The organism is Paenibacillus sp. PvR133 (assembly GCF_017833155.1).
Classification (GTDB): domain Bacteria; phylum Bacillota; class Bacilli; order Paenibacillales; family Paenibacillaceae; genus Paenibacillus; species Paenibacillus polymyxa_B.
Map to the genome: position 1 here is coordinate 4,835,389 of NZ_JAFIBS010000001.1, position 922,746 is coordinate 5,758,134.

Below are 922,746 nucleotides of genomic sequence, written 5' to 3' on the forward strand. Positions count from 1 at the left end.
GTCTGGCTTCACCGTTAACCGTATAAACCTTGCTGTCTGTTTTGAAGCGCATGACATTTGTTCCTTGTGTGATTACGGTTTCTTTGGTGGCAGTGTCATAACTAAACTGCAATCCGACACGGCTGACAAGAGAACGGATAGCTACATAGGAAACTCCGTCCTTAACAGTCATCGGCTGAGTTGCTGTGTACACCTGTCCGTTTTGTTCCATTTTCGCGCTGTTTAAGTACAAAATCAATTGATTAGCACCCATGGATGTTGGAGCTCCACCAGGATTGGTGATCGTTCCGTCTCCACCGTATACATCATTGGATACGTTCGATCCGTTGGTTGTATTCGTAGGCAGGCCAGTCAGTGGATCATTGGATACGCCTGTATTATTAGGTGTCACCGTGTCATTTTGTGTGCTAGTTCCATCTTGATCTCCGATGCTATTCTGAACGCCTGAATCAGCAACATTGGCCTGAGCCTGCTGTGCGCTAACCGAATCGGTGGATTGAACGGTTGTTGATGCTGCTTCTGCTCCTACAGGGGCTACTGCGGCCACCTGAGCCACCGCAAGAGCGGTGAGCATGGTCCATTTCTTGAAATTCATTGTCTGTCTCCTTCTATCACCAAATTATTATCATTCCCGTAAAAAGTCATACTATTAGACGCATCAGTTGTTAAAAAGTTTCTGGAAATTTTGCTGATCATGAAAAAAAGGGAACTTTCTCCTGTGACTGCAAAAACTAAAATAAATAGAATAATCCCCTGATACGCTAATAATCTATTAAATAAGCAAGCTATCAGGTAGCATTAGGGATTTTTTCAGTGTTTAATTTATTTCATCAAAAAAACTCTCAATTGAGATGAAGCCCTTATTATATACTAAAATCATTTTCATAACAGTACTTATATTAAAAAGCTATGTATAAAAATTCAGGCATGGATGATGGAAATAAAACTATGAAAAATAAAGAAAAACGAAGTGAAAAAGTTACTTTATCGTTAAAGCAACATATCCCTTTTTGTTTACTTGAAAAAGAAAAGGGTGTCCAAGTCATCAAATCGACTTTAGACACCCAATAAATAATTTATATATTAAGGCCAAGTTAGAGAAAAAGTTCCGTTATTATTATAAGTTTGTACACGAACTGTATGATACCCATATAAACCACTCACATGAAAACTAGTTCCTTCACTTGGATTTCTATCACGCTGGTAGACATGTCTACCGTTACTATCATAAATGTCAATACTGTACAAATCTGAATTGCTAAGAGTCGTATAAATCTGAATATCCAGAGACCCATTCAAATAAATAGATGCAGAAGTTTGACCAAGTTGATATGATCTTGATCCTTGAGGTGTAACTGCACTCTCATTTATTAATGTTTGTTCAATAAATGATTGCGGACTTGAATTTGAGTTAACCACATTTTCTTCAGCATAGGTTTGTTGAGTAGGTATTAAACTTAAAGATAAAGTGAGAGCTGAGAGAGCAGTTAAACCTAACAACTTAGATTTTTCCATTGTTTCTTGTCTCCTTTACTTTTTTATATTTCACAAATTTATAGTATAATATTTAGGCGAAAAAGTAAACAAATTTTTCCTTATTCATATATATTTGTGTTTTTGATATAATGATTTTATAAATATAGAAATAATTTTAAAATATAAAACAATTGAAATCCGAACTCCTCATTTTATTAACTAATAAAAAAATATATTGTTTACAGAGCGAAATTTCTACATTGTTCATTTTCTATGTATCTTAACCAAATTGCAGTGTAATATATCTTTAAGACTAAATTAGTAGATACTTACGGAAGTAACTTTGTATCTATCAATCGTTAGTATCTAAAGCCTATTTAATAAGTGAAATGTAACTATACAATTATATAATTATTTCATTTAAGGCTGTCTAAGATGCTAATCTTCGACTAGTCAGAACTCAAAGCATATGCATCTTAAAAAAAGTGATTAGATAACACTAGGTTACAGCCTTCTTTTACACATCTCAATACTAAAAAGTAGTACTTTTACCAGAGTAAGAACAAGCTGATTCAAGCCAGCCAAAGATATATCTATTCTATAAACTCAATATTTCAAGATAAATTAAAACAGCGCGCACCGTTTTAATATTGGTACACGCTGATTACTTATCTTTTTTTATTTTTATCTACTTAACAGAGTTAATAAACATTATTAACAGTTCTTACGCTATCTTTTTATTTAGTATAAACTGGTCCCAAATTATGATGGACGACAGACAGCATTCTTTCCTGCAGTCTCCAGACGACCCTCTTCAATGAGTCGGTAAGCACGTTGAACTTCTTCATCTGTAGGAGATGGAACTCCCTCCAACGGATACTCCTTACCGAGCATTTCCCACTTGTAAACACCCATTTGATGGTAAGGTAATATTTCGAATTTCTCGACTCCGTTCAACGTTCCGATAAACCGTCCCAAATTCAATAAATCTTGCTCGTCATCATGAATACCCGGTACAAATACGTGTCTAATCCACATTTTGCGCCCTTGCTCAGACAACCAGCGAGCCGTACTTAGCATACGGTCATTAGACTTGCCTGTAAGCTTAATATGTTTGTCATTGTCAATATGCTTAATATCCAGTAGCACCAAGTCTGTTACGTCCAGCAGTTCATGGATACGGCCCGCGTCATTAAAGCCGTTACTGTCCAGTGTCGTGTGCAAATTCCACCGACGTTTCACTTCTTTGAACAGCTCTGCGACAAAATGAGCTTGCAGCGTCGGTTCTCCACCGGATACGGTCAATCCGCCTCCTGAAGAACGGTAATAGGCTAAATACGGCTCAATCTCAGCCAATACCTCCTCTAACGTCATCGGATTACCTTCATTCAAGGCCCAAGTGTCCGGGTTATGGCAATATTGACATTTCAACAAGCATCCTTGCATAAAGAGCACGAAGCGGATGCCGGGACCATCGACGGTCCCGAAGGTTTCCAATGAGTGTATGTGACCTTTCAACATGTTGCATCATCCTTCCCGCATCCGCTATGCGTGCGTCATTGTAATACTTATTTACATTGTACCGTGGAAAGTACGGTTAATAACATCCAATTGTTGTTCACGAGTCAGCTTGATAAAGTTAACGGCATAGCCGGAAACACGAATCGTCAGCTGTGGATAGTTTTCTGGGTGCTCCATTGCATCCAACAGTTGTTCACGAGCAAACACATTGACATTCAGATGATGTGCGTGGCTTCCAAAGTAGCCATCCATCATCGAAACAAGGTTTGTTTTGCGTGTTTCTTCTTCTTTACCCAGTGCTTTAGGCACGATGGAGAAGGTGTTCGAGATACCATCCAGACTGTGTTCATAAGGCAATTTGGCTACGGAACTCAGAGATGCCAAAGCACCTTTTTTATCACGGCCGTGCATTGGGTTTGCCCCTGGTGCAAACGGTTCGCCTGCTTTACGTCCATCCGGTGTTGTACCTGTTTTCTTACCGTAAACCACGTTGGAAGTAATAGTCAGTACAGATTGAGTAGGAACCGCATTACGATAAGCTTTATGCTTGCGAATCATGCTCATGAAGCTTTCTACCAGTTCCACAGCGATGTTATCTACACGGTCATCGTTGTTACCGTAGCAAGGGTATTCGCCTTCGATTTCAAAGTCAACAGCAATCCCTTTTTCGTTACGGATTGGTTTAACTTTTGCAAATTTAATGGCACTCAAGGAGTCGGTAGCAACTGACAGACCCGCAATACCACAAGCCATGGTGCGGAGAATATCACGATCATGCAACGCCATTTCAATGCGTTCGTAGCTATATTTATCATGCATGTAGTGAATAACATTCAAAGTGTTCATGTACAGTTTTGCCAACCATTCCATCATAGGTTTGAAGCGGCTCAACACTTCTTCATATTCCAGAACTTCGCCTGTAATGGCTGGGAATTCAGGCCCTACTTGGACGCCAGATTTTTCATCTTTACCACCGTTAATTGCATACAGCAGAGCTTTAGCCAAGTTGGCACGAGCACCAAAGAATTGCATTTGTTTACCGATTTTCATTGCCGATACACAACAAGCAATACCATAATCGTCTCCATAAATCGGACGCATCAGATCGTCATTCTCGTACTGAATGGAGCTAGTTTCAATAGAAACTTTCGCACAATATTTTTTGAAGCCTTCAGGCAATTTTTCCGACCACAGTACAGTCAGGTTCGGCTCCGGTGCAGGTCCCAGATTGTAGAGGGTGTGCAGGAAACGGAAGCTGTTTTTAGTTACCCGAGTTTCTCCAGTTACGGACATACCACCAATGGACTCAGTAACCCAAGTTGGATCTCCACTGAATAGTTCATTATAGTCAGGTGTGCGCAAGAACTTAACAATACGCAATTTCATAACAAAATGATCGACCAGTTCTTGAGCTTGTTCTTCTGTCATTGTACCCTCTTCCATATCACGTTGAGAGTAAATATCAAGGAAGGAAGATACACGTCCTAAGGACATTGCTGCACCATTTTGTTCTTTGATTGCTGCAAGATATCCAAAATATACCCATTGGAAAGCTTCTTTCGCATTGTTAGCAGGTTTTGAAATATCAAAACCGTGCTCAGCAGCCATTTGTTTCAGTTCATTCAAAGCACGAATTTGTTCGGAAATTTCCTCACGCAGACGAATTACGTCTTCTTCCATGGAATCAACTTCAAGGCTTTTCAGTTGCAGCTTTTTATCTTGGATCAAGAAGTCTGCACCATACAAAGCTACACGACGATAGTCACCGATAATACGACCACGACCGTATGCATCTGGCAGACCAGTAATGATACCAGCTTTACGAGCTGCTCTCATTTCATCTGTATAAGCGTCAAATACACCTTGGTTGTGAGTTTTACGAATATGAGTGAAAATATCAATAATACTTTCTGGTACTTCAAAACCATAGGCTTTACAAGCGTCGATCATCATTCGAATTCCACCAAACGGCTGCAAAGAGCGTTTGAATGGAGCATCTGTTTGTACACCGACAATTTGCTCTTTATCCCGGTCTAGATAACCCGGTTTATGTGAAATAATAGTGGATGGCGTATTCACGTCTACATCAAGCACGCCGCCGTTTGCCAACTCTTTTTTGGTAAGATCGGATACAATATCCCACAATGCAGTTGTGTTGGCGGTAGGACCAACCAAAAATTCTTCATTGCCAACATAAGGTAAGATATTAGTTTCAATAAAATCGTTGACGTTGACTTCTTTAGTCCATTTGCCTTTTTTAAAACCTCTCCAGCCAGATTGTTGCTCTTGTAATTCTCTCTCAATCACCGACATGTAAATCCCTCCAAATTGTTTGGTCTTCCGGACTTGTGATTTTTTTCACGATAAAGCTATTTCTTGAGCCCGGCCTGTTCACCGATGCCTTACGCTCAGTGTCGGGACCTTTCTTACACCCTTATTGTAGAATAATGATAGAGTGTAGTATGTGATAAAAATCACAATATGAGTGATTTTTATCACTTTATTTTCCCTGGCTTCACGCCTATATCCTTAGCCTTGCCGTTCACCTCCCTTCCCAAACCAACAGGCCCTCTATATAGAGAGCCTGCATCGGTATTGAACGAGAAAATGCTTTTTCACAAGCCTCTTCGTACCTATTATATTATTGGTCAAAACGTCCGTAGAAGGCATTGCGATAGACATCAGCCAACTCAGTAACCAGCGGCAACTTCGGATTCGCAGTTGTACATTGATCTTCAAATGCGCGGTCAGCCAGATAGTCTACACGTGATTCGAAATCCTTCGCATCGAAACCGATTTGTTGGAACGATTCCTCGATACCGAGTGTTTTGTTCATCTTACGGATTGCTTCGATCAAGCTGTTAACCCCTTCTTCGGTGGTGCGTGCAGGCAGTCCCAGTATGCGCGCGATTTCTGCATAACGCTCATCCGCAACAAAGTGCGAATATTTAGGGAACGAAGCAAATTTTGTCGGTTTTTTCGCATTATAGCGAATAACGTGCGGCAGCAAAATGGCATTCGTGCGGCCATGCGCTGTATGGTATTGTCCACCCCATTTATGTGCAAGACTGTGGTTAATACCCAAGAATGCATTAGCAAACGCCATACCAGCAAGTGTGGAAGCATTATGCATTTTTTCACGAGCCAGCTTATCACCGATCAGAGCCGATTGTTCTAGGTATTGGAATACCAATTGAATGGCTTTAATTGCCAGACCATCTGTGTAATCATTAGCCATTACGGACACGTAAGCCTCGATAGCATGTGTCAGAACGTCCATACCTGTGTCCGCTACAGCTGTTTTAGGCAGCGAATATACAAACACTGGGTCAATAATTGCCACATCAGGAGTCAACTCATAGTCAGCCAGCGGGTACTTCGTGTTACCCAGGTTTTTGTCCGTAATTACTGCAAACGATGTAACTTCGGAACCTGTACCCGAGGTTGTAGGGATAGCTACAAATTGTGCTTTTTGGCCCAGACGTGGGTACTTGTAAATCCGTTTACGGATATCCATGAATTTTTGTTTTAAGTTATTGAAATCAGTATCTGGATATTCATAGAACATCCACATGCCTTTAGCCGCATCCATTGGCGAACCGCCGCCCAGTGCGATGATGCAATCCGGTTGGAAACGTCTCATCATTTCTGTACCACGTTCTACCGTAACTGTCGATGGATCTGGCTCTACTTCAGAGAACACTTCGATAGCTACCGGTGTTTGGCGTTGATGCAGATAATGAATAACACGATCCACATATCCCAGTTTTACCATCATAGGGTCCGTGATAATGGCTACACGTGTGATATCAGGCATTTTAGCAAGATACTGTGTCGAATTTTTTTCAAAATAGATTTTGGAAGGTACTTTGAACCATTGCATATTCACCGTCCGTTTCGCCACCCTTTTCACATTAATCAAATTGACTGCCGATACGTTCGACGAAGTCGAGTTACGACCGTACGAACCGCAACCGAGTGTCAACGAAGGAAGATTGGTGTTGTAAATGTCGCCAATCGCACCATGTGTGGAAGGTGCATTTACAATGATACGTCCTGTTTGCAGACGGTTTGCGAAGCGAGCGATAACGTCCTCATCGTTCGAATGAATAGCGGACGAGTGGCCCATGCCCCCGAATTCCACGACTTCAGCAGCGCGTTGAATACCTTGTTCCGCATTTTTCACTTTATAGCAAGCCAATACAGGACTCAATTTTTCCGCAGACAATGGGAATTTTGTTCCTACCCCTTCAATCTCAGCGACCAAAATTTTAGTTCCTGCTGGTACTGTGATACCACTCATTTCAGCAATTTTCACAGCAGACTGCCCGACGATTGCTGGGTTCACTGCACATTTCTCGACATTCATAGCTCCTTGAGTGAGCTTAGCTGCTTCTTCTTTATTTACAAAATAGCAGCCGTTAGCGATCATCAATTTTTTCACTTGTTCGAAGATTGGCTCTTCGATAATAACCGCTTGCTCGGAAGCACAAATCATACCGTTGTCAAAAGATTTAGAGAGGATAAGATCGTTCACGGCCTGCTTGATGTCTGCTGTTTTTTCAATAAAGCAAGGCACGTTACCTGGGCCTACACCCAGAGCAGGTTTACCGCAGCTATATGCCGCCTTAACCATGCCTGATCCACCAGTTGCCAGAATCAGAGCCACATCCGGGTGATTCATGAGTGAATTTGTCTTATCCATCGATGGAGCTTCAATCCATTGAATACAATCAGCTGGAGCACCATGTTTGACGGCTGCTTCGAGCAAGACGCGGGCTGCTTCCGCACTACACGATTGAGCAGATGGATGGAAACCGAAAATGATTGGGTTACGTGTTTTAATGGCAATCAACGCTTTGAACATCGTAGTCGAAGTCGGGTTTGTCACTGGAGTGATCCCCATGATAATGCCGACTGGCTCTGCTATCTTTTGAAAACTGTCAAAATCATTGTCTTCAATGACACCGACGGTTTTTTCATTTTTGATACTATGATAGACATATTCTGTTGCAAACATGTTTTTGGTGATTTTGTCCTCGTACACACCGCGTCCTGTTTCTTCAACAGCCAACTTCGCCAGGTACATGTGTTTATCCATCCCTGCGAGTGCCATAGCTTGTACGATTTCGTCAATCTGTTCCTGATTCATACTCATGAAAGCTTGCTGTGCCCGGTTCCCCCGGTCAATCAGCGTTTGAATATACTGCTCTGCGCTTTGCTCTTTTTGGATAACCTCGTTTTTAACAGCCATTTCCCTCATCCTCCTGTTATCTCGTGTACTATCTCTTGTTCACGCACTGATCGTAACACAGCTTTTCAAGATATATTGTGATTTTTTTCACAATCTATTTAAAATTTTATTTTATGAAGTGAATTAAATCACAAAGTTTGGAATTCTGCCACTTTTACCCCCTCTTCTTGCCCCAAAAACGCATTGCGCAGGTATATAATGAATTTGAATTGATCAAGTTGCAGATAAAAAACATAGGATACAAAGGGGAAATGGACGATGAGAAACCCTACAAATGTAATGGAAGCCCGCGGCAACACCTGTTGCTTCTCGGAGGCCAGCTTCAACCGGTTGCAAGTGATGATGAAAGATCGAGTTATGCCAGAAAGCTCGCATCTGTTCTGGGAAGGAGATACAGCGGATAAGCTGTTTTATATTAAGCGCGGACGCGTGAAAGTAACCAAAACAACGGATGAGGGTAAGGAACTTATTCTATATATGTATCAAAGCGGCGATCTTGTTGGTCAAGCCGATCCATTTTTCGGTACTAAGCATTCCTTTTCTGCTGAGGTTCTGGAAGACAGTGATATTGGCGTAATCGATCATACAGATCTGGAGCTACTTATTTGCCAGCATTGTGATTTTGCGATTGACTTTATGAAATGGATGGGTTCGCATCATCGCATTACTCAGACTAAGTTCCGCGATTTGATGATGTACGGCAAGCCTGGCGCTTTATGTTCAACACTCATCCGTCTATGCAATACCTATGGTGAGCCTCACGGCGAACATATCCTGATTCATAAAAAAATTACTCATACTGACTTATCAAATATGATCGGTGCGACTCGGGAAAGCGTAAACCGGATGCTTAGTGATCTACGTAAGAAAAATGCAGTTGAATATGATAATGGCATGATTGTTGTCAAGGATTTGGAAATGCTGCAAGGCGTATGTCATTGTGAATTGTGCCCTCGTGAGATTTGCCGCATATAATAAATCGTTTTTTATGTAAAAGGGAGTGTTATAAGCCATTATAGCTTATAACACTCCCTAATTTATTTCCACTCCTCTACTTATACAGAAGCAGTTGCGAAGCATTTTAACACTAGTCCTTCTTCTGGCAACACACTTTTTAAAACTGTAAGCATAGATAACTTAAATTCCCCATCTCATAGCTTCTATGGATGACCTTGGCTTTGTTTGCAGGATTGCCACTCCCCATTGCAATAAACAACGGTACAAAGTGCTCTGCTCTTGGTACGGCCTGGCGAGCATACGGTGCTTCGCTTTCATAGTGATCCAAAGCCTCTATATCTCTACTTTGAACTTTTTCAATAATCCAATCATCAAAATCTATAGCCCAAGGTTCTGTTTTCGTTTCCCCCCATTTGACGATACGCAGATTATGAACAGTCACTCCACTGGCAATGACCAGAATATCTTGTTCTCCCAGTCCACGCAGCACTTCACCAATGGCATATTGTGCTTTGGGCGAAAGATATGGATTTACTGAGATCTGAACTACCGGAATGTCTGCCTCAGGATACATACGATGCAACAATGTCCAGGATCCATGATCCAGTCCCCTCACCCGGTCAGTTTGTACGTCAATGCCCTTTTCTTCATATAATTTTTCCAGCTTATTGGCCAGTTCCACAGAACCATGTGCTGGATATTTCACCGTGTACAGTTCCGGTGGGAAACCGCCAAAATCATAAATGGTATCGTACACGTCATCCATCGAACTGATCGTCAACGTTTGCGCTTCCCAATGAGCAGTAAAGATAACAACCGCTTTAGGGCGAATGCTTTTCCCCAGTTGCTCTAAAAATGAAGTATAGTCCGTCTGTTCAATAGCAAGCATCGGTGAGCCGTGGGCCAAAAATAAAGATGGCATCATATAAAGATCCCCTTATCAGTAATAGTTTATTTTATTCATTAAGTAACTTTATGTAAGTAATAATACATAAGTAACAAAGTAATGTCAACACAGATTTCAACATACACTTAAAGATCAGAGATTCCATAAATAAAGATTGATATAGGTATAAGGTCATAGTAATATGTAACTAATAAATTTAAAATTTCACTATGTTTCGATACAAAGGACTGGTTTCTATGGAGATACATACTTCTAATTGCCCAAAATGCGGTTCCGTTTTTCGTCAAAACCTTAGAAACCTGTGTAGTTCTTGTATTCAGGAAGAAAATATATTCTTGGACCGCTGTTCTAACTATCTATGGAAGCATCCTTCTACTCATACTCGTCAGCTCAGTGACGTAACCGGCACACCTATAGAATTGCTCACAGATTGGGTAAGAGCAGGCAAGTTTCCCTCCACATACAGTCAGCTTGATTATCCTTGTGAATCCTGCCGTTCCCCCATTTATGCAGGAAGACTTTGCCATTCCTGCTTGGGTACATTCCGTTCGGCCGCGCTGGATATTCAAACCCGTGTGCCCCGCCGTGCAACAGCAGGATTATTCTCAGTTGCAGGGCGCGTCAAAGGCTATTAAGCCGTCCTGCCTATGCAGATCATTTCTGTAAAATGGATAAGTAGTCCTATACACAAAATAAAAAAACAGCCTTTTTCCTAGGAAAAGGCTGTTTTGCTATGAGAAACGCTTATTTAGTTTGGTGCTCATCTAATCCATTCCTCAGCCCAAAATTGAATCTGTTCCATAACCGGCTGAAGCGCACGGCCTTTGGTTGTTAGCTCGTATTCAATGCGGACAGGAGTTTCCGGATATACATGACGTGTAAGTATTCCTTCATTTTCCAAATCTTTCATCCGCTCTGATAACATTTTGTCACTCATTGTGGGAATCAGATTGGAAATATCCTTAAACCGCTTAGGACCGCTCATCATGGATTGAATAATTAATCCATTCCAACGCTTACCCAAACATGAAAAGGCGGTTTCAAAACGCGGACACATTTTTGTAAATTGCGGTTGACTCTCCAAATTTTTCACCTTCTTTTGCATTTCGGTTTGATAAAGCTTTCCTTTTGTTAGTATATATCATTTTAGCATACTTTATCCCGAAAGAAAACACTTTCTTCTTAAATTAAATACCTGCGCTGATAAAGTTGCCATGACCAAAACTGATTATACAACAAACCAACACAGCAGGTATATGTCTAAATCGTTAAATACAAAAAGGCGGAATCCCTAGAGGTTCCGCCTATCAATCTGTTCATTATACAGCTCATCAAAATGTGATGATTGTTATTATACCAACACTCCACCGAGAGGTCTTACAGGTTCACTTCTTCCATATATTGGTTTGTTAATATTTGTCGGAGAAGTCCAACGAATGCTGTTGGCGATAACTTTCAAAATATCAGGCTGGTAATAAGTCGGATAGGTCTCATGACCTGGGCGGAAATAGAATATCTTACCGCTACCTCGGCGGAAAGTACATCCGGTTCTAAATACTTCGCCGCCTTCAAAGTTACTAACAAATACCAATTCATCCGGCGCTGGAATATCAAAGAACTCGCCATACATCTCTTCCTGCTTCAACAAAATTTTGGCGTCTATGCCTTCTGCAATAGGATGTGACGGATTCACCGACCAAATAATCTCCTGTTCACCTGCCACCCTCCATTTCAGATCACAGCTAGTGCCCATTAGGGCTTTGAATGGCTTTGAAAAATGGCCCGAGTGTAGCACGATCAAGCCCATTCCTCCCTGCACTCGCTTTACAACACGCGCCGTAACTTCATCGCTCACCTGATCGTGGGCTTTATGCCCCCACCACAGCAGCACATCTGTGGAATTCAGGATCTCTTCTCCCAAACCATGCTCGGCATCATCACGAAGAGTAGCTGTTCGAATGGCAAATCCCTCTCCTGCCAGGCCGTCAGCCAACGCTTTGTGTATCCCGTCAGGATATATCTGTTTGGCTTCATCATTCAACTTTTCGTTCAAAAATTCATTCCAAATGGTGACGTTAATCATCAACATTTCCCCCTATTAGGTTAGACCCACCACATCTCGCTCAGCGGTTCTTCAATCAATACCTGGCGAAGATTGTGGACAGCCTTAGTAAAGCCTTCCTCCACGGACATCAGACCATCTTCATGCTCAATACTCACTACATAATCGTATCCCACCAGACGCAGAGCACTGATAATATCTGCCCAGGTTTTTACATCATGTCCATAACCCACAGTACGGAACTGCCAAGCGCGATCTAGCATTTTCGTATATTCCTGCATATCGGTAAGCCCATATTTATTTACATTGACCGGATCAATCGTCGTATCCTTGGCATGAAAATGGTGAATGGCTCCCTCTCGACCCAAAATTTGAACCGCCTGCACTGGGTCAATTCCCTGCCACCACATATGACTCGGATCCAGATTAGCACCAATGACCTCTCCCGCAGCTTCACGCAAACGAAGCAAGGTCGCTGGTGTATGAACGGAGAAGCCTCCGTGTAGCTCCAGCCCAATTTTAACATGATGATCTGCTGCAAATTTTCCCGTCTCAGTCCAGTAAGGAATAATTTTATTCTCCCATTGCCACTTCAACACTTCCTGAAAATCATTAGGCCACGGAGCCACAGGCCAATTTGGATATTTCGCATCCTCATGATCACCCGGACAGCCAGAGAAAGTGTTCACAACTGGAACTTCCAGCTTTTCTGCCAATCGAACGGTTTTAAGAAACGTTTCATGATCAGCTTGGGCCAAATGCTTTTGCGGATGAAGAGGATTGCCGTGACAGCTAAGCGCACTAATCGTTAGTCCGCGGGACTCTACTGCCTTTTTAAAATTTTTGAGCGCTGTATCATTCTCCAGCAACTCATCCGGCTTACAATGCTTATCTCCTGGGTTGCCGCCTGTACCGATTTCTACAGCATCCAATCCTTGAGAAGCCACATAATCCAGTGCCTCCTCCAGCGAACGTCCGCCAAACAACACCATAAATACTCCAAGTTTCAAAAGAAATCCCTCCCTGTATCATATGTGAAAAAAGCTGCTTTCATTATAATGATGGTCTATTCGGGATAATTACGTGCTTAGTCAAAATAGACAGCTTTCCCGGTACGGGCCGATTCATAGATAGCTTCCAAAATTTCAGTAACAACCAGTGCCTGTTCCGGCTTCACAAGAGGTTCTTTGTCGTCCAGAATAGATTCGATCCACAGACGAGCTTCGCGGTCTGCTTCATTTTCCGTTTCTCCAGAGTAAAAGGCAACACCACCTGCATCCAGATCTATTTTCGTATCAAACAAGCGGCTGTTCTTTTCCCCGTTAATGCGCAATCCATCCTGCATATCAGCTCCGCCTTCGGTTCCGCATAACAGCGTCTTCGCTTCGCCAAACTCTACAACGTTCAATGCCCAGCTGGATTCCAGTACAATCGTAGCTCCATTTTGCATCGTAATAAAACCAAAAGCTGAGTCCTCTACCTTAAATTCCTCAGGATTCCAAGGCCCAAAGGCATTTGCCGCATCTTTACGATCCCCTAGCTTATGGAAGGTTGAACCTAGTACACTTTTAGGCTTGTAATTATCCATCAGCCAGAGTGTCAGGTCGAGTGCATGCGTGCCAATATCAATAAGAGGACCACCGCCCTGCTTCTCTTCATCCAAGAATACTCCCCAAGTCGGAACCGCGCGACGGCGTAGAGCAATGGCTTTGCCCAGATAAATGTCTCCAAGCTCTCCTTGCTCAACCAATTGCTTCAGATACAAACTGTCATCACGATATCGGTTTTGATACGCAATAGACAGCTTCTTACCTGTACGGTTGGCTGCATCGAGCATCTCCCGTGCTTGCTCAGCAGTTTTAGCCATCGGCTTTTCACACAGCACATGCTTACCTGCCTCAAGCGCCGCTACGGTAATTTCTGAGTGCGAGTCATTGGGTGTACACACATGTACGACTTCAATGTCTTTATTTTCTAGCAACTGACGGTAATCACTATAAACTTGCGACCCTTCAACTCCAAACTTTTCTGCTGCCTCTTCAGCGCGCTCCTGAATGATGTCACAGAATGCAACGATTTCTGCACGCTTCTGCTTGGCAAGACTCGGCAAGTGTTTGCCGTTGGCAATGCCTCCACAACCAATAATCCCGATTTTGAGTGTTTTAGACATGAATATTTCCTCCCTGAGCTGCGTATTGTTGGAGCCATTTAATGCTGGTTTCAATGCTTTCGATTGGAGGGTTTGAGCAGAAATCCTGTTCCACGACGACCCAATCCACACCTGCCTGAATAGCGGCGTCTGTAATGGCCTGAAGCTGCACTTCGCCTTTGCCAAGCTCTACAGTCACTGCTTTTTGTTGCTCGTCACGTGCCATATCCTTTAAGTGAATGATAGGCAGGCGTCCATTATAACGTCCGATGTATTCCACTGGATCATAGCCCCCATAGTATACCCAACAAGTATCCATTTCGACCTGTAACAAATCATCGGAAACCGCATCATATAAAGCATCGAATACCGGGCGATCATTGATTTTTTCTGTCAATTCAAAATCATGATTATGATAAGCCAGTATCAAGCCCTGTTCTTTCACTTTTTCACCAATACGATTCAAATTAGCAAAAATTTCATCCCACTGTCGCTGTTCTTCGGTTAAATAAGGAACGATTAGGTACTTATTGCCCAATTCTTTGTGGTATGCAATCTCCTCATCCAAATGATCCAACAAACGAGAATATTGTATATGAGTTCCGACAACTTCCAGATTCAGCTCATCCAAAAGCGCTCTGACATCCTTGGCATTGCGTCCGAAAAAGGTATGAAATTCTACCCCTTTATAGCCAAGCTCAGCTACCTTGCGCAATGTACCTTCAAAATCCTGTTCAAGCTCTTCCCTTACTGTGTACAATTGCAATCCTACTTTAGCCATTACCCTTCACCTCTTTAATTAGGATGAATTTTTCATTATATCTGTTCCATAATACAAATCCTCGTCCGGCTTGAACGTGCTTTCCATCGTAATGTGATTGCCTTCCAATGATGAGCGCTGAAAAGCATGCATGGCTTCTAACACATGGTAGGCCAGCTCAGCATTAGCACGATGGTCCGTGAATTTCAATGCGCCAAAGGCTTTTCACTGTACACATGCTTGCCTGCCTCTAGTATCGCCACATCTGTCAGTGCATGGCTGCCAGGCACGGTCAGATTAAATACAAGCTCAATCTCAGGCTGACGAAGCAATTCATCCACCTTGTATACGTTTTCAATGTTGAATTCATCGGCCCTCTCCTTGGCCCTCTCATCTAGTAAATCAGCGACGGCCACCACTTCAATAAGTGGGCTCTTTTGGAGATTTTCAAGATATACCGAGCTAATAGTACCGCATCCGATAATCCCGGCCTTCATTCGTTCCACGTCGTCACACTCCTTGGCCTCCAACATGTACTTTCTCATCTAACATGTAAGCTTTACAGTTCACATAGTATTCTATTTCTGTTTCGTTTAAAATGAATAATATGATTAAAACATGAACAATCTGGTCAATATTTGAAACAGCCATATGCCCAAAGGAGTCATCATCATGTCTATCGTCGAGCCTTGTCAGGTTCTTACCGCAGGCTATTCCTTCCATCGAAAGCCCTTTTATTCGAACCAGCCTGATGGGATTAAAAATTATTTATTCCGTTTGCAAACAGATGGACGCTGCCAGGCCCGCATTAACGGGGAAATGACACGGATTGAGGCGGGTGATCTACTGCTATTCAATCCTACCGAGCCTTATGAACTGGATATTCATAGTGAGTTGAATCCCATGGGAGATCTGGTCGTGGAAAGTGGAGATTATCACATTTTTTTCGGTGGTTCCTGGGTAGATGAGTGGTGGAACCATCATAAACGACCCAACAGAATTAAGGTTCAGCTCACAGAAGCCCTGCTTGGCCTATTTCGTCAGCTTGTGATGGAGCAACGACGTATTTCTAATCCTTACCCGGAAATATCAAGTTATTACATGCGCATTTTATGTTTGGAGTTTGACCGTATGCTATCCGATCATCCTATCGCTACTCATCATAACTATCTTGCGTATCAGATTAAAAATTATATTGAAGAAAATGCATCCTCTAACTTCAAGCTGGATGACGTGTCTTCACACGTAGGTATCAGCGTATCCCGAGCAGTACATCTGTTTAAGGAAACATTCGATACGAGCATTATGCAGTACACGCTGGACATCAGGCTTAACATGGCGAGAGAACGAATCATTTTCAGTCCCATGTCACTGGAACAAGCCGCCGAATCGTCAGGATTTGCAAATTACACGTATTTTCATCGTGTATTTCGTTCCCGCTTCGGTATGTCGCCCAAAGAATTCAGGGTGATTCACCGCGAGCAATTGTAGGTAAAAGAGAGCGTTCACCTGAACGCTCTCTTTGTTCATAACCAATAATAATGAAATTGTGCTTACATACCACAACCCAGCTTTTTTACGGAGCAATTGTCAGCATCACTACCGACATTGGTGGCAGTGTAACATCCAAATGCTGACCTTGCAGCTGATAGGATGTGAAAGCTTCCTTTTTCACACGCTCTGGCTGATCAAACGTATTATGTGCCTGCATATCGTCGCTGGCAAGAACAACACCGCTGATCTTTTTAACCTCTTCCAGTCCTCTTAGCTCCAAATTCAAGTTTGCCGACTCGCCCGGATGGATGTTGCAAAAGCTAATATGAATATTGTCATCCTGCGCCTTGGAGGCGGACACGCTTACTTGTGGGATGGAATCCCCATCATATTCATAATCGCCCACCTTTACATGAACAGCCAGTGCTTGTGCATCCTGATGCACCTTAAACATTTCAAATATATGGTATGTCGGCGTCAACAGCATAGCAGGGCCTTCGGTCAGAATCATGGCCTGTAAAACATTGACCATTTGAGCGATATTCGTCATCTGTACTCGGTCATGGTGATTATGGAAAATGTGTAGGTGCAGCCCAGCTACCAGCGCATCGCGCATCGTGTTTTGCTGATACAGGAAGCCCGGATTGGTCCCCGGCTCAGTCAGGAACCAGGTTCCCCATTCATCGACGATCAGTCCGACCCTTTTGTCAGGATCATATTGGTCCATAATGGCTGAATGACGAGTAATCAATTCATCCATATGCAATGATTTTTTCATCGTCTCGAACCATTCCGCTTCATCAAAGCCGAGTGCTTGCCGTTTCCCTTCCCAGTTTCCCGGGATCGTATAGTTATGCAGGCTCAAACCGTCCATAAGATGCCCAGCTTCACGCATCAACACTTCGGTCCAACGATAATCATCCACATTCGCCCCCCCTGCAATCCGATAAATGCGGTTCTCGCCATAGTTACGGACATATGTCTGATAGCGGCGATACAGGTCGGCATAATATTCTGGGCGCATGTTACCGCCACAACCCCAGTTTTCGTTACCCACTCCAAAATATTTGAGCTTCCATGGTTTCTCACGACCGTTTTCCTGACGCCATGCAGCCATAGGGGACTCTCCATCGAAGGTCATGTACTCTACCCACTCCGACATTTCCTGAACTGTACCACTGCCGACATTTCCACAAATATAAGGCTCTGCATCTAACAGTTCGCACAATTGAAAAAACTCATGTGTGCCAAAATGATTATTTTCAACCACACCGCCCCAATGCGTATTTACCATTCTCTTACGGTTTTCTTTTGGTCCGATACCATCTTTCCAATGATATTCATCGGCAAAACAGCCTCCCGGCCAGCGCAATACAGGAATGTTCAGCTTTTTCAGGGCTTCCACTACATCATTTCGAATTCCGTTTGTGTTTGGAATCGGTGAGTCCTCTCCAACCCATATGCCTTCATAAATGCAACGTCCAAGATGCTCAGCAAATTGTCCATAAATATTTTTATTAATAATGCCTTGTTTCCAATCGGTATTAACAACAATAGAACCCTTCACAACAAACCCTCCCCAAAATATTAAGATTGTTGGAACACCCTTACGAATGTTTGCGCTTTCATTTTTGGTCTAAATATCACTCATATTACCGATCTTCTTCCGATCTTAATTTTTACGCAACATCTCATCTAGAAAACATTAACATAAATATTAATAATTAAATAAAAACATTTCACGTGTTTAATATATTTTATTGCCTACTTTTTGTCAATCGTTAAGAAAAGGTCCAATCAAACCAAAAAGCCTGCCATTAGGGCAGACCAAGGTATGACTACTTTAACCCGTAATCCAAGTTCAGCCGAGCCTGAGCATTGTATCTTTTAGGCTGTTCCTATCCAGCGTGAACCATGGTAACTGGGACAATTTTGAGCTGCCGCCAAAGCACGTACACGAACAATACTTCCGCTGATGCCACATGTATGCCCGGACATTAACTCTTCACATTGTGAGCAGGCCAACAGTCTGGCTTCGTACACTTCATCGTTTACACATTCCATTTTGGGTCTCATGTTGGTTAGAATTCTGGTAATTTGCTCTTCCGATATCGAGATATCTCTTTCACAGCCTTTACAGGTACTTGGCATAGGTATATCTTCCATCGTAAGCTTACCCTCCCCATCAACAATGTCTTAAGTAAATACAGTGAGTCCATGATGCCATAAATGATAACAGTATATTGTTTATTCTGGCTAGCCCTATTTCCGTTCCGACGAAAGGCTGGCAGCCGCCTCAGATACGACCATCGCCAAGTCCTCATTTCCGAACATGGACAGTACCCCTAATACCGTATCCAGCGGAATATCACCCGCTTCTTCACGCGATACAGTCAACTTGCGTACTCGTAGCAGACGCTCGTTACTATCCTGATGCGGATACGCTACACGATATAATTCCTCTGGCTCCAACCCGTGATTGATACACCATTGCGCAAATACAAGGATCATCATATCTTCTTCTTGCTTATAATTTTCAATGATGGCTTCTTCTAGCTGTTTACCACGGTTATCTTCTTCCATTCATTCATTTCTCCTTCAACCTAATTCTTGATGTCTGTCTGGACTGTTAAGATCACGTTCGGACGTTCCATATTAAACACTCAAACGGCTGATCAGTTCGTCAGCCAGCATATGGCTTTCCAATACTTTTCCAGCCCGTACAGCACACTCCTCCGGACGATGAATATGCTCCAGAAAATGATTCACGACTCCGGTGAATCCCCGTCTTTCCAAAATCGTATCCCAGCTTCCAAATGTTTGCGTTAGTGGTGAATGATTTTTTTGCATAAAAACAGCCTGTTCCATATTTATTACTTCAACAGACCGTCCTGCCCCGTGAAGCTCCAGCTTCTCTATGTCAGCCCCTGCCTGTCTACTCATACTGTAGCTTCCGGTAGCATTCCCCAAACGTACGGTCCCGAACGCAGCATCCATATATCCATCACTCGTCGTATTCATACTACTATGCAGCAGCTCATAATCATCGCCACCCAACCACAAAAGCAAATCAAGCATGTGAATTAAATCATCATAAACCGTCTGTGCCGCCGGTCTTCGATCATATCCAGTACGGTGTTTAATGGCCGCACATTGACTGAATCCACCTGCTTCCTCTAACCATGCTTTAGCAGCTACATAATGCGGGGCAAAACGTCGATTAAAGCCTACCGCCAGCAGCACGGCCTGCGCTTCCGCAAAAGCGGTCATTTCCAGATTCTGACGAACATCATAGGACAACGGTTTATCCACATACACAGCAATCCCTTTTTCAATACACGCCATAACTAGATCAAAATGAGCTTCGGTCGCGGCATGTATAAATACAGCTTCCGGTTCCCATGCTAGCATCTCCTTCACATCAGTCGTTCCTCTTGGCAACCTATATTGCTCCATAATGGAACTCACCGGCTCCTGTGAACGGTTCATGACACCTACAATGTCTACACCTTGGTGTGCTGCCAGTAACGGTAAGTATACTTTTCGAGCAATACCACCCAGTCCTGCAATAGCTACCCTTGTCTTCGTTTGCTTGTCCATTTCGCTCCCACCTTTAATCACTCATTCATCTGTTGTCTAGTTTACATGGAAGTCTGCTGACAAGCAAAGAAAAGAGACTGCTCCGGGTCCAGTTGGACCTAACAGAACAGCCTCTACGGCATGAATGTTCAGCTTCAGCTAAGTTTACTTAATGTAAGTTAGCTTAGGCGTGCTGCGCTTGCTTTCTTGTTTTTTCACTTTTAATTTTTTTAACACGCATCCCAATGGCTACAACCAGAACCACAACCAGAACCTCAAAGCCGTATTTAATGACCCCGTTCATAAACCAGTGTGCAATCAGCGGTTCCGCCACCACCATTTTGGCGGCAGTGTAAGCCAGTACAGCAGCACCAATCGTAATAACTACTGGGTAACGTTCAGTCAGCTTCAAGATAATCGTACTTCCCCACACCATGATTGGAACGGAGATTGCCAGACCCAGTATAACAAGCAGCATGTTTCCATGAGCTGCTCCCGCAACAGCAAGTACATTGTCGAGGCCCATCATCGTATCCGCGATAATAATCGTGCGGATCGCTGCCCACATTTGATTCGTAGCTGAAATTTCATGTTTTTTCTCTTCGACCAGCAGCTTATAGGCAATATAGATAAGTGCGAGTCCCCCAATCAAACGCAATCCATAAATTTGCAATAAATACGTGACCAGCACTGTAGCAATCACACGAATGATGACCGCTCCGACCGTCCCCCAAATAATGACCTTCTTTTGATTGGCCTTATCAACATTGCGAGCCGCCAAACCGATTACGATGGCATTGTCACCAGCTAGCACCAGATCAATGATAATGATGGATACTAATGCGGTTAAAAACTCAATTGACAAAAAATCCATACGTTTCTCCCACCTTTTTTATTTATTTGTTATACTGTACATAGTTCAGCGCTTTATACTAAAAAAGCGCCATTTCACGGAATCCGGAAACGGCGCTTGACCCAAATTTGGCATCAAAAAAAGACCATTTACCCGGATTCCTAAAATCCTGGCAAAGGTCTCGCTTACAACATTACGTTGCCAATAAAGCCGGGGATTAAAAATCCCGTAATGACGACTTTACTCGTTGAGCTACTCCCCTTTGGGAACTATTCTATTAGTGGCAGTATAGCACACATTATTGGGAATGTGAACCCTATTTTTTTCTGTATAAGCGATAAGCCGAACAGGGATATTGAAAGAGGTATGTAAATGAAAAAATGGCTACTCGTCGCGGCTTATGTTTCGCTGCTTTGCATCGCGTTTATCTACAGATATGATTGGCTCGCCTGGGCGGACAAGCAAACCTCCTTTCCAGTTCTGCTACTGCTCGCATTTTTATTCGCGTTAATACCGTTTGTGCCGTACAAGCTGATTATCGCTTCTATTGCTTATGCCGCAGGCCCCTGGCAAGGTGCTCTGATCTGCTGGCTGGGCACTACCTTGGCTGCGCTGGTCGTTTATAGTGCCGTACGTACCCTGTTCCGTGACAAAGGACGTGCCTATTTGGAGCGGGTTCCCGCATTGGAGCGCTTCAATCGGGTCATGGAGAGGGAGCCTTTTGCTGCTGTGCTGCTGGCTCGCCTGATTCCGGTCATCCCCCAGGCAGCGGTAAATGTATACGCTGGAGTAGCAGGGTTTCCGTTCTGGAGCTTTATCCTAGGTACAGCTATTGGCAAGCTTCCCGCAATTGCGGTGTATGCTTATGCAGGCGGCACCTTTGCAGAACATCCAATCACCGATTTGCTCATTTTGGTGCTATATACTGCACTGGTGGGCGGCGGCTTTATACTCTACCGAAAAAGGCTTCAACGCGCCAATAGAATATAATGCGATAGTTTGCCCCCGTCTCTGTAGGATGTTTCGTTGCGATTTTTGAGGACAGAGCCAGTTACACTGCAGTTTGGTTTCTGACGTTTCGTTGGATTTTGCAAAAATCTCGTATATAATTTAATTGTAAGCTATTTAAATAACAACTAATTAAACATTCTCAGATTGGAGTGACAAATATGAGCACCAACAATCCACACACAGTAGAAAAAGCAACTTTTGCAGGTGGCTGCTTCTGGTGCATGGTTTCCCCTTTTGAGGAATTACCCGGTATTTTGAAGGTTAGATCTGGATACACAGGGGGACATACCGAAAATCCTACCTATGAAGAGGTGTGTTCTGAAACAACGGGGCATGTGGAAGCCGTACAGATTACATTTGACCCACAAGTTTTCCCGTATGAAAAACTGTTGGAGCTATTCTGGCAGCAGATTGATCCGACGGATGAAGGTGGACAGTTCCACGATAGGGGTTCATCCTACCAAACGGCTATTTTCTATCATAATGAAGAGCAACGAATCAAGGCAGAAGCGTCTAAAGAAGCTTTGGCTCAAAGTGGCCGCTTCGACAAGCCCATTGCTACACCGATCCTGCCTGCGGCCACTTTTTATGAAGCAGAAGAATATCATCAGGACTATCATAAGAAGAACCCCGCTCATTACAAGCGCTACCGCAAAGGTTCGGGACGTGAAGATTTTATCGAGCAAAATTGGTCCGGCAAGATTGATAAATCCGATCTTAAAGATCGGCTGACGCCTATTCAATACGAAGTAACACAAAAAAACGCGACCGAGCGCCCTTTTCAAAATGAGTTTTGGGATCATGAGGGTGAAGGCATTTACGTGGATATCGTATCAGGAGAGCCTTTGTTCAGTTCATTGGACAAATATGACGCAGGTTGCGGTTGGCCCAGCTTTACCCGTCCGTTGCGCAGCTACAATGTCAAAGAAAAAACTGATCTCAGCCATTTTATGATCCGTACCGAGGTGCGAAGTCGTGAAGCTGACTCCCATTTAGGGCATGTATTCGATGATGGTCCTGGTCCAGATGGTTTGCGTTATTGCATAAATTCCGCCGCGCTCCGCTTTGTGCCTCAAGAAGACTTGGAACGTGAAGGATACGGAGCATATAAGTCATTATTTGAACAGTAAATAGCCATGGAATCATTGGGGCTGACCCGCGATCTATCTTTAATAGATGATCACGGGCCAGCCTTTTTTTGGATGTGGCAGCACATCATTACGTAAGCTAGCCATTTAACTCATTACCCATCCAAGCCAAATGGCTAGCGGTACTAGCAATAGCTGGGCTAATAAAGTACCTGCCAAGCGCGAGATGATCATCCAGCCGTACATGCTGTTCATCCGAGTTAAGGGTAGCTCCCCTCGTAGCGTTTTCTCCGACAGAACCGCCAATCTTGGATCAATTAACAAGGTTAATAATACCGTTGCGACGCCATTGATTAGACCTGACGACATTGACATTGCTGTACCTTGAGCAGGCCACAGGAATGATGCATATAAAGCAGATACTACTCCTGTTGTATAAATCGCAGTGACAGCTATATTCAGAATAATTAGACGCTTGGGTATCGCTCCACTAATCAGTGAAGTAAGCATTGACCAGGTGGGGCGCTTTATGTAGTAGCCTGCATGTTTCCAGCGACTTCGCAGCATTAAATGACGCACCAAAGCCGGAATAGATCCGGTATGCTCCAAATGCACAATCCATCTGGCTGACATGCGTACCACTGTTGGATACAGTAATATAGCAAGCATGGTTCCAACGGTTGCTGCCAGCAGTACCCCATGCATATATAGTTCCAGTCTAATATCCGTTCCGCCCACTTGTGTTGCAGCTTTAGCCTGATCGACCATCCCTCCAAGTAAAGGCCCCTGCACCATGTTAGAGGTGCGTGAAACCAACAGCAGCATCCCCGCAACGGTTAACGCCAATCCAATCCGACGCGCTCGCAAACCACCAAGTCGAAGAGCATAGGACAAGCTATCTGTAGTATGAATGATGATAGTCAGCAAAAAAACAAAACCCCAGGCAAGCAAATACTTCACTCCTTTTTCTGGTATTCTGCACACCATTATACGCTTTTTCTCAAGATACATTTTACAATATATTCATTTCTTTGATTTCCGTTTGTTTAAGCCGACAACGGGTAATACATAATACATCATCTGTTATAAGGAGTGTTCAACTATGCCTTGGAACAAACATGATTACCCTCCATCCATGAAAAACCTGGAGCCTCGTGTGCGAGAAAAAGCCGTCGATATTGCTAACGCCCTACTCCATGACGGCTATGAAGAAGGGCGCTCGATTGCGATTGCCACTTCCCAAGCCGAGGAATGGAACGATAATCATCCAGCCGAGCAAGATGAGAAACCGACAAAACATGAAAAACAGCATTCGAGCGAAAATCTGCACAACCATCATTCCGCTTCTTCCGATGCAAAGGAACCCATTCATGTGGTGCCGCACGAGGATCACTGGGCAATCAAAGAAGAGGGACACAACCAGCCCATTTCAACCTTTAAACACAAAAATGAGGCGATTGACGAAGCTCAAAGTTTTGTAGAACGCCAACAGATCTCTGCAATTATTCATGACCGGAATGGACGCATTCATTCAACTTTAAAGCCTTCCTGATAGAAGCTGAATACAGCGAAAGGGTGTTACGTAAGAAGATTACTCTCCTGACGTAACACCCTTTCCTTATTGACGAAGGCTGTGGACGACCGGCACTGTTTTGGCAACCACCTTTTTAGCGGGAATAGCCGCTGGCAGTACCTTTTTCACAGGTCGGTGCAGTTGGAACGTGGTCGTCCATGTAATTATTTTTCCGGCAAGCCACACAGCCAGTATTGTAAACATTGTTTCCTTCATAGGCAGATACAACAATGATAATCCCAGTACGATGATGTCACTGACAATAAACACGTTGCCGATTTTCCACCCGCGCCACTCACTGATCAGCAGAGATAGGATATCATCGCCCCCGGTTGCTCCACCGAATCGCAGTACGATTCCGGCTCCCAAACCTGTAAGCACCCCACAAAGTAGAGCAGCTATCAGCAGATTTCCATGTAGATCTATAACCAAAGTCGAATACTTCTCAAATCCTGCATAAAACAGTGAAAAAGCAACGGCTCCGATTAACGCAAGCAGCATAAATCTTCTGCCCTTCAGTACCCATGCCAGCAATATGACGGGAATATCAAGCAACAACATACTCCATGCTGGAGATATGCCAAATGCGTAATGTCCCAGCAGGGCTAAGCCTGCAAAGCCGCCTTCTGACAAATGATTTTGAGCATTAATGTGATAGTACGTAAAAGCTAAAATGCATGTTCCGAGCAACATGACAGCAATCTGTCTCAATGCTCCATTGTTCACGATAGATTCGTAAGTTTTCCTCATACAGGCTCCCTCGGTTTCTCGTAAGTTTGATGTGGATGAACCCACTCTTACGGAAGCTACCGGGTAAGATGTGCCTGGAGGACTTGGTCCTTCGCATGTACAATCCCCTCTTCCGCAGAGTTGGTTTTCGCAACTTGACGTTACTCCGCGGAAAAGCTAAGTATAAGACAGATCAAATCGTTTCCAAATCGTCCTTTGGGGAAGTATCCTTCGGGGACACATGGTATCCTGATCCTTTCTTTTGTGGAATAAAACTCCGACATTTCTGTGGTGCATATAATTCTATAATTTATTATACCACACCTTGTCACCTGCTAAACAGCTTGCTTTTTTGCTGCACCATATTTTATTTTATGTGTGAGCATGCTTTATTGTATGTGCGAATTAACGCATTATACCGAAGGTTTGGCGAATGCACATTTAATATAATAACCAAAGCGTATTTTATTTCTGTTTAGATTATTATCCACTTAATTTGGCGGTTCTACGCTGGTTGGCCATAAACACGCCTCCAAGTATAAGGACCAGCCCGGTCAGAACGTTCCAGCCGATATGTTCATTCAGGAGCAAAAAGCCCCATACAATGGCACTTACTGGTACAAAATACGTCACCGAAGAAGCAAATTCCGCACTCCCCCGCAAAATCATGTAGTTGAACAAAATATATGCAACTCCTGATCCCAAAACTCCCAGTCCTATAAGAGAACCCAATACACCTGGGTCAGAAACAATCGACAAATCAGGTCTCTCCACAATTGCCATCATAATGCCACCCCCTACCGCAGCACCAAACAGTGTCGCAAAGGTAGCCTGATACATGGAAAGATTGGAGAGAAAACGTTTGGAGAGCTGTGTTCCAAATCCGTAGCAGAGAGTCGCAAGCAGCATACATCCAAAACCCACAGGATCAACAGAAATAATAGATGCAGGATTAATACCCAATAAAATAATGATTCCTACAAAAGCGAGACCCATTCCTAACCACTGCATTCGATGAAAAATAGCCCCGAAAAAAACAAGCCCCACCAACATGGTCCATATTGGCGTGGTGGCATTCAATACAGAAGCCATGCTGCTAGCTATTCTGGTCTCGCTAAAACCGATCAATGTCCATGGCAAAACCATGTTGACCAAAGCTACCAGAATAACCGATTTCCACGGAATGCTTTTGATTTCAAACGGCCTGCGCATAAGTAGCATTAATAAGACGATAAAAATAAATCCAAAGCTGGATCTGAGAAATACAATCGTCCACGGCCCTACTTGATGTAGCAACAACACCTTGATAAACATAAACGAACCGCCCCAAATGAGGCTCAACAATAATAAAGCTGCATATAACGAACGTGACAATATGTATACCTTCTTTCTCCACTTTCTTAAGTTAAATAGTAAAGGCTGACCGCAGCCAGAACGATCTCCCCTTTTATGTAAGTTTTTATCCAATAGCTTAACATAAACTCTGTTTGACTGTCATTGGCGATAAACGCATGAATTCTTTACACAATGGCACATAGGATATCGCTCCCTACCACTTTTCCAATAATTGATGATTGCTTTAGTAATGGAAAAATTCCTATGATGAGGGAGGTATAAACAGAACGTATGTTCTATATACTGATTATATATTGTATTCTTACTCGGAGTAAAGGAGATTTTTATGCCAAACCAAAAGACACTAAACCACAAGAATAAAGCTCCTTTGCCTTCTGAAGAAGACGCAGGGCTGATCAAGATCTGTGTACTTCTAACTCTTGTGCTGGATGTGCTGGAACGAGACATTCGTATTATAAATACCTCTCCTCTAAAAATGCCCGATTTGTATGTTCGTAGCCTGACTGGAGTACAACAGCGCGTAGCTGTTCAATTAGCAGAGACAAAGGCGCGAATGAAAACACTAGGGGTTAAAATATACAGCGAAATCCGAAATCATGAAGGCGTAGAGGTTTTGTATGTATGCCGCGGCTATCAAAGGCGTTTTTTCATGCTTTCATCCTTTGCCCGCAGCGAGGTCCGACGGAAACTGGGACATTATCTGGGAATTGACCCCACCCAAGATTAAGCCCCCTTGTAATCTCGTCCCTAGTTCTTGCACGATTAATTTTCATTCCCTGCAAAATAACCAACCCACCTCCCATTTATCAACCTAAATTAAATTCTAGTATAAAACTATTGCGTTACGTGAAGTGAAGGTGATTCGAGAATGGATAAGTCACCATATCATGGATAAACTCAATCCATTTGACTCACATTATGCCTATCTCATCCAAAAAGGAGGTGCTCTCTTGGCTGGACATGACGCAGCTTCCGTTGAATTAAGTAGGAATGTTTCCTTTATTGAGCAAGCCCTTTTTTATACGGATGATTTAAAAAAGCAGGCGATTTCCGTTGACGGCAAAGACGGTATGCTGCTCTATATTGATTCGCTCGTAGATCAGGAGATGATTCAAACTCATATCCTGAGTGCCTTATATGAGAAAACCGATGCAGTCTCTCATCAAATGTTCACTACCTTAAGCAGTCAAAAAGACACCGACCTTCAAAATGCTGCTGATTCGCTTATTCAGGGATATTGCATTTTTATGATAAATGGAGCGGAGGAATTTTTTATCCTTTCTTCCGAAAAAACGTATGCTCGCAGTACGGACGAACCAGAAAACGAAGGGATTATTCGCGGACCGCACAATGGATTCATTGAGCAGTTATCCATCAATCTGAATCTGATTCGCAAACAAATTGTCACACCGTCACTGGTTGTACGCTACTTTTATGTGGGATCTAAAACCCGGACTAAAATCGCTATTGTCTATGTTCAAGACTTGGCTAATCCTGAGCTAGTGGAAGCAGTGAAAACGAGAATTAAAGCGATCTCCTCCGATATGGTGCTCCCCCCCGGTTTTATTCAAGAGTTTATTGAGGACAACCCTTTTTCCCTCTTCCCTCAACAACTCAGCACGGAACGACCGGATCGTGTGACCGCCAATCTAATGGAGGGACGCATAGCGATTTTGGCTGAAGGTAGCCCAACTGCTCTAATAGCTCCCGTCTCTTTTTTTGCATTTTACCAAAGCCCAGATGATTATCACGGTCGTTGGATTATTAGTTCATTTCTAAGAACGATTCGAATGATGAGCTTTTTGATCGCTTTTACGCTACCTGCCATTTACATTGCGACGATTGCTTTTCATCCAGCTATTTTGCCATTAGAGCTGGCGCATACCATCAAAAAATCACTGGAAAATGTTCCATTCCCAGCGATTGTGGAGGCTATGCTGCTTGAATTGATCTTTGAGGTGCTACGAGAAGCCGGGGTTCGTCTACCCAGTCGGGTTGGCCAAACTATTGGAATCGTTGGCGGTCTCGTCATCGGAGATGCTATCGTTCGGGCTGGTCTCGTGTCGTATACGATGATCATCGTCGTCTCGTTAACAGCCATTTCTTCTTTTTTAGTGCCTTCTCATGAAATGAGCTCAGCGGTTCGTATCCTTCGTTTTCCGATGATGATTGCTGCAGCCTTGTTTGGATACATTGGCATTGCTTTCGGTTTACTTTTTCTTACTATCCACCTTTGCAAGCTTGAGACCTTTGGTACGCCCTACTTTGCTCCTCTTGCACCATTCCGGCTCGGTGATATGAAAGATGTTTTTATCCGCTTTCCGATTTGGACATTCCATCAGCGACCATATGATTCCCAAGCCCAAAAATTGAAGCAGCAGAACGACTCTAGGAGCTGGAAAAGACGTGAATAAAGAAAGTACCATTGCATCGGGTCAACTGTTTTTTCTCATCATTAAGTTTGAGATTGGCGTAGATATTTTGTCACTTCCCTATCAGATGCACCTTTCAGCTAAAGGAGGGGGTTGGATATCTGTCATTATTGGTGGCCTTTTGATTCAACTCATTATTTTGATGTGCTGGCTCCTGCTAAGACGTTTTCCCTCCTCTTCGATTTATCAAATATTAACCCAGATTACTGGTTCCTGGATTGGAAAAGGATTGACTGTGGCTTACATTGCTTACTATCTGCTCATGGGTACCTCGGTTCTTGTGAACGCTTATGACGTCATTAATCGCTGGATGCTGCAATATACTCCCCGTTGGGCTATACTTGCCCTGTTTTTGTTCAGTAGCATATATCTGGTTCGCGAAAATTTAAGAACGATTGCCCGAGTACTTGTTTTAATTTCATTTCTGATTTTTCCCATGATGCTGTTAATTAGCTATGGTATAAAGCAGTCCAACCCGCTTTATCTGCTACCTCTGACTGAGGCGGGATGGCCCCGTATTATTGTCGGTTCAAAAGAAACGCTCCTAGCGATGTTTGGTTTTGAGTTCATTCTTGTCGTCTTTCCCATGGTTGAGGGCAAAAGTACAAGCAAGCTCAAGTCAATTCTGGCAGCTAACGCGATCGTGGTACTATTGTATTGTTTTACCGTATTTACCTGTACAACCGTATTCAGTCCCCAACAGCTTGAATTAATGCCGGAGCCAGTCATTTATTTGCTCAGATCCATTCCACTGGGGACGATGGATCGGGTCGATTTTATTTTTCTGCCGATTTGGCTCATTTCGATCTTTGGCGCTATAAGTGGATATTATTATGCGGCGTCTTACGGAATAAGCTATCTATTCAAGCAAAAAAGTCACAAAAAGGCGGTTCCCTTTGTTGTGCTCGCCTCATGTTGTATTGCCTATTTGCCTCAACGAAGAGAAGATTTCGAGCTTATTGGTTCCATAGCCAATAATTCTGCTTATTTTTTCCTAATTGTGTTCCCTTTTCTGCTGCTGATCCTATCCTATCTCTTCAAAAAAAAGGAGGGACCTGAAACATGAAAAAAAAGAGCAGAGCGCTTGGAATGCTAACTCTACTCATTTTTATAACAGGCTGCTGGGATCAGGACAATTTGAAGGATGCCCGATTGGCAAATGCATCGGCTTATGATCTCACTCCTGAAGGCATGTTGTTGCAAACGCTAGAGGTTGTAGACGATTCTCAAAGCAATCAAGGTAAAAGCACCAATGAAATTCATTCAGGCACCGGCCACTCCGTTCGGCAAAGTACAGACAAAATCCGAGCCAAAGTAACCGGGGATATCCGCTTTTTCAAATACGGAGTTATTTTGTACGGTACAAGCTTGGCCCGAAAAGATTTATATCCCTATCTGGATGTGCTGTATCGTGAGCCTGACCATCCGACTTCCCATGTCAAGGTAGCTATTGTAGATGGATTAGCTGGAGAAATAATAGATCAAAAAAGCATAGGTAACCTCTTGATTGGCGAATTTATAACCAAAAAAATCAGAAGCCTTGAGGAAATGTGTATGTTCCCGGAAATGACACTGGAGACACTGCTCCCCCCAATGCTTGATCCGGGTCAAGATTTTGTACTCCCCTATCTTTCCAAAGAAGGAGAAGATATTACAGCACGTGGAATTGCCTTATTTCACGGACAAAAATTCACAGGAAGCCTAAGTAGTGAGCAAGGTGTTTTATATGTCTTAATGACTGGAAAGTGGAAAAACACAGCTCGCTTTGTAAAAAGGATACATCCAGGACCTGTCGGTGATGTGCAAAACTTTATTACGTATCAGGCTAAAATCCAGAATGTCAAACGTAGCCTTAAAGTGAACGTTCAGCGCGATGGACAGATTGATGTGGAGCTTAACCTAAAATTGCCTGTCGATATTGTTGAATATGCACGAAACCATCTTCAAGATAAAGCTAACGTACAGCATCTGAACCGTCAACTTTCCGAAATCATGACCCAGGATGCGGAACAAATTATCCGTACACTTCAGAAAAATGGATGTGATGCCTTTGGCGTAGGCAGACAGTTGATCGCTCATTATCCAGCAGTATGGAAAAGTGTGGATTGGAATAAAGAATACCCCAATGTCCGTTTTCATCCGCAGGTCACTGTAGACATTGTCGGGAACGGCATTTTAAACTAGGCCGTTCCTGTCGTTTAGTTTTTGGGTTGATCAGGTATTATTTCAGGATAAATAACTTCGTCAGATTTGGTTTTTGGAGTCTCACTCTGGCTTTGTGATTCAGAAGGAGTCACCTGCTCGTTCTCAACAGAAGGTTGCGGAGTATCTGTAGATGGCAAATCTTTATTCTCATCAGGCATATCTATCTCTGTGTCTACGTCAGGAACAGTAGGATCCGTTTCCTCTGGTGGAATTTTCTCTTGATCTATTGCAGGTACCTCAACCTCAGGGACTTCTTGTTCCTTGATATCTGGTTTGGACGGGACCACTGGTCTAGCAGAACGTGGAAGCTGTTCTCTTCCAACTTCGGTAGGCACATACTTTTGATTAAACCAGTCAGTCACGAGTTGACCCGATTGACGGGAATAACGCCCTGGCAGCTTACCTGTAAGGCTAGAAACCGTAACTCTTACAACACCTTCCGGCCGTATAAAGTGCTTATTCTTAAAAAGCTCAGGCTGGTCCTTGACCGCCTCATTCATGGTCAGTGCCCACACTGACTGTGCTCTGGAATGGCCTTCTTGAGATAATGTATTAACCTGTTGGCGGTAACCAGCCCAGACGCCTAGTGTAACGTCAGGTGTGTACCCCATAAACCACACATCACCAAAGTTTTGTGTCGTACCGGTTTTACCGGCGATATCAATGGCACCATAGCTTTTAAAAGCATTTTGCAGGCGTTTACCAGTTCCCCTCGGATCTGATATAACAGTTTTGAGCATATCCGTCATCAAAAATGCGGTTTGTTGCGAATATACACGCTTCGTCTGCGGTTTAAATTCATATACGATCTTCCCGTTGGCATCCGTAATTTTGCTGATCAGATGAGGTGCATTATATACACCCATATTGGGAATCGTTCCATATGCTGCGGTCAGTTCCTCGACGGATACCCCTTTGCTTAGTCCACCCAAAACCCCTGTCTGAGCATGTTCATCCTGCGGCTGAATCGTCGTAATTCCAAGAGAACGCACAAAATTCCAAGCATTTGGAATTTTAACTTCATATAAGAACAGCCTCAGCGCAGGGATGTTGATTGACCGATTGAGTGCTTCACGGGCTGTCATAAGCCCCTCGTACCGTCTGTTATAATTTTTAGGAATATGATAACCCTTACGCCCGTCTTTCAATATGATTTGTGAATCATCAATAAGACCGGCTGGCTGAGTGTAGCCCTTTTCCAAAGCAGGTAAATAAGCAGCAATAGGCTTCATGGCAGAACCGGGCTGACGTGTCATTTGAGTTGCATAGTTCATTTGCTCGGTATTAAAATCCCTGCCCTCGATCATACCGAGTATAGCCCCTGTTTTATGATCAATCATGATTGCTGCAATCTGCTCTAATCCCTTCTTCTTACTGTATGGAGAAAAATTTTGTGGATTGGCTGCAATCTGCCGCATATTGTTATAAATTTTCTTATTTATCGTTGTATAAATTCGATAGCCGGACCGTTGCAACTCTTCTCGCGTATTTTGAAGAAGCTCGGCATACTCAGGCTTGGAAATCTCGGCTGCCGTGATATCGGGATTTTGCTGGAGCGCTAACAATTGGGCGGCTTCCCGCTCTGTCTCCAGCATCAAATAAGGGAATGTGTTATAACTTTTTTCGCGATGTGGCGCAAGAGTGGCTTTCACATCAAATTGAAGCGCCTCGTTATATTCGGATAGCGTAAGTTTACCTGTTGCCAGCATTCTTCCCAACACGACACGTTGGCGCTCCATCGCTTTATTGAAGCCTTCTTCATCGAAGTTCCCTTTACCATCAAAAGCGGAATAAACAGATGGCAGTTGCGGGAGACCTGCCAAATAAGCCGCCTGAGCAATATGAAGCTTATGTAGATCACTTACATTGAAAATCCCTAACGAAGCAGACTTGATTCCATATAAATTGTAACCAGCGGAACCATTACCAAAAGGCATTTTGTTTAAGTAAGCCGTTAATATTTTATCCTTGCCCATAAACCGCTCCATACGCAGTGCCAGCAGCATTTCCTTCACCTTGCGACTGTCCGTCTTATCCAGACTGAGAAAAACCCTTCGGGCTACCTGCTGCGTCAGTGTGCTGCCGCCTGTTTGGCGGTTTTCATTCAAAAGCTTCTGCTTAACGGCACGAGCTGTCCCCTTTAAATCCACACCACGATGCTCATAAAATTGGCTGTCTTCCGTTGAAATGAGGGCGTCCACAATAGACTGAGGAACATCCTTCAGATCAACGAGCTGTCGATCCTCCTCCATGCGCATTCTTCCAACCGGAGTTACCTGATCATTAAAAAATACAAAGCTGGTCAGAGCGTTCTCATTTACCTTTTCATATATCAACTGACGTGATCGTACAGGTTCATCATGAACCAGTGCCGCCACATAACCGGATATAAGACCTCCAGCAAACAGCACTCCAAGTACACCCGCAAACGAGAACCACTTGATATTAATCAGCAAAACTCTGCCAAAAATACGCCACCTACTGCGTTTTTGAGATGATGGTCGACGTTTTGGGTTCATAAAAATGGTTTTCTCCCCTCAATATTCATTCATTTCCACTTGTTTTTGCTCAAGATATTATGATACGCCATGTTAGGTTTTCCGTAAACTGTAACGTTCCAAAAAATACATTTGTATTAAGAACACTTGTTCTGTATATAATACTACTATAAGAGTATACATTCAAGAATATTTTGGAAGGATGATCCACACATATCAGGAGAGGAGGTCGGATTTTTGAAGGAACGCAGAAATAGAACCATATTCTTATCGGACTGCCAAAGTTTTTATACCAGCATCGAAAAAGCAGATGATCCCAAATACCAACATAAGCCACTCGTTGTGGCCGGTGACCCTGCACTTCGTTCAGGCATTATTTTAGCTGCGTGTCCGCTGGCCAAAAAATACGGTATATCTACAGCAGAACGTCTGGGAGAAGCGGTGAAAAAATGTCCTGACCTTATCATTGTACGCCCACGTATGCAGCATTATATCGATGTCTCATTAAAAATAACAGAAATCTATAATGAATATACGGATTTGGTTGAGGTTTTCAGCATTGATGAACAGTTTCTGGATATGAGCGGAAGCCTCTCCCTGTTCGGGGATCCGGTGAGTATTGCAAGTGAAATTCAGCAAAAGGTACTGGCACAAACAGGAGTATGGATTCGAATTGGCATCGGCTCCAACAAAATGCTAGCTAAAACCGCAACAGATATATGGGCTAAAAAAAATGACAGTGGCATTTTCTTGTTGCCTACATCCGATATTGCAGCGTTGCTGTGGCCTCAGCCAGTACGGCTTATGTTCGGCATCGGTTCGCGCATGGAACGGCATTTGGAGAAGCTTGGACTACACACCATTGGAGATATCGCACGTACTCCCTTACCCCGGCTACAGGATAGATTCCGGTCTCATTTCGGCAAGCAGTCCGATATTCAGGCAGAGGTGATATGGCGAACTGCTAACGGGATCGATCACAGCCCGGTCAAGCCGGAAACATTTAATACACCTCCCAAATCCATCGGTCATATGATGACTCTTCCCCGCGACTATCTCCAGCCTGCGGAAGTGGAAACCATCCTGCTTGAACTAACAGAGGAGGTGTGTCGGGACGCCCGCCGCAAAGGATATATGGGCTCGGTTGTGACTGTTCATTGTATATGCAGTCCCTACGAGGCACCAATCGGATTCTCCCGACAAATGAAGATACCCGATCCTACAAACCATACCCAAAAGGTATATGAAACCGTTAAAAAAATCTTTTATACTTTTTGGAATCATATGCCCGTGAAGCGCGCAGGGGTTACTTTAAGCGGATTGGTGGATGATCAACTGTATCAGCTGGATTTTTTTGAGGATCAGGAGCGATCCCGTGCTTTGGAAAAGGTGACGGACACTTTAAAGGATCGGTACGGTCAGTCCATCATCATGCGCGCATCGTCGTTAACAGATGCCGGACAGGCCATGGAACGGTCTATCAAAATTGGCGGTCATTACAAATAAAAGTCTCATGATAAGCACACACTAGCTATTGCCCGGGGAATGAACTAATACAAACCAAAAAGGATCGCCTGATATCAGGCAATCCTTTTTTCATCTGTGCTTCACAAAAAAACATGGAGAGCGCTTTGAAGCACCTCTTCAAATAGCAATCAACGGAACATTCCCCACAGCTTGATTAGATGGAATGTATTGGACGGATCAATTTTTTGTGCCAATACGAAGGCGGTCAATTGCTCCTCCTGCGCAGCCGTCAAACGCTCGTTTAAAATAGCAGAAGTGGACTTCACAAGATGACGCACCTTAGCTTTATTTTGCAGGTCCGCTTTAGTCACACCTTCAATCTGCTGCTTAACCCGCTCCTTGAGCGCACGATTCTTCATTTTCAACTTAATCCGCTCCACCAGTTGCGGACTGATTCCATATTGCTGATAGCTCAATGTTGCCACACCTCCCATATCATTCGGTCATTCCCAAATATATGACGGCCAGCCTGTCCATTGTGCCTATCTGTTTAAAACGTTTAGAACAACCTCATGATTCATGGTGGATTAGTCGATGAGGTCCCCCTGGAAAATCTGTTCTTTTTGCAAATAACCGCGCAGTCCTTCATACTGCGGAGATGTCCAAAAGGACGAATCCTTAATCAGATCGGTTGCATCCTCCCGCGCCTTTTCCAGCACCTCAAAATCCGCTACCATATCTGCTAAACGAAACTCGGGTAGCCCACTCTGCTTGGTGCCAAAAAAGTCACCCGGCCCTCTCAAATCCAGATCGCGTCTAGCCACCTCAAAACCATCGTCCGTATCGGTCATAACCTTCATCCGCTCCTGACCAACCTCCGACTTAGGATCAGCGATCAGTACACAATACGAGGCATGTGCTCCCCGTCCGACTCGTCCACGTAATTGATGTAACTGGGATAATCCAAAACGATCCGCATCCATAATGATCATTAGCGTCGCATTTGGGACGTCTACCCCCACCTCCACAACCGTCGTTGAAACGAGCAACTGAACCTCATTCGCATAGAAAGAACGCATAACTTCTTCCTTTTCTGCGGGAGTCATTCGTCCATGTAATAGCCCAACGCGGTAATGTGGAAAAGCCTGTTGCATTTGAATATGCAAATCGATGGCATTCTGTACGTCCAGCTTCTCCGACTCTTCAATCAACGGGCAAATCAGATAAGCCTGCCGTCCCTGGTCTACCTCGCGGGAAATAAAACCAAGTACCCGATCCATCAGTTCGTGCTTCACCCAATAGGTGGAAATTGGAATACGCCCCTTCGGCCGCTCTGACAACGTAGAAACATCCATATCGCCAAACGCAGTGATGGCCAGCGTACGGGGGATCGGTGTGGCCGTCATCGTCAGCACATCGGGATTATAACCTTTGCGGCGCAGTACACTACGCTGATTCACTCCGAATCTATGCTGCTCATCCGTTACAACAAGCCCAAGCTGGTGAAAATATACATCCTCCTGAATGAGAGCATGGGTGCCTACTACAATGTCCAGCAGACCCATTTGGAGAGCAGCTAGCAGCTCCTTACGCTTCTTCCCGGTTGTACTCCCAGTCAGTAGGCCCACACTGATTCCAAAGGGCTCAAACAGCTTGTGAAGCGATCGCATGTGCTGCTCGGCCAATATTTCGGTTGGCACCATCAGCGCTCCCTGAAAACCGGAACGTACTGTGGCAAATAAACCGATGGCAGCAACAACTGTTTTACCTGACCCAACATCTCCCTGAAGCAGACGGTTCATACAATAAGGTGAGCGTAGATCGTGCAGTATTTCAAGCTCTACCTTCTTCTGTGCATCCGTTAATTCAAAAGGCAAAGCCCTTACAAATTCACGAATCGTGGCGTTATCCACGGTATGTACCACCCCGTCCGCTCGACCACGATTTAGCGCCCGGAATGCCTGCATTTTCAGCTGAAATAAAAATAGCTCCTCATACACCATCCGCCGACGAGCCTCTTGCCCCTCGCGGTTGTCCTGAGGCTGGTGTATACCTGCAATAGCCTGCTTGCGCGGCATCATACTATATTTACGCACAAGCAACTCAGGCAATATTTCGGGGATCATTTCACCAAACTGCTGGAGTGTCTGGCTCATTGTTTTTCGCATCCAGCTTTGCGTAATCTTGCCGCCTATAGAGTACACCGGTTGAAGTGTCCCCGAGCGGGCTACTCCTTTATCAGGAAACTCAGAATCTGCAACAGTCATCTGCATCCGTTTGAGATCCCATTTACCAGTCACCACAATTTCACGACCTGAGGTTAGCTGCTCCTTCATGAAATGCCGATTAAACCACGTCGCGGTAAACATCCAATCCTCGGCCATCAATTTACAAGTCAACCTTGATTTGCGCCCGTAACGCTGAAGCACCGGAATGCCCATAATTTTGGCCTGTACTGTAATCTTATCTCCATCCTTCACTTCGCTTAGCGAGCGCAGTCGGTAATCTTCATACCGAAACGGATAATATTCCAGCATGTCCTGTACGTTAGAAATGCCAAAAGCGTGAAGCTCTCCCTCTTTGAGAGCACTCACGCCATGTATTTGTTTTAAAGGTATTTGATCCAATTGCAGCATATTACCTCTCATCTCCGGCCGGCCATACAAAAATGCCAATCGTTCCTGGCCCTACATGGGTCCCAATCACAGCGCCAAGTTCAGTATATATTCGATCTCCCAGCTCAAAATGCTCTGCCAGCTGAGCCACGAACGCTTCTGCCGCTGAGCGATCTGCCGTATGACCCACAGCAATATTAATTTTTTGGCCTTTTAAATCCCGCTCCAGTAGTTCAATTATACGTGCTGTCGCTTTTTTATGCCCTCTCGCCTTATCAACCGAATAAATAGTGCCTTCTTTGTCAATCGAAAGAATCGGCTTAATGTTAAGTAACGTACCAACCATTGCCGCTGCCTTGCCAATACGTCCGCCTTTTTGTAAGTATTCCAGGGTATCCACCAGGAAATACAAACGACGGCGCTCCCCACGACGTTCCACAGCCCGAACGATATCAGCCGGGGAGTGCCCGGCAGCCGCCAGCTCTGCCGCATAAACCACTAGCATGCCGTATCCGTATGAAGCTGATTTGGAATCCACCACAGTCACTCTATGTTCATGCTTCTCCAGCATGGATTTGCCCAGCAGAGCAGACTGATACGTTCCGCTCACACCCGAGGATAAATGGATAGAGATAACCTGGCTCTCGGGGTACTGCTCCAACAGCGTCGTGTATGTCTCCAAAAAACGGGCTGGTGAAGGCTGTGATGTCGTAGGTAGCTCATCAGCCCGTACTAGTTCGCTGTAAAACTGCGATGCTGACATCTCAATGCCGTCCAGGTAAGCTGTGCTGCCGAACATCACTGTCAATGGTACAACAACTATACCGAGACGGTCTGCTAATTCCGGTGGAATATCAGCCGTGCTATCCGTCAAAATGATGGGACTGCTCATCAGTCAGACCTCCTTTTGTTGTGGACTTCCATGGGCGTGCTAAAGCACATCAGGTTTCCACTGAGAACAAATAAGGATAAATCGGCTGACCACCTTCATGAACTTCCACTTCAGCATCCGCATAATTTTCTTCAAGCCATGCAACAAGCTGATCTGTGTCTTCTTGATTCGCGTCTGAACCTGTGAGAATCGTAACAATTTCATCGCCATTCACCAGCATTTTCGCTAGCAAAAGACGGGACGTTGCCATTAAGTGTTCCTCGGTCGCTACAATCTTGGAATCCTGAATACCGATGTAGTGCCCGGCTGTAATATGCAGGTCATCCAGTGTCGTATTCCGTACCGCGTAGGTCACTTGCCCAGACTTCACCCGGGTGACTGCGTCACGCATATTGTCCTGATTTACCTCAAAAGCCTCTTCCTCCTGGAAGGCAAATGCTGCCGCAATCCCCTGAGGAATTGTTTTGCTCGGAATAACCGACACCATACGTTCCATCTCTAGCAGTTCACGTGCTTGTTCTGCCGCCAAAATAATATTGGAATTATTCGGAAGAATAAAAATATGTTGAGCCGCAATCGAGCGCGCCGCATTAACGAAGTCCTCTGTGCTCGGATTCATTGTCTGGCCGCCAGAAAGGACAACATCGACGCCTAAACTTCTGAAAATATCAGCAATTCCTTCACCGGAAGCCACAGCTATAAAACCAAAGGATGCCAGTTCATGAGCGGGGGGCTCAGACGGCTCTTCCTCACGTGCAGGCTCTGTTGGTATTTCAGCAAACCACTCAGGCTCAGGAGCAACATCCATACCCGCAGACAACAAATCACGATGCTGCTCACGCATATTTAAAATACGAATCTGTGTAATTTCTCCGTAGCGCAGTGCCAAATTCAGCACTTCACCAGGAGCCTTAGAATGCACGTGAACCTTGATGACATCATCGTCTGAAATTACGATAATAGAATCACCATCTACTGCTAACGCTTTCCGGAAGGCTTCCTCATCAAAATCGGTACCTTGCGCTTCGCCCAATTGTCGATTAATAAAAAACTCCATATCATACAAAAATTCAATATTATCCGTTTCGAGCTTCGCTTGCGCAGAAATCGGCGCATCTGGGGAAGGAACAACTGCAGTAGCAGTAGGTCTCTCCGATACGTGAGGAGCAAAAACCGTGCGTACATTATCACTTTTTGCAGTTGAAGACGTCACCAAGCCGCTTCCAAGATGCTGCATAAAACCTTCATAAATGTACACAAGACCTTGCCCACCCGAATCTACAACTCCTACTTGCTTCAATACAGGGAGCATGTCCTGCGTCATGGCAAGCGTTTCCTTCGCTTTGGCAAGCACTTCTTCCATCAGTTCCGTGATGTCGTTCGTCCGGCGCGAGAAAAACACAGCATGCCTGGCCGCTTCCTTCGCCACGGTAAGAATTGTACCCTCCACCGGCTTAACAACCGCCTTGTAGGCCGCATCCACCCCGCTCTGCAATGCCGATGCGAACTGAAGGGTATTCAATTCCTCGTATGGGGCAGCGTAACGGCTGAAGCCACGAAACAACTGAGACAGGATAACCCCTGAATTGCCGCGGGCTCCCATCAGCAAACCTTTGGATAATATGCCGGACATGACACCGATGGAGGAAGAGTCCCCCCTCTTTAATTCCGTTACGCCCGCGCTCATCGTCAAATTCATGTTGGTTCCCGTATCACCGTCTGGCACTGGGAATACATTTAGTGAATTGACATGTTCCGCATGCTGCTGTAATTGTTCCGCCCCGGCTAAAACCATTGCGGTAAAATCTGTTCCATTCAAAGAACGATTACTCAAGAGAATTCCCCTTCCTAGCTTAATACACTTGTTTTACTATCAACCTTCACAACACCTTATTCAACTGTGCGTACAGGTTCAATTGAATTATACTAAAGCCAGACGACGAATACGAATATCACACTTTCGTAAGCTTTTGTACTCACGTCTGGTCGTTCTTCTACAGGTCATATAAAATGAAAAACCAGTCAACTGCCTAACAATAAATCATCGGCTGGAATGATGACTATAGTCCCGCCTCTGAACTGCCGGCATGACTGGAATAAGAATTCACATTCCATTTTAATACAAAATAATCGCAGCAATAACTATCCCATATTGTACTATAATGCGAAAGAGAAATAAATAAAGTTTTTGAATCAGTTGACGGAGCTTTTTTGACTATGATATTATATTTAAGTATTGTTTTGTTCAGGTTAGTGACTTACAAAGTCCGGCTGACCCAGTCGGCCTGAAGAGAGACCCGTTCCATATGGAATTTGGTTATTTTCAGAATAGGAGGTGGAATCATGTCTCGTAAATGTTCTGTAACAGGCAAAAAGCCTGGCAGCGGTAACCACGTATCTCACGCTAACAACCGTAATCGCCGTACTTGGGGCGTCAACGTACAAAAAGTTCGCATTCTCGTTAACGGTAAACCGAAACGCGTTTATGTCAGCACTCGTGCATTGAAAGCCGGTAAAGTGACTCGCGTGTAGTCGTAAAAAAATATCGTTATAAGCAAAAGGCACCTCGTTTTAAACGGGTGCTTTTTTGGTTATTCGAAAAGTAATATCCATCTGGTTCAGGAGAACAAAATGTCAGGCACCTTCCCGTGCGTTCCTATCTTTTACTGCCGAGCCACCTATCTGTTGTGCCCGGGAAGCGTGCCCTGTGTACCTCCAGCTTTCATCCTACATCCTGTGTTTACATTACGTTGAATTCAGTTTTTCTGGAATGTATTCAAAATGGCTTTAACGAATCCACCCAGAAATTTTGGCAGCTTGATTGTGTAAAACTTCATGCCTCACCCTCCCCATCATCCTCCTGCATCCGTTCTCTGTAGTTTATGCAACCTGTCAAGGGTTGTTGCCCCACAAAAAAAAAGGCTACATGAGAATCCCGCTCATGTAACCATATTTATGCACAACCATCCCAGGCTATACCATCAGACAAGTCCGCGAACATAGAGATATGCTGAGAGTATGAAAATAAACAGGATATAATAAAGTACGCTGCACACCACAAAACCTATTCGTAAACCCCGCCGTTCATTTTTTCGAAAATAAAACAGTACAATTAAAACAGCCAAAAGTGAAAGAACAGCATTCCAAGGAGCCTTCACTAGCGAGAAACAGCTAAGGGTCAACCCCGTCGCCATGCTCGCTACAGTCATCCACAATGCTTCAGTCAGCTTCACTTGGACAAACGAGCTGCAGTGTCCCGAATCGCAGCAATAGCCGCTGCGCGGTCTGCTCTGCCAAATACCGCACTACCAGCCACCAACACGTCAGCCCCCGCTTCAAATACGGCTGGTGCCGTCTCTTCCGCAATACCTCCGTCTACCTCGATATGTACGTCTGGACGACCCAATTCGTTCAGCCAAGCACGGATTTGTCTGATTTTATTTAACGTCTCTGGAATGAAGGACTGACCTCCAAAGCCAGGATTGACCGTCATCACCAGAATCATATCCACATTTGGCAGCACTTCCTTGATCGCGTATGGTGAAGTACCCGGATTGAGAGCCACTCCAGCCAGAGCGCCTTGCTGCTTGATCAAGTGAAGGACACCATGCAAATGAACACAGGCCTCAGCATGAACAGTGATGATGTTGGCTCCTGCTTTTACGAAATCGCCAATATAGCGTTCAGGATGCTCAATCATCAGATGAACATCTAAGGGAAGAGTCGTATGCGGACGAATAGCCTGAACGATAGGTGGGCCCAGTGTAATATTGGATACAAAATGTCCATCCATTACATCCACATGAATCCAGTCTGCCCCTCCTGCCTCAGCTTCCGCAACTTCACTGCCCAAGCGAGCAAAATCAGCGGATAAAATCGACGGTGCTATTTTTAACATATACTCAGTACCTCCGCTTTTTTTCTTTTAATTCCTGATAGAACTGCAAATAGCTATCATATCGTCCCTGTGAAATATGGCCTTCTTCCAGGGCCTCTCTTACTTTACAGCTAGGCTCGTGAATATGGGTACACCCCCGAAATTTACATCCTTCCGCATACTGCTGGAATTCACGAAAACAGGGAGATAACTCATCCACACCTAGCTCCAGAAAATCCAGCTGGCTAAACCCCGGTGTATCTGCTACAAACCCTCCGTTGTCTAGAGGAATCAGCTCCACATGACGAGTCGTATGTTTTCCTCGGCCCAGCTTATTGCTTATGGCGCTCGTCTCCAGCGTTAACCCAGGCTCCAGAGCATTAAGCATGGAAGACTTTCCTACACCTGACTGCCCGGAAAACACGCTGATTTGACCAGCCAACAGCTTCTTAAGCTCAGCCGTCCCTTCTCCGGTACGGGCACTGGTTACCAGCACCTCATAACCGATCTTCCGGTACATTTCCTGAACGGCCAGCACGGTGTCATCCTCTGAAGGGCTGCCTTCATACAAATCGCGCTTAGTCAGACAGATAATCGTATCCAGTCCGGCGTGCTCAATATGGACTAAAAATTTGTCCAGTAAAGGCAGGTTTAAATCCGGCTCACGCAAGGAAAACAGTAGCACGGCTAGCGTGGTATTAGCTACTGGAGGACGAATTAGCTCTGTCGTACGCTTTCTAATCTCCTCGACCATACCTTCCCCGTTCTCAGTCAGTTCGTAAACGACCCGATCACCGACAAGAGGCGTAATCTCTTTTTTCTTAAAAATGCCGCGTGCTCTGCATTGTACCGTAGCTTCGCCAGATACCGGACGCCCATCCTGATCCAGGCTGGAGACATAATAATATCCGCTAAGCGCCTTGACGATCAGACCTTCAGGCATGAGTAAGATGTCCTCCTTCATAATGTTCAAGTTTCATTGCGTATAACAGGTTGAGCATCTTCCTATTGCAAGTTTACTGATGCTGAACAGCCTCAATCACTTTTTTCTTCTTTGCGTGGCCTGGGTTATTTTTATGACTAACCGCCACCTCACTGCGCGTACTCCCCGTGGAATTCGTTCCAGGAACAAAGGCGGAAGGGTCACCATTACCTCCTGTGCCCTCCTGATTGTTCGAGTCGCCTCCACTATTGCCAGTATCATTAGAAGATCCCCCGCTATCACCTTCCTCGCCGTCTCCACTTCCATTCTGCGAGGAAGTACCATCAGGTGTATCCGTTGGTGAAGTTCCAGCAGGCGGAGCAATTTGGGGCATCGTCACCGTTCCATTTTTCGCCTCAATATAAGAGACTGGATACGTATCAATAAAGTCACCATCTCTAAATACTGAGACAACACTGTCTTTGTTCGGAGCCATTAGCAGATTGATAGTGAACATCTGTGTCGTATTAATCGTACGGCTTCCCCATTCCTGATTTTCTCCACGCGCATCCGTATAAGTGATACGAATTTTGCTGTTTTTGCCCTCTTCCTTCGGCGCAACAGGCACATTAAATGGTAGTGTAATCGCTTCTGGCGGGTAACCCGTGCTTACATAAAACGTAATTTCCGTATTTGGTGGCAACTCACTGCCTGCCTCTGACGGCCACTGTTTGGTTACTCTTCCTTTTTCCTGCTCATAGCTAAATTCTTCTTTAATCGAGCCAACCTTCAGCCCTGCCTTTTTAACCTCATTTTCTGCTTGGTTCTGCGTCTTCCCTACCAGGCTTGGCATTTTCACAGTATCAGCGCCCTTGCTGACTGTGAGCACAACCTGGACTGAGTCCTTATCAAATGGCTCATTTGCAGCGGGTGTCTGACTAAGGACGGTCCCCGCGGCCTGATCACTGAACTGCTCATTTTGCTGAATCTGCGTCTCCTTAATTTGCTGGGCGGTCAGCAGCTTAACAGCATTCTCGTAGCTTTGGCCTTTGACATCCGGCATCGGGGTGAGCGGCTTGGCAATCCCGACTTTCAGACTAATCTTGGTTCCTTCCTTGACTAAAGAATCTGCAGGATAGCTTTGATAAAATACAACTCCAGGCGCGATTCCCTCTTTGTATTCATGCTGGATTGGCTCCTCAATGAGTAATCCCGCTTTACTGAGATTAACCTTCGCTTGGTCTTCTGTTTGTGTCAATACACCTGGTACTTTTACCTCAGGCACGACAAGTACACTTTGCACATAGTACACCACTCCGCCCATGCACAGAAGTAACACCAACACTAGTGTTACCCACAAGATCGCTTTTTTTCTATTATTTTTGGACGATTGCTTGCTCGGAAGCTGTTCAGACTCACGCGGTTGAGCAGGTACATCATCGCCACTAGAAGACATCCCTAATTGTTGAGGCTTAATAGCCGGAATAACCCGTGTTTGATCCTCATCATCCAAATGTGTAAACTCCAGCTTGGATTCATTACGCCGTCCCGGCAGCAAACAGGTTTCCAGATCTTTTAGCATTTCGTCTGCCGATTGATAACGCTCTTCTGGATTTTTGCGCATGGATTTTAGAATGACATTTTCAACACTTTGCGGAATCAACGGATTAATTTTACGTGGTTCCTCAAATTCCTCTTGCAAATGCTTGAGCGCTACACTAATTGGACTTTCTCCCAGGAAAGGGAGCTGCGCTGTCAGCATTTGATATAAGACAATACCTAAAGAATATAAGTCCGATTTTTCGCCGGTGACGACACCCTTTGCATGCTCAGGTGAAAAATAATGAACAGAACCCACAACAGAACCCGTCTGGGTAATGGTCGTTGACGTAACAGCTCTAGCAATCCCAAAATCAGTTACCTTAACCCGTCCATTACGTCCAATTAATATATTATGAGGCTTAATGTCTCGGTGAATGATCTGATTTTGGTGGGCATGCTCCAGCGCATCACAAATCTGGGAAGCAATCCGTACTGCTTCATCCACTTGCAATGGTGCACGTTCTTTAATAATCTCATTCAAATTTTTACCTTCGATGCACTCCATTACAATATAATGGATTTCATCCTCTTGGCCGACATCATAAATACTGACCACATTCGAATGCGAAAGCGAGGCCGCAGACTGCGCCTCACGCCGAAATCGGCGAATAAATTCCTCATCATGAACAAATTGCTGGCGCAACACTTTAACTGCGACATTGCGATTCAGCAAAATGTCTTGAGCCTTATACACCAGCGCCATACCGCCGCCACCGATACGCTCAATAATTTCGTATCTTCCCCCTAGCAGGTGCCCGATCATGCGTCACACCCCTTTTCACTCAATGAAACCGTGTCGTCGGGCAATTCAAACAAAGCTACAGTAATGTTATCGTCTCCTCCGGCAAGCAACGCCAGATGTAGCAGACGATCCGCGCGCTCCTCCAAAGGATTCTCTGCGGCACCTACTACTTTGCTGATTTGTTCTTCCGTTACCAGATTGCTTAATCCGTCGCTACACAGTAACAGTACATCGCCTTTTTCCAGCGCAATGGAGTCAATATCCACTTTCACCTCGGAATCAGTGCCCAGCGCCCGTGTCAGTACATTGCGACGAGGATGGTTCTCCCGTTCTTCCTTACTGATCTGACCGTTTTTGAACAGCTCATTAACCAAAGTATGGTCTTCTGTAAGCTGACGTACCGCTCCTTTGGAAATGACATAGGCACGACTGTCACCGATATGTCCGATAATTCCGGATGCGTCGTTTAATAAAACCGCAACAACTGTCGTTCCCATATTATGATACTTTTCATCGCGTGCAGCCGTCTGGAAGATGACTTCATTGGCATGCAAAATAGCGTCGCTGAGCGCCGCCGTCAAAGAATGTGCGGATAATCCGCTCTCCAGCGTCGCCAAATCAGCGGCAAGTGTCTCTACCGCAAGGCGGCTGGCCGTATCACCGGCCAAATGCCCCCCCATACCATCGGCAACAATCCCAAGGATATAGCCTTGCTCCAAGTGCCTGATCCAGGCAGAATCCTCATTCACCGAACGTACACGTCCGACATGGCTGACATGAACTGTTTTGATCAAATGGTTTCACCCCAACTCCATATGCTTTGCACGCAACTGACCGCAAGCAGCGGCAATATCGTGACCCTGTTCACGCCGGATCGTCACATTGACGCCTTTTTCGGCAAGAATACGTTGGAAATTAAAAATATCACTGCGTGATGTGCGTACATACTTGCGCTCAGGCACATGATTGACTGGAATCAAATTGACGTGACACAGCATGTCCTTTAACACATCCGCTAGCTCTTCAGCATGTTCTGCCTGATCGTTTACCCCACCAATCAGGGCATATTCAAACGAAATTCTCCGCCCCGTCTTAGCAAGATAGTAACGTAGAGAATCCATAACATCCTTAAAGGGATAACGCCGATTTACAGGCATCAGCTTCGAACGAAGCGCATCATTAGGCGCATGAATGGATATTGCCAGATTAATCTGGGTATCCTCGTCGGCAAATTTATAAATATTCGGTACAATACCGCTGGTCGACACTGTGATATGACGTTGACCAATGTTCAGACCTTTTTCATGAACCATTGTACGTAAAAACGTCATGGTCGCTTCATAGTTTTCAAAAGGCTCGCCCGAGCCCATAATCACGATGCTACTCACTCGTTCATTGGTTTTATCCAAAATTTTCTGAGCCTGCACCACCTGTGCAGTAATTTCACCAGCCGTCAGGTTCCGTTTAAGGCCTCCGAGCGTCGAAGCGCAGAAAGTACAACCAATCCGGCAACCCACTTGAGTCGTTACACAAATGCTGTTTCCGTAATTGTGTCTCATAATGACCGTTTCAATGGCATGATCATCGTGCAAACCGAACAGGAATTTTACTGTACCGTCCTTCGATTCCAACTTTGTAATTTCACTAAGCGTCACAAAACTAAATTGCTCCTCAAGCTTCTCTCTCAGCGCCTTGGACAAATTCGTCATCTCGCTGAAATCATTGACTCGCTTCACATACAGCCAGTCAAAAATTTGTCCTCCACGAAAAGCAGGCTCGCCATTGTTCTTGGCCCAGTCCTGAAGCTCCTCCAGAGTTAAATCATATATAAAAGGTTTCATCAATGTTTGCACCCGTTCCTTCTTCATTAAGTTCTGTTTGATCGCAGATAGTATTTTTCATTCTTCCTATTTTAGCACAAATCCCTGAGGGGGTAAAAATTTTTCGTCTTCATGCAAAAAACCGCCGGAAATGTTCCGGCGGAATGTGGAAATACTGGTGGAAAGCTGCCTGGAATTCTCTTCCGCGCTATTTCACCCGACGCAGGCGCGCGATATAAAATCCGTCGCTGTGGAAATGCTGCGGTAACAGCTGTACCGAGCCTCCCTGTATACTATCCTTTTCGCGGCTCACGTCTGGGAAGGAATGACCCTCTGCCAATTCATACTCTGGATGTTCGCTTAAAAATTGAGTCAATTGTCCTTCATTTTCGTCCGGTTCAATCGTGCATGTGCTGTATACCAGAATACCACCTGGCTTCAACAGTCCCGCCACACTATCCAGCAGCTCATGCTGAAGCTGTGTAATGTCGCGAACATCCTGCGCAGTTTTGCTCCAACGCAGGTCCGGTTTACGACGAATCACTCCAAAGCCAGAGCATGGTGCATCCAGCAAAATACGGTCAAAAGAAGCTGGAGCATATCGTTCCTTCAGTTCTAGCGCATCACCAGTGACTGTTTCCACGGCATCCAGGCCAAGTCGATTAGCCTGTTCACGAATTAATTGATGCTTATGGGCATGCAGATCATTCGCAACTATCCGTCCGTGATCCTTCATCAGCTCAGCCATATGAGCTGTTTTGCCACCTGGAGCGGCACAGCAATCCAGTACCAGCATGCCAGGCTCAGGAGCGACTGCTTCGGCAACGAGCATGGAGCTTTCATCCTGTACGGACAGCAATCCGTCCGTATACCACGAAGTAAGCGCCATATTTCCACCGCTACGAACAACAATCCCATAGGGACTAACTGCCGAAGGAACGGCATCAAGCCCTTTTGAGTTCATCTCGTCCAGCAGCTGATCACGGCTGATCATTGTCGTATTCACCCGTACGCTGACCGCAGGGGGCTCATTATTAGCCTGACAGATAGCCTCAGCAGTATCTGCACCGTACTGCTTAATCCAGCGCTTAACCAGCCACTGTGGATGGGAATGTTCTAATGAAATCCGTTCCTCCGGTGACAAATCGTCAGGAATACGCAGCTTGTCCGGCTCACGCAGCATGCTGCGGAGCACGCCGTTGACCATACCGGAAATCCCCTGATGCCCACGCCGCTTGGCAATGGTCACCGCTTCACTAACGACTGCATGATCCGGAACTCGATCCAGATACACCACCTGATACACACTCATCCGCAGCAACGAACGTACCCAAGCCTGAAGCTTGGCCGTTCCTTTTTGAACAAATTTATTCAAAAAATAATCTAGTGTATTTCGGCGTGCGACTGTACCGTATACAAGTTCCGTCGCCAAACCAGCATCACTTGCAGACAAACCTGCCTGCTGAAGCCGACGATTTAGCTCAAGATTGCTATACGCACCCTCTTGCTCCACACTGGTCAACACATCAAGTGCAACTTCCCGCGCCGTCTGATTGCGAGTCTTGCCGGTTCTGGCACCCACTCCCTTGCCTTGGCCTCCCTGGCGGGAGTGACTCCCGCTCATCCGAGCACCATGCCTGGCTTCATCTGTCCGCCGCGTGCAAAGGTTCCGGCATCCATAACCTTTTTGCCAGCCGGTTGAACCTGAGTCAGCCAGAGAGTTCCTTCGCCTGTCTGCACCTCAATGCCACGAGCGGTCAATTGAAGAACCGTCCCGGGTGCTGGGGCATTTGAGCCACTCACTTCATTATTTATGAAAGGCTGCTCAGCAGCCCATATTTTAAAAACATTTCCCTCCCAAAGCGTAAACGCGCCGGAAAAAGGAACAAGGCCGCGAATCCGGTTGTATATCTGCTGTGCATTGTCACTCCACGAAATACGCTCATCGTCGCGGTTCAGGTTAGGGGCATAGGTAGCCTCGTCCTCATTTTGCGGCGTACGGTCTGATTGGCCTGCCAGCAACTTAGGCAGCTCGTCCTGCAAAAGCTTTGCTCCAGCTACGCTTAACTTCTCAAAAATCGTACCGGAGGTATCCTCCGGCTCTATAGCAACCTCAACTCGCGATATCATATCGCCAGTATCCAGTCCTTCCGCCATATACATCAGCGTCACACCCGTCACGGTCTCACCGTTAATAATCGCACGCTGGATCGGTGCACCTCCCCGATAGCGGGGAAGTAACGAACCATGCACATTCAGACAGCCGAACCGAGGCAAATCTAGTACGGACTTAGGCAAAATTTGCCCATAGGCTGCGGTTACGATCAGATCAGGACGCAGCTCTGCCACCTGAGCCACCGCTTCTGGCTGGCGCAGGCGGGTCGGTTGCAGTACAGGTAATCCGCGTTTTTCTGCCGCTTCCTTGACTGGTGTAGGCGTCAATATTTTTTTTCGTCCCTGTGGCTTATCGGGCTGTGTAATCACACCGACCACGTTATAACCGTTGTCCAGTAACATGTTCAGCGATGGCACTGCAAACTCAGGCGTACCCATAAAGATAATACGAATGTCTTGACTCATCGAACCTCACTCTCCTATCTGACGGTTCGGTCCTGGCTGTTCCAGCGCAACCTCATATACTTTTTCTGCAATATCCGTGAATAAAATTCCATTTAAATGGTCAATTTCATGCTGAAAAGCACGAGAAAGCAACCCTGTCGCTGTAACGGTAATGGCCTTACCCTCGCGGTCCAGTCCCTTGACTGTAACCTTCTCGGCACGACGCACATCCCCGTTCAACCCAGGTATACTCAGGCAGCCTTCAGGACCCAATTCCTCCCCTTCTTCGGCCACGATCTCTGGATTGATCATTTTAATCAATCCATGCTCATCTCCAGCATCTACAACGATGAGACGCTTCAAAATACCTACTTGCGGAGCAGCAAGACCTACTCCCTCCGCTTCATACATCGTATCTGCCATATCGTCGAGCAGCTTTTGCACGTTAGGCGTAATTTTAGTGACTTCCTTTGCTACTTTGTGCAATACGTCATCCGGCTCCAACACTATAATTCTAATTGACATGACAACAGAACACCTTCCTCTTTATGCTTCATTTAGGCTTAACTGTATTCATCACACACGCGACTGCTACATTATCCTATGTACGGACGGCTTGTCCGCATTAATTGTGATAATAACTTTTGTGGCAACACTCTACATAAGCATTTGCGGATCAACATCCAGACTAATCAACAACTTTTGTGCCTGTGCGGATTCGGCCATTTCATCAGCTACTTGCTGAGCCAAACTAATCGCATCGATATTTCCACGCCATTTTATCATACATTGAAATCGGTATCTATTCTTGATTCTCGAAATGGGTGAAGCTACTGGCCCCAAAATGTCGAGTACATCCGATGTAAGACGATCCATATTCCCGAACCATCCCCGTTGTCTGGCCCGTCCCTGTAGTGTTGCTGAATAATTCTCAGCCAGTCGGACCAGCACCGGGAGTTGTTCATGAGAAAAGGTCACCAAAATAAGACGACAATATGGTGGATAGTGCAAATTGCGGCGGTGTTTCAATTCTTCCCTCACAAAAGAAGCATAATCATGGCGACTTGCGTGAATCACCGAATAATGCTCTGGAGTATAGGATTGTACGAATACTTCCCCCGGCAATTGATGTCTCCCAGCCCGTCCAGCTACTTGTGTTAACAGCTGAAATGTCTTTTCCGCAGCCCGAAAATCCGGTAAATTGAGAGCCGAATCCGCAGTAATGACACCAACCAGTGTCACATCGGGAAAGTCCAGGCCTTTGGCAACCATTTGAGTACCGAGCAGCACGTCCGCTTTTTTATCACGAAATTGCTTGAGAAGCTTTTCGTGGGCATTTTTTTCTGTCGTTGTATCAACATCCATTCGAACAACACGTATACCGGGGAATAGCTTCGCCAGCTCTTCTTCCACTCGCTGGGTACCTGTACCGAAATAACGAATATGCTCACTACCGCACTCAGGGCAAGTCTGAGGCACGGGCTCGGAATAACCACAGTAATGGCAACGTAAATTGTTCGACCGCTGATGATACGTAAGCGAAATATCACAATGCGGACAACCCGCGACATAGCCACAGCTACGGCACATGACGAACGTGGAGTGCCCACGCCGATTCAACAGTAGTACCGTCTGCTCCTTACGCTCTAACCGCTCTGCAATTCCATTATGCAACGCACGGCTGAACATAGAGCGGTTGCCAGCACGCAGTTCCTCACGCATATCCATGATATGTACTTCGGGTAACGTGTTCCCCAATGCGCGAGTTGGCATTTCAAGCAGCAACGGCGCAAACTCGTCGTTGCTTTGTGAGCGAGCCGCATAGTAGCTTTCCAGCGACGGTGTTGCCGAGCCGAGAATAACGACAGCCCCATGCTGATGGGCTCTGCGAATGGCAACATCACGCGCATGGTATTTAGGTGTCTCTTCCTGCTTGTAGGACGTTTCGTGCTCCTCATCCATAATAATAAGACCTAACTCACGAAAAGGCGCAAATACTGCCGAGCGAGCACCAATCGCCACTTTCACACGGCCTTCGCGTATTTTGCGCCACTCATCGTACCGTTCCCCCCCGGACAACCTACTGTGCATCACTGCTACCTGATCGCCAAAGCGGCCTTTAAAACGTTCTACCATTTGTGGGGTTAACGATATTTCAGGTACCAGTACAATGGCCTGACGATTCAGCTCAATACAACGCTGAATCGTCTGTAGATAGATTTCCGTCTTACCGCTCCCTGTGACTCCATGCAACAAATAAGCCCCTTGCTCACGCGTGTCCAGCTGGCGAATAATCCGTTCATATACCGACTGCTGCTCTACTGTGAGAGGGAGTGGCTCTGTAGGCTTGAAGTGTCTGCCCCGGTACGGGTCGCGGAACACTTCGACATCCTCCAGCAACACATAGCCCTTATCTTCCAGCGCCTTAACCGTTGCAGCAGACACACTCAGTGAGGTCATGACTTCCTTCAGCGACAGAGGCAGAAACTCGCTACGTTCCAGCAAAAAAGCAAGTACCTCCCGCTGACGCTGCGCTTTGGTAGAAAATTGCTCCAGCGCCGTTGATGCCTCGTCTATGCCGATAGCCAGATCAACGGATTTCATGGTCTTTTTGCCAAGTTTGTCTTTAATAACTTGACTTTCCTGAAGCACACCCCGGCGTAACAGTGATTTAATAACCTCTGCTTCCTCAGGGAAACGTCGACTGAGTTGCTGCAATGGGACTTGCTCCTTCTCTTGAATGAAGCTAACAATCCGACGCTCCGTCGGATCACTCATACCATCGTCGGTCAGAAGTGCCCATTCGAGTTCATCGCCCTGATTCGGTTGTATAGTACGCTGTGGATGCGTTAACTCATGCTGTTCGGCAATTGAGATATAACGTTCTGCCTTGCCCTTGAGCGCGGTAGGAATCATCACTTGCAGTGCCATAATTTGATTACAAGCATAACGTTCGCTCATCCATTTGCCCAGTTCGACTAGGTCACCAGATAAGGGTGGTACCAAATCCAGCAACTCCTGGATCGCTCTCATCCTGTATTTCGGTGGATCATCAGCTGGGACTACCGAGATGACAAAAGCCTGCACCGTCCGTTTGCCAAATGGTACAGCTACCCGGCTACCCGGCTCAATCCAAGGTCTCATTGAGTCTGGTATCAGATAATCGAAGGTGCGGTCCGTATCCTTGGCAGGTACATCGACAATGACCTTGGCAACTAAATTGCCCGTCTCCATTAATGCAGCACCCCACCCATGCGTCCCGCGGCTATAGTAAGCAACTTACGCGCAACTTCTTCCTTTGACTGTACAGGAATACGCTCTACGATCCCGCTTCGGTCATAAATTTGAACAGCATTCGTATCGACGCCAAAACCAGCACCATTCAAAGTTACATCGTTTGCCGCGATCAAATCACAATTTTTACGTTCTAATTTATCTATCGCATACGTCTCCAAATGTTCGGTTTCAGCTGCAAAGCCAATTAAAAATTGATGTTTCTTACTCTGTCCGAGTGATTCTAGAATATCGACGTTCTTCACTAGCTCTAGCGTAAATACACTATCTTTTTTCTTGATCTTGGTCTGTGCAATCTCACGTGGTCGATAATCTGCAACTGCAGCAGCCATAACGACCATATCGCTCGTTTCCCATTGCTTTAATACAGCGGCGTACATGTCTTCAGCTGACTGGACTCTTTCAAGCATAATACCAGCAGGCGGTTCCGCGCTGGTATTGGCAGCAATCAAGTGCACCTCTGCACCCATCTCCTGAGCCACTTTTGCAATGGCAAAGCCCATTTTGCCAGATGAATCATTTGTGATATAACGCACTGGATCAATTCGCTCGATCGTGCCTCCAGCCGTAACAATGACTTTTTTGCCTGAAAGCACCGATTCATTCTCATTCACAAGTGACTCAGGCACTTGAGCCTCCATAGATTCGCCACCAAACCATCGTGGTTCAGACTTGATGTTGGTTTTTTGTTCCTGAGCTTGCTGATCAAAAAAGCGCTCTATGGTTTGCACAATTGTGTCCGGCTCTTCCAAACGTCCTTTGCCAACGTAACCGCAAGCCAGTAATCCTTCACCAGGCTCAATCATCTTCACGCCACGTGATACAAGCGTCTCCATATTTTGCATGACTGCCGGATGAGTGTACATATGTACGTTCATCGCAGGGGCCACCATAATAGGCGCTGTTGTAGCCAGCAGCGTTGTAGACAGCATATCATCAGCAAGACCATGCGCCATTTTGCCGATAATATTCGCAGTTGCAGGAGCAACAAGCACCAAATCAGCCGCATCCGCCAGATGAATATGGGATACGACTGACGGCTCTCTTTCATCAAATGTGTCACTGTACACCGGATTACGAGAGAGCGACTGCAACGTAAGTTCGGTAATAAACTCCTTGGCAGAGGCTGTCATAATCACATGAACATCGGCTCCCTTTTGCGTCAACCTACTGCATAGCGCAGCCCCTTTGTAAGCAGCAATTCCGCCAGTTATACCAAGAATAATAACTTTTCCCTTCAACATCGTTAACTCCCCCTGACCTAAAAAAATAACAACCTTGCGGTTGTCAAAGGAATTGGCATTGCGCCCGGTTATAATAGTTGTGTATAATTCTTACTCGTCTTCGCCGCTTTCAAGACGCAGATGATCCGCGTAAATCTCTTCCAACGCCACTCCAACCTGTTTGTGGGATTTAGGATTCTTGAGAGTCGTCTTTTCACCCTCGCGCAACTGTCTGGCACGACGTGAAGCCGCTACAACCAACGAATACTTACTATCTGCCTTTTTCATCATTTCATCAATGGAAGGATACAGCACGAATAGACACCTCTTCATGTAGTTTTGGGACTGTATAAGCTGAACTCCAGTGTACACCTTCAAGCTCAGCTTATACAGTATTATTTCTCTTTAGGTACGCTTGACATATGTAAAGCCCTCGTTTAAGGATGAACCTTACAATGTTCGGCGATAATAATGGATTCTATTCGTTTACAAGCGAAATCAATCTCATCATTGACGACCGCATAATCATAGTGACGCAACAAATTCATTTCATCCACAGCTACCGACATACGGTGGTCTATGGTCGCTTGAGTTTCTGTGCCCCGTCCCCGGATTCTATCCTTTAATTCGTCTAGCGAAGGCGGAAGCAGAAAGATGAATATGCCTTCTGGAAATTTTTCTTTAACCTTTAGCGCTCCCTGAACTTCAATCTCCAGAAAAATATCTTTTCCCTGCGCAAGCGTCTGATCTACAAAATCACGTGGAGTACCATAATAGTTCCCTACATACTCAGCATACTCCAGCATTTCATCTCGTTCAATCATACCCAAAAATTCTTCACGCGTTTTAAAAAAATAGGTCACTCCATCCTGTTCGCCTGAACGAGGTGTTCGAGTTGTAGCAGAAACGGAGTATGTTATCTCTGGTAGCTTATCACGCAATGCGTTGCCTACCGTCCCTTTACCGACACCCGAAGGTCCGGATATTACAAATAATAATCCCTTAGCCATAGTACACTCCATTTTTATTCGTCATTGTCATCATCTTTAGTGGATAGGCGATGAGCGACCGTCTCCGGCTGCACCGCAGACAGGATTACATGATCACTGTCTGTAATAATAACAGCCCGCGTCCGGCGGCCATAGGTAGCATCAATTAGCATATGACGGTCCCTGGCTTCCTGTATAATCCGCTTGATCGGAGCAGACTCCGGACTGACGATGGAGATAATTCGGTTGGCCGACACGATATTGCCGAAACCAATATTGATCAATTTGATTGCCATATTCAGGTCTTTCCCCCTATACATGTGACTCTTGCAGCCGTGCCGCTACCAGGTAGCTACTCAATATTTGCAGCCTGCTCACGAATTTTCTCGAGCTCTGCTTTCATCTCAACGACCAAATTAACCAATGTGAGATGATTAGCCTTGGAGCCGATCGTGTTGACTTCCCTGTTCATTTCCTGGATTAAAAAATCTAATTTGCGACCGGCCGGCTCGTCTGACAGCAGCAATCCCTTGCACTGTCCAAAGTGACTTTGAAGCCGGGTAAGTTCCTCATCAATATTGCTGCGATCCGCGAATAACGCAATCTCCATTCCGAACTTATGTTCATCAAGCGTAAATGAACCGTCCTGAAGCTCTTTAAGCCTGTGTTTCAGCCTGTTACGGTAGTCGCTCACAACATGAGGAGCCAGCACCGTCATTTCATGATGCAGGGATTCCAGCCGTAAAATACGGGATTCCACATCTTGCGCCAAATGCCCGCCTTCTCGCCTTCTCATCTCCAGTAAACCTTGCAAAGCTTCATTCAAAGCTCGCTGTAGTTGCTCTTCCCAGTCCTCTTCGTCTCCATGGCAAGCCTCTCCAGGCTCACCCAGAACGTCAGGCAAAGCAAGAATATCGCTTATCCCTAACGTTCCTTTCACTCCATAACGATCCGCCAGCTGCTCCGCTGCATGCAGGTAAGCCTGCACCACAGTGTCATTCAACCGCGCGGCGGGCATCTGTTCTTCATCACGTTCTCTGTGGATGAAGACATCGATACGACCGCGTTTAATCTGCTGTTGAACCGTTCTTCTCAAGCCATCTTCGTAACGAGTCCATTCGCGCGGAATTCTCATCATCACTTCGCAATAGCGGTGATTCACCGATTTCAATTCCAAGCGCACTTTATAGCCCTCATAATGAAGGATGGCTTGACCGTATCCGGTCATACTCAATGACATCGGCATCACATCCATTATACTATTGTAATTGATTATTATAGTCGAAACAAGGGGGCCTGTACGCGGCCTGATTTTTGCCATACGTAAGAAGTCAATTCAGCTGTCATTTCATAGAACATAAATGGAGTCATAAAATAGATACCATTAAAATGTTCCATTGCCGTATCGAGTAACTCCTTGGCAATAGACACGCCCATTGCTCGTCCTTCCGGACCCTCTAGACCAGACATACGTGCACGCACCTCATCGGATAACTGAATGCCTGGCACTTCATTGTGCAAGTATTCTGCATTGCGCCCACTAGCCAGCGGCATAATACCGATAAAAATCGGTACTTCCAAATGTCGTGTCGCTTCCGCGATGGCTGCAATGAGCTCGTGGTCGTAAACGGGCTGAGTCATAACATAATCAGCTCCGGAGGCAATTTTCTTCTCTAATCGCTGCACGGCTTTACCCAAATGCTTGACGTTAGGATTAAATGCGGCACCTACCACAAAATTAGCCTTCTGCTTCAGTGGCTTACCGGAAAATGCAACACCATCATTTAATTGCTTGATCATGCGTATGATTTCAAAAGAGGTCATATCATACACCGAACTGGCGCCTGGCAAATCACCGAACCGCGCCGGATCGCCAGTAACCGCCAGTACATGGTCAATACCGAGCGCGTCAAAACCCATCATGTGGGATTGAGTACCAATCAGATTGCGATCACGACATGCTATATGAATTAATGGGCGCAAGCCTGTTTCAATACTGACCAAATGTCCAAGCGCCATGTTGCTCATACGAGTAACTGCAAGCGAGTTGTCAGCCAGTGTAAGTGCGTCGGCCCCGGCTTTCTTCAACGCATGAGCACCTTGCATAAACCTCGTAATGTCCAGATCACGCGGAGGATCCAGTTCTACAATGACCGTATGTCGTTCCTTAACCAGATCCACAATGTTGGGCTCGCTGGTATGTCTGCCATTTCCTCGTTCCCCTTCATCTGCAATCTGCTCTGCCACTTGAAAGGACTCTTTCGACAGAGCTTCTTTTGAAGCCAGCGGAGGCGGTTGCAAACGGTTCAAAGCTTTTGAGATAGCTGCAATATGGTCCGGTGTAGTTCCGCAGCAACCACCGAGCAGCCTCGTCCCCAGGTCTACAAAGGACTTGGCACATTCTCCAAAATATTCAGGTGATGCACCGTATACATAGTGACCGTCCACATAATCTGCTAGTCCCGCATTCGGATATACGGACAGCGGTACAGACAAAGGGCCATCCAGCTGCTCCATTACACTCATAATTCCCTGCGGACCCGAGTGACAGTTAAATCCAAGGATGTCTGCCCCCTCATTACGCAGCACCGAAAAAGCTTCCGCAACTAAAAAACCATCCTGGGTACGACCAACCTGATCAACTGCAAACTGACAAATTACCGGAATGTCACTGTATTTACGTACACTGTGAAGCGCAATGCGTATTTCATCCAGTGAATAAAACGTTTCGCACAGAATGCCGTCGACTCCTTCGGAGAGAAGGGCATCAATTTGCTGCTCATAGTTTCTTGCCAGCTCCAGCTTGGATATGTTAAGCCGTTTGCCCCCACATATGGAACCCACCGCACCTACCACATAATGTTCAGGTCCGGCCGCAGCTCTGGCAATTCTCACACCGGCACGATTGATCTCTTCTACCTTAGATTCCAGTCCAAACCGGGCTAACTTATAATCATTTGCAGAAAATGTATTAGTCTCCAGCAATCGAGCTCCTGCACTTAAATATTGACCATGTACGTCTGATATAACGTCAGGCGAAGTGATGTTCAGTTCTTCGAAAGACGTATTTACTGGAAATCCTAGCTGATATAAAAAAGTCCCCATTGCGCCGTCTCCGACAATAATTTCACGATTCAGCACAGTACGCAAATCCGGTTTCATGTCCTCTGCTCCACCCCGCTCTTTATTTTCATACTAATGTAACATAAAGAGACTATAAACATAAGCCAAAAACAAAAAAAGCCGCCCCACTCCCCGACAAAATGATCTCAGGAGTGAAACGACTTGATTTATCTTTTCTATTTCCTACTACATTTTCATGGCATTTTCCCATCAGAAGAATGAAGAGAGTAAGCGTAAAAAGTCCCTTTTTTATTCACTTTAGCCACAATAGAATCCGTTCCCTTTTGCTGCTTCGAGAACGTATATTGATTCCCTTGAACTTTCACTTTATAGCCGGACAAATTGATATTAAACAACATTTGAGCCTTGGGCTTGACTAGCTTCAAAGCTTCTGAGGCAGTATATTTCGGGCTTGCAAATGTTTTTTTGAAATCTGCGTCATCATTCCAGTCCACCCCATAGGTGGATACGGCCAGCACTTTACCGGTTACCGCGCTAATTTTGACCTCACTCGCCTCGTTTGCATCCTCGAACGACCAATATGAAAGTCCCTTCGTCTCGTCCTTGTACCGTGAAGCGTGCTGTACCTTGATTCGCTGTCCACTCACACGCTTAAATGTGTTCATTGCACGGTTCAGTAACAAAGGGTCCACCTGCTTCAGCGCATAGTCCGCGTTGATGGTAATAGCGTTACCTCGATCCACATCCACATACAACGAGGAAGCTTGTTCTCCTGCGCCCCAAAATACCCAGTAATTTGAAGGCTTGTTGGACTGATAAGGGGATTTGACCCGCCAGAATGCTTCAAATTGCAAAGGACGCTTGCTGTCAAACGCTTTGGCGCTGTTTAGCACTTTCGTCTTGAGTGGCGCGTTCATCGCCTTTCCTAAGCTGCTTATTTTATATCGTATGGTTGTAGAATCCACTCTGTTTTTTTCTTTATTATATTCTGTCTGCAACGTAGCAGTTCCATCTTCCAGTTCGCCTTCTACAATCCAAGTTTTCCCCATATCTGTCACATCGTCAAATTGAAATGCTGTCTTTGAACCGATGAGTTCTTGCACCGCTTTTTCTAAACGGCTTACCACTGTCGGAGTTAGCGAGCCAACCTGCTTGTCCGTCGTTTCCGCGCCAGCAGGGATGGTCGCCGCCTGAACCGGAAGCGCGGTGGCTACAAATATGAGGACTGCAACTGCTGAAATCCAACGAAATTTCCGCACTATGAACGGCCTCCTTATTGTTTTCTCATTTTCTATATTATACATCGTTCAGGCGTCAAAAAAAGACAGAATGTTGCTTTGTTCATCGTATTCCTTGTATACAGTGGCATGTAAGTCCAAAAAAAGAAGACCTACTAAGGTCCTCTTTTCACTCACTTCTATACGATTCATAGGCCAGTTGCACGCTATTTTTAAAGTTCACATGATTTAGAACAGACGACCTTCGTACACGATCTCAGCCGGGCCCGTCATATATATGTGATTATCGTCCTCGCTCCATTCGATATCCAGATCGCCGCCCTTCAGGCTTACAATGGCGTGGCGGTCGCTGTACCCGTTTAGTACAGAAGCAACAAGTGTAGCACAGGCTCCGGTTCCACAAGCTAGCGTTGGTCCGGCTCCCCTCTCCCATACTCTCATATCTATATGCTTCCGGCTACGTACCGTGGCGAACTCAACATTTGTCTTTTTAGGGAACAGCGGATGGCATTCCAGCTTCGACCCCCAGGCTTCCAGATCAAAGCTTGGCGCATCCTCCACATAAATGACACAGTGCGGATTCCCCATAGATACAGCCGTAAAACGAAAACCACTTCCGCCAGCTTCAATGGGCTCATTAATTACGCTAGACAGATCCAGTGTAGTTGGAATCTTCAAACCCTCAAGAATCGGCTCTCCCATATCCACCTTCACCATACGAACAAGTCCGTTCTCTACAGTTAGTTCGACCTGCTGTACCCCTGCACCCAGTGTCTCGATCGTGATCTGTTCACGGTTGATGTGCTTACGGTCATATACGTATTTAGCAGCACAACGGATAGCATTACCGCATTGCTCGGCCTCCGAGCCGTCCGAGTTAATGATACGCATGCAGAAATCCGCTTTTTCTGACGGCAATATATATACCAACCCATCGGCACCAATACCAAAATGTCGATCACATAGTCGAACAGCTAATTCCGAGGCGTCAGACGGCAAATCCTGATGCCCAAACCAAACGATAAAATCATTACCTAGACCGTTCATTTTTGTGAATTCCATAGCTTACCTCCGCCGTTGCTGCTGATATCATGTTCCTCATGAAGCTTTGATCCCATGATATCATACAGGGCAATAGTGGGAAAGCGATGCGGTATACATGACCCGATTTCTAGGCTGAAAACTTCGTACGTCCCGCTGAAAAGTGTGTATTTCCGCCGCGACGACGGTTGCGTCGACCGCCCCATACACTTCCCGCTCCCATCAGAAACGTGGGAATCCCGGCTGCCACAATGGATAGCGCCCACTCACGCAATCCAAGCGGTACCGTTTTGAAAATAGGTTGCAGCACAGGCACGTACATAACCACTAGCATTAGCACTACGGAGGAGAGCACGGCAAGCACGAGATAACTATTTTGAAACGGATTACGATGGAAAATAGAACGGGAACTGCGGCAATCAAATACATGAATTAACTGTGCCAAGACTAGCGTAGCAAAGGCAACGGACTGTGCTTTGATCAATTGTCCTGCGTCATCCGGTGCAATACGTAATGTCAGCCAGAAGGCCGCTAGCGTACATAAACCAATCAACAAGCCACGACTAATGATTTTCCAGCCCAGTCGACGAGCAAAAATATTTTCCTTTGCGCCACGAGGTTTGTGCTCCATGAGATCCTTTTCTGGCTGGTCCACCCCCAGAGCCATCGCTGGTAGGCCATCTGTCACCAGATTCACCCATAAAATCTGGATCGGTAACAAAGGTAATGGCAGCCCGGCCATCATGGCAAAGAACATCGTCAAAATCTCACCAACATTGGAGGCGAGTAGATAACGGATAAATTTACGGATATTCTCGTAAATATTCCGTCCTTCCTCAATTGCGGCTACAATCGTTGAGAAATTATCATCACTCAGTACAAGCGCAGCCGCTTCTTTGGTCACGTCCGTCCCGGTAATGCCCATCGCAATACCGATGTCCGACGCCTTTATCGCCGGAGCGTCATTGACGCCATCACCGGTCATGGCTACGACATGTCCGCGTCTTTGAAGTGACTTGACGATCCGTAGCTTGTGCTCCGGCGAAACCCGTGCATACACAGAGACGGTATCAACGGCTTTGTCCAGCGCCGCATCATCCATCACAGACAACTCCTGTCCTGTCAACACATGGGAGCCGCGCTGAAGAATGCCCAGCTGCTGTGCAATGGCCTCTGCAGTTGTACCGTGATCTCCAGTAATCATCACAGTGCGAATGCCAGCACGACGGCACTTGCCAATGGCTTCGCGAACCTCGCGACGTGGCGGATCAATCATGCCTGTCAGCCCGATAAAGATCAGCTGTGCTTCAGCCTCCTCAACCGTGGAGACACGCTCATGCGAGCGGATATCACGGTAAGCGACACCAAGTACACGCAGCGCCTCTGAGGCCATTCCTTCGTTAGCTGCCAGTACCTTTTGGCGCAGCGTGCCCGTTAACGGAACGACATTTCCTTCCCATAAAATGTAGGAGCACTGACCCAGCAGCACATCCGGCGCACCTTTGGCAAAGACGATGTGTCCTCCCTGGTGGCGTACGAGTACCGACATTCGCTTCCGATCCGAGTCAAAAGGGAATTCTCGCTCCCTTGTGTACAGCTCATATAGCCCTTGTCTCGTGACCCCGCCCTTGGCAGCTAACGTGACCAGTGCTCCTTCCGTCGGGTCACCCTTCAGCTCCCAAACGGCGGACGGCGTCGGCTCTTTGGTCTTCTTTTTCGAACGCAACTCCTCTGTATCAGCTTGAACAATTTCAGCATTGTTGCAAAGTACACTGGCTTGTAGCAGTCTACGCAGAGATTGTCCGTTTTTAAGATCAGCAGGAAGGTCTCTATCCATAATATGCCCGTGTGGGTCGTAGCCCTCTCCCGTAACTCCCCAGAAGCGACCGTCCAGCCATAGCTTGGTGACTGTCATTTTATTTTGGGTCAGGGTGCCCGTTTTGTCGGAACAAATGACTGATGCACAGCCGAGCGTTTCAACAGAAGGCAGCTTACGCACAATCGCCTTTCGTTTAATCATACGCTGCACACCCAATGCGAGCGCAATTGTCACAATAGCTGGCAACCCTTCCGGTATGGCCGCCACAGCCAAGCTCACTCCGGCCAAGAACATGCTCATGGCTGGCTGTCCATGTAAAATGCCTGCTACGACAACGAGCACCGTTAGCGCCAACGCTACGATAATCAAGATTTTGCCCAATTGCTCCAATCTGTGCTGTAACGGTGTCTCCTGCGACTCCGTATTTTCAATCAAGTCTGCGATCTTACCCATTTCGGTACTCATACCTGTACGTATAACCATTCCTTGTGCGGTTCCTCTGGTCATCATCGTGCCCATAAAACCGATGTTTTTTTGATCCCCGAGTGGTACTTCGGCGGCATGAATAGGACGGGAATGCTTACTCACCGGAACTGATTCCCCCGTCAGGGCAGACTCCTCTACATCACAGCCGTTCGTACTCAACCACCTTACATCTGCGGGAATGCGATCACCACTTTCCAGCAGCACAATATCACCCGGAACCAGCTCTCTGGCCTGAACTTGAATTCGTTTGCCGCCCCGCAACACTTTGGCGGTTGGAGCCGACAGTTGTCTCAAAGCTCGCAATGAACGCTCAGCTCTGAATTCCTGTACAAAGCCGAGAATTCCATTCAGTACAACAATAGCAATAATGGTAATCGCGTCCAAATATTCGCCAAGCAGGCCGGATATCAGGGTCGCTCCCATCAATACGAGCATCATAAAATCCTTGAACTGGTTGAGCAGCAGCAAGATTGCCGAAACTCGCTTCCCCTCACTCAGCTCATTCCATCCTGACCTTTCTCTTCGTTCCGCAAGCTGTTCCTCCGAAAGACCCTGCTTCGGGTCGACTTCCAGACTTGTTGAAAGCTGTTCATTGCTTAATTGGTGCCAGTGTGCTTGTTCCATTCTCCCCAATTCCCTCCCGGTCAGATAGTCCGTTTCCGTCGGTTGTGCGTAGGATGGCTGCCCGTTATTATATTTTTGTGCCGCGATTGCTGATAAGCTGGACAGACTTTCTAGATTCAATCTATTCGGACAGGACCTGAAATATCACAAAGCCGCTTAAGTTTTGTCCCAAAGTTATGTATCATAGAAGGAAGGCGAAAATACATTTGCTTCAAAGGAGAACATAATTATGGCATTGGACGGAATCGTAACCCGCGCTATCGTACACGAACTGCAAGGCATCCGGGGCGGGCGCATTAATAAGATACATCAGCCAAATGATCGCGATATCGTGCTGAATCTGCGGGCACAAGGCGGAAGCGTAAAGCTGCTGCTGTCGGCTAATCCGACCTTCCCGCGTGTACATTTTACAGAACAAAGCTTTCTTAATCCGACAGAAGCCCCTATGTTTTGTATGCTCCTTCGCAAGCATTGCGAAGGAGGCGTTATTGAGAAAATCACACAGGTGGGCATGGAGCGTATTATTCACATGGATATACGTCAACGTGATGAACTGGGAGATATTTCACTCAAACGAATTATCATTGAACTGATGGGTAGACACAGCAACATTATTTTGCTTGACCCGGAAACAGGCGTGATGCTGGATGGCATTCATCATGTCACACCGTCTATCAGCAGCTATCGGGTCATTATGCCTGGCTTTCAATACACGGAGCCTCCTGAACAAAACAAGCTGAATCCACTAGAAACGGAAGAGGTAGACTTCATATCCTCGTATCAAACAGCGATCGAGGCCGAAGAAGCTCCCAAACGCTGGATCGTGAACACTTTTACTGGACTCAGTCCCCTCATTGCTGAAGAGATACTAGCTCGAGTAACTAATGAAGTATCTGGTGATAGTGATCGTTCACTATGGAGGACATTCAGTCACATCATGGATGACGTGCGGAATCATCGTTTTCAGCCGGTATCTGGACTAAACGCACAAGATAAAGTGATATTCTCAGCCATTCCACTGACGTTGATCCAAGAAGGACGTAAGGAGTACGCTACTATCAGTGAGTGTATGGAGGACTTCTTCGGTGAAAAAGCAGAAAGGGATACGGTTAAGCAAAAGGTCAGTGACCTACTGCGGTTTCTGCAAAACGAGCGGAGTAAAAACCTAAAAAAACTCGACTATCTCCATCAGGATTTGGCCGAGGCGGAAGATGCCGATCAATTTCGCATTTATGGAGAGTTGCTGTTCGCTTCGCTGCATGAGGTGAAAAAAGGGGACAAAGAAGTGACGCTCACTAACTTTTATGATGAGGAACAGCGTCCAATGACCATCCCACTGGACCCACTACTCAACCCGTCGGATAATGCACAACGGTATTTTAAAAAATACAACAAATATAAAAACAGCTTGGCTGTCATTGATGAACAACTGGAGAAAACGCACGAAGAAATCCGTTATATGGACAATCTTCTTCAGCAGCTAGCCCATGCCTCTATGAATGACATTGAGGAAATACGTGAAGAACTGGTTCAGCAGGGCTATCTCAGAGATCGGGTCAAAAAAGGAAAGAAAAAGAAGAAAAACGACCGTCCAACCCTGCACGTCTATACATCATCCGAAGGTATCGAGTTACTGGTCGGCAAAAACAACTTGCAAAATGAATATGTGACAAATCGACTGGCCGGACCAAATGACACCTGGTTGCACACAAAGGATATTCCGGGGTCACACGTCGTTATACGTGCTGAGCAATTCGGGGATACGACGCTGGAGGAGGCAGCTCAACTCGCTGCCTATTTTAGCCAGGCCAAGCAATCCAGCAGTGTACCTGTGGACGCCACCCTGATTCGGCATGTACGTAAGCCCAGCGGAGCCAAACCCGGCTTTGTCATCTACGATCATCAGCGTACGCTCTTCATTACACCCGACGAGGAGCTGATCAAAAAGCTGCCGAATCGCATCAAAAACGGCTAAGTCTCACTAGCCTATTGAATCCACAAAAAAAGCCCTTTGTTCTTTGCACGGTACACTTCTTGTGTTCCATGCATAAGGCAAGGGGCTTTTTATTTACTTTTGTCCAACAGCAGCCTTCCTCAATTCCTCGACAACCTGACCTTCCACACTACGGCTACCCAGATCACCGTGGAAAACAACACCTTGGCGTGCGCCGTGAAAATCCGAGCCGCCAGTTGCAATGAGCCCATATTGCGCCGCCATCACAGTATATCGGCTCTCAGCCTCAGCATCATGGTCCGAATGTCGCACCTCCAAGCCCACAGGCTTCGCCTCCTCTATAATTGAGCGAACCAGCTCATCATTTCCGTACAAGCCAGGGTGGGCCACCACAGGTACCCCTCCTGCTTCACGAATCCAGTTTATGGCCTCCGCAGGCTCTACACGGGGTACTGACACATATCCGGGCGCTCCTTCCGCCAAGTAACGGTCAAACGCATCCCGCATATCCTTCGCATATCCCTTTTGAACCAGCGTATCTGCCATATGTGGACGTCCAATGCTTTCATCTGGTGCCAGCGGTCTGCCCATCGTAGCCACCACTTCATCCAGTGTGATTTCCACGCTCAGACTACGCAATTGACTCAAAATCAAATCATTACGGGTATCCCGCGCCTGGCGAAGCTTTTCCAACCGCTCCAAAAACACTTTATTGCGGTAATCCATAAAATAACCGAGTATATGAATATCCTTACCGCCAGCTCGAGTACTAATTTCCACTCCTGGCACCACAGTAATTCCTATGCGTTTTCCTTCCTTCAGAGCTTCCTCCAGACCAGCTACCGTATCATGATCTGTAATGGCCACACCTGCCAGTCCTTTTTCCTTGGCCCAGCGCACATTATCTGCGGGTGGCTGCATACCGTCAGATGCTAGGGTATGTGTATGTAAATCATATCGTTTTACGCTAATCTGCTCCTTCATTATGCATCCTCCTTCTCTTTCAGCTTTGCAAGCTCGTCCTGCGAGTCCCTCTGCACGTCCGTTCCCTGATCATGACGACGCAAGTAAGACAGGAAGGTTACTACCGGAATCGGCAACAACGCCGACTTCAAATGAATTGCATAAAATTCTCGTTTGAACGTGATATCTGAAATGTTTACAATTTTCAACAATCCGAGCGCAACTTCATGCTTCACCGAAGAAGGTGATAGCATGGTAATACCCAGTCCAGCCTCTACCGCCGATTTGACCGCTCCAGTGCTCCCCATCTCCATTACAATACCAAGTCGGGAGGCATCCACACCACGACTTTTCAGCTCATCTTCTATCACTTGACGTGTACCAGATCCCTTTTCTCTGGCTACAAAAGGATGCTTAAACACATCTTCCAGAACCACTTTTTTTGCCTTGGCCAGCGCATGGCCTGAAGGCACAATCAGTTTCAGTTCGTCCTGCATCACAGGTTCCACCACGATATCTGGATGCTGGACTGGGGCCTCAATCAGTCCTAAATTCAACTGATGTTTTAGTATATCATCCATAATTTGAGTCGTATTCATCACATTCATCGCCATACGTATATGAGGGTATTCCTGGCCAAACGGCCCCAACATTCTTGGTACAATATACTCACCAATCGTTAGGCTGGCGCCAATATGCAATCTTCCCTCCAGCATGTGAGTAAAAGCAGACATCGCCTCGTCAGCTTCCCTGATCAGTTGCATGCTTTTTTTCGCAAAAGGTAATAGTGTCGCTCCCGCCTCTGAAAGCTCGATTTTTTTAGTCGAACGTTGCAGCAGCTTCGTGCCGAAATAATCTTCTAAAGACTGAATTTGCATCGTCACCGCAGGTTGTGTCATATGCAGCGCTTGTGCCGCCGCCGAGAAGCTTCCGCGCTCCGCTACGGTATAAAAAATGTGCAACTGATGAAAGTTCATACTGACAGCCCTCTCCCCTCTGATCTCCCTATTTTAACATAAGAAAAACATCTGTCGAAGCATTTCCAAGTAAACTTACCGAATTGGAGAGTTATATTGTTGGAAATAAAAAAAAGCATGCAGCTAATAACTGCATACTTTCTACTTAAAGTTGACGGTAATCATAAGTTCGGAGATTTTTTCGCCTAGGGCCGACCGCCCAATCACCGTCTATTTTTGCTTACGAGTGCTTTTCATCAGTGTCATGCGCCGCGAATGGCGTAGCCATGAATAGTATGACTTCAAATCCCTTAATTCAATGGTCTCCGACATCCGGCCCAAAAAGGTAATGACAATCATCTTGTGCAGCGGATTCCCCGCAATATCCATCTCGCCGGGCAACTCTCCAAATTCGGCCACGACGACCAGATCACCATCAATTAAATATACATCCTCTTCGTTATGATAGTAGGACTCCATCCTGTTTTGCTTCAGGCATTCCCAAAGCCAGGCGGCGATATGATTCGTCTCGGACTGTTTCTGCTCTATCCGATCTAAGTAGCGAGTTTTCGCATGATTTGTAATCACGATATCGGCGACTTTTTTATCGCCCATCTCCACGTAGAACGGTTCGTATGTACTCCATCGCTGCATTGCTTTGTCACGCACGGGATCACTCTCCCCACCAGATAGGTCTTTATATCTACCAATATATTCATATGTTACCTCAACAGACCCGGGACTACAAGTTACAAAATTGAAGTTTATAGGCGGTTTTTAAAGATTTTTTAGGTCTAACAGCATTAAGACCATTATGCAAAAGTCCTGACTTTACAAAAAAAAGCCAGCCCGCAGGCTGACCTTTTAAGAATATTTTACAATTTATAGATATTAGAAACTTATATTTCATATTCTTTCATCTTTTCCTTATCGTCGTTGTACTCCGTCCTAATCTCATTTCGAAAAGAGCGCTCGACCTTACGCACATAGGAAAGTCTGCGAATATTTTTAACGGTGTCTTCTGCCCGATCCGCATTCATATATATAACTACATAATGCATACGCTTTGAAATAAAGTGGACATTTCCGTATTTCTCCAGATTGCGGGCAGCCTTGATATCGCTTACCCAAATGATGTACCCTGTCCGCTCGGCAAACATTCGCTTCATCTCCCCTCCACTCGGTATCATTCCTATGACCTATCCACAGGAGCATTTCCCTCCGCTGCCACATCCGCCCTTTTTCACATTCGGATCATTGCTCGGCACCTTAATGGTCTCGGATACGGAATATGCAATCGTTTCAGACATGGCATGAAGCATATCATCCAGCGCCTTTTCGGCTCGTTTGAACTCCTTAACATCCACGAATTGTTCCAGTTCCAGCTCAACGACCTGCACTGCATCCTTCGCTTCATGATAGTTCGGATGAAAATGCCCAAAACGCTCCGTTTCCGCGAATAGCTCCTTTTTGGCATCCAGCTTGCGTACACACGCCTGAATAGACGGATTCAATTCCACACGCTGTTTCCAATATAAATAATCCGATACCTCAAAGGATCGGTTGACCATATCGCCCAATTCATAGGCGTTAATAAGCACTTCTGCCATATTGACCGTATTCAATTCGGCTACGCTCATGAATGTTCATCTCACTTTATATAAAGTTCTACCCTGTAAAAGTAGACTCATTTATCATACCACATCCTTCTTTTGAGAAGAAGGAGTTTCATGCACTTCCTGGCTCTACTATGTAAAAGGAACCAGCAACCGCATGTCTGACCATTCACTTGGCTGTAAAGTCGCAGGAGAAGGTGCTTCGTCATCCATTCCTGAGGCGTACCAGCCTGTGACACTCCATGGTGCACCGGGAACCACCGCCTCCGGTATCCATTTAACCTCTTTCCCACCGATTCGCAGTCCCACAGCAGCCTGCCAACGAATCGCTTGCTCGATCAACTGCCGGGCAGTGGAAGTATGGTAACTCCTCCATTCTTTTGTCCATGAGGAGGGGACTGTAGATCTTTCTGGAAAATAGTCAGACGGATCAGGCAGCGTGTGCTCTTGTTCGTAAAAATGCAGCGTGCGCCCAGTATAAACAAAACCTGCTCTTCCCTCTTGGGAAAATATAGAACGGGCTTGAGTAGGGTCGGACTCCATTTCACTGTTGGGGCTGCCTGAACTTATGTTCTCTGGTTCCAAAATCAATGGATAATGATGAGTCGGATCGTCCACACCTTCCAGTTCACGACGTGGACCTAATCCAATTGCAGCAAGCGTTTTTCGTATTTTGACAGCAGAGCTCGCCGGAATAATAAAGTCCCTGTCACCGAGCCGTTCCAGCAATCCTTCCAGCGCGGGATGGCGTGCAACCATGTCTGCATCCTCCTGTGTGCCACATCGCAAAAGTGTTACCGTTGCAAAAGCCGTCCGTCCGACATCGCCTGCCCACTGTTCTACCGCCATGCGTACATGATCAGGCACACCTGTCCGGCTGAACTTGTGCAGAAGAGCAGGAATTGCTTTGGCCTCCATTCCTAACTCGATTGCCTCTGTAACACTTTCTCTGGTGATCCGATATACTACCATCCGATCTCCTGTCACACGTTCACAGCAGCATTCCAGTCGCCAGCGCACATCATATGCCACATCTGGTGGAACCAATATTTCAAAATCAGGTTGTACATAAAAAGTACCTTGTTCTTGATGTGTATCCTCGTAATTATTGGGACGAAGCATATCTATCACAGATACATCCCAGCGAAAACACAGTTCGCCCGATGCAGTCTGGCCCCAATCGCCCATTCCAAAAGCAGTCAGTGCCTTCAGCCAACCCTTCAATTCCTCCATGAAAGGTCCATTGAAATTAAAATCAGATACCGTTTCTCCCGCAAACCCTTCCGTATTTGAGATTGTAGGAACAAGGTCTAAAAGGGCACCGTTCTTGGGATCAGCTCCGTTCGTACTCTCCTGCTGGATCAGACCTACCTGAAGCATCCATTGCAGCAAACACTTGATAGATATCCACCCTTCTGATCCTACATACTGGGAGACGGCACACAGCATATAGCGAAAATGCTGCATAGACGCTTCGGCCTTGCCGTATCTTTCCATGAGTGTAGCAAAAATATGCTTGCGCATTTGCCAAGCAGACAAACGAATCCAAGTCGCCAATTCCGTTTCCTGAACGCGAAAAGACACAGTTTCTTTCACTAACAGACCCAAACTGAGTAGCAAATCCATCATTACCACCGTTTGCACTGGATACAGCTCTGCATGCGCATAATGCAACCCAAGACCTATCAGGTCCTCTGGGCGAAAGGGGGTCAGTTCATTCAATTTTTGCAATGACCGCTTATGTATGGTTCCTTTGGCCGTCAAAGGAACGCCCTGTACCGCAATACGTGACAACGCATGCAGCAAATCCGACTCCAGGCCTGTCATTGATTCATGTACCATTATCGGATGATCCGAATGCATCATGTTCATTGGATTTTGCTCTAACAACATATCGTACAGATCCGGTAGCCGATGAACCGGAATATATAAAATTCGTTCGCCCCACGATTTGGTAACAGCCTCCAGCCAGCCCCGGGCACGTAATCCACGCAGTGCCAGTTTCGTTTCGACTCCGCTTAACGCTCCCCGGGTAAGCTGTATAGGTTCTTCTTCCTTCATGGGCTGTCCCGCGTACCGGATAAAGCATTGTCTAAGCACCAGCAGCTCATCTGATGAAAGCTCATTCCAGCTGTCTTGCGTGTTCGTTACGCCCATTCTTGATTAGGCCTCCTTTTTCTTTCCACGATCTCCAGGCTTATCATCCCCGCCTACGATAGCCTCTGTCACACTAAATCTGCGAACCGCATATTCATAGCCTTGCTCAATCAGAAACAGCTGACGACGAGCTGCAAAATCCGTCTCCTTGCTATTCTCCGTCACTAGCGCATAAAAATAAGCTTTATTCTCGCCCGACTTTGGTCGCAAAATGCGGCCCAGTCGCTGCGCTTCTTCCTGACGAGAGCCAAAGCTACCCGATACCTCTATGGCTACTGCCGCATCCGGCAGATCCACCGCAAAGTTTGCAACCTTGGATACCAATAGGGTCCGAATTGTACCCTTGCGGAACGCATCAAACCAACGCACCCGCTCCGTCTGGGTCATTGAACCCGTAATCAGTGGGACACCGAGCTCCTGAGCCAATATACGCAATTGGTCCAAATATTGACCAATAATAAGCGTGGGCAAGCCGCTGTGCTGCTGCATCAGGCTACGTACCGCCTTCAGTTTGACCGGATTTTCGGCTGCAATTCGGTACTGCTGTCTACCCTCGGCACGCATACTGCGCTCCAAAAGTTCAGCTGTCATTGGAAGCCGTAGCTCCACACAATCGACCTGAGCGATCCAGCCCTGTCGCTCCAGTTCCTTCCACGGCATATCATACCGTTTGGGTCCAATTAAAGAGAACACATCGCGTTCACAACCATCCTCTCGAACCAGCGTGGCTGTTAACCCCAAACGACGGGTAGCCTGAATGTCAGCCGTCGCCCGGAATACTGGCGCGGGCAGCAAATGAACCTCATCATATATAATGAGTCCCCACTTCCGCTCACTCAGCAGTTTCATATGCTCAAAATCCCCATCTTTGGTGCGACGGTGTGTCAATATTTGGTAGGTCGCCACCGTAATCGGACGTACCTCTTTTTTCTGACCACTATATTCCCCGATGGAATCGGCAGGAATATCCGTCTTTCGTTTTAACTCTTCTACCCATTGCCGTACAGAAGTAGTATTAGATGTTAGAATAAGCACCTCGCACTGAAACCGATTCATTACCGCCATACCTATCACTGTTTTTCCGGCTCCGCATGGAAGCACCAGTACACCACTACCTCCTAAGCCGTCCGCTCCTTCAAACGCATCAGCGGCCTTTACTTGATAATCACGAAGCTGCAACTTCGTTTGTCCCTTTCCCAAGGTAAAACTAAGCTGATTCCCTTCAAGATAGCCTGCCGTATCCACAACGGGATATCCCAAGCGCGTTAATTCCTGCTTGAGCAAGCCCCGATTTTCGGACGGGACCGACGCGCTTACCTCATCAAGTCGAAGTAAACCAAGCTGTTTAAGCTCTTGCTTGGTCAGTAGCTCACCCAGTAAAGCGGGGGTCTCTGCTGCCAAGATCAAGCGATCACCCATTGTATAGCTGTTGGCTTTCCCTGTCTTTATACCTCCGTCTGGCTCATGCTCAGCACGGTATGCGCCAATCATATCTGTGCTATAAGTTCTCTCTTCTTCCGTACCCTCCCGTGAAAGCGTCAACGTCCCATAACGAGAAACGAGCTGTTCTATATCCTTCAACAAATCACGCGGAATATCCCAACGGGATATGGAGTTCAAACTATTTTGAATGTCCTCAGCACTCCATCCGAGGGCAGCTGCGTTCCACAAAGACAGTGGAGTGATGTGGTATGTATGAAAAGCGGACGGGCTTTTAACCAGCTCCGCATAAATCTGCAACTGAGAACGAGCCCATTCTGAACCGGGCAAGCCCATTTCCAGCAGAACGGTAAAATCACGTTGTACAATACAAGGATGATCTGGATTCATAACTACCTCCTGATAATCTAACAATACATCATTTTAAACTTATATAATAAATAGCTTATCCGTTTATTGGCATATCAACCAGAATAGCAAGGAGCCCAACCCATATTCGGGTTGAACTCCTGATTAGAAGCTCGGGGTAAAGATCTCCCCAAACTAATGCTACCTTAATTATTCTTCTAGTGGACCTGCTCGGAAATATGACTAAGCGCCTCTCCAGCGTTGTCTGCAAAAATATTACGAACAGCCAAATCCCCGATCGAGACAATCCCGATCAGACGGTCTCCTTCCGTTACGGGCAAACGACGGATTTGCTGTTCTGCCATCAGTTCAGCTGCTTGGTCCACCGACATGTCCGCACTGGCTGTACGAATACCTGTCGTCATGACGGTATCGACCGAACCCGAACCCGAATTTTTAGCCGCATAACCGCGAACGACAAGATCACGGTCCGTTACTACACCGATCAACTTATCACTGCCTTCGCTTTCCACAACCGGAATAAAACCAGTATCATTGTCCTTCATTTTGACCGCAATTTCATAAATATTGTCCTGTGGGGTAACCGTTACGCATTTTTTAGTCATAACTTCCTGAACCTTTTTCATGGGTACTCCCTCCTTTTCAACAGTAGGGTACCCCATTTCATTAACCTCATACTCCAGATTGAACCGTTCCCAATTCAACTCATTTTAGCCCTTAATTGCCCCTGCGTTTCGTTCCGCAGCGTATCCCATAGACATCGCAATAAACAAACGAACCGCGTTAATCATAGCATCCTCATCAAAATCAAATTTTGGATGATGGTGTGGATAAACTGCTCCTTTAACTGGGTTACCCGCTCCTACGAACATGAAGCAACCTGGCACACGTTCCAAATAATACGCAAAATCTTCAGCAGGCATCAACTTCGACGCTTCCTGCACATTCTCCTCGCCGAAAACAGATTTTGCTTCATTAAAGAAACGAGATGCTTCATGTGTGTCATTGACAACTGGTGGGTATCCCATAATATAGCGAACCTGTGCTGTTGTACCGTATGTTGCGGCTGTAAGCTCCGTCACCTCATGCAGTCGCTCCTTCATTACCGTTCGTGTCTCCTCATCAAACGTACGGATCGTTCCACTCAAGCGACACGTTTCTGCGATCACATTTTGCGCAGAGCCCCCTTGGATGGTTCCCACCGTCAGCACGGCAGGTCGTAATGGGTCGACTGAACGGCTTACAACACTTTGCAGTTGCATAACAAGAGCTGAACCCGCCACGACACTATCATTAGTGGACTGGGGCATCCCACCATGCCCACCCTTACCTGTGATTTCAATATAAAAATCGTCTGCCGCCGCCATCAACGGCCCTGCGCAACTCGCGGCCGTCCCGACCGGAAAAGGTGTCCATAAATGGATGCCATAAATGACATCCACACCTTCCAATATACCATCCTTTATTACACTGACCGCTCCGCCAGGCAGCAATTCCTCCGCAGGTTGGAACAACAACCGAATTTCTCCTTGCAGCTCGTCCCGATTCAGACTGAAATAGTAAGCCGTTCCAAGCAACGCGGATGTATGTCCGTCATGGCCGCAAGCATGCATGGCTCCGTCCACGCTGGAGCGATATTCACATTCCTTTTCATCCTGAATAGGAAGAGCATCCATATCGGCGCGCAGCAAGACGACAGGCCCAGGTTTAGCACCACGAATGGTGCCTACAACACCGTGTCCCCCTACCTGACGGCGAATCTCGATTCCCCAACTCTCCAACTTATCCGCCACAAAAGCTGCGGTTTTGCTTTCTTGAAAGGAAATTTCGGGATTCTTATGTAAATGTCTACGCCACTCCACCATGTTTTCTTGCAAACGATCAAACCAGATCTTATCTATCGCATGTTGTGTCATTCTGCTCCACCTCTCCTTTTAAAGCACCGGGCAAGTTCCCGAATTAATCATGCAGCGTCACCACGTATGCACCGCTGCTCTCAAGTCTTCATTTTCATCCTATTGTAGCAGATATGGAATTGTTGCGATATCTGTTGCTCCAGGGAGGTTGCAGAAGCCCAACAAACATAATATGATAAAATGGATAAACGATAAAATGATAAACGTCTGCGAGGAATATACCTTGTGGCGAATACCGGGGGAAGCTGATATGAGAAATACGAAGCCGGAGACTCGAAGAAGAGGCACACCGGATTTTCAATTGCTGATCCTCACTTTGTTATTGGTTGGATTCGGTGTAATTATGGTATTTAGCTCCAGCTCCAGCGTAGCTCTGCTGAATAAAGAATACAATTTTGACTCTTTATATTTTGTGAAGCGCCAATCTGCATTTGCTGTACTTGGACTTTTTATTATGTTGGTAGCTATGAATATTAAGATGGAAAAATATAAAAAGCTTTTTGTACCTTTATTTTTCATAACTATATTACTGCTAATCATCGTTCTTTTTACAGGCTCACTTAACGGCGCAAAAAGCTGGCTCAGGTTTGGTAGTGTTGGCTTCCAACCAACGGAGCTTGCGAAAATTTCCATCATTCTTTACTTATCCGCACTAATCGTCAAAAAAGGAGATCGCTTTAGAGATCTGCGGACTGGCTACATACCTGTAACAGTCATTGTAGGCTGTGTTGCAGGACTCATCATGCTTCAACCTGATTTAGGCTCCTGCTTCATTTTGGTTGCTACCAGTGGTCTGATTATTTATGCCGGTGGAGCCAGTGTCAAGCATATTACAGCATCAATTGTTCTGCTCGTGCTAGGCGCTTCCATCGTATTTGGCATTGGGTCGTTGTTTGGAGGAGATTCTGGAACCACAGATGGACAAGCTGCTGCCAAGCAAGATTATAAAATCGGACGCTTTCAAGCCTTTCTTAATCCCGAGAAATATAGACAAGGAACAGGATACAATCTGGTACAGTCCTTGCAAGCTATAGGTGAAGGCGGTTTAAACGGGGCAGGATTTGGTAAAGGTATTATCAAGCTTCACTATCTTCCTAATTCATTTAATGATTTTATCTTTTCTGTAATTGGTGAAGAATTCGGATTTGTCGGAACAGCCATATTCCTGATGCTATATTTGTATTTCATTTGGCGAGGCATGATCATTGCTCTGCGTTGCCATGATCCGTTCGGAACGTTGGTAGGCACTGGCATCATGGGTTTGATCGCTATTCAGGCCTTCATTAATATCGGCGGTGTAACCCAAACGATTCCAATCACTGGCGTAACGCTTCCATTTATCAGCTTTGGTGGCTCCTCCCTACTTGTCATGATGTTTTCCATGGGCATTATGCTCAGTATTTCTCGTGAGAACACCAAACAAGCAGTGCAGGAACGCACCACAGGGGTAGCTGTCCGTAATGAAGTACCCAATCGCTTTCAAACGCGTAGAACCAACCGTTTTCGTTAAAAAAAGAACTTCCATGGACCACTTACAACGGTGGCTTTGGAAGTTCTTTTGGTTATGTATAAAAATACGGGAATCCTCTGTAAAAATGGCTATACTGTTGATTCACAAAACGAAAACTGGCGATTCTATAACCACCAGTTTTCGTGTTTTTATTCGGGTTATCCCACGGAATTCCCGGCATGTATACAATTGGTGAAAAACGTCAATTTATCGGTTCCTGATTCTTTTACACTGCGTCGTCCTTGAACGCGACACCTTCCACTTTTACGTTCACTTCCACGACCCGCAAACCCGTCATACTTTCGACGGCTTCTCGCACATTTTGCTGAAGAATTCGGGACACCTCATGAATAGGTGTTTCGTAGAGCACGATAATACGTAGATCAATGGCAGCTTCCAGCTGTCCAACCTCCACTGATACGCCTTTTTGTACATTTTTACCGCTCAGCCTTTTGGCCCAGCCTTCCGATAAACCGCCTGACATTGCAGCAATGCCCGGTGTCTCTAATGCGGCCATCCCGGCAATTTTACCTACGACATCGTTGGAAATCTTGATGTTTCCTGCTTCCAGTTGTTGAATTTGCTCTGCCATGACCTATGTCCCCCTTCATCCATCCTTTATTTGTATTGTAAAGCCTCAGCCACTCCAAATGCAAACCCTACGTATGAAAAACAACTTTCGTTTACAACCTATATCATTTTGGGTATATTAATTTAGAAAATCCATACAAGTGACAGCTTTCGCCAAACTTGTACACATCTATTGATATCGAGGTGCTCTTCATTGAAAAAATGGTTATCTCCCGCTTTGCTCATAGCGACATTTGCTCTTAGCGCAGTCGCTCATTACACCCATTGGAATGCTATAGCCCAATTTGTCATTTGCGCAATTTCTGTTGTATTCGTAGCCGGTTTTCTCGGCAGGGCGACCGAAAGTGTCGCACATTATGCTGGCCAACGTTTAGGCGGATTCTTAAATGCCACCTTTGGTAACGCAGCCGAACTGATCATCGCCATCTTTCTTGTTAAAGAAGGTCTTTACGATATGGTAAAGGCCAGTCTTACCGGTTCCATCATCGGTAATCTGCTGCTGGTGCTCGGAGCAAGTCTGTTCGCTGGCGGTTTGAAGTACAAAGTGCAAAATTTCAATATATCGCTGGCTGGATTAAGTGGTTCTCTGATGATTGTGGCTGTTATTGCCTTGTTCGTTCCAGCTGTTTTTCTGAACACACACGTTATCACGGATAACGAATCAGATACGCTCAGCCTCATTGTCGCAGGCACGCTCATTGTCGCGTATATTGCGTGGCTTATTTTTTCTATGATTACGCATAAGGACTATTTAGCTGATGTGACCGAACAAAAAGATGAAGAATTGCCACATGAGCATGCCCCTGTGTGGTCCAGAAACAAATCCATTGCCTATTTGGTACTCGCTACTGTCATGGTCGCTTTTGTCAGCGAATGGCTGGTAGGTACACTGGAGGTATTTACGACCCAATTTGGGCTCAGCGAATTGTTTGTAGGTGCCTTCCTCGTCGCTATTATTGGTAATGCAGCCGAACACAGCGCTGCTATTTTACTGGCGATGAAGAACAAAATCGGTGCATCTGTCGAAATAGCTATCGGCAGCAGTTTGCAAATTGCACTATTTGTTGCCCCTGTGCTGATTTTTATCAGTTACTTTATGGGAAATACGATGAATATTGTTTTCACCACAATTGAGCTGGTCGCCATTGCTGTCGCTGTATTTATCGCCAAATCCATCACCCAGGACGGCTCAACCAACTGGTATGAGGGACTCATGCTACTGGTAGTGTATGTATTGTTAGGTGTATCCTTCTTCCTTGTGTAGCTTTTAAGGTTTTAAAATGTGCATTAGGATGGTGGAAGGGCGATGCGCTTTCACCATCCTAAAAGAACATTTTTTCAAAAAAAGGCATCAAAAAAAGCATGCTCTCAAACTCCGCATGCTCTCATCAATTCAACCGTCTTCCTAATTGGCCTTATTATTCATGGCCTCATATAGAATAGCCAGATTGCGTTCCAGCTCACTGACCAGCTGTTTACCTACCATTTCCGGAAGAAGTCCAGCGCGAACCGCAAAATCCACTTCCTTGGAAAATCCGTACATCTGAGTATCCAGCACTTCCTCATAGAGAGGGCAATAACGGGTTGCCAGATTCTCCATCTGTACTTCAATAAGCTTCTTTATTTTATCTGCATCTTCCTGAAGCAGATTAATAGCCTTGATATTCAATTGTTCCTGCAAATCAGATGAAGTCATGGATTCTTCCCCCCTATGTCTCAATGTCGCACAAGACGTCCTATCCTTAATATTAGACCAAATTGCAGGCTAATACAAGAACCTGACAAAAAAAGCATCCCTACAGTTACAGGTAGGGATGCTTTTGCTTCAAGAATAAAGTTAGCTGGCTACTGAAATATGAAGTCCGTGCTTCTCGAACACCTCGATGATCGCTTTCTTAGCTTCCTCCGCATCTGGTCCATGAACGTGTAGTTCATAGCTATGGCTGCTGACTAGGGTCGTAAACAAGCCCAGTATACTTTTCACATCAATATACTTATTTTCGGAATGAAGGACGATAGAAGAGGTGAACTTGCTCGCCGTCTGTGCAATTTCAACAACAGCCGCGTTATTATTGGACATAGAGATCCCTCGCTTTACTGAATTGTCATGTATCGTTACTCATCCATAATAATACATTGAAATCGCTTTCTCAGCAAGAACGGATATCGTTATTTTAAATTTTCAGGGTTTAATGGCTCCAGCTCAGGCAGTACAAAGATGCCGTCTTTACGAATCAAAACATCGTCAAAATAAATTTCACCACCGCCATATTCTGGACGCTGAATCAACACCAAATCCCAGTGGATGGATGAACGATTACCGTTATCCGCTGTTTCATAAGCTTGACCTGGTGTAAAATGCAAGCTGCCAGCGATTTTCTCGTCAAACAAAATATCCTTCATTGGATGTAAAATGTGCGGATTAAACCCGATGGCAAACTCGCCAATATAACGTGCTCCCTCGTCAGAATCAAGAATATCATTCAGCCGCTTCGTATCGTTACTCGTCGCTTCCACGATCTTACCATTTTCAAAACGGAATTTAACATTTTCAAAAGTAATACCATTATACAGGGTTTGTGCATTGTAGCTGATAGTTCCGTTAACGGAATCACGTACAGGTGCGCTGTATACTTCGCCATCCGGGATATTGCATTGACCTGAACACTTGATAGCTCCGATTTGTTTAATAGAGAAATTCAAATCCGTACCCGGTCCGCTGATCCGTACCTTGTCCGTTCGATTCATCAGGTCTGCCAATGCATCTTGAGCTTTGTCCATTTTTGCATAATCCAAATTACACACATCGAAATAAAAATCTTCGAATGCTTCTGTGCTGATATTCGCCAATTGAGCCATGCTGTCATTCGGATAACGCAGCACTACCCATTTGGTGTGTTTCACCCGTTGTTCGCTATGTACCGCATGCTGATAAATGGAATTATACATTTTCATTTTATCTTCCGGCACATCTGACAGATCATTTACATTTTCCCCTGCACGAATTCCGATGTAGCAGTGCATTTGCTTCATCCGGTTAAGGTCAATCTCAGCCCAGGTCTCCAGCATTTCCTTTGTCGCGTGACGAAGCATGGCGCTCTGTACCTTACGGTCTGTAAGTTGTACAAAAACATTTCCACCTTTTTTACCAACTTCATGAATGATGGCGTTAAGCAAGTCACGCTCTGTACCAATCATTTCGATCAATACATTTTCTCCAGGCTGCACCTCAACAGAGTAACCTACCAAATTTTCCGCCAGCTTAAGTATTCTAGGATCTTTCATGTAGTGTCTCTCCTTCTCTATTTCATTCTTTTTGAACAATGGTTAATTCAAAATTCATTGTATCACGCCCGCTCCGTTACTTGTAGTCCTCAAAAGTAACTCTGGTTATCAAAGCCTCTTGATGCAGCTCTTCATTCACTCCCTGTCGGGAAATCCTGCATTCCGATGAAAGCTTTAAGGGTAAACCTGTTTGGCGATCTATGGTCAGATGATACACAGTACGCACAATGGATTGCTCCAACTGGTTGCTCATATCCTCACAACTTTGTGACCATACTTGAGTCAGCTTCTTTTGCAGTTCTCGATTCGTTCCTGTATGCTGCGTTTTTAATATCCCGATTTGAGGGTTTAACGTATTCATTTCTTTTATTAAACGATCTTTCAACCAGCGCTTTGCCGAAGCAGATTCCGGTTCAATCCTCAACATCCAAGTTCCCCGGGCAGCTCCCGTTTCCATACGAATGCTCTTATTCAGTGTATTTAATTCCTCAAGCTCCTGAATCGGATTGAAGCGATTTAACATACCATTTCCACCCAGAGGGGGATAACCGGATGTCAGCGCAACCCATTTTCCACTCTGACGAAGAAAATGTTCTTGTGTAACATCATGCTCGGACTTACCTTGTTGCAGGGCTACGTAGCCACCTTGCTTACGAAAAGCTTCTGTAGAGCCCCAATGCATGATCAATTCATCGTGATTTCTTAGCCTACCGCGATATTCAAACTGCTTATTCGTTGGCAGACCACTGTCAGCTCTAATTGCAGTCCGTCCAGTAAACGTTACCATCTCTTTGCCAGCCATTCCTGCAACAGATCTCTTAAAAATCTGCTCAGGAGTATATTGTCGATCCAGTGCACAACCACTTAACACACCTATCACAAGGAACACACCACAAACCTGCATCACCCATTGCTTTCTCCAATGCATCCCATCATCCATCCTATCCTGAACATAACTGTACTCATGAGCAATAATCCTGCTTCAAGGCAGTTATGCTACCTGGTTCACTTTATCGTGTTTCCCTATAGTTCAAACATACACACGATAAAGCTACGTTTAGGATTACCTGTCTGCAATGGGTTATGCAAGACAAAAAGAGAACACTCCCTAAGGAATATTCTCTACACATTGGCTACATGATCAACAACTATTCGATTGCGTCCTTCATTTTTCGCTTCGTACAAGGCCATATCAGCGCTATAAAATAAAGATTCAATACTGATCTGCTCGTCCAGCCAGTTCCATTCAGCAATCCCGCAAGAAACAGTCACCTGAGGCTCGGTTTCATGCTGTACACGGTAACGTATTTTTTCTGCATATCCGAGCGCCTGCTGTACCCCCAGCTGCGGTAAATAAATGGCAAGCTCCTCGCCGCCCCATCTGGCACATACATCCTCATCGCGAGTCGCCGAACGAACGATATTGCTGACGCTTTTCAGAATTTCGTCACCCGTCTGATGCCCATACGTATCGTTCACCTGTTTGAATTGATCAATATCTACCAAAATAAGAGATCCACAGAAATCCTTTTCCTGATGTTGCTGAATGATTTGGTCCACATAATGACGTACATACAGACCTGTTAACATATCCATATTAGCCAAACGTCGCACCTCAGCGTGCAGCATAGCATTGGTTACCGCCAACCCGATGTGAGGGGCTAGCATTTGCAGCATTTTGTAATTATCATAAGAGAAAAAGTGTGGAAGCTTGCTGGACAATAGTATAACCCCTCTAGGAGTACCGCTGGTCTTCATAGGTACAGCCATCAAAGACTGGGAGTCCGTCGCATCCATAAAATGAGAGGTTATCTTCCCATCCTTTCTATAGTCCGACACAATCACTGGTTCTCCTGTTTTGCGTATCAGTCCAGCAAATCCCTCTTCATGAGGGTAACTTTCTAATTTTAAGCTTTCCACATTACTCGACATGACCTTAAAACAGCTTCCATCCTGATCAAGCTGTACAATACAACAAAAGTCAGCCATGAACATTTTTAATAACTCCTGCACGGCAAATTCAAATATTTCATTTAACTTCAGGCTCTGATTCAAGCGCTGAACCAGTTCATTAATGAGACGCAATTCATGAATAAGTACATTAGACTGCTCAAGCAGCTTCGCATTTTCAAATGCAGTGCCAGCCGTATCCGCCATCATGGCAATCAGCTCTACATCCACTTTTTTCATACTATCCGCACCCGATGGAAGGATCATATGGAAAACACCGTATACACCCTGCTTGCCACGTAATGGGATGCCGATTTCAGTCATTTCATCTTGTGTACCGACAGGCTCATTCACAGCCATTTGCCCTTTCATAAATGCACGGACGCATACATCTTCGTCCCGTTCATGCAGCAGCAAAGGTTTGACCTGCGGATTGCGACTGTGTCGATCCTGACTCATATACAAGGTGATATCTACATGGGGAAACAAATAGGCGATGCTCCCGAATACCTCATCCAGCACGCCTTCCACGTCAATTTTGTCATGCATCCGTTTTACAATCTGAAATAAAATAGAACGGCGTCTACCTTCACGATCGCTTCGATTCTGCATCCCAAGGATATCTTCCATAAATATATACTCAAACTTCGAGTAAAAGCAGGATTTAAAATGTAAAGCAGCTGCTAACAATGTGTCCTGATTTGAGACAGAATGTTGAGCAGGCCGTGTAAAACGAAGAGCGGCAAAGGGCTCCCTCTTGTAATTACGGCATAGTATGGGAACCATATACACAAACGCAAGGCTTCCATCACGAAGTTTGCGCTGACTCACTTCCATCTCTCTAGATATGCAACAACGTTCGACCAAATCCAAATCCTCGTCATCATCTTCTTCCCTACCAGCAACACGAACACCTATAAAATTAAAAACAGCAGTATATTCTTCGTTAATCCAGGATATACCATTGCTCTGCTGTAACCAACTCCGATATCCTTGGACAAGCAGCTGGTTAATATAGGGGAAATCATAGGGTGTCATATCCATGTTCTGGAGCCAGGCAAAAGACGTATATCCTTTATCATCAAACAGCGGAGCACCGCCAGCCTGGACTGTTTTACTGTCAAGCATTTGCTGATCCGTTGTTGAAAATTCCGACATATTAAGGCGCTCCTTCACAGCAAAATTAGCTGTACCAAGACAGCGGCTATACACCACTATAGCTCATAATATGATCTATTTTACTCTCAACTCTAGAAATTTGCATCCATTTTTCAGAAATTCGTCCCACTTTTTTAGTTCTTAAGCCCTATCGACAAATTCTGACGTTTTCATTCTTTTTCTTTTCTTGACATTGACCCACTCTTACATATAGTATATATTAATGAAAAAGACTGTACGGCAGAACTATCTACTGTGCGGATCTTAAATTTTGGGCGTAACAGTTTGTGTCACCCTCATCTTTTTTGTTGCTGACAGGACAGCGGCTGAACTTTTCTGTCAGTAGTGCGTCTTACCTTAATTGGTAGCGCCGAACAAATTGGAGCGCAAAGAGAGCCCCAACTCAAATTTTAATTATGAAGGAGTTAACTCTATAATGGCACGTTACACTGGTCCTAAATTTAAATTGAGCCGTCGTCTCGGTATTTCCCTGAGCGGCACAGGTAAAGAATTGAAACGCCCTTTCCCTCCGGGACAACATGGTGCAAACCAACGGAGAAAAATCAGCAACTACGGTATGCAGCTTCAAGAGAAACAAAAGCTGCGTCACATGTACGGCTTGGGTGAAAAACAATTCCGTACCCTGTTCAACAAAGCTCAACACATGCACGGTATCGCTGGTGAAAACTTTATGTTCTTGCTGGAAAGCCGCCTGGACAACCTTGTGTTCCGTCTTGGCTTTGCTAATTCCCGTGCAGGCGCACGTCAATTGGTAGCTCACGGTCACGTTACTGTGAACGGTAAAAAAGTTGACATCGCTTCTTACCAAGTAAGTCTTGGCGACGTGATCGGTCTTCGTGAAAGAAGTCGTTCCCTGTCTTCCATTAAAGAAGCTTTGGAAAACCGCAACCACTTGGCAGCTTACCTGGAGTACAATGACGCAGCTCTGGAAGGTAAATTCATTCGTTTGCCTGAGCGTGGCGAATTGTCCCAAGATATCGATGAAAAACAAATCGTCGAATTCTACAACCGCTAATCCTTGTATTAGCACCAAAAAGCACCCGAATTTATTCGGGTGCTTTTTTTATATTTCCTATGCATCGAGCCTGAGGGTTTTATTCAATGGGGATGTATACCTTCATACTCAAGTGATCTGGATAGGAGGAATTCATCACGTCCGTAATTTCAAAATCAGGCCCCTCCCTCCGTTCAAAATTAGAATTAGGAAGCCATGTGCCATAGATAAAGTCTCGTATATTCTGAACCCGTCCATCTGAACCCGAAGCGTCAAACTCAGCATACTTCCCTGCTGGAATCTCCATATATATGAAACCCTCTGCCAGTTCTTTTGACTCTTTTTCAACTGCCTCGCCCACCACAAATGAAAATGCACCGTTGTCTTCAAATCGACAGGCAACCCCATATGACATTCCCGGTGCAATTTTGTTCGGGATAAACATAAAATATTCATTTGCTCCAAAGTGCCCATAAAACCCTGGGATTTCTTTATAGTGCTGCTCATTATTCAGATTTGTTTTATATTCATATCCTACAATTTTAACTGTTTCGAGCTGCAATATCACCGGCTTATTCACATCCAAATCCCCCATCGTATTTTTTTGGTAATCCAGAAAATTGATTTTACTTTGCGCAGGAAACTCGATATCACCGTTACGATACTTGCCAGGGGTGATCCCAAAATTCTTTTCAAAAGCGCGGGTAAAAGCTTCTTGTGAGTTGTATTGATACTCAATAGCAATGTCCAACACTTTTTGATTGGATTGTTTTAGCTGTTCAGCCGCCTCGGACAATCTTCTCCTTCTTATATATTGTTGAACCGTAAAACCCGAAATGGCCTGAAAAACCCGTTGGAAATGAAAAGCTGAAAAACATGCCTGTGAAGCAATCTCGGCAATTTTTAAATCCTCCCGGAGATTCAATTCAATAAACTCAATCGCACACTGAATTCGTTTAAAATAGTCCATATAATCCTTCCCCGCACTTGTAATTGTTTTGGTTATCTATCCTACACCCAAATTGTGCAACCCACGTTTTCATTATGTATAACTCTTTACCTACATGTTTGATTATTTGTGCTAAGTTTACCATGACTTTTCACTTGTCAGAAAAAAAAGCAACGCTGAGATCGATACAATCTCAGTGCTGCTTTTGAATATATTTTCATTATCCAAGCTTGATTTTAGCAAATTTCCGTTTACCTACCTGCACAATGTCGCCTTCCTTCGGCGTGTATGCTTCGTTCACATCGGTCCATTTCTCTTCGTTAATTTTGACCGAACCCTGCTGAATACTGCGCTTGGCTTCACCATTTGATGCTGCAAAGCCCAGATGAGTCAGCAACTGGATCACACGAATGCCACCTTCTTCTAACTGATCAGCCGTCAAGGTGAACTCTTCAATATCGTCAGGCAGCGCACGTTGCTGGAATACGGTCACAAAATGCTGCTTCGCTGCTTCCTCTGCTTCTTCGCCGTGGTACATGCGCACTAACGTTCCAGCCAGCTTCATTTTGGCATCACGTGGATGTACTGAGCCGTCCTTAACACCTTTCGCCAGCTCTGCCAGCTCCTCGTTGTTGATATCCGTTGCAAGCTCAAAATATTTCAGCATCAGCTCGTCAGGAACGGACATGGATTTCCCGTATATTTCGTTCGGCTCCTCATCAACACCAATGTAGTTCCCCAAACTTTTGCTCATCTTCTGGACGCCATCCAGCCCTTCAAGCAATGGTAATGTAATAGTAGCCTGCGGCTCAACTCCGTATTCTTTTTGCAGGGTTCTGCCCATCAGCAGATTAAACTTCTGATCCGTCCCCCCCAATTCAATATCGCTTTGGAGAGCCACGGAATCCATGCCCTGCATCAGCGGGTAAAAGAACTCATGGATGCTGATCGGCAATCCGTTTTGGTACCTTTTTGTAAAATCATCTCGTTCCAACATACGGGCAACCGTTACTTTGGCCGACAGGGTTACTACATCAGCAAAAGACATTGGCCCTAACCATTCGGAATTGTAGAATACCTTTGTTTTTTCAGGATCGAGAATTTTAAAAATTTGTTCCTTGTACGTTTGTGCATTACGCTGTACATCTTCCTCAGTCAGTTGCTTACGAGTCTCCGATTTACCTGTCGGATCACCAATTCTGCCTGTAAAATCTCCGATAATCAGTTGCACTTGATGGCCTAATTCCTGGAACTGGCGCAGTTTGTGCATAACAACCGTATGTCCGATGTGAATGTCGGGCGCAGATGGATCAAGACCCAGCTTAATTTTAAGCGGCTCGCCGCTAACGACCGATTTGATTACCTTACGCTTCAGCTCATCCTCCGGTACAATTTCCGCCACACCCCGCTGTATCACCTCTAGCTGTCGCTCGACCTCTACCTGTTGCTCCGGCTTCAATTCTTCCCACTTCATCCTGTATACCTCCTATTTTTCATCCAAAATATTACATATTAGACAAACCAAAAAGCCCCTTTCATCCCAAGGGACGAGAAGGAGCTACTCGCGTTACCACCCTAATTAAAGAAACGCATGTCAAAGACAGACATTTCTTTCACTTCATTCCTATAACGGGCCTACACCCGGTACTGGATTACTATGGTAGCTTCGCAAACCTGCAAATGCTTTCCATTCATCCAGACAGCTCCAGACGGTAATTCAAAGGAGGGACGCTACCGATTCACACCACCCATCGGCTCTCTGTACAACGTGAATCCGCCTTCTACTGAAGTCTTTCTCTGCTTTTCACGATATTTACTTTGACCTATTTATAACACACTGCATTTATGTAGTCAACGACACCAAAAGACAGGCTTTTTAGCATATGGGTTCATTTTGTAATTTTATGCTATAATAATGGCTGTTATAAAGGAGGAAGACTTAATGGTTGAAGAAAAAAACAATGTATCAGCGCCAAAGCCTTCCCGCTTGAGGACAACCATGCGAAGGCTCGGCCGTGTCATAAAGTGGGTCATCATCATCGGTTTTATGGGGGCACTATTTGCAGGGGGGGCCGCCGCTGGCTATGTTGCTTCTATTGTAAAAAGCGAACCCGTGCGTTCCAGATCCATGATCCTACAGGAAGTAGATAAGAATGCAATTACAGGCTTCGCTTATTTCAATGATGGCTCTCCCATCGGACAACTTCGGACAGAAGAAGATCGAAGACCTGTCACGTTTAAGGAGATTCCACAACTCGTCATTGACGCAGTCATTGCCATTGAAGATAATCATTTTTATGAGCATAAAGGTGTCGATTTGTCGGGAACGCTGCGTGCTGTGAAGCAAAAGGCGCTGCATGAATCCGTACAAACCGGGGGGAGTACCCTCACCCAGCAGCTTGCGCGTCGTGTCTTTCTAAATCTCGATCGCACAGATGACCGCAAGGTCAAAGAAATTTTGCTGTCTCTGCGCCTTGAGCGCTTCCTGAGCAAGCAGCAAATTATTACGGCCTATCTCAATAAAGTACCTTTTGGTAACGGTTCAAGCGGTTACAACGTCTTTGGCATTAAAGCAGCGGCCAAAGGTATTTTTAATGAGAATGATCTGAACGAGATTAATGTAGCCCAGGCCGCCTATCTGGCAGGTTTGCCACAGCTTCCTTCTTCTTATTCTGCTTACAACGGTAAGGGCGAGTTTAATGAAGCTGGCTTTAAAAGAGCCATCAACCGCCAGCACCTGGTGCTCAGTCGAATGCTGGAGGAGAACAAAATCAATAAAGCACAGTATGATGAAGCGATGGCTTTTGATATCAAAAAATCTCTCGCACCACGCACTGTTAAAGCTTATAACACCTATCCATACCTTATGATGGAAACAGAACGACAGGCTGCGCAGGCACTCATGTCTGTCACCAATCCGGGTCAAGCAGCTAATGCCAGTGCAGATGCCAAGACCAAGGACGATAACGATTTACTCAAAGAAGCTGAACAGCAGCTTCGCACAGGCGGTTATATGGTGTACACCACCATTGATAAGAGCGTCTACAAATCTATGCGTCAAATTGCAGAAAATAAAAACAACTTCTCTGCCACTAGTAAAACCAAGGGTGACGAACAAGCAGCGGCTATTCTGATTCAGCATAAAACAGGCGCCATTCTTGGAATGATGGAAGGTCGGGACTTCCAAAAGGAGCAGATGAATTATGCCACGCAGATGGTACGTCAGCCAGGTTCGGCAATGAAACCGATTGCTGCCTATCTCCCTGCATTGGACAGCGGTCTTGTGCAGCCTGGTAGTATCGTGGATGATGCCCCTATTATTTTGAAAGATGGCAGTAATGGATATCACATTCCGAAAAATGCTAACAACCGCTATCAAGGATTGGTTACGGCGCGTTATGCACTGAATCAATCGCTAAATACGATAGCACTCAAGCTGTTTAACGAAAAAGTAGGGATTAGCAACGCTTGGGCTTTTGCTAAAAAACTGGGTATCACCACCTTGGAATCCAGTGATAACAACGCTCAAACGGGTGTACTTGGCGGCTTGGCCCATGGGGTGACTGTCGAGGAACTCACGAATGCATATGGAGCCATTCCAAATGGCGGTGTGTTTAATGACGCCTATATGATCGAAAAGATTGTGGATTCGCAAGGCAATATTGTATATAAGCATCAGGCTAATCCTGTGCAGGCCTTCTCACCGCAAACCGCCTACCTGATGACGGATATGTTGCGTACAGCCGTGTCGGAAGGCACAGGCAGACTGGTGAAGCGGAACTTTGATCAATCCGGCAAGATTCCGATTGCCGGCAAGACAGGCACTACGCAATCCTACACTGATGTTTGGTTCGAGGGCTTTACGCCTGACGTCACGCTGGGTGTATGGGTTGGTTACAAGCAACCTGTCAATAAGCTTGAAACGAAAGTCCAAAAAGAGCGGGCTCGTCGCTTATGGGCTCTAATCATGAATGAAGTAACAGCTAAAGATGCCCAGCTGTTCCAAACGGACAGCTTCAAGAGACCTGACGGCATTGTAAGCCGCACAGCATCCGCGTATGGTTCGGACATTTATAACAGTAAGTATCCACCTAAAAACAGTGAAAATGGTGTGAGCCGTGCGAAATATATTACCTACCAAGGTGTGAATTATATTCCACGCGATGGTACACCGGATGATATGTTATATGAACGGACCGTTAGAAAACGGGAAAAGCCCATCTCAGAATTGATTAAAGAGCTTCAGCAAGCCTTCAAGGTGATGAGACGACATAATTCGTTGTCCTACTATCTGCCTCAGGATGCAGATAAGGAAGCTCCTACTCAGATTGATCCACGCAAGGACGATGGAGCAGCCCCTAACGCTCCATCTAGCGTCAACGTAAGCTATAGTGACGGCAAAGCCATAATCAGCTTTAGCCCAAGCGGAAACAGCGACGTCGTAGGATACCGTCTGTATCGTTCTACAGATGGGGGCAGCTTCCAACGGCTTGGCAAGGTTGTTATGGCTGACGGCTCCAAGGTGTTCTCTGACAGCCCTGGGGGCAGCAGCTCCAGCTACTACGTGACCGCCGTTGATGTAGGCGGCCATGAGTCTGGGCCAAGCACGAAAGCAAGCGCAGCACCTGTGGTGCCACCTGCAGATTCTGAGTCTCCAGACGTTCCGGGCGAGGGAGATGGAACAGGTGCACAGCCTACAGAGGTTCCTACTGCCCCTGGACAGCCTCAAGCTAAAGCCGCTGGCTCATCCGTAGCGCTCCAATGGAGCGCAGGTAAGTCTGCGGACGCTATTACAGGCTATAACGTGTATTACAGCGAAAGCGGTGCGGAGCCTTTTACAAACATAGGCTCTACCGCATCTCCCAGCTTTGAATATAAGTCGGGGAAAAAGCCAAAAGGCTGGTTTCGTGTCACTTCCATGAATGCCATGGGGGAATCGGCTCCTTCCGGAGCCGTCCGTCCATAACAGAAGACAAAGCAGAAAGTGATAGGGTGAATATGAGATTCACCCTATCAAAAAGGGAGTCCCCTTAGCCATTAAGGCTTTGGAGACTCCCTTTTTTAATTCTAATATGCACAGCACTTCAATCCTCTATGGTAGATAAGTCACCTGTAGGAAGGTTAAGCTCCCAGGCTTTCAACACGCGTCTCATAATTTTACCGGAACGGGTTTTGGGTAGCTTTTCCTTAAACTCAATTTCGCGTGGAGCAGCATGAGCAGACAGCCCTTCCTTAACGAAGCGATAGATGTCCTGCTGTAAAGCTTCAGACGGTGCATAGCCTTCACGCAGTGCAACAAAAGCCTTGATAATCTCTCCCCGCACGGTATCTGGTTTTCCAATGACTCCGGCTTCCGCTACTGCAGGATGCTCCAGAAGCTTGCTCTCCACCTCAAAAGGGCCAATTCGCTCCCCGGAGGAGTTAATGACATCATCAATCCTACCCTGAAACCAGAAATATCCGTCCTCATCCATGTAAGCTGAATCACCCGATACATACCAACCGGGAAAGCGGAAATATTCCTGAAACTTGTTCGGATTGTTCCATATACGATTCATCATGGATGGCCATGGTGTACGGATCGCCAAGTGGCCCATCCGGTCAGGAGGCAACACCTGCCCTCTGTCGTCCAAAATAGCAGCCTGAATACCTGGGAGTGGCTTTCCCATCGAACCCGGCTTAATTGGCAGCTCAGGGTAATTACAGATCAACTGTGCTCCTGTTTCCGTCATCCACCAAGTATCATGAATTCGCTGTGTATACACTTGCCATCCCCATCGCACCACTTCTGGATTCAACGGTTCCCCAACGGATAATACATGCCGCAGACTGCTAAGATCATATTTGGAAACAACCTGCTCCCCTGCGCTCATCAGCATCCGAAACGCTGTAGGAGCACTATACCATATGGTCACTTCGTGACGCTCAATCGTGCGGTACCAGTCTTCCGGGCTGAAACGCCCCCCACGAATGACATTCGTCGCCCCATTTAGCCATGGAGCAAAAATACCGTATGATGTTCCCGTGACCCAGCCAGGATCAGCAGTACACCAATACACATCATCTTCCCGCAAATCCAGCACCATTTTGCCAGTATAGTAATGCTGAATCATCGCATTTTGCACATGATACACGCCTTTGGGCTTGCCTGTTGAGCCTGATGTATAGTGAATAATTAATCCATCTTCACGATTCAACCATTCTGGCTCAAGTTCCTCTGAGGACATAAGCATTTCTGTCTCGAAATCGATAATCCCCTGCTCGCGTGCATCCATATCACCAACCACAAAAATATGTCGCAGCTCAGGAAGCTCCTCACGTTTTACCCGTGACAGAAGCGCAGGTGTGGTCACTAATGCCACTGCCCCACTATCCTCCAATCGATCCTTAACCGCAGTTTCCATAAACGCCTCAAACAATGGACCGACAACAGCTCCTACCTTTAGAACACCAAGTAAACTAATAACCAGCTCGGGTGAACGTGGCATGAAAATAAATACCCGCTCCCCTTTACCAATACCGTATTTCCGCAGCACATTTCCGAACCTGTTAGAGCTAGCACGAAGCTGAGAGAAGGTGTAGGTTTCATGACGGTTTGCGTCACAATACAATAGTGCCGCTTTCTCACCTCGTCCTTCCTGTACATGTCGATCAATGGCTTCATGTGCCATATTGACCTTGCCTGTTTCATACCACGTAAAATGACGCTCTGCATCCTCCCACTGAAAGTTGTTGTAAGCTTGTTCATACGGGCCCATGTTGGATGTGGGAACTACAGTCTGGAGTTCTTCAATCTTCATGCGTTAAGCCTCCTCACAATGGATTAATGAGAATCACACAGAACAAGATAACGCTTACAAAATCAATAAAGCAGATGAAGTCCTTTGGTGTACTGGTTGATTTAAGCACTTAATTGTGAACATTTTATGTCTAAAACAGTATATCATAGGTCAGGATGTGACGACCATCCTTTTCATTTAATTGTTTTTTTGCTATAAGTAGGGGATATGAGGAACGAGCTCATGGCGAACAAGGAGGGCGTACACATGCAGCATTTAAAACTGTACCACTTGGACACGCTGGATCATAACGGACAAACAATCTATGTAGAAGGCCCCGTATCCGCGGATCAACTGCGTTCATTTCAAATGCACAAGCAATTAGATGCCTTTCGCAAACCAAAGGAACAGTTCGACGCGTTGGTGGATATTTCAGAACTGCCAGAAGGCAGAATTATCATTGCCCACAACGGGGAAACCCTTCTGGGATATGTTACTTTTCATTACCCAGATGAGATGGAGCGCTGGTCGGAAGCTGGCATGAAGGATTTACTGGAACTTGGAGCTGTTGAGGTAGCCGATGACTATCGTGGTCTGGGCCTGGGTAGCCGAATGATTCGGATTGCCTTTGAGGACAGACAACTTGAATCCTATATTATTTTTACCACCGAATACTATTGGCATTGGGATTTAAAAGGCAGCGGTCTCTCCGTATGGGAATACCGCCGCATGATGGAACGTCTGATGAAAACTGTAGATATGGTCTGGTACGCCACGGATGATCCTGAAATATGCTCACATCCTGCTAACTGTCTGATGGTACGAATGGGAAAGGATGTGCCCCTCGCATCACAGGAGCAGTTTGACCATATCCGGTTTGTCCGAAGATTCATGTATTAAAAAATTATACCCTTATCCCAAATGCTTGAGCATGAACTCCACAATACGATGCGAACGATGTGAAGCTTCTACCGTAAATTCAGCATAATTAACGTGAGCCGATCCATCAGCCTTATCTGACATAGATCGTAGGACAACATAAGGCACAGCGTTCATATGAGCTGTCTGAGCCACAGCTGCACCCTCCATTTCGGTACAAGCACCGTCCATTTCCTGATGCAATGCAGTCACTAACTCACGATTTGCAACAAATTGATCGCCAGAAAGTACCTTGCCGACAATATACCGATCGCCAAACGATTTGCAGGCTTGCTCAGCTAGACTTGCAAGCTCGGGATCAGCCACAAACTCTGAGGTGTCCTGATAAGGAATGACCCCTCTGGCATAACCCAAAGGCGTTACATCCATATCATGCTGCATACATGTTGATGAGATGACAATATCCCCAATGTTTAAATCGGGATGAACTGCCCCTGCCACTCCCGTAAATATAATCTGTTCTACACCAAAATGATCAATCAGGATTTGTGTTGTTACCGCAGCATTAACCTTGCCTACACCGGATTTGCAGACAACGACTCTTTGCCCGTGAATGATTCCTGTGGTGTACGTGATTCCAGCCTTGACCGTCTTGCTCGCTTCCGTCATCGCTGCCAGCAGCAATTCAATTTCTTCATCCATAGCACCCATTAATCCGTAAAGTCGGCTCATTACGCATCCCTCTATTCTTGGTTTGATGATGATGTCCATAAGAAGCTTTATATCCGCGAAAAAAGCTCCATCAAAGGAGCTTTCATCGAAGGTATATCCTATTCAGCACTGCATCTAGTCTAAATAATTAACTGACAACCGCAAAATAGTTTCATGCGGCAAAATAACGCGAGGGTTCTCCACGTTTTCCTTTTTCATCAGCTTGGTCAGCAAACGCATCGCTACCGCACCCAAATCGTACATCGGTTGCGCGACGGTTGTCAGCTGAGGACGAACCATAGAGGCCATACGAATATTGTCAACACTGATTACCGAAAAATCATCAGGAACTTTCAAACCCTCATCCTGAATACTGTGGATCGCACCAATTGCCATTTCATCCGTAGCAGCAAAAATCGCACTTGGCTTCTTCTTCAGGCCGAGAAAATATTTCATTGCTTCGACACCGGATTCATAACGGTAGTTCCCGATTCGCACGAGATCCTCCTGATAATCAATTCCGGCTGTTTCCAGTGCTCTCTTGTAACCTTGGAAACGTGCATAGCCGTTTGCAGGGTCTTGAAGCGTACCACTGATCATTGCGATTTGACGGTGTCCATGGCGGATCAACGTGTTTACTGCATCAAAAGCAGCGGCTTCATGGTCGATATCGACCGAAGGATAGCTTCCTTTTTCATCACTCGTTGCACATAGAACAATAGGGACCGCAGCTGTATGGAACGCCTGAATATGCTCGTCCGTTACTGTACCACCCATGAACAGAAGACCATCCACTTGCTTTTCAAGCAATGTGTTGATGACACGAATCTCTTTTTCTTTTCGCTTGTCGGCATTACACAAAATAATATTATAGTGATACATATTCGCTATATCCTCAATACCGCGCGCAATTTCTGCAAAAATTGAGTTCGATATATCCGGTATAACCACGCCGACGGTCGTTGTCTTCTTGCTGGCCAGACCTCTAGCGACCGCATTTGGGCGATATCCCAATTGTTCAATCGCTTCGTACACTTTCTTGCGGGTCTGAGGTTTCACATTAGGATTATTGTTAACTACGCGGGACACTGTGGCCATTGAGACACCAGCTTCGCGAGCTACATCATAGATCGTTACCGTCACATTCCTTCTCTCCATTGCCAATAAATTTTCAACCGAATCCTAGATCAACTAATTAGAACCATGATACGACAAAATACTACTTTATGCAACGACAGCACACATTCTATCTATGTGAGATGATCGTGGAGTGCACGGGCTGTAATATTCGAATGGGATGTATGCCAAACAGCCTCTCCGCCCTTGATTAAAATGGCCTGCGGGGATTCATGCTTCACCTGAAGCCTGTCCGCGGTTTCATTGGACACCGGCCGATCTTCTACTACATAAATGATACCGTATTCAATATTTTCGTTGGGAGCGCCATGCAAATAGGACTCCACTTCCTGATATGCGCCTGCACTTATCGGACAACGTGTGCTATGTTTAAAGAGAAGCAACGGCTTGTCTGATGACGCTTCCAGAGCCGTATTTAATTGTTGAACAGTAGTCATTTTTGTCATCGTCGCCATTGGATATACATTCCTTTCTGTGTCTTGTCGTATGGCCTATTCACATCGTAACAAAAAGAACATGTAAAATCCAATGGTGACCATGAAAATTTTCATATTTTTTAGTTTTTTGTATTCGTAAATACCGATTCACTGGTAAAACCGGATAATTGAACCAATTTTTTCTCTACATCATTCATCCAATCTTCGTCTCCCAGACTTCTCGCATAGCGATAAAGATCCAGTAAGAGATTAATTCGAAGCTCCATGCGCTCCTCCAAAGCAGATTGCCAATCCACATTGGGATTGTCCGCTTCCTCCAATACAAGCTTGCGAATTATTTCTGCCAGTTCATTGTTGCGAGCAAAAGATATTCTCCGTGCCGTAGGTTTGCTCCCTAGACTTTGTAATAGTGCCTTAATGTCCTTCGTCACATGCTGCAAAACCTCACTGGAAAAGCATGACGAGCATGAGAATACAGGGACGTGCAAAATTTCAACCTTGCCCGCATAGATTACCTTTCGCAGTTCCAGTCCCATCGGTTTGCCACATTGACATTGCTTCTGCATTTAACCACCTCATTACGTAGGATCAAACTATACGAGGATCTCATCAGAATCCAAATATATCTATCTACTAGTCTAATAAATAATTGTTAACTCCATTAAATCTATCATACCTTGTTTTATTTCGACTTTGGGACCTCAAATCCTTCCACAGATTGCAGCTATGAACAAATTACCAAAGCTTTGGCGGGTCAGAAAATGACGACAATTGCTGTCAAAGAGCAGACTACTAACATAAGAATCTGCGAAGGAATGGACTTCGAGCGTTCTTTTTCTTAAGATGTAAAAGTACAGATTACAAAACAGAGGTGTCATCATGTGACGCACGAAAGGATGGTTGGATGTCAAGACTTGCCGGAAAAAAGGTTATCGCCCTGGTGGATGAGGAATTCGAGGATCTGGAGCTGTGGTATCCGATTTACCGTGTTCGTGAAGAAGGCGCAGAAGTGCATTTAGCCGGTGCGGAAAAAGGTAAAAAATATATTGGAAAATATGGCGTACCTGCTGAAGCGGAATATGCCTTTGAGGAACTGAATAGCAGTGATTATGACGGGATTCTCGTCCCTGGCGGTTGGGCACCTGATAAACTGCGCCGCTATCCCAAGGTAATTCAACTCGTACAGGAGTTTCATGCTGCTCATAAGCCGATTGGACAAATCTGCCATGCAGGCTGGGTACTGATTTCTGCTAAAATTTTGGATGGTGTTACGGTAACCTCCACACCAGGTATTCGTGATGATATGGAGAATGCAGGAGCTATTTGGAAGGATGAGGCAGTTGTGACGGACGGACATATTGTATCTGCTCGTCGGCCGCCTGATCTTCCACCTTACGGAAAAGCGTTCTGCGATTTGTTAGCAGATAACACCCAGAAATAAGAGATTAAGTTAATTTTCCGTAATCTCAAGAGGCTGTCAACAAGATGAAAAAAAGAACCTTCAAAACCATGAATAAGTGGTTTTGAAGGTTCTTTTTCGTCCAAGCCGTGCTACGCCATTAAGGTTTGCTACGACAAGCTCAACAGTACGGGGTGTTGGCTGTGCAAAGCTTTGCGGACATTATATATTACTGCCGTCCAGGCCCGGCCGGAGTGCAGCTGACATTAGCTGCAGTCAGCTTGTCTTCGATCGCTGCACCAGTGGACATGCCAAAGCAAACCTGAGCGACTGTCGTTGCCTCAGATGCAGTCGTATTCAGCACACGATGCTTGACCCGCAACAAAGATTGGGGAGACATGCTGAGTTGATGTATCCCCAGTTCCAGCCAAAGAGGAACGGAACGTTCATCTCCAGCCATCTCACCACATACACTTACATCAATTCCTGCTTGATGTGCCGCTTGTGCAGTCATGCGCAACATTCGAAGTACAGCTGGATGGTATGGATGGTACATATGTGCAATCTGCTCATTCATACGATCTACAGCCAGCACATACTGAACCAGATCATTCGTTCCGATACTAAAAAAATCTGTTTCAGCTGCCAATAGATCAGCGATCATCGCTGCTGCCGGTACCTCAATCATGATTCCACGCTGAATGTTCGGATTATAGGCAAGCCCTCTTGCATCCAAATCCGCCATAGCCTCCTTCAAAAGAGCATCTGCCTGGCGGACCTCCTCCACGGATGAGATCATCGGATACATTACCTTGATATTTCCCGTTGCACTGGCTCTTAAAATTGCAGTCAACTGGGTTTTAAACAATTCCTTCCAATCCAGACTGATCCGTATAGCACGGTAACCTAGAAAAGGATTTTCTTCCTCTGGTAGTTGAAGATAGTCCAACGGCTTATCTCCACCGATATCCAATGTACGGATGACTACAGAGTGGTTTCCTGCCTTTTCCGCTATCAGCCGATATACTTCATACTGCTCCTCTTCATCTGGAGCAGATTTGCGATCCATGTATAAAAACTCCGTGCGGAACAGTCCCACACCTTGAGCGCCATGCTTCAAAGCTGCCTCCAGCTCTTTAATCGAACTAATATTGGCCGCTAGCCTCAGGGTGGTTCCATCCTTGGTCACGGCATCTACAGAAGCAAGCACCTGAAGCTGCTCTTTTCTGCGTCGCTGCTCGTCACGCAAAATTTTATAATGATCAGTTACCGTTTTTTCCGGATTCACATAAACTTTGCCCAGGTCTCCATCCACAACCATCATATCTCCCGTTTGAACGGGCAAATTCAGATTGCTCTCCAGTCCTGAAACGAGTGGAATACCAAGTGCGCGGGCCATGATCGCAGAATGTGATGTTTTCCCACCATTCATAGTTACAATCCCTAAAACATAGCTAGGATTCAAGTGTGCCGATTGGGAGGGTGAGAGCTCCTTGGCTACCAGAATATAGGGCTGTGTATCCTTGGGAAGAGTCACTTCCGGTGCACCCAGCAAATGCTTGAGCAGCCGGTTTCCCACATCTTTGATATCGATTGCCCGCTCCTTCATATATTCATCATCCAGTAAATCAAACATTGTTACAAAATGATCAATGGCTTCCTTCACGGCCACCTCGGCCGCCTTATACTGACGCTCAATAATTCCGCGAATTTCATTCATGAATTCTGGATCTTCCAATATCGCAAGATGAGCATCAAAAATGCTGGATTCCTCCGGCCCCACCATCTCTCGAAACTCATCCTTAATAAACTGGATCTCACTTTTGGATGTGCGTATCCCTTCATACAACCGTTCAAATTCCTTTGCAAGATCTACCGCATCCATTTTTTGATCAGGTAAATCCCACTCCCAGCTCGGCAGGACAAATGCCTTCCCGATTGCCACACCTGCTGCGGCGCCGATGCCTTCTATCATGTTTCTACCCCTCCAACATTCCTGTCATGCAGCACAACGGACATTACCGAGGCCTGACCTTTTTTCACTGTTTTAAACGGAGCAAAGCTCCACGACTTGACGCGATCCGGATTCGTGATGACCATAGGAGTCACCAGTGATGGAGCTTGCTCTCGCAGCGCCTGCAAATCAAATTTGATCAGCAATTGCCCCGGTTCCACCGTATCGCCTGCTTCTACCATAGCAGTAAAATTTCCTTTTAGCTGTGAAGTATCAATCCCTATGTGGAGCAGAACCTCAAGTCCCTCTCGTGTGGAGATGCCTAAAGCGTGCATAGTCGGATACAAGTGCATCACAGTACCATACACTGGAGACACAAGTTCACCACGTTCAGGAACAAAAGCAACACCGTCCCCGACCAGCTTCGTCGCAAAAATTTTGTCAGGCACTTCATGAATCGGGAGCATTTTTCCATGTACAGGAGCGTTGAACAAAATTTGAGGGAGATCACGCTCCATCAGCTTCGCGATTTCCTCACGAATCAGTTCTGAATACGTTCCGAATACAACCTGCAAATTACCTCCACCCAGATTGATAAGCCCGGCCGATCCCAAAGCCTTCATCGCTCCGGTATCGATCAGTCTGTCATTGTGGACGGTCAGCCGCAAACGTGTGATGCAGGCCTCCACCTGCACAATATTTTCCTTCCCGCCAAGTGCTTCCAAAATAAGCGGAGCACTATAAGGAATATTGCCGGCCCAATCCTCCAGAACCGAACCTTCCTCGCGCCCAGGAGTTGGAATACGGAACCGCCGGATAGCCCATCGAAACAGTACATAATACACAAGCCCGTATGCCACTCCCACTGGAATTAACAACCAGGCGTTATGTGAGAGATGAAAATTAAGGACATAATCTATAAAACCCGCCGAATAGGAAAATCCGTGATGAATATCCAGCTCAAAGGTAAGCCACATGGCCAGCCCAGACATAACCGCATGAACGAGGAACAAATAAGGTGCTGCAAACAAAAAGGCGAACTCGATCTGTTCCGACACTCCGGTAAAAAAGCAGACAAGCGCAGCCGTCAAAAATGTTTTTTGCACCTTTGGCTTCAAATCTTCACGCGCTTCCTGAATGATCGCCAGCGCAATGGCAGGGATCGCAAACATCATAATGGGGAACAACCCGGACATGAAATAGCCCGCTGTCGGATCGCCAGCAAAAAACCGGGGTAAATCTCCCTGCACAACGTTGCCAGACGGCGTTTTATATGTACCCAGTTGAAACCAAAAAATATTATTAAGCAGATGGTGCAGACCAAAGGCCGCCAGCAACCGATATAGAATACCGTAGATAAACAGTCCAAAGCCGCCCAAGCTCGATTCCAGACCTACTATAAATTGCAGCCCTCTCTGTATGAGTGGGGCAATAATTAGCATGAGTCCTGCAAACACAGCCGAAAAGAGGCCAATAAGCAGCAGAACAAATCGGGTACCCCCAAAAAACTGAAGCACCTCGGGCAATTTGATGCTTTTGAAGCGATTATAAGCCACCCCTGAAATGACCCCCAAAATGATACCAATGAGCGTCGCCGGTTGAATGAGTCCGTTTCCAAATCTCAATGTGACCTGATCATATATAGCCATACCAGCTAATGCTGCCAGTCCCGCCTGACCTGCCTGATTCGACATCCCCAGTGCAACACCAACCGCAAATAAATATGGCAAAAAATAAAAAATCCCATGTCCCGCCGCATTTGCCATATCAGACACCATAGGGAATCCCCATGTGGACCAAGGAAGGCTGCCGAGACTTAGCAATATTGCAGCGGCTGGTAGCACCATCGTCGGGAGCATGACAGCACGACCGAGCTGTTGTAAGGATCCGAGCCAATTCATGGCATTCCTCTCCTTTCTATCCCTGATGGTAAGCCGAATAAATACTTTTGTCAAAGCAATGATTCCATCTGCCAAAATATTTATTTACGCTTCTACAGGTCAAAAAACTTTATCACCACAAAAGATAACACTATGAATCCGTCTAGACCATTTTCATCATCAGGCATACATACATTATATGGATTGCTAAAAGTATAATATACTTTACCATATTCCTCATTTCGCACCAAAAACCTTCAACCCTGTGAAGCAAGGGAAGAAGGTTTTCATGTGCGTATAGCACGGGTCACTGATCCTTGTTTATCCTTTACGTACAGCCTGGGTCACTGAGTCCTCCACCTTAATGCAACGATCCATAATAACCGTCATTCCATGCTCCTGCGCAATGTCAGCGGCTTCCTGGCTTATAATCCCCTGTTGAAGCCACAAAATCTTAGCTCCAATAGCTGCTGCTTCACGCGCAACCTCTGCACAGTATTCACTGCGGCGGAATACATTGACCAGCTCCACAGGCTCAGGTACTTCAGCAAGACTGGCATAACAAGTCTCCCCAAGAATCGTTTGCCCTGCCGCCGCAGGGTTAACCGGAATAATCCGGTATCCCCGCTTCTGCATGGCATAAGAAACCATATAAGAGGTTCGATCTGATTTATCAGACAAACCAACAACCGCAATATTGCCTACTTGTTCCAAAATGGTTTTAATCTCTTCTCTCGACGGATTTTCAAAAGCCATCCTGTTCCCTCCTATTCGCATCTTCGTTTGCTTTTATTTTACCCATTCTACAGAAGCACCAAGCGTCGTTAGATGATCAAAATACTGCGGATACGATTTGGCGACATGATGTGCATCCTTGATCACTAACGGCTTCTGTGAACGCAAACCTACAATCGTCAAGGCCATAATAACACGGTGATCAAAATGCGCGTTAATTTCCACGCCACCTTCGACACCCTCCGGTCTGCCATGTACGATAATTTCCGCTTGGCGTTCTTCTACCCGAGCTCCAGCCTTGGTCAGCTCATTCAAATAATCGGTAATGCGGTCACATTCCTTATACCGTAAATTCTCCACGTTATAAAAGCGGGACGTGCCTTCAGCAAATACAGCCGCAGCCACCATTGCAAGCACAGCGTCTGTTGCAGCATCACCGTCAAACTCGACAGCTTTCAATCGGCCATTGCCCTTCACGACAACGGTATCGTTCTCGTGTGTCAGTGGCACTTCCATCATGCGCAGCACATCTACGATAGCGCGTTCTCCCTGTTTGCTCTGCTCTTTAAGACGATGAATGGTAACATCAGAATTCGTTACTGCAGCAGCCGCTAGCACCGCTGCACTCCCTGGATAGTCTCCCTGTACAATATACGTACGTGGCTGATAGGATTGCCGCCCCGGGACACGGAAAGACATGTAATCATCGCTTGCATGAATGATAATACCAGCCTCTTGCAATACCTCCAGGGTCTGCCCAATGACCACCTTGGATTTCAAGTCATGCAGCACTTCGATTTCACTGTCTTCCTCCAGTAAAGGCGTAAGGAATAGCAAGGCGCTCAAATATTGTGAGCTAACCGAGCCGGACACCTGAATTTTACCGCCCTTCGCCTGACCACCCTGAATACGAATTGGCAACTTACCTTCACGATGATCTACTTCCACACCCAGTTGCCCCAGTGCATCGATTAGATCATCATGTGGTCTCTTACCCAATGAGTCGGGATATGTATTAACAAATGTAACATCCGGACATAGAGATGCAATACCCATCAAAAAACGGAGCACCGCTCCTGCGTTTCCCACATTCAATTCCTTCACAGCTTGAGGATGGCTACCAAAACCTGTAATAACTATTTTTTCATCATCCTCTTCCAGTACTGCACCCAGATCGGCGATACAACGACGCATAGCATCACTGTCTTCACTATGGGCTGGATAATAAATGGTACTTTGTCCCTCAGCAAGTGCCGCAGTGAGCAGATAACGGGTAGTGTAGTTTTTGGAGGATAGGGCCCCAATCTCTCCTTGCAAGGAAGGGGTAGGTCTAACGATAACATCCATAATGTACATGCTCCTTTTCGGTTCAAACCATCCTATTTTACGTTAATTATACAAGTTGTAGCATTCATTTCTCCACCCAAAAAATAAGAAATATTAATCTAGGTCGCCCGAGTGAATCCCGTCGGTTAATTAATCTATACCTGCCTTTAGGATTAAGCCAATTGACAGCCTAGAGATAGCTTAGCTATCATACATAGAGTATGTGTGACATTTTGCACACATCAAAAACATACGCAGCACCCATTATTTATCAGAAAAGAGGTCCGGCCATGACGCAAATCGCCCTGATTGAACCTTCTGAGTTGCGCGCACGTCTGCAAGCAGGAGAGCAATTGCAATTAATCGACGTCCGCGAAGCGGAAGAAGTAGCGGAAGGCATGATTGAAGGTGCCAAGCACATTCCGCTCGGACAACTTCCGGGTCGTCTTGAAGAAATTGAACGCACCGGTGAAATTATCTTTATTTGCCGGAGCGGTTATCGCAGTGAACGAGCCTGCGAATATCTACAGCAGCTAGGTTATGAAGGCTGTACTAACATGACCGGCGGCATGCTGCAATGGGCACAGGAGCAATAGAAAACCTACTTAACAAAAGAGACGGGAACTTCCCGTCTCTTTTGTTTTAACTCAAAGCTTAGACGCGGTAATGCATTAAAACGTTCTGTCCCTATCATACCATAGCCTCAAAAGATTACACAATCCTCTACTACCCTAGAATGATATCCATAATTAAAAATTAAAAAACGGAAGCTTCTTCTACCCATAGGGCAAAAAAGCTTCCGTTGTATTACATAATGCTATTCATGCATATCCGTCCGTTCATTAGAACCATTGATGATGGAATACGCCTTCTTTGTCCACACGTTTGAACGTATGGGCACCAAAGTAGTCACGTTGTGCTTGCAGCAGATTTGCTGGCAAACGCTCAGTCCGGTAGCTGTCATAGTATGCAAGCGCGCTGGAGAAGCCAGGCACTGGAATACCTTGAGATACAGCTACGGAAATCACTTGACGCCATGCATCTTGATACGTTTCAACTACATTTTTGAAGTAAGAATCCAGTAACAGGTTTTTCAAGGCAGGGTCGCGGTCATATGCATCCTTGATGTTTTGCAGGAATTGCGAGCGGATAATGCAACCGCCGCGGAAGATCATAGCGATTTTTCCGTATTTCAAATCCCAATCATATTCATCGGAAGCTGCACGCATTTGAGCGAAACCTTGAGCATAGGACACAATTTTACTTGCAAACAGTGCTTTACGTACGCTCTCGATAAATTCTTTTTTGTCGCCGCTGAAGGACTCAGCATTAGGACCGCTCAGCACTTTGCTTGCCGCAATGCGCTCGTCTTTCATAGCAGACAAGAAGCGGGAGAATACGGATTCGGTAATCATGGACAATGGCACACCCAGATCCAAAGCGCTTTGGCTTGTCCATTTACCTGTACCTTTTTGACCAGCAGCATCCAAGATAACGTCTACCATTGGCTTGCCTGTTTCAGTATCGTATTGGGAGAAGATGTCAGCTGTAATTTCGATCAGGTAGCTGTCCAGTTCCCCTTTATTCCATTCCGTGAAGATTTCATGAAGCTCTTCCGCATTCACGTTCAGGACTGATTTTAACAGGTGATAAGCTTCACCGATCAATTGCATGTCGCCGTACTCGATACCGTTATGCACCATTTTTACATAGTGACCAGCACCGTCGGGACCGATATATGTACAGCATGGGTCGCCTTCCACTTTAGCAGAGATTGCCGTCAGAATTGGCTCTACCAGTTTATAGGCACTTTCTTGTCCACCCGGCATAATAGCAGGACCATTCAAGGCACCTTCTTCACCACCGGATACGCCTGTACCAATAAAACGAAGTCCTTTTTCCTCCAGCTCCTTGCTGCGGCGCTGTGTATCAGGGAAGTAGGCATTGCCTCCGTCTATAATAATGTCGCCCTTGTCCAGATGAGGCACAAGCTGTTCAATCGTGGCATCTGTTGCTTTACCAGCTTGAACCATGATCAGGATTTTACGGGGTGACTCCAATGAGTTCACAAATTCTTCAATAGAGAAAGTACCCGTCAGTTTTTTACCTTCTGCTTCTTTGATAAGATCGTGCGTTTTTTCTGGAGAGCGATTAAAAACCGAGACGGTGAAGCCTCTGCTCTCAATATTAAGGGCTAAATTCTTACCCATTACCGCCAGGCCGATCACACCAATTTGCTGTTTTGCCATCTGGTTCCTCATCCTTTGCAACATATTTTGTCTTCTACATCGCCGCTTTACCGCATTACACTTTATGTGAATCGGAACACGTGCACTTCTATTTTAACGTTTTTGGTGTCAGAAGTGAACCCCTGTCTATTCACAGATCAAAACACCCCATTTTCATGAGGTGTTCAGATGTATTACACTTCCATCATCAACAGTTGGTGGGATAGCGTTTGCAGGCGTTCATGGCAATTCCCGATTTTAGCCTTATCTCCGTCTGTCATCGCTGTGAACAGTTTCTCCAATTCATCGTCTACTTCCATTTTGAGCAGCAGCAGCCGGGTTTCCCCTTCATTGGAAGCGTACATATCCTCCATTTCCTGTGCGGACAGCACCGGTCCTTTCTGATAAATGACACGCTGCTTAAAGCCTGTAACCTCGACCAGACGAATAACCTCACCGAACAAAATATTTTCTACTAAAATATGATGATCCTTAACTCTTTTGACAATGGCATGACCTCGGGTGCTTCCAATCAGCTTCTCCAACCACTCAGCCAGCTTGGCATCGCGGATTACATAATCTCCAGCCAACTTGTAGTGTCCTGTACGCAGCTGTTGAAAACGGAGCTTCACCAGCTTGCGGCCGGTTCTCACCGACAAAACCAGGTACGACTCATCCTCGCTCCAGTACAGCGAATACCCTTCCGATATCAAATCCTTGATCAGATTATGGATATGCCGACGGCTAAACCGGAGCTCTAGATTGCAATATTCTACCTCACAGCCCTTGTTCACGGCATTCCCTCCTTTTTCAAGTCCGATTCAAGAAGTCCGGCTACAGCAAGCCTGCGGCTTTCCCGCTTGATCTTCCCTTGCTCTATTTTATACTTCATTTTATGTAAGGGTACTTGGTTATTTGACCTATTTTTATGAGTAACAGCGCACAATCCTACTTTTGCCTTATATGCTTGTTTCAAACCTGGTCTAAAGTCGGCCAAGCCCGGCGGCATTATGCTATAATCGGACATATTACGCCACACGACATGGCTTAACCCAGTTACAGGAGGAAAAGGAATGACATTTAGTGGATTTACTGCAAAGGACTTCGATGTTTTTGAAATACCGGGGTTGGAGCCTCGTATGGAAGTGCTGATTCAGCAGGTTCGGCCCAAGCTGGAGGCAATTGGCGAGGAATTGGCCCCGTTCCTGACAGACTTATGTGGGGAGCCTATGCACGTTCACGTTGCCAAGCATGCACGACGCAAAGTCAATCCCCCCAAAGATACTTGGGTTGCCTGGGCGGCAAACAAGCGCGGATACAAGGCGCTGCCGCATTTTGAGGTAGGCATGTTCGCTTCCCATCTTTTCGTCATCTTCGCAATTATTTATGAAAGCCCGAGCAAAGCTACATTTGCCCAGGCGCTCGAAGCCAACCTGAGTGATGTACGTTCTAACCTACCGGATCATTTTTACTGGTCCATGGATCATATGGCTCCAGAAGGCACAGAACAACAACATATGGCTAATGAAGATTTTCAAACGATCATCCACAAGCTGCAACAGGTAAAAAAAGCGGAGGTCATGTGTGGAATCCGTATTGACCGAGAAGATCCACTCGCCAGCGACGGGGCTGCATTATTACGGGCAGTGCGTTCTACCTTTGAGCATTTGCTGCCGCTGTACCGAATGTCTTTCTCGAAAGAGTAGCCCTCGCCGCTTTTCAAGGTGCTGTTCAGGCCTCCACACTCTTCCTGCGTGGATTACGCGCCAGAGCCAGGTGGCAGCCAAACATGAGCAGCATCACGACCCCACTGATGATAAATGGTGCTGTGTGTCCGGCACGGTCCCATAGCACTCCTGAAACGAGCGGGCCTATAACCATGCCGGAGCCTTGAAGTGTTAAAAAAAAGCCCCATACCGTTGCTCGCTCGCTTTCCGGAATCAGTCGGGCAAGAAATGTGTTCCATGCAGGCAAAATGAGCGCATATCCCAAACCAATAAGCGCTACGGATACAAACACCAGCGGAATAGATCGAACGATTGAAAAGAGAAACAGTGTAATTCCGGCTAGCAAAAAACCAACATGTAGAAAATACTCCGTTCCAAGTCGGTCGACCAACTTGCCGCAAGGGATCAGTGCCAGCACAGTCACCCCACCGCCTGCAATCAGGAGGACGCTGTACAGGTTTGGTGAAATCCCGAGGTCCGTCCGAGCGTATAGCGTCAGTACCGGGCTGATTAAACCGATAACAAAAGACTGCAAAAACAGCGCCGGGTAAATTAACGGATTGACGTTAAGCTTTGTTTTGAGCACGCCAATCGTCTCCTGGATTCCTTTCAGAACTCCCCGCTTCTGCTTTATGTGCCCATCAGACGACACTAGAGCGCTCTGTTCGAGGTCACCTTTGTTAGCAGACCTTTTCGGTCCTGGCAGCATGAGAGCAACCAACAACAATACAACACTGCATCCTATCAAAATCATGAACACCATGCCGTAAGAATGCCCATAGTGGGATATGGCGAAGTTCATAATGAGCGGACCCAATCCCGTTCCGCCCATAGACGCAATTTCCAGTGTGCCCATCGCCGCGCCATTGCTGTTATTAGGCCCGGACATTTCGGTCGTTCCGGTCATAACACAAGGCCAGAGCGGAGAAGTACCCAGACCGAGCAGCAGACACGCGACGACGAGCCACACGGGCTCTGACAGTACGCTCAGCATAATAATAGCTACAAGCGTAAACAACAGTGCGGTCGACATCGTTCCACGGTAACCAAGCCGTTCAGCCATCCAGCCCGCCGGTGCCCGGAACGCATTGTCTCCAAAATATTGAAGTGAAAAGGCTAAACCAATAATCCCGGCTGACAAACCAAGCGTTTCTCCCATATATACCGGAAGGATGGATACCAGAAGAGATCCTTTCATAAATTCGACTAGAAATACCAAAACCCACAATTTGCTAAAAAAAGGAGTCCACAGCCGCTGCGGAGCTTCTTTTCGTCCTTTTTGCCACATCTAATCCACATCCTCCACCTTCGTTTTTTGGCTATAAAGACCGGGTTCTCCGCCTACTCCACTCTTTCGCAAATAAATGCGCCCTCAATCGCTTGCATTCCTACTTCAAACTGCTATACTCAATTTTGTTCTATTATCACTTGCACAGGATTGTCGAAATCCTGCACGAAAGGTTGTGACAACACTAATGAATCAAAGCAACACCCCGCTTTTTACTGCTTTGAAGAAGCACGCTCAGAGCAACCCGGTTCAATTTCACATCCCAGGTCATAAAAAGGGAGTCGGAGCAGATCCGGAATTTCGCGAATTTATGGGGGATAATGCCTTTTCCATAGATATGATCAACATCGCTCCATTGGACGATCTGCATCAACCAACAGGTGTCATCGAAGAAGCCCAAAAGCTTGCAGCAGATGCCTTCGGAGCAGATTATACTTACTACAGTGTACAGGGGACAAGCGGAGCCATCATCACCATGATTATGTCCATTTGCTTGCCAGGTGATAAAATTATTGTACCCAGAAACGTACACAAATCTATAATGTCTGCCATTATCTTTGCTGGTGCAAAACCAGTATTCATTTCTCCAGTCAGTGATGAAAATCTCGGTATTCACCACGGGGTTACAACCAAGTCCGTACGCCGGGCATTGGAACGCCACCCTGACGCCAAGGGCGTCCTTGTTATCAACCCGACATATTACGGTGTGTGCGCCGACTTAAAAGAAATTGTAGATCTCGCTCACAGCTATAATGTGCCGGTCCTGGTCGATGAGGCTCACGGGGTACTAATTCATTTTCATCCTGATCTACCGATGTCCGCCATGGAGGCGGGAGCAGACATGTCAGCTACAAGTGTCCACAAGCTGGGCGGTTCCTTGACACAAAGCTCGATCTTGAATGTAAATACGAAAAACGGATACGTTAACCCACAACGTGTACAAACGATTTTCAGTATGCTGACAACGACATCCACTTCGTATCTCCTGTTGGCTTCCTTGGACACATCCCGACGCAACCTAGCACTTAACGGTCATGAAATAGCACAACGAGCCCTTGATTTGGCTGAATATTGCCGCTCAGAGGTTAACAAGATTGAAGGACTATATTGCTTTGGTAGTGAAATTCTCGGCACGGAAGCTACCTACGATTATGATCCAACCAAAATTACGGTTCATATCCGTCATTTAGGTCTTACCGGATACGATGTCGAAAATTGGCTGAGAGATCACTACAATATCGAGGTTGAGCTTAGCGATATGTACAATATTCTCTGTTTGGTGACCCCTGGTGATACCAAAGAGGAAATTGAAATTTTGTTGAAAGCTCTGCGTGAGCTGGCTTCTCTGCACTATTCCACAGGTCAGGAGCATGAGCTGGTTGTAAAGATACCGGATATCCCTCAGCTCTCCCTTATTCCAAGAGACGCTTTTTATGGAGATACGGAAATCGTGCCTTTCAAGGAATCTGCTGGCCGCATTATTGCAGAATTCATTTATGTGTATCCACCTGGTATTCCGATTTTACTGCCAGGAGAAGTTATTTCGCAGGACAATATTGATTATATTGTTGATCATGTAGAAGTAGGCCTGCCTGTTAAAGGACCTGAGGACCGAACAGTACATCAGGTGAAGGTTATCGTCGAGACTGACGCTATTTCATAATATTGAACTGTCAACACATGCTTACAAAATATGTTGATAGCCAACAAAAAAAGCCCCCATTTGGGGGCTTTTTTCTTGAAGAGCTATACAGCTGCTACATCCAATTCTATTCGTATTGAGCAACAAGCTCGCTATATGCGGCTTCTACACGTTTCCACTCATCTTCGTCCTCAATATTGTAAAGCACCATTTCTTCGTTTTCTTCTTCCATACGAAGAATAATGCCATCCGCTTCGGGATTGCCTCGCTCAAGCAGAAGAGCATAAACGTGATCTTCTACGTCAAAGGTCTCTACCAGCACCATTTCTACATCTTTACCATTTTCATCAGTTAGCGTAAGAACCATTTCTTCATGTTCGTGGTCATGATCGTGGTTGCAGGCTTCACCGTGTTCATGTTTGTGATCACTCATGGAAATACCTACCTTCAAATTGTTTTATTTTCCCCCGTATCGTAACATGATCAAGGGTGCAGGTCAATTTGTGGTATGCCTAATTTATCGCTGTAATGACTTTTTCGGACACCAGGGTATAGCTACCATCTTTGCTCTCTTTAATGTAGAAACCAACCCGGTAATTCCCTGCTGTTTTGAAATCATACGTAAAGTCGTTCGTACGGAACCAGAAGTTATCCTTTTGCGCTCCTTTGATATCTTGAGACTGAATATCCTTCACGTTGCCCGAAGGGTCGGTGATCGCTACCTTCACTCCAGAGATATCTGTTTTCAAGGTATCAATTTGACTGAATACATTAAATTTCACTTTATTGCCTTTATTCACGTTACCAAACACCGTATCTCCCTTGAACAGGAACATATGCACGTTAGGCTGGTCGAAAACAACTTTTCCACCGGATGGATCAAAATTTACAAGTCCGTTAAAATCACGGATGGGCACATAGGTTTTCCCATCAATGACAACTGCGCCATCTTTTGACACTTCTCCATTAATAATCAACTGCACTTGGTCCTTGGCGGATTCCGCCGAAATGGCGGTCCCTCCCATTATTGAAAAGGCCATCACTAGGGCCATCACTTTTCTCCATTTCATCACTACTAATCCCTCCATCGTTATCTGTTTAAAACCTTCTGTCGTACATTTATACCTAGCTCAGCCGCACAAGTTGCGCTGTGTTTCACAAATTGTCCAAAGTTTTTACATAAGGAGCCAAATCTTTAGTTCCAGCAGCATAGGTGATAAAATACGACTGTAGAATGTCCTAGTACACAAAGTCCGGAGGGATAATCCATAATGAGCCTAACGATACAAATGCTTGGCACAGGCAGTGCCTTTGCCAAGCATTATTACAACAACAACGCGCTGCTGGACAGCGGAGAAGGCAAACTGCTGATCGATTGCGGTACAACCGCTTCTTTAGCATTACACCAAATGGGCGTCCCTTTGCCTGATATTGGCGCAATTTTAATCACACATATTCACGCAGATCATGTCGGAGGTTTGGAGGAATTCGGTTTTCAAATGAACATTCTCCATCGTCGCAAGCCTCTACTTTATATCGCCGAACCACTAATCCACCCTTTGTGGGAACATACGCTCAAGGGCGGAATGTCACAGCAAGGTATGATTGACAAGCTTGAAGATGTATTCGAGGTAAACGTAATAACGCCTGGTGTACCCACTACATTAGTATCGGGTATCCAGGTGGAGCTAATCCCTACAAGGCATATTCCGGGTAAAAACAGTTATTCAATATTCATTAATGACCGCCTTTTTTATAGTGCAGATATGGTTTTTGACCCTGATTTGCTTCATCATCTGGTGCATGAACGAGGATGTCGGAGTATTCTGCATGAGGTTCAATTACAAGGCGCTGGAGAAGTCCATACGACGTTGGACGAGCTGCTAAGCTTGGCGCCATCTCTTCAAGAGCGGATTCATCTGATGCACTATAGTGATGATATGGAACAGTTCAGGGAGAAAGCAGGAGTCATGTCCTTTCTGGAGCAGCAACGAGTATATCAACTTGCAGAGTTGGAACGTGCAGAGTAGCATGCTAAATACAGTTTGAACAATTAACAAAAAGCCGCCTGGCTTTCCTACAAAGGATAGCCAAGCGGCTTGCTGTTCTTGAATATAATGATGAACTTGCATTCTAATGTTGCGAGTTAAGGTCAGAACAATGGCAGTTGGTCCAGGTTATTAGATGGATCTCCATCGGCATCTCCCCGAATTCGTTTGCTTCCATCCTTGGCCTTGAAAACATTAACGCCTGCAATTGAGCCTGCTTCAATCTCGTTCAATGCTTGGTTATAATCTAAAACCCGACCAGTAGATGTCTGAAAAGACGTAAGGTCGCCATCCCCGTCTTTACGTACTGCTGTAATTTGCTCTCGTTCTGTATCAGCCATACTGTATCGCTCCTTATCCATAGTATTATAGTGGAGGAACTTTTACTAGCATGCACATTGTACAGATTTGTATGCACCTTACGCTGTCGACTACAACTTTTTGCGCATACGTACATGCGGTATTCCCGCATCGTCAAAAGGTTCATCGGAGATCGTCTCATAACCGAGCTTTTCGTAAAACCTCTCGGCTTGGCATTGGGCATCTAGCAGCGAGTATCTTAACCCCAATTCACGTGCACGTTCCTCCAGTGCTAGCAGTAATACACGTCCATAGCCTGCGGCACGATGCTCCTTGAGAACGGCAATACGTTGCATTTTAGCTGTATCTTCCTCATAGTATGTCAATCGACCAGTGGCCACCATTTCACCATGTTCACAAATTAGCAAATGATGGGCCGTATCTCCCAGCTTGTCATAATGGTCAATTTCTAAATCAAGAGGAACCTTTTGCTCTTCGACAAACACTTTGGTACGGATCGATATTGCCTCCTGTAGCTGTTCCTCTGTTGTTACACTTATAATTTCTGCGGCCATCATCTGTTCCCCCTATCATTAATTCCAAATTGCAAACTCGCTAAATTCGAATTATATATATAAATGATCATGAAGTACAGGCTGACTTCTATTTTTTCACTTTACATATATGGTTAATACATGATATTATCTAGTAACCGCAGGACGGTAGCTCAGCGGGAGAGCATTATCTTGACAGGGTAAGGGTCATGGGTTCGATCCCCATCCGTCCTATCGTCAAAAGCCTTGATTCTCAAGGCTTTTTTTATTTGTCTAGAGATAAAGCGAGTTATCCTGAGAAAAGAAAACAGGTCATTCACTAAGATTTAATCAAGAAATATTTTTTAATTAAAATCATACTTATAAGATAAAAAAGCCGCCCGGAAAATAGGGTCGACTTTTCTGTATACTCAGATCATTGCACTTTAACAGCACCACTTCTTCAACAAAGCCTTTCACCTTGATCCTTCTATTATATAGAAGAAAAAAAGCAGAACCATCAGCACAATACGTATAGAACTCTTAGATTACGATATAAACCGCCCCGCTCTCACTATCAATCTCCGTGGGGTAAGCAGTCACACATCCAGTATCCGGCTCTTGCACCCGACCAGTGGAAAGGTCGACTTTCCAGTCATGGAGCGGACAATGGACCGATGAGCCACATATCATTCCTTCGGATAACCGCCCCCCTTTGTGCGGACAACGATTCTCAAGCGCATGCACGCTGCCATCGCTCAGACGGAATACAGCTATCTCTGTATTATGAATGCGAACTGTCCTTGCTCCACGTCGGTCAATTTCGTTCAGATCAGCTATTCTGACTCTGTTGGTTGTCGTATTGGTCTCCATTTTGTCAGCCCCCTATTCCATTACTGGCTTAAGTTCCGGCAACTGCACAAAATTTTTGCGCAGCTCTTCGTTGTGAATAATTTCGTGCCACGGATCAGTCGTCGTGCTTAACGTCTCCTCAATTTTGGTCACCAGTTGTTTCCTCGTCTCTGCATTCGCGAGTGCCTGTTTGACGGATTCAACTCCGACCCGTTCCACCCAATGGGCTGTGCGTTCGTTCCAATTGGCCTGCTCGCGATAATACTGCAGATAGGCACCGGTCCATTCCATTACTTCATCCTCGGTTTTAACGGTACAAAGCAGTTCAGCTGCCCGAACCTTAATACCGCCGTTACCTCCAACGTAGATCCCCCAGCCACCGTCAATAGCAACGACGCCTAAATCCTTTATCGTCGCTTCAGCGCAGTTACGCGGGCAACCAGATACAGCCAGTTTGACTTTGGATGGCGCATTCAGCCGTTCAAATGCCTTTTCCAACCGAATGCCCATACCCATAGCATCCTGAGTGCCAAAGCGGCAAAAGGTGTTACCTACGCACGTCTTAACCGTTCGCAGCGTCTTTCCATAGGCATATCCAGACGGCATATCCAACTCGGCCCAGATCCCCGGCAAATCCTCCTTTTTCACACCAAGCAGGTCAAGACGTTGGCCACCCGTAAATTTAACCAGAGGCACATTGTATTTTTCTGCGACAGCAGCAATTTTCTTCAGGTCGGCAGGTGAAGTAACTCCTCCATAAATGCGGGGCACGACAGAATAGGTGCCATCTTTCTGTATATTGGCATGGTACCGTTCATTCGTGAATCTGGATTCCTTCTCATCCTCATAATCCATCGGCCATACCATACCTAGATAATAATTGAGGGCCGGACGACATTTCGTGCAACCTTCCGGTTCGTTCCATCCCAGCACATTCATCACTTCTTTAACGCTCTTCAATCCCATCTCTCGAATGCCATCAATGATCGCTTCCCGGTCAAGCGTCGTACAACTACAAATCCCCTCTTTCAGCGTTTCTCCGGCTTCTGCACCTGCGTATAGCTGTAAGAGTCCCTCCACTAATGGCTTGCAGCCGCCACATGATGCCGATGCCTTCGTACATGCCTTAATCTCCCCGACACTCCGGCAGCCAGCCGCAACCGCCTCTCCAATGTCACCCTTGGATACACCATTACATCCGCATACAATTTCGTCATCAGGCATCTGCTCCAGCATCATGGCGCCACTAGCTTCAGGTTGACCGGGATTGAAGCCAAGTAATAACTCTTTCTCTCGGCCAACCACCGACTCGCCACTTTTGATCAAAGAAAACAGCATGGCTCCGTCAGACGTATCCCCAAACAGAACGGCTCCGATCAGTTTTTCGTCCTTGATCACGATTTTTTTGTAGACGCCGCCAATATCATCCTGATACCGCAGGGAACGTGTTCCCGGTTCATCCTTGTAATGCCCTGCTGAAAACACGTCGACACCCGATACCTTCAACCTTGTAGAAGTGACGGAACCACTGTAGCCGGGAGTCTCCATTCCCGCGAGCCGCTGAGCCAGCACACCACCCTGCTCGTATAATGGAGCTACCAGTCCGTAAGTGATTCCCTGGTGTTCTGCACATTCGCCAACGGCGTATATGCCAGGGACATTCGTTTCCATGTAATCATTTACGATGATGCCACGGTTTACAGGAATTCCCGCCGACACCGCCAGTTCAATGTCTGGTCTGATGCCTACCGCCATAACGATCAAGTCTGCTTCCAGCTCACTGCCATCGGCAAATTTCAATCCTTCCACGCGACGACGGCCCGTAATAGCCGCCGTTCGCTTATTGACCAGAAAAGTCATTCCCTGCTCCTCCAGCTCGCGCCGGAGCATAAGGGAAGCAGCCTCATCCAGCTGCCGATCCATAATATATCCGTTAATATGAATAACTGTGACGTCCATCCCCAAGTTAAGCAGCCCCCTAGCTGCCTCTAGCCCAAGCAATCCGCCGCCGATAACAGCTGCTTTTTTGTGCGTCTTTGCCGTCTCCATCATCGTTTCACAGTCACGAATATCCCTAAAACCGATAACACCCTCCTTGTCGGCCCCTGGAAGCGGCAGCATAAAGGCTTTAGAACCTGTTGCCAACAACAACAAATCATAAGAGATGCATACGCCGGAGCGTGACGTCACCTGCTGCTTTTCCGTGTCGATGGCTGTGACAGGATCATCGGTATACAATCGAATATTGTTGTCTTCATACCAACTCCAGTCGTTAATGACAATATCCTGCAAACCAGCTCCTCCCGCCAGAACGGAGGACAGCATGATCCGGTTATAGTTTGGATGGGGCTCGGCCCCGAATACCGTAATCTCATAGCTACCTGGTGCAAGCTTCAGCAAATGTTCGAGAGTGCGTATCCCTGCCATTCCGTTGCCGATCAACACTAACTTTTGAATATCGTTCATCACGTCACTCCCCTTCCATTTGTATCCTCAAAACATAAAAAGCCTGCTTCACATATGGGGATTCAAAATATCCCTCCACATGAGAAAACAGGCTCCATTGCCGTTTCATCGAATACGCCGTTGTATCCATCAGAGTATGGAATTAAAAAGTATTGTAGCTAATATATAATGCTTCAAATGATATGTCAACATTCCTTACGCATAAACTTATAAAAAATTATATTTTATCACCATGTAACATATCTATGACGTATAAAATATCACTCCCCTACAAAATTAGGATTGATTTTCAGTCCAAAACACGCCAAAATGGTTTAAAAGTCCGTTTTAGCTTGATGATGATGAAAAAAATAAGCAGGCAGACAAAATCTTATGTCATATTTGTTATCAATGATTACTATCCCCATCGCTAACTACCCTTCATGTTACAGAGAGGAGGAGCCCGCTTGCGTTCCTTGTTGGTAATTCACTTACATTCTGACTATGTATCTGAGCAGACACACGCCGTTTCCTCATGGCAGGCAGGACCTGAGCACCTTTTAGAGTCCAACGGATACCTAACCCTGCCCTGCCGCAATGAATCTGAAATCAAACAGCTAATTCTTAATGCAGACGCGGCGGTACTAAACATACCTGTCGGCACTATCAGCATATGGAGTGGCAGGCTGGAGCTAGCCAAAGCGGTCCCATTGCTCTGGTGGTGCAGCGCAGAATCAGCGCTATCATCGACAGAGGCCTGTGAAGCTGATGTCACTGTCGATGGCATTCTAACCCCTTCTATGGCAGCCCATGAGCTGAATTGGGCTCTTCATTTTAGCGCCAAACGCTTTTTTGAACGCCAGCACTGGCAAAGTGAACGCAAGCAACTGACCGCTCGGCTGGAAGAACGCAAATGGATTGATATGGCGAAAGGAATACTTGGGGATGTAAACGGTATCCCGGAAGCGGAAGCATATGATGTGCTACGCAAAAAAGCAATGAACGAACGCAAACGTATCGTTGATGTGGCCATCTCCATCGTCAAAGCACAGCAAATGCTAAAAGCATAAATCTGAAAGGGGCCCGAACATGAATATCATTGAAATATTAAAAGAAGTTGGTCGCGGCAAAAGGGGCGCCCGGGATCTGAATTACGCCGAAGCCGAAGCTGCTGCCGAACTTATTATGACCCAGTCAGCAACCCCTGCTCAAATCGGAGCTTTCTTTGCCGCGGAGCGCATTAAAATGGAGAGTGTTGCCGAGTTGGAAGCATTCGTAAACATCTGCCGTAAATATACCCATCGCTTTCCGATGCAGGAAGGGATTGATTTCGCCGGTCCGTACGATGGCAGGAAGTCTTCATTTATCGCCACCTTCGCAACGGCCTTTCTACTCGCCTCATGCGGAATTCCTGTAACGATGCATGGCAGTGCACCTCTCCCTCCCAAATGGGGTGTTACGCTCCCGCTTTTACTGCAGGAAATGGGGGTAACGTCCCGGAACATGACACGTGAAACCGCCATTCATGCCGCGAAGCTGACTGGTGTACTGTTCGTTGCCTCCGAACAGTGGTGCGCGCCCCTGCGAGATATGCGGCCCATTCGCGAAGAGCTGGGGCTTCGCACAGTGCTGAATACTGCCGAGAAACTGGTTGATTACGGTTCTTCCCCGTATATTGTATTCGGCGTTTTCCACAATACTGTGTTCGAGAAGACGGCAAAACTCATGCAAAATCTGAATTACCGCAGGGCTCTGATCGTCCAGGGGAGCGAAGGATCGGAGGATCTGTTCATCGATCGGCCGACCCGGACTTACCTGCTTGCTAACGGCGAGGTATCACTACAGGTTATTGATCCGGAAATGTACGGGCTGGATTCGGTGGTACCAGAGCATAACTGGACCCCCGCTGAACAACTACGCATTACGGAGGAAGTGCTACAAGGCACAGCTTCTATAGCCTTTTCGAATCAAGTGTTACTCAACAGTGCGGTCCGACTGTTCGTTGCAGGGCGAGTCGACTCCATAGAGGAAGGTTTGTATACCTGCAAACCGCTGCTAGAAAACGGGGACGCCTGGGGTTTGTATTGTCACTGGCGGGAAGCTATGCTCAGAAAAGAAATAAAAACAGGAGCAAGCAGATCCGAAACCCGAATGCATTTATAATTATTGGCGTCACGCAGTCTAGGGATTGCGGGCCCTAAACTGTCCAACCCAAAAAGGCCAGCTCCCTCACTCATACAAAGGGGGCTGGCCTTTTATGCAAAGAAAAAGTCACTTACTCAGTCCTGCTCTAGAACTCAGACCATTCCCCATTATCTGCACTGGTCGCGGCTACGGCCAGGTGAAGGGGACGGATGCGTACAGCAGCCGTTTTGAAGCCAGGCATCCGGCAGAACGGATCAAGATCGGGTCGGGTCGCCCGATTTACATTTTGTATCCCACCCCAATGCATGGGCACGAAGAGCGTATCTTCGCGGATATGTGGTTTGATCCGGCCGCGGACAGTGAAGCTGCCGCGCTGTGATGCTATTTCTACCCACTCCCCGTCCCTGATATGCCAGCGTCGCGCTGTCCGCGGATGAATTTCCACATAATTTTCAATCTCTCGTGCGGCCAGCGACGGACTTCTGCGCGTTTGTGCACCGGTCAAATAGTGAGCCAGCACGCGGCCGTTCGTCAAAATAAGCGGGTACTCCTCTGATATCTCCTCTCCTGCTCCACAGCTTTCAACCACCGTAAAAACAGCCTTTTGATCGGAATGGGCAAAGGTTTCCCGAAACATCGTATCCATACCGGCTCTGTCCGTAGACGGGCATGGCCAATATACCCCTTCTTCACGACGCAACCTGTCATATGTGATCCCATAATAATCGGCAGGACCGCCCCGGCTGGCAAGCCGCAGTTCTTCAAAGATATGCTCAGCATCCCTGTACGAGAAATAGCTGCTCTTGTTTAACTTTGCAGCTACCTGACACAAAATATTCCAGTCATCTCTAGCCTCGCCTGGTGCGGACCTCGCAGCTTCCCGTAGCAGAACGCGGCCCTCCAGATTGGTCATCGTCCCCGTATTCTCCAAATAAGACGTCACAGGCAAAACAACGTCGGCCATCCGCGCGGTTTCAGTGAGAAACATATCCGCCACAACCAGCAGATTCAGCTTTTTGAGGGCTTCCTCCACCAGCCGGACATTCGGGTTAGATACAACAGGATTAGAGCCCATCACGAACAAAGCTTGGATTTCTCTCTGATGGACAAGCTCCATCATTTCATAGGCGGACACTCCCTTCCCCGGTAAACTGCTTGGTTCAACTCCCCACACAGACGCCACATAGGCTCGATCTTCTTCATTCGCAATCGATCTGTAACCAGGAAGCTGGTCAGCCTTTTGGCCGTGCTCTCGCCCCCCTTGCCCGTTTCCCTGGCCTGTGACGGCCCCATAACCGCATCCTTCCCTTCCAATCTTGCCAGTGGCCAGCACCAGATTAAGAAATGCACGCACCGCCATATGTCCATCTGTCTGCTGTTCAACACCCCTGGCCGTAAAAACGATGCCGGTCTCCACACTGCCAAAGGCATGTGCTGCCTGCCGGATCATTTCTACCTCAATTCCGCACAACGCAGCCGATTCTCTCAGATCCACACCCTTCAAATGAGTCAACAGCTGGTCATAGCCGTTGGTCCGCTTGCGGATAAACTCTTCATTCGCAAATCCTTCGTCCACGATGACCTTTAGCATGGCATTGGCCAGTACAGCATCCATACCTGGCTTGATTTGCAAGTGCAAATCGGCGGCCGCCGCCGTTGGTGTCGCGCGCGGGTCAATTACAATGACAAACGCGCCGTTTTCCTTCGCCTGATGAAAGTAAGGCATTAAGGTCGGCTGGCATTCAGCGATATTCGTGCCTGCAAGCACAATACAACGAGCCAACGGAATATCAGCCAGTCTGCAGGTCAGTCCGCGATCAACGCCAAACACTTTACTGCCAGCGGATGCCGCTGCCGACATGCAGAAGCGCCCGTTATAATCGATATATCGCGTACCTACAGCTACTCTTGCAAATTTACCGAGTAAATAAGCCGTTTCATTGGAGAGTGAACCTCCACCGTAAATTCCGATTGCATCGGGACCCTGTGTGGACAGTAGCGTAGAGAAACTGCTAGCTATAGTATCCAACGCCTCTTCCCACTTGACGGGAACAAGTTTGCCCTCTTTGCGTATGAGGGGCTGTACCAGCCTTTCCGCATGAGTCGCATGCTGATGCGCATTCATTCCCTTGATGCACAGCCTACCCTGCGAGGCTGCATTAGGCTTCCCTTCCGCCTTATACACTGTACGGATGATACCCGCGAGTGTCTCCGTATCCGTGTTAACGGTCATCTTACATTGCACGCTGCAAAACGGGCACTGCGTATCCATTACTGCCGATACATGTAGCCCAGCTTCAGGTTTGCCTTCTCCTGACTTACACATCAAAGTCACCTCCCCTTCGCCATTTTTCGGAATTTTATTGTCTGCACACGATAGAATATCACCACAACTGAACTCAACCCATCACATCATCCTGTCAGCATTGTGGTCCGCAGGCTACCCGCCAGTCCACTTCGAAGAGCAGCGTCAAGCACACTTTCCCGTAATGCCAGAACGCCAGTCCTTTCAATCCACTCCCACATTTTCTCCCCATACTGGGCACTATGTCGGTATATTTGCAAGCAGGCTACAGCCATCAGGACCGCTTCTGCCGGGTCTTCCTCCAATCCAAGCAGCTGCCCCTGGCGAACCGGATGCTCTGCATGGCCACCGGCATAAACCTCCCAGCCTACTGGAGATCGGGATATTCCAATATCGTGGACAAGTACACCTGCCGGATACGCCGATCCAGGACAAATAGCAACTGTAACCAACGCGGGCAATGCGAGACTTCCCCATAAAGTTACCAACCGCTCTCTGAGCCAGGCTACTTCTACAAATGCCTGATCCATCAGGTCCGACTCAACAAAAGCCCGATTCTCGGCATTTAGGTTCGTAAAGCGCAGACCCGCAGAGGGCGCTTCTCCTCCGTACTGCGGTGTGACCTGAACCACAACACCAGCACCTAATGGATTTGTCGCAGATCTGTCGCGCAACCCAAGGGATTCCAAATAATAAAGTACAGCCGGCCGACACAATTCACACCCCTGCTGTCTAGTCCAACCGAGACGGGACACTACTTCATCTGGAGTCTGACAGGCTGCGTCCACCATAGCTGTTTTAAGCGAATCATGATCGTAATGCGTACATCCACACACAGGGACTACTTCTTGGGCGGTCGGAGTAACTACAGGTCCGGAAACTGTCGATTGGGACAAACTATTTTTGACCAGTGCAGCCACCAGCGGCCGACAGCCCCCACAGGAACCGGATGCTTTGGTCCGGCTCTTCACCTCTTCCACCGTCTTCAGCTTATCCGTAGTGATCGCTCGCAAAATAGCCCCCTTACTCACGCCGTTGCACGCACATACCGTTTCCTCTTCCGGCAGTGCGGCTGCCGCATCCTCCGCTTTGCTTCCGCTGTTATCCCGGGATGTAAGCTCTGTAGCGGGCGCTCCGCGCTGTACCATTCCGAGCAGCGAGGTGCTTTCCGCCGTATCTCCGAACAAAATGGCGCCAGTGACAGCACCGCCGTGCATCATCACTTTTTTATAAACCTCCAGCATCCCGTTATATTCCATGACTGCCGTCTTGTTTCCCTCATCACGAATGTCACCTGCGGAAAACACATGGATTCCCGGTACCTTGAGCTGCGCATACGGAACCGTCCCTTCATAGGGAGCCGTTTCACGACCACAAATGACTTTTGCCAGCACTTTGCCCTGCTCATATAGCGGCGCCACTAGCCCGTATGAAATCCCGCGGTGCTCAGCACATTCGCCGACGGCATAAATACCGGGAATACTCGTGCGCATATAATCATCCACGACAATGGCACGGTTTACGGTCAGACCGCTGTCCTGAGCTAATTCGATATTCGGTCGGATACCAACCGCCAGCACCACCAAATCCGTTTCCAACCTGTCTCCGTCCGCAAACATCAATCCATGCGCCCTATTTCGGCCTATGATGTTGACCGTTTCCTTCACCAAATGAAACCTCATGCCCTGTTGCTCCAGCTTTCGCTGCAGAAGCACAGCCGCCGTCCGGTCAAGCTGACGGTTCATAAGATACTGCGCATTATGAACAACCTCAGTTTCCATCCCTAGATTCAGTAGGCCTTGAGCGGCCTTCAAGTCCTAACAGCCCCCCTCCGATAACCGTGGCCTTGCGGTATGTTTTGGCATATCTCGCCATGGTTTCACAATCATTCACATCACGAAAAGCGATTACTCCCTGTTTTCGAGCTCCGGGAATGGGCGGCATGAAAGGCAATGAGCCCGTTGCCAATATGAGCATGTCATAAGGTTCTTTCATACCGGATTCCGTTTCCACCATCCCGGCTGCAACATCAATACGACAGACGCGTTCACCCGCGTACAACTTTACCCCGTTCTCTTCATACCAGTCCCAGTCATGGGTAACGATATGTTTAAATGAGCTCTCCTCCTGAAGCATTTTGGACAGGAGCACTCGGTTGTACCCGGGACGGGGCTCTGCACCAAATATCGTAATTTGGAACCGCTCTGGCTCCAAAACGAGTATTTCCTCCACACATTTGATGCCTGCCATACCGTTGCCGACGACGACCAGTTTTTTCATCATATTAAACCAGCCCCATTCTCCGAATAAAATAAGACAGAAAAAGCCCTTCTCCATTCCATGGAAAAGGGCACCGTTGCCGTAAATGTCGGCACATCGTTGTGCCGATATGTATCTAAGATTACTGAATTGTGAATGTCATGTCAATATTTAATACATGAATGCTATATTTTTCGTCTTATATTTAATTTTTTTGCGATTTTGTGTTACGTATATTGACATAAAACAGATCCTTTTTTATAATTTGATTAAAATCACTCCAACGTGATCATACCAAGTCGACTCACAATGAGGTGTGTCAACCACGGCAATGAAGCCGCAAACCGTTTCCTAGATACCATGTAGGGGCGATTTGCGGCTTTTTCATGTTCAAATTACATTTTGCAGACAAAGAACAACAATTAGAACAGGAGAGATGGAGAATGAACAAAAAAAATTTCTGGAAAAGCGGACACAAGCCCACCCTATTTGGCTCCTTTCTGTATTTTGATATCAGTTTTATGATATGGGGAATGATCGGACCGTTGGCCGTTGTAATTGCTAATGATTATCCAATGGACCCTGTACAAAAAGCCAATCTTGTTGCCCTACCCATACTCGGTGGTTCCCTGCTGCGGCTCGTGCTCGGATTCATGTCGGATTATATCGGTCCGAAGCTCACAGGGCAGATTGGTATGCTTGTTACGATAATCCCTCTCTTGCTCGGCTGGCTGTGGGTTGATTCGCTGGAGCACTTGTACGTTGTTGCCCTGCTCCTGGGTGTAGCCGGAGCATCATTTGCAGCTGCGCTGCCGTTGGCAAGTCAATGGTACCCCAAAGAGCATCAAGGCTTGGCTATGGGAATTGCCGGTGCTGGTAATAGCGGTACCGTCCTTGCGACTTTGTTCGCCAACCGCATTGCTCAACATTTTGGCAGTTGGGAAGCCGTTTTCGGATTGGCTATCCTCCCCATCTTAACCGTCTTCATTCTGTTCAGTATTTTTGCCCGCAACAGCCCTCACCGCCCGGCACCAAAAAGTCTGTCGCAATATGCTTCGGTGCTCAAACAGAGGGATGCCTGGGTATTCTGTGCCTTTTACTGCGTGACGTTTGGCGGATTCGTTGGTCTTTCTAATTATTTGACTATTTTCTTCAATACCCAATATGGCCTCTCCGCGGTACATGCCGCCGATTTTGCAACCGTTTGTGTGATTGCCGGAAGCTTCTTTCGTCCTGTAGGCGGCTTTTTGTCCGATCGGATTGGTGGTTCACGCATGTTAATGTACTTGTATGCGGGAGCCGGGATTATGCTCGCTGGCATTGCGTTTTTACCGCCACTTACCGTGGTAGTTGTGCTGCTGTTCGTAGGCATGATGTGCCTTGGCGCTGGCAACGGCTCCGTATTCCAGCTCGTTCCGCAGCGGTTCGGCAACGAAATCGGGCTCATGACCGGCATTGTCGGCGCTGCTGGTGGCATAGGCGGGTACTTCCTCCCCCTTATACTGGGTCATCTGTACAAATCAACGGGTTCATATATGCCAGGCTTCATCTCTCTGAGCCTAATCACGTTCTGTGCCTTTACCCTCGTCATCATCATGCAATTGAAATGGCGTAACAGCTGGATGCAACGCTCTGCTACAGTTACTGATGAAGCCGTCAATCGCATCGGAGAATTAAATGCCTGATGTTCATTAAACATAGAGCTGCGAAGCATTAAATTTTGTCCCTCAACCATCCCTATAGCCAAAAAATAGCTTAACTTCGTTTATTTAAAATGAAGTTAAGCTATTTTTCATGCACATTTAATCGAACTACACCTAAAAAACTATGATAATTATCACATTCAATCAAGATTTTCCGAAAATATCATGAAAATTAAATGAAATTTTCATTCAAAAAACATTGAAAATCGCTTTCATTTTCATAATTTTTCTTATGTAAACACTTATATAACCATTTTTCACACAACATACTTGTTCACTTGGTTTAAAATAAGGCGTATACTTGTTCACGAATTGTTCAAGGATTAATTAAATGTAATTTTTTAGAAAGAAGGAATTGGAAATGCGTGCTTTTCATTTTACGGAAGACGGATCTATCGAAACTAAATTAACCGGAAAAGATCTACTTGCCAACCCACTGCTGAATAAAGGAGTAGCTTTTACCCTGGAAGAACGGAAACAGCTTGGACTTGACGGCCTCCTTCCTCCTACGATATTAACTATTGAGGAGCAGGTTCAGCGGGTTTACGAGCAATTTCAGAGCCAACCGGATAATTTGCGTAAAAATGTTGCGTTAAATGATCTTTTTAATCGGAATACCGTCCTTTATTATCGTTTGCTCTCTGAGCACCTAAGCGAAATGCTCCCGATTGTTTATACACCAACAGTAGGCCAGGCTATACAGGAATACAGTCATGAATATCACAAACCTGGTGGTATGTATTTATCTATTGATAATCTGGCGGGTATTGGAGAGGCTTTTAAGAATTTGAACCTAGACCCTGATGATATCGACCTGATCGTAGCCACAGATTCCGAGAGTATTTTGGGAATCGGGGACTGGGGAGTCGGAGGTATTAATATCTCTATTGGTAAGCTTGCTGTGTATACTGCTGCTGCTGGTATAGATCCTAGCCGAGTACTGGCAGTTGTTCTTGATGCAGGTACAAACAACGAGAAGCTATTGGAAGATCCTTTATATATGGGGAATCGTCATAAGCGTGTACGTGGAAAACAATATGACCAATTTATTGACACTTATGTTCAAGCTGCACTTTCCTTTTTCCCGAATGCCCTGCTGCACTGGGAAGATCTGGGCAATGTCAACGCACGGAACATTATCAATAAATACGGAGATAGTATTTTGACTTTTAATGACGATATTCAAGGTACTGGAGCGGTTACGCTCGCAGGTGTAATGTCCGGTGTTCAATTGTCCGGAATCCCACTGAGCAAGCATCGGGTTCTAGTCTTTGGCCCAGGAGCTGCTGGAATCGGCAATGCAGACCAAATTAGCGCAGCCATGATGCTGGAAGGACTGTCAGAAGCAGAAGCAAAACGTAACTTCTGGGCTTATGATTACCGTGGCCTGCTTACCAACGAAACAGAAGGACTTTTTCCATTCCAAGTCCCTTATGTGCGTGATGTTGCAGAATGCCGTGACTGGGAACATGCTGAGGATGGCAAAATCCCACTGCTTGAAGTCATTCGCCGCGTAAAACCGACGATTATGATTGGTACTTCCGGTGTTACTGGGGCATTTAGTGAGGAAATCGTTAAAGAAATGGCCAAACATACAGAACGTCCTATTATTATGCCTATGTCCAACCCGACTCCACTGGCAGAAGCAACTCCGCAAGATTTGATCCACTGGACCGAAGGAAAAGCCCTCATTGCAACAGGAAGTCCTTTTGAGCCGGTGATCTATAACAATATTAAGTTTGAAATTGGGCAATCCAACAATGCTTTCGTGTTCCCGGGTCTTGGTCTTGGCGCAATCGTGGTAAAATCCAAAATTATAACAGATAGCATGTTTGCAGCAGCTGCCCATGCAGTAGCTCAAATGGTTGATTTGTCGCAGCCTGGTGCTTCCCTGCTGCCAAAAATCAATGAATTACGCGAAGTATCTGAAGCGGTAGCCGTGGCTGTGGCCAAGGCAGCAGTTCAGGATGGAGTAGCGCGTCATCAACCGGACGATATCGCACAAGCGGTTCGAGATGCGATGTGGGACTGCAAATATAAAACAATCAAACAATATGGTCAGGAAGCGGTCCTGGTTTAAAAAATAGCGACAACATCAAATTTGTACTTGCATACGCAAAGTGATTATTTAACTGATGTCCGCCATTTTTGGCGGACATCTTCATTGGAGGCGACATCATGGCTACAGGTCATATTTTTATTATCTTAATTCCTATTTTCTTTGTCATTTTAATTGGTTATTTCGCAGGATTGTTTAAGGCTTTTAACCCTGCTTCTTCTAAGGGATTAAATACACTCGTGACGAAGTTTGCTCTACCTGCACACTTGTTTATTGGTATTACGACGACACCAAGAGAGACATTGATTCAAAAGTGGCCCTTTCTTGTGGCTTTGCTACTTGGTGTAATCGGCTTTTATATTGTATTGCTCATTGTTTATCGCTTAATTACCAAAAAAGGCCTGACTGAATCCTCCATGTTCGCATTGAATTCAACACAGCCTTCTTTCGCATTCATGGGAATTCCGGTTCTGGGAAGCTTGTTCGGAAGTGCGGCAGTCGCCATCCCTATTGCGATTACTGGGATCGTCGTTAATGCCATTCTTGATCCGCTTGCAAGTATTTTGGGAACGGTCGGTCAGCGCAAAACAACAGAATCCGACGGCACTAAAGGCAACTTATTTAAAGTCACTATGAAATCAGTCCTTCATGGACTCAGCGAGCCGCTTGCCTGCGTACCCTTGTTTGGTGTCGTATTGACTCTATGTGGATTCCACGCTCCGAAACTTTTACAATCCATGTTTGATCAAATCGGCAATATTACTGCTGGTACAGCCCTATTTGCCATCGGGGTAACCATTGGTATCAAAAAGATTACGTTCAGTCCAAAAGCACTTAGCATCGCTGTACTGAAAGCCATCGTGATGCCTATGGTTATGCTCGGTATTGCTGTTCTGATAGGACTATCCCATGAGGATGTAACCAAAGCCGTATTGCTTGTCGCTTTTCCCGGCTCGGCTGTGGCCGCTATGATTGCTACCCGTTATGAAACACTGGAAACGGAAGCTGCATCTGCATTTGTTATTAGCTCAGTCTTATCGCTCATTTCACTACCCTTACTCATTTCACTTCTTTTATAGGGACAGAAACTTAAGAACCCTCAATGCAATCCAGGTATTTATAGGTATAAAGTATACCCGTTTGCTCTCATTTATCTTATTTTTTAAATATTGTTCGAACAATAAAGTGATTTAGTAAGAATTGAGTTGGAAAAACAACATAAAATCCAGTTTTGCCGACAAGCGGCGGTCCCATCGTTTCATTCACTAGGGGCCGCCGTTCTTTTTGAATAACCTTCTACTCTCCCTTTTAATAAATACCTAACATTTAGAAAGCAAATTGTCGAAATATATATGGGGTAGGTTGTATATGAAACTAAATTGCTAATTCAAAGGAGAAGAAAACGTGAAAAACTTGAAGTGGAGAACTATGTCCTTTTTTGGTAAAAATCTATTAATCTCTTTTCTTAACATCGTATTAATAGGTGCTATTCTCATCACATCCAGCTATATACTTCAAAAGAACATTCTCACCACGCAGCTGCAAGACCAAGTTAAAGTATTGACTAAAAAATGGGCAGAAGATGTTGACAAAACAAAAGTACAACAAGCATTAAGCGAAAAAGATTATAACGGTTCTGCTCAACAGGATTTACGCAAATTCCTAGATTCTATCCACACATTTTATCCTAATGTTGCCCAAGCTTACATATTTGGCACAGAACTAACAGAAGGAAATCAAACCTCCATTATTGGCGTTCCTACAAATTTAGTCCAAGCTTTCCAAGACTCGAAGATGAATATTGGGGATATGTACACTCTTCCAGACGAAAATGTACAAGGTGTAAATAAAATGCTTCAATCTAAAGACTCAGCGTTTAGCAGCTTTTATACTGACGATTTTGGTACATGGACGACCATTGTTTACCCAATTACAGATGAAAGCGGTAAAATCACAAGTGCGATATACTTTGACGTAGACGCGAGCTCTGTACCTAACGGACTTCATAAATTGCTTGTATATGGTGTTTCATTGCTCATTCTGTTCCTTGCGATCTTCTTAACGGTCCAATATTTACTGGTAAAACGTACCCTCTCCCCGATTCGTAGCCTGATGAAGGGCATTGAAGAAGTCAGCGAGGGGAATCTGAATGTAAAAATCAAGACAGGCGAGGACGACCTTGGCATTATCAATCAAAAATTTAATTCTATGATCAAACGCCTTAACGATACCATGGTGAAAGTACAGGATACGACGCAAGAGGTTACGGGATCTGCCCAGGAATTGTTAAGCATTAGCGAGAAAAACAGTACGAATACGAACGTCATTAACAGCAATATTCAGGAAATAACCCAGGGGCTTGAAGCTCAGGATCACGCAGCACTTGAAAGCTCCAGAGCTATGAATGAAATGTCGACAGTTATCCAAACGATTGCCGAAAGCTCCTCTTCCGTAGCCGATCAAGCTTATTCTATGGAAAAACGCTCCGTTGAAGGCAATCAGGTAGCCCAAAAGCTTTCCGCTCAAATGGACTCCATCTCCACTACAATGGAAAGTACAGCTGATTCCGTTAATGCGCTGCAGAACCGTTCTAACGAAATCAGCAATATCGTCAGCATCATTACAGGCATTGCCAGTCAAACGAATCTGCTTGCACTGAACGCTTCTATTGAAGCTGCCAGAGTCGGTGAAGAGGGCAAAGGTTTTGCAGTCGTAGCAGGAGAAGTGCGTAATTTGGCTGAACAGTCTCAAGAGTCTGCCAAACAAATTGCAGAGCTCATTGAAGAAATCCAAAGAGAAATTGAGCAGACTGTAAAAGGCATCAGCCTTGGTACAAAAGAAGTTCACATTGGGCTGGAAGTTACGAAGCAGACAGGCGAAATGTTCTCTGAAATTTTAGATGCGTCTAATAAAGTGTCGTCACAAATTCAGGAGGTATCCAGCGCAACGGAGCAGATCTCGGCCAGCACGCAGGAAATGTCAGCTACCTCTGACGAGCTGTCTTCGACAGTTAGCAAAACAGTCGGCAGCAGCAAACAAATCGAGCATACCATTGGAGAACAGGCTGAGTCTATGGCTTCTATTGTCCAAGCTTCTGACAAGCTTACATTGATGTCCGGGGAGCTGGAAGAGCTCATTTCGTTCTTCAAGGTGAACCGGGAAGCCTAATTTTATAACTTCCAAGTAACTCAAGATAACAATAAAGAACCTCTAGTCTGCATAGAAAGCGAACTAGAGGTTCTTTGATATACTCTTACATACTTCTTAATTTACAAATCCTTCCAAAGCTGAGGTTGGTTTACCGTCAGCCTGCCAAGCACCTTTGTTATAACCTTGATTGTAACCTGGAGTTGCAGCCGGCTCCCAATAAAATACCCCTGTACCTTTGCCGCCTCCGATGTTCCGAACCTTTGTTTTGATTGCAGAAATAAATGCCTTGGAAGCTGCAGGTTCGTTATATTCCATCCCGATTTCACTGATGACAATACCTTTACCGTATTTGGCAATGAGGTTATTGGCATTGGTAATCGTCTGATCCACCTTGCCCTGCCAGTCAGAAGGAGACGGATACAAAGACAGCCCGATGAGATCAAACTGAGCTCCATTATCAATCAGCCCGCCGATATTCCAGTTCAACACGGAACCGTTATCCCCGTTGGCTAAATGTACTATCGTTTTAGTACTGCTGCTTACCGATTTTACAGCATTATTACCTGTATTGACGAGCCAGGCATAGTTTTTCATGTTCACCGAAGCTTTGCCGTCTTCCCAGAGCATTCCATTGTTCGTCTCATTACCGATCTGCACCCAGTCCGGTGTTACCCCCTTGCTTTTCATCGTGTTCATAACATAAACCGTATGAGACCAGACTGCATCCATGAGTTGTGTAAATGTAAAATTACGCCACGCATAAGGTTTGTTCTGTTGCCCTGGATCTGCCCAGGAATCACTATAATGTAGAGTCAGCATAACGCTCATACCCAATTTTTTAGCTCGCTGCGCCAGTTCTGCTGCCTTTTCGGCATTCATGTATCCGCTTGCATAATCTTTCATGTCAGGATTTACCCACACACGGATACGTACCGAGTTGATCTGATAGTCATCTCGCAAAATTTGCAGTATATCTCGACGAACACCCTTTTTATCCTTCCAAGTCATACCTTGCGCTTCCATTCCTGCTACCCAGCTTATATCTGCTCCTTTGGCGAAAGCAGGGGCGGCCGAAGCCGCACCCAACCCTACAGAGCCGAACGGATACAATAAGCTGGATAGCAAGATCAACATCGCAAATACCATCGTGCGGTTACCTGTTTTCATAAGTCATCTCCCATCCGAATTGTATACTTCTCATTGCCTCTGACCAACTACCAGTTCCCTCACTCGGGAAAACGACAGAGATCACACTTTAATATCATGTTCTATTTATTGCGCTCTGTCTTTAAAACCTTAACAGCGTAGGCATCCAATTGAACGCTGCCGTCTTCTATCTCATGATTTTCAAGCATATCCACATAAGTTCGTCCATCCAACGTAATCTTTTGCGGCTCATGCGTGAAATTCAGTATAAAAATATAATCATGAACCCCATCGGTACGAATCGCTGTATTCACTCCATGAGGCAACTTCACATTGAGCGCTTTACTGATTCCTGCATCATCAATTAAACTTCTGTAAAAATGACTGTGGAACAGTCCGGTGTTGCGTGATGCGATGTAATAAGCCTTTCCCTCTCCCAAACGGTTCACCGTCAAAGCCGGGCGTCCTGCATAAAAGTCTGAGCCGTATACAGCCAGTACCTCAGCACCCTCCGTATGAATGAGATCACACAATTCTACAGCTTCATACTCCCCTTGCAGATCCAGCTCATTGCCTTCAACCGGCAAAATGTGATTACGGTCATGATCATGCAATCCGTCAATCTCTTCCGACCAGATCCCCAGCGTCTTACGAAGCGGGCCCGGAAAGCCTCCAAGGAAGCACAAATCATGTTCATCTACAATACCAGACCAATAGGTTGCTACGAAAACGCCACCGTTTTCAACAAACTTCTGTATACGTTCCCCCACACCGCTGCGGACCATATACAACATCGGAGCTACCAAAAGTTTGTATTTGGAGAAATCTGCATCCATATGAATGACATCTACGGGCACTCCCTGCTCCCAAAGTGCCAAATAATGCGCTTCAGCTGTCTCCTCATATTTCACACCCTTGTTCCGCGGTCCCTGTGAATCGTTGATTCCCCAACGGTTCTCCCAGTCAAAAATGACTGCGGCCTCCGCCGGTACCGATGTACCGATAACCTCCTCCAGTTTTTCCAGCGCATTACCGACCTCTGTCACATCTCCAAATACACGAGTGTGCTCATGTCCGACATGATCGACAACCGCACCATGCAGCTTTTCACTCGAACCGCGGCTTTTCCGCCACTGAAAATATTGAACGGTGTCTGACCCGTGTGCCACAGCCTGTAAAGACGATAGAAGATGCATTCCTGGTCGCTTCAGCTTGCTTACGTCTTGCCAGTTCGTCAAACTCGGCGTACTCTCCATGAGCATCCAAGGCTTGCCTCCCTTGATTGAACGAATAATATCGTGCATCATGGCCACTTTAGCAGCCTGACGGCTATCATCTCCCTCACGGTCATGCCATGTTGGGTAACTATCCCAGGATATAACATCGAGCAGATCAGCAAACTTCCAGTAATTCAACCCTTCAAAAAACTCCATTAAATTGGTTGTGACCGGAATTGCTGGATTTGCAGCCTTGAGCGGCACAATCTCATGTTTGATAAAATCTGCGGTCTGATCGGTCACAAACCGTCTCCAGTCCAAATTCAGGGCATGGACCTGTGTTTCACCGTGAGGTGCCGGGGACTCAACTTGGCTCCAATCCGTAATCGTATGACTCCAAAAGGTCGTCCACCATGCGTGATTAAGCTTGTCCAGCGTACCGTATTTATCCTCGACCCAAGCACGAAATGCCTCCTGACAATAATCACAGTGGCAATCTCCACCAAATTCATTGGAAATATGCCAGCCAATCACAGCAGGATGGTTAGCATAACGCTCGGCCAGCTTCGTATTCATGATACGTACTTTTTCCCGGTAAACAGGCGATGTAGAACAGTGATTATGGCGAAACCCGTGCAGGTTACGGACACGGTTAGCCTCCACACGCAGCACCTCAGGATATTTTTGTGACATCCAGGCTGGTCTTGCTCCACTAGGAGTGGCCAAAAAAGCATAGATTCCGTTCTCAGCAAACGAATCCAGAATACGATCCAGCCACTCAAACGTAAATACACCTTCCTCAGGCTCCAATGAAACCCATGAGAAAATACCGACAGACATCACGTTGCATTTGGCTAGTTTCATTAGACGGATATCCTCCGCTAACACGTCAGGGTAATGCTGCCATTGCTCCGGGTTATAGTCCGCGCCATGCAGCATACGTGGAACTCGCTCACTAATGGGAGGGTACTTGATTATGTTTTGATTCGTCACTACAAATCATCTCCTTCTATGAATTCTGTTACTCTTTGACGGAACCTAGCGTCATACCTTTAACAAAATACTTTTGTAAAAATGGATATACAATGAGAATAGGCGCTGCACCAATGAAAATTTGCGCAGCATTAACCGTCGTTTGAGAAAGTAATTCCATCTCTTTGGGACTCATGCTCATGGAACTCATGTCCTTCTGAATAATTACAGTTTGCAGGAACGTCGCCAGCGGATAGTCCTTTGCATTGCTCAAATAGAGCAGACCGTCAAACCAGGAGTTCCAATGAAATACCATACTAAACAGCGCAATCGTGGCAATGGAAGGCAGGGATATCGGTAAAAAGATACTAAACAATGTCCGAAAATGTCCTGCTCCGTCGATCAATGCGGCCTCTTCCATCTCTTTAGGAATTCCTCTAAAAAAGTTCAACATAAGGATGACCAGAAATGTGTTGACCGCTCCTGGCAAAACAAGTACCCAGAAGCTGTCCATAAGATGGATCTTTTGAATAACCATATAGAATGGAACCAGACCACCGTTAAAAATCATGCTGAATACGAACAACCATGAATATACGTTTCTGCTACGGAACACAGATGTTTCCTTTGAAAGTGGATAAGCAGCTAAAAAGGTAATAAGCAATGTTAAGCCGGTTCCCAATACAGTCCGACAGACAGAAATCCAGATAGAGTGCAGAAAAATTGGGTTATTCATCGTCTTCTTATAGGCTTCTAATGAAAATTGCACCGGCCACAGCCCAACCAGATTGGCATCTGCTGCTGATTTAGCACTAAATGATACCGCCAACACATGAATCAGCGGAACGATACACATGATGGACAAAATCACAAGCAAGCAAATGTTAAACACATTGAAGATGCGATATGGCGTTGTTTTATGATACATGACTCTCCCTCTTTCAGCCTCGTGGAATCAAAATATGCGGTAACCTGCCCATTTGTAAGCAAGTCGATAAGATATCAGAATGAGAATCATACTGATAACGGATTTGAACAAGCCGATTGCGGTGGCAAAGCCCATTTCCCCATTGATTAACGCTGTCCGGTAGACGAATGTATCAATAATATCGCCTTTTTGGTAAACCAGCGGATTATAAAGGTTGAAAATCTGGTCAAAACCGGCATTCAGTACATTGCCAAGTGCAAGCGTTCCAACAACGACTACCATCGGAATTAACGAAGGTACAGTGATGTGCAGCGTCTGTCTCCAGCGGCTCGCTCCATCCATTTCAGAAGCCTCATACAACGAAGGATTAATACCCGCCAGTGCAGCAAGAAATACGATGGTGTTGTATCCGAACTCCTTCCATATATCCGATACAATGACAGTAAACCGAAACCAGTTATTTTCTCCCAGAAAAAAGATAGGCTGGATCCCGAAACTACCGAGAATACGATTCATAAATCCATCTGTAGCCAACAGGTCAATCAGAATTCCGCCCAAGATGACCCACGAAAGAAAGTGTGGCAGATAAACCAGTGTCTGAATGGATCGCTGAAGGCCGACCTTGCGAATTTCATTCAGCAGTATAGCAAAAACAAACGGAACCACCAGATTGAAAAACATCTTTAACACAGCAATAATTAGTGTATTCCAGACGACTTGAAGACTGTCCTCCCGTTGAAACAAAAAGCGGAAGTTATCCAGTCCAACCCACTCGGAACCAGTTATGCCTAGCCAAGGTTTGTAATTTTGAAAGGCCATCACGATGCCGCCCATCGGAATGTAGCTGAATACAATTAAGAAAATGATGGCTGGCAGCAGCATGATATGAAATGGCCACGTACGTTGCAGACTTCTCATTGCAGTTCCTCCTGTAACTCTCATGGTATACTTCAATTATAAAAGCGTTTTCGCTGTCCCAACAGTTCAAAAAACCAACATACATGGCACAAAAGCAATCATTTTTTAAGTTCGCCAAACGAATGAAAATTTTTTTCACACACGTCATAATAGCGCATTTATTTCTACTCAATCCTGATAAAGCTGTAGTAAAAAGGCTGTCCACCTTGGGACAGCCCTCCTAACTATTACAACATCATGATTTTACTTTTCGACGCTTTTATACCATTCGTTTACTTCATTTGTAATTTGTTCGCCACCAGCTGTTTTCCACGTCTGTACAAAGGTATCAAAAGCAGAGATCGGCTGCTTGCCATAAATAATTTCATTGAAGGTCTGACTTTCAATCTTATCCAGATAGTCCTTTTTAGCCTTCATGGTTGGCGTAGTAGGGCCCGTGAACTGATCTTTCATGGAGATATCCTTCTGTTCCATAAGCACTTTGGCAGCTGCAGGAGTATCTTTCCCGTAATTCACCATTACATCTTTCTCCAGACGGGTCTTTGGTTCTGCGCCGTTAGCCAAACTTAACAAAGCCTTCATTTGGGCATCAGGTATACGCGCGCCATCACGAACCAGCAAATAACGAAAAGAGTTTACATAACCGCCTGGTATTTTATCGATAGACATTAGCTTTCCGCCCGCATCCAAATCATAATCGTAGCCCTTAAACAGCCCATTCGACAAATCACCGTCCGGTTTAGCATTAGCATAATGGTCAAACAAGTAATTTTGATAAGTGAAAAAAGCTTCAGGATGCTGCATTTGTTTGTTGATTAGTACAACACCATTGGTATATTGCGTTCCGTGGCGCATGGCTTTGTTGTCAGGACCCGTTGGAATCTTGATCGGCTTCCACACGGCACCCGGCGCATTTTTGACTGTATCCTGAAGCGGCCAGCCGCTCATCCAATATGGTCCAGGAATCATACCGGCTGTTCCTGCGACTGTAGGTTCTGACGTTTTATTTTCATCCCACAATGCTGCTTCCTGAGGAATATATCCCTTTTTGAGCCACTCGCTCAGCTTTTGCAAACCCGGCTTCATGCCAGGCTGCACGGAGCCATATTCCAAACTGCCATCTGTGCCTTTGTTCCACTGCTGAGGTAGAGTGCCATATGCCCCGAAAATCCAGGATGGGTCACCCATCCAAGTGTTCATGGATGTTTTGAAACCGATGCTGAGCGGAATCACTTTGTTCGGAGCCAGTCCGTCCGGATTTTTATTTTTAAAGGCGTCCATCACTTTTTCCAAGTCATCCATCGTCTCTGGAGCCTTCATACCCAGCTTATCCAACCAATCTTGTCGTACCCACAATACATAATCATGGTTATAGGCAAAATCAAGCACAGGAATACCCATTTTTTTGCCATCTCGGCTATACTGATTCCATACGTTTGTATCCTGATTCATCGCCTGCTTCCAGGAATCCGAAGCGTACTTGTCAAACAACGGACCAGCCTCTGCAAACATACCGGAATCAATCATGTCCTGTGCCAGTTGCTCATTCTCCGTCCCCAATACAACCACGTCTGGCATCTCCTGACCGGAGGACATAGCCAATCGCAGCTTCGTAGCAAATGCACCATTCGTATCTGTGACGGACCAGAGTGATTTGATATTAATACCGAATTTCTCTTTAGCCCATTTTGTCGCAATGTTATTTTCGATAGATTCACCATTTTTAAATTTTAAGGCGGGATCTACACCCCATACCGTGGAAATTGTGACTTCTGGATTGTATTTTTCTTTGTATACGTTTTCAGTTTTAGCTGTGCTGTCCGCATTCCCATCATTTCCCGATCCTGAGCAGCCCACAAGGCCAACTCCTAATACCATAGTTGCGGCGAGCAACGACAACAACTTTTTTTTCGAATGAACTCGCATATTGTTCCCCCTCTAAAAATCATTTTCTACTCTTTTATTATAAGAGGGCTTTTCTTCGCAGCCTATGTCACAAAATAAATATTTCTGCACCTTTCCCAACTGATCTTTGTTGGTTTCGTCCTTACTGGTCCCATCTTTACTGGTCCCGAAATTCATGCGGAGTCATTCCGTAATGCTTTTTGAACATCTTACTGAAATATTGGGGATTCTGATAGCCCAGTTCCGTCGTAATTTCGTATATTTTTTTGTTGGAATATTTAAGCAAATAAAGAGCCCGCTCCATTCTCATTCGGATAATATAGTCACCCAAACCTTCTCCGGTTTCAGCTTTATAAATTTTAGACAGATAGACTGGATGAAGATAAACCTGATCGGCAATCGTCTTAACAGACAGCTCCTGACCTTTATCCTGGGAGATGAGCTCTTGAACCTGCTTGACCACATAGCTTTTAGCGCTTTGCTCGCTTGCGGACCATTCAGATTTAAGTTTGTTCATCATGGAAAGTATCCACTCTTTGAGGTGAGGGAACGAATGAACCATTTTCTGCGCATGTAACGGATCGAAGCCTACTTGATCCATCTGTGTAATGAAACGTCCTTGTTTGTGCGCTGTATACATAAAGGCGCTCGTCACCGAAATAAACAGCTCATATAAATGCTCGCGTGTGTATCCCACCTCTTCCATTTTTCCAAATACACGGCTCACTTTCGCTTCGGCCTCTTCCCATTGCCTGGACTCTAGCAGATGAGTAAGCGTAGGGTGCATATAAAGCCCCTCCAGTGACTTAACTGAGCTGTGTGGCTGTTCTGTCTGTTCTTCTATGAATAGCAGTGTATCCGTCTCCTCCTGATGGTTCCAGTATAAGGATCTAATTGCTGTCTGATATAGCTTAGGCAGTTCCTCTGGAAACTTAAACCATCCGGTTAATGCAACGTAAATTTCCCCTTTCAAGTAATTGCTCACATTTTTTCGAAAGGTCTCAATCGCCGCACTCAAAAAACGATTCTGCTCATCCGCACTCCGTTCAGGAAATGAATTCCAATTCCCTTCTATTAATACAATTAAACAATCATGCGGCGCTTTGCAATGCCAAACGTGAAAATCAGGTGCGAACACTTCTTCGGCAATATTTCCAATCGCATACTCAATTAAGGAGACTGAATGATAGTCCATATCAGAAAAATGCTTCCCTAGCTGAATAAGCAGCATACTGGCAGGATGTCCCGTGCGTAGCTTGATTTCGTACTCAGACATTTTGCTCTCTATTTTTGGTACTGGCAAATCACGCCCGAGTAGCAAATCATGCATCAAATGGGTCCGCAGTACACCAAAATCGTTTCTGCGGCTATATTGTAATTGATGAACCTTGTCAAATGCTTCCCATTCTTCCTTTAGCGAATCCATGGCAGCTGACACACATTTGATAAACTCTTCATCATCCACCGGCTTTAAAATGTAATCAAAAGCCTTAAGCTGGAGCGCTTTTTTAGCATATTCAAAATCGGCATAGCCTGTCAGTAACAAACTTCGGATATGTGGCCATCGTTCGTTTACCTCAACAATCAACTCCAGTCCCGTCATGCCAGGCATACGAATATCCGTAACCAGAATATCAATATCGTACGCTTCCAGCACATCCACCGCTGCTAATGCGGAAGCCGCTTGATGAACCCTCTCGATGCCTAGCGTCTCCCACGGAATGGTAGCTGCCAGACTTTCTGTTACATAACTCTCATCATCTACTAGTAATATCTGAACCATCTGGACCCTCCGTTTTAACTATATTCGAATTTGGCGAAGGCTCGATTAAACCATTCGCATGCTCTCCTTCTGTTGAGATCGACCATTTTAAAACTGCACGCAATCCTCCCAATGGAGACAAAGAGAATTCCAGCCCTGCATCCTCCCCAAAATGTAATCGCATGCGTTGATGCACATTCCACAAACCGTATCCATGATCCTCTTCCACAGGCTTGTCAAGCGTTGATGTCAGGGCAATTATAGCCTCTCTACTCAAACCGAGTCCGTTATCATCCACAATCAGGTACATATACGAGCCAACACGCTCGGTTAAAATATGAATTATACCATCCTCCGCTTGAGGCTCTATCCCGTGCAGCACCGCATTTTCCACCAGTGGCTGCACTACAAGCGGCGGAATCAGTAGATTGCTGGCTTGTGAAGAAACATGAATTAAGAACGTTAGCCTTGGCATACGCATCTGCTGTATGTTCAAATAATATTGAACAAACTCGACTTCCTCTGACAATGGAACCAAATCCCGCTCCTGTCTTGTCGTATATCGATAATACCTCGATAAATTATGAGCCATGGCTACAACCGCCTCATGATTGCGCAGCTTTGCCATACTTGTAATAAACGAAAAACAATTATAAAAAAAATGTGGATTGATTTGTGACTGGAGCTGCTTTAGTCGCGCTTCCTTAACATGCAGCTGCTCAACATACACCTTCTCAAACAGCTCCTGAATCTGTTCGACCATCAGATTAAATTGACTAGACAGGAAAGCAAACTCGTGACTCCCCCTTAGACTTAGTCGAACAGCATAGTCTCCATCCTTTAGTCTCCGAAATGCCCGCACAAGCTGAAGAATCGGCACCTGTACCTGTGAATGAAGCAAGTAAGCGCCAATCAATCCTACCAGCAGCGAGCCAACAACAGTTATATAAAACAGTCGATTCGATGAGTAAATCGGAGACATCATATCGGACAAAGGCATGTAATCAATCAAATACCAACCAGTCGTTTGCGAAAGAACGGCATGAACCAGATAGCTTTCTTCTCCAATTTTCACAGTCAGATTATCAACTTCATGGAGTCCCATTTTTTCCAATTTAGAAATCAGCTTTCCAGACAGCTCTTCATTTGCAGTACGATTAAAGATCACTCCTACGCCTTTTTTATAATAAAAAGGCTCCTTTCGACCATCACCTTTGAAGCGGTCAAGCATGTCCTGAATATTACTGCTGTCAAATTCAACCTTAATAATCGTGTTAGCAGTTTCTGGATTACCAAGTGAAGAAAACGGGGATAATGTATACAATGAAAATATAAATTGGTCTTTCCCGTATGATCTTTTTTTGGATACCTGCCAGCCGTCTTTTATCAGCTGATTTAGTTTTTTCTGGTCATATAAACCTGCTCCATTCTCCGATACAACCCGTCCAAGCGAAGGAGAATAGATACTTAGCCCGGTTCTCCAATTAGAAGAGCTTTCCTGAAGCCCAAGCTTGGTTTGAATCCGTTTGACAAGGTTAATTCCATCCAGATTGAGAACCTTGTCCTTCAAAAAAATCGCTTGAAAACTGGCTACATCGGGATCATGAATCAGCAGATGCGGCCAGGAGGAAATCATTTCAATATTCGTATTCACCTGGTTTTGAAAAAAAGTCAGCTGATTATAATTAGATTGATTCAGTTCCTTACGTAACACGTCTGTCGTTGTCTGGTTCGAATACACATACAGGATTAGCACAGGAATAAGCAATACGATAACGATAGAGACGATTTTCGTATAAAAATTAAATTTTAACATGTTGTCTACACATCCTCTGCACAAAAAACAGGCATACTTAAATGGTATGCCAGAGCCCTGACCTTCGTTGCCGTCCGTACATACTATACATTACTAATGGTTGGCGGTGATAAAATGTTTGATACTAAGCAAATGGAATGGTTCAGTCAACTATCCGCTGAAGATTTGGCTATTTTAGGTGCCGGCTTCACTGCACTGGGTGATTTTTTCGCTTTTTTGGCATTGATTAAAGCCAAGCAGGAGCCTGCTAAGGATAATAATTTTGTGGCTCTGGTTAGGACCAAACAGGAGCCTACTAAGGGGAAAAAAAAGTAACGATACGATTTCATAAGATTATTATTTGACGACAAATTTTACGCGAGTTCCATCCTCAAACTCATCCAGTTGGTGACTGACCCATGATCCTGCCCCACGATTATCCTTAGGGGCTATGTATTTGATATTTGCACCTTTGCCACCTTCTGAGCACATAGCCATCGGCCATTCATCACGATCGTATCCTTTACGAGTGGGAACACCTGCAAGCGAATGCTTGCGATTTTGCTCGGCTCCTTCACGGTCAATTGTGCATACCGGTGATTTTCCCGCCTGAATGGCTTCCTTAATATGCTGTGCCGTTTCAGGGTAACGACCTGACGGGAATTGCAGCGTAACCTGAGCCGATGAAGGCGGGTTCTCTCCTGTCATTTTTGTAAGAAGATTGCCTCCTTCAAACCAATACGCACCCAAAGCTAGCAGCACTAAAGCTATAAAACTTAGCAACTTTTTCTTCAATTTCCCTCTTCCCTTCAAGCTATTCCAGTAGATGCCTTCAACTAAGGTAATCCCTGGATTTTATTTTTTGTAACCCCTTACTGACTATAAAAAAAGGTTGAATATTCGACGACAAATAGTATAGAGAGGAGGTTGTACGAATGAACGATGAGATCAAACTGGCCGTGAGCCAAATGCAAGCCGTTGTAATCCGATTACTGAATGGAAGTACCGTAATTGGCTGGCCTAAGCTCCTATCTGACCAAGAAACTCAGCAATTCAAGCTCTATGATGACGAACACGTATATACGATTTCCGTTAATGACGTGGATACAGTCGCAAGAGTTATTGTATAAGATACAGGAAGCGACTTAATGAGACATCCAGCGGACAAGCCCAAACAAGGCACACCACAGGAGAAGACTGATCAGAATCCCCCAAAATAAACCTTTAAAAAGCTTCATACCATACTGACAACCTTTCCTACTGGGCTTTTCCCCCATTATAACATGTCAGAAAGACAGCTGTCGCAGCTTGCTCTTATATCATCTTCGTGTCATATATATTAAATTTTAAAATCACGACACAAAGGAAAGAATGAAATAATTCCGAAAATTAGGCCTGATCACCAGTGAAAATGCAATCATAACATAATAAAAGTCACATTTTAATCAAAATTTAATGAAAGTTTTCCGAAAATGATGTATAATTATTGACATAACAAAACGCACGAGGTGATCATCATGGCATTATTAAACAGAGTTCATGAATTAAAATTGCAACTGCCTAACGAGCATCATAGCATTTCCCAATACGTGGAGCATGCATTGCATTCGATTGACAGTTTTGTGGAGCAACACCGTCAATTTATAGCCGCTCAGGCTCTATATGGTGAAAAAATCAATGGTACGGAAGAAAGACTGTTCCGAGACACAATTTCTGAGATTAAAGCCCAACTGGTAGCTACTTTGGAAAAGACAGTTGAAGACTTCGCACACAAAGGCGATAAGCACTGGAAAAATCATTATCAGGACGGCGTAGAATAAGCTGAAAATAACCCCCGGTCTTTGGACCGGGGGTTATTTTGTATAAGTGGATGTGGCAATATGCGTAGACTATTTTAACACTCTGGCCGATGTCGCTACAGTCTTACCACCATAGACTACTTTGATACTGGAACTTCCGGTATCAATCGCCTTCACCTGACCGCTAGTAACCTGTACGATCGACGGTTTGGAAGATGTCCATACCGCTGAGCTTGTCACATTGGTAGTAGCGCCTGAATCATAAACTGCATTCACACTAAGCACTTGAGAGGAGCCTTTAGGCAGCTTCAGGTTTTTATTGCTTAATACCAGTTTGAGCAGCTTAGGTGTGACCTTGATCTCAATGTTAAACGACTTATCTTGATATGTGCCCGTAATCGTTGCTGTTCCAATTCCAACGGCTTTAATGGAAGAGCCTTTTACGATCGCTACGGAAGCATTCGATGATGTCCATTTCACTTTACTGCTCAGCGTAGCTTTTTTACCATCCGTATAGATGCCGATGACTTTGATGGACTTACTTCCTTTCAAATTTATATCAGCAATCGAAAAGCTTGGTGTCAATGTAGAAATGGCTCCTTCCACAATGACAGGTACTTTCACATATTTGTTCATATACATAGCCTTGATTCCAGAGTTACCGCCATTTACCGCTTTTACTTTACCATTTGCTACTGTAACTGCGGCTGTTGTACCTACCCAGCTTACCTGATTGGTAACATCCAGGATTCCGCCACCAGCCATGTGTGCTTTTACTGTCGGAATACTTGCTTCTTGGCCTGCAACCAATACATATTTTTTCTCAGAAGCGGTCAGCTTGAGCACTTTGTATTGCACAGTCACTGGAATATCCAATTTGAGTGCACCTACCGTTGCTGTCAATGTTGCACTGCCTGGGTTCACTGCAATCAGCTTACCATTTGCTATTTTAACTGCACTTTCACTGCTTAAGCTCCATTTTACATCGGATTGAACTGCTTTTTTTGCTCCATTGACCAAATAAGCAGATATACTCGGAAGAGAAGTTTTGCCTCCTGTTTCGAGAGTCAGACTGGCTTTGCTTGAAACCAGTTTTTCAACCGTCGGAAGTACATTAATCTTCAGAGTCTTGCTCAAACCGTGATAGGACGCTGTAATCGTCGAATTGCCTGCATCCATCGGTGTGATTTTACCTTGCTCGACTGTGGCAACCAACGGATTGGAGGAAGTCCATTCTGCCGTGTTGGTCACATCTGTCTTGCCGCCAGTCAGGTTGACATCGGTTGCACTAACCTGAATTGGAGAGCTACCCAGAAAGACCGATTTGGACCCAGTTGCATTCAATACTAATGCCTGAGAAGAAGAACGCACATACACAATCGTTTGTGCTTTGAGTTCATCTTTGCTTGCTTTAATGTAAGTCACGCCTTTGGCAAGTGGACGAACCAGACCGTCTTCAACGGTAGCAACAGCCGCATTCGAAGAAGTCCATTCGACACCGGATACATTTTCCGTCCCACCTCCAGTAAGTACACCTTGAGCAGTCAATTGCTTTGATTCTCCACCAATCGTCAAATTAATGGGACTAGACGGATTTAATTGCAGCTTGCTGTAAGGCGATTTTACTGTAATCGTTGTACTTACCGTTTGCTGCTCATATGTGGCAACAATCTTAATCTGCCCTTTTGACACAGGAGTAATGAGTCCCTTATCTACCTTTAAAATGCTTGAATCCCCAGAGATCCATTCTGCTTTTTGTGTAACATCTTCTTTGCCCTTTTCTGTCAATGACCACACTTTTAATTGAGCGGGGCTTCCACCCAGATTCAATGTAGTCGGATTTTGACTGTCCCACTGTACCGTGGAAGTCGTACTCTCCTCAGCCCGGATCAAACCCGCTGGCCATGCTGCAAATACAAACATCAGCAAAGCAAGTAAGAAGGTACTCCGTTTGCTCATACGTTTCATACGCTCCATTCGTTTCTCTCCCTTAGTTTCATCTCTATAAAATAGGATATAATTAACAATCCCATTACTTTTATCGGTTAGCAGCTAACTAAATTGAACCCTTCATCAAAAAAAGGTGAATAATTACAGTTAAAGTTCTCCACGTAGTGACCTTACTACAAACAAATGCTCTTCTTTAGATAAGGTTTGTCCATCTTCAAGAATTACATCGTGTGCCGAGTGGCTAACCAGCTTTACATTATAAGCAATCAGCTGATCCTCTCTCCAAATCGTCACTGCCGACTGAAAATGAATGGCATTATCAAACTGTAACGGAACGCTCATTACATAACCGATAGCGTTCAGCTTCGCCGGATGGCGGCTTCTACGTTCACGCCCCGGAGGAAGCATGGTAATATGCGTAATATTTTCAAAAGGAATAGCCAGCATTTTCGGGCCTAAAATAACACACTTTCGTATATCATCCCATTTTTCAAGCGTGCCGCGCACCTTCTGGGTATGACCGTTGTTGCCGTGATATAAAATGACCTGACGTCCCTTCCACTGACGCATGTCCTCACCTCCAGTGCTAGCGGTTAGGAATCTCCCACCGAATAGGCTCCATTCCATGCTCCTGCAAAAATGCATTGGTACGCGAAAAAGGCTTGCTGCCAAAAAAGCCTCTGTGAGCCGCCAATGGACTTGGATGAACGGATTTCAGCACCAAATGCTTGCTGGTATTCACGAAGCTTGCTTTTTTCTGAGCATGGCTCCCCCACAAAATAAACACTGCTGGCTGCTCGCGTTCATTAATCGCTTCAATGACAGCATCCGTGAAACGTTCCCAACCTATTCCCTGGTGAGATTGCGGTTGTCCTTCACGCACGGTTAACACGTTGTTTAGCAGCAGCACACCTTGCTCAGCCCAAGGCACGAGGTATCCCTGATTCGGAATGGGAGTGCCGATATCATCGCGAAGCTCCTTGTATATATTTAGTAGAGATGGCGGTGTTCGCACACCAGGTCTAACAGAAAAGCTCAAACCGTGAGCTTGTCCCTCTCCATGATATGGATCCTGTCCCAATATAACCGCTTTGGTCAGATGAAATGGCGTTAATTTAAGTGCGGAAAACAAGTCTTCTTTTGGAGGATATACCTTATGTAACTTGTACTCTCTGGCTAACGTATACCTTAATTCATTAAAGTATGGCTTTTCGACCTCTTCTCGTAGTACATCATCCCAGTCATTTCCAAACATACCCCTGTCTCCTCTCAATATGTAGATCTGTGAAAACGGTAAGCTTTTTGATCCAAAAAAATAAGCTGAACTCCTCATCCGGAGCCAGCTTATTTATTCGTTACCTGTGTTATATGCCGAAGGACCAGGAAAATATCCTTACGGTAATCAGCTACCGCAGGTCTAAATTCGATTTCCTTATTATAACATTAACGATAATGATGTCAAGTAACTGAAAGCTTAATTCCCTCAGAAGAAAAGCTCTTTATTGCTGTATTTATGACGATTTTGTATGAGCATTCAGGTATTCCAATGCATTATATAACATAACAGCAGCTTCGGCACGTGTAATCTCGCTTTTTGGATGAAACTTTTCACTTGCATCCAAGGTATTGACCTTGTAGACTAGCGAGCGTTGAATGCTACCTTGGTAAGAAGGCTCCAGTTCGCTCTCATCCGCAATATTCGCAGGTGCGATTTTAAACATCGGAAGAACGCCTGCTTTTTCCATGCCCTGAATCAGCATGTGGGTGAACTCTTCCTTAGTCAGGGTTTTTGAAGGAACGATATCCTTTGGAATCTCTACGCCATTATAATGCGCGTTGATAAAGGCTTCAGCATACCATGCAGTATCCTTAACATGGGTAAACAGTCCGCTGGCCTGTGGCGCCTTATTAAAATCAATAGCGGCCAAACTGAGCTGGAGTCCGCCGGAGATCAACTGAATGCCCTGGGCAGCGGTGACTTTAGATGACGGGAGAAACTGCGTGTCAGAGGCACCTTTGAGCAGACCCTGATCTTTAAGGGATATAATTTTTTCTTTGCCGCTTACGTTGTCCAAATCCTTGAATTGACGGTCTGCCGCAGACATTTGACCTCCAACGGAGAAGGACAAAATGGCTACAGTTGTAATGGCTGCAAATGCACTTTTTCTCATGTTCATGTCAAGTTCCACCTTGTAGTTGAATTAGGCCGCCTGGCCATTAACAACCTCTTTGACGTAGTTCAGGATGGAAAGGTTGCAAGCGAAATCTAACAGAGATTTGGATGAAGATTACCCGAACGCTCAATTCTTATCTTTAACGCCAATCACGATGACATCCCCCTCAAAATTATGCATATCAATAACCGTTACATTGCCCCGAAACGCTACCGAAGCTGCTGCAAATCGGCGGTATTCCAGGTCGATAATCGTAAAGTCATATTCTCTGAGATCGGCGTCTAGCTTCAGGACCGTGTTCACCGGCACATAAATAGCAATTTTTTCGAAGCCTCTGGTTGAGGCAACTCGAATCTCTTCCGTGTTCTTAAGTACTATGTTCCAAGGCTGCAAATCTACCAGTCCGTATATCTGGAACAGCCACTTCGCGAATCCATAATCCCACGCTCCCTCAAATTTAAGGGCAGCCTGCCATTCATAGGGGCTATCAAAACCTTCCCCGGTAACTCCAAAGCGCTTCCCTTTTTTGTGCCAGCTCCATATTCCATGTGCTCCGTAGGTTACGCCGGCTCCCGCACCGGACAAAAGACTTTGCCATGCAGCTTTACGCACGTCGGCACGGCCGAAACGACCGTATTCTCTCCGGCTGTATCCCATCATCTCGTAGCAAGGTTCCGAGTTTAGCACAGGCCGTGTTACCCGCTTGTTGTAGAAGTCCAACGCCAAGGTGTAGGCCTTGGACTGAAACTGCGAATTGTGACCTGATTGGTACATGTAAAAGTCCAAATTAGGATCGTTAATGAACTCATCCGGCAGATCCGCCAGTCTCCCCTGAATGTGCAGAGTAGTCAAACACTCTGGACTATGCGTCTTCACAACGTGAAGTGCGGTGCGGTAATACTCGTTCGCTCGCTCTGACGGGAAGTCGGTATCCCCGCTCACGATATAGATAGGGTGATACTTTGAGAATCGGTCTGCCGCGTAACGCACATACGGTTCTACCGCCTCCAGAGGCATCTTTTTCTCATCACGAAGCTTGGCCGCCCATGTATCTGGGATGTAATTGCACCAAAGCAAAACAAGCGCGGGTACAAATCCCTTGCTCACCGCCATCTCGACCATTGTCTCCGCCCTGTCAAAATAGTCTGGATTCAGCGAATAAAAATCGTAGCTTCCGTCCTCAATCCGTACGAACGGTTCGTAATCCAAATCACTGCCGCTGGCATCCCACTGGCGCAGCAAATTGATTTGCAGAACATTAAACCCCTGGCTACTTCTGTAGTCAAGATAATCAGCCCATTCCTCCAGTGAGATGTTGGTAAATGCGCTCCAGACGGTATCGGCCAGATAAAAAAATGGAACTCCTTCATTGACAAAGTAACGTTTGTTCTCCGCTATGCCAAGCTTTATCATACGGCATCCCCCTTATTGCTGTAATGACAGAAAACGGCGAACAGTTCGCCGCTTTCCCTTTTATTGCTCATTTATGAAGTAACGATACTAGTTTGGGCTCCAGCCGTTCCCTCCTGCTCTAACTTCTCCTGTGCTTCGCGTTCCCTGTTCAACGCTTGTTTATCAAGCGTTCTAAAGAACGGATAGTAAATCAACATACAAACGGGAATGAGCAAAAGCTGTGCAGCTGCAAGTCTCCAGCTCCCCTCAATAAAGCCCAGAGCAAAAATCGGAGTGCCAAATGCCGGGTAAATTCCGATGGGTGCAGGCAGCAAGCCCGCAGTTGTCGCAAAATAACCGAGGACCGCACAGACGATAGGAGCAACGATAAACGGAATAGCCAGGAGCGGATTCAAAACAACTGGAATTCCGAAAATGAGTGGCTCGTGAATCGAGAAAAAAGTCCCCGGAAGACCGAGCTTGCCAATCGTGCGTAATTGCTTACTCTTGGCCAAGAAGACCAGCAGGAGAGCGAAGCCCAGCATCGGCGCATAGTTTGAGAAAATATACCAGAAAGCCAGCCCGATAATGTTCGGTAGCGGAGCTCCCGCCTGGAAAGCGTCGAGATTGGCAAGATCCAGACTCATCCAGATCGGTTTGACGATGGCAAGCGTTACAATTGCGCCGTGGATTCCGAACATCCAGAGCACCTGCATAATAATGAGGGCGACAATCATAGCCCCCAGTGATCCACCCAGTCCTTCCAGTGGCACTTGCAGATAGGTATAAATAAACTCATGGACCGTACCGAATGACGTATGCATGAACAGACCGGAAACAATAACGAATACCATAGCTACGAGTATCGCCGGAATTAATCCTGAGAATGTTTTGACAACGGTAGGCGGTACTCCTTCGGGCATTTTAATGGTCCAGTTGCGATCGACAATCCAGATATACAATCGGGAAGCGAGCAAGCCAACCAACATGGCGACAAATAAACCCTGCGCACCGAGCCACTGAAGTGGAAGCGCCCGGACTTTATCGAATGTTTGGATCGGCGTCAAAATAAGAAACGAGAGCAGTGCCGTTGCTGCGGGAACCAGCGGGTCCTTGTCAAAAGCTTGTGCCAGTCTGTAGGCGATGAAGAAGACTGCATAGAGGGCGATGATGCCAGTTGTCATCGTCGATCCTAATCCTATAATACCCTTAATGGGTGCGATGAGGTTCTGGTAAGGCTCCCAGGCAAGTGCGGAGAAAAGCGTCGAAAATGCTCCAATAATCAAAAAAGGAAGGGTGGACATCAGTCCATTTGATATAGCGCTCATATAGCGATTTTGCTGAATTTTCCCAGCGTATCTTTGCAATTTATGCGATAGTTTTTTTTCGTTAGCCATATTCCTTCAACTCCTGTTTTAGAGTTTCATCTGTTGAACAATAATCTAGAGAGCGCTTCCATTTGAGGAAATCATATTTTTGTACCAATGGAAGCTGTTCTTGCGAATCCGCCGCAATTGTCTCAGGTTGAACTCATCCCGGTCAACATAGACGAATCCGTAACGTTTACTTACTCCCTGGTGGGTGCTGACCAGATCAATTGCGGACCAAGGACAATAACCAAACAGCTCCACCCCGTCCGTAATAGCCAGCTGGCATTGCTTGATATGCTTGCGCAAGTAATCGATGCGGTAATCATCTCTTACGACATCGCCCTCTTCCAAGGAATCAAAAGCCCCCAGTCCATTCTCGGTAATGATCAGCGGTAGCTGATAGCGGTCATAGATCTTCCTAAGAGTAACACGCAAGCCTGCCGGATCAATTCCCCAGCCGAACTCTGTTCGTTCCAGGTACTCATTTCCACTCCCGGCAAAAACACCCACTTCTCCAACTGAGATTTGCTGATCCCCCATCCCGCCTTTTTCTGCCGAATTCTGGGTACTGGCTTTGACCGTTGCAGAGCTGTAATAATTAAAAGCGATAAAGTCTGGCTTTGCGGCGGACAGAATACTCATATCACCTTCTTGAATCTCAGGCGTATAACCTTTTTCCTCGAAGTATCTCCAGACCAGCGTATTGTAACGGCCAAACACCGCCATATCAAGGTATAACCAATTGCGGATTGCGTTGAAGTTATCAGCCGCCAGCACATCTTCCGGACGCGAAGACGCTGGATATACGCACGAGATGTTAGGGGCCGGTGCCACTTTAGCTTCAGGTAACATTTCTTTGCACAGAATCATCGCCCTGGCTTGAGCCAGAAGCATATGATGATTTTGCTGATACAATTCCTTTTTCGGATTCTTCAGGTTCGGGTCCAACGTTCCCAAAGCGGAACCGTGCAAAATCATCATGTTTTGTTCGTTAATAGTTAACCAATATTTCACCCGGTCCCCAAAGTGTTCGAACAATGTCTTCGCATACGTTTCAAATGCGTTGATTGTACTACGGTTCGACCATCCGCCTTCTTTTTCCAAAGCTGCCGGAAGATCAAAATGATACATGGTCACGATCGGTTCGATCCCGTATTTTAATAACTCATCAATTAAATGGTTGTAAAACTGTATGCCTTTCGGATTCAATTCCCCTGTTCCCTGCGGATAAATGCGGGTCCAGGCCACCGAGAAGCGATAAGCCTTAAAGCCCATTTCCGCCAGTAAGGCAATGTCTTCCTTATAGTGATGGTAATGATCGCTTGCCACCTTATAATCAGTGATCTCTTCCCGGGGCGGACGGGTGTCAATAACAGACGGCCCTTTTCCGTCCTCGTTCCATGCTCCTTCAAACTGATAGGACGAGGTCGATCCACCCCATAGAAAATTGGAATCAAACGCTTTCAATTTATGATATTTCATTTAACACCTCCAATGAAAAAGTGTTGATCTATATGTACAGACGATTATAGATTTAAGGCTTCGGCAAGTACTTTTTCACCATTCATCATGCCATAATCCATTCTGTCGATTACGCTTACCTTGATGCCTTTAGGCTCGTATTTGGTTTTAAAATCGTCTTCCAAGTAGCCAACCTGCGGTCCTATCAGCAATACGTCCGTTTTGTCCGCATACTCTTTAAAAGAGCTTTCGGAAGTAGCTCTGATTTCAACCTCAACATTTTGAGCCTGTGCAGCCTTCTGCATCTTTTGTACCAACATACTTGTAGACATTCCTGCTGCGCATACAAGCGTAATTTGTTTCATTGGTTATTCCTCCCCGATAATGGTGTGATGGATACTGTTGCTTCGTAACGGTTCAATCTGCTGTAAAGTTCCACGATATGTCTCGCCAGATCCTTGGTCGTAATGGCAGACATGAGATGGTCTTGTGCATGCACCATTAGCAGTGTCACTTCATGAGCTGTCCCACCCGCTTCCTGCTGGATCAGTCGCGTCTGCGATTTATGCGCTTGGACCAGCTCGTTCTTGCATTCTTCAAGACATTCTGCTGCCTGCTCCGCATTACCCTTCTCGGCAAAGCTGATAGCTTCCATAGCTTTACTCTTCGCAATACCCGAATTTGTTATAAGTCCCATTATGATTTCCTGATACTCGTCCATTGAATTCACCTCATGCATTTCATCTCTTTAGCTTACAGATTCAGTGTATACGATTCTTGCCGACTTCTAAACGCAACCCTTTTCCACTAGAAGCGGAAATGCTTACAATGGAAAAAAATAGAGAAGCTCTGCACGATGCTTGTTCAAAATCCAAGCAGATGTCGTGCAGAGCTTTATTTTAATACAGTTTATGTTTGACAATAATTTGAGCAAAATCCCCGTAGGTTTTGCATTCCAGCATTTGCTGGATAATATCCGAGTCGTCGAGTAGTCCCATCAGATGCTTATACATTTTCGCCGGAGGCTCGTCGCCGTTTTTGTTAATACTGAGCAGGCAGACGAACTGCACGGGCTTGCCGGACCAATCTATGGGAGATTTCAGTGTACAGACCGCCCATACCGTCCGGTTGCTTTGCGGAATAATAGGATGAGGAATGGCTATCAGATTTCCGTAAGCCGTAGGAGCAGCATTTTCCCTTTCCATCACCAATCCGATGAATCCCTCGGAAGAGCGGATCAATCCGGAAGTATGCATTCTTTCTCCCAAAAAAGTAATAACCTCTTCTTTTGTAGTAAAGTTATGTCTCAGAAATACAAGCTCTTCCATAATGTAGCGGAAAGTAAATTCGTTTTCATCCGTCAGCAGCTCTTCAATCTTATCGATGTCACCGCCGCCAAGCAGAGTCTGAACCACCACGACCGGAACGGATAATGTCTGCGGGATTGGAACTGTGCTTACCACAAAATCAATGCCATGCAAAGGAACCTGCTGCAACTTGTAATACTCGGTCGTGCCAGCAACCTCAAGCCTTTCACCGAACTTGCTACGTAGCTTGTAATACAGCAAGCGGGCACTTCCAACACCCGAAGTGCATACGACAAGGCAGCGTTTAGGTCTGTTGTTCATCTGCTGCCTTTCCATGGCGGCCCCGATATGAATCGCCAAATAACCCATTTCTGTCTCTGGTATGGTCAAATTCAGTTTGCTCTCGATTAACTTGGCACCTATGACCCCCGCCTGAAAAGCCAAAGGATAATTATTCTTCACATGATCCAGCATCGGATTACGGATATTCATCCTATATTTTACGCGGTTTAGCGCCGATTTCAGATGAAGACATATGCCCATTAACAGTTCTTGATCCCGGCTGATATTCAGGTTAAAGCCCCTGTCAATTTCAGCCAGCATTTCTCTGCCAAGCTCATAAATTCCCCGATCCAAGAGCTTCTGAGGCCCTGTCTCTTCTGTCTGTTGCTCCGTAACTCCCTCAAACCACTTGTTCCCGGCCAGATGCATGGCGATATAAGCAACCTCATCCTCCGGAAAGGTCAAATCCATTTGCTTTTCAATGTGGCTAACAATATGTTCAGCGGCTCGAAATTCCTCGGTAGCCCGAAAATCTTCCCTTTCATCGGAAAGCATCGCGACCCTGTTCCCATCGCGAATACGCTTGCAAGCTATAGCGATATGAATGGACAGGTTGTTGAAGGCAACATCCGACAAAGTGACCCCGTGGTTCTGGATTTGCTCCAGAATAATACCTCGAATGAGTGTCATTTCCCAAGGGGTAACCATTCTCGATGCGGCCTCCACGCCCCCAGTCCTTTCTTCTTCAGAACGGTTGACGATGAATTCAGACATGCAGAAACGTAAGCGAACCTCGTCGCCCCTCAGCTTGACACCGTAATTCGGGCGCTTATCAATGCCGATTCCGTAAGCCTGTAGCATATGCTTAACCTCTTTGAAATCATTTTGTACGGTGGATTTGCTAATGTATAACTCATCCGCCAACTCTTCGAGCTTCAAATAATTTTCTGTAAGCAGGAGGCGCGAGATTAAATAACGCTGTCGGTATTCAGGAGAATTGGGATCATCCGGTTCGTTATACAGGAACAAATGCTGTAGGAGCGTACGAAAGCTGCGGTCGTCCGTGATTTTCAGTTCATACCCCCTTGAACGAACAGGCTGAATCGATGCTCCATGCTTGGCCAGAAATTCATCCAGTTCTCTGATATCGCTACGTACGGTACGTGAAGTAACCTGGATCAACTTTGCCAGATGCTCGCTGTTGACAGGAGTGTCCGCAGCCAGCAAATGCTGTAGAATCGAAACCATTCGCGTATTCATTCAAGGTGACCCCCCGTTCTTTTGTCAAAATCTATCCTCTACTCAGGCCTGCTCGGTTAGCTCGCCTTTAGGTACGAAAGTGGCAGGAGCAGCACAGGAATTGCGCTCTACAAATTTCGTATCCACTGTGATTTTTGCTGTAACCTGCGTTCCCTGCTCAATAGTATCGGTCAGGAGATCGACAGCCAGAACGGCCATTCTTTCTTTTTCTACATGAATGGTCGTTAGCTCCGGCGTAACAATGACCGATTCCGTAATGTTGTCAAAGCCGATAATTGAAGTATCCTGCGGCACCCGGATGCCAAGCTCGCTCATGGTCTTCATAGCGCTGATAGCAATATAGTCGCATTCGCAGAACCAGGCCGTCGGCAAAGTTTTCCCGCTCTCCAGATAAACGGTTAACTGCCGATTCAGATCCTCCTGCGAAGTAAGAATGGTTGGCGCTACAGCCAGCATTTGTGCCTCCGGAATCTTCAGCCCCCGTTCCATGAGTGCCGCCAAAAATCCGCGTTTACGTTCCTCAAAATTATGAATTCGTACATTTGAAGCAATATAACCGATTGAGGTATGACCCATGTCGCATAAATAAGCTCCTGCCTGATAAGCACCCATAACATTATTAATCTGGATAAATTGTACGGGAAGCGTATCAAAGCAGGTATCCAGCACAATCAGATTCGGCAGCTTGCCATGAATATCACTGATCTGCTCACGGGTCAGATTGGTTCCCAGAACAATGGTGCCTGCACTGCGTTTCTCCTCTGCAACCATCTGGATATCCCTCTGGAAAAATTCTACGTCGACCGTCGAGAAGATCAACGAATACCCTTTTTGTCGGCAACGTTCCTCAATAAACTGGATTAATTCTTTAAAAAATGGCTGTTGATAGTATTCCTCAAGGACAATGCCCGAATTTGTACACACGAGAAAAAGCAAGGACTTATCACTTCTTGAAGCCGTTATCGTCTTGCTTTTGGGACTGTATCCTGCCTCGTGGGCTACCTGGAGAATACGTTCACGCGTATCCGGGCCAATACCCGGCTTGCCGCTGAAGGCCAGTGAAACAGCTGATTTGGATACGTTGGCCAGCTTGGCAATGTCTTCCATTTTCATGCCCTAATTCTCCATTCTAAATAAGATGAACACAGCAGTGAAGTGAATAAATGAAGTTTACACCGATTTGAGATGCGATGCAATAATTAGCTGAATTTATTTATATTTGTTTAGTTATTTTTTTTAGTTTTTATAACTAAATATCACTAAATAATTAATTGACACCGTTTTAATTCGATGTTACTATGGCCTCGACATAGAAATAGTCATTGAATTTAGTTTTTATAACTAAACTAATTTGATTTTGTTTAGTTTATTTATTCTATTTTGTTCAGCAAATGTTGTTTATTCAAGTACAGAGGAGACATGATCATGAAGAAATTAAAGTTGGGTTATGCTCCGACGCGCCGATTTACGTTCAGCGCCGACGATGCCTTTAAGTACAAAGTGGAAATTCGCAAGAAAATTGAGAGTTTTGGCATGGATATCGACATTGTAGACCTGGAGGGCCTTAATGAGGAAGGCTTGCTGTATGACGACCATATAAACGCGGATTTAATTGCAAAGCGATTCAAAGAAGAAGAAGTCGACGCTGTTTTTTTCCCACATTGCAACTTTGGTACAGAAGATACTGTAGCTCGTGTAGGCAAGGCGCTCGGCAAGCCTGTCCTGCTGTGGGGACCGCGGGATGAAGCGCCGCTTGCGGACGGCATGCGCCTTCGCGACACCCAATGCGGTATTTTCGCCACAGGTAAAGTGCTGCGAAGATTCAACGTTCCCTTCACCTATGTAACGAACAGTTGGGTGAATGATCCGGTTTTCGAAAGAGGCTTTACCAACTTTGTGGCGGCCGCCAACGTCGTGCGCCAATTCAAGAGCTTACGCATTCTCCAGATTGGCCCCCGCCCCGCTTCATTCTGGACGATGATGTGCAATGAAGGCGAACTGCTGGAACGCTTCGGCATTGAGATTCATCCCATTACCATTGTCGACATTCAGCTTAGAACCAAAAAAATCGCCTCCAGCAATAGCTCAGAGCTTCTGGAAACGATGGATTACATTAAAGAAAAACTCGATTACAGTGAAGTGACCGAAGATGATGTAAGACGGATAGCCGCTTTAAAGGTCGCCATGAAATCCTTCGCCCGTGAGACGGGAAGCAGCGCTATCGCAATTCAGTGCTGGTCCTCTTTGCAGGATGCCATATCTATTATGCCGTGTCTGGCCAATGCAATCCTGACTGACGAACAAATTCCGGTTACTTGTGAAACAGATATCCATGGAGCCATTACTTCCATTATGGTGCAGGCTGCCTCCATGAACACATTGCCAACCTTCTTCGCAGATATTACTGTTCGACATCCTGAGAATGATAACGGCGAACTTCTCTTCCACTGTGGCAATTTCCCGGTCTCGCTCTCCGTAGAGAACAAACCGAAGTTACGCAAACATTTTCTCTTCGACGACCATTCTCCCGGAACTCATGAAGGCGAAATCCGCGGTGGCGGTATGACCATTGCCCGATTTGACGGCGACCACGGTGAGTACTCCATGTTCCTCGGGCGTGCCCGGGGTATTGAAGGTCCTTATACCCGCGGCTCCTACGTATGGGTGGAAGTAAACGATTGGCCGCTGTGGGAGGAAAAACTCGTAAAAGGGCCTTACGTCCATCATTCCGTAGGTATCCATGCCAATGTGATCCCGGCCATTTATGAGGCCTGCAATTATATACCCGGCCTGACGCCTGATCCGGTCGATCCCACGGAACAGGAAATTCAAAGCTGGCTTAGAGGATCCGATCTCGCCCGTAATAAGCGCCCGAACCTTCACGTTTGAGACGTCTAAAGCGACAAAGCCCATCCCTATAATACCTATCTTGAGGAGGACATTATGGAAATCCAGGAACTGAAAGTAAAAGCCGCACAAATCCGCATGGACCTGCTAACCATCATTCACCGCGCCAAAACGGGACATACGGGGGGATCGCTGAGCAATACAGACATTTTAACGGCTTTATATTATGAAATCATGAACGTTGATCCTGCTAATCCAAAATGGGATGACCGTGATCGCTTTATCGCCAGCAAAGGGCATTCCGTAGAATCTCTATGGTGTATTCTGGCCGACCGGGGCTTTTTCCCAAAAGAAGAGCTGGAGACCTATAGCCAGTTCGGCACCCGACTCATTGGCCACCCGAACAACAAGGTTCCAGGGATTGAAATGAACACCGGGGCCCTCGGCCACGGCCTGCCCATTTCCGTAGGCATGGCACTAGCTGCCCAGCGGGATGACCGTCCTTACCGTGTATTTTGTTTAATGGGAGACGGCGAACAGGCCGAAGGCTCCAACTGGGAAGCCGCTATGGCAGGCTCTCATTATAAGCTGGATAACCTGATCGGTATTATCGACCGCAACCGACTCCAGATCAGCGGTGCTACCGAAGAAGTCATGGGACTGGAGCCGCTGGAAGAGAAGTGGACTGCCTTCGGCTGGAACGTCGTCTCTATCAACGGCAACAATATGGAAGAATTGCTTAAGGCATTCAGGTCCGCCCCTGAAGTAGCCGGAAAGCCAACGTTAATTATGGCTAATACCACCAAGGGCAAAGGCGTATCGTTCGCCGAAAATGTCCCGGCATGGCATCACCATGTGCCTAATGATAAAGAGTTGGAGCTGGCTCTCACAGAGCTAAAGGCAACGATCGAAGAATTGACGCAGAAAGGGCAGGTGCATAAGCATGAATAAAATTCCTAATCGCCAAGTAATCTGTGACACACTGCTGGAGTTGGCCAAAGACGACCGTGATATCATGGTACTGGCCAGCGATTCGCGCGGTTCTGCTGCAATGGCTCCCTTTGCCAATACGTTCCCGCAGCAGTTCGTCGAGGTCGGCATTGCCGAACAGAATATCGTAGGCATGTCTGCAGGCCTGGCCCACAGCGGCAAAAAACCGTTTGTGACTTCACCAGCCTGCTTCCTCAGTATGCGCAGTATTGAACAAGTCAAAGTTGACGTTGCTTATTCGCGGACAAATGTGAAGCTCATCGGCATTAGCGGAGGCGTCAGCTACGGGGCGCTTGGCATGTCACACCACTCCGTGCAAGATATCGCAGTAGCTCGGGCAATTCCGGGACTGGCGATTGTCCTGCCTGCTGATCGTCACGAAACGAAGAAACTGACCGAAGCGCTTGTAAAATATGACGGCGGCGTATACGTGCGAATCGGGCGTAATCCCGTTGAGGACGTTTACGAAACCGATGATTACCCATTCGAAATAGGCAAAGCTATAACTGTGAGAGAAGGCAACGACGTTACAATTATTGGTGTCGGTGAAACCGTGCGAATCGCACTCGATGCCGCCAAGGCACTCAACGACGAAGGCATATCCGCCCGGGTAATCAACATGCATACAATCAAGCCGCTGGATGAAGAGGCGATCATTACCGCTGCACGTGAAACTGGACGCATCATTACCGTTGAGGAACATAGCATTTACGGCGGTCTCGGTGCAGCCGTGGCAGAAGTTGTTGTGCAGAATCACCCGGTTCCTATGAGAGTACTCGGCATCCCGGATGAGCCGGCGATTGCCGGTAAATCGGCGGAAGTTTTCCACCACTACGGCATTACGGGTGACAATATCAAACAAATTGCATTCGAATTGATTAATAAGTAGAGGGCGAAGCATATGGAGCACAATCAACAATATATATTGGCCATCGACCAGAGTACTTCAGGCACCAAAGCACTCCTTGTAGACCATCAGGGTGCAGTAATCGCCCGCAGCGGGATGGAGCATAGGCAATATTACCCCCATCCCGGCTGGGTAGAGCATGATCCGCTCGAAATTTATGAAAATGTCAAAATAACGGCCCGCAGCGTATTGGAGCAAGCCTGCGTCCACCCGTCCGCACTAGCTGCGCTGACAATCACCAATCAACGCGAAACGGCATTGGTGTGGGATAAGACGACTGGTCAGCCAATATATAATGCTGTTGTCTGGCAATGCCAACGTACGGCGGACCTGTGCGCCAAGCTGAAGCAAGCTGGCCACGAAAGAACCATCCACGCCAAAACAGGGCTTATGCTTGACCCTTATTTCTCCGCTGCCAAGTTCAAATGGATCATTGAACATGCGGAAGGAGCTGCCAACCTGCTGGCTGAAGGGAGGCTACTTGCAGGGAACATGGACAGTTGGCTGGTCTGGAAGCTTACCGGCGGTAAAAACCATACAACCGACTTTACAAATGCCAGCCGTACATCGCTGTTCAATATCCACACGCTGGAGTGGGATGAAGAGCTTGCCCAGCTGTTCTCCGTTCCTTCTTCCCTGCTGCCTGAGGTTAAACCATCCGACGCTATTTTCGGATATACGGCAGATTGCGACCTTTTCAATGAGAAAATACCGATTTCGGGCGTCATTGGGGATTCACAAGGGGCATTGTATGGGCATCTGTGTTTCAAGCCCGGAACAGCCAAAGCAACTTTTGGCACGGGCACCTCTGTATTAATGAACGTAGGGAATCATCCGGTGGATGGCGGTGACGGACTTGTAACCGCTATCGCCTGGGGGGCCGGCGGAACTGTTACGTATGCGCTTGAAGCCATCATCCGGACAACAGGCGACAGCATCAAATGGACGCAGGACAACTTAGGACTGTTCTCTACCTTTGAGGAAATGCAGCGCTTAGTCGAAAGCGTTCCTGCAAACGATGGCGTCTATCTTGTGCCTGCCTTTGTCGGAATGGGCGCTCCCTATTGGAATCCCTACGCCCGGGCGGCAATTATCGGTATGAACCGTGGAACTGGCAAAGGACACATCGTCCGGGCTGCGCTGGAGAGCATCGCTTACCAAGTACGGGACGCTATAGAGTTTATTCAGGAACAGTCCGGGATTGAGTTGGTCGGCCTGCGCACGGACGGCGGGGCTTCCTCCAACACTTGGCTGATGCAATTTCAGGCCGATATTCTGGGCAACCTTGTGACCCGATCCACATGTGCCGAGCTGTCGGCCATGGGTTCGGTCTATCTCGGTGGGCTCGGCACAGGCTTTTGGTCCGATCCAGAGCAAATCGCTTCCAATCTTAAAATGTATGAAGCATACGAACCAAAGATGGATGAGGCTACCAGAGAGAAATATTATACTGGCTGGCAGCGGGCTGTTCAGTCTGTATTGCAACAACAGCATGAATCTCCCGTTTTATAAATAATCTCTGTACTCCATTCCTCATATCTCCCCAATACAAACCAAACAAAAAGGGCCCTTGCTTTTACAAAGGCCCTTTTATTAAGTTACTCACTCGAACGATATAACTGACCCAACGCTTTTACAAACTCACGGGCTGCCGGGGTCGCTTCATCAAAAGAATGCGCGATAATTCCGATATCCCGCGAAATTTGGGGAATGATCTCTTTAACGATTAGTGTATGGGACACCGAGGAAAGCGTAAACTTCGATATAATGCCAATGCCCAACTTTTTTTGGACCATATGGACTAAGGTTTCAGCCGTTTGGACCGTGAGACTCTCCTGGAAAGGAATTTGCTGCTCATGCAAGGTGTTTAATACAGCAGATTCATGTCCTCCTTTACAGAAGATAAGGCCGTTCCTGTTCTGTTCCAGAGAAACCTCATGTTCTGCTTGCAATGGATGATTCTCCGGCATGATAGCAACCATGGAATCGTGTTCAAGAATATGGACGTCATAATGATCGAAAGGAGAAGCTACTATTCCAATTTCAACAGTGCGATCCTCCACCCATTGTTTAATTTGATTCGAGTTTCCTTCCATCAGTTCAATGGTGACATCGGGGTATTGGGAGCGGAATAAGCAGATCGCTTCTGGAAGCAAGTTCGTAGAGGCTGCCGGGAAGGAGCCTATTTTTACTTTACCGCGTAAAAGCTTATTCTCCTGACACGCAAGCTGAACCATTTTATCTTCGATTTCCTTCATTTGTCTGGCCAGACTCAGCATTTCTTTTCCCACTTCGGTCAGTACGAGTCCATTCTGCTTGTCGCGAATAAACAATTTCACCTGCAAAGTATTTTCAAATTGGATCAAAGCCTTGCTAACCGCAGGCTGGGAAATAAACAGCGCTTTGGAAGCCTCCGTCATATTCATTTTCTCCGCAACCTTCATAAACACTTCAAGATGATTCATATTCACAGACATACACCCGTTATAACCATACGGTTATTCCCTCCATGAAATAATAGTATTTCAGTTATATCAAAATATACCTTTAACTGTCGTTTTAATTTGGGTGCTAGCGCATAATATTCTTTACACCTATATCGCTCCCTATCTAAATCAAGCTGGACTGGCTTCCCAAACAGATGTGGTGCTGCTTATTTTTGGAATAACTTCGGTTGCCGGAATCGGGTTGATCGGTGTATTCATTGACCGCTGGCTGCGTCTACTGGTACTTGTGAGTACCTTCGGCTTCGCTATCGCATCTTTGGCGCTGGGAATCGGAAGTCACCAACCTGCTGTTGTCTATTTAACTGTTGCCTTGTGAGAGCGCAGATGTGGCACAGTCTATGCTTGTAACCGCTTGGAATTTGGCCATTGGTGGAGGCGGTTTGCTTGGCGGAATTCTTCTGGAGACACTTGGAAGCAGCTCTTTCCCGTGGGCGTTACTGATTCTTATGCTACTTGCCTTCATAGTTTCGTGGCGTGCTAAGAATCACGAGTTCTCCCCCAAGAAATAGACCTATTGCCCTATAAAAACATTGACGGTTAGATGGCTGAGAATCACATCCACACTTGGCAAGAAGCTCAACGAATATGTAGATCAGGTTATAAAGAACCTTCCTGTCCATCTAACTTCATGGATTGGAAGGTTCTTTATCAGAAGTCATACAAGTTCTAAGATCCTTTTAATATAATACCTTCTCCAGACAGCGTGCCAACTCATCATCGGGAAGGGGCTTGCGATGCGTATTCTCCAGGTAGATATATTTCTCTGTTTCTGGCATTAAATATTGTTTGGACCACAGGAACATATCCGGACTGTCTCCCTGAAGACGAAGAAATCTCCGCACAGTGTCCGCATGAGAAATAGTGTTATCTAGATTGGTTAACCAATCTGCCCGGTAGAAATGCTCCCATCTTCCAGTTCCTGCGAGCGATAACGCTTCTTTACCCATCCGGTAGCTCCAAACGGCATGAGAAGCTTGTATAAATGCTCTTGGGTAATCTTTTTCAAGGAACAGCCCATAAGCGCTACATAAGCTTGCCAGTCCACGTGAACCACTCAGATGCAGTTCAATCTGCACAAGCAGTTGATTATACAACCTGCGACATTCATCTTCAGGCAACTGCTTCATTATTCGTAGACACCGCTCTCGTAGTTCAACCCAATCCGGGATTGCCGACTCGGCTTTTTCCTTGAACCAGCGTACCTGTTCAGGAAAAGGCCTTTCTCCAGTAGCCCAGTACAGCCGTTCATCACTGCTTTCTTTGCCTTGTAGCCAATACCCCATAATTTGCCGAGCCGGATGGTGATAGAATTCCTCCCCTGCTCGATCATCCTTATGCGGGCCATAAACGATAGTGCAACGGGAATAATCCCGGTATAATTGGGAAATCTCTTGAAGCTGACTACTGTACAGCCGCCCGATAAAATCAGTAAGCTGCTCTTCGGTATCCACGTTACCCTTCGTCCATAAATTTGCTACTAAATCCAGCGTATATACATGCGGCAAAATATTACCTGAATTGACCAGCAGATACTCGTCCGCCCCTGTAGTAAACGCTGCTGTCAATTCCTCTACAATCAAGCTGGCTGAGGAAGGAAATTGGGTAAGATGGTTCGACGCTTGCAAGTCGTGGAAGGTCACATGGTAATATACTCCATTTTTGCCCCCATCCTGCGCCTCGGGCAATGCTGGTACACGATAATTGAGATTCCCATGGCGCCGAGATACCATTTTACCGTAACCATTGTCTGCCCATATTTTGATCACCCCTTCGGGTACTTCAATATGCCCCTGCTTGTATAACTCGGCAATCTCACCATACATCGCCATACAGCACACGGGCTGCTCCACAAATTCACAGATCATATTGTACTGCTTGCGAACCACATACGATATTAATTGTCCGCGTTTGTCCGGCGTATTAAAGGAAGGATCATCTTCCCAAAAAGGCTTGTCACCCTGCCCGCGAAAAGACAATACCCATACAATTTTCTCTTCCTTCTGTCGTTCAATCGCTTCCTGCCACAGCTGTTCAAACAACTCGGGATGCTCTCTGTAGCTAGCTTGTTTACCCGGAAAGGCGCGCAAAAACATTTCCGCCCCCAACGGCTCGGCATGATGATGTGTGATCCATAAGCCCATGTCTGCTGCAAGCTTATGATGGATACCTATGCGTGGTAAATCGGTTCCGGGAATCACCATATTTCCACCGCACCGCAGTAACGCTTCAAAAACGGGCTGCCACACCTGCTCCGTCGGTGGATAATCATCCTTCCAGCCAATCAAGCATACCTCATCATTGACAAACCATCCCCGATATCGGACCTTGGACGGTATACTGTCAACATTCAGACTCGGCAAAACGATGGTATCCCGCTTAGGCGGGAGAAGCTCCGCCCAGAACCAGAACGGCTCCACACCCAGAGCGAAACGGCTGTAATGAAGCAGTCCATAAATAATTCCTAATTCATCACGGCCAATAATATGGAGTACCGTTCCCTTGCTACCAGCAACAAAACGCAGACAATAGCCCTCTGGCCAATGCGGGCAGCTATCTCCTTCCTGCGCATAACGGATAATGATCGAGGGCTCTACTTCTGTTTGCAATGGCTCGCGGCCAAACACTTGCTTATGATCTCGCGCAATCATGTTCCAAGCGTGGGCAATGGGCACACTTTCATCGGTTTGAAGATTGTATCCGCTTTCAGATGAAATAGTTAGAGGTTCACAGGCTTTCATTTATTGTCATCTCCTATTTTTTTCAACTATGAGGATTCTTCTTGTCTTTATTTTATAGGTTGGCAACATACATATAAAGCTGTTCCAACGTAAATATAGCTTTTTTTTCGGTAAATCACTTGAGAGTTGAAGCTTAATTCGAGAAAGAAAAAAGTAAGGAACAGGAGAGAAATAAGAAAGACTTGATTGCTACACTAAAAATGTTCCAAAAAACAGACTGCCCTTAAAGATTCAAGTGCAGCAAAAAGGAGACTTGAGATGAAATTGAAAAAACGATTTGCCTCTTTGTTCCTGTTGGCATTGATGGCATTTATCCCGGTCCAGGCATATGCTTCTGGGTCCGTTCCAACCACGCCCTCTGGAATTCCGATTTCCGAAATCGAAAACAGAACAGATCAAATTATGAAAAAATATATAGGAACAGCGATTCCTGGTGCTGCGGTTTCCATAGTAAAGGACGGGAAAATTGTTTTTTCAAAAGGTTACGGATACTCAAACATCGAGAAACAAACACCCATGAGTACGGAAACAACCTATATGGAGGCCGGTTCAGTATCGAAATTGTTCACCTGGACGGCAGTAATGCAACTGGTTGAGCAGGGAAAGCTGGATTTGAATACGGACATCCGCACATACTTGCCTGACGGCTTTCTCAAGCTTTCTTTTGATAAGCCTATTACCCTGAAATCACTGATGAGCCACACGGCAGGTTTTGAGGAGCACCTGGAAAAACTTTTGGTTCATGATCTTGCTGATCTTAGGCCTCTCAAGGAGCATATCGCACCCAGAAATCAGCCTGAACAGATTTATGAGCCTGGAACAGTGATTGCTTATTCCAACTATGGGACCAACCTGGCCGGTTATATTATAGAACGTGTATCCGGAATGCCTTTTGAAACCTATATTCAGAAACATATATTTGAGCCTCTAGACATGAAACATTCTTACTTTACACAACGATATGATCTTATCCCGGAGGTTATCGAACATAAAGCAACAGGCTACTCCAAGAAGGATGGAAACTGGGTGGCAAAGCCCAATGTTTTCTTTAATGATGTGCCGGCGGGTGCGTTAAACATTACTTCGGAGGACATGGCTCATTTTATGCTTGCTCATCTGAACATGGAGCATTCCTTAAAATATTCGCTATTCAACAAGAATGAAACCCTGCGAGAAATGCATGAGGCTTCATATACCCACTATCCCGAGCTTCCGGGGAATGCCCATGGCTTTTGGGAACGGTTCGCGGGAGATTATCGTGTTATCGAGCACGGTGGAAATACAGATTCATTCTCCTCTCTGGTCTCTATCGTGCCGGATCAAAACTTTGGGATCAGCATCCTGACCAATGTGGAAAATGAAATGTCCGGTGCAAGAAGCGAACTCATTGACCTGTTTGTTGGGGATTCCCACGCTACTCCGCAAGCGGATAGCACGTTGAAGCATAGCGCGGATGTGGCGGGAAAATACCGTTCTGCTCGTACAGTATCATCTGATATATTGAAGCTTATACCCGTATTATCTAATGCGGAAGAAGTGGTCACAGCCAACGGCAATGGCGGAATCACTCTGAGTATTCCATCCATGAATATTCATGTTGATTATGTAGAAACCAAGCCCTATTTTTTTGAACGTGTGACTCCCGGGAGCACTTCTTATGATTACGCGGGCTTAAACATCAGTCGTCTTTTTTTCTTAACCAATGCCGATGGTAAAGTGACGCAATTGTCATATGGAGTGATCGATGACCAATTGCCGATCTCCTTCCTGCAAACATCCATTTTCAGTTATATTCTAGTGGGGGCATGCGGCATTTGGTTTGCGCTTGGGTTTGTTTTTGGTATTACAGGGTGGCTGCGGAAGCTCAAGGACGCAAGAAAGCAGAAGAGTACTTCGCGGCTTCCCTTCCCTGACAGTGTAACCGTAATACCATTGCTGGGTCTGCTTGTGATCGTCAATCTCATTGCTTCCAGCATCCAATTGATAGGCGACCCCTTTCAGCCTATGTCCAATTTCAATTTGAATATTATCTTTTTCTGGGTACTTGGGCTTGCCTTTGTACCGGCTGCCTATCTTGCTGTAAGAAAATGTAATGTTTCCAAAACAACATTGTTAAGAAAGGTATACACCGCGACGCTGATTCTTTCGTTTCTAGCTATTTCGATTTTCCTGTATTCCTATAATTTCTACTTTTTGGCATAGCTCCACTTGATAAGCCTGCCATACCTTCTAGTATACCGATGAAGATTGTCATCGTGAACAACCCCAATCTGAGCTAAATAAAAAAACTCTCCTCTGCATCTAGCAGGGAGAGTTTTTAACACACTCAATGAGATTCAAATACGTGTCGATTTCAGCCTTTGCTTTCAGTATGTTGTTGAATCTGTTTATTCTGTTTCTGGCTGAGTATTTACCAATTTTATATGAACATCTCTCAATTGTTTCTCAGTAACCTCCGAAGGTGCTCCCATTAATAGATCCTGCGCTTTGCTATTCATTGGAAAAGCAATAACCTCTCGGATATTCGATTCATTTGCAATGATCATAACAATCCTATCAATTCCAGGTGCTATACCTGCATGAGGCGGCGGCCCAAATTGAAAAGCATTAAAGAGTGCAGGAAATTTACTCTTGATATCTCCATATGTATAACCTGCAATCTCAAAGGCTTTTACCATAATCTCCGTATCATGGTTACGGACAGCACCCGAGGACAGTTCAATCCCATTACATACAATATCATATTGGTACGCTAGGATATCAAGAGGATTCATATTCAGCAGCGCATCCATACCACCTTGTGGCATCGAAAAAGGATTATGACTAAACCCAATTTTATGAGTATCAGGATCCAATTCAAACATAGGAAAATCAACTATCCAGCAAAATTTATATATATCCTTTTCCAGCAAATCCAGTCTTTTTCCTAATTGATTTCTGACAGCACCGGCTATTTTTTCGACATTTTTAAGTTGGTCAGCAGCAAAAAACAGTGCATATCCTGAACTAGCTTGCGTAACATGTATTAATTCGTTTTTCACCTCTTCAGAAATGAATTTTGCAATAGAGCCACTAAGAGACATATCATCATTGAACTTAATCCATGAGAGGCCTTTCGCTCCAGCCTCAACAGCAAAGTTTACTATATCGTCATAAAAGCTTCTTGGCTGTGCTCCACAACCAGGAACAGCAATAACTCTTATCGTTTTATTTTTAAATACTTTAAAATCAGTCTCTGTAAACAGCTCTGTAACATCATGGATAATTAATGGATTCCTTAAATCAGGTTTATCGCTCCCGTATTTGAGCATGGCTTCTTGATATGGAATCCTGGTAAAAGGCTTTGAAATTTTAAAATCTGTAAATTCAGAGAAAACTTCATATAGCATATTTTCAACTACATTAAAGACATCTTCCTGTGTTGCAAAAGCCATTTCCAAATCCAGCTGATAAAACTCGCCGGGTGATCTGTCTGCCCTTGCATCCTCATCTCTAAAGCAAGGAGCAATTTGAAAATATTTATCAAAACCCGAAACCATTAATAATTGTTTAAATTGTTGAGGTGCCTGAGGCAAGGCATAAAATTGGCCTGGATGTACTCTACTAGGAACTAAATAGTCTCTGGCGCCCTCTGGAGATGAACTTGTCAGGATAGGTGTCTGGATCTCTAAAAAATTCAAATCGATCATCTTTCTTCTGATACTTTGAATTACTTTAGAACGAAGTATAATATTATTGTGTATTTTTTCATTCCGTAGATCCAAGAAACGATACTTTAATCTTAAATCTTCCCGAGCTTCATTTGCTAAAGATACTTCAAAAGGTAATGGATTCACTACCTTCCCTAAAACTTCTATCTCATTAGCAGCTAACTCGATATGCCCGGTTTTCATAGTGGGACTAATCGTATTTTCAGATCTGTTACATACAGTGCCTGTAACAGAAATGGTTGACTCCCTGCTGATCTTTGATACAAAATCTTTCAATTCGTTATTATCAGAAACAACAATCTGCGTTACTCCATAATGATCCCTAAGGTCAATAAAAATAACCCCGCCATGGTCACGCATATTTTTTATCCATCCTGCAATTCTCACTACTTCGCCGACATGTTTTTGATCCAATTCTCCACAGTTATGAGTCCTATAACTATGCATGAAAAACCCCACTTTCTTTTATCCCTATCATCTTAATGATTTCTATTTTTCTCCACACATATACTCACATTATCGTTAAAGCTTTATACCTCTCATTCAGGTATTCCGCAGTTTCAACCATTATTTTTTGTCCTATTTCATCAACATGCCTGTTCTTCCAATTCTCAAAGACTGTTCCCTTGACCCATTGGTTAAAAGCGCCAAGGGCTGGTCCGCAGTGTACTTGATAATCAACCTTACTGTGTTTGTCTCCATTCATTGCAAGTCGTGTAGAATAAGTAAAGTACCATCTAAATATCAACGCCATCTTACGTTTAGGAATTCTTTCAGCTTTTTCAATGATCTCAGCCGGGTAATAAGCTTTAATATCTTCATATACTTGTTCAATACTCTTCTTAAAATATTTTTCTTCGATATATTTTTTGGTTCCGCTATCAATTTCATCTATGGAGTTATAATTACGGTAAAGATCATATAATTTATTCGCCCTGGCCGGGAAAAAAACTCCTTTTTTCATAACCTGAATCTTCGCTCCCATTTCAAACATATCTCCTGCGGGAGCGTAGTCTGTATCCTGTATATTTAACTGCTGGAGCAAATCCTTTACATCATCACTTGTCCCTGCTTCAACCGTACATTGGTTGATTGAGCCTGTCATGATAAAATCCGCACCCAGTATAAACGCTGCCGCAGCAGCTTGTGGAGTCCCTATCCCCCCGGCTGCCCCTACCCTTATACTTTTATTGTATTTATACTTAAGTAACGCTTCATCCCTCATTTTAAGCATTAACGGAACCAGTACATATGCAACAGCATGATCAGTATGCCCGCCTGAATCAGCCTCGACACACAGATCGTCTACCATAGGAATTTCCATCGCCATCCGGGCCTCATCCCGGCTTATCCTATTTTCCTCGAGCAGTTTATTTACGATATTCTGAGGCGCAGGACTCAAGAATGCCTCCACAACCTCGGGTCTTGATACTTTCGCTATAATCCTGTTCTGCGGTGTTACGATCCCCTTTTCATTTCGTTTCAAACCTTTCAATCTGTACCTTACCAAAGAAGGCGTTATACTCATAAAAGCAGAGGCTTCAATAGTTCTAACACCGTATTTTATGTACAAATCAACGATGTTATTTTCTATTTCCAGGTGATCGGGAACATGAATAAGATTCATTCCATAGGCTTCGCCTTGGTTCAATTCTTGCTGAATATACTTTATAGCTTCCTCAAGGGCCCCAATCTTGACTCCCCCTGCCCCAAAGAATCCCATCATTCCTGCCTTACCTGCTTTTACGACCATCTCTTTTGAAGATATTCCCTTATACATCGAACCCATAAGATACGCGTATTTAAGTCCATAATATTTTTTGAATTCGCTATGACCAAGAGACTCCGCCGTAAATCGTTGGCCGGATATACTATTCTTCGACTTTACTTCCTGTACCTGCTCGCTACGTTCCTCATCCTCCCTCACAATCAGCGGTTCTGCGTCTCGTTGTATTGCGTTAACCAACCCTGTTATGACTTTTCCAGGCCCAACCTGTATGAACTGGGTTACATTTTTACCCATTAGATATCTTATACTTTCCGACCATTTGACTGGACTTACGATCTGGTTGATCAGCATACTCCTTACATCTTGCTGCCTGTAGGGTCTGGCATAGATATTTGAAATGACTGGTATTTTCAATTTTGAGAATTCGAACTGTGACGCATAGGCCTCAAATCTCTGTCTGGCATCTTCCAAATACCTGGAGTGAAATGCTCCACTTACATTTAAAATCACATAGTTTGTGGCTCCTGCATCCTCAAAAATTGGCTGCGCCTGCTCAATCATGTCCTTCGGTCCTGAGATGACAATCTGGCTTGGCGAATTAAAATTAGCAACATCAATCTCCCTTAAATTATTTTTCTCGATAACTTCTCTAAATACTTCCTCGTTCAAGCCTATGACCGCTGCCATACCACCACCGGCAGCCTTGACCATCAGTTCTCCTCTTTTTTTAACCAGCTTCAAGCCCGTTTCAAAGTCAAATGCCTCTGCGGCAAATAAGGCATTGTATTCACCTAGGCTATGTCCTGCAACATAATCGGGTTTTCTTCCAGTCTCTTTTAATTTATTAAGATAACTCAAAGCGTTTACGACAAATAGCGCCGGTTGGGTAAAATCCGTTTGTCCTAGTTGATTGGCAGGATCTTCAAGACACAGTTTCTTAATAGAATAACCAAGAATAGCATCCGCTTTTGCAACCAATTCCTGAAATTCGTCAAATAGTCCTACTCCCATGCCTTTGGCTTGAGCCCCTTGTCCAGGGAACAGATATGCGATCATTTGTGTCCTCCTTTTTGCTAGTGAATGCATATTAGTCGAATATTTCAAATAGACGATCCAAATTTTTCATATCGTTTTGAAAAGGTGAAAGAATAGAACAAATACTTGCCATTTTCTTGATACCAAAATTGTACTTCACAAAATTAGCAAGAGTGCCCGAGGGGCCAAGGTCAATATAGATGACCCCGTCCCCGTCTCCCAGACATTTTAAAGCGTTCCGAAAACGGATAGGTTTTCTAGTGACATCCCAAAGAAAACGGTTGTCAAGGGATGTCGCCTTTCCTCCGTACATAGATGAAACCATATTTATAGTCGGATTCCTTAGGGGCTTAAGCTTTAAATACGCTGTATATTCCAAGGCTATAGGGTCCATTAAGGAAGAGTGAAAAGCAAACTGAACCGGTAACCTTTGACATATAATCTCATTTGCTATCAAGTAGCGTTCAATTTCTTCCAGTTCCTCACAGCTGCCAGAAATGACAAAATGCGAGTCATAGTTGATTGATGCTAACTCTGAGTTGGCATTCAATACGGATATTTGGTCATACAGACTGAGGTCGCCAATTACGGCCAGCATGCCACCCTTTGGACAGTAGGTTTCTACCATTTCTGCTTGCTTGACAAGGCATTGAAGAGTATTTTCATAACTCATACAACCAGCCACAGCAACAGATGCAAATTCACCGAGGCTGGAACCCAAAACGTAATCAGGATAAATCCCCTGTTCCAGTAATACCTGTGTGAGGGCATACTCCACCATGAAAATTGCGGGGTGAGTATATAACAAACTATCAAACAGGTCTCCTCTCCCACGGTTGTCGTCGTACAGCATTTTTAATACGGACCTGCCTGTAATATCCGTATGAATCTCATCCAGCTTGGTCATCCATTTTCGGAAAACTGGATTTAACTTAAATAATTCTCTTCCCATGCCGTAGTATTGTGAGCCTTGGCCTGAAAACATAAAAATCACAGATCTGTCCATTCTAACCTCCCACAACATACTCATTGATAAAATCCCAATAAAACCATTTAAAACGAATATTTCACAGTAAATTGCGAACTAATTGCATTTGGGAAGGTGTGGGATTGCTTTCGTTAAGAACATTCTCCATATGTTGTCTTATTGCAGGTTTGAATTTCGGCTCTGTTATGATATATAGCTGCCCTTTTTTGATTCCCTCAAACATCTGATTTGCTACATCCTCTGGAAGTATTCCATTCTGGACAGCCTTGCGGGCCAATTGATTAATGACTTGTCTTTCCGGGGGAAGATTTCCTAGTCCGGTCTGCTTACTCAGCTCCGTCGGTCGGTTCCGTTCCGCATCCATAATTTGGGTGCGTACGAACCCGGGGCAGACAACCGAAACTCCTACATTGGAACCTATCAATCTGAGTTCTTGGTGTAGCGTTTCAGACAAGCTTAAAACGGCATGTTTTGATGCGCTATATATGCCATTACCAGGGCCGGACAATAGCCCGGCGATGGAAGCTGTATTCACAATATGACATGCGGTTTTCTGTTTCAGCATAATAGGAACAAAAATTTCAGTTGCAAAGAGAATCCCCCATATGTTTACGTTTATTACCCACTGCCAATCCGCCACCGTATTTTCCCATAATAAGCAGCCCGTGCCGGCGTCCACCCCTGCATTGTTGAACAAAAGATGCACAGCCCCAAATGTCTGAACCGTTTTTTGCGCTAATGCACGTATATCAGCTTCTTTGGAAATATCCGTCACCACGGATAACGTTTCTGCACCCATGTCTTTCAATTGTTTTTCGGCCCTTAGAAGGGCCTCCTCCTCAATATCCGCGAGGACGACCTTCATGCCCTCATTTACACATCGGTCCGCAATAGCACGGCCAATCCCACTGGCGGCTCCCGTAACTACGGCTATCTTATCTTTAAATTCCCTCATGATTTACCTCCAGAATATTTTGTATTTTCCATCTGATAGTGATCGGTTCCCTGTTTATGTTTAAAACTGGGTTATCGGTAGGGGGATCCTGCGGACATCTTTATCCTTATGGAGTGCCTCCCATGAAATCCTGCCCCCCTGGGTCCAATACATCGCTATATTCTCCATGTTTTTCTCCTCTAGCAGCAATTGAGAAACAGTCTCTCCTATTTTCCCTGAGAGAAGCGCACTCGTGTTTGAGTCTTCTGCACTTTCTCCTATAAATAAAGGAATAGATGCCCCTTCGGGCCCGTTGCCGCTATCGGCTATTTCGAGAAGTTCCCTAAGACCCGTGAGTAGATCCTGCCGCGTACTCGCTACGATTGCCGCCCGGCATGTCATCGCTTCGCGGCCTGTCTGAAGTGTGAAGGCAATATCCTGTAAGGCATCATCGCTCTGCTGCTCCAGATATCCCAGTAATTGATTGGCAAGCGCCATCAGTCTCTCACGGTTTATGTCCGAGAGAATCACCACTTGGGGCTGATCTGCCACTCGCAAATGAATGTTGTCTTTTTCTGAAGGGATATATTCTTCCAGAATGAAATGCACATTAGAGCCTCCCGCACCAAAGGAGCTTACGGTTGCCCGCAACGGGAATTCCCGTTTTTCTCCCTGAATCTCAATTACAGGCCGCTCCCATTCCTGAACCTCCCGTTGCAAATAAAATGGAGTATTACTGAAATTAATATTAGGGTTAAGCTTCTCGGCCTTAATGGTAGGAACCAGTTTTCGATGCCACAATTGCAATATGACCTTGGTTAGCTGTGATATTCCCGAAGCCGCTTCTGCATGCCCTATATTGGATTTGACTGAGCCAATGGCACAAAATTGCTGCTCAGTCGTAAATTTCTGGAATGCTTTATTCAAAGCAGCAAGTTCAATAGGGTCTCCCAATGTAGAACCATTTGCGGCTGCCTCTACATAACTGATCGTCCGGGGGTCTATACCGGCTTTCAAAAAGTTTTCTTCGACTAGTTGCGCCTGCGCATTGGGGTTAGGGATTGTATATCCATTGCTATGTCCCCCATGATTGGTTGCCGTGGATTTAATAACCGCTAAAATGCAATCTCCATCCTGTACAGCCTTATGAAGCGGTTTTAAGAGTACCGCTCCAACTCCTTCCGCTGGAAGGTACCCATCCCCATCTGCAAAGCTTCTGCTATCTTCATGACTTCCAATCAACTGATTTTGACTGGATTCAATATACTTTTTGGGACTGGTCAATAGATTCCCCCCGCCAGCTACCGCTATTTGACACTCTCCCCTGATCAGGCTTTCACATGCCATATGGACAGCTACAGCTGAGGAAGAGCTCATCGTATCAATGGATATGCTCGGTCCCTGGAAATTGAAATAATGCGACATGGGATTTGCGACTGCAACAGACCCAAATGATGTTACCCGTTGGGCAGAGTCCGGTTCGATATCACAGGAGCAGTATTTGTGATACGTAGCGCCCACATAGACGCCAACCTTGTTCTGGTGCTTCTTCTGTAATGCCTCTCGCGTATATCCTGCACTTTCAAGCAAATTCCATATTATTCCCAGGAAAAGTTGCTCCATCGGGTCCATTAAACTGATCTCATAGGGGGTGAGATGAAAGAATGCTGGCTCTGACAGGCTTATTCGTTCCATGAAACCGCCCCACTTGCAGTAGGTTTTTCCCGGCTTGTTTCTCTCCTTGTCAAAATAAAGATCGTGCTCCCAACGGTCTTTTGGAACTTCGGTAATGCAGTCCTTGCTATCTTGGAGATTGCTCCAGAACTCCTGAAGATTTTCCGCACCTGGATATTTCCCGGACACCCCGATGACAGCAATGTCCATCGCTCCTGTTTCTTGTTTCTTCTCCTCCTGAGGCTCTACCTCGGTTGCCGAAAATTGGGGACGACGGAATATCGGAGAAGGGGCTTTTACCTGCTCCATACCAAACCATTCAATCAATTCGCCTCGATGCGATTCCAGGAAATATTCTATTAAACTCTGGATATTCGGATATTCAAAAAGTAAGGTCCTCGATAGCGGGCCGAAGTTTTTTTCCAGCTCATCGGTTAATTCCATTGACTTTATGGAGTCAACACCATAGTTTTCTAGATTTTTGTCCTCTTCAATGCGATGTTCCGGCAGTCCAGTGGACGAAGAGAGCAGGCTCTTTAGGTAACTTGCCATTTTTTCACGCAGTAGCTCTTCTTCCTGGCTGGACACTGCCTTATTTGTTATAGAAGTTGGTTCGGCATTTTCACCCGCAGCTGTTGCCTGATCTATGCCAAACAAAGCGATCAATTGGTCTCGATAGGCTTCCACAAAATATTCCGTCAAACTTCGAATATTTGGATATTCAAAAAATAGAGTCCTCGACACCTGATCGAATGTTTTCTCCAGCTGGTCGGTCAACTCCATAGACTTTATAGAATCAACCCCATAATTTTCAAAAGGTGTATTCTCTTCGATTCGATATACGGGCAGTTCGATGGACGTTGAAAGCAGGGTCTTCAAGTAATGGACCGTCTTTTCACGCAGCAGGTCCGCTTCTCTGCCGGACACTTCCTTGTTTGCTGCAACAGTTGTGTCAGCTTTCGCGCCTGCCACCGCTACCTGATCTATACCAAACAAAGCAATCAATTGGTCTCGATAGGCTTCCACAAAATAATCCGTTAAACTCCGGATATCCGGATATTCAAAAAATAGAGTCCTCGACACCTGATCGAACGTTTTCTCCAGCTGATCGGTCAACTCCATAGACTTTATAGAATCAACCCCATAATTTTCAAAAGGTGTATCCTCTTCGATTCGATATACTGGCAGGCCGATGGACGATGAAAGCAGAGTCTTCAAGTAATGGACCGTCTTTTCATGCAGCAGGTCTCCTTCACGGCCGGACTCTGTCTTGTTTGCTGTGGAGGGAACGATGTTAGCTTCTGACCCGAGCGCCTGATCCCGAGATGCTTTGCCGCTTTCTTCAAGCTGTCCCTCCATGATCATCATGTTGCTGATTAGATCTACGTCTCCTTCGATCACCATGACCTGATCCGAAATACAGGCTATGCTTTGGTACAGGGCGCTCATTCCTGTCTCTGTCCTCATCGCATACATACCCACCTTCTGCATGACCTTCTCCGTCTCCTGGTCAGGCCGCATTCCGCCATCTTTCCATAACGGCCAATTGATGGACAGCGTTTTGCCTGTACGCTCCATGGAGGATACCAAGGTATTGCGGTACCAGGCATATGCGTCCATAAAAGCATTCGCGGCAGCATAGTCAGACTGACCTGCATTACCACCCACTCCCGAACCTGACGAAAAAAGGATAAAGAAGTCAAGAGCAATGTCCTTACTGGCTTGGTCCAGATTTACCAGTCCCGTAACCTTGGGCGCTAGCACTGCCCTGAATTCCAGGCTAGTCTTTTTAATAATATAGTTATCCTGGATTATTCCAGCACTGTGCAGGATGCCGTTGATTCCGCCGTATGTCTGTTTGATATCTTCAATTAAGCCAAGCACAGCTTCCTTCCGCGTGACATCCGCCTGTTTGTATTCTACCCGGGCGCCCAATGCCTTCAATTCCTCCAATGAAGTCTGCTTGTCCTGATCCAGTAGGGAACGTCCAGTAAGAATCAAAGTCACTTCCTTGGCCTGACGCGCAATCTCTTTAGCAAAAATAAGACCTAAACCCTTTGCTCCTCCAGTAATCAAATAAACCCCGCGGTCTTTCCATGGAATATCCGGTGTTTCTGACGGCATTTCTGCTTTACTCCAGACAGGAATCCAACGTTTGCCTTCTGCAAACCGGATGCGGCTATCTGCAGGATGTCGGCTGCTCGTCTTTAGTATTTCAATGAGCCCTTCCATTTTTTCTGTATCCTCAACTTCAATTAACTGACCATGGATCTTTGGATTTTCCTTTTGCGCAGTTTTGAGTATGCCGCACAGCCCAGCGAAGAGCAGCTTTTCATGCTGAGGCATCGTTACAATCTGCACCAGCACCTTGCCTTTGGGTTTGTCATTCAGGATACTTTTTATTTTTTCAAAAACCTGGACGGCATACTTTTCGAAGCGCCGATCAACCTCTTCCATTCCGGATTGCAGAGTGATACATTCCATTCCTGCCAAGGAGAACTCGATATCTCCTGCAGCAATGGTATCTGTTTCGCAAAGCATTACCACATGTCGTTCGTAAGTGGGAACCATCGTGTCCTCCGCAACCGCCTGTTCTTTCCAGAAGGGTTGGAGCATCATTACACCAGGTGTTTTCTCACATGCGCCCACTACCTTGTAGGAGCATCCTTTTATACGCACGCAGACTTGGCCTGCCTCATCACACAAATCAATGTCATATTTCTGCGTATTATGACCAGCCCCGCTTCCTCTGCTATACCGGATCAACGCCCACATTTCACAGGGACATTCCCGAAAAATTTCGAGTCTCTCAATGGCAGTCGGCCGTATTTTCTGTAGAGGGTCAATGCCTGAAGGCCGCATGATATTTTCATCATTTGAAAACAAGTATGCCGGCGGCATTTGCAAAGCAGCATTTATTATAAAGGGATGCAAAACAAATAAGCCCTCAGTATTCCTAATACCGGAAGGCAACGATAGCTTGGTCAGCACTAACCCCTGTCCTATATGCACTTGTTCATTGGCCTGATGTTCCGGACTGTAGTCGGCTCCCATGCCCCACACTGCTTCATCGTCTATCCCAGGCGAAACATGCTGAAAGCACTCCATCTGCAAAGCCTGTATATCCCACGTTTCCGCTTCATTTAACATCTTCAGTTCGGCACTACCCTGGCTGTGTAAGACAGGGTCCCCGGCTTCTGTTAATCTGCTATAGATTTTGAAGCCAATCGCTCCTTGATCTCCCGAAAAGAGCCCTATATGTATTTCTAACGGCTGATCTCCTATAGCGGGAGCATGTGTCCATACAATATCTTTAATAATGATGTTTGCCTGACCCTTCTCCTGTACTGTTAACGACTGCTCCACCGCTGCCCGCACCATTTCAAGGCATGCCGCTTCTGACAGGACAAGCTTTCCGTCAACTACGGAGTCCTTCAGATAAAACTCCTGGCCGCTAAAGGTTGAACTAAATCTTTGCTCAGAAAGTACGGAGGTGTTTTGATGCAGTAATGGATGTAGATGTGCAGCCACATTGGCGAACGGCTTTTCTTCATCTACATGTATCCAATATCGTTCTCTGGCAAAAGGATATGTGGGTAAAGGGATACGGCGGGGCTGGACATTACCGTAAAGTCTGCTCCAATCAATACGGACACCCTTGACCCACAAGTCTGAGATTCTGCCGTACTTTTCCGCTAGAATCTGTAAATCAATCGTTTCATCGAGCGTTTTCTCCTCTGAGGCCATGTTCAAGCTCTCCTTGTCTCGCTTGGCCTGTCCCCGGTAAAGCTGTGCAATACTCTGTCTTCCTCCAATAAAGCCCCGCAACTTGCTTCTAAGTTCCTCCACTGATTCAACGACCACAGCGAGGCGCTCTTCCATCGCCTCACGTCCTGTCTGCAAGGTATAAGCCACATTCACCAAATCGTGATCGGAAAACTCATTCCGATCCATTACAGTAGCCAATTGGCTTACCTGCTCCTTCAATGCTCCATCACTTTTTGCCGACAGAACTATGACGACTGGTCTTGGAGGAGTAAAGGGATTTTGAAAGTCATCCTGTTCCACAGGGAGGTATTCCTCAAGGACGATATGAGCATTAGCCCCACCGGCTCCAAAGGAAGATATCCCGGCGATCCTCGGGTATTCCCGTTGCTCGCCGTCCTCCTCCACTATCGGACGCTCCCATTCAGAAAGCCCCTGTTGGACTACAAATGGCGTTTTGGAAAAGTTTATATTAGGGTTCAGTTCCTGGGAATGCAGGCTAGGGGCAATTTTCCGATTTTTCATTTGCAAGATGATTTTAGCGATGCCTGCAATCCCTGCGGCCGCCTCTAAATGGCCTATGTTTGATTTTACCGAGCCGATAGCGCAAAACCCCGTGTCCTGCGTATCTTTCTTAAATGCCTGGGTAAGCCCGGTGATTTCAATAGGATCACCGAGCTCCGTTCCAGTACCGTGGGCCTCAATATAACTGACTGCCCGGGCATTTACGCCTGCTTTATCAAAAGCCTCTCTAATCAGTTCACCCTGTGCTACCGGGTTAGGCACGGTATACCCGTTTGTTTTTCCTCCATGGTTGATACGGGTTCCCCGAATAACCGCATAGATATGGTCCTTGTCTGCAATGGCTCGTGACAAAGGTTTGAGCAGTACGACCCCTGCACCTTCGCCAGGGACAAATCCATTCCCGCCTTCCCCAAAGCTTTTACACCGTCCCTCAGGCGATAGCATTCTCATCGTACTGAGAAAGATATAGCTTGAAGGATGAAGATATAAGTTGACTCCTCCAGCAACAGCCATCTCGCATTCACCGTTATAAATATGCTCACAGGCCTCGTGGATTGCAGTTAATGAGGAAGAGCACATGGTATCAACCGGGATACTGGGCCCCTTTAAGTTCAAGAAATAGGATATTCTGTTGGCTACCGAGCTGAAGGAGGTTCGCGGAAATACGGGTTGTCCCTGTTCCCACAGCTTTGGTCCATATAGATTGAACCCCGTTCCGGTAATTCCTGCAAAGACGCCAATCCGGCCATTATACTGTTCGGCGAGCTGTTCCCTGCTATATCCTGCATCCTCGAAAACCTTCCAGCATTCTTCCAGGAATATTCGCTCCTGAGGATCCATACTCATCGCTTCCCGGGGAGATATATTAAAGAAGAGAGGATCAAAATCTGCAAAATCCTCCACAAATCCTCCATATTTACTATAGCTTTTGCCCTTCTCAACCGCTTCTTTGATGTCGGAACAGTAGAACCCTTCCCTCTTCCAGCGTTCCGCAGGGATTTCTGTTATACAGTCTTTGCCCTGTTCCAGGTTGCTCCAGTACTCTTCCATATTTTTGGCCTGCGGATATCGTCCGCTTATACCAATAATCGCTATTTGCTCGTGTTTCACACGGTCTCTGTTAGTAGCCGTGTTGCGGATACGATTGTTTTCTTCCTTTGGCAGGGTTGACAAAGAAAACTCGCTGGCAGCATGCAAGGTTGCGGAAATGGAGACGGATTTCTCTTCCATCTTTATCTGGCTTCCGAGTCCTGTCCACCGTACGCATTCCTTGTGATAATCAGCAATAAAATATTCGGCCACTGCCTCCAACGTCTGATATTCATAAAACAAGGTCATTGATATTTCTCCAAAAATGCCCTGCAGCTTTTGATTAAGCCTTGTAATCATGATGGAGTCAATGCCATAGCTCTCTAAAGGCTCGCTGACATCAATCTTGTCAATGCTCAGCTTGGTAACTTCTCCAAACAATAGTTTTAGCTGATATAAGGTTTTTTCTAGAAGCAGTTCAAGATTCACCTCTGAAGAAGCTGACTCTTCAACATATTCTTTCTCCTGTGGTTGGGACGCCAGGAAATACTTTTGCAATTTGGATTGCTCACCTTCTATTACTAATAACTGATTCAGGCCAGCGGCCAGACCGTTATATAAAGCCTGGATACCGTTTGAAGCTTGCATGGCTACCATGCCAATACTTTGCCAAGCCCTCTCCGTGTCATCGTCCACATGCATCCCTCCATCCTTCCAAAGAGGCCAATTGACAGATAGCGTCTGCCCTTTGCGCCCCTTTGAGGATACAAGGCTGTTTCGATACGCGGCATAGGCATCCATAAAGGCATTTGCGGCAGAATAGTCGGCTTGACCGGGGTTGCCCATAATCCCAGCTATTGAGGAGAAGAGAATAAAGAAATCCAGATGTAGCTCCTTGGTCGCCTGATCTAAGTTCACCAGTCCGGCAACCTTTGGTGCCATTACTTCCGCGAACTCTTCCTGTGATTTATTCATAATAAAACGATCCTGTATTACTCCAGCACTATGAAGGATACCATCAAGGCCTCCATACTCTTCCCTGATCTCAAGGATCAATTTGGAGACCTCTTCCTTCCGTGCTACATCTACCTGTCTGTACTCAACGCGGGTCCCCAGCGCCTTCAACTTCTCCAATATGGCCTGTTTGCCTTCGTCTAGATTTGAACGGCCTACAAGAACTAGCGTGGCTTCCCTGACTCGCTGGGCAATATCCTCCGCAAAAATAAGTCCTAAACCTCCTGCACCACCCGTAATCAAATAAGTCCCCCGATCCTTCCAGGGTACTCTTCCCGTTGTCTCAGTGGGTTTCATCTCGTTCCAACCGAGAACCAAACGTTTACCATCCTCATACCGTATCCTTTTATTCTTTGGATATTGACTGTTCTCTTTTAATTTCTCAATCACCTCTTCCAGACCTACAGATTCCAATTCTACGAGTTGCCCTACGATTTTCGGGTTTTCTTTCTCAGCTGTCTGCAGTAATCCCAATAGTCCTGCGAAAGGTTGCTGTGCGCTGTGTGCGGAAACTGCAATCTGTATCAGTACGCTACCCTTGGATTCCTCTGTGAGAACCATTTGCACTTCCGTGAGCAGCTGGAGGGCATACGCCTGAAAGCGTTCATCCATGCTGCTTTGGCTGGCATGCAGCTTGATGCAACGGGTTCCTTTCATGAACGATTCAATGCTTCGCTCCGCGAAATGATCCAGTTCGCAAAGCACCACCAGATGCTGGCTAAATTCAGGGCGTGCCACTTTCTGATGAGCAACTTGCTCTTTCCAGAAAGGCTCAAGCATAAGGACTCCCGTATCCGCCAAGGACCCCGCAGTCCCTGTTCCGCTTTGCGGGGCCTCATGTGAAACCATTTGAGCTTGAAATTGGCGTATTTTTACAATGGCATCCTCTTTCTGTATCCGTCCGCTTTTTACCTCGCCTAGAATATATTGAAAAAAATCCTTCATCTTCTATTGCCTCCCAGCACGTAGAAACTTCTCATTTACGTATACATATATTGAGGATTTCACTGGCAGCCTCATCAACAGACAGGGTATCGTTCATCATTTCATCCAAGAGTCTGCCGCACAATATATCATCAAAGTCTACATCGCTCTCACCTTGCGAAAATAATGCATAGGCTTTTACTTGATCCTTGCTTTCAGAAGCCCAGTAATGCTCTTTAGCAAAAGGGTAGGTAGGCAGGCTGATACGGTGAGGCATCTTCCCTGTGTAAAGTTTTTCCCAATCCAAATTTATCCCTTTGGCCCACAGCTCCAAAAGCTTGGTATATTTCTTTTTGGAAATCCAAAGATCGATCATTTGTTGCAAGTCTTCGTCCCCCGAAAAAATAGACAACGATTCTCTGTTACGTTTAGCCTGTCCTCTATATAGGTTGAGCATGTTATGGCGTCCATCCACAAAACTCTTTAATTTTTCCTCAAGCTCTGCGGTAGATTCCACAAGTATGGCTAAACGCTCCTCCATCGCTTCGCGCCCCACCTGAAGCGTGTAAGCAATATCCGATAGGCTTGCGGAGAATAGCTGACCCTGAAGAGCATTCAGCAGCTGCCGTCCCTTTTCCTTAAGCTGCTCCTCGCTCTTGGCTGACAACACGATCATGACAGGTCCCTGAGAAGCGGATTCTGCTCCAGACTGTTCCTGATACTCGGGAATATACTCTTCAATCACGATATGGGCGTTTGCCCCGCCTGCACCAAAAGACGATATTCCAGCCCGTCTTGGATATTCTTTTGTGATTCCATCAGTTGTAATTACCGGTCTCTTCCATTCCTCCAGGCTTTGCTGAACGATAAATGGAGTATTGTTGAAATTAATTTCAGGGTTCAACTTTCTTGAATGTAAGGATGGTACTAGCTGGCTGTGCTTTAGCTGCAACAATATTTTAGTCACTCCTGCAATGCCTGCTGCACTCTCACAATGGCCTATATTAGATTTGACCGCCCCTATGGCGCAGAACTGCTTATCCTTTGTGAATTTTTCGAAAGCCCTTGTCAGTCCTGCAATTTCAATAGGATCTCCCAGAGCTGTACCGGTTCCGTGGGCTTCAATATAACTGACTGTCCTTGCATCGACATCCGCACGCTGGAGCGCTTCTTCAATCAACCAGGATTGAGCTTGAGGGCTAGGTACTGTATAACCGCTGGTTTTACCTGAAGCATTAAGCATGCTCCCTTTGATTACTCCATAAATATGGTCGCCATCTGCAATCGCCTTCTCCAACGGCTTCAACACGATCGCGCCGACACCCTCTCCGTCGACGAATCCATCTGCCTGATCTCCGAATGACTTACATTCACCCGTTTTAGAAAGCATCGTCATAGCCGACAGCTTGATATAGTGGATAGGGTCTACAATCAAGTTGACTCCCCCGGCAATGGCACACTCGCTTGTACCGCTATACAGGCTTTCCAAAGCCAAATGGATCGCCGTCAATGAGGAAGAGCAAGCGGTATCTAAGGACATACTCGGACCTTGGAAATCCAAATGATAGGAAACCCGATTCGAGATGGAATTATATTGAGGTCCCAAACCGTAATTCCCGTTCATAACGCCTGCAAATACACCGACTCTTCTACTCTCACAAAGATTGGCAGGGGTATACCCAGCATCCTCTATGCTTGCATATGCTGCTTCCAGGAAAAGTCTTTCCTGCGGATCCATTGTTTCGGCTTCTGCGGGAGAAATCTTAAAAAATAGCGGATCGAATAAATCAATGCCTTCGATAAAACCGCCCGATTTCGTATAGATTGTGCCCCTTTTCCCTTTTTCTTGGTCAAAGTAGGTCTTCCAATCCCAACGGTCTTTCGGAATTTCAGTTATGCAATTTTTACCTTCTCTTAGATTATTCCAATATTCCTCTATATCACGAGCTCCCGGATAGCGTCCTGACATCCCAACAATCGCAACATCCCTAATTTTGGAGGATCGTGTCGTTGGCTTTTCCTTTGTGCTGTCAGAAGGCTTAAGGAAACGCCCTCCCCGGTCAAACTTCATTGGGACAGTAGCGAGTAATTGTGAAGCAGGGACCTCTTCAACTCTGGAAGTCTCTTCGGTCAACTCCTGTTCCTTCATTCCTACCAGCTTCTTCAACGAGTCCTTTTGCGTTTGAAGAAGGTATGCTACTAGATCATCTATGGTGTTGTACTCAAAAAACAGCGTGCTGGCAAAATCCTCGATGACTTCACGCAAAACATTTGTGATTTGCACAACCAATATCGAGTCGATTCCATACTCTTCCAGGGCAACCGTTGAGTCGATACTTCCCGGTTCCATTTTTAGCGTCTCACCAAGCAAATGTTTAAAGTACGCCGTACTTTTTTCACGCAGCACATGTTCTACCTCTATTTTGGGTTGAGTTCGTTGCTTCACTGATACCGTTTCTACGGTTCTTTTCTCTATCAATATTGATCTTCGTTTGTGCTGTCGCTTTTGCCGAACCAAGCCATCGCTTTGGGCTGCAACAATCTGCTGGCCCCAATCATGCGCCTCTTGCGCCGGGAAGAACGCTGCATGGAAACCTTCTTTGTCCAGTACGGTTTCCCATATTTGAGGGTGAAGCCCTGGGCATCCAGGAATACGCCATTCCGGATCCTCATACGCCCACCAGCCATCTAGCAATCCGAAGGTAAGGTGGGTAAACACGCTACTACCTGTGATTTCATTGAGCAGGAGCAAGCCGTTGCTTTTCAAAACCGCTTTAGCATTACGTAACGCCTGGCGGATGTCTTTTGCGGTATGAAGTACATTAGCGGCAATGACAATATCATATTTACCCGTCTCAACACCTTGCCCAGCAATAGGTTCTTCAACATTAAAAATCTGGTAGCTGAGATACGGATTATGCGGCCCATACTCTTTTTCCGCGTGCATCAAAAAGGCTTTGGAAATATCGGTATAGCAATATTCCTGAATGTGTTTGCGGTATGGGCGCAATTTCAGGAATAGCGTGGCACTGGTCCCTCCGGTGCCCGCGCCGATTTCCAGAATTCTGATTTCCGCAGCGGCGTCGGCCATAATCCTCTCCTGGATATAAGCGGCAGTAGTATCGGCAAGTACTTCATTAAAGTAGTCCACCACCAGATTGTTCTTATAAATTCCTTCCACTAGTTCCATTGAGGAATTGGGAAAGATGACTTCAGTCGCAGGCGATTTTCCGGTAAGCACTTCCGGTAAAGCCCGTAGCGTTGTCTCAACCAAATTAACCCTTGCTCTCATCTGCGGATATTGTAGCCATGTACGCTTGCGCTCTTCCCATTCCTGCCAGACATCATCTCGATCCGTCAAGCTGGAGTTTCTACCTGATAGGTCGTTATCCATCTGTGTCAAAATCTCCATGCTCTCTTTCAGCCATTTGCCATATAGCTCAGGTAGTCCGAGTTTATTTTTGAACTCGTCGACGGACTGACGATCTGTCCCTGATAACCCCATGGACAAGAGCTGCTCCCGCAACAACCTGCTTAGGAGATGTTCCATCTCCCTTTCCTGGAGGTCGCCCATATCATCTGCAGCATAGTTTTCGATAAAATGGCTTCTTGATTGTATTGCTGTAGCAATATTTTCCTGTATATCCCTGAGATTCGGATCCGAATTAGGCGGGTAGAGATCAATCTCTTCCGTCGGATTAGTCCCTTCCATCTCCAGATGTCTTGTTGTTTTCATAAGCCCCATTTGGTCTATCGGTGAGGCAAGAAGCGTCTCAAGCGCCTCCATCCCCTCCTGTGGGTCAATGAGCCCAACACCTATTTGCGCCAGTCTGGAGTAATTTTCTACCTCCTGCCCTCCATTTTGAGAGGCATTGTTTTCGCCGCTCCCCCAGTATCCCCAGTTCATGACCTTCACCGGACAACGCCATTCCTGCGAAAGACGATGCGCAAACGCGTCTTTAAAGGTACTTCCGGCAGCATAGCTACTTTGTCCCGGATTCTTTACATAGGTAATCATGGAAGAGAAGAACAATACGAAATCCAACGGCTCATTTTGGAAGACCTGAGCCATGCGTACACTGACATCAACCTTTGCTGAAAGCCCTGACCGGAGCTCTTCCTCCGTCAAATCTTCCAAGCCCTTCTCCAAAAATGAAATAGCTGAGTGCACCACTCCGTTTATGTTGGAGTACTGCTGTTTTATTTCCTCATATGCCCGCTGCAGCTCCCTTTCGTCTGCTACATCCGCCGTGATATAGCATGGAACAGGTCCCAGGCCTTCAAATCCGTCCAGTTTGGCCTGGATAGAGGCATCCTTTTGCCTTCTGCCTAGCCACACCATCTGGGCCTGGTAGGTACAGGCCATATACTTGCTCCAAGCCTCTCCGATAGTGCCGGCACCCCCGATGACCACATAGACGCCTCCGGTTTTGTATAGCGTCTGTCCTTTTAAACCTGAAGTCTGTTTGAATGGGACCAAGTGCTGCCGGTACCACTGCCCATTTCTGTAAACCCACATCCGTCCTTGTCGGTCCGAAGGCAGCGTAAACATATCCGATAGCGGCCAGTCATCATCGGATTGCAGGTCAAGGATACGGATTTTCCAGTTCGGATATTCTTTGGCCATGGTGCCTACCAGCCCATGAAGACTTGCGTGAGTCGGGTTGACTGTATCGTTCTGATCCATCGGCTGAGCTTGATTGGTTATCGTTGTCCAGCCTAGCTTTTTCGTCCCGTATCCCAATAAAAGCATCGCTTTGACCATTCTAAAGAAGAGAAGGACTCCCTGCTCCTGTTCCTTGATCAAGGACTCGGCAGTCACCGATTCGACGAAAGCACAGGGTGCAATCCACAGAATATGGTCAACGGCTCCATATTCTTCTACCTTTGAGGCAACTGTTTCAATGCAATCGTGCGCTTGAAGCTCCAAGAAATGCGCCCTAGGATAATACTCCCGGATGGCCTGTCTGTCTTTGTCAGTACCACCTGCAATGACCAATCGGTCTGTCGGTGACGGGGAAACGACATCTTTTTTTACAGCAGCAGGGTCCCATTTCGGGATGAGCATTACGGATCCTACAAGCGGGTCGGCGGCACTTTCTCCTGCCGCTGCGCCTTGTGCATTTTCAATGCCGACTTCTCCTTCCAGCGCCCGGGTGGATAATCCTGTTATTCTGACGCAAATAGTTCCTTCCTCATCACACAAGTCAATATTAAGCTTCTGTACCTTGTCTTCTTTCTTGCTGCCCTCGCTGTATTGAATCAACGACCACATGGTCGGGGTGCATGCCCCATAAATCTCAAACTCTTGGAGGGCAAACGGCATGTGAGGCGTAGCTGGTACAGCGCTACCCGGTAGCCCTCCGTTCTCTTGGCCCATGATTAGCCCGATCGATGCATGCAAGGCCGAATCCAGCAAGCTGGGGTGAAGGACCAAGCTGTTCGTCATATTAGAAATAAAGGAAGGCAATGCCAGCTTGGCTAGCACCCTGCCCGGATGTGTATATACCTTCTCCACACATCTGTATGCCGGGCCATAATCCATTCCCATTTCCTCGAAGATTTCGTAACATTGCGATCCGTTAAACCTGTGTTGACCAAAATCTGCCTGTAACGCCTTAAGGTTTAGTGTCGGTTTTTGCTCTACGCAAACCTGCACCGCATCACCTTGGCTATGCACGGTATGCCCTCTTTCGCTTCCTGCTTGCCCGCTATACACTTCAAAGCTGATTTTTCCGGTGTCTTCCAGGGATAGCCTGGTGTGTACAGGAACTGGCTGGTTGTCCACCACAATGGGCCGAATCCAGTTTACATTTTTCAAACGGATTCCTGTTGTGCTGTTGTCCATATCTCCTGTGGAACGTTCTACAGCCGCCCGTACCATCTCAAGATAGGCTACGCCAGGCAGAACCTTTTGGCCTTTCACAACATGATCCTTGAGGAAAAATTCCTCGCCTGTAAACGTTGAACTGAACCGCTGCTCCAGAAAGTCTGAAGTGTTCTGATGCAGTAAAGGTGTCAAAAAGGATGATTGGGACGAAGCGGCTTCTGTTATTGCGGCGCTCTTTTCCTCATGTACGGGTATCCAATAGCTTTCTCTGGCAAAAGGATAGGTTGGCAGACTCATCCTGCGAGGCTTCACATCCTCATAAAGCTTGTTCCAATCCAAAATCAGTCCCGTAACCCAAAGTTCAGCGAGCTTTCCATACTTCCCTTTGTCCACCCATGCATCAATCATTTTAGCCATATCTTCATCGACTTCCTGAGTGACAAGCCCTCCTCTATTACGCTTTACCTGTCCTCTATACAGTTCTTCTACGCCTTCTTTTTTTTGTAGGAAGCCTTCCAATTTCCAGTCAAGCTCTTGGATGGATTTTGCAATGATCGCCAGACGTTCGTCCATCGCATCTCGCCCGATTTGCAGCGTGTAGGCGATATCTGAGAGACTTGTATGCGGGTCATTCAGCTCTCTGATTGCAGACAGCAATCTTTGCACCTGCTCGTCCAGCCTTTCCTTATTTTTGGCCGACAACACGACTATGACAGGATTCAGGGATACAGGCGCAGCTTGCTGCTGACTAGCTTCTTCTGGAATATATTCTTCGATAACCACATGAGCGTTAGAGCCCCCAGCACCAAAGGCCGATACTCCTGCTGCCCTTGGGTATTCTCTGGTTTCACCGTTGATAGCAACTACTGGTCTTTTCCACTCTTCTAACCCCTGCTGAACTTTAAAGGGACTATCGCTGAAGTCGATATTGGGATTTAAGGTACTTGCATGCAGCGAAGGCACGATTTGTTTATATTTCAACTGCAAAAGCACCTTTGTCACCGCGGCGATACCAGCAGCACTCTCACAATGCCCGATATTAGACTTCGCCGACCCGATTGAACAGAACTGCTTATCGCCGGTATATTTCCGGAAGGCCTTCTGTAAGCCTGCAATTTCAATCGGGTCTCCCAGTGGAGTTCCTGTTCCATGGGCTTCTATATAGCTGATGGTTCTGGGGTTGATTCCTGCCTCCTTAATTGCCTGACCAATCACACGGGCCTGTGCGTTGGGGTTAGGTACGGTATAGCCGTTGGTTTTTCCCCCGTGGTTCACTGCAGTTCCTTTGATAACTCCATATATCCGGTCTCCGTCTGCTATGGCTTTGGCTAATGGCTTGAGCAGCAAAGCCCCGACTCCTTCTCCCGGTACATATCCGTCTCCCTGTCCGAAGCTTTCACATCTCCCATTGCTTGATGCAAAACTTCCCTGTCCCAACAATAGGTATTTGTTAGGATGGATGGAGACGTTGACCCCTCCTGCTACTGCCAGTTCGCATTCTCCATGCTGTAGTCCATGACAGGCCATATGAATTGATGTCAGTGACGAGGAGCACATGGTATCTACAGCGATACTTGGCCCTTGAAAATTACAAAAATACGATACCCGGTTGGCAACCGCCGAGGCATTCCCGAGAAGTCCAATCATCCTTCCCTTGGCTTGTTCCTGGGCTCCATAGAGTTGATACTCATGGTACATCACTCCGACGTAAACCCCGACATTGCCTTCTATGCCGCCAAGCTCCCGCTCTGCACAAAGGGTTTCTCTCGTATAACCTGCATCCTCTATCGTTTCATAAACGCATTCCAGGAATAAGCGCTCCTGCGGGTCCATCGTTTCCGCTTCCCTTGGCGAAATATTGAAAAACAACGGGTCAAACCAGTCCACTCCATCGATGAACCCTCCCCACTTGCTGTAGGTTTTTCCGGGCTTGCCTCTGTTTTCATTAAAGTACAGACTGTGATCCCAGCGTTCCTTGGGAATCTCTGTAATGCAATCCTTTCCATCCCTTAGGTTGTCCCAGAACTCTCGGATACCCAATGCTCCCGGATATCTCCCCGACACGCCGATAATTGCAATGTCTAATGCCTTCTTCTCCTGATGTGGTTGTATACCTGTCGGGAAAAGCCATGGACGCCTACGATTAGCCGATATCGAGACTAAAGGCTCTATCGTTGCTTTTATAGGTACTTTCGGGCCTGCATCAGGAGCCGTATTCTTCTCTGTCGCTTCTACAGCATCAATCAGCCGACCGCGATACGATTCAAGGAAATAACCCGTCAATGACCGGAGATTCTGGTATTCAAAAAATAATGTTTTCGGTAATGAGCCGAAAGTCTTTTCCAATTCATTGGTAAGCTGCATAACCAGTATGGAGTCAATCCCATACCTGTCCATTGGTGCATTTACATCTATACTTTCAGCGGGCAGCTTGATCACGGTTGAAAGTACCGTTTTCAAATAACCCTCCGCTTTTTCCCTTAGCGATTCTTCTCCGTTAAACGGTGCTCCCCCACTTTCTATTACAGATCGGCCTGAGACATCAGTTTCCGAGAGCTGGCCTAGAATTGCCGCTTTAATCCTTTGGGGGTATCCTTCGATCACCATAACCTGACTTCTGCCGGAAGACAGGCTTTGATACAAAGCTTTGATTCCATTCTCCGTTTGCATGGCAATCATGCCCAGGCCTTGCATCGCCCTTTCCGTTTCCAGGTCGACATGCATGCCTCCATCCTTCCACAGAGGCCAGTTTATCGACAGCGTTTGCCCCTGGCGCTGCTTTGCTGTCACCAAAGCATTTCGATAGGAGGCATACGCATCCATGAAGCCATTAGCAGCGGAGTAGTCAACCTGTCCTACATTGCCAAGGCTTCCTGCGCCAGAAGAAAATAAGATAAAGAAGTCCAGAGGCAGGTCTCTGCTGGCCTGGTCCAGATTCATCACCCCTGAGACCTTCGGAATCAGCACTTCTCTAACCTCTTCTTTAGTCTTCTTGATGATGAAGTTGTCCCGAATCACTCCGGCTGTGTGCAAAATACCGTTAAGACCGCCAAATTGCTTGACGATGCCATGAATTAGCCCGGTAACCGATTCGTTGTGGCCCACATCTGCCTGTTGATACTCTATATGACCGCCCAGCGCTCTCAGTTCGCTTAACAGAGCCTTTTGGTCCGCAGAAAGTGATGACCGACCCACCAATACGACGGTGGAGTTTTTCACATTGCGCACAATGTCTCTGGCAAAAATAAGCCCCAGGCCACCTAAGCCACCAGTAATGAGATAGGTCCCACCATCTCTCCACGGCAGGTCTGCATCTTCACGTAAGGCTTCAATTTCTTGCCACATTAAAGCCTGTCGTTTGTCCCCTTGGTACCGTATCCGTTCGTTATGCAGGCCACTCCGGTTCCCTTGTAGTTTCTCAATGATTCCTTCGACATTATCCTCTACATCAAGCTCAAGCAGCTGACCCATGACATTCGGATTTTCTTTTTGAGCGGTTTTCAGCATTGCAAAGAGCCCGGAATAAACCTGTTGGTCCTTCCGAGCGCGGGTTGCAAGCTGTATCAAAACTTTCTGTTTGGGGATGTCTAGCAGGATGCTTTGCAATTCTTCAAATATCTGAATGGTATAATCTTCAAACCGACTGTCCATATCCATGCTGGAGGACTGTAAAACAAGGCAGCGAGTACCATCCATGTGGGCTTCAATATCCTCCCCGGAGATACCATCCACTTCACACAGGATCACAACATGCTGGATATCTTCGTTAGCGTTCACCCCTGTGGTGACAGGTGTCTCCTGCCAGACAGGCTCAAGCATCAGTGTACCCATATCCTCAGTGATGCTGGCTTGCCCCACATCTCCTTCCAAAGCTCTGGATAAAAGTCCTTTGAGCTGCACGCAAATCTTTCCGGTCTCATCGCACAGATCAATATCCACCTTGCTTAATCCATTCGACGTCTCTTCACTCCCATCGTGAGAGATCCGGGCCCACATCACTGGAGTGCATTTTTCGGAAATCTTCAGTTCCTCCAAAGCAAAGGGTAACGCTGGCTTGCCTACAGGCAAATTTTCTTCCGAACCCATTACCAAGCCGATTGTGGCCTGCAAAGTTGAATCCATCAAGGCTGGATGCAGTACAAATTCAGTTTGAGTATGGAGTACAGAGGATGGTAGGGACAGCTTGGCCAGCACGTAATCCTTTTCTCGAAAGATTGCCTCAATGCCACGGTGTGCGGGTCCATAGTCTATCCCCATGGCTTTGAAAGCTTCATAGCATTGGCTTGAAGAAAGTGGTGTGCGGGTACAGTCTGCCCGTAAGACATTCAGGTCCAGATACTGTAGCTCGCCAGCCCTCTCCAGCACAGCCATTCCCTGACTGTGTATAATACCTTCAGCGTCGGCCCCTTCCATCCCGCTGCATATTTCAAACGCAATCTCTCCATTGTCCTGGGGATATAGACTGATGAGTACCCTGACCGGTCCGTCTGCTACAACCACAGGCCGAGCCCATACGATATTTTTCAGCTGAATATGGGTCTCGCTTTCTACTACGGCCCCCACTGCCTCTTCTACAGCTGCTCGCACCATTTCGAGGTAAGCCACCCCGGGTAATGTTTGTTGGCCCTTGATTCTGTGGTCCGACAGGAAAAATTCCCGGCCTGTAAAAGTAGAGCTATAACGTTGTCCGGAGAGATCGGAAATATTCTGATGCAATAAAGGATGAATTTGGGCAGTCACAGCCAGATTTACACTGCCTTGCCCAGTGTCTGTTTCGGATAACCAATAGCGTGCCCTTTCAAAAGGATAGGTCGGCAGACTGATTCGTCTGGGCTTGATATCTCCATAAAGTGCGTTCCATTCAATGCTTGCGCCATTGGCCCACAATTTGGCTACCTTATCAAGTCTTTTCTTCTCAGTCCAGGCCCGAACCAGGGTTCCAGTGTCTTCGTCCGAATCCAAGAGTTCGATTCCGCCACCTGCATAGTTCACACGGCCGATCAGCACTTTTTCCGACGAGTTTCCGTTAATAAAATGTTCAAGTTCATCTATCAGATTTTCTCTTGAATCCGTCAAAAACGCGAGACGCCAGTCCATGGCCTCTCTTCCCACTTGCAAGGTATAGGTCAGGTCCGTGAGATTAACGCTTTCGTGCAACTTAACAAAATTCATCATATCTGCTGCATAGGTTTTCAAGGATTGTTCACTTTTAGCGGACAGCACAAATAGTCCCGGGTTGTCTTTACCCACTGGGGGTAGATTCACCGCAGAGACTACAGGAACATATTCTTCAATAACCATATGAGCGTTAGTGCCGCTAAATCCGAAAGAACTTACGCCCGCACGCCGGGGTACTCCCGGTTCGGGCTCCCAGCTTTGCAGGCTGGTGTTAATATAGAACGGACTATCCTCCAGAGAAATATGCTCATTTAAGGATTCGAAATGAATGGTAGGCGGCAATTGGTGGTGCTTTATGGCCAGCAGCACTTTCATCACACTGGCCACTCCGGCCGCAGTCATCATATGACCCATATTGCTTTTCAGTGACCCCAATGCGCAATAGCCCTTCTTGCTTGTATAGGATCGGAATGATTCCGTAAGTCCCTCCACCTCGATAGGATCACCCAGCTTTGTTCCTGTTCCGTGGGCCTCTATCATGGAGATGGTTTCGGGATGAATGTTAAACCGTCGATATACGTCTTTTTCCAGCGAGATTTGTGAATTTACACTTGGGGCAGTTATTCCGTTGGTTTTTCCATCCTGGTTCATTCCCCATCCCCGAATAACTCCATATATGGAGTCCTTGTCTCTGACTGCATCAGAGAGCCGTTTTAATAAAATGACCCCAACTCCTTCTCCGGGGACAAACCCGTTTGCACGGGCATCAAAGGTAAAGCACCGTCCATCCTTGGACAGCATTCCTGCCTTGCTAGTCATAACATGCATCCCCGGACCAGCCATAATCATGACTCCGCCTGCCAAAGCAAGGTCACTTGTTTCTAAAAGGAGACTGTTGCAGGCTTCAGCAATAGCCACCAGAGAGGAAGAGCATGCGGTATCAATAGCCAAAGAAGGACCTTTCAAATTTAGCAGATACGAAATCCGAGCGGATAGAATTGAAGGCGACCCTCCCATAAGAACCTGCGCATTTAGCCCCTGCCCACTCATGGACCTCCCATAATCACTGGCTGCACAACCTACAAAAACACCGCAACGGCTCTCCGACAGTGAGGCTGGATTTAATCCAGCATCTTCAATGCATTTCCAGCTGCTTTCAAGAAATAGGCGCTGTTGAGGATCCATCATCTCTGCTTCTGCAGGGGATATATTAAAGAACAACGGGTCAAATTTATCTACATCCTCTAAAACACCCATCCATTTGCTATAGGTTTTTCCCTGAGCCTTGGGATCGGTATCGTAATATTCATCGATTGACCATCGCGTTGAAGGGATTTCCGATATACAATCCCTGCCCTGAGCCAGATTGTCCCAAAATTCAGCCAAAGTCCCTGATTCCGGGAATTGCCCTGCCATACCAATAATTGCGATAGACTCCTTATGTTCCTGACCGCGCGGCATATCTGGCATAGCTTTTTTAGAATCAGCATGCTTGACCGTTTTGTGGGAATCATTGCTATTCGGCAGCTGTCCATAGGCGAATTGAATCCGTTCTTTAACTTCTTGCTGATTCACAAACGTTTTATCCTGCATTTTTATTTCTTTTTCAATAGTAGCCGCCAGCTTTTCTCTTATCGATTGGGCCATATGGTTTTTCAGCTCAATTAATGACTCCCTGGGAGACTCGGACAGTTTTCTTGCCAGCTGCATGGCGTACGGCACCACTTCATTTCTCGGCACTACCGGAAAAGGAACCCCTTTGGTTTCCAGTTCCGAACCACTATATCTAGTACCTGTAAATAAAATTTCCTGTGCCATACTAACCCCGAATTTCTCAGGGAAAATCAGGGTCGAACCCGCTCCGGGAGTAAAGCCGTACTTCATAAAGTTAGTAGTATAGATGCTTTCCCGACTCATCACGATAAAATCGCAAAACATCCCCATGCACCAGCCAGCACCAATCCCATGTCCCTGCATAGCAGCGATGACGGGCAGCTTGCAATCCAAAGCAATCTTGTAAACATTGGTATCGCTATATTTCGCCTTTCCCTCATGGATAGCCAGCAACCCCTCTTGGGTGCCTCCTGTGGCAAAGTAGGTGTCATATCCCGTCAGAATCACAACTTTATAATTCTCGTTAGCCTGCACTGTCTCAAACGCCTGATTCAGGCCGATAATTAGTTCATCGGAAAATGTATTTTTGTGCGCCGTGTCCTTCATTTTCAACAAGACAATCCCGTGCTCAAATTCCTGCAATTCAACCACAGACTGTACCTTCATTTGGGGGGCGCTTATCTCCTGCCCATCCTCCGACGTGTGGAAGCTGTCCAATGGTTGCAACGTGAAAGCCCGTCCTTCTGATAATTCCTGTGGACTGGCTTCCAATGATTCATCCGGGAGCTCGCCAATAAATTGAAGCAATTGTTTTTCAGCATCTTCATAATTGATTTCCCCTGCTTGCACCGCACGAAAAATATCTTTTGAATCCATAAACATGTCCTCCTAGCTGTATGAAATAGGACAAATATCGTGTTGGCTGTCTACGAGTGTAATTGGTTGAATAACTGGTCGGCCTGTTCAAAATCCAACTCACCTTGCAGTACTTTCTGTAACAAGGCTTGCATGGGCTGCTTAGGCTTCGGCTCTGTAGGAGCCTGGTTTGTATCTCCCGCCGACTTGTTCAATTCCTTTGCCAAAAATTTGGAAAATTCTTTAATGTTAGGATAGTCGTACACTCTGGTTGCTGGAATAGCTGTTCCAAAACGTTTATTCACAGCCTGTACCCACTCTACGCCTATAATGGAGTCCAGTCCCATATCAATAAATTGATCGTCCCGGCCAATATCCTTTTCATTCATACTCAAGGATTTCGCAAGACTTTCTACCAGTTCCTTCTCCAATGTTTCTATCCGTACAGCCGTTGGCGCATATGTCGACTGCTTTGCCTCATCCCTGGCAACAACGGGCGGCGGCGAAGAAGGCTTGGCCTCAGGTTGCGGCGGGGCAGGCTTGGATTCTGCCAGCACAGCTGACTTTTCTGGCTTATCTGCTACCATCTGGATGTTGGAAACGGAGCTTAGCAAAATGCCCTGCGGTTTTTCAGGTACTTTCGCCAAAGTCTGTCTCTGCACATTATCGTTGCTATGGTTAACTGCAGGAGGGCTGGAAACGAACTCTTGTACCGACACATCGACTACAGGAGTTTCCGCCTCGACGTCCCGGGATTCGCCCCCACGCGCGAAGATCCAATAGCTCTTCTTGGCAAATGGATAAGTTGGCAGACTAATCCGACGAGGGCTGGTATTCTCATAAAGTCTAGTCCAATCGAAGAGTAGCCCCTTCACCCAAAGCTCCGCCAGCTTTGTATACTTCCCCTTGCTTATCCAACTATCCACCATTTTTGCCATGTCTTCGTCTGCCTCAAGAACAGCTAGGATGTCTTTATTCTTCTTTGCCTGACCCAAATACAGCCCGTCAATATCCTCATTCCCCGCTAAAAAACTCTCCAGCTTTTCTGTAAGCTCACGGGTAGACTTAACTATGACTGCTAACCGTTCTTCCATGGCTTCCCGTCCCACCTGCAGAGTAAATGCTATATCCTCCAGGCTGGTTTGCGAGTATTCCGGCTCTTTGAGTTCAGCAAGCAGTCTTTGCACCTGTTCATCCAGTCGATCTTTATTCCTCGCCGACAGCACGATCATTGCCGGATTTTGCAGTGGAATGGTAACTTGTCTAGTCTCCTGCTCCTCAGGGATATATTCCTCAATGAGCACATGTGCGTTGGAGCCTCCGGCGCCAAAGGAGGAAATACCTGCGATTCTTGGGTATTCAACTGTCTTCCCATTCATTGTGACGACGGGTCTTTTCCACTCTCCCAGCTCCTGCTGAACTATAAAAGGACTATCGCTAAAATCGATATTCGGGTTTAGTGTTTTTGAATGCAATGAAGGCACGATTTGTCCGTATTTGAGCTGAAGGAGCACCTTTGTAACTCCGGCGATCCCTGCCGCGCTCTCACAATGCCCAATATTTGATTTTGCCGATCCGATTGCGCAAAATTGCTTATCCTCCGTATATTCCTGGAAAACTTTTTGCAATCCGGCGATTTCAATGGGGTCACCTAAGGATGTCCCGGTGCCATGCGCTTCGATGTAACTAATGGTTCTGGGGTTAATTCCTGCTTTCTTAAAGGCCCTTCCAATTACACTGGCCTGCGCATTGGGATTAGGAACTGAGAATCCGTTTGTCTTCCCTCCATGATTCACCGAGGTCCCCTTTACGACCCCATATATATGGTCGCCATCTGCAATAGCTTTGGACAGTGGTTTGAGCAGTACGGCTCCTACGCCTTCTCCCGGCACATATCCATCTCCGCCTTGTCCAAAGCTTTCGCACCGTCCTTTACTCGATACAAACCTGCCTTGCCCAAGCATCAGGTATTTGTTCGGATGAATGGATACATTGACGCCGCCAGCAATGGCAAGCTCACACTCGCCTTGTTGCAAGCTTTGGCAGGCCAGATGAATGGTCGTCAATGAAGAAGAACACATGGTGTCCACAGCCATGCTCGGACCGTGGAAGTTGCAGAAATAAGATACCCGATTTGCGATGGAAGCCGGATTGCCAGGAACGGCAATCATTCTGCCCCTAGCTTGTTCCTGTGCCCCATAAAGCTGGTATTCTTCATACATGACCCCGACAAAAACACCCACATTCCTATCCTGCCCAAGGCCCCGCTCTAGTCCAAGCGCTTCCCGGGTATAGCCTGCATCCTCTATCGTTTCATAGACGCATTTCAGGAATAGACGCTCCTGAGGATCGATTATCTGTGCTTCTCTAGGAGAGATATTGAAAAACATGGGGTCAAACTGATCCACACCTTTGATAAAGCCTCCCCACTTGCTGTAAGCTTTTCCGGACTGGTTCCTGTCCTCGTCAAAGTGCATGCTGTGATCCCAGCGATCTTTGGGAATTTCCGTAATGCAATCCTTCCCATCGCGCAGATTGTTCCAGAATTCCCGTATGTTTTCTGCATCGGGATACATGCCCGACAAACCGATAATGGCAATTTCCTCTGATTCGCCTGCTCTTTTCGGTTGCGGTTGGAAACTTGCCTGAACTGGCATGAAACGCGATTGCTTCCGACTATCAGAAAGTGACCTTCCCGGGTCGTTTTCCATCGTAGAAGGCTTGAATTCTTTCGCAGGGTTGACCTCTGTCTCGATTCCAAGCAATTTAATCAGCTGCTTCTGGTGGACTTTAAGGAAATATTGGGTCAATTCCCGGATATTCTGGTATTCAAAAAATAAAGTTTTGGGCAGTGTTCCAAACGTTTTCTCCAACTCACGGGTTAGCTGTTTAATCATAATGGAATCAATGCCGTACTTCTCCATAGGGGCATCGGTTTCAATCTGCCTTGCCGGCAGCCTGATGGATGTAGCGAGCAATTGCTTTAAATAATTTGCCGCTTTTTCGGCAAGCAGGTCTTGTCCGATGACCGAACCCATCTCGCTTTCCCTTATCATAGAGGAGGCATCTCCAGCCTGATTCAGGGACGGTTGCTGCAGGAGCATTTCTCTTAGCTGACTGGCATGCCCTTCCAACACCATGACTTGATTCTTTTCGGAAGCCAGGCTCTGATACAAAGCCCGAATTCCTGCACCAGTCTCCATTGCAAACATCCCCATCCCTTCCATGATCTTTTCTGTTTCCCCATCAATACGCATTCCGCCTTCTTTCCAGAGTGGCCAATTGACTGAAATCGTCCGCCCCTGGCGTTGTTCTCGCTCTACCAGCGTATTACGGTACTTGGCATAGGCGTCCATAAAGGCATTGGCAGCAGCATAGTCAGCCTGCCCTATATTCCCGAGGCTCCCTGCAACGGATGAAAAAAGGATGAAGAAGTCCAGCGGGATTTCCTTGCAAGCCTGATCCAGATTCACCAATCCCGTAACCTTTGGTGTCAAAACGTTTTGCAATTCCTCCCGTGTTTTTTTAATAATGAAATTATCGCTAACCATTCCTGCGCTGTGCACAATTCCGTCCAGCTTCCCAAACTCTTCCTGAATATCCCGAATCAAAACTTCAACGGCCCTTTTATCGGCGACATCGGCTTGTCGGAATACTACTCTTGCACCTAAAGCCTCTATCTCCTCAATCCTTGCTTTGGTGTCACCACGAAGCGGGGAGCGTCCAACAAGAATTAGAGTAGTATCCCTGGCCTGTCGTGTAATTTCTTCGGCAAAAATTAAACCAAGACTTCCGGTTCCACCGGTAATCAAATATACTCCCCTGTCCTTCCACGGAATGCTGATCGCTTCCAGAGAATCTTTAATTTCCGTCCATACAGCAACATGTCGTCTACCCGATTGATAGCGGATATGTGGTTCTATATAGCTGCGACTGTTTTCTTGCAAGATATTTATCAGACCTGCTGGATCCTGCTCCACATCCATTTCTATCAGCTGGCCAACCAGTACTGGATTCTCCAGCCATGCTGTTTTTAAGAGTCCGGAAAGTCCCGAGAATACCTGTTGGTGATCCTGCACCGGAACGACAAGCTGAACCAATGTTTTGCCTTTGGATTCCGTTTTAAGAATATGTTGAATTGCCTCAAACACCTGTGTCGCATAAGTCCTAAACCGTGCATCAATGCTCTTCTCTTCGGATTGGAGAATGAGGCACTGCACCCCGTTCATTTGCGATTCAATAATTTCCCCGGAAATATATCCCGGTTCACATAGAATTACCAGATGCTGTTGATAGTCAGGTGCTGTTCCTTCCAGAGCAATCGCTTGTTCTTCCCATACAGGCTCAAGCATCAAAGTCTCAGGTGCAGTCCATTCCTCTGGTGCCCCTGTTCCTCCTTCAGCAACTCGTGATAAAAATCCCTTCATCCTCACACAAACATTCCCCTGCTCGTCACACAAATCGATATCTAACTTTTGCAGCGGGCCATCCTGCCTGCTGTCTTCACTATTACGAATCCAGGCCCACATCTCTGATGTGCATCTGTTAAATACCTCTAACTCTTCCAATGCAAATGGTAAAGCTGGCTTAATGGAAGCTTTGCGATCACCTGCACTCATAATCAAGCCTATCGTCGCCTGAAGAGCGGAGTCCATCAAACTGGGGTGCATCACATAATGTTCCATCGTATGGTAAACGGAAGAAGGCAAGGACAACTTGGCAAGCGCTTGACCCACTCCGATATATATTTTCTCAATTCCCTGATGTCCCGGCCCATAGGAAATCTGCATCGCCGCAAACGCCTCATAGCACTGACGGGATGAAACGGAGCCCAGACTGCACTGCTCCAGCAAGGTTTTAATATCTATAGCAGGGACCTCTGCCACCGGAACAATTACTGCCCTGCCTTCACTATGCACCACCAGCTCGGTGTCCGTTGCTCCAGACTTGCTGTAAATTTCATAGGCGATCTCCCCGCCATCTTGCGGATAGAGCCCAATACTGACATCAACCGACTCCTCCCCAACCACAACTGGACGGATCCAATCCACATCTTTTAACCGGATGGACGTCCACTTATCTTCTGGAGATCCTGCAACCTGCTCTACTGCCGCCCGCGCCATTTCAAGGTAGGCCACTCCAGGCAAGAGCTTCTGCCCCCTTATCACATGGTCAGACAGGAAAAATTCCTTCCCCGTAAAAATGGAGCTGAACTGCAGTCCATAAATATCGGACGTATTACGCTGAAGTAAGGGATGAATGCCGACTGCTGTCTCCCGTTCCAACACAACACCGCTTGCTCCCGTCCGTTTATTGATATCGGTTATACAATATCGTTCTTTGGCAAAGGGATAGGTTGGCAGACTGATACGGTTTGGTTTAGCCTCTCCGTACAACAGGGCCCAGTCAATTGCGACTCCTTTTACCCAAAGGTCTGCGATTTTGCCATAGCTGCCTTCGCTAACCAAAACATCAATCGTCGTGCCCGCACCCTCTCCGTCTTCACGAGCTCTATTTTCTTCTTTATGGCGTTTGGCGTGTCCCACGTGTAAGCCGTGGATACCATCCCGGCCTTCCACAAATCCTTTCAATTTCTCTTCAAGCTCCCGGAGAGAGCCTACAACGAAAGCCAAACGTTCTTCCATTGCTTCGCGCCCCACCTGAAGGGTATACGCTATATCTACCAGACTGCTGTCTGTGAACGGATGCTCCCCGATTGCAGCTAGTAATAGCTGCGCCTGCTCTAGCAGTTGTCCTTCACTCTTGGCTGACAGCACCACAATAGCCGATTTTGGGGTGGTAAGGGTAATAGAATTCTGCGCCTGCTTTCCAGGAATGTATTCTTCGATTATCAAATGGGCATTGGCACCCCCGAATCCAAAGGAGCTAACACCCGCTCTTCGAGGAATATTTTTCCCTTGAGTATTCCGCTGTGGCTTCCACTCCCGCGCCTCCTGAACGATATAGAACGGACTACCTTCAAGTTTTATATAGGGATTAATTGCCTCGCAATGAAGGCTTTTGACCAGCTTTTTATGCTTTAACTGAAGCAGTACTTTTATGACACCCGCGATTCCAGAAGCCAGTTCCAGATGTCCGATATTGGTCTTCACCGAGCCCAATCCGCAATGGGATTCTGTGATCCCGGGTCCCTCTGTATTCTCATAAAGCTCTTTGAAAGCTGCTTTCAGTCCGTTAATTTCAATCGGATCGCCCAGCTCGGTGCCTGTCCCGTGGGCCTCAATGTAAGAGACAGTCCTTGGATCGATTCCGGCCTTTGTATATGCATTTACCAACACATCCGCCTGAGCCCTCGGATTAGGAGCTGTCAGGGAATTGGCCCGGCCTCCGTGATTGACGGCAGTACCCCGAATTACACCATAAATATGGTCTCCGTCCTTCTCTGCATCCTTCAGCTTTTTCAGGAAAAGCATGCCGGCCCCTTCACCACGCACGTAGCCATTGGCCTTATCGGAGAAGGTTTTGCACCGACCGTCCTCACACAGCATTCCTGCTTTGTTGAAGCTGATATGGAGTTCAGGCGTGATAATCACATTGACACCGCCTGCAATCGCCATCTCGCAGCTTCCATCCTCTATGGCTCTAACGGCTCGGTGAATGGCCACCAGCGAACTGGAGCAAGCCGTTTCAATAGGCTCACTCGGACCATGAATATTAAGGAAATAGCTCATTCGATTGGGCCCAACAGACGGTGCCATACCGCTGGAGGAATACGCCTCGACACCCACATTTCCCTGATAGATCATACCGCTGTAGCCGCTGTTCGCGGTACCTACAAAGATTCCTGTGCGGGTTCCCGACAGACTCCCTGCCTGAATGCCTGCATCTTCAATCGCCTTCCAGATATAGGTCATCAACAGACGCTGCTGCGGGTCCATGAGTGCCGCTTCCCGTGGTGAAATTCCAAAGAATAACGGGTCAAACTCATAGATCCCCTCAATAAACCCGCCCCACTTGATGTTTGTTTTATTGGCCTCCTGCTCAGGGTCACCGTAATACGTCTTCCAATCCCAGCGATCTTCAGGGATTTCAGTGATACAGTCCCTGCCTTCCTCAAGATTTTTCCAAAACTCATCCACATCCCGAGCCATGGGAAATACACCGCTCATTCCCACGATGGCAATAGGTTCAGGAACAGCCTGAGTCTGTTGCGGCATGGACAACACATTCCCGCCTGCAAACCGGAAACGCTGCCGTCTAACGTGGGTACTGTCTTCCCTATCATCCTCCACGGCCTGGACAGCAGGCTCAATCCGGGCATGCACGGCAAACTGCTCGCCAAGCACGGCATCATATTCGTCCACCAAATACCTGGTGAAGTCATGAATCGTTGTGTATTCAAAAAATATGTCCGGCGTCAGCTCAAGTCGGTATAAGTGATTGATGTTGTTGGTAAATTGTGTGAGCAGGATGGAATCGAAGCCATACTCACTCAGTTCTACATGTTCATCAATATCTTCAAGTTTGACTTTCAGCAATTTTGACACGGCCTGTATCATAGCGGCCTGTACCTTGTCCAGCAGATCCGGTACGGCATTGCTTTTAGGGGAAGCTTCTGAAATTCCTGTCACCTTTTCAGGCTGCCTAATCTCTGGAGTCGTGATTAAACCCATGCTTTTCTTCATTTTTGCGAGATTGCCTTCCATCACCATAACCTGATCACCGCCCGCGATCATGCCACGATACAAGGCCTGAACGCCGGAAGAGGTTGACATGCCGCTCATGCCTGTACGCTGCCTTACCAGCTTCTCCGTTTCCTCATCAATACGCATCCCACCCTCTTTCCATAGCGGCCAATTGATGGATAGCGTTTGACCCTGGCGGTGCTTAGATGCTATCAGAGTGTTCCGGTATCTGGCATAAGCATCCATAAATGCATTAGCTGCAGAATAGTCTGCCTGTCCCTGATTACCTAATCCTCCGGCTACAGATGAAAATAGAACAAAGAAGTCAAGTGGCAGGTTCTTGCTTGCCTGATCCAGATTCACTGTCCCTATTACTTTGGGAGCGAGAACCTCCAGCATTTCCTCGCTATTTTTTTGGAGTATGCGGTTGTCACGAATGACTCCTGCACTGTGAATGATGCCATTGATGTTTCCAAATTCCTCCTGAATTTCCTGGATTAAATCGGTCACCGCCTGCTCCTGAGTCACATCGACCTGTCTGTATATTATTCGCGCCCCTAGTGCCTCCATTTTCTCTATCTCAGCCCGTTTGCCCTCATCCAGCGCGGAACGCCCCGTTAAAATCAAGACAGCTTTATGGACTTTATCCGTAATCTCTTTGGCAAAAATGAGTCCCAATCCACCGGCACCGCCAGTAATCAGGTACACTCTGCCATCCTTCCACGGGTTACCCGCCGCTTCCTGAGAGATGTGAACTTCGTTCCAGCAGGAAACCCACCGTGTGCCTTTCTCGTACCGAATCTGGATATCCTCGAGGCTACGGCTGTTTTCTTTTAAAATGTCTATGATTGCTCCCCAGTCCTCATCCTGTCCCAGTTCTATTAACTGACCTACCAGTTTTGAATGCTCAAGCCGGGCCGTTTTTAAAAGACCGGAAAGTCCCGAGAAAAGCTGCTGCTCCTCCTGTCCGCTTATGGCAATCTGGATCAGCACCTTGCCATTGGGTTTTTCCCTGAAAATGCTTTGAATCTCTTCAACCACCTGGACGGCGTAATGCTGGAACTGTTCCGCGATTCCGTTTCGGTCGGGTTGCAGTACAATGCATTGCACGTCGTCCATCCGAGCTTCAACTTGTTCACGGGAAATCTCGGACGGCTGGCAGAGTAACACGACATGGCGATCATATACAGGCATTTCAGCCCCTAGAGCAATCCCTTGCTCTTTCCATACGGGTTCAAGCATCAAGTTACTGGAATTAGACTGAACATCCGAGGAAATCGAGTCCCTATTCAAAATTCTTGATGAATATCCTTTTATCCTGACACAGATGGCTCCGGTTTCGTCGCTCAGGTCAATATCCAGCTTCTGTGCCTTTTCCTCAGCTAGACCGTCTGCATTGTAGCGAATCAACGCCCACATGATGGAGCTGCAATTTTTTATAATTTCAACTTCTTGAATGGCGTAAGGCAGAGAAGGTTTGATCACGCCAGACCCCAGCGTCAAGCCTACGGTTGCCTGCAATGCCGAATCTATCATACTTGGATGCAGGACAAATTGGCTTTGGTTGTCAGAAACTGAAGACGGCAAGCATAACTTAGCCAGCACTTGACCCTCTCCCGCATACACCATCTCAATTCCTTGATGTCCAGGGCCATAATCCATTCCCATATCCCTGAAAACTCCATACAATTGTGTGGGGTCGAAATTCCGACTGCATACATTCTGCAAGTCTTTAATATTCAGTGTTGGGATCTCCACAGCCGATCTTCGTGTGGCACTGCCGTAGCTATATATCACAATCCCTGCATCAGCTTCTTCGCTCTCCCCATATATTTCATAGGAAATCTCTTGATGATCATCCAGGAAAAGTCCGATGTGTAGCTGTAGTGGCCCATCCTCTACGATAATAGGTCGTGCCCAAACCACGTTTTTAAGGCAGATTCCGGTTGGCCCGCCCTCATCAGATCCTGTTGCCTGATCCACGGCCGCCCGGACCATTTCAAGACAAGCAGCCCCGGATAGAACCTTGCGTCCATTCACCACATGATCCTTCAGGAAAAACTCCTGGCCTGTAAAAGTCGAACTGAACCGCTGCTCCGAGAAATCGGAGGTGTTTAGATGCAGTAAAGGATGGAGCGCAGTGACAGAAGTCATGCCTTTGCCTGCCTTGCTGTCAAGCTCAGGCGCCCAGCAGCGTTCTCTCGCAAAAGGATAGGTCGGTAGACTAATCCGGTAAGGTTTGATGTCCCCATACAGCTTGTTCCAGTCAATAGTTAGCCCCTTTACCCACAACTCCGCTATTTTTTTCAGTTTTCTCTTCTTGATCCAGGTTTCAAGCAACGATTTGGCATCTTCATCCGCCTCAAACATCACAATCCCGTCTTTGCTCTTTTTCACCTGCGCCGTTAGGACGCCAGAAACCAGATCATGATTCGCAAATCCTTCGAGCGCTTTTAGCAATGCCTCTTTTGAATCTGCCACAAAAGCCAGCCGGTAATCCATCGGCTCGCGGCTCACTTGTAGCGTATACCCCATATCCGAGAGGTTAAGATTTTCCCGGGATGCAATAAAGCTCCTCATTCTTTCGGCATACGTTTTTAGTTGCTTTTCACCTTTAGCAGACAAAACGAAGAGAACGGGATTATGGATATCGGCGGCTGCTGGTGATGTCGCAGATGTTCCAGTCCCGGGACGATATTCTTCAATAATAAGATGGGCGTTCGTACCGCTAAATCCGAAAGAGCTCACAGCGGCGCGCCTTTTGTTCCCGCGGGAAGGTTCCCAGGCGTTCAATTCTGTATTGACATAAAAAGGAGAATTATCAAAATCAAAATGCTCATTCGGGTTCTTGAAATTCAGTGTCGGTACTAGTTTTCTATGCTTCATGCATAGCAACACCTTTTGCACGCTTGCTATGCCCGCTGCTGCAGAAGTATGCCCGATATTGCTTTTTACCGAACCTATGGCACAGTAGTTCTTCTGATCGGTTTTCTCTTTAAAGGCGGTTGATAAAGCTTCCAATTCAATAGGGTCGCCCAGCTTGGTTCCTGTCCCATGCATTTCAACATAGCTAATGCTTTCAGGCTCAATCTGATATTTGTTGTATATTTCCCGCTCCAGCTCAATTTGGCTGTTTGTGCTTGGAGCGGTAATCCCGTTGGTTTTTCCATCTTGATTGATTCCAGACCCAATAATAACTCCGTATATATGATCCCGATCAGCTTCAGCATCCTTCAGCCGCTTCAGAACCAGCGCCCCTACTCCTTCCCCTGGAACAAAGCCGTTGGCGCTATTGTCAAACGTTTTACACCGGCCATCTGGCGACAACATTCCGGATGCAGACATGCCTACATACGATTCAGGAGTCAGATATAGCGACACCCCGCCAACCAACGCCATTTCTATCTCTCCGTTAGATAACGCCTGGCAGGCCAGATGGGTTGCCACCAGCGATGAGGAGCATGCCGTATCTACGGATATGGCCGGACCTTTCAGATTGAGAAAATAAGAGATACGAGCCGCTGCAATAGCGTTACTGTTCCCAGTAGTATTGGTGAACTGCGCTTGATGCTTGTACCGCAGCATACTATATTCATTATTTAAAATTCCAAGGTAAACCCCGCATTTTTTATTTCCCAACTGTGAGCCACTATAGCCTGCATCCTCAATTGCCTTATATGCTTCCTGCATAAAAATGCGCTGCTGGGGATCCATCCCTTCCGCCTCGGTAGGAGAAATATTGAAAAATAACGGATCAAAATATTCCATATCCTCTAAAACACCCAGCCACTTGCAATTGATTTTCCCCTCTTGCGCTGGACGAGGATCATAATATTGGCTTACATCCCAACGGTCCTTCGGGATCTCAATAATGGAATTTTTGCCTAGAGCGAGATTATCCCAATATTGCTGCACATCTTCCGCACCAGGATATCTTCCCGAAATCCCGACAATTGCAATTACGTCTTTATTTTCCGAAGGCATAGGCGATGAATCCTCTGCTACCTTTACCAGGTGGAATGGCTCGGAATCCTCCTTAGGCGATAGCCTTGGGGAACATTGCAGCGTGTCAGGTCCCTTCGAATGGACTTTCGCAATAGGCTTGTCCGTGTCCGGGACTGTGCTCAAGGACTGTTGATTGGAGCTTCCTCCACGCTTATTGATTTCTTGTGCCAAATATGCAGCGAATTGGTGAATGGTCGGATAGTCGTAGACCTTGGTCGCTGCTATAGATGTACCATATCGTTTATTAATGTTTCGAACCCACTCTACGCCTATAATGGAATCTAGTCCGGTATCTATAAAGTTTTTATCCGCCTCAATCTCGCTCCGTTCCATATACAAAGCCTCAGCCAGGCTCACCGTCAGCTCTTCCTGTAACAGCTCTGCAGAGGCGCTGCACTCAGCCATGCTGGCCTGCGCCTGCTTTTCAAACGAAATCGGCATCAAATTCACCTGAATGGAAGCCTCTGCCGATTTCTCCGGCTCTAATGCAACGGATGACGGTGAATACTCTGCTGGAGAATGATCCGAAATAGACTGGGCAGAAAATGGCGCAATTGATTTGCTCAACAATTCCATCTCTACAAATTTGCTAAAATCCCGGATGGTTGGATAATCATAGACTTTTGTCGCTGTTATGGCTGTATTGTAATGCTTATTAATGCTACGAACCCACTCTACGCCAATAATGGAATCCAATCCAAGATCAACAAAGTTTCTATCCGAATCGATATCGCTCCGATCTATATATAAAGCCTGCGCCAGGCTTGTTGTCAGCTCCTCCTGCAATATTTCCGCCGATATTGCAGGAGGAATAGACGACAGCGCTTCCGTCTTCTTCTCATCCTCAAATGTGTGCGATGTCTCCTCCAGTGAAGTTAACATGATCGTTGTCCCCTCCTGGTTGGCAGACTTGCTTAGGTGCGGCTGACGGTCCAACAAATTCGGTAAGGATATGGCGCTTGGTTTTTCAGAACTATTCAAAAAACCGGGTTGTATTAGGGCTGTTGGCTGCATCGCATGAGTCTGGACGGGAATTGCCTTTTCCTGAGCTTCCGTAACAGCTCTTTCTACAGAAGAGACTCTTTCTACAAATGGGCTCATAATATCCGTGATCCAGTACCGCTCCCTCGCAAAAGGATAGGCCGGCAGGCTGATTCGTCGCGGCTTGGCATCCCCATAAAGCATGTTCCAATCCATCGACAGTCCCTTGACCCAGAGATCAACAACCTTCGAATATTTTCTTTTCCCTATCCAGGCAGCGATCGTTTTGTCCATGTCTTCATCTTCTACCAGCGCCGTCAGCGCCTCCTTATTCCGTTTGACCTGGCCCCGGTACAACTCAGGGATTCCGTCCCGTCCTTCCAGGAATCCTTCCAGCTTGTCCACCAGCTCCTGCATAGACCCTGCAATCACTGCCAGGCGCTCTTCCATGGCTTCGCGTCCCACCTGCAGCGTGTATGCCACATCGGCCAGACTGCTTTCGCTTAGCTTTCCTTCCCGCATAACAGCTAGCAATCTCTCAGCCTGCTTTTTCAGTCGTTCTTCATTTTTGGCCGACAATACGATGATCGCAGGCTTTTGAGCCGTAACGCTCATTGGCACCTTCTCTTCTGCAATGTACTCTTCGATGATGACATGTGCATTGGAGCCTCCCGCTCCAAACGATGAAATCCCGGCAATCCTCGGATATTCCCGCGTCTCTCCATCGATCTCAACCACCGGCCGCTTCCATTCCCCCAGCTCCTGCTGGACGACGAACGGCGTCTGACCGAAATGGATATTCGGATTCAATTCTTGGGCATGCAGGCTGGGAACCAGCGTCTGGTTTTTCATCTGCAAGATGATTTTCCCAACCCCGGCGATGCCCGCTGCCGCCTCCAGATGTCCGATGTTGGACTTCACAGAGCCTATGGCGCAGAATCCCGTATCCGGCGTATCCTTCCTGAATGCCTGAGTCAGACCCGTCACTTCTATCGGGTCTCCCAGCTCCGTGCCTGTCCCGTGAGCTTCAATATAGCTGACCGTCCGCGCATGTACCCCCGCTCGCTCCATTGCCGCCCGAATCAGTTCCCCTTGGGCTGTCGGGTTCGGCACCGTATAGCCGTTGGTCTTACCTCCATGGTTGATGCTTGTCCCCCGGATCACCGCATGGATGAGGTCCCCATCAGCGATCGCCTTGGACAGCGGCTTTAATAGGACGACCCCCGCGCCTTCTCCAGGGACAAATCCATTGCCTCCTTTGCCGAAGCTCTTGCATTGCCCGTCTGCTGACAGCATGTGGTTGGCGCAAAGTCCGACATAGCTGAGCGGATGGAGATACAGATTTACTCCGCCTGCAATAGCCATTTCGCATTCTCCGCGGTACAGATGCTCACAGGCTTCATGAATCGCGGTCAACGAGGACGAACACATCGTATCGATCGGCATGCTTGGCCCTTGCAAATTAAAGAGGTACGAAATCCTGTTGGCCACTGAACTAAAGGATGTGTGAGGGTATATTTGTGTTCCTTTTCTCCATAAATCAAGTCCGTATAGATCAAAGCCCGTTTTGGTAATTCCGGCAAATACGCCTACCCGGCTGTTATGCCGCACCGCAAGCTGTTCCCGGGTGTAGCCCGCGTCCTCCAACGCTTCCCAGCAAGCTTCAATGAACAGCCTTTCCTGCGGGTCCATACCGAGTGCTTCCCGTGGCGCAATATTGAAAAAGCGCGGATCGAAATCCGCAAATCCTTCGATAAAGCCCCCCCACTTGCTGTAGCTTTTTCCATTCGCTACCGCTTCCTGTGAATCAGGATGGAAGAACCCTTCCATCGTCCAGCGCTCACGCGGGATTTCGGTGACACAGTCCTTCCCTGCTTTTAGATTTTCCCAATATTCGTTCATGTCCCTGGACCAGGGATACTTTCCAGCCATCCCAATGATCGCTATCGGTTCACGCATTTCCGCAGGGGCAGACCCGGCCAAGTTTCGGACGGGCTTCGCTGCCGTTTTTGCCGCAGATGGCACGGCTTCTTCTTCGACATACAGCGGTGCCGCAAGTGTTTCCTCCACAGGCTGTATGTCATGGTTCATCCCGGTCCACTGCATGCACTCCTGCGGGTATTCCGCTACAAAATATTCCGTCAAGGCGCGCAAGGTCTGGTACTCATAAAACAGCGTCTGGGACAGCTCTCCAAAGAAGCCCGCCAGCTTGGCATTGAGCTGGGTAATCATGATCGAGTCGATTCCATACCTCTCCAGCGGCTCATGGGCTTCGATGCTGCTGACGCTCAGCCGAGTCACCTCTCCCAATAGCACCTTGAGTCGATATAAGGTTTTATCGTAGAGCAAGTTCGAATCCAGCTTAGGCGCAGCTGCCTGGATAGCATGGACATCGGGCTGTGAAACGGCTTTTGCCAGGTAGGCCTCAATTTTCTCAGGTTCTCCTTCCATGACCATCACCTGCTTCTTGCCAGAGGCCAAGCTTTGGTACAACGCCCTCATTCCCGACCAGGTCTGCATGGCTGTAATACCCATGTTTTGCGTCATGATCTGTTCCGTGTCCGCATCGATCCGCATTCCGCCCTCTTTCCATAGCGGCCAGCGGATGGATAACGTCTGTCCCCGCCGTTGCTTGGCCCCTACCAGGGCATTCCGGTATTCGGCGTATGCGTCCATAAAGGCATTGGCGGTCGAATAGTCAGCCTGTCCCGGATTGCCTATGCTGCCCGATATGGAAGAAAAGAGCACAAAGAAGTCCAGGTTCTGGCCACTGCTTGCCTCATCCAGATGGACCAGTCCGCTTACCTTCGGTCCCAGCACCTCCATAAATTCTTCACTAGTTTTTTTAATGATAAAATTATCATGAATCACCCCTGCGCAGTGGATGATCCCATGGACACGTCCATATTCCTGCTGAATGCTGTCCAATAAATCGATAACGGTGTTTCTATGGGTGATATCCGCTTGCCTGTACACCACGCTGGTTCCTGAAGCCTCCAGCTCCTTCAGCCTCGTCTGCTTGTCTCGGTCCAGCGGCGACCGCCCCGTCAAAATGAAGGTCGCTGCTTGCGTCTGCCGGGCAATCTCTTCTGCAACCAGCAGTCCCAGACTGCCGGAGCCGCCGGTAATCAGATAGACCCCACCATCTCTCCATGGAAGCCCCTCTTCTTGCCCAGATGTTTCAAGCCTGCTCCAGCAAGCGATTGTCCGTTGTCCGTTCTCATAGCGAATCCAGCTATTCATCGGGCTACGGCTGTTGTCCTCCAGCTTCGCCAGGATGCCTTCCGCCTGTTCTCCCTGATCCACTTCGATCAGCTGCCCGATGAATTTCGGGTTTTCCAGCCGGGCTGTCTTCAACAGTCCCGAAAGTCCCGAAAAGAGCCGTCCTTCCCCGGCGTTCCGCACCACAATTTGGACCAGCACCCTCCCCTCAGGCTTGTCTTTGAGTATGCTTTGAATGCTCTCAAAGGCCTGAATAGCATAGGCCTGGAACCGTTCATCAATCCGGCTCTTCCCGGATTGAAAGGCAAGCACCTGCACAGCTCCGTTCAAACTCGCTTCGAGGCGCTCGTGCAAAGCTTCGTCTGGCTCACAAAGCAAGACCATTCGCCGATCATAGGCAGGGACTTCGGCTTCCAGCGGTATCTCCTGCTTTTTCCATGTAGGCTCAAATAGCAGTGTACGGCTACTCGTAACGGCAGGCGCTTCCGCAGCTCTGGCGACCGTAAATTTTGGTTCACGCTCTGCCGCTCTGCCGCCTGTAATTTTGTCCTCACTCCTAGGCGCCCAATACTGCTCTTTTGCAAAAGGATAAGTTGGCAACGGAATCCTAGAGTACTGTTCATTTGAAAATAAACACTCAAAGTCTAACGAATATCCCTGAACATACAAATCTGCAATCGTAGTCAAAAGCTCCAAATACTCGCGGGTATCGCTTGCGTTTTGACAATTGTAAATACATTCATCCCCGTATCTTTTCAAAGATGTTTGTATGCGTTGATCTTTTTCGTGCAGTTCAGAATGATAAACTTGAGAAGCACTGCCTTTTTCCAGCCACTTTTTAAGGGACATGGCAAGCTCGCCTTGATTACGGGCAACACAGGCAAGACGATGATTACAGTGCTTTCTCCCAAGCAATAATGTATAACTCATATTACCGCAATCCGCCTTAGGCTCCTGTTCGCAATAGGCAAGCAGTTGCTCTACCTGCTGGCGCAATTGTTTTGAAGTCCGTGCCGACAGTGGAATGAAATAACCTGGCTTTTCGGAATGTGTCCGTTCCGTCTGTGGAGCCTCTTCTATAACCATATGAGCATTCGTACCGCTGGCACCAAAGGAGCTGACCGCAGCACAGCGTCTGGCTCCAGGCTCAACCTCCCAGTCCTGCAGATGCGTATTGACATAAAAAGGACTATCCGCAAACTGAATATTTGAATTGCCCGACCGGAAATGAAGTGTAGGAGGAATTTGCTTATTCTTTAATGACAATAAAAGTTTGATCATTCCCGTAATTCCTGCCGCAATTTGCGTATGGCCAATATTCGTCTTAATGGACCCTATGGCGCAATATTCCTTCTTGTCGGTATACTTTCTAAAGGTTCGAGTCAGTGCCTGATATTCAATGGGATCTCCCAATTTGGTGCCAGTTCCATGTGCTTCCACCATCTGGATTTGCTCTGGGTGGATATGAAATGTATCATATACATTTTGCTCGAGTCGCTCCTGAGATTTCTGGCTTGGCGCAGTAAGTCCATTCGTGGTGCCGTCCTGGTTGATCGCCGAGCCTGAAATCACTCCATAGATGTGGTCTCCATCAGCAACAGCTTCATGAAGTCGCTTGAGCACAATCGCGCCAAGCGCCTCTCCCGGAACCATTCCATCTGCCCTGTCATCAAAGGTATAGCAGCGTCCCGAGCGAGACAGCATCCCTGCCCTGTCACCATACAAATAGCAGCGAGGGGTCGTATGAATATAGACACCACCCGCTAAAGCCATATCTGTTTCACCGGTCCATAAGCTTTGGCAAGCCAGATGAACTGCAACTAACGAACTGGAACAAGCTGTATCTACAGCTATTGCTGGTCCGTGAAGATTCAAGTAGTAGGATATTCTAGCGGGAATCACGGAACCCATATGACCCCAAAGCGCTTGTGGAGGCAGGTCTTCACCCAGCAATTGTTGGTAATCTCCCTCGGCACAACCCACATACACTCCACAGCGGCGACCCTCCATCCCTGTACCTGCATAGCCAGCATCCTCCAGAGCATGCCACGCTTCCTCCAGAAACAATCGCTGCTGCGGATCCATATAGGTCGCTTCCAGTCCCGAGATATTGAAAAAAAGCGGATCAAACTTATCAATATCCCCCAAAAAACTGCCGTGATTGCAATAGCTTGCATGTTTTTCTTGGTATTTCGAAAGATCCCACCGGGTTACCTCTTCCACTAAATCGTCACCGTTCTTAAGGTGATTCCAAAGCTCATGTACATTATCTGATCCAGCAAACCGCCCGCTCATTCCAATAATCGCAATGGGCTCCCTTGGTGTTAAAGCTCTCTCTTTATCCTTCTTATTGGGTCTCTCCTGCTCAAAGGATATACTTGCCGTTTCAACAGGATGAATCGTATAATCCGTGTCTTTAAGTTTTTGGATGTCGCGACTTGCATCTTCCATGTTGTCTATTGGATTAGCGCTCTGGTCCAAGACTTGTGAAACTTTATCTCCATATTGGCTTAAAATGTATAGCGTCAGTTGTTTTACCGAACTGTAATCGAAGATGTCGGTGGTTTGCAAATGAATCCCCAGCCCCTGATTGACAGCCTGCACAAAGTTGACGCCAAGAATGGAGTCCAGGCCATAATCTGCGAAAGACTCATGAATATCAATCATAGTAAAGTCCACATTCAAAGCCTCTACCAGCTTCCCTACGATAAGCTCCTGGACATACTCTTCAGCCATCTCGCTTGTTACATCAATATCTGATCGAATTCCTTCGTCACGCTGTTTCATTTGAGATTTGTCGTGTTCAGGCTCCTGTTTGTTCCGAATCAGACCATCGCTTTCCGCCACAATAATTTGTTGACCTATATCATGCGCTTCCTGAGCAGGGAAGAAAACGGACCGGAAACCCTCCATTTCCAATACCTTTCGCCAACTTTCGGGATATAACCCGGGAGAGCCTGGAATGCGCAGCTCCGGATCATTATAAAGCCACCATCCCTCTAAAAGGCCAAAGGATAGATGGTTTAACAGAGAGTTACCGCTGATTTCATTTATAAGAATCAGACCGTTTTCTCGCAGCGCCGCTTTGACATTGCGTAACGTTTGGCGAATGTTCCGAGTGGCATGCAATACATTGGTGGCAATCGCAATATCATATCCACCTGTATCGATATCTTGTCCCTGAGCCGACTCTTCCACATTAAAAATCTGATAAGTCAGGTAAGGGTTTTGCGGACCGTACTCTTTTTGTGCATGTAATAAAAATGCTCTAGATTTGTCGGTATAGCAATATTCTTGAATATGCTTCCGATAAGGTTCGAGCTTCTGGAAGACCAAAGCGCTAGTACCTCCAGTGCCTGCGCCAATTTCAATGATTCGAATCGGTACCGACGGGTTATGCTTAATCCGCTCATTCAGATAGGAAACTACGATATCTCCCAACACTTCATTAAAGTAATCCGCTGCAGGACTGTTCTTATATATACCTTCTACAAGTTTCATAGAGGAATTAGGAAAAATGATATCGGTGGCTGGTATTTTCCCGGTTAAAATTTCCGGCAGTTTGCGCAAGGTTGATTCTACCAAAAATACCCAGGCTGAGAGATCCGGATTTTTCAGCCATGCCCCTTTCTTCCATTCCCACTCCTTCCATACAGCCTGCAGATCGACCGAAGCGGTACCCGTTACGCTATATGACTCTCCATTGCAATACAAATACTGATTCCGTACCAAAATCTCTATGCTTTCTTCAAGCCAACGATCGTATAAATTCAGTAAGGCGGTTTTTGTTTTAAAATCTGCGATCATAGCTTTCTTTTCCATTTGCGCATATGGACATAATCCCATCAAGCGCAAATGGCTCCATAACAGCCTGCATAAGATATCATTCATTTCCTTCATCTGTAAGCCTCCATTCCCGTTCAGCCCCTCGTGTCGCTCCGTCCTGTTCCGAGTAAGCTTTGCTGCCGACTGTAGTCGAGGACATTGTCTCGTATGCAGCCGCTAGGTAAGAAAGATCTGGCATCTTCTTTATTTTTACACTGGCAGAAATATGACTCTGGATGTTTTGGATATACGAAGGAATAGCTTTGGCATTTGAAGCATCGATGTCTTCCTTATTCATTTCCGAAACATTTGCCATTTTGGCAAGTGTCTTTTGGGCAATGAACGAATCTGTTGGCTTTACAGCATCTGCAGATTCAATGGAAGCCAATTTGGTTTTAATATCCGTGATCCAGTACCGCTCTCTCGCAAAAGGATAGGCCGGCAGGCTGATTCGCCGCGGCTTGGCATCCCCATAAAGCATGTTCCAATCCATTGCCAGTCCCTTGACCCAGAGATCAACAACTTTCGAATATTTCCTTTTCCCTATCCAGGCAGCAATCATTTTCTCCATGTCTTCATCTTCTATCAGCGCCGTCAGCGCCTCCTTATTCCGTTTGACCTGGCCCCGGTACAACTCAGGGATTCCGTCCCGTCCTTCCAGGAATCCTTCCAGCTTATCCACCAGCTCCTGCATAGACCCTGCAATCACTGCCAGCCGCTCTTCCATGGCTTCTCGTCCCACCTGCAGCGTGTATGCCACATCGGCCAGACTGCTTTCGCTGAGCTGTCCTTCCCGCATAACGGCTAGCAATCTCTCGGCCTGCTTTTTCAGTCGTTCTTCATTTTTGGCCGACAATACGATGATCGCAGGCTTTTGAGCCGTAACGCTTATCGGCACCCTCTCTTCTGCAATGTACTCTTCGATGATGACATGTGCATTGGAGCCTCCCGCTCCAAACGATGAAATCCCGGCAATCCTTGGGTATTCCCGCGTCTCTCCATCGATCTCAACCACCGGCCGCTTCCATTCCCCCAGCTCCTGCTGGACGACGAACGGCGTCTGACCGAAATGGATATTCGGATTCAATTCTTGGGCATGCAGGCTGGGAACCAGCGTCTGGTTTTTCATCTGCAAGATGATTTTCCCAACCCCGGCGATGCCCGCTGCCGCCTCCAAGTGTCCGATGTTGGACTTCACAGAGCCTATGGCGCAGAATCCCGTATCCGGCGTATCCTTCCTGAATGCCTGAGTCAGACCCGTCACTTCTATCGGGTCTCCCAGCTCCGTACCTGTCCCGTGAGCTTCAATATAGCTGACCGTCCGCGCGTGGACCCCCGCTCGCTCCAATGCCGTCCGAATCAGTTCCCCTTGGGCTGTCGGGTTCGGCACCGTATAGCCGTTGGTCTTACCCCCATGGTTGATGCTTGTCCCCCGGATCACCGCATGGATGAGGTCCCCATCAGCGATCGCCTTGGACAGCGGCTTTAATAGGACGACCCCCGCGCCTTCTCCAGGGACAAATCCATTGCCTCCTTTGCCGAAGCTCTTGCACTGCCCATCTATCGACAGCATGTGGTTGGCGCAAAGTCCGACATAGCTGAGCGGATGGAGATACAGATTTACTCCGCCTGCAATAGCCATTTCGCATTCTCCGCGGTACAGATGCTCACAGGCTTCATGAATCGCAGTCAACGAGGACGAACACATCGTATCGATCGGCATGCTTGGCCCTTGCAAATTAAAGAGGTACGAAATCCTATTCGCTACCGAACTAAAGGATATTTGGGGAAATATTTGCGCTCCCTTCTTCCATAATTCCGGCCCATAGAGCTCGTAGCCCGTCTTAGTAATTCCGGCAAATACGCCTACCTGGCGGTTATGCCGCACCGCGAGCTGCTCCCGAGTATAGCCCGCGTCCTCCAGTGCTTCCCAGCAAGCTTCAATGAACAGCCTTTCCTGCGGGTCCATACCGAGTGCTTCCCGTGGCGAAATATTGAAAAACAGCGGATCGAATTCTGCAAATCCTTCGATAAAGCTCCCCCATTTGCTGTAGCTTTTTGCATTCACCACCGCTTCCTGTGGATCAGGATGGAAGAATCCTTCCATCGTCCAGCGCTCACGCGGGATTTCGGTGACACAGTCCTTCCCTGCTTTTAGATTTTCCCAATATTCGTTCATGTCCCTGGACCAGGGATACTTTCCAGCCATCCCAATGATCGCTATTGGTTCACGCATTTCCGCAGGAGCAGACCCGGCCAAGCTTCGGACAGGCTTCGCTGCCGCCTTTGTCTCAGCCGGCACGGACTCTTCCTCGGCGTACAGCGGTGCCGCAAGTATTTCCTCTACAGGCTGCATGTCATGGCTCATCCCGGCCCACTGCATACACTCCTGTGGGTATTCCGCCACAAAATATTCCGTCAAAGCACGCAAGGTTTGGTACTCATAAAACAGCGTCTGGGACAGTTCTCCAAAGAAGCCCGCCAGCTTGGCATTGAGCTGGGTAATCATGATCGAGTCGATTCCATAGGTTTCCAGCGGTTCATTGGTTTCAATGCTGCTGACGCTCAGCCGGGTCACCTCTCCAAACAGCACCTTGAGACAATGCAAGGTTTTGTCGTAGAGCAAGCCTGCATCCAGCATAGGTACGCTTGCCTGATTAGGTACAGCTGCCTGGATGGCACGGACATCGGCCTGTGAGAAAGCTTTCGTCAGGTAGGTCTCGATCTTCTCGGGCTCCCCTTCCATGACCATCACCTGCTCCTTGCCGGAGGCCAAGCTTTGGTACAACGCCCTCATTCCCGACCAGGTCTGCATGGCTGTAATGCCCATGTTTTGCGTCATGATCTGTTCCGAATTCGCATCGATCCGCATTCCGCCCTCTTTCCATAACGGCCAGCGGATAGATAACGTCTGTCCCTGCCGTTGCTTGGCCCCTACCAGTGCGTTCCGGTATTCGGCGTATGCATCCATAAAGGCATTAGCGGTCGCATAATCAGCCTGTCCCGGATTGCCCAGGCTACCCGATATGGAAGAAAAGAGCACAAAGAAGTCCAGGTTCTGGCCACTGCTTGCCTCATCCAGATGGACCAGTCCGCTCACCTTCGGTCCCAGCACTTCTATAAATTCTTCCCTTGTTTTCTTGATGATGAAGTTATCTTGAATCACCCCTGCACAGTGGATGATCCCATGGACACGCCCATATTCCTGCTCGATGCTGTTCAGTAAATCGATAACCGTCTTCCTATCGGTGATATCGCCTTGCCTGTACACCACGCTGGCCCCTGAAGCCTCCAGCTCCTGCAGCCTCGTCTGCTTGTCTTGGTCCAGCGGCGACCGCCCCGTCAAAATGAAGGTCGCTGCTCGCGTCTGCCGGGAAATCTCTTCTGTAATCAGTAGCCCCAGACTGCCGGAGCCGCCGGTGATCAGATAGACCCCACCATCTCTCCATAGAAGCTCCTCTTTTTGCCCAGATGTTTCGAGCCTGCTCCAAAAAGCGGTTTTCCGTTGACCTTCCTCATAGCGAATCCAGCCATCCATCGGGCTTCGACTGTTGTCCTCCAGCTTCGCCAGGATACCTTCCGCCTGTTCTCCCAGATCCACTTCGATCAGCTGCCCGATGAATTTCGGGTTTTCCAGACGGGCTGTCTTCAACAGTCCCGAAAGTCCCGAAAAGAGCCGTCCTTCCCCGGCGTTCCGCACCACAATTTGGACCAATACTCTTCCCTTCGGCTTGTCTTTGAGCATACTTTGGATGCTCTCAAAGGCCTGAACAGCATAGGCCTGGAACCGCTCGTCGACCCGGCCTTTTCCGGATTGAAAGGCAAGCACCTGCACAGCTCCGTTCAAGCTCGCTTCGAGTCGCTCGTGCAAAGCTTTTTCCGGCTCACAAAGCAAGACCATTCGCCAATCATAGGCAGGGGTTACGGCTTCCAGTGGTACGTCCTGCTCCTTCCAGGCAGGCTCAAATAGCAGTGTACGGCTAATCGCAGGCGCATCCACTGTTTCGGTTCTTATTGCTCCGGCCTCAACCTCAGGAGCCCAACAGCGCTCCTGAGCAAAAGGATACGTAGGTAGACTTATTCTTTTCGGTATGACATTGGAATATAGCAATCGCCAATCTATATAGAAGCCTTTGGTCCACAACTCTGCCAGCTTGTTCATTTCACGATTTGCAATCCATTTGCTCATTAATTCCTTGAAAACTTCTTCCTGTTCAAATAATTGCACTGAATCTTTTGACTGATTGTTTTCTCCCCTCCAGCAATTCTCGATAGATTCTTGTTCATTCGTGAACGATTGGAGCTTTTGTACCAGCTCGCTCGTATTCTTTACGATAAAAGCTACCCGGTTTTTCATTGCCATTCGTCCTGTCTGAAGCGTAAAGGATACATCCGACAAATTAATGTCTTCAGAAGCTATCAAAAAATCTGAAAGCTCTTGTGCATACACTTTAAGACGATGATGATTCCTTGCAGATAATGGAATCAGATAGACAGCTTCTTTGTTCACAGAACTATCTTTAAATCGTTCTGATTCAGCATTGACTACAAATTGTTCGAAAATGGCATGAGCGTTAGTTCCGCCTATTCCAAAGGAGCTTAACGCCGCCCGATGAGGAGACGACGCCTTCTCCCATTTTTGGAGACTATCAACAACATAAAAGGGTGAATCAGGAAAATTGATATCAGAGTTTGGTTTTTCGTAATTAAGTGAAGGAGGAATCTCATTATGATATAAGCTTAAAGCAACTTTAATGCACCCCGCCAAACCTGCTGCAGTATCCAGATGCCCGATATTGGTTTTGACCGATCCAATACCGCAAAATTGTTTTTTGGTTGTATACTGGCTGTACGTTTCATTTAAGGCGGCAAATTCAACAGGATCGCCCAATTTTGTTCCAGTTCCATGCGTCTCGATATAACTGATAGATTCGGGATGAATTCTGGTTGATTCTATCGTCTTCTGAATAACCTCAGCCTGACCTTTGACACTTGGGGCATAAAACCCTAATTTGTCGGTTCCGTCGTTGTTCACACCTACTCCCCGTAAAAGCGCATAAATATGGTCACCGTCTCTAATGGCATCTGGCGCTTTCTTCAGTAGAACAACCCCAACCCCTTCTCCGCCAATCATTCCATCTGCCGACTCGTCAAAGGCTTTAATATGTCCGTCACTGGAAAAATTCAAGCCGGGTTGATGCACATAGCCTACACTGGTAAAAGGAAAGATCGTGGATGCTCCGACTAAAGCGTATTTGGCTTCACCGGATAACAGGCTTTGCGAAGCCAGACGCAATCCGACTAATGAGGAAGAGCAGTTCGAGTGCACAAACAGACTCGGACCTTTAAATCCCAATTTATGAGAGATCATGGTAGGAATTGTCCCACCCTGTGCTAAAATCCAGGTTACATATTCATCCGCGTTCTTCAGGACATTAGGTGATTGCGACGCCAAATTTGGGATAAATGCTTGATAGAAACTGCTGCTTGCCGACATATACACACTGGTTTCAGGAATTTCTTTGCTAATATAGCCAGCATCCTCAACGGCTTTCCATGAATGCTGCAACAGCAATTTCATTTGAGGATCCATAAACTCTGCATTTTTCTGTGATAAGCTGAAAAACTCAGGGTCGAAATACTCTTTTCCTTCAATCGTGCATCGTCCGGGAACATAGCCTCGATTCCCGACGATTTCTTTTTCCAGCCCTAATCCAACCAATTCTTCCTCGGAAAAGAAGCGGACACTCTCCACCCCTGCCCTCAAATTGCTCCAAAACTCGGCATGGTTTTTGGCCCCTGGAAAATGACATGAAATCCCTATAATTGCGAGACTATCCTCAAAGTAATCTGGGTAGGGTGGCTTGAGGTCATCTTCGCCTGAATCCATTTTCGGTAAGGCTGTATTTTCAGCTGTATCTGTTTGTTCCGGTGAATGTGATTGTTCCGTTTGAGAATCAACATTCTCGCTTCTTGTTTCTGTAATGTAGGCACTGAGTTCCTTAACTGTCGGATACTTGAACAATGCTGTCACCGAAATATCGCATTCCAACAATTCCTTGACCCTTCCGATCATCTCTGCTGCTGAAAAAGAATTCCCACCTACGTCAAAGAAAGCATCATCTGTACTTAGATCATCAACATTCAGAAGTTTTTTCCATACCGTTAGAACCTGATGTTCAACATCCGATTGTGGTAAATGGATCTTTCTTGTTGTTGCTAACTCGATCCTGCGATTCATTAATTCTTTTCGATCTATTTTCCCATTAGGGGTCAAAGGCAGCTTATCTAGCTCTATAAAAAATGCTGGTATCATATAAAAAGGCAAGAAAGTTTTTAAATAGTTTCGCACTTCCTTCGGATCAAGAGGAGGCTTACCGGACTCGGAATTGTTCAGCAAACAGTAGGCAATAAGCTGCTTATTTCCCTCCTGTTCCTTGGCAATCACGACACAATCATCGATTCCTGGATATGTTCTGACCTGACCTTCAACTTCACTCAGCTCGATCCGAAACCCGCGAATTTTCACTTGATAATCCATCCGTCCCACATACTCAATAGAGCCGTCCGAAAGCCATCTGCATAAATCTCCAGTTCTGTAGAGCTTGGTTTCCGGATTGAATGGGTTGTCTATGAACTTTTCAGCCGTAAGCTCTGGCTGGTTCCAATAGCCTCTGGCCAATCCGCTGCCCGAAATAAAAAGCTCTCCCGGAAGACCGACAGGCACAGGTCTAAGATGTTTGTCCAAAATGTAAATCTGGGTGTTTGCGATAGGTTTACCGATCGAAATAGGCTTATCTGCGTCGATCTTTTGAATTGTAGACCAAATTGTCGTTTCAGTCGGACCGAACATATTCCATGCGTCACAGCTGTTATGAACAAAATAAGATTTCAACGTTTCCGAAAGGGCTTCCCCTCCGCAGAGAACTTTCATGTTCTCTTCGTTCTTCCAGCCGGTTTGAAAGAGCAGGGTCCAAGTCACAGGAGTAGCTTGCATGATTGTCGGTTTTATTCTTTGAATTTCCCGCTTAAGTCTTTCGGCATCCTTTATGTTTTTGGAGCTGCAAATATAGCATTGAGCCCCCTTAATCAAAGGCAGATATAATTCCAGTCCCGCTATATCAAAGCAATACGTTGTCACCGCAAGTAGTTTGTCCTGCTCTGTTAAACCGGGCTGCTCTCCCATGGAAATAAGAAAGTTGGTCAACGCTTTATGTGAAATCATGACCCCCTTGGGTTTCCCTGTACTTCCAGAGGTATATATCACATATGCCAAATGGTGAGGTTGCACTTCCCGTTTGATTGTCTTTCTACCCTTCACATCACTTTTCAGATGATCCCAGTCTTTATCAAGGACAATACAGCTAACGTTGTTCCCTTCCAAGCGTGACACTTTCTCCAACAACCCCGATTGCGTAATAACCAGTGAAACATTGGAATCCTGAAGCATATACTCCAATCGGTCCTCCGGATATTCCGGATCGAGCGGCACGTAGGCTCCACCGGCCATCAGGATTCCTAACAGCCCAATCACCATATCTAAAGAACGTTCCATGCAAATCCCCACAAGAGTATCAGGAGTTACCCCATGTTTCTGCAAATATAAGGCCAGCAAAGTGCTCTTTTCTTTTAGTTCCCCATAGGTAAGCGATTCCTTTTCATATACAACTGCAATAGCTTCAGGTGTTTTTCTTGCCTGTTTTGCGAATAATTCAGGGAAGCACTTATCAGGATAACTTGTTCCGGTAGCATTCCAGTCATTAAGGATGATGTCCTTTTCCTCTGGTAAGAGTAATGAATGCTCCTCCAAGGGCCAAGCGGGATTCTCCATAAGTGCTTCCGCTAATTCTATATAACGCTCTGCCATCTGTATGATGGTTGAATGATCGAACAAATTGGAGCGATATTTAATATTTAATATCATTTCCTCTTCCTGCTCTTGCAGTTCCAATACCAGCTCGTATTCGCCTTCCTGGTGAATTTCTTCAACCAATTCGACGAAAAAGATATCTTTATATGGCTTGCAAAGCTGCTGAAAGCTTGAAGTTGGAAGGAAGTTTTGATAAGAAAAGGCTGCTTGGAAAACAGGTGAGCTCGTCTGCTTCCGCGGCACATTCAATTCTCGGACCAGAGCCGGAAAAGGATACGAGGCATGATCCATTCCATCGACTACTGTCAGCTGCAATTTTTTCATAAAATCCAGGAATGTCTCTGTTTCCGATATCTGGCTCCGTATTGGAAGCATATTGACAAAATAGCCGATTAAATTATCAAAACGCTGCTCCGGGCGCACCATAACTGGCATTCCAACAATGATATCTTCCTGTCCCGAATACTGGTTAAGCAATACAGTATACATACCTAACAAGACTGTGGACAAGCTCGTATATTGCGCTTGGGCAAAAGACTTTACCCGTTTGACCCATTTAAGCGGAAGCGGCTTGGAATATGTTTGTGCTTCCATGCTTTGAGCCGGAAAAACAGAGCGGTCATATGGCAGCTCCAGGGTCGGTAAAGCACCTGACAGCTGTTGTGTCCAGTAGGAACGATACTTCTCCCCTTCTGCACTCGCTAACATCGTTTGCTCCCATTTAACAAAATCGCCGTAGCTCGCTGCGGGTGGCAACACCGTCGATGTCTTTCCCTGTACCACGTTTTTATAGGCATCTAAAAAGCTTTGTGTAAACATGCCGAAAGAACTTCCATCAAAAATAATATGGTGGATGACAACCAGTATGAAATGTTCCTGTTCAGATCTGGACATAACATAAATACGCATCAAAGGATCCTGTTCCAGCACGAATGGTTTCTTCGCTTTATCCCTAATAAATGGAATAATCTCATCTGCTTCCAAGGCTGAAATATCCTCCACTTGCACATGAAGCGGCTGCGTGGGCTGCAGCTTTTGATAAGGTATCCCATTTTCCTCTTCAATCACACTTTTTAAAATAGGATACTGTTCTAAAACGATGTGAAAAGCCCGTTTAATGCTCTCAATCTCAATCTTCGTATTAAACCGGAGGCATATTGGTATATTGTAAGCATTCATCTCAGGGGACATTTTATGTAATAGCCACAACCCTTTCTGAACTTCAGAAAGCGGATTCCTTCGGAAACTGAGCGAATTTTTCTCAGTATTGACCTGTACAGTGGATTTATCTTCTTCCACCTTTTGGGCTAAATATGCCGATAATAGTTGAATCGTCGGGTTCTCTAAAATTTCTCTTGCTTTGACCTTGATCGGATAGGACTTCTCAAGGCCGCGTATAAGCTTCATGACAAGAATAGAATCGATGCCATAACCATGAAGATTTGTATTCAAATTCATTTCCTCGTGCTTGAGATTCAGTTCCCAACACAAAAATTGCACTATATACTCCTGAATCTTCGATTGAACCAACGAAACGGCATTTATGGTACTGTCATGGTTTTCTGCGGCGGTTTCTTCCATATTCGAATGTGATAGTGAGAACGCACTCCGATATTGATAAAGTGCTTGAAGCTCTTGTTTGATATAAGCATTGCGGCAGATCTTTCTTTGGATTTTCCCACTTCCTGTTTTGGGTATACTTCCCTTAAGCAGCAAATAGATATCGTAAATTTCAAGTTGATGCGTATTGGATACGGCATTCAATATGTTTTCGACCAGACGTTTATATTCCTGCTCATGAAGGGGCGCTTCAATTTCCTGTACGACGATTACTTTTTCCTGACCATTGATTTCAGAGGAAAATACAGCGATGGGCAAGGTCAACTCTGGCATATTCTTTTGGATGGTCCATTCAATATCGACGGGATGATGGTTTTTGCCGCGAATAATGATGACTTCCTTCTCTCTACCGATGACATAGATATGATTATCCGCAATAAAGCCAAGGTCCCCGGAACGAAAAAAGCCGCCTTCTTTTGTATCAGAAAGGGCTACCTCAAAAGTGCTATTCGTTTCTTCCTTCCTGTTTAAATATCCCTCTGCCATCCGTGCGGATTTAATCCAAATCTCGCCGACTTCCTCCGGTAAGCATTGTGTATGCCTTTCAGGATGAACAATTCGTATTTGCGTCGGATCTTCAATCTCCCCACAGCTCACTACGGACTTCGATTTATTCTTTTCATCCGTGTATTGGACTCTTCGTTGCTCCAAGCTAGGGATATCCAAGTTAAGGAATCTCATCGACTGACCTGGTTTTATACTGGCGACAGGGCACAGCTCCGATAAGCCAAGGAGGGGACAAAATATATCCTCTTGTAGCCCTAATTCCCGGAATTTATGGATGAAGTTCTCGTAAGTTTCCTTCCGGATGGGCTCACCTGCACATATAATCGCTTGGAGATGGCGAAGTGAATGTTGCTTAATTGAAGCTATGTCCAGTGTGGAGCAGCAATAATCGAACGCAAAATTTGGCGCTGCCGTATGGGTAGCCTGATACTTGTCAATCATATGAATCCAATTTTCCGGATTTTTAGCGAAGCTTTCTGGCGGGAGAATAATGCTCGACGCCCCGTTTAAAAGTGGGACTAAAATATTGTTATGCAGTCCAAAAGCATGAAATTGCGGCGTCCAGGAAACGACACGACTATTCCGGTCAATTCTCCATTGCTCGGCCTTGGCCTGATTCATCAAGCAGCTGTGACTGAGGATTACGCCTTTTGGCAAGGATGTTGAGCCCGATGTATACATCAAAAGAGCAGTATCCTGCGGCGCTGGCATTCTCATCTCTATCTCAACGTCAACGGTGTCTTCTTGAAAGATTTCATCAATATTCAGGATACGGATTGAATTAAACTCCCTCCGTGTTTGGAGAAATGCTTTCAAGTCCGTATTAGTTATGATACATACGGCTTGGGAATCCCTATAGATAGGCATCATCTTCTCAAAGATTTTTTCATCCGGCTCCGAATCTGTAATAGGTGTAGGTATGGCCACGATATTTGCATAAAAACATGCCAGCATGCTGCTGATATATTCCAGACCCTGAGGAAATACAAGAAGTGCCCGTTCCTGCTCAGCCAGTTCTTTCAATAGGATATTGCCCAAAGCCTGTATTTGATGTAGAAGCGTATTTCCGGAAAGAATTTGAGGACTCTGGCCTTCTTTCTCAAACGTAAATAACTCTTTTTCAGGAAATTTCCGGCAAGTTTCAATAAAAGAAGCGATCGGAATATCAAGGTTCCATGTTTGGTCATGTTTTCGCATCATTCTCCACCAACTCCTCAAAACACAAAGTTTATATAACATGAGCTAAAGGCTTATCACCCTGTCCATTTTGAGCTATTATTCACGTTTGAAGCATTGCCAGGAGTTGCCTGCTAAAATATATCAAAGAAAAAACGAGTGATGAGGAAGGCTATATGCCTCTTTCACACTCGTTGCTGGTTCGCATGAACAACCGCAAAGGCGTTCAACGAATCTCTATTTGGTTATTTTCCAAACAAGTTGATAATTCGTTCTTTAACCTCCGCTTGATGAAAGGTCTTCTCATGCATGATAAGCTCTTGTTCTACGATTTTGGGAAGCTGTTCCCGGAGTGGAGCAACCAAATGATCCTTTAGCGTGATTAAAGAAAATCTGGGTTTCTCGGCTAGCTGCCGGGCAAGATCCATTACATAGCCCATCACTTCTTTGCGGGGCAGGGTCGGAAATGGAACTCCCCGTTTTTCCAGTTCAACACCTCGATAATTGCCCCCATTTAACAATAACTCTTCTCCCAAGCTGAACCCTAGTTTTTTAGGAATAATATACGTGGCACCCATTCCCGGTGTGAATCCGTATCTCATAAAATTAGTCGTGTACACACTTTCCCTGCTTAGGACTACAAAGTCAGAAAATAGCCCCATTACAAAGCCTCCGCCCACCGCATGTCCCTGCATAGCAGCTATCACTGGAACTTTACAGCCCAATGCAAGTGAGTATATATTTTCATCGGTAAACTTCGAGATTCCTTCATGTAAAGCCAACAGTCCCTCTTGCGTCCCACCCGTGGCAAAGTAATTATCGTATCCTGTTAGAATTACGACTTTGCAGGTTGAATCTTCTTGGATCGTCTTGAACGCTTGTCTTAGTCCATGGGTCATTTCAAGCGTAAATGTATTTTTATGAACTCTATCTTGCATTTTCACTTGAATAATGCCTCGCTCGATTTCAAGTAATTCAACCACGGATTGTGACATTATGATCTTCTTCCCTCCTACATCCCCATCTTGTGGCGTAGACCATCAGTCCATCCACGGAAATTGCCCCGTTTCGACATATCGGAAAATGCCCTTAAGATTTTGAGCGTCTGAAAACACCTCTTGATTGGACGCCAACGCTAGTGGTTTACACTGACGCAAATCGTTGAGTTCATCCATAAAGCGCTTGTAGCGTAAAATCCCATGCTTGCTCAATCGTCTGAGGCGTAATAAATGCTTGCGTAGCACCATCTCACTCTGAGCATCGTACGCATCAACCAACCCCCATACATGGGCCTGTTGAACCGAAACGGGCTGCGTCATTAGTGTTAAATAATGCGCTTTTTGGAATCCAATCCTGCGGACTAAAAATGGTAGAACGCAAGCAGGGAAAAGTCCGAATAGCAATTCTGACAAGCTGAACTGTGCCGTCTCGTCGGCTATCACAATATCGCTGGCAGCAATAAATCCGACGCCACCAGCGTTTGCTTTTCCTCGCACATGAGAAATCGTGATATAGGGCCCAGTTGCTAATTTTAACCACAGATCATACATAGGCTCTGGACTCATTGCATGTTCTTGTCCACTTTCCACTTTTTCACGCATTCCCTCAAAATCCGCGCCAAAACAGAACACCTCCGGCAAACCTTCCAAAACTACGATCGTAACTGACTCCTCACATAGTGCAAGTACATGCAAGCACTCCTCGATGAGGGTATTATTAATCGTATTATTTGCCTCCGGTCGGTAAAAGCGAATATAACAAATCGATTCTTGAAACCGAACCTGAATCGTTTGATAACTCATGATTCCCACCTGTATTTACGGTGGAATTCATAGATTTCTTCCAAATACAACCGCTGTCTCCCTTTCCCGGAAGCTATCACCCCCGGAATCAATTGAAAATCCAGCTTGGCGTTGCGGGTTCCAAACCGTACAGCGCCACTGCCTTTTAGCAGGGATTCATATTCATCCATAGTTAACTGATAGCGATCATTCAAATTACGCTCAATTTCAAAACGCCGCAGATGTTCCTGGCTTTGCGGCATAACAACCCCGCTATAAAATTCAGAGCAGCAGCCTGACCCGTAGGAGAAACAGCCGATTCGCTTTGGAGCATCGAATGTACCCTGATCAATCGTACCTGCCAAGGAGAGGTACAAAGTCGCCCCCATAATATTACCGACTCGTTGGCAATACGCCAATCCGGGCTTAACACGTTGTAAATAATCTGCCTCAATCTCATTTGGTTTGGATTGAGTCAACCTTCGCATCATCGTGCGATGCGCTCCTTTTACCATTCCGCCAAAAGGAGTATGAAAGGCAAGATACTGAAAGGTATCTTTATAATCCACTCCTTGCACCCGTTTTTGGTATTCCAAAAACGCTTGCTCGCAACAGTCCAGATAGGACATTAAAGACAAATCTGCATCCCCAGCCTCGCTATCTGGAATCGGCCGGCAAGTATCCATCACCTCATAGCCGTAATATCCATTAGCGCCTGCATCAATTTGAAAAACATGAGGATTTTCACTAATGAGCATTGCCACGGCCCCTGCGCCTCCACTTGGCTCAGCATAAGACCAATCCTCACTCAAGACATCCCCGCCTTCAGCAGCAATAAATCGTGAAATATCACTGGCAATTACAAGCGCTTTTGCTCCTGGCGAGACCTGAGAAAGAATAAAATTCACCGCCATTTGGAGTCCAGCAGTACCGGAATAGCAGGCTTGCTTGAGCTCGAATAATCTGCAATTCCGATTCAACCCCAAATAGTGGTGAATATATGTACTGATTGATTTTCCAAAATCAATACCTGATTCCGTACAGGTGATAAGCATTTCGATTCGGTTTTTTTCCGCTTCTGAAAGAGCGTCCACCAGCGGTTTTGCCGCATTTACTCCAAAGGTAACTGGATCTTCGTAAGGTAGGGCAACCGCCTTTTCTTTCATTAATAAATTTTCGAACCTTGCAGGATCCAATTGCCTGTGTTGGGCTAATTGCATAACATCCAGATAGGCAGAGCCACCAAAAACGTTCATTGCCTCAATTCCCACGACAACCATAATCGTCCCCCTCTCTCAAATACGCGACTCACATTTTTGCATACAAATGGCAGTATTGATTCCACCAAACCCCATGCTCAGATTCATAGTATTGTGAATAATTGCTGGTACGGACTCATTCTTCACCCAATTGCAGTCCAATTGGATAGGCTCCTCCAAATTAAGGGTAGGGTGAAGTCTCGACTCTTTCATTTGTAAAAGAGTAGCAATAATTTCAACAGTTCCTGCCGCGCTCAAGCCGTGACCGATAATGGATTTGGTTGCATTGATATAGGCATGTGACAATTTACAATCCTGTAATGCCTTTATTTCTATCTCGTCTCCAACGACCGAGCCTGTCCCATGGGGATTAATATAATCAATCTCTTCCGGTAGCAGCTTTGCTTTCTCCAAAGCTCTTCTAATCACTCGGACTTCGCCTTCGTAGGAGGGATTGGGATTCCGGTTTCGATCCATCCCCATATCCCATCCTGCCAGTTTGGCATAAGGTTTCTCCCGACGCCTCACGGCGGAATCGGCCCGTTCTATGACTACAACCCCGCAAGATTCCCCATAGATGAACCCGTCCCGCGACTGATCAAATGGTCGACACGCCATTGCAGGTTCATCGGCATATCGGTCGCTTCCCATCGCTCCCAAGGATCGCAATGCCTGGCATTCCATATACGAAATATCCATCAATGCCCCCATTGCAATGCAAACATCAACACGATCTGCTTGAATGGCCTCAATTGCTTGAATGATTGCGACTTGTCCACTCGCGGATGCACCACCGACGGTATAAGCTAACCCCTGAATACCGAACTGTTCGGTACATAGTCCGCACAAATCAGTATCCATAAAGGAAACCCCATAGGTCGGCGGTACAAAGCACATTTTGTCCCGATAGGCCTCATAAGTCTGAAATAGCTCCCGTTGCTGAAAATTGGAGCCTCCAACCACCAGTCCAATACGGCTAGGATCAACGTTATCCAATTGGGCATCATCCCAGGCTTCTTGAAGGGTTACCATGGCCACCTGCCCCGAAAATGATGCTGTACGTAACATTCGTTTGGATAATGCATTCGGATAAGACAAGGGTGGCAGCTCCGCACCTATAAATGAAGCTTCGCCTCTTCTGCCAGGGCGTTGCATGACGCCAAATGCATGCTGCCCTTTGAACAACGCCGAGGCAAAAGCAGCCTTCCCCTGCCCAATCGCCGAAGTCACGCCAATCCCCGTAACGACTAACTCAGGTTTTTCATAATTTTGCATAAAGTGCATCTGTCAATTCCCCTATATTTTTCACGCCAGACAATTCGACGCGCGGAATATTAAGAGATAATGTTTCCATCGTCTTGTTTACAATTTCAGCCCGATCTACTGAATCTGCACCCAAATCCACCAATCGATCTCCATACTCGAACGTGTGATCTTGTAATTCGGGAAGCACTTCACGAATACAACGTTTAACGATATCGAATACTTCTTCCTTATGCATAGGTATCCTCCTAAAAAATAAATGATTTAAAACTCAACAAACCTGGTGTTCAGTAAACATGATCTACAAACGGATTTCGATGAAAACTTGCATTGAATTTTTCATAAAGCCGAGAAGTATTCATACTCCATTCCGTCTTTCTCGGTGCTACAATCGTGCAGATATAGTCACCTAACTGGTAAGACTGGGCAGCATATTGTGGAAAATGTGAAAATGTACTTTGGAAGTATCCATCCACAAACCTGGTCTCATTCATTTCAAGTACATGCAGCGATGTTGTAAAACCTGTACGTAATATTTTCGACAGGGCCTCCTTCACTGTCCAAAAAACCGTCAATAAAGCTGAGTACTCCCCTACTCCCCGCACGACAGAGATTCTTTCCTTTTCTTCCACCGTCAGTTGGCTTTCAATTGTCTTATTTCGCTTAGAATCAATCCTCTCAATATCAATGCCCATGGGATGTGCTTCGGGAAAAACAACAGCCGCTCCGATATAGTCGCAGTGGGCAATGCTCACCTGATAGCTGTGGACACCATTGATTCGAAGCATGGGCTGGCCGAAGACACCTGACTCCACACTTACGTTGCGCAGGTCTGGCTCGCTTAACAGCACCGAAACTGCTTGTTTGGCACTTAGCCTGCCAAGCACAAAGTTGGATTTCCGCCGATGGAATACCAAACTCTCGAAGTAACTACACTCATCCGAATGAAAGACTTCTCGATCAAGGGGAGCGTCTGCGTTATAATCTGCATGGACAAAACTGACGGCCGCCTTCATCACGGCATCTTCCCGCTTCAACATTAGTTGTTCTGCATACGAGGCTACGCATATCCCCCCTAGTAAACTACTAACTTAGCAGTCCAAATCAAAAAAGGCCTTCAAATCCCTTAAGGGTTCTGAAAGCTTCCTCATGGAGTATGAACTCGTCACGAGTTCTCCACTTTAAACCTTACTTATAATTTCCAAAGCTACTCTCACTAACCTGATATCACCCATAAATTCTAACTGAATGACCGCTTGTCGTTTATGTCTATCTATTTTCTTAACTATACTCCCCCTTCCTTTAAGTGGGCCATCTAGGATACGTATATTGTCTCCTTCAATAATTCCAGTTGATGATTCTATACAATAGCTATCATTGCATAGACTTTCTAACATTTGTTTCTCCGAATCTCTCATTGAAGCTTCAAACTTCGAGTATCTCAATAAACGAATGATATCACTAGAAGTGCAAATCATTGAATTTGTACTGGTTACGAACTGCAAGTCAGGTAAATTCGACTCAATAAATACATAGCTTGGGAACAAAGGAGCCCATTCTTTCTTTACTATTCCTGCTACTTTAAAGAGTCTCTCTTGGAGTGGTATAAAGGGTTTGTAGACTTCAGAATCCAACCACTCATTAATAAGCTGCTTGACCTGTTCTTCCCTACCCGTTCGCACAAAAAACACGTACCAGCTCACTTAACTCATCTCCTATAAAAACGTACTGCCAACTCATCTCCTATAATGTCTACTACCCATATACATAGCTTCGCCCTTTCACTTATCCTACTTGATAAGCTACAATCTCTCACGATATATCCCTCTTTGATGGTTAACGTGACCCGCCAGCGATTAACCACAGAAAAGTTCCTTTATTTTTCATATAATCATATAATTGGAATAATGTTTTTCCATTATAATCCTCTACTCAAACCCTGTCAATTCACAGTTGATTGGAAACGGCCAAGTTCAGATTGGATTCGCAAACCTTTCTGAAAATGCTTAATTTGAAGTCATTATTATCTTTCGAATACAGCTTCAACGTTTCTGGCGGCTTATAAAAGAACTGATCCGAGTGTTTTACTCTAGTTAACTTGAGCATCTGGGGCACAGACAAATGATAGATCGTTATGTATTATTTTTTATATTTAAGATTTTCTCTCACCATTAGAACTGGGCCACAATACAGACTCATTTGAAATCGAACAGGCCCTTTTGGTTCGGACGCATTCTAAATTTAATAAAAGATTCCTTACTCGTAAATTGAAAATAAATATTTTCATCCATGAGGTGATTGAGTGTAAAACCAGGCGCTTTACCAAATGAATGAGCAGGATAAATTTGAATAGAGTCATCAATTTCTCGCTTTATTTTTTGAACACTATTATATAATTCTATTGGATTTCCTCCATTTGGGTCACAAAAGCCACAACCTTCAATGAATATTGTATCCCCAGTAAATAAGCGATCTGATAAAAGATAGCATACACTTCCCGCGGTATGTCCGGGAGTCAAAAGACTTTTAATTTCTGTTTCACCGACCTGGATTGAATCCTTGTCTTTAATTGAATGTAAATTTCTACATCTAAAATGATAAAAATCGATTTCGTTTGTTGACATGAATACCTGCGGATTATATTTTTCCAGGAGTGGATTTACCAAATTAATATGATCCCAATGTGAGTGAGTTAATAGTATCGCTTTGAGATCGCCATTCAATTGTTGAAGATAGAACTCTACTTTCAATAAATCCCATGATGGGTCAACAATAGCTATGTCTCTTGTTTTCTCATCCATTACAAAATATACATAATTGATGAAATTCATAAAACAGACTCTTAACTGTTCCATATGAAAAGTCAGATTCATATCAGCTTCACCGAACCACCTTCCCAATAGTTAATTAAAAACAACAACATTCTGATTTAAGGTTTTAGGCCACTTCATTTTTTAGAAATACTTACTATTTAATTATAAAGGCCTAATTTCGTTGTCCTATGATTATAACAATTGATGCAATAGAAAGGCTCCAACTCTCTGTTACAAGATCGCTTAATTTTTCCAAAACAAAAAACGCCTCTCCGTATGTTAACGGTGAGACGTTTTTTGTTGATCCTACATACCTGTTACGGAGTATTCCGCAGGTACACAGAACCTCGCGTTATTTTCGTTCATTTAACTTTGATGTGTCCGTTATAAATCAAGAATGCCGAGGACCGGGATCGAACCGGTACGGTAGTCACCTACCGCAGGATTTTAAGTCCTGTGCGTCTGCCAATTCCGCCACCCCGGCATAAATTTAGGAACGCTAATCTTTACACTTACTTGTCTTACAAGTATCTGAGAAACACGCATCTGATTAAGAAGTGTTCTCGTTATGTAAATGTCGTTCAATTGGGCACCAACATATAATACGATAATTTTATCGAATTGTAAAGTGTTTTTTTAAAAAAATAATAAAATTCTCTTTTTGTATAACTTGTGCACATTTGAATTACACTAATAAACGTCTTTCCAAACTACCAGAAGGGGTGTTACGAATGCGTGAAGGTATGATTCCAGCTGTTCTTGGAACGGTAGTATCGGCTTCAGGCGCTGTGTTGCTGAGCAGTAAGTACAAACTTGCAGCTACAGGCATTCTCGGTTTCGGACTGGCTCATGTTGTTCTGGGAGCGATTGATCTGATTGAGCATCGCTAGTTGTTTGGGAAGTACCGGGCGGGATTTACTCCCTCCCGGTTTTATTTTTATCAACGTTTAGTCTGGAGCACAAGCGTTTATGTAAAGTATAGAAGCTGAATATGCCTAATAAAAGGAGCTGTGATGTGCTATGAGAGATAATAACTCTGAAAAGAATCGTACTGACGATCAAATCGAACATAAACAATCCCTGGACAAGCGCGAGCCAGGATTTAATCGCATTCCTGACACCGATGCAGATACACCTGCTGCTACCGATATGATTGATGAAGCCATAGGTCGCGGGATAGACAAGTTACGTAACGATTTCACAAAATAAAGCATGGGTAATAAGACACAGGTTTGTGAGCAGTCCTTAATTCATTTGTTTTGATATGTACAGTGATTTCGTAAAATCACTTAAAGATCAGCATGATCCAGCCAATGATTGATATCCACAGCACGATGCTGATTAAGAGTCCACACATGATACCAAAAGAGAAATTACCTTCACTCTTCGGTACAGCACTACCAAATTTCAATCTAAGCTTCATTTGATTCCAGTTCATAGAACCCCCTCCTTAAGTTCTATTTCGGAATATGAAGCTTATTTTTGTAGACCTATAGTCATGTTTTCAAAAATAAAATAGGGTTTTTCGTCCTATCATCCTGATCGCGGAAATAGGATTACAGCTATACCGACCAAACAAATCAATCCACCAATGAAATCGTACAAGTCGGGTGTCTTTTTATCAATCCACCAGCCCCATGCAATGGAAAGAACAATAAAGACACCTCCGTATGCTGCATATACACGCCCAAAAGAGGAAAAAACCTGAAAGGTAGCAATGATTCCATACACAGCCAAGATTACTCCGCCGCAAAGTCCGACATACCATGTCTTTCCTTCACGCAGCCACTGCCAAACCAAATATCCTCCTCCAATTTCAGCGATGCCAGCCAATATAAAAAGTAAAGCTGCCTTTAACACCATTTCACATCCCTAATTCTTCAAATTCTTTTCGATTTTTTTGGATATCTCATTAGAGCACTCGACCTAAAAGGATAATCAATGCAATCACGCCAACCAGAATCAGCAGGTTGCTGACCTGACGCCATAAGCTAGGCACTCCCTCGGAGAGAAGCTTCCGCTGATTGGCATCAAAGTTCGCTTTGGCTCCTTCAGCATCTGCTGACCTAGAGAATGGTCTGTTTTCTTCATTCATAAGAGCACCTCCTTTTCAATCCACTTTAATCATACCAAACTTTTCCGTCGATTTCGCGTTGCTCTTATGCATATACTTCACATATATTTCTGATTGCATCTTCATATATGTGAAGTGTACATCCATATGTCAATATTTCGCTGAATATAAAGTATGATGTCGAATCAAGGTAGAGTGGGTATTTAGACGTCTTTCATTGCAGGACGGTAGTTATGGTATAATTTAGTCAACTTGTTCAAGATCGTAACCAGCGCTCATTTGTTTACTCAACTTATAATTAAATTGACATCTAAGAATCCACATCCCGGTTACAACCTGCATATTCTGTTTGTAAACCCAGGAGGAGGATACCGATGTCCCCAATCTTTATAGCAAGTTTAATGATGATGGGCATATTTTTATTTCAGGCAGCCATCGTTTTCGGCATCATACATTGGATTTCAAAACGAACCCAACGTCCAGCACAAACCAAAATGTATCTTGCAATGGGTTTGCTCGTTGTAATTTTAGGTTTCCTTGTATGGGACAACTGGATACACTTACAGGAATTCAATGGATGGGCCACGATTAGTCTGTTGGTGATTATTATTAGCGCCTATATACAGCTTAGAAAGCAAAAAGAAAAATACTAATCCCATTACCATGCATCAAAGGAGGAGCGCCATGAAATCTCACTCAACACGCTTTTGGTTACAGAGGGTGCTACTGCTAATGCTTGTTTTACTCTTCAGCGGCTCTCAGCAATCATTCATTGTTGCCGATGCCGCCCCGCCAATTAATGTTCAGGCCTCTGCCAAAGCCAAGCAATTACTTGCCTACCTATCTAATGTACCGGATGATATGCTAATTTCCGGGCAGCATGATTACTTAGAGGCACCGGATGAACAAAATAACAAGCTACAACAAATCAGCGGACAATACGCAGGACTTCACGGCTATGAGTTTGGAGGATTGGCTAACCAGTCCCGTACAGCCCTACGAGAGCAACGTCAGCATGTTGTGAATAGTGCTATCCAATGGAGTCAGGACGGCGGAATCGTAGCTGTTACCTTCCATCAGGCGCTTCCTGGCAAACCTAAAACGTGGAAAAACGTACAAGCAAAAATTACTCAAGCTGAATTTAATCGTTACATCACGCCGGGTACCCCGCAATATAAACAACTGATCGCTGATCTGGATGAGGTGGCTTTGTCCCTTAAGACCTTACGAGACGCGGATGTACCTGTTTTATGGAGGCCCTATCATGAAATGAACGGCAACTGGTTTTGGTGGGGAAACAAGCAAAATTATGCTAAGTTGTGGAATCTAATGTATGATCGGTTCACTCATGTCCATCATCTGGATAACCTGTTGTGGGTGTGGAGTCCCAATGCTCCAAACGCATATAGCACTCCCTATAATTTGTCCTTCCCAGGTATTAACCGAGTAGATATTCTTGCAGCTGATATCTATAACAATGATTACAAACCCTCCTACTACACCGAATTGCTAAAGCTTGCGCAGGGCAAGCCTATGGGAATCGGAGAAAGTGATATTCTGCCAAGTGCGAAGGTGCTGCAAAATCAGCCAGCCTGGGCCTATGCCATGACATGGGGAAAGGAGCTGTCTGCAACCAATTCACAAGCAGCAATCAGACATTTTATGAACCAAAATAATATCATCACACGAGACCTTCTTCATGAGTCCCTACGCTGAAAGAAAAAAGCTTCCACTTTGCTCCTAGAGCGAAGTGGAAGCTTTTTTATACCAAATCCAAATAAAGCACTCTAACTATTTCTAATAACCTCTTCTAGATCAATATCGGCATAAGCCTCTTCACCAAGATGTACGGATACAATGGTGTAGATCCGCTTGGACAGTCTAGACATCAGCCGATCACCCGGTGCTACAGAATATTCTTCCCGATAATCTCCAATTTTGTGAAAACCGCTGGACATATGGATGTACAAGTTGCCCCTACGTGTTTTACCATGCACCAACATCAAATCTCCTCCTGCTGTGTAACCAACCTAATTTCCCTGTTACATGTATATCGGTCAGAACAAGATAGGATATAAGTCCCTGGTCCCCTCTTTCGTTTCACATGTTAGTGCACGTAAACGAAACGGGTCTGCCAGTGATGTGACAGACCCGTTTTTGTAAACCCATTTTCGTGATTTAGGAAGAAACTATTCTTGATAGGATTCTGCTATTGCATTCGCTGCAATGATTGCATTGTACACGTCAGCAGGACTAACTGGGAACGGCATGTTGACCATTGTATCATTCGATGCACAAGCAGCTTCAGCCACTTGGCGCCATTCAGCCTCAACAAATTCCTCTACACCCAAGTCACGAAGCGTCAATGGAAGGCCTACATCCTTAACCAGTTTAATCACGGTTTCCAGTTCTTCTTTCGGTGCATTTTCCAGCACTAGCTGGGTTAACAAACCGAATGTAACTTTCTCACCATGCTGTGCTTTATGAAGCGAAGGAACAGCCGTCATGCCGTTATGAATGGCGTGTGCTGCTGCCAACCCACCTGATTCTGCACCAACACCGCTCAAATAAATGGTAGCTTCAATCGTATCCTCCACCGCACGAGTATATACTTTCCGATCCACAGCACGTTTGGCCTTCACAGCATTTTCCAGCAACGTATCATAACAAAGACGAGCAAGTCCCAGTCCTGTAGTGGAAGGCTTGTTCAGAACCAGGTTATCCCCGTTAGCCTGATAGCAAGCACGAGCTTCAAAATAAGTGGCCAGTGCATCACCGATTCCAGCTGCAAAGAAACGTGCAGGCGCTGCTGCCAGAATGCCTGTATCCGCCAGTACAACGTCTGGATTAGTAGGCAGGAACAGATATTCATCAAAAGAGCCATCTTTTTTGTATATAACCGCAAGCGCGGTACAAGGAGCATCTGTAGAAGCAATCGTTGGGAAAATAACAACAGGCAGCTTTTCATAATAAGCGGTTGCCTTGGCGGTATCCAACGTTTTTCCCCCGCCAATCCCTATGATAATGTTCGAACCATGTTTACGCACCAATTCGCGGTTACGATCAATCTCTTCTTTTGTACATTCATATTGGAATTTCTCGAAGACCACCTGGTTACCAGCTGCTTCAATTGAAGCACCTGCCTCCTTTTGAGCCCTTTCAAGTATGAACTCATCACAAATGACAAAGGCTTTATCGCCATAATCCTTAATATAGTCATTTAACGACGAGAGTAGATTTTGTCCAGAAATAAATTTCTTGGGTGAAGTAACGGACCTTACAACGTTTGCCATGTAAATTCCTCCTCAGCTTTGACTCATACTCAAATTAATAATGATTTGGGCATGTGACCCTTTAACTATAAACCTCTTTTCACGTTATTAAAAGGCTTATTATGGAATATTTTATGAACAAATTGTGTATCTATTATACTTGAACAGTCGAGCGCCATTCAGAATACAGGATACCCATCATGATACGATCATAACTGTTACCATCACGAAGAACAGCAGAACGAACTCTACCCTCAAGCTGGAACCCCGCCTTCTCATAAGTTCGGATCGCTTGTGTATTGTACTCAATCACATCCAAGCCGACCCGATTTAAATTGAGCTCATAAAACGCATAACGAAGAATGAGACCTACAGCTTCTGCCCCAAAGCCCTTGCCACGGTAGTCCGTATTACCTATACCTATTGCCAGCTGCCCGCTGCGATTATTCCACTCAATTCCGTGGATAGCAACAAATCCGATCAAGACATCATCTGCCAATGTTCTTAATCGAAAATAGACCTCGTTAGAGCTGGGAGATCCTTCTGACTCCATCTGTTTCAACGTGTAAGGGAGCGCCAAATCCGTATCTACATTTCGCAGATACTTCGCATCCTCACCCCATTTGAACATCACTTCGGCATCTTCTTCCCTGACTGCGGTCAGTTTTATTCGTTCCCCATAAAATAAATTTTCGATCTTAATGACTCTTCAGCTCCTATTATGAATTGTGTGCCATGTTTTCCGTCATAATTGTCATGCTATCCGATGTCCGCAATATAAGCTCTCCCTTTTAATTCAATGTTTAAATTTTACAAAATAATCAAACATAACACAACCAAATCATTACAGTTGTCATTGTGTGATACACAAAAAGACCTTGCAGCTGCAAGGTCTTCATATATTCCTAGTATTTAAATAACATAGCAACCAGTTGATATCCAGCTCCAATCGTCCAGAACAGTACATAATCACCGCGCCGGATACGACCCGATTCAATACCTTCATATAGAGCAATGAACGGGCTACTGGTACCTGTGTAACCATATCGATCACCCACATAAATCATTTGGGCATCCTCTAGCTCCAAGTGATCCTGAATCTTCAATACATTTGCTAACGAGAACTGAGACAGACAATAAGCCCGTACATCCCGAGGCGTCAGCCCATTCTTTTTTAAAATGCGTTCAAGCAGATCAAATGTAGGAGGCAAGGCCATATTGGCGTCGAACGGAAGCCACTGAATATATTTTCCGGGGGCGTTCCTTTGGAGTGTCGCCGCTAACCCCTGAGCCGGGTACAAAATTTTATCTATATTGACTGGGTCCGTAAAATACATAGAATCTATAAATCCGGTGTCTTCTTCTGTACGCTCCAAAATAGCCGCACATGCAGCATCTCCATAGTTCGCATAAGTAATCTCATCCTCCGGACCGGAAATGAGTGAATTATAATCCGAACCGATAATAAGCGCTGTCCGCACGTCAGGATTAGATAACATCGACCGACTGACTTGATCGACAGCGACTGTCATCCCTGCACAATTCGCGTTGGAATCCATCACGGCCACATCATGTCTAGCCCCAATCGCCTGGTGAACAAACAATGCATTCATCGGAAACAGTGACTCAGGAACTTGAGTGGAGAACACGATCATATCCACGTCACGGCCTGTCATACCAGCCTGTTCCAGAGCTTTTAGCGCAGCCGCAATTCCCATTGTTAGACCGTTTTCGTTCGGATCATCAATGATATAACGCTGTTTTCTACCCATATGCTCCATGAAGCGTCGAATATCTTTGCCCCGCTCGTCAAAATGGCGAACATAGTATTCGTTATCCAACGAATGGGACGGATGATACACACCCAGTGCTTTTATTTTGATATGGCTCATCAGGCTTCCCCCTTACACATACATCAGCGCATTATTGTACAACAATATCTACGTTGTTTAATCCTGCTTCGCGTGCTACTCGACCAAGCTGCATTTTAATAATGGTTTGTTGAAGGCTGATGCCAAAGATTACTTTGGTAAATCCAGTTTCTTTATAACGTACAAATGAGCCCTTCAATTTTTCCACTTCTCCCGGACCCAAAAGTGCCATCTGGGTACAATCTACCTTGAGTGTAAAGCTGGACGCCTGAATGGATGAGGTTTTGGCTACATAATCTTTTACAAAGCTATCATACTCCTCCTGGCTAAAAACTCCATTCACCGCCATATGTACCGTTTTCATGGCTTGATCTACTTCGATAGTGTAAGGATGTTGACTCATTTTAGAAGGACTCCTTTAATTTCATTTTTTTGTCTATTAAGAGTATCGGAATAATAGGTAGAATTTTTAATATTAAATCAGATAAATCATCACTAAAATATTACAAATTTGTGAATATAAAAAACCGTCACTGCTCCTAGAAGAAGCAACTGACGGCTAGAAATTTGCGTATTCTCATATGAAATTAATTCGTAAACGTATGGCGACCGAGTGAGATGACAGCCGGGCGACTTTTACTCCATTTGGCTGTGGCAATGGCCGGGTTGTAATAAAACAAGGACCCATTGGTCGGATCAGCACCATTAAGTGCCTGTCTGGCTGCACGGTACGCAGTCTTGTTGGGTTTCAGGCGGTATTGACCATCCTGTACAGCGGTGAATTGACCAGGCTGCAAAATAACGTCCGGGATCGAGCTTGGAAACTCACCGGACTGAACACGGTTTAATACGACAGCGCCGACAGCCACTTGACCTTCAAACGATTCCCCGCGAGCCTCAGAATAAATGATACGAGCCAGTTGATCCAGCGCGGTTACGCGCACCTCTCCGAAGGATTCCAGCTTGACTTGTGTAGCCGCTCCGGCTACTCCATCAGGTGTCAGACCGTTATCCCGTTGAAAACGAGCCACCGCTTTACTGGTCAGAGAACCATAGTACCCAGTAAACCCAGCCTTGAAATAACCGAGCGAATGAAGCTGCTGTTGAAGCTCCAGCACCCGTTCGCTTTGAACCCCTTTCTTCAAAGCTGACGTTTGTGCTTGTGCTTGTCCTGGTGCGACTGACAATACAGTACCTAACATACATGCGCAGGACAGGATTAAAATAGATAACTTTTTCATATTCCAGACAACCTCCTCTTTCATGTTCTGTCCGGTGCAACCATTCCGGCCTGTACAACTCAGGGACGTTTATCCGATGATGTTTCTTATGACATAACTTATGCCTAGCTGCAGAAATGACGCGTGGCTACATACGGAATGGGACAATCATGCTTTCACACGTCCGTTGCAGTATACCATAAGCCGCATTTACGTATCATCCGGCTCTGGTCCTAAGACTACCCAAGCAAATAAAACGCCATCCCTAAAGGGATGACGTGTATTAAGAACAATGGATCATGTTCTGACCACACTTGAATACGTGACTTTTTTCGCTATTTTTCGCTTCAACTTGCCCGGGACCGGAGCCTGATTTCTACTAATTCAAATCACATATCCGCGCACACATACATGGGCGTATGCATAGGGTAGCGTACGATCATCAAATTTCGAATAATAGAAAGGCAGGAAACGACGCGTGGATTCATATATGGATTACACCTCCCCTACTGTACAATTTACCTATGATTTAAGAGACAATGTTTTGTTTCAGAAGGATGCTCAAAACTCGATCAACGAGCTGTCGATCCAGCAGCTGAATACATTGGCGAATGTATCGCTGCTGGATATTCGCCTTAGCACAGCTAATGTTGTGGAGCCTCACTATCACCAAAATGCCACAGAACTGGTATACTGCATCTCTGGAGCAGTAACCGTGTCACTGATTAACCCCTTCACCCTCGAGTTACGACATTTTCCGATCACACCTGGCCAAGTGGCTAACGTTCCTCAGGGATGGTGGCATTATCTGGTCGCCACGATGGACAACACTCATTTGTTGACCATTTTTAATGCTCCGACCCCTGAATTCATACTGGGCTCCGACATTTTGCGGCTAACGCCAAGTAACATTCTGGCTCATACTTACTGCCTGAATGAGAATAAGATTCAGGAAGCACTCGCCCCAATTAAAAAGCCTGTCATCATCGGTCCTCCCAATGACTGCAAGCAGCAGCCCCCCCGAAAACCTGGGATACATGTAAGGCTTGCCGATACTTCACCCCACCCTCAGGTCGCCCCCCAAAGAGGTTACGCCCATACCAATGGATATCCTGGCTTCTCTTTTAATCCCTATCAAGAATAGGCTAACTCTAGTCAGGCCTTAAGTTCGAGGGAATACCTTTTCCCTGTATGTTCGCCGTTACCATAAGACCGTCCCTCTCATAAAATGCCAATGTATAAGAGGGGGTGATGGAATGGACGCTTATTACAACTGTTTGAACTGCATGAATAAAAAAGTGCGTATTCTCACCGTTGACGGAAAACAGTACGAAGGAACCATTATGGATGTGGATCGTAATAATGTGTACTTAAAAACAGAACGGAACGGACGTGTACAAACGTCTGCCTTTTATCCTGGCTACGGGTATGGGAATCAAATCTTAACTTTGAGCTTGTTCACCCTGCTGGCGATTGCGTTAATTTAATCTCTGTTCCATTGTCCGTTCCTGTCTATAGATGCCAATGTACCTCAAATGACAGCTGCCCAGCCCGGCACAGTTTGTGTAGGGCCTGTACGCTGTTATTTGAGGTGTTTTATCATACGTTCCATCCTCTAAAACACTTAACCCCCCATCGGTTATATACCGATGGGGGGTTAAGCTACTCATTTCAATTTAAACCCATAAAGACTTAGTAATGATAACGAGCAAAATGAACAGTACCAGGATAGCTCCTGTCGATGTCCATACTCCTGGGTAGCCCCCTACTGAACCGCCACCACAACCTCTTTCACATTCACTCATGGTCATTGCCTCCTTCAATTCAAGGTACAACATAGCTTATGTATTGAGCTTTCCTATGGACCGGGCTTTTCGGCAATGTTATGAATGTTTTCGCTGATGGGCATTAGCCTACACCTTTCCTAGGCAGGAGCATAGGATAACACAACTAATCTTGAAGGAGTGAAGCAATTGAATTCAAATCAAATGCTCAATTACAACGTTAATCAACCTTTTCCTCACCATCCTACCTCTCACCACGTCGTGGTGCACCCTGTAGATCCATACGTCGTAGAAACATTAAAATCGGTGATCGGCAAGTACGTTGTACTTGAGACAACACGTGGCAGAATTGATGGATGCGTAGTCGATTGTAAGCCCGACCATGTCATTTTAGATGTATACGGAAAAAAATTCTTTGTTAGAATCAGCGAAATCGTATGGATCATGCCCAACTAAACAAATCAGACATTAAAAATCCTCGCAGATCCCGTTCCGGATTCGCGAGGATTGATCATGATATGATTTTGCTAATCGAGCTCTCCTGCCAGTGAAGCCCGGAGTTCATCTATCGTTCCGTTGTATTCATCCAAATCGACTTGGCCTTGAATACCCGGAACACTGCCTGTGCTACTGTACTGCCAAGCCCACCAGTTATTCCAAGCTGGAACCGCGGTCGGCTTTTGCGTAGTGCTGTATCGGGCTACCCACAGTTTATACATAGAAAATGTAGGATCAAACTTGGAAGCAAAAACATTGCCCGTGTATACGATTGGCTGACGCCCGGTAAGCCTCTCCATTTCATCCAAAAAGGCATGAGCCACTTCACTAATTTGTGCAGGAGTAAGACCTTTGGGGTTATTTTCATAGTCCATCACAGGGGGCAGATCTAGCCTGCCTCCTGCTGAATCTATAGCCCTGGCAAAATTAGCTGCTTCCTGACGAGCTCCATCCGCGGTAGTAGCATTCAAAAAGTGGTAAGCGCCAACCAAGATGTTAGCATCTCTGGCACCCTGTACATTTATCAAAAATTGATTATCTTGATATTTTGTGCCCTCTGTAGCTTTAATAAAAGCAAATGTCTTACCTGTCGCTGCCACTTGCTGCCAATCAATATTGCCATTATAGTGTGAGACGTCAATTCCTTGCGCGTGTCCATCAGAAGAAATCGCAGGTACAACAGGTATGGTAGGTATAACGTCCTCGGTAGTTGATGGCTCCTCCGTTTCCTGATCCAACGCTATAACAACCTTACCATCATCCGCATTGAGTACATGAAAGGGTGTGCTGTGATTAAGATCAACCACAATACGTACCGATGCGGGGGTTGTACTAAACATGGAGTATCTTACTTGGGAAACATCTGGATCTTCAGTGACTGGAAAACTTCCTTGTCCACTACTGTCAAATGATTGCGATGCTAGAAATTCCTCAGAAAACGTTGAACTAGGTATGTCTACAACAATACGGTCTGCATGAGTCAACGTAGTTACTTTGGGGGTTGCTTTTCCATTAACAGCTATAGTCAATTGGTGATTAGCGAAGCTAATTTGGTTTATAGCTGTACGCGCACTCTCTTTAGGATTACTTACAGCTGGAGTAGCAGAATGATCATGAGTGGACTCGCTATTGTCGCTTGAAGTAGGCGGAGTCGTCAGGAACACAGTTTTAAGCTCGTTGTTCCAGGCCACATCAATCCCTGTCTGTTCAGACACAAAGCGAAGCGGAACATAAGTCGTCCCCTCTCTAAGCAAAGGCGCTACAGCCAATCCCATTTGATGATCATTGACAGAGGCTATGGGATTGTTGACCTGAAGACTGAGGTTAAGATTTTGCTTATGTATAGTTATGGTCCCTGTCTTGGACTCCCAATTCACGCTATAACCCAATTCCTCTACAATGAGACGGAGTGGAACCAGTACATTCCCCTTTACTTCTTGAATCTGAACACCTTTGCCAACACTTATATCTTTACCATCCAACTGAAGATGTGAGCTCGAAGATGCAGCATGACTTTCTCTTGGAAATGCTAGTAGAAACAGAAACAAAAAAGCAAATAAACAAATTTTCCTCATTATATACCCTACCATTCTCTAAATTTTCGCTTATGAAATTCTTGCACTCTACGATTCTCAGGACCTCCATTTTGATAGACGCGAATCATATGTAAAAAGTTACGATTGATTCAGTATATATTTCAGTCTTATCATACAAAAGTACTAAAAAACTCTGCCAGCTATACAGCAAGCAGAGCTTTTTCCAGTTTTATTAATCTAGTTTACTAGCAATCTTATCCCAAACGAATACTTCATGTTCACACTGTTAAAAATGTTAACCCTATAAGAATGATCGAGGTAACAGACAGTACCAGTAATGGTAGCATTGCTTTCTCCCGCAAAGCCTTAAAGCTCACATTCAGCCCCATTCCTACCATAGCCATCGTTAACATAAAGGTGGTAACTTGAGAAATTCCGTTCGTCAGACTAGATGGAACTACAATATATTGTCCAAAAACATAGCTGCCCACAATACTTGTAGCCATAAAGCCGATGAGGAACCAGGGGAACTCCACTTTAGCGTCTGTACGAATTTTTCCAGTTCGTTTCATCCAATACATTAAAACAAAGCTGAGCGGTATGAGTAAGAAAACACGCCCCAGTTTGGCTAATAAGCCCATTGCAAGTGCATCCTGTCCGGCAGGCGCTGCAGCTAAGGCCACATGTGCAATTTCATGTAAACTGATACCCGACCAGATACCATATTGCATATTCGTCAAAGGAAGCCAGGGCCGGAGCACAGTAAACAAAATGGCAAATACCGTTCCAACCAAGGCAATGAGTCCTACCCCTATGGCTGTATCCTCATCTTTGGATTTTAACAAGGGAGAAACCGCTGCAATCGCTGCTGCACCGCAAACTCCTGTTCCAATACCAAGAAGAAGTGAAAGCGAAGCATCTGCCTTGAAACGTTTTGCCAGCCAAACCGTAAAAAAGATGGAAAATACAACAGTGCCCACATCACGCAAAAGTAAACCAAGTCCATGATGAATGACAACATCCATGTTCAACTTCAGCCCAAATAACACAATAGCTCCACGTAGTATTTTCTTTGATGAAAACTCAACTCCCAAGCGCACAGCTTCAGGGTATCCCCACAACTGTCGGTACAGAATAGCGAGAAACATGGCACAAGCCAATGGACCTACATAATGAAAGCCTGGCAATTCGTTCAGGCCATAGCCTGCCAAAGCAAATAACATCGTGAGGACAATGCCAAATATACGCTGGAATAATCGACCTCTGTTCGAAAATAATTTGGTGTGTTGTGTATGACTGTTCATGGTGAACTCCTCCAATTCTACATGCATCCAGCTTAATATGTTTTTTGTCATAAGAAAAATAAATCATTATAATAATGATAATAAGTAAATAGATATGATGAATTTGGAGGAATGGGCCTTGGACCAATCTTTAATCGTATTTGTTATGGTCGCGGAGAAACAAAATTTCACACGAGCTGCCGAGGTGTTACACATGACCCAACCTGCGGTAAGTCAATATATTCAAACGCTGGAACGTAGCGTAGGAACCCGCCTCCTGGAGCGTAGCAATAAGTATGTACGCTTAACCAAAGCAGGTGAAATTGTGTATCATCATGCTCAGGAGATTATCCGTCTCCATACACGGATGCAGTATTTGGTGGACGAGCTGATGCATACAGCAAAAGGAAACCTGTCGATCGGCGCAAGCTACACGTATGGCGAATATGTGCTGCCGCATGTGATCGCGCAAATGAGGGTCCGGTATCCACTCATTCAGCCCTCCATTACCATCGGCAACACCCAGGAAATTGAAAAACTCATGATCCATAATCAACTGGATGTAGGCATTATCGAAGGAGAATTTCAGCATGACCATTTACACATCGAATCATTTGCTGATGATAGAATGTATATCGTCGTTCCGCAAAATCACCGTTTGGCTGGTAAATCTCAAGTGGATGTAAGTGAGCTGCAAGAGGACATCTGGATTCTGCGGGAAGAAGGTTCTGGAACCCGGGAAGCGGCTGAAAAAATGTTTGCACGGTTTCAATTCTCCCCTTCTCATATGATGAATTTTGGCAGTACACAGATCATCAAAGAGTCTGTAGAAGCAGGCTTGGGGATTTCTTTGCTGTCCCAATGGGTCATTCAGAAGGAACTTGCTCTGGGAACATTAAAAGTACTGGATATTCGTAATCTTCCGGTTATTCGAAAATTCTCCTTCCTAACTCCTTCTTCGACATTTGAAACGAAAGCAAGCACCGCTTTTTTGGAGATTTTGCGAAGTTATAATGTGAAAAGGTAAAGTGCAGAAACAACGAAAAAAGCACCCATTAAGGTGCTTTCAACATAATCATTATCATGTTTTTTTATGAGGAAAGATGATCCTTACCATGATAGAAGAAATGAGAAAAATCAGCGTAGCTTCCTTGGAATTGTTGCATATCATGAGCAGCAATACCTACAAAATTTCCTGTAAAACCCCCGGATAAAAAGCTGATATCCTGCATTTCAAAAAGCCGCTTCCAAGCAGGTTTGTCTCCGACTCCATAATAAAATTGCCCGTGGGATGCATGGACTTCCACAGCTAAATGTATAGGAAGATCGTCCTGAAGCGTAATTGCTTGAGGAACTATGGTAAATGTATTGGCTTCACATCGCATCATGCGCAGTACCTTCCCTTGCCCCTCCTCATAGCTAATATAGGCGTACAAATAATCTTCTTCATTAAGGTACAGTAGTAGCCCCGCCATTTGTAAATAGCTTGTCGGCTTATACTCCAATGCTGTTTCTACCCGGAAATGATGATCCGTTTGCCGAATGGCAAGCACGTGATGCTGGAACAGACTTTGAATGGATTCTCCGGCCAGAATGCGAAGGTAGCCTGGGCGCTGGCTTAATGAACACCAGCTATCGTCCGCCAGGATACGCAATGTGTTCCACGTTTTATCTAATGTGGGTCCCTCGAAAAAATCCTTAAAAACATAACTCTGCTGCTCTTGCTTAACCGAGAACATCCCTTGAGGTGCGGGTACCTCCAATTGAGGTGTATGGCCCCCAGCAGTTAATCGGAGCCAGCCTTCATCATTCCAGTACACTTGCTGCAAGGCTGTTTCCCGTCCTAAAATGGCATATTTCCCCTCTACTGGACGTGTGCATAAATGAGCCATGTACCATTCGCCGTCTGGTGTTTGTACAAGACTGCCATGTCCTGCGCATTGTAACGGGAAATCAAGTTGATCACGTGACGTAAGCATTGGGTTGTGCGGGTCTACTTCATATGGCCCGGATATCTGCTTCGAGCGTGCTACGGTAACGGCATGCCCCGTACCCGTTCCGCCTTCCGCTGTAACAAGATAATAATATCCGTTTTGCTTGTAGATGTGAGGCGCTTCTGTTTTCTTTAAAGGAGTACAATCAAAGATTTTAACAGGCTCGCCAATGAGCTGTTGTTGCTTGCTGTCATACTCCTGCATGACTATACCGGAAGATTTATTGCTTTCCAACATGCGGTAATCCCACAATGCGTTCAACAGCCATTTACGTCCGTCCTCATCATGAAATAAAGACGGATCAAATCCGCTACTGTTAAGATAAACGGGGTCCGACCACGGTCCTTGGATCGTAGGCGCCGTCATCACAAAATTATGAACATCCTTGAACGGACGTTTGGTGCTTTTCACATCCGTATAGAGCAGATAAAAAAGGTCATCTGCATAGCTAAGCTGCGGTGCCCAAATGCTACAATTTTTAGGATTACCTCTTAAGTCAACCTGATCGGTCAAAATATCTGTGCAGTGCTCCCAATGGGCCAAATCTTTGGACTGGTACACCCGCACTCCAGGCAGCCACTCAAACGATGACACCACAATATAGTAAGTATCCTCGACACGTGTAATACACGGATCGGGATTAAAGCCTTTTAATATGGGATTTTGGATCATCATGAGACCTCACTTCTCCTTACTTCCAAAATGTAACTTCAGCAAAAACCTGTTCCTTGCTCCATGCTTCTGTTCCCGCTTCAAAACAATCCGCCCACGGAACACGCTGCTTACGTAACGTAGCAACTTCATCGTGTCCGTTATATTCTTGATAACAGACGGTTTTCTCGTTCGCAACATTGTCCCAATTGTCCCAGCCACGTGGGTCAATATGATCGCCCATTTTACAATCGACAAATACGGTCTTGGCATATTCCCGCCACGGACGCCCCAGAAAAACCGGAGTAATATCAGGCTCTGCAGTTAGGTAGCAATGGTTGAATACATAACCATACGCTTGTCCTTGCGGCGTAGAGGCAGCTGTAACGTAGCTCGTTTGGTTCTTATGATGGCGTAAACTGCGAATTTCGCAATCTTCAAAATACGCGGTAGCCCCACCAAAAATAAAGTCCACCGTACCCTCTATATAACAATGCTGATAGAGCTGCCGATAGTGCCTATGATGCTCCTTCAAATGGATTCCACCAAACTGGAGTCGTTCTTTCGGTGCAGGAGGTAGAGGGCCTGTAAATAAAGTATCCTGGTGCCCTTTAAAGGTACAGTTTCTAAAAACCGTTTCATCACAATGAGCGTATACCGCAACGGCCTGCCCAATGGCTTCTCCCTGTCCTGCCGTGTTGGAAATCGTGAGATTTTCCAAGATCAGATGGCTACCGCCTAAAAATAAAGTAGGTGTCGCAAAGGTCCCTATTTCCTCACCCGCTTCATCCCGCTCCTTGGCATACCGATCCATTCGAATCTCTACCTGCCCAATGCCTATAATATGAAGATATGAACGGTAAATTCGTACCTCTTCCTCATAAGTACCTGATAAAATAGTTAGCGTTTCCATTTCGTTGGAAGCCGACTGCTCCAATACAGCAATCGCCTCCTGAATCGTATGGAAATCACAAAAGGATTCTTTTCCAACTAGCATGGTTACCCCGATCCCTTCATTTGATTTACAGGTGTTCGGCTAAAAATGACTGCCACGCCGTTCGCATTTCCAACGTCTCCATATGTCCACCGCCCGCAATCACAGGCTGCCAATGCTCAGGGTGACCTGCCTCCTGGTAAGCTTCCAGCAGCCCTTTTGCCAAATGCTCGACTCCTTCAATAGGACACATCCGGTCATTTTGACCTGTTATACTCATCCGTGGACGAGGTACGATCCGCTTTTGAATATCCAGGGTGGTAAAATGCTTCAGCAAGCCGGGGACATAGGAATAGAAGCCATGATGGTCCAATCCCCTTTTGGCGATCAGCGTATGGGCATCTACCTGTCCACAAATATCAACCGTGACCTGTATCCGTTCATCTAACGCAGCCATCCACCATGCCATGAGTCCACCCATCGACATACCGATTGTTCCGATACGAGAAGCATCAATGTCCTCACGCTGGCACATATAATCCACCAAACGACGGTTATCATACAGCATCATGCCCCACAGCACTTGGCCCTGCCAGAGCATTTCCTTTACCAGCTCGCTCTCGGTTTTGCCTCCACGTTCATTAAATCCCCACATGTCAATGCAGCATACACAGTACCCCATGTCTGTCAGAGTTGTAGCAAACGAGGGCTGCTGTAAGTAAGAACTGCTATGGATCAGTTCCTTGCGCCCGTTCGTATAATTGCCTCCATGCGAATGGTTAAAAACGACCAATGGGAACGGACCGTTCCCTTGTAAGGGTGTAGCTACATAAGCGGGTACAGACTCGATCCCGTTCAAGTCCAGCAGGAGACACTCCAGTCGATATCCCTCACGCTCTTCTTGATTCAGCAGAGTTGCCGTTACAGGGCGATCTGCCGGAAGGTCTCCCAACAATGCTTGCAACTTATCCACGTTGTACCTCCTTTCATGCCCTCCTAATTCATCATATTTTGTTCAGAAGGTTGTATCGTTACTTGTTCTATCAGCTTCTCGGGCTGAGCTGTATTCTTCGAATGGCAACGATTGATTTCAACGTCTTCCCCATTTTCAATATAAAAGGCAGGACCTTCATGATTCTCAATCGTCACATGTTGAAAACGAATATCCTTCACGTTACCTAGATAAAAACCACGGTTGTTCATATCTTCTATCCCTGTCATCATGGCCGGACGACCGGGAATTGCATTTTTAGCCATAGAAATATCAATATTGGAAAATGTGATTTCAGCAATATATCGTTCTGCAAGTCCGTATAAGAATCCAGCAGCCGCATGAACCTGTCGTGCCGTAATATCGGAAAAATGGATTCGTCTAAAGCACGGGGTTTCATCGGTAATCGGATAGGGATTTTTGTCCCACACATATTTGTCTTTGCCCCGAGGGCCGCAGAAATAATAAAGATTCAGAATAAATGGACAAATTACATCTTCCATCACAATGTTGCTGACGCGAATATCCTCGATGGTTCCGCCACGTCCTCGTCTGGATTTCAGACGTATGCCCCGATCCGTTTGCTTGAACACGCAATTGCTGATCGTAACATTACGAATGTCACCACTCATTTCGCTTCCTAGTACGACTGCGCCATGTCCATGCACCATCGTACAGTTGGTAATCGTAATATTTTCACATGGAATTCGCTCTTGTGTATCTTCGGTTCCTGCTTTGATCGCAATACAGTCATCGCCCACATCTATATTGCAGTTGCTAATACGAACATTGGAACAGGATTCAGGATTAATGCCATCCGTATTGGGGGAGTCCGCCGGGTTAAGAATGGACAAATTATCAATTGTAACGTTATAGCAAGCGATGGGGTTTACAGTCCAACTGGGGGAATTTTTTAACATAACATCTTTAATGGTAACCCGCTGACAACGGTCAAAGCTGATTAATTTGGGTCTCGGATACTGTAACTCCTCTGGATGATTGCGGTGCTTTTCCCACCACGGCTGACCATTTCCATCCAGCGTTCCGCTACCTGTAACTGAAATATTCTCAAGGTTCTGCCCATAAATGCATGACGCATGCACTTCCCGCTGAACGCCTTCCCATCTGGATTCTACTACAGGGTAATCAGCCAGTTCCGTACTAAAGGACAGAGTTGCGCCAGGGCTTACATGCAGCTCAATGTTACTTTTCAGAAAGATAGCACCTGTCAGATACGTCCCAGACGGAACAAAAACGGTTCCTCCTCCAGCATTGCTGGCCGCTTCAATCGCAGCCGCAATCGCTCCCGTAGCCAGCGTCGTGCCATCCTGAACTGCTCCATAATCTACAATGTTATACAATTGCATTTCGTTCTCTCCTGTCTTTATATTTTGTGAATGTTAGATCCATTTTGTATTGGGAAGAAAGCATAAGCTGCCCCCGGATTTCAACATCCAAGAAATCATTCAAGGAGTCAGGGGGCAACAGCCATGCTCAACTATTATTTTTTCGTTTTCTTATACGCTTCCTCGTACTCAGCAGTAATCCGTGATCCACCGGAGTTTTTCCAGTTTTCTACGGCTGCTTTAAATCCGGCTTCGTCAAGCTCACCCATAATAAATTTGAAGGAGGCGTCGGTAATGATTTTCTCCAGCTCTGTTCCTTGCTCATTAGCGGTGACTGAATCCAGTGGCACGGTTGGGTCCAGAACAGCAAATTCATTATTTTCTCGGACTAATTCATTAGCCAGTTCCTTCTCTGGATTGGCATCTTTTAAGTTGTAGGTCACTTCACTTGGTCTGGAGCTTGAAAACGGCTGAACATCTGCTTGCCACAAATCTGTATTCGTAATTTTGAAGGCTCCATCTTTTTCGATCTTATAATGAGTGCCTTCTATACCGCCGGTCATATACATATATACATCTTTGTCAATTAAATCATCTACAAATTGCAGCAGTCTCTTCAACTCAGCTTCTGTTTTTACTTCGGATTTCGGAAATGCCAGCAAACCTCCTACCCCGCTTCCCTCAGACCATACGTGGTATTTGCCATCTCCATTCGAAATCTTGTTAACCGGTACCAGCTTCAGTCCCTTTTGTAAGCCTTGGGACAAGGTTCTGAGGTTAGAGATATCGATCATGCCTGTATAAATACCTGCTTTACCTTGTGCAAATTGTTGCTGCTGGTCCGTTTTAGCGGTTACAGCAAAGTCTTTAGAGAGATATCCATTTTTGTATAATTTATTGGAATACTTTAAGGTCTCCAAATATTGAGGAGTATCAAATTCCGGCGTAAATTTTCCGCTTTCATCTACTTTCCAGCCATTAGGTGTGCCAAAGTAGGAACTTAAAGTTTTGAAGCTACTGTAGCGTAGATCCGATCTGTCAACAAACCCAGTCGTATCATTTTTTCCATTTCCATCCGGATCATCTTCTGTAAACGCTCTCGCAACTTCATACAACTCATCCAGTGTCGTCGGCACCTTCAGTCCCAAGCGATCCAGCCAATCCTGGCGAATGACCAGACCCGCCCGAGCCAGATTCTTCTGGAACGGAACGCCATACAGTACCCCTTCAATGGATGCGGCTTCCCGAACTTCAGGCGGGATTTTCTTCAAATTTTCATAATCATCCAAATACTTTCCTACATCCCAGAATAGCCCTGATTTCAAAGAGCTTCGTACTGAAGAATTTGTCATCATCGTCAGGGTCACCATATCGGCCAATTCGCCGGATGCAAGCGCGGTAGTGATTCTCTCTTCTTTGGAAGCGTCAGGCACCCAATTGAACGTGATTTTAGAATTGGTGTATTCTTCAATTTTGCTTTTGATCGTTTCTGTAGGCGGAGAAGCTGTATGCAATACGTTTAACCAGGTAAATTCCAGTTTGGACTTTGGATCATAGGTTTGGCCGCTTTGATCCTCAGCTCCCTTGTCACCGCAAGCAGCTAAAAAAACACTCATGACCATTAGTACAGCAAGAAGGCCCGATACTCCCTTTTTCGTCGTGATTCCCTTTTTCATCGTGTTTGCTCCTTTTCTGTTTATATATTTATGCCATATCTTCCTCTTTCACCAGAACCTCTCGCTCTATTTTGCTGAACACCTGATGCGTCATCCACATCACGAGATAACCAATAATACTTGCTCCGGCAAAAGTTAGAATTCCTGGGTACAAGCCTAGAATCACTGCAAAAAGCACGACAATGGCTACAAAAAGAACAAGCGTATATTGTAAATACGAAAATCCAATCACTATCGACATTTTGACCTTCAGTCTGATACCTTTCCAATCATAGTGAGCCAGCAGCGGGAAAATGTAGGCCAAAGAGATGAGATACAAAAAGGCTCCAATAAGCGTCACCACACGAACATACCAGGACGAGACGTTGACTATATCCACGTAGAGCACGTAACCCACAAGGCTGTAAAGCCCGCCAATGATTGCTGCTTCTTTAAAGCTTTCTCTAAAGTAACGTACAAACGTCGAGAAAATGGCGACTTCCTCATTGCCCCGAATCCACTGCCTTAAAATACTAAGCATAGCAACGGTTGCAGGCCCAACGCCTATAAAACCCAAGCCCAGAATCGTCGCAACCGTCCAAAGCAAGTTAAGGTAGACCAGGCGCAGCAGGCGCATGCACCATTTGTTCATGTTTTCTACAAACCGTACCATTTTGCATCCTTCCCGTCGTCATTAGTAAACGCCGTCTTCACCAAATTTCTTGGCCAGTCGATTGGAGCCCATAATCAGGATTAACCCTACTACACCTTTAAAAAGTCCTACCGTCGTACTGAAACTTAATTGTCCATTCTTTAAGCCCGCAGTATAAATGTAGGTGTCAAAGATTTCGGCAACCTCGCGGTTTAATGAGTTCAATAGCAGATACATATGCTCAAAGCCCAAATCCAACGTGCTACCGATCTTCAAAATTAATAATGTAATAATGACTGGGCGGATCGCAGGCAAGGTAACGTGCCATGTCTTTCTCAGGCGTCCAGCTCCGTCCATCTCTGCTGCCTCATACAATTGCGTATCTACCACTGTAATCGCAGATAGATAAATGATGGTAGACCAGCCAAGTTCCTTCCAAATCACTTGCCCGATGTAGACGGTTCGCAGCCATTGAGGAGAAGTTAAGAAGCTGATCTTCTCACCGCCCAGCGCGGCAATCATTTCATTCAGCACCCCACCGTCTACGGTTAGGAATACATAAGAAATCGAAACAATGATAACCCATGACATAAAGTGCGGGATGTAGATAATGGTTTGAATAATGTTTTTAAAAAACATCTTCCTAACCTCGTTCAGCATGAGTGCCAAAATGATGGGCAATGGAAAAAAGATTACAATGTTCAGCGCAAACAAAACCAGTGTATTACGAAGCAGCATAAAAAACGTAGGCTCGGTAAACAAACGAATAAAATGCTTCATTCCTACCCATGGACTGCCCGTGATTCCCTGAAAAGCTTGATAATCCTGAAATGCAATCACCAATCCCCCCATAGGAAAGTACTTAAAAATAATGAAGTACACCAGTCCGGGTAAAACCATTAAATAGAGCAACTTGTGTTTCTGCATTCGTAAAAGGCTTTCTGTCGTTCTTTTGTTCTTTTTCATTTTCATGTTTGGTGCGGGGACACTTGAAACTTTCATTAGTTCGACCTCCTTCAAACGTTCCTGTATACGTTTTCAAGAGTACGCGATTTTTAGCATTCCGCATATAATCATCAAATGATAGCGTTTACAAAATTGAGTATACAGCCTACTTTTCAACCTTTTCACCTTAGCTAATGATTACAACACAACCTAATGATCATCCGCTTTTCTCCATGATTAGAGAACACCTCAAGATTTGATTATATACGGAATTCTTTCCTCTTGATAAGGTTGACATGTAAACGATTACGAGGAGGTCAACCACATTGACGCAACCATTACGAAAACAAAAATTACGAAAAAAAGAATCGCTGGGCAGCCGTATTTTCAACATTGTAAACAGTACACTATTGATTCTCATTGCCCTCACTTGTCTCTTACCTTTTTTGAATATCATCGCCAGCTCTTTTGCCTCAACTGAAGAAGTGATAGCCAAGAAGTTCATTTTATTCCCAGTTACTTTTTCCTTGGATGCCTATCGCTATATTCTGTCGACTCCCACCATTTTTAGAGGTCTCGGGGTTTCGGTTGGAGTAACGGTCGTCGGTACAGTTGTAAGTATGATATTTACTGCTTTTATGGCTTATGGATTATCCCGAAGATATCTACTTGGCCGCAATACGATTAACTTCATTGTCGTGTTTTCTATGTTGTTTAGTGGGGGGATGATTCCGACATTCCTGGTTGTAAAAAGTATGGGGCTTATCAATTCGTATTGGTCCTTGATTCTTCCCGTGGCCATTAATGCGTTTAACCTGATTATCATGCGTAACTTTTTTCAGGCGCTGCCAGATGATTTGGAGGAATCAGCCAAGATGGACGGGTGCAACGATTTTGGTATCTTCTTTAAAATTATGTTGCCGTTAGCCCTGCCTTCTATTGCAACCATCTCTCTATTCTACGCTGTTGCCTACTGGAATACGTATATGCACGCCATTCTCTATATCAATGATTCTGCCAAATGGCCGATTCAAGTCTTGCTTCGTCAAATTGTAATCGTTTCCAGTGGTATGCAGGCAGAAGGAACTGCTGTAGATGTCATCCCGCCTGCGCAGACGATTAAGATGGCAGTCATTGTCATTGCGACCGTTCCGATGTTAATCGTGTATCCATTTGTGCAAAAGCACTTTGTCAAAGGAGCTTTATTAGGAGCGGTTAAAGGCTAATTGGCTTGCTTCATCTTTCGGTAAGCTCCCGGTGTAACCTGTTCCTTTTTCCGAAAAGAGCGGATAAAGTTTTGCGAATTATGATATTGCAGTCGCTCAGCGATTTCTTTAATCGTCATATCGGTCTCAACGAGCCATTTCTTGCCCATTTGTAACCGATAGCCCATTAGATATTCACTAAACGTCGTTCCGTATTCTTTTTTGAAAATACTGCTTAAATAATTCGGATTGTAATGAAGTCGGTCTCCAATGAGTTCTAATGATAATTCCTGGTCATATTCAGCACGGATAATAGCAGCAATTTTTTCCGAGAGACAGCGGAATTGCTGATTGGTCTTCTCTTTCATGCTTTTTACCATAGGGAAAATAACTTGCTCTATTAGCATACGTTCTATCTCTTCCGGGTTACGGATGTCCAGCAAACGATGATACAAAGCATGATTGTCTTGCGTCAGCAGCACTTCAATCCCTAATAGCTGCTCCAATTGGATGAGGTTATTCACAAACCGTACCAACAGCACTTCAAAGTTCATGGAATGATTGTTTTTTATCATCATTTCCTCCAATAAAGAGTGCACGGTATGGTATACCTGCTCTTCGTCCCCTATTCGGATGGCATCAAACAGTTTTGATTCCAATTCCGTAGGATAATGAAGCAGCACCGGACCTGAAATGACCATGGAAATATCTTCATAAAAAATAATTGATTCTTTGCCTAAATTTAAACGGTGATGCAAAGCTTGCTTGCTCATCTCACAGGCTTCTTTACTTTCTAATAAGTTATCATACGCCGTACTAATGCCGATGCTGATGGATACATTCAAATACTCTTTTACGTTTTGAACCAAAAGGGTCGCATCATCTAGGACTTGCTTTCTCATTTCCTGTTCGCTCTTACCTGTCAAAATTAATATGGTGGCCTGAGTGTTATCGTTCAAAATGATGGGAAGCATTCGCTGCTGCTCTGGAATCGTTTCTTCTACGATTTTATTAATAGCCAGCAGCAAAACATCTTTATCCGAGGGCTCTCGATCTCCCAGATTATCCAGTTGGACTAACAAGGTAATATACATTTGATTCTCGATCTGCGGATAACCCAAGCGTGGCATTTTTCGTGCCAATTCCTCTGCAGAAATACGTTTGCGGAACAGATTGAGAATCAATTGGGTCTCCAACTGTGGCATTTCGGACTGAATGAGACTTTCCAAGCTTTCCTTCTCGGTTACAATGTTGTCGATGGAATTAATAATCCATTCAATTTCATTTTTAGAAGGTTCATTTTTGAAAGCGAAATTAGGATTTTTAGGCAAACTGCGTTTTATTTGCTGAAATGGCTTTGTAAAGTAAATGGCAATGAAGTACGCCACTACCACCATTAAGAGCGTTAATACAAGTCCCATCATGATGATCCCAAATTTGGTCGTTTGAAAGGCATCCGCAATTTCTTTCTTATCTAATACCGTTAAGTAAGTCCAATTGTTGTAAGCAGATTTGGCATAAATGACTTGTCGTGCAGGCTGCTGATCCGTTTTCTCCAAAGTTAACATACCTGTGTTGTTCGGCTTCACTGCAGCTTCTGAAATGTGCTGAAGCTGTTGGGTGGACAATAATTGTTCAGCAGGCTGGGTTTCATACATTAAATCGCCTTGTTTATTCAAAATAAAAACAGCCATATGATCCTCGGTTTGAATCGTATGATTTAACGTTTGCAGCGAAATATCCGACAAAGCAATGGCTTGCTTCTTCTTAGAGAATACAGGCAAGGTATTAACAAAACGAATTCCTTTATCTGTTTTAACCCAGAATAGTCCCTTCTCTTGGTGGTCGATATAGGTACTAATCAGCTTTTCTCGTTCCGTTTTCGTCAAATAGGACAGGCTTCCATTGGAGATTCTCCAATTCTGATCCAGACTGATTAGCGAATATTCCGTTCCCTCTAATCCCATCGTAGCAATATAATTGAGCTGAGTATTCACATTCCGATACGCTATAAAATCTTTTTCTGTAATGGGATTTTTCACAACATCATTAAAGGAACTGGTCGTGCTATACGTATTAAAAGCATATTCAATCGTTTGAATTTTCTGCTCCAGACTATTTCTGATCTGTGCCATGTAGCTTTGCTTGGTATTGGAAACTCTCTCCACAACGGAGCTAATTGTTGTAAAATAGATATAGCTGCCAAAACTGGCCACCAATCCTATTCCCAAAACCAGAATCGTAATAAAAATAGTATAGAACATTCTTCCTTTTTTCATTGCGCTCCCCCTCTGGCTCTTTGCATCACAACAAAATTATAGCGCTTTCATAACAAGGTTTAAATCATTTTTTTCACGTGTGCATTATTTTTTACATCCGTATCATTCCAATTTAAGTCGATTTTGTTTGGTTTGCGGCAGTTAAAAAGAAATTTGGAGGAGTTATTTATGTTACATGTTGTTAGTCCTAAAGAACCGATTGTAAAAGAAGAATTTCCGTCAGACACTTCCTTTCTCTCCCTCTATCCCGTAGCAGTTCGTGAAGCTCGTCCTTTTATATTGGTATTACCTGGCGGTGGCTACGAGCATTTGGCCTCACATGAAGGAGAGCCTATAGCCCGGTGGTTGAATGATCTAGGTATTCATGCGGGTGTGCTGGAATATCAAGTCGGCGATTTCGAGATTACTTCCTTGTTGGAGGATGTAGAACATGCTCTGCAATGGATTCGCCAAACACCGCATGATTGGCTAGTCATCCCTGATCAAGTGGGGCTCATCGGTTTTTCAGCAGGCGGTCACTTGGCCTCCATTGTCTCCACTATAGGGACGGTAAAACCAGATCTTCTGTTGTTGGGATACCCTGTAATTTCATTTCATGAGCCTTATACACATATCGGAAGCCGTACACATTTTTTAGGGGAACATCCGACGCTGGAGCAGCTTCAAGCCTTTTCATCCGATCGGCAAGTAACTTCACAGACACCTCCAACTTTGATGTGGACTACAGCCAATGATGGCGCTGTACCGGTAGAAAATAGTCTGTTGTTCGCTTTTTCATTATCCAGAGAACGTATTCCGTTTGAACTGCATGTATTTGAGGAAGGGCGACACGGCTTGGGGCTGTCAGAGGACAACCATGAATGCCATCAATGGCTTGATCTAACGGAAACTTGGCTTCAAAAACATGGATATGCTCAGGCAAGGCAACAGATGACAACTCGACTGTTTATCGCTGGGGACTCCACTGCAGCTCAAAAAGGGGCTACCGAAAAACCGATGACAGGCTGGGGCGAACACTTGCAAAGCTACTTGGCACCGTCTGTTCATGTGGACAATCGTGCCGTCAATGGACGAAGCACCAAATCTTTTATAGCAGAAGGCCGGTTAGCTGATATTGAAAAAGATATTCAAGCTGGAGATTATCTGTTTATTCAATTTGGACACAACGATGAGAAAAAAGAAGACCCCACTCGCTATACCGATCCTGATGGAGAGTATCGTCAAAACTTAATTCAATACATTCAGTCCGCTAGGGAGCGTGGTGGAATTCCAGTGCTATTGACCTCTGTAAGCCGCCGCCGATTCACCGCAGACGGTGAACCTGATCCGCTGGCTGTAGGAGCCTATCCTGCTGCCATGAAACAAGTAGCCGCGGAAACCAAGACACCCCTGCTCGATATTTTTGAAGCTTCTCAACAGCTGTATCGTTCAATGGGTGAAAAAGGGTCACAGCAGCTATTTATGCATTTGCCTGAAAAAGCGCATCCTAATTACCCCGCTGGTGTAACGGATAATACCCATTTTTCTGACGAAGGAGCCAAACAGGTCGCCCAGCTTATAGCGGAAGCAATTCGTCAGTGTGCGGAACTGTCTGCATTAAAACAACGTATCGTAGAAAGGAATCTAGACAGCGATGAGAGGCTTGCACACCAGCTTGTCAACTGATATCAAGAACTAAATAGATACAAACACAAAACGGACTTGGAGCTAATTACTCTGACGTCCGTTTTTTATTCCGTGTGATCAAAGACTATACAGCTATGAAGAATAGTTCAAAAGTATGGCAAATTAAAAAGCAAATACTTAAATTGTTATATTTTAATTCTTTTGTATTTTATAGTACTTTAGAATCGTTTTGTTGTATTATTTTGACAAAATTTGTCGAATGAAGTGAAATCAATAATTTTACATGGTATATTTTAGGAGTTAAAATCATACATCAGGAGGAATTCTTTATGAATACTAAGAAAATATTATTATCAACAGCTATGTCTCTGGGACTTATTGGGAGTATTATCGTCCCTAGCGCGTCCGCATCTGTAGGCCCTTCTCCGGTAATTACGCCTGTCGTAGAAGTTAACGGAGTATACTACAGAACGGCTACGTTGCCACGTAATTATTCCTATGCGTTGTCAAATTACCCAGGGGATACTTATAAAGTGGCGAGCGGAAATGTCACCGTCTCCGCTTCCGGGGTGGTAACAACTAGTACTGCAACGACTGCAAGAGTTGAGATTTACGGCGGTAACGGTAAATTGAGAATGGTGTACACTGTTAAGGTATCCTAAGATAAAAGCAGTATAAATAGCACTGTCCGTTTATTCGGGCAGTGCTTTTTTTATGAGACGAAAAGAACTCATATTAGCTTTTTTATCAGCGGAACCCTTTATTAGTTTTCATTGAACTCTATTAACCGACTCTTGTGAAGTTTTATTTAAATGCTCCTCAAATTGAGTGCCAAATGCTCGAACTTCCTCTTTTCTAAACTTTCGTGAGATCAATAAAGATACCCCAAAAAATCTAAGTCTCCCTCACTCCAATCCATCTTTCCTACTTCTTTAATCATTATTCCATCAATTTTCTCAAAGCCTATTCCATTTGTAATAATTTTTTCATTATCAATTTTTAACCATTTAATTTTGTTCTTTACAGGCTTATATCCATTTCTTAAATACAAGTTCATATTATCAGCAAATAAAAGTATAAAATCAATATTTCGTGTAACGGATAACTTTTCAATTTCTAAAAGCAGTGCTGAAGCTATTCCCTGTGATCGAACATTTTTTGAAACACACAAATCAATTAAACCCAGTACTCTTATGGTTTCTCCGTTTAGATTCATTATCCTATAATCTAATCCAACATGCCCTATAAGTTGATAATCATGGTTAAAAGCTAGAAGTCTAAAATGTGGAAGTTGCTTGAAATAAATTCTATCCGTAGGGTAGATTTCTGAAAAACTGTCCATTAATAATGCTTGTATACTGGCTGCTAACTCTTGACTTATGTCATGTTCAAAAACTTGATCTATTTTCAAAATACCACTCCCATCCTTTTACCTACTTTAGCACTCTTCTACATTTAAGTGTGACAACTGTACGTGAATTGCGAAGGAATACTTCCTACTTACTGAAGCGGGTGATTTTTTTCTTGTTAATTCTAAAGGGGCTGTTGTATTAATTAACACAAATATAATTAGTGATCAATTTTTTGAACAGCCTACTATTCAGATTTATCAAGTATCCAAAAAAGAAAAGCACATAGCAATAACGTTTGAATATGGACCATCAAATACACTGGGACTCACACCAGCTTTCAGTCAGTGGAGTCCTCTTTTAGATCTAAAAGTAAAACTCACTAGTCCCTAATATTTTCTAAAGTAGCGCTTCCCATCTCCTGTAGGCATAATAACCTTCTGGTCCCTACCCCGTCATTCTACCCGAAATGTAGACCCTTCCGTCCACACAATATAGTCAAATCAGGCATCGAAAAGACGATATAACGATCGCAAAATGATTTCTGAAAGCTGTGCGTTATCAAAGGTATGACTGGGAAACCGATAAGTTATCGGAATGGCATACTGTTCCTGCTGGCGGCATTGTCATAATCGAAGGAGTATATTCCATCCGAAAGGAACTAGAAGACAAATATGACTTCAAAGTTTGGGTTGATTGTCCACGAAAAATTAGGCTTTCAAGAGGTCTTGAAAGAGACGGAGACTGTACTCGTGGGAAGGATTATAATCGCTCCCTCATAAAGGGGCTACTTTCCTCCATTTTCTCACCCTCTATAAACAACAAAAAACCCTTGCTACGCAAGGGTTTTTGAGGAAATGGGCCCTGAGGGACTCGAACCCCCGACCAATCGGTTATGAGCCGACCGCTCTAACCAACTGAGCTAAGGGCCCTCAAAAAAATATGTATATTCACGTTACATATTCATAACAGCAACGTTAATTAATATACAACATTTTCTTGTGTTTCGTCAATAGCCTATCGAAAATTTTCTTTTTAAAAATTATTTTCGTGGACTTACGGAATAAATCGGACACCATAACGACCTTTGCGCGAGCGGTACACCTCCACTGCGCGGGGATCATTGTAGCCATACATCCAGCCGTCGTGCTCCAACCTTTTTGCCAGACATCCTGCCTGAAATTTAGTCGTGTACAGTCTGCCATAGTAAATCCAATACATCCGAACTCCCTCTTTTCACATGATGGTAGGAGTTAGTGTAACCGAATCGAATTCGATTTACACGGCCTGAGCCATAACAATCTACAATGGTTAGCACGAGTGCGAATCGCTCTAATCATTAGCTCTGTTGGCCCCTATAGCTTATCTTATTTGCCAAAGGAAGCCGGATCCTGACGCCAGGAACGCAGCAGTTCCATCTCTTCTTCCTGAATGGTTCCTTCACGCAAGGCAACGTTCATCAGGGCTGTATAATTGGACAGGCTTTGCAGCTCCACACCTGCTTCTTCAAAGGCTTGAGTCGCTTTGTCTAGCTGGTAGCTGAAAATAGCTAGTACCGCTAACGGCTGAGCGCCTGCTTGTGCTACGGCCTGTGCTGCTTTAATGGAGCTGCCTCCTGTAGAAATGAGATCCTCGATGACCATAACCTTTTGTCCTGCGCCGATGCGGCCTTCAATTTGGTTCTCTTTCCCATGTCCTTTGGCTTTGTCCCTCACATAGGCCATTGGCAGATTTAGCTTTTGCGCCACCCAGGCCGCATGAGGAATCCCTGCTGTAGCTGTCCCTGCAATGACTTCGGTTTCGGGATATTGCTCACGAATGAGGGCAGCAAATGAGTCTGCGATCAGCTCGCGTACCTCCGGGTAGGACATGGTCAGACGATTGTCACAGTAGATTGGCGATTTAATGCCGGATGTCCATGTAAAAGGCTGTTGCGGGCGCAATGCCACCGCCTGAATACGTAACAGATGGGATGCGATTTGCTCGGGGATACTATTGAATGTGGTCATACTTGTATCATCTCCTCAATAATGTGTTCCGCTGCGGCACGTGGGTCTGCTGCTGCGGTGATAGGACGTCCAACAACAATGTAGCTGCTGCCTTGGGCAATGGCTTGCCCAGGTGTAAGCACACGCGACTGATCGCCTGCAGCACTACCTGCCGGGCGTATGCCAGGAGTTATCGTCTTAAAGTCTGATCCACATACAGCACGAATGGCAGGCACTTCCAAAGGTGAAGCTACCACACCATCCAGTCCCGCCTCACGGGTCAGTTGTGCGTAACGAACTACTGCATCCTGTACCGTACCAGGAATACCTAACTCCTTATTCATGGTCGTCTGATCCGTGCTGGTCAGCTGTGTGACTGCAATAATGAGCGGCATGGAAAGCGAACTGTCTGCGGAAATAGCTGCTTCTGCACCAGCTTTAGCGGCTGACATCATATTAACGCCTCCAGCAGCATGTACGTTGAACATATCCACACCTAGGCGGGTAATGCTCTCTGCCCCTCCCCGCACCGTGTTAGGGATATCATGCATTTTCAAATCCAGAAATACGGAGTATCCTCTGGACTTTAGCTGTTCTACAAAAGCTGGCCCTGCATTATAAAACAGTTGCATACCTACTTTTATATAACAGGGAATTCCCTCTAGCTGCCGAATTAACTGCTCAGCCTGTTGTGCATTGGGATAATCTAATGCAACCATCAGCCGTCCTGCCATCTGCTGAAATGCTCCATTCACCGTTCTACATCCCCTTTTCACGTCAATTCGGGTACATTTGCCCGTGATAAAGGACATCCGTCAGCCGAAGCTGATGAATGTCCTTCCCTGTGCTACTTATTTCCTCACATCTATTCGTAACGCATTAGTTGCTTAGGACCGGCATGGATTCGGATGTGAAATTGATCGTTTCCAGCATTCTTAGCAAAGCGCGTACTGTATCCAGTGAGGTCATGCAGACGATGCCATTCTCAACCGCTTCACGGCGAATACGGAATCCATCACGCTCTGGCGTTTTGCCTTTGGTCAGCGTATTGAAGACAAAGTTGGCTTCACCCGTACGGATCATATCCAGGATGTTCGGGTTACCTTCGCTCAGCTTGTTGATCGTGTTCACCGGAATATTGGCCTGCTTCATAGCAGCCGCCGTTCCACCTGTTGCAATAATTTTATAGCCCAGTCTGTAAAAGCCCTGCATCAACTCGACAGCTTCTTCTTTGTCCTTATCTGCCACTGTAATGATGATTGCTCCAGTAGATGGAATTTTCATGCCAGCCCCCACAAGTCCTTTGTACAGTGCTTTGGCATACTGAATATCGCGTCCCATGACTTCACCTGTCGATTTCATTTCTGGGCCCAGCGTCGGCTCTACACGGCGCAGTTTGGCAAAGGAGAATACCGGAACCTTAACCGAGACATAATTACTTTCAGGCCAAAGGCCTTCTGAATAACCTGCATCTTTAAGCTTACCGCCCAAAATAGCCTGTGTAGCCAGATTCGCCATCGGGATATTCGTTACTTTACTCAAGAAAGGAACCGTCCGCGAGGAGCGAGGATTAACCTCGATCACGTACACCTGGTCTTGATGAATGACAAACTGGATATTTACCAGACCGATCGTTTTTAATTCTTTGGCGATACTGATTGTAATTTCCACAATTTTTTGTTTCAGCTCGGCAGACAAGTGCTGTGGTGGATACACCGCGATCGAGTCACCTGAGTGAACCCCGGCCCGTTCTACATGCTCCATAATACCTGGTACCAATACTGTCTCGCCGTCGCAGATGGCGTCGACCTCAACTTCTTTACCCAGCATATAACGGTCGATGAGCACCGGATGCTCTGGATTGATTTTAACCGCTTCTTCCATGTACCGCAGCAATTCCGTATCTGAGTACACGATTTCCATAGCGCGCCCGCCCAGAACGTAGGATGGACGTACCAGGACCGGATAGCCTAGCGCCTGTGCGGTTCCTACTGCTTCATCTACCGATGTGACCGTGTTGCCTTTAGGCTGTGCGATAGCCAGACGAGACAAAAGTTGCTCGAACTTTTTCCGGTCTTCCGCTTCATCGATACTTTCCAGACTCGTACCCAAAATATTCACGCCTGCCGCACTCAGCGGAGCTGCGAGATTAATGGCCGTTTGACCACCGAACTGGACGATAACCCCAATCGGTTTTTCCTGCTCGATGACATTCATTACATCTTCGAAGAAGAGCGGTTCAAAGTAGAGGCGATCGGATGTGTTAAAGTCCGTAGATACCGTCTCCGGGTTGTTATTGATAATCACTGCTTCGTAGCCTGCTTTTTGAATAGCCCATACCGCATGTACAGTGGAGTAATCAAATTCAATCCCTTGCCCGATCCGAATCGGTCCGGAGCCGAGTACGATAACTTTCTCTTTGTTAGATGGAATAACTTCATTTTCCACCTCGTAAGAGGAGTAGTAGTACGGAGTTGTGGCTTCAAACTCGGCTGCGCACGTATCTACCATTTTGTAGACCGGACGCAGGTTTTGAGCTAGACGGAATTCACGTACCTCACGCTCGGTTGTCATACTGTCGTTTTGGCCCATACTGCGAATCTCGGCGATAGAGCGGTCGGTAAAACCTTTACGTTTGGCCTGATAGAGTGTTTCGTAGGTCAGCTCAGACTCTCCAGCGATGATGGCTTCGAACTTGACGATTCCCTCTACCTTATCGAGGAACCACCAGTCAATTTTCGTCAAATCTTGAATCTCCTGCTGCTGCCAGCCGCGACGGAACGCCTCGGCTACCAAGAACAAACGCTCATCATCTGCTTTAATCAGGCGATCCTTGAGCACGTCATCAGACAGCTGTTCGGCTCCCTTAAGATGCAGACGGTTTACACCGATTTCCAACGACCGTACCGCTTTATGGATGGACTCTTCGAATGTGCGTCCGATGGCCATGACTTCACCCGTTGCTTTCATTTGCGTGCCCAGCTTGCGGTTGGCAGAAATGAATTTGTCAAATGGCCAGCGTGGTATTTTGCTCACGATGTAATCCAGTGTTGGCTCAAAGCAAGCATACGTTTGTCCCGTTACCGGATTCACAATTTCATCCAACGTGTAGCCCAGTGCAATTTTGGCAGCCATTTTAGCAATCGGATATCCAGTTGCCTTGGAAGCCAGTGCCGAGGAGCGGCTTACGCGCGGATTTACTTCAATTACATAGTATTGATAGCTGTGCGGATCAAGCGCAAACTGTACATTACAGCCGCCTTCGATATTGAGGGCGCGGATAATTTTCAGAGAAGCGGAGCGCAGCATCTGGTATTCGCGATCTGACAGCGTCTGACTCGGAGCTACGACGATACTGTCACCAGTATGCACGCCGACTGGATCAAAGTTCTCCATATTACAAACAACGATGCAGTTATCATTGCCGTCACGCATGACCTCATACTCGACTTCCTTCATACCTGCGATACTTTTTTCCACCAAACATTGTCCGATTGGACTGTATCTCAAGCCAGAGCTGACGGTTTCACGCAGTTCTTCTTCTGTAGAGCAGATACCACCGCCTGTTCCCCCTAGCGTATAAGCAGGGCGAACGATAATTGGATAACCGATTTCGTTAGCAAATTCTAACGATTCCTCTAAGGTTGTTACAATTACACTCTCTGGTACAGGCTGTTCCAACTCGCGCATCAAATCACGGAACAGATCACGATCTTCGGCTTGTTCTATCGAATTCAGTTGAGTTCCCAGCAGCTTGACGTTTTCACGCTCCAGCACTCCGGCGCGAGCCAGTTCCACTGCCATATTCAGACCTGTCTGTCCTCCCAGCGTAGGAAGCAGACCATCTGGACGCTCTTGACGGATAATCTGTGTTACAAAATCAAGTGTGATCGGCTCGATGTATACTTTGTCTGCCATGTTGGTGTCTGTCATGATGGTTGCCGGATTACTGTTGATCAGTACTACCTCGACGCCTTCTTCTTTGAGCGCTTGACAAGCTTGTGTACCAGCGTAATCAAATTCTGCTGCCTGACCAATGACGATCGGACCGGAACCGATCACAAGTATTTTTTTAAGTTCTGTATTTTTCGGCATATTAGCGCTCTCCTCTCACTGCGGCGGCGATAGCAGCCTGACGCGGTTGCTTTGGATGATTTCTTTTGTGCTCACGGATCATGTCCAGAAAACGGTCAAACAGGTAGCCATTATCGTAAGGTCCTGGTGCAGCCTCTGGATGATATTGAACCGAAAACGCGGGATACTTGGTATGTTTAAGACCTTCAATCGTTTTATCGTTGTTATTAATATGCGTCACTTCAAGCTCAGTTCCTTGGATCGAATTCTCATTCACCGTGTAGCCGTGATTTTGTGATGTGATAAAGCAACGTCCGCTCTCCAGTTCTTTCACCGGGTGGTTACCACCGCGATGTCCGAATTTCAGCTTCTCCGTATCCGCTCCCGAAGCTAAAGCGAACAACTGGTGTCCCAAGCAAATTCCGAAAATCGGGTATTCCCCTAACAGTTCAGCTACCGTACGAACGGCATGGGGTACGTCTTTTGGATCTCCAGGGCCGTTAGACAGCTGGATACCGTCCGGGTCCAAACGGCGAATTTCCTCAGCCGTCGTATCATGTGGAACGACAACCACATCGCAGTCCCGTTTATTCAGTTCGCGCAAAATGCCGCTTTTTGCACCGTAGTCAATCAGTACGATCCGCTTTCCGTTGCCAGGACTGCTGTACGGATGAGGTGTGGAAGTCATAGGAACCTGATTACGCAATTCTTCAATGGTGAGGTCAGACATCATTTCTTTCAGTTCTTCCAGCGGCTGGGAACCAGTCGTCAAAATGCCCTTCATCGTGCCGTGATGGCGAATAATCCGGGTAAGCATGCGGGTGTCGATGTCGCTAATGCCAATGATGCCATATTCCTTCAGCAAATCGCCCACGCTGTATTGAGCACGCCAGTTACTTGGCGCCGGCTCGTAATGTCGAACAGCAAAGCCATGGACATAAGGCCGTACCGATTCAAAGTCATCCCGAGTAATTCCGTAATTGCCAATCAGCGGGTAAGTCATCGTTACGATTTGTCCGCAATAAGAGGGATCAGTCAGCACCTCTTGATAGCCTGTAATCCCTGTGTTGAAAACGACCTCGCCTGTTTTTTCACCTTCCGCACCAAATGATGTGCCTGTAAACAGCGTGCCGTCCTGAAGTAACAATCTTGCCTGCATCCCGTCTCACTCCTCTATATTGTTTCCTGCTATTAGGTTCTATTTATTTAGTGGTTTCTATTTATTTTGCTTCGTCAGCAGACCATACCAGTTTGCCGTCTACCCAAGTTTTCACGGGCCAGCCTTTGAGCTTCCAGCCTGTAAAAGGAGTGTTGCGTCCTTTGCTGGCAAACGTTTGCGGATCAACTGCCTGCTCCTGCTCCAGATCAATCATGGTCAGGTCAGCTGGAGCCCCTTCTTCCAGGCGTCCCGTATCAAGGCGGAAGACACGCGCTGGATCAGCAGTCATACGACGCACTAGAAAGTCCAGCGTCCACTGTCCGGTAGCTACGAATTTTGTGTACAACAGCGGAAAGGCCGTCTCAAAACCAACGATTCCGAATGGCGCCAGCTCCATACCTCTTGCCTTCTCTTCCTCACTGTGCGCTGCATGGTCGGTTACGACGATGTCAATCGTACCGTCTTCCAGTCCCTCTATGCATGCCTGCACATCACGTGGGGAGCGGAGCGGAGGATTCATTTTCCAGTTCGCATCCAGCCCAGGGATGTCCTCATCTGACAATACCAAGTGGTGTGGGCATACCTCAGCCGTTACCTTGATGCCAAAAGATTTCGCGTGGCGGATTAACCGCACTGACTGCTCCGTGCTGACATGGCATACATGATAGTGTGCCCCGGTTGCCTCGGATAGTAAAATGTCTCGTCCGACGTGAATGGCTTCGGATTCGTTCGGAATGCCTTTAAGTCCGTGGCGCTTAGCAAATTCGCCGTCCGTCACCGCCGCTCCTTCAACAAGCGTGTTATCCTCACAGTGTGCAATAACCGGCATATCCAGTGCTTTGGCCCGCGCCATGGCATCCTTCATCATTTGCGCGCTTTGCACCCCGACACCATCGTCAGTAAAGCCGATTGCACCCGCTGCTTTGAGCGCTTCAAAATCTGTCAGCTCACGCCCCAGTTCGTTTTTCGTAATGGCTGCGTAAGGAAGAACCTTGGCAAGCCCGGCTTCCTGTCCCTTTTTCAATACCAGCTGGACTGTGTCCACATTGTCAGTCACTGGACGTGTGTTTGGCATGCAGGCAATCGTCGTAAATCCGCCTTTCACCGCCGCACGGCTGCCCGTTTCAATCGTTTCTTTATATTCAAAGCCAGGTTCTCTCAGATGCACATGCATGTCGATTAAACCGGGGATGACCAGTTTTCCCTGGGCATCGATTTTTTCAACTTCGCGCTCCTGCTCAGATGCCCCTTCTTCTATAAGTAGGCTGACTCCAGCATCTGCATTTGCGATAGCCAAAATTTTTCCGTCGGCGATTAGGATGGATTTCAATTCAGCCTCGCCCTGCTCGTTCAATACGCTTGCATTCATTATTAATTGTTTCATCTGAAATATTCCTCCGCTCAGTTTTCTGCAACTTTTTCCTACGATCCAATTGACAGCTTCTACAGCTTCATTGCCCGTTCCATAACCGCCATGCGGATCGGAACTCCGTTTGCCATTTGCGGAAAAATTCGCGATTGTTCGCTTTCCACAACTGCACTATCAATTTCCACATTCCGATTCACTGGAGCTGGATGCATGATAATCGTTCCGGGCTTCAGGTTCGCTGCTCTTTTTTCTGTCAAACCGTACTGCTCTCGATACTCATCCGCTGAGCGCAACATCCCTTCAGCATGCCGTTCCAGCTGTACCCGAAGCATCATGACCACGTCCGCCTGTAGTGCCTCTTGCATCGGAACATAGGGCGCGTACGCCGCAAGATCAGGTGCTTTCATATTATCAGGAGCGCAGAAGCTAACCTTGGCTCCGAATTTTTGCAAGGCCCACAGATTCGAGCGAGCGACACGGCTGTGCAGAATGTCTCCTATGATGGATACTCTCAAGCCTTTAAGCTCACCGAAAGTTTTGCGCATGGTGTACAGGTCCAGCAGAGCCTGCGTTGGATGCTCATTGTTGCCGTCCCCCGCATTAACCAGTGGGACACTGACCTTCTCAGCGAGCTCTTGCAGCACTCCGGCTGGTTTTAACCGGATGACTCCTGCGTCAATGCCCATGGATTCGAGCGTACGTACTGTATCGTAAATGGACTCCCCTTTTTCCACACTGGAAGCCGCAGCGGAAAAGTTCAAAACCTGAGCGCCCAGCCGCTTCTCTGCCATTTCAAAAGAAAAGCGGGTGCGAGTGCTGTTTTCAAAAAACATGTTGGCCGCAAAGCGTGATTGCAGTACTGGAACCAGTTTTTCTGGTTGAGACTCCCAATAATGAGCGCGATCCAGAATGGACTCGATTTCATTTCGGCTAAGTTCCTTTAACCCGAGCAGGCTACGTTCTTTAAGTTGACTGGCTGTTGTGATCATAGCTGTTCCCCCCGGTTCTGAATGATTGTCACTTCGTCCTTACCGTCCGTCTCTTGAAGGGCTACTACGATTTCCTCAGATTTGGAGGTCGGGATGTTCTTGCCGATGTAATCCGGACGAATCGGAAGCTCACGATGTCCGCGATCCGCTAGCACTGCCAGCTGAATCATTTGCGGTCGTCCGCAGTGCATCAATGCATCCATCGCCGCGCGGATGGTGCGGCCTGTATACAGCACATCGTCAAAGAGAATGACTTTCTTATCATGAACCGATACGTCAGCAGGATTCATCAAAAGCTCTTTTCCATTTCCTTTAGCTTCGGCTACGCTGCTCCGGTCATCCCGGTAAGCTGTGACATCCAGCTCTCCCCATGGAATTGGTGCGCCTTCAATTTCAGCAATTTTTTCAGCCAGGCGTTGCGCCAGATGAACTCCACGTGTTCGAATACCTACTAGCACACAATCGTCAATACCTTTGTTTTTCTCCAAAATTTCATGTGCAATCCGTGTCAATGCCCGACGAATCGCAATTTCATCCATCAGTACATGTGTTTCATTACTCATGCTTCCAGCCTCCTCAGGTGATGTTCCCTTCAGACCTGGTCCCGTGTTCGGATACAAAAAAGACTCCTTGCCCAAGTTTGGCAAGGAGTCTCGTGTGAACAGTCTTCTACTGTTCTCCGATCTCTCGGACACACTGAAGACATACCGCCGCAGCGGATGCACTGATCAGTGATCCATTCACGTTACCTTGCCAGCCTCACGGGACTGATTTAAAGGTGCTATTCAGGATTTCCTTTGTCCTGCTTCTCATAGTATGAGATGGTTAGCCATCTCTTGGACAAAGTTCATCGCAACTACGAGAAGTATGACAGATTGAAAATCGTGTGTCAACACCCGTTCAACCGGAACCACCGGAAGCACTCTAATAATTATACAACTTCATTGTATAATTATCCATAGTTGTTTTTACCCATACCTTATCCCACAATAAAAAAACCGCCATTTAGGCGGTTTAACTTAATAATTTATTCAGGTTTGTGAATAGGAATGCAAATTATCATTGTTTTAGCGACTACGCAAGGATGCTAACACATCCTCCATATCAGGAGGGATCGGTCTGTTGAATTCCATGTATTCTCCATTGGATGGATGCTTAAAGCCCAGTACCGCCGCATGCAGCGCCTGACCATCCATACGAACCCCTTTGCTGCGTCCATACATAGGGTCGCCAACCAATGGGTGTCCAATAAATTTCATGTGAACACGAATTTGGTGTGTGCGTCCTGTTTCCAATTGAAGTTCAAGCAGGGTATAATCCCCCAACCGTTCAATGACGAGAAAATGGGTGACTGCATGCTTGCTGTTACGTTCCGTCACTGTGAACAATTTGCGATCACCCGAATCGCGGCCAATCGGAGCATCTACCGTTCCCTGATCGTGGCTCAAATGACCGTGAACTAAGGCTATATATTTCCGAGTCACACTATGGTCCTTAAGCTGTGCTGCAAGTGATGCGTGAGCCTGATCATTTTTAGCCGCCATCAGCAGTCCTGATGTATCCTTATCAATACGGTGAACAATACCAGGACGTAATTCCCCATTGATGCCGGAAAGATCGTGGCAGTGGTACATCAGTGCGTTAACCAATGTTCCCGAAGAGTGTCCCGGTGCAGGATGCACGACCAGACCACGTTGCTTGTTAATAACAATAACGTCCGAATCCTCGTAAACGACATCCAACGGAATATTTTCCGGTACAATATCTACACTTTCTGGCTCCGGTACCGATAATACAATACGATCTCCTTCAGCCAGCTTGTAGTTCGCCTTGATCGCCGTACCGTTCACCAACACCCGACCATTTCCGATCCACAGCTGTATCTGAGAACGAGACACTTCCTTCATTTCTTCGGCGATATATTTGTCTATACGTGTTTTGGCATCCACGGAATCCGCTGTCCATTCCAGAGATTCACTCTCCAGTTCGTCTTCATAAGACAGACCTGCGGCTTCGCCATTTTCATTCACTTCGCTCATGCTATGACTTCCCTTCAATGCTATCATTGCCATTTCCTTTTTCCCGACGCGATTCCAGCAATGTATCCAAAATAATCAGTGCTACACCGATGACAATCGCCGAATCTGCCACATTAAAAATCGGGAACGTATAGCTTCCAAAATTGAATTGCGCAAAATCAACCACTTCACCTGAAATAGCCCGATCCAAAAAGTTACCGACTGCTCCCCCCAGCACCAAACTTAGCGCAACAGGAAGTAGCTTTTGTCCAGCCTTGACTGTTTTTCGCAGGTACCAGACGATACCGATCACCACTACAATTGTAATCACGATAAAAAGCCAACGTTGACCTTCCAAAATCCCAAAAGCGGCTCCACGATTACGATGGGAGGTGATTAAAAAGAAATTGCCGATGACTGGTATTTGCTCGTACAATTCCATCCGCGTAGCCACCAAATATTTGACTCCCTGATCAATCAAAAAAATAATTAGCGCAATACCAAAATAAATCACAGTCCTTCGTCACTCCGATCCGCTTATATCCGTTGTTGAACCCATTTATTGTAGCATAAGCGTTCTCAGATCGTCCACGAAACCCGCAAGCATCAAGTACAGATCATCTATAAAATGAACTCCACTGCATTTGATTAGAATTTCCTATGTAAAAGAGGCCTTCCCGGTGCAAACTACAAGGAGCATACTCGACACAACGCATGCGCATGTAAACCTAGAACAAGGAGAGGATTCCATGTCCCCATTGACGGAGCAACAATTGCAGGGCTTGCGTAACGAACTGCTGGAACGCAAAAAAGAAATTGAGCATCGTTTGCAGGACAACGGCCATTACGGACTCGGCGATTCCCAACGCGATCAAACCGGCGAGCTTTCTCCTATTGATAACCACCCAGGAGATCTGGCTACTGAAACCTACGAGCGAGCCAAGGATATTTCCTTACTGGAGCACGACGAATTCCAATTAGAACGCATCGAATCAGCTCTGATGGCCATGGAAAAGGGGACGTATGGCATTTGTGCCGCCAGCGGTAAACCCATTCCCTATGAGCGCCTACTGGCTGTTCCCTATACCATTTACTGTAAAGAGTACAGTCCCGAAACAGAAGTGTCTAACCGCCGCCCAGTGGAGGAAGAATTTCTCGCTCCCTCGTTCGGCAGAACAAGTCTGGATGAGCGTGATGATCAAAACGGCTTCGACGGTGAAGATGCCTGGCAGATCGTCGAAAATTGGGGTACCTCTAACACACCAGCCATGGCCGAAAGTGGAGAAATCCACAGTTATGATGATATGGAAATTGAAGCAGGCGACGATAATATGGGCTTCGTAGAACCATACGAAAGCTTTGTTGCTACTGACATTTATGGACAAAATGTTTCCGTTATTCGTAGTTCCATTTATCAGCGTTATATCGAAGATGGCGAGGGCGAAGGTCTACTGGAGCCGGATACGCACGAAGACGAATCGTGAACTTCAAAGTGGAGATCGCTGCCTAATAGGTAGTAAGCTCCAATTGTCGTTGTACAATTCGTACAATATCAGCGATATAATCACCGATAATCGGCAAATTCAACGCTCCGAGCACTTGCAGCACATAAATAATGGTAGCGGCAAAAAAAGTAAAACCTAGCGCGATGCCGATTCCCCTGGAAACGCCTGATATTAGATTTAGCCAAAGTAATCGCCAAGGCTTGTTCAGCAGCAAAGCATAATCTGCAATACGTGTCCGTTCCATCTGCTCTGACACAGCACGTATCAGCTTTTCAACACGACTTAATTGCTCTGCCTGATTACCTGTTTTGCTTTTATCTGCGGCTACGGCTGCTCCTTCTCCGTTCATCTCTCGGAGACTTCTCCCCTGTCTACGCCTTGATCGTGCCGTCATATGCACAATCCCCCTTTTCCCATGGCTGCCCTGAACGCAGCAAACGAGCCGAAGCACGTAACGGAGAAAAACCGTTTCCGATGCTTAGGCTCGTTTTTATATGCTGCCTGTTATTGTATTATGGGACAGGGGGCTTGTAATTATTCTCCAATATGAACGCCGATGGTTTTACCGTTCACATCCACATGTTCTGCCGGTTCGGCTTGACCAAATGTCACAGTAGTAACCAATACGTTCTCACGCAACACAGAATCGAAGCTTCCGATGGCCTGACGCAGCTCGTTATCTACATCCAACGTCAACGCCACATACTTTTCAATCGGCAGATCCAGTTTTTTACGATAATCCTGTACCGCACGAACCACTTCACGTACCCAACCCTCTTGCTCCAGCTCTGGCGTAATGTCTGTGTTCAACGCTACCGTTAAGCCATAACCGGAAGCAGAAGCGAAGCCTTCTTTCGCTTTTTTCTCCACCAGCAATTCTTCGGCCGTAACTTGCAGCTCTTCACCTTCTGGAGAAGCGACGTTTAACACTCCTTTTTCTACAACAGAACGGGTATCCTCAGCAGACATTCCTTTGAAAAAGTTTTGTAGGAAACCGACATTTTTGCCGTATTTCTTGCCTGCTACTTTCAAATTCAGTTTCAGTGTAAAATCTACAAAGCCGCTATCGTCCGTCTCAACATGAATATGCTTCACGTTAATCTCATCTTTGATGATTTCCTCATAGCCACTCAGTTCAAAGTCCTGATCCATGGACAGAATCAACTCGGACAACGGTTGACGCGTTTTCAAACCCGTTTCGTTGCGGACGTTACGCGCCAATTCAACGACACGGCGTGCCGTTTCCATATCTCGTTCCAGTTCCAGATCGATCAAGGACTCATTGGCAGTCGGATAATCATCCAGATGAACACTTTCCCCGTTGCTCAGATTGAGGTAAATATCCTCTGCAAGCAGTGGAGTAAACGGCGCAAGTAGTTTGGCAGTCGTTAACAGCACTTCGGTCAGTGTACGGTATGCATCCAGCTTATCTTCTGTAAGACCATTGCCCCAGAATCGGTCGCGTGAACGACGGATATACCAGTTGCTCAGCTCATCTACAAAGGACTCAATCGCTTTGGATGAGTTCAAGAAGTCATTTACAGCCAGCGCTTTGTCCACTACCAAAATCAGGCTGTTCAGACGGGACAAAATCCAGCGATCCAACTTATGAGCCGATGGTTTGAACGGATGCTGTGCCGGATCAAATCCGTCGATATCCGCATACAAGGTCAGAAAAGCGTGTGTATTGACAAGCGTATCCACCAGCTTCGATTTAGCCTCACCTACAATACCTTTGGAAAAACGCTTGCTATTCCATGGTGCACTATCAGACAGCAATGCCCAGCGGAAAGCATCTGTACCGTACTCGTCAATCACTTCCCACGGATCAATAACATTACCCTTGGATTTAGACATTTTCTGCCCCTGCTCATCCAGTACATGGCCTGTCGCCATGACAGCTTTATAAGGAGCTTTGCCAGTCAGCATAGTCGAAACCGCAAGCAAGCTATAGAACCAGCCACGAGTCTGGTCAATCCCTTCACAGATCATATCTGCCGGAAATTGCTGCTCGAACGTTTCATTATTTTCAAAAGGATAATGATGCTGCGCAAATGGCATGGAGCCACTATCGAACCATACGTCGATTACTTCCGGTGTACGAGTCATCTCGTATTTACCGCATTGGCTACGAACCTTAATATCATCTACATATGGTTTGTGCAGCTCGATGTCCGCTGGTACATCGCCAATCGCACGTTCCCTCAATTCAGCAATACTATGTGGAGCGAACTGTTCTCCAGTTTCCTCACAAACCCAGATGTTTAGCGGTGTACCCCAATAGCGATCGCGACTGATGTTCCAATCCACCAGTTCCTCCAAAAACTTGCCAAAACGTCCTTCACGTATATGCCCCGGGTACCATTCGACTTCACTGTTGTTGGCAATCAGTTGATCCTTGATCGCAGTTGTTTTGATAAACCAGCTGTCCATAGCATAGTACAATAATGGAGTATCGCAGCGCCAGCAGAACGGATAGCTATGCTCGTATTTTTCCTTGCTGTACAGCAAACCTTTTTCGGACAGCATTTTAACAATATCTACATCACAGTCTTTTACAAAACGGCCTGCAAAATCAGTGATTTCCTCTACATAGTTACCTTGGAGATCCACCACGTTGATGAATTCAACACCATTTTCACGACATACCCGGTAATCATCCTCACCGTGCGCCGGAGCCATATGAACGATACCTGTACCGCTGGAGTCTGTTACGAACTTCGCACCCAGAATCTGATTACCCTTCTCAACCTGAAAATACGTAAATGGCGGGGTATACGTTTGGCCAACCAGTTCTGAACCGGATAGCGTTCCAATCACTTCATGATCGCCTTTAATTACGTCCTCAACCAGATTTTTAGCAACGATGTATACACCGTCTTCCTGCTTCACACGTGCATATTCCAGTCCAGGGTTGACGGCGAGCGCCACGTGACTCGGCAAGGTCCAAGGCGTTGTCGTCCAAGCCAGAACATATTCACCACTGCTATGCAACTTGAATTTGGCCGTGGCACTCAGATCCTTCACATCTTTGTAGCCCTGCGCTACTTCATGAGAACTTAGCGTCGTCTGACAATCCGGGCAATACGGACTCACACGATGACCACGATACAGCAGATCTTTTTCATGAATTGTCGCCAAAATGTTCCATACGCTCTCGATATAGTTATTATCCAATGTAATGTACGGGTTATCGAGGTCAGTCCAGTATCCGATCGCTTCGGTTAGATCACGCCATTGTTGCTCGTACTCAAACACGCTTGCCTTACATTTTTTAATAAACTTTTCAACGCCATATTCTTCAATTTCAGGTTTGTGGGAGATTCCCAGTTGCTTTTGTACACCCAATTCTACCGGCAAGCCATGCGTGTCCCAGCCTGCCTTACGTACGACGCGGTATCCCTTCATTGTCTGATAGCGGCCTACAAAATCCTTAATTACACGGCCCAGCACGTGACCGATATGCGGTTTACCGTTAGCTGTTGGTGGGCCCTCATAAAATACAAAATTTGGATTTCCTTCACGATTTGTGATGGATTTACGGAATGTGTCCTCTTCTTTCCATTTGCTCAGGATGCGCAGGTCACGGGACCGTGCTTTTTCTTTAACATCCACTCTGTTCATACTTCATACTTCCTCTCTACTCATCATTGATTTCCCTAGCATTTCCTAAAAAAAGCAACAAAAAAAGCCCCATCCCTGTAAAGGGACGAGACTGTGCTCGCGTTACCACCCTGATTCCGTAAAAACAGACCATTCTAAAATACAGTCTCATCACGGCTCTCTGAGCCCCACTCAACTACAGCAGGGCGCCATTATAACGCATGGCAAACGGTGATTGCTTACACACGCCATAAAAAATCTTAAGCGCTTCAGCTCACTTCTCCGGGAGGATCTTCGGTCATGTTCTGAACGTTGGCTTGCACCGGAAGGCCAACTCTCTGAGGGACAAATCATGACGTACTCGTTCCCATCAACGAATTAAACATGTTAAATTCATCGAATATTAAATCAGCAACATCGTTGCCTTGAATAACAACCATCAGCCGACGGACGGATAATCATTGAATTCAGTATAGTATTTACAGTTATAGCCTGTTTAAAGATAAAAGTCAACCCTAACAAAGCCTAATAAAAGCTTGTCAGAAATGAAATTAGTAAATTTCTTTCATCTCACGCTCGCGCTCCAGTACTTCGCGTTCCCGGTTTTCAAGGGCTTCCCAGCCATCTTGGCTTAACAAATCAAGCTGTGCTTCCACCAGTGTACGAAACCGTGCTCGGTAAATCGATGCCTGCTTCTTCAGTTCTTCAACCTCCAACGCGATCTTGCGGGATTTAGACAATGCTTCGTTCACAATACGGTCCGCATTTTTTTCCGCTTCCTTCACGATCAGTTGGGATTCTTTCTTGGCGTTGTTACGAACTTCATCAGCCGCTTCCTGCGCCACGATAATCGTCTTACTCAGCGTATCCTCAATCGTCGCGAAATGATCGAGCTTCTCCTGTACGTTCAACAACTCGGTGCTCAGTTCTTTATTTTCACGAATAACGCCCTCGTAATCTTTGATCACCTGATCCAAAAATTCATTAACCTGATCCTCATCATAACCGCGAAGCCGGCGGGCAAATTCCTTGTTATGTATATCCAATGGCGTTAATGGCATGCCGTCCACCTCCTATAAGATTGACAAAAAATACATTTCCCGCGTCACGACGCTCACTATCATCTATCGGTCATCATACTCCGTTTTGTGAATACTGTACAGAGCAAAATCGTTCCAGTTCTTCGCTATAGCTTAATTCTTTCGACAGAAAGCTCGTGATTCCTGCCTACAGCTATACAAACTTACCAATTTTGACACGGAATCTTCCCTTTTTTGTCATCCCGTCTGTTTCAAGCACTTTGAAACGCCCAAAACCCTGCATGGAAATAACGTCCCCAGCTTTAAGTGGAGTGGATGGATTCTCCTCCACCTTCCAATTTACCCGGCACCGTCCCGCCCGAATCGGTGTTAATATTTTACTGCGGCTTAGCTTGTACACATCGCTGGCAATACCGTCCAGTCGTAAAGAAGCGACAGTCAGATCTAGCGCCTCTAATGCAACTTCCTTCGTTCGCAGACTCGCAACAGGCAACAGTTCTGTCCATACATGGACACGATGTACCTGCTGCAAATGCATCGTCATAAAATCGACAATCTCTGAAGCTACCAATACATGGCACCCATCATCTAGTACATGAATGTCCCCGATTTTCCCACGTTTGATTCCAAGTCCCAGTAGGGCACCTAGATAATCACCGTGTTCAAGAGTACCTACTTTATGATCGTCAGATGTGATGGAAAGGACCTGAATCCCCATCTCCTCACCGTCCAAATACGAATAATCGGGCGCAATAAGCGCCCGCTTTCGTTCTGAAGCCATATATCCGCCATCTACCCTAATCGTGACCTTGTCTTCCTTCGAAGCAAGTGTCTCCAATATGTACTGTTGGCGCGGGTCCAAAAAATCAGTCAGCTTCTGCTCATGATAAGCTCCCGCATGACTGATCCATTCGGAAGCGCGATCCACATAATCCCGTTCATCCGGGTGAAAATGCTCATAAATCTCAGTTCGCATAACTCCTCCTAGACGAAATTACCAATTAAAGAAATCAAACCGTATGACGCAAAACGCAGAGCAATCAGCGCAACGATGGGTGAAATATCAATCATCCCGAAGATTGGCGGTATAAACCTGCGAAAAGGAGACAAATACGGCTCCACAAACTTGGCAAGTAAATCGCCAATTACACTCTCTCTGGCATTAGGAAGCCATGACAGCAGAACATATGCAATGATCATGTACGAATAAATCTGAAATAGCCAGTAAATTACCTCGATCAAGAAAAGTTCACCTCATTCTGTTAAGTTCTTGTTCAGTGTCAGCCAGTATTTCCGTAATAGAGCCTTGAATCTCAACCGTGTCTGGTGTACACAGAAAAATATTGTTCCCGACCTTGGAAATACCACCACCCAGTGCATACACAGTACCACTCAAAAAATCAATAATGCGCAGCGCCTGATCCTTGCGAATTCGTTGCAAATTAACTACGACGGTACGATGGGAACGGATATGGTCGGCAATTTCCTGTGCTTCATCATAAGAACGCGGCTCATACAGGACAACTTTCACATTTTTCTGTGAATGGATGCTGACAACATTAGTGCTCTTCTGGTTCTTACGTTTATCAAAGCTTGGGGTTTCAATTTCTTGATCTTCCGGCGTATTCATAACCTCTCGCTCTATAACTTCCTCTTCTTCCTGAAGCCCCAGAAAGTTCATGAACTTATTCATTACGCCCAATGGAAATCCTCCTCTCGTCCGACCAGTACGGAACCAAGCCGCAGCCAGGTCGCTCCCTCTTCAACCGCCACTTCAAAATCATTGGACATCCCCATAGACAAGTGAACGATGGGTTCTCTGGTCAAGGCTTGTCCATTTAACCTATCCCGTAATTCACGTAATCCCCGAAACACAGGCCGAGTTTTTTCCGGGTCTTCCTCATGAGGAGCCATCGTCATCAAGCCAATTACGTCCACATGCTCCAACTCGCGAATTTGTTCCAAAAAGGGGACAACCGCCTCAGAGGACAAGCCATATTTGGATATTTCCCCAGAAATATTGACTTGCACAAAAGCTTTAACTCGCAGTCCCAGAGCGGCTGCCTTCTTGTCCAATTCCTGAGCGAGCGATAAGCGGTCAAGCGAATGTATAAATTTAAATTTTCCAATCACATCTTTAACCTTATTCGTTTGGAGATGACCAATAAAATGCCACGTTCCCCGGTCACCCAACTTGCTCCATTTATCCGCAGCATCCTGCCAGCGATTTTCGCCCACATGCTCTAAGTCGCTATCCAGTACCGATGTCATTGTCGCCGCCGAAACATATTTGGTGACAGCGATCACATTAACTTCATCACGCGAACGTCCGCTTCGGGCACATGCCGCTTCTACACGGGCATTCACTTCTTTAATTCGTTCCTCCAAAGACACGGGAGGACTCACCTCTCTTCCAGACCAATCCAACTCGCCATTCTTCCTGTGACGCCGCCTTCTTTGCGATATGAAAAAAACAAATCGCTACGGCTACTCGTGCATAAGGTAGTACATTCGATATGGCTCGGCAATATTCCTGCTTTCATCATAATGTGTCGATTGCATTGTTTCAAGTCAAGTAGTGTTTTTCCGGTGGTTAAGGGAAAGTAAACAGAACCTTCCCATTTATCATTACCCGGGCAATCATACTCCAAAACCCGAATTTGGCTCATCACGTGCTCATCCACCTCATAGGATTCAGAACCAATGGAAGGACCAATAGCTGCTAGTATATCAGACGGCTGAGATCCATATTCGTTTTGCATGGTCTGTACCATTTTCAATGCGATTTCCGCAACGGTTCCCTTCCAGCCTGCATGCGCCAACCCAATCACACGGCGGACTGGATCACAAAAATATAATGGTACACAGTCTGCATAAAAGGACGTCAGCAAAATGCCAGGTACATTCGTCAAAAGTCCATCTGTGTCCTGAAAAGCGGATGCACGATCCATAAAGCCCCGCCCGCGATCAGCAGCCTTGACCACGGCAACATGATGACCATGAACCTGTTCACCGCACGTCCACGCTTCAGCAGCAAAGCCAAGCTGCTCAGCAATGAGCAGACGGTTACGAATAACTTGCTCGGGGTCATCCCCCACATGGAACGCACAGTTCAGACTAGCGTAGGGCACCTCACTGACACCGCCATGACGACCTGTAAAACCCGCTGTTAATCCCTGAACCTGCCGCTCCCAAGATTGAATATATAACAACTCCGGTACGGGACGTCCGCCATCTTTCATAAGCGCAGCCCCCGTAGCCTCGGTGTTCACTACAAATGGTTCCATTCATTCTCACCTCTACTGCCCAGTGTACCAAAAAGCCGCCGCCGTGTCTTCACAACACACTAAAATACGTAGATCTGCAAGTTCAGAAGCCCCGTCGGTCACTCCGCTCTTGACGTTCGATATACAACTTTTCCTCCCCTTCACCCGGCGGCTCATGCAATCCTTCCAGTCGTACAAGCACAACATCCGAACCAATTTTCACAATGTTGCGCCACGGAATGACCAACTCGCTTCCGCCTCCAAACCAGCCCATAAAACGACTGCTGCCTGGAACCACAATGGCTTCAATTTTCCCCTGCCGCACGTCAATCTCCAAATCACTGATTTGTCCCAGACGTCTTCCATCTACAATGTTAATGACATCCTTGGTTTGAAACTCGGAAATTTTCATTGCTCTTACTGACGTTTCCGGTGCACTCACACGCATCACATCCTTTATTTCACTATATGAGCGGAAGAGCCCAAAAAATGTCCTGTAAACGCAAAAACGATCCGGTAGGATCGTTTTTATCGCTGAATCATTCAAGCATTCATTTCATTAGGACTTTACATGTTTTTGCATTTGCTGTATAGCCGACTTCTCTAATCTTGAAACCTGGGCTTGAGAGATACCGATTTCGTCGGCAACCTCCATTTGCGTCTTTCCTTCATAAAAACGCATAGACAATATCATCTTTTCACGCTGGCCCAGGCGATGCATCGCTTCCCGCAGAGCGATTTCCTCAATCCATGAGACGTCTTTATTTCTGTCATCACTGATCTGATCCATCACATAGATTGGGTCGCCCCCGTCGTGATATATCGGCTCGAACAGCGAAACCGGATCCTGAATCGCATCCAACGCGAACACAACGTCTTCTTTGGGCACATTCAGTGCCTCTGAAATTTCAAAAATCGTTGGTTCTCGCGAGTTCAGATTCGTCAGACTGTCCCGCACCTGAAGCGCCTTATATGCAATATCCCGTAACGAACGAGATACACGGATCGGATTGTTATCCCGCAAATAACGGCGGATCTCTCCGATAATCATCGGCACCGCATAAGTGGAGAACTTTACGTTTTGCGAAAGGTCAAAATTATCAATCGCCTTCATTAGGCCGATACATCCTACCTGGAACAAATCGTCCACAAACTCTCCCCGATTGTTAAATCGTTGAATCACACTCAGGACGAGTCGGAGATTGCCGTTGACCAATTTTTCTCTGGCTGATCGTTCATTATTTTGCTGAAGTGATGTGAACAACTCGCGCATTTCTGCATTGGTTAATACCGGCAGTTTGGCGGTATCCACACCGCAAATTTCCACTTTATTTCGGGTCATCGTGTCTTACCTCCCAAGGAGCAACATTAATGTACATTATCTCCTGAGGGCATTTTTTTATTCGCCGTTTCCATCGCTTCCGGATATACCCATGCATTATACCATTTTATTAAATTCTTTTCGTAAGCGCTTTATAATTCGCTTTTCCAGACGCGAAATATACGATTGCGAGATACCCAACAGGTCAGCAACATCCTTCTGTGTCTTCTCTTCTCCGTCTTGTAAGCCGAAGCGCAGCTCCATAATCAAACGCTCTCGATCCGTCAACTTATCCAGTGCCTTATGCAATAATTTTCGGTCCACCTGCTCCTCAATATTACGGTAAATGGTATCATTTTCCGTCCCCATCACATCGGAAAGCAATAATTCATTACCGTCCCAATCAATATTCAGAGGCTCATCAAAAGAAACTTCCGTTCTCGTTTTACTATTGCGACGCAAATACATCAAAATCTCATTCTCAATGCATCGAGACGCATATGTCGCAAGTTTGATTTTCTTCTCTGGATCAAAAGTGTTAACTGCTTTGATTAGTCCAATAGCACCAATGGATACGAGATCCTCAATGTTGATTCCCGTATTCTCAAATTTACGGGCAATATATACGACTAACCGCAAATTTCTTTCGATTAGCATCGACCGTACTGCTGCATCTCCAGAAGAAAGTTTCCCCAGCAAATATTCTTCTTCGTCTCTCGTCAGCGGTGGGGGGAGCGCCTCGCTGCCGCCAATATAATAAATTTCTTCACTTTTCAGCCCAAATAAAAATAAAATACGATAATATTGCAGTTGCAATGCTAGCCTAATTTTCATCTTCAATTTCATCTGTTCCCGCATATCATTCTCCCCCTTTTGAAAATAGTACAATCCCAGCTGTGCTCCGCCCATTTCACCATTGGATATTTCTCGTCGCCTTCAAACATCATTTTGTGTTTATGCTCCGTCATCCTGATTCCGTAAAATGCTCACTAAAATGTGCATCTCGTTTCTGGTTGGTATCAGCACTGCCCTCTTCTTGTGCCGTCACATCCGGGTGGATGATGGCGCGATACTTACCCTCTGCTGACAATGTTCCCCCATCCAAGCCAATCAACACTCGATGATGTACAAAATGAATTCCATTCATCACCACCTCTACCCGGTCTGGTTTGAGGGCGAGCATAAAGGAATGACTGCGGTTAATTCCACGATAGGGGACGAGACGAACACGATCCTGCCAGCTAAACGATTCGTCCCCGTCCCCCAGTTCCATCACCAGTTGGTCAGCATTACCCTCAGAACATTTTCGAAGCCAGGAGGCGGGCAAATACGATTCCCACAAGGCCGCCTCCATGATCATCACCGGGGTTCGGGTCAAAGGATCATAGAGCTGGTTACCTGTATCCAACAAGCCTGTACACTCAATATGATCCTGCCCAATCCACACCTGCACTTGTCCCAGAAACCCACTCATCCTTTCTGTGCGCTGCTTTGAGGACTGCACAATACGAAAGAAAAGCATCACTCCGCCAAATGCGCATAAAATAAACCAGAATGCGATTTTCAGTTCAAAAGACATTCCTCCCGAAGCGGTGTACCAGATACCATTAAACAATTCCCCCGTATTTTGGAGAAAATAATGCATCCCCAAAATGCCACCTGCAGCTACAAAATTGATCATATAAAAAGCACCCATTGTACGAAGATACTTTTGCATGCTGCCAAATCCAAAAGCCACCAGCAGCATTATGACCGATAATGCCAGTTTGATCAGGAACGTAAATAAAAAGGACAGTTCCGGCACAAACATCATGACCACGTACATTGCGCCGATTCCAGCTGATGCCATCAACCTCCACCACACTGGACGAATTTTTCTCATCCAGGCGGTGACCATCAGCAGCACAGCATCAATGAACAAATTGGCCAAAAAAATCAAGTCGATATAAACAACCAAGGCTTCACCCGCCCAGCGTTTGCAGGATAGGCTTAAGTATAGTAGTCATGCTGTTCAAAGTCTGTCTAACGGTGGGGACGGTGACCGACTAATTTTGTCGGAAAGAGGAGAAGCGCCTGAACTGCAGGATGCGGAAAACAGAAAGAAGCCCGCATCTCCAAGGAGAATGCGGGCAGTCTGAATTAAAACTAGTTATCGTTATTATTATTGCGCGAACGGTTACGTAAGAATGTAGGAATGTCTAATTGGTCACTGCTTTGAGTGTTACCAAATGGACGCAAGTTAGGAGAGCCTTTTTCCGCCGATTCGGAAGTAGCCGGGTTGGCTGCCGGTTTACGTCCCGGTGCCGGTTGACTTGGCTTGCCTTCAAAGCCAGTGGCAATGACGGTAACCTTGATCTCTTCTTTCAACTCTTCGTCAATGATAGCACCGAAAATCATGTTTACTTCCGGATCGGAAGCCGATGTTACAATTTCAGCTGCCTCATTAACCTCATACAGAGACAGGTTGTTGCCACCAGTGATGTTCATAATCACACCACGAGCACCTTCAATGGATGTCTCCAACAACGGGCTCATGATAGCCTTGCGTGCTGCTTCAGCCGCACGATTTTCACCAGTTGCTTCACCAATCCCCATCAAAGCGGAGCCACGCTCCGTCATGATCGTCTTAACGTCAGCAAAGTCGAGGTTGATTAGACCCGGTACAGCGATCAAATCTGAAATACCTTGTACCGCCTGACGCAGAACATTGTCTGCTTCACGGAATGCTTCCAACATTGGGGTTTTCTTGTCCACAATTTCAAGCAAACGGTCATTCGGGATTACTATCAAAGTGTCTACTTTTTCTTTTAATCCCTCAATACCAAGTTCAGCTTGATTGGAGCGCTTACGCCCTTCGAACGTGAATGGTCGGGTTACCACGCCTACAGTCAGCGCGCCACATTCCTTGGCAATTTCAGCAATGACAGGAGCCGCTCCGGTTCCAGTACCGCCACCCATTCCCGCCGTTACGAATACCATATCCGCACCTTTGAGCGTATTCATAATGAGCTCACGCGACTCTTCAGCCGCTTTTTTACCCACATCCGGGTTAGCGCCGGCACCCAGACCGCGGGTCAGCTTATCCCCAATTTGAAGCTTATGCTCAGACTTCGCTAAATGAAGTGCCTGGGCATCTGTATTGACTGTAATGAACTCCACACCCTGAACACCATTTTCGATCATTCGGTTAACCGCATTGCTGCCGCCGCCTCCGACGCCGATCACTTTAATTTGAGCCAAGCTCTCCATTTCAAAATCAAATTCCAACATACTATTCCATCTCCCCCTCAATGTGCATGGATGGCCCGTCCATGATTGGCATAATTAGCAATGAACGTTATATAAATTCACTGAACATATTTTTTAAGCGTTCAATCAACCCCTGCTTTTGCTCGCCTTCCGCAGCGGGACTACTGCTTTTGGTTCGGTTAGTCGGCTTCTTGGTACTTCCGCCACTGTTGCTAACGCTAGTCGATCTTCCGCGATAGTAACGAATAGCATTATGCAAGATTCCAACTCCGCTCGTGTAACCCGGATCCCTTACACCGATAAAATCAGGTACGGCGATCCTTACGGAAGCGGCCAGTTCGCTTTGTGCCACCTGAAGTACACCAGGCATGGAGACGGTGCCTCCGGTAAGTATATAACCTCCCGGAAGCTCTGTGTAACCCAAGCGCTTAACTTCCGCCTGAATGAGTTGAAAAATTTCCTGCACTCTCGGCTCAATAATAGCAGCCAAATCCTGCTGGTTGAACTCCTTATCCACGTTACTGCCGATACGCGTCACTTTAAAGACGACATCGGCTGCCGCATCATCATACCATGCGCAGCCGTACTTAAGCTTTACTTTTTCGGCTTGATCGGTAAGGGTTCTCAGTCCGTAGGCAATATCATTGGTTACAAATTCTCCACCAATCGGAAGTGTAGATGTGGCAACAATCGTTCCTTCCTGGAAAATGGCAACATTCGTAGAACCTGCACCAATATCCACCAGCACCGAACCCATCACCTTTTCATCCTTCGAAAGAGACAATTGTCCGGCTCCAAGAGGCAGCAAGACCAGATCTTTAATCCTCAAGCCGGCTTTCTCAACGCAGCGCAACAGATTATGTATCGGGGTCTTGCCTCCAGTAACAATCGTAGCCTCTACTTCGAGACGAACTCCAATCATACCGCGAGGGTCCTGAATGCCTTCAAGGCCATCCACGACATACTGCTTGGCTACCACGTCAATAATTTCTCTCTCCGGTGGTACGGCAATAACCTCAGCTGCCTTCAGTACACGCTCAATGTCCTCCTCACCGATTTCACGGTCCTCGTTGGACACGGCTACTACGCCATGACTATTTTGCAGGCCAATATGATTGCCTGAAATCCCCACATACACTTCTGTTATTTGAATACCAACCATGCGTTCAGCGTGATCCACGGCGTTACGGATTGATTGCACGGTTTGATCAATGTCTACAATTGCACCTTTGCGAATCCCTTCCGAGTCGGCAGATCCAACTCCAATAATATTAAAGGTTCCATTATTCATTTCCCCAATAATAGCCCGAACTTTGGATGTACCGATGTCCAAACTAACAATGATGTCATTGTTGCTCAAGTCTGTGGCACCTCCTGACTCCAAAATGAATTTCGTTCTTTAAACACACTCTGTACATATTCAACAAACTCCATGCTTTCCCTCTTTTTTCTACAAATTTTTTAGAAGCCAATTTATGGTTGCAGTCACATAAAAATTTGAAGAAAAAAGAAGGAGGCAAGTCTATTACCCATAAAATCAATTCTAGCATTTTTTCACATCACTGAGTAGTATCTTTTTCTTGGCCCTCTTCACTCGTATCCGGTTTGAACGGAACGTAGGAATCCGCCTCCAACATGGTGATCAAACCTGGATCTTCTGTTTCTAGCACCTGGTTCAAATAGCTGATTTTAGAATTCAGTAGAGAAACGGTTGTAATAACCTCAAACTGGGAACGTGTGTACATTTTGATGCGGTCCGGAAAAGAAGGAATCGGCGCGGGAATAATTTCCGAAATATCGGCTGTCCATTCCCCCGGAATGCGCGATAAAGCATCACACAGCTTCGCTTTGTACGGATCATCAGATTTCCATTTGGTCAAAATAGGCTTCTCAACGGCTATTCCGCTACTCCCCACGCCCACGCTTGTCCCGTTCGCTAGAATAGCACGAAGGCTCCCGTCACTCTGCAACTCGTAAGCGACCGTAGCAAACTCTTTAATGTGAATAGCAATAATCCCCGGAAACTGCTTGTCCACTGTGACTTGCTGTATCGATTGAATTTCCCGCAGTTTCTCAGAGATGTCGGATGAACTGACTCCGAAATACTGATCTCCAACAGCCAGACCGCTTCGATTAAGAAGCTGATCTCGGGTCGAAAATACATTACCATCAAAACGAATTTCAGAAACCCGACTCAACGAAGAACGGAAAAAGAGAACAGCGAGCAGTACGATAAACAACAAAATGAGAAGAATAGCAATCTTCCGGCTTGTACTTTTTTTCGTTCTGTTCTTTTTAAGAACAGGTATTTGAGCATTTGGCATAGCTTCTCTCCACAAAAGCCTTTTGTCCCCCCGTTAACGGAGGGACATTACAGGCATTAATTTACGAAATCCAGCTGCTCCGGCACCGGAGACTGACGGCTCATTCGGGCACCCAGTCCCTGGAAAAGACGTTCGATTCGGTCATACCCTCTGTCAATATGATGAACCTGCTCGACAATGGTACATCCTTGAGCCGCTAGACCCGCTATGACCAGCGCAGCCCCTGCCCGCAGATCGGTAGCCTCTACCGTAGCCCCGTACAGACGAGAAACTCCTCTTATAAAAGCAGCATTTGCATCAACCGTAATATCAGCACCCATTACATTTAGTTCATCTACATGTTTGAATCGGCTTTCGAAGACGGTCTCTTTCATGACACTGAATCCGTCCGCCAAGGAAAGCAGAACCATGACCTGAGATTGCAAATCCGTCGGAAAAGACGGGTAAGGGGAGGTAACGATCCTTTCCACTGCTTTGGGACGACTCATACAACTTACGGTCATTATATCATTCAAGATGCCGATTTGAACACCAGCCCGCCTGAGGACATGAATCAGAGTAGACAAGTGGGATGGATTGCAGTGGGTCAGCGACACACTTCCTCGTGTAGCTGCAGCTGCGATCATAACCGTTCCAGCTACTATGCGGTCAGGAATGACCTCATACGTACACGGATTGAGGCGACTGACCCCCGTAATTGTAATCGTGTCGGTTCCAGCACCGATAATGCGGGCTCCCATGGCATTCAAGAAGTTTTGTAGATCCTGAATTTCCGGTTCCCTCGCTGCATTGGTGATCGTTGTTCGTCCTTCAGCCAACGCAGCAGCCATCATAATATTTTCCGTTGCACCTACACTCGGGAAATCCATGTGGATGTCCGAGCCGATTAGCTTGTGGGCTCGAAATGTAATTTGCTCGTCTTTTTCCTCTATCTCTGCGCCAAGAGCTTTTAAGCCCTCTAGGTGAAGATCAATTTTGCGCTCGCCTATGGCGCAGCCTCCGGGCTGGTAAATGGAAACTTCTCCATATCTGGCGAGCAGCGGTCCCATCAGAAAGATAGATGAGCGCATTTGCTTCATCAAATCTTCTGGAATTTGGAACGTTCGGACGGACGACGTATCCACGTATACCGTTTCCTCTTCATGTCGGCATGTACAGCCGAGTCTTTCAAGGATGTGCAGCATGACCTTAATGTCTAAAAGATGGGGCACATTCCGAATTTCTACCTTACCTTGTGCTAGTAAGCTCGCTGCAAGAATAGGTAGTGCCGCATTTTTTGCCCCATGGATACGTATGGTGCCTGACAGGGGACGGCCTCCCTCAATCACCAATTTGTCCAATGTATCACCTCCGAGTTTACCGCTCACCCACTACGAAAACCTCCGGAACTAGCTTGATGCCGGTTTGAGATGATATTGTACTTTGAATATGCTTCATTAGGGTAAGCACGTCCTCTGCTGTCGCTTGACCGGTATTTACAATGAAATTGGCATGCTGTACAGATACCTCTGCGCCTCCCGCCTTCAAGCCCTTGAGACCTGCGCTCTCAATAAGACGAGCAGCATAGTCTCCTGGAGGATTACGGAATACGCTTCCTGCACAAGCTAACTGTAACGGCTGGGTCAGCCGGCGGCGGTCTTTAAAAGCCGCAAGTGCTGCTGAAATTTCCTCGCGGTCGCCCCGCTTCATCCGAAACACTGCCTCTGTCACCATTCCACGTTGCTCATGCAACACGGAGTGACGATAGCTGAAATGCATATTCTCGGCATCGTACACAACCAATTCCCCTGTATCCAGCACAATCTCAGCGGACTGGAATATTTGTGACACATCAGACCCATGGGCACCGGCGTTCATGTAGACAGCCCCACCGACTGATCCTGGGATACCACCAGCAAATTCAAGACCGGACAGGCCCTGCTTGCTGGCCATAACGCACAGTTTGACCAGTGAAACGCCTCCTCCAGCAACGATCTGTTCATCTTCAAAATGAACATAATCAAATCCTGGCCCCAGCTTGATCACAAGTCCCCGTATCCCTTTGTCAGAGACGAGCATGTTGGAGCCCCGACCCAACTGCATCCAGGGAATTCCGTGCTCGCTAGCCAGCTTCAATACTCTTGCCAGCTGCTCTTTGGTATCCGGGATGACGAGTGCATCCGCAGGGCCTCCAATCCTCCATGTCGTATATTTGGACAGCGGCTCATGCTCCAGCACTTTTCCGATATCATGCTCCGCTAATAATGGCATCCATTGCTGCATTGTACTGAAACCTCCTTGTTGCTTGCCCCGCATGGTTATAAGGCTCTCACCTGACAACCGGCAGCCTGAGTGATGGTCACAATCTATAGGGTATCCTATGTAAATACCATCCGGTGTGTGACAACCGCCCAATTCTGCGCTGCAGACTACCTTTTATGGGCAAGACGTTCCATTTCTTTTACTAAAATATCTGCTGAGTCAGGCTTGCCAAGCGCAGACGCCGACTCTGCCATGCGACTCCGCCATGCCTCATCCTTCATAATTCCCGCTATAGATTGAAACAGGGCCGGGCCACTCAGTTCCTTTTCTACAATCATGACGGATGCGCCTGCCTTTTCAAGTGTACGAGCATTAGCCTCCTGATGGTTATTCGTCACATTAGGTGATGGGATCAGAATGGACGGAATGCCCAACGATGTGATCTCTGCCAAGAAGGACGCACCTGCGCGATTAACAATTAATGAGGTACAAGCCAGCACCTCTGGCATATTGTGAATATAGGGAAGCACGTGTAGATGATTGGGCAATGAGCCGATCTGATTCCGTATGCTATCCAGCGTTTGCTCATAATAAGATTCACCGGTTACATATACAAAATGGACGTCTTTCAGTTGCGAAAGTTGCGGAGCCATTGCAATCATGGCGTCATTAATGGCCTTCGCTCCCCTGCTGCCACCGACCACAAGGACGACCGAGCTGTTCATCGGTACCCCAATAGTAGCAAATCCCCGATCCCGGTTAGCCAAACGAACTGTTGTAGCACGCGGGTTCCCGGTGTACAGTACATTTTTAGCTTTGGGGAAAGCTCCTTCTGAGCCTTCAAAGCTAACAGCCACTGTATCCACATAGCGACTCAGAAATGTATTAGTCAGCCCTGGAATTGCATTTTGCTCATGAATAATGCTGGGAATTCCCAACTTGGAAGCTGCATAAACGACGGGGCCGCATACATATCCCCCGGTGCCAATAACGACATCTGGCTTAAATTTCTTTAATAATGCTTTGGATCTGCGAACCCCTTTGAAAAAGCGCATGATCGTTTTTATATTTTCCACAGACAAGCTGCGACGAAATCCTGTGATATCAATAGCCTCAAATGGAATTTTTTCCTGAGGAACCAACTTGCTTTCGAGTCCTCGTTGACCGCCAATGTATAAAAATTCAGCGTCCGAATCAATCTCTTCGCACTGTCTGGCTACGGCCAGCGCCGGATAAATATGCCCTCCGGTGCCGCCGCCGCTCAACACGACGCGCATAAACGTTCACCTCGCATAACGTGATAAATTTAGTAAAATGCCCAGAGCAGTTAGCATTAAGGTCAGAGAAGAACCTCCATAGCTGATTAAGGGCAGTGTTATTCCTGTCACCGGCATTAAACCGATAACGACACCAATATTAATGACGACCTGTACGGCGACCATTGCGACAATACCCACCGCAAGCAAACTACCATAGGTATCCGGAATGGTTATAGCGACACGCATTCCTCTCCACACGAGAACCAAAAAGAGCCCCAACACCGCCATTCCACCGATAAAGCCAAGCTCCTCCGCCAAAATGGAAAAAATAAAATCAGTCTGCGGCTCAGGAACGTAGCTATATTTTTGTCGACTCATGCCAAGCCCCAAGCCCGCTAGGCCGCCAGGACCAATCGCATATAGCGATTGAATAATTTGATAACCTGCGCCAAGCGGATCGGACCAAGGGTCCAGAAAAGCGGTGATGCGCTGGAGCCGATAAGGTGCAGCTGCAATCAGTGCAGCAAACCCTGCTGCTCCCGACAAAGCCAGCAGACCGAGATGCTTCATACGCGCGCCTGCCGTAAATACGATGAGCATGGACGCTCCCATCATTACCGTGCCAGTGCCCAAATCGGGCTGGAGCATAATAAGCCCAAAAGCCAGTCCCATGAGTCCAAGCGGGGGCAACAGGCCGCGCGTAAAAGAGCTAATATCATAGTCAGGACGACTGAGCCAACGAGCGAGAAAAAGAATCATACCCAGCTTCATAAACTCGGAAGGCTGAATGCCGAAAGAGCTAATACCGAGCCAGCTTCGTGCCCCGCCTCTGACTACACCAATGCCGGGAATTAATACGGCAACCAGCAACGCAAGACAGATCAACAACACAACCTTGGCATATTTCTGCCAGATCCGGTAGTCCGTTCTGGCAGTAAAGTACATCGCTACAAGACCGAGCCCTGCAAACAGCAATTGCCGCTTTACAAAATAGTAGGAGTCCCCGTACTCGTGAAAAGCGAGGACGGCGCCCGCACTGTATACCATAACCATGCCGATGGCTAATAAGCTTACAATACAAACGAAAAGCCATAGATCCGGCGCTGGACGAGATTGCTTCATCAGGAGGCCACCCCTTGCATAAAAGTAGGGGCTTATCCAACCCCCCTACTTACAATTTATGCGCCGCCTCTTTAAAAATACGTCCACGCTCTTCATAGGATCGGAACATATCCCAGCTTGCACAGGCGGGTGAGAGTAATACTACATCTCCCGTCTCAGCAAATTCAGCAGCCTTGTTCACAGCCTCCACGAGCGTAGCGGCGGCATCCTCCCCATTATCGACGACCTTGACATGCTCTATTCCAGCCTGCTGGGCGCGCTCAGCCAACTTATGCCGTGTCTCACCCAAGAGCACAACGGCTTTCACACCTTCCTGCAAGGAAGGTACGAGCTCTGTATAATCAGAACCGCGATCCAATCCTCCGGCAATGAGTACAATGGGTTGCTTAAAGGAAGATAAGGCCATCATTGTTGCTTTCGAATTGGTTGCTTTGGAATTATTGTAATAAGCTACACCAGCGTGTTCTAAAACATATTCAAGCCGATGTTCGACGCCGCGAAAAGTACTTAATGGTTCCGCCAAATTCGCTGGTTCTGCGCCTGCAGCAATGGCGATTGCGCAAGCAGCAAGAGCATTTTCTACGTTAAAACGACCCGGAAGTCCAATCTCAGCTACGCCTATAATGGGATGCAGCACACCATTTCCATCGCGGTATACGATGCTACGTTCAATATCATCCGTCACATCCGGTATGTATGGCGGGTCAGCGAACAACCCTTCCTGCAAACGTTCTGTCATAGAGAACGGAAGCAGCTTCGCTTTTATATAGGGTACGAGCTCCCGGCAGACGGGGTCATCCCAGTTCACCACCGCAGTATCCGCCGCCGTTTGATTGGCAAATAGACGCGCCTTGGATGCAACGTAGTCCTCCATGCCTCCGTGGTAGTCCAAATGGGTCTCAGCTACATTGAGCAGGCAGGCCACAGCGGGCTTGAAATCCTTTGTTCCTTTTAACTGAAAGCTGCTCAGCTCCACAACCATCCACTCGTCCGACTTGGCGTCCACAGCCGCCTCACATAAGGGCGTACCGATATTACCAGCCACGATTGGATTCATGCCGGATGCCTCCAACAGCTTGCCTACCCAAGTGGTCGTGGTCGTCTTTCCGTTGGAGCCAGTAATTCCGATGATCGGAGCTTTACATAGATGGTAGGCGACCTCAACCTCGGTCACGACCTCAATGCCGAGCTCGACAGCTTTCTGTACGGGAGGAGCCGTATAAGGAATCCCTGGATTTTTGACAACCAGCTTCACTCCAGGATGAATTAGCCACTCTGGGTGACCCCCGCATAAAACGGAAATTCCCAAAGCCTCTAATTCAGAAGCTTCGGGACATTGTTCCCTATCTTTTTTATCATTGACTGTCAGCTTGGCTCCGGCCTGGTGCAGCACCTTGGCAACTTGCACGCCGCTTTTGGCCAGCCCGATAATGACGACTTCCTGATCTCTGTATGCGTCTGGATGGTTCATTTGTCTACAACCCCTTGTTGAGATAAAGTCCGAGTCCTGCCAACAACAGTCCTACAGCCCAGAATGTAATAACTACGCGCCATTCGGACCAGCCGGACAGCTCGAAATGATGATGAATCGGGCTCATTTTGAAAATACGCTTGCCACGTGTTTTAAAAGAAGCTACTTGCAAGACCACGGACAGCATTTCAATTACGAATACACCACCGATAATGAGGAACAAAATTTCGCTTTTCGTAACGATGGCAATGGCACCTATGGCGCCGCCGATTCCCAGCGAGCCTGTGTCACCCATAAACACCTTGGCAGGATGAGCATTATACACGAGAAATCCGAGTACAGCGCCAATCATAGCCGCTGAGCATACTGCTGCCGGAAGCGAGGTCGCCTGAATCGCGACAATGGCATAAGCAGCAAAGGCAATGGCACTTGTACCGGACAGCAGCCCGTCCAGCCCATCCGTGAAATTGACAGCATTGCTAATCGCCAGCATCATGATAATGATGAACGGATAATAAAACCAGCCGCCCCAATCAAATGACCATGACGTTCCAGGGATGCCGATCGCAGTACTATGATCATTACTAAGCAGAAGCCAGCACATGATCGCGCCAAACAATAATTGCCCAAACAGCTTTTGACGCGCCGTCAGACCTAACGAGCGTTTGAATACAATCTTGATATAGTCGTCCAAAAAGCCGATCAGCCCAAAACCCAGCGTAGCAACCAGCAGAACGTAAAAGTCCGTATTTTTGATAGCTGAAAACTTAAGAAAGGTCAGCGTAAAAGCCACCAGAATCACGATACCGCCCATTGTAGGCGTACCTATTTTTTTAAGATGGCTTTGTGGCCCGTCATCCCGGACCTGCTGGCCGAATTTCATTCGCCGCAGCAGCGGAATGAGCAGTGGAGCGGCAATGACCGCCAATATAAACGATACGACGATCGTCAGCAGTAATAATTGAATATCCATGGGAGTCTCCCTCTCGTCAACATCAGTTCTGTAGCGAACCGTTTTTCAGCGCATCCACAATTTCTTCTAGTCGCATCCCTCTGGATGCCTTAACCAGCACAATATCATTGGCGTGTAGATGAACCAGCAAATACTGGATCAGCTCTTGCTTATCTGTATAAGCGTGCACGTTAGCAGTTGGCATCAACTCTTGCGCACCCTGCGCAATCGAAGTGCCTAACGCACCGTAGGTAAACAGTACTTCTACGTCGTGCTTTGCCGCGAAAATTCCAATTTCCTCATGGAATTGCTTTTCCTCAGGTCCCAACTCCAGCATGTCACCAAGCACGGCGATTTTACGTCCGTCCGTTTTATACGCAGACAGCGTCTGAATTGCAGCCTTCATTGAAGCCGGACTGGCATTATAAGCATCGTTTAGCACGGTAAGTCCATTAGGACAGTTCACGATCTCAATGCGCATGCCCGTCAGCTTTAAAGACGACAACCCTTTACGTATATGGTCTACATCGACATTGAAATGACGCGCTACCGCCAGTGCTGCCAAACCATTTACAACATTGTGCTGTCCAAGCAAGGGAAGCCGGAAAGCCTCTTTGCCAGATTGGGCTGTTATAAATAAGCTGCCTTCTCCATCGGAAGTGATTTCAGTTGGATAGTCATCGTTGCCTGCAACTAGCCCGAACGTAAACAATTTTAAACCTTCAGGCTTGACCGTTTCAGACTCCGCCAACACTTGTGAAAGCAGTGGTTCATCCCCGTTATAGATCAGCAAACCACCAGCCTTAAGGCCACTTGTGATCTCCAACTTTGCACGAGCGATTTCCGCACGAGAACCAAGCTGCAGCAAGTGCGATTCGCCTATGTTCGTTATGATAGCTACATCTGGTTGGGCAATATTAGCCAGCAGACGAATCTCTCCACGTCCACTCATGCCCATCTCCAGAATGAGAATATCTGTATCCTGCGGCATAGACAGTACCGTTAAAGGCAAACCGATATGATTGTTATAATTCCCTTCGGTTTTGTGTACTTTAAAAGTCGTGCCCAGCAGAGCGTTTACGATGTCTTTCGTTGTCGTCTTGCCGTTGCTTCCCGTGATCCCAACGACAGAAACGCCGGTTTCGCGTAAGTATGCAGCTGCTAGATGCTGAAGAGCTTCTAGCGTATCCTCTACCTCAATAGCGTTCTCAGCCGGAGGTGCTCCATGATCCTTTTGCCATAAAAATGCAGCTGCACCTGCCTCGCTTACGATCTGCTGCACATAATTATGCCCATCAAACCGTTCGCCCACGAGTGGAACAAACAACCCTTGGCTCTGCGGCCTGCGAGAATCTGTAAAAACGCCTTCGACCATCTGTTCGGCGTCCGCTTCTCCGTGAAGTATTCCTCCACACATAGATGCAATCTGACCGATTGTTCTTTTCATCACTTGGATAAACCCCTTATCGCTTCTTTGGCTACGATGCGGTCATCGAATTCATGCACCGTTTTTCCGATCAACTGGTAAGTCTCATGACCTTTTCCCGCAATCAATACTACATCGTCAGGGCTTGCCATTTCAACAGCTTTATGAATTGCAGTTCTGCGATCCACGATCAATTCGTATCGTTCTGCGGGTACACCTTCGTCGATCAACCCTTGTTCGATGTCTTTCAAAATCACTTTCGGGTCCTCTGTTCGCGGATTGTCGGAAGTAATAAACGAGTGATCGCTGTAACGCGCAGCAATTTTCCCCATCAATGGGCGTTTCGTACGATCTCGGTCGCCGCCGCATCCAAATACACACCATACTTTACCGACCGCAAATTCCTTTACGGTGCGAAGGACATTTTCCAATCCGTCCGGTGTATGGGCATAATCTACAATAACAGCAAAGGGCTGACCCGCATCTACAGGCTCTACCCGCCCATCTACGCCTGCGATAGACTCTAGACTGCGCTTGATATCCACCAGCGAGATTCCTTCCAGCAAAGCAGCGGTAATGGCCGCCAGTGCGTTGTACACATTGAACTTGCCTACCATTCGAAGCTCAATATCGGTATCTCCTTTAAAAGTAGACACATGAAAGGAGGTTCCCTTGGAACCTATAGTGATACGAGATGCCTGCACATCAGACTCCTTTTCCACGCCGTATGTAATCACTTGGGCCGCAGTTTGAGCCTGCAAATAGGAAGAAGCCGGATCGTCTGCATTCAGAACAGCATATTTGCTATCTGATGCATCCCGCGAGAAAGCATTTCCCAACCTAGAGAATAAAAGTCCTTTTGCAGCACGGTACTCCTCCATTGTGTTGTGGTAGTCCAGGTGGTCCTGCGTCAGGTTTGTAAATATAGCGGTGCGAAAATCAGTTCCTTTGACGCGGCCCTGCTCCAACGCATGTGAGGATACTTCCATGACACAGCATTGAACCCCCTGCTCTGCCATATTTCCGAGATAACGTTGCAGTTCCACCGCTTCGGGCGTAGTGCCAGACATTGGGTAAGACTGACCACCGTAACGCATTTGAATCGTACCAATCAGTCCGGTGTTCACCCCCGCATCCTTCATGATCTTTTCAATCAGATAAGTTATCGTTGTTTTACCGTTGGTTCCGGTTATGCCGATCATGCGCATGCGTCGGCTCGGTGAATCAAACATATAATCTGCCAAAACCGCCATGGCATGTCGTGCATCCTTAACTACAAGCTGCGGAACAGGTACATCCAGTTCACGTTCAACGACCAAAGCTGCCGCCCCGGACGCAATTGCCTGCTCAGCATAGTCATGTCCGTCCACTGTAAAACCTGGCAAACACAGAAATAAATCCCCCGGTTGCACTCGACGTGAATCCGCCCCGATTCCTCGGCAATCCACTGTACCGTCACCCACCACACGGGAGACGGCCAGCAGTGAAGCCAATTGTTGAAGCTGCATCTTTCATTCCTCCATTGCTCTCTCGTTATTCATAGTATGGTATAAAATGAACCTATCAATCCCCCATGTAAATACGGATCGTTGATCCCCGCTCCAATCTGGAGCCCGGCTTCGGCGCCTGACTCACGACCGTCTTGCCTGACCCAGATTTCACGAGCATAAAGTTCATATTCATATCTTCGTACAAATCAGCTGCAGTAGCACCTACCAGATCAGGTACCGTTTCGATCGGATTTTCTCCATACTTGTACTCTTTGGCAATTTGATTGGTGCGAGGCGGTATTTTCAAGGCAATCAGCGCGTCCTTTAAAATATTTTGCACGATTGGCGCAGCAACCACCCCGCCGAATTGAATGCCCTTCGGGTTATCGACAGCGGTATAGACGACGATTTGCGGATCATCCGCCGGCGCAAAACCAATAAAGGATACAATATGCTCCGAGGAAGAATAACGTCCGTTAATCACCTTTTGTGCCGTCCCCGTTTTACCTCCTACCCGGTAGCCTTCAATAAAAGCAGGACGACCTGTACCTTTAGCAACGACGCTCTCCAGCGCTTCTCTTACCTGTCGGGAGGTATCCTCTGAAATGACCCTACGTACCAGTTCTGGTTCTACTTTTTCCAGCACTTTTCCGGTTCCCGGCTGAACCCAACCTTTTGTAATGTGAGGCTTATAAAGATTACCGCCATTGATTGCCGCCGATACTGCCGTTACCTGCTGGATCGGAGTGACAGACACCCCTTGACCAAAAGCGGTTGTCGCCAGTTCTACAGGACCGACCTGAGGTAGCTTGAACAAAATGCCGTTGCCCTCACCAATCATGTCGATTCCCGTTTTGCTGCCGAAGCCGAAATTCCGAATGTACTTGAAAAGTGTTTCTTTACCTAACCGCTGCCCCAATGTTACAAAACCGGGGTTGCAAGAATTCTCCACCACTTGAAGGAACGTTTGGCTTCCATGTCCGCCTTTCTTCCAGCAACGCAGGCGTGCTCCACCGACTTCAATATATCCCGGATCAAAAAAACGGTCATTTTTGAGATTGACCTTCTTTTCTTCCAAGGCAGCCGCCAGTGTAATAATTTTGAAAGTAGACCCAGGTTCATATGTCATCCAGATAGGCAGATTTCGATTATAGATTTCAGGCGCATACTGCTTGTATAGTGCTGGCTCATAGCTTGGTCGTCCAGCCATGCCTAATATTTCACCCGTCTTGGGGTTCATAGCAATAGACAACGCGGACTTCGCCTGAAATTTGACCATGGCTTGGTCAAGCTCCCGTTCCATAATGGACTGCACAGACTTATCAATGGTTAATTGTAAATTCAGTCCATCCTTCGGTTCAATGTATTTTTCAGAAGAACCAGGCATCAGACGACCACCTGCATCTGATAAATACGCAATGCTTCCGTCGATTCCCCGAAGCTTACTGTTTTGCTGCTTCTCTACGCCTGTCAGCCCTTGATTATCAATTCCTGTAAACCCAAGAATATGAGCCGCTAGATCACCATAAGGATAATAACGTTTGTTGTCTTCAGCAACAACGATACCCGGCAGCTTCAAATCACGAATTTGCTGCGCTTTCTCCATCGTAATTTTTCGTCCGCCGGGCTGAAGTTTTTGGCTTGCTGTTCGTTTGGTAATCAGCTTGAGCACTTTATCCTCACTCATATCCAGCAAGGGCGCCAGCCTGCGTGCCGTTTCTTCCGGCTTCTTAATTTGCACTGGTATCGCCATGACTGTCGGCGAACTGACATTGTAGGTCAGCGCCGTACCCTGCCGATCCAAAATTTCGCCGCGCTTGGCGGCAAATGGAATATTGCGGCGCCACGAATCCTCAGCCTTGGCCGAGAGCTCGCCTCCTTTACCCAATTGAACATAGGCGAGCCGGATCGACAAGGCCGCAAACAGTACAAATAATCCCATTAGCCCCCATACCAGCCTCCGCCGCATGGTCACGTTAGATTTTTTCAAACGCGCTCCCTCCGTTCCTCAAATACTCATGACATGTCTTACCTCATGAATATTCAAAAGAACGGACATTAGAACAAGCTATCAGTTATCCTCGCCTTTAATCGCAGCAGCACTTTTCTCATCTGCAACAGCAGATATTCCTCCCTTAGGAGCTCCCGCGTCTGTTCCAGCATCAGCAGTAGTACTGGATTCGGTTTTAGTATCGACCTCCGTTTTTGTTGCGCTGCCGGTCTGGTTAGCTGCAACTCCATTGGTCGAGTCCTGTGTTTCCTCCGGTTTCACTCCGGTCACCGTTTCTTTGGCCGGCTGAAGCGTCACGCTGACGATCCGCTTTCCATTTACCATTTGCGCCTTTTGAGAGACAACATAACCTTCGCCGCTTACCTGCACACCAACCTTCATAAGGGTCAGAACTTGAAGTGTGTCACGCAACGAAACACCTGTAAAATCAGGAATAGTCATGTTGGCACTATCCTCAGTCAGCAAGTAAATGCGTTGTCCGGGTTTCATTTTGACGCCTGCTTCAGGATATTGGCGAACAATTTTGGAGCCTTTGCCTACCGTTTCATAGGCAATTCCCTGTTTGAGCAATGCATTTTGCGCATCTTTCTTCACCTGACCAGTTAATGTTGGTACCGTTGGCAAATTCACTGTTTTTACAACAGCGCCACCTGATTTATTCGTTTTAGTTCCTGTTTTTGGAACCCCCATATATTGCAACGATTGAGATACGATTTTTTTAAATACAGGCGCTGCTGCTGTACCGCCGCCTACTGATTTGTTAGGTTCATCCATAACAACCAAAACAGCTATTTTCGGATCATTTACTGGTGCAAAACCTATAAAGGACACGACATCCTTCGAATGGTCATATACTTTTCCGACGACCTTCGTCGCTGTACCTGTTTTACCAGCTACACGATATCCGTCAATATAAGCAAGGCGTCCCGTACCAATTTCTTGGTCAGATACGACCTGCTCCAGATAGCTGCTTGTCTGGACTGCCGATTCCCGAGTAATCACTTGGCGGACTTCCTTCGGTTGAATCGTCTGAACTTCGCCTGTATCTGGGTTCATGATTTCTTTCACCAGATGAGGTTGCATCAGCTTCCCCCCGTTAGCAATTGCCGAGATTGCAGCTACCTGCTGGATTGGCGTTACCTGAACACGTCCGTGTCCATACGAAGCCGTTGCCACCTCGGATTTGTACTGGGTATGGAAAGTAATAGCTCCGGTAGACTCACTCGGAAGATCAATGCCTGTTTTCACGCCGAATCCAAAGTTATTAATATATTTCTTCAGCCTTTCGCCACCCAACTTATCCAATCCCAGATGGACGAAACCGACGTTACTTGAACGCTTGACCCCCTGAAGATAGGTTAACGTTCCCCAGTTACGGCTTACGTCACGAATATCCCAGCCTCCGACCCGAATCATACCAGATTGGTAGGATTCATTTGGATTGAACACCTTTTCTTGAACCGCAGCTGCCAAGGTGACAATCTTAAACGTGGAGCCAGGCTCGTAGATAGATTGAGTAGCATTATTACGGAAATATTCCAAGGGTGTACTCCCATATGTATTGGGATTAAAATTCGGATAAGTTGCCATACCGAGAACATCCATCGTCTGAGGATCAGCAGCTACAACAGTCATCGTTTTCGGGTTGTATTTTGCAATAGCTTCCTGCATGGCATCCTCTATATAATACTGAATCGTATCGTCAATCGTCAGCTTTAAATTTTTACCATTTTGTGCCGGCTCATAGACACTTTCCGATCCTTGAAGAGGAACTCCCTTCCGATCCCGCTGATACAGAAGCTTTCCAGCCGTCCCCGAGAGCTCTTTATTATAATAAGCTTCCAACCCCATACCTGCTGTGCCATCTTTTCTTTGATAGCCAAGAACATGGGAAGCCAGCTTATTTTCCGGATAATAGCGTTTGGATTCTTGAACGGTGTCCACAGCTCCAATTACTTCATACTTATCCTTCAAATACTCTTTGAACGTATCCACTTGTGCCTTGACCTCAGGATCTACCTTCCAGCCCCCATTACGAATCTCGCGATTTTTTAAGTAGTTCCCCTTTTTATCCTTTGCAGAAAGATGTCCTCTCAGCTCATCCTCAGGCGTTTTGAGTAACTGGTGCAGCTTAGCTACAACCTCATTCTCCAAATCATACTCCTGAATGATACTAGGATTGACAACTACCGTATAAGCCGGTGCATCCGTAGCCAATACGTTTCCTTTACGGTCCGTAATGGTTCCACGCTTGGGCTGAATCACCTGATCTCTTTCTACTTGATTAACTACCAGGTTATGCCAGTACTCCCCACTCACAACTTGAATCCAAAATACCTTAAGTAGCAGAACAAGAAAAAAGAGGGTAATACATCCCCCTATTAGCAGTGTGCGAAGCTTTATTCTTTTGACCATAGCTCAAACCTCTCTGCAAAAAAATGTACGTCAGAGCATAGCTTGATGCTATGCCCTTAACTATTTGGCAGCCTGCTTTTCCACACGAATGGGCTCTCTTGTTGGTTCGATATATCCTTGTTGCTTTGCAGTCGGCACGATCTGATTTTCCAGACGCTCCTTTTGAATCTTCAGTTGGGCGATATTGGTCTGTAATTTGGAAATGTCCTTGCTTGCCGTATTAATCGAATAATTGATTTGATAAATGTGAGCGTACCTGCTAATCAACATACCAGCAATGACAATGCACGCTACAAGTGTCAATAGATACAGCAGCTTTTCTCGAATCGGCAGCTCTCTGCGGCGTGTAACGACTTTGGTGGTCTCACGATACCGTTGTTGCTGAACCTGTTCCTGACGGGCTCTTTCTTTTACAGCCAAATTACCGCGTGTATAAGCCATGTCGCCTCTCCTTCTCCATTAAATTTACAATTTTTCGGCAACTCTCAGCTTCGCTGACCGGGACCGTGGATTAAGCTCCAATTCCTGCTCTGACGCCACAATCGGCTTACGGTTCACCAGCTTCAGATCGCCTATCATTTTGTCCTCCAAAATAGGCAAATCAGATGGATAGATGCTTTTCGCCAAATACTCCTTGAAAATATGCTTGCATATCCGATCCTCCAGAGAATGGAATGTAATGACCGAAATTCTGCCTCCTGGAGCCAGACATCTTATTGCCTGATGCAAAGTATCTTCCAGTGCACCCAACTCATCATTCACAGCAATCCGCAAAGCCTGGAAACTGCGTTTAGCCGGATGTCCCCCGGTTCTGCGTGCCGCAGCCGGAATTCCTTCTTTGATAATATCGACAAGTTCCCCTGTTGTGTGAATAGGCTTGTTCAATCGACGTTCAATCATGATCTTTGCGATCCGCCGTGAAAACTTCTCTTCTCCGTAATGAAACAAAATACGCGCAATCTCTGCTTCCGACCATTCATTGACAATTTCGTAAGCCGTAAGCGAGCTACTCTGATCCATCCGCATATCAAGCGGTGCATCATGATTGTAGCTAAATCCCCGTTCCCCCTCATCGAACTGGGGCGAGGATACACCCAGATCGAACAAAATACCCTGGACTTGCGGGACGCCGTCTTTTTCGGGCAATCCCAGCTCGGTCAGCTTGTCCTGCAAGTGGCGGAAGTTGGATTTCACTAATGAAATCTTTCCTTCATAGGCTGACAGCTTCTCTCGCGCATTGTTCAATGCCCAGTCGTCCTGATCAAAGGCAATGAGCCTTCCCTCAGGACCAAGCTGTGATGCAATGACGGAACTGTGTCCTGCCCCTCCCAACGTGCAGTCCACATAAATCCCGTCCTGCCTGATGTTTAGTGCCTGTGTTGCTTCTTCTTTGAGTACGGTAATGTGGTGAAACAAACGGCTGACCTCCTAAATTACAATTCAAAGTTGAAATCAACCAATTTCTCAGCAATGTCGTTAAATGCTTCTTCTGATTGGTTGAAATATTGCTCCCAAGTATGCTTGCTCCAAATCTCTACACGGGTGGACACTCCCAATACGACGCACTCTTTAGTAAGCTTGGCGTATTCGCACAAATTCCCCGGTAAATTTACCCTGCCCTGTTTGTCCAATTCGCATTCAGTCGCCCCCGAGAAAAAAAAACGGGTAAACGCCCGCGCATCGGCCTTCATCAGAGGCAGTGCTTTAAGTTTTTTCTCCATGACAGCCCACTCATCCATGGGATACACGAAGAGGCATTGGTCCAGCCCGCGGGTAACCACGAACGAGGCACCGAGAAGTTCACGAAACTTGGCCGGTACAGTAAGCCGGCCCTTCTCATCAATGCTATGTTGGAACTCCCCCATAAACATTGGTTTCGTCACCCCTTACCCCATTCTCCCACTTTGGCCCACTTTCCACCACCTAAGCATAATAGATTCGCTTTAAAAAATCAAAGACCTCTTTTTCATTACCAAAAAGTGATAGAAGCCGGATCCATACCCTTATGTCTGTTATTGTAGCCCTGCGTCACAAGATGCAAAAAAGCCCCTTACCCCATGAAGCCGGCCCCCGACAATATGCATCAGGTTTCGAAACAACACGGAATAAAGGGCTTACTCTCTGTCCATTATGCCAACCTAAACAAACACTTGCATTAAAAACGCAACACTTTTGCAGCGAAAATCGTGATGAAATAATCCGATTACGCGTTCCAGCTGTCCAAATAGATCTTTTGGTCTTCAGTTAACGTGTCAATTTGGATTCCCAGACTATCAAGCTTGAATCGAGCTACCTGCTCATCAATTTCATAAGGTACATTAATAACAGCTTTGCCTAGCTCATTGTAACGATCATTCACATATTTCAAGCCAAGCGCCTGAAGCGCAAATGTCGTATCCATAATTTCCGCAGGATGACCATCAGCAGCAGCCAGATTCACGAGGCGTCCTTCTGCCAGCAAATACATTTTACGTCCATCTTTAAAGCGATATTCCTCGATATTGCGACGCACCGTACGAATGGATTCGGAACGTTTAGCAAGCTCAGGCTTACTAACCTCCACATCAAAATGCCCTGCGTTACACAGCACAGCTCCATCCTTCATCACATCAAAGTGTTCTCCTGTAATTACAGCCTTGTTTCCAGTTACTGTAATAAAGAAGTCGCCCAGTTTGGCAGCTTCTACCATCGGCAAGACATGGAAACCATCCATATGGGCTTCTACTGCCTTGATTGGATCAACTTCGGTTACAACAACGTTGGCTCCTAGCCCTTTCGCACGCATTGCAACCCCTTTGCCACACCAGCCATAACCTACCACAACCACTGTACTTCCGGCTACAACCAGATTAGTCGTACGAATAATGCCGTCGAAAGCTGACTGTCCTGTACCATAGCGGTTATCAAACAAATATTTGCAGTAAGCATCATTAACAGCCACCATCGGAAAGTGAAGTTGCCCTTCTTTTTCCAAAGCCTTCAAACGAATAATTCCAGTAGTTGTCTCCTCTGCTCCCCCACGGATCGTAGAAATCAGATCAGGCCGTTCGGATTGCAACAGAGTAACCAAGTCACCACCATCATCTATAATGAGATCCGGCTTTGTTTCCAGTGCCTTGATTTGCAAATTTTTGAATTCTTCCGGGTCCGGATTGTATTTAGCTAATACTGTAACGCCATCTTCAACTAATGCGGCGCAAACATCATCTTGTGTGGACAACGGATTACTACCCGTAATAGTTACCTGCGCTCCACCTGCTTGTACCACTTTAGCCAGATAAGCCGTTTTGGCCTCCAGATGTAGACAGATGGTTACCTTCAGACCAGCAAAAGGCTGCTCTTGCTCGAATTGTTGACGTATACGGTTCAATACTGGCATATGGGCTTCTACCCAATCAATTTTCAAATGACCTTCAGGGGCCAATTTAAGATCGTGAACTATGCTATTTTGCAGAGAATGGGAAGTCATACTTTGTTTCCTCCTTCATATTGGTTAAATTTGAACCATGATAAATCCTATATAAAATAATAAATCATACATAAATAACGCGATGCGTACCCGTCAGATCCAATGGTACACTCATAATCATATCAATCAGGCTGAGACCATGACGGTTCAGAAAATGATAGATCGTATACGCCCGCTCCTGCGGCTGTCCAAATGGAAAAAGCGACCACTCAATACGATCCCACTGGCGAAGTGCTGTTTCATTTTGCCGAAGCAACGCTTCCTGAACTTTTGCCTCCAGATAGGCGATCTGTGCCAGAATCTTATCGCGGTTGGTTTCTCCGAGCGGTAGCAAACCTTTTTCAATCAAACCTGTCTGCTGCACAAGCGGTTCGTACATGCGGACAAAAGCTTCCTTAGCCCCGGAAAACTGATCCTGCATTCCAAGCTGATCTTGAGTGGCGATCCATTGCTTTTTCCGTTCCTCAAGTCCGTCTCTAACTTGACCAAAACTCAATTCATACTTAAGCATATGCTTCTCCACGCCTGGCTCTACCAACGTAAAAGACATTCGTGGCAGCAGTATCGGCATCTGCATCTCCAACACCCCGAAAGCATCCCGTGTAATCGCCCAGTAAGCAATCTCTCCTAGACCCAGCACAGATGCCAACACCGGAAACAGTGAATCCTGCATTAGAGGACGAGTTAGCACATTGTTACTAAAACGTTCGGGATGTCTATCTATCTCTTCAAGCAGTTCATCCACAGTAAACACCACCAGACCGTGTCGATCCGTGAATAGTCCAGCTTTTTTGAAAAGCAGCAAGCGTTCATCTTCATGGATATAAAAGAGATTCGCGCCACCTTCATGCACATCGGCTTGTAAATGATATCCATAATCTACGATCCGCGCAGCAGTCGTCCGGTAAGCCTGCTCCAACTCATCATTGTGCTGAACCAGTTGCTTAAAAACGGATGCTTCCAGCTTGCGTAGCGAAGGATCTGCTGAATCCAAGAGTACTAATCCATAGGTGCCGAACAAAAGGCCCAGCAACTTGGCAAAGGCTTCACTCAGTCCATATGAATCCGTTAGCCCGTTCTCAATCATGCGCATTATTTCAGCCTTATATTCTGAATCTGGCAAGCTTTGCTCTATATCCGCTATCGCTTGCTTCCACTCAACAGCCTCAACTTTAATGGCACTAACCGAAGAACGGCGTTCAGGTTGCTTATTCAGCTTGATTTTGACGGCTTGTGGGTCATTTGCCATTACGTATGTATGATTGACCTCGTCCCAGTCATGATCTTCGCCAGCAATCCAGAAGACGGGAATAACCGGACGTCCAAGCCGTTCCTCAGCTTCTCTCGCCGCCTTAATTAGGGTAGCAGCTTTGTAAATGACCAGCATCGGACCTGTGAACAATCCGCTTTGCTGCCCGCCAGCTACTACTAAGGCATCTGGACTTTCCAGACGGTCCAATGAAGCACGAACCGCCTCATACGAATTGTATTTCTCATTGTATATACGAAGACATGCTACGATATCCTTACGGTTTAATCGCAGATGCCCCGTCTTATCCAGCCACTTCGCCCGTTGGGCATAAGCATCGGCGTGCAGCACATTATATTCATACAAGTCGCTTGCGCGTCCTGTACCCTGTATATAATCTTCTGCCAAAGCCGACCCTCCGCGAAGCGTTTCCGGAATTATCTTCATGGGTCTGCCTCCTGTCTCCACCAAAACCTTACTGCTTGATTGTACCGAAAGCCCATGTCCACGTCAAAGCTTCCTACAAAAAAAACCGCCGAATAACTCGGCGGTTGGTGCATAAAACAAGATCAGGCGTAAGGCTCAGCTACAAAATGTCCTTTAGACACTTCGATGAGCGTGGCATTTTCCAGGTTATAAGCCCCTGTCTTGCTGCCAGATGCATCATGAATCGGGCCTGCTTGGTCGCCTGGCATAATAATCCGTTTTTTGTTGGCTTCTACTTCTGGATCAGGAAGTGGGATCGCCGACAAAAGCATTTTCGTATAAGGATGGATCGGATTTGCATACAATTCAGCACTTTCTGCAAGCTCGACCATTCTACCCATATACATTACAGCTACCCGATCACTGATGTGCTTGACCATCGACAGATCATGCGCAATGAACAGGTATGTCAGACCCAAACGTTCTTGAAGCTCTTTTAACAGGTTGACAACCTGAGCCTGAATAGATACGTCAAGAGCTGAAATCGGCTCATCACAAATGATGAATTTAGGATTAACTGCTAGTGCGCGTGCAATACCGATCCGTTGACGTTGACCACCAGAAAACTCATGCGGATAGCGTGTTGCATGGTCAGGGTTCAAACCAACCAGATCAAGTAACTCTTCAATCCGTTTCTTACGTTCTGCACGGCTACCCGCCATGTTGTGAATATCCAGTGCCTCACCAATAATATCAGAAACGGTAAAACGCGGGTTCAATGATGCATACGGATCTTGAAAGATCATCTGCATATCACGGCGCATTGCTTTCATTTTACTCGGTGACAATTTGTAAATATCCGTACCGTTAAAACGTACGCTACCTGCTGTAGGTTCATACAAGCGCAAAATCGTACGACCCGCTGTAGACTTACCACAGCCGGATTCGCCAACCATACCCAGCGTTTCACCCTCGCGAATATAGAAATTCAGGTTGTCCACCGCTTTGAGCACACGGTTTTTGCCAACATTAAAATACTTTTTAAGACCTTCAACCTCAATTAAATTGTTGCTACTCACCATGATCTCACCTCCTATTTCTTCAACTTCGGATCAAGCGCATCACGCAAGCCGTCGCCAAAAAGGTTGAACGCAAGCATAATCAAACTGATCAAACCTGCTGGGAAAAGCATCCGCCACGGGTAATACATCCACCCGGTCAGAGCCGATTCAATCATTGAACCCAGCGACGCCTGAGGAGCCTGTACCCCTAATCCAAGGAAGCTCAGGAATGCCTCAGAGAAAATAGCACTTGGAACTGTCAAAGTCAGTGTGACAATGATTGGTCCTACCGCATTAGGCAACAAGTGACGGAACAGCAAACGACCTGCACCAGCACCCATTGAACGGGAAGCAAGTACAAATTCTCGGTTTTTAAGTTGTAACATCTCACCACGTACAATCCACGACATGTTAATCCACCCCGTTACACAGAGCGCAATAATAATTGTAGTGATACTTGGCTCCAGTACAACCAGCAACAGGATCGTAACAAGCAAGTAAGGAATGGAGTACAAGATTTCAGAAAATTTATTCATGATTTCATCAACGCGGCCACCAAAGTAACCCATAATTCCACCATAAATAACTCCAATCATCAAGTCAATCATTGCAGCAGCCAAACCAATAATCAAGGAAATCCGAGCGCCCATCCAAGTACGTACAAACATATCACGTCCCAGATCATCTGTTCCGAACCAATGTTCCGCCGAAGGAGGAAGATTGGTGCTCAACAAATCATTGGTGCGGTCATCGTATGGGGACAGCATCGGCCCAACAATTGAAGCAAGCACAATGAGAACCAACACACTCAAGCTCGTCATTGCTAGTTTATTTTTACGAAGTCGTTCCCAAGCATCTCGCCAAGCGGACAAGCTTTCGCGCTGAATAACTTCAGACTGCTTTTCATCCGCCCCGACCTTCTGGAAATCTTCCGGTTTTACCTGAAGCTTATCCAAGTTCACAGCATTATCTTTAACAGACATAAAGTTATCCCTCCTTCCCGCCAGTAAGCTTAATCCGCGGATCAATAAATCCATATGCAATATCTGTAATAAAACGCGCCACCATCAGCAAAATACCGTAAAAAATAGTAACTCCCATAATCATGGTATAATCGCGGGTTGTAATACTATCTACGAATACCTTACCAATACCGCCAATCCCGAAGATACGTTCAATAACAACTGAACCCGTAATAATATTGGCCGTCATGGGTCCCACATAGGTAACAACCGGCAAAATAGCATTACGTACAACGTGTTTGAACATAATTGTAATGGATTTCAAGCCTTTAGCTTTGGCAGTCTTAATGTAATCCGCATGAAGCACTTCCAGCATGCTGGAACGCGTCAGTCGAGCGATAAACGCAATTGGGGAAGCAGATAAAGCTGCAACAGGCAGAACGTAGTCCATCGGACCGTCAAAGCCCATAACATTAAACCAACCTAACTGTTGAGCGAAGAAAAATTGAATCAACGATGCTAGAACGAAGCTGGGAACCGCAATCCCCATGATAGCTAATACCATTGCAACGTTATCTATTAGCCTACGATGATACAAAGCTGCCAGCATACCTAGCAAGAGACCGACAATTATCGACACGATTATGGCAACAAAACCTAGTTTGAGGGAAACCGTAAAAGTTTGTCCGATAATGTCAGTTACACTTTGATTCAGCTTTTTCATAGAAATACCAAAATCACCTGAAGCAATATCACCTAAGTATTTAAAATATTGGACATATACAGGCTTATCCAGCCCATATTGTTCCATTAACCGGGCTTGAATCTCAGGAGAAGTCGCTTTTTCACTCATGAAGGGGTTACCCGGAATTGCTTTCATGAGAAAAAACGTCGCAGAGATCAGAATGAACAAAGATAGCAGCATATAGAAAAATTTACTGATCAAATAACGCGTCATTGCCCGTTTACACCCCCCATAAATTTTTTTCGACACCATTCGATTTTATCGAAATAGAATTGGACTGTCCAATCTACTTATTTGCATGGTTACATGATGATGGAAAAGACCATGACACACAAAAAAAACGGGATATATATGGTTCTATCCACATATATATCCCGAAGTAACTATCAAACTTCAGAATCGAGCTTCAGTTACTGTGTAATATACGCTCTTGTGAAATCAACTGCTCCACTAAAGTCAAGCCCAATGTCTTTTACATTCGGTTTCGTTAAAGAAACATTTGAGTAGTAGTAGATCGGAAGCATTACCATATCATCTTGAACCAGAATTTTCTCAGCTTTCGCAAAATCTTCCATGCGTTTTGCTGGATCAGTTTCTTTCTTAGCTGCTTCAATCAAAGCATCATATGCTGGGTTAGCATAACCTGCATTGTTGTTGCCATTGCCTGTTGTCCACATATCCAGGAATGTCATTGGATCATTATAGTCAGCAGACCATCCACCACGAGCGATTTGGAAATTCAGCTTGTTACGTGTTTGGATAAATACGCCCCACTCTTGGTTTTGAGTTTTGATGTCAACACCAAGGTTTTTCTTCCACATATCAGCAACTGCCAAAGCAATCTTTTGGTGACTCTCGCTGGAGTTATACAGCAATGTTACCGGAGGAAGTGTAGTTACGCCTTCTTCCTTCATACCTTCTTGAAGCAATTTTTTCGCTTCAGTGAAGTCTTCTTTGAAGTAATCATCTTTATTCTCAGTACGGAATTCTTGAGATACTCCTTTGATACCTGGAGGTACAAAGCCGTATGCAGGAATTTGACCGCCCAATGTTACTCTTTCAACGATTGGTTGGCGTTCAATAGCCATCGCAAACGCTTTACGGATTTTAACATTGTTAAATGGTTTTTCAGTTACATTAAACAGATAGTAGTACGTACTTGCAATCCCTTTTGCCTTAAATTCGTTAGGCAGTTCTTTTTTCACAGCCGGAATTTGGTCGGTAGGAATTTCACCGTTTGGCATACCTGCGTAATCGAGTTGTCCACTTCTATAAGAAGCCAGCTCTGTTGCACCGCTATTTACAAGGGACATCGTAATTTTATTCAGCTTGATATCATCTTTACCCCAATAGTTTTCACTTTTGGTTACTTCGATCTTTTGACCGCTGTCCCAAGTCGTTAATGTGTAAGGTCCGTTAGTGATCATGCTATCTTTCTTAACAGCCCACTTATCATTACCTTTAACGGAAGGATTTACAGGGTAAAAAGTGTAGAAAGAAGTCAATCCCAAGAAGTAAGGAGTTGGGTGCTCCAGCTCTACTTGCAATGTATGGTCATCAACAGCTTTAACACCTACATCTTTAAAGTCTGTAACTTTAGTGCCTTTAAAAGATTTCGAAGTACTCAGGTTGTAACCCTCAGCATTTTTGATATAGTACAATTGGTAAGCATATGGAGGTGCAGGAGCCGTGGAAGGATCCAATACCCGTTGCCAAGCAAATACGAAATCGCTTGCTTTGACTGGGTCGCCATTACTCCATTTTGCAGTATCACGAAGCTTGAACGTATAGGTTTTGCCGTCATCGGAAATTTTCCAAGATTCAGCTACGCCAGGGATTTCTTTGCCGTCAGGACCCATACGTACGAGACCTTCATACAAAGTTTTCAGAACCGTGTTAGTTTGACTATCCTGAGCTTGTGCCGGATCGAACGTTGGCGGCTCGGATGCAAGGTTAATGCGCAAAATTTGCTTGTCGGCCGCAGCCGGCGTAGTCGAGGTGTTTTCTTGTGCGCCCTTACCATTATCGTTCTTGCTGGAGCCACAACCTGCGAGCAGTGCACCAACTGCAAGAATGAGTGTCAAAAGGACTAAAAAGCTTTTCCTTTTCATCTAGCGTTTTCCCCCTAGTTCTAAAGTGGTATATGTTTATAGATTATACAACCAGCGGTCAAAAAAATCTACATTACATTTCTTCAAATTGAGCTTTTTTTTCAAAAAAACATGATTAATTCATATTTTTTCACCTTTTCATGTCATCTTATATCACATGATGTTGAATATATTCTTAAATATACCAACAACAGTCAACAAAATATACGCCAATGTCATCGCTATAAAAGTTAATCTCCAGACCGCTCTACATAATCTTTTACCATCAACCTTCCCTTTTATTCGATTTTGAGCTCCTCCAATTAAACCCAAGGCCAGTAATAGGAGCAGTAGAATCAAATAAAAACCGAATCGAGATGTAAAAATGACGTTAAAGAGTGCTGCGACGGAAAATATCAGAAAAAACGTGGTAATATCCATAGAAGTAAGTAACGATTTCTTTTTTTCCATTTTAAGAATGTAGCGACAAACCGCAAACACGATCAAAAACGGAAAAAAGGGAAGAATACTGAAAGTGATAATAGTACCTTGTATAAGACTCAACTGATCACCCCTCTTTTAGCCGCATGCCTTCAATTAATTGCCACAATACCTCATGAGTTGGTGCAGTAACTCCAGCCCGATCTGCCATCTGCACCAGTTGTCCGTTAATTGAAGCAACTTCCGTCATGGACTGTGCAAGTACATCAGCTAGCATGGACGAGTGATTTTCTGCCGTTGCCCGGCATACATTCATAATTTGCTCCCACCATGCGTTTTCCCAGTGGATACCATGAGCTTCATACACTTGAATGCCTTCATCGTACAGCCTGCGCATCATATGTATTCGAATAGGGTCCGAAAGCAGCTCGCCATTACGAACTCGCCATACCGCTGTCAGCGGATTGATCACAGCATTGATCAACAACTTGCGATACATACCGTTCTCGATTTCTTTCGACAAGCAAACGTCAAATCCTGCTGCAAGCAGCCGATTTAGCACACATTGATTAAAATTATTGTTCTTCTCCTCCTCTCCTTCCTCCGAACTACCAATTTCAGTAACACCCGATCCTGCATGTACAATAGATGCTACTCCCTGCCTCTTGGCTCCTTCAGTCGTCACAGCAGGGTATACCACAGCTTCAGGCCAAGCCTGTCTAATGCGTTCTATATGGCCGATTCCATTCTGCAAGCAAACAATTCCTGTATCTCTATCCATTTGAGCTGCAGGCTGGATCTGTTCTAATACTTCCTCAATCGCCCCCTGTTTGGTCATAAGCATTATCCATCGTGCTGGAGCCTGTGAATTTAACCGTTGCCAATCTGCCAATGGCGCTACCTTCAATTTATCCCCGGAAACATGTACTGCCGTCTGTCCCTCCTTATCAAACACAGTAATCCCTTCACGAGCAATGACGCGTGCCTGCTCAAGTGTACGCGTCCACAGCCTTACTTTTGTACCCGAAGCAGACAACCTCCCGGCAAACAACAATCCCAGCGAACCCGCTCCAATAATATCAATCACCTTTGTATCGTCTCGCTTCCATCTTTTTTTCTACTATATCATATGCACTCTAAAGAAATACAAAAAACGCCAACTACGGCAAAGCGCTAGTTGACGTTTTATTTCAATATTCCAGAAGTAATCTTGTTACTCAATGCGCTCCAGATTCCCATTGGCGTCCATTTTGAATCTGGATTTAAGCTCTTCCTCATCTTCAGTGATTAAAGCCAAGCGCCGAGCTCGGTCCATAATCTGAATCAGAGCTTTATAATCATCATTCACAACACGATAGTCGGTTTGTACATCATTCACTTCTTTGGACAGCCGGTCATTAATAGAGCGAAGCTGATTCAATTCTTCTTCCTTTTCCCGTAAATCTTTCTCCAGCATCTTAATCTGCCGATTCGTTTCCTGGACGGATCCCTTCCATTGGCGCAAGAAGCGAATTACTGCATCAATAGATAATGTATCCTCACTCGCACCATCTGTTCTGTATCCACCTTCGACTGTATCAAGCGAGGCAAAAGCCGCAACCTGTGATACACCCACCGGGTTCTGCTTACGGATATAACTGCGCTTCTGGCGCTGTGCTTTGGCAATACTAATCGCTTCATCGTAACGTTTGCGCACGCAGCTATTCCAACGAAAGCCACATGCTGCAGAGGTTCTTCCTATTTTTTGTCCAACCTCCTCAAACGCAGCGAGCTGCGTTCCACCTTCACGGATATGCCGCAATGTCACCTCCGCCAATATCAAGTCATCTTCCACACTCCATGCATCTTGTCTTATTGCAGTCATGCCTCTAGCCCTCCTAACAACATCCTGAAATAACCGTCTTCATGAACCGATCTTGCCGGTATTTGAATAGGGTATAAAAGCTGTTTATTCATTCCTATGCCTCTCGTAGAGTTCATAGAATCTATTTGATACTAAATTGTATTTCCATTTCTGCAAGAACTCATACGTGAACGTAAACAGTTTCGGGTTTCAAGCATGCTCAGACTGCTGTACAATAAAATGAATGGTTAAAGAAACAGAAAGGATCATATACATTACCATTAGTTTTTTTCGGGAATACATAAAAGGGGAAACCAAATGAACAAACGAATAAAAATCACAATCAGCACCCTGCTGACCACCATTATGTTGCTAACTTTCATATATGTACGTCCTACCCTGGCCGCTCCCTCCAATGAAGAAAGTAAGATTTTACAAGATAGCCTGTCGATTGTAGAGATAGACCATGAAATTGAGCGAATCAGTCAGGAGCAGCATACCCTTTTGCAGCGTCAGCAGGAACTGCGAAGTAATCTCACCGTTCAGCAAGAGCAAATGACCATACAACGGAAGCGTGCAGGTTCTGTGCTGCGATCTTATTATATGGGGGAAAGGGACAAACTGTTGAGTGTGGTGCTAGGGGCGAAAAGTATAAGGCAACTTCTCTCTCTGTACGATTACTACTTATTATTGATTAGTCACGATCAGGATGTGCTTCAAGAATATGAATCCAATTATCAATCTATGCGAAAAACAGAACAACAAGTCACCCAAGCCTCAATGGAACTGGAGACTGTCAAAACAAACTTACTGGCACAACGTAAACGCATTGCCCTGCTTCAGTCGCGTGTAAATGACGGCGTTAACGCCAGTAATGACCCGGATACCCTACGCAAGCTAATTGGCGAAATGACAGCTTATTGGGAGAATGTAGGTGTCTACGAGGTAAATAAGCACTTTAAAGCATTAGCTCAAGCTATGCAGAATTTACCACAATTCATTCAACAACAACAAGGTGCCATGGTTACAAATGGAAAAGTCATTACGATAAGCATTCGTGAAGAGGACTTTAACCGTTTTTTAAAGTCAGAAAATGAATTGTTTAATCACTTCAACTTTACATTTGCGCAGGATCGAATTGTGGTAGAAGGTCAGCAGGGAACGATGAAATTAAGGGTAGAAGGTCACTACACGCTAGAGAATGAGCCGAAAAATGCAATTTTATTTCATGTGGATCGATTGGTATTTAATGGTCTGGAGCTACCTGATACGACCCGCAACAAGCTGGAAAAGGATTTTGATCTGGGTTTCTACCCACAGCAGCTTATTTCATATGTCAAAGCCACAGAAGTACGCACTTTAGCAGGAATGCTTGAAGTTAAGCTCGAATTAAACTTTAAGTAAAATTTTGCTCACCTTTCATTGTTCTGAATTTTTACGTGTATAAAACAAGAGACCCCGGGAGATTCCCGAGGTCTTTATTATTGTAATAACGGTAGGGATTTTATAGTAGATCGGCTGCCAACTGCGCGAGCTTGGAGCGTTCTCCTTTTTCCAGCATAATATGCCCGCTAATCCCTTCTTGCTTAAACCGCTCCACCACATAGGTTAGACCGTTACTGGCTGCATCCAGATAAGGGTGATCAATCTGCTCCGGATCTCCCATCAAAATGATCTTGCTCCCCTCACCCACCCGGGACACAATCGTTTTGATCTCATGTCGGGATAAGTTTTGCGCCTCATCGACTATAATAAATTGCCCAGGTATCGAACGCCCGCGAATATAAGTAAGTGCCTCCACCTGAATACTGCCCAAGCCCATCAAAATTTTGTCGATATCACCTGATTTTTTGGCATCAAACAGATACTCTAGATTATCGTAGATGGGTTGCATCCACGGGCGAAGCTTTTCATCCTTTTCTCCCGGTAAATAACCAATATCCTTACCCATAGGAACAACAGGCCGAGCAATCAGCAGTTTTTTGAAGCGATGTTCATCCTCTACCTTAAGCAAACCTGCCGCCAGCGCCAGCAGCGTTTTGCCCGTACCCGCTTTTCCTGTAATGGTCACGAGGGGGATATCGTCATTAAGCAAAAGCTCCAATGCCATCCGCTGTTGAGCATTACGCGCGCTGATTCCCCACACCGATTCGTTACTTAAGTACAGCGGCTCTAATCGCTCTGCCTCCTGATTCACTTTCAGCAAAGCTGATTTTCCAGTTCCCATTTCATCTTTCAGAATAACAAATTCATGCGGATACAGCGTATAAGGTAGTTCCAGTGGCTTGATTGGTAAAATACGGTTAGAGTAAAATTCATCTATGATGGACGGGTGCACCTGTATTGCCGAGTATCCGGGATATAGCTCACTTAGATCGCCTGTTCTATCGGATAGGTAGTCTTCGGTCAGCAGTCCCAGTACATCTGCCTTGATCCTGACCAGCACGTCTTTACTGACCAAAACGACCGAACGTGGTTCAGGCTGCTCCTGCTCTTCCAGATGATAATTCAAGGCGACCGCCAAAATCCGGTTATCGTTCGAAACCTCCCCGAACATCTCCTGAACTTTCAAAAAACTTCGGTGGTTTAACTCAACCTTAAGCCTCCCACCTTGGGGAAGTGGAACGCCACTGTGCAGATGACCTACTTCTCTTAACCCGTCCAACAATCGCGATACATTGCGGGCATTCCGTCCAATCTCATCCGCGTTGCGTTTTTTGGAGTCGATTTCTTCCAGAACAACAGCTGGAATGACAACTTCATGTTCTTTGAAGGTAAAAATGGCTTTCGGATCATGCAGCAGCACATTCGTATCCAGCACAAAAATTTTCTTCATTAAATCCCCTCCAAAGCGGCGTGGACAATCTCGTGTTTCATACCTATACCTATTCACCGGGTACCCAATACTTGCTGATTCCCTGAAAAAAGAACCCCAAAGCAGATAAAGCCACGAAAAGTTGTAGTGAAGATAGCTCTGAGCCTGTACATTTTTAAAATTAGACACAAAAGGCCCAGTGATTGCTCACTGGACCTAGACTTGGTTCACTATAACTTTAGACATACCTCAACCCCCTTATGTTATATAAGAGCTTTACTCGCTGCGAGTATAACATAAGAGAGGAGAAAGATACATACTCAGGAATTGGAAGAAGCTGCAGTAGTGTCGCTTGCTTTTTTAGCTAATTCCTCTTGTAGCGCTTGTTTGGCCAAATCGAGCTGTTGCTCATCAATGTACACATACGGGCTACGCCACGTTCCTGCCACCGGATTGTATTTCACATTTTGCTTGGAAATATTCCAATAGGTTTGTACGATATTTTTCATTTGCTGTGACTCGATATCTGTCATCATATTCTTATCAACCGATTTAATAATTGCGCTAAACTTGGTCAAAGCGTTAAAGGATTGCATTTGGTCAATTAGGGAATGAAGCACCTGATTTTGTCGACGATTGCGATCAAAATCGTCAGATTCAGCTGTTCTTGGACGACAATTCGATTTGCGGTAGCGAACAAAATCAAGAGCCTGATCACCGTTCAAATGCTTGGCTCCAGCTGTCAGGTTAATATCGGTACCATCTGCACGGTCACGATAACACATGTTTTTATCAACCGTCACATCTACGCCACCCAAATTATCTACTACATCTCTAAAGCCCTGGAAGTTAATAACCGTCACATAATCGATATCAATGTTTAAATATTTGCCGATCATCTTCTTCATTTGTTCTTCAGCAACTTCACCAGATTCTTTCTCTCTAGCCTTAAACACCGGATAATACTCATTCAACTTGCGTGGTTTATATCCATCCATTTCTAGACGCGTATCGCGCGGTAAAGACACGATGGTAGACGATTTGGTATTGGGGTTTAATGTAGCTACCATAATAACGTCTGACAAATAAGTCGGATGATCAGGGCGGTAATCGGTTCCCAGCAATAAGATAGTCAAAGGCTTAGCTTCAGCCAATTGTGTTTTGGGTACTTCCTTGTTGATCCCCGTATCCAAAACTTCCTCTACCTGATTGTAAATATAGTAGGTATAACCACCTACTGCCAAAATACCTATAATGAGCAAAAACAAGACAAACTTCATAAACGATCTGAAAAAGCTTTTTTTCTTTTTCGTTTTTTTCGGTTTGGCGGATTTTTTCCCGCTTTGTGTCCGGGGAGGCAATCCGTTCGAAAGATTACTCATGCTTCAACACCTTTTCCTGCGTTTTGAGAAATATCGCTTTCTCCAAGTTTACAATCCTAAAACACATACAGCGGCGCATCCCGTTCCCGGGCGTCGCCGCTGTGGCCAAAGACCAATCCAATCAATTACGTATTTGCTTGTGCTGTTTTACGTTGTTTCTCCGCACGCTCGCGTTCACCTTTGTTCAAGATCTTTTTACGCAAACGGATGGCATTAGGTGTAATTTCGCAATACTCATCATCATTCAGATATTCGAGCGCCTGCTCCAGAGAGAAGATAACAGGTGTTTTCAGTTTAACTGTATCGTCTTTTGTTGCTGAACGAACGTTTGTCAATTGTTTTTCTTTACAAATGTTAACGACGATGTCGTTATCACGTGTGTGCTCCCCAACGATCATGCCCTCATAGATTTCAGTACCTGGCTCCAGGAACAAAATACCGCGATCTTCTACGCCCAGCATACCATAAAATGTAGAGCTGCCGTTTTCCGTTGACACGAGAACACCCTGATGACGTCCACCTACTTGACCGCCAACAAATGGTCCATAGCTGTCAAACGCATGGTTCATTACGCCGTAACCACGAGTCAAAGTCAGGAAGTTTGTAGTGTAACCGATCAGACCACGTGCAGGGATCAGGAATTCCAAGCGAACCTGTCCGGTGCCGTTATTAATCATGTTAACCATTTCGGCTTTACGGGAGCCCAAACTTTCCATAACCGCGCCCATGCTTTCTTCCGGAATATCAATGAGGAGACGTTCGATTGGTTCCATTTTCTTACCATCAATTTCCTTGACGATAACTTCCGGTTTGGACACTTGCAGTTCGTAACCTTCACGACGCATGTTTTCAATCAGGATACCCAGATGCAACTCACCACGTCCGGATACAATAAAGGCGTCCGGGCTATCAGTTTCATCAACACGTAAGCTGACATCCGTTTCGAGTTCTTTCAGAAGACGCTCACGCAATTTACGGGATGTTACCCACTTACCATCGCGACCTGCGAATGGGCTGTTGTTAACCAGGAAGGTCATTTGCAGCGTTGGCTCATCAATCTTCAGTACAGGCAATGCTTCAGGATGATTTGGATCGGCAATGGTTTCACCGATGTTGATATCTTTAATTCCCGCAATCGCCACAATGTCACCAGCGCCCGCTTGGTCAGTTTCAATACGTTTCAGACCTTGGAAGCCGAACAGCTTCTCAATACGCGCTGATTTACTGCTACCATCACGCTGCATAACTGTGACTGCTTGCCCCTGCTTGATGATACCGCGGTTTACACGACCTACTGCAATTCGGCCAAGGTATTCGTTATAGTCCATCAGTGTTACGAGGAATTGAAGAGGCTCATCTACTTTCTCAGTTGGAGCCGGAATGTGCTCTACAACTGTTTCGTACAATGCTTGCATGTTATCGTCTTGCTTTTCAGCATCCATGCTGGATGTTCCGTTCAGCGCCGAAGCGTACACAACAGGGAATTCCAATTGCTCATCATTCGCACCCAGCTCAATGAACAAATCCAATACTTCGTCAATGACTTCTGCCGGACGAGCTGCCGGACGGTCAATTTTGTTCACTACAACGATAGGCGTCAGATTTTGTTCCAGCGCTTTACGCAGTACGAATTTCGTTTGCGGCATGCAACCTTCGTAAGCATCAACGACGAGCAAAACACCGTCAACCATTTTCATAATCCGTTCCACTTCGCCACCAAAGTCGGCGTGTCCCGGTGTATCTACAATGTTAATCAGGTAATCTTTGTAAGTGATTGCTGTATTTTTAGCCAAAATCGTAATACCGCGTTCACGCTCCAGATCGTTGGAGTCCATGGCGCGCTCCTGAACAGCCTCGTGTTCTCTAAATGTTCCGGACTGTTGAAGCAGCTTGTCGACAAGCGTCGTTTTTCCGTGGTCGACGTGGGCAATAATCGCAATATTGCGAATGTTTTCTCTTGCATGCATGGTTTGTATCCATATCCTTTCCGTATATCAAAATAGTGTCTCTATCCTGAAGCAGTGCTGATTCAAGGCTAACAATCGTTCTTTAGGCCCACTCCCTGCCAGCCTTCTATATGTTTCAGGCTTTGTACAGACAGCTTCTCTCTCCGATTCGCGTGAAAACCTTAAAATAAGCGTCAGAAATCTCCGACGCTCTTATCATATCCATTATATTATAGTTGAAATATGTCATAAAGCAAGACATTATTGCCTGTTCCGTAATTTACCGCCATAAAATCTCACAGCTTGTCGTTTTACCTTTTGCGTTTGCCACGGTTGTTTAGGACCAACCAGGTTCCAGCTCCGATCAGTAAAACTGCAATAACATATATGATGCCCGTTCTTAGCAGGGTAATGACCAATAAAAACACCGATATCAACCCCAATATCACGCCCCCTGTATAAACATTACGAGAAAGCGAAATATCATTAATGGCGTACTGCCATAATCCAATCGCCACACCTAGAAGTAGCAAAGGCCATAAATAGGCCATTAAATGCCAGCCCCAAATATTGCAGAGCAAAAATAAGAAGCCATAAACCGACAAAATCCCTGCCGGCAGCAACATAAAGGGTGAAACTTTACGCTTCATGTACATTGCATGCAGTACGATTCCAGGTATTAAAAACAGCAAAGGCCAAAAGTTTCGTCCCAAGAAGGAGAACGTCCCCAGTTTCCCCAACAAAATAATCAGTCCTACGGCAACAATGCCCACTCCGATCATACGCTCTTTTCCGGAATTCATCGTGGTCTCCTTTGTTTGCTGAATTTGTTTTTAGGTCTTTTAATGTGATTGTTTTTAAGTATATTTTAGCCGATGTTTTCCAAAAAAACTACGTTCAAATATGGCGAGCTCGTAACTGACGATATATTCCTACAATGACAACTGCTGCGGCCAAAAGTCCCGGTAACCATGCATGTATTAGCTCCCCCGCACCTGCTAACCACACACCCAATCGGGGATCACGGAGTAGCATTTCTCCTGCCGTAAAAGCCAGGATTGCAGATCCAAGCAAAACAAGTACAGGGAACCGATGAAGCCAGATCGCAATCACGTTGCTGCCCCAGACGACAATCGGAATGCTAATTGCAATACCAATGACGATAATGGCGATATCCCCATCTGCTAGGGCTGCAATAGCTAATACGTTATCTAGACTCATCACAAAGTCCGCTACCAGAATCACCTGTATAGCCTTCCATATGGTTGTTTCTGCTCTGACTCCCACATGATCCTCATTCTCATAAAGCAGCTTAAACGCAATCCATAACAGAAGTAGACCGCCTGCCGCCTGAATAAAGGGTATGCCCAGCAAAATGACAGCTACAAAAGTCAAAACACAGCGCAGGAGGACTGCACCGACTGCCCCCCACCATATAGCTTGACTCCGCTGCCTTGCAGGCAAGTTTTTGCTCGCCATGGCTATAACAACTGCATTATCACCGCTTAATACCAAATTAATCATTAATATTTTCAACAGCAAAATGATATGCTCCATGTGTACAAACACCCCCATCCTACTTGTATGCGAAATAGGACGAGGCTATGCTTATAAGCCTTGTCAAATAAGTCATCATTTATTAAAAATTGATGTCAAATTTGTTGAGTAAAGACCTTGAAATCAATAACAAACAGCAATATAATGAATCGTATTTCCGAAAAACGGGTATTAAAATAAACAACATACAATGATTTTAGGATGTTTAATCAGGGAGATGAGAACGATTGATATGTCCGGACTTCAGTTCTTTTGGCTACTGCTTAATGTGATATTTATTGACCTTCTGCTCGCAGGAGATAATGCGATTGTAATTGGACTTGCCGCCAGAAAGCTGCCTCCTGCCACGCAAAAAAAAGCGATACTGTACGGTACCGGTGGTGCCCTGCTCATTCGCATAGCAGCCACCATTGTGGTACTCTGGTTGCTTCAAGTACCGTGGTTGTTACTCATCGGGGGTGTCATGTTAGTCTGGATCGCGTATAAGTTACTCGTAGACCAGGAGGACCATACCGAAGTCAAAGCGGGAACAACGTTATGGGGTGCTATCCGCACGATTGTTGTAGCCGATGCAGCTATGGGTCTGGACAACGTGATTGCTGTTGCTGGCGCGGCCCAGCAGCATTTGCTACTTGTAGTGCTGGGCCTGTTAATTAGCGTACCGATCGTTGTATGGGGTAGCACTCTTTTTATCAAACTGATCAATAAATTTCCCTGGATTATCTATTTGGGATCGGCTGTTCTTGGTTATACAGCCTCTAATATGATTACTGAAGAACGTAAGCTGGAACCCTATTTTACCGAGCACCCTGCGCTGCGTATCTTGTTTATTGCCGCAGTTATGGCTGGTATTTTGCTCACAGGATATCTTCAAAATCGCAGAGCAGTATCCAGTCGAGAAAAAGCCGTCTAAAATGATTCAAAAACTGTTTTAACTAAAATAAAAAAGCAGACCCAAATTAGCTGGTGGGTCTGCTTTTTTATTTTAAAACCAATCTTCCTGTATAACTTCCTCTTTACGCCCCTCTATAGCTCCACCTGTCTCCAGGACAAGTGTCTCCGTTTCAGCCACAGCCTGTTCAATCAAGGCATTTAAATCCCGAATAGAGGCTTCAATCTTTTGAACAACCCACAAATTCGGATTGGTGGTTGGGGATTTGGGAACAAACAATGTGCAGCAATCCTCATATGGAAGGATGGATAGATCGTAGGTGCCGATTTGCTTTGCGATTTCCGTGATCTCCTGCTTATCCATCATTACGAGAGGTCGCAGCAATGGTAATTCTGTCGAACGGCCAATCACATTCATGCTGGATAACGTTTGACTAGCGACTTGCCCCAGACTGTCGCCCGTCACGAGTGCCAGTGCTCCTTCACGCTCAGCCAGCATCGTTGCAATTCGTAACATAGACCGTCTCATTAGCGTAATAATCAGATTATCCTGTCCAGTGCGCGTAAAGGCCGTCTGCACCTCTGTAAACGGCACAAGGTGGATTTTAATCCGACCCGCATAGCCTGCTAAGACCCTTGCCAATTCAATGACCTTTTCTTTCGCACGCTCACTTGTAAACGGATAGCTATAAAAATGCACACATTCAATTTCCAATCCTCTACGCATGGAAGACCACCCTGCTACCGGGCTGTCAATTCCACCAGACAGCAGCAGCATAGCTTTACCGTTCGTTCCTAACGGAAAGCCCCCTACAGCCATAATAACATCGCTGAATATATAGGCCGCCTGCTCTCTAACCTCCACACGTAACTCAATATCTGGTTGATGTACATCGACCCTCAACGCTTGAAACTCTCGCAAAACAGGAGAACCAATTAAATGGTTCATCTCTTGTGAAGAATGGGCAAATTCCTTCCACACTCTGCGGGCATTTACCTTGAAAGTCGTTCCCTCGTCCACATTCAGCTCACGCATCAAAGCTACAGCGGTCTCAATTATAGCACCAAGCTCGACAGGAGCCATTTTGACAGGACTTATTGTCGTGATGCCAAACACTTTTTGTAACACTTGAATGATCTGTTCATAAGGCTCTCCTCCGAGAACCACATAAATCCGTCCAAATTCCTTCCGCAAAGAAGCACCGGGAAACGGTTTGAGTAGCAGCTTCACGTGATTCAGTACTGCCTTTTCAAAACGAGTCCGATTCTTCCCTTTTAATGTAAATTCACCGAAGCGAAGTAACAGCATATCATAGTGCATTTTAACGTTTCCACCTTTCAAGGGATTCCAGCTTGGCTACAGCCTGTCGCAGTGCAAGTATAAGCTCATCGATATCCTTTTCCGTATGCTCATCACCGAAGCTGATACGAATGCCGCCAGACGCTTCCGCCTCATTGCATCCCATCGCCAGCAGCACCCGACTGGGTTCAGCCAATTTCGAAGAGCAAGCCGATTTGGTGGATACTACCATACCCAATTGCTCCAGCGTATGCAGCATTACCTCGGCCTTCATGCCCGGATACGAAAAGTGGACAATATGCGGCGCTTCTTCCCCGCTGTTCAGCCGCAGTTGACGGATTGTCTTCACTTCTGCGACCACCCGTTCTCTCCACTCGGTCATACGGCGTGCTGTCTCTGCTTGCCGTTCGCCCGCCAACCGTACCGCCTTAGACATACCGACTAGCAGCGGTACATTTTCCGTACCTGCACGAAAACCCTGCTCCTGAGAGCCGCCACTATGCAGTGGGAAAAGCTCCACACCTTCCCGAACGAATAGTAATCCAGCACCTTTGGGTCCACGTAGCTTATGCGCAGAGAGGCTGTACAGATCAGCCTGCCAGCCCCGGATATCAACCGGTAGCTTTCCAAACCCCTGTACACCGTCAATATGAAATAGCACACGGGGGAACTGTTTCTTGAGCGCAGCTCCGATATCATGCAACGGCTGCACCCTTCCCGTCTCATTATTGACATGCATAATACTGACTAAAATCGTATCTTTACGGACAGCGGCACAAACCTGTTCGGCGCTCACATGCCCCTCCGCATCGACAGGTAAAAATGTAACCTCAAAGCCCAGATTTGTCAGTTGTCTGCAAGCTTCGTACACAGACGGGTGCTCTGTCGATACAGTAACAATATGCTTGCCTCTGGTCTGATACTGCAAAGCTGCTCCCTTAATAGCAAGATTGTTGCTTTCCGTTGCTCCGGATGTGAAGACAATCTCTGATGGATACACTCCCAAAGCCGCAGCACATACTTCGCGCGAACGCTTAAGCAACTTATCCGCGTCCTCTCCATACCGATGCATCGAAGATGGATTCCCATAGTGGCGTCTCATAACCTCGGCAACTGTTGTAATCACCTCTTCAAAAGGTGGAGTTGTCGCGGCATAATCAAAATATTTCATTGCACTCCCCTTTTCCAGCCCTATAACTACTGCAACAAAAAAAGACCAAAACAGGGAAAGGCCGCTATATTATAGCGACACCCTTTCCCCATATTGATCCTGTCTGCGGACCTAATCTAATTGAAATTACGCACTTTTTCGTTATAAGCTATAGGGCTTAGATCGTATATTTTTCACGTGCATTTTGAATTTTGGTAATATATCTTTGCGTTTCCAGCGGAAGCTTGTCCAGTACAGCCATTAACTGTTCATCACTATTTACACCAAGCCGCTGCACCCGTCCGGGACCTGCATTATATGCAGCCAGCGCCATATTTTCTTGTCCGTTAAACCGTTTAATCTGGTAAGACAAATAACGAACACCTGCATCAATATTTTGAACAGGATCATATGGGTCACTGACTCCCAGACCTTGAGCCGTAGCATCCATAAGCTGCATAAGCCCTTTGGCTCCGGCCGAAGAAGTGACCGACGGATTGAATGAAGATTCCGTATCAATAACTGCTTTAATCAACGCTACTGGAATGCCGTATTTTTGACTAGCTTCGTTAATCAAATCATCATATGCTGTAGGTGTTGTGGGTCCGTCTGTTGCTGTACTGGAAGGAGCGGGATACAGTGACGAAGCGGTTCCCCTCGAAGGTCCCAATTGAAGCCATAGCAAACCGTTTTCGTCTCTGGTAACATCACTTGAATTTTCTCGAGTCACAGCACCATCTGTTTCCAACTGACCTACTTGTTCCAATAATCCGGAAAAAGCGTCCGTTGTACCCGTCTGGGTTGTAGCACTCATATTATTTAACAGCTGCATGTCTAACATGGACTTGGACACGCGCGGATCAATTTGCATGTGGTGTTCCCAACTTTCTATAGTTGTTGTATCCCAAATAGCTTGTCATTACTGCTATGATACAACTTTTTACTATGTACTTCCATACCTTTTAATGAAAAAAAGCTCCGTTTCTGTCGAAAAGACAGCGGAGCTTTATAGATCGGCTTTAATGTAATTATATCACTAAGATGATTTTTCTCGGATATACAAAAGAAAACTGAGCTTTTTCCTACAAAGGATCAACGAACGAACGGGATAAAAGCAAAATAACTCAATGTCGCCAGCGCCCCAAGACCAATCGACCAAATGCCGGTCGTTTTGCTGCCATTCACATAAGCAAAAAAACCTAAAACTGCAGCAATAGGCCCCAGCACAATTGACCACATAAACAATGAGGCAATTCCTGCAGCCAGACCAATATAGCCAGAAATACGACCACTATTGTTTATAACCTGCTCTTCACCCTTGACCTCATGTCGAGTCACAACTGATCCGGGAGCAACCTCTGCTGCATATTCTTCACGATCATTACGGCGCTTGGCAGATCGTTCATGAATGTGACGGGGGTAATCTACACGTTTGCGGCTAACATGCTCTTCATTCTGATGCTTGTCGTTTTCATGATCTTCCATAATAAACTGCACCTCCAAATGCGAAATGAATCGCGTAATAAAATTCACACGGACTTCGGCTTAAAAGTGTGGCAACAGGTTGCGGCTGACGTGGCAGCCTTATCACGTTCTTCTGAACTGAAGCTTTCCCCCGCGTATTCTTCTTTAAATTTCTTTCCGGCATGACCATCAACTTCAATCATGATCAAATCTGCCTTGCACAAGTTGTTTTCTCCCCAATAATGGCAATTGGCTACGCTACACTTAACGATTGGCTTGGCCTCTTGGCTCATGATCATCACCTCGGATTCATTGTCCCCCCGCTACCCTGCACCTATGCGTTCATGGTATATGGCAGTTGGTGACATACGAAAAAAGCCGCTTCCTTCACCTCCTCCAAAATGGCAGGAAGCAAGTAGAAAACGGCTTGCTTGTCTTAGTTTTTGATTAGAAATGATCTTCCCCGTTGAATGCTTTAGGCATGAGTACGTCGAGTCTGCATCCGGCGCTGAGTCAAATAGTCACTTTCATAATAAGTCAGATCATCACGCAATTCTTCAAAATTTTTCGTGATGTCCATGATCACTTCGCGAGCGGCTGGCACTGGCGTTTTACGGAAGCGGATAGCATCTTGTCCCGTATACGCATAGCGTCCATCCTCTGCGTAAGATTCATTTTTGGGATAAAAAAAGCTGTTCACGCAGTCATGGTAAACGTTATACAATGCCTTTTCCGCAAAATCGACGTCAAAATTGGCACGGCGTAAAGCCACACCCAGCTTTTCATAAGATACTTCGGAAAAAACAAGGACATGACGGAGATCCGACAAAAAGCCTTTGTAAAAAAGTACGGACTCCTCATTGCCATCTGTAGCCAGTTGCGGCAGAGCATGCTCATTGAGGAATGTTTCCACCCGTTTCACGGCAGTTTTCAGTCTCTCCTGCGCCGACTCACATAATTTTTGTACGTTGACTGCTGACATCAAGGCAGCTCCCCCTTATTTGTTGCTTGTTCATCAATTTGGTTACCCGAAAATAGTCCCTTCTAACCGAAAGAGCTGTAATTTTCAGTATTTATCCTACCACAAATGAGCATTGAAAGGTATAAAAACATGCCAATCTCCTCACGCTAAACCATAAATTTATGAATACTCAAGGAGGACGGTCCCATGTCTCGGCGAAAATGGTTAAAACCCCTGCTCGGAGCAGCTGCCGGGGTGCTTCTCATCACACTGATGCTGCCTTCCCGTGATCATCGCCCTACACCACAGCCCGAATATACGGCCAAGATGGTGCCGCAGCAAGAGAAGCAGCTCAAAAAAGGAATGTTGGCTTTGGACCTGTCCGCTACGGATACCCTCACACGCATGGATGCAAGGCAGGATATTCAATACGTGATGCGGGAGCTTGATGGTAAAACTGCTGATCAGAAAAGACAGTTTACTCGCACGCTACAGCAATCGCACAGTCATCTTCATACGTTACTGTGGATTCACACACGCGACGGGAACACGAGCACCTACACGGGCAGCAAAGCACAAACTCGTCTGCTCAGTCATCCTCAAATCAACAGCAGCTTGGCTGCGGCTCGCCGTTCCGTCATGCAAAATAAATCCTACGAATCTGCTGCATTTCAGGCTGAAGGCGGTAAATATTTTGTCATGGCAGAACCATCGGCTGACGGAACATGCGGCGTTGCTGCCCTGGTCAGTCAGCAAGTATTGCGTGACGTGGAGAAGCATCAGCGGAAGAATTTACGTTTGATTCCCTATCCAAAAGAAGGCAGCTACAAAATCGAATCCGTACATCCCGACACATTGCACGATATTACTGTCAAGACGGGCCATGACAACGAAAATGCAAGCCATTATTTCGAAAACGAAATTGTCGTTCGCTTCCGTCACAATCCTGATTCACGACAGCTGCAGGAAATTGCAGCAGATTTACACTGTGCGCCAGGCCGCAAGCTTGGTTATACCTATGTATTTCATTCGGATAAGATGAACTTCAAGGAACTAAAGCAATATTTTTCAAGAAAGTGGAACCCGCTTTATACTGAGCCTCACTATATGTATCTAACCAATGAGAAAACACCTATCAAAGCGGACAGCTCTATCCCCAATGATTTGCTCTTTTCCCGCTATCAATGGAATCTGCCGGCTACTGAAACCAACCGGGGTTGGAAATTAAGCAAAGGCAGCAAGGACGTAATTGTCGCTGTCGTAGATACGGGAGTAGATTTGGATCACCCCGACCTAAAAGGTCAAATCCTTTCAGGTCATAACGTGGTAAACCCGTCTGAAAAGCCTTATGATGACGTCGGTCACGGAACGCACGTCGCTGGGATCATCTCTGCACTCGTGAATAATGGTGAGGGGGTCGCTGGCATGACATGGTACAACAAAGTCATGCCGATTAAGGTACTTGACCAATCCGGCTCCGGTACGACTTACTCGGTTGCAGAAGGTATTATATGGGCAGCTGATCATGGGGCCAAGGTCATCAATTTGAGTCTGGGCAATTACGCACAAGCTGAATTTTTGCATGATGCGATCAAATACGCCTATGATAAAGATGTCGTATTAGTTGCAGCTACAGGTAATGACAATACGGAACGACCCGGCTATCCAGCAGCGTATCCTGAAGTATTTGCCGTTTCCGCTACAGATTCTTCTATGCACCGTGCATCCTTTTCTAACTATGGAGATTATGTAGACGTCATGGCTCCAGGTGCAAGTATTGCCAGTACGTACCCAGGGAACCAATATGCTGCACTGTCGGGTACTTCAATGGCCAGTCCCCATGTATCAGCGCTTGCTGCACTGATTCGATCCATTAACCCCGATCTGACCAACAAAGAGGTTATGGATTTAATGAGAAGCAGCGTAATTGACTTGGGCACACCCGGGCATGACAAATATTTCGGATATGGTCAAATTGACGTGTATAAAGCGTTGAAAGCAGCACAACGTCCATATGTTCCTTTGCAATTCTATCCACAGCATTTAAGTGACAAGTTAAAATCAATATTAAAGAAACTGGAAACGTAAGATTCCTTATTGGAAAAAAGCAGCCATGTTGCTCCATGGCTGCTTTTTTGGGCTTTATTAACGCTTGGAACTACTGCGAACAGGACGCTTGCCATGGCTGCGAGTATGACAGCAAGGTTCTCCAGGGTCCTTTATACTCACCGGAAATACGTGATGAGGTACAGGTACAATGTGCGTCTGATTAACAATTTCAATCGGATGAACCACAGGCACGACTTGTGGGAAAAATTGATGATTTACAAATTGGATCGGCGGGCACACGATCGGGTCGTAAGGGCAATGACTCATAATGTGCAACTCCTTTCGGTGAATTAGTACAGCATATTATGAAGGCGGGTGCTGTGCTTGGATGTTTACCCCCTAATACAAATATCCCTTATAAAATAGGCTTCCGTTCAACAATGACCGAATGATCAAGCAGTTCGCCCAACAAACGGCACAGTTTGTGAAGACCTGTTTTAAGTGTTTCCTTGTCCGCATACGAAAAAGAAATACGGATATGATTACTGTCCATACCACCTGCATAGCATACAGCACCAGGTAAAAAGGAAACTCCTTCTCGGTCAGCCAGCCGCTCCAATTCTGGAATATCAACATTAGGTGGAAGCTTAATCCACACATTTAAGCCGCCTTCGGGAGCATACCAGCTGACCTCTGGCGGAGCATAGCGCTGGAGCGTATGCAACGCGACTGTCAACCGATCCCGCATTTGTTCCCGCAACCAAACAAGATGCTGATCAAGTCGATTCTTGATAAAGGGCAGTAGCGCTTTTTGCGTTAATAGAGGGCTCCCCAAATCCGTAGTAGACTTGGCAGCCACCAAACGATCCATTACACTGCCAGTGGCCGCTACACAAGCTATACGGCAGCCGGGAGCAACGGTTTTGCTAAAGCTTTTGATATATATCACATGTCCGGACTGATCATGCGCCTTGATAGAGAGTGGCGGCTTTGTTTTATAGTATAGGTCGGAAAATGGATCATCCTCAACAATGAGGCAATGATAACTTTGAGCTAGATCCAGTAATTGTGTGCGTCTGGCCATCGTTAAAGTTACTCCGGTAGGATTATGAAAAGTGGGTATCGTGTAGATCAGTTTTGGGGGATGAGTGTCACAGAGACGCGTGAGGATATCGATCCTCATGCCCTGCTCATCCATCGGAATCATAATTACTTTGGCACCACGACTGGTAAACACATCAATGGCCCCCGTATATGTAGGAGCCTCCATGTAGACAACATCACCAGAACCAACAAAGGTCCGTGCCACCAAGTCAATGCCCTGTTGGGCACCACTAGTCACGAGCAGCTGTTCTGCCACTGTGCATATACCGCGTTCGTTCAGGTGATCTGCAAACACTTCCCTCAGCGCTAAATCACCTTCAAAAGTCCCGTATGCTGCCATTGCATCGGGATTTCCAGAGGATAGACGTTGAGTATCAGCGATGATTTCGCGTGTAGGAAGAAGCTCCGGTTGAATTGCTGCTATATGAAAAGAATAAGGAAACTGTCTGCTATGGTTAAAGTTTCTCCATAACTGTGCGCGCGGCAAATAATCGATCAGCGACATTTGCCATGACAAATCCTGCGCTCCCTCACGTCGAACAGCTACCGAAGGCTCCGCTACATAGCAACCTTTTCCCTGTGTACAGGTAACCAAATGAATAGACTCCAGCTCAGCATACGCCTTGCTTACAGTTACGGGACTTACCGCAAGCAGACTGGACAAATGACGGACAGAGGGAAGCTTTGTGCCCTGAGGCAGCAATCCAGACTGGATGCGATCTGCTAATGTTTTGGCAATCTGTAAATATAATTTGACACTGCTATTGCGGCTGAGATCAATATGCATCGGAACCGTCCCCTCCAAAAATCAACTGTTACATTTAGACGTTTACTGTTATACTTCATTATCGATATAATACAACAAATTTCATAGTACAGTATAGAACACAGGAGATGATTGGATTGGAACACAAATTTTCGGGTATGGCTCGTACTCAGGGCTCGTCCATGGTAAGGGACATTTTAAAGCTGACACAGGGAACAGATGTATTATCTCTGGCAGGCGGCCTTCCGGCCGATGCCTTTTTCCCCATCGAAGCTGTTGCTAAAGCCTATGAGCGGGTATTTCGTTTCGGCGGTACTACCGCTCTTCAATACGGCCTAACCGAGGGCTACATTCCTCTACGGGAACGTCTTGCAGCAATCATGTCATCCCAAGGCATCTCCGTCACCAGAGATAATATCATCATGACGACGGGCTCACAGCAGACCATTGATCTGGTTTCGCGTGTGTTGCTCGATCCGCAGGATACTGTATTGGTGGAGTCCCCTACTTATTTGGCAGCTCTTCAGGTATTTAATTCCTATGGTGCCAACATTGTAAGTGTAGATACAGACTCTAACGGTATGCGATTAGAAGATCTTGAAGCCAAGATCAAAAAACATCAGCCTAAATTCGTGTATGTCATCCCCACCTTCTCCAACCCGGCAGGAAGTGTTTGGAGTATGGAACGCAGAACAGGCGTTGTTGAACTATGCCGTAAATACGGCACTTTGATTTTTGAAGATGATCCTTACGGACGTCTTAAATTTGACGAAAACCTTAACTTTCCATCCCTTTTCTCAATTGATCAACAGCTAGGTGGAGACGGTCATGTGATGTACACTTCTACATTCTCTAAAACCGTTGCTCCTGGTGTTCGCTCTGGTTGGCTGGTAGCTAATCAAGCAATTGTCGTTAAGGTCGCCAATGCCAAACAATCTGCCGATCTGCACTCCAGCAGTATTGATCAACGTGCTTTGAATGAGTTATTGGACTTTTTTGACTTGGACGGACATATTCGTACCGTGTCCGCCGAGTACTACACTCGTATGCTACGTCTCACATCGCTGATGAAAGAACGTCAATGGGAAGGAATCACCTGGAATGATGCACTCGGCGGTATGTTTATGTGGGTTACTCTACCCGAGGGCTTCCGTTCTGATCGGTTGCTGCAACTCGCAATTCAGGAAGGAGTCGCATTTGTCCCCGGACAAGTCTTCTATGCTGACCTAAGTGGCAGCAACCACATGCGGATCAACTTCACGCATACGGATCCTTCCCTGCTTCCTAAAGCGGTTGACCGATTGGATCGAGCACTGAAGATGTACACAGAGGAAAGTGTGGTAAAAAGCGTGTGATGATGGAGTTGGCAGGATATGTACGTGAGGCCGCTTCACGAATCATTTGATTTTACGATCGCTGTTACCCCCTGATTCGTTTGGAATTTGAATAGTATGGTGGAATCTGGGACAAAGGTGCAGGCCTCGCTTCTACAGATTCAAATGCGTTGCTACGCTAACTACGTGCCTCATCCTCGAACGGTTTTACGGTAGAGGAAGTAAAAATTAAAATGAAAGCCCCCAGTAATTATGCTGGGGGCTTCATTCTAAGAAGGCACTATGTCTGCGTAATACGGTATGTTAAAAAGGGTGTGCCATGATTCCCGTTGGAATATGACACACCCTTTTTAATTCAATAAATACATTTGGATTAAAAGCTTTCATGCAAACAGGTCATTTACAAAAGTTAAATTTATACATTTTAAGGTGTTGCAGTGGGGAAAGTTTTCCGTAAGCCGGGTTCTGTGCTATTCGTGGTACAGACGGGAACTACCCTCCCACTACAAGCGACAATCATCTATCTAGGCCGAACATTGCTATCCAGCTCCAGCGACCAACCTAGACACGCCTCGGGCTAAGGCTGCTTCGCGAAGAAGCTGTGTCCCATTAGGTCTTGCTCCAGATGGGGTTTACCAGGAACGAAGTCACCAGCGTTCCTCGGGGTCTCTTACACCTCGGTTCCATCCTTGCCTGTGCCGCAAGCGGCCATCGGCGGTCCATTTCTGTGGCACTATCCTTCAACTCGCGCTGACTGGACGTTATCCAGCATCCTGCCCTATGGAGCCCGGACTTTCCTCTCGTGGCTCACGCCACCAGCGATTGTCTGTTAAACTTTCCGAACAACATTACATAGTATACAGGGAACGCGCGCATGATACAACCCTGAAAATATTGTAAAAAGTAGAAAACTCCCTTTATTTTCTCATAGGCGTTGGTTTTACAAAAATTGAAAAGGCTCGGTTTCCACCTGAGATACATGTACTTCCGTTGAGTATCGACCTTCTACCAAGCGTTTACGCATCCACTCTGCAGCTTTAGGCTTCATAATCTTTTCAGCGTTATGTCCAGGGTCAATAATAGCAATCCCCGCCATAAGGGCATCCTGAGCCGTGTGATAGTCAATATCCCCCGTGACTAATACGTCAGCTCCCTTAAAGAGCGACTTGTTCACATAACGGCTGCCAGAGCCCCCAAGCACGGCTGCCTTTTTGATCGTACGATCTAAGTCGCCCACCACACGTACATGCTCGACGTTGAGACCGTTTTTCACAACATCGACAAACTCCCGTAACGTACGGGCTTCCTTGAGCTTGCCTACCCGCCCCAGACCAAAGCTACGGCCTTGCAAATCCATATGGTACAGGTCATAAGCCACCTCTTCATAAGGATGAGCCTTCAGCATCGCTTGAACAACTTTACTTCGTACACCCTGCGGTACAATGGTCTCGATACGAACCTCTTCACTACGTTCCATTTTACCCGGCTCACCCAAAAACGGCTGTGTGCCTTCACCCGGCACAAAAGTTCCGTAGCCGTCAATGTTAAAGCTGCAATGGCTGTAGTTGCCGATATGTCCAGCTCCCGCCCCTAATACGGCATCAAGTACCCGTTGATGATGTGTTTTGGGTACGAAAACAACAAGCTTGAATAATTGCTCGGTGTGAACATCCTCCAGCGTACCTTCACTTTGAATACCCAGAGCTTCCGCCATCCAGTCATTCATGCCGTCCTCAGCCGTATCCAGATTCGTATGACTGATGTAGACAGCAATATCATTCTTGATCAGCTTTTCATACAATCTGCCCGCAGGCTGATCCGTGTTCAATGCTTTAAGTGGGCGGAATATAATCGCATGATGTGCAATAATGAGATCAGCTTTTATGCGGATTGCCTCTTCGACAACCTCATCATTAACATCCAGGGCTACTAATATGTTTTTGATTTCCTTTTGCAGACTACCCAGCTGAAGCCCGATTCTATCGTCCGGAACTGCCAAGTATTTCGGAGCCAGCTGCTCCATGTAGCTAATCACTGTCTGTCCTTTGGCAAACATGCAAGTACCTCCTCTAGCTGTTCAATTTGCTTGCGCAATTGCTCCCGCTTATGCTGTGCGGATTCCTGATCTGATCGTGCCACTTGTGCCAGCACATCCTCAAGCTTGCGAATCTCCAATTTCCATTTATAAAAAAAGATTTCATTCGGTGCTTTGACCAATAGCGGTCCAAGTTGCATTAACAAATCCTGTGTCAGTACCAGCGAACTATCGGGAAGTTTCCATGGTTGATACAGCTCATCCTGTTTCAGTGGGCTTATCGAATCAGGTACGGCCGTCAGAATTTCATATATTTTTCCGTCTTCTTCCATAATATGTTCACTTGTTAGTACCCATTGATGTTCGATGAGCCAACGGCGTAAGATATCCTCGCCTACGTTAGGCTGTAGAACAAGCTGTTTCACTGAAACAAGCTTGTCTTTCCCTTGCTCTAAAATGGAAGCGATCAAGGCACCACCCATGCCGGCTATCGTAATAACATCAACCTCATTGGCCTTAATTACAGCCAAGCCATCTCCCTTTCTAACCGCAATGCGATCAGTAAGACCTGCTTCGGCCACCTGCTTTTGAGCCGCACGTAACGGACCATCGTTGACCTCACCCGCCACGGCTTGCGGTACTCTGCCACTACGCACTGCAGCCACAGGGAGTAGTCCATGATCCGAGCCAATATCCGCAAGTCTGCTCCCGGCAGGAATTTGTTCCATAATATATTGTAATCGTTGAGAAAGTTTCATGACGTCACCCACGTAATCCATTTTTTTCGAGTCCAAAATAAAATTCCTACAACAAATGCCAACTTCAGTATGCTGTAAAATACCACATCACCCGCCGCTTGATGTCGCAGGATAATCGTGTCTGCTTCAGCCATGAATGCTAGTGTCATGCCTATAGCGAAATAAATCAAAGCGAGACGCGGAAAGCGGCGATGTACCCACCAGCTTAGCCAGATCAACAATACTGCGTGCAAAATCCAAAATGCCTCAAGCATCACTAAAGTTGCTGTAGGCCAGTAGCGGCCTATAAGGACCGCATACACTAAAAGCAGCCCAGCAAGACCACAGTAATGAAGTAAGCTGATCCGCAAAGTTAATCCCACAAGACACCATACCACACCGCATAGGCCTACGAGCAAAAGAAACCAAACCCTAGCTTCACCTTGATGGAGCTGAATGATCCACACACCCGAACCCAGCATAATCGCACTGCCTAAAGTGCTCAACATCGCACTCATACTCTTTTCGGAAGACCGCCAAAATGCGGCCACTCCATAGCAAATCGTAGTAACTGCACTTGCCGAGAATATTTGCATTGCCAACGGAAAAGCGGTAAAATAAAAACCGATCAAACAAATGCAGGAAATAATGACAAAACCAAGAAGCCAGGCGATCCCATGCCCGTGTCTAAGATATGTAAGCAGCCCGGTGTTGTTACGGTTCTGGCTCTGCGACGGATCTTCGTCCTCCCGATACAGGTTAGACAAAAAATCGCAATATTGCTCAGGGAGCAGCCGACTTCGCCGCCAATGCTCAATTTCATGTAACAGTATTGCCCGTTTTTTCTCCTGGTCCAAGCTTCTTCCCCTCCACCAAGGCTGCCATGAGATAAAAAAAGACCTCCTGCGCGCTTCAAGCCGCAGAAGGTCCGCAATGTTACGCTTCTATTCGAGGAAATCCTTCAGTCGCTTACTGCGGCTTGGATGGCGCAACTTACGCAGCGCTTTGGCCTCAATCTGACGAATACGTTCACGTGTAACACCGAACACTTTACCCACTTCTTCAAGGGTTCTGGTTCTTCCGTCGTCCAAACCAAAGCGGAGACGCAAAACATTCTCTTCCCGTTCGGTTAACGTATCCAGTACATCCTCGAGCTGTTCCTTCAGAAGTTCATAGGCAGCCGCATCTGCAGGCGCCAATGCTTCTTGGTCCTCAATGAAATCCCCCAGATGTGAGTCATCCTCTTCACCAATTGGTGTTTCCAATGAAACAGGTTCTTGGGCAATTTTCATAATTTCCCGTACTTTTTCCACGCTCAGCTCCATCTCGGCAGCTACTTCCTCTGGCGTAGGTTCGCGCCCCAGCTCTTGCAACAGTTGACGCGATACGCGAATTAGCTTGTTGATCGTTTCCACCATATGCACCGGAATACGGATCGTTCTCGCCTGATCGGCTATTGCGCGCGTAATGGCCTGACGAATCCACCAGGTTGCATACGTACTGAATTTAAAGCCTTTTTCGTAATCAAATTTTTCTACTGCCTTAATCAAACCCATATTACCTTCCTGAATCAGATCCAGGAAAAGCATTCCGCGACCAACATAACGTTTGGCAATACTTACAACCAGACGCAAGTTCGCTTCTGCCAACCGACGCTTAGCTTCTTCATCGCCGTTATTTATCCGTTTGGCAAGCTCTACCTCATCATCAGCAGAAAGCAACGGTACACGACCGATTTCCTTCAAGTACATCCGGACCGGGTCATTAATTTTAATACCGGGAGGCAGGCTCAGATCGTCATCGAAATTAAAATCATCCCCATCATTGTTTTCCGGGTCGTCATTTTGACGCAATCTGGTAACTTCTTCGTCGTTGTCATTCACAACTTCAATCCCCAAGTCACCCAGTTGCTCATAAAACTCATCCATTTGCTCGGGGTCCTGATCAAACGGCGACAGTTTTTCCATGATATCTTTGTAGTTCAGAGAAGAACTTTTTTTACCCAACTCAATCAGTTGATCTTTGACCTGATCCAGTGTTAGTTCCGTCTCCAGTTCAGTATGCTGATCATTCGCCATCTTTCGACTCCCTCCTCCCTAGAAACATCCGACCTCTGTGTGTTCATTGTCTCTCTAGGGCTATAATCTCACTTGCAATTTGTGCTGCGCGCAAAAAGTCACCCAAGCGCTCAGCGGCTCTCATTTCTTCCCTTTTCAAATCCAGTTGCTCCTGCAATGGAAATTTTCGCACCTGATGAATATAATCATCCAAAATGTGCGGTGCCCATACGCCTGGAGCATCCATCATCATGATCGAACTTACGTTCTTCTCCAGCCGGTCGTCTTGCAAAGATGAAATAAAACGGCTTGTATCTGGTAACTTCCCTTGCGCGTAATAGGCATATAGATAAGCAGCAATTGCTGCATGATCCTCAATATTAAAGGCGTCGCCCAGATGCTTTTCTACATACTCTGCAGCTTCTAAATCCTGCATCATCCAGTGAAGCAGCCTGCGCTCAGCCACATGGTAAGCCGGCAACAGATTAGGTGTGGAGACCTGCCCTTTTTTATGCCTACCATTATTCCACCCATTTTCGTTATTATCCCCAAAGTTCTGTTTTTTTTGCAGGGATTGACGCAGTAAATTGCATTCTTGCTTCAAGGTTTCAAAATCCACCTTGACTTCGGCTGATACTTCGCGCAGATACACTTCCCGCTCAGTCGGGGATGACAGAGGTGCAATGACATTTAATGCTTCGCGGGAATACGCGATTCTTCCTTCTTCCTCTTGCAGTATATGGTTTTTTTTCAGATATATAAGCTTAAATTTCACCGTTGAAACAGCACTTTCGATAATTTGACGCTGGAATCGTTCGCCGCCGTATTGCCGGATAAAATCATCCGGGTCCATACCGTCACTGACCAGCGCTACTTTCACGTGAAGTCCCGCATTTTCCAACAGCGGAAAATTTTTAAGCGCAGCAGCTTGTCCTGCCCGGTCACCATCATAACAAATAATGACCTCATCGCACAGTCCTTTTAACATCGTAGCATGGTGCTCCGTTAGAGCAGTGCCCATGGCGGCCACCCCATTTTGTACGCCAGCTTCCCATGCCGAGATGACATCACCGTAGCCTTCAAAAAGAACACTCTGGCGGAGCTTGCGAATTGAGGTTTTAGCATGATGAAGATTGTACAGCGTTCGGCTCTTGTTGAATAGCTTGGTCTCCGGTGAATTCAAATACTTCGGCTGTCCCTCACCAAGTATACGGCCTGCAAAGGCAATAACTTTTCCGTTGCGATTCCAAATGGGAAACATGATACGATCTCTGAACCGATCCACATATCCATCACCCTCATGCCGGGGAGAAATAAGCCCTCCCTTTTCCATCTCCACGGGATCAAAAGAACGCTTCTCCAGAAACTGAACGATCGTATCCCATCGGTTGGGTGCATAGCCAATTTGAAATTGATCAATGATCTTGTCACTGAATCCCCGTGAACGCAAGTATTCCATCGCTGGTTTGCCGTGCTCCGTATTTTTAAGCAAAAAATGGTACATCTTAGAAGTTAACTCATACGCTTGCAACAGCCTGTCCAACTCAGGATGCTGATGCGATGAATCACGTCCCTGCCATTCGCCGAGCGGGATATGACTTTCTTCTGCCATTGTCCTGACAGCTTCGGGAAAGGATAGTCCTTCGATTTCCATCATAAATTTGATGGCATTGCCTCCCGCGCCGCAGCCGTAGCAGTAAAAAATCTGACGATCCGGTGTCACGGTGAATGAAGGGGTTTTTTCGGAATGAAAAGGACAGAGGCCTTTCATATACTTCCCCTGCTTGGTCAAATGCACGTACTTGCTTACCGTATCTACAATATCATGATGTTGTAAAACCGACTCAATGATATCGTCCGGTATGTTACCTTGTCCGGCACTCATATTAACCACCTTCATCTCTTTAGCACGTAAATATAATTCGATACCGTTACTCATTCTCCTGCAAGCGAAGTAAAAGTTTTGTCAGTTTATGTTGAAAAACTTCACGATCCTCTAATGTAAACGGTTTAGGACCTTTTCCATAACGTCCTTTTTTCCGTTCTTTGGCAGAAGTATGACGTCGGTCAAGCATGAAATCTATCGAATCGTTTCGATACATAGCTCCGCGAAAAGACATCACTTCACAACCTTTTGCCAAGGCAAGTGCAGCAAGACCATAATCATTGGTGGTTACAATATCGCCGCGGCGGATATGATTGGCAATATAGAGATCGGCACTTTGGTCGCTTCGGTCTACTTTAACGATGCTCACGCCTTTGCTGCCCTGAATGAGATGATCATATGAAGATACCATAATAACCTCAATATGAAAACGGGAAGCTATCTCCGCAATTTCACTTTTAACAGGACAAGCGTCCCCGTCAACAACGATCCGCACATCCAGTAAAGTTCCGGTTCCCTCCATGAGCATCCCCCATCTCCATCCGCATTCGAGTAAAATACGGAACGGCTGCAAGATTACTCTTACACCGTTCCGTATATTTATACCCATTTTTTCAAGTTGTTCATACTACCACAACTGACGTTTAAACTACAAGCTTGGAAAAATCGGCAAAACGCTTCAGTTCTGAGTCAATAGCAGCCAGCAATGCCAAACGATTATTACGAACAGCATCATCCTCAGCCATAACCATAACGGAATCAAAGAACGCCGTCACCGCAGGGGTAATGGATGAAGCAAGCGCTAACGCCCGTGTCGCATCACCTTCCTGTAAAGCTACGCTATAAGATTCAAAAGCGCTATACCATGCTTCGTAAAGCGTTTTTTCGCCTTGCTCCGTAAACTCACCTGTATTAACTGACTTATGAACTGCTTTAGCAGCCAGATTACCTACACGATTAAAGGACTCAACTGTTGCTTTGAATACCTCACCTGTTTGTACGGCAGTCATTAACGCAGTTCCGCGGTTAACAACGGAAGCAACATCGTCATATCCAGCTGCAAGTACAGCATCCACAACGTCATAACGAAGTGTCTCAGACAATAGTTTCTTCACGCGTAATCCGAAAAACTCATGTAATTCTTTACGTATTTCATCAGCGGAACGTTTCATATTTCCAAGGTTGCCATGCACCTCGAGCGCGATATTGAACACATCAGACAACGTAGCCGAAAGCTTACGATCCAACAATATCTGCACAATACCTGCTGCCTGGCGACGAAGCGCGTAAGGGTCCTGTGAACCTGTTGGAATAATACCGATAGAGAAGCAGCCTGTAATGGTATCTATCTTGTCTGCGATACTTACAATCGCTCCAGCATTCGTTGAAGGAACCGTTTCTCCTGCATAACGAGGCTGGTAATGCTCAAACACCGCTCTTGCCACTTCTTCCTTCTCTCCAGCCTTACGAGCATAATCCTCACCCATTACACCTTGCAGTTCTGGGAACTCATATACCATTTGTGTTACCAGGTCAAATTTACAAATATCCGCTGCTCGACTAACCGACTCCTGTGTATCTGGAGAAACGCGAAGCTTCTCTGCCAGAGCATCAGCAATACGGCGAATCCGGCGCACTTTGTCTCCAACCGTTCCCAGCTCTTCGTGGAAAACGATACTTTCCAGTTTGGAGAGTGCATCCTTAATTTCCAGCTTCTGATCTTCTTCATAAAAGAATTTGGCATCAGACAGCCGGGCACGCAATACTTTTTCATTCCCTTTAGCAATGACTTCCAGCGATTGACTTCCTCCGTTACGTACCGTAACAAAGTATGGCAATAGCTCTCCTGTGTGATCCAGCACTGGGAAATAGCGTTGATGTTCGCGCATGGAAGTAATGAGTACATCCTTCGGAATGTTCAGGAACGCAGGATCAAAACCTCCGAACAGTACTGTTGGGGTTTCCACCAAATACAGCACTTCTTCCAGCAAATCATCCTTGACCGCAATCGTCCAATCTTTTTCGGCAGCCAGCGCTTCAATCTGCTTTACAATAAGCGATTGACGTTCCTCAATGTCCACAATGACATGCTGCTTGCGAAGCACTTCAACATAGTCAGCTGGACTTTCTACTACGGCATCCTGTCCCAAGAAACGATGCCCTCTTGTCACATTTCCTGACTGCACGCCGGCAATCTCCAAATTAACAATATCGCTACCAAACAAGGCAATCAACCAGCGGATCGGACGAACAAATTTAAAGTCATAACTTGCCCAGCGCATGAATTTAGGGAATGTCATGGCATGTAAAATGTGCAATAAACCTTCGGATAGCACATCCGCTGTTGGTACACCTATGCTGCTCTTAGTTGCGTAAATATATTCCACGCCTCCAAGCTCCTTGAACGTGAACTGTTCAGGATCAACACCTTGGCTGCGAGCAAAGCCTAGTGCAGCCTTGCTCCAGTTACCAGCCTCGTCGAGTGCGATTTTGCGGGAAGGACCTTTAACTTCTTCGTTAATATCTTCTTGCTTCTCCGCTACTTCCTTGACAAGTACCGCCAAACGGCGAGGTGTAGCATAAACCTCTACAGCACCATAAGCAATACGCGAACTGTCAAGCCACGCCGTCATACGCTGCTTCAACTGCTGAATTGCATTCGGGATAAAACGTGCAGGGACTTCTTCCAACCCGATCTCAAACAATAAATCCTTAGACATTTGCCGCACCTCCTTTCTTCAACAGCGGGAAGCCCAGCTTCTCGCGCTCCTCCAGATAGGTCGCAGCCACCTGACGCGCCAAATTACGCACTCGTATAATAAACCCAGTCCGTTCCGTCACACTGATCGCTCCGCGAGCGTCCAGCAAGTTGAACGCATGAGAACATTTCAGCACATAATCATAGGCTGGAAATACAAGATGCTGCGCCATCGCTTTATTTGCCTCTTCTTCGTACATATTAAAAAGAGTAAAGAGCATTTTGACGTCAGATACTTCGAACGTATACTTGGAATGCTCAAATTCAGGCTGGTGGAAGACATCACCGTACGTAATTCCATTGACCCACTCCAAATCGAACACATTCTCCTTGTCCTGGATGTAGGAAGCAAGACGCTCCATACCGTACGTGATTTCTACGGCAACCGGACTGGCATCAATACCGCCCACTTGCTGGAAATAGGTGAATTGGGTAATTTCCATACCGTCCAGCCATACTTCCCAACCTAAGCCCCACGCTCCCAGCGTTGGTGCTTCCCAGTTGTCTTCAACGAAACGAATATCATGCTCCAAAGGGTTAATGCCCAAACGGCTCAAACTCTCCAAATACAATTCCTGAATGTTATCCGGTGAAGGCTTCAAAACTACTTGAAACTGATGATGCTGATACAGGCGGTTCGGGTTCTCACCATAACGTCCGTCTGACGGACGACGAGAAGGCTCAACATAAGCTACGTTCCACGGCTCAGGTCCGATCGAACGTAAATACGTCATCGGGTTCATCGTGCCTGCCCCTTTTTCCGTGTCATACGGCTGTACAATAATACAGTTGTGTTCAGCCCAAAATTGTTGCAGCGTTAAAATCATCTGCTGAAAATTCATTGGTACACGCTCCCTTTCCAATTCCCTCAAATGTTGGTGATTTCTTCTCATTAAGCTCGTATGTACAGGGCTATTTTATCCCAAAAGCCTTGCTAGAGACAGCAAAAAGCCCCCGCCTCTACGCCTGTACAGACGTAGGGACGAGAGCTGACTCCCGCGGTTCCACCCTACTTGATTGCGATCCTACATCACCAATCAGATCGTAATCCTCTTTTCCGTGTCCATTCAGACGCTCCCGAGTGCCTTGTTCACGAAGAATTCCCACTGGGCTTACACCGTCCCCAACTCGCTAATTACAGAGAATACATCCCGCTACTTTCTCGTTCAATGCATCTGCTCCCGAAGGAGATATATAGTAGGATATTACACGTTTTCAGCAATACAGTCAAGAGAATAGGGCGTTTCACATATCGTACTTGTCGAGCTGATCCAAGAAATTGCGGGATTTCAGCTTGACCTCCAACTGCATATCCATGAACTGACGCATGACATGTTTGATCTCCAGCTTTGTGGAGTCCTTTACGTCAATGTTGCCGAGCCGATTCAAATCCATTCTGGCGAACAAGCGCAGCAACTTCAATGTACGTGGAGTCACGCTCAATGCAGCTGGATCATAATGCTTGTAGCTCCGACACAAAACTCCGCCCAGCCTCGGACTGACAAACATATCTTCATCAGCACATTGTTGACCACTTGAAATACATGCATCAAGCTGAGGAGCATATCCGGCCGCCTGCAATATTTTAAATTCATAAATACTCATGACGATCAGCGGATCTTTGCCACTCTCCAGCGCCTCCAAACATGCTTTAAGCTGCTTAAACCAGAACGCGCCTGTTTCCTCATCCTGTAGCACCCGATCGAGTAATTCACAAGCATAAGAAGCGTAAGCAGCTTTAGTAATATCCTCGCGTAATGTATGGTGGGATTGGATGATTTCACCGGCATTCAACGTGCCTAAACCTGTGTTTCGAAAAAAAACGAATTCACCGTACGTAAACGGCTGCGTTAAAGCAGCGTGACGGCTTTTGGACTTTTTTGCACCTCTGACCAGCACGCCTGCTTTGCCTCCGCTTTCGGTGCAAAGCGTAATAATTTTGTTCCCCTCACCGTAATCCATGCTGCGGATGACGATTCCTTCCACCCTGTAAAGCATGCCTCTTCCCCCAAACATTCGCGAAGAAGCCAGTGGCTTGTACTATTCACGGGCTTCTTCATGCTCGTCCGACTCTCCCTCATCCGTGTCTTGCTCCCTTGTCACGGCGCTCTCCCGATATAACAGATACGCACCGACATCTCCAGTCATCGCAAAATACTTCCACGAAAAATCTCGCAATCGTATTCATCCTTTCTTCGGAAATGACGTTTGCATCTCAAAAATAGGATGATGCGAAGAGGGGAGAAGTATGCGATGAAATTAATGGATTACGTTGAAAAAGGCTACTGTATGTAGATTGGAATGCCGCTTCGCAAATGATTTGATCTTACGATCGCTTCTTCAGATTCAAATCCTTCGCTCCGCTACAATGTGCACACAGTTACAATAACTCTTTTAAAAGCACTCCTTATTTCATCACTGGAAGAAAGGGGTAAAAAGAGCAAGAGTTAAGCGCCGCATATGCGCGGCGCTTTGACCAAAAAACTGTTACTTATCTCAGTCATAGAGATCGGGACGGCCTTTTTATGATGCTTACAACAACTATACATATTTATTTAATATCAATTTTTTTAGCCTCAATAAACCCTTGAACTAAAGTGACGTAGAATCAAGTTCTGTTTTTAAGCGTCGCGATGGAAGCCAAGGTCACGAAGGACGCGTTCCTGGTTGCGCCAGTCTTTTTTGACCTTAACCCAAAGTTCCAGGAAAATCTTGGAGCCTAGCAGGTTTTGGATATCCTGGCGGGCCTGTTTGCCCACTTCTTTGAGCATGGCTCCCTGTTTGCCGATAATGATCCCCTTCTGGGAGTCACGCTCTACAAAAATAACAGCCATAATATGCACTACCCCATTATCCTGCACTTTCATGTCTTCAATCATAACCGCAATAGAATGGGGTACTTCCTCACGTGTCATATGCAGAATTTTTTCCCGAACCAGTTCGGAGATGACAAACTGTTCTGGATGGTCGGTAATTTGATCATCCGGATAATATTGCGGACCTTCTGGCAAGTATTTTTGCACCTGCTCCAGCAGGGTGTTTACATTGTTGCCCATTTTGGCCGAGATCGGTATGATTTCTGCAAAGTCGTACAACTTGCGATACTGCTCAATCAGTGGCAACAACGCTTCCGGCTCAATGCGATCAATTTTATTCAGCACCAAGATAACTGGCGTTTTTACTTGTTTAAGCTGTTCCGCAATAAAACGGTCGCCACCGCCTAGACCCTCAGCAGCGTCAATAAGAAAAAGCACCGCTTCTACTTCACCCAACGTATTAAAAGCAGTCTGATTCATGTAATCGCCTAATTTTGACTGGCGCTTATGAATCCCCGGTGTATCCAAAAATACAATTTGTGTGTCCTCTGTAGTAAATACGCCGTGAATTTTGTTGCGTGTAGTTTGCGGCTTGTCCGACATAATGGCAATCTTCTGCCCAATGACATGGTTCATCAGTGTTGATTTTCCGACATTGGGTCTGCCAACAATTGCGACAAAGCCTGATTTAAAGTGTTTCTTAGCCATTTCATTTCCTCCAGCGCGATTAAGCACCTATTTTATTTTGGTTTTTCCATTAAAACAGCGAACTAATTAACGTTAACATAGGCCTATAAAACACAAATATACCAATAATTACAGCAAAAACCGCTGCCAGGAGCACGGCTCCGGCGGCGGTGTCTTTAGCCGCTTTGGCCAGCGGATGAATATCAGGTGAGATGAGATCCACCGCTGCTTCAACAGCGGTGTTGAACAGTTCGGCTACAATGACTATAGCGATAGCCACGCAGACGAATAACCAGTCGAGCCGGGAGATGTGCAGAGTTAAGCCTGCTACAATGACAAAGAGCGCCATGACCACATGTATCCGCATATTTACTTGCGTACGCAGAGCGTACATCACGCCTTCTGCCGCATAGCGAAAGGTCATTCTCCAAGGCTGACGTCTCATTACCTTGTCAACCCCGCTTGAGCCAGTACAGCTTCCTGTTTGCCCATCATTTCAGCTTCACTCACATCATCCTGATGATCATAGCCTAACAGATGCAGAAAGCCGTGAACAAACAAAAAACCGATTTCACGCTCAATCGAATGTCCGTATTCTTCGCTCTGAGCTTGCGCTGTCTGTACAGAGATTATAATATCCCCCAGAACATCCGGTACATCATTCATTGAAGTTTCTTCATTCGGTTCGTAAATAATTTCAAGCTCTTCATCCAGTGTCTCCTTCATAGCAAAAGACAACACGTCGGTGGGACGATCAATTCCCCGATAGTCCCTGTTCAACTCATGAATTTGCTCATCATTAACGAAGGTAAGGGCTACCTCACCGTCTGTGACTCCTTCCACTTTGCCTGCCTCCTCCAATAAGGTGTTCAGCAACGTAATCAAGGATTCGTTAATTACCATATCGTTTTGTTCATTATTCCAAGCTAATTGAAGGCCCATGCCAACCGCTCCTTTTAATTCTAGTGCTCTAACCGTGCTTCGTGCACAAGTTATATTAAGCTTTTCCGTTTTCAGACTTGGGCCTTTCCTCTGGATACTCAATACGGGAATGGAAAATCCCCATTACTGTTTCCTTGAGGGTTTGAGCCACGATATCAAGCTCCCGCATGGTCAGCTCACAGTCGTTAAATTGGTGATCATCAAGACGGCTCTTAATAATTTTCTCAATCATGGATTCTACCTGTTCCACCGTCGGCTTCCGTAAGGAACGAACTGCTGCCTCCACACTATCAGCAATTCCCACCACAGCAGACTCTTTAGACTGAGCCTTCGGTCCCGGATAACGGAAATCATCCTCCGTGAAGTCAGGCTCTACCCCTCGCTCTTCAGCCTCACGCAACGCCTTGTGATAAAAATAGTGCAAGAATGTCGTTCCGTGGTGCTGCTCGGCAATATCGCGAATTGGCTTGGGTAGCTTGTAATCCAATTGCATTTCCACCCCGTCACGAGCATGGGCGATAATGATGGATTTGCTCAGCTTGGGCTCTATTGTATCATGTGGATTTTCCAACCCATTTTGATTTTCAATGAAGTACGAAGGCCTCTTGGTTTTACCAATATCATGATAATACGAACCAACCCGGCACAACAAGCCGTTTGCTCCTATAGCCTCCGCTGCGGCCTCTGACAGATTACCCACCATTACACTATGATGATACGTTCCCGGTGTCTCCGTAAGCAGCTTGCGGAGCAAGGGATGGTTGGGATTCGACAGCTCAACAAGCTTCAGTGCCGACAAGATACCAAAGGTAGACTCAAAAAATGGCATTAGCCCAATAACAAGTATTGCTGTTATCAGACCGCCTGCAAAAGCAAAAGCTACCCCATAGAGCGTCGTCGTTTGAGTCCAATTCCCTTGGTCAATCAGTGCCAGAGAAAAAACAGACAGGGCCCCGAACAGGCATACCATGATCGCCCCTTTGAACAGTGTTGAACGCTGGCTGGCTCGATGGGTAGAGAAAATCGCTGCCAGACAGACCACAAGAGCAAAAAACCCAAAATTAAAGTCAAAAATTTGTCCCTGACGGACATTCAAAATAACACTTGCCAATATACTGAATATAACGGCACATACGAAAGCCAACGACATATCAAGCAACAGCGTTACGAGCATAGCTCCAAGCGCGATAGGCGCCAGATAGCCGAGATAGGAACGTTCACTGTTCTGCAGTATGGAAATTAACATCATTGCTCCCACTGTAATCACAAAGATTAATACTAGCATGAGCAACTGCGCATTATTATACTTGAAGTTTCGTGTTCGTGATTGGAATTGACGAATATACATAAACAAGCCCAACGCAAGCATCATAGACATCATCAGTAGACCAAATTGTGGCCAATAATTGATTTTATCCTTGAGCAATTCATTTTCATCAAGCAGTGTATAGATTTCCTGGGTAATAATCTCACCCTTCTTGACGAGTACTTCACCCTGTTTAATGTAAACTGTCGGTGTATCTTCACGAGCCTGTACCTTGGCGTCCTTCGTAGCTGTATCATCATAAAACTTGTTGGCGGTAATCACAAGCCTTGCAAGTTCCTGAACAACCTCCCGTGAGGTACGTTTGGTAAGCGAGCTTGTACTAACCCGCTCAGCTACCTTGGCTCGAGCTGTCTGGGCATCCGTAATTTGATCATTCATCAACCCTGTCACAATCTCACGGGCAACAGGCCGCATTTCAGCAATATCCTCAGATGTAAGGCGCGGAATTTTAATAAATGTCTCCTCTGGAATTCGGTACGTTTGCTCTTTCGTTTTTTCCAGCACTTCATCCAGCAACTTATCTGGGTAGGCATCCGCATTACGGCTGTTATTCACAAAATTTTGCACAAATTCCCGTGCACGTTGCGGAATCTCATCCTTATAAATCGAAATCTTATCTGCTCTGGAAACCTGATCATCCTGATTGAGCCGTTCAATTCGATCCAAAATACCAGTAATCAGGTTATCGTTGCGAACTGGCACAATGGTATACATGGGCTGCACACGTTCAGCTGATTCCTCTTGAGCCTTCAAAGTCGCCTTACTGTTAGGAAGCTGCATCGGGGCGACAATTTCCTTTTCACTCGGTTGATTTACCCGAATGTCATAACGCTCGGGAAGCAGCTTGGATGCAAAGCCTACATAAAAAAGAACCACCAAAAATAAAAACAGAAGATAGCGTGTCGCCACGCTATACTTCCATCCATTCATTCTATGCTGGAACGTTTTCCCTTTAGATAATTCCTTCGAGGTCATCTAAAACAATCCCTCTCCATCATCTTTTTCAAGGCAGCTACACTGCTCATTTTATACTTTTTCTGATCGTACACACCATACTCGTGATTGAATGGCTATCCATGATTTTCGGCAATACGGTCATAAGCAACAATGATTTTTTGAACTAGGGAATGACGGACAACATCCTCTTCTGCAAACTGGACAAAGCCTATTTCTTCAATCCCTTGTAAAATCGCATTCGCTTCAATCAGACCGGATTTTTTGCCACGAGGCAAATCAATTTGCGTAACATCGCCGGTAATGACCATTTTGGAGCCGAAACCAAGTCGAGTCAAAAACATTTTCATTTGCTCGGGTGTGGTGTTTTGCGCTTCGTCCAAAATAATAAATGAATCATCCAGCGTACGTCCCCGCATATAAGCCAAAGGAGCAATTTCTATTAACCCGCGCTCCAGTGCCTTTGCAGTCTGCTCTGGGCCCATCACATCGTATAGGGCATCATACAATGGGCGTAAATACGGATCAACCTTTTCCTGCAAATCCCCTGGTAAAAAACCTAAATTCTCCCCTGCTTCGACCGCAGGACGAGTCAGTACAATGCGCTTGACTGAACCTTCCTTCAGGGCAGCTACAGCCAGCACTACAGCCAGATAGGTTTTACCCGTACCCGCCGGGCCAATTCCAAATACAATATCGCGTTTCTTAATCGTGGTTACATAGTGCTTTTGTCCAATCGTTTTGACGCGAATCGGTTTCCCCCGGAACGTCGTCGTAATTTCACCCTTGAACAAATCGAGCAGCTGATCAGCGCGCAAATCTTTTGCCAATTCAATCGCATAATGGACGTCCCTTTCGGTCAGTATATACCCATTGCGAATTAACTGGAGTAATACATCGAACAATTGTTCGAGCACTTCCACCTCGTGAGCATTACCAAAAACATTAACTTCTGCCTCACGAGATGCTATTTTTGCTGGAATAGCGGCTTCGATTAATTTTAAAAAGGAATCCTGCGGGCCAAATAACGCCTGTCCTTCTCCCGCATTGTTCAATGCAATTTGTATGCTGCGTTGTTGTTCTGCCAAATAGCCTCATTCTCCTTGGTTATGAACTAACGGAAGTTCTTCCGCAATATCCTGCTCCACTTCAAAAAGCACTTTCATATAAACTTTACCATTCTCTCTCTTCTCATGCAAAATTTTTTGGCTCATTATTTTCGTTCCTTTGCCGTATTTAGCTAAAATATCAGCTCGCGCGCCTTCTATTCCTGACATTTTCGCTTCTGCTTCCGTAAGCTTCTGCTCTTGTATCTTTGTCTCCCTCACACTTTCAGTCATCCAACCCATCGGAAGTTTGAAGGAACGCCAAGTTAGCGGATCATGTTCAACTGTTGTTTTATGTGTAGAATAAGGTATTTTCCCATATCCCCACAATTGTATCGCACGATTGCCTAACACCAGATACAAGCGGTCGTGACTGTTACCTGTATACGTGCTGCTGCGTTGCACCGTAGGACTGCTAATTTCGTATTCATGCCATACAAGACCCTTAACCTCTCCTTTGGCTACGACCTGCTGCTGATTCTCCTCATCTCCAAGCGTTCCCGAGATGAGGATGGCTCCTTTTTTGACACGTGTATTTTTATGCACGACAGGACGACCCTGCTCGGCAAAAATCTCAGTGACTACCGCGTCTGCCTTACTGATGATATGACGTGGGCTGTAGAGCGGCGCAGGGGTAGGCTGTGAAGCTTCAACAACCTGAATCGTTACCAAAGTACCCTGCTTTTCCACACCGATCCAGGATGCCTCTGGAAGCTTCTGCATGAGCGCACGGGAAAGCTTGTCTTGACTGGAAAGACGAAAGCTCCATTGAAACGGATACAGCCCCTCCTGTCGGGCGGCTTTGAGAACGGAGTCCGTCGAGAGCTTATCATTCCCCTTCACTTCAATGTCCCAGATAAGCGAAGACATCAGCAGGAGACCTATCCAGAACAAAGCCAATCCAGCCATAAAAAATTTACGTTTGGCAAGTCGTATAACAGTAAAGGGAAGCCCTTGCCGCTTCAGAACATGCATTTTACAGCCTGTCCTTCTCAAAAGCGGGCGTAGGAGGAAGACGTGCGGCAGCAGAAGGTTCATTTCTGCATGTCTAGTACCCATCGACCGCACGTTCCAAACAGGTATATGGTGATCGGTGAGTAAATTAATGAAAGCTTCCACACTTTCGCCCTTGACAGCAAGGGTAACCGTGCCACGCAGCATTGCTAAAGCAGGATGTTTCACGAGCCTTCCTCCGTTCCTTCCATTTGGATATCTGTTATATGTCCCTCCACACTTACCTGCTCTGGCAGAATAGACGTAATGACTAAATCATGGCCGGACACCCTCAGCCTGCCTTTCTCAAGTGCAAGTACGAGCTGATTCGGTGTGAAATCCACCACGCCCCGGTGATTCTCCACATAAAGCTGGCGGCTGCCGATGAGGGTTAACCGCGGCAGGTCAAATAGAATGTCCTGCGGAAGCTCCAGCGTCTCGCTGGCCCACTTTCGCAGTTTGCGGCTCATCCGGCTCATACGGCGAAATCTCCTTTCCTGTCATCAAAACATCTGTTATCCAACGGCTAATGTTGTTTTGATGACAGCACGCTGCTATTTTTTCATCTTCTGTTATTGCCATTCGGTACCCATAGATGTTTCATGGCAGCTACGCTGCTGGCTTTTCATCTTATATTCTTATTATCAGTGAACGCCATTACACCAGCGCCACAGATATCTGTACTGTACATTTTATGATCCAGTCCCCGCATTTATGAGGCTAAACTTACAATTCGCAGCAGCTGCTATATTGCAGAGGAAAAAGATGTGTCCTTTTAAAATTCAAACAAAAAAGACAGCCTCGTTTTCATATCGAAAACAAGGTTGTCTTTTTTTGATTTTCATTAGATGACACGGTTATTTTTCGGTATCTCGATTCAAAAGAGAGTTTTTTCTAGAGTATAAGAAGTAAACAGCCATACCAATGACAAGCCAAATAATAAAGCGAATAAATGTCTGACCATTCAAATTAAGAATGAGCACCCCACATGAAACGATAGCCAGGATCGGAATATACGGAACTCCAGGACATCGGAAGGCCCTTGGCAAGTCAGGTTGTGTTTTTCTCATAACGATGACGGCGACCGAAATCAGAATAAATGCTGACAAGGTTCCAATGTTCACTAAACTTGCTAACTCATCCAGCGGGATCAGCCCACCCATTAATGCAGATAAAGTACCAAAAAACAACGTGTTAATGTAGGGCGTTTTATATTTGGAATGAACCTTGGATAATATTTTGGGGACTAAGCCGTCACGTGACATAGCAAACATAATACGGGTTTGACCATAGAGCATAACCAGCATGACCGTTGTCATCCCTAAGATGGCTCCTATATCTACAATACCCGCAACCCAGTTCTGGCCCGCAACCTGCAATACCAATGACACTGGATGAGAGATACCTTCAAATTGCATAAACGGTACTATACCCGTCATAATCGCGCTAACAATGACATACAAAAACGTACAAATAACGAGTGAGAAAATAATGCCTCGCGGTAAATCACGGGCGGGATTTTTGGTTTCTTCAGCCGCTGATGAAACAGCATCAAAACCAATAAAAGCAAAAAACACAAGTGCTGCGGCTCCAAACACCCCACTGAACCCAAACGGCATAAATGGTGTCCAATTATCTGGCTTCACATATTTAAAAGCAACGATGATAAATAATAAAATAACAATAATCTTTACAATTACCATGAAGTTGTTTATCCGTTTTGATTCTTTTATCCCAAAATAAAGCAAGAACGTGATACCCATCAAAATTAAAAAAGCTGGGAGATTAAAATAAGTAGTTTGGTCTTTTAAAGTCCCCGGTGCGGCAGTGAATTCAAGCGGAATGTGAAGGCCAATTCCATTCAAAAATGATACAAAGTAACCCGACCAACCTGCGGAAACGGCGCTGGCTGCCAGCATGTATTCCAAAATTAAATCCCATCCAATAATAAAGGCCAATAGCTCCCCCATCGTAGCATATGTAAAAGTGTAAACAGAACCGGATACTGGAACGGTGGATGCAAACTCCGCATAAGCCAATGCCGCGAATAAACAGGCGAGTCCCGCAATCACAAAAGAAAGTACCAAGCCTGGACCAGCCGTAACTGCTCCCGTACCTGTCAACACAAATATCCCCGTTCCGATAATGGCTCCAATCCCAAGCATCGTTAAATCAAACGCACCCAGTTCCCTTTTGAGTGCTTTTTCCCCCCGCGTAGCGGCAATCAACTGATCAATGCTCTTCTTTCTGAACAAGCTATTTCCCATCTATCCCATCCTCCTAGAAATTAATTTTCCATTTTTATAATCTTGTTTTATCACCTCGATATAAATCAAATTTTAGATAAATTTGGAGTAAATTTCATAAGTATCTATCATTGAGAACATTATATATAAAAAAGAAAAAATGAAAACTGCTTTTGGAAAGCTCCATTCATATTGTTACATTTGATCATTTTTCACGAATATATTTTCATAAACGAGACCCTAAATTAGACAAAATGCCACCATTTTAGATGACAACAAATGTGAGAAACCTAGGGCGCACAAGGGATTATCACATTCGTTGTCAGGTAATTAGAGCATTTGTCGTTAATTCATTTTTTATTCTGAGCATGCTTATGTATTCCTAAAGCTCACAAAAAAAGATCCGCCACAGCCAAAGCCGTGACGGATCCACTATCATTTTAACGTCTTCCTCCACCCATATAGCGCTTGGAACGCGGAGGACCTAATATTTCTGCCCAAATCACACCTCTGCGCAGATCAGCCGTATCCACCGTATTACGGTCTTGCGAAGCTATCTCTGGCGCATCTGTAATTTCCCCTGACTCCCTCGCGTTGGATATACGATCGAGACGGGCTAAAACCAATCTGCGTTCTTCTTCCATAGCACGGATCCGATCCTCTAGAGTCGAACCGTTATCTAATGAATCCCGGTCCATCCGTTCTTCCGTTTCTGACCGATCGCCCACTTCTTCTATACGACGAGCTTCCATAACCACCCGTCGTTCATTAGGAAATTGACGTTGCAACTCCCCAGCAACATCCTGTTGGCGCTGCTCTTGCCCATGTTCCGTTGTGAAGGGTCTGGATGACGTCGAGGGCCCACGAGAACCATGATCACCACCAAAGGTGGGCATACCTTTTCGTGGCGGAGATTTCCGCCCTGTGCCTTGGATGCTTTTCCCCAAAAAGGACACCAAAGCAAAGCCAATCACGATCAGGATATACAAATGTTCAAAGATCCAGCTGATAAAGTTCATTACTCACCACCTAGCTGCCGTAATTCATCGGCTATGTCCCGTTATTAATCCCGGTTCTTGTTATCATTCCCCGAGTTCTCATTCGGTTTGCCTAAGGAGCCACGCATTTGCGTATCCGCCTCAATATTTTTCAAATTCATATAGTCCATGACGCCAAGTTTCCCGCCACGCAGTGCTTCAGCCATTGCCAGCGGCACTTCGGATTCGGATTCCACCACACGTGCTCTCATTTCTACGACACGTGCCTTCATTTCCTGCTCCTGCGCTACAGCCATCGCACGCCGCTCTTCTGCTTTTGCCTGCGCAATACGTTTGTCGGCTTCCGCCTGCTCTGTTTGCAGAAAAGCACCGATGTTTTTACCTACATCAACGTCCGCAATATCAATGGACAAGATTTCAAATGCTGTCCCGGCATCCAAACCTTTGGACAATACAGTTCTCGAAATTGAATCCGGATTCTCCAGCACGTCCTTATGCGAATTACTGGAACCTACGGTTGTAACGATACCTTCACCGACCCGTGCAATAATCGTTTCTTCTCCGGCACCCCCGACGAGTCGATCAATGTTGGCACGCACGGTAACACGAGCTTTAACCTTCACTTCGATACCATCCTTGGCGACCGCTGCAACAGTAGGTGTCTCAATAACACGCGGATTAACGCTCATTTGGACCGCTTGCAGAACATCCCGTCCCGCAAGGTCAATCGCTGCCGCACGTTCAAATTCAAGCGGAATGTTAGCACGCTGGGCAGCAATCAACGCATTGATCACTCGGTCTACATTCCCTCCTGCGAGAAAATGGCTTTCCAGCTGGTTAATGTTCAATCCCAGACCCGCCTTGGTTGCCTTAATGAGCGGATTGACAATTCGGCTTGGCGTGACGCGCCGTAACCGCATAGCTACCAGCGTAATGATGCCAATACGCACACCCGAAGCCAATGCTGAAATCCACAGCATCACCGGGAAGAAACTGAAAAATACGCTCAATACAATAATCACTACAACGGCAATCAGCAAAACGCTGACAATACCCGATTCGAACACTCGCATCATCCTCCATTAATCTAATTCTTTGTTATTTACTTGTTTAGACGCTAGTGTCAGCCTTGACCACAATTCGCCCACCTTCTACTTTGGATACTATAATCGGCATATCTGTAGCAATAAACTCGCCGTTCGTTACAACATCGACTCGCTCATCAGCGATCAGCACCGTTCCGGCTGGACGAAGTGGTGTCAGACTGACACCCCGTTGACCTAATAGCATTTCCCTGTTCACAACTGAAGAAAAGCCTTGTTCAGCCGTTAAACTTTCTTTAAGTATAAAACGGTTCCATATCCCTCGGTCCTTGAATACAACCGCGATAATCGCCACAACAGCAACCGCAGCTGCAAAGGCAATGCCCAAAGATATAAACGCATGCTGCATGTTGTATGCTGCCCGAACAACTCCGGCGACAAGGCTGACTGAACCCAAAATGCCCAAAATACCAAAGCTTGGGATGAACATTTCAAGTATAAGCAGAGCCAGACCGATAATAAACAACAACCACGTCTCCGAACCTGCAAAACCAGCGATATAATTGCCGAAAAAATACAAACCAAATCCGAGTATGCCCAAAATTCCCGGTACACCAAAACCGGGTACGAGCAACTCAATAACGACACCCGCGATACCGATAAATAAAAGCAACGTCTGCACAATTGGGTTAGTCAATATCTCGGCTGCTTTTTCAGCCCATGTTCGCTCCACATGAATTACATCATCCGTGCTGTAACCCATCCACTGGATAACTTCTTGTTCGGAAGACGCGATGTAATCCGCATAACCCAACTTCAGCGCTTCCTCACTGGTTAAAGAAATGATCTGACCATTTTCCTTATTAAAGTTCATCTCTGGAATAGATACGGTCGTTTTGGAGTCAACCATACCTCTGGCAATATCTGGATTACGTCCACCAGCTTCTGCGGCAGATGCCATGCTACTCTTCCACCAAGCTACCGTTTTTGGATCTGTGATAGCCTGCCCCCTACCGTCTACTAACGCTGCTGCTCCGATAATACTCCCCGGTTTCATAACAATCTTGTTTGCGCTCAACGCAATATAGCTACCCGCTGAGGCCGCTTCGCCCCTTATATAGGCTACGGTCGGAATCGGACTGTCTTTAATCAGTTTGCCCAGCTTCTCCGCTGTATCTACCCGTCCACCGGGAGTGTTAATATCCAGTAAAATCAGACCTGCTTTGGAATCTGCTGCTTCTGCAAATCCACGTTCCATAAATTTGCCCAGACCTTGCTCAATTTCCTGATCAACTGGTATAACAATCACAGCTCCACCTTTAGTTTGGGCCGCCGCTGATTCGGAATGAACTAAGGGTAACAGCAAAACGGATACCATAATCCACAACGTTAAAAAGATCAATTTGCGACTGGAGTGGTGATGTTCTCTATGCATTTCTCTCCCCCTTTCGATCTTTCTATATTACAGCATACCAAACTTTGTTAGACAAACTATACAGTTTTCAGGATTTAATGTGAAATTATTGGGTATATTGCTAATCCTGACGGCTGTCAGATACTTTACGCACCCAACGGACATCACGTTTCATACAATTAACGATAGCGCTTACATATAAGAATCTTCTCACCATTACATTCTATGGTAGGCATCGCATATATAGAAATAACACCCTCTGTAAACAGAGGGTGTTGTGTTTTCCTGTTTGTCGCAGGTTTATTGCAGAAATTGCTGAACCGCTTGGTTCACGAGCTTACCGTCAGCGCGGCCTTTTACCTTAGGCATCAAGGCCGTCATTACTTTCCCCATCTCGGCTTTCGAAGAAGCACCGGTTTCCTGGATGGTCTGCTGTACAATAACTTTAATTTCTTCCTCAGAAAGTTGTTCGGGAAGGTACTGAGCGATGATCTCTATTTCTGCTTTAGTGCTTGTCGCAAGTTCATCACGACCGGCTTTTTCAAATTCATGGAGGGCATCTTTTCGCTGTTTGATCTCACGACTCAGAATATCAAGCACTTCGTTGTCGTCCAAATCCCGTTTCAAATCTATTTCAAGATTTTTAATCGTAGAACGAACCATTCGAATGGTGGAGAGTTTGAACTTGTCCTTACTCTTCATTGCTTGCTTCATATCTTCGTTCAATCGTTCGCTCAAATTCATGATTGCTTAGATCCTCCTAGAACTTTCTCTTACGAGCAGCCTCGGACTTTTTCTTGCGCTTTACGCTTGGCTTTTCATAATGCTTGCGTTTCTTCACCTCAGCCAATACGCCATCCTTAGCAATGGAACGTTTAAAGCGACGAAGTGCAGCATCAATTGTCTCGTTTTTGCGAACTTTAGTTTCAGACACCAGTTTTCCCTCCCTCCGACCAGACCGTCCAAGAGCAATAACACGGTTCATCAAATTTTATTATAGGTGAAACGGAAACCAGGTGTCAACCTATAAGAAAAAATGAATACATAAAGGGCCATTTTTCTCCATTCACATCCGTATTACTGAAAAGACAAGCTCTGTCATTTTTTAAAAATGTGAGTCCGAAATACCTGTCAAGGCACCCAATTTGGCGCCGCCCAGTAAGTGATAATGCAGATGCCCCACCGCTTGTCCACTATCTGGGCCACAGTTGTTAATCAACCGATAGCCAGACTCGGCAATTCCTAACTTTTTCGCAACCTCAACCGCAACACGATGAATCTCCGCGATAAGAGGAAGATCCTCCTCTGTCACAGCGTTCATCGAAGGAATATATTTTTTTGGAATAATGAGCACGTGTACTGGCGCCGCAGGCTGGATGTCATGAAATGCGAGCACATTGTCGGTTTCCAACACCTTCTTGCTGGGGATGGTTCCATCCACAATTTTCAAAAACAGATCGTCCATTCAAAACCCTCCTTTGGCAGTGAGCCGATCATAAGCAAATAGACAAAAACAGCCCTTGCTCTCGGCATTCAAAGTTATGTATTTCCCACACTGAATAGAAACATATACAGCCATGTTTGGTTATACTTATGTTTCTTTATGTATCATAACGGAAAAAGGGTCTTAATACCAGTTTCCCTTACTAACTTCCTCTATAATAGCTTTCACCCCTGCATCAATTTGATCCAACTGTGCGCGCGAAATACTTATGCGCAAAAATTTCTCTTGTTCCCTATAGCCTGATAAATAAAAGCCTTTGCCAGCTACAACCTGGATGTTCCTAGCGGAAAGACACTGTACCAAGCGTTCCAAATTCACCGTCCGAGGCAGTTTAAACTGCATATAAACTCCTGAAGTTACAGCTGAAGTCTGAACGTATCCGGCCTGATTGTATCGTTCCACAGCCTTGTTAAGAGCACGAACGCGCTCCGAATACAGTTTATATATCGTGTGCTTGTGGCGTTCATACATTCCATTTTTAATATAAATATCAAGCGCCGCCTGAGACAATATAGATGTGTCGACATATCTTTTATAAGTGTTAAACGTCTTCAATAGGACTTCTGGCAATACCGCAACTCCTAATCGCAAGCCGGGGAAAATGATTTTCGAGAAGCTTTTCAAATAAATAACATGGTGTGTCTGGTCGTATGCATAAATGGGATCAAAAAGATGATCGGCCCCCAAATCTGCCATATAGTCATCTTCTACGATGTACACATCATATTTGGCGGCTAAGGCAGCTATCGCTTTTCGCTCCTCTGTGTTGTAAGAGACTCCTAATGGATTATGATATCTTGACATGGTATAAAAAAACTTGATGCTCTCGTTCTTAAATTGATTCTCCAATTCGTGAAAATCCATACCTTCCGCTGTCCGGACGATGGTACTGACGGGTATGTTCTCTTCCTCCAGAAAACGCAAATATATATCGTAACTTGGCTGCTCGACCAAAACCTTTTCTTTGCCATTGGGAAACGGCATTTTAGCGAGTATCTCCAATGCCTGCTGAACACCCGAAGTAACGATAATCCGATCCATTTTTGCAAACACCTGAGTATCAGCCAAATGGGAAACCAACGTATGACGCAGTGTTTCCAGCCCTTGCGAATCGCCATAAGTGAACAGATGATATTTGTAGGTGTCAATAGCCTGATTCAAACAATGTTGGAAATCCAGATAAGGGAATACATTCAAATCCGGGGAGGCCGAAGCAAAATCAACGGAGTCTTGAATATGGCTATGGTGTAAATCGCCCGAATTTTCCACTACATAGTATCCACTTTGCGGTATGGAATAGATGGCGTGTTTCTTTTCAAGTTCAGCATATGCCCGCAGAATCGTGCTTTTGCTGCACCTGTATAATTCAGAAGCCTCACGGACCGACGGCAACTTGTAACCTGATTTATATTGTCCCTCGCGAATTTTAAGTTCTATATCCAATAAAATTGAAACGTATTTTTTCACAATATCCTCCCACCTGCTCTTTACATACTCATTACATGCTCATTTCATTACATGCTTATTCCGTCTTATGTTTCTTTACACGCTAGATATTACCATGGTTTATGAATAAACAGGATACCTCATTTCATTGAACTGTACTAATACAGTTTCAATCATTGAATCATATTCGGGATGTTTTACGTGAAAAAGAGGCTGTTTCTTCATAATGAAGAAGCAGCCTTGCATGGTGATAATGTATGGATGCGCCTTAAAGTCACTTGTACTGCACAAGAACTGTAGGCGGGAGAGAGCAGGAATTCACTATGTCTGACGACTAAGAAAATAGGATTAGTAATAAGGCAGCAAGCTAATCGCTGTCAACGCTGCAAGTGGCAGAATCAAACGATTAAAGCGACGGCGTCCGTATGGGAACCCATATGCATAAGCGGGTGCTGGATACGGGTACGGGTACGGATACGGAGGATAAGACGCATAGCCACCATAAGCACGGGAGCCGCAGCCACAATTATTAGGCGGATATGGGAGATTAACATTGACATTCTCCATTTCGTCTCCACCCATAGGAACGGCTAAGTATATCTTTTCATCATCCACATGCTCTACAATGCCGTCATACATTGTCCCGTCCTTCACCCATACGCATACATAACGATGCATATGCTTTTGACATAGTGTTTTAGCATCCGTCTGTTCCGGTGCTGTAACTTTTTCGGTTGTCATGCTTTTTTCCATGGTTGTTTCCTCCTAGGCTCTTGCATGTATACCGTATGTTATTCAAAAACGGGCTATTTGCTACATCAAATTGGGCGAATTCCGGCTTGCAAAAAAAAGAAGCACCCCGGGAGCTCTTGGCAGAGCCCCTCTGAACGGACGTATGATGGGAAGATTTCTTCCGCAGCATACGTCCGCCGGGGTGCTGTATGATTAACTTGTCGGCTTGGCTGTATTATAACAATAGTTTGAAACTGTATCTGTGACCTGTATCACATTGCTTCAAAAAGTTTCCATAACCACACGTGAGCCGCCTCCAGCCTGCTCTGCTGGCAGAACAACTAGCTTGCGCGGAAGACGGGCCCGTAGTTCAGGCACATGACTAATCACACCAACAGACAACTGATCATGGTGCAGCTTTTCCAGTGAGGTGATCACTGTGTCAAGCAGCTCAGGGTCCAACGTTCCAAAGCCTTCATCCAGAAAGAAAAATTGCAGAGGGTATTGGCCCCGCAATTGAATTTGAGCCGACAGCGCAAGCGCAAGCGACAAGGAGGTCAGGAACGTTTCGCCACCGGACAAGGTCGATACCGGACGTTTGACCCCACCGTTGGCATCGTCACTAATGACAAATCCACCGCTGGAATCTACCTCTAGCGCGTAACGCTGCTTGGTCAGAAAACGTAGGCGGCGTGAAGCCGACTGACTGACCTGCATGAGCTGCTCCTCGGCAATATATTCAACAAAGGCATTGCCGCGAAAAACAGACTGGAGCTTGGACATTTTTTCCGCTTCGCTACGCAAATGTATACGATTGGACTCCAGCTCCATCCAGCGGACGTGCCGATGCTGCAAGTCCTCTAAATCACGCTCAGCCTTGGCGCGATTCTGAAGCGCCTCTTCATCGCGTGCACGGCAATCACGTAGCTGTGCAGTGGCCGTTTCCCACTGTTCCTCTGATACCGTTGCTCCATTCAGCTGCTCTTTGACATGTTTTAAGCGGGAAGACAGCTCTTTTTCCCGTTCTCGATGCAAACTCACTTCACGCTCATAGCGTGCGGCTTCTTCCGGTCCCAGGCAGCATTCCATGACCTCTGCTTCCGTAGCGAAGGAGGATGCTTCCAGACGGCTGCCCCAACGGGACTCTGCCATCTGCCGTCTTTCTTCTGCCGAGTCGGAGGCCTGCCGGGCAATCAGTGAAGCATGAACGGCTTGCTGCTTGCGTTCTTCCGCTTCGGTACGGCGGCGTGCCGCGGCTTCGGCTCCGTTTTTAAGTCCCAACAGTCGCGAGGTCGCTTCTTCCAGCAATGAAGCCGCTTGGCCATCTCCAACCCACTTTCGGAGCTGTGCTAGCTTTTCACGAAGCGAATCATCTTTGCTTTGGAGCCCTGTACGGCGGGCAATAATGATTTTATCCTCCTCGATGATACTCTGCTGTATCTGTTGAACACGCGCCGCCTTTCCTTCGAGGAAGGTCACACTCGTCTCCAGCCGGGACCGCAGCTCTTCCGCACGCCCGTCGCGCTCCTGCATGGCGCGGTAACGCTCCGCGGCTTCGCCCGGAGCGACATCCGGCAGCTGCGCCGCCCATTCGACGCGTAGCCCCTCGCTGCGCGTGGTGCATGCCTCGCGCTTGCTGCGTGCCTGCGTCAGCGCTGCGGCAGCTGCCTCCTGCTCGGCGGCAGCACGGATACGCCGCTGCTGTCCGGCAGCGTCTGCCTCGCGCAGCGCCTGTGCCTCGGTAGGCAGCATATGCGCACGTGCGGCTAGTTCTGCCGCAGCACGCTCCAGCGCCGTGCAGCGCTCCGCCCAAGCGGCGGCACCGCGTGGCTCTGCTGGCGCTGCCACAGGCGTGAAAGGCTCGCCCGTGGCGGCAGCGCCGCTGTCTGCGGTGGCGGGCTGTGCCAGCAAGCTGCGCTGCTCGTGCAACTGCTGGCGCAGTGTAAGGCGCAGCTCCTGCAAACCGAGCCGCAGGCGGTGCAGCTCATCTGGCGCAGCGGCATCCGCGCTATGCGCCGCGACGACGGCAGGCGCGGGGTGATGCAGCGAGCCGCACACTGCGCACGGCTCGCCTTCGCGCAACTCGGCAGCGAGATGCTGAGCGAGACGGCCCAGCTCCTCAGCACGGAGCTCGTGGCGCAGTTGCTCTTCCTCGGAGGCCAGTGACGACATATCGACGGTGATCTCTGCCTCCAACGTCAGCAATGCCTCAATGCCATCAGCTGCCTGTGCAGCAAGGGCAGAACGCCGTGCCTCTGTCTCCTGTGTCTCCTGGTCCGTCAGCTGTAAACGTTCGTCAGCTTGCGCAAGCCGATTCTCCTGAGCGGTGTACTCCAGTTCAGCTTCACGCAATTGCTCATTCGCGACTTCCAGCTGTTGCAGCCGTTGCACAGCCTCTTGCAGCATACGCCGCTCATCTGCCCGCACTTCATTTTGCTTTAGCTCCTGTTGAAGCTCTTGCTGTCGCTTCAAGCCTCGCGTCTGTAGCTCTTGTTCCTTTGCGAGTCCTTCTGCATGTTCAGCAAGGGTTTGTTCGCTTTGCACAAGCTCGGCCGCCAGACGTTCCCGTTCGGTCCGCAACGCTTCCGTATCACGCTCCAGTTGAAGCGCCTGCTCTAGTTGGTCGATCCGAAGCAATAGCTTCGGTTCTTCGGCACTGAGTGCTTGCCGGGCCTGCTCATCTGCTTGCGCAGACACAAGCGCAGCCTCCTGCGCGGTAGCGGCCAGGACTTCCATTTCTTCGGCAGTCTTTTGCCGTTTTTCCGCTTCAGCAATGGCTTCCTTCCAATCCGTCAGCGCAGGCAGCAATGCCTCGGCTGCAGTTGCTTGTCGAAGCTTGCGCTCCAGCAAAGCAATGCCCGGCTCCTGTGCTGCCAACTGCTCCAGCTCGTTCGATCTTTGGCTGAGCTCGATGACCAGCTCACGGGTTTTGTTTAGCGCCTCCGATTCACGTGAGACACGCTCTAGCTCGCGACGCCAAGCTTCTGCATTGGCAATCGCCTCTTTGAGACGCAACTCTACATGTTCAAGCGCTTCAGCACTCGCATCCCCCAGCCCTTGCTGCTCCGCCTCTAACGCTTTCAGTGCGCTATCGTTATCTTTCACACGACGGCTTAGCTTCTGTGCAAGTTGATCTCCGTACTTCTCCAGATGGAACAAACGCTGTAGCATCTGTCTGCGTTCACTGCCTTTTAAGGACAAGAATTCCGCAAACTTTCCCTGCGGCAATACGACAGCTCGTGTAAAATCGTCCATTTTTAGGCCGATATACTCCTCCACACAGCGCGTCACATCCTGCACCTTATCGGCAAGTACTTCTTCGCCATCCTCTGTTAACGCAATAAAACGGCTAAGCGTATTATTAACCGATACGCCTCCAGCACGTTTGAAACGTCGTTCTACACGGTAACGACGAGGCCCTTGAGCTGACATTAATTCAAACGTAAATGCAACAGACAATGTATCCTCAGCATGATTCATAATGCCTTGTGTACCATTCACTGCCCGCTCCACTTTACCGTACATAGCCAACGTAATGGCATCCAGCAGCGTTGATTTTCCACTACCCGTTGGGCCAAATATCCCGAACAGTCCAGTTTCGGTCAAATCGTCAAAACGAATTTCCTGCGACTCCCGGTAGCTTTGCAACCCCGCCAGTTTTAGAAGGATTGGTTTCATGCGTCATCCTCCTCAGCGTGGTCTCTTGCATCATCCTGTTCCACCAGTTCCAGAAACAACTGCACTAATCCGTCATCCGGCTGTGCTCCACCTGTCTGCCGCTGATAGAATGCCCGGAACAACTCATGCACTGGCAGTTCTGATCGTTGGTGCTCCAGCTGTGCGGCAGCCATTTCTGGATACATTGGGCGAATATGAATGATGCCTTCACGGCTTTTGCGCAGCCGCTGAATATCTCCCATCGACATCGCTTCATCCAGCGTAATTTCCAGATCAATAAAGGCATCGGCATCCAGTCCTTCGTCCAGCCAGCGATATACTTCCTCTAGACCTCCCCGTGCGCGCCACCTCACTAATGGGCGTCCACTGGTAATATACAGTTCCTCGACCTGAGCTGGCTTGCCAGCAACCACGTCAATTAACGTAACCGATTTGGCTTGTCCGGCTTCGGAAAAGCTATAAGCCAGCGGCGAGCCACTGTAACGCATCAGCCCGTCTCCCTTCACATATTGGGGACGATGCAAATGTCCTAGAGCCGTATACTGTGCCCCAATGCTCAAAGCAGACGGATCTACGGTATACGCCCCCCCGACCTGAATCGGACGTTCCGAGTCCGATTCCAGCCCGCCGAGCACATAAATATGGCTCATCGACAAATTAACGGTGTCAGGCCGAAATGCTGTACCCAGCTGTGACATCAGCAAGCCCACACGGCGGCTGTATGCCTCGCGCAATACTGTTTCATCTCCGTCTTCAGACAATAGCTCGTTCAGACGAGACTCGGAGGGATATGGCAAGGCTGCAATGCATGCCATTTCACCCGTTCGCGGTGTATGAACGCGTACCGCTTCCCCATGGGGCAGTCCCAGCAATGTAATTCCGCGCCCGCTCACCAGCGGTGTGACCGAGGATACCCTTTCCGGCTGATCATGATTGCCCGCAATGACGACTAGTGGTCTTCCTCCAGCCGTAAGACGGGCAGACGTTTCATAAAACAATTGCTCGGCTGCGGCCGATGGATTGACTGAGTCGTATACGTCTCCAGCCATCATAATCAAATCGGCCTGCTGATCGTCAGCCATTTTCGCCAATTCTTCCAAAAACGCCTCCTGCTCCTTTAAACGGCTGCGTCCTTCCAACGTGCGGCCCAAATGCCAATCACCTGTATGCAAAATCCGCATGCTATTCCTCCTCTCCCTATCTATATAACTACAGCCGTACACTCTCTCCAGCTTCTAAAAAATACAGCCACTTCTCAGCAACCTTTTTGCCTGTAATCTCTTCGATCACACGGGCATACAGCTCCAATTGAAATCGATATTGGTCTGTTAAATGGGACAGTGTACGATATTCAGATATCCGATCTGTTTTATAATCTACCAGTACGAGTCCTTCAGGAGTTTCAAATAGACAGTCAATAATCCCGTTCATCAGCACCTTATCGCCGTCCTGTCTACCTTCCGAATCTGTTTCTTGTCCTGGTGACATCGATGGTAAGCTGTGGTTCCAGTAATCGTTTGCCCGCATGGTATAAGTAAACGGAAGCTCTCTTTGAACATGGGATGCTCCCAGCATTCTGCTACCCAGCTCACTAGTGAAAAAGCGTAATATTTTATCCGTATCTAGCGCCTCTGCATGAACATCCAGTAACATACGCTGATTGAGCAAACGAGCCTTGGTTTCCTCAATAACTTCGGCGCTCATCCCCCCATCTAGTGGCAAATGCAGCATCAACATATGATAGACTGTTCCTCGTTCCGTTGGAGTCAGACGCTGATTCCCCATAAACTTAGGTCTGCGCAAGTGTAATTGACTTCCCCCAGTGTGAGAATCCTCCCGATCCTCCGGTAACTCTGCTAGTAGGGAGGTAGATAGATTCAGCCAATCGTCCGAACCCATCTCCTGCATTTCCAGCCATCTTTTCATCTCAGTAACCGATGTATTGGCTGCCGTCTTGCCAGCCCGTTCATACGGATAAATCCAGGAAAGAGCAGCTTCAATATCCGTTTCACTCTCTTCGTTCAAATCGATTAGCTCCGCATTTCTCAGTGCTTCTGTCTTCTTTTGGCGCTCTTCTCCCGACACCTCTTCCTCATGATCTGAGTTCACACGAGAGCCGGAAAGTGTTTCCGAGGCCACGATTTTAAATAACCAGTCTGTTCCCGGCATATGTTCCAGCCTGTGATAGTACCCATCCTGATCACCTGCGGCTTCCCTCAACAAAGTAGCAGAAGGATGCCGAATCAAAGCGGGACCTACCCAGTCCAGATAGCTGCGGCCTGCCGCCAGCATATAGTCTGGTAAGACAATTTCCGTATGTTCTTTGGCACGTGCCCAACCCGCTGCGCGCGAAGCGAGATCCTTCACGGTTCCGGTCATAATCAGCTTTTCGCGCGGACGTGTAAGCGCCACGTATAACACCCGCATTTCCTCAGCCAATAGCTCCAGCTGTGAGCGTCGGCGGATCGCTAAATTAGGCAGCGTAGGGTAGCTGACACGATTTTGTTCCTCCACATATTTAGGACCAAACCCCAACTCCTTGTGCATAAGAAACGGCGCATTGAGATCCTGTTGATTGAACATTTTTGCTGTCCCGGCAATAAACACGATAGGGAATTCAAGTCCTTTACTTTTATGAATGGTCATAATGCGGACAGCCTGATCGGGTTCAGTCCCTCCGCTAATTGATCCTAAATCACCGCCTCGCTCCCGTAGACGGGAAATGAAGGTCAGAAATCGGAACAATCCTCGGTTGGACGTAGAAGTCTCATACTGTCTCGCTCGGTCATATAGCGCCCGCAAATTGCTTTGACGCTGTGAGCCGCCAGGCAGTCCACCGACCCAATCCAGATATCCTGTTTCCTCCAGCACATTCCAAATCAATGCACTTAAGCTGCCTTGTCTGGCTTCCTGCCGCCAGGCTTCCAAATTACGCAAAAATGAACGTAGTCGGGCAGACAACGTATTCCCGTCATTTCTATTACCAAAGTCAGATGAAGATAAAGAGTCCTCTGGGAAAATATCCAACTCCATAATCTCAGCTGAAATCCCTTTTTCGCTTTCTTCCAGTGGGTCAGCCTCAGCCGCCGCCAGCAATGCGCCATAAAACAATCCATCCGGCTTCTCCAACCGAATTTGTGCCAGTTCATCTTCGGTCAAGCCGACAATCGGCGAACGAAGCACTGATGCAAGCGGGATGTCCTGCTGCGGATTATCAATAATATGCAGCAGAGACAACATTACCTCAACTTCCGTTGCTTTAAAAAAGCCTGTCGTCTGCTCCCCGGAGGCCGGAATGCCCTCAAGCCGCAGTTCCTCCACAATTAGGGGGGCCCACACGCTTGCGGAACGAAGCAAAATGACGATATCGCCGTAGACTGCCGGACGCACCGCTTTTAATCCTCTGTCGTAAATCAACAGTGGTTGTCCAGTGTCTCCGGTCAGTTCTTTAATCCGTTGCGCGATCGCACGAGCCTCTAACTGTGCCGTTTCCAGCTCCGCAAGCTCAGCCAGCTCACTTTCCTGTAGAGCAGATTCGTTCTCCATTTCGGACAGCTCCGAAGCCTCGGAAAGACCATGTCCACCCTTATCAACTAACAGCAGCTCAGGTGCGTATACAGATGCGGCGTCTTGATCCGACTGGTCGGGATAGGATGCGCCGTGTACCAGCCACGCTCGTTCATCGTACTCAATTTCCGCCACATCCACACTCATAATCTGGCGGAACACCAAATTGACCGCATCGACAACTTCCTCCCGACTGCGGAAATTACGCGCCAGATCAATTAAAAAGCCATCTTCCTGCTCCATGCCGTACCGTTGATACTTATTCAAAAACAGACCCGGCTCCGCCAGCCGAAACCGATAAATACTCTGTTTCACGTCGCCCACCATAAAACGGTTACCCGGTTCCTCCCGTGATACCAGCCTAACGATATCTTCCTGTACGGTATTCGTATCCTGATACTCATCCAACAGCACCTCGTCGAATTGCGCCTTATATTCGAGCGCAGCGTCGGAAGGTAGTAGCTTGTACGGAGTAGAATCGGGATGTCGTAATATTTTCAGACAATAATGTTCCAAATCCCCGAAGTCCACCAACCCTTTTGACTGCTTGTGTTGTTGAAATCGTTCCCCGAATACAATCACGGTTTCTATCAATTCGTCCATCAGCGGAGCCGCGGCGTGCAGCTCCTCCCAATAGGCTTCTGCTCTCCTGCCAAACAGGGAAGCCTTCATATCTGTAATCATTTTTTTGGCTGCTTCACGAAGCGTTTTAACCCGTTCCTGCAATGCAGGCTCGGTCTGATCTTTTTTGACGGGCTTGAGCTTACCGAAGGAAGCTGTCTGAAAATGATCATATAGAGATGCCCACGGCTGTGTCTCCAGCTCCTGTAACAATCCCTTCACCATCGCCGCATCCTCTTGCAGCGTCACGGCATAAGGTGCAGGACCGCCGGGCTGCATAGCTGTTTCATGCGCCTGTTCCAGCAAGCTCGCTGCTCCGCGCAATGAAAGTGCAGCATCCGCCAAAATGCTGCGAACCCAGGGAGTCTCTCCCAAAGCGGCTACATCCTGTACACGAAATGCTGCCGCTGTCTCCCGCAGCCAATGTTCTGGCCAAGGATGACTTTGAGAAAAATCATACAGCCGCTGAACAAGCACGTACATTGCATCATCGGTGCGTTCTCCACTGAACCAGTCGACCAGTCTGCGGAATGTACTGCCTTCATCATGAGCCTCATATTTCTCCTCAAACAGTTCTTCTAGAAGCTCCTGACGCAGCAATTCTGTCTCATGCTCATTCATAATCCGAAAACCGGGATCAAGGGGAATGGCCTGATAATGCCTGCGGATGACCTCCATACAAAATGAGTGAAGCGTCGTAATCGAGGCCCGATTCAGCAACGATAGCTGGCGGCGTACATGCTCACTTTCCGGTTCCTGCTCCAGTACACGTTCCAACGCTTCGCGTATCCGTTGACGCATTTCGGCGGCGGCAGCCTTCGTAAAGGTCGCTACCAGTAACCGATCCACACTGAAGCCGAGCTGGGGATCGACGATTTTACGAATAATACGCTCTACGAGCACCGCTGTTTTACCAGACCCTGCCGCTGCCGCGACCAGCATGTTGTTACCAGATTCCGAAATTGCACGCCACTGGTCATCGCTCCACATACTGCCTTCCGGCTTCGGCATGCCTTTAGTGTTTGACGTGCCTATCATTGGTCCATTCCTCCTTTCCCTTCCTGTGTATGACCCAGCAGATTCCAGATCTGATCCTTACCGGGTTTACCCCATTGATTGTAGCCACTACCGTCCAGACTGTCGTCAAATTGACAAACAGGCTTAAAAGAACAGAAGGTACAAGCCGTCTCTTGCTGGATTCGATAAGGTTCAATGGCCACATCGCCCTCTGTCATCCGTGTGCCAATCGTCCGAATATTATGACGTACCGAAGCTAGCAGGCTGTCCCACTGTTCCGGCGAAGCAACCGAAGCACTGCTATAAAAACTGCCGTCTGCTTTCACCGCAACAGGTAAAATAGAGGAATATCCCTTGTCCAATGCTGTATCCATTTGCCCAACTACATCCCGATCCGCGAGCAATAATCCCTTCATCTTAAAACGTTTTAAAAGCTCCTGACGGGCCTGTTCTGCGCTAAGACCGTTAGGCGACTGCAACATCGGATTGTGGACGTGAAAATACAGTGTACCCGCTGGATAAGCTGTCTCGCCCAACCATTCCTCCGCCGCATTCAGCAGCACATCCAGGTAGGTGAGCATCTGCAAGGACAGGCCATAGTACACTTCATGCAGCTTGAGATCCTTTTGGCTAGATTTGTAATCGATGACACGCAAAAGTAACCCCTTTTCTCCCTCTGCCACATCTACACGGTCAATCCGTCCGACAATTTCCATCACAACGCCGTTATCTAACCGGAAGCTTAACGGAGGAAGCTGCTGACCCGGCCCAAAGTCCAACTCCAGCCCAATCGGCTCAAAGCTACCTCTTCGCGCATGTTCACCTAAAATCAACGAGGCACGGCTCACGATGTCTTTCAATTTACGCAAAATGTAGCCATACCGCTTGGAGCTCATTAAAATCTCGCCTTGCAGACGAGGAGCCAAACGCTCCACTGTACTTTCCGCCTCTTGGCGGCATTCCTCCGTGCTGAGACTGCCCCAGCTGACATTGCGTTTACGCAAATTGATCGCCATCTCTCCAAGCGCTGCATGAAATAATTGTCCGATATCCGGGGCCTTCAGGCGATACATTTGACGTTCCTTCAAACGAAGACCGTGAGAGGCAAAGTGCGAAAATGGACATGCCACAAAACGTTCCATACGAGATACGCTGGTACGCAGCTTGCTGCCGTACAGACGGCGGCTCGTTTCCTTCTGCATTTCGGCATGGTTCTCGTAAAAAAGTGAGGTCAACAGCTGACGCAGCTTGTCCTTCTCACGCCCTTGCTGGCTTGCGTACCAGTTATATACCTCCCACCAAGGGGATAAAATGTCACCGCCACGCCGCCAATGCCGTAATTGCGCAATGAGCTGCGGTAAAGCCTCGGACGGATGAGAAGCATACTCCCATTGCGTCGTCCAAGCATCCCCAGGCAAAGGGTATCCAGCCAGTGGACGCTCGTCCAGACTAGGAAACAGGTGCCGCACATGTCGTACTAACTCAGACGGCAGCAACGACTTCCCTTCTTCATCAGTCACTGCATAGCTCATCCACAGGCTTTTACCGGCTGAGGTAAGGGCCGTATAAGCGAGAAAACGTTCGTCCAACAGACGTCTTGTCATATCCGGCGCCAGCTCTACGCCTCGTTCGTTTAATGCCATACGCTCCTGCTCATTCAGCACACCGTCCTCATGGAACACAGCCGGCATCACACCTTCGTTCATACCTAGCACAAAGGCATGTTGAATACCGGACACACGTGTACGGTCCGTGTTTCCGACTAGAACCTGATCCAGAGCTGGCGGAACAAGTCCCATACGGAACTCAGCCAATCCCGTTTCCAGCACACCCGCAAACAAAGAGGTATCCAGCCTCTCGTCACCCATCATTTCGACAATTTGATCCAGTAGTTCAAGCACCGCATCCCATACTTGACGATGCTCCTTCGCCTGCTCAGGTTTTCCTGCTTCCCCTGCCTGATGAATGAAGGCGTCCAGCTTGTGGCCAATCTCTGCATCCTCCAGTAACAGATATACCGCTTCACACTTCTCAAGTGCAGTTCGTGCCTTGCCCACACGTTTCTCAAACGCACGTAAAGGCGTCACGATCACATCCCGGCACAGCTCCATCAAATCCAACGTTTCATCCCGCCTACGGCTCCGTTCCTGCTCCTCCAGCTCCAGTGACAAGCTGGGCACAGCCTGCCACGGGCGACCGTCTGTCCAACGGCTGCCTTGTATTCCGCAGGCTAGTACATAGTTTTCCAAACGGTCCATCTCCTCACGGCTCACCCGACCATCCAGCGGCAGGAGAAGGTCTGTTTTGACCGCACGGAATACATCCTCATATCGCCAACGACGCTGCACGATATCCAGCGAAGCCCGAATCAATTCCACTAAGGGATGATGCAAAACACTTCTCCGCTGATCCAGAAATACTGGAACCTCATATTGTTTGAATATCGGTTCCACCCATGGCTCATAATCTTCAATATGACGTACAAACAGGGCCATCTCCCGATAACGAGCGCCCTCATCTCGGGCCAGACGACGCATTTCGCGTGCAGCCCCTTCCAGCTCTGCACGGCGATTAGCCGCAGTGTACAGTTTTATGCCTTCCGGCTGTTCTTCTGTCCACTGCTCTCGTAGCTGCTGCAGCCGCATCCATTGTTCCTGATTCCGTAACCCTGTACGATGTTCAAAGTTAGCCTCCAAATACGCCAACGCCGGACGCTCCTTAAATCTCGGCAGCGGATCAGGGCGCAGTAATTGTGTCTGCGTCTCTATCATCAGCTCGTCTGCCATTCCTTTGAGCTTTACATACGTAGCCGCTGAGGGATGAAACAAATCCAGCTCATGCGGAAGCTGTCCGCTCTCGTAGCTGCGGTTGCAAGTCAGCGCCACCGTCAACGAAGAAGCGTGCAGCATAAGCTGCTCCACCACCTTGTATTCATGTGGTGTAAACCTGCGGTAGCCATCCATCCAAATATCTGCCCCACGCACAAGGGAAGACTCAGCAATCTGTTCTGCCAGCATGCGCAGCGTATCTTCACCGTCAATATATTTAAGCGTCAGCTCTCGTTCAAAATCCTCATAGATTAGACTGATATCTTTGAGCTTGCCACGCAAAATCGGAGTTGACTCTCCAGCAGCGTTCATTCGCTCCAGTTGCTCCGGTACAGACCGAGTATCATTTCCATACTGCTTTAGCTCCGTAAACAATGTATTCAACCGATCCACAAAGCCGAGCTGGTCTCCCGAATCCTTAAACAAACTCAGTTCATCCTTGCGACGACGAATAATTTTATATAAAAGCATCTTCTTGCCTTCTTCCGTTACAGGCACCAGTGCTGAACCCCCGGTTTCCTGCATAACTAAATAGGCAAGACGATGAAATCCCATCACTTGGGCGCGCACCGACCCCTGAATACCGTTTCCGGCTTCTGTAAGTAACGCATGCTCAGAAGCAAATGACGATTGCTCCGGTACAAGTAACAGCATAGGCTTACCTAGCGGCTCCTCGCGTAACATAGACGTCATTTCATTGCGGATTAACGTACTTTTACCACTCCCAGAGCGGCCAATCAACAAGCGAACCGACATGATGCGGCCTCCTTTCCAACGAACAACATTCTATTAAACAGTATAGCATATCAGGCAAGGGAGAAAAGAACGTACGTTTGCCATGTTGTAGCAATTCTTCCTCCCTCTAAAAAAACAAATCAGTCCCGCAGATTGGCTTGGTGCATGCCTTCTCTACAGGACTGATTTATACCTAAACGAGTCTATTTTACCTATTTAATCACCAAAAAGGCGATTGACTTTGACCTTGTATGAAACCTACAGCTGTGTCCGGCTGCGCACCTCAAAGATGGCGAATTTCAAGTAATGGCCTTCCTCCACACCCAAAATTTGAGGATGGTCTTTACCAGCCGCTCTCCAGTCTACCAGACGAAGGATTTTGCCGGCATCTGCCGCCGCTTCCTTAATGGTATCTAAAAACAACTCTGGCCGCATATGGAACGAGCAGCTCGCAGTCACCAGATAGCCGCCCTCATTGACCAGCTTCATCCCGTGCAGGTTGATATCTTTATATCCACGTGTAGCTCCTTTGACAGCGTTCTTCGTTTTGGCAAAGGCTGGCGGATCAAGAATGACCACGTCAAAGGTGCGTCCGCCACCTGCTGTCAGCGGCTTGGATGTATCTCCTTTGCCCCCGGCTCGTGCATTGCGTTCCTCTACACCTTTCACTTGATTGCGCAAATATTGAAAAGCATCGTCGACGACAAACTCGACGCGTTCCTCAAAACCGTTCAGCTTGACATTATCCCGCGCACTTTCAATCGCATGCTCTGAAATATCAAGACAAGTTACTTTTTTAGCACCATGTTTACATGCATTGAGCGTAAAGCTTCCCGTGTGCGAAAAACATTCCAATACGGTTGCGCCATCCCAGAATGGGAATTCAACAACCTTACCACTTTTATTCACTGGCTTCATGACCGTTGTGCCCGCATCCCCTGAGTCTGCAGCTACTTCTTGTAGCGTAATTCCACTACGTGCTCCCCAACCTGTCATCAACGGTGCTATGGCCGCACGATTTTCACGCTGGTCAAAGAAATAACCCGTCTTCTGGCCCTCTACGATATCAACCTTGATTTGCAGACCATTTTCCGTCACTACCACATGACGCGGGCAATCACCGTACAAAGGACCCTTCGTTTGTTCCAATCCTTCCAGCTCACGGATGGATACATCACTTCGCTCATATATACCAACAGGACCCACTACTTCAACGAGCGCATCCCTGATTTCTTCCCTGCGCCGATCCATGCCAAGCGTTAACAACTGCACGACTAACACATCACCAAATCGATCTACAATCAGTCCAGGCAAAAAATCAGCCTCGCCGTACACCAACCGATAAGCGTTTCCCCCGGTCACAAAACGTTCGCGGTGCTCCAGACATTTGCGAAAGCGTTGGGCAAAAAAGTTTTGATCCATTGCTTCCAGCGGCTCGTAGGACATCACACGCACTGTAATTTGTGAAGCTGGATTATAGTAACCTGTCGCCAAATAACGCCCCTGATGGTTAACGATACTGACCAAATCGCCTGCCTCTGGGTTCCCTTCGATCTTGGCTATTTCGTTTTTAAACACCCAAGGGTGTGCGTGCTCCAGCCTTTTTTTACGGCTGCGTTCTAATATTACTGAAGGCAAAATCCTTCACTCCCATTCTTGGATTACTCAAAGTCCTTAATATCGTTCCGTAAAAAAGAGCTCAGCCATGCTTGTCATGGCTGTCCCCGACAGATCATAGGCTGTTACATAAGTATTTTCACCTAGAAAAGGGGGCTATGCCCGTGTTTATACATGTTATACTCCCACTGTGCGGTGGGCTGTTTATTTTTTTGGGCGGGATGAAGCTGATGGAAGCAGCCCTCCGGCATTTGGCCGGTCCCTTCCTCACCCGCTGGCTGAACCGCGCCACAGTTTCACCTTGGCGGGGCATGCTGTTCAGCTCAGGCATTACGGCCCTGCTGCAAAGCAGCACCGCCGTAACGGTGCTGACGATCGGACTGGTCAACGCCGGGCTGTTGACCTACGGCCGCACGCTCGGCATCATTCTCGGCACCAATATCGGCACCTGCCTGACCACTGAGCTGATGGGGCTCCAGCTTGGCATGCTGGCTGTTCCGCTGCTCTGCGGCTCACTGCTATGCTGGAGCACTGCCGTCCTGTGGGGTGAAGCTGTCCCCAGTCGCCAGTATGCGTCCGCTGGAGCTTCACCCGGCTCCAATGGGCTTAGCCGTCCGCAGGCTGTACAATATATCAGCCTCGTCTTTGCTGGATTTTCGCTGATTCTGGCAGGTATCCGCGTAATGCAAACAGTCGGCCCCTGGATTGAGCAGGCCGGACTATTCCGCTGGTTTCTTGATCACGCTGCGGCCAACATGTGGTGGGCCTTCGCTGCTGGAGCCTGTCTGACCGCGCTGGTTCACAGTAGCGCAGCCGTCATTGGCATGGCGATTAGCCTTGCCGCTGCGGGAGCCTTGCCAGCCGATGTGGGGATCGCCATCGTCATCGGCTCCAATGTAGGCACCTGCGTAACCGCCCTGATTGCCGCTGTTGGCGGCAGCGTGTCCGGCAAATTTGTGGCCTGGTCCCACGTGCTGCTGAACGTAGGCGGAGCCTTGCTCTTTATGCCGTTGATCCCTGGTCTGGAGATGGCCGCTGCCTGGATATCTACCGAGCCCGGAGCCAAGGTAGCCCATGCCCAAACTCTGTTTAACGTTATTAGCTCTCTGCTGGTTTTGCCTCTCTGCTATCTACCTGTGTGGACGCGTTTAGAGGATCGTATATCTCCCCACAGAATCAAACGTTAATTCCTAGCATGGACAGCGCCTTGCTTAAAATGACATCATTATTGTCATATCCACCCTGGCGCTGGAGACGCCATGCTTCCTCAGGCGTATGCCACGCAACTCCTTTAATTTCTTCGATCTGTGCCTGTAAAACCCCATCCAGTGCCTCTACGAGATAATAGTGTACTTCTTTATCTACTTCCCCAAATTCTGGATGCTGATACGTATAAGCAATCATATCTACATGCTGGATAATCCGCCCGTTCAACCCTGTTTCCTCGCGAATTTCACGTAAAGCCGTCTGTTCGATTGTTTCTCCCAACTCCATTTTCCCTTTAGCCAAGGATACCTTACCATATCGGTCAGTAATGAGCTGAATTTCAAGCTGCTCCCCCTGTTTGCGAAACACAACGCCGCCTGCGGAAATTTCCTTTTTTGCTGCCATCCTGTAATCTCCCTTCCTTGCGCAACAAGGATTCCGTCCTCTCTGTAAGGAAAGGCGAAATCCTTGTTTGCCATCTCTATTGCCTGTTCAGGCTTTTTTGTTCTTACAGAGCTGTTTGCAGCCCATTCTCTAGTACGCGGACCAATTGGCCCTCACTTTCATTAATACCTGCCTTCGTCAGCTTCACGCGGCATACCTTGCCAACCAGATCCTCAGTACCTTCAAACGCCAGTTGAATATAATTGTCACTATATCCATGGAGTATGCCGCTATCTTCGGTCCCTTTCGGCGCAACTTCCGGAATGACCTCCAGCACCTGACCTACAAACTTCTCAGCATACGCCAGTTGCATTTGCTCTGACAGTTGTATCAGCTCATGCACTCGTGCATTTTTCACGTCTTCGTCCACCTGATCCTCCATACGCGCCGCAGGAGTTCCACTGCGCTTGGAGTATGGGAACACGTGCATTTCCGAAAAACCGATTTTTTTCATCAGCTCATAGCCATTGCGGAACATTTCATCCGTCTCCCCAGGGAAGCCGACAATCACATCCGTTGTAATCGCTACATCCGGCATTGCTTTGCGAATCATAAGCATTTTGTTATAAAACTCTTCTGTGGTGTACTTGCGACGCATCCGTTTCAACACGGTGTCGTCCCCCGCCTGAAGCGGTATGTGAAAATGACGAACCAGCTTGGTGGAACGGTTCAGTACATCAAGCATTTTTTCATCAATCTGGCTGGCTTCAATCGAACTGATACGGATACGCTCCAGCCCTTCCACCTTCTCCAGATCCCACAACAGATCAGATAGGTCATAATTATCCATGTCGTCACCATAACCGCCAGTGTGGATACCTGTGAGTACAATTTCCTTGTAGCCTGCGTGTACCAGTTGACGCGCCTGTGCAATAATACTCGCAGCATCACGACTACGGGATAGACCCCGCGACCACGGAATGATGCAGAAGGTACAGAAGTTATTGCACCCATCCTGAATTTTCAAAAAGGCCCGAGTATGATTAGCAAAATCAGGCACATCCATTTCCTCAAATACACGCGTTTTCATAATATTGCGCACGGCGTTCACCGGTTGACGCGTCCCTTGAATTTCCTGCACGAACGGAATGATTTTGTCCCGATCTTGAGTCCCGATAACGAGATCAACGCCAGGAATATCCATAATTTCGGCAGGAGAAGTTTGGGCATAACAGCCCGTCACTGCCACAATGGCATCTGGATTCCGGCGAATCGCGCGGCGAATAATCTGACGACTCTTTTTATCACCGGTATTCGTAACGGTACATGTATTGATAAGATAGACATCAGCAGTCTGCTCATCAAAGTCCACCTGTTCATAACCTTCATTTTTAAACAGCTGCCAGATCGCTTCTGTATCATAAAAGTTTACCTTACAGCCCAATGTGTAAAATGCCACTGACGGCATATTAAACCCCTCCCATTTCTCCTGTCTCATATAAAATGCATGCCAATGCAGCCATTCCTGCGGTCTCCGCACGCAAAATACGTCTTCCCAGTCCTGTAGACTGTGCCCCGGCCTGCTCGGCCTCCAGACTTTCCGCTTCAGTAAAGCCGCCTTCCGGGCCTACCACCAGCAGAACACGCGGCATGTCCGTCGACGCCCATTGTCCTGCCAAAGGCTGGATTACATCCCGTAGCTGTTTACCCTGCTCTTTTTCATAACAATAACATATCAAATCATACCCAGCAAAAGAAGCCAGAAGTTCTTTCCACGTCATGGGCGCGCTAATTTCTGGAATCCGGTTACGGTGGCTTTGTTCAGCCGCTTCCTTCACAATCTTGCGCCAACGCTCCAGTCGCTTGCCTTCTTTTTTGGCATCATACTGCACGACCGTACGCTCGGACAAAAACGGTACAAACCCGGTTGCTCCGATTTCTGTACATTTTTGCATCACCGTCTCCATCTTGTCTCCTTTAGGAAGACTCTGAGCGATAGTGACCTGCACATGCGGTTCAGAGGTCATCTTCAGCGGCTCAATAATCGTCGCCGTAACATGATCCTGCTCAATCGTATCCAATGCAGCCAGCGCTTCCCTAGACATCCCGTCACTAACTATAATTTTGTCACCACTACGGCCCCGCATGACTTTAGCGATATGCCGCGCGTCCTCACCCGCGACAATCACGTGATCTTCTAGAAATTGCTCTGCCGGAATAAAATAACGCTGCATTCTCTCTCACACCTATTCCTGGATTTTGCAAAATCCTCATTCTAAAAATAACTGTTATCCACTAACGTTCCGTACAAAATCCGAATAAATCACCAAGCAACATCATATCATCTTTTGCGCCTGTATGACCAGTCTGTTCCCTCTTCTATTCAGGTTATACCTACCTATTCTCGTAAAAAAAGGAGCCCTTAGGCTCCAAACAATCCAGTGATATAAAAAGAGAACTGCAAAAACTGTATATAAATCATCTGGGCCAGCGTGTAAAGAGGTTCAATTGTTACAGCTCGAACCTGCGGAATGACCAGGATAAGCAGAAAAATAAAGATCGACCACTGTTCAAATTGCTGAAGCTTACGGCGTACAGGAGTGGGGGCCACATCTTCCACAATCCGGTATCCATCCAGTGGAGGCAGTGGGATCAAATTAAAGATAAACAAAAATAGATTTAAATTGATCAGAGCATTGATAAACAAATAGATTGCTTGAGCTACCCGTTGGTTCTCCATCCCCGGCAATACTTGAAAATGAAGGAGCACGGCATAGATCAAAGTAGTAACAAATGCAAGCAGCAGATTGCTCAGCGGACCCGCAGCCGATACGATAATGCCCATGAGGCGCGGACGGCTAAAATTGTCACGATTAACCGGAACTGGCTTGGCCCAGCCAAAGCCTCCGATCAACAGCAGCAGCGTACCCAGCAGGTCAATATGCACTGCCGGATTTAAAGTCACGCGCCCAAGTAGCTTGGCCGTAGGGTCACCAAATTTATTGGCATAATACGCATGTGCAAACTCATGAACCGTGAACGATATGATCACAGCCAGTAAATAAAAGGGAAGAACATTTAAATTTACACGAAAAATATTTTGTAGAAAATCCATACTTACCTCTTTCTCGCCACAAACGCCAGCCAATCTTCATCCCGGCTTATTTCGGCAATCTCAAAGCCAGCTGCTTTCAAAGCAGTTTCGACAACCTCTTCTTTGTTCTTCCAAATCCCTGAAGCAATATAAATACCACCTGGTTCCAGGGCTTTATATACATCATCAATGAACAGCAGAATAATCTCTGCCAATATATTAGCTACCACTAGCTTGACCGGTAACTGGATACCCAGCGTTGGATCGCTTGCATTAAGCACAGATAGCAAATCACTTTCTTTAATGGTGATGCGTTCCTCCAGTCCGTTCAAACGCGTATTTTCCCGCGCACTGGATACTGCCACCGGGTCCAAATCCAAGGCAAGTACATGCTTCGCTCCCAGCTTTACAGCTCCAATGGCCAAAATACCGGAACCCGTGCCGACATCAATAACTTCTTCTCCACCCTTAATCACAGACTCCAGCGTTCTCAGACAAAGGGATGTCGTAGGATGCGTTCCGGTCCCAAAGGCCATACCAGGGTCCAGCTCAATGATTTTTTCCTCTTCACTCGCAGGCTCATAGTCTTCCCAAGTGGGTTTAATCGTCAGACGGTCCGACACACGCAAAGGCTTGAAATATTGCTTCCAAGCATTTGCCCAGTCATCCTCATCAACTGTTTTCAGCTCATACTGAACCTCACCAGGATCAATATCGAAAGTTCTCAATTCTTCGACGCGCGGCTCAATCTGCGAACGAATACGATCCATATCCACTTCTTCGGCAAAATAGCCTTTGATGATCGCTTGTCCTTCAGGTATGTCGTTCAAAGGCCGATCATACCACTGTCCATAGGACGTATCCCGCGGCTTGTTGAGCGAACCGGATTCTTCAATGGAAACCCCTCCTGCACCTGCTTCGTGCAGAAAATTCGAAATCATTTCGATGGCTTCTTCGGTTGTATGTATTGTAATTTCATTCCACAACATGGTTTTCATTTCCTCCTCATTTCACATGCATACATTACATTGTACTATATACATGCACAGGAGTTCAAAAAAGCTAATATTATCGAAGTTCAAAATATTTTTTGTAGACTTGTATATGTTGTCCACTCTTTTAGTCCAAGCACCCTTAACTCTAGTACATACAATACAATATACTAGAAAAGGAGTGATTTAGTATGGCAAAGACGGTGTTAGATTATAATGCCAGTGTTATTACACCTATCACTAATGGTATAAATCTTCCTGTTCCGATTTCTCCAGCCGGACTTGGAATTGCTACGACGTCTGTATTTATTGATCCTGCTATTTCTGGAGCTGTCAACAACCGAGTAGAGTTAAAAGCCTCGATTGGACTACGTTTTGTCGGTGCCGGCAACATTAGAGTGCTTGTACGGATTTGGAGAGCCGGCAAGGAAATTTATTACGGACTGGAATCCAATGTCTTCGATAACAATATTATTCTTAATGTCGAAACGGTAGACGTTGCGCCTCTGGGCGTACAAAACTACCAACTGATTATTGAAAATCAAACGCCTGCGACTACTGCTTTCGTCGCCGGTCCTCTTGTTTTTAGTGCAACAGCATACAGCGGATAATGAATAGAAAAAGGAAAGAACACAAATAAGACGGGCTATCCCACAAATCATCCTTATTAATGGAGATAACCCGTCTTATTAAATTCTACTCATTGTCGATTATGATACGCTGCTGACGACGGTCAGCTACTTCGCTACGCCGCATCGCTTCTAGATCCTCAGCATCTGCCTGATCTGCCGAGAACTCTACATCTTCATTTTTAGCAGATTGCATGCGTTTGATTTTCTCCGTTTTGGTCAGCACTTTATCAAACCGTTTGTTTTTGGACATCGGTCACCACTCCTTCCAAACTTTTCACAGCATTCCACCCGCTTGTTCCACGATGGACATCGCCTGATGATGAATGGATTCATCCACCACAGCAGTCAACAAAATATCACGGCCCGTCGGTCCGCCCTGTCCTCCATCACTCATGCCACTGGCGGACGGATCAGCTGCAGCCAGTATTGCTGGAGTTGCATCTGTAAAGTCCACGCCCTGTGTCAGTGAGGACAAGCTGCTAATCTGTCCTGAAAATACAGGCAATCCGGCGTTGCCAGTAGACTGCCGCGGATACCGGCTAAATCGGTCTATCGACACATCGGCTACCCGGAGAGCTTCCAGTTTTCTAGCGGCTCCCTGTGCTTCCTCAGGACTTTTGAAATACGCCAAAATATTTTTTTCGCCCATCTCAAAATCTCCCTGTGTAGTATTGAGCGCAACTGCTCTTCAAGAGCATAGAGCGTTACGCTTTGTTATATCCTGCTCATTGGCACGATTTTATATTCCCTACGAAGGCTAGACGGATCAGGCGGTATCGAGAACAGCAGGCCAAGACTGTGAACCATAGTTTGTGAAGAATATAACTTTTACGGGTGTAAAGTAGCAGCCGGAGCTTCACCTGACTTGGCCACTCCTGTCTCCCATGCAGCACGAATGACAGCATCCCGTACCTTTTGAACCACCTTCGGATTAAAAACATTCGGTATGATATAAGTTTCACTTAGCTCCTCAGGACAGATCGCATCAGCGATAGCAAGTCCGGCAGCTAGTTTCATTTCCTCATTAATCGTCGTAGCATGGCAATCTAGAGCACCCCGGAAAATTCCCGGGAAGCATAGCACATTGTTAATTTGATTTGGAAAATCGGAGCGGCCAGTAGCAAGCACACGTACATGAGGTGCGGCTACAGCCGGATCAATTTCCGGCTTCGGATTCGCCATGGCGAACACAATAGGATCAGTTGCCATGCTCTGTATATCCTCCACAGTCAGTATATTCGGGCCTGACACACCGATGAATACATCAGCTCCCACAATCACATCGGATAAACTTCCACTTAAATTGTGCGGATTAGTCATGTTCGCATACTCTGTCCAATGCGGGTTACTGTACTCCACGTCACGATGAATAGCTCCCTGTCGATCAACGCCAATCAGATTGCGTACACCTGCCTTAAGCAGCATACGGGAGCAGGCCATACCCGCCGCACCGATCCCTGCAAATACAACTTTGACATCCTCCATTTTTTTGCCACATACCTTTAATGCATTGACCAGACCCGCTAATACAACGACTGCCGTACCATGCTGATCATCATGAAATACTGGAATGTCCAGTTCCTGCTTCAACCGTCTCTCGATTTCAAAACAGCGTGGCGAAGATATATCTTCCAAATTAATGCCGCCAAAGGCAGGAGCAATCATTTTGACAATTTGAACAATTTCATCAGCGTCCTTCGTGTTGAGACAGATTGGGAAGGCGTCAACACCTGCAAATTGTTTGAACAACACTGCTTTACCCTCCATCACAGGCATAGCCGCCTCCGGTCCGATATCTCCTAATCCAAGTACCGCAGTTCCGTCTGATACGACTGCTACTGTATTCTTTTTGATCGTTAATTGATACGCTTTGGCTGGGTCATTGGCGATTTCCATACAGATTTCAGCTACACCCGGCGTATAAACTTTGGACAGCCCCTCCATCGTTTCAATTGGCTTCTTTGGTAAGGTCTCCATTTTGCCACCTGCGTGTAATTCTCTAATTTCATCTATTAAACTGCTCATATTTTTCTCCGTCCTTCCATGTCTCTATTTGGAATGAATCTCAGTCCTGTGTATAAAACTCATCAGCTCCATAATTGGAGTAACAAAGTTGCTAAAATGACCGTGCCTGCCCCTCCAATACGTGTTGCAATTTGCGCAAAAGGCATCAGTTCCATCCGATTGGACGCAGACAGAATGGCTACATCTCCCGTGCCCCCTAATCCACCGCGACAGCTAGTCACTAAAGCAGCTTCTACGGGATACATGTGAATCCATTTTCCTGTGAAGTATCCGGTAACAATCAATGCAACTACAACAGATGCGCAGGTGATGGCATAAGGAACCGTTAAAATCCCAACTACACTATCCAAAGGTACATACAAAATACCCAATCCCACCATCAAGGGCCACGTCAGACTTGCCGTTATACATTTGTACAAGTGAAAAGCTCCCTGCTCCAATGTGTTCGGCATGATCTGAATACACTTAATTAATGCCGCCGCCAGAATCATGAGGATCGGGCCTGGAATATGGAGATACGGCTCCAGCAACTTACCCACAATAAAGAAAGTGCAAGCTAACAGCAGACCTCCTCCCATCAATGGAAAAGAAATCGATTGCTCCAAACTTGCCGGAGCTAACTTATCTGCATCTTTCTCCAGTTTTAATAATCTCCCGTTACCTGAAGTTTTCGGATTTTTCTCTGCTAATCTCTTCAGAACACCAGCACCTATGATTGCAACAATGTTCCCGATAATTGCAGCCGGGATAAACTGGGATACGAATACTGCGGAATCCTTGCCCAGCACCAATCCATACGAAATGGACAACGGTAAAATGCCTTCCCCAATCCCACCGGAGATAATCGGAATGATGATGAAAAAAAATGTATGATAGGCGCTATAGCCAAAAGCCATCCCCACCACCATCCCCACGGCAACAGCTGCAATAGATCCTATAATAATGGGGGCAAAAATTTTGACAATTCCGTTCATCAGCATTTTCCGATCCATGCCAAGAATACTTCCCGTTACTAGACATGCGATGTAGAAGTAAAGAAAATTCGAGGTTTTCATAAGCGTGTGTACAGCACCCATCGCAGATGGGCTGAACATATTCCAAAATACCATTAACGATGGAACCATAAGAGATAAAATGGCCGGCCCGCCAATATGCTTAAGCAACGGAAGTTTGGCCCCTAAATCACTGAGAAGTATACCTAAAATCATGATGACGGCAAACCCGCCCAACAGATCGTTCGGAAGTCTTTCAGTAATTGCAGCTGCATAAACAATTAGCGCGATCACGGCATAGAGTGGAAGAGGAATAACCCCCACCTTTACCCTACCCAGCATTCTGATGCCATCTACAAAATTTTTACTCCATCTTTGCCCCTTTTGAATGACAGGCTGATTCGTAGCATTTTCCATAAATCTCCCTCCATAAAGTGAAGAATGATGATCATGTTTCCATTCTACACCTTGGAAAACGCTTTATTTGGTTTTAAAACTAATCATTCACTTTTGTAATTAAAGTAATCAGAAAGAAGATTTAAATAAAACTATTCATGATGCCTTCTGACTGTGGCAATATTCGGTATTGGTAAACAGGACGCCCTATGGTACCGTATATGGTTTCCATGGAAAGAGCCTCAATCTCTGTCATAAAAGCCAGGTACTTGCGCATAGACACCCTGGATATTCCTGCACTTTCCGCAATATCCTCGGTGGAAAATAGCACCTTATTATGCTGCTGGATACAATTCCATATCATAGCCAGCGTGGATTTAGTTATGCCTTTGGGCAAACGTGCCAATTCTTTAGTCAAGCTTTTATGATAAATCAGTCGGTCCAGTTCTTCCTGCGAAAGTAGGCTGCGCTCACGCACGATGCTAATGTGCTCTCGGTACCCCGTGAGGGCCTCCAAAAAACGGTTAAAGTGGAACGGCTTAATCAAGTAATCCACCGCGCCGAAGTTCATCGCTTTTTTGACACTGTTCATGTCACTTGCAGCCGAGATGACAATGACATCTATATTTACACCTGTCTCCCGTATGAATGACAGTAAATCGAGGCCATTGCTTTCCTGCATATACACATCTAGCAATATCAAATCAATGGCTTGTTCAGCTATATATTTCTTAGCCTCTTCCACAGAAGAAGCCCAACCCCCACATCGAAAACCTTCCACCTGCTCCATATATTTGCGGTTAAATTCCGCAACCATCGGATCATCTTCTACAATCAGGACATTAATCATGTTCATCATTCCCCGCTATAATGTATGGAATCGTAATCTGAAAACAGCACCCTTGCTCGGCTGGGATCAACTTTATGCTTCCCTGTAATCTTTTCACACTTTGCGTCACCAGATAAAGACCCATCCCTCGTGACTCTCCCTTGGTCGAAAAACCTTTTTCAAATATAGCCTTCACAAGCCCTTCCGGTATACCCGGACCATTATCGCACATGATACAGGTCAGATAGCCGTTCTTCTGGCTTTCCTCATAATAAAGTGAAAGGGTAATCCGTTTGTGCTCCAAAGATTCCATCGCCTCCACCGCATTATCAAACAGATTGCCAAGAATAGTAATCAGTTCATGCGTCGTCTGAGTTTGACTGGATTCGGGCAAGTAACTACCTGGAGTCAGTTCAAAAATCACCCCTACTTCTCTGGCCCGGCTTAATTTCCCCAACACAAACCCTGCCATAACTGGGTCCCTGATCTGCCGGGTGATGGAGCCAATTTCCACTTGATGATGCTCGACGGCATCCATAATGTAATGCTCCAGTTTATCGTACATTCGCAAGTGTACCATCCCCATAATGACATGCAGCTTGTTCATAAATTCATGAGCCTGCGCACGTAGTGCTTCCGTGTACAGGGACACTCCTGTCAAACGTTCCGCAAGCTGGTTCATCTCCGTTTTATCCCGAAAGGTTACAATTGCTCCCACAATTTCCCCTTTGACCCGTATCGGAACACTGGTGGTCAGCAAGGTTATTCCACCCAGCTCCATTTCCTCATCCATCTGTGGAGTACTCGCTTCCAAGACCTCTTGCAATCGAAAAGCGGATAAATAAACGGTAATCTCCTGTCCGGAGAATGAGAAATCTTCAATTCCCGCTTGCCTAAGCAGACGTATCGCTTCTGCATTCATCAGCATGACGCGACCGAATTCATCTACTGCAATAACCCCTTCCTTGATGGATTGCAACATAGCGCTGCGTTCCTCCAGCAAGCGTGCGATTTCCGGCGGCTCCAGTCCGACTAGCATATTTTTGATTTTACGAGCCAGCACAACCGCACCTCCAGTGCCAATCAACATTCCAGTGCCAATGGCGATAGCAATAAGACGGTTGTTGCCTTCCTGAGCCATCTGTACATCTTGCATGGATATACCAACAACAATCGCCCCTACCTGTTTCCCCGTTAAACTGAACACGGGGGAAAAGGCTCGCATGGACAAGCCCAATGTTCCCTTCGCAACGGACACGCTCTCATGGCCATGAAGTGCAGTATACTCGTCTCCGCCGACAAAAGCTTTGCCGATCATCCTAGCATCCGGGTGCGTTTTACGAATTCCCTTCATATCCATAGCCACGATAAACTGGATGTGATTTGCTGCTGAAACCCTCTTCACATACTCCTGCATGGAAGGAGACGAACCCGTCCCTTGCAATTGCTCGACAATAAGCGGCGTATGGGCGAGTGTACGCGCGATGGACATTGCCTTTTCTTCCAGTCCCTTCTCAGTTTCATGTTCCACTCTCTCAGCAAATAACAGGGTTACAGGCAGAAGCACAAGTGCCATAACTAGACATACTAGCAGTGTAATTAGGCCTCTGAGCTTTAATAGCGGTTTACCCCGACGTAGCTTGAGCTGTACATTTCCGATGGAACTCACCCCTTTCTACTTGATATTAAATCTCAACAGTTCAACATGCCTATACAAAAATGGTTATGTATGTGTTTACGTGAATATAAAAAAAGGAACTATCCCGCAATTGCGGAATAGTTTCCTTTGATTCATGGTTGAAGCTCCGCGATTCCTAATTGGGCTTAGTCGCCTCGGAAGGCGCGCTTCACACGGTCAAAAAAAGACTGCTCATTCTCATGTGTCTGCTCTCCGCTAAGCGAAGAGAATTGACGCAGCAAATCCTTTTGTTCTTCACTCAGCTTACTAGGCGTTACCACAACGACCTTAATATGCTGGTCACCCTGACCTACGCCACGCAGTTTTGGCACACCTTTTCCTTTTAGACGGAAGTAAGTACCTGTTTGCGTACCTGCTGGAACTTTCAGCTTCACTTTCTCGGTCAACGTTGGGATCTCGACTTCATCTCCCAATGCTGCCTGTGAGAACGTCAGCGGAATTTCACAGTAGATATCGTCTCCCTCACGCTCAAAGAAGTCGTGCGATTTCACACGGAACACGACGTACAAGTCACCTGCCGGTCCTCCGTTGACACCGCCTTCGCCTTCACCGTTAATACGCATTTGTGCGCCGTCATCTACACCCGCTGGAATGCGGATATGAATTTTACGTTGCTTGCGTACCCGACCCGAACCGCTACAAGTCGTACATTTTTCTTTAATGATTTTACCGGAACCGCCGCAATTGGAGCAGGCGCGTCGATTAACCATGCGACCAAACGGTGTATTCTGCACCACTTCTTCCTGTCCGCTGCCGTGGCAGACGGAGCAGGTTTGTGGTTGAGTACCCGCTTTGGCTCCCGTACCGTGACACGTATCACATGTTTCCGTACGTTCAATATGAATGTCGGTTTCTTTACCGAACACCGCTTCCTTGAATTCAATCGTCATCGTATATTGAAGATCGTTCCCACGCTGCGGTGCATTCGGATCACGTCGACCATTGCCGCCGCCACCAAAGAACATATCAAAAATATCGCCAAACCCGCCACCGAAGTCGGCGCCACCACCGAAGCCGCCTCCCATGCCCTGGTTCGGGTCTACATGACCATACTGATCGTATCTTGCCCGCTTCTGACCATCGCTGAGAACATCGTAAGCTTCTTTCACTTCTTTAAATTTAGTTTCCGCGTCCGCAGCCTTGTTCACGTCCGGATGATACTGACGCGCAAGCTTACGGTAAGCCTTTTTGACTTCTTCATCCGAAGCGCCCTTCGCGACGCCCAGCACCTCATAATAATCACGCTTATCAGCCAATGTTCCACCCCCATGCCTACAACGTGTCTGCACTACATATAAAAGGAAAGCCAAAGGCACGGGATGACCCGGCTTTGACCTTCCCATCATTTCAAGGCAGTACAACCCGTAATATGCTTATTTATCTTGGAAATAACTGTTACCCTTCGGCTAATTGTTATTTATCAAGGCAGCTACGCTGCAATTACTATTCAGTATATCATAACGCATCGGTGTACCGTAAAGCTACCACTACCCGATCCGTAGCTTAGTCTTTCTTCTGGTCTTCGTCAACAACTTCATAGTCCGCGTCAACCACATTGTCGCGGCCTTTGCTGTCTGCTGCGCCATCTTGAGCTTGTTGAGCCTGTGCTTCTTGAGCAGCTTGCTCATATAGCTTCACAGACAATTGCTGAACGATTTCAGTCAGTTCTTCAGTAGCTTTTTTGATGTCTTCCAGGTTGTCGGTTTCCAGCGTTTTTTGCAGATTTTCTTTAGCTGCATTTGCTTTTTCGACTTCGCCTGCATCCGCTTTTTCGCCCAGATCTTTAATCGTTTTGTCTACAGAGTAGATCAGTTGATCCGCAGCATTTTTCGCTTCTACCAAATCTTTGCGTTTTTTATCTTCTTCCGCATGCAACTCGGCATCCTTCATCATACGTTCTACTTCCTCGTCGCTCAAGCCGCTGGAAGATGTGATCGTAATTTTTTGGCTTTTGCCTGTGCCTTTATCTGTAGCGGATACGTTCACGATACCGTTCGCATCCAGATCAAAGGTAACTTCGATTTGTGGTACACCACGTGGTGCTGGAGGGATATCTCCCAATTGGAAACGACCCAGTGTTTTGTTGCCTGCTGCCATTTCACGTTCACCTTGCAACACGTGAATTTCTACGCTAGGCTGATTGTCGGCATATGTCGAGAATACCTGCGATTTGCTCGTAGGGATCGTCGTGTTACGATCAATCATTTTAGTAAACACGCCACCTGCGGTTTCAATACCGAGGGACAGTGGAGTTACGTCAAGGAGAACGACGTCTTTCACATCACCAGTCAGTACACCCGCTTGAACTGCCGCGCCCAAAGCTACCACTTCATCAGGGTTTACGCCTTTGTGTGGCTCTTTACCTGTCAGCTTTTTGATTGCTTCTTGTACAGCCGGAATACGTGTGGAACCGCCGACCAGAACGATTTTGTCGATGTCGCTGGCACTCATGCCTGCATCTTTCATTGCTTGACGAGTAGGTCCCAATGTACGTTCTACCAGACCTTCAGACAATTCTTCAAATTTCGCACGAGTCAGGTTCAACTCCAAATGCTGTGGAACGCCATCAGCTACTGTGATAAACGGCAAAGAAATCGTCGTTGTCAGTACGCCGGACAGTTCTTTTTTCGCTTTTTCCGCTGCATCTTTCAGACGTTGTACAGCAGCTTTATCTTTGCTCAGGTCGATGCCTTGATCTTTTTTGAACTCATTTACGAGGTAATCAATAATCACTTGGTCAAAGTCATCGCCACCCAGCTTGTTATCGCCGCTTGTTGCTTTAACTTCGAAGAAACCGTCGCCCAGTTCCAGAATGGATACGTCGAATGTACCGCCACCCAAGTCATACACGAGGATCGTTTGGTCTTCGGATTTTTCCATACCGTATGCCAATGCAGCTGCGGTTGGCTCGTTGACAATCCGCAGAACTTCCAGACCAGCAATTTTACCTGCATCCTTGGTTGCTTGACGTTGACCATCATTGAAGTAAGCTGGAACAGTAATAACAGCTTGAGTAACCGTTTGTCCCAGGTAAGCTTCAGCATCGGATTTCAGCTTTTGCAAAATCATAGCGGAAATTTCCTGTGCGGAATATTCCTTGCCGTCAATGCTTTCTTTATGGTTTGTACCCATGTGACGCTTGATGGACATAATTGTACGATCCGGGTTCGTAATTGCTTGGCGTTTTGCCGTTTCCCCTACAGTACGTTCTCCATCTTTTTTGAAACCAACAACGGAAGGGGTTGTGCGTGCGCCTTCCGGATTTGGAATAACGACCGCTTCGCCGCCCTCCATAACAGCCACACAAGAGTTGGTTGTACCTAAGTCAATACCGATTACTTTGCTCATCGGACAATTCCTCCTTCTGTATATACGAGGCCCGCAGGCCAGAATGGTTGAATCAAAATGATGTATTTCTAATGTATATTGAAAAAGCTACATGCTCACTTTTACCATCGCTGGACGAAGCACCTTGTCCTTCAGCATGTATCCTTTTTGTACCTCTTCAACGACGATGCCTTCCTCATGCTCTTCGCTCTCCACCTGCATAATAGCCTGATGGAAATCCGGATTAAACGGTTGTCCCACCGAATTCATGGCCGTTACACCCTCTGCCTGAAGCACACTCTCAAACTGGCGGAAAATCATTTCCACGCCTTTGCTGAATGACTCAGACTCCGCTCCTTGCGGTGCTGTTGCCAGCGCACGCTCGAAGTTATCCAAAACAGGCACCAACTCGGTAACCAGCTTCATAGATGCATATTTGGCAAGGTCTTCTTTTTCTTTCAGCGTACGACGGCGAAAATTATCAAAATCCGCCTGAGCGCGTAAAAACCGCTGTTGATGCTCTTCCGCCTGTGCGCGAAGCTTAGTCAGCTCTGTTTCGCTTTCTTGGTCTTCCAGTGCTGCCGCTTCATTAACCGGCTCTTCCTGCTGGCTCGTTTCGGCGGCTTCCTCTGTGCTTACATTTTGTTGTTTTTCTTCTTGGAACGCTTGTTCTTCCTTCAAAATGTTTCACCTCCTTCAAGTCATAACTACCTTTACAAAAACACGCAACAATGCACCCGCGCAGGATACAAACCGTATCCCGGCGCGGAACATGTAGTACCGCAACCTATGCGGTCTTGTTCTATTTAAACCGTTGCGTTAGCATTGCGGTCAAATCCTTAGACAGGATACCCAAAATATTAATAACTCTCGCATATTCCATCCGTGTCGGACCCAGTATGCCTATAGTGCCCAACGCTTCTCCGTCTACTGCATACGTAGCAGTAATCAGGCTGCAATTGGCAAACGCCTCATGATCATTTTCAGTGCCGATGCGGACTTGAATTTCAGGTGCCCCGGCAACAGGTGTCATTAGTTTAAGCAGCGTTGGTGTTTCCTCCAGCAGATCGAGAATATGTTTAACCTTTTCTACATCTTTAAATTCAGGTTGATTGAGCATGTTCGTCGCACCGCTCAAATACAAGCGCTGATCCGATTCATTATCCAGTGCTTTATCCAGCACCTTCATAGCGTCCTCAAAATGAGACACATGCTTCTCCATCTCCTGACCAAGTGCGGTGTAAAGGCGTGATTTAAGCTGATAAATCGGCACACCGACCAGCTTGCTGTTCAGTAAATTCACAACCTTCTCCATCTCGGAAATCGAAATTCCCGGTGGAATATCTACCGTTTTATTCTCCACCTGACCGGTATTGGTCACGATAATCGCTACAGCCGTCGTTTCGTTGAGCGGCAGCAGCTGAAAATGACGCAATGAAGTATGAAAAACCTCCGGCCCAAGCAGGATGGAAGTATAATTGGTCATATGGGACAAAATGCCTGACGCATGCTGGATCACTTGCTCCATTACATTCAGCTTTTCGGCGTAAAAGGCTTTCAGTTCCCGCATTTCCATAGGCTTCAGTGTATTCAGTGGCACCAGATGGTCCACATAATAACGATAGCCTTTATGAGACGGGATGCGTCCCGCAGAAGTATGAGGTTGCTCCAGATAGCCCTGTTCCTCCAAATCCGACATTTCATTACGGATCGTGGCCGGGCTGAATCCGACATCCTGCCTTTTGGATATGCTGCGGGAACCCACTGGCTCAGCCGAACGAATGTAGTCATCAATAATCGCATTCAGAATGAGCCTCTGACGTTCGGTTAACAAGCGAATCCCCCCTTGTTGTTTATCCATAATAGCATGATTGTTAAATGGAATCATTAGCACTCGTTCGCGATGAGTGCTAACCGATAATACAAAAATACCAAACCGACCTGATCATTGTCAAGTCAGATCAGTATTTTCAATAAACAAGATTTATTACAACAGTTTAGTTTACTGCAGCAAATGCAAACCGTTTACACTTTTTTGCGAAAAATCTCATTATTCATCGTATTAATACCGTATTTATGTATAGAGATTCAAAAAACAGAAAATTCGTTCGAGACTATGTCTTTATACCGTTACATCTTCTTTGTGCTTGAGGAGGAATTAAATTTGAGAACTAATCGCCGCAACCTTTTATACGCATCGACCGCACTTTTACCTACAATTTGTATGTTTCAGATTTTAATCAAGTTGTTTCCGTATACAGGACTAGGAAGAATAGTGGCTTTGCCATTAGTTTTCATCCTCAATGCAGCCCTTATTATTTCAGTCATCCATTTAATTCGTAAATTAAGACCCCTATGTTATGCCTTGGTCTTGATTCCTACAATACTTTTAAGCATGTGGAATACCATTTTATTTTACCCTCAAGAATTCAGTCCAGGTATTCCCAAGCAAATAAAATACAGTATATCGGCTATACAACATTACGATGATTTAACACTAGCCGATTGGGAAGGATATACATATAGTCCAAGCAGAACCGGAGAGTCTGAAAGATATGTTGTAGCCTTGTATAAATATAAACACCGAGTTCCATTAGACGGCACTGCATACTTTTATAATGATACTGATTATCATAAGGACCATCCCATAAGAAGCCTGAATGGAATACCTTCCGAACTGGAGCCTCATCATCAATTCATTTGGTGGTTGCTCAAAACATATGAGAAATGAATCAGGATTAAACAATGTAGGCTGTATAATATACGCATGATTAGGTCCTGATGAAAAAAGAACTGACCTCATTATTGACAGGTCAGTTCAGTACTTTCAACACTGCGATTTCATCACAATTGTTTTGTTTACTACAGTGAATGCAGTCGGTCCATACCTTTTCAGGGAAAATCTCTTTGCTTACTACATCAAAACCGTTTTTTATAAAAAAGGAGACCTCGTAGGTCAATGCCATAATTTTAGGAATACGTTGCCGCCGTGCTTCTATAATAAGGCCCTCCACGAGCTTGGAGCCAATACCCATACCTTTATGCCCCTCAGAGATGCCAAGGGAGCGAATCTCTACCAGATCAGCGCCCAATTTGCATAAAGAACCACAACCAACAACTTCGCCATCCACCTCTGCAACAATAAATAGCTCCAGTTGGCGCGTAAGCAATTCCCTCGAACGTGGCAGCATAATCCCCCGCTCTGCATAGCCGCTAATCATTTGATATAAAGGCTCCACATCCTCAGGAACCGCACTTCTGCACAATACATCTTTACACACTGAAGCCATCTTGCTCTCCTCCTGCCGCTTGCCGCATATAATGAATAAATATACAACATCACGCATAGAATCGCAATACTCCATTTACCCTGCTTTGACAGAATGTTGTTATAAAATGATTGTCCCAGCTTACGAAGTTGAAACGCGCTGTATTGAAGCCTACGAATTACGACTTATGAATTTACCGTGATTGAACCGATGAACTCTGCAAATACATCATTTCCGAACAAAATGCCGCGTTCACTCAAACGATAACCGTCCTCAATTGATTCGATTAACCCCGCATTGAGCATTTTTCCGAGAGGAGCAGTAAACGTATCCTCCAATGCCTGACCGAATTGAGCTTCAAAGCGGGACTTGGATACGCCCTCTAGCATTCTCAAACCGACCATAAGAAAATCCTCCATGGCTTCCGCCGCCGGCACCTCAAAGCTATCCAGACGTGGTAAACCATTACGACTAGCCTCCACATAAGGGTTAATGCCTTTAATGTTCATATGACGCTCTCTGCCAACATATCCATGTGCCCCAGCGCCGAGACCGTAATAGTCCTCATTTCGCCAATAGGTCATGTTGTGCTTGCTCCCCAAGCCTGGTTTTGCGAAATTACTAATCTCATACTGCTCATACCCCGCTTCTTTCATGCGACGCATGAGGAGTAAATACATTTCCAGTTCGTCATCCTCATGTGGAAGTGGCAGCTGATTTTTCTGGTACAGCGTATGGAAGAGTGTGTTTTCTTCAACCTTCAAGCTGTAGATAGAGTAATGAGGAAGCTCCAGCTCTAGCGCTCTACTGACGCTTTCATGCAGCATCTCCACCGTTTGGTTCGGCAAACCGAACATCAGGTCAATCGACAGGTTGTCCAAGCCAACCTTACGGGCGTTTTCCAAACTGCGATATACGTCATCTGTACTGTGAATACGACCTATGCCTGTGAGTAGCTCATTCTGAAAAGCCTGTACACCAAAGCTGAGTCGATTGACGCCGCCTTCCTTCATCACAGAGAGTTTTTCAAAATCAGTGGTGCCTGGATTGGCTTCCATGGAAAACTCAATATCTTCCGCCCAATTTGGGAAATAGGTTCGGACGCTCTTCAGGAAATATTCCATTTCTTTCGGGTTTAGGGTAGTTGGTGTTCCGCCCCCGACAAAAATGGTTTTAATCTCTCCTGGCGGGTGAAGCTTGACTGTATGTTCCATCTCCCGTTCCAGTGCATACAGATATTCCATAACAGGTTGATCCTTGAGCACATAAGAGTTGAAATCACAGTAAAAGCATTTATTCGTGCAAAAAGGTATATGCAGGTAAACCGCTTGAGGCGCGGATGAATGTTCATGTTTTTGTATGGATGCGGTCATACCGATCCTCCTTGTCAATTCAGTGTGTGGTGATTGAAAAAAATGGCGAAGAGGGGGGAGAACGCTCAGTGAATGGATCATTCTTCCGATCGCTGTTACCCCCGGATTTTACTTTGTAAATAAACTTAATAGGGTAAAATCCGGGGATAAAGGCGAACGCTAACGCTTCTTCAGAACGATTCCATCCACTCTGCTGCTGCCCACCACCATCGGTCATTTTTTGTGATGTAGGTGTTGCAGTAAGAGTAAAGTATCTTTAGAAATACGCTAAAGATACTGTTGTTATACTATTTTTGCAACTGAGATAACAAATACTCCATCTCTGGATAGCTTGCTCAAATAAATAACGTCCATTCTCCATGCACGGCAAATGCCCCATGAAAGAATGGACGAATACTTCAAGCAGCTTTACTCATCTATTTTCAGTACCGCCATAAATGCTTCCTGTGGTACTTCTACGTTACCGACCTGCTTCATACGCTTCTTGCCCTCTTTTTGCTTTTCAAGCAGCTTCCGTTTACGGGAAATATCGCCGCCGTAGCATTTGGCCAAGACGTTTTTACGCATCGCCTTAACGGTTTCACGCGCCACGACCTTTGTTCCCACAGATGCCTGGATTGGCACCTCGAACATTTGACGCGGGATTAGCTCGCGCAGCTTCTCACAGATAATACGTCCGCGATGATAAGCCCGATCTCTATGCACGATGAACGACAGCGCATCGACCTGCTCGCCATTCAACAAGATATCCATTTTCACCAGGTTGGACTGGCGATAGCCTGAAATCTCATAATCAAAGGAAGCATAACCTTTGGTACTTGATTTAAGCTGATCGAAGAAATCATATACGATTTCAGACAGCGGAATTTGATACGTAATGGTTACCCGTGTCGTATCCAAGTATTCCATATTTACGTACTCACCACGTTTGGTTTGACAAAGCTCCATCACCGTACCTACGTAATCATTAGGGACGATAATACCTGCTCTTACATAGGGCTCTTCCACATGTTCAATCCGTCCGATTTCCGGATAATTCGATGGATTGTCGATCTGGATCGTTTCCCCATTCGTCAACTTTATGCGGTAAATAACGCTTGGTGCCGTTGTAATCAGTGGAATGTTAAATTCACGTTCAATCCGTTCCTGAATAACGTCCATATGAAGCAGACCAAGGAATCCACAACGGAAGCCAAAACCCAACGCGCTTGATGTTTCTGGCTCAAAGCTGAGCGAAGCATCGTTCAGTTGTAGCTTTTCAAGCGCCTCACGCAGATCGTTATACTCCGATGTTTCGATTGGATACAGACCGCAATATACCATCGGATTAATTTTCCGATAGCCTGGCATCGGTTCTAATGTTGGATTTTTTGCATCTGTCACCGTATCCCCGACACGCGTATCACCCACATGCTTGATACCAGCAACGATAAAACCAACATCACCGATGTTCAGCTCGTCCACGATGCTCATACGTGGCATGAAAGCACCAACTTCAATAACCTCAAACGTTTTGTCAGTTGCCATCATTTTAATTTTGGAACCTGCCTTGATGCTACCATCTACGACGCGGACATACACAATAACGCCTTTATATGGATCATAATGCGAATCGAAAATAAGCGCCTTCAGCGGATTATTCGGATTCCCTTGCGGAGCAGGTACGCTTCTGACCACCTGTTCCAAAATTTCCTTGATACCGATTCCAGCTTTGGCCGATGCGTGGACAGTCTCGCTCGTATCCAAGCCGATAACATCCTCGATTTCCTGCTTCACCCGTTCAGGATCGGCACTTGGCAAATCAATTTTGTTAAGCACCGGCAGAATTTCCAGATTGTTGTCCAACGCCAAATATACGTTAGCCAATGTCTGTGCTTCAATACCCTGTGCCGCGTCTACAACTAGCAAGGCCCCTTCACAGGCCGCCAAGCTTCGGGAAACCTCATAGGTAAAATCGACGTGTCCCGGTGTATCAATCAGATTCAAAATGTACTCTTCGCCGTCATCGGCCTTATAAGTGAGTCGCACTGCCTGGAGCTTGATTGTAATCCCGCGCTCCCGTTCCAGATCCATCTGATCAAGCACTTGCTCCTGCATTTCACGGGATGTGAGTGCACCGGTGTATTCCAAAATCCGGTCAGCCAGCGTGGATTTACCGTGGTCTATATGTGCAATGATACTAAAGTTCCGAATTTTACGTTGTCTTGCCAATATGTCAGTCATGCCTTACCCCCACACAATGCCTAGTGTCAATCAGCTTATTATAGCAGTTGTATAGGGGGTCAGCAATATTTCTATTCTGTCACTCCGTCAAAAACAGACACAACCCATCGAATCCCCTGTCTTGATAGGTTTTGCAGCAGCCCAGCCGTTTTGTCCGCCATGGTATCCACCGAAGCTTGTTGTCCCTTGACGGCTAACAGTTCACGCGGTGTCTCCAGGTCCTGAGTATTGACATGCTGCGCAGTCGTCGAATACCACCTGGATGCCCCGAGTTCCGTCTGCTCCTCATTTTCTTCCCTTCCACTAGCTTCATTTATACCCGCTCCCGTTTTCGGCTCAACCTTAACATTTCCACTTGTGCTATACGTACCGCTATATGCACGAGCGTTAGCTGCGGGTGTATCCTCAATAACCGTCTGTTCATATCCGACTTTCTGTTGATTTACCGATTGAATCGTATCCCCGTTCCATTCCGGTCCATACACTGAACGCAGGCCAGATCCTGCCAGTTGCATACCCAGTAGAATACCTGCCCCCATGAGCAATACAAATCCAAGTGCTTTATTACGAAAATGTCCAGACATTACCTTCCCCCCCTTACCGCTACCTCATTTAATTGCCGCTGTTGCTCTTTTTTGTATCCGAAACGTTAGTGCCCGCTTTCTGAGCTTTCTGATCTTCCCAATACACTTCACCGATCATGTCCGCCAAAACGTCTGAGGTGCGTTTCAACTCCTCCTCGGTGTTGTCAATACCCCCGATTTCAATTAAAATGCTATGCGAAGATAAGCTTTGATTGTATTCACCGTTGTTGCCTTTGCCACCATCTTTCCCCCATACACCACGTGATACGCCATGATACGATTTTTCCAGCTTTTCATGAATACGAGCAGCAAAAGCTTCATTTTCGCGCCAATTTTTGTTGTCATGTCCGATAATAAAATACACCTTGGCATAAGAGAGCCCATTAATGGTTGCTGTTGTTTTTCCGTGACGTTGTGAATCTCGATGGATATCAAGCAAATAAGTTAAACCTTTATTTCCAGCTAAAGCTTCCTTGACTGTTTCGCGTGAATATTTATAGGAATAGTTCCAATTGTAATTTTGAACTGTAGTGGCATAATCTTTGTTTACATGCAGTGTGGATATCCCTTGCTTTTCCAGCCTCTTCTTTACGAAGTCCCCTACCCTTGACACATTGGCTGATTTAGAACCTGAATTGGGGTTGGAACTGGTTTTGCTGAGTAGTGGGTTATATGCTTCTCTGGGATGAGAATGGTAGATTAATATACGCTTGTCCCCTTTGGCCGTATCACCTGGATGATCTTCACGTGCCGGATCTGTTTGCGGTGTTGTCGGAATATCCGGCGTAGTAGTCGGTGGGTTCTCAGATGCATCTGAGCCACCAGGGGCATCCGTCGTTCCCTGATCGGGCTGATAATCCGTAGGACCCTCTACCTTTGTGTTCCCCGAACCCTTGCGCAGCAAGACAGGCGCTCCCGCAGACATGCCAGGAATTTCACGAGAAATGAGACTTTTGGGATCCTGCGGATTAATACCTGTAAGCATCTGAAAAACAAAAGGCGACCATTGTTCACCCGACAACGAAGATTGCTGCTTCTTTTGTGCCAAATGAGGTACTTCCATACCTAGCATATCCGCAAAAAAACCGCTAGACACCGAACCTGCCAATCCTTTCATCGAAGAAACAGGAGATGTTTGTAGACGATTTTCTGCCAATCCCCCTAGCCCCAAAACGACAAATAAAAGCGCCGAGCCCATGATCAGCAGCACAAGCGTATGTCCCATCGCCAAAATTTCGATACCTTTTCTTCTCCATCTTCCGACGTTCCAGGTCTGAATTTTTTTCATGTGAGCCTTGTCCTCCTTCGTCCCGTCGAAACCCGCTTTATATTCGGAACATAGGGTTCCTATCTGCTGCGGAAATCTCTTATACTTCAACTCTATGAACGGAGAACAATTGCTAGAACACAAAAAATCTCTACTACAGGTATATCACCTCCCTTTTTGAAAGAGAATTAGATTCCTGTTAAATAGAGACTTTCGTGTATCGAAATACGATTTTACCAACCCTTGATTAATGCGTATACGCGGCGACATTGCCAGGATCAACAGCTTCGTGCAGAGCAGCGTTCAATCCAGTAGCAATGATGTTCGCGATATCTTCAATAAATTCATCGATCTCTTTAGGAGTCACAATCAGATCATGCCCCAGCGGCTGCAGTACCTCTCTCACCAGCCCAAGTCTCTCAGGTTCTGAAATATCGTCCAACATCCCCAGGATTGCTTTTGTAGAAGCCTTTTCTTTGGTAAAATGTGTTTTCATCAGTTCGATTACGTTATTGACAATGGTAGAAGCGTAGCATACCGTCGGAACGCCGATAGCGATACACGGAACACCCATAATATCCTTGGTGATACCGCGCCGCTTGTTGCCAATACCTGAACCTGGATGTATCCCGATATCAGCCACCTGAATGGTCGTATTGACGCGCTCCAGTGAACGTGACGCCAGAGCGTCAATTGCAATAATCAGTTCTGGCTTTGTGCGATCCACGATGCCTTGAACGATTTCACTGGACTCGATCCCCGTAATACCCAGGACGCCCGGTGCAATTGCGCTCACATCTCGATAGCCCGGGTTGATTTGATCAGGTGTCAGTTCAAAAAATTGACGAGTCACCATCAAATTTTCAACGACAAGCGGCCCCAGCGAATCGGGAGTAACGTTCCAGTTGCCCAGACCTACCACCAGTACCTTTGCCGTATTAGAGATCCCTATTTTTTGTATAAAATGCTCCATTTCTTTTGCAAATGCAATAGCTACACGTTGCTGGAGCCCCGTGTCGCCTTCACGCAAGCCGGGTACTTCCAACGTGACGTAATGCCCTTGTACCCGCCCAATACGGTTGGCTCCTTCTTCATTCAGTACGTCCAGCCGTGTGATTTTGATTCCGTTATCTTCCTCCACGTTCTCACTTATGCCCGACAGAGGTACAGGCTGATCCCGTTCGGCCAGTTCTCTTGCCTCTAATGCCAAATCCGTGCGTACCGCATACTTCTGCAAATCCAGATCCATCTTTTAAGCCTCCTTGGATACCATCTTTGACTATAGTGTGCGAGACACCCAACAGGTTTATGCACATCCATTTTCATCCTGTAATTCGCATCGCCTCAGAATGTTTTCTTATTGCAATTTGAGGTGTGGCATGCTAAAATATTTTAAGTTGTGAAACGTTTGTGTTCATAAGTAATGCCTTTACAGGAGGTGAATGTAATGCCAAACATCAAATCCGCTATCAAACGCGTTAAAACTAGCGACAAACGCCGTGCGTTGAACGCTTCCCAAAAATCCGCGCTTCGTACAGCAGTAAAAGCTGCCGATACAGCGTTGGTAGGTAACGAAGCTGAAACTGCTGCTGCTGCTTTCAAAGTAGCTTCCCAAAAGCTGGACAAGGCTGTAACTAAAGGTCTGATCCACAAAAATGCAGCTGCTCGCAAGAAATCCCGCTTGGCGAAAAAACTTAACGCTCTTACAGCTCAAGCGTAAGCAAGAGCTACTTTCATACGTTAATGAAAAAAACCTGACCAGCCTTGGCTGATCAGGTTTTTTTAGTTTATAACTTTTGTTAATTTATAGAGTCAGCTTTCCACGCTACATGAGCTGACTCTATAACAGCACATGGGGGGATTAGATTGAAGCCCCCGCACCCATTTTCATCAAAAATAGCTCCAGTCCCAGTACCTTGTCAACGACACCTGTTTTCATATGATAATCGAGCTCGCCCAATTCGTAGAGAAGCTGACGCAGCTGCTCAGGACGGAACCTCCGCGCTTGGTCCCCTGCAACTTTCACCCCATAAGGATGCAAACTAAGCTGACTCGCAATTTGTTGCTGGGAATAGCTTTGACCTGCCAGCTCTTTGACCTGCAACATAATACGGAACTGTCGCGTGATCAAAGCGGCAATCTTGATCGGTTCCTCTTTTTGCTTAAGCAACTCATAAAAAATACTGAGCGCCTTATCCAGCCGCAAATTAGCCAGATCCTCAACCATCGCAAATACGTTTTGCTCTGTGTTACGAGGCACCAGGGATTCTATATCAGCGGATAAGATCGTTCCCTGTGCTCCTGCGTACAAGCAGAGCTTGTCTATCTCGGCAGCCAAGGATTGCAGCCCGGTACCTGTGAATTGAATGAGGCTTTCAGCAGCTCCTGCAGCCAATTGCACTTCTCTTTCTCCTGCACGCTTATGGATCCAAGCTATAAGATCATCTCCACCCATTGGAGCAAAAGCAATAACCGAAGCATCACTTTTCAGCTTTTTGACAATCTTTTTCCGTTCATCCAACTTTTCAGCCTGAACCGTAAAAACGATGACGCTATAGTCAGTCGGGTTATCCATATAAGTCAACAGCGTCTCAAGCCGGTGCTCTATCTTACCGCTATCTTTGCCTGCTGCAAATACACTGGTATCCCGTACAATAATCAGCTTCTTTGGCACCAGAAAAGGCGCTGTTTCCGCCTCCTCCACGACCACCTCAATTGGCGTTTCGGTTAAATCATAAGGAATGATGGCGAAGTCACGATGCTCCTCTTCCACCACTTTCTCTTTAAGCATCTCAACAAACTGCTTCATTTGATATTTTTCACTGCCGTATAGCAAATACACTGGCGAAATGTCGCCTTTGCGAATAGCCTTAGAGGCTGTTTTTACATCCATTTTCCGTTCCCCCCACCCACTGATCGTACCCGACATCCGACCGGAAGGCAAGTCATGATACAAACGAAGGGACCCTGCCTATAGACAGGATCCCTTCACCACCATCTATATCAACACGGCAGCAGAAAGCTCTAGAAACTTTCGACCGTCGGGATACGACGTCGGTTCATATAGTATATTCTCTGTTTTTAAAAGTGTGCCAACTTACGGAAACTATTTTCCAGTGCTGCGCGGGACGGTGTACGTATATTTACTTGCTGTCCCATCCTGCTCCGTCTCATACATAAAGGTCTGGCTGTCTTCTGACCAGCTTCCTTTGACCCAGGCACCTTTTAGAGTACGGACTTCCAGTGTTGTTCGGTCTACACCGTTATCGGAAAGCTTATACACTTTCAGCTTTTTGCCCTCAATAGCCACCGCATAGCTACCATCTGGCGAGTTGAGCTGATCTGTAGAGGCAGATTGGGCACTATAGCTGGAAGCATTATTGTTGTCCGGAGAGACCAGTGAATTAGATACAAATCCTTCTTTACGAACCGGGTCTTGCGACACGGATGATTGCTGATCATTAGAAGCTGCATTGCTGCTATCCGTTCCCAAGGCATTGCCCGAATCCTTTGTGATACTTTTGGAAGTCGTTTCTTTCGACGTTTCATTTGACGCAATTCGATCCTGTACCTTCAAATCCTGACTAAGCGACGAAGAAGAATCATTCGTACTTGTATTACCATTATTATCGTCCTGAGCGGTACCCGTATCCGCTAGGGGTGCTTTTTCCATTTTCGGTTCCACCTGTTCAGCAGGAGCAATCGTGGATCGATCAGATTTTTCCTGACTTAACTGTTTGTCCTCAGATTTAGGAGCATCTCCAGCAGACGGATTTTCCTTTGTCACCTGACGATCCATACGTAGCTGCCCCTGCCCTTCATCCTGACGAGAAGAATGTTCAGCTGGTGCAGACTTCGTCGAATCTTCCTCCCCAGCTCGCTGATCGTCACGTTTCCCAGCATCCCGTTTGGAAGAGTTCTTTTCATCGTTTGCACCTTGTTTGCTCAGGTCAGGATCTTTATCCGCAGGTAGCTGAGATGCATCCGTTCCTTGCCCCTGCTCTGACGGCTGCTGTGTAGAATCCGAACCAATGGCTGCATCACGGCCTCCACTGCCATTGGCTGTACCTGGAAGAATTTCCGTCTGATTCTGCGGATTCGTCACTTCGGGTGTCTGGGTTGTAAGTATGCCTTCCGCATCCTGCACTGTTTTAGGCTCGAAGTTAAACACTACAATCCCCAGTACAACAGCAGCGGCAGCCACGCCCATGGCAGCGCGTCCAGCCATTCGGTTCCACCAAGGTGTAGGCTGGGTACTTTGTCTAGGCACTGGTCCAGGCTCTACAGCCACAGGCTGCATTTCCTGAAGCGCACTTCCCTGTTCTTCACGTGCGCGGTCAATGGCATCAAGCTGAGGCATGATGGAATCCACCAGGCTGAACGCCGGGGAAACCGCAGGCAATTCCTCCAGCTCGCGAGAGAGTGTCTGAAGAATAAGAAATTTTTCCGCACAGTCCGGGCAAGTCGCAATATGGTTCATTAATTGGGACGTCTCTTCTTCGCCCAGCTCATGATCCACATAACGCTGCATCCAATCCATCACCTCTTCCCCACACTTCATCCTGATACACCACCTTTCTGATATTCCTGAAGTAGCCCTTGCAATTGCTGTCTTGCACGATATAAGTATGACTTGACCGTATTTAGCGGCAAATCCAGAGAATCTGCAATCTCGTTATAGGAGAAATCCTGCAAATATCTTAAGACAATTACCGTCCGGTGGTGCTCCGGAAGTTGTTGTATAGCTTCACGAACATCCTGTGCCATGTAAGTGGTCAACACCTCGACCTCCACGTTTTGGGGATCGTTGAATATCATGTCGTGCTCGTCAATGGAAACCGAGGGCTTCGTTCTTCTGAATTTGTCGATGCATATATTCGTTACAATGCGTTGGACCCAGGTTTTAAACTGCGCTTTTTCCTCATAAGAGTTAATTTTGGAATAGATCCGTATGAGGGCTTCTTGTGAAGCATCCATGGCGTCCTGCTCATTGTTTAGAATGTAATATGCCGTACGGTATACATGCTGTTCTATCTCTCTTAATAGGGTAATGAGAGCGTCGCGATCGCCCGATTGAGCGGCTCGAATGAGTCCCTGCTCTACCACAAAGGATCCCCCTCTCCCTGCAATATTACAGACGTATCCCTTTTGCAAATTGTTGCAGGATAGACGTCTGACACTAATTTTATTTTTTTAACAAAAAAAATTATACCAAAAAGCCCAGAATCCCCAGCGTATCCTCCCTTAGAATAACAGAAAAAGGGAAGGTAGTCACCTTCCCCTAGCTCCTACATACATCTAAATGCTAGCCTATCGAGCTGCAAGATCATATTGTTACTTCTTGGAAACCAAAAAATCAGATATGAGTTCTAATTGATAAGTCAGAGCAATCGGATCTTGAAAATAAAAATCGTCGATTGAGTATTGATATACTTTACCTGATTTAACTGCAGAAAGGTTCTCCCACACACTTTTAGATAAAATATCTTTTCCTTGGTCTGTTCCGTCGCCTCTAATACCCAACATTAAATAATCGGCATCGCCCAGCATCTCCGGTAAAGCCTCTATTGAAATGCTGGCCCATCCCTTCTCGAACGCTGCCTTTTCTACCTTCTCAGGAGCATGAAGTCCCAGCTCATCATAAAGTATGGCTCCTCCACGTCCATAAGATTTTCCATATAGATATAATTCTTTTCCTGTAATCTCAAAAATAGCGATTTTTTTACCCGAATCAATGACGTCAGACAAAGCCTGTTTCTTCTCAGCAATCTTGGTTGCATAATCAGCCAGGCAATTCTTCGCTTCCTGCTCCTTGTTTAACACTTTGCCCAGCTCCATCAGACGGTCCTTATATTGATATTTACCATATGGAATAAACACTGTAGGCGCTATTTTTTTCAGATTTTCATATGCTTTCTCATCATAGGTAATGATCAAATCCGGTTTCAGGGTGATCACCTTTTCAAGGGACAATGCGGAACTGTCACCGATATTTGCAACACCATTCAAATATTTTTTATAGTATGGAGCATCAAATACAGTGTCTGGAGCCCCTACAGGTGTAATACCAAGTGCTAGCACATCACCTACATAATCATCGACTGCCACTACGACACGCTGGGGATGCTCAGGAAGAGTAATTGTACCTTTATCACTTTCATATGTACGTGTGGCAGCTTCATCTCCAGTTGATGTGGTCTTGAGAGCAGTCGATTGACCGCTTTCTGTTACAGTCCCACCCCCACTTGTAGCGCATGCGCTCAATATCAGCATTAACGAAATGATGAACAAACAAGCTGATGCTCTGAATTTAAAATAACTCACAATATTCCTCCCATTAATAATGATTCTCATTTTCATTACTCATATGATTCTATCAAAGCTTACAGCTACTGTCCATGCAGATTGGATTCAAAGCAAACAGCCCACTCCTGAGAGTGAGCACCCATTTTAATGTGTTGTTGTACTGATAAAAAAGGATAGAAAAAACTATTTAGCGTTGGTACCGCACACTCAGTTTTCCTTGCTGCGCTCGAATCTGTATCTCTCCCATCGTATCTGTTCGATATATAGCAGAATTAACTGCTGATAAACGTTCCAATACCGCTTCATTCGGATGTCCGTAAGTATTGGTCGCACCGACCGAAATAACAGATACTTTCGGTCGCCAGTAGGATAACCACTCTTCCGAGGTGGAGTACTTGCTGCCGTGATGTGCTATTTTCATGACATCTATAGCTTTCCTAACTTCCCCCGTTGCTCCCCCATCTTTCACACTTGATGAAAAACGAGTTAATTCAGAGAGCAACGACGACTCTGCTGCATCATCCATATCTCCTGTGAACAAAAAAGAGGCTCCCTCCATCTCCAATATCATGGCAACAGAGTAATGATTCTGTTCCTTCATAACAGGCAACTGCTCAGATTCGTTCTCCGGTAGTGTAAACGGATAGAGAAAGCGGATTTTCGTAGCCTGGTCTGGTTCCCATTCCATACTATGATGTGCACCATACAGCTTGATCTGCTTGTCTAAAGCCGTGTTCAACAGCTTACGGAATGGGGTTTTATCTGTCAGGGTACCGTTAAAAAACAAGGTAGATACAGGAATCTGGTCAAGCACAGCCTGTAGTCCTCCGGCATGATCATGATCTCCATGCGTTAAAATGACAGCGTCCAGGCGATGCACACCTCGTTGCTTTAGCAAGGGTACAATCGTATCTTCACCCACCTCGTAGGGATCTGCACGCTTGCGCCAAGCATTTTTCCCTGTCGCAAAATCCATTGTACCCCCACCATCAACCAAGATATGTTTCCCGCCCGGCGTTGTAATTAAAATGCTGTCACCTTGGCCCACATCCAGATATTGAACAATTCCCGTATTTGCCTCACCAGGAGATTGGTAACCTGTATACAATATTCCAAGCCAAGCAATAACACTTAGAGCCAGTGCCAAATGACGATAACCATTCCACTGTCGACGAGCAAATTTCCCTGCTCCCTCAGGTTCAGGAGCCGTATGCAATATAGCCGCCCATTCTGGAGAAGCTGCTAATCCTGTATATATAGGTGATGAAATGGCAGTAGAATTCAAGACGGTAATGTCGTTCGTTTGCCTGCGGGATGTCAGCCACCTTTTGAGCCAGTACAAAACACTGTACAGAGCTGCGTAATACGCCATGACCCACAGGATGGAAGAAGACGGCCAAATACTCACATAAGCATCATCTACATTCAGCCATTTCACTAGTAAAAAGGTCAAATCGTTCAATTGCTCTGCCGGCCACGCAAGAATACGAGCCCCATCCCCCCACAAAAAGGAAAGCCCCATCGCCACCGTACCTAATGGAAGCACGATATATGTAATAAGGGGTACAAGCACAAAATTGGCCGCAAATGATAACAACGAAAATTGATTAAAGTAGAATACCGTCATTGGAAACGAAACAAGCTGTGCCGTAATTGTAATCGCAACTTCACCGCCGATTAGGAAAGGCCATTTGGCGAAAAACGGCTTCATAAGCGGCATATAAATGAGCAACCCACCTGTCACCAAAAAGGAAAGCTGAAAGCTGACACTAAGTAGATAATATGGATTCCAAATCAGCATGAGCAACGCGGATATACTTAGAATATTAAGTCCGTCTTTGAGCATACCTCGTCGGGCTGCAAACAAGCCGATCATCGCCATAATTCCCGCCCTCACAACAGAGGGAGAAGCACCTGTCAGCAGGACATAAGCCGGAATGAGTATCATCACGACCGTAAGAGATGTCTCGCGGCTAACTCTTAGTAGCTTGAGTAAATATAATAGTGTAGCTGCATATACCGCCACATGCATCCCCGATATTGCTAAAATATGCGTTAAACCAAGCTGCGTAAACTCGTTATACGTTGCTGGGTCCAACTCATCTGTTACCCCTAGTACCAGTCCTTTCATATATCCCGCGTGATGAAGTGATGTAAATGCCGATTCCATTCTCTGCCCTAGCTGCTCCCTAAGCTGATCATTCCATCTGAACAAAGTGTAGCGGTTCCAAAGTGAAGCCTCCTGCTTCTGTAACGAGGCTGCCCCATCGCCTTTGAAAAGCCAGTGGATTTCCTGTGTGTGCAGGTATTCACTGTAATCAAAGCCACCAAAGTTCCCCGCTTTTGCAGGAGCCTTTAAGGTGCCACGCAGTAGGATTGCATCTCCACGTTGCCACGCTGCCGAAAGTTGCTGTTCCTGCTTGGCAGCCAACTTGATATGAACAATGACCTGTTCAGAAATTAGTGCACGATTCTCGTCCTTTTTCGAATGACTTCCGTAGTGATTGATTGAGGTGACTCTCATCTCAAACTGTGTTCGATCACCATCTACCTGTACTTCAGAAGCGATAAGCCCTGCTACTTGAACAGGCATGTCTTCCAACATAGAAGACGATACATGAAGAGCATCGGGAATACTGCTAACATTATGCGTATCATGCCAATACCAATGAAATCCACCCCCGCTGATTGCAAGCCAAAGTAATACCATATGCCGGATGGGGATTTTCATCCATAAAGCTATAAGCGGAAAGATCAGGGTAACCCCCGCCCAGAGCAACAAAAGCATCCGTCCAGAATACAGACATGCTCCCGCACTTCCTGTAATCCAACAAACAGTAAGGGTCAATATAGGTCTAGTTAACACAAGCTTAGCTTGAATACAATCACCTTCCGGTAGCAAACATTGCTTTTTGTCCAAAATAAGCAAAACAAAAAGAACCTCTGACAAAATAGCATTCGTCAGAGGTTCTTCCTCGTTTACTTTTTAATTCATTACATCCATCAGCGTTTCTTTCGGTGGATGATAGGTCTTCAGCATACGAAAGGCGATTCCCTTTTCCTCCATCATAGCACGAACCTTGTCGGCATCTTTGGGATAAGGTCTGTGGTATACAATCTCCACAATACCGCTGTTCGCCAACATATTGGCACACGTCCAGCATGGCTGGTCAGTGACATATACTGAAGAGCCTTCACGATCAATTCGGTCAGTAAACAGTAGCAGGTTCTGCTCCGCATGAATAGTGCGAATACAACGCTGCTTCTTAACCATTTCCTCGCGCCCATCACGGTGAACGACCTCATACTCCTCTGAGATCATACAGCCTGCCTCAGAACAGTCAGGCACCCCGGATGGTGCTCCATTATAGGCCGTCCCCAAGAGCTTTTTACCTTGTACAAGTACGGCTCCAACATGACGCCGCGCACAGCGCGAACGGGTGGATACCATATAAGCGATATCCATGAAATAGGTGTCCCAGTCCTTGCGTACATCTGCACTCATTTCCATCTCTCCCGTATAAACAAGTTAAAACGTAAACCATATCCGCTACCGCCGTTCTCAGGGCCTGTACATTGTAATCTTATATAAGTTACAAGCTGACATACGGCTTCATTTTCGCCAACATTTTAGCTCCGATTCCCTTTACATGATCCAAATCGTTCACACGTTTGAACGACCCATGCTGATTACGGTAGTTCAAAATAGCCTCGGCTTTTTTAGCCCCAACCCCTGGTAGCTCCATTAACTCGGCAGCAGTCGCCGTGTTGATGTTTACCTTTTTTTCGCCGGAAACGGGTGTAGTAACCGAATCACTTACCGTATTGGTCCTACTCGTCGTTGCACCACTCGAACTAACAATACCTGTGTCTGAGCTCGGATTCGCAGCAGCAGATACACCAGTAGAAATCTGCACAGTATCACGTTTCACATTGTCAGCGGCTTCGGCATTCCTACTGCGCTCAGCTTTGTCTGAGGGTTCTTTTACAGCAGGCTTTTTCTGGGCATAGTCACTGCTGCGCTGCGACTCATTTGGCTCTGAATCCATCGCCACAGCCTGCTCCACCTTATGGTTAAGTAAAGTCCACTCCTCTTGCGGCTCAGAGCGCTGTCCTCCGGCAAATAAAATAAGTCCACTCCCGATTACAGCAAGCGTTATCGCTGTTCCTGTCCATACGCGTTTCATTTCCGTATCGTCCCCTACTCCACATGGATTTCGGGAAATTGAGCCGACTGAAAACACCGTCTCAATCAAACAGAGCAAGTCTGTCCAATTCCCGTTAAACCGGAGGGTGCAAACAACCTCCATACGGTTTCGCTGTGAGCATTTTCACAAATAAGTGGTACGACCCCGGGCACGATCTAACATGCTCAGACATAAAATTCGTCATGTCGGCCAAGACCAGGCGCATACACTAAGAAGAATGACAGCTGACAGCACAGCGTCTATACCGCAAAGTATGAAAGGAGGACGTTGAACAATGAAAGTTGGATTTATCGGGACTGGCAGCATGGGAAGTCTGCTAATTGAGTCTTTTATTAATTCTAACGCACTCAAGGCGCAGCAAATATCAGCAAGCAATCGAACGCATTCCAAGGTAACCGAGCTAGCCCGTCGTTATCCAGGTTTGCATGCAGCCCAAAGCAACCGTGAAACGGCAGCGGAAAGCGATATTCTGTTTATCTGTGTGAAGCCGCTGGAATCAAAAGCCGTAACGGATGAAATACGCAACGTCATTACAGAAGAGCAAATCGTCGTATCTATCACAAGCCCGGTGCAGATTCGTATTTTGGAGCATGCACTGAAAGCCAAAGTGTCCAAAATTATTCCCAGTATCACCCACCAAGTGGGCAGCGGAGCCTCACTATGCATCCATGGAAGCCGGATTACAGAGGAGGACCGCACCCTTCTGGAAGAGCTTATGTCCCACATCAGCAGGCCGATTCGGGTTAAAGAATCTTATACTCGAATCACGTCGGATTTTTCGAGTTGCGGTCCTGCTTTCTTGGCCTTTTTTATGGACCAGTGGATTCAAGCCGCAGTTCAAGCTACAGGTATAGACCGTACGGAGCTATGCGCCCTGGCCGGTGAAATGATCATCGGCACTGGAAAGCTACTCACGGAAGGCGGGATGACACCAGCCGAGTTACAGGCCAGAGTGGCGGTTCCCGGAGGTATTACCGCCGAAGCTCTCGCACTGTTGGACATCAGCCTGCATAGTGTCTTTCCCGAGCTGATACAAGCCACGCACAACAAGTATGAAGAAGACATGCAAAAGGTGGATGTCTCCTTCGGCTTAAAGCCAATTAACCGGCAACAATATTAACCAGCTTACCTGGAACAGCAATTACCTTGCGGATCGTTTTGCCGGCCAGTGCCTGCTGAACATTGTCCAACGACACAGCGAATGCTTCCATCGCTTTAGCATCAAGATCCTTGGCAATCGTTGCACGCTGCACAATTTTACCATTCACTTGCACAACAATTTCCACTTCGGCGTCCACCGTCCATGCTTCATCATAAGCAGGCCAGGCCGCGTAGGTAATGCTATCATTGTGCCCCAGCAGCTGCCACAATTCCTCGGCCAGATGGGGTGCAAGCGGCGACAGCATTTGCACGAAGTTTTCCATTGCTGCACGCGGCAGAAGGTCTGCTTTGTATGCATCGTTGGTGAAAATCATCAGCTGGCTGATCGCTGTATTGAAGCGCAGTGCATCCAGATCTTCGGTTACTTTTTTCAGCGTTTTATGCCAAGTACGATTGAACTCATCGCTACCACCGTCATTTGTAATTTTATCGTTCAGGCTACCATCCTCGGAAACAAACAGGCGCCATACGCGGGACAGAAAACGATGTGCTCCTTCTACCCCATTCTCATTCCATGGCTTGGTCGCTTCCAGCGGCCCCATAAACATCTCATAAATACGCAGCGTATCGGCGCCAAACGTATTGACAATATCATCAGGATTAATGACATTACCGCGTGATTTACTCATTTTTTCATTGTTGTTGCCCAAAATCATACCCTGGTTGACCAGCTTATAAAAAGGCTCTTTCGTTTCCACTACGCCGATATCATACAGTACCTTATGCCAGAAACGGGCATACAGCAAGTGAAGAACCGCATGTTCCGCTCCGCCAATATACAAATCAACAGGCATCCATTCACGTTGTTTCTCTTTGGATACAAGCTCTTTGTCATTTTTCGGATCAATAAAGCGCAGGTAATACCAGCAACTGCCTGCCCATTGCGGCATTGTATTTGTCTCGCGGCGTGCTTTCATACCTGTCTCAGGATCAATGGTTTCGATCCAATCTGTTGCGTTCGCCAGCGGGGATTCACCTGTACCTGAAGGCTTGATATTGTCCATCTCCGGCAGTACGAGCGGAAGTTGGTCCTCAGGAACCGTTTTGATCGTTCCATCTTCCAGATGAATTACCGGAATCGGCTCGCCCCAATAGCGTTGACGGCTGAATAGCCAGTCACGCAGGCGATAGGTGACTTTGCCGTGTCCTTTGCCCTCGGCTTCCAGCCATTCAATCATCTTCGGAATCGCTTCCTCGTTGGTAAGTCCATTCAGCGGGCCGGAATTGACGTGCGGTCCATCCTCAGTATATGGCTCATTAGCCACATCTCCACCTTGGACAACCTCAATGATATTCAATCCGAATTGCTTGGCAAATTCCCAGTCACGCGCATCGTGAGCAGGTACAGCCATAATCGCTCCAGTTCCGTAGCCTGCAAGTACATAGTCAGCAATCCAGATCGGCAGCTTTTCGCCGTTCACCGGGTTCACTGCATAAGCTCCTGTGAATACGCCTGTTTTATCCTTGGCCAGATCCGTACGCTCCAGATCGCTTTTACGAGCAGCTTGTTCACGGTACTGTTGCACAGCATCCTTTTGCTCAGGCGTAGTGATAATATCCACCAATTCCTGCTCTGGTGCCAGCACACAGTAGCTTGCGCCGAACAGTGTATCTGGACGGGTTGTAAACACTGTGAGTTGCTCGTCATAGCCTTCAATTGGAAAACGAACCTCTGCCCCGGTAGACTTACCGATCCAGTTCCGCTGCATATCCTTAATACTCTCAGACCAATCCAGTTCCTCCAGATCCTCCAGCAGACGATCCGCGTATTCCGTAATTTTCAGCATCCATTGACGCATTGGTTTACGGACGACCGGATGACCGCCACGCTCACTCTTACCGTCAATAACTTCTTCATTCGCTAGCACCGTTCCCAGCGCCGGGCACCAGTTCACAGGTACTTCAGCTACATATGCAAGGCCGCGCTTGTACAGCTGGATGAAGATCCACTGTGTCCATTTGTAATAATCAGGATCCGTCGTGCTGATTTCACGATCCCAGTCGTAGGAGAAGCCGAGCGATTTGATTTGACGGCGGAAGTTATTTACATTTTTCACCGTAATTTCGCGTGGGTGCTCCCCTGTATCCAGCGCATGCTGCTCGGCAGGCAGACCGAAGGCGTCCCAACCCATCGGATGCAGTACGTTGTAGCCGCGCATTCTTTTATATCGTGAAACAATATCCGTAGCTGTGTAGCCCTCCGGGTGGCCTACATGCAGGCCGGCTCCAGATGGGTACGGAAACATATCCAAAGCATAAAACTTCGGTTTGCCCGGCTCTTCCCCGGTGCGGAACGTCTTGTTCTCATCCCAATATTTCTGCCATTTTGGTTCAATACTTTGCGGTTGATAGCCGTGCTTCGGCTGTGTGTCTGTCATTGTCTTTTCCTCCTCAAACGGTATGCAACAAAAAAACCTCTGCATCCCGTAGCGTGTCAGCGCTAGGGACGAGAGGTTATATTCCCGTGGTACCACCCTAGTTAGCAGAAAGCGTTCTTCGCGTTCTACTCCCTTTGCACCTGATAACGGAGGTGATCCGATGCGGGTTAATAACAGGATACAAGCACCTGTATAGGGCGTTCCTGCGTTGGACGCATATCTCCGAGGCGAGTTCACTTTGCACTGTCAACCGGCTTGCACCACCCGCCGGCTCTCTACATGTCCAGACAAAGCTACTATTCCTCATCAGCGATTGTTTAACCGTTAATAATGGCACTATTATATTGAAAACCGCGAAAAAAGTCAAATAAGGACTACCTTTGGTGTTAAAGACCCTCTTCATACTAATTGTTCATGACACATGCATACGAATGTTTTATAATGATTTCGAATTAAATCGCTTCAAGTTGAGATGAGTTGAGATAAGAAAGGTGAGCTGAGAAATGGCACAGATTAAAATTTACGGAATAAAAGAAACTCTAAATCCAATCAAAAAGCAACTTTCAGAGGTGATTCATTCTGCTGTGGTGGATGCGTTCAAATATCCTCCTGACAAGAGGTTTCATCGTTTTTTTCCTATGGATCAGGAAGACTTTATATATGCCGATGGTCGCTCTGAGGTGTACACCATTATTGAAATCAGTATCTTTGAAGGCAGAACGACAGAAGCTAAGAAGCAACTCATTAACCTGTTATTCCAAAGAATTAACGATCTTTTGGGTATTTCTCCACAGGATCTTGAGATTACTATATTTGAAACACCCAAACAGAACTGGGGCATTCGGGGTGTACCGGGTGATGAGCTTCAGCTGAGCTATAAAGTGAATATATGAGTGCAAAAAGACGCCCTTCATGTCATCATGAAAAGCGTCTTTCTTTTCCCATACTCGCTAAATGAAGCCTTGCTATTTTACAGCAACATAAAACAGTCTCGCCGCGTCATCTTCTGCTTCTACCCATTCAAAATCCGCATATACCTTCACATCACGAAAACCCGCTTTGGACAATTCTGCCTTCATCCAGTCTGGGTCATAGGCACGTTGTACATGTATTTCCTCGAAACGCTGGTATAGATCGCGTCCTACTTGTTCTGCTTTCGCAAAGATACTAAGATGATGCTCAATTTCACAACGGGGAGTGTCCAACGCACATGTCCAGATATACGAGATAGAGCGTTCATCCAGTACGAATGGTTGCTCTTCATCATAACGTAAAAACGTCTGCGGATGATGTACATCGAACAAGAAGGTTCCGCCAGGCTTCAGACCAGCATGCGTTCTGCGAAAAGTAGAAATTATATCTTCTTCCTCCAACAAGTAATTCAGACAATCGCAAAAAGAAATTACAGAATCCACAGGCTCGGGTAAAATCCATTCTCTCATATCCTGCTGTATCCAGCGAACGCTTCCCTCACGAAACAATCGCTGTCCCTGTGGAGTGGTTTCCATTTTGCGGCGGGCTACTGCCAGCATGTCAGAGGATAAGTCGATTCCAGCCACCTCGAAGCCCGAGTTAACTAGAGGAATCGTAATCGAACCCGTTCCGCAGCCCAGCTCGGCCACCGTATGCGGCATACCGTACTGATCCCAAGCCTGCCGTGCAAAGCGCAACCAGTCCGGGTACGGCATGTCCTGCATCAGCTCATCATACACATAGGCAAACTTCCGGTAAGAAGCCATTTTTTATTCCCCATTCCCGTCCTTCGGTTCAGGTATATTCTCCACCAGGTAGGTCCAGTTTTCCTTTTGTGTAACCAGTCCTTCCTTCATCAGCTTGCCCATCGCACGCTTGAAGGCGGATTTACTAATACCAAACCGTTGTTTGATAATATCCGGCGGTGTTGCGTCAGAATAAGGCATGCCGCCGCCCGGACGCTCTTTCAGAAAAGCAATCAGCCGCTCCGCATCCTCATCACGGCCTACTTCCTTGCGTGGTGACATCGCCAGATTGACCCGACCGTCTTCCCGAACAAGCGTGACCCGTACCTTGACCTCTTCGCCCAAGCGAAGCATCCGGTTACGCTCCGAGGAATGAATCATTCCAATCGCGCCAAAACCAAGCACACCTCCGTCCACCAGGACGAATGTGCCCATCTGAAGCGGCTTGTACACAGTCGCCTGCACCCATGTATTTAACCACGAATCAGGGGCGTGGAAGCACAACGGAGCCAGCTCCTGTTCCCCTGCCAGCTTAGCTCGCAATCTGCCTTGCTTGTCATGCTCCATAATGGCATACACGTAGTCGCCCACCCGAGGATGTAAATCTCGGTTTTCTGGCAACTCACGAATCGGCAGCAAAAGCTGACGACCCAATCCCATCTCCAGGAAACAACCCAAACGCGGATGCACATCGGCCACCTCAAGCTTTGCCATTTCGCCCAACGACAAGAACGGCTTTTTCATGGTTGCGGCCAAACGGTCCTCTGTATCGTGAAAAATAAATACCTCCAACCGTTCACCAACTTCGATTTCACGTGTCAGCTCCGTATAATGCAGCAGCACATCCTGCTCACCAACAGTGAGAAAATAACCGAAAGGAGATACCTCACGATCCACCATAATGGTGACATAAGTACCGGCGATCAAACTCATACCTTTTCCACAACCTTAGCATCCGACCAGAGTCGTTCAATGTTATAGTATTCGCGCTCGTCGCGATGGAAGACATGCACTACGACATCCCCCAAATCCATTAGAACCCAACGGGCGGAATCCATTCCTTCGATTCCTTTGATGGTTACACCTTCATCATGAGCGCGTTTGCGAATTTCTGTTGCAATCGCCTGTACCTGTGTATCCGAATTACCGTGGCAGATGACAAAATAATCAGCTACTAGTGATATTCCCCGCAAATCCAGTGCGACAATATTCATTGCCTTTTTATCATTTGCAGCATCAACCGCTGTTTGCATTAATTGCTCATTAGTTAGGGTCATTCATGAACCTCCGTTTTTCTCTGTTTTAGTTGTTGAATCAAGTCATTGCGCGACAAGACTGTCAGTGGAAAAATAACCTTTTTCTTTTCCAGCAACAATGTAATCGTGGAGTCAAATCCAGCGATAAGGCCCTGCTCCAAGCTTTTCTTTGCCTGTTTACGGATATGCTCAACCCCCGGAAAATCCCGTCCCGGTTCGATGTAATCAGCGAGACACACGACTTTATCCAGCAGGCTCATACCTACGCGTCCTGACGTATGCCAGCGGATCGCATTCCTTATTTCCGGATCATCCACTCCGTAATCTCTTGCTGCAACGCAGTATCCTACCTCTGAATGCCAGAGCTGCTTGTCATGTTCCAAAAGCTCCTGATTACATTCGGGATGACTGCGAATCACCTCTTCCATCTGCTGGACAGGCCAATATTTCGCTACATCATGCAAAATAGCCGCCAGTTCGGCCTTATCCGGATCTGCTCCATATCGCTGCGCAAGCTCAACTGAGGTATGCATAACACCTAGTGTGTGCTTCCAGCGCTTTTCAGGCATTTGACCAGATACGGCTTCCATTAATTGCTCACGGCTGTACTTCATACAAACCGCCCCTTGTAATATAGTCATGCACACGATCAGGCACAAGATAACGGATGGTACGCCCTTCCGCAGCACGCTCTCGAATATCCGTCGACGAAATGTCCACCACTGGCATATCCGCCATCAGTACCTTGTCCTGCAAATAATGCGGCAACTCATCCAACGCAAGCTGGAACCCTGGGCGCCGAACACCAATAAAATAAATTCGCTGCGCCAGTTCCTCAATTCCCTGCCAATGAGGCAAGTAGTTCACCATATCCGCACCAATAATAAAATAAAAATCCACAGCAGAGTGCAACTCCTGAAGCTCCTTGATCGTGTCAATGGTATAGGATACTCCCCCGCGAAGCACTTCAATATTCAGCACTTCAAAAGCAGGATGACCCGCTACCGCTTCACTCGTCATCTCCAGACGCTCCTTACCGCTCGCCCCCGCCTGATGCTTGTGCGGAGGAATATGAGAAGGCATAAACCATACTTGATCCAGCCCATAGGCATCTCTTGCCGCTTCTCCAGCCAGCAGATGTCCAATATGAATCGGGTCAAATGTACCACCCATAATACCGATTTTCATAATTTTCTCCCCGCGTGTTATCCTCTAGGCAACTCGATTTCCTTATGATCACGGGATTCTTTGTACAAAATAATAGTGCTCCCGATGATCTGAACAAGCTCAGAACCTGTCTCCGCGGCCAGTTCTTCCGCAATTTCATGTTTGTCGTCCAAACAGTTGTTCAAAATTTGCACTTTCATCAGCTCACGCTTTTCAATCGCATCGTTGATGTGACGCATAAGATGCTCATTCGTACCGTTTTTGCCTACTTGAAAAACCGGGTCCAAATGATGCGCCATTGAACGCAAATATCTTTTTTGTTTACCTGTTAACATGTATATTTAACCCCTTCGTCGCCACATATGCAATGCAGCATTTCCATAATTTTAATGTACAATCTTACTTACGACAGGCTACTCAGCACAGCCGCTCTCATTTGCTCTACAGCAGGGACAACCCCTGTAAAATACTCAAAAGCCACAGCCCCCTGGTACACGAACATGCCCAAGCCCCCATGTACAGTGCAGCCGCGCTGTTCACGGCTTTCCCGTAAAAGTCTCGTTTCCAGCGGATTATAGATCAAATCACTCACAATGATTCCCTCCGGAATCAAGCTCGTTTCCAGTGGAAGTTCATCCGATAAAGGGGACATTCCCACCGAGGTTGTGTTAATCAACACATTCACTGTGGCGAGCACGTTCTTGGCATCCTCGTTGGAATAACCCCTCACTGGGATCGCCTCCGTCGTCCACTCTAATGCTAGTTGCTCAGCTTTGTCACGTGTTCGGTTCAAAATAATAACCGATTCCGGTTGCTCTTCCAATAGAGCATGAATTACGCCACGAGCAGCCCCTCCGGCTCCAAGAACAGCAATTCTTGCGCCCTTCAAATCGACAGAAGTCTCTTCTTTGAGGGAACGTACGTAGCCAATTCCGTCCGTGTTATAGCCCTTGAGCCGTCCATTGTCATTCACTATCGTATTGACAGCGCCAATGAGTCTGGCCCCTTCATCAATCTCATCCAGATATTTCATAACCTCGACTTTATGGGGAATCGTCACATTGACTCCGCGGAAATGCATAGCGCGAATCCCCTTCATGGCATCTTCCAGCTGATCCGGTTTGACATGAAGAGGTACAAAATCTCCTTCAATCCCCGCTGCCTGTAAAGCTATTTTATGCATAAGAGGCGATTTGGAGTGCTTGATCGGATCACCCAATACGCCCAATAGTACAAGACCTTGTTCGGTCGCTTCAGACTCCCCGCTGTTCATCGTTGCTCTCCCCCATATTGCAAAATATTAGGCCGCACAAATACATGAATGGCGGCAGGAACCAGTACCTGTTCCTTGCCGCCCTATAACATGGTTACAGCAACGTTATATCAACGCAGGCCGCAAAAGCACACGGACTCCCCGAGGAGCATGAACCGCAACCAGAGCTCCGTTCTCGCTATTCACTCTGATCCATCCCAAACCGGAAATGTAGATGTCCGATGGAGATTTGCGTGGAACGCGGAACTCATGTCTTGTCCATTCCGGCATTTCTGCCAATTGATCGCGTGTTGGCGGAGATAACAATTCCCCGGCATGATCAGCGAACAACTGATCAGCCCGCTCCAGCTTCGTGCGATGTATTTTAAGACCACCGTTAATATAGCAGGTAAATGATTGGTGCTGACCCTCCACAAAATCAAATCGGGCCATACCGCCGAAAAACAATGTTTGTCCGGCATCAAGCTGATACGCAGCAGGCTTCAGCGGCTTGTCCGGCATAATAGCACTCAAGTCCTGACGGGAGACAATCTCACTGAATCGCCAAGGGTATACAATACCCGGAGTATCAATAATGTGCTTGCCGTCGTCGAGCGGAATATTTACCATATCGAGTGTAGTCCCCGGGTAACGGGACGTTGTGAGTTCCTGCTCCATATCGCTATAATCACGAATCAAGCGGTTAATAAGCGTCGATTTACCCACATTTGTCGCTCCGACTACATATACATCACGGTTACCACGGAGCTCAGATACCACATCCAACAGACGGTCAAAGCCCTGATTTTTTTTAGCTGAGCACAGTACGATTTCTTCTGTGCGTAGTCCTTGCTCCTTCGCTTGCTTTTGTACCCAGTTACGCACCTTGTTCCAATTCGTTACCTTAGGCAGCAAATCGGTCTTGTTCACAGCCAGTATAACCGGATTGGAGCCTACAAAGCGTTGCAGACCGGAAATCAAGCTACCTTCAAAATCAAAAATATCTACAATGTGGATGACGAGCGCATCCTTGTCCCCAATCTGGCTGAGCAGCTTCAAGAACTCATCTTGATTCACCGTCACTGAAGACGTCTCATTATAGTTTTTGATCCGGAAGCAACGCTGACAGATGACAGGTTCGCGAGTAAGCAATTTTTCAGGAATATATCCCGGAAGCTCCGGGCTAGTGGTCTGCACGGTGATACCGCAACCACTACATTTGACGGCAGTGCCGCCGTCAGGTCTTTCAGTCATTCTTCTTTTCCTCCTCAAGCCATAAGCCTTTCTTACGTAACCTTGTGAGCGCGATTCGCTCCAACCGCCGATTAAATCGGGTCATGACTCCTTCATCATGAATGGATATCGGTAGCACCAACACCGTATGCAATCCCAGTCGGTTACCTCCCAATACGTCCGTCAACATTTGGTCTCCGACCATAATAGTCTCTTCCGGAGTCAGCCCCATCATACGGATGGCTCTACGAAAAGACGAGTTGGAAGGCTTCCGTGCGGCATGTATAAATTCAATGTCCAAAGGCGTAGCAAACACGGATACACGGTCCATATTGTTGTTAGACACGATGACAAGCTTAAAACCCGCCTGTTTGACCTTCTCAAACCAGGCCACCAGCTCGGGAGTCGCATTCGGCGCTTTTGCGCCGACCAGCGTGTTATCCAGATCCGTAATAATGCCGCGATATCCTTGAGCGTACAAGCCTTCAAGATCAATATCAAAGACGGTATTCACCCGTAATTTGGGCATCAGCATTTCAAACAACGTCGGTCACCTCAGTTTCATACGACAAACTATACCATATTACTATGGCTTAGTAAAAAGCTATCCGCAACAAACGGACAGCTTTTTCACTAAATATATAGCTAAAGATTAAAATAGACGGCAAATTGAACCAAATCAAAAATAGACTAGTCTTGATCCTTCTGATCCGTCGCAGCTTTTCGTCCAGCCCATCGTTTTATCCATCCTTCTTTGTGTAACAGAGAGGCTTGCTGGCGAACCATATGCCAATCTTCTGCGGTTACGGATGAGGGACTATAACGCGCTTGTTCAAATCGTCCAAGCAGCTGATGTAAAATAGAAGCTTGTTCCGGTACTTCTAGCGACCATCTATCAACTGATTCCCTCAGCGTTTCGTGACTGGCGCGGACAAATCCCTTTCTTCGCATGTACCTTAACCAGTGCTCAGTTTCGACGACCACCTTTTCATCCGGGGTCAGCGGCTTACCTCTGCGTAAACGCAGCAGATAAAAGTGAATGTCTGCCCGATTACGCCAGACGATATAAGCAGCCCACAGCAGCAGAATTGCAGCAGCAGAACCTATAATTACAGGATGAATCTTTGAACCTTCCTCCGGATCAGTCTGCGGGTTCTGCTCAGGCTGTTCTGGTTCAGGATGATCTTTAACCTCTGGGGCTTCTGGAGTCTTTGAATCCTCCTGTTCCGTAAGCAGCGGCATATCAAAGCCAGGCGTAGCTTCTACAGGAACCCAACCGTATTCACCTAAATATACTTCCGCCCAGGAATGAGCATCCGCATTTGTCACGGAGTAAGAGGACATATTTTCGTCACCTTCGCCCGTTGTTGCATCATCTGAAAACGTCTGCTGACCAGGTGCATACCCTTTAACCCAACGGGCTGGAACCCCAACAGAGCGAGCCATCATGACTAATGAGGTGGAATAATAATCGCAATAGCCCTCCCGAATCTCAAACAGAAAGGCATCCACAAAATCTCTGCTTCTTTTCCGTGAGAGGTCCGGATTGTTCGTATATGCATAATTTTGCTGCAAATACTGCTGTAGTAATCCGACTTTTTCATACGGCGTTTTCGCCGTTGACGTTACGTTCTGAGCCAAATCACGAACCCGCTGTGGCAACTCATCTGGAATTTGTAGATAGGCATCCTGTTTGTTTTTTCCGTACAACTCATTAAAAGTTTTTGTGCGTAGCTCTTTCTCAGGGATCACAGGGACATGTGATACCAGAGTATACGTTTTAGGATAAGCAGTTCTTCGGGAGGATGGATTCCAAAGCAGTTCCGCCTGTTCCGGGTTCCAACGTAACCCGTCTGCCCGTGAATCTCTGTCCACCGATTGAACACGCTGTACCGAATAGGCACCAAACAGAACAGGATAGCTCTGGTCATTTTGCATCGTAATGGTCTGAACGACCTGCTCAGTCGAATGCCGCGTTTCTTGTGTGTTTTCAAGCTCTGCGGTCATTGGAACATCATTTAGCGTTTGATCATCGTTGCCCCCGTCACTCCAGCCTGTACCGGAATAGGTTCGTTTCGTTTCCCCCCGCCAATAGCTTCGTTGAGTGGTCGTGATGGTCATGACAGGAGAATAATCAAAATTAAAACCTCCACCTAACCGATTATCCTGGCGACTATAACCTGATGCGGTGTTCATCCGCTGATTCAGTGCCCCAGATCCATTGCTAATCCCGGCGGTGGTTGAGCTATTTCTCTGGGTCCACGCTGTATAGGGATCCGTCAAAGCTGGCTGTACCTCGGGCATATTGACACCAGCCATAATAATGAGCGCAAAAATGACCGCAATATTGGCTGCTATTTTATATGGATAGCGTCGAATATGCTTCCACCCTTGAGGATAATGCTGCCGAAAATACTGCAGATGCTGTGTCACTAGCCAACCCATACCAGCAAAGACGATCCAGGCAACCTCCTCCCACAGCACAGTTGGCGTAAAGGAATCAAGCACTGCCAGCGCGGCGATATTAATACCCACAAAAACAAGAATCCGCTGTTTCGTTGTAACGATGAGCGGCACCATTTCAATAACTAGCCAAGCGATGAGGGAAAACCAAATATAAGGAGACATATTGGATATAAATTGGTCCAGGCGATTGGCTACCCCTCCGAAGGGGATAATGATGGAGTAAGACACCAATGTCCGATACAAAATAAAAAACAGCGCCGCCGCCTTAACAATAAATTCAATCCAAGGACGAAATGGTAGTACAATCTTCACCAGAGCCAGCATTGTAATGGTCATCAGTACAAGTGCTCTTGTCTCTTCCAGCCATAATTCGGAAGCAAAAGAAACCCATTGCATGGCAATAATAATAATCCATAAAAATGTAAAAGCGGGGGCCCAGGAACCCTTTAACGATTGTAACCAGCTCTTCATAGTGTCCCTCCCCCCATTACAGCCGGGAGCTCTTCAAGGCTCTCAACATCGTAGCCCTTGATTCCCCTTGCACGAAGCATGCTCATCCATTTTTCAGCTTCTCCCTCAGCAGAACCTTCTCCGATATAGACATGGCACGGAGTCATCCCTCGGGTATCGGCCCAACGAAGAAGCTCCATCGCCTGATAATCATTCAGCGGACTAATCAGTATAAAATAACAGCCTTTCGGAAACTGGCGCACACTGCTTTCTACAGCGGATTTCAAGCTACCTTGTGAAGTTGTGTGTATGTCTACCAAGTGATGCATCATTCGTTGTCGTTCCATTGTCTGCTCACTTGGCTGAAAGACAGTGCCTTTTTCTCCAGCTGTGCACAATCCAACCCCCATTCGCTCCCGTCCACCATATTCCAGCAATGAAGCGGTAGAGGATACAGCTAGCTCAAACTGTTCGGCGTTTACATAATGCTTCATGTGTACGTCCAGCACAAGCATCGTTTTTGGAACGGTCTCATGCTCAAATTCCTTGGATTTCCAGCTACCTGTACGAGCCGTCGCATTCCAATGGATGCGCGAAAACCGATCTCCATATACATAGTCCCGTACACCGTTAATTTGTGTCGTCTCACGCCGCGTTCGAGTTTGAACGGTCTGCGGTCCAGACATCCTTGAGCGACGGTCATTCATCTGCCAATACGGAATGAATACCGTTCGGGGCAGCACCCGAAATTCACCGCGTGCGTTCAAGCTGCCTTTGTGCTCTAACAGACCGAAGATGTCCTCACTCACACATTCAGTTTCCTCAAAGTGGTAGCTTCCTCGCTCTAAAGCGGGAGTCTGAAATGTAAGCTGACCGCCCCCTTTTAGACTGGGAATGACACTGTCCTCAAACGACCAGGATTCACCTGTATGCCGCTTGAGGACCTCACGGACAATGACATAGGGTAACGGAAGAAAACCAGGAATGCTGAGGCTCAGCTTTACATGCACCTGATCTCCCGCATGCAGCAGTTCTCCAAACTCCGAGCCTTGCGAAAGCTGCCGGGAGCCTTGCACACGGCGAACTCCGCTCAGACCAACGATCCATAAATAAACGATTAACAGCGTAACCATAGACAACAGCATGACCGACGTCTTGCCGCCCTGAAACAACAAATATAGCAGGCACACCACCCATATGACCACCAGAAGCCAGATGCGGCCTGACAGCCGGGGAAGCCTGCGCTTCCTTTTGACCATATTCATTCCCTAAGGACGCTCCATTCGTACGGGTACATGAACCTGCCGAAGGACAGCTTGGAGCACGGACTGAGCATTGGAACTATCCAGACGCGCCTCGGGACGCAGCAACAAACGATGCGTTAGCACATAAGGTGCCAGCGCCTTCACATCATCAGGCAGCACATAGTCACGGTTGTCCAGAAAAGCGTATGCCTTCGCAGCCATTACAAAAGCAAGCGCCGCCCGGGGGCTAGCTCCCAGCAGCACGGATGGATGTTCTCTTGTCGCACGCACGATATCAAGTAAATAGGACGTCACTGCTTCTTCCATATAAATTCCTCTAATTTCCTGCTGGATGTCAGCAACCTGCTCCATATGAGCTACAGCCTCCAGACGGTCTGCTGGCTGGCCTGCCTGATGATGAAGCAGCATGTTTCGCTCCGTCTCCATGTCAGGATAACCCAAGCTGATTTTGAGCATAAAACGATCTAACTGTGCTTCCGGCAACATATAAGTGCCTTCAAAATCAATCGGATTTTGTGTCGCACACAGCATAAAAGGATGAGGCAACATATGCGTGTCCCCATCCACCGTCACACTGCGTTCCTCCATAACCTCCAGCAGAGCCGACTGGGTTTTCGTCGTCGCTCGGTTAATTTCGTCCGCCAGTAAAATATTAGTCATCACAGGACCCGGACGGAAATAAAAACGCTCGTCCCGTGGATGAAATATGGATACCCCTGTAATATCACTCGGGAGAATATCAGGATTACATTGAACACGGCGGTAATCACCGCGCATGGATTTGGCAAGAGCCTTGATCATTTGCGTTTTCCCCGTACCCGGAACGTCCTCGATCAGAATGTGTCCACCCGCCAGCATAGCCGTAAGCAGTAATTTTATTTCAAAGGATTTACCTAATATACATGATTCCAGATTAGAACGGATTGCAGATACAATCTGCACAGATTCTTGACGTACGGGCATAGCTCTGTAAACCTCCTAGATAGCAACATGTTTCCTATTATTGTACATGAAGGTGGGCACAGAGTACACTCAACCCCCTGCCCGTATTATTCATACTCCATCCTTCTTTCGATCTTTCATGTGCCGAACAATTAAAAACCCTTCGGACATTAATCCGAAGGGCACATGTATACAGTTATTTATTTTACTATGTCAAATCTAAAGTACGCTGCCTTTATATGCTTCCTTTTGGACGAACAAACAAGCATGCCAGAAAAGAGAAAATAATCGCAGAGGAAATTCCTGCACTTGTCAGACTAAAGATCCCTGTAATGACACCCAACCATCCGTCCTTCTCCAATTCGGTTAATGCGCCGTGTACAAGTGAGTTACCAAAACTGGTAATTGGAATGGTCGCACCCGCCCCTGCAAATTTAATAAGCGGATCGTATATCCCAACAGCATCAGCAATTGCACCTGCAACTACCAACGTACTCATCGTATGTGCCGGCGTCATTTTGAACACATCCATCATCAACTGGCCCACGACACAAATGGCACCACCCACTAAAAAAGCCCATAGAAATATCATACTGTTCCTCCCGCTTCAAAAGCTACAGCATGGGCAACACAAGGAATGCTTTCACCCTGCTGTGTAGTCAAAGGAGATAATAACGCTCCGGTCGCCACGACCAGTACCTTTTGCAGCTCTCCTTTTTCAATCCTCTTCAACAAATGCCCGTAGGTTACAACAGCCGAGCAGCCACAACCACTGCCTCCTGCAATGACTTTCTTTTGCTTATTGATGTCGTAAATCAGCAAACCGCAATCATTAAATTCCGTCTGATTCATATCGAACCCATCTTTTTTGAGCAGCTCCTTGGCAATCGGTAGCCCCACTGAGGCTAAATCGCCCGTTACAATGAGATCATAGTAACCAGGGTCACGGCCAGTATCTCGAAAATGAGACAACAGCGTATCCGCAGCCGCGGGAGCCATGGCTCCACCCATATTAAAAGGGTCTTTAATGCCCATGTCCATTACACGTCCAATGGTAGCACAATCTACCACCGTCCCTGACTTGGCATGTCCTACAATTGCGGCGCCGGAACCGGTAACAGTATACTGAGCCGTAGGAGGCTTCTGTGATCCGTATTCATTAGGATAGCGGAATTGTTTTTCTACAGTACAGTTATGGCTGGTCGTACCCGCCATCACGTAGTCACCGGCCTCTGAGTCCACAATAAGTGCGGCTAAGGCTAAGCTTTCCATTGATGTTGAGCAGGCTCCAAAAACACCCAAATAGGGAATAGCCAGCTTGCTAGCCGAAAAGGAGCTACTGATAATCTGATTCATCAGATCACCACTAATAAAAAACTGCACTTCTTCTTTGTTCAAATTGGCATTAATTAGCGCCAGCTCTGTAGAATGCTCAATCAATCTACGTTCCGCTTTTTCCCACGTTTTCTCGTTGATTTCTATATTGTCATAAATATAATCAAAATCTGTGGACAACGGTCCCTCTCCTTCATCTGGGCCCACAACAGTGGCACTTCCAATGATGCGCGGTCTTGATTCAAACTTCCAGGTTTGTCCTCCCTGTCTTCTCATAAGTGATTGCCTCCCACACCAAGGATGGCATATATAACGCCTACGATAAATGCGGCCACCACCCCGAATACGATAACTGAGCCTGCCAGCTTGAACATATTCGCGCCCACTCCGAGCACCAGTCCCTCAGAACGATATTCCAATGCAGCCGAACACATGGAGTTAGCAAAGCCTGTAATTGGCACAGCTGTTCCTGCTCCTGCCCATTGGGCAACCTTATCGTAAACCCCGATACAGGTTAATATGACCGCCAGCAAGATCATCATGGATGAGGTTGGCGGGGCGGCCTCCTTGGCTGATATGTGCATTCCTGCCATAAAAGCCTCTTGAATCGCCTGTCCAATCACACAGATCCCGCCTCCAACCAGAAAAGCGCGCACACAATTGGCAAATACTTTCCTCGAGGGTTCATGCTTTTGTGAAATATTCTGATAGTCCTTCTCATTTATGGACAGCGGCGACGTATTGGTACGAAAACCGCGCTGCCCGGATTTAGCTGGCATCATTCACCACCCCTTATCTGTAAGTTTTCGCGCTTGGCGGTTCGAATTGCTTGGGTCTTTTTCATTATGAGCTTTTTGGAGAAATGTTATGTCAGGAAAATGATATCGTGGACATTCGATACAAATCCATTCATACTGAATACATGACGACCACTGGTTAATTAATAAGGAGTGAGGTATACATCATGGAATCAAAAACATTGGAATTGTTTAAAACCTTAACGGAGTTTCCTTCCATTCCTGGACATGAGCGTGAGTTGCGGGCATGGGTTAAGGAACGAATATCCGGTTATACCGATGAAATCGTGCAAGATCGATTGGGCAGTCTTTTTGGGGTGCTACGCGGTCAAGAGAGTGGACCACGTGTAATGGTGGCAGGCCATCTGGATGAAGTCGGTTTTATCGTGAATGGTATTACGGACACTGGAATGATTCGTTTTCAGCCGGTTGGAGGCTGGTGGAGCCAAGCCATTATGTCACAACGTCTTCAAGTATTGACTCCAAAAGGCCCAGTTATCGGTGTAGTTGGCTCTGTCTCGCCTCATTTGCTGGATGAATCGCAACGCAGCAAACCTATGGACATCAAGCATATGTATCTGGATATCGGCGTAGACAGCAGACAAGAAGCGCAAGATCTGGGGATCGTACCAGGAACGGCCATTGCGCCGATCTGTGATTTCACTCCACTGGCAAATCCTAAAAAAATCATGGCTAAAGCATGGGATAACCGCTACGGTGTAGGCTTAGCTATTGAACTGCTTGAAGCATTACATAAAGAAAAAGACAAGCTTCCCAATACATTGTATGCAGGGGCCACTGTTCAAGAAGAAGTGGGACTGCGTGGTGCACGCACAGCGGCCAATCTGATTCAGCCGGATATATTCTTTGCACTGGATTGCAGTGCAGCCAACGATATGAACGGCGACCCGAATGCTTACGGGCACCTTGGTAAAGGCGCACTGCTGCGGGTATTTGATCCGGGTATGATTACACATCGCGGAATTGTGGAATACGTGCAAGACATGGCGGAAACTCACAAAATCAAGTATCAATATTTCATCTCCACAGGAGGAACCGATGCGGGCCAAGTACACTTGAGCGGAATTGGCGTGCCATCCACCGTCATAGGCATCTGTGGACGATACATCCATACTTCCTCGTCCATTATTCACACTGATGATTATGATGCAGCCAAAGAGCTGATCATCAAGCTGGTTCAAAATCTGGATCGTACAACGCTGAATACCATTATTGAACGAGCCTAAGGTGTAACAGAGAATCGCAATCTATAAAAAAACAGTCAAGACACGTACAACGTGCATTGACTGTTTTTTTAATTTAATAGAAACAAAAGATAGAACATATCAAATCAAATGCTTATAACGAAGCAAAGCAATCACTACAAGTACAGTAGTTAAAGCAACGCAGACGTTTTCTACCTTAGCTCCCTTCCGGGTTCCAGTACTCATCAATTTAAATCGCAGCTTCCATTTAAACGGCGGCAAAGGTTTAATTCCATTATTCGTCAAGGAATCTGCCAGTAAATGCAGCAAATACGCCATACCTCCAGCCAGCCATATGCTGTCACCGTGCAAACGTGTCGTACCATAAAGCAGCGCAGTCCATGCGACTGTCCCGTACACCGTATGTGTCAACCCTCGGTGTGGGACTAACGTACAAATGATCAGCAGACACCCGGCGATATAATTCCACGGTGCATATGATTCTCCATACCAGGCTAGGCCGATACCAATTAGAAAGATAATAACCTTGCGCATGGATCGTGAAGGCATAAAAGAAGCACTGATCATCAGCAAAGCCAAAACAAGATTCCATGGCGGTGGAGCCAAACGGGTGAAAAATACCCAACCAGCAGCCCCAATCATTAGAAGCTGTATAAGCCTAAGCATTTGGGTTGGCAGCGCACGGCTCACGAGCATGGAGTTAGGCTCGTCAATATCCGGCAACAGTGAACCGACCACAGCAGCTGCCACGGCAGCCGGGGTCACTTCGTATCCACTTAAAGCTAATACCGACAGGGAGACCCCGGTTCCAATAATCAAATGGGCTCTTCCCATCATGGTGCAAAACATCCTTTCGTTGCAGCATACAACAGAGTTCAACATCACTCCATTTGAATCAGCATGATTCGATTGTATACGACAAACAAAAGGAGAACAATAGTTCGCTTATTCTATTTAAAAGACTTCATCCAAAAGTCCTAGTTTCGTCCTCATTACTTAATCCTCCCCTTATTCTTTATCTGTACAACCATTTCTAAAAAAACACGCCATATGGCCTATGAGTATGTTGACAAACATCTTCAATATTTTCTTTTTGCCTCAAAGTCCTATTGTATAATTTGAAATATTAGGTAATATAGTGTTTATATTTACTATATGAATCTATTAAATGAATAAGGAGGAAATGATTATGCAAAAAAAATCGACGTTCCGAAAGTTCAAAACCATCGGTCTGACATCGTTGCTAAGTCTTGTATTATTCGCCCTTCCCGCTTCAGCTGCTTGGAATGATACATACACGGGGTACGCCACATATACGGGATCAGGTTACTCTGGAGGGGCATTACTGCTTGATCCCATCCCTTCGGATGCCAAAATTACAGCGCTTAACCGCACACAACTGAATTATAACGGAATCAAAGCTGCATTAGCTGGAGCCTATTTGGAAGTTCAAGGTCCCAAAGGGAAAACAACCGTATATGTAACTGATCTTTACCCTGAAGGTCCAAGTGGCGCGCTCGATCTGTCCCCAAACGCGTTCAACCTGATTGGAAATCAAATAGACGGAAAAATCAATATTTCATGGAAAGTTGTCAAAGCTCCGGTTAACGGCAATGTCTCCTACCGCATTAAAGAAGGCAGCAGCCAATGGTGGGCAGCCATTCAAGTACGCAATCATAAATATCCGGTCTTGAAGATGGAAGTCCAACAAAACGGACAATGGCTCAATCTCGAAAAACAGGATTACAACCACTTTCTAGGTACTAACTTAGGAAAACAACCTCTGAAAATACGGATTACGGACATTCGTGGTGTCGTGCTGAACGATACAATCCCAGCTCTAGCGGAAAATGGTACAGGCGGAGCCTATATCGTTAAAGGTAACGTTCAATTTCCTGACTAATTGTAGTACCGTCATCTTTCTTCTTTTATTTGAATAGACAAACCCGGCCGGGAACCGACGCAATCCAATGCGTATAAGTGTTCCTGGCCTTTTTACGAAAAAATTATTATTTTTCACAAAGAATCGGTTTGTTCACTGTCCTGTTCACAAGATCACACGTATAATGAATACATAAATAGGGTGTACTTTACAGCTACGTGCACACAGACAGGAGGCCTGTTCATATGAGCAATTTCAAAAAGCATCACAAGCTTCACAGCAAATTGCTGGTCAGCATTACGTTATGTATTACGCTAACGTTGCTGGTATCCACCACTGTGTATTATTTTTACTATATTCGCGTGGAAAAGGAGCAGGCATTCGAGGCTAATCACAACAGCTTGACGTTGAGAAGCAGAGAGGTTATTAACATGACATCTATTGCTCAGTCGTTGGCATTCCAAATGTATCGCAGCAGTACCCTGTCCAAGTTGTTGTATTATCCAAAACCTAATGTATATGATGTAACCGCTGCCATGACCGAATTGAACAATTATCTTAACTCCATGCCGTATATCGAATCCATCTACGTGTTTAACCCTAAAAGCGGCACCTTCTACATTGCTTCCTCACAAGGTCAAAACGGGCTATTCAGCAAACATGAACTGGCTGATACAGATATCATTCGCGTGCTGGATCATTATCAGGACTATAAACCCTTTACGCCTATTCCACGCACGTATCCACTGCTGTCTGCCTCAGACTCCGGAGCTGAAGTAGAGCAAGCAAGCCCAGATATCGCAGCCTATACGTATTTATGTTATGACGCAATTAACTCGAACGAAGCGATAAATTCGGCTGTGATTGTGAATGTGTCGGCGGCCTGGATGAACAAGGAAATGGCGGCGAATCCAATCTCAGGCGGGACCGCTTATATTTTAGACGATCAGGGCAGACTGTTGTCTGGTACAACATTGACAGACGAAACTTTGAACGAAAAAGAACAGCTATGGCTGCACACGAGAGTCAAAAAACAAGAAACAGGCTATTTTGTAGAAGACTTTCATGGTAAAAGATCACTCATTTCCTACACCTCTCCAGATGGACTAGGTTGGCAGTATATTAGTGTCACACCGTATGAAAGCGTTATCAAAATGGCAAGTGTTATTCGTAATGCGATGTTACTGATAGCCGCCATCATTGCATTGGCAGGATTCGTGGCTTCGTGGCTGCTGTCCAAAATGCTGTATACGCCTATTGGCCAAATTGTTGTGCATATGAATTCACTGGAATCAGAGAAACGAAACAGTATGTACACGATCCGGCAAAACATTTTGAAAAATGTGATCCGGGGAATTCGAAATCTTCCTACCGGTGAAGAACCGGAACGATTGCGCGAGCTTGGGATTACGTTCCAGTTTGACAAAGACTACCGCCTTGTGCTGCTGCGCATAGATGAATATACCCGATGGCAAAGCGAACGTGGACCTGATCTGCTACCCTATAAGTTTGCAATCATGAACATTGCTTCTGAAATATGCGGACAGACGTACCAGGTGGAGACCGTTGATATGGATGAGGACAGTGTACTGCTGATGCTTAACATTCTCGATCCCGCAGAACATACAGACACTGTACTGCTAGAAACCTTATTACGCCAAATACGTGAAGCTTGCTTTGAATATTTGAAGCTGAGTGTTTCATTAACTTACAGTGCCATCACGAGTCAACCAGAACGGCTGCATCTGCTGTACCGCCAAGTACAAGACGCATCTATGCACCGATTTTTTCAGGGGCACAGATGCATTATTAATGCGCAAAACACTACAGAGGAGGATATCCAAAATACTTACGTATATCCAGCCGATAAAGAGAAAAAAATGCTAGATATGCTACTGTCTGGTCATACGGAGGATGCACACAGTATGTTCAAAGAATTATTGATGCATATGGAAAAATATCCTTTTTCCTCTGTTCAAGTGGCGATATCCCGGCTCATCATGAGTGTAAATAATGCTGTTCGGCATATCAGTGAGCTCAATGGATTTGCTATAGAATCTAAATCTGAATTACCATCCGCTGATCGGTTAGAGACCGCTGAGAATCTTATTGATCATTATCAATTGGTCTTTGATCATATTCGCTCCAGTCTATCGGAAAAACGAAACACGAAGCAGGAACGACTGGTACGGCAAATTAATGAACGAATGGAGCAAGCCTATACGGATCCCAATTTTTGTCTCAATCAGATTGCGGAAGAACTGGATATGTCGCCGATCTATGTCAGTAGGCTATATAAGCAACAGACCATGTCAACTATCGTGGACGTCATCCAACAACTTCGTATTCGCAAGGCCTGTGAGCTGCTGGAACAGACCGACTGGTCCGTAGCTGACGTAGCAGAACAAACCGGATTTGCGAGTAGCTCTTATTTCCATCGTATGTTCAAACGTAGCTTGGGTGTAACACCGACAGATTTTCGCCGTTCTAAAGCAAATGCGCAATAAGTAAACTGCTCTACACGCCTGCTCCGAGAACGGAACATTGCTCCCAAAAAATAGACTGACATTAAAAAAGCAAGCCTCCAACTTTCTGGAGACTTGCTTTTTTCTTTATCACAATTCTTTATGTTTTATTTAATCCCCTTCTCCTTTACATAGGCTTCCCATTGTTTTGTATATTCGGTTTGAATTTTCTCCAAACCAGCTTGGTTTGCCTTTTGCAAGAAGGTCTGCAAGCCTTGATCTACATTGTCGATCAGTCCAGCTTGGAGCGGATACAGATATTGCTTCTCAACCTGTTCTAGAGCTGCTTTTTCTGCTTGATATGTCGTGTAGTCTTCTGCAAAGCCGGTAAACAGGTCAGGCTTCTGGATTTTATCCAGCTCGGCAAAAATTTTCTTCACACGGTCAAAGCCAGAATCAAACAGCATGTATTCCGGGTTACGCCAAGCCCAACTATTCATACCTTCGCGTGAAAATCCATTAGTACTGCCGCTACCTATCATTTGGTAGTAACCATCTTTGACTTCGTAGTTTTTGCCTTCAATACCATATTGCGTGAGCAGGTTATAGCGTTTGTCCGTCACCAGCTTTTCATAAAAGGCCAATGCGCGCGCTGGATTCGGGCTGCTTTTTGGAATCGCAAAGCCGTTATGAATCGGATGCACTGGAGTTGCATAACCTGTCGTCAAAGGGAATGGGTAGTACTCGAGCTTCCAGTCCGGGTGAGATGCTTTGAGCTTAATGACCATATCATTAAACCGGGTTGGATTGTCACCGAAAATACTCGCTGCTTTACCAGAAGTCACTTGATCCTGAAGCGTATCTTTTACGTTTAATACGTTTTTGGGAATGAATCCTTTATCGGCCCAGCGTTTGTAAGTGTTCAGCTCTTCCTTTTGTTCATCCGAGCCCCAAAATTTATATACCTCTGTTGGTTTTTCGTATTTAATACCGATACCGTAAGGCAGTGTGCCCACACTCTTCGTTACTAATTCGGTATATCGATCATGCAGATTTCCCTTAATATCGCTGTTCAGAGATACGGTTTTCATATTTGGCTCATGCTGACGTATCCCATCCATATAAGCCTCATAACTTTTCATATCTGTCGGTTTAGGCAAATTGTACTTCTCACGTAAATCCTCACGCCATACAAAACCGTTTGTGACATATTCTTTATACGTGCCAGGCACGGTATAAATTTTGCCTCCGATTTTAACTCCATCCCACATGTCCTGAGGCACAAATTTTTGCAAGACAGGTGCAGCCTTAGGCAGCAGATCGTCTAGCGGCAGGAATGCGCCCTTTTTGGCATAGGCCTGATACTGCGTCCAATCTGCAGTGAAGATCAGGTCGATAGGCTGACCCGAAGACAATAACAGCTTATATTTTTGATCCCAGTCTGTCCACGTCGTATAGTTAAATTTGACGGTGGCATTCAGATCTTTTTCCGCCAACTTATTGATCTCTGTCTCAATGGTAGGCAGGTCCTTAGGAGCATCCCCCAGCATATAAAATTGCAGCTGTACTTTCTGGGATTTATCATCCTCTCCATTTGCTTTTTGAGCGCTGTTTCCACTACCTCCTCCACATCCGGCTAATAGCGCCGTGATGACCATTACTGCAATCAGGATGGACATGCGTTGTTTTCTTTTCTTTGTGAATGTCATGTGAATCCTCCCTTTGAAATGGTAGTCTGATTAAATAAAACGCTTACAAAGAGTGCTATTTAGATGGCACAACGTCAGCACGTCATGCCATCACAGTCCTTGAGTGCCACTTTAGCCTTTTACCGCACCAATGGTCAATCCCTTAACAAAATAGCGCTGTACGAACGGGTACAGCAGCAAAATAGGTCCGGTAACCACGATAGCCATTGCCATTTTGGTCGACTCTGTCGGCATATCGTTGGAAAGGGTTACGCCAGTACCTGCACCCATTTGAGCGATAAATTGCATGGAGTTAATTACATTATACAGATAATATTGCAACTGGTATTTATGCGGATCGTTAATAAAGAGTGAGGATGAGAACCAATCATTCCAGTAAGCCAAGGCCAGAAACAGTCCCACAGTGGCAATACCCGGTGTAGATAAAGGCAACACAATTCGATAGTAAATTTTAAAATCACCCGCACCGTCAATTTTAGCGGACTCGAACAGCTCTTCCGGCATGGAGGAACGAATGAAGTTTTTCATTAAAATGATCAGAAACGGAGTCATCAATCCCGGGAAAATAAGCACTGTATACGTATCAAGCAATCCTAAATACTTCGTCAGCATAATGTACCAAGGTACCAAACCGCCTCCGAACAGCGTCGTAAAGTAAATATAGAATGAAAACGCATTACGGTATTTAAAATCTTTGCGTGCCAGCACATATCCTGCCATCGTCATCAGGAACAGGCCCAACGTCGTACCTACAACCGTGGTAAAAATCGTCACCCCGTATGCCCTTAACACCTCTTCAGGAAAGGTGAACACCGTCCGGTAACCTTCCAGTGAGAATTGCTGTGGTATAAAGTGATATCCATCCCTGATAATCGATTCATTACTGGTCAGTGAAGCCGAAATAATAAGTAGAAACGGGAGTAAACAAGCAATGGAAGCAATAATGATAATCACATAAGAGATAATTTTAAAAATTCGAGTGTATACATCCTCTTTGATCGCCATCCGTTTGGGTCCTCCTTTCTAGAATAAGGCATACTCGTCGTTCAACTTGCGGATGATATAGTTCACGGTCATGATCAGTACAAAGCCGAATAATGATTGGTATACGCCTGCCGCCGAAGCCATCCCCACATCAAAAGTCACTTTCAGCGAACGGTACACATAAGTGTCCAAAATATCCGTCGTATTGTACAGCACCCCATTGTTGCCGATTAACTGATAAAAAAGATCAAATTGTCCTTTCATAATACTACCAAGCGCAAACAACAGCAGCACAACGAATGTCGATTTAAGCATAGGAACGGTAATGTACCAGATTCGTTGAAAAATGTTGGCCCCATCCATTTTAGCTGCCTCATAATATTCGTCACTGATACCTGTAATCGCTGCCAGATAGATCACCATACTGTAGCCGAGATTTTTCCATAAATAGAACAGGATAATCAGGAAAATCCATACCCATGGTTTGTTGTATACATCCACGCGTTCACCACCAAATTGCAGCAGCAGCGTATTCAGGAAACCATTATCATAATTAAATATGTTATACACGATAACACTTAGAATAACGAAAGAAACAAAATAAGGCAGGAACATCACGGATTGAGCGATCTTTTTAAAGTAGCGGCCTCTCAGCTCATTCAGCAAAATAGCGAGAACAATCGCTAGCACGTTACCGAGTAAAATAAACGCTGCATTGTATCCGACCGTATTCAATGTCAGTTTTGTCAGCGTGCCGGATTGCCATAGAAAGCGAAAATTTTGGAGTCCGACGAACTTGGCATCAAACAGGCTGGTATTAAAGTCGAACTGGGTAAATGCATAATAAATACCCACCATAGGAATGTAGGAATTAATGAAGAAAAAAATTAAAGTGGGCAACAACATCAAAAATAATACCCGATTGCGGAACAGTTCATAGAAGAACCCGTGTTTCCTACCCGTTCCCAGCCTCTTACCGTTCAGGCGGGAATCCGTTGTAAGCATTGCAGAATTTTTGGGCATAGGCTGATTCAATGTGAGTCACTCCCCCTCTGTATACGTTACCGACAGCAAGGTTTGTAGCACCGCCGTCGTATAACTATATATTATGTAAGCGCATTCAAAATGAAAAGTGAAGCCTCTCATGCTTCATGAACAAAGGAGTGTCCTGAGGAGTGAACAATTCGGATATTTGTGAAGTTTTGTGTAATATGAGGCGTCTAATCGACGCCTTAAGCCTATTCATAAAGCATATTTGAACGATCTAATCTACTCCTTTTGCCCACCCTGGAATGTGGTTTCATCCTGTTTTACCCAAAATCCGATTTTCTTTGCCTGCTCCAGCAGCTCGGCGGCGTTATCCTGCGGCTTATATCCGATTTGTTCTTCCAAGTAGCCAATGTCATAATAATTATCCGTATTGGCTGACGTACCGTACAAATTAAGATAGCTTATCTCCGGACAAGCTTCGATACAGCAGACGGTCAGACGGATCATATCGCGCTCGGAAATCCAAATATGAGCGGCGCGCTCCGAATGGGGCCGATCATCCCCAGGAAAATTTCCGATACGGATATTAATGGAAGATATTTTGCCCTGATCGGCATACAGCCGTCCCAACAGTTCAATGTAGCACTTACTCAATCCATAAAAACTGTCGGGTCGGTAGGGATCTTCTACATCTATGCTTTCGCCTACTTTATAAAACCCTGTGGCATGATTGGAACTGGCAAAAACAATGCGTTTTACCCCATTTTTGACCGCAGCTTCATACAGCTTGTAGGCTCCACTAACATTGCCAGACAGCACTTTGCCGAGGAAATCCCCTTCATCCTTGATCCATGCAAAATGCAGTACCGTATCCACTCCGCGTGTAAGCTCAGCCAGTCGTGCAGCATCATGTATATCCATTTCCACAATCCCTGCCTCTTCATCCCTCTTCACATCAGCAGCGATTATTTCATATTTACCTTCCGCTTTTAGCCCTTCATACAATACTTTCCCAATTGTACCTGCTGCACCTGTAATCAACAATTTTCGTGCCATCGTCCGCATCTCCCTTCTTTGCTTGGTTGTATGCTGTCATCCATATCATAATCTTAACCAACTCCCCAGGGAGGAAACCCCTTAAACTCTCGAATTAGGCAGGTCAAAGCCCACGTTGCTGTGTCTCCTGTCGGCATATAAAAAGGGACCCTGCTACTGTGCAAGAGTCCCTTGTTGTTACTATAGTTTCAAGTTCTATCTTTCAATCTCTTGGATTTCAACTACTACGCTCAAGCTTGTCGTACTACTCTCGCTCTGCGATTAACCAAATAAATGCTAAGCCCGATTAAGATTAACCCGATAAGCAGGAAAGCCGTAATCGCTTCGCCCAGCACCAACGAGCTGACAAACACCGAGATCACAGGCACCAAAAACGTATAAGACGCAACCTTACTCGCATCCCCTGAATTAACAAGTGTGAAATACAGCAACCAGGAAAGTGAAATTCCCAACACCGTGCCGAATATCAGCCCTGACACATACGGGACATTCCATACGATATCCGACCAGTTTTCCGTCACCGTTCCAGCTCCCGTCAGCACGATGCCTCCCAGTGTACATTGGAATGCAACCAGCCACAGCGAATCCACACGCTGGTTTACCTTTTTCACATATACCGTTCCCAATGCCCAGCTCACGGCTGTAATAATGGCGATGATTACACCTGCCACAGCCACATGCCCTGAAAATCCGCCCACACTGACAGCTGCAACGCCCAAAAATCCGATGATCAATCCAATCACCTTGAGTCTGGACATCGCTTCCCCTAGCCACATCCATGCAAAAATACCGACCAACACAGGCTGGAGATATACCAGCACAGAAAACAAGCCGGAGGGGACGTACATTAGTCCCACTGTCTGCAGGCCATAAAACAGTACCACGTTAAAAATACCTGAAATAGCATACACCCGCCAATTTTCTTTCCAACGAATGCGATTCCATCTCGGTACTAAAATCACTCCCAACAGCAGACCGCCCAGCAGTGTACGTAGCCCTGCAAACAACAATGGAGGTGTGAATTCCAATGCCACTTTATAAATGGGCCAAGAAATGCCCCATAATACAACCAGTAGCGCGATCATCATCATCCGCTTGGCTGTCGTTAACTCTCCCATGACGCTATCGCTCCTCTATGAAAAAAATCACTAGACTTTATATACTACGCCTACAGAACAACTTTATCAAACAAAAAATATGTATTGGAAAGCTCCACCTTTCATGCCCGCTTGTTCATCGAGGTATGTCTTCGGACAGAGGAATCCAGTCATTTTCCTATGTTACAATATACCAAAAAGATAGATAAAGCTTATAAGGATAGGAGGTTGTCTGCACTTGATTTATATCATCAAATTTTTGTACAGCTTTGTGCTCCCTCCCGGTTTGTTCATCCTGGTGATGGCAGGGCTCGTGATCTGGCTATGGAAAAGGGCACGTATACCTGCGGTCGTATTGCTTCTTGTCACATTGCTGCTGTATGTTTCCTCGACCAATTTGGCTGGAGATTTGTTAATCAGTAGCCTGGAAAAACAGTACTCACAACCCCGTACCGTTCAAGGCGATGTCATTGTCGTACTTGGGGGCGGAGCCACACAGGGAACCCCCGACATCAATGGACAAGGCAATCTGCTAGGATCTGCGGCTAATCGACTGCTCACTGCGGCCCGACTGCACGAAGCAACAGGCTTACCTATTCTTTTCTCCGGCGGGCAAGTGTTTGGAGACAGTGGTAATGAAGCAAATATTGCGCAGAGGCAGCTACTAGGACTCGGTATTCCGGCAAAGGACATTCTGATCGAAAACCGTTCTTTGAACACACAGCAAAATGCCGTATATACATCGCAAATTTTGGGAAAACATCAACTCACTAGACCTGTTCTGGTGACCTCCGCTTTCCATATGCCACGTGCTGCACTGGAATTTCAGCGTGCAGGCATGCAGGTCATAGCTTATCCTACCGACTATCTGGCAAGTGAAAAGCTGGCACTGTATGCTGGCAAGCTCTCGCCGTCTGCTGGGGCCATGTCTACAACCGGAACAGCCCTCAAGGAATACCTAGGAATTCTTGCATTAAAGCTTAAATAATGTGATGTCTAATTGTATAGCGGCACACAGCACAAACAAGCGTCTTGCGCTCGCAGGTATAAGCCTGTAAGCTAGCAAGGCGCTTGATCTACCATTTCATATTTAATCCAAGAAAATATCCGATATTTGTTCTTCCGATATGACCTTAAAGCCTTCCTTTTTTAACAAAGCCGAGGTTACCCCGTTACCTGCTATTTTACGGTTTTCGAATGACCCATTATATATTGCTGCTGATCCGCAGGACGGGCTATTTTCTTTTAAAACAACAAATGTTGCGTTAACCTCTCTGGCTATATTCAGGGCTTCGTACGCACCTCTAATGTACATATTGCTGACATCGTTGCCTGAAAACTCGACCACCTTGGCTGTGCCGTTCAGCACATCCTCCCCTGTCCCTCCAACAATCTCAGCAGGCTCTCTCGGAGTCACAAAGCCCCCCAAAAGCTCAGGACAGATTGTCATAGCCTTCTTTTCCTCTACCAACTTCTGAATATGTACATCCAGGCTATCCGTCCCGTTATATCGTACCTTCATGCCCGCCAAACACGAACTTACCAGAATCATTAGTTCCACCTCATATCCATTGCATTCACTATTAAGTAGTTAAAGTATAAACAAATTTTCTCGTAGAGTCATCGTGCGAAAATTTAGACTCGCCACTACGTCCGCGTTCCGTAAGGTTATTCGTCCAGCTGATGTCATAATCATGATCCTGCGCTCTACCCATACCCTTTTGAATTCTGTTCGAAATACAAGTAATGAAAAAAGGCCCTGATTAGGGCCTTCAAATATTGCGGGAGTTCAACGGATCTCCTTTGTCATTTATCCCTTCTGTTTGACTTTCAATGGCCTTGATCAGTCCGATGGTACCGAAGGATATGAGGTCCTCCAAATCTTCACTGGTTTATCAAATTTAAGGAAGGCGGAACGTGTACTCATCCAAAATAACCTGATAAAAACAAGCCGGAGGCGCATGTTGGGCAGCACTACGGCTTATTTTTATTGTTGAGGTTCACCCTGCTCGTAAGTAAGATAAATTCACTCTTGCTATAAGTCGTAATTTAAGATATATTATTAATTAAATGATCAATCATTTAATTAATAAAAGTTTAGTTTAGAGAAAGGGGAATACATTTGGCAAGACCCATCAATGAAGAAAAAAGACTGGAGCGGCGTAAACGTATCCTAGAAGAAGCTGTTGTCCTGTTCGCAGAAAGTGGATATTCTAATACCACAACGGCAATCATTGCGCAGAGTGTAGGAGTGACTCCTGGAACCATTTTTCAATATTTCCCTAGCAAAGAAGCTTTATACTACGCCGCTGTTCTTGAGCCGCTTGCTGATATTCAGGCGAAATCGCTTGCTTGTCTACAACAAGAGGAGACGCCGGGCGTATTGATTAAGAACATGGTGGCAGAACAATTCAACCATATCTACTTCTATATAAATGAATTGCGGCTTGTTCAATCTGTCTTAGGACAACGAATAAGATTCCCTGAACTTACACAGAAGGTCCTTGAAAGTATAAAGGTAATGACAGATGCGATCGAATGCGTCTATGCCAAGGGACAGTTAATGGGAGAATTCAACAAAAGCTTTTCTCCAGCAATGATCTCTCGTGCCTATATCTCTTTCTTAAATGGAGTGGGCTTAACTCTTGCAGAAAGTATTATTCATCATCCCGAGTGGGAAAATCTGAAGGGGCATGCCTTTTATTTGTTCGCACCCATACAACCTAAAGAAAAACTGGAGGAGTCTGAATGAGTCAGGCATCATTACAACCCGATCTAACATTTAACGTTCGTGTAAAAAAACGAAAGAAAATTTTATGGAGCCTAGGGATCGTGCTTTTGCTTGTGATGGCTCTTGTATTTTTTATATCTTATAAAGTAGTAGACACCTTGTTGCACCATCCTAGAGACACTAATGTCAGCTACGGATTGAATATCGATAAAACTCCCTACGAAGAGGTCGAGTTCAAGAGTTTGAAAAATGATAATACGATTAGAGGCTCCTTCTTTCCTGCAAGCGGTCTTTCTGGTAAAGAAAGTAATAAGACAATTATTGTCGTCCATGGATATACGAGCAATCGTTTAGTCAAAGGACGGACCCAAAAGTTAGTAGAGCATTTCGTTCCGAAAGGCTACAATGTATTGGCATTTGACCTCAGCTCACAAGGTAAATCCGATGGTGATTTGATTACACTGGGCCTCAATGAAAAATACGATTTGCTAGGAGCTGTAAGCTATTTAAAATCGAGAGACCATACGGGTGATAACATTGGAGTTATTGGCTTTTCAATGGGTGCTGCTACTACTTTGCTGGCCGCAAATGAAAATGATGACATCAAAGCCGTAATTGCAGATAGTCCTTTTCGTAATGCTGGTCTATTTCTGAGAGAGGGTTTGCCCTTCTTTTCAGGTTTACCTGCGTTTCCATTCAGTTATACATCGACATGGATGGCAAGTTGGGCCTTTAAGGTTGATCTTGATTCCATATCTCCTATGGATGCGGTAAAAAAGATGCAAGACAAGCCAGTTATGCTTATTCATGGTACTGGAGATCAGCAAATTAGTTATAAAAATACAGAAATTATTTACGAGTCCTTAAAAGATAACCCAAAAGCAGAAGTATGGTACCCGCAAAATACGGAGCACATCGATGCCATCAACCATTACCCCACTGAATATTTCAAAAGAGTAGATCGCTTTTTGGATGAGTATGTAGGAAAATAAATTCAATCCAAGAGAGCCAACTAGCGAAGGAGCTTGTCCTGATGAAGTGAAAATACCCAATATATCAAGCATTTTTATCCTGTAGTGTAGAAAAACACTACAGGCTTTTATTTGCGTTTTAAATGAAAATACATAGCAAAATAGTTATTATTTAAGCGAAAAGGAGCAGTTGTTTTTATAGGATAGCCTTATATAAGAATATTGGATGGGCAGAGGGGGATGCAATTTAAACACGCCTCTGAAAAGAAGCAAGTAATTGAACTATGAAAAAGACCTAAAAAGGCCCTGTTAAGGGCCTCAAGCGGCTTCATATATCTCCTTATCCATTACCCCTTCTGCTTGTAAAATTCATGGTACAGCTTCATTAATGCACGCTTTTCAATGCGGGACACATACGAACGCGAAATCCCCAGCTCTCTGGCAATTTCCCGCTGTGTTCGTTCCTCTCCTCCGGCTTCCAGACCGAAACGGCCAATCACCACTTCTTTTTCACGCTCATCTAAAATATCCAGGTTGCGATAGATTTTACTCTTCTCGATTTTAAGTTGTACTTTATCTACAATATCGTCCGCCTCGGTGCCGAGGATATCAATCAAAGTAATCTCGTTGCCTTCCTTATCAGTCCCTATAGGATCGTGGAGTGATACATCTTTGCGTGTTTTTTTCAGAGATCGCAAATGCATCAGGATTTCATTTTCTATACAACGGGCTGCAAAAGTTGCCAGCTTGGTGCCTTTCCCGGTCTGAAAGCTTTCGATGGCCTTGATCAGTCCGATGGTGCCGATGGATATAAGATCCTCCAAATCTTCGCCGGTGTTATCGAATTTTTTCACGTTGTGTTCCAGAAACAAAGTAATTATCTTTTGAAAATCCATCCACCATTCTGTTTAGGAACCCATAGAAGGATAAGTTAAATTGTTTCTTTTCATGGTCATATCGGATTATAATTTCATCAATCAGATTTTCCACAATCCTTCTTTTTATCTCTGGTGCTAATTCATTGTTTAATACTTCCTGATATTTAGATACCATCACTTTAATGACATCCTCAGACATCGACTGCCGATTCAATAAAGATATTTTTTCCTCAAGTCGTCCAAGTTCTCCTTGAATTCTTTTTACCTCTTTATTTAAAGTGGTCATATCAGTTTCCAATTCATCCTCCTCAATAACACCTTTCCTAAACATAAACTTTATTTTCTCTCTTTCCTTTTCCTTCTCTTCTATCTGTTTTTCGAAGATATTTTTCAAATTCATGAGTTCATCTGTAGCATGGCTATCCTTTTTTGAAAGATCATTTTTTAGGTGTTCAGGATTGTTCAGAACATTTACAATTATTCCCCATATATACTCATCAAGAATTTCAGTTCGGATCACCGGAATATCGCACTTTTCTACCCCTTCACCATACCTTTTGGGGTATTTGTTAGCACATCTGTAAATGGGGTAACTCTTCTTCTCACCGTTTTTAGCTTTACCCGGATAGCTTGTTGCTTCCCACACACGTCCACAGTGACTACACTTGATTAACGATCTTAACAAATAATGGTGCTTAACATTCCGACCTGTACGTGTAAAATTAGTTCGCTTCTTTTTCTGGGCAAGTTCAAAAGTTCCCAAATCTATTAATGGAGGCACATCTACACTTATCCATTCTTCCTTATTCCTTATAGTGTAAGTCTTTTTAGCTTTACCTGTTGCTGTTTTTTCACCTTTAATCTTCTTCGTTGATCTGCGGTTATAGTAATATTTACCGATATAAATTTCTGAAGTCAGGACGCGACCAATAGAACTGGCACTCCACTGCTTACTTTCTGCTCGTTTAGGAATAGCGCCCATCAAATATAAGTTTTCACCAATCTGCTTCATCGTTTTGGAATCATGAACATACCAATGATAGATAAATTGAACGAATTCAGCTTCCTCTTCATTGATTATAAGCTGACCATCAACAAGATCATATCCATAAGGTGCTACACGCATTGGCATAATTTTTTTGTCTTTTTCAACCGCTCTGAGCCTACCACGCACAGTACGCTTTTTAATTAGGGATAACTCATACTGAGCAATAGACGACATCATGTTAAAAAACAACTGGCCTTCAGGTGTGTTTTTATATTCTGTATCTACGAAAATAAGCTCTACATCATGTTTTTCAAGCTCGCGGCAAATAATGAGTTTGTCGGTCAGATCTCTTGTCAGCCTGTCGGGATGCGTCACAATTAGCGATTTGATTTTACCTAGCTTAATGTCTTGCATCAAACGGTTAAGAGCAGGACGATCAATGTCCTCCCCTGTAAACCCTTCTTCTTGATAGACCTGTAGAGTATTTTCCTGAATTCCTAATTTACGCGCCTTATTACAACAGATCTCCACTTGACCTTCCAAACTTGTACCCTCGGAAGCTTGCATTCCTGTAGATACTCTTGGATAAATAGCCGTTATGTAAGCATTCAATTGTGTACACCTCACTTTGTTTTGTGTTCATTATAAATCCTATGCTCATTACTGTATATAAATAAAGAAAAAACGATGCTGTTACACATCGTCTTCGCTTTTTGTTGATTGATTACTTATTTGTTCAAGTATAATTTCTAGGACATTCTGCAATGGTTTATCATTATTTATGTATTGGTCTGATACTGGATTAAAAACAGGAACAAAGGTGAATTCATTCTTCTTCATTGTTATACACCACCCGTCTTTAAGCTCACATGGATAGTGTATGAACGATGAGATTGTCCCTATGTCACGGCTACATCCTTGAATAATCTGATGTATAAATATCACATTCCTCTAAGCTATGTATTTTTGTCAAAGTGCTTACTATGTGCTGCTATATGTATAATTCAAGCGTTCTATTTTTAATTCTATGCCTTCCTAACTTGCTACCTATACTTCTATTCCCCTAACTCTAACCCCTCTTAAACAGCCTTTAACTTTCGTCTGAAGCGACCTTTATGTATGTTCATTCTTCTATAGGTTCCTTGATTATTACTGCTGACTGAGTATATGTAAATTCTTTGCTTATTGTTGCGGTACGTCCATCGCCAAGTTCTAGTGTTGCTATTAAAATTGATCCTCTATATGTCTTCTCTTTATCATCGTCGTCCTCTTTCTGGATCAATTCCTTTTCCCCATGCGTAAGGGCAGATGATTGCAAGAGGTATACACAACCATCTGCTTCATAATAATTCCCACTATCTGATTCTGTTTGAGACAGGCCAATAGCCTCTAGAGCTTCCCGTTTAGTATCGTATTTCCTGAACGTTCTTGAGCTTTCAGGATTTCTAGAGTCGTACATTTTTATCAAAAAGTGAGGTTGAGCTGTCGCCCGTTTGGTATTGTCATGTTGACTAAGGGCAGCTATATTGGCAAGCGTGTAGCCCTCTGTTTCATCTGTTCTGTCAATGCTGGGGCGTAATCCTCTTGGCCTCCCCTTTTCCAAGTATATTGCTGTAAGCCTCTTCCACTCCAACCACATTTCAGGTTTGCACTTGATAATCTGCTCCACTGTCTCCTCAGGAATAGTCCATTCGCAGGGTACACGTCGATAGTACTCATCACCATGTTTAGTATTATTTATTCTCGAATTAACTGAACCGTAGAGTAAAAAATAAGCAAATTCCTCATCTTTGCTGATTAGACCACATTCTCTTGCAATCAAACTATACTTTATTGCGCGCTTTTTATAATCCACAATTTGAATATCTTCACCATATGTATCTTGCCAACGTTTAATCTCTTTTTCACTCAAAATTCTTGGTCTGCCTCTACCTGTATTTTGTCTTGATTCGTTCAAATTATTGCCTCCAATTTTTGTGGTCAAATGTTGATTTTATAAACTATCCATTGAAAACTAACCAGAGAAATCCATACATTAAAGCGATTAGTCCTATAATACCGAACAAGCAAAAAAGTAAAAGCATAAGAACAAATTTTTTACCTTCCACGATAAACACCTCACTATAGAATATAAAACAGGTAGAAGAAATCGGCTACTTCATTTCATCTAATTCTACAAACCGCCTCTATGGTAAGTCTATGCGGCTACATGGGAAACGTAAAGATGAGTCCCCAAATTAATTCTGACACTCTAATCCCTATAGATTTATCTATGAATAACAGGTGTTATCCTTCCCTATACAAATACCCATCCTAAAACGAAGCATCTTAATTTCTTATAGATTATTCAGAAAATGGACGCACTAAAGACAAGCCAAATATCATTCCATTTTGACCAAGTGTATTGCTTATTTTGTTATCTACCTGTCAACTAATCTGGCTCTGTGACTATAATCCCTATAATTTATGTACAACAAAGCAATGGAATCGAAATCAGCTTCCACATCTATTTTCTACTTCAGCAACGGTAACAATGAACAAAACTCCCCTTATCGGGTAGTTATTGCACATGTTTACCCTCCAGCATACGCTGAATTGTTCAACTCGTACACTTTAACCTTATCCAAATCAAACGACTCAGATAATTAACGATTTTTACATCTCACCACTCTCGTCATTGTAATTAAAAGTTTGATTGAAATATAGCCGAAAAAGGCATGTTTTTGACTATAACTCATAAAAATAAATGTGTAAAAACATAGATAAACATTGAGTTTTTTACCAATCTCGCCATTTTTCTATATATTATATATAGAGGAATTGGATAGATTAGTATTCGATCAAGTTCAATAATCTAAATTAGTATATCCTCGTATGAGGAGAGACAAGGTATTGGAAATGTTTTCTCCAATATCCTTCCCTCGCATAAGTAGTTGAAAGATCACAACCTGATAATAGAGCGGTATTCAATTCGAATCTGTTTTGTGCTTATGTACGATCGAACTAGGCTTAAGTCCTTATTGATGTATCTTGAAAAATGACTGCTTTTTATATTGAATTGCTTGGCTATATCTCTCTTTAGATACGTTCCCGGTGGCTGTTTAAGTAACCAATCTACAATTTTCTCTGTCATTGTATCTTCATTTGATGATCCTGAAGCATCGTTTAATTCATGTCTGCTAACAAAATCATCTACAGTTAATGGGATTGGCCTAGCTATCTTGATATGTTTCAATTGCTTGGCTACTCCGTTAAAAACCTCTTCTTCGCTTGTCACTATGTATATTTCTGCTTTGGGCTTAGGATTACGCTGTACTCGCTTCACTGTCTGGTACATCTCTGCAATGATGGTACCTTGCCTGATTTTCTCTAGGTCAAGATTTTTAAAAGATTTAGTTTCCCCCTTTTTAACAACACCTAATCCAATTCTCCAATCATGCTTATCTGCGTACTGACACAAATGTATGATATGAGACTCAAAACGTGGATTAGGCGTACCAAGCAAGTAACAGCAATCGAAGTCGCGCCATGTGTTCTTACCTATCAGATTCCCATACCAGTTAACCGATATAGTTTCGCCATTATATTCATCTCCAATAGCAATGTCAGTGAATCCAACTTGCCTGAGTTGACGAATAAAGCCACCTTCATTACCGTTATCAGATAACACGAACTCTTTCTGTAAAACAATCAAATACCGCTTCCCAAGCTTATAGTTACGTTTGATAAAATTCGATACCTTTTCAAAGTATTCATTCTGATTAGTTTCAGTGTTCAGCTTCTTATGAATGCTGGTTTTGCTGGTGTTGAATGTAATGTGCGTTATAGTTGAGCCTGAATGGTCTATAATCCTTGACTGCTTATCCAAAATAAATTTGATATTTCCATTTTTCACACTGTATAGATGGTCTATTTGTCCGTTAGCGTCCAATATTATGTTGTTGGCTAGACAAAACAGTCTGTGATTTCTGTTATATGTACTGAGTGAATGATAATTGTAATAGCATGTATTTTGATAGAATAATTGAAGTCTTTGAACAATGCCCATGAGATTATTATAGGTTGCTAAACCTTTGTTACGGATAATCTCAAATTTATTTTTATCTAAGGTATTAGACAACTCGTAGACCGACTCTAAGCTATCAATTCGGGGATGACACCTTATGATCCCTGTGCTTGAGAGCTTTTTCCCTTCACTTGTCTTCATTCGCTCACATTCATTAACCTGATCAAGCAAACCACTGACCGCATCATACAACAAGGGATGAAGAGTATGCGGTAAAATAGAAAATAGATTGTTATACTCCGACCTACTGAAACTGACAATATCGAAGTCAATACGTTCGTCTATGACTTGTGTGTGTCTGCCCTCTGTGAACCATTGTCTTAGTTCATTGTTTTCACACAGCATTTTATAGCGTGAATGTGTAATAATGAGAACATCCGAGTCACGTACAACCTCAAGATTCTGCCTATAGTAACTCCAATTGTCAGAGATAATCCCAATAACATGCTGACCTTTGCCTGTAATTCGTACGCTACTGTCTCCAAATCCTTGGTACAACCTGTCTACATTTTCACCTATGTACTGAGCGGAATCTTCAACATCTTTAGCAAACCGCTTTACTAATAGAAACTTCCTATATGGCTTCCCATGATTTCGTCCTGTGAACTGGTAGGACTCTATGTAATCTCTCAAAATCTTATTTGTTTCCACAGACTTCCCTAATGAAGCCTCCAAATCAATAACTACAAACGTATTCGGATCAGTTCCCCCTTCTAATATCCTCCATTTCATATTTAAAATTTTATTTGTATACTTCTCACCATAAACGTCATCAAATGTTGGAATAAAATGATTAGAATGTATTGGTTTAGCCCCTTACTGGCATTCTGTTGGCATACTCATGAAACTCATGATCGGTTTTATAATCTGCCATTGCCTGTTGTAAGCGTTCACTAGAGCAAAACAAATAAACATTCCTGTCACTCTTCAAATCATCACCAATCGCAACCAACATAAATCCCTTCAATTGAAGATAAAGAGATAGTTTGCGCGAATGAATGACAGTTGTCCCATTAGAAATATAGATCACTCCTGTCTTTTCGATATCCAGTTTTCAAAGATCGCATAACAAATAAACTTAACAATCCATTTCAAAAAGAAAAAATAAAGATAATATTAAGTTTGCCAATCCTAAAATAGTTTTATTTCATCTATCCGATCTAGTATGTATTCTATCTACTTGCTGTATTTTAAAATCTACTTTTTTAATTGTAACCGTGGTAAAGCAATATGTATTGTCAGCTACTACTCAACTTTCATTTTCTTTGGTTCTGTTTCACCTTCGCCTCACTTTGTTCTCCTTTCAATTTATTGTTTCACTTCTATGTCACTATTACAGTATAGCATATACTCCCTTAATTACAAGTTTTTTATATACTCTATTGATATATTTTCGGTCAGGCATTTTTGTAGTCGCGAAAATATGCCTATATAAAAGAACGAGAATTCCAATTCACTTATTTGGCTACTCGTTTGATCCAGATTGACCGTTTTTTTCATTTCTTCCTAATCTGGAATTGTCGTTCATTGTTCGAATGTTATCCCCTTCTTTTGGCATATTTTCTAAGGTCGTGATCCGAATTGCAACGTGGAGGAAGAGCAGAAACATACGAACAATTAATCTTCCCATGTAGATTTCGTAAAATAACTCAGTCAAATTAAACTTTTCATCTGAATATCAAGTTTGAGAGTCAACGATCTTCCAATACAGCCAGTATGATAATGACCTTTGCCACAGTAAAAGGATTGCCAAACTATCCGGGTCGAGCATTCGCCTTTTACTGTTTATTATGCAACAGAAAGCCGCCCACTATAGGTGTTTTTATAATGAACGTGAACTTGTCACCGAGTCCACTTAACTACGTAATTGACCATTGTCCAATAATGCTATATTATTGGTTAAAAATGTAATATGGAGGAAGATGCATGTTCAACTCGGCAGTTTTGGAATCAGTAAGCGATATAAATCTTTTGACTGACATGTTGCGAGCAGAATTTTCACTAGAAGATTGGGATGCTATGGTACATATTGCGGACAAGCTCTATTTGTCGATTAGAACTTTGTATGATGAAAACCAACTTAGGCAAGCAAAAGGGCAACCAAAAATTGATACCAAAAAACTTAAACGAAGTGTCGCCTTCTATTTTGGATATGCAATGGTAGCAAAAGGTATCGCATTACAGAAGATGGGTGATTACACAGCAGCCAGAGATTGCATCGAAAAGTACACTGAATTGGGCTGGATATACGGATTGGACGAGGAAGGGCAAGCTGATGTGGCTCATTTCAGGATGCTTGCACGAGCAAATACATACGTCCTTGACTTGTTGGAAGGAAAGATGGATACGCTTCCTGAATATGTTCAATTTATACATCAAAGTGAAGAAGAAGAGTTGTTGCCGGGAATCATAACGATCTTGGAGGCAGCTATAAAATACGACTATAACGTTGATTGGGCATTAAAAGAGTTTCAACTTACTCTGGATTCCTTAGACGGAAACTACGAAACAGATGCCAATATACGTTATTATATAGACCATCTCTATCTAATGGCTCTATATAACCTCAAAAATGCAAATTATTCTAATGCACTAAATATATCCCTCAAGGCTTTGGGAATGTCTGATAAACTCAAAGATGATACAGGGTATAAAAAACTCAATGTATTATTTGTATCTTTTAGTGTTCATGCAACTAAAGATCAACTGGAAGCATACAATGTATTGAACAATAAAATCTTGGGGAGGGTGCTCAAAGATGAAAAAGGCATTATGTATGATGGCAGTAGCTTTGTTTCTGCTCGGTAGCGTGAGCAACATAGGAGCGTTAATCGCCCCGAACAATCATGGAATGAATAGCTTCCAACTTGACAATCATGGAATGAATAGCTAGATTCGTACATTTTAAAATTGCACCGAAGAAAGGGTGTATCCAATTTGTGTACACCCTTTAATCCAAATTATCACTACCTACCCTATAAAAACAACTGCTTCCTTACGCTGAAACGCGCTAGGCAATTTTTCTATGAGTGTTATTACTCGTTCAACGAGTTTATTTTTGTGATCCTCCTCCAAATTTCTTTCTGCCCAATTCTGAAGTTGTCGAAGCTCAGACAAAATATTTGGTAAGTCTTCCTCCTCAACATCAACTCCTGTTGAAAACAAATCTATCCATTGTAATCCTAAAGATTCGATAGCTGGTTGCCAACATTCATTAAAAAATGATTCTGACGCAACGGGAAGAAAAAAACTTTTTTCAAACTCATTTTGTGGTTCGAGTATCATAACGCTAACTGACATTTATTTTCCTCCTCCAAACTGGACACTAAATTTATAATCTGGAAACTCCTTTTTAAGCTGATTTAGGCTGTTCTCGGCAGCTTTTCTCAATTCAGGTGTATCACCATCTAATCTAAATACAAATTCCCGAATATCTTTAATACTATCGAGATGTGGGATATCAGATGAACTATTTTTTGTTGCTCTTGTAGTAAATGCATTATTTTCTAGTTCATTAATTCGATTTCGAGTCTTCTTTAATAATTGTTTATCCGTAAATTCTTGGGGCGTTTGAGCAGGTAAACCTGTCTTAGGATTTACTTTATCTAATCCTTTCGCAGATTTATCTTCATAGAATATTTTCTTTTTCAAATCAATTTCATCGAATTCTCCTATTGATTCACCTTTTTTATTGACAATCTCCACTTCTTTTGGATTTTTTATCGTAGAAGGCGATTGACTTGTCACTTCATGATGTACGGGGGAACTTGAAGGCTTTGAATTTTTACCTCCACCTTCTCCCTTCGCCATCTGCCACAATTCTGCTGAGCTTTTCCCTATTCCGCTTGCGCCTTTAACTGCGGTTGTACCTCCATGCGCTGCTAAAGCCGCTGAGCCTATCAATCCAGGTATTCCGATTATACTACCAACTCCCGTAGATGAAACAGCAACTGATAATCCTTCTCCACCTGTTCCAACGATTACCTCACCAGCACCCTGCAAGGTCGTAGCTACGTGGCCGAGAATTTCACCTACTTTAGCAGCCATAGGATGATCATAGTCACGGTCTTTGTCGGGCAGCATTCCCAAGGTTAAATCTTCCTGAATAGCTCCTTTTGCTCCCTGAGCAGTATCCCACAGAATTTCTCCTTGAAGCTTGCTAGCTTCCATCTGGGCTTCAGCCTTGGTGATCTCCGCTTTTCCGATCTGTTCAAAAATTTTATGTAGCCAACCTTCGCCGCTTGATGCCGTTTTAACAGGCACACCATTCCCTGGCACATCCAGTACAACTTTTTCTCCATCTACCTGTGTGAAGTTTTTTGAAATAAAAATGAGTTCTTGTGCAACCGTAGAAAGTCGTTCAAGCGTCACGCCCATGGATTGTCTAGAGACCTGAAAATCTTGGAAAAACCTCTCTTGGGTAGCACCAGACCAACCTTGTTGGACAAAATCAATTCTTCCATTCAGTAAATTCAACATACGTTCCATTTCGTGTTTACCATGCAAAAACTGGTCAGCCACTTCCATAAGCTTGTCAGGTGGAACCAATATTCTCCCCAATTGATCACGTCCATTTTAATTTAGATGGAAATAATCTTATCAGAAGGAGATGTTTAGGGATATCCACCTGTTATCCTGAAATTTCCTTTTATATTATGTGACAAATGGACTGATATAAACGGATTTACTATGTCAAAAGTATTATAACCCTTGTTATAAGATTCATTTTATCAACGTAGTACTATTAGCTTTAAACTCTGTCCCTCAATCATATCCTGCAACTCAAGAATTTTTTATAGTTATGTAGCTGCTGAGTTGTTATGTTCAAATCAATGGCAATATCCTCTTGAGTTTTTGCCAAACCAAAATAATTTTGGTTTGCCTCTTATCATGGTAAGCAATTTTATTTATAAAGACATACAAATAGTTCCTTTTTTATGTTACTATTATATTTTGATTGAAAAATATGGAAAAGGATGTGTTTTTATTGAAGTTGAAAAAAACAGTAGTTATTCTTACTGGTAAATTGCTTTCTACCTATAGTAATAGCAAGGCTCAACTTGATGGTTGTGTATTCAACTTAAACCAATGAAAAAGAAAACTATTTTTATCATAATTGGAGTTGTTTTAGCAATTTTTATCGTCTTTTTCCTTTTTAACCTGTGGGCGGTCAAGAATCTGCATGTGCCTTCCCAATAATTCAATAATAAAGGAGGTAACATGAATAAGAAGAAGGCTTGGAAGATAGCTGGCTTTTCTGTCTTAGCGATTGTTTTATTTTATGTTTTTTTTGCTATTGTGGGATATTATCAATTTATCAGTAACGTAAGACCTTGACTATGCACTCTATTCTATACAATTGAATTGTTGTGAATGCTGTATCACAGCTTTCTAAAAGACAAGAGCCTTCCTTGTAAAGGAGGGCTTTATTTTTGTAGACTATTTTGAGAAAAACATAAATAGGTTTCAACCATACATACTAAAAAGGCTAGACAGGACACCCCCATCTAACCTTCACTTAAATGTTATATTATTTAGTGCTTTGTCTTGTTTTCCGTTGAACCATTTAAGGTGTGCTTATTTTAACTCCTTTTCAATCCGTTTTTAATTACGTTTAGAATCCCCCGATAGTATCGTTAAGCTGAATAACTTGATGACTATTTGAAACAGGTACAGTGACAATAAACAAAAAGCTAGCTGCAATAATCAGAAGAGCCGTTCTTTTCAACATTATCTAACCACACCTTTTCAATGAATTTTGAATATTTCCCCTTTGTTTCGGGAATTGCATGGGTGCGGAAATGCTCAAACATTCCTACACAGTTTAAATAATAAGTCTCATTATTCAGTGTATGATAACTTTCCAAAGAATACATCAAATATTTAAAACCATCACTATACATACCTTGATGTAAATAATAATAAGCCAATTCATAACTGAATCGTGCACATTGCTCTGGTATTACCTGCTGAGTATACATATCACTGGATAGAGGCTGTTTAGAGAAGGAATCAATCTCCATTTCAAAACGTTTAAGTATGTGTCTCACATCTAACTGATATCGGTTAGCAGCATACATTACATTCAGTAACTTGGTTACCATTTCATTATTGACTTTATCACTTGATGCAATAATGTATTGAACATAATCGTTTAGCACACTTACATCTCCAGATAAAAGCTTATATACGTAAGTATTACCTTCTGCCCAACTTTTGAACAAGCTAATCCAATGTCGGGTTTCTTCGTCCGTCTCTTTGACCCAATCTAAATTAGCGTAGGCGTGTGTATATTCTAAAGCGCGCTGATAATCACCTTGGGCTTCACAGACACTGGCACGCAACAGGTCAGCATAAGCAATGTATCCAAATAATGGACTTCTTGTTTTCTTTTCTTGTTCCCTGTGGTTATTTTGTTGATGTTTAATGGAATATTGGATTTCCGCTTTATCTCTCATTTTACTCGCCAATTCATCAACCTTATCCCATTTACGCAATGAACGATACACGTTAGCCAAATCCTTCAATGCATCAAGCTGGTCTATTTCGTCTAGTCGCTCAACAAAGACTTCAAATATCGTAGCTGCACTGAGATTTTGGCTTTGATCATCACCAATCTGAATCGTGAATATACGATATTGACAGATGGCTAAACGTTCAGAATGTTGGTACTTCTCCGCTTCTGCTACACCTTCATAGAGCAGCAATGCAGCCGCATTTCGTCCCTGTGCCAATAACGTTTCTGCAATCTCAAATAGTTTGGGCGAATAGAGTAGATTGTCCATGATGGCTCCCACCACTCGACGGATCGCATCTAGTTTGTCCAACTCCGCACAGCGAAATAAAAATGGCTCGATTCGCCTCATATTCGGAGGATGGTTGATAATGTAGTTTTCTATAAACAAATCATAAAAGTGACTTTCAGGTAAACCCATAGCCTCGGTAATTCGGTCGAGCTGGTTAATAGACATAGATTTATTACCTGTTACAATGCTACTTATTATTCCCCTATTCATCCCTGTAATTTGTCCAAATTGCGATAGGTTTAAGTCTTCTTGTTGTAGATATTGTTCCAATTCTGCTCTAATCGTGGGTGTAACTTTCATAGATAAACCACCCTTTCAACGTAGACTAAGAATACGATGCATAGTTAAAATTATTATGTAGTTGTGAAACAAGTAGTAAAATAAATTTGTTTTATCGCTCTCGATTGTACCATCTTTTGGAATAAAATCATATACCTTTCATATATGTGCTTAAGATACCTTTTGGGATAGTTTGCGATGATTTTATGATTAAAAGTATCGTCCTCATATTGATGTATAGTTTATTGGAAAAATCATAATACAACTCATCCAATATAAAGTTACCAGATTAATAGTTATGTTCATATTCCCTTGTAATTAATCTATGATTTGAGCTTAGATTGGATGTATGACATACAAGTAACCTTAATGATATTAGGGATGGTATCGAGTAAAATTTATGCTATGTCGGGGAGTGGAAGTGCTAGGGGAATATTTGTAGAAAGCGAATAACCAATTGATTTTAACCATCCCCGAGGTATATTTGTTCAAAGAAAATAAAGTCTTAGACTGCGGCTGCTTTATTGAGCTAACGATCTCCGTTAGCTTAATTTCGAAATCCCTCGGGCAGACCGAGGGGCGATAGCCCCAATGTTTGAATATGGTGTTATCTGATGGATACGCCATCTAGGAAACACTAACATTTCTTTTACTTAATTTCTTAAAAACCGAGTATTCCTTATTGGACTTAATAAAACTTAATATCTTTTCGGCACATTCTATTGGATTCATCTCTTCAGTATTTACTTCGAGGTCATATTCATCAAAGCAATATATTTTGCTAAACTGTGAAGCTACTAGTCCAACCTGTCTATCTCCTCTTGTTTGCTCTCTTTTTATGAGTTCTTCTTCCGAGCATATTACACCTATAAATAACGTAGGCTGATCGAAAAATTGATCAAGAAACTCATTAAACCTCTTGTCATTGTCGATTAAGGTATCTGCTATTACATTAAAACCCAATTCTAATAACAATTTAATTGTCGAATGGTACACTGAGAATATGGAATCATCAAGGATTTGTGAGACAACTTGATGATCTATTTCTTTTGGAGGATCTTCTAGAAATTTATTATTAATAAAATCATAGTAATTATTAAAAAAATCATCAATTGATAAATGATAAAAAAGGATCTCTTTCTGATTTATCAGTTCAGTCGATATGGAGGTTTTTCCGGAACTTGAAGTTCCATTTAGAAAAACTAATATCCCTTGCTTCAATTTAATCATCCCTTCAAAAAATAATTATTTCGTATCTTTTAGATAACGTTATATTCACAAAGTTCATTAAATTATCCAATTCAGAAAATATTCGAGAAACGATTGAACTTTCCTGTCAGTTAGTTCAATAAAAAGAACGCTCCCGCGCCTTCGATTGGGCTACGTCCTCCTCATTATATTCCATTTCCAATCACCTATTAAAGAACGTACGCGGGTAACATGTAGTGCTTAAACAGAGGACTTATCTTAACCTAAGCGCTAAGAAAATACTATATTTTCTAGGATCAATATTTATTAGAGATAAATTTAGAATATGTCGTGATTGCTCTACTTAAACTCCCCAACATCGGAAAAATCATTTGATAAGCTTAATCATCATAAGCAAAATAACTTCAGTGTGGGGCTAGATGTGCTGCTGCATTATTTGGAAATTTAATAGGCGTTTTGGGTGTAAACTATCCCCCCTTATCCAAATCAAGACCAATACATGGTTATTAAATCACAAAAAAGCCTAGAATAAATCATCTAGGCCGTGAGTCTGTACGTTGTGTACACATGATTATTATTTTATCCTACTTGTTTCTGTTGCTCATATTCCTTTACCCTGCGATAGAACGTGTTAGGCTTCATTTCTACGCGCTTCATTGCTTCGACTGCTGTTATTCCACCTTGCTTCCATTCCTCATATGCTGTAATAAACTCATCACTTATTGCCTTTTTAGGCCGACCAAATACCACACCATTATTTTTTGCTGCTGCTATACCTTCAGATTGTCTACCGTTTATCTTCTCACGTTCACGTTCTGCCATGTAGCTGAGTAATTCAAGTACGATACTAGATATAACCTTTTCCAAACCATTTTGATATTGTCTAGTGTCAAGGATAGGCATATCAAGGATAACAATGTGTGCACCTATCTCATACGTTATATCTTGCCATTCACGTTTGATTTCTTTAGCATTCCGTCCAAGTCTGTCAAGTTCCTTAATGAACAGAATGTCTCCGTGTCTAAGTACGCTCTTTAATGTTTGATATTGTGGTCTGTCAAAATTCTTGCCACTTTGCTTATCAATGAAGTAATCACGTTCCATAATACCTAAGTCCTTCATCGATTCTAATTGTCTAGCTTCATTCTGATCCTTACTCGATACTCTTATGTAACCATAGCGTCTAATCTCACTCATATGGATCATCCTCTACTATGTCATTAATTATATTATAGCAAAAGTATGTCAAAATGTATATATTTACACATGAAATATTTCAATATATTTTATATACTATTTGACATATTTCATAAATATTTTTGACACCCATCAAACTACTATTGCAAAAGGTATACTTTATGACATAGTGTTGAAAAAGACCTTGGCTAAATTGAGCATAATAAAAAGGGCAACCGAAGTCGCCCTAGATATTCCAATTATACAACTTAACTTTTCAAATGCTTTAGTACACAAATCTATTTACTGTCTTCTTCCTTGATATAAGTAGCGTCATATTGAATGATCGCTTTTGTTTCATCAGTAGCCTTTGAAACGTCGTAGACTACTTCATCTAGATTGAATTTATCTTCATCATGGAGAGATTGCGGTTTTTTTATAAATAATGCATCTTTAGTATAAATTTTATCAGGATGATTAAGTCCTTCTAATACACTATCAGGGACTACTGCTTTTGTAACGCTCTCCATTTCTTCTGAAGTATCATCACTAGCAAAAACATTATTACTAATAACTACAGCAAACGTAACAGTAAGGGCAGCCAACCCAAAAAATTTTAATTTAGCCTTCACTTCTGTCCTCAACCTCCATTAATTAACTTGTATAACCATTTTAATACATATTTTAACAATTTATATGTATTCATAACCAATATATTCAAATTGTATGCATGAATTCAACAAAAGTCAAATTGCTCAACTCTTTTTTCAATACATTTGTAATCATAGTTTGAAAGTAATATTTTGACGTTATCAGTAATGAGGATAGGAAGTTGACGCTGTGTCAACCATATGAGGGTATCACCAACTTTGGAGACACTGTAGAGATATCCTATATCGACACCCGTATCGAACCTCAATCGTCAAAATTGATAATATGTGCATAAATACTATATTCTATATGGTTTTTTGAGTCATTGTGATTCAAAATTGTGCCAGAATATATTTAAATCGTTGCCGTATCGAAAAATAGCTAGAATGTAGATGGGATAAGGACTTTGGGTAAATATTATCAACATCGTGATTTCAATCGTATGTATCGGAGGAAAATGTTCAAAAAAACTTGATGCATTAAGGGATTATTGTATTTTTATAAATTAAATTGTTTAAAATCAAAAATTAGAAAACCCTTTATTTATCTGCATTTTGTATCGTAGCTCAATCGTATCGTGAAACGTAACAAGAATCGCGGAGCGGATGACATATTTTCATATTTTAATGTTTTTTAACTCTATCAAGTTGGTTCTATATAATAGAAGAAACTCAACTTAACCTCTCTAACCTCATGCACAGTCATTTCTTCAACGGTTTTCGTCTCACCAGTCGATGGGACAGTATGCTTCTGCTCAACAAACTCCAGACGATCAATGGAATCGGGTAAAGATAACATTTCGAACATTTTACCTATCGGCAGATTGAACGATGTCGTGTAATTTCCAAATTGATTATATGAGCGAATATATCTGTCTGCTGTCTGCCAAGTTATATCTACTGAATCTTTAAGCCATTTTCCAAATTCACCATGCGCTAGATCATATTCTTTTACATGTTTCAGTCTTTTACCAACCTCAAACACCGACTTTCCAGCTATTTGCTTATAACTGTTAATCTCTTTATAGTAGTTCAAAACAAAAAAATAACCCCGGAATGTTTACCGGGGTAAAGTCTCTATTCTTTTGCAGTTTTAGGGAGAGTTATGTGTATTGAAAGTGATGGTTTATCATAATTAACTTTCGCACCTATTGATTCACTAATGAACCTAAGATTCACATATAAAATATCTTCACCCAAGAAAGGCGTTTGCGATAAAGAATATGATTTTCCATTTACATATGCTGTCTTATTATCTTGGCTTAATTTTATGACTGTCGAACCATCCTGACTACTTGCAGTAACTGTTTTACTAGTATTATCCCAACTAACTTTCATATCATATTGCTCAAATATTTCACGAAAAGGAACCATCGCTACCCCTGAATAGGCTATAAGTGCATTAAAATCCAGTTTTTCATTATTGACATATATGTTAGCCCTCTGTGCTTCTCCGGCAGCGTAAATACTTGTTGAGAAAATAGAGGTGATTAAAAGAACGATCACCAAAAAAAACATATTCTTTTTCACAGTACTCCCTCTCTTCTTATCGCAAATTTTGATCAGCTACTATTGTAACTGTATTATTACCATCCCTTGTAATGGAAGCATGATCTGTAAGGGGAGCACTAAAAGCACTACTCGGAACCGCCACATCATTTACTTTTATACTTGAGTAAGTCCCCCTATTTCTACCTTTGTCACCTGTAGAAACAACGGTTGACAAAAGTTTCCACTGATCGACAGTACTAATATTAAGACTATTATCGGTTTCCATAATAGAAATTAAACTGGTGTTTGTTCCATCTGAACAACCAATATCCCTACATGTTGCTGTGCCGCTAATTTTCATTCTTGCTTTTCCATTGTTATTATACCATACGTACAAAACAACATCGGAATTTGATAAATAGGCATTAGCCGATTGTACATTTGAATAACCTGTAACAAAGCCAGAATGACTTTCCACTCCATTTCTTTTTACAACCATTGTTGGTTTCCAACCTTTTTCAAAAGAACCAGGGCCAACAGTAGAATCATAGACTAACCCCATATCTGCTTCATAATTCCCCGAAGTGAAACCAGAATAGTTATATGCCGCTGTCTCTTGGACAACTTGCGAATCAAGTGGAAGTCTTAACAAAGTAGATAGGTAGCTTCCATTTTTGACTATGTCCTGTCTACCTCCAATACCATCCCCAATATTATAAGCAGATGTGGTGATTCGGTCGTTTTGACCTTCAATTAAATATTTAACATCTGGCTTCTCAATAGTAAGTTCTGGAGCCTTATTGGGAACCTCTTCATATTTGTACACATAATCTTCACCTATAATAGTGTAGTCATAAATTGCATTATCATAAACACTTTCCGACACATTTTTATTCATACTTATCTTTTGGTTGCTAGCTCTGTCCTCTTCGATTCCCTTCTTAAAACGGTTTACAAGCTCATCAATTTTTGCACTAGAGATGTCATCCGGTTTATGTATTACAATTTCCCTACCGTTGGTCCCCTCCAAAGTTTTGTCTGCACTTTCTGCGCTTGCAATATGTCCAGCAAACGGAGAAAAAACCAAAGAAACAGCTGCCAAAATTGGTAATACCATTTTCTTTTTCATTTTCGTTTCCTCCAAATAGAAAATTTTTGAAAATGTTACACGAGATAATATTACCTCTTTTTCCCTATTTGTCAACATAAAAATCTATTTAAAACATTAAATGTTAATTCTAAAAAAATAAATAGACATATACACACTTATTATTAGTCAATTAGTCTATTTTCCTAATTTGGGTTAATATAAAAAAGAGCAACCGACAAATATCAGTTGCCTATCTCTCAACAAAATACCTATTGGTCATATACCATGCTTTTCCTTTATTCGTATCCACCATCCCCTTCTTGCTATCCAAAAACACAATATCACCACATTCTTTACAGCCCCATTTATTCCTCTTGTACGCTGATCCTTCTACATATGAAGCTCCACATTTACATTCTACCTGAATCAATACCTTGTGCTGGCTATATGCATCTGCTAATTGCTCTTTACTCTTACTAGATACTGTTGGTTGCTGTATTGCTGCTACATATTCCCTTTGCTCAGAAAATTCATTATGTACCTTAAAATCTGCTACAAGCTCAGGATTCAATCCGAAATGTTCTTTGCCTACTGTAGTCACATACTTACTTCCTACACGATAAGATTCTATCCAGTCCTGTATTTGTTTGGTGGATAGGTTTACACTTCCTTTGATGCCACTATTTAGCGTATAGGTCATTGTGTGATGTTGGTTTTGGTTCATTTTATGCTACTCACCCCCAATCATTAATAGGATTATACTTCTTACGCTATTTTGATGAGAATTCTTCAATTCGTTTTATTCTAAGCACATCCAAACCCTGTTTAAGGTAACGAGACAAAAGAAGCTTTTCAAGCATATGTCCAGCAGGTGAAGTATACTGGTTCAAGTCGTGCAAATAATTATACATATTATTGAGAGCTTTCTCCGGTGTATAGCTGTGCCCACGAATAGCTTCTATATCTCTATAGTAATCATAGTCTGTAGTGTAGTCACTGCGATCAATAAAATCACTTTGTCCAATGTACATTAAAGATTCCAACAACAACAGATTACGATACTCCCACGATTTAAGCTTAGACGACATTTCTTGATATATTGAGTCTCGATTTTTATTTTCTTCTATTACTTCTTTATAATATTTGTCAGCCAAATCAATGAATTCAATAATTTGCGGTAAATATGCTTTGATTTCGTTAATAATACTCATAATATCGCTCCTTTATAAATCTTCGAACAGAATTGATTGAATCTCCAGATAGTTCCCTTGCTTTTATGATTTAGTTCAAATCAGTAGTTTTGAATTCATATGCAACGGAACAACCTAGTAAAAATTGTAGGTAATTAAGAATTGATTTTACTTCCTCATCTGTCTGATTTTCAGACAAAACAATGCTAATGACTTTATACATGTAAGCGCAACAAAAGACAGTTACATTATTAATTAGATTACTTTGAAATATTGGTCCACTAGTAAAACTTCCATCAGAAATGAAAACATGTGATAGTAGTGGAGACATGTGTACTGCTTTTGAAGTTAAACCATATAATCTGTTATACTCCTCTAAATTCCCAGTAATTCTGCTATTTTTTTAAGAGAAGGGTTTACTTTTTTTCCCTTCTTCTGATTTTCAGAATCATTTTGAATAATCTTTTCTACAAGTTTATAATACCAAGGTTTATATGGTATATAATTGTTTTTAATACGCTCGTACTGATTTTTTAGATCAGCAAGCTCTTCTTCACAGTAAGGATGATCTTCTTTTAATGTAGCTTTATATCTCTCAAAAATAGCATTTTCCGCATATAATCTAATTCTCACATCAAAATCTTCATAAATAAAAGTAAGGTATAAAAGTGATTCATATAAACCGCGAAGCAATATCATAGCTTGATATACAGTTCCAGCTTTAAGACATGCTAATATAGCAAAGAAATCATTCATTGTTTTGGAGATTATCCCCTTAACACTATTATCTAGTTTACTAAAGTAACCCTTATCAGCGATAAATGAGAGAAAAAAATAATATGTTTCGCAAAAATATAGTGCTTCGTCATGCTTCAACTGATTTTTATCAAGATAGTTATTAAGTAAGGGACGAATTCTGACTAAATACTTTTCAAATTCCTCTTCTGTTTCTTTAAAGCCATTCAAAGTATTAAACATCTTCCATCCCCTTAAGAAATCAATTATTTTAAAACAATCTAACCTCATATCTTCGCATACTATTCATCTTATCTTATTCAATTAGTATTATGTAAACGTAACCTCCAGTTCACCAGAGGTTATTCTATAATTTATGAATCGAACTCCTCGGTTGTATGAACAATAGATACTTCATGTCCGTTCTCAAGGCAAGTAAAAACAAATTCAGTCATATCTTGTTTCTTATCTTCAGTAAATCTAAATTCAGGATCAACATTTACATCTCCTAGACTTGAAACCTTAATAACTACCTTATAATACCATTCTTCTTCACTCATATCTTATCCATCCTTTTCTATAGCATTCAACCTTCTCGTTATCTCAGATAATACTCCTGAGCCATAGACGTTTAACACATATGCGCCTATAGGGTGTTTATTCGTATTAATTGACAACATAAATTATAGTCACTTCATCCTTAACTATAATACAACAGATAGGGACAATTTCCCATATATTTTGGATAATAGTAACAATTATTTAGTGAAAAAGACACTACTACTTCTAATGGTATTCTACTTAGAATAATTAAAAGTCATATAGAATAATACGAAAGCATTTACTATAATAAGATATATTATATCAAGCTTTGAAAAGGGTGAACTAAATGACAATTAATTGGCTACCATCATTTGAAAAAGAGGTATTTAAGATTCTAACTAGTGAATACAAATATACTGATTCGGAAGCTATTGAATCTTTGGAATGTTATAATTCAGTTTTCTCCTTGATAGATATGTATACCGAACCTTTTCATGTTGCATGGCGAATCAATTCAGATAGAGTAACAGGAACACCGCCGTTCCATTATATAGAGACATTATCAATTATCCACGATGCTAGTCATATGCTTGCTCAAGATATGAAAATTCCTGAACCTGAAAATGTAAATAAAGAGTATGAATTTTGCATTAAATGTAATTATCCAAAATACAAAAATGAACAGTGTAAATTTTGCAAGTAATAAATAGCAACAAAAAAAACGCCTATCTCTAGGCGCTTAGTTCCATATCATAGGGGGCTGAGTTTAACCCTCCTTGACTCTTATATATACATTCTCTCTTGGTTCAGTTCCCTTTTTCATACGCCTACCTGTTGGCTTGAGCCAGCACTTTTAAACTGATTAATTGACCATCCCAAGTCTGTAAAAAAAGCTTCCCTGACGTTATATTTTTCATAGCTTGTGAATTCGTCTTTAAGAAAACTCCAAATCTAACTCCCCCTTTTCCTTTAGTTGGTTCATGTACCTTAATGCATCTGGATACTTATTTAAAGCCCTGCTAGATTTATCTAAAATATCATCGTAAGCAGGTAGAATATAACTTTTTCCTGCTTGAATTCTTGCATTATTAGGGTAATGTAAATTAATAAACGATTTAATCGAAGCCATAAGAGATTCTTCTTTATATTCAGTAACCATAATTTCGTGAATTTCCGGATGATATTCATAGTTACCCAGAAACAATAAAAAGGCAGTTTGTAAATCAAGCTCGTTAAGAGCACCACTATTTTCCATTTCACTTAAATATGCATCCCAATTAACCATTATATAGTTAGCGAGTTTTATAAATTTTCTGGGATTCTCATAATTTCTTCTCAGGTTATTGTACACTCTATTGTAGATACTCTCAGTTCGACTTTCAATAGTCTCCCCACTGTACATACCCTGCTTTTCTTGATGAACAGGTATTAGAAAATTTTGTTTTTTTAAATCAATGAAAGTATCAAAAAGATATTTAAGTTGCTCCTTATATGGAGTCTTATCTACATTACATAAAAACAAATTATAACTTAATGTACGTAGCTGATATCTGGAAATTATTGGTATACTCAATTGAAATATTTTTTGCAAATAATCATTCGGTTTTTGTATTCCAGCTTTTGTTAATGAATCTTCTATAGATTCCTTATCCATTGCTACAACAAACAATAAGCCTGGTAAATCTAATACTGATTTAATTACTTGAAAAATCCGAATAACCTCTTCTGGAAACATTCGATCAATTTCATCAATAAAGATCACAATTTTTTTATTGTTTTGTACAAACATTTGTTGTAATTCTTTTTCAATTTCCTTTTTTCTTTTAGATATTGGTTTTTCAAAAAATGTATTAGTTATTTGGCTAACCGCTTCTGAAGCAGAATCTGATACTGCTAGTGCTGCTTGATGCGGTACTCCGTTCATAGTCTGAGTAAAATAAGTTGCCATTTTAGAAACTGGTTTAGTGAGCTTTTGGGCATAATTCAAAAACTTTTTTCTAGCACTAGTAAACCCATTATCAATACAATCATAAATTTCTTCAAATAAAGAAAATAAAATCTCTTCTTTTTCCAAAAGAATCCAAGGGTTGAACCGAATAACTGCACATTTATCTTTATTAATGTTTGATTCAATAAAATTTAACATTGTAGATTTGCCTGCTCCCCATGTACCATTAATTGAAATAGCATAAGGAATATGATTAGAGTAATTATTAATATGCTCTGCTATTTCCTTTGATTTCAGACTGAAGTTAAGAAGGTCTTGATCTACAGATTCAAGAGGTAAATGATTAATATTCATATAAAAGCACTCCCTAAGACTCTTAATAATGTACTACCGTATAAGATCAATTTATCACTATAAAGTCCACTTGTTCCAACTGAAAAGTATTAAAACAAATTTTAAAATTCAATGAATAAAAAATTAATTAATAAGATCATAAATTTTGCTTTTACAAATACATTATATCTTGTCATGGTAACCTCAATGATTTTTGAAAATAAAAAAATCCAGTCACCGTCAATATGGGGGCAACTGGATGGTAAAATTGGTGTTTTATATACATTCGTATTAAAAAGCTTTGTGAAATAATTGAATTCTCTTTAGTAGAAAATTCACATTAAAGCATAGTGGCTATTTCATCAGGTTTAATAATGCTTGCAATGTGAGGTGCTTGATTGAAATAGTCATTCTGTACACGAATTGGTTGAGCGACAGAATAACTCGAAATGCTTAATTTAAGTTCTTCAATTGTATCCGCATTAAAAATACATTTAATTTTCTCAGCATGCCGTTTAGACTTAAGCTTAGACAAAAGCTTAAAATGTGAGTACGCAGATCGATACATATAAGTAGTTGGAAACCAGAAATATCTTTCATCTGGCCTTAAAATTTTAGAAATATAATGTAAAAGAAGGTCAGTATTCAAAAACTCTTCCTTACTAATTAGTGAGTTATCAGCACGTTGACTGAGTATTTCGCCAGTATAACTAAACTTTCTATACCCAAGTCTTTCATTTAATCTTTCTAAAGACTCTATATAAAATCTATATCCTTCAAAACGAATTTTTAAATTATCATTAGTAAAATTCTTTGTGTGAAACTCGTTATTAAATACTTCTGAAAGTACCTTGTATTGATTATGTTTAATCAGAATAGCGCATGTATAAATGAATAATTCAGTAATAAAAAATTTAAATTGGTCAAATTGTGATTCATAGTAGCTATTGTTTTTTTGATTATGGGCTAAAGGATACAAACTCTCAAATAATTCTACGATCCAGTCAGAATCTATTTCATCTGACTCGGATAAAGAATTTATGAAATTTATATATACGTTTCTTAAAGGCAAAGATTCATCTATTTTTTCTTTAACTGTTTCATCTAAAAGAGACGGATTATCTATCGATGTTATTTCAAGTTGTTTCAATTCTCCCAAGAAAGTATTTATAAAGCTACTTGTAATTCCTCTTACTCGCTTTGGATTGTTCTCTATGGCACTATTTAATTGTTTGATTAGATTTGAAGATTCATAGTGTGAAACCTCTTGTTCAAACAAAAACGATGGAACAGCTCCTAATGCTGGTTTTCTATGCATAGGTGCTTGATGTAAGGTTCTTAACAGTCTTTCGTAGCCTTTCTCATACTCAATGGAAAGATCAACATACATTCTAGAGCTGCAAAATGTAGGTAAAAACGGTTTGCCCTCCTCATCTCTCTCTGAAACAACTGGGATAAATTTTTCTTGTCCAACATTCCCATAAATTTTAGGAGTAATTAATTCCGTCTCAGTTCCTACACCACCAGTTCTTTTATCAGCTTTAGCTTGGTAACCTCTCTCACAGATAATTAAGACTTTATCGATCTCTGTTGAAGTTACCATACTCTCCATAAATGCTAATGTATCATTTCCTTCTTTTAAATCCCACTTGTCTAATTTAACCATAACTCCATCGCTCATCAAGCGCGTAGCCAGTTCATAGACCCACTGTTCATGGTCTGTTGTAGTCCAACTATACGAAATAAACACTGTAGGTGGTTTTTTTGACTCAGTTGTCATATCGCAATAACCCCTTATAAAAAATATAGGAACAATATACCATATTAAGCACGCTTGTTCGAGTATAATTTTCTGATTCCTTACACTTTACAATGACATACTCCTTAGACGCTCTCACGTTCGTTCTAAAGCTGTTATTTCGGATTCGGGATAACTGGATTGATTTATAAATAACACAAATTAAAAACCATCCTTATTGGATGGCTTAAAGTGATTACTGACTAAACACAGGCATTAAGTTACCTGCTAATGACCTTAATAAATTTGTAGACACATCAGCAAACATATTTGATCCTTCTGCTGGATGTTTGAAGAATAAAATAATACCTGCGAACACAATAACAGCTATAACTATTTGTGGTGTACTCTGCCTTATTTCGCGCATAAATTGTCCCCTTTGATTCAATACCTATATTTTACATTTTAGATTTATGACGGTCAAATCTAATGCTCGTCCTACTAAATCATAATGAACTTGTCCTCTTTTGGCACAAGCTTTCTTGGTTTATTTGAGCCTTTAGGCAACTCCTCAATTTCAAAAACCCCTTGGAAATAAAGGGCTAACTGCTCATTGTTTTTACTTTGTTTTGTATTCACATCTTTTTCACAATATGGGCCACCAGCCGTAGGTTATGCTCAATGAGTGTGTTACGGGAGTGTGCATTGCCTTCGGCAAACAGCTTTAGGTGTCGAGCTTCCTCTTTCTCAGTCAATGGCTGCGGAAAGGCGTTGTTTTTCACGTAGGAAACGAGTAGCGTCAATTCCTTGATGAACAGAGCGATAGCGCTAAATAGTCCGGGCACGGATGACACCTCCTGAGGTAGTTGCGAACTTACCGGCCTTTGTTACTTACCGGGCTTGCGGTCTGTTTATTGTATGTAGGCAGGTGCCCATCCGTGCCTGTACTCCGAAAACTGCTCCGTAACAATTTGCCGGATATCTTTCTGGAGCAACCTCCAATACTTAATTCGAAGCGTAGAGATCTCTTCGACACAAATCAACGCACTCCATATAGCCAGAGGAAGACCCGGGATAGCTTTACATTATTCATCACTTGGTTTCCCCATTTTCTTTCAGTAGAGTATTAACTTCTTTCTAAATATGACAATGGAAGTGGCGAATAGACCATTGTATCTCCATCTTCATCTCGTTTTAAAATAATAGCAAACTCAGCACCATTACTTTCATCGCCTCTTGGCAACGGAAATATCATAGCCGGACAACGCGACTCATAATTATGAGGAAATTCTTTTCGAAAGTTCTCTAAAGCATAATTCAGAATCGCATCTATTTTGTCGGTAAGCACATTAAATCCACCTATTACAAAATCATTATATTCTTGGGAAGTGGTGTACTTCTCAAATAATTTTCTTTTATATTCCTCAACAGTACTAAAACAAACTTCCCAATCCAAAGGGAAAATGCCATCTCCCAAATAATAAGTGTATAACTAGTATGCATTCCATGTTCAAGGAATATATTCATAGAGAGTTTCATATAAATGATATGAATCAACCTTTTCGACACATTCAAAAATTAAACTTAAGGAGGAATTTCAACATGGCAAAATTCAGTCAAAATCCAGACGACTATACTTTTTCCGTGGATCCTGTTGTTATAGCAGAGGAAAATGTTTCAACGAATGGAGATTCTAAAAATACTTTTCCAAAAAATGTTTTAATCGATAATAATCTATATTGGGAAAGTAGTTTAAGCGGTAAAGGTGGAGAAATCATCTTCAAATTAGATACAGGTAAGACGATCAATGATATTCTTTTAGCTCAGCCATCTTCTCGAGCTTTTATTCTTTCATTTTCTTTTCACGGCTCTAATGACGGAGAAAATTGGTTTAGGTTAGGTGAAGTCGAAGCTTTGCCAACCATTGCAAAAACAACCTATCAATTTAGTAATGAGATTCCTTTTTCATATTATAAAATAATTGTACTTTCATCCGGGATGAGTAGTACAACCTCCTATTATGGTATACGATATATTCAGCTAAAAACCGCACTCATTAATGGCGTTCCTGCCTACAGAGCATCCAATTTAAACCCTGCTATTGCGGAATAAGTTAAGTTAGTACACAAAAAAAGGGGCTGGCCAACGCCGCCCCTTGATTCGTTCTATTTCACTTGAAGCATGTTATAAATCATCTCAGCCGCTTCCGCACGTGTGACCTCCTGCTTGGCCCGAAAGCTACCATCTGGATATCCTTGTACTAAATTAATCTCGGTTAGACCAAGTACATCCTTTCTGGCCCACTCTACAATTTGAGAGGAATCCGAGTATGCACTGCTTTCTTGCTGTGGTGTAGCTTTGATAATGTTATTCACCATTTTAGCCGCCTGCTCACGGTTAATGACCCGATCTGGGCCAAATTCTCTATTACTAAACCCGCGAGCGACCTGATCTTTAATCGCCGTTTTGAGAAGATCAACGTACCACGCCGATGGATTAATATCCTCGAAGCCTAAAGTCACATCCGTTTCGAGCGGTAATTTCAAGGAACGGACCAGCATCGAAGTGAACTCCATACGCGTTACAGGTCTGTTCGGCTCAAATAGCGTGTGGGTTGTTCCCTTTACTATACCCAAATCGGCAAGCACATTTATTTTTTCTTTATTAAATATCCGATCAATGTCACTAAAATGATTTGGCTTCTTCTCAACGGTTGAATCCTGAATGTGCTCTGTTTCTATCGGTTCCTTTATAACAGGCTGAATCGGTTTTACACTCTCCGCCCCTCCTGCTCCGCCACCTACGTCCACAGTATTACCCGTTGTTTTTCCATGCGCTTGTTTTGCCTCTGTGCGTTTTCCTTGACTATTTTCTGCCCAAAGTTGAACTGTATACAACTGCTTCTCTTTAAGTTGTCTCCAGATATAGCTTCGATCCTTACCACGATATAGCTCTGTTCCTCCTTCACTGGCAAGGACGAAAATATCATTCTCATGGTCTGATTCCCAATGGATGATAAATTCACTATTCGTTGTTTCCGTCTTCAAAAACGCAAACGCTGGAGACGGCAGCGTCTCGACCTGACCTTCTGTCTGCTTACCTTCACCACTTGTGTTCACTGGCTTAATGGTAATACGATACACTGTAGAACTGTCCAATCCATCTACTTTAAATTCATGGGTGGTCGTATGACCGATAAGCACCTCGTTTTGGTAGACATTGTAAGCATCTGCACCCGAAGCTTCTTTCCACGTAACAACCAAATCGGTATCTGTTACTTCTTTCACTGTCAATCTATTGTCTGGTATTTGACCTGGCAAAGCGCGAAGCGTAAAGGGAGCTATATTACCTACCCCCGTTGTATTCACGGCCTGTATACCAAACGAGTAAATCATACCAGGCTGGATATCTGAAAGCTTAATATGGGCATCTCTGGTGTTAAAAACTTCCCCCGTATCTTTACGGGTTACAGTATATTGAGAAGAGCTCTTGATTTCATCCCAGCTCAGTGAAATCTGGCCACCCTCAAGTTCTGTAACATTAACATTTTGTACTTCAGGAGGAAGTGTCAGCAGCTCACCCAACGCTGGCTGGCTGAAACCACTACTGTTCCCACTGCTCACTTGAAAATCATAGTTTCTCCCACCTGTTAAACCAGATACAACCACACGTGGTTCCGTACTATAATAATTTTGACCGTTGATCGTTACCTTATATTGAGTTGCCCCATCAACCGGGGCCCATATCAATGTGGCATCGTGCTCGCGAACATCTTCAGCTGCAAGTTGTATAGCCGAATCAGGTAGTGTTAATGCGTTGATAGATGTATCTTCACCCGTGCCACTTCGATTGTAGGCTCGTATTTTAATATTGGCAGATCTACCAGCAGGCAAGCCCTCAAAAGTATAAGAGTGGATACCACGCGCAACCCGCACCTTCGGTTCATCGTTAACATTCAAGATGTATCCTTCAGCCCCCTGCACATCCTGCCACGCAACACCGATAGCATACACATCCTTCGTCACACTCGATAATGTCGTTACTCGATCAGGTAAAGTGATAACTCCCAGATGGGCATAGTCTCCGAATCCTGTTGCATTTTCAGCGGAAACGTTATAACCATACTCTGTTCCCGCCTGAAGATCAGTATCGGTGAATTCTGTATACACATCGTTATAAACCGATACTTCGTCACGTTCTAGGGCGTAGTAGGTGGCAGTGATTACAGAATTCCACTTCAAGTCGATTCCATCTTCTCTTACAGTTACATTCCGAAATCCGTTCGGGCTGTCTGGTAGACTTAGAAAAGATACATGCTTTGCTGTACCCTCTCCAGTGTCATTAATAGCTGATACAGAAACATCGTAATATTTACCAGGCTTCATTCCCGTAATTGGATTATACACATCCTGTGTAACCGTATCCTTAAATATGATTTCTCCCGTACTTACGTCTGCTGCTGTAATATTATATTTGTTAGCTGATGAGACTGGCGTAAAGTCAGCCATGATTTCTGCAGAATGACGAGAGACAGGTCGTAACTGGATATGCTCAGGGGCATCAGGTAACGTTAATATATGGACTCGATTAGAATACGCATTACCTCCCACATGATTACTAGAACGCACTTCATATTCGTATTGCCGTCCTCCTTGTAGCCCTCTATCTGTAAAAGAATTTGTCGGATGCGTAACATCCCAAACCTCATTAGTTGTTAGATTTCGGACTGTATAAACGTAACCATCATCAAGACCAGACGGGAGAGTCCACTGCAAATCAGCTTCTGTATTTCGTATGGATGTCGCAGAGAGCACAACCGACTGGGGCTGCCTTTGAATGCGAAGTGCACTGCTGACCGTTTCATAAATGTTACCCACCCTGTCTTTGACCTTGGCATGAACATACCATTCACCTTCATCTGAAAGATCCATCTGGATTGTTGTATCGGCTGAAGCATCCCAGTTTTCTGGTGAATCAGGGCTGTTCGTGATTTTATACTGCATTGTGGATGACTCAATCCCCGAATGCTGATCGGCATATCGTATCCTCACATGAATATGGGTATCTTTCCATTCACGCGAATCCGGCGTCAGTTGAATCGTCGGTGGTTCCAAATCAATATAAGATATTGCGGATACTGGATCACTTCGATTCCCAGCTGCATCTACAGCTTGAGCAGTCAATTTTACGATACCCGAACCATTTAATATTCCAGACGAACCAGACACATAGGTGCCAGAACCCAATTGATATTCATAATGTACTGCTGTAGTATCCGTCGCACCCGATAGAGTAAACTGCACTGGCTTATTGGTATATCCGGTAGGTATCGTCACCTCGGAAAACGTAACTTTCGGAGGCGTTGGCTTGGTTCGATCAATCATGACCGATTGAGTCACGATTGGACTAGACACGTTGAGATTATTGATCGTCCGCGCTGATAATTCGTAAATCCCTTCTGCGTTTAATGTAAAAGTGCCATTGTATGTCTGCCATTCCCCTAATGGGCCCAAGCGATATTGTGTCATCTTAATTCCATTTGTAGAGTCACTTCCTGAATCAATAGCAATATTCACATCACGGATCGTTGGCCCTGTCTCGCTAGCCCGGATGGTAGGAGCCGTCGGTCCCTTTTTATCAATGGTGACTTCTTTACTTACTTCTTGGCTCACATTACCGACGCCGTCAATGGAGCGTGCATGTACCGTGCTTTTACCATCTTTATTCACATGAAACACTCCACTATAATCCTGCCAATCCTGATTCACAACGCCCGTCATACGAAATTGAGTATGGGCTAGTCCAGAATAATCGTCTACACCCGGTTGTAATGAAATCGTATAGTCATTACTGTTTCCCGTTGCGTTTAGGATGGGTGGAGTTGGTGGCATCTTATCTATTCGGACATTCCCGGAAGAAAGACCACTATACTGGTTATTCACGTCTACTGTCCGGGCATAGATCGTATTTACACCGTGATCATATACAGTAAAGGGACCTGTGTATAGCTGGAATGCTCCTCCATTCAGGCTATATTCATAGTATTTTAGTCCTTCAGGAGCCACGTCCCCATTTATCCACACGGTTACAGGTTCTTTGGTCCATTCTGTGACAGCCTGGCCCTCAGCGCCTGCATGAATCTGCGGTGGTTTAGGCATGAAATCTGATTTGGGAATAACACGGATTCCAAACTTGGATATTTCATTGCTTGTCTGTTGGTTAGTTCCCATCGCTCTGAAATATCGAACATCCCTTAATGTAATAGAGTCGGTGATATCTATCCATTTTCCCTGGTAAAATCTATCGGCGTAGAATTTCGTTATATTAGTCCATGTGTATAAGTTCGTTCCGTTAGGCCTCCAACTGTCGCCTGCTGCGTTATTAGATGTATATATATCAGTATGATACGACCCTTCAATGTAAACAAAAATCCTGTAATCCGAAGTCTTAATAGATCTTCCAATATCAACAAAACGTTCAGTCGGCTGCGTAGTACCATCACATTTATATCTCGCCGAACCCATGCCAGTGTATACTTCCGTTGCTCCTATCCCACTTCCTGACCAAGAGCCCCAACTGTCGCCTCCACCCGGCAAATTGTTTTGGCAAAAAGGGCCTCCCATGATCTCCTGAGTAGCAGCTGATACCCTTTCCGGAAATATGGGAATCATCGTTAATAGTAGGACTACAGCCAAAAATCCGTACACCCACTTCCTATACTTCCTTACCTTTCGCTTATTTTTTCGATACATACACTTCTCCTTACTTTTATTTTATTTTCAAAGAGTTTTACAAACTCGCTTCGGGTAAAATAGAAAAAGCACCTCAAACAAAGGCGTTAATGCCTAGGTTTGAGGTGCTTCCTCTATATCACGAGTATGTTTTGAAGCTATTATACTTCGTTCCAATCAGGTTGTAAACAGAACTGACAAATTATTTGAAGGTGTTAATGAATCTGAACACCCAAGTTCCGAAAAAATCCCCGCATATTCTGCATGTAAGAATCCTGAGTAGCGGAAGATTGCTTAAGAAGATTTTGCATACTGTTCATAAAAGCAGAAGATGATGTCGTATCAGCTTTGTCAAACCGATTGTTTAGCGGTGTGTTATTGAGCAACTCTGCATTCTGTCCCGTACGTTCCTTGTATTTCTCAATCCAATCGGGATGTTGAGGAACCTTTTGCGCAAAATTTAACAGTTGGCTCAGCCCATTTCCTCCACCTTTAATATCATTCATGTACGCAGTATATTTTTGAGGATCAACCTGCTTCATCACTTCCGACAGCTTGACATAATCCTCAGGAGCACCTGACGGACGATCTATTGGAGTCGTGTAGCTAATATCTCCGGTCTCTGGATCAGTGGATCGTGTCAAAGCAATACTAGCAATCTGGTTCATGGTTTCCAGAAACTCTTTGGCCTTGTCGCCTTCCATGTAATGATCGGCAATATACTTGGATTGAGTAACTCCCATCTCCAGCAGCACAGCTCGTTGACTCTCATCCGTTACTGTTCCGTCGACGATAAAATTAGATTCAATCATACTGTACACTGCATTAGACACTTCTTCTGGCTGACCTTCCAAAACCCGGTTTAATGAATCATTGATCTGTGTTGTACCGAAATACTTGGCAGCCTGTGATACAATAGCTCCTTCCGCCAACTGTCTGCCAGCTTCACTAATCTCCACGGAGTCTTGAACTACCACTCTTGAGACCTGTTCTTCATGAAGCTGGGGTGGTGGAGCTTGCTTGCTTGTCGGATTGATCCGTAAGCTACTTGCATTAAGAATCGCTTGCTGTGCTCTAAGAGGTCCAAAATTCATTCTATTTCCTCCTGTCATGTTTGTAACAGGCAATCTAAGGCGTATGTATAGTGTAATGTGACCCTGTTTCTATATATATCGGACAAAGCATATATGGAATGAACATATGCTTTGTCCTAAAATTGAACAAATATTGAAACGAACTACTTTTGTTTCAGATATAAAATATTCAAGCAACAAGTTACCTTAAGTGTTAGCTTAATAACCCGTCCATCAGCCGCCATAAATACTATAGGCAAAGTGATATACAATATCTGTGTCTATAATCGAAGTACCTGACACCTGAACGGCTACCCCTGATAGATCATAGTAGTGTGTAAAACTGATGGCTCCAGACAGGTATTCCGCTATACTTCCAGTGGAAGATGGCAGGGAAAGAGTCACACTAAAGGCTCCATTCTGGTCCGTATAAGCTGTGCCTGTACGAGTACGATTTCCGCTGCTTTCAGTCCAGTTCTGATTCAACCAAGTCACATCAACAGGCGCATTTGCCACTGGATAACCATCAGTTGTCTTAACTACCCCCTTCACGGTAAGGTTGCTGCGTTGATTAACCCGATAATGACGACCATATGAGTAGTTCGGATAATCATTAGGACCATTAACAGAATCATAGCCGGTAATTTCAATTTTGCCAGCCCGAAGCACTGGCTTCAGTGTAAGTGTGTATAAATGATTGGGTGAATACTGATTGGTTGTGTACACTCGCACATAGTAGGTTCCTGTATTTAAGCTGACATTATGGTTCGTTTGCGGCAAAAGCGCCATTTGGTTTCCTGTAAGAGCTCCGTAGACTTCCGCTTTGTAGCCATAACCGTCCGAAACACTATCAAGCTTTACGTTCAAAGCATCATAATTGCGGCTGGCAGGGATCGTAACTTGGTACCAGTCATTATCAATGCCTGAATGAATGGAGCGTGAATTAAGCGATGAACCGCCCGTACTAAAGGTAAAGTTATAGGCATGGAAAGCACTCTCATCTGGTTCATATGCATCGTAGCTGGAGCTTGTATCGACCGTTAGATAGAAAGGATCATTGATGCTGGAACCCTTTTTGGCATGAACAGCAATCGCATATGCCTTTTCATATCCGGTAGCGTTACGGGTTCCTACGTTCTCAGGAAGTGAGGCAGCCCCCTGTTCATAATTGTTAAAATAAGTACCATAGGTGGATGCGTCAATGGCATTAGGATTAATGTCACCTGTCGTCATATCAAACTCATATAAGTATAAGTCATAGTCAAGCTGGGCTGAAAATGGACCATCCAACTGGGACTGCAACAATTCACCAGGCTGCAAATAGATCGGATATAAAAATTGTGTGCCTCCCTCTTGCGTAATCGTACCGGAATACGTAGCAGAGGAAACTGTGGCTGATGCAGCCATTGGGTTTGCCTTCAGCGAAGAAATAGGTTCCCTTTTCAATGAGGTTGTCTCTGGTGTCTTGAAGTTGAGATTTTCTTGCATGACATAAACCGAAGACGTAACGTTGTCTGGCTTGTCTGCTCGCGTTAAACGCTTAATCACGTCTTCATTTCCAGTTGTTAGCTGAATATCGGATTCCACTTTAATCGCTTGATCCGATGTAGCCTCCGTACTTTCACTCGCATTCGCAGTCATTCCGAAAGCAAACAGGAGCATCATGCTTAACATAACTGCAATAGCCTTTTTGAACCTCTTCATACTGAAATCCCCTCTCAAATAGTTTAAGGAATTCCCGCTATCCCCGGATAAACCAGGGTGATTTCTAGGCTGTATGGCTCTATCATAAATCATCTTTGGTTCTATTGGAATATATTATGCAAAACAATTTCTATTTGTAATCTATGAAAACAAGACCATTTTCTTATTCTTGGTGAATAAACATGAAAAGTCGCTCTTTCAGAAATGGAAAGCCTCAGCTAACCATTCAAAAAAAGCGACTCTCATGAATCAAAACTACATTAAAGCATATCTTAATTTCGCAAGCTATAAGCAAACAGATAAACAATGTCCGTCGCACTAATCGAAGTTCCATCGACCTGAGCGGCAACTCCTGTAAGATCATAGTAGTGTGTGGAACCAATTTCACTTATATAATCTACATTTTTTCCTGTCGATTGTGGAAGAGAAAGGGTCACACTGAATTTACCGCTATCATCGGTGTACGTAGAAGCCGTTCTCGTACGGTTACCGCTGCTCTCGGTCCAGTTCTTATCCAGCCATACGACCGTGACAGGCGCATTGGGAACCAGTTGACCATCTGTTGTTTTCACAACACCGTTCACGATCAGACTGCTGCCTCCGTTAATACGATAATGACGACCGTAAGAATACGTCGGATAATCATAATAGCCATTGGAGTTATAGCCAGTAATTTCAATTTTGCCAGCCCGAAGCACCGGTTTAATCGATAGTGTATATAAATGGTCGGCTGAATACTGACTTGTGCTGTACACTCGTACATAATAGGTCCCTGTGTTTAAGGTAACATTATGATTCGTTTGCGGTAGAAGCACCATTTGATTGCCAGTAAGAGCTGCATATACTTCCGCTTTGTATCCATAGCTTTCCGAAGTGCTGTCCAGCTTCACATTTAATGCATCATAATTACGGCTGGCCGGTACTGTAATTTGATACCAATCATTGTCTATAGCGGAATGGATGGTGCGGAAGTTAATCGAGGAGCCTTTGTCGTTAACAGTAAAATTATAAGCATGGAAGGCACTGTCATCCGGCTCATAGGCATCATAGTTGGAGCTTACTGCTACAGTTAAATAGAAAAGGTCATTAATGCTAGATCCCTTCTTGGCATGAACTGCAAGCGCGTAAGCCTTTTCGGCTCCGATCGAGTTGCGAGCTCCTACGTTTTCAGGAAGAGAAGCAGCTCCTTGCTCATAATTGTTAACATAATTCCCGTAGTTGGAAACATCTATTGGATTGGAATTAATATCGCCTGTCGCCATATCAAACTCATACAGGTATAAGTCATAGTCAAGCTGGGCTGAAAATGGACCATCCAACTGAGCCTGTAACAATTCACCCGGCTGCAAATAGATCGGATATAAAAACTGTGTGCCTCCCTCTTCTGTAATCGTACCGGAATATGTAGCAGTGGACGCTGTCGCTACGTTCCCTGCGGCTTTAGATGATACTGAGTTTGCACTGGCTTTGAGCGAAGGGGTAACTCTCTTTTTCAATACAGATTTCTGTGGTGTCGCCAAGTTAATATTTTCTGTAATGGTGTACACCGAATCTGTGATACTGGCAGGCTTGTCCGCGCGTGTTAATTGTTCAATAACACTTTCCTTATCAGTTGTTAGCTGCACATTGGAAACTGTTTGAATCGTTTGATCCGTCTTCACCTCTGGGCTTGCACTCGCGTTCGCCGTCATACCGAATGAAAGCAGGAGCATTGAGCTTAGTGTAACTGAAACCACCTTTTTAAATCTTTGCATACTGAAATCTCCTCTCAAATGTATTAAAAAAAATCAACCATTCTCCAAATATATACAGGGAAATTCTAGGATGTCCTTTTCTATCATAAAGTAATTCTGGTTCAAATGGAATATACTTCTTAAAACATTCTTATTTGTAATTCCATGTGAATAGGTTTAGGTTAATCAACTTAATTTTGACACTATTTTACCATAAAAATCCTACCATTCTCTTATTTATACGATATAATCAAATAATATGGATAGTTCTTTAAGACTATTAAATAAATCGAATTACCCATAACATACATAAAAAAGGGGAATACAGATGAAAAAACTTAGCGTGTTTATGTTAGTATTATGTTGCTTCTCCATTTTGGCAGCCTGCTCTACCGATCCGATAAAAAAAGATTTAATCACGTATGTAAATGATGGAATGCTTCCTTTGGCACAAGATGAAAAAGCAGTTACTGATAAGTATGAAGCTGTGACTGGAGATAACTTTACAGATGATGTTACACTATATAATGCTTTAAAAGACGATATCATCCCGGAATACACCAAATTTGTTGATAAGTTAGAAGCTGTAAAGACGGAAACTCCTGAGGTAAGAGCCGTCCACGAAACCTACATCAAGGCCGCCAGTACTCAAAAGGAAGCCTTCATTAAGATGCTCGATGCGTTGGATAAACAGGATCTGAACTTAGTCAATGAAAGTAACACCAAGCTCAGCGAAGGTAGAAAGCTATTCAGAGATTTTGGTGAACAAGTCAACACACTTGCTAAAGAGCATGATGTGGAGATGAATAAGAAATAAATAAAAAACTCCCTTTATGGGAGTTTTTTTATACTTCAGGATTTTGCAAAATCCTCACTTATGAATATTCGAAGCAAATTACCGCTTTCTTTAATTCTCTATCGTAAAATAAATAGACGGTATCCGCCCCAAACGCTTGGAAATAATATCCGGTGAAAGAACCGATATAGGTAAAAGTCTCACCATTGGGACGTTTAGGCACATGAAGCAGATTGGTTTGCTCGAACTGGAGCATCTCTTCCAGAGATTCGTCATATTCCTTGATATAACTTTGAGCCTTGTCAGACTGAAAAGCGATATCATCCAAAATGCCGTTAACTTCAGGGAAACTCAGCCCCCAACCGCTGGTTCGCTTTTCCTCAAAATCACGGGTGAGCTCTACCACAGACTTTTTAGCCTCCCCAAAGGAGGAATATGGATAAATTTTATTGTTTTCCAGGAAAAATGCTTTGCGAGCTTGGTAGTCTTGTTCATTAGCCATGTACACCTGTTCCAGTCCGTCCAACTCCATAACTTCTCTCTTCATACCTAAGTACGCTTTATCCCCGGTAGACTTCAGCGCTTCATAGGTGGCTTCCAATTGCTCTTTATGATGAAGACTAAAATAATTCCAGTCTGCTTCGAATTTGTATTTGCTGTCAATTACATCGAAACCCAGCATATCTTCCTTGGTATATGAGGTATGAAATTGCTGAGTATTTTCACCCACACAGCCTTCGTGTATTTCTTTTACGGAAACAAAATGCAGCCACTCGTCCTGCTCCGGGAATAAAAACTGAAGATTAATCGAGCAAATCGGTAGAAAGTGCTTGCGGTGATGTTCAAGATTACCAATAAATACGTCCTCATATGCTGGAAACCGTTTGATAAATCTCTCTGGTATGTTCATGGATGCTCCCCCTATATTGTATGGTTTTCCGGCAGCCTTCTGATCTGAAACGTTCCTTCAATGGAAATCACACTATAGAGTTCATCAAATCCTTCTTCGTAGCTTGGGATCTCTAGTTTACTCATTACACTTTTAATACCGATTTCAGGAATATACTCTTTGCCTGTGCGCTGCTCATTACGCTTAATAGATTCTGCAAAATCGGGCTCAAAATAGTAGCCAATAATTTTAAACCCCTTATTTTTACAAGCATCGATATATTTCTTCCGTTCTATAACAGTGGCATTTGTATTGTCTACAACAAAGCGCTGCATTGTTTCAATGGAGGCTTGCAGATAAATATTTTCCCTATTCCGTGTTTTAAGCATATCAAGATTTATTCGCATATGTGTTTTGAAGAAATGTTCTTTATAAAATGTCGACTTGCCCGAAGCCTGAATTCCTATAAAAATGACACACTCCAAATCTACACATCCTTGTCCAAGTATACATATTGGTTAATATAATCTCTATTCTGTGAAAAAATCGGTGTCTCATGATCAACATCCCACTTGCTTCTGACGGCTTCGCCTTTGTTGTACTGTTGTTTGGTAATGCAAATTCCCCGCTTTTGCCAGACTGGAATATCGTTCCAGTTTATCCCTTTTTCCACAAAAAGCTTGTCTTGTAGCTGATTTCCGTTCAATCCTTCTAATTCTGAATGCCTGAAATGGGCTTGAGCCACCATAGAAATGCTGTTTTTAGTAGCATCTTGCTGTCTCCATAGAAAGTAGTTTGTAACCTCATCCTGGGGCAAGACCCATGCTCTTGCATCAAAAGTGGCTAAAGGCTGACCTGGGTAAACCTTTTGGATTTCCTCATTAAATTTGGCTGTAGCCAGAGAAGCAGATATGGACACCATCTTTTGAAGATTATTTTCAAACCAGGATTGCGTCGTTAATTTGTCATAATTCGTAAGAAGCAATGAAATTTCATCGCTCTGATGATACACCAGTTTACATCCCATAATGTTATAGGCCAAATATTTACACGTCTCCCATAATGCAAAAATTAGTTTCTCATCAAAAGGTTTCGTCATCCCACGTGTAAAGGTATGAAAATGCGCACCATCAATTCTGATGATTACGGGTAAACGGCGTGGTAGGCTTAATCTATAGGCATTTTCATATTCCTTCATCCTATTTCCAAAATCATTTCTTTTCATAAACTATGTAGGTTCCTTTCATGATCCGTGATTTGCGCATAGAGTAAAACAATGTCTATCTTCCCCAATTGACATATATAAGAATTGTAACAAATTGGCTGATACATCGCTAGGAATTAAGAAAGACAAAAAAACTTAGCAGATGGACTTGCAGAGTCTTTCATTTTTTCTTGGTATCTATTCTCCAAATGTTAGGCTATAATAATTTCAGTTTTTACTTTATTCCGATATGAAAAGGATGATATATATGAGCCAAAATCCATCTTCCATTCCGCGTCCGTTAGTCAGGGCTAATCAATGGGTAATTGTTTTATCTGTAGTTTTTACTTGGATTACAGGGGGATATGGGGTGCTAGTTATTCCTCTTATCGCGGGGTTGCTCGGCGTCCTTTTTAACTTCAATCCAGTAATGCGGATAGCCAAGCTTTTCTTGAAGAAAAGCCCCTCCTCGTATGTGCAGGAGGACCGAGAGCAGCAAAGGTTTAATCAGCTTCTTGCCGTCTTTTTTCTGTTGGTCGCTTGGGTAGGATTTATGCTCCAGTGGAGTATTGTCGCTTATGTATTCTCGGCCATGGTCCTGGTGGCGGCCTTGGTGGCTATCCTTGGTTTTTGCATAGGATGTTTTGTTCTCTACCAATGGTCCCAATATCAATATCGAAGAAGAAAAAACGTGTAAACAGAAACAGCTCTCTTTTCATTCCATTAGGACATCGTTAATTAAATCGAAGGTGCAGCCGAACTCTCCGACAATATGGATGCTATGTCGGTTCCGCCTTCTTTTTATTTTGCAGTAATATTATCTTCAAATACAAAAACGGAGATGGCTATATCTTCCTCCACTTTAATATCTGAAAAGAGGTGCAGCAGCCGGGAATCCATGTAATCCTCCAGTTCTTTATTGAAGTGTGTGGGATATATTTTTTGAACCATTTTGGTTCGGGCTGCATGCACCATCTCTTTCCCGGATTCTTCTTGTGCAAGAAACTTTTCAGATGGGGTTAAATTTCCATACAGCATCGTGATAGCCATATTATCTACAAAGGTCGTATGTATGCGTTCCGGGCCTTTCCCAAACAGCTCTTTACGTACTTTTCGAATAATTTCGTTAAAACCCGTTTCCCTTCTCATATCGCACCGCTCTCCTAAAATCTACTAAAATCCCTATTACTATTTCCATCATAACCGATTCCTATCATATAAAACAGAGACTAGCGAAAGTGATTTTTGGAACATGATTTTATCTGCAATTATAAGCGTTCATTAATTTTGATTAACATTTCCTCTAAAATTCGCTTCTCCTCTTCGGTCAGGGCTTGAACAATTTCGTCCTCCACCTTTTGGAAAGAGTCACTAAAAGCTTCAATCAATTCAATGGCTTTTGGTAAAACATAAATATTTTTTTGCCGTTCATTATTGGCCGGGATTTTGCGCTCGATGAATCCTTTTTGCTCAAGACCTTGAAGTATGCTTGTAATGCTGGCTCCGCGCAGATGAAACCGATCGGCAAGATCCTTCTGAATTAAATCATTTTCTTGATTCTCGTAGATATATTTAATCATTTTTCCTTGTTGAGCATTTAATCCCAACTCTTTTATGCTCTCGTCCGCTCTTTTCTTTAACTTAAGACCAATAATCTGAAACAAATCCAGATAAACCGTATCCTTTTGGGTTTTCATAATCATATCTCCTCAAATTATTAGAAGTCTAATTGTCAGTAAATAAACTATATAAATCTCTAAACTGTTTGTCAAATGAAAATTAGTTTATTGACAGTTATAAAACTAATAGTTAGAATTCTAAGTGTTTAAGATTGAACACTAAGGAGGAACGACATGAAGAATGTAACTCAAAGCTCTACGGTAGAAAAAGTTACAGCGATTACGAATGTACGTATTTTCGATGGTGAAAAAGTTATTGAGCCCAGAAATGTTGTCATCCATGGGGAAACCATTATTTCGGTAGGCGGAGACCTTCCGACACATGCAACGATCATCGATGGGGAAAATGCGACATTATTGCCCGGCCTGATTGATGCGCATGTCCACACTTCAATCGGTGGGTTACGAGATGCTTTAAAATTCGGCGTCACGACAGAACTCGAAATGAACGGCAGTTTTACAGAAAGAGGGCGCAAGATCCAGTTGAAAAACGTGAATGACGTCGCCGAAGTCCGTTCTGCCGGCACAGCGATCACTGCTCCAGGTGGTCATCCGGATGAATTATTGCAGGATGAGGATGAAATTCCGGAGTTCGTATTAAAGGAATTGGAGAAGTTACCTAAGGAAGACCGGGAAGCTATGCTAGCCGCCTACGCTCACGATCACGAAGAGGTGCCCCAAGTGACGACAGTGGAAGAAGCGATCAAACATGTGCATACCCAGGTGGAGAGTGGCGCCGACTATATTAAAATCATGATTGAAGAAGGGACGGTCTTGGGTGCCCCTGGACTACCTATTTTAAGCGACGAGATTTTAAAAGCAGCCGTGGCAGAAGCCCATAAATTCGATAAAATTGTCATAGCCCACGTCTTGACGGCTGATTCTTCGCAAACCGCCATCGATATGGGAGTCGACGGATTGGGTCACTTATTTCTCGACAGGCCCGAATGCACATCCGAGTTGGTGAAATCCATAGCGGATTCAGGCGCATTTGTTATACCGTGCTTAGTATTGAACTCATCCATTCTGGGAAATCCGGCATCAGAATTGGCGAATGATTCACGTGTTTATTCCAAATTAAGTCCAGAATGGATCGATATTTTGAACTCAAGCTTCCATACTTTCCCGCAAGGCAATTTGGAGAATAGCTTTAAAAATGTGATGGATCTTCACCGTGCCGGTGTGGATATTCTGGTCGGGACGGATGTCGCCCCCGTTCCTGTTCCCAATCTTGGCGGTCTTGCTCATGGAGCCAGCGTTCATCATGAAATGCAATTGCTGGTTGAGGCCGGATTTACTCCCATAGAAGCGCTTCAGTCGGCTACTGCGAAACCGGCCCGTTGCTTTGGGCTTTACGATCGCGGCTGTATTACCGAAGGTGCGCTCGCTGACCTTATACTAGTAAACGGTGATCCGACAACCAACATCTCGGATACCTTGTCGATCAAGTCCGTATGGTTCAAAGGTGTACAACAACTATGTTAATCAGAGCCTCTCGAACAGAAACAACCATCTAATCTCATTTGTACGACTTCCATTTTTACTTTCCGAGGATAGCTTAATCTTGTTGCCAACGCAAAAACACCTCCAAAGTTTATCCTCATATCTTACGACATGGGGATTCTCTTTGAAGGTGTTTTAATTGCAAGGAACATTGTAAAAACGTACAAGCAGCGGCCCCACATAGATTCGCTATGCACTAGTCATAAAATATAAGGCTTACTCGTAGGCACCGATGTTCACCGCGGCTCCCTGTACTCTGGGCTTCCCGTCAATATCCAGTGTTCCAATGATGGCACGGTCCGTGTTCCCGGCATCGATCGCCGGTGACGAAGACTGCAAATGGAAGTCGCTGTTCGCGGCATTCACGAATTTAGGATCGGCAAACAGAGAATGCGTATCGTTGCCGGTCCCCGATTTGTACGCGGAGAATCCCGTATACTCTTTATTTTTCCAGATCCAGTTAGCTTCCGAACTGCCGCTCGGAGCAAAGTATAAGTTATAATCCACAACATTGCCGGAATTTTTGGTGTATCCATTGGAGATCAGCATATCTGTGGAGCTGGCCACGAAAATATTGTTTTTGATCACATTGTTTCGCGTATCGTACTGAACCAAAAGCTGGCCGCTTCCGTCGTCAAATGTATCGTTCTTGTATAGCGTATTGTTCACGATCTTGCAGTTTACCGTTGAGCCGCGCTCCTCATTGTAACCGCCCATGGCAATACCAGTCAGCCGGTTGTTATATATCACGTTGCTGCGGACTGTAATATTGCTGGTGGCTTTGCCGGCATGCTCAGAGGCCATTTCGACGCCGATGTCGTTGTTGTAGCTGTAATTCTGCTCGATAATACTGTCCTTGCCTCCATCCACATAAATACCACCGGCCGAGTTGTCATCGCTCTTGTAAGATGGGTTATTTTGAACAGAATTATTGTACACCCGGTTGCCCTTCACTAGCCCGTTTCGCGCCTGATCGTAAGCAGTATTCGGCGCAGTTCCCTCAAAACCGATCAGATCAATCCCGATGTTGTCATTATCGTGAATGAGGTTGTCGGTCACCGCAAAGCCGTCCACGTTGCCGTTTAAAACGAGCGATTCGCTGGAGCCCAGCACGAGATTGTACAGCTCATTACCGCTGATCGTAAGGTCGTGAATCGAAGCCGGAGCTTTCGTGCCATAAACAGCGATACCGTGAGCGTCCCGGCCCAGCCGATCTTTGCCGGTCGGGGTGACCGTGTTTTTGATGTCATGGATTTTGTTGTTGGACAGATTAATGAAGCCGCCCGAACCGTGGACATAAATACCTACGGGCACCGTGTTCTTGGAAGCAGTGGTAAAATTACGGATTTCAAACCCCTGAACGGTAACGTGATTGACATCGGCCAGTTCGATCAGCCCTTCGTTCCCGCTGACCGAAAGTCCGCTGCCATCAATAATGGCGGTCTCCGTCCCATAGTTGGTGAACACAATTGGACCCTGCGAAGCGGAGCCAGAGCGGGTAATCTTTAATTTCTGCTTGTACACGCCGCCTCGGACGTAAACCGTGCTGCCCGCAGGAGCCACGTCAGCCGCGTGCTGCAACGTCTTCCACGGCGCATCGTTCGTTCCGGCATTAGAGTCGCTGCCGCTCGTGGACACATAATATTCTGTACCGGCCGCGGAAGCGACGGGAGGTTGCACATTTCCGGCCACCAGACCAAGCCCGAAAACCATGGCTAAACCTACCAGAAACATTTGCCCGAATTTCTTCATGTTCCTCATCCCCCTTTATTTTTCTTGTAAATTGTACCATAATTCCACTAAATCTGTTCTATAGCATCGGCCATTAGTGCAACCTAATGCGCCATACCAAGGACCGGGAGGTCACCGTAATCGCTGTCGAAAGAAACAAGAAACCCTGCGTTTTAGTAATCGCAGGGTTTCTTGGTGATCTAAGCTGCTGACGTTGCCGCAGCTGCCCTATCGGCAGACTACGCATGTTCTTACTCCAACGGACTAATCCTTTACCAGTCGATTAGAAAGCATCAACATAATAAAAGAGAATAAAATGATGACAGCTACCCAGCTCCAAGAGAGTGTCATATTTCCGACCTCGGACGCGGTGTAAATCGCTGTAGGCAGGGTTTGGGTCTGTTCAGGAATATTACCCGCAAGCATCAGCGTAGCGCCAAATTCTCCTAACCCTCGGGCAAATCCGAGAATGTATCCTGAAATGAGTGGTCGGTAGGCAAGGGGCATCGTAATGTGGCGAAACACTTGCCATTCGTTGGCACCTTGCGCACGTGCAGCCTCCTCTACCTCTGGGTCTACAGCTTCAAAACCTGCTTTAATGGTACGGTAAGCCAGTGGAAAAGCAACAACTACGGCCGCCACCACTGCAGCTCCCCATGTAAATACAATCGTCTGCTGGAACAAGCTTTCGAAGGCAGTGCCAATCCAGCTTTTCCTTCCCAGCAAGATGAGCAAAATAAAGCCGACAACAGTGGGAGGCAAAACGAGCGGAAGAAGTAGGACGGTCTCAATCACGCTGGTTCCCCTCCGCGGCGTGCAGTTCGCCATCATCCGCGCTACCACAGTAGCTAATAAAAAGACGATGATGCTGGCGACGACAGCAACTTTAACAGATACGATAACCGGAGGAAGAAAAGCTGACCAATCCAACGGAACCCCCTCCTTTATCTGTGAATTCTATTTTCCCGTCATTTCTGTAGGGGCTGAAAATCCATCTTTACTGAACACACTCATAGCTTCATCTGTCCGTAGAAAATTAAGAAACTCGCCTGCTTCCTGGCTGTGTTTGGTTGCTTTTACAATGCCTTCAGGATACAGGATGGGTGCATGCAATTCCTCAGGCACTTCCAGTGCTATGACCGTTTTATCAGATGATTTGGCATCCGTCAGATAGACGAGTCCTGCATCGGCATTGCCTGTTTCAACATAATTTAATACCTGTCTTACGTCCTTGGCGAATACCATCTTAGGTTCCAGCTTGTCCCATAGTCCAGCCTTCGTTAACGATTCTTTGGAATACTGTCCGGCGGGAACGGTAGTAGGCTCCCCAACAGCCACTTTCAGGTAAGAAGGACCCATCAAGTCATTGAGCGTAATGCTTTTGTTATCTGTGCTTTTCGCCTTATCTTGTGGAACAACCACAACCAGTTTATTTTGAAGCAACACGTTATCCTTTTCCACCAATGAAGCATCCGTTAATGCCTTCATTTGCTTCATGCCCGCCGAAATAAATACGTCAGCGGGTGCGCCTTGTTCAATTTGTTTTTGTAATGTACCAGATGAAGCGTAGTTAAAGGTAAGTTTGATATCTGGGTGCTGTTTCTCATACTGGTCCTTGAGCGTATTCAGACTATCTTGAAGACTTGCAGCGGCAGATACGACTAGTTCTGTCTTGGGTGCAGACTGTGCCGACTGTACAGCAGCCGGAGACGAGCACCCCGCCAGAACCCATGCCAACAATCCAACGAACGTGAATATGTACCCAAATTTCTTTTTCAATTTGTTCTTCCCCTATCCTATAAATTCCAAAATGAGATGACGAAAATGTGATGGCGAAAATAAGAAAACATTGTACATCTCATAACGGTTCGAATCTATTGGGTCAACCCAAATATTTGTGATAAATCGATCTCGCCTCAGCGATGTCCTTCGTGCCATGAATTAAGACGCGTCCATCCTGAAAAAGAACAATTCGATGCGTTCCGATAACAACGGATACCAGGTATGGATTATGCTCCACTTTGCCCCCCTGACGGGATAACAAACGTGCCGCTTCATTCAGATCACGTACAGTACCCGGGGCCGGGCGGATTTGAACCGTATCTCGTCCGCACAAGACAGCCGTTTTAGCCTGATGCTCCGATTGTAAAAAAGGATACACAGGGTACTCACCACATGTTGGACAATCGGCTTTCTTCATGGCGCTGATTTGGATCGCCTGATGCTGATTGTTCCACAGATCGAAGGAAATCAGCTTACCCTGTAAGGCTGATTCGTTCCCGGTGAGCAGCTTCAATGCCTCGGCGCTTTGATAAGCCGCCACCATCTGTACAGCCGGGCTAATCACACCGACCGTATCACAGGTCGCACCGCCGAGCGGTACGGTTCCGAGCAGGCAATGCAGGCACGGTGTCTGCCCTGGCACGATGGTAAAGGTTGTCCCATAGCTGCCCACACACGCCCCGTAAATCCAAGGGATTCGATGCTTGACCGCATAATCGTTCATAAGCAGACGTGTATCAAAATTGTCGGTGGCATCTACGATGAGATCCACCCCTGCTGCGATATCGTCGATTTCATCTAGCGAGACGTCCCGGACTAGCGCACGAATGTCCACGTCCGAATTGATTTGCTGCAATCGCTTCTGCGCGGCCACTGCCTTGGGGATCTGATCACGGGCATCCGCTTCGTCATAGAGCTGTTGGCGCTGCAAATTGCTCCAATCTACATAATCGCGGTCTACCAACGTCAGCCGTCCGATGCCCGCTCGCACCAGCATGTCAGCATTGGCAGTGCCCAGTGCGCCGGCCCCCACCATCAGCACGTGCTTACTACGGATATTTTGCTGGCCTGTCGGTCCAATTTTCGAGAATAATTCCTGTCTAGAATAACGGGCATGAGACGCATGCGCATGTGCTTGTGCAGCAACTTCTATTTTCTGGATTTTGTCCATTTCTGACATCGTTGGTTTACCCTCCATACTTATCCATTGATAGCTACAAGTTGATCAGACAAGCTAAAAGCTCAGATGTCCTCGTCCTTATTCGAAAGCTTTGGGGTATTTTGAGGATTCCAGCCGCCCAGCTGATGCCCCTTCCATTCTGAGCCGTCCTCCCACACTTCCTTTTTCCAAATCGGTACGATTTGCTTTAACCGTTCAATGGCATGGCGGCTGGCTTCGTAGCAAGTATCGCGGTGTGCAGCAGAGACAGCAATCACCACACTCGTCTCTCCAATTCTGACCGTGCCAAGCCGATGTGTAATCGCAGTACGTGTAGAAGGCCAATGCTCTGCAATTTCGTCACCAATCTGCTTCATCGTGTTCATGGCCATCGGGACATACGCTTCATATTCAAGCAGCACCGTTCGCTGACCTTGCGTAAATTCCCGAGTCGTACCATTAAAGGTCAGCGAGGCGCCATGAGAAGGGTCGAGCACCTTTGAGGTTACTTCATCGGCATCAATCGGGTCGTACGTAATGGCAAATAAACCACATTTTGAAACGACCGTCTCCATCCCGGGTGCTGACTGATGAAGAGCAATTGCATCTGATGGAAGCACAAGTTCATCTGGAGAAGCCAGCTTTTTATGATGGGTAAAAAAAGAACCTGGCAGTTGTGAAGTCACTTCCGGGTACAGCTCATTCAGCCTTTTTCGAATGTCTGCCATGGTCACCGTTTCCTGTGAAAGTTCTACTGTGATCACATCATCAAGTTGCTCCGCCATACCTGCGAATAGCTGAATACGGTATTGCATATGATCTGCCCCCTTGCACCTATTCTATCGAATTCATCTATCTATATAATAGAATTTACCCTCCTGAAACCGGAGGAATAATCGCAATCTCATCATATATACTCACGAGGTCCTCAGGAGCGGCGTAGGCTTGATTTCTGGCAACAAAAGAACCCTGCAACTGAGCTGCCGATTCAGGGAAACACTCGGATAGCAAGTCTTTTAACGCGGCAACGGTCATCGTTTCTTGCTCAGTAGGCACCATAATTATAGGCCCTCCCATCTGTTCCGCAAGTCCGGCAAATACTTGAATATGATAGTTCATTTAACATGCCCTCCTTTTCAGTACAGTGAATGTCCACCACATATGTACCAAGAAAAACCAACATGAATGAATACCCCGAAAGGTTTTATTCCATGCTGGTTAACTATGACGGTGTACATTGAAGATTTGTATATTATATTTTAGATTCGACCAGTTCATCAATCCGTTCAGTATGCGTATACACATTCAGAGAACGACTGCGTATAAAGCCGACGGTCGTAATTCCCAGATCCTCAGCCAACTCAAGTGCAAGCTCTGTGGGAGCTGACTTGGACAAAACAACTTCACAGCCAATCTTCGCAACCTTCAACAAAATTTCAGACGAAATGCGTCCGCTGAATACTATGATTTTGTCTTGCAATACAATATCATGTTTTAAGCAATGTCCATAGATTTTATCCAGCGCATTGTGTCGGCCGATATCTATTCTGGACAGGATCATGCCGTCTTTATCGCACAACGCTGCATTATGAACACCACCGGTCTGTTGGAACGTAAGTGCCGAGCTTTGCATTAAATTCATCAAGCGGAAGCAATCGTCAAAGGACAGCGTAACATGGGTGTCATTCATTCTTTTTGCCACTTTGGCATCATTCATAAAATAAAAGCCCTGTCTACTTTTACCGCAGCAGGAGGTAATGTACCGTTTGGAATGAAAGTTTTGATAAAACTCATTCATTCGACGGGTTTTAATATGAACAAAACCTTCTTTTTCCTGAACCCAAATATCTTCGATATCATCGTACCGTTGAATGACGCCTTCAGAGGCCAAAAAACCTACCGCCATATCCTCCACATACTCCGGTGTACAAACCATGGTAGCAAATTCCTGCTGATTGATTTTGATGGTCACCGGATGCTCCGTCACCACAGTGTCTTCAAAACGCTTGATCTGACCGTCACGATAACGTAGAATCTCACGTTTTACCTCAGCTGGCTTTTCCATGTGCTCCACTCCCTTGTTTCTGACAGGCTGGCTCTTCGGCTCACCCGCCGATGTGTGACATTTCAATTTTAGATGTTGCTTGCTGTGTATGATTCAGCCGTTCCTCTGAATAGCGATCGGTACGTTCTCTCCAAACACGCTCAATGTAAGCTCTAATCTCGTCATCGGACTGTTCGGAACGCAGCATCGCGCGAAGCTTGTACCCTTGCGAGGCAAACAGGCACGTGTACAAGGAGCCTTCAGCAGAAATTCTCGCTCGTGTACATGTGGAGCAGAAGGCGTCCGTAACAGACGAAATAATGCCGATTTCCCCGTCTCTGTCCTGATACCTGTAGCGCGTCGCCACCTCACCTTTGTACTGGGGTGGGACAGGCTCTAACGGCATATGCTCGTGAATGGCTTCGATGATCTGCTGCTTGGAAACGACCTGATCCAATTTCCAGCCATTGGTGTTGCCTACATCCATAAACTCAACAAAACGTAAAATATGCTTTTCCTTTTGGAAATAATCGGCCATGGGAACAATATCCTGATCGTTAAAGCCCTTTTGCACGACCATATTTATTTTCACCTGCATCCCTGCTTGAGCCGCAGCCTCAATACCATCCAGCACCGCCTTTACACTGCTTCTGCCCCCGTTCATTTGGCGGAACCGATCATCATCGAGCGAATCCAGACTAACCGTCACTCTCTTTAGTCCCGCCTCTCGCAGTGCTACAGCATATTTAGGCAAAAATACGCCGTTTGTCGTCATTGCAATATCTTCAACCCCATCGAGTTGAGTTAACGAATGAATAAGCAAGGACAAATTTTTCCTCAGCAACGGCTCGCCACCAGTAATACGTAGCTTCGTAACGCCCAGCGAGACAAAAATACGAGAAAGGCGCGTAATTTCCTCAAAGGTCAATATCTTTTCTTTTGGCAGAAACGGATAGTCATGGCCAAATATTTCTTCCGGCATACAATATCGGCACCGAAAATTACATCGGTCTATGACGGATATTCTTAAGTCCCGTAACGGACGATTCCATTGATCGTCGCTCCGGTTCGCCATCCTGTTCACCTCAATCCGTCTTCATTAATAAAACTCTTTACACTCTAAATTGGGACGGTATTTCCATTCATTTTATACTGAACCAAAAAACCGGCATCACAACAACTTCTTCGCTTATGAATATCGAAGAATCTGCTAAATGCCGGTTAATTTATCTACATCAGGATTTTACGAATCCCACTTCATGTGATATAGAAAAATCAAACTAACAAGCGCTGCGACAAATAAAATATACGCGGTTCCCACGCACACTCCATTTACGATTGCTCTGAAATAGATTACATTCCTATTGTTAGCAATCCTGGAACGTTTGTCAATGATTTTTCGATTTCTCAAACGATAATCATTATCAATTAAAAAATTAATAATGTACCGTTGAACTATCTTAAATTTTACGTTATAGTTACACGAGATGACATGCAGAAAATGACATATCTAAGTTATTCAGAAGTTATTGATATACAGACGGTGCGTACTGTTTGTTATTAATACATATTCAAATGGCGGATTGGCCTCCAGGACCTAGAGCTTGGTCACTACTCCACCATAAACACAAGTGCTGAAACACGAGCACTTGTGTTTATGGTGGAGTTTTTTTATTCCTAATTTTTAAATTTAAAATCTGAAAGGAGCCTGAACCGTGACTGATAGTACGATCAAAATTACATTAAACGGACAGGAACTGAAAACGAAGAACAGCGCAACGATCCTTGAAGTGATTAACGAAAACAACATCGCTCATCCCCAGCTGTGTTACGTTCCCGAAGTCGATCCGATCCGCACCTGTGACACATGTATCGTGGAAGTGGACGGAAAACTTATGCGTTCCTGCTCAACACTGGCTTCGGATGGAATGAATATTCATTTACACTCGGATCGCACGAAAGCAGCTCAAACCGAGGCTATGGACCGATTGCTAGAAAATCATCTCCTCTACTGCACAGTGTGCGATAACAACAACGGTAATTGTACTTTGCATAATACAGCAGAGCTTATGGAGATTGAACATCAAAAATATCCGTATCAACCGAAAGTTGACCCGGCAGAAGTAGATATGTCTCATCCCTTCTATCGATATGACCCCAATCAATGTATTGCATGCGGCCAATGCGTAGAGGTATGCCAAAACCTTCAGGTCAATGAAACGCTGTCCCTCGACTGGGAAGCTGAACGCCCTCGCGTCATATGGGATGACAGGGTTGCGATTAACGATTCCTCCTGCGTCAGCTGCGGTCAGTGTGTAACCGTCTGCCCATGCAATGCCTTGATGGAGAAATCTATGCTGGGAGAAGCAGGCTTCATGAGTGGCATGAACAAGGATTTATTAAATCCGATGGTGGATTTAATAAAGGAAGTGGAGCCGGGCTATAGTGGGATTTTTGCTATTTCCGAAGTCGAAGCAGCAATGCGTGAAACCCGTACGAAAAAAACGAAAACCGTCTGTACGTTTTGCGGTGTGGGTTGCAGCTTTGAGGTTTGGACCAAAGGCCGCAAAATTTTGAAGGTACAACCTACCTCTGAGGGACCTGTTAACGGTATCTCGACATGCGTAAAAGGGAAATTTGGCTGGGATTTTGTGAACAGCGATCAGCGTTTGACCTCCCCTTTAATTCGTCAAGGTGACGAATTTGTGGAAGCTACCTGGGAAGAAGCCTTGAGCCTGATGGCCAGCAAAATGGGAACTATTCAAGAAACTTACGGCGGTGAGGCACTCGGCTTTATTTCTTCGTCCAAATTTACCAATGAAGAAAACTATTTGATGCAAAAGTTGGCTCGTCAGGTCTTCCAAACGAATAACGTCGATAATTGCTCACGGTATTGCCAATCTCCTGCGTCATGGGGGCTGCAATACACCGGAGGCATCGGTGGGGACAGCGGTACGATTAAAGACATTGCCAAAGCAGGTTTGGTCATGCTGGTCGGTTGCGCGCCGGGAGAAGGACATCCAGTGCTGGCTACTCGTATCAAACGTGCGCATAAGCTGCACGGTCAAAAGTTGATCTCGGTCGACCTGCGCAAGCATGAAATGGCAGAACGCGCAGATCTGTTCATTCGTCCGAAGCAAGGTACTGATTATGTATGGTTATCCGCTGTAGCCAAATACATCATTGAGCAAAACTGGCATGATGCAAAATTCATTGAAGAGCATGTAAACTTCTATCCTGAATATTTGAAGTTGCTAGATCGTTTCACCCTGGAATTTGCCGAACAGGAAACTGGTATTTCCAAAGAGACACTGATTCAGGTAGCGACTATGATTCACGAAGCCGACGGCACTGCCATTTGCTGGGGCATGGGTGTGACGCAAAACATCGCAGGCTCTTACACTTCGATTGCAATTGCCAACCTACTGCTGGTGACTGGAAACTTTATGCGTCCGGGTGCAGGCGCATATCCGCTTCGCGGACATAACAATGTTCAGGGTGCTGCCGATATGGGTACAATGCCGGATATTTTCCCGGGCTATCAGCCCGTGACGAACGATGTCGTTCGTGCCAAGTTCGAAGCGGCCTACGGCGTACAAATTCCAGGTCAACGCGGACTGGACAACATTCAGATGCTGGAAGCTATTGAAACAGGTAAGCTCAAAGCGATGTATATCGCTGGAGAAGAGATGGCATGGGTGGATGCCGACTCCAACCATACCCAAGAAATGCTGGCGAATTTGGATTTCCTTGTCGTTCAGGATGTATTTCTGAGCAAAACAGCTGAATTCGCCGATGTCATTTTGCCAGCCGTACCTTCACTCGAAAAAGACGGAACCTTTACGAACACCGAACGTCGTGTCCAGCGTTTATATGAAGCACTCCGCCCTATGGGAGACAGTAAGCCGGATTGGTGGATTTTCAGCCAATTTGCCAAGCACATGGGATTTGATTGGGATTACAGCCATCCAAGTGAAATTTTCGAGGAAATGGCGTCGCTCACTCCATTTTTCTCCCAATGTAATTATGACGTATTGGAAGGCTGGAACAGCTTCCACTGGGGATCGCCGGATGGTAGCAATACACCGCTGCTGCACAGCAACGGCTTTAACTTTCCGGATAAAAAAGCGCGATTGGGACTTTTCGAATATGTACCACCGAAAGAGTACCCCGTTGAATTCGATTTGACCTTAAATAATGGTCGACTGCTCGAACAGTTTCATGAAGGAAATATGACGACCAAATCAGCGGGTATTCAGCTCAAACTTCCAAAAGTATTTGTGGAAGTGTCACCTGAATTGGCTGAGGAGCGCGGAATCACTAATGGATCGCTGGTTCGATTGGAATCCCCTTATGGTGCGGTCAAGCTACGCGTTCTGGTTACAGACCGGGTGCAGGGAACTGAAATTTATGTGCCGATGCACTCTACCAGCCATGATGGTGCGGTCAATCTGTTAACTGGTGGAGCGTTCGATGTGGTCACCCGTACACCGGCCTATAAACAAGCCAAAGTACGGATGCAAATTTTGGAGGTAGACGGTCAAAATCCACTACCACGTATCAATCCGCGTTACAAAAAGCGTCATCCGCAAAATGGGGTTGAAGTGGGCCGTAAGTGGAATCGTCCCGGTTACGTCGATTTAGTGGATCAAAAATAAGGAGGTCAAGCCGTGGCTAAGCCTATTTCAATTGTGAGAAAACGCATTTTGACAGAAGAAGAACGGCAAAAACAATCGCTGGATCAGCTTACTGCTGATCTGGCGGACAATGGGGCGGCATTGCAGAAGACACTTGAAATCGTACGTGAGCTGCACGATAGTGGTCTTCTCGAAGCAGCTCAGTCTATGCTAAAGGCTAAAGAAAGCATCGCCAAAATCGCTGTAGGACAAGCGACGCGTAAGCCTGTGACGAACATCATCAATAATCTCATGGGAGCAGCAGGGATGCTGTCTGAGGTAGACCCCGAGCTGATGAAAAAGCTGGCAAACAGTGTTACTAATGGCCTGAACGAAGCCGATAAACATCTAAAGCAGAATAAAAAGACTCGTCTGCGCGATCTTATGAAGGCGATGAATGATCCAGATGTAAACCGGGCAATGGGATTTGGCATTCATTTTCTCAAAGGAGTGGGAAAAAGTTTGTCTGATAAATAGCTCATAGAGCGTGAAGATGGAAGACTAGTAACAACAGACAATAAAAAGAGCTGGCTCCGAAAACGGGGGCAGCTCTTTTTATTTATTTTTTATCCACCTGCAATAGCGTCACCGTTTTAAGAGAAACGGCATCTTTTATTTGCTCCTCTGCGATGACCTTGAGCTTAAGCAAACTGGCAATCTTCGACGTATCCGGCTTGGAAAACAAGCGCCATAGCTGCGGATCAGGCAGTGAATCATATAGCTTTGTATGATCGTATTCCTTGCGGTGCTGCTGTATAATCTTGACTCGGTAGTTGCCAATTTCCCAATCTGATACTTCCTGCTGTGCACAATGAGCGGTAATGTCATTACGCAAATCAGTCAGTTCACCTTCAATTTCTTTTTGCTTTTGCTTTAACTGATAATAGCGACGCACCTTGTTTTCCAATTCCATCACGCTCCTCTGCTTACATATGTATGTTTGCGGAAGCGTTTTAGGACAAGTTTTGTGATGTTAGGATTGAAGGCATAACTGCAAAAGCATTTCCCGGGTAATGGAAAGATCCATAAGTTGAGAGCATCATCATCCAAACTTTATTTCAGGATTTTGCAAAATCCTCATTTAGGTACATTCGTCCCTGGATTTACAGGCCCTGCTCCTTGGGATTTCCCCTTACGTTTCATATAATTGGCCCAGTATGCCGTTAGAATAGGTACCAAAATCGAGGTCACAATGACCGAAGCGGCAACTAATGCCGTTGCAGATTGCGCAACAGGCAGGAACTCAGGCTTGATATTGGCGACAATGACTGGGTTCGCTACTGCTGCTCCTGCTGTACTAGAGGCTGCAATTCCTGCTGTACCGTTGCCACCACCGATATATTTGTCCGCCAAAATCAGTGGAATACCTGTAACGATAATGACAAAAATACCTAATAAAATACCAAGCATACCTGTCTGGACAATGACGCTCAGGTCAATGGAACAACCAAGTGCAAAACCGAAAAATGGAATCAAAGCTTGCGTTGCGTTCCCAAAATATTTTCGGAAATCATGATCCAGATTGCCCAACATAAAGCCGACCAAAAATGGTAATACCGCCCCCACAAATGTCTGCGGTTCAAAAACGGCCAGCCCAGTGCTACCCAAAATAATCATGGTCACCAACGGACCCGATTCCAGTGACATCAGTACAAATGCTCCTGCCTCTTCCTTGGAGCCATACTGCTGCATAATGGAGGCGTATAACCCGCCGTTCGTCATATCCATAGCCGAGATCAGCGCCAGCACCGACAAACCTGCAAATAGTCCACTTTCTACACCACCAACAGGCAGCAATCTGGATGCAATGATCGCCACTACCCACGCGACCGCGATTTTAGTCAATACGAGCGTTCCTGATTTACGCAATACAGTACCCGTCGCTCGCACATCTATAGAAGCACCCATACAAAAAAACCACACTGCTAAAATGGGTACCGTACCTGTCATCAGCCCCTTGGTAAAAGATCCAAAATAGTCGCCTGCCCATGGAGTAAATGTATGAAAAAGTGCGCCAATAAACAGCGGCACCAGCATAATGCCCCCTGGAATTTTATCAATGTTTTGTTTGATTTTCATTACTTCGTTCAACCCTTTCGTTTTTGCCAATGCAAAAACAAGGCCGTATTACTTGCGGCTCAAGCCGAGCTCGGGAATCAGTCTTGCGAAGGTATCATGACTCTCCTTCAGTTGCTGCGCGAATGCCTCTGCATCCTGGACACGCAATCCCAACCCATGCTTACGCATTTCCTCCCTGAATTCCTCGTCTTTCGTCCCCTTGATCAGTGCATCCGTCAGCGTTTGAGCAACTTCATCCGGTGTATCCTTGGGTACAGCCAGCCCTCTCCAAGTGCCAATAAAATGTACACGCAGCCCAGTGGCTTGCTGTAGTGTCGGCACTTTTGGAAACGCTTCCGAAATAGTGTCTGCCTGGATCGCCAGTATGCGAAGTTTCCCTTCGTCCACGTATTTCTTCACTTCTGCGGGACTGACGGGTACAGCATCCACAAATCCGCTCATTAAAGCGGAGACGGCTGGGCCTGCTCCCTCATAAGGGATATGGGTAAAGCGGACTCCGCTTTTCTGCTCCAGCATCGCGGCAGCAAGGTGCCATATGCTCCCTGTGCCTGCATTCCCCATTTTGAGCTTGCCGGGATGGGCCCCAGCATCCTCCAGAAATGCCTCCGCTGTCGTCCATGGTGCATCCGCCCGGACCGTAATGGCGGAAGGGTCCATATTGGTTTGAAGCAGCGGCTTAAATCGCTCATAGGTGAGCGGTAGCAGTCCCAAATGAGGCAACGTAGTCAGCTCAGCGACCAGATACGTTACAGTATAACCGTCCGCCTGCGCCTCAGCCCCTTCCATCAGCCCGACAGAACCGCCTCCTCCCGTTCGATTAACGACGATTATCGGCTGACCGAGATGCTTTTCGGCGGCTTTCGCCAACGCTCTCGCGGTAATATCTGTACCGCCTCCAGCCGCATAAGGAACGACGAGTGTTATTGGCTTCGTAGGAAATATACGGCTGTGATCCTGCAGGGTGCGGTGATCCACATATTCACTGATACTCAAGGCAGAAAGCATAGCTACTCCCGCCGCAACCAGCACATATTTTTGCCATGGCTTTTTCTTCATTATGTTTCCTCTTCTCCAAAAATGAACTGGGCCCGTCATGCGCCCGTTTTCACCTCCAACGTTTTCGGTCTTGTTGTTTGCGTTTACATGAAGTCAATGTACCGCAACGTGGAGGGCTACAGCTATCGCTTAATCTTCGTATTTATCTTCTATTTCGCCAAAGTATCGGCCTTTTGACCGATCTGCATATTCATTGGAAGATTTGCTGATTTGTCTGAATTTCCCTGGGGTCACTTGTTTGTGCTTGCGGAATACCCGAATAAAGCTGTTCTCATTTCGGTATCCGACCTGTTCTGCAATTTCACCGATTTTCAAATGGGTTTCACATAGTAATGTGCATGCCTTTTTTACGCGTAATCCAGTCAAATAATCGTAAACGGTGGTCCCCGTTTCTTCCTTGAACATGCTGCTCACCGAGGACACGCTCATGTGAACATGATCCGCAATTTCCTGAAGCCCGATGTTCAAATGCAAATGATGTTCCATATATTCAATCATCTCTTGTACACGCACAAAATCTTTGGACTGAATGCGGCCGTGCCATTTTTCTTCAATATCAGTCAACATAATGACCAGCAATGCCTCAATGTCTTGAAGGTCTAGCGTCAGAATCTGATTCCAGTGGTAATCAGCAAGCTGATCCGGCGGCGTCACACTCTGAGTGGCACACCATTTTAGCAAATCTTCCAGCAATTCATGAACAAACAAGTAGACCTGGGCTGGGGATGTTCTGTGGAGTCGAAGTTCTTCTACCCAGTGGCTGATTAGCTTTACACTTGCACCAGGTTCCTGTGACTCCAGGGCACGAATCATTTCCACACGCCGATTGTCCAGCAATGTTGAATCCTGAATCTGCTCCTTTGACTGTTCATCCACTGTGTTATCCTTTTTCACACTTATGCTGCTGTCTATATTCGTATATGAACGTCCATACCCCTCATACAAACGCAAATTAAGGGCCTCTTTTCCTTTTATAAAAGACGCCCGTGCCTCTTGAATATCCGTGACCATATGACCAATCCCTATAGAAATAGTCAAAGGAAGATACTCACCGACAACCTGAATCAGCCTATCCACGCTTTTCTGAAGCAAAATGCTCTCTTGGAGGTCAGTCTCTGTACCAACTTCATTCGAACTCTCGCTGAACTGTAACAGCACAATAAAACCACTTTCCTCCTCCGGCGAGCATACTGCTTTCCAGTGAGGTTCGAGCATTTCTAGCAAAATATTGTTCAGCGCATACTTGAGTAGCATTTTATCCTCTTCTGGAAAGCTTGCGGCCCACGCAGAATACCGGTCGATGGACACGATCATGATAAACAAAGAATGGCCGTCCCAATCGGAAAAATACTGTTCCCATTTCATACGCATTTCCTGTATGCCCATTCTACGCTGGATGACATCTTCCATATATTTGGAACGCAGCTCCGGCAGGCTTCGCTCTACCACCAATGATTTGCGGTGAAACTCTCCAACCAGTTTGCTAATCACAGGTTCCAGGTCATACAATCCTCCTTGGCGCGTTCCCTTATTGCCCGAATTTAATAGGCTATTAATTTTTTTCATGGGGCGAAAAGCTGCATAATTGTAATAGTAAACTGCTGAGCACCCAGCCAGTATGGAGATAAAGGCCAGCCACAGCATCATATTGCGCGCCAGCTTTACATTTTTCAGCAGCTTGTCCATCGGAACGAGCGATACTAGACGCCAGCCCGTTACATCTGAAAAGGTTTGGTTGGCCATATATTCCATGTCCCCTATCTCCACATAAGCATAGGGGCTCACATCCAGCTCTTTCAAAATCCTGCCCATATCATTTAAGGGTAAGGACGATTTCAGCTTGGGATAGATCAACTCGCCGTCCAGATCATACACGTATTGCGAGTTGGATAAATGAATATATAGTTTGGAAAAAAAACGATCGTAATCCAGATTGATTAGCACCGCACCCATGACCCGACCATTCTTTACTATGGGCCTGGCCAGCGAAAGCAACTCTATCGTCCCCTGCTCACGATCAGTGCCATACCATCGCCGCTTAATCAACAACGGCTTTTTTTGAATGTCCTGAATCCAGGGAACCCATGTGGTATCCGGTGCCTGCTTCCAATCAGGCATGTAACCATAATTGCTGGATACGAGAGCATGATTGTCCAAAGAAATAACTTCAACCGAATAAATTTCTTCGTGCGAAGAAAGGGTTTTCAAGTATTTGTGAAGCCGATCTATGACGGAGGCCTTGTCTTCCAGCGATTTCCCATCCGTTTGGACACGTACAAAAGCCTCTACATCCGGATGATATGCTGCGTCCAGCGCCTTGTTATCAGACTCACGAAAAGCCCGATTGGTCACATCCAGATTGATTTGCAACAATTCTATATTGGGTGTGTTCAGCTCGGTATCCAAACCTTCACGGTATCCTGAATACGATAGCAAGCCGATCACGCTAATCACAAGCGACACGCACAGAGTAAGCAGTAGAATCAATCTTGTCTGTTTATTTTTCAGTATCAATCGAAGCTTAAGTCGCAGCATTCCCGTAACTTCATCCTTCCGGACTTCGTTGTCCATCTTCCTCTGACCCATATACTGGTGGCATATTCTCCCTATTACTATTTGACGCAAGAGTCGGAATTCCCTGCCTATGTAATTCAAACTTAATATAAGGAACAACATTCATATAAAAAAGAAGAAGTCTCCCTGTACAAGGTAGAACTTCTTCTTTGGCACTGCTTGTATTCATTATTCAGCAAAAACAGATACTTGCTTCACAGGTTTTAGCTTGTCTTTTCCACCTGAAAACGATCTAGCTCCCGCTGCATTTCCTCGCGAATCTGACGAAGCTCTTTTACCTTCTCAGCCGATTCCTCAAATGAACGCTTCTGCTCTACCGTGGAAGCCGTAATCTCTTCACTGCCTGCGGCGGATTGCTGAGTGATTGCGCTGATATTTTCGATAGCTTGCTGTACCTGTACGCTCAGTTCTCGCGATACATTCATGTCCGTTGATAACTTGCTGACTTGGCCGGCAATTTGCTGCACTTTGCCACTAATCTCTGTAAACGATTCTCCGGTTGAGGAGGTTGCCTTCTCCTGCTCACGGAACAGCTCCTGACTTTGCGCCACAGAAATCTTCACCTTATCCATAGCCTGCGTGATACCGTCAACTGCGGTATAAATTTTCTTTACAGCAGACTCTGATTGATTCGCCAGCTTTTTCACTTCATTGGCAACAACAGCAAAACCTTTTCCTGCTTCACCTGCACGTGCAGCCTCAATAGAAGCATTCAAGGACAACAGCGATGTTTGGCTGGCAATTTCGGAGACATATCCAGTCATGGTTGTAATCTCGACTGCATTAGCCTCCAGCTCCTTGACCGTCTGCTCCACTTCGGACATGGCTGAACGATTTTCTGCAACAATACGCAGTTGATCGCTCATGACCCGCGTACCCTGCTCAATGACACGCAAAGCATCCTCACTATACGCGGTCGATTGTGTGGTTTCCAGTAGATTCGATTCAAACTTCTGCTGCATCTCGTCCACAACGCCAACTGTCGACGACAGATCCTCAGCAATTTTCTGACTGCCTATTGCCAGTTCCTCTGTTGACGTGCTGACTTGTGTCACAATTTCCTTCATGGCCTCATTATGCTGATCAATATCCCGAGCCATCAGATCGACACGATTACCCGCCTGATCAATGGAGAGTACAATGCTGCGCAAGTTCCCGATCATCACCCGGAAAGATTCATTGAGCTCGTCCAGCTCATCGCGTCCCTTGGTTTGGGCAAGCTGCACTGTCAGATTTCCCTCAGCAATTTGCTTTGCGGCATCCGTTAATTTGCGTGTTCTAAGGGCAAGCTGCCTGGATGTATATGTATTATATAGCCCAACCGCCACCAGAAGTATAACTGCACCTGCCAAGGCCAATTGCCATGTAAAACGAATGCTCTTGGTCAAATCTTCTGTGTATTGGTCATAACGTGCCTTGGTCAGCAGATCCAGCATAAATACATCGTTCTGAATCCCTTGGGCACGCATGGCCTCCCGCTTGGACTCCGGGCTGTTTTGGGTACTCATGGCTTTCTCCGTTGCTACTTTCAATTGGCTGAATTTTGTTTTAATCGTATTCAGTCGCTTTTGCTGCGCTTCGGTTTGCATCATGCCCTGTGAAAGCAATGCAATCGTCTTTTCAGACTGAGTCAGTTGATTTTGCACATCGGCTTTGTTGCTCTCCGTCATGGAAGCTGAATAATTTTGCAGTGCCTGCCCTGACTGAATCAAATAGGCATTGAGCTGCTGTACATTCAACATAGCCGGAACCAGATTACTACTTTGCGAGTTAATACGAATTAATTCAAAAATGATATAAGCCACTAAAGCCAGGCAAGCGATCAAGGAAATCATCGCGTTCAGCACCAGTTTACCTTGCAGTTTCATCAGCTTTCATCCTCCGTTTGCGAAAATTTATTGGGTGGGAACAGTCAGTGTGCCGGATTTGATTTTTTCCTTTAAATCATCCAACAACTTTTGCTGATCCGGATTCAGTGTCACGACACGAATAGGTGCCAGACCTATACCATCTTCCGCAAGACCAAACACCATGTCCTTCTCCGTAAATTTTCTTTGATGATCTGCAAAGCCTTTGACTACTGTATAAATTGCACTGTCTACATTTTTAATCATCGAGGTCACTACCGCTTTTTCCGCAATGAAAAACTGGTCGCTATCGACCCCGATGGCGAATTTTTGCTGCTTCTGTACTTCTTGTAGCGCACCCACGCCCGTAAGGCCTGCTGCTGCATAGATGACATCAATCTGATCCTGATTGATCATGTCATCTGCAATTTGCGTACCCAGCTCCGGCTTTCCAAAATCTCCTGCATACGTAGCGGTGACTTTGGCATTAGGCTTGACTGAGTGAACCCCTGCACTATATCCAATTTCAAACTTTTTCAGCAGAGGAGATTCCACGCCTCCGAGAAAGCCCACCTGTTCAGTGCGACTCGTTAAACCTGCGACAACTCCGGCCATAAAGCTACCTTCTTCTTCTTTAAAGGTGATAGAGGCCACATTCGGTAAATCTGATTTCTCATCCACGATTAAAAATTTACGGTCCGGATATTTTTTGGCAACGCTTTCCAGACTGTCCTTGACCATGTAACCCAATCCAACGATTAAATCGGCTTTTTCTTGAGCAAGCTGTTCAAAAGCCGCATCATACGTCTTGGTCTCCGTTATTTCTCGGTATTCAAAAACAATTTTCCCCTCATCCCGTGCTTTGACCAAACCTCGAAAAGCCGCGTCGCTGTAAGATTGGTCACCCAGACCAATATCTGACAGTACGATTCCCACCTTAATGGGCTGGACCTTGGTTTGTGCTACCGATTGCCCACATGCACATAGCAATAATGCAAAGATTGTGACAATGGGAATCCACCTAAAAGTTAACAATATAGCTCGCTTCTTCATGACATATCACCTCAGCATAATTTGGAAATCCCCAACATCTTTATATCGGTTATAAAAGCATATTTTTTCATAATAATTTCTGTAAATTCAGTTCTTCTATTTTATTATGAAAAAATAGAAGGGACTGACCACCAGGCTCGAATAACATCGCCTAACAATCAGTCCCCAATCTTATTTACTTTTACTCCATTTGGAAGCAATCACTTCGGTTTTACTTTCTATGAGATCCATGACTTCCTCGCGGTGTTTCGTCTTGAATAAATCAATCATGTCCATCAAGTCGTTGCGGTCTAATAATTTAACCCCGTTGACAGCAGCAAGTGTTTTACAGGATTCCGTATAACGGCCGGAGGTGATGACGAGGGACTTGTCAGCTGCATAATAACGCATAGAGGTATAAATCTCCTGCACTGCTCCCAAGCCTACCGGATGTTGTACCCCATAACGTTTGGCCTGTATGACAACTCTGACGCCTTCACGGTCTGTAAAAACCAGATCCGCTCCAAAATCCCGGCTACTGGTTGTTTTATAGATGTCCTTATAGCCAAGCGCGGATAATAACCGTTGCAAATAAAGTTCAAATTCCGAGCCATCCTCCATACGATCTATATCATGAATTCCAATTTTGCGTGGGTCCAGATCACGTAAAATCCGATTTCTGCGACCACGTATCAGTCCTCTGATGATGAGCGCAAACAACACTAAAAGTACAATGAGTCCTATTCCTAATTCTTTGTATGCCAATAATTTTTCTAGCAACATCCAACTCTCCCTTTTCTACCATAAGCGTAGCCATATCATCCTTGACAGGACACTCCCCTATGCACGCTGGCACCCGTATTACATCTGTGTTATCACATAACAATAGCCCCGCCAGATTCGACGGGGCTATCTTCGTCTTGCCTCAAAGCTGTCTAAACTCCATACTCCGCATCATTATTCGCGATTCAGCAAAGATTCTCCGGCAATACCAGGCTGAGTCATTTGGTACGGGTCCAATATAATGTCCAGCTCCTCCTCGGTCAGTACATTGTACAGCAAGCACAACTCACGCACCGATTTCCCAGTCGTAATTGCTTCGCGAGCAATACGTGATACCACCTCATATCCAAGATGCGGATTAAGCGCTGTAATAATGCCTACACTGTTCTCTACATATTCACGACAACGCTCCACATTCGCTTCAATTCCTTCCACACAATGAATGCGGAAGACGTGGAAGCCCTGCTTCATAATTTCCAGCGATTGCAGCAGATTGTAGACCAGTACAGGCTCCATCACATTCAGCTCGAGCTGACCAGCCTCAGAAGCCAAGCAGATTGTATGATCATTACCAATGACTTGGAAAGCAATTTGGTTAATAACCTCACACATCACCGGATTTACCTTGCCCGGCATAATGGATGACCCTGGCTGACGAGCAGGCAGACTCAGTTCTCCCAGACCTGCACGAGGTCCGGAAGCCATTAACCGGATGTCATTTGCCACCTTAGACATATTCATCATACAAATTTTCAAGGCAGCAGACACTTCAGTATAAGCATCCGTATTTTGTGTAGCATCTACAAGATTTTCGTCAGCTTCCACAGGGAAGCCACTGACTTCTGCCAGTACCTCTGCGACACGCTGAATATAACGACGGTCTGCATTCAGGCCAGTACCCACCGCAGTTGCACCCATATTAATCGTTAGCAGGTGCTGCTTGGTCGCACGGACGCGTCCGATATCACGACCCAGCACACGCGCATAAGCCTGAAACTCCTGCCCTAATCGGATGGGCACTGCATCCTGCAAGTGAGTCCGCCCCATTTTAATCACACTATCAAACTCATTTGCCTTGCGGGAAAATGCTCCCTGAAGCTCACTCATGGTGGCTAACAGCTTATCAATCATACTTAATACAGCCAAGTGTACGGCAGTAGGAAAAGCATCGTTCGTCGATTGCGCCATATTAACATGATTATTAGGACTGATCTCCTGATAATCTCCGCGTTGCTTGCCAATCAGCTCCAACGCACGGTTCGCAATCACTTCATTTGTATTCATATTAATGGACGTGCCTGCGCCGCCCTGAATCGGATCGACGATGAAATGATCATGCAACTGTCCTTGTATAATCTCATCAGCAGCCTCAATAATGGCCTCTGCTTTGGGGCGATGTAAACGGGTTAGTTCCATATTTACCGTCGCTGCTCCCTTTTTCACGATCGCCATGGCTTTAATCAACTCAGGGTGCAGTCTTTGGCCTGTAATTGGAAAATTTTCTTTTGCTCTCAGCGTTTGTACACCGTAATAGGCATCTGATGGCACTTCCTTGGTACCTAAAAAATCATGCTCCAACCTCATATTCTCTGATTCCTCCGCTGTGTTTGCTACGTTCTTCAATTCAGTACACCCAAATTGACATAAAAAGACCTTTTCTGATCCCCTCTTTATTATACGTTTCTATTCCCGTGCTTTTCCAGTCGAATAAACGCGGAAAAAACTATGTAATCCTATGACAAGTTATGATTACCCGTATATACCACAATTATTCGGTAAATGCTCAGCTATGACTAGAATACAGATTTAATGGCTTATAATAATATCGAGTGGCGTGCAGCTGACCATCGGCTGATTGAGCAAAACCCGGAATAACACCAGCTTCTACGAACCCGATCGACTCGTATAGTCCATTGGAGGGATCACCCACCCGCGTATCGAGCACCAGTAACGTTCTATCCTGACTTAGTGCCTCTTCTTCCGCTACCTTCATTAACTGTCGTGCGATCCCCAGTCTGCGTCCGGACGGATGCACCATAAGCTTTGCAATTTCCGCACGATGAATAGCGTTAGCTTTTTGTGCCAAATGCAGCTGGACCGTCCCTACAGGTACTCCGTCCTTCTCGGCAATCCACAGAACTACGCCATCCCCAAGTACATTGTTCCAATAAGCTGCTGCTTCCTCATAACCTAATGGGGGTAAGAAACCTATAGATGCACCGTCTGCAACCACGTCGATTAACAGTCGACTCAGTGAATCTGCCAGGGCTTCGCTCAGAGCTTGAACAGGGTAGACTCTCATTTCGTTAGACATTGTGATTCCTCCCGGTGAGTTCAATAACATACAATAAAGAAAGCAAACTATCTTTTGAGGATAGCTTACTTTCCATGATACTTCGTTTACTTCATCATTCTTATTTCCATTACTGCTCTGCCATATAAAAGAACTCCCACAGATGACCATCCAAATCCTGAAAGCTCCATCCATACATAAAACCATGATCTTGAGGTTCGTTCGAGGGTTTGCCGCCCGCTTCCAAAGCCTTGTGGACAATCTCGTCTACCTTTTCTCGGCTTTCCACCGATAAGGCAACAATCGCTTCTGTACTTTTTGTCGCATCTGAAATTTCTTTTGTCGTGAACGCTTTAAAACGTTCTTCAACCAATAACATGACAAAAATATGCTCACTAACAACCATACAGGTTGCATGTTCATCAGTGAACTGAGCGCTGAATTCAAATCCGATGGTAGTGAAAAAATCAATGGACTGTTGCAGGTTTTTAACTGGTAAATTCACAAAAATTTGTTTAGCTGTTACTCCCACGACATTTCACCTCTTCATTCGTAATTCATTCTACTTTATCATACTACCTCTCCACAAAAGATAACTTAACTATCGTATAAAGTCAATCAATCTGACATTTGTATAGTGAAGTCTTCTATTCCCAATGTAGCTTATCCAGTGTGCGTGATAATACAGCCGCTGCTTCTGCCCTCGTCACAGATGTAGCCGGGCCAAAACGGCCTTTCTCGTCTCCCTTCATAATACCTAGTCCAGACAAAGTCTTCACAGCCGGAGCTGCCCATGTAGAGATCTCCTGCGCATCCGATAATGACACGGATTTACTTCCTGTTGCTTCTTCTGTATTTTCTTCTGTATTCCCAGCGAAGCGTAAGGCTCTCTCTATGATCACAGCCAGTTCCTCCCTCGATACCGGTGTATTAGGACGGAAGCTTCCATCAGCATACCCGTTGATCAGCCCGGCTGCTGCTGCGGTACGTACGGAATCCGCATACCACGATTCGGTTTGAACGTCGTCAAAGCTCGTCAGCGTGCGATCTGTATGCTCCAGTCCAAGCACCCGAATCAGCATCGCTGCCAGTTCAGAGCGTCGCACCTGGCCTTCAGGCTCAAAATGCATATTCGCTAAGTCCCTTTCACGAGTCGCACTAGCTGTAGACGCTGTTGAATCGGTCCCCGTCACAAGCAGGCGAGTCGCCAGCCGTGTAATATCCTGCTGCGCCCAATGACCGGATATATCTATGAACGATCTGACTTCACCAGAAGCCCCGCCATCAAGCACAGCGTAAGTCCCTCCCGAACGTCCATACACGGTTATTTCCTCACTCGCAGCGTGAAAAGGAACAGGCTGATAGGACAGCTGTCCGGCTTGGTTGGTCGATACCTTCACTACAGCAAGCTGGTCTGCATCGACCGTTGCAGGAACACGTAACAGATAACGTTCATACCCACTACCAGAATCTCCGTTACCTGCCAAAAGCTGTTTCCGTCCATCCTCGTTTCTCAGCTCAGCGGCGATATCCAAAGCCTGTAACAGTTTGCGCCCTGTCGGAACATCCAAGCGTTTAGCCAGTTCTTCGTTCGAAGTGATGGAAAAATTCAAGGAAATTTGTTTTACAGGAACCTGCCAGGTATCAGCCAGTTTCTGAAGAGACAAACGACTTGTTGCTACTTCATATCCACCTTGTGGCGTTTCCACTCGAAGGGTACGAATACGGTCGTTCAAGACGTCTCCCAAAGCTTCCCCGCTTAAATGAATCTCATACGTCCTCGCTTCTACTTGCTCCCCTGCACGGATCACAAGCGTACCCTTCGCGCCATTTTGAATGGCCTTTTGTATTTCAGCAGCCGGTACTTGAGCAACTGCCTTTTTCAGTCCGTTTTGCTCCACTTCGATCATTACAGACTTGACTTGCACCACATTTGTACCAGACAGGCTGCTTCCATTGGGTTCACTACTGGCAGTCTGACCCTGCCCATTTACCGTTCCATTCATGTTACTGCTACTGCTATTCCCAGCGTTGGCGTTTCCAACGTTATCCTGCTGATCCTCATCGTCATCGTCATCGTCATTTCGGCCACTCCCACCATCTGTCGGTGGTTCTTCCGTTTTGCGCGGCAAATCTATTTGCGCAACCAACGGATCATGATCGCTTACCCGCCCGTCCGCCGCACTAAAGTCTGCATTCATATGAACGATATCCAGCACGGATGTTTTGCTCAGTGACGGGCTGACCAGCATATGATCCAATGTTTGCGAGTTACCTTCATAAATATAGGAGTACCGTTCCTTTTCATCCAAATTGTCAATCAGATTGGTCAATTCCTGCCCCCGTAGCAAAGCCAGCGTTTCCGAAAATTGAAAATCATTCAGGTCACCGAGCACCACTATATTGGCCTTAGGGTTCACTTGCAGTACCGACTTTACAAAGCCATTCACAATCGTTGCAATCTTCGCACGCTGTATTTCGCTGCTTCGCACAGGTGGCTGAATTCCTCCAAATGGCGCTTGATCGCCCCCTTTGGAATTAAAATGGTTAGAGACCACAATCACCTGCTGGCCTTCAAACTCAAATTCAGCGGCCAACGGCTTGCGCGAGTCTTCAAATGACGCATTCAGGGGATCAATCCGACCCGGGTTGAGAGAGAGTCCCTGCACTCCATAAGTGACAGACGTAACTGAATCCCCCTTTGGCTTGTCGGTCAGCGTAACACGTTGCGGATTGTACAAGAAGCCAACACGGATATTGCCACCGGGGGCACCGCCATCCTTATTATTTCCAGGGGCAATATCTGTAAAAGCGTATTCTGGGCCTCCATGAGCACGAATCGCCTCTATGAGCACATGGAAGCTTTTGGAAGCGTCTGTGGTGCCATCATCTTTCTCACCGTTATTATCCTGCACTTCCAGCAATCCTATGATATCCGGATGATTCAAATTTACGGCGATAGCCTGCCCCAGCTGATCTATTCGTTTTCCATCACCGGGATCAAAGTTTTCCACATTAAAAGAAGCTACTGTCAGCTTACGATCATCGCGTATCAAACGCGTATTGGCTGGCTGGAGGCCGCCAGGTACAACATCTGGCAGACGCTCTGGCAGCAGCTTATAATTGCTAAAGCTATAGCTCACCACACCTGTGATAGGACCCGCAAAACGATCGCCTGTCTTCAACGGTGTCGAAGGCTTCGCATCAATCAGAATCCGTTGCGGGTTCAGACTTCTTTCTGTCAGCATGAGTCCGCCTGCCTCCGTTACAACCTCACCTGTGTTTGGACCGTTATCAATTCGGACTGGAATTTCATAGCCATAAGGACCAATCACAGTGGCATCCTTCAACTCTACACGCATGCCTTCCAGGCTTTCGAAAAAGTCCAAGCCATCCTCCTGTGGATTAAACACCGCCATTCCGTCATGATCCACAACAGATGTCGGCATCACACGTCTCTGTTCACCTAGCAAAATTGGAGATGGCAATGGACGGTCATTGGCAATTACCTCAACCGAAGAAGCCACAATTTCTGTGGTCGTCAAGTCGATTGGCTTACTTGCATATGTTCTTTCCGTGTATTCCTTCACCGAACCGCTAACCCTTACCTCATCCCCTACCTGTGCACCGTGACTAGGCTTGTACACTAAAATGGCCTCGGATGTTTTTTCATCCTGATCCACTTGATCATCCATCTCTTGGATATAGAAGCTGCTCCCCTTCACCATTGTGACAACGCCTTCAATATCCGCTACTTTTTGTCCTTCATATGGAGAACGGTGTGCTACCCCCTGTATATCGTGGATGCGAAGCTTTTTAGGAAAATAGACATCTGCATATACACTTGCCCCTACAGTTACGGGTGAAGGTTGCACCTCTTTTCCTGCAAAAGATGCAGGCTCTGCCGAAGCTTTTCCACTGGACAACCCTACCGGCCCTCCAGCTGAAAGCACCAGTATGACACTGAGCCATGTGATTCCGAACCTTTTTAATTTCGTGGGTAATATTTTTACTATGTATTCTTGTTTCATCAAAAGATACTCCCCTCCCCATTTTTACTATGATTACGCTTACAAATATATTCTTCTTTTAAGATACCATAAATTAGTCAATTTAGTACCTTAATTATGTAAGGATTTTGCAAAATTCGATTCCAGTCGCTCCAAAGTGCAATATATAGACGCACTAGACCACTTCGGTCTATATATTGTTCATTGGAAGTCGCTTATTGGATTTTTGCAAAACCATCATATAAAAATGAATTCTTCTTGCCGTAGCATATTCAGATCAAATTATTGTAAACTTGTTCTAATACAGAAAAAGGTGGCACATAAGCTATGGAGCATTTGCTTAACGATCAGGTTAAAAACATTCAAATCAGCGGCATCCGCAAAATCGCCAACAAAGTTGCCGCATTACCCGGAACCCTGTCATTAACGATCGGACAGCCGGACTTCCCTACCCCTGCGCATATTATGGAAGCTGCTCATCGGGCGATTAACGAAGGACGCACCTCCTATACACCTAATCCGGGACTGCCGGAATTACGAGAAGCCGCAGCGGCGTTTGTAGCTCGTAAATACGGCCTAAATTACCGTGGACAGGATGAGGTTATCGTAACGAACGGAGCCAGTGAAGCGCTGGATATTACCTTACGCACGATTTTGTCACCCGGCGATGAAGTCATTCTGCCAGTGCCGATCTACCCAGGGTACGAGCCATTGATCCGTTTGTCAGGCGGCATTCCTGTGTTTGCCGATACTCGCAGTAGCGGCTTCAAGCTCACGGCCGAGGTGCTGGAGCCTTATCTGACCGAACGGACAAAAGCAGTCATTCTCGGATATCCTTCGAATCCAACCGGACGAGTGATGAGCCGTGAAGAACTGGAAGCAGTCGCGGATTTACTGAAGGAGCGCGATCTGTTTATCATTTCGGATGAAATATACAGTGAACTGATTTACGATACCCCCCACGTGTCCATTGCAGCTCTACCAGGCATGCGGGAGCGTACCATCGTCATCAACGGTCTGTCCAAATCACATTCCATGACGGGATGGCGCATTGGTTTTACACTTGCACCCGCTGAAATTACACAGCACATGGTCAAAGTCCATCAGTACAACGTAACCTGTGCCAGCTCGATTAGCCAATATGCTGCCCTGGAAGCCTTGACCACTGGTGTCGATGATGCACTTCCGATGCGTGAGGAATACCGCAAGCGTCGTGATTATGTACATGGAAGGCTGACAGACATGGGTATCCCGCTGGAGAAACCCGAGGGAGCCTTTTACCTTTTCCCTTCCATCGCGCATTTTGGATTAAGCTCTATGGATTTTACCTTGAAGCTGCTGGAAGAGCATGGAGTGGCTGTCGTACCTGGAGATGCCTTTTCTTCCTATGGCGAAGGATACATTCGCTTGTCTTATGCTTACGGGCAGGATGTGCTGGAGCAAGGGTTGGATAAAATAGAGAAGTTTGTTAGAGGGTTATAGGGAGTTAAGATGGGAGAGGCGCTGCGCAGTCCATTTGATCTTCCGATCGCTGTTGCGGTGGGATTCTTGAATTGGATAAAACATTTATAGGTAAGAATCCCACAGCAAAGGCGAACGCTGCCGCTTCTCCAGATTCAAATGGCCCGCTTCGCTCACTGCCCGCCTTAAAGTCCCACAATTCTCTAACGTGTGTGGGAGACGCAGGGGTAAAAAAATACTCACCGCTTTGCGCGGTGAGTAAACATAAAAAAGGCCTCTGAGCCACCCGTACAGGTGGCTCAGAGGCCTTTTCGCTCTTCCACTACTCCCACCGGCTATCGGCGTAGGGATTAATGGGTGCGTACCTTTAAGCACGGTGCAGCGGAGGGGGCGGAATGGTGCTGGACAAGCGGAGCGGTCGCCTTTAAATTCCGATTTTCACCTTTAAATATTCAATCATAAAAATCGGAATTTAACAGCGATGGTAAGCACCATCCGCCACCGCAGCGACCTTTAAAGCACCAACCCCTAATCTCAACGCCACTCCCCTACTTTAAATGCATTTTGAATTGCAGGAACAATTCATTGTAATGAGCGAGCATGCGCTTGCCTAGATTGTTGTATACTTCCAGCTTATCTGTAATTTCGGACGGAGGATAAAAACGCTCGTCACCAGAGATATCTTCAGGCAACAACTTCTTTCCATCCTCATTAGGTGTGGAGTATCCTACAAACTCGGCATTTTGAGCGGCTACATCGGGCTGCATCATGAAATTGATGAACTTATGGGCCGCATCCACATGCGTAGCGGTTTTTGGAATAACCATATTATCAAACCACAAGTTGGAGCCTTCATCTGGCACGATGTAATCGAGCTTCTCGTTCTCATCCATGATTTCAGACGCATCACCGGACCATACAACGCCGGCAGCAGCTTCCTCGTTTGCCAGCAGCATTTTAATCTCGTCACCGACAACCGCTTTGACATTAGGCGCTAATTTCTCCAACTTCGTCAAAGCCTGCTGTAAATGTGCCTCATTCGTATCGTTCAAGGAATAGTGAAGGCTGTTCAGTGACATTCCTACGACTTCCCTCGCACCATCAACCAACAGTAGGTTATTACGTAGCTTTGGATTCCACAGACCGTTCCAGCTATGAAAATCAATGCCTTTCGTCAGCTCAGGGTTAAACACAATCCCGACTGTACCCCAAAAATACGGTACCGAGTATTCATTATTCGGGTCAAACGAAAGGTTTAGAAAATGAGAATCCACATGCTTCAAATTCGGCAGCTTGCTGTGGTCCAACGGGAGCAACAAGTGCTCCTGCTTCATTTTAGCCAAAGCATATTCCGAGGGAACCGCTACGTCAAACGAAGTTCCTCCCTGCTCGATTTTCGTCAGCATCGCCTCATTGGAGTCAAAGGTCTGATAAATGACAGTAATCCCCGTCTCCTTCTGAAACCGTTCCAACAGCTCAGGATCAATGTAGTCTCCCCAGTTGTACACCGTCAGTGTGTTGCCACCGGAGTAGCCTTGACTGGAATTAAGCCATGCGGCCACCCCCATCAGCCCAAACGAGATGATGAAGATGGACAGAAACACGCGCACAAGTGACTTCATCTAGGCACCCCCATTTCTGCCGCAGGCTCTTTTTTACCATTACGATTCGCCTTGCGCATAATAAAGTAGTAACCCACCACCAGCAGCACAGTAAACAGGAAAATGAGCGTGGATAGCGCATTGATGGACAAGGAAACCCCTTGACGGGCACGTGAGTATATTTCCACCGATAAGGTCGAATAGCCACTACCTGTCACAAAAAAGGTCACCGCAAAATCATCCAGCGAGTATGTTAACGCCATAAAGAAGCCCGCATAAATCCCTGGCTTGATAAAGGGTAGAATCACCTTGGTCAGCACATCCATTCGACTGGCACCCAAATCACGCGCGGCATCGACCAGAGATGGACTCATTTCCTGCAACCGCGGCAAAATCATAATGACCGCAATCGGCACACTAAATGCAATATGGGATAATAAAACGGAGTAGAAACCCAGCTTAATCCCGACCATCGTGAACAAAATGAGGAAGGAAGCGCCAATAATGACGTCCGGGTTCACGATCAATACATTATTGAGCGACAGCAGCGTATTCTTGACTCGACGGTTCTGCATCTGATGAATAGCCAGCGCACCCATGATGCCAATAATCGTAGCTAACGCAGACGACAGCAGAGCAATCACCAAGGTGTTAATGACAATAATGATCAAGCGAGTGTCTGCAAACACCTCTTTGTAATATTGAAGTGTAAAACCTTCAAACTCATGCATCGTCCCGCCACTGTTGAAGGAATAGTACATCAAATACAAAATAGGTGCGTACAACACGAGAAAAACAATCACCAAATAAATATTCCCGAATCGGTTTTTATTTACCATGCCGCACCCTCCGTTTCGTTCCCGAGGTGAGCAGCATAATGATCCCCATCGCCAAAATCAGGAACACGGCAACCGTAGAGCCCATACCCCAATCCTGAGTAACCAGAAAATGCTGCTCTATCGCTGTCCCCAGTGTAATCACACGGTTACCTGCAATCAGGCGGGTAATCATAAACAGCGACAACGCTGGAATAAACACAGCCATGCAACCGGATCGCACACCCGCAAGCGTTAACGGGAAAATAACCCTGCGAAACGCGGTCCACCTGGAGGCTCCCAAATCACGGGCTGCGTCCAGCAATGAAGGGTTTAAACCTTCCAACGCGTTATAGATGGGCAAAATCATAAAAGGCACAAAAATATAAACCGACACAAACACAAAGCTGGAGCTGGTAAACAATAATTGCTGACCTCCCAACCCAACCATACCTAACACCGCATTCACCGGGCCATAGGTACCAAAGATCCCTATAAAAGCATACGTTTTGAGTAGCAAGTTAATCCAGGTCGGCAAAATAATGAGCAACAGCCACAGTTGCTTATGCTTGGTGCGTGTGAGCAAATATGCTGCCGGGTAAGCAACTAACAGTGAAAATACAGTGATCAGAAATGCATACCAGAACGAGCTAAGCGTCATGCTCAAATAAACAGGTGTCAGAAACTGAGCGTAGTTGTTGAAGGTGAGATGACCATCCACATCAAATAATGAATAGTAAAACACAAGTACAACCGGAGCTGCCACGAACAGCACAATCCATAAATAGTAAGGCAGCAGATACGCTGCTCTTGTATTACCGGACATGCTGATCCACCTCTTCATAGGCTTCCAGACGCCGATCAAATTCTTCCTCTGTTTCCCCGAACCGCATCACATGGATCGCTTCCGGGTCAAATCGCAGACCGATTTCACTGCCCAGCTCCGCCTTTTTGGTAGAATGTACGAGCCACTCCTGACCCGAATCATCATAGCAGCTTATTTCATAGTGAACACCTCGGAACAATTGGGTATCCACTTTTACACGTAGCTTGCCTTCAGCCACACTCGTAATCTCCAAGTCCTCTGGCCGGATCACAATTTCAATGGGCTCGTTCGGACGTAATCCTCCGTCAACACATTCAAACTGTCGACCGTTAAATTCCACTTGGTAATCCGCAATCATCCGTCCTGGGACAATATTGGATTCGCCGATGAAATCAGCAACAAACCGATTAATCGGCTCATCATAAATATCATTAGGCGTACCACTCTGCTCAATCTTACCTTTGTTCATGACAAAAATTTCGTCCGACATGGCCAGCGCTTCCTCCTGATCATGCGTAACGAAAATAAAGGTAATTCCAAGACGCTGCTGCATTTCGCGCAAAATGTACTGCATTTCTGTACGCAGCTTTAAATCCAGTGCAGACAACGGTTCATCCAACAACAGAACATCAGGCTCATTGACGATAGCCCGTGCGATGGCTACACGCTGACGCTGTCCCCCAGACATCTCAGAAATTTCTCGCTCACCGTAGCCTTCCAGATTGACAAAGGACAACGCCTGTGTCACCTTCTCCTGAATGTCCTTTTTGTTCATCTTTTTGATGCGCAGACCAAAGGCTACATTTTCAAACACATTCAGATGCGGAAATAGCGCATAATCTTGAAAAACCGTATTGACCTGCCGCTCATTGGCTGGAACACGATTAATGAGTTTTCCATTTAAATAAATAGAGCCTTCTGTCGGCTCCGCAAAACCTGCAATCATACGCAGAATCGTTGTTTTACCACAGCCGGAAGGACCCAGCAGTGTATAAAATTTACCACGCTCAATCTCAAAGCTGACGTCCGCCAGCACTGGGGGATCGTTGTCATATTGCTTGGTCACCCGTTCAAATCGGATGATGGTTTGCTCTCCCATAACACCCTCCTTCAAAAATTCGACTTCATTCCATTTCATTCTTTTCATTAAACATAATTATTCAGGGCGTATCATTTACCCTTGAGACTTCCATGTAAAATAGTCTGTCAGCACACGAATGGCTACACCAATCGCTTCCTCCGCAGGCTCCAGCTTCGCATGATGCAAACCATAAGGCGTATCAACACCAAGCCAGAACATCAGACCGGGAATTCGCTCCAGAAAATACCCAAAGTCTTCTCCGGTCATCGCTTCTCCGCATTCAATAAGCTGCACATCCTGCCGATTACGGACCCAGTTCATAAATTCCTCGGTCACCTGAGCTTCATTGTACACTTGCAAATAGTTTGAGCCATAGTGAATCTCTGCATGGCATTCAAATCCAGCTTCAACACCGCGTACCAGCGCTTCAATCCGTGATTTAACCAGCATCATTGTATCGGCTGACAACGTTCGAATCGTACCCTCCAAACGGGCGGTTTCCGCTATAATATTTTGCTTCGTGCCTCCGCTAACCTTACCCACGGTAATGACCGCTGCATCGAGTGGATTCACATTACGGGCTACAACCGTCTGTAATTGTCCCACCAGTTGGCAAGCAGCTACTACCATATCATTCGCCTTGTGTGGATACGCAGCATGCCCCCCCATACCCTTCAGGTCGATGAAAAGCTCCGACGTATTGGCAAATAGGATGCCCGGGCGAGTCGCAATTGTACCGACAGGATATTCAGGTGCAACGTGCAGCGCGACAATTTCATCGGGTATCCAGTCTGCCAGCTCCGTGCTGTCCCGCATAGGCAAGGCTCCGCCCGGCCCTTCCTCAGCCGGTTGAAACAACACAACCAGGTCATCCTTAATCGGATGGCTTGCAAAGTGAGTAACAATTCCCAATCCAATCGTCATATGTAAATCGTGTCCACAAGCATGCATATAGCCGGGATGAGTCGAACGAAAATCGTACCCTGTCTCTTCTTCAATCGGCAAACCATCCATATCACAACGATATCCATAGCGGCGTTCAGGAGCTGTTCCATGAATGAACACTAACACGCCCGTACGCCATGTACGAATTTCCAACCGCTCCTGAGGGAGCGTTTCCAAATAATCCAGCAAATATTGTTGTGTTTTGTACTCCTCAAAACCCGGCTCGGGAATTTGGTGTAAATCTCTTCGTATTTGGACAAAAGAACGATAGTCGACCGTACTCATTACCGCTACGCCTCCTCTTTATAGCTCATCAGCTCTTATCTGGCAAAAGAACAAAAGGACAAAAGCCCGGCGCAGCCGCCGAGCCTTGTCCGTTGTGCTTCGTCCCTAAGTTATGCTGTCAGTGCATCATGCTTCTGACAAGGAATCGTTCACCTTTGGTACATAAAAAACTTTTGCCTTCTTACAGAACGCGCAGTTCTTTCAAAATCTCAGTTTTAGATTTGGTCTTATCGTCGACCTGTTTGATCACACGTGCAGGTGTACCCGCCACTACGGAGTATTCAGGCACATCTTCAGTTACGACAGCTCCGGCTGCAACAACTGCACCTTTACCAATTCGCACGCCTTCCAATACGACCGAATTCGCACCGATCAATACATCGTCTTCTACTACAACTGGCTGTGCAGATGGTGGTTCAATGACACCCGCCAGGACAACACCTGCACCGATGTGACACATGTTACCTACTTTAACACGACCGCCCAGCACAGCATTCATATCAATCATCGTGCCTTCACCAATGGTGACACCGATGTTAATCACTGCACCCATCATGATGACTGCGTTGTTACCGATGCCAACCATATCACGAATATATGCGCCTGGCTCAATGCGGGCATTGATGCCTTTCAGATCGAGCATAGGAACAGCAGAGTTACGGCGGTCATTTTCCACCACATAGTCTTCTTCTTTCGCGTTTGCGCTATCCAGTACAGGCTTGATATCAGCCCAATCCCCAAATACAACACCACTGTCTCCAGAAATAAAAGCTTGAACATTCTCGCCAAAAGATGCGGAAGCCAAAGCTCCTTTTACATATACTTTAACAGGCGTCTTTTTCTTGCTGTTTTTAATCACGTTGATGACTTCTTGTGTATTCATTTCGATGGACATAGTAAATCTAACAACTCCTTCATCGCTTCATACGACTTCGCAAGCCGGAATGATCTTATTCTCTCATCCTTTATAGCACAAAAGTGCAGGTCTCGCAATTATAGATTAGACCCTTATAGCTCTAACCTAGCCCTTAAAATAACTATTTTCAGCGGCATGACTGCCTTAAATTCATGATTGTAAGCCGCCGACCACCCCACACCAAAGAGGGTTATTTATTAGCTTGCAGGCTCTCCAGCGATGTATAAATGAAGGATTCGAATCCTTCAGCAGGTTCACCTTGTGGAATGTTCACTTTCACGATGAAACCGCCTGTTTTATTTTCTACAACAATATATTGTTGTGTTATCTTCGAACCGCTCGCTTGTAAGAACAGACGGCTACTGGACAGCGCTTGAGGTACGGCTGTTTTGTCCAGCTTTTGCACCTTGCCGATGGAAGCTAGATCCTTTTCGCCTTCTTTTTGAAGTTCATCCAGATTAAAATCGGAAGGCAGCTTTGTAATTTCAGCATAATAGTTATCATCTACAGCCAAGGCAACACGGTTTTGATCGGGAAACAGGGACATCGGATCAAACACATACAGTGAATATCCCTCTCCTTTTGCCAATGTTGCTGTCTGCTTTTCCTTTTTTCCTTCAAGGGTAAGCTCAAAAGCTTGAGTTTTCGAGCGTTCCCCGCCTACTGCTTGACTGGAACTTCCGTTTTGACTGCTATCTGTTGCAGCCTCTGTTTTTTGTATTTTCGTTAAAGTCAGTTGCTTCGCCGTCGCGTCGCCCTCTACTGCTTTTTCGTTGTATTCAAACGCTACTGTATCGCCTTCTTTAAGTCCAGCTATTACCGTGTCCAGTCCCTCCCCCAATTGGAAGGATTGGGCTTCGCCATTGGTTTCAATTTCAACCGTATGGGGGTCAGCAGCTCCATTGTATACACCTGTGCCTTTTTTAACCTCCGGCTCAGCGATTGGCTCCGGTTTAACTTGCGGCTGCTGTTGCGTTTGCGGTTGGTCTGACCCTTGAGGTGCGGTGTTATTGGTTTGCGGTTTCGTTCCACAGGCTGACAGAGCCAGCACTGCTACTACAGTCAGTAGTATGATTGAAAATGTGTTTTGTTTTTTCATAAAATCCACCTCCACTATGATAGACGAGCTTGTACAGCAAAAGTTCTACGCAGCATCTCACTTAAAATCCTACCTCCTGCTCCCGTTTATAATATTCTCAGGATTTTGCAAAATCCTAATACCACGGGAATGTCAGGTACGGTATAATGGGCTGTATTAAACCTATTTTTCGAGATACCGCTTGGAAGGAACATAGACGTATTTACTTTCTTTCATACGGATGGAGCTGCCACATGAATCAAGCACACAAACCGTCGTTTTCCTTTGAATTATTGTACATCATAGGTATTATCGCTATTTCGTTCTCCTCGATCTTCGTAAGATGGTCTGAAGCCGAGGTGTCCGTCATCGCTATGTACCGTTTGTACCTAACCAATCTGATCATGCTGCCTTTGGTCTGGAAATACCGCACTGAGCTGTTTAGCCTGACCCGCAAGCAGTGGATGCTGATCCTCTGGTCCGGCATTGCGCTAGGGCTGCATTTCTTACTCTGGATGGGCTCACTGCGACTGACCACCGTTGCAAGCTCTACCGTTATTATGACATTGGAGCCGATCCTTGTCATGCTCGGTTCTTTTTTGTTTTTCCGGACGGGCACGAATCGTGCTATGCTCATCGGAATGGGTATGGCTTTTATCGGCTCACTGGCCATCGGAGCTGGAGACTTCCATGTCTCGGGACAAGCCCTGCTCGGGGACGCACTGTCCTTCTTGGGTATGGTAGCCGTGTCCATCCATATGCTGATGGGCAAGCATCTGCGCGAGCATTTGAGCGCGTTTGTGTATAATTTTTGGGTTTTCGCCATCGCAGCCACCTCACTTGCGCTGTATAATGTGGTCAATGCCGTTCCTTTTACCGGATACGCTCCACGGGAATGGGGACTGTTCCTGCTGCTTGCCATTGTGCCTACGCTGTTCGGACATTACCTGTTTAACTGGCTACTCAAATACATTAACGCCACCGCGGTGTCGATGGCGGTACTCGGCGAACCCGTTATTTCTTCCCTGCTAGCTTGGGTGCTGCTCGGGGAAAGGCTGTCTACTTTACAATTTGGTGCAGGCTTTTTCATCCTGTTCGGGGTATGGATTTTTATCCGATACGGAGCAGATTTTAAAAAGAAAGTCATCCACCAAAGTGAGTTGCCCGACACTGAGCATCCCCTGAAGGCCAGCTCTTAACTTATTTACCCCATTTTCATAAACCATACTCAACGGATTAAATTTACTGTTAAATAAAGGAAGGCGGAATCCTCTATGAAATCCATCGTATCCAAACGCTGGCTGCTGGCCCGATTGTATGAGCCGGACATGATCATTGCTGACTGCCGTTCCCTGCTCGGACAAGCCGGGGCTGGACGGACTCAATTTAATGAAGACCATATTCCAGGGGCGGTTCACTTCGATTTGGAAGAAGACCTTACTGCTCCTCTTGGTGAGCATGGTGGTCGCCATCCATTACCTGATGCGGATACACTTGCCGCACGTCTGAGTCGTGCCGGGATCAACGCATCTTCACGCATCGTCGCTTATGATGACCAAGGCGGTATGATGGCTTCCCGCTTCTGGTGGCTCCTGCGCTATCTCGGGCATGAGCAGGTGTACGTACTGGAAGAAGGCTACAGTACCTGGAAGGAAGCAAAATTCCCCGTTACGGCAGATCAGCCGATTCGCATTCCCTCGACCTTTGTGGCAAATGTTCAGCCACAAATGCTCACAAGTATGAAAGAAGTACAACATATATCCGAAGATTCTGCTCCCGTTGGCTCCTATATCGGTTTTTCACCTATACTGATCGACTCCAGAGAGCGGCCGCGCTACCTGGGACTGGAAGAGCCCATAGATCAAGCTGCGGGGCATATCCCCGGTGCGGTGAATTACTTTTGGAAAGAAGTATTGGACGAAAAAGGCAGCTTTAAAAATGCGGAACAATTGCAGCAGCACTTTGCCGACCTTGATCCAAACGCAGAAATTATCGTGTATTGCGGTTCCGGCGTATCCGCCTGTCCCAATGTACTGGCCCTGAATGAAGCTGGATTTAGTAAGGTCCGTTTATATCCGGGAAGCTGGAGCGACTGGATCAGTTATGAGGAGAATCCGGTGGCGACCGGAGAGGAATAAAAAGTTTTCAACGGATATACAGGTTCTAAAGACAAATACACTGTCCTAAGCGATTAGGCTTACGGCAGTGTATTTGCTTTGTTTAAAAGCACAAAAAAATCCACTTGAGATAAGTGAAGCAATACAACGATGTAGTTGAAGTTGCTTGCTTTTTTGAATAGCTATCCAATCTTTTGAACAAATATATATCTTAATTCATACTCTTTCTGTTGTTTTTCTGCATATATCAGAGTTTCTCTTATGGAACCCGTTTCTAATATATTCAAACCATTAAAATGTTCTTTTAAATCTTCTTCAGTAAAGAAGTGAGCATATTTCCCTTTCTTGTATTCATATGTTCCTTCCTCAATTTCCCTACCCACACCATTATTAAAATCACAATCAGAAAAACATGTGAAATACATTACTCCCAATTCCTTCAAATGCTTCACGCAATTCTGTATCAGTTTTTTTCGATCTTCTAACAAAAATAAATGCAATAAATCATAACAATATATTCCATCATACTTTTGGCATGTACTAAACTCTAATACCGATTCTTGAATAAAATTCGTTTTTAAGTCCCATTCTTTTGCTAGATCTATAGCTGAACTAGATATCTCAATTCCATCAACCTGAAAATAAGAAGAGAACGCCTTCGTATTTCTTCCATATCCAGCACCAGGAACCAAAATATCATGTACATTATTCTTTTTGAACAAATCTATAGCTTGGGTTACAGTTTGACTTGGTTCACAACCCCAAATCATCCCTTCTTCAGTAAATCTTTTGTTCCAATAATCCCCCATATGATTCACCCGCCTATATACTCACATAGCTTTTCTTTTAAGTTCATCAATCTGTCTGATATGATGTTGATCATGCCAGATAAAATCTCTTAAATATGATATTACAGTAAACTTCCCGTCAGCATATTCTTTAGTAAACTTGTCGTCTTCAAAACTCTCTATACTCTCCAATATCATGTTACGGTACTGAATAGTTATTTTAATTAATTCTTCTTTCGTTTTTGTTTTTCCATATTCAATAGCATCCTGATTAAATTGTTCAAAATCCATTTGTGTTAATGTCAAAGGTTTATTGTTCAATATGGGACTTATTGCTGCTTCAAAAAAGTATTTATCCCACAGTAGTATATGACTTACGATATCCTGAACTGACCATTTACCTTCAGCAATCGTTATTTGCCAATCCATTTCACGAATCTCAGAAACAAAACGGATCCATTCTTTGAACTCCTCTAGTAACCGTGACTTCTCATTCATGGTATCACGCTCCTTTTTTCAAATTATTCATTGTTCCTTTGCCATTCATCTGCTAAAATCGCATATTGATATGCATTATGCCAAATGGGTTGTCCTTCTTCCGTTTTATTAAAAAATGCTTTCTTCATATGGTGACCTTCTTTTCGCATCAACAAGCGCTCCAATAATCTCCATGATGAAGCGTTTTCTGGATTACACATCGCAATAATCCGATGAGCCTTTAACTCTTCAAATCCATATTGCAATACTCTTCTACTTGCCTCAGTAGCATATCCATTTCCATAGTATCTTGGGTTGAATATGTATCCTATTTCCCATGTTAAAAACTCAAACGGTACGGTTTGATTAAAATAAATGTGTCCTATCATTTTTTTTTGTTTTCTCTTAATACAACTGCCATAAAAATATTGCTTTGCGATCGTTCCAATGTCATCTGCTTACAATTTTCCTCATTACAAACTTCCCCAGGTTCATACTTCAATACTTCTTCTATTGATAAGTAATCATGTAGGTCATTCCAATCATCAGATCGAAAATTTCTTATAAGTAATCTTTCTGACTCTAAATCTATCATAATTATCGCCTCTGATACGTTTATTTAGCCTTTGCCTGAATTACTTTTAACGATCATTTAATCCCTCTCCATTGAGAATTTTCTGCATACATTTTCCAACCCTTGACTCCCGAGTTTTAGATTGTTTGGGTGCACTCAGAATCCGTAAGGAGCCGCTGCTTGAATATGATGTTAGGCGATACCCTTGATCTCTTTTGAGTTCCTTAAAATAATCCCTATTACTACTGTATTTTAACTTCTCAAATCGACAACCATCGTGATTGATGAATCAACTTTCCCAACTTCTTTAAATCCGAATCTCTCGTAGAGTTTCATTGCCGCTGTATTGCTCGGATCAACACTGAGGGATATTTTTTTTATATTCCTCTTCCTAGCTTCTTTAAATAATTCATCCATTAAGGCCATTCCGATTTTTCTTCCCCTGTATTCTTTTAACAAAGCCATTCCTAGTTCGGGTACATCATTATCAATAAACCCAAATCCCTTATTATCCTCGTTAAAATATCGAACTGTTATTGATCCGACGGGTTCACCCTCATGGTTCATTGCTATAAATCCAAAATCCCCATCTCTTCCCCAACCTTCAATATACTTTGATATATAAGGGTCTTTTATTATCGCTTTATCGAATGGCTCTTGACCTTCTGGGACAAATAATGATTCATATAACATCTCCCATAAAAAAAACACATCATCTTCTATTATTGGTCGGATTCTGTATTGCATCATTGAAGTTACCTCATTTCTAGATTCTCAAAGGTTTCATCTAACGTTTCTGTATTCATGAACCCCAAAGGGGTTGTCTGCTGAAATCCCTCTTCGAAATTCAACTCCCAGACCTAGGCTCAATTGTGGACGCAGCTTGAATATTATGTTGTCAGATGTCAGTACCTGCCTTGATTTACTCAACGTTAATATTGATTCAACTTCTTTGTCAGTATTATTTCCAGAGGTTCATTCTCAAGCATTAAACATCCAGCATCTCTATATCCAAGCTTTCTATAAAAATGTTGAGCTCCTTCATTCGACTGTGTTGAGGTCATGACCATTTCAAATCCTTTTTGTTTCATTAATTCTTCCCAATAGTGGACAACTTTTTTACCAATACCTGTTCCTCTATACTCCTCATCTATCCATATCATATTCATAAATGGTGTGTTGTCCCAAAAAAATCCGTATCTCATCCAACCTATTTCTTGATTGGATTCTCTAATTATTAGAATTTCATTTTCTTTTATTTTTGGGCTTATAAGTGTCTTATGTATGTGCTTGTCTTTTAACGAGATATACTCATAATCTGATTCAATCGCAAAATCAATCTTCATTGTAAATCCTCCCTTTCACTCTTTTCATTGAATATCTTCTTGGTAACACTTAGCACTGATGTCTCATAACGTTTGTACATTACATAAGTTTATAAAGTCTTTTTAAAAATGTATAAGTCACCTTCTTCTCTAACTTTAGTAAATCCACACTTTGAATAGAAGTGATGATTCTTGACACTCCAGCTAGGAGTATCCAGCCACCATTCAGTGCTGTCTGGAAATTTACTTTCAATTTTCTCCATCACCTTCGTTCCGATTCCTTGATTTTTAAAATTTGGATCAATAAAGATTCTTCCTAGATTATGCACTTGATTACATTCTACAAATATCATAGCTCCCCCGATTATTTCTCCATTAAAGAGTATCTTGAAATATTCGCAATTTTGCATCATCTCTTCTTGCCAACTTACGGAGTCATATCCTATTGGCCCAACGGTTTCGTTATTCTTAAAATGCTTTGATTCATCCTCAAAACTGGCCTTTTGTATTGCAGCAAGTTTTTGTGCATCATTTTTTCTAGCTTTTTCTAATGTCAGCACCAAACATACCTCCATTGTCTTTTTATTTTTTCCGGGGTTGTCTACTGAAATGCCTCCTCGAACTCCATCCCAACAGGCCAAGGCTCCGTGAGGATTCTTATGCTTGAATATTATGTTATCAGAAGTTACCGAACTTCTTCACTATGCATTCAAAATCAATATGCAAATTTTTTTGACTCAAAACTGAAATCAGTGTTTTACGCAAGGGATAAAGGATGAAAATGGAAAAAAACTTCGTCAAACACTAACTTTTAGATTGAGCTTTTTTTATTTTTTATTTTAAAACTTTTACATATTGGAATTATCTCGAGAATATAATCGTATCGATTAGAATAACCAAAAGAGTGTAATTATGGGGTATATGATTAACTATAGGGATTATTCCCTTGAAATAGTAGTCTTTCGGTAACGAAATAATTTAGTCCATGGTCGATTTTTTGACGGTAAATAAGTCATAAGGAGATGTAGAAATGGCTGTGATGCTTGAAGTAACATTAATTGGAATTTCTTATGGGCACAACTTGGATGGAGGTCCTTTGGAAATATCCGGTGATCTTTATGTGTAAACAATAAATCAAAACCAGACGGAAAAAGAATCTTTTGTTATGTTTTCTACAAATACACCTGTGACAATAGGCGTTGGAGAGATGTATAGAATTGGTACAGCGGTGAGCATTGCTATTTCTCGTGATCAACCCACAATATTTGCTAGGTATATAAGACTTGGTGGTTTCTTAAGCATCGGAAGTCCTAAGTATATAGATATAGACTATGTTTATTCTGCAGTTACTCAATATTATAGGGTTATTTTTCCTAATCAAGATGTTAGTAAATCTGTTGTAGCTCAATATTCGATTAGATGGTTACATTATATTTGACAGAAAAGATTATTCTGATAGAACATTTTTTTTCATGTTTTTTGGCTCAAAGCTGTAATCAATGCTTGACGTAGTGAGCAAAGGATAAAATGGAAAATCGTCTGCTACTCCTGTATTGTTGTAAATCTCACCGAATAACAAAAAAAGGAAATAAACAGATGCAGATCCAGTGTGTATCAATGAAATGCTCGACATACCAGAGCTACAAGTCCGTCAAATTTGGTCCATGGTGACCAACGAGCTTCACATCGAAGCCATTCCACGCTGCTACAAGCAATGCTGCCTCTGTGAAAGTCCGACCAAAACGTCATTCGTAAGGGAAGTAATGGTATGCGGACGGTAAGACATTTGCCTGTATTTGCGAAAAAAAGCCTTTCTGCTGTGTCTTCCATCTGCTTCCGGGTCAAAAACTGAGTGACTTGCGAGTGTATGCACACACTCAGCCAGACTTTCTTTTGTTGAACCCCAAAGCGGTCGTCATGGATTTAGCATGGGCGTATTATACCTGGATCAGCGAGTGCTTTCCTCGTGCGATTCGCATTGCATATCGGTTTCATGTTCACGGTCATGTGATTGACAGCGTACAGTAGGTTCGGAAAACCGTTCAGCCTACGCTATTGCCACGGGCAAAGACTTATCTGAAAGCCCACCATCACTTGCTCAATCCGCCTGCGGAATCGCTGGAAAAGTAGAGCCGTACTAAAGCAGGCATTCTCATTGAATGTAACCGCCATCGGATGTTGGGTTGATAGCCAAGCACTGATTTTGAGATTGCCCATTTTTTATCAGTGAATTTTCTTATATGGTCTTTTTTCGTTTTGTAGTTTGATTATTAGTTCATATGCATCTCTTTCACTTTTCTGAGCTTTTAGTGACTCTTCTTCTGTTATTTCTATTTCTATCATTTGAACCACTATTCCACCAGCATCAAAAATAATGAATATTCTCCCATCTCTTCGAATTATATTAATCCCATAATTGGCAAAGAGTATATCCATAAAATGACCTCCAGATCTTTCGCGTTCTTTATACTATAGTTTTTAGTACTTTTGAGATCTAATTATTATGTTTTTAGTAATTCAAGAATTTCTGATAGCGTTTCTGTATTCATGAACCCAAAGGGGCTATCTGCTGAAATCCCTCTTCGAAACCCAACTCGCAGACCTAGGAACCATTAAAGACGCAGCTTGAATATTGTGTTGTGTGATATCAACAACTTCCTCGAATTCACTAGATGCCTAATACTGGTATCCAAAGAAAAAACAAGATCTTCTTTATTTTTTATTATCTTCATTATGGGTGCCAGCCTCAAAAAAGCCTCTAAATTAGAGACTCAAATGGACGATGTTCGTTCGTGTCCCTCGACACCACGGTTCAGCAAATTCCATAATTGTTCAACCATGACCGATACCGGATATGGCATCGAACGGGTAATCCACCATTCCACTACCCCCACCGCTGCTGAAATTAAAAATTGCACCGTAATGTCCCTGTTCATTTCCTGATCGAGGTTGATCGAATCCAGATGCTCGCTCAGACTTTGCCGAAACATTGTCTCCATTTGGTTCCGAAAGACCGTACTTCCCTTGTTCGTTAGCATTCTAGAGTAGAATGAAGCATGCTGCTCCAAATATTCAAACGTGCGCAGTAGTGCGGTTTTGGAAGGGACATGAAAGAAGTTATCTTCAGACATACAATTGCGTAGTAACTCGTTAATTTGAGCTTCCATGCATTGATCGCGCAGATCGTACTTGTCAGCGAAATGCAAATAAACCGTTCCGCAATTGACATTCGCTTCCTCCGCAATTTGATTGATCGTAATTCTCTCGAATTCCTTTTCTGACATCAGCCTCATAAAAGCATCAATAATAGCTTGCCTCGATTTTTGAATACGCCTGTCCATATCCTTCTCCCCTTTGTACTATCCGAAAAAATGAACACTTCGAAGTCCTCTGTTGAAGAATCAACAACCACGCTTGTTTTAACCATTGAACCCCATATACCGCTCTGATACATTCACTTTATAAAATTTATGTTGATGATTCAACATATGTTCAATTTTAGAGGAGCCATACTCATGAAAGCTATTGCTTTACAATCTTTGGAATGATTTAATTCACATGAATTAGGAGGGTTTAAAAATTGAAACTTACAGGAAACACGATTTTTATTACAGGCGGCGGTTCGGGAATTGGACGTGCGTTAGCAGAAGCTCTCCACAATCTTGGAAACAAAGTTATTATCTCCGGTCGACGTAAAGAGCGTCTGGAGGAGACAATCAAAGCGAATCCTGGCATGTCCGCAGTGGAATTGAATGTACAAGATCCTGCCCGCATAGAGGCGGTCGTCAAGCAGTTAATCGAAGAATACCCGGATGTTAATGTCTTGGTTAACAACGCCGGCATCATACAGTCCGATGACGCGGCGGGCGTGATCGATGAGGATGTTTTGATTTCGACTGTCACTACAAACTTGCTAGGTCCCATTCGGTTGACTTCTGCATTCATCGAGCATTTGAAGTCCAAAGAAAAAGCGGTTGTCATCAACACGACTTCAATACTCGGATTTGTACCATTAGCAACAACTGCTGTATACACCGCGACGAAAGCAGCACTTCATACCTATACGCTGTCCCAAAGGTACATGCTTAAAGACACATCGGTAAAAGTAATAGAAATTGTGCCCCCATGGGTTCAAAGCAACAACGATGAACCACGGGCGATGCCACTTACTTCATTCATTGATGCAACAATAAAGATACTTGGCACGGATACAGACGAAGTTCTGGTGGAAGAAGCGAAAATGTTTCGAAATAACCCTGGCCCGAACGAAGGTGTTTTTGTGACCCAACTTAACGATAGGATGAATTCTGAACCTCCAAAGATCCATTGATCCATCTGTAATTCAGTTTTTAAAATTTAAGCGAACATGAAGTAGACACTCAGCTCCGTCTACTTCATGTTCATTTTATTGCAACTTGCTCGTGAAGTAAGAAAAAGCGCCAAGCGATCACACCCATGTTTACCTCTTAAATAATTTTGTTGATTTCACATAGCGTTTGGGTATTCCTGAAGTTCAAACAGCTTAAGGTGACCATCGGGAATGCTCGTCCGAATTAGCAGGTCTAATGTGTCCGATGAATCCGCTCCTCCGAAATGCCTCTTCCAGGCCAAGGGCCGGGCTTGTCCCGGTCAGAGGCGTTGAATGCGATGTTAGATGACGTTAACCCACTTCTTCGAGTTGCATTCAAAGTAATTATTATTCTTGTTTCCATTTATGTGTTTCGAGTAGTTTTCCAGTTTCATAATAATACTTTATTACTTCAAGCATAGGAATTAATTCTATACAAATGTTATCGCAATAATTGCCTAACTGACCACCAGCAACCAGAAGAATTTCATTGTTTCCCTGTTTATCGTTCATAAGAGTATATATATTACCATCAATTGTAATAGACACTATGAAATATTCCGGTCCGCCTCCAACTAATGCTGAATCTGTGTCTGATACCTCAAAAAAGACTAATGTAAATTTATCTCCATCGAGTTTTCTTAAAAATCTTAAAGTGTCTGCCCATGTAGGATTCATAACTATTTCTTCATTGAATGTGGTCCCATTCCATTCATCAATACTAATAGATTTTATCATTTTTTCTTTTCATCCTTTATAGATGGTTTTATTTATTTAGGTGCTTTCATCTAACATTTCCGCCTCTATGACGTGACCTGACCCTAGATAGCTTATCTTAGGTCAGGTCGTGTGTTATCTGAATATGCTTCTGTGCTTGACACCTAATAACTTACTAGAACTTCTTTCAAAGTGTCAAATCCCTAGATGTAATATTATTAAGTCGTCATTATCTTCAACTAGATTACATAAGGTAATTAGTTCAGAGAGAATTTTTAATAAATTAGCTTTTCTTACTTCAATTTTTTCATATTCACCTTTATCGATTTGGTCTCTCCAAAAATAATTCCCTGTTAACTTTATTTCATTTGGAGCATTTTTAAATATCTCATACCAACCTGTAATAATTTTCTATAGTACACTCGCTCCATTTGAATACATAACTGTTAACCCACAGTAATTCAAACCGAATCTATTTTCAGTTTCATTTGGTATCCACTTTAATGTATCTGAAAAATACTGAAAGAGTTCATCATCTAATTCAACTAAATAATCGATACCTGATTTTCTTTTATTAATTCTCCCATTGTTATTCCTAACAATTTGATTTAATTCAAAGCCAATTTTAGGAGCTATAAGAAACTCATGAATTAATGGCATTCTATTCACCTGTTTTCTTAAATGCTAGTCTTTCAGATAACGTTCCTGTATTCACGACCTCAGCATATGCTGAGGTGTCCGGCTCCTGCCGGACCAAGGACGAATGTCCGCAGCGTGAATATTATGTTAAATGATCTTCCTCTGAATTACCTATCAAATACGTCTTGAAAATATTTATCCATTAATCCTTTATTCTTAAATCTGTCTTTAATATGTTCTTTAGATCTTAAACAAGCATTTCTATAACCTTCACTTCTCATATTGTCCGCAAGAAAAACTATTTCAATTATTGGATCACTTGGTTCCAGCTCGTATGCTTTTGAAAGCATGTTTTTCCCTATGCTTTCCCAATGCTCATAGTCTCCAAAATGATGAGGAAACAAAGTGATCATGTAACCGAAAATCAATAAAAACTGCGTCTCTGTCGAGAAATTACGTATCCCTTCTTCTGTAACTTCGCTTAATGTCAATTCAATGATTTCATAATCGTTATCATTAAGCCCCTGAGTAATAAACGTATTTCCAGATTCGACGCTCAGATACCAGGATATAAAACCTAAATTCAAGCATATACTCAAGTCACGCTTTCCTTTGTCCCACTCACTTTTCGTTGACAAAAAGGCTTCTTGATACTTTTTTGCAGTCTCAAATTCACTTATTTGATCTCCATCAATCATCCTTTAGCTTCCTTTCAATTTTGCCTCGGAATTTCACTTAACGTTCCTGTATTCACGACCCAGCGTAGGCTGGGTGGCGAATGCCGGACCCAGGGCGTAGGCTCGCAGCGTGAATATTATGTTATATGAAGTCCGTTTAGTTGTTTAGCTTACCCAACAATGCTTTTACACTTGAAGTGTTATTTTCTTTGTCTTTTGTTGTCCATGCCACAGTCATATTAAATTTCTTGAGCAGTTGAATTAACTCGGCTATATCTTCAACAGCTCCATCAGTATAAACATATAATTTTCTTAAAGTTTTATCTTGAGGCTTTTTGTTTTCAGGAAGTTTCACTTCGTGCTTTAACACTGTTTTATCAGCTTCATCTACTACTTTTAACTCGCTTATTATGCTTCTACTTTTTCTTAATTCAGTAATTTTGTTGTCACGATTTATGCTTTGAGGAATGCTACTATTAAGCTGTTCAAGAAAGTTCTTAAAATCAAAAGAACCTGAACTTGAATTTAGCTGTAATTCCTTTATCAGAACTTCTTTCAATTCATCTTTTATATATACTTCAAACTGACCTTTACTATGGTTACCATATACCTTTACAGGCTTTATAAGGTTGGTGTTTCTCAGATATATAAATAATTTGTCTTTTGAATCTTTGTCTTCATCTGATAAAAACATCATAAATAAGAATCTTCCTTTTCCAACTTGGGTTTCAAAGATTAATGTTTTATCATCCGATGCGATAGCCTCTGCATAAATGTTATTCAATTTATTAAAATTAAATTGTGTTGTCATTTCTGTTCCTCTCATTTTTTAGGATTTCATATAACGTTTCTGTATTCATGAACCCCAAAGGGTTGTCTGCTGAAATGCTTCCCTGAAATCCTTTCTCGCAGACCAAGGCTCCAAAGGAGCCGCTGCTTGAATACTATGTTAGGCGATGCTAACGGCATCTTCGAATAAATTCACCAGTTCTTCGTAAGTCTTTTTATTCTTTCTTTGACAAAATTCACAAGTACCTTGATTCAAATCCGATGATAATTTCAGTTAGCTTGCGGAGAATAGCCTTTTATTTGTTTTTTGATCGTTTCTATAAAAACCTTCAACAATTTCTCCTAACGCTCTTTAACAACACGAACTCGAGCGAGTGCGGTTCTAATAATGCCATTCTGACGTCCCATAATGTTCCATGGACATTCTAATTAATTCATTCCAAAAATCTTCCAAATCACTAAATAGACGGTTTGTGTTTACTAATTCAATCAATTGTGAAATATAACTACTAAAGCTCAGTTCATCTGCATTGAAGGACTTCATAAATCTCAATTTATCTATTTCGCTATCAGTAATACCGAGTTTTTTGACTTCTTCTACCGTTTCGAAAACATGACTAACCCAAAGCAGGGAATAGAACGATTTATACATACTCCTCTCTTTGATATTGGATTTTATTAATATTTCTCTGTAAATTTTCCTGATTGCGTCGAATATATATGCCGAATCAGGTAACTCATCTATTTCTTTTCTGACATACTTCGAAGTTTGAATATATCCACCCTCTACATCAATTACATTAGAAGGTCGGTATATAGCTCTGTCTCTTACATAACAAAGCTTTTCATAAAGCCCTTTAATACTTTTATTTGGTTTATTTTCATCAGCAAATATAAAGCTGTTATAAAGTATTCTAAATACCTCATCCAATTTTTCACTTTCTTCTCTTAAACAATCACAATATTCTTTAACGTCAGTATGTGTTATCAGTGTTGAAAGGTCTTGTTCAAGTAATTTAAACTCATTCCATACATTTGGTAATTCGGAGGGATCTGATAAATCATTAAAATTGACTCCAAGATTTACAATACCGTTCGAGCATAACCTTTTGGGAACTTTTAAGTTAAAACGCTCATCTAATAACATTAACGAAATAAATAAATGATACACCGAGTAGTAAGTCAAAACTGCCCTACTAATTCTTAATCCCCCAGCACTCTCTACATCTTTAACTGATTCAAGTGCCCTTAATTCTGATAAACCAATAAGACTTTTATGAAATGAAAGTGCAGAACATGAGCACAAATAAACCATATTGGTGATATTAGTTCTATCCAAATAATTGAATTTCCCACTTTGTATATATGTAAGTTCTTCTTTCATTTACCTGTCTCCTTATATAACGTTTTGGTCTTCTAAAATCTATCTAACAAATCTCACAGCTTTTATACCAGCCATCTTCTCATTTTTATAGTTTTTCAAGAGTTTCGCCTAACGTTTCTGTATTCATGAGCCCCAATAGGGTTGTCTGCTGAAATGCCTCTTCGAAATCCATCCCGCAGACCAAGGCTCCAACGGAGCCGCAGCTTGAATATTATGTTATACGACGGAATCGCTTCTAGACTCTGCCCTCACTATTGATTTTCTTCAGGTACATATTCAATCAGATCATATAATTTGCAGTTAAATGTACCCCATAACTTTATTTATAAGCTATTTTCATGGTCTATATCCAATTCTAGCCCAATGATGCCTTAGATATTTAATATTTATTGGTATTTTAGAATCTTTAATAGCTTGACCATTAGATTCTATTATCTGATTTATTGGACTATGATAATAAGATAGTCTTTCAATATCTATAGAAACAGATAAGTTATCATCTAAAGTAAATAAGCCAATTTCAAATGCTTTATCATGAAATAAGCAAAGGCACAATCCATTGGATGTATCTCCTCTTGATTCTGAATTATCAGACCATCTAGCAATATGAGCTCCAATCAGAAAACTGCTATCAGCAACTTCACAATTTGGAAAACAACAAATATGATTAAAATTATCGCGAACATTTTTAGAAAAATTACTTTGCCCTATTCTAATAGGCAGAGTTTTTTGACTTTCATATGTATTGGACTGATCAATTACCAATCTTTCTCTAACAGTAGTATTAATATTACTGTTACTAAATAAAATGTTGTATAATTCTGAATCCACTTCAGATAGATATGCCCCATTTTGTCTACGTAAATTTCCGTTTTGAATTACATAAAATAAAAGTTTCTTTTCGTCTGAACTCTTAGCTTTATTTACATTGAAATAATACATCAATTGATTTTCTTTTTGAGTAAAAAGCGTACTTAATTCGATTGTCTGATCAAATGGTTCAAATTTTTTCAAATTTACTCTATAAAAAGTATCAGCGTAACTCCAATTTGGTCCAGCATCAGGTGGTCTTAGTGTTGTGATAAAGCCATCTGTTTCAGCAATTAAATGTCCGATGAATTTAGAATTTGAGTCTCCTCTTAAATGTAAGATAATGTCCCCTTCTTTTACACGCATTAAACTATCCCAATATGCCCATATACGTCTGGTATCACCTACTATTTTATATGCTGGTGACCAAAGGCATTATGTAAATCCCCATTCTCCTCCCCCATGTACTTCGTCCTTTGACATCTCTATCCAAATCATATCCCTAGCTCCGTTATGAAATATTCTCAGGTTGTAATTCATGCGCCCTCGCTAGCTTTAGGGGAAAAAATTAACGTAATACATGCAGTACATCTGCTTTGCTCTGCTTCTCTAAACCAGAGCACTCAGAACTTTGATGTACAATAAAATTACTCGGTTCTTTCGGATAACGTTTCTGCATTCATGTACCCAATGGAGTTGTCTACTGAAATACCTCTCCGAAATCCTAATTCGCAGACCAAGGCTCCAAAGGAGCCGCTGAATATTATGTTATACGATGGAATCGCTTCTCGAACCTGCCTTCACTATTGGTTTTCTTTCGGTACATACTCAATTAAATCTGATAATTTGCAGTTAAATGTATCGCATAGTTTGAATAAGGTTTCCAGCTTTGTTGTTTCTATATTCGTTCCCCTATACAACTTGTTGATTGAATTCCGACTTAAGCCCGATTTCGCCATCAATTCTGTTATATCATCTATTCGATGTTCTGCCATGAGTTCTCGTATATTGCACTTGATTACGTTCATCTTTTCCCCTCCATAATTCTATCTTATCTTCCATATTAGCAATCATCAACGAAAAGCGAAGTTTTAACTCTATAAAGTCAAATATTCACTTTGTAATTAACTTTATAAGGTTATATAATAACTCTATAGAGTTAATAAAAGGAGGAATAACATATGATTAATACATTATAATCATTAACAGAGCCGCTTATAAGAATACGTTTAGAATTACTCTATACTGAGCTTCTGGAGTGTCATAAGGAGTACACTCAGCTTTCTTCGGAGACAGATCAATATTTTAAAACGCTTCGTGATGCTTTGCCCGATCAACTTCAACATACGGTTTTTCTTTGCGAAGACGCCCAAATTTCTCTCCAATCCATCCTAGAAAGAAGTATCTACATACAAGGTTTCAAAGATGCTCTACAACTACTTAGTGAATTGCAAAATTCTAGTATTTAGAGGGCCATATGACCCTCTTTTTCTATTGTTTTTGATTCTGTCGTCTAACGTTCCTGTATTCACGACCCAGTATATGCTGGGTGTCGGGCATCTGCCGGACCGAGGACGAATGTCCGATGCGTGAATATATTGTTATCGGATGTAAGCTACATCTTTGAGCAACTTACACTCACTGTTTGTCATTATCTGACCATGTATATATGTCTCATTTTGTGAAATAAATCATCTAAAGTTAAATCTTTTACGCTTTCTGAAGTAGGATAAATAAAAAATGATAGCTGTTCTTCTGATCTTGAAGTCAAGGCGATATAATTAGTATTAAAATAGTTATATGTGACTTCAAAGATTTGATTTACACTCTGAGATAGTTGTCTTGCTGAAGGTATAAATCCTATTGCTACTAATTTTGTGAATGGAATAGTGTGAATCTGTGATTCAGTTAATTCTATAGTTTCAAGATATTTTAGTACTTTAATAAGTTCTCTCCTAAATTGAAATGCTGTTTTTAATTTTTCTATATTAATTAATTCAAAAATTTCAAGTGCAATAGTATAAGCTATAGGATACTTCTTTTGGATTTTGATAGCTAATTCTTCATAATTTTCTCCTCCACGAACTTTCGATTCAAATATAGCTAAAGCATTCAATATAGACTGCAAATCATGTTTTTCAGAAAAATCTAAAGCTAGCATCTGTTCAAGTATTTTAGAACTGTTGCGTCTAATATTAAGGAAATCCTGTTCCTGGTATACCATCATATGTTCAAGAGTGTTGCTAAGTGAAGAACCAATCTTTTCTATCGGACTATTACTTTCTATACACGAAATACCACCGTTGTATCCATTTTTTATACACTTTGCATGAAGTAGCTCATGTGAGATAACTTCTTCGTTAATTCGATCTTCTCGAATTTTTATATTTATATACAACTCTTCATCTGGTTTGTTTATCAATTGACAATGACCTGTAACTCCTTCAGCCATTTCTTCAATCTTTATAATTTGAAATTTTATTGATAAAGGAATTCCTTCTTGGCATATAGCATTATATAAAGCTTTCAATTTCTCACTAAATAAAATATTTTCCATGGATCGTTCAACTACCTCTCTTTATTAAATGATTTGTCTTAAAGTAAAGAAAACTAAACTGATTTGCTTGAGCTTGTTTAGTGAACTAATAAATTTGATATTTAGCTTATTTCCGATAACGTTTCTGTATTCATGAACCCCGTAGGGGTTGTCTGCTGAAACGCCTCTCTGAAATCCTTCTCACAGACCTAGGCTCCAACGGAGCCGCAGCTTGAATATTATGTTATAGGATGTCAGTGCCTTCCCGAATTAGCTTAACATATTTCAAAAATCTATCTTATTAATTTTATAATGGTTATATATTTCATCATCTATTTCTATCTCTCCGACAAACTTAAAATTACTTTTTTGAATAACTCTATTCGATGCACCATTCTCTAGTAATGCAATTGCATTTAATTCTTTGATCTCCGTGTTATCAAATAAATACTGAATTATTCCCTGAACTGCTTGAGTCGTATATCCTTTACTTCTATGTTCTTTTGAAATACCATACATGATTTCTCTGTTTGGTACTGGAAGATCGTCTTTTATTCCTGAACAACACCAGCCAATAAATTCCCCGGTTTCTTTAAGTACGATCCCTAGCCTCAGTCTAAGATCACCAACATCCAGTCCTTCTTCGACAAGTTTAAGAAATTGATTGTTTTCTGGTATTTCATAATTCTTCAACCAATCTAGTCTGACTTCTTTTTCAACATTCCAACCTGGTAAGAACCCATAAATCTCCGGTTGCCATGTAAGTACTTGTAATTGATTTAAATCTTCTAATTGATATTCGCGAAGGATAATGTCTTTACATTCTATTGACAGGCTGTACGGGTTCTTTTCAGAGTGCATATAAATTCTCCTTTGTTTGTATTGATATTACGATGATTCGCACTGATTTCCTATAACGTTCCTGTATTTACGACCCAGCATATGCTGGGTGTCCGGCGCATGCCGGGCCAAGGACGAATGTCCGCAGCGTGAATATTATGTTATGTGATGTCTGCTTCTTCTTCGAACTACTTAGACAGCTTGTTTGATTTCTTTGCCATGCTTTTAAACTCTTCATATTTCTCTTTAGCAGCTTTAATTTTACTTTCCACTACATAAGGAGCATCATCTGAAAAACTGGGTAGTTTCTCATTTATGTAATCGTATAATGATTTTTTCTCAGCAGTCGTCGGAATTATCGGCGCAACAGGTATAGGTAGTGGCTTATCTTCTACTTCTATTCCTTCATGCAAATCAGCCATCCCAAAAGAAAGAAAATTATGAATAGCTCTTTTTCTATCTTCTTCTGTCTGTTTATAATTTCCGTCCGAATCTAAATGGAATCTATCAAATTCCACCATAAGTAGTTTATGCGGCTTCCTGTCTTTATTCCTGTAATATAAGATCACTTCAAGTACTTCCCCACCTGCTAATTGAGGAACAGATTTATGCTTATGATCTTTAGGTCGGGCGATCTTTATAACTTTGCCTGCACGAGATACAAATAAATATCTGCTTTGAATCATCTATCTCACTCTTTCTCTCTTATTTAAGCTGATTTCACATAACGTTCCTGTATTCATGAACCCCAAAGGGGTTGTCTGCTGAAATGCCTCTCCGAAATCCTTCTCACAGACCTAGGCTCCAACGGAGCCGCAGCTTGAATATTATGTTATGTGTAGTTATCACTCCATTGATTGACATTCTAATTTACGCCTTCCAACCCATCTCTTTATAAAATCTTCTAATCTGTTTTATAAAACTATCATCTTCTCTTCCCTTATTTATAATCTCTTCATCTGTGGTTACAGCCCATCTAAAAATTTGTTCAATGCTCCCGTAGCTACGTTTAAATCCTTTGGCCAACTTCAGTATGTTTTCTTTAGTTGGTGCAAATGATAATACTACTCTTAACTCTTCATCTGTCCAAGGTCTCCCCTTATTTTCTGTACTATACGCTTGTTTTTTCTCATATTCAAAGATCAGTAATTTCGTTTTGTGGATTACTTGGTCTGTTGTTAGTTCTTCAATTCCTTCATTCAGTAATTCAATTAATCTATCTTTATATTCTTTCTTTTTCATAGATTTCCCCTCCATGATCTTTTCAATAATTACACATAACGTTCCTGTATTCATGAACCCCGAAGGGGTTGTCTGCTGAAATACTTCCCTGAAATCCTTCTCGCAGACCAAGGTTCCAGAGGAGCCGCTGCTTGAATATTATGTTATGTGATGCCACATCTTCTTCGAACTTTCTACCTACAATTATTTATGGATTTGAACTTGGATTTTAGAAATTTGTTTATCTATTAAATTATAGATTTTTTCGATTTCATCTTCTTTGATCTTATTTTTTACCAATTCATTTTTAATTTCTTGTTGAAGTTCAATTAACGCTTCAAGTTTCAATGTTATATACCAGCCTGTCCATTCCGTAACTAGGCTATCGTCAAAGCATTCGCCATCGGTATAAAAGTACATTCTATAATAACCTATTCTCTTTTTTTTGTAGTAAATGTCTAACGTAGATATAACCTGCTGGGAATAGTGACTGTCTACAATCTGATAATCGGAATGAAAAATAGTTTTATACTCAATTGTATCTATTGAAGGCTTAATATCTTCTAGATTCAATTCATCAAAAAACAAACTAATTTCTTCTGGGCATTCTTTCATGTAGTTATTGAATGTTACCATAAACCCCTCTAAGGTCCTATCCATAATTTTATGTGTATCAATCCAGCTCTCTAGCGCTAAATTATCCAATTGAATCATCCATCCTTTAAAATCTTATGTGATTTCACATAACGTTCCTGTATTCATGAACCCGAGAACCTTAAGCCCCAACGGGGCGGCCGCGACGCGGTTAGGTTCGCAGGTTTTGTCCGCTAGATCCACTCCATTGAAAATTCCTCGGGAGGATCAAGGAGCCGTCAGGTTCCGCAGCGTGAATAGATGTTATGTGATGTCGACAACTTCCTTAAATTAGCTAAATGCCTAGTACTGAAATATAATTTTGGGATTTCAATCGCTCTTTAATCCATGTTTGAAATTCGTTAATTAATTTTCTCAGTTTTTCAATGTTATTTTCATAGTCTCTTATAAATTCATCTTCACTACATCCGAAGAAAAAGCCAATATGCTCTTTAAGTGTATTCATTTCGGGTTGTCCTTCAAGAAGATTTATTACTCTTTCTAATTTCCCTAGGATTCTCCACCAAATTTCCTTTTGAATCTCATTAAAAGCATAGTGATCATAAGTAGTATATTCACTTTCAATTGATTTCTCTATAAAACCGAATACTTCTTCGGTCAAAAGGATTGAAGTATCATTCCAACATTGACCAAGATATCTACCCGGCAAAATTTCAATATAACAAGTGCCTTCAAGTTCTTCTTTATTTATTATTATCTTCATTGTGCTTCCTCTTAAATAATATCGTCGATTTCACATAACGTTCCTGTATTCACGATCTCAGCGTATGCTGAGGTGTCCGGTGTATGCCGGACCCAGGACGAATGTCCGTAGCGTGAATATAATGTTATATGCTGCCTAATTATCTTTGAAATCCTTTTAATTTTAATCATCTCTTTTTTTCGGAAATCATTCTGCTCAAGCGTATATCAAGAGATTAAATCTGATAAAAGATTTGTGATATCTAATACTTCAAAATTTTTGGTGTCATCGACTCCATCAACTAAGAGGCAAATATAAGCATTGTCAAAATTAAATTTATGTTTTTTAAACTCTGATTTATACTTATTCATTTCTTCTTTTAAAACAAAAATAAAATGATTAAAATAATCAATATTCATTAAATTAAGATCCAGGCCGTATTTAAATACTATCATTTGTAGCATAATTCTATTTTCATTTATTCCTATAAAACTGTTGTTAGATTTAATTAGATTTTTAATCACTTTCTTTGTAAGAAGACTTACATCCCAAGTAGTCTCCCAAATTTCAGAAAAACTTATTCCTGCCATTTCATTTGGATCCACAGGAAATAATTGATATATACCTTTGCCTCCCAGCTGCCTTATTTCATCTGTAAGAGGTTGAAATTTAATTTCTATTCTTTTAATTTCTTTATTTCTTTTTTTCTCGTAGATGAAGTTATCATTATACAAATTTAAATTTTCAGTTCGAAAAAAACTCAATAATTCATTGCCTATTTCTAGTGATTCTTTTTCACTAACTATAGCCATTGGCATATGTACAATAAAGTTATCTTTGATATGATCATAAAGTTTTCGATTTATAATATTCGTCACCTGTTCAAAAACTCCGTTTATTAAATACATGCCTTTTAAAAGCGCAATGTTTTTATTCTCTTTAACTTTCTTTTGAGAAAAAGCGTGATGAAGTTGTTTAACTTCAATCGTCAGTATTTCATTACTAACAGTATTTTTGAATTGGAAATCCGCTGTAACTAAATTTTTAATTACCTTGTCGGGACAATCATGATGTTCATATTTCACTCCTTCTTTAGTTTGAATCCATTCCATAAATAATGATACCTCTGGAAACTCACATTCTTTTGTTTCGCAATGTTCACAATAGTTCATTTGCAAGAAATTCATTTTTCATCCTCCTATTAAAATACACATTAAATACTTGTCTTTTTCCTCTTCTTTTAGGTAGCATATAACGTTCCTGTATTCACGACCCAGCACATGCTGGGTGTCCGGCGTATGCCGGACCAAGGGCGCATGCCCGCAGCGTGAATATCATGTTATCTGAAGTCTTCCTCTTCCTTGAAATCGCTCAACACCCAATCTGAAATCATTTTTGTGTAATTATCTATATCACTGAAGTTACTGGGCTCTTTTTCCTGAAATTCAAAGCTCCACTTTGAAACTATAAAATCTGCTCTGGCAATATTTTTTAAGTGCTCGTAAATCAAATCATGTAACTCTGCATCAATGCTCGAATCTCTTGAAGAATATATTTTATCAAACACAAGATCTGCAGAACTATGAATAATCCTGTTGCGAGACTCTCTTCCTCCATGAAGTAAGTTTATATCTTCATCAGAAATATTTAGTTTTTCGTTTTTGTCTAATGCATTTATAGAACCAGCTAGAAAAAGCTTGTCTAATTTCTCTACATAAGACATGTGCTCATCGCTTAGAAAACTAAATTTTCTTTCATCTATAGCAACTGCAAGGTTAAGCCACTTAACAATTTCCTTACATGTCTTTTCGTACTTCTGACAAGTATCAGCAGCCTGCCATACATTGATTCATATTCATTTATTTTTTTGAAATCCTGTTTTACAATCCACATTTATGTCATCTCACTTTTTAGAAGATTTCAGATAACGTTCTTGTATTATGAACCCCGAAGGGGTTGTCTGCTGAAATGCCTCTCCGAAATTCATCCCGCAGACCAAGGTTCCAGCGGAAACATAGTGTGAATATTATGTTAAGTGAAGTTCAACCTTTTTTTGAATAACCTTTTTAAATTTAATGGCTTTATGAACGAGAGAGTTTAAAGTTCTCTAGATCTACATTGAATTTGCCTTTTACCAATATGTCTAATCCCAATAATCCGTTGATATTGTGATATTTAAATGAAGTAAAATCTATGAGTACATCTCTTAAAATAAAATCTCCTACCTGTATTCCCTTGATCCGTTTGGAAAATGCGTGTTCTTTCCCTCCAATTCCGTAACTTGTTATGATTTCGTCATCCATCCCGACCTGAATCCCAATATCATCTACTTCATCCTGTGAAATCAATGTATGGCTTGCTCCTGTGTCAATAACTATGTTATTTATGACTTTCTTTTCTCCATTAAAATGGACTGTTATTTCGGTGAACAACAGCCCATCCCTATATTCAATTTTCATTTATAGATTTCTCCTTAAACCAACATTCTTCCGAACCTTCACAATGACCTGGTCCTTAGAAGTATGATAAACCAAGGTTTTGTCTCGGCTATTCAACAACTCTCTTGTTGCTTCTTCGTCACTTACAGGACCAATCACAGCGACGTCATCTATGATTTCTTTATTTTCTGTCTCTTCGAAATGAAGAATTTCAAACTTTACAAATTGATTCGGGAAGATTTGTTGTACTTCTTGCCACTTCACGTTAATCCCTCCTGTCCTTTTTATGGTTACATTATATCATTTAATTAGAATTTCACTTAACGTTCCTGTATTCACGACCCTAGCGAATGCTGGGATGTCTGGCCTCTGCCGGACCGAGGGTACATGCCCGGTGCGTGAGTATATTGTTTAAGTAAAGTCACTTATCTTCGAGTTATATTCGTCACGATTTAGAAAAATTCTCAATATAATGTTTCATAAAAATTATATAATTATCATGACTTGAATCAATATTAAATATCTGTCTATCTGTTACACCTTTCTCTCTTACTTCTATTTTTATATTTCTTTGGTTACGTTTAAACTTGATATCTAGAAAAACTTCTTTTATTAAATCGTGTTCTATTTGACTATCTCTCGGGAAATTAAAAATATGTTTTTCTGTACTTGCATTGAATAGTGCAACAATATCTATAAAGTCTGACACTTGTTCTTTATTTGGAACAACAAATTCATGTTCAACTAAATTCCTTACAGAATTTATTTTATTTAATATTCTAGGAGCAATAATTCCTAAGTTTTTTAAAGTCTCTATCTTCTTAGGTACATTCCATTTTTTTGAATTTCCAAAAAAACCAAATGCAATCATCAAACAATCAATTTGGCAGTCAAGAGATCTCTTTGCATTTGAGAGAGCATTTATTAAACTGTGTTTTTCAGTTCCCGATTCTAAATCAAATTCAGCAAAGGACAAGTATTCTGAAGGCGTAACATCAAATGGTATATCTATTTCTTCATGTCCACGAGAACTCCAATAACTATTATCATTACTTAGAAAATCAATCACCTCAGAAAATTCCATAAGATCAACTCCAATTTAGTATTTAGGTGATTTCACTTAACGTTTCTGTATTGAACCCCGAAGGAGTTGTCTGCTGAAATGCCTCTCCGAAATCCATCTCGCAGACCAAGGCTCCATTAGAGCCGTAGCTTGAATATTATGTTATACGATGGAATCACTTCTTCGATTAACCAACATTCATTCTTGATTCTAATCTTTCATTGTTCTGCTATATGTTCCAATAAATCTCCTGGCTGACAACCTAAAGCCGCACATAATTTATCAATCACTTCTAATGACACATATTCGTTCGTATTGAGTTTCGCCATTGTAGCAGACGAGATACCTGTCATTTTCAATAAATCCTGCTTCTTAATCTCCCTGTCGATCAATAATTTTTGAAAAGGTTTATAACTAATCATCTGAGATTCCTTTCACACATCAAGTGAATTTTTCTTTAATTATATGAAAGTATATTTTTTATATCAAAAACATCTTCAACATGTATTGACTTAATTATTCGATATGATAAAATTATATTTAATAAGTTGAACTTTTATTCATAAAATCAAATACATTGGATGGTGTCTAAAATGCATAATTCTTTAGAAGTCTTACTTGATTCACTGATTCATACTCGAATTGAATCTTTATATGGCGAGCTTATCAAAAACAACTCCAGCTACAATCAGTTCTCATCCGAACGGAATCTCTACTTCAAGCAGTTACATGAAGGCGTACCGGAGAATATACAGAATACCTTATTTCTTTACGATGATGCTGAGCTTTCTGTTTAAGCTATTTTAGAACGTGAAATTTATCTGCAGGGTTTTAAGGACGCTCTTCACCTGCATAACGAATTACATATATCTTTAGATTGAGAGCCTTCTGGCTCTTTTTCATTTTGATTCTGTTGTATAACGTCTTTTATATGACGTGCGATGCTTTTTCGAAATGCCATCAGAATATTTAAATATCCCATAAGGGCACTGCATAAACTGAGATCAAGCTACTTTTATTTAACTTTTTCAAATTGCACTCTTTACATAAAATTTGTAAGTTCGAGAGATCATTATTCCCGTAATTAGAAATAGGTACTATATGGTCAATCTCAAAATCTCCTCCTCGATTAATAACCCCCGTCAAGTCATTCCTACAAACTACACAAACTCCGTTATCTCTGTAAAACAATCCTTTCTTTAAGCAGGCAGGCCATCGAATTCTTTTGACTTTGTTCCCCTTCTTAAAACTTTCAGGATATTCGAAATTCAAGTCATTTTCCTCGTAAGTTAAGCAATTCGCGAGTTCTTCGTGAAAATCTCTTAGGAATGATTTATTAAGCATTAATAAGTGAAAACTCGAATTAATTACTGTTGGATTAATTTCTTCTTGCATAGAAACCAGAAAATCTACAAATTCCTCAAATCGAATGCATTCAATACATTTTTTACAATGTTCACAATTAATAATTGATTCAAATTCTATGTCAACTTCCTGTAGGTCTATGCCTGCTCCTTCAATTAGCTTAACTTCGTAATAAATATAAGCTTCATATTCAGAAACACTAAGATTACTTAAAGTGCTTCTTACATCATGCTCAACAAATCCATCAACGTATTCTAAATAGTAGTGTAAGATAGTTTTTTTATGAGGTTTTAACAATCTTAATATTATTTCTTCTCTCAGTTCATTCCAAAAATCTTTAAATTTAAATCCATAAACATCTTCTTCATTGTAAAAAATCTCTATTGACCAATTCGCTAATTGAATTGCTTGACTATAACTAAATCTCACATGTCTAGTCTTCATCTGAACCTCTTTTTATTTTATTATTAACTATCGCATGTCATATAACGTAACGTTCCCGTATTCACGACTCAGCGCATGCTGAGTGTCCGGCGAATGCCGGACCCAGGACGAATGTCCGTAGCGTGAATATATTGTTATCAGGAGTTGATTCTTCATCAAATTACAATCTAGTTATCTTACATTATCTATTCTATTCTGAATTGCTGTTTCCATTTGCTCTTTAGTCACTATAAGCAAATTAGAAGTATCAAATGTATTCTTTCTTGCATAGCGTAAATAATGAAGATATCTAACAAAACGTACAAATGATCTTAGTTTCTCTTGAGACCATGGCATAACTACACCTATCCTGCCTAGTGCTGATGCATTTATTGCTCCTCCCATTATGTGTTTATGACTCACAAAATTTTCGATCTCTATAGCCATAAAACATCTTGCATTATGATTCATATAAATCATATCTTCAAAACTAGGTACTTGGACAAAATCATCATTAATCATTCCTAGATTTACTCGATTTGCCTCATATAAATCTCTTAAAAAATCTTGAATATCAGCATTATTAAAAAATTCATCATACTCATATGCATATGTGTTTTCTGTAGCAAATGGTCCGACTGCCACATCAATCCGTGGTGAATAAATAAATAGATCTCTTTCGTTAATCATTGATGACCACTCAGTTTGAGCAACTTCTCTTGAGAATACTTGGTTAAGTTTCAATTTCAATTCTTCTTGGTATTCTTGTAAATCAGTTTTTTTCATGAACCTTCCTCGAATATCTCTCATAACAAATCCTTTCTAAATCAATTTCTGATAACGTTTTCGTATTCTCGACGCCTGGCGCATGCCAGGTGTGTCCGGCTGCTTCTGCTTTCTGAAATTCCTCTGCCGGACCTAGGGCGTATGCCCGATGCGTGAATAGATTGTTAGCTGGAGTTACCTGGCATCTTCGGGTTGCCTAAATATTATCTAGTCCTAGTTTACTTCTATATGAATTTATCTCCTCTATGTCGTGCTCTTTCAAGGATCTTATTCTAGCTTCCCACAAGATTGGGCTCGTTTCCGGCAGAGATACAATATAGCTATCAAATGCTATATGGTCTAGTATTCTCTCAATGTCTGTTCTGCTATCAACACCAACCGGATGTTTAACAGATTCATCGTACTCTAATGGTAGCATCATTCGCGTAGTGCCGAATGACAATGTAGAAAGTAGTGAATTCAGTTGATCTCGTAAACTAAATAAGTCTTTTAAATAAATTGTTGATTTATGAAGTTCTTCCTCACTAGCATTATGGATAGTATGAGCTATACGTTGATTTCTCCTAATTCTAATTCTTTCTAAGAGTTCATCAGTACTTTTATCAAATTTACTTTCTCTTAGTCTCTCCTGAAAATCCTTTTTGTAGGTCTCTTTCATGTTTCGAAATATTTTATTCTTGAATCTTGTAATCGTCCGGAAATCTCCATCATTATCTGTAACTAGGCGAGCAACACGCAAGATGCTCGATTCAAAAAAACTCCTTAAGACAGTACTAAAGAAAGTTGTTTGATCTGGACTAACGAATAAGTCAAATCTAAACCTTCTGATTTTATCTATAATGGACAACTGCACATTAAGATGGACAAGTTCGGAATAAAAGAATTTAATTTCATCTCTGTATTCTAGAAGAAAAGGCTCATCGAAAAATTCTTCATCTTTAATCATAGTGAAATTTATCATGTAATTTCCCTTCTCACTGTTCAGGTAATTTTAGCTAACGTTCCCGTATTCACGACGCCGAGAGGCTTAAGGACCGAGGGCCGTCATGCCCAAAGCGTGAATATAATGTTATATGAAGGATATGCCGTCTCTAACAGCTCACTAAATTACTTATTGCCTTCATTAAAATATGTTATTTCATTTCCATCTATTAGTCTTCTTAATCATCTTTATAGTAAGGCATTAATTGTTCAGCCTTCTCTATATCAATCCAAGCTATTTCAGAAATTTCGTTAGGTCTAACTAATTCTTCATTCCCACCAATTACCTCACCTTTAAATGTAATAAATAATACATGTTCTTCTTTTTTTACAAATATACATTCATTCACTGACACTATTCCATGAACTTTAATATCTAGTCCAGTTTCTTCTTTAGCTTCCCTTATTGCTGCTTGGTCTAATGATTCGTCTCTTTCAACAGTACCGCCTGGAAGAGACCATCGGTCACTAGAATCATCAATATTCCTGACCATTAACACTTTGGAACTGGTTGGATCAGTAATTAAGGAGTAAGCTACATCGACTCTGATCATTATGTTTGACTTCCCTTCTGATTAGATCTGCATATCTTTCATATAACGTTCTCGTATTCACGACGCTCGGCGAATGCCGAGTGTGTCCGGCTCCTGCCGGACCGAGGGCGTATGTCCGATGCGTGAATATATTGTTATGTGGAGTAATGACTTCGAAGCTAGTACACCATCAACTCAAATCGACTAAATAAAATATATTGGCACTTATTCAATAATATTCTAATTCGACAGGCTTGATTACATTCGAAATATTGATGGATTTAGAGTTGATTATTTATCAGTTCTAAAGATGCATCTTAATATCTTGTGACCTCTTCCTGGCTGTTTCAATATGTTCATCGTAATCCAATCCTACCAAGTACTCAGGCAAATCACGATCAGGATAACAAGCTAACCAACATTGTTTTGATACTTCCATACAAATTTTTGCTGCAGACGACACCTTATTCAACCACTCATCTGGTTTTCTCCAAATTTCTCCTTTAAGAGGAGTAAAATGAGATGCAGCATCTCTAATTTCTTTTATTTCATTGAAAAATGTTTTAAAAGGTTCTTTAATTTGATTTTCATCGGTTGTAATAACTACTATACGATTATCGGATCTTATAATAGATTGAAACTTTTGAATTCTTTGTTCAAGAGGGATAAACCTACCCTTATGCTTCCCTTGTAAAACTTCAATTTCATTACTTTCTAGTTTGTCTTTATTTCTTAAGTAATAATCGAAACCTATACTATTTATAAAGGCTTCAGTAAAAAAGTAAAAGCTTTGTGTTCCTAATCGTGAATAAGTCGCAACTGTATGATTGTAGCTAGAAAGAATCAGGTAATCCTCTTTTGTTTCAACATCCTTTCCATTGTCTTTATACTTTTTTGCAATTGCATGCATATCTTCATGTACCTCATATGCTTTTACCAACAAATAAAAAGCATCTCTAAGCATAAATTCTTCCTCTATCCCAACAGAAGGAAAATGCGCTCCTATACCAATTTTCGATTGATATGGCAAGTCCGACGGCCATGGATCGTTGACAATTTCTATTCTCTCTTTGATCCATCCATATTCAATACCATATGAATACGGATTTCGATTTTCTTCAGCAAATAATTCATTAAAATCTCTACCAATCTTTCTGTGGTTTATTTTTGGTTTAATTACAGTTTTATACGTATTGTAAATCTGGACAAGGTATTCATAAAGTTGTACTTCTCTAGCATGAAATTCTAAAGCAGAAGATTCTTTTATAAAATTTGCAATCTCAAAAATTTTTTCTCTTACTGACTTGTTCATAATTCCACCAGAACTCTTAGGTGTTAATGAAGCAACAAGTTGCAAATAATAAAGCTTTTCAAGCATGTTTATTTTTGATTTTTCAATACCTTCTTCTCTACCAATATTCACATTTATGTTCCTTTCATCATTATTTCACATAACGTTCCGGTATTCACGACACTTTGCGTATGCCAAGTGTGTCCAGTTGCCTGTACTCTCCCGAAATCCCTCTGCTGGACCAAGAGCGTATGCTCGATGCGTGAATATTATGTTATGTGGAGTTGTGAAGTTCTATCTCTTTTAGGAGAAAACCCATTCTTCCAAATTTCAAAAATAGCATTTTTTGTTCTACAACGTATTCTTCTTATTTGCTATCTTCGTTGTATTCTTTCAATACTTTATTTTTAATTTCTAATAACATAGTTTCTGAGGGATATATTTTTTTATCAGAAAAATCATTTAGTCTAGTGTTCCATTGGTAAGCGTAAAATTCAGGAGATTGTCTAATAAATTCCATGAGCATATGGTTGGTTTGGAGATTGATCGAGGCTTGAATATGCATAACATACTTATCGAATATTTGTAACAAAGCAATTCCATGCTGCCTTGCATATTCTATTGCCCCACTTTGAAAACCAGATGTAGAAATTAATATCCCTTTGTGGGCACCTAAACTTCGTACCTTATCAGCTAGAACCACAATTTTCTCACGTTCCAATGGACGTGTATAACGCTTACATTTCAACAATAACTTTGAAGCTTATAGACAGGGCTATAAATTCTGCAATAATATCAATTTGGTACTCTCCATCACTAGTCTGAACTTTTTGGTTATGAAGTATGGAGAAGTTCTTAAGTGCTTCGGTTTCAGCGTAAGCGTTCAATACTTCCAAACAATACTTTTCAAATTCTGTGGCAGAAATACTGGCGACAAATTCACGGTATGGATTGATCATTTCCACCTCACTTTCGATTCCCTTGAACCTATTAATTTTAATTATATGATATTCTCAGGTTTATATTGGTACTTGATATAATTTCACATAACGTTCCTGTATTCATGAACCCCAAAGGGGTTGTCTGCTGAAATGCTTCCCTGAAATCCTTCTCGCAGACCAAGGCTCCAAAGGAGCCGCTGCTTGAATATTATGTTATGTGTTGTTATCAATCCATTGATTGACACCCTAATTTACGCCTTCCAACCCATCTCTTTATACAATCTTCTAATTTGTTTTATAAAACTATCATCTTCTCTTCCCTTATTTATAATCTCTACATCTGTGGTTACAGCCCATCTAAAAATTTGTTCAATGCTCCCATAGCTACGTTTAAATCCTTTGGCCAACTTTAGTATGTTTTCTTTAGTTGGTGCAAATGATAATACTACTCTTAACTCTTCATCTGTCCAAGGTCTCCCCTTATTTTCTGTGCTATACGCTTGTTTTTTCTCATATTCAAAAATCAATAATTTCGTTTTTTGGATTACTTGATCTGTTGTTAGTTCTTCAATTCCTTCATTAAGTAATTCAATTAATCTATCTTTATATTCTTTCTTTTTCATAGATTTCCCCTCCATGAGCCTTTCAATAATTACACAAAACGTTTCTGTATTCATGAACCCCGAAGGGGTTGTCTGCTGAAATTCCTCTTCGAAATCCTTCCCGCAGACCAAGGCTCCAACGGAGCCACGACTTGAATATTATGTTATCGGATGTTGCTGACCTCATTGAACTACTACCAAGACCCTGTTCTTATATATTCCTTGAGTTTCATACATCCAATATCATAAAAAGAAACAATACTATCTTCAGGTCCGTTAATAATTCTTTTATATGCTTTTATAATTGGATTTGCTTTTATTTTATTTATTTCAAGTAATAATTCTCCATCTTCAAAAATCCATTTACACGGTTCTCCAATCGACTTCTTCATTACTTCTCCAACATAAGTTCCCCATACTACTGCCATTGACCAAATTTGATTGTCAGTCGGCTTCTCTTCCTCATCAGCGTTCTTAAGCTTGTTCCAATTATGATTGAGAATTTCCTCAACAGTGTGGATTGAAGGTTCTTCAAAGGTTAGGTTGCAATTGAAGCTTTGTGCATAACTAATAGCCAATTCGCAATATTTGTTTATAGTCTCCTGAATCTCCAAATCCTCCATTGATTCCTCCTGCTTTTGTATGTGTTCCAGCGATTTCCGATAACGTTCAGGCATTCACGAACCCTCACTGCCTTAAGCGACCAACGGGAGCGGCCGCGATGCGGTTAGGCAGTGCAGGGTTGTCCGCCTGTTAATCTTCCCTGAAAATCCTCGGGCGGACCAAGGGGCGCGACAGCGACCCGCAGCGTGAATGTTTTGTTATCGGATGTCAATACCTTCCTCGAACCTCTAAAAATCTTGGAATCAGTTTCGCTTTTGTTTTTATATCTTATAGTTTTCTTGCCTTTATCACAAAAGTTACTGGAAGCATTTTTGCTCTCTTTGCCATATCGCTGTTATCATCCCGCAATTGCATAAACTCATAATCAGATTCCTCAATCATTAGCTCAATTACAAACCCAGCTTTTGCAAGCGCGTTTACATAAGTTTACAGCATACGGTCCACTAACAATAGCTCACCTTCATCAACTGCTACCGGATACCAACCTTCATTAAAGTAACTCTTATTAATTACAAACCTATCATTCTCTGTAGTAACCCATCTGTGTATAGGGTGAGACCAACTGAAAATAAATAGCCCGTCTTTTTTAAGGTAAGAAGATATTCGTCGAAAGGTACCCTCAAGATCGGTGGTCCAACCTATGCCATAAATTGAATAAACATAGTCAAAATAATCCGTCGGGATGCCGCATTCTTCTTCCATGGGAGAACATATCAATTTTGCTGCTATTCCACATGACTTCAAATGTTGCGCTGCCTTTTCAATTTGTCTTTCTGAAATATCCACAGCCCATAGTTCAGATGCGTTTCGTTCCCCTTGATATTGCAAGGATTGACCATTTCCGCAGCCGATCTCCAGCAGTTTTTTTCCTGAGATATCACCAAAGAGCTGGCACTTTTCTTCTGAGATAAATGCTCCATAATAAGGGAGCACGATTGCTTTTAAGAAGTCATTGCCTTTGGTATCCCAATATAGGCTGTTTGTTTTATGAACAACATTCTTTTTTAACTCTTCCGAGCTGCCGACACCATTTTCCCCGTCAACAATAATGCTTCTTCTATTTAATGAATTCTTGTCCATGAAGGCACCTTCTCTTAGTAGATATTTATATTTGAGCATTTCAGATTTGCATTAATTTCTGATAACGTTCCTGTATTCACGACCCGACGCATGTCGGGTGTCCGGCGAATGCCGGACCAAGGACGAGTGTCCGTAGCGTGAATAATATGTTAGGTGGAGTTATTGCCTCCCTCGGATAATTGCATCAATTTTTCTGTCTAATCCATTCGTTTACTAATAAATAAATTAAAGAGTGTGCTTCTGTTATATACATCGGTTCTTTAGGAGGTTCATAATCTAATGCATGTCTTGCATCCATTCCAATTGCTTTATAGCTGTTAGCAGTCCTAGTAAATCTCTTAAGGCTCTCTGAAGAAATTAAAGAAAAAGATTTTACATCAGCCTCTTTAGCTATTACTTCAAAAATTTTATATAATCCTACCCAACTTTCATCATCGTACGATATCAATTTTATTACTTTATCAATTACCTCGTTTTTTTCACACAGCTCTAACAAATCAGGTACAGAATCAGCAGGATTAGAAACAGAAATTTCAATTGTTCCATCAGCTTTTATTATTTGCGGAATTGCCTTCATACTCGCAGAACCAGAAAGCTCCGCACTCATAAAGAAGGTACGTCCGCCATATTCATTTAGAAGATAAATATCCGATACAGTAATTCTCTTATGTGTTCCCAACACTAACTTTGTCACACCATCTATTAGCTTCACTAGATTTTCTACTTTTTCTGAAACATTTTTATAGTCATCAGTAGAGAAGATATCTGATGACTTTAATCGATATTCACCTTCTTCTTTGAAAATTGTTAGCTTTTCGGTATTGAGTGACTTTGAAAGTTCATAAAGTTCCTTTTCATCTCCAGCTAAAGATATGACCCACTTCATAGTGCCCCTCATTTCATTTTCACAATAATTACACCTAACGTTCCTGTATTCATGACCCGACGTATGTCGGGTGTCCGGCGAATGCCGGGCCAAGGACGAATGTCCGCAGCGTGAATATTATGTTAGGTGATGTTAATATATGTTCTTCGAATCAAAAATCTCTACTAGGTTCAAAATTATAATAAGCTCCAAATCTATCGTAAATCCTATCTACTGCAACTTCAAAATCTTTGATGATGACTTTAAGTTTTTTGTCATTGATACTTAAATCCATACCTCCTTCATGAACAAATGTATTTCTTAACTCAACAATTTCTTCAATAGAGTCAAAAAGAGAAACTTTTCTGTTTAAAATCGGCTTGTTTAATACAGTAAATATATCTAATTTTTCATCAACCTTTTTAAAATTTTCTGCAACTATTCGTGGTCTTTGAAATGAAAATTTTTCAACTAAAGCTTCTTCAATTGAGGTATTCCCAGCAGAGATATCTCTTAGATTATTTACTGAAAACCGCGCTTCTTTAAACAGCTTGTCCCTATTATCTGTATATTTCAATATCACAATAAATGATTTCTTCAAATATTCTTCCCAAGTTGCTACCAAGTAAGGTATTAACAAGTTATTAGAAAAGAATCTTGGATTTAGATCATCTATAAATGAAATGCCTGTATGCTCTACCCTTGAAATATCACCTTTCAAATTCCTTGAATCTAAATATATTTTGGGTTTAATAAGTGCATTCTTGTAAACCCACCTAGCGATAAAAAGTCCTGCTTCTAACTCAGTAGGGACTTTTTCATCTATTATAAAATAACGGTTTTTGCCCTCATCCGTTGAAAAACTTCCTTTAAAATAATCTTTTATATATTTAATAGTTTTATTTTGATGTTCTAAATCCCAATAACTTCTCCCTGATCTAGTTCTTGTATAAACTAAAATATTACCGTCTTTCTTATAAATGTCGAGTTCTACTCCAACATACGATCTATAATTCTTATATTCATACCAAAAATAACTTGCTAGCATACCTTGATTTTTGAATTCGTTTCTTTGCTTTGTGTAGCCTAACAAGGCTATTAAATTTATTAATTTATTATAGGCTGTACCTTCAGGAAGAATATTTTCTGAAGTAAAACTCATCTTTAAATCATACTCCTTTGATTAAAAACAATTAATTTCACCTAACGTTCCTGTATTCACGACCCAGCGCATGCTGGGTGCCCGGCGAATGCCGGGCCAAGGACGAATGTCCGCAGCGTGAATATTATGTTATAGGATGTCAGCAGCTTCTTCGAAATCACTTCATTGATCGTATGGCAGGGTATACATCTTCTATTAATTTTCCTCTAATTTGTCCTATAGATGAGTATCTCTGATTTTTATCAGAGGATATTCCTTTTAAAATAAACTCCTTAACAACATCATTCTTTTCTTTATGAAAATTTGTTTGTTTACCCGTTAAAATAAAGTAAATGATTTTGATTAGAGCAAACGTTTCATGACGTACTTCATAGTTCTCAAATCCGACTACAGCAAGATCAGAATAATCGTTAATGGCTCCCTTTATCTCTGTTCCCTGCCGGGTAAGCTTACTATCAGGTCGTTTTACTAAGCCGAAATCTGATATCTTTATCATCGAGGAACTATCCTCGTAAATTTTTACAAGAATATTTTGGTAGCTAATATCCCTATGCAAGTATCCTTTTGAATGTATGTACTCAAAAGCATTCAACAATTGATTTATCAAAATCCTTCTCTTATGTAGAGTTAATTTGTTATTGTTCTCATTCATATACTTTTCAAGCGTTTTATTTGCATACTCCATTGTGTACTCGTTTTTTCTTTGTCATAGTAATAGGCCTTAATAATAAATGGAGAATCCAAGGCCTTTAAATCGTTATACTCATTTTGAAATCTTATTAATTCGTCTTCCCTTAAATCCTGCTTAGCTCTTTTAATTACAAAATCACAATCATAAAACGGATCTTTATATTTAAAGACTTTTGCATACGATCCTTCTCCTATCTGCTTTAAATCTATTGTAGCTGTTGCTTTTAATGTTTTTATTACTGTTGTATCAAGTAATATAAATACGGGTCTATCTTCGATTATCTTCACTCGCTTCAATTCATCTGGAATTGCACTACCTCCACTATCTGATAAAAACGTCTTACAAAAATCCATAATATCTTTATATTCTTGATCTATTTCGAAACTATAATTATCTTTAAGGGAAGCTTGAAGAACTCTTACATTATCAATTATTTTGATCAACGATCTACTTTCATCAGCATTATAATGCCCTCCTGATCCCGGTCTGTTTTTACTATTCATGAATGAAAACAAATCATTCAAGCTACTATGAAGTATCGAAAATATTTCTTTTAACTTCTCGTTAGATATGTTTTTATAAAACTCGTAAAATAGCACAATTTTTTCATTTTTATAAGCTGAAAGTTGATTGATTTTCAAATTCAAGAACCCATCTATGTTCTGCATGTATTCACCTCATTAGGTATTTAACTTTTTCTGTACGCTGATTTCCTATAACGTTCTTGTATTCATGAACCTCGCTAGAGGTTGTCTGCTGAAATGCCTCCCCGAAATCCATACCGCAGACCAAGGCTCCAGCGGAGCCGCTGCTTGAATATTATGTTATAGGAAGTGATCATCTCCCTGAAACTACTAGTTGTTATTTACTCTCTTTAACAGATAACGATATTTTTCTACAAATTCATTAATGGTGCTTATTAGTGGCTTCAAATCGTCATTAACAGTCAATAATAAATATTGACCAGTATTCCTTTCTCCATTTTTATGAACTATTAAATTCCTGATTTTTTGGAATCGCTTAATTTTTCTATACCAATTGTTCGCGTTTATATTGTTAGACTTGAAAATATCATTAACACTTGCCAATAAATTATTGAAGGTTTCCTCTTTGTCCTTTTTTAGGTAATCTTCAAAAATTACAATGATATAAGTGAACAACGAGTAAATATGTACTCTTGTCTCAGCATAAGCATTTTCGCTGGATAACTTAATTAATTCAGTAGCTTTACTCAACTCATTTTGTAGATCCGTAACAAATAAAGGGGTGGAGTTCATTTCTATAGTTATCTCAATTTCTTTCTGATCTGAATAACCGTCATTACTCTGCTCTTCAGGCTTCATCTTGTTTAACGCTTCTGAAATCAAATCCTTAAATGGTAAAACATTATTAATGTTTTCAAAAGTGGTATCAAAAGCTTTATCTAAGTCTCCTTTAATACTGTCTTTGAATCTTCCCATATATCTCTCAACTGATTCTAAATTTCTGTTTAAATTTTCGGTATGAATTTTAAACGAGTTATTCATATACTCTCCTCAATAACTTGGAATTTTCTGAATATTTCCTATAACGTTCCTGTATTCACGACCCAGCGTATGCTGGGTGTCTGGCGAATGCCGGATCAAGGACGAATGTCCGCAGCGTGAATATTATGTTAGGCGATGGTCGAGAGTTCTTCGATTTACTCAAGTCTCTTTACAAACTCATCCGACAGTCCACGATAATCTCTACCTTTACCTGATGGAGAATGGCCACGTGTAATTATTTCGAATGCACTATAAACTTTGTTTTCACCGAAGTTGATTTGTTTGAAGTTCTCTCTAAGTGTGAAAATCAACGAACACTCTCGTCCACCTATATTATTATGAGTATATGTATCATCCGTAAATACGACAGAGATAAAATATTTAATATCTTCCTCAATCGATTCTTCTTCCTCAAATTTATATAAAAAATCATCCGTGATATCTACTGTATAATCATCGCTTGTAAAACCATACTTACTTTGAAGTTTTAGATCTTGCAAAAGACTATTAATTTTTTCTTCTATTTGAGAATGAAATTTTGAAGACTCAAATATTAGATATGATCCTACTTCGTTTATTGGAATAAATTCGCTAGGATCATGTAATGATATGTTACTTTTAATTACCTCAATCAGTTTTTTTCTTTCCTCTGCTTTACTTTTTCCTTCCGTACAATAGCAAAGTGGCCTCCTAAATTTTATATCAAAAGGGAGGTCGGAATAGTCTCCAAAATCTGTGTTAAAAATGCAAATGATCTTATCCCATCCTAATACTTTTGCTGCATATCCCAATTCGATTAAAACATTTGGATTTGGTGTTTTTCGTTTGTTGTAGTCAGAATTGATAATACTAACATCAGCAATAAATAATTTTGATTTCTCAATTTTAGTGAAAATTGAATCCACAATATGCGGGGTTCCTGGCTCATCCATAGTATCTTTATCTATTCTAAACTCAATGTCGAATTGTTCAGATAGATTTAATTCTTTGATTGCACTCTCGATACAAGTTCCCAAAAAACCCCGATTGGTATTATTAGGTAAATCCGACTGCCAAGAATAAAAAATATGATTTTTCACTTTGTATAAATCCTTTCACTTTTACTTGTTTAATTTGACCAGCCTTTCTCGACTTTTGCCTAACGTATTATTTACGAACTTCCGAAAGAATGCTCTCTTCGTCATATTCACGAACTTCGTGAATCCTGCACTTTGTTCCTTATTCCGGCACTTTCTGCGTTTCAATCCTCCAGCCCGCTCATCCGATCCAACGGACTTTGAATCCGCCCAATGTCCCGTCTGCTCACATGTGTATACCGCTCCGTCGTTCGCACACTCTGATGCCCTAGCAGTTCCTGAATATAGCGAAGATCAATCCCATTCTCCAGCAAGTGGGTCGCAAAGGAATGCCTTAGCGAATGGATACTCACCTGTTTGCGAATGCCCGCTTCAGCCAGCGCTTTTTCAAACACTTTCTGCGCTGAACGTTCCGTCAGGTGGCGGCCTTCCCTCTGCCCAGGAAACAGCCAGTCTGCTGGCTGCCCCACCCCTATATACTGCTCGACCACCGCAAAAGCCGCTTCGGATAGCAGCGTTTGCCGATCCTTCCTGCCCTTTCCCTGACGAACTTTCAGTACTTTCCGTTCACGGTCGCAGTCTTCAAGACGCAACCTCACCACTTCGCTTACCCGCAGCCCGGATGTATACGTCAGGTACAGAATAGCCTTATGCTTTAGATTTTTCACTGCTTTCAACAGACGCATAACCTCATTCAGGGACAGCACATCTGGCAGTTTACTCTCCTTTTTCGGACGAACATAGGCGGCGGATTTGGGCTGCTTTAGCACATGGCGAAAGTAAAATTTCAGCGCGCTGATCGCTTGGTTAACATAAGCGTGCGAAAGGCCTTTTTCGAGCAGCGCCAACGCATATTTTTGCACCGTGCATCATTTATGCTTGCTTCGGTCCCTTGCAATCTTGCAAAAAAGCGTTCCGTTTGCGATATGTATGCTTTAATCGTCTTGCTGCTGTCCCCCCTTGCCTCCTTAGTATATCAGCCGTTCAAAAAGTTGGAAATCTAATTTTACACAAAAAAAGGGACTTAAGATGGATATTCATCTTAAGTCCCTGATTCTTTAAGAGTAAATTATTGATCCATTAAGTCCAATTTACATTATCATAAAATGTCTTACCTTTATTTGTCCAGTTCCTCCGTCACATCATCCCATAGCATCGCCGCCACCTACCATGTTACTCGACCTTGAACTGTTTTAATTCGTCTTGAAGCTTATTGGACAATTGGTTTAATTGTTTGGATAGGTCAGCAACCTGTTCGAAGCTCTCCAATTGTTCCTGCGTGCTGGCGCTGACCTCTTCGGTTGAAGCTGAATTTTCCTCGGTGGTGGAAGAGATGATCTCCAGCGCCTGCAAAATCTCATCTTTGTGCTTGTGGACTTTGGAGGTGTTGGTGCTGATCTGGATCATTCGCAATTTCAAATCTTCCAAATCCTTGTTAATGCTAAAGAATACTTGCTTCGTGTCCTCCACTGATCTCGCATTTTCTTCTGCAATTTTCAGACCGTGAACCGTATGCTCAACCGATACGTTGGTTTTTTCTTCAATCACACGTACCTTCTTGTAGATTTCCTGTGTCGCCAGTGCAGTCTGCTCAGCCAGCTTGCGAACCTCCCCGGCAACCACAGCAAACCCTTTGCCCTGTTCTCCTGCACGTGCAGCTTCAATGGAAGCATTGAGCGCCAGCAGGTTGGTCTGCGTTGCAATTTGGTTGACCGTATCCACGATGCTGGAAATCTCATGACGGCTCAGATCAATATCCTGAATAATAGACGACATCGCTTGTGTGGAATTGTGATTCTCTTCCGCCCATCTGGATAACTGATCTACTACCGCAAGCCCCTGTCCGCTTTGCTCAGCAGAGATTTGCACCATCGTTTCGATGGCTTTGGCATCATTGGCAATTTCGTCAATTTGGCCGGATAATGCACCAGTTTTTTGTAAAATGTTATCCGTTTCGATGGATTGGTAGTTCGTTGCATTGGCAATTTCATTAATTGCTGTCGCAGTATCGTTCATAGTAATCGCCGTTCTGGAAGAAATGGATTGCAAATCATGAGAAGACTGATTCAAGACTTGAGCTGAGCCGCCCACCATTTGGAGCATGCCTTGAATTTTTTGAACCATATTGTAAATTCCTTGAGAAATTTGCCCGATTTCGTTGTTGGAATGCGTATCAAAATGAACGGTCAAATCTCCATTTTCAATCAGCTTGATTTTTGCAAGCAATTTCGGGATTGATCTCAACAGATAACGGAGCGTTATATAACAAATCACAACGAGCAGGATGGTGGCCGCCGCAAAACCGCCAATGGTAAGCCAGGTAAAGGTTTTTAATTCTGTGAGCACCTCATCTTCAGAAATGGTTAAGCCTACAGACCACCCCGTATCTTTACTGGTTGCATACCCAATATAACGAGGTTCCCCATTATCATTAATTAGCTGTACTCCAGACTCACCAGCAATCATTTTCTTTCCAATCTCCCCAAGATCACCTGTGCTTTCGTTAATCTTTTCTTTCAGCACTTTATTTTGATCGGGGTGATACAAAATATCACCTGTTTTGGATGCAAGAATCGAATAACCTGTGCTTCCAAGCGAATAGCTTTGCATAACGTCAGGGATGTCTTTGAAAGCAATATCGACAGCAGCAAATCCGATTAATTGGTTACTGCTATCTTTAATCGGATAGAAAATGCCCATGAGCACATTACCCGAATTGACGTCCTTATAGGGTTCTGAGTAGTATAAACCGTCTGCTTCAACAGCTGGCTTGAAGTATGGGCGTGTATGGATATCAAAATCCGGTTTAGAAGCAACACCATCATTCTGAAGAAAGAAGCCTTTACCAGATATTCCTGCAATCCAGGCGTCGGCAAAAGATGGCTCTGCCTTTACAATGGCTGCCAGAGTCGCTACTGTTTCCGCAGCATAAGGAGAAGTTTTCACCATTTCTGCCGATGGGGTGGTTTCTAAATATTGCTTAAAAAGATTGTTCGTTGACATTTGTTTGACAAGTGATCCCTTTTCCTTAAACAACGCATCGAATTGAGTGACGACGGCCTGCGTCTTGGTCTGGAGCATGGCCTCTTGCTGCTTGACAAGTATGCTTTGCGTGCTTGCAAACATGAACGTCCCCAAGGTTGCAAAGACGACAACGATAATGACTAACAAGACCATGGCCAATGTGTTGGCGATGCTAGATGATCTGAATACGCGCTTCTTAATATTTTGTGACATGCTGCCATCTCCCCGAGGAATATTGAGCGAAAAGCTCTTAGATAATATGTCGGAAGTTTGCAGCTGTTTTAATAGGTTTTTAGTATACACAATTTAAAGTTTCGCTATCTGATTCCTCATAGATTCCCTCCCAACCTGTTCGGTAACTCCAGCAAAAGATTAGGACAGCACAAAGAGCCTCCGTCAGACGTAGGCTCTTTACTAAAAGCTATATATGAGAACGCAGGGTTTTGCGGATTTAGAGCGTTTCAGCGATCCGTAAGCTCAACCCTCATCCTCCGTCGTTAACCCAACTGCATCGTTGTGATACATGTATCGTTTTTCTCATATGTAGAGAATTCAGTTTCAGCCGTTTTACCTTCATGATTCACGCTAATACGGTATGTTTTATCCCTCGGTAGCCATAGATCAATAAAACCATTGGATTGTGATTTCATAGCGGCATTCTCCATGATGACATTCCCTTCGGAGTCGTGAACGGTCACATTGAACGCTCCGTTTTTTATTTCGCCTTGGCAGCCAGTTAGACTATGAGTTGCACAAGGGTGGGTCTGTTCCACATATGGCGCAATCGAAACAAAAAACTCGTTGTCAGGCAAATCATAATTCATGGTCTGAGTATCGTCCCCTGTGACAATCAACTGACTGGAATTAATGGAAGCAGACTGGGCTGCTGCCTTGCCTGCACTGATATCATGCACCAATTGCTTGATATCTGTCGTCTCGTGGTTTTCCGTCCCTTCTTTCTGAATATTTCCTGCAATTAGGTACGTCCCCAATGCGGCAACAACCAACCCTGAAGCGACTAAGATTCCTTTTTTCATTTGGAGTTCATCTCCTCGTCTGTTTTGTATTATTATAAGGGAGAATGCACCATAATGGGCAAAATGGGGTGCTGAAGTCACCAGATATTCACATTCAACGTAAAAATACCCCATTACTCTTGTGGAGCATTGGGGTACACTCGTTTTTAACGGTCCCTGTTCACGACATAATGTATTAAGTGCTTCAGAAAAGCAATATTACGTGGGATCTCTTCCAATGCTTCCATAGCGAGGCAATAGTGTTCCCACATCTCTTTACTGGCACCTTCAAGACCGAGGATGGACACGAAATTCGAATTGTTATTATCAGAATCTTGGCCAACAGGTTTTCCGAGTAAGAGCATATCTCCTTCCACATCAAGTAAATCATCTTTAATCTGAAAAGCAATCCCCATATGATAGGCAAATTTCTTCAAAGCAGCAATTTCCGACTCCTTGACCTGTGCAAGCATGGCTGGCATAACCAGACAAGCCTCAAACGCCACTCCTGTTTTGTAAAAGCACACCATATTCAGCTGCTCCAAGGTCAGTGCCTTTCCTTTGGAATCCAGATCCATCGCCTGACCCATACACATATCTTCTGCTTTCTGGGCCGAGTATTGTATCAAGGCAAGTACCGTTTCAGCATTGAACTGGTCAAGTGACGATTGTTCCCCAATCGCCTTCTGGATCAGATACAGACCGGTTAGTTCCGCAGTGGCGCTATTGTGCACCTGATGCAAGGTCTGACGCCCTCTACGGGTAGACGCATTATCCTGGGAAGGAAGATCATCAAAGATCAGGGATGCGGTATGCATATACTCCAGTGACCTCAGAAGAGGCACGATTGCCGATGCATCTAATCCATATTCGTTCACGCCCATGACCCAAGTCAATATAGGCCGTATCCGCTTCCCGTCCCCTTCGAGACTGTAATTTGCAGCCTCAATAAGCTGTTCTTTCATGGCCGGAATCCCTTGTGGCTTGGTAATTTTCAATTGGTTGTTAATCTGCTCACGGACCATTTTGACCGTATTGAAAAAGTCTTCCTTTTCCCTCGCATCGTTTTTTAGATGGGTAATCATCTGGTCCCGAAGCAGCTTATCTAAGAAATCTACATCATCCGCTTTTTGTACCATCTTCTGAATAAGATTATTAAATTCCGGATTTCCGGATGCAAAGATCTCCATCGTTTCATCATACTTTTCAATACCTACACGTTCTTTATAACGTTTGAGTCCATTCATTGCACGATCCAGTATCACCTCACGAGCCATGGCATTGGAGTCATATACGTTATGGATCAAATAGGAAATGACCGCCCAGTATAATTCAAAGGGGTTGATCAAATCCGATCTCTGATGATGATATTTTAAATAGTAGGTATAGGGTGTTACCGCACCGTCTCTCATATCGTCAACCATATCCGCAAAATCATCAGCAAGCTGGTTATAGATACCATAAAAGAATGTTCGTTGCTCAAACCCCTCATCCGCAGGAGCACTAATCACGGAACGGACAATCAATCGGGACGAAGAAGACTTCAAAATAACGGGTATATAAAGCTCTTCATTAGTATAAGTAGCTCGCGTTAGGTCCTTAACACGGTCAATATCTTGAGCATGAAAAAAGACATAGGACTGCTCGAAAAATGTTTGCTGTGTGTCTGGCCGCTGATGTTCCTTAATATAGTCAAATGCATCCGAGAGCTCCGAATGTATGTATTGAATCAACTCCATATGATTTCCGGTCCAATCGCCCAACTCAGGCACAGATCCACTAAGAAGCGCGGCACGTATCATACGGGAATATTGTTCTTTTTCTTCAACCGTCAAAACCTGGGAATCGAGAAGATCATCAATGAAAGGATAGGTTAGACCATAGGAGTACCCAAGCCTGATGGCTTCATCAAGTCTGCGAGCACGTTCCACAGGCAACACTGTATCGTCCATTTCTTCCATCACATGCAGAATAACCCCGATAATGATCTTAATCAGTTTGCGCTGGGCTTGCTCGGCATCCATCTCTTTGGGAATATGGGAGGATACGGACCTAAGTTTGTTGATCACCCAAATTATCGCGGTTTCTATACCTTCCCTCTGGGCCCACCGATACACCCCGGCCAAATTCATAAATTCCGGTTGGTCTCCCCCGTTTGCACTGGTGGATTGGATCAAGTGTTTTTTTACGTCTGCAATGACACGCTGAATCCGGGTATGTGTGTCAGGAGAATCCAGAGCTTTGCCTAGGTCCCTCATATAAATATAGGAGACACTTCGGTCCAGATAATCATCCAATTTGCCTGTATAATTCAGCCATTGAATGTATCTATTATAGTCCCGAGTATCGGGTTTTCTCTTTCTCCGTGAAAAAAAGGATAACCATGAGGAATGATGAATATGATTTTTTTTCCACTTTTGAATGTCTTCTGTCAGGGTAGTCACATAAGATTTGTCTAAGACCTGATCATACAGTAATGCAAAATACTGAATCGCCTTCCGCTCAGCCAGCTGATATCCTGTATTGGCTTGTAATTTTTCATTCATATGGTGCATTACCTCAACTTCTCATTTTGTTAAACATGGTTGCATTTCTCCCTGAGGGAACGAACTTGGATCATGTTTTTATCTTTATACGGAAAAAAAACTGTAAGGTTACGAAATTATCATGCTGCTTATCGATCCCCCCTCTTTGGCAATATCCATGAATTTAAAACAAGAATATAGGCTCAAATTACTTCCAATCAACAAAAAAACCCACGTCTGACGTGGGTTTTTATAATAACTCTTCTATCGCCACCTGGTACAACAGAGAACCTTCACGGAGCAGCAGGCGGTTTTTTCTGAAATCCTGTTCGTGCGGCTGAAGAAACCTTTGATCGTCATTTAAAAAACGGATGTTTTGCCCTTTGCTCAAACTACCTGGCTTCACATTCTTTTTCAGGACATATTGTCCATTCTTTCCATATCCGCCGTCGAACAAAAAGTGATACCCATCTGTAGCCACCCCAGAGCAGCCGGAAATCCTCGGATTCATTAACGTAATATTCGTGTGGTCACTACCGGAAATACGTCCTAATGAAAAGTCTGAATAGTAATAAAACCAGATTTCCTGTTCGCTGACTACGTTTAATGCATAGCAATCATCAATAGCTGCTGCTTGGTTCTCATATATTTTATCTCCCTTTTCATTCCAGGCAACAAGGCCGGAGGACCCAACAGGCTCAACCCAACCATAATTGCCAAATATACCTTCGTCAAAATAACTGGTCCAGATCGTACCTTCTTCTGTTACCTGAACACTCTGGATGCCGTCTCCAAGCAACATCTCATTGACGGTATGACCTTCATAATCAAGGATTTTACCATTTAGATCGTATTGACCAGGTCCGTAATAATGGCACCGTGCTCCGACGAGTACCAAATGATTTTTTAGAGGCTGTACATAATGATAGTTGAACTGCTGCCCCTCCACACACACTTCTTCGATGTGATCGTCTAGGATGAGTACCTTGTAAGTATGTCTGTCTTTAAGAGAGGCAGGCGTGAACATCCCCCGCACTCGTTCTGGGACTTTATCAATCAGCAAAATATACACGCGCCCATCAGGGCCAAATTGGGTCGAAACGATCTCAAACCCTTTTATATCATTGGAAATATCAGCAAATGAATGAAGCTGTTTATATTGATACGGCAATGTAGTTCCTCCCCTGAAAGGTCAGTAAAGTGATGTGTTATTTGTATTGGTCTCATTTTGTCATAACGGCATGTTGCTGAGTAGGGCGGAAGTATGGCGATATAGCAAACAAAAAAAACAAGCTGGACTCTGCTTCATAAGAATAGCAGCCCAGCTTGATCTTTATAGATGTTCCCCTTGGAGCGTTTGGTCCTTCTCAACCTTCTGCCATAAAGCCTCAGTCAGTTCATCTATCGTCTCCTTCATCGCCAGCTTCTCGCGCCAACGACTCGGAATACCGCTTATTCCGTAATAAGCTCCTGCAATTTGCCCGTACACCGCCCCAGTCGTATCAGCATCATCCCCCAGATTCACTGCCAACAGTGCTCCCTCTTCAAATGAAGTCGAATGGTGGAATGCCCACAACGCAGCCTCAAGGGAACGAATGACATACCCGGTTCCTTGTATTTCAGGCGGCTCTTTATGCCGGTAAGATCCCCGAATTATTTCTTCAATGGCTGCCGAATAAGCGGGCTCGTCCTGCCGCCACTTATAACAGACGTCCGCCGATAACATGGATTCTTTGTCCGCTCCTCGCAGACCTGCCACAAGGATTGAAGCAAGCACATCACAGGACTCCACACTTTCGACTGCTCCATGGGTGGTTCGTGAGCTCATCTCAGCGTACATCACCGCCTCTTCCGGACGGTTCGCATAGGCCATAGCTACAGGTGCAAGCCTCATAATAGAGCCATTGCCGGCAGTCATGGGGTCAACGGACCCACTGTACGGATCTCCGGTAGCTTCGAAGCGATGCAGTGCTGCTCTCGTTGCACCACCGATATCAAAGCACGTTCCCGTGCTGCTCATATATCCCAAGTGGTACCAATTGGTGTATCGGCGCATTTGATCTGCCGGATCAAAGCCATCTTTTCGCACCATACTCTCGGCCAAGCAGAGCGCCATCGACGTATCGTCCGTCCACTGGCCCGGCTTTAACCCAAAGACACCGCCGCCCACGATATCCGTTACAGGTTCAAATGTACCTGGACTGCTGAATTCCACAGTGGTTCCCAAAGCATCGCCCACGGCCAGCCCAACCAGGCATCCCAAAAAACGATCCTTGATAAGTGCCATTTTGGTTTTACGCCCCTTTTCAAATGTAATAACTAACGCATATTTTCCCATCTCGCCAGGAAGGAAGCCCGACACTGCCATTTATTCGTAGCTTAAGGCTTTACAGCGGCTATCCGGTTTCAATTCAATGAAAATTCCTGCCTCTTGATGGTAAACGAGTGGAAACCGCTCCGTATCTACATATTCCCGCACACCGCTTGAAAGCCGCCATACCTGAAGCGAGACTCCTTTTCCCCATAAGAATAATCGGTCACCACAAATGGCCATATCCGCTTGGGGAAAAGGAAAAGTCCCGTCTTCAACAGGCTCACAATTTAGAGATGGAATCGCTGGAAGCACACGTCGGTACCCGGGCTGGGTCATATCGAATAGGACAACAGCCGGTTCAACTCCTTCCTCTCCCCAATCTTCCTCCTCCAGTAAATCAGCATCCATCTGTCCCCAAACCGCCAATGTATCGGGTCCTGTCCAGCACACTGGCCCATCCCAATCTATGGTTTGCCAAAGATCGCGAACCGACGGACCCTTCTCCGATTCCCATGGATTCAGCAGCCAATCCGATAACGACCAAGTTCGGACCACTCCAATCGGAGCCCACACCCATCCCGTATCCGCAATCCACTTTCCCCCTGGTGAAATCAGCAGCCTCCCATGAAAATAATCTAGATAGTGCTCATTTTTGCTGTCGCTGTTATAAACAGGAGTAGGTCTTGCTGTCAAAAGCATGCCTGTTTCTACATCCGTCAGATCAAGCCGGTTCCATTCCGTCCCATGAACAAGAATGCATGCACCATCTTGGTGTACAAATGCCAGGGGAAACATACTTTTATCGTAGTGATATTCGTCCCGTGATAGTTGCATTTTTTCTTGAGCATGGACTAAATCATACACTGCCGCATGCCGTCCAAAACGATTGGAGATAGCTACGTAGCTGCCGTCAGAACTGGTAACCATTTGGACAGGTTGCATGGGATTAAAATCAGGAATACAAATACGTGTGCACAATTCTGCGCTGCCAGAGCGAAGTTCTAGTCTCCACAGTTCTGCTTGTGTGTTTAGTGCTAGCAAGGTTATGCTTTCCTGAGAGTCGCCCTTTAGTGGATGAATGGCTGTAAGGCGTCCGATAGACGGTGGTAAATCAGGTAAAGAAACGTGATGGAATGGCATAATTAAACCCCTTTTATTCTGGATAAATAATAATTTATACCCGCATTTGTGAAGCTGGATTTATCAACAAAAAATCTGATATCAAGCAATGCAGTCAATACTTTCATAAAAACTCCCGGTTTTTTCTTGCAAAACAACTTAAGATATGTAATTTCACTAGGATCTCTTTTGAGAACAAAATAGGAGTAATTCATCAAGATCAAATGGGAGATGAACTGCTCTGTTGGAGATTGATGCTCATTGATACAGTCTATCAGCACCTCTAATACCCTATTTTTATTAGATTTGTAGGCTTGCATAAACATCGTTGCTTCTACAAATGGTTTGTTGAAATCATCGAATGGAAAATCATATACATCATGACTACCCAGCATAAAGTTGACCCATTGGCCTTGTAAAAATTTTATTTTTTCCAGCGCTGCTTGTGTATCCATATCCATCTTACTTTTGTTAATATGTTCATGCAAAATGTTAATAAGAATGTGCAGATCATAATATTGTGCGTCTTCCATTCTGTACATGATCCTATTATTTTCAATCGTTAGACGATCATAAATGTCGTCACCTAAACCCAGTTCAAATAAAAGATGTTGGAGGAAAAGTAGTCTGTCCTGAGCAAACGTGAATTCATTGCCTCTCTCTCTTAGATGTGAAACTTGATATTGATAATAAAAACAAAATACGTTTTTTCTCCTATAAGCAACATCTTTGTGTATATCAAAAACATTAAATATGAACGAAAGCAATCGAATCAGGCGTTCAGCATCCAGTTCGCTTCGAATGACATGATCCATTTTTGTTAATAGCGACCTGTCAAACAGATCATGCCATCGCACTAGAGAAACATAATCCAGCTCGTTTATATTCAGGGTTAATATTCTTAAATTTTGCTCTTGATCGGGATAAGAATAAAATAGATATTCATGACTTAAATCAGAAATACGCTCATTAAAATAAGCTCTTAATTTGTAATCGTATATTTTAGAAAATGACATGCTTATCCTCCTTACAAGTAAGCCTGAGCATATTAAACTAAGTACAAAACATTTTCGAACTCCTATATTGTAAAATTAATCTGGATAGACTGGCAAGGCGGCACAATTACAGAAACATATGTTCTCCATATTTATATTATGATATCTTTACGATAGAAGTAAAACGTGATGTCGGAAATCATAGCCTACGATTAGAAAGGAATGACAACCTATGAAACAGCTAAGCGAAGCTCTGGCCCGTTTTGTACAACAACAAAACTTATATAATGAAGCCTATGGGCTGTTCCAAAACCACGACATCCAGCCCCGGATGGAGAAAATATCAGATTGCTGGGACAACCAGATTCCTGTATCCCCTGAACTTGAGTATCTGTATAGCCATTATGAAATGATCGATGCTAAGGCAGTGGGAACACACAAATTAAAAAATGCAGCAGTTGAAATCGGGGATGCCGCGGTTCTCTTTTTTGCCGCACCAGAACATCTGTATCGCCAACAGCTGGGCTATCGCTGGATTACATCTGGTGAGCTTGTCCAAGAATCTTCTTCGTGGCCGCCCCATCATGTCGTGATTGCCACTTTTAATGACGATCCAGTCATTGTCGATACTAGCGCACTCGGTTCCCCTGTATATGCTGCATTCGAAGGCGGTGTCCCGCAGCAGATTGCTGACTCTTTAGCTAACTTCTTTACTGCTCTATCCATCCTGATTGAAGGTGCCTGTACCTTTAAGGGAGAATTGAAAGATGAGGAGACCTACGAAACCAAAGCAGAATATATCGAGCACGTAAAACCGCTGCTGCATCCGCTGTTGAGCGAAAATCAAACCACGTATTTAATGGAATACCTATCCCTTTGTTAAAATCCTTTTTTTTGAAGAGAGGTGGGACTTTTTATGATCTATATCGCATTACTGCGGGGCATCAATGTTGGCGGCAACAACAAGATCGAGATGAAGAGGCTCAAGCAAACGTTTGAAAATGCAGGTATGGGGCATGTGACAACTTACATTAATTCTGGAAACATTATTTTTTCTAGTCAGACCCAGTCTAACCAGGAGCTTTCACTCATATTGGAACAGGCGATTCTGGAGGATTTTAGCTTACCCATCCGCGTCATCGTCCGTAACATGAAAGAGATTCAGAGCATTATGGAGGCACTGCCGAATGAATGGTCTAATGATACACAGATGAAAAGTGATGTAATGTTTCTGTGGGATGAAATTAACGATATTTCCGTTCTGGACAAGCTTCCTTTGAAACCGGGAATAGGCCATGTAATATATACGACCGGGGCCGTTCTGTACTCTGTCAGCAAAGAACAAGTCACAAAAAGCGGGTTAACGAAATTAGTCGGAACCAAGCTGTATCAGCAAATGACGGTGCGGAATGTGAACACAACTCGTCAGATTTATAAGCTGATGCAAATGGCTGAACAGGAAGAGTTGCAGGATACGAGTTCTTGACTGTAATCCAAAAGCAACGTTGGAAGGGTAAACTTAAAAAAGGAGCCTTTTTAGGGCTCCCCAACTGTTTTTCTTCGATGTAAAGTTTTCCCTAGTCTTTATATATTGTCTCGTTAAATTTTAAAGCCTTCGACCAGTTCATTCAGTCGGGCCGCGCTTTCCTTCACCTGATCAGACTGGTGTGTCACTTCAAGAGATTTCTCCGTCGATGAAACCATATTCTCTGCAATGTGCTGAGTGGATATAGCAGACTGTTCGCTGGCTGTTGCAATCTCATGAATCGCTCTCACCATCGTTTGGATGGTTGCATTCACCTGCTTAGAGGTAGCGTTCAAATCATTGACCGTGTTCGTATGCTCCACGGCATCATTGTAATATTGTCCTGCTGTATCCTCAAGCAGCTGATAATCCTTGCCTACCTGGGCTTGCAGGAAGTGCAGTAATTCTTCGGCATTAGTAGTTAAATTCTCTACCGATTGCACAACTTCTTGAGTAACACTCTGAATTTGGTCTACCGCGTGTTTGGAGCCGTCTGCCAACTTGCGAATCTCGTTAGCCACAACCGCAAACCCTCGACCTGACTCACCCGCACGAGCCGCTTCAATGGATGCATTTAGAGCCAGCAAATTGGTTTGTGCCGTAATTTCTAAGATAGACTGAGAAAGTAAACGAATTTGGTCTACGGCCTTGGCTCGTTCTAACGCTTCCTTCATCTTTTCATTGGCCTTCCGGTAAATTTCCTTGGCCGCTTTATTGGATTCACTTGCCGCATGCTTCAATGTTTCGGCTTTTACACTTGTATCATGGGCAGACTGAGCTCTTTCTTGAGTTTTGACCGAAATGTACTCTGCTGCCCGCTGCATTTCTTCCGCCGAATGGTTCATATTTTCGGTGTATGCCGAAGTCTCTTCCATAGCTGCTGACAGCTGTTCGACCGTGGCAGATACATCTCTAATCCGCTCATTGAGATCTGTCATATTATGATTCGTCTGATCACTCAGTTGGTTAATTTGGCGTGACTCTTTGATAACCCCCGTAATGACCATTGAGGTTGAATCTGTCATTTGTTGAATGGCACGCGCAATCACAGCGATCTCATTATTTCCTTTAAGCAAGGCAGGATCAAGTGCTGCCGTTAAATTTCCTTGGGTAATCTCCTCACAGTATTTCGTAATTGTACTCATCCGGAAACGGATATTTCGAATGGCCGCAAAGGAGATGGTGATAAGAATAGCCAGCACGAGGGCCAGAACTGTGATCAAAACAATTGTACGCATTTTAATCTCATTTTGCGTATTTTGATATAAGTTGGCGGATTGCTCATTGTTATAATCTGAAATCGTAGTCAGCATCGTAACAATTGCCGTACTGGATTTATTAATCCGGCCTCTCTCTTCCGTGTCATACGTTCCGCTATTTTTTTTGACTGCCATGATTTGCTCAATATCCTGATAATATGTGTCTATACTCCCCCGTAGTTCCTCGTACATTTTCTGTTCCTTAGCATCCAAATTCCTTTGTGAGAATTCATTTAGTCCGGTTGTAACGCTATCTTTTCCTTTCTGCACCTGCTTATACTGTTTATCTGTGTACTCCTTATTGTCGAGTATTTTTGTATAATTAGCCCGCATATTATAGAAATCACTTTTGACTTCAAGAATATTCGTTTGGTGTTGAAAGCGATCCACATACAAAATACCTTGACCCTCTTTAGCTTGATACATACCGATAACCCCTACCAACGATACAATGAGTAAACCCACTAAGCTGATTACAATCATGGAGATCATCGTTGTCGTAACCTTTAAATCTCTAAAACCCTTCCCTTTTTTAGTCCTGTCTGATAGCTTGTTACTCATCCAAACCCCTCCAGATCGTCTATGGATAATAGTTCACGCTGCTCTCAACTTTCACGAGTTTCCGCTCGGTCTCCTTGACATTGCCCTCCAAACAACACAATGAAGCAGATCACAGAACGTGATGATATCTATATTTATATATATCGGTAGAAAGCGCTTAAATTTATAAGTAAGATAACAGTGATGCAAAAATAAAGAATATTATAATAGGCAACTTCATAGTTGGACTTGCTATGTAACTCAAAAATTTTGATGCTCATGGGCTTAAAGAATTTGCTAAACCTATCTACTATTTACTTTTAGCCATATGATAACAAGCCCCGATGATAAGTTATTCCATCGGGGTATATTATCCTATTGCTATGGCCTTCTTCTCTTTATTATTAAGTCTTCAATTTAAAACCTAGTGTGATAATTTCATGCGGCTTTACAGACTGAAGTAACTCATCAGAAGAATCCATTACGATGTCTTCTCCTTGTTCTTCGAGGATATTACTTTTATAAAAATCGTATTGTTGCGTCCTGGGCTTGATAATTAATTCGGCTATACTATGACTCATATTGTACCAGCGTAACAGCACATCCCCCGACAGCTCATTCATTTTCATAGAGGAAAAGGCAAGCTCCGTGCTTTTCCAATCAAACGGCGCATAATCTGGAGCAACTGTACCCTCATGAATCCCCGTTTGTTTTACAATCCAAGGAATTTGGTATTGATAGGCTTCTCTATACGCGCCGGACTGAATACCGTCGCCATCATGTGGAATGATTTCCAGACGGGCGGTATGCTCACCTGGACATTGCGCTTCCGGCGTCGGGAACCATCCCCAATCACCCAGCTCGCCAACTGAGCGAAGCAGCGTTACTGCAATCGTGTTACGTCCATCACGCAGCACTTCATATTCATTCAACCCGAGATTGGCCACGGTCAGACCGGTTTGTTCCCCGCTTACATCCACAAACGCCTGCTGATGTTGTGTATTGCTTGGGTTTTCCCACTCAGGTGCGGGTTCATTGTCCCGGATTGCAATTTCAAACATGGAGTCCACCCGATGCTCGCCAGAGTGTATTTCTGTCGGAAACAGAGCGCGTAGTCGGTGGTCCTTGGCTTGGTTGTTGAAGGTGGTTTCCATAGAAACCCCCCTGCTGTTCCGAGATAAAGAAATGACAGTCCGTATCGTCAGCGGAACGGTCTGTCGGGAGCGCTGAGCCTGACGATACGGATAATAAACTAGCTCTCGCTGCTCCTGCCCCAGCGTTTCATCCGCAGAGGCCGGTATTTCCCAATGATGGATAATCTCCAAGGATGCGAGAAAAGGTGTATCTTCAAGCACACGGATGTCAGCGATCAAATCTTCGGTGGTCAGCGCCTGCTCTCCCTCGGGCTGTCTGAACATATACTCGTTGCCGATATCACCAACATTTTCATATACGCCAAGGTCTTTGTAGCTGCAGCCTGTACGCTTATCCGTCAGGGTAAAAGAGCCGTTATCCGCAATTTCGACGTGAAGCAGATCATTTTCCATACTTCGACTGCCTTGAAAAAGTGAAGAGGAGCCAGTCTCGACATTGCTTCTCAGCCAAGCATAGGTTTTTAAGCCTAACAGGGGCACACGTTCTACCTCAAAGGTAAGGCGAACCCGACGAGACATGTAAGGCTGGCGGAATCGATCATCCGGCAAATCATAACCGAACTGTAGCCCGAGGTCCTCCACCTTGCATGCCACCGGACCCCCTTCACTGTCCACCAGTACGCGCCCGGAAAGATCCACTTTCTTCGCTCGATGAGAGGCCTCCTCAAGCGTGTATCCTTCACGGAAGTACAGACGCACCACTTCCAGTTCTGCCGACACTATACCACTGCGTTCCCAGCCTGACGTATTAAAAATCACGAGTGGCAACGCATCTTCTCCAAAGCGACTGAAGCCCGTCGTATCCACTGCTTGCGCAATGACCTCAATGCTTTCATCCACAATGCTCTCGGCTACATGACGGCTCTTATCAAACCGGATCATCATCTCACGGTGCACCTCGTCCACACTACAGCCGCAAATACTATCATGCGGATGGTTCTGCATCAGTGTTTTCCAGGCATAGGTGAACAAATGGTGAGGGTAAGCCTGCCCCAACAGATGCGCGAAGGTTGCAAGCGGCTCAGCCACTTTTTCCAGCATCACTTGTCCCAACTGGTTCATCTGTTTCAAATACACCCGGGCAGAAGCCGTATTCACCAGCGTTCCCCAGCCGTCCGTGCGCTGACTGCGAAACTCTCCCTTCACTGACGAGAGTTGCCTTTGGGAAGCCCGTTTCAGAGAGGTCAGATAATCGTTGAAATTAGAATGAATAAACTCGATATCCGGATAAAGCTTCTGTGCCGTACGGATTGCTTCCGGTAAATCAAGCTGTAAAGGCTGGTGATCGCATCCGTTCATGAACAGCAGCTCGCCAGTTGAAGCATATTTTTGCGCATCATCCAGTTTACGCTTCCAATAAACCTTGGCTTCCGCCTCATCTACCGGAACCTCATTGCCGTTGGAATACCAGTTGGCGAATAAAATACCGAGTACCTCCGATCCGTCTGGCCCCGTCCATAACAGTTCCGAAAAGGAGGACTCGTAGCCTCTATCCGACACTGTATTGTTAAACCCTGTGGGCTTTACGCCCCTTCCGAAGAAAACATTCGTAATCCCCGACTGTAGCATTAACTGCGGAGTCTGCCCAACCAGACCAAACGTATCGGGGAAGTATCCGATCTTGGACGGATTGCCGTAACGTTCAGCATCGCGGTGTCCGATCTGCATATTACGTACATTGGCTTCGCCGCTGGTCAGAAAAGCATCCTGCAAAATGTACCAGGGTCCGATAAAAATACGACCATTGCGAATATGCTGCTCCAGCCGTTCCTTATGCTCGGGGCGAATCTGTAGATAATCCTCCAGAATGATCGTCTGCCCATCCAGATAAAAGCTTTTATAATCCGGGTCCTGCTCCAGCTTATCCAGTAGAGAATCCATCAGGCTAATCAGGCGCATATGGTGCTTCTCATAAGGTAAATACCACTCCCGATCCCAGTGGGTATGCGAAATAATATGTGCTGTCGTCTTGCTACCCGTGTATGTGTCTACTTCCCTGCTTATCGCTTGATTGTTGGTTGATTCATCCCTTTGCTCGCTCATTGTATATCCCCTCACCGTATATCTTGACCTGCCATTGTTCACTGCATCACTTCAATATTCACTTCCTCGGGACGATATACCGCTAGCAACTGACCTTCTCGATCCACAGCAAACAAGACAGAACGGCTCCTTAGCAACATAAAAGCGTAGGATAATCCAGTCGCCTTATCTCGAACACGCACTTGCGTATCCCGGGAAAACTCCGATACGAAAATATACAAGCCTCCATTCTCGAAATTCAGCTTACGTCCATATAGTCCCGGCTGATCGCCACCGTCTATCCACTCCAGTTCTCGCTCCACCCCGGCGGCAGTGAGGGCGTAGCAATATAGCTCAGCAATCGGCTCATCCCTGCCATTCAACTCCAGTGGAAGCGGACTCCAGATCAAGCGCCCCTTGCCAAGCGGCAGGTTCACGACTTCATCCCCCATCGCTCCATCCGCTTTTGGTGACAGTTGTTCCTCCTTAGCCACCTCAGCAATTCGCCGCTGACCGAATGAGACAGGGAAGGTTTGACCCTCCAGACTCATCACTTCCTCCCGTTGGACGTTCCCCAGCGTACGCTGCCCAATAATATCATCGACTCGGTCGCTCACTTTCCAGTAAGGATCAAGGCCCAACGGTCCGGTGACTAGTAAAGTCACACCGAAGGATCGCACCATTTCGAGAAGATGTTCCAGCGATGTACTGTCGAAATTGTGCGCGCTAGGGATCATAATCAGTTTCGGTAACTGCCGCTTGAGCGAGTCCAGATGATACTCGGAGACGGCACGGAATGGCTGCTTGAGATCATAGGACATCACCCGGGTAAGCCGTGTCGTGGCATCAAAGGCAAGCGATCGGTTGGAGAAATCATTCGAGTACGGGAATACAACAGCCGTTTCCTCCAGTTTTCGGTCTGTAAACAGATCGCGAATATCATTCATAAAACGCCCAAAATCGTAAGATACCTCTGCTTCCGGCTTCTCGGTCCCATCCGCACGTAACGCACCGATGTGAGATTCATTGGCATTATCCATATAAAAGTTCGTATTCCATATCCAATGAATCGCACCCGCTCCACCAGTCGAAAAGGCATACGCATACTTGCGCTCCAGCATGTCGCGCAGCTCCGCCTCTGAACGCTTGGCTCGACCATCCGGCGTCTCAACATACATTATTCCGGTTTCCTGCACGAGATTCGGTTTGTCTGGTGTTTTGGCAAAAATACCGTCCCACACCAAATGGTCATTCAGCCACCATGAATGCACCGTCGTATAATCCACCACAGCCTCATAAAAAAACGGAGACGGCCGCTGCGCGCCCATTGCCTCGTCCTGTCCTACAGTTACCAAATGCCCGGGACAAAGCTCTCGAATCGTAGTCGCCAATTGCTCGGCCCACAGATTGTGCATATCCATTGAAAACAGACAGTAATCCAGCCACTTGGCTCCCTTTTTGGCCTGATGCATATCCTGAACGTCGAAGTTTATCTCCTCCGGCTCGGGAATTGTGGCAGAAGCAAAACAGGGAAGCTGCTGTGGCGTCATATTCCATGCTTCCTGCAAACCCTCAATGCTGCCGTGCCGTTGCCCCAGCCATGTGCTGAATGCCTCCTGTTCCCATGAGTTCCTCGCAGAACGCGGACCATCCGCGAAAATGCGCGACGGATCAAACATGGAAGGCTCGTTAATCAGATCCCAGTCTACATGGGTTGTAGTCGTGTGACGGCTGACAATACTGCGAATGAACCGCTTTTGTGCTTCCACGCTTTGCGGATCGAGATAAGGGTTAACCCCTTCCCATGTTTCCGGTGTAAAAGAAAAGAACGTGAACGTCACCTGCAATCCATGCCTTTTGGCTGTCAGCAAAAAAGCATCAATTGCGCGAAGCGCCTCTTCCGAGGCGTGCCCGTCTATCTGCATCATGTTGCGATAAGCCGTCCATACCCCTGTACGAATCCAGTTGATGCCCGCTTTGGCCATCTGGGCCATATCCCGGTCCCAAATTGCTGCATTGGGCAAAAACAGAAACTTCCGTGCTACATCTGAGGTCATATAGGTCATGCCGACAACAGGCAACGGGCGCCCATCCTTTATAAAATAGTCCCGACTGCGCATGATGATCTGTCCTTCAGCCAGCAGTTCGGCATCCTGCCCCCAAAAGCCCTGTCGCAATATACGCACTTCACCATCCGATGACTCGGCTCGGCAAATGACCCGATATAAACCGCTTAGGATGGAAAAGGAAAGGGGAATACGTACAAAGTCCTGTTCTCTGCTAACTTCAATCTGCAAGCGCTTGCTCCATACCTGCTGACTGTGATCATCCAATATTTGCTCCACCGTCAGGTCAAAGCTCCATATCTCGTGATATCTGGGCGTGGCTCCTCCTCGCTGCAATCTTTGGGTTTGAAGTGTCAGTACGGCTCGTTCCCCAGGCTCATAAGCAGCATAGTTTGGCTTGATAGATAGCTCCGTCATCCCCTTGGCGCAAAAACGTGCCCATTGGGCAAGCAACTGCTCCCCATCCTGTTCCCAAAAGGAAGCTATCAACGGCAATTGGACAAACATCCAGCGTGCGCCGGCAAACAGACCTCGGGCATGCTCCCATAGCACCACTGGGGCGGCAATGTCCCGTCCGTCCTTACTTACTCCCTTGAGCAAAGGATAAATTCGCGTATTCATCGGCCCGGCAGAGCCCATTTGGTGCGGCAGATCGCTGCTTTTGGTCGTATGTGGAACGAGATTCCACGTATCCGTCACCTGGAACAGAGACTCCTGACCACACAGCACAGGAATTTCCTCTGATGCGACCAGGGAAGTCACCTTCGACGCGTCTACTCTCAGCACCTCATGAATATGCAATTCCTGATGATATGCAGTCTGCTCAGTCTCAATTACCCAGTCTCCATGCTCATCAGCAGGATCGCGGACCGGATTCTTAAAGGGTGCTCCCCCGACGTTAAGCAGCCCCCCTCCCCTGTGGAGAAATGCCACGATTTCGGTCCAGGCGGACTTGGGGAAGTACGGTGCATGCAGATTGACAAAACAGCCGTTGTCCATATGCTTTAGCCTTTCAGCCAGTTCATCGGCTCGTACGACCACCACGTCTGCAACTCCCTGAAATGCCTCGTCTGGCAACAGGCTCCCTATAGCTGGAAAGCCTTGCTCACTGAAAACAACGATGGATGGGTTTACTATGGATTCATTCATAACAAGCCATCCTTCATGGCCTTATACACAAGCTGGGCAAACAGACTGTTGGACCAGGCGAACCATTTTCTCGTATAAACCGTGGGATCATCTGCATGAAAGCCTTCATGCATATATCCGGTGTCGCCATCGGTCGCTTCCAGCATCCGGATCATCTCCAGCTTTTCTTCTGTGGTCTGGGCCGTTAGCCCTTGCATAGACAGGGACATATGCCAGATGTAACCCGGCAGAGTGTGCGGACTTCCGATGCCTTTAGCCGCCTTGCCTTCATAGTAAAACGGATTCTCCTGACTTAAAGCGAAGAGTCTCGTATTTTGATAGATAGGATCGTCCGCCGTCGTATAGCCCAAATACGGAATGGACATCAATCCCGGCGTACCTGCGTCATCCATCAGGCAGTAGTTGCCAAATCCGTCCGTTTCATAAGCATATATAGGCCCGAATACCGGGTGGCGGTAAATGCCGTACAAGCGGATACCGTGCTCCACCTCAGCCTCCAGCTCCTTCAGCTCGTTCAGAAAGTCCATATCACGAAATACCCACTCCGCAAACTCCTGCATCTGCCGTAGAGCAACTACCGCAAACATATTACCGGGTATATTGTAGTGGAAATCGCAAGCATCATCACTGGAACGGAAGCCCGACCAAATCATCCCTGTATAATTTACAGGCATACCGAGTCCCAGATTGCGCAAGGAATCGGTGAAAATGCCGTTATTACGCGTAAACCGATACGCAGATTGCTCTTGGTGACGTTGCTCCGTTTTGAACACATCCACCATTTTACGCAGAGCCATCTTGAATTTTGAATCAAAAATATCGGTAAGCTCCGTTTCCTTCCAGTACATATAAGCCAGCCGAATGACAAAGCAAAGCGAGTCGATTTCAAATTTTCGTTCCCACACCCATGGCGACATTTCCGTCTCATCGGCCGCGTTCCAGTGCCAGTCATTCGCCGTCTCATTGAACGCATTCGCATACGGGTCTATGAGGACATAATGAATATGGCGCTTGATCAGACCACCAATGATACGCTGTAAATCAGCATCCTCCCTGGCTAACGGCACATAATGAATGACCTGCTCTACGGAATCCCGCAACCAAAGAGCCGGAATATCACCTGTAATGAGAAACGTTGTCCCATCATCCATTAGTTTGGTCGTTGTCTCCAGTGAATTTGGAAAACAGTTTTTAAACAGCTTCAGCAGCTTCGGCCTGTGAGCCAGTGCTTGCTCCGCTTCCTTAAGTACGTCCTGAACAGCCTGCGGCAAGTCAAGGTCGGGCATCGGTATTTTGGGAAGTCTGAATTGTTCCAATAGCTTTTTCGCTCCTTTATCATATCTATTGCAAGCGTATCGTTTTAATTTCATAAGGTGTAAAAGACAATGTGAGACAGCTACCTTCCAGCTCAAGCGGCTGAAGGGGTTCCTCCAGCGCATTCGACACGTAGGCTGCGTTGAACGTGTAAGGCCAGAGCAACTTGATCGTTTCCCGTCCCCCAGAAGATTCGTACAAACGAAGAATCGTCCCCAGTCCATCTTCGGCCGGCTTGATCGTATCCAGCATAACGTGACGGCTATCAAAGTTAATGAACGATCCGCTGCTCGGCAGCACTCCAGTGCTGCGCTTTTGCTGTTGCACAACAGGCATATCTTGGTTCAGCTCAGCCGCATGACGCAAGGTATGGGCGCTGCGCCAGTCTCCCACATGCGGATATAGCGAATACGTAAAATCGTGCTCGCCCAGATCGGCATCTTTATCCGGCCATTTGGGTGCACGCAGCAGAGACAGACGGATGGTGCTGTCTTGAATGTCGTAGCCATATTTGCAATCATTGAGCAGACTCACACCATACCCGTGCTCGGAAACATCCGCAAATCGGTGTCCACACACTTCATACTGCGCCTGCTCCCAGCTCGTATTCTGATGGGTCGGCCGCTCCAAAGCACCAAAAGGAATTTCATATGTCGCCTTGTCCGTAACCACATCTATAGGAAAGCCTACCTTTAGCAACTTGTGCGCTTCATTCCAGCTCACATGCGTCCTGAAATCAATTCGCCGCTCATGATGATAAAAAATCACATCCTGTGTCATTTCAGATTGATGGATTCGCCATCGGAAGCGCAGCACATCCTTCGTTTTCCCCTGGAGCACTACTTGTTTTTCCAGCAACTCGGCTTCTCCTGCTACCTGTTCCTCATAGCGGTCATCCAAGTCCCATGCATCCCACAAGGTCGGACGGTCATGGAAAAAATGAAAACGATTTGCCCGTTCCCCTTGCTTCAAGATTTCACGGTTTGCCGCTTTATCCAGCAGACGAATCATTTCGCCCCGCTCATTAAATTGCACCTTATAAAATCCCGTCTCCCAGATATCCCCCAGCGATCCAGATATCACAGCTAGCTCGGGCTTCTCACCTGTTTGAGCCTGTTCTCGCTCCAACCAAATCGTTTTGTAGCCCAGTGCAGGAACATCCGGAATACGCACCGAAATGCCGCCTTCCTCCACATCGATGTCCAGCCGCTCGGCTTCATCATTAGCGTAGTGGTAGGCATACAATCCCTTTGCCGATTCCGTAGCGATATGGATCACGGCACTACGGCTCCAGCCCAGGCTGTTAAACACAAGATACGGCATTCCTGTTCTCGAGCCTTCCGTGTTCACTTGAGCCGCCAGCGTCGTAATCCCCTGTTGAAGCCCGACATGTCCCCATTCGAAAATTTGCTGATACTCCTTATCCGAAGTGCCGTAAACCTCGGTAATCGCAGAGCCGGGGATAATATCGTGGAACTGATTCAACAAAATCAGCTTCCAGCCCTCATGCAATGCCGAACAGATGTCCTGCACCTGCTTCGGCTCCAGCTTTGGTAATGCCAGCGTGCTCCATAGCTCTGCCTCGCGGTAGACTCCCTCCGCTTTCCGGTTATTACGTTTGTTGCGAGCATGGGTCGTGTAGGTTCCCCGGTGCAACTCAAGGTACAAGTCACCATGCCATTGGGGAAGCTTCGGATGCGCCTGATCTATGCCTGCGAAAAACTGCCCCGCCGTGCTGAACCGACTCGCAGGCAGTCCCACCATTAGCGGAGAACGCTCTATATATTCCAGCATTTCACGCGTAACTCCACCGCCGCCGTCTCCATGTCCATAGAGCAACATGTGCTCAGGATGAGCCGATTTTTCACGATAGGACTGCCAATGGTCATGAATGTCCTGTGGCCGTGTATTTTCATTCACGCCATGATTGAGGTAGGACAACATCGAAGTACCATCGATGCCCACCCAGTGGAACAAATCGTAAGGAAACACATTCGTATCATTCCAGCCGAGCTTGGTCGTCATAAAATAGTCTATCTTCCCATGCTTTAAAATCTGCGGCAGGGACGCACAGTAGCCGAACGTATCCGGTAACCATTCGATATGAGAGGTTTTGCCGAATTCCTGTTGGTAAAAACGCTGACCATACAGCATTTGGCGGATGAGTGATTCGCCACTGGGCAGGTTCAAATCAGGCTCTACCCACATCCCCCCAACCAGCTCCCACCGTCCTTCGGCGACTCTCGCTTTGACCCGTTCATACAGCTCTGGATCATTTTCTTTTACAAAAGAGAACAGCAGCGGCTGGCTCTGTGCATATTGATATGCCGGGTATTCATCCATCAGCGCATCCACCGTTGAGAAGGTTCGGCTTGTTTTCCGTACGGTCTCGCTCATCGGCCACAGCCAGGCAATGTCAATGTGCGACTGTCCTACCATGTGCTCCAAACCTTGCGCATTCCCACCGATCTCCTGAACTTGCTGAATGAGCTCCTTTTCTGTCGCTGAGATCGCTCCCCCTTCTCGAATGGCGTCTTCCTCCAAATTCGCAAAGCAATCCATCACCCCATACAGAGCTTTCAGCAGGCGTATTCTGCGGATATCGCCCTCAGGCAGCAGTAGAGCGGCTTCGCTAATAACGGTAACGGTATACATCAGACTCTGCACGGGCTTGTTTAGCCGTACAAGATAGCTTGTAATAGAAGAAATCGGAGGTTGAATGACAGCCTGCCGATTAAGTGGATCAACGGGTTCGGGTACAGGATCAAACAGTTCTATATCCAATACCGGTGAAGGCCCGATGACCTGCGGATTAAGCGTGACATAGGTATGATTGCGATCAAGCCCGTGATAGGCAGCACCATTGACCCGCAGCAATCCTTCTCCCCCGGACTCAAACACCAATCCAAAAGGTTTTCTCAACCACGCTGTCGGTACATCCAACTGCGTTTGAAAAAAATAAGTCGTCCCCTGACTGCTGGGGAATCGCTTGAGGTCCAGTCCTTCCGATAAAGGTGCGTCGTCTTCGTATTGACCTGGTGTTTGGTAAGTGGAGCGTGTAATGTTCCAGCTTCGCAAATCCAGCTTCTCCAGCCATTGGCATTCCGACAATTCCCGAATCAGGCGTTTGATACGCTCCATTATTCATCCTCCCGTACGATCAACTCGGCACACAGGGTATCTTTGGAGTGCCTGCCTACTTGAATAGAAAATCGCCCTGCCTCAACGACCGGCTGTAGATCACGCCCTATATATTGCAGCTTGTCGGAGCCTACAACAAACTCAACCGTCCGTGTTTCTCCCGGCTTTAATACAACTTTGCAAAAGCCCTTGAGCTCCCTGATTGGGCGGGTCACCAAACTCACCGTGTCCGAGATATAAAGCTGTACTACCTCAGCTCCTTCCCGTTCACCCGTGTTGGTTACATCGACTGTAACCGTAACGGATTCGTCCGCTCGGATCGAGTTGGTGCTTAATGTAAGCCTTTCATAGCTAAATGTCGTGTAGCTGAGACCGTAGCCAAACGGATAGCAAGGCTCGGAATCGTCCTCCAGATACCGCTTGCCCCGGGAACGCTTGCCATTGTAATATACCGGCAACTGGCCGACATGCTTAGGGATGGAGAGGGTCAAACGTCCCGAAGGATTTACATCCCCAAATAAAATATCCGCGATTGCATGTCCCCCCTCCTGACCGGGATACCATGCTTCCACAATGGCGTGCGCATGCTGCTCCACCCACGGCTCAGCAATCGGTCGCCCGTTCATATAAACGACGACAAGTTCCTTTCCCAGCCTGTAGACTTCCTGCATGAGTTGGAGTTGTACCCCCGCAAGCCCCAACGTCATCCGGTCGATGCCTTCGCCGCATTCCATGTCGTTCCAATCGTGATCCGATACCTTCGATGCGCCGGTTTTAAGATCAATCGTCCCTTCCCCGAAATCGCGGGCGCTGGATCCTCCAACCACCATCACCACTGTATCGGCCTCAGCCGCACATGCCAGTGCATTTTCAAAGCCTTCCCGGGATTCTCCCTTGATCCGGCAGCCAGGTGCGTACAGAACGCTAACCTGATCCTTGCCCAGCTTGCCACGGATACCATCAAGTACAGTTATCACGCGGGATCTAGGCTGCGGTGATGTATAATCTCCCAACTGATTGTAGACCTGATCCGCATTCGGGCCGATGACCGCAATACGCTTGGAGGTTTTCGGCAGGGGGAGCGTTCCATCGACGTTTTTGAGCAGCACAATCCCTTCTGTCGCAAGCTGACGAGCCAACCGAATATGCTCCGCCTGACCAATCACCTGCTCTGCTCGTTCCGCATCCACATACGGTTTGTCAAACAGACCCAGCCTGAATTTTAGCGTGAGCACCCTGCGAACCGCCCGATCCAGCACACTCGTCTCCAGCTTGCCAACGCGAACCGCCTCGGCCAGATGACTTCCGAACATTTCGCCGGACATTTCCATATCAATCCCTGTGCGAATCGCCTGCACAGCGGCATCCGATCCATCCTCGGCCACATCGTGCCCGCTCGCCAACATTTCAATCGCGCCACAGTCCGTAATGATCACACCGTCAAATCCCCACGCCTGACGAAGAATATCGTCCAATAGCTCAGCATTCACTGTACACGGGACCCCGTCGATTTCGTTATAGGCTGGCATAACAGATTGCGCCCCTGCTTCCACCGCTTTTTGAAATGGATACAGATCCACCTCCAAAAGCTCGCGCCAGCCCATATGCACAGGTCCGGCGTTACGTCCGCCTTCCGAGCTGCCATAGCCTGCAAAATGCTTTAATGTAGCAGCTACGCTATGTTCGCTGAGTAAGCTTTCCCCCTGAAGCCCCTCCACTGCGGCAACAGCAAATTCACCGATGAGATAAGGATCTTCGCCGAAGCATTCCTCTGTGCGTCCCCAGCGCGGATCACGCACAACATCAAGCACGGGCGAGTACGTGACCGCCCCACCCTGAGCGCGGGTTTCACTCGCAACCGCACGGCACATATCGCGGTACAGATCGACATTCCATGTGCTGCCGATGGACAGCGGAACCGGAAACACAGTGCCGTCAATCGCCATATGCCCATGAGAGCATTCCTCACCGATCAGTATCGGGATGCCCAGCCGGGAATGCTCTACCGCATAGCGTTGGATCAAGTTCACAGCCTCCGCCCCTTGCTTGGCAGATAAACCATTCTCCAAGGTCACCCCGGTCCACGGATCAGCGCGAAGTACCCCGTATAAGGAACCGACTCCCCCATTTTGCACCTGCTGCTTGAAATCATGATGTAGGGACAATTCCCCATCTGTGTGCTCATACACTTGCCAGCCAAAGGGCTGCACAAGCTGTCCCACCTTTTCCTCTATTGTCATCAAACCGATTAAGTGCTCCACCCGTTCTTCGATCGGTTTGCTTTTATCTTTATAAATCAACATGGTCATGCCCTCTCCTCCCCTGTTATTCCTTCACAGCCCCAACCGTAAGCCCCTGCACAAAATAACGCTGGAAAAATGGATAAGCGAATATAATAGGTAGCGTCGCCAGTACTACCATCGCCATTCGTGAAGTATCCTGCGGAATGGATTGAAGCGCAGCCAGGCTCATAGAGCTATTCTGCGAATTTTGCTGGATGAACTGAATGCTGGATTCAATCCGCATCAGCATGGACTGAAGTGGCACCAGATTGGGATTGTCAATATACAACAGGGCATTAAACCAGTCGTTCCAGTAACCAAGCGTGCTGAATAAACCAATGGTCGCAAGTCCAGGCAGAGAGAGCGGAAGCACCATTTTTAAAAAGGTGTAAAACTCGCCTGCCCCATCTATTTTGGCTGATTCGACGATGGCATCTGGCACGCTGGTGCTATAGAATGTGCGCAGGATCATAATATAAAAGGCATTCATAGCCAGCGGTAAAATCAAAGCCCAAATCGTATCCTTAAGCCCGAGCAATTGGGAAACGACCATATAGGTCGGGATCATTCCGCCATTAAAGAGCATGGTTAAAATTGCAAAAACCGAAAAAAATCTTCTATAACGGAAGCTCTTTCGTGAAATAGCATACGCATATAATGAAATAAGAATGAGACTGATCACCGTACCGATGACCGTTACAGCAATCGTCACCCCATAGGAGCGCAGTAGCGTATCACTGGTACGAAATATGAAACGATAAGCCTCCAGACTCCATTGGGACGGGAGTAACCGATATCCGTCCCGCGCCAGCGTTTTCTCATCGGTTAGGGAAATAATGACGACGAATAAAAAGGGAAATACACACAAGAACGCGAACACCCCTGCTACCACATTCAGAACAACATTCCAGCCCCGTGAAATATGATGGAAATCTCGTTTTTTTCTTTCTTTTCCAGAAGCCACAGTCCACACCCCTCTCCTCTTTTTTAGAACAAAGCGCTGTCTTTATCTATTTTTCGCACAACATGATTGGATAGGATGACGAGAACGAAGCCAACCACCGACTGATACAAACCTGCGGCTGTGCTCATCCCAATTTCCCCTGTCGTTTTCAACCCGCGATATACATAGGTGTCGATGACGTTCGTTACCGAATACAAGGTGCCCGAATCTCTTGGAACCTGATAGAACAAACCAAAATCCGCATAAAAAATCCGACCAACCGCAAGCAGCGTCATTATGATAATGATCGGCGAGAGCAAAGGGAGCGTCACATTACGAATTTGCTGCCACTTGCTGGCTCCATCTATCATGGCTGCTTCATACAAGGCTTTGTCGATCCCCAAAATCGAAGCCAGATAAACGACACTGTTATATCCAATCGCCTTCCATAGACTGACTAGAATCAAGATATACGGCCAATAAGCAGCCTCCGAATACCACTGAACCGGCTCGATGCCAAACCCTGCGAGAATTTGATTCAGCATCCCCCGATCCATGCTCAGAAAGCTGAAGGCAAAGTAGCCCACAATGACCCATGACAGGAAATACGGGAGAAACATGCCTGTCTGGTACAGCTTCGCCAATCGTTTATTAATCAGTTCGGAGAGCAGAATAGCCATAGCTACCGAAAACACAAGTCCGAGAATAATAAAGACCAGGTTATACAAAAGGGTATTTCGCGTGATGACATAGGCATCGTTGTTATTGAACAGAAACTTGAAGTTATCCCAACCCACCCACTTGCTCGTATAAATACTGGCCCAGAATCCTTCCCTGTTAAAACGATATTGCTTGAAAGCAGCCACTGTCCCGACCAGCGGCAGATATGAAAAGAAGAAGAACCAGATAGCGCCGGGTAGCACCATGAACAGCATAACTTTGTTTCTCATCACATTTTTGAAAAATGCGGCCATAGGTATCCCCCCCAATCTGTTATGAGAAAAGCAGCTAAAATAGCTATTGGAAAAAGACCGGGCGTAACTTACACCCGCCCGATCTCTCCTATATTTCACGACCTAAAATATTATTTGCTGTTTTTTTCCTTCCAGGCATCAAGCTGGGATTGCGCTTCCACCATCACCTTATCCAGACCAGCCTGCTTGAATTTTTCAATCACTTTCGGGAGATTCGTTTCCGGGTCCAGCGTGCCTGTCATCAGCGAAGCCCAAAATTGCTCTTTGACGTTCTGAACGGCTGCCATCTCCGCAGATACTTTACTGCTGTCAAAGTTGAAGCTTAGGATTGGAGAGTTTTTTCCTTCCGAATTGAACTTCTTGAATTGCTCCCATTTATCAGCCGGATCATTCGGATTCAGATACAACAGCATATTGTTGCCGAGTGAATACGAAGGCATATCATAGTTTTTGGAATTAGCCAGATTTTCGATATACTGGCCATCTGTTTTTTTTTTGTAATGCACTCCTTCAATACCGGAGTCAACCATATTGCGTAATACCGGATCTGTATTCAGCAGGTTCAGGAACTGCATCGCCTTTTCAGGGTTTGCCGAGTTTGCCGAGATCGCCATAATGGAGCCCTGTACAGACGTATTGGTCACAATTGGATCGCTGGCAGGTGTCGATATCACCGGATAGCCGTAGCTTGCAGACCACAGGTTATCGGCCAGCGGTTGAGTTTGCGCACGATCCAGAAACCAGTTCCCGGACGTAGTTAAATCATTGGTCGAGCCTGTGGTTGCAGCTTCCGGTGATACGTATCCGGCCTTGTAATACTTATGCATCGTCTTCAGCGCCTGCTTCATTTCAGGCGTTTCCAAGATGTTTACGATCTTATAATCCGTGGTATCCAGTTTGACAGCCATCGGCAGGTTTTGAATGATATAGTCATATGGAACATAAGGAACATAGTTTTTGTCCATGCCGAATGCAGTTACGCCAGGCTCGTTTTCTTTAATCGTTTTGAGCAGAGGCTCCAGGCTATCCAATGAGCGGACATTTGAAAGGTCCAGCTTGTATTGGGTCAGCAATTTGTTATTGAACCGCCATACCTCTTGCTGTGGAAGCTCCTTATTGGCAGGAATGCCATAATGATGTCCATCCACCTTAGAGCCTTCCAGAAACGCAGGGTCAATCGTCTTTTTAAGATCCTGGCCGTACTTGTCAAGCAAGTCGTCCAGTTCCATGAATGCGCCCTTTCTGGCATTTTGCACATAATCAAAGCCACCGGAAGCCGTAAATACAATATCCATGGGCTCTCCCGAAGCCACGTTCACCTGCATTTTTTGCGGGTAGTCGCCCCAATCGACCATTTTCATTCTAATCGTGGCGTTTATTTTCTTTTGGGTATACTTGCTAACCTCTTCCATCACCCGATCTACATCTTTTTGAGGCGTACCAATGGTGTACCAGATCAGTTCTACCGGTTTTTCCGCTCCTCCATTCGTCGTTTCCCCGCCACCGCTGCTTCCTCCACAAGCACTGAGAACGAGCGTCAACACCATACACATCACGAGAACAAGCGAGTAGCTTCTTTTGCTTTTACCCATGTATGATCCTCCCTTATGAATTGGAATTTGACCCTATCTTGTTCATTGGAAGTCGCTTATGGGATTTTTGCAAAATCCTCATTTATGAAGCAACTACGTTAACCTTAACTAATGTAAGCACTTTCATAAAGAAGATAAACTTAATAAACCAAGGTACAAATTAAAGAAATCCATGTACACCTGGTATTTATCCCAATCCTTTATAGTCTGTCGGGGAAATGCCCACATATTTTCTGAACTGCTTATAAAAATATCCCGTCTCCCAATACCCCACGTTCCGCGCAATTTCGTGTACCTTGAGATTGGTATTTTTAAGCTGTTCCTTGGCTTTTTTAATCCGGTACTGATTGATATATTCAGCAAAGGTTTCGCCCGTTTCCTTATGAAACAACTGACCGAGATAAACGGGATGAAGGTGGTACTGGTATCCTAATATTTTTAATGATAGCTCCTTGGCATAATGAACATGGATATAGGACAGCACCTGACTTACGATAGGGTTTTTCATATCTTGCAGCAGTGAATTCACCGTCTCTGTCGCCACATGCTGAAGCGCACTCACCAGCTCTGCCAATGTCGTACAGCATTTTATCTGGTGAAGCCCCTGCTGAAACCGTTCCGACTCATTGGAATGCTTGATGCTCTCCAGCTCCATCTTGAACCGGATCACCAGCTCCAGCGCCATATTCCGCAATTCATCCGGGGTAACACTTTCAAGATGCTGAAGCTGCTCAAAATCACTCTGAATTCGTGCGGTAAGCGCATCTAGGTCTCTTGCTATAATCAGCTTCACATAATCCTTCCAGTCGATGGAACAAGTCTCGCCAGCGTTGCCCTCGCTCTCCTCCAGCATTGTATAGTCAATGATCCGGCGGTCATTATATATCATAAAATATTCCAAAGATTTTTTAGCTTCATTATAGCTGCGTGGAGCTGCAGCAAGCGAACCGGCGCTGCCTATCCCGATATACACCGTTTCTTCCCCGTCCGTCGACCACTGAACAGAAAAATCCTCCAAGAGCGTTAACAAGTCCTGTCTGCCCTCATCATAATTCGGTAGTGCGGCAATGATTACACTAACCGCATCAACATCGCGAAACAATGTTAAATCGGGCTGGTGTTGAATGTACTGCCTTAACTGTTGATGCATTCCTGCCGAATCCCCTTCCGTCCGTAACACAGCTACCTCCATGAAGGGGATATTTAACGAAAAACCTATCAATTCAGCACGTTCCTGGAATTCTGTAGGCGCAATCTGTCCTGTCAGCCAACGGTACAACGTATTTTCCTTGAGAACCTGCACCCCAAACGTCTCATATTGTTGATCCAACCGGGACCTGTCCAACTTCTCCATTGTATTGCATAAAGTGGATTCCAGTTCCTCCACATTAATCGGCTTCAAAAGGTAATTTTCGATGCCCAGCTTCATGCCTTCCTTCAAGTAATCAAATTCATTAAATCCGCTCAACACAATCGCCTTCAAGTCAGCATGCAGCTTTCTCGCCTCATGAATCAGCCTGAGACCATTCATCGTCGGCATAGAAATGTCCGTAATCAGTACGTCCACGGGTCTGGAGGCCAGCGCTTCCAGCGCTAAAGATCCATTTTCCGCATGTCCGACAATTTCTAGCCCAAAAGAGGTCCAATCCACAATATCGTATAATCCCTCAATGATAAAAGGCTCATCGTCTACAATAAATACTTTATACATATATGGCATCCATCCCTTCCCTGTTAGGGCATCGTACCCGAATCGTCGTTCCCTCGCCGCTGCGGCTCTCCAGTTCAATCCCGGAATCGGCTCCGTGTAAAAACCGAAGTCGGGTGTGCACACTGCGTAGTCCAAACATTTGTCCGTCTTCTTCCTGGCGTTCCAGTTCCTCCAGAATCTGTTTCAAACGCTCCCCTTCAATGCCCTTCCCATTGTCACGGATCTCAACCAGCAGAACCTCCCCCGTTTCACTCACTTCAATGGTCAGCACATTATCATTCCGGTCGCTTTGTATACCATGAACAATATAATTCTCAATAATGGGTTGAAGCATCAGCTTCATGACAGAACGAGTATACAACTCGGGGTCGACCGTAATCGTGTAATTGAACCTTTCCTTGTAGCGTATTCTGAACAACTCAAGATATAATCTGCAAGCCTCCAATTCATCTTTAAGCGTGTATATTTTTTTCTGCTGAACCAGGCTTTTGAACAATACCGATAAGCTATAGATCATTTCTCCTACATCCTTGGCTCCCTGGGAAATCGCCCTCATTCGTATCACTTCAAGCGTGTTATACAAAAAATGTGGATGAATACGTGCCTGCAAGGCAACAAGCTCCGTTTGCTTTTGCTTGATCTCTGCTTTATACACCCGTTCAATATATAGATTAAGATCGTCCAGCATATCGTTGAAGCTTCGAGAGATTTGTCCCAGCTCATCCTCTTGGGGGTCTTGGATACGAGCTGTAAGATCGCCATTTTTCACCTGACGGGTGAATTTAATAATCCGATTCGTTCGTTTAGCAAAGTTAATGACGAAAAAGGCAGGGAACAGCACAGCAAACAGAATACAAACGACACTGATTGTCAAAATCGTATTACGGATACCCCGGTACGATTGAGCCATTTCCTCATTGGGGACTGCCCCAATCACGACATATCCTTCGTCCGGAGAAATCAGCTTGTTGATGTACATATTTTGCTTCGCCTGAATGATCCCGGCATCGGAATCCACATCGTCATATAATGATCGGGTCACTTCGACATAAGGATACGTTTTCCCGTAATAGTTACTCCTTGAATCGAACAGAACCGTTCCATGGGTGGACAGAACGATAATTTCGCCCTTTAGGTTGTTCCCGTAGCTGGAAAGTGCATTGGAGATACTTTTGGAATTTAGAAACACCAGAAGCTGACCGGTATTTTTGAGTGTTTGCTTATTGTTAATGGGGACTTGTAACGAATATAACGAGGGGCTCCACTGATCGATCGCCTTCCGAATCCAGTAATTCGGAGCAGAGACGCTTTTGCTTTCGGCAGCCATCACATCCGGTACAAAGGAACGCGCCGCATGCACCGGGAATTGCTTGAATTGCTTGCTCTCATTGAAGGTGGACAAATATTGCTGGTCGGCACTGTACAATATCAAATTGCTAATATCGCTATTTTCATCCAGCCAATTTTTAAAATAAGTGAGCACATCTGTTGAATAATCATGACTCTCCATGTACGTCTCGTCCATGCGGTGCTGTACATATTCGGAATACGCGTGGTCCATAAAAAAAGAAACGTTCATCGAGAGCGCCTCATTCCGGTACATATCCCGCACCATGTTCTGAACGGATTCATGCCGGAGATGGATATAGCGGTCAACACTCTCCATCGCTGCTTTCTGGGTATCCAGTTCCCGTCGAATCATGGATTGCGATATGGATATATACGTGACATATGCAATCGTAATAATTGACAAAATGGCAATACAGGAGAACAACAATAGTATCCTCAGGAACATGTTGTTTTTAAAATAAGCTGTGTATCTATTGCCCCTTTTCATCGTATAAGCCCTCCAGGATCGTTCATGCGTAAATAAAGTATACCATGTCCTTCGCTGGATATAAGTAAGCGCATTCATGAAAATGAGGATTTTCTTTAATTTAAACGCCATATCTTTAATTTAGCCTCTATGTAAAAACCGTTTTATTGATTATCTTTAGGGGGATAAATACACGTTAGGGGGATGAGCTATGAAACGTAACAAGGTTCACAAGTTCGCTTTAAAATGGACTGCGCTGGTTTTGACTTCTGTCCTGTTAAGTCAAACCCTCTCTCCATCCGTTTATGCAGGCGATACCCTCCCATATGAAGGAGAAAGCGCCAAAGGGCCGAATCAGCCTTATCAGCACGGATACGCCAGCTCACATATTTTGGACTGGACTCCTACCAAAGATGTCTATGGAGATATGCTTCGCGCTCGCGTCCCTCTGCAACAACGTAACAGCTCCTTCGCCGCTACACAGGCCCAACCTGCTTTAAGCCCTGACACGCAAATGTTTACACTTAGCGGCGATTATGGAAACGCTTTTTTTGATAGCTATTCCTATACCAATAAATTCAGTCAATACTTGTTTAACTATTGGCAGTATACCGACTATTACGGCTACTGGCATGGCATGCCTACCGCCCATGTACCCGAAGAGCTATACGATCCCCAAAAGGATTGGACGGAAAAATGGTTCGAGTTCGGCATTCTGAACATTCCAAATCCGGGTTATACGAATGCGGCGCACAAAAACGGCGTTCTCTCCATCGCCTGTATTTTTTTCTCGGATAATGACCGTGGACCGCAAACGTATAAGCAAATGCTCGTGCAGGATGCTCAGGGTGGATTTCCGGTAGCTAAAAAATTGATCGAAATGGCGAAATATTATGGCTATGACGGCTACTTCATCAACCAGGAGGAAGCTTCTAAAGGCGTAGCTACAGAGGATATCCCCCGTTACAAGCAGTTTATGAAATACTTGCGAGATCAGGGCATGTATGTGCAATGGTACGACTCCACCATAAACGAAACCGTTAAAATTGCTTATCAAAATGAGTTTAATGCCGTGAACAGCCCGTTTGTCAAAGACAAGCAATACGGACAGGTGTCCGATTCTATTTTTCTCAATTATTGGTGGGACAAAGCGAAGCTGAAAAGCTCCCGCGACCATGCCAAGCAATTGGGTCTAGACTCTCTTAAAACCGTTTTTGCTGGGATTGAGGGCGGGAACGGTGACTTTGGCAGATGGAAGCAAAAATACGATCTTCGTCTGAATATCGGTGATAACGGGCAGCCAATGAACAGTATCGCGACGTTGGGAGCAGATTTCACACATAATGCGCTGGATGAAGAGTTTGGCGGACAGGACACCAATCGCAGAGCTGACAATGCGTATCAATGGATGACCTTTATCCGCGACCGTGTCTGGTGGTCAGGTCCGAATCAGAATCCCGTCCGTGCACAAAGAAACCCAAGTGTAGATTTGTCCGATGTAAAAGCTTCGGGCGCAAACTGGGACGGTATCGCGGCATATATCGCCGAACGTTCTGTCATCCGTGGCTCCCATTTTAATACCAGCTTCAATACTGGACATGGCTTGCAGTATGTCGTGAATGGAGTCATCTCCAATCCCAAGGAATGGTCCAACATCAATATTCAGGATATCCCGGTAACTTGGCAATGGTGGCTCGATACCAAAGGTAAACCGCTCTCGGTTGACTATGACTATGGTCCGAATTATACCAAAGGCACTCGGTTTACCTATCAGCCTGTGGGCGCTTATCAGGGTGGCAGCTCCCTCGTCGTTAACGGAGAGCTGAATTCAGATAACTTTTTACGCCTGTATAAAACGGATCTGTCGGTAAATAAGAATTCAAACTTGTCCATCACGTACAATAAGCCTTCCTCCGATGACAGCTCGGTGCTGAGTATCGGACTTATTTTCAAAGATAACCCCGGCCAAGTCGTAAAAGTCAGCATCCCTAACTCTGGTAAACAAACCACGGGCTGGGTAAGCCACAATCTGGATTTGAGTGCCTATAAAGGAGAAACAATTGTAGCTTTCGGTTTATCTTTTGATAACGCGAATAAAACAATCAAAAACTATCAGATGAATATCGGCCAAATCAAGATAACAGACCATTCTGTCCTGAAACCAGCCGCGCCGACGGGATTCAAAATCACCAAGGCACTGACCGATACGAACGAAATGCTCGTAGCCTGGGACCTTGAGGATTACTCAAAAGTTAAACAATACAATCTGTATGAGAACGGCTCCTATATCGGCGGAATTTATGACTCATCCTATTATATTAAATCCCTAAACCATAAATCCGGTGAATTAATGCTTACTGCAGTTGGGGCTGATGGAACGGAAAGCGAACCGGCTCGATTAAGCTACGATCTGAATGCTGCCGTCAGTCATATTAAGGTGGAGACTCAAGAAAACGGTGAAGCTACAGTAACGTGGAAAAATCCCTCTGAAGCGGACGGAACGGTTAAATTGAACTTGATCACCGACTATACGGACACCGTATTCCATAAAACCATTACGTCGGACAATGGCGCTGAAACGGCTACGTTTACCGATCTGCCCACAAACGGTGATAGCTACACACTACGTATCGCTATCGGCAATCATGAACCTGTAGCATACACCGGGTATCTCGCAGACACGACGATAGAAGAGCCTTATGTAAAAGAGAATGTGACGGTCACTGGGTCAACGTATACGCTTGCTCTACCAACCTTGAAGGACTGGCATCGTTTATATGTATACGAAAACGATGTGCCCAAGCAATTTGGCGTAACTTATGTATCGAAAAAGTTTCCTTACATTGTCCGGGGAAGAACAAAATTAAGTGAACTGACTTTTACCCCTACTTCTCGTACCAGCTCGCTAAAGATCGTGCTTGAAGATTATGCCGGCAATCAGGCCACAACATATGTAAGATAGCTTTGTGCAAGAATCCCATGGTCCTGATTGTGTATCGCATATCCGCTACAAACAGTCCCAATGAAGAGTTCCTTCAAGGGGACTGTTTGTAGACTTCTCACTATTGGCTATATATTGGGCAGAATCATGCAGGTATCAATACAATGCCCATTTTTCCGTACACAGCTCTATAAATGAATGGGCAACCTGTTCACATTCGTCATATCCCAGACTACCAGAATGAGCAAAAAGAACGGGATACTCATTGTTTCTTTTTTCCTCTCTCATATCAAACATATAGTGGTTTCCGCACCCATCCATCGCAAACGACACAGCACCCGGCATATATTCCGGCAACTCGTAGGCGAGGTTCATTTCTCTCAAATCTTCGGTATTGAAAAACTGAAAATAACGTTCTCCATTTTGAAACTCCCCACCATTAGAATATTTCAAAAACTCCATATAGCTGTCAGGAAATTGTCCTTGGGGCAGATGCCAGCCAACAGGATCTAAAGGTTTATATTGATCATAGAAAGGAGACGACTTTGGAAAAGGGTTCACTTGTCTTTGCTTGATTTCGTGAATCTCTTGCTCGGATAGCTTTATGTTCCATGTTTTCAAAAAATTCGCGATTTGTTCATCAGTTGCTTCCTGACTTATTACAAACGGTTGTTCAAATTGAATACTCCACATATGTGCCAACCTCCATGCCTTGATGCCTCTAAGAGTTGTTGTTTCTACCACAAAAGCTATTCCTTATCCAATGCCACCTGCCATGCATTTGTAATGTCTATAGGCGACTTGCTGCTGGTCTCCCCTCCACCTTCTTGGGTCCATAGCGGCGGATAATATGCAAATACCTCTCCCTGCTGAAGTTGCTCCATATCCTTCTGCCAACCGTTCCAGCGGAATGTCTGGTAGAACAAGCCCAAATCTCCCTCAGCCAACCAGCTCAAGAAACCGGAATAGGCCAGCTCAGTGGATTCCCATTCCAATGCATCTGGTGCAAAATAGTAGATGTGACCGCTACGTCCGAATTTCCCTATATCCAATCCAAAAAATCCACCTGCTGCATCATAGGCCACCATTAGCATCCCCTCAAGCGCAGGAACACTTTCCGGTTCTTGAAGCCCGTTCCATGAGGTCAAGCTACCGAAAATTCCAGAGCCACCCGCACCCAGCAAGGTGATCCAACCGTAATCAAACACGATTCCTCCTGTCTCATAGGCAACTGTTCCCAAATACGATTTCGTACTCACCTGCAAACGGTACAGCGTGTCCCCTGGAGTGGATTCCGATTCGGCCGATACAATTTGATGTGAATTCCGGCCTTCTTTCAGAATATTTCTGACCTCTTCCCATGCATGGTTATCCTTATCTACCAGTTCATCAACCGTTAAAGTATGCATGTTCATTCCCCTTCCCGCATATCCCAAAATTCACTTTCAACCTGCGAACTGATTTTTTAAAACCTGCGTTTGATCTAAAATCACCCACTGATTCACTTCGTCGTATCCTTTTACAATGGCCGTGACCTCATGCTTCGGATACATCCACTCGGATGGTGTCTTTTCCTCATATGTACGAGTGTCTGACAATCCGACCGCATGATGCTGGAAAATATGAATAAGCGTACCGTGTGGGAAAAATACTTCAATATAACCCTTTACCTTAGTTCCAACGGGCAGTGCATTTTTGATTTGATGCCATTCCTGGTTCAAGGTGTGAAGATAATTGGACCATACTTCTTCAAACTCTTTTTTTGTAATTTGCGTATAATAGGGCTCCGTGTCATCAATCGCTTTCTCAGCTAATAAGAAATGATACTGCTCGTGCTTGCGATTAGAGGCGATATACGTGCCGTCATCCTGGATGACAATTTGTCGATAGGCTATTCCATCCGAATCTATTTCAAAATACCAGGTTCCCATGCCTGGTTCCGGACAATCTTTAAGATATTTCATAGGCCCCTCCTATTAAAAAATTCAATTCGTTTGTATCACTTTTTCCCGCCATAGGTTCTTGCCAAATATGCGAGATATTCCGAACGCGTCAGTCCTCCCGTTTGACGGTTGAACTCATCATACGAAATGTCTTCCGGGAATCCGAATTCGGCCAGTGCTTTTCGACGTTCATCCTGATGTAACGGATTATCCAGCGTTTTGTGCCACTCCCGCTCTTCCCAGGAGCCAAAACAGTCGGCAACGATACCTGAATAAGCACCGTTATTTGAAAATTTTCGCGAGGACTTGAACACGGTCTCCCCTTCCGGTTTGGAAACCGTGCCCGTTCCCCAGGACAGACTATATGTTTTTTCTTTTCTACTATCCGTACTACAGCCATAGCCGATGGGGAACACAATATCCTCTTCCACTAACAGCTTATGCCCTACTCGCTCATAGGCACCCCGCATAAAGGAATCATCCATAACAATCCAGGTCGTTTCGGATAATGGGGCGGATGTGATAGATTCCAAAGCTGTTGAACGGTCACGACTCGTAAACAAATATGGACGTACGAATAAAGGCATGGTCATGACACTGTTCCAAATGCTCTCCTCTGCAAACAACTGATCCTTTTGCATTTGGCGCAAATCTCCAACGACCAGCACATATCCATCTGTGAAAAGGTCTATTTCCACGCGGAAGATGTCTCCTGGGACCGTTTTATAACGCTGGTTTTTCATATGCTTCAACCGGTGCAACCTGCGATCGTAATCCTTGGGCACAAGTGACGGATATTGCTGAAGCCAATCGATGATCTCTTCTTTACTATGTAAATGCTCACATCCCGTAATAGGGAGTTTCACACCCGTTTTGCTATTCACAGCAGTAACATAACTAAGAGGACGATCCCTTCGAATGCCTGCTGAAAAGGTCACGCCTTCTGCCTTGATGCTCGAAACACTTGTGTAATTCAGCTTTTTCTCTTTGCCACGAGCCGTTTTAGGCAAAACAAATGCCCGATCACGAGTAAAAATCTCTACATCGGTTTCTCCATAGGTATCCTCAGTGGAAGAAATTCGCTTGCGAATTACGTCTCCATCCACACAAATATAGTATCCTTCTTTAATTTCTACCACATCCCAATGCTCTTCCAGCGCCTCCAGCCCGAAGTACGGCCGTAATGCGTTCGTTAGCCAACTATTCATCTGTTCCTCCAGTTTCGAGTACATTTCAATGCACCCAGGCTCAATTTTCCCAAAGATTATAACATAACGCAGCATCTAGCTCGTTTATTCCTACACTGTTCCAGCTTGGACCAACTCCTCCTGAATCCAGCTACTGCTGGTGGAAAGCTGGCGCAAGTCGGCAGAGATCTGTTTGACCTGCTCTTGCAATACGTGTGACTGATCCGTTCCTTCCAGAAAGCGACTCAAAAAATGAAGAAATACGTCTACCTTCCTAAGCAGCATCAATATAGGCACAGCATCAATCTCAGTGTGGCTTAAATGAACCTGGCGGCTGAAGCCCCGGCAAAAATCCCGAACTGCTGTCGTCTCCTCTAGTTGTCCAAAAAATCCTGATAAGATGACCGCCGGCTCCATGACCCGAACGTCTAGCGTACAAAATTCGAAATCAAGCAGTGCGGTTACTAGACTATGATCAGAATCCTTTACTAACAAATTGGAAGCGTTCAAGTCTCCATGTACAAGCTGATGCGGCAACTCTTCCAATGCATGAAGCGAATCTGTAATCTCTTCATAAGCTTCCCCTATTAATCGCAGTTCTTCATGCAAATCCTTTAGAGGCTCAGGCGGATGTAAACAAAAGCCCTGAACCGTTTCCCGGTTACACAACGGATAGGATTGCTGCAAAGCATAATACGGTCGATAGACTGGAGTCATATCAAGATTGAATGTCGCAAGCACAGCCGATAATTCCCCCGTAGTCTCGCCCAAAGTATAGGCAAAGCTTGAATCCTGCTCCAGGGGTGATATGCCTTCTATGTATTCGAACAGACACACATATTTACCGCTTTCCGTCTCCAGTTGAGCAAGCGTCTCTCCCGTGACCGTCGGAATAGGCGTGGGTGTCCTGAACGATAGTGAATGCTTACTCAGCTCCTGCAAAACTGCATGCTCAAATTCAATTTTGTCCCGATCCTTGTGTGTATCGTAGACGCGCAGCACTCCGTTTCGCCCACCACTCTTAACAAAATACGTCGTATTATTCCAACCCCCGGTTCGTTTCTGCAGCGTTCCGTTCCACTCCGGCCAGTGACGTCTTAGTATTGCTTCCAAGGATGTATCCTCCCTTATAAACACCAGCTTATGAATTTGCAGATATTATAACAAATATAGACGCCCATTAGAATTGGACGTCCTTGTAATCCTTCATTTCCTCAACTGTTTGTTTCGGATATTTTGCGGGGTGGCACCATACGCTGTTTTAAACTTTTTATAGAAAAAACTCATGCTGTTATATCCCACCTGCTTAAATATCATTTCGAACGGCAGATTGGTATTCACTACCAAAGAATAGGCTGCATTGAGTTTAATGTTGGCAATAAGCTGAGTGTAAGTAAGACCGGTTACTTTTTTTAACTTATTACTTAAATACGTACTATTGTAATTAAAATGGTTAGATAATTGCTGTAGGCTTAAATGCTGATAGTGCTCTTCCATGTAATTCAGAATAGAGGTAATATTATTCTCCTGCTGGTTTAAGTGAATATTATGCTCGCTTTCCAATACACGGACCAATTCTCCAAATACAATTTGCAAATAAGCCTTCACCAATTCCATCGAATCCTCTTGCCTGGAATAATATTCGATTAAGATTCTACGCAATATATATTGAAGGTTCTCATTGTGCTGTGACTCAAAAATAATAAAGTGATTATGGTGCTGATGCTGGAGGACAGAGTTGGCTAGAAATTCGCCAATCAGGCTTTTTTTCTTAGATAGCCGCTGCAGAAATAGGGATGAAATCGTTTCTCTTTGTAGCAAGATATTAATCAGTATATCGTCTTCTCCCAAAGGAGCGATGCTGTGAGGCACATCCTTATCGAGGACACATACTTGGCCTTCACAAAGCTGAATTTCTTTGCCTGCTATGATTTGATTGCACTTACCTGAGTAAACATAGTTTAATTCGATAAATTCATGCATGTGCTCCAGCATCGGAGCAAATCTATTGTGCTTGCTAATATAAATATCATGTTCTCCAAAGAAAAATAAAGCGGGCATACGGTATATATTCTGATTTATATCAAAAAAACGCTCATTCTCCGATTCTTTGGAGAGATCATTAATTACCTGATTGTTTTGCTGTTGTAAAAGTTCAATTTCCGTTTTGTTTCTCAGCAACTGATCCAACTCATGAAGGTTCATAAACACTGACTCCTCCTTCAGACTCCCCATTAACTGTGGACTGCCGCTTGAGTTTTGCTTCCCTTTCCTCTAATAGCGATTCCCAGACAAAGGAGTGCTGCAATCGTAAATACAATCGCAGAAACAAGGAAGGAAAATGAAGCCGTTTCATTTCCAGACAACACGCCAACTAACTTGATCACATAAGGCGAAGCAAACGCTCCCAAATTGGACCCTACCATCGCAATGGAAATGGATAAAGTCTCACTGCCTTTAGGTACGATTTTAGTTAGTATGGTAAAAATATAAGGAATAAACAGCGCAAAACTAAAGCCAATGATCAACATAGCAACGGTAACCATGGTAACATTCTGAGCAAACCATAGTAGTACAAAACCAGTTGCTGTTAATAGACTGGAGATAAAGGGAGCGTAATTTCTAAACCATTTATAGATTCTACCAAACAAGAAGCCTGCAATCATGGTGGACAAGGAAAACAGCGTTAACGCAGTTCCTAAAAAACCAGCATTGGGCATGCTCTTTTCAGCAATCATAATGCCTGTTTTGGTATATACAATCATGATAAAAGTCATAAACAGAAAAAGTGCAGCCCCTAATCCAAGTACAGGTATGGATATTCCCCCGCTCTTGTGACCCTTTTCTGTCGAATCCTCTACTGTAGGCTCACCGCGCTCTGGTTCGGGAATGATCAGAAAGAATAATAGCGCAATAGGAATGGTGATTCCATAGCATAAAAAAGCGAACTGCCAGTCAATTAGGGCGAGCTGCCCTGCCACAAAGGTAGCCAAGCTGCTTCCGAGTCCTTGAACGGCGCTTTGAAAGCCTACTAATTGAGCGCGTTCATCCCCTTCAAAAAAATCACTAATTAAACTGACGGCCAGTGAATTGAACATCCCGAGACCTGCACCTAGTACCAAACGCAGCGCAAGAATCCATGTAATATTAGTCGTGAACATAGGAAGTATTCCGCCGATGACCACCAGCAAAAGTCCTAGCAGGACTGTATTTTTCTTACCCAATCGGGAAGAAATCGGACCACTCAACAGCACAAACAGCATCATCGAGAAGGATGGAATCGTGACTACGCTTTCAATCAGCGAACTGGAGACGCCTGATAATTGGTTCAGCATCATCGGTATGACAGCCGAAATGGCACTCGCTGACGTCAGGACTAAGGAAATGGATAGCAACGCCGTTTTAAACAAAACTTTGTTCTTTATATTCATTAAGCTCTCACCTCTAGTCTATGTTATTTAGCCTCTAGTTGCATCTGTACTGGAACGTATACTGTCCAGAACCGACCGTAAACGTCATTTCATGATCTCCGCCCCTTTGGAAAATCGCCTGTTCCCCTGTAGAACCTAATTTCCCGGCCAGCTCCTGTGGCACATCACCAGGCGGATACTGAATCGACGGATATTGCATAGCAATGGTCTGCTGTAGTGCATCCGGCTCCATAACGCCCGGAAGTGTAATCTCAGCCGTCGTATTATGTGGTACGTGAACCGTCATCTTCATTTCTTTATTCGCGATTTCCCATTGGACTTCAAGCGTGCCATATGGCGTCTCCAGCTTGCCATGGGCCGAAGTAAGATTGGCAGGCGGTTTAGGAGCTAAACGTGATTTTTTATAGCCCGCTTCAAGCACATCGATTCCAGCAATATTTTGGTACATAAAGTCTCCTACTGAACCGTAGGAATAGTGATTGAACGAGTTCATATCGGTGCTCCAGAATGAGCCGTCCACTTTGATGCTATCCCAATGCTCCCACATGGTCGTTGCTCCCCGTTCAACCTGATAGAGCCATGAAGGATAATCATTTTGAAATAAAATGTTATAAGCGACATCCGTATAGCCATGGTCGGATAAAACCAGACATAGATAGGGGGTGCCCACAAAGCCGGTATCCAGATGCATATCATTTTTTTCGATGAGCCGTACGAGCTCCTGGATCACTTGCGTTTTATACTTTTCTGGCACCAATCCGAAGTGCAAAGCCACAACCTGTGCAGTCTGGGTATTGGAGGTCAATTTGCCCGCGTCATCGAAGTAGCGGTTCGCAAAAGCCGTTTTAATCCCATCATGTAAGCTTTTATATGTGTTGTAATCGGTATAGCGATTCAGAAGTTTGGCCGTCTGTGCCAAAATATGAGTCGAATACGCAAAATAAGCAGTGGCCACTAGCGTTCCGTCCGTCGCCCCAAAATAGCTTCCTTCCTCGCTATCCAGCGCCAACCAATCTCCCAGCTGCAAACCGGTATCCCAAAGACACTCTTCGTCCCCTTGGGCGCGAATATAATCCACCCATGCTTTCATACTGTCATACTGCTGCACTAAGATTTGCTTATCCCCATAGCATTGATATAGGGTCCACGGACATATAACCGCCGCGTCTCCCCATGCTGCCGTCGTTTTGTCCATATTATCGGCAAAGGTTCCTTTGAGGACATCCGGCACTACAAAAGGCACTGCCCCATTTTCCAGCTGGTTGTAAGCCAAATCCCTAAGCCACTTTCGGAAGAAGGAAGCCGCATTCATATTGAAGCTGGCAGTTCTAGCAAAAATCTGTGCATCGCCGGTCCAGCCTAATCGCTCATCACGCTGCGGACAATCGGTTGGCACATCCAGGAAGTTCCCCTTTTGCCCCCACACAATATTGTGTTGAAGTTGATTCAGCTTTGGATCAGATGTCTCAAACACCCCGATCGTCTCCATGTCCGAATGCAGAACAACCCCCGTAAAATCTTCAATCTCAACGCCATCAGGAAAGCCCTCAAGCTTCACATATTGAAAACCTTGAAAAGTGAAATGCGGCCTAAATATCTCCGTCCCCTTCCCGCTGCAAATGTACGTAATCTGCTGCGCTGCATCACGAATATTATCTCTGTAAAAGTTCCCTTGCTGATCCAGCACTTCACCATGAACCAGATTCAGAACCGTACCTTCGGGGGCTTCAACTTGAAATTCCAGCCAGCCTACCATATTTTGACCCAAGTTAAGCACCAGCTCACCTTTAGGAGTTCGAATGAGTTCAACAGGCTTCAATCGGTTCATCACACGGACAGGCTCGTTCTCCTGAGCAATCAGATGACTTAACGGGAACGAGACGACCTGCATCATTTTCCGTTCGGTTAAGGAGCTATGTTCGGCTGCCTGCTGCTCAAGTCGGGCATCATAGATTTCGCCGTTATAAATATCCGACATTAAAATGGCACAGCTCGTTTCCTCCCAGGAAGAATCAGAGCAAATGACTTCAGAACGGCCATCTTCATAACTAATCTTCATTTGAAATAACAATGCATTCGTGTTCCCGTAGGTGTCCTTGCGCTTTTGCCAGCCCAGATAACCGCTGTACCAGCCTTCTCCCACCGTGGCTGTGATTCGATTATGTTGTTCTCGAATGGTAGAAGTCACGTCATATGCTTGCACCTGGACACGATCGTTATAATCCGTCCATCCCGGGGTAAAGTAGGCATCGCCCACCCTTTGTCCATTGAACTCCAGTTCATACAGCCCAAGACTTGTAGCATAAATGACTGCTTTTTTCACTTTCCCCTCAACCGAAAAATATTTGGAAGCGGCAAAAGGAGCTCTTGTCTGAAACTGTTCATGGATGCTCCGCTCCTTCACTGTGATCCATTGTGCTTTCCAGTCCTGCTCATGGAGCAGCCCCATCTCCCAAAAGCCGGACTCACTCCATTCCGATTCTTCCGGTTCTGTGTCACCCGCTCCCTGAGCCCATACTTTTACCCGATAATAATATCTTTGTCCTGATTCCAGCGGGGGGCCTTCATAGGGAAACAAAATGGATTGATCCGAATAGGTAAAATGATTCCAAATCAGCGGTTCAAAAGTGGGATGAACGGATACTTGCAATTGGAAACGTTTTTGAGAAACATACATTTTTTCAGATTCGATCTGCCAACTTAACCGCGGTTTTAGACAACCCAATCCAATCGGATTATTTAAATGCTCGCATCTAAGCGCTTTCACTTTTAGCATTCTTATGTCCTCCCTGAGGTCTTCTTTTGTATTTCTATATTCAAATTAAAACGCTTCCATTGATTATGCGCAATGTTGTATCCCTGCATGTTATATGCTTGATTTACAGGTGTTGAAATTCCACCCCTTATATTGAATCTTAAAATGGATTTATTAGAAAAATATGTGCGTTTGCAGAGCAGCTACACTTAAAAAAAGCCCGAATCCGTTAGAGAAGGATTCAGGCTTGATTCTTGCTAGAAGGTCTATCTATTCTTTTTCAGTTGGCTTATGCTCGTCCGGCTATCGCTTGTTCCGGCGTGGAAGCTGGATACAAGTGACAGGCTACCTGCCGCCCTGGTGCAGCTTCGGCAAAGATGGGCTGTACTTTGCTGCATATCTCCATGGCTGCCGGGCAGCGATTATGAAATGCACAACCACTTGGCGGATTTTCTGGACTGGGCACATCCCCTTTAAGTACAATCCGATCACGCTCCGCTTCCGGATCAGCTACAGGTACCGCAGACATTAGCGCCTTTGTATACGGATGCAGCGGCTCTTTGAACACTTCTTGGGTCGGTGCGAGTTCGACCAGCTTGCCCAGGTACATCACACCCACGCGGTCGCTGATAAATTTGACGACCGACAGATCATGGGAAATGAACATATACGTCAGGTCATATTGTTTTTGCAGGTCCTTCATCAGATTGAGCACTTGCGCCTGAATCGACACATCGAGGGCCGAGACTGGCTCGTCACACACGATAAATTTGGGATGAAGCGCCAGTGCCCGTGCGATCCCGATCCGCTGGCGTTGACCACCCGAGAACTCATGCGGATAACGATGTGCATGATAAGGAGACAATCCGACCACTTCGAGCAGCTCTTCCACCCGCTCTTTGAGCTGCGTTTTGCTTAGCTTTTCATGCGTGATGAGCGGTTCTTCCAGCACCTGCTGTACTGTCCATCTGGGATCAAGCGAAGCAAACGGATCTTGAAACACCATCTGCATATCCGTTCTGAATTTGCGCAGCTGCTCTGTGTTTAGCTTACGTATATCCGTGCCGTTAAACAGAATCTCTCCATCCGTCGGTTCGATCAATCTGAGAATTGCCCGTCCAGTTGTGGATTTGCCGCAGCCGGATTCTCCCACGATTGCCAGGGTTTCACCCTGCTGTACAGTCAGGTTAATACCATCCACCGCTTTGACTGCTCCCACTTGTTTGGAAAAAAGTCCTTTTTTGATCGGGTAGTGTTTTTTCAAATTACGTATTTCAAGCAGTGTACTCATGATATCCCTCCTGCTGTAGCAAGCAGCGGCTTTTGTGTCCGGGTTCCACTTCTGTAAGCTCCGGGGCCTCTGCACGGCAAATTTCCTTGGCAAACTGACAACGTGGTGCAAAGCGGCAGCCATGTGGCATATCAAGTGGGTTGGGAACCTGGCCCGGAATAGAAGCCAGACGCTCCTGATCACTGTTTAATTGTGGCAGTGAAGCTAGCAAACTTTGTGTATACGGATGCTTGGGCTCTTTAAAAAGCGTTTTTACATCGGTTTCTTCTACCACTTGTCCGGCGTACATAATCACGACCCGATCGCACATTTCAGCAACGACACCCAGGTCATGAGTAATCATCAGAATGGAAGTTCCTTCGGACTTCTGCAGCTCACGCATCAAGTCAAGAATCTGTGCTTGAATGGTTACATCTAGTGCCGTTGTCGGTTCATCGGCGATCAGCAGCTTCGGATTGCACACCATCGCCATCGCAATCATCACCCGTTGGCGCATCCCGCCCGAGAGTTCATGCGGATAAGAAGCGGCTACTTTTTCTGGACGTGGAATTCCCACTTTCGTTAGCATGTCCACAGCCATGTCTTTCGCTTTGTGTTTGCTTACACCGTGGTGGTATCGGGCAGACTCCGCAATTTGCTTGCCGATTTTGAACACAGGATTTAGCGAAGTCATCGGCTCCTGAAAAATCATGGCCATCTCGTTGCCACGAATCGAGCGCATTTTCCGCTCCGAAAAATCCAGCATGTTTTCACCGTTAAACCGTACTTCACCAGCGGCTACTTTCCCAAGTCCCTTGGGGAGGAGCTGCATAATGGAAAGGGAGGTAATGCTCTTGCCGCACCCGGATTCGCCAACGATTCCGAGTGTTTCGCCTTTGCCAACCGATAGATCGACGCCGTCCACAGCCCGGATGGTGCCAGCCGCAGTCTTGAACTCCGTCCGGAGGTTGGTTACTTCAAGCAGTTGTGCCATGCCCTCTTCCTCCTCCTTGTCCATCATTGAACCTTCATGTTCTTTTTAACTTAGGGAATAAAGCTTATTCAGACTTGCCCATCGTTTGTAGATGCTTCATAGTGCCGTACAATTTAGTAATATGTTGAAACTCCTTTTCCGAATGAAAAGAGCATTGCCCACGTCCATAAGCTTTGGCTGTTTCTACAGCCAATTTGGCCGCCAGCGCAATATCGCTTTCGTGGCTGGCCCCCGTTGCACTGCCTGGGATAGGAGCAGCGGCCGTGATGGCTACACCAACCACTGGAGCGGAAGTTGCCACCGCTGGTTGCAAAATGCTGTTGATGTGATACAGGTCGTTACCATAAGGTGTGATGTCCTGCGTAGTTACAGCAAACGTGACACACGGTTCGCCAGTAACGGTCTGAACAATATCGACGAGGTCTTCACTAATTCGTAGCACATAGCCTTGACGTACCGTCGGGGAAATGGCAATACCTTTATGGTTAATGACCCGATTCCCTTTGGTCGTATCAATGGATAGGATCGCTTCCATTTCGGGTGTCACTTCATATTTGTTCATCGTCAAAATATCTACGGGTGAATCCATAAATGGAACCGGATCATGGGGCTGAGTGGGTGCATCTGGACAAATATGTGTACAGATGATCACATCTCCGTCAAGCACATCTCCTTTGGACTGCATGCACAATAGTTTAGCCGCCGCCGAAATTGCCGCTGCCGCACCGTCACCATCGGATACAAATCCGATCATTTCCGGTCGTGCTCCAAGTCCACCAAGTCGCCCTACTACACCCAAGGTTGGAGAATCGCCCCCCTGAATGCGACCCGTTTTACCGGCAATGACAATTTTAATAAAATCCGTAGAGCCCTTTTCACCTTTCACGGTGGAGACCGTAATCTCCGCTTGACCCAGTTGTTCCAAATAAGCTTTGACTTCTGCCCCGCTGGCAAACGGGCTATCCAAAAGGTCATAGACTTCAAAAACTTGTTTCATCATACGGCAGATCCCCTTATGCTTCTTTTTGTGTTGTTTTCAGATATTTAAGCGCCGTCAAGGCGTATACTTTCGCAGATTGAATGATCTGCCATACCGGAGCTTTTTCATTAAAATTGTGAATGGTCGACAGTTCGGCAGGCCCGTATTGCAATACCGGGATATTGTATTTGCGGAATGCACGTGCATCGCTGGTTGCCCATTGCAGTACGCCATAGGCCTCTTTACCGCTGACCTCAGCGATAGATTCCACAAGCTCCTGTACAATCGGCTCGGTTGGAGGGGTCCAGTTGGCATTACCATAAAATCCGAATTGTTTGGGTTCCGCGTCAATGCCTACACTTGCAAGCAATTCTTTGGCTTTGGCCAGTACATCCCGGTGGTCTACGCCAAATGGAACACGGGAATCCACTTGCACTGTGCAACGGTCTGCAACCACATTGACTTTGGTGCCTCCCTGAATCGTACCAATGTTCACTGTTACATGATCAAACGCTTGTCCATAGCTTGGGTTCTCCCGTTCACTTGCATAACGCTTGGAAATTTCAATGATCTCTTTGACTTCTTCCGGGATGTCCGGCTTGATGTCCCACAGTTGTTGCAGCGCTTCAATCCCTTTTGCTGCCTTCAAAATAGCACTTTCACCTGCAATCGGCTGCAAACTGCCATGACCCGGTGTGCCTTCAACGGTAAATTCAAACCAGCAGCTTCCTTTTTGCCCGATGGTCGGGTTTTGCGGGCCTGAAGGCTCTGCGATCACAGCAGCTGTTCCTTCAATCAGCTTTCTTTTCAGCACCCAAGGTACTCCGAGATGTCCCCCAGTTTCCTCGTCTGGAACTACAAGCAACGACAACGCACCTTCGAGTGGTACGCCTAGTTTGGAGAAAAGCGCAACGGTAAATATTAATCCGCCCAGTCCTGCTTTCATGTCCGAAGCACCGCGACCCAGGAGATAGCCATCACGTATCTCACCACAAAACGGATCAAAATCCCAACGAGTACGGTCCCCTGCCGGCACGACGTCTGTATGCCCACAGAAAATCAATTTTTTTCCGTCCGCCGTTTCAGCGCCATAATCAGAAATGAGATTCCACATATTCGGCCCGGATTCATGCACCGTTGTTTCTATACCTGCTTCTTTAAGATAGTCCATAATGAACTGACTAATTTCGCGTGAATCACCTGGAGGATTTTCCGAAGGAAACTGAATCAACCGCGAGCATAGCTCAAGCAATTCGTCCTGCCGTTTATCTATTTCATCAAGAACTAACGTTTTCCAATCTGTCATTTCCATTCAATCCCTTCACGTTTTTCATTTAGCCAACTAAATTTTTTACGATCCATCGGGATCAGCTTCATACTTCAGGTGTAAAATGATAGCCTTCGGCTGTAAAAACCGAAGGCATAAGGTAAGATCACAACTTACTCTTTATTCAATGAATAGAATCGGATAACCTCATCTGGGTAGTAAACATATCCAGTGACGTCTTTGCTCATGCCAACAACCCGATTGTATTCATACAGGTACGCCCATGGCGAATCTTGATTTATAAGCTCTTGTGCTTTGCCATACAGCTCTTTACGTTTATTTTCATCTTGCTCTTTGCCTGCTTGTTCCCAAAGCTTATCCACTTCTGCATTAGCATAATGCATATAATTCGAAGAACCGCCGCTGTACATCAGGAACCCGAGATGGTAACCAGGGTCGTTGACGAAGGAAGTCCATTTGGAAATGTATGCTGTCAGGTTGCCTTCTCGTTGCTGTTCAAGGAACTGTGCACGGGCAACATTGACAACATTCATCTTTACGCCAATCTTGGCAAGTTCAGCTTGAATCAATACAGCATCATCTGCCCAGTCCTGGAAGCCGGAACCCAGTGTCAGATCAAAATTAAACCCATTAGGATAACCCGCTTCTGTAAGCAGCTGTTTTGCTTTGTCCAAGTCGTGCTTGTAGCTGTAGCCCGCATCGGTGTAGCCAGGCGTGTTACTCGCTACAGAACTCTTCATTTGCTTTGCTTGACCGTACATGACATCGTCGATTAATTGGTCGTAAGGAATAGCATAAGCAATGGCTTGACGCACTTTTGGATCATTAAAAGGTTTGACTTTGTTATTCATGGCGAAATACAGAATCCGGTTACTTGCATTGGATTGAACCTTCAGATCAGCGTTGGTTTCCAGCTTCGAAACGTCCTTTGCAGGAATTTCAATCGCCATGTCCACATCGCCTTTATCTAGCAGAAGTACACGGTTGGAAGCTTCCTTGGTAAACTTCATCGTTACTTTGCTCAGATTTGGCTCTCCTTGCCAGTAGCTGGCATTAGCATTAAAGACAGCTTCTGTCGCAGGGTCCCATTTTTCAAGCTTGAACGGACCTGAACCTGCCGCATGTTTTTTCAAATAGTCGCCATCGCCATTTTCTTTGACAAGCACATCATCCACAATGGAGAAGTTGTACAATGACAGGATTTGCAGAAACATATGATTGGGTTGGGACAATGTAACGACAACGGTGTGCTCATCAGGCGCTGTAGCGGTTTTAATGGAGCTCATACCATACAGGAAGCTACCAGAATCGGAATTTTTAAGCCGCTCAAAGGAATACAACACAGAATTGGCGGTCAGCGGGTTGCCGCTTTGGAATTTAACGTCTTTACGCAGATGGAGCGTATAAGTCATGTTATCAGCGGACACATCCCATTTCTCAGCCAGCATGGGCTTAATTGCTTCCGTATCTGCCACTTCACCGCTATCCGTAGACTTTTTGCCATAGGTCACAAGCTGATCATAGAGCGCAAGCACAAGGGTATCCGATGTAAGATCACTTGCTTCAGCAGGGTCCATGGTTGACCCTCCCTCCGAGTAAGCAAGTGTAATCGCCTTTGGTGGGGATGGGGCATCTGCGCCTTTCTCTCCAGATGAAGCGGACGGGCTGTTAGCATTGCTCGCACAGCCTGCCGTCCATAGCAACGTAGACAAGACGACAATTAAAGAAAGACTTTTTTTCAACATGGCTTACGTTCTCCCCTTTAATGATCTATTTATTTTTATTTGCTAGAGCGCAGTCTAGGATCAAGAACATCCCGCAAACCGTCTCCAAGCAAATTGAAGCCCAAAATAGCTGTCGCAATTCCAAGACCCGGGAAGGTTACAATCCACCACTCACCGGAAATGATATACGCTCGCCCTTCTGAAATCATTGCGCCCCATTCAGCAATCGGGGGTTTCACACCGAGCCCCAGGAAGCTGAGACTGGCTGAGGTGAGGATGGCGAAGCCCATTCCGAGCGTTGCATTCACAAGCAGTGGGGCAAGTGCATTAGGCAAGATGTGGCGAAACAGGATCGTTCCGTTCGTTACACCAATCGCCCGGCTGGCCTCAACAAACTCCTTTTCCCGGAGAGAGATGGTTTGTCCGTGAATCAGTCTGGCGAATTCGGGTATGCCTACAATGCCCACGGCGATGAGTGCACTCATCAGTCCTGGTCCCATCGCTGCAGCAATGGCCATGGCGAGTACCAGCGACGGGAAAGCCAACAGAATATCCATACAGCGCATAATAATGCTGCCCATTCGACCGCCATAGAAACCTGCGATGGCTCCAAGCGGTACGCCGATGATAAATGAGATCGACACGGCAATCATCCCGGTCCATATGCTGATTCTGGCTCCGTAAATGACACGGCTGAGAATGTCACGTCCGTAATTATCGGTCCCAAACCAATGTTCTGCACTTGGCGGCAGCAGCTTGTTCGCCGGGTCGGTTACATAAGGATCATGTGGAACGATCCATGATGAGAGGATGGCAATGAGCGTCCAGCCAACGATAAAGATAAATCCGATTAAAGCGAGTTTATTGCCAAACAGTAATCGCCAAAAGGTCTTGCGTTTCGGTATAGCGGCTGCATTGGGCTGAGGTACAGCCGCTTTTGCCACCAAATCACTCGCAGTGCTCATCCGAGTACCTCCCCCTACTTTTGTGCTTCGTTCATTATTCGTACCGGATACGTGGATCAATCAATCCGTAAACCAAGTCGACTCCAAGATTGATAAAGCTGTAAATCAGCGCACTTACGAGGGTAAATGCTTGAATCGGTGCGTAGTCAGCCGCCAAAATGGAGTCCGTCACATAGCTGCCCACTCCTGGCCAGGTAAAAATGGTTTCGGTAATAACCGCTCCACCAATCAGGTAACCGACCTGCAAACCAAGTACGGTAAGTGTTGGAATAAAGGCGTTAATGAGTGCGTGCTTATAAATAACAATTCCTTCGCGCAGACCTTTGGCTCTGGCTGTGCGAATAAAATCCTGACCGATCACTTCCAGCATGCTGGAACGCATCATCCGTGCCACAATCGCCATAGTGCCTGTACTGAGACAGACTGCTGGCAGAACCAAATGGGATAAACTGCTTTTTAAAGCTACAAAATCACCGGTCATCAAACTATCGAGTACATAAAGTCCCGTAACGTGCGTCGGCGGATTGATGTCACCGCTAATTCGACCCATGGGCGCAGGAGCGATGCCCCATTTAGCATAGAAGATATAAATGAATAACAGGCCAATCCAGAAAATGGGCATACATGCACCGATCAAGGAAAACACACGTGAAATGTGATCAACAATCGATTCTTTACGGGTTGCTGCCAGGATGCCGATTGGGATTGCCACCAGAATCGCAATAACCAAGCTTGCCAGCGCCAACTCGATGGTTGCTGGAAACCGGGTAGCAAAGTCGCTTGCCACTGACTGTCCAGTGTGATAAGCCTGACCCAGATCACCTTGGAACAATCCAACTACATAATGAAAAAATTGAATGTACTTCGGTTGATCCAGTCCCATGCTGCTTCGAATATTTTCAATCGTCTCGGGTGTAGCCTGTTCCCCCGCAAGCATCACGGCAGGATCACCCGGAAGCACTCTTGAGATCATGAATGTAATGACGACAATACCAAGCAGTGCCGGAATCATTTGTATCAATCTACGTAGTGTGTATACGGCCACAGCCTGTCCCCCCTTATCCGTAATTCCTCGTGTATTTGTCACCTTTCTTTTCATCACTTGTTATTTTTATTCATTGTACTAAGGAACAAGAACGGTTTCCACGTCCTGAACAACTAAAAATAATGACGAATTTTGTCGTTTGCGCACTAAAGTTACTCACCATGTTATTTAAATGTCGTGTTTTATTCGAATATAGAAATCAAAATCAGCATGATGCCAAACAAGCGATCCCCTTTCAAAAGGAAATCGCTTGTTTTTTATATATAGAGATTGTAGTATTAGGCCGATCAGGAAAGGAGAAATAATCGCGAGCACTGCAAAAAACGAGGTGTTCGACTCAGCAGCTTGCTGTCCGGTCGCACCTTAAAGCGAGGGGTAGCGAAAATACGTATTGCTTTGTCTTTCTCTATAGATTTCCAGTCACGATAATACCATTTGCTCGCTTCAGGTGTGCTCTGACCCAAGCTATAAAGGAATCGATAAATATGTGCAATTCCGGCTCCTTGGCAGGCCAAGCATCCAATTCTGTTAATATCTCATGCCATATCGACTCCGGAATCGGATTATCCCAACAGGGATCAAAAGCCTCATACGTTTCCCCCGTATCAGGATCGTCAAGTGGATATTTGGACTTTAACGCAGACAACACGATATCAAAGTCATCTGCGTAGATAAAGATTATCTCCTCCAGCTTTGGTTCATCCGTATCCCTATAACGCAGCGGTTCAAAAGTATATCCAATATTGGCTCGTGGACCACTATAGCGATAGATTAGTGTCTGAATCTCTTTTTTGTCCTTCTTACTCAATCTCACCACTCCTTTCTTCGGCTATAACTCGAACCAATCCGCAGCGCATTTCTCTTCTTCCAGCACCCTGCACATTCCTTCCCTCCACTTCACCGCATCTTCGCCACCAATATGAAATAGACAATAGATATAAGGTTCATCATCTTTTAACCCTTCAATATTCCTTGCCTCTTCCACAGACACCTGGAACGCCTCAGGCCAATAGGGATCATTTTGAAGCAGGACAAAGCCATCCTCATCCCTTTGCATCCGATATCCGTCAATCCTAGGCAATGCTTCAGCTAAACGATCCATTAGCACTTGAATATCCTTAACATCTGCGACTTTAATTCCATACTCCCAACCCATCTGCATCCCTCCAATTTTATGACTTCTCCTTAACTAGCCCCCCCTAAATCGGATTTCACCTTCTCATTCACCTCAGGAGTTCAGTCGTAGTCCGCATATAAGAGGTACTTTTTTGTTTAAAACCACCCACTTTTGCTGTATTTCCATGAGCCTCCCACTTTCCTTCTGCTTTCCCTGAATTTTCTTAAAACTTATTATAATAGATATCTAAACTATGTGGTTTATGACAAATTGAGACCTTTTGACTATCATTCAAACCAGCAAACAAAATAGGCTTCTCGTGAATATAGCACGGAAGCCTATGGGTTCATCAAACAATTCTTTTATTTATTTGGTCTCTGAGATACCAGCTCACTATTCCCTTTTCTCTTTCTTACCCCCAACATAATGATGGCCATAACAGCTACTAGAGCTGCTATAAGAGCAAAAGGAATATATTTGTCCACCCGATATAGGGTCGTTGTCAAAATAGGAGCAATAATTGCAGAAATCCCTTGGACAGTGGCCACCAGACCAGCGGCTCCCCCTTGCTGTTCTTTACTAACAGAAAGAGAAGCCCCAGCCATAAATCCAGGCATAAGCAAGCCTGTACCTATACCAAACATAAAGAACGCTAAATAGTAAACAACCATGCTGGCTGACATGAGGAATATCAGCATACCGGCAATAAGGAACAGAGAACCGAGCAAAATCATCGGCTTGGGTTGCCATTTAAGCCATTTCATCTGAACGATCTGTACAATCAACATGGCTGCACCGGAAAACATAAGTCCAAAGGAAACCACTCTTGCTGTTTCTTCGGATGAAAGGCCTAGTTGATCTTGAAAATAAAATCCGCCTATAACCTGGATGGTCACAATACTAATCATCGTAACCAAACCTGCAAACAAATACATTCGTAGACCGGGTTGAAAGGGGTTAATTCGGGCTGGCTTTTGCTGAATAACGGGCTTAGCAGACGGAATTGCCAGCAAGGCCACTACAAATGCTACAGCAGCAATTACAATCCCAAAATATAGAGGCCACAACAAGCCTATTAAAGTAAAGGCACCTGCAATAGCAGGACCAAATACTAATCCAAGTCCATTGGCTGCGCTAATGATCGCCATCCCACTGCCTCGATCTTCTCCCTCGGTCACATCTCCCATATAAGCTTGGGAGGATGACAATACCGCCGGGATAAACCCGCCGATCAAACCGCGTGTAACAATTAACAGGACTAACAGCAGCCCACCGCTGAGCCAACCTTTTAATCCTGCAAAAAGAGTAAGCGTAAACAGCAAGCAGCTTACACACATCCCTATGAATCCAAGCAGAATCACAGGCTTGCGCCCCTTTGCATCACTCAGATTTCCCCATATTGGGGCCATTAAGGCCATCGTTATGGAGCCAAGCGATATAATTAACCCAGAATGACTTTCTCTTAATCCCAACTCACGAATAAGGGGCGGCATAATTGGAGCAATGAGCATGAGCCCTAGCATAGCCACAAATACACTGAAAAAGATGCTCCCTTTTATTCTGTTCATCCTCGCACACTCCTCTGTTATAGATTCTCTCTATGCAGAAGTATACGAGTCACAGCACCACTCTACTGCCTATATACGGATTATTCTACGGTTAAACGGATTTTATTTTAAAATACCTTCTTTAAAGATGATGGCTTCACTCCGTATTCTCGGAAAAATTGCTCTGAAAATGCACTCACATTGCTATATCCTACAGCCATCGCAGCTTCAGTCACATTGCTTTCTTGGCTTCGGAGCAGCTTCATCGCATAATCAAGACGAATTTGGCGCAAATATTCAAATACAGTAGTTCCAAAGCAGGCTTTGAATCCTTTTTTTAATTTAAAATCGTTTAATCCAACCTTTTTGGATAATGTGATCAGTGAGGGTGGATCAATCATGCTGAACTCAAGTATCTCCCGAGCCATATGCAGCTTTCTGACATCTTCTTTAGACAAACCTTCGGGCATAGGTGTTACATCAAATAATTGAATCATAAATCGATTTAAAATCTCAAGTGCTGCTGCTTCCATTAATAAAGGCGATTTATGCACACTTTTCAAGTCTTTGATCAAATGTTCAATCATCACTATACTTCTGTGATCCAGTTCAAAACTAAAGTGATGGAATGCAGCTCCCTTAAGAATTTGATTAAATTCAATAGCTACCTGCCGACGAGCCGCTAACTGTGAAGCCGCATAATTAAACAACGAAATCGGAATGCCAAGTGCAAATGATTTGTATTGTTCGTTAACCGGAGGATGAAAGCACGCTTTAAAATCCTGTAAAAAAATAAGTGCCCCCTGTCCCATCGGGAGTGTATAATCCAACCCAGCCACATTCACATGACGTTGACCCGAAAGCGCAAATTGGAGCTCAATCATTTGTCCACTGGAAGCAAAGTTGGTCGGATACGGCTCGTGATATTGAATATGCGAATACACGATCTCAATTCCACTATAAGTTGTAACTCGGTAGATATGTCCATGGCCCGCTTCCGGTAAAATCATATACGTATGCTCGTTCTGTTGTCTGAACGGAGTCTTTTCCAAATAATGCTGATATATTAATGATAACGAATTTGAATTCACAAGCGTCCACCTCAAATGTTTTCATTCATCCTGATCCTTCGAATGAGAATCGTTATCAATAATAGTAGCTGAATTTGTATGGTTTGACCAGACCTATTGGAGTAAGCTGTGGAGACATTCCGGGGCTTTTATAATAAAAAGCCCGCCGTAAGAGGCAGGCTCGGCTAATTAGCTCTAAGGCGTGTCAGCTCTTAATTCCCTTTATTAAGACTTTATCTAACTCTTTACGAGATTTGCTGAATGAGTGACCCGATTTCTCCCGCCACTTTTGGAAGCATACAGAGCTAAATCCGCTTGATGAACAATCGTTTGTTCCGTATCCTCTTGCGTAACCGTTGCCACACCAATACTCACAGTAATAGCATATTCTCCCCAATCCATCGAGGCCGTCGTGGAGCGGTATCTTTCCGCTGTAAGAATAGCTTCTTCTTGATCGTTGCCCGGAAGAATAATTACGAACTCCTCGCCGCCATACCGAGCGACAATGTCCCTATCCCGTGACATGGATTGCAGTAATTCTGCCAGATTCGTAAGCACTAGGTCGCCCACTGGATGACCATAAGTATCGTTAATACTTTTAAATCGATCAATATCAATGATAAGCAGCGAAAAAGATATTCCACTCTCACGAAAAGACGCGAGGCTAGCTAGTAATTGATCTTGGAAATACCTTCTATTTTTAAGACCGGTTAACGGGTCCGTTGATGCCATCGTTTCAAGCTGGAGATTAATCCTTTCTAGCTCCTGCTGTTTGATTTCATATTCTTCGTGCAACCGTTCAAGCTTCTGGTTCGCTTCATTCGTAGCCTGATATAATTCCTGAAGCTTGGTTTTGGTCTGCAGAATATCTCTCTCATGTTCAATTCGCTTACGCATCATAAGCACTACACAATCAATAACAGTTTCTCCGTTGCGTTCCTGGCGCACCCCGTTTAGAAGTACAGGCACATCCTGTCGATCACTTGTCCGAAACGAAAAGTACATCTCATCGACATGCCCGTACAACTGAATATAGGGATAAAAATAAGTATGAAAAAATAGCTTGTTGGTAACAGACATTGTGGATTCAATCGGCCGTCCGAGCAATTCATTACGGTCATAAAGTAGCATATCCAATAAAGTTTGGTTTACCGATTGAATGAAGCCAGAATCCGAGATTGAGAAATATCCACAGGGAGCTTTATCTAATTGAATATCCATTTCATGACTGCCTTTCTCCTGATATTACACACTGGCTAAATACTCTTTAATCAGATCGCTTGTTTCTCCAGGTTGACTTAAGTGAGGATAATGCCCCTTTGCCCTCATCTGTTGAAGCCTGCTGTTTTTAAGATGAGTATGTAAATAATTCCCTACTTCAATCGGAGCAATGCTATCGTCCGAGCACTGGAGAATCAGTGTAGGAATCGAAGCATGCTGGAGATCGACACGGCAATCCGAAAAAAAAGTCACTTCCGCAAATTGTCGTGCAATATGAGGGTCTCTTGAGCAAAAGGTTTTCTCCAACTCTTCGGTTAATTCCTGTCGTTCAGGATTCTGCATAACAATGGGTGCCAGGTAACTAGCCCAGCCGATGAAGTTCATTTGCATCATATCAAGCAATTCATCGATGTCACTCTTATCGAAGCCTCCATAATAATAGGGGAGGTCATTCACATAACGAGGAGAGGGACCGAGCATGACGATGCGCTCAAAATATTGGGGATTGCGGATAGAAGCAAGCATTCCGATCATACTACTAACGGAGTGTCCGACGAATATGACATTTCTTAATTCTAGCGCTTCCATAATATCTAGCACATCTTGGGCATACCCTTGTAAGTCGCTGTATTTTTCTGAATCATAGTACTTAATTTGAGATTCTCCGGAACCTACGTAATCAAATAAGACGATTTGGTAGTTGTCGATAAAGCTAGGGACGATATAACGCCACATATCCTGATCGCATCCAAAGCCATGAGCAAATACGATCGTTTGGCTGCCTGAGCCCAGCACTTTTACATTATTACGTACGAGGATGTCAACGGTCATTATAAATCACCTCTCTGAGGTAGTATCTGTTCTATCAGCTTCTTTTCATTATTATATCGGAAAAGATTTGATTATGGATAATGAATCTCATTCAGAAATACATGTACCCAATATTCTTCTAGTTCGGAGTAACTCTGTTCATTTAACTCATTCAAATTCATATCTGTATCCTCTCCGCGGCATTTATTCATCTAAATGAAAATATTTTTTTATAGGCAAGGGCATCGCAGAGAATATTAATTCGCCTAATTGCTCTGGAGATTCCTTCATGCCATTCTCAAGCCAGTCCTTAGTCACATTCACTCCTCCATAAGCGTTAAATCTTATAGCAAAAAGGATGTCGGGAGGCAACGAAGTCCTATTTGTTTTCTTAAGAATATAATTGGTGTGGCATTCAACCGTATAGTTAAAGATATTATTATAAAAAGACAAGTGCGTATTGTCGTCAAAAGCCTTTTTAAAATAGATGTAATCCTCTTTAATAAACTCAACAATTCTCCCGGCAACACGTCCCCAAGGCTCTTTTTCTATATATTGTTCAATAATTTTATCTGCCTTATCACTATATATCCATGAGATCAGGTCATATTTACTGGAAAAATGATAATAAAACATCTGTCTGCTAACCTGACAATTGTCAGTAATATCCGTTACGGTGATGGACTGGATTGGATGTATTTTGGCTAAGTCTATCAAAGATTCAGCAAGAAGTTCCTTAGGAGTTGTTTTTCGAATCATGTTAGCCCTCACAAAATTTTATTTTACATTTGTACACTATGAAGCATTTGTCTACATTTTTAACACTCTTAAAAATCAGTCTATTATTATTTAATTGCCTATATTTTATACTAATGATGTAAATAGAAGCTGGACGCCATCTACCAAATGAAAAGGTAATGGTTCAAAATCTTTTTTATAAAGGAGAATAACAGCATGAATCCCAAAAAGATTAAAAATGTAACTATTAATGCTTCATTCAACAGCGAGAATGAAGTTGCTAAAAAGAACATGGATGTCATTGTAGACTTTTTTTCTTTATATTTAGGAGATACGGACAAATTTTATTCTTTGTGGGTTGAAGATAATCCGGCTGTAATTACCCCATTTACCACTGATGAAGTGGCAGTTTTGCACAATTCTGTTCAAGAAGGCTGGGATGCTGTAAAAGGCTTCTTTAATCCCATTTTTAATGATATGAAAGGGACATTCGAATGGACCATCGATGAGTTTATAGTCGGAGAAAATCCTAACACGATTGTGACAAAAACACGCAGCCATATTGATATCACAGCGAATGGACCATGGGGAGAAAATAAAAAAATAAAATACAACGGGATCTATGTCCAGATCTTTAAATTTGAAAACAATAAAATCAAATCTTTCGAAGAGTATTATGATACTGCACTGTTAAACCAACAATACTCGTAAATATTTACTATTAGAAAAAGTCTCGGCCTGTAATCTACATTTCCATACGGAATGTACAATTCACAGACCGAGACTTTTTTTCATTCTTTATTCTGCTTCAACATCATCCGTGATTTTTTCTACTAACCCTCTCAAGCCGTGGTTGGTTACATTTAATTGATCAATAATATTCATAAATTCCGTAACAAGCTTGGCTTGCTCTTGGGAGGAAACCGCAATCTGTGTGATTTCTTGTTCCATGTTATAAACCGATTGTCTGACGGCTTGCAAGGACTGCTCAATCCGTCCGGTTGCTTCCTTGGTGCCCGTAGACATTTTTCGGATTTCTGTAGCCACAACCCCAAAACCAGCTCCTGCCTCACCCACTCGGGCTGCTTCAATTGCTGCATTTAATCCAAGCAAGTTCGTCTGCTCTGAAATTTCCTTAATGTAGCCGGCCACCTCAGTCACGTTACCGGAGTCCTCAACCGCCTGTTTAGTATTGCTTAAAATTTCTTCGGCAGTCGCACTAAGCTCCTCCGAATGGGCCGCCACATGCTGAATCCCTTCAACTAGCTTGCTTGTAACATCCTCGGCTTGAGTCATCAACTTCTTCAGTTGATCTTGATTATCCATACTATAGGTGATACACATTACGGCCTCGATCTCATTCTGTTCATTCTTAATCGGATGAAAGTAAGAATCAGCAGCGATGCCGAAAACTTCAGCAGCGTAACGCTCTCTGGTCTTTTCACCGCCTACTAGCATTTTGAAGTCTCTGTGTACATCAGGAAGAGGATCGCCTGCTTTGAAGTCATAAACTAAGCTTTTACCCGACTGAAAGAACAGAAATTTTTCCCTGTCCATTACGGAAATTGAAACATCTTGTCGTGCAGCTTCTTTGATAAATGGCATGGCGGTCAAAACAGCTTCTACTTGATTCATAATATGTATCCACTTCCTTATATTTTGATATAAGTCCTATCTTCTATTTCGACATTTTCATCCCATGTGTTTAGTGAATTTTAAAATACATGGATGATGTTGAGCCCCTACCTATAAACAATCTCCGTAGTTTCCTGAAGGGAATCCATTTTCACAGCCGGGATGAATATCCATTTAAGGTGTTATTTTCATTTCATAATAAATACAAGCAGCGCGTACCGATTAAAATTGGCACGCGCTGACGGTATGACTTTTATGAAACAGGCGCTAAGATTTAATCCAACTGCTCTCCATTGGTTTCAATCACATTCTTATACCAATAGAAGCTCTTCTTTCTGGATCTGGCAAGTGTCCCTTTGCCTTCATTATCCTTATCTACGTATATAAACCCATAACGCTTTTTCATTTCACCAGTTCCCGCACTTACCAGATCAATACATCCCCAAGGCGTATACCCTATTAAGTCTACTCCATCAGCAATCGCTTCTTTCATTTGCTCAATGTGTTGCTTTAGATAATCAATTCGATAATCATCGTGAATGGAGCCGTCTTCTTCCACTGTATCTACGGCGCCAAGGCCATTTTCAACAACCATTAACGGGATTTCGTATCGGTTGTAAATGTTATTGAGGGACCATCTCAATCCCTGTGGATCGATCTGCCAATCCCAGGCACTTGCTTTCAAATGAGGATTCTTTAAGCCCATAGATAAATTTCCTCCCACCTTCTCCTGGTTGGGATCGGCGCTGACACAAGTAGAGGAATAATAGCTGAAGGTATAGAAATCTACGCAGCCTTCCTTTAAGATGTCCTCATCCTCTTCTTGCATTTTGATCTGAATGTTATGATCTCTAAAATAGCGTTTGGCAAATCCCGGATAAGCGCCTCTTACTTGAACATCTGAGCATAAGAAATTACTTAAGTTATCCTTTTGTTGAGCTAGCAGAATATCATCAGGATGGCATGTAAGTGGGTAGGAACACATATAAGCAATCATACAACCGATTTTAAAGTCCTTATTGATTTCATGACCCAGCTTTACAGCCTTTGCACTGGCAATAAATTGATGATGCAACGCCTGATACAAAACCTGCTCATCCTTCACTGTAGCATGGGCAAGCTCTCCATTCCCCTCCGGCATCATAGCTCCAGCCATGAATGCGCCAAATGACAAGGTTAAAATATTGATTTCATTAAAGGTTAACCAGTATTTCACAACATCTTTGTATCTGTTAAAAAGCACTTCACAATATCTCACATAAAAATCTACGACTCTGCGATCTGACCAACCATTATATTTTTGGGTCAAATGAAACGGTGCTTCATAATGTGAGATTGTAACCAAAGGCTCAATATTATACTTTTTCAATTCTGCGAATACACGATCATAGAACTGCAAGCCTTGCTCATTCGGCTCTGCATCATCTCCGTTAGGAAATATTCTTGACCACGCAATGGACATTCTAAAGACCTTGAATCCCATCTCTGCAAATAAGCGGATATCCTCTTGATAGTGGTGGAAAAAATCAATAGCCTCGTGACTCGGATAGTTCACTCCTTCTTCCAGTATAGGTGTAATTCTTCGGGAAGTCGTATGCGTTCCAGCCGTGATCACATCCGCAGTGCTTAAGCCTTTACCTTCTTCATTATATCCACCTTCAAATTGGTTGGCAGCCGTTGCACCTCCCCATAAAAATCCTTGTGGAAATTCCAATTTAGTTGTATTTTCCATTGTTAATTCCTCCTCAACATTTAATTAAGATTAGACTACGACGGTCAATAAATCCTCTTGATACTCAATCGCCTTCTTCTCTGTTTCAATGACATCCAGGTAATTCGTAGTATTGGCAACGATAACGGGTGTGGTCAAAACATAACCAGCCTCTTTTATAGCTTCCATATCAAACTCCATAAGCAGCTGGCCTTTTTTAACAGCATCTCCCTGTTTTACTTTAGGATAAAAATGTTTGCCTTTTAATTTGACCGTATCTTTGCCTACATGGATGAGGACCTCAACACCGTGATCACTTGTAATTCCAATCGCATGACCTGACGAAAATAATGATGTTAATACACCATCTACAGGTGAAACGACCTTACCTTCAGAAGGTTCAATGGCGATCCCTTTACCCAGAGCACCTGTCGAAAAGGCTTCATCTGTTACTTCAGATAAAGACTTCACTTCACCTTTTAATGGACTCATCACCGTCTCTTGTTTTACTAAAACTTCTCCTCTTGCCGCTCCTGGTGTACTGTCTTCCTTTTTTGCTTCTTTCACTTCATCATCTTTAAATCCGCCAAAGAACATAAGCAAGAAGCCTAATACAAAGCTTACCAGGATACCGATAACAGCCCCATAAAATCCGTTGTCTATTCCTGCCGGACTGATATAGCTCGGGATAGCGAAAATACCCAATCCACCAATAATGTAACCTTTAGTTCCCATCATTCCTATAATACCGCCGCCTACTGCGGATGCTATACAGCTTAAAATAAATGGTTTCTTACGTGGTAATGTAATCCCGTAAATTGCTGGTTCTGTCACACCAAAAATCCCGGAGATGACAGCTGGAATGGAAAGTGATCTCAGTTTTACATTTTTGGTCTTAAACAAAATCGCCAGTACGACGCCCGTCTGAGCAAAGGAAGCTCCCAGCGTAGCCGCAAGAATCGGATCGAATTTAAGCACTGCTAAATTGTTCATAGCGATAGGAACAAGTCCCCAGTGTAATCCAAAGATAACAAACACTTGCCAGAAAGCGCCCATGAGCATACCTTCAATAATCGGACTTAAGTTATACACAAAGAGGGTTCCAGCGCCAAGCAGTTGACCTGCCCAAGTCGAGAGAGGTCCAATCACAATCAACGCTAAGGGTACAATAACTAACAATGTGAAAAACGGAACCAAAAATGTTCTCACTACGCTAGGGATTACCTTTTTAAAGAAGTTTTCTATTTTTGAGCCTACATAGGTGGATATGATAATCGGAAGAACGGTTGACGCATAACTCATCAGAATGACCGGAATACCTAAGAAGGTGATATATACCGGTGACTCAAATATAGTACCGCTAAATAGAGTGTATAGTGGTTTGCCCGAGGCTGTTATCGTGCTAAATGTTGGGTACACAAGTGATGCACCTATAGCCATGCCTATAAAAATGTTGGCATTGAACTTTTTAGCTGACGTATACCCCAGGAAAATAGGAAAGAAGTAAAACAAACAATCACCTAAAGCATTGAGAATTTGATAGGTACCCGATGTAGTGGCCAGCCAGCCCAAAGCTACAAATAAGGCGGTGAAGCCCTTAATCATACCTGTGGCACTTAAGACACCCAGCGTGGGTGTAAATACACCTGAAATGGTATCAATGAATCTATTGAACAAACTCATTTTTTCACCTGATGCTTCTTCTGAATCTCCTGTTTGAAAACCACCTACAGCAGTAACATCAGCATAAACCTCAGGTACATGGTTACCTATAACAACCTGGTATTGCCCGCCACTCTTTACCACAGTGACAACACCATCCATATTTTTCAAAACCTCTGTATTGGCTTTACTTTCATCTTTTAATTTGAAGCGCAAGCGTGTAATACAATGAGTTAGACTATTCACATTTTCTTTGCCGCCGACATTTCTGATGATGTCTTTTGCTAATGTCTCATACTTCATTGTAACTTCCCCTTTAATTGTATTTATAAAAAAAGGCAAAACCAAAATAGATCAAATTCGATCTAGGTTGGTTTCGCCTGCATTACCAGTAACAATCCAAGTGTTATTCAATTTTCTCTTTGGGTCACACGCTGAATATGAATCGTTATATACAGCTTTTCCTCATCTGACAATACCATATCCAAGTATTTCTCAATCTTCAGCATGCAGCCATAAGCCTTTTTGTACTTTGCTTTCACTTGCCTCCACAAAAAATCGTCTTCCAGTTCTACTTTTTCTTTTTTATTTAATCGCTGAAAGAAGAACCTTAAATGCGTAATAAATCGCTCATAACTGATCGAGTGTTCATCTATGGTGGTATTATAAGAGTATTTAATAATATTCAAGATGTCGTGTATTTTTTGAGTTTGCTGAGCAACATCTGCTACCTTGTTGTAGGAGCTGTTTACTTGAGCATTTATTAAATGAAGAGCAATATTACCTGCTTCATCTTCTGACAATCGTTTGCCTGTTTCGTCTTCAATGAACTCCAGTGCTTTTAATCCAACCGCAAATTCTTTGGGATAAAATTTTTTAATCTCCCAAATTAATGGATTTGCATTTTTAAACCCTTCATCAAACATTTTAAATGCATTGTTCATGTGATCCGTAAGCGAAACATATATATAATCGCTCAATTGTGCTTCTAATATGCTTTTTCCATATTCAATGATGTCATAGCATAACGAAACATATTCTGTTGGAACATCCTCTAACAATAACTTGAATTTCTCTGAAGCATCTTTATGTTTAAGCACAAAGACCTTTTCAATTAGATGCTCTTCTACTTGTTCACCTGCACTCTTTTTGAATGCAATACCACGACCCATAACAACAAATTCATCTCTTTTTTGATCTTTGGCTATTATGGCGTTGTTATTAAATATCTTCGTTATGATCATCTAACTGCCCCCCTTATCCCATCAAATTTAAAAAAGGATTTAGTTGCTGGGCGAAATTTCAGATAGGTCACAAGACGGTAATAGCCGATCAAACCTTCGTCATAAATCAAATTCAAATGTATTGATTTACAATTCCGTGTTATGAAAACGCATTCATAATAAGAGACAAAGCCTTACGTTTTCCCTGAATGATCTTGAGTGCTTCCAAACCGATCTGATATTCCGTTTTGAAAATGAATATAGTCGGTTAACCACGTCCTATGACATCATTTTTCGGATGTCGATTCGTTGGTCGACGTCATCATCTTTGTTGTTCAGCACTTGTAAGGCTTTATATCACTCACCTTTCTGCGTTATGGCTGGGCCATATATTCATATCATGCAGGATATCGTAAAGCTTGTATTCTAAAAAGAAAAGGCAAAACCCAACACATGGAAATCTAATTCCATGCCTCGGGTTTTGCCTTTTCAGTAACAATCCCAAGATCATAATAACATCGAATTTAAGTTTTGCCAACAAAAATGTTTGCGCTTTCTTTTTCGAGGCAACCACATCAAATACAGCACATTCTCATGGTATAAAATGTCAGCCGCCAATGTAGGACATGTTAATCTTTTTTTTGTTGTTGGCTGTCTGCTCCGTACGTTCATCGGAATACCGGTCTGTGCGTTGCTCCCATACTGAAGTAATCACATCGAATAATTCCTGGTCATTCGCTCCATTACGAAGCATCTGACGTAGATCAAATCCGCCTGAAGCAAACAAACATGTATAAAACTTGCCATCGCACGATAAGCGGGCACGTGTACAAGACGAACAAAACGATTCAGAAACCGAAGTAATAAAACCAATCTGTGCGTCGCTGTCTTTATAACGGTAACGCTTTGCTACTTCTCCAAAGTAATCCTGATCCATCGGCTCCAGCTCGTACGCATTCTTAAGTCGTTCAACGATTTCTTTTTTGGTTAGTACCTTTTTGAAGCTCCATCCGTTGTCATTACCTACATCCATAAACTCGATAAAGCGAAGGGTTATTCCCTGCTCCTTAAAATAGGCGGCCATCGGCAAAATCTCCGAGTCATTAGCGCCTTTTTGAACTACCATATTGACCTTGATTTCAAAGCCGATTCCTCTTGCATATTCGATCTGCTTCAAAATAACATCAGGCTTAATCCCCCGCCCATTCAACCGCCCAAATAGCTCGGGGTCCAGAGCATCCAGACTGACATTAAGCCGTCGTAGCCCCGCGTCATAGAGAGGCTTAGCCTGCTGTCCTAGCAGCACACCGTTGGTGGTCAAGCCGACATCTTCCACTCCGTCAATGGACAGGATTTGGGAGACCAGGTCGGGTAGATTCCTGCGCATTAATGGTTCGCCGCCCGTGAGTCGGATCTTTTTTACACCCAGGGATACAAAGAGCTTCGTGAGCCGGTGAATCTCTTCAAACGACAGACATTCATTTTGGGGAAGAAAGGCGTAATCGTCACCGAAAATCTCTTTAGGCATGCAATAGGAACAGCGGAAATTGCAGCGGTCTGTAACCGATATACGCAGGTCACGAATCGGCCGCTGCAACTTGTCTTTCAGTGGATGAAAATTCATACGCCCCCTCCTTTCTAGTTGTTTAGCATCGTTATCATTAGCCGCCGCTCACTGGGGGAATGAAGGCTGCAATGTCTCCATTCTGTAATACATCCGTAGACAACGCATACTCCTCGTTTATCGCAATTCGCACAGACTTGGTCGGCATATCTGGATATTGATCTGTTATCCAATTGGATAAATCGCCTACCGTTTGGCCCGCCAAATCTGCCAATTCTTCTGCTTTTCCCGTCACCTCACGGAGTCCCGCAAAGTAGTACAGCTTAATCATGACTGATCTCCCCCTGGCTTTTTCTTTTGATCTCCGACCCACTGCGTTCCATCTTCCCAAATCTCTCGTTTCCAAATAGGAACTATTTCTTTGATTCGTTCGATCGCGTATTCATTCGCCTCATACGCATCCGAACGGTGAGGTGAAGAAACGGCAATGACAACGGCGATATCACCGATTTGAAGCTCGCCAATGCGGTGCGCGATCGCCACTCGCGTTCCTTCCCATTTCTGTTCGATTTCGCGACCAATCTCTGCGAGTTTTTTTTGAGCCATAGGGACATAGGCCTCATAAGCAAGGTATAAGGTCCGTACGCCTTGAGTCCATTCTCGTACGTGCCCTGTAAAAATAGTCACCGCTCCTGCTTCCGGCCTTAGGACATAATCCGCATAAGCCTGCGGGATAATGGGCTCCGTCACGATTTCAAATACACTCATCTTTTCCACCTTCCAGCCACCGGACAAGCCACTCTCCGGTGACAGACTCTTTTAAATGTTTCTGCTTTTTGTATCTATATCTCATTTAACCGAACAGCTGATGATATAGTTTTTGACCGTTGGCAACACTCCGTACACCGTGTATGAGAAGCCTTCCGTTTTTGAATAAAATCATTCGATGCTTAAAAGCATAAAATTCAACGAAATAAGGGGTTCTTTTTACACGATCTGCTATAAGCCTGCCCATTTTCTCTGCATCATCAAGCGTGATCGGACGTTGTGGGTCTGGAAGAACCTGTACCACGTTCCGTCCGCACAGAGCCGCATACGCCGAGCGACGTGATGCTGTCAGTGCAGGAAACGTAGGATGCTCTCCACAGGTTGGACAATCTTGGTTACGGATGCGGGAAATCCCTATGTCCATCTGCGTGTTCTCCCATAGATCAAATAGATGAACCTTGCGGCGCATCTTATCATGTCTGCCACTCAGCCACTTCATGGCTTCTGCACATTGGAGGGCCGCTGTCACCTGGACTGCAGGCGAGATGATTCCAGCCGTATCGCAGGTCTGATTGATCGCAGGCAACGATGGCAGAAGGCAGCGTAAACAAGCAGACTCGCCCGGCACGAATGGAAAAACAACGCCTGTGCTTCCAACACAGGCTCCATAAATCCATGGAATTCCTGCCTTCAGTGCAGCATCGTTGATAAGCAGACGAGTTTCAAAATTGTCCGTAGCATCCATCAGCAATATACTTTTGCTGGCAAGTTCTTGAACAAGCTCGGCATCCAAGTTATCGAGATATGTGTGCAATCGCACGTCTTCTCGTATGGCTATCAGCCTTTTTTCGGCTGCCATGACCTTAGGCTGCATTTCCGCGGCGTCCTGCTCCGTGAACAGCTGCTGACGTTGCAGATTCGACATCTCCACATAATCCCTGTCGACAAGATGAAGCTCCCCAACGCCCGCTCTTACCAATGTTTCGGCAATGGCGGAACCCAGTGCCCCGCAACCGATAATGGTGACGACAGCAGCGGATAAATTACGCTGCCCTTCGCCACCAATAGGTCTAAATAAGATCTGTCTGGAATAACGTTCATTCATTAGATTGTGTCCCTTGATAATACAGCCATATAACGAGGATCAGGCTAGCCAGCGCCACTTGGGAGAGGAGCATGAATCCAATGGAATATTGGCCAGTAGCGGCATGAATCGTCGACAACAAGATCGGAGGGAAAAAGCCACCGAGACCGCCCATCATGGATACAATTCCGTTAACTATACCTGCCTGTTTATTAAAATAAAATGGAACTAGCTTGAAAATGACGCCGTTCCCCATTCCAGCACATACAGCGATCGCCAAGCAGCCTACTGTATAAAGGGTAATCCCTGGTGAAAAAGCTAAAAGAATCGCAGCGACCGTATAAACAGAGAACGTGCCTACCAGCAGGAACAGGGGCTGAAACCGATCCGCCAGCCAGCCACCGATGGGGCGGAAGAAAGTGGCAATCGCTATAAAGCCTGCTGTACGCATCCCTGCATCCACTTTAGTCAGCTCAAAATTCGATACCAGGAAATTCGGCAAGTACACCGTGAACGCTACAAATGAGCCAAATGTAATAAAATAAAAGAGCGAGAAAAACCAAAGCTTTTCATTTTTGTAAACCCCTTTAATCTGTTCCATAATGGGCGTCTTTACTTTAGCTTCATGACGGTCCCCTAAGAAGAAATTCAAAGCGATAAAAACAAGCAGCAGAATGAGATACAGCTTCACTGTAGGGGCCCAGCCAATTTGAGTAGCCACAATAGGGGCCGAGAAGGTAGTGACGGCTGTTCCCAAATTCCCTATGCCATACATCCCATTTACAAACCCATGCTTTTCCTTTGGATAATACTTCGGCAGCGAAGTCACCCCAACCGAGAACACAGCTCCCCCAATCCCAAGGAACAAGCCACCGATAATTAAATCCATCATCGTAGAAGCTTCACTGATATAGTAGACGGGAAACAAAAGCAAAATAAAGCTAACGAGAAAAACGATTCTTGCTCCGAAGATGTTGGCATAATAACCAAGCGGAATGCGCAGAATCGAACCAAGCACGACCGGAATTGCCGTGACCATGGCCAATTTTCCGGGTGGAATAGCAATATCCTCCGTAATGAACGGCATAAGAGAAGAAATAATAACCCATACCATGAATCCAAGAATCAAGTTCAATGTTTGTAACGGCAACTGCATTTTTCTAATCATTTAACTCACCTTTTCAACGTTTTTTCTGTCGAATTATTGATTTGAATTTTCTGTCCCCATTGTAGCCGCTAGCCCATCCATTCGAATATAGGGGACTCCCCTTTACCTGACAGGGGAGTCCCTGAAAATATAAAAAGCCGCTTCTATAGGAAGCGGCTTGGTCAATTCAAGAGATAAGCGTATTTAATTTGTCACATAACTTGGTCAGATCATTCCGATTGATCTGTTGCTCTGCCATAGGAAAAAGTACGGTTTCTTCTTTTATAAAATGTACAGTCAGGACTTCGAACGCCTCTCCCGCGTTCTTGGTCGCCTCCTGAATCTCATCAAGCGTGAGCAAACTCAGATCGCCCTCCGTTTGATAAAGAAAATGATCGATATAGCCCTCTATTTCACGGTGCTCCTCCTGTATACCAACGAGCGGTCCCTGCTCAAAACCAATGTAGGTTCCTAGCATAGAAAAGAAGTGTTCTTCTTCCTTTTCGGTATGTTTCTTTAGGGATACCCTAAAATCGATAATCTGCGTTCTCAGTTTTTCCAGTTGCTTGCGGCCTTCTTCCAAATCTAGTATTCTGTGCTGCTCAAACCACAATACAATGGCATGCCATTCATCCATCAGATAGGTTAGATAGCGATGCTCATTTTCAAGAATACGCATGGCAGGTTTGGAAAAGCGCAATTTCTCATTTTCCAGCACGCGGATTTCCTCCATTCATCGGCTAAAAATCCAGCATTTTTTTCTTTAATGCATATTGGACCAGTTCAGGCCGGCTTCTTAAATTCAATTTTTCCATGATTTTCGCTTTGTTCGCTTCCACCGTCTTGACAGAGATGAACAGCTTTTCCGCAACTTCCTTGTTACCGTAACCTTTTGCGACCAGAGGTAGAATCTCCAGTTCCCGCTTGGACAGGATCTCATAAGGATCTTCTGATTGTGACGTCGTATCTTTTTTGATGAACTCACGAACGAGAGAAGTAGCCATTTTAGGATGGATATAAGTCCCACCCCCATGAATGGTTCGTATAGCAAGCAATAACTCCTCATCTGGGGCATTTTTCAAAACGTATCCTGAAGCACCATTCTTTAAAATATGAAAAAGATATTCTTCATCGTCATGCATGGTCAGAATCAGAATTTTAGTATCAGGGTGGTCCTCTTTAATCTTGCCTGTAGCGATCAATCCACTTTCGCCTGGGGGCATGCTGAGATCCATGATTAGAATATCCGGACGATATTTAGCTACCATCGTATACGCTTCAATGCCATCCGCAGCCGTTCCGACAACCTCCATATCCGATTGGAAGTTCAAAATCATGGAAAATCCGCTTCGTACAATAGCATGGTCATCCGCTAACACAATTTTGATCAAGTCTCTATTCCTCCTCTTGGCCAATCGGAATTTGTAAAAAGACTTTGGTTCCCTGACCAACATTTGAAAGGACGCCAAAACTTCCGCCTACCAGCTCTGCTCGCTCCTGCATGCCATATAAACCTAATCCCGTTCCAATAGGCTTGCTCCCCTTTTCAAAGCCAATTCCATCGTCCTCTACAGTCAAACGAAGTGTATGATCGTGCTCAGTCAAAGAAACTTTAACCATATCTACCTGGGCATACTTCAAGGCATTGAGAACAGCCTCCTGGCAGACACGGTAAATGACCGTTTCCTTTTCACTTCCATATCGCTTTTGGGAAAGATCCGACACAAATTCAACTACCAGACCAAAGCTTTGTTCAACCCTCTTAAAGTGGGAACGAAATGCCGCTTCAAGCCCAAAATCATCAAGTGTGGCGGGGCGTAGTTCCACAGACAGGTTGCGGATATCATCCAACAATCGCGTCATGGATGCTTCAGTCTGCCTCATGTTTTTGATGAGTTGTTCATCATTCGTCATGTATTTTAACACCCGTAGTTCAACAACCGCGCTCATCAATTCCTGGGCCACACTGTCGTGCAGTTCCCTGGAAAGCCGTTTGCGCTCATTTTCCTGCGCTTCAATGACATGCTTCATCATTTTGTTTTGATACAATTTTTCCTGCGTTTGAAATTGTGGAGTCAAGTCTCTCAACATCAACACCCGTGTTCCATGTTCAGAATCAATGGTGTGAAAAGAAGCGGCATAGGGAACCATTCGGTTGCTCTTCGTTTCCAGATACACCTGAAAAGAAGCGAAATCCTTGGATTCTGGCATATTGAAATAACAGTCAAGGCAGGTACGGGGCTCCGTTTCGCTTGTATAACCCCTACATGTTCCACATAAAGCTCTTTCCTTCCCTTCATAGAGTTGAATGAGGACGTCATCGCCCACAATCTCCTCTGCTGCCGGGTTCATGGCTAGGGTATTCCCTTGCCTATCAAAAAAGAAAATGGCTTCCGTACTGTTCTCAAACAACTTCACCATTAGCGCACTCAAAGAGCCAGTCCCTAAAGACAATGTCAATTCACATCACTTCCTTCCCGTTCAACTCTCCAATTCCCCTATGCGCCAAGGCTTCCAAATCACGCATCATGGCTTCGGTCATGAGCTGTTCTTCCCGAAATCCACCAAGCAGTACGCCCGCGACGCGAGCATCATTCCATAGGGGAACAGCCCCGAGACTCTTGAGCTTCTCGGATTGAACGATCGGATAGTTAAACAGGTTGTCTGCCCCCACATATTGATAAATAGATGGAATGAAAACGGATTTCCCGGTTTTAAACACGATTCCTGCTATGCCCTTACCGGATTGCAGCACAATCCGCTTAAAGCGATCATTTAAATTACCGGCTGCATTTTTCCATTTAATAACGTATTGATATTCGGCCGGTTCAACCAGAGCAAGCGCCATGAAATCATAACCGAAATGTTCGCGTATTCGCTCAAGCTCCCTTTGATAATCCATCCTATTATTCATCGCTCTCTCCTAATAGAATTAGGAAAGAAGGCAGAGCCCGCTTTCCTAATTCGATTTATGTCTTCTGTAAAGGATATAACTTCTGCGCACATAATTCAACGGAACACTCCACACATGTACAAGCCGGGTAAACGGCCAGAATGCAAAAATCGCAAAGCCCATAAGTATATGAAGCCTGAAAGACATCGGTACGTCTCTCATCAGAGTCGGGTCCACACGGAATATGAATAAACCGCGGAACCAGATCGAGATCGTCTCCCGATAATCGAATTCCGGCTGTACCGCATTCGTTACGAGAGTCGCGAACATCCCCATGCATACAATGGCCAAAAGCAATACGTTTACAATCAAATCAGACGCTGTACTTAAACGGCGCACATTGCGTATTGTAAAACGACGAGAGGTAAGAATCAACATACCGAGGAATGTCATCGCTCCAAATATTCCACCAACATAAACTGCTCCAATATGATACAGATGATCGTTTACACCCAGTGCATGCATCCAGGTTTTTGGTATGCCCAGACCGGATACATGACCCATAATAACCGGGATAATACCCAGGTGGAATAAGAGACTTCCGATCATCAATTGTTTTTTTTCAATAAACTCACTTGATTTTGCTGTCCAATTGAACTGGTCGTTTCTATAGCGGAAAATATGCCCTACAATAAAGACCACCACGCACATATAAGGGAAAATAACCCATAAAAACTGCTCTAGCATCATCATTGCGCGGCTGCCTCCTGTTCTACGCAAACTTTAAGCGTTTCACGCAGTCCCTTCACCAAATGAAAATACGGGCTTTTCATTTTTTCCAGCGCTTTAAGCAAATGATATGTGCCGTCTTCCAAGATCGCGATTGGCATGCGGAAGTTTTCTGTCGTCTTCGGATCTTGCGACCATTCGGCGGCATACAGAAATTCACACATGAGCGGCAGGTAATCTGGCAGCTCTCCATCTGGCATTTCAAGACCATACATCTCGTATAGCACCTTTAACTTGACCAACATTTGTCCCCGTTCTTTTGCATCTTCGAATTTAAAGTAAGTCATATATAGTGCACAATTTTTTTGAAAATCAAAGGTTTCCGTATACATTTCCTGAATCTCTTCCATACTGAACTCTTGCATAAGGGACCAGTAGGTGTTCGCATACGTATATGCCGGATGGTTTGGATCAAACGATGTTTCCAGAAAAGCCGGATGAAAATCCAGCTTTTCTGGGTACATGAGTTGCTGGGCGAAAAACCCGAATGATGGCTTGCATTCATACAGCTTCGCTACATTAATCACGCCAAATACCCCCGTAGAAGTTTTCTTCATACATTTCTTTGCCCGTTTTCAAGGGCTCTTCCATCCCCATTGAACTTGCCAGACTACAGCCATCACATCCAGAGCCAGAACCCATGTTTCCCATGGTATCGCCGTAACCAGCAGATCCTTGAGCTCGGTACGGGTTCGAGTATCCTTCTTTATGCGATGTCGGAATGACGAAACGATCCTCATACTTGGCAATCGCCAGAAGTCGATACATCTGCTCGGTCTGCCGCGGTGTCATGCCGATGCGCTCAAGACGGCTTTCATCGAAAGATTGTCCTGTGGACTGGGCACGCATATAGGAGCGCATCATAGCCATTCGCTGCAAGGATTCCTTCACGGTTTGCGTGTCGCCCGCCGTCAGCATATTGGCAAGATACTGAATGGGGGTGCGCATCTCTTCGATAGCCGGAAAGATCATATCGGGATTCTCAATCGAGTCTTTCCCTTCAAAGTAATTCATGATCGGACTAAGTGGTGGCACATACCAGACCATAGGTAATGTGCGGTATTCCGGATGAAGCGGGAATGCCAGCTTGTGCTCAATGGCAAGCTTGTAGACTGGCGAGTTCTGGGCTGCTTCAATCCAGTCCTCCGAGATACCGTCTTTTCTCGCTTGAGCAATCACTGCCGGATCACTTGGATCCATGAACAGGTCGCACTGCGCTTTATAAAGTTCTTTCTCATCCTGCGTAGAAGCGGCCTCAAGCACTCGATCCGCGTCATACAGCATAACGCCGAGGTAGCGAATTCGTCCTGTACATGTCTCGGAGCAGACTGTCGGCAGGCCAGCTTCCACACGTGGGAAACAGAAGGTACATTTTTCTGCTTTGTTCGTCTGCCAGTTAAAGTACACTTTTTTGTATGGGCAGCCCGTCATGCAATACCGCCAGCCACGGCAGGCTTCCTGATCCACGAGCACGATTCCGTCCTCGTCTCGTTTGTACATGGCGCCCGAAGGGCATGACGCGACACAGCTTGGATTTAGGCAATGTTCGCAAAGCCGTGGTAGATATACCATGAACGACTTCTCAAAGTTAAATTTAATCTCTTCTTCGATTTTCTGAATATTTGGATCAAGCGGACCGGTTACATGCGCACCCGCCAGGTCATCTTCCCAGTTTGGGCCCCACTCCAAATCCATTTTTTCACCTGTTACCGCAGAATGCGCGCGTGCCACAGGTGAATGCTTCTGTTCGCCAGCGTTGGTCAGTTGCTCGTAATTGTAAGTCCAGGGCTCATAATAATCTTTCATTTCCGGCATGTCTGGATTGTAAAAAATCTTACCCAGTGCTATCTTGGACAGCTTGTTGCCTGACTTCAGTTCCAGTTTCCCTTTGCGGAGCTGCCAGCCCCCTTTATATAATTCCTGGTCTTCCCAGCGCTTCGGATAACCGATACCGGGTTTGGTTTCTACATTGTTAAACCACATATATTCCGCACCTTTGCGGTTCGTCCAGGTTGTTTTACATGTCACGCTGCACGTATGACAGCCAATACATTTATCCAGGTTCATGACCATGGCAATTTGAGCTTTAATCTTCAAGCCAGTTAACCTCCTTCATTTTACGTACCGCAACGTACACATCACGCTGGTTGCCGATCGGACCATAATAGTTGAATCCATAACTAAGCTGAGCATATCCACCGACCATCTGGGTTGGTTTGAGATGAATTCTTGTTGGTGCGTTATGACTACCGCCGCGTGTGTCCGTGATTTCGGAGCCTGGCACTTGAATGTGCTTATCCTGAGCATGGTACATGAACATCGTTCCTCTTGGCATCCGGTGGCTGACAACAGTCCGGGCGGTTACGACGCCGTTACGGTTGTATACCTCTACCCAATCATTGTCGGCCAGATCGTGTGCCTCTGCGTCTTCGTTGTTGATCCACACCGTAGGACCTCCGCGAAACAGTGTCAGCATGTGCTGGTTGTCCTGATAGGTGGAGTGAATATTCCATTTACCGTGCGGTGTCAGATAACGAAGCACAAGTGAATCTTGCCCGCCTTTTATTTCCCGGTCGCGAGGGCCGAACACCATCGGCGGCAAAGTCGGTTTGTAGATCGGCAATGATTCCCCAAATTGTTGGAAAATCTCATGATCAATATAGAAATGCTGTCTTCCCGTCAAAGTACGAAACGGAACGAGACGTTCAATATTCGTTGTAAATGGTGAATAGCGGCGTCCCTTCTTGTTCGATCCAGTGAAAACCGGTGTCGGTATAACTTCACGCGGCTGTGCCGTGATACTTTGGAAAGTGATCCTTTCCGCTGCCCGATCGGCCGAGATGTCTTTGAGTTCCACACCGTGAAGCTCTTCTGCCTGCTCATAAGCCTTTTGCGACACCCGTCCATTAGTCGCGGATGAAAGGTGAAGAATTGCATTGGCCACTTGGCGAGCTGTCTGGATTTTGGGCAGCCCATCTTTAATGGACTCATCGTAATAAACTCCGTTCAACTTTTTCATTTCCTCATATTCGTCCGCTACGGAGAAGCTGACGCCATGCGCACCTGCTTTCCCAGTAGTCAAATTAGGACCGAGTGAGATAAATTTATCGTGAATTTTAGTATAATCGCGTTCGATGATGCTGAAATTCGGCATGGTTTTACCCGGAGTCGCTTCAATCTCGCCCTTCGTCCAATCCTTTACAAGACCCATCGGCTGTGAAATTTCGCCTATACTATCGTGTGCGAGCGGCGCGGTCACAAGGTCTTTATATATTCCTGGTAGATACTCTTTTGCCATATCCGAAAAGACTTCGGAAAGCTGGCGGTAAATATCCCAGTCCGCGCGGGATTCCCACAGAGGGTTAACAGCCGGATTAAATGGATGCACGAAAGGATGCATGTCTGTTGACGACAAGTCTGTTTTTTCGTACCAGGTTGCCGCCGGAAGCACGATGTCCGCGTACAATGGAGTTGTTGTCATCCGGAAATCAAGTGCAACCATCAAATCAAGCTTTCCTTCTACATCTTCTCTCCAGACGATTTCCTCAGGTTTCTGTTCTTCGTTCGGCCGGGCAAGCAGGGCATCAGATGCTCCGAGTAAATGTTTCATAAAATACTCTTGTCCCTTCGCCGAACTGGAAATCAGATTTGACCGCCAAACAAAGAGTGAGCGCGGGAAGTTCTCGGCTGCCCCAGGATCTTCTACAGCGAAGCGTGTCTTACGTGATTTAATCTCTTCCACAGAATGATTAATGATGTCCTCGTTGGACTTCTTGCCTAATTGCGCAGCCTCTTCGGCGAACAGTAGACTGTTTTTATTAAACTGTGGATAAGAAGGCAGCCATCCCAGACGCGCTGCGAGCACGTTGTAGTCTGCTGGATGTCTGTAACTGACATCTCCGCCAATCGGTGACTTCAAGGTGTCTGTTCCACTTTCTTCGTAACGCCACTGCTCTGTTGCAAAGTAGAAAAACGATGTAGCATTTTGCTGTCGAGCCGCCCCTTGCCAGTCTTTTGCAAAGGCAATCGTTGACCAGCCTTCGATTGGGCGAAGCTTTTCTTGACCCACATAATGCGCCCAGCCTCCACCGTTTACACCTTGGGAAGCAGTCAACACGACAAGATTCAAGATGGACCGATAGATCGTGTCACTATTGAACCAGTGATTGATACCCGCACCCATAATAATCATGGAGCGCCCTTTAGTATCGATAGCATTTTGGGCAAATTCCCGAGCAATCTGTACCACAACAGACGCCTTCACACCTGTGATCTTCTCCTGCCAGGCAGGGGTATAATGCGAAGCTTCGTCGTAATAATTTTTGGCGTTATGAGGGCTGTCATTGCGTGCGACACCGTACTGGCTCATCATCAAATCGTACACGGTTGCTACGTAACGTTCCGAGCCATCTGCCAAGCGTACTTTTTTGGCTGGAATTACACGTTTGAACGTTCCATTACCGGCGTTATCAAAGTAAGGGAATACGACTTCTTCCCATTGCTCGCCATGACCTTCCACAGTGAGCGCGGGCTCAACCTTTGTTCCGTCTTCCCGTTCCAGAATCAGGTTCCATTTCTTATCCTGCTCCCAGCGCTGTCCCATCGTACCGTTCGGGACCAGCATTTCCCCCGCCGCTTCGTCATATATGACCGGCTTCCAGTCCGCATGCGGCGAAGCATCCCCCAGGTCACTCGCCCGTAGAAAACGTCCACCTTTCCAAGCTCCCTCGTGCGGATCAAGCAGAATCATAAACGGCATATCTGTATATTGTTTGGCATAGTTAATGAACATCGGTTCTTGGCGCTCTCTGTAAAACTCATCCAAAATAACATGCGTCATAGCCTGGGCTATGGCAGCATCTGTACCCGGATGTGGTGCAAGCCAGTTGTCAGCGAACTTCACATTCTCCGCCAAGTCCGGAGCCACGGATACGACTTTTGTTCCCTTATATCGTACTTCCGTCATAAAATGAGCGTCTGGCGTCCGGGTAAGCGGTACGTTCGATCCCCACATAATCAGGTAACCCGCATTGTACCAATCAGAAGATTCCGGTACATCCGTCTGCTCACCCCAAATTTGAGGAGATGAAGGCGGAAGGTCGGCATACCAGTCATAAAAACTCAACATCTGTCCACCCAGTAGCGAAATGAATCGGGCTCCTGAAGCGTAGCTTATCATTGACATCGCCGGAATTGGCGTAAAGCCCGCGATCCGGTCGGGACCATACTTACGAATGGTATAGATGAGTTGCGCCGAGATCAGACGTAGGACATCGTCCCAAGCGACACGGACATGACCGCCTTTTCCGCGAGCTGCTTTGTAGAGCTTGGCTTTCTCCGGATCTTCCACAATGCTTGCCCATGCTTCCACCGGATTGGCATGTTCCTGGATGGCTGCCTGCCAAAGCCGCAACAGCTTGCCGCGCATATAAGGGTATTTCACCCGTAATGGACTGTATTCATACCAGGAAAATGTAGCCCCACGCGGGCATCCGCGCGGTTCAAATTCTGGCATATCTACACCGCAGGAGGGATAATCGATCTGTTGATTTTCCCAGGTAATGATGCCGTTTTTCACAAAAACCTTCCAACTACAGGAACCGGTGCAGTTCACTCCGTGAGTCGTCCGAACCACTTTGTCGTGAGACCAACGCTGACGGTACACGTTTTCCCATTCTCTATTTTTTTCCTCAAGGATTGACCAATTTCCCGAATAGCTTTCGATCGGTTTAAAAAAGTTGAGGTTGTATTTTTTTTTCATCGATGACCAACACTCCTTTTTAGAAAGAATCATCCCAACGCAAGTTCCAAGGGAAGACTCATTCGCTTACTCTCATTATGTAATCCATTCATCTCTGTTCCCATTAGGGAATGTCCTATAGCGCTACAGGAAATCCCTCGTTCTATGGAAAGATACAAAAAAGCCTCCCCCTGCTAAAGGGAAGCTTGTATGGAGTAATTAATTGTTCTTTTGACCCGTTAACAGGAGCATGATAAAAGAAATGAGTATGATAGAGCATGTCCACGCCCAGGCCATAGGAAGATGACCAGCATCCACCGCAATATAAATGGCCGTCGGAATCGTTTGTGTTTTACCCGGAATATTTCCAGCAATCATCAGCGTAGCACCAAATTCGCCCAGGCCGCGGGCAAAACCGAGTATAAAGGCAGCCTTAAAAGAAGGGAAAATTAAAGGGAAGGTGATGTATCGAAAAACCTGCCATTCACTTGCACCCATCGAACGTCCCGCGTTTTCCAAGTCCCGGTCAACAGAAGACAGTCCCATTCTCAGCGTCCGATAGACAAGAGGAAAAGCCACTACCACCGCTGCTATAACCCCTGCCCACCACGAGAATATAATAGGCTCGCCAAACCATTGCTCCACAAACCGTCCGAACCCGCTTTTTCGTCCAAGTAATATGAGCAGTAAAAAACCAACAACCGTTGGTGGGAGTACCAAAGGCAGCATAAGCACGGTTTCAACGACCGTTTTCCCTTTAAATAATCCTAACCGCGACATTGACCATGCCACAAGCAAGCCTAATATGATTACCAGAACGCTGGATAACAGTGCAACCTGCAACGATAATCGGATAGGAGGCCAATATTCATTCCAATCTATATCTTGCATGCTCACTTCGGTATGGTAAATCCATACTTAGCCATAATATTCAGAGATTCTTGCGATTGTAAGTATGCATAAAAGTCTTCGGCTTCTTGAATGTGCTTTGAAGCTTTGACAATCCCGATTGGATACTCAACAGGTGAATAGGTTTTGGGATCCACCTCAAAGGCGATTTTTGCCTTCTGTGAAGTCAACGCATCTGTTTTATATACAAATCCGACATCAGCATTCCCCGTTTCCACATATTGCAACACTTGTCTAACGTCTTTTGCTTGAACCAGCTTGCTCTGTAACGTGTCCCAAAGCTTCGCTTTCATCAGCGCTTCCTGTGCGTAGTTGCCCGCAGGGACACTTTCAGGAATTCCGATCGCAACTTTCTTCACTTCTTTTTTTGTTAAATCGGTTACACTCGCGATGTTCATCGTCCCGTCTGCAGGGATAACCGCGACCAATTCGTTCGTCAGCCACGTTTTTTGTTTTTTCGTATCTATTAACTGCTGATCAACAAGGGACTTCATGTTTTTGGTCGAAGCGGACAGAAACAAATCCGACGGCGCTCCTTGCTCAATTTGTTTTTCCAACGCACCAGAGCCGCCGAAGTTAAAATTCAATTTGATGCCTGTATGGGTTGATTCGTATGAATGCTGAATTTCTTTGAGCGCATCCGTTAAACTTGCTGCTGCGGATATGGTAAGCTCAATAGTTTCAGCCGTTTTCGAAGATGTCTGGCTGGAAGATCCATTCTTACCGGCGCTGCCAACGCATCCTGATAATAATAAAATGATGGAAATAACCAAAACGAAAACAGTGCTACTTTTAATGAATTTATGCATTTGGTTCGGCTCCTCATGTTCGTTCATCATCAATTAATGGGTTTCGCTATTAGCTGTGCCTGTCTCGTACGTTCGATCAGTGTACAATTTTCAAGAAGAATATGATTAAAAATATCTGCTTCCAGGTCTTCTAACCGCTTCAATACGAGTCGGTGCGTACCACAAGCTTCCTGCATCGGCTCAAAGCCGTTTGTGATCAAGCGCATTTCCTTCAGGAATTCCACCACCGTTTGATGCTCGTTTTGCAACTTGGACAAAATTGGATTCAACTCATCTGCTCGTTCCACTGTTGATTCTTGTAAAAATGCTTCAATCATCGGAAACACAAGGTCCTCCTCATTTTGAATATGTTCCGATAATTCCTGTTTAAGCAAGGTGAACAGTTCATTAACTCGCTTGAGATGCGAATAACGTTCACCGTGAACCCGCGTTAGTTTGGTTACATACGGCGTTAAGGCTGATAGTTCTTCCCGAAGCTTCGTATGATACTCATTTTGAATATAGGCGATTAGCTCTTTTGGTTCGAGTGAAGGAGGTTGCATTTGCTTATGCTGTGCCTGCTTTTCTTCCACTTCATGTATCTGCGTCAGCAGTTCATCAGCGTGGAGGCCTCGATTGGCTGCTGCTTCACGGAGCGATATCTTCCCTCCACAGCAGAAATCAATCCTCAGTTTGCGGAACAGATCTCCTGTTTTGGGTACTGCTTTCACAATGTCCGCCACCCATGTTTCTTCCGTTAACTGGCTCATCTTCCATTCCTCCATCTTACTTCGATTTTGTGCTTAACTTTCATTCTACGTCTCCCTTAAAGCTGAACCAATCAGGGGGTTCCCTCTTTCACTAGTGGAAAGAGCCTGATTATAAAAAATCAGAAAGCAACTGTTCAGCCGCTTCTTTCCCTTGAGCGATGCAATCTGGAATTCCAACGCCCCCATAGCCGGCACCGCATAGAAAAACACCCGGTAAATACTGTGCAAAGTCCTGTCTCATCTTCGCCATATGCTCTTTGTGTCCAATCGGATATTGCGGCATCGATCGATCACACCTACTGACTTCTGTGAATTCCGGTTCCGCTTCCAGGCCCATTAAATCTTTCAAATCCTTGCGCGCGGCATCCACAAGTTGATTGTCTGTCATTTGAACCCACTCCTGTGCACCTGCATGTCCGATATAGGTCCGTAAAAGCGTATATCCTTCAGGAGCCGTATGGCTCCACTTCGTCGAAGACCAAGTACATGCGGTAATCTTTTTGCCTTCTTTGCGGGGGACTAGAAATCCCGTTCCCTCAAAAGCAAAATTAAGATCTGTGTTTTTATAAGCAAGGGCAATATTGGCTACGGAAACATAGTGAATCTTGTGTAACCAGCTAGCGCTTGCAACGCCGGAAAATAATGTAGCCGCTTCAAAAGCTGGAACAGCACAAATCACCGCATCCGCATCTATTTTTTGTCCATGTTCTAAAATGACCTGATAACCGTTTTCTTTCCTTACTTCAACTACACCTTGCCCCATAACAAAACGTACGGTATCCAGCCTTTCCTTTAGCCGCTCCACGATCGTAGATAATCCTAGCCGATAAGAAAGAAACATACTTTTCTTAGCGATATCCGGCAGTTTGTCTTGTACTGCTGGCTTTCTTCCCGCCCCTTTAGACATACCCTTAATCAAACTTCCATGCTTTTGTTCCATTAGTTTAAATTGAGGGAAAGTTGACATAAGGCTCAGAGAATGAGTATCCCCAGCGTAAATTCCAGACAGCAGAGGTTCTGTAATCTGATCCAGAACTTCTTTGCCGAGACGCCGTTTGATAAAATCCCCTAGAGATTCGTCCTCATCACCTTTCTTCGCTGGAATGAATAAATCCAAGGCTGCCCGTGCTTTTCCCAGCGGAGAAATAAGCCCTGTCCGAATGAAGGGGGTGAGCTTTGTTGGAATGCCCAGAATGAAGCCCATCGGCATCGTATGAAGTTTGCCCTTATGCAAAATGCAAGCAGATTTGGCTTTCGGGTTTGTCGATACCAGCTCTGCTTCCAGCCCCAACTCCATGGTCAGATCCAATATTGCTGTCTTTCTGGCCAAGAAAGCATCTGGTCCTTTTTCGATCATAAAATCGTTTTGGCGAACGGTTTGTAGCTTTCCTCCCAGACGTTCACTTTTCTCCACCAGTGTAATCTCTACTTCAAGCTGCCTATCCTCAGCCAGCTTTTTCACATAAAAGGCAGCACTTAAACCGCTTATTCCTCCACCGAGAATAACGACTTTTTTAGAACTTTTTTTCATGAAAACACTTTTCCTCTCCAACTCCGGGTATATAAGCACAATAAGGGTCACTCTCCAAATAGTCTCCTGTTATTGCAAAAGCCCTTGCTCTAGAGCCCCCACAGACAGCCTTGAATTCACAGACTCCACATTTACCTTTAAGTAGGGACTTATCTCTAAGATTCATCATGATCGGAGAGTTGCGATAAATATCTGCCAGGCTATCCTTTCGTACATTCCCGCATATAAGAGGCAGGAAACCGCTCGGGTATACTTCGCCGATATGACTAATAAAAACAAATCCATCTCCATCATTTACGCCTTTAGGAGCACGTCCTAAAACATCTGCCCTTTTTTGTCCGTCTGCTACACTGCTCTCACCTGCTCTGTGCTTTTCCTGCAGTACGACCCTCCGGTAGTGAGGAGCTTCTGTAGCCTTCACACCGTACGGCATCTGTTGCTGTATTTGATACAGCCATTTCATTACGGCTTCATGCTCATCAGGAGTAATCATATCTTTCTCCATGCCACGTCCGGTTGGAACAAGGAAAAATAAACTCCATAACACGGCCTGCATTTCCTTTACCCTTTCTGCAATTTGCTCCAGATCATGAAGGTTGTACCGGGACACCGTCGTGTTCACTTGAATAGGGATATTCAGTTCCTTCAAATAACCAATTCCTCGCATGGTCGTATCGTAAGAACCTGCTGTACCCCTAAAATGATCGTGAATGTCTGCACATGAACCGTCCAGACTAAACGCCCATCGCGATAACCCAACTTGCTTTGCTTTTTCTACCGCTGCTCGTGTCACTTTAGGGGTGGCACTGGGGGTCATTGAAACCGACAGATTTTTCTCTTCAATTGCATATCGAGCCAGTTCAAACAGATCAGGACGCATTAAAGGATCTCCGCCTGTGAATACAACCAACGGATGATTCATTTCAGCAATTTGATCTATCAGCTTCTTACCCTCTTCTAATGTCAGCTGGCGAGGATCAGGTTTGTACTGAGCTTCCGCTCTACAGTGAAGGCACTTTAAAGCACAAGCTCGTGTAACCTCCCAGATGACTATAAACGGATCTGTATGATAATCACGCGGCGTTTTCAAAGATATCATTGATGTCTCTCCTTTTAGAAGTATAAAAACAACACAAAAACATAGAGCATCATTGAAAATCCAATTTCCGCCATGCCAACTTGTTTTGCCTTTAATCCGAGTTTAGGAAGCCATATGGCTCGTATCAAAAAAATCAAAAAAGGAACAAACAGAGGTAACTTTAACCAGGTAGCAAACAACAAAATCACCAAATGATAGATGATGGAAGCATAATGGTAACGTATATTTTTTCTTTCACGAATGATCGTTTTGACATACAAAGCAGTTCCGATAAAGTAAAGCATCAAAAGTAAGAATAGCTCTGTTGCTACTCTCCAATCCTCTCCTCCCCCCATATAAATAACAGGGTATATAAAAGAACAAAAGAGTAGAATTGCAACAATGTCATTGAGTAAAGCACGTTCATTTTTCGTTTTTGCAAAATAAATATTAGCCATAAAAAAGAGCAATAGAAGAACTCCATACCAGATCAAGGCAGGCTCAAACCATATCAGTGAAATTAACAAAGGAAGTAATATCACTCCGTATACAACGGCGGGTTTGCGGTATCTTTCACTGCTGCCTGTTTTGATCCATTGGAGGACAGGAAAACTGAATAAGTAGATAAAAAACCAGCACACAAATAGGGGGATATGAATGAGTTCCCCTCGAGAAGCAGCTAAACCGAATAAAAATGGAAGAATGAGCATGGCCCAGGCTCCATGTTGATTAGGTATGTATCTGCTCATCCCCTTCAAACCCTTGATCCTTTTTTCACAATCTTTTTTATGTCTGTTATTTCGGTTAATCGATTCATCATCCATTCCCCCAAGATTGAGTTTTATCTTCTAACTTCATTCTAAGTATTATATGAAATTGAACCAATTAGGGAGTTCCCTTTTCCTTAGCGGGGAATATCCTAACCGGAAAAATAACGCTATTTTCTTATGCTATACTGTACTAAAAAAGGGAACAAAGAGAGGATGAACTGTTATGGGAGGACCTTCTTTACGTCAACTGCATGCTCATCATGCCATTCATCAAGGCGGGCTAACTGGCGCTCTAGATAAGACGAGAGAAGTAGAAGAATTACTCGAAGCAAAAGAATTCAAGGTGGCGCGCCAGGCTGCCGACCACTTGATCGAATATTGGGAAACCCGCATTCTCAGCCATGCTGATGCAGAAGAGGAAGGATTCTATCAGGAAAAGGTCGATAAAAAACCGGAACTGCAGGAGGCTGTCGTCAAACTTACACGGGATCATGACCTGCTCCGAATCATTGTAAAAGAGCTCAAAGCCGGGATCCGTGAAGAAGGGCTTACGCCTGAAGTTCTTCAGCAGTTCCACGCGCTTCTGGTTGTCAATGCTATTCATAGTCGGGAAGAAGAACGTTTGTTGTTTGAGGAACCGTCATGATCAAGATGTGGCATAACGATTCACTTTCTCTATAAAAACGTACCGAAGAAATAGTCCAACGCCTCCTGCGAGTATCTGTCATCTCCTTGCCAAGCTGCTACGGAATAAAAATCATGATTGCCGTGCTGTCGTTTACGAGGCGTGTCCTGTGGGACCAGCAGTCCGGCATATCCCCACACCTCCATGACTACATCACGCTCGTTTTTGCTGGATGGAAACACATCCTTCCAGCGCTTTTCCAATTGACGTGCACTGCTTTGAGCATCACAGTTCTGAACAGCTTCGAGCATGTTATGAAGTATAGCTAGATCCTCATCGGAAACCTGAACATCCTCTTCTTGACTGAACAATTCAAGGTCCATCCAGCAATATAGAAGGTGATTCAGACGAATACCGCCCCATTTGATTCGTTCAAAATTCAGTACATTCAAATCTTCATTGACGTATTCCTTATCGGACATCATTTTATTAAAATTACAGTCCCCACAGCTACTGTAATTGGGCAAAACGACAGGCCGCTCCCCATACGTGTGTAAAGGAAGCCCTGCGGTTAATGCCCAGCTCGATAAGGCGCTTCGTAAATGAACCTTTTTCGTGGAAAGGCTGTGCAAAAATGCTGCTGCCACTCGCTCTTTTGTAGCCTTTTGCTGGTGCAGCTCATGTAATCTGTTTATAATCTCGTTATGTGTAATGGTGATCGGATCGAACATCAAGCCCTTACTTTTGGCATATTCAAAATCCTCACCCGAAAAAGATCCCCGCTCCTGCTTCCAGCCGCTGGAGGACCAGAATGTGTTCATCAGTATTTTTTTTGCCTTTTTATCCACAACACATCTCCCTTACACATCTCAACCCCTTCACCTCCAATACAAAGCTCAGGGTTGTAGTGCATTTTATGTAAGATTGCTATTCATCTTTATATTTAAAAGCAATGGCCGTATTTCCCGATCGGGGGTCAAAATAAGAAGAGATTTTCCCCCAGCTCAGTTCATATTCCATATAGGGGTAGGGCTTTGTTTGACGATAGCTTGGCTTCACGGACAAATGTTGCTGTAACAAACGATCATGCTCCCCTTGCCGCTTTCTCTCCCCTTCCTCAGACCAATTATCCCAAGAAGTTGGAAATTCATTGCCCTGAAGCGAAATCTCCACGACAATTAGGCTTGTATCCTTAAAGCATACAGACACAAAAAAATGCCGACGCAGCAAAGAAACCTGATCGAAATGATACCAGATGTAGTTATTCCCTAGCCTTCTTACAGAATGAAAATATTTCGAATACCAAGTGGTCTCTAACAACTGATCTTCTGTTAAAGATAAGTAGATCGCACGCTCACCATCGACCTGAATGATTCCCGATTCCCAGTCATTCATTGCTGCCACTCCTTCAGCTATTATGCCAATCTCCTACACTTGCTCTCTGTCCTCATGATTGAAAATGGCCTGCCAGGCCCGATCTAGCACGTGCGTATGTAATTGTTTGGCATAAACATTTCTAACGATGGCAAGAACGATCACACCCACGAATACAACACTGAGCAAAGTGATAGAGGGAACCCAATGGTCAAACATGGCATTCGCCACCACTTGCAGCAAATGTCGTTCGGGTTGTAAATATTCTACCGCCGCAACGATGCCTGCTGTCAGCAATATAATCACAGATATGATCATAAGCATTGCATTGATTACTTTGTATTTGGCAAGCCCTCGCTGAAAAACGCGAGTTCCAGCATATTGCTCCAGCACGATGATCTGTTTGTGAAAATCATTTTCTACCTGTTCTACAGGCAGGTCGTGCTTCTGAATAAATGCATGGGCTTTCTTCAATTCGGATTGAATAAATAGACTACTCTGGATAGCAGATCCCAGCTGACCTAAAACATTCATATCTTTTCCCTCCATTTTCGATAGCTTCTAAACTACGAGTATATAGGGTTGCCATGCTCTACAAAACGATCGGTTCCAGACTGCTCTCTAAGTGAGCTAATCAGTAAAAATCAAAGTAACCCCGCCAGGCTCCTTCATTCTGATGCTTAGCAAAATAAAAGCTGCCTCCATCGACAATATTCAATTCGGCTTTGGCATCTGAAGCAACCTGAAACACAAATTCATAGCCCTCGCCAAAGTCGATGCCCGATTGAACAAAGCTGGGATAGCCACCGATTTTGTGAACCGCATATATTTCCTCTACGATGTCCTCAAAATAGTCGGGTTCCTCCTCGTCCAAATGGTTGAGGGCATCGCCATATTCCTCAGGAATGTCTTCACCGTCCCAGACCGGATAGTCATTCTCTTTGAGCTCAGGGAATAGCGGGAACGCCTTGATTTGCATAAATGCCGGACCAAAATCTTTTTCGACCAAATCCTCTACCGACGTATACTCACGAATACACATATATCCTTCCATGTCCTCATGATCCAGTACATCGGGAGACAGAAAGACCGTCAACAGCTTGACACTGTGCATAGCCGGAGGAACAAAAGGCAAGGCAGGCAAATACAATTGCATGATCGGAGCCATAACATTCCCCTGTACATCAATGGGTTGCTCCTCCGTTGGCAAAGCCACTGTAACTCTACCAATCCAGCTCTGATCAAGGGAATCCGAAGGTCTGCGACCCCCTGTATGAAAAATAGTAGCTTTACGTTTTAGAATCGTTCTTAGCTTCTCAATAGCGTTGCTGGACAACGAAACCACTCCTTTCTAATCTAGAATAGAAACAGAACAACATCCTCGCCTGCTTTAAATCCAAACTCTCTTAATCGATCTTCCATCTCTTGAATCTGGCGCAGATAATCTTCCGGCACAGCTGGCAGACCCTGTTCATTCACTAATGTCCCGCCAAGTCTGGCGCGTGCATATTCGGCACTTTTCCACATCGCCTCAAACACAGTTTGCGGCTGTACGGTTCGTACCCCATCCATACTGAAAATCAAATCTGCAAAGCGATCCTCTGCGAGTGTACTCAACCAAAAAAATCCAGGCTCGGTTCCCGTATGTACGCTAAATAGTTCATCATAGCCTCCCAGCCCGTGATGGTGTGCATGGAAAATATCCATATCTCCCCACTCCATTCCGAGACTCAGCATGACATCCCAGATATCCGCTCCACGGTAAGATTGGCCTTGATCCGCTACCAGCCTAAGCATGACAGCATGTTCCCTTTCACCTTCCTGATCTGTAAATGCTTTAAGTTTTTCCGCTTTTGCACGTGCACAGGCAGCATCCTCCCGAGGAAGCACATGAACAGTGCCCTTCTCCTGAAAACGCGCTGGCAGTGTGTTCATAAAGTCTGCAACCTTGGCTTCATCTAAACGAATATGCATCTCTACATTATCGAATATATCTATACAAATACAGATTTTATCAAAATGGCATTCGCCTGCCGATCTTCGCCCCACACTAGTCCACATCTGTAAATCATGGACATGTCCATACACGATATATCCTTTGAGCAATTGCAAAATATCCTCATCTGACAACGTAAAACCACTGAATTCCACATCAATCAGCCAATAGATATTTGCATCAGGCTCCACTTGATGGATTCCTTTTATGGCCTTCACAGGCTCATGTTCCAACTCCACGGCAAGGATGCTAGATACATCCTCACTCCCATGTTCAGGTAAATTCATGAATCTCCCTCCTAGCTAGCTGTTTTCACTTTACAGTTTCCTATAATTCTCAATCTATATTAAACTATAACTCACCAAGCACAAAATAGTATAAAAACGGTGCTGGGTTGTTGAACATAACTTTTTAGAAACTTCACAGCTTCGAAAGGGGAGAACTCATGATGCAAAAACTTTGGCAAAAAGGGAAGGCTCTGTCTCTGCCTATTATGGTGTCCGCATCGCTAATATCTGGAGCGCTGTCTGTAAGTACACCTGCGGCGAATGCGGCTGCAACCAAGGAATTGCTTCAGCTATCCGGTCAGACTACTTACTATGGAGAGGTCGAGAATGGGCAGCCGAACGGACGTGGTACGATCAAATGGAGCGAATATAAGCAGTATTCGGGTGATTTTGTGAATGGCAAGCGCTCAGGTACCGGAAAATATATAAATCAATACACCGATGCAGATGGACAAAATCATAAAGTCGTATACAACGGCACATGGAGCAATGACACGATGAGTGGCAAGGGTACGCAGACTGAAAAAGTGACCCAAATGGACGGAACCGTACGTTCGAACGAGATCCAAGTAGGTACCTTTCAGAACAATGGATTACAGAGTGGCTACCAAGTGATCCACGCTGTGGCAGATCCAGACTACAGCTTCACTTATAAAAATAGCAAAGAAATACTAAATATCTTGCACAGTAATCAAGATCTGGTCCAAAGATGGCAAAAAGGAGATCTCTTCTCCGTAAATTATAAAAATGGCTCTGTCCAAAAGGAATACTCTATGTTCCCTGAAGAGACTGCTACCAAGGAACATCAAAGACAAGCGTCTATCAAGTATTTCAAAGGAATTACCGCCAAGGTCACTCCTCACTTGCAGCAGTTTGAAAAGCTGTCCAAGCAGATTCCGCTAAAATAATTAATACGACGCGAAACATGCATTAGCCTCTACGCAAGAAGGCCTCTCTTTCTAATGGAAAGCTCCATTTGAAAAGAGGGGCTTTTTTCGTTTCGTTATGAATGACATATAAGAACTTCGGATCATAACACCTCCTACTATTCTCCCTTATGCCCCCTCATGAACTCATACAAATGACTTATTTTTCACTTAAATCCCCTCCTTTTTTTGCTAACCCCCACTAGATTCACTAAAATATAAGTAATTATTTTAATCATCCGAGGTGGACATCATGGCTAAAATTATGGTTCCTCCTGAGAAACTAGAGGCGGTTTCCAGGCAGTTCGCACAGGCACGTGAGCTGGGGGCACAAATTTGCGGACAACTGTCACAGCATATTCAGATGTTGGAAAATAGCTGGGCAGGAACAACACAGCAGCGCTTTTATCAGGATTTTCATAAAGCGCGTGGACAAATGGATGCTTTCACTCAAACTGTCGATTCTGTCAGCACAGAGCTGCGTTCCATTGCAGTAAAATTCAAGGAAACAGACACCCAAGCAGACACGGGTATTCCCAAAGGAGATCACAGCGGACAGATCGGCAGCAGTGAAGGGGCAACTTCCGGGAAAAAAGGACCCGATCCAGCAGATATAGCTATTAACAGCATTTCAGAAGCCAATAAATGGCGCGGGCAACTGGGATTTGCCGGAACAGCTATCTATAGCGGTCTGGCTTCCACACTTGTGCTCACCAAAACAGTAGAATTCAAGAAAAGTCTGAAGAATCCCACTCGAGCGGTTATACATAATGCGGCATGGGTGAATGGCAAGGGTAACAATGCGTTTATGCGTAATTTGGGCAAAAGCCTAAACCGCCAATTCGCTAAACCCGGTATTGTGATGAAGGGTTTAAAGGGCTTTGATCGTTTAGCTGGAAAGCTTCAAATGGGTAAGCTCGGCCTCGGATTCAACAAAGCCAATAGCTTTCCTCAGTGGACGCGGAACGTCATCGCCGGGGTGGAAAAAGGCCGTTACGGCATAGCCACCCGCCAAATTCCCGGCATGATTGCCAAAAAGCTATACCCTATTAATGCCACCATGAATATTGTGGGCGAGGGTATCAGTCTGGCTGGAAAATGGAAAAGCGGGAAGCTTACCGGAACGGATGTGGCTGTATCTGCTTCTAACGTAGCGATTAAAACCGCTGCAACTTATGGCGGTGCTGTTGCTTTGGGAGCCGTAGGCGGCGCTATCGGTGGTCCGGTCGGTGCAGCCGTCGGTGCTTACGTCGGCGGTACGGTGGGAAGCTGGGCAGGTGGAAAAGTCGCCAAATTCGCCGAAAAGGGGATACGTTGGGCCAGCAAACTATTTAAATGACATACACCTAACAGATGGAGAAGGAGCCTGACTATGGACAAACAAACGGTAATTTTAACGCTTGAGGAACTAGGCTTTGCCTTGACCGCACTGGGCGCAGAAGATATGGCTTCTGGTCTGCTCCAATCTTATTACGGGGAACTAACCGAAGATCGCTGGGAACTGCTTTTTCATGCCGCAACGCATAGCCTGATATCCAAGGGTTTGATGGAACAACGGGATGACGGGCAACAACAGCTCGAATTTGATGCGTTTATTGTTGAGATGCTAGCTCATCTGGTACAAAGCCGCCAGATGCTACGTGGCTACAAGGAGCAACAGGACAAGCAAAATACATTAACGATACACCATGGAAATGAACGTTTTCTGTATCATTTTTCCAGCCACAATGAACTCCATTTCTTTCGCTGGTCTTCCCCAGAAGACTGGCATCACGACATTGATCAATTGTTCGGCCTGCTTGCTTCGAACTTCAATGAGCACAGCCGATACGTCGATCTGACAGAAGAACAATGGAATGAGTTAACCTCTTCCAGCTTCAGCATGCAGCAAATGACAACGTGGAAGCTTCATGAGTCCGCTCAGCAAATAATACAAGACTGGCGAGAGGATTTTGATCGTAATCAGTGTAGCCTAGATAATTTGAGCCAGATGATATACGCGGATACGGATGAAGATGGACCTTCCGTTACAAATCTACTATTTGTTCTTAAAGGAACGAATGATGTGTGGATCGTAAGAAATACAGAACTGGATATGCAGGCCACCCCATGTCTGCGTATTGAAAGTGTAACCGAAGCTGACTGGAGAGAACGAATAACTTATTTCATTCAGGAGTTTGTACGCGACGAGGCGGTATTCCGTGGATAAAATTGTATATCGAAGATCTTTGGCATTTTGGAAAGCCATGGGCAGCTTGATGTTTGTGTTGATTTGTCTGCTTTTGCTGCTGCTCATTTTTATCGACGAAGATATCTCAGCTCTACAAATCTTCTTCTTTATTACGTCCGCCATTGTCGGACTTCCTTTTTTCGGTAGCTATCTTGTGGTTTGTTTGAGCAGAACGCTTCGTAAGGATACCTATCTGTTCATTTTTGACGAGCACAGCATTTCCGATGGTATTCGAACTGTCCCATGGTCTGCAATCACTAAAGTCGAATTCGAAGGGGCCTCCATCCGCAAATGGTTGCGCCCTCGCTTTCCCGCCTTTATTTTTCATCTGAATGACCACAGCACCTGGGAAGTCAGCACCGATTATGTGTTGAACGATGTTGAGCTAAACCAAGCCGGGAAACAACTTCGAACTCTCATTAACCAGCATGGCAAGCCAAAGAAAAAACGTTCCTGAATAGTGCCATTGAATATGTCAAAGCTTGTCTCTATCATATGCAGCTACAAGAGCCACAACCACTGCTGCCGAGTTGGCCGCAGCCAAATCAAGATTGGCGTCAAAAGAATCCGCCGCTTCTACACCAGCAAGATCAGACAAAGAACGGACAGCCAAAAACGGAACACCAAACTGGTACGCAGTCTGAACGACCGCGGCCCCTTCCATATCCGTCACTTTCGCTTCAGGAAACTGGCTACGGATAAAATGGGCGCGCTCAGCCTGGGAGATGAAAGAGTCAGCCGTCGTAATCAATCCGTTGACGATCTGCCCCTCAATCCTGGTCTCCGCCAGCGCTTCTGTCGCAAAAGCAAGCAGCGCTGGATCGACAGGATAACTTGCCGGCATCTGTGGCACCTGTCCGTAGGTATAGCCGAACGCCGTTCCGTCCACATCGCTGTAAGTCAGCTCGGTCGCCACTACAACATCGCCAACATGCAGCGCTGGATCGAGCCCACCCGCAGACCCGGTATTAATGACAAGCTCCGGGCTAAATCGCTCAATCAGCAGCGCCGTAGTCGAGGCTGCGTTCGCTTTGCCAATTCCTGATTGCAGCAGAATAACCTCCTTGCCCTCAAGCTGGCCTGTATAAAAAATCCCGTTCGCAATCTGGGTCATCTTTATCCCTTCGATCTGCGCTTTCAAATCTGCTATTTCTTCCTCCATGGCTCCGATAATCGCTATACTCAAAGTTCTTCTCGCTCCCTCCATGAATTCCTTGTATTCCAGCTTATACTTGAAAAATACCCGTTGCTGCGATGCGCTGCACCGCCTCCAGCAGCCTTTCTTCACTGTTCACCAGACTGACCCGCACATAAGAAGCTCCCGCACGACCAAAGCCTTCTCCAGGGGCGACCGCAACATGTGCCTCGTCCAATAAAAAGTCTGCAAATGAAGCGGATGTGTAACCCTCTGGCACCTTGAACCAGGCAAAAAAAGACCCTTGGGGAGCAGCTACATCCCAGCCAATACCTCGTAACGCTGCAATGAGAATATCACGGCGCCGCTCATATAACGCCGCGAGCTCCCGTACCGGTTCCTGCGTGCCCAGCAATGCCACAGCCCCCGCATCCTGCACCGCTCCAAAAACAGTGCTGTAGGCATGCGTATGATAATGCTTGAGCGCACCAATGATGGACGAATTTCCCACTGCAAAGCCGAAGCGCCATCCAGCCATGTTATACGTTTTGGAAGCCGTATACGTCTCGACGCCATATTCCTTGCCGCCGGGGATTTGCAATAAACTAATCGGCTTATGCCCGTCAAATCCAAGAGCACCGTAAGCAAAATCATTCATAACCGGAAACTGATATCGAGCGGCATAATCCAGCGTCTTTGTCAGAAAATCTGCAGTAGCTACTGCTCCAGTCGGATTGTTCGGATAATTAATCATGAGCAATTTGACCTGCTCTGCGATTTCTTCCGGCACGGTTGTATAATCAGGCAAGAAGCCATGCTTCTCATCAAGCGGAATCGTATGAATATGGGCTCTTGCCAGCGCAGCAGCGGAATAATATTGGGGATATGCCGGATCGGTAGTCAATAACCAATCACCGGGATTCAGTAGCGCCTGTGGAATCCCCATTACGCCTATGGCTGAGCCGTTGAATATGGCAATCTCCCGGTCTGGATCCAGTTCCACGTGATACTCCCGTTTATAGAACGCAGCGACAGCCTCCAGCGTGCTTTTTTTCCCATGAAAAGGTGGATAGCCCTGATTGATCGGTTGATCGACCGCTTCCTTCAAAGCGCTGATGATATGCGCCGGTGTTGGCTGATCCGGGTTGCCGGCTGCCAAATTGATTACATCTATTCCTTTGCTTTTATACAGATTCACTTTGTCATCCATTGCGCTAAAATAGTTGTCAGGCAGAGCCTTGACGAGATCAGAGGATGAAAAAATCACGTTCATCTCCACCTTTTATCCATAAGATACAGGCTGACAACGTCAGCCCGCAGAAGATAATACCCCATATTATTTGAAATAGCTTGGTAGCTTGTAGCCTTCATAAACAGGATTCGATTGGATGTACTTTTGGAATTCTTCTGAATGATATCCTTCAATAATGTCTTTGACGAAGGGCTTATCCTTGTTCTTGTTGTCAACAGCTACCACGTTCGTGAACGGATCTGTCATATTTTCAAGCTTTAATGCCGAGGTCAGCTTTATTCCATTCGATACAGCAAAGTTCCCTTGTATGGCTGCAAAATCAACATCCTCTAGTGCACGTGGCCCCTGTGCCGGGTCGGTAGCAACAAATTGCAGATGATGCGGATTAGAGGTGATGTCATTCACCGAGGTTTGCAATGGATCGATTTTGTCCTTTAACGTAATCCAGCCTACTTCCTTCAAAATATTCAGCGCACGCAGCATATTGACTGGCTCGTTGGGCAGGTTGATTTGGGCTCCCTCACTGATTTCGTCAAGGCTGGTATGCTTGCTGGAGTACAATCCCATTGGAGGAGTCGGGACCTGCACAGCACCAATCAGATCAATATTCTCCCGCTTATTCATAGAATCCAGGTAGAGCGAGTGCTGGAACACATTAGCATCAATATCCCCCTTAGCCACGGCTACATTGGGCTGAACACCGTCTGTAAACTCTTTATATGTAATCGTATAGCCTTTCTTCTCCAAATATGGAGCCACACCATTCTTAAACTGATCGCTATATGGACCGGGATTAAAGCTGATATGCAGTGTTTTCTTTTCTTCACCCGCAGCGTTGCCCAACGTATTCTTGCTGCCGCAACCTGAAATAAAAAGCACGACTGCTCCCAGCAACAATATAAATGAAATCCATGGTTTCTTCATTTTGATGTCTCCCCCTGCTCCTTGATATCATCTACTTTTGGTGAGTTAGAATGTTACAGTCGCTCAAAATACCAAGTAACTTGATGCGTTTTATAGATATTACAATGATTTTTTATTCACTGTCAACAACATTTAATTACGCATCTTCTGCATAACAAAAAAGGGGTCACAACAGGAGATCCCCTTGAAAGCAAAACACTTCACAAGTTTGTCATATACTTCCGTTTTAAATATACCCCATAGGGGTACATTTAAAATATGTAATTAAAACCGTAAAGGAGCTGTAAATATGAGAATGCAATGGGCTTTGCTCGCTGGTACAATCATGATTATTTTGAGTGGGTGCGGGAACAGTAACACGCCGAACCAGGAGCACACGACAAACAGCAGTCAACAGCACGACACATCGGATATGAACCATTCCACTTCCAGTAAGCTTCCTACCGGACTAAAAGAAGCGGAAAATCCAGCCTTCAAAGTTGGTAGCCAAGCGACTATCCGAGCCGACCATATGGCAGGCATGAATGGGGCTACTGCCACGATTGTTGGTGCTTATACGACTACTGCTTATACGGTCTCATATACTCCAACCACTGGAGAAGAAAAAGTGAATAATCATAAGTGGGTTATTCATGAAGAGATTAAGGATACAGGCAGCGAGCCCTATTCACCGGGAACGGAGGTTATTCTTACAGCAGATCATATGAAGGGGATGGATGGGGCTAAGGCTACCATTGATTCCGTCGAGCCAACGACCGTATATATGGTAGATTATACGCCGACTACAGGAGGAGAGCCTGTCAAAAATCATAAATGGGTGACGGAGAGTGAGCTTTCAGCCCATTAGAACTCTTACAACACAGGCGCTTATGATAGCAAAAGGGAGCCTTACATCGGCTCCCTTTATACGGCTTTATTTGAGTTTGGACAAACCTACTTTGCTAAATTCAGCTTGGCATCCTTGATGTCATACAAAGTCCCTTTGTTGGTTTCTACAAGCTTTTTCATTTGTTTGTTGGCTAGTCCATTCGCAGGCACGATTGCATTAAAAATAACACCATTTTTCTGTAATTGCTCGTTGATTTCATCTACTGAAAAACGGGCTTTACCCAGATCTGTATTCTTATCATGAACTGGGGCATCTGTAATGAATATGATCGTTTTGGAATTAGAATTTTTGGGGAATTTACTTATAGCTAACTGAATAGCCTCTAATCCCGATTCCTTCAAATCCCCACCAGCGGAAGGGCTCAGCATATTCAAATTACCTTTTAACTTGTTTTTATCGGTCGTAAACTCCAAAAATTCTAAATCTTTATCTGCCTTCAGATTGATATCCCGAAATGCGACGACAGCAAATTGGGAACCTGCTGGAACGGAATCAACAAAGCCTCTCACCTTCTGTCTCACATAATCCAGCGTCCCTGTCATACTACTCGTAACATCTATGACGAACACAATATCCGTAGATTTGGAGAAGGTGGTGGATATCTTTTTTAGAATCGTTGGATTGGAATGTGATTCGGAAGCATCTTCATTTTCCTCCATTAATTGTTCACTTTCACTGGTTGTCAAAACCTGCGGTGGAGCATGAAAAATCACAACGCTCTGAGCTGCAATATTCCATTTTACCTTCGCACCCAGCGCCTCACTTACAAAGCGAATAGGAACCATTACTTTGCCATTAATGAGTCTCGGCGCTGCATTGAGACGCACTAATTTACCGTTGATATAGGCATCTCTGGAGCCTACAGTTAACTTAATCGTTGTATTTCCCTTGGTTGCAGTAACGGTCTTGGTAGCTCCATCCCATTTCACTTTCGCCCCAAGCGCCTCAAAAACGGCACGAAATGGCACCAGCATACTTCCGCTAATAGAGGTCGCAGGCTGCTCATATTGTTGCAGTTTCCCGTCTATAAACACCTCAACCTGCTGAGCCTTGTTATTATTTATGGGAACAAATTGGGGTACAGATGCTGCCGAATTTCCCGACTGATCGATCATTTTGATATAAAAGTAGTATCCACCCGTAGATAAATTCAGGTTACTCAATGGGTAGCTAAACGTTGTTTCCGGATCGAACTGAATCCGTTTAATTAATTGAGCATCCGCATTTTTGACCATAACGTATGAAGTGTACGTGGGTTGAATATTTTTCATTTTCAAACGAACCGAAAATGACGTACCTGAAGTGTTGATTGTAAATGTCCCCGGAAAATTTTCTCCAGACGGGATAGACAAAGGGATTTCCGGTGACTCATCCACCTCTTGGTCCACTTTAGGCTCCACGACAGGCTGGGTTACTTGAGGTTCAATGACTTTCGGTTCATCCACAGGTTGAGCAACCTCGGGTTCACTGGGAGTGGGAATCTCTTTTAGATTGGTCTCCACCTCAGGCTGCGTTACTTTCGGCTCCCCAGCAAGTGGAGTTACTGTAGATTCATCGACTGACTGCACAGTCCCTTCCATAGTTGTAACTATAGGAAGTTCTATATGATTTTCTGATCCTGGCCCAGGTGCTGGTCGTGAATCTGCAATCGTAATTGTGGAGTTGGCATAATCGATCGTAAAGTCACCAGAAGGAATTTCAATGTTGTTGCTATACAGACGAATTGGTGTATCAGGCTTAATCGTAAACGGGAGATCAAATTTAAACACTCTGTTTACTCCATTCCCATCATCAAGAATAAGCTTAAGCTTATCTCCATCTTTGAATACTGTCGAATTGGCAGCCTGAACACTTTCTGTACACAAAGTGAACAACCCTACGAGTATCGTTAAAAACGAAAGTAGGAACATCATTCTTTTGAGCTTCATTCTTATTTCCCCTTTTGAATCTATAGTCTTGTCGGTAAATCATAGCATAGGGTTAGATGAAGTTCATGCCATCTGATTACAGTTATGGATATGCGAACTCACTTTTTCCATCATTCGCGCTCTGTTCATCTGTTCAATGTTCATATGTATCTCCTTGGCCCGCTTCTTCAACGTGGCATACGTAATATGGCCGCCTTCAGTGCTTTAGTGCCTTCTTCGCTTTTCAAATAATCCAACGGTGTTTCGTTGCCGAGTGCGGGGACTTTTCGATCCATCCAAGTCAGCAAATATTCCCCCATATCGGGCAGCAGCACAATCTGAATCTCCTTGGGAATTTTACTTTCGACCACTTTTGCTCTTATAGCCGGATCTACCTGTGCATACCGCTCCTGATAGATCTGAACCATGTTGGCCCAGTTCTCTGGCTTAAACTCTTTCAAATATATGTCTCTCATCTACGAACCCTCCTTAGGGCCTCAGACAACGCTTTTCATGCTGGAGCAACCATTCTTTTCTCCATAGCCCTCCTGCATAGCCCGTTAGTTTCTGATTGGAACCGATAATTCGGTGACATGGAATCACAATGCTCAGCTTATTTTTTCCATTAGCACTGCCTACGGATCGGATCGCTTTTTCATTTCCAATAGCAAGAGCAATATCTTTATAAGCTGTCGTTTTACCGTACCCCACGGACACCAGAGCATTCCATACTTTTTGCTGAAAATCCGTACCTTCAAAGGCATAAGGAAACGTAAACTCAAAGCGCTCACCTTTAAAATACTCGTCAAGCTGGATAGCGCATTCCGCTAATACTTGGATTGGAACCTCTTCTATAGCCCTCGTTAAGAGCTCATTCCGATTAGAGAACATAATAGAATAGACAGCCTCATTTGTGCCCTGTATCTCTATCTCTCCAATCGGCGATACATACTTCAATACGTAAAGTTCACTCATAAAAGGATACGACCTCCTTCCTTTCCTATTCCTTACTCAACTTTCTATACTCACTAGGAGAACAATGGTTCAAGCTGCGAAACGCCTTATAGAAATGGGAGGGACTTTGGAAGCCCGTCTCATAGCAAATCTCAAGATTCGTAAGATTTGTACTTTTAAGAAGATAGGCTGCCTTATCTACTCTTATTTTTTCCAAATACGTACGCGGGGTTTCGGCGGTTTCCTGTTTAAAGATCCGATCCAAGTAAAAGGAGCTTATTCCGATATGGTCCGCAATATCCTGCAATACAAGTTTTTCCTTGTAATGATTGACCAAGAAGGTTACTACATTCTGCACAAGTCTGATATACGGCGAATGGTCTGTATGGGGCTGGCATCTTTTGCAAGCACGAAAACCCGCCTTTTCCACTTTGTCCAAATCAAAGTAAAACTCCACATTTATTTTCTTCGGCTTTTTGGATCGACAGGAAGGTCGGCAGTATATGCGGGTTGTTTTCACAGCGGTAAAAAACAACCCGTCATACTTACGATCACACGCTATAATTTTCTCCCACATTTCTTCAAAAGAAAGACTAAGGTTAGCCATGATCGAATGCTCTGTCCTTTCTATAGTTCATATTCATCTAGCTCAAGGATTTTGCAAAATCCTCATATAAATGTGATGTATCTTGAAGCTCTATCAACTGTTCTGCATTCTTTTGCAAAGCAACTATTATCTTATCAGAAAATGCATTTCCAAAGCTAAACCGTTTAACTCCTAACTGCTGAAGCTGGTGGACATTCGTCAGACCCGGCAGGGATAAAACATTAAGCGGAGCATGTATATGAAACACAACTTCCCTGATCTCTTCATCACGCTTTAATCCTGGAACAAAAATTCCGCTCGCACCATTATCCACATACGCTTTGGCCCGCTCTATGGTCTCTGAAAGTGGGGCATCCATCTGTAAATATGTATCCGTTCTTGCGTTTATAAAAAAATTTTTAAACCCACGCGTATCCAATGCTGTTCTTATTTTGGACAACAGGTTACTGTGCAGGCCCACTTCTCGAAGTCCCTTTTTCGTTTTCAAAGAATCCTCAATATTAATCCCTGCAACTCCCACATCGGCTATCCTTAAAACATGCTCAACAATCGTTGCCGTATCCTCCCCATATCCTGCTTCAATATCTGCCGACACTGGAATCTGAACATGCTCAGCAATCGTCCGAATAATGCTTACATGCTGGTCAAAATCAATAAGCTCTCCATCTGAGAATCCAAGCGTATTGGCAATTCCCCAGCTCGTCGTACCTATCGCCTTAAAGCCTGCCTTCTCCAGAGCCACCGCAGATAGCATATTCCAGGCGTTCCCTAAAAATAAAAGTTCCTCTGATGTGTGAAGTGCATGAAACTGATGAATTTTGTTCATAAATATAGCCTCCTGATATGTGATGTAACTCATTTTATCAAGAGGCTATCTTTGTTTCGTCCTCATTCTTGCACTTATGGTCTGTAGGAATCTAGGAACAACTTGGTCCATTTATTCACATATAAATCATAATTTTTGAAAAAAACGGTTATTTAAGCTCTATTCAATCATATTCTTCTTATCTATACTCTTGCTAAATCAATTCGAGTTAGATGCAAATCTACGCTTTTAGCCTTTCACAATTACATTATTATAGGAGGAGTTATATGTATAAAATAAGCAATAAACTCATTTCCAATAAAACAAAGTTTCTTATGATCTTGCTAAGCTTTACTGTAATCGCTTCTTTCTCTAGCTTGTCGGGCCCACCTGCCAAGGCTTTTGCTGAAGAGAATGGAACTCCAGTACAGAAAACGATCGATTTAAATGAGGGCTTCAACAACTCAAATGAAGCTAGTATAGAGCCATTATCCCTTACCAGCGAAGCAGCTACTAGCCAAGAAGCGGTTACAGCTATTGATCATGATGCTAATTTCTCACCTTCTACACTTCAGTTTCTGAAGGCTAATACAGGACTCGACGGTGAGCAATGGGATAATATTATGAAGCTAGTGAACAAACCAGAGCAAGATTCTTTGAAATGGACTGAATTCTATGGATATGCTGAAGATATCGGCGATAATCGCGGATACACAATTGGTATATTTGGAGCAACAACAGGCGGTTCAAATGATACGGGACCCGATGGTCCGGACTTATTCAAAGCTTTTGATGCTGCTAGTGGAGCTAGTAACCCTTCCATTGCAGGTGGATTAACACGTGCTGGCCTGAAGGGGAAAATGAGTGGTTCGATTCTAAAGCTCAGCGATAGCGATAGTGTTATCAAGAAGAAGATCAACGCTCTCCAAAACAATGAAGCCTGGAGAGAAGCCATGTGGCGTACGTTCTATGACACCTATATCGAGTATAGTGTACAGCAAGCACAGAAACGCGGATTTAATACTGCTCTGACGATTGGATCATTTGTCGACACAGCACTCAATCAAGGCGCTACTGGTGATTCAGGTAGCCTTGAAGGAATCCTCTCACGTTCAGGCAGTAGTACGAATGAGAAGAAGTTCATGACTAGCTTCTATGCTAAGCGTACATTGGTTGTCGATACCAACGATTATAACCAACCTCCCAATGGTAAGAATCGTGTGAAACAATGGAGTTCTCTCTTAGCTTCTGGTGAAACAGATCTTAAGAACGCAGATGCAGCCGTGATCAAAGCAACTAATTGGGAACTGAAGTAAATACAATATACGTCATGAGGAGGACATATCGTATGCCCTCCTTTATCTATTTTCATGAACATTGAGTTGGCGATGACTGCTGACAACGTCCCATTCTCCCATACAGTTCCTCTCATCATTCGAGTATGTAGGTCGCGTGTACAAATAGAGAGACTGCCCCGGAAGCCCGAAAGTTGCAAGCTCCTGAAACAGTCTTGTAAAATGGTTTATGAAGTCGAATTAAGGCCGTTAGATGATTCGATAGCCAGATGGAAGTCTACCACTACTGCGGATATTACGGATTTGCTGCAACGTCAGACGTTGATTGGTAGAGATAATAGATTCCACATCATTCCCGCGAATCAGATCATCCAGGTCGGCGATGTTGCGATTGCCTCTAAACACACGGAAATTACCTCTAAACCGCATGCCAGCAAAGAGTACAAGTGTAGCATTGCTGCTAGTAGAAAAGAAACGCAGACTTTCGATGCCGTCGAGAATGTTATCGGTATTACGAATGCCTAGGTTTCCTCTGAATACTCTCCTGGAACCCCGAAAATTTTCTTCGTTGTAGACTGTAAGACGTGGATACGTTTGAGATACATATGCTTTGTTGTCCATGTTGTAATTCCTACTTTCAACTTTATCTTATGCTTCACCATCCGATTGGCGCGGGCCTCGCAGCATCCATCTAAAAATAGTTATGTGATTGAATAGAGCAGATGCAGACTTGAAAAAGGAACATATGTTCTGTATAATCTACCTTAGCAATTTGGAAAATTTTGAACTAACGGAGATGCGGACATGGACGATAAATTTATTGAGGAACTACGTGAAATTAGCAGAAACGACAAGCGAAGATCCGAATTTCTTATTAAGGGTATGAAGGAAACACTTCAGGAAAGAAAAGAAAAAAACTTTATCGAAAGATGGATTTGGCGACAAAAAAATAAGAAACTTATAGCGCGGAAGTTTAAATCCTAGTAGATATAACAACTGAATCTTCATAGATTTCTACTTTTTGTTTAGGTCATAGCTCATTTTTAGGAGGTAGAGTCATGATTGAGCTACTAGTCCCAAACGACGATATATTAAATCAAAATCAATTTTTGGCTGATGAAGTTCGATACAATTTGATCCATCGAATTTGTGAGTCAGAAGAGTCAACATGCCTCAAAACGTCCGATAAAAATATGATCTTTGCTCAATCACCCGGACATAAGGCTTGGCTATGGATCTCACAACAAATCACAGATAATCATAAATTGACCTATATAGAAGAACTCTTACGTTATTTAAAAGGAACCACCCTATACCCCGCCTAATTTGCGAAAAAAAGGTTTTGCCAGCGCAATGGTATCCGAGCTATGTTCCATTTTGGAAAATGAGCATTTAGTACCCATGCTATATGCAGATTTAAAAAATTCGGTTTCCAATCAAGTTTATAATAATATCGGCTTTGAGGAAGGCCGCAATGTCACCTTCATCACTGGGCCTCCTCTTCACTTATCTATACACTTTACTCCGTAACACCCACTTGTGTTTGAACTGAGGATCTTCGTGTAAGTAAATACGTAGCCACAATAGCGATACCAACCCCTGCTGCTCCAAACCAGGTGATGGAAGACAGCGAAACCTGACCAACAACTACACCGCCAATTCCGGCTCCGGCTGCCATAGCAAGCTGCATTGTAGATTGATTGAGACTCAGCATCACACCGGAAGATTCAGGCACAAGTGTGACCAGATTATATTGTTGAGTAGGTCCAGTTGTCCAGGCTGCGAACGACCAAAGGATCAATAAAGCAAATACTGCGACCAGGGAATGAGCGGCAAAAGGAAGCAAGAGTAAGGAAATACCGTGCAACACCATACCCCCTAATAATGTAAAGGGTATACCCTTTTTATCCGCACTGTACCCACCAATTTTTGACCCGATTAGACTGGCAATTCCGAAGGCAAGCAATACTGAGCTTAGCATATCCTCTCCTACACCTGATACATTCAGCAAATACGGTGAGATGTAAGTATACGCGAGTGAATAACCACCTAGCCAAAAGAAGGTAATGCCTAATCCCAAAGCAACTTCAGGCTTTTTCAGAAGAGCAAACTGTTGTAGTAAGGGGACAGGTCGATCTCCTTTTAAGCGGGGAATTGTCATAGATATAACAATTAGGGCAATAATCCCTGTCAACGCGATGCCGAGAAATACGGTTTTCCAGCCATATGCAGAAGATATCATTCTCCCAAGCGGCACCCCAATAATCAGCGAGGCTGTAAAACCCATAGTAACCGTAGCAATAGAACTGGCCTGCTTGCCGGCTGGGGCAATTTTCGCAGCAATGCTCAGTGCTGTAACCACGACCATCCCCGCCCCGAGGGCCATAAGAATACGTGCGGCGATAAACATTCCAAAACCCGGCAGAACAAAGGAGAGGACATTGGCTACTGCAAATAATCCGAGGGAACTCAAGAGCAGCTTGCGTCTGTCCCATTTGGCGGTTACTGCCATCAGGATCGGCGTGCCAATCGCGTAAGCAAGGGAAAAGACTGTAATCAGCTGGCCCGCTGCGGACACCGTAATCCCCATGGTTGTTGCAATCTGATCCAAAACGCCTGAGATAATGTATTCGGATGTGCCTACCAAAAAACTAACAATTGCCAAAATATACACTTTCCACGTGCTCTGCATTTTTAAATAACGCCTCTTTTCTTTTGTTATTTTTATATTTTTACAAATATCGAAATTAAGACTAAAAAAATTTATGTTATCAGGAACGGGGCATATTTCTGCGCTGCTTCCACATCCAAGCTGTAATAAATAAACGTCCCCTCTTTACGGTATGTGAGCAGCCCCGACTCTGCCATTTGCTTCAGATGGTGCGATAGCGTTGAAATAGCTACACTGTTCAGCTTCTCGCCCAGCACAGAGCAGCATTGGTCACTTTCCTCTTTTAGCAGAAGTGCTATTTTGAGACGAGTCGGTTCTCCAAGTGCTTTATATATTTTTACAGCCTGCTGCATCTCTGTTGTATCTTTCACCCTGTTCGGCTCCCTTCTGTTCCAGTCTTAATTTCGATGTTTGTCGAAATAAAATTATCACAAACATTTGTAAAAGTAAACCCGTTTATTATAAAGGTACAGCTATTTTACACTCTGTGGTGTGAATAATGTTCTTTCTCATCCGATAAATCCCCCCATCCATAAAGGATGGAGGGAAAAATGATCTGAGTAGAGAGGGAGAATCATGGATGCTATGGCGTTAATTCGGGCTTGCCGTGGGTCTGACAATAATTTCATTAACATCTACATCCGCTGGCTGCTCCATGGCATACAGAATGGAACGCGCAATGGCATCAGGCGAAATCGAAATACGACGGTACTCTTTCATTCCTTGCCGGGCCTCTTCATCTGAAATACTGTCAGCAAGCTCAGATTCGGTTACTCCTGGCGATACCAGCGTCACACGAATATCTCCCCCCACCTCCAAACGCAATCCTTCAGAAATCGCCCGAACCGCATACTTCGTTGCGCAATACACCGCTGCAGTCGGGGTTACACTATACGCGCCAATAGAGGCGATATTGATAAACTGACCAAATCCTTGCTTTTTCATAATCGGAAGCCCTGCCGCAATCCCATGCAGAACGCCCCGTATATTTACATCAATCATGCGATCCCATTCCTCTACCTTCAGGGCTTCTAATTTTGAAAGAGGCATCACTCCCGCATTGTTCAAAATGACATCCACACGCCCAAATGTTTTTTCCGCGTACTTAATGAACGCTTCCATCTGGTCCCTCTTAGTCACATCCAGTTGCTGATAATCAGCCGATCCACCTTTAGAACGAATCTCGGATGTCAGAGCCTCCAGTCGCTCTGTGCGTCTGGCCCCTAATATTACATGAGCCCCATGGTGAGCAAGTAAACGGGCAGTAGCTTCACCGATCCCACTGCTTGCCCCCGTAATAGCTACGACTTTCCCTTTAATATCCAACATTCTTATTCCTCCTTTAGTTTAAAAACGGACTCAAAAACATTCCTGCATGATACAGAACATCATCCTCAAATTCGCCATCTGCCGTAAATCCGGTGTCGCCCACATACTTGATATGGTCACCTTCCACGATGTAGCTACCTGTGTAGGCACTTTGCCTCTGATCACGTGCTTCTGTTCATTTGGCGTTGTTTCTGTACCCTTATTATGAGACGATGATGTTTTGAGCTGGTAGAAGAATCAGAGCAAATTATTGCCTAATCCTCCAAAGACCCTTAATATGTAATAAACTACTGAAAATGAAAACGGGCTACGTTGCAAAGAAGGGATGTGTCATGATGGGGGCAACCAAAATAGAAGGTTCTACCATGGAAAAACAAGCCGAGTTGGCAAGGCTTATAGAACGATTTTCAAATCAGGACGGAGTTCTCACTACAGCCATACCTTCGCTTCATTTCGTCCGAAGTTCAAATACAACCGTACCGATACATCAAGTCCATGAACCTGCTTTATGTATTGTGGCACAAGGCAGAAAAGTCGTGATGCTCGCAGAGGAAAGTTACCATTACGGCACATCCGATTACCTTGTTGTGTCGGTGGATTTGCCGATTTCCGGGCAGGTCATTCAAGCGTCAGCAGAAGCTCCTTATTTGTGCCTCCGGCTCAATTTTGATCCGCATCAGGTTTTGGACCTGATCAAGGAATCTGCTTTTCCCACAAGCCCAATGCCTGATTCCAGACGAGGCTTGTATGTAAGCCAAACTAACTCTCTACTGCTGGATGCCGTGGTAAGGCTAGTGCATCTTTTGGAAAACCCGCAAGATGTTCCGGTGCTGGCTCCATTAGTCATTCGTGAGATACTGTATAGGATTTTACAGGGGAATCAGGGGGAATCCTTAAAACAACTGGTCATGACCGGCAGCCATTCCAACCGAATCGCAGAAGTCATAAAGCGGATTAAGAAGGATTATGATAAGCCGTTACGTATTGAGGAATTGTCCAAACTAGCGAATATGAGTCCTTCGTCACTACATCGTCATTTTAAAGAGGTTACGGCTATGAGCCCAATGCAATATCAAAAACAATTACGTCTACAAGAGTCCCGCCGCCTGTTGTTATCTGAATCAGCGGATGCGGCAGATGTCGGTTTTCAGGTAGGTTACGAGAGTCCCTCACAATTCAGCCGCGAATACGCCCGCTTGTTCGGCCTGCCTCCAATTAGTGATATTAAACGCTTGCGCTCAGATCAGGATCACATGACCACTTGAACCCATTGTTAGATGAACATCTGAAACCAATGGTTCTACTAACGTTTATCCCAATCATAAATGCCAGGATGTAAAAAACAGCACAAAACAGCCGCTCCTCCGGTAGAGACGCGGCTGTTCAATATATTCCTCTATGCATGTGGTCATCACTATTTGAGCATCAATACGGATTATCCAGCTTGACGAACAAGGCTCGGATGACATCCTTCTCTGCCGTAGTAAGCTTTTGTCCTGCCTGCCATTGTTGAATCTCTTTCTTGACTTCCTTGGGTTCTCTATAACTGAGAGCATACCCGATGCTTCCTATACCTTGTGTGCGGTTGGTTTTGTCCATATTTGCCAATGCTCGAGTCATCGCAGTTCTATCTCTTGTAAACAAATCTCCCATAAGACCAGCATAGCTTTCGCTTAAAGCTCCATCCAATCCGTCAGAAGCCTGAATCAGATTTGCAAAGCTTTCCGATGGAATAAAAGCACGCTGCCTATACAGATATTCGATAATTTCCAGGCTTTGATGTTCTTTGATTTCGTTTATCTTTCCCCATTGGATTCCTGCTAAATGGTCCGTCATATGACGTACTTTTGCTTCATCACTGAGGGATGAATCCTTATAAAAGGACAGCACTAGCTCCTCTTTACTTTGCTGGGTGTGCTGCGTATTGGCTACAGTTTGCTTGGACTCCCCATTGTTTGCCCTGGACGGCGCCGCAGTTTCAGCATCCTGTCCCACTGGATGGGGAGTGCACCCTATGGTTACAGCCAGCAATAGTGCAGTACAAGCTACAGAAACGAACGCATTACCTTTTAACATGAATCCACTCTCCTGTCTGAACAAACAATGGTCGTTATAATTGTCCAAAATCCACTCATACCCTACTACTCATCACGCCCTACCGTGGGCTTACGGATCACAGAGACGCTCGATTCCCTCACGATCAGACGAGGCTCGAATTGCACACGCTCATAATCCCCAGGTGTCTGTTCCTGAATCCGCTTGAGCAGCAGCTCCGCAGCCAACCGTGCCACCTCTTCCCCCATGATGGAAACTGAGCTGATCTGAGGGGTCGTTACCATAGCCCACAGATTGTTATCAATACCGACTACAGCAACCTCATCTGGCACTTTTACGCCCAAATCCTTAAATCGATTGACGATCCCTATCGCCACCATATCGTTAACCGCATAAATAGCATCTGGCATATGTTTCAAGCTGTAAAAATAATCGGCTGCGCGCAGCCCTGTCTCAAAGGAGAAATCATCGCCAAAATAAACGAGTGAAGGGTCCACATGCTGGAGAGACTGCTCATAAGCGAAGTATCTTTCCTCGATTTTGTCCTTCGCAGCACCTGCATAGGCAATTCTTGTTCTGCCGATTTTAAGCAAATGCTCCATCACGAGTCTTCCCTCTTGCCGGGCCAGACTGACGATATCCGCTTTGACATCTTCGCCCAGCTTCTTGCCATAGTTAATAATGGACACGGGAACGCTGGCTTTGTTAATCAGATCTACCAACATTTTGGGATACGCCAGCGGCATAATGATGAGCCCGTCGACATGCAGCTTCTTGACCTCACGAACTGTTTCAAGCTCCATTCTGGCATTCCCGGCGGTATTGATTTGCACGACCCGGTAACCATGCTGCTTGGCGGCCTGCTCTACGGACCAAGCGATCTCTGGAATAATCGCGTTACGAATGTCTGGCACGGCCAGTGCGATTTGTCGTGTCTGACGAACTTTCAAGCTCTGAGCCGAGGTGTTGGGCGTAAACCCCATCTCTTCAATCACTTGCAAAATTAAGGCTTTCGTTCTCGGGCTGATGCCCTCACTATCATTAATAGCTCTGGAGACAGTCGCTATACCGACTCCTGCCCGCTTGGCTACATCCTCTATGGTTACTTTCTTTTGATCTGTCACGCCCAAAATCCTTTCAAGAACGGAATCGTTTTCTGACTTTCTAAAATAAAGTCTTAATGTTGATATTATACCACAGAATGAGTGTCTAAAAATTGAAGTCGTTTTCTTCTTGTCTTTGCTTCACCTGAAAAATTCACAAAATTCCTTTGTATAAAAGTAACGAGCCAAATATAGCACTGTAGTCACAAGTGATTATATTCACAAAAAAATCAAGTGCTTTTTGCATTAAATTGGTTTGACAATGTGTAAAAATTGTGACATATTATTTTTCGGAAACGTTTCCTAATTCATTCACTTTTATAGAGGCAATGATTCATATATTCGTCAAGGAGATGACAGACATGCAAGCATTAAGATGGCATGGAGTAAAAGACTTACGATTGGAAAACATTGAGCAGCCCGCTGCTCTGGCAGGAAAAGTAAAAATCAAAGTAGAATGGTGTGGCATTTGCGGAAGTGATCTTCACGAATATGTAGCAGGACCGATCTTCATTCCCCAAGATGCTCAGCATCCATTGACTGGCGAAAAAGCGCCGATCGTAATGGGACATGAATTCTCTGGACAAGTCGTCGAAATCGGTGAAGGTGTAACCAAGATTCAGGTTGGCGACCGTGTAGTTGTAGAACCGGTTTTTGCATGTGGAGAATGTGATGCATGTAAACAAGGCAAATATAATCTTTGCGATAAAATGGGCTTCCTCGGTCTGGCAGGCGGCGGCGGTGGATTTTCTGAATATGTCGCAGCTGACGAGCACATGGTTCACAAAATTCCAGAAAGCGTATCTTTCGAGCAAGGCGCATTGGTAGAGCCTTCGGCCGTTGCTTTGTATGCTGTTCGCCAAAGCCAACTGAAAGTCGGCGACAAAGCTGTAGTATTTGGCGCTGGTCCTATCGGATTGCTGGTTATTGAAGCGTTGAAAGCTTCGGGTGCATCTGAGATTTATGCAGTAGAGCTTTCCGAGGAACGCAAAGCTAAAGCTGAAGAGCTGGGTGCTATTGTGCTTGATCCTAAGACTTATGATGTGGTGGAAGAACTGCACAAACGGACTAACGGCGGTGTAGATGTAGCCTATGAAGTCACTGGAGTACCTCCTGTACTGACTCAAGCTATTGAATCCACTAAAATTAGCGGACAAATCATGATCGTCAGCATTTTTGAAAAAGAAGCTCCGATCAAGCCTAACAATATCGTTATGAAGGAACGCAATCTGACTGGTATTATCGGCTACCGTGATGTATTCCCAGCTGTCATCAGCTTGATGGAAAAAGGTTATTTCCCTGCCGACAAGCTGGTTACCAAACGTATTAAGCTCGAAGAAGTGATTGAGCAAGGTTTTGAAGGTCTCCTGAAAGAGAAAAATCAGGTTAAAATCCTGGTATCTCCGCAAGCCTAATTTAGAAAACAAACCAGATGTCTGCTCTGTGCAGACATCTTTTTATAAAAAAACGCTCTCCTTCCTGCGACATGTTGTCGTCAAGATGAGTAGCGTTTTTTGATTACCATTTGGATTACTTAGTTACATTTTTCAGAACATCATCAATCATTTGACTGTTTGCAATTGTACCTGTATACAACCAGCTGGAATCCTTACCAAAATCGTATACGCGGCCTTCTTTAACGGCTGGAATTCCCGCCCATACAGGATCTTTTACAATATCTTCTTTACTCACGTTTTTGCTGTTCACGATAAAGATATAATCCGCATCCAGCTCGGCCAGCTTCTCCAGCGATAAATTACTCCAGTTCGCCTTAGCCGTTTTGGAAATCTCCTGTACGACTTGTGGAATCTTGAATCCCAAATCCTTATACAATACATCACCGCTGGATAGATTCTGGTTTACGACATACACGTTTTTATCCGTTACCCATAAAGCCGCCGCAGTTTTTTGTCCCACCGTCTGACTCAGCTTGGCTTTAGCCTCTGCTGCTTTTTTGTCGTAGTTGCTCAATGCCTGCTTCGCTTCATTGCTCTTATTCAGCACCTCACCCACGGTCAGCAGCTCTTCACGCCAATCATTGTTCATATTACTGCCTACCACGTAGGTTGGAGCAATTTTAGAGTATTGATTATATTTGTCGCCTTCCACCATGCTCGCACTGTCCATAATGATCAAATCAGGCTTGAAGTTCAGAACCGCCTCAAACGGAAGATCTGAAGCAATGGTAGGAACGTCCTTCAGTTCTTTTTGCAGGTAACCTTGAACTGAATTTTTGCCTACCGACCATTGGGCTACGGGTTTAACACCTAGGGCCACTAGATGATCCTCCAGATAAGAAGCGATCACACGCTGAGGCTGAGCCGGAACCTTCACCTCATGCCCAAGTGCATCCTTCAGCACCCTTTCCTGTGATGTTGGTTCCGCTGATGTATTATTGTTCCCTTGGGAAGCGCCATCGGTTGCCGCAGGACTGGATGTGCCTGAGCACGCGCTGAGCAGCAGGGTAAAACTAAGCAATAAAATAAATGCCATGGAATGCTTTGCGTTTCTATTCATTCGTAAAATCCCTTCATCATGATTTTGATAATGATTATTATCCTCAATAACAGTATGCAGGGCGCCACTTGCCGAATCAATGGAACATTCGGACATGCTTAATGGATTATCCAGACTGGTATCTCTCACAAAAGCAGATGAATATAGGCTGTCCCGGTAATGAACCGGGGATACCCCCGTATATTTTTTGAATGCCCGGCTAAAGAAATAAACATCCGGGTACCCCACACTGACAGCGATATCCTGTAAAGTCGCATCCGTCTTCCGCAAAAGCTCCTTTGCCTTGTCCATTCGCAGTTGAATCAAGTACATAATCGGGCTACAATCCGTTTGTTTTTTAAATAACCGAGTCAGATGTCTCGGACTGCATTCCAACAATCCGGCCAAACGTTCCAGCGTTATGGACTCCGCGTAATGATCCTGCATAAATCGAATCGCCTGTGTCACGATATCCCGCGCAGAAGTTCGAGCCTTCGGTTCCTGCAATTGCCGCATACATTCATATGCAAAATCATAGAACCGACCCTGAGCCTGAATCTTGGATAGCGCCTCATGATCCTGCCATGCGTACTCCAGTAGTTGCAGCTTTTGGTACAGTATAACCGGATAAGGCGGTACAAAACCATGAGCTATCGAAGGATGATTATACATCGTGTGTCCCGATAGAGAAGTCGCTTTATATAGTACAAGGATATATTCTATCCCGTATTGCGAGGGTTTCATATTCAGTTCAAAGCCTTTGCTGCCATGCAGTACGTACCCTGAATGTGGCGTATCCTTCCAATCACCATCCAAACGCACGCTACCCTGCAATACAAATACAAAAGCCTGCGCTGGAAGACGATACGGTTGAAGCAACGCTTCCGGCTCCAGTCGAATATGCCGGACATCCATGACACGGATCGACGAATGAAGCCATAGGGACAGCAGTTTGTTTAACTCATCAGCTTCATGTCCCTTGCTCATCCCGGTATGGGAACCTGCCTGCTTTTGTCGATCCTGCTTCACGTATCAAAGCCTCCGCTTCATAAATATCATACTTTTTTTCCACACCAACCTTATTATATATCATCTTTTACTGCGTCTACCATGAGACAAATATTCCTGCACGAAACAAGGTGAATATACCATTTCCATGGTACAATTTGTATAAATACAAGATTTAAAATACATAGGGGGTTTGACAGCATGAGCGGTCCCAACATTGCATTGAGTACAGGAGCTAATGCACCATTCGGTAAGGAAGATACGGTGCGGGTCACCATTACATGGAAGCATGCACCTGCCGAACTGGATGTTAGCTGTTTTATGGTAGGAGCAGACGGAAAGGTTTCCTCAGATGACTACTTCATTTTTTACAATCAACCCGCTGACCCGCACGGCCATGTACGGTTACAGCGTCCAAATGACAGAACCACTGAGTTTACTGTAGCGCTCCAGGAACTGGAACGAACCGGAGTGGAAAAATGTGTGTTTGCGGCCACACTGGACGGCCCGGGTACTTTTGCCGATGTGGTCGGCTGCTCACTTACTGCTCAAGGCAAGCAATCCCATATCACCTACAGTATCACCGAAGCCACCAAAGAAACGTCACTCGTATTCGCTGAAATATACCGCCATACGTCTGGCTTCAAGCTTCGCGCAGTTGGGCGTGGTTTCAATGGAGGACTAAAGCCGCTCGCCGAAGCTCATGGTGTCACCGTAGAAGAAACGGAATCGCCAGCAGCACCGTCAGCGGATAAAGCCGGCGTGAAGGAGCCTTCTCCTGTGAATAGAAGAATTAATCTGCTTAAACAGAAGGTACAAATTTCACTCCAAAAGAAGCAGATAGACCGTGAAAAAGCACGAGTAGCGGTTGTATTAGACGCTTCTGCTTCCATGGCGAAACTGTACTCTAAGGGAACCGTGCAAAAAGCCTTCGAACGTGTTCTGGCTGTATCGGCCTGCATGGATGACGATGGTGAAATGGATGTATGGTTTTTTGCGGACAAAGCCAAACGTGCTCCAAGCGTCACAGAGAGGAATTTCGAGAATTACGTAAAACGAAATTTCCCAGAAATCGGATACGGAAATATTGGATTTGGTAACAATGAGCCTGAAGTAATGGAGGATATTATTTTAAAATATACAAAAGAGGCACCCAATGAAACAATCCCGACCTACATTATCTTTTTCAGTGACGGCGGCGTATATGAAACGAAAAAAATATCAAAATTGCTGATCAAGTGCTCGGAAACTCCTATTTTCTGGCAATTTGTTGGTCTTGGTAATGCTGATTTTGGAGTCCTTCAAAAGTTGGATAATCTGCGTGGTCGCGTAGTGGATAATGCAGATTTCTTTGCCTTGGATGACATTGAGTCCGTGACAGACGCAGAATTGTACGACCGTCTGCTGAATGAGTTTCCTGGTTGGCTCAAGCAAGTGCGGGCTAAAGGAATATTGCGGAGCTAATTCTTCACCGCAATGCGATACTCCTACATGATCACTTAAATATCCGCCGAGCAGAACAATAAAGGCAGAATGACCGCAGATAGAGCAATCATCAGCGCCAGCATGCTGCCTCTGTTTTCCTCAGTTTGTTCTCTAGCGATTTCAATCTCCCTACCAGATCCTATTTATTTCATTTCCTAATTGGATATTTTCATGTAGTATAAGTCTAATTGAAGTAACCCTGTTTGGGCCATGCTGAAGCTATACACTATATGAAGGAGGATTTCATATTGAAATCAAATGAAGCAACTTTGCACAAAAAGCTGCTCCCACGGCACATTACCTTTATGGCTATGGGTGGAGTTATCGGAACGGGAATTTTTAAAGGAAGTACCGAAACGATTAGCTTGGCGGGACCTGGTGTTATTTTATCCTATGTCTTCGCAGGACTCTTGCTCTTAGTCGTTATGGGCGCAATTGCCGAGATGGCTACCGTCTACCCCAACATGAATATGAAGGATTTTATTCGCAAAGCTTTTGGAGAACGTCTGTCCTTTATTATCGGCTGGTTGTATTGCTTTATGTGGCTGGCCGTCTGTATCATTGAGGTCATTGCTGCGGGGAGCTTCCTGCAATATTGGTTGCCAGATGTTCCTCTATGGGTACTCAGTTTAGTGAGTGCGGCTTTCATTATTGTCGTCAACATGCTGAGTGTCGGCGGTTTTGGGGAGCTGGAATTTTGGCTTGCGGGTATTAAGATTGCCATGATTATTATCTTCATCGCCTTGGGTGGCTGTATACTGTTCGGGATTATTCCCACTGAAACTCCACCTTATCTAAGCAACTACGCGCAGCACGGCGGATTTCTACCTAATGGCTGGTTAGCTATCTTTTCAGCGCTGCTGGTCGTTACCTTTTCATACGGAGGGTCCGAGCTGATTGGACTGACGTTGACGGAGACAGAAAATCCGGAAAAGGTACTACCTAGAGTGGTTAAAAGCTTTATTCTTCGCGTTGTTTTGTTCTATACGTTGCCCATTCTCATCATTTGTGGCTTGATTCCATGGAACCAACTGGATGCGAATACCAGCCCGTTTGTACAGGTATTGTCTTCTGTAGGGCTTCAAGGCTCGGCTCATGTTATGAACTTTATTCTGATCACTGCTGTACTGTCTGCCGCCAATTCGGGAATTTACGGGGCTACACGTATGCTGCATTCGCTGGCTATCAATGGAGAAGGTCCCAAATCACTCGCCCGCTTATCTTCAAACGGGGTTCCGGTAAATAGTCTCAAATTGTGTGCTGTAGTCCTGATTGTCGGTTCCATGGTTGCTTATGTCGCTCAGGACGGGCTGTTCCGTATTTTGATGGCTGTACCTGGCTTCGTCGTGTTGCTCGTCTGGAGCTGCATTTGTCTGTCCCAATTGAAATTGCGCAAATCTTATCCAGTGGAGCCTACTTTCAAGATATGGGGATTCCCTTATGTAACGGCGGTTACAGTGGGATGCCTATGGGTCATTGCGTTTCTATTCTTGCTTGACCCGCAAAATCGCATTAGCATTAGCGTGTGCGTGGCTTTCATGGCATTTCTGGTCATCTGGTCTTTGGTGAAATTCCGGAGAAAGCAGGCGTAAGCAGCACATGATTCAATCTTACCTGTTTCCTGTTTCATATGCCTTTCTTGCGTTTCCTTTTGCTGCCTTATTGTTCACACTGCCTTTCCTAATCGTGCAATATCGAAGGCATGGCTATATTCACAAGGCTAGAGCATGGCTGCTTTACTTGATGCTGTTATACTTAATGAACGCCTTCTTTCTGGTCATACTCCCGCTTCCGGCATCGCGTCATAATGCTGCATTAGCCGGGGGAGCGTTGCAGTTGATGCCATTGCAGTTCGTTCACGACATTATAAGAGAAACATCCGTCTCACCCGCCCATCCCTCCAGCTATGTTCATTTGCTGAAGGAGCGAGCTTTTCTGCAAGTCGTTTTTAACGTTGTGATGACCGTGCCTTTCGGTATGTTCTTACGTTATTATTTCCGTGCACGATGGGGATGGTGTCTGATTCTGTCCTTTATCCTCTCCCTCTTCTTTGAGGTGACGCAGCTGACAGGACTGTATGGATTTTTTGACCATGCGTATCGTGTGTTCGATGTAGACGATTTGATGGCTAATACATTAGGCGGTATGCTAGGCTTTCTATTAGGCGAATGGTTTTCACGCTTCCTGCCCCGCTTGGAACATCTGGACAAGCATGTGGACATGGCAACGAAGCGAGTGTCCTATACCCGACGGGGCGTAGCCATTTTCGTGGATTCTATCATATGGACCGGGCTACTCGGAATCATGGAGTCTCTGCATGTGCCTGCTGCTTTCTGGGTTTCCAGTGGGGTATACTTTATGGTGGTTCCTTACCTAACGAATGGACGAACTCCAGGGAAATGGCTGGTGCGTATTCATCTCACAGGGACAGGACAACGGATTTCCCTATGGGAGCTCATAAAGCGTTACAGTCTCTTGTACTGGGTGTATTTTGGACTTAATTACGTACTGGGTGGGCCTGTCCTATGGTCTCAAGTGTCCCCTTGGCTAAGTGTTCTGATTAGCCTTTTGCTGTTAGTGATCAACGGATGGTTCTTTTTCCATCTGGTCATACGCCTATTTAAGAAAGACCCGTTATTTTATGAGGAGCTTAGCCATACTTCACACCAAATTATATGGCCCAAGCACTATCATCATCCTCAAAATGACACCGCTGACTCGGCAGAAACGTCGGGAGCGAATACCGTGAAATGATAACTGAAAGACTGACAACGTGATAAGCACCCGCGATCTACGTTGCATCTAAGCAAATAAAAAAACAGGCGAAGCAAAGGATTTCCTTTGTCCGCCTGTTTTTTATTTTGCGCATAGATATTAGTTCGTTTCCCTTATTTCCACTGTGCAATTTGATCAATAGGCAATCGTGTGGACGGATGACCATCGTTGATACCTTTACCCATGGAAATGAGCATAACAGGGACATAACGATCTTTTTCCAGACCAAAGGCTTCAGCAATTTGATCCTTTTCAAAACCGCCAATAGCGTTAGTATCATAACCATGAGCGCGCGCTACCAGCATAAGCTGCATGGATACCAAACCACCGTCAATCAGGACTGTTTCTTTGTTCACAACTGGATCAAGCGCTGCAAAATGAGCTGCCACTTTTTCCTGTTGCATTTCTTTAATGTCTTTTGGCATATAGCCCAGTTCTACAGCTTCTCCGAAAATTTGTTCGAAATTATCAAAGTTATTCAAATCCCCAAATACAGCGATCACTGCCGAAGATGTTTCTACTTGACGTTGGTTGAAACGGGCCAATGGTGCCAGTGTAGCTTTACCTTCAGGGCTGTCAATGACGAGGAAACGCCAAGGTTGCAGGTTAATGGAAGATGGTGCGCGTGTAGCTTCTGTCAAAATCTCTGTCATTTCCTCGCGGCTAATCTTTACGGACGGATCGTATACTTTGACAGAACGGCGACCCAGTGCAATTTCTTTAAAATCATTTGTTTTGACAATATTGGATGTGTTCGTATTATTCATTCCAATCTCTCCCACTATAAATTAATATTTTCTCATGTTTTCTCACTCATTCTTCGGTTTTCAGCCATTGATATATCGAGCACTGGAGAAGTGATGTAAGGATGTCATTATTTTCCGTAAGAGCCGGTGGCAGGATAGAGGTTGAGACATTTTTCCCAATCTATGGATCGACTTCTATGATCGCACCTTGGATATCCACTCCTGACTCTTGACGGCTTACCCTCCCATATCACGCGGGGTCGTTTCCCTTATGGAAATGATTCCTGCGGCTGCTCCGTGCTTCCTTTGTCTCTGCTTATTCCTGTCCGATGAGAAACATGAATCCGTTTTTTCTTAAGCTGTCTTCTGTAACTGGGCCTCACGTACTGGCCCTAAAACGTCGTTTGCATCAATACCGAACTTGCTTGGTGCCGAGCGTGTGAAGAACGCGAATCAGCTTCACGCACAACGCTACAATCGATTGCTTTTTCTTCAGTGGATTCTGGCTTCTTTTGGTAAAGTATTGGTGCAGTGCCTTAAACTCCGCATTCTTCGCCACCATGAGCACCACGGCCCGAAACAGTAGCGCTCTTAGCCTCGCGCGTCCTCGTTTGGTTATACTGGATTTTCCTTTTTTCTTCCCCGAGCTGTTCTCTTTGAGATTCAGTCCGGCCAGCCGTATAATCTGCTGTCCATGCTCGTAACCCCTTAGATCCCCCACTTCCGCCAGGAACCCCGCCAAGGTGACCACAGCCACGCCTGGCACAGTAAGCATCTCTTTCGTTCCTGGGATTTGAGGGAGTAGACGTTCCACCTCGGCTAGAATCTCTTCGAGCTGTCTGGCGAACATGTCGTACTGTTCCAGAAGTGTTTTAATCTCTATTTTTGCTGCTGGAAGTCCTTCGGTCAGACCGATGGAACTTCTCGCCGTTTCCACCAGTTGCCGGGCTCGTTTCACGTCTTTCTTCCAGCGCTGGACGATGGCTTCTGCACCTAATTCTACGATCTCACCTGGCGTTGGAAACTCCTGCAAGGTAATGCGCGAAGCTTTCCCTTCCCAGTCTTTAATTACCTGCGTGTACTCTGGAAAAAAGCGATCCTGCCAGTTCTGTACCCGTGCATACAGGAGGCGCTTTTTTTATTCAAATCTCAAATTAATTCATTACAGAAATGGCTCCTTACCTTAAAAATGAATGAACCCACTTCATCTTCTGACATTAGCGATCAGATAATAATTTTCCTCCCAAACCAATGTTTTCTTTTTCGCTTTCCTTAATCAAAACAATAAAAGCCGACTCGGGTACATTCATTATGGTTGAAGCTGATGTGGTAAGTTCAGTGACCAACGATCTTTTTTGTTCTTTATTTAATTTGCCTGCTTCAATAGTAATTACTGGCATGTAAATTCCTCCTTGTTTCCCCTATGGGTATAATGTAATTGGGGTCAGTCCATATCGGACATATGACCATTCATAACTTGCAGCATATCGGCTAGCTGGTGCCGCTGAGTCTCGTCGAAACTTTGGAGCAACCGGGTCACAAACTGTGAGCGTTCCTGTTTAAAAGTAACAATACGTTCACGCCCATAATCGGTCAGGCTAACCAGCGTAACTCTGTTGTCCTCCGGCTTGGTTCGTCGTGTGACCATCGCTATCGCTTCAAGCTGCTTCAAATGGCGCGTTACGGCTGCAGCGTCAATGCCAACCTCTTTTTGCAGGAGAGTTTGACTAATCTCCTCCACTTGATACAACTTGCACAATAGCTGCAATCTGGATGCGCTGACTCCTGCGCAACGCTCAAACTTGGAGCTAATCTGCTTGTTCAGCAACAACAGCATGTCAAAAATATACTCAGGCTCGGATGGTGTCTGGGTGATATCAATCTCTCCTCCCTTAAGCATATCGCTGGGCTTCGTGATCCGACCTTTGATCCATCAATTATTGATCTATCAAGTAATATACATCCTCTTTAAAATTAAATCAAGTCCCTGAGAAAAATAAAGCGCTCTTTGCAAATAAAAGCTGAGCGACTCGCACAAGAGCCGCTCAGCTTCAATTTAACTTTATTATGTTCCGTTGTGCTAAATAATCCCGTGGGACAGCATTGCGTCGGCCACACGCACAAATCCTGCGATATTGGCTCCGACAACCAGATTGCCCGGCACGCCGTATTCCTCAGCCGCCTTCACGCTGTTAGCATAGATATTTTTCATAATATCATGCAGCTTGGCATCCACTTCCTCAAAGGTCCATGACAGACGCATGCTGTTCTGCGACATTTCAAGCGCCGAGACCGCTACTCCGCCTGCATTGGCAGCTTTCGCTGGTCCAAACAGAACTCCATTGCCCAAGAACACTTCAATGGCCTGGAGCGAGGATGGCATATTGGCACCTTCGCCTATAGCTTTTACGCCATTGCTTACCAGCAGCTGGGCTGCTTGCTCGTCAATTTCATTCTGTGTGGCGCATGGCAGTGCGATGTCGCATGGGATCGACCAGATCCCCGAACAGCCTTCTGTATAGATTGCGCCTGGACGCTCTTGCGTATACTCGCTAATCCGCAGACGATTCACTTCTTTCAGCTGCTTCACCAGCTGCAGATCGATACCGTCTGGATCATAGATGTAGCCATTCGAGTCACTACATGCCACGACTGTAGCACCGAGCTGCTGTGCTTTTTCAATCGCATAAATGGATACGTTCCCCGAGCCCGACACGACGACGCGTTTTCCTTCAAAGGACGATCCCTGCGCCTGCAGCATCTCGTTTACAAAATAAACACAGCCATAGCCAGTCGCTTCCGTACGTGTGAGACTGCCTCCATAATGAATCCCTTTACCCGTCAGGACGCCACCTTCATGTCCTCCACGAATCCGCTTGTATTGTCCGAACATGTAACCGATCTCGCGGCCACCTACTCCAATATCCCCAGCCGGAACGTCGGCATCTGGACCAATATATTTATACAACTCAGTCATGAAGCTTTGTGTAAAACGCATCACTTCGTTATCTGATTTCCCTTTGGGATCAAAATCCGAGCCGCCTTTACCACCACCGATGGGAAGACCCGTCAATGCATTTTTGAAAATCTGCTCAAAACCCAAAAATTTGACGATTCCCAGATATACAGACGGATGGAAGCGAAGTCCACCTTTATAAGGCCCTATCGCACTGTTAAACTGCACACGGAAGCCACGGTTGACCTGTACAACCCCCGCATCATCCACCCAAGGTACACGGAAGGTAATGACTCGCTCCGGCTCCACTAGCCGTTCCAGAAGCCCCTGCTGCATATACTTAGGGTGCTTAGCCAATACCGGAATTAGCGAATCCAATATTTCCTTGACGGCCTGATGGAATTCATTCTCATGAGGATTGCGCGCGATAACCTTCTCAAAAACGGACTGCACATATTCGGCTGCTGCTTGTTGACTCTGCTCTGGACGGATCATGGTCATTATTTAATACACCCCTTTTATAATTAGCCCCTCTGTTAAATGACGGAACGACTTTATTCTGCACCTTCGAGAGTGGAACTTTATGTATTCATAAAATTTAGTTAACTATACATGATTTTTTATAATAATACATCTAATTCGCCTATAAAAAATTTTTGTATCCTTCATTAAATAACTCTATGAACCTCTCATTGTCTGTTAGTTTCCTAAAGCTAAATCCTTTGATTCATGGGCTTTTTTCACGATTTCTGAGGCCCTAACACCTTACCCTACATGGCATTATAATGTGAACAAATTGAAACTAAAACATACAGCACATCTGGAAAATTGGAAATAAAAAAGAGGCTAGCGCGCAGGGCGTAGCCTCCTTTCCCATTCTTTTACACATAAAAGGCTTCAAGCTGACGCACAATTTCTGCCTCGTCATGCTCTACCACCTGCTGATGCTGCGATTTGGAGAACAATTGTTCAATTTGCGTTGGGAACTCCTGCTTGATGTCCACCAGACGAATGGCTTCATCAAATTTGGCCGGATGCGCTGTCGCAAAGGTTACACATACTTCGTCCGCGCCATTATACGCCTCATACGCGGCAATACCGCAAGCCGTATGCGGGTCGAGCAAATAATCGTATTCGGTCTTGTATTTCTTGATTAGCTCCAGACACTGCTCATTCGAAGCACCGAGCGCTTCAAAATCCTGCTGTACCCGTTTTAAATCCTCTGCACTGATCACAATCCGTCCCTCGGTATTGAGGTTATTCATGTATTCAGATACCTTGGCTGCATCTTCTCCAAGGAAGTAATACAGATATCTTTCGAAATTGCTCGCCACCTGAATGTCCATCGAAGGACTGTATGTGCTTTTGAAGTCACCTGGCTTGTATTCACCTGTCTTCACGAAGCGCTCCAAAATATTATTTTCATTGGTTGCAATGATCAGCTTATGGATCGGCAAGCCCATTTTCTTCGCAAGAAAGCCGGAAAAAATATTGCCAAAGTTGCCAGATGGCACACTGATATTGATTTTTTTCGTACCCGCTGACTCCTGCGCCCGGAAATAAGCATAGAAGTAATATACGGTTTGCGCCAAAATGCGCACAAAGTTAATCGAGTTAATCGCCCGCAAATGATGTTTAGCTTTGAAATCCAGATCGGCAAACAGGTCCTTAATGACCTTCTGACAATCGTCAAAGTTCCCTTTTACGGACAGATTCAATACATTTTCATCGTCTACCGTCGTCATTTGCAGCTCTTGTACCTTGCTCACCTTTTGGTGTGGGTGCAAAATACAGATTTTAATGCCTTCCTTGCCACGCACGCCCTGAATCGCTGCCGCCCCAGTATCGCCCGAGGTTGCACCCAAAATGTGAATGATCTCATTCTGCTTTTTGGACACATAGGAATAAAACTCACCCATAAATTGCAGCGCCACATCCTTGAACGCAAACGTAGGCCCGTGGAACAGCTCCAAAATAGACAGGGAATCGTTGATCTTCTTCACTGGCGTGACTTCCGGGTGACGGAAGCTCGCATAACTGCGCTCGACCAGCTGCTCCAAATCTTCACGAGGAATCTCATCATTGATATACAGCGCAAAAACTTCCAGCAGCAGCTCTCTGTAGCTCAATGTAGCCCACTGCTCCAGCGTAGCTGCCGACACGGTCGGAATCTGCTCCGGTACCATCAGACCTCCATCGTCAGCTAACCCCATGAGCACGGTATCAATAAATCCCTTGGCTTCTACTCGACCTCTAGTGCTTATATATCTCATATACATCCCCCAATAAAAATTCAATTCGAACCTTTTTTCGAATATATTATTGTCTATAATACCCTGTCGCGGTGCTGTAACCAAGCCTTTTTTTCATATTTCAAAGACTTTCTCCTACTTTACCATACCCTGATGCATCAGGCATCTGTAATCGCTAGGCAATCGGAACGTCAGAAACAGGCCGTGAGACTGAAAAAAGAAGGCTACTTCAGTCATTAGGAACCTGAAATCGAGAGTGCAGCCAGCCTGAGCGAAGGCGATGTGCAGCTTCCCGTAAAACGCAAATCGTTGCCAACTTCCTCTACCTGCTGCAATACATCAAAGAAGTTGCCTGATACGGTGATCTGATTGACTGCTCTGACCACTTGCCCCTGCTCAATCCAGTATCCCAGACAAGCCAGCGAAAAATTACCGGACGCCGTATTCGTACCCGCATGCAGCCCTTGCAGCTCTACGATCATCAGCCCGCGATCCGTCTCGCGAATCATGTCCTCCAACGTAGACGTCCCTGGTTCCACATACAGATTATGATACGACACACCGATTTTACCGTTATAGCTTCCCTTGGAAGCATTAGAGGTACTTTCCACCCCAGCCTTGCGAGCCGTCTTGCGATTATGGAAATACGTCCGTAGTTCGCCGTCCTTGATGATCTCATTACGATGCGTTGCGCTGCCTTCGGCATCAAACGTACTGCCTGCGGGAACGTTCTCCATCAGCGGATCATCAATCAGCGTAATATGCTCACTTGCCACCTTTTGCCCCAGTTTCCCAGCCAATCGCGAAAAGCCTTTATCCACCGACTCCGCTGAAAATACCGACGTATACGCAGCTAGCAATTGCGCTGCTGCATCATGACGGAAAATGACTGGATAGTTATCCGATTGGATCGTGTGCGCACCCAGCTTGGAAACAGCCTCTTTTACGGCTTTACGCGCCACATCCGCAATATCGATTTCCTCCACGCTCCGCAGCGAATAATCATGCCAACCCCCAGTTACCGTCTCGTCATGGTCTGCTGCAATCACATACACATAAGCGCTCGCCAGACTTTTGCGACGATGGCAGTGCAGTCCTTTTGTATTTACTATCAGAACCTCATTTTCACGAATGCTGACCGAGCAATGCCGAGCCATCACAATCCGTGGATCTGCGGCAAGCGCTGTACGTTCCATTTCTAGCGCCGCCTCGATCAGAATCTCAGGAGCCGTGTCAGCCAACGCTGCGGCATAAGCAGGCTGCTCAGGGTAACTCTCAGAGCCTGCGAACAGCTCATCCTGCTCCTCGCTTTCCAATATGTCCGCGTTGCTGCGAGCCTCTTCCAATAAAAAGTCGATCACGTCCGGTTCCAGCTTCTCCGTAGAGGCATAACCCATTTTCCCGTTAATGACACCCCGAAAGGAAAGCCCACCGTTTTCGACGATGGTATATTGGTCAATTTCTCCCTTCAGTACCTTCACTGAGGTAGAACGTCCATTTACATAGTAGATTTCCATATCCGCGTAGCCGATTTCCCGGCCTTTTGTGAACAACGCTTCCTGAAATTGCTGAATATTCATCGCCTATTCCCCCTTCCGTCCGCCGACGGTCATCTCGGACACACGAATTGTCGGCTGTCCGCAGTTGACCGGAAGACTTCCGCTGACCGAACCGCACATCCCCTGACCATGATCCAGATTGTTGCCGACCATATCAATATTTTGCAGGGTTTCAATGCCTTTGCCGATTAGCGTTGCGCCTTTGACCGGCTCGGCAATTCTGCCGTTGCGAATCATGTACGCCTCTTCAACCGCAAAATTGAACTCGCTCGTCGAGGTATTCACCGAACCACCGCCCAGCGATTTGGCATAGATCCCGTACTCCGTATTGGCAATGATCTCTTCACGGGTAGACTCGCCATTCGCAATAAACGTATTGTTCATACGGGATGCAGGCGCGAATTTATAGGACTGTCTTCGTCCTGACCCTGTCGCAGGTACACCCATCTGGCGCGAGCCCATGCGGTCGATCAGATATCCTTTTAAAATGCCGTTCTCAATCAGTACATTGCGCTGTGTCGGCGCTCCTTCATCATCGATATTGAGCGAGCCCCACGCGTTCTGAATCGTTCCATCATCTATAGCCGTGACGAGCGGTGAAGCCACCTGCTGCCCGATCTTATTCGCAAACACGGAGGTTCCATGCGCCACCGCCGTAGATTCCAGCCCGTGCCCACACGCCTCGTGAAAAAGAACGCCGCCGAAGCCGTTCTCAATTACGACAGGCAGTCTGCCGCTAGGTGCATATCCCGCTTTGACCATCGTGGTGGCAATACGAGCAGCGTGTCTGGCATTTTCTTCGATGTTCAGATTCTCCAAGAATTCAGTCCCTGCATACGCTCCTGGCCCACGGAACCCGGATTGTCTATGCTCTCCATCAGTCGCGATCGCGCTTATTCTCATGCGTGTATACGTGCGGGTATCCTCCACCAGTAGCCCGTTGCTATTGGCGATCAGCACGTTTTGGATTGAGTTACTGATCCCAATGGAAGTCTGCGTGATGGAAGGATCGTATTGGCTTGCTGCCTCATGCGCCCGTCTCATCATGTCAATCTTGGCGCGTTTCTGTGAAGCGTCAGGAATGATCGCAATCGGGTGGTGGTTAGGAATCGCATGGGGATGGAGTGTAGTGATGTGTGTACCTGGCACTCCACCGCCGCGAATGGCCTTGGCGGCCGATTTGGCTAGTCGAATCAGGCTCTGCTCGCTCATATCGCTGGTGTAGGCGTACACCGAGAAATGCTCCTTCATGATCCGAATGCCAATCCCAAAATCCCGGCCTGATAATGCCGTATCCACGACTCCCCCGGTCATACCCAGTTGTCCATTGGTACGGTCCTCGACGAACACCTCTGCAAAATCTCCGCCCGTCTCCAGCGCGGCTTGCAGCATATCCTGAATCTGTGTTGGATGTATCATCACGTTCCTCCTCGTTTTTGCCATGTTTCATATTGTACGGTTAAACGTTCAAGATAATATGCGGGTTCATGTTTATTTCCCATAACTTTACTATACATGATGTTGGGATTGGGTGTAACTATCTGGGTGGCGAGTGGTTTCGAGGGGAGTGAAGATTTATGGGTGGGGATGAAGGGATTGAAATGAGAAAACCCGATTAGGCCGTGAAGGGTCATGTCGGGTTTCTTCATTGAAAAAGGATTCAGTAACTGGATTGAGAACGTATGTGCATGTAAGACCGCTAGGGGGACGATCATTCTTTCGATCGCTGTTGCCCCCGGATTTTTTTGATTATATTTTAACGGTAAAAATCCGGTGGCGGTTTATGCTTACGAAGCAGCTTTCCTATGGAAAGCTTTCAGCCGAACGCTCCGCTTCTTCAGAATGATTCCGTCCCCTCCGCTGCTATGCTTGGGTTTGCTTCATTTTATTTGCCAAAATACTTTTTTTCAATCGAACTTTAAACAGTTCTCTGCGCAAATCTAGCTCCATGATATGAAGATGGTCTGCTGCTTCTTTGACCGTCTCCATGTGCAGTACGCTTGCCTTTTGAGAAATAATAGCTAGCGCATCCCAAATGAGCTTTGTGCATGTTTTAAGTCTCTCTATGTGTTCGTCTTCCTGCTGTACCAAGCTTTCGTATTGTTCAGTAGTATTTTCAGATGGTTTCATATGTTCCACGCTCTTTAGTATCTTAGGTTGGGTATCCAAGTTATCATCTCCTTTTTATTCAAAGTGTAGCAAAGGATGATAACGGATGTGGTACGTGGATACGTATATTGAGAGAATATTAAGAGAGAACGCTAGAGCCATTCAGTATGGAAGATAAAACCGACTATTACATGGTTGCGTTTCTATTGGAGCCGCGTTGCCAGGAGGAATATGGGTCGGCTAAATAGACCTGTATGTCATGTGTGGCTTCCAGATTTGAATAAAGACACACTCCTTGTCCTGGTCAGCAGTCGCGGTTGAAACGCTCCAGTAGGGTACTGGGCGGTGGCTACACCAAAGGCAACCTCCATCGACAATGCGGTGCGATGGGGCATCTGATTAGCGGTGTACAGCCGAGTCTTAAGTTCAATCAACATCGCTACGCAACCTTTGCTTTTCTCACGACGAAAGACCGCCAATATCCAGTTCCTAATGTCCAAATGTTTCCCGAGAACGGACATCTTTTGGACGCTAGGAAGTCGGTCTGCCCACCCCAACTTGCCATGTGTTTCCGTAGGTTGCTGCCGTTTGCCTTTGTGCCTAAGCACCGGTAATACGCCTTTAGCCAAACGCCCCGCATTAAGCAGCGATCAATTATAATAATGTTGCAAAAGAATATAAGAAGTATACTATCTATGTGCTTGTTGGTGCATATAATAAAACTTAACTTTTTCTAACCCTTTATAAATCTTATATATAATATCTTCATTAACGCTACATAATAAGAACTCATGAGTTGGTATTGCATCATAAAACTGATGTCTCCAAATGGATAAGTATACTTTTTCAGAACTACTTATACTTCCTTCATACTTAGGATATTTAACATCAACTATTAAATCTCTTTCTTCATCAATAATCCAATACTCATCAAATTTTAAAATCGGACTATCAAAACATTGGTTCCATAAATCCCTTAGTTGCTCAATTCTAGCCTTTTGTTTAAAATCAACATTTTTCAGTATTCTTTCTGCCAATATATCAAAAAAATCTAAATAATCATTTATAAATTTTATTATTAACTCTTTCTCAATGAGTAATTCTTGATTGATATCATATTTATATATATCAACTTTTTCGGGAAAATCTTTTGATGATATCCCTGCATTGTGTATCAGAGAATTTCTATAAATAGAAATATCACTACACTTTGTAATAACAGTCATAATATTTTCATTCTGTGGTTTATTTTTAATGTTTGCATATTTGATATTTGATACTATTTCAATAATATATAATAACTGTTCTTTTACATTTCCTTTAAATAAATTAAAAAGTTCATTTTCAATAACATCATTAATAATTTTATGGTCATCAGAGTTACACAACACATTTTTATTAATTGTAAATTTATCTTTTTTAAGCTTCCCAGGATTGATTATCAATATCTGATGCATAACATCTCTCAATGTAGCTTCAAAATAAGTCGTTGCCATAAGAAATAAGCCTTGATTAATTAAATCATCAGTATCTAACTTTGATTTTATGTCACTCATTTTCATGCAACTTTTACGTATAATTTCTATTAACTCATTTGAGGATACATTTTTCTTCCTATTCAACATGCCATCACCTCATTAAACATATATTGTAGGCTTGTTCCATTCTCGAGGTCCATGGAAGTGAAAGGACGGAACTCCATCCGAAATATCAGCTTTTAGTCCCTTCCATCCGGAAAAAACTCGCAAATAAGGAATACTTCTGGACTCGAATGTATAAATCCAAATAACACAAACTCAATTCAATATGTAGTTGTTAAGTGAATTATCAATACTACATATTATGTCTCCATCATTCTCCAATAAAGTCCATCCGAGCTACACATTCAATGTGTGTCGAGCTGACATAGAGAACAAGAAGGCATTAAAAGAAATTACATTTGCTCACTATCTATACAACAACATTTTCCAAATCAAGCTCGTGGAATGAGTAATAAAGAAAATTAATTTTTACATTTAATAAACTCATATCATTAGACAGTTTTGATAGTCTATCGTCAAGCTTTTCCTTTGTTTCCTTTTCAAATGAACTCACAATTACATAAGTTAATTGTACTTCTTTATTTTTCTTGGTGATTGATTGATAATCAATTACTTGGCTTATTTTTTTGTTTATTGATTTTTTGATTAATGTTAAAGGAAGTGGCGACTGTAAAAATACTTTAGTGTCAAAGATAATATCTCTTGTGTCTAGTTCTAATAATCCATCTAACTCAATGACTGTTGATGACCTACCAATGATTCTGATATGCCTTTGTACCTGCTTCTGATACTGCTTTTCAATATCTTTAAAGACTAATTCTTCAGCGATTAATGCAAAATGGACAGGTTTCAGGTTATCCTTTTTCAATTCCAAGTTAGTAGTCTGTTCCGTTGGATCGTTACCATTCTTTTCTTCGGTCCCAACTTCTTGTTTAGAAGCTGTTGATTCGGAAGTATTAAGAAATGTTTCCATTTTGTCGGTCTCTATCTCTTTTGTTTTACTTTCTAATACTTCATCTTTAGAAATGAATTCCTTCCTATAATCAAAATAGTCCTTGTTCCCTCTAAATAATAGCCGCTAAATTTTGAAGGAAATCTAACTGAGTAACAGCAGTTGCAATGATAAAAATTGCGGCAAAATAACACCATGCGTTATTTGCAAAAAGACACAATCCCAGCAATAGTAATAAACCTGCTAATCTTAATGAATGTTCTTTTAAAGCCCCTTTTAAGGTTATGAATGAAAAGACAAAGCCAAGTAATATAGAAATAGCGGATACAACTTCCCTAAAACTTTCAGGTATTATTTTTTCCATAGAAAGTACCCCGTTTTTCATTGTTTCCATTTTGAAAAAAACCATTTTTAACCATATATTTTATTTTATAGTGTCTGATTTTTATTATTTAGATCAATGCCTCTGTTGTCTCCCCCTTCCTCCAATTACGTCTTGTGTATTCCCTAAATAAATCCTTAATTTCAAGTTCTTCACCATCAACATGATCAACAATTATAATCTGAGGCAAAATCCCAGTATCTTTTTTAATATCTTTTATCTCATTGAAAATTGTGTTATACATATTATTTACGGCCTCAATATCTGTCTGCTTACTAGATTCATTTTCATGTTCCGAACTATTTTTAATTCCTTGTGGAAAATAAACCTGACTTGGTTGGTCGAAAAACAATAGTAATGGCATTGGTGAATTTTCTTTCTGCTCAGTAAATAATCTTAAAAAGCTGAGAAATAGAGCGATGTGACAGGAAACCCAATTAGCCCCACTTCCCATTTCACTCAGATAAATCTTATCATTATTTTTTTTATGACATACATCAAAGGTTTCTATATCTATATCTAGATTAACTGGTTTAAATTCCTCTTCAAAATCAAGTGTCTTAGCCAGTTTATTCATAGTCGCTTCCAATTCTTTTTTAGCATTAGCAATCTTACTTTCAACATTAAATACACCTATCTCTCCATCTAGCTCATTTATTTTTTTGGTAATCTCTATTATTTCTTCATTAACATTTCCGATTATCTCGCCGCTGATGGTATCAACATAAAGCTTAATTTTAGCTTTAGCAAAGCTTATTTTGTCTTGAAGTTTGTTAAATGTATCTGAGTTCAAATATCTTCTTTCTATATTTTTCATTTGACCATATACTTTCTTTATAAGAGACTCCACTTTTAATCGTTCATTTTCGAGTTTCCTAATATCCTCCAAAAAACTATTACTATAGGTATTAGTAAAATTTATTTCATTATCAAGCCAGTTAGATGCTTCTATTAATTCATTATTTAAGTGGTTAATAGATTGGCAATTACCACCACAAAGTGGACAGGTATAATTATCTTTTAAGGGTTCAGAAATACTAGTCTTTTGTCTTAATTCATTAAGGGTTTCAATGTATTTATAACCCACATGATTTGCGTCTTTTAATTCATTTATCTTTAGATTTAATTCGCTTTCTCGTTGTCTTAAATTCTCGATTTCTTGAGAAAGAGTATTATAACGGTCAACTATATCTTTTGAGGAAAATTTAGATAGGTCAATCTCAGGCAAATTTCTGGAGAGCTTAATTAAATCAACAATTGATTTATTGTTTATAAAAGGAACATTAATTAATGCATAATAATCTTTAAATATCGCTATTAATTCTTCACGTATTTTTTTATCGATTGATGCATTCTCTTTTTCTCTTTTCTGCAATTTTCTCAGAATTTTTTTATACTCATTTAATTGTATTGTCTTCGTATAATATTCCTGTCCAATATACCCAGCGAAAATAGGAAATTGCTGTATAACATCTTGTCTTTTATAAAAATCCGAAAATCTATAAAATAAGGCAAACTTACTAGCCATCAAATTTTGATGTTGAAACATATAAGAAACCATATTTCTTAAAGAGGCCTTTTTAGGCTTTTGTCCTTCATTTGTTTCAATATTATCGACCTCCATACCTAGTTGTTTCTCTATTAAATATTGAACATCCTTAACGTTATGTTTCTGTCTACTATCAAAGTACTCAATATTTATATCTTCTGCCTGTATAGAATTCTTCTCAATAGAAAAATACATCTTTCCTCCTGTTTCCCATCGTTCTCTACCAATAATGAGAGTCCTGTCATTTACAATGAAAATTAAACAAAAAATACTTCCGAAATCTGTTATTTTTCCTTTCGGAATAGTACAACGTGAACTACAAAGACAATAATCTATTATCTCTACTAAGGCACTCTTACCTGTTTTTGAGTCACCAGTTATGATATTTACTCCTTCTTGGAAATCTACAAAACGCTTTTCACCATCTTTATTAAAAATGACAATTGCATTTATATAACTTTTCAACTACTTTTCACCCCTAAATAATAATCTAAATTTTCGACAGAACTTTTACTAAAAATAACTCCTAAATAAAAAGCAGCTCTAAGTAGTTCGCTGATGTTCGAGTTTTTATAATTACTGTAATTGTCTTTTTTAAGTAGAACGACAGAATTACCTATGCTGATTTTCTCCTCATTAACCAATATAATAATAGTATCTTTTGTTAAATTTTTCAATTCTATAAACCTATCCAAAAATCCTGATAGATTTGATTGAATAGATAATTTTAATTTTTCATAGTCTCTATAATCTCTTTTTTTAAATACCGTTTCTAATCTACTTATTCTATTTGCCTTAATAAGTCTTTCTCTGGAATCCTTACTTAAAATTATTGGTAATACATAAAATAACAGTTTAAATTCAACGGGTGATCCGTAACCTTCTAAAAAACTTTGGATAATCTTACTCATCATATATGGATTTAAAGATAAAGTTTTAATATGTTTTAGGCTCAATTTTCATCACCTACATCCCATGTAAAACCGTCATTTTCAACTATGTCATGAACAACTCCCTTTTGAAAAAAGGGTTGATTTGGATTTATAGAACCAAATGGTATCGCATTCCATGACATAACTTCACTGTAAAATTTTTTCGATTCTTTAATCTGAGTATTGCGATCAGAATCCTCGTTATCTATGATATAAAGATCTTTTGTATAATTCAGCTTTTCATGCAAATTAACCCGATATTCTGAAATACCTTTATTAAATATAAGGTTATCAATATAATGCTTATTTACCGTCATATTGCACTTCCATAAATCGCTGATAGCTAACGGTATTTGTTTATCATACTTAATTCTCTTAATTTCTCTTACAAAGACCTTATTTTGGTTTTCCTCCTCTACTTCCACAGGAAGAGGAAGATGCATATATTCAGTAAGAAGTGGCACTGTGTCTTTTTGAACAAATGAGGGTGTGGCCTCTCGAAGTAATGCTACAAAATCACTATATTTCACTTCCCAAATATGAGGGGGGTTTTTGACCTGAGTTACAATAACACCCAGTAAATATGCAATGAAGTTTTCTCGGTTCTCTTCTGGTACGTGTGGAATATACTTTCCAAATTCATTATCAATATTATTAATTTGTTGTTGTCTACTCATAATCTCAAGTCTTGATAAAATTGATCTTAGGTTATGCTCATTATAATTTTCCTTCAAGAAAACATCATTATATAGTGTGCGAAAGGTATTTTCTCTACTTTTTATCGAATCGCCAATTTTTTTTAATATAGTCAATCTTTCGTCTTCTCTTTTTTCATTCCATTTATATAAAGACGAGGTCGAATCTATTTCGGATGTTGTAAACAAAATCAATCGTTTAATATCTGTCAGTCTTTCAAACTCCTTGAGCCAATTTCTTAATGTTTTCCAGAAATCAATATTCCGATCTATGAGACTAGATTTATTTACGTGATGCTTTACTTCCATTTGAAAAGAATTATTTTTGGATATTTTTGTAATATCCCCTGTTAATTCGAAAGTTATTGTTTCTTCCACTTCCATTTTGAAGCATTCTAACAACCCAATATAATGTTGATAAATATCTCCTAACTTTGTCAAAGTAGCATCATTACTGGCTCTATTCACAAACACACCTCGTTGCTCAGGAATAATTTTTTCAAGTTGAATCTCTAAAACAATTAAAATAAATATATTAATTCTTGAAAATTTAATTTATAAAAGCAAAATATTATTTATTGATATCAATTCTCATTCATTGCAATTAAGACTTTTGAACCACGCCTTTTTTCACAATTTTCGACACCAAAGCAGCTAAATCCTTCCAAACAGACGTTCTATTTATCTTAGGCTTAAAACCTGACAATTAATTAGCCTGTTATTCTAAGAATAAAATAGAACAATAAATGCCCTACTCAATATGAACATTCAACAAATTGATGTGTAACCACGTGTATGATAATACCTCTTTCCGAAACGGCTACTCACCCTTTCTAACATACGTTCCCGATATATCATCACCGTACATCTACATGTATCGAGGCGATGGAAGGTATATATTCCCTCATACCTCCTACTATATGCATTTTTCTACTCTCCCCCATATCACCTGTCTTCCAATAATACACATAGTAAATACCACAACGAATGGGTCATTCTGTAAACAAAATCTCTCTTTTAACCGATAAATACATATGCTGGGTTGTTTATTAAATATCACCTCTCGTCCCTTTATAGCGTACAAACCTTGTAATACATATCTATTTTGACTGACAGTTATACTCATCTGCTGCTTCTATAATCAGAAGCAATTGCAAAATGACGTGCTTCACTTGGAAATACCCATCGCATCTAGAAAGGAGTCATGAACTCACTTGAGCGTATTATCAGATGGGATCGGATATGAAAGCCTACGCTTTTATGGTCCCTTTCAGCCACTACACATCGAACAACTTCAAATAACACGCACCATTAATGATCATGCCTATTTACATATTAGCGGCATGCTCTCCGAAGAACAAGGAGCTGCATGCATCGGACAGGATATGGAGCAAGAACCCATTGTGATCCGTCAGTTGAATGATCAGGGACAATCGCTGAGAAGGCTGTTCCATGGGATTGTTACGCATATGTCCGTACACTGCGTGCGAGGCGTGTATACGTTTGAACTGGAGGCCTCTTCCCATTCGTACCAAATGGATATTAAGCGTAAAAGGCGCTCCTATCAAGATATTCACCGCACCTATGATGATCTGGTCACTGCGCTGATTCGAAAATATCAGTACGGAGATGCCATTGATACAGTAAGCAACTATGCCAAACTGGAGACTTTTGTTTTACAATATGAGGAGACAGATTGGGCGTTTTTAAAACGTCTCGCTTCTCGCTTTGGCTCCGTACTTGTGCCAGAGGTAACCGCAGCCTCGCCCAAGGTTTTCTTCGGGATGCCCGAAGGCAAGCAGCATAAGGTGGAGCGAGATGTATTTTATCGAGTACGAAAAACGTTTCATGAACTGGATACGGAAAAGCCAGGCGAACGTGCTGGCTCGTATATCACCTATATGATCGAAAGCCTGCAATACTATGCGCTGGGCGACCTCATCACGTTACCCATTGGACAAGGTAAAGAACTGGTCGTGGTTCGAGCCGTGACCACATTAACGGATGGCTTACTGCGTACTCGCTATGATCTTCAAGCCGAACAGGATATCCGATATGCCCGTTATGAAAACGATCAGGCTACCGGGATTTCGTTGACAGGAACGGTACTGAAGGTACAGCAGGATTTTGTACAACTTCAACTGGACATCGACCCGAAACAAGATCCTGCCAAAGCCTACTCGTTTCCCGTAGCCACCCGTTATGTCGCGGAAGAACACAGTGGCTGGTACGATATGCCTGAGATTGGGGAACAGGTGGAGTTGTATCTGCCTACCCACCGCGAACAAGATGCCTATGTAACGGATTCACTGCGACAACAACGCCACACAAATGGACAGTCGAATGTGAAGGTATGGCAACATGTACAAGGTAGCGGCGTAGAAATGTCTGAGCATGAACTAACTCTATCCACCTCCGGTGAATTTTCCATTACACTGCATGAAGGTAACGGCATTACGATCGACAGTCCGGGGAATGTGCAGATTCAGGGTGGTCACGTGAAGCTCGATGCAGGCGAGGAACTTTCGCTCGAAGCTGGAACGGCGCTGTATCTAAAAGGCGGAGCCAGCAGCATGGTACTGGATGGTGAGACGGATACCAAAGCTCCGGTGATATATCAGGAAGGTACGGTGAAAGCCCCTGTTTTCGTAGCCGACCTCCCCCCTGTGCCTGAGCCGCCACTCATGAGCATCAAAGCATACGAGGCGGCGCAAGCTCCATCAGCAGCTAAGACTTCATCAAGCAGCACTCCTACCGCCAAAGTAACAAGTCCGGCTGCACTTCAACAAGCCAACTCTTTGTTGGGTACGGTGTCCAAGCTATTAGGCTCCATTCCAGTGATGGGAAAAGTGGCTGGTGTTGTTGCGGGAGCTTTAGGTGGGCCTGCGGTGGGTGTCATTCTGAAAGCAACCGCAATGATCCCCGTTCGGAGCAAAGGAACAAGTCACGCTGGAGGTAGTGCTCCTAAAGGTGGTTTGCATCCACTGAAGCATCTAGCTAGTTTAGCACTCCAAGGGCTAATAAGCCAATACGAGCATGAGCGGGCTAAGGAAGCCTATTATAGCAAGTGGATTTTGGGGAAAGTGTTTACGAGTGCACGTCATATTGCGCATTCTGGTGGCCCATTAGAACTGGTTCAAAACCTGCTGAAAGAGTCAAATGCCATGGCTCAAGCGTATCAGCAAGTTCCTAAAAACATTCAGGAGAAATGGCTCCGAGATCATGAGGAAAAACAACGCCTTCAAGCAGCACAAACGCAGAAACATGAGAATCCAAAACTTGCATTATGGAGAGAAAGAAAAACTAGTGAATATACTTCATATTGGAATCAAACTAATTATTTTACAGCCAACTGGTGGCAGGATGAAAATAAGCTAAAACAAGCAGAGCAAGCACTGCGCACTGAAATTACAATGAAGCGCAAACTATCACTGTATGATATTAAAGATCCTAATAAATTGGCCGCCATCCAGCGTATCGTCAATGCAAAACGCACACACGTATGGGATGAAGGAACTCTCAATGCCATTGAAGATGGTTTAGTAGCGATGAATGTGGACTCTACAAATGCTATTGAGTTGGACAAAGAGAAAATGGATGCACTCATTACTCGATACAATCAAGGCTTTATTGGACAAAAATCTGGAGATTACATGGAAAGGACAGGCTTAAGCGATTTAGTCGAAGAAACGACTTATGGGATTGTAGCAGCCCGGATCGGTATGGGGAGTGCAGGAAGTTCTCCTGCTAGGTCTAGCCAGCCACCTATTGCAGAAAATCCGCCTGCAAAACCCAATTCAAAGGGTGGTCCAGGTGTAAACAGACCCATTGATGAGTTCAATGATTCGGCGATTTATAATGGGGCAAATTCAAGTAGACCTAAGGAGTCACCTAAACTACCGAATTCGAGCAAGCCTCCTGAAGATACTCTAAAAGCTTCTAATGTTGGCAGTGTAGTCAAGAGTGGAAATAAAACGAAATATACAAATTCGGCTGGTAATGAGTTAATTTGGGATGATCAACATCCGAAAAATATTAATCGCGATATTGATAATCTTTTAAACAGTAAAGACCCGGGAAAAGCTACTGAGGCAAAAGTAGCTTCCGCTGTTAGAGAAAATAAGGAAGTAACAGCATTTGGCCAAAAAATTCAAAGGTCAGATGGTAACCCGGCGGGCGATTTTGACGTAGTAACTAAGGATGAAATTATTGAAGTTAAGAAATCATTAAAAGCTGTTACAAATGTTGAACAGTTTGATAAATACGTTAATGTAAATCATGACGGTTATTTTAATCATAACCAGAAGAAAGTCATTTTATATATTGACAAGCCATTGACTAATTTACATCAGAACGATCTGAAAAAATTGGAAGTTATTAAATCTAAAGGTGTTACTATTGTAAACTCTATAGATGAACTCAAGGAGGTATTAAAGTAAAGATGGGGACTCCGGCAGTTATTTTAACGAATAAAGAGAGATATTCTCCTGAGAAGCTGTTAGCAGATACTATAGTTGCAGCCTTTCATTCGGATGCATCTCTCTATTTCTACAACAATAAAAATTACTCAGATGAAGGGAAGTTTTCATATACAACGCTGAATATTAATAATAGATCATTTGCGGGGAACAACGAATCTTCATTAATCTTTTATATTCATAGTATTAATAGTTCAAGTATTGATTTTTACTATCACGAAGATTTAGGTTTAGATACAAATTTATTGCTATGCCAAGTCGGGCATATTGAGGATATCTATGGTAATCAAGAGTTGATATTCAATTTTATTTACGAATACCTCAAGCTAAATCCTGATGATTATTTTTGGATTGCAGATTATGATTGGGTTTACAGTTGGGAAGACATACAAAAATTAAAATTATTACCGTATGACCCAGATTGGTGCTATAAGAATCCTAAAAACTAACTTATGAGTACAATGTGATAACAAGATCGTACAACACAACAAACCAAACACTAAAAAAGACATAAAATCGGTAAACCTTCAAAGGCTTATTTCGACTTGAATCTATGAGTAGGAATGAGCTTTTTTTGTATACTCAAAATCAAAAGAAGACGAAAATAATGTCAAAACGAAAACTGCGCATTTACGCTTAAGGGAAATGTTGCCGCCGCAGTAACCGGATGGTATAAAGGAGACTAACGATGATAAACATGGAAAAATTTAAACATATTTCAATGAGGGGTAGAGTTGCATATGGTATTAGCTGCTTCGAGAACACTATTATTGCCTTGAAATATGATGTTAATGATTGGAAGATCGATTTGAATTATTTATGGGAATTCACTAATATACAATACTTGGATGATTGGAATGATATTGTTGTTGAAATAATACCTGAGAATTTAACAGAACTCAAAACATACGAGGAGGAAGAGTTTGAGAGGTTGAGTAAAGATGAATTCATATATTTGTATAACTTATATCAAAATATTGATGGATCAGTCGACGCCTTACTGCGAGGTATTTATGACCTTGGTATCAGTCATGCGTACACTGTAATCGAAGGATACGGCGAAAGCAGTTTGAAATCTTTGGAGAGAATTATAAAGCTCATGATAGATTACAATTTTCCATTGCCAAGTATCGACCCATTTCTAAAATTTTCTATAGAAGAAAATAAAGGATGGGGTGACAAGTTTGATGGTACAAAATTATCTAAAATTCTTTAACATAGAAATTGATTAGTTTAAGTGTACCTAAACAGTAAAATTCCAGAAGCTTATTCCAACTTAAATCTATGAGTAGGGATAAGCTTTTTTTCTAAAGATCTGGCTGAATTGTATACACACAGTTAGCCCTATAATAGATTTTGCAAAATGTTGTCGTGATCGTGATCACGGTTTAGACTGTAAATTTAAGTTAAAATACAAACAATTTTAAATTTATTTCAGCTGAAACCAAAGATACTGTGATGGATCACAAAGAAAAAACAAGGAAGTGTACAAAGATGAAAAGAACTGATTTACCTCTTGTCTATTCATGTTCTGGATGTTCCTCCGCAGCACAAACCGCTAACATGATCGCTATACAAATGGATCGAGAAAAAGTCGCTGAAATGTCCTGCATTGCTGGGGTTGGTGGTGATGTCAAACCACTTGTCAGAACAGCAAAATCGGGACGTGACATCATTGCAATTGACGGCTGTCCCTTGTCCTGTTGCAAGAGTTGCTTAGCAAGGCATGAAGTTCAACCCAAACACTATTTCCTGCTGTCTGACTTTGACGTACCCAAGATAATAGGAGAAGATCCTAACCCCGATCATTATAGGAATGCTTACACACAAATCTTAGAACAAATTGGACAATAATTCTTAGTCAAAATTAAGGTGTGTATCGAAAGATGGCTCACCCATTTTTTTATTCCTTTGAGGTGTTGGTACAATATACAGTAAAAGTATAGTTGGCTCTTATTAACAATATAAGTAAATTAGTTTTTACTGGTGGCTCCTATCGCATCTTTAAGGGGCACCAGTATTTTTTTACTCCCAGTTTAATGCAGAGTCATTTTTTAAATTTTTAAGTAGCTCATTTGCAACATCTGGCAAAGCGTTTTCGAACACTTTTCTTACAAGTACTATACATTTATTCTCTTTTTTTAATTATTTTCAGATAACTAAGGTTCCCCCTCCTATATTACAAGCTCCCCCGCTCCTTGCTGCCTTGTAAAATTACTCGTCGTTACCATCCAAGCAACACAGCAACTATGTACCTGCTTACCAGCCTTGAGTTGGAGTAGTATACCATTCTCAACATCACGTTTCCAGCATTTGCACTGAACGGCGATTTTATAGCTCTCTTTGCCTTTGAGAATTACTTTGCATAATAGCGAAGAGCCTAAAAATAAACGTAATGATGAAATCAGTGAATATCACAATATGACAACAGATGTTATATTATACTTGATTGAAGTTAAGCAAAGGAGATGCTTATGATGAATCAAGAACCAAATCAGCAATTAGGTGAGATTATTGAACAGTTCATACATTCATATATTGCAGAAAATAACAATATTCGATCCCGAAAAGTAGTCAACACTGCAGATGGGGATACAATAGCTCATTTAAGGGGAATTGGTTTTCCGAAAAAAGGAAGACCGATACAAGAGGTCGTCGATGAAATGAGGAAAAACGTCTATCCTCACCAAACCTTCATGCAACACCCTCGCTTTTTCGCATTGGTTCCTGGTCCAATGTCTCTTTACTCGTGGTTAGGAGATATCATGACCAGCGCTTATAATACCCATGCCGGAAGCTGGATGCTGAGTTCGAGCGCAAGCCTTTTAGAGGGGGAAGTGATCCGGTGGATGTGTGACCAAGCAGGATATCCCAATACTGCTGGAGGCTTATTTCTGTCGGGCGGATCGCTGTCGAATTTGACCGCTTTAGCGGCTGCACGCAATGCAAGGTTATCCGAGCAGGAATATGCCATTGGAACTGCTTATGTTTCAGATCAAACTCATTCATCGGTCGCCAAAGGGTTACGCATCCTCGGATTCCGTGGTGATCAAATCAGAAAGATTCCAAGTGATAAAAATTTTCGTATGGATGTTTCAGCCTTAGAAAAAAAAGTAATGGATGATCAGGCGGCTGGCATGAAGCCTTTTGCGATCATTGCCACGGCAGGCACAACCAATACGGGAAGCATCGACCCGTTAAACGAAATTGCTGACCTATGTGAAAAACATAACATTTGGTTACACGTGGATGGAGCTTACGGTGCATCGATTTTGGCTTCTTCGAAATATAAGCCCCTTTTGAGCGGTATATCGCGTTCAGATAGCATTACCTGGGATGCACATAAATGGTTAATGCAGACATATTCCTGTAGCGTAGTTTTAGCCAAAGAAAATCAACAGCTCAGAAACTGCTTCAGCACACATCCAGAATATTTGAAAGATGCCGAGACTAATGAAGAATATATTAATTATTGGGATCTGGGCCCTGAATTAACGCGGCCTGCTCGAAGTTTGAAACTATGGGTGACACTACAGGCTTTAGGAACTAATGCTGTCGGTGAAGCCATAGAGCATGGAGTTCAACTCGCAGAATGGGCTGACGATGAAATCAAAAAACATAATGATTGGGAAATTGTATCCCCCGCACAGTTAGCGATTGTTAATTTTCGATATGCGCCAACTGGATTATCTGAGCAAGAATTAGATTCACTCAATAAAAAGATCTCCCAAGAAATGATGACAAACGGATACGCCTCTGTGCTTACGACACAACTTAATGGAAAAACTGTTCTCCGAATCTGTGCAATTCACCCAGACACTACGGAACATGAGATAAGGAATACAATTCAGCTTTTATCGAATATAGCACGCTCATTGAATGAGACAAAAGCCTTTTTGTGATGAAAAATTGTGAAATGAAATGCTACACTTTCTGTAAATGAATAAAAATGCTCAACATCACACAAATAAAAGGGGCTCGCGGCCCCTCTTTACTGTTTCTCCCTACCTCTTCCAAATTAATGTCCTTGTTCAGTAAAAATGAACAGCACTCAACCCTAAAGCGATTTTTTGAATGCAGGAACATATTCAAATTGTTCTCAAACCCTCGTTCATCAATGCTTCTTATCTCGATATATTACTACCACGCACTCCACGTGTGTCGAGACGATGGTAAGGATATACCTCTCGCTTAAGTTGAAAATACTTGCTCTGAAGAACAATACACCATACTAAAAATCTGGTAAACAAATTCTCAAACCGACTTTCTAGGTAGGTATACATTTTTAACGAAAAATAAGTGTTTGATTAAATAGCAAATCATTTCTCTTTAAGTAATTACCATTAAAAGTAATAGGAACCGAGGTTCCATTGAAGTAATCTCTCTTATTATCATGTTTTATAGCATGAACATGAAGATGCGGCTCACTACTGTAACCTGAGTTCCCTACTTTCGCAATTTCTTGTCCAACCTTGACAAAATCATTTTTCTTGACTAATAGACTATTTTTCTTCAAGTGTAACAACAGAATATTATATCCTTGGTGTTTGATGATAATCATATTTGTAGTACTACGGCCCAGGGAGTTTGGGACATTATCTTCTACTCCATCCACAACTTCGATAATTCTCCCCTCAACCGGACTATATACTGAATCATTATAAATGGGATAGGATTTTAAAGATTCAGGATTATCAAATATCCCTTTTCTTGAACCTAACGGGGTGAGCTTAGTTATATCCACCGCATATTTCAGAGTACGATGCGAAAAGTGATAGTTCATAGATGAACTCATTCCACCATTCACTACCTCGTAAGCCCCTCCTTTCAAAGGGAACGCTAAATCGACTGCATCTTCGTGTTTAGGAGTGGATGTAATGTATGAAATACTAAATAAAATACATATAAAAACTTGATATATTGCTAATAAACCATAAAGAGAAAGGAATATTCGTGTTCTTCTATTTAAGCCATTAAATTTAAAAGAGCGTAAAGTAATCATTTGACGGAATAAGGAACATCCAAACAATACGATGCAAACCGGTCGTAAATAATAGCTAATTTCTGTCCAATCATTTATGAATAAAATCATGAACGTATATGCACTTGTAAACAAAGTGTGTATATACCACGAAATACGATTTTTAAATGGAAAGTAAGCCATGATCCAGTAAAGTATAAGCGGAATCAGCAGCATTTTTACAAAATAAAAAAACATTCAATTTCTTCCCTTGTCATATGATAATTTGCTTCTTACCTCTTCTTGAAATGCAGTATCCGTTAATAATTTGTAAAAAAACAAATCCAGCTTCTGCTTGAGCCAAATATGATCCACCCCAGAATCATCTTGAATAAACATGGCTAGTTGAATGTCATTTCCTTCCCGATCCGTACAATATAAAGCCTCTGTTAGAACAGAAATGGTAGATCCACCTTTGTTTCCAAACTCTATTAACTTGGAGTTATTCACTTGTCGCTGAATTAGCATCTTTAGATATGGATTTATAGTAGAAGGAACCAACTCCCCCTTGTGTATAAGCTTCATGAGGTAAGCATACTCTTTAGTCGTTGAACGAGGAAGCTTGCGCGATTCCAGCACTTGAAGCTTTCGTACATAATTCTGCCTGGTGTTCCATTTCTGAATACATTCTATCCCCTGATCACGATTTAAAATCTGATGAATTTCAATAGATTTTTTCATATATTCCTCGTAACTCATCTCACTTATCTTTTGTATCGACTCTTTAAAACCTATGTTTTCGGTCTCTTGGATATAAGGAGACATGAATCCCGCAGATGAAAAAGGAAAGATTTTATCATGGGAAGAAAGTGAGAGCTTCATAATATTCTCATTTATCTTATCCAAACCCATTTTCGCCATCAGAAATTCTGTATTGGCATTGGAACTATATGCTAACATGCCGTGAGTAATATCCAATAACGTAATTTTCCCTTGAACCTCTTTATGGTTTGCGCGAATGGATTTGATCCAGTTATGATGAGCGTTACCATCGGAACCAGGGATATAAAATTTATTTAATTCCTCTAAAGGAACAAGTTCCTGCTCGTCTAATATTTTCGCTGCAACTTGGCGAGCAAATTCGATAGCAATGATCACTTTGGCCGTGCTGGCAAGCGGCATTTTAACTTCTGAGTTATAGCTGATTTTCTCCATACCATTTTTGATCATAAACAAAGATGCTTTACTCGGATTTTCCTTCAAAAAACTTAGAACATCCATTTCTGTTTTCTTATTATTTTGGCGCTTCGCAATGAACAAAAACAGGACACATATGAACACAAATATTAAAATTATAGCTACTAACGATAAAATTATTTTCATACTTTGCTCCTTAATGGACACGCTTAGGCTGAAGTTCACATAAGTCGTCACAGTTCCCCACGGGAATCACTTTTCTTTTAGAAGCTATATAATCATACAAATAACCACCAATACCCATTTTTTTGAAAATAATTATAAAGGGAACCGCCCACCAAAGATACGGTATTCTTGTACAAATTTGTGCAATAGAGTCAATTCCACGTTGTATTTTACTGGAATCATTCATTGAGAAACTATGCATTCGCCTTTCTAATTCATTAACATCTAATTTGTATGCTTGAACCAATGAAGAATTCCGAAAACTAACAAGCCGTAGCATTCTAAAATAATCTAGCTTGTACAAATTGTCTTTTATATTTGTACAGACAGGACACCAACCATCATAGAAAACCAGAATTTGTTTGTGTTGAAAACTTACATATCCTAATTTTCTTGTTTTTCTTCGAATTGTAATTGATATTTTCCGGAAGCTGATCTTTATAAAATGGTATAACTTTTTATATTCTCGATCCGTAAACAACAATAATTCCATAACAATCATAATTAGTGAAAACGTCAGTAAGCCCATGCCTATACCGATTCCTGCATGAAACAATATCATAGCAATAACTACAAACGGTTTAAGGCTTTTATTAATTACAGCAAAAGGAAAAGATATTTTAACAATTATAGATAAATAAGTGAATAAAATGGTGAGTCCAACATAATGGTTAACCATATAATCCAAAATAGGTCTGCTAAACTCTCTCACCTGAGAGATATAATAAAGTGCCGTTCCGTTTTGCCACATTTCTCCCATAAGCTGATACATTCCTGAGAAGAAATAAACAATACACAGTTGTATAATACAAAAAAGTACTGCAAAATTGTGAATTATTATGGATAACTTATAAATCAAAGACTGCTTCGAGCCTTTTCCATGTAAGCTATTCAATTTAGAATCAAAAGAGAAATATGCAGTATTATTGGCGAATAGGAGAAAAAACATATTTACTATCAGTAAATTGTCTCCTCCGTCACTTATATGAAAAGAACGAACATACAGTGAATAAAAAAATAGATAGGTCAGAATTGAAAAAAGGCGGCCTTTGTATCCAATTAAATAAAAAATAGTAACCACAATTCCTAAATGATAGATAAAGTCAAAAAATAAAGCTGATGAATTCAAATTATATAAAGACCATGTTAATGACTTGTACCCAGCAGAATATATATTAATTCCAGATTCGTGCCAAAAAAAATATCTTTGTTTATAATGAATAAAATAATTGAAAAGTAATATCAACCCGATACATATCCGAAGGATACTTGTGCCAATAAGAAAGCGTTCATTCATAAAAAAATTACGGTAATTCAACAACATCCTTTACAACTCCTTTCCAACCATATACGACATTATCTTCTTTCACTTTAAAATGAAGATCATCTCGCTTTGAATATGGAATTGCATCCGATATTGAGGTCATAAACTGGACATCGGTTATTTCATGTTTCAAAAACTCTCTTTTCGCAAACGCAGAGGCATAGCGGTATATGATTTGTTCAACTTGATCCGAATCCTTTTCTAAAGAAGCATTTATTTCTTTGGCGACATTATCTTTTTTAGATATTTTCTCCATTAATTTATATGTTAGATCATCTTTTCCTCCTATATATAATTGATGTATGTATCCACTTCCAATTCTGAGCATCCTATTATAAGGTGAAAATACTGTCGTCTCATTCGTCCTGATCATAGGTTCAGTAACATCATACCAATTGCTTATAACAGTTTTGGTACTGCCCTCCCCCTTATACTTCACACGTACATATAATTTTAGATTTTGAGTCATAGGCTGGGGAGCAAATAGATGCCAGTTTTGTTGAAAAAACCGTCCAACATAGTTATCAGTTACTGATTTCAATGAAACAGAGACCGGGTTAAGCGGTCCAGCGTGAAGAAAAATAAAGAAGAAATGAACCATCAAGAACAACGATAAAGAGAATAACGTAGCATTTAAAATAAACGCTTCACTTCTTTTTTTCATTTAAGCAATCACCTCTTTTAAATAACATCAGGGAGAGAGAAATATAAAAATCTGATCCTCTCCCTGATGTTTCAGCTATTTATCAAAAATTACATCTGCATTCTCTACATCACTACTAGAAGCACCTGTACCTAATAGACTTCCTAAGCGGGTCGCTTCCCTCAAAGCATCCTTGTTAGCTTCATAAGCTGCTTTACCAACTTGTACTGCTTTACGAGCAAGGGATGCTATTGCTTGAGGCTCAACAGCAGCACCATTTGCATTCACGCTAATTAAAGGAGAAGAATTTCCAGAGGAAACGTCATAATCAGAAGCGTAAGAAGCGCTTAAACTTACAGTAGAGAAGGCTGTGATGGCTAAAGCTAGACTAAGTATTGTTAATTTTTTCTTCATAGATAATTCCTCCTAAGATGGTTAGTAACAAAATAATTTCAATTCCTTAGTTTTATGACTTTTTTATCATAAATACTATTATTCAATATAATTACTTAATATATCACTCCCTTCCATATTTTATATCTTATTTTCCCTTGCCAAAAATCATAAGCATAAATTTTTAGTAATTAAAATTAAAAATTATTTCGGATTATATCCTATTCCAGCAGGTGTCGCGCTTCATTTTAAAATCCATCAAAAGAAGAAAACAGCAATGTCTACAAGTTCCAACAAACTCTGTGCCTTAAATAGTTTTATGTCTACATTTGGTCTACAATAAGGGTGACTAAAAGCAAAAACCCGCTCAATGAGCGGGTTTCAGTATAGAGACATGGGGACTTGAACCCCTGTTCCAAACTTTTTGATATACATTAAAATTGCTACTCCTCAAACTCTACGACCCAAGATTTAAAGAGCAATTAGTTTTACCCATTTCAAAACTATCAAGCATTATTTCTTAATGTCAACATGTAATGTTCCATTGATCGTAGTTGAATTTACTGTAGCTCCCAGAACTTCCGAAACAAATCTAAGAGGTACCATAACCCGATTTGGATATTCCGGCATAATGGGAGCACTCGGCATCATCTTTTCTTCATCGTTCACGTATGCAACTTTGCTACCCACGGTTAATCGTATAATTGTACCATTCTTCGATTTAATTGTAACTTCTTGTGTAGGCATGTTCCATGAGACAGACTCTCCTAGCCCTTCAATTATGAATTTAATAGGAACATATACGGTGTTTGTGGATCTCTCTATATACGGACTGACGTCTGTCGTCAAGGTGCTATTATTTTCGTTTGTGGCTCTCTCTAGAAATGGATCTAATGTCAAAGCGCTGTTATTTACAGAAACTTCAACATTATAACTAAATTTAGATCCCGCATGTGCTCTCTCAACTGAGACTAAAGAAACGAACACAAAGATAACAGCTAAGGGTAAAATTATACGTTTTAACATGGTTTACCTCTCTCTATTTATCGACTAGACCCTCATTGAGGAGCTAAAACACCACCTATGCATCCTGTATTCAATCTTTCCTTACTGACAGTGAACAGCGCTCAACATGCCTTATGTGGTGATAAAGATGCCGTATTTTCCGCCAACTAATTGCCACCAGAATTTCGATTACATCATTTTAGCAGATTGTCACTTTAATACATTTTACCAAAGAAGTAATTGCATTTATTCTCCACTAAAGCCTTTGGCCCATTCAGCAACCCTACGACTACTTTCTTCTTCTGACAAATCCTCGATCCTGGTCATAATAGACCATCTCACTCCACAAGGATCCAATATACTTCCGAATCGATCACCTGAAACAAAGTTTGCAACTGGTTCCCTTACTTTTGCTCCTCTTGCTACCGCATTTTCAATGACCTGATCAACATTCATTACGTAAATTCCAAAAGAATAACACGCATTGTCTCCATCTGGCGGCAAGACCAATTGATATGCCGGATTCACTGCTCCCAGCTGCAAAAAACCATTTCCAAAATCTAATTCCGCATGAACAATTATTCTATTGCCATTCTCATCAGGATATTCAGTAATATCCTTAACCCTTGCATTGAAAACCGTTTTATAGAACTCTATTGCTTCCGAAGGATCCTTCACTGTAATAAAAGGGGTAATAGATGTAAAGCCGTTGGGTGTTCCCTTCTTTGTATATTTACCTGACACTCCCACATATTCTCTGCTTTCAGTCATTTATACTCCTCCTTTAAATGATCGTAACAGTTCTATTTTGTGCTTATACCTTTATTGGATTGAATTCATCAACTCATAGTAATATTTGGATGCGCGAGTCTTATTTAGACTATACCAGGCTTCTAATGTTTTAGAAGAAAACACACACAGAGCTTTCAAGACGTGTACGGAAAATTCCAACGGAGCTGTTCCAGATGCAGTGATCAGTTTTCCATCCGTTACAGCAGACTCCACTTTGTAATAATTTTCGCCCGTGTAGGTGGGACAGGTCATTTTGAGATATTCCAGGTCATTGCTTGTATGCCAACGTGAATTCAGCAATCCTGCCTGGGCAAGTCCCATGGTAGCACCACAAATCGCTGCAACCCATATCCCTTCCTCTAAACACCTTTCAGCAATTTTTAAGATCGGTTGATGAATGGTTTCTGTCCATGTATTTCCACCGGGTAAAATCAATATATCCGTACTCTCAATGCTGCACTCATCCAGTTTAATATCAGGCAGGATTTTCAATCCGCCCATTGTAGTTACAGGAGTCTTTTCCATTCCCACGGTAACTATTTTGGATGGAAACAGCCCCTTTTTATAATATCTTCCCGAGTTCAGTTCGGCAGTTAAGTAACCGATCTCCCAGTCTGCCATGGTGTCAAACACATAAAGATATACCGTACTATTCATTTACATATTCTCCTTATTTTATAATTTATCAAGTGATACCAACCCTCGGTAATCTATGACTATCCTCATTATAAAAAAGCTTCACTGACATCTGCTGTCAGTGAAGCTTTTAACGTTGATAATATTCCATTAACTCCGACGCAACAGCAACAAGCTTTTTCTTCAAACTCTGTGGTTCGATGACTTGAATCGATTTCCCGTAGGGTAGGAGTAAATAAGGGACATATGTATGAAGTGATTTTTCCTCAAGCAAAAAGATGGCTTGATTGGATGTCCGCTCTTTCAGATGATGCCCCAAAAACCAATGCAGACATAAGTCATCCAATGCCTCGGGCCTGCCTTCGATCATTAAAGAAATTAAACCGTCCTTGCCTACAAAATCTGGTAACAGATTGTGCATAAAAAATTCACGAGCCGAAAAAGCCTCAGGACGCTTAAATAGGATTGGAGTACGCTTGATTTGTAGAATCCGATCTGCCCGAAAGCTACGGATCTCATTTCTTAGGTGACAAAATGCAACAGTATACCATTTATTGTTCCAGTAGACCATTCCATAGGGGTCTATCACCCTATTCTTGGGTTGTTCTTCATGGCTTGTGCGATAATCCATTTCTACAGAGAATTGGTTGGCTACAGCCTGCTCCAATTCTGCCAATATCGGCTGAAGAGAAGGGTCTCCCATGCGGTTAATAACTTCAAATCCGGCTAAATGACGGCTAAGTATACTTTCCTGCTCTTGATTCGAATACATTTTCAATTTTGATGTCGCATTGTCTAATGCCTCACTCAAAGGGTATCCAGCTTCTTTTGCAAAAATAGCAGCATGAAGGAGTGCCTTTTTTTCTTCCATATCAAATAGCAGAGGTGCTCTAATAAAATTATTCAGCAAGCTATACCCACCATTATGACCTGTGTCGGATATTATAGGCACTCCACTGGCACATAGTGCATCAATATACCGATAAACTGTCCTTATATTTATTTCTAACTTTTCGGATATTTGTTTTGCAGTCATTTTTACGCCCGAATTCAGCATCCATAGAATCGCCAGCATATTATCGTTTTTTGGCATAACATGAACCCTCATCTTTCATTTAAGCTCAATCTTATATATATCTTTTTATACTCCCTCTTACCATCTATTATATGCTTTTTCTGCTCAAAACTCCCCTCCCATATCTTCTGCTTCCAGAAATACACATTGTAAATACCGCTTCTAATGGTTCATTCTGTAAACTAAATCTCTCTTTTAACCGATAAATACATATGCTGGGTTTTTTATTAAATATCACCTCTTGTTTCTTAATATCAAATAATCCCCTTAATACATTACATATCTATCTTGACTCACAGTTTGTACTCATCTGCGGCTTCTATAATTCAGAAGCGAATTCAAGATGACGTGCTTTACTTGGAAATACCCATCGCATCTAGAAAGGAGTCATGAACTCACTTGAGCGTTTTATCAGATGGGATCGGATATGAAAGCCTACGCTTTTATGGTCCCTTTCAGCCATTACACATCGAACAACTTCAAATAACACGTGCCATTAATGATCATGCCTTTTTACTTATCAGTGGCATGCTCTCCGAAGAACAAGGAGCTGTATGCATCGGACAGGAGCTTTAGGTGGACCTGCGACGGGTGTGATTCTGAAAGCAACCGCAGCGATCCCTGTTCGGAGCAAAGGAACTCCTACGATTGGAGGCGGTAAGGGGAACGGCATTCATCCGTTGAAACACTTGGCTGGTTTAGCAGTGCAAGGGTTGATTACTCAATACGAGCATGATCAAGCGAGACATGCCTACTATAGCAAATGGATTCTAGGAAAAGTGTATACAAGCGCACGTCATATAGCGCATTCCGGTGGCCCATTAGAGCTGATTCAAAACTTGCTGTCAGCATCAAAAACTATGGTTCATGCCTATCAACAGGTACCTAAAAGTGTTAAAGATAGAATGCTGAGGGAATATAAAGAACAAGAAAAAGCTAGAACTGAAGCTGCCCTTAAAGCAAAAAAAGAAGCTGCGCCACCAGAGCTGACAGAAGCAGACTACGAAAGAATCTGGCAGGATTATCTTAGGGCAGCATATACCGAAGACTTTACACCCAAACTTAAACCGGGGAGTTATCGAGGAGGAGATGGTCTTGTACGTACTCGTGACGGTAAACCGGATCGCCAATACTATAGTGAATGGAAACATAATTATCCCGGCGATTTCTTCATGCTAACTAGGAAGCAAGGAGTATCTGAAGAAGAGAAGAAATGGATGTTCTATGCTATTATCACAGAAAACCCTCTTATGTTTGGTGGTCGAGGGGGGATTGATCATACTAAAGAATTAAAGGGGATACTTTCAAAACTGGGTAGAGGAAAAGGGTTCTTTAATATTTCTTCTGGAGTAAGTGCAAAAGTAAGAGTCCAGGAATTATTAGCGAGACAACAAATAGAAGCTAGAGAAAACATAGCTAACCCAAAAAATAACCAAACTCTTGAAACCAAAGGCTACAAACCACAACCAAATGAAAGGTTAACAACGAAAAACCAATATAAACAACAGGATCAACAGGCAAGGAAAACGCTACGAGAGACTGCCTCCAAGGCAACTAGAGAAGAAAATAGTAAAATTCAAAAGAAGGTCATATATAATGTAGCTAAGAGTACAAATACAAGAAAATCCTCAAATATAAAAGAATATTTAAAAAAGGAAAAAGAAATTGTTAAATCGAAGAATACTAAGGGGACGTCACAAGCTTCTAAATTGGGTGAGTCCAATAACTCCAAAGATTTCCTTGATGCAGCTTTGAAAAGACAAAATCTAGATAAATCTCCGGCTAGTTTTAAAGAAAAATGGTCAGAGGAAGGTTTTGATTTTGAGGTAAGAGCTCATCCTGCTGATCCACGTTATGATAAAACGGGAAGTATATACAGGGTTGCAAGAAGGCAACAAGGAACAAAACCAGGTTCTACTCAAGGTTATGGATGGGAGTATCTCGGTAGTGATGGTAAGTGGTATCCTACAAGTGTGTTGAAATTAAATGATGCTGCTGCAAAAGCAACACATATTCAATTAGAGTAAGGAGTAAAAATACATGAATCTAGATGAGCTAAATAGGACGATTCAGGAGATTAATAATTTCATTAAAAATCAAGATTGGTTTGACTTTGAAGTTAAACAATATGTCGGGAATGAGTTGGTGGTTCAAGGAGGATTGAGTTTAACCTATCCTGATATCGAGATTATATTTAGAGATATTTTTCTCACATCACTTCCTATGGAATGGAAGACTGATACATCGGGAACAGTTTTAACAATACTTGAAGGAGATGAAGAGAAGAAAATTAATGAGGAATTTCAGGTGGAGTATTTGCATCACATTTTTAAGTTCACTCCCGAAGACTATCCTAGTAATTTTGGTTGTATAATTGCAGCAAAGCACGTATCTTATAATATTTTAAAGCCTTAAAATTTAATTGTGGGGTTCAAACCCCAACAACAAGATCGTACAATACAACCAACAAACCAAACACTTAAAAACTTGACAAATACACTTGATAAACTTACAAAGCTCTTTTCCACTTGAACCTGCTGAACGGGAAAATGGTGCGGGATGCGAGATGAACAGCAAACCAGCACCGTAAAGTACATCTTTCAGGAATATGTAGAAGGAACGACCTCCTACCGCATCGCCAAGTTACTGAACAAAGCCGGGATTCCAACCAAGACAGGCAAGGCATGGACCCTCGTACAGGTACATACAGAATGTACTCAGTAAACGAAACCTATACGGGCTAAATACCTATCACGGTAGTAAGGAGCAAAACGGCATTCGGTAGAAGGACGTATTCCCATGTGTCATTAGTCTGCAGTTATGGAACAAGCGAGAGAATGCAAACGATTATCATAGCAGCCTTGTGAGAACCCGGTGATCTGACGTTTTCAAGGGTATTCACCACAAAAGACACCGGGACAGGCAGCAAACGGCGAGATCGTGAAAGCACGTTGGCAAGAGGAAGGAAGTTAGGAACAACCGATCACGTTCAGCCTATTAACTCTTGTCTGCCCGGATGTTATACTAACCTCACAGCATCGACGCTGCTGTTAAGCAAACTTGACCAAGCACTTTATCAACTTCTAAATGATCAACTTTTTTAACTTTGAACACTTGATTTTCCTATAACGGGCGACAAGTGCTTTTTGCGTTTAGCGACCTGAAAATAAGCGTCGTCCGTTAATTATATAATTAGTCTATTAACTCTAAAAAAATACAGTCATAAGTCATAAAAAGCGTGTAAGCAAAGGAGGGTAGTAAGTGATGAAAGCCAAGACTTCTATAGACAAGTATGTGTTGAAAAATAAGGATGTGGCGCGAAGTGGTTTACGTATACGACAGCAAAATATTATCATTTGAATAGTGGAAAGCTGTTACATAGAATAGGTCAGTTATGATGAACCCCATTAGAATGGATATAGTAAAAGCTAGCCACCCTAAAAAAGTTTATTTTAGTGAAGTTCTTGTTCTCCCAAGCAAATAGTCCGAAATTTAATTTCACACAAAAGAACAATGGCTCGCAATCATCTTCAACTCAAACTAGACTCGCATAAAAAAGCACCTCCTAGCATTCATCGGACAAACCAAGAGGTTTGTTCCAATGTCTACACTAGGGGGCACTCTTCTAATCTGGGGAATTTGTTTTATCCCTTAACCGACCCGGCCGCGATCCCTTCCACAATTCGGTCACTCATGATGAGAAACACGAGCAAAATGGGCAAAATGCTGATCATCAACGTAGCTCCGATAGCTCCCCAGTCGGTCGTATATTGTCCAATAAAGTTTTGGACGCCTACAGTCAGTGTTTTGTTTTCGTCCGAGCTGATGAACGTATTGACGAAAATAAACTCATTCCAGTTATAGATCATGTTAATAATAGATGTCGTTGCCATGACGGGGGTTGTCATGGGCAGTATGATCCGAAAGAACATCCGGTTGACGGAGCAACCGTCCATAACGGCCGCTTCTTCCACTTCACGGGGCAAGGCGTAATAGAAGCCCAGCAAGATCATCATCGTTGTCGGCAGATTAAAAGCAATATACGACAGGATGATGGAGAGTGAAGTGTCTGTTAAATGCAGTTTGAGAAACATACTGAACAACGGAATCAAGGTGGAATGGACTGGAATCATTAGTCCGACCATAAAGAGCCCGAGAACCAGCTGGCTTCCTTTCCACCGCATACGCGTAATGGCAAACGTTACAAAGCTGGCTAGCAGCACCGTTAGCGCCACGGATATGACCGTAATCCACACACTATTGAAAAAGTACCGCCCGATGTTGCCGCTGGTCCACACATTCATATAGTTCTCCCAATGCGGCTGGGACGGGAGTGCAAACGGCGGAAGGTTAAACACTTCCTGATTATTTTTAAGCGAGAACAGCATCAGCCACACCAGCGGTAAAAGCTGCGTCACCGCCAAGATGATTAAAATGATATACAAAGCGGCATAACCGACCCGATTTAACATTTTGCCGCGGCTAGCGACTCCAAGCGGATAGTTGGCGGCTGCCTGGGTTTTCATATCCGTTCCTCCCTCTTCCTGTCCTTTGTTACCCTCATCTGTTTGCAAGACTGGATTATGAATACTGGATGGTTTCACTTGTGGCCGTAACCTTACGGATCAGCCACGTAGCGATCAGACAGATGAGCAGCAGGGCAAAGGCTGTAGCGCTGCCGTATCCAAAATCAAAGCTGCGGAATGCCTGGTGGTACATGTAAGAGGCCATCACTTCACTGGCTCCATTCGGTCCACCGTCCGTCATGACGTAGATAAGGTCAAAATATTTAAGCGAGCCGACAATGGACAATATGATCGTAACGTTAATCACCTCGCGCAGCAGGGGCAATTTGATACGAGTCGCAATCTGCCAGGCACTGGCCCCGTCGATCCGGGCAGCCTCCATCAGCGTTTCGGGAATGTTTTTCAGCCCGGCATAGTAGATCAGGATATAAAAGCCTGCATATTGCCAAATAATCGGGATAAACAAGGCAATCAACACCAGAGACGGATTAGCTAACCATTCAGGTGGGTTGTGAACGCCGACCGACACCAGTAAGGAATTGAGCACTCCGTTCGTTGGATGATATATTTTGAGCCATAGCTGTGCGATTGCTACAGAAGACAGCAGCATGGGAATCAGATAAATTTTCCGCAGCAGATTCGCTCCCTTGATTTTCCCTGACAAAATCATCGCAATGACCAGATAACCGATCAGACTAATACCTGAAAACAAGGCCAACAGCAGCGAATGCCAGGCACTTTGCCAGAACGCTTTGTCTGTGAACAAATGTTGATAATTGTCCAGCCCCACAAAAGTCATAGAGCCGATTCCATTCCACTGATTCAGGCCGTAATAGCCGGTCAGTACGATGGGTACATATATTACGGCGAATAACAGCAGCAGAGAAGGCAATACATATAGAGCAATAACAAGCTTATTCGACATGACCTTTTCCACGGTCGGACCTCCTTAGGTGGTCAATTTCAATTCCCTTTCTCGATGGCAGCCTTATGCTGGTCGGCAAATTGTTGCGGTGTCACCGCTTTACCAAACAACGCCTGAATCATATTCAAATGCACCTGCGCTGCATTCGGCTTCATCTGTACATCGGCGAACAATGTAATGCTGCTAGCTTGATTCAGTCCGTTCAGCAAATCGACATACAGCTTGGGCAAATTTTCTTTGGAGGTGTCCACTTTCGTCGCCGGAATAACGCCTGCCTGTGTGACTGATTGTTCTCCCCATTTGACTACGAAGTATTCAACGAACGCTTTGGCCTCTTCTTTCACCTTGGAATTTTCCGAAACGAACAAGCCTACTCCCGGACCTCCTACCCAACTGTTCTCGTTGCCCTTGCCGCCTGCAACCATCGGGAATTTAAAGAAGCCAATTTGATCTTTAAATGCTTGTGGGATTGCGGGATTGGTCGTAAAATTCGGCAATTCCCAAGTAGCCATCAAATACATAGCTGCCTTGTCGTTCATAAACTCGGATTTTCCCTCATCATTGGACAAGCCGTTAAATCCTTTGTTAAAGGCATTCATATCCACAAGCGTCTGGACTTCGGAGGCCGCCTGAATTAAACCAGGGTCATCGAACGAACCTGAGCCGTCAATCGCTTTTTTCAGCGTTTCGTTACCCGCTATACGCTCTGCCAGATACATGTACCAGAGTGAGCCGGTCCAGCGGTCTTTATTGCCCAATGCAATCGGTGCAACTCCATGATCCGTAAGTGTTTTCACAACCTGCTTAAACTCGTCAAATGTCGCAGGTACCTTCAAGTTGTATTTTTGGAATATGGCTTTATTGTAATAAATAGGTGTTATGTTCAATTCAATCGGAAGCGCATACGTTTTGCCATTCAGCGCATAAGCTTCGGTCGTTCCTGGTACAAATTTGTCCTTCAGCTTGGAACCATTCAACAGGTCATCCATCGGTGTAAATAATCCACCTTTAACGTATGGCTCCATAAAGCCCGCTGCCCAGGTGATTCCGATATCCGGCAATTCATTGGAAGCTGACAGCACTTTGAGTTTGTTTTTATATTGTTCATTTTCCAGCACTTCCTGCTGAATGACGACATTCGGATGATCCTTTTGGTATTGATCTATAATCTGAGTCACAAGCTTGCTCTGCTGTGCCGAGCTTCCCTCTGGCCACAGGTGCATCATTTTGAGTGTAACCTTTCCCCCTTCTCCACTGGAACCGCCTTGACCATCCTTACCAGCACCGCAACCGGATAGCACCAGCATGAATGACAGCAGCAGGGTCAACCCAGCAAACCATTTTTGATGTGAGCGCTTACGTAAACCATACTTGTTGGACATCGTTAGACCTCCGTTTGTTGTATTTATATTTTTTTGTAACCGTTATCATTTGTAAGTTTAGCACTCCATTCCTGCTTCCAACAGGGTACGCTCATTGGGTATAATTCCACTTTTATTGGGTTTGATCTGCCTATACGTCAGTCGATATTCTCCGGCCCTGTACGCATCTGCTGCCTGTAGCGGCTGGGACTTACCCCCTCGGTCGCTTTGAATACTTTAATAAAATATTTATCTGTTCGGTAGCCTGATCGCTCGCCGATTTGGGCAATCGTTAACTGAGTATGCAGCAGCAACTCCTTAGCCCGTTGGATCCGTAGCCGATGCAGATATTCGCTGAAGGACAAACCACTTTGCTCCTTGAATAAAACACTAAAATAGCTGGCATTCAGGTGTGAATGCGCGGCAGTCTGCGCCATCGTAATGGATTCGTGAAGATGCTCCGCCATATAGGTGAAGGCACGTCGTACCGGATCACTAAGAGTAGTTGCCTGGAGATCAAGCTCTAGCAGAACAGGGTCAGCCAGCTTGTCTAGCTTCTCGTACCGCTGCCGCTCCTCTTCCAGCCGAAGCGCTTCATTGACCGCATTCAGCAGCTCCTGCTTATCAATCGGTTTGAGCAAATAATTGACGGCTCCCAGACGAAGAGCCTGCTGGACATAATCAAACTCCGCATAACCCGAGATGACAATGATCGCTGGTCGTCGTGAATCCCGTTCCAGAGAGCGGATTAAATCCAGCCCACTGAATTCCGGCAACCGGACATCCGTAATCAACAGATGAACTGTCTCCGCTCGCAGTATATTTAATGCTTCCAAACCATTATCGAATGTTACAATCCGGTATTTCCCGGCGGCCCATTGCTCCAGTGTCTGGTGTATCCCCTGACGTGTTCGCTGTTCATCGTCTACAATGACAATGGTTTTGGATGAAACACTCATTCCTACCGCCCTCCATATTCATCAGGAATTTCAAAAGCGACCACTGTTCCTTCCTGCTCAGCACTATGTATCAGCACACCATCCGTTGAATAAGATGCGCTGTCATAATAAAGAGCAAGCCTGCGCTGCACATTCACTAGTCCCATACCGGTTCCCTTGCTCTGGCAGGCTGCTCCCCCCATCAACGCTGTACGCACAGCTGCAAGTTCTTCCAGTGTCATTCCAGGTCCGTTATCTATGACCGCGATCTTGGTCCAACCCGTTCTGGTCGAAGGAGTGACACTAATTTCAACACGGCCGTTGCCGATGCGATTTTCGACACCATGCAAAATGGCATTCTCTAGAATAGGCTGGATCAGCAGTTTAGGAAGCGGAATTCTGGCTGCCTCCGAAGGCATATGAATTTGCCAGCTCAGACGTTCACCCAGACGCATCTCCATCAGTTCCAGATAACGACGGATTTGCGCCATTTCTTCCCCGAGGGTCACCCAAGAGTCATGGTGAGCAGGTTCGATAACATAACGAAACAGCCGCGACATGGACACCATCAGCCCGGCAAGCTCCTCTTCTCCCTTCTCCTGTAGCGACCAGTTGAAAGCATCCAGCGTATTAAAAAGAAAATGCGGATTGATCTGCGCCTGCAGAGCTTTAAGCTCGGTCTGGCTTTGTAAAACCTCCTTCTCGCAAATAACACGGATCAATTCATTAATATCGACAATCATTGTGTTGTACTCTGCGTTCAATTCTCGCAGCTCGACCGCTGCTGCCGGTTCTGGATTCAGGGCCAATGCCCCTTCCCGTGAACGACGCATCGCCTGAATCAAGTGACCTATCGGTCTGGTAATCAACGTAGACAACATAAAGGACATGAACAGGAATAGCACGGCACCAAGAGACGCAGAAATGATAAGTGTAGTCCGTAAAACCGTAATTCCGTCTGTGACGACACTAACCGGAATCAGGATCAGCAGCGACCAGCCCGTCCGCTCCGACTGCTGAACTGCCTTCACATATTCCCGCTCCCCAATATGAACCGTCTGTGTCTTGCTATGCAGTACACCTGACAAATCCGTCTGGTTCATTGGTTCACCCGACAGCAGCTGGCCTTGTCGATCTACAAGCAGCATAGTTTCATCCGCTTCTTCATTGACCGCTGTCGCACCATTCAGCCCAAAATAACTTCGCTCCATACGGGTAATCAAGTACCCTCCACGTGAGAACCAGCGATCCACCAGGCTCACCTGCCGAATTGCCAGCAGTGACCGGGAGTCTTCGGGATCAATGCCGATCCAGACCAGTCTTCCTTTCATCTGATTCGCTTCCCGGATGTCTGCCTGTCCGATACGTTCCTCCAGACTACCCTCTCTAATCGGAAACAACATCTTCCCTTCAGCGGTATACAGCTCCAGCGAGCCGACACTCGGCATATATGCCTGATAGCTATGCATCACTTGCAGTAGGGATTGACGCTGTACGAAATTTACCTTGCCCCCGTTACGCTCCTCCAGCAAAATATGCTGAACAGACGGGTGATTCGCGACCTGCTCCGTCAAGCTGTCCATCTGGCCGATTAATGCATCCAGCCTACCGCTTGCTTGTACGGCGGTCTGACCAATATGTCGCTCGGCACTGTCTTTTAACAAGTGAGACACATTGAGATAAATGAACGCCCCCGCCACACTCATCATAATGAGCATCACCAGTATAAATCCGATAAAAATCTGATTACGTAATGTGTTTAATGGCTGAAATTTTGACCTTGAACGCATAAGCCTTCTCCCCCTGAACCATCGCAGAAAAAATGGGTGATGATAACGCTTTCCTTTTCCTATTCTATCGCATCGTTCGTCTTTGTTGGCATATTTTCAGCAGAGATTAATCAAAATGGACAGGAATGCTATGAAATAGAAAGGTCGTAGGGTAAACGAAAAAAATGACTCCCGACAAATGCAGGAGCCATCTACTGACCAGTTTACACCGAAGCTTCTTTCAAATCACCCAAACTAAGGTACCGTCCAGGCTCCGAAACTTGTATATGAAATGGGTATCCTATTGGAGCGCAGCCAAAATGCGGTCGCACAGCTCCATCGTTTTCACGTTATCGCGTCCACTTGAATCAGGCGTCCGTCCTTCTTGGCAGCAGTTCATGAAATGTGCGATTTCACCAACAAAACCGCGCAAGTACAAATCACGGTATCCGCCCGACATCGCGGAGGCTGACGGTGTCAGAACCGTATCGTTTTCCGCAAGGGATTTCCAAGGAAGCTCTGTATGACTCTCCGACTTGTGAATGATCAGTGTATTCACCTCATCCGCGTTCGCAAAACCGTGATCAAAGGTTACCGTAATACCTTCACTCTCGCGTGTCCATGCTGTCATACCTGCGAAGTATAGGCTACCCACTACACCATTTTCAAATTTCAGGGTAATCGTATGGGAAATACACTCGCCGTTATCGTTCGCAAATCCGGTAACCTGCGCCACTTCTCCGAACAAATAACGTACCAGATCGACCATATGAACCGCCGCCAGCTTCATGAAATCTTCGCCAGTTTTGCAAAACAGGGTACTGTCCACGAGGAATTTCGCCTGAAACGAGCGTGCGGCTCCAAGCGAGCCACCCTCAATCAATTCTTTTAATTTTATGTATACAGGCGCGTAACGCTTCATGAAACCGACCATCAGTACGACACCCGCTGCTTCTGCCGCATCTGCAATTTGGGCCGCTTCCTCGGCATTCCAGCCCAGTGGCTTGTCTACAAAAACATGTTTTCCAGCCTTAATGCAGTCCAGTACGAGCGAAGGATGATCTGCCGCTTGTGCAATCACGACAACTCCTTCACAGTCTTCCTGCTCCAGCATAGCCTTGTAATTGTCATAAGGTGTGCCACTGCTTCCAAACCGCTGAAGTGCCGTCTTCGATCTGCTTAGATCTCTAGTCGCAATCGCCTGAATTTCAGCACCTGCCCCAATGACAGCAGGATATATATTCGTTGAAGCGTGAAAGCCCGCCCCGATAAAACACAGCCTCGCCTTGCTCATGTTAGTCCCTCCCATGTACACACTAAAATAATCCGATCCCATCGTACCATATTGCCGAAGTATATATACAGTGGCATAAAGATAAAGGACATGATTCTTAAGGAGAACAAGATAAAAAAACCTTAACAAAGATAATCCCTTATCCTTGTTAAGGCTCTGTCTGTATCACCAGCAACAATCCTTAAAAATACATTCAATTACAGGGTTCAGACATTACCTTGTAGATAACGAAGCCCATTTTTGCTCCAGCCACTGATCAAATTCAGCACCCTTGTCACCTTCATAGATGTCATAAATATCGACTCTCATCTTGTGCAGCTTTTCGCGAAAATCGTTATAGGTATGGTCGGCTGGTAAGCTTTTTTTAATCCGCACCAGAATCTTCGTCAGGCCCTTAACAAGCTCACCCTCTTTGCGCACAGGCGGCTGTACATTCTCGCCCCATTCCTGAAGTCTGCGGTAAGCGGCTTCCTGAACGGCATATACCGTATCATTATTCAAACGGTGTGTCAGCAAGTCAATCGTCTGCTGGTTCTTCCATGCACCCAGATCATTTACCGCGGCTAGGCGTGTTTTCCAATCGGAGGTTCGGTTTGCAGCTACTTTAAGCTGCTCATATACTTCTGCAAATTCTTGCTGAGTTTCGTTGTTTTCCAAAATCATCTCATCCTTTTCTAAAAATCACTATATTACTGTTCATCACGATTGCCGTTTGTTAAATATAACATACTTGCAGGTCTTCTTCTAAAAAAAGATAAAAAGAAATGTATCGGACATGACATGGTCAGAAGGCGTTCATTCGCCTCTGTTGTCTGCCGCTGAAAGGCATCGTAAATTCCTCCAGATATCGGGGTAGATAAACCGTATTTTGAAAGGGGAATTTACAGAAAATCTGCACGTGCTGGTGTAAATGCATCTAGCAGAATACCGCCATCCTCCAGTGGGATACAGCCATGAAGAGTATCGGATGGAAAATGGATGCTGTCTCCTTCTTTGACAGTCTGCACTTCCTTTGTTTCGCCATTATCGATCATGAACTTAAAGCTTCCCTTTATTACATAAGTGACTTGTTCATGGACATGCTTATGCAACAGGATCTCCCCTGTTTGGGCTTTAGCAAACATCACTTTGACATACATAAGCTGGTCACTGTGGGCTAGCACTTTCCGGGTGGTATTACTGTCAACGATATCAATTTGAATATCTTGATCGTTAAAAAACATGGATAATTCCTCCTCTTTTTAAGCACAAATGATTTAGACGCAAATGATTTAGATAAGTTATTTTGAAAAAATTCATAAATCGATTTAGTTTAAAACCAACGGAAAATAAGCCAAAGTACTCCGGAAAGGGTAGTAAAGTCGGGATCGGCGAACGTTACCCCTTCGGCACCCAAAAAAGAAAAGAGCGGCAAGGTGAGAGCTGGCAGCAGACAGAGCAAGAATCCATTAAGACAACTGGAAATAACAGCTCCTCTGAAACCACCGCTGGAATTGCCGAATATCGCGGCTGCACCACCAGCGAGGAAGCAGGCCATGATCCCTGGCACAATGACAGGCAATCCGATAAACGGGAAAAGAAAGACGCAGGCAACGCCTGTGAAGAAGCTGACCAAGAAGCCTACCAACGCGGAATTGGGTGATTTGTCGAACAGTACCAGAACATCCACACCAGGGATTGCTCCAGGTGCAAACACTTGGGAGAAACCTTTGAAAGCGGGTACAATTTCAGTTGTGAACAGCTTAACACCTGCTTTTGCGATATACAAGCCGGCAGCAAAAATAGCTGACTGTTCGAGGATGAAGACGATATATTCTTTGCCATCCGATAATTTGCTGACATAATCAGAACCAGCAACCAGTCCAGATACCAGTAAAAGCACAAGCATCGTCAAGGTCGTTGCAACATTGGGGTCGCGCAAAAAACTGATGCGGTCATTAATTTTTACATTTTCGGTGTCATTTTCACGGTTGCCAAAAACTTTCCCTAAATAGGTACCTAGAATGTAAGAGGTCATGGAAGCATGAGCAATCGTATATTCATCCGATTTAATAATGTTTTTGCTGGCATTCCGGAGTAGGTAAGGAAACACCGCCATATAGCTCCCAATTACCAAAGAACCGACGATGATCGTAGTTAGCGAACTGAGACCCAGACCTTTCATAACGGCTGTAGCGGCAAAGCTCATGAACAAAATCAAGTGAAGAGACAAATAAATGTACTTGAACTTGGTCAGGCGTGCAAGCACGATGTTAAGGATCATGGAAAAGAGCAGAATGAGCGCAGCATCCGCCCCGATCTGATCAATGGTCAGTGCCATGATGGCTTCATTGCTTGGTACGACACCTTTAAGGTTGAACGCATAAGAAAAAATTTGACTGAAGTTGGTGAGAACGCCACCTAAAATTCCGCCGCCGACCTTGATCATGGTGAAACCCATAAAAGAAAGGGTAGTTCCCGTAATGATCTCTGATACTTTCTTCCTCTGGAATATAAGGCCGAGTAATGTCACAATCGCGATAATGATGGATGGCTCCCTGATAATGCTCATAAACATTTCCATAGTGATCTCCGACTTTCTTTTATTTATTTTCCATTCTTACTAAATCGATTTAGTAATACTCGAAAAAAATTTCCCTCTCGGGAATGTAAAAAGAAGCAGAATCATTTTTTGTGAATTAAATCACAACTTATTCCATACATTATTCGTTTAAGTTTCCATTCCTCCCCTCTCTTCAATCGCAATCATCACTAAAATCAGGACATACATAAATGAAAGGGTATTCATGACTCGAATCATAAGATCATTATAGCTCTTTATTTTCTTTTTACAATAGAATTTATAAAAACGTTTTCAAAAAGATGAAAAGGACTTATTCAATCATTCAGTTCAGTTTTTGGACAGATTCTCTGTGGTTAATGACCGGATTCATTCGGATGATTTCTGACAGCTCCTCATGATCCTGTTCTTTTTGATCAATTTTCTCCAGCAGTAGCCTGGCACTTCTTTTCCCCATTTCAAAACTCGGCTGGGAAACGGTTGTGATCGGCGGATTATAAAAAGATGCAAAGGATACATCATCTATGCCAATCAAGGAAAAATCATTAGGTATGGTCAGATGATTATTTTTTGCATAAATCAGCACCTGCTCCAAAATCATGTCATTCGTAGCAATGATTGCGGTGGGCGGATGCTCCATATGGAATAGTTGTCCAATCAGATTAGGCATTTCATCCAACCTGCCGCTTTTGATATAGTTTTCATTCACTGGTATGTCATGTTTGCCCAACGTATTTCGATAACCTGACAGCCGCTCACTTCGTGTGGTGATCGCTTTTTTGCCTAAGGGGAACGTGATAATCCCAATGTTGTTATGACCATGCTCAATGAGTGCTTCAACCGCAAGCTCGCTGGCCTTTTCATTATTCAACAGCACTGTGTCTACACTGATTTCATCGATTTTTCGGTCCACAAACACGAAAGGATAGCCATTCTTGGCAAGGGAAACATATAATTTCTTGTTCTCTTCCGTCGGGAAAATGATAAGTCCATCCACTTGCCGAGCAATCATCGACTGGACATACTTTTTCTCTTTGAGCGAATCATCATCGGTATTGCAGACAATGACCTGGACATTTTCCAGTTGGCATTCATCTTCAATTGCACGCACGACTTCTGTTGTAAATCTCGATAAAATGGTTGAAGAAATAACCCCCACAATGAAGGTCTTCTTCTGCTTGAGACTACGTGCCACCTCATTAGGTATATAACTGAGATCCTCAATCGCTTGCTCGATCTTCTTCTTAGTGTTTTCACTCATATAGTTGTATCTCTTTTGCAGAAACTGCGAAACTGTACTCTTCGACACCCCGGCACGTTCTGCAACTTCCTTCATCGTTGTTACCATAATTACCCTCCTTTCTTTTTCTGCATGTCAGGCGTATTAATTTTCAAATATATATATTCTGCAACCTGTATGTAAAGTGAATTTCACTTTATTATATACCTTCTTTTACAGCAGGAAAATATAATAAATGAGGAGTTAGAGCGTGCCCTCCACCTCATATATAACCGCCCCCACAAATGCTGGACACTTAGCTTAACCATCCGTTGTTACGAATCTATTGAATTCGAACGAAATCTTAGAAATATACGAATTTTATGAACTTGTTTGATGGAAGATTTGAACATAAAATGAGAATGTAATCGGTTACAATTTCTTTTAAATAAAGGAGGAAGCAGAATTATGAAGAAAAAAGGACTGAAAAAAACATTTTTCATCATTACCTCCCTCGTAATGGGCTTCACACTGTATGGCTATACTCCCGCTTCAGTAGATGCAGCCAGTGTGAAAGGATATTATCACACCCAAGGAAACAAGATTGTAGACGAATCCGGGAAAGAAGCGGCATTTAATGGCCTGAACTGGTTCGGTCTGGAAACTCCTAATTACACCTTGCATGGACTGTGGAGCCGCTCAATGGACGACATGCTGGATCAGGTGAAGAAAGAAGGCTACAATCTGATTCGTCTGCCTTACAGCAATCAGTTATTCGATTCCAGTTCCCGTCCAGACAGTATTGATTATCACAAAAACCCTGACCTGGTCGGATTAACTCCGATTCAAATTATGGACAAGCTGATCGAAAAAGCTGGACAACGCGGTATTCAGATTATCCTTGACCGTCACCGTCCAGGCTCAGGTGGGCAATCCGAGCTGTGGTACACATCCCAGTACCCTGAGTCTCGCTGGATTAGTGACTGGAAAATGTTAGCTGACCGTTATAAAAACAACCCAACCGTCATTGGTGCGGATTTGCACAACGAGCCACACGGTCAAGCAAGCTGGGGTACAGGCAATGCCTCCACAGACTGGCGTCTGGCGGCACAACGTGCAGGGAATGCGATTCTGTCCGTGAATCCGAATTGGCTGATTCTCGTAGAAGGTGTAGACCACAATGTACAAGGCAACAATAGCCAATACTGGTGGGGTGGCAACCTGACAGGTGTAGCCAACTATCCTGTCGTTCTGGACGTACCGAACCGTGTCGTATATTCTCCTCATGATTACGGCCCTGGTGTGTCTTCGCAGCCATGGTTCAACGACCCAGCCTTCCCGTCCAACCTGCCAGCGATCTGGGATCAAACCTGGGGCTACATCAGCAAGCAAAACATAGCTCCGGTGCTGGTCGGTGAATTCGGCGGTCGTAATGTTGATTTGTCTACTACTGAGGGGAAATGGCAAAATGCACTCGTAGACTATATTGGTGCCAACAACCTGTACTTTACGTACTGGTCCCTGAATCCGAATAGCGGCGACACAGGCGGTCTGCTGCTGGACGACTGGGTTACCTGGAATCGTCCGAAGCAGGATATGCTGAGCCGGATTATGAAGCCTGTTGTTTTCGTAGCAGAACAAGCGAAAGCAACCGCCGAATAGGCACAGGGCTTCACTTCACTTATTGAAAAAGCCGATTTTCCTCCTTCAGGCCAGATTATGCTGGGCTATGAAGATGTGGAGAAACGGCTTTTTTTTGTGATACCTGCAAACCTCCAGGATTACACTCCACGTGTGTACATGTTTTCCTCCCCTTCTTGACGCCTTCTATCCAGTTTTATACATTGTAAATTTCCCATCGAATGGGGCATTTTGTAAACTAAATCTCTCTTTTAACCGATAAATACATATGTTGGATTTGAACTCAGGAAGGAAGATTTCATGTGATTGTTTGGAAGGCTTTTGGTATTTTAAACATCGTTGTTCCAGGGATTTTATTTGTTATAGTCGGGAGTTTAGTATCCGCTCTAGGGCTTGACTCCATAGATTCCCGGCTACCGATGGCTTTTGTGTTCATTGTGTCGGGGGTTATTATCTGGTACTTGGGAAAAGCGCTTAACGCCGACTCGGACAAAGTGCTAGTTGATATGGAAACGGGGCAACGCTATCGAATGGGAACCCAGCACAGTCTGTTTTTTATCCCCATGCATTATTGGGGCCCTGCCGGTCTAGCGATCGGATTTATTTTAATCGTTGCATCGATATTTATATAACGTTGATTGCAAACATGGGCTATCCCGAACACCACAATGCGAGTCAGTTGCTCCCATTGTGGTCTTTTTCCTTTTCGCAGGTCAATTATGATCAGATACCACCATGATTTACCTGTAGGCCAATGAATTTGGGGCAGGCAGGTGAAAACCTAGCTCATATTTCGCCCCAGCTGCTCCACCTTGCTCAGCCAATCGTTGCGCTGCTGATCCGATAATTTATTCATGAGATCAATCGCAGTAGAATGCACCGGTTTGACACCACATAGATGCAGCGTGGAATCCTTCATCATCCGATGTCCAGGCTGTCCCTGGAAAAATCGGTAGTACCAATGCGGACCGTCCATCGTTGTAATGAGGCGGGCCGTTCTTCCTTTTAGAAGCTTGTCAGGCAGGGGTTTTCCTTTTTGATACTTAAACGCAAATCCCGGCATAAAGGTACGGTCAATGAATCCTTTCATTAATGCAGGCAAGCTGCCCCACCAGATCGGAAAGACAAAAACGAGGTGTTCTGCCCATTTAATCGACTCCTGTGCTTGGATCAAATCAGGTTCCAGCGGTAATTTATTACGATATCCACCTAATAGATTTGGATTAAAATCCAACGCGGACAGCTGCAACAAACGAACCTCCGCCCCTGCAGCCTTCGCTCCTTTTACATAGGATTGAGCCAGCGCTTCCCCATAACTGCCAGCGACCGGATTCCCTTGAATCACCAATATTTTTTTAGACATATAAACCACTTCCTACCTTCATATTATGATTTTAGTTAGAAAACACTAACTTTATATTTAAAAAGAAAAGGTCACTACTGACCTTTACTTAATAAAGCAGTTAAACGTTGTTTGACCTCTGTTGCAAATGGAACCAACTGCTGTGGAAGTTCACCTTCCAGGCTGGACACGGACAAGCGTGTAATGGCTCCAATGATGAGCACACCGGATAGCAGAGCATCCTGCTTCGGCAGTTCACCTTGTTGAATCCCCTGTTCGATGAATTCAGTCAACGCCTCCAGCGGCTGACGCACATTCTGGCTCTGACTTGCTTCAACATACAGCTCATGGTGCTGTGATAGTAGAAGCAAACCATACTGGTCCTCATCATGCATATCCAGCACTTCATCCACCAGTTGATGGAAACGACTAACGAAGTTCCCACTCTGCTTGCGATAGAAGTCAATTAATGTGGTGTAGCTATTACAATATTGCCCGAATACTTCCAAGGCCATCGCATCTTTACTCTTAAAATGCTTATAAATCGCGGCATCCGTCACACCAGCAGCCTCTCCAATTTCTTTGACTGAAATCCCGTCAATTCCTTTGGTTGCAAATAAGCACATTGCTGCCTGCAGAATATCTTTCTTTTTGCTGTCTACATGTGTTTTCTTATTCATAAGCTTATAGTAAGTGATAACTAACTAAAATGCAAATTATATTTATGCAGGCTCATTCTGTCTTCATACTTTCATTTGAAATATATTGAATTAAACCTAAAAACCATGTTTTATAAGCGATTAATCATAAATACCCTAAATAATACGTGCATCATCCCATTTTATTCATATAAAAAAGATATGTAACCGAATAAAACGGGCGCTAGGATAGGTGGGACTCATTATGCTTGAGGTGCATGCAGTCACCCAGCAGGGAAAAGACTCAGGCAGTCTTGGATATGGAGCGACGAGTACATTTCCCCGCTGCAAAAAGTCGTACAAGCCATCCATGACCAAGGCCCCAAAGCCGATCTTCAGCTTTGGCGTGTCGGGCGCAAAGGCTCGTTACCCCAAGAAACAGCTGTATCTGCCTCTGGGTTGCCTCACCGCAAACAGTATCATCCACTGGATCGCACACTAAATTGGACAATTTCCACAATAATAGGTGTGCCGGAGAGAATTGCCTCTCCTTCGTTAAGGCGAATCGTCAGCGATAAAGGTGTCAGGCTGTACAATGTGCTTTCTTGTATCATTCCATTAATGTATAGATTGGCATAGCTGTTGCTTCCGACATTAAAACGCTGAAAAGCCTCCTGCACACCATCTACAGAAAATTGATCCGCCATAATCGTGATTGAAGATTCAATTGTAGCAGGTGCAAGATAAAAATACCGCTCAGCCGTAGGAACAATTTCAATATTTGAAATGTCAGCTGCCGGGCCGGTTGGCCCTGTTATACCTCGGGCTCCAGTAGGACCAGCTATGCCCTGCGCTCCAGTAGGGCCGGGTACTCCTGTTGCACCTGGACTTCCTTGGACTCCAGCCGGACCTGGCACTCCTGGCGCTCCCTGTGTTCCTACTGGACCCTGTATTCCTGGTATTCCTTGGATTCCCGGTGTTCCCGCAGTTCCCGGTATGCCTTGTGCTCCTGCTAAACCTGGAATACCTTGTACCCCTGTCAAACCGGGAATGCCTTGTGCTCCTGCCGAACCCGGAACATCTCGCTTTACCGTCTGGCCCATTCTTCTCCTCCGCTTGCTAGGAGTATTTCTATACCGACGTTGCATGATTAGCTTTGGATGCTTTTTGGCATGGAACCCCGTTTTTGTTCTACCTTTGAATGAATAACTTGTTTTACACTTTTTACGTTTGTTGATCTTGTAATGTACGGTCCTCTTTCCTAGCCTCCTTAGTGATGAATCGCGTCTCCTCATACCAGCCGTATACACCTCCTTCTCACATGCTTATTTATGTAGTGTATGCACATCCCCCTTTAGGGTTTTAGGCATTTGTAACCTTCAGATTCCAAGTATTCGCTTCCATCTATATTTGTAGCAAAATAGGGCCTTCTCCATTTACCCTATTATTAATAGAAAGGTTAATATGCCGTTTCCGAATAGGTTGAACAATCATTTATTGATTAAGAGCCAGCGAATGCAAATGGCTCATTACCAGTAAAGAAAGGAGATGAGAACTATGCCAATCATAAAACCTGTGTTTACAGCAGTAGCTACTGCTCCCGTATCAACGGGTGGCGCCATAGCCACGACCGTAGCCCCAGCCACGACTCGCTTTTTTGCAACGATTACAGCTGGAATGATCGGAGCAACAGAAACAACCGTTCCTGCTGCAAGCTTTGTAGATGACGCCGATGCTCCAGTTGTTGCTTTGCCGACATTAGCAGCTACTGATTCTTCTAATTTTTATATTAACGGAGTTATTCAGCAGAGCTCCTTATTCACCCTCACCACAGCAAGTCTGGTCATTGCCTCCGTAGATATTACACCAGGTGTCCCAGTTGTTATAGAAATAACAGATTTTAGCGGCACAACTTCCATTATCGCTACTCAGCCTACCATCTCTGCGCCTACCGTCACTATTATCACTTAACACTTTTCATATTTTTGATTCAAGTTGGACTGAACGGTCATTCACGCTGTACATTACCCCGTATAAGCTAGAAAAGACCGATTCAGATGTCGATATCTGAATCGGTCTTTTAAGTTCAAGATGATTATATAATCGTTTTCAAATGACTGGGTACTGTATGATTAAGGCAAAATAGCAAAGGAGCGCACCGGAAATCCGGGGGAATCTTGAATGCTCGGAACGATATTATATATGACCGCACCCGTCGGGGGCAGCTTATCCAAATTCGTCAGCACTTCAACTTGATACCGATCCTGCTCCAATATGTAATATTCCCCTACCAGCTTGCCAGCTTTGCGATAAGCTACAGAGGAATCGGTATCTAGCGTTTCATGCCCAATGGCAGCCACATTCCGTTCTTCTACCAAAAAGCGCAGCGCCTCCAGCGACCAGCCCGGGCAGTGTGCATCTCCGGCGTCGTCCTTGTTCGAGAAGGCATCTGAATCAGGCCAACGTTTGCTCCAATTACTGCGAAAAGCGACAAAGGACTGATCAGCAATGCGCCCATGCTCTTTCTCAAAGTCCAAAATATCCGCAACCGTAAGTTCATAATCAGAATTGGCTGCAACGGCTGCTGAACGGTCAATGACAACTAGCGGCAAAATCAGCTCCTTCAACGAAAGCTCATGCAAGTACCGTTTGCCCTTCACAAAATGAACGGGTGCATCAATATGAGTCCCATACTGACCGGGAAAGCAGTATTGTTTTACAAAAAAGCCATCATCGTGGGTAAACAGGGTATCCACCTGAACATTATCGAATACTGGAAAATGAGGGATTTCAGGATAAAAAGCGTGGGACAAATCCACCCACTCTTTTTGCTTCAACAACTTCAAGATATCTGCTAAATGCTCTGCCATGATGCCCATTCCTCCTCAGCTTTATTACAAGCCATTTTACCTGAGGATTCTGCAAAAATCTATAAATCGATCTGCTCTTCTAATATATAAACAGAAATCTATTTTGTGCGACGGTATGGACGAAGAAGTGCCATCCCAGTCTACGATAAATGAGCGATTTCTTAACATTGGACATCCTTCCTTTTGGATTGAAATCGTTAACATTCTGAGAAAAATACAAAAACAATTCCATATATTCATATATACATTTCCTATTCTGTGTGATTGTTAACGTTTTCATTATTACATATACGTCTTGATTGGAAAAAGAAGGGGTCTATTGAATTATATAAAAAATTCGACAAAAATTTTAGTATGTAACTTTTATTATATTAACAAATACTGGAACACAAAGTATGATAGAAAATGTAGAAACCACAGGAGCACCCGGGACTCCCTTCGTTCATCTACTCCATTAATCCAATATACGGAGGTATTTTATGAAAAAGAGATTTTCACTCGGAATCGCAGCGGCTCTACTGTTCACTACTCTGGCTCCTATAGGTGCACCTGCTCATGCAGCCAGCGATATTGGCAAGGAGACGCTCGGCAGCAAAAACGGATGGGCAGCCTTTTCTACAGGCACAACAGGTGGAGCTACGGCGACTACCTCCAATATTTTCACCGTAACGAATCGCAAGCAACTTGTCGATGCTTTGGGCAAAAACAGCAATAGTACGCCTAAAATCATTTATGTCAAAGGCACGATCAACGCCAATGTCGATGACAATAATAAACCGTTAGGATTGAACGACTACAAGGACTCTAAATATGAGTTTGACGCCTACCTCAAAGCGTATGACCCGTCCACATGGGGTAAAAAGGCCCCGTCTGGCACATTGGAAAAGGCACGTGAGGCTTCACAAAAAAATCAGGCCAGTCGTGTCGTCATTGAAATTCCGTCCAATACTACGATTGTCGGTCTAGGAAGCGACGCGGTCATTAATGGCGCAAACTTCCAACTAAAAAAAGGGACAGACAACGTTATTATCCGTAATATCGAATTCCAGGATGCCTACGATTATTTTCCTCAGTGGGACCCAACGGACGGCAGTACAGGCAATTGGAATTCGGAATATGACAGCATTACAGTTAACGGCGCCACACATGTATGGGTAGACCACAATACCTTCAATGATGGGTCTCACCCCGACAGCCAAAATGGCACCTTTTACGGCCAAGAATACCAGCATCATGATGGACTTCTCGATGTGATTAACCAAGGCGATCTGGTTACTGTTTCTTACAATCATTTTTACGATCATGATAAATCATCGATTATTGGCAACAGCGACAGTAAAACAGCAGATGAAGGGGCTTTACGTGTAACTCTGCATCACAACTATTATGAAAACACGGTACAACGCACACCACGCGTGCGGTATGGACAAGTCCATCTGTACAACAATTACTATACTGGTGATGTAAAACGCTCCGAATATCCTTCACTGTATATATGGGGCGCAGGTAAATCCTCCAAAATCTTCGCCGAAAACAATGTCATTGACGTTGCCGGTTTAACTGCAGCTAAAATCGTGACTGTCTTTGGAGGAACTGCCCTGTCAGATACGGGCACAATCCTGAATGGACAAGCTGTTAACGCAGGCTCCAGCGCGGGTCTTAGCTCCTCTGTAGGCTGGAAACCATCGCTGAACGATAAAATCTCCCCATCCGCCAGTGTGAAGGCAGAAGTCACTTCCCAAGCCGGTTCCGGTAAGCTGTAAGCACTGCCCGCTAACACAAATAACCACAGGCGCCTACAACCTGCGATTTTACACCAAAAAGGCTGTTTCCTCCGTAGAATGATTCCACACGGAGAGAACAGCCCTTTTTTTATTTTTCATTTGTTTAATTACAATTATAAAACGCCTTAACTGCCGTATTGTTCTACCAAAACCGGCTTTTCAAATGCGTTATCCAGCTTGCGAAGTTTAGCCTTTACCGCTTCTGGTGGCTCAACCGCAGGCGCATCTGGATGCAGCAACCATGATTTCACAAAGTGCGTATCGGATAATTGAAAGAGTGGAGGCTCTTTCTCAAAGTCAATTTTCATAGCATAAGAACTGCGGGCTGCAAAAGCATCCCCTACAGGTGGGTGAAGCAGATCCGGAGGTGTTCCCGGAATAGCTGCCAGCTTCTGACCATGGCTGTCCAAACTTGGCATAGAAGCGAGAAGGCCCCATGTATATGGATGTTTCGGGTTATAGAAAATTTCATTAACCGTACCTGTTTCCACGATTTGTCCTGCGTACATAACGGCAACGCGATCAGCCATCTTCGCCACAACACCGAGGTCATGAGTAATAAAGATGATGGAAGTATCGATCTTTTTCTGAAGATCCTTCATTAGCTCCAAAATTTGAGCTTGAATCGTTACGTCCAACGCAGTCGTCGGCTCATCGGCAATCAGAAGTTTCGGATTAGCAGCCAATGCCATCGCAATGACGACACGTTGACGCATACCGCCACTAAATTCATGCGGATATTGGTTAAAACGCTGTTCAGGATGTGGAATACCTACCAGATTCAGCAACTCAATACCCCGCTTGCGAGCAGCATCCTTGGATATTTTTTCATGCTTGAAAAGCACTTCCGTGATCTGCTTGCCCACTTTCATCGTCGGGTTAAGCGAAGTCATTGGGTCCTGAGAAATCAGGCCAATTTCCTTACCACGAATTTTTTGCATCTGCTTCTCTGTTTTATTAATCAGCTCTTGTCCGTCAAACATAATTTGACCCTTTTGATAAATGCCCGGAGGGGTCGGAATCAACTTCATAACAGCTTGTGAGGTTACGCTTTTGCCTGAGCCGGATTCGCCCACAATCGCCAGCGTCTCTCCTTTATTGACATGAAAGTTTACGCCACGAATGGCCTGCACTAGTCCCTGACGGGTCTTGAAAGATATCGTTAAGTCCTTCACTTCCAAAAGGCGGTTCATCTCATCACTCTTTCATTTATTATTCATCACTATTATTGACCACTATCTAAAAAAACGACGTCCATGAGTCAAGGTATATACGATTAATTTTACTCAGTTTAGTACCTACCAGTCAAGCAATATCTAAAATATCATCAAAAACCTTTCACACCATGTTATATAAATGGAATGTTTGTCCGAAAAAACGATCATTTTTAACCATTTCTGTACTCATTTATAACATGCGCTGGATATAGCTGAAGCGTGCTCCACCCCATGGCGAACGTGTGCAGAGTAGTTCTCCGTTCAATCGGGTAGCAATTTGACGACAAATAGCCAATCCAAGACCTGTGGCACCATTCGAGCCCGCATAGAATCTTCCAAATACCTCGGCTGCCTCTTGTTCGGTCAGCCCTTCCCCATCATCATCCACATGCATAACCCATACAACCTCCGGTGTTGTCCCTGTCTCCAAATGAATGACAACCTCCGTAGAGGTGTGCCGAACTGCATTTTGCAACAAATTCAATATCATACGGAACAATTGCTCGGCTGGAACGGCCACATGCAGGCCCTCTCCCTCCACTCGAAGCGAGATAGAACGTTCAGCAGCCACCGGCATCAATAGATGAACAGCATCCTCCGCCATGCTTCTAAGATCAACCAGAGAGACAGGCCATTCTTCATTCAGCGCCTCCAACCTCGATAGCTGCAGCAGCTTTTCCACCATATCAATTAACCGCTGGGACTGCACTTTGATGATACTCAGCCCCTCGTCCTGGGATACCACTTGATCCTGAATGGCATATACATAGCCTTGAATCGACATTAACGGTGTCCTTAGCTCGTGAGATACATTTTGCAGGAATTCAATTTGACCGTGGTGATGGTGCTGAATACGGGCGGACATGGAATGAAAGGTACCGATCAGCTCGCCAATCTCACTTTTATCCGCCTGCGGAAAATCACTATCCTGCGGCTGATTCGGTTCGTAGTTGCCTACCGCCTCCTTCAATCGTTTGAGCGGACGCACCAGACGTGAGACAACCATCAGACCAATGACGAGAATCACCAAAAAACCCGCGATGATAGACAGTAATGTGGTTCTCATTAACGGTACATACAGTGCTCGCAAAGAAGATAAGGGTGAGTATACAAAAATACGAAAAGGTTGTCCGGGCAATTCTTCATTCGTAAACAGTACCTTTTTACCTTGAAGCACAGCCACCCCTTCATGTGTAGCGGTCAGATCCTGGGCAGACGGATGAACCGATGCAAAAAATCCTTGGCGGATCAAAAGCAAATGCTCTATCTTTTTGCCTTCCATTCCAGAGACGCTTGAGTCGATGATGCGGTTATCCGTGCTTAAAATAAAGTAATCGGCAGATAAAAGCACGCCCTTGATAACATAGTTAAATTCAGCATTATCCAGTCGATCAAAGCCTCCGTCACTCATAATATGGACGGCTTTGCGCGCCTGCTCATGAAGCTTGGATTTGGCCTGATTCACCAGAATGTCGTCGATAAGCCTGATGAATAAGACCACCGTAATACAGACGGTAATAAGCATGGCGATGGTCAGGGAAAGCAGTATTTTAGCTCTCATCGTACGCATGGTTACAACTCCTGAACCGTTGCTTTATATCCGAAACCCCATACGGTGTTAATGACGAGCGTAGAGTGATATTCAGCTAACTTTTTACGAATCCGCTTGACCAAATCATCCACGACTCTCACATCACCTATAAAATCATAGCTCCACACCTGCTGAATCAGATGTTCCCTGCCGAAAGGTCTTTCCAGATGATTCGCAAGAAACAACAGCAGGTCGAATTCACGTGAGGTCAAATTTAGCTCTTGTCCGTCCACTGTGACTTTACGAAAGTCAGCAAAAATACACAGATTGCCCGCATGGCATATATCTGCGCTTTCTGCCGCTTGCCTATCGTCTGATGCAGACATTCCGGCCTTGCTCAGTCTCAGCATCGCTTTGACCCTTCCTACCAACTCCCTTGGATTAAAGGGCTTGGTCAAAAAATCGCTGCATCCCAGCTCCAGCCCGTGAATACGGTCGTTTTCTTCTCCACGGGCAGAGATCATAATGATCGGCATTTCCGTAAACTCGCGAAGCTGAGTCAGTAGAGAAAGCCCATCAATGCCAGGCATCATAATATCAAGAACGAGACAATCCGGACGGTTCGTACGGATATGCTCTACCAGTGTTTTACCACTGGAAAAGGAAGTGACCTCGTAGGATTCTTTTTTCAAATATTCAGATATTAATTGCAGAATGAACACATCGTCATCCACTACTACTATTTTTGTCATGACCTTAACCCCTTGCCGTTGTTCTGGATGCTTCCATCCTCTCTTTAAGCTTAACAGAAGCCCAGCAGAATAGACAAAAGACGGGTACACCGTTCCCGGTCCCGTCTTTCTTATCATGAATCGCTGCTGTATATGCCAGGCGAGCTGAAAGCTAATTACACATCAATCTTATTTCTTGGTTGTTACTACTTTAGCAACTGATTTTGGAGCTGTTTTCACTGTTTTTGCTGGGACTGCTTTTTTAACTGGAGCTTTGTGAGTCAATTTTTTAGCTACGACATGATGTGCACGAGTTTTATGAGCTGTTGCTTTGTGTTTAACAACATTATGTTTTTTTGCATGATGTTTAACTGCACGGTGCTGCACTTTCACTGCTTTTGTTTTGTGGCTTGCCACTTTTTTCGCAACGGATTTTTTGGCAGGGGCTTTCTTTGCTTTGGTTGTTGTTTTATGAGCTGTTGCAGCTTTTTTAACGGGTGCTTTCACCACAGGTGTTTTCGTCACAGGTGTTTTGGTAGCCGGAGTCGTAACCGCAGGAGCTTTGATCGCTGGTGCAGTGCTCGCTGGAGTCGTTGTTGCTGTAGCGGCGAATGCGCTGCTTGCTCCTCCCAATACACTTACTACGGTTAATACGGCTGCTGCATTTTTAGTCCATTTTTTCATGATTGAATCACCTCTCCTTTAAAGTATCTTTAGCTTATCAGGAGAATTCGGGATAATTGTGGAGCAAATGTGTGAAAAGTATATGAAAAAGCGTGCAGCCCTGTATTTAGAAAATACATGAGTCTGCACGCTATGAGTTTTACAATAACCATCTTCACTAACCGATGGCGATCCAGGAAATAATACCGTAGTTATGCGCGGTTTCGTTCCACTTGGTTACGACGATCACTGCTCCATTCGGCGTCTGAGATTTCAGCGTCGCATGAAAGAGAGGATGGTTCGTCATCGCTACCAACGTGTAGTCCGGGTTTACAAAAGGCTCTCCGAATACAATGGTTACTTCCGTCTCTCCTTCACTGCCTTTCAAAAGAAACGGCGCTCTGCCAAACTGCTGCAATGCGGGCTGATTCGCACAAGTACGGACCGGAGTGATGCTCAAATGCTCCGGCTTCACTGCGTTCAGCTCCAGCTCACGTGAGCCTACCGAGCCTTCCACCAGATGATGACCTTCAATGCTCTGCTCCGCCACATGATGGCTTTGTACCGCAGCAGCCTGCAGATGCTCTGGTCCCACAGCTTCCGGGCTTAGCACCTCGCTGTCGACGGCCTGAGCTTTCAGATGGCTGCGAGATACACTGTTTGCCTGAAGTCTGTCGCCACTGACACCTTCCTCTGGCAAAAGTCCCGAGAGATGTATATCTGTGGACAGCTGAGCCAGTGTCACCGAGCCCGGCTTTAGGTGATGCGAATCAATAACTTCCTCTCCAATGTGGTGGCTTTCAATAGCCTCCTCAGCCACATGGCGAGACTGTACCGTTCCATCTGCCAGCTTGCTGGACGTCACCGCTCCTTCCTGTATAGCATCCTCAGCCACCGCCTGCCAGCCTACATGCTGTGTCTGAATAGCCCCTGCTTGCAGATGCTCCGACTGGACTGAATCGAGCGCGATATGCCTGGACTGCACCACGCCCTCTGCCAGTGCGGACCCTTGGATCGCCCCATCGGCCAAATGTTGAGCGTGTACGGCATGCTCCGTCAAATGGACGGAGTTTACGCTGGCTTCTGCCAGATTCGAAGCACGCACCGCCCGAAGCGCAAGCTTCTCAGCGTTCACGCTGCCTGCCTGGAGCGCGTGAACTGATACACTACCCGGCGCAATATGCCGGGTCATCACTGCCGAAGCCTGCAAATGGGCAGAGGTGACGGATTCAGGAGCCAGATGGCTCGACTGGACGGCCTCTTCTGACAAATGATTGGCTTGCACCGCTTCGTCCGTAATATGCCACGGCTGGACAGAATGAGGAGATATTTTGGCAGCAGTCACGCCATCATCCGCCAGCTTGCCGGACGTAACCGACTCATCCTGCAAAGCATCAGTTGATATTGCTTGAGAGGCGATATGCACACCCTGAATGGTTCCAAGGTGTAGATGGTGCGGCTGAATGGACTCCGGTGCGATATGCACGGACTTCACTGCCCCCTCTGCCAGCGCTCTGTCCTGTACTGCGCCAGGTGCCAAATGCCGAGGTTGTACGGCATGCTCAGACAACTGTGAAGGACCGACGCTTCCTTCCGCGAGATTCGTTGCTTGGACCGAGCGGGCCGCCAGCTTTTCCGAGGTGATGCTTTCTGCTTGAAGCGCACGACCTGACACACTGTCAACGGCCAGATGTCTCGCAAACACCGAGGAAGCCTGTAAATGATCAGAGGTGACGGATTCCGGGGCCAAATGGTTCGACTGGATGGCCTCTTCTGCCAAATGATTGGCTTGCACCGCTTCGTCTGTAATGTGCCACGGCTGGACCGAGTGGGCAGACAGCTTGGCGGCAGTCACGCTCTCATCCGCCAATTTGTCGGACGTAACGGATTCATTTTGCAAAGCATCGGTCGATATCGCCTGTGAGGCGATATGCACACCCTGAATAGTTCCCATTTGCAAATGATGCGACTGGATGGACTCCGGTGCGATATGCACGGACTTCACTGCCCCCTCTGCCAGCGCTCTGTCCTGTACTGCGCCAGGTGCCAAATGCCGGGGGTGTACGGCATGCTCAGACAACTGTGAAGGACCGACGCTTCCTTCCGCGAGATTCGTCGCTTGCACCGAGCGGGCCGCCAGCTTTTCCGAGGTGATGCTTTCTGCTTGAAGCGCACGACCTGACACACTGTCAACGGCCAGATGTCTCGCAAACACCGAGGAAGCCTGTAAATGATCAGAGGTGATGGATTCCGGGGCCAAATGGTTCGACTGGATGGCCTCTTCTGCCAAATGATTGGCTTGCACCGCTTCGTCTGTAATGTGCCACGGCTGGACCGAGTGGGCAGACAGCTTGGCGGCAGTTACGCCCCCATCCGCCAATTTGTCGGACGTAACGGACTCATCCTGCAAAGCATCGGTCGATATCGCCTGTGAGGCGATATGCACACCCTGAATGGTCCCCGTTTGCAGATGATGCGACTGGATGGACTCCGGTGCGATATGCACAGACTTTACTGCCCCTTCTGCCAGCGCTCTGTCCTGTACTGCGCCGGGTGCCAAATGCCGGGGGTGTATCGCCTGCGTGGACAGATGTGAAGGGCCGACGCTTCCTTCCGCGAGATTTAACGCTCGCACCGAGTGTGCCGCCAGCTTTTCCGAGGTGACGCTTTCTGTTTGAAGCGCACGACCTGACACACTGTCAACGGCCAGATGTCTCGCAAACACCGCCGAAGCCTGCAAATGGGCAGAGCTGACGGATTCCTGGGCCAAATGGTTGGACTGGACAGCCTCTTCTGCCAAATGTTTGGCTTGCACCGCTTCGTCTGTGATGTGCCACGACCGGACTGAGTGGGCAGACAGTTTGGCAGCAGTCACGCCTTCATCCGCCAATTTGTCGGACGTAACGGACTCATTCTGCAAAGCATCAGTCGATATCGCCTGTGAGGCGATATGCACATCCTGAATGGTTCCCGTTTGCAGATGATGCGACTGGATGGACTCCGGTGCGATATGCACGGATTTCACTGCCCCTTCTGCCAGCGCTCTGTCCTGTACTGCACCCGTTGCCAAGTGCCGGGTGTGTATCGCTTGCGTGGACAGATGTGGAGGGCCAACGCTGCCTTCCGCGAGATGCGTCGCTTGCACCGAGTGTGCCGCCAGCTTTTCTGAGGTGATGCTTTCTGCTTGAAGCGCACTACTGGATACGCTATCCGGGGCCAGATGGCTCGCAAGCACCGCTGAAGCCTGCAAATGGGCAGAGGTGACCGATTCCTGGGCCAGATGATTGGACTGAACGGCTTCTTCTGCCAAATGTTTGGCTTGCACCGCTTCGTCTGTAATGTGCCACGGCTGGACCGAGTGGGCAGACAGCTTGGCGGCAGTCACGCCCTTATCCGCCAGTTTGTCGGACGTAACGGACTCATCCTGCAAAGCATCGGTCGATATGGACTGTGATGCGATGTGCTCTCCCTGAATGGTTCCAATTTGCAGATGATGTGGCTGGATGGATTCCGGTGCGATGTGCACGGACTTCACTGCACCCTCTGCCAGTGCTCTATCCTGTACTGCTCCAGCTGCCAGATGCCGAGTGTGCACCGTTTGCGCAGAAAGATGTGAAGGGCCGATGCTGCCTTCCGCGAGGTTCATTCCTTGTACCGAGCGCGCTGCCAGCTTTTCCGAGGTGACGCTTTCCGCTTGAAGCGCACGACCTGACACACTATCCGGGGCCAAATGTCTCGTGAGCACCGAGGAAGCCTGTAGATGCACCGAGGTGACCGCTCCTGCAGCCAGATGTGCCGAATCCACGGCCGCCACAGCCAAATGGTTGCTTTGTACAGCTTCGTCCATAATATGTCCGGACTGCACGGCATGGGCAGACAGTTTCGTGGGAGTTACGCTTCCCTCCGACAGTTTGGCAGAGGTGACCGATTCATCCTGTAAGGCCGGAGTCGCTATAGCCTGCAATGCGATATGCTCTCCCTGAATGACCCCGCTTTGCAAGTGCTCCGATTGGATGGATTCGGGCGCAAGATGTGCAGACTTCACAGCATTCTGGGCTAATTCCGTCTCCTGTACTGCTCCTGCTGCCAAATGCCGAGTGTGTACGGCTTGCGCAGCCAAATGTCCGGGACCCACGCTATTTTCCGCCAGATTGGGAGCCTGCACAGCACGGGCCGCTAGCTTCTCAGAGGTGACACTTTCCGACTGAAGCGCATGACCGGATACACTGTCGGGGGCGAGGTGTTTGGTTTGGACCGATGCAGATTGCAAATGATTAGAGGTGACTGATTCCGGAGCGAGATGATTCGCCTCCACCGCTTCAACAGCCAGATGGTTACTCTGCACCGCTTTATCCGTAATATGCCACGGCTGCACGGAACGAGCAGACAGCTTAGAGGAAGTAACACTACCCTCAGCTAACTTAGGAGCCGTAATCGCCAAATCATTGATTTTATCCGTGGCCACACTTTCCGGCGATAGTTTCAGCGAAGTAACAGCATGATCCTGCAAATGATGGGAGTACACCGCTCCGCTGGCCAAATGCGCGGTTTGAACAGCGCCTTCACCTAGTATGTCCGCGGTAACGGACTGTTCTTGCAAAGCCGAGGTTCCAACACTGTCTTCCCCAAGATGTTTGCTCAAAACAGAACTCTGGGCCAGATGGGTCGAATCGACGGATTGAGCCTGCAATGCCTTTCCACCCACACTGTTGTCGGCAAGGTGGTTTTCACGAATTCCCCCCGTTGCAATGTGTACGTGTGTAATGGCTTGAGAGGCAATCTTATTTCCGGTTACCGCCCCTTTGCCAATTTTAGGTTCTGTCACTGCTTCGTCAGCGATTTTGTCAGACTTAATCGCGCTCGAAGCAATGTGATTTTCCTTGACAGCATGATTCGCCACATGGTGTTCCAGAACTGCTCCCTTCCCTAATTTCTCGCTCGTCACAGCCCCGGAATGCAAATGTTGCTCCGTAACCGCCTCCGATGCAATATGATTCTTTCGAATGATTTCGGACTGGAGATGCAAGGAAGAAACTGCCTCCGGAGAAATTTGTGGACCTTGTATGGCTGCTGTAGCAATATGTCTGGTAAGTACCGCCTCATCGGCAATTTTGTGTGGTAATATGCTCTGATCCGATATCTTGGATGAAGTGACGGATTGATCGACAATTTGCAATGAGCCTACAGACTGATCTGCCAGTTTATTGGACTGAATACTCCGATCCGCCAGATGGCGGGCTGTCACTTGGCCCGTTCCAAGCTGCTCTTCCCCAATGCAGCCAGGACTCAGATGCTTTCTTTCAATCGCTCCAGCCTGAATGTGTACACTGGTAACTGCCTCCGACTCCAGATGACGCCCGCTGACAACGCCTTCCTCCAACTGTTCCTTGCCCACAATTCCATTGGATAGCTGCTTGCGATTAATCGAACCGGGGGCCAGATGCCTTGCATGAACGGCATGCTCTGTCAGGTGTGCACTCTCAATGCTGCCAGCTTGGATTTTAGCCGCATCCACAGCCCCATCCCGCAGTTTGGAAGTGGTCACAGATTGATCGCCCAACTTGGAGCTATCGACAGCTTCATTAGCCAAATTGTTCGATTGAATCGTACCACTGCGAATTTTATCAGAGGTAACCGCCTGATCTTGAAGCATATCTGAAGATACGATCCATTGCTTGAAGTGACGGCTCTCAATGGAGCCATTCGCAATATGATCGCCGCTGATAATCTTATCAGCCAGCTTTTCTGGAGTGATGCTACCATCTCGAAGTTTTTCACCACCGATAGAGCGATCCTGCAATTTACTGCCTGCCACAGATGCGTCCGACAGATGTTCCACCGTAATGGAGTCCGGGGCAATCTTCGAAGAAGTCACAGCACCGTCGGCTATCTTAATCGTTTGAACGGCATAATCCGCCAGAGATTCCGTGTGGATACTCTCTTGCTTCAGCTTGCTGGAATCTATGGAAGCGGGAGCGATCTTCTCACCCGTTACAGCGAGATCGCTCAAATCGTCTGTATAAATGAAAGCGTTGTTTACATGCGGAGCCTTCTTATTGCTCAAAATTTCCTCCACATCAATTGGATCAGGTTCTGGTTCTGGCTCTGGCTCCGGCTCTGCTTCTAGCTCTGGGGGTTCCTCCATCGACACTTGAGTCTCCTCTGCATCCGCAAATTCAACCTCCGTCTCATGCGAAGCCTCGACTTCAGGTTCGACAACAGTCTGTAGCTCCGGCTCCTCTTTGGTTGGGGGAGGCGGAGAAGCAACTTGATGAAGTCTTGCTTCTGTCTCCCTCTCCGCAGGCTGTGGCTTCACGCGATGTATCATACTTAATTCATTCATATCCGGGTCAATTACACTATAGAGCGGCTTTTTGTTTCTTATGGTTTTGCGGCTCTTATTCTTCAAGCAGCTCTCTCCCTTCTCATATTTATCGTTACAGCATCATATGCAGGCACTTAGGCACTTGCCACCCCGTGCAAGGATACACTTTTGGGTAAAAAGGATACTTACTAAAATCCACGTTTGAAAAAAAATAGTTAAAAGTTAAAATAGTAAGGGTGAAGATCGCTACAAGAAGAGAGGAATTACAATAACATGATTATCAAACCAAGAACACGTGGCTTTATCTGCACCACTGCTCATCCGGTGGGCTGTGCCCAACATGTTCAGGAGCAAATTGACTATGTACAGGCCCGTCCTGCTATCCAAGGACCCCGTAATGTACTTGTGATCGGGGCATCTGCCGGATATGGGTTGGCCTCTCGCATTACTGCCGCCTTCGGTGCGCGTGCCAATACAATTGGTGTATATCGCCCTAGTAATGCTACCGCCACACGTACAGCATCGGCAGGCTGGTACAATTCTGCTGCATTTGAAAAAGCTGCTCAGGAAGCAGGGCTTAAATCCTTAAGCGTAACAGGCGATGCCTTCTCGGATGAGGTCAAATCCAAAACGGTGGAAGCCATTCGCGAAGAACTGGGACAAGTCGATCTGGTGATTTACAGTGTCGCTTCAGGTCGTCGTACAAATCCCCGCACAGGCGAAACGTTTAATTCCGTGCTCAAACCTATTGGTAAGCCTTACACAAACAAGACCGTTAACTTCCACACCGGGGAAGTCAGCAGCGTGACGCTTGAACCCGCAACAGAAGAAGAAGTACAAGCAACTGTAGAGGTTATGGGTGGTGAGGACTGGAAATTGTGGATTAACGCCTTGCGTGAAGGCGGTGTATTGGCTGATACTGCAACGACCTTCTCTTTTTCGTACATCGGTTCAGATATTACACAAGCCATCTACAGAGAAGGCAGTATCGGAAGTGCAAAGGATCATTTGGAGGAGACAGCACATCAGCTGAACGATCAGCTGAAAGTTACAGGCGGACGCGCCTTCGTCGCAGTCACCAAAGGACTCGTTACCCAATCTAGCTCCGCTATCCCTGTCGTTCCTCTGTATATTTCTGCTTTATATAAGATAATGAAGGAAAAAGGGCTGCATGAAGGGTGCGTAGAACAGAGCTACCGCCTGTTTGCTGAGCGTCTGTACGCACCAGAAACTCCTGTAGATGAAGAAGGACGTATTCGTATTGATGATTGGGAACTGCGCGAAGACGTACAGGCAGAGGTTGAGAAGATATGGGAGGCGCTGACGACCAACAATATCTACGAATTGTCAGATCTTGAAGGATATCGTCACGAATTTTTCCAACTGTTCGGCTTTGAGTTTGAGGGCGTAGACTATGATGCTGACATCGATCCCATCGTAAGTATTCCTAACGTGCGCTAAGTCTTTTCATATCGTCATTATGTCAGAAAAACAAAAAAAGCTGTTCTCCAGCAGAGAAACATTTCGTTCTGCATGGAGGACAGCTTTTGTTTTTTAATTAAAAGGGACACTTGTGTCCGCTTCGAACTGCAAAAAGAAGCAAACATTGCAATTTTAAAATTCATTTGATATTGTACAAGTAGGCATAGCAAAGTCCCTCTTCCTAACAAGAGGGTAAACACAGTTGGACAAGTCCTACCTTGACTGACCGTGATTATATTTGCTCAGCCCACCACATCCATATAAGGAGGTGTACAACATGGCAAAAGACGTTCTGTGTGAAGTCAATTCATGTACGCACTGGGCCCAAGAGAATAAATGTAGTGCTAGCTCCATTTACATCGTAAGCAACAGACCTGAAGACACTCACAAATCCGAAGAAACAGACTGCAAAACCTTCGAAGCCAAGTAAATCTTTGATTTCAAGCCTAGTTTTATAATGAAGGAGCCCATGCCCGGGTTCCTTCTTTCTTATGATATTCTAACAATAATGATAATTATTATCAAGTCCTTTTTCGGTACAGAAAAAATGCTATTCGCTTGTATACAATCATTTCTCTGCTACTTTATAAATCCAAGCCTAAAAGGACACTGCTGTTCTCTCTAAAGACAAAAAAAGAAGCGTCGCTCTGAACGATTCGCTTCTTGTGCTTGACCTTTTGTAATTGTTCTTGCTTGGTCGGCTTCACTCGTATGTGCTGTGAAATCTCGCCATAATGGTCATTCGTTTTGCGGCTTTGTGCCGCGCAATAGATTCCAGCGCGTTTTGCCTTGCTCAGCGCTTTTTGTGTTTGAGTACGTGCCATACGGCTTCACTCTCCTTCATTGGACTCCTTTTATCATAGCATCCAATCGTCAAATCGTGAATGGTTTGTCTGACTCAAGCATTCTTCAATTCATTAAATGTCTGAAAAAATATCCGGATCGCCACTGGAGGCCGCTACAATAAAAACAATAACTATAAAAATGATGATTAGTGTATAAATCAGTGTACCGATAATACTACATACCAGTCCAGCAATGGCCATACCTCTGCCTTGCTCGCCATGACGGTTAATTTCCTTCAGGGAAAGACTGGACAAAATAATACCCACAATTCCGATAATCAATCCAATATAGGGAATGACAACAGATAAAATCCCGAGCACCATCGAGGCAACAGCTTTACTATTCGTAGGTGGAACTACTGGGGGCGGGTTAAATGGGGCGTTATAATCGTTCGTCTCCTGAAAAGGATCGGAAGATCGAGGCTCCTTGTACAAATCACTCATCTGTTAAATTCAACTCCAATACGAAAAATAGCAATTATATAAGTTCTAGGGTACCACAATCTTACAAATCAGGACAGTACTTATTTCGAATTTTTAAATTAGAACGTTAAAAAGAAGAAACCTAGCGATATTATCACTTTTTGAGGTAACCGGGCATACAGTATTTTACCTGTTACAGATCAATTGCGCTCCATGAGAGCATCCTACCAAGGAGGTCGGAGCTATGCTATATCGTGCAACATCCCGCAGAAAGGGCTCGCCTCACAAACGTTTAAATGCAGACACACTTAGGAAAATATCCGCTGCCATGCTGCCCTTTTACAAAGCTATTGCAACTCGACGTGCGTTTGCAGTTCAATGGTCACGAGCTGTCGTTCAGGGCAACTTGGATCGGATGAAATCCCTTCTCTGCTCAGTAGCGCCATTTGCCGCCAAACAAGGCTTAGGCACGAATGGCATCGGCTACTTTATTTCCTTTTTAGCTCAGCCACCGATGCTCTATTATACGAATGGAACGACGATTCCACCGGGGACTGTGCAGTTTACGTTTGAGCCGAGAGTTCATCGCGCCATTGCAAAAGCCGTTTTTCCGCTGTATCGCGAATTGGCACGCAATCCATGTTTTGCTTCTGCCTTTGCCAAAGCGATCAACAGACAAGACCAGCGTGCAGTTCATGTCATGATCCGTAGTTTGATTCCATCCTCTGCGCTGAAATCCGTACAAATTGAGGATGATGGCTTTGCATTGCTATTTAAGTATCCCTTTAGTAAGTACCCATATCGCAATCTGCTCTTTCGGGAGTTCACTTAAAAAGGTATGCTACTAGCGTGCTTGCTTGAGTTCTCCAATGAGCTCTTTTCCCAGTTGTATAGCCATATCTGTCAGCACTCGGATTTCGTCCTTGGTTGCATGATCTAAATGTGCCCCGCAGCAAATGGCAAAATTGCCTGCAAACTCTTTTCGCAAGCGAACTGCAATTTCTTCGGTAATATAAAACTCCTTGTGATTTTGCAATTGCACAGTTTGAATCGGCTCGAGTCTGGCCCCTGCTGTAATCGTTCCCAAATGAGGCTGATCACCGCCTGAAATGAGTACAATGATATCTTCCCCCATAAAATAGGCATCCAGCTCTAGACGGATACGTCCGCTTTCTTTTTGCAAATGAATCAATAGGATCCTCTCCTGCTAAAAAAATATTATTCAGGATTTTGCAAAATTCGATTCCAGTCGCTCCAAAGTGCAATATATAGACGAACTAGACCATTTCGATCTATATATCGTTTATTGAAAATCGCTTATTGGATTTTTGCAAAATCCTCTATTGTGAAACGATTCACTTTATAGAGTTCTACTCATTGTACCGCTTCTTGAACGGTTCGACAATTTAAAAATGGCCCACAGCAGCCTCTATAAACCGTGGCTTGCTGTGGGCCTTCATTGTTATTCTAAAAGAAGCATTTCCTTTCCTACTGGCTGTTAACGGATCGTGATCGTATGCACAGTCTTACCACTTGCGCCGTCATTATCCGTTACCGTTAGCTCTACGGTATACGTTCCAGCTGTGGTGAATTTATGCTTCACCTTGGAACCGACCGCCGTATCGCCATCGCCAAAATTCCAGCTGTAACTAACGATCTCACCGTCTACATCACGGGAAGCTTTGGCGTTAAATTGTACATTTTTGTTCTTCTTAGCTGATTCATTAGCCTGAATAATGGCTACCGGCTTCTCATTGGATGGATTCGGATCAGGGTTCTGTCCTCCACCATTGGTTACATACAATCTTCCCGGTGCCTCCGTCTCCACTTCATTTCCCGCTGCATCCCTTACCCGGATCACGATGACTCCGCCCTCCAGGTTCAGAGAAGATGAAGTGAAATAAGTACCTTCATAGTGGCCTGACGAAGTTTCATTTAATGGAATATCGTTGCGGCCCAAAGTGGACAGGTTGAAAGGCAGCTCCACATGGAAGGACGCCTCCAAACCGGATGCACTGTCAAAGGATACTCGTACCGGCTGCCCTGGAGTAATACGCACATCCTCAGCAGGGCTAATGTTTTCAAGCTTCGGCAGAGCTGTATCGACATACACCGAGCGCGTAACACTTGTTTCGTTTTCGGCAAGATCCTTGGCCGTCACCGTAATTTGATTTTCACCTTCGTTGATAAGCAACCGCTTGTTAAAGCTGCCGTCACTTCCAAATTCAGCGGGCTCACCATTAATCGTCAATTCGGTGAGGAACTCGTCATACACGGTACCGACTACACTGACTACACCCGCGTTTGTACGGGCCCCTTCATCAGGTGAAGTCAGGATCAGACCCGGTTTAGTCTGATCGAGTGTCACAACCACCGTTTCGGAACGATCCGTTAATTTGCCGTATACCGCTGCTTGAACACTTAGCGGATTAGCTCCTGGTTGAAGATCAACCGACAAACTGAAGTGGCGATCCTTCACTTTCGTTGTGCCAGCCAGCTCCTTACCGTTAAAGAGCTGAATATCGGCTCCTTCTGCCGGGGAAGTTCCTGTTACGGTAATCGACTCTTCCTGCGTATACGTAGCCTTCGTAGGAGTCGTAATCGTTGGAGCATTCACCGGATATCTGACGATAGCCCGGATCATGTAGTTCCCTTCCTCCTCAGGTGATTGGCTCCATGCGCCGCTTACACCTTGCCAGCTGCGAAGTGCATTCGGGCCACTCTCATCTGTAGCAAGACCCGGCGACTGTGTGCCCACAGCAGACTGTGTATATACGATGTAGAAGTCACCTTGAACCGTCACCGGTTCTGGAAGCTGCACTGTCGTCCATTGTGACTCATCCCGCACGGCAGTCCCGTCGAATGGACCAGCCAATAATCGTCCAGGCGCTCCTGCCGCACCGGAGGCGTCATAAACAGAATATTGGAATGCCGTTCCTCCCGGATTCGGGAAGGCAGAGTTCCAGAACAAAAGCGATGCTCCCGTCACTTGAGCCACTTCCGACTCAGGCGTCATTCTGACTGCCCATGAATTGCCTGCCGCGTTAAAGGCTCTGGCATTTTCTCCTGTCCCGTCATCGTAAGCAATGCCTCCCTGGAACCCGATGAAAGGTTTCAACGTGACATTCGCTTCCACACTACCGTTCGGAGGAGCAATAACAGATACACTGTCGCTATAATAATTCTCAGCTGAAATGGACAATGTGTATGTTCCTTCCAGCACGTCCAGCGTAAATTCTCCAGCCTCATTCGTCTCTACCGGAGCAATACGTGCATCCTCCAGCACCAACACTTTCGCTTTTTGGATCGGTTCACCGGATTGTTTGTCGGTAATGACCCCGTGAATCGTACCGTGAGGTATGGCCTGAAGGCTAAAGTTTGCTCTAATGACTTTGTTATTCTCAATCGTGACTGCTTTCGTTTGAGGCACGTAACCATAGGCTTCAGCCTTCAGCGTATAGTCGCCCGCTACATGGGTGAAGCTGTATTTGCCCGTGGTCGGATCCGTTTTCACCGAACGTCCGGTTTCCAATACCGTAACCGTAGCGCTGGCTGGAAGACTGTCGAGCCCGACACGTCCACTCTCCACCGTTGTTTCTGCCGGCTTCACTTTCTCCTGGAATTCACTCTTTTCAGTGCTTGTAATTTTGTACAGTGGGAATTGTTCTTCCGCTTTTTCCAGCTTGGTATTCGACTCAGGTACAATGTCCTTGGTCACTGTCGCAGCTGGAATGCCCAACACACGGAAATCGTCAATGTACCAGCCGTTCTTGTTCACACTGTTATCCGATTTCAAACGGAAGCGAATTTGGATCTCATTGCCGGTGTAGCTATCCAGATTGTAATAAACCGGAGTCCACTTTTTCCCATTCGTATTGTGAGAGAACTTGCCCAGCTCGCTCCACGTGTCGCCATTGTTTTTGGACACTTCCACATAACCGTAATCATAGCCAGCCTCAATTTCAAACCAGTGATTGAAGGTCAGTGTTGCGTTGCGTACAGCCTGCAAATTAATTTTTGGAGAAACCAGCGAAAATTCAGCTCCGTTCTCATAATTGCTATCAAGATCGGTTGCCCACACATTTGGTCTGGACACTGCGCTTTCTGGTCCTACTTCCTTGGGAATGCCACGTTCCCACTCATCCTTGGTACCGGAATGAGTCCAGCCATTATCCGAGCTGCCGTCAAAATGATCGCTATACAGCGTATCCGGCACGTCTACTCTCAGAGAAGCCTCATTTGACTTGATTCCTTCATTGCCACTATAATCCTCAGCCGCCACTGCATAATGATAGGTCGCTCCACCGACCGTGATGGTATCTGTGAGTGTCAGTGCTGAGGTTGTACCGATAGAAGTATAATTTTTGCCTGATTGGGTAGAACGATACACCTTGTACTGCTTCACATCTTCATCGGAGGAAGCATTCCAGGCCAGTGTGACGTTGCCCACAGTATCGGCTTCAGCAGTCAAATTGCTCGGCGCAGCAGGTGCAACGGTGTCTGGCTCCTGAATCGACAGATCGTCAATATACCAGCCATCTTTCACAACCGTATTGTCACTAGTAAAGTTGAAGAGGAGGTATACCTTTTGACCCGCGAATGCCCGCAAATCAAGATATTGTGTTTTCCAGCCATTGCTGGTGCCGGTAAACGATAATACCTGCTCAAACGCATTCTGATTGTTTGTGGTTGCTACGTACACTTTGCCGAAATCAGAATTATTTTCAAGATCGTACCAATGCTTGAAGCTGACCAGTGCCCCTTTTGAGCTCTCGGTCAGATCAATCGGAGGGGCCATAAAATAACTGTTGGAGTTGGCCTGATATTGGCCTTCGAGATTAGTCGCGATGACCTTTGTACCCGAATGTGCGCTTTTAGGGCCGCTTGTCGGAGTTCCCCATTTCCAAACACTGCCCTGTCCACCGATATTAATACCGGCAATGTCTTTTTCAAAGTCTTGTGTGTAGCCTGGTTTTACGCCTTTGGAGATTTTAACCTTGTATACTTCAGTTTCAAATCCGTTATTACCGTAATCATTTACACGAATATAGTATTCCAGACCAGCGCTGTCCACCAAAAAAGTCGGGATGGACGCTTGATATGTACCATCTTTGCTGTCGCCGGAGGTCCGTTCCAACGGAATATATACATAGTTTGACGTACCTGCTGTTTTGGCAAATGCCTCAACGGCCGTCACGCCGACATCATCCGTTACATGAGCAGTCAGAGGTATATCAATACCCTCGAATGCCGCTGCGGGCGGTGTATGCTCGAGAACAGGTGCTTCCAGATCGTCGCCACCCGTTACAACTTTACCAGACACGGAGCCCAGACCTTGCATGACCGAACCGACTGCATCCAGCGCATTAATGACACCATGTCCGTAGCCATTGTTTGGCGAAGTAGGATATGTGCTGTCCGTGCGCGGTGTAGCTGTGTTCATCAAAATTTCCTCAAGCTGGTCTACGGTAAGAGAATGATTCGCTTGCAGCAACAGAGCTGCAAGGGCCGCAACATGAGGTCCCGCCATGGAAGTACCGTTATACCCGCCTTTATAGCCGCCACCAGCCACAGATGACCGGATATTTACACCCGGCGCGGAAACTTCGGGCTTCACCTCACCATAGGGTGATGGTCCTAACAAGGAGAAGCTGGCTAGATTATCATTGATATCCGTGGCTCCAGTAGCGAAGGATTCCGGATAGTTCGCCGGATTGGCTACCGAAGCAGGTCCGCCCGGATTGGAAAGAGAGGTATTACCTGCGGAGAATTCAGGGAAGATTTGAGCATCCCGCCATGCCTGAACCACAGGCCGGAACCATTCATCAAGACCCGGTCCGCCTCCCCACGAGTTGTTCACTACGTCTGGAGCAAGCTCGGGATGAAGATTCCCTTGGGCATCTTTTGGCGCAAGCAGCCATTGACCGCCATCCAGTATAATCGCATCCGTCGTTTCCGGATTAAAAATCCGAACCGCAATCCACTTCGCACCAGGTGCAACGCCAACTCGGTTCGTTCCGTTTTCCTCAGAGCCGACCATCGTGCCCATCGTATGTGTACCATGGGAATCGTCTTCCTGATCGACCGGAAGCGTTGCATGACTATGCGGATCGTACCAGCTCAGCTCGGGATTCACGACATTGCCTGCCGCGTCCAGACCCCGCCATTTGCGATGAAGGGCCGGATGTGTATAATCTACACCCGTATCCAGATTGGCGACCACGATTCCGGTTCCGTCGATTCCTTTCTCCCACACTTGTGGTGCGTTAATATGGGATATGTTCCATTCCACCGTAGATGGGTCTACAGCGTTCTTACCTGCATTGCCAGGCTTAGCCGATGTTTTGCCATCGTCCTTCTCCAGCTCTACAGCTTTCTCTACCGTTGCAGACTTCGCCGTTGCTGCTGTCGCTGTTTCAGCTGTTTCAGCCGTTTTGGCATTTGCTCCCTCTGCTTGCTTGTCAACCGTCACCTTTTGCAGATAACGCGTTTCATTCGGCAAGACTTTATCGACCTCAGGCAGCTGCGAAATATGATCCAGCACCTCCTTGGTGCTTGTTACAGCCAATGCATTGACAATAAAAAAGCTTTTATATTCCTTCACTCCGCCGCTCTCTGATTGCTTATCCAAATAATTTTCAAGCCCATATTGGGTTCTTGAAGCGGTTTCACGCAGAGAGCTGATCACATGGCTACGTGCAGCCATTTTGGCAGCGGAAGGTGTTATTTTCTCAAGTGAGGCCTTTTGGAGAGCATTTTTGGAAACCTTGTTGGTGTCTACCTGTTCTTTTAATTTGACCAGATAGGTAACATAGTTATTCTCCTCAAACTGTTTGGTCAGTTTTGGGGACACCTTCGCGGTCGTGACCTTGTGCGAGGCAGATTTCAGCTCCAGCTTGGAGCCATCCGGTGTGTTATTCGCCAAAGCAGGTTGAACAAAGGAAAAGGCCATTAGTAAAGATAGTCCGATAGATAGCGGTTTCTTGAATCGTTTAGGTTTAATCAATTACTTCTCCACTCCTTTTACTAGGTTTAATGTTTCTGGAATAACCTGTACAGAGTAAGACCTCATGCCTAGCACATCAAACACACGGGTTGCGCAATACGATGTGGTTGGCGACCACCTCCTTCATAGAATATAGAGGCACAAAAATATTTGGCTGTTCATAGGTGGCAGTACTTCATAGGTGAGTTTGCAATCCCAATAGAAAAGCGATGAATTCAGTAGAAACCAAGGAGAAAAAGCAGGAGAAATTCGAAGAAAAACATGTTATATCATTACATTTTATATTAAAAATTGATATATAATCATATATTATGGAATAGTATAAAGTTATCAAAACAGATATACAAGTCATTTTTTTGCATTTTTCCTGAAATTCTATGACTTTTATATTCTTTTATGTGCGAAAACCCCTTTTTTGCGGCTACGTAATAGTGCATTACACGGTTAACAGGTGTATGCAATCTCTGTACGAGCCGCTCAAAGGGATTTTCCGGGGTCTTTCTTAATCCTGTCTTTCGCTCTAAATCTTGTTCATTGGAAGTCGCTTATGGGATTTTTGCAAAATCCTCAGTTAAGTACTGAATTGACTGCAGCAAGCGCGTCGATCAGACCATATCCGTAACCATTGTTCGGTGAAGTCCGATACTGGCTGTCTGTCAGCGGAGTCGCTGTTTTTGAAATAACATCCTCCAGTTGATCCACAGTCAAAGATGGTTTGGCCTGAAGCAGTAATGCTGCTAATCCAGCAGTATGCGGGCCTGCCATAGAAGTACCGTTCCATCCCCCCTCATACACTCCGCCCGGTACAGAAGAACGGATGTTCACACCAGGAGCCGAAATTTCAGGCTTCACTTCGCCATAAGGAGAAGGACCGCGCAGCGAGAAGCTGGCCAGCTTGTTGTTAACGTCCGTGGCTCCTGTCGCATAAGCTTCCGGTAGATTCGCCGGATTGGCTACAGACCCAGGTCCGCCCGGATTGGACAGTGTTGTGTTGCCTGCGGAGAACTCAGGGAAAATCTGAGCCGCTCTCCACGCCTTGGTGACTGGACGATACCATTCATCCAGGCCAGGTCCACCGCCCCAAGAGTTATTCACCACATCCGGTGCAAGCTCAGGGTGCTTTTTACCGTTTTTATCTACAGGAGCAAGAATCCACTGTCCACCGTCCAGTAAGATGGAGTCGGTGGTATCTGGATTGAATACTCGAACCGCAATCCATTTGGCGCCGGGAGCAACACCGATTTCATTCGTACCGTTGCTGTCCGAGCCAACGCTCGTCCCCATCGTATGTGTACCATGTCCATTTGAATCAGTTGGCAGCGATGCTCCATTAACCGCATCATACCAGCTCAGTTCTGGATTAACGACCTGGCCGGAAGCGTTCAGACCACGCCATTTTCTTTTCAGTGCCGGGTGAGTATATTCAACGCCTGTATCCAGATTGGCGACAACAATGCCTTTGCCGTCAATGCCTTTGGCCCAAACCTGTGGTGCTTTGATTTTAGAAATATTCCACTCGACACGGCTTGGCGTTACAGCATCCTTATACACGGATTCTTCCACCGATTTTTGCGCGTTCTCTTCCGTCACAGCCGTATCTACAGCGGCTTGATCTGCAACCGCTTGGTCAGCTGTAGATTCCTCAACTACGGGCTGGGCATCCTTATCTATTTCTACCTTTTGCAGTTCCCGCTTTTCATCCGGTAAAATTTTGTCGATCTCAGGAAGTGTGGCGAGATTATCCATGACCTCTTTGGTGCTGGTTACCGCAAAGGCGTTCACGATAAAGTAACTCTTGTATTTTTTGACGTTTCCGTTATTGACTTCCTTCTTTAAGTATTCTTCCACGGATTGTTGCGTTTTTTCTGCTGTATCCATGAGAGAGTTCACAACCGTTGTACGTACAGAAAGCTTAGCAGCAGCGGGTGAAATTTGCTCTGCAGAGGCCTTTTGGAAAGCATGCTTGGCAACTGACTCCGTATCCACCTGATCCTTCAATTTAACCAGATAGGTGACATACTCACTGGCACTGAATTGTTGGTTCAGCTTGGCTGAAACCTTGGCGGAAACCTTGGCGGAAATGGTTGATCCTCCTGCTGAGGTGGTTGTGCTGGAATCTCCATATACCGGAGAAATTAGAGAAAAAGCAAGAAGAGCGGTAAAACTGACCGACAGCGTCTTTTTGATATTTTTCGACTTAATCAATACTTTCCATCTCCCTTTACTTGGTTTTTTAATTCTCAAGGACAACCTTCCGGGCAGCTACGTCAAAAGCTCACAAAATAGCCTCTGGTACTCACCTCCTTTAAAAAATATAGATTCCGCTGGGGTGAAATCCATAGGTCATCATTCTGAGGTGAACAACCCTTGGTGCAGACCGCAAAGAACAAGCATCAGGTAGGAACAGGTAGACAAGTTTGAAAATAGTAAGTGAAAAAATGAAGAAAAAGGTAGGGTAAGAAACTAGAAGTGATCGAGGAGGTTGATAAGTAAGTATTAAAATACAATTTAAAACAAAAGAATGAAACATATGGTATCTTTTGAATCTAGTATAGTGTCATAAAATCAGATATTCAAGCATTTTTTTTGAATTTTATTCCTTTTTTTCTTTAAGAAGAGAAAAATCTCTTCCATTTTCGAAGCAAATGCAAGTCTTCATTGTGCACTTGGTTTCGGAGATTAGAAGAGATTTTTCGGCATTCAGCAACAAATATAAAGAGTGTTATCTGCCGCTATTTACAGGTATGGGAACCGAAACGGCTCCATCTGGAAAGGAAGATTTGGCTTGCTGCGATCTGCGGCACAGACTCGTACATTCTCGGAAAGCCATTTGCCTGCATCCACAGCAATGATCCTGATTCACCAGCGCAAGGGCAGCCGTAAGGGCCTCTCCTGTATGTTCGAAAAAATGCTTTTGTCCAATCATGTCGTAGCATCCGGTTTTCTGTAGTAATGCCAGCGGTTGAGGCTGGAGTCCGGAAACAAGCACCGTCCCGCCAAACTTCCGGTATTTCTGGATTAATGCGGTAAAGTTACCTTCTCCCGTCATATCCATAAAAGGGACCTTTCCCATACGCAACAACAAAATCCCTTGTAGGTGGTCAGTGCGACCTCCCACACCTGAGTTTTCCAATACTGAAGCTGCACCGAAAAATAGAGGGCCTTCCACATTGTAAATAGCCACCTGTGGACAATCATGCTGATCTGTGACCATATGCGCGCCTACTTTTTCATGTTTTACAGAAGGATCAGGAAGTACCTTGTCTACTGAAAGTGTATTGCTCATACGTTTAACAAACAATACAACTGCCAGAATTAAACCCACCTCCACAGCCGTTGTCAGCGTTGTAAAAACAGTCAGCAAAAAGGTGACAACCAGTACAATAGAATCCGCTGTCCGCGTTTTGAGAATGTGCGCAAAATGCTTGCGCTCACTCATATTCCACGCTACTACCATCAGCACCGGAGCCATACTGGCCAACGGAATATTAGATGCATAAGGTGCAAAAAGCACCAGAATGAGGAGCACCACGAACCCATGTACGATGCCTGACATAGGAGAAACAGCACCGTTACGGATATTTGTGGCGGTGCGGGCAATTGCACCTGTCGCAGGAATACCGCCGAACAGCGGTGTCAGCAAATTAGCAATCCCTTGTCCAACCAGTTCACGATTGCTGTTATGCCGAGCTCCCGTCATACCGTCAGCTACCACCGCTGAAAGCAGAGATTCAATAGCTCCCAGCATTGCAATAACAAGTGCTGGCGGCAAGAGTTTCACGATCAAGTCCCACTTCATCACAGGAATATGTAGCTCAGGTAAAGATGCTGGAATTGCGCCATACGCAGATCCAATGGTAGCCACCTGCCCTGGAAAAAGTAAAGCTGCCACCAGTGTTGACAAGAGTAGACCAACCAGTGAGCCGGGTATCTTGGGCCATTTTTTAGGCACCAAAATAAGCGCGGCAAGACAGATACAAGCCGTCAGGATACTATATACATTCAGTGAAGGAAGTCGATGGATGAGCTCTGCCATGGAAGGCAGAAAAGTTTCATGCCGCTCTACCCCGCGCAAGCCGAGAAAGTTAGCAATCTGACCGCTGAATATCGTTACGGCAATTCCGGCCGTAAAGCCAATTGTTACTGGCTTGGGAATAAACTTAATCAGTGCCCCCAGCCTTAGCACACCCATTAAAATGAGCATAATGCCCGCCATAAAACCGGCTATGAGTAGGTTCTCATAACCGTATTGCATGACAATAGCCAGCAAAATCGGAATAAATGCACCAGTAGGTCCTCCGATCTGGAATTTCGACCCTCCCAGCAGCGAAACCAAAATTCCCGCAACAATGGTCGTATACAGCCCATATTCCGGCTTTACTCCTGATGCAATGGCAAACGCCATACCGAGCGGAATCGCCACAATCGCTACAATACTTCCGGAAATGAGATCCTTTCGCAAAGCCCCTGCGTTATAGCCTTCGAACCTTCCTATCCACTTCATTCCTATAACCCTTCTTTTCTGTAATAGCATTACTTCTCGTTACGTATACCTTCCAGCAACGAGATAGCTTCGACCAAATGATTGTCAAAAATCCGCCGCGCCACCGCAAGCAGCTCCGTCAAAAGCGGATCACGTAGTGAATACACAACCGATGTACCTTCCTTGAAGCTGTTCACCAAATTTTTGGCCCGTAAAACGGCCAATTGCTGCGATACGGCAGAACCTTCGGAACCGAGCGCAGTCTGCAGCTCGTTCACATTCCGTTCTCCTTCACTCAGCACCTCCAAAATGCGGATGCGCAGAGGGTGAGCCAATGCTTTGAAAAAGTCGGCCTTAAATTTCTGGAGATCTCCTTCCATGCCTGCTCCGTCCCCCTCACAGAATTGTCCAATAAACGATCAACAATATCTGAATATTTGAATATTCAGTACAATAACAGCTTTAGGCCAATTGAACTATGATGTTACTCACACTTCACCATGAGTAAAGTCACATTCTCCCACACTTCTATCTTTCAGGGGTTGACAGCTTCCACAGGTTTCCATTAACATAGCAATTAACTTTAAGAAAAGGGGGCCGACAGACATGACCGAGCTTTATATGATAACGACAGACAGACAGCATGATACAACCACATATTTGAGTTTTCGTCTCATCGGCCCCGTTCGGGCGACATGATGGGTGATATCACGCTGTCTGACGGCGTGATTAGCCAGGCTTTTTTATTTTTTTATGCTATTGGAAGAACAGGTTATTTTACGTATTTATGATGTGTTGATCATAAAATGTAATGACACTTTCGGTGCAGGAAGCCGTAGACGACAAGTCTGCGGTTTTTTTTTGTTTTTTAAATCTTTTTATGCAAGTATTTATGAATTTACATGAAGAAGGGAACTACCCATTTATATGAATATACAACATACAACCGACTCGTCCTTGCATGAAGGACCATACAGCCATCTGATGAAGCTTCCGGCAGGTGATCTGACCGTATATGCTTCTCAGCAACTTTTCTCCTCACTAGATTACAAGGTGTTCGAGATGGCTAATAACAATTTACAAATTCCAGGTATCCGCTATATGGGATACACACCAGATGTACATGTAGGCGTCGGAACCTGCATCGGTACGACTGCTGTATGGGGAATGGAGGACGGCTATGTATCTCCCTCCATCGTTGGCAGTGATATTGGCTGCGGCATGCGCGTACACCTGACCAATTTGCACAAGGATGCTTTGAAGGAAACCAAGCTGCGCCGCAAGCTGGTCAAAACCATCGACAAATACTTGCCCATGGAAGCCCACCAGCGCGGGCATTATTCGGATATCCGACTGGAGCATATTGTACGCAAGGGTCTACACGGCTTACCCAACAAATATATTCCGGACAGCTACACTCCTAAGAAATCCACCTCACTCACCCATGTAGAGCACAGTAAGTTCTCCTTTGACGAGGAGGTGCTGAATCTTGTCGAAGACCGTACATGGCATCGGGCTCACCGACAGCTCGGCACACTGGGTGGGGGCAATCATTTCGTCGAAATTCAGGCGATTGAAATCGCGGAGGAAAACCGCGAAACAGCTCAAGCGTGGGGTATGTTCGACGGTCAGGTGGCTGTGATGATTCATTCTGGATCGCGGGCTTGGGGTGGAGCAGTCAGCCAGGCCAGTTCATCTGCTATTGCCAAGACGATGAGCCGTCTCGGACTCGGTACCTCTGACCCGAGACTGGTATTCGCACGGCTGGACCATCCCGAGGCTGCACATTATGTCGATATGATGTATTCGGCGCTAAATTATGCCGTGGTGAACCGACATCTCATCGCATACTCGGTGCGTGAAGCCTTCCGCGATGTCTTTGGTACAAAGTGCGAGTTGCGTACTTTGTACGATCTAATGCACAATTATGCTTGGGAGGAATCCCATCCGGATCACGGCAGCGTGTTTGTGCATCGTAAAGGTGCTACGCGTGCTCTTCCAGCAGGACACCCTGACAATCCGCGGCCTTATCAGGCGACAGGGCATCCGGCCCTGATCCCCGGCTCTATGGGGACAGCCTCTTATATTATGGTAGGTTTACCGGGCGGTCAGGATAACTTCCACTCCATTTGTCATGGAGCAGGCCGTATTCGTTCGCGTTCTGCGACCAAACGACTCGTCAGTGTGGACGATTTTGCAGGGGCCCTGGGTGTAGGGACAGACGACGAAATTGTGGTCAATCAGGCATCGCTGGAAAGCATTATCGACGAGTCTCCACAGGCCTACAAAAATGTAGATGATATTATCGAAAGTGTCACCGGGGCAGGACTCGCAGCAGTTGTAGCCAAATGCAAGCCGCTAGCCGCCCTGAAAGGAGCCAAATAATTTGAGTATAGACATCCCAGCTATTTACGAATTTGATGAACGTACAGATGGGCGCATTACCGGTTATGCCGCTTATGCCCGTCTGATCGACGGTATCAGTGAAGCACTCTATAACCGCTACGGCGTAAAATACGTGCTGTATGCCAGCGATGATCCCAATATTGAGTATTGGGATTTACTGGAGGAGGACATTCGTGCAGGCAGTCCCGATCTGGAGCATGTAGCACGGGTCTTCGATCGTCTGGAGGAACGCACCATCCAGTATGACGATGACGGGCCGACTCCTGAATATGGCGTGCATCTGTCGATGCGTAATAATGTATTCGCCTATCCCAAGTGGGGCATCGCGCTGGCGCGAGTTCCCTTTTTCCGTGAGAATGGCGTGTACAATGAAGATTACGTATTTGCGATAGGCGACCAAGAGCTGCAAGGCTTCCTCGCGGGAGTACGCGGTCGTGAACGTAAGCAGAATATGAAGCGTGTCACCGTTTTTACCGACACAAGCCGTGGACTTTCTCGGCAGGCAGAGCCGATAACCCGCGCAATTACGCGGGATGACGTGATTTTGAAAGCGGAAATCAAACGGGATATTTTCCGATCACTTGATCAGTTTTTTGAAGCGGATCGTACCTTCTATCAGACTTATAACATTCCTTACAAGCGTGGTATTCTGCTATACGGCCATCCGGGCAACGGTAAAACAACACTTGTAAAATCAATTGCCAGCAGTGTACCGGGTCCGGCAGCCTACTGGCAAATTACGGAGTATACAACCAGTGAATCGGTCAAAGAGGTGTTCGAGGCGGCTACTCGCCTGGCCCCGATGGTACTGGTTATTGAGGACATTGATTCCATGCCTCAGGAGGTGCGTTCTTTTTTCCTGAATACCCTCGACGGTGCTACATCCAAGGAGGGCATCTTCCTGATCGGAACGACCAATTATCCCGAAAAAATCGACCCAGGTCTGATGAACCGGGCAGGGCGTTTCGACCGGGCTTATGAAATCAGTTTGCCTGACGAAGCGCTGCGACTGGCGTATCTCAAGCTGCGCAACTTCCTTGTTTTTGCAGGGGAAACAGGTACACAGAAGGCGGCATCCATGACTGACGGGTTTTCGCTGGCACAGCTCGGAGAACTGTATGTCAGCACTGCTCTGGAATGGCATGAGCAGGGAAAAGCCGATATTGAACTGATTATCAAAGGTATGCGAGGCGAGCTCGATAAGAGCCGTAAGCAGGACTGGTTAAAAAATGTGGCCGAAGGACGAGTCGGGTTCTTCTGAGTTATCCTTTCATTTCCTTATCAAGAAATTTGTGTTACATTCATAAATAATAAAGTATCGAAAGGGTGACCTTAAGCCAATGATCTACTAATCCTATTCCACCAAAGAAAAAAATCGTAATCTTACGAATTTTCTGGATAGGATTAGTGTAGGCTTTGGGTATTCACGATAAGAGCATTGCTTCTTTGACGGGAGCAGTGTATCTTCTTGTTCGCACGTCTACCTCCTATCCAGAAACCAATGGATAAGGAGGTTTTTTGCATGAAAAGAATACTTGGAATCCTAATGATTAATATCTTCATCGTTATGGTGGGCGTTGGTTTAATTACCCCCATCCTGCCAGAACTGGTCATTGAGTTTGGAGCCAGTGGACGGGCGATCGGTTTATTGGTAGCAGCCTATGGCATGACACAATTCCTGCTCTCTCCCCTGACTGGACAGCTATCTGATCGATATGGGAGAAAAGCATTCATCGTCGCAGGTGTCATTGTTTTTGCTGTGGCTAAATTTATCTTTGCTATTGGAGATGAGCTGTGGATGCTGTATACCTCAAGACTTCTGGAAGGAATGGCAGCAGCCCTGATTGTTCCACCTATGATGGCATATGTAGCGGATATTACAACAACCGAAGAACGCGCCAAAGGGAACAGCCTGCTCGCCGCAGCCATGTCATTCGGATTTGTTATTGGACCTGGACTGGGTGGTCTTCTTGCAGGATATGGAACGAGAGTGCCGCTTTACGCAGCGACAGGTGCTGCTATGGCTGCTGTTATTTTTTCAGTGTTTTGTTTGCCTGAAAGTTTATCGAAAGAGCAAATGAAAGCAGCGCGGGCAAGAATGATTCAGAAGGAATCTATTTACAAACAATACGCAAGATCGTTGAAGTCAAAATATACGATGCTCTTTGTACTTGTCCTGGTGATGACCTTTGGACTCGCTAATTTTGAATCTGTTCTTGGTTTATATGTAACGAACCGCTTCCAATTCTCACCTCAAAATATTGCTGTCATTCTGACCGCAGGTGCTGTGATCGGAGTCGGTATGCAAGCATTAGTTGTTGCTAAAATAATCAATAAGTTTGGTGAACAAAGGGTGATCAAAGGATCGCTTCTTTTCACCTCAGTTGCTTATATTTTATTTCTCTTAGCCAAAGATTTTTGGAGTATCTTCCTTGTCACTTCCCTTATTTTCTTTGCCACAGCTATGCTTCGTCCAGCTCTTAATACACAATTATCGAAGATAGCCGGGAATGAGCAAGGATATGTAGCGGGTATGAATAATGCCTATATGAGTGTCGGGAATATTTTAGGCCCTACTCTAGCAGGATTTTTGTTTGATGCAAATCTGTTCGCTCCATTCATAGCAGGCTGTTGTATTCTGTTGATTACTTTTTTGCTTACATTAAAATTGAAATAAAAGAGGACAACTGATGAGCAAAAGGCAGCTACGGGTTCGAGGCTTATTTTTCAATGCCCGGCTGTAGCTGCCTTTTTATTCAGTCTAAACGCTTATTTTAATAAATACTGTAATTCCCTTTATTCCGCTTCCCCGCTCAGACGATTCAAAAACTGAATAGCCCGTGGACTGGTGGGCTGCTCCAGAACCTCATGCGGCGTACCCTGCTCAACGATTACACCCTGATCCATCAAAATCACATGGTCCGCGACCTCAGCTGCAAATTTCATTTCATGGGTGACAATGACCATGGTCATCCCTTCGGCGGCCAGTTGCTTCATGACCTTAAGCACCTCGCCTACCAACTCGGGGTCAAGCGCAGAGGTCGGCTCGTCAAACAATAGTACCTCAGGTTCGACCGCCATTGCCCGGGCAATACCGACCCGTTGCTGCTGTCCTCCCGACAACTGATGCGGATAGGATTCCGCTTTATCAGCCAACCCCACTTTTTTTAGCAATTCCAATGCACGTTTGCGCGCCTCATCCTTGCTCTTTTTCTGAACCGTGACTTGTCCCTCCATCACATTTTGTACTGCTGTCATATGCGGGAAGAGGTTGTAGGATTGAAATACCATCCCTGTCCGTTTGCGCAGTGCCAAAATGTTTTCTTGCCGGAGCTTCGTCACTTTCGCAAAATTCAGTGCAATATCCCCTACTTGGATCTCTCCTTGGTCAGGAATTTCCAGCAAATTCAAGCAGCGTAAAAGCGTTGTTTTACCAGAACCGGAAGGACCGATGATAACAAGCACTTTCCCCTTACCCAACGTCACGTCAACACCCTTAAGCACTTCCAGCGAGCCGAACGATTTGTGTATATTCCGAATTTGGATCACCGGTACAATCTCCTTTATCTGACGGAAAAACGGCCTAGTCGCTTCTCCAGGTAATTTTGCAGCACAGTCAAAATGGTGCTAAATAGCAGGTAAATAACTCCCGCCTCGGTATACACCAATAGCGGTTCGTATGTGGTAGCTACAATCTGGTTAGCTGTTCTGAACATTTCCACATAGGTGATGGTCGCTGCCAGTGAGGTATCCTTCACTAAGCTGATGAATGAATTAGCCAACGGAGGTACGGACACACGGGATGCTTGCGGAAGCACGATACGCCGCAATACTTGCCAGCGCGTCATACCCAGAGAGTATCCCGCCTCCCATTGGCCTTCCTGAATGGATATGATAGCCGCACGCATAATTTCAGAGCTATAAGCCCCTACGCTGAGGGTAAAGCCGATCACTGAAGCAATAAACGGGTCCAGTGTAATACCTACGGAAGGTAAACCATAGAAAATAATATACAATTGCACCAGCAAAGGAGTTCCTCGAATCACCCATACATAGAAGCCGAAAATCAGCTTGAGTATTCTCCATTTGGACAGCCGGGCCAACGCTGTAATCAGCGCCAGCACGAGTCCAAGAGCAAAGGAGATAAGCGTGAGCGGAATCGTAAAAGAAACCCCTGCTTTTAGCAGAGGCAATAATGAATCGATAATGATTTGTATTTGACGATCATCCATTGTACAGACATCCTTTGAAAAGATAGGTTTGGGAAGATTCGGTTCGACTTGGCGAACGTTTGGTCTTCATTTATTATTTGGATACGTCAGCTCCAAAATATTTCTCGGAAATTTTCAGGTACGTACCATCAGCTTTCATATCAGCCAGCGCTTTGTTTACTTCCTTGATCAAATCTTCGCTGCCTTTATTGAATACAGCTGCGCTGTGTGAAGCATCTGGAGATTCGTCCACCTTTTTGATGGGTGCGTCAGGCTTTTGCTTTTTCAGATCAAGATAGGATAATCCATCATTGACGGTCGCATCCACCCGTTTGGAAGTGAGGAGGTCGATGGCTTGGTTGAATCCCTCTGTTGCCACAATTTCCGCACCGTTGCTTTTCGCGATTTGAGTCAGGTTACTGGTCAGGGACTGCCCAGCCTTTTTTCCTTTTAGATCAGCAAATTTCTGGATGTCTGTATTGTCTTCGCTTACGATCAGAACTGCCTTGGAGACAATGTACGGATCGGAAAAATCATATTTTTGCTTGCGTTCATCTGTAATGGATACTTCATTGAACACCGTGTCAAACCGCTTGGAGTTCAATCCTGCGAATATGCCGTCCCATTGCGTCTCGATAAACTCCGGTTGTACCCCCAGGCGTTTACTCACTTCAGTCGCAATATCGACATCGAAGCCTGTCAGCTTACCAGCAGCATCATGGTAGGTAAACGGAGCATAGGTACCTTCCGTGCCAATTCTTAGCTTGCCGCTTGCTTTTACAGATTCAAGAGTAGCTGTAGCAGTAGTATCTGCTTTTCCATTATTAGATCCGTTATCTCCGGTAGATGCATTATTGGTACTGGCGCCTTTATCGTTGTTACCGCAGGCCGAAATCAGCAATGCCATCACGATGAGTACAATCGGCAAAAAACTAAATTTTTTCATGGTATCCACACTCTTTCCCTTTTTCTTGATAACCTAGCACGCGGCTGGTCATTGAATAGTACATCATTCATTTTCACGCGTCAATGCTTTTATCCAATAATCCCTATGCAAAAGGTAAGTTATATATCTTTGCAGCCTAAAGTTATTCTAGGTTGACTCTTTCATTGGCAGGCTATTCATTACAACTCCCCTCACAGCAACTTTTTCTGTACCCTTACGTTAGAGATTTCGTATAATAGGTTTTAATATGCAGTTTAGAAATATACCGGAGTGTGATCATGGATACCCAAAATTCAACCTTATCCTCTACATCACCTGAAGGAAGTCACTCGGCCTGGGCTACCTTCACTTCACCTTTAAAACAATCCAAAGCGTTCACCTTGTTGTGGCTTGGACATTGGATCGCAATGTTGGGGAGCTCAGTCACCACAGTCATTTTGCCACTGGTTATCTATTCCCTAACAGGCTCGACTACTATCATGGGACTGGCGATGACTGTTTATATGCTGCCTAACGTACTTATTCTGCCTTTCGCAGGAATGATCGTGGACAGAATTGACCGAATTCGTCTCCTTCTGTTTACGAATATCGCCCGGTTTGGACTGATGTTCATTGCGGCGGTGCTGATGTTTACAGGCGGGATGAAATTGCCGGTTCTATTCGTTGGCCTAGCGTTGTACGGATTGATGGACGGTATCTTTAATCCTGCTTATTCTGCCTTACGCGCACAGGTGTTCACACCGGACATACGTAATGCAGCTAACGCGCTTAGTCAGATCAGTATACAAGCCGTCCGTCTACTTGGCCCTCCGTTAGGAGGCTTCATTGTATCTTTTTCCTCACCGGGTGTCGGCTTTGGACTGGATTCCATCGCTTATCTGATATCTTTTGCCTGTTTTTGGATGCTGAGCGCTCATTTGGCCTCCATCATCGGCAAAGGTCAGGTAGATCCAGAACAGCAAGATCAGGGTGGACAGCATTTTCTCAAGGATTTTATCGCAGGCTTTATCATTCTCAAAAGCCATCCTTGGCTATGGATTACGATTCTTGCCTTTTCCTTCATTAATATTTGTTATTCAGGCATTATCGCTGTACTCATTCCGTGGCTGTTCAAGGTTCATCATGGCTACAATCCAGTCGTATACGGCATTGCGATGGCAAGTAGCGGCATTGGCGCCATGCTGGGGGCCTTTGTGTATGGCTCACGTAAGCATTGGAAGCATCGCGGCCTGCTCGCTTACTTAGGAGCTTTTGTCAGCGGCCTTGCTTTACTACTGTTGTCCGTAGTCACTTGGATGCCAGGACTGATTATGAGCATGATGCTCGAAGGATTTGGCATTATGATATTTGCGATTATCTGGGAGACAAGCCTTCAGGAATTAGTCCCAGCCGAGTCTTTTGGACGTGTAGCTAGTCTGGATCTAATGTTTTCCTTTGCCCTGCTCCCTGTCGGCTATCTGGCCGTAGGTGCTGTAGCGGATAAGCTTGGTGGTATGTTCACAATTGGCATGTTTGCAACCATCGGCATGTGTATCGTGCTTGGCGTTCTAAGTGTTCCTCATATCAGGCGTTTTCAATAGGAAAAATTCGTCACTTTTCCTCAAAAAAAGCTGCTCCCACAGGTTCATTTTCGAACCTTGCGGAAGCAGCTTCTTTCCATTTTTATCCTTGTGCCCCATAGGGACTAGTTTATTCAATGATTCGTAATGTTAGCCTCTACTCCGTCCAACGGAACGGAAGATCAAGCTTACAATCACGACCAGCACAATCGCACCAATTAATGCAGGAACGATGTAGAACGATCCGATTTCCGGACCCCAGTTTCCCAGAATCAAGCTACCCAACCATGCGCCGATAAAACCAGCGATGATGTTACCTATCACGCCACCCGGAACATCACGACCTGCAATAATTCCTGCCAACCAACCAATAATACCACCAACAATCAATGCCCATAACCAACTCATTTTGCGTCACCTCGTTTAAGTTTTTATCGTTGTGTTCTATTATTAACCACTCGAACTCCTTTTGAACACACAAAAGACGATTGGTTAATATTACCACAGAACGGAACACTGATTTAGGGACTTGATACCATCTTACGTGCCTCTACGACTATTTATACCCCTTGTGTGAAAAGTGTGTCTAATATGCGTTCATCCTTGTATTCCTGCTTTTTTTGTGCCATCCTCACATTATGGCTTCATTAATGTCACTTCATGCATAAGTTACAAAAATAACAGATTTTAAGGAGTGACCCCAACTGGAGTGTCGAGTAGGATGTGCCGCGTGCTGTATTGCCATTACGATTTCTTCCCCTATTCCCGGCATGCCAGATGGAAAACCAGCTGGTGTTCCTTGCCCTCAGCTCACTTCCGATTACCGTTGCCGATTGTTTGGCAAACCTGAGCGCCCAGTTGTATGCAGTGGATTCCATGCTGATGAGGATACGTGTGGAAGCACTAATGAAAGAGCATTTGAACTGCTGAGAAAGCTGGAGGAGTCAACTTTACCGGGTAAAACTTAAGGAGAAGTTCATTCTATATGAAGGAGAATTTTAATTATGAATGTTATTGAAAAAAGAATTGCCGAATTAAAGCAATATCGGCCCGATCTTACCGCCCCGAAGGATATCGATTTATTCTGGGCCAAAACATTGGAAGAAGTACACACCAAACCTGTACGTGCGTTCAAAGCTCCCGTAGAAACACCATATCCTCATATCCTTGCCTACCGGGTTACTTTTGAGGGTGTCGATGATACGCCTCTGCATGCCTGGTATGTACGCCCCCGATTTGCCGGAGATCAAAAGCTGCCGTGTATCGTTCTGTTTCATGGCTATACAGGCGGAAAAGGCTATCCTGAAGATTATTCCTCTTGGCTCATGCTTGGCTTTGCTGTATTGGCAGTAGATGTACGTGGTCAGGGAGGAGAAACGGGAGACCGTCTGGGTGATCCTCACGGTACGGTTAAAGGCTGGGTAACGAAAGGGATATTGGACAAGGATACCTGCTACTACAAAACGATTACAACCGATGCCCTTAGAGCCGTAGATTGGGTAGCGGAGCAGTCGGATGTTGATTCGGCTAAAATCGCAATCAGTGGCGCCAGTCAGGGCGGCGGACTTTCATTAATGGTGGCTGCGCTCAGCGATAAAGCTGCCATTACGGTCGCGGATATCCCCAATATGTGTCATATGGATTTTGGTATGATGAATTCTACCAGTTCACTGACGGAAGCAGCTGAATTCGTCAACCGATTTCCGGAGCATTTGGAGCAGGTACTACATACATTAAGTTATTTTGACGTGATGAATCTTGCTCATCGCATTCGTACCCCGATCATGGTATCGGTAGGGTTCAAGGATACTGTGTGTATGCCAGAGACGATTTTCGCCGCTTATAACCGTATTGAATCACCGAAAACGATTGAAATTTATCCGTTTACCGGACATTGGGTTGAAGGCTTTCAAAGACGCAAAACGGCAGAATTTTTAGTTCAGCATTTTTCATAATTCGCTTCCCAACGCTCGAAAATACAGTATATAGAATAGTTCCTCCGGTGCACAAAAAAAGAACACCACGCATCAAACTGCGTAATGTTCTTTTCTACTGTATCGGGGCCAGTTCCGCTTACGCTAGACAAACTCCTCGACACTTCACACGAAAAAATCTTCTAAGATTACGATGCAGCTCGCTGTTCTGCTGCCGAATCCCCTGTCCATTTTCGCACCCAAACAAAATCCATAATCATCAGACCAAACGGGATGAAGGAGGCGAACATAATAAAAAGAGGCCGCCGTATAGACCAGTGCAGTGCTGTTTTTCCATAGATTAAAGCAACGAGGAGCAACAAAAAGCTCACCCGGTATATGTTACCAATCACCATAACCGCCTGGGTCATGCCCGCAGCTTGCAGCGGCTGGTGGGTGAATAGTATCGCCAAATAAGCTATAGCTTGAAGCCAAAGCATGAGTCGGACACGCCCCAAAGGTGTTCTTAACACAAATTCAATCCCCTCTCCATAAGCAAGGATGTTCTCTCATCCTTTACACATCCTTTATTATAACGAAAAGGTCCCCAAACTCCAACCTATCCATTTTTGAGTTTTGACCTAATGAGTTGTGTCTGATACAGTTGTGTAAGAGGTGATTGCAAAATGCTTAAACTGGGTATACTGGACCAGTCTCATATTCCTGAAGGCGGTAATGCTCAGGATGCATTATTCAATACAACAGATTTAGCGCGTGAAGCTGATCAACTGGGATATAGCCGTTATTGGGTATCCGAACATCATGCGTCCAAAACACTAGCGCACTCCAGCCCTGAGGTGCTGATTGCGCATTTGGCTGCTCACACATCACGCATTCGTGTAGGTTCAGGCGGTATTATGCTGCCACACTACAGCGCGTATAAAGTCGCCGAAAACTTCCGCTTGCTGGAGGCACTCCATCCAGGACGCATCGACCTGGGAATAGGGCGTGCTCCCGGTGGTTTACCGCTGGCTACTCGTGCTCTGCAGGAAGGCAAGTACCAATCTGTCGAACAATATCCACAGCAGATTCTCGATTTAATCGACTACTTCCATGATTCGGTGCCTGACAATCATCGATTTGCCGGTCTTCATGCCTCCCCGATGATATCGACCGTCCCTGAATTATGGTTGCTTGGCTCCAGCGGAGAAAGCGCTAGATTGGCTGCGATGATGGGTGCCTCCTATGCCTTTGCCCAATTTTTCGGGACTCCAGGTGGTGTAGAAGCTACCGCACGTTACCACGAGCAATTCCAGCCTTCGATCCTGGGTGATAAGCCCCATTCCATGGCGGCAGTTACGGTGGCCTGCGCGGAAACCGAAGAAGAAGCTGAACAACTGGCGTCCAGTGCTAGTTTGTATTTCCTTTTGCTTATGCAAGGTAAAGAAATGAGTTCTCTTCCGTCGGTGAAAACAGCAATGTCCTATCCGTACACGGAGTTGGATCGTGAGCGGCTGCGTCAATCCGCAGCATGGCGTGTTGTTGGTACCCCTGAACAGTGTAAGGAACAGCTGCTAAGACTGGCTGAGCAGTATCGTACCGATGAGTTGCTGATCGTTTCATCCATACATGACTTTGATAAACGTGTTCAGTCCTACCGTCTGCTGGCCAAAGCTTTTGATTTGGTATAGACACAGTTGAACGGAGGCTGAGCTTCAGAAACATAAAAACCCCCGCCTGCCTATAATGGCAACAGCGGGGGTTTGTCGTAGAGAGGGGTTCATTGGAACCACCCACTCTGCACTATGGAAGTAATTCAAGCACCACAAAAGTCGAACATCATCTGGTACTTTGGTAGTATATATACCGAAACTAAAGTGTCAGTCGTTACCTTCTAAAGTTCCAGTCCTCATATACCAAAGACGCATATTCTATACTCCAAACCTTGGAAATCTTCCACCCAAAAGTCCCATATCTTTACTCGTTCCGATAAAGTTAGTAACGATTAAATTCTAAGGCTCTATCCCCCAAACCAGCTTACCCTGCTGATATACAGTGCCATGGTCCCAGTCTGCGAATGCTGTTTGGGTAGCACCATAGGAGTAATCGTTGGTCTCATCAAAATTGCTCCAATTTGCAGCATGAATCCGGGGTTGAATTTCTCCGCTTTCCCCTCCGGGCTGAATCGTTCCCGCTCCATCTGTGAAAGAGATCTCCATATATTTATCAGCCTTAGCCTTTGGATTCGGCAATGTTACAAATGTTACTTTTACCTTTTCATTGCCAATCCTGGCCCAGTCTACAAAAAACTGCTGAGCTTGTTTGCTTTCATCTGTGTAATAGTAGCGAATTTTTAGATCACTCAACTTCACAGCTGTTTTCCCTGTATTTTTGATATTAAATTCAGGACGGATTGCGTTATCCTTGGCGTTCGTGTCACCGGTGCGATACTGAAGCACAATCCCTTGATCGTTACTGCCTGGTGTACTTCCTCCGTTACCGTTATCGCCGCCGTTGTTGCCACCACCGTTATTACCGCCAGTGTTGCCGCCATCTCCGCCGTTATTCCCACCGTTGTTTCCGCCTCCACCATTGTTGCTGGAGCCTTCCAGAATCGCCTGTTTTACGAATTTGCCGGAAGCGGACAATTGTGAATCAGGCCATCCTCCCTTACGGTCAGCACCAGGCAACAGCGCAGCAGAGGTCTCATTTTTATCTGCCAGCGACCAGTTAGCCCAACTGATTCCACGGCTTGCCAGAAAATCAGTCCATACTTTGGATTCATTCAGGAACGGACCACCGTTACCCGAAGCATCGCTTGTACCCCACTCGGTAGCAAATATGCCCACGCCTTTGTTCAGCGCATAATCGACCCGATCGCGCAAGTACTGTCCATGCGTACCCGCATAGAAATGTACGGTATACATTGTATTCTTGTCTGGAAGTGGATGGTCTGCTGCATCATGTACATCCTGACTCCATGTGCCTGTTCCTACAATAATAATATTGTCCGGGTCCTTAGCACGAATAACCTGAGATACCTCAGACGCATAAGGTCGGATTTGATTGTTCCAGTTCACATTCCCATTCGGCTCATTGGCAAGCTCATAGATTACATTAGGCAAATGGCCGTACTGAGTCGAAAATTCATTAAAGAAAGCTTTGGCTTCATTTTTATGAATGTTCGGATCGCCATCTGAGAGAATGTGCCAGTCAATAATGACGTACAAGCCCAGTTTCTGTGCTGCCTCAATCGCTTCCTTCACTTTATTTTTCAAAGAAGGATTGGCGATATAACCATCTTCTTCAGTGTACAGTGCAACCCGGAATACGGAAATGCCCCAATCGTCCCGTAGCCATTTCATAGAGTCCTGATTTACCAGATCCCCAAACCATTGGACGCCGTGAGAGCTAATACCTTTGAGTTGTACAGGTTTACCGTTTTTATCTACAAGTTTGCCATTCTTTACTGAAAGTTGTCCGTAACGTTCCACAGGGGTCGTCCCAGCAGCCTCTGCTGTTTGCGTATTCCAGTTGAATCCGTTCGTTAACGTTAACAGTAATACTGCTGTTAGCATCACCGCTACTCTTTTTGCGATCCTTGGCAGGATCCATTGCCCATTCATCATTTACACATTCCTTCCTTTTTATAAAGTAGATGAGACTTATCAGTACGTTGTTCTCCGCTCTTTTGCCCCTCCTTCATACAACAAGAGGATCAGGTCCAAACATAGATGTCACTTACCTGTATATGGATGATACTACTATTATAGTTAGTTTCATGTTACATTTCGACTTTATGATAGAAAATGAACAGGAAGTCACGGTTTTGGGATGTGTTCTGCTTAGTTGGCTACTATAGAGTACTAAAGGGACAAAAGACTCATTTACCAATTGCAAAATTTGGAGAATTTTAGTTGTTTAATAAAAAAAGACTGCTTCCCGATGCCTTGGCTCGGTATAGCAGTCTTATAAATGATCTTATATGTGATCGAATAATGTTACAAATTTCGTCTTAACGTAGGATCTCCCTATTACCCCTGAGCAGTTGCTTGAGGTTCTTTGGTCGTCTGATCTTCCTTCATATCGCCGCCATCCGTCGCTTGATCTGTCAGTAAAGTCTCAGATGAGTTACCTATTACCTTGTCTATAAGTTGCAGCCAAGGTTCTTCACTACCTCCACAGCTCTCAATATCACCGAGCAGGGACTCTAGCGTGGTTCCTTCTTCTGGCAAATCAATAACTAAACTGTCTTCGTCAACTTGGATGGTGCAGCAGGTTTTCATTGTAAATCCCTCGCTTAATTCATATTTGAGCATGCAGTAAGCTAGCTCAGATGGGATGAACTCCCATGGATTCCGGGATAAGCCCTTTGAATCCGTCTGAAATTATAAACCTAATGCACATCAATTGCAATGAACAAACCTTGAATTTTTAAGAATTAGCGAGTGTTACAGAATGGATATCTAAACGAAATGTTCGCTACAGTAATTTTGGATATATAGAGAATCATTTCAAACACTCAGCGAGCTCCGTAAATATCACCCCAAGCGCATAAGCCCCCGCATCTGGATAACCGAGGCTTCTCTCTCCGACCGTTCCGGCACGACCCATGCGCGCCACGATGTCTTCCGTCTTTTTGGCCCCTGATACAGCGGCTTGAGCACCACTTACAAAGGCTGCCTTCACATCAAAATCTAATTTTACGCTCTCCAACCAGCTATCCGCACATGGCACTAATGCATCTATAAGCGTTTTATCGCCAACGACGGCTCCTCTGCCGAAAGAACGTTCGCCTGTTGATTGTATGCCTTGCACCGCAGCCTGCATCATATCCGCGAATTCGGAAACGGTGAGTTCGGTTCGTTCGCCCGCAGATCGTGCCGCTGCGCGAAATGCTGAACCCCAGATCGGACCCGAAGCGCCACCGCAATATTCCATGATGACGAGCGAGCATGAATGAAGAAAGGCTCCCATCGTCAAAGAATCTTGATTCAGGATGTCTCTCCATTCTCGTTTCAGCTGACGAAATCCCTTAGCAACGCTCATGCCAAAGTCGCCGTCGCCTGCATGAGAGTCAAGATCGCAGAAAGGTACCTCATTCTTGATGATAACCTCGCTCATCTTATCGACTAAATAGATAAGATTGTTCAACGTAACTTTGTTGTTCTCAATAACCGCGAAGGCAGGGTCCGTTTCCACCTCAAAGGATACTTGCCGCTTTTCGTCTGCTACAGTTGAAATATCCGTGAATACGACATGATCAACAGGTCCAGCCATCTTGAACGCAGGTGCGTTGCTTTCATGGGAAAGGAGCGTTTTCAGTTCGTTGTCCAGCTTCATGATGGAAACCGAGATGCCTGCCATATCGATACTCGTCATATAATTGTTGACAAAAGTGCGATCGATCGTGATCCCCTTCGCTGCTAGTTCGCGGGTGACCGAATGATTGAAGAGGTACAGTTCTTGCAGAGGGGTGCCGCCGAAACCATTGATCAACAGGGCGATTTCTCCGCCGAATCCAGTTTCGATCTGCATGTCTCGAAGGAGATCGGTTACCATTCTGCCTGCCAGCGTATCCGCATCTGTCAGCTTCTCGCGGCTGGTCCCAGGCTCGCCGTGAATGCCGACGCCGTACTCGATTTCATCATGCCCGAGCTCTAATGTTGGCGTGCCCTTCGCCGGCACGGTACACGAAGTCAATGCGAATCCAATACTGCGTACATTCGCAGCGGCTTTCTCCGCCACTGCTTTAACTTCCGCCAGACTACGGCCCTCTTCCGCCGCTGCACCCGCGATCTTATGGACGAGTACCGTTCCCGCCACCCCGCGCCGTCCGACCGTATATAGGCTGTCTTCTACAGCGATGTCGTCTTCAACCTTTACATAGTCCACTTCCAGACCGTCTTCAGTGGCCAGATGGGCGCCGTTTCTAAAGTTCATAATATCGCCGCTGTAATTTTTAATAATCAGCAGCGCACCTTTTTTCCCGGTTGTCGCTCGGATGGCCTGATATACTTGAATTTGTGAGGGAGAGGCGAAGACATCACCGCAGACCGCGGCATCGAGCATCCCTTTGCCAACAAAGCCGGCGTGGGCGGGCTCATGACCACTGCCACCGCCGCTGATGAGCGTTACTTTCTCCGCGTTCAATTCCTTTTTTTTGAGCACTTTGTATTTTGGCAGAAATTCCAGCTCGGGATGCGCGAGCGCAATACCGCTGCACATCTCAAGGACCAAATTTTCCGCACGGTTGATGACCTTTTTCATGCTACTTTACCTCCGCTTTGTACTGGCTCCCGATACGGTCGGCCGCAGCGATTGCCGCTGCAACCTGCTCCACTGTGACCGGAAACGGCATGGAATGAATCGATTCCTCCAGAATGCAGGCCTTTGCAGCTACTTCCATGAGTTCTTCCTGGCTGATATGATCGACGCCAATATCGGCCAAGCAGACCGGTAAACCGACGGCTAAACAGAAATCAAGTACCTGAAGTAATTCTTCCGTCGGTGCGTTTTCGAGCACCAGCTGTGCGATCGTACCGAATGCAACTTTCTCTCCATGATAATAATGATGCGTGCCTTCCAAAATCGTGAGTCCATCATGAATCGCATGGGCCGCCGCAAGTCCGCCGCTCTCGAATCCGAGGCCTGAGAGTAAAATATTAGTTTCAATGATATTTTCGAGTGCTTGCGTAACTTGGTTTTCATCACATGCCGCTTTTGCTTTGGTACCGTCTTTCAACAGCATTTCATAACATAGCGTTGCAAGTGCAATCGCCGCATTTGTACCTACTGTTGGCGCACACTGTCCTTCGCGTACTCCGTTAGGCAGTCCGGCATTGACCCTGGAGTAAGAACGGGAGGTCGCACGGGCTTCAAAGTAAGTCGACAGTGCATCACCCATGCCTGATACGAGGAATCGGGTTGGTGCATTGGCAATTACGGTGGTGTCGACTAATACGACACTCGGACTTTGCTTAAAATAGGCGTAATCGTCGAAAGCGCCTTCCGGGGTGTAAAGAACGGCCGAGTGACTTGTCGGTGCATCCGTCGCAGCAATCGTCGGACAGATGATAAGCGCTTCCCCTTGGGCCACGCATTTCGCCGCGTCGATCGCTTTCCCACCGCCGAGACCTACGATACAATCGCATCCATTCGCAGTAGCAATTTCCTGAAGTCTAGACACTTCCTGTCTGGAACACTCACCCATAAAACCGCTTTCAATAAAGGTCACGTTATATTTATCCAAAGTGGAATCAAGCTTATCTTTTACCCGCGCCACATCGGCAGGATGCGCAATCAGTAAAGCGGATTTGCCGAAGGTGCTCACATAGTAACCCAAATTCAACAATTCGTTTTCACCTTGTACATATTTGCTTGGGCTGATAAAAGCTTTTCTCATCTATAATTCCTCCTTATGATTGTGTTGGCTTCGTTCTGATTAAAACTATAACCGAACCATGTAAACTTTACATTGGAGGAATCAAGGAATATATTATAATCTACAATCGTATTTTTTTGCACTGAAGATCACAAATTGTACTTTTTTGTTATCACTTACAGGATAATTTACCATTAAGGGATGAGAATCTTGATCCGTGAACATTTGAGCATCCAGAAAATCTTTGATTTGAAAAAGTGGGAGCAGTTGCAGGATTCATTAGCATCCGTTACCAAATTAGCCATTCTCACCGTCGATTATAAAGGAAATCCCGTAACTAGCCACAGCCAATGCCAATCGTTCTGCAAGAAGGTTCGCCAGGATGAGAGTCTCCTTCCCTACTGCCAAAAATGTGACTCTCGCGGTGGACTTGAAGCGGTGCGTTCCAACAAACCTTATATTTATCTCTGTCATTATGACATCGTCGACATCGCGGTACCGATCATTATTGACGATAAGTACATCGGCGCCGTCATGGCAGGTCAGGTCCGCTTAGCCGATCCTTCGAGCGCCTTACAGTTGGAGCAAATCCTCACGTCAAAAAATGAAAAACTGTACAGTTCCAAATGGGAGGAACTTAAGAACGACTACGCCGATCTGCCATCCATGACCTATCAGGAAATTCAGACGATCTCCAACATGTTATCCTTATTGTGTAATTATATTGTTGAAGAAGCCATGAACAAAAATCTTCTCGCAGAAATGTTCGAGAAGGCGTCGGCCACACAGTCCACTCTGCAGTTGTCCGAGATCCTTCCTGGCTACTCGCTGGAGCATATCGAAAGCCTTAAGAAAGAAATGAATAATTTCTTAGCAGATGCCTATCTGAATTCCTCAGGAGATGTGAATATTCCGTGCGGAAATCCCGTACTAAAACCCGCCTTTGAATATATTTTTCAGCACAAGGGTGAAACTTTTTCTCTCAAAGCCATGGCTGACTTGTGCCACATTAGCCCAAGCTATTTTAGTCGGCTGTTTGCCAAGGAAACGGGGGAGAACTTTTCCAGCTATCTTTCCCGCCTGAAGATTAAATGGGCGAAGCAATTGCTTGAAGCTACAGATATTCCTGTATCTCAGATCAGTAGCGAGCTCGGCTTCAATGAGCCAGGGTATTTCATTAAAATATTCAAAAAGTATGAAGGCACAACGCCCGCGGTGTACCGAAAGTATTACAAGGGATAAAATAAACGAAAAACAGATGATTCACGGGTCTAAGGTCACCATGATCATCTGTTCATGTAAATTAGTTCTGCTCAGCTACTTATGTCCTGGTGTGCTTCTCAAGCTGCAAGAGATCGTGATTTGCGCTCAATCACCATACCCTTTTTATCAGCAATTTTATGTTGGATTGTTTCTTTATCTTTACTGTAGTGTTTCTGACTGATCCTGAACGTTCGTTTCATTGTGCACGGATTCCGATTTTTTCTTGCGAAATAATTTGGCGAAAAACTTGCCTATTACACCAAACATACCTGCACAAGCAGCACCAATAAGTATGATAACCTTAATTCCTGCGCCCTTAAAAAAAGCAATGAGTAATGCCAACAAGCCTACCTTTTTAGCTACTGCCAAGCCTGCTCCTCCCAAAATCAATCCGGTCAGGCCGTATTCGGAAATTTTGTCCGTTGAAGCATTAAAATCCTCGTACCGCTCACCTGATTTGACTGTCAGCTTGGGTAATATGTTCTCATTCAAAAACTTCTTATCTGCGTCCAAATGCGCAGGATCGGACACTAATATGGCAGAGATATAACCCTGACGAGTGAGCAAGCGAACATTATAATTGATCAGCTTTTCCTTGTTCCCATCCTCCGCCAGCATAGACCAGGTTAGATTATGGGTCGCTTCATTATAAAAAGGCTCCACATCCCAACCCGTAACATACAGGCGATCACTTTCCGCTTTTTCCTTGTTACTCTCTTCCGTACCCTATTTATAATTATCTAGAATGCCATCCGCATCGATGTCTTCTTTTTCATCATCCTTGATGTGTCCAAGTTCATAGTATTCAAAAACAACTTCCCAATTTTGATTTTCATCTTTCGGAAATATACTCCCAATCTCCTTACCAGATGGCTTCTCATGATTCATCTCGCTTACCTTTGCTGTGTTAGCTGCATCCAAGAAAAGAAGAGATGATTCCAGTTCAACCGTAGCCATTTTTCCCAGGTCTATCTTTCGGCCACCCTCAATCCATTTTAATTGTTCATTGGATGAGGCCCACGCGTTGCCCCCACTGAGCAACACCAGACTAAGCGCCAACAGCGCTCCAAAAATCGTTTGGCCCCATTTCATTTTGTTACTACATGTGTTATCTAGTCTCTTGTTCAAAACTCATTACCCCTTTATAAATTCCAATATCTCCCGTGTTCCCAACCATATTATCCACTTCTTCATATTTTGTCAATTCGCAGTATAAAAGGGAGTTTCTGAGACTTAATACTCATTTTTATACATATGTATGCAAATATTCTAATCTAATCGAACTGAATTAATAATATGTGAATGAGCGATAAGAAAAACTCATAAAGGACAAGCACAATTGCGCAATGGCACTACTTCTCCGTTCCGGTTTCTACTTATGAATTTCTAAAAAGGGCTTATTCCTTGATACGACAACCCCATTGACTTCTAGCTTAATTTCGGACAATCTATCTAGCATAAAAAATTCCGAATTTCATCAGATTAAGGAATGCATCATTCATCTAACAAGTGAATTTAGTCTTAGTGACTTTTTTCCTATTTTTAAATATATGTCAACTTTTTTATTTAAAAGAATGTATAGGCTTTCATAAGATTGATTGATTAGAAATAAGCTAATTATTGAAAAGCCCCCATACAAGTTTACTGCTTGTTTTGGGGCTAGGAGTTATTCACCAGTATTTGAATGAGCACACAACTGGTCATTCTCTACAAGTAAAAAACTTATTCCTCTCATTTTTCGAGTGAAATAAGTTTTTTAAAGATCAATTATAATTTTTGGAGTCAATTAATTGTGTAACTTCATTTCACAATCTGTTGTTTTTGCTCTCTTTAATTAGCTATTAACATCCTTGCTTACATGTATTTAATCTATTAACTTTAACAATATCATTTACGTTATATTCATCAAACTTTTCAAGAAGAGCACCAAAGCCTTGTGATAATTGATATTTCATTTCTTCCTGATATATTGGAAAAACAACCAAAAATTGTATTGTTTTATCCTCACTTAACATTAACGAACTAAATCCTTCATCTTCACGAATTGGAGGTAATAATAGCATACAAGTAAAATCATTGTTATTTGCAATTGGTTCTGGAGGATCCCCATTAGGTATAGTGTCTCCATAACAAAACCAAGTGCTTCTTTCATTCGGGAACTTGCCAAGTTTTCTTAGCCAACCAAATGGCCAATAATCTTTAAAATCTTTAATGTCTTCTTTAGCCACAGGCCATGATGTCGGAAGATACATGATGAGTTCTGTATATTCCCAATCTTTATTATCCTCTGAAACTTGTGCAGGTAATAAGCTCATTCCTGACGTTATAATAGTATGATAGTCTCGTTGTTCGTTTGCTCGAAAAATTATTAAGTTTATATTTAGACTTTCTGAAACGGTCTCTATGTTTATTAAATCTGGCTCACCAATGTATTTCTTATAATGTTCTAATAATTGATCATTTATATCCAATATTTTCACTTCCTCTTCTAAGCAATCTCTTTATATTAAAGTTCCCCCATAGGTTGTTAGAATACCAACAGGCTTCCTTGAGGCCACTTACCTTTCCAACCACAAGGTATATGTCCTGAATTATATATTTCCAATAATTCTGTATGAAAACCTGGTTTTACATACGTGCTATATGCATATTCCATCAATGCAGTAAGCAAATCCCACTCAACGCTCTCATATATACAATTATTTAATTTATTTTCTTGTATAAATGTAGAAATATTTCTAAGGACTCCTTCCTTAAGTAATAATTTAGCCTCTATAGTAATATTATTCCACTGTCTGTATTCTTCTCGCCAGTTCTCATGCAGAGTCGAAGTTAATTGATTTCTTATTTGGAGTCTAACATTATCCCAAGTAGAATTAACTTTTTTTTCAACATCAACCCAGTTGCGTACTTGCGTAACATTAACATTGAATGTAGCATTAATAGCTTCCCCACAGTTACTGAAAAAGTTAATTTTAGATATTTTATTATCATAAAAATCCTTTACTTCGTTCATTGTCTTCCCCTTATTTTAATTTTATTTTTTGAAACAAATATTTATATATAGAATTTATTTGACCTGGTATTTTTGGTATTGGATCATCATCTTGCAAACCATATTTTAATCGTTGGTTCCTGGCTTTCTCAACCACATCTAACGTTTGTTCTTTAGTTAATCCTGCCTTTCTCAACGATTTATATAATGCTACGTTATATTCAGCATTTGTAGGGATTAAACCTTTTTTATCCCCTTTTCTATATCTATTAAAAAATTCTTCCATAGTTTTATGTGCCATAAAATGTGGTGAACCAACATCCTTAAATGCGTTGCCCTCTAATTCTATAGTATATCCTTCATCTGACGGGATTACCTGTTTTCCATTTCCATCTTTTTTAAATGCAGCATCTTGATTAAGGTGATGCTTTTGCTTCCCTGATTTATCATATTTCCATTCACCATACTTCTTAACAGTTACTTTTTCTTTACTTCCTACTGGCCCCTCAACCTTTTTCGCCGCGCTCTCTTCCATTTCCTTCATGACCTTGTTGTAATTCTTCTGCACATCCGTCTGTGGAAGTGGCCCGCTGTCCATCTTATTAACGTGCGGAACTGGCGCTCCGTTGGCTGTGGCCAACTTCCCGGGGCTGAGGCCGTCTGCCATTTTACTCAGTTGCTCATTGAACTTCTGACCCAGTTTACTGCCGGTCTGCTCCAATTTGGTTACAGCTTTACCAAAGCCTGACCCGACTGCATCTACACCTTTGCTAATCCATTGCGGTGTAACCTTGCTGCCTACCTTTTCCGCGAATCCGCCGATGGCCTTGCCTACTTTGGAATCCAGTACGCCCACGGTGACAAAGCCCAGTCCTGCGTCTTTTGCTACTGAACCCCAGTTGATCTTTTCACCACTTAGCACCTGACTCGCCAAATTTTCCGCGGCATTTGTTACACCGCCGATCGCTGCTTTCCTCAGTAAGGTTCCCCCTACACCGAGAGGGCCAAAGATTGCTCCAGATACCGCCCCGATTCCCGCTTCTTTTAAGCCGGTCAGGGCATAGTCACTAAAGTCGCTCACTTCCCCTCGGGCGATATCCGATGCCGCCAAACTCGCTACGCCCAAGCCGCCTGCAAGCAGTGCTCCTCCGGCTACCGCCGCAATGACCACCGTACCCGCTCCAAGCGTCGCTACCGTAACGGCCGCCACCACGGCTACGGCTGCCACAACCGCCAAACCGCCCAAAATATTCATCCCCAGCTTGCCCCAGTTAAACGGTTCAGGGGGTGGCGGCGGTGGAGGTGGCTGCCCTTCCTTCGGCTCATCGTCGAACGGCGGGTACGCGGTTCGGTCGCTACCGTCCGCCCATACATTTCCTCCCAACACGTGGTATTCGTTCTCTACCGAAAGCCCCGTGCTTCCTCCCGTCTGGTACGCCATGACCTGACTGGTTCCGTCAATAATGATTTTCTTCGGCGTATTCAGAATAATTTCCTGCTCTGCTTCTAGCGTTAGCTTTTTGGGACTAGTTATTTCAATCCCAGTAGCATCGTCCAGACTCATCTGCAATGTCCCACCCGGATCACCCATGATATGGATGCGACCCGGTGCCATTTTCAGCTCACTTCCATGCTCCGTACCGAAATATCGATCATTGGGATTACTCGTTTTCGCACAACCGTCTCCATTTGTACGAACCGCACCCAAAATCATTGCTCTGGAACCAGACGCATCTGGAAAATACAGGCTTGCCTGTGTTCCCACCTTCGGCATACTGTACATCGCACTTCCCGTTGGGGGAGCGAATGGATACCAATGCGGCTCGGATACCCCATCATCCTTATCAATCGTCAGCTGCAGCTTCACTTCCTCTCCCCGTACCGCGAGGACCTCTCCTTCCAGAGAAATTCCGATTGTTTTGGGATTGGGGATGAAATCACTGCGAATGCCCTCCGCGCGGGCCAACACATAACTGAATAGCAAATGCCCCTTTTCCATGCGGCTTCGCAATTCAGTTACAATCATTGTTTTCTGGCGAAATTGCACCTCGTCTCCAAGAGCATACCGTTCTCCGCTTTCGATCTCGTATTTGAAAAAGTCGGTATCATGTAGCCCGGCTGACGTTCCGCCTGCCCACTGATAGCCCTTTAAATCTTTACTTGCCGTATAAGGCGTATCCTTCCGAATCGTTCGTTGGGTGCCAGCAGGCATGCCGAAATACAGCTTCGGCGCTGCGGACTCCCATATGTCGCTGACCACCACTGTATGTAAACGGCTCGCCATCCGTTTCATAAGCTCCCAATCGGTTTCATCATATTGTAAAATGGCTTCGCCTACCGACTGCTCTCCGGTCTGGAACAAGACATCACTTTGCTCATAGCCTTGAGCAAGCTTATGCACTAACTGTCTATATGTTTGTTTTTCCTCAGGAAAAGACCGCTTTCTTTTGACAATATCCAGCTCAAATGAGCCACTGATTCCTTCCAGTGTAAGTGTATATACTCCATTATGGTTCTCAACTTCCACTGTATGGACGACACCCTTAAACAAGCTGATTTCTTCTTGTCCATTCTGCGCATACACATGTAGCTGATCCTCTGAGGTCGCATCTAGCGCAGCCGTGGCATGACTCGACTCCTTACAAATGCCTGTGAGTGTAATACGCCCATGCTCACTCGGCTTCCACTCGATCTGAACATCCTTTAAGACCTGAATGGGGTAGGGGGAATCTATTCGAATCTGATCATATCCTATCATGTTTTCAAACCTCCCTTCCAGCTACTCCTCCTGCTGGCCATTCGTATGAAATTCGATAAATCCATGATATAAACAAGTCTGAAATGAAGAGGTCGTCAAGGCTGGCTGGCCTTCCACCTTTGTCTGTTCTTTTGTGTTTTTCCACTTATCTGTCAGCATCGGCAGGCATGGCTTTCCAGAAATAGTGGAGCCATCTTCGGCGATCAGATATATAGTCTCGGCACTCGGCTGTTCCGGACTGTTACAAATTCCAAAATGAGGGACATTTTCAGGAGAATAATCTCCTTCATTCATCATGGGTTTACCATTAACAAAAGCCCCGTGGCTGTTCGGCAAATTGATCTTTCGAGGATGGGTCCCGCAAGTGCAACGCATACAGGCCCCCCGTACGACATAATACTCATTGTCTGACATGTGCCCTTTCCCTCCCTATTTCACCTCGACTTGCTCCAAAGCGATCCCGGTGTAATCACGCCGCAATATACTTTCCGCCACGTCTAAACGGACGATGATCATCGGGATAGCACTCTCCTGGATTGTAAATATCTTGTGGCTCCGAATAGCATCTGCTTGTAATACCAGCTTTCGAAACACACTTTGATCCAAATTCCATTCACTTTCCGGATGTACAGCTGTGAGCCGCTCCACAAAAGGAATATAGTAATTCTTCTGTATCCTCTGTTCGATCTGAGTAAGTATCGTTAATTTCATAGGCATCTCCGGCACATAGGCCTGGACAAGACGCTTTAAAGCATCTGAAATAAGAGGAATGGGACCTTCTAGATAATCAATAAAAATACTTTCTGCATCTGCCTTCACGTGAAACATCAATGGCTTGACAATATCCTCCGGCTGCAAATCATACAGCTTCCACGGATCAATCGTTTCCATCACCTTTTGTAGCGTAGGAACATTGGTATACCGCACATCCTGCTTTAAGAGGAAATAATCCATGAAGATTCCCCCTCTCGTGTCTCGGCTCCCTCACTATGCGTAAAACGGCACAATATTTCGCTATCATCTCGATACTCTCCGGCAAATATCGTGCATATGTCAGCTTTCGGCAACCTTTCTAGTGAAGGGGAAGCAACGAAGGCGGGCATCTGACTTTTCAGAAACTCAACGGTGAGCAGATGGTATTTAACCGCTTCAATTTGTTGAATTTGCTCAATATCCATCGTCGTAATCTTACGGGCATAATCGGACTTGAGCTTTTCCAGCTTAGCCATGCGATTGAACAGAGGCTCGAAAACAAAGTTTGCCGACCATTCCACAGCGCATTCAGCCTCATCCAGAAACCAATTCTCATCATAGGCGTCTATACGATAAACCGCTCTATTTTTCATAACACGGGTTCTGAGCAAGGAGATATAAATATATCGAATATCCCCCTTGCGACCTTGCTCGTGCTGAAGGGTAGCGAGCTGGCATAGCGACTCTAAAGCTGCTAAAAGCTCCTCTTCAATGGCTTGCTGCCGTGCCAGAAAGTTGTTTTCAATAAGTGCCAAATCATGTAGCCATTCCGTAAATACGTGCTTTTCCAGCAAATCCTGCAACGCAGCATCCCGATCCATGAGCTTCATTCAATGTTCACCTTACCCCCGGTTAATCTCACATCGTCCATGATGTCGAGTTTGGCTCCGGATTGAATAAAACTTACGCCTTCTTTCCCCTCCATAATAATTTTCGCTCCCCCTGTAATTTGGATATCTTCCTGAGCAGACAGGGTTATTTTTTTGTTACTATTAATTTCAATCCCGCCTTCATCCGTGAGACGCATGAGCATTTGCCCACTGTTGATAATTTCTACTGCACCAGGCTTGAAAACGACTTGTTTGCCGTACTTGGTGCTGATACTTTTGACCGCAGGATCACTCCTTTTAACCGGATCAGAGGAGGCAAGATCGACAGAACTGGCGGCAAAAGCATGCTGCTCCCGTTCATCCGGAAAGTACAGACGAATTTGATCCCCTGCTTCTGGCATAACATACCAGCCGCTGCCATCAGGAGAAGAATAAACCGTAGAATAGGGAAACCACATAGCCCCGGATGCAGTCGAGTCTTGATCAATTTCCAGCTTGATTTTCACTTTTTCTTTGGAAATATCAATCACCTTGCCAAACAGAGAGGCTCCTGACAGATCATAGGCATAGACGGTTGGGCATTTTAACCCATGTGCATCTCGTAAAATGTAACGATTCACGATCAGATTTCCTTCTGTGGTCGTTTCCGCCTTGGCTATGTAAAGAGTTCTTTTATGAAAAATGACGGAACTACCGAGTTCTAGCACTTTGTTGCTGGTCACTTCATAGCTCAAGCTGTTAGACTCGCCATATTCCGGCAGTCCGTTGCGGGACATGAGCTTGTGCTCCTTCAAGTCTTTTTTTATGGAATAGTTATGTTCGTTCAGCGGTTGAGGGGCACTAGAATGGGGGACACCAATCACATATTTCAGTCCTTGTTGCATCGTAATTGGAATTAAAGCAGCATGTAGCCGAGAAGCAATTCTTTTGACAAAAGCCCAGTCCGTTTCATTGTATTGCACTAATAATTCACCGATAGCTGCGCCATGAGAAGCCTCATCAATCACTTCTGCATCAGTATATGAACTTGTAACATGCGAAAACAGTTTGTTATACGACTCTCCTGTTTTTTGGAATGAACGACGTTTAGGGCGAATGTCCATCATTAAGGTTTCACTGCTAGCCTCAATCGTAAGCTCGCGTACTCCGTTTACAGCTTTTACAGCAATATTCGTGACAATTCCCTGAAAATACCGGATCTCCTTGCCTTCACTCTTTAAAAAGACTTCGATGTGCTCATCTTCATCCGCTTTTTCTACGTATTGATCCAGCTTGTCCTCCGAAACAATTCCACGTATGCAGAAGCTCACATGTTCGTTTAACTGTTTAATGAGATGGATACTTAATACACGCTGAAACTGATAAGGGGCCACCTGAACATCTGCTGTGGTGTAAATGGGGTTACTCATTCATATCCCTCCTTTTCTGCCTCGTCAACCGTTTGAATGGTACGAATCATCTGTAGGGCGACATCCCGCCATTCAGCATACTGCTTATACGGACAACAAAATGTTCCCATGACCGTCTTTCCTTCCAGCTCAAAGTAGAACATATTGTGGTAGATCGGCTGGTCCAGCGCAGGACTTTTAAAGTCAAAATAGCCAATCTGCTTACCATGTATCTCTTCTATTTTTTCTTCATAAAATACGTGGGCAGGATTCATATTTTTCATCATGGCCTTCATGCCAGAAGTGAGCTGCTCCACCCATTCATCTTGTAACGTCTGGTCCACCCGATTCAGGGTAACATCCACACTGCCCAAATCATTCGTCAAAATCATTTCTGGACGTTGCTCATGAGGATATTTGATCTTTTGTAAATGCTTGGGCATTGGAGTAAAGATAGAGGGGACATGCATTTTCAGCCGATCCTCAAAAAAAGATCGCTCTTCAAACACATAGGATTGACCGTTAATGATTATGGGTCCTGCTAAAATATTGTTAGACCTCTTCAGCTTCTCCATCTCACGGAGCCGATCCAAAATCTTTTCATCCTCATATTTCATAATGCACACTCCTCTACCTGATTTTCTAATCCACAATCATCCGTCCTGCTCCGCCGCCCTGCCAACGGCCTGCTGTTCGTTTTCCACGTCCGGCGCCTTCTAGAATAAGAACTAGCTGTCTATGCAACTGAGCATGAGAATAATCTCTGTATTCCGCACCATTTCGGTTTGCAATGTAATGCTGGATAGATTCTCTGTCCACGGCTTCCAGGTTCAGGCACATAAGCGCAAACATACAATCCATCGGATCTGTGGCACCACTTTTAAGCAGTTCGGATGCGAAGTAGCGCATCGTTTCCGGGCGCAATGTACTCTGCTTCAAACCCGCAAAAGGAGCATAAATATCGCTCCATGTATTGAATTCGGTAGCCATGTCAGCAAAATCCTGATAATCGGAGCGAAGTACAGCTCCCTCTTTAAGCTTGAATCTCCCCAGCTCTATCTCATCCAGACCGATCTCTGCCTCATCCTCCAGCACGATATCTGCATGATGAGCGGTGAAATCCGGGCGATCTGTTTGTTCCAAAAAGAGCATTTTCAACACCGACAGTCGCCCGGTGGCTGTATACGGTACTTCCTGCTCCTGCTCCAGCAGATACAGTCTGCCCTTATGCTTCACAATGCCTCTGCCTACGGTCAGCGTGTGTTCTCCGACGGTCACATTCATTCCGGTAATGATGCCATCCGAATAATCCTGATACCGGATATCGAGAAAGCTGCGGGGGTAGTCCCGCAGGTTCTCTAGCATCTCGGTTTTAAGAATACGGCCCTTCTCAAACTTCGGAACGATATGCGTTAACATGGTACTCCCCTCCTTTCCCTATTCTTCTTTATTTAGGGGAACAGATAGCCGATTCACACCGGGTGCAGGAGGCGGAACAGGAACTGCATCATCGATGGGTTGAGCTTTACTTACTCCAAGTAGTCCAGTAAATAGGCGAATATTCTTTTCTAAAAATCTGCGTATATCCATCGTGCTCCCCCTGATTGAAAACTGCGGTTTATAATAATCTTAGAATCTATTTATCCACCTTTACATCCCGGCTCCCCGTTGAGCCTGCTCACGAAGGATATAGTCCAGCTCGCGTTTGTCCACAACATAGGTACGGGCAATTAGATCGTGGAGGGCCTGTTTTCTCGCCGTAAAGGCTGCCATGATAAAGCCGACGAACAAAATGATGACCGATATAAGCTTACTCCAGTAGCGGGCACTTGCACGTCCAAAGCTGAGCTTGTGATTAAACTCATCTACCACAACGATGCCGAGAGCCAGCTTGCCCACCGTGGCTTTGCATTTGGATGATTCCATAAGCGCATAATATAGCCATATAGCCCCCCAATTCAGCAAGGTCTGTCCTAATAATCGCATTGTAAAAATAGCAGACGGCCCGTCTGTCAGCATAGAGTTTTCTGCTGGAGAGGGTACCCAATCCCCTAAGGCCCGAATCACAAACCAGATCAATCCAATTATTAAAAATACAAACCATAGAATAAGACTATCGATGATATAAGCTAAGGTGCGTTTCCAAAAACCCGCATACAGCATGCTATTCCCTCCAAATGTGTTTACTTTTCTTATTCAATTATTTCGTGCCGTCAAAGAAATCCAGCTCGGAGAGATCATTTTCGAAGGCAAAAAAGCGTTTGGGACCCAGATGCAACAATTCATCTCGACGGGTAATCGGGACTACATAAAAGCCCCAGCGGCTATCCCCGACAAAAACAAAATATTTCGTTTCCTCATTGCGGATGGAGTCCGTATCATCTTGCGGGATATCCCGCCCATACAACACGTCAATTTCCTCATACGGCATGGGTTCAAAAGCTTCTGGCCGACTACGATACACATGGCGCTGACGCAGCTTGCCACCGTCGGCCGTCAGGAAGAACTCCACCTCAGCCGCATGAGACGGCCGGGAAATAGAACCGCGTACCTGGTTGCTTTCCAAACTCGCAATCAGCTCCTTCTCGCGTCCCGTATGTGTCCATGCGCTGACCGTATACGGAATAGCCGGAATATGATTGGTAATGACAGGCTCAATCGTGCCCATTTTTTTAGCGTTCAGGTAACGGATAGCCCCGCGCAGACAGGCCATTTTCAACTCAGGTACCCGGCTGAGGTCCTCTGCCTTTTGACGAAACTCAATACTGCGCCCTGGTACAAATTCCTTGAGTGCTTCGCGAAATACGTCAATCCGGCAGGACTGCCCGGTTAGCTTGATAATCGAATAATCCTGCAAGCGCCCCTCCAGATAGAAATCATCCAGAAACTTGCGCACAATATTGTAGATGTCTGCCTTAAGAAGTTGCTGTATCTCCCGAATGTTAAACACCACATCAGGCAAACCATATTCATCACGAAACCGTCCGTTCTCGATGACTGAAACCAGCCAACGATCCATCACTGCAATGTTCAGGTCGCTTTCAGCAGATAATACCTGCTCGGATTCGAAGCGGCTGCGCAAGATCCCCGTACGTAGAAAAAATTCCTTTTTCATATTTTCTGCCGCGCTCCACAACAGATGAAAATTACTCAGTACCCGCTGATATTCATCCCGTGTAGCATGCTCATACTGTTTGAACGCGGTAGGCAAGATGGCCTCTGCCTCACGGTAGCGTTCCTCCAGTCCCGCATATACAGCATCTACACCAAACTCATCCACATGACGGTACAAATCTCCCGAAGGAATACCGATCAGGGCATCAATATCGGTGTCAGGCAAACGAGTCTCCGCAGCATAATAACCTGCAAATACAATTTTCATAAACTGCATAATCCGATACGTCAGATTGTTTCCGCCAAAATTGGTATCCCCATTTTCATACGTTGTGTGAATATCCAGCTTGTAAGCAATACGTCCGTCCTCAATTCGGAATCGGCAGGAAGACAAATCTGTCGTGCCTCCACCACAATCAATGACAAGTGCCTGATACTCCTCACCGTCCGCAAAAGTCCCTCGTTCCATCTGGTCTGCCAGCGTGTTGTACAGCACCGCCAGCCCTTCGTCCAACGCATCCTCCGCTTCAATCCGGTAATCAGGCAAAATATCGCTAAACATCTCTATAAATTGGGGCTGCAGCTTGACCGGAGCAGAAAAGTGCAGATTGCGGAACCGACACTTAAATTGCTGCTCGGCTGTAGCAATCACATAACGGATAAAAGCAGCTAAAATTTCGCTGCGGGAAGCAGTTGCTGTATTCCCCTCGGAATCCATTAATTCCTCGATTCGCTTGTAGTCGTTGACCCACCGCTTGATTCCCCGTAATACTGTCGCACGGCTGCCTGCCACGTCAGATCCACGTAATGCATCCTCCCCAAATACATAAAGGATATGTTCCGGATTGGAGCAGTCTGCGACGCGAATAGCAGTCGGCAATACTTCGATCCAGTCGCCTTCTGCCCCTTCTGGGCCGGGGAATGACACATAATTGATGGCGTTCAGCCTTACTGTGCTGCTCATACCTGTATCAGGGGCCGTAACGTAGGAACTATCCAAATAAGCACCTGCTGTGGTGTTAGAGGTGCCAAAATCAATCGCAAGTACCGCATCTGTAGTTTCCGTGCCTCGAATGATCAGCTCTGCCACCGGAACCCGGTGACCTTGAAGCTTCAGCGGCAGCATCGGCTTATCTCCATAGTAGAGGTTATAAAAATATTCTGATTCCTGTCTTCGCAGAAATAGCAGGCTATAACTATGATTGGACGTCTCTCGCAGTTCAGCGTCGCGATGACGAGAAAGATAATATACGCCTGTTCGTCCCTCATCCTTCACCAAATTCAAAACACCGCACAGTTCTCCTGTCGTATTCACCAGCAGCACATTAGATGAGCTCAGCCAGGGCAAATCGGATTCGATCCGGTAGTTGTCCATGCGACCTGTGCGTACACCCTGATACAGCGTGATTTTAGCGGGAACCCGGATACCGCTGCTCTCCTGCCGACGGTCGTTCCAGTTTCGCTGTAGAGCCGATTCCATGCGTTCAAAACCGCCAGGGTTCGGCCTCGTGATGAGTAAATGCTCTTCCGCGCTCCGAAAACGCAAAATCACGCGAATCAATTCTTCACGTGCCAGGCGATTGGCAAAGCCCTCGACCAGTCGTTCTTTATCGCATATTCCGCGTAACTGAAAGGTCGTCATTTGTTCCAATTCCGCCCGCGTGTATTTCGCCGTGAAGCGTATGCTTTTTCGATCGGTGAGCGGGTCTAGCAACCTGTATGTATAGGGTCCGTTCATCGTTCACATGTCCTTTCTTAGCCATTTAGCCTTAATAGAGGGCGATAGCGTCTATTTTCATCGTAGGATCTTCCTCTAAAATGCCGAAATGACTTGTCCAATACAATTCCGTCGTAAAACGTGCCGGAAGAAACAAATCCAGAATCAAATCCACTTTAATCCGTGACAACGGTGTCTCCTCTTGGCCGATATAGATGAGCAGTTCGTCTTTTTCCTCACAATTGGTGTAAATGATTGAGCGATGAAAGACGCGCCGCATCGTTTCTTTTAGCAGATGTACGGCTTCTCCCGTCTCATACAGGCGCAGCAGTCCTTCAGCAATCGCGTCCTGATCCTCACGGTTTAATTGTCCAAAGCCTTCCTTTACCTTCGGGCCAAAAATGCCCTCTGCAATATCACGCCGAACAAACCGGATATGGTACTCCCGCCGATTCATCCCTTGATACAAGTCCATTTCCGCCAGAAAATGCATCATAATATCAAATAGCGATTCTCTCAGCTCCAGATACTCTTCAGCATCCGGTGGAAACAGATCCCGAAAAATAGAATAAAAGCGGTAGTACGGATTTATTTCCACTACCTGCTCCAAATGGGAAGTATTCAACTCTGCCAGACTAAGCTCCATATACGGAGAGTAGCTGACAGCGGGTACGAAGCGGAATTTATCTACATCCAGCCCCTGTTCCCTCGCGCGCATGAGCAAATCCCAGACGTAATTCACACCCATTCTCCTTCACACTTGTACTCCGGAAAATACATCTGCACTTCCGATACCAGAAAGCTCATTAAATCGGATAAAATATAAGCAGGCGCGGTGGGCAAAACATCGTCAGAACCACGCCTGAACCCCAAACGCATGATCTGCTTGCCTTCCTCTGTCCGTACGTTATCGCTGACAAACGGATTTAATGGATACGTCTGGGTTTTGGTTAACAGGTTGCTTACATCATTTCTCCCTGCACCTCCCCAGATGTCCACACGTTCCAGCTCCAGCCCCTGCGCTGCTTCAAACGAGTTTACGATGCGCATGATTTCCGCTTTGGCACGGACAATCACGGCCTGTTTTCCTGCATAGCGGCCCAAAAAGCTGTCCTGTCGCCGATTGGACAATAACGGATAAGTCTGACGACTAAGTCTCGTTGTAACAGGCTTCGTAACCTTCAACACATTCCATTCGCCAGACTTATCACGTGGTGTGACAATCGTCAGTTCCTCTTCTGTACGCTTGATATACCGGATATCACCTTCAGTCCCGTCAATCAAATAACCATGCTCAGGACCTGTTTTTCGCAAAGGCAGCACATGCTCATAATTCACACGATCCATAGCGGGTATAGGAAAACCGCTGTTCTTTAGAGATAGCCTTTCAATGTTCCAAAGAGGAAAAACGTCGCCCTTCTTAAAAACATCGAATTCCTCCAATGAAATTGTAATTTCATGAATTTCTTCATGGGCAGCCGGCTCGCCGTCTCCACCAATCAATACACAGTCCACAAACTTATAAGCGTATGGGTGATTAATTGTTTTCCACGGCATGCCATTTTGCATAAAGGTATGATATAACTGCTCAATCTCCAAAATATAAGAACGGTTATGCTCCAGACGAAAACGAATCGGATAATTGCCGGTTTCCGTGACCAACATTCCTGAGAAAATTCGCTTGCTGCGCACCAGCGCTGAGATTCGTTCGGTCTCCATCTCAAGAAAAAGCGTAAACAGCGGCATCGCACCGCCTTCGCGTACCACCTCTGCCACACGGCTGATGTCCATCTGCTTTTCTTCCGTATCAGACGGTAACACAGGATATAAAAATTCATGAATCGGGTCATAGTCCTCACGCGATGTCAATGACACGTACACATCAATCTTTTCTTCCGTATTCTCAATTTCCTCAAATACCCGCCGTTCTAGCTGGCGGGTCATTTCTTCCTGATATTCGACGAGGTTCATAAATACCCCCGCCATCATATTTTTCAGTAAACGTCTCTGCTCTAAATCGTCCATCTTGCTCAAACGGTCTTGTACCAGCTCTTTCACGACGTCTCACTCCTTTCCGGCTCCAGCTTCATTGAACATGAAAAACTTAACTTCCGTTCGCAGCAGCCCGATCTTGGTTCTCTGAATCAGACGCCCCTGCTGCTTTAGAAGCAGAATCAGCAGTTCCTTGCTCTTTGTTGGTATCCACCTTGGCCGAAGGGGCAGTTCCATCGCCTGTACCCATGCTCTTTGCAGCCGAAGAGGCTTCCTTCTTCGCAGGTGTAGTTCCCGCTGAAGCCGTTGGCGCAGCCTTCGTTTGCGATTCTGCAGCAGGGATTGCAGCAGCGGAAGATGAAGCTTCACTCGCTGCGTCCCCTGCGTCCGTGTCGTTCAACGCTCCGTTAGACAATCCCAATGCAGCAGGAAGCTGACCGTTTTTCTGCTGCTCCGCGCTCTGCTTTTCCTCCGCCTTGGCTATGCTCCGCTCCAATGCCAGAACACTTTCGAGCTTATCAATCTCCTGATAAATTTCCTGTGCCCCGCTATAGGCATCAACGGCTCCTTCATAATCGAGATCCTTCATCATCCGATCCCCTTTGGCCTGAAGTTTGCCAGCTTGAATCTCCTTGAGCTGCTGCTGAATAGCTGTCAATTTATCGTTGGTCTCGGTAATTTTCTTCTCCAGTTCTTTTTGCGCGGACGTATAACCGGATTCCATCGCAGCCTTGTTCGCTTTTTTGTACAGCTTAAGCGCATTCGTGTAATCTCCGCCCTGAAATTTTAAATCTCCGTCCTTCATCCAGCTCGCCGTCTCGGCATAGCTGTCCAATTGATCGATTTTATGCTCAATATCCTTCACATTAAACGGTGGATATAGCCCGGCGCTTTTCCGTGCTTTAGCGTAGCTGGCTTCTGCTTTGGTGAAGTCCGCCTTTTCCACATAGCCGTCACCATCAACCATTAATTGAGACAGTTTCTGCTCTGCAGTATACAATCGCTTGTGAATCTTATCGTTAATTTTAACCGCCGCGTTTTTCGCTTCGCTGTAAGACTTAAGCGCCTTCGCATAATCCCCTGTCCTTGCATAATCGTCTGCGGCTTGGGCTGATTCGATCATCGTTTCCAGCGCAGCTGCCTTATTCGCAGCCATACGAGCCAGCGTAATCCATGCTCCCCCGCCCACAACAATAAAGACAAGCAACGCAATCAAAATCCGTTTAATCAGCTTACGGCGGTTTTTAGGCTTTTCCTGAAAAACTTTATTTACATAAATGGCCGCAGCTGTGTAATTATTCACCGTCCGGTGCTGTTTGCTTAGCAGAACCTCTTCCAGGGTGTCCGTCAGCATGACCGGGTCCTTCGCTTCCTCCAGCGCCCCCAGCATTTCTGCCAGCTCGACGTCCTCCCACATCCCTGATGTGGCGAGCAGCATTACATCTCCATCTGCAAGCTGCGTCTTTTTGGCGTAATGGGCATGAACTCCATTGGGATTTCCCAAGTATTCCAGCAGATTGCCTCGTTCCTCATGTGTGCTGGTCGCTTCGTCTGGAATGCGTCCATCATCTGCCAATGACTGAGCCAGGCTATGATCCTTACTGCGAAAATTAAGCCTTCCATTGCGAAAATGATATAGTCGCACATTACCGCACGAAACATACACCATTTTGTTGTAGTTGGTCACTACCATCAGCAGACTGGCTTTGAGCCGAACACGACGGCTTTCAAATTGCAGCCATTCCTGCGCTTCACGCAGATCTCTCATCAAGCGCCGTTTGGACATGGAAGGCTTCTCCATGAAGTTTTCCAGCACCGTTTTGACAACCATTTCTGCGCTGCGCAGCTCCTGATCCGAATCCAGACCGTCTGCGAGGACATAACAGGCCATGTCGTCCGTCTCCATGAATGCAAAATAGTCCCGGTTGTCTATGTAAGAGCCCGCTTCCGACACAAAGGCGGTACTAAAATCGCTGTTGTCCTTGCGCATCGCTACCCCCGTCTTTCTTGTTTCATCCTATCGCCAAAATAAGTACTGTAGCATTATCCTGACTTTTAAAGCCTTTATCATTAATGGCGTCGATCATGGCATCCGCTGTTTCCTGTGGTGTTCCACCCTTGCGCATAATCTCTTCCAGTTCAATCTCCGTCAGCGCCTCCTGAATGCCATCGCTGCACAGCAGCACATGATCGCCCGAATACAGACGAATCGGTGCCCTACCCAGCTCCATGCTCTCAAAGCCCTCATAGCCCAAGTAGTTGACCAGTTGATTACGCACTGGACTCGTTTTGGCTTCCTCCGAGGTCATTTGTCCAGCAAGCACTCGTTCCTCCAGCAGTGTTTCCGCTGTATGCTTGGAATTGACTGTTTGGAAATGACCATTGCGGTAAATCGTAATCAGGCTGTCGCCCACCGCTCCGTAATACAGCTGATAGCCGCACACAATGACCGCAGCCAGCGTCGTTCCTCCGCCCTGTCCATTCAAATTTTGCAAAATACCGCGATTGCTTTGAGTTGCCGCCTCTGCAAAATATCCGTTCAAATTTGTTGCATCTTCCAGCTTGGCAAACGCCTTCGTAAAAGTCGTCACAGCCAAGGTACTGGACATACGTCCATTGGCCAGTCCACTAATACCGTCTGCGACAACAGCCAGCGTACCGACAGGTGTCGTCATACTGGAGAAATAATCATCCTGCTCGCTCCGGCTCCCGATCGTTTGACCATTTCCGATCTCAATTCCACTCACGGTACGGCTGCCGGAAATTCGCGTCAGTCGTATACGGATCATGAGCAGAACAGCGAATAGTACCGCAGCTCCACTTACAACAAAATAAGGCTGCATATCGTTACCTCCCTGCACCATTGCCCAATTCCGTCCTAGTTTTCGTTATCCCACTCAAAATGGGCGCCACACAGCGGGATAAAGATAAATTTGCTGTGTCCCAGCTGAATCACGTCATAGGCAGCCAGCTCTGCTGGTGAATATACCGCTTCGTTATTGTGGTACGCCAAACCTGATGAATCGCCTGGCAGCAAGTAAAAGTTACGTTTCTTCGGATCATACACAATGACCGCATGATTTCTACGGGAAATCGTGTTGTCCCCGATAATGCGGACATGCATTTCCTCTGCGCGCCCGATAAAGTTTTTCTCCGCCATAATGCGATAGTCCTGACCCACCTGTGCTCCTTCGATGCATACCAGCCATCCAGTTACTGGATGAATGCCCACTGTCTCACCCAAATACGGCATTGTTTTGTCGTTATCTCCCGCGACGTTTGTTTTCGCCACTGGCTCTGCGCTCTTGGGTGCAGCTACATTTACTACCGTGTTGCAATATGGACACGTATTTCCGTGCTTTCGTGTACTGAACATGTGTCCGTTCGGGCATCTTGTCAAACTCATAGTCGGTTCCTTCCCCCATTGTCATGATTGTCTTTTCAGCGATCTAAGGATTTTGCAGCATCCTCATCTATTTAACGAGCAGTCTCGTATTGGCAATATATAATAAGTCACCTGAGTAAATCCGGTATGGCTCACCGCTTTCCAACTTCTTGGTTACACTTTCGTTGGCAGACCGCAAGCCTGTACCATTACCGGAATCCACATCCTCCACAAACCAGTCGCTGTTCACCCGGTTGAGCACCGCGTGCTCCACACTTACCAGGGAGGCATAGTCTGTACCTACCAAATCAATATCCGCCTCTGAACGTGACGTTGTTTTACCGATTAAGAGCGACGTTTCGCCTTCGATATACCATTCTTTAATGGACTCGCCCTCTTCATCAATCAACACCAGCTTGGCAATCCGATGACGTTGTGTCTTTGGCTTGGCCACGGGTACAACGGACACCAGATTGCGCAATATGTATACAAGCACGCCGATTCCAATACCTATCGCGACCACGGTTTTCAAACCGCTGTAGCCTGTACGATTAAACACATAAAAGGCGATCGCCAGCATCAGCCCGAACATGGCAACATCTATGATGAAAACCCATCTGTTCTGCGCCGTTTTCACTGCTTGCTTCCCCCATTTCTATCCTAAAATCATCACTTTTTACGAATACCGAAAAATTGGTTAAACATCGCTGAGGTATCCGTCGGATCACCGGGTTTTTTCGTTTTTTTCCCTGGTGAGCCCTCCTTCGTTTTCGGATGAAAACCAAAAAATTGCTCAAAATCAGTTCCTATATCAGCCGGATTGAATCCTTTGGCTGCCGTACGTGCACCGCCGGAGGATGCAGCCCCTCTGCCTCTCTCTCGCTGTTCCCCGCCAGCTCCCTCAGTTTTTCGGATGAGCTCGGCATCGTATGCCTGCCGCAATGCTTCGTCACGCAAGGTATTGTAAGCCTCGTGAATTAGCTTGAACTTGCGCGTAGCTTCCTCGCTTCCCTGGTTGGTATCAGGATGATACTTTTTGGCCAGTTTACGGTAAGCCTGCTTAATCTCTGCCTCCGAAGCATCCCGGCTGACACCGAGCAGCTCATAGTAGTTGGTCATTGTGTGATGTTCCCCTCTCCGAAAAAAATAAATATTAAGAGACCCGTAGGCCTCTTAATATTTATCCACCCTGCACTTGTGTGCCGGGTGAGTGTGTGTTTAAGCTGCACTTAACGTGAAGACGTTAAGCTTAAACCGGATATCCGCCGTCGATTGTAGCCAGCTCGGTTTTGTCTTTCTTTTGTTTGATGTAGAGTGTAAATGCACCTACACCTTCTGTGTCGCCGAAGTGCTCGTTGTAGTCTACAACGAAAGCATTCGGGAAGTGGATTTTACGCACAACTTGATCAGCTGCGATAACTTCCAGTGTTACTTTACGGTAGCTGTCTGCTTTTTCAGCAGGAACCAGAGACCACAAAGCCAGTTTCAGCGTGTCATCCGCGCTGTCACCGTCTACTGCTGTGATGATTTTGCCGCTGATGCGCAGCGTGGAGCCTACGTCAGTGGAGCGTGCATTGGAATCGTCCGGTGTATCGGTGTCATAAATAACCGTTTGGATGTTATCCAAGCCCAGCTCGATTGTTTCTTGTCCTTCTACTTTCAATCTGAATCCCATGTGTGTTGCCTCCTTGAAATTAGGTAATATGATGGCGGGAGATGCAGAGCTTCTCCGCGATTTATGTATAAAGGCGGTTCTGGATAGAAACGCCTCTAACATCTTTCGTAGTGCTCGGATCATGATTTGACCGAGCTGGTTCCCTTAGTGATCATGACTTCCAGGTTCTTCACATTACCGTTGAAGACCAGATCGATATGGCACATATTGCTTTTCTCATCAATAATGAAGCTCATATCGTCTCCGTCCTGAATGATCGAGTTAACAGATCCTCTGCTGCTCAGCCACTTGCTCTTCTGACTGCTCGGATTGTTACTGAAGAAGCGGACGATATTTTCGTGTTTGAAGTCCCCTGTCTGGTAGCGCAAAATACGTTCAATGTACGTGCTGACCAGCGTCTTGTAGATGGAGTCAAAGCCGTCCTCGGACATCGCCATGCTTCTCGCCTTGTAGACGGTAATCCGGCGGATATCCTTATCCTGAATCTGGGCATTCTCCGACGAGAATACAAAGCCGAAGTTTTTACGGTTGATGGCATCCTTGATCGTGTTGGTGAAACCGGTGATTTCCTTGGCCATCGTCGTCACCGTGCGCAGACTGTTGTCTCCCGCTTCAATGTCGAAGCGTACGCCAGGGAAGTTCTTATTGACCGTTTTGAACGTCTCACGCAGGTATTCAGGACACTGATAGGAAGCGACCAAGCCGGCGGCAACATAGGCTGCACCCACATAAACGCCCTCGATCCACAGCTTGAGAATATCCTCTTTCTCCTTAGAGAGCTGTACACCGTCTTCGGTCTGTAGCATTTTGCTGTCGATAATGACACCCGATTTGTCCTTCGGAATAATCGTAAAGTTTGGTACACAAGGAATGGCAAATTCGCTATATTCTCTGCGAACGAGACTGGCACATTTATCGACATATTTGTCGATACCTGCTGTCGCCATACTGTTGAAAGTCGTTTCTTCACCGGATTCAAAATTAAAGAACATTTGAATTTTGTAATCCTTCACGACTTGCAGCAGCATCGAGAGCGATTCCATAGAATTTCCGCCCTGCTTAACGACCTTCTCGTTGCCCTTGAAGCGTTCACGTGAAACCTTTACCTTACCGGCTGCTTCAAGCTCGACGGATGGAACGATACCGAACCAGATCGTGTCGCTGAATTCATTCTTAGCATTCACAGTATTCAGGTACGTTTCCAGGCGCGGGATATTGCTGCTTTTCACCAGCATGTCCAGCTTGTTGTTCGCCACCAGCATTGTCGGCAGCATGCCTTTGCTCTTCGTTGCATATTGATCGAAGAACATTTTGACACCGAGAATTTTCTCCACAAGCGGCTTAACCGCCTTTACGAAATCGTCCTTGGCATTTTTATAGAACTCCAGATACGTGTTGTAGTTTTGAACTTCAACCGCTGTATCCACCTTGGTCTGAACTGCCGGCAGTGGCACAAACGTGCGAACCACCAAATCCTTCACATAGTCAGAAGGCGTATCTGTGATGGAGTTATAATCCTCTTCGAATACTTGGGAGAGATCGCCAGTGCTGTTCTCATCCAATAACATCAGCTCAGTACTGTCGCTCTTCGGCGCTTCAATAATTTTCAGTTCGCCGCTTTCCCCAATGGAGAGCATACCCACCTGAATCAGCTCGCCGGAGTTTTCCTCTTGGGCGCCACCGAGCAGAAGGCGGGTTTTGATGTCCTCAATTGCCAGTGGGAGCATAGCCATAACGTTGTTATAGTTCTGACTCGCTTCCTCGAACATTCCATTCAGCTTGTCACCCATGTCGAGTTTCTTTGGATCGCCATCATCCAGCTTGTCGTATTCACCATACATATAGTGAATCTCTTTGCGGACTTGACGAATATCATCCATGACCTTTTTCGGTGAAATCATATCCAGCAGATTTTCAAATTTGAAATCTACATTTGTAATTCCTTGACTGCGCTTGGTATCGATGAGCGTAAACAACATTTTCAGAAAGTCATTACTTTGATTTACACGAATTTCAGAAATGCTATCCTCATCAATTCCCTCTGGCTTTTTAAGGGTGTAGACGACTTTTTGATTGGCCGCGTTAAAAAACGAATACACGGTTGGTGAAAACTTATCCAAAAATTCGTCAAAGCTGCGCACCAGAAGGTGCTGATTAATTTCCTTGATCTTTTCATCGCTCAAGCTGTCAATACCCTTCACATCACCTACAATGGTGATCAGGTCCAGCTTTTCCGGGTTAATCTCTTCAAAAAGCATTGTACGGTTGGTTTGATAAATGATTTCCATCGCTGTCGGCAAATGAATAAAGTATGAGTTATAGGTCCATTGCTCCATATACGAACACGGGATGTCCAATTTGAAACGGACGAATACTCATTTTTAGTTCTTTTGCCTCCTCCCCCCTACTTAACATTTAAATTCGTCAAAGGATTGAGCTTATACCACATTTACGGTACAGGCATGTAACCTCGAAAATCGGTCCGAAGCGTTATTCGGCTTTTAACGGCAAAGCATACAAATGAGATGTTTTTCAAATTCAAAAGTCAGATAACACAGAAATTTTAAATTTATGATTTCGTATTCCTAACTTCAATCCCAATTTTTGCCGTTGATACGAGAGCTATCATACAAAGTACCCTTCAGTTTTGTCAATTTCTGTAGTCTCAGATTGAAACAGGGCATTTTGACTCATTTTATGCGTGAATACGTAATTTTCATGATATGTTAGACCTGTTTCTTCAGGGAAATATTCACAAATGGAACCCAATTACCGATAGAAGTCCATTGGATATTTCTGATAAGCGTAAAAGAATCAAATTCATGGCTAATGTGAGGTTTATCAGCTGTTTTGATCCTTTATCCCTTATATCCCAAGGATTAGGAGAGTTGATCCCCCATGTTGGTCTCGACGATGGAGGAGCTTATGTTCAGAATAAGGAAACTAGGGATTATTGTTTTCATGACTTTTGTACTATTTTTACAAATGGGCTTAAATGGGGGCATTTGCACTGTAAATCAGGCTAATGCAGCATCTTTGGGTGCTGTCCCGATCGAGGGTTATGATGCCGTTTTTGTATTGGATACCAGTTATTCCATGAGGGATACTGATCCTGAGGGCATTGCCGCCGAAGTCATCAATATGTTTATGGATTTGAGTGATGCAGACCGCACACGCGTAGGATTCGTTGCCTACAATCACAACGTGGTCGCCTCGAAACCACTGACTTCGATTGCCGTGGCAGCGCAAAAATCCCAAATCCAGCAGGATATCAGAACGCTAAACCGTTCTGGTTATACGGATTTGGGACTTGGGTTGCGCAAAGGCTCGGAGCTGCTAGCGGCAGGAGCATCCCAAGGGCGTCAGCCTTTTATGATTCTATTGTCAGATGGAGAGACTGATTTTGGTGCCTCCTCTGGTTCCCGATCTAAAGGTGACTCCAATAACGATGTGTCCTCTGTCATCAAATCTGCACAGACCAAGGGATATCCGGTGTACACGATTGGTCTGAACCATGATGGCACAGTGAACCGACAAGAACTCGAACGGATCGCTTCTCAAACGGGTGGAGCTTCTTTTATTACGAGTAGTGCCGAGGATCTGCCGGAAATTCTGAACCGTATTTTCGCCAGTCAAATTCGCTCCAAGCTCGTTCCAATTGCTGCAATTACGACCACTGGCGAGATGCAAGAATTAACTGTAACTCTACCTGATTCTAGTATGGAGGAAGCCAATCTGGTGCTTTTGTCGGAGCATCCCCTTCTGGAAACACAGCTATATTCCAATTCAGAAAATGTCCGCAGGTACAAGTCGAGCCGATATGCGATTTTAAAAATCGAGCATCCACAGGCAGGTAAAGTGAAGTTGAAACTACGGGGCATACGCGGGGATTTGGTAAAAATCAATTTACTTGGCAGCTATCGACTGGAAGCCGAAGCTACCATGGGAGGAAAGCAAGCAACGGCAACTCATGGCGACAAGCCTGTGCAGTTGCTGAAAGGTCAAGCCACACCGTTTCAAGCTCAGCTCCTGTTACCCAACAGTCAAAAGCTTACGGATGAAGCCGTATATACGTCTCTCCAAGCCCATATTATAGTTACTCCAAAGGGGGGCACAGCCAAAAAGGTGCCTATGACCTATAAGTCAGGAGCCTTCCATACCGAATATGCGTTCCCTCAAACCGGGGATTATACATGGCAGCTATCCCTGGATAGTCCGCAATGGTACCGTAAGGGAACTGTACATAAAGTTCACGCGGCCAATGCAGCGCCACAAGTCTTGAAAGACCTGACGATTCGCCTGGTAAAAGAAGACGGCGATTCCCGTCGAAGTTTATCGGATTTTATCATTGACCCGAATCATGACAAGCTGAACTATAAGCTGGATTCAGAAGCCTCTGGGGATGCGGTCCATGCTGAGATTAACGGTAATGATCTGCTGCTATCCGAGCTCCACACAGGTGACACTCAGCTAAAGATTACCGCTACCGATCCGGAAGGCGCATCCAGCAGCGCTACACTAACCGTTTCCGTACAATCCCGGTATACAGCCATTAAGTGGACGGTAGCCATCAGTATCGTGGTAGCCGCTCTTCTGTATTGGTTCTTGCGGCCGAAGCCGCAGTTTGCCGGAAGAATCGAAGGATATTTTCTCGCAACAGCAAGCGGACAGGAGATTCCGGTAAAATCTTGGCCGCTCACCTCCTTTCCGGGTCGTAAGGTCAGCTTACAGGAGTTGTTCCGTACGCTTGACGTTCACGAACCGTTGCCAGAAGCGGAACGGATTCTATTTTCCGCAGGCAAAAAAGGGAGCCTAATCGTGAAACATGATACACGCTGTGCCTTACAGCATGGAAAGATCAGATTAGCCCGCAACAAAAAAGCGGTCATGGAGTACAGCGACAAACTGTACATTACATTCGAGGATGGTGTGACTGAAATCGAGCTGCGATACAAAGCGATTAAACCGAATACTTCAGTGTACACCGACCATATCCAAGCTCCGACAGGATAATGTCCGTCACAACGTAAAAAAAGAGAAGCACCGTCTCTTACGATTAACGAACCGTAAGAGTAGGGCGCTTCCCTTTTTTTATCCAATATTCCGCACGTAGTGCGGCTTTAAACCATCGAAGTGAGCGGCAACGCTTGTTAGCCTGTACCTCCAGACCACGCCGAATGACATACGGCAGCAGAGAAAGTCCCGCATTTTCAATCTGAATCCGCTCGGAATGATCTGCAAACAATCGGCCTGGCACATCTGGCGGAGGTGTTCCTTTTCGGCAATAATACAGCGTGGCGGCCAAACTATAGATATCCGATACAGGCCCCTGCTGCGAACGATTAGAGTAAAATTCCAGCGGAGAATAGCCCGCCGTGGTGAAGATCGGATGCTCTTTACCTTCAAAATGCACAGCCGAACCAAAATCAATCAGCTTGATCTTGCCATTTTCCCCAATCATAATGTTACCCGGCTTAATATCCCGATGAATAATTCCTTTGTCATGAATGTACTCCATGGCATCAATTAAAGGTAGCAGCGTATGGTACAAAAAAGTGGGATCATACGTTGGCACAGCCTCTTCTTTCATCATTCGATCCAGTGTCTTGCCTGCACAGTATTCCATGACCAGATAGGCAGTTCCATTTTCCTCAAAGTGATCTATATAACCGACAATTCCCGGATGACTTAACTCCTTCAACATTTGCCCTTCACGCAAAAAATAATGCATAAACTCCACGTATTTGGATTGCATAGAAGCACCGCAAGTGACCGTTTTTCGATCCATCCCCCGCAAAGCCAGTGCATTCGGAAAAAATTCCTTCACAATGACCTTTTCTCGGTTATCCAACAGCCTTGCCGTATACACGATGGCCAGCTCACTGCGGGACAAGGCGCTTCGAATTTGATATGTATTTCGCAGCTTCGTATTGCGGGCAAGCAGATTCCCGCTTGTATCCACGATCATGACTCGTCCTCCTGTCAGGTTCTTAGCTTATGTCTTTTGTATATATCGGCTTATTACACATCTTTTTATTATACCGTAAAATAGATTATTGGAAAAACAAATAACCTGCCATAATCTCCCTTAGAGAAATGATGACAGGTCTTTTGGCATTCATCTGGTTCTTTTTTCTCAAATCGTTTAACCCAGTTTCGTTCCAGGCTTCATGCTGCGCACACTGTTCGTATTTTTCTTCCGTTCACTGCGCAGTTTGCCTTTACCTTGTTCTGGAGTGCGAATGGTGAGGGCAATCAGGAATGATACGACACACAGCACAGCAATCGTAGTAAAGGTAGGGATGAATCCACCGAGCAAGGCTGCGATAAATGACCCCGCCAGCGCACCGAGGCCAAAGCCTTGATACACAATACCATAGTTTTTGCTTTGATTTTTCAGACCGAAGAAATCAGCTACGATGGCAGGAAAGACTGTAATGTTGCCACCGAAGCAAAAAGCAATTCCTGCTACACAGGCAAAGAACAAACCATAATTCAGCGGTACCAGACTCAGCACTGTAACTGCGACCGCCGTTGTTAATAGAGCACCCGCTACTACTTTCAGACGACCTACTTTATCCGATAGCGCACCTAAAATGATCCGACCCGCCGTGTTGAAAATAGCGACCATAGCGACCGCATTAGCGGCTGTTGCTACATCTAGACCGGCCATCCGTACGCCGATATCCTTGACTACTCCAATCAGGTAGAGACCACTCATACAAGCGGTAAAGAACATTACGAACAGCAGGTATGCCTGCTTGGTGCGCAGCATTTCTTTAACGGTGTAGTCCCGTTGTACAACCCCATTTTGTACCGAAGGCTTGTTCACGACTACAGCTTCTCTTACCAGGAAAGAACCACCCACAATCATGATCAGCACGATCATTCCCCAATATAAAAACGCTTGTGATACGCCAACGGACTGAATCAACGAACCATTAATATACTTGAATATAAGACTGCCTGTTCCATATGCCCCAACCGAAATACCGGAAATAAGTCCTTTTTTCTCAGGAAACCACTTAATCAGATTCGACAATGATGTAATATATGCCGTTCCATCCGCAAAACCTACGACAATACCCGCCAAAATGTAAAGCAGGGACAGCGATGTTACCTGCGAACTGAGCATAAGCCCTGCTCCTAACACGACACCTGCACACAAAATCAAACGACGTAGTCCCCATTTATCCTGTAGTTTGCCTGCGAATAATGTAGCAAACGCCAGTGCAAAACTGGTAATTGAAAATGTAATGGCAACCGAACTGAGGTTCCAGCCAAAGCGGTCCACCAACGGTTGATTAAATAAACTCCATGTGTAAATGGTTCCTAATCCCATCTGGACAATTATCGTTCCAAGCACGACAAGCCAACGATTTCCGCTGTTTGTTTTCATATAAATCTCCTCTTTTCATTCCGGCTCTACAGCGTCAGTTTGTTATCATAATAACCGGGAATCCAGTACGCTTTGCGCCTGTGGAGGAGCAAGTCTGTAAGGATTCTCTCTACATCGATTATTATAACCCTGCATGTTAGCCAGAAATCGTTTGAGGAATGAAATGCACATATAGCGGAATGAAATGCCTTTAAAGTCGCATAATTTGCCGAAATTCCTTGGCTTTACTACGGCTCACCGGAATCTCTGCTTCTAGTCCACGCAAACGCAGGAGATACGTATGGTTGAACCAAGGTACAATTTCACGGATCTGCGATAGATTCACCGTGTATGAACGGTGACAGCGGAAAAAGTCCTGCTGCGGCAGCCGGGCATGAAATTCCGAAATGCTCATCGGCATCGTATATTCTTCGTGCCTTGTAAAGACACGGGTCACCTTTTCCTGCGCACACGCATAGTAAATATCGTTCGCATCCGTCACAATGATTTTGTCATTTTTCAACAAATTAATACGACCTGGCGCAGCAACAGTACTGGCTTCAGCAGCTCGGGATTGTGCAGTCTGGACAGGCTCCTGTATTGGAACGTTCTGCTGCTCATAAGCATTTTCCAGCTTGCGTAGCATAGATGCGATCCGTTTTTCATCATATGGTTTGAGGATGTAGTCGAACGCCTCCAGTTCAAAAGCCTGCGCCGCATGTTCTTTATAGGCGGTCGTAAAAATAATATAGGGCTTTTTGGCAAATTTGCTAATGTTCTGTGCCAGCAGCATCCCGTCCAATGAAGGAATGTTAATGTCCAGAAAGATCGCGTCCGTCTCCTGATCTTGCAGAAACCGAAAAACATCTAGCCCATCCTCGAAACTATCGGTCACCTCAATGTTGCTATGAGTCTGAATAAGATACTCCAGCTCTTCACGCGCCGGAAGCTCGTCTTCTACAATTATGGCCTTCATGACTTCTCCTTTGGTATGTCAAAATAGACTTCGGTGCCCGGTTCATGCTTCAGAATAATAACTCCTTCGCCGTACATAAGCTTGAGTCGTCTGTGCACATTGTACAAGCCGATCTGTTTAGCCGGAACCCGATCATGATACAGGTTATCCACAACATCATCCCGTATACCTACCCCGGTATCTGCTACAGAAATACGCACCATTTCTCCACGATCCTTTACAGAAATAGTTACTGTACCTGTCCCCTTTTTCTTGAGAATTCCGTGATTAATCGCATTCTCAACCAGGGGCTGGATAATAAGACTTGGAATACGCACAGACACCTCATCCATTACATACTCTACCTGAAGTCGGTTGCCGAAGCGTGCTTTTTCAATTTCCACGTAATCAGACACCTGCTGAAGCTCCTTATGAATTTCGATCAAATCATCATTCAGCTCCAAATTATAGCGCAGATAGCCCGATAAATTAATGATCAGCTCTCGTGCCTTATCCGGCTTGGTGCGTGTCGTAGAGGCAATGGCATTCAGCGCGTTAAACAGAAAATGAGGATTAATTTTCGTTTGGAGCGCCTTTAGCTCGGCTTTATTCGCCGCTTCCTTAATTTGCTCCACACGCGACACTTCCATTAACGTGGAAATGATTTGAGACAAGCCAATTGCCATCGTCTGCAACGGATACGTGATTTTATAAGCTTTGCGATAATAAATCTTCAACGTGCCGGTTACTTCTCCGCGTTCCTCTAACGGGATAATGAGCAGAGACTGGATTTGGGGTGTTTTATCGTCTGCAATATGGTTGCGGATCGTGATTTTACCGCTGCGGATCGTCGTTTTAGTCACATCGCTAATGATCTCATCTCCGATGTGATAACGCTCTTCGCCAAAACCGACATAGGCCAGCACATCTCTGGTATCCGTAATCGCCACCGCGTCTGCCTTGATATCTTCTTTTATGATCGAACAAATGGTATGCAAGGATTCCGCATTAATGGAGCGAAAATAAGGCAACGTCTTATTGGCAATATCTAGCGCCAGCTTGGCCTGTCTGGCCGCGATATTCTCCTTTTCCCCCTCCACACTCTGGATCAACAGAACGATTAAACCGATACTGACTTCTCCGATAATCATCGGTAGACCAATTTTAGAAACGATGTCCACTCCAAGGTTATGGGGTTGTGCCATTACCAGAATGAGCAGCATCGTTAATGCTTCGCAGACCATACCTGCGGCGATACCGACTAGCCATCTCTTGGAACGGTTGACCCGGCGGCCGATGTATCCTGACACCACACCTGCCAAAATACTCGTAATCAGACACGGAATCGAGGTCACTCCCCCGATATCAATTAGATAACGATGGATACCTGATACAATACCTGTAACGATCCCAACCCATGGTCCGAACAAAATACCGCCTGCCATAATTGCAATGATTCGAACGTTAACAAGCGAACCTTCGACTTCAATCCCGGTGTAGGTGCCGAACAGCGCAAACATACAAAAGATCAATGTTAATATGGCCAGCTCTGCCGGAGAATGGCTGTTCTTTTGCAAGGTTTCCTTAAAGCGCGGGATACGTGTAATAAAAAATAAACAAATCAGTAACAACGCTGCGCGCTCAAATAGCTGCATCAGCATTTCCAACAAGGCGTTCACCTGCGTTCCTCCCAAATAAAAACGGATATGCCTACATAAGTTGTGTTATCGTGTACGTCGTTCTACACACCATACCCAAGTATCATCAAGCCACATACAAATAAAATAATAACAAATATATTATCAACAAAACTCGGCATGTCAGGTTTCGGCATAAACATGCCCGAACTATTCAATTTAACAGGGACGGAATTCGCAGCCCATTGAATGACGGATATAAAGCGCTCCATCGTATATATCACTCCGCTACCCAATAGGCTCAACACGCCGATCAACAAATATTTAAGCTCCATAAGAATTTATCCCCCCTTAGTTACAAAGCATTTAAACTGCCACAAATTATACCATCAACTTCCATCTAATTATAGCTTCTAGAAATCCCCTCTTCATTTCCCTTCTTCAAGCGCAGTAAAAAACCGGAGAGTACCGCTTGATAGCGATAATCCCCGGATCTCTAGTCCGAAAATGAAGCATTTCGGTTATTTGCTTTTGCTGATTTCGGTAGGACTGTTGTCCTCCTTCTGATCATGTACCAGTTCTTTTAATTGGATAATCAACGCCTCCAGCTCACTAAACCCGGTCACCATATTGGAGGTTATATTTCGTTGCTCCTCTACTCCAGCCAAAATTTGTTCTGACGCTGCACTCGCTTGTTCCGTTACACTTGAAAATTCCGTCATTTCTTGAACAACCTGAGATGAGTATTGCTGCATGCTATTCGTACTGTTTTCCACATCTACGGCCTGCTGCAACACTTTATTGGCATTTTGCAGGATATCCTCCAGTACAATTTCGGTCGAATGTGCCGATTCCATACTTTGCTGTAGCCTTTGCTGTCCCATGTCAAATTGACTTACGACAGAATCCATCTGAGTTCTCAGTTGAGTCAAGATACCTTCCATCGCCACCGAGGTGTTCCCTACCATTTCAGCCAAATTACGCACTTCTCCAGCCACGATGGCAAATCCTTTTCCATGTTCTCCCGCTCTGGCGGCCTCAATGGATGCATTCAAGGACAGCAAATTAGTTTGTTTTGAGATTTGAGTAATATCTTTAAGCATGGCAGACATGCTATCACTTTGTACTTTAAACTCATCCAGTTCTTCTTTGGTACGACTCATGACCTGACCCAAATCCTTGATTTGAGACGTTAATGCCAGCAGTTGACTGCTCCCTCTGTCCCCGGCATTTTTCGTATCTTCGGAAAGCTGCTTCAGTTCTCGGGAATGATCAGCTACCTCTCGCACGTGCCGGTCAGATTGGGCCAAGTTATCCGTAACCTCGGTGATATTCGAAGCTTGCATTTCTACCCCTTTGGCAACCTCCTGAAACCCGATAGCGACTTCATGCGTCACGCTGCCCGTAGCATCCACTTGATTCCTGAATCGTTCTGTAAAGTTATGCAATCCAGCCACTGCTTGTTTAACTTGCTCAAACAGAAATTCAATTCGTTGCCTTGTAGCATCGATATCTTTATTTTGCTCTTCACTTTTCTTAAACTGCTTTTGATTTAACACCGATACCACTAACAGTAGTAAACCAATGAGTAAAACAATAATAAACTCATGCACATAGCGCAAAGAACCGGTAGCTGGGGGAACTGGGGGCGTACCGATTGTTATTTGCACAAAAATATTACAGAGATTTAAGGTCATAGCTACCAGAAAATATCGGTAAGACGGATACAGCAAAAACAAAGAGCAAATTAATATGGTGGTCACTACCTCGACGCTAGATAAGTTCAAAAATATACACATTAATACGCTAAAAAACGTAGTAATCCACGGAATAAGGCGGATTCCTTTCTTTTTCATATTCAGGATCGTTAAAACTGCCGCGACTACAAATCCTACACCATTAGATACCCACATCGAGGGATTAGATAATGCCGGGACGATGCCACTCAAGGCCATAATCCAAAAAATAATGATCACCAATTTGTTTCTTTGCCACAACAATTCACTCGTTCTGTCCATGATTGTGTACGCGCTCCTTAGATATATATTAGGTATTTATAAAATAAAAATGTAAATGCCATACTTTATATATCGTCATATCAGAACACGTAGTGAATGAAAATCGTACAAACACTCCACATTCCCTTTAATCGCCAAATTACAACAGGACAACTTTTAAAGGGAAAGAGTATGTAATCGTAAATAAATGAATGAATGCAAAAAATCGCCCCCTAGCAGGGAGCGATTTTGAATTCATTTTTGATGATCTTCGCAATTGGAAAAGGTTCATATACCAACTGACAACATTAGGATTCCTTGTTTTCGGAAGCCTCTTTAGCGCCTTCGGTTGCCGCTGCATCACCTTCCACAGCAGCATTTTCCACTTCAACTGCACGCGGAACGATAATAGAAGCAAGCAGTTCTTCTTCAGGGACGTGCAGTGTTACTCCTTTAGGGAGTTTCAAGTCGCTAGCGCTCAGCTTGTCGCCAACATCCAGTGCGGATACATCCACCTCAATGGTAGATGGTAAATCAGCCGGAAGACCTTCGACTTCTACTTCCGTTTCCTGAACTTGCAGAATACCGCCTGTTTTTGTACCTACAGGTGTACCCTGATAATCAATAGAAACACGCACGCGAAGCGGTTTGTTTTTGGCAATTTTCAAAAAATCGGCATGCAACCACTGATTGTCACGCTGTTGATAATCTTTAATAATAACTGGAATGGTTTCTCCACCCTCTACAGTGAGGTTAAACACCTCTGAACGTCCGGTTCTGACTACTTTATTAAATTCCTTGGCATCGACATGTACAGGGGTTCCTTCAAGCTCAGAGCCGTAAACCACAGCTGGAATCCGTCCTTTTAACCTCAATTCACGAATAGCCGAACCCTTCTTCTCTGTTCTCGGCTGGGCGGTCAGTTGAATACTTCCTCCATTAGAACTCATGATATACAACCTCCTTCAGGTTACCTTACAAATGATTTTCCTCCAAGAATCTTGCCTGTTTACCAGTCGTACTACAGGATATAAGCCAGCAAGCTGGCAAAACTAAACAAGTCCATAATTCTATTTTACCCCTTTTTTCTGAAACTGACACACGTTTGCATAAAAAAGTAGCATTTCTCGAAATGATCGAAAAATGCTACTTTCGTGTATATAGCGACCAAGCATACAAGTCTATCCGGCCCGATTATCATTTACCAGTAGCAAATATTCTTCTCTGCCACTATGAATCAATACCTGCATCACAGACTGGTTCGGGTCTATATCAATATATCGATCTGCCTCCACATCCTTGGCATCCCAGTGATTAAGCCGGACAATGTAGCCGATTCGCTGTATATCAGGGGCCACCTGAATACGCGCTACTGCACGACCATCATCCAAATCACGGAATTCAACATGTCCGTCGCGGTGCCCCGTTCCCCATACCCATACGTTCCAGCCAGTGTATTGCCGATCCGCACGCTCGTAGATCAGTTCAATCGTGCGAAATGGGGCGACTTTACTATCTTTTCCAAGCTGGACATCTGTCAACGCTATGGCTGTACCTGCAATTTCTTGAACTGTCCCATCATCCGAGTCTTCCAATTCGTTCTCCGCCTGACGATTAGCCTGATCTTGTTCAGTCACAAATGAGACTCGTGCAGGTTCTTCCTGATCATATAACACCATCATCGACCAGCGTGATACGGTTACACGATGGCCTACGACTTCATACCGTGTCTCATTACCAGCCCCGTGTGCGTCCACGACCACATGCCAACGATCCGATTCCGCAGGCAATGCTATCGTCTGCTCTGCATCTGAGCCGTTATAAATCACCACAATATGATTCCAGGCATCACCGTTAGCATGGTGCCTCAAAGCAAAAGCCACCACATGCCCACTGCTTTGCAGCACTTCCATGTGCTGCTCCACCAGCTCACGATGATCCATTCGGAATGCCGGGTGGCTGCGTCGCAAAGCAATTAAGCCTTGGTAGTAATCAAACACTGGGCGAAACCTCGCCTTGTTATCCCAACGGATGGCATTGACTACATCTGAGCTTCGGTAGCTATTATGGTCTCCACATTTGGAGCGCAGCAGTTCATCCCCTGCATGAATAAAAGGAATACCTTGAGATGTGAGTACCATGCCGTTAGCTAACAGGGACTTGCGTACGGTTTCGTCCTCTAGCAAGTTATTTTCATCCAGTTCCCAATACGGGTCTGCTTCGGCAACAGCTTGTTCAGGTGTCCTCCCATCCTGTGGCTTCCCCTGCTCCCATTGTGGAAAACGACAATGCTCCCGCAAATGTCTTACCGTCAAAATTTTATCCCACAGATTGAGATTATCGTGGGCAGTTACATAATTGACGGTCTCCGATGGCTGAGCTGTGAAATCATGAATAGCCCCAAAAGCACCTTTAAGCACCTGTTCCTCCTGATGTTCTGCCCCTGTGGCAAACCCGCTCCCAGTACCGTCGCTATCCCCCTTAATAGCAGAACGGTAGTTGTCGTTAAAAACAGCAAAGCCTTTGTCCCGTTGCGTTCCTTTTAGCGTAAGCAAGGGTTGCGGAGATTCTCCTCCCGTCCAAGGCTCACCATAGATAAGCAGATCCGAACGCACTTCAGAGCGAAGTTCTTGCGTAAGCTGCACCACGGTTGGGGTATCAATCAGACCCATCAGATCAAATCGAAAGCCGTCTATATGATATTCCTCTGCCCAATAGCGTAGTGAATCCTTGATATACTTGCGCACCATCGGACGTTCGGTTGCCACCTCATTACCTACCCCTGATCCATTGGTGAGCTGCCCTTGTTCATCTGTACGGTAATAATATCCAGGTACAACAGGCTCAAATGGCCCCTGTTCCACCGAATAAGTATGGTTGTACACAACGTCCATAATGACACCGATGCCGGCAGTATGCAAAGACTGTACCAGCAGTTTCAGCTCTCGTATGCGTGTCTCCGGATCAGCCGGATTGGAAGAATAAGACCCCTCCGGCACATTATAATGCTGCGGATCATAGCCCCAGTTATATTCAGTATCTAATTCCGCAAAGTCATTTACCGTATGAAAATCAGCTACTGGAAGCAAATGAACATGTGTAATGCCCAGCTCCAGTAGATGATCCAGCCCGATGCTGTTCCCCTCAGTATCCTTCAATCCCGTATACGTAAAGGCCTCAAACCGTCCCTGAGCAGCAGATAAGTCTTTTTCCCCCGTATTAAAATGGGTATCCATCGAAAAATCACGTACATGAAGCTCATAGAGAATGGCATCTGTCGGCCGCTTAAGTGTAGGCCCCACATCCAATTCCCATCCGTCCGGGTTGGTTTGAGCCAAATCAATGATCGCTGTACGCTGCCCGTTGGCTGATACCCCTGTGGCATATGGATCGGCAGCATAATGAATGGTGTTGTCCGCCCACTCCAGCCTGTACATGTAATAATATTTGTTCCAGTCCCCTTCCAGCTCTATAGACCATACACCTTGATCATCACGGCTCATGAGAAATTCCTGACCACCGCTGTGCTCCTGAACGTTCCCCTCCTGATCGTACACCCCCGCATCGTTATACAACGCTATATGGACCTGCTGCGCAGTCGGTGCCCATACCTTGAACTTGCTGCCCACAGGCGTATAAGTAAGACCCAAATCATAGCCTTCATATATGGGATATGTTGTGTGCTCAAGCTCTTTGAGCTGATTGAAATCTGACATTCTTGTTCACCACCCATTTCTGTACATCGGCTTACAGCCTCTGTTCATCCATCATTTATGATGTTTATGACTTGTCAATATACCTCAGGATTTTGTAAAATCTTCACCTAATAGGCTATCAAAATAAGACAAGCTTGAAAAGCTGGATGATTTAAATAAGGATGACGCTTCCATTTCAACGCACACTCCATTTTATGACAAAACCATGAACAGGCTACAGCTTTTGCCCTCAAGCATAACAATAATTTCCTAGATTTCATCACTTATCGCTAAATAAGTACGTTAAAAAACACGTTAGAAAAGTCAGGACAATCTACGGTTATCCATTTCAAAAATATCGTCTGCAATCCGCATGGTAGAACTTCGGTGCGAAACAAGGACAACCGTTTTATCTTGCTGCTGTTCCTTTAACGATTTTAAAATAATCGCCTCGTTCAGGCTGTCCAAATTGCTGGTAGGCTCGTCGAGCAGTAAGAGAGGCGCATTATGGACAAAGGCTCTCGCCAACCCCAAGCGTTGGCGTTCTCCACCGGACAGCCTGTCCCCCAATTCTCCAACTCGGCTGTCATACCCTTGAGGCAAGGTCATAATAAAATCGTGCACGGATGCCTTACGTGCTGCTTCCACAACCTGCTCATGTGTAGCATCAGGCTTTCCGATTTTGATATTAGTTGCAATTGAATCATCAAACAGGAACGTATGCTGGTCTACATAGCTCTGTAACCCTCTCAAATGTCGGGTCCCAATTTCCTTCAAATCGTGTCCGGATAGCAAAATTCCACCTTGCTGCGGGTCCCTAAATCGCATCATCAACTTCAGCAGCGTAGACTTACCAGAGCCGCTTTTACCCTGAATGCCTAGAATCCGCTTATGCGGTATCGTGAGACTTACATCATTCAGCACCGTTTGACCATCGTATGCAAAAGTCACCTTGTCTACTTGTGCCCCAGTAAAGGCAACACTCATCCCTTCGATATTTTCCTCTACCTCCGGGGTTTCCTCCAATAGACTCAACACTCGTTCCCCGCTCGCCAGCGTTTGAAGCAAATTGTTGGACAAATTGCTCAGTGCGACGACAGGACCAAATGAACTAAACAGGGCAATGACAGAAATTAGCATACCTGTAAAGTCAACGTGACCATTAGACATACCGTACAATCCAGCCAGCAGCATCAAGAATGAGAATCCAACTACAGCCGCATCTGTGATGGCTCTTGTGATACCTTCATGATGCTTCAAGTCCTTCTGCTTGGCATCCAATTGATCCGTACGACGGTTAATCTCATTCAAACGTTGTTCTCCTTGCCCATATTGCACAATTTCCTTCATACCCCGTAAGCTGTCCAAAAAATAACTGCTCAGCTTGCCAAAGCTACTTCGGTATTCCATCCCCTGACGTTTGCCCATACGTGATGTGAGTAAAGGAATAAATAAACCGACAGTTAGGTAAGCAAGCGCAGCAAGCCAGCCTAGCAGAGGCTCATAAGAACCTATAAAAAACACCATGAGTAGTGAAGTGATGATGCCGATCATAACAGGCGCTATCGTATGCGCATAAAATACTTCCAGTAGCTCAATATCACTCGTAATGAGTGAAATCAGATTCCCCTTGTCCTTGCCTTCCAATTTGGCTGGAGCGAGTCTGCGCAGGGCTTGAAGTACCTTATCACGCAGTACAGCCAGCAGCTTGAAAGCGAGATAATGACCACTCATTTGCTCGCCATAACGGAATACGCCGCGCAGTACGGCACAAACGACGATCGCCGTCAGCAAAAACGACATGGTGTAGCCTGTCGTGATGCCCGTTGCTGTAAGCAGAGCTAGGGCTCCAAACACTATAATGCCAATAGCACAAACAAAACCAAGCACTCCTGTAACAATCGTGATGAGTAGCACAGGTAAAAGAGGTCCCGCCAATACCAATAATTGGCCCATGATCCGTAATCCGTGTCTACGCATATACAGCCCCTCCTTTTACAAACTGCTCTACCCGGTGTTGACTGAGATACATCTCCGCATAATGTCCCTGCTGGCTCAACAGCTCATGATGCGTTCCCGATTCTGCCACCAAACCGTTTTGCAGCACATAGATACAGTCGGATTGAACTACATTTTCCAGTCTGTGAGAGATAAGAATCACTGTTTTTTGACCTGCCAGCGCATGTATAACCTCCATAATGCCTTCCTCACTTTCACTGTCAATGTTAGAGGTGGCCTCGTCAAAAATGTACACACGACTATCATGCAGCAATGCTCTGGCTAGTGCTAGCCGTTGGCGCTGTCCTCCTGACAGATTTGCCCCTTGCTCCTCCAGTTCTGCTTCCAGTCCTCCTTCTGAAAGGATAAAATCATACAGCTTCACTTGTCGCAAAGCTTCCAGCATTTGTTGCTCATCCGCGTGCTCATTGCCCATTTTTAAATTTGCTTCCACTGTGCCTTTAAAAATATAGCTGTTAAAACCGATCCAGGTCATGTGACGCATGCGGCTTCCTTCTGAAATATCGGTAAGCTCTTTTCCTCCAATCGTCAGACTTCCTCGATACCCCTCGTGATGCCCAACGATCAATCCGGCTACCGTACTTTTACCAGAGCCTGATTCCCCAACAATTGAAACAAAGCTGCCCTGGGGAATATCCATGGATATATTTCGTAAGGTATCTCTTTCGTCGTAGGCGAAACTCACCTGTTCCAGTCGAATATCTGTGTTTTCTATGCTTTCTTGTCCTTGTATAAGATCCTCAGTACTCAACATTTGAAATATTTTGTCGCTTGCTGCCATTCCGTTCATGGCGATATGAAAGTAAGAACCCAGCAGACGCAGAGGAATGAAAAATTCTGCCGACAGCAAAACAATGATGATTGCTCCCGCCAAGCCAATATGACCTGAAGAATATTCGCTTACCGCGACCAGTACACCCGCAGCGGCACCACCAAATGCGATAAGATCCATAATGGCCACGGAGTTAAGCTGCATAGTCAGCACTTTCATCGTCATTTTGCGAAAATCCTCAGCTGCTGTGTTCATCTCCTGATGTTTATCCTGGTCTGTTCCGTACATTTTGAGCGTAGTCAGACCTTGTACATTCTCCAAAAAGCTGTGGCCCAGATTGACGTAACTGCCCCAATATTTCCGAAAAAGCTTTTTAGCCATCCTCATAATGACAATGATCGACACTGGAATTAAGGGAACGCAGATCAACAGTATAATGGCTGCTTTGAAGCTGACAAAAGAGAGGGTGATGAATAACGTTACAGGGGCAAGCAGACTGTAAAATAGCTGAGGCATGTATCTACCGAAATAGGTTTCAAGCTGCTCTACCCCTTCTACAGCAACCTGTATAACTCCCGAGGTGGAGGTATGATCTGTATATGCGGGTCCCATTTTGAGCAACTTGCCGTAAATTTGCGAGCGCAGCGTTTTTTTAGCATTTACCGAAGCACGATAGGATAACATACTGGCTGCATAATTGCTCAGACAGCGAACTGCAATAGCAGTAATAACAATGACCGTCATAGATAGAATCAGCTTGCGAGTCACTTGTCCTTCCCATGCCTGCTGCATAACAAAGGCCATAGACAACACAGCGGCTATACTCCCCAAAAGACCGATCCACTGCACAAGCACACCCAATACGATATATTTCCGAGAATGTTCCACTAGACCGAGCAGACGGCTGTCGACCATTTTAGACCTTTTTTTCGGAGTAGGGGCAAGTGAAGATGAAGGCGTTATTTCTGCTGCAGCGTTTCTCACTGTTCCGATTCGGAATATAAAGTAATAATATTTAAAAAGGATGACCAAGACGATGAGCGCTTTGCCCCACACATTAGGGGTGAAAATAAAGCCTGTAATCAGCATCGCTGACGCTAAGCCCAATGTGGTGATTTTCGTAGACAGCTTCAACGACCTTGTTTGAACAAAACTCTCTAGATGCTTTTGGTACAGAGCGGTATTCGAAAACCACTGGTGAATCCTTTCGGATCCCCGCATAAAGAAAAAGGTCGCTAGCAGCAGAAACGGTGTAGTCGGTAGCAACGGTAGCACTACACCAATAACTCCAAGCGCCAAAAATAAAAACCCTAAGGTAATATAGATCGGTTTCACTATAATCCTCCCTAATACTTATAATAGTAATGATTTCATTTTATAGATAATGATAATCATTATCAATATAAACAATTTAAGCAGGTTGTTATGTGATGTAAATCACGCATATAAAAATCCTCTTGAAGCACATCTCTACAGAACACGTTAGTGTTGATGTGGATGCTTTATCTTCAAGAGGATTATCGAAAGTAGATGTTGATAATTCGTTGTTTTATGAATTTATAATATCATATTGCTCCAATATCTGCCGATGTAACGGGTGATCTGCGGTTATGGAAGTATAACGCGTCAGCGCCACACCCAGTCCTTCACTGCGGATCACCTGCTGAAGCTCGACTGCCTCGGGGTCCTCCGTAATATCAAATTTACAGGCAGCCGCCATTCCTAACGCCAGATGATCCGTCGGGATGCCATACTCCTGCGCTTGGAGCGCGGGACGTACAAGACGATCATTGGGAGACAGCTTGCGCAACGGTGAACGTCCGACTCGAGTAACATCGTCTGTCAGATTAGGGTTGCGGAAGCGATCCAAAATTTTAGAGATGTACTTCTTATGCTCCCCTTGATCCAAACCGAAGCGCTTCACAAGCACTGCTCCTGTCTCCTCCAGTGACCCTTGTATCGAATCCACCACCTTGCTATCCTTCATGGCCTCCTGGATGGTAGCATAACCTGCGGTATAACCAAGATAGGCTGCCACGCAATGCCCCGTATTCACCGTGAACAGCTTTCGTTCAATGTAAGGCTCTAGATCCTGCACGTACAGGATGCCTTCGATTTCTTCATGCTCAGGTGCCATTTGTGAACGATCCACCACCCACTCGTAAAAAGGCTCTACCTGCACATGTAACGGGTCCTCGTGGTGTTGGATCGGCACAATCCGGTCTACAGCAGCATTGGGGAAATATACCGAAGCCTCTGCCTTGGCACGAGTCGCCTCATCCAGTAGCGCAAAAACATGCTCTTTCAGTTGGGCGCTGCCTCCGATTGCATTTTCGCAAGCAATCACATGCAGCGGGCCTGCCCCTCGCTCCACCCGCCTCGCTATTCCCTCGGCAATACCTGCTGCAATATGCCTGAGGATGCTAACCCCTACGGCGGTCGTTACCAGATCAGCATGGTCTACCGCATCCGCTACAGCGGATGCATCCTTGCCGTCAATCGCCGTCACATTCGTGACCAGCTCCGTATCCTTTGTATCATTGGCTAGCTCTACGGTGTATTGTTTACGACGACGTAACTCGGATACAAGGGTGTCGTTGACATCTGAAAAGACAACCTCATAGCCTGCACGCGACAGAATCAATCCGATAAAGCCGCGACCAATATTTCCTGCTCCAAAGTGGACGGCTCTCATAGCTCCATCTCACTTTCGAACAGATCTATAATTTCCTGTGGGGTCACCGCGTTGCGAAGTTTATCCATATTTTCTTCCTCCGCACACACCACAGCGATACTCGTCAAAATCTCCATATGATCGCCGCCTTGTGCTGCAATGCCGATTACCATGTATGCTTTTTCTTCCCCAAAATCTATGCCTTGTGGAAACTGAACGATGGAGATGCCTGTGGATTGAATAAGCATCTTGGATTCCTTGGTGCCATGTGGAATAGCCAACCCGTTCCCGATATAGGTGGACACGATCTCCTCGCGTTCCAGCATCTTGTCAATGTACTCACTTGAAATATGTCCTGCATCCAGCAGGATTTGTCCAGCCATACGAATCGCCTCATATTTGTCTTTGGCGGTTGCGTTCATTTTTACTTTGTCTATCGTCATAATACTCACGGTAGGTTCCTCCCTGTCCCTAATTTACTGTGGAAAAATTCAGCTAGCTCACTCGATATATAATTGACAATATGATCCCTGCTACCGTGTTCCAGTAGCGTAACCATGTCTTCCTGCAAGAGTAATGCACTAATCTCGCTCAATACCTCCAAGCTTTCTCTCGGCAGCTCACGAGGTCCCAACATGAGCAGCACGCATTCTACCTGTTCGCCTGTATCCGCCAACAGCGGCTCTGCCAGCTTATACAAGGTAAGCGAAGGCTTGCGAATATAGTGGCTGCGCGTATGAACTAAAGCAATGGAGGTATCAGAGATCACCTGACTACCTTGGCGCTCTCTTTCCATGAGCTGTGCAGCAACCGCAGAAGGCTCTGTAACATTCCCCCGCCCCGCCTCCAACATGCATATAGCCTCTACGGTCGCCGCCATATCCATCCCCTGATTTTCCAGCGGATACACTTGAAATTGCTGTACAATGTGTACAATTTCCTCAAGACTTTTCCGCAGACCGGTAAGCCACTCTATATCCTGACCAGGCTGAACAGCCTGTTCCTGCTGATGGTCATTGGGATGATTGAGTGTAATATGCTGGATGAATTGACGCAGGCGATCACTCTCCTCCTGCGTCAGCAACGGGCTGATCTTAAGATACCGATCCGGTTCAAGCGGTAGCTCTACTGTCGAAATGATCAGATCATAATCCTCCTTGGGAATCCGCGCCGCCTCGTACCATGAAGCCCTATCCACAATTTTGATCTGTGGGAGCTCTTTGGCGAGCCTTGTTGCCAAAAGTCTGGATGATCCAATACCGCTCGTGCAGACTACGATGGCCCGCACCTCCCGCCGCAATTGTCGTAGCCGCTCCAGCGAAGCGCCAAAATGCATGACGAGAAATCCGATCTCTTCATCTGGTACTTTCATTTCTGTCATGTCCGCCGCAGCCTTTTTCACTGAGTCGAATAAGCTGCTGTAATCCTTGCGGATTTGCTGAAGGAGGGGGTTACGAATCGACCTGCCTTCCTTCAAACGTTTGAACACCGGGGCCATATGGGCAATCAGTCCTTCACGCAGAACACGGTCCTCTTCCAATGGCGTGCCTGTCTCTTCCTCCACACGACGAATCAACTCATGAACCGACTCCAACAGTACGAGATCATCCAACGGCAGTAGTCGGGTAGAGTGATCCTCGGCATCACGAAATAGCAGCCTGAGATAAGATCGTTCCGGCTCTGGAAATTCAATATCCAGCGCCTCTGACAACTCCGTGCATATGCGTTCCACCATAGCTGTGCGAAGCATGATATTTTCATCTGAATCTGTTTTTAAATACGAGAGAAGAGGATCTATAACATACCCGAGTCGCAGACGTACCAGCGAAACGCAAATTTGAATCAGCAGCTCCATGTATTTGCTTTCCACCATGTTTTCCAACCATTTTTCATGGGGCTGCCAGAGGGCCTTTTCCACAATCAGCAGGTTATCTCTGCCAATCATCTCCAGCAACTTGTCGGCGACACGGGTCACAGAACGAAGTTCTTCCCGGGCTGAAAACAGATCGGATTCATCCAAATATTCGAGAGCCAGCTCGGAAATCGCCCGTCTTTTGTCTGTCTCCCGTCCTGTAATCTCGACGCCGTACCCCCGTCTGCGGACAAGCACGAGCCCCCGTTCCCCAATCCAGCCTTGTAATTCGTCCAGATCATGACTGACCGTAGTTACCGTGACTTTCAAGTCTGAAGCCAGCGCCAGCAGCTTGATCGGCTCCTGTGTATCCAGCAGCATGCAGAGAACCACGATCTTTCTCTCCTCAGCCGAATATTCGTCTGACTTTGTATGCAGCAATTGCCTTCGCAGGCATACAAGCTGAGCTGGGTCAGCATCTATACAGATACCAATCCCTGACTTTTTCTCCAGCTTCACCTCATGAGCTGCCAGCCAATGCTCGACTGCGCCCAGTTCCCGATGAACCGTCCTTGTGCTGACATTGATCTTCGTGGCAATTTCCCCGGCTGTAACCTCTTTGGACTGCTCCAGAAGATATTCCACGATGTCACGTTGTCGTTTCGTAATATTCATAAGCGCATACCGTTCCTTCCCAAGCTCATCCCTCCAGCAGGAGACGTACACTGCATACAGTCCGCCTGACTACGACGGGGATTAAGAATCGGATTTCAGACGTTCAACCAGCGCTTCGTATTCAGGGCTCTTCAGAAAATTGTCAATGGAAATGTGCTCAGCATTCGGGGCTACTGTTTTAGCCCGGTCTGTCAACGTTTTTTGCGTAATGACAATATCCGCATCCTGTGGAATTTCACTGATTGCCGTATTCGTAACTGTTACGCCTACACCCGCCTGCTTCATTTTTTTGCGTAAAATCGAGGCGCCCATAGCGCTTGAACCCATACCTGCATCACAGGAAAAGACGATCTTGTTCACTTCGGATTTATCCTTGAGCGTTCGAGCTGCGGCAATCTCAGCAGCACGATCAGATTCGTGGTTATCTTCCATTACAGTGGCGTTAGCACTTGCACTCTTGCTTTGATTTTTCATATCTTTCAGGCGGGAAGCAGCTTCCTCCAGCCCCTCTTCTTTTTGCTTACTAGTCTTGAGTAACACTGCGGCAACAGCAAAGGATACGACCGCAGCAGCGATCACCCCGCTCAGCATTGGCAAATATCCGCCTTTTGGCGTCATTAGAAAATAGGCGATGATGCTGCCCGGTGAAGGAGCAGCAACCAGTCCGGCACCTGTCAACATAAAACAGAAGGTTCCCACAACGCCCCCAGCTATAGCAGCAAGAATCAAAATCGGCTTCATCAAAATATAAGGGAAATAAATTTCATGAATCCCGCCGAAAAAATGAATGATGACCGCTCCAGGAGCCGATGACTTCGCAGAGCCTTTGCCGAACAGGCAGTAGGCTAGCAAAATACCGAGCCCCGGCCCAGGGTTGGATTCCAGCATAAACAGTACGGATTTTCCTGTTCTTGCAGCTTCCTCTAACGCAATCGGACTCAATACTCCGTGATTCAGCGCGTTGTTTAAAAATAATACTTTTCCGGGCTCAATAATGAGGTTGACAAGCGGCAATAGCCCTGCGTTCACGAGGAACTGTACCCCTGCCGACAACACTTGACTGATCATTTGTACAATCGGGCCAATCGCCACATGGGCAAGCAGCGCTAGAATGGCACCGATAATTCCGGCCGAAAAGTTATTGACCAGCATTTCAAAGCCTGATCTGACTTTGCCTTCAATGGCCTTGTCGAACTTCTTCAATATCCACGCAGCCAGCGGACCAGCTACCATCGCGCCCAGGAACATCGGGATATCGGCTCCCACTATGACACCCATCGTCATAATGGCACCAATCACACCTCCACGCTGTCCGTGAATCATCGTGCCCCCTGTATAACCGATCAGTAACGGCAACAAATAATTTTTCATCGGGTCAACCAATTGTGCAAAACCTTCATTCGGGAACCAACCGGTCGGAATAAAGAGTGCCGTAATCAACCCCCACGCAATAAAGGCTCCCATATTGGGCATAACCATACCGCTAAGAAAACGGCCAAAACGCTGTACGACGACACGAGTGCCTCCTTTTGAACTTGGCTTTGCGTCCAATGTACTCATATTCAAATCCTCCTTGTAGGTAAGCATCACTACCTTTTCTTAAAATTCATACTAAATGACAGCGCTATCTTCATCAACGAAATGAAAACGTACTTTCGTCATGAACGTTGATGACAACATTTAAATTTAAATTATCCGGGAAGGTATTATACCTGCATAATTCTTCTTAATATGACCTGTAGCTATAGAAATTAGTCGAAAAACCGTGCTGGATTATGTATGATTCTTATATGGGGACAACCCTCTAAATCAGAATAAAACACGTAATTACGTTTGCAAAAAGACAAAAAAATAGCCGCTACGTCAAATCATAGCGACTATTTTATACAAAAATCGAGCAGACAAATAACCCTCTTACTCCATACTACAATGCTCCATTATTGCTCATCGGAAATCAACTGCTCATACTGATCCGCAGACAGTAGCTTGCCCAAGGCTTCCTCCACATCTTTATCCATCTCTACTTCGATCATCCAACCTTTTTCATAGGGAGATTCATTCACTAGCTCAGGTGTACTTTCCAGCGTTTCATTCACTTTTAGTATGGTTCCCGTCACCGGAGCAAAAAGGTCGGATACTGTCTTCACCGATTCAATCGTACCGATCTCCGCTCCCTGCTCAATCGTTGCTCCCGCCTCAGGTAATTCTACAAAAACAATATCACCCAGTTGATGCTGTGCAAAGTCTGTAATACCAATTCGTACCGTTCCATTCTCTGTCCGCTGAACCCACTCATGTTCGTCTGTATACCAAAGTTGCTGCTTTACTTCACCCATTCTGTTCCCCTCACTTCCATATGAATAAAATCGCTTTTGCTCACCTGTACTAGACAGGTTAAGATTATGACAACAAGAACACTCATGTCAATAATACTAACAAAAATACTTCATATCACCTCATATAGCGTACTATATAAAAATATGATAGCTTATAACAAACGCTTACATATCCTTATTTATATATTAAATGTTTTTTCTATTGTTTTTGATGACATTTTTATTGACATTTTGAATGAATTTGCGTATTAATGGGTTATAGCAAATGCTTTGGGAAACACCCCGACAACTGCAAACGCGGATGAACGCGGAGGGAGAGACTGCCAAAAAGATTCGCATAGCTGTTGCCGCTTGTGAGACATAAGTGCACGCGAATCGGATCAGGTTGTTATCTGCAAAGCCAGGTAATATACCGTTGATCCCGAAGGTAGCGCCGAAGGAGTAAACCTGCATTGCAGGTGAATCTCTCAGGCAAAAGGACCTCTGCCGGACGCATCTCTGGAGAGCATTCGCTATTGGAGCGGATCACCCAAGGGGAAACCCGGTACATACCGGGGTAACTTTCTGGTATCAAGGACAGAGCTGAAAAAAAGAGTGTAGACTGCCGTCTATACGTTTTTTTCGGCCTGTCTTTTTTTGTTTAGCCGATCACACCGGATAGGAGTGGAATAATGACTAATTTGCGAAAAACACCGCTATATTCGTCCTACGGGACGCAGTCTGGGGTTCGTTGCATTGACTTTGGCGGCTGGGAGCTCCCGGTTCAGTTTAGCGGCATTCAAAAGGAGCATGAGGCCGTCCGGCAACGTGCGGGTTTATTCGATGTATCGCATATGGGCGAATTTTTGGTTGAAGGCAAAGAAGCCGAAGCTTTTCTGCAAAGGGTGACCACGAATGATGTCAGCCAGTTGGAACCAGGTCAGGCACAATATTCACTCCTGTGTTACCCCGATGGAGGGGTAGTAGACGACCTACTTGTTTACTGCAAAGGACCGGAACGCTACATGCTCGTTGTGAACGCATCCAACATCGATAAGGATTGGGATTGGCTAATTCGCCATATGCCTGCATCCGTTCACATGGAGAATGTGTCTGATGCGATAGCATTGCTAGCGTTGCAAGGACCGGAGGCAGCACGTATTGCCGCAGCCGTGGCAGATACGGACATTACGAATCTGGCATCTTTCCGCTTCCATGAGAATGTGCCATTGTTCGGAGCAAAAGCACTGGTCTCACGAACCGGATATACGGGCGAAGACGGTTTTGAATTTTATATACCTGCTGCGGAAGCACCAGCCGTATGGGAGGGTTTGCTTCGTTCCGGTGAGTCGTATGGGCTGATTCCCGCTGGACTTGGTGCTCGGGATACACTACGCTTTGAGGCACGGTTGCCGCTATATGGTCAGGAGTTATCTGCCACGATTTCACCACTCGAAGCTGGTCTAGGTTTCTTCGTCAAGCTGAATAAAGGAGATTTTATCGGTAGAGAAGCACTGCAACGTCAGAAAGAACAAGGGATTCCTCGCAAATTGATCGGGCTGGAAATGATTGATCGCGGTATCCCACGCGCCCATTACCCGGTATTCGCAGAAGGACAACACATTGGTGAGGTCACAACGGGGACTCAGTCGCCCACCTTGAAGCGTAATCTGGGCCTCGCCTTGGTGGACAGTCGTTTTAGCGCCCCCTCCACACCGTTGGAGGTTGAGATTCGTGGCAAACGCCTGCGTGCCGAGGTGGTGGCAACACCCTTTTATAAACGCCCGCGCTGATCTTAAACTCTTTTTATTTCTATAAAGCAAATATGTCAGATATGAACTTCTGGGTTTTTCATCTCACACACTTTTTTATTAGCTAATTTACGATCTAAAATCTTGCTTTTCGAAAGGAGTCAGAACCTATGAAGCAGCATCGTTATCTCCCTATGACTGAACAGGATCAAACCGAAATGCTGCGTGTGGTGGGTGTATCATCTATTGATGATTTATTCAGTGACATTCCAGAGGCCATTCGATATCAAGGGGAACTGCCTCTCTCTTCTCGACTCGATGAGAAAGCCTTAACCCGCCACTTGGCCGAGCTGGCCGGACACAACGCCAATACAGACACACATGCCAGCTTCCTTGGCGCAGGAATTTATGATCATCATATTCCGTCCGTCATCCAGCACATCACTTCACGCTCGGAATTCTATACAGCCTACACCCCCTATCAGCCGGAAGTAAGCCAAGGCGAGCTACAAGCCATTTTCGAGTTTCAGTCGTATATTTGCGAATTGACGGGCATGGCTGTAGCTAATGCCAGCATGTACGACGGAGCGACTGCACTGGCGGAAGCGGGCTCACTGTCCGCCGCAGCTACCCGCCGTAAACAGCTTATCGTATCAAGGTCCGTCCATCCGGAGGCACGTCAGGTATTGGCAGCCTATGCACGCGGATTGGATTTGGACATCGTGGAGATCGGCTGTTCGGACGGCGTAACGGATGCTGATGCGCTAGCGGCAGCCGTATCGGAACAGACCGCGGCTGTTTTGGTCCAAAGCCCCAACTTTTTCGGAGCCGTGGAAAACCTGAAGCCGATGGCTGACCTCATCCATGCGCACAAAGGTCTTTTGGTCGTCAGTGCCAATCCACTGGCACTTGGCTTGCTGGAAACACCCGGCAAACAGGGCGCGGATATTGTGGTAGGAGACGCGCAGCCACTTGGCATCTCCTCTTCTCTCGGCGGTCCGACCTGTGGATACTTTGCCGTTTCTCAGGCACATATGCGCCGTATCCCCGGCCGTATTGTGGGTCAGACCACAGACCGCAACGGTAAACGCGGCTTCGTGCTGACCTTGCAAGCGCGGGAACAGCATATCCGCCGCGAAAAGGCCACCTCTAACATTTGCTCCAACCAAGCGTTGCTAGCTTTATCTGCATCTGTATACTTGTCTGTCATGGGTAGACAGGGGATCAAGGAAGTAGCCGAGCTAAATTTGCATAAAAGCCGTTATGCTTTAGAGCAATTGCTGAGCTTGAAGGGCGTAACTGCCTCGTTTAACGCACCAACCTTTAATGAGTTTGCCCTTAGACTGCCTGAGGGTACGGATATGAGCAAACTCCAGGCCGAGCTGCTAGCTGCTGGATTTATCGCTGGCTACGATTTGGGCCGGGACTATGAGGAACTTGCTGGTCACATGTTGATTGCCGTGACGGAGCAAAGGACCAAAGAAGAGATTGACCAATTTGTACACACCTTGGGGGGATTGCTATGACACACACCGGACAGGATCAGAAACAAGGGCTGTTGAAGGAACACGATCAAGCGCTCATTTTTGAATTGAGCCGTCCGGGTCGCATCGCCTATTCCCTTCCCGAGTGCGACGTTCCCCGTCGCCCGGTGGCAGAGCTTTTGCCAGATTATGCGCTGCGCAGCCAACCTGCGGCATTACCCGAGGTATACGAAGTAGACGTTATTCGGCATTATACTGCCTTGTCCCGGCGCAATTTCGGCGTGGACAACGGATTTTATCCGCTCGGCTCCTGTACGATGAAATACAATCCGAAAGTGAATGAGGATGTCGCCCGATATACAGGCTTCGCCAAAATCCATCCATATCAGCCCGAGGAGAGCATCCAGGGTGCTATGGAGCTGCTGTATACGCTCCAAAATGATTTGGCTGCGTTAACTGGCATGGATGCCGTCACGCTTCAGCCCGCCGCGGGCGCCCATGGCGAATGGACCGGGCTGATGATGATTCGCTCATACCACGAAGCACGTGGTGAGCGACGTACCAAGGTGCTCGTGCCGGATTCCTCGCACGGAACGAACCCCGCCAGCGCAACCGTCGCGGGCTTCGAAACAGTCACCCTTCCCTCCACCCCTGAGGGGCTGGTGGATCTGGATGCGTTACGTCAAGCCGTAGGCAACGACACCGCGGCGCTCATGCTGACCAATCCGAACACGCTTGGGCTGTTCGAGAAGCAAATCACTGACATTGCTGCCATCGTGCATGAAGCGGGTGGTCTGGTTTACTATGACGGGGCAAACTCCAACGCCATCATGGGGATTACCCGTCCCGGAGATATGGGCTTCGATGTAGTGCATCTCAATTTGCACAAAACGATGAGTACCCCGCACGGCGGCGGTGGCCCCGGCGCTGGGCCTGTCGGCGTAAAGCAACGGCTCATCCCTTATTTGCCCAAGCCGCTTGTCGTACGGGATCCGCAGGGGGTGTACCACTGGGACCGGGAACAGGGAGATTCTATTGGACGGGTTAAAGCCTTTTACGGCAACTTCGGTATTCTCGTTCGTGCCTATGCCTATATCCGTAGCTACGGTCCTGACGGCTTAAAGCGTGTATCGGAATGCGCTGTGCTCAATGCCAATTACATGATGCATCGACTCGCTCCACATTTTGACCTGCCCTACCCTGGACATTGCAAACACGAATTTGTCATGTCAGGGCGAGGCTTGAAAAAATTTGGAGTGCGTACGCTTGATGTAGCCAAACGGCTGCTTGATTTCGGCTACCATCCGCCTACAATTTACTTCCCTCTGAATGTAGAGGAGTGCATCATGATCGAGCCCACGGAGACGGAAAGTAAGGAGACACTTGATGCTTTTGTTGACACTATGATTCATATTGCGCGGGAAGCAGAAGAGAACCCTGAGCTGGTGCTCAATGCACCATATACTACTCCAGTCACACGATTGGACGAAACTACCGCAGCTCGCAAACCTGTACTGAATTGCTCATGCAGTTAAAAACAAATTCTACTTAAAGCATGCAAAAAAGCCGGTATCTATTAGATACCGGCTGCTGTATGTACACAGCAATTTTTTTGTTGGAAAAAGATATAACCTTTGAAATGTAATACCCTTCCTTAACCTTCGATGCTTTGAACCAATTCAACAACCTGTTCTGCTGTTTGCATGTCCAGAGCTTTTGTAGCCAGTTTTTCCATGTCCGCACGGGACAACTTGGAGATTTGACTACGTGCTGGCAGAATGGAAGTTGCGCTCATACTGAACTCATCAAGTCCCAGACCCAGCAGCAACGGAATTGCTGTTGTATCTCCTGCCATTTCGCCACACATACCAACCCAACGTCCTTCACGGTGAGCGGCATCAATAACCATTTTCACCAGACGCAGAATGGATGGATTGTATGGTTGATACAGGTAAGAAACCCGCTCGTTCATGCGATCCGCTGCCATTGTGTATTGAATCAGATCGTTTGTACCGATACTGAAGAAATCCACTTCTTTTGCGAATTGGTCAGCCAATACCGCTGTAGAAGGAATTTCTACCATGATGCCCAGCTGAATTTCTTCAGATACGGATACACCCTCGGTTACCAACTTTTCCTTTTCTTCCAACAAAACAGCTTTAGCTTCACGGAATTCGTTCAGCGTAGCAATCATTGGGAACATGATGCGCAGGTTACCATGCACACTCGCACGCAACAAAGCACGCAATTGAGTGCGGAAAATATCCTGGCGATCCAGACACAGACGAATAGCACGGAATCCGAGGAACGGATTCATTTCTTTCGGCAGGTCCAGATAAGGAAGTTCTTTGTCGCCACCGATGTCCAAAGTACGAACTACAACCGGTTTACCTTCCATTCTTTCCAGAACGGTTTTGTACGCCGTATACTGTACTTCTTCGGATGGAAGCTTATCGCGTCCCATGTACAAGAACTCCGTACGGTACAAGCCAACGCCTTCACCACCGTTGTCCAGAACACCAGCTACATCATTAGGCGTACCAATATTGGCTGCCAGTTCGACATGGACACCATCGACAGAAACCGTAGCTTCGCCGCGCAGCTTACGCCACTCTTCGCGTTGCTTGTCGTATGCCACCTGTTTAGCACGGTATTCCGCAACAATCTCTTCGGTAGGGTTCACGAATACGTGACCATCCAAACCATCAACGATAATCAAATCACCGCTTTTAGCTTGAGACAATATATTTTTCGTTCCCACAACTGCAGGAATTTCAAGTGAGCGAGCCATAATAGCCGAATGCGAAGTACGTCCGCCGATGTTCGTTGCAAAACCTTTAACAAATTCACGGTTCAGCTGAGCTGTGTCGGAAGGTGTCAAATCTTCTGCAAGCACAATCGTTTCTTCGGCAATTTCTGCAGGACTAACAAAATGAACACCAAGCAGGTGATTCAGGATCCGCTTGGTTACATCACGCATGTCCGATGCGCGTTCTTGCAAATAGGCACTTTTCATGTTTTCAAACATGGAAATGAACTGTGTAGCTACTTCATTCAAAGCATAGTCAGCATTAAGCTGCTCGTCTCTGATTTTAGCTTTAACCGGATCGATCAATTCAGGATCATTCAGGATGAGCAGGTGAGATGCAAAAATTTCTGCTTTTTTCTCTCCCAGCTCCTGAAGCGTTTTCTCCTTAATCGATTCCAATTCGGTTTGAGATTGTGCCAAAGCCGCATCCAATCTCGCGATTTCAGCTTCAACATCACCAACCGCGCGTCTCTCTACAGCGTAATTCGGATGCTCCAAGATAAACGCCCGGGCAATGGCTATGCCTGCCGAAGCGGCAATCCCGGAAATTTTAAGCATGAACTTCGCCCAGCCCTTCGTTAACGATTACATTTTCAAGAGCTTTCAGTGCTTCGGCAGCTTCAGCGCCTTCGCAGATAATGTTAATAGTATCGCCTTGTTCCAGACCCAGGGACAATACACCCAGAATGGATTTCAAAGTTACTTTTTTACCGTTAGCTTCGGCAAAAGATTCAGCACCGCTGAATTTGTTAGCTGTATTTACCAGCGCAGTTGCAGGACGTGCATGGATACCGTCTTCATCCGTAATTCTAAAAGTTGTTTGCATAATTTGTTCCTCCCACTTTCCTAAAGATAATATTTGTTTACACGCAGTATACCAGATCATTGATCAGACGGCCTAAGCCGCCTAATCAACTAATCCGAAACACATAGAGTTTATTTTATCGTAATTATACCATCTTCGCCAGCCTTCAATACTCCAGTTTTGTTTAAAGTTACCGAAGAACCTTCTGGAAGGTTAGTAAAAATGACAGGTGAGATGATGGATTTAGCGTTTGCCTTCACGTATTCCAGGTCTACTTTCATAATAGGCTGGCCAGCTGACACAAGATCGCCTTCGTTCACCAAAACGTCAAATCCTTGGCCTTTAAGCTTCACAGTATTCACCCCGATATGAACAAGCACTTCTTTACCGCCATCGGATTGAATACCAATCGCATGCTTGCTTGGGAATACATTGAATACTTTACCATAAACAGGGGACACAATCGTTCCATCATTTGGCACGACCGCAAAACCGTCACCTGTCATACGTTCTGCAAATACCGGATCGGGAACCGTCGAGATATCAACCAATTCGCCGTTAACAGGCATTACAATATCTTCTACAATAATGGTTTGTTGTTCTTCTCCAGCTTCCTTCTCCTCTTGTGGAGCAGGTTGCGCCGGAGCTGGTGCAGGTGTACGTCCAGCCATGATATCAGCCATTTGAGATTTAATGGTGTCGGAACGTGTACCGAAAATTGCCTGTACGTTGTTACCGACTTCAAGGACACCTGATGCGCCAAGTTGTTTCAGACGAGCTTTGTCAACGTTCGATTTCTCATTAACCTCGATCCGAAGACGTGTGATACAAGCATCCAGATGCTTGATATTCGATGAACCACCGAAAGCTGCCAAAATGTTGTGCGGGAGCTCATCACTACTACCGACTGCTGCGCCATCCACATTTTCTGTAGCTTCTTCACGTCCTGGTGTTTTCAAGTTGAACTTCCGTATGATGAACCGGAATCCGAAGTAGTAAATAACTGCCAAAATCAGACCGACGATAATTACATACCACCAAGGCGTACGGGTTGGAATAATCCCGAAAATCAGGAAGTCAATAAATCCGCCTGAGAAGGTCATACCGATTTTGACATGTAAAATTTGCATGGTCATAAATGACAGACCTGCGAATATACAGTGTACTGCAAACAGCAGTGGAGCTACGAACAGGAAGGAAAATTCCAGTGGCTCCGTAATACCTGTCAAGAACGAAGTCAATGCTGCTGAACCCATAATACCTGCTACATATTTTTTGTGTTCTGGTCTTGCTTCATGGTACATTGCAAGCGCTGCTGCCGGCAAACCGAACATCATGAATGGGAATTTACCCACTTGGAACGTACTTGCTGTCAACGCCACTCCGTCGCGAAGCTGGCTGAAGAAGATCTGCTGGTCACCGTGAACGGTTTGACCTGCCTTGTTAACATATTCACCAAACTCAAACCAGAACGGTGAATACCAGATGTGATGCAAACCAAATGGAATCAGCGCGCGTTCGATAACACCGAACAGGAACGCCGACAAAGTCGGGTTGGAATACACCATAAAGTGAGATACTGCGTTAAGTCCTTGTTGAACTGGAGGCCAGATCAGAACCAGTGCAAGTCCGACAATCAGTGAGGATACCGCCGTTGCAATTGGAACGAAACGCTTACCCGCGAAAAAGCCCAGATACGATGGAAGCTCAATTTTGAAAAAGCGGTTGTACATGGCCGCGGCCAGTATACCGATGATTATCCCGCCGAACACCCCGGTTTGAAGCGTTGGAATCCCCAACACGTTTGCATAACCCGGTATTTTTTGAGCAATCAGACCAGGTGTGACACCCACGGCTGTACCCAGAGTAATGTTCATAACGAGGTAACCGATGATGGCAGCCAAACCTGCTACACCCTCACCGCCCGCCAGACCGACGGCTACGCCGACTGCGAACAACAGTGCCAGATTATCAAAAACGATTTGTCCGGCATTCATCATGATCGTCGCTACCGATTGAACCCAGCCCGCATTTAATGCCGGAATGTACTGGAGAAAATCAGGATTGACCAGCATGTTACCGATACCCAATAAAAGCCCCGCAGCTGGCAAAATCGCTACAGGAAGCATTAATGCTTTACCGACACGCTGTAAAACGCCGAAAAGCTTTTTAAACATACCTTCCACATCCTTCTCTGAAATTTAGAACAGAGGCAAAACAACAAAAAAGGCATGAGCCGATTTAAGTATGTTTGAAAACAACCTTGGGATATAGCTTGCCCCAGTAGGCTGTAAACAATCATAACTTAAAACAACTCATGCCTGATCGAATCAGTAACACGTTAAATGTTCAGTTGTTGTCTTCCTCATTACAAAATTGATTATAGCACCCCGCTAAATGCGAGGCAATACTTTTTTATTCCTGTTTTATCACTTTTGTTGCTCCCCCTGCTCTTTGCGTTGGGATAACCGTTGCAGATGCATTGTCAAATAACTGACCTCAGCCGGGTACACAGATTTACGGAGTCTTTTCTCCATAATTTTCGTGAGTTTCCAGGACAGCATATACATTTCTGGATACTCCTCATTCAAAAGCTTGTCCAACCGATAAATCTCCTGCACAATTTCTCCCCGGCGCACACGTTCAATCGCAAACCTCAGATGAGTCAGCAGTCGAGAATAATCAAGAGATTGGAGAGGAATACGATAATCCAGTGTGGTCTCGACAACCTGAACCATATCAGCAATCAGACGAGAATCCTTCCTCACCTCGGAGATATGCTGGTTTGTCATGGCGCTATAAATATGCAGGGCCACGAATCCGATTTCATCTTCTCCCAGATCTACATCCATCTTATCCCTGATTAGAGCAACAGCCTGCTCAGCCATCTTGTATTCCTGAGGATATATTTCCCTAGTCTCATACAAAAACGGATTATGAATCGTAATTCCCTGTTTATGACGGTTGATGGAAAAAGCGATATGGTCAGTTAAAGCAATCAGTATGTGCTCATTTAGAGGCTTCTTTGCTTGAAGCTGAACAAGATGAAGCACCTCACCGATGACCTCAATGAGCTTTTCATCCAGTTCAGGAAGCAACCGTTTGTATTGCTCCTGTTCTTCATGGCTTTTTAATATAAATAATTTTTCAACTGAATCCAACGGCATAAGATCGCCGGGTCTGCGATTGAAACCGATTCCTTTTCCAATCACGACAACCTCATCATGCTCGGGATGCATCCCTATAATCACATTGTTATTCAGCGCTTTGGCCACTTTTAGGCTGCTCACATCCGCACCTCTTTTATCTGAACCTTGATCCTAAGAATTATAGCATGAAGCTCAGAGGAATCCACGTTAAAGTACCAAATATTCGGCTAAAGGTCAATAAAAAGAAAACGCTTTTCATCACATTGCCGGGAAATGCTGTGATGAAAAGCGGCCTTTTGGTTAGGGGTAGATGCTCCCCAAAGACTTATCGTTATTCTTTATCTGTTAGTGCTGCCTCCACCGAGGCTGGAAGATGCTGCTTATTCCCTTCACCGGAGGACGGCACGGAATGAAGGCCTTTTTTCCCAGTCGTCAGCCCCTTGATTAACTGCTCCACATCAATGCCGGATACACTCTTCAGCATCTCAGGTGCCGTAGCCATCAGTTCGGTGACATAATTGCTGACACGCGCTGCTCCTTCTCCTTTTCCCGTATCAACTACGGTGAGTTTATCAATGGACGCAATCGGTTCGGCAATACGTCCAGCCAGATCAGGCAACATTTTTACGATAATATCGAGCACGGCGGCCTCTCCAAACTTCTGGAACGCCTCCGCCAGTTTTTCCTTGGCCTCCGCTTCTGCAAGTCCACGCAAACGGATGACATCTGCGTCTGCCGTACCTTTGGCGCGTTCGGCATCCGCTTCTGCTTGCCCGTTTAGACGTTTTTGTTCAGCTGACGCTTTAGCCTGTGTCTCAATCGAGTATTGCAGCGATTCAGCCTCACGCATTTTACGCGATTTATCTGCTTCCGCCGCTTGTTCGACCGCATACCGATCGGCTTCTGCCTTCTTTTTCACTTCCGCATCATATTGCTTTTCACGTACCTGTATTTCCTTGGATTGAAGATCAATTTCCCGTTCTTTGCGCACCAGCTCGACCTTCATCTGCTCCTCGACAGCAGTCTGCTTGGCACGGGCCTCCTGGATGTGATAAGCCTGATCGGCTTCTGCCTTCGCTGTATCCTGTTCTTTCTTAAACGAAGCCACTTTCAGTTCCTTCTCCTTGGCTGCCTCGGCAATGTTGGTATCCCGCAGCAATTCGGCCTTCTGGCCTTCCTGTTCCGCACGCGCCTTCTGAATCCGGGCATCCCGCACAGCCTCGGCTTCTGCAATCTCAGCATCCCGTTTCACAGCCGCAATTCTCGGCTTACCAAGCGCATCCAGATATCCGTGCTTATCACGCACATCTTTGATGGTGAATGAAACGATTTGCAAACCCATCTTTTTCAGATCACGAGCAGCCACGCCTTGCACTTCCTGCGCAAACCGATCCCGATTACGATAAACTTCTTCCACTGTCATCGAGCCGAGGATTGCGCGTAAATGCCCCTCCAGCACTTCCTGAGCCTCTCCCCTAAGAGCCTCCAGTGGCTTCCCGATGAACTGCTCGGCTGCTGTAGCCACATCCTCAATAGAACTGCCGACCTTGATGATCGCCACACCATCCGCAATCACGGGAACTCCTTGCTCCGTATACACTTCCGGTGTGGTTACGTCCAGTTTATGGGACAACAGAGAGATGAATTCGGACTGCTGGAAAATTGGCCAAATGAAGGCCCCCCCGCCGCGTACAATTTTAATTTTTCGTCCAGAGTCATCCTCGGAAATATTTTTATTTCCCAGAAAAGAGCCCGTCACGATCATCCCTTCATCCGGTCCTACCGTTTTGTAACGGGCCCAAAAAGCGATCCCTAATATAACGATAACGATGACAACAATCCCAGGGACCAACACAATATCTTGCAAATTTGACACTCCCGATCACGCTCCCTTCAAGTTAAGCGAATGCGCCGTCTATGTGTCCAGGTACGCTACGCGGACGACGCCCTCTGCGACCTCAACCACGACGATACGGGTTCCCGCAGCAAGCGGTTTGTGATCGAAGCTAGATGCTGTATGTATGGTGTTGCCTGCACCCAAGCGGATCATAACCTCCCCGTAACCAACCTCAGGTACAGGAATGGTGACCTCACCGATCCGGCCAGTCAGCTCACGCATGGAGAAGCCGCTGGATACCTCCGAATTCGCCATGGGTTTGATAAACGCAAAGAACACGAGTATTCCGATGACAAACGCAATCCCTAAAGCAAGCACGACGACCCACCCCATGCTCAGCCCAGTATACTTTGTCAGCAGTACTCCAGCTCCGCCAAAAGCGGTCATGGCTCCAAGTAAAACGACAGGTCTGAACCAATCGAGGCCCGGTAGCTCCAATGCACCATCCAGCCAACCACCGAGTACATCTCCAATCAGCACACTGACTACGGTAAAGATAGCGCCCCCTGCCAATAACCACCAAAATATGGTTTCCATGCGACTCCTCCTTCCATGTACCTTTTCAGTCTGGTTTCCAGTCTATAACTATGTTTACGTATTCAACCTTAAAAAGTTTCAAAATTTTCCTCCAAAATCCCAAATCAAACCCAAAAAAGCACGTTCGTACGTCTAATGACGCACAAACGTGCTTAAAATGATACAAATGTCGGTTTACAGGGATGCTTTGTAAATTTCGACTACATCTTCGCGATTGAGCTTGTTAAAGCCACCAAAAGACCCGAATTTCACAGCTTTATCAGCCATAACATCGATTTGGGACGCATCAATATCGTAATCAGCCAGACGGCTTGGTGCACCAATCGAGTTCCAGAAATCACGCAACGCCTGAATACCTTCCAACGCCACTTCTTCATCACTCTTGCCTTCTGGTTTCACATGGAACACATTGACCGCCAGTTGCTTGAAGCGTTCAGGCTTCACATGCAAATTGTGTTTCATCCAGTTCGGGAACAGAATAGCCAGTCCTCCACCATGTGGAATATCATAAACAGCAGACACCGCATGTTCGATATTGTGAGTAGCCCAGTCACCTGTCAGCCCCATATTCAGGAAGCCGTTCAGCGCCATCGTACCACAATACATAATCGTTTCACGCAGCTCGTAGTTTTCCAGATCGTTGACCAGACCTGGAGCCGCATCCATGACCGTACGCAAAATCGTTTCGCACCAGCCAAGTTGGACCGGAGTATTGGATTCCAAATGGAAATAATGCTCCAGCGTATGTGACATCATATCTACGATTCCGTAAACGGTTTGATTTTGTGGCAGTGAGTATGTGTTCACAGGATCAAGAATAGAAAACGCAGGGAACGCAAATACGCTGCCCCAGCCCAATTTTTCCTGTGTTTTTTCATTTGTAATAACAGAACCCGCATTCATTTCAGAACCGGTAGCTGCCATGGTCAAAACCGTACCTAGTGGCAATGCTGCCTGTGGTGCCGCTTTACGCTCTGCAAAATCCCACATGTCGCCATCATATTTTGCACCAACAGCAATGGCTTTGGAGCAATCCAGCACACTACCACCGCCTACAGCCAGAACGAGGTCGATTTGATGTGTTTTACACAATTCAACGCCTTTATGTACTGTAGATAAGCGAGGATTCGGTTCTACACCAGCCAGTTCCGTTACCTCTGCACCGATTTCACCAAGCAAACTTATTACATTATCGTACAAACCGCTGCGCTTAATGCTGCCACCGCCATATACAAGCAGTACACGTTTACCATATTTAGGAACTTCACGCTTGAGAGCCTCCAATTGTCCTTTACCGAAGATCAATTGTGTAGGATTATAAAATTCGAATGCTTTCATCGCAAACGCTCGCCTCCAATAGTTCTAAAGTTTAATGTTAAGAAACTACTCTATTATAACCTTTTCGGTTACAGGAAACAAATCTGCTTTATTTTCAGAAAAAAACCACACTCCTTGAGGAGCATGGTTCCATGTCATATCTTGGGAGGGTTCTCGTAGAGTATTATGTGCTGCGCAAGCAATTTTATTCTCCCAAAGTATATCCCAATTGTTTCATAAAACGACCAAAGGCCTGTTGACCGGACGGATTTCGTTTATACACTCCTGCATGCTCTAAAATTTCACTGAATTTCAGTCCAACCTCATTTTGTACGGTACGAACAGCCGTCTCCTTGTCAGGCAAACGACCGAACCGGGTGTTTAACCGATAAATCCAGTCTGCATGCTTAAACAGTGGATGTCCTTCCTGCTGCATAGCCACAGCCAGCTTGTCATCCCCACACAAAATATCTGCAATTCCATCCAGTTCATCCTTGAGCCGCCCCGGTAATATGGCAAGTCCCATAACTTCGATCAGACCGATATTTTCCTTCTTGATGTGATGCATCTCGCGGTGAGGATGGAAAATACCTTCCGGATACTCTTCACTCGTTCGGTTGTTACGCAGTACGAGATCCATCTGGTACCTGCCTTCGGCATCACGGCGCACAATCGGCGTCACGGTATTATGCGGAATCGTTTCCCCTTCCTGCTCTGTATGAGAGAGGACATCAGCTACAGGATCACTATAAACTTTCCAGGCTTCAAAAGCAGCATTTCCCGCTTCCAACAACGCCTCGGCATCTGTTGACGTAAAACGGATGACCGACATCGGCCAGTTTACAATCCCCGCTGTAACCTGCGGGAACGATTCATTATGGTATATGCCGTCCACACCCGCTTTTTCAATTGGGAATGTATGACGACCACCCTGAAAATGATCATGGGTCAGAATCGATCCGCCGACAATCGGCAGATCCGCATTGGAGCCAATAAAATAATGCGGAAACGCTTTCGTAAAGGCCAGCAATCGACGCAGTGTATCCTTCGTAAGCTTCATCGGTACATGATCATGATGGAACACAATGCAGTGCTCGTTGTAATACACATAGGGTGAATATTGAAAAAACCACGGTTCCCCATTCAATTCCACCGGAATGATGCGCAAATTTTGACGGGACGGATGATTTACTCTTCCTGCATATCCGACGTTTTCACGGCATAATTGACACTTGGGATAAACAGGCGGCGGCAAAAGCTTCGCCATCGCAATTTCCTTGGGACTTTTTTCTGGCTTGGACAAATTAATCGTGATTTCCATATCTCCGTAAGATGTCGACTGATTCCAGTACACATTGCTAGCAACCCGATCCATTCGGATGTAGTTCGAATCGATGGATAATTGATAAAAAGCATCTGTCGCCGCCTCTATGCCACGTTCAGTCTCCGTTTGATGAAAGTCACGGATGACTTCAGATGGTCTCGCCATCAACAGCCCCATGATTTTGGAATCCAGCAAATCACGATACGTATCTGTGTTTTCAGGGATAAGTCCAGTGGCAAAACCATAATCTATCAAAGCATTTAGCACAGGCTGGAGGGCTTCGGGGGCCATAATGCCCCCTGCTTCCCCACCTGAATAAGGCTCGGAAAAACCAAACTGATCCAATAGCAAATTACGGCTGTAATCTGTATCTTGTGGACCAATCAAGCCCCTATTTTGTGCGAATGCAACCAGTTGCTCCACCGCATATAGAGCCGATTGCTGTACAGTTTCGTCGATGTCATTGGCCAGATGCCGGGAATGTTCCCGGCCTTGGCCTTTATCTGCGGATTGGCGCTCGCTCATATGTTATCGTCTCCCGTCTATTCGTCGCCGTAGCCGTGAGGGTGCGACTGATGCCATCCCCATGCTCCGCTAATAATATCCTCTAGTTGGGTACGTGCTGGACTCCAGCCCAACACCGAACGAGCCTTGTCAGAAGATGCAACCAATATCGCTGGATCGCCTGCGCGGCGTGGCTCTGTCACAACTGGAATGTCGAGTCCAGTGACCTTGCGTGCCGTCTCAATAACTTCTTTCACAGAGAAGCCCTGTCCATTGCCCAAGTTGAATACGTTGCTGTCATTGCCTTCGCGCAAGTAATTTACTGCACGCACATGAGCATCCGCCAGGTCACTCACGTGAATGTAATCCCGAACACACGTGCCGTCAGGTGTCGCATAATCCTCACCAAACACAGCGATGTGTGGACGCTGTTTCAAGGCTGTCTGGAGCACTAACGGGATCAGATGGCTTTCTGGTCGGTGATCTTCACCGATCTTGCCGCTCTCATGCGCACCAGCCGCATTAAAATACCGTAAAGACACATATTTGATGCCTAAAACTTTATCAAACCACGACATCATGCGCTCCATCATCAGCTTTGTTTCACCATACACGTTGGTTGGCTCTGTACGGTCTCCCTCTTCAATCGGTACCTTTTCCGGTTCGCCGTAGGTAGCCGCAGTAGAGGAAAACACGATTCGGCGCACTCCAGCATCCTTCATTGCCTCCAGCAAGCTCAGCGTGCCAAATACATTGTTGTCATAATATTTACCAGGATTTTGCATACTTTCTCCAACCAGCGAGTTGGCTGCAAAATGGATAACTGCGTCGATACTATTTTCAGAGAACAGTTTGGACAGTAATTCTTTATCCCTCAAATCCCCTTCATACAACTTGCCTCCAAGCAATGCTGCTTTGTGCCCGGTTTGCAAATTATCCAGCACCACAACTTCTTCTCCCAGATCCAACAATTCTGCTACGGTATGTGAACCGATATATCCAGCTCCACCTGTGACTAAAATGGCCATGTTATTCGTCCTCCTTCAGTTCTTTAACTCCGTCTCCTGCCTTGCATACATAAAAGCTGGCTTCCAGCCCTGTGCGGGTCTGATAAGCTTCGCCGACTTCCTTCACAAAACGTTCCACATCGTTCTCATGAACCAATGAAACCGTACAACCTCCAAATCCGGCTCCTGTCATACGAGCACCCAGCGTGCCAGGAATGCGTCGTGCTTCTTCAACCATGACGTCCAGCTCCGTGCAGCTGACCTCATACAAATCGCGTAATGAATCATGAGAAGCATTCATTAACTGACCAAAAGCTGCAAGTTCATTCGCCGCGAGAGCATCAACAGAGGCCAACACACGAGCGTTTTCCTCCACCACATGCTGTGCCCGCCGACGCACTGTTTGGTCCGCGATGTGATGCTGGAGCTCTCCGAAACGTGCCTCATCCAGCTGAGCGAGGTATTCCAGTGACGGCTCCTGCTGCTGCAAAATGGACAGTGCTTCGGCACATTGACTACGACGCTCGTTATAGGCCGAGTCCACCAAACCGCGACGCTTGTTTGTATTGCCGATCACCAACTTGTAATCTCCCGTGCGGAATGGCACTTTACGGTAATCCAACGTATCGCACATCAGTAGAATTGCATGATCAGCTGCTCCGTTCGCTACAGCGAACTGGTCCATAATGCCGCAATTGACACCTACATAATTGTTTTCTGCCCGCTGGGACAACAAAGCGATTTCGACCGTATCTGTTTTCTGTTTTTCGATCGTGAGGAACGCGTATCCTGTAACAACCTCAATGGAGGCTGAGGAGGATAATCCAGCGCCATTGGGTATTTCTCCGTGAAAGAGCAGGTCATATCCGTTAGACGGATAAACTCCCTTATCAGCTAGCTCCACCAGCACACCCACCGGATAGTCCACCCACTCATCCGTTTTTGTTTTACCTATTTCTCCGCGGGAGATAGATACTTCATACGACAGGTTTGTTGAAGCAAAATGAATTTCATCATCATTGCGCGCACGAAGGATTAGCGTCGTTCCGAATTCCAGCGCAGCCGGGAGTACATAACCACCGTTATAGTCGATATGCTCTCCAATCAGATTGACACGTCCAGGTGCATGAAATATCCGCAGTTCATTGCTGCTTTCACCATATTTTTCAATAAAATGTTTCTTTAATTCAGTAGAGTTCATATCCGCATCCACCTCATATACCGTTAGTAAAGGCCCTCCTGATTTCCCTGTAACATCTTAATCAGGTTGACATCTCTTATGATTTCAGTATAAATGAAAGCGTCACACGATGTAATGCATCCATGTGTTTAAGCTATGGATAAATGTGACTTGGATATGTACAATGTAAGTATACCGCATCCGCTAAACCATTCACAAATGCAGGAAGGATGACCCTATTTTGCAAGCGCATTCATATAGTTATGCCGTTGCCTCTAATCCGGTGTTTTATGAAAACAGCCCGCTGCATGTGCTTTTTGCAGGAGAGAGCCAAACCAAATCCGGTCATGCCGTGGGGCCGAAAATCTATGATTACTATCTGCTACACTTTGTAGAATCGGGCAGAGGTATCTTCCGAACGGAACAGCACACATATCAGCTTGAAGAAAACGATTTTTTCCTTATTCATCCCGGTCAGCTGGTGAGCTATACCTCTGATGAAGAGAAACCGTGGCGTTATCGTTGGTCTGCGTTTACCGGGCACCATACTGAGCAGGTGGTGCAGGAGGCCGGGCTACGTGTTCACCAGCCTGTCTTTCATGCTTCCGATCAAAGTCCCATCCCCAATTATTTGGAGCAAATGCAATTGGCCTTTTATAGCAGAAAATCTAGTTCTCATCTATCAGCCTTGGGCTATTTGTATCTGATTATGGGGGAAGCAGGCAATTACCTGAGTGACTGGACTGATCCGTCCGGGGCGGATTCGCAAATTCAACGTACAGTCAAGCAGATGGTGCAATATATGTCCACTCAGTACGCACATCCCGTTTCCATTGAGCAAATGTCTGAAGGACTTGGTTATAATCGTGCATATTTGTCACGGATATTCAAAAAGGAAACGGGCATCTCCCCCGTCACCTATCTGCTTAAGCTAAGAATCGACAAATCACGTCAACTGCTGCGTGAGCGTCCTGAACTATCAGTAGAGCAAGTGGCCGCTTCGGTCGGACTAACCGATGCCTTATATTTCTCACGTCAATTCAAGCGCTTCTGTGGTCAGTCTCCAACCGAGTACCGAAGCAAGGTTAAGCAGTACCCACAGTCGTAAAGCAGGCTTAAACAGCCCGCATCCTTCAAACGGATGCGGGCTGTTGGTTATATATTGTATAAGAGGATGCGAAATTAGGCCGATGACTACAGATTAACTTTTACCATTAGGCTGTGCCGCCGTCCTGTCAGTTCCCAGCATTCAGAATCGAATCAATTCGATCCAGTTCCTCTTGAGAAAAGTCCAGATTGGATAAGGTAGCAACATTTTCTTCAATTTGGCTTACACGGCTTGCCCCAATCAAGACAGAGGTCAGACGTTCGCCGCGCAGAGCCCAGGCCAGCGAGAATTGAGCCAAACTTTGTCCGCGTGCAGCAGCCATCTGATTCAGGGCGCGTACCTTGCGAAGTGTCTCTGGCGTTACATGGTTCTCATTCAGGAAAACCGATGTACTCGCTGCACGTGAATCCTCGGGGATTCCGTTCAAATATTTATTGGTCAGCAATCCCTGAGCCAGCGGACAAAAGGCAATGCTGCCTATCCCGTTTTCGTCCAGTACATCTTGTAATCCGTTTTCAATCCAGCGGTCGAGCAAGGAGTATTTCGGCTGATGAATCAGAAGCGGTGTTCCCAGCTCCTTCAGAATGCGAGCTGCTTCTGCTGTTTGCTCCGCACTATAATTGGACACACCCACATACAGCGCTTTGCCTGAACGTACGATATGATCCAGTGCTCCCATCGTTTCTTCCAGCGGCGTATTAGGATCAAATCGGTGAGAGTAGAATATATCGACATAGTCCAGCCCCATCCGCTTCAGGCTCTGATCCAGACTAGATATCATATACTTGCGAGATCCCCAGTCACCATAAGGCCCTGCCCACATATTGTAGCCCGCTTTGGTGGAGATGACCAACTCATCCCGGTACGGTTTCATATCACTGGCTAGGACTTGTCCAAAAAATTCCTCAGCTGATCCCGCAGGAGGGCCATAGTTATTAGCTAAATCAAAATGCGTAATTCCCAGATCAAAGGAGCGAGTAATCATGCTGCGGCCATTCTCCGCGTTGTTAATTCCGCCAAAATTGTGCCACAAGCCCAGCGAAATAGCCGGCAGTTTTAGACCTGATCTCCCTGTACGGTTATATTTCATACTTTCATAACGATCTTCGCCAGCTAAATAAACCATGCTATCCCAGCCTCTCTCGAAACATTGTAATGTCCATCAACATCATCATAGCGCTTTTATCCGAGCGTTGACAAGAAAACGATTACAGACCTAATTGATGAGCAAGTTTTTCCATAACTTTACCGATAGGATCGGTGATCAAAAGATCCGCCTTATGATCATACGAGGTGGGATCTGTATTCAGCAGCACCGTATGTTTACCACGAAAATAAGTAATCAAGCCCGCAGCAGGATGTACTGTCAGCGACGTTCCTCCAATTAACAGCAAATCAGCCTGCGAAATAGCCTGAACGGATTGAATAATGGTATCCTGATTCAGCTCCTCCTCATATAAAACGACATCCGGTTTGATAATTCCTCCATCTATCGGACATTTGGGTACAACCTCAGAGCTGTTCATCACTTCATCTAGACTGTAAAAGCGTCCGCATTCCATACAGTGGTTGCGATGCACCGAGCCATGAAGTTCTAGTACATTCACACTACCTGCAGCCTGATGTAGACCGTCAATATTTTGTGTCACAACCGCTTTTAGACGGCCTTGCTTTTCCAATGACGCGAAGAAATGATGACAACCATTCGGCTCCGCATCGGGATGCAGCATTTTGCTGCGATAGAAGTCGAAGAACACCTCAGGATGCTTCACAAAAAATGAACGGCTCAGCATAACCTCAGGGGAATAAGGCAATTTCTCCTCACTTTGATACAGGCCTGCTGCCGAACGAAAATCCGGAATACCGCTTTCCGTCGATGTCCCTGCTCCGCCGAAAAAAACAATATTCTGCGATTGCTGTATCCATTCCGCCAACGTATTAACTTTCATACCCTACGCACCTCCAGCTCTTCATATCCACGAACAACCTTATCCGCATCCAGCAAATGACCAGAACGTTCTGCTTCTGGCGCAAATCCAATAGCGAGCCGTACTCCGGCACGCTTGCCCATCTGCATATCCCCATTGCTGTCTCCGATGACTACCACGTCCGCCGGCGACAATCCTAGTAACGCGCAGGCTTTTTCAGCCATTTCCGGGTCAGGCTTGCCGTATGTAACCCTATCATGTCCGATAATCTCGTCAAAATAGGATGTCAGCCCCATCCACTCCAAATGCTCCTGTGCAGCCTCTGTACTGTCAGAGGTCACAACCGCCAGCTTCAGCCCGGCATGGCGGCTTTGCTCAAGCAACGTCCGCAATCCTGGAAACACCTTCGCTGCCCGATGTCGCCGAATATCAGCCATCGCCGTTTTATTAAAGTCGCGGACAATCCGCACAGCCTCATTCCACGGTACACCAGCAGTATAAAGCTGCCAAGCCAGTACCCCCGTACTTTCGTCCACCGTCCCCATGGCCAGCGGGCCAGAAGGATCGTAACCGATCACACGTCCCTCTAGATTGTGAACAGTACCTAGAACGGTACCTTTTTCCACCGTAAAACCGGCACCCGCCACGGTAAGATGCTGCTCCATCATATCCAGTATAGAACGAGCCCAGGGGCCCCACAACTGAATAAAATCCAGCAACGTTCCATCTTTATCCAATAAAATACCACGGCATGGGTACCGCTCCCCCTGCACGATCAGCTCAGACATGCAGCACACCTCCTTTACTGGTTCTTAGGAGCCCCATCCACACTCTCTTTCATCCAGTCCTGTAAAGCCGTTACCGTCTGATTCCATTGCTCGACAGCGCTAATTTTCGCAGGGTTATCCCCTTTTTGGACACCATAACTGCCGAATTGGGCATGATTTCCCCCTTCGACTGTAAAATACAGCGTGTTGGCTGGTAAATAAGTTCTTCCACTTTGGACATTTTCCATCTGGACGACTCCATCATCACTTCCCAGTAGAGAAATAACGGGCAGATTTTTATCCTTTAAATTACCCTTGTTATCCGGGTAGGAGGCGAGGAAAAATACACCTTTGACCTGATCAGGATGTGCAGCTGCATATCGGGCCGCCATCACACCGCCTAACGAATGGCCTCCAATAACAAACGCTTCTTTCGGATATGCCTTTAGCACTTCATTCGCTAAATCCGGGGAGATCAATGCAAGGTTGAGTGGCATTTTTGCAATGATCACATGATGACCCTTTTCCGCCAGACGGCGTGCCAAGGGCGCATAACTTTCGGGCTTCACCAATGCCCCTGGGTACAAAATGACTCCGGCTCCGCTTCTTTTTGCAGGCTCAAAACCGACCCAATGTTCTTGTTCATTTACTTTCACAGCATCCGCTACTTCAGCTAGTGCAGCAGCAGCCGTCTCGTCAGGCTGATAAGGCGTAAATACCTTCCATGCTCCCCACCCTGCGATCAGTGCAATAACAATCAGGATGCCTAAGAGAACTTTCCATATTTTCCGAGGACCACGTGTCCCATATGAATTGTATGATCTTCTTGTTCTTCTTCTCATTGTAAAAGTTCCTTTCGCCTTTCGTACCTCGTAATTCGTAATTGAATATAAAATGTACCGCTGTATTCATCAGCGTAACTAGCCTTGTTAGGGTAACATCGTTGCACATACAGGGTCAAATCAGTATACATTTCCACGTCTTAGCCCATCTTTGTCCGGTGTTCAAGCTTTCGCCACACAATAAGGTTATGATAACGCTTACTAATGTGAATAAAATCACAATGATAATGTCCAGAGTATCGTACCTTGTTCCTTGTAAAGAATTATTTTTTAAATAGTTTAGTCGGCAGAAGCCGTTCGGAGGGAAACACATGACGACAAGCCATGATGTACAAGGGGAAAGCTTCTTTCTCAATTTGCGATTTCTGTTGATCATATGCGTATTTGCAGGGAATGCTCTGGAGCCTCTAGTCGGTTCACTTCATATTGCCCAACAATGGTTCAGCTGGATATTCATGTTTCATATGCCGTTGTTTGTACTCGTTACAGGCTACTTTGCCCAAACTTCTTTGACCGGATCAGCAGGCCGAAAAGTTCTGCTTCAGATCGGTATGCAATATCTTATTTTTCAATCGCTCTATTCGATCTTGGATGTTGCACTCTTCCACGTTCCCCATATCCATCATTCGTTCTTTGCTCCTTATCTGCTACTCTGGTTCCTTGCCAGCCATATCTGTTGGAGACTGCTGATGCTGTCTTTTCAGAAAATACCACCTGTCCTCCAATTGGGTATATCCGTGCTGCTGGGTATCCTCGTCGGGTATCTCCCTGTGGATGGTATATGGCTGAGCGTATGCAGAACCTTTGTTTATTTGCCTTACTTTGTAGCAGGTTATCATTTGGATTATGCAGACGTTCGACGGTTCTTCACAGCTCCAGTCCGCATAATCGCTGGCGTTGTATCTCTTCTGCTTATGGTACTGGCGGGAACGTCGTATTTCGGCATCCCAGCAGGCTGGCTGTATGGCAACATGACTTACAGTGAATTGGGCCATACCGAATGGTACGCAGGAATTTACCGCATCGGCATTTATGGAGTTCAATGGATAGCATCCATGGCGTTCCTAAGCTTTGTTCCAGCTGTCACAGGACGAATAACCGAGATGGGAAGACGGACACTATATGTCTTTTTACTCCATGGCTTGATCGTCCGTACCGTCGTTGCAAAGGGAGTCTACGAATATATAGATACTCCAGTGGAAGTCATGTTGATTGTAGTGTGTGCTGCAGGTCTGTGCTGTATGTTGACCATGCCTTGGGTTCGAACTGCAACACGACCTCTGATTGAGCCACAGGTAGAGTGGATGCTAAAGCCAGCTCCTTATCCTTTTAGACGGTCCGCGTAATCTTTTTATCCATTTTTTATTTAACATTGAACACGCGACAACCCACTCACAGACGAACATGTAAGCGAGTCTACCCCCTCTTTACTCCACTTGGAGCCTGTTTCATACAGGCGTGATGTGGTAAGTAAAGGATGCGCGCAACAAAAAACAACTTTTTTATTAAGGAGTGATTTGTAATGGCACGTAATCAAAATCAGGGGAAAATGAGTCGCGAAGAAGCAGGTCGTATGGGTGGAGAAGCTACTTCCAAGAAGCACAATAAGGAATTTTATCAGGAGATTGGTAAAAAGGGCGGGGAAGCAACCGCAAACTCTCACGATAAAGAATTTTATCAGGAAATCGGCAAAAAAGGCGGCGATGCTACAGCTGAGTCGCATGACAAAAATTTCTACAGAGACATCGGTCGTAAAGGCGGCAGAAATTAAGGTGTAATGTCATCCTCCGCCCTCCTTTAACATAAAACAAGCTTGAGCCCATCCGCTTTATTGCAGAATGGGCTCTTTCATATTTTAACTGATACGCAAACATGTCAGTATACATATTTTTAATAGAATCAAATTCTAACTCTTCTAAATGCAATATATAGACAAATAAAACTGGTCATATCTATATATTGTTGATTAGAGAACACTTCTTGTACTTTTTCAAAATCTTCATATATGTAGAAAAAAGCTCACATCTATGATAGACTCTTTAGAAAACATCTGCGCTATTACGGCGTCCATTGAACGCCATACTATTTTTATACTTTGGGGGGAAACCAGCATCATGACAGCTAAGACGAAAATGCGTTCCGATATGATTAAAAAAGGCTTTGACCGCGCTCCTCACCGCAGCTTGCTGCGCGCAGCGGGTGTCAAGGAAGAAGATTTTGACAAACCGTTTATTGCGGTATGCAACTCGTATATTGATATCGTACCGGGCCACGTCCATTTGCAGGAATTTGGCAAAATTGTCAAGCAAGCCATTCGTGAAGCAGGCGGTGTACCTTTCGAGTTTAACACCATCGGTGTAGATGACGGCATTGCTATGGGACACATCGGTATGCGTTATTCTCTGCCAAGCCGCGAAATTATAGCTGACTCTCTGGAAACTGTCGTTTCCGCTCATTGGTTTGACGGCATGGTTTGTATTCCTAACTGTGATAAAATTACCCCTGGCATGATGATGGGCGCATTGCGCGTTAACATTCCAACTATTTTTGTCAGCGGCGGTCCTATGAAAGCTGGTAAAGACAAGAACGGACGCTCTATTTCCCTGACCTCCGTCTTCGAAGGCGTAGGTGCATATCAGGCTGGTAAAATCGACGATCAAAGCTTGCTTGAATTAGAACAATATGGCTGTCCGACATGTGGCTCCTGTTCAGGGATGTTCACAGCGAATTCCATGAACTGTCTCGCAGAAGCAATGGGTCTGGCTATGCCGGGTAACGGCACCATTCTCGCAGTAGCAGAAGAACGTAAAGAATTCGTTAAACAATCTGCACGCCAATTGATGGAATTGATTAAGCTGGATCTTAAACCACGTGATATCGTGACTAAAGAAGCTATTGATAATGCATTTGCATTGGATATGGCAATGGGCGGTTCCACGAATACAGTATTGCATACATTGGCACTTGCCCATGAAGCAGAAGTTGACTACCCTATCGAACGTATTAATGAAGTCGCAAACCGCGTACCTCATTTGTCCAAATTGGCACCTGCTTCCGACTATCATATTGAGGATGTCCATAATGCAGGCGGCGTAAGCGCAGTGCTGAATGAATTGTTGAAGAAACCGGGCGCACTGCATGGAGACTGTATTACTGTGACCGGAAAAACCATTCGTGAAAACGTAGAAGGTCAGGAAATTCTGGATACTAACGTCATCCATAAACTGGACAACCCTTATTCTGAACGTGGCGGCCTAGCTGTATTATTCGGTAATCTGGCACCGCAGGGCTCCATCATTAAAGTCGGTGCAGTTGATCCTTCGGTTGGTGGTTATCACAAAGGTCCTGCTATCTGCTTTGATTCACAGGAAGATGCACTGGCAGGTATCGCCAACGGTAAAATTAATGAAGGACACGTTGTTGTTATCCGTTATGAAGGTCCAAAGGGCGGACCTGGTATGCCTGAAATGCTCGCTCCAACTTCACAAATCGTGGGCATGGGGCTTGGTGCCAAGGTGGGTCTGATTACAGACGGACGCTTCTCAGGTGCTTCCCGTGGTATCTCCATCGGTCATATTTCCCCCGAAGCCGCAGAAGGCGGACCTATCGCTTTTGTTGAGGACGGCGATATCATCGAGCTGGACTTAAACAATCGTAAGATTGAGCTCCACATTACGGACGAAGAATTCGAACGTCGTCGCGCCAACTGGAAAGGCTTTGAGCCGAAGGTAAAAACGGGTTACCTGGCACGTTATTCCAAGCTGGTAACGAACGCAAGTAACGGCGGAATTATGAAAATCTAAATGCTTTGCCAAGATAGGAATACTTTATGAACGGCTAAAAAGCCTCTCGATCCCTAACAAAGGATCGAGAGGCTTTTTTATTAGGTCATTAGGAGTTAGCCTATTCAGTCATTTCGCTGTTGAGTGTATGGACATCATCTCTCTGTGCTGTTTGCTCAAGAGCTTCGTCTAAGCGGTGTAAGTCTCCCTGATGAAAACGGTCAAACAAGGTATCCATTGGCATCACAATCAGTTTCGGTACCATTACATCTTTTTTTTCACTCAATTGCTCTGAACCCAAAGGATGGATAACACGAAATAACAGCTTTAGATATACAGTGGACACATGCTTGAACAGTCCTTTGGGAAGCTCCCGAACTTGAAATCCCAACTTCTCTGGTCCCCGATGAATCATACTTACTGCATAGATCGCCTTTACACCCTTCATTTCAGAATCATGTATAATGCGTTGGGCCAGATCAGGAAGTTGTTTTTTTACAATCCGAATTAATTGAATAGCTAGATGTACCATCGACTTTGCCGTCGAACCCAATTGAAATAACTTTTTATTATCAAAATGAAGCTCAATTATCGGGTCCCCTTTTTCTAGCCACCTGCTGTTCTCCATATTTACATTTGGCCCATGATAGATACGGCGACGATAATAAAAGATCGTATCCTCCTTGCTTACGGGACGAAGACGAAACAAAACATGGAATAGCCGCTCATACTGGAGCCATCCAAATACCAGCGTTCTTTTTAACCAGCCCGTACTGGACATCTCGGAGGCAGTAGGTTTATTGACAGACTGACGGCAAAACAAGGTATCCACCCGTACGCTGCGTAATTGTCGTTCTTGGGCGACCCTCAGCAGCTTCTCCAGTGCGATTAGCATATTCTGGGGCGCTTCCACGTCTGCCCCCAATGTCGTACCACAGTCATGGAGCAGCATCACCTCGCCACCCCTCAGCTTTTTGAGCATTCTCTCCGCTAATTGTTTCGCTCCGATGCTGGCCTTCCAGTCCCCGAACATGGAGGACCATAATACGATTCGACGACCATGGGTGTTGGAAATATCAAAAAAGTTCACTATCCCCCAAGGTGGGCGATAAAAGGTCGTTCCCTCGCCAGTTACTCGACGAATGACTGACTCTGTCTGAGCAATTTGTCTTCTGACAGTAACAGGCCTCATAAGCCAATTCGATTTGTGCACATAATTATGAATACCGATTAGATGACCTTCATCATGCATGCGTTTCAGAAGCTCAGGGTGTTTTTCTGCATTCATCCCAACAACAAAAAAAGTAGCCTTGGCATCAAAACGCTTCAGTAAATCAAGCAGCTGTGATGTATACACTGGATCAGGGCCATCATCAAAGGTGAGTGCATATTCTTGCTCACTTTTGCCGCGCCTGAACACCCGGAAACCAAATATACGACTAACCAGCGCCGGAATAAAAGCATAAAAAGTTGAAATGTAAAACATCCATAACAGCAAAGTCTGCACGTTTTATCCCCACTTTTCTATTCTGAACTCCCCAAGCAGGCTTCCTGAGGAAAACTCACTTACTTATATATTATCACAATGAAGCAAACATGCCGAGATTTCGCTATTGCATATGGTCAGCATTGAGGTCCAATTTAGTGTACAATAAATAAAAATCTAAAAGGAGTCGTTGTATACATATGCTTCCCTTGTACAAAAAATATTGGCGTACCGTTTTTGATATCGGTTTGATCGTATTAACCGTGTATTTAGTTATGTTCGTATCCAGCAAACTGTATCAACTTGCCGCACCTGTGTTCCTTTCGTTCGTCGTGTTCTGGTGCATTGAACCTGCTGCCCGTTATTTTCATCGGAAAGGAATGAAAAAGCCTTTTGCCTCCGCACTCTCCGTATTGCTATTTATCATCCTCTTACTTGCTATTTTTTTCGGATTGGGCCTGATTCTAGTTACGCAATTTACGAAAGTCGCGCAAAACCTCCCACAATATACTCAGATTATCCAAGCGGAATTCACGCGATATCTTCATCTTTCTCAAGATAAAATCGCTGCTTTACCTCCGAGTGTTACTGAACGTGTGAATGATTATTTTGCGACTGCCACCACCATTGCTACGAAGTGGGCACAGCTAGGATTATCCTTTTTCATACAGTTCCTCAGTTCTTTCACTGTTTTTATGGGCAACTTTGCCATTGCCATCATTTTAGCGTTCTTTTTAAGTATGGAAATTAATCTTTGGAAGGGCATTGCTCGTAGTAAAACACCCAAGACACTAAAAACTGCTTACCTTTTTCTAAAAAATCACGTACTTAAAGCTATCTCCGCTTTTCTCAAGGCTCAAGCTCTACTGGTAGGGATTACCTTTGTTCTCGTATTTATAGGTTTACTCATTTTGCAAGTGGATAATGCCCTCTCATTGGCGCTCGTGGCAGCTTTGTTTGATATTCTGCCCTTGCTGGGTGTGCCTGTTATTTTTATTCCGTGGGCCGTGTATCTGTTCATCACAGGCAATACCGGCCTGGCTGTAGGCCTGCTTATTGTCATGGCTGTGACGGTGATCGTCCGCCAGCTGGCAGAGCCTAAAATCACTGGTAATTCCATCGGTGTTTCATCTGCCTATCTGATGCTTTCCTTTGCCATTATATCGTTGTCCATCTTTGGACTGGCCGGATTAATCCTGTCTCCCATTCTGATCATTTTGCTCAAGGAATTGTGGCAGCAAGGCTATCTGCAGAAATGGATTCGGTTTCCGACAGAGGAATTTGACGAGCCCCCGTTTATCGTAAAAATCCAGGAGGAAGATCGTGAAGCTACTCGTGGTACTCAGGAGGATTGAGCTAACAGATCCATTACTTGTCCGAACAATGCTGTAGCTTGGTTTGCAGAATGCGTTGAAGCATTTTGCACAAGGACGGCGACCGCATAACGAGGCCGCTCTATCGGACCATAGCCTATAAACCACTGATGATTGATAGGGTGACCGTTCTTTAAAGCTTGGGCCGTACCCGATTTGCCGGCCAGATTCCATGATTTATTACGCAAGGAGGCACCAGTTCCCTGTGTCACAACCTTTTCCATTGCTTCACGAAGCGTGCGAGCCGTCGATGTGTGAATCAAACGGCTGCCCTCGGGTGAAGGTGCAGCATGAGCAGGTAGTTCCAGTAAGGTGCTACCGTCTGCGTAGCTGATGCGTTTGACGAGGCGTGGTGCATGTACTTGACCCTCGTGCAACAAGGTGACGATGAGATTGGCAGCTTGGAGAGGCGTTACCAGCACATCGCGCTGACCAATAGATGTCTGTACACGTACGCCTGGATCATACGCGTTCGTATGGGAGCCGAATACGGCTCCCTTTTCTTCGTGATCCAGCGGTCTGAATTGAGGTAGCCCTGCAAGATTCCGCTCCTGCCAGCCCACAGTTCGGCTCAATCCCAGTGCAGAGGCTGTGGCCTGAATTTGCTCAGGATTTAGCCGTTCGCCGAGATGAGCGAACACACTATTACAGGATACGGCAAGCCCTTCCTCCAGGTTCAGGGTACCGTGTCCTTCTTTTTTCCAGCAAGCCAAACCGTACTTGCCATAAGTTCCATGACAATGGAATTGTTCCTGCGGTTGGACAACACCTGATTCAAGTGCAGCAGCAGCCGTAACCAACTTAAAAATGGATCCAGGCGTTATCGCCTTGAGGGCACGATTAGACCAGTCTGTTTTTTTCTGCGAATCAACATGCCCGGGATTATAAAAAGGGCGAGACACCATCGCCAGTACATCCGCGTTGCCTGCATCGAGCACTACCACCGCCCCTTCTGCCAAATGACTAGATTCCGTCAGCCTTTCAATCTGTTCCTGTATAGGTAGATCAATTGTAGTCTGTACCTGTAAAGGATAGTGACCATTGGATGGAGCACTGACACGCAACGGTATATGAGTCAATGGACGACGCTGCGCATCTACAAATCGGGAGACGAACGTTTCACCGACGCCGCTCAGCAGCGGCTCCAGCGTTCTTTCCAGCCCGGCTGCCCCCATCGGCAGTTCACTCACTCGGTCGGCACGTTCATACAGAAAGCCAAGCCATTGCCTGCCATTGGGCAAATCCCTGTAACGTTTCGCATAAGGTACAAGCTCAATAAGCGAAGGGGCTAGCTTCAGCAGCTTGCCTGCTTCATTCGGATTGATTTGTACGGGCTCTCCGCGCCCATCTCGCCATATGAGCGGGGATTGCAGTCCTTTCCATCGTGTCAGTAGTTGCTTTTTATTCGTACGCAGTAGCTTGGCCAGTTCTTCGCCATGTAAAGCCGCTTTGCCATCTACATCGGGAAAAAGCACTGGCGCCCATACGACTCCGCCAGTCAAGGGTTGCCCATGCCGGTCTGTAAACTGTCCACGTCCAGAGTCGATAGAAATGCCCTCCTGTCGCTGACGTGCTGACATTTCCTTAAGCGAATGCCCCCCATAGACGGACATATGAATGCCCGCTGTCCCCTGAATCCAAGCCAGTCGGAATAATAAAATCAGCAGTAGCGCCATCACCCCCAAGCCCATATATGCAATTCGACGTTTTCGTATGAAACTGCTACCACGCCTCGGCACACCCATCCTTCTTTCATCTTTTTTCCAGTAGTATGTCCTGTAGTTGAAAAAGAAAACCCACTCAACTTTTAACGTGAATGGGTTTCCGAATTTATTTGTATCTTGTGATGTCTGCTTCTGGGCTCCAATTTAAAAACTCGTCTAACGAATAAAAAACCGTAATAAAAATGGTAATGGCCAGTACAACCCACGCTACCTTTGTGTTTGTATTCATCTTTTGCTTTCCTTCTTGAGGGATTTTTAAGCACATCTACTAATAAAAAGTACAAAACCACGGAGATCAGTGACAATCCTGATTTCCATGGTTTTGTTATATCTACACCGTAAACCGCGAAAGCTGTTCCTTCAAGTTCACTGATACTCCTTCCAGCTTATCCGACAAACCTACCAGTTGATTACCAATATTAGCCTGTTCAGTGCTGAGGGAAGCGACTTCCTGCGAAGTAGCTGAGGATTGCTCGGCTACCGCACTTACATTGGTCATTGCCTCGGACAAAGTGGTCTGCGATTCACTCAGATGATGAATGGAGGCAGTGACCGTTCCCAATCGTAGCGCGAACTCTCCCATTTGCTGCTGAACCGATTGGAAAATGTCCGTTGTTTCCTGCACGGCTCCCATCTGTTCCCGGAACAGCGGGTACACCTCAGATAATGCCTGTACCGTTTCATTCATTTCATTGACGATGTTGTTAGTAATGCCTGTAGCCGTACGAATAGCTTGACGTGATTGTTCAGCCAACTGCCGAACCTCATTAGCTACCACCATAAAACCACGCCCAGCCGTCCCCGCTCGTGCTGCTTCAATCGTCGCATTCAGTGATAGAATGTTCGTTTGTTTAGCAATATCCTGTAATACGTCCAGCACCTTAAAGACATCGGAAGTTGTCTTCTTCAATTCATCTACTTTGCCCACCAGAGCATGCGTAGTTTCTTCCGTAACCTTAGTCTTGCTCAATAGATTTTTCAGCTGAATGGTCCCTTGTTCACTGGATTGTTCAACTTCTTGTGCGACCAGACTCATTTCATGATTGGAAGCCATAACCGTATCCATTTGCTGAGATATATTCCCGGTAAGTCCGCTGCCACGTTCAGCCTCTGTTGCCAAACTGGCGGCGCCATGAGCAATCTCTTCCGTTGCTGCTGCAATTTCTTTGGCTGAAATGGCTGTCTTCTTCGAGGCATCGCCTAGTTCCGTCGCTGTATTCAGAACCTCCTGAGCTGAGGCATTCGTCTGTTCTACCAGCAATGTAATTTGCTCCATCATCGTATCAAAGCTTTCTGACAATTGCCCAATTTCATCCTGAGCCTTATAGTTCGTTCGGATTTGCAAGTTGCCTTTGGCACCTTCGACCATTAAATCCTTCAGATGTGTCAATGGCCGAGCCACGAGGCGCACGATCCACAGGCCAATGAACAATGCAATGAGTGCAGCCACTGCGGCAAATATCCAGGTTGTAGTTAGTATCCCCTTAGCGTCTTTCACCAGCTCAGATACAGGTACTACACCCACGAGAATCCACTTGGAAGTTCCCAGTGTATTATGAACCGCAAGCACACTTTGCTTTTTGCCGTCTGCTTCCTGCTCCATAATTTGATTTCCTTCGATCCCTTCAAGCTTGGACACGTAATCCAGCTTTGTCTTTCCTCCTGCCAAGCCCTCATTGTTAGAACCTACAAACTCACCCTTGTCTGTCACAAGACTAATCATACTGCCTGAACCCAAATTAATACCTTTTAACTCGTCCTCCACCGCACTGGACTTTAAATCCATAACCAGAACATAAGTCCCTCCCAACCCGGACATGCTGTTCATGGAGCGTGCCAGACGAAAGGTCTTGCTACCATTGTCATTCACCTGCGTAGGTAGCCAAACAATTCCTTTGTTTTTCAAAATATCCTTAAACCACGCTTCCTGCCGTACATCCTTTTGTGTTCCGGTGCCCATAGCAGCTAAATTGGTTTCTTCCGGGTACAAGTACATTGAATCAATCGCTTTATTCGTAAAAGCAAGATTCGTTAGCTTCTTATTCACTTCGCCCATAGCAACAAAAGATGCAAAGGGATTTTTATCTTGCTTTACTGCCTTTTGCAACTGATCACTTAATTCAGTATCGAAAAATACCTGTGTCGACGTGTCTTGAAAGCGCTCTAGAATAATATCAAGCTTTTCTGAAGTTTGCTGGACGGTCTGCTGATAAGCCGTAGCTGCATTTTGCTCAATCGTACTTTTTGCCTTGTAGTATGAGAGCATCCCCAAGCTGACCACAAATAACATAATTGCCGCAAAAAAGATCAGAAACAACTTCATTCCAACCGAACGTATCGGATTATAGTTTTTGACCAAATGCATGAAATCTTTACTGTACCTTTCCGGCTTAAGTAAACGCTTTAAATTGTGTGTACCTTTACGAGTTGCCTTAGCTACCCAGGGGGCAACCTTCGAAGACACCGCAACCTTTTGTTCCTCTTTATCCGTTGTCACTTTACTGCCTTTCAAACCCTGCATTTGATCCGTTTTCTTGGGTTGCCTTTTTGCTGTATTCCCCTCTTTTTTCCGTAAACCCATTTCTCTCACCTACCACCATATAATTAGTTTCTAATTCCACGTCATCCATTATGTATCTATTATCTATATAACTTCTATCGGAACTATTCGACAAGGAATGTAGCTTTCCTTTGAGTATCAACTAAATTTTGTGAAACTTTTTTCCTAGAAAACTATTCAAAAAAAAGCCTCTCCAACCGATAGGAGAGGCTTTTGAATCTTTTCACCTGTGACTTAAGGCTTATTTACTTCTTTTTACGCATCATATCAAAATACGATACGGGCTGATCTACCTTCATTCTAATTCGTTGAAGCGGGTGACGAGCAGCATCCAATTCGTTGCCTTCCTCATCCCAGATCGTTCCGACCGTTTGTTTAAAGAATGTTCCGTTCGGACCGAAAAATTCGATTTCATGCCCTGGTTTAAAATGGTTCCGTTGTTGAATGGTTGCAATGCCACTCGCGGCATCGTAGTCCATGACCAGTCCGGCAAAATCATAAGGGACTGCCTTTTCTTCCGGCTCATAAATATGATCTTCATGATCCGGTGTATCGTAGAAAAACCCTGTATTCAACGGACGATTGGCTGCCTTATTAATTTCTTCAATCCATTCTGGTTTGAGCACATAATTTTCAGGATCAGCCATATAGGAATCAATCGCTTGACGATAGACATTCACGACGGTAGCCACATAGTGAATGGACTTCATACGTCCCTCCACTTTAAAGCTGTCTACACCTACATCAATCAGATCAGGGACATTTTCAATCATACACAGATCCTTGGAACCCATAGAAAAGGCATTATCGCTCTCTTCGAACAGTGGAAGCTGGTTAACACCGAGCTGGAACTGTTTCAGTGCATTGCTCTCCTGTGCCTCTTCCTCAGATATCCAAACCTCACCTGGGCGGGCATCCTCAAACAAATCGTATTTCCAGCGGCAAGACTGACAACATCCTCCACGATTGGAATCACGGTCTGTAAAGTGATTGGACAACACACAGCGGCCGGAAAATGAAGAGCACATCGCACCATGGACGAATGCTTCGATTTCGATGTCCACATGCTTTTTAATTTCTTCGATTTCCTCCAGACTGGTCTCACGTCCCAGTACCACACGCGGTAGTCCCTCGTTTTTCCAAAACTTTACCGCTTGCCAGTTCAGTGTGGACTGCTGTGTACTCAAATGCACTTCCAATCCAGGAACAGCACGCAATGCCACGGATACAATAGCCGGATCAGCGACGATAACGGCATGAATTCCTGCCTCGTACAGATTGCGCAAGTATTCTTCGATTCCGGCAATATCCTCATTATGGGCATAGATATTGGTGGCTACAAGCACCTTAGCACCGTACTTGTTAGCAAATTCTACACCTTCGCGCATTTCTTCAAAACTGAAATTATCGGCGTTAGAACGCAGACCATATTTTTGTCCACCAATATATACAGCATCCGCGCCATAGTGAACGGCAAACTTCAGCTTTTCCAGATTTCCGGCAGGAGCCAATAGCTCCGGCTTATCCAGACGATTCCGTTTACCTATATATTTTCTCGTTTTGGTTATCGTCCCCATGACGTTCCCCCCTCTGTGAATTCATTTTAAAATTAATAAACCTGCTCTTTATAGAAAAATCCGAAGGAAAGTTCCCGTTCCGGATCTTGAAGACGGCGAACTTCATCCAGCCAGCTTTCATCATAAGCATAAGCATCCGGGTCAGCTGTATAATTATCTATGGCTTTACGATAAGCACGAACAACCGCCTCATTGTAAGCCGTAGGTTTCAATAAGCCCTCGATCTTAAAGCTATGCACGCCCGCCTCCATCAGAATATGCAGGTCCTCCATGATACAAAAATCATCTGAACTCATAATATGTGTCCCATTAATATCCTCGTAGATGGGGAACTTCTCTTCCTTTCGCTCTGCTTCAATCAGAAACAAGCCGCGCCCTCTACCCAAATCGCCTTCTACATTACGTCCCTGGTGCAGCATATAACTTTGAACAAGCTTACGCTTGGAGTGATAAATATTGGTCATGCCATGTACCTGAACCTGTGCTTCTATGTTCAACTTTGGTATCATTTCGGTAATTTCATCCATACTGAGCTCACGAGCCAAAATGACCCGGGAAGCTCCTTTTTCACCCCAATAGTTGGCGGTTGCGAAGTTGGTGGAGATCATCTCACCGTTCCAGAACAGCTTAAGATGCGGGGCGTACTCCTTCACGGCCATGAGCACTGCGGGATCATTAAACTCAATGGCGTCTATGCCGCATCCAGCTAGGGTCTGCACATATTCGGGAAGGAGCGGCAATAGCTCGTTCGTCATCAAATTCGTCATGGATACGTATACCTGCGCCGTATGCTTCCGTGCCTCTTCCACCACTTCACGGATTTGGTCCGGTGTAAAATGTCCCGGCAGCCGCATTCCAAAGCGGTCATCTCCAATAAGTAATGCAGTAGCTCCAGCCTCCAGCATATGGCGGGCATCCTCCGGAGAGCTGGCAGTTGCCAGTAGTTCGGGTTTGTAAGCCATAGGCTCACCTCCTAATTTGTCTTACGGTTACTTACCTGAATGTTATGCAAATGTTCTTTATACGTTTTGGCAAACAAATGTTCATGTGTCCCATCTTTTTTGGTCACGTAAAACAAATAATCTGTAGCTTTCGGCTGTAAAGCCGCTATCACTGATTTCAGACTGGGACTTGCAATCGGCCCTGGTGGAAGTCCCTGATGCATATACGTATTATAAGGGCTTTCCACAGCCAAATCCTTGTAATACAGCCGTTCCTTTTGCTTATCCAGCATATATTGAACTGTAGCATCAATTTCCAGCTTCTTATCCTGTTTGAGTCGGTTATAAATGACGCCAGCTACTACAGACCGCTCATCTTCCACAACCACTTCGCGCTCTACGAGAGAAGCAACTGTCAGCAGTTGATGCAGCGTTTCACCCCGCTGTTTCAGCTTCGCATCCAAATCGGAAACAGTTTCCAACCGCTTTTGTGTCTGTTCTAGCATCACCTGTATAATATCTTTGGCCGTACTACCCTTTTTCAGCTCATAGGTTTCCGGGAAAAGATAGCCCTCCAGCGCATAGCGAAGCCCCGCCTGCTTTGGAATGTCCCGCACTAGCGCGACGTCAAAAGCGGACGGATCGTTGGCCAGCTGCAAAAATTGCTGCCGGTCTGCCAGTCCTTCCTTTTGCAGCTTATCAGCCATCTGTCTAATCGTAAAACCTTCCGGGATTGTAAAACGAATCATTTCCTCTTTGACAACATCTCCAGCCGATAACTTAGTAATCAACTGATCAAAGGTTGCGCCAGGCTTCGCCTCATATTTTCCGGCCTGAAATGCGCTTCCTTGCTGTTTGAATTTTACATAAGCCTTAAACACGAGCGCATTACGTATAAGTCCCTTTTGCTCCAGCGTATCTGCAATAGCCGATGTTCCTGTTCCCTGCACCACCGTAAAAGCAACGGGTTGTGTTTGGGGCTGAACAGGCTGCATGGCATTCCAAATATAGAGGGCTGCCCCTGCTACTATAATGATAAGCAGTAGAAGCAACGTAAACATCCTCGTCCTTCGCTTCACATCCACCCAACTCCTTCACAGCCAAAAAGGGCGGACTGGTCCGCCCTTTCAGGTTTGATTCATCGTTATCCAGACTTACAGTTCTTCCGGCAACGTACATTCGTCGTACAGCTCGGAAATATCTTCCCACTCATCATCATCTTCAATGGTGGTGATGGAGATTTCGCCGTCTGTGGATGAGCTTACATGATATAGCTCATGTTCGCCAACAGCAGCCCCGGGTCTACGCAATACAGCGTACCGTTGCTCACCTACCTTGAACTCTGCTTCCAATTCCATGCGCATCGCATGGCCCTGCTCATCCTGCAGCTCTACATCGCCGTCGAACGTTTCCTTCAAATCAGAGGTCCAACTCAGGTCTTCACGTGAATAGATCGTCATTTCCCGTCTTCCTCTTCATCTTCTTCTACAAATGTATTAAAGGTCTCTTCGACGATTTCCCATTCGGCATCGTCTTGGATCACAAACAATTTAATATCATCGCCTTCTTCCTCGTAACGGAAGGCGTACACATCGGACTCATCAGCTTCAGGGTCCACTGGCGCAACCATCATGTACTTCGCTTCGGAACCATCTACCTCAAACTTCATAATGACCTCGAACTCTTCCTCGTTGCCCTCGTCATCGGCAATATAAATAATTTCCGGCTCTTCTTCCATACCCACTTGATTTTCAGCCATTACGAAATCCCCCTCACCTTGTACTGTGTGCGTCCAAATAGTTTTGCAAGATCAGGCTTGCGGCCAGTTTATCTACCACCTGCTTGCGTTTTTTTCGGCTGACGTCGGCCTCCAGAAGCGTACGCTCCGCCGAACGCGTCGTCAGCCGTTCATCCCAAAGGTGAACGGGTAAACCCAGTAACTCCTTGAGTCGGTTCGCAAACTCGATGCAAATCTCACCGCGTGGACCCACGGTTCCGTTCATGTTTTTTGGCAAACCTACAACAACCTCGCCCACCTCATTGTCACGAACTAAATTTGCAATTTTACCGAACTCACTGTCGTCACCGCGTCGTTCTATGACTTCCAATCCTTGGGCGGTCCAGCCGAAGGCATCACTTACGGCGACCCCAATTCGGCGATCCCCGTAATCCAATCCCATTACTTTCATGCCTGTCTCCTAACGGTGCTTGGCGAGATAGAAACGAACCAACTCTTCAATCAACTCATCGCGCTCTTTTTTACGTACCAGGCTTCTGGCATTATTATGCCGTGGCACATAAGCCGGATCACCGGATAGCAAATAGCCGACGATTTGATTGATCGGATTGTATTCTTTTTCTACCAACGCATCATATACGGTCAACAAAATCTCCTGAGCAGAAGCTTCCTTCTCATCTGCCTTGACATTAAATTTGACCGTTTTGTCCATGGAATCCATTGTTGACACCTCGCTTCCACAAAACATGTGTACATGTTTATGCCAGCTTATTCTTTTACATCATACCATAAGCAAAGCCCTACAAGGAAATATCTAAGCCCGTTTTTTCCCAAAAATCCGCAAAAATTATCGAACTTTATCCTTGTGAGGCTGCCGACACCAGTTCATGCGCACGTTGAAGTGCTTCGTCCAGCTTGCTGGCATCCTTACCACCGGCTTGCGCCATGTCAGGTCGTCCGCCACCACCGCCACCGCATACGGCAGCAATTTCTTTCACGAGCTTGCCTGCATGAAGTCCAGCCTTGGTATGCTCTGCCGGAACTGCTACGACAAAATTAACTTTGTCGTCCATTGCAGCGCCGAGCACCAGCACAGCAGCCGGAAGTTTCCCTTTCAGTTCATCAGCAATCGCACGCAACGCATCCATGCTGGAAGCCTGCACGCGTGCAGCCAACAGCTGCACCCCGCCTACTTGCACGACCTGATCGGTCAGCTGGCCCGCCTCAATAACGCTCAGCTTGCTTTGCAGCGATTCATTTTCACGACTGAGGTCTTTAATTTGTTGCTGCAAAGATTCGATACGCTTTGGCACCTCAGACAGCTTGGATTTTACAAGCCCAGCTGACACCTTCAACAGCTCTAATTGACCTTCCATATATTCAAAGCCAAAACGTCCGGTCACCGCTTCGATACGACGTACACCTGATCCAATGCCGCTCTCGCTGACAAGCTTGAACAAGCCAATTTGCGAAGTATTGCTGACATGACAGCCACCGCATAGTTCAATGCTGTAATCGCCTACCTTAACGACCCGTACGATATCTCCATACTTTTCACCGAACAGCGCCATTGCTCCGAGAGCCTTGGCTTCATCAATCGGTTTCAATTCAATATTAACGTCCAGTTGGCTCCAGATGGCACGGTTTACACGCAGTTCAATATCCGCCAGCTCTTCTGGTGTAATGCTTCCAAAATGGGAAAAGTCAAAACGCAGACGCCCAGGCTCAACCAAAGAACCCGCCTGATTGACATGGTCACCCAGCACTTCTTTAAGCGCTTTGTGAAGCAAATGTGTAGCCGTATGGTTTTTCTCAATTTCTCCACGTGAAGCTTGATCTACTTCTGCTTTCACCGTATCGCCCACGTTCAACTCACCGGCTTCTACAACAACCTGATGCACATGCTGACCTTGTGGCGCCTTAAACAGTCCTTCGACCTTCGCGATTACCGTACCTCCACGCAGCAAGCCTTGGTCACTGACTTGTCCTCCGCTTTCGGCATAGAAAGGAGTCACATCCAGCACGACCTGACAAGACTGCCCTTCACTAACACTGTCCACCAGTACATCTTCATATACAATCGCCACAATTTTAGACTCAGTTACGAGGTCATTATATCCAACAAATTCACTTTTAACCGCCAGTTCGGACAAAGCTCCGCCCTGAATCTTCATGCTCGCGCTGTCCTGATGAGCATCACGAGCGCGTTTGCGTTGCTCCTGCATCGCTTCATCAAAGCCTTCACGGTCTACTTTCAAGCCCTGCTCGTCCGCATAATCCTCTGTGAGATCGAATGGGAACCCGTACGTATCATACAGTTTGAAAGCATCTGCTCCGCTAATGACATTGCGACCTTCGGCCTTCGCCTGAGCACTGATATCGGACAAAATTGCCAATCCATCTGTCAGTGTTTCATGGAAGCGTTCCTCTTCCGTTTTGATCACTTTAATGATGAAATCACGCTTGTCCACTACCTCAGGGTAATACACACCCATGACATCCCCAACGGTTTCCACCAGCTCAAACATAAATGGACGGTTCATGCCCAGCATTTTTCCATAGCGCACAGCCCGGCGCAGCAAACGGCGAATCACGTAACCCCGTCCTTCATTAGAAGGCAGCACACCGTCACCAATTGCAAAAGCTACGGTGCGGACATGGTCAGCAATAACTTTAAGAGCTACGTCACTGTCCACATTTTCGTTATATTTTACTCCTGCCATCGCGGCTGTTTTTTGGATTAGTGGCTGGAAGATATCCGTATCAAAGTTGGAATCCACATTTTGCAAAATGGATGCAAAACGCTCTAATCCAGCCCCTGTATCAATATTTTTGTTCGGAAGCGGCGTATAGCTGCCGTCTTTGTTATGGTTGAATTGTGAGAATACGAGGTTCCACACTTCCAGATAACGCTCATTTTCTCCCCCCGGATACATTTCAGGGTCCGTCATGTCGCTGCCGTAGGCTTCGCCACGATCATAAAAGATTTCCGTACAAGGTCCACAAGGGCCTTCACCGATATCCCAGAAGTTATCTTCCAGTTTGATGATACGCTCGGCAGGAAGTCCAACTTTTTCGTTCCACAGCTTGTACGCTTCCTCATCCTCAGGATACACAGTTACAGCCAGACGTTCTGGATCAAAACCAATCCATTTTGGATCCGTCAGAAACTCCCATGCCCATGTAATGACTTCTTCCTTAAAATAGTCACCAATGGAAAAGTTGCCGAGCATTTCGAAAAAGGTGTGATGGCGGCGCGTTTTACCGACATTCTCAATGTCGTTCGTCCGGATACATTTTTGCGAATTGGCAATACGTGGATTTTCTGGCTTCACACGTCCGTCAAAATAAGGCTTAAGCGGTGCCATACCCGCATTAATCCACAGCAGGGAAGGATCTTTATGTGGAACAAGCGGCGCGCTTGGTTCAATCACATGTCCCTTGCTTTCAAAAAACTCCAGCCATTTGGAGCGGATTTCACTAGCTTTCATATAAGTAGCCTCCTAATTATGGTGTCACTGGTTCCTGGCACAGGCCATAAAAAAACAGAAAAACGCCCCTGAACGGATCAGGGACGATTGTATCGCGGTACCACCCTGGTTAACGCCGTCCCCTCTGTACGAAATGCCCATGCGCAAGCTGCACATCAACATTTGCTTAACGGACGATCGATCGCCTTGTTTTCACTGGTAACGGGAGCATCCCGGCGGGTTCAGCCCGCACTTCGAAATGAGCTTTCCCTACTGGATAAACACATTTAAACATACTCAACTCAGTATATCCGTGTCATTTAGCCGTGTCAACGCGATTTCAGACAAGATACATACGGTGTATGGACAAAATCAGATTGTTTTCCGCTTCACGTAATAAGCAAAAAAATGCTGAAGTCCTACCTTTAAAACTGCCATCACGGGAACCGCTAAAATCAAGCCGGTAATTCCCGCAATTTCCCCACCCACTAGCAGAGCGAAAATAATGGCTATCGGATGCAGATGCAACGTTCGTCCCACCACCTGGGGAGAAATGACATTGCTCTCCAACACTTGAATACAGGTGTTAACGACCACGACCAAAAGCACCATTTTTAAGGAGACCGTAGAAGCCATGACTACTGCCGGAGCGGCTCCCAAAAAGGGGCCCAAATACGGAACGATGTTAAAAATCGCAACCACTCCTGCCAGCAACAGCGCATAAGGCATGCCAATGAGCATATATCCGAGATAAGCCATCACTCCAATAATGACGCATACCAGTAATTGTCCCCTGACATAGTTGCCAAGCGCCTGATCAATTTCCTTAAGTACCGTTACAATCGCCTTGCGACGAGAACGCGGGAGGTAAGACACAATCGTCCGCTCGAACACATCAAAATCCTTCAAAATATAAAAAATGAGGAACGGTACAATGAACACATTGAACAGCATATTGATCATCCCGCCGATGTTATCCATAAAGTTAGAAATCCCTGTTGCCATCCGATTCTCTAGTTGGAAAAACCATTGATTCATACCCGTTCGCACCCCTTGGGGCAAAATGCCGCTATCCATATTCGTCATTAATCCTTGTGCATGCATGGTCAGCTCAGGCAGATGCTCATTTAGCTCATCTAGTTGTTCAATGAACATCGGAATCAGGTTCATCAGAATCACAACGAGACTGGCTAAAAACACAGCATAGATGAGCAGCACAGCTACGCTTCGAGGCACCTTGCGACCGCCCAGCATACTGACAACCGGATTAAGTACATAGGAGATGATCATCGCTACCGCAAACGGAGCAATGATTGTTTTCAGAAATTCATACAAATGCAAAAACAAAGGTCGCAGCAGCCAGATAAAATATAGAATGACAAGTCCCAGCAGCGTCCATATTCCGTACCGGAACAGTCTACTTTTCGTTAATTGCTCCATTTCGTGCCCCCTTACTGGACTAGCCTCCTTTAAGTATATGCCTGTACCTCTACTTTAATCCTTCCCGCGAGTCTGGAATGCCCCATAGATTACCATTGTAAAAAAATGATGAAAACGGATGAAAACAATTAACAAAGTCATTCCATCTGACGATATAAGTACAAAGCACTACTCTAAGTTTTCACATTTCTGAAACATCGGGGGTCGTTACATGAACTTAAAAATCAAGCTTATTCTCCTTTTCACTTGCATTGTTATCGTTGCAGCTGGGCCATTGTCGATCATTAGCATGACAAGCGTTAAAAATCAGGCCAATCATGATATCGAAGAGCTTATGAACAGCAAAACCTCCGAAACCGTCCATCAGCTCGACGGATGGATAGGTGGTAATGCCAAAATTATTGAAACATTGGCTGCAGGTCTGGAATCCAGCGATATTTCATCAGATGCCAAAGCCGTATCTCTGAAGGCAGCTTTTCAAAACTATAAAGATCAAAATATTTCCAATATTTACGCAGGCTTTGAAGATGGAGCCTACTGGGATGGATCTGGCTGGTTTGAAGCAGGTTATGATCCTCGCGCTCGACCGTGGTACAAGGATGCCAAAACCAAGGGAGAAATGTATTACTCGTCCCCGTACATTGATGCAAATAGTACGAATTTCACCATTTCTATTGCGAAGCCTCTCAAAAATTCGAATGGCTCCGTCACTGGTGTGGTCAGCGAGGATATAATGCTCAACGATATGACAAAAATAATTAAAAGCATAGACCTGAACGGATTGGGCTACGCATTTTTGATTGACCAAAATGGAGCCGTGATCGCGCACCCAGACAACAAGCTGGCTGGCAAAAACCTCAAGGACAATCCTGAGTTGGGTTCATCAACCGCGGCCCTGCTGAGCGCAGCTTCGGGAGAAACAGACTATAGCTATAATGGTAGTGACCGTCAGCTTTATTTTAAAAAGATGCCTAGCACAGGCTGGATTGTAGGGTTGTCCATTTCCAAAGATATTGCTTTTCAGGAGTATTACTCCACTCGTAATATGTTGATTATAACGGTTGCTATCATCTTGGTTGTCGCTATGCTGCTGGCGATCTGGGCGGCAAACAACTTTATTAAGCCGATTCGCAGACTCCAAGCGAATGTCAAACGTATAGCTGAAGGCGATATGACCGCTCGTGTTGATGTTAAAGGTAAAGATGAAATTGCCAGCCTGGGGACAGATTTTAATATCATGTCTGATAATCTCTCTCACCTGTTGCGCAAGGTATCAGATACGGCGGGCGATGTCAGTTCAGCTTCCCATGATATGCATCAGCACGCTAAGGATACTGGAACCATCGCGTCACAAATCTCCAGTGCAGTTCAGGAGCTTGCCCAAGGAGCGAGCGATCAAGCTGAGGCTGTATATTCCGGCTCTGAGAAGCTGACTCACATGACAGGCTCCATCGACCAGATTGGCGAAAGTGTTAAACGGACCCAAACTGCCGTATTCGAAACAGATTCTGCCGTGCTTGCAGGGTATGAAACAGCAGAACGTCAAGCGAAACTGGCCGCCGAGTCCAGACAAACGACGACTGCGGCAGGAGAAGCTGTAGATTCGCTCGCGCTGAAAACTCAGGATATTGAGCGGTTGGCCGGGGCCATCCACGATATCGCCGCACAAACAAACCTGCTAGCCCTCAATGCATCCATCGAAGCGGCACGGGCCGGAGAACACGGACGAGGTTTTGCCGTCGTCGCGGGAGAAGTGAGAAAGCTGGCTGAACAAGCGGGCACTTCCAGTGACAGTATCATGAGTAAGCTGGAAGAAATTAAAATTGCAGGAGTACAAAGCGCGGAGGAAATGAAGAAGGCTCTTGCTGTAACTGTAGAACAGGAGCATGCTGCCATTGCAACGAGACAGGCGTTTGAATCCATTCGTGGGGCTTCTCAGCATATGCTTGCCCAAATTGAGGACGTTACCTCCGCCACAGATCATCTCCGTGTGAATGCTGGACATATTTCCGATGTCATTTCCAGCGTTGTCGCTGTTTCTGAACAAAGTGCAGCATCTACAGAGGAAGTGGCTTCCTCTGTGCAAGAACAAGGTCATGCCATGAACAATATTGCCGACCTTTCTGCCAAACTCGATTCTCATGCAGATCTTTTATTGGAAGAGGTCAAACGCTTTAAATTGTAGAACTAACCATCTTCACAAAAACGGTATACAAAAGAGGGTGCCCCAGCCAATATGGCCGTTCGGGGCACCCTCTTCGTTGTTTTTATCAAGCATTATCCAACCTACTAAGCGTATGTAGATCACACCTCTTAGCAAGCAGCCTGTCCACTTTCGGTGTCAAGCTTAGGAAGAAGCATGAATTTGCGGCAAGTCCTGTTGTGCCATCTCATCTCCAAAGAATAGGTCGTCCAGCGAACTGAGCGTTCCATCCTCTTCCACTTGGTAGACAGACATTTTTTCACCATTCACCTGAAGTTCGATAAAGCATCCCCAGCAATAAAATTGATGGGAGCCGATTTTGCCGATATCTTTGGAATTACAATTCGGACATCTCAATAAACTCACCCTATCCATTAACAGAATATATGGCTTTTTCCAGACGCTGCTCGCTTAACGGGGGAACCATAACAGCATTTTCCCCGATGGACATATCTTCGGTGCAGGGCAGCCATTTCCGCCCCTCTATAATATCCGATACAAAACCATCGCTGATTTCCAAGCCTATTATGTTATTGCCCATTTCCTGGTCAAAATAAACATCCGAGATGTGCCCGAGCATAAGCCCTTCCTCTGTTAGCACGGATAGATCCTTCAGTTTACCGGGTCCAAGCAAGTACGTATGTTGTATATCATGGGCCTCCGTTTTACGGACAGCCTGCTGATTGCGAATCATGATCGCATCCTCACCGTAAGCAACGATGTCATCCCAAGCAACCATTTTCACGTGAGAAGAAAAAAGCCCTTTTCCTTCCAACTCAATCCCTGTGATCCGCCAATCAGCTGTCACCATAAAGTCATGTATTTTACCAATCTGCTTCCCGTCCTCCACATCGAAAACGGCAAGTCCGATCATATCTTGAAGCTTCATATATAGGGTACCTCCTCATTCTGCAATCCGAACGAAGGTGCGGTCCTTTTCCTACATGCCTGTCAGACCTTGCTTCCGTTCATGCAATGAAATGGAAAACCGCCCCTCCCTTCTTATTAAAATGCGGAGAAATCCCTAGTACCTAGTACGCAGCCGCTTCCATATGGTTTCAATTTTCTTGGCCGTGTATTCCATTTCTTCCGTAGTATTACCCAAACCGAAGCTAAACCGAATCGCTGAATGTAAAACATCTTCAGGAAGATCCATCGCCTGCAATACATGCGATAGCTCTAGAGATCCGGAAGTACAGGCTGATCCGCTTGCTACTGCGATTCCTTCCATGTCAAGGTTCATCAGCATGGTCTCTGTACCAATGGCCGGAAAGCTAACATTAAGGACATTAGGTAAAGAATGATCAGGATCACCGTTAATTACAAAATTTTGGCTACCCAGAGTGTCTTCCAACCCTTTAAGCAGTGTCTGGCGAAGAACCGTATCGTGCACCCCACGCTCCTCAATGGAAGCATTAGCTAGAGTTGCGGCTTTAGCCAGACCCGCAATACCGGCGATGTTTTCTGTCCCGGCACGGCGTTTCTTTTCCTGAAGTCCCCCATGCATTAGCGGCTGAATGCGTGTACCTTGGCGGATATATAATGCACCCACCCCTTGTGGTCCGTTAATCTTATGACCCGACACACTCAGTAAGTCAATTGGGAGATTTCGGCAGTCGATGGATATATGACCGTAAGCTTGAACCGCATCTACATGGAATACAATGCCATGTTCTCTCGCAATCTGCCCTACTTCTGAGATCGGCTGAATGACGCCCACCTCATTGTTGGCATACATCATGCTGATCAAAAAAGTGTCCGGACGAATGGCAGCCTCGATATCCGCAGGGTTCACGCGTCCAAAACCGTTGACCGGGACATAAGTCACCTCATACCCCGCTTTTTCCAGCTCATCACAAGCATGAAGCACTGCGTGATGTTCAACCGCGGTTGTAATCATATGCCCGGAAGTACGGCCGTCTGCCGTAGCCGTCCCAAACAGGGCCAGATTATCGCTTTCTGTCCCTCCGCTCGTAAATATAATTTCTTCAGGCTTGCAGCCCAAAGAGGCCGCAACGGCATCCCGAGCAGCGCTGACGGTGCGCTTGGCATCGCGGCCAAAGGCATGAACGCTCGAAGCGTTGCCATATTGGCCGGTCATGATGTCCATCATAGTCTGCGCAACCTCAGGATGCATAGGAGTCGATGCGGCATGATCCAGATAAATTCTGTTCATGTTAATCCACCTCAAATATAGAACATGTAATTGTCCAATTCATCATGTTCTTGGTATGTGATCAAGTCCTTAAGTGTAGTAGAATCCAACACTTCAGCAATGCTGTCACGAATTCGCAGCCAGAGCTGACGTTTTGCCGGATCGTCTTCTTCCGTGAAATCGACCGGAGAAATCGGACCTTCCAGTACACGAATGATGTCTCCCGCTGTTACTCCTGCCGGTTCATTCGCCAAAATATAACCGCCGTAAGCACCACGGATACTTTTTACCAAACCTGCATTACGCAAAGGCGCGATGAGCTGTTCCAGATAATGCTCTGACAACTGATTTTTTTCAGCAATACTTTTCAAAGAAGTTGGACCTTCGCCAAACCTGGCTGCAAGTTCCATCATAATGGTCAGGCCATAACGGCCTTTCGTTGATATTTTCAATTGTGCCACCTCACTTATAGTAACAATTCCGTTAAACACGCGGAATAACTGGTGTTGTAAACCTCTCTATTCCGATCCTAACCCTCAGCTTATGTTAACATATTAGGGCAGGTAAAGGGAAACATTACGGTAACAATCTTAAAAAAAGTTGCTTTCGAGCGATTTGGAACAGCTTTAGCCCATTTTATATAGCTTTCTTCCATCGTTCGCCGTGTCGTTTGATCGTCCAAACATCGTATCTTATTATCGTTTATGTTATAATAGGTGGGTTCTACAACAATATTGAAAGAATTGGGTGATGACCATGGCTAAAGCCAATCATGAAACCCGTGTCGTCGTCGGGATGTCCGGTGGCGTCGACTCATCCGTTACCGCGCTGCTGCTGAAGGAGCAGGGCTATGACGTAATCGGCATCTTCATGAAAAACTGGGATGACACGGATGAATTTGGCCGTTGTACGGCTGAGGAGGATGCGGAGGATGTGCGCCGCGTCTGTGAACAGATCGACATTCCTTACTATACCGTCAATTTTGAGAAAGAATACTTCGATAAAGTATTCTCCTATTTTCTTGATGAATATAAAGCTGGACGCACACCCAACCCGGATGTCATGTGTAACCGTGAAATTAAATTCGGCGAGTTTCTAAATAAAGCGCTGGATTTGGGAGCAGATTATGTTGCTACTGGACATTATGCACGGGTTGTGGAAGAAGACGGCCACTTTACTTTGCTGCGAGGTGTGGATAGCAACAAGGATCAGACTTATTTCCTAAATGCATTAAGCCAAACACAGTTGTCCCGAGCGATGTTTCCCATCGGTCATCTGCCGAAACCAGAAGTACGTAAAATTGCGGAAGCTGCGGGACTGTATACGGCCAAGAAGAAAGACAGCACAGGCGTATGCTTTATCGGCGAGCGTAATTTCAAGGAGTTTCTGAGTGGATATCTGCCTGCAAAAGGTGGAGACATGGTGGATATCGCTACTGGTGAAGTCAAAGGACGTCACGATGGTCTGATGTACTATACACTGGGTCAACGACAAGGCTTGGGCATTGGCGGATCGGGTTCAGGCGAACCGTGGTTTGTAGCGGATAAGGATCTGGAGAAGAATATTCTGTATGTGGTACAAGGTGATCGTCACCACAGTCTGTATTCTACCAGCCTGATTGCAACGGACGTGAACTGGATTGAAGGCGCAGATACTCGTCCGACCAGCGAATTCCGTTGCACAGCCAAGTTCCGTTATCGCCAACCTGATCAGCAAGTAACTTTACAATGGCTTGCGGATGGAACCGTGCATGTCATATTCGATGTACATCAAAAGGCCATTACGCCTGGACAAGCTGTTGTATTTTACGACGGGGAACGCTGTCTGGGTGGCGGAACCATTGATAAGGTTGAAAAACTTCAGCCTGAAACAGTTTAAATAAAATGACCATTTTGCATTGATATAGCAGGGAATTAAAAAAGTCGTCTCTCCAGATTTGGGAGGCGACTTTTTTAATGAAAGATGTTTTTAGTAATGGCTTGTAAAGAATTGATAATCTGCTCTTTATGATGTCTGTCATGCTGGACAAACATTCCTTGCAAAAAATTTTCCATGGTGTATGCACGTCCCTTTTTTAATCCATTGGTATGCTCCCATTTAAAATAAGAACCGTCATATTTAAATAAGATCGCTACAAGGGACTTCTAACTTCTTCCCTATGTAATCCTTTTCGAATTAACTTGAAAGACCATTAATACATAAGGAACTTTTGATAACATCCTCATTTGGGTATATGATGTAGACAAGATCATACTTCAATTGAAAAGGAGCGTGCCTTTATGTCTGATTCATTAGGAATGCTGACACCGGGTAAAAAAGTTTCTTTGAAAGAATGGGACCCCAAGGATACAAAGAATATCAAAAATAAAGAAGAAATCCGACTGGAAACAGATCAATTGAAGGAACGCTTCACGGAATTACAAAGCAAATTATTTACAGAGAAAAAACAATCCGTTTTGTTTGTATTTCAGGGTATGGATTGCAGCGGCAAAGATGGCGTCATCAAACAGGTATTTTCCAACCTTAACCCTGCGGGGGTGACTGTCCACAGCTTTAAATCACCTACGGCTGAGGAATTAAGTCATGATTTCTTGTGGCGTGCTCATAGCGTTACCCCAGGACGTGGATATATTGCAGCATTTAACCGTTCTTATTACGAGGATGTGCTGATTACACGTGTTCACGGACAGATATCCGATAAGCAGGCCAAACGGAATATTAAGCATATCAAGCATTTTGAACAGTTGTTGCTGGATAATGGTGTAAAGGTGGTTAAAATCTTTTTACATATTTCAAAGCAATTTCAGTTAGAAAAGCTGATCGACCGGATTGAAAAGCCTCACAAAAACTGGAAACTCGATCCAAGTGACTTGCAGGAACGAAAATTTTGGAAGCAATATACCCAGTATTATGAGGATGTATTAGAGCTAAGCGCAACCAAACAAGCTCCTTGGTATGTCGTTCCTTCAGACAACCGTTGGTATAGGGATTATACTGTGCTACGGATTGCCGTCCAAACGCTGGAGGAAATGAAGTTGTCTGATCCTGATCCAAGACCTGAACTTGAATCCCTATTACCTGAATTGTACAAAGAACGAGATAAAAAATAGCTGTATAGGTACAGCACTAAGCTTCCGAAACCTTATCACGGCTGAGAATGCCTTGAGTCGGGATTGGAAGCTTTTTATTGCATTTTTACGTGTTATTTCGAAAATGTATAGAGTTTAACTGACTCTGTACCCGATAGCCGCAGCTACAACTCCTATCACGACAGAGGACAGTACATACGTAGCCATGCGTCGGTATTCTTTACGCTCCATCAGTTGAAGAGATTCATAGCCAAATGTGGAAAAGGTGGTGTAGCCGCCACAAAAACCTGTTCCTAGCAGCATCCAGAGTGCAGGAGACAAATGGTTTTGCGTAAACTCGCCATAGAGCCAGCCCAGCAGCAATGAACCGCTGATGTTAATGATCCACGTCCCCCACGGGAATACGGTACCGAACCTCTTTCCGGCCCACATGCCAAGCCCGTATCTCGCCAGTGTACCCATAATCCCGCCTGCCGCCGCCCACCAGATCATAAGCGTTCCTCCTTGGGAGCAGCCTGCGTCATTTTTGTACCTAGGCGGATACCTGTCCATGTCAAAAACAGCCCTCCGCCTACGCTAAGCAGCAGGTACAACACAGCCGTCAGCATACGATCGTGAACCGTGAGGCGGACAGCATCCACTGCAAAGGTGGAAAAGGTGGTAAAGCCCCCTGTAAAGCCTGTTCCGATGGCAAGTCGCAATCGCGGCTTGATCCGCCATGATCGCAAGGTTACCGTAAAGAACCAACCCAGAAACAGGCAGCCGATCCAATTGATTAGCAGCACACCAAGTGGAAAATCCGCACCCGCCGCAGGCAACAGCGATTGCAGGCCATAACGGGTAGAGGTTCCAAGCGCTCCGCCCGCGGCAACGAATAGCACGTCTTTCATCTTCTTATCCCCTTCTTCGCTCTTGCACGATCATGGTGTAACGTGACGATTTCGTACACACTCTGTATATTAAGTCGTACATATATATTAAGACTGGGAATCCCGCCACCGCTGGTTTTGCCTGATTTTGGATTCATTCCCCTGCTCAGTAGCCTGGTAGAAGGTTTGGTCTGCTATCGAATCGGGCAAATATTGCTGCTTCACATAATGATTCGGATAATTATGTGGATATTGATAGCCAACATGACCGAGCTTTTCCGAGCCTTTGTAGTGTGCGTCACGTAAATGGAGTGGCACCTCGGCCGATTTGATATCGTCCATAGCCGACATGGCCCGTGAAATCGCTGTATATACGGCATTCGATTTGGGGCTTTCCACGGCAAACAAAATGGCCTGTGCAATGTTCAGTTTGGCCTCGGGCCAGCCGTTATTGCGATAAGCTTCAAGCGCACTCACCGCTTGCACCATTGCCTGCGGGTTCGCCAGGCCAATGTCCTCACTGCTCGCCGCGATGAGGCGGCGGATAAAGGTCATCGGGTCCATACCGAGCTTTTCTACGGCGTACAGGAACCAGAACAGCGCGGCGTCGCTAGAGCCGCGTATGCTTTTGTGAAAGGCCGACAGCACGTCATACTGTGTGGATTCATCTGCTTTGACAATCGGGCGACGGATGGATTCCTCTGCGACTTCCAGTGTCACGTGAATCGTGCCGTCTGCCAGCGGAGGCGTCGTGAGCGCCGCCAGTTCCAGCGCGTTCAAAGCGCGGCGGATATCACCATTCGCCATGGACGCGATGTGAGCCAGTGCAGCTTCATCTACCTGAAGCTGCATGTAGCCGAGCCCTTTGTCCGCATCGCTCAAGGCGCGGCGCATAGCAGCCAGCGAATGCTCCTGCGTTAGCGCTTCAAGCTGGAACAGCGTAGAACGGCTCATTAAAGCGCCGTTGACGTAGTGAAAGGGATTTTCAGTGGTGGCGCCAATAAACACGATCGTGCCCTTTTCCACCGCAGGCAGCAGTGCATCCTGACGTGAACTGTTAAAACGATGTACCTCGTCGAGAAACAAAATGGTTTTTTTGCCATACATCGATTTATTCGTCTGTGCCCGGTCAATGACTTCTCTTACGTCTTTCACAGATGCTTCTACAGCATTCAGACGTACAAAATCTCCTTGCGTGTGTTGTGAGATGATATGTGCCAGCGTTGTTTTGCCGCACCCCGGTGGTCCGTACAACAAAATAGAAGAAACCTGATCTGCCTCTATAGCTCTTCGCAACAGCTTACCCGGACCCACAACATGCTCCTGTCCAATATATTCATCCAGCGAAGTCGGACGCAAGCGATCCGCAAGCAACCGATTGCTTGGCGTTGACTCTTGGGAATATGAAAATAAGTCCATTTCATTCACTTCCTTATGGTTTATGAACGAACACTTTCTCTTTTTCTTTGAAAACATACTATATTATGTTCGCTCATACGGTTGAAAATCATGAAAATTCAAGTCATCTATAATCCTGATACGGTGTAAACCGCCTCTTATTCTACCATATCCGTTAACAAGTTGCAGATAGCATGGTCACGGCACAGCTGTAGATCTCCAAGTCAGTCGCCCACAAAAAAAGAAAGAACAGCCTTAGACGAAAGATGAATTTCGTGGCTGTTCTTCGACTGACATGACTTCCTAATTTCCATCACTAAGATAAACAGTAAACAAAAAGGAATACAACAACTCAGGCGATGCTTTACAACGCTTTTCTGTTTACTCCGTCTGTGCCTGTACGTAACTAGGAAGTGAGCCATCATGCAATAGCCACAGCTCATGCAGCGCACGGGTACATCCTACATACAGCAGCTTGGCATCCCATGCCCGTTCTCCATAATGCTCATGGTCGGCATCCGCCACAATAACTGCATCGAACTCCAGACCTTTGGATAGGTACACAGGCAGTACCGACAATCCGCCTTCATATTGCTTTTTACCACCGTCAATCAAATTCACATCCAACCCCGCGCTTGTGAAAACCTCATGTAGCTCCACAGCCTCTTTTAAGGTACGAGTCAGCACAGAAACAGTACGATACTCCTTGGAGGACAGCTCTTTTAGAGCGGTGAGCAAACTCTGCTCACGCACCGATGAGTCGTAAGACATCGTACGCACCGGATCGCCACTACGAAATACCGGAACTGCCGTAATACCGCCGCGAACTCCCTGCTCCAAAATTGTGTTTGCAAATTCTATAATTTCCAAGGTTGATCTATAGCTCCGCGTAAGTGCAAAATACCCTGTATGTTCCGGCGCAAAAAGAGAACTCATTTCCTCCCACGCATGTACGCCACGGTATTCATGAATGCCCTGCGATAAATCGCCCAGTATAGTGAAGGAATGCCCTTTCACGAACAAATCCAGCAATGCGATATGAAAAGGTGAAAAATCCTGCGCTTCATCTATGACCACATGGTCAAAACGTTGAGATGACTCTACCTCATGAATCAGCACGTGAAGATACACTAACGCAGTCAGATCTTCTTCACGGATAATCTGTTTTCGCAGGTCCGACTGTGTGGTCTTAAAAATAGCAGTCGGCAGAGAAGCCTTCATCTCCGCAGCCGTATCTGCGGGTAACCCTTTAGCTGCCTGAAAAAGCTGCTTATAGAGCGTCAGTGCGTCATATTGTGGCCATTTTTTAGCATATGCCTTTTCCCGTGTCCCTGCCTTTTTCTTGCGTTCCTTGAGCGCTGCCGCCGAAGGCGACTTTTTCAGTTCCATTTCAATCCAGCGGTGCACTCTTGCCAGCACACGCTCCTTCCGCTTCGCGAGCGGATAAGGCTTATATTCCTCATTAAACCAATTCAAAATCTCAGCTTGTGGCAGCACCGCTCCATCCCATGGTGAAAAATCCCCCTCAGGCACGGAGATGGGCTCCAGTCGTTCAACAAAAGCTTGAAGCAACTCCATAAAGTGAACCGAGCCCTTGAATCTTCCCGGCGCCTCATCCATGGATTCCTTTCTCAGACTGCCACTCTCAAACCAATAAGATAACGTTTCGGCAGGATCAGCCAAAGGTAAATCCAAACCCAACAAGTCCAATGCCCAGTCTGCAAATGTACTTTGCTGAATATTCCCGACCCCCAGCTCTGGAAGTACATCTGAAATATAGTCGAGAAACATATGGTTTGGTGCGAAAATCACCATTTTGTCCGCCGATACCTGATCCTTGTATTGATACAGCAAAAATGCGAGACGATGCAGCGCTACCGTCGTCTTGCCACTACCCGCTACCCCCTGAATAACGAGGGCAGTATTTTTAGCCGCGCGGATGATCTGATCCTGCTCCGCCTGAATGGTAGATACGATATCACGTAAACGGTTATCCTTGTTTTCACCCAAACGATAAACGAGAAACTCATCGGAAACGGCAGGCTCGTCGCTTTCACGATTATACGTATCGGCTACCCGCTCCAGGATTCTTTTCCGAATAACAACGTTGCGCTTCAAATAGACCAAACCCTCAATAGTTCCCTCGGGAGCTTCGTAGGACGCGGTTTCTTCACCACCTGTAAACGAATAAAATAAGCTGGCAATCGGTGCACGCCAATCAATCACCAGCGGATACGCTGACGTTTCTTCACGCTCCACTCCAATTTTACCGATATAAAGCGGCTTCCGCTGCCCTCTGCCACGCTCGTCAAAATCCATACGACCAAAATAAGGCTCCTGCGAGCTTTTGGCCAAAGCCTGACGTTTTTCCTCCCGTGCCGATTCCAGCACTTGCTCCGTAAAATCATGCCCAGTGTATACCGGCGTATTGCGAAGCCGTTCCAATCTCCGATCAATTTCCTCCATAGCAAGCGACAGCCTGTGCTGTTCTTCTTGATAGGCACTTTGAAACTCATTCTCCATTTCAGTTACCTCCTAAGAATATCAAGTCTCTATTTCTGCATCATCCACTTGCTCCGACACAAAAAAAGGAAAGTAAGCGTAACATATTTAACCATAAAAATCCAACCTTATTTCCTATTATGCAGGTTTTCATATATGAAAGGCCTCAAGGCTCACTTCTACACAGCATCATTCACAATTATCTCTTTTCATAAAAAAACCCCTCTTACAGCAGTAGGTTTTTACGAATTAACCTGTCTGTTTTGAGGGGGACATATCACTTTGGGGACAACCCTTTTTCATTAAAATAGGTCGGCTATGAACCACATTGCCGTTATATTGCAGGTGGTGCTAGACATAAATATTCCAACATGATTGTGACTGCCAGTAAATCAGCGGAACCACCCGGACTAACATTTTTTTGCACAAAATCATCGTTCATTTGATGAATCATGGCGACACCTCTCTCTGACAAGATACCGCCCGCCTCTAGCGCCTGCTTGGCATATTGCTGGACATAGGTTAGCATCTCCCTATCGTGTCTACCAACGACATTCGTATCTTCGTTGACAACCATCAGTTGTAACAGGGTTTGAACACAGATATCATTCACATGGTATCGTTGCGATGACTTCAACTCACGATAGACGGGCAGAGCATACTCTCGCACGGTGGGAAAGCCTGCTTCCACCTCGCCACGTATGCCAGTCATGCCCCACTCTTTATATAACCGTTCGCCGACCGTTAAGCCTGTTGATTTTTTTAGGGATGCAAGCTCACTCGCACATAAACCTTTGGTCATCTGAGCAATGGTCTCACAAATTACTTGTTCATCCAGCCTGCTAGCAGTTGCTCGTGTCGTACAACAATACGCGGCAGCGGCACAAATAATTCCTAGCGAAAAAATAAGACCTTTATGTGTGTTCACCCCGCCTGTTGCGGCAAACATAGCCTGTTCTGCTTCCTGTCCCAAGGGGCGTAGATTCGCAAATAGTATACGGAGATCCTCTCCATGAAAGGAACCACCCGCCTTTGTACATCTTTCAAAATGGCCGGAAAGTGCGGCCGCACTAGACATAAACGTAAAGAAGTCCATATCCTTGTGAGCACCACGATTAAACCGATCTACGAGTCCCGGCTTTGGGCTGGCGGAGACCTCTGTTAGCAGCGCAAGGACAGCCTGTTGACCAAGGCTTTCACTTAATAGGCTTGTTGCAATCATACATACTAACAACCTTCTTCTCTGGATTTTTTAATGATGATGAACGATCATGCTCGTTTGACTACTTGTTGCTTTCGCGTATAACTGTCCACCAATGCTTTGATAGCTTCCAGCAATTCGGGAAGTGCATGTGCTCTACTCCGTCCACAACCATGCGCAGCCTGCTCGCACATGAGACATTTTCGCTTCCCCAAGCCAAGTTCATCTCTGGAGATTGCCCTTCCATTGGGTCCAATTACATCCAGATCCAGTAATCTTCCTAGTGGATGCCCATCTTCAATCGCGATGACCAAATTTTTCAATATTCGCGCGTCTGCCTGAACGGCAACATATGCTTCTGGGCCTGTTAGCAGATCATACGTTTCACTGTGCAGCGGTGTCATTTGGTTCACCGCCAGCTGACTCATCAAGATACGATAGCCTTCATGAAAAACGTATTTACTAGTTGGAGAGGACTTCTGTGGTCCCGGGATATTGATCGTCATGCTGATCAGAGGTACCGTGTACCTGCTGATCAGTTGTCTTTGTCTATCTACCCGGTTTTCGCGTGCCTGTAGCATTTCTTCAAGGGTAACCTCATATGAGTACATGTTATGACATCTCCCTGATACGCCTGATAATTTCTCCAGCTTCCATTGACAATAAAAATTGATAGGTCGTGTCCGGTACAAGCTTCTTCACTTTATCCATTTGACCCAGACGGATATATTTACGGACCGCAGAGGCGCTGATTGCCTCCCCTTTCCATAGCAGTCGCGGTATTTCCTCTACCTCGATTCCAACGGAAGGCAGTATTTTTTTCATGATCGTGTTGTACCTGCGGGTCAAGTCACAGCTTGGCTCCTGACCGATATACCGTTTTTGAATATTTAGCAACGGAGCTATATACTGGCTAAATATTTTTAAATCTAGTAATATATGCGTACTTGCTGCCTCTTCATCATTTTTGAGAAAGTAAGAAGGAAACGTTGCGCCCGAGATGATATAGTCTTTGCCTTTGTGCAAGACCACATTGGCCAAATGTCTCACGCCTTCTTCCACTAGTCTGTATCTAACATCTGATGGAAAAATGGATTGGTCCTCCCAGACTACAAAAAGATGTACCTTTTCCCAAACCGCTGCTGCATGCTCGATTAAATGCAGATGTCCAAGTGTAAATGGATTACAGTTCATGACAATCACAGCCGAAGGCACGAGATCGCCCGATTCCTGCAAAAGCTCTTGCTGATACTGCTGGACACCATCCCATCGGTTTTCCAACAAGACAGCCTTGGAGGATTCCTCCACGATTGGATAAAAGCCGAGTTCCTTAAAAATTTGTTTATTTACAGGTTTTGTATAAATAAACAAGTGAGCCCTTCCCCGCCTGTATTCTTCATTTACTAAATGGCTAACGATTTGTGCCGATAGCCCCTGGTCTTTATAAGCTTCATCCACAGCAATGCACTTTAGTACACTGCCTGAAAAGGAACCTGTAGCGGCAATGTCGCTGCCATCTATAATTTCCAGCGTATATTCAATTTGATGGTCTATTGTAAGACCTTGGCGCTTGAGGAAATCGCGAAGCTTTCTTTGAGCGTCTTCAGAGGTTGGATTTAAAATCTCTTCACGCAAATGTTCCATCCACATAGCCATAATGATCACCGTTTTCTGCATGGAAGTCAGAATAAACAGAATGACGCATCCCACACTCTGTAAGCGAAAGGATAGGATGCGCATCCTGTTTATTTGTTCTGAAAAGACAATGTCTTTATTTTCTTACAACACCGCTTTGTTCTGCGACGATTTTTACTGCTTTACTAACTGCTGCACTTACTCTTTTGTCAATCGAATCTGGAACGATATAGGTATCATCAAGCTCCTCATCTGTTACCAGTTCTGCAATGCTTCTGGCTGCCGCTAATTTCATTTCCATCGTGATGTCCGTGGCTTTGGCATCAAACGTGCCTCTGAAAATACCGGGGAATGCCAGCAGGTTATTGATTTGGTTGTGAAAATCCGATCTGCCGGTCGCAACAATTCTTGCTCCGCCTTTGTGTGCTTCCTCCGGCAAAATTTCTGGAATTGGATTGGCAAGGGCAAAAATGATGCTTTCATTGCTCATGGTTTGCACCATTTCTTTTGTCATCACATCTGCAACCGATAAGCCGATAAAGATGTCCTTGCCTTTGATAACTTCTGCAAGACTGCCTGTTTCTTTATCGCGATTCGTCAGCTTGGCGATTTGCTGCTGAGGTTCATTGAGAGAGGTGTCGCCTTCGACCAAGGCACCATTAATATCGCAGAGAACCATACGCTTCGCTCCTGCAACAAGCAATAGCTTGGCGGTGGCAATACCCGAAGCTCCTGCTCCATTGATGAGGATGCGCACATCCTCCATTTTTTTGCCCACAAGTTTTAAGGCATTAAATAACCCTGCAAGCACAGCAACTGCCGTTCCATGCTGATCATCATGATAAACCGGAATGTTCAGTTTTTCTTTTAATTTGTCTTCAATATAGAAGCATTCTGGCGCCTTGATGTCTTCAAGATGAATGCCTCCAAAACCTGGGGCGATCACTTCAACCGTGCGCACAAACTCGTCTGGATCAGTGCTGTCGATACAGATAGGGAACGCATTCACTCCACCAAATTCTTTGAGCAACAAGGCCTTGCCCTCAATGACAGGCAGCCCTGCCTCAGGGCCAATATCCCCCAGACCCAGCACTGCTGTCCCATTCGTTAGAATCGCCACGGTGCTCCCTTTAATCGTGTATTCATAGGCTTTGCTCTTATCTTTGGCGATTTCCTTGCATGGCTCGGCAACGCCAGGTGTATAAGCTATCGCTAAATCCTGTTTGCTTACGACCGGTACTGTCCCTACAATCTCCAGCTTACCGTTTCTTACGCGGTGTGCCTGTAAGGCGGTTTCTTTTATACTCATAAGTTTGTTTGTACTGAGCAGCTGCTCAATACTTCCTCCTTTGGTTTATAATTTTAGCGCTCCTTGTTTCACTTGACGAATTACATCAATTACAGAACCATCACGATATTTGATAACCCCCACAATTTTATCTTCCCATTGAATCGACTCTGGTTTGCCGACAATCCGCGTAGCCTTCTCTTGCAACTCTTCGATCGTGAAGACAGGGAGCTTGGCGGCTTTGAAGCTAGCCAGGAGATCTGGACGGAGAGGGTTCACAGCGATGCCCTGATCGGTAACCAGTACGTCAACCGTATGGCCTGGTGTGATAATGGTATTTACACGATCAAGAATGGCAGGCATTCTTCCGCGAATCAGCGGAGCGACGATGATGGATACTGCAGCGCCTGCGGCAGTGTCGCAGTGTCCCCCGGAAGCTCCACGGATGACCCCATCGGACCCAGTAATTACGTTCACATTAAAATTCAGATCAATCTCCAGCGCACTTAGCACAACAACATCCAGTTGGTGAGCAGCACAGCCTATATTTTCAGGGCTTGCATAATATTCCGCACAAATTTGTTGATGGAATTTGTTCTTTGTCAACGATTCTACGGCACGCAGGTCGAAGCTCTGCACGTCCAAAAGCTTTTCAATCAATCCTTCTTCATGCAGGTCAACGATTTGTTGGGTAATACCACCCAGCGCAAAGCTTGCCTTGATATTGGCGGCAAGCATTTTTTCCCGCAGAAATCTGGTAGTTGCAAGCGCAGCACCCCCGGAGCCGGTTTGCAAAGAGAATCCATCCACGAAATATCCGGATGCTTCAATCACATCTGCAGCGTTTTTGGCAATTAACAGTTCCTTCGGATTCTTCGTGTAACGGGTAGCCCCTGAGATAATCCCCTTCTGATCACCGATACGATCCACGATGACCACATAATCCACCTGGGTTTCAGGAATGGCGAATGGAGTGTTCGGATAGGAGACCAAATTGTCAGTGATCATCACAACATTGCTCGCATACTGTGCATCTACCATGGCATAACCCAGGGAGCCGCATGCCGATGGAGCTTCGTTTACGCTGGAAGTTCCGTTTGCATTGCCGTATGCATCGCATGAAGGAGCGCCCAAAAAGGCTACGTCAATCGGGCATTCCCCTGATGCAATCGCTCTTGCGCGACCACCGTGAGAGTTAATCGTCACCGGAATATCAAACAATCCGTAGGAATATGCCTGAGCCAGCTCGCCTCTAAGGCCACTGGTCTCGATTCTGCGGATGACACCGTTTCGCACATGCCTTACCAACGGCGCATGAATATCCGTCAAGGAGCTGGCTGCCAGGACAAGATCACGAATACCCATTTTGGCGATTTTATCCATAACCATATTCACGATAAAGTCCCCGTTGCGGAAATGGTGGTGGAACGAGATCGTCATTCCATTACGCAAGCCCGTAGCTTCAATGGCTTTCTCCATCGAATCAACGATTTTGTTTTTGGCAGGATTTCGCTGGCGGTCTTTTAACCGCTCTATATTTTTAAATTGCCCGTAAGTCGATTTGCGATCAAAAGGAGTTATCGCATCAAATCCCTCAATAGCTAGAGGAATTTCTCTCCCAGCACCATTTAGCATAACATTCACCTTACTCTACGTTTATTTTTGCCGCTTCCGCCAGGTCAATTACTCTACGTGCACGTTCTACAATCGGACGGTCAATCATTTTACCGTCGAGACTGATCACACCTGAGCCTTTTGCCTCCGCTTCGAGACTGGCCTCAACGATTCGCTTTGATTTTTTGATCTCTGCTTCTGTTGGCGTATAAATGCGGTTTACAATCTCGATCTGACGTGGGTTAATAATGGATTTGCCATCAAAACCTAGCTGTTTGATCAGCTTCACCTCGCTCGCAAAGCCTTCCTCATTATTTACATCCGAGTAGACTGTATCGACAGCAGCAATGCCAGCAGCTCTTGCCGCAAATAATATAAGGCTTCGTGCTGTCAATAGCTCAATGCCTTCTGGCGAGCGCGTTGTCTTCAGATCTGTAACAAAATCCTCCGCTCCAATGGCGATGCCGATAAGCCGCTTGCTGGCAACCGCAATTTGCCCCGCATTCAATGCGCCCTTGCCACTCTCAACCGCTGCAAAAAGCTTGATTGTCCCATGCTCCATGCCGATCTTTTGTTCAATTTCGGTAATCAATTCATCCGCCTCAATCACGTCATCGGCGGTCTCCGTTTTCGGCAATCGAATGGCAGTTGGCTTCGCTCGTACAATCGCTTCAAAATCTTCTCTGCCATACGGCGTATTGAGTGGGTTTACCCTGACCAGCACCTCGATGCCCCCGAAATCAAAAGTTTTCAAAGCCTGGTAAACCAGCAAACGTGCCGCATCTTTTTCGTATAGGGAAACGGAATCCTCAAGGTCGATCATAATCGAATCTGCCCCATAGATATGGGCGTCCCGGATCATCCCAGGGTTATTCCCTGGAACATACAACATGGTCCTTCTCAGTTTCTGCATCTATTCCGCCTCCCATGGTCGGCAGTCGCCCTCGACCACTCTGCTTACGGCTGTCATTACTCTAGCCTTAATGGCGCAATCCAGTGCGCCTTTATCATTCGCTCGAACATATGCATGTTCAATGCCCATTTCTTGTAATGTTTCAAGAATCACTTTGCGAATCTGGTTCCCAAACTGGTTCTCTACGGTACTTTTCAACTCGATTTCAATACCTTTCGTCCCATTCGGCTCGATGGAAATCGTAATATCGCTTGATTCCAGTGTGCCGGCCATGCCTACTTGCTGAATAATCAATGTCTACACCTCTTTTGCCAATTGGATGCTAGATACTCTCCATCTTCAGGATTGTAGAACCTTATAAATCATTTGTGCCATATCTGAACCTGCTACAGGCTTACACATGTATTCATCAATGATCAATCTCTCCTTGTATGCCACCACATGATCCTCGACATAACCGGTAATCAGGATGATCTTCATACTTGGGTTGATTACCTTGATACGTTCAGCCAATTCCGTACCCGTCAGATAAGGCATTGCCTGATCCGTAATGACCAGATCGTAATGGTTTGGAGACTTTTCAAACTGCTGCAATGCTTCCACACTGTCTGATTCTGTCTCAACGTGGAAACCATAAGATTCCAGTCCTCTTCTCATCGCTTTCAATACGCGCTGTTTATCATCAACCAAAAGAATGCGCTTTTGTTCAGTAAACACAGGGTTCTTATTTATCTCTGTCTCTTTTGCTACAAACTCCGTTCTCGGCAGATACACCGTAAACGTACTACCCTTGCCCAGTTCCGAATCCACGGTAATAAATCCTTGATGTTTTTCGAGAATGCTTTGGACAATATACAATCCAAGCCCCGTACCCTCTCCTGTCGGTTTGGTTGTGAAAAAAGGATCAAAGATTTTCTGCAAGGTGTCGTCACTCATCCCTCTCCCCGTATCCGAGACAGATAAAGTAGCGTAATCACTGACTTCCAAGACGTTCTCGCGGATTTTTTTTACCTCTTGCAAGGGAATGGTATCCAATATGATTTTTAGTTCGCCACCGGTTGTTTTCATTGCTTGATAGGCATTGTTGCAAAGATTCATAATGACTTGATGAATCTGTACTTTATTTGCAAAAATAACGGCTGAATCTACCCGTTTTTTGAACACAGCATTCACTTTGGGCGAGAGGAAGGATTTTATGAGTCCCAGTGCCTCTTCGACCTGCTCTTCAACTTTGACCGGAGCGTTTTTCTTGACCTTTCCACTCTCCAGCCGGCTCAATAGCAGGATTTCCTCGATTATCAATCTTGCTTTCTCGGAAGCATCATAAATCTCACTGACGTAATCATAAATTTCTTCAGTAGGTTCTATCCTGCTAAGCATGATTTCTGCGTAGCCTCTGATAGGAGTTAGCAAATTATTAAAATCATGGGCGATTTCCCCTGATATCGTGCCGATCAACTGTAGCTTCTGCGAGTGCTGCAATTGTAGATCCTTTTTTCGGAGCAGCTCGTTTTTGTTATTCAGTTCCCGCAAATACCTCGTCTCGTATTCCAGAGCCTCTTTATTTTTCTTCGTCCTCATGATGATATAAACGGCACAAGCCAACGTCAGGACGATCATTGAAAAAATCTCAATGGTTTTAATTCGATTTTGTGCAATCGGTTCTCTCACATCATCGTAGTTCATGGCGGCGGCAACCACCCAAAACGAGTCACCGAGATGAACACGGGAAAATGCCTCGATCTTTTTCGTCTTGGCATAGAATTTGTCACCCCACCAGTACGAATGGTAGAAAGCTGAGCCTTGTTCCTGGGTAAGCTGCATTTTGAACAGTTTCTCCAGGTCGTGGTAATCAAGCCCCGGGTATTTGGCCTTCATCGCTGATAGCGATAACCCGATATTTTCTTCGCTCGGGTGCATGAGATAGTAGCCTTGCTGATCCTTGACATGGATATAACCCTTGGTCCCCACGCGAATTGGCTTCAACAGCTTCTCATATACAGCGTTTAGATTTACCACACTGATGAGCGCACCTTGAAATTTCCCATCGAGATAAACAGGCTGAAACAGATGCACAATATAATTGCCTTGCTTCTCCAGCTTGGCACTTGCGATGAACGGTTTTTTTTCTCGCAGCACCCTTTGTATATCATCCTTGATTAATTCATAGGCTTTAATCGCATCCGCACGATTGCGCTTGGGAAAAGTGTGTACCACTCTCCCTTCCGGGTTCACCTGGCTAATCCGATAGATGCTATTTTTTTTGGCGGTATAATAAGCAGATAGGTTTTCGTCAATCATAGCTTCATTCTTATTTGCTATGGCGAGCGACATCTGCCGGTTGCCTGCCAATATTTGCATCGTGTGCATTTGTTCGTCGAAAAAAGATTCAATAGACGTGCTATTTAACTTGGCAATCGTTAGCAATTGCTGCTGCTGCTGTTCAATTACGGTACGTTCTCCGTCCATATACGAGCCGTAGGCCATCCACAGCAGAACTAGGAAAGAAATGGGAAGCGCTAGCATAGTGATGAATGAAAAATGGCTTCGATAATGAAACAGTATCTCTCGTTGAAATCTCATCCTGTTTTACCTTCTCCATCGAGCTAGTAGCCCATCAGTCCCTAGTGCTAGGGCTAGTTCGTTTCCGATTATATCAAGTATTCACGTTCGTCTACTAAATGGTGTCTCAAGACAACTTCATTGTAATGACAAGATCTTAAAGTATCCTGTCAAATTATTAATTTTTTTTAAGATTTCGCTTCCTTAGTGTGTAAGGTATCGCAGCAGGAAAATAGCAAGTGTTACCGTTGCTGCACCACCGAGACGTGTAGATACCTGAGCAAATGGCAAGAGGACCATTCTATCGGCTGCAGAAAGAATCGCAACATCCCCTGTTCCACCTTGGCTGCATCGAGTAGAAGTAATAATCGCAGCTTCAACCGGATACATTTTCATCCACTTACCAGCAAAATATCCACTCACAACCACGGTTAATACAGTTACAAAAATGGTGATGAAATAAGCAGGGCTAATTACAGAAATCAGGGCCTCCCATGGTGTTTTAGCAACACCTACCGCAAGCAGGAGCGGGTACGTTACGGCGATAACAAAGAAACGTTGCATCTGTTGCGCTCCGTCTTCAAGGAATTTTGGCAACCAACCAAAATATTTTGCCAGGAATGCCGCAAAGAGCATTACGATCGGACCAGGCAGACCAACTAACTCTGCGGCTAAGGTACCTAACATGAAGAATCCGATAGCTAAAATGGCTCCGGCAGCCATTTGGTAAAGATCAAGCGGTTTTTTATTTTTATCCTCTGCAAGTCCCAAAACATCGCTATCCCCTGTTTTGAGTAGCGTGCCGTTACCGGTAAGTTCTGGTTTTCTATCTCCCAGTTGTTTCAACAAGCCGGACAGGATAATAGCACACAAGCTACCCAACATGACCGCAGGAATAATCATGGCAAATTGTTCACCTTGGGTCGAACCCAAAATTTGGCTGTAGCCGATAGAGAGTGGAATCGCACCTTCACCAACGCCTCCCGCCATGATAGGAACAAGGATGTAAAACAAGGTATCATACGCAGGGATTCCCAAAGCCACACCTGTAAGCAAACCAACGCCTGTTCCGAGAATGGATCCGATCGTCAAAGGGACAGCCAATCTAACGACCGCTTTTATCATGAGTTCCCGATTCATACCAAGGATACTGCCAGCGATAACAATTGCGATGTACACATACAGGAAATTGGTATTATCCATAAAGACAGTAACGGAATCAATTGCTGACTGTGGGAGAAGATGAGCATACACCATATAAGAAGGAACAAACGTTGCCATAATTGCAGCGCCGCCGATATCCTTCAGAATAGGAATGCGCTTTCCAATTTCCGCCAGAACAAAACCATACAATACCATGACAGATACAGCCCCGGGCATATCACTACCAAGCTTTCCGGAGTTCATCAGTAGGTAGACAACAGCCATAAACGGGATGTAAAGGCCTACAGGAATGACCCCTCCAATCTTGAAGTTCAACACCTTTTGCCACTTGGGCTCTGTTCGTGGCTGTAGCTTAAGCTCTGCGGCCTCTTGTAGATTATTAGTGACCACTTGATCGCCTCCTAGATGATCAATCTGCGTTTTATTCTCGAATCAATCGCAAGCCCAGGTTTTCACAAGACTTTGTATTAAAACGTTTTCTTTTATTGGATGATTCGAGATAACTAAATTGTAAAAGGTAAATCTTAAAGTATTCTGACTAATCCTTAAATGTTTTTAAGAACCATGTGACAAAAAATATGTAAGCGTTTTCAAAAAAGCTACGGTTGACTCATTTACTAACACAGCTTGTTTTGATGCCGCCCTTCAAAGTTATGTATTCCCTTTTATTACTAAATTAAGGATGGCTAGAGATATAATCAGCCGTAGAAAAAAAGCCCCCCGGATCCATCGGCGTGCTTTCAAGAGAACGTATACAATTGGATAGAAGTATATAGTTAATCTATCTTCCCACGGAAAAACGATACCCGATTCCCCAGACGGTTTTGATATATTTTGGATTCGTGGGATTTTCCTCAATTTTGGTCCGCAGGTGTCTGATATAGACCATAATCGTGTTATTATCGACAACCGTATCTTTCCAGATGTTTTGATATAGCTGTTCTTTCGAGAAGACCTGATTGGGGTGCTCCATAAAAAATTTCATGAGTTGTAATTCTTTTGATGACAACGCGACTTCCTGATTATTTTTTTGAAACGTATAGGTATGATGATTGAATAGAAATGGTCCCAACGCAATGTGTAAGGCTTGTTGTTTTGATTCCTGAAGCTGGCGGTATCTTTTAATCTGGTTCTTTACCTGAGCGCAAAGCACAGGAGGACTAAATGGTTTGGTAATATAGGCATCTGCCCCAAGTCCAAGTCCAATGATCTGATCTGTGTCTTCTTTTTTACCACTCAGAAAAATGATTGGCGTATGGATGCCCATATTACGCGTTTGACCAAGCACATCATATCCATCAATATTTTCCATCATAATGTCCAGGAGGACGAGATCGAATGGCTCCTCGCTAATCATCCGCATGGCTTCCATGCCGTTTTCAGCCTGAAGCACAACCATTCCATCGCCTTCAAGAACCGTTTTAATCAATTTTCTGATAGCATTTTCATCATCAACAACCAATACTCTCGGTTTGCTCATTCTTGACCCCATTCCTTTCTAAAAGTCCTCTTACGAAAACCCTTTTTAATAATACAAAAAAACATCACTTTTTTATTTATGACAAATATTTAAATATCCGCTATATAAATGAGTTTATACGGAGTCAATCCCATTTATTTCTTAGCGCGTTAATGGGAGCAATGACCCAAAAACAAAACACGCCCTATGGGTTGAAACGCCTATGGTACTTCAAATATTCTCTCTTCTCGGTGTTTCACTTTTTAGTCTAGCATCATATTAGCCAACTCTATATGTTGTATGTCATACAGCTTCAAAAAACTCCCTGATTCCTTGTTGAATATCTTTATAAAACCTTTTCGTCAAGATTTTGGAAAAACCAATTTTGCCCCACTTGCTGCTGTAAGTGAACATCTCCCCTCATGGTTCAGTGGAATTGACCTTCCCTGCCCTTCCATAAAAGTATGGAGCTTTTCGGCACCAGCGAAGCGAGTGATTTGAATCCGAAGAAGCGGAGCGTTCGCCTTTGCCTCTGAATTCCCCCCTGTTCTCATTACAATGAGAGGAATTCAGAGGCAACAGCGATCGGAGGATCAATTCACACGCGAAGCGGCCTCTAATACTCCATACTTCTTTCCCCCATCTCCACAAACTGCTTTTGAGCCAGCTCACGGTACACCTGATGGGACTCTAATAACTCAGTATGAGTTCCTGCACCGGTCACCTTGCCCTTGTCCAACACGATAATCTGATCGGAGTGAACCACTGTAGACAAACGATGAGCAATGACAATCGTCGTGCGTCCCTCCATCAAGTTCGCTAGGGCCTTCTGTACCTCATGCTCAGATGAGCTGTCCAGACTAGATGTAGCCTCATCCAGCATGAGAATGTCAGGGCTACGAAGAAGCGCACGCGCAATAGCGATCCGTTGACGCTGCCCTCCAGACAGCTTCATTCCCCGTTCTCCCACCTCAGTGTTGTAGCCTTGAGGTAGATCCATAATAAATGTATCCGCATACGCCATCGTGGCTGCTCGTCTCACTTCTTCCAAGTCAGCTTCGCGCCCCAAGCCATATGTAATGTTATCTCTGACCGTTCCGGTCATCATTGAGCTTTCCTGCGATACATAACCAATTTTGGAGCGCCAGGAGGAAAGTGTATATGACGATATCGGTTCGTCTCCATAACGAATTTCCCCTGTATCCGGCACATAAAAGCGTTCCAACAATGAAAACAAGGTGGACTTCCCACTTCCACTCGGTCCCACGAATGCTGTCGTCCGGTTAGCCGGGATGACCAAGTTCGCATTATGAAGGACCTCTTCACCTTCAGTATAGGAAAAGGCAACATCACGAAGTATAATATCTCTGCTCTCTTTTGCCGCTTCCTGCTTCAACTCGAGCGGTTCCTCTTCATGATCTAAAATCGTCTGAATCCGTTCAGTAGCCCCAACCACCTTTTGTAGACGTGAATACAGGGTCGTGAATTGTGCCATCGGTGTGATCACCTGAAACAGCAGCAAAATAAAAGCCACCAAATCCCCAGCGGTCAGCACACCCGATGCGACACGAACACCACCAACACCCAATATAATGACCAGCACTGCAGTCAACAAGAAGGTAGAAATGGGACCTACAAGAGCTAGGATGCGTGACTCTTGCAAACCGAAGCGGAACATCCGGTAAATACGATCCTCACCGGCCTGAGCCTCTCTGCTTTCGGTTCCGTAGGCCTTCACCAGTCTGATTTCGCCGATAACCTGACTCAACACTGAGGTCAGATCTGCCATCTCATCCTGCTGTTTTTTGGAGATACGGTACATTTTTCTGCCTACCGGAAATAAAATCAGGGCTGTTAGCGGAACAATTGCCATAATAATGAGCGTCATCACCCAATCCAGATAAAATAACAATGCAATACCACCAATAATTGCAATCACATTAGAAATCAGATTGACTAGATACTCCGTAATTAAGTTCATAATCAGGCTTGTATCATTGGTGACGCGACTCATCGTATCTCCTGACCGATTTCGATCAAAGTAAGGGATAGGTAGAGATAAGATTTTATGCCATAAGCGTTTGCGCAAATTAGCCACAATCTTATGCCCAGCATAGTTCAACATATAGATAGAAACCGCCGAAGCCACCGCTTGAAGCACAAAAGCGCCAAGCAGACCAACAATGACCATACGGTTTAATGAAGAAAAGGTCAAGCCATCAATCAACCCTTTGGTCATCATGGGTACGATTAAACCAGCAGTGGTCTGAATCAGCGTCAGAATCAGGGCGATGATCAGAATGGCCTTGGGCGGATGCGCACTCGCAATCAATTTGATAAACCGCCCCATGCCAGCCTTATCGGGTCTTTTACCCGGCTTCTCCTTCATCCGGTCCTCCTGCTCATCTCGGTGTATATGATGTTCTTTTTCCATATACCATCAACCTCGCTTCCTGTCTGACCATTCTTGTTCAAACAACAACACCCGCGCTCTGCGCGGGTATGAACAGTACAATCTATCTTCGAGTTTACTACACCAGAGAATGAAGCACAAAGTTAGCCACAAACAGTACAGAAATGATATATAATGCGACAGGCACTTCCTTGCCCCGTCCTGCTGCCAGCTTGGCTACGGGGTATGCAATAAAACCAAATGCCATCCCGTCTACAATACTGTAAGTAAAGGGCATCATTACCATGATCAGAAATGCAGGAAACGCTTCAGTAAAATCACTGAAATCCATCTCTCGCACATTTTGCACCATTAGACCCCCAATGATGATCAACACGGGCGCAATGGCACTGTCAGGAATATAAGCCAACAGTGGAATAAAGAAAAACGTCGCCCCGAATAAAATAGCAGTTACCAGCGGTGTCATTCCCGAGCGTCCCCCCGCTGCAATACCAGCCGTCGATTCCGCAGCGGCTACCGCCGGACTGCTGCCCAAAATACCGGCAAAGATATTGGTTACAGCCAACACACGCAAGCTGTTTTTAAATAAATCCGGTCTTCCGATCATGTTGGTTTGTGCAGTAATCATACCAATATTCTCGAATAGTACAATGAGTAGGAGCAAAAAGACAGCGATCCAAAAAGCTACCGAGACAATGCCTGAAAAGGAAAGCTCTCCAAACAATTGCCCATACTGTCGCACCGTTTCAGAGGTTCGTACCGTGCTTGTAGGCTCTACAGCTCCCAGTGTATAAGCAAGCCCAGTTCCCGCCAAAATGCTAATTAGTAAACCTCCCTGAACGTTACGCACAAACAATACAATAGCGAGCAGCAACGTTACACAAGCCGTAATTACCTTGGGATCATTAAAATGGCCAATAGCCACAAAAGTCGTCTGATGAGCAATCACGATGCCGCTTTTTTGCAATCCGATAAAGGTTAAAAACAAACCAATGCCTACCGTAATTCCGTGCTGCAAATTATGGGGAATCGCTTGGCTAATCAGCTTGTACAATGATGTAAAGGCCACAATGGCGAATAAGATCCCTGTGATGGCAACCACCATCAACGCTTCCTGCCAACTCAGCTTCATAGAATGTACGAGCGTATAAGTGAAAAAGGCATTAATCCCCATCCCTGGTACAACGACCATTGGAGATTTCCCACCAAAAGCCATAAGCAGGCAGCCAATCATTGATGTCAGCAGTGTCCCGAGCATCGCCCCTTGGAGAGGAATCCCGGCATCTGCCAAAATAGTTGCATTAACCATAACAATGTATACAACGGAAAAATAAGAAATGGCCCCAGCGGCTAATTCCTTTTTCCAATGATGCTCGGGCTTGAAACCGAGACTTCTGGACCACAGTCCATCCTTCATACCAAAACCCTCCAGCAAGTTGTTCAATCTGTTTGCAGTAAGCTGCGCTTTTTCAAAACAAAAAAGAGCTGTAGCAACTGTGACACAAAGGATGTGATGCACAGAACTACAGGTCTTAAAGTGAATACATACTGATGTAAATCTACGAATGCACTGCCATGCTATTTTTGCAACTTACACACCAGCATGTTCTAACAAATCTTTCACGGCTACACTGACCATGATCAGTCCTGCTACCGGAGGTACAAATGCATTGCTTGCAGGCGGCTGCTTCGCCTTCCGGATTTCAGGTGCGTTTGCAGGTACAATTTTTTTTGTAATTTCTTCACGTGGCTTCATTGGTTCTTCATCGGAGAATACAACCTTGACGCCTTTGGTAATACCTTCCTTGCGCAACTTGGTGCGGATAACACGGGCAATCGGGTCCATTCTCGTCTGGGAAATATCTGCAACTTGAAAACGACTCGGATCCATTTTGTTCGCAGCCCCCATACTGGAGATCATCGGAATCCCCCGTTTCAGGCATTCCTTAATCAAATGAATTTTGTAAATAATCGTATCCGAAGCATCCAGCACATAATCCAATTCGTACTTGAACAGCTCCTCATATGTTTCTTCCGTATAAAACATGTTCAGTGCAATCGCTTCACATTCAGGATTAATCAGCTTCACACGCTCTACCATCAGATCAGCCTTTTTTTGGCCTACCGTCGTTGTCAACGCATGTATCTGGCGATTAATATTGGTGATATCTACAACATCTTTATCAATCAAAATGATACGTCCAACACCCGTGCGCGCCAGCGCTTCCACTGCAATCGAACCGACACCGCCGATACCCAGCACGGCCACCGTGCTATTTTTCATAACCTCTAGACCTTCAGTTCCGATGGCCAATTCCGTTCGTGAAAATTGATGCAACAATATGGTATATCCTCCCTCACTGATTTAAACTCTATGCCTGAACTCCAGCATACAAACCACGAACCCATTATCCATATGAGGGTAACGGGTTCATGGCATTCTATAAGCTATCTCATGCCAATGGATGGCACTTGCAAACGTCTTAAGCTTTAGGCGCAACAGGCTTCGGAGCAAGACGAATATGAAGCTGATCCAATTGAGCTTGATCCACTTCGGCTGGTGCATCCATAAGCAGGTCTGTCGCGCTGGCTGTTTTCGGGAATGCAATAGTTTCACGCAGATTTGTACGACCTGCAAGCAGCATGACAAGACGGTCAAAACCGAAGGCAATACCACCATGTGGAGGCGTACCATATTCAAATGCATCCAGCAGGTAACCGAATTTATCCTTCACTTCTTCAGGCGGCAGATTGAGCGCTTTGAACATTTTTTCCTGAACTTCACGTTTGAAAATCCGCATCGAGCCACCACCCACTTCGTAGCCGTTCAGCACGATATCATAGGCTTGAGCACGAACTTGACCTGGATCGGTATCCAAGAGGCCAAGGTCTTCGTCCTTCGGACGGGTGAACGGATGGTGTTCCGCCACATAACGTTTTTGTTCTTCGTCATAGCCGAGAAGCGGGAAGTCTACAACCCAGGCAAATTTGAATTTGTTATCGTCGATCAGTCCCAAATGACGGCCAATTTTCAGACGAAGTGCGCCCAATACATCAGCAACTACCTTTTTATTATCCGCAGAGAAGAGTAACAGATCGCCTTCTTCGGCTCCTGTGCGCTCCTTCAATGCTTCGATTTCTTCCGGTGTGAAGAATTTAACGATAGGCCCCTTGAATTCGCCTTCCTTCACTTGAATCCAAGCCAAGCCCTTTGCTCCATAACGCGCTGCAAAAGGACCCAGGTCATCAATATCCTTACGGCTCCACGTGCCACATCCTTTGGCATTAAGGACTTTAACTTCGCCACCCTTTTCAATTACGGAAGCAAATACTTTCACACCACTGGTTGCCACGATATCATTAACATTTATCAGCTCAAGACCAAAACGCAGGTCAGGCTTGTCAGAACCATACTTGTCCATTGCCTCTGCATGTGTAATCCGTTGGAACGGTGTTTCCAGTTCTACCCCAACGGTTTCTTTGAACAATTTCACCATAAGACGCTCCATCATTGGCAGCAAGTCATCCTGTTGCATAAAGGAGGTCTCGATGTCGACCTGCGTAAATTCAGGCTGACGGTCAGCACGCAAATCTTCATCACGGAAACAACGTGCAATTTGGTAGTAGCGCTCCAGGCCACCCACCATCAGCAATTGCTTGTACAGTTGTGGCGATTGCGGCAAGGCGAAAAACTCACCTTCATGCACCCGGCTAGGTACCAGATAATCACGTGCGCCCTCTGGGGAGCTTTTCGTCAAAATTGGTGTTTCCACCTCGACGAACTCTTCTCCGTCCAGGAAGTCACGGAATATTTTTGCTGCTTTGGAGCGCAGTTTCAACGTCTGGTACATTTCCGGACGACGCAGGTCCAAATAACGGTATTTCAAACGCAGAGACTCGTCCACTTCTACACCATTTTCAATGAAGAACGGAGGTGTTTTGGACGCATTCAATACTTCGATTTCAGTGACACGCACTTCAATTTCACCTGTAGGCAGATTCGGGTTAATGGTTTCTGCATCACGCTTAACAATGGTACCGGTAACCTCAAGCACATATTCACTACGAACACGATCCGCAATTTGCAGTGCGTCACCGGAATATGCCGGATTAAACACAATTTGTACAATTCCGCTACGGTCGCGCAGGTCAATAAAAAGTACGCCCCCCAAATCACGACGGGTTTGTACCCAACCGTTCAATGTAACTGTTTCTCCGATATGCGCATGAGTCAATGCGCCGCATTCATGACTCCTTTTCATAATACACACTCCTGTTTATGTTTAGTAGTTAATGCTATATGACAACCAGAGGAAGCTCCACTGATTGATGTTACATCATTTTGTTTATCCTAATTCTTCCACCAGCTGATCCAGCTTAACGGTACGCTGCTCGCCAGTTTCCATGTTTTTCAGTGCAATTTCACCTTGAACCAGCTCATCCTCACCCAGAATCGCAGTATACCTTGCTTTAAAGCGATCGGCTGATTTCATCTGTGCCTTCATTTTACGCCCCAGATAATCTCGTTCTGCGGAAAATCCGGCTTGACGCAACTTGAATAGTTGTTTGGTCACTTCTGTTTCTGCTGCTTCTCCCAACGCTACCATATAGATATCTAACGGCTTGGCTTCGTTCAGTTTGACACCTTGATGTTCCAGGATCAGCTGAATTCGCTCCAGTCCAATGCCAAAACCAATGCCCGGCTGATCCGGTCCGCCCAAATCTCCAACCAATCCGTTGTAGCGGCCGCCTCCACCGATCGTATCTATGGCACCAATACCTTCAGCTTTGAATTCGAACGCTGTCAACGTATAGTAATCCAGCCCCCGTACCAAACGCGGGTTAACTGTATATTCCACGCCCATGGCATCCAAATTTTGCTTCACTTTCTCAAAGTGTGTGCGAGATTCCTCGTCCAAGCTATCCAAAATCGAAGGTGCACCTCCAAATTTGTCCTGGTCATCTTTGCTATCCAGCACTCGCAGCGGATTACGCTCAATGCGTGCTTGGCTCTCCTTGGTCAACGTATCCTTAATTGGCATCAAGAAGTCCACCAGATGCTGACGATAAGCTGCCCGGCTGGCTGCATTACCGACGGAGTTAATCTCCACCTGTACTCCTTTCAAGCCCAGCTCACGGCAGAATTGATACCCGAAAGCAATAACTTCTGCATCCAACGCCGGATCGACCGCACCAAATGCTTCAATTCCAAATTGGTGAAACTGGCGCTGACGCCCAGCCTGTGGACGCTCATACCGGAACATCGGGCCGATATAATACAGCTTAGTTACATCCGGCTCCCCGTATAGTTTGTTCTCCACATAGGAGCGGACAACCCCTGCTGTTCCTTCCGGACGCAAAGTCATGCTGCGCTTCCCTTTATCCTCAAAAGTATACATTTCTTTTTCCACCACATCCGTCGTTTCACCCACACCTCGAACGAACAAATTCGTTTGTTCGAACATTGGCGTACGAATCTCTCGGTAATTAAAGCGGCGGCTAATCTCACGGGCTTTTTCCTCGACAACTTGCCACTTTTCTACACTGCCCGGCAGCAAATCCTGTGTTCCTGTCGGTTTTTGAAAGGCCATTAACGTATCCCCCCATCGTTGTATTTCGTATTGTGCACTTTCTTCTTGCTCCACTTTCAATATAAAACAAAAAATCCCTCGTCCTGTTAACATTAACAGGGACGAGGGATTGTCGTTTACAATCACCCGTGGTACCACCCACATTCCGGAGTTTGCCCAGACAACCAGCATAAGAATCACTCATTGCCCGTCAGCATTATGCTGACTCCGCTCATACGTATAACGCCCGTAACGCGCAGTACGGCTATTATGCAGGACCATCCACTGTAGGCACAGTTGCAATGCACTTTCAGTAGGGTTTCCTCAATTGTTCGCCGCCTGTTCTCGGGGAGGTCATTCATCCGCTCATCAAGGGAATTTTTACAGCCTGGAAATTCCTCTCTGCGCTTGTGGGTTCGGAGTACTTGGTCCCGTCATCAAATCATTTTTCATTATTTTATGATTTTAATGAACCGCTTCGACAAAGTCAAGACATTCTCCCTATAATTAGACAAATAAGGCTTATAAAAAGAAAATAACCTGCGGAAACGGTCCGCAGGTTCAAAAAGATATATCAAAAGGGGGTCATGCTGTTATTATAAACAACGAATATTAAGGAATGATGTTTCGAATATTACAATTGTATTACAGTCACTCTTTTGTGGCTAAATCCCTCAAGTATCGACAATCTTGTGGCGCACTCTCAGCTTTAATCCAACTGCGATACATATCCACGATTGGAACGTAGCTTATAAATGACCTCATCATAATCGGCGTCATTCACCTTTGCTGATAATACATACCGCAATTCATCTTGATCACCGTTAATATACACATCTGTCGCACGGAGCAACCCTCCATCATGATTCGTTGTTCCGTTCCGATCTTCATCCAGGTCCCTTTGGGCTGAGCCAGAGTTAATCTGGCCATCCTTCACATCTGGTAGAATATTCTCGCCATAAACACCCGCCGCAGGGATTGCCGCACCCGCAGAGCCTCCTGTGCTCACAGAGCCTGTATTGTTATAAGGGACCAGCGGAATTAAAACTCTCGTCTCCCGGCCGAGCGCATCATCCAAAGCACCTACTTCCAAATGTTCAGTTCTATAAGCTTGAAGCGAAGCTCTGGCACCCTCAGCTTCATCTTCTGTGTGAAAATAAGCCTGAATCTGTTTTGCCATATCAAATCCTCCTCGTTTGGGAATTGTACTGGCATTAATCTAAGAAAATATTCGCGTTCAAATTACAATACTTTTAATAACTCACGCACAAAGGCTGGCTCATCCTTAGGGGTCCGAGACGTAATAAAGTTACCGTCCACAACCGCCTCTCGATCCTCAAAATGAGCACCCGCATTAATCAAGTCATCTTTCAATGGAGGATAAGCTGTAATCGTCCGGCCCTGTAACAAATCAGCACTCGCCAAAATTTGCGGCCCGTGACAGATAGCGCCTATCGTTTTTTTGGACTCATTAATTTCAGTCACAAATTTCAGAACATTTGCATCCAGTCGTAGATTTTCCGGGGAGGATCCGCCGGGAATAACAACTGCATCATAGTCACTTGATTTCACATCTGCAATGGCTTTTTCAATAGTGTAGCTTGCTTTACCTTGCTTACCACTCACTTTCTCACCTTGCTTCAGCCCAACAATATCTGCCTCATGTCCAGCCTTTTTTAATTCATCATAAGGTACCTTCATTTCGGAATCTTCAAATTGGTCAGCCAATAAAAATGCAATTTTACTCATTAATGTTCAGATCTCCTTTCCGGTTATCCTCAAAACAAGTTTAAAATTAAGTTTGTTTGTCTACCACGCTTTGTTATTACCCGCTTGATCAGTTTTTATAACAATTCGCAGCGGTGGAAAAGAAAAAGGAGCCTTTCGGCTCCTGCACTAATTCAATGCTACATATTTTGTTTTTGGCCTCTTTGTGCTGCTTTCGGGTAGAACCTCATTAACGCTCCATTTAACCCGATGTTACCTGCGCGGCAAAGCACCGCGTCCCGGCTTGTCGATGGCTGTTGCAACATGCTGCAATAACGTATCAGCATTACGAGTAAGGCTGATTGCCTCCTGCATACTACCGGGAAAAAGCAGCACAGTGCTTCGATGCCCGTCCATTTTTGGGGTTTGACGCATAGCTTCGTCTCTCCTGTCACCCTTAGGCTATCCGCCTGGCTAATCACCAATCGGGATGACATTATGGTCCCTCTGAACAGCTATTTTATTCTACTCAGATCACGCCATGAATGCATAGTTACGAACGTTCGGTATCCAAAATCAGTGTCACTGGGCCCCAGTTCGTCAATGAAACATCCATCATAGCCCCAAAAATTCCCGTTTCTACCTCCAGGCCCTTGGCTCGAAGCTGACTGTTGAAGAAATCATACAGCTTCTCCGCTTCCTCTGGTTTAGCCGCCCCCATAAAGTTAGGCCTTCTTCCTTTACGGCAGTCACCATACAACGTAAATTGAGAGACAGACAAAATGGCTCCACCGACATCCAGAACGCTGTCATTCATTTTACCTTCAGCATCCTCAAATATACGTAATCCCGCTGTTTTATCCGCCAAATAAACGGCATCAGCTGCTGTATCTCCCTGACCAATACCAACCAGCAGCATTAATCCGGTTCCAATCTTGCCGACCACCTTTTGATTCACCGTTACCTGAGCGTCTTTACAGCGCTGAATAATGATCTTCATCGCCTATCCGATATCTCCTTTAACCTTCCCTTTTAAAAGGTGCTCACAGCCGTATTACGGCTCTTTTAGCAGCCTATGGGTCTTTCTACCCAAGATGTGTTACAAAGGCTATAAACCTATCTGTACGCTTAATAAGGTTATTGCATAATCCGATGCACAGTGTATACATCCTTCACCCGTTTAATCCGTTCGACAACAGAATGCAAATGATCCGTGTTGCGAATGAGAATCGTGATGTGAATCATCGCCATTTTATTTTTATCTGTACGACCTGTAACGGCCGAGAAGCTGGTTTTGTTCTCAGAAATGGCCTGAAGTACTTCATTCAGCAAACCGTTGCGATCATGCCCCGTAATCTCAATATCGACGCTGTAATTGACTTCCGCTGCTTCTTCCCACTCCACTTCAATCACGCGCGCCTGATCTTCGCCCGTACCCGAAGGAATATTCGGGCAATCCGTCCGGTGAACGGATACGCCGCGTCCACGTGTTACATAGCCGATGATGTCATCTCCCGGTACGGGATTACAACATCGTGCAAAACGAACGAGTAAATTATCGACGCCTCTGACGCTGACACCGTTGGTCGGTGTTTTTTTCCGTTCGCCCTGCGGCTTGTACTCCTTGACCTCGGTCGTCAATTCGATCAACCGTGCCTCTTCTTGTTCCTTACGCAGCTTCTCTGTCAAACGTGTACAGACCTGCGCTGCGGTTATACCACCAAAGCCAATCGCAGACAGCATATCTTCGGAATCGTTAAAAGAGAACTTCTGTGCCACTTCCTGAAGCTTGTCGTCGCTCATCCACACCGATGGCTCGATATCACGTTTTCTTAGCTCACGTTCCAGATTTTCGCGGCCTTTTTCAACATTCTCCTCACGCTTTTCTTTCTTGAACCATTGTTTGATTTTACTGCGCGCGTGAGAGGACTGAGCAATTTTGAGCCAGTCCTGACTAGGTCCATAAGAATGCTTGGACGTCATAATTTCGACAATATCACCGGTTTTAAGCCGATAATCCAAAGGTACGATTCTTCCATTTACCTTAGAGCCAATCGTTCGATTGCCAACTTCGGTATGGATACGGAAAGCAAAGTCCAGCGGAACGGATCCGGCCGGCAACTCAATGACCTCTCCCTTAGGAGTAAACACAAACACAAGGTCTGAGAAAAAGTCCATTTTGAGCGATTCCACAAATTCCGACGCATCCTTCGCTTCATTTTGCAGCTCCAGAATTTCTCGAAAAAAGGTGATTTTATCCTCAAAGTTAGTGTTGTTTGCTCCGTTGCCTTCTTTATAGGCCCAATGGGCCGCAATCCCGAATTCAGCGGTACGGTGCATATCCACTGTGCGAATTTGTACCTCGGTAGGCTCCCCGTTGGGACCTACTACTGTCGTATGAAGGGACTGATACATATTGGCCTTAGGCATAGCGATATAATCTTTAAACCGCCCCGGCATTGGCTTCCACAACGTATGGATAATCCCCAGTGTGGCGTAACAGTCTTTAATGTTATCCACAATAATTCGAATCGCCAGCAAATCATATATTTCATTGAATTGTTTGTTCTTCGTCGTCATTTTTTTAAACACACTGTAAATATGTTTAGGGCGTCCGGACAGATCAGCCTGAATGCCCATCTCTTCCAGCTTCTCTCTGATACGCTGTATGACATTATCAATAAACTGCTCCCGCTCTGCCCGCTTTTTATGCATCAAATTAGCGATGCGATAATACTGCTGAGGATTCAGATAGCGTAAAGCAATATCTTCCATTTCCCATTTAATGGCTGAAATACCCAGTCGGTTTGCAACCGGACAGAAAATCTCTAACGTTTCATAAGCAATCCGACGCTGGCTTTCCTCTGACTGATATTTCAAAGTACGCATGTTGTGCAGACGATCTGCTAGCTTAATGACGATGACACGAATGTCCTGCGCCATAGCAATAAACATTTTTCGATAATTTTCGTTCTGTTGTTCTTCCTTGGAACGGAACTGGATACGCTCCAGCTTCGTCAGACCATCGACAAGCATCGCACATGTATCGCCAAAATGCTCGCGAATCTGCGCCAAAGACACCGTCGTATCCTCCACAACGTCATGTAAAAGAGCGGCGATAATGGAGATGGTATCCATCTGCATATTAACGACGATATCAGCAACCGCAAGCGGATGCAGAATATAAGGTTCACCGGACTTACGAGTCTGGCCGGAATGGGCCTGCTCTGCAAAATCATAGGCGTCCCTGATGCGGATAAGATCTGCTTCTCTGGTATAGGCCCCGGCCTTTTTAAGTAATTGCTCTATCCCCATTCTGCTCTATTCCGTGTCCTTTCTATGCAAAATGGAACCCGCCGATCAATGTCGCGCAAAGGTTCCCTTTTAAAAGTGATTTCCTACAATTATGACGGTTAGCACGTCGCACGTCAACTATTACAGGTTTGGCATTGTCGCATTATTCTGTCACACATGGATAAGTAAAATGAGGATTGTTGACGAAATGAAACGAATTATATTGAAAAAATTACGAAAAGTAATTAATGTATATAAGAATAATTGAAAGAACTAAGGAGTGAACTGCGTTGCAACGCGAAATTCAAGTTAATGAAAAGCTATCGGCAGGACCCGGGTTCCTGCTCAGCGTACAGCATTTGTTTGCCATGTTTGGCAGCACTGTGCTGGTGCCGAATATTTTCGGCGTCGATCCCGGCATGATTTTGCTAATGAACGGTATTGGCACATTGTTGTACATATGGATCTGCCGCGGCAAAATTCCCGCCTATCTCGGCTCCAGCTTCGCTTTTATCGCTCCCGTCAGTCTTGTGCTTAAAAACAATCCCGGCGGCAACGGCTATGCTATGGCTCTCGGTGCTTTCATCGTTACAGGTATTATTTTCTGCCTCGTCGCACTGGTAATCAAATATGCCGGAACCCGTTGGCTGGACGTCGTTTTTCCTCCAGCTGTTATGGGCTCCATCGTAGCCTTAATCGGTCTAGAACTGGTTCCGGTTGCAGCAGGCATGGCAGGCATTATCAATGCCGATCCTACTAAAGCCTGGACTCCAGATCCCAAAACGATTACTCTTTCGCTCGTTACACTCGGGGTCACTGTTCTGGGTGCAGTGTTGTTTCGCGGGTTTGCCAAAATCATTCATATTCTGATCGGTATCGTAGTGGGCTATGTGCTTGCTTATTTTATGGGCATGGTCAATACACAGGCCATTGCAGACGCTCCTTTTTTCGGACATCCTGCAATTACCACTCCAGTTTTTAATACCTCTGCTATGCTGACGATTCTTCCTGTTGCTCTGGTTGTCATCGTAGAGCATATTGGTCACTTACTTGTGACTAGCAACATTGTCGGGCGCGAGTTGTCCAAAGATCCTGGTCTCCATCGCTCACTGCTGGGTAACGGTATTTCCACCGTCATTTCCGGTTTTGTCGGTTCTACACCTAATACGACTTATGGTGAAAATATTGGTGTCATGGCATTAACTAAAGTGTACTCTGTATGGGTCATTGGCGGAGCGGCTGTCATTGCCATCCTATTGTCCTTCTCAGGCACGTTCTCAGCGATTGTTTCTAATATTCCAGCTCCAGTTATGGGTGGCGTATCCTTACTATTATTCGGTGTCATCGCTGCCTCTGGTCTAAGAATCTTCGTTGAGCAAAAGGTTGATTTCGCCAAGCCAACCAACATGCTGCTTGCGACCATCGTGCTTGTTGTAGGAATCAGCGGTACTACGCTCACTTGGGGCGCTGTAACCTTGAAAGGTATGGCATTGGCTACAATCATCGGCATCATCCTCAGCTTGTTCTTCAAGCTGATTGACGTGCTCGGCTGGTCCAACGATAAATCGCAGGAACCTTTAACCGAGAAGATACCAGATTGATATCTGTTTTTAAACTTTGAAACGCCGCTCCATGTTAGTTATGGGTCAACACGCTCAGAATGTATAGACAAGCGTGTAAAGATCCATATCTCATGGAGCGGCGTTTTTTTATGCACGGCCTTTTTAAAATAGATACTCCTTCATCCATCTTCAGAGCACCCCATCCAAGTCAGTTGCAATAACTGCTTTAACCCTCGATAAGCAACGAGCAGCATTTTTGACTTATTTCCGTATCTAGCTTCTGCTTAGCAAAAAATAAAACAAAAACTGATTGAAATCAGTATGACCACTATTCTCCTTATGACCACCTCTGCTCCTTTTTTTAATGTTCATAGACATTTACGAAATTTTTTCATACCTATTTTCCAACAAAGAAACAAAATAGTCCGATGGAGCAACTCTTTAGATAAAGAGATGTTCCATCGGACTATTTAGGCGATCCGCACATAATTATTTCCCGGGAAACCCGGGTTTCAAAATACTTAATACGTAATCAGGGTGAATACATCTACATCAGTCAGTTTCGCCCGACCGTTTAAGTCAGACAGCTCGATAAGAAAAGCAGCCCCTGCCACATTACCACCAAGCTGGCGTACCAAGTTCACGGATGTAGCAATAGTTCCACCTGTAGCAAGCAGGTCATCAGCAATCAGAACATTTTGGCCTGGCTCTATAGCATCCTTATGCATCGCCAGCGTATCTTTACCATACTCCAAACCGTATGCTTCCTCAATGGTTTCCCCAGGGAGCTTGCCACTTTTACGGATGGGAATAAAACCAACACCAAGCGCATAAGCCAAAGGAGCACCAACAACAAACCCACGTGCTTCTGGCCCTGCAATCAAATCAATTTTCAAATCCGATACCAGTTCCTTCATATCGTTGATAGCCTTGCGATACAGTTCACCATTTTTCATCAGGGTCGTAATGTCCTTAAAACTAATCCCTGGTTGTGGAAAATCGGAAATCACCCGAATATATTCTTTGTAGTCCAACTTAGTTCCTCCTACTGTAAACTTCAAATTAGTATATACATTTTACAACATAAATTGCGAAATAGTATCTCAAGACGCACCCTTCATAAGCGACATAATCCAGCTCGTCATCTGGGTAGTGTCCGCATCCAACAAGTACTTCTCCATCTCAGCCATATTATACAATTCCTGATAGCGTGGAGAAGCTGTTAAATCCCGCTTAGGCGGATTGGATACAAAACAGAATTGACCATCTGTACGCGTCATAAACTCAAGTTCTTCGAAGATGTCCAACACTTTGGATAACATGCGTACTGAACAGGAACACTGTCGGCTAAGAGCAGGCAGCATTGCCTTTTCATCAATAGGCTGTGTCCCCATTCGGGAAAGCACAACGTAAATACGCTTGAACAGCTCTCTGTCGGGGCTTACGAGTCGACCGCCACGCTCACTGACCGAATGAAGGAGAAATACGTTCTCTACATTCTCAAAGGTAGACCATAATGCCTGAAACTGATCCGGTGTATCCGGCGGCTCTAGCACGAACAGCGACTTTACAGAGTGCTGTGCATCTCTTTGACCATCACTGGGAATAACGCTGCCATCTTTATCGTACAACCATAAGGATTCAGCATCCACGGAGCCCGAGGGACGAAGCCTAGATGACGGGTGGATCAACACCGCAACGTCTTTCTTTCTTTCCTCTATGCGTGGATGAAAGATCTTGAGTCCCCGCTCTAATTCGGCAAAAGGGTCCGACACTCCACGATAATCAAAAATTTGCGGCTCCTGCACTCGAATGTCCTGCATCATTAGCTGGAGAGACCTTTTACCGTTCCATTCGTTAATTGACAATTCACCCAGCAGATCTATCTCCGTTTGTTGCTGTAAAAAATCAGCCAAATCGCCACGACGGAAGGCAATCGCGTCCAGCGATAAACCGTTCTGCTCCAGCAAGAGCTTCACATGATTTTTCTCACGTCCCATTTTACGAGCTTCACGCAATTGCAGTCCCTGTAATACGAATCGTGGAGAAGGATTCCCCATACCAAAAGGCTGAAGCAACTCCAGTTCTTCAACCACTTGCAAAGATACCTCGTCCAAACGACAGACCATATCAGCTTCAGCTACAGGAATGAGATCTTCTGGTGTCAGAATGGAACCCGCATAGCGGTTCAGCTGCTCTTCAAACAATTCCAGATTGTCACGGGACAGCGTCATACCCGCAGCCGAAGGATGACCCCCAAAATGCTCCATAAGCTCATGGCTGTCCGTAAGAGCACTGTAAATATCCAATGCAGGAATAGAACGGGCAGAACCTTTGCACATGCCTGTCTCAGCATCTATACCAAGAATAATGGTCGGTCGATAATAACGATCCAATAGCTTGGATGCCACAATTCCGACAACGCCGACATTCCAGCCTTCACCAGCCAACACAATAACTGACGGTAGCTTGCCTCCATTCAGTTTGGATGCCAATTGTTGCTCGGCTTGCTCCACAATACGTTCGACCACCTGTTGACGCTCACGATTGAGCAGGTCCAGCGCATGCGCAAGTTGATCTGCTTCTTCCTCTTTTTCTGTCGTCAGCAGAGAAACTGCTCGTCCCGCATGATCCAAGCGCCCGCTGGCATTAATCCGCGGAGCCAATGCAAATGCGATGTTGACTGAAGTCACTGTAGATATATCCACGCCCGCTACATGGAGCAACGCACGAATACCCGGAAATGCAGAGTTTCTCATGGATTGAATCCCTCTGCGTACCATCGTCCGATTTTCACCATGTAGTGGCATCAGATCGGCTACCGTGCCGATAGCGGCGATTTCAAACCATTCCTCCGGCACCTCACCCAACAGCGCCTGGGCGAGCTTCAGGGCAACACCAACACCTGCAAGACCTTTAAATGGGTATGGGCAACCGGGTAGCTTCGGATTAATCAAAGTATATGCCTCGGGAAGTACAGCAGGCGGCTCATGATGATCCGTCACAATAACATCTATCCCCAAGGAAGTTGCATAAATAATTTGCTCTACTGCACTAATTCCCGTATCTACCGTAATGACCAGCGTAACTCCCTGCTGATGAGCCCAATCAAGGGCATGATTATGCAGACCATATCCCTCATTAGAACGATGGGGAATATAAATATCATAGGAAGCCTTCAGAAAACGCATGAGCTGAATCATCAATGATGTACTGGATACGCCGTCCGCATCATAATCGCCATAGATTAATATATGCTCGCCACGTTCCAGAGCCTGGCGAATTCTCGGCACGGCTTCTTTCATACCAAGAAGCAGAAAAGGGTCGTGTACATCGTCCACACTTCCGTACAAAAAGCGGTTTGCTTCCCCGGCGGTAGTGACGCCCCGGTTCACTAAAAGCCGGGACAACAATGGTGAAATCCCCAGTTCTTCTGTCAACAGCTGAGCCGCTTCCAGGTTAGCCTCTGGGGTCTTCCATCTGTACTGCGAATGAAGCAATCCTATTCACCTTTCTTTCATAGTCGTCTGCCCTATTGAAGCAACGACGACACATCATTATCTGGCAGTTCATGATTGGATTTGTAAGGATATCCGGCTTGATAAGAAATGAACTGCATTTGTACATGGGTCACCTGTGGAAAACGGGCTAACAGTAAATTTTTTGCTCGATCGGCAATTTCCTGCGCTTCCTGTACCGTAATCCGCGGGTTCACACTTATCGTTACATCCACTGTTATGAAATGGCCTGTTTCCTGGGCATGTAAGTGTTCAACCGTTACAATACCATACACCCGTTGAATCGTCTCCATAAAGCGTCGGGAGTCTTCCTCCTGCAAGGGCTGTGCAGGAACCTGGTAAGCGGTATTCATTACCATCAAATATCCTTTACGCAGCACCAGACAGGCTACCAGCAAAGCTGCGGTTGGATCAAGATATAATAATGCAGGCCATTCCATTGCTTCGCCAGTCATTGCACCGATCATGCCGATCAATGCAATCAACGATGCATACAGCGAGTAACGTTCATGGTTAGCGTACCGATCTGCTTCCGCTTTATGACCATGTTTAATCGAGTAGCGATATTGAAACTGAAATAGCCCTTCTCTCAACACCAACGCAATAAATACGGTAATTAATGCATACAGACCGGGAGCCTGCGGTTCCGAACTGCTTAATGAACGAACCGCCGAGATAGCTAGCTGAAGACCGCTCATCAGCACTAAAATAGCCAGCACCACAGATATGACCGTCCGAACCTTTTCACCGTTCCGCAACCGTGCCAGCATTCCGTGCCCTGTAGCACCCTTGGAAAACAGAAGCTCCTGCAAACGGGAAGCACTATCCGCAGCCGTGTGCAGTGCATCCCCCAACAACGCCTTGCTGTTTGCAGCATAACCGACGGTTCCCTTTAGAACAGCCAGCGCGAGATTACCTACAATCCCGCTCAACGCCGCAGTTTCCAATGATCGGCTGCGTTCGCTATTCACAACGTTTCCCCCTCAATCCTGAACTAACCCTTTCCCAATAAAGCTCATTCTAAAATAACCGAATTTCTCAAAACCAAAAACCATTCACATTTAAGTGCCACTACTGTGCCTTACTCAAGGTAAATCTCAAAACCTTAGAAAACCGCGCCCAAGCAGACGCGGCTTTCTCTTTAATTTATACTACTGGTATTTGCGTAACTTAAGACTTTGCAGTTTTGACCGTGCCCCCGCCAGCTGTCGGGGATTTTTGTTTTCCTTTCAATGCCACCCACAGCGGGCTGGCAATGAAAATGGAGGAATAAGCACCAAACAACAAACCAATGACCATTGCAAGTGAGAACATACGGATCGATTCGCCGCCAAATATGAACAAACATACGGAGGCAATAAACACCGTAAACACGGTTGCAAGTGAACGAGTCATTGTCTGCGCAATACTGTGATCAACTACCTGTTCTAAGTCGTCTCTGGACTTCTTCTTCGCAAATCGTAGATTTTCCCGAATACGGTCAAAAATAACGACGGTGTCATTAATGGAGAAACCAACAATCGTCAGAATTGCCGTAATAAAGGTCAAATCCACCTCAAGCCGGAAAATCGAGAAAATACTGATAACGAGGAAGGCATCATGCAACAACGAAACGATGGCTGCAATGGCAAACCGCCATTCAAACCGGATCGAAATATAGACCGCGATGGCTACACATGCTAGCAAGATCGCCCATATTGCATTCCGCTCCAGTTCTTGTGCCATTTCCGTATCTACTGTATTGACCTCAAAGGAAGCCTTTGGATCAAGCTCTTTATTAAAGGAAGTCTTAAAGTCATTCACTTGCTGATCCGTCAAAACCTGTGAGAAGCGAATGCCGAAACGCTCTTTCCCCGGTGTATAATCCACCTCTTTACCGATCTTCTGCTTGTCCAGCAAAGTTTGAATCTGTTCCTGCGTAACGACTTTAGTCAAATTGACATCCACATTGGAACCGGAACGAAAGTCTACCCCGTAATTCAAGCCGAATATCGACAAACTCAGAATACCAAGCAGTGTGATAATAATCGAGAACGTGTAAAACCACTTGCTCATCTTGATATATTTATAGTCCCAATTAAAGCGCACTAATATCACTCTCCTTCACACCAAAATACTTGGGCTTCTTCACAGCATCCGCTTTAACCAGCAGATTGAGCAAGAAGCGGGAGAAGAAGATATTCGTCAAGATACTGGTGACAATATCAACGATAAGCACCAGAGCGAAACCTCTAACGGAGCCTGTTCCGAGACCAAACATAACCGCTGCCGCTATAATTGTCGTAATATTGGCATCCATAACGGTACGGAACGAAGCCTTACTACCTGCGATAACGGAAGAACGAATCGTTTTGCCCGTCTTGATTTCTTCTTTAATCCGTTCATACGTAATAATATTGGCATCGACTGCCATCCCGATCCCGAGCACGAAGGCGGCGATACCTGGGAGCGTGAGCACGAATCCACCCAAGTAGAAGATCGCAAGCACCAGCCAAGTATGAACGATGAGACAAAAACTGGCCACTAATCCTGGTATACGGAACATCGCAATCATAAATACCAGAATAATGATTGAGCCGATCAACCCAGCACGAATCGTCTGATCCAGTGACAATTGACCCAGCGTAGCACCTACACTCTGAGAATATTTTTCCGTCAGTTTGAGCGGAAGGGCACCCAGATTAATCGTATCCGCCAGTTTATTCGCTTCATCACGAGTGTAGCTACCTGTGATTGACGCGCTACCGTCCGTTAATTCCCCACGTACTGTAGGTGCAGACAGCAATTCCTGATCCAGGAAAATAGCTAATTCTTTATTCAGAAGTCGCTTTGTGATTTCTGCAAATTTAGCTTTGTCCTTCACTTTGATACTAATCTCAGGTTGATTCAGCTGGTCATAGCCTACAACAGCGCCATTCTCCACAAAATCATTACCGCGGAGCTCAATTTTGCTGTATTGGCCTGGCTTTTTAGCATCTGCTGCCGTTGCACTGCGGAATGTTAATTCTGCAGGCTTTTTCAGCATGGAGCGGACTTCTGCCTCATTAGTGACACCAGCAAGCCGCACGCGAATTCGGTTGCTTCCCTCTGTTGTTACTTCCGGCTCAGTCGTACCGAGCGCATTAATCCGTCTCTCCAGACTTTGAGCTGTTTGTATAAGAGACTGTCTGGTTACACTCTGCCCGGCTTCCAAAGGCTGGGCTTCATATAAAATCTCAAAGCCTCCCTTTAAATCGAGGCCTAATTTTAAACTGTTCAGTAGGCCCGGGCTTGTCCCGATCATAACACCAGTAGTTATGAGCACGACCACGATGAAACTTAGAATTCTCTTCATTCCGTCCCATGTTCCCCTTTCATTCTCAATATTCCTATTATAGCTACCCCTCAAAAAGCAGTCAATTTGAACGCAAAAAAAGACCCCCTTCTATTCGAAAGTGGAGCCCCGTAATGCGGACATAGTCAAATAGTTCATAAAGCTCGTCGCTTTAAGGGAAAGTATATCGTTAACGAGCTTGTGCAGCGGAGGGATACCCTCCTTTTCATATTTATGGCTGACGCAATTCCACACGTCCTTACTTGTGACATGCTCATAGCCTACGAGAATCAACTCGTCCGCCTTACTTTGACAGAGCATCTCAATTGCGTCATCCCAATCCTGCTCATCCAGCTCTTCCATACCCACGATGGCCGTTCCTCCTCCCAGCGACTACCGGTTCCGCAGATCAGCAATTAGCGGGGTTATTGACTGCTTTGTAGAACATTTCTGTCCTGATCCTGGAAAACCCTTCTTTTCGTTGAAAATAGCCTTAAATCAACAATATATGCATTCATTTCGCTCGTCAATAGCAGAATTCACCACTCTCCCTCTTGTTGTCTAAATCACTTTGTTTCTGAACGGAAAAGCTTGTCATGAAGATGGACAGGTCCAGCATATCTTCTAAAGTAATGTATAGACGCAGAATTACATTTTGGGGAAGAGGGAGTTGCGATTGAAAAAGCAGACATTCATCCATGGAGCAATTATTTTATTGGCAGCAGGAATTATCAACCGGATACTAGGTTTTATTCCCCGAATCGCACTCCCGCGTATCATCGGCCCCGAAGGAGTTGGCTTGTACCAACAGGGGTATCCCTTTTTTATCGTTCTGGTGACGCTTATTACAGGGGGAATCCCTCTTGCGGTAGCCAAGCTAGTAGCCGAAGCCGAAACGGCGGAACAGCCCGAAATGTCGCGGCGTATTTTGCACACCAGCCTGCGCTTCACCATTACACTCAGTCTGATCGCCATGGTGCTCTGTCTTGTGTTCGCGCCTTGGATCACAAGCCATCTCCTGACCGACAGCCGCGTGTATTATACATTCGTGAGCATGAGCCCAATGATAGTCATTGTAGCTGTTTCCTCAGCTTATAGGGGCTATTTTCAGGGAAAGCAAAATATGATTCCTTCTGCCACCTCCTCCATTGCGGAGACCGTTATGCGCATTTTTTGTGTCATTTGGTTTGCTTACTTGTTACTTCCTCATGGGATAGCCTACGCTGCTGCAGGTGCCATGCTCGGTGCTCTGGCGGGCGAATTCATTGGCATGATTGTGCTGCTATGGCAATACGTGTGTAACCATCGAAAAGATCGCATCCTTCAGCCGAAGTCGCCTATCCCCTCCTCTGAGGTTCAACCCGAGCAATCATCCGTTTTGTCACGTCTTATGTCTATATCCGTTCCCGTTACTGCTGGAAGGCTTGTTGGTTCCTTATCCTATTTGCTCGAATCTATCTTGTGCATGCGTAGCCTCGCCGTAGCAGGCATTGCAACTGGCGTGGCAACCGCACAATATGGAGCCATGCAGGGCATGGTCATTCCTGTATTATTACTACCTGGAGTTCTTACCAGTTCGCTAGCAGTTTCACTCGTTCCTTCGTTATCCGAAGCAGCAGCCAAGGGGCATATTACAGCCATTCACAAACGTCTACATCAATCGCTTCGGCTCGCTTTGGTTGCAGGAGCCCCCTTTGCCGTAATCATGTATGTTTTGGCAGAACCTCTGTGTCTGCTACTTTATAATAATGGCGATATTGCAGGCATGCTTAAGCTCATGGCACCTTTTGCTCTTTTTATGTACATTCAGGCCCCGCTTCAGGCAGCACTTCAGGCATTAGACCGTCCTGGAAGTGCCTTATTAAATACCTTTATCGGAGCCGTTATCAAAATTGCGCTAATCGTCTGGCTTGCTTCCCAACCTCAGTACGGTATCTACGGAGCTGTCATCGCCATTTGTATTAACAGTGCCATTGTTACACTCCTTCATGGCTTCAGTGTCAGCAGACTGCTTCGCTTCCGCGTACGTTTGCTCGATTTCTGGAAGACCGGGATAGGTATGATCATCATGGCAGCAGCAGTATTATATACCTACAGACATCTAACGATGTTCAACCAAATGTGGCTTCAGTTTATTTTTGCCGCAGGTTTGGGAATTATACTGTACCTTTTCCTAATGACCTTGATCAAAATGATTGATTGGGACAACCTTACACGCATTCCAATCCTGAGAAGATGGTTTAAAGCATAGGAAATCTAATCCGAAGATTTTCCATAGGCCGGTGGTGTAATATACACATCACCTCTATGGTTAACCGAGCATAAAAAAACATCCTTAAAATCTTTGTGTCCCTTTGCTTGAATCTGATTTTTAAGCCAAAAACGGTTCATATCCATCCGTTCCAAATTTCGATCCAGCACCTTGCCATCCATGATTAATGGAATAGGCAGTCCCTCATATCTAAACTTTCCACCAATTTGTGGAGAAGGATGGACCTTATTCACCTGTTGCTCTTTGTTTATCAAATCTGTTCCGTTTAATTCTTGCTTCATTTTTCCGTGTTCCACTCCATCGTTATCATCCTTACCTATAACCGTTAGCTTACCTGTCGTTTCCAAAATAACATATTCGACTTCGTCCAGACTTTCTATATTTTGTTCACGAAGTTGTAACAGCAAGTCATCTAAATTGTAACGTTGTTTCACCATTTCGTCCTTGTTTAATTGTCCATTGGAGTACAATACACTGGGCCTACCATCAAATAGTAAGCGCAGTCGCCGACTTTTCAGACTAAAAAATGAAATCCCGATTTGCAAAATTAACAGCACTCCTAAAGGAATCAGCCCTTCATAAAGTGGACGTTTTATATCCTCCAGGCTGAATACAGCAATTTCTGCAATCATAATCGATATGACGAGATCGAAAACAGACAATTTGCCGATCTCCCTTTTACCCATCAAGCGCATCACCAGATATACAATAAAATACATGAGCAGCGTCCGAAAAATATGAGCAAAAATATCGTGACTCAATATGTTCGCCTCCTCCCCTGTACTTGCAATAAGACATTAGTCGTTCATTGTACACGTATTCTGACCGTTCCTCACTTGGCTCATACAAAAAACAAAAGGCTAAATTATTGAAATAAAGAGAAAGACTGCTTGCGACTTGGTACTAAGCAGGGAGGCTTGGCCATAGAATGATAATAGTTCAAACCTTGGTACAGGAGGAATTATCCATGGAGCTCATTCGCCGCTGGTGTTCGTTTCGTCTGGCCCATCCCATTTTATCCGGCTTATTTTATGCTTTTGCATGGATGCTGCTTGGCGCATTGATTCTTTCACTACTCTTGTGGCTGACACAGATGCAGGAACAGGACTTATCATTGTATACGTACATCGTCCACGCATTCGCCATGCTATCTGGCGGCTTCGTCGCCGGTAAAAGATCCACAAACAAAGGCTGGTATCAAGGCGGTATTACAGGCATCCTGTATGGACTAATCGTTTTGCTGGTCGGTTTTCTGGCATTGGATGCGGGCATGAACGGCAAGGACCTGTTACACTTAGCTTTCGCGTTTGTCATAGGTGCAGGTGGTGGGATGTTTGGCATTAATCTCAGCAAGTAATCAAAATGTTTGTATCCATGTAATAAAACAACACAAAAAAAAACCGAGCCTCCTCAAAGGCTCGGTTTTTGCATAACGGTCAGAAGTATTCTAAGATTTGGAAACAACTTCCTCAGATGCCGTGTCTTTTGCAATCGCATTGCTAATTGCACTGCGGTCAAAGGTCAGCTTCGTGACATCATTCACACGCAAAACTACTACATCATCCGTAATCTCCACAATTGTACCGTGAAGACCTCCGATCGTAATTACTTTATCTCCCTTTTTCAAAGCTTGAAGCATCGTTTGACGCTGCTTTTGTTTTTTCTGATTCGGGCGAATCAGCAAGAAATAGAAGATTACAAACATCAGAGCCAGTGGCCAGATCATTTGAAAAAGTCCGCCAGTTCCACCGGGTGCAGCAGCGGCTGTAGCAAAATGAAACATGTTAAATCCCCCTTTCGTATACTCTCCCTAAAACTTAAAAGCCTTTATCATTATCATGAAGACCGTACTGCTCAAAAAATTCATCTCGGAAATCAAGCAGCCTGTCATCCATAATCGCTTGTCTGACATTACGCATCAATTGTATTAAGAAATGCAAGTTATGATACGTTGTCAGTCGGAGCCCGAAGGTTTCATCCGCTTTAATCAAATGCCGCAAGTAAGCACGTGAATAATTGCGACAGGTATAACAATCACAAGCGGGATCGAGCGGGCCAAAATCACTTGCATATTGGGCATTGCGAACGACAAGACGACCTTGGCTGGTCATCGTTGTCCCGTTGCGAGCAATTCGCGTTGGAAGTACACAATCAAACATATCCACACCACGGATAGCGCCTTCAATCAAGGCATCTGGAGAACCTACACCCATCAAATATCTTGGCTTGTTGGTGGGAAGCAGAGGCAGCGTGTAATCTAGCACTTCATACATCAAATGCTTCGGTTCACCTACGCTCAGTCCACCAATAGCATACCCCGGGAAATCCATGGAAGTCAAATCCGCAGCGCTTTGCTTACGCAGATCTTCATGCATGCCTCCTTGAACAATGGCAAACAGACCTTGATCATGAGGACGCGCGTGTGCCTCCAAACAACGCTCAGCCCAACGGCTGGTACGTTCCAGTGACTTTTTCACATACTCATATTCAGCCGGAAATGGCGGGCATTCATCGAAGGCCATCATAATATCTGAGCCAAGCGAGTTTTGTATTTCCATCGCCACTTCAGGCGAAAGAAACTTCTTATCTCCATTTAAATGAGAGCGAAAATGAACACCCTCCTCTGAAATCTTGCGCATTTCACTTAAGGAAAACACCTGGAATCCACCGCTGTCCGTTAAAATAGGGCGATCCCAATTCATAAACTTGTGCAGTCCACCTGCTTCACGAATAATATCGTGGCCAGGACGAAGAAACAAATGGTACGTGTTACTCAAAATAATTTGAGCATCCATCGCTTTCAGTTCCTCAGGACTCATCGTTTTAACAGTAGCTTGAGTTCCCACAGGCATAAAGGTTGGTGTCTCAATAACTCCATGAGGTGTGTGTACACGCCCAAGACGGGCTCCCGATTGCTTGCAGGTTTTAATATGTTCGTATCTTATTGCTGGTGCCATATTTTCTCTACCATCCTTAATTAATAAATGAACATTGCGTCCCCGAAGCTGAAAAACCGATATTGTCGGTCAATCGCCTCCTGGTAAGCATGCATAATATTTTCCCTGCCCGCCAGTGCGCTGACCAGCATAACCAAGGTGGATTTAGGCAAATGAAAATTCGTAATCATCGCATCCACCACACGGAATTCATAGCCTGGATAAATAAAAATCTGTGTCCAGCCACTACTGGCCTCTAATACTCCATCTAGGAATTTATTGCCCACCGTTTCCAGCGTCCGGCAACTGGTCGTCCCCACCGCCACGACTCTTCCGCCGCGCGCCTTGGTTTCATTGAGTACATCCGCTGTTTCCTGTGACAATGAATAGTATTCTTCATGCATCACATGTTCTTCAATCGTATCCACAGACATCGGTCTGAACGTCCCTAAGCCAACATGAAGTGTGATAAAGGCAACGGTAACGCCCTTCTTTTTAATCTGGTCCAGCAATTCTTCTGTAAAGTGCAGCCCTGCCGTTGGAGCCGCAGCAGAACCTTCATGCCGAGCATAAACTGTCTGATAACGCTCGCGGTCATCCAGTTGTTCCTTGATATACGGCGGAAGCGGCATCTGCCCCAGACGGTCCAAGATCTCCTGGAAAATACCGTCATATGAAAATGAAAGTACCCTTCCGCCCATATCTCCTTCTTCCTCAATTACTGCTTTCAGCTCATCACCGAAAACGATAACAGCACCCTTTTTCAGCTTTTTACCGGGTTTCACCAGTGCTTCCCATCGATCCCCTTGCAGTTGCTTAAGCAGCAAAACCTCAGCCTTAGCTCCCGTGTCTTCCTTGATGCCAAACAAGCGTGCAGGAATCACTCTCGTATCGTTTAACACCAGCGTATCCCCTGGTTGAAGATACTGCACAATATCCGAAAACGTATGATGACCCACTTCACCATTATTTTTGTTTAACGTCAGTAATCTGGAAGCGCTCCGATCAAGCAAAGGTGTCTGTGCAATTAATGTTTCAGGCAGTTCAAAATCGTAGTCGTTTACATTCATATATTGGTCAGTCCTTAACTATATCCACATTTTTGTAATAGTGTTGCAAAATTTTCTTGTAATCATACCCCTGCTCGGCCAAACCGTTGGCACCCCATTGGGATAAGCCCAAACCATGACCATTTCCTTTACCTGTAAAAATAAAGCTTTGTGTTTTGTCAATGACCCGTGCATGACGATCTTCATTCATGACGATCACCCCGTTACCACTTGAAGTACTACTGCCAGATGCGGACAGGATTTGAGTGCCTTGTGTACCACTTACATGAGAAGTAGCCCCATCAGCGCCTAATACAGTATAACTTCCGGTACTCGCAATATCAAACAGTGTGCTCGGGAGTCCGCCCATCGCTGAGCGAAACATATCTGGATATTTCACTTTCAAAGGGGATCCGTCCGCTTCAACCTCCAACACTCGCCCTGATGGACCACGTTTGGTGACATCGAGGTGATTAATAGAGGAAGGCACTGTGCCCGTGACTTTCCCTTGCAGGGATTTAGCAAGCTGAGCTGACGTAAAGGGCCCCCGCACCCATGCATAGTCTCCGGACTGAGGCACCTTTTCTAATACAATTATCTCTTCGCCCGGCTGCGCCTTGGCTATTGGTGTAACTGTCGATTGGATTTGGGGAATAGGACGCACATTTGTATTTTCCGCAGTGACGGTGATTTTGTCTAACCCCGCTTCTGTGACACCCTCCAGTTCCTTAGCATTATCCTCACGAATATAACCTGTCTTGCCACTGGAGAGAAGTACATGATACCATTCCTGTGCTCCTTTTTGTGCCGAAGTATCCCCCGAGCTGTCTACGCTGGCAAAGGCTTCGCCACCACTGTTCCACACCTCGGAAGCATCTGCTGTCACACCGCCCGCATTAGATGAAAATACAGCTTCGACCACTTTGCCGCCGCTTTTAATGACTTCACCAGCTGTTGCATCTACAGCCTCATTGACATTGGCATGTTCCGAGCTCTTACCGTTGTAAGCCTGGCTTAACGTGCCATCTACTACATTGCCGATCTGAAACCGATTGCCTTGAGCAAGCGCGTAGCTACGAGCCGCTACCGCTTGAGCCTTGAGCGCTTCATCTGGCCATGAGGAATAGACCTCTGCTCCTACCACGGAATACAAATACTGCTCCAAAGGAACTTCGTTCACAAGCGCCAGCTGGCCTGACATCATGCCAATCTCCATCTCGCCGCGATATGTACGCTGTGATCTTTCCATCACTTGTATTCCATTATTACCGCCGTTGACAATTACCTTGCTATTATCAGAACCACTTAGCATGTAATGAGACATCACCTGCGAACCGGTCGTGACTCCTGCTTCCTGTCTTATAATGAGGCCGGTTTGAGTAGCATTAACTTTAGACAACGTGAGTCTTGGTTGCTTGCTCTCCAGCTCTGTTTTCAAAGCCGACAGCTTGCTGTCATTACTTTCTTCTCCAACCCATACAGCATACTGGCCTCTTGATTGAATCACAGTAAAAGCATCAAAGCCTGCCGCAGCAATTGTCGTTCGAACGAGATTAGCTTCCTGCTCGCTTCCGTAGCTTCCTGTGGACCAATGCTTGTTTCCCTTAACCTCGGGCTGCGCTCCGGTTGCGGAGGAAATCCGCTGTACAGCAGCCTGCGCAGACTGTTCACTAGCATATATTCCCGCGTACACTTGATACACAGAGCTACCATTTTTTGAACCGATAAAAACCGTAGGTTTATCATTAGTCTTTTGCAGGGCTTGGGCCGCTTTTATCGCCGCTGCTTCATTTCCTTCAAGTACCTTCACCCGATAGCTGTCTACACTAAAACGAACCGTACTGTCTGGCAGTCCCATCCAAGTTTGAAAACTGCCTCCACTGTTCTGTCCAACGCTCAGACCTCCTGATGATTTCAAGGTTACAGCGGGGACTGTCGCTTTATATTTGCTACCTAGATCCGCAAAAATCACTACACGAATATCCTCTTGGGCGGCAGCAGCGTGAACGCCCGAAGACCAAGGTATGCACACTGTAGCTAATACCATAATCGCTGCTGCTCGTTTGGCCCGGCCCATCCATGCACCGAAAATACTTTTTCGGTTAAATGCTTCTCCACTCATTTCTGGCTCCCCCAATCTAGCTGTCTAGCACTTATATTGCGTAATTATCGGGATCTCGACCCTTGTCTATCCCTTTAAATACATCGGCGGAATAAACCAAAATATGAACCCGCTCGAATCTTACTTACACTCTCACTTCCCTCAATCATCC

Annotated in this window: 763 protein-coding genes, 3 tRNA genes, 1 other RNA gene, 14 pseudogenes, 1 riboswitch and 3 other annotated features (1 of these 785 only partly in view); of the genes and pseudogenes, 142 read left to right on the top strand and 639 right to left on the bottom strand. The window is 45.1% G+C overall.

Features of this window, described 5'->3' with window-relative positions; translation table 11 throughout:
* Positions 1-595: the 5' end (the start) of a copper amine oxidase N-terminal domain-containing protein gene (locus JOE49_RS21255; protein WP_068941536.1), read on the bottom strand. It extends 1,628 nt beyond the left edge of the window; the window shows 595 of its 2,223 coding nt (coding positions 1-595); it begins with the start codon at positions 593-595; its stop codon lies off the left edge, out of view.
* Positions 596-948: 353 nt separating this feature from the next.
* Between JOE49_RS21255 and JOE49_RS26730 the strand changes: the two genes are divergently transcribed.
* Positions 949-1,071, top strand: a complete 123-nt coding sequence (locus JOE49_RS26730) for a hypothetical protein (RefSeq protein ID WP_256715643.1) — start codon at positions 949-951, stop codon at positions 1,069-1,071.
* Between the two features lie 12 nt (positions 1,072-1,083).
* Here JOE49_RS26730 and JOE49_RS21260 read toward each other — a convergent pair whose 3' ends face one another.
* From JOE49_RS21260 to adhE, 4 genes are all read right to left on the bottom strand, one after another.
* Entirely contained in the window at positions 1,084-1,515 is a 432-nt protein-coding gene (locus JOE49_RS21260) for a hypothetical protein (protein WP_069079995.1), read from the bottom strand.
* Between the two features lie 723 nt (positions 1,516-2,238).
* Positions 2,239-2,997 carry a pyruvate formate-lyase-activating protein gene (pflA, locus tag JOE49_RS21265; RefSeq protein WP_013310845.1) on the bottom strand — a complete coding sequence of 253 codons (759 nt, stop codon included), beginning with the start codon at positions 2,995-2,997 and terminating at the stop codon, positions 2,239-2,241.
* A 51-nt stretch (positions 2,998-3,048) separates the two neighbouring features.
* On the bottom strand, positions 3,049-5,310 hold the full coding sequence (pflB, locus tag JOE49_RS21270) for a formate C-acetyltransferase (RefSeq protein ID WP_025722256.1): 2,262 nt from the start codon (positions 5,308-5,310) through the stop codon (positions 3,049-3,051).
* Between the two features lie 328 nt (positions 5,311-5,638).
* On the bottom strand, positions 5,639-8,251 hold the full coding sequence (adhE, locus tag JOE49_RS21275; protein WP_023989274.1) for a bifunctional acetaldehyde-CoA/alcohol dehydrogenase: 2,613 nt from the start codon (positions 8,249-8,251) through the stop codon (positions 5,639-5,641).
* A gap of 258 nt (positions 8,252-8,509) precedes the next feature.
* On the opposite strand from adhE, the gene JOE49_RS21280 reads away from it, so the two are divergent.
* On the top strand, positions 8,510-9,226 hold the full coding sequence (locus JOE49_RS21280) for a Crp/Fnr family transcriptional regulator (RefSeq protein ID WP_013310849.1): 717 nt from the start codon (positions 8,510-8,512) through the stop codon (positions 9,224-9,226).
* 139 nt (positions 9,227-9,365) lie between these two features.
* Here the strand turns inward: JOE49_RS21280 and JOE49_RS21285 are convergent, their stop codons facing one another.
* Positions 9,366-10,133, bottom strand: coding sequence for a DODA-type extradiol aromatic ring-opening family dioxygenase (locus JOE49_RS21285; RefSeq protein WP_209942749.1), 768 nt, complete (start codon positions 10,131-10,133; stop codon positions 9,366-9,368).
* A 317-nt stretch (positions 10,134-10,450) separates the two neighbouring features.
* Here JOE49_RS21285 and JOE49_RS21290 point away from each other — a divergent pair, with 317 nt between their 5' ends.
* Complete coding sequence (locus JOE49_RS21290; RefSeq protein WP_226887755.1) at positions 10,451-10,750, top strand: hypothetical protein; 300 nt, start codon at positions 10,451-10,453, stop codon at positions 10,748-10,750.
* A 125-nt stretch (positions 10,751-10,875) separates the two neighbouring features.
* Here the strand turns inward: JOE49_RS21290 and JOE49_RS21295 are convergent, their stop codons facing one another.
* The 7 genes and pseudogenes from JOE49_RS21295 to JOE49_RS26550 form a co-directional block, all read right to left on the bottom strand.
* Positions 10,876-11,220, bottom strand: a complete 345-nt coding sequence (locus JOE49_RS21295) for a winged helix-turn-helix transcriptional regulator (RefSeq protein ID WP_013371810.1) — start codon at positions 11,218-11,220, stop codon at positions 10,876-10,878.
* A 246-nt stretch (positions 11,221-11,466) separates the two neighbouring features.
* Entirely contained in the window at positions 11,467-12,198 is a 732-nt protein-coding gene (locus JOE49_RS21300) for a ThuA domain-containing protein (protein ID WP_023989276.1), read from the bottom strand.
* Positions 12,199-12,218: 20 nt separating this feature from the next.
* Positions 12,219-13,187: a sugar phosphate isomerase/epimerase family protein gene (locus JOE49_RS21305; RefSeq protein ID WP_013310854.1), complete on the bottom strand. Its 969-nt coding sequence runs from the start codon at positions 13,185-13,187 to the stop codon at positions 12,219-12,221.
* A gap of 77 nt (positions 13,188-13,264) precedes the next feature.
* On the bottom strand, positions 13,265-14,347 hold the full coding sequence (locus JOE49_RS21310; protein ID WP_013310855.1) for a Gfo/Idh/MocA family protein: 1,083 nt from the start codon (positions 14,345-14,347) through the stop codon (positions 13,265-13,267).
* Positions 14,340-15,107 (bottom strand): sugar phosphate isomerase/epimerase family protein, encoded by a 768-nt coding sequence (locus JOE49_RS21315; protein WP_013310856.1) that lies wholly within the window; start codon positions 15,105-15,107, stop codon positions 14,340-14,342. The genes JOE49_RS21310 and JOE49_RS21315 overlap by 8 nt, the downstream gene beginning before the upstream one ends.
* An 18-nt stretch (positions 15,108-15,125) precedes the next feature.
* Positions 15,126-15,296: a hypothetical protein gene (locus tag JOE49_RS26545; RefSeq protein ID WP_245248456.1), complete on the bottom strand. Its 171-nt coding sequence runs from the start codon at positions 15,294-15,296 to the stop codon at positions 15,126-15,128.
* 2 nt (positions 15,297-15,298) lie between these two features.
* Positions 15,299-15,592: pseudogene (locus JOE49_RS26550) on the bottom strand (Gfo/Idh/MocA family protein); the annotation flags it as partial.
* A gap of 166 nt (positions 15,593-15,758) precedes the next feature.
* On the opposite strand from JOE49_RS26550, the gene JOE49_RS21325 reads away from it, so the two are divergent.
* Positions 15,759-16,577, top strand: a complete 819-nt coding sequence (locus JOE49_RS21325; protein ID WP_023989280.1) for an AraC family transcriptional regulator — start codon at positions 15,759-15,761, stop codon at positions 16,575-16,577.
* A gap of 85 nt (positions 16,578-16,662) precedes the next feature.
* On the opposite strand, the gene JOE49_RS21330 is transcribed toward JOE49_RS21325, so the two are convergent.
* The 5 genes from JOE49_RS21330 to JOE49_RS21350 all read right to left on the bottom strand — a co-directional run bounded on the left by JOE49_RS21330 (position 16,663) and on the right by JOE49_RS21350 (position 21,033).
* Positions 16,663-18,147, bottom strand: coding sequence for an alpha-N-arabinofuranosidase (locus tag JOE49_RS21330; protein WP_053325705.1), 1,485 nt, complete (start codon positions 18,145-18,147; stop codon positions 16,663-16,665).
* Between the two features lie 320 nt (positions 18,148-18,467).
* Positions 18,468-18,746 carry a DUF6171 family protein gene (locus JOE49_RS21335; RefSeq protein ID WP_023989282.1) on the bottom strand — a complete coding sequence of 93 codons (279 nt, stop codon included), beginning with the start codon at positions 18,744-18,746 and terminating at the stop codon, positions 18,468-18,470.
* A gap of 96 nt (positions 18,747-18,842) precedes the next feature.
* On the bottom strand, positions 18,843-19,163 hold the full coding sequence (locus tag JOE49_RS21340; RefSeq protein ID WP_023989283.1) for a hypothetical protein: 321 nt from the start codon (positions 19,161-19,163) through the stop codon (positions 18,843-18,845).
* Between the two features lie 72 nt (positions 19,164-19,235).
* Positions 19,236-20,180 carry a Gfo/Idh/MocA family protein gene (locus JOE49_RS21345; protein ID WP_076159489.1) on the bottom strand — a complete coding sequence of 315 codons (945 nt, stop codon included), beginning with the start codon at positions 20,178-20,180 and terminating at the stop codon, positions 19,236-19,238.
* 163 nt (positions 20,181-20,343) lie between these two features.
* Positions 20,344-21,033, bottom strand: coding sequence for a TerC family protein (locus JOE49_RS21350; protein ID WP_023989285.1), 690 nt, complete (start codon positions 21,031-21,033; stop codon positions 20,344-20,346).
* A 351-nt stretch (positions 21,034-21,384) separates the two neighbouring features.
* On the opposite strand from JOE49_RS21350, the gene JOE49_RS21355 reads away from it, so the two are divergent.
* A complete protein-coding gene (locus tag JOE49_RS21355; RefSeq protein WP_209942751.1) occupies positions 21,385-22,002 on the top strand; it encodes a TVP38/TMEM64 family protein in 618 nt (205 codons plus the stop codon).
* A gap of 179 nt (positions 22,003-22,181) precedes the next feature.
* Positions 22,182-23,153, top strand: coding sequence for a peptide-methionine (S)-S-oxide reductase MsrA (gene msrA / locus JOE49_RS21360; protein WP_076159486.1), 972 nt, complete (start codon positions 22,182-22,184; stop codon positions 23,151-23,153).
* 105 nt (positions 23,154-23,258) lie between these two features.
* Here msrA and JOE49_RS21365 read toward each other — a convergent pair whose 3' ends face one another.
* A complete protein-coding gene (locus JOE49_RS21365; RefSeq protein ID WP_076159483.1) occupies positions 23,259-24,062 on the bottom strand; it encodes a lipid II flippase Amj family protein in 804 nt (267 codons plus the stop codon).
* 151 nt (positions 24,063-24,213) lie between these two features.
* Here JOE49_RS21365 and JOE49_RS21370 point away from each other — a divergent pair, with 151 nt between their 5' ends.
* Positions 24,214-24,663 carry a DUF2188 domain-containing protein gene (locus JOE49_RS21370; protein ID WP_028540575.1) on the top strand — a complete coding sequence of 150 codons (450 nt, stop codon included), beginning with the start codon at positions 24,214-24,216 and terminating at the stop codon, positions 24,661-24,663.
* 66 nt (positions 24,664-24,729) lie between these two features.
* On the opposite strand, the gene JOE49_RS21375 is transcribed toward JOE49_RS21370, so the two are convergent.
* Both JOE49_RS21375 and JOE49_RS21380 read right to left on the bottom strand, forming a co-directional pair.
* Positions 24,730-25,434, bottom strand: a complete 705-nt coding sequence (locus JOE49_RS21375) for a YitT family protein (RefSeq protein ID WP_013310869.1) — start codon at positions 25,432-25,434, stop codon at positions 24,730-24,732.
* A gap of 462 nt (positions 25,435-25,896) precedes the next feature.
* Positions 25,897-26,787, bottom strand: coding sequence for a DMT family transporter (locus JOE49_RS21380; protein ID WP_160790145.1), 891 nt, complete (start codon positions 26,785-26,787; stop codon positions 25,897-25,899).
* Between the two features lie 307 nt (positions 26,788-27,094).
* Here JOE49_RS21380 and JOE49_RS21385 point away from each other — a divergent pair, with 307 nt between their 5' ends.
* From JOE49_RS21385 to JOE49_RS21400, 4 genes are all read left to right on the top strand, one after another.
* Positions 27,095-27,496, top strand: coding sequence for a YhjD family protein (locus JOE49_RS21385; protein ID WP_028540573.1), 402 nt, complete (start codon positions 27,095-27,097; stop codon positions 27,494-27,496).
* A gap of 223 nt (positions 27,497-27,719) precedes the next feature.
* Entirely contained in the window at positions 27,720-29,183 is a 1,464-nt protein-coding gene (locus JOE49_RS21390) for a spore germination protein (RefSeq protein WP_028540572.1), read from the top strand.
* Positions 29,176-30,267, top strand: a complete 1,092-nt coding sequence (locus JOE49_RS21395; RefSeq protein ID WP_028540571.1) for a GerAB/ArcD/ProY family transporter — start codon at positions 29,176-29,178, stop codon at positions 30,265-30,267. Before JOE49_RS21390 ends, JOE49_RS21395 begins: the two co-directional genes overlap by 8 nt.
* Positions 30,264-31,385, top strand: coding sequence for a Ger(x)C family spore germination protein (locus tag JOE49_RS21400; protein WP_209942753.1), 1,122 nt, complete (start codon positions 30,264-30,266; stop codon positions 31,383-31,385). The genes JOE49_RS21395 and JOE49_RS21400 overlap by 4 nt, the downstream gene beginning before the upstream one ends.
* Positions 31,386-31,399: 14 nt before the next feature.
* On the opposite strand, the gene JOE49_RS21405 is transcribed toward JOE49_RS21400, so the two are convergent.
* Positions 31,400-33,925, bottom strand: a complete 2,526-nt coding sequence (locus JOE49_RS21405; RefSeq protein WP_209942754.1) for a transglycosylase domain-containing protein — start codon at positions 33,923-33,925, stop codon at positions 31,400-31,402.
* A 216-nt stretch (positions 33,926-34,141) separates the two neighbouring features.
* Here JOE49_RS21405 and JOE49_RS21410 point away from each other — a divergent pair, with 216 nt between their 5' ends.
* Positions 34,142-35,410 (top strand): DNA polymerase IV, encoded by a 1,269-nt coding sequence (locus tag JOE49_RS21410; protein WP_209942756.1) that lies wholly within the window; start codon positions 34,142-34,144, stop codon positions 35,408-35,410.
* 149 nt (positions 35,411-35,559) lie between these two features.
* On the opposite strand, the gene JOE49_RS21415 is transcribed toward JOE49_RS21410, so the two are convergent.
* The 4 genes from JOE49_RS21415 to JOE49_RS21430 form a co-directional block, all read right to left on the bottom strand.
* On the bottom strand, positions 35,560-35,847 hold the full coding sequence (locus JOE49_RS21415; protein WP_013310877.1) for a stage VI sporulation protein F: 288 nt from the start codon (positions 35,845-35,847) through the stop codon (positions 35,560-35,562).
* A 111-nt stretch (positions 35,848-35,958) separates the two neighbouring features.
* Positions 35,959-38,007, bottom strand: a complete 2,049-nt coding sequence (gene recG, locus JOE49_RS21420; RefSeq protein ID WP_068941514.1) for an ATP-dependent DNA helicase RecG — start codon at positions 38,005-38,007, stop codon at positions 35,959-35,961.
* A gap of 1 nt (position 38,008) precedes the next feature.
* A complete protein-coding gene (locus JOE49_RS21425) occupies positions 38,009-38,878 on the bottom strand; it encodes a DegV family protein (protein WP_209942758.1) in 870 nt (289 codons plus the stop codon).
* A gap of 49 nt (positions 38,879-38,927) precedes the next feature.
* Entirely contained in the window at positions 38,928-40,712 is a 1,785-nt protein-coding gene (locus JOE49_RS21430) for a DAK2 domain-containing protein (RefSeq protein ID WP_209942760.1), read from the bottom strand.
* A 509-nt stretch (positions 40,713-41,221) separates the two neighbouring features.
* On the opposite strand from JOE49_RS21430, the gene rpmB reads away from it, so the two are divergent.
* Entirely contained in the window at positions 41,222-41,410 is a 189-nt protein-coding gene (gene rpmB, locus JOE49_RS21435; protein ID WP_013310881.1) for a 50S ribosomal protein L28, read from the top strand.
* A 224-nt stretch (positions 41,411-41,634) separates the two neighbouring features.
* On the opposite strand, the gene spoVM is transcribed toward rpmB, so the two are convergent.
* The 19 genes from spoVM to JOE49_RS21530 form a co-directional block, all read right to left on the bottom strand.
* Positions 41,635-41,715, bottom strand: coding sequence for a stage V sporulation protein SpoVM (gene spoVM / locus JOE49_RS21440; protein WP_010345573.1), 81 nt, complete (start codon positions 41,713-41,715; stop codon positions 41,635-41,637).
* Positions 41,716-42,107: 392 nt separating this feature from the next.
* Positions 42,108-42,776: a ribulose-phosphate 3-epimerase gene (gene rpe, locus JOE49_RS21445; RefSeq protein WP_209942762.1), complete on the bottom strand. Its 669-nt coding sequence runs from the start codon at positions 42,774-42,776 to the stop codon at positions 42,108-42,110.
* 4 nt (positions 42,777-42,780) lie between these two features.
* Positions 42,781-43,698, bottom strand: a complete 918-nt coding sequence (gene rsgA, locus JOE49_RS21450; RefSeq protein ID WP_023989300.1) for a ribosome small subunit-dependent GTPase A — start codon at positions 43,696-43,698, stop codon at positions 42,781-42,783.
* Positions 43,699-43,771: 73 nt separating this feature from the next.
* A complete protein-coding gene (gene pknB / locus JOE49_RS21455) occupies positions 43,772-46,042 on the bottom strand; it encodes a Stk1 family PASTA domain-containing Ser/Thr kinase (protein WP_160790450.1) in 2,271 nt (756 codons plus the stop codon).
* A complete protein-coding gene (locus JOE49_RS21460) occupies positions 46,039-46,815 on the bottom strand; it encodes a Stp1/IreP family PP2C-type Ser/Thr phosphatase (protein ID WP_025723490.1) in 777 nt (258 codons plus the stop codon). Before JOE49_RS21460 ends, pknB begins: the two co-directional genes overlap by 4 nt.
* 6 nt (positions 46,816-46,821) lie before the next feature.
* Positions 46,822-47,862: a dual-specificity RNA methyltransferase RlmN gene (gene rlmN, locus JOE49_RS21465; RefSeq protein WP_013310887.1), complete on the bottom strand. Its 1,041-nt coding sequence runs from the start codon at positions 47,860-47,862 to the stop codon at positions 46,822-46,824.
* A gap of 187 nt (positions 47,863-48,049) precedes the next feature.
* Positions 48,050-49,465, bottom strand: a complete 1,416-nt coding sequence (gene rsmB, locus JOE49_RS21470; protein WP_071558516.1) for a 16S rRNA (cytosine(967)-C(5))-methyltransferase RsmB — start codon at positions 49,463-49,465, stop codon at positions 48,050-48,052.
* The gene (gene fmt, locus JOE49_RS21475; protein ID WP_209942764.1) at positions 49,462-50,421 is read right to left on the bottom strand and encodes a methionyl-tRNA formyltransferase; all 960 of its coding nucleotides are present in this window, start codon (positions 50,419-50,421) and stop codon (positions 49,462-49,464) included. The genes rsmB and fmt overlap by 4 nt, the downstream gene beginning before the upstream one ends.
* Positions 50,422-50,427: 6 nt before the next feature.
* Positions 50,428-50,925 carry a peptide deformylase gene (gene def / locus JOE49_RS21480; protein WP_013310890.1) on the bottom strand — a complete coding sequence of 166 codons (498 nt, stop codon included), beginning with the start codon at positions 50,923-50,925 and terminating at the stop codon, positions 50,428-50,430.
* A 132-nt stretch (positions 50,926-51,057) separates the two neighbouring features.
* Positions 51,058-53,634, bottom strand: coding sequence for a primosomal protein N' (gene priA / locus JOE49_RS21485; protein ID WP_209942766.1), 2,577 nt, complete (start codon positions 53,632-53,634; stop codon positions 51,058-51,060).
* A complete protein-coding gene (coaBC, locus tag JOE49_RS21490) occupies positions 53,634-54,938 on the bottom strand; it encodes a bifunctional phosphopantothenoylcysteine decarboxylase/phosphopantothenate--cysteine ligase CoaBC (RefSeq protein ID WP_209942767.1) in 1,305 nt (434 codons plus the stop codon). The genes priA and coaBC overlap by 1 nt, the downstream gene beginning before the upstream one ends.
* 90 nt (positions 54,939-55,028) lie before the next feature.
* On the bottom strand, positions 55,029-55,232 hold the full coding sequence (gene rpoZ / locus JOE49_RS21495) for a DNA-directed RNA polymerase subunit omega (protein ID WP_013310893.1): 204 nt from the start codon (positions 55,230-55,232) through the stop codon (positions 55,029-55,031).
* Between the two features lie 122 nt (positions 55,233-55,354).
* Positions 55,355-55,927 carry a guanylate kinase gene (gene gmk, locus JOE49_RS21500; RefSeq protein WP_013310894.1) on the bottom strand — a complete coding sequence of 191 codons (573 nt, stop codon included), beginning with the start codon at positions 55,925-55,927 and terminating at the stop codon, positions 55,355-55,357.
* 14 nt (positions 55,928-55,941) lie between these two features.
* Complete coding sequence (gene remA / locus JOE49_RS21505; protein ID WP_005548256.1) at positions 55,942-56,202, bottom strand: extracellular matrix/biofilm regulator RemA; 261 nt, start codon at positions 56,200-56,202, stop codon at positions 55,942-55,944.
* A 56-nt stretch (positions 56,203-56,258) separates the two neighbouring features.
* A complete protein-coding gene (locus JOE49_RS21510) occupies positions 56,259-57,146 on the bottom strand; it encodes a YicC/YloC family endoribonuclease (RefSeq protein ID WP_013310895.1) in 888 nt (295 codons plus the stop codon).
* Between the two features lie 35 nt (positions 57,147-57,181).
* Positions 57,182-59,068: a bifunctional homocysteine S-methyltransferase/methylenetetrahydrofolate reductase gene (locus JOE49_RS21515; RefSeq protein ID WP_028540559.1), complete on the bottom strand. Its 1,887-nt coding sequence runs from the start codon at positions 59,066-59,068 to the stop codon at positions 57,182-57,184.
* Positions 59,069-59,223: 155 nt separating this feature from the next.
* Positions 59,224-60,249, bottom strand: a complete 1,026-nt coding sequence (locus JOE49_RS21520; RefSeq protein WP_023989310.1) for a hypothetical protein — start codon at positions 60,247-60,249, stop codon at positions 59,224-59,226.
* Between the two features lie 207 nt (positions 60,250-60,456).
* Positions 60,457-61,290, bottom strand: a complete 834-nt coding sequence (gene dapF, locus JOE49_RS21525; RefSeq protein ID WP_023989311.1) for a diaminopimelate epimerase — start codon at positions 61,288-61,290, stop codon at positions 60,457-60,459.
* A gap of 109 nt (positions 61,291-61,399) precedes the next feature.
* Positions 61,400-64,198, bottom strand: a complete 2,799-nt coding sequence (locus tag JOE49_RS21530) for a calcium-translocating P-type ATPase, SERCA-type (protein WP_209942768.1) — start codon at positions 64,196-64,198, stop codon at positions 61,400-61,402.
* 229 nt (positions 64,199-64,427) lie between these two features.
* On the opposite strand from JOE49_RS21530, the gene JOE49_RS21535 reads away from it, so the two are divergent.
* On the top strand, positions 64,428-66,173 hold the full coding sequence (locus JOE49_RS21535; RefSeq protein ID WP_209942770.1) for an Rqc2 family fibronectin-binding protein: 1,746 nt from the start codon (positions 64,428-64,430) through the stop codon (positions 66,171-66,173).
* 93 nt (positions 66,174-66,266) lie between these two features.
* On the opposite strand, the gene JOE49_RS21540 is transcribed toward JOE49_RS21535, so the two are convergent.
* From JOE49_RS21540 to JOE49_RS21580, 9 genes are all read right to left on the bottom strand, one after another.
* On the bottom strand, positions 66,267-67,136 hold the full coding sequence (locus tag JOE49_RS21540; protein WP_209942772.1) for a PHP domain-containing protein: 870 nt from the start codon (positions 67,134-67,136) through the stop codon (positions 66,267-66,269).
* Positions 67,136-68,092: a selenium metabolism-associated LysR family transcriptional regulator gene (locus JOE49_RS21545; protein WP_049828338.1), complete on the bottom strand. Its 957-nt coding sequence runs from the start codon at positions 68,090-68,092 to the stop codon at positions 67,136-67,138. The genes JOE49_RS21540 and JOE49_RS21545 overlap by 1 nt, the downstream gene beginning before the upstream one ends.
* Before the next feature lie 210 nt (positions 68,093-68,302).
* Positions 68,303-68,740 (bottom strand): hypothetical protein, encoded by a 438-nt coding sequence (locus tag JOE49_RS21550; RefSeq protein ID WP_023989315.1) that lies wholly within the window; start codon positions 68,738-68,740, stop codon positions 68,303-68,305.
* Between the two features lie 230 nt (positions 68,741-68,970).
* Positions 68,971-69,231 (bottom strand): YlbG family protein, encoded by a 261-nt coding sequence (locus JOE49_RS21555; protein WP_023989316.1) that lies wholly within the window; start codon positions 69,229-69,231, stop codon positions 68,971-68,973.
* A gap of 39 nt (positions 69,232-69,270) precedes the next feature.
* Positions 69,271-69,711: a YlbF/YmcA family competence regulator gene (locus JOE49_RS21560; protein WP_013310906.1), complete on the bottom strand. Its 441-nt coding sequence runs from the start codon at positions 69,709-69,711 to the stop codon at positions 69,271-69,273.
* A gap of 108 nt (positions 69,712-69,819) precedes the next feature.
* Positions 69,820-71,844 (bottom strand): helicase-associated domain-containing protein, encoded by a 2,025-nt coding sequence (locus JOE49_RS21565; RefSeq protein ID WP_209942774.1) that lies wholly within the window; start codon positions 71,842-71,844, stop codon positions 69,820-69,822.
* Positions 71,845-71,850: 6 nt separating this feature from the next.
* Positions 71,851-73,674, bottom strand: a complete 1,824-nt coding sequence (locus JOE49_RS21570) for a DNA repair helicase XPB (protein ID WP_209942776.1) — start codon at positions 73,672-73,674, stop codon at positions 71,851-71,853.
* 176 nt (positions 73,675-73,850) lie between these two features.
* Positions 73,851-74,279 (bottom strand): CBS domain-containing protein, encoded by a 429-nt coding sequence (locus tag JOE49_RS21575; RefSeq protein ID WP_023989320.1) that lies wholly within the window; start codon positions 74,277-74,279, stop codon positions 73,851-73,853.
* 84 nt (positions 74,280-74,363) lie between these two features.
* Positions 74,364-75,569 (bottom strand): M20 metallopeptidase family protein, encoded by a 1,206-nt coding sequence (locus JOE49_RS21580; RefSeq protein ID WP_028540552.1) that lies wholly within the window; start codon positions 75,567-75,569, stop codon positions 74,364-74,366.
* Between the two features lie 250 nt (positions 75,570-75,819).
* Between JOE49_RS21580 and ftsW the strand changes: the two genes are divergently transcribed.
* Complete coding sequence (gene ftsW, locus JOE49_RS21585) at positions 75,820-77,079, top strand: putative lipid II flippase FtsW (protein ID WP_023989322.1); 1,260 nt, start codon at positions 75,820-75,822, stop codon at positions 77,077-77,079.
* A gap of 226 nt (positions 77,080-77,305) precedes the next feature.
* On the opposite strand, the gene JOE49_RS21590 is transcribed toward ftsW, so the two are convergent.
* Positions 77,306-77,671, bottom strand: a complete 366-nt coding sequence (locus JOE49_RS21590) for an Asp23/Gls24 family envelope stress response protein (protein WP_013310912.1) — start codon at positions 77,669-77,671, stop codon at positions 77,306-77,308.
* A 192-nt stretch (positions 77,672-77,863) separates the two neighbouring features.
* Between JOE49_RS21590 and cax the strand changes: the two genes are divergently transcribed.
* A complete protein-coding gene (gene cax, locus JOE49_RS21595; protein WP_023989323.1) occupies positions 77,864-78,934 on the top strand; it encodes a calcium/proton exchanger in 1,071 nt (356 codons plus the stop codon).
* Between the two features lie 141 nt (positions 78,935-79,075).
* Here the strand turns inward: cax and JOE49_RS21600 are convergent, their stop codons facing one another.
* From JOE49_RS21600 to JOE49_RS21620, 5 genes are all read right to left on the bottom strand, one after another.
* Complete coding sequence (locus JOE49_RS21600) at positions 79,076-79,366, bottom strand: Fpa/YlaN family protein (protein WP_007431028.1); 291 nt, start codon at positions 79,364-79,366, stop codon at positions 79,076-79,078.
* A 141-nt stretch (positions 79,367-79,507) separates the two neighbouring features.
* A complete protein-coding gene (locus JOE49_RS21605) occupies positions 79,508-79,750 on the bottom strand; it encodes an HPr family phosphocarrier protein (protein ID WP_013310915.1) in 243 nt (80 codons plus the stop codon).
* Positions 79,751-79,839: 89 nt separating this feature from the next.
* Positions 79,840-80,955, bottom strand: coding sequence for an aminopeptidase (locus JOE49_RS21610; protein WP_013310916.1), 1,116 nt, complete (start codon positions 80,953-80,955; stop codon positions 79,840-79,842).
* Positions 80,956-81,031: 76 nt separating this feature from the next.
* Entirely contained in the window at positions 81,032-81,883 is an 852-nt protein-coding gene (locus JOE49_RS21615; protein WP_023989325.1) for a hypothetical protein, read from the bottom strand.
* A gap of 194 nt (positions 81,884-82,077) precedes the next feature.
* Complete coding sequence (locus tag JOE49_RS21620; protein ID WP_028540548.1) at positions 82,078-84,063, bottom strand: sensor domain-containing diguanylate cyclase; 1,986 nt, start codon at positions 84,061-84,063, stop codon at positions 82,078-82,080.
* Positions 84,064-84,499: 436 nt separating this feature from the next.
* Between JOE49_RS21620 and rpsD the strand changes: the two genes are divergently transcribed.
* A complete protein-coding gene (gene rpsD / locus JOE49_RS21625) occupies positions 84,500-85,099 on the top strand; it encodes a 30S ribosomal protein S4 (protein WP_025723468.1) in 600 nt (199 codons plus the stop codon).
* Positions 85,100-85,178: 79 nt separating this feature from the next.
* On the opposite strand, the gene JOE49_RS21630 is transcribed toward rpsD, so the two are convergent.
* Positions 85,179-86,048 carry an AraC family transcriptional regulator gene (locus JOE49_RS21630; protein WP_068941495.1) on the bottom strand — a complete coding sequence of 290 codons (870 nt, stop codon included), beginning with the start codon at positions 86,046-86,048 and terminating at the stop codon, positions 85,179-85,181.
* Between the two features lie 199 nt (positions 86,049-86,247).
* Entirely contained in the window at positions 86,248-87,501 is a 1,254-nt protein-coding gene (gene tyrS / locus JOE49_RS21635; protein ID WP_013310921.1) for a tyrosine--tRNA ligase, read from the bottom strand.
* A 66-nt stretch (positions 87,502-87,567) separates the two neighbouring features.
* Positions 87,568-87,834, bottom strand: a binding site (T-box leader).
* 135 nt (positions 87,835-87,969) lie between these two features.
* Here tyrS and JOE49_RS21640 point away from each other — a divergent pair.
* The gene (locus JOE49_RS21640; RefSeq protein ID WP_069080013.1) at positions 87,970-90,993 is read left to right on the top strand and encodes a penicillin-binding protein 1A; all 3,024 of its coding nucleotides are present in this window, start codon (positions 87,970-87,972) and stop codon (positions 90,991-90,993) included.
* Positions 90,994-91,111: 118 nt separating this feature from the next.
* Here JOE49_RS21640 and acsA read toward each other — a convergent pair whose 3' ends face one another.
* The gene (gene acsA / locus JOE49_RS21645) at positions 91,112-92,827 is read right to left on the bottom strand and encodes an acetate--CoA ligase (protein WP_028540545.1); all 1,716 of its coding nucleotides are present in this window, start codon (positions 92,825-92,827) and stop codon (positions 91,112-91,114) included.
* Positions 92,828-93,073: 246 nt separating this feature from the next.
* Between acsA and JOE49_RS21650 the strand changes: the two genes are divergently transcribed.
* Positions 93,074-93,706: a GNAT family N-acetyltransferase gene (locus JOE49_RS21650; protein WP_023989332.1), complete on the top strand. Its 633-nt coding sequence runs from the start codon at positions 93,074-93,076 to the stop codon at positions 93,704-93,706.
* A gap of 12 nt (positions 93,707-93,718) precedes the next feature.
* Here the strand turns inward: JOE49_RS21650 and JOE49_RS21655 are convergent, their stop codons facing one another.
* The 4 genes from JOE49_RS21655 to JOE49_RS21670 all read right to left on the bottom strand — a co-directional run bounded on the left by JOE49_RS21655 (position 93,719) and on the right by JOE49_RS21670 (position 96,536).
* Positions 93,719-94,417: a 5'-methylthioadenosine/adenosylhomocysteine nucleosidase gene (locus JOE49_RS21655; RefSeq protein WP_068941485.1), complete on the bottom strand. Its 699-nt coding sequence runs from the start codon at positions 94,415-94,417 to the stop codon at positions 93,719-93,721.
* A gap of 114 nt (positions 94,418-94,531) precedes the next feature.
* Positions 94,532-95,539 carry a catabolite control protein A gene (gene ccpA, locus JOE49_RS21660; protein ID WP_023989333.1) on the bottom strand — a complete coding sequence of 336 codons (1,008 nt, stop codon included), beginning with the start codon at positions 95,537-95,539 and terminating at the stop codon, positions 94,532-94,534.
* Between the two features lie 107 nt (positions 95,540-95,646).
* On the bottom strand, positions 95,647-95,988 hold the full coding sequence (gene ytxJ, locus JOE49_RS21665; protein WP_013310927.1) for a bacillithiol system redox-active protein YtxJ: 342 nt from the start codon (positions 95,986-95,988) through the stop codon (positions 95,647-95,649).
* A 101-nt stretch (positions 95,989-96,089) separates the two neighbouring features.
* Positions 96,090-96,536 carry a hypothetical protein gene (locus JOE49_RS21670; protein WP_023989334.1) on the bottom strand — a complete coding sequence of 149 codons (447 nt, stop codon included), beginning with the start codon at positions 96,534-96,536 and terminating at the stop codon, positions 96,090-96,092.
* 338 nt (positions 96,537-96,874) lie between these two features.
* Here JOE49_RS21670 and JOE49_RS21675 point away from each other — a divergent pair, with 338 nt between their 5' ends.
* On the top strand, positions 96,875-97,411 hold the full coding sequence (locus JOE49_RS21675; protein WP_053325723.1) for a type 1 glutamine amidotransferase domain-containing protein: 537 nt from the start codon (positions 96,875-96,877) through the stop codon (positions 97,409-97,411).
* Between the two features lie 187 nt (positions 97,412-97,598).
* Here JOE49_RS21675 and ptsP (JOE49_RS21680) read toward each other — a convergent pair whose 3' ends face one another.
* The 4 genes from ptsP (JOE49_RS21680) to aroA form a co-directional block, all read right to left on the bottom strand.
* Complete coding sequence (ptsP, locus tag JOE49_RS21680) at positions 97,599-99,344, bottom strand: phosphoenolpyruvate--protein phosphotransferase (protein WP_023989336.1); 1,746 nt, start codon at positions 99,342-99,344, stop codon at positions 97,599-97,601.
* A complete protein-coding gene (locus JOE49_RS21685; protein WP_023989337.1) occupies positions 99,341-101,224 on the bottom strand; it encodes a glucose PTS transporter subunit IIA in 1,884 nt (627 codons plus the stop codon). Before JOE49_RS21685 ends, ptsP (JOE49_RS21680) begins: the two co-directional genes overlap by 4 nt.
* A 300-nt stretch (positions 101,225-101,524) precedes the next feature.
* A complete protein-coding gene (locus JOE49_RS21690; protein ID WP_013310932.1) occupies positions 101,525-101,959 on the bottom strand; it encodes a CoA-binding protein in 435 nt (144 codons plus the stop codon).
* Between the two features lie 33 nt (positions 101,960-101,992).
* Complete coding sequence (gene aroA, locus JOE49_RS21695; protein WP_209942778.1) at positions 101,993-103,285, bottom strand: 3-phosphoshikimate 1-carboxyvinyltransferase; 1,293 nt, start codon at positions 103,283-103,285, stop codon at positions 101,993-101,995.
* A 269-nt stretch (positions 103,286-103,554) separates the two neighbouring features.
* Between aroA and JOE49_RS21700 the strand changes: the two genes are divergently transcribed.
* A complete protein-coding gene (locus tag JOE49_RS21700) occupies positions 103,555-103,860 on the top strand; it encodes a rhodanese-like domain-containing protein (RefSeq protein ID WP_160790156.1) in 306 nt (101 codons plus the stop codon).
* A gap of 246 nt (positions 103,861-104,106) precedes the next feature.
* Here the strand turns inward: JOE49_RS21700 and gndA are convergent, their stop codons facing one another.
* Both gndA and JOE49_RS21710 read right to left on the bottom strand, forming a co-directional pair.
* Positions 104,107-105,513, bottom strand: coding sequence for an NADP-dependent phosphogluconate dehydrogenase (gene gndA, locus JOE49_RS21705; protein ID WP_028540540.1), 1,407 nt, complete (start codon positions 105,511-105,513; stop codon positions 104,107-104,109).
* 173 nt (positions 105,514-105,686) lie between these two features.
* The gene (locus JOE49_RS21710; RefSeq protein ID WP_023989339.1) at positions 105,687-106,286 is read right to left on the bottom strand and encodes a hypothetical protein; all 600 of its coding nucleotides are present in this window, start codon (positions 106,284-106,286) and stop codon (positions 105,687-105,689) included.
* A gap of 279 nt (positions 106,287-106,565) precedes the next feature.
* Between JOE49_RS21710 and JOE49_RS21715 the strand changes: the two genes are divergently transcribed.
* The gene (locus JOE49_RS21715) at positions 106,566-107,198 is read left to right on the top strand and encodes a YktB family protein (protein ID WP_209942780.1); all 633 of its coding nucleotides are present in this window, start codon (positions 106,566-106,568) and stop codon (positions 107,196-107,198) included.
* 25 nt (positions 107,199-107,223) lie between these two features.
* Here JOE49_RS21715 and JOE49_RS21720 read toward each other — a convergent pair whose 3' ends face one another.
* Positions 107,224-108,507, bottom strand: coding sequence for an MFS transporter (locus JOE49_RS21720; RefSeq protein WP_069080017.1), 1,284 nt, complete (start codon positions 108,505-108,507; stop codon positions 107,224-107,226).
* Between the two features lie 187 nt (positions 108,508-108,694).
* Between JOE49_RS21720 and JOE49_RS21725 the strand changes: the two genes are divergently transcribed.
* Positions 108,695-110,170, top strand: coding sequence for an aminotransferase class I/II-fold pyridoxal phosphate-dependent enzyme (locus JOE49_RS21725; protein ID WP_013310938.1), 1,476 nt, complete (start codon positions 108,695-108,697; stop codon positions 110,168-110,170).
* 106 nt (positions 110,171-110,276) lie between these two features.
* Here JOE49_RS21725 and JOE49_RS21730 read toward each other — a convergent pair whose 3' ends face one another.
* Both JOE49_RS21730 and JOE49_RS21735 read right to left on the bottom strand, forming a co-directional pair.
* Positions 110,277-110,582 (bottom strand): DUF1292 domain-containing protein, encoded by a 306-nt coding sequence (locus JOE49_RS21730; protein ID WP_007431055.1) that lies wholly within the window; start codon positions 110,580-110,582, stop codon positions 110,277-110,279.
* Between the two features lie 79 nt (positions 110,583-110,661).
* The gene (locus JOE49_RS21735) at positions 110,662-111,219 is read right to left on the bottom strand and encodes a hypothetical protein (protein ID WP_023989343.1); all 558 of its coding nucleotides are present in this window, start codon (positions 111,217-111,219) and stop codon (positions 110,662-110,664) included.
* A 201-nt stretch (positions 111,220-111,420) separates the two neighbouring features.
* On the opposite strand from JOE49_RS21735, the gene JOE49_RS21740 reads away from it, so the two are divergent.
* Positions 111,421-112,179: an MBL fold metallo-hydrolase gene (locus JOE49_RS21740; RefSeq protein ID WP_160790646.1), complete on the top strand. Its 759-nt coding sequence runs from the start codon at positions 111,421-111,423 to the stop codon at positions 112,177-112,179.
* Positions 112,180-112,301: 122 nt separating this feature from the next.
* Here the strand turns inward: JOE49_RS21740 and JOE49_RS21745 are convergent, their stop codons facing one another.
* Complete coding sequence (locus JOE49_RS21745) at positions 112,302-112,538, bottom strand: DUF3892 domain-containing protein (protein WP_023989345.1); 237 nt, start codon at positions 112,536-112,538, stop codon at positions 112,302-112,304.
* Between the two features lie 90 nt (positions 112,539-112,628).
* Positions 112,629-113,072, bottom strand: a complete 444-nt coding sequence (locus JOE49_RS21750) for a GNAT family N-acetyltransferase (protein WP_023989346.1) — start codon at positions 113,070-113,072, stop codon at positions 112,629-112,631.
* A gap of 141 nt (positions 113,073-113,213) precedes the next feature.
* Here JOE49_RS21750 and JOE49_RS21755 point away from each other — a divergent pair.
* Positions 113,214-113,285, top strand: a tRNA-Val gene (locus tag JOE49_RS21755).
* 288 nt (positions 113,286-113,573) lie between these two features.
* On the opposite strand, the gene nirD is transcribed toward JOE49_RS21755, so the two are convergent.
* Both nirD and nirB (JOE49_RS21765) read right to left on the bottom strand, forming a co-directional pair.
* Positions 113,574-113,903 (bottom strand): nitrite reductase small subunit NirD, encoded by a 330-nt coding sequence (nirD, locus tag JOE49_RS21760; RefSeq protein ID WP_076292956.1) that lies wholly within the window; start codon positions 113,901-113,903, stop codon positions 113,574-113,576.
* 12 nt (positions 113,904-113,915) lie between these two features.
* Positions 113,916-116,348: a nitrite reductase large subunit NirB gene (nirB, locus tag JOE49_RS21765; protein ID WP_209942782.1), complete on the bottom strand. Its 2,433-nt coding sequence runs from the start codon at positions 116,346-116,348 to the stop codon at positions 113,916-113,918.
* 446 nt (positions 116,349-116,794) lie between these two features.
* Here nirB (JOE49_RS21765) and JOE49_RS21770 point away from each other — a divergent pair, with 446 nt between their 5' ends.
* Positions 116,795-117,397: an ANTAR domain-containing response regulator gene (locus JOE49_RS21770; protein ID WP_209942784.1), complete on the top strand. Its 603-nt coding sequence runs from the start codon at positions 116,795-116,797 to the stop codon at positions 117,395-117,397.
* Between the two features lie 19 nt (positions 117,398-117,416).
* Entirely contained in the window at positions 117,417-118,490 is a 1,074-nt protein-coding gene (locus JOE49_RS21775) for an anthranilate phosphoribosyltransferase (RefSeq protein WP_209942786.1), read from the top strand.
* A gap of 127 nt (positions 118,491-118,617) precedes the next feature.
* Here the strand turns inward: JOE49_RS21775 and nasC are convergent, their stop codons facing one another.
* Together nasC and nirB (JOE49_RS21785) are read right to left on the bottom strand one after the other, a co-directional pair.
* Positions 118,618-120,798 (bottom strand): assimilatory nitrate reductase catalytic subunit NasC, encoded by a 2,181-nt coding sequence (gene nasC, locus JOE49_RS21780; protein ID WP_209942788.1) that lies wholly within the window; start codon positions 120,796-120,798, stop codon positions 118,618-118,620.
* An 86-nt stretch (positions 120,799-120,884) separates the two neighbouring features.
* Positions 120,885-123,060, bottom strand: a pseudogene (gene nirB, locus JOE49_RS21785) (nitrite reductase large subunit NirB).
* Positions 123,061-123,479: 419 nt separating this feature from the next.
* On the opposite strand from nirB (JOE49_RS21785), the gene JOE49_RS21790 reads away from it, so the two are divergent.
* The 4 genes from JOE49_RS21790 to JOE49_RS21805 all read left to right on the top strand — a co-directional run bounded on the left by JOE49_RS21790 (position 123,480) and on the right by JOE49_RS21805 (position 129,966).
* Positions 123,480-124,721 carry a nitrate/nitrite transporter gene (locus JOE49_RS21790; protein ID WP_053325731.1) on the top strand — a complete coding sequence of 414 codons (1,242 nt, stop codon included), beginning with the start codon at positions 123,480-123,482 and terminating at the stop codon, positions 124,719-124,721.
* 379 nt (positions 124,722-125,100) lie between these two features.
* Positions 125,101-126,819, top strand: a complete 1,719-nt coding sequence (locus tag JOE49_RS21795; protein WP_209942790.1) for an NAD-dependent malic enzyme — start codon at positions 125,101-125,103, stop codon at positions 126,817-126,819.
* A gap of 98 nt (positions 126,820-126,917) precedes the next feature.
* Complete coding sequence (locus JOE49_RS21800) at positions 126,918-127,877, top strand: AEC family transporter (protein WP_160789861.1); 960 nt, start codon at positions 126,918-126,920, stop codon at positions 127,875-127,877.
* A 325-nt stretch (positions 127,878-128,202) separates the two neighbouring features.
* On the top strand, positions 128,203-129,966 hold the full coding sequence (locus tag JOE49_RS21805) for a methyl-accepting chemotaxis protein (RefSeq protein WP_076264806.1): 1,764 nt from the start codon (positions 128,203-128,205) through the stop codon (positions 129,964-129,966).
* A 96-nt stretch (positions 129,967-130,062) separates the two neighbouring features.
* On the opposite strand, the gene JOE49_RS21810 is transcribed toward JOE49_RS21805, so the two are convergent.
* The 7 genes from JOE49_RS21810 to JOE49_RS21840 all read right to left on the bottom strand — a co-directional run bounded on the left by JOE49_RS21810 (position 130,063) and on the right by JOE49_RS21840 (position 140,612).
* A complete protein-coding gene (locus JOE49_RS21810) occupies positions 130,063-131,115 on the bottom strand; it encodes a glycoside hydrolase family 53 protein (protein WP_068941472.1) in 1,053 nt (350 codons plus the stop codon).
* Positions 131,116-131,216: 101 nt separating this feature from the next.
* The gene (locus JOE49_RS21815) at positions 131,217-133,304 is read right to left on the bottom strand and encodes a beta-galactosidase (protein ID WP_339200485.1); all 2,088 of its coding nucleotides are present in this window, start codon (positions 133,302-133,304) and stop codon (positions 131,217-131,219) included.
* Positions 133,305-133,332: 28 nt separating this feature from the next.
* Positions 133,333-134,211 carry a carbohydrate ABC transporter permease gene (locus JOE49_RS21820; RefSeq protein ID WP_023989359.1) on the bottom strand — a complete coding sequence of 293 codons (879 nt, stop codon included), beginning with the start codon at positions 134,209-134,211 and terminating at the stop codon, positions 133,333-133,335.
* A 27-nt stretch (positions 134,212-134,238) separates the two neighbouring features.
* Entirely contained in the window at positions 134,239-135,129 is an 891-nt protein-coding gene (locus JOE49_RS21825) for an ABC transporter permease (protein WP_025718416.1), read from the bottom strand.
* A gap of 243 nt (positions 135,130-135,372) precedes the next feature.
* A complete protein-coding gene (locus tag JOE49_RS21830) occupies positions 135,373-137,055 on the bottom strand; it encodes a type 2 periplasmic-binding domain-containing protein (RefSeq protein WP_209942792.1) in 1,683 nt (560 codons plus the stop codon).
* A 136-nt stretch (positions 137,056-137,191) separates the two neighbouring features.
* On the bottom strand, positions 137,192-138,817 hold the full coding sequence (locus JOE49_RS21835; RefSeq protein WP_023989361.1) for a response regulator transcription factor: 1,626 nt from the start codon (positions 138,815-138,817) through the stop codon (positions 137,192-137,194).
* Positions 138,792-140,612, bottom strand: a complete 1,821-nt coding sequence (locus JOE49_RS21840) for a sensor histidine kinase (protein ID WP_209942794.1) — start codon at positions 140,610-140,612, stop codon at positions 138,792-138,794. The genes JOE49_RS21835 and JOE49_RS21840 overlap by 26 nt, the downstream gene beginning before the upstream one ends.
* Positions 140,613-140,726: 114 nt before the next feature.
* Between JOE49_RS21840 and JOE49_RS21845 the strand changes: the two genes are divergently transcribed.
* Complete coding sequence (locus JOE49_RS21845) at positions 140,727-140,927, top strand: hypothetical protein (protein WP_209942796.1); 201 nt, start codon at positions 140,727-140,729, stop codon at positions 140,925-140,927.
* Positions 140,928-140,948: 21 nt separating this feature from the next.
* Here JOE49_RS21845 and JOE49_RS21850 read toward each other — a convergent pair whose 3' ends face one another.
* On the bottom strand, positions 140,949-141,386 hold the full coding sequence (locus JOE49_RS21850; RefSeq protein WP_209942798.1) for a NucA/NucB deoxyribonuclease domain-containing protein: 438 nt from the start codon (positions 141,384-141,386) through the stop codon (positions 140,949-140,951).
* A 140-nt stretch (positions 141,387-141,526) separates the two neighbouring features.
* Between JOE49_RS21850 and JOE49_RS21855 the strand changes: the two genes are divergently transcribed.
* Both JOE49_RS21855 and JOE49_RS21860 read left to right on the top strand, forming a co-directional pair.
* Positions 141,527-141,721, top strand: a complete 195-nt coding sequence (locus JOE49_RS21855; RefSeq protein ID WP_013310963.1) for a hypothetical protein — start codon at positions 141,527-141,529, stop codon at positions 141,719-141,721.
* A gap of 387 nt (positions 141,722-142,108) precedes the next feature.
* A complete protein-coding gene (locus JOE49_RS21860; RefSeq protein ID WP_013310964.1) occupies positions 142,109-142,411 on the top strand; it encodes a hypothetical protein in 303 nt (100 codons plus the stop codon).
* Positions 142,412-142,480: 69 nt separating this feature from the next.
* Here the strand turns inward: JOE49_RS21860 and JOE49_RS21865 are convergent, their stop codons facing one another.
* The 11 genes from JOE49_RS21865 to JOE49_RS21915 all read right to left on the bottom strand — a co-directional run bounded on the left by JOE49_RS21865 (position 142,481) and on the right by JOE49_RS21915 (position 154,699).
* Positions 142,481-144,367, bottom strand: a complete 1,887-nt coding sequence (locus tag JOE49_RS21865) for an Ig-like domain-containing protein (protein WP_209942800.1) — start codon at positions 144,365-144,367, stop codon at positions 142,481-142,483.
* A gap of 120 nt (positions 144,368-144,487) precedes the next feature.
* Positions 144,488-144,910 carry a hypothetical protein gene (locus tag JOE49_RS21870; RefSeq protein WP_023989366.1) on the bottom strand — a complete coding sequence of 141 codons (423 nt, stop codon included), beginning with the start codon at positions 144,908-144,910 and terminating at the stop codon, positions 144,488-144,490.
* A gap of 16 nt (positions 144,911-144,926) precedes the next feature.
* Entirely contained in the window at positions 144,927-145,595 is a 669-nt protein-coding gene (locus JOE49_RS21875; RefSeq protein ID WP_013310967.1) for a uracil-DNA glycosylase, read from the bottom strand.
* Between the two features lie 256 nt (positions 145,596-145,851).
* A complete protein-coding gene (locus JOE49_RS21880; protein ID WP_160790681.1) occupies positions 145,852-146,517 on the bottom strand; it encodes an S-layer homology domain-containing protein in 666 nt (221 codons plus the stop codon).
* Positions 146,518-146,640: 123 nt separating this feature from the next.
* Entirely contained in the window at positions 146,641-147,927 is a 1,287-nt protein-coding gene (locus tag JOE49_RS21885) for a glycoside hydrolase family 140 protein (RefSeq protein ID WP_209942803.1), read from the bottom strand.
* A 71-nt stretch (positions 147,928-147,998) separates the two neighbouring features.
* Complete coding sequence (locus JOE49_RS21890; RefSeq protein ID WP_209942805.1) at positions 147,999-149,303, bottom strand: PTS sugar transporter subunit IIC; 1,305 nt, start codon at positions 149,301-149,303, stop codon at positions 147,999-148,001.
* 45 nt (positions 149,304-149,348) lie between these two features.
* Positions 149,349-150,758, bottom strand: coding sequence for a glycoside hydrolase family 1 protein (locus JOE49_RS21895; protein WP_209942807.1), 1,410 nt, complete (start codon positions 150,756-150,758; stop codon positions 149,349-149,351).
* Between the two features lie 44 nt (positions 150,759-150,802).
* Positions 150,803-151,102 (bottom strand): PTS sugar transporter subunit IIB, encoded by a 300-nt coding sequence (locus JOE49_RS21900; RefSeq protein WP_023989371.1) that lies wholly within the window; start codon positions 151,100-151,102, stop codon positions 150,803-150,805.
* On the bottom strand, positions 151,099-151,458 hold the full coding sequence (locus tag JOE49_RS21905) for a PTS sugar transporter subunit IIA (protein WP_023989372.1): 360 nt from the start codon (positions 151,456-151,458) through the stop codon (positions 151,099-151,101). Before JOE49_RS21905 ends, JOE49_RS21900 begins: the two co-directional genes overlap by 4 nt.
* A 178-nt stretch (positions 151,459-151,636) precedes the next feature.
* Positions 151,637-153,586: a BglG family transcription antiterminator gene (locus JOE49_RS21910; protein ID WP_209942808.1), complete on the bottom strand. Its 1,950-nt coding sequence runs from the start codon at positions 153,584-153,586 to the stop codon at positions 151,637-151,639.
* 42 nt (positions 153,587-153,628) lie between these two features.
* A complete protein-coding gene (locus tag JOE49_RS21915) occupies positions 153,629-154,699 on the bottom strand; it encodes a LacI family DNA-binding transcriptional regulator (RefSeq protein WP_023989374.1) in 1,071 nt (356 codons plus the stop codon).
* Positions 154,700-155,011: 312 nt separating this feature from the next.
* Between JOE49_RS21915 and JOE49_RS21920 the strand changes: the two genes are divergently transcribed.
* From JOE49_RS21920 to glpK, 4 genes are read left to right on the top strand one after another with little or no spacing between them, the layout of a single operon-like run.
* Positions 155,012-156,475 carry an L-fucose/L-arabinose isomerase family protein gene (locus JOE49_RS21920; RefSeq protein WP_023989375.1) on the top strand — a complete coding sequence of 488 codons (1,464 nt, stop codon included), beginning with the start codon at positions 155,012-155,014 and terminating at the stop codon, positions 156,473-156,475.
* A gap of 54 nt (positions 156,476-156,529) precedes the next feature.
* Positions 156,530-157,384 carry a transketolase gene (locus tag JOE49_RS21925; RefSeq protein WP_209942812.1) on the top strand — a complete coding sequence of 285 codons (855 nt, stop codon included), beginning with the start codon at positions 156,530-156,532 and terminating at the stop codon, positions 157,382-157,384.
* Complete coding sequence (locus JOE49_RS21930; protein ID WP_023989377.1) at positions 157,377-158,312, top strand: transketolase family protein; 936 nt, start codon at positions 157,377-157,379, stop codon at positions 158,310-158,312. The genes JOE49_RS21925 and JOE49_RS21930 overlap by 8 nt, the downstream gene beginning before the upstream one ends.
* A gap of 12 nt (positions 158,313-158,324) precedes the next feature.
* Positions 158,325-159,842: a glycerol kinase GlpK gene (gene glpK / locus JOE49_RS21935; RefSeq protein WP_209942814.1), complete on the top strand. Its 1,518-nt coding sequence runs from the start codon at positions 158,325-158,327 to the stop codon at positions 159,840-159,842.
* 86 nt (positions 159,843-159,928) lie between these two features.
* Here glpK and JOE49_RS21940 read toward each other — a convergent pair whose 3' ends face one another.
* Positions 159,929-160,807 carry a LysR family transcriptional regulator gene (locus JOE49_RS21940; protein ID WP_209942816.1) on the bottom strand — a complete coding sequence of 293 codons (879 nt, stop codon included), beginning with the start codon at positions 160,805-160,807 and terminating at the stop codon, positions 159,929-159,931.
* Between the two features lie 91 nt (positions 160,808-160,898).
* Between JOE49_RS21940 and JOE49_RS26735 the strand changes: the two genes are divergently transcribed.
* Together JOE49_RS26735 and JOE49_RS26740 are read left to right on the top strand one after the other, a co-directional pair.
* Positions 160,899-161,153 carry an MFS transporter gene (locus JOE49_RS26735; protein ID WP_068941449.1) on the top strand — a complete coding sequence of 85 codons (255 nt, stop codon included), beginning with the start codon at positions 160,899-160,901 and terminating at the stop codon, positions 161,151-161,153.
* Between the two features lie 10 nt (positions 161,154-161,163).
* Positions 161,164-161,346, top strand: a complete 183-nt coding sequence (locus JOE49_RS26740) for a hypothetical protein (protein ID WP_175405281.1) — start codon at positions 161,164-161,166, stop codon at positions 161,344-161,346.
* 168 nt (positions 161,347-161,514) lie between these two features.
* On the opposite strand, the gene JOE49_RS21955 is transcribed toward JOE49_RS26740, so the two are convergent.
* The gene (locus JOE49_RS21955; protein ID WP_209942818.1) at positions 161,515-163,575 is read right to left on the bottom strand and encodes a glycosyl hydrolase 115 family protein; all 2,061 of its coding nucleotides are present in this window, start codon (positions 163,573-163,575) and stop codon (positions 161,515-161,517) included.
* Positions 163,576-163,833: 258 nt separating this feature from the next.
* Between JOE49_RS21955 and JOE49_RS21960 the strand changes: the two genes are divergently transcribed.
* Entirely contained in the window at positions 163,834-165,777 is a 1,944-nt protein-coding gene (locus JOE49_RS21960; RefSeq protein WP_209942820.1) for a serine hydrolase domain-containing protein, read from the top strand.
* 185 nt (positions 165,778-165,962) lie between these two features.
* Here the strand turns inward: JOE49_RS21960 and aspS (JOE49_RS21965) are convergent, their stop codons facing one another.
* The 17 genes from aspS (JOE49_RS21965) to JOE49_RS22045 all read right to left on the bottom strand — a co-directional run bounded on the left by aspS (JOE49_RS21965) (position 165,963) and on the right by JOE49_RS22045 (position 232,771).
* Entirely contained in the window at positions 165,963-167,732 is a 1,770-nt protein-coding gene (gene aspS, locus JOE49_RS21965) for an aspartate--tRNA ligase (RefSeq protein ID WP_209942822.1), read from the bottom strand.
* A gap of 64 nt (positions 167,733-167,796) precedes the next feature.
* A complete protein-coding gene (fabD, locus tag JOE49_RS21970; RefSeq protein WP_209942824.1) occupies positions 167,797-170,070 on the bottom strand; it encodes an ACP S-malonyltransferase in 2,274 nt (757 codons plus the stop codon).
* A 31-nt stretch (positions 170,071-170,101) separates the two neighbouring features.
* The gene (locus JOE49_RS21975; protein WP_245248739.1) at positions 170,102-171,034 is read right to left on the bottom strand and encodes an acyltransferase domain-containing protein; all 933 of its coding nucleotides are present in this window, start codon (positions 171,032-171,034) and stop codon (positions 170,102-170,104) included.
* Positions 171,035-171,116: 82 nt separating this feature from the next.
* On the bottom strand, positions 171,117-171,992 hold the full coding sequence (locus tag JOE49_RS21980; RefSeq protein WP_025718361.1) for an SDR family NAD(P)-dependent oxidoreductase: 876 nt from the start codon (positions 171,990-171,992) through the stop codon (positions 171,117-171,119).
* Between the two features lie 60 nt (positions 171,993-172,052).
* Positions 172,053-180,923: a hybrid non-ribosomal peptide synthetase/type I polyketide synthase gene (locus JOE49_RS21985; protein ID WP_209942833.1), complete on the bottom strand. Its 8,871-nt coding sequence runs from the start codon at positions 180,921-180,923 to the stop codon at positions 172,053-172,055.
* A 31-nt stretch (positions 180,924-180,954) separates the two neighbouring features.
* Complete coding sequence (locus JOE49_RS21990) at positions 180,955-194,340, bottom strand: SDR family NAD(P)-dependent oxidoreductase (RefSeq protein WP_209942835.1); 13,386 nt, start codon at positions 194,338-194,340, stop codon at positions 180,955-180,957.
* A gap of 50 nt (positions 194,341-194,390) precedes the next feature.
* The gene (locus JOE49_RS21995; RefSeq protein ID WP_209942837.1) at positions 194,391-214,073 is read right to left on the bottom strand and encodes an SDR family NAD(P)-dependent oxidoreductase; all 19,683 of its coding nucleotides are present in this window, start codon (positions 214,071-214,073) and stop codon (positions 194,391-194,393) included.
* Positions 214,057-225,195, bottom strand: a complete 11,139-nt coding sequence (locus JOE49_RS22000) for a hybrid non-ribosomal peptide synthetase/type I polyketide synthase (protein ID WP_209942839.1) — start codon at positions 225,193-225,195, stop codon at positions 214,057-214,059. Before JOE49_RS22000 ends, JOE49_RS21995 begins: the two co-directional genes overlap by 17 nt.
* A 221-nt stretch (positions 225,196-225,416) precedes the next feature.
* Complete coding sequence (locus JOE49_RS22005) at positions 225,417-226,166, bottom strand: polyketide synthase (RefSeq protein WP_023989389.1); 750 nt, start codon at positions 226,164-226,166, stop codon at positions 225,417-225,419.
* 45 nt (positions 226,167-226,211) lie between these two features.
* Positions 226,212-226,973 (bottom strand): enoyl-CoA hydratase/isomerase, encoded by a 762-nt coding sequence (locus JOE49_RS22010; RefSeq protein WP_075154436.1) that lies wholly within the window; start codon positions 226,971-226,973, stop codon positions 226,212-226,214.
* Entirely contained in the window at positions 226,970-228,232 is a 1,263-nt protein-coding gene (locus JOE49_RS22015; protein WP_209942841.1) for a hydroxymethylglutaryl-CoA synthase family protein, read from the bottom strand. The genes JOE49_RS22010 and JOE49_RS22015 overlap by 4 nt, the downstream gene beginning before the upstream one ends.
* Before the next feature lie 15 nt (positions 228,233-228,247).
* On the bottom strand, positions 228,248-229,495 hold the full coding sequence (locus JOE49_RS22020) for a beta-ketoacyl synthase N-terminal-like domain-containing protein (RefSeq protein WP_209942842.1): 1,248 nt from the start codon (positions 229,493-229,495) through the stop codon (positions 228,248-228,250).
* A complete protein-coding gene (locus JOE49_RS22025) occupies positions 229,473-229,712 on the bottom strand; it encodes an acyl carrier protein (protein ID WP_013310983.1) in 240 nt (79 codons plus the stop codon). The genes JOE49_RS22020 and JOE49_RS22025 overlap by 23 nt, the downstream gene beginning before the upstream one ends.
* Positions 229,713-229,761: 49 nt before the next feature.
* Positions 229,762-230,514: a 4'-phosphopantetheinyl transferase family protein gene (locus tag JOE49_RS22030; RefSeq protein WP_023989393.1), complete on the bottom strand. Its 753-nt coding sequence runs from the start codon at positions 230,512-230,514 to the stop codon at positions 229,762-229,764.
* A 141-nt stretch (positions 230,515-230,655) separates the two neighbouring features.
* Complete coding sequence (gene loaP / locus JOE49_RS22035) at positions 230,656-231,177, bottom strand: antiterminator LoaP (protein WP_061828474.1); 522 nt, start codon at positions 231,175-231,177, stop codon at positions 230,656-230,658.
* A gap of 492 nt (positions 231,178-231,669) precedes the next feature.
* Positions 231,670-232,347 carry an MBL fold metallo-hydrolase gene (locus JOE49_RS22040; RefSeq protein WP_053325751.1) on the bottom strand — a complete coding sequence of 226 codons (678 nt, stop codon included), beginning with the start codon at positions 232,345-232,347 and terminating at the stop codon, positions 231,670-231,672.
* Positions 232,348-232,685: 338 nt separating this feature from the next.
* Positions 232,686-232,771: transfer RNA gene (locus JOE49_RS22045), tRNA-Leu, on the bottom strand.
* 247 nt (positions 232,772-233,018) lie between these two features.
* Between JOE49_RS22045 and JOE49_RS22050 the strand changes: the two genes are divergently transcribed.
* Both JOE49_RS22050 and JOE49_RS22055 read left to right on the top strand, forming a co-directional pair.
* Positions 233,019-233,177 (top strand): hypothetical protein, encoded by a 159-nt coding sequence (locus JOE49_RS22050; protein WP_013311032.1) that lies wholly within the window; start codon positions 233,019-233,021, stop codon positions 233,175-233,177.
* Between the two features lie 130 nt (positions 233,178-233,307).
* Positions 233,308-233,496 (top strand): hypothetical protein, encoded by a 189-nt coding sequence (locus JOE49_RS22055; RefSeq protein WP_023989396.1) that lies wholly within the window; start codon positions 233,308-233,310, stop codon positions 233,494-233,496.
* Positions 233,497-233,572: 76 nt separating this feature from the next.
* On the opposite strand, the gene JOE49_RS22060 is transcribed toward JOE49_RS22055, so the two are convergent.
* The 3 genes from JOE49_RS22060 to JOE49_RS22070 all read right to left on the bottom strand — a co-directional run bounded on the left by JOE49_RS22060 (position 233,573) and on the right by JOE49_RS22070 (position 234,382).
* Positions 233,573-233,725 (bottom strand): hypothetical protein, encoded by a 153-nt coding sequence (locus JOE49_RS22060; RefSeq protein ID WP_023989397.1) that lies wholly within the window; start codon positions 233,723-233,725, stop codon positions 233,573-233,575.
* A 95-nt stretch (positions 233,726-233,820) separates the two neighbouring features.
* Entirely contained in the window at positions 233,821-234,147 is a 327-nt protein-coding gene (locus JOE49_RS22065) for a YnfA family protein (RefSeq protein ID WP_209943686.1), read from the bottom strand.
* Between the two features lie 52 nt (positions 234,148-234,199).
* Positions 234,200-234,382: a hypothetical protein gene (locus tag JOE49_RS22070; RefSeq protein ID WP_023989399.1), complete on the bottom strand. Its 183-nt coding sequence runs from the start codon at positions 234,380-234,382 to the stop codon at positions 234,200-234,202.
* A gap of 353 nt (positions 234,383-234,735) precedes the next feature.
* Between JOE49_RS22070 and JOE49_RS22075 the strand changes: the two genes are divergently transcribed.
* On the top strand, positions 234,736-235,014 hold the full coding sequence (locus JOE49_RS22075; protein ID WP_023989400.1) for a hypothetical protein: 279 nt from the start codon (positions 234,736-234,738) through the stop codon (positions 235,012-235,014).
* Positions 235,015-235,045: 31 nt separating this feature from the next.
* Positions 235,046-236,077 carry a glycosyl hydrolase gene (locus JOE49_RS22080; RefSeq protein ID WP_023989401.1) on the top strand — a complete coding sequence of 344 codons (1,032 nt, stop codon included), beginning with the start codon at positions 235,046-235,048 and terminating at the stop codon, positions 236,075-236,077.
* A 71-nt stretch (positions 236,078-236,148) separates the two neighbouring features.
* On the opposite strand, the gene JOE49_RS22085 is transcribed toward JOE49_RS22080, so the two are convergent.
* The 6 genes from JOE49_RS22085 to JOE49_RS22110 all read right to left on the bottom strand — a co-directional run bounded on the left by JOE49_RS22085 (position 236,149) and on the right by JOE49_RS22110 (position 240,745).
* Positions 236,149-236,364: a hypothetical protein gene (locus JOE49_RS22085; RefSeq protein WP_013311038.1), complete on the bottom strand. Its 216-nt coding sequence runs from the start codon at positions 236,362-236,364 to the stop codon at positions 236,149-236,151.
* A 186-nt stretch (positions 236,365-236,550) separates the two neighbouring features.
* Positions 236,551-237,654 (bottom strand): glycerol dehydrogenase, encoded by a 1,104-nt coding sequence (locus tag JOE49_RS22090; protein WP_023989402.1) that lies wholly within the window; start codon positions 237,652-237,654, stop codon positions 236,551-236,553.
* 133 nt (positions 237,655-237,787) lie between these two features.
* On the bottom strand, positions 237,788-238,336 hold the full coding sequence (locus JOE49_RS22095) for a GNAT family N-acetyltransferase (RefSeq protein ID WP_209943688.1): 549 nt from the start codon (positions 238,334-238,336) through the stop codon (positions 237,788-237,790).
* Positions 238,337-238,538: 202 nt separating this feature from the next.
* Complete coding sequence (locus JOE49_RS22100) at positions 238,539-239,525, bottom strand: ketoacyl-ACP synthase III (RefSeq protein WP_209942844.1); 987 nt, start codon at positions 239,523-239,525, stop codon at positions 238,539-238,541.
* Between the two features lie 31 nt (positions 239,526-239,556).
* Positions 239,557-239,907 (bottom strand): hypothetical protein, encoded by a 351-nt coding sequence (locus JOE49_RS22105; RefSeq protein WP_013311042.1) that lies wholly within the window; start codon positions 239,905-239,907, stop codon positions 239,557-239,559.
* Positions 239,908-240,091: 184 nt separating this feature from the next.
* Positions 240,092-240,745, bottom strand: coding sequence for a cell wall hydrolase (locus JOE49_RS22110; protein ID WP_209942845.1), 654 nt, complete (start codon positions 240,743-240,745; stop codon positions 240,092-240,094).
* A gap of 457 nt (positions 240,746-241,202) precedes the next feature.
* Here JOE49_RS22110 and JOE49_RS22115 point away from each other — a divergent pair, with 457 nt between their 5' ends.
* Both JOE49_RS22115 and JOE49_RS22120 read left to right on the top strand, forming a co-directional pair.
* Positions 241,203-241,868 carry a cupin domain-containing protein gene (locus JOE49_RS22115; RefSeq protein WP_023989406.1) on the top strand — a complete coding sequence of 222 codons (666 nt, stop codon included), beginning with the start codon at positions 241,203-241,205 and terminating at the stop codon, positions 241,866-241,868.
* A 112-nt stretch (positions 241,869-241,980) separates the two neighbouring features.
* A complete protein-coding gene (locus tag JOE49_RS22120; protein WP_028540505.1) occupies positions 241,981-242,211 on the top strand; it encodes an LSm family protein in 231 nt (76 codons plus the stop codon).
* A 189-nt stretch (positions 242,212-242,400) separates the two neighbouring features.
* Here JOE49_RS22120 and JOE49_RS26745 read toward each other — a convergent pair whose 3' ends face one another.
* Entirely contained in the window at positions 242,401-242,529 is a 129-nt protein-coding gene (locus tag JOE49_RS26745; protein ID WP_013371969.1) for a hypothetical protein, read from the bottom strand.
* Positions 242,530-242,697: 168 nt separating this feature from the next.
* On the opposite strand from JOE49_RS26745, the gene JOE49_RS22125 reads away from it, so the two are divergent.
* The gene (locus JOE49_RS22125) at positions 242,698-242,964 is read left to right on the top strand and encodes a DUF2642 domain-containing protein (RefSeq protein WP_025719729.1); all 267 of its coding nucleotides are present in this window, start codon (positions 242,698-242,700) and stop codon (positions 242,962-242,964) included.
* 71 nt (positions 242,965-243,035) lie between these two features.
* Here JOE49_RS22125 and JOE49_RS22130 read toward each other — a convergent pair whose 3' ends face one another.
* Both JOE49_RS22130 and JOE49_RS22135 read right to left on the bottom strand, forming a co-directional pair.
* Positions 243,036-244,580 (bottom strand): GH25 family lysozyme, encoded by a 1,545-nt coding sequence (locus JOE49_RS22130; protein WP_209942847.1) that lies wholly within the window; start codon positions 244,578-244,580, stop codon positions 243,036-243,038.
* Between the two features lie 239 nt (positions 244,581-244,819).
* The gene (locus tag JOE49_RS22135; RefSeq protein ID WP_209942848.1) at positions 244,820-245,845 is read right to left on the bottom strand and encodes a YeiH family protein; all 1,026 of its coding nucleotides are present in this window, start codon (positions 245,843-245,845) and stop codon (positions 244,820-244,822) included.
* A gap of 118 nt (positions 245,846-245,963) precedes the next feature.
* On the opposite strand from JOE49_RS22135, the gene JOE49_RS22140 reads away from it, so the two are divergent.
* Positions 245,964-246,851, top strand: a complete 888-nt coding sequence (locus JOE49_RS22140) for a LysR family transcriptional regulator (RefSeq protein WP_023989411.1) — start codon at positions 245,964-245,966, stop codon at positions 246,849-246,851.
* A 64-nt stretch (positions 246,852-246,915) separates the two neighbouring features.
* Here JOE49_RS22140 and JOE49_RS22145 read toward each other — a convergent pair whose 3' ends face one another.
* The 7 genes from JOE49_RS22145 to JOE49_RS22175 all read right to left on the bottom strand — a co-directional run bounded on the left by JOE49_RS22145 (position 246,916) and on the right by JOE49_RS22175 (position 255,049).
* A complete protein-coding gene (locus tag JOE49_RS22145; protein ID WP_209942851.1) occupies positions 246,916-248,493 on the bottom strand; it encodes a glycoside hydrolase family 43 protein in 1,578 nt (525 codons plus the stop codon).
* Between the two features lie 16 nt (positions 248,494-248,509).
* Complete coding sequence (locus JOE49_RS22150) at positions 248,510-249,466, bottom strand: pectinesterase family protein (RefSeq protein WP_023989413.1); 957 nt, start codon at positions 249,464-249,466, stop codon at positions 248,510-248,512.
* A gap of 25 nt (positions 249,467-249,491) precedes the next feature.
* Positions 249,492-250,376, bottom strand: coding sequence for a dienelactone hydrolase family protein (locus JOE49_RS22155; RefSeq protein ID WP_023989414.1), 885 nt, complete (start codon positions 250,374-250,376; stop codon positions 249,492-249,494).
* 23 nt (positions 250,377-250,399) lie between these two features.
* The gene (locus JOE49_RS22160; RefSeq protein ID WP_023989415.1) at positions 250,400-251,761 is read right to left on the bottom strand and encodes a glycoside hydrolase family 28 protein; all 1,362 of its coding nucleotides are present in this window, start codon (positions 251,759-251,761) and stop codon (positions 250,400-250,402) included.
* A 134-nt stretch (positions 251,762-251,895) separates the two neighbouring features.
* The gene (locus JOE49_RS22165; RefSeq protein WP_028540499.1) at positions 251,896-253,416 is read right to left on the bottom strand and encodes an extracellular solute-binding protein; all 1,521 of its coding nucleotides are present in this window, start codon (positions 253,414-253,416) and stop codon (positions 251,896-251,898) included.
* A gap of 28 nt (positions 253,417-253,444) precedes the next feature.
* Entirely contained in the window at positions 253,445-254,068 is a 624-nt protein-coding gene (locus tag JOE49_RS22170; protein ID WP_209942853.1) for a YesL family protein, read from the bottom strand.
* A gap of 21 nt (positions 254,069-254,089) precedes the next feature.
* On the bottom strand, positions 254,090-255,049 hold the full coding sequence (locus tag JOE49_RS22175) for an ABC transporter permease (protein WP_023989418.1): 960 nt from the start codon (positions 255,047-255,049) through the stop codon (positions 254,090-254,092).
* Between the two features lie 269 nt (positions 255,050-255,318).
* On the opposite strand from JOE49_RS22175, the gene JOE49_RS22180 reads away from it, so the two are divergent.
* Complete coding sequence (locus tag JOE49_RS22180) at positions 255,319-256,218, top strand: carbohydrate ABC transporter permease (protein WP_028540498.1); 900 nt, start codon at positions 255,319-255,321, stop codon at positions 256,216-256,218.
* Here JOE49_RS22180 and JOE49_RS22185 read toward each other — a convergent pair.
* A complete protein-coding gene (locus tag JOE49_RS22185) occupies positions 256,215-258,476 on the bottom strand; it encodes a helix-turn-helix domain-containing protein (protein WP_209942861.1) in 2,262 nt (753 codons plus the stop codon). The genes JOE49_RS22180 and JOE49_RS22185 overlap by 4 nt on opposite strands.
* A gap of 168 nt (positions 258,477-258,644) precedes the next feature.
* On the opposite strand from JOE49_RS22185, the gene JOE49_RS22190 reads away from it, so the two are divergent.
* Both JOE49_RS22190 and JOE49_RS22195 read left to right on the top strand, forming a co-directional pair.
* A complete protein-coding gene (locus tag JOE49_RS22190) occupies positions 258,645-260,141 on the top strand; it encodes a GDSL-type esterase/lipase family protein (protein ID WP_209942863.1) in 1,497 nt (498 codons plus the stop codon).
* Positions 260,142-260,431: 290 nt separating this feature from the next.
* Positions 260,432-260,764, top strand: coding sequence for a hypothetical protein (locus JOE49_RS22195; protein ID WP_075154446.1), 333 nt, complete (start codon positions 260,432-260,434; stop codon positions 260,762-260,764).
* Positions 260,765-260,973: 209 nt separating this feature from the next.
* On the opposite strand, the gene JOE49_RS22200 is transcribed toward JOE49_RS22195, so the two are convergent.
* Positions 260,974-261,513, bottom strand: a complete 540-nt coding sequence (locus JOE49_RS22200; protein ID WP_023989422.1) for a GNAT family N-acetyltransferase — start codon at positions 261,511-261,513, stop codon at positions 260,974-260,976.
* A 494-nt stretch (positions 261,514-262,007) separates the two neighbouring features.
* Here JOE49_RS22200 and JOE49_RS26560 point away from each other — a divergent pair.
* A pseudogene (locus JOE49_RS26560) lies at positions 262,008-262,208 on the top strand (uridine kinase); the annotation flags it as partial.
* 101 nt (positions 262,209-262,309) lie between these two features.
* On the opposite strand, the gene JOE49_RS22210 reads toward JOE49_RS26560, so the two are convergent.
* The 11 genes from JOE49_RS22210 to lspA form a co-directional block, all read right to left on the bottom strand.
* A tRNA-Ile gene (locus JOE49_RS22210) sits at positions 262,310-262,383 on the bottom strand.
* A 124-nt stretch (positions 262,384-262,507) separates the two neighbouring features.
* Positions 262,508-262,672 carry a hypothetical protein gene (locus JOE49_RS22215; protein WP_014282411.1) on the bottom strand — a complete coding sequence of 55 codons (165 nt, stop codon included), beginning with the start codon at positions 262,670-262,672 and terminating at the stop codon, positions 262,508-262,510.
* A gap of 146 nt (positions 262,673-262,818) precedes the next feature.
* Positions 262,819-263,460: an orotate phosphoribosyltransferase gene (pyrE, locus tag JOE49_RS22220; protein ID WP_028540493.1), complete on the bottom strand. Its 642-nt coding sequence runs from the start codon at positions 263,458-263,460 to the stop codon at positions 262,819-262,821.
* On the bottom strand, positions 263,457-264,251 hold the full coding sequence (gene pyrF / locus JOE49_RS22225) for an orotidine-5'-phosphate decarboxylase (protein ID WP_081047489.1): 795 nt from the start codon (positions 264,249-264,251) through the stop codon (positions 263,457-263,459). The genes pyrE and pyrF overlap by 4 nt, the downstream gene beginning before the upstream one ends.
* A 67-nt stretch (positions 264,252-264,318) precedes the next feature.
* Positions 264,319-267,534, bottom strand: coding sequence for a carbamoyl-phosphate synthase large subunit (gene carB, locus JOE49_RS22230; protein WP_023989424.1), 3,216 nt, complete (start codon positions 267,532-267,534; stop codon positions 264,319-264,321).
* 1 nt (position 267,535) lies between these two features.
* Complete coding sequence (gene carA, locus JOE49_RS22235; protein WP_209942865.1) at positions 267,536-268,672, bottom strand: glutamine-hydrolyzing carbamoyl-phosphate synthase small subunit; 1,137 nt, start codon at positions 268,670-268,672, stop codon at positions 267,536-267,538.
* A gap of 61 nt (positions 268,673-268,733) precedes the next feature.
* Positions 268,734-270,056 carry a dihydroorotase gene (locus JOE49_RS22240; protein WP_028540490.1) on the bottom strand — a complete coding sequence of 441 codons (1,323 nt, stop codon included), beginning with the start codon at positions 270,054-270,056 and terminating at the stop codon, positions 268,734-268,736.
* Between the two features lie 59 nt (positions 270,057-270,115).
* Positions 270,116-271,030 carry an aspartate carbamoyltransferase catalytic subunit gene (locus JOE49_RS22245; RefSeq protein WP_209942867.1) on the bottom strand — a complete coding sequence of 305 codons (915 nt, stop codon included), beginning with the start codon at positions 271,028-271,030 and terminating at the stop codon, positions 270,116-270,118.
* On the bottom strand, positions 271,027-271,593 hold the full coding sequence (gene pyrR, locus JOE49_RS22250; protein WP_043882258.1) for a bifunctional pyr operon transcriptional regulator/uracil phosphoribosyltransferase PyrR: 567 nt from the start codon (positions 271,591-271,593) through the stop codon (positions 271,027-271,029). Before pyrR ends, JOE49_RS22245 begins: the two co-directional genes overlap by 4 nt.
* Positions 271,594-272,097: 504 nt before the next feature.
* Positions 272,098-273,069: an RluA family pseudouridine synthase gene (locus tag JOE49_RS22255; protein ID WP_209942869.1), complete on the bottom strand. Its 972-nt coding sequence runs from the start codon at positions 273,067-273,069 to the stop codon at positions 272,098-272,100.
* Position 273,070: 1 nt separating this feature from the next.
* Positions 273,071-273,562, bottom strand: a complete 492-nt coding sequence (gene lspA, locus JOE49_RS22260) for a signal peptidase II (RefSeq protein ID WP_023989430.1) — start codon at positions 273,560-273,562, stop codon at positions 273,071-273,073.
* Between the two features lie 235 nt (positions 273,563-273,797).
* On the opposite strand from lspA, the gene JOE49_RS22265 reads away from it, so the two are divergent.
* Positions 273,798-274,532 carry a TraR/DksA C4-type zinc finger protein gene (locus JOE49_RS22265; RefSeq protein WP_025718631.1) on the top strand — a complete coding sequence of 245 codons (735 nt, stop codon included), beginning with the start codon at positions 273,798-273,800 and terminating at the stop codon, positions 274,530-274,532.
* Between the two features lie 22 nt (positions 274,533-274,554).
* Here JOE49_RS22265 and JOE49_RS22270 read toward each other — a convergent pair whose 3' ends face one another.
* The 37 genes from JOE49_RS22270 to JOE49_RS22450 all read right to left on the bottom strand — a co-directional run bounded on the left by JOE49_RS22270 (position 274,555) and on the right by JOE49_RS22450 (position 316,050).
* Positions 274,555-274,947, bottom strand: coding sequence for a DUF5665 domain-containing protein (locus tag JOE49_RS22270; protein ID WP_226887732.1), 393 nt, complete (start codon positions 274,945-274,947; stop codon positions 274,555-274,557).
* A 140-nt stretch (positions 274,948-275,087) separates the two neighbouring features.
* Positions 275,088-278,177: an isoleucine--tRNA ligase gene (gene ileS, locus JOE49_RS22275; RefSeq protein WP_209942871.1), complete on the bottom strand. Its 3,090-nt coding sequence runs from the start codon at positions 278,175-278,177 to the stop codon at positions 275,088-275,090.
* A gap of 78 nt (positions 278,178-278,255) precedes the next feature.
* Positions 278,256-278,539: a binding site (T-box leader), on the bottom strand.
* Between the two features lie 168 nt (positions 278,540-278,707).
* Positions 278,708-279,217 (bottom strand): DivIVA domain-containing protein, encoded by a 510-nt coding sequence (locus JOE49_RS22280; protein WP_023989434.1) that lies wholly within the window; start codon positions 279,215-279,217, stop codon positions 278,708-278,710.
* A 172-nt stretch (positions 279,218-279,389) separates the two neighbouring features.
* Positions 279,390-280,172 (bottom strand): YlmH family RNA-binding protein, encoded by a 783-nt coding sequence (locus JOE49_RS22285; RefSeq protein ID WP_075154451.1) that lies wholly within the window; start codon positions 280,170-280,172, stop codon positions 279,390-279,392.
* Between the two features lie 8 nt (positions 280,173-280,180).
* The gene (locus JOE49_RS22290; RefSeq protein ID WP_023989436.1) at positions 280,181-280,438 is read right to left on the bottom strand and encodes a YggT family protein; all 258 of its coding nucleotides are present in this window, start codon (positions 280,436-280,438) and stop codon (positions 280,181-280,183) included.
* Between the two features lie 7 nt (positions 280,439-280,445).
* Entirely contained in the window at positions 280,446-280,898 is a 453-nt protein-coding gene (locus JOE49_RS22295) for a cell division protein SepF (RefSeq protein ID WP_023989437.1), read from the bottom strand.
* Positions 280,889-281,590, bottom strand: a complete 702-nt coding sequence (locus JOE49_RS22300; protein ID WP_025718637.1) for a YggS family pyridoxal phosphate-dependent enzyme — start codon at positions 281,588-281,590, stop codon at positions 280,889-280,891. Before JOE49_RS22300 ends, JOE49_RS22295 begins: the two co-directional genes overlap by 10 nt.
* Before the next feature lie 8 nt (positions 281,591-281,598).
* The gene (gene pgeF / locus JOE49_RS22305) at positions 281,599-282,483 is read right to left on the bottom strand and encodes a peptidoglycan editing factor PgeF (protein WP_209942873.1); all 885 of its coding nucleotides are present in this window, start codon (positions 282,481-282,483) and stop codon (positions 281,599-281,601) included.
* Between the two features lie 82 nt (positions 282,484-282,565).
* Positions 282,566-282,910 carry a YlmC/YmxH family sporulation protein gene (locus JOE49_RS22310; RefSeq protein WP_023989440.1) on the bottom strand — a complete coding sequence of 115 codons (345 nt, stop codon included), beginning with the start codon at positions 282,908-282,910 and terminating at the stop codon, positions 282,566-282,568.
* Positions 282,911-283,021: 111 nt separating this feature from the next.
* The gene (sigG, locus tag JOE49_RS22315) at positions 283,022-283,804 is read right to left on the bottom strand and encodes an RNA polymerase sporulation sigma factor SigG (protein WP_007431182.1); all 783 of its coding nucleotides are present in this window, start codon (positions 283,802-283,804) and stop codon (positions 283,022-283,024) included.
* Between the two features lie 96 nt (positions 283,805-283,900).
* Positions 283,901-284,641: an RNA polymerase sporulation sigma factor SigE gene (gene sigE, locus JOE49_RS22320; protein ID WP_013311082.1), complete on the bottom strand. Its 741-nt coding sequence runs from the start codon at positions 284,639-284,641 to the stop codon at positions 283,901-283,903.
* Positions 284,642-284,747: 106 nt separating this feature from the next.
* On the bottom strand, positions 284,748-285,740 hold the full coding sequence (spoIIGA, locus tag JOE49_RS22325) for a sigma-E processing peptidase SpoIIGA (protein WP_209942875.1): 993 nt from the start codon (positions 285,738-285,740) through the stop codon (positions 284,748-284,750).
* Between the two features lie 188 nt (positions 285,741-285,928).
* Positions 285,929-287,053 carry a cell division protein FtsZ gene (gene ftsZ / locus JOE49_RS22330; protein ID WP_013311084.1) on the bottom strand — a complete coding sequence of 375 codons (1,125 nt, stop codon included), beginning with the start codon at positions 287,051-287,053 and terminating at the stop codon, positions 285,929-285,931.
* A 67-nt stretch (positions 287,054-287,120) separates the two neighbouring features.
* Entirely contained in the window at positions 287,121-288,392 is a 1,272-nt protein-coding gene (gene ftsA, locus JOE49_RS22335) for a cell division protein FtsA (RefSeq protein WP_013311085.1), read from the bottom strand.
* 199 nt (positions 288,393-288,591) lie between these two features.
* Positions 288,592-289,356: a cell division protein FtsQ/DivIB gene (locus JOE49_RS22340; protein WP_023989444.1), complete on the bottom strand. Its 765-nt coding sequence runs from the start codon at positions 289,354-289,356 to the stop codon at positions 288,592-288,594.
* A 56-nt stretch (positions 289,357-289,412) separates the two neighbouring features.
* Positions 289,413-290,723 carry a UDP-N-acetylglucosamine 1-carboxyvinyltransferase gene (gene murA, locus JOE49_RS22345; RefSeq protein ID WP_209942877.1) on the bottom strand — a complete coding sequence of 437 codons (1,311 nt, stop codon included), beginning with the start codon at positions 290,721-290,723 and terminating at the stop codon, positions 289,413-289,415.
* Positions 290,713-291,618 carry a UDP-N-acetylmuramate dehydrogenase gene (gene murB / locus JOE49_RS22350; RefSeq protein ID WP_023989446.1) on the bottom strand — a complete coding sequence of 302 codons (906 nt, stop codon included), beginning with the start codon at positions 291,616-291,618 and terminating at the stop codon, positions 290,713-290,715. Before murB ends, murA begins: the two co-directional genes overlap by 11 nt.
* A gap of 146 nt (positions 291,619-291,764) precedes the next feature.
* Entirely contained in the window at positions 291,765-292,874 is a 1,110-nt protein-coding gene (murG, locus tag JOE49_RS22355) for an undecaprenyldiphospho-muramoylpentapeptide beta-N-acetylglucosaminyltransferase (RefSeq protein WP_028540482.1), read from the bottom strand.
* A gap of 6 nt (positions 292,875-292,880) precedes the next feature.
* Positions 292,881-293,978: a stage V sporulation protein E gene (spoVE, locus tag JOE49_RS22360; protein WP_023989448.1), complete on the bottom strand. Its 1,098-nt coding sequence runs from the start codon at positions 293,976-293,978 to the stop codon at positions 292,881-292,883.
* Positions 293,979-294,027: 49 nt separating this feature from the next.
* The gene (murD, locus tag JOE49_RS22365; RefSeq protein ID WP_209942885.1) at positions 294,028-295,449 is read right to left on the bottom strand and encodes a UDP-N-acetylmuramoyl-L-alanine--D-glutamate ligase; all 1,422 of its coding nucleotides are present in this window, start codon (positions 295,447-295,449) and stop codon (positions 294,028-294,030) included.
* Positions 295,450-295,453: 4 nt separating this feature from the next.
* On the bottom strand, positions 295,454-296,422 hold the full coding sequence (gene mraY / locus JOE49_RS22370; RefSeq protein WP_013311092.1) for a phospho-N-acetylmuramoyl-pentapeptide-transferase: 969 nt from the start codon (positions 296,420-296,422) through the stop codon (positions 295,454-295,456).
* A gap of 22 nt (positions 296,423-296,444) precedes the next feature.
* Positions 296,445-297,848 carry a UDP-N-acetylmuramoyl-tripeptide--D-alanyl-D-alanine ligase gene (locus JOE49_RS22375; RefSeq protein ID WP_209943690.1) on the bottom strand — a complete coding sequence of 468 codons (1,404 nt, stop codon included), beginning with the start codon at positions 297,846-297,848 and terminating at the stop codon, positions 296,445-296,447.
* The gene (locus JOE49_RS22380; protein ID WP_028540478.1) at positions 297,848-299,335 is read right to left on the bottom strand and encodes a UDP-N-acetylmuramoyl-L-alanyl-D-glutamate--2,6-diaminopimelate ligase; all 1,488 of its coding nucleotides are present in this window, start codon (positions 299,333-299,335) and stop codon (positions 297,848-297,850) included. Before JOE49_RS22380 ends, JOE49_RS22375 begins: the two co-directional genes overlap by 1 nt.
* A gap of 55 nt (positions 299,336-299,390) precedes the next feature.
* The gene (locus JOE49_RS22385) at positions 299,391-301,307 is read right to left on the bottom strand and encodes a stage V sporulation protein D (protein WP_025721601.1); all 1,917 of its coding nucleotides are present in this window, start codon (positions 301,305-301,307) and stop codon (positions 299,391-299,393) included.
* An 81-nt stretch (positions 301,308-301,388) separates the two neighbouring features.
* Positions 301,389-303,743, bottom strand: coding sequence for a penicillin-binding transpeptidase domain-containing protein (locus JOE49_RS22390; RefSeq protein ID WP_023989453.1), 2,355 nt, complete (start codon positions 303,741-303,743; stop codon positions 301,389-301,391).
* 60 nt (positions 303,744-303,803) lie between these two features.
* The gene (locus tag JOE49_RS22395; RefSeq protein ID WP_025721604.1) at positions 303,804-304,184 is read right to left on the bottom strand and encodes a hypothetical protein; all 381 of its coding nucleotides are present in this window, start codon (positions 304,182-304,184) and stop codon (positions 303,804-303,806) included.
* Positions 304,185-304,208: 24 nt separating this feature from the next.
* A complete protein-coding gene (rsmH, locus tag JOE49_RS22400; protein ID WP_023989455.1) occupies positions 304,209-305,159 on the bottom strand; it encodes a 16S rRNA (cytosine(1402)-N(4))-methyltransferase RsmH in 951 nt (316 codons plus the stop codon).
* Positions 305,160-305,176: 17 nt separating this feature from the next.
* On the bottom strand, positions 305,177-305,614 hold the full coding sequence (gene mraZ, locus JOE49_RS22405) for a division/cell wall cluster transcriptional repressor MraZ (protein WP_013311099.1): 438 nt from the start codon (positions 305,612-305,614) through the stop codon (positions 305,177-305,179).
* Between the two features lie 332 nt (positions 305,615-305,946).
* Entirely contained in the window at positions 305,947-307,212 is a 1,266-nt protein-coding gene (locus tag JOE49_RS22410; protein ID WP_013311100.1) for an adenosylhomocysteinase, read from the bottom strand.
* A gap of 64 nt (positions 307,213-307,276) precedes the next feature.
* A complete protein-coding gene (gene bshC / locus JOE49_RS22415; RefSeq protein ID WP_209942887.1) occupies positions 307,277-308,908 on the bottom strand; it encodes a bacillithiol biosynthesis cysteine-adding enzyme BshC in 1,632 nt (543 codons plus the stop codon).
* Between the two features lie 122 nt (positions 308,909-309,030).
* Positions 309,031-309,969: an ABC transporter ATP-binding protein gene (locus JOE49_RS22420; RefSeq protein WP_013311102.1), complete on the bottom strand. Its 939-nt coding sequence runs from the start codon at positions 309,967-309,969 to the stop codon at positions 309,031-309,033.
* A gap of 11 nt (positions 309,970-309,980) precedes the next feature.
* Positions 309,981-310,931 (bottom strand): ABC transporter permease, encoded by a 951-nt coding sequence (locus JOE49_RS22425; protein ID WP_013311103.1) that lies wholly within the window; start codon positions 310,929-310,931, stop codon positions 309,981-309,983.
* Positions 310,932-310,935: 4 nt separating this feature from the next.
* On the bottom strand, positions 310,936-311,868 hold the full coding sequence (locus tag JOE49_RS22430; protein WP_023989458.1) for an ABC transporter permease: 933 nt from the start codon (positions 311,866-311,868) through the stop codon (positions 310,936-310,938).
* 197 nt (positions 311,869-312,065) lie between these two features.
* Positions 312,066-313,766: a peptide ABC transporter substrate-binding protein gene (locus tag JOE49_RS22435; RefSeq protein ID WP_209942888.1), complete on the bottom strand. Its 1,701-nt coding sequence runs from the start codon at positions 313,764-313,766 to the stop codon at positions 312,066-312,068.
* 153 nt (positions 313,767-313,919) lie between these two features.
* The gene (locus JOE49_RS22440) at positions 313,920-314,309 is read right to left on the bottom strand and encodes a DUF3397 domain-containing protein (protein WP_013311106.1); all 390 of its coding nucleotides are present in this window, start codon (positions 314,307-314,309) and stop codon (positions 313,920-313,922) included.
* Positions 314,310-314,313: 4 nt separating this feature from the next.
* Entirely contained in the window at positions 314,314-315,273 is a 960-nt protein-coding gene (locus JOE49_RS22445) for a ketopantoate reductase family protein (protein ID WP_209942890.1), read from the bottom strand.
* Positions 315,274-315,399: 126 nt separating this feature from the next.
* The gene (locus JOE49_RS22450) at positions 315,400-316,050 is read right to left on the bottom strand and encodes an RsfA family transcriptional regulator (RefSeq protein ID WP_013311108.1); all 651 of its coding nucleotides are present in this window, start codon (positions 316,048-316,050) and stop codon (positions 315,400-315,402) included.
* 297 nt (positions 316,051-316,347) lie between these two features.
* Here JOE49_RS22450 and JOE49_RS22455 point away from each other — a divergent pair, with 297 nt between their 5' ends.
* The gene (locus tag JOE49_RS22455) at positions 316,348-317,433 is read left to right on the top strand and encodes a hypothetical protein (RefSeq protein WP_209942892.1); all 1,086 of its coding nucleotides are present in this window, start codon (positions 316,348-316,350) and stop codon (positions 317,431-317,433) included.
* A 100-nt stretch (positions 317,434-317,533) separates the two neighbouring features.
* Here JOE49_RS22455 and JOE49_RS22460 read toward each other — a convergent pair whose 3' ends face one another.
* The 5 genes from JOE49_RS22460 to JOE49_RS22480 form a co-directional block, all read right to left on the bottom strand.
* Positions 317,534-318,865, bottom strand: a complete 1,332-nt coding sequence (locus JOE49_RS22460) for a PhoH family protein (protein ID WP_209942894.1) — start codon at positions 318,863-318,865, stop codon at positions 317,534-317,536.
* Between the two features lie 299 nt (positions 318,866-319,164).
* A complete protein-coding gene (locus JOE49_RS22465; protein ID WP_023989463.1) occupies positions 319,165-320,226 on the bottom strand; it encodes an LCP family protein in 1,062 nt (353 codons plus the stop codon).
* A gap of 125 nt (positions 320,227-320,351) precedes the next feature.
* The gene (gene typA / locus JOE49_RS22470) at positions 320,352-322,193 is read right to left on the bottom strand and encodes a translational GTPase TypA (protein WP_013311112.1); all 1,842 of its coding nucleotides are present in this window, start codon (positions 322,191-322,193) and stop codon (positions 320,352-320,354) included.
* A 290-nt stretch (positions 322,194-322,483) separates the two neighbouring features.
* A complete protein-coding gene (locus JOE49_RS22475) occupies positions 322,484-322,975 on the bottom strand; it encodes a LiaF transmembrane domain-containing protein (protein WP_023989464.1) in 492 nt (163 codons plus the stop codon).
* A gap of 94 nt (positions 322,976-323,069) precedes the next feature.
* Positions 323,070-323,729 (bottom strand): TerC family protein, encoded by a 660-nt coding sequence (locus JOE49_RS22480; RefSeq protein WP_023989465.1) that lies wholly within the window; start codon positions 323,727-323,729, stop codon positions 323,070-323,072.
* A gap of 217 nt (positions 323,730-323,946) precedes the next feature.
* Between JOE49_RS22480 and JOE49_RS22485 the strand changes: the two genes are divergently transcribed.
* Positions 323,947-324,642, top strand: coding sequence for a TerC family protein (locus tag JOE49_RS22485; RefSeq protein WP_025722107.1), 696 nt, complete (start codon positions 323,947-323,949; stop codon positions 324,640-324,642).
* 72 nt (positions 324,643-324,714) lie between these two features.
* On the opposite strand, the gene thiI is transcribed toward JOE49_RS22485, so the two are convergent.
* The 6 genes from thiI to JOE49_RS22515 all read right to left on the bottom strand — a co-directional run bounded on the left by thiI (position 324,715) and on the right by JOE49_RS22515 (position 329,516).
* Positions 324,715-325,941 (bottom strand): tRNA uracil 4-sulfurtransferase ThiI, encoded by a 1,227-nt coding sequence (thiI, locus tag JOE49_RS22490; protein ID WP_160789471.1) that lies wholly within the window; start codon positions 325,939-325,941, stop codon positions 324,715-324,717.
* Between the two features lies 1 nt (position 325,942).
* Positions 325,943-327,091: a cysteine desulfurase family protein gene (locus JOE49_RS22495; protein ID WP_209942895.1), complete on the bottom strand. Its 1,149-nt coding sequence runs from the start codon at positions 327,089-327,091 to the stop codon at positions 325,943-325,945.
* A 157-nt stretch (positions 327,092-327,248) separates the two neighbouring features.
* Positions 327,249-327,941, bottom strand: coding sequence for a lytic transglycosylase domain-containing protein (locus JOE49_RS22500; RefSeq protein ID WP_023989469.1), 693 nt, complete (start codon positions 327,939-327,941; stop codon positions 327,249-327,251).
* Between the two features lie 221 nt (positions 327,942-328,162).
* A complete protein-coding gene (locus tag JOE49_RS22505; protein WP_023989470.1) occupies positions 328,163-328,555 on the bottom strand; it encodes a hypothetical protein in 393 nt (130 codons plus the stop codon).
* Between the two features lie 44 nt (positions 328,556-328,599).
* A complete protein-coding gene (locus JOE49_RS22510) occupies positions 328,600-328,827 on the bottom strand; it encodes a DUF1540 domain-containing protein (RefSeq protein ID WP_013311120.1) in 228 nt (75 codons plus the stop codon).
* 182 nt (positions 328,828-329,009) lie between these two features.
* On the bottom strand, positions 329,010-329,516 hold the full coding sequence (locus tag JOE49_RS22515; protein ID WP_023989471.1) for a YpuI family protein: 507 nt from the start codon (positions 329,514-329,516) through the stop codon (positions 329,010-329,012).
* A gap of 186 nt (positions 329,517-329,702) precedes the next feature.
* Here JOE49_RS22515 and JOE49_RS22520 point away from each other — a divergent pair, with 186 nt between their 5' ends.
* Positions 329,703-331,583 (top strand): S8 family peptidase, encoded by a 1,881-nt coding sequence (locus JOE49_RS22520; RefSeq protein WP_209942897.1) that lies wholly within the window; start codon positions 329,703-329,705, stop codon positions 331,581-331,583.
* A 57-nt stretch (positions 331,584-331,640) separates the two neighbouring features.
* Here the strand turns inward: JOE49_RS22520 and JOE49_RS22525 are convergent, their stop codons facing one another.
* On the bottom strand, positions 331,641-331,871 hold the full coding sequence (locus JOE49_RS22525) for a hypothetical protein (protein WP_071558470.1): 231 nt from the start codon (positions 331,869-331,871) through the stop codon (positions 331,641-331,643).
* A gap of 88 nt (positions 331,872-331,959) precedes the next feature.
* Positions 331,960-333,435 carry a MocR-like pyridoxine biosynthesis transcription factor PdxR gene (gene pdxR, locus JOE49_RS22530; protein WP_023989473.1) on the bottom strand — a complete coding sequence of 492 codons (1,476 nt, stop codon included), beginning with the start codon at positions 333,433-333,435 and terminating at the stop codon, positions 331,960-331,962.
* 116 nt (positions 333,436-333,551) lie between these two features.
* Here pdxR and JOE49_RS22535 point away from each other — a divergent pair, with 116 nt between their 5' ends.
* Positions 333,552-334,769 (top strand): aminotransferase-like domain-containing protein, encoded by a 1,218-nt coding sequence (locus JOE49_RS22535; protein WP_209942899.1) that lies wholly within the window; start codon positions 333,552-333,554, stop codon positions 334,767-334,769.
* Between the two features lie 418 nt (positions 334,770-335,187).
* Here JOE49_RS22535 and rnpB read toward each other — a convergent pair.
* From rnpB to JOE49_RS22700, 33 genes are all read right to left on the bottom strand, one after another.
* Positions 335,188-335,586: RNase P RNA component class A (gene rnpB / locus JOE49_RS22540), an RNA gene on the bottom strand.
* A gap of 102 nt (positions 335,587-335,688) precedes the next feature.
* Entirely contained in the window at positions 335,689-336,804 is a 1,116-nt protein-coding gene (locus JOE49_RS22545) for a Nif3-like dinuclear metal center hexameric protein (RefSeq protein ID WP_075154461.1), read from the bottom strand.
* Positions 336,780-337,541 (bottom strand): tRNA (adenine(22)-N(1))-methyltransferase, encoded by a 762-nt coding sequence (locus JOE49_RS22550; RefSeq protein WP_053325780.1) that lies wholly within the window; start codon positions 337,539-337,541, stop codon positions 336,780-336,782. The genes JOE49_RS22545 and JOE49_RS22550 overlap by 25 nt, the downstream gene beginning before the upstream one ends.
* Positions 337,538-338,377 carry a hypothetical protein gene (locus JOE49_RS22555; protein ID WP_075154462.1) on the bottom strand — a complete coding sequence of 280 codons (840 nt, stop codon included), beginning with the start codon at positions 338,375-338,377 and terminating at the stop codon, positions 337,538-337,540. Before JOE49_RS22555 ends, JOE49_RS22550 begins: the two co-directional genes overlap by 4 nt.
* A gap of 87 nt (positions 338,378-338,464) precedes the next feature.
* The gene (gene rpoD / locus JOE49_RS22560) at positions 338,465-339,598 is read right to left on the bottom strand and encodes an RNA polymerase sigma factor RpoD (protein WP_007431230.1); all 1,134 of its coding nucleotides are present in this window, start codon (positions 339,596-339,598) and stop codon (positions 338,465-338,467) included.
* Between the two features lie 43 nt (positions 339,599-339,641).
* Complete coding sequence (gene dnaG, locus JOE49_RS22565; protein ID WP_025722118.1) at positions 339,642-341,516, bottom strand: DNA primase; 1,875 nt, start codon at positions 341,514-341,516, stop codon at positions 339,642-339,644.
* Complete coding sequence (locus JOE49_RS22570) at positions 341,509-341,985, bottom strand: YaiI/YqxD family protein (RefSeq protein WP_013311130.1); 477 nt, start codon at positions 341,983-341,985, stop codon at positions 341,509-341,511. The genes dnaG and JOE49_RS22570 overlap by 8 nt, the downstream gene beginning before the upstream one ends.
* A 121-nt stretch (positions 341,986-342,106) precedes the next feature.
* The gene (gene glyS / locus JOE49_RS22575; RefSeq protein WP_023989479.1) at positions 342,107-344,182 is read right to left on the bottom strand and encodes a glycine--tRNA ligase subunit beta; all 2,076 of its coding nucleotides are present in this window, start codon (positions 344,180-344,182) and stop codon (positions 342,107-342,109) included.
* Complete coding sequence (glyQ, locus tag JOE49_RS22580; RefSeq protein WP_023989480.1) at positions 344,175-345,062, bottom strand: glycine--tRNA ligase subunit alpha; 888 nt, start codon at positions 345,060-345,062, stop codon at positions 344,175-344,177. The genes glyS and glyQ overlap by 8 nt, the downstream gene beginning before the upstream one ends.
* A gap of 118 nt (positions 345,063-345,180) precedes the next feature.
* On the bottom strand, positions 345,181-345,327 hold the full coding sequence (locus JOE49_RS22585; protein WP_155613687.1) for a hypothetical protein: 147 nt from the start codon (positions 345,325-345,327) through the stop codon (positions 345,181-345,183).
* Between the two features lie 138 nt (positions 345,328-345,465).
* The gene (recO, locus tag JOE49_RS22590) at positions 345,466-346,218 is read right to left on the bottom strand and encodes a DNA repair protein RecO (RefSeq protein ID WP_023989481.1); all 753 of its coding nucleotides are present in this window, start codon (positions 346,216-346,218) and stop codon (positions 345,466-345,468) included.
* 42 nt (positions 346,219-346,260) lie between these two features.
* Positions 346,261-346,398, bottom strand: a complete 138-nt coding sequence (locus tag JOE49_RS22595) for a YqzL family protein (protein ID WP_013372137.1) — start codon at positions 346,396-346,398, stop codon at positions 346,261-346,263.
* 443 nt (positions 346,399-346,841) lie between these two features.
* Positions 346,842-347,744, bottom strand: coding sequence for a GTPase Era (gene era, locus JOE49_RS22600; RefSeq protein WP_013311134.1), 903 nt, complete (start codon positions 347,742-347,744; stop codon positions 346,842-346,844).
* 49 nt (positions 347,745-347,793) lie between these two features.
* Positions 347,794-348,168, bottom strand: coding sequence for a diacylglycerol kinase family protein (locus tag JOE49_RS22605; protein ID WP_053325783.1), 375 nt, complete (start codon positions 348,166-348,168; stop codon positions 347,794-347,796).
* The gene (ybeY, locus tag JOE49_RS22610; RefSeq protein ID WP_023989485.1) at positions 348,168-348,665 is read right to left on the bottom strand and encodes an rRNA maturation RNase YbeY; all 498 of its coding nucleotides are present in this window, start codon (positions 348,663-348,665) and stop codon (positions 348,168-348,170) included. Before ybeY ends, JOE49_RS22605 begins: the two co-directional genes overlap by 1 nt.
* 55 nt (positions 348,666-348,720) lie before the next feature.
* A complete protein-coding gene (locus JOE49_RS22615) occupies positions 348,721-350,967 on the bottom strand; it encodes an HD family phosphohydrolase (RefSeq protein WP_209942901.1) in 2,247 nt (748 codons plus the stop codon).
* A gap of 95 nt (positions 350,968-351,062) precedes the next feature.
* A complete protein-coding gene (locus JOE49_RS22620) occupies positions 351,063-352,034 on the bottom strand; it encodes a PhoH family protein (RefSeq protein ID WP_013311138.1) in 972 nt (323 codons plus the stop codon).
* A 6-nt stretch (positions 352,035-352,040) separates the two neighbouring features.
* Entirely contained in the window at positions 352,041-353,234 is a 1,194-nt protein-coding gene (yqfD, locus tag JOE49_RS22625; protein ID WP_075154464.1) for a sporulation protein YqfD, read from the bottom strand.
* The gene (yqfC, locus tag JOE49_RS22630) at positions 353,231-353,524 is read right to left on the bottom strand and encodes a sporulation protein YqfC (protein ID WP_023989488.1); all 294 of its coding nucleotides are present in this window, start codon (positions 353,522-353,524) and stop codon (positions 353,231-353,233) included. Before yqfC ends, yqfD begins: the two co-directional genes overlap by 4 nt.
* A gap of 378 nt (positions 353,525-353,902) precedes the next feature.
* Positions 353,903-355,312 carry a branched-chain amino acid transporter BcaP gene (gene bcaP, locus JOE49_RS22635; protein ID WP_160790003.1) on the bottom strand — a complete coding sequence of 470 codons (1,410 nt, stop codon included), beginning with the start codon at positions 355,310-355,312 and terminating at the stop codon, positions 353,903-353,905.
* Between the two features lie 419 nt (positions 355,313-355,731).
* Entirely contained in the window at positions 355,732-356,310 is a 579-nt protein-coding gene (locus tag JOE49_RS22640) for a hypothetical protein (protein ID WP_023989490.1), read from the bottom strand.
* 44 nt (positions 356,311-356,354) lie between these two features.
* The gene (gene floA / locus JOE49_RS22645; RefSeq protein ID WP_043922497.1) at positions 356,355-357,362 is read right to left on the bottom strand and encodes a flotillin-like protein FloA; all 1,008 of its coding nucleotides are present in this window, start codon (positions 357,360-357,362) and stop codon (positions 356,355-356,357) included.
* Between the two features lie 37 nt (positions 357,363-357,399).
* Positions 357,400-358,767: an NfeD family protein gene (locus JOE49_RS22650; protein ID WP_209942903.1), complete on the bottom strand. Its 1,368-nt coding sequence runs from the start codon at positions 358,765-358,767 to the stop codon at positions 357,400-357,402.
* A gap of 279 nt (positions 358,768-359,046) precedes the next feature.
* Positions 359,047-359,490 carry a GatB/YqeY domain-containing protein gene (locus JOE49_RS22655; protein ID WP_013311146.1) on the bottom strand — a complete coding sequence of 148 codons (444 nt, stop codon included), beginning with the start codon at positions 359,488-359,490 and terminating at the stop codon, positions 359,047-359,049.
* A gap of 16 nt (positions 359,491-359,506) precedes the next feature.
* Positions 359,507-359,680, bottom strand: a complete 174-nt coding sequence (gene rpsU / locus JOE49_RS22660) for a 30S ribosomal protein S21 (protein WP_005547957.1) — start codon at positions 359,678-359,680, stop codon at positions 359,507-359,509.
* 171 nt (positions 359,681-359,851) lie between these two features.
* Positions 359,852-360,211, bottom strand: coding sequence for a histidine triad nucleotide-binding protein (locus tag JOE49_RS22665; protein WP_053325787.1), 360 nt, complete (start codon positions 360,209-360,211; stop codon positions 359,852-359,854).
* A gap of 162 nt (positions 360,212-360,373) precedes the next feature.
* On the bottom strand, positions 360,374-361,717 hold the full coding sequence (locus tag JOE49_RS22670; protein ID WP_053325788.1) for an aminotransferase-like domain-containing protein: 1,344 nt from the start codon (positions 361,715-361,717) through the stop codon (positions 360,374-360,376).
* A 327-nt stretch (positions 361,718-362,044) separates the two neighbouring features.
* A complete protein-coding gene (locus JOE49_RS22675; protein ID WP_028540454.1) occupies positions 362,045-362,449 on the bottom strand; it encodes a hypothetical protein in 405 nt (134 codons plus the stop codon).
* Positions 362,450-362,710: 261 nt separating this feature from the next.
* Positions 362,711-366,106 (bottom strand): AAA family ATPase, encoded by a 3,396-nt coding sequence (locus JOE49_RS22680; protein ID WP_209942905.1) that lies wholly within the window; start codon positions 366,104-366,106, stop codon positions 362,711-362,713.
* A complete protein-coding gene (locus tag JOE49_RS22685; protein WP_071641834.1) occupies positions 366,103-367,287 on the bottom strand; it encodes an exonuclease SbcCD subunit D in 1,185 nt (394 codons plus the stop codon). The genes JOE49_RS22680 and JOE49_RS22685 overlap by 4 nt, the downstream gene beginning before the upstream one ends.
* Before the next feature lie 28 nt (positions 367,288-367,315).
* Positions 367,316-371,332, bottom strand: a complete 4,017-nt coding sequence (gene addA / locus JOE49_RS22690) for a helicase-exonuclease AddAB subunit AddA (RefSeq protein WP_209942907.1) — start codon at positions 371,330-371,332, stop codon at positions 367,316-367,318.
* Entirely contained in the window at positions 371,329-374,895 is a 3,567-nt protein-coding gene (gene addB, locus JOE49_RS22695) for a helicase-exonuclease AddAB subunit AddB (RefSeq protein WP_209942909.1), read from the bottom strand. The genes addA and addB overlap by 4 nt, the downstream gene beginning before the upstream one ends.
* Before the next feature lie 237 nt (positions 374,896-375,132).
* Complete coding sequence (locus JOE49_RS22700; protein ID WP_023989499.1) at positions 375,133-376,512, bottom strand: class I SAM-dependent rRNA methyltransferase; 1,380 nt, start codon at positions 376,510-376,512, stop codon at positions 375,133-375,135.
* 143 nt (positions 376,513-376,655) lie between these two features.
* On the opposite strand from JOE49_RS22700, the gene JOE49_RS22705 reads away from it, so the two are divergent.
* Positions 376,656-377,678, top strand: coding sequence for a Na/Pi cotransporter family protein (locus JOE49_RS22705; RefSeq protein ID WP_209942911.1), 1,023 nt, complete (start codon positions 376,656-376,658; stop codon positions 377,676-377,678).
* On the opposite strand, the gene JOE49_RS22710 is transcribed toward JOE49_RS22705, so the two are convergent.
* The 5 genes from JOE49_RS22710 to prmA form a co-directional block, all read right to left on the bottom strand.
* Positions 377,668-378,102, bottom strand: a complete 435-nt coding sequence (locus tag JOE49_RS22710) for an NUDIX hydrolase (RefSeq protein ID WP_053325794.1) — start codon at positions 378,100-378,102, stop codon at positions 377,668-377,670. The genes JOE49_RS22705 and JOE49_RS22710 overlap by 11 nt on opposite strands.
* Before the next feature lie 103 nt (positions 378,103-378,205).
* Entirely contained in the window at positions 378,206-379,549 is a 1,344-nt protein-coding gene (gene mtaB, locus JOE49_RS22715; protein ID WP_103049601.1) for a tRNA (N(6)-L-threonylcarbamoyladenosine(37)-C(2))-methylthiotransferase MtaB, read from the bottom strand.
* A gap of 1 nt (position 379,550) precedes the next feature.
* Positions 379,551-380,315: a 16S rRNA (uracil(1498)-N(3))-methyltransferase gene (locus tag JOE49_RS22720; protein ID WP_209942913.1), complete on the bottom strand. Its 765-nt coding sequence runs from the start codon at positions 380,313-380,315 to the stop codon at positions 379,551-379,553.
* Positions 380,316-380,503: 188 nt separating this feature from the next.
* On the bottom strand, positions 380,504-381,196 hold the full coding sequence (locus tag JOE49_RS22725) for a site-2 protease family protein (RefSeq protein ID WP_023989504.1): 693 nt from the start codon (positions 381,194-381,196) through the stop codon (positions 380,504-380,506).
* A 2-nt stretch (positions 381,197-381,198) separates the two neighbouring features.
* Positions 381,199-382,164, bottom strand: coding sequence for a 50S ribosomal protein L11 methyltransferase (prmA, locus tag JOE49_RS22730; RefSeq protein ID WP_023989505.1), 966 nt, complete (start codon positions 382,162-382,164; stop codon positions 381,199-381,201).
* Positions 382,165-382,358: 194 nt separating this feature from the next.
* Here prmA and JOE49_RS22735 point away from each other — a divergent pair, with 194 nt between their 5' ends.
* Complete coding sequence (locus JOE49_RS22735; protein WP_023989506.1) at positions 382,359-382,778, top strand: hypothetical protein; 420 nt, start codon at positions 382,359-382,361, stop codon at positions 382,776-382,778.
* Between the two features lie 85 nt (positions 382,779-382,863).
* On the opposite strand, the gene JOE49_RS22740 is transcribed toward JOE49_RS22735, so the two are convergent.
* The 10 genes from JOE49_RS22740 to hrcA all read right to left on the bottom strand — a co-directional run bounded on the left by JOE49_RS22740 (position 382,864) and on the right by hrcA (position 393,901).
* Complete coding sequence (locus tag JOE49_RS22740) at positions 382,864-383,049, bottom strand: YfhD family protein (RefSeq protein ID WP_209942915.1); 186 nt, start codon at positions 383,047-383,049, stop codon at positions 382,864-382,866.
* 24 nt (positions 383,050-383,073) lie between these two features.
* On the bottom strand, positions 383,074-383,448 hold the full coding sequence (locus JOE49_RS22745) for a hypothetical protein (protein WP_013311164.1): 375 nt from the start codon (positions 383,446-383,448) through the stop codon (positions 383,074-383,076).
* Between the two features lie 179 nt (positions 383,449-383,627).
* Positions 383,628-384,824 carry an NAD(P)-dependent malic enzyme gene (locus JOE49_RS22750; RefSeq protein WP_025723348.1) on the bottom strand — a complete coding sequence of 399 codons (1,197 nt, stop codon included), beginning with the start codon at positions 384,822-384,824 and terminating at the stop codon, positions 383,628-383,630.
* Between the two features lie 62 nt (positions 384,825-384,886).
* Entirely contained in the window at positions 384,887-386,233 is a 1,347-nt protein-coding gene (locus JOE49_RS22755) for a 2-hydroxycarboxylate transporter family protein (protein ID WP_023989508.1), read from the bottom strand.
* 121 nt (positions 386,234-386,354) lie between these two features.
* Entirely contained in the window at positions 386,355-387,062 is a 708-nt protein-coding gene (gene dcuR / locus JOE49_RS22760) for a two-component system response regulator DcuR (RefSeq protein WP_023989509.1), read from the bottom strand.
* Positions 387,055-388,710 carry a DcuS/MalK family sensor histidine kinase gene (gene dcuS, locus JOE49_RS22765; protein WP_209942917.1) on the bottom strand — a complete coding sequence of 552 codons (1,656 nt, stop codon included), beginning with the start codon at positions 388,708-388,710 and terminating at the stop codon, positions 387,055-387,057. Before dcuS ends, dcuR begins: the two co-directional genes overlap by 8 nt.
* 155 nt (positions 388,711-388,865) lie before the next feature.
* Positions 388,866-389,996, bottom strand: a complete 1,131-nt coding sequence (gene dnaJ, locus JOE49_RS22770; RefSeq protein ID WP_023989511.1) for a molecular chaperone DnaJ — start codon at positions 389,994-389,996, stop codon at positions 388,866-388,868.
* Between the two features lie 247 nt (positions 389,997-390,243).
* Entirely contained in the window at positions 390,244-392,088 is a 1,845-nt protein-coding gene (dnaK, locus tag JOE49_RS22775) for a molecular chaperone DnaK (protein WP_023989512.1), read from the bottom strand.
* Positions 392,089-392,175: 87 nt separating this feature from the next.
* Entirely contained in the window at positions 392,176-392,748 is a 573-nt protein-coding gene (gene grpE / locus JOE49_RS22780) for a nucleotide exchange factor GrpE (RefSeq protein WP_013311172.1), read from the bottom strand.
* 121 nt (positions 392,749-392,869) lie between these two features.
* A complete protein-coding gene (gene hrcA / locus JOE49_RS22785; RefSeq protein WP_013372178.1) occupies positions 392,870-393,901 on the bottom strand; it encodes a heat-inducible transcriptional repressor HrcA in 1,032 nt (343 codons plus the stop codon).
* 330 nt (positions 393,902-394,231) lie between these two features.
* On the opposite strand from hrcA, the gene JOE49_RS22790 reads away from it, so the two are divergent.
* The gene (locus JOE49_RS22790) at positions 394,232-394,798 is read left to right on the top strand and encodes a hypothetical protein (RefSeq protein ID WP_245248469.1); all 567 of its coding nucleotides are present in this window, start codon (positions 394,232-394,234) and stop codon (positions 394,796-394,798) included.
* An 82-nt stretch (positions 394,799-394,880) separates the two neighbouring features.
* On the opposite strand, the gene JOE49_RS22795 is transcribed toward JOE49_RS22790, so the two are convergent.
* From JOE49_RS22795 to gpr, 6 genes are all read right to left on the bottom strand, one after another.
* Complete coding sequence (locus JOE49_RS22795; protein WP_068942395.1) at positions 394,881-395,357, bottom strand: N-acetyltransferase; 477 nt, start codon at positions 395,355-395,357, stop codon at positions 394,881-394,883.
* Between the two features lie 164 nt (positions 395,358-395,521).
* Positions 395,522-396,709, bottom strand: coding sequence for a radical SAM family heme chaperone HemW (gene hemW / locus JOE49_RS22800; protein ID WP_025723343.1), 1,188 nt, complete (start codon positions 396,707-396,709; stop codon positions 395,522-395,524).
* 408 nt (positions 396,710-397,117) lie between these two features.
* On the bottom strand, positions 397,118-398,932 hold the full coding sequence (gene lepA / locus JOE49_RS22805; RefSeq protein WP_023989515.1) for a translation elongation factor 4: 1,815 nt from the start codon (positions 398,930-398,932) through the stop codon (positions 397,118-397,120).
* A 71-nt stretch (positions 398,933-399,003) separates the two neighbouring features.
* Positions 399,004-399,516, bottom strand: coding sequence for a hypothetical protein (locus tag JOE49_RS22810; RefSeq protein ID WP_023989516.1), 513 nt, complete (start codon positions 399,514-399,516; stop codon positions 399,004-399,006).
* Between the two features lie 28 nt (positions 399,517-399,544).
* The gene (locus JOE49_RS22815) at positions 399,545-400,804 is read right to left on the bottom strand and encodes a stage II sporulation protein P (protein ID WP_023989517.1); all 1,260 of its coding nucleotides are present in this window, start codon (positions 400,802-400,804) and stop codon (positions 399,545-399,547) included.
* A gap of 226 nt (positions 400,805-401,030) precedes the next feature.
* Positions 401,031-402,032, bottom strand: coding sequence for a GPR endopeptidase (gene gpr / locus JOE49_RS22820; protein WP_023989518.1), 1,002 nt, complete (start codon positions 402,030-402,032; stop codon positions 401,031-401,033).
* 198 nt (positions 402,033-402,230) lie between these two features.
* Here gpr and rpsT point away from each other — a divergent pair, with 198 nt between their 5' ends.
* A complete protein-coding gene (gene rpsT / locus JOE49_RS22825) occupies positions 402,231-402,503 on the top strand; it encodes a 30S ribosomal protein S20 (RefSeq protein ID WP_013311181.1) in 273 nt (90 codons plus the stop codon).
* 141 nt (positions 402,504-402,644) lie between these two features.
* Here the strand turns inward: rpsT and holA are convergent, their stop codons facing one another.
* From holA to JOE49_RS22860, 8 genes are all read right to left on the bottom strand, one after another.
* Positions 402,645-403,676 carry a DNA polymerase III subunit delta gene (gene holA / locus JOE49_RS22830; RefSeq protein ID WP_209942919.1) on the bottom strand — a complete coding sequence of 344 codons (1,032 nt, stop codon included), beginning with the start codon at positions 403,674-403,676 and terminating at the stop codon, positions 402,645-402,647.
* Between the two features lie 213 nt (positions 403,677-403,889).
* On the bottom strand, positions 403,890-405,344 hold the full coding sequence (locus JOE49_RS22835) for an anti-sigma factor (protein ID WP_071558460.1): 1,455 nt from the start codon (positions 405,342-405,344) through the stop codon (positions 403,890-403,892).
* Entirely contained in the window at positions 405,341-405,889 is a 549-nt protein-coding gene (locus JOE49_RS22840) for an RNA polymerase sigma factor (protein ID WP_023989520.1), read from the bottom strand. Before JOE49_RS22840 ends, JOE49_RS22835 begins: the two co-directional genes overlap by 4 nt.
* 228 nt (positions 405,890-406,117) lie before the next feature.
* Positions 406,118-407,107: an iron-hydroxamate ABC transporter substrate-binding protein gene (locus tag JOE49_RS22845; protein ID WP_209942928.1), complete on the bottom strand. Its 990-nt coding sequence runs from the start codon at positions 407,105-407,107 to the stop codon at positions 406,118-406,120.
* A gap of 169 nt (positions 407,108-407,276) precedes the next feature.
* Complete coding sequence (locus JOE49_RS22850) at positions 407,277-409,814, bottom strand: DNA internalization-related competence protein ComEC/Rec2 (RefSeq protein ID WP_348635907.1); 2,538 nt, start codon at positions 409,812-409,814, stop codon at positions 407,277-407,279.
* Entirely contained in the window at positions 409,744-409,896 is a 153-nt protein-coding gene (locus tag JOE49_RS26870) for a hypothetical protein (RefSeq protein WP_226887754.1), read from the bottom strand. The genes JOE49_RS22850 and JOE49_RS26870 overlap by 71 nt, the downstream gene beginning before the upstream one ends.
* Before the next feature lie 179 nt (positions 409,897-410,075).
* Positions 410,076-410,594 carry a deoxycytidylate deaminase gene (locus JOE49_RS22855; protein WP_025723414.1) on the bottom strand — a complete coding sequence of 173 codons (519 nt, stop codon included), beginning with the start codon at positions 410,592-410,594 and terminating at the stop codon, positions 410,076-410,078.
* An 88-nt stretch (positions 410,595-410,682) separates the two neighbouring features.
* On the bottom strand, positions 410,683-411,276 hold the full coding sequence (locus JOE49_RS22860) for a ComEA family DNA-binding protein (protein WP_209942932.1): 594 nt from the start codon (positions 411,274-411,276) through the stop codon (positions 410,683-410,685).
* A 295-nt stretch (positions 411,277-411,571) separates the two neighbouring features.
* Between JOE49_RS22860 and comER the strand changes: the two genes are divergently transcribed.
* The gene (comER, locus tag JOE49_RS22865; protein WP_209942934.1) at positions 411,572-412,417 is read left to right on the top strand and encodes a late competence protein ComER; all 846 of its coding nucleotides are present in this window, start codon (positions 411,572-411,574) and stop codon (positions 412,415-412,417) included.
* Here comER and leuS read toward each other — a convergent pair.
* Positions 412,398-414,836: a leucine--tRNA ligase gene (leuS, locus tag JOE49_RS22870; protein WP_023989526.1), complete on the bottom strand. Its 2,439-nt coding sequence runs from the start codon at positions 414,834-414,836 to the stop codon at positions 412,398-412,400. The genes comER and leuS overlap by 20 nt on opposite strands.
* Positions 414,837-414,897: 61 nt before the next feature.
* Positions 414,898-415,155: a binding site (T-box leader), on the bottom strand.
* 184 nt (positions 415,156-415,339) lie between these two features.
* Here leuS and JOE49_RS22875 point away from each other — a divergent pair.
* A complete protein-coding gene (locus tag JOE49_RS22875) occupies positions 415,340-415,729 on the top strand; it encodes a tautomerase family protein (protein WP_209942936.1) in 390 nt (129 codons plus the stop codon).
* Between the two features lie 72 nt (positions 415,730-415,801).
* Here the strand turns inward: JOE49_RS22875 and JOE49_RS22880 are convergent, their stop codons facing one another.
* The 15 genes from JOE49_RS22880 to spoVAC all read right to left on the bottom strand — a co-directional run bounded on the left by JOE49_RS22880 (position 415,802) and on the right by spoVAC (position 428,699).
* The gene (locus JOE49_RS22880; protein ID WP_053325800.1) at positions 415,802-416,575 is read right to left on the bottom strand and encodes a class I SAM-dependent DNA methyltransferase; all 774 of its coding nucleotides are present in this window, start codon (positions 416,573-416,575) and stop codon (positions 415,802-415,804) included.
* A gap of 3 nt (positions 416,576-416,578) precedes the next feature.
* A complete protein-coding gene (locus tag JOE49_RS22885) occupies positions 416,579-417,487 on the bottom strand; it encodes a CvfB family protein (RefSeq protein WP_053325801.1) in 909 nt (302 codons plus the stop codon).
* On the bottom strand, positions 417,484-417,831 hold the full coding sequence (gene rsfS, locus JOE49_RS22890) for a ribosome silencing factor (RefSeq protein ID WP_013311194.1): 348 nt from the start codon (positions 417,829-417,831) through the stop codon (positions 417,484-417,486). Before rsfS ends, JOE49_RS22885 begins: the two co-directional genes overlap by 4 nt.
* Positions 417,828-418,424, bottom strand: a complete 597-nt coding sequence (yqeK, locus tag JOE49_RS22895) for a bis(5'-nucleosyl)-tetraphosphatase (symmetrical) YqeK (protein WP_209942938.1) — start codon at positions 418,422-418,424, stop codon at positions 417,828-417,830. The genes rsfS and yqeK overlap by 4 nt, the downstream gene beginning before the upstream one ends.
* The gene (gene nadD / locus JOE49_RS22900) at positions 418,408-418,998 is read right to left on the bottom strand and encodes a nicotinate-nucleotide adenylyltransferase (protein WP_209942940.1); all 591 of its coding nucleotides are present in this window, start codon (positions 418,996-418,998) and stop codon (positions 418,408-418,410) included. The genes yqeK and nadD overlap by 17 nt, the downstream gene beginning before the upstream one ends.
* Before the next feature lie 17 nt (positions 418,999-419,015).
* Entirely contained in the window at positions 419,016-419,312 is a 297-nt protein-coding gene (yhbY, locus tag JOE49_RS22905; RefSeq protein WP_013311197.1) for a ribosome assembly RNA-binding protein YhbY, read from the bottom strand.
* Positions 419,313-419,380: 68 nt separating this feature from the next.
* On the bottom strand, positions 419,381-420,250 hold the full coding sequence (aroE, locus tag JOE49_RS22910) for a shikimate dehydrogenase (protein WP_025723402.1): 870 nt from the start codon (positions 420,248-420,250) through the stop codon (positions 419,381-419,383).
* A gap of 105 nt (positions 420,251-420,355) precedes the next feature.
* Complete coding sequence (gene yqeH / locus JOE49_RS22915) at positions 420,356-421,483, bottom strand: ribosome biogenesis GTPase YqeH (RefSeq protein WP_028540435.1); 1,128 nt, start codon at positions 421,481-421,483, stop codon at positions 420,356-420,358.
* Positions 421,476-422,006: a YqeG family HAD IIIA-type phosphatase gene (locus JOE49_RS22920; protein WP_013311200.1), complete on the bottom strand. Its 531-nt coding sequence runs from the start codon at positions 422,004-422,006 to the stop codon at positions 421,476-421,478. Before JOE49_RS22920 ends, yqeH begins: the two co-directional genes overlap by 8 nt.
* Positions 422,007-422,152: 146 nt before the next feature.
* Positions 422,153-424,399, bottom strand: a complete 2,247-nt coding sequence (locus JOE49_RS22925; protein ID WP_209942943.1) for a transglutaminase TgpA family protein — start codon at positions 424,397-424,399, stop codon at positions 422,153-422,155.
* Positions 424,396-425,643, bottom strand: a complete 1,248-nt coding sequence (locus JOE49_RS22930) for a DUF58 domain-containing protein (protein WP_209942944.1) — start codon at positions 425,641-425,643, stop codon at positions 424,396-424,398. Before JOE49_RS22930 ends, JOE49_RS22925 begins: the two co-directional genes overlap by 4 nt.
* 3 nt (positions 425,644-425,646) lie before the next feature.
* Positions 425,647-426,606: an AAA family ATPase gene (locus JOE49_RS22935; RefSeq protein WP_209942946.1), complete on the bottom strand. Its 960-nt coding sequence runs from the start codon at positions 426,604-426,606 to the stop codon at positions 425,647-425,649.
* 214 nt (positions 426,607-426,820) lie between these two features.
* Positions 426,821-427,177, bottom strand: coding sequence for a stage V sporulation protein AE (spoVAE, locus tag JOE49_RS22940; protein WP_013311204.1), 357 nt, complete (start codon positions 427,175-427,177; stop codon positions 426,821-426,823).
* The gene (spoVAD, locus tag JOE49_RS22945) at positions 427,174-428,196 is read right to left on the bottom strand and encodes a stage V sporulation protein AD (protein ID WP_023989537.1); all 1,023 of its coding nucleotides are present in this window, start codon (positions 428,194-428,196) and stop codon (positions 427,174-427,176) included. The genes spoVAE and spoVAD overlap by 4 nt, the downstream gene beginning before the upstream one ends.
* Positions 428,193-428,699, bottom strand: a complete 507-nt coding sequence (gene spoVAC, locus JOE49_RS22950) for a stage V sporulation protein AC (RefSeq protein ID WP_023989538.1) — start codon at positions 428,697-428,699, stop codon at positions 428,193-428,195. Before spoVAC ends, spoVAD begins: the two co-directional genes overlap by 4 nt.
* 185 nt (positions 428,700-428,884) lie before the next feature.
* Here spoVAC and JOE49_RS22955 point away from each other — a divergent pair, with 185 nt between their 5' ends.
* Positions 428,885-429,964, top strand: a complete 1,080-nt coding sequence (locus JOE49_RS22955; RefSeq protein ID WP_209942948.1) for a M42 family metallopeptidase — start codon at positions 428,885-428,887, stop codon at positions 429,962-429,964.
* A gap of 99 nt (positions 429,965-430,063) precedes the next feature.
* On the opposite strand, the gene JOE49_RS22960 is transcribed toward JOE49_RS22955, so the two are convergent.
* Complete coding sequence (locus JOE49_RS22960; RefSeq protein ID WP_209942950.1) at positions 430,064-430,780, bottom strand: metal-dependent hydrolase; 717 nt, start codon at positions 430,778-430,780, stop codon at positions 430,064-430,066.
* 352 nt (positions 430,781-431,132) lie between these two features.
* Here JOE49_RS22960 and exlX point away from each other — a divergent pair, with 352 nt between their 5' ends.
* Positions 431,133-431,846, top strand: coding sequence for an expansin ExlX (exlX, locus tag JOE49_RS22965; protein WP_023989541.1), 714 nt, complete (start codon positions 431,133-431,135; stop codon positions 431,844-431,846).
* A gap of 224 nt (positions 431,847-432,070) precedes the next feature.
* The gene (locus tag JOE49_RS22970; protein WP_209942952.1) at positions 432,071-434,332 is read left to right on the top strand and encodes a helix-turn-helix domain-containing protein; all 2,262 of its coding nucleotides are present in this window, start codon (positions 432,071-432,073) and stop codon (positions 434,330-434,332) included.
* A gap of 125 nt (positions 434,333-434,457) precedes the next feature.
* Here the strand turns inward: JOE49_RS22970 and JOE49_RS22975 are convergent, their stop codons facing one another.
* The 5 genes from JOE49_RS22975 to JOE49_RS22995 all read right to left on the bottom strand — a co-directional run bounded on the left by JOE49_RS22975 (position 434,458) and on the right by JOE49_RS22995 (position 440,147).
* Positions 434,458-435,999 (bottom strand): extracellular solute-binding protein, encoded by a 1,542-nt coding sequence (locus tag JOE49_RS22975; protein ID WP_209942954.1) that lies wholly within the window; start codon positions 435,997-435,999, stop codon positions 434,458-434,460.
* 111 nt (positions 436,000-436,110) lie between these two features.
* A complete protein-coding gene (locus tag JOE49_RS22980; protein ID WP_013311212.1) occupies positions 436,111-437,004 on the bottom strand; it encodes a carbohydrate ABC transporter permease in 894 nt (297 codons plus the stop codon).
* Positions 437,005-437,022: 18 nt separating this feature from the next.
* Positions 437,023-438,018 carry an ABC transporter permease gene (locus tag JOE49_RS22985; protein WP_023989544.1) on the bottom strand — a complete coding sequence of 332 codons (996 nt, stop codon included), beginning with the start codon at positions 438,016-438,018 and terminating at the stop codon, positions 437,023-437,025.
* Between the two features lie 234 nt (positions 438,019-438,252).
* Positions 438,253-439,029, bottom strand: coding sequence for an NAD-dependent epimerase/dehydratase family protein (locus tag JOE49_RS22990; RefSeq protein WP_209942956.1), 777 nt, complete (start codon positions 439,027-439,029; stop codon positions 438,253-438,255).
* A gap of 230 nt (positions 439,030-439,259) precedes the next feature.
* Positions 439,260-440,147 carry a DMT family transporter gene (locus tag JOE49_RS22995; protein ID WP_209942958.1) on the bottom strand — a complete coding sequence of 296 codons (888 nt, stop codon included), beginning with the start codon at positions 440,145-440,147 and terminating at the stop codon, positions 439,260-439,262.
* Positions 440,148-440,364: 217 nt separating this feature from the next.
* On the opposite strand from JOE49_RS22995, the gene JOE49_RS23000 reads away from it, so the two are divergent.
* The gene (locus JOE49_RS23000; RefSeq protein ID WP_068942413.1) at positions 440,365-441,114 is read left to right on the top strand and encodes a YdcF family protein; all 750 of its coding nucleotides are present in this window, start codon (positions 440,365-440,367) and stop codon (positions 441,112-441,114) included.
* 102 nt (positions 441,115-441,216) lie between these two features.
* Here JOE49_RS23000 and JOE49_RS23005 read toward each other — a convergent pair whose 3' ends face one another.
* Both JOE49_RS23005 and JOE49_RS26565 read right to left on the bottom strand, forming a co-directional pair.
* Positions 441,217-441,678 carry a 2-thiouracil desulfurase family protein gene (locus JOE49_RS23005; RefSeq protein WP_068942415.1) on the bottom strand — a complete coding sequence of 154 codons (462 nt, stop codon included), beginning with the start codon at positions 441,676-441,678 and terminating at the stop codon, positions 441,217-441,219.
* Between the two features lie 250 nt (positions 441,679-441,928).
* Positions 441,929-442,018, bottom strand: a pseudogene (locus tag JOE49_RS26565) (RNA polymerase subunit sigma-70); the annotation flags it as partial.
* Positions 442,019-442,248: 230 nt separating this feature from the next.
* Here JOE49_RS26565 and JOE49_RS23010 point away from each other — a divergent pair.
* Together JOE49_RS23010 and JOE49_RS23015 are read left to right on the top strand one after the other, a co-directional pair.
* On the top strand, positions 442,249-442,878 hold the full coding sequence (locus tag JOE49_RS23010; RefSeq protein ID WP_023989549.1) for a TetR/AcrR family transcriptional regulator: 630 nt from the start codon (positions 442,249-442,251) through the stop codon (positions 442,876-442,878).
* Entirely contained in the window at positions 442,875-443,849 is a 975-nt protein-coding gene (locus JOE49_RS23015; protein ID WP_209942960.1) for an alpha/beta hydrolase, read from the top strand. The genes JOE49_RS23010 and JOE49_RS23015 overlap by 4 nt, the downstream gene beginning before the upstream one ends.
* Before the next feature lie 326 nt (positions 443,850-444,175).
* Here the strand turns inward: JOE49_RS23015 and sigK are convergent, their stop codons facing one another.
* The 6 genes from sigK to JOE49_RS26990 all read right to left on the bottom strand — a co-directional run bounded on the left by sigK (position 444,176) and on the right by JOE49_RS26990 (position 450,790).
* Positions 444,176-444,724 (bottom strand): RNA polymerase sporulation sigma factor SigK, encoded by a 549-nt coding sequence (gene sigK / locus JOE49_RS23020; protein WP_075154484.1) that lies wholly within the window; start codon positions 444,722-444,724, stop codon positions 444,176-444,178.
* Positions 444,666-446,306, bottom strand: a complete 1,641-nt coding sequence (locus JOE49_RS23025; RefSeq protein WP_245248472.1) for a recombinase family protein — start codon at positions 446,304-446,306, stop codon at positions 444,666-444,668. The genes sigK and JOE49_RS23025 overlap by 59 nt, the downstream gene beginning before the upstream one ends.
* Positions 446,307-446,387: 81 nt before the next feature.
* The gene (locus JOE49_RS23030) at positions 446,388-446,534 is read right to left on the bottom strand and encodes a hypothetical protein (protein ID WP_179085383.1); all 147 of its coding nucleotides are present in this window, start codon (positions 446,532-446,534) and stop codon (positions 446,388-446,390) included.
* A 283-nt stretch (positions 446,535-446,817) separates the two neighbouring features.
* On the bottom strand, positions 446,818-447,651 hold the full coding sequence (locus tag JOE49_RS23035) for a hypothetical protein (RefSeq protein ID WP_209942962.1): 834 nt from the start codon (positions 447,649-447,651) through the stop codon (positions 446,818-446,820).
* 984 nt (positions 447,652-448,635) lie between these two features.
* A complete protein-coding gene (locus tag JOE49_RS23040; RefSeq protein WP_076158659.1) occupies positions 448,636-450,492 on the bottom strand; it encodes a hypothetical protein in 1,857 nt (618 codons plus the stop codon).
* A 76-nt stretch (positions 450,493-450,568) separates the two neighbouring features.
* Positions 450,569-450,790, bottom strand: a complete 222-nt coding sequence (locus JOE49_RS26990) for a DUF5659 domain-containing protein (RefSeq protein WP_372238124.1) — start codon at positions 450,788-450,790, stop codon at positions 450,569-450,571.
* 896 nt (positions 450,791-451,686) lie between these two features.
* Here JOE49_RS26990 and JOE49_RS23045 point away from each other — a divergent pair.
* Positions 451,687-452,568, top strand: coding sequence for a DNA-binding protein (locus JOE49_RS23045; protein WP_076158663.1), 882 nt, complete (start codon positions 451,687-451,689; stop codon positions 452,566-452,568).
* Positions 452,569-452,730: 162 nt separating this feature from the next.
* On the opposite strand, the gene JOE49_RS23050 is transcribed toward JOE49_RS23045, so the two are convergent.
* The 13 genes from JOE49_RS23050 to JOE49_RS23110 all read right to left on the bottom strand — a co-directional run bounded on the left by JOE49_RS23050 (position 452,731) and on the right by JOE49_RS23110 (position 464,946).
* Complete coding sequence (locus JOE49_RS23050) at positions 452,731-453,060, bottom strand: hypothetical protein (protein WP_043882133.1); 330 nt, start codon at positions 453,058-453,060, stop codon at positions 452,731-452,733.
* Complete coding sequence (locus tag JOE49_RS23055; RefSeq protein ID WP_209942964.1) at positions 453,061-454,320, bottom strand: WXG100 family type VII secretion target; 1,260 nt, start codon at positions 454,318-454,320, stop codon at positions 453,061-453,063. It lies immediately after the preceding gene.
* 1,133 nt (positions 454,321-455,453) lie between these two features.
* A complete protein-coding gene (locus tag JOE49_RS23060) occupies positions 455,454-456,866 on the bottom strand; it encodes a helix-turn-helix domain-containing protein (protein WP_209942966.1) in 1,413 nt (470 codons plus the stop codon).
* Between the two features lie 606 nt (positions 456,867-457,472).
* Positions 457,473-458,066 (bottom strand): chloramphenicol phosphotransferase CPT family protein, encoded by a 594-nt coding sequence (locus JOE49_RS23065; RefSeq protein ID WP_209942968.1) that lies wholly within the window; start codon positions 458,064-458,066, stop codon positions 457,473-457,475.
* Between the two features lie 567 nt (positions 458,067-458,633).
* The gene (locus JOE49_RS23070) at positions 458,634-459,251 is read right to left on the bottom strand and encodes a recombinase family protein (RefSeq protein WP_076157144.1); all 618 of its coding nucleotides are present in this window, start codon (positions 459,249-459,251) and stop codon (positions 458,634-458,636) included.
* Between the two features lie 278 nt (positions 459,252-459,529).
* A complete protein-coding gene (locus tag JOE49_RS23075; protein WP_076157148.1) occupies positions 459,530-459,862 on the bottom strand; it encodes a hypothetical protein in 333 nt (110 codons plus the stop codon).
* 661 nt (positions 459,863-460,523) lie between these two features.
* Positions 460,524-460,916, bottom strand: coding sequence for a DUF3102 domain-containing protein (locus JOE49_RS23080; protein WP_076157153.1), 393 nt, complete (start codon positions 460,914-460,916; stop codon positions 460,524-460,526).
* Between the two features lie 41 nt (positions 460,917-460,957).
* The gene (locus tag JOE49_RS26570; RefSeq protein WP_076157157.1) at positions 460,958-461,410 is read right to left on the bottom strand and encodes a copper amine oxidase N-terminal domain-containing protein; all 453 of its coding nucleotides are present in this window, start codon (positions 461,408-461,410) and stop codon (positions 460,958-460,960) included.
* Positions 461,411-461,426: 16 nt separating this feature from the next.
* The gene (locus JOE49_RS23090) at positions 461,427-462,500 is read right to left on the bottom strand and encodes a YrpD family protein (protein ID WP_209942970.1); all 1,074 of its coding nucleotides are present in this window, start codon (positions 462,498-462,500) and stop codon (positions 461,427-461,429) included.
* A 211-nt stretch (positions 462,501-462,711) separates the two neighbouring features.
* Positions 462,712-463,185 (bottom strand): hypothetical protein, encoded by a 474-nt coding sequence (locus JOE49_RS23095; protein WP_076157166.1) that lies wholly within the window; start codon positions 463,183-463,185, stop codon positions 462,712-462,714.
* 46 nt (positions 463,186-463,231) lie between these two features.
* A complete protein-coding gene (locus tag JOE49_RS23100; RefSeq protein ID WP_076157170.1) occupies positions 463,232-463,672 on the bottom strand; it encodes a hypothetical protein in 441 nt (146 codons plus the stop codon).
* A 354-nt stretch (positions 463,673-464,026) separates the two neighbouring features.
* On the bottom strand, positions 464,027-464,629 hold the full coding sequence (locus JOE49_RS23105; protein ID WP_076157175.1) for a DUF5677 domain-containing protein: 603 nt from the start codon (positions 464,627-464,629) through the stop codon (positions 464,027-464,029).
* Positions 464,630-464,760: 131 nt separating this feature from the next.
* Positions 464,761-464,946 (bottom strand): hypothetical protein, encoded by a 186-nt coding sequence (locus tag JOE49_RS23110; protein ID WP_076157179.1) that lies wholly within the window; start codon positions 464,944-464,946, stop codon positions 464,761-464,763.
* Between the two features lie 329 nt (positions 464,947-465,275).
* On the opposite strand from JOE49_RS23110, the gene JOE49_RS23115 reads away from it, so the two are divergent.
* Positions 465,276-465,632 carry a hypothetical protein gene (locus JOE49_RS23115; RefSeq protein WP_076157182.1) on the top strand — a complete coding sequence of 119 codons (357 nt, stop codon included), beginning with the start codon at positions 465,276-465,278 and terminating at the stop codon, positions 465,630-465,632.
* Between the two features lie 231 nt (positions 465,633-465,863).
* Here the strand turns inward: JOE49_RS23115 and JOE49_RS23120 are convergent, their stop codons facing one another.
* The 5 genes and pseudogenes from JOE49_RS23120 to JOE49_RS23140 all read right to left on the bottom strand — a co-directional run bounded on the left by JOE49_RS23120 (position 465,864) and on the right by JOE49_RS23140 (position 470,404).
* A complete protein-coding gene (locus tag JOE49_RS23120; protein WP_209942972.1) occupies positions 465,864-467,231 on the bottom strand; it encodes a KAP family P-loop NTPase fold protein in 1,368 nt (455 codons plus the stop codon).
* 319 nt (positions 467,232-467,550) lie between these two features.
* Positions 467,551-468,990, bottom strand: a complete 1,440-nt coding sequence (locus JOE49_RS23125) for a toll/interleukin-1 receptor domain-containing protein (protein ID WP_076157189.1) — start codon at positions 468,988-468,990, stop codon at positions 467,551-467,553.
* Between the two features lie 214 nt (positions 468,991-469,204).
* Positions 469,205-469,375 (bottom strand): hypothetical protein, encoded by a 171-nt coding sequence (locus JOE49_RS23130; protein WP_155766949.1) that lies wholly within the window; start codon positions 469,373-469,375, stop codon positions 469,205-469,207.
* A gap of 214 nt (positions 469,376-469,589) precedes the next feature.
* Positions 469,590-469,793, bottom strand: a pseudogene (locus JOE49_RS23135) (RNA polymerase subunit sigma-70); the annotation flags it as partial.
* A 281-nt stretch (positions 469,794-470,074) separates the two neighbouring features.
* The gene (locus tag JOE49_RS23140) at positions 470,075-470,404 is read right to left on the bottom strand and encodes a hypothetical protein (RefSeq protein ID WP_245248474.1); all 330 of its coding nucleotides are present in this window, start codon (positions 470,402-470,404) and stop codon (positions 470,075-470,077) included.
* Positions 470,405-470,550: 146 nt separating this feature from the next.
* Between JOE49_RS23140 and JOE49_RS23145 the strand changes: the two genes are divergently transcribed.
* Positions 470,551-471,060 (top strand): discoidin domain-containing protein, encoded by a 510-nt coding sequence (locus tag JOE49_RS23145; RefSeq protein WP_209942976.1) that lies wholly within the window; start codon positions 470,551-470,553, stop codon positions 471,058-471,060.
* A gap of 53 nt (positions 471,061-471,113) precedes the next feature.
* On the opposite strand, the gene JOE49_RS23150 is transcribed toward JOE49_RS23145, so the two are convergent.
* The 4 genes from JOE49_RS23150 to JOE49_RS23165 form a co-directional block, all read right to left on the bottom strand.
* Positions 471,114-475,700 carry a fibronectin type III domain-containing protein gene (locus JOE49_RS23150; protein ID WP_209942977.1) on the bottom strand — a complete coding sequence of 1,529 codons (4,587 nt, stop codon included), beginning with the start codon at positions 475,698-475,700 and terminating at the stop codon, positions 471,114-471,116.
* A gap of 194 nt (positions 475,701-475,894) precedes the next feature.
* Positions 475,895-476,773 carry a hypothetical protein gene (locus JOE49_RS23155; RefSeq protein ID WP_209942979.1) on the bottom strand — a complete coding sequence of 293 codons (879 nt, stop codon included), beginning with the start codon at positions 476,771-476,773 and terminating at the stop codon, positions 475,895-475,897.
* 213 nt (positions 476,774-476,986) lie between these two features.
* Positions 476,987-478,456 carry a transthyretin-like family protein gene (locus JOE49_RS23160; RefSeq protein ID WP_023989556.1) on the bottom strand — a complete coding sequence of 490 codons (1,470 nt, stop codon included), beginning with the start codon at positions 478,454-478,456 and terminating at the stop codon, positions 476,987-476,989.
* 272 nt (positions 478,457-478,728) lie between these two features.
* Entirely contained in the window at positions 478,729-480,210 is a 1,482-nt protein-coding gene (locus JOE49_RS23165) for an Ig-like domain-containing protein (protein ID WP_209942981.1), read from the bottom strand.
* A gap of 307 nt (positions 480,211-480,517) precedes the next feature.
* On the opposite strand from JOE49_RS23165, the gene JOE49_RS23170 reads away from it, so the two are divergent.
* Complete coding sequence (locus tag JOE49_RS23170) at positions 480,518-481,006, top strand: hypothetical protein (protein WP_023989558.1); 489 nt, start codon at positions 480,518-480,520, stop codon at positions 481,004-481,006.
* A 58-nt stretch (positions 481,007-481,064) separates the two neighbouring features.
* Here JOE49_RS23170 and JOE49_RS23175 read toward each other — a convergent pair whose 3' ends face one another.
* The 3 genes from JOE49_RS23175 to JOE49_RS23185 are packed head-to-tail and all read right to left on the bottom strand — an operon-like array spanning position 481,065 to position 483,099.
* On the bottom strand, positions 481,065-481,895 hold the full coding sequence (locus JOE49_RS23175) for a siderophore biosynthesis protein (protein WP_209942983.1): 831 nt from the start codon (positions 481,893-481,895) through the stop codon (positions 481,065-481,067).
* Between the two features lie 11 nt (positions 481,896-481,906).
* Complete coding sequence (locus tag JOE49_RS23180; protein WP_209942986.1) at positions 481,907-482,359, bottom strand: ATP-binding protein; 453 nt, start codon at positions 482,357-482,359, stop codon at positions 481,907-481,909.
* Positions 482,360-482,361: 2 nt separating this feature from the next.
* On the bottom strand, positions 482,362-483,099 hold the full coding sequence (locus tag JOE49_RS23185; protein ID WP_209942988.1) for a tRNA(His) guanylyltransferase Thg1 family protein: 738 nt from the start codon (positions 483,097-483,099) through the stop codon (positions 482,362-482,364).
* A 247-nt stretch (positions 483,100-483,346) separates the two neighbouring features.
* Between JOE49_RS23185 and JOE49_RS23190 the strand changes: the two genes are divergently transcribed.
* The gene (locus JOE49_RS23190; RefSeq protein WP_023989561.1) at positions 483,347-483,775 is read left to right on the top strand and encodes a DUF4395 domain-containing protein; all 429 of its coding nucleotides are present in this window, start codon (positions 483,347-483,349) and stop codon (positions 483,773-483,775) included.
* 104 nt (positions 483,776-483,879) lie between these two features.
* On the opposite strand, the gene JOE49_RS23195 is transcribed toward JOE49_RS23190, so the two are convergent.
* Together JOE49_RS23195 and JOE49_RS23200 are read right to left on the bottom strand one after the other, a co-directional pair.
* Entirely contained in the window at positions 483,880-484,227 is a 348-nt protein-coding gene (locus JOE49_RS23195) for a Na-translocating system protein MpsC family protein (protein WP_013311231.1), read from the bottom strand.
* Between the two features lie 119 nt (positions 484,228-484,346).
* A complete protein-coding gene (locus tag JOE49_RS23200) occupies positions 484,347-484,775 on the bottom strand; it encodes a MarR family winged helix-turn-helix transcriptional regulator (protein ID WP_023989562.1) in 429 nt (142 codons plus the stop codon).
* Between the two features lie 156 nt (positions 484,776-484,931).
* Here JOE49_RS23200 and JOE49_RS23205 point away from each other — a divergent pair, with 156 nt between their 5' ends.
* Positions 484,932-486,242 (top strand): amidohydrolase family protein, encoded by a 1,311-nt coding sequence (locus JOE49_RS23205; protein ID WP_023989563.1) that lies wholly within the window; start codon positions 484,932-484,934, stop codon positions 486,240-486,242.
* Between the two features lie 234 nt (positions 486,243-486,476).
* On the opposite strand, the gene JOE49_RS23210 is transcribed toward JOE49_RS23205, so the two are convergent.
* The 8 genes from JOE49_RS23210 to moaA (JOE49_RS23245) all read right to left on the bottom strand — a co-directional run bounded on the left by JOE49_RS23210 (position 486,477) and on the right by moaA (JOE49_RS23245) (position 494,051).
* A complete protein-coding gene (locus JOE49_RS23210) occupies positions 486,477-488,012 on the bottom strand; it encodes a choice-of-anchor Q domain-containing protein (RefSeq protein ID WP_053325820.1) in 1,536 nt (511 codons plus the stop codon).
* 243 nt (positions 488,013-488,255) lie between these two features.
* The gene (gene modB, locus JOE49_RS23215) at positions 488,256-488,921 is read right to left on the bottom strand and encodes a molybdate ABC transporter permease subunit (RefSeq protein ID WP_023989564.1); all 666 of its coding nucleotides are present in this window, start codon (positions 488,919-488,921) and stop codon (positions 488,256-488,258) included.
* Positions 488,922-488,948: 27 nt separating this feature from the next.
* Positions 488,949-489,770, bottom strand: coding sequence for a molybdate ABC transporter substrate-binding protein (modA, locus tag JOE49_RS23220; protein WP_069080357.1), 822 nt, complete (start codon positions 489,768-489,770; stop codon positions 488,949-488,951).
* A 103-nt stretch (positions 489,771-489,873) separates the two neighbouring features.
* On the bottom strand, positions 489,874-490,953 hold the full coding sequence (locus JOE49_RS23225; RefSeq protein ID WP_023989566.1) for a thiazole biosynthesis adenylyltransferase ThiF: 1,080 nt from the start codon (positions 490,951-490,953) through the stop codon (positions 489,874-489,876).
* Positions 490,954-491,015: 62 nt separating this feature from the next.
* Positions 491,016-491,747 carry a molybdenum cofactor biosynthesis protein MoaE gene (locus JOE49_RS23230; RefSeq protein ID WP_160790455.1) on the bottom strand — a complete coding sequence of 244 codons (732 nt, stop codon included), beginning with the start codon at positions 491,745-491,747 and terminating at the stop codon, positions 491,016-491,018.
* 55 nt (positions 491,748-491,802) lie between these two features.
* Positions 491,803-492,051, bottom strand: coding sequence for a MoaD/ThiS family protein (locus JOE49_RS23235; RefSeq protein ID WP_028542528.1), 249 nt, complete (start codon positions 492,049-492,051; stop codon positions 491,803-491,805).
* Between the two features lie 133 nt (positions 492,052-492,184).
* The gene (fdhD, locus tag JOE49_RS23240; protein ID WP_023989569.1) at positions 492,185-492,997 is read right to left on the bottom strand and encodes a formate dehydrogenase accessory sulfurtransferase FdhD; all 813 of its coding nucleotides are present in this window, start codon (positions 492,995-492,997) and stop codon (positions 492,185-492,187) included.
* Positions 492,998-493,037: 40 nt separating this feature from the next.
* A complete protein-coding gene (gene moaA, locus JOE49_RS23245; protein WP_209942990.1) occupies positions 493,038-494,051 on the bottom strand; it encodes a GTP 3',8-cyclase MoaA in 1,014 nt (337 codons plus the stop codon).
* 640 nt (positions 494,052-494,691) lie between these two features.
* Here moaA (JOE49_RS23245) and fdhF point away from each other — a divergent pair.
* Together fdhF and JOE49_RS23255 are read left to right on the top strand one after the other, a co-directional pair.
* Entirely contained in the window at positions 494,692-497,634 is a 2,943-nt protein-coding gene (gene fdhF, locus JOE49_RS23250; RefSeq protein ID WP_209942992.1) for a formate dehydrogenase subunit alpha, read from the top strand.
* Positions 497,635-497,646: 12 nt separating this feature from the next.
* Positions 497,647-498,129, top strand: a complete 483-nt coding sequence (locus JOE49_RS23255; protein WP_061829711.1) for a helical membrane plugin domain-containing protein — start codon at positions 497,647-497,649, stop codon at positions 498,127-498,129.
* A gap of 82 nt (positions 498,130-498,211) precedes the next feature.
* Here JOE49_RS23255 and JOE49_RS23260 read toward each other — a convergent pair whose 3' ends face one another.
* The 11 genes from JOE49_RS23260 to JOE49_RS23310 all read right to left on the bottom strand — a co-directional run bounded on the left by JOE49_RS23260 (position 498,212) and on the right by JOE49_RS23310 (position 513,347).
* Positions 498,212-498,565, bottom strand: a complete 354-nt coding sequence (locus tag JOE49_RS23260; protein ID WP_160790763.1) for a hypothetical protein — start codon at positions 498,563-498,565, stop codon at positions 498,212-498,214.
* A gap of 164 nt (positions 498,566-498,729) precedes the next feature.
* Positions 498,730-499,731 carry a 2-keto-3-deoxygluconate transporter gene (gene kdgT / locus JOE49_RS23265; RefSeq protein ID WP_209942994.1) on the bottom strand — a complete coding sequence of 334 codons (1,002 nt, stop codon included), beginning with the start codon at positions 499,729-499,731 and terminating at the stop codon, positions 498,730-498,732.
* 48 nt (positions 499,732-499,779) lie between these two features.
* Positions 499,780-500,787 (bottom strand): tripartite tricarboxylate transporter substrate binding protein, encoded by a 1,008-nt coding sequence (locus tag JOE49_RS23270; RefSeq protein WP_068942435.1) that lies wholly within the window; start codon positions 500,785-500,787, stop codon positions 499,780-499,782.
* Positions 500,788-500,916: 129 nt separating this feature from the next.
* Positions 500,917-503,358 (bottom strand): AraC family transcriptional regulator, encoded by a 2,442-nt coding sequence (locus tag JOE49_RS23275; RefSeq protein WP_209942995.1) that lies wholly within the window; start codon positions 503,356-503,358, stop codon positions 500,917-500,919.
* 206 nt (positions 503,359-503,564) lie between these two features.
* On the bottom strand, positions 503,565-505,229 hold the full coding sequence (locus JOE49_RS23280; RefSeq protein ID WP_160790252.1) for a methyl-accepting chemotaxis protein: 1,665 nt from the start codon (positions 505,227-505,229) through the stop codon (positions 503,565-503,567).
* 27 nt (positions 505,230-505,256) lie between these two features.
* Positions 505,257-506,261 carry a BMP family lipoprotein gene (locus JOE49_RS23285; protein WP_209942997.1) on the bottom strand — a complete coding sequence of 335 codons (1,005 nt, stop codon included), beginning with the start codon at positions 506,259-506,261 and terminating at the stop codon, positions 505,257-505,259.
* A gap of 171 nt (positions 506,262-506,432) precedes the next feature.
* Positions 506,433-507,023 carry a restriction endonuclease gene (locus JOE49_RS23290; protein ID WP_209943003.1) on the bottom strand — a complete coding sequence of 197 codons (591 nt, stop codon included), beginning with the start codon at positions 507,021-507,023 and terminating at the stop codon, positions 506,433-506,435.
* Between the two features lie 174 nt (positions 507,024-507,197).
* Positions 507,198-508,607: an aspartate ammonia-lyase gene (gene aspA / locus JOE49_RS23295; protein ID WP_209943697.1), complete on the bottom strand. Its 1,410-nt coding sequence runs from the start codon at positions 508,605-508,607 to the stop codon at positions 507,198-507,200.
* 199 nt (positions 508,608-508,806) lie between these two features.
* Positions 508,807-509,337, bottom strand: a complete 531-nt coding sequence (locus JOE49_RS23300; RefSeq protein WP_209943005.1) for a GNAT family N-acetyltransferase — start codon at positions 509,335-509,337, stop codon at positions 508,807-508,809.
* 109 nt (positions 509,338-509,446) lie between these two features.
* Entirely contained in the window at positions 509,447-509,848 is a 402-nt protein-coding gene (locus tag JOE49_RS23305; protein WP_023989581.1) for a VOC family protein, read from the bottom strand.
* A gap of 115 nt (positions 509,849-509,963) precedes the next feature.
* On the bottom strand, positions 509,964-513,347 hold the full coding sequence (locus tag JOE49_RS23310; RefSeq protein ID WP_245248748.1) for an S-layer homology domain-containing protein: 3,384 nt from the start codon (positions 513,345-513,347) through the stop codon (positions 509,964-509,966).
* Positions 513,348-513,653: 306 nt separating this feature from the next.
* Here JOE49_RS23310 and JOE49_RS23315 point away from each other — a divergent pair, with 306 nt between their 5' ends.
* Positions 513,654-514,808: an aminotransferase A gene (locus JOE49_RS23315; protein ID WP_209943010.1), complete on the top strand. Its 1,155-nt coding sequence runs from the start codon at positions 513,654-513,656 to the stop codon at positions 514,806-514,808.
* 527 nt (positions 514,809-515,335) lie between these two features.
* Here JOE49_RS23315 and JOE49_RS23320 read toward each other — a convergent pair.
* The 7 genes from JOE49_RS23320 to JOE49_RS23350 all read right to left on the bottom strand — a co-directional run bounded on the left by JOE49_RS23320 (position 515,336) and on the right by JOE49_RS23350 (position 522,355).
* Positions 515,336-516,409, bottom strand: a complete 1,074-nt coding sequence (locus tag JOE49_RS23320; RefSeq protein ID WP_028542540.1) for an ABC transporter substrate-binding protein — start codon at positions 516,407-516,409, stop codon at positions 515,336-515,338.
* The gene (locus tag JOE49_RS23325; RefSeq protein ID WP_013311255.1) at positions 516,406-517,227 is read right to left on the bottom strand and encodes an ABC transporter permease; all 822 of its coding nucleotides are present in this window, start codon (positions 517,225-517,227) and stop codon (positions 516,406-516,408) included. The genes JOE49_RS23320 and JOE49_RS23325 overlap by 4 nt, the downstream gene beginning before the upstream one ends.
* The gene (locus JOE49_RS23330) at positions 517,217-518,029 is read right to left on the bottom strand and encodes an ABC transporter permease (RefSeq protein ID WP_028542541.1); all 813 of its coding nucleotides are present in this window, start codon (positions 518,027-518,029) and stop codon (positions 517,217-517,219) included. Before JOE49_RS23330 ends, JOE49_RS23325 begins: the two co-directional genes overlap by 11 nt.
* Positions 518,019-519,128 (bottom strand): ABC transporter ATP-binding protein, encoded by a 1,110-nt coding sequence (locus JOE49_RS23335; RefSeq protein ID WP_028542542.1) that lies wholly within the window; start codon positions 519,126-519,128, stop codon positions 518,019-518,021. The genes JOE49_RS23330 and JOE49_RS23335 overlap by 11 nt, the downstream gene beginning before the upstream one ends.
* A 75-nt stretch (positions 519,129-519,203) precedes the next feature.
* The gene (locus JOE49_RS23340) at positions 519,204-520,340 is read right to left on the bottom strand and encodes an N-acetyldiaminopimelate deacetylase (RefSeq protein WP_068942451.1); all 1,137 of its coding nucleotides are present in this window, start codon (positions 520,338-520,340) and stop codon (positions 519,204-519,206) included.
* Positions 520,341-520,521: 181 nt separating this feature from the next.
* The gene (gene dapD / locus JOE49_RS23345) at positions 520,522-521,235 is read right to left on the bottom strand and encodes a 2,3,4,5-tetrahydropyridine-2,6-dicarboxylate N-acetyltransferase (RefSeq protein WP_013311259.1); all 714 of its coding nucleotides are present in this window, start codon (positions 521,233-521,235) and stop codon (positions 520,522-520,524) included.
* Positions 521,236-521,446: 211 nt separating this feature from the next.
* Positions 521,447-522,355, bottom strand: a complete 909-nt coding sequence (locus tag JOE49_RS23350) for a hypothetical protein (protein ID WP_209943012.1) — start codon at positions 522,353-522,355, stop codon at positions 521,447-521,449.
* A gap of 233 nt (positions 522,356-522,588) precedes the next feature.
* Between JOE49_RS23350 and JOE49_RS23355 the strand changes: the two genes are divergently transcribed.
* On the top strand, positions 522,589-523,533 hold the full coding sequence (locus tag JOE49_RS23355; RefSeq protein ID WP_209943014.1) for a DMT family transporter: 945 nt from the start codon (positions 522,589-522,591) through the stop codon (positions 523,531-523,533).
* Between the two features lie 75 nt (positions 523,534-523,608).
* On the top strand, positions 523,609-524,472 hold the full coding sequence (locus JOE49_RS23360) for a sulfurtransferase (RefSeq protein ID WP_209943016.1): 864 nt from the start codon (positions 523,609-523,611) through the stop codon (positions 524,470-524,472).
* Between the two features lie 161 nt (positions 524,473-524,633).
* Here JOE49_RS23360 and JOE49_RS23365 read toward each other — a convergent pair whose 3' ends face one another.
* From JOE49_RS23365 to JOE49_RS23395, 7 genes are all read right to left on the bottom strand, one after another.
* Positions 524,634-525,260, bottom strand: a complete 627-nt coding sequence (locus JOE49_RS23365; RefSeq protein ID WP_209943017.1) for a class I SAM-dependent methyltransferase — start codon at positions 525,258-525,260, stop codon at positions 524,634-524,636.
* A gap of 21 nt (positions 525,261-525,281) precedes the next feature.
* Positions 525,282-525,737 (bottom strand): DinB family protein, encoded by a 456-nt coding sequence (locus JOE49_RS23370; protein WP_209943019.1) that lies wholly within the window; start codon positions 525,735-525,737, stop codon positions 525,282-525,284.
* A 23-nt stretch (positions 525,738-525,760) separates the two neighbouring features.
* Positions 525,761-526,105: a GNAT family N-acetyltransferase gene (locus tag JOE49_RS23375; RefSeq protein ID WP_209943021.1), complete on the bottom strand. Its 345-nt coding sequence runs from the start codon at positions 526,103-526,105 to the stop codon at positions 525,761-525,763.
* Positions 526,102-526,311 carry a GNAT family N-acetyltransferase gene (locus JOE49_RS23380; protein ID WP_209943022.1) on the bottom strand — a complete coding sequence of 70 codons (210 nt, stop codon included), beginning with the start codon at positions 526,309-526,311 and terminating at the stop codon, positions 526,102-526,104. The genes JOE49_RS23375 and JOE49_RS23380 overlap by 4 nt, the downstream gene beginning before the upstream one ends.
* Positions 526,312-526,542: 231 nt before the next feature.
* Complete coding sequence (locus JOE49_RS23385) at positions 526,543-527,040, bottom strand: GNAT family N-acetyltransferase (RefSeq protein WP_165178533.1); 498 nt, start codon at positions 527,038-527,040, stop codon at positions 526,543-526,545.
* A 182-nt stretch (positions 527,041-527,222) separates the two neighbouring features.
* Complete coding sequence (locus JOE49_RS23390; protein WP_209943024.1) at positions 527,223-527,636, bottom strand: GNAT family N-acetyltransferase; 414 nt, start codon at positions 527,634-527,636, stop codon at positions 527,223-527,225.
* Positions 527,637-527,725: 89 nt separating this feature from the next.
* A complete protein-coding gene (locus JOE49_RS23395; protein ID WP_165178535.1) occupies positions 527,726-528,175 on the bottom strand; it encodes a GNAT family N-acetyltransferase in 450 nt (149 codons plus the stop codon).
* 1,062 nt (positions 528,176-529,237) lie between these two features.
* On the opposite strand from JOE49_RS23395, the pseudogene JOE49_RS26995 reads away from it, so the two are divergent.
* Positions 529,238-529,742: pseudogene (locus JOE49_RS26995) on the top strand (transposase); the annotation flags it as partial.
* 96 nt (positions 529,743-529,838) lie between these two features.
* Here JOE49_RS26995 and JOE49_RS23410 read toward each other — a convergent pair.
* Both JOE49_RS23410 and JOE49_RS23415 read right to left on the bottom strand, forming a co-directional pair.
* Positions 529,839-530,051 carry a hypothetical protein gene (locus JOE49_RS23410; protein WP_209943026.1) on the bottom strand — a complete coding sequence of 71 codons (213 nt, stop codon included), beginning with the start codon at positions 530,049-530,051 and terminating at the stop codon, positions 529,839-529,841.
* A gap of 335 nt (positions 530,052-530,386) precedes the next feature.
* On the bottom strand, positions 530,387-530,956 hold the full coding sequence (locus tag JOE49_RS23415; protein ID WP_209943028.1) for a TetR/AcrR family transcriptional regulator: 570 nt from the start codon (positions 530,954-530,956) through the stop codon (positions 530,387-530,389).
* A 239-nt stretch (positions 530,957-531,195) separates the two neighbouring features.
* On the opposite strand from JOE49_RS23415, the gene JOE49_RS23420 reads away from it, so the two are divergent.
* Positions 531,196-531,945, top strand: coding sequence for an SDR family oxidoreductase (locus JOE49_RS23420; protein ID WP_209943030.1), 750 nt, complete (start codon positions 531,196-531,198; stop codon positions 531,943-531,945).
* A gap of 366 nt (positions 531,946-532,311) precedes the next feature.
* On the opposite strand, the gene JOE49_RS23425 is transcribed toward JOE49_RS23420, so the two are convergent.
* The 7 genes from JOE49_RS23425 to JOE49_RS23455 form a co-directional block, all read right to left on the bottom strand.
* Entirely contained in the window at positions 532,312-532,701 is a 390-nt protein-coding gene (locus JOE49_RS23425; RefSeq protein ID WP_209943032.1) for a hypothetical protein, read from the bottom strand.
* A gap of 390 nt (positions 532,702-533,091) precedes the next feature.
* Complete coding sequence (locus JOE49_RS23430) at positions 533,092-533,340, bottom strand: hypothetical protein (protein ID WP_209943034.1); 249 nt, start codon at positions 533,338-533,340, stop codon at positions 533,092-533,094.
* A 146-nt stretch (positions 533,341-533,486) separates the two neighbouring features.
* Entirely contained in the window at positions 533,487-534,017 is a 531-nt protein-coding gene (locus tag JOE49_RS23435; RefSeq protein ID WP_209943036.1) for a hypothetical protein, read from the bottom strand.
* A 136-nt stretch (positions 534,018-534,153) separates the two neighbouring features.
* On the bottom strand, positions 534,154-534,807 hold the full coding sequence (locus JOE49_RS23440; protein WP_209943039.1) for a hypothetical protein: 654 nt from the start codon (positions 534,805-534,807) through the stop codon (positions 534,154-534,156).
* Between the two features lie 360 nt (positions 534,808-535,167).
* Complete coding sequence (locus JOE49_RS23445; protein ID WP_209943041.1) at positions 535,168-536,169, bottom strand: hypothetical protein; 1,002 nt, start codon at positions 536,167-536,169, stop codon at positions 535,168-535,170.
* 336 nt (positions 536,170-536,505) lie between these two features.
* Positions 536,506-537,345 carry an HNH endonuclease gene (locus JOE49_RS23450; RefSeq protein ID WP_209943043.1) on the bottom strand — a complete coding sequence of 280 codons (840 nt, stop codon included), beginning with the start codon at positions 537,343-537,345 and terminating at the stop codon, positions 536,506-536,508.
* A 437-nt stretch (positions 537,346-537,782) separates the two neighbouring features.
* Complete coding sequence (locus tag JOE49_RS23455; RefSeq protein ID WP_152378964.1) at positions 537,783-538,007, bottom strand: helix-turn-helix domain-containing protein; 225 nt, start codon at positions 538,005-538,007, stop codon at positions 537,783-537,785.
* 189 nt (positions 538,008-538,196) lie between these two features.
* Between JOE49_RS23455 and JOE49_RS26575 the strand changes: the two genes are divergently transcribed.
* Positions 538,197-538,448 carry a hypothetical protein gene (locus JOE49_RS26575; protein ID WP_348635908.1) on the top strand — a complete coding sequence of 84 codons (252 nt, stop codon included), beginning with the start codon at positions 538,197-538,199 and terminating at the stop codon, positions 538,446-538,448.
* Between the two features lie 182 nt (positions 538,449-538,630).
* Here JOE49_RS26575 and JOE49_RS23460 read toward each other — a convergent pair whose 3' ends face one another.
* The 12 genes from JOE49_RS23460 to JOE49_RS23515 form a co-directional block, all read right to left on the bottom strand.
* Positions 538,631-539,536 (bottom strand): hypothetical protein, encoded by a 906-nt coding sequence (locus JOE49_RS23460; protein ID WP_209943045.1) that lies wholly within the window; start codon positions 539,534-539,536, stop codon positions 538,631-538,633.
* Positions 539,537-539,800: 264 nt separating this feature from the next.
* Entirely contained in the window at positions 539,801-540,376 is a 576-nt protein-coding gene (locus JOE49_RS23465; protein WP_209943047.1) for a GNAT family N-acetyltransferase, read from the bottom strand.
* Between the two features lie 167 nt (positions 540,377-540,543).
* The gene (locus JOE49_RS23470) at positions 540,544-541,041 is read right to left on the bottom strand and encodes a hypothetical protein (protein ID WP_209943049.1); all 498 of its coding nucleotides are present in this window, start codon (positions 541,039-541,041) and stop codon (positions 540,544-540,546) included.
* A 184-nt stretch (positions 541,042-541,225) separates the two neighbouring features.
* The gene (locus JOE49_RS23475; RefSeq protein WP_209943051.1) at positions 541,226-541,597 is read right to left on the bottom strand and encodes a hypothetical protein; all 372 of its coding nucleotides are present in this window, start codon (positions 541,595-541,597) and stop codon (positions 541,226-541,228) included.
* Positions 541,598-541,780: 183 nt separating this feature from the next.
* Positions 541,781-542,281 (bottom strand): hypothetical protein, encoded by a 501-nt coding sequence (locus JOE49_RS23480; protein ID WP_209943053.1) that lies wholly within the window; start codon positions 542,279-542,281, stop codon positions 541,781-541,783.
* Between the two features lie 223 nt (positions 542,282-542,504).
* Positions 542,505-542,933 carry a hypothetical protein gene (locus tag JOE49_RS23485; protein ID WP_209943055.1) on the bottom strand — a complete coding sequence of 143 codons (429 nt, stop codon included), beginning with the start codon at positions 542,931-542,933 and terminating at the stop codon, positions 542,505-542,507.
* A gap of 206 nt (positions 542,934-543,139) precedes the next feature.
* On the bottom strand, positions 543,140-544,099 hold the full coding sequence (locus JOE49_RS23490) for a hypothetical protein (RefSeq protein WP_209943056.1): 960 nt from the start codon (positions 544,097-544,099) through the stop codon (positions 543,140-543,142).
* A 152-nt stretch (positions 544,100-544,251) separates the two neighbouring features.
* Positions 544,252-544,635: a hypothetical protein gene (locus JOE49_RS23495; protein ID WP_209943058.1), complete on the bottom strand. Its 384-nt coding sequence runs from the start codon at positions 544,633-544,635 to the stop codon at positions 544,252-544,254.
* Between the two features lie 358 nt (positions 544,636-544,993).
* Positions 544,994-545,371, bottom strand: a complete 378-nt coding sequence (locus JOE49_RS23500; RefSeq protein WP_013372313.1) for a retropepsin-like aspartic protease — start codon at positions 545,369-545,371, stop codon at positions 544,994-544,996.
* Positions 545,372-545,614, bottom strand: a complete 243-nt coding sequence (locus JOE49_RS23505; RefSeq protein ID WP_013372314.1) for a hypothetical protein — start codon at positions 545,612-545,614, stop codon at positions 545,372-545,374. It lies immediately after the preceding gene.
* A gap of 181 nt (positions 545,615-545,795) precedes the next feature.
* Positions 545,796-546,434 carry a DUF4145 domain-containing protein gene (locus tag JOE49_RS23510; protein ID WP_165149827.1) on the bottom strand — a complete coding sequence of 213 codons (639 nt, stop codon included), beginning with the start codon at positions 546,432-546,434 and terminating at the stop codon, positions 545,796-545,798.
* 197 nt (positions 546,435-546,631) lie between these two features.
* Positions 546,632-546,835: a helix-turn-helix domain-containing protein gene (locus JOE49_RS23515; protein WP_010345194.1), complete on the bottom strand. Its 204-nt coding sequence runs from the start codon at positions 546,833-546,835 to the stop codon at positions 546,632-546,634.
* A 171-nt stretch (positions 546,836-547,006) separates the two neighbouring features.
* On the opposite strand from JOE49_RS23515, the pseudogene JOE49_RS26580 reads away from it, so the two are divergent.
* Positions 547,007-547,294 (top strand): annotated as a pseudogene (locus JOE49_RS26580) (hypothetical protein).
* 88 nt (positions 547,295-547,382) lie between these two features.
* Here the strand turns inward: JOE49_RS26580 and JOE49_RS23520 are convergent.
* From JOE49_RS23520 to JOE49_RS23635, 24 genes and pseudogenes are all read right to left on the bottom strand, one after another.
* Positions 547,383-548,222: an HNH endonuclease gene (locus tag JOE49_RS23520; RefSeq protein ID WP_209943066.1), complete on the bottom strand. Its 840-nt coding sequence runs from the start codon at positions 548,220-548,222 to the stop codon at positions 547,383-547,385.
* Positions 548,223-548,393: 171 nt separating this feature from the next.
* Positions 548,394-548,987 (bottom strand): hypothetical protein, encoded by a 594-nt coding sequence (locus JOE49_RS23525; protein ID WP_209943068.1) that lies wholly within the window; start codon positions 548,985-548,987, stop codon positions 548,394-548,396.
* Between the two features lie 196 nt (positions 548,988-549,183).
* Entirely contained in the window at positions 549,184-549,948 is a 765-nt protein-coding gene (locus JOE49_RS23530; RefSeq protein WP_165149817.1) for an AbiU2 domain-containing protein, read from the bottom strand.
* Positions 549,949-550,147: 199 nt separating this feature from the next.
* Positions 550,148-550,522 (bottom strand): NUDIX hydrolase, encoded by a 375-nt coding sequence (locus JOE49_RS23535; RefSeq protein ID WP_348635887.1) that lies wholly within the window; start codon positions 550,520-550,522, stop codon positions 550,148-550,150.
* Positions 550,523-550,805: 283 nt separating this feature from the next.
* Positions 550,806-551,924, bottom strand: a complete 1,119-nt coding sequence (locus JOE49_RS23540) for a hypothetical protein (protein WP_209943070.1) — start codon at positions 551,922-551,924, stop codon at positions 550,806-550,808.
* Between the two features lie 235 nt (positions 551,925-552,159).
* Positions 552,160-552,513 (bottom strand): restriction endonuclease, encoded by a 354-nt coding sequence (locus JOE49_RS23545; RefSeq protein WP_209943072.1) that lies wholly within the window; start codon positions 552,511-552,513, stop codon positions 552,160-552,162.
* A 16-nt stretch (positions 552,514-552,529) separates the two neighbouring features.
* Positions 552,530-552,751, bottom strand: a complete 222-nt coding sequence (locus JOE49_RS23550; protein WP_209943074.1) for a hypothetical protein — start codon at positions 552,749-552,751, stop codon at positions 552,530-552,532.
* Between the two features lie 233 nt (positions 552,752-552,984).
* Positions 552,985-553,356 carry a hypothetical protein gene (locus JOE49_RS23555; protein WP_209943083.1) on the bottom strand — a complete coding sequence of 124 codons (372 nt, stop codon included), beginning with the start codon at positions 553,354-553,356 and terminating at the stop codon, positions 552,985-552,987.
* A gap of 173 nt (positions 553,357-553,529) precedes the next feature.
* Complete coding sequence (locus tag JOE49_RS23560) at positions 553,530-553,958, bottom strand: hypothetical protein (protein WP_209943084.1); 429 nt, start codon at positions 553,956-553,958, stop codon at positions 553,530-553,532.
* Between the two features lie 268 nt (positions 553,959-554,226).
* Positions 554,227-555,039, bottom strand: a pseudogene (locus JOE49_RS23565) (class I SAM-dependent methyltransferase).
* A 184-nt stretch (positions 555,040-555,223) separates the two neighbouring features.
* Positions 555,224-555,925: a hypothetical protein gene (locus tag JOE49_RS23570; RefSeq protein WP_165149805.1), complete on the bottom strand. Its 702-nt coding sequence runs from the start codon at positions 555,923-555,925 to the stop codon at positions 555,224-555,226.
* Positions 555,926-556,076: 151 nt separating this feature from the next.
* Complete coding sequence (locus tag JOE49_RS23575) at positions 556,077-557,066, bottom strand: HEPN domain-containing protein (RefSeq protein ID WP_209943086.1); 990 nt, start codon at positions 557,064-557,066, stop codon at positions 556,077-556,079.
* Positions 557,067-557,223: 157 nt separating this feature from the next.
* Positions 557,224-557,751 (bottom strand): protein kinase domain-containing protein, encoded by a 528-nt coding sequence (locus tag JOE49_RS23580; protein WP_209943088.1) that lies wholly within the window; start codon positions 557,749-557,751, stop codon positions 557,224-557,226.
* Positions 557,715-558,425, bottom strand: coding sequence for a protein kinase family protein (locus JOE49_RS23585; protein WP_209943090.1), 711 nt, complete (start codon positions 558,423-558,425; stop codon positions 557,715-557,717). Before JOE49_RS23585 ends, JOE49_RS23580 begins: the two co-directional genes overlap by 37 nt.
* A 186-nt stretch (positions 558,426-558,611) precedes the next feature.
* The gene (locus tag JOE49_RS23590; RefSeq protein ID WP_209943098.1) at positions 558,612-559,283 is read right to left on the bottom strand and encodes a hypothetical protein; all 672 of its coding nucleotides are present in this window, start codon (positions 559,281-559,283) and stop codon (positions 558,612-558,614) included.
* A 155-nt stretch (positions 559,284-559,438) separates the two neighbouring features.
* Positions 559,439-560,362, bottom strand: a complete 924-nt coding sequence (locus JOE49_RS23595; protein ID WP_209943100.1) for a hypothetical protein — start codon at positions 560,360-560,362, stop codon at positions 559,439-559,441.
* 161 nt (positions 560,363-560,523) lie between these two features.
* Entirely contained in the window at positions 560,524-561,222 is a 699-nt protein-coding gene (locus JOE49_RS23600) for a tyrosine-type recombinase/integrase (protein WP_348635888.1), read from the bottom strand.
* Positions 561,223-561,532: 310 nt separating this feature from the next.
* Complete coding sequence (locus tag JOE49_RS23605) at positions 561,533-563,596, bottom strand: methyl-accepting chemotaxis protein (protein ID WP_209943102.1); 2,064 nt, start codon at positions 563,594-563,596, stop codon at positions 561,533-561,535.
* A 284-nt stretch (positions 563,597-563,880) separates the two neighbouring features.
* A complete protein-coding gene (locus JOE49_RS23610) occupies positions 563,881-564,420 on the bottom strand; it encodes a CueP family metal-binding protein (protein WP_209943111.1) in 540 nt (179 codons plus the stop codon).
* A 146-nt stretch (positions 564,421-564,566) separates the two neighbouring features.
* Positions 564,567-566,954 (bottom strand): polyprenyl synthetase family protein, encoded by a 2,388-nt coding sequence (locus JOE49_RS23615; RefSeq protein ID WP_209943113.1) that lies wholly within the window; start codon positions 566,952-566,954, stop codon positions 564,567-564,569.
* Between the two features lie 220 nt (positions 566,955-567,174).
* On the bottom strand, positions 567,175-568,095 hold the full coding sequence (locus tag JOE49_RS23620; RefSeq protein WP_209943115.1) for a hypothetical protein: 921 nt from the start codon (positions 568,093-568,095) through the stop codon (positions 567,175-567,177).
* 162 nt (positions 568,096-568,257) lie between these two features.
* Positions 568,258-569,211 carry an ADP-ribosylglycohydrolase family protein gene (locus JOE49_RS23625; RefSeq protein WP_209943117.1) on the bottom strand — a complete coding sequence of 318 codons (954 nt, stop codon included), beginning with the start codon at positions 569,209-569,211 and terminating at the stop codon, positions 568,258-568,260.
* 81 nt (positions 569,212-569,292) lie between these two features.
* A complete protein-coding gene (locus tag JOE49_RS23630; RefSeq protein ID WP_209943118.1) occupies positions 569,293-570,378 on the bottom strand; it encodes a hypothetical protein in 1,086 nt (361 codons plus the stop codon).
* Between the two features lie 2 nt (positions 570,379-570,380).
* Positions 570,381-571,373, bottom strand: a complete 993-nt coding sequence (locus tag JOE49_RS23635; RefSeq protein ID WP_209943120.1) for a hypothetical protein — start codon at positions 571,371-571,373, stop codon at positions 570,381-570,383.
* Between the two features lie 211 nt (positions 571,374-571,584).
* Between JOE49_RS23635 and JOE49_RS23640 the strand changes: the two genes are divergently transcribed.
* Together JOE49_RS23640 and JOE49_RS23645 are read left to right on the top strand one after the other, a co-directional pair.
* Positions 571,585-572,235, top strand: coding sequence for a hypothetical protein (locus JOE49_RS23640; protein WP_209943122.1), 651 nt, complete (start codon positions 571,585-571,587; stop codon positions 572,233-572,235).
* Positions 572,236-572,268: 33 nt separating this feature from the next.
* Positions 572,269-572,838: a DUF1697 domain-containing protein gene (locus tag JOE49_RS23645; protein ID WP_023989662.1), complete on the top strand. Its 570-nt coding sequence runs from the start codon at positions 572,269-572,271 to the stop codon at positions 572,836-572,838.
* Between the two features lie 113 nt (positions 572,839-572,951).
* Here JOE49_RS23645 and JOE49_RS23650 read toward each other — a convergent pair whose 3' ends face one another.
* The 11 genes from JOE49_RS23650 to JOE49_RS23700 form a co-directional block, all read right to left on the bottom strand.
* Complete coding sequence (locus JOE49_RS23650) at positions 572,952-574,697, bottom strand: methyl-accepting chemotaxis protein (protein ID WP_209943124.1); 1,746 nt, start codon at positions 574,695-574,697, stop codon at positions 572,952-572,954.
* Positions 574,698-575,080: 383 nt separating this feature from the next.
* Positions 575,081-577,873 carry an alpha-mannosidase gene (locus JOE49_RS23655; protein WP_209943126.1) on the bottom strand — a complete coding sequence of 931 codons (2,793 nt, stop codon included), beginning with the start codon at positions 577,871-577,873 and terminating at the stop codon, positions 575,081-575,083.
* A gap of 38 nt (positions 577,874-577,911) precedes the next feature.
* Positions 577,912-581,067, bottom strand: a complete 3,156-nt coding sequence (locus tag JOE49_RS23660; protein WP_209943128.1) for a beta-galactosidase — start codon at positions 581,065-581,067, stop codon at positions 577,912-577,914.
* Positions 581,064-582,383 carry a glycoside hydrolase family 125 protein gene (locus JOE49_RS23665; protein WP_076264739.1) on the bottom strand — a complete coding sequence of 440 codons (1,320 nt, stop codon included), beginning with the start codon at positions 582,381-582,383 and terminating at the stop codon, positions 581,064-581,066. The genes JOE49_RS23660 and JOE49_RS23665 overlap by 4 nt, the downstream gene beginning before the upstream one ends.
* A gap of 25 nt (positions 582,384-582,408) precedes the next feature.
* Positions 582,409-585,522 carry an alpha-mannosidase gene (locus tag JOE49_RS23670; RefSeq protein WP_209943130.1) on the bottom strand — a complete coding sequence of 1,038 codons (3,114 nt, stop codon included), beginning with the start codon at positions 585,520-585,522 and terminating at the stop codon, positions 582,409-582,411.
* A complete protein-coding gene (locus tag JOE49_RS23675) occupies positions 585,522-587,825 on the bottom strand; it encodes a glycoside hydrolase family 3 N-terminal domain-containing protein (protein WP_209943703.1) in 2,304 nt (767 codons plus the stop codon). The genes JOE49_RS23670 and JOE49_RS23675 overlap by 1 nt, the downstream gene beginning before the upstream one ends.
* 22 nt (positions 587,826-587,847) lie before the next feature.
* Positions 587,848-588,768 carry a carbohydrate ABC transporter permease gene (locus tag JOE49_RS23680; RefSeq protein WP_028542304.1) on the bottom strand — a complete coding sequence of 307 codons (921 nt, stop codon included), beginning with the start codon at positions 588,766-588,768 and terminating at the stop codon, positions 587,848-587,850.
* A gap of 23 nt (positions 588,769-588,791) precedes the next feature.
* Entirely contained in the window at positions 588,792-589,721 is a 930-nt protein-coding gene (locus tag JOE49_RS23685; RefSeq protein ID WP_209943132.1) for an ABC transporter permease, read from the bottom strand.
* Between the two features lie 110 nt (positions 589,722-589,831).
* The gene (locus JOE49_RS23690; protein ID WP_209943134.1) at positions 589,832-591,313 is read right to left on the bottom strand and encodes an ABC transporter substrate-binding protein; all 1,482 of its coding nucleotides are present in this window, start codon (positions 591,311-591,313) and stop codon (positions 589,832-589,834) included.
* 187 nt (positions 591,314-591,500) lie between these two features.
* Positions 591,501-593,024, bottom strand: a complete 1,524-nt coding sequence (locus tag JOE49_RS23695; RefSeq protein WP_209943136.1) for a response regulator transcription factor — start codon at positions 593,022-593,024, stop codon at positions 591,501-591,503.
* The gene (locus JOE49_RS23700; RefSeq protein WP_068942190.1) at positions 593,017-594,861 is read right to left on the bottom strand and encodes a sensor histidine kinase; all 1,845 of its coding nucleotides are present in this window, start codon (positions 594,859-594,861) and stop codon (positions 593,017-593,019) included. Before JOE49_RS23700 ends, JOE49_RS23695 begins: the two co-directional genes overlap by 8 nt.
* Positions 594,862-595,051: 190 nt before the next feature.
* On the opposite strand from JOE49_RS23700, the gene JOE49_RS23705 reads away from it, so the two are divergent.
* The gene (locus tag JOE49_RS23705; RefSeq protein WP_209943138.1) at positions 595,052-597,802 is read left to right on the top strand and encodes an endo-beta-N-acetylglucosaminidase; all 2,751 of its coding nucleotides are present in this window, start codon (positions 595,052-595,054) and stop codon (positions 597,800-597,802) included.
* Positions 597,803-597,937: 135 nt separating this feature from the next.
* On the opposite strand, the gene JOE49_RS23710 is transcribed toward JOE49_RS23705, so the two are convergent.
* From JOE49_RS23710 to JOE49_RS23815, 22 genes are all read right to left on the bottom strand, one after another.
* Positions 597,938-598,474: an SMI1/KNR4 family protein gene (locus JOE49_RS23710; RefSeq protein ID WP_023989666.1), complete on the bottom strand. Its 537-nt coding sequence runs from the start codon at positions 598,472-598,474 to the stop codon at positions 597,938-597,940.
* A 56-nt stretch (positions 598,475-598,530) separates the two neighbouring features.
* Entirely contained in the window at positions 598,531-599,190 is a 660-nt protein-coding gene (locus JOE49_RS23715) for a DUF2625 domain-containing protein (RefSeq protein WP_209943140.1), read from the bottom strand.
* A 36-nt stretch (positions 599,191-599,226) separates the two neighbouring features.
* Entirely contained in the window at positions 599,227-599,745 is a 519-nt protein-coding gene (locus JOE49_RS23720) for a hypothetical protein (protein ID WP_209943142.1), read from the bottom strand.
* A 35-nt stretch (positions 599,746-599,780) separates the two neighbouring features.
* Positions 599,781-600,932, bottom strand: coding sequence for an Imm26 family immunity protein (locus JOE49_RS23725; RefSeq protein WP_209943144.1), 1,152 nt, complete (start codon positions 600,930-600,932; stop codon positions 599,781-599,783).
* 90 nt (positions 600,933-601,022) lie between these two features.
* Positions 601,023-602,024 carry a phosphotransferase enzyme family protein gene (locus JOE49_RS23730; protein WP_209943146.1) on the bottom strand — a complete coding sequence of 334 codons (1,002 nt, stop codon included), beginning with the start codon at positions 602,022-602,024 and terminating at the stop codon, positions 601,023-601,025.
* A 93-nt stretch (positions 602,025-602,117) separates the two neighbouring features.
* The gene (locus tag JOE49_RS23735; protein ID WP_034095071.1) at positions 602,118-603,116 is read right to left on the bottom strand and encodes an AraC family transcriptional regulator; all 999 of its coding nucleotides are present in this window, start codon (positions 603,114-603,116) and stop codon (positions 602,118-602,120) included.
* 29 nt (positions 603,117-603,145) lie between these two features.
* Complete coding sequence (locus tag JOE49_RS23740) at positions 603,146-604,342, bottom strand: MFS transporter (protein WP_028542294.1); 1,197 nt, start codon at positions 604,340-604,342, stop codon at positions 603,146-603,148.
* A gap of 34 nt (positions 604,343-604,376) precedes the next feature.
* Positions 604,377-607,118, bottom strand: a complete 2,742-nt coding sequence (locus tag JOE49_RS23745; protein WP_209943162.1) for an alpha-L-rhamnosidase — start codon at positions 607,116-607,118, stop codon at positions 604,377-604,379.
* Between the two features lie 268 nt (positions 607,119-607,386).
* Complete coding sequence (locus JOE49_RS23750; protein ID WP_209943164.1) at positions 607,387-608,388, bottom strand: ABC transporter ATP-binding protein; 1,002 nt, start codon at positions 608,386-608,388, stop codon at positions 607,387-607,389.
* Positions 608,372-609,361, bottom strand: a complete 990-nt coding sequence (locus tag JOE49_RS23755) for an ABC transporter ATP-binding protein (protein ID WP_023989675.1) — start codon at positions 609,359-609,361, stop codon at positions 608,372-608,374. The genes JOE49_RS23750 and JOE49_RS23755 overlap by 17 nt, the downstream gene beginning before the upstream one ends.
* A 64-nt stretch (positions 609,362-609,425) precedes the next feature.
* Positions 609,426-610,361 (bottom strand): DUF1177 domain-containing protein, encoded by a 936-nt coding sequence (locus JOE49_RS23760; RefSeq protein ID WP_209943166.1) that lies wholly within the window; start codon positions 610,359-610,361, stop codon positions 609,426-609,428.
* 13 nt (positions 610,362-610,374) lie between these two features.
* Positions 610,375-611,646, bottom strand: a complete 1,272-nt coding sequence (locus JOE49_RS23765) for a M20 family metallopeptidase (protein ID WP_209943168.1) — start codon at positions 611,644-611,646, stop codon at positions 610,375-610,377.
* A gap of 134 nt (positions 611,647-611,780) precedes the next feature.
* Positions 611,781-613,373: an ABC transporter substrate-binding protein gene (locus JOE49_RS23770; RefSeq protein WP_209943170.1), complete on the bottom strand. Its 1,593-nt coding sequence runs from the start codon at positions 613,371-613,373 to the stop codon at positions 611,781-611,783.
* A gap of 35 nt (positions 613,374-613,408) precedes the next feature.
* Positions 613,409-614,317 (bottom strand): ABC transporter permease, encoded by a 909-nt coding sequence (locus JOE49_RS23775; protein ID WP_028542289.1) that lies wholly within the window; start codon positions 614,315-614,317, stop codon positions 613,409-613,411.
* Between the two features lie 34 nt (positions 614,318-614,351).
* The gene (locus JOE49_RS23780; protein ID WP_209943178.1) at positions 614,352-615,362 is read right to left on the bottom strand and encodes an ABC transporter permease; all 1,011 of its coding nucleotides are present in this window, start codon (positions 615,360-615,362) and stop codon (positions 614,352-614,354) included.
* Between the two features lie 406 nt (positions 615,363-615,768).
* On the bottom strand, positions 615,769-616,170 hold the full coding sequence (locus JOE49_RS23785; RefSeq protein ID WP_209943180.1) for a hypothetical protein: 402 nt from the start codon (positions 616,168-616,170) through the stop codon (positions 615,769-615,771).
* A 21-nt stretch (positions 616,171-616,191) separates the two neighbouring features.
* Entirely contained in the window at positions 616,192-616,518 is a 327-nt protein-coding gene (locus JOE49_RS23790; protein WP_075154563.1) for a hypothetical protein, read from the bottom strand.
* 323 nt (positions 616,519-616,841) lie between these two features.
* Complete coding sequence (locus JOE49_RS23795; RefSeq protein WP_075154564.1) at positions 616,842-618,047, bottom strand: MFS transporter; 1,206 nt, start codon at positions 618,045-618,047, stop codon at positions 616,842-616,844.
* A gap of 107 nt (positions 618,048-618,154) precedes the next feature.
* Positions 618,155-619,117 (bottom strand): helix-turn-helix domain-containing protein, encoded by a 963-nt coding sequence (locus JOE49_RS23800; RefSeq protein WP_209943182.1) that lies wholly within the window; start codon positions 619,115-619,117, stop codon positions 618,155-618,157.
* A gap of 216 nt (positions 619,118-619,333) precedes the next feature.
* A complete protein-coding gene (locus JOE49_RS23805) occupies positions 619,334-620,317 on the bottom strand; it encodes a sensor domain-containing diguanylate cyclase (RefSeq protein ID WP_209943184.1) in 984 nt (327 codons plus the stop codon).
* Between the two features lie 24 nt (positions 620,318-620,341).
* Complete coding sequence (locus tag JOE49_RS23810) at positions 620,342-621,148, bottom strand: alpha/beta fold hydrolase (RefSeq protein ID WP_028542285.1); 807 nt, start codon at positions 621,146-621,148, stop codon at positions 620,342-620,344.
* A 183-nt stretch (positions 621,149-621,331) separates the two neighbouring features.
* Positions 621,332-621,886 (bottom strand): TetR/AcrR family transcriptional regulator C-terminal domain-containing protein, encoded by a 555-nt coding sequence (locus JOE49_RS23815; RefSeq protein ID WP_023989688.1) that lies wholly within the window; start codon positions 621,884-621,886, stop codon positions 621,332-621,334.
* Positions 621,887-622,081: 195 nt separating this feature from the next.
* Here JOE49_RS23815 and JOE49_RS23820 point away from each other — a divergent pair, with 195 nt between their 5' ends.
* Positions 622,082-622,576, top strand: a complete 495-nt coding sequence (locus JOE49_RS23820; RefSeq protein WP_209943186.1) for a nuclear transport factor 2 family protein — start codon at positions 622,082-622,084, stop codon at positions 622,574-622,576.
* An 87-nt stretch (positions 622,577-622,663) separates the two neighbouring features.
* Here the strand turns inward: JOE49_RS23820 and JOE49_RS23825 are convergent, their stop codons facing one another.
* The 23 genes from JOE49_RS23825 to JOE49_RS23935 form a co-directional block, all read right to left on the bottom strand.
* The gene (locus tag JOE49_RS23825; RefSeq protein ID WP_023989690.1) at positions 622,664-623,500 is read right to left on the bottom strand and encodes a methyl-accepting chemotaxis protein; all 837 of its coding nucleotides are present in this window, start codon (positions 623,498-623,500) and stop codon (positions 622,664-622,666) included.
* A 274-nt stretch (positions 623,501-623,774) separates the two neighbouring features.
* Positions 623,775-625,232 (bottom strand): glycoside hydrolase family 1 protein, encoded by a 1,458-nt coding sequence (locus JOE49_RS23830; RefSeq protein ID WP_053325876.1) that lies wholly within the window; start codon positions 625,230-625,232, stop codon positions 623,775-623,777.
* Positions 625,233-625,262: 30 nt separating this feature from the next.
* Entirely contained in the window at positions 625,263-627,176 is a 1,914-nt protein-coding gene (locus JOE49_RS23835) for a beta-glucoside-specific PTS transporter subunit IIABC (RefSeq protein ID WP_028542282.1), read from the bottom strand.
* A gap of 107 nt (positions 627,177-627,283) precedes the next feature.
* Complete coding sequence (licT, locus tag JOE49_RS23840) at positions 627,284-628,117, bottom strand: BglG family transcription antiterminator LicT (protein ID WP_068942159.1); 834 nt, start codon at positions 628,115-628,117, stop codon at positions 627,284-627,286.
* Between the two features lie 586 nt (positions 628,118-628,703).
* Positions 628,704-629,720 carry a GTP 3',8-cyclase MoaA gene (moaA, locus tag JOE49_RS23845; RefSeq protein WP_209943188.1) on the bottom strand — a complete coding sequence of 339 codons (1,017 nt, stop codon included), beginning with the start codon at positions 629,718-629,720 and terminating at the stop codon, positions 628,704-628,706.
* A 37-nt stretch (positions 629,721-629,757) separates the two neighbouring features.
* The gene (locus tag JOE49_RS23850; protein WP_068942154.1) at positions 629,758-629,991 is read right to left on the bottom strand and encodes a MoaD/ThiS family protein; all 234 of its coding nucleotides are present in this window, start codon (positions 629,989-629,991) and stop codon (positions 629,758-629,760) included.
* Positions 629,988-630,428: a molybdenum cofactor biosynthesis protein MoaE gene (locus JOE49_RS23855; protein ID WP_053326596.1), complete on the bottom strand. Its 441-nt coding sequence runs from the start codon at positions 630,426-630,428 to the stop codon at positions 629,988-629,990. Before JOE49_RS23855 ends, JOE49_RS23850 begins: the two co-directional genes overlap by 4 nt.
* 85 nt (positions 630,429-630,513) lie before the next feature.
* Complete coding sequence (locus tag JOE49_RS23860) at positions 630,514-631,533, bottom strand: ThiF family adenylyltransferase (RefSeq protein WP_209943190.1); 1,020 nt, start codon at positions 631,531-631,533, stop codon at positions 630,514-630,516.
* Complete coding sequence (locus JOE49_RS23865; protein WP_023989697.1) at positions 631,526-632,680, bottom strand: nitrate/nitrite transporter; 1,155 nt, start codon at positions 632,678-632,680, stop codon at positions 631,526-631,528. Before JOE49_RS23865 ends, JOE49_RS23860 begins: the two co-directional genes overlap by 8 nt.
* Before the next feature lie 166 nt (positions 632,681-632,846).
* On the bottom strand, positions 632,847-633,377 hold the full coding sequence (locus tag JOE49_RS23870) for a hemerythrin domain-containing protein (RefSeq protein ID WP_209943192.1): 531 nt from the start codon (positions 633,375-633,377) through the stop codon (positions 632,847-632,849).
* A gap of 22 nt (positions 633,378-633,399) precedes the next feature.
* The gene (locus tag JOE49_RS23875) at positions 633,400-634,047 is read right to left on the bottom strand and encodes a response regulator transcription factor (RefSeq protein ID WP_023989699.1); all 648 of its coding nucleotides are present in this window, start codon (positions 634,045-634,047) and stop codon (positions 633,400-633,402) included.
* 7 nt (positions 634,048-634,054) lie between these two features.
* Positions 634,055-635,119: a PAS domain-containing sensor histidine kinase gene (locus tag JOE49_RS23880; RefSeq protein WP_209943194.1), complete on the bottom strand. Its 1,065-nt coding sequence runs from the start codon at positions 635,117-635,119 to the stop codon at positions 634,055-634,057.
* Between the two features lies 1 nt (position 635,120).
* A complete protein-coding gene (locus tag JOE49_RS23885; protein ID WP_023989701.1) occupies positions 635,121-635,573 on the bottom strand; it encodes a GAF domain-containing protein in 453 nt (150 codons plus the stop codon).
* 45 nt (positions 635,574-635,618) lie between these two features.
* The gene (gene narI / locus JOE49_RS23890; protein ID WP_081365995.1) at positions 635,619-636,302 is read right to left on the bottom strand and encodes a respiratory nitrate reductase subunit gamma; all 684 of its coding nucleotides are present in this window, start codon (positions 636,300-636,302) and stop codon (positions 635,619-635,621) included.
* Complete coding sequence (narJ, locus tag JOE49_RS23895; RefSeq protein WP_023989703.1) at positions 636,302-636,868, bottom strand: nitrate reductase molybdenum cofactor assembly chaperone; 567 nt, start codon at positions 636,866-636,868, stop codon at positions 636,302-636,304. The genes narI and narJ overlap by 1 nt, the downstream gene beginning before the upstream one ends.
* Positions 636,861-638,438, bottom strand: coding sequence for a nitrate reductase subunit beta (narH, locus tag JOE49_RS23900; RefSeq protein ID WP_023989704.1), 1,578 nt, complete (start codon positions 638,436-638,438; stop codon positions 636,861-636,863). The genes narJ and narH overlap by 8 nt, the downstream gene beginning before the upstream one ends.
* Positions 638,428-642,102 (bottom strand): nitrate reductase subunit alpha, encoded by a 3,675-nt coding sequence (locus JOE49_RS23905; protein ID WP_028542274.1) that lies wholly within the window; start codon positions 642,100-642,102, stop codon positions 638,428-638,430. The genes narH and JOE49_RS23905 overlap by 11 nt, the downstream gene beginning before the upstream one ends.
* A gap of 198 nt (positions 642,103-642,300) precedes the next feature.
* The gene (gene modB, locus JOE49_RS23910; protein ID WP_028542273.1) at positions 642,301-642,978 is read right to left on the bottom strand and encodes a molybdate ABC transporter permease subunit; all 678 of its coding nucleotides are present in this window, start codon (positions 642,976-642,978) and stop codon (positions 642,301-642,303) included.
* Positions 642,975-643,799: a molybdate ABC transporter substrate-binding protein gene (gene modA, locus JOE49_RS23915; RefSeq protein ID WP_209943195.1), complete on the bottom strand. Its 825-nt coding sequence runs from the start codon at positions 643,797-643,799 to the stop codon at positions 642,975-642,977. The genes modB (JOE49_RS23910) and modA (JOE49_RS23915) overlap by 4 nt, the downstream gene beginning before the upstream one ends.
* 29 nt (positions 643,800-643,828) lie before the next feature.
* On the bottom strand, positions 643,829-644,548 hold the full coding sequence (gene ric, locus JOE49_RS23920; RefSeq protein ID WP_023989708.1) for an iron-sulfur cluster repair di-iron protein: 720 nt from the start codon (positions 644,546-644,548) through the stop codon (positions 643,829-643,831).
* Between the two features lie 109 nt (positions 644,549-644,657).
* Positions 644,658-646,079, bottom strand: a complete 1,422-nt coding sequence (hemG, locus tag JOE49_RS23925) for a protoporphyrinogen oxidase (RefSeq protein WP_053325881.1) — start codon at positions 646,077-646,079, stop codon at positions 644,658-644,660.
* On the bottom strand, positions 646,063-647,178 hold the full coding sequence (locus tag JOE49_RS23930; protein ID WP_160789669.1) for a TIGR04053 family radical SAM/SPASM domain-containing protein: 1,116 nt from the start codon (positions 647,176-647,178) through the stop codon (positions 646,063-646,065). The genes hemG and JOE49_RS23930 overlap by 17 nt, the downstream gene beginning before the upstream one ends.
* 14 nt (positions 647,179-647,192) lie before the next feature.
* On the bottom strand, positions 647,193-647,981 hold the full coding sequence (locus JOE49_RS23935) for a YwiC-like family protein (RefSeq protein ID WP_209943197.1): 789 nt from the start codon (positions 647,979-647,981) through the stop codon (positions 647,193-647,195).
* 169 nt (positions 647,982-648,150) lie between these two features.
* On the opposite strand from JOE49_RS23935, the gene JOE49_RS23940 reads away from it, so the two are divergent.
* Positions 648,151-648,573, top strand: coding sequence for a hypothetical protein (locus tag JOE49_RS23940; RefSeq protein ID WP_076295517.1), 423 nt, complete (start codon positions 648,151-648,153; stop codon positions 648,571-648,573).
* A gap of 29 nt (positions 648,574-648,602) precedes the next feature.
* Here the strand turns inward: JOE49_RS23940 and JOE49_RS23945 are convergent, their stop codons facing one another.
* The 5 genes from JOE49_RS23945 to JOE49_RS23965 all read right to left on the bottom strand — a co-directional run bounded on the left by JOE49_RS23945 (position 648,603) and on the right by JOE49_RS23965 (position 652,209).
* Complete coding sequence (locus JOE49_RS23945; RefSeq protein WP_209943199.1) at positions 648,603-649,400, bottom strand: hypothetical protein; 798 nt, start codon at positions 649,398-649,400, stop codon at positions 648,603-648,605.
* A 79-nt stretch (positions 649,401-649,479) separates the two neighbouring features.
* The gene (locus JOE49_RS23950) at positions 649,480-649,947 is read right to left on the bottom strand and encodes a hypothetical protein (RefSeq protein ID WP_209943201.1); all 468 of its coding nucleotides are present in this window, start codon (positions 649,945-649,947) and stop codon (positions 649,480-649,482) included.
* Positions 649,948-649,980: 33 nt separating this feature from the next.
* Positions 649,981-650,460, bottom strand: a complete 480-nt coding sequence (locus JOE49_RS23955) for a DUF6097 family protein (RefSeq protein WP_209943203.1) — start codon at positions 650,458-650,460, stop codon at positions 649,981-649,983.
* 100 nt (positions 650,461-650,560) lie between these two features.
* Positions 650,561-651,262, bottom strand: coding sequence for a DUF1963 domain-containing protein (locus JOE49_RS23960; RefSeq protein WP_209943205.1), 702 nt, complete (start codon positions 651,260-651,262; stop codon positions 650,561-650,563).
* Positions 651,263-651,282: 20 nt separating this feature from the next.
* Complete coding sequence (locus JOE49_RS23965) at positions 651,283-652,209, bottom strand: cell division protein ZipA C-terminal FtsZ-binding domain-containing protein (protein ID WP_209943206.1); 927 nt, start codon at positions 652,207-652,209, stop codon at positions 651,283-651,285.
* A gap of 161 nt (positions 652,210-652,370) precedes the next feature.
* Here JOE49_RS23965 and JOE49_RS23970 point away from each other — a divergent pair, with 161 nt between their 5' ends.
* The 4 genes from JOE49_RS23970 to JOE49_RS23985 all read left to right on the top strand — a co-directional run bounded on the left by JOE49_RS23970 (position 652,371) and on the right by JOE49_RS23985 (position 655,822).
* Positions 652,371-653,117 (top strand): MORN repeat-containing protein, encoded by a 747-nt coding sequence (locus JOE49_RS23970; protein WP_209943705.1) that lies wholly within the window; start codon positions 652,371-652,373, stop codon positions 653,115-653,117.
* A 271-nt stretch (positions 653,118-653,388) separates the two neighbouring features.
* Positions 653,389-654,474, top strand: a complete 1,086-nt coding sequence (locus JOE49_RS23975; protein WP_028542261.1) for a WXG100 family type VII secretion target — start codon at positions 653,389-653,391, stop codon at positions 654,472-654,474.
* 33 nt (positions 654,475-654,507) lie between these two features.
* Positions 654,508-655,344, top strand: a complete 837-nt coding sequence (locus JOE49_RS23980; RefSeq protein ID WP_028542260.1) for a hypothetical protein — start codon at positions 654,508-654,510, stop codon at positions 655,342-655,344.
* Complete coding sequence (locus tag JOE49_RS23985; protein WP_023989721.1) at positions 655,337-655,822, top strand: DUF5381 family protein; 486 nt, start codon at positions 655,337-655,339, stop codon at positions 655,820-655,822. Before JOE49_RS23980 ends, JOE49_RS23985 begins: the two co-directional genes overlap by 8 nt.
* 18 nt (positions 655,823-655,840) lie before the next feature.
* Here JOE49_RS23985 and JOE49_RS23990 read toward each other — a convergent pair whose 3' ends face one another.
* From JOE49_RS23990 to JOE49_RS24000, 3 genes are all read right to left on the bottom strand, one after another.
* Positions 655,841-656,551, bottom strand: coding sequence for a 5'-methylthioadenosine/adenosylhomocysteine nucleosidase (locus JOE49_RS23990; RefSeq protein WP_028542259.1), 711 nt, complete (start codon positions 656,549-656,551; stop codon positions 655,841-655,843).
* A gap of 40 nt (positions 656,552-656,591) precedes the next feature.
* On the bottom strand, positions 656,592-657,767 hold the full coding sequence (locus JOE49_RS23995) for an aminotransferase class I/II-fold pyridoxal phosphate-dependent enzyme (RefSeq protein WP_209943208.1): 1,176 nt from the start codon (positions 657,765-657,767) through the stop codon (positions 656,592-656,594).
* A 69-nt stretch (positions 657,768-657,836) separates the two neighbouring features.
* Positions 657,837-658,676, bottom strand: coding sequence for a MetQ/NlpA family ABC transporter substrate-binding protein (locus JOE49_RS24000; RefSeq protein WP_209943210.1), 840 nt, complete (start codon positions 658,674-658,676; stop codon positions 657,837-657,839).
* A 289-nt stretch (positions 658,677-658,965) separates the two neighbouring features.
* On the opposite strand from JOE49_RS24000, the gene JOE49_RS24005 reads away from it, so the two are divergent.
* The gene (locus JOE49_RS24005) at positions 658,966-659,523 is read left to right on the top strand and encodes a YdhK family protein (RefSeq protein ID WP_068942131.1); all 558 of its coding nucleotides are present in this window, start codon (positions 658,966-658,968) and stop codon (positions 659,521-659,523) included.
* 86 nt (positions 659,524-659,609) lie between these two features.
* Here the strand turns inward: JOE49_RS24005 and JOE49_RS24010 are convergent, their stop codons facing one another.
* The 5 genes from JOE49_RS24010 to JOE49_RS24030 form a co-directional block, all read right to left on the bottom strand.
* Positions 659,610-661,493 carry a stalk domain-containing protein gene (locus JOE49_RS24010; protein WP_209943211.1) on the bottom strand — a complete coding sequence of 628 codons (1,884 nt, stop codon included), beginning with the start codon at positions 661,491-661,493 and terminating at the stop codon, positions 659,610-659,612.
* A 167-nt stretch (positions 661,494-661,660) separates the two neighbouring features.
* Positions 661,661-661,948 (bottom strand): MbcA/ParS/Xre antitoxin family protein, encoded by a 288-nt coding sequence (locus tag JOE49_RS24015; protein ID WP_209943212.1) that lies wholly within the window; start codon positions 661,946-661,948, stop codon positions 661,661-661,663.
* Between the two features lie 13 nt (positions 661,949-661,961).
* Positions 661,962-662,447 carry a methylated-DNA--[protein]-cysteine S-methyltransferase gene (locus tag JOE49_RS24020; RefSeq protein WP_028542254.1) on the bottom strand — a complete coding sequence of 162 codons (486 nt, stop codon included), beginning with the start codon at positions 662,445-662,447 and terminating at the stop codon, positions 661,962-661,964.
* Positions 662,448-662,472: 25 nt separating this feature from the next.
* Entirely contained in the window at positions 662,473-663,033 is a 561-nt protein-coding gene (locus JOE49_RS24025) for a bifunctional transcriptional activator/DNA repair enzyme AdaA (RefSeq protein WP_023989728.1), read from the bottom strand.
* A gap of 37 nt (positions 663,034-663,070) precedes the next feature.
* Complete coding sequence (locus JOE49_RS24030) at positions 663,071-663,859, bottom strand: isocitrate lyase/PEP mutase family protein (protein ID WP_209943213.1); 789 nt, start codon at positions 663,857-663,859, stop codon at positions 663,071-663,073.
* Between the two features lie 266 nt (positions 663,860-664,125).
* Between JOE49_RS24030 and JOE49_RS24035 the strand changes: the two genes are divergently transcribed.
* Positions 664,126-665,154 carry a chitosanase gene (locus JOE49_RS24035; RefSeq protein WP_209943214.1) on the top strand — a complete coding sequence of 343 codons (1,029 nt, stop codon included), beginning with the start codon at positions 664,126-664,128 and terminating at the stop codon, positions 665,152-665,154.
* 228 nt (positions 665,155-665,382) lie between these two features.
* Here the strand turns inward: JOE49_RS24035 and JOE49_RS24040 are convergent, their stop codons facing one another.
* Positions 665,383-665,754: a hypothetical protein gene (locus JOE49_RS24040; RefSeq protein ID WP_160789694.1), complete on the bottom strand. Its 372-nt coding sequence runs from the start codon at positions 665,752-665,754 to the stop codon at positions 665,383-665,385.
* A 437-nt stretch (positions 665,755-666,191) separates the two neighbouring features.
* On the opposite strand from JOE49_RS24040, the gene JOE49_RS26585 reads away from it, so the two are divergent.
* On the top strand, positions 666,192-666,458 hold the full coding sequence (locus JOE49_RS26585; RefSeq protein WP_237449060.1) for a hypothetical protein: 267 nt from the start codon (positions 666,192-666,194) through the stop codon (positions 666,456-666,458).
* 28 nt (positions 666,459-666,486) lie between these two features.
* Positions 666,487-666,663 (top strand): hypothetical protein, encoded by a 177-nt coding sequence (locus JOE49_RS26590; RefSeq protein WP_237449061.1) that lies wholly within the window; start codon positions 666,487-666,489, stop codon positions 666,661-666,663.
* On the opposite strand, the gene JOE49_RS24050 is transcribed toward JOE49_RS26590, so the two are convergent.
* The 4 genes and pseudogenes from JOE49_RS24050 to JOE49_RS24065 form a co-directional block, all read right to left on the bottom strand.
* On the bottom strand, positions 666,653-667,825 hold the full coding sequence (locus tag JOE49_RS24050) for an MFS transporter (RefSeq protein ID WP_209943215.1): 1,173 nt from the start codon (positions 667,823-667,825) through the stop codon (positions 666,653-666,655). The genes JOE49_RS26590 and JOE49_RS24050 overlap by 11 nt on opposite strands.
* Before the next feature lie 71 nt (positions 667,826-667,896).
* Positions 667,897-668,175, bottom strand: a complete 279-nt coding sequence (locus tag JOE49_RS24055) for an ArsR/SmtB family transcription factor (RefSeq protein WP_013311367.1) — start codon at positions 668,173-668,175, stop codon at positions 667,897-667,899.
* A 220-nt stretch (positions 668,176-668,395) separates the two neighbouring features.
* Positions 668,396-669,133 (bottom strand): SDR family oxidoreductase, encoded by a 738-nt coding sequence (locus JOE49_RS24060; protein ID WP_028542250.1) that lies wholly within the window; start codon positions 669,131-669,133, stop codon positions 668,396-668,398.
* A 13-nt stretch (positions 669,134-669,146) separates the two neighbouring features.
* Positions 669,147-669,296: pseudogene (locus JOE49_RS24065) on the bottom strand (Atu4866 domain-containing protein); the annotation flags it as partial.
* A 172-nt stretch (positions 669,297-669,468) separates the two neighbouring features.
* On the opposite strand from JOE49_RS24065, the gene JOE49_RS24070 reads away from it, so the two are divergent.
* The gene (locus JOE49_RS24070; protein WP_160790198.1) at positions 669,469-670,398 is read left to right on the top strand and encodes an AraC family transcriptional regulator; all 930 of its coding nucleotides are present in this window, start codon (positions 669,469-669,471) and stop codon (positions 670,396-670,398) included.
* A 160-nt stretch (positions 670,399-670,558) separates the two neighbouring features.
* Here the strand turns inward: JOE49_RS24070 and JOE49_RS24075 are convergent, their stop codons facing one another.
* Both JOE49_RS24075 and JOE49_RS24080 read right to left on the bottom strand, forming a co-directional pair.
* A complete protein-coding gene (locus JOE49_RS24075) occupies positions 670,559-671,209 on the bottom strand; it encodes a hypothetical protein (RefSeq protein ID WP_076295527.1) in 651 nt (216 codons plus the stop codon).
* Between the two features lie 65 nt (positions 671,210-671,274).
* Positions 671,275-672,312 carry a LacI family DNA-binding transcriptional regulator gene (locus JOE49_RS24080; protein WP_023989739.1) on the bottom strand — a complete coding sequence of 346 codons (1,038 nt, stop codon included), beginning with the start codon at positions 672,310-672,312 and terminating at the stop codon, positions 671,275-671,277.
* A gap of 341 nt (positions 672,313-672,653) precedes the next feature.
* On the opposite strand from JOE49_RS24080, the gene JOE49_RS24085 reads away from it, so the two are divergent.
* Entirely contained in the window at positions 672,654-673,706 is a 1,053-nt protein-coding gene (locus tag JOE49_RS24085; RefSeq protein WP_023989740.1) for a 2,3-butanediol dehydrogenase, read from the top strand.
* A gap of 115 nt (positions 673,707-673,821) precedes the next feature.
* Here JOE49_RS24085 and JOE49_RS24090 read toward each other — a convergent pair whose 3' ends face one another.
* Positions 673,822-675,816 (bottom strand): ABC transporter substrate-binding protein, encoded by a 1,995-nt coding sequence (locus JOE49_RS24090; RefSeq protein ID WP_160788811.1) that lies wholly within the window; start codon positions 675,814-675,816, stop codon positions 673,822-673,824.
* Between the two features lie 180 nt (positions 675,817-675,996).
* On the opposite strand from JOE49_RS24090, the gene JOE49_RS24095 reads away from it, so the two are divergent.
* From JOE49_RS24095 to JOE49_RS24105, 3 genes are all read left to right on the top strand, one after another.
* Positions 675,997-677,259 (top strand): VWA domain-containing protein, encoded by a 1,263-nt coding sequence (locus tag JOE49_RS24095; protein WP_209943216.1) that lies wholly within the window; start codon positions 675,997-675,999, stop codon positions 677,257-677,259.
* Positions 677,260-677,528: 269 nt separating this feature from the next.
* Positions 677,529-678,872, top strand: coding sequence for an amino acid permease (locus JOE49_RS24100; RefSeq protein WP_028542243.1), 1,344 nt, complete (start codon positions 677,529-677,531; stop codon positions 678,870-678,872).
* A gap of 7 nt (positions 678,873-678,879) precedes the next feature.
* The gene (locus JOE49_RS24105) at positions 678,880-680,034 is read left to right on the top strand and encodes a VanZ family protein (RefSeq protein WP_209943217.1); all 1,155 of its coding nucleotides are present in this window, start codon (positions 678,880-678,882) and stop codon (positions 680,032-680,034) included.
* Between the two features lie 134 nt (positions 680,035-680,168).
* Here the strand turns inward: JOE49_RS24105 and JOE49_RS24110 are convergent, their stop codons facing one another.
* The 16 genes and pseudogenes from JOE49_RS24110 to JOE49_RS24185 all read right to left on the bottom strand — a co-directional run bounded on the left by JOE49_RS24110 (position 680,169) and on the right by JOE49_RS24185 (position 696,196).
* Complete coding sequence (locus JOE49_RS24110; RefSeq protein WP_028542242.1) at positions 680,169-680,822, bottom strand: nitroreductase family protein; 654 nt, start codon at positions 680,820-680,822, stop codon at positions 680,169-680,171.
* A gap of 333 nt (positions 680,823-681,155) precedes the next feature.
* Positions 681,156-681,918 (bottom strand): annotated as a pseudogene (locus JOE49_RS24115) (transposase); the annotation flags it as partial.
* Between the two features lie 100 nt (positions 681,919-682,018).
* The gene (dmpI, locus tag JOE49_RS24120) at positions 682,019-682,201 is read right to left on the bottom strand and encodes a 4-oxalocrotonate tautomerase DmpI (RefSeq protein ID WP_023989746.1); all 183 of its coding nucleotides are present in this window, start codon (positions 682,199-682,201) and stop codon (positions 682,019-682,021) included.
* Between the two features lie 44 nt (positions 682,202-682,245).
* Positions 682,246-682,638: a MarR family winged helix-turn-helix transcriptional regulator gene (locus tag JOE49_RS24125; RefSeq protein ID WP_028542241.1), complete on the bottom strand. Its 393-nt coding sequence runs from the start codon at positions 682,636-682,638 to the stop codon at positions 682,246-682,248.
* 243 nt (positions 682,639-682,881) lie between these two features.
* Positions 682,882-684,258, bottom strand: coding sequence for an NADP-specific glutamate dehydrogenase (gene gdhA / locus JOE49_RS24130; protein WP_069081167.1), 1,377 nt, complete (start codon positions 684,256-684,258; stop codon positions 682,882-682,884).
* A 380-nt stretch (positions 684,259-684,638) separates the two neighbouring features.
* On the bottom strand, positions 684,639-686,030 hold the full coding sequence (gene thrC / locus JOE49_RS24135) for a threonine synthase (protein ID WP_209943218.1): 1,392 nt from the start codon (positions 686,028-686,030) through the stop codon (positions 684,639-684,641).
* Between the two features lie 215 nt (positions 686,031-686,245).
* Positions 686,246-687,589, bottom strand: a complete 1,344-nt coding sequence (locus JOE49_RS24140; protein ID WP_209943219.1) for a TldD/PmbA family protein — start codon at positions 687,587-687,589, stop codon at positions 686,246-686,248.
* A gap of 3 nt (positions 687,590-687,592) precedes the next feature.
* Positions 687,593-688,987 carry a TldD/PmbA family protein gene (locus JOE49_RS24145; RefSeq protein WP_209943220.1) on the bottom strand — a complete coding sequence of 465 codons (1,395 nt, stop codon included), beginning with the start codon at positions 688,985-688,987 and terminating at the stop codon, positions 687,593-687,595.
* A gap of 444 nt (positions 688,988-689,431) precedes the next feature.
* On the bottom strand, positions 689,432-689,737 hold the full coding sequence (locus JOE49_RS24150; RefSeq protein WP_209943221.1) for a hypothetical protein: 306 nt from the start codon (positions 689,735-689,737) through the stop codon (positions 689,432-689,434).
* Between the two features lie 139 nt (positions 689,738-689,876).
* A pseudogene (locus JOE49_RS24155) lies at positions 689,877-690,321 on the bottom strand (IS30 family transposase); the annotation flags it as partial.
* A 45-nt stretch (positions 690,322-690,366) separates the two neighbouring features.
* The gene (locus tag JOE49_RS24160; RefSeq protein WP_209943229.1) at positions 690,367-691,302 is read right to left on the bottom strand and encodes a hypothetical protein; all 936 of its coding nucleotides are present in this window, start codon (positions 691,300-691,302) and stop codon (positions 690,367-690,369) included.
* A 325-nt stretch (positions 691,303-691,627) separates the two neighbouring features.
* Positions 691,628-692,191, bottom strand: coding sequence for a hypothetical protein (locus JOE49_RS24165; RefSeq protein ID WP_209943231.1), 564 nt, complete (start codon positions 692,189-692,191; stop codon positions 691,628-691,630).
* 91 nt (positions 692,192-692,282) lie between these two features.
* On the bottom strand, positions 692,283-692,534 hold the full coding sequence (locus JOE49_RS24170) for a hypothetical protein (RefSeq protein ID WP_209943233.1): 252 nt from the start codon (positions 692,532-692,534) through the stop codon (positions 692,283-692,285).
* Between the two features lie 88 nt (positions 692,535-692,622).
* A complete protein-coding gene (locus JOE49_RS24175; protein WP_209943235.1) occupies positions 692,623-694,566 on the bottom strand; it encodes a DUF3732 domain-containing protein in 1,944 nt (647 codons plus the stop codon).
* A complete protein-coding gene (locus JOE49_RS24180) occupies positions 694,563-695,057 on the bottom strand; it encodes a three component ABC system middle component (RefSeq protein ID WP_209943237.1) in 495 nt (164 codons plus the stop codon). Before JOE49_RS24180 ends, JOE49_RS24175 begins: the two co-directional genes overlap by 4 nt.
* Entirely contained in the window at positions 695,054-696,196 is a 1,143-nt protein-coding gene (locus JOE49_RS24185; protein WP_209943239.1) for a hypothetical protein, read from the bottom strand. The genes JOE49_RS24180 and JOE49_RS24185 overlap by 4 nt, the downstream gene beginning before the upstream one ends.
* Before the next feature lie 746 nt (positions 696,197-696,942).
* Between JOE49_RS24185 and JOE49_RS24190 the strand changes: the two genes are divergently transcribed.
* The 4 genes from JOE49_RS24190 (at position 696,943) to JOE49_RS24205 (ending at position 702,060) form a co-directional block, all read left to right on the top strand.
* The gene (locus tag JOE49_RS24190) at positions 696,943-700,167 is read left to right on the top strand and encodes a contractile injection system protein, VgrG/Pvc8 family (RefSeq protein ID WP_245248477.1); all 3,225 of its coding nucleotides are present in this window, start codon (positions 696,943-696,945) and stop codon (positions 700,165-700,167) included.
* Between the two features lie 2 nt (positions 700,168-700,169).
* Complete coding sequence (locus JOE49_RS24195) at positions 700,170-700,655, top strand: hypothetical protein (protein ID WP_061828766.1); 486 nt, start codon at positions 700,170-700,172, stop codon at positions 700,653-700,655.
* Between the two features lie 239 nt (positions 700,656-700,894).
* Positions 700,895-701,422, top strand: a complete 528-nt coding sequence (locus JOE49_RS24200) for a hypothetical protein (protein WP_209943241.1) — start codon at positions 700,895-700,897, stop codon at positions 701,420-701,422.
* Between the two features lie 278 nt (positions 701,423-701,700).
* Positions 701,701-702,060 (top strand): putative zinc-binding protein, encoded by a 360-nt coding sequence (locus tag JOE49_RS24205; protein ID WP_013372447.1) that lies wholly within the window; start codon positions 701,701-701,703, stop codon positions 702,058-702,060.
* A 320-nt stretch (positions 702,061-702,380) separates the two neighbouring features.
* Here the strand turns inward: JOE49_RS24205 and JOE49_RS24210 are convergent, their stop codons facing one another.
* The gene (locus tag JOE49_RS24210) at positions 702,381-702,614 is read right to left on the bottom strand and encodes a restriction endonuclease (RefSeq protein ID WP_081326432.1); all 234 of its coding nucleotides are present in this window, start codon (positions 702,612-702,614) and stop codon (positions 702,381-702,383) included.
* 66 nt (positions 702,615-702,680) lie between these two features.
* Here JOE49_RS24210 and JOE49_RS24215 point away from each other — a divergent pair, with 66 nt between their 5' ends.
* The gene (locus JOE49_RS24215) at positions 702,681-704,108 is read left to right on the top strand and encodes a pyridoxal phosphate-dependent decarboxylase family protein (protein WP_209943243.1); all 1,428 of its coding nucleotides are present in this window, start codon (positions 702,681-702,683) and stop codon (positions 704,106-704,108) included.
* Positions 704,109-704,491: 383 nt separating this feature from the next.
* Here the strand turns inward: JOE49_RS24215 and JOE49_RS24220 are convergent, their stop codons facing one another.
* From JOE49_RS24220 to JOE49_RS24260, 9 genes are all read right to left on the bottom strand, one after another.
* Complete coding sequence (locus JOE49_RS24220) at positions 704,492-705,298, bottom strand: M23 family metallopeptidase (protein ID WP_245248479.1); 807 nt, start codon at positions 705,296-705,298, stop codon at positions 704,492-704,494.
* A gap of 126 nt (positions 705,299-705,424) precedes the next feature.
* Positions 705,425-706,549 (bottom strand): serine hydrolase, encoded by a 1,125-nt coding sequence (locus JOE49_RS24225; RefSeq protein ID WP_209943247.1) that lies wholly within the window; start codon positions 706,547-706,549, stop codon positions 705,425-705,427.
* Positions 706,550-706,559: 10 nt separating this feature from the next.
* Positions 706,560-707,348, bottom strand: a complete 789-nt coding sequence (locus tag JOE49_RS27000; protein ID WP_481856244.1) for a DCC1-like thiol-disulfide oxidoreductase family protein — start codon at positions 707,346-707,348, stop codon at positions 706,560-706,562.
* A gap of 544 nt (positions 707,349-707,892) precedes the next feature.
* The gene (locus JOE49_RS24235; protein WP_028542218.1) at positions 707,893-708,576 is read right to left on the bottom strand and encodes a DUF5819 family protein; all 684 of its coding nucleotides are present in this window, start codon (positions 708,574-708,576) and stop codon (positions 707,893-707,895) included.
* A 75-nt stretch (positions 708,577-708,651) separates the two neighbouring features.
* Positions 708,652-708,969, bottom strand: coding sequence for a hypothetical protein (locus JOE49_RS24240; protein WP_028542217.1), 318 nt, complete (start codon positions 708,967-708,969; stop codon positions 708,652-708,654).
* Positions 708,970-709,461: 492 nt separating this feature from the next.
* Complete coding sequence (locus JOE49_RS24245; protein WP_028542216.1) at positions 709,462-709,974, bottom strand: copper amine oxidase N-terminal domain-containing protein; 513 nt, start codon at positions 709,972-709,974, stop codon at positions 709,462-709,464.
* 225 nt (positions 709,975-710,199) lie between these two features.
* On the bottom strand, positions 710,200-710,724 hold the full coding sequence (locus JOE49_RS24250; RefSeq protein WP_209943251.1) for a VOC family protein: 525 nt from the start codon (positions 710,722-710,724) through the stop codon (positions 710,200-710,202).
* A gap of 51 nt (positions 710,725-710,775) precedes the next feature.
* A complete protein-coding gene (locus JOE49_RS24255; RefSeq protein ID WP_209943253.1) occupies positions 710,776-711,402 on the bottom strand; it encodes a type 1 glutamine amidotransferase family protein in 627 nt (208 codons plus the stop codon).
* Positions 711,403-711,511: 109 nt separating this feature from the next.
* On the bottom strand, positions 711,512-712,474 hold the full coding sequence (locus tag JOE49_RS24260; RefSeq protein ID WP_209943255.1) for a helix-turn-helix transcriptional regulator: 963 nt from the start codon (positions 712,472-712,474) through the stop codon (positions 711,512-711,514).
* Between the two features lie 381 nt (positions 712,475-712,855).
* Here JOE49_RS24260 and JOE49_RS24265 point away from each other — a divergent pair, with 381 nt between their 5' ends.
* The 4 genes and pseudogenes from JOE49_RS24265 (at position 712,856) to JOE49_RS24280 (ending at position 715,180) form a co-directional block, all read left to right on the top strand.
* Positions 712,856-713,032: a hypothetical protein gene (locus JOE49_RS24265; protein ID WP_209943257.1), complete on the top strand. Its 177-nt coding sequence runs from the start codon at positions 712,856-712,858 to the stop codon at positions 713,030-713,032.
* A pseudogene (locus JOE49_RS26595) lies at positions 713,023-714,483 on the top strand (hypothetical protein); the annotation flags it as partial. The gene JOE49_RS24265 and the pseudogene JOE49_RS26595, both read left to right, overlap by 10 nt.
* Positions 714,484-714,496: 13 nt before the next feature.
* The gene (locus JOE49_RS24275) at positions 714,497-714,871 is read left to right on the top strand and encodes a hypothetical protein (protein ID WP_209943259.1); all 375 of its coding nucleotides are present in this window, start codon (positions 714,497-714,499) and stop codon (positions 714,869-714,871) included.
* Positions 714,872-715,015: 144 nt separating this feature from the next.
* Positions 715,016-715,180 (top strand): recombinase family protein, encoded by a 165-nt coding sequence (locus JOE49_RS24280; protein ID WP_209943262.1) that lies wholly within the window; start codon positions 715,016-715,018, stop codon positions 715,178-715,180.
* Positions 715,181-716,100: 920 nt separating this feature from the next.
* On the opposite strand, the gene JOE49_RS24285 is transcribed toward JOE49_RS24280, so the two are convergent.
* From JOE49_RS24285 to JOE49_RS24330, 10 genes are all read right to left on the bottom strand, one after another.
* Complete coding sequence (locus tag JOE49_RS24285) at positions 716,101-716,982, bottom strand: carbohydrate ABC transporter permease (protein WP_209943264.1); 882 nt, start codon at positions 716,980-716,982, stop codon at positions 716,101-716,103.
* 55 nt (positions 716,983-717,037) lie between these two features.
* A complete protein-coding gene (locus JOE49_RS24290) occupies positions 717,038-717,919 on the bottom strand; it encodes a carbohydrate ABC transporter permease (protein ID WP_209943266.1) in 882 nt (293 codons plus the stop codon).
* Positions 717,920-717,945: 26 nt separating this feature from the next.
* A complete protein-coding gene (locus tag JOE49_RS24295) occupies positions 717,946-719,289 on the bottom strand; it encodes an extracellular solute-binding protein (RefSeq protein WP_076295839.1) in 1,344 nt (447 codons plus the stop codon).
* A gap of 137 nt (positions 719,290-719,426) precedes the next feature.
* The gene (locus JOE49_RS24300) at positions 719,427-720,227 is read right to left on the bottom strand and encodes a response regulator (protein ID WP_023989783.1); all 801 of its coding nucleotides are present in this window, start codon (positions 720,225-720,227) and stop codon (positions 719,427-719,429) included.
* A gap of 2 nt (positions 720,228-720,229) precedes the next feature.
* Positions 720,230-721,996 carry a cache domain-containing sensor histidine kinase gene (locus JOE49_RS24305; protein WP_209943267.1) on the bottom strand — a complete coding sequence of 589 codons (1,767 nt, stop codon included), beginning with the start codon at positions 721,994-721,996 and terminating at the stop codon, positions 720,230-720,232.
* Between the two features lie 280 nt (positions 721,997-722,276).
* Positions 722,277-723,269, bottom strand: coding sequence for a Gfo/Idh/MocA family protein (locus JOE49_RS24310; protein ID WP_209943269.1), 993 nt, complete (start codon positions 723,267-723,269; stop codon positions 722,277-722,279).
* Positions 723,270-723,482: 213 nt separating this feature from the next.
* Positions 723,483-723,926 carry a HEAT repeat domain-containing protein gene (locus JOE49_RS24315; RefSeq protein WP_013311410.1) on the bottom strand — a complete coding sequence of 148 codons (444 nt, stop codon included), beginning with the start codon at positions 723,924-723,926 and terminating at the stop codon, positions 723,483-723,485.
* Between the two features lie 224 nt (positions 723,927-724,150).
* Positions 724,151-724,492, bottom strand: a complete 342-nt coding sequence (locus tag JOE49_RS24320) for a cupin domain-containing protein (RefSeq protein WP_023989787.1) — start codon at positions 724,490-724,492, stop codon at positions 724,151-724,153.
* 89 nt (positions 724,493-724,581) lie between these two features.
* The gene (locus tag JOE49_RS24325) at positions 724,582-725,826 is read right to left on the bottom strand and encodes a PTS ascorbate transporter subunit IIC (RefSeq protein WP_226887745.1); all 1,245 of its coding nucleotides are present in this window, start codon (positions 725,824-725,826) and stop codon (positions 724,582-724,584) included.
* Positions 725,827-726,154: 328 nt separating this feature from the next.
* Positions 726,155-727,177 (bottom strand): substrate-binding domain-containing protein, encoded by a 1,023-nt coding sequence (locus JOE49_RS24330; protein ID WP_209943271.1) that lies wholly within the window; start codon positions 727,175-727,177, stop codon positions 726,155-726,157.
* A 339-nt stretch (positions 727,178-727,516) separates the two neighbouring features.
* On the opposite strand from JOE49_RS24330, the gene JOE49_RS24335 reads away from it, so the two are divergent.
* Both JOE49_RS24335 and JOE49_RS24340 read left to right on the top strand, forming a co-directional pair.
* Positions 727,517-728,710, top strand: a complete 1,194-nt coding sequence (locus JOE49_RS24335; protein WP_209943273.1) for a glycoside hydrolase family 5 protein — start codon at positions 727,517-727,519, stop codon at positions 728,708-728,710.
* Between the two features lie 281 nt (positions 728,711-728,991).
* Positions 728,992-729,321 (top strand): hypothetical protein, encoded by a 330-nt coding sequence (locus tag JOE49_RS24340; protein WP_209943275.1) that lies wholly within the window; start codon positions 728,992-728,994, stop codon positions 729,319-729,321.
* 149 nt (positions 729,322-729,470) lie between these two features.
* Here JOE49_RS24340 and JOE49_RS24345 read toward each other — a convergent pair whose 3' ends face one another.
* From JOE49_RS24345 to JOE49_RS24360, 3 genes are all read right to left on the bottom strand, one after another.
* Positions 729,471-730,052: an NAD(P)H-dependent oxidoreductase gene (locus tag JOE49_RS24345; RefSeq protein WP_025723258.1), complete on the bottom strand. Its 582-nt coding sequence runs from the start codon at positions 730,050-730,052 to the stop codon at positions 729,471-729,473.
* A gap of 74 nt (positions 730,053-730,126) precedes the next feature.
* Positions 730,127-730,711: a TetR/AcrR family transcriptional regulator gene (locus JOE49_RS24350; RefSeq protein WP_209943277.1), complete on the bottom strand. Its 585-nt coding sequence runs from the start codon at positions 730,709-730,711 to the stop codon at positions 730,127-730,129.
* A gap of 437 nt (positions 730,712-731,148) precedes the next feature.
* The gene (locus JOE49_RS24360; protein WP_209943279.1) at positions 731,149-731,772 is read right to left on the bottom strand and encodes a DUF4183 domain-containing protein; all 624 of its coding nucleotides are present in this window, start codon (positions 731,770-731,772) and stop codon (positions 731,149-731,151) included.
* A 454-nt stretch (positions 731,773-732,226) separates the two neighbouring features.
* On the opposite strand from JOE49_RS24360, the gene JOE49_RS24365 reads away from it, so the two are divergent.
* Positions 732,227-732,640 carry a DUF4183 domain-containing protein gene (locus JOE49_RS24365; protein WP_209943281.1) on the top strand — a complete coding sequence of 138 codons (414 nt, stop codon included), beginning with the start codon at positions 732,227-732,229 and terminating at the stop codon, positions 732,638-732,640.
* Positions 732,641-732,801: 161 nt separating this feature from the next.
* Here the strand turns inward: JOE49_RS24365 and JOE49_RS24370 are convergent, their stop codons facing one another.
* Positions 732,802-733,539: a cyclase family protein gene (locus tag JOE49_RS24370; protein ID WP_209943283.1), complete on the bottom strand. Its 738-nt coding sequence runs from the start codon at positions 733,537-733,539 to the stop codon at positions 732,802-732,804.
* Between the two features lie 479 nt (positions 733,540-734,018).
* On the opposite strand from JOE49_RS24370, the gene JOE49_RS24375 reads away from it, so the two are divergent.
* Positions 734,019-735,302 carry a pectate lyase family protein gene (locus JOE49_RS24375; protein WP_028542196.1) on the top strand — a complete coding sequence of 428 codons (1,284 nt, stop codon included), beginning with the start codon at positions 734,019-734,021 and terminating at the stop codon, positions 735,300-735,302.
* A gap of 146 nt (positions 735,303-735,448) precedes the next feature.
* Here the strand turns inward: JOE49_RS24375 and JOE49_RS24380 are convergent, their stop codons facing one another.
* From JOE49_RS24380 to JOE49_RS24400, 5 genes are all read right to left on the bottom strand, one after another.
* Complete coding sequence (locus JOE49_RS24380; protein WP_013311421.1) at positions 735,449-736,516, bottom strand: ABC transporter ATP-binding protein; 1,068 nt, start codon at positions 736,514-736,516, stop codon at positions 735,449-735,451.
* 214 nt (positions 736,517-736,730) lie between these two features.
* Positions 736,731-738,110: a HAMP domain-containing sensor histidine kinase gene (locus tag JOE49_RS24385; protein WP_076264786.1), complete on the bottom strand. Its 1,380-nt coding sequence runs from the start codon at positions 738,108-738,110 to the stop codon at positions 736,731-736,733.
* 2 nt (positions 738,111-738,112) lie between these two features.
* The gene (locus JOE49_RS24390; RefSeq protein ID WP_023989808.1) at positions 738,113-738,823 is read right to left on the bottom strand and encodes a response regulator transcription factor; all 711 of its coding nucleotides are present in this window, start codon (positions 738,821-738,823) and stop codon (positions 738,113-738,115) included.
* A 168-nt stretch (positions 738,824-738,991) separates the two neighbouring features.
* Complete coding sequence (locus tag JOE49_RS24395; RefSeq protein WP_209943285.1) at positions 738,992-739,486, bottom strand: hypothetical protein; 495 nt, start codon at positions 739,484-739,486, stop codon at positions 738,992-738,994.
* Between the two features lie 157 nt (positions 739,487-739,643).
* A complete protein-coding gene (locus JOE49_RS24400; RefSeq protein ID WP_209943287.1) occupies positions 739,644-745,874 on the bottom strand; it encodes a WIAG-tail domain in 6,231 nt (2,076 codons plus the stop codon).
* A 189-nt stretch (positions 745,875-746,063) separates the two neighbouring features.
* Between JOE49_RS24400 and fabV the strand changes: the two genes are divergently transcribed.
* Both fabV and JOE49_RS24410 read left to right on the top strand, forming a co-directional pair.
* On the top strand, positions 746,064-747,251 hold the full coding sequence (fabV, locus tag JOE49_RS24405; protein ID WP_160789627.1) for an enoyl-ACP reductase FabV: 1,188 nt from the start codon (positions 746,064-746,066) through the stop codon (positions 747,249-747,251).
* A 298-nt stretch (positions 747,252-747,549) separates the two neighbouring features.
* Positions 747,550-747,702 carry a DUF1540 domain-containing protein gene (locus JOE49_RS24410; RefSeq protein ID WP_023989813.1) on the top strand — a complete coding sequence of 51 codons (153 nt, stop codon included), beginning with the start codon at positions 747,550-747,552 and terminating at the stop codon, positions 747,700-747,702.
* 154 nt (positions 747,703-747,856) lie between these two features.
* Here JOE49_RS24410 and JOE49_RS24415 read toward each other — a convergent pair whose 3' ends face one another.
* Positions 747,857-748,096, bottom strand: a complete 240-nt coding sequence (locus JOE49_RS24415; protein ID WP_160789626.1) for a hypothetical protein — start codon at positions 748,094-748,096, stop codon at positions 747,857-747,859.
* A gap of 93 nt (positions 748,097-748,189) precedes the next feature.
* On the bottom strand, positions 748,190-748,561 hold the full coding sequence (locus JOE49_RS24420) for a DUF4190 domain-containing protein (protein WP_025720792.1): 372 nt from the start codon (positions 748,559-748,561) through the stop codon (positions 748,190-748,192).
* Positions 748,562-748,784: 223 nt separating this feature from the next.
* On the opposite strand from JOE49_RS24420, the gene JOE49_RS24425 reads away from it, so the two are divergent.
* On the top strand, positions 748,785-749,372 hold the full coding sequence (locus tag JOE49_RS24425) for a hypothetical protein (protein WP_076157561.1): 588 nt from the start codon (positions 748,785-748,787) through the stop codon (positions 749,370-749,372).
* A gap of 12 nt (positions 749,373-749,384) precedes the next feature.
* Here JOE49_RS24425 and lpdD read toward each other — a convergent pair whose 3' ends face one another.
* The 5 genes from lpdD to JOE49_RS24450 all read right to left on the bottom strand — a co-directional run bounded on the left by lpdD (position 749,385) and on the right by JOE49_RS24450 (position 760,409).
* Positions 749,385-749,732, bottom strand: coding sequence for a prenylated flavin chaperone LpdD (lpdD, locus tag JOE49_RS24430; protein WP_068942071.1), 348 nt, complete (start codon positions 749,730-749,732; stop codon positions 749,385-749,387).
* A gap of 306 nt (positions 749,733-750,038) precedes the next feature.
* Positions 750,039-755,546 (bottom strand): S8 family serine peptidase, encoded by a 5,508-nt coding sequence (locus JOE49_RS24435; RefSeq protein ID WP_209943289.1) that lies wholly within the window; start codon positions 755,544-755,546, stop codon positions 750,039-750,041.
* 567 nt (positions 755,547-756,113) lie between these two features.
* Positions 756,114-757,751 (bottom strand): S8 family serine peptidase, encoded by a 1,638-nt coding sequence (locus tag JOE49_RS24440; protein ID WP_209943291.1) that lies wholly within the window; start codon positions 757,749-757,751, stop codon positions 756,114-756,116.
* A 517-nt stretch (positions 757,752-758,268) separates the two neighbouring features.
* The gene (locus tag JOE49_RS24445; protein WP_209943293.1) at positions 758,269-760,050 is read right to left on the bottom strand and encodes a SulP family inorganic anion transporter; all 1,782 of its coding nucleotides are present in this window, start codon (positions 760,048-760,050) and stop codon (positions 758,269-758,271) included.
* Positions 760,051-760,079: 29 nt separating this feature from the next.
* Complete coding sequence (locus JOE49_RS24450) at positions 760,080-760,409, bottom strand: ArsR/SmtB family transcription factor (RefSeq protein WP_013311437.1); 330 nt, start codon at positions 760,407-760,409, stop codon at positions 760,080-760,082.
* A 547-nt stretch (positions 760,410-760,956) separates the two neighbouring features.
* Between JOE49_RS24450 and JOE49_RS24455 the strand changes: the two genes are divergently transcribed.
* From JOE49_RS24455 to JOE49_RS24465, 3 genes are all read left to right on the top strand, one after another.
* Complete coding sequence (locus tag JOE49_RS24455) at positions 760,957-762,414, top strand: RtcB family protein (RefSeq protein WP_209943295.1); 1,458 nt, start codon at positions 760,957-760,959, stop codon at positions 762,412-762,414.
* Position 762,415: 1 nt separating this feature from the next.
* Positions 762,416-763,696, top strand: a complete 1,281-nt coding sequence (locus tag JOE49_RS24460; protein WP_104496095.1) for an AAA family ATPase — start codon at positions 762,416-762,418, stop codon at positions 763,694-763,696.
* 261 nt (positions 763,697-763,957) lie between these two features.
* Positions 763,958-765,112 (top strand): MFS transporter, encoded by a 1,155-nt coding sequence (locus JOE49_RS24465; protein WP_160788943.1) that lies wholly within the window; start codon positions 763,958-763,960, stop codon positions 765,110-765,112.
* Positions 765,113-765,231: 119 nt separating this feature from the next.
* Here the strand turns inward: JOE49_RS24465 and JOE49_RS24470 are convergent, their stop codons facing one another.
* The 3 genes from JOE49_RS24470 to JOE49_RS24480 all read right to left on the bottom strand — a co-directional run bounded on the left by JOE49_RS24470 (position 765,232) and on the right by JOE49_RS24480 (position 767,592).
* Positions 765,232-765,984, bottom strand: a complete 753-nt coding sequence (locus JOE49_RS24470; RefSeq protein WP_160788930.1) for an ATP-binding cassette domain-containing protein — start codon at positions 765,982-765,984, stop codon at positions 765,232-765,234.
* A 14-nt stretch (positions 765,985-765,998) separates the two neighbouring features.
* Entirely contained in the window at positions 765,999-766,667 is a 669-nt protein-coding gene (locus JOE49_RS24475; RefSeq protein WP_023989825.1) for an amino acid ABC transporter permease, read from the bottom strand.
* 73 nt (positions 766,668-766,740) lie between these two features.
* Positions 766,741-767,592 carry an amino acid ABC transporter substrate-binding protein gene (locus JOE49_RS24480; protein ID WP_025724330.1) on the bottom strand — a complete coding sequence of 284 codons (852 nt, stop codon included), beginning with the start codon at positions 767,590-767,592 and terminating at the stop codon, positions 766,741-766,743.
* A 278-nt stretch (positions 767,593-767,870) separates the two neighbouring features.
* On the opposite strand from JOE49_RS24480, the gene JOE49_RS24485 reads away from it, so the two are divergent.
* Positions 767,871-769,172, top strand: coding sequence for an MFS transporter (locus tag JOE49_RS24485; protein WP_053325926.1), 1,302 nt, complete (start codon positions 767,871-767,873; stop codon positions 769,170-769,172).
* Between the two features lie 129 nt (positions 769,173-769,301).
* On the opposite strand, the gene JOE49_RS24490 is transcribed toward JOE49_RS24485, so the two are convergent.
* Entirely contained in the window at positions 769,302-769,559 is a 258-nt protein-coding gene (locus JOE49_RS24490; RefSeq protein WP_023989828.1) for a GlsB/YeaQ/YmgE family stress response membrane protein, read from the bottom strand.
* Between the two features lie 296 nt (positions 769,560-769,855).
* On the opposite strand from JOE49_RS24490, the gene JOE49_RS24495 reads away from it, so the two are divergent.
* Positions 769,856-770,119, top strand: a complete 264-nt coding sequence (locus JOE49_RS24495) for a YkgJ family cysteine cluster protein (protein ID WP_176716855.1) — start codon at positions 769,856-769,858, stop codon at positions 770,117-770,119.
* Positions 770,120-770,155: 36 nt separating this feature from the next.
* The gene (locus tag JOE49_RS24500) at positions 770,156-771,106 is read left to right on the top strand and encodes an acetylxylan esterase (protein WP_053325927.1); all 951 of its coding nucleotides are present in this window, start codon (positions 770,156-770,158) and stop codon (positions 771,104-771,106) included.
* A 167-nt stretch (positions 771,107-771,273) separates the two neighbouring features.
* Here the strand turns inward: JOE49_RS24500 and JOE49_RS24505 are convergent, their stop codons facing one another.
* On the bottom strand, positions 771,274-771,597 hold the full coding sequence (locus JOE49_RS24505) for a DUF3817 domain-containing protein (protein WP_053325928.1): 324 nt from the start codon (positions 771,595-771,597) through the stop codon (positions 771,274-771,276).
* A 153-nt stretch (positions 771,598-771,750) separates the two neighbouring features.
* Between JOE49_RS24505 and JOE49_RS24510 the strand changes: the two genes are divergently transcribed.
* Positions 771,751-772,755: an LLM class flavin-dependent oxidoreductase gene (locus tag JOE49_RS24510; protein ID WP_209943297.1), complete on the top strand. Its 1,005-nt coding sequence runs from the start codon at positions 771,751-771,753 to the stop codon at positions 772,753-772,755.
* Between the two features lie 321 nt (positions 772,756-773,076).
* On the opposite strand, the gene JOE49_RS24515 is transcribed toward JOE49_RS24510, so the two are convergent.
* From JOE49_RS24515 to JOE49_RS24530, 4 genes are all read right to left on the bottom strand, one after another.
* Positions 773,077-774,693: a cellulase family glycosylhydrolase gene (locus tag JOE49_RS24515; RefSeq protein WP_209943299.1), complete on the bottom strand. Its 1,617-nt coding sequence runs from the start codon at positions 774,691-774,693 to the stop codon at positions 773,077-773,079.
* 405 nt (positions 774,694-775,098) lie between these two features.
* Entirely contained in the window at positions 775,099-775,350 is a 252-nt protein-coding gene (locus JOE49_RS24520) for a hypothetical protein (RefSeq protein WP_023989833.1), read from the bottom strand.
* A 223-nt stretch (positions 775,351-775,573) separates the two neighbouring features.
* A complete protein-coding gene (gene dhaK, locus JOE49_RS24525) occupies positions 775,574-777,334 on the bottom strand; it encodes a dihydroxyacetone kinase subunit DhaK (protein WP_209943301.1) in 1,761 nt (586 codons plus the stop codon).
* A gap of 1 nt (position 777,335) precedes the next feature.
* Complete coding sequence (locus JOE49_RS24530) at positions 777,336-778,469, bottom strand: glycerol dehydrogenase (protein ID WP_209943303.1); 1,134 nt, start codon at positions 778,467-778,469, stop codon at positions 777,336-777,338.
* 189 nt (positions 778,470-778,658) lie between these two features.
* Between JOE49_RS24530 and JOE49_RS24535 the strand changes: the two genes are divergently transcribed.
* Complete coding sequence (locus tag JOE49_RS24535) at positions 778,659-779,690, top strand: PocR ligand-binding domain-containing protein (protein ID WP_209943305.1); 1,032 nt, start codon at positions 778,659-778,661, stop codon at positions 779,688-779,690.
* A gap of 180 nt (positions 779,691-779,870) precedes the next feature.
* Here the strand turns inward: JOE49_RS24535 and JOE49_RS24540 are convergent.
* From JOE49_RS24540 to JOE49_RS24645, 22 genes and pseudogenes are all read right to left on the bottom strand, one after another.
* A pseudogene (locus tag JOE49_RS24540) lies at positions 779,871-780,803 on the bottom strand (DUF2167 domain-containing protein).
* Positions 780,804-781,552: 749 nt separating this feature from the next.
* Entirely contained in the window at positions 781,553-782,182 is a 630-nt protein-coding gene (locus JOE49_RS24545; protein ID WP_209943307.1) for a suppressor of fused domain protein, read from the bottom strand.
* Between the two features lie 56 nt (positions 782,183-782,238).
* Positions 782,239-782,727, bottom strand: coding sequence for a hypothetical protein (locus JOE49_RS24550; RefSeq protein WP_209943309.1), 489 nt, complete (start codon positions 782,725-782,727; stop codon positions 782,239-782,241).
* Positions 782,728-782,737: 10 nt separating this feature from the next.
* Positions 782,738-785,464, bottom strand: a complete 2,727-nt coding sequence (locus JOE49_RS24555) for a hypothetical protein (protein ID WP_245248481.1) — start codon at positions 785,462-785,464, stop codon at positions 782,738-782,740.
* 21 nt (positions 785,465-785,485) lie between these two features.
* Positions 785,486-785,878 (bottom strand): DUF4280 domain-containing protein, encoded by a 393-nt coding sequence (locus tag JOE49_RS24560; protein ID WP_023989844.1) that lies wholly within the window; start codon positions 785,876-785,878, stop codon positions 785,486-785,488.
* Positions 785,879-785,893: 15 nt separating this feature from the next.
* Positions 785,894-786,418, bottom strand: a complete 525-nt coding sequence (locus JOE49_RS24565; RefSeq protein ID WP_028542476.1) for a hypothetical protein — start codon at positions 786,416-786,418, stop codon at positions 785,894-785,896.
* Positions 786,400-787,047 carry a hypothetical protein gene (locus JOE49_RS24570; RefSeq protein ID WP_023989846.1) on the bottom strand — a complete coding sequence of 216 codons (648 nt, stop codon included), beginning with the start codon at positions 787,045-787,047 and terminating at the stop codon, positions 786,400-786,402. Before JOE49_RS24570 ends, JOE49_RS24565 begins: the two co-directional genes overlap by 19 nt.
* A complete protein-coding gene (locus tag JOE49_RS24575) occupies positions 787,044-788,456 on the bottom strand; it encodes a contractile injection system protein, VgrG/Pvc8 family (RefSeq protein WP_209943310.1) in 1,413 nt (470 codons plus the stop codon). Before JOE49_RS24575 ends, JOE49_RS24570 begins: the two co-directional genes overlap by 4 nt.
* A complete protein-coding gene (locus tag JOE49_RS24580) occupies positions 788,453-789,052 on the bottom strand; it encodes a hypothetical protein (protein ID WP_023989848.1) in 600 nt (199 codons plus the stop codon). Before JOE49_RS24580 ends, JOE49_RS24575 begins: the two co-directional genes overlap by 4 nt.
* 25 nt (positions 789,053-789,077) lie before the next feature.
* Entirely contained in the window at positions 789,078-789,854 is a 777-nt protein-coding gene (locus tag JOE49_RS24585; RefSeq protein ID WP_209943312.1) for a DNA and RNA helicase, read from the bottom strand.
* Between the two features lie 18 nt (positions 789,855-789,872).
* Positions 789,873-790,025, bottom strand: a complete 153-nt coding sequence (locus JOE49_RS24590) for a hypothetical protein (protein ID WP_023989850.1) — start codon at positions 790,023-790,025, stop codon at positions 789,873-789,875.
* A gap of 60 nt (positions 790,026-790,085) precedes the next feature.
* A complete protein-coding gene (locus JOE49_RS24595; RefSeq protein ID WP_209943314.1) occupies positions 790,086-790,598 on the bottom strand; it encodes an RDD family protein in 513 nt (170 codons plus the stop codon).
* Between the two features lie 37 nt (positions 790,599-790,635).
* Complete coding sequence (locus tag JOE49_RS24600) at positions 790,636-793,287, bottom strand: Hsp70 family protein (protein ID WP_209943315.1); 2,652 nt, start codon at positions 793,285-793,287, stop codon at positions 790,636-790,638.
* A gap of 31 nt (positions 793,288-793,318) precedes the next feature.
* Complete coding sequence (locus JOE49_RS24605; protein WP_028542472.1) at positions 793,319-794,008, bottom strand: hypothetical protein; 690 nt, start codon at positions 794,006-794,008, stop codon at positions 793,319-793,321.
* Positions 794,005-795,324 (bottom strand): hypothetical protein, encoded by a 1,320-nt coding sequence (locus tag JOE49_RS24610; protein WP_023989854.1) that lies wholly within the window; start codon positions 795,322-795,324, stop codon positions 794,005-794,007. Before JOE49_RS24610 ends, JOE49_RS24605 begins: the two co-directional genes overlap by 4 nt.
* 46 nt (positions 795,325-795,370) lie before the next feature.
* Positions 795,371-797,248 (bottom strand): PP2C family protein-serine/threonine phosphatase, encoded by a 1,878-nt coding sequence (locus JOE49_RS24615; RefSeq protein ID WP_209943317.1) that lies wholly within the window; start codon positions 797,246-797,248, stop codon positions 795,371-795,373.
* 22 nt (positions 797,249-797,270) lie between these two features.
* Positions 797,271-798,101, bottom strand: a complete 831-nt coding sequence (locus JOE49_RS24620) for a PP2C family protein-serine/threonine phosphatase (protein ID WP_209943319.1) — start codon at positions 798,099-798,101, stop codon at positions 797,271-797,273.
* 35 nt (positions 798,102-798,136) lie between these two features.
* The gene (locus JOE49_RS24625; protein ID WP_069290165.1) at positions 798,137-798,664 is read right to left on the bottom strand and encodes an FHA domain-containing protein; all 528 of its coding nucleotides are present in this window, start codon (positions 798,662-798,664) and stop codon (positions 798,137-798,139) included.
* A 67-nt stretch (positions 798,665-798,731) separates the two neighbouring features.
* Entirely contained in the window at positions 798,732-799,280 is a 549-nt protein-coding gene (locus JOE49_RS24630; RefSeq protein WP_053325939.1) for an FHA domain-containing protein, read from the bottom strand.
* Positions 799,281-799,312: 32 nt separating this feature from the next.
* A complete protein-coding gene (locus JOE49_RS24635) occupies positions 799,313-799,762 on the bottom strand; it encodes a J domain-containing protein (RefSeq protein WP_025720823.1) in 450 nt (149 codons plus the stop codon).
* Between the two features lie 130 nt (positions 799,763-799,892).
* Complete coding sequence (locus JOE49_RS24640) at positions 799,893-800,318, bottom strand: hypothetical protein (protein ID WP_013311475.1); 426 nt, start codon at positions 800,316-800,318, stop codon at positions 799,893-799,895.
* 119 nt (positions 800,319-800,437) lie between these two features.
* On the bottom strand, positions 800,438-802,606 hold the full coding sequence (locus JOE49_RS24645; RefSeq protein ID WP_023989860.1) for a hypothetical protein: 2,169 nt from the start codon (positions 802,604-802,606) through the stop codon (positions 800,438-800,440).
* A 637-nt stretch (positions 802,607-803,243) separates the two neighbouring features.
* Between JOE49_RS24645 and JOE49_RS24650 the strand changes: the two genes are divergently transcribed.
* Complete coding sequence (locus JOE49_RS24650) at positions 803,244-805,331, top strand: vWA domain-containing protein (RefSeq protein ID WP_245248483.1); 2,088 nt, start codon at positions 803,244-803,246, stop codon at positions 805,329-805,331.
* A gap of 43 nt (positions 805,332-805,374) precedes the next feature.
* Here the strand turns inward: JOE49_RS24650 and JOE49_RS24655 are convergent, their stop codons facing one another.
* The 15 genes from JOE49_RS24655 to gcvH form a co-directional block, all read right to left on the bottom strand.
* Positions 805,375-806,286 carry a serine/threonine protein kinase gene (locus tag JOE49_RS24655; RefSeq protein ID WP_028542467.1) on the bottom strand — a complete coding sequence of 304 codons (912 nt, stop codon included), beginning with the start codon at positions 806,284-806,286 and terminating at the stop codon, positions 805,375-805,377.
* 177 nt (positions 806,287-806,463) lie between these two features.
* Positions 806,464-807,717 (bottom strand): L-lactate MFS transporter, encoded by a 1,254-nt coding sequence (locus JOE49_RS24660; protein ID WP_023989863.1) that lies wholly within the window; start codon positions 807,715-807,717, stop codon positions 806,464-806,466.
* Positions 807,718-807,907: 190 nt separating this feature from the next.
* On the bottom strand, positions 807,908-808,672 hold the full coding sequence (locus JOE49_RS24665) for a LytR/AlgR family response regulator transcription factor (RefSeq protein ID WP_023989864.1): 765 nt from the start codon (positions 808,670-808,672) through the stop codon (positions 807,908-807,910).
* Positions 808,669-810,330: a sensor histidine kinase gene (locus JOE49_RS24670; protein WP_028542466.1), complete on the bottom strand. Its 1,662-nt coding sequence runs from the start codon at positions 810,328-810,330 to the stop codon at positions 808,669-808,671. The genes JOE49_RS24665 and JOE49_RS24670 overlap by 4 nt, the downstream gene beginning before the upstream one ends.
* A gap of 62 nt (positions 810,331-810,392) precedes the next feature.
* Positions 810,393-810,623: a hypothetical protein gene (locus JOE49_RS24675; RefSeq protein WP_028542465.1), complete on the bottom strand. Its 231-nt coding sequence runs from the start codon at positions 810,621-810,623 to the stop codon at positions 810,393-810,395.
* Positions 810,624-810,809: 186 nt separating this feature from the next.
* The gene (locus JOE49_RS24680; RefSeq protein WP_209943323.1) at positions 810,810-812,306 is read right to left on the bottom strand and encodes a methyl-accepting chemotaxis protein; all 1,497 of its coding nucleotides are present in this window, start codon (positions 812,304-812,306) and stop codon (positions 810,810-810,812) included.
* Between the two features lie 287 nt (positions 812,307-812,593).
* A complete protein-coding gene (locus JOE49_RS24685) occupies positions 812,594-813,235 on the bottom strand; it encodes a 50S ribosomal protein L25 (RefSeq protein WP_028542463.1) in 642 nt (213 codons plus the stop codon).
* A gap of 231 nt (positions 813,236-813,466) precedes the next feature.
* A complete protein-coding gene (gene pulA, locus JOE49_RS24690) occupies positions 813,467-816,001 on the bottom strand; it encodes a type I pullulanase (protein WP_209943331.1) in 2,535 nt (844 codons plus the stop codon).
* 303 nt (positions 816,002-816,304) lie between these two features.
* On the bottom strand, positions 816,305-817,960 hold the full coding sequence (locus tag JOE49_RS24695) for an amino acid ABC transporter ATP-binding/permease protein (protein WP_209943333.1): 1,656 nt from the start codon (positions 817,958-817,960) through the stop codon (positions 816,305-816,307).
* The gene (locus JOE49_RS24700) at positions 817,953-820,106 is read right to left on the bottom strand and encodes a DUF454 family protein (RefSeq protein ID WP_209943334.1); all 2,154 of its coding nucleotides are present in this window, start codon (positions 820,104-820,106) and stop codon (positions 817,953-817,955) included. Before JOE49_RS24700 ends, JOE49_RS24695 begins: the two co-directional genes overlap by 8 nt.
* Before the next feature lie 214 nt (positions 820,107-820,320).
* Entirely contained in the window at positions 820,321-821,466 is a 1,146-nt protein-coding gene (locus JOE49_RS24705; protein WP_076265314.1) for a mannitol-1-phosphate 5-dehydrogenase, read from the bottom strand.
* Entirely contained in the window at positions 821,463-821,897 is a 435-nt protein-coding gene (locus tag JOE49_RS24710) for a PTS mannitol transporter subunit IIA (RefSeq protein ID WP_028542458.1), read from the bottom strand. Before JOE49_RS24710 ends, JOE49_RS24705 begins: the two co-directional genes overlap by 4 nt.
* The gene (locus JOE49_RS24715) at positions 821,894-823,972 is read right to left on the bottom strand and encodes a BglG family transcription antiterminator (RefSeq protein WP_076295859.1); all 2,079 of its coding nucleotides are present in this window, start codon (positions 823,970-823,972) and stop codon (positions 821,894-821,896) included. Before JOE49_RS24715 ends, JOE49_RS24710 begins: the two co-directional genes overlap by 4 nt.
* Positions 823,973-824,053: 81 nt before the next feature.
* Entirely contained in the window at positions 824,054-825,532 is a 1,479-nt protein-coding gene (locus tag JOE49_RS24720) for a PTS mannitol transporter subunit IIBC (RefSeq protein WP_209943335.1), read from the bottom strand.
* 377 nt (positions 825,533-825,909) lie between these two features.
* Positions 825,910-826,308 (bottom strand): glycine cleavage system protein GcvH, encoded by a 399-nt coding sequence (gcvH, locus tag JOE49_RS24725; RefSeq protein WP_023989876.1) that lies wholly within the window; start codon positions 826,306-826,308, stop codon positions 825,910-825,912.
* A gap of 394 nt (positions 826,309-826,702) precedes the next feature.
* Positions 826,703-826,801: riboswitch (glycine riboswitch) on the top strand.
* 178 nt (positions 826,802-826,979) lie between these two features.
* Here gcvH and gcvT point away from each other — a divergent pair.
* The 3 genes from gcvT to gcvPB all read left to right on the top strand — a co-directional run bounded on the left by gcvT (position 826,980) and on the right by gcvPB (position 831,057).
* On the top strand, positions 826,980-828,080 hold the full coding sequence (gene gcvT / locus JOE49_RS24730) for a glycine cleavage system aminomethyltransferase GcvT (RefSeq protein WP_209943337.1): 1,101 nt from the start codon (positions 826,980-826,982) through the stop codon (positions 828,078-828,080).
* 128 nt (positions 828,081-828,208) lie between these two features.
* Positions 828,209-829,564: an aminomethyl-transferring glycine dehydrogenase subunit GcvPA gene (gene gcvPA, locus JOE49_RS24735; protein ID WP_028542454.1), complete on the top strand. Its 1,356-nt coding sequence runs from the start codon at positions 828,209-828,211 to the stop codon at positions 829,562-829,564.
* A complete protein-coding gene (gene gcvPB, locus JOE49_RS24740) occupies positions 829,561-831,057 on the top strand; it encodes an aminomethyl-transferring glycine dehydrogenase subunit GcvPB (protein WP_160790174.1) in 1,497 nt (498 codons plus the stop codon). The genes gcvPA and gcvPB overlap by 4 nt, the downstream gene beginning before the upstream one ends.
* A gap of 119 nt (positions 831,058-831,176) precedes the next feature.
* Here the strand turns inward: gcvPB and ptsP (JOE49_RS24745) are convergent, their stop codons facing one another.
* From ptsP (JOE49_RS24745) to JOE49_RS24790, 10 genes are all read right to left on the bottom strand, one after another.
* Entirely contained in the window at positions 831,177-832,889 is a 1,713-nt protein-coding gene (gene ptsP, locus JOE49_RS24745; protein ID WP_023989880.1) for a phosphoenolpyruvate--protein phosphotransferase, read from the bottom strand.
* Entirely contained in the window at positions 832,882-833,157 is a 276-nt protein-coding gene (locus JOE49_RS24750) for an HPr family phosphocarrier protein (RefSeq protein ID WP_013372579.1), read from the bottom strand. The genes ptsP (JOE49_RS24745) and JOE49_RS24750 overlap by 8 nt, the downstream gene beginning before the upstream one ends.
* A gap of 110 nt (positions 833,158-833,267) precedes the next feature.
* A complete protein-coding gene (gene ptsG / locus JOE49_RS24755) occupies positions 833,268-835,313 on the bottom strand; it encodes a glucose-specific PTS transporter subunit IIBC (protein ID WP_103049340.1) in 2,046 nt (681 codons plus the stop codon).
* A gap of 252 nt (positions 835,314-835,565) precedes the next feature.
* Entirely contained in the window at positions 835,566-836,426 is an 861-nt protein-coding gene (glcT, locus tag JOE49_RS24760; protein ID WP_071558373.1) for a glucose PTS transporter transcription antiterminator GlcT, read from the bottom strand.
* Positions 836,427-836,616: 190 nt separating this feature from the next.
* Positions 836,617-838,152 (bottom strand): flotillin family protein, encoded by a 1,536-nt coding sequence (locus JOE49_RS24765; protein WP_028542452.1) that lies wholly within the window; start codon positions 838,150-838,152, stop codon positions 836,617-836,619.
* Positions 838,153-838,200: 48 nt separating this feature from the next.
* Positions 838,201-838,719, bottom strand: a complete 519-nt coding sequence (locus tag JOE49_RS24770; RefSeq protein ID WP_023989884.1) for an NfeD family membrane protein — start codon at positions 838,717-838,719, stop codon at positions 838,201-838,203.
* A gap of 174 nt (positions 838,720-838,893) precedes the next feature.
* Positions 838,894-840,057, bottom strand: a complete 1,164-nt coding sequence (locus tag JOE49_RS24775) for an iron-containing alcohol dehydrogenase (RefSeq protein WP_209943339.1) — start codon at positions 840,055-840,057, stop codon at positions 838,894-838,896.
* Positions 840,058-840,241: 184 nt separating this feature from the next.
* On the bottom strand, positions 840,242-841,885 hold the full coding sequence (locus JOE49_RS24780; RefSeq protein WP_209943340.1) for a UDP-glucose--hexose-1-phosphate uridylyltransferase: 1,644 nt from the start codon (positions 841,883-841,885) through the stop codon (positions 840,242-840,244).
* A gap of 17 nt (positions 841,886-841,902) precedes the next feature.
* The gene (galE, locus tag JOE49_RS24785) at positions 841,903-842,892 is read right to left on the bottom strand and encodes a UDP-glucose 4-epimerase GalE (RefSeq protein WP_023989887.1); all 990 of its coding nucleotides are present in this window, start codon (positions 842,890-842,892) and stop codon (positions 841,903-841,905) included.
* 1 nt (position 842,893) lies between these two features.
* Positions 842,894-844,072, bottom strand: a complete 1,179-nt coding sequence (locus JOE49_RS24790; protein WP_069079963.1) for a galactokinase — start codon at positions 844,070-844,072, stop codon at positions 842,894-842,896.
* Positions 844,073-844,292: 220 nt separating this feature from the next.
* Here JOE49_RS24790 and JOE49_RS24795 point away from each other — a divergent pair, with 220 nt between their 5' ends.
* Positions 844,293-845,159, top strand: a complete 867-nt coding sequence (locus JOE49_RS24795; RefSeq protein ID WP_209943342.1) for an AraC family transcriptional regulator — start codon at positions 844,293-844,295, stop codon at positions 845,157-845,159.
* 127 nt (positions 845,160-845,286) lie between these two features.
* On the opposite strand, the gene mgrA is transcribed toward JOE49_RS24795, so the two are convergent.
* The 4 genes from mgrA to JOE49_RS24815 all read right to left on the bottom strand — a co-directional run bounded on the left by mgrA (position 845,287) and on the right by JOE49_RS24815 (position 848,696).
* Positions 845,287-846,285, bottom strand: coding sequence for an L-glyceraldehyde 3-phosphate reductase (gene mgrA, locus JOE49_RS24800; RefSeq protein ID WP_209943344.1), 999 nt, complete (start codon positions 846,283-846,285; stop codon positions 845,287-845,289).
* 82 nt (positions 846,286-846,367) lie between these two features.
* A complete protein-coding gene (locus tag JOE49_RS24805; protein ID WP_209943346.1) occupies positions 846,368-847,108 on the bottom strand; it encodes an NAD-dependent protein deacylase in 741 nt (246 codons plus the stop codon).
* Complete coding sequence (locus JOE49_RS24810; RefSeq protein WP_209943348.1) at positions 847,105-847,875, bottom strand: HAD family hydrolase; 771 nt, start codon at positions 847,873-847,875, stop codon at positions 847,105-847,107. The genes JOE49_RS24805 and JOE49_RS24810 overlap by 4 nt, the downstream gene beginning before the upstream one ends.
* Positions 847,876-847,889: 14 nt before the next feature.
* A complete protein-coding gene (locus JOE49_RS24815) occupies positions 847,890-848,696 on the bottom strand; it encodes an alpha/beta fold hydrolase (RefSeq protein WP_023989892.1) in 807 nt (268 codons plus the stop codon).
* 311 nt (positions 848,697-849,007) lie between these two features.
* Between JOE49_RS24815 and JOE49_RS24820 the strand changes: the two genes are divergently transcribed.
* The 3 genes and pseudogenes from JOE49_RS24820 to ilvD all read left to right on the top strand — a co-directional run bounded on the left by JOE49_RS24820 (position 849,008) and on the right by ilvD (position 852,499).
* Positions 849,008-850,042, top strand: coding sequence for an acyltransferase family protein (locus JOE49_RS24820; protein ID WP_071558366.1), 1,035 nt, complete (start codon positions 849,008-849,010; stop codon positions 850,040-850,042).
* Positions 850,043-850,218: 176 nt separating this feature from the next.
* Positions 850,219-850,458 (top strand): annotated as a pseudogene (locus JOE49_RS24825) (KGG domain-containing protein); the annotation flags it as partial.
* Between the two features lie 352 nt (positions 850,459-850,810).
* Positions 850,811-852,499, top strand: coding sequence for a dihydroxy-acid dehydratase (ilvD, locus tag JOE49_RS24830; protein WP_023989895.1), 1,689 nt, complete (start codon positions 850,811-850,813; stop codon positions 852,497-852,499).
* A 100-nt stretch (positions 852,500-852,599) separates the two neighbouring features.
* On the opposite strand, the gene JOE49_RS24835 is transcribed toward ilvD, so the two are convergent.
* Positions 852,600-853,985 (bottom strand): polysaccharide deacetylase family protein, encoded by a 1,386-nt coding sequence (locus JOE49_RS24835; RefSeq protein WP_071558365.1) that lies wholly within the window; start codon positions 853,983-853,985, stop codon positions 852,600-852,602.
* A 179-nt stretch (positions 853,986-854,164) separates the two neighbouring features.
* On the opposite strand from JOE49_RS24835, the gene JOE49_RS24840 reads away from it, so the two are divergent.
* Complete coding sequence (locus JOE49_RS24840; protein WP_071558364.1) at positions 854,165-855,319, top strand: AI-2E family transporter; 1,155 nt, start codon at positions 854,165-854,167, stop codon at positions 855,317-855,319.
* Here JOE49_RS24840 and JOE49_RS24845 read toward each other — a convergent pair.
* From JOE49_RS24845 to JOE49_RS24895, 11 genes are all read right to left on the bottom strand, one after another.
* Positions 855,307-857,082 carry a peptidoglycan D,D-transpeptidase FtsI family protein gene (locus JOE49_RS24845; protein WP_209943350.1) on the bottom strand — a complete coding sequence of 592 codons (1,776 nt, stop codon included), beginning with the start codon at positions 857,080-857,082 and terminating at the stop codon, positions 855,307-855,309. The two genes, JOE49_RS24840 and JOE49_RS24845, sit on opposite strands and share 13 nt — an antisense overlap.
* A 310-nt stretch (positions 857,083-857,392) precedes the next feature.
* Positions 857,393-859,642 carry a methyl-accepting chemotaxis protein gene (locus JOE49_RS24850; RefSeq protein ID WP_023989900.1) on the bottom strand — a complete coding sequence of 750 codons (2,250 nt, stop codon included), beginning with the start codon at positions 859,640-859,642 and terminating at the stop codon, positions 857,393-857,395.
* A gap of 224 nt (positions 859,643-859,866) precedes the next feature.
* Entirely contained in the window at positions 859,867-861,198 is a 1,332-nt protein-coding gene (locus JOE49_RS24855) for a peptidase U32 family protein (protein ID WP_013311519.1), read from the bottom strand.
* A gap of 32 nt (positions 861,199-861,230) precedes the next feature.
* Positions 861,231-862,160 (bottom strand): peptidase U32 family protein, encoded by a 930-nt coding sequence (locus JOE49_RS24860; RefSeq protein WP_023989901.1) that lies wholly within the window; start codon positions 862,158-862,160, stop codon positions 861,231-861,233.
* 11 nt (positions 862,161-862,171) lie between these two features.
* Positions 862,172-863,200, bottom strand: coding sequence for an endolytic transglycosylase MltG (mltG, locus tag JOE49_RS24865; protein WP_209943707.1), 1,029 nt, complete (start codon positions 863,198-863,200; stop codon positions 862,172-862,174).
* Positions 863,201-863,293: 93 nt separating this feature from the next.
* Complete coding sequence (locus JOE49_RS24870; RefSeq protein ID WP_068941975.1) at positions 863,294-863,599, bottom strand: DUF1292 domain-containing protein; 306 nt, start codon at positions 863,597-863,599, stop codon at positions 863,294-863,296.
* A complete protein-coding gene (locus JOE49_RS24875) occupies positions 863,596-863,898 on the bottom strand; it encodes a DUF1292 domain-containing protein (RefSeq protein WP_023989904.1) in 303 nt (100 codons plus the stop codon). Before JOE49_RS24875 ends, JOE49_RS24870 begins: the two co-directional genes overlap by 4 nt.
* 13 nt (positions 863,899-863,911) lie before the next feature.
* Positions 863,912-864,328: a Holliday junction resolvase RuvX gene (gene ruvX, locus JOE49_RS24880; protein WP_014282932.1), complete on the bottom strand. Its 417-nt coding sequence runs from the start codon at positions 864,326-864,328 to the stop codon at positions 863,912-863,914.
* Between the two features lie 9 nt (positions 864,329-864,337).
* Positions 864,338-864,598 (bottom strand): IreB family regulatory phosphoprotein, encoded by a 261-nt coding sequence (locus tag JOE49_RS24885; RefSeq protein WP_007431624.1) that lies wholly within the window; start codon positions 864,596-864,598, stop codon positions 864,338-864,340.
* A 136-nt stretch (positions 864,599-864,734) separates the two neighbouring features.
* A complete protein-coding gene (gene alaS, locus JOE49_RS24890) occupies positions 864,735-867,368 on the bottom strand; it encodes an alanine--tRNA ligase (protein WP_209943352.1) in 2,634 nt (877 codons plus the stop codon).
* A 351-nt stretch (positions 867,369-867,719) separates the two neighbouring features.
* On the bottom strand, positions 867,720-868,787 hold the full coding sequence (locus JOE49_RS24895) for an AI-2E family transporter (RefSeq protein ID WP_023989907.1): 1,068 nt from the start codon (positions 868,785-868,787) through the stop codon (positions 867,720-867,722).
* A gap of 211 nt (positions 868,788-868,998) precedes the next feature.
* On the opposite strand from JOE49_RS24895, the gene JOE49_RS24900 reads away from it, so the two are divergent.
* Entirely contained in the window at positions 868,999-870,972 is a 1,974-nt protein-coding gene (locus JOE49_RS24900; protein ID WP_209943354.1) for a methyl-accepting chemotaxis protein, read from the top strand.
* 162 nt (positions 870,973-871,134) lie between these two features.
* On the opposite strand, the gene JOE49_RS24905 is transcribed toward JOE49_RS24900, so the two are convergent.
* The 4 genes from JOE49_RS24905 to cymR form a co-directional block, all read right to left on the bottom strand.
* On the bottom strand, positions 871,135-871,347 hold the full coding sequence (locus tag JOE49_RS24905) for a hypothetical protein (protein WP_013311529.1): 213 nt from the start codon (positions 871,345-871,347) through the stop codon (positions 871,135-871,137).
* Between the two features lie 10 nt (positions 871,348-871,357).
* Positions 871,358-871,879 (bottom strand): PRC-barrel domain-containing protein, encoded by a 522-nt coding sequence (locus JOE49_RS24910; protein WP_013311530.1) that lies wholly within the window; start codon positions 871,877-871,879, stop codon positions 871,358-871,360.
* Between the two features lie 135 nt (positions 871,880-872,014).
* Positions 872,015-873,166, bottom strand: coding sequence for a cysteine desulfurase family protein (locus tag JOE49_RS24915; RefSeq protein ID WP_053325958.1), 1,152 nt, complete (start codon positions 873,164-873,166; stop codon positions 872,015-872,017).
* 11 nt (positions 873,167-873,177) lie between these two features.
* Positions 873,178-873,597, bottom strand: coding sequence for a cysteine metabolism transcriptional regulator CymR (cymR, locus tag JOE49_RS24920; RefSeq protein WP_013311532.1), 420 nt, complete (start codon positions 873,595-873,597; stop codon positions 873,178-873,180).
* A 304-nt stretch (positions 873,598-873,901) separates the two neighbouring features.
* On the opposite strand from cymR, the gene mnmA reads away from it, so the two are divergent.
* Both mnmA and JOE49_RS24930 read left to right on the top strand, forming a co-directional pair.
* Positions 873,902-875,023, top strand: a complete 1,122-nt coding sequence (gene mnmA / locus JOE49_RS24925) for a tRNA 2-thiouridine(34) synthase MnmA (RefSeq protein WP_023989910.1) — start codon at positions 873,902-873,904, stop codon at positions 875,021-875,023.
* A 401-nt stretch (positions 875,024-875,424) separates the two neighbouring features.
* Positions 875,425-876,255 (top strand): PPK2 family polyphosphate kinase, encoded by an 831-nt coding sequence (locus JOE49_RS24930; protein WP_023989912.1) that lies wholly within the window; start codon positions 875,425-875,427, stop codon positions 876,253-876,255.
* A gap of 114 nt (positions 876,256-876,369) precedes the next feature.
* On the opposite strand, the gene crcB (JOE49_RS24935) is transcribed toward JOE49_RS24930, so the two are convergent.
* The 24 genes from crcB (JOE49_RS24935) to JOE49_RS25050 all read right to left on the bottom strand — a co-directional run bounded on the left by crcB (JOE49_RS24935) (position 876,370) and on the right by JOE49_RS25050 (position 905,844).
* Positions 876,370-876,726, bottom strand: coding sequence for a fluoride efflux transporter CrcB (crcB, locus tag JOE49_RS24935; protein ID WP_209943363.1), 357 nt, complete (start codon positions 876,724-876,726; stop codon positions 876,370-876,372).
* The gene (gene crcB, locus JOE49_RS24940) at positions 876,723-877,124 is read right to left on the bottom strand and encodes a fluoride efflux transporter CrcB (RefSeq protein ID WP_023989914.1); all 402 of its coding nucleotides are present in this window, start codon (positions 877,122-877,124) and stop codon (positions 876,723-876,725) included. The genes crcB (JOE49_RS24935) and crcB (JOE49_RS24940) overlap by 4 nt, the downstream gene beginning before the upstream one ends.
* A gap of 87 nt (positions 877,125-877,211) precedes the next feature.
* Positions 877,212-878,522, bottom strand: coding sequence for a replication-associated recombination protein A (locus tag JOE49_RS24945; RefSeq protein WP_023989915.1), 1,311 nt, complete (start codon positions 878,520-878,522; stop codon positions 877,212-877,214).
* Positions 878,523-878,882: 360 nt separating this feature from the next.
* Positions 878,883-881,024: a HelD family protein gene (locus tag JOE49_RS24950; RefSeq protein ID WP_209943365.1), complete on the bottom strand. Its 2,142-nt coding sequence runs from the start codon at positions 881,022-881,024 to the stop codon at positions 878,883-878,885.
* A gap of 313 nt (positions 881,025-881,337) precedes the next feature.
* Positions 881,338-882,225 (bottom strand): triphosphoribosyl-dephospho-CoA synthase CitG, encoded by an 888-nt coding sequence (citG, locus tag JOE49_RS24955; RefSeq protein WP_209943367.1) that lies wholly within the window; start codon positions 882,223-882,225, stop codon positions 881,338-881,340.
* 47 nt (positions 882,226-882,272) lie between these two features.
* Positions 882,273-882,815 carry a citrate lyase holo-[acyl-carrier protein] synthase gene (citX, locus tag JOE49_RS24960; RefSeq protein WP_209943369.1) on the bottom strand — a complete coding sequence of 181 codons (543 nt, stop codon included), beginning with the start codon at positions 882,813-882,815 and terminating at the stop codon, positions 882,273-882,275.
* A 1-nt stretch (position 882,816) separates the two neighbouring features.
* Positions 882,817-883,860: a [citrate (pro-3S)-lyase] ligase gene (gene citC / locus JOE49_RS24965; RefSeq protein ID WP_245248485.1), complete on the bottom strand. Its 1,044-nt coding sequence runs from the start codon at positions 883,858-883,860 to the stop codon at positions 882,817-882,819.
* A 115-nt stretch (positions 883,861-883,975) separates the two neighbouring features.
* Positions 883,976-885,148, bottom strand: a complete 1,173-nt coding sequence (locus JOE49_RS24970) for an NAD(P)-dependent malic enzyme (protein ID WP_209943371.1) — start codon at positions 885,146-885,148, stop codon at positions 883,976-883,978.
* Positions 885,149-885,193: 45 nt separating this feature from the next.
* Positions 885,194-886,762: a citrate lyase subunit alpha gene (gene citF, locus JOE49_RS24975; protein WP_160789914.1), complete on the bottom strand. Its 1,569-nt coding sequence runs from the start codon at positions 886,760-886,762 to the stop codon at positions 885,194-885,196.
* Positions 886,763-886,772: 10 nt separating this feature from the next.
* Complete coding sequence (citE, locus tag JOE49_RS24980) at positions 886,773-887,654, bottom strand: citrate (pro-3S)-lyase subunit beta (RefSeq protein WP_209943373.1); 882 nt, start codon at positions 887,652-887,654, stop codon at positions 886,773-886,775.
* A complete protein-coding gene (citD, locus tag JOE49_RS24985; protein ID WP_160789916.1) occupies positions 887,655-887,948 on the bottom strand; it encodes a citrate lyase acyl carrier protein in 294 nt (97 codons plus the stop codon).
* Between the two features lie 45 nt (positions 887,949-887,993).
* Positions 887,994-890,237 carry an ATP-binding protein gene (locus JOE49_RS24990; protein WP_209943375.1) on the bottom strand — a complete coding sequence of 748 codons (2,244 nt, stop codon included), beginning with the start codon at positions 890,235-890,237 and terminating at the stop codon, positions 887,994-887,996.
* Between the two features lie 183 nt (positions 890,238-890,420).
* Entirely contained in the window at positions 890,421-891,770 is a 1,350-nt protein-coding gene (locus JOE49_RS24995; RefSeq protein ID WP_209943383.1) for a 2-hydroxycarboxylate transporter family protein, read from the bottom strand.
* 391 nt (positions 891,771-892,161) lie between these two features.
* A complete protein-coding gene (locus JOE49_RS25000) occupies positions 892,162-892,860 on the bottom strand; it encodes a response regulator transcription factor (RefSeq protein WP_209943385.1) in 699 nt (232 codons plus the stop codon).
* A gap of 595 nt (positions 892,861-893,455) precedes the next feature.
* Positions 893,456-895,273 (bottom strand): ABC transporter ATP-binding protein, encoded by a 1,818-nt coding sequence (locus tag JOE49_RS25005; protein WP_023989917.1) that lies wholly within the window; start codon positions 895,271-895,273, stop codon positions 893,456-893,458.
* A gap of 97 nt (positions 895,274-895,370) precedes the next feature.
* A complete protein-coding gene (locus tag JOE49_RS25010) occupies positions 895,371-896,669 on the bottom strand; it encodes an NCS2 family permease (RefSeq protein WP_209943387.1) in 1,299 nt (432 codons plus the stop codon).
* A gap of 174 nt (positions 896,670-896,843) precedes the next feature.
* Positions 896,844-897,593 (bottom strand): tRNA threonylcarbamoyladenosine dehydratase, encoded by a 750-nt coding sequence (locus tag JOE49_RS25015; protein WP_013311554.1) that lies wholly within the window; start codon positions 897,591-897,593, stop codon positions 896,844-896,846.
* Between the two features lie 142 nt (positions 897,594-897,735).
* On the bottom strand, positions 897,736-899,514 hold the full coding sequence (aspS, locus tag JOE49_RS25020; protein WP_160789534.1) for an aspartate--tRNA ligase: 1,779 nt from the start codon (positions 899,512-899,514) through the stop codon (positions 897,736-897,738).
* An 84-nt stretch (positions 899,515-899,598) separates the two neighbouring features.
* Entirely contained in the window at positions 899,599-900,843 is a 1,245-nt protein-coding gene (hisS, locus tag JOE49_RS25025) for a histidine--tRNA ligase (RefSeq protein WP_023989920.1), read from the bottom strand.
* A gap of 688 nt (positions 900,844-901,531) precedes the next feature.
* Positions 901,532-902,002 (bottom strand): hypothetical protein, encoded by a 471-nt coding sequence (locus tag JOE49_RS25030; RefSeq protein WP_209943389.1) that lies wholly within the window; start codon positions 902,000-902,002, stop codon positions 901,532-901,534.
* A 62-nt stretch (positions 902,003-902,064) separates the two neighbouring features.
* Entirely contained in the window at positions 902,065-902,571 is a 507-nt protein-coding gene (locus JOE49_RS25035; RefSeq protein WP_013311559.1) for a type 1 glutamine amidotransferase domain-containing protein, read from the bottom strand.
* A gap of 231 nt (positions 902,572-902,802) precedes the next feature.
* The gene (locus JOE49_RS25040) at positions 902,803-902,964 is read right to left on the bottom strand and encodes a hypothetical protein (RefSeq protein WP_023989922.1); all 162 of its coding nucleotides are present in this window, start codon (positions 902,962-902,964) and stop codon (positions 902,803-902,805) included.
* A 118-nt stretch (positions 902,965-903,082) separates the two neighbouring features.
* Complete coding sequence (gene dtd / locus JOE49_RS25045; RefSeq protein WP_023989923.1) at positions 903,083-903,529, bottom strand: D-aminoacyl-tRNA deacylase; 447 nt, start codon at positions 903,527-903,529, stop codon at positions 903,083-903,085.
* A gap of 137 nt (positions 903,530-903,666) precedes the next feature.
* A complete protein-coding gene (locus tag JOE49_RS25050) occupies positions 903,667-905,844 on the bottom strand; it encodes a RelA/SpoT family protein (RefSeq protein WP_025720225.1) in 2,178 nt (725 codons plus the stop codon).
* A gap of 269 nt (positions 905,845-906,113) precedes the next feature.
* Between JOE49_RS25050 and uraA the strand changes: the two genes are divergently transcribed.
* A complete protein-coding gene (gene uraA / locus JOE49_RS25055) occupies positions 906,114-907,424 on the top strand; it encodes a uracil permease (protein ID WP_209943391.1) in 1,311 nt (436 codons plus the stop codon).
* 482 nt (positions 907,425-907,906) lie between these two features.
* Here the strand turns inward: uraA and JOE49_RS25060 are convergent, their stop codons facing one another.
* From JOE49_RS25060 to JOE49_RS25085, 6 genes are all read right to left on the bottom strand, one after another.
* Positions 907,907-908,419 (bottom strand): adenine phosphoribosyltransferase, encoded by a 513-nt coding sequence (locus JOE49_RS25060; RefSeq protein WP_028542428.1) that lies wholly within the window; start codon positions 908,417-908,419, stop codon positions 907,907-907,909.
* Between the two features lie 69 nt (positions 908,420-908,488).
* Positions 908,489-910,885, bottom strand: coding sequence for a single-stranded-DNA-specific exonuclease RecJ (recJ, locus tag JOE49_RS25065; RefSeq protein WP_053325960.1), 2,397 nt, complete (start codon positions 910,883-910,885; stop codon positions 908,489-908,491).
* 32 nt (positions 910,886-910,917) lie between these two features.
* A complete protein-coding gene (locus JOE49_RS25070; RefSeq protein ID WP_209943393.1) occupies positions 910,918-911,874 on the bottom strand; it encodes a cation diffusion facilitator family transporter in 957 nt (318 codons plus the stop codon).
* A gap of 199 nt (positions 911,875-912,073) precedes the next feature.
* A complete protein-coding gene (gene secF / locus JOE49_RS25075; RefSeq protein ID WP_160790476.1) occupies positions 912,074-912,991 on the bottom strand; it encodes a protein translocase subunit SecF in 918 nt (305 codons plus the stop codon).
* Positions 912,981-914,237, bottom strand: a complete 1,257-nt coding sequence (gene secD, locus JOE49_RS25080) for a protein translocase subunit SecD (protein ID WP_023989930.1) — start codon at positions 914,235-914,237, stop codon at positions 912,981-912,983. The genes secF and secD overlap by 11 nt, the downstream gene beginning before the upstream one ends.
* Positions 914,238-914,327: 90 nt before the next feature.
* Positions 914,328-914,585 carry a post-transcriptional regulator gene (locus JOE49_RS25085; protein ID WP_013311570.1) on the bottom strand — a complete coding sequence of 86 codons (258 nt, stop codon included), beginning with the start codon at positions 914,583-914,585 and terminating at the stop codon, positions 914,328-914,330.
* Between the two features lie 307 nt (positions 914,586-914,892).
* Between JOE49_RS25085 and spoVB the strand changes: the two genes are divergently transcribed.
* Positions 914,893-916,467 carry a stage V sporulation protein B gene (gene spoVB / locus JOE49_RS25090; protein WP_209943395.1) on the top strand — a complete coding sequence of 525 codons (1,575 nt, stop codon included), beginning with the start codon at positions 914,893-914,895 and terminating at the stop codon, positions 916,465-916,467.
* Positions 916,468-916,472: 5 nt separating this feature from the next.
* Here spoVB and JOE49_RS25095 read toward each other — a convergent pair whose 3' ends face one another.
* Entirely contained in the window at positions 916,473-917,249 is a 777-nt protein-coding gene (locus JOE49_RS25095) for a YetF domain-containing protein (protein ID WP_025720234.1), read from the bottom strand.
* A gap of 206 nt (positions 917,250-917,455) precedes the next feature.
* Between JOE49_RS25095 and JOE49_RS25100 the strand changes: the two genes are divergently transcribed.
* Positions 917,456-917,845, top strand: coding sequence for a TIGR04086 family membrane protein (locus tag JOE49_RS25100; protein ID WP_023989933.1), 390 nt, complete (start codon positions 917,456-917,458; stop codon positions 917,843-917,845).
* A gap of 90 nt (positions 917,846-917,935) precedes the next feature.
* Here the strand turns inward: JOE49_RS25100 and yajC are convergent, their stop codons facing one another.
* The 4 genes from yajC to JOE49_RS25120 are packed head-to-tail and all read right to left on the bottom strand — an operon-like array spanning position 917,936 to position 922,595.
* A complete protein-coding gene (yajC, locus tag JOE49_RS25105) occupies positions 917,936-918,271 on the bottom strand; it encodes a preprotein translocase subunit YajC (RefSeq protein WP_013311574.1) in 336 nt (111 codons plus the stop codon).
* 34 nt (positions 918,272-918,305) lie between these two features.
* Positions 918,306-919,445, bottom strand: a complete 1,140-nt coding sequence (gene tgt, locus JOE49_RS25110) for a tRNA guanosine(34) transglycosylase Tgt (RefSeq protein ID WP_013311575.1) — start codon at positions 919,443-919,445, stop codon at positions 918,306-918,308.
* Positions 919,446-919,465: 20 nt separating this feature from the next.
* Complete coding sequence (gene queA / locus JOE49_RS25115; protein WP_028542424.1) at positions 919,466-920,494, bottom strand: tRNA preQ1(34) S-adenosylmethionine ribosyltransferase-isomerase QueA; 1,029 nt, start codon at positions 920,492-920,494, stop codon at positions 919,466-919,468.
* 7 nt (positions 920,495-920,501) lie between these two features.
* Entirely contained in the window at positions 920,502-922,595 is a 2,094-nt protein-coding gene (locus JOE49_RS25120) for a SpoIID/LytB domain-containing protein (protein WP_209943397.1), read from the bottom strand.
* Positions 922,596-922,746: the final 151 nt, after the last annotated feature.

Bases quoted from the DNA above. Each gene is read 5' to 3' on its own strand.
- JOE49_RS24810 (WP_209943348.1), bottom strand. From the start codon at position 847,875: ATGTCTGAGCTGATCGTGCAGGGGGAGCGGTACCCATGCCGTGGTATT.
- nirB (WP_209942782.1), bottom strand. From the start codon at position 116,348: ATGAACGATATTCAAAAGTTAGTGTTGATCGGCAACGGAATGGCAGGG.
- queA (WP_028542424.1), bottom strand. From the start codon at position 920,494: ATGAATGTAAACGACTACGATTTTGAACTGCCTGAAACATTAATTGCA.
- alaS (WP_209943352.1), bottom strand. From the start codon at position 867,368: ATGAAAGCTAGTGAAATCCGCTCCAAATGGCTGGAGTTTTTTGAAAGC.
- JOE49_RS21795 (WP_209942790.1), top strand. From the start codon at position 125,101: ATGCGTGCTTTTCATTTTACGGAAGACGGATCTATCGAAACTAAATTA.
- JOE49_RS23455 (WP_152378964.1), bottom strand. From the start codon at position 538,007: ATGAACGTAATCAAGTGCAATATACGAGAACTCATGGCAGAACATCGA.
- JOE49_RS24030 (WP_209943213.1), bottom strand. From the start codon at position 663,859: ATGAACAAAATTCATCAGTTTCATGCACTTCACACATCAGAGGAACTT.
- JOE49_RS21630 (WP_068941495.1), bottom strand. From the start codon at position 86,048: ATGGACTATTTTAAACGAATTCAGTGTGCGATTGAGTTTATTGAATTG.
- JOE49_RS22665 (WP_053325787.1), bottom strand. From the start codon at position 360,211: ATGGACGATCTGTTTTTGAAAATTGTGGATGGAACCATCCCCAGCAAG.
- JOE49_RS23690 (WP_209943134.1), bottom strand. From the start codon at position 591,313: ATGGGTAAAAGCAAAAGAAGCTACTCGCTTGTTCTCGTGATGTGTATG.
- JOE49_RS25000 (WP_209943385.1), bottom strand. From the start codon at position 892,860: ATGAGCAAACCGAGAGTATTGGTTGTTGATGATGAAAATGCTATCAGA.
- JOE49_RS22150 (WP_023989413.1), bottom strand. From the start codon at position 249,466: ATGCTAGTTGGAAAAGAATCCTTTTGTGATTTCCATACGATTCAGGAG.
- JOE49_RS24295 (WP_076295839.1), bottom strand. From the start codon at position 719,289: ATGTCCAACAAGTATGGTTTACGTAAGCGCTCACATCAAAAATGGTTT.
- JOE49_RS21670 (WP_023989334.1), bottom strand. From the start codon at position 96,536: ATGCAGAAGCAATGTCAATGTGGCAAACCGATGGGACTGGAACTGCGA.
- rlmN (WP_013310887.1), bottom strand. From the start codon at position 47,862: ATGAAACCTTTTATATATGATTTAACTCTGGAGGAGCTTCAGGACTGG.
- JOE49_RS23320 (WP_028542540.1), bottom strand. From the start codon at position 516,409: ATGAAGTCACTTGTGCGCGTGTTTCTGTCCATCTTCATCATCTCGTTT.
- JOE49_RS22080 (WP_023989401.1), top strand. From the start codon at position 235,046: ATGAAATCTCACTCAACACGCTTTTGGTTACAGAGGGTGCTACTGCTA.
- mnmA (WP_023989910.1), top strand. From the start codon at position 873,902: ATGGCTAAAGCCAATCATGAAACCCGTGTCGTCGTCGGGATGTCCGGT.
- JOE49_RS24970 (WP_209943371.1), bottom strand. From the start codon at position 885,148: ATGAGTATAAAAGAAACCGCCTTACAGGCACACCGCGTAAGAAACGGT.
- JOE49_RS23940 (WP_076295517.1), top strand. From the start codon at position 648,151: ATGGGAGGACCTTCTTTACGTCAACTGCATGCTCATCATGCCATTCAT.
- JOE49_RS23820 (WP_209943186.1), top strand. From the start codon at position 622,082: ATGAATCCCAAAAAGATTAAAAATGTAACTATTAATGCTTCATTCAAC.
- JOE49_RS22755 (WP_023989508.1), bottom strand. From the start codon at position 386,233: ATGGAAAATGCTACGAATCAGCCTGTCATTCAAAAGGGGCAAAGATGG.
- pulA (WP_209943331.1), bottom strand. From the start codon at position 816,001: ATGTCAGATTTCAATCAGCTCAAAGAGCTTGAGCACACAACATATCCC.
- acsA (WP_028540545.1), bottom strand. From the start codon at position 92,827: ATGAAGATTGAAGAACTCCAGACTGTAGTTCCCACATCCAACATGGGC.
- JOE49_RS23105 (WP_076157175.1), bottom strand. From the start codon at position 464,629: ATGTTTAATACTTTGAATGGCTTTAAAGAAACAGAAGAGGAATTTGAA.
- JOE49_RS21820 (WP_023989359.1), bottom strand. From the start codon at position 134,211: ATGTATCATAAAACAACGCCATATCGCATCTTCAATGTGTTTAACATT.
- JOE49_RS24320 (WP_023989787.1), bottom strand. From the start codon at position 724,492: ATGTTTTTTAACGATCAAGATATTCAAATTGATATCGTTGACAGTAAT.
- JOE49_RS22750 (WP_025723348.1), bottom strand. From the start codon at position 384,824: ATGAGCAGTTTAATAGATGAAATTAGAGAATTACACGCAGGTGGCAAA.
- JOE49_RS21745 (WP_023989345.1), bottom strand. From the start codon at position 112,538: ATGGCTGATACAGAACGAGAGCAAATTACAGCAGTACGTAAAGACGGG.
- JOE49_RS22015 (WP_209942841.1), bottom strand. From the start codon at position 228,232: ATGGTTGTCGTGGGAATTGAGGCAATGAACGTTTTTGGTGGCTCTGCC.
- JOE49_RS24855 (WP_013311519.1), bottom strand. From the start codon at position 861,198: ATGGGGACGATAACCAAAACGAGAAAATATATAGGTAAACGGAATCGT.
- JOE49_RS21600 (WP_007431028.1), bottom strand. From the start codon at position 79,366: ATGACTTCATCTGATTTGCAGGAACAATTGAATATCAAGGCTATTAAT.
- dtd (WP_023989923.1), bottom strand. From the start codon at position 903,529: ATGAAGATCATTATTCAGCGCTGTAAAGACGCTCAGGTAACGGTGAAT.
- JOE49_RS23735 (WP_034095071.1), bottom strand. From the start codon at position 603,116: ATGAACCTTCATGAGTTGGATCAGTTGCTGAGAAACAAAACGGAAATT.
- JOE49_RS21920 (WP_023989375.1), top strand. From the start codon at position 155,012: ATGAAGAAATTAAAGTTGGGTTATGCTCCGACGCGCCGATTTACGTTC.
- JOE49_RS22050 (WP_013311032.1), top strand. From the start codon at position 233,019: ATGCGTGAAGGTATGATTCCAGCTGTTCTTGGAACGGTAGTATCGGCT.
- JOE49_RS21685 (WP_023989337.1), bottom strand. From the start codon at position 101,224: ATGAATTGGCTCGGATCCTTACAACAGCTCGGTCGTGCTGTCATGCTC.
- glyS (WP_023989479.1), bottom strand. From the start codon at position 344,182: ATGTCTAAGGATTTATTGTTTGAGATCGGGTTGGAAGAAGTCCCTGCA.
- JOE49_RS22605 (WP_053325783.1), bottom strand. From the start codon at position 348,168: ATGAGACGTCAGCCTTGGAGAATGACCTTTCGCTATGCGGCAGAAGGC.
- moaA (WP_209942990.1), bottom strand. From the start codon at position 494,051: ATGGCGAACCGGAGCGACGATCAATGGAATCGTCCGTTACGGGACTTA.
- mgrA (WP_209943344.1), bottom strand. From the start codon at position 846,285: ATGGTTTATTTAGCTGGCGAAGATCGTTATGAAAGTATGAAATATAAC.
- ric (WP_023989708.1), bottom strand. From the start codon at position 644,548: ATGAGCCAGTTAACGGAAGAAACATGGGTGGCGGACATTGTGAAAGCA.
- JOE49_RS22815 (WP_023989517.1), bottom strand. From the start codon at position 400,804: ATGAAAAAAATTCAGACCTGGAACGTCGGAAGATGGAGAAGAAAAGGT.
- JOE49_RS23525 (WP_209943068.1), bottom strand. From the start codon at position 548,987: ATGAAAAAAACTGATTTACAAGAATACCAAGAAGAATTGAAATTGAAA.
- ptsG (WP_103049340.1), bottom strand. From the start codon at position 835,313: ATGTTTAAAAAGCTTTTCGGCGTTTTACAGCGTGTCGGTAAAGCATTA.
- JOE49_RS23015 (WP_209942960.1), top strand. From the start codon at position 442,875: ATGAGTCAGGCATCATTACAACCCGATCTAACATTTAACGTTCGTGTA.
- JOE49_RS24705 (WP_076265314.1), bottom strand. From the start codon at position 821,466: ATGAGAGCCGTCCACTTTGGAGCAGGAAATATTGGTCGCGGCTTTATC.
- JOE49_RS23325 (WP_013311255.1), bottom strand. From the start codon at position 517,227: ATGGTAAATAAAAACCGATTCGGGAATATTTATTTGGTGATTGTTTTT.
- JOE49_RS24105 (WP_209943217.1), top strand. From the start codon at position 678,880: ATGATTCAATCTTACCTGTTTCCTGTTTCATATGCCTTTCTTGCGTTT.
- JOE49_RS24485 (WP_053325926.1), top strand. From the start codon at position 767,871: ATGGATACCCAAAATTCAACCTTATCCTCTACATCACCTGAAGGAAGT.
- JOE49_RS24685 (WP_028542463.1), bottom strand. From the start codon at position 813,235: ATGAGTTCTAATGGAGGAAGTATTCAACTGACCGCCCAGCCGAGAACA.
- def (WP_013310890.1), bottom strand. From the start codon at position 50,925: ATGTCAATTAGAATTATAGTGTTGGAGCCGGATGACGTATTGCACAAA.
- murD (WP_209942885.1), bottom strand. From the start codon at position 295,449: ATGAACCATCCAGACGCATACAGAGATCAGGAAGTCGTCATTATCGGG.
- JOE49_RS22475 (WP_023989464.1), bottom strand. From the start codon at position 322,975: ATGAATTCCGGAAAAGAGCGTATGATCGGAGTGGGCATTGTTGCCGTA.
- JOE49_RS23755 (WP_023989675.1), bottom strand. From the start codon at position 609,361: ATGGCACAACTGCTTGAAGTAACCAACCTCCGGACGGAGTTCAAGACT.
- JOE49_RS21740 (WP_160790646.1), top strand. From the start codon at position 111,421: ATGAGCCTAACGATACAAATGCTTGGCACAGGCAGTGCCTTTGCCAAG.
- JOE49_RS22310 (WP_023989440.1), bottom strand. From the start codon at position 282,910: ATGCGTGTGAGTGCACCGGAAACGTCAGTAAGAGCAATGAAAATTTCC.
- JOE49_RS22395 (WP_025721604.1), bottom strand. From the start codon at position 304,184: ATGGCTTATACACGCGGTAATTTGGCTGTAAAAGAAAGAGCCCGTCAG.
- JOE49_RS24455 (WP_209943295.1), top strand. From the start codon at position 760,957: ATGAATATACAACATACAACCGACTCGTCCTTGCATGAAGGACCATAC.
- JOE49_RS21870 (WP_023989366.1), bottom strand. From the start codon at position 144,910: ATGCGTCAGTGGAAGGGACGTCAGGTCATTTTATATCACGGCAACAAC.
- JOE49_RS24655 (WP_028542467.1), bottom strand. From the start codon at position 806,286: ATGATCGTGGATACAAGCGGGAATCTGCTTGCCCGCAATACGAAGCTG.
- JOE49_RS21355 (WP_209942751.1), top strand. From the start codon at position 21,385: ATGAAAAAATGGCTACTCGTCGCGGCTTATGTTTCGCTGCTTTGCATC.
- JOE49_RS24200 (WP_209943241.1), top strand. From the start codon at position 700,895: ATGATAAACATGGAAAAATTTAAACATATTTCAATGAGGGGTAGAGTT.
- JOE49_RS23575 (WP_209943086.1), bottom strand. From the start codon at position 557,066: ATGAGTTTTACTTCAGAAAATATTCTTCCTGAAGGTACAGCCTATAAT.
- JOE49_RS21975 (WP_245248739.1), bottom strand. From the start codon at position 171,034: ATGTTTTCAGGCCAAGGCTCACAATACTACGGCATGGGAAGAGAATTA.
- JOE49_RS22720 (WP_209942913.1), bottom strand. From the start codon at position 380,315: ATGCAGCGTTATTTTATTCCGGCAGAGCAATTTCTAGAAGATCACGTG.
- JOE49_RS24600 (WP_209943315.1), bottom strand. From the start codon at position 793,287: ATGAACGGACCCTATACATACAGGTTGCTAGACCCGCTCACCGATCGA.
- JOE49_RS21825 (WP_025718416.1), bottom strand. From the start codon at position 135,129: ATGAGAAGTCTGCAACGTACGTGGCCATTTCATATCATGCTGCTGCCA.
- JOE49_RS24615 (WP_209943317.1), bottom strand. From the start codon at position 797,248: ATGCGCAAGGACAACAGCGATTTTAGTACCGCCTTTGTGTCGGAAGCG.
- rpsD (WP_025723468.1), top strand. From the start codon at position 84,500: ATGGCACGTTACACTGGTCCTAAATTTAAATTGAGCCGTCGTCTCGGT.
- JOE49_RS23815 (WP_023989688.1), bottom strand. From the start codon at position 621,886: ATGATTCGAAAAACAACTCCTAAGGAACTTCTTGCTGAATCTTTGATA.
- JOE49_RS23485 (WP_209943055.1), bottom strand. From the start codon at position 542,933: ATGAAGATAATAATAAATAAAGAAGAACTTGAAGGCACTTGTTATATT.
- JOE49_RS23645 (WP_023989662.1), top strand. From the start codon at position 572,269: ATGATCTATATCGCATTACTGCGGGGCATCAATGTTGGCGGCAACAAC.
- JOE49_RS23850 (WP_068942154.1), bottom strand. From the start codon at position 629,991: ATGATTAAGCTGTACTACTTTGCGGGACTCCGTGAGGTGACGGGAAAA.
- JOE49_RS23175 (WP_209942983.1), bottom strand. From the start codon at position 481,895: ATGAACATACCAGAGAGATTTATCAAACGGTTTCCAGCATATGAGGAC.
- JOE49_RS21730 (WP_007431055.1), bottom strand. From the start codon at position 110,582: ATGAGTGATCACAAACATGAACACGGTGAAGCCTGCAACCACGATCAT.
- JOE49_RS24390 (WP_023989808.1), bottom strand. From the start codon at position 738,823: ATGACAAAAATAGTAGTAGTGGATGACGATGTGTTCATTCTGCAATTA.
- typA (WP_013311112.1), bottom strand. From the start codon at position 322,193: ATGCATGCAAGAGAAAACATTCGCAATATTGCGATTATTGCCCACGTC.
- JOE49_RS26590 (WP_237449061.1), top strand. From the start codon at position 666,487: ATGGTATCCGAGCTATGTTCCATTTTGGAAAATGAGCATTTAGTACCC.
- JOE49_RS21280 (WP_013310849.1), top strand. From the start codon at position 8,510: ATGAGAAACCCTACAAATGTAATGGAAGCCCGCGGCAACACCTGTTGC.
- JOE49_RS23640 (WP_209943122.1), top strand. From the start codon at position 571,585: ATGAAACAGCTAAGCGAAGCTCTGGCCCGTTTTGTACAACAACAAAAC.
- JOE49_RS21890 (WP_209942805.1), bottom strand. From the start codon at position 149,303: ATGGCTAACGAAAAAAAACTATCGCATAAATTGCAAAGATACGCTGGG.
- spoVE (WP_023989448.1), bottom strand. From the start codon at position 293,978: ATGAAGCAATCTCGTCCAGCGCCGGATCTATGGCTTTTCGTTTGTATT.
- JOE49_RS24845 (WP_209943350.1), bottom strand. From the start codon at position 857,082: ATGGGTGTGCCGAGGCGTGGTAGCAGTTTCATACGAAAACGTCGAATT.
- JOE49_RS23150 (WP_209942977.1), bottom strand. From the start codon at position 475,700: ATGTATCGAAAAAATAAGCGAAAGGTAAGGAAGTATAGGAAGTGGGTG.
- glyQ (WP_023989480.1), bottom strand. From the start codon at position 345,062: ATGAATTTTCAGCAGATGATTTTAACGCTGCAACAATTTTGGGCTGAA.
- JOE49_RS24075 (WP_076295527.1), bottom strand. From the start codon at position 671,209: ATGTTAAAAGGTAATGCGTTCGTTTCTGTAGCTTGTACTGCACTATTG.
- JOE49_RS21590 (WP_013310912.1), bottom strand. From the start codon at position 77,671: ATGGCAGAGCAAATTCAACAACTGGAAGCAGGAAACATCAAGATTTCC.
- JOE49_RS24385 (WP_076264786.1), bottom strand. From the start codon at position 738,110: ATGCGTACGATGAGAGCTAAAATACTGCTTTCCCTGACCATCGCCATG.
- JOE49_RS21895 (WP_209942807.1), bottom strand. From the start codon at position 150,758: ATGAAATATCATAAATTGAAAGCGTTTGATTCCAATTTTCTATGGGGT.
- aspS (WP_209942822.1), bottom strand. From the start codon at position 167,732: ATGCATAGTTATAGGACTCATAACTGTGGAGAATTGGATCAAAAACAT.
- JOE49_RS23650 (WP_209943124.1), bottom strand. From the start codon at position 574,697: ATGAGTAACAAGCTATCAGACAGGACTAAAAAAGGGAAGGGTTTTAGA.
- JOE49_RS22735 (WP_023989506.1), top strand. From the start codon at position 382,359: ATGGCAAAGACGGTGTTAGATTATAATGCCAGTGTTATTACACCTATC.
- JOE49_RS22020 (WP_209942842.1), bottom strand. From the start codon at position 229,495: ATGCACTTTATGCAAAATTATGAAAAACCTGAGTTAGTCGTTACGGGG.
- JOE49_RS21350 (WP_023989285.1), bottom strand. From the start codon at position 21,033: ATGGATTTTTTGTCAATTGAGTTTTTAACCGCATTAGTATCCATCATT.
- JOE49_RS21545 (WP_049828338.1), bottom strand. From the start codon at position 68,092: ATGAACTTTCATCAGTTGCACATTTTTTATACCGTAGCGGAGCGCGGA.
- JOE49_RS24325 (WP_226887745.1), bottom strand. From the start codon at position 725,826: ATGTTTATGAGCATTATCAGGGAGCCATCCATCATTATCGCGATTGTG.
- JOE49_RS21910 (WP_209942808.1), bottom strand. From the start codon at position 153,586: ATGAATACGCGAATGGTTTCGATTCTACAGCATTTGCTGGCTGCGGAC.
- JOE49_RS23380 (WP_209943022.1), bottom strand. From the start codon at position 526,311: ATGATAGATTTAGAGTCAGAAAGATTACTTATAAGAAATTTTCGATCT.
- JOE49_RS23980 (WP_028542260.1), top strand. From the start codon at position 654,508: ATGGACAAACAAACGGTAATTTTAACGCTTGAGGAACTAGGCTTTGCC.
- rpe (WP_209942762.1), bottom strand. From the start codon at position 42,776: ATGTTAAAAATAGCACCGTCGATTTTATCCGCTGATTTTGCTCGCTTG.
- JOE49_RS21405 (WP_209942754.1), bottom strand. From the start codon at position 33,925: ATGAACCCAAAACGTCGACCATCATCTCAAAAACGCAGTAGGTGGCGT.
- addA (WP_209942907.1), bottom strand. From the start codon at position 371,332: ATGATAGGCACGTCAAACACTAAAGGCATGCCGAAGCCGGAAGGCAGT.
- JOE49_RS22505 (WP_023989470.1), bottom strand. From the start codon at position 328,555: ATGGAAGATCATGAAAACGACAAGCATCAGAATGAAGAGCATGTTAGC.
- JOE49_RS21340 (WP_023989283.1), bottom strand. From the start codon at position 19,163: ATGGAAGAAGATAACCGTGGTAAACAGCTAGAAGAAGCCATCATTGAA.
- JOE49_RS25030 (WP_209943389.1), bottom strand. From the start codon at position 902,002: ATGGCAAAACAGATTCAGGCTTATTTTCACACAGAAGATGAAGCTGAG.
- JOE49_RS21925 (WP_209942812.1), top strand. From the start codon at position 156,530: ATGGAAATCCAGGAACTGAAAGTAAAAGCCGCACAAATCCGCATGGAC.
- JOE49_RS23465 (WP_209943047.1), bottom strand. From the start codon at position 540,376: ATGCACTCTGAAAAGAACCCGTACAGCCTGTCAATAGAATGTAAAGAC.
- JOE49_RS23655 (WP_209943126.1), bottom strand. From the start codon at position 577,873: ATGAGCGAGCAAAGGGATGAATCAACCAACAATCAAGCGATAAGCAGG.
- JOE49_RS23610 (WP_209943111.1), bottom strand. From the start codon at position 564,420: ATGAAAAAAGGAATCTTAGTCGCTTCAGGGTTGGTTGTTGCCGCATTG.
- JOE49_RS23775 (WP_028542289.1), bottom strand. From the start codon at position 614,317: ATGAGCACTGCGAGTGATTTGGTGGCAAAAGCGGCTGTACCTCAGCCC.
- JOE49_RS24085 (WP_023989740.1), top strand. From the start codon at position 672,654: ATGCAAGCATTAAGATGGCATGGAGTAAAAGACTTACGATTGGAAAAC.
- JOE49_RS24915 (WP_053325958.1), bottom strand. From the start codon at position 873,166: ATGAACAGAATTTATCTGGATCATGCCGCATCGACTCCTATGCATCCT.
- JOE49_RS22855 (WP_025723414.1), bottom strand. From the start codon at position 410,594: ATGAGTGCAGATGTACGCAAGGACTGGGACACCTATTTCATGGATATC.
- gcvH (WP_023989876.1), bottom strand. From the start codon at position 826,308: ATGGGTGAAGTAAAGCAGCAACTTTGGTATACAGACGAACATGAGTGG.
- JOE49_RS23765 (WP_209943168.1), bottom strand. From the start codon at position 611,646: ATGACAGATTGGAAAACGTTAGTTCTTGATGAAATAGATAAACGGCAG.
- JOE49_RS24060 (WP_028542250.1), bottom strand. From the start codon at position 669,133: ATGTTGGATATTAAAGGGAAAGTCGTAGCTATTACGGGGGCAAGCAGT.
- JOE49_RS23160 (WP_023989556.1), bottom strand. From the start codon at position 478,456: ATGAAGAGGTTCAAAAAGGCTATTGCAGTTATGTTAAGCATGATGCTC.
- JOE49_RS24950 (WP_209943365.1), bottom strand. From the start codon at position 881,024: ATGGAGAATGAGTTTCAAAGTGCCTATCAAGAAGAACAGCACAGGCTG.
- JOE49_RS23790 (WP_075154563.1), bottom strand. From the start codon at position 616,518: ATGGGTTGGGAGTATGGAATTAAAGTCGCAGATGTTAAGGATATTCAA.
- JOE49_RS25100 (WP_023989933.1), top strand. From the start codon at position 917,456: ATGGAGCTCATTCGCCGCTGGTGTTCGTTTCGTCTGGCCCATCCCATT.
- JOE49_RS24395 (WP_209943285.1), bottom strand. From the start codon at position 739,486: ATGAAAAAATGGACTAAAAATGCAGCAGCCGTATTAACCGTAGTAAGT.
- JOE49_RS24620 (WP_209943319.1), bottom strand. From the start codon at position 798,101: ATGCAGCCTTATTTTGTTGTAAGTGGAGCTGCGGTACTATTCGCTGTT.
- JOE49_RS21830 (WP_209942792.1), bottom strand. From the start codon at position 137,055: ATGCGAGTTCATTCGAAAAAAAAGTTGTTGTCGTTGCTCGCCGCAACT.
- JOE49_RS21370 (WP_028540575.1), top strand. From the start codon at position 24,214: ATGCCTTGGAACAAACATGATTACCCTCCATCCATGAAAAACCTGGAG.
- ftsW (WP_023989322.1), top strand. From the start codon at position 75,820: ATGAGAAATACGAAGCCGGAGACTCGAAGAAGAGGCACACCGGATTTT.
- JOE49_RS23285 (WP_209942997.1), bottom strand. From the start codon at position 506,261: ATGAAGAAGCGAGCTATATTGTTAACTTTTAGGTGGATTCCCATTGTC.
- JOE49_RS21675 (WP_053325723.1), top strand. From the start codon at position 96,875: ATGTCAAGACTTGCCGGAAAAAAGGTTATCGCCCTGGTGGATGAGGAA.
- JOE49_RS24245 (WP_028542216.1), bottom strand. From the start codon at position 709,974: ATGTTAAAACGTATAATTTTACCCTTAGCTGTTATCTTTGTGTTCGTT.
- JOE49_RS23825 (WP_023989690.1), bottom strand. From the start codon at position 623,500: ATGAATCAAGTAGAAGCTGTTTTGACCGCCATGCCATTTATCAAAGAA.
- ftsZ (WP_013311084.1), bottom strand. From the start codon at position 287,053: ATGTTGGAATTTGATTTTGAAATGGAGAGCTTGGCTCAAATTAAAGTG.
- JOE49_RS21560 (WP_013310906.1), bottom strand. From the start codon at position 69,711: ATGAGCGTAGCCGAATTGAATACGGTCAATATGGCAGAAGTGCTTATT.
- JOE49_RS22525 (WP_071558470.1), bottom strand. From the start codon at position 331,871: ATGAGTCATTGCCCTTACGACCCGATCGTGTGCCCGCCGATCCAATTT.
- JOE49_RS24375 (WP_028542196.1), top strand. From the start codon at position 734,019: ATGAAAAAGAGATTTTCACTCGGAATCGCAGCGGCTCTACTGTTCACT.
- sigK (WP_075154484.1), bottom strand. From the start codon at position 444,724: ATGGATTTTCAAAAGATAATTACTTTGTTTCTGGAACACAACGTGAAA.
- JOE49_RS21530 (WP_209942768.1), bottom strand. From the start codon at position 64,198: ATGGAACAAGCACACTGGCACCAATTAAGCAATGAACAGCTTTCAACA.
- JOE49_RS23290 (WP_209943003.1), bottom strand. From the start codon at position 507,023: ATGTTGCTAGAAAAATTATTGGCATACAAAGAATTAGGAATAGGACTC.
- JOE49_RS23700 (WP_068942190.1), bottom strand. From the start codon at position 594,861: ATGAAAAGGGGCAATAGATACACAGCTTATTTTAAAAACAACATGTTC.
- JOE49_RS24050 (WP_209943215.1), bottom strand. From the start codon at position 667,825: ATGCAGAGCACGTGGAAAGTGTATATTTTGGCAATTGTTAGTTTTTTG.
- JOE49_RS22465 (WP_023989463.1), bottom strand. From the start codon at position 320,226: ATGAGTAATCTTTCGAACGGATTGCCTCCCCGGACACAAAGCGGGAAA.
- recG (WP_068941514.1), bottom strand. From the start codon at position 38,007: ATGCTGCAATTGGATCAAATACCTTTAAAACAAATACATGGCGTGAGT.
- JOE49_RS21310 (WP_013310855.1), bottom strand. From the start codon at position 14,347: ATGTCTAAAACACTCAAAATCGGGATTATTGGTTGTGGAGGCATTGCC.
- yqeK (WP_209942938.1), bottom strand. From the start codon at position 418,424: ATGAAGTACAGCCGTGAGCAATTAATGGAAGCCGTATCTGGTCAAATG.
- JOE49_RS23950 (WP_209943201.1), bottom strand. From the start codon at position 649,947: ATGAATGACTGGGAATCGGGAATCATTCAGGTCGATGGTGAGCGTGCG.
- JOE49_RS24160 (WP_209943229.1), bottom strand. From the start codon at position 691,302: ATGTTGAATAGGAAGAAAAATGTATCCTCAAATGAGTTAATAGAAATT.
- JOE49_RS24005 (WP_068942131.1), top strand. From the start codon at position 658,966: ATGAGAATGCAATGGGCTTTGCTCGCTGGTACAATCATGATTATTTTG.
- JOE49_RS23155 (WP_209942979.1), bottom strand. From the start codon at position 476,773: ATGAATTTTGGACCTCTTAGAGCACAGCAAGCGATTCTTAATGCAAGT.
- JOE49_RS21285 (WP_209942749.1), bottom strand. From the start codon at position 10,133: ATGATGCCATCTTTATTTTTGGCCCACGGCTCACCGATGCTTGCTATT.
- JOE49_RS22925 (WP_209942943.1), bottom strand. From the start codon at position 424,399: ATGAAGAGCTGGTTACAATCGTTAAAGGGTTCCTGGGCCCCCGCTTTT.
- JOE49_RS21555 (WP_023989316.1), bottom strand. From the start codon at position 69,231: ATGTTTGCCGAGCGGACAGGGTACATCATTTGGGTAAGCGATATCAAG.
- JOE49_RS21750 (WP_023989346.1), bottom strand. From the start codon at position 113,072: ATGGCCGCAGAAATTATAAGTGTAACAACAGAGGAACAGCTACAGGAG.
- JOE49_RS21715 (WP_209942780.1), top strand. From the start codon at position 106,566: ATGACATTTAGTGGATTTACTGCAAAGGACTTCGATGTTTTTGAAATA.
- JOE49_RS22435 (WP_209942888.1), bottom strand. From the start codon at position 313,766: ATGAAAAGGAAAAGCTTTTTAGTCCTTTTGACACTCATTCTTGCAGTT.
- JOE49_RS23375 (WP_209943021.1), bottom strand. From the start codon at position 526,105: ATGATAGGACACATTTATTTTAATCAAACCGTACCGTTTGAGTTTTTA.
- JOE49_RS23855 (WP_053326596.1), bottom strand. From the start codon at position 630,428: ATGAGTGTATTTGAAATCGTGACGGAGCCCATTATCCCGCAGGCTTAT.
- JOE49_RS22165 (WP_028540499.1), bottom strand. From the start codon at position 253,416: ATGAAAAAGGGAATCACGACGAAAAAGGGAGTATCGGGCCTTCTTGCT.
- JOE49_RS24850 (WP_023989900.1), bottom strand. From the start codon at position 859,642: ATGGGTTTACGGAAAAAAGAGGGGAATACAGCAAAAAGGCAACCCAAG.
- JOE49_RS24255 (WP_209943253.1), bottom strand. From the start codon at position 711,402: ATGAATAGTACGGTATATCTTTATGTGTTTGACACCATGGCAGACTGG.
- JOE49_RS22215 (WP_014282411.1), bottom strand. From the start codon at position 262,672: ATGTATTGGATTTACTATGGCAGACTGTACACGACTAAATTTCAGGCA.
- carA (WP_209942865.1), bottom strand. From the start codon at position 268,672: ATGCAGGCAAGATTGTTACTTCAGGACGGCACGCTGTTTACAGGCACA.
- JOE49_RS24450 (WP_013311437.1), bottom strand. From the start codon at position 760,409: ATGGAAGGAGATCTCCAGAAATTTAAGGCCGACTTTTTCAAAGCATTG.
- JOE49_RS25040 (WP_023989922.1), bottom strand. From the start codon at position 902,964: ATGCGTCAAACCCCAAAAATGGACGGGCATCGAAGCACTGTGCTGCTT.
- JOE49_RS22745 (WP_013311164.1), bottom strand. From the start codon at position 383,448: ATGGGCGAAAAAAATATTTTGGCGTATTTCAAAAGTCCTGAGGAAGCA.
- JOE49_RS22040 (WP_053325751.1), bottom strand. From the start codon at position 232,347: ATGAATCTGACTTTTCATATGGAACAGTTAAGAGTCTGTTTTATGAAT.
- JOE49_RS23225 (WP_023989566.1), bottom strand. From the start codon at position 490,953: ATGTCAGAAATGGACAAAATCCAGAAAATAGAAGTTGCTGCACAAGCA.
- JOE49_RS22500 (WP_023989469.1), bottom strand. From the start codon at position 327,941: ATGCAAATTGATCCGCGCGTGTCCAAGTCCATGTTAGACATGCAGCTG.
- JOE49_RS23425 (WP_209943032.1), bottom strand. From the start codon at position 532,701: ATGATAAAATCTATTAGTATTGATGAATGGAATGGGACCACATTCAAT.
- pgeF (WP_209942873.1), bottom strand. From the start codon at position 282,483: ATGGAACCATTTGTAGTGAACACCGAGGCTACGGGGGCTGCGCTTATG.
- JOE49_RS21295 (WP_013371810.1), bottom strand. From the start codon at position 11,220: ATGCAAAAGAAGGTGAAAAATTTGGAGAGTCAACCGCAATTTACAAAA.
- JOE49_RS23115 (WP_076157182.1), top strand. From the start codon at position 465,276: ATGACAATTAATTGGCTACCATCATTTGAAAAAGAGGTATTTAAGATT.
- JOE49_RS22520 (WP_209942897.1), top strand. From the start codon at position 329,703: ATGTCTCGGCGAAAATGGTTAAAACCCCTGCTCGGAGCAGCTGCCGGG.
- JOE49_RS23865 (WP_023989697.1), bottom strand. From the start codon at position 632,680: ATGATTAGAAAAATGCAGTTGCCGTTACAAACATTGAACTTGATTCTT.
- JOE49_RS25050 (WP_025720225.1), bottom strand. From the start codon at position 905,844: ATGGGGATAGAGCAATTACTTAAAAAGGCCGGGGCCTATACCAGAGAA.
- JOE49_RS23590 (WP_209943098.1), bottom strand. From the start codon at position 559,283: ATGAATAACTCGTTTAAAATTCATACCGAAAATTTAAACAGAAATTTA.
- JOE49_RS24125 (WP_028542241.1), bottom strand. From the start codon at position 682,638: ATGCTGTTGTTGCTGAACAAGCAGATTAGCTCCAAGTTTGAGCGTTGC.
- fmt (WP_209942764.1), bottom strand. From the start codon at position 50,421: ATGAGTCAAGACATTCGTATTATCTTTATGGGTACGCCTGAGTTTGCA.
- JOE49_RS25010 (WP_209943387.1), bottom strand. From the start codon at position 896,669: ATGAAGGATGGACTGTGGTCCAGAAGTCTCGGTTTCAAGCCCGAGCAT.
- JOE49_RS22090 (WP_023989402.1), bottom strand. From the start codon at position 237,654: ATGGCAAACGTTGTAAGGTCCGTTACTTCACCCAAGAAATTTATTTCT.
- JOE49_RS24635 (WP_025720823.1), bottom strand. From the start codon at position 799,762: ATGACCAACTACTATGAGCTGCTCGGTGTCAGCCGGGATGCTTCGGAG.
- JOE49_RS22975 (WP_209942954.1), bottom strand. From the start codon at position 435,999: ATGACATTCACAAAGAAAAGAAAACAACGCATGTCCATCCTGATTGCA.
- JOE49_RS24945 (WP_023989915.1), bottom strand. From the start codon at position 878,522: ATGGACTTATTTTCATATTCCCAAGAGTCAACGCCAAGCAATCGGTTG.
- JOE49_RS23125 (WP_076157189.1), bottom strand. From the start codon at position 468,990: ATGACAACTGAGTCAAAAAAACCACCTACAGTGTTTATTTCGTATAGT.
- JOE49_RS22340 (WP_023989444.1), bottom strand. From the start codon at position 289,356: ATGCCAAATGCTCAAATACCTGTTCTTAAAAAGAACAGAACGAAAAAA.
- JOE49_RS24515 (WP_209943299.1), bottom strand. From the start codon at position 774,693: ATGATGAATGGGCAATGGATCCTGCCAAGGATCGCAAAAAGAGTAGCG.
- JOE49_RS21640 (WP_069080013.1), top strand. From the start codon at position 87,970: ATGGTTGAAGAAAAAAACAATGTATCAGCGCCAAAGCCTTCCCGCTTG.
- JOE49_RS24300 (WP_023989783.1), bottom strand. From the start codon at position 720,227: ATGAGTGTTTCATCCAAAACCATTGTCATTGTAGACGATGAACAGCGA.
- JOE49_RS23965 (WP_209943206.1), bottom strand. From the start codon at position 652,209: ATGAATTTACCTGAACATGGGAGTGAGGATGTATCTAGCATCCTTGCC.
- JOE49_RS21865 (WP_209942800.1), bottom strand. From the start codon at position 144,367: ATGGAGCGTATGAAACGTATGAGCAAACGGAGTACCTTCTTACTTGCT.
- JOE49_RS23120 (WP_209942972.1), bottom strand. From the start codon at position 467,231: ATGAATATTAATCATTTACCTCTTGAATCTGTAGATCAAGACCTTCTT.
- JOE49_RS24660 (WP_023989863.1), bottom strand. From the start codon at position 807,717: ATGAAAACAAACAGCGGAAATCGTTGGCTTGTCGTGCTTGGAACGATA.
- dnaG (WP_025722118.1), bottom strand. From the start codon at position 341,516: ATGAGTAACGGTATCGAATTATATTTACGTGCTAAAGAGATGAAGGTG.
- JOE49_RS22860 (WP_209942932.1), bottom strand. From the start codon at position 411,276: ATGAAACGCGTATGGACAGGAACAGCGATAACGCTTGCTGTAATCGGG.
- JOE49_RS23430 (WP_209943034.1), bottom strand. From the start codon at position 533,340: ATGCCATTAATTCATGAGTTTCTTATAGCTCCTAAAATTGGCTTTGAA.
- JOE49_RS21620 (WP_028540548.1), bottom strand. From the start codon at position 84,063: ATGTCGGAATTTTCAACAACGGATCAGCAAATGCTTGACAGTAAAACA.
- JOE49_RS23060 (WP_209942966.1), bottom strand. From the start codon at position 456,866: ATGAAAGTTACACCCACGATTAGAGCAGAATTGGAACAATATCTACAA.
- JOE49_RS24110 (WP_028542242.1), bottom strand. From the start codon at position 680,822: ATGAATAATACGAACACATCCAATATTGTCAAAACAAATGATTTTAAA.
- JOE49_RS24335 (WP_209943273.1), top strand. From the start codon at position 727,517: ATGAAGAAAAAAGGACTGAAAAAAACATTTTTCATCATTACCTCCCTC.
- JOE49_RS22430 (WP_023989458.1), bottom strand. From the start codon at position 311,868: ATGACGCGTTATTTGATCAGTAAATTTTTCTATATGCTGCTATCTTTG.
- JOE49_RS23260 (WP_160790763.1), bottom strand. From the start codon at position 498,565: ATGGAATTGGAAAACAAGGTGCGTCGCTATTATCAGTTAAAGCAAAAG.
- JOE49_RS21605 (WP_013310915.1), bottom strand. From the start codon at position 79,750: ATGTCCAATAATAACGCGGCTGTTGTTGAAATTGCACAGACGGCGAGC.
- JOE49_RS22160 (WP_023989415.1), bottom strand. From the start codon at position 251,761: ATGCAATTGTATAACATTGTAGATTATGGAGCAGTTCAGGATGGCACG.
- JOE49_RS22450 (WP_013311108.1), bottom strand. From the start codon at position 316,050: ATGACTGCAATAAGACAAGATGCATGGAGTGTGGAAGATGACTTGATA.
- JOE49_RS24640 (WP_013311475.1), bottom strand. From the start codon at position 800,318: ATGGGATTCAGATTGAAAGTAGAAGGACAAGAAACAATCGAGCTGGGC.
- nirD (WP_076292956.1), bottom strand. From the start codon at position 113,903: ATGGAGACCAATACGACAACCAACAGAGTCAGAATAGCTGATCTGAAC.
- JOE49_RS23935 (WP_209943197.1), bottom strand. From the start codon at position 647,981: ATGGATGATGAATCGATTAACCGAAATAACAGACATAAAAAAGATTGT.
- floA (WP_043922497.1), bottom strand. From the start codon at position 357,362: ATGCGAGTGTTCGAATCGGGTATTGTCAGCGTTTTGCTGATTGCCGTT.
- JOE49_RS22120 (WP_028540505.1), top strand. From the start codon at position 241,981: ATGGACGCTTATTACAACTGTTTGAACTGCATGAATAAAAAAGTGCGT.
- JOE49_RS23975 (WP_028542261.1), top strand. From the start codon at position 653,389: ATGGCTAAAATTATGGTTCCTCCTGAGAAACTAGAGGCGGTTTCCAGG.
- JOE49_RS23435 (WP_209943036.1), bottom strand. From the start codon at position 534,017: ATGATTGATGGAGATCAAATAAGTGAATTTGAGACTGCAAAAAAGTAT.
- JOE49_RS22480 (WP_023989465.1), bottom strand. From the start codon at position 323,729: ATGGAGCATATCATTTTGCTGTTGAAAATATTAATGATTAATTTGGTA.
- JOE49_RS21915 (WP_023989374.1), bottom strand. From the start codon at position 154,699: ATGAAAATGGAAGACATTGCCAAGCTGGCCAACGTATCCAAATCAGCT.
- JOE49_RS22970 (WP_209942952.1), top strand. From the start codon at position 432,071: ATGAGCAATTTCAAAAAGCATCACAAGCTTCACAGCAAATTGCTGGTC.
- JOE49_RS21655 (WP_068941485.1), bottom strand. From the start codon at position 94,417: ATGAGCCGACTTTACGGATTAATGGGTGCTATGGATGAAGAAATTGAA.
- glpK (WP_209942814.1), top strand. From the start codon at position 158,325: ATGGAGCACAATCAACAATATATATTGGCCATCGACCAGAGTACTTCA.
- JOE49_RS22425 (WP_013311103.1), bottom strand. From the start codon at position 310,931: ATGTCTGTTAAAGATAATGCTGTGAACTTGGATAAGCTTCAGGTAAAA.
- JOE49_RS23315 (WP_209943010.1), top strand. From the start codon at position 513,654: ATGGAGCATTTGCTTAACGATCAGGTTAAAAACATTCAAATCAGCGGC.
- crcB (WP_209943363.1), bottom strand. From the start codon at position 876,726: ATGATCTGGTGGGCGGCGGCAGGCGGGATTATGGGTACACTGGCGAGA.
- JOE49_RS23170 (WP_023989558.1), top strand. From the start codon at position 480,518: ATGAAAAAACTTAGCGTGTTTATGTTAGTATTATGTTGCTTCTCCATT.
- JOE49_RS22285 (WP_075154451.1), bottom strand. From the start codon at position 280,172: ATGCGAACTGAGATTTATGAGCATTTTCACCCGGATGAACGGGATTAT.
- lepA (WP_023989515.1), bottom strand. From the start codon at position 398,932: ATGACTGACATATTGGCAAGACAACGTAAAATTCGGAACTTTAGTATC.
- JOE49_RS23270 (WP_068942435.1), bottom strand. From the start codon at position 500,787: ATGAAGAAAAAGCCATGGCAAAAATATGTGCTGGTTGCGGCGGGAGTA.
- JOE49_RS21700 (WP_160790156.1), top strand. From the start codon at position 103,555: ATGACGCAAATCGCCCTGATTGAACCTTCTGAGTTGCGCGCACGTCTG.
- JOE49_RS23355 (WP_209943014.1), top strand. From the start codon at position 522,589: ATGAATCAAGCACACAAACCGTCGTTTTCCTTTGAATTATTGTACATC.
- JOE49_RS23310 (WP_245248748.1), bottom strand. From the start codon at position 513,347: ATGAAACAAGAATACATAGTAAAAATATTACCCACGAAATTAAAAAGG.
- JOE49_RS23740 (WP_028542294.1), bottom strand. From the start codon at position 604,342: ATGAATATAAAGAACAAAGTTTTGTTTAAAACGGCGTTGCTATCCATT.
- spoVAD (WP_023989537.1), bottom strand. From the start codon at position 428,196: ATGAGAAGACAGGGAGGACAAACCTGGAAGTTTGAATCAAGACCGCGC.
- JOE49_RS21575 (WP_023989320.1), bottom strand. From the start codon at position 74,279: ATGAAAAAGGTTCAGGAAGTTATGACTAAAAAATGCGTAACGGTTACC.
- JOE49_RS22795 (WP_068942395.1), bottom strand. From the start codon at position 395,357: ATGGCTTCAGTGTGTAAAGATGTATTGTGCAGAAGTGCGGTTCCTGAG.
- JOE49_RS24205 (WP_013372447.1), top strand. From the start codon at position 701,701: ATGAAAAGAACTGATTTACCTCTTGTCTATTCATGTTCTGGATGTTCC.
- JOE49_RS23095 (WP_076157166.1), bottom strand. From the start codon at position 463,185: ATGAACCAAAACCAACATCACACAATGACCTATACGCTAAATAGTGGC.
- JOE49_RS23200 (WP_023989562.1), bottom strand. From the start codon at position 484,775: ATGAAAACCCAAAAGGATACGGTTTATCTGGATTTGTTTCAGATTATT.
- JOE49_RS22055 (WP_023989396.1), top strand. From the start codon at position 233,308: ATGAGAGATAATAACTCTGAAAAGAATCGTACTGACGATCAAATCGAA.
- JOE49_RS22495 (WP_209942895.1), bottom strand. From the start codon at position 327,091: ATGAAATATTTTGATTATGCCGCGACAACTCCACCTTTTGAAGAGGTG.
- JOE49_RS24350 (WP_209943277.1), bottom strand. From the start codon at position 730,711: ATGAATAAGAAAACACATGTAGACAGCAAAAAGAAAGATATTCTGCAG.
- JOE49_RS23185 (WP_209942988.1), bottom strand. From the start codon at position 483,099: ATGAAAAGAAATGATTTTGGAAATAGGATGAAGGAATATGAAAATGCC.
- modA (WP_209943195.1), bottom strand. From the start codon at position 643,799: ATGCATAAATTCATTAAAAGTAGCACTGTTTTCGTTTTGGTTATTTCC.
- bshC (WP_209942887.1), bottom strand. From the start codon at position 308,908: ATGAAGATAATTCCGGAAACGCTTCGCGGAGGGTCGGCTTTGGCAGAA.
- JOE49_RS22410 (WP_013311100.1), bottom strand. From the start codon at position 307,212: ATGACTTCCCATTCTCTGCAAAATAGCATAGTTCACGATCTTAAATTG.
- remA (WP_005548256.1), bottom strand. From the start codon at position 56,202: ATGGCAATCAAATTGATCAATATTGGTTTCGGCAATATCGTGTCGGCC.
- kdgT (WP_209942994.1), bottom strand. From the start codon at position 499,731: ATGAAAATCAAACAAAACATTGATAAAATTCCAGGGGGCATTATGCTG.
- mraY (WP_013311092.1), bottom strand. From the start codon at position 296,422: ATGGATATTCAATTATTACTGCTGACGATCGTCGTATCGTTTATATTG.
- JOE49_RS23145 (WP_209942976.1), top strand. From the start codon at position 470,551: ATGGCAAAATTCAGTCAAAATCCAGACGACTATACTTTTTCCGTGGAT.
- JOE49_RS23585 (WP_209943090.1), bottom strand. From the start codon at position 558,425: ATGCAGAACATAGATGGGTTCTTGAATTTGAAAATCAATCAACTTTCA.
- JOE49_RS22955 (WP_209942948.1), top strand. From the start codon at position 428,885: ATGGAATCAAAAACATTGGAATTGTTTAAAACCTTAACGGAGTTTCCT.
- JOE49_RS24775 (WP_209943339.1), bottom strand. From the start codon at position 840,057: ATGAAAGCATTCGAATTTTATAATCCTACACAATTGATCTTCGGTAAA.
- JOE49_RS24790 (WP_069079963.1), bottom strand. From the start codon at position 844,072: ATGAACTCTACTGAATTAAAGAAACATTTTATTGAAAAATATGGTGAA.
- JOE49_RS21810 (WP_068941472.1), bottom strand. From the start codon at position 131,115: ATGAAAACAGGTAACCGCACGATGGTATTTGCGATGTTGATCTTGCTA.
- mltG (WP_209943707.1), bottom strand. From the start codon at position 863,200: ATGTTTACGTTGCTTCTACTGCTTATCATTATAGTAGCAGGGGCAGCC.
- citC (WP_245248485.1), bottom strand. From the start codon at position 883,860: ATGGCTATGTGGATGGAACATTTGCGTGAAGAGATTTTAAATCCAACC.
- adhE (WP_023989274.1), bottom strand. From the start codon at position 8,251: ATGGCTGTTAAAAACGAGGTTATCCAAAAAGAGCAAAGCGCAGAGCAG.
- JOE49_RS24665 (WP_023989864.1), bottom strand. From the start codon at position 808,672: ATGAAGGCCATAATTGTAGAAGACGAGCTTCCGGCGCGTGAAGAGCTG.
- JOE49_RS21570 (WP_209942776.1), bottom strand. From the start codon at position 73,674: ATGAATCCAGATCATCCTTGTATTGTACAACGTGATTTTACCGTTCTG.
- pdxR (WP_023989473.1), bottom strand. From the start codon at position 333,435: ATGCATATTGATCTCAGCCGCAATAGCAGTGTCAAATTATATTTACAG.
- JOE49_RS23280 (WP_160790252.1), bottom strand. From the start codon at position 505,229: ATGAAACTGCAAGGTAAACTGGTGCTGAACGCGATGATTTCCTTGATC.
- moaA (WP_209943188.1), bottom strand. From the start codon at position 629,720: ATGAATTTTCATCCACTGAAAGACAAGTTGCAGCGGCCGATTCGTGAC.
- JOE49_RS23370 (WP_209943019.1), bottom strand. From the start codon at position 525,737: ATGAATGAGAAGTCACGGTTACTAGAGGAGTTCAAAGAATGGATCCGT.
- licT (WP_068942159.1), bottom strand. From the start codon at position 628,117: ATGATCATAACGAAGATATTTAATAACAACGCCATAATAGCCAAAGAT.
- JOE49_RS23705 (WP_209943138.1), top strand. From the start codon at position 595,052: ATGAAACGTAACAAGGTTCACAAGTTCGCTTTAAAATGGACTGCGCTG.
- JOE49_RS23490 (WP_209943056.1), bottom strand. From the start codon at position 544,099: ATGAATTTCTTGCAAATGAACTATTGTGAACATTGCGAAACAAAAGAA.
- thiI (WP_160789471.1), bottom strand. From the start codon at position 325,941: ATGCACTATGATATGCTGTTACTTCGCTTCGGTGAATTTACATTAAAA.
- JOE49_RS23670 (WP_209943130.1), bottom strand. From the start codon at position 585,522: ATGGAGCGTATCAAACGCCTGATTCGGGAATTGTCGGAATGCCAATGG.
- JOE49_RS24170 (WP_209943233.1), bottom strand. From the start codon at position 692,534: ATGGAAAAAATAATACCTGAAAGTTTTAGGGAAGTTGTATCCGCTATT.
- JOE49_RS23165 (WP_209942981.1), bottom strand. From the start codon at position 480,210: ATGCAAAGATTTAAAAAGGTGGTTTCAGTTACACTAAGCTCAATGCTC.
- JOE49_RS22145 (WP_209942851.1), bottom strand. From the start codon at position 248,493: ATGATGATCCAAAATCCCATATTAAAAGGCTTTAATCCCGATCCGTGT.
- JOE49_RS21845 (WP_209942796.1), top strand. From the start codon at position 140,727: ATGTTTGATACTAAGCAAATGGAATGGTTCAGTCAACTATCCGCTGAA.
- JOE49_RS23235 (WP_028542528.1), bottom strand. From the start codon at position 492,051: ATGAACTATCATATTCAAGTATTTGCCGGACTTGCGGAACAGATGGGA.
- comER (WP_209942934.1), top strand. From the start codon at position 411,572: ATGAAAGTTGGATTTATCGGGACTGGCAGCATGGGAAGTCTGCTAATT.
- JOE49_RS24365 (WP_209943281.1), top strand. From the start codon at position 732,227: ATGCCAATCATAAAACCTGTGTTTACAGCAGTAGCTACTGCTCCCGTA.
- citG (WP_209943367.1), bottom strand. From the start codon at position 882,225: ATGATTGCAACAAGCCTATTAAGTGAAAGCCTTGGTCAACAGGCTGTC.
- hemW (WP_025723343.1), bottom strand. From the start codon at position 396,709: ATGACCGCATCCATACAAAAACATGAACATTCATCCGCGCCTCAAGCG.
- JOE49_RS21790 (WP_053325731.1), top strand. From the start codon at position 123,480: ATGAACAAAAAAAATTTCTGGAAAAGCGGACACAAGCCCACCCTATTT.
- JOE49_RS23930 (WP_160789669.1), bottom strand. From the start codon at position 647,178: ATGATATCTTTGAAAACGCCGCGTGATTATCATACAGATCCGTTTATA.
- aspA (WP_209943697.1), bottom strand. From the start codon at position 508,607: ATGAGGTTGGAGCATGATTTTTTAGGTACCAAGGAAGTGCCATCAGAT.
- JOE49_RS23365 (WP_209943017.1), bottom strand. From the start codon at position 525,260: ATGGGGGATTATTGGAACAAAAGATTTACTGAAGAAGGGATGATTTGG.
- JOE49_RS23720 (WP_209943142.1), bottom strand. From the start codon at position 599,745: ATGAAATATCTTAAAGATTGTCCGGAACCAGGCATGGGAACCTGGTAT.
- JOE49_RS23210 (WP_053325820.1), bottom strand. From the start codon at position 488,012: ATGAAGAAATTCGGGCAAATGTTTCTGGTAGGTTTAGCCATGGTTTTC.
- JOE49_RS21995 (WP_209942837.1), bottom strand. From the start codon at position 214,073: ATGAAGGAAATGAATGATATCTTATGCAGGCTGTTATGGAGCCATTTG.
- JOE49_RS26745 (WP_013371969.1), bottom strand. From the start codon at position 242,529: ATGAGTGAATGTGAAAGAGGTTGTGGTGGCGGTTCAGTAGGGGGCTAC.
- exlX (WP_023989541.1), top strand. From the start codon at position 431,133: ATGCAAAAAAAATCGACGTTCCGAAAGTTCAAAACCATCGGTCTGACA.
- JOE49_RS22740 (WP_209942915.1), bottom strand. From the start codon at position 383,049: ATGTCCAAAAACAAACGGTTTGATAAAGTGCTGACCAAAACGGAGAAA.
- JOE49_RS21690 (WP_013310932.1), bottom strand. From the start codon at position 101,959: ATGGCTTTTGAAAATCCGTCGAGAGAAGAGATTAAAACCATTTTGGAA.
- ptsP (WP_023989880.1), bottom strand. From the start codon at position 832,889: ATGCTTAAAATTTCCGGGATTGCCGCTTCGGCAGGCATAGCCATTGCC.
- crcB (WP_023989914.1), bottom strand. From the start codon at position 877,124: ATGAAAGACGTGCTATTCGTTGCCGCGGGCGGAGCGCTTGGAACCTCT.
- JOE49_RS24240 (WP_028542217.1), bottom strand. From the start codon at position 708,969: ATGAAGAAAAAATTAACAATACTTAGTCTAGCTTTAGCCATCACAGCC.
- JOE49_RS24695 (WP_209943333.1), bottom strand. From the start codon at position 817,960: ATGCGTAGACACGGATTACGGATCATGGGCCAATTATTGGTATTGGCG.
- JOE49_RS23750 (WP_209943164.1), bottom strand. From the start codon at position 608,388: ATGAGTACACTGCTTGAAATACGTAATTTGAAAAAACACTACCCGATC.
- JOE49_RS22675 (WP_028540454.1), bottom strand. From the start codon at position 362,449: ATGGAAAAAAGCATGACAACCGAAAAAGTTACAGCACCGGAACAGACG.
- JOE49_RS23745 (WP_209943162.1), bottom strand. From the start codon at position 607,118: ATGCTAAAAGTGAAAGCGCTTAGATGCGAGCATTTAAATAATCCGATT.
- JOE49_RS22025 (WP_013310983.1), bottom strand. From the start codon at position 229,712: ATGCATAAGGAAGAAGTATTCGATATCGTTAAACGTTGTATTCGTGAA.
- JOE49_RS23335 (WP_028542542.1), bottom strand. From the start codon at position 519,128: ATGGGAGAGCAAACCATCATCCGATTTGAACGGGTGACCAAGCAATAT.
- JOE49_RS24675 (WP_028542465.1), bottom strand. From the start codon at position 810,623: ATGGAGCTTAAATATTTGTTGATCGGCGTGTTGAGCCTATTGGGTAGC.
- JOE49_RS23535 (WP_348635887.1), bottom strand. From the start codon at position 550,522: ATGATCAGAGTCGATGTAGCTTACTCCTTAATTACTGATCCAACCAGT.
- JOE49_RS24235 (WP_028542218.1), bottom strand. From the start codon at position 708,576: ATGAAAAAAAGAAGTGAAGCGTTTATTTTAAATGCTACGTTATTCTCT.
- JOE49_RS22255 (WP_209942869.1), bottom strand. From the start codon at position 273,069: ATGAGCGAAGTGAATGAAAATGGCGAAGCCGCAGGTCTGTCTTATGAA.
- JOE49_RS23635 (WP_209943120.1), bottom strand. From the start codon at position 571,373: ATGTCATTTTCTAAAATATACGATTACAAATTAAGAGCTTATTTTAAT.
- JOE49_RS21565 (WP_209942774.1), bottom strand. From the start codon at position 71,844: ATGGGCGTAACGAACACGCAAGACAGCTGGAATGAGCTTTCATCAGAT.
- JOE49_RS24250 (WP_209943251.1), bottom strand. From the start codon at position 710,724: ATGACTGAAAGCAGAGAATATGTGGGAGTGTCAGGTAAATATACAAAG.
- JOE49_RS23510 (WP_165149827.1), bottom strand. From the start codon at position 546,434: ATGGAATTTTCTGAGGTGATTGATTTTCTAAGTAATGATAATAGTTAT.
- JOE49_RS24575 (WP_209943310.1), bottom strand. From the start codon at position 788,456: ATGAGTAACCCCATTTACACCACAGCAGATGTTCAGGTGGCCCCTTAT.
- JOE49_RS22030 (WP_023989393.1), bottom strand. From the start codon at position 230,514: ATGTTGAAGCGGGAAGATGCCGTGATGAAGGCGGCCGTCAGTTTTGTC.
- JOE49_RS24550 (WP_209943309.1), bottom strand. From the start codon at position 782,727: ATGAACGAAGTAAAGGATTTTTATGATAATAAAATATCTAAAATTAAC.
- JOE49_RS24565 (WP_028542476.1), bottom strand. From the start codon at position 786,418: ATGGATTATTTCCTCTTAAAGCAGGATGTGCGGTATACCAATGTTCCT.
- JOE49_RS24420 (WP_025720792.1), bottom strand. From the start codon at position 748,561: ATGAGTGATTTGTACAAGGAGCCTCGATCTTCCGATCCTTTTCAGGAG.
- JOE49_RS21615 (WP_023989325.1), bottom strand. From the start codon at position 81,883: ATGCATTGGAGAAAGCAATGGGTGATGCAGGTTTGTGGTGTGTTCCTT.
- JOE49_RS22710 (WP_053325794.1), bottom strand. From the start codon at position 378,102: ATGGCAGCAAAAAAGGAAATTTCCGCAGGCGGCGTTGTGTTTCGCAAA.
- JOE49_RS23030 (WP_179085383.1), bottom strand. From the start codon at position 446,534: ATGAAGAAGAATGAATTCACCTTTGTTCCTGTTTTTAATCCAGTATCA.
- narI (WP_081365995.1), bottom strand. From the start codon at position 636,302: ATGATGCTAGAGCAGTTTTTATGGGTTATTTTCCCTTATATGTGCGTG.
- JOE49_RS24165 (WP_209943231.1), bottom strand. From the start codon at position 692,191: ATGGAAACATTTCTTAATACTTCCGAATCAACAGCTTCTAAACAAGAA.
- JOE49_RS22650 (WP_209942903.1), bottom strand. From the start codon at position 358,767: ATGCATAGAGAACATCACCACTCCAGTCGCAAATTGATCTTTTTAACG.
- JOE49_RS22105 (WP_013311042.1), bottom strand. From the start codon at position 239,907: ATGAGTCAACATCCTTACACTATCGAAGTAGATCAAGCCATGAAAACG.
- recO (WP_023989481.1), bottom strand. From the start codon at position 346,218: ATGCTTTACAGGGTGGAAGGAATCGTCATCCGCAGCATGGATTACGGT.
- JOE49_RS24580 (WP_023989848.1), bottom strand. From the start codon at position 789,052: ATGAAATATGAGGATGAAAAGATTTTGGATCGGCTCCGTGAGATGGAG.
- JOE49_RS21985 (WP_209942833.1), bottom strand. From the start codon at position 180,923: ATGAAGGATTTTTTTCAATATATTCTAGGCGAGGTAAAAAGCGGACGG.
- JOE49_RS24425 (WP_076157561.1), top strand. From the start codon at position 748,785: ATGCTATATCGTGCAACATCCCGCAGAAAGGGCTCGCCTCACAAACGT.
- JOE49_RS21650 (WP_023989332.1), top strand. From the start codon at position 93,074: ATGCAGCATTTAAAACTGTACCACTTGGACACGCTGGATCATAACGGA.
- JOE49_RS23685 (WP_209943132.1), bottom strand. From the start codon at position 589,721: ATGGCCGCATTTTTCAAAAATGTGATGAGAAACAAAGTTATGCTGTTC.
- JOE49_RS23550 (WP_209943074.1), bottom strand. From the start codon at position 552,751: ATGATCAATCCATACCGTGAATTTGTCGCCAGTATTTCTGCCACAGAA.
- JOE49_RS24585 (WP_209943312.1), bottom strand. From the start codon at position 789,854: ATGTTAACGCATATCGTTCCGAAGTTTGAGAAGGGCCGTATTCTTAAA.
- JOE49_RS23520 (WP_209943066.1), bottom strand. From the start codon at position 548,222: ATGAAGACTAGACATGTGAGATTTAGTTATAGTCAAGCAATTCAATTA.
- dhaK (WP_209943301.1), bottom strand. From the start codon at position 777,334: ATGAAAAAGGTCATCAACCGTGCGGAAAATTTGGTCCTTGAGATGTGC.
- JOE49_RS23500 (WP_013372313.1), bottom strand. From the start codon at position 545,371: ATGAAAATTGAATATAGGGATGGGCTGTTGTTCACCGAAATAACAGTC.
- JOE49_RS24040 (WP_160789694.1), bottom strand. From the start codon at position 665,754: ATGGACAACAAAGCATATGTATCTCAAACGTATCCACGTCTTACAGTC.
- JOE49_RS22060 (WP_023989397.1), bottom strand. From the start codon at position 233,725: ATGAACTGGAATCAAATGAAGCTTAGATTGAAATTTGGTAGTGCTGTA.
- JOE49_RS22110 (WP_209942845.1), bottom strand. From the start codon at position 240,745: ATGAAAAAGTTATCTATTTTAATCCTGTCCTGCGCATGTATGTTAGGT.
- JOE49_RS25035 (WP_013311559.1), bottom strand. From the start codon at position 902,571: ATGAGTAAAATTGCATTTTTATTGGCTGACCAATTTGAAGATTCCGAA.
- JOE49_RS23760 (WP_209943166.1), bottom strand. From the start codon at position 610,361: ATGATGAAACAAGTTTTTGAAGTCTATGACCTTTTGGATAGCCCGTTT.
- JOE49_RS24330 (WP_209943271.1), bottom strand. From the start codon at position 727,177: ATGGTAACAACGATGAAGGAAGTTGCAGAACGTGCCGGGGTGTCGAAG.
- JOE49_RS22010 (WP_075154436.1), bottom strand. From the start codon at position 226,973: ATGAGTTATCAAACGATTCAGGTTCGGTTTCAAGAATCGATTTGTTAT.
- JOE49_RS22725 (WP_023989504.1), bottom strand. From the start codon at position 381,196: ATGGATTTTCTACAAAATATTTTTCGTGTAAATTTAAATGTTCTTCCC.
- JOE49_RS22130 (WP_209942847.1), bottom strand. From the start codon at position 244,580: ATGAGGAAAATTTGTTTATTTGCTTTTTTGTTTCTGTTTCTACTAGCA.
- JOE49_RS21735 (WP_023989343.1), bottom strand. From the start codon at position 111,219: ATGAAATGGAGAAAAGTGATGGCCCTAGTGATGGCCTTTTCAATAATG.
- dmpI (WP_023989746.1), bottom strand. From the start codon at position 682,201: ATGCCAGTAATTACTATTGAAGCAGGCAAATTAAATAAAGAACAAAAA.
- secD (WP_023989930.1), bottom strand. From the start codon at position 914,237: ATGAAGAGAATTCTAAGTTTCATCGTGGTCGTGCTCATAACTACTGGT.
- JOE49_RS23110 (WP_076157179.1), bottom strand. From the start codon at position 464,946: ATGAGTGAAGAAGAATGGTATTATAAGGTAGTTATTAAGGTTTCAAGT.
- JOE49_RS24260 (WP_209943255.1), bottom strand. From the start codon at position 712,474: ATGCCAAAAAACGATAATATGCTGGCGATTCTATGGATGCTGAATTCG.
- JOE49_RS23410 (WP_209943026.1), bottom strand. From the start codon at position 530,051: ATGGATATACTCTTTGCCAATTATGGGATTAATATAATTCGAAGAGAT.
- JOE49_RS24465 (WP_160788943.1), top strand. From the start codon at position 763,958: ATGAAAAGAATACTTGGAATCCTAATGATTAATATCTTCATCGTTATG.
- era (WP_013311134.1), bottom strand. From the start codon at position 347,744: ATGGCTAAGAAACACTTTAAATCAGGCTTTGTCGCAATTGTTGGCAGA.
- sigG (WP_007431182.1), bottom strand. From the start codon at position 283,804: ATGACCCGAAATAAAGTGGAAATTTGCGGTGTGGATACCGCCAAACTG.
- JOE49_RS25005 (WP_023989917.1), bottom strand. From the start codon at position 895,273: ATGGAAAAAGAACATCATATACACCGAGATGAGCAGGAGGACCGGATG.
- JOE49_RS23530 (WP_165149817.1), bottom strand. From the start codon at position 549,948: ATGATAAATTTCACTATGATTAAAGATGAAGAATTTTTCGATGAGCCT.
- JOE49_RS22680 (WP_209942905.1), bottom strand. From the start codon at position 366,106: ATGAAACCAATCCTTCTAAAACTGGCGGGGTTGCAAAGCTACCGGGAG.
- ptsP (WP_023989336.1), bottom strand. From the start codon at position 99,344: ATGATAGAAGGCATCGGCGCCGCAGCAGGTGTGGCAATCGGGAAGGCA.
- JOE49_RS24570 (WP_023989846.1), bottom strand. From the start codon at position 787,047: ATGAAGCTCATGGATCGGGATGCTGCGTTGCAGGATTTGCTGGAAAAG.
- JOE49_RS22175 (WP_023989418.1), bottom strand. From the start codon at position 255,049: ATGAAAGTTTCAAGTGTCCCCGCACCAAACATGAAAATGAAAAAGAAC.
- JOE49_RS23350 (WP_209943012.1), bottom strand. From the start codon at position 522,355: ATGAAAAAACAAAACACATTTTCAATCATACTACTGACTGTAGTAGCA.
- pflA (WP_013310845.1), bottom strand. From the start codon at position 2,997: ATGTTGAAAGGTCACATACACTCATTGGAAACCTTCGGGACCGTCGAT.
- JOE49_RS23190 (WP_023989561.1), top strand. From the start codon at position 483,347: ATGAGCCAAAATCCATCTTCCATTCCGCGTCCGTTAGTCAGGGCTAAT.
- JOE49_RS23860 (WP_209943190.1), bottom strand. From the start codon at position 631,533: ATGAATGAACGTTATTCCAGACAGATCTTATTTAGACCTATTGGTGGC.
- JOE49_RS21840 (WP_209942794.1), bottom strand. From the start codon at position 140,612: ATGTTAAAATTTAATTTTTATACGAAAATCGTCTCTATCGTTATCGTA.
- JOE49_RS23360 (WP_209943016.1), top strand. From the start codon at position 523,609: ATGAAATCCATCGTATCCAAACGCTGGCTGCTGGCCCGATTGTATGAG.
- JOE49_RS23710 (WP_023989666.1), bottom strand. From the start codon at position 598,474: ATGTGGAGTATTCAATTTGAACAACCGTTTGTAATAAGTCAGGAAGCA.
- rsgA (WP_023989300.1), bottom strand. From the start codon at position 43,698: ATGCCTGAAGGTCTGATCGTCAAGGCGCTTAGCGGATATTATTATGTC.
- sigE (WP_013311082.1), bottom strand. From the start codon at position 284,641: ATGCGGGAACAGATGAAATTGAAGATGAAAATTAGGCTAGCATTGCAA.
- JOE49_RS24275 (WP_209943259.1), top strand. From the start codon at position 714,497: ATGAATCTAGATGAGCTAAATAGGACGATTCAGGAGATTAATAATTTC.
- JOE49_RS21425 (WP_209942758.1), bottom strand. From the start codon at position 38,878: ATGAGCAGTCCCATCATTTTGACGGATAGCACGGCTGATATTCCACCG.
- JOE49_RS22485 (WP_025722107.1), top strand. From the start codon at position 323,947: ATGAGAACGATTGATATGTCCGGACTTCAGTTCTTTTGGCTACTGCTT.
- leuS (WP_023989526.1), bottom strand. From the start codon at position 414,836: ATGACAGACACACAGCCGAAGCACGGCTATCAACCGCAAAGTATTGAA.
- prmA (WP_023989505.1), bottom strand. From the start codon at position 382,164: ATGTTGTGGAATGAAATTACAATACATACAACCGAAGAAGCCATCGAA.
- JOE49_RS24520 (WP_023989833.1), bottom strand. From the start codon at position 775,350: ATGAAAACCTGCTGCACCATCCAAGTTGACGAAGACAGTTTAGTTATT.
- pyrF (WP_081047489.1), bottom strand. From the start codon at position 264,251: ATGTCCTTTATCACGGGCAAATGTACCCGAATTGACGTGAAAAGGGGA.
- JOE49_RS24860 (WP_023989901.1), bottom strand. From the start codon at position 862,160: ATGGCTTACAAACCCGAACTACTGGCAACTGCCAGCTCTCCGGAGGAT.
- JOE49_RS22000 (WP_209942839.1), bottom strand. From the start codon at position 225,195: ATGATGCGAAAACATGACCAAACATGGAACCTTGATATTCCGATCGCT.
- JOE49_RS24380 (WP_013311421.1), bottom strand. From the start codon at position 736,516: ATGAACCGCCTTTTGGAAGTGAAGGACTTAACGATATCTTTCAAGACC.
- JOE49_RS24560 (WP_023989844.1), bottom strand. From the start codon at position 785,878: ATGTCAGACAATGAGTATTATGTCGTACGGGGGGCCTGTATGCGTTGC.
- JOE49_RS23475 (WP_209943051.1), bottom strand. From the start codon at position 541,597: ATGAAAAAGAAAGAATATAAAGATAGATTAATTGAATTACTGAATGAA.
- JOE49_RS24220 (WP_245248479.1), bottom strand. From the start codon at position 705,298: ATGATTTTATTCATAAATGATTGGACAGAAATTAGCTATTATTTACGA.
- JOE49_RS23830 (WP_053325876.1), bottom strand. From the start codon at position 625,232: ATGGAAAATACAACTAAATTGGAATTTCCACAAGGATTTTTATGGGGA.
- JOE49_RS24415 (WP_160789626.1), bottom strand. From the start codon at position 748,096: ATGGCACGTACTCAAACACAAAAAGCGCTGAGCAAGGCAAAACGCGCT.
- JOE49_RS24305 (WP_209943267.1), bottom strand. From the start codon at position 721,996: ATGCGTTCAAGGTCAAAATTTCAGCCATTAAACACATTACGTAATCAG.
- JOE49_RS23195 (WP_013311231.1), bottom strand. From the start codon at position 484,227: ATGAGAAGGGAAACGGGTTTTAACGAAATTATTCGAAAAGTACGTAAA.
- JOE49_RS24650 (WP_245248483.1), top strand. From the start codon at position 803,244: ATGTTCAGAATAAGGAAACTAGGGATTATTGTTTTCATGACTTTTGTA.
- JOE49_RS21725 (WP_013310938.1), top strand. From the start codon at position 108,695: ATGAATCAAAGCAACACCCCGCTTTTTACTGCTTTGAAGAAGCACGCT.
- gndA (WP_028540540.1), bottom strand. From the start codon at position 105,513: ATGGCAAAACAGCAAATTGGTGTGATCGGCCTGGCGGTAATGGGTAAG.
- addB (WP_209942909.1), bottom strand. From the start codon at position 374,895: ATGTCGGTTCGCTTGTTGATTGGCCGCTCTGGGAGTGGTAAAAGTACG.
- rpoD (WP_007431230.1), bottom strand. From the start codon at position 339,598: ATGGCGAATGATCAGCATACTGAACTGGAGACGGAACTAACACTGGAT.
- JOE49_RS21835 (WP_023989361.1), bottom strand. From the start codon at position 138,817: ATGGTTCAGATATTACTAGTAGATGATGAGAGTTATGTAACAGAAAGT.
- JOE49_RS24010 (WP_209943211.1), bottom strand. From the start codon at position 661,493: ATGAAGCTCAAAAGAATGATGTTCCTACTTTCGTTTTTAACGATACTC.
- JOE49_RS24590 (WP_023989850.1), bottom strand. From the start codon at position 790,025: ATGGATATACGCAGATTTTTAGAAAAGAATATTCGCCTATTTACTGGA.
- mtaB (WP_103049601.1), bottom strand. From the start codon at position 379,549: ATGCCGTCAGTGGCATTTTACACATTGGGCTGTAAGGTAAACTTTTAT.
- JOE49_RS24215 (WP_209943243.1), top strand. From the start codon at position 702,681: ATGATGAATCAAGAACCAAATCAGCAATTAGGTGAGATTATTGAACAG.
- yqfC (WP_023989488.1), bottom strand. From the start codon at position 353,524: ATGAGCCGGATGAGCCGCAAACTGCGAAAGTGGGCCAGCGAGACGCTG.
- JOE49_RS21960 (WP_209942820.1), top strand. From the start codon at position 163,834: ATGAAATTGAAAAAACGATTTGCCTCTTTGTTCCTGTTGGCATTGATG.
- JOE49_RS22835 (WP_071558460.1), bottom strand. From the start codon at position 405,344: ATGAAGTGTGGGGAAGAGGTGATGGATTGGATGCAGCGTTATGTGGAT.
- JOE49_RS22935 (WP_209942946.1), bottom strand. From the start codon at position 426,606: ATGCCCGTACGTCAAGAATCTGTGCAGATTGTATCTGCAATCCGTTCT.
- rsfS (WP_013311194.1), bottom strand. From the start codon at position 417,831: ATGACCCTAACTAATGAGCAATTAATGCAAACAGCGGTTGATGCTGCA.
- JOE49_RS24345 (WP_025723258.1), bottom strand. From the start codon at position 730,052: ATGTCTAAAAAAATATTGGTGATTCAAGGGAATCCGGTCGCTGGCAGT.
- JOE49_RS23675 (WP_209943703.1), bottom strand. From the start codon at position 587,825: ATGTTGATTTATAAAGATAAAAGCAAACCGATCGAAGAACGGGTGGAG.
- JOE49_RS22075 (WP_023989400.1), top strand. From the start codon at position 234,736: ATGTCCCCAATCTTTATAGCAAGTTTAATGATGATGGGCATATTTTTA.
- JOE49_RS21800 (WP_160789861.1), top strand. From the start codon at position 126,918: ATGGCTACAGGTCATATTTTTATTATCTTAATTCCTATTTTCTTTGTC.
- dcuR (WP_023989509.1), bottom strand. From the start codon at position 387,062: ATGATTAATGTCCTGATTGTAGAAGATGATCCGATGGTTGCGGAATTT.
- JOE49_RS22280 (WP_023989434.1), bottom strand. From the start codon at position 279,217: ATGCCATTAACGCCATTGGATATACATAACAAGGAATTTGCCCGCCGG.
- JOE49_RS23070 (WP_076157144.1), bottom strand. From the start codon at position 459,251: ATGAGTGAGATTAGACGCTATGGTTACATAAGAGTATCGAGTAAGGAT.
- JOE49_RS24020 (WP_028542254.1), bottom strand. From the start codon at position 662,447: ATGAGTGAACTTTACGTATTGAAGTATGTATCGCCGATTGGAGAGATA.
- aspS (WP_160789534.1), bottom strand. From the start codon at position 899,514: ATGAAAAGGAGTCATGAATGCGGCGCATTGACTCATGCGCATATCGGA.
- msrA (WP_076159486.1), top strand. From the start codon at position 22,182: ATGAGCACCAACAATCCACACACAGTAGAAAAAGCAACTTTTGCAGGT.
- JOE49_RS22245 (WP_209942867.1), bottom strand. From the start codon at position 271,030: ATGATCACAACAGCCAGTCAACTTAAAGAACGTAGCCTGCTCGGGTTA.
- JOE49_RS23955 (WP_209943203.1), bottom strand. From the start codon at position 650,460: ATGAATGTTTTAGGTCAGCTGGGATCTGCTATCCAGAGTAGTCTATTT.
- JOE49_RS22515 (WP_023989471.1), bottom strand. From the start codon at position 329,516: ATGTCAGCAGTCAACGTACAAAAATTATGTGAGTCGGCGCAGGAGAGA.
- JOE49_RS23445 (WP_209943041.1), bottom strand. From the start codon at position 536,169: ATGAAAGAAGAACTTACATATATACAAAGTGGGAAATTCAATTATTTG.
- JOE49_RS22640 (WP_023989490.1), bottom strand. From the start codon at position 356,310: ATGAACTTTATCAGCTGGATCTTTGAACATTTGTATATCCTGATCGTG.
- JOE49_RS22685 (WP_071641834.1), bottom strand. From the start codon at position 367,287: ATGCGGATTTTGCATACAGGTGATTGGCATTTGGGCCGCACGTTGGAA.
- JOE49_RS22195 (WP_075154446.1), top strand. From the start codon at position 260,432: ATGAATACTAAGAAAATATTATTATCAACAGCTATGTCTCTGGGACTT.
- JOE49_RS23625 (WP_209943117.1), bottom strand. From the start codon at position 569,211: ATGGCACTTATCAAGGATCGTTTTTTGGGATGCCTGGTTGGGCTGGCC.
- JOE49_RS24645 (WP_023989860.1), bottom strand. From the start codon at position 802,606: ATGGAAATCATTTATCAAACCAACCGTACAATGCTTTTTGAAGAGATT.
- JOE49_RS24285 (WP_209943264.1), bottom strand. From the start codon at position 716,982: ATGAAAACCCAGGCAGCCGCCAACTATCCGCTTGGAGTCGCTAGCCGC.
- JOE49_RS21375 (WP_013310869.1), bottom strand. From the start codon at position 25,434: ATGAGGAAAACTTACGAATCTATCGTGAACAATGGAGCATTGAGACAG.
- pyrR (WP_043882258.1), bottom strand. From the start codon at position 271,593: ATGAGTAATGAAACACATGTACTGATGGATGAAATTGCGATTCGTCGG.
- JOE49_RS24555 (WP_245248481.1), bottom strand. From the start codon at position 785,464: ATGATAGGATATGATCAGATTCGAATAGATTCCCCCTACCCCATTCAG.
- JOE49_RS21860 (WP_013310964.1), top strand. From the start codon at position 142,109: ATGGCATTATTAAACAGAGTTCATGAATTAAAATTGCAACTGCCTAAC.
- JOE49_RS21855 (WP_013310963.1), top strand. From the start codon at position 141,527: ATGAACGATGAGATCAAACTGGCCGTGAGCCAAATGCAAGCCGTTGTA.
- JOE49_RS23460 (WP_209943045.1), bottom strand. From the start codon at position 539,536: ATGGAAAATATTTTATTTAGTGAGAAATTGAAAGCTTTATATAATGCT.
- JOE49_RS24820 (WP_071558366.1), top strand. From the start codon at position 849,008: ATGACGACAAGCCATGATGTACAAGGGGAAAGCTTCTTTCTCAATTTG.
- JOE49_RS24145 (WP_209943220.1), bottom strand. From the start codon at position 688,987: ATGATACATCCAACACAGATTCAGGATATGCTGCAAGCCGCGCTGGAG.
- JOE49_RS24360 (WP_209943279.1), bottom strand. From the start codon at position 731,772: ATGGGCCAGACGGTAAAGCGAGATGTTCCGGGTTCGGCAGGAGCACAA.
- JOE49_RS21400 (WP_209942753.1), top strand. From the start codon at position 30,264: ATGAAAAAAAAGAGCAGAGCGCTTGGAATGCTAACTCTACTCATTTTT.
- JOE49_RS23050 (WP_043882133.1), bottom strand. From the start codon at position 453,060: ATGTCAGTTAGCGTTATGATACTCGAACCACAAAATGAGTTTGAAAAA.
- JOE49_RS23100 (WP_076157170.1), bottom strand. From the start codon at position 463,672: ATGAGTATTATTAACGAAATCAAAGCATATTTACCGCAAATTATTGAA.
- JOE49_RS21720 (WP_069080017.1), bottom strand. From the start codon at position 108,507: ATGTGGCAAAAAGGACGAAAAGAAGCTCCGCAGCGGCTGTGGACTCCT.
- JOE49_RS21900 (WP_023989371.1), bottom strand. From the start codon at position 151,102: ATGAAACAAATTACGCTTGTATGCGCAGCAGGAATGTCTACAAGTATG.
- JOE49_RS21325 (WP_023989280.1), top strand. From the start codon at position 15,759: ATGTCTATCGTCGAGCCTTGTCAGGTTCTTACCGCAGGCTATTCCTTC.
- JOE49_RS24680 (WP_209943323.1), bottom strand. From the start codon at position 812,306: ATGGACAGAACGAGTGAATTGTTGTGGCAAAGAAACAAATTGGTGATC.
- JOE49_RS23630 (WP_209943118.1), bottom strand. From the start codon at position 570,378: ATGCCATTCCATCACGTTTCTTTACCTGATTTACCACCGTCTATCGGA.
- JOE49_RS21315 (WP_013310856.1), bottom strand. From the start codon at position 15,107: ATGGCTAAAGTAGGATTGCAATTGTACACAGTAAGGGAAGAGCTTGAA.
- JOE49_RS26870 (WP_226887754.1), bottom strand. From the start codon at position 409,896: ATGTCTGTATTCTGGACGGATGCTTTTGTTGCTCTGGGCGGGGGTTAC.
- JOE49_RS23905 (WP_028542274.1), bottom strand. From the start codon at position 642,102: ATGAAAAAAAAATACAACCTCAACTTTTTTAAACCGATCGAAAGCTAT.
- JOE49_RS24900 (WP_209943354.1), top strand. From the start codon at position 868,999: ATGAACTTAAAAATCAAGCTTATTCTCCTTTTCACTTGCATTGTTATC.
- pknB (WP_160790450.1), bottom strand. From the start codon at position 46,042: ATGATCGGGCACCTGCTAGGGGGAAGATACGAAATTATTGAGCGTATC.
- JOE49_RS23570 (WP_165149805.1), bottom strand. From the start codon at position 555,925: ATGAAGTGGGTCATATCTTTAGCTGGAGATGAAAAGGAACTTTATGAA.
- JOE49_RS22085 (WP_013311038.1), bottom strand. From the start codon at position 236,364: ATGTTGGTGCATGGTAAAACACGTAGGGGCAACTTGTACATCCATATG.
- JOE49_RS21300 (WP_023989276.1), bottom strand. From the start codon at position 12,198: ATGATTAACGTCACCATTTGGAATGAATTTTTGAACGAAAAGTTGAAT.
- priA (WP_209942766.1), bottom strand. From the start codon at position 53,634: ATGGAGACGGGCAATTTAGTTGCCAAGGTCATTGTCGATGTACCTGCC.
- JOE49_RS22270 (WP_226887732.1), bottom strand. From the start codon at position 274,947: ATGACGGCACGATCAAGGCGTAGACAGGGGAGAAGTCTCCGAGAGATG.
- JOE49_RS24490 (WP_023989828.1), bottom strand. From the start codon at position 769,559: ATGAGTTGGTTATGGGCATTGATTGTTGGTGGTATTATTGGTTGGTTG.
- bcaP (WP_160790003.1), bottom strand. From the start codon at position 355,312: ATGGGAAATAGCTTGTTCAGAAAGAAGAGCATTGATCAGTTGATTGCC.
- JOE49_RS21980 (WP_025718361.1), bottom strand. From the start codon at position 171,992: ATGAGGGAATTTAAAGATAAGATAGCCGTAGTTACGGGAGCCGCCAGT.
- JOE49_RS24780 (WP_209943340.1), bottom strand. From the start codon at position 841,885: ATGAGCGAGCGCCAATCCGCAGATAAAGGCCAAGGCCGGGAACATTCC.
- JOE49_RS23005 (WP_068942415.1), bottom strand. From the start codon at position 441,678: ATGATTCTGGTAAGTTCGTGTTTGGCGGGCATGAAGGTACGATATAAC.
- spoVM (WP_010345573.1), bottom strand. From the start codon at position 41,715: ATGAAGTTTTACACAATCAAGCTGCCAAAATTTCTGGGTGGATTCGTT.
- JOE49_RS24095 (WP_209943216.1), top strand. From the start codon at position 675,997: ATGAGCGGTCCCAACATTGCATTGAGTACAGGAGCTAATGCACCATTC.
- JOE49_RS22995 (WP_209942958.1), bottom strand. From the start codon at position 440,147: ATGGGAGAGTTAACGACAGCCAAGCGGATGATGATGATCGCGCTACTG.
- aroA (WP_209942778.1), bottom strand. From the start codon at position 103,285: ATGGATGTTATCGTTAGACCTACCCCTTCCTTGCAAGGAGAGATTGGG.
- gcvT (WP_209943337.1), top strand. From the start codon at position 826,980: ATGACTAATTTGCGAAAAACACCGCTATATTCGTCCTACGGGACGCAG.
- JOE49_RS27000 (WP_481856244.1), bottom strand. From the start codon at position 707,348: ATGGGAGAAATGTGGCAAAACGGAACGGCACTTTATTATATCTCTCAG.
- JOE49_RS23615 (WP_209943113.1), bottom strand. From the start codon at position 566,954: ATGCACCATATGAATGAAAAATTACAAGCCAATACAGGATATCAGCTG.
- yqeH (WP_028540435.1), bottom strand. From the start codon at position 421,483: ATGACTGAAAGACCTGACGGCGGCACTGCCGTCAAATGTAGTGGTTGC.
- JOE49_RS24815 (WP_023989892.1), bottom strand. From the start codon at position 848,696: ATGAGAAGAAGAACAAGAAGATCATACAATTCATATGGGACACGTGGT.
- JOE49_RS26730 (WP_256715643.1), top strand. From the start codon at position 949: ATGAAAAATAAAGAAAAACGAAGTGAAAAAGTTACTTTATCGTTAAAG.
- JOE49_RS23470 (WP_209943049.1), bottom strand. From the start codon at position 541,041: ATGATTCAAAGCAGATATTTATTTGTATCTCGTGCAGGCAAAGTTATA.
- dnaK (WP_023989512.1), bottom strand. From the start codon at position 392,088: ATGAGCAAAGTAATCGGTATTGACTTAGGTACAACCAACTCTTGTGTG.
- JOE49_RS24895 (WP_023989907.1), bottom strand. From the start codon at position 868,787: ATGGAGCAATTAACGAAAAGTAGACTGTTCCGGTACGGAATATGGACG.
- JOE49_RS23560 (WP_209943084.1), bottom strand. From the start codon at position 553,958: ATGGAGGATTTGGAGATTCAGGAGACTATAAACAAATATTGCGAATTG.
- JOE49_RS21515 (WP_028540559.1), bottom strand. From the start codon at position 59,068: ATGAAACCGGATTTGCGTACTGTGCTGAATCGTGAAATTATTGTCGGA.
- dapD (WP_013311259.1), bottom strand. From the start codon at position 521,235: ATGTCCATCGAAATGAATACACAAGAAGTCATCAACGTGATTAAAAAC.
- JOE49_RS22455 (WP_209942892.1), top strand. From the start codon at position 316,348: ATGAACAAACGAATAAAAATCACAATCAGCACCCTGCTGACCACCATT.
- JOE49_RS22190 (WP_209942863.1), top strand. From the start codon at position 258,645: ATGTTACATGTTGTTAGTCCTAAAGAACCGATTGTAAAAGAAGAATTT.
- gmk (WP_013310894.1), bottom strand. From the start codon at position 55,927: ATGGCTAAGGGATTATTATTTGTAATATCCGGACCTTCGGGTGTCGGT.
- JOE49_RS22265 (WP_025718631.1), top strand. From the start codon at position 273,798: ATGTCCCCATTGACGGAGCAACAATTGCAGGGCTTGCGTAACGAACTG.
- JOE49_RS23695 (WP_209943136.1), bottom strand. From the start codon at position 593,024: ATGTATAAAGTATTTATTGTAGACGATGAGCCTTTTATCATTGAGGGA.
- JOE49_RS24805 (WP_209943346.1), bottom strand. From the start codon at position 847,108: ATGAAAGTTAATACGTTGGCGGAATGGATACAGCAATCGCAGAATATT.
- tyrS (WP_013310921.1), bottom strand. From the start codon at position 87,501: ATGAAGTGGGAAGAATTGAAGCCGGAGCAACAGGTAGAGGTCGAGCGA.
- JOE49_RS23835 (WP_028542282.1), bottom strand. From the start codon at position 627,176: ATGAAGTATGAGACATTAGCAAAAGACATCATCAGAAATGTCGGCGGC.
- JOE49_RS24875 (WP_023989904.1), bottom strand. From the start codon at position 863,898: ATGGCTGAAAATCAAGTGGGTATGGAAGAAGAGCCGGAAATTATTTAT.
- hemG (WP_053325881.1), bottom strand. From the start codon at position 646,079: ATGAAAAAAAGTTCTAAAAAAGTCGTTATTCTCGGTGGAGGAATAAGC.
- JOE49_RS21875 (WP_013310967.1), bottom strand. From the start codon at position 145,595: ATGTTTGGAAATGACTGGGATGATGTACTACGAGAAGAGGTCGAAAAG.
- spoVAC (WP_023989538.1), bottom strand. From the start codon at position 428,699: ATGCCAGCTAAATCCGGGCAGCGCGGTTTTCGTACCAATACGTCGCCG.
- JOE49_RS21940 (WP_209942816.1), bottom strand. From the start codon at position 160,807: ATGTCTGTGAATATGAATCATCTTGAAGTGTTTATGAAGGTTGCGGAG.
- pflB (WP_025722256.1), bottom strand. From the start codon at position 5,310: ATGTCGGTGATTGAGAGAGAATTACAAGAGCAACAATCTGGCTGGAGA.
- JOE49_RS23715 (WP_209943140.1), bottom strand. From the start codon at position 599,190: ATGCATACTTTAACGGTTGATGAACTGGTAGATAAGGATAACCATGCA.
- JOE49_RS23340 (WP_068942451.1), bottom strand. From the start codon at position 520,340: ATGAGTACGGTCGACTATCGTTCTTTTGTCCAAATACGAAGAGATTTA.
- nadD (WP_209942940.1), bottom strand. From the start codon at position 418,998: ATGAAAATCGGTATTATGGGTGGTACATTTGACCCGATTCATATTGGA.
- JOE49_RS21775 (WP_209942786.1), top strand. From the start codon at position 117,417: ATGAATATCATTGAAATATTAAAAGAAGTTGGTCGCGGCAAAAGGGGC.
- JOE49_RS21610 (WP_013310916.1), bottom strand. From the start codon at position 80,955: ATGAAAGATCCTAGAATACTTAAGCTGGCGGAAAATTTGGTAGGTTAC.
- JOE49_RS21335 (WP_023989282.1), bottom strand. From the start codon at position 18,746: ATGGAAGATATACCTATGCCAAGTACCTGTAAAGGCTGTGAAAGAGAT.
- JOE49_RS22135 (WP_209942848.1), bottom strand. From the start codon at position 245,845: ATGAACAGTCATACACAACACACCAAATTATTTTCGAACAGAGGTCGA.
- JOE49_RS23440 (WP_209943039.1), bottom strand. From the start codon at position 534,807: ATGACAACACAATTTAATTTTAATAAATTGAATAACATTTATGCAGAG.
- JOE49_RS24885 (WP_007431624.1), bottom strand. From the start codon at position 864,598: ATGGATTCCATGGACAAAACGGTCAAATTTAATGTCAAGGCAGATGAG.
- JOE49_RS22655 (WP_013311146.1), bottom strand. From the start codon at position 359,490: ATGAATTTGAGCGAACGATTGAACGAAGATATGAAGCAAGCAATGAAG.
- ilvD (WP_023989895.1), top strand. From the start codon at position 850,811: ATGACAGCTAAGACGAAAATGCGTTCCGATATGATTAAAAAAGGCTTT.
- JOE49_RS22960 (WP_209942950.1), bottom strand. From the start codon at position 430,780: ATGATGGGAAGAGCCCATTTGATTATTGGAACCGGGGTCTCCCTGTCG.
- JOE49_RS22810 (WP_023989516.1), bottom strand. From the start codon at position 399,516: ATGTCTGGACATTTTCGTAATAAAGCACTTGGATTTGTATTGCTCATG.
- JOE49_RS21990 (WP_209942835.1), bottom strand. From the start codon at position 194,340: ATGGATTCAAAAGATATTTTTCGTGCGGTGCAAGCAGGGGAAATCAAT.
- gcvPA (WP_028542454.1), top strand. From the start codon at position 828,209: ATGAAGCAGCATCGTTATCTCCCTATGACTGAACAGGATCAAACCGAA.
- JOE49_RS26585 (WP_237449060.1), top strand. From the start codon at position 666,192: ATGATTGAGCTACTAGTCCCAAACGACGATATATTAAATCAAAATCAA.
- JOE49_RS22005 (WP_023989389.1), bottom strand. From the start codon at position 226,166: ATGTCACAATCCGTGGTTGAATTACTTGAAATCGAGCGAGGCATTATT.
- JOE49_RS21880 (WP_160790681.1), bottom strand. From the start codon at position 146,517: ATGAACATGAGAAAAAGTGCATTTGCAGCCATTACAACTGTAGCCATT.
- JOE49_RS21905 (WP_023989372.1), bottom strand. From the start codon at position 151,458: ATGGACGAGTATCAGGAAATCATAATGGGACTTATAACAAATTCGGGT.
- ytxJ (WP_013310927.1), bottom strand. From the start codon at position 95,988: ATGGCGACGATGACAAAAATGACTACTGTTCAACAATTAAATACGGCT.
- JOE49_RS24195 (WP_061828766.1), top strand. From the start codon at position 700,170: ATGGGGACTCCGGCAGTTATTTTAACGAATAAAGAGAGATATTCTCCT.
- rpsT (WP_013311181.1), top strand. From the start codon at position 402,231: ATGCCAAACATCAAATCCGCTATCAAACGCGTTAAAACTAGCGACAAA.
- JOE49_RS24025 (WP_023989728.1), bottom strand. From the start codon at position 663,033: ATGGCTAACCTTAGTCTTTCTTTTGAAGAAATGTGGGAGAAAATTATA.
- JOE49_RS23555 (WP_209943083.1), bottom strand. From the start codon at position 553,356: ATGAAAAAGAAAGAATATAAAGATAGATTAATTGAATTACTTAATGAA.
- JOE49_RS24530 (WP_209943303.1), bottom strand. From the start codon at position 778,469: ATGAGAAAAGCTTTTATCAGCCCAAGCAAATATGTACAAGGTGAAAAC.
- JOE49_RS22070 (WP_023989399.1), bottom strand. From the start codon at position 234,382: ATGAATGAAGAAAACAGACCATTCTCTAGGTCAGCAGATGCTGAAGGA.
- JOE49_RS22990 (WP_209942956.1), bottom strand. From the start codon at position 439,029: ATGGCACGAAAATTGTTGATTACAGGTGCAGCAGGTACAATTGGGAAA.
- JOE49_RS23450 (WP_209943043.1), bottom strand. From the start codon at position 537,345: ATGCGTGTAAAAGAAGGGGACATTATCTTACATTTAAGAGGAGACTCA.
- JOE49_RS24475 (WP_023989825.1), bottom strand. From the start codon at position 766,667: ATGGATGATCGTCAAATACAAATCATTATCGATTCATTATTGCCTCTG.
- gdhA (WP_069081167.1), bottom strand. From the start codon at position 684,258: ATGACCATGATCCGTCCAGAGCAGAGTCAACAAGCAGCAGCCGAATAT.
- JOE49_RS22875 (WP_209942936.1), top strand. From the start codon at position 415,340: ATGGCACAGATTAAAATTTACGGAATAAAAGAAACTCTAAATCCAATC.
- galE (WP_023989887.1), bottom strand. From the start codon at position 842,892: ATGGCCATTTTAGTCACAGGTGGAGCTGGATATATCGGTTCACATACC.
- JOE49_RS22545 (WP_075154461.1), bottom strand. From the start codon at position 336,804: ATGTTTGCCAAAGGACAGACAGTGATTAGCTACATGGAGCAGCTGGCT.
- aroE (WP_025723402.1), bottom strand. From the start codon at position 420,250: ATGAACAGCGGGGAGTCTGAAGCGACCGAACAAGGTCTTGTACTATTG.
- JOE49_RS23205 (WP_023989563.1), top strand. From the start codon at position 484,932: ATGAAGAATGTAACTCAAAGCTCTACGGTAGAAAAAGTTACAGCGATT.
- JOE49_RS22930 (WP_209942944.1), bottom strand. From the start codon at position 425,643: ATGAATATGGTCAAAAGGAAGCGCAGGCTTCCCCGGCTGTCAGGCCGC.
- ruvX (WP_014282932.1), bottom strand. From the start codon at position 864,328: ATGAAAGTAATGGGATTGGATTACGGGGATCGCCGAATTGGGGTCGCC.
- JOE49_RS21930 (WP_023989377.1), top strand. From the start codon at position 157,377: ATGAATAAAATTCCTAATCGCCAAGTAATCTGTGACACACTGCTGGAG.
- JOE49_RS24715 (WP_076295859.1), bottom strand. From the start codon at position 823,972: ATGAATATTACGAAACGACAACGTGACATCGTGGAATATCTTCTGGAG.
- JOE49_RS23725 (WP_209943144.1), bottom strand. From the start codon at position 600,932: ATGAATAGTTGGCTAACGAACGCATTACGGCCGTACTTCGGGCTGGAG.
- JOE49_RS23795 (WP_075154564.1), bottom strand. From the start codon at position 618,047: ATGAACAGAATAAAAGGGAGCATCTTTTTCAGTGTATTTGTGGCTATG.
- JOE49_RS22390 (WP_023989453.1), bottom strand. From the start codon at position 303,743: ATGGTCAAAAGAATAAAGCTTCGCACACTGCTAATAGGGGGATGTATT.
- JOE49_RS24930 (WP_023989912.1), top strand. From the start codon at position 875,425: ATGTCTGATTCATTAGGAATGCTGACACCGGGTAAAAAAGTTTCTTTG.
- JOE49_RS23275 (WP_209942995.1), bottom strand. From the start codon at position 503,358: ATGGACAACGAAGTCCGGAAGGATGAAGTTACGGGAATGCTGCGACTT.
- JOE49_RS23230 (WP_160790455.1), bottom strand. From the start codon at position 491,747: ATGCAATACCGTATTCAGCTATTCGCAGGTATGGCGGAGCAACTTGAT.
- JOE49_RS23970 (WP_209943705.1), top strand. From the start codon at position 652,371: ATGCAAAAACTTTGGCAAAAAGGGAAGGCTCTGTCTCTGCCTATTATG.
- JOE49_RS23045 (WP_076158663.1), top strand. From the start codon at position 451,687: ATGTTCAACTCGGCAGTTTTGGAATCAGTAAGCGATATAAATCTTTTG.
- JOE49_RS21260 (WP_069079995.1), bottom strand. From the start codon at position 1,515: ATGGAAAAATCTAAGTTGTTAGGTTTAACTGCTCTCTCAGCTCTCACT.
- JOE49_RS24140 (WP_209943219.1), bottom strand. From the start codon at position 687,589: ATGAATATTCAGCAATTTCAGGAAGCGTTGTTCACAAAAGGCCGGGAA.
- JOE49_RS23040 (WP_076158659.1), bottom strand. From the start codon at position 450,492: ATGAAATGGAGGATATTAGAAGGGGGAACTGATCCGAATACGTTTGTA.
- JOE49_RS22510 (WP_013311120.1), bottom strand. From the start codon at position 328,827: ATGAGCCAAGAGGCCAAGCCAATCGTTAAGTGTAGCGTAGCCAATTGC.
- JOE49_RS23390 (WP_209943024.1), bottom strand. From the start codon at position 527,636: ATGAAGATTGATTTTGCGATTGAATCAGATTATGAGTATATCTCGTTA.
- JOE49_RS24410 (WP_023989813.1), top strand. From the start codon at position 747,550: ATGGCAAAAGACGTTCTGTGTGAAGTCAATTCATGTACGCACTGGGCC.
- fabD (WP_209942824.1), bottom strand. From the start codon at position 170,070: ATGATCGCATATCTGTTCCCTGGACAAGGGGCTCAAGCCAAAGGCATG.
- JOE49_RS23090 (WP_209942970.1), bottom strand. From the start codon at position 462,500: ATGAAAAAGAAAATGGTATTACCAATTTTGGCAGCTGTTTCTTTGGTT.
- JOE49_RS21580 (WP_028540552.1), bottom strand. From the start codon at position 75,569: ATGACACAACATGCGATAGATAAGATCTGGTTTGATCGTTTGCAAGAA.
- thrC (WP_209943218.1), bottom strand. From the start codon at position 686,030: ATGAGATATATAAGCACTAGAGGTCGAGTAGAAGCCAAGGGATTTATT.
- JOE49_RS24910 (WP_013311530.1), bottom strand. From the start codon at position 871,879: ATGAAGCTTCAAGATATGATCGGACTTGCCGTTTTCGATGTGGAGGAC.
- citX (WP_209943369.1), bottom strand. From the start codon at position 882,815: ATGTACTCATATGAGGTTACCCTTGAAGAAATGCTACAGGCACGCGAA.
- JOE49_RS23330 (WP_028542541.1), bottom strand. From the start codon at position 518,029: ATGTCCGGTAATACAAGAGCAGCGTATCTGCTGCCTTACTATTTATGG.
- JOE49_RS23515 (WP_010345194.1), bottom strand. From the start codon at position 546,835: ATGATTAGTTATAAACCTTTTCAAAAATTATTGATCGACAGGGAGATT.
- gcvPB (WP_160790174.1), top strand. From the start codon at position 829,561: ATGACACACACCGGACAGGATCAGAAACAAGGGCTGTTGAAGGAACAC.
- JOE49_RS21955 (WP_209942818.1), bottom strand. From the start codon at position 163,575: ATGAAAGCCTGTGAACCTCTAACTATTTCATCTGAAAGCGGATACAAT.
- JOE49_RS24770 (WP_023989884.1), bottom strand. From the start codon at position 838,719: ATGGAAACCATATTTTGGTGGTTATTGGCAGGGGGCGCTATCTTTACC.
- JOE49_RS22570 (WP_013311130.1), bottom strand. From the start codon at position 341,985: ATGGAGGGAACCGGAACTTTACTGGATGTGCGGATCGTTGTTGACGGG.
- JOE49_RS21535 (WP_209942770.1), top strand. From the start codon at position 64,428: ATGGCATTGGACGGAATCGTAACCCGCGCTATCGTACACGAACTGCAA.
- JOE49_RS24035 (WP_209943214.1), top strand. From the start codon at position 664,126: ATGTATAAAATAAGCAATAAACTCATTTCCAATAAAACAAAGTTTCTT.
- JOE49_RS24750 (WP_013372579.1), bottom strand. From the start codon at position 833,157: ATGCAAACAACTTTTAGAATTACGGATGAAGACGGTATCCATGCACGT.
- rsmB (WP_071558516.1), bottom strand. From the start codon at position 49,465: ATGAGCGGGAGTCACTCCCGCCAGGGAGGCCAAGGCAAGGGAGTGGGT.
- JOE49_RS22550 (WP_053325780.1), bottom strand. From the start codon at position 337,541: ATGAAACTTTCTCAACGATTACAATATATTATGGAACAAATTCCTGCC.
- fabV (WP_160789627.1), top strand. From the start codon at position 746,064: ATGATTATCAAACCAAGAACACGTGGCTTTATCTGCACCACTGCTCAT.
- pyrE (WP_028540493.1), bottom strand. From the start codon at position 263,460: ATGACCACATTCAATAGTATCCCCGAGCAAATCGCATCCCATCTGTTA.
- spoVAE (WP_013311204.1), bottom strand. From the start codon at position 427,177: ATGATATTTCTATGGGCTTTTTTAGTGGGTGGTGCCATTTGTGTCGTG.
- JOE49_RS24500 (WP_053325927.1), top strand. From the start codon at position 770,156: ATGAATGTTATTGAAAAAAGAATTGCCGAATTAAAGCAATATCGGCCC.
- JOE49_RS23885 (WP_023989701.1), bottom strand. From the start codon at position 635,573: ATGAATAATAGGATGGATTATCAAAGGGAGCTTGAGCGAATACGCGAA.
- gpr (WP_023989518.1), bottom strand. From the start codon at position 402,032: ATGGATCTGGATTTGCAGAAGTATGCGGTACGCACGGATTTGGCATTA.
- JOE49_RS21540 (WP_209942772.1), bottom strand. From the start codon at position 67,136: ATGAAGGAGCAGATTAGCGTAAAACGATATGATTTACATACACATACC.
- JOE49_RS23385 (WP_165178533.1), bottom strand. From the start codon at position 527,040: ATGATGCAATACAGAATCCGACCAATAATAGAAGATGATGTGTTTTTT.
- murG (WP_028540482.1), bottom strand. From the start codon at position 292,874: ATGCGCGTCGTGTTGAGCGGCGGCGGCACCGGAGGGCATATTTATCCG.
- JOE49_RS24510 (WP_209943297.1), top strand. From the start codon at position 771,751: ATGCTTAAACTGGGTATACTGGACCAGTCTCATATTCCTGAAGGCGGT.
- JOE49_RS22880 (WP_053325800.1), bottom strand. From the start codon at position 416,575: ATGGCTTCTTACCGGAAGTTTGCCTATGTGTATGATGAGCTGATGCAG.
- JOE49_RS21385 (WP_028540573.1), top strand. From the start codon at position 27,095: ATGCCAAACCAAAAGACACTAAACCACAAGAATAAAGCTCCTTTGCCT.
- JOE49_RS23805 (WP_209943184.1), bottom strand. From the start codon at position 620,317: ATGGATATTCAATTAGATAAAGCTCCCTGTGGATATTTCTCAATCTCG.
- JOE49_RS24720 (WP_209943335.1), bottom strand. From the start codon at position 825,532: ATGAGTACATTGGACGCAAAGCCAAGTTCAAAAGGAGGCACTCGTGTC.
- ybeY (WP_023989485.1), bottom strand. From the start codon at position 348,665: ATGGGCCTTCAATTAGCTTGGAATAATGAACAAAACGATATGGTAATT.
- JOE49_RS21345 (WP_076159489.1), bottom strand. From the start codon at position 20,180: ATGGACAAGCAAACGAAGACAAGGGTAGCTATTGCAGGACTGGGTGGT.
- JOE49_RS21885 (WP_209942803.1), bottom strand. From the start codon at position 147,927: ATGATAAAGCTTGGCATAGCGGAGAACAAACGTTACTTTGTCAATGAA.
- JOE49_RS23580 (WP_209943088.1), bottom strand. From the start codon at position 557,751: ATGGAGTATGCAAATAAAACGCTTGAAAAGTATATGAATGAGAACAAT.
- JOE49_RS23770 (WP_209943170.1), bottom strand. From the start codon at position 613,373: ATGTTGAAAAAAAGTCTTTCTTTAATTGTCGTCTTGTCTACGTTGCTA.
- JOE49_RS21510 (WP_013310895.1), bottom strand. From the start codon at position 57,146: ATGTCATTGAGTATGACCGGATACGGTCAAGCCATCCTTCATTATGAG.
- hisS (WP_023989920.1), bottom strand. From the start codon at position 900,843: ATGGCCTTTCAAAAACCGACAGGAACACAGGATTTGCTGCCGGGCAGT.
- yajC (WP_013311574.1), bottom strand. From the start codon at position 918,271: ATGTTTCATTTTGCTACAGCCGCTGCTGCACCCGGTGGAACTGGCGGA.
- JOE49_RS23605 (WP_209943102.1), bottom strand. From the start codon at position 563,596: ATGTCACAAAATATTAAGAAGCGCGTATTCAGATCATCTAGCATCGCC.
- JOE49_RS24015 (WP_209943212.1), bottom strand. From the start codon at position 661,948: ATGAGAGACATATATTTGAAAGAGTTTAAGCCAGAGAACTGGGCCAAC.
- JOE49_RS23810 (WP_028542285.1), bottom strand. From the start codon at position 621,148: ATGACCGTTGACATCCTCGTACGTAATAATGTAAAAGTGCTGGGCTCA.
- citE (WP_209943373.1), bottom strand. From the start codon at position 887,654: ATGCAGAAACTGAGAAGGACCATGTTGTATGTTCCAGGGAATAACCCT.
- citF (WP_160789914.1), bottom strand. From the start codon at position 886,762: ATGCTAAATGGTGCTGGGAGAGAAATTCCTCTAGCTATTGAGGGATTT.
- JOE49_RS25120 (WP_209943397.1), bottom strand. From the start codon at position 922,595: ATGAGTGGAGAAGCATTTAACCGAAAAAGTATTTTCGGTGCATGGATG.
- JOE49_RS24000 (WP_209943210.1), bottom strand. From the start codon at position 658,676: ATGAAGAAACCATGGATTTCATTTATATTGTTGCTGGGAGCAGTCGTG.
- JOE49_RS24870 (WP_068941975.1), bottom strand. From the start codon at position 863,599: ATGACGATCTATTCACGTGAAGACCTGAGTTGGACCTCTGATTTGAAG.
- JOE49_RS24595 (WP_209943314.1), bottom strand. From the start codon at position 790,598: ATGCTGTATGCGGGTTTTTGGAAACGCACCTTAGCTTATATCATCGAT.
- tgt (WP_013311575.1), bottom strand. From the start codon at position 919,445: ATGGCACCAGCAATAAGATACGAACATATTAAAACCTGCAAGCAATCG.
- carB (WP_023989424.1), bottom strand. From the start codon at position 267,534: ATGCCGAAAAATACAGAACTTAAAAAAATACTTGTGATCGGTTCCGGT.
- coaBC (WP_209942767.1), bottom strand. From the start codon at position 54,938: ATGTTGAAGGGAAAAGTTATTATTCTTGGTATAACTGGCGGAATTGCT.
- JOE49_RS22380 (WP_028540478.1), bottom strand. From the start codon at position 299,335: ATGCAGCTTCAACAATTGGCTTCACTGCTGGCCGTCTCCCGTGTGGTG.
- JOE49_RS22980 (WP_013311212.1), bottom strand. From the start codon at position 437,004: ATGGCGATCAAAGAGGATGTATACACTCGAATTTTTAAAATTATCTCT.
- murB (WP_023989446.1), bottom strand. From the start codon at position 291,618: ATGCAGCAATGGATGCCATTATTAGCGGAGCATGATATCGGAAAAGTG.
- JOE49_RS22375 (WP_209943690.1), bottom strand. From the start codon at position 297,848: ATGAAAAGAACAATCGGTCAGATTGCATCTATGTGTGGAGGAATACTT.
- ileS (WP_209942871.1), bottom strand. From the start codon at position 278,177: ATGAACAGAGTGGATGTTAAAGAAAAAGCACGGTCCCGTGACCTGCGC.
- JOE49_RS24225 (WP_209943247.1), bottom strand. From the start codon at position 706,549: ATGAAAATAATTTTATCGTTAGTAGCTATAATTTTAATATTTGTGTTC.
- JOE49_RS23660 (WP_209943128.1), bottom strand. From the start codon at position 581,067: ATGAATGAATCCATAGTAAACCCATCCATCGTTGTTTTCAGTGAGCAA.
- JOE49_RS22240 (WP_028540490.1), bottom strand. From the start codon at position 270,056: ATGAAACAATTAATAATGAATGCAAGCGTATTGAACGAGCAGGGCGAG.
- fdhD (WP_023989569.1), bottom strand. From the start codon at position 492,997: ATGGAAAAGCCAGCTGAGGTAAAACGTGAGATTCTACGTTATCGTGAC.
- JOE49_RS24840 (WP_071558364.1), top strand. From the start codon at position 854,165: ATGCTTCCCTTGTACAAAAAATATTGGCGTACCGTTTTTGATATCGGT.
- JOE49_RS24445 (WP_209943293.1), bottom strand. From the start codon at position 760,050: ATGAAGTGGATAGGAAGGTTCGAAGGCTATAACGCAGGGGCTTTGCGA.
- JOE49_RS22185 (WP_209942861.1), bottom strand. From the start codon at position 258,476: ATGAAAAAAGGAAGAATGTTCTATACTATTTTTATTACGATTCTGGTT.
- JOE49_RS22615 (WP_209942901.1), bottom strand. From the start codon at position 350,967: ATGACCTCGAAGGAATTATCTAAAGGGAAAACGTTCCAGCATAGAATG.
- JOE49_RS22100 (WP_209942844.1), bottom strand. From the start codon at position 239,525: ATGAGCCATATCAAAATAAAAGCACTGGGTGTGTATCATCCGTCCCAT.
- JOE49_RS23130 (WP_155766949.1), bottom strand. From the start codon at position 469,375: ATGCGCGAAATAAGGCAGAGTACACCACAAATAGTTATAGCTGTTATT.
- JOE49_RS23415 (WP_209943028.1), bottom strand. From the start codon at position 530,956: ATGGACAGGCGTATTCAAAAATCGAGGCAAGCTATTATTGATGCTTTT.
- JOE49_RS24990 (WP_209943375.1), bottom strand. From the start codon at position 890,237: ATGAGATTTCAACGAGAGATACTGTTTCATTATCGAAGCCATTTTTCA.
- JOE49_RS22885 (WP_053325801.1), bottom strand. From the start codon at position 417,487: ATGAGTTTGATCGCCGGTACTTATGTCACCATTATGGTGGATCGTGAG.
- yhbY (WP_013311197.1), bottom strand. From the start codon at position 419,312: ATGTTAACAGGTAAACAAAAAAGATATTTGCGTTCAATGGCGCATCAT.
- JOE49_RS22420 (WP_013311102.1), bottom strand. From the start codon at position 309,969: ATGGTGAGTAGCAACAATTTAATTGAGGTTGAAGGTCTTAAAAAGTAT.
- nasC (WP_209942788.1), bottom strand. From the start codon at position 120,798: ATGTGTAAGTCAGGAGAAGGCAAACCTGAAGCTGGGCTACATGTATCG.
- JOE49_RS22460 (WP_209942894.1), bottom strand. From the start codon at position 318,865: ATGAAGAAAATTTTTGTGCTGGATACGAATGTGCTGCTGCATGATCCG.
- JOE49_RS24480 (WP_025724330.1), bottom strand. From the start codon at position 767,592: ATGAAAAAATTTAGTTTTTTGCCGATTGTACTCATCGTGATGGCATTG.
- JOE49_RS24070 (WP_160790198.1), top strand. From the start codon at position 669,469: ATGGGGGCAACCAAAATAGAAGGTTCTACCATGGAAAAACAAGCCGAG.
- JOE49_RS24280 (WP_209943262.1), top strand. From the start codon at position 715,016: ATGCGAGATGAACAGCAAACCAGCACCGTAAAGTACATCTTTCAGGAA.
- JOE49_RS23495 (WP_209943058.1), bottom strand. From the start codon at position 544,635: ATGTCTTATGTAGAGAAATTAGACAAGCTTTTTCTAGCTGGTTCTATA.
- JOE49_RS24310 (WP_209943269.1), bottom strand. From the start codon at position 723,269: ATGAGCAAGGCGAGGCTGTGTTTTATCGGGGCGGGCTTTCACGCTTCA.
- dapF (WP_023989311.1), bottom strand. From the start codon at position 61,290: ATGGAATTCACAAAAATGAACGGTCTAGGTAATGATTTTATCGTTTGG.
- JOE49_RS24370 (WP_209943283.1), bottom strand. From the start codon at position 733,539: ATGGCAGAGCATTTAGCAGATATCTTGAAGTTGTTGAAGCAAAAAGAG.
- JOE49_RS24625 (WP_069290165.1), bottom strand. From the start codon at position 798,664: ATGAGTTTGACAAGATGCCCGAACGGACACATGTTCAGTACACGAAAG.
- JOE49_RS22170 (WP_209942853.1), bottom strand. From the start codon at position 254,068: ATGGTACGGTTTGTAGAAAACATGAACAAATGGTGCATGCGCCTGCTG.
- holA (WP_209942919.1), bottom strand. From the start codon at position 403,676: ATGGATGTAAAAACAGCCTCTAAGGCTATTCGCAAAGGCGACATTTCG.
- rpmB (WP_013310881.1), top strand. From the start codon at position 41,222: ATGTCTCGTAAATGTTCTGTAACAGGCAAAAAGCCTGGCAGCGGTAAC.
- mraZ (WP_013311099.1), bottom strand. From the start codon at position 305,614: ATGTTTATGGGGGAGTTCCAACATAGCATTGATGAGAAGGGCCGGCTT.
- JOE49_RS23300 (WP_209943005.1), bottom strand. From the start codon at position 509,337: ATGTCTAACGAAATGAGAGTCTACCCTGTTCAAGCTCTGAGCGAAGCC.